Source organism: Luteibacter sp. 9135 (assembly GCF_000745005.1).
In the GTDB taxonomy this organism is placed as follows: Bacteria; Pseudomonadota; Gammaproteobacteria; order Xanthomonadales; family Rhodanobacteraceae; genus Luteibacter.
In genome coordinates this window covers 3,338,941-4,261,686 of the sequence record NZ_JQNB01000001.1, presented here as the reverse complement: position 1 = coordinate 4,261,686, position 922,746 = coordinate 3,338,941, and the positions used below count along the sequence as shown (strand labels likewise).

The following is a 922,746-nucleotide window of genomic DNA, read 5'->3' as shown; positions in this document are numbered from 1 at the left end:
GTCCAGGCGTTCGAAGGTATCGTCATCGCCAAGCGCAGCCGCGGCCTGCACTCCGCTTTCACCGTGCGCAAGATTTCGCACGGCACCGGCGTCGAGCGCGTGTTCCAGTCGCACAGCCGCGCCATCGACTCGGTCGAAGTCAAGCGTAAGGGCAAGGTCCGCGGCGCCAAGCTGTACTACCTGCGCGGTCTGGAAGGCAAGGCTGCCCGCATCAAGGAAGACATCGCCGCCGCCGCCGCTGCCAAGGTCGCCAAGAAGGCCGCCGCAGCATCCGCCGCCGCTGCTGCCGCCGAGTAATCGGCTGCCGCAAGGCGCAACAAAAAGCCCGCGAGCGATCGCGGGCTTTTTGCTTTGGCCGGTTGCGCCGTGCCCTACGTGTCTGGTGTAGGAGCGCACGCTGTGCGCGACATCTTTTCGCGGAAACCATCGTGCTGGCGCGCCAGCTTCATGTCACGGCCACAAAACATGTCGCGCACATCGTGCGCTCCTACGCATGCCGTGTGTGCATTTATGCCGCGTGCGTGCGACGTGCGTACGGCGTGCGTGCCGCGCGCATTACACCGGCATGTATTCCTCGGCCAGCACCTTGGCCGGTTCCTGCAGGAAGTTGCCCTGCACGAAGTCGACGCCGCAGGCGAACAACAGCGACGTGCTGACGGCGTCTTCCACCCATTCGGCAATCGTCTGCTTGCCCGAGGCGTGGCCTTCCTTGCATATCTCGGCGATTTTTTTCTGGTTTTCCGGATGCTGCGGAAGGTCGGTCATGAAGTTGCGGTCGATCTTCAGGTAATCGGCTTCGATGTGGCTGAGGATCTGGAACGAATTGAGGCCTGAGCCGAACTGCTCGATGCCGAACTTGCCGCCGGCCTTGCGCCATCCCGACACGAACTCCTGCGTGGGACGCAGGCTGGTCAGCACCTTCGATTCCGGCATCTCGATGACCAGGGTGCTCCGTCGCAGCTGGGCGGCTTCCAGGCGACGGCAAAGCCAGGGCAGCAGGTCACGGTCTTCCAGCGACTGCTGGGTCACCTTCACGAAATACGTGGTGGTCATGCCGTCGTTCTCGCGGTGCACCAGCGCGTCGATGGCGTGGCCGAGCACCCAGCGGTCGATCGCCGGTAGCAGGCCGTTGCGCTCGGCTACCGCGAAGAAATAGGAGGGCAGCACGTCGCCCTTGGGCCCGCGCATGCGGACCAGGATCTCGTAGAACTCGCCCGCGGCATCCTGCAGGCTGATGATCTGCTGGTGGTAGAGGCGAAGGCCATCCGTGGACAACGCGTCGCGCACGAGGTCGAGCCAGTATTGCTCGCGCTCCGCGTCCGCTTTTTCGCGAGCGCTCGGGTCGTGCAACTCGACGCGGTTGCCGCCCTGGTTCTGGGCGTTGCGCAGTGCCGCGCTGGCCTGGTGCAGCACCGTGTCGCTGTTGGCGTTCTTCTCGGCCAGCAGGGTGCCGCCGATGGTGATCGTAACGGTCAGCGAGCGCGAGCCGGCGTCGAAGATATGTTCGGAAATGGCGGTGCGCAGCCGCTCGGTCAGCGCGGCGTGTTCCAGGTCGCCGCGCGGGGACAGCACGAGGCCCAGCGTGTGGTCGCCGAGCACGCCGGCCACGTCGTCCTCGTCGATGGACTCGGCGATACGCGCGGCGATGGCTGCCAGCAGCGGGTCGGCGTTGCCGATGCCGGCGCTGGTGACGATGTCTTTCCAGTTGTCGGGCTCGATCAGCAGTACGGCCTGGCCCTCGCGACCGGCCGCGGCGGCGGCCACGGCCTCGTCGACGTGCTCCAGCGTGCGCGCCCGGTTGAACAGGCCGGTGACCGGGTCGCGCTGCAACTGCGCGACCAGCGCGGCATCGACGACCTGCTGGCGGAAGACGATCTGCAGGCAGGTCTCGCCTTCGAACGTGGCGTGGGCGAACTCGACCAGGGAGGTGAATGTGCTGCCGTCGTCGCGGCGGGCCAGCAGTTCGACCGGGGGTGGCGACTTGTCCCCCTTGGACAGGCTGCGCAGCGTGGCCTTGAAGGCGTCGGCGTGGGTGCCGGCGATCAGGTCGAGGATGGGCAGGCCGAGGATGTCGTCCAGCTCGGCAAAGCCGAAGGCTTCCAGGTAGGCCTGGTTGACACGGACATGCATGCCCTCGTGCACATAGGCGATGGCGTCGCGCGAGGAATCCAGCAGCGAGTCGCAGCGGCGCTCCGTCTCGCGCAGGGAGGTTTCCAGGCGGCGCACCTGGCGGCGCGTGGAGAGGGATTCGAACTCGCGCTCGGTGATGGCCAGGATCTGGTCCGGGCGCCCGCGGGGGCCACGCCCCGGCAGCCGGCGGCGATAAGCTCGGCCACGGCGTCGTCGCGCAGGGTGTCCACGATGGCGATCAGGGCGAGGTCGCGGCCGCTGGCATTCAACTGGCGCATGACCGCCGTGGGCTCGACGCCGGCGACGTCGGGATTCATCAGCACCAGATCGGGGACCAGCTCGTCGAGGGACGCCTGGATGCCCTCGGCGTCCGTCGCCCGGGCCGGCCTGACCGCCACGCCGCCATTGCGCAGCACGTTGATCAAAAGCTCGGCGTCTTCCACCGAGTCTTCGATGAAGAGGATCCTGATGACGTTGTCTTGTTTCATGCCGTTCCGGTTGCCGCTGGCCTACCCGACGAGCCCGTGCCCCGGCCCGCTCCCCCCCGTGTCGCGGCCCGGCTTTTCAGGGCCGGGCAAGGGACATACTAGCGCGCGAAATCGGCAATAGGGCGCTTGGCGGGATCGCCCGGCAGTTCACGCACCAGTTTCGGAACGAGGTAGCCCGGCAGTCGCCTGCGCAGGCTGTCGATGAGGCGCAGGGCGTGCGCGTCGTCCACCTCGAAGTGGGTGGCGCCCGCCACCTTGTCGAGCTGGTGCAGGTAATAGGGCAGCACCCCGGCCGCGAACGAGCGCTCGCTCAGGCTGGCCAGCGCGTCGGCGTTGTCGTTCACGCCGCGCAGCAGCACGGACTGGTTGAGCAGGGTGGCCCCGGCGTCGCGCAGGCGCCCGCACGCGGCATCCACCGTGTCGTCGAACTCGTTGGCGTGGTTGGCGTGCAGCACCACCACCTTCTGCAGGGGCAGGGCCCCCAGCCAGTCGGTGAACTCGGCGTCCACCCGCTCGGGCAGCACGACGGGCAGGCGGGTGTGGATGCGCAGCCGTATGACGTGGGGCAGGGCGGCCAGGCCCCGGGTCAGCTCCGCGAGCTTGTGCGTGGCCAGCGCCAGCGGATCGCCTCCGGACAGGATGATTTCACGGATGGAACTATCCGCCCGGACATGGGCCAGGGCGTCGCGCCACTGCGCGGCGGCGGCGATTTCCTCGCCATAGGGAAAGTGGCGGCGGAAGCAGTAGCGGCAGTTGACCGCGCAGCTGCCACTGGCGATGAGCAGCGCCCGGCCATCGTACTTGTGCAGGAGGCCCTGCCCAGCCTTCGCCGCCATGTCGCCCACGGCGTCGACGGTGAAACCCTCGGCGGTGTCGTGCTCGGCGCGGCGGGGCAGCACCTGCAGCAGCAGGGGGTCGTTAGGATCGCCGGGACGCATGCGGGCCACGAAGCCGCGGGGCACGCGCAGGGGAAAGCCCGCATCGTCGGGCGGCAGGAGGTCCGGCCGGCCGGCGAGCCCCACCGCGCCGAGGAGTTCGCCCGCGTCGGTGATGGCTTCGCGCCATAGCTCGCGCCAAGCCCTGGCGGGCGGCGATAGGCGTGACATGGGGCTTGCGGTTATCATTGCGGACCTTGGGTCGGGCCTTGCAGCCCATCACAGACCCCATTTTAACCGCCCAGCGGGGCGGATATCACTCCGGAGCAGATACAGATGGGCATGCTTGGCCTCAACGACGTCAAAACGGGCAAGAAGATCATCCACAACGGCGATCCCTGGATCATCACCGAAGCGGACTTCGTCAAGCCTGGCAAGGGCCAGGCCTTCACCCGTATCCGCATCCGCAACCTCAAGGACGGCCGCACCACCGAGCAGACGCTGAAGTCCAGCGATTCCTACGAAGAGGCCGATGCCGTCGATACCGATGCCAGCTTCTCGTACGTCGAGGGCACCGGCAACGACCGCGAGTGGATCTTCATGCAGAGCGAAACCTACGACCAGCACCGTGCCAGCCTGGCTGCCATGGGCGACGCCTGGAAGTGGCTCAAGGGTGACGAGGAATGCGTCATCACCCTCTTCAACGGCAACATCATCGCCGTGCAGGCGCCGAAGTTCGTCGAACTGAAGATCGTCGAGACCGACCCCGGCGTCCGTGGCGACACCTCGGGCGGCGGCGGCAAGCCGGCCACGCTGGAAACCGGCGCCGTGGTCCGCGTGCCCCTGTTCGTCAACCAGGACGAAGTCATCAAGGTCGATACCCGCACCGGCGAGTACGACAGCCGCGTCAAGTAAGGCCGTCCATCCCCGTTCGGCCGATCGGCACGGTGGCCTCCAGGGCACCGTGCCGCTTTTGTTTCGAGGCTCCCGTTTCCCCATCGAGGCCCCCGCATGAGCAACAGCCCCATTGAGATCGACCTGCTGATCGAGGCGCGCTGGGTCGTGCCCGTCGAGCCCCACGCGGTGGTCCTGGACGACCACGCGGTGGCCGTGCACGGCGGCGAGATCCTCGCCATCCTGCCGGCGGACCAGGCACGCGCTGCCTACGCGCCGAAGGAGCGCGTGATCCTCGACGAGCACGCGCTGATCCCCGGGCTGATCAATGCCCACACGCACAACCCCATGACGTTGCTGCGGGGTCTGGCGGACGACCTGCCGCTGATGACCTGGCTGCAGGAGCACATCTGGCCGGCCGAAGCCCGCGTGATGGGCCACGACTTCATCCGCGACGGCGTGGAACTGGCGGTGGCGGAGATGATCCGTGGCGGTACCACCTGCGCCAACGAGAACTACTTCTTCCCCGATGTCATCGCGGCCACCTATCGCAAGATGGGCTTTCGCGCCGTGATCGGCCTGCCGGTGATCGACTTCCCCACGCCCTGGGCGAAGACCTCCGACGAATACTTCAGCCGCGCGCTGGAAGTGCACGAATCGCTCCAGGGCGAGCCGCTGCTGACCACGGCGTTCGTGCCGCACGCCCCGTATACCGTGTCCGACGAGAACTTCGAGCGCATCCGCGTACTCTCCGATCAGCTCGACATTCCCGTGCACCTGCATACCCACGAGACTGCGCAGGAAGTGGAAGAGGCCGTGGCGAAGGACGGCATGCGTCCGTTCGCGCGCCTGCAGAAGCTCGGCATCGTCAACGAGCGCCTGCTCGCCGTGCACATGACCCAGCTGACCGATGGCGAAATCGCCGCCTGTGCCGCCGCCGGCGTGTCGGTGGCGCATTGCCCGGAGTCCAACCTCAAGCTGGCTTCCGGTTTCTGTCCCGCCGAGAAGCTGCGCGCCGCGGGCGTCAATGTCTGCATCGGCACCGACGGTTGCGCCTCCAACAACGACCTGGACATGTTCAGCGAGATGCGCACGGCCGCCCTGCTGGCGAAGGCCGTGGCGCAGGATGCCGCCGCGTTCGACGCGGCTTATGCGCTGCGTGCCGCCACGCTCAACGGTGCGAAGGCCATCGGCCTGGGTGATCGCGTCGGTTCCATCGAGCCGGGCAAGCGCGCCGACTTCGCCGCCGTACGCCTGGACGCGCTCGAAACCCAGCCGCTGTACCACGTCGCGTCGCAGCTGGTGTATGCCGCCGGTCGGCACCAGGTCAGCGACGTGTGGATCGACGGCCAGCGCAAGCTGTCCGGCGGCGAGCTGGTCGACGTCGATGTCGCCGGCATCCGCGAGAAGGCACGCGGCTGGCGCCAGCGCATCGCCGCCGGCGACGATGCCACCGATGCGTGACCCGAATCCTCGTCATTTTCCTGCCGCCCAAGCGTGGCGCGCCCGCAGCGCCCCGGAGGCCTGAACCATGCAAACCCAGAACCCATCGAACGTCAGCCCGGACGAGATCGCCCGCTTCGAAAAGCTCGCCGCACGCTGGTGGGACCCGGACGGTGAATCGCGTCCGCTGCACGACCTGAACCCCGTGCGCGCCGCCTACGTGGGCGCGCGCGCCAACCTGCGTGGCGCCAGGGTGGTCGATGTCGGTTGCGGCGGCGGCCTGCTCAGCGAGGCACTGGCCCGTGCCGGCGCGCAGGTGACGGCGATCGACCTCGGCGCCAAGCTGATCGAGATCGCGAAACTGCACCTGTTCGAGTCCAACCTGCAGGTGGATTACCGCGTGCAGTCGTCGGACGCATTGGCCGCTGCCGAGCCCGCGTCGTTCGATGCGGTGTGCTGCATGGAAATGATCGAGCACGTACCCGATCCGCTGGTGCTGATCCGCGACCTGTCGGCCATGCTCAAGCCGGGTGGCCAGCTGTTCCTTTCCACGCTCAACCGCACGCCACTCGCGTTCGGTGCGGCCATCGTGGGTGCGGAATACCTCATGCGCCTGCTGCCGCGCGGCACGCACCACTACGCGCAGTTCCTCAAGCCCTCGGAAGTGGCCGCCATGCTGCGCCGTTTCGATCTCGAGATCGAAGACCTCCGCGGGCTCGCCTACAACCCGCTGACGCGCAATGCCGCGCTGTCGTCCAACACGTCGGTGAACTACGTGCTGGCGGCCCGGAAGGTCGCGTGAGCGTGCTGTCGTTCAAGCCGGAAGGCGTGTTCTTCGACCTCGACGGCACGCTGCTGGACAGCGCCCTCGACCTGCATGCGGCCGTGGTCGATCTCTGCGCCGAACAGGGCGTCATGCCCCCGTCGTACGACGCGGTACGTCCGGTGGTGTCGCGCGGATCGCGCGCGATCATCGCGACGGCCATGCCGGGACTCGATGCGGAGGCGATCCTGGCGCTCGTCCCTCGTTACCTGGAGATCTACGAAAGCGGCCTGGCCCGCCACACGGTGCCCTTCGAGGGCATCGAGTCGCTGCTGGCCGGCATCGAGGCCGCCGGCATGCGTTGGGGCGTGGTGACCAACAAGCCCGGTTTCCTCACCGACGCGCTGCTGCCGCAGGCCGTGCCGCATTGGAAGCCCGCCGTCGTGGTCTCCGGCGACACGTTGCCGGTGAAGAAGCCCGATCCGGCGCCCGTGGTGCACGCCTGCGCCCTGGCCGGCTGCGCGCCGTCCCGCGCCGTGTTCGTCGGCGACGATCGCCGCGATATCGCCGCCGGCGCCGCTGCGGGGTGCTACACCGTCGCCGTGCGCTGGGGCTACCTCGACGGCGGCGACCCGGACACCTGGGAGGCCGACACGGTCGTCGATCGCGTAAGCGACCTCGCTACCTTGCTGGGCGTAGGGGAGGCGGTGGCGTGAGCGACGGCGCAACCCAGAGCTACATCGACAAGTGGCTGGCGGTGCAGCCGCAGCAGCGGATCGCGCTGGGTTTCGTCGATCCGGCCGTTCGCGACGAGCATGTGGCGCTTGCCGCCTTCGAGCAGGAACTGATCGCCTCGGCCTACGGTATCCGTGAGCCGCAGGTGGCCGCCGCCAAGCTGCAATGGTGGGCGGAAGAACTATCCGGCGCAGCGGCCGGTGGCGGCCGCCATCCGCTGACCAAACAGCTGTTCGCCAGCGAGCGGGCGCGCCGGGTCCCGGCGGCGCTGTGGCTGGCGCCGGTGCTGGCCGCCATGGCGCAGCTGGAGCAGGGCACCTCGTCCGACTTCGCGGCCCAGTTCGCGGCGGCACGCGGGCTGCACGGCGCCCTGGCCGCGCTCGAAACCGCATGGTGGTTCGGCCCCGAGGCGTCCGCCGAGGCCGCGACCCGCGTGGCAACCCTGTCGCACCTGGTCTTCGCGCTGTCGCGGCTGGAACTGGACGCCGAGCGCGAACGGCTGCCCTTGCCCATGTCGCGACTGGCGCGTCACGGGTTGTCGCGCGGCCAGCTGAAAACGGATGCGCCGGCGCGCCGCGACGCCATTCGTGCCCAGTTGCAGGAACTGGCCACCGGCCTGCGCGCCGCGCTGGCGCTCGACGCCCCGCTGAGCACGTTCCGTGGCCTGGAGGGCCGCACCGCGCTGGCCACCGCGCGTGGCGCCGCGCGGGCCCCCGAGCCGTTCACCGAGCTGCATCGGCGGCAGTCGCGCACGGGCCCGGCCACGGCGATCCGCGCCTGGCTGGCCGCACGTCGCGCCGGTCGATTGGGCTGAACACACCGTTTCCCGGCACTCACCATTGAGCCCAAGCGCAGGGCCCCCATTTCGGCACGGTCAGGCCGGACACCCCGGCCCCCAGGATATCCACGATGTACATCCACGAGTCTCCCACCCGCCTGCTGCCCGACGTCGCGTCGCAGGACCATGCCCTCGCCCTCGGCACGCTCGAATGGGTGGGCATGGATGGCATGGAAATGCCGGTGGCGTTCGATGCGGGCGACGGTGATGTCCGCTCCACGGGGGCCCGCGTGGGCGCCTTCGTCAACCTGGTCAAGGCCGAGGCTCGTGGCATCCACATGTCGCGGCTGTACCTGCTGGTCTCCGAGGCGCTGGGCGCCCGCCCGCTGACGATCGCCGGTGTCCGGACGCTGCTGGAGGCCTTCCTCGCTTCGCACGAGGGCTTGTCGGACCATGCGCGCATCACCATCGGCTTCGAGCACCTGGTGCGGCGGCCGGCCCTGCGCAGCGAGAACAGCGGCTGGCGCGCGTATCCGATTACCGTCGAGGCTACGCTGAGCCAGGGTGCGTTCCGTCTGGAGATCACCACGGACGTGGTGTATTCCTCGACATGCCCAGCCTCCGCGGCCCTGTCCCGCCAGCTGATCCAGGACAACTTCGCCAGCGCGTTCTCGTCCGGCCAGCCGCTGGACCGCGACACCGTGCTCGCCTGGCTGGGCACGGAGAAAGGCGTGCTGGCCACGCCGCACGCGCAGCGCAGCACCGCCACCCTCCGCCTGTGCCCCGTCGGTGAGGGCGTGTTCCCCCTGATCGGCCTTATCGACCAGGTCGAGAACGCCCTGGGCACGCCCGTGCAGACGGCGGTCAAGCGCGCCGACGAACAGGCCTTCGCCCTGGCCAACGGACAGAACCTGATGTTCTGCGAAGACGCCGCCCGCCGCATCCAGAAGACCCTGGAAGCCGCCCCCGACGTGGCCGACTACCACATCCGCGTTGCCCACCACGAAAGCCTGCACCCCCACGACGCCGTCGCGTTCGCCCGCAAGGCGCGGTAAGGCGCCGCCCCGCGACGGCGGCCGACCGGCCGTAGGAGCGCACGCACGTGCGCGATCCCCGTGATTTACGATGTTTCGGCCGGTCCAACCTCTCCTCAATGAATCCCCGGCAGCAACAGCGGATCTAGCCGCGTGCCGAACCAGTTGAAGCCCCAGTGCACGTGCGGCCCGGTGGCGCGTCCCGTCTTGCCGGCCGCGCCGATCACCTGGCCCTGCTTCACGTGCTCGCCCACGGTCACGTCGATGCGCGACAGGTGCAGGAAGTTGGACGACAGTCCGAAGCCATGGTCGAGCAACACTGTGCCGCCCGTGAGGTACAGGTCGGGCTTGGCGAAGGTGATGACGCCATCAGCCGGTGCCTTCACCGGCGTGCCCTCGGGGACGGCGATATCCATACCCGAATGCGGGGCCTTGGGATCGCCGTTGTAGATACGCTGGTTGCCGAAGCGGCCACTGATCCTTCCCTTCACGGGCCAGATGAAGCCGTGGGTGAAGTCCTCGCGGGCATCGTCGCGGTTGCGTGCGGCGACCACCTCGGCCTGCTCGCGCTCGATCCGTGCGGCGATCTCCGGCGGCGGATTCACGGTGGCCGGCGGCACGCCCTCCACGCGCTCGATCGGCCAGTCGCGCGGGGTGACATCGACCTGGCGCTTCGTCCCGTCCACGACCACGACCAACGGGCCTTTCTCGTCGCGCCCGGCACCGAACACGAATACGCCGTCGTCGCCCACGTGCACCGGTTTGCCGGCGACGGTGACCCGCGCGCCCGGGGGGGCGTGGGCGATCACCAGGCCGCCCTGCGACACGCTGGCGGGCAGGTCGGTCACGGCGGCCGATGCCACCGTGACCGCGAGCAGGGCGAGGGCGGTGCTTACGATCCTTCTCATCGGTCGAAGGTCAGGCGCTGGCCACGGACCGTGCCATCGACGGTTTTGCCGTTCCACACGCGCTGGCCGTTGACGAAGGTCGAGACGATGCTGCTGGAGAAGGTTTCGCCTTCGAACGGCGACCAGCCGCACTTGGAGAGGACTTCCTCGCGGGTGACCGTGTGCGGTTTGTTCGGGTCGACAAGGACCAGGTCGGCCGCGTAGCCCTCGCGCAGGAAGCCGCGGTTCTCCACGTCGAACAGTTTGGCGGGGGCGTGGCATACGGCCTCGACTACTCGCTCAAGGGTCAGTTTGCCTTCGGTCACGCGCTGGAGCGCCGCCTGCAGGGCGAACTGGACCAGCGGCAGACCGGACGGCGCCTTGTCGTACTTCTGTTCCTTTTCTTCCAGCAGGTGCGGGGCGTGGTCGGTGGCGAGCACGTCCAGGCGGCCTTCGGCCAACGCCCTGATGATGGCCTCGCGATCGGACTCGTCCTTGATCGCCGGGTTGCACTTGATGAACGAGCCCTTTGCCTCATAGTCGGCCCTGCCGCCGAAATGCAGGAAGTGCACGCAGGTTTCCGCGGTGATCCGCTTGCCTTCGATCGGACCGGGCTCGAACAGGGCCAGTTCGTCGGCGGTGGAGATGTGCAGCACGTGCAGGCGGGTGTTGTGCTTCTTCGCGAGCGAGATGGCCAGCCGGGTGGACTTGATGCACGCCTCGCGCGAACGGATGTGCGGGTGTTCCCACATCGGGATGTCGTCGCCGTACTTCTCATGGGCCTTGGCGAGGTTCACGTCGATCATCGGCGTGTCCTCGCAGTGGGTGATGATCGGCGTGGGTGCGTCGCGGAAGATGTGATCGAGGGTTTCCGGGTTGTCGACCAGCATGTTGCCGGTGGACGCGCCCATGAACACCTTGATGCCCGGCGCGGCCTTGGGGTCCAGTGCGCGGATGGCCTCGAGGTTGTCGTTGCTCGCCCCCATGTAGAAGGCGTAATTGACGACCGACGATTTGGCGGCCAGGTCGTATTTGTGTTCCAGGGAGTCGCGACCCAGCGCGGGCGGCTTGGTGTTGGGCATTTCCATGAAACTGGTGATGCCGCCGGCGGCACAGGCGCGCGATTCACTGGCCAGGTCGGCTTTCTGGGTGAGCCCCGGCTCGCGGAAGTGCACCTGGTCGTCGATCATGCCGGGCAGCAGCCAAAGGCCGGTGGCGTCGATGACCTGTTCGTCACGCTCCGTTGCCAAGTCCTGCGCAATGGTCGCGATTTTTCCGCCACGTACGCGCACGTCGGCCTTGAACCGGCGGCCTTCGTTGATCAGTTCGGCGTTCTTGATGAGCCAGGCATCAGTCATGGGTATGCACTCCTTGGGCGCCGCAGCGGCGCAGGACGAATTGTTCGGGGACGGGGTCGTGGCCGCCTTCACACAGCGGCTGGCAGCGCAGGATGCGCCATAGTCCCAGGATCGAGCCGCGCAGTGGCCCGAACCGGGCGATGGCGACGCGGGTGTAATCGGAACAGGATGGATGGAAGCGGCATCGGGCCCCGAGGAGGGGACTGAGCCACCGTTTGTAGAAGGAAAGCAGTATCAGGAGAAGGCGGGTCACAATCAGTCCGGTGCCTACCGGCGTAAGCCAGGGCACAGTATCCCAGAAGAGAGGTTGCTGGGGTAACGCATCTGGGCTATAACACCCCGCCGCCACGGCCACCGAGGTGAAGGATATGGCGAAAAACGCTAGCAGTTCCGCAGCCGCCAAGGGCGCCGCCAAGAAGGGCGGGTCAGGCGATGTGACGTCGGCCAGGACGCCGGCCAGCAAGACGGTGGCCAAGGCCGCAACGAAGACGACCGCGCCCGCGGCGAAGAAGGCTGCGCCCGCGCCGGCCACGAAGCCCGTGGGCAAGCCGGCGGCGCCCACCGCCAAGGCCGCCGCGAGCAAGGGCGCTCCTGCCAAGGCCGCCACCGCGAAGGCCCCGGCCAAGGCGGCAGCCACCAAGGCGGCATCCACCCACGCTGCCGTCGGCAAGCCCGCCGCCGGCAAGTCGGCTCCGGCCGCTGCCAAGGCGCCGTCGAAGCCGGCCGCTGCCGCCGCCAAACCGGCCGTCACGGCGGCCGCGACGAAATCCAGGGCGCCGGCCAAGGCCGGGCCCGCACCCGCTTCCCCGCCGGTGGCGAAACCCTCCGCCCCGGTCCATGACGCACCGACGCCCGTGAAGGGCAGGACCGCCTCCGCGGTCGGCAGCGCCACCTCATCCAGTAACGAGAAGTCCACGCACCCCAGCATGAACAGCACCGCTCCCCAATCCCCCGACAATGGCATCACGCGCGAGGACGGCCGTTACGCACTGCCGGCTTCGACTCTCATCGACCTGCCCAAGGGCTACAAGCCCGGCCCGGACGAGGAGTACATGAATCCTCGTCACCTGGCTTATTTCCGTAACAAGCTGAAGGACTGGCGCGACCAGCTGGTCGAAGAATCCCGCCAGACCATGGACAACCTCCGTGAGGAAGTGCGCGACGTGGGCGACGAGGCCGAGCGCGCTACGCGTGAAACCGAGAACTCGCTCGAACTGCGCACCCGCGACCGCTATCGCAAGCTCATCTCCAAGATCGACAAGGCCCTGCGCCGGATCGAGGAAGGCCGTTACGGCTTCTGCGAAGAGACCGACGAGGAAATCGGCGTGGAGCGTCTCGACGCCCGCCCGATCGCCACGCTCACCCTCGATGCGCAGGAGCGCCGCGAGCACCTGCAGAAGCAGATGGGCGACTGACCGTCATCCGTTCCGCTTCGGCATGAAAGACCCGCGAGTGATCGCGGGTTTTTTATGTCACTCAGCCATGGGCTGCACCTGCTGGCGCACCGCTTCCAGCAACAGCGTCGCCAGGCGGCTCGCCGGGGCCTCGGCGTGGGCCTGCGCGCGATACAGCACGAGTGAGATCTTCGGCAGCGCCGGCAACGACAGCACGGCGCGGTCAAGCGCGCGCACATGCGAGGGCAGCCCGAATGGCGTGCGCACCGTGAGGCCGAGCCCTGCCGACGTGGCAGCCCACAGCGCGGCCAGGCTGGCACTGCCGAAGGCCCGGCGCCAGGGCAGGCCGGCACGGTCGAGCGCGGTGATGACGATCTCCCGCAACGGGCACGGCGCGTCAAGCATGATCAGGGGTAACGGCTCTTTGCTCTTGGGCCGGCGTGGGCCGGGGCCGCCGTGTTCGCGTTCCGTCCACCAGGGGGCATCGACCCGCTCAGCCGCCGTCGGGCCGATCCATAACAAGGGGAGCCGCGCCACGCGCTCGGCGTACGGAGACAGGGGCTGGTCGCCCGCGTCCCACGCCAGCGCCAGGTCGAGCTGCCCCAGTTCGAGGCGCTCGCGTAACTCGCCGCTGCGCGCCACGCAGGCTTCGATGCGCACCTTGGGGTGCGCGCGCGCGAAGCGCCCCAGCACGGCTGGCAGCAACGTCTCGCCGAAGTCTTCCTGCAGGCCCAGCCGCACCCAGCCCTGCAAGCCGGCGCCGCGCATGGCGGCGCCGGCTTCGTCGTTGAGTTCAAGCATGCGGTGCGCGTAGGCCAGGAGTGTCTCGCCAGCGTCTGTCAGTGCCAGGCCACGCCCCTTCTTGCGGAACAGCACCGTGCCGGCCTGTGACTCCAGCTTCTTCAGCTGCGCGCTCACGGCAGAGGTCGAACGCCCAAGCTTGTCGGCCGCGCGCGCGTAGCTGCCAAGAGCGATGCCGGTAGAGAACGTGCGCAGCACATCGAGATCGAGCATCACCTGGCCCGTAGGCAGCGTCATGTTTATCGTCCTGTTTTTCAGGACGAATATCGCATTATTTTCTGATTTTCAAAACCTTTGAAGCGGTGGAGACTGCGTCGCATCATGACCTTATCGACGTGTTCTTCGACGTATCCACTGCGCCATCGCTGGAAGGTGCTGGCCGCTGGGGTGGCCGCCAACGCGGCGTTTTCCGTGGCCTTCAGCGGCATTCCCATGACGGCGGTGCTCATGCGTACCGGCTACCGGCTTGACAACGCCACCCTCGGTCTGGTGCTCGGCCTCATGGGCCTGGGGATTGCGGTGAGCGAACTGCCGTGGGGCCTGTTGACCGACCGCTGGGGAGACAGGCCCGTGCTGCTGACCGGGCTGGGCAGTACCGCACTCGCACTCGTGGCGATGGCGCTGTGGGCCGCGCCGACTGCGCAGCACATCCCCGGCCTCGGCGTGCTGGGGGCGGGACTGTTGCTGGTCGGCCTGCTGGGCGGCAGCGTGAACGGTGCGAGCGGGCGTGCGGTGATGACCTGGTTCGACGCCAGCGAGCGCGGGCTCGCGATGAGCATCCGCCAGACCGCCGTGCCGTTGGGCGGCGGCATCGGCGCGCTGGTGCTGCCGTATGTGGCGCTGCATTTCTGCTTTGCCGCGCTCTACGGCCTGTTGGCCGTGCTGTGTGGGCTGGGCGCGGTGACGAGCTGGGCCTGGGTGCATGAGCCGCCCATCGTGCCGGGCACCAGGGCGAGCGCGGCCGACGCGGCCTTCGCGTCGAGCGCATCGAAAAAAGGCCCGCTGCGAGATCCGCGCGTGTGGCGCATCGTGCTGGGCATCGGCAGCCTCTGTGCGCCACAGTTCGCCGTGCTGTCCTTCGGCACCGTCTTTCTGCACGACTTCGGCCATGCAGGTCTTGCGACGGTTACCGCCACCATGGTGTTCACGCAGGTAGGCGCGATGGTGATGCGCGTGTGGAGCGGCCGTTGGACCGACCGTCGTCGCAACCGACCCGCCTACCTGCGCGCGTGCAGCGTACTCAGCGTGCTGCTGTTCGCGGGACTTGCGGTGCTGGTGATGGCCGGGGGCACGCATGCTGCCGACTCAGGGGCGCTGCGCGTCGCACTGGTTGTATTGCTGGGTTTGAGCGGCGTTTGCGTCTCGGCATGGCACGGCGTCGCCTACACGGAGCTCGCCACGCTGGCCGGTGCGGCGCGTGCGGGCACCGCCTTTGGCATGGCGAACACCAGCGTGTTCCTCGTGTGCTTTGTCACGCCTTTCTCGATCCCGTACCTGCTCGCATGTCAGGGCTGGCCGGTGGTGTGGCTCGCCGCAAGCGCCTGTGCGCTGGTAGCGATGCCATTGCTGGTGCCGCGTGCCGAACGCCTTCCGGGGCACGCGTGAGAGGAAACGTTTTTACGTCCCCAGTGCCTGGGCGGCCTGGGCCTTGAGCTTCACCAGCATGGCGGCCAGACCGTTGGAGCGGGTGGGCGAAAGGTGCTTGGCCAGGCCGATGTCCTGGATGAAGGTGGGCTCGGTCTCCACGATCTCCCGTGCGGAGCGGTCGGAATACACGCGCAGCACCAGTGCGATCAGCCCTGACACGATGGCGGAATCGCTGGCGGCGTCGAAGTGCATGCGCGAGGCGTCGCCCGACGGAATCAGCCAGACCATCGACTGGCAGCCATGCACGCGGTGCGCTTCCGTCTTCCACTCGTCGGGAAACGCCGCCAGCTGACGGCCGAGGTCGATGAGGTACTGGTAACGTTCCGTCCAGTCGCTGAAGAAAGCGAATTCTTCCGCAATGGCGGTCTGGGCCTCCGCGGCCGTGGCTTCGATCGGTGTGCTCATGCCTTCACCACGCTCCAGCGCGTGCCCTGGGCGCTGTCCTCGATAGCGATGCCCAGCGCCTTGAGCTGGTCGCGAATGGCGTCCGAGCGCGCGAAATCCTTCGCCGCTCGTGCGGCCCGGCGCTCTTCCAGCAGGGCCTCGACGGCCGCTTCGTCCACGGCATCGCCCGGGTTGCCCTGACGGAACCAGGCTTCCGGATCGTCCTGGAGCAGGCCGAGCAGGGCTGCGCCGCCGAGCAGGGCCGCCTTGGCCGGGCCGCGCTCCGCACCGCTGGCGCGCCGCGCCGTGTCCACCAGCTGGGATATCTCGGCCAGCGCCTGCGGGGTGTTGAGATCGTCGCACAGCGCCGCCTCGACGGCGGTCGGCACCGTTGGCGCCCCGGCATCCACGTCGGCCATATCGCGCAGCGCGCCATACCAGCCGTCCAGCGTGCGCACCGACTGCGTCAGCGCGCTGTCGGACCAGTCGAGCGGCTGGCGGTAGTGGCCGCGCAGCAGCATCAGGCGGAGGGCCTCGCCCGGGTGCCGCGCCAGCAGCTCGTGCAGCTGCAGGACATTGCCGATCGACTTGGACATCTTCCGGCCGTCGAACGTCAGCATGCCGTTGTGCAGCCAGTAGCGGGCGTAGGTCTTGCCGCCATGGGCGCAGACGCTCTGGGCGATCTCGTTCTCATGGTGCGGGAAGGTGAGATCCACGCCACCGGCATGGATATCGATGGTCTCGCCCAGGTGCGTCTCGATCATGGCCGAGCACTCGATATGCCAGCCGGGACGGCCACGACCCCAGGGGCTGTCCCAGCCAGGGAGGGAGGCATCGGACGGCTTCCACAGCACGAAGTCGCCGGGGCTCTTCTTGTACGGAGCCACCTCGACCCGGGCGCCCGCGATCAGGTCGTCCGGATCGCGACCGGAGAGCGCGCCGTACTCGGCATACGACTCCACATGAAAGAGCACGTGGCCTGCGGCGGCGTAGGCGTGCCCGGACGCGACCAGTCGCTCGATCATCCCGATGATCTGCGGGATGTGGTCCGTGGCATGGGGCTCGACATCCGGCGGCGCCACGCCCAGGCGGGCCATGTCCTGACGGAAGGCCTCGGTGTAACGCGCGGTGATCTGGCCGATGGGCACGCCCGCCGCGCCCGCGGCGGCATTGATCTTGTCGTCCACGTCGGTGATGTTCCGCGCGTACACCAGCGTCGGGTAATGGCGGCGGATCAAACGTGCAAGAACGTCGAACACCACCGGCGGCCGGGCATTGCCGATATGGATGTAGCTGTACACGGTCGGCCCGCATACATACATGGTCACCCGGTCCGGATCGAGCGGGATGAACGCTTCCGTGCGGCGCGTCAGGGTGTTGTAGAGCGTGATCGGCATGCGGGAATCCATGAACGTGCGCGGTGGGCGACCGACCGTGAATACTAGCAAGGCGAGCGCCTCGGCGGGCACACGCACGGTGGCGCGTTCGGTTGACAGCGAATGTGACGACGCGGACGCAAGGTTCTAAGCGTGGATTCAGCGTTAACTTGTTGAAATACACACCAGTAGGCGCGCCTGTGCGCCTGGCTGGAGGTTTTCCTACATGTCTCGCCTGCTTATCCCTGCCCTTATCCTCGCCGTTTTCGCCTCTGGCGTCAGCGCCCAGGACGGGCGCTATGCGCCTCCGCCCCCTCCGGGTCCGGCCGGCCCGGACGACAACACCCATTTCGGTTGGGCCGATGTCCTGCGCGTGGACCCGGTCTACGGCGTCGCGCGGGTCGAAACGCCGCGTCAGGAATGCTACGACCAGCCGGTCGTGCGTCGCGAATCCAGCGGTAACAGCACCGCCGGCACCATCCTGGGCGCCGTGGTCGGTGGCGTGCTGGGCAATACCGTGGGCCATGGTGATGGCCGCAAGGCCGCCACGGTCGTCGGCGCGGTCGCCGGCGGCGCGGTCGGCAACGGCATCGCCCGCAACGGCGACCGCACCTACGAAGGCACGGAAACCCGTTGCCGCGACGCCAGCTCGGTCTCGGAGCAGCGTCGCATCGCGGGCTACGATGTCGAGTACCGCTACCGGGGCGAGGTGTATGTGTCGCGCCTCAACTACGACCCGGGCGAGCGCCTGCGTGTACGGGTGAGCGTGGCGCCGGCAGACTGACCGGCCTAAGTGCACGGCAGCGACGAAAAGGCCACGAGCGATCGTGGCCTTTTTTGTTGCCACCATGCGCCCGTTTCCGCCATCCGCGCCATCCGCGCCACCCGCGCCACCCGCGCCATTCGTAACCGCGTAGGAGCGCACGATGTGCGCGAAAAGCCAACGAAGCGGTAAAGCGGTAAAGCCGAACTCCTCGAGCAAGAGCCGGCGGGTAGCCCCCTCGGTGCCACGCCTACGGCGACCCGCTAAGGAAGGGCCGCTGGCGCGGCCGTATCCTTATGGCCCTTCGGGCCCGGGTCGGGCTTCGCACAGGGGTTCTCGACTCGACATCCTGTCTCGCGAGAACGGCCGGCCGTCCAGGCCGGCCCCCTTCGGGCCTGATCTGTGCGAATCCCTCGCCTGCGGCTACCGGCCCCGAGGGGGCTACCCGCCGGCTCTTTCCCAGACTGAGGTGGGGTGTTGGGCGAGCAGCGCGCGGTGGTAGTGAGTGGATGCGAGGGTACGGCATCACCGCGTTATTGGCTTTTCGCCCACATCGTGGGCTCCTAAATGTGGGTTGTGCGTTGATTCCACGCACGGCGCATCTGTCGCGGATGATCGGCGGGTGGGGGGGTAGGAGCGCACGCACGTGCGCGAGCCCTCAACGTATCTAAGGCGCCCGATGCCATGCACACCAGGCAGGCGAGCGTTCCCAGCAACGAAGCGAAACCTGGCTCTGCGCTCTCCCCACACGCAACCTCAGTCTTGGAAAGAGCCGGCGGGTGCCACCCTCGTGGCCGGTAGCCGCAGGCAAGGGATTCGAACGGACAAGGCCCGAAGGGGGCCGGCCAGGACGGCCGGCCGTTTTCGCGAGACAGGAAGTCGAGTCGAAAACCCCCGTTCGAAGCCCGACCCGGCCCGAAGGGCAATCAATAAACGGCCGCGGACGCGGCCCTTCCTTAGCGGGTCGCCGCAGGCGTGGCCACGAGGGTGGCACCCGCCGGCTCTTGCTCCACGGCCCAAGGCCCAACGCGACGCCAAAGGCGAGCCCACCCCCGAAACAACCACCAACATCCCCAACAGGATCCGCGAACCCACCCAAGTTGCGCGACGCAACAAATCCCGGCATGATCGGACTTCCATGTTTCGTGACCCTGCCGTGTCCCATACCGTCTACACCGCCGTCGTCTTTACCAGCGCCCGCATGGCCGCAGGAATGACCTCGCGTGCTCGTCGACCGTACATCGGACATTCGGCCGGGTAGGCTGTCGCGCGCATTTCATCTGCATCGACTAAAAAACCCGGCCCCGTGCCGGGTTTTTTCGTTTCCAATTCCTGCCATTCCACCCACGGCCCCCGGGCCACCGACCGATCTGGATTGCCATGACCGTTCGCCATTTCCTCAACACCCAGGATTACAGCCGCGCCGAGATCGACGCCCTGCTCACGCAGGCCGCCGAGTTCAAGCGGTCGCCGCAGGGCCAGCAGCTGGCTGGCAAGTCGATCGCGCTGCTGTTCTTCAACCCGTCCATGCGCACGCGCACCAGCTTCGAACTGGGTGCCTTCCAGCTGGGCGGGCACGCGGTGGTGCTGGCGCCGGGCAAGGACGCGTGGCCGATCGAGTTCGAGGTCGGTACGGTGATGGACGGCGATACGGAGGAGCACATCGCCGAGGTGGCCCAGGTGCTGTCGCGCTATGCCGACATCATCGCCGTGCGCGCCTTCCCGAAGTTCGTCGACTGGCAGGTGGATCGCCAGGACATCGTGCTGAAAGCGTTCGCCCGCTACGCCACCGTGCCGGTGATCAACATGGAGACGATCACCCATCCCTGCCAGGAGCTGGCCCATGCCATGGCCCTGAAAGAGCACCTGGGCGATCTGCAGAACAAGAAATACGTACTGACCTGGACCTACCATCCGAAGCCGCTCAACACGGCGGTGGCGAATTCTGCGCTGATGATCGCGACGAAGATGGGCATGGACGTGACCCTGCTGTGTCCCACGCCCGAGTACATCCTCGACCAGCGCTACATGGACTTCGCCAAGCAGAATGCCGCCGAAAACGGTGGGTCGCTGCAGGTGTCGCACGATATCGAATCGGCATACAGCGGGGCGCACGTGATCTACGCCAAGAGCTGGGGTGCCATTCCGTACTTCGGCCGCTGGGATGAAGAGAAGGCCATCCGCGAGGCGAACAAGCATTTCATCGTCGACGAGGCCAAGATGGCGCTCACCGACCGTGGGCTGTTCAGTCACTGCCTCCCGTTGCGCCGGAACATCAAGGCGACCGACGCGGTGATGGATTCGCCCGCCTGCATCGCCATCGACGAGGCGGAAAACCGTCTGCACGTCCAGAAGGCCGTCATGGCCTCGCTCATTTCGCACGCGTCGGGCGCCAGGTCCGGCCTCGGTTTCTGATTCGTCCTTCCTCTTTTCCCTATTCCTTTTCCCGGAGCCAGCATGTCCAGTAAAGATATCGTCCTCGCCTTCTCGGGCGGCCTCGACACCAGCTTCTGCGTCCCTTACCTGATGCAGCGCGGCTACGCCGTGCACACCGTGTTCGTCGACACCGGCGGCGTGTCGGCGGAAGAGCGCGAATACATCGAGCAGCGCGCGACCGAACTGGGTGCGGCCTCGCATCGCACCGTCGACGCGTCGCAGGCGATCTGGGACAGCTTCGTCACGCCGCTGATCTGGGCGGGCGAGTTCTACCAGGGCCAGTATCCGCTGCTGGTGTCGGATCGCTACCTCATCGTGAAGGCATCGCTGGAGCGTTGCGACGAACTGGGCACCAAGCTGTTCGCGCACGGCTGCACCGGTATGGGCAACGACCAGGTGCGCTTCGACCTGACCGTGCGTGCGCTGGGCGATTACACCATCGTGGCGCCGATCCGCGAGATCCAGCGCGAGCACACGCAGGTGCGTGCCTACGAGCAGGCCTACCTCGAAGAAAAGGGCTTCGAAGTCCGCGCCAAGACCAAGCACTACACGATCAACGAGAACGTGCTGGGCGTGACCATCTCCGGTGGCGAAATCGACGCGTGGGAAATCCCGGGCGAGGGCGCAGTCGGCTGGTGCGCGCCGCGCGCCGAATGGCCGTCCGAACCGCTGCGTGTCGAGCTGGGCTTCGAGCAGGGCGTGGCCGTCTCGCTCAATGGCAAGGCGGCGACGGGTCCGGAGATCCTCGCTTTCCTCAACCGCGAACTGGCGAGGTACGGCGTGGGTCGCAGCCTGTACACAGGCGACACCAACATCGGCCTGAAGGGCCGTATCGTGTTCGAGGCGCCGGCACTGACCGCGCTGCTGACCGCGCACCGCGCGCTGGAAGAAACCGTGCTCTCCAAGCAGCAGAACCGCTTCAAACCGGAAATCGGCCGCAAGTGGACGGAAGTGGCCTATGAGGGCTTCTTCAACGATCCGATCAAGGCCGACCTGGAAGCCTACCTGGTGTCCACGCAGCGCAAGGTCGACGGTAAGGTCATCGTCGAGACCCGCGGCGGTTCCATCTACGCGGTGAAGGTCGAATCGAAGAACCTGCTGCACTCGTCCAAGGCGACCTATGCACAGGCGGCCGACTGGGGCGTGGCCGAGGCCGAGGGCTTCATCAAGCTCTACGGCATGAGCTCGACGATCTGGGCGGAAGTCGACCGCGCCAACGGGAACTGATCCACGACCATGGACAAGCTACTCGACGACACCCTGACCCATCTGCGTGCGCTGGTCGGTTTCGACACGCGCAACCCGCCGCGTGAGATCGGCACCGAAGGCATCTTCGACTACCTGCGCGCCAACCTTCCGGGGTTCGATGTGCAGGTCACCGACTTCGGTGCCGGCGCCGTCAACCTTTACGCCGTGCGCGGTACGCCGAAGTACCTGTTCAACGTGCACCTGGACACCGTGCCGGATTCGCCGCACTGGACGGCGAGTCCGCACGAGCTCCGGGTGACCGGGGACCGCGCGATCGGCCTGGGCGCGTGCGACATCAAGGGCGCCGCCGCGGCGCTGGTCGCCGTGGCCAACGCCACGCAGGGCGACATGGCCCTGCTGCTGTCCACGGACGAGGAAGCCAACGATGCGCGCTGCATCGACGGCTTCCTGAAGACGCCGCGCGACTACGAGGCGATCATCGTCGCCGAGCCGACCCAGGGTGAAGCGGTGCTGGCGCACCGGGGCATCCTGTCGGTGCAGATGCGTTTCCAGGGGCGGGCAGGGCATGCCTCGGGCGACCAGAAGCCGTCCGACAGCGCATTGCACCAGGCTACCCGCTGGGGCGCCGCGGCGCTGGACCACGTACAGGCGCTGTCGCACGAACGCTTCGGTGGCCTGACCGGTCTGCGCTTCAACATCGGCAAGGTCGAGGGCGGCATCAAGGCGAACGTCATCGCCCCCACGGCGGATGTGCGTTTCGGCTTCCGGCCGTTGCCCTCGATGGATGCCGACGCCCTGCTGGAGACCTTCCGCACGCTGGTCGATCCGGTACCCGTGGAATACGGCGAAACCTTCCGCGGCGATTCGTTGCCGGCGGGCGACATCGCCACGGCCGAGACTCGCCGTCTGGCGGCGCGCGATGTCGCCGATGAGCTGGGCATCCCGGTGGGCAACGCCGTGGACTTCTGGACGGAAGCGGCGCTGTTCTCCAAGGCCGGCTACACCACCTTCGTCTACGGCCCTGGCGATATCGCCCAGGCGCATACGGCCGACGAGTGGGTCCTCCTCGAACAACTGGCTGCCTATGCCAGGACCATCCATCGGATCGTCGACAGTGGAATCTAACCAACATACCCGCAAGACCATCGTGCGCCTGCTGTCCTCCATGGGCAGCGCGCGTGAGATCCAGCAATACCTCAAGCGTTTCTCCCAGCTGGACGCCGCGCGTTTCGCCGTGGTCAAGGTGGGCGGCGCGGTGCTGCGCGACGACCTGCCGGCACTGACGTCCTCGCTGTCCTTCCTGCAGCAGGTGGGCCTGACGCCCATCGTGCTGCATGGCGCGGGTCCTCAGCTGGACGAGGAACTGGCCGCTGCCGGGATCGAGAAGAAAACGGTGAATGGCCTGCGGGTGACGTCGCCCGAGGCACTGGCCATCGTGCGCCGCGTGTTCCAGGCGCAGAACCTGCGCCTGGTCGAGTCGCTGCAGGAAGCGGATACGCGCGCCACCTCGGTGCCGTCGGGCGTGTTCGCCGCCGAGTTCCTCGACCAGGCCACCTTCGGCCTGGTGGGGCGCGTGCGCGAGATCAACCTCGCGCCGATCGAGGCCAGCCTGCGTGCCGGGTCAATCCCGGTGATCGCCAGCCTGGGTGAAACCGACGCGGGACAGATACTCAACATCAACGCCGACTTCGCCGCCAACGAACTGGTGCGCGTGTTGCAGCCCTACAAGATCGTGTTCCTGACGGGCACCGGTGGCCTGCTGGACGGCGAGGGCACGGTGATCGATTCGATCAACCTGTCGACCGAATACGACCAGTTGCTCAAGCAGCCCTGGCTGCACTCGGGCATGCGCCTGAAGATCGAGCAGATCAAGGACCTGCTGGACGACCTGCCGCTCACCTCGTCGGTGTCCATCACGCGCCCGGCCGAGCTGGCCAAGGAACTGTTCACGCACAAGGGTTCGGGCACCCTGGTGCGCCGTGGCGAGCGTGTGCTGCGTTTCGAGTCGTGGGACGGCGTGGACAAGGCCCGGTTGCGCGAGCTGATCGAATCCAGCTTCGGTCGCAAGGTGGTGCCGGATTACTTCGAACGCACCGACCTGTATCGACTCTATGTATCCGAGAACTATCGCGCGGCGATGGTGCTCACCCAGGACGAAGGCTTCGCGTACCTCGACAAGTTCGCGGTGCTGGACGACGCACAGGGCGAAGGCCTGGGGCGTGCCGTGTGGCAGGTGATGCGCGACGAGAACCCGAAGCTGTTCTGGCGCTCGCGCCACGGCAACGTCATCAATCATTTCTATTACGCGGAGTCCGACGGCTGCTTCAAGCAGTCGCGCTGGAAGGTGTTCTGGTACGGCCTGGACAACTTCGCGGATATCGAACGTTGCGTCGCGCATTGCGCCACGCGCGTCCCCACCCTTCAGGACTGAGCGGTCATGGCAAGCAAGACCATCGGTATCGTCGGCGCGCGCGGCCACACGGGCGCCGAACTGATCACACTCGTCGCGAACCATCCCGGCCTCGAGCTGGCCTTCGTCTCGTCGCGCGAACTGGCAGGGCAGCCGCTCGCCGACCACAACGCGGCCTACAAGGGAAGCCTGGCATTCGGGAATCTCGATCCCGCCGCGGTGGCAGAGCAGGGCGTGGATGTGGTCATCCTGGCCTTGCCCAACGGCAAGGCGGCACCGTATGTCGAGGCGATCGACAAGGCCGGTGGTTCGACGGTGATCGTCGACCTGTCGGCGGATTATCGCTTCGACGAGCGCTGGTACTACGGCCTGCCCGAACTCTACCGTGACCGCTGGCGCGGCGAGAAGCGGATCAGCAACCCCGGTTGCTATGCCACCGCGATCCAGGCATCCATCGCCCCGATCAAGGACCTGCTGGCGGCGCCCCCGGTGTCGTTCGGTGTATCCGGCTATTCCGGTGCGGGCACCACGCCCTCGGACCGTAACGATCCGGAAAAGCTGCGCGACAACCTCATGCCGTACGCGCTCACCGGGCACATGCATGAGAAGGAAGCCAGCCGCCACCTCGGCATGCCGGTGGAATTCATGCCGCACGTCGCGCCGCATTTCCGTGGCCTGACAGTAACGACCAACCTCTACCTGGCCAAGCAGGCCAAACGCGAGGATATCGTCCGTCGCTTCGAGGCGCGCTACGAGAAGGAAAAGCTCATCCACGTCGTCGACGAGGCGCCGTGGGTCAGCCAGGTCGCCAACCGGCACCATCTCGACGTGGGTGGTTTCGCGCTGTCCGTCGACGGCCGTCGCGTGGTCGTCGTCGCCACGCTGGACAACCTCCTGAAGGGTGCGGCCACGCAGGCCCTGCAGAACGTCAACCGTGCGCTCGGCTTCGACGAGCTCACCGCTATCCCGCTTTAAGGACCTTAAGATGACCCAGCCGCTCTGGCAGAAATCCGGCATCCAGGTGGACGCGAAGATCATGCGTTTCCTCGCCGGCAACGACGTGGTGCTCGATCGCGAGTTCTTCCTGCACGACATTACCGCGAGCAAGGCGCACGTCGAGGGCTTGGCCAATATCCGCGTGGTGTCGCACGACGAGCGCGATGCCCTGCTGCGTGAACTGGACACGCTGGCGGCCGACTTCTCGGCCGGCACGTTCGTGCTCGACGACCGTTTCGAGGATGGTCATTCTGCCATCGAGGCACGCCTGACCGAACGCCTGGGCGATGCCGGCCGCCGCGTGCATACGGGGCGCAGTCGCAACGACCAGGTGCTGGTGGCGACGCGCCTGTGGTTGAAAGAGAAACTCTCGACGCTGGAAGCGCTGTGCCGCCGTATCGCCGAGGTCTGCCTGGAGCGCGCAGCGGGCGATGCGCTGCCAATGCCCGGGTACACGCATATCCAACGGGCGGTGGTGTCTTCCACCGGTATGTGGTTCGCGGCGTTCGCCGAGGCGTTCATCGACAACACCCTGCGCGCGAAGCAGGCGCTGGCGCTGATCGACGCCAACCCACTGGGCACCGCTGCGGGGTATGGCGTCAACGTGCCGCTGGATCGCGCCCATACCACGGCAGCCCTCGGCTTCGCCCGCATGCAGGTCTCGCCGATCTACGCGCAACTCTCGCGCGGCAAGTTCGAGATGGCCGCGCTGGACGCGGTGGGCACGGCGTTGCTCGACACGCGCCGCTTGGCCTGGGACCTGTCGCTGTTCACCACGGCGGAGTTCGACTTCGTGGCGCTGCCGCCCGAGTACACCACGGGTTCGTCGATCATGCCGAACAAGCGCAACCCGGATGTCGTCGAACTGCTGCGCGCCAGCTATGCCAGCGTGGCCGCCGCGCGCACCGAGATCGAGCAGCTGCTGTCGCTGCCCTCGGGCTATCAGCGTGACCTGCAGTTCTCGAAGGGCTCGCTGTTCCACGGTTTCTCGATGGGCCTGGGCGCCCTCGACCTGCTGCCGGACATGCTGGCGCGTTTCGAGTGGAAAGCGGACAAGATGCGCGCCGCGATCGAGCCGGCGATGTACGCCACCGACGTCGCGATCGAGCAGGCCGTGGCGGGTGTGCCGTTCCGCGACGCGTACCGCGCCGCCGCCGAAACCGCCGCCTCGGCCGGCGACGGCCGCACGCCCGAATCCAGCCTCGCCGCCCGCACCTCCCCCGGCGCCGGCCACTACCTGATGCTGACCACCCTCCACCAAAGGCTCGCCACCCTGGGCTCGCGACCTCGCGACTCGTCACCCTGATGTAGGAGCGCACGATGTGCGCGAACCCTCATGCTGCATCTCGCGAATGAGGCCGTAAATCTAAACATCAAAGGCGGTTAAGCACGTCCCCTATCCCGAACGACAACGCAACCTCAAGCAATAACGCTATCTCATCGCGCACATCGTGCGCTCCTACACAGCCCATATCACCCTGGAGGCCTCATGGCTGGCGGCTTCAACGAGCAACCGTTGCCGACGTGGCAACGCGCCGTGCTCAAGGTGGGCAGCAGCCTGCTGACGACGCCAGCCGGTGCGCTCAGCGACGAGCATGCGGAAGGCTTGGCGGCCTTCGTGCGCGCCAGCCGTAGCGCCGGTCGCGAGGTGGTCATCGTGTCGTCGGGTGCGGTCGCGGCCGGGCGGGGTTTTGCCGCGCCGGAGCGCGCCGCGGGGCTGACCGGTCGCCAGGCGCTGGCCGCGCTGGGCCAGACACGGCTGATCGCATTGTGGCAAGGGTTTTTCGATGCGCCGGTGGCGCAGGTGCTGCTCACCCACGACGACCTGCGCAACCGCCGCCGCTACGTCAACGCGCGTTCCACCCTGCGTGAACTACTCGCGCTGGGCGCCATCCCCGTCATCAACGAAAACGACACGGTGGCGGTGGACGAGCTGAAACTGGGCGACAACGACAATCTCGCCGCCATCGTGGCGGCGCTGGTCGATGCCGACGTGCTGTTCATCGCGTCGGACATCGGCGGCCTGTACACGGCCGACCCGCGCACCGATGCTGGCGCGCAACCCATCGACAGCGTTGCGGCGGTCACGCCGGCGCATCTCGCCAGCGCGGGGGGAGCGGGCACGGCGGCCGGCACGGGTGGCATGCGGACCAAGCTGGAAGCCGCCGGCAAGGCCGCGGCGGCAGGCATCGAGACCGTGCTGTTCAACGGCCGCGACGCCGTCTGCGTCGCGCGGCTGTCCGATGGCCTGCTCACCGGCACGCGGCTGCACGCCCCCGGTATGCCGCTCGCAGCGCGCAAGTACTGGCTGCGTCACGCGCCTACGGCAGGCCGCATCGTGGTCGACGAAGGCGCCGCGCGAGCGGTGCGCGAGCGTGGCGCCTCGCTGCTGCCCGGTGGCGTATGCGCCGCGACCGGCGATTTCGCGCGCGGCGACGTGGTCGAGATCGCCGAGGGCGAAACCGTGTTCGCGTGCGGCATTGCGCAGTATGCCGCCGTCGATATCCGGCGTATCGCGCGCCGCCACACGCGAGATATCGAGGTATCGCTCGGCTACAGTTACGGCGAGAACGTCGTCCACCGCGACGACCTGGTCGTCCTTCCCGCATGAACGAGGCCACCATGACGCTTACCCTGCGAGATCGTGCGCTTGCCTGTCGCGATGCGGCGTCCTCCATCGCGTCCCTCGACACGGCGGCCAAGCGCCATGTGCTGACCGCCATGGCGAAGGCGCTCGAAGCGGCCGCTCCCGCCATCCTCGTGGCCAATGCGATCGACATGGCCGCGGCGCGCGCGAGCGGCACTGCGACGGCCATGCTCGACCGCCTGCGTCTGGACGACGAACGGGTGCTCGCCATCGCGCGGGCCATGCGCGACGTGGCCACGCTACCGGACCCGGTCGGCCTGGTCACCCGTCGCGAAACACGGCCCAACGGCATCGAGGTGCAGCGCGTGCGTATCCCGCTCGGCGTCATCGCGATGATCTACGAGGCTCGGCCCAACGTCACCGCCGATGCGGCAGCGCTGTGCCTGATGGCTGGCAACGCGGTGATCCTGCGCGGCGGCTCCGACGCCATGCAGTCCAATATCGCCATCGCCGACGTGCTGCGCGGCGCCCTGCGCGATGCGGGCCTGCCGGAGGCCGCGCTCACGCTGATCGACGATCCGCGCCGCGAAACGATGATCGAACTGCTGCAGCTGGTGGACATCGTCGACCTGGCGATTCCGCGAGGCGGTGAAGGCCTGATCCGCTTCGTGGCGGAACACGCGCGCGTGCCGGTCATCAAGCACTACAAGGGCGTCTGTCACCTCTACGTCGATCGCGACGTGGATCACGACCTGGCCCTGCGCCTGCTGGTCGACGGCAAGACGAGCCGTCCCGGCGTGTGCAATGCACTGGAGACGTTGCTGGTCCACGAGGAGGCGGCCGCCGCATTCCTGCCACGCACCATCGCGCGCTTGCGCGAACTGGGCGTGCAGGTGCGCGGCGACGATGCGACGCGCGCTCTGGCAGAGGGCGTGGTGTCAGCTTCGGAGGACGACTACGCCGCCGAGTTCCTGGACCTCGTCATCGCCGTGCGGGTCGTTCCGACGCTCGACGATGCCATCGCACACATCCGTCGCTATGGCTCCGACCACACCGAAGTGATCGCCACGCGCGACGACGCGGCGGCCGCGCAATTCATTCGTGCCATCCGCTCGGCGGTGGTCATGGTCAACGCGTCGTCGCGCTTCAGCGATGGCGGTGAGCTGGGGCTGGGCACGGAAATCGGCATCTCGACCACGCGCCTGCACGCCTATGGCCCGATGGGCGCGGAGTCGTTAACGGTGGAGCGGTTCGTGGTGCGCGGGGCGGGGCAGGTCCGCCATGAGGAAAGCACGGCGGGCTGAGTCGGGAGCTAGACGCTCAGACCAGTCGACCCAGTTCCGCGCGAATGCGTTCCGATACATCGCACATGGCCGACCAGGCGCGTTCCAGTGCATCGGCAAGCGCCTCGCGATCCAGGGCGACCGTCTCGGCGCGGCTGCCCTCGTCGGGCATGTATTCGATCAGCACGCGCCGACCGTCGATCCACGCCTGGTCGCCGGCCAGGAAAATCGGATCCTCGAAGCTGCCGGTGCCGGGTTCGGGCGGCATCGCGAAAGCGGTTCGACCGTCGTGGGGGGCGCGACGCAGCAGGTCGATCGCGCGCGCGTAGGAGCCGTCGTCGTCGTCCAGCTCGATATCGATGCTGTCCATGGCTGAACCGGCATACAGTTCCACGCTGCCGACGAAGATCGCCTGCGTGGCATACCCATCGAGGCGGGTACGCTTGTCCATCAGCACACGGCGCAAGGCATCCACATAGCGTGTCGTCGCCTCTGGATGTTCACGCAGCCACACACTGCTGACGTCTTCGATCGCCGTGATATGGCCGTTCACGCGTGCCTCGACGCCACGATGCGAGACGGTGGCCGGACGGTCGGGTAGGGCCACCGGAAGACCGCCCGCGCGAAGCCCGAACATCACCCGCCCAGGCGCCGTCCGCAACCAATGGGTCACCGCCTGCACGGCAAACCCTTCGCCGCGTTCGCTGTACGGTGCCGGGAACAGCTCCTGCTCGCTCATGCCTGCGTGCCGCGCCAGGCTTCGATGGCTTCCACCGCACCGAGGCAGTCGGCGAAGCGGTTGTACAACGGCGTGGGCGAGAGGCGGATGACATCGGGCTCGCGCCAGTCGCCGATGATGCCGTGCTGTTCGAGGTAACCGAACAGGTCGCGCCCGGCATCGCGCCCGGCACGGACACGCACGGACAACTGCGCGCCCCGCTGCAGCGGATCGGCTGGCGTCACCACGTCGAGCGTGTCGTCCACGCGTGTGCGGATCAGCCACTCGAGGTAACCGGTCAGGCGACGGCTCTTCTCCACCAGCCTCGGCATGCCGCCGGCCTGGGTGAAGATATCGAGCGACGCGCGTAGCGGCGCCAGCGCCAGGATCGGCGGGTTGGACAGCTGCCAGCCATCGGCACCCGGTGTGGGCACGAACTGCGGGCCCATCTGGAAACGCGTGCCCTTGTCGTGTCCCCACCAGCCGGCGAAGCGCGGCACGTCGGCGTGGGCGTGGCGCTCGTGCACGAAGCAACCGGCAACCGCGCCCGGGCCGGCGTTGAGGTATTTGTACGTGCACCAGACGGCGAAGTCCGCGCCGCTGTCGTGCAGGGCCAGCGGCAGGTTGCCCACCGCGTGTGCCAGGTCGAAGCCTACCTTGCAACCCTGGGCATGGCCCAGGCGGACGATGGCGGCCAGGTCGAACACCTGGCCGGTGCGATACTGCACGCCCGGCAGCATGATGAGGGCGACGCGGTGGCCGTGCTCGGCGATGGCGCGTTCGATCGCCTCGGCCGACAAGGTCCCGCCCGGGCCGTCGGGCGTGAGCTCGATCAGGTCGGTGGCGGGATCGAACCCGTGGAAGCGGACCTGTGATTCCAGCGCATAGCGATCCGTCGGAAAGGCGCCGGCCTCCATCAGGATGGCGGGGCGCTCGGCGGTCGGTCGGTAGAAGCTCACCATCATCAGGTGCAGGTTCACGCCGAGCGTGTTCATCGCCACCACTTCGTGCGGCTGCGCACCGACCACCAGCGCCATCGCGTCGCGTACGTACTCGTGGTAATGCATCCACGGCGAGCGGCCACGGAAATGGGCTTCCACGGCGAGGTCGGCCCAGTCGGCCAGCTCGGCCTCGATGGCCGTGCGCACGCTCTTGGGTTGCAGGCCGAGCGAGTTGCCGCAGAAATACAGGCTGTCCCCGCCGGCATGCGGCGGGATGTGGAACGCGTTGCGGTAAGCACGCAGCGGGTCGTTCGCATCCTGGGCATCGGCCCACGCGCGGGTCGCTTCGAAACCGGTCATACGAAAAGCCTCGGGTACATCAGGAGGGCATGCGGGCGGCGAGTTCGGCACAGCCCTTGTCGAAGGCGGTGCTCCATTTCGCGTCGCCGCCGGGGCGTGCGCAGCGCAGCTGGATGGCATAGCCGCCGCTGTAGAAATAACGCTCGTAGTACTCGAGTGTCACCGTGCCTTCCCGGGCCTTGTAGACGTTTTCGGTGGGGCCGGCGGGTTTGCCCGCCGCGTAGTCCTTCAGGCCGGAGGCACGGCTGCGCATGTTGCCCGAGAACTGCTGGAACCCGTTGAGGTTGGGCACCTTCTGCAGCGTTACCGAGACACGGGCGACCGTAGCGTCGGCCGCATTGGCACCGGGTACCTGGAAGATCTGCGTCTCGGTCTCGCCCTGCGACTGCATGATCGGGATCCAGCTGTCGGGCACGCTGAAACGGATGGCGCCCTCGGCCATCGACACCTCGGCGGCGCCGATGGCGGGACTGGCCAGCAACAGGCCGAGCAGGAGGGCAGGCACGGAGCGGTTCACGGTACGGATTCCCCAGGTCCAGCGGCGGTGCCGCGCGATGCATGCATTCTTGCACAGCACCACGTCACCTCACGCGGGTAAGGGGTCCGTCTGGAAGCGGGACAGCGGCACCCCCAGCCATGCCAGCGCGGTGCCGTGGAACAGGCTGGCCCGGTCGGTGTCGTCCAGGCCCAGCGCGTCGATGCCGCTCCCAGGCTCCTGCTCGCCGAGCGGGAACGGGTAATCCGTGCCGAGCATGACGCGGTCAGTGCCGGCGGTGGCCAGCAGGTAGCGTAATGCGGCCGCGTCGTGCACGCAGGAATCGAAGAACAGCCGCGTGAGGTACTCGCGCGGGTTGCGCGGGTTGTCGGTGGCGACCAGGTCGGGGCGCATGCGGAAGCCGTGTTCGATGCGGCCGATGGAATACGGAAAACTGCCGCCGCCGTGGGCCAGCATGACGCGCAGCGAGGGCAGGCGCTCCAGCACGCCACCGAAGATCAGCGCACACGCGGCACGCGCCTGTTCGGCCGGCATGCCCACCAGCCAGGGCAGCCAGTACTTGGGCATGCTCTCGCTGCCCATCATGTCCCACGGGTGGACCAGCACGGCGGCGCCGAGGTCGGCGGCGGCCTCGAAGAAGGGAAACAGCTCCGGCGCGTCCAGGTTCCAGGCGTTGCAGTGCGAACCGATCTGCACGCCCTGCAGGCCCAGTTCGCCGATGCAGCGCTCCAGTTCGCGAATGGCCAGCTCGGGTGCCTGCAACGGCACCGTGCCGATACCGGCGTAATGCCGGGGATGGGCCTGGCAGACCTCGGCCATGGCATCGTTGAGGTGGCGGTGCAGCTCCAGCGCGTGATGGCCGCGGGCCCAGTAGGAAAACATCACCGGCACGGTCGAGACGACCTGGACGTCGACACCGAAGCGCGCGTAGTCGGCGATGCGCACCTCGGCATCGAACGCCGTCTCCCACACCTCGCGGAAGAACTTCCCGTCCTTGTAGATGCGATGGTGGCCGCTCGCATGGGTCATCACGGGAAAGCGGTCGTCGCCGTAGCGGGCCGCCAGATCGGGCCAGTCACGAGGCAGGATATGCGCATGCGTGTCGATCTTGAGCATGGCCGGAGTGTAGCGCCGGCCCGCGGACAAGGCCTCTGGCGCTGCAGCAATCCCGCGGCGGCTCAGGCCGGGGTGACCGACCGCCGGGTGACCACGTGCGCGATGGTGTCGACGTTGTCGGTGAGGCGGTCGGTCAGGCGCTCCAGCGCGCCCGCCAGCTCGCGATCGGTGGCGCGCCCCAGCGAGGCCATCAGGTGGCGCTGGTGCTCGCGCAGCAGGGGCGGCACAGCGACGCCCTCCGTGCGGGTCAGCGCCTCGGCCTGCGCGCGCAGCGCGACGGCGGCCTCGTGTACGAACGGTCCCACGTGCGTCCAGGCTTCCGGCAGATCGTCCCCGTCGATCAGGGATTCCAGCGCCATCGCGGTACGCGCCAGGCGGTTGCCGTTGGCGAACAGCGTTTCCGCCAGCTCCAGCAGCACGGCCGGCGTGCCGGGCTCCGCGCGCATGCGGTCGACCGACGCCTGGGCATTGGTGCGGGCCGTACGCGTGGCGGTGCGCACCTCGTGGCGTACACCCCGATCGGCCGGGGCCACGAGGGCATCGAGGTAATCGGCGTAGGCGCGGAGCATGGTCGACAGCGACGTGCGTGCCTGGTGGCGCTCCCACGACGGCCACAGCAGGTAGGCCAGCAGCGCCAGCCCGCTACCCAGCACGGTATTGAGCACGCGGTCGGCCATGGCCGCGTTGGGGTCCACACCCTCGAACGACAGCAACACCACCACGGTGCCGGTGAGGGCGGCCACCGCGATGCCGTAGTGCGCGACGGCGAGGTAACGGAAGCCGACGCACAGCACGCCCATCACGGCCAGGTGTGCCCACGGCACGTCCGGGGTCAGGCGCAGCACGAACGTGGTCAGCAGCAGGCCCAGGATCGTGCCGACCACGCGCAGCAGCCCGAAGCTGAAGGTGGCGGCAAAATCCGGGCGCAGCACGATGGCGGCGGTCATCGGCAGCCAGTAGCCGTGGGGCAGGGCGAAGTGGCGCGACACGGCGAAGGCCAGGGTGAGCACCACCGCGCAGCGCACCGAGTGGCGGAAGGCGACGGAGCCGGGCGTGAGGTTGGCGCGCAGGGTGGCCAGCGCCGAACCGCTGCGCAGGGTTTCCGGCAGCGCGGTCTCCGCGCGTTGCGCGCGTTCCTCACCGCGCGAACCGGCCCAGTTGGTGTTACGCACCGCGGCCGCCAGCTGGCCGGACAAGGCCCGGATATGCCCGCCCAGCCCCGTGCCGGTCGAGCCGGCGAGCAGGGCGCGCTCGCTGGCCTGCAGCGTGGCCAGGGCGCGCTCGGCACGCTGCGGCGGCTCGGCCGCATCCAGGGCGTCCGCCGTGGCGTCCAGCACCCGTGCGGCATCGGCACGGAACATGTCGCCCATGCCGTCGCGACGGGCGTCCAGCTCGGCCATGGCGATCAGTTCGAGACGGATGCGTTCGGCCAGTTCCAGCAACACGCGGAAGGCCTCCATGGCACGGCCGTGCGCATGGTGGCGGCCCAGCAGCGTGGTCTGCAGCGTGTTCATGGCATCGGCCAGGGCCGGCGCCTCGCCATCCTTCTGCGGTTTGCGGGCCAGGTCGGCCAGTCCGCGATACACCACGGCCAGGGCCAGTCGCTCGGGACGATAGCGTTGTAGCGGCCAGGCGGCGACGGAGAATGCGGCCAGCAGCATGCCGCCGGCGAAGATCAGGCCGCCGCCGCTGAGCGCGCCGATCAGGTCCTTCGGCGTCGCCGCGGTTATGACCAGCAGCAGCATGCTGGTCATGCCCACGCGGGCGATGTCCGGGCCAAACACCACCAGCATGCCGCCGAGGAAGCCGCAGACCAGGCAGGCCAGGCACATCGGCCCCACCCAGTCGCCGATGAGGAAACCGACCAGCGAGGCCGCACCCGCGGCCAGCGCCGCGAGGAACAACCGGCTGAGCCGTTGCTGATAGGGGCCCGGCTGGTCGGAGAACATCGTGTCCAGCGCGCCGGCGGCCACGCCCAGGCCGATCTCCGGATACCCCAGCAGGATACCCAGGGCCATGGGCAACACCACGGCCGCGGTATTGCGCAAGGCCACGCGCACGGGCACGTCGGGCCGCTTCGTCCGGATCAGCGTATCGATGACACTGGCACGAAACGAATAGCGGCCGTTCATGGCATGGGCGCGTCGACGACCCTTAGGCGCGGCCGGCGAATTCGCCGGTCAGCGTGTTGACCGTGACCTTCTCGCCGGTGGTGATGTACTCGGGCACCTGGATCTCGACGCCGGTCTGCAGCGTGGCGGGCTTGGAGCGCTTGGTGGCGCTGGCGCCCTTCATCTCGGGCGCGGTGCCGGTAACCGTGAGCACCACGGAGGTCGGCACCTGCAGGCCCACCGGCGCATCGTCGATCACCTGGATGTAGTAGCCCTCCAGGTCTTCCACGACATAGCCGGCGTTGTCGCCGACCACGGCGGCGTCCAGCGTGTACTGGGTGTAGTCCTCGTCGTCCATGAAGACGAACGCGTCGCCATCCATGTAGGAGAACTTCGCCTGGCGGCGCTCCAGCGCGACTTCCTTCAGTTCGTCGTCGGCGCGAACGCTCAGGTCGAACTTGCGGTTGCCCGGAATGGAATACAGCGTGAAGCGATACGTGACGTTGCCGCCGCGCGCCGACGGCGCACTGCGCTCGATGTCGCGGACCTGGTAGACGGTGCCGTCGTTCTCGACGACGTTACCCTTTTTGACTTCGGATGCTTTCATGGCGTTCGACTTCGATGTCGTGGAATGGAGTGGGGTGAAGGGAGGGGATTACTTCGGAGCGAGGCGGACGCCGCCGTCGAGCCGGATCGTTTCGCCATTGAGGTAACGGCTGGCGAGGATGAAGGCCACCGTGTCGGCGAATTCCTCCGGCTTGCCCAGGCGCGACGGGAACGGGATCGACGCGGACAGCGACTCCTGCACCTGCGGCGGCATGCCGTCGACCATCGGCGTCCAGAAGATGCCGGGCGCGATGGTGTTCACGCGGATACCGAAACGGGCCAGCTCGCGCGCCATCGGCAGCGTCATGCCGACCACGCCACCCTTGGAGGCGGAATACGCGGCCTGGCCGATCTGGCCTTCGTACGCGGCCACCGAAGCGGTGTGGATGATGACACCGCGCTCGCCGTCGTCGCCGGGCGGATTGGCCTGCATCAACTGCGCGGCCGCCTTGGCCACGTTGAAGCTGCCGACCAGGTTGACCATGACGGTGGTGCTGAAGGTGGACAACGGCATCGCGCCTTCCTTGCCCAGCACGCGGCCCGCGCCCAGGATGCCGGCGCAGTTGATCACCGCGTTGAGGCCGCCCATGGTCTCGCTGGCGGCAGCGATGTTGGCGACCACGCCGTCTTCCGATGTGACGTCGGTGCGGCGGAACGATGCCTGAGGTCCCAGCGCTGCGGCGGCGGCCTGGCCTTTTTCCTCGTTGACGTCGAAAAGCGCGACCTTCGCGCCGGCCTCGACGAGACGCTTGGCAACGGCGTGGCCGAGACCGGATGCGCCGCCGGTAATGACGGCCCTGACCTGTTCGAGCTGCATGGAAACTCCGCGGAAGCGACTGGCAAAGAGGCCCATCTTAGCCGAGGCACCGCGGCTTGGCGTTGTGCGGGAGCACACGGCCCGGTGCATGCGATCAGCGTTCGGCGAGAAACGCCTGCATGCGACCCGACGCCACCAGGGCGGCGAACGGGATGACGGGTGACGGCGGGTTTTCCGTCGCGCTGAGGAATAGGCTCCACACGCCGACGTCCCACCACCGGCCGAGCTTGTAACCGGCGCTGGGCCAGACGCCGGCCGGTGTGAAGCCCATCGACGCATGCATGGCTACGCTGGTATCGCCCGGCAGCGTGATCACGCCCACCGCCTGATTGATGCCTTGCAGGCGCATCGCGTCCAGCAGTGCACCGTACAGGCGCCGGGCGATGCCGCGGCGACGCGCGTCCTCGTGCACGTAGATCGAGGTTTCGGCGACCCAGTCGTAAGCAGCGCGTTCGCGGAAGCGTCCCGCATACGCATAGGCCCGCACCGTGCCATTTTCCTCCCACACCAGCCAAGGGTGGCTGGCCATGCGTGCGGCGATGCGGCCGCGCATGGCCTCGACACCGGGCAGTTCGGTCTCGAAGGTGATCGCGCTGCCTTCGATCACGGGCGCGTAGATGGCATGGCAGGCAGCGGCGTCGGCCTCGTGGGCGATACGTATCACAGGGGCTTTTCCATGAAGATGCTGGACGGGTTGGCGTGATGATCGCCGAAGGGCGGGCAGCGACGGTAGCCCGAACGCTCGTAGAGTTCGATCGATTCGGTCTGTGCCACGCCGGTTTCCAGCTTCACCCGTGTACCGCCGCCGGCGCGCACCTGCCTCTCCAGCGCTTCCAGCATCTGCTTGCCCAGGCCCATGCCGCGGCAGGCCGGTACCACGTACATGTATTTCAGTTCGACATAGCTGCCCTGGTCTACGCAGGCACCGCAGGCCAGCGGCTGGCCGTCCACGCGCGCCGTCATGAAGGTGGTGTCGGGCCGACGGAGATTTTCCACGCCGACCGCCTGGGGCAGGGGATGGCGATAGAGATCGGACAGGTAGCCGTGCAATTGTTCAATCAGCGGCAGCACGTCGTCCTTGCCCGGATCGTCGATGCCGAACACCAGCGACGGCGGCTTCGGCGCCACGATCAGGTCGCCGTCGTTGAGGCTGCGCAGGAAGAAGCGGTCGCAGCTGAAATGGCCCGTGCCGCCCATGGGGGCGTCGATGCGCGTGAAGCCGTGCCGGAAATACACCGCCTGCGCGGCATCCATGCCGGTCAGTGTTTCCAGGTAGCAGCGCGAGAAGCCGGCGCGCCGCGCGGCATCCAGGCAGGCGCGCATGACGTTGGACGCGGCACCGATGCCGCGCGCCTCGGGCAGGAAATACATCTTGCGCAGTTCGCAGGTTTCGTCGTCACCGCCCTCCAGTGGCGCGATGCCGGCGCCGCCGATGGCGCGACCGCCCTTGTCCACCACGAAGTACGCCGCGCGTGGCCGCGCGTACGCGGCGGTCATCGCGTCCACCTCGGCGTCGTGGATGGCGAAGCCCGGCCCGTCGGCACCGAACTCCGGCATGACATGACGGATGACCGCGGCGATGTCGGCATCGTCGCGGGGCTCGATGGGGCGGATGAGGTAGTCGGCAGGCATCCCCCGATGCTGCCCGAACGGCGGCGGAAGCGCCAACCGTGTGGTGGGCAAGTGCCGGGCCATCAGACCGCGGTGCGGGCCCGGGTCACGCGGCTGGCGGTTGCCTTGCCCAGCTGGCCGGCCAGCCAGGCGCCGGTCTCGACCAGGCGGTCCAGGTCCACGCCCGTGGTCATGCCCATGCCGTGCAGCATGTAGATCACGTCCTCGCTGGCCACGTTGCCGGTGGCGCCGCGCGCATAGGGGCAGCCGCCAGTGCCCGAGACTGCGCTGTCCACCACGCGCACGCCTTCCTCGAGACAGGCGAGGATATTGGCCAGCGCCTGCCCGTACGTATCGTGAAAATGCACGGCGAGCGACGCCATGGGCACCTCCGCCGCCACGGCGCGAAGCATCGCGCGCGCCTTCGCGGGCGTGCCGACACCGATGGTGTCGCCCAGCGATACTTCGTGGCAGCCCAGCTCGTGCAGGCGACGCGCGACACGGACCACGTCGGCCACCGGCACCTCGCCCTGGTAGGGGCAGCCGAGCACGGTGGATACGTAGCCGCGCACGGCCACGCCGTCCGCGCGGGCCCGCTCCATCACCGGCACGAAGCGATCGATCGACGCATCGATGGAGGCGTTGATGTTCTTCTGGTTGAACGCTTCCGACGCGGCGGTGAACACAGCGACTTCCGTGGCGCCGACCGCGCGCGCGCGCTCGTATCCCTGCAGGTTGGGCACCAGCACGGGGTAGACCACGCCGGGCACCTTGTGGATGCCCTGGAACACTTCTGCGGCATCGGCCAGCTGGGGTACCCAGCGCGGGCTGACGAAGCTGGTGGCTTCGATGGTGACCAGTCCGGTCGCGGAGAGGCGATCGATCAGCGCGATCTTCACTTCGGCGGCCAGCATGGCTTTTTCGTTCTGCAGTCCGTCGCGTGGCCCGACCTCGACGATGCGGACGTGGTTGGATGCGGTCATGGAAGGGTTCCGGTCAGGCGGGTTCGGCGAAGCGGACGAGCACGGCATCGGCGTCGACGAAATCGCCTTGCACCGCCGAGACGCTTTCGATGGTGCCGGCACGCGGCGCCTTCAAGGCGAGCTCCATCTTCATCGCCTCCATCACCATCAGTTCCTGGCCTTCCTCCACCACGTCGCCCGCGGCCACACGCACCAGCACCACGCGGCCCGGCATCGGTGCCGCGAGGTGGCGCGCACCGGCCGATGCGGCGCCGGCCCAGGCATAGGCCGGTGCGCGGCTGAACGTCCAGCGGCGGCCCTGTCCGTCGTGCAGGCGGACGCGATCGCCGTCGACCGCCAGGGGCACGCGACGGCTCTCGCCGTCGAAACGGGCCGACAAGACGCCATGGTTCCGCCGTGCGCCGGCGACCGTGCATGACGCCTCTCCTTCGCGCAGCACATAGGCGCCGTCGTGGCCGTGCGCCTCGATCTCGTGGCGTACGTCGCCCTGCATGAGCGCGACGACGCGCTTGCCGTGATGCCCGAGGCGCCAGGCGTCGGCCTGTGCCCAGGGCGAGTGGGGATCGCCGGCGGCCCCGGTGGCGCCGGCTTCGTCGGCCAGCAGCACCGCGGTGGCGGCGGCGAACCGTTCGATGTCGGCCGGCTGGTCGTCACCGACGAGGAACTGGTCGAGGTGGCGGTCGAGGTAACCGGTGTCGATCCGCCCTTCCACCACCACGGGATGGCGCACGAGGCGTTCGAGGAAGGCGACGTTCGACTTCGGGCCGACGATGTCCGTGGCCGCCAGTGCCTCGCGCAGTCGCTCCAGCGCCTGCGCGCGGGTACGGTCGTGGACGATCAGCTTGGCGATCATCGGGTCGTAGAAGATGGTCACGGTGTCGCCTGCGATCACGCCGCCGTCGAGGCGAACGTGTCGCGACGCCTGCGGCAGGGTCAGCGAAAGCAGCTTGCCCGAGCCGGGCAGGAAGCCGGCCTCGGGGTCTTCCGCGTACAGCCGCACCTCGATGGCGTGGCCTTCGGCACGGATGTCCTGCTGGGCCAGCGGCAGGGGCTCGCCCGCGGCCACTCGCAACTGCCATTCCACCAGGTCCAGCCCGAGGGTTTCTTCGGTGACCGGATGTTCCACCTGCAGGCGGGTGTTCATCTCCATGAAGAAGAACTCGCCGTCCTGGCCCACGATGAATTCAACGGTGCCCGCGCCTACGTAATCCACGGCACGCGCGGCGGCCACGGCGGCGGCACCCATGCGTGCACGGCGAGCCTCGTCGAGGAAGGGCGACGGTGTTTCTTCCAGCACCTTCTGGTAGCGCCGCTGCGCGGAACACTCACGCTCGTTGAGGTGGACGATGTTGCCGTGGGTGTCGCCGAACACCTGGAACTCGATGTGACGCGGATGTTCGACGTAACGCTCCAGGATCACCCGCGTATCGCCGAACGCGTTGGCCGCCTCGCGCTGCGCGGACGCCAGCGCCTCGGCGAACCCGGCGGCATCGTGCACGATGCGCATGCCCTTGCCACCGCCGCCCGAGGCGGCCTTGATCATCAGCGGGAAGCCCGTGCGTGCGGCCTCGTCGGCGAGATGGTCGGGAGCCTGGTCCGCACCGTGGTAGCCGGGCACCAGCGGCACCGCGTGACGTTCCATCAGTGCCTTGGCGGCCGCCTTGGAGCCCATGGCGTCGATGCTCTCCGGGCGCGGCCCGATGAACACGATGCCGGCGGCGGCGCACGCACGCGCAAAATCGGTGTTTTCAGAGAGGAAACCGTAGCCGGGATGGATGGCCTGGGCGCCGCTGCGCCGGGCTACCTCGATGATCGCGTCGCCACGCAGGTAGGACTCGGCCGGCCGCGGTCCCCCGATCGGCCAGGCCTCATCGGCCAGCCGTACGTGCTGGGCATCCGCGTCGGCGCTGGAATACACCGCGACCGTACGGATGCCGAGGCGGCGACAGGTCCGGATCACGCGGCAGGCGATCTCTCCGCGGTTGGCGATCAGAATGCACTCGAACATGCGGCTCCCGGCGAGCTGGACAGGGTGGGGAAAAGCGGAAAAATTAGCAGATCGCGGTGCGGGGAAGGGTTGCGGCGCAGCATGCTCCGATTCCGTGGATTTGCACGCGGGCGGCGGGTCGCCTAGCCTTGAGGGTTCGGGAAGGCGCCTTCATGTCTTCCCTTTCCCCCTCCCAGCGAGAGAATTTCATGCAGATCGCCAACCGCCACGCCGTTTCCTTCCATTACACGCTGACCGACGACCAGGGCAACGTCGTCGACAGCTCGGACGGTCGCGAGCCGCTGGCCTACATCCATGGCGAAGGCCATATCGTGCCTGGCCTCGAGAAAGCGCTGGAAGGCCGTTCGGTCGGCGACCAGTTCAAGGTCGACGTCGCTCCGGAGGAAGGCTACGGCGTCCGCCACGAGGAACTGATCCAGGTGGTACCGCGCGCGGCGTTCCAGGGCGTGGAAGACCTCCAGCCGGGCATGCAGTTCCAGGGTCGCAACGACCAGGGCAGCATCAACGTCACGGTCAGCAAGATCGAGGGCGACAACGTCACCGTCGACGGCAACCACCCGCTCGCCGGCCAGACGCTGCACTTCGCCGTCGAGATCACCGATGTGCGCGATGCCACCGAGGACGAACTGGCCCACGGCCATGTCCACGGCGCGGGCGGCCACCAGCACTGAGGGTGATGGGGCGGGGCGTGCGCGTATCGCGCGCCTCGGCCTGGTTTGGTCGCGTGCGTCGGGATCGCGCACGTCGTGCGCTCCTACACCGAATGTGGCGCGGATTTGATCGCGCACATCGTGCGCTCCTACACGCGACGCTTGGTAGGAGCGCACGATGTGCGCGAATCAGCCACCCGCAGACTCAATACCAGTCGAGCAACGACACACCCACGCCCAGATACGTCGCGCGGTGGTTGTAGTCGATCATGCTTTCGCCGTACCCGTTGAACACTTCCACGTAGCCACGCAGGTTGTTCACCACCGGGAAGCTCCAGGTGCCGCGCAGCGAGCCGTGTGAGCGGTCGCCCGTGCGGAACGAATGGCGGCCGGTCAGCGAGAACTCCTGGCGACCCACCTCGTGCACGACGGTGATTTCGCCGCGGCCCATGTAATCCTTGATATCCGGGTTGTCATCGTCCTTGCGCGCTTCCGGGATGCGCCACCAGGGGCGCAGCATGATGACCCAGCCCTCGCGCTCGAGGCCGATGTCGGCCACCACGCGGTTCCAGCTGCGCGACAGCGGGTCGGCGCGTCCGTTGGACTGGTGGTTGATGCCGATGCTGGCCAGGCGGCCGTTCCAGCCGAAGAGGTTGTAGTTGGTGTTGAACACCAGCAACGCTTCCGGCTCGTAGTTGGTTTCGCGGAACGGACGCGAGTTGTCCTTGTTGTATACCTGCCAGCGGGACGACTGCGTGTAACCCACCCACACGTCGCCGTTGTCGCCGAACAGGTTCTCGGCCACCTTGGTCTTCATGCTGATCTGGAACTTCGCCTCGACGTTGTCGAGGTTCTGCGGCGTCGTGACGGTGTGGTCTGGCGCGGGCGTGTGTGGCGTGGTGTTCTGCTTGTTCGTACCGAAGAACGGCAGGACATAGGTCGGCTTGTAACCACGCAGGTTGAACGTGCCCAGCTTGCTCTCGGGCGACAGCTCCCAGCGGCTGTCCAGCAGCGACAGAGGACGCGGTACGTCGCCCGAATTGCGCGTGGCCAGATCGACGCTCAGGGATTCACCCTTGGGATCTTCCTTCTTCGCCGCCGTGGTCATGTTCGGTCGGCCCACCGCCTTGTCGTAGCAGAGCAGCCGCTGCGAGTCGGTTTCAATACCCGAGCAGGCGCGAATATCCATCGGGCTCGGATTCTGCGCAAAGGCGAGGCTCGCCTGCAGACAGGCGTAAGCGCCGAAGGCGCCGGCGGCGGCGTGGATTCGTTTCATCGTACGGAGACTCCCTGAGCCGGTGACTGCCCGGCAAGCGGAAGTGTATCCGTGACAAATGTGAAAAACGTGCATGTGCGCGAATACTCAAGGAAACGGCCCGACATGCGGGCCGTTTCCTGCGCGCGGTATAGAACGTGCTTACTGGCCGCTCGCGCCCGACTTGGTCACCCACTTCTGGTACTCGGCCTTAGAGACGCGGCCGTCGCGGTTGGCATCGGCGTACTGGAAGTCGTTAGCCAGCAGCGGGAAAGCCGAAGCCTGCGTCGGGCTGATCGAGCTCTTGCCGCCCGAGAGCGTCGCGAAATCCGGTGCCGGACCCGACGGCTTGGCCGGTGCGGGACTGCTGTTCACCACAACCTGGCCAGCGCCCTGCGGTGCGTGCATGGAGCGTTCCATCGCACCGGCTTCGCCACCCGGCGGGGGCGGGGGCGGGGGCGGGGCATCGCCCGGACGGGGCGGCGGCGGAGCATCACCGGGGCGCGGCGGCGGCATGTCGCCCGGGGGCGGCGGAGGCGGCGCATTGGCGGCGGGCGGCGGCATGGCCGGATCCTGCTGCTGCATCGTGCCCGGTGCGGTATCGGACGGCGGCGGCGGTGGAGGCGTGGCTTCACCGGCCGGCGGAGGCGGCACGCGGCCCGGCGGCGGAACGTCCTGTGCAAAAGCGGCACCGGCCAGCAACAACGAAGCGCCCAGTGCGGCAGCGCGAATATGCGTCTTCATATAAGCCTCCTTGGTAACGGTGGTCAGATCGCCACGGATCGTCGATCCGCAGCATCGTTGCCGACGCTACCAAGGAGAGATTTAACGGCGGCACAACTACGAAAGGCCCTGCACCGCGCCGTCACGCCTATCCGACAGGACGTGCACGGCGATGGTGGGTGACTCCCGAGAACTCAGCGCGTGGAGGCGGGAGCCGGCGTGTCGGCGCACGACTTACCGTGCAGTGCATCCTTCAACTGGCTGGCCAGCGACGCGCAGCGCGCACCCAGCTGACCGCGCATGTCCGGGTCCTGCGACTGGCGCAGCAGGCTGGTACGCATCATGTCGTAGCGGCTGTCGATCTGGTCGCGCGCGAAGATGCCGGCGGCGAGGTGGCAGCTCTTGTAGCTGGCCAGGTATTCGTCACAGGCGGCGATACCCGTGCTGTCGGGCAACGGGGCGTCCTTGGTGGCGGTCGCGGTGCGGCTGGTCGTCCGGGAGGTCGATCCGCTGGTCGTGGGGGAGGTAACACGCGGCTTGCTGGACGAGCTGCTCGCAGGTGTCGAGGACACGGTCGTGCGGGTGTTGCCCGACGTCGTCCTGGCGTTGTGATCCGCGCATGCCGCCAACGCCAGGGCGCCGATGAGAAGCGGAACGAGTCGGATGCTGGAGTGGTTCATGGAGCGGTCCCCCTTGGTTAGAACGTGAGCGGATGGTAGGTGAGATCGCTGTGCTTTTGCGACCGCCCGCAAGCATGTGCGCCGATGCCGTGAAAGTTACGTCAGTGAGCCGACCACGGATGCGGCCTGAGCGGCATCGCTATTTGTGACATGGCGCTGTATAGTCGCCGGACTGTGTTTGCCGGGGTCATAGAGTTAGTTTGACCCGATGCAGCTGATCACGTATCCGCAACATCGCTTCGCTCCTCGCGTTTCCTTGCACACCAGTTAGGCGGCAGCTATTTCAAGTTGCCGGTTTTATTCGTAAAAATTGTTTGGAGTGTTTCTATGTCGGATCGTGAAATCGGCACCGTCAAGTGGTTCAACGACGCCAAGGGCTTCGGCTTTATCTCCCGTGAGAACGGCCCGGACGTGTTCGTGCACTTCCGCGCCATCCAGGGTAACGGCTTCAAGTCCCTCGCCGAAGGCGAGAAGGTCTCCTTCAAGGTCGTCAACGGCCAGAAGGGTCTGCAGGCTGAGGAAGTCCAGAAGGCCTAAGCCTTCGGATATCCGAGCTGCATAAGAAAGGCCGGGCGGCGACGCCCGGCCTTTTTTTGTGGGCGAATGGCTCGCCTTCGGCATCGCGTTTAGCCTTGGAGCCTTGGGCACTGGAGCAAGAGCCGGCGGGTAGCCCCCTCGGGGCCACGCCTGCGGAGACCCGTCAATGAAGGGCCGCGTGCGCGGCCGTTTATTGATTGCCCTACGGGCCCGGGTCGGGCTTCGAACGGGGATTTTCGATTCGCCATCCATGGCTCAGCGAAAATGGCCGGCCGTCCTGGCCGGCCCCGCTACGCGGCCTTGTCCGTTCGAAGCCCTCGCCTGCGGCTACCGGCCCCGAGGGGGCTACCCGCCGGCTCTTCCCGAGACTGAGGCAGGTTGTGACGCGAGCGGTCGCAGACGTGCAGGGTAGGGCGTCGCCGCTTTGTTGGCTTTTCGCCCACATCGTGGGCTCCTACCCCACGGGTAGGGCCGGATGTTGCATATCCAACGCGTGATCTGCTGTCTGGGGGGTAGGAGCGCACGCACGTGCGCGAACCCTCGACACACCTAAGGCGATCGATGCTGTGCACACCAGGCAAGCGAGCGTTCCTACCCACGAATCGGAAACCCCCGTTCGAAGCCCGACCCAGGCCCGTAGGGCAATCCATAAACGGCCGCGCGTAGGAGCGCACGATGTGCGCGAACCAGATACACGGCCGCGCTAGCGGCCTTTCCTCCGGGTCGCCGCAGGCGTGGCCCCGAGGGTGGCACCCGCCGGCTCTTGCTCCGCGGCCCAAGGCCCAACGCGATGCCAAAGGCGAGCCCACCCCCTCCAGAGCCCTTCACAAAGTCATTTTTTCCCAAGATTTCGACCCAAATCACGTGATAGACGTCAAAAATTCGTCCCATGTAGGGGTTCCCCTACAGAACTTCGCGAAAATACGGTTATGATCGACCCCACTGAGTCTGCGCGGTTACGCGAGTGACCCGATGTAAGCGCGTAATCCACGCTCATCGCCTCACCCGGTCCAGCATGCCCAGTAAGTCGCCGGCTCGCCGAGTCGGGTTTTTAGTGTGTTGGATAGAGGTGTGTGTGATGGCAACTGGTACTGTGAAGTGGTTCAACGACGCCAAGGGCTTTGGCTTCATCACTCAGGATGAGGGTGGTCCGGACGTGTTCGTGCATTTCCGTTCCATCCAGGGCAACGGCTTCAAGTCGCTTGCCGAGGGTCAGAAGGTGGAATACACCGTGACCCAGGGCCAGAAGGGCCCGCAGGCTGACAACGTCGTTCCGAAGTAATGCCCTCGGGCTGCCTCGCGCCGCCCGTTCCTGCATGACTTTGACCCTCCCGGTGCTTCGCGCCGGGAGGGTTTTTTGTATGACCGACGACAGCACACCCGACATCGTCACCTCGTCCCAGCCCCTCCGCATGACGGACGGCGCATCGGCGGACCTCCTGATCTACCGGCCGGCCTCGGCCCCGCCTCGTGCGGCGCTACTCTGGCTGCCCGCCATGGGTGTCGGCGCGCGTCACTACGACGGCCTGGCCCGTGCGCTGGCGGCACGTGGGGTAGCCGTCGCCTTGCATGAGTGGCGCGGTCTGGGCTCGAGCGACCGACGCGCATCGCGCCGCGCGAACTGGGGTTACCGCGAATTGCTGGGCGACGACCTGCCGGCCAGCCTTGCGGCCCTGCGCCGCTCGGTACCGGACGTGCCCGTCCACGTCGGCGGGCACAGCCTCGGCGGTCAGCTGGCTTGCCTCCTGGCGGCCATGGCGATCCAGCCACCGGCGGGCGTGGTCCTGGTCGGCAGCGGGGCGCCGTACTGGCGACGCTTCAAATCCTGGGTCGTGCTTGCCTACATCGCGGCTCCCGCCCTCGCGAACCTGGTCGGGCGACTGCCGGGTCGGCGGATCGGCTTCGGCGGCAACGAGGCGCGCGGGGTCATCGCCGACTGGTCGCGCAGCGGGCGTAAAGGCACGTATTCGGCAAAGGGTCTTCGCGTCGATCTGGAAGCCGCACTGCGACGACAGTCGGCGCCCGTGCTGGCCCTGCGGCTCCGCGACGACTGGTTGGCCCCCGCGGCGTCGCTGGAATTCCTGCTGGGCAAGATGCCGGATGCGCCAAGCCAGGTCCACCTGGTGTCCCCGGTGGACCTGGACGGGCAGGCGGCGGATCACTTCACCTGGATGAAGGCGCCCTCAGCGATCGCGTGCCGGATCGCTGAGGGGTTATGAACCTGTCGTCAGGCCACTTCGGAGGTGGACACCTCCCGCTCGCCGTCCCGTCGTGCACGGCGTGACGCGCTCCATGCCGGCACGTCCATGGCATCCCGGGCGACGCGACATACCTCGATGAGCCGCGAGACGTCGTCGTCGCTCATGCCCGCGTTGAGGGTAAGGCGCAGCAGCGAGCGGTTGACGGTGGTGGCCGGTGCGCTGAAGACCGAACCGAACACCCCGTGGCGCTCCATGACATCGCGGACCTTGCCGGTCAGCAATTCCTGTCCGGCTTCGAAGGCCACGATCTGCTCGGTGCCGTCGGCGATCGGGTAACCCAGTTCGGTCAGTTCCGCGCGGACGCGACGGGTGATCTGGCGCAAGCGCTGGCGCCGCCAGCCCTCGGTCTGGATGACCCGATGGGCCGCGGACAGGCCGGTCAGTTCATGAGTAAGCAACGACGAGCTGAAGATCGCTGGTAACGCCTCGCACCCGAAGTAGTCCTTGAAGCGCGAGGTGCAGGCGACGAAGCCTGCACGTGAGCAATACGCCTTGGCCAGGCTGGCGGTGATGAAATGCACGCGGTCGTTGAGCCCCAGGCTGGCGACCAGTCCTTCGCCGCGGCTGCCGTGGGTGCCCAGCGAGTGTGATTCGTCGACCACCAGCACGCAGCCGTGCGCCTGCGACAGGTTGGCGATCGCCTCCAGCGGCGCGATGCTGCCGTTGGTGCTGTACACCGCATCCACCACGACGACGCCGGGCCCATGGCGCAGCACCTGGCGCTCCAGGTGGCCCACATCGTTGTGCAGTACCGGCACCGCCTTCGCTCCCGCGCTGCGGATACCCTCCCACAAGGACGCGTGCGCCAGCATGTCCACGTACACCGGCACCCGTTCGCCCGCGATGGATTGCAGCAAGCCGACATTGGCGGCGAAGCCCGACTGGGCGAGGATGCCGTCCTCGCTGCCGACCGCCCGGGCCAGTTCCGCCTCCACACGGTGCAACGGCTGGTCGGCATCCTGCTGGAACAGGGCGGACATCATCATGCCCAGACCGCCGGCGGCCAGGGCATCGCGCTGGGCCTCGACGATCGTGGGATGGCCGGCGATGGCGAGGTAATCGTTGCTCTGGAGCATCAGGTCGCCGGATTCGGGGCGGCGACCTCGCAAAATGTGACGGCCGCCCCAGTCGATGGCGACACGTTCGTTGTGAAATCGAGCGACCCGCGTCGCTACGAAAGCGGGAAGCGCGGGCGCCCGGGTAACGCGGTGCAGAACGGAAACGTTTTCCATGGTCATCTCTCTGTGATGTCATGGGCGATGAACGCGTCGTCGTTCACCACGAACGACGCGCGCGCCAGCCTCGCCCAGGCGGGCGCGAATACGAGAGAGACCAAAGGAGGGGAAGTCCTCCGGCCCCTGGCAATGCCAGAGAGACCGGGGACGGTAACGCGATTAGATGAATCGGGGCCGGCTGTCGGCGGCGAGGCTCAGGTCCTGCTCGCGGAGCCAGGTGCGGTACGACTTGACGTGCTGCAGGCGGAAGCGTTCGACTTCGTCGATCAGGGCGTAGTAGTACCACTGCTCGCCGGACACCGCGGTGGCTGCGTACATGTGGTTTTCCGGGTGCTCCACGCCCTTGTGGTAGAACCCGTCGCGCGAATTGAACCAGGGCAGGGCGTCGCCGCTGCGCAGGGCATCCAGCACGGCGCCGGGCGCCCCCAGATCTGCCGCAATTTCATAGTGTGTGCGCAGGTCCTCGTCGGTTTGCACCAGCAGAAAACGCCCGATGCCCCAGGCGTCCACCAGCAGCAGCCCGGTCGGGTTGCAGTGCACGTAGCACTCCACCGGCTGGAACGTGGCCGTGACGCTCTGCAATACCTCGCGGAACGCCGGGTCGCGCAGGAAGCGGAAATTGCCCAGGGCGAGGGTCTCGGCCACGAAGGCGCTGGCGCGGTCGAAGTAGCGGCGCTGCAGTTCGACGATGGCGGTCTGCAGTTTTTCGATAGCCAGGGGATCGTTCTTGCGGATGAACCGGTCGATCACGCCCGAGTTGAAGGCGTCGATCGCCGTGGCGTCGTCGGCACGACCGGTGAGCAGGATCTTGCCGATGTGCGGGTTGGGCAGGCGCTTGCAGAAGGTGATGCCGTCCATCTCGGGCATGGCCTGGTCCACCACCACCACCGAGATCTCGGCGAAGCGTTCCGGGTCGTAGACCACGCGGTGGATCGAGTCGATGTCCAGGGCTACCAGCTCCTGGGTTTCCGAGGGGCGGTCCTTCCAGCGGTAAAGCCAGCCGCCCCCGGGCACCGGCCGGCTGCCGTTGTTGCCCAGCGTGGCCAGCGCGCTGCGCGGCGAACTGAAGGTGCGCACCCGGACCATGGGGTCGAGCAGGAGCGGGACCACGTCGAGGTATTCCTCGTGGTCGTCGACGAGCACGGTGGTCGTCGGGAAATGGAAAGGCTGGATGTCGCCCTGTGCGTTCAACGTCGTCACTGCCGGTCCCCGGGTTCCGAATGCGGGAAGGTCAGGGTGAATTCGGTGAACTCACCCAGTTCGGTACGGCATGCGATGCCACCGCCCATATGCTCCATCGCCGCGCGGCAAAAAGCGAGTCCTATTCCAAGGCCCGTGATGGCGCCGGTGCCGGCGCTGTCGCTGGAATAGGAATAAAACCGGTTGAAAACACGGGGAAGCACGTCCGCAGGGATGCCCGGTCCGGTGTCGTGCACGCGGATGCGGTTGACGCCTTCGGCGGGTTCGATGAACACGCGGATCTCGCCCTTGCCCGCGCGATCGGTATGAAAAAGTGCATTGCGCAGCAGGTTGAACAACACGTGGACCACCAGGCTTTCTTCGCCGTAAAGGGGGAAGTCGCCCAGGGGCGACAGGGTGATGCGATCTCGCTCGGAGCGCGACCCGTAAGGAAAACGCCGGAGGGCCTGTTCCACGCAATCGCGGGCCTGGAGGCGTGACAAGGGCACCTCGCCGATCGGCCTTGCCGACAGCAGCAGCATGTCGATGATGGTATTGGCGTAGGTGACCTCGCGCTCCATCACCCCGATGCTTCGCTCCAGTGCGTGCAGGTTCTGCGCCCGCATTTCCGGCACGGCCAGGCCTTCGCCCTCGGCAAGCCGGTGGCTGCGGATCAGGTCGGGCATGTAGCGAGCCACCGCGCGCGCCGCGATGCGCAACGAGCCCAACGGCGTACGTAGCTCGTGCGCGATGTTGTTGGACGCGGCGGTGAGGGCATCGATGCGCGATTGCTCCGCCATGGTCGAGGACACGGTGCAGGTAGCCCCGCCGACCATGCCGAACAGCAACAGGGGGATGTATTCGAGCATGGTGCGGGTGTGCAAGTGGGCTTCCGGCGACAGCACGAAGACCAGGCCGGCCAGCACGCTGCCCACGGAAAACACCAGCAGGAAACTGACCAGGTCGAACAGCATCATCAGCAGCATGACGCAGGCCAGGTGGGTCATCAGCCACGCCGGGGTCGCGTTACGCAAGGTCATGTAGCCGACGAAGAACGGCATGGCGACCGTCATCGCGAAATACCAGTAGGTCGGCAGCTGGGTACGCAGGCGCCGTGGCCACCAGGGCAGCAGCGCGAGCGGGATGAACGTGGCGCAGCAGGCCAGCCGCATGGGCAGGTTTTCGTACGGCTGCGGAAACAGGTAGGCCCAGACCGGGTAATAGACCGCAAGGCAGAAACTGCCGACGACGCCGATCGCCACCATCTTCGGCTGCGAGTAGCGCGTGCGCAGGAACATGGTGGTTTCGAAACGTGCCATGGCCCGTACCAGCAGCCACCAGCGCATGCGCAGGAAGCCCTGCGGCCCGGCTGGTTTGTCGGTGGGCGTGTCCATGGTGGGTCCGGCGTCGGTCATGGGTCAGCGGTACTGCCGGTGGCAGGCCTGGCAGGCATCGCCGATGGGCTTGAGGACGGTGGCCAGGACGTCGCAGCTGACCGGTGCGGTGGCACGCGCCGCATCCACGGCCTGGCCCAAGGCGTCGCCGGCGGCGAAGAAGGGGGCATCCATGTCGGGAAAGGCGTCGCGGATATCGCTGGCGGAGACGCGCAGGGCGGCCAGTTGCCCGGCCGACACCTTGGCATCGCACTGCCTCGCCCGCACGTTGGCTCGCAGTACTCCCATGCGATGTTGCATCACGGCCATGACGCCGCTGTGGAACGGCGTGCCCTGGCGCAGGGCGGACAGCGCGAAGGTCGCGCCCATCGCGCCGACCACGAGGCCGAGGATGACGAGGAGCAACGCACGCATGGGGGATCCCTGGCCTGGCACGGTCGTCAGCATAGCTGACGGCTCCGTTCTTTCAATATGAGACCATGAGCACAGTCCTTTCTGCTGGAAATCATGTGGGTACCGCACAGGCGGAACGCTTCGCCGGCATCGAGCGCCTGTACGGGCGCGGCAGCCTCGACCGCCTCGCCCGGGCGCACGTATGCGTCATCGGGGTGGGCGGTGTGGGCTCGTGGGCGGCTGAAGCCCTGGCGCGCAGCGGAGTCGGCCGGTTGACGCTGATCGATGGCGACGATGTCTGCCTGTCCAACACCAACCGCCAGTTGCACGCGCTGGATGGCCAGTACGGCCGGCCCAAGGTGGGCGTCATCGCCGAACGCGCGCATGCGATCAGCCCGACGATCCGGCTCGAGGCCATGGAGCGTTTCCTCACGCCGTCAAGCCTGGACGAGTTGCTGGACCGCAACTACGACGTGGTGATCGATGCCTGCGACGCCCTGAAGGTGAAGCTGGAGACCATCGTCTGGTGCCGCCGCCGCAAGCTGCCCCTGGTGACGGTGGGCGCGGCGGGCGGCCGCACCGACCCCACGCAGGTGCGCGTGCGCGACCTTTCGCGTACCGAGCACGACGCCATGCTCAGCATGATCCGGAAGAAGCTCCGCCAGGAGCACGGCTTCCCACGCAACCCCGATCGCTTCTTCGGCGTATCCGCCGTGTATTCCTTGCAAAATGTGCGCTACCCGCAGCCCGATGGCAGCGTCTGCGGTGTGCGACCCGCCGGCAGCGACGCGGTGAAGCTCGATTGCGGCGGCGGCCTGGGCGCCGCCACGCACGTCACCGGCGCCTTCGCCTTCGCCGCCGTAGGCAAGGCCCTCGAAAAGCTGACCGCCATCCCATCCCCAAACGGCCCGCCCTCACCCGCGCAGGGGTAGGAGCGCACGATGTGCGAAACCGGCCTAACGACACCCTCCAACGATTCCCAACGCCACCTCCAGCCGGCCGATATCCTCCTCGGCCCCCAGGCACATGCGCACCCCCGTGGCACGGGTGGATGGATCGCCATACCCGGCCGGGTTACCGACCCTGACCCCCCGTGCCAGGAGGCGCTCGCTGAAGGCCTCCGCATCCGCGCAGGGCAGCCACGCATGCAGGCTGGCGCCGGAGGTCACCAGGTCGGGCCCCACGACCTGGCGTGCGAGGGCCGCACGCTCCCGCATCGCCGATTGCAGGGCCTGGTTCAGCGCCAGCGCCGTGCCATCCCGCATCCAGCCGGCGACCACGGCCGGCAGCCATCCCGGCAAGCCGTCGGTGGCGCGGCGGAGCGGCTCCACGCACGCCGCAAGGAGCGCCGGATTCGGTAGTCGCAGCCAGCCGACGCGCAGGCCCGGGCCAAGCAGCTTGCCGACGCCGCCCGCATGCAGGGTGCGCTGGGGCAACAGGGTGGCGAACGGCGGCAGTGCCTCGCCCGTGTCGTGCACCAGGTGGCTGTACACGTCGCCCTCGACGATCCACAGCCCCCGTCGCTCCACCACCGCGGCGAGGTCCAGGCGCCGCTGCAGGGGCAGCGTGAGGGTAGTCGGGTTGTGCAGGGTCGGCTGCACGTACACGACGCGGCTGTGCGAACGTGCCGCCACGGCGTCGAGTGAATCCGGCAGCATGCCGTGCTCGTCCATGGCGACATCGACACATCGGGTTCCCATGCCCGACGCGAGGTCGCGGAAGCCGTGGTAGGTAAGGGTATCCACCATCACCGTCGACGCCTCCCCCTCGGCGACGAGGCACGCCAGCGCCAGCCAGAGCGCGTGGCGCGCGCCCAGGGTCAGCACGAGGTGGCCGGGATCGACGGTGGCGTGCCCACCGATACGGGTCATCCACTGCGCGATCGCCTGGCGGGTCGGTGCCGAGCCCTGCGGATCGGGATAGGCCAGCGTGTCGAGGTCCAAGGTCGCGTGGGCCAGTGCCTCGGCCAGCCGGGCGGCCACCGGGGTTCGCAGGGGATAGTTCACGGCCAGGTCGTAGGACGGATGCATGGCCCGATTGTAGGCATGCCGGTTACGCTACGCGGCATGTGGTGTGTCTATCTGATCGAATGCCGCAACGGCGCCTGGTACGCGGGGATCACCAACGACCTGGACGCCCGCTATGCGGCGCATGTGGCCGGCAAGGGCGCGCGCTATACCCGGGCCAATCCGCCCGTGCGCCTGCTCGGCTCGCGGCCGTTCGCCGACCGGGCCGAGGCCTCACGGGCCGAGTGGGTGGTGAAACGGTTGCCGCGAGCGAAGAAGCTGGCATGGCTGGTCGCATCGCCGCCCGATCCGGCTGGCTGAGCGCAGGCGTCTTCACGCTGCGTACGATGCACTTTCGGCGCCGGAAAGGCACACTGTTCACGATCATTCGCCAGGGAGCTCCACGCACATGGAGACGCGCAAGCACACCAGGGTTACGCCCGATTGGTACCGCTGGATCGCCGAGTCGCTCGCCGCGGGCAATGCGCCGGCCGATATCCTGGCCACGATGCGCGACCACCAGTTCGATACCGGTATCGCCCGCAGTGCCATCACCGATGCCTTGTTCGGCGGGGCCGGGCCGGTCGCCGAGCCGTCGACGTCGGCCACGCCCCACGTCTCGCGCCTTGCCCAGGGCCACATCCTGCACACCCCCGACCGCGATATCCGGGTGCTGTTGCGCATCGCGCGGCCCGTGGTCGCCTTGCTCGACGGGGTGCTCGACGAGGCGGAGTGCGAGCAGCTGACGCACATGGCGCAGGTTCGCCTGGAACGCTCCGCCGTGGTCTCGCCGGAATCCGGGGCCAACACCGTCATGGATATCCGCACGAGCGAAGGCGCGTTCTTCCAGCGGTCGGAGAATCCGCTGATCCAGCGTATCGATGCACGGGCCGCAGCCATCATGGGCCTGAGCGAGGAGCACGGTGAAGGCCTGCAGGTGATGCGTTACGGCGTCGGTGGCGAATACGTTCCCCACTTCGATTATTTCCCGCCGGAGGAGAAGGGCAGCGAGGTTCCGCTGCGGCAAGGCGGCCAGCGGGTATCCACGCTGATCATGTACCTGGCGGATGTCGAAGCAGGCGGGGAAACCATCTTCCCGCGCATCGACTTCAGCTACGTGCCGCGCAAGGGGCAGGCGTTGTATTTCGAGTACACCGACGCCGACGGGGCACTCGATGTGCTGTCGCTGCACGGCGGCGCGCCGGTGATCCGTGGCGAGAAATGGATCGTCACCAAGTGGATGCGCGAGCGCCCGTTCCCCGGCTGATCGCATGGGCGTGCACCGTGACCTCTGGCCTATATCGGCATGAAGGCCCCAGCCCGCAATCTTTCCGGATTGCAGGGGAGGGTGGTCGATGCGCCGCAAGGCAGCCAGGGTGGTTCGTTGTGTCGCAGCGGTGGCGCTGCTCGGTCTCGCCGGGGCATGGGCGCAGGATGCCGTTCCCGTCGCGCCCGTCGCTCCGCCCGTGCCAGCCTCCGCCAGCACCGTTGCCGCGGCGCCGCAGCTTCCCGTCGAGATTCCCTTCGCATCGCCACATGCCGGCTTCATCCGCACGCCCAGCGCACCCGAGGCGTGGGGCGGTCCACGCAAGGGGGACGAGGCCACGCTGTCCGACCGCGTCGTGTCCTACCGCATCCAGGCGCGGCTCGATCCGGGAAAGCACACAGTGGACGGCCGGCAGCAGCTGACCTGGCGCAACCGCAGCGATCGTCCGGTGTCGTCGGTGTTCCTGCACCTGTACCTGAATGCCTTCGAAGGGGAAGGCAGCCTGTTCTTCACCGAGCGCAACGTGCTCGCCGGTGCCGGCGGTTCGCGCGGTGCGGCCGAGGTGAAGAAGGGTGAATGGGGGTACATCGACCTGGGCAGGGTGGAGCAGGACGGCGCCGCGTTGTCGTGGCGCTACGTGCACCCGGATGGTGGCCCCACGACGGACCACACCGTGGTGCGGGTCGACCTGGCCCGGCCGGTGGCGCCCGGTGCCAGCGTCACGCTCGACATGTCGTTCCACAGCCAGCTGCCGCGGGTGATCGAGCGCACCGGCTACGTCGGCTCGTTCCATCTCGTGGGGCAGTGGTTCCCGAAGATCGGCGTGCTCGAACTGGCCGGGGAGCGCGGCGCGACGGCGCCGCGCTGGAATGTGCACGCGTTCCATTTCAACAGCGAGTTCTACGCCGACTTCGGCGAGTACGACGTCCACATGACCGTGCCCAAGGGCTACGTGGTGGGTGCCACCGGCGAACAGCAGGGGGAGCCGGTGCCGGAAGGCGACGCGCTCATCTGGCATTTCATCCAGGCCGACGTGCACGATTTCGCCTGGATGGCCGCTCCCGGCTACCGGACGATGGACGGCGAATGGCGCGGCCCGGGCAGCCCGACGGTGAAGGTGCGCGTGATCTACCCACCTGAATACGCGGCCACGGCGAAGCCGGTGCTCAAGGCCACCATCGATGCGCTCGGCTGGTTTTCGTCCACGCTGGGCCCGTATCCGTACAAGACCGTAACCGCCGTGGTGCCGCCGTTCAACGCCGACGAGGCGGGCGGCATGGAATACCCCACCTTCTTCACCGCGGACAGTTACACCCGCGTGCCGGCGAAGACGATCGACGAATACATGCTGGATTTCGTCACCGTGCACGAGTTCGGCCATGGCTACTTCTACGGGCTGATCGCCTCGAACGAGTTCGAGGAGCCGATGCTCGACGAAGGCCTCAACGAATACTGGGACGAGCGCATGCTGCGCGCGCGCAACCAGCCGGTGTACCTGACCACGCCGCTGTGGCGGTTCTTCGGCGTCGAGCCGGCACTGCCGGTATTCATGCTCGAACGGATGACGGCGATGCTGTCGCGACCGGCCGATGCGCTGGGCGCGAACTCATGGGATCGCCTGTCCAGCGGCACGTATGTCACGGTGTATTCGCGTACCGCCACCGCCCTGCACGACCTCGAGGAACGGCTGGGCAAGGCGGCGACCGAAAAGGCCTTCAAGGATTACTACGCCACTTGGCGCTTCCGTCATCCGTCGATCGGCGACCTGCAGGCGTCCCTGTCGGCCTCGACGGGGCAGCCGGCCGTGGTGGCGCAGGTGTTCGACCAGTACGTCTACGGCACCGACCGCATCGACGACCGCGTCAGCGACATTGCCAGCGAGGAGGTGCTGCCGCTGGCCGGTACGGCGTTGGTCGACGGCAAGCGTGTGGAAACCAGTACCGACGACAACGACGCGGCCATCGAGCGCCAACGAGACGCCTGGAAAAAGGCCCATCCCGGTGCGGCGAAGGGCCTGGGCCCATTCCCGTGGAAGACCACGGTGACCCTCTGGCGCGACGGTGCCCCGGTACCGCAGACACTCAAGGTCACCTTTGCCGATGGCGGCGTGGAAACCGCGCGCTGGGACGACACGCGGCGTTGGGCCCGCTTCGTCTTCACCCGGCCGGCCAAGGGCGTTTCCGCCGAGCTGGACCCGGAGCGCACCCTCTACCTCGATGCGAACAAGCTCAACGACAGCCGCACCGTCGAGGCCGACCACGCCGCTTCCCATCGCTGGAGCGCCGACGTCGCGGCGTTGCTGCAGGGGTTCTACGCTTTCCTGGTGACCCTATGAATGCCCGTACCAAACGCTCGACCGCAGCGGCCCTGGGCCTGGGTGCGATCGGCGGCCTGCAATGGCGGCTGATGCTGCTGTGGATGGCGATCACGCTGCTGCCGACGCTGGTCGTGGCGTTGCCGCTGTGGAGCGTCCTCGACGACATGACCGGACATTCGGTGCATGCGGGCGCCTGGGCGCGCCACTTTGACGGCCTGTTCTTCGCCGATGCCGTCGCCACGGTACAGCGCAGTACCTGGACGGGCTCGGCCTTCGCCGCGGGCGCCATCCTCACACTGGCCTTTTCCCCGTTCCTGACGGGCATGGTAGTGGCCGGCGGTCGTGCTGGCCGCGCGCTGGGCTTCGGGGCCCTGTTGCAAGGCGGCGCTGCGGAGTACGGGCGGATGCTGCGCCTGCTGCCGCTCTCGCTGATTCCCTATGGCCTGGTCGTGCTGCTTTCGCAGGGTGTGACATCGCTTGCGGACGAGCGCGTCGAGGCGGCGTTGCTGCCGTCGACGGCGGACCTCTACCAGGACGGTGCCCTCGCGCTGACCGTGCTCGGTTTCGTGATCGCGCAGGCCCTGGTCGAGTCGGCGCGCGCCCAGTTCATCGCCGATGCCGGGCTGCGTTCGTCGCTGCTCGCCTTTGTGCGCGGTGTCGCGCAGTTTGCGCGGCGGCCGTTCGCCAGCCTGTCGGTGTACCTGGCTATCACCGTGCCGGGCGCGGGTGTGGCCGCCCTGATCGCCGCGTGGCGCGGGCATGCGGTGGCCGTGGGCGGGGAGTGGTTCATCGCCTTTCTGGTCGTGCAGCTGGGCGTGGCGGTGATCGCCTGGATGCGTACCGCACGCCTGCTGGCGCTGGCCGGCCTGGCCGGCACGAACCTGCAGCGCCGCCGGCGTACCGACTTTCCCGCGCGGACCTAGCTGGCGCGACGCAGTTCGCGATGGGGTGGGTAGTAGGCGAAAAGGTGGGTGGCGCCACCGAGGAAATCGATGTTGTCGATGTGCTCGCCGCCCAGCCGCTCGGCCACATGGTCGGAGGCCTCGTTGCCGATGCGCACAAGGCTGATGACGCGCTGGGCGTGCATCTGGTTCCACGCGAAGGCGAGGATGGCTTCACCCGCTTCCGTCGCGTAGCCATGGTGGCGGTGCTCGGGCTTCAGCATCCAGCCCAGTTCCAGGTCGGGCCAGCCTTCGGGCTTCATCAGGCCGGCGCGGCCGATGAATTCGCCGGTGTCCTTCAGCTCCATGGCCCACATGCCGCAGCCGCGCAGGGCCCAGTGACCCAGCAGCATGGCCATGGAACGCCAGGCGTTCATGCGGTCAAGAGGCTGGCCGTCACCGATCCACCGGGTGCTTTCGGCATCCGCGAGCATGCGCGCGTAGTCGTCGAAATGCTGTTCGGTAAGGGCGGTGAGCCGCAGGCGCGGCGTTTCCAGGACGGGGATATCGGATAGGGGCATGGAGGTGACCAAGGGAGTCAGCCGAGCAGGGCGGCCAGGGCACGCGTCGAGCGTGTGAGGCTTTCGTGCCAGGACAAGCCGGTTATTTTCTCACCACTTGCCGCGTCGTTAAAGCTTTCTTCCTGGCCGGGGGCAAGCAGGTGGCGGTAATCCACTGTGATTTCATCGCCTTGGACCAGATCCCTCGCGGCGAAGATGAAGCCCAGGTGCCATAGCCCGGTCGGTTCGAAGCTGTGGTTGACGTAGCACTCGTCGGGCCACTCGGGGGAGACGGTGTAGCGGTCCTCGAACCAGCGAGCGGCGGCATGGAGGTCGGCGGACAGGGAGGCGGACGCCATGATCTCGTCCCAGCGGTGGGTGCGATCGATGGCGTCGGGCGCGGTGACGATGCGACCGGCGGCAACGGCTTCGTCGAGAAAAAGACCCTTGCCGGCGCCGGGAATGGCGGAGGCGGCAATGCGGTAACGCGGCACGATCATCGGATCATCTGGCCCCAGGTCCGTCGGCAGGGCTGAAGCGCCGCCGGCATGGGGCGCGAGTGTAGCGCGTTCCGCCGGCGGCGTAAGGTCGGGCTCAGTCGTCGGCGTCGACGCCCTTGGCGCGCGCGGCCCGGGCCGGCCGGGGCTTCTTGCCCGGTTTGCCGCCGTCGACCTGGATGGCCTCGCGGTTCCGGTCGACCAGCGCCTGGCCGATGCCCTTGACCTCGGTGAGCTGGTCGGCGGATTCGAAGGGGCCATGGGTGTCCCGCCAGGCCACGATGGCCTGCGCCTTGGCCAGCCCCACGCCATCCAGCGACTGGGCGAGGGCGGGCGCGTCGGCCGTATTCACGTTCACCGGCGTGGAGGCGAAGGCGGACGAAGAGATCATGAGGCCCGCGAGGGCGAGGATGAGACGGTTCACGGTGTGTTTCCTTCGATGGCGCGTCGCATGACGCACGGGCACTGTGCGGCGAGCCCGCCCGCGCGCGAACCGGCGTGGTGGGTGCCGTGGCGTACGCGTTCGCTGCGCCTGCCCGACGCCCTCGCCGACGGCGCGAAGGGCCGTTCCGTCGGCGCTGTTACAATCGCCGCTTGCCCACCTGAAGCCGCCCGCCATGGATACCTCGCGCATCACCTCCTTCGTCAGTGCCCTCTGGGATGCGGAAATCGTCCCGCAGCTGGTCGAGTACATCCGCATTCCCAACAAGTCGCCGATGTTCGACGCGCAGTGGCGGGAACATGGTTACATGGACCAGGCGGTGGACCTGATGGCGCGCTGGGCGCGTGCGAAGCTGCCGGCCTTCGAAGGCGCCACGCTCGAGGTGGTGCGCCTGGAAGGCCGCACGCCGCTGATCTACATCGACGTGCCCGCGCAGGGCGTGACCGGCAAGGGCACCGACGAAACCGTCGTGCTCTATGGCCACCTCGACAAACAGCCGGAGATGACGGGCTGGGCCGAGGACCTCGGTCCGTGGGTGCCGGTGATCAAAGGCGACAAGCTCTACGGCCGTGGCGGCGCGGACGACGGCTACGCCATCTTCGGCTCGCTGGCCGCCCTGCTGGCGCTGCGCGAACAGGGCGTGCCGCATGCCCGCTGCGTCATCCTGATCGAGGCCTGCGAGGAATCGGGCAGCTACGACCTGCCGCATTACGTCGATCACCTGGCCGACCGCATCGGCAACCCGGCCCTGGTGGTCTGCCTCGACTCCGGCTGCGGCAACTACGACCAGCTGTGGCTGACCACGTCGCTGCGTGGCATGACGGGCGGCAACCTGACCGTGCAGGTCCTGGAGGAAGGCGTCCATTCCGGTGACGCATCGGGTGTGGTGCCGTCGAGCTTCCGCATCCTGCGCGACCTGCTCAGCCGCCTGGAAAACCCGCAGACCGGCGAGATCGTGCCGCGCGAGCTGTATGTCGAGATCCCGGCCCAGCGTATCGAGCAGGCCCGCCGTTCCGCCGAGGTCCTGGGCACTGCCATCTACGACAAGTTTCCCTTCGTCGAAGGCATGCAACCGGCGGCCACCGACCTGAGCGAGCTCGTGCTCAATCGCACCTGGCGGCCGCAGCTGGCGGTGACCGGCGTGGGTGGCATGCCTCCGCTGGACAGCGCTGGTAACGTGCTGCGCCCGAAGACGTCGGTGAAGCTGAGCCTCCGTGTGCCGCCGACCCTTTCGGGGGCGGAGGCCGGCGCGTTCCTCAAGCAGCTGCTGGAGAAGGATCCACCCTACGGCGCCCGGGTCAGCTTCGACCTCGAGAAGGATGGCAGCGGCTGGAACGCGCCCGCCCTCTCGCCCTGGCTGGAGGATGCCGTGGCGCAGGCGTCGCAGCATTACTTCGGCGCGCCCGCCGCGTATATGGGCGAAGGCGGCAGCATCCCGTTCATGGGCATGCTCGGGGACAAGTTCCCGCAGGCGCAGTTCCTCATCACCGGTGTGCTGGGGCCGCATTCCAACGCCCACGGCCCGAACGAATTCCTGCATATCCCCACGGGCAAACGGGTGAGCATGGTGGTGGCCGATGTGGTCGCGCGCCACTTCCAGGAAGCCTCGAGGGCATGACCGACGCTGCGGGCACCTTCGCGGATCGCCTCGCGGGCGTGCGTGGTGCCGTGGCCGCCGCGTGCACGGCAGCAGGGCGCGATCCGGCGGAGGTCACCCTGCTGCCGGTCAGCAAGACGTTCGGTGCCGACGTGGTGCGCGAGGCCATCGCCCAGGGTCTGCGCCGGTTCGGGGAGAACAAGGTCCAGGAGATCCAGGCCAAGGCCGCCGAACTGGCTGCCGAGGCCCTCGACTGGGTCGTCATCGGCCACTTGCAGACCAACAAGGCCAAGCCGGTGGCACGCCTGGTGACCGAGGTGCAGTCGCTGGATCGCCTCGACCTGGCCGTAGCGCTCGACAAGGCGTTGCAGGCGCAGGGCAGGGCGATCGACGTTCTGGTGCAGGTGAAGACCTCCCGGGAAGAGAGCAAGTTCGGGCTGGCCCCGCAAGCGCTGCCCGTTTTCCTGGACCAGTTGCGTGCCTTCGACACGTTGCGCGTCCGTGGCCTGATGACCCTGGCGGAAGCGTCCGACGACGAGGCCGTGGTCAGGCAGTGTTTCCGTACGTTGCACACGTGCCGCGAGACGGGCCGTCAGGCGGGCCACACGCTGGACCGGCTTTCCATGGGCATGAGTGGCGATTTCGCCCTGGCGATCGCGGAAGGCAGTACGGAAATACGTGTTGGCAGCGCCTTGTTCGGGGCTCGCACCTACACGCCCTGATGGCGTCCAGCCCCCGTCAGAGGGCCGATTACGTGATTTCATGCTCACATACGTGAAGCCAAGTGCTTCTATGTGTTCAGGTTTCCGTCTCGCAGCCCGCATTTTTGTGCGAATTGTATGAATGTTTCCTAGGACTGACCGCTTTTAACTTTATGCCAACAACAAGGCCGTCGTCGTTTGGTAACTTCACCACTCGTTCACGGTCGTCTCACCTTCACGGCGGCTTAACTTCACGATGAATAGGCCTTATCGCTCATGCATTTAAAGCGACTGACCGCTCTCGCGTTAGCCTCCTCCTGCATCGCTTCCGTCACACCCGTCATGGCCGACACCGTCGCCGCTCCACAGGGTCTTGACCAGTCCGCAACGCTGCTCCTCACCGATCTTCCCGTGTTCGCACCGGCGAACGCCCTGGCCCAGTCGGCCATTCCGGACATCGCTTCGCTCACCGCCCCCAAGGCGTCGCTCACCGCCCCGAAATCTACCGCCGCGGTCGCCGACACCACGTCCTCCGATGAAGATTCCCTGGCCGACGACGAAGACGACGACAGCGTCGTTGCCGCCGCCTCCGCCAAGCTCGCCGGCCACGTCGACGGCCATGCCCGCGAGGCCCTGCTCTCTTTCGCGATGAAGCTGCGCGATATCCGCTACCACCGTGGTGGCCGCGCTCCGTCCACCGGCTTCGATTGCAGCGGCTTCGTCCGCTACGTCTTCGCCCACAGCATCGGCCTCGACCTGCCGACCAACTCGGCCAGCCAGTTCCTCGCCGGCCTCAAGGTCAAGCGCAACGAAATGAAGACGGGCGACCTGGTGTTCTTCCGCACCCACGGCAAGGCTATCTCGCACGTCGGCATGTATATCGCCAACGGGCAGTTCATCCACTCTCCGTCTGCGGGCAAGACGGTTCGCGTGGACAGCCTCAACGAGGCCTACTGGTCCAAGCACTTCGCCGGCGCCAAGCGCCCCGAAGGTATCGCCAAGATCTGACGGGTACCCTTCAACGTATTTTCCGAAACGGTATGCTCCGGCATGCCGTTTTTTTTGCCGGAGCCTAGACGCCGATCAGGGTCAGGTTGTCGAGGACGAGGAGGTGTAGGTCCTCGGAAAACAACCCCACGGCCTCGATGCGAAGGCCCTGCGGGTGCGACTCCTGGATAAGGTTTCGTCCCTTGGTCAGTGAGATCGTTTTGTCCAAGAACGTCGACTCATCCGGATTATCGGTATAACGATCGTAGAGCTGGACAATTGCAACACCCGCGGCAGGCGAGAAAAGATCGATGATGACGGCTGAGGCGGGCCGCGAGGAAAATGCCAGGCCGAGAAACAAGGGCACTCCACCGCCCTCTCCCTGGACTGCGGACAGTTGGTTCCCGCCTTGCTCGGTAATCGGTGCGACGACCGCATGGCCGTACACCGGCTCGATGGTCAACCAGCCAGCGGTGAAAGGACTCTCGGGGACGATCCAGGTGCCAGCGGCGATACCGTCGAAGTCCTCGACCAGGGTGGACTGTGTGTTATTGACCGATTTGCCACCGCGTGCGCGGCCCGGTTTAACGAAGCTCATATCCTTCTCCTTCATGGCAGCCATTCCATGCAGCCGGCTACGGGACTGTGCAACATCATGCTGCCGTTCGCATTGTCCGCACCTGTCGCCGATCCGGCCATAGAGCAGGCGTTGTAGGTGCGTCCGAGGCAAATCCGGCCCGATCGGCGCTATCCTTTTGGTCATGCCACGCTATCCCGGTCACACCGCACCCCGATCCCGCGGGCCATCGTCATCGCCGCGGTACGGCCTTGCCCGCGTGCTGTCCAAACGTGGCGTCTGCTCGCGTAGTCAGGCCGAGAAGGCCGTGCGGGAAGGCCGGGTGCGGGTCGACGGGAAGATCGTGCGCGATCCGGAGTGGCCGATGGTGGGGCAAGAGCACATCGTCCTGGACGGCGTCGGGGCCGAGGCGGCGGCACCGGTCTACCTGGTGCTGAACAAGCCGCGTGGCATCGTCGTCTCCGCCGCCGACGAGCGCGAACGCGACACGGTGTATGCGCTATTAGAAGGGTCCGCCCTGCCGTGGCTGGGTCCGGTAGGTCGCCTGGACAAGGCCAGCGAAGGCCTGCTTCTGCTCAGTAACGACACGGTGTGGGCGGCCGGGATCACCGAGCCTTCGACGCACGTGGCAAAAACCTATCACGTGCAGGTGCGGGGCCGCCCGGACGCGGCAACCATGACGGCCATGCTGGACGGTTTCATGGACGCGGGCGAACGTTTACGCGCAACAGGCGTGTCACTGCTGCGCCAGGGCGATCGCAACGCCTGGCTGGAAGTGACGTTGGACGAGGGTCGCAACCGTCACATTCGCCGGTTACTCAGCGCGCTTGGCTTCGACGTGCAGCGCCTGGTTCGTGTCGCGGTCGGCGATCTGGCACTCGGCGAGCTGGCCAAGGGCGCCTGGCGCCACCTGACCGCGACGGAAGTCGCCGCGCTGCGGCAACGTCCTTAGACTCCACTCAGGAAAGCAGCCCCAGCTTCCTGCCCACCCGGGTGAACGCCGCGATCGCATGATCGAGTTGCTCGCGCGTATGGGCGGCGCTCATCTGCGTACGGATACGCGCCTTGCCCTGTGGCACCACCGGGAAGAAGAACCCTGTGACGTAGACGCCTTCGTCGAGCAGGTCGGCCGCCATGGCCTGAGCCTGCTTCGCGTCGTAGATCATCACCGGCACGATGGGGTGCTGGCCGGGACGGATGTCGAAACCCGCCTCGGTCATCTTCTCGCGGAAATAACGCGTGTTCTCCTTCACTTTCTCGCGCAGGTCGCCCGCGGCGTCCAGCATATCGAAGACCTTCGTGCCCGCGGCCACCACATGCGGCGGCAGCGAGTTGGAGAAGAGGTAGGGCCGCGAGCGCTGGCGCAGCAGTTCGATCACCTCGCGGCGGCCGGTGGTGAAACCGCCCAGCGCGCCACCCAGGGCCTTGCCCAGCGTGCCGGTGATGATGTCGATCTTGTCGAGCACGCCGTGTACCTCGGCCGAGCCGCGGCCGGTGTCACCGAGGAATCCGGTGCAATGGCATTCGTCGATGTGCACAAGGGCGCCGTACTTCTCCGCCAGCGCGGTGATCTCGGCCAGCGGGGCCACGAAGCCGTCCATCGAGAACGCGCCGTCGGTGGTGATCAGCTTGGTTCGCGCGCCGGCGGCGTCGGCCGCCTGCAACTGGGCTTCCAGGTCGGCCATGTCGCAGTTGGCGTAGCGGAACCGCTTGGCCTTGCACAGCCGGATGCCGTCGATGATCGACGCATGGTTGAGTGCATCGGAGATGACCGCGTCTTCCTCGCCCAGCAGCGGTTCGAACAGGCCGCCGTTGGCGTCGAAACAGGCGGCATAGAGGATGGTGTCCTCCTTGCCGAAGAACGTGGCGATCTTCGCCTCCAGTTCCTTGTGCAGGTCCTGCGTGCCACAGATGAAGCGCACGCTGGCCATGCCGAAGCCGTGCGTGTCCAGCGCATCCTTCGCGGCCTGGATCACCTGGGGGTGGTCGGCCAGGCCCAGGTAGTTGTTGGCGCAGAAGTTGAGGACGGAACGGCCGTCCTCGAGGGTGATCTGCGCCGACTGCGGCGAAACGATGATGCGCTCGCGCTTGAACAGGCCCTGTTCGCGGATGGCGTCGAGTTCGCTGGCGAAACGTGTCTGGCCCGGGTAGGTCATGTCCATGAGCACACCACCTTGCCGCAGTGACCCGCGTCCATCAGGTCGAAGCCCTTCTGGAAATCGTCGATGGCGATCTGGTGCGTGAGCACCTTCTGCAGCGGGAAGCCGGTGAGGACCATCTGGGTCATCTTGTACCAGGTCTCGTACATCTTCCGGCCATAGATGCCCTGAAGGGTGAGGCCCTTGAAGATGACCTTGTCCCAGTCGATGCCGGCGCCACGCGGCATGATGCCCAGCATGGCGATCTTGCCGCCGTGGTACATGCAGTCGAGCATGTCGCCGAAGGCGCGCGGGTTGCCGCTCATCTCCAGGCCCACGTCGAAGCCTTCGATGTGCAGGTCCTTCACGGTGTCCTTCAGCGACTGCTTCGACACGTTGACCACGCGCGTGGCCCCCATGTCGGCGGCCAGCTTGAGGCGGTAGTCGTTCACGTCGGTGACCACCACGTTGCGCGCGCCCACGTGCTTGGCGATACCCGCGGCGATGATGCCGATGGGGCCGGCGCCGGTAATCAGCACGTCTTCGCCGATCAGGTCGAATTCCAGCGCGCAGTGCGCGGCATTGCCGTACGGGTCGAAGAAGGCGGCCAGCTCGGACGGCACCTGGTCCGGGATCGGCCAGAGGTTCGAGGCGGGCATGGTCATGTATTCGGCGAAGGCGCCGTTGCGGTTCACGCCGATGCCGGTGGTGTTCGGGCACAGGTGCTGGCGGCCGGCGCGGCAGTTGCGGCAATGGCCGCAGACGATGTGCCCCTCGGCGGAGACGCGGTCGCCGATGGCGTAGCCGGTGACGCCGGGGCCGATCTCGGCCACGCGGCCGACGAACTCGTGGCCGATGGTGAGGCCCGGGGTGATCGTGCGCTGGGACCATTCGTCCCATTTGTAGATGTGCAGGTCGGTACCGCAGATGGCGGTTTTCTCGATCTTGATCAGGACTTCGTTCGGGCCGGGCTGCGGCACCGGCACTTCTTCCATCCAGATGCCTTGTTCGGGCTTGCGCTTGACCAGCGCCTTCATCGTCTGCTGCATGGGCTTCAAAGGGTTCCGTGCGGGGAAGGTCCGGGGGCGGACCCAAACCGCGATTATAAGGCCGCCACCGATCCGGCCGTGGTGCGCCGCGCCATTGCCACGACCGCCCCGGGGCCTCTATGGTCGGGTCCGCTTTGGGCAAGACCGACAGGGGCACCGATGATGGGAATCCGAACGATGATGCTGGGCGCGGCCATGGCGCTGGGGCTGGATGCGAAGGCCGACGAAGGCATGTGGCTGCCGTCGCAACTCCCCTCGCTTGCGAAGAACCTCAAGGAGGCCGGCTTCCGCGGCAACCCGGACGATCTCGCCGATCTCACCCGCGCGCCGTTGAACGCGGTGGTCCGGATCGGTGGCGGCACCGGGGCGTTCGTCTCGTCCGACGGCCTGGTGCTGACCAACCACCACGTGGCCTTCGGGGTGATCCAGTACAACACGCGGGCAGACCGCGACCTGATCACCGACGGCTTCGTGACGCCCGACCGCGCCGGCGAACTGCCGGCGAACCCCGATTACCGTCTTCGTGTGACCGTCGGCTTCGACAAGGTCACCGACCGCATCCTGGCCGCCGCGCGCGGTACCACGGGCAGGGCGTACTACGACGCCGTGGATGCCGCCAGCAAGGCGCTCGTCGCCGAGTGCGAAGCGGAGGCCGGCATCCGCTGCAGCGTCTCGACGATGTTCTACGGCCGCGACTTCTACCTCGTGCGCCAGCTGGAACTGCGCGACATCCGGCTGGTGTACGCCCCGCCGCGCGCCATCGGCAACTACGGCGACGAGATCGACAATTTCGTCTGGCCGCGCCATGCGGGCGACTTCACGGTACTGCGCGCCTACGTGGGCAAGGATGGCAAGCCGGCCGATTTCTCGCCGGACAACGTGCCCTACCACCCGCCCTCGCATCTGCAGATAGCGACCGAGGGTGTGGCCGAGGGCGACTTCGTCATGCTGGCGGGGTATCCGGGCACCACGTACCGCCATCGCACCGCGGCCGAGTTCGCCGATCAGGTGCAGTGGCGGCTACCCACCGCCGTGACGGTGCTCAAGGCCTTGCAGGACGTGATCGAGGCGCAGGGCAAGACCGACAAGGACGCAGGCATCCGCTATGCGTCGCAACTACAATCGCTGAAGAACAGCATCAAGCGTTTCAGCGGCGAGCGCGAAGGCCTGGAGCGCAGCGACGCGGTGGCCGTGCGGGGCGAGGACGAAGCGGCGATGCTGGCGTGGCTGGCCACCCAGCCGGACGCGAAGGCGCTGCGGTCCTCGATCGATCAGGTCATGGCGTTGATCGCGCAGGGCAAGGACGTGCGCGAGCGCGACCTGCTGGTCGGCTTGTTGTCCGCGCAGACCCAGCTGATGCGTGGCGCGCTGTCGATCGATCGACTGTCCGTTGAGCGGCGCAAGGACGACGCGGCGCGTGAATCCGGCTACCAGGCACGCGACGAGGAGATGATCCACAGCCAGCTGCGCCAGATCCAGCGCCGCTACGATCCCGCCGTTGAAAAGGCGCTGGTCGGCACATTGATGACGCGCTACCAGCAACTGCCCGACGCACAGCGCCTGCACGAGCTGGACACCGTGTTCGGCCGCACGCCCGCCGAACTGGCCCGGGCGCTGGACCGCCTGTACGCGGCCACCCGCCTGGGCGACGAGGCCCAGCGCGAACGTCTGTTCGCCGCCGATCCCGGCACGGTTGAGCGTGACGACGACGCCCTGCTGGTCGCCGCCCGTGCACTCCGCCCCGCGTTATTGCGCATCGAGGATGAGAAAAAGGCACGAGAGGGGGACCTCATGCGCCTGCGACCCGCGTACATGCAGGCGCTGGTGGCCTATCGCCAGAGCCAGGGCAAGGCGGTCTACCCGGACGCCAACTCGACCCTGCGGGTCAGCTACGGCAAGGTGACGCCGCTGGCGGCGCGCGACGCCGTGAGCTATGCGCCGGTCACCACCGTGCAGGGCATCGTGGAGAAGAACACCGGACGGTTCCCGTTCGACGCGCCGAAGCCGTTGATCGACGCGATCCACAAGGCCGACTTCGCGAGCTATGCCGATCCACGAACCGGCGCCATGCCGGTCGACTTCCTCAGCAATCTCGATACCACCGGCGGCAACTCGGGCTCGCCCGTGGTGAACGCAAAGGGTGAACTGGTCGGGCTGAACTTCGACAGCAACTGGGAGGCCGTGAGCGCCAGCTGGATGTACGACCCGCGCTACAAGCGCGCCATCCATGTCGACATGCGCTACATGCGCTGGCTGATGGACAAGGTGTATCCGTCGCCAGCATTGCTGGAGGAACTGGGGGTTCCCGCGGCCCATGCGCCCGCGCACCCATGACCTCCGGCACATAGCCCCTCGCGGGCCCGTGCCGCATTGTTAACTTATAACACTCAGGGAGTATCACCCCATGCGCCGACTTGCCCTTGCCGCCGCCCTCGCGGCCGCGTTCGTTCCCGTTGCCCATGCCGTGGAAGGCATGTGGCAGCCGGCCCAGCTGCCGAAGATCGCCGCCACGCTGAAGCAGCATGGCCTCAAGCTCGATCCCGCTTCGCTCACCGATCTCACGGCGTACCCGATGGGCGCGATCGTGAGCCTGGGCGGGTGCACGGCGTCGTTCGTGTCGCCGGACGGCCTGGTGGTCACCAACCACCATTGCGGCTACGGGGCGCTGCAGTACAACTCGACCAAGGAAAAGAACCTGATCGAGCAGGGCTTCCTGGCGAAGACGCCGGCCGAGGAACTGCCGGGCTCGCCCGACATGCGGGTCTTCGTCACGGAGGAGATTCGTGACGTCACGGCCGACGTCGCCGGCAAGCTCACCGCGTCGATGACCGGCCAGCAGCGCTACGACGCGATCGACCGGGCGAAGAAGTCGCTGGTCAAGGCCTGCGAAACCGACGGTTATCGCTGCGATGTCTACACGTTCCACGGCGGCTACAGCTACCAGCTGATCAAGCAGCTGGAGATCAAGGACGTGCGTCTGGTGTACGCCCCGCCCGAGTCCATCGGCAAGTTCGGTGGCGACATCGACAACTGGATGTGGCCGCGTCACACCGGCGACTTCAGCTACCTGCGCGCGTATGTCGCGAAGGACGGCAAGTCCGCCGCTTACTCCAAGGACAACGTGCCGTACCACCCCAAGCATGTCATCAAGGTCAATGCGCAGGGCGTGGACGAAGGCGACTACGTGATGGTGGTGGGTTACCCCGGCCGCACCAACCGGTACCGCCTGGCCCAGGAGGTCAGCAGCGCCATCGACTGGACCTACCCGACGCAGATCAAGCTTTACCAGCAGCAGCTCGACACCATCGCCGCAAACGGCAAGCGCGATCCCAACGTCACCGTGAAGTACGCCAGCCTCGTCGCCGGCCTCAACAACTACCTGAAGAATTTCGGCGGCCAGCTCGAGGGCCTGCGTCGCGCGGACGCCGTCGCGGTCAAGCAGAAGCAGGAAGCCGACCTCAACGCCTGGCTGGCCAAACAGGGCGGCGCCGAGAACCAGGCGCTGGCCGCCGACATCGCCCAGCTGAAGGCGAAGCTGGCCGAGTACCAGGCCACCCGCGAGCGCGACCTGGACCTGATGCTCATCCAGCGAACGCAGCTGTTCTCCGCGGGCGTGCGCCTGGCGAAGCTGGCCGACGAGCGTGCCAAGCCGGACATGGACCGCGAGTCGGGCTACCAGGAGCGCGACGAATCGCGCATCGAGGGCGCTCTTAAGCAGATGGAGCGTCGCTACGACTCGCAGACCGACCAGGAACTGCTGACCAACGCCCTGGTGCGCTACGTGTCGTTGCCGAAGGACCAACGCCTGACCGGGTTGGACACCTGGCTGGGTGGCGCGTCCACGCGTCCCGCGATCCAGGCGAAGGTGGCCGCCCTGTACAAGGGCAGCCAGCTGGGCGACACCGCCGAGCGCATGAAGTGGTTCAAGGCCGACGCGAAGACACTGGACGCCAGCAACGACAGCATGCTCAAGCTGGCCCGTGCACTGCTGCCGGAACTGAAGACGATCGACCAGCAGGACGATGCCCGCGAGGGCGAACTGGCCAAGCTGCGCCCGCGCTACATGCAGGCGATCATCGCGTGGAAGGAGTCGCAGGGCTTGCCCGTCTACCCGGATGCGAACAGCTCGCTGCGGGTGACCTTCGGCAACGTGAAGGGCGTGGCGCCGCGCGATGGCGTGAGCTACTCGGCGTTCACCACGGCTGAAGGCATCGTCGAGAAGAACACCGGTGAAGATCCGTTCGACGCACCCAAGGCCGAGATCGATGCGATCAGGGCGAAGGCCTTCGACGGCTACGCCTCGAAGAAGCTGGGCACGCTACCGGTGGACTTCCTGGCCGACCTGGACATCACCGGCGGCAACTCCGGCTCGCCGGCGCTCGATGCCGAGGGGCGTCTCGTGGGCCTGGCTTTCGACGGCAACTGGGAGTCGGTGAGCGGCGACTGGCTGTTCAACCCGAAGCTCAACCGGTCGATCCAGGTGGATGTGCGCTACATGCTCTGGGTGATGCACCACCTCGATCATGCGGACAACCTGCTGAAGGAAATGGGCGTGCCGGCGAAGTAATCGTTGCGGGGCAGGGAGTTAGATAATTGCCATATCGCAACCCTTACATCTAAGGGATGCTCCCTGTCTCACAAGTCCTGCTTTCCAGCGTTCAGGTGCCGCGATGCCGTCAAGAGGGCCGCCGCGTCCACCATCCGGTGCGATTGGACGTGTGCGTAGGTCCGTGCGGTGGTCATGATCGAGGTGTGCCCCAGCCACTCCTGGACCAGCTTGATGTCGCCCATGGTCTCCAAGAGGCCGGTCGCGCATGTGTGGCGAAGCGAGTGAACCACGCACTCCGGCTCGGTTACTCCAGCGTGCTTCATCGCCTTCCGCCATACATGGCCGGCTCGGTATTTGGTGATCGTGGAGAAGGGGCCATCCGGCACCGCCTTGCAGCGCTTGAGCGCCGCGTAGCAGGCTTCCGTCATGGGCAAGGGTGATCTTCATGTGGTTTCCTTCGAGTTGGGCACACGCTGCCGAGGAGCCGCGCGTGGAAGACGACAACTGCTGGGTGTACCGAGGGTTCGTATTGATGAGCGAGCCAAAGCCGAGAGGGGCGGGCTACATAGTCACGGCAGCAGTGATGCCAGCCGGGCATCCCGAGGACGCGGTGGTGGCCGACTCGCCGGATGACGTGGTGCTCATCTCGGCTAAGGCAGCGGTCGCTTACGGTCGCGAGTGGGGGACTGAATACGTGGACTTGCTGCTCGGGCCGATTAAGCGCCCGGATTGAGCGGCAGGGTCGATACGATGCGGAGGCCACGCGTGTACGCCTGGTTCTCGGCGTGCAGTTCGGCGGCCTTCAGGGAATCGGCCTGGACGCTCTCGCCCCATTTGCGGCCCTCGTGTTCGAAGGTGGTGACGTAGGAGCTGAGCGGGGTTCTTGCGGTGGATTTGCGGGTCATGAGGGGTTCCTTGGGTGACGTGCGGGCATGAAAAAGCCGCCTAGGGGCAGCTGGTTAAGTGATAAAGTGACGCAAATTGGAGGTGCTATGGCGTTCTCGGAAGCGTTGAAGCTGGCCGTTCGAAGGTGCGCGCATTTCTCTTGCGCTGTGTGTCATGACCACGGCGTTGAGATTCATCATCTCCTCCCCCAGGCCGAGGGTGGGCCTGATACTGACGAAAATGCGTGCCCCCTCTGTCCTTCTTGCCATGAGAAGTACGGGGCGAATCCCACGAAGCGGAAGTTTCTCCGAGAGGCCCGTGACAACTGGTACGACCTATGCGCTAAGCGCTTCGTTTCCGATGCCGCGCAGATCGAACAATTCATTCATCTGTTCGAGAATTTGGCAACGAAAGAAGACGTCGTCGGCGCCATAAGGCAGGCTAAAGAGTCTCCACCCGCTGTCACGAATTCGGACGAAATTTCCGAACTTCCCATCGAGTTGAAAGAGGCACCGCTTACCGAGGTCGCGGTGAAAGGCTATCTTCGCTGGATGTACTCGGGGCTCCGACATTCGGGTTCTGACGCGGTACGATCGCTAACGAAGGACCTTCTTACCATCGGCTACCGCGACATTTCAGAGCTTCATCGTGTTCTTGCTCTCACGAAGGAAGCGGTCGCAGACGTAGTGCAAGCGAAGCGCGATGAGGGAGTAAACATGGATTCTCATAGCGATATCTTCGCACCTCGCCTCATGCTCGCTGTGCTCGATGAGAGGTGGTGTCAGAAGTTTCATCCGTCCGTAGCGAACAAATTCGAAAGGTCAGGTCACTGGGTCGTGCGTACTAAATCCGAATGCATCGTAGCTTTAGCTCAAGACCAAAAGGCGTAGACAGTCCCGTCGAACTCGACAAGCGACACGTCGCCACCGAGCTTCATATCCCGCAGATACGCTTCGGCGTCGAAGTAGCTCCGGAGGTTCTCTTTGTTCCACCTGGCGAGCTGTCGAGGGACCGAGGCGTAGTCGCCCTGGTTCAACAGGCGCAACAGGGTGGACGACATGAAGCGAGCGGCGCCCAGGTTGAACACTAAGGAGGCCAGCACGATGCGCTGGTTGGCGGTCAGCAGGACTCGCACAAGGCGCCACCGTTTGCATCGCATGGCCCGCATCGGCCCTCAGGAGCGCCCTGGAGGCCGTGAGGGAGATGGTCAGTCCGGGACGAACCTCGGGGCCGGTGTGGCCGACGCCGATGGTCCAGGTGCCGGTGCCGTCCTTTCGGTCGTTGTAGGCAGTTAGCCGTTCACCCTCGACCTTCACTAGGAAGTCTTCGAGGGCAGGTTATATATTCGCAGTAGTTATGTGCCTAGTTCTTCGAGTTGAGGGGGGAAAGGGATGTTTGAGTGGTTTAAGAAGCGGCACACGAAACAGCAACTTCAAGCAGGCTCGTTAGAAGCGATGGCGAGTCAATACTTGAATACGGTCATGGGGTTTCGACCTGCTTATTACGCAAAGTATTTGCATAGCAATCGGGTCGCCGCTGGATACGTACTAGGAGTTATCGACGCGTACGCGCAGATGAGGGGACATGGCTTCATCGACGACCCATCACAGGTCGCCCCTTACGTCGCCAGCTACATATTCTTATTTGGCGAGGACGAGGGCGCTAAGCTTTTTCTAGACGCTGTGACCTTTTCGAAGAATGCAGACCCCCGCTTTGACGCTGGAATGAGCGTCGGTGGCGAGGATGTCCACAAGTTGCTTGAGGAAGGGGCTCGGCACGCTAGCCGATTTATGCGGACCTTGGATGCATAGAGCGAGGCGCAAGGACGCGGCTGAACGCCTAGGTGCCACGTTCGTATCACGTTGGCGTAGCCGCGTCCGCGTCGTCTAAAAGTTGTCGTAGAAGTTCGGAGGGGCCGTGGAGTAGCCGAAGACGGACTCCTCGAAGCGGCGGTACTCCTCATCCATGAGTTCCTGCATGCGCCGGTCTTCCTCGTTGGAAACGTCGCGGTCCAGGTAAGAGGTCCAGTACGCTACGGCCATGGCAAGCGCGTCGAGCCTGTCGTCGTGACGCAGAGCGCCACGCTCCCTCGTAATGCGGGTGAGCTGGTGAAAGAGCTGGAACTTGGGTTCGCTCTTCTGGTCCGCTCGGAGCAGGGCGGCATCGACCACCAGGCGGTGCTGGTTCATGACCGGCTCCAGCGTGTCGATGATCCGCTTCTCCTTCTGTCCGGTACTGCGGACCTCCTCCACGGCGCACGGGTAGATGCGGCGGAGCACAGGCTCCAGCAGCTTCACGAACATGCCGTCGCCGAAGTTCGACTCGACCAGGATCAGCTTGACCTTCTCGGCCCTTGCGACGTGCGCGATGTTCTCCAGGGCAGCGTCGTCCTAGCCGCCAGGGAGACCTCCAGCGCGCCTCAGGAACACCATGCCGCGCAGCATCTTAGTCACGGCGTAGCCCGTCTCGTCACCGCCACGGCCCGAAGGGTCGATAGCCATGACGGAGCCCGTGAACTCCTCCATCTCCTTCGCCACGTACATCGGTCGGTACAGGCGGTCGCCCGTGAACCCGACAGCCGGGATGTCGTTGATCGTGTGTTCCGGGGACGACGCCCACACGATCCGTATGGGGGCCACCTCACGATCGACATCCATCGTGATGAGGTCGCTCAGCTTGAGCGGGTAGCGCTCGCTGTCGGACAGGGTCGTGTCCAGCATGAACTGGAGCATGAAGCCCGAGCGCCCATAGGACGCCTCTCGCTTCATCAGGTCCTCTTCGTGGAACCGCGAGGGCTCTACAGGCTTCCAGGCCAGTGAACTGTCGTTTTCGAAGCGCTCTACGAGGTACGGGGCGATGCGCCCGCCGTACTGTTCGAGGTGCTTACGGCTCTTAGGGAACCTGGCGGGCCACACGCGAATCTCGTAGCCACGGTCCGGTAGCTGGTTGTAGATCGACTCCTCAGTCTGCGGCGTGCCCAGGTAGATGATCTCGGCGTTCGCAAGGGGCTTCAGGATCGCGTCGAACTCCTTGATGAGTTCGGACAGCTTCTCCCGCTGTGCGACGGTGGCCGAGTTCTTCACCACCTCGACGTCGTCGGCGATGATGGTATCGGCGCGGGAGCCCGTGAGCTGGCCCGTAATGCCGACCGACTTCACCGAAGGCGACTGGTCGGGCTGTGCCGGGCCGACGTCGAAGGCGAGGTTGTAGTCGCGCTGGCCGGCACGCGGCTTCAGGTGAGCTAGCTCGGGGACGGTTTCGACCAGGCGCTTGACGAAAGATCGAGAAGGCGTCTGCGCGATCTTTAGATGCAGAAACAACGAGAATTTTGTGCTGTGGGTTCTTCCACAGCAGCCAGCACACGTATGCGGCCGTGAGCCACGACTTGCCGATTTCTCGAAACGCCTCTATCACACGACGGCGTGGGCCGTGCTGTAGATACGACGCGATGTCGTACTGAACAGTTGTCGGGGACGGTAGGTTGAGGTGCTTCCAGATATGGAAGACGAAGTTTCGGAAGTCGTCGATGGGGTGCTTGTCAGCTATTAAAGAACTCCGGAGCTAGGCCGATAACCGACGACACAACAAGGGAGAAGGATGTGGCGGCACAAGATAAAGGTGCAGGAAACAGCAGTGGGTCAAGCAAACGAATGTCCTTGGCTAGCTTTCTAGGGATTGGAGGGCTCTTGGTGGCCCTGGCTACCTCGATTGGTGCCGCAGCGTGGGAGCACGCGCGCTACACCGCTTTGGTCAGCGAGCGTGATGCTGCCAACAGCCGAGCGGTGACGGCGGATGCGAGGTTCACGGATGTACAGGGGAGGTTAGAGACCACCCGGTCTTCGTTGGACGCGTGCTATGTAGAGAAAGAGCGCGCGCTATCTAACGTCTTCAAACAATCCGAAAGCGCGGGCCAGCTCGCCGCCTGTCAGACCTCCTTGATGGAGGTACAGCGCCGCGACTCGTTCGGACAGCAAATTCGGGAGCTACGTGCCGAGGCTCGCGAGCTGGATAAGGAACTGGAGGGTAGTCCTCTAGCAGCTTTGATCGGTGGAAATACTGCACCCTCGGCGGCTGAAGAACAGCGTGTGGATTTGCTGGTTGGCCGCCGAGAAGCAGTGCACGAACTTCTTAAGGCGTCGTTCGAACACTGTCCGCACTAGGCACGTCGTTTAGTGGGTTGTTGGGTCGAAAGGGAACGAGGCCAGCGACTTAGCTAAGTTCCCAGTTGGCGACCCAGGCGCAGGAAGTGCCTCGATGCCGTTGTCCTTGACGAACTGTCGGGCTACGTTGAGGAACGCAGCGAGGCCCTTCTCACCGGCATCCATCTGCCCGATGCTCTCGGTGAGCTTCGTGGCGATGGCGGTGTGCAGGGCTTCAAGAGATTCCTTGGAGGCCGCCACTTACTTGACTAGCCACTTCTGGAAGAGACGCTCTACGGCGGACGAGCCGAGGCTCGATAGGACGCATGCGACGCCGATGGTGGCGTTGGTGGAGATGCTGGGGAACATGAGGTATGCGGCAGCGGCACAGAGGCCGAGAGCGCCGGAGATGATCGCGCGCGCCATGACGACGCGGGCAGTGATCTTCTCAGTGGAGGCAAGGAGCTTGCCGATGCCCACGACGGCGCCGAGGGTCCCCATGCCGTCGCGGTCGACGACATAGCGGCTCAGCGGGTAGAACTTAGCGTTCCCTCGTCGGGGATATAGAGGAAACCGTTGCCGGTTGCGACCAGGTGCTTCAGCGCCAGGGAGATTTTCCCGCGCATGCCCGAGGTCTCGATGTCATTGATGACGGTCCGCTCGATCTCAGCGAGGCCCATCTCCAATTCGCCCTGTTGAATGCCCGCCTGTTCGGCGAGCGCCTGGGCGTCCATGCCGTCCGGGGACAGCTTGAAGAAGTTGGCATTGACCGGGAAGAGCGCGAGGAGGAACCGCGCGGGCGCCGAGTTAACGCAGCGGGCGCCGGTGCCCTGGTAGGGGGTGGTACGGGAGGAACTCGATTTACCCTTCGAGACTTCCTTGTAAAGCGTCGGCAGCGTCAGAGTGGCGCACTGTTTGGCGGGGGACTCTGCGGCGTTACGGTCGGACTTGAGTCGCTGGTAACTGGCTTCTGCGGTGACGGTCTGCGGGGCGGACTGGCTCAAGTGGGAATGACGAGGCTGCTTCCGTAGGATGAGGTTGCGGAGTTGTTCAGGTCGATCCGGAGGGACTTGCGTCCGGAGGTCCCGCTCTCTTGGTTACCGCCCATGCCGTCCCGTGCGGTCATGAGGACCGCTGGAGTGGTGTCTTCGGCCTTGGGGGCTTTGGGTTTCTTAGCCGTGCACATGCTGCGTCTCGTCGTCGAGCTGCCGCCTGCGAATCAGGGACAGGACAAGGCGTCGCTCGCCCTGTCGGAGCAGGAACTCTTCACGGTCCATCCGGGGGTCGTAGATCACCTCGGGGTACCGCTCGGCCAGCTCGTCGATCAGGTCGTAGGCGTGCAGAGGGATGGATTCGGACATAGGGGCTCCATAGGGGAGAGGAGGGGTCTATAGGAGACCCTAAGGAACCCTTATGGGGGAAACTTCGTTTCCTCGTAAGCTGGCGGTTATACCCTGACAGAAGACGCGCCCTCCGCTATATTCTCCAGACACCGACAGGGGACCGGATAGTGGATAAGGGAAATAAGGCGCATGTAACTTGGACGATATGCGTCCTCGTTGTACTTCTCGTTGTGTCGTTGTGCATTCGGATGCCGTCTTCCCAAAGACTTACGGACCTCATCAGTTTCTCTGCGACGGTTTCGTCTCTGATTTTGGCCGTCTACGCTATTTTCCAAACCGCCTTAGCGTCGAATGAAGGGGCCAGATCCGCGAGCGAGGCCCGCGAATTGAATGCGAGAACCACGACCCTGCTCGAAGGGATCAATCAGTCCCTTCCAGAAATTCGAACGGGTGTCGCTGACATCAAGGCTCAAGTATCGAGCGGGGCGTATTCGCAGTCAGCGGCGGCGCAGGCCGAGCCCGATGGCTCGGCCAAGACAGGCGATGAAGCGGACGCCTTGATTCGAGCCTCCTCGCCGATGGGATTAGTTGCCGTCCAAGCAGCCATCTTGAGCTTTCAGAACAATAAGTACATTCCTTTTTCGAGCTTCGATACTGACACAATGTGGCATACCCTAGGTGTTATCTCAGGTTTATCATCTGCCAAATGGATGGAGTTCGCTGTTTCGGAAGTCAACACGATTTACAGTGTGATCGTTAAAGAAGTTAACCCAGCGCTATTGGCACGTTATAGCGAAGTCCTTGATCGTATTCAGCAGCAACCTGCACAATCGCTCTCTGTCGTTCAATCAAATGCGCTTGCCAAATTCTTTTCGACATCGATATGGGATGACCCAGCGCCATCCTCTCTTTGACACATTGCCGAGACACCTTCTCTTGGTCAAGTGATCCAATGCGATAAATAATCCTGCATCGCACCTAGTGCGCCCGAGTTGTCGAACCGTAAGTCATCGCTCTGTTGCGCCACACCCTGCTCGGAAGCATGGGCGCTGACTGCTTCAGCCCCGGATCGCTCGATGTGAACGATGGTTCCACCCGTCGACCGGATCATTTGGGCTTCGTTTTCAAAGCGAACATCGGAAAATACGACCACGTCGGGGCGGGTTCTCGTGTCCTAGGGCGGCCGCACCGTCCAAAGAACGCCGAGCCACCTTGATCCAAAGGTCGCTGTCGATGAGTTCTCGTCCCCACTCAGTTCCCAAGGTCTGCATCATCTGACGGGGTGACTTACCGCCCAGCTCGTGGATCGGCTCTTCCTTACGCCGACTGTCCACCAAATCTGCATATGATATGCCGGTTAGCTGGGAGACGAAGTATCGGATGGGGTCGGCGAACGACATTCGAATGCCGACTTCGACAGCGAGACGATCATGTCCGCCATCGTGTCCTTGCCGGACCTTGCTCGGCCTGTGATGCCAATGATTTTCATGGTGCCCAAAGGTTCACCTTTCCTGTCTTGAAGTCATAATCGCCGTCGCGCAGGATTCGCGCGCAACGGGCCTGGACGAGCGCGTCGTCCGATGTGAGCCCCTTGGACTCGTAGGTCGTCACCACGGCCGCCCATAGGGCCGCGAGGTGTTCCTCGGGCGGGGCGTCGAGCAGGGCTTCGTGGATCGGCTGGAGGATCGGGTCGGCACGCTTGGGGCCAATGCCAGGACAACCGCTGTAGTTATCGGTGGTGTCGCCCGTGAGGGTCTGCATCATCCAGTAGAGGTCCGCCTGGTGCTGCGAGATCGTGCGGGTGCCGATGTCGGGCTTGCCGGGGTTGTACAGGCGGCCGGGCAGGGTCTGCGTGTCCTTGTCGATGGACACGATGATCCGCTTACCGGGAGCCAGCCGGGGGACGGCATGGTCTGGAGGATGCCCAGGATGTCGTCACCTTCGAGGTACTCGCGGGTGATGATCTTCTCGGGCCAGAGTTCCTTCAGGAATCCATCGACCGCGTACCAGAGCGCCGGGCGTAACGCCGAGGTCGACCGCGTCGTCAGCGTTGCCGCCACACCAGCTATACGCCTCGAAGTCTTCGTTGTCCGTGGCAACGCGGTCCGAGGCAAGAGCCTTCAGGCGGTCAATGATCTTGGGGGTGAGGGCGATTGCGCTCATGCGGACCACCCATCGCAGGCGATCTCGATGGCATTGAAGGCCTCGGCGACCGTCTGTACACGCGTCTCGCCGTTGGAGATCGCGTTGAGGCAGTGACTGATGGTGATGTAGGCCAGCTCGGACGAGGGAAACTTCTCGCACCAGCGGACGGCCGTGTGTTGCTTGCCGTTGCGCGCCTCGGCCACGAAGGCGTCGATGGCGGCGGAGAGAGGGGTGATGCAGTCGCGGATAAGGCGGCGACCAGGGCCAGAGTCGGACTCATCCTGGCGGTCGCGCTCCTTGTGGTAGCGGTCAACGCCGAGGGTCAGGGATTCTTCTTCGAGGGCGAGTTGTCTGTCGCGGAGAGAAAGGGTGGGCTGCACGATAGTCATGCGTGGTCTCCAGAAACGAGAAAGGCCCCGCTTGGGGGCCTTGGGTGGGTCGATGGGTTGTTGCCGAGGTGTCTCTCTCGGCCTTGTGTGTACCGAAACGAAAAACGCCCCGGCTCCGTGAGGAACCGAGGCGTCTCGTTAGGGGTTCGAAGGGGGGTGTCGTGGTCAAGTATTTCTGGACACCCGATAGGCGTTATTTCCGGGCCGCCATCATCTCGTAAATGGCTGGCGGCACCTGCCCGTTGGCCGCATGTAGGCGCCGGTAGTTGTAGTACGACGTCAAGAAAACAGTGATGTCGCTTTGGGCTTCATCGCGGTTGCTGTAAGTCGATGTCGTCCATTCGGTTTTCAACGTGGCGAAGACGCGCTCGGCAACCGCGTTATCCCAACAGTTGCCGCGCCTGCTCATACTTTGGGTAATCCCCAGGGCCTTGAGGCGTCCGAGAAAGTCAAAACTGTTGTACTGCGCACCTTGATCGGAGTGGAACATGAGATTCCCCGACGGTTTCCTCTCTCTGATTGCCATGTCCAGGGCGGCAACGGCCAGCTGTGCATTCGGCCGGGTTGAAAAGGCCCAGCCCACGATCCGGCGTGCATAAAGATCCACGACAACGGCCAGATAGAGCCAACCCTGTCGGGTAGGCACAAAGGTAATGTCACCGACCCAAACCTGGTCGGGCCGGGCGACGTTGAATTGCCGTTCGAGGCGGTTGGGGGCCGGCACAGCCGCCTTGCTCGCCGTCCGGTACACGTGCCGACGCACCCGCTCGGCCCATAGACCGGCCTGCCTCATCAACGTGCGCGCCCGATATCGCCCTGTCGGCATGCCTTGGCGACCCAACTCAGCCGCCATGCGACGGGTGCCGTAACTGCCTCGGCTCTGGCGATGAATCTGCTTGACCCTCGCTACTAGCGCCGGATCGGCAACCGCCGGCTGTACCTCTTCTGCCCGCTTGGCGTAATAGCTGCTACGGGGGTATTCCATCGCCTCGCACAGCCGCGATACCGGGTAGGCCTCCTTCAGCTCGTCGATCACCGCCGTGGGCGATCGCTCTCCCGAACGAAGAAGGCGATGGATTTTTTTAAAAGTTCGCGCTCCTCCTTTAGCTGAAGTACCTGCGACTCAAGCTCGACGATACGCCGCCGATCATCCGCCGCCGTGGGGGCATGAACCCCGGTCGACTTAGCCTCTTCATGTATCGCCAGCCAGCGCCTCAACGCTGTCGGGCCTACATCCATCAGCTGGCATACCTGTCGTACCGTATGCCCCTCGGCCACCACCAGATGCACGGCGTCGTCTCGCTGCGATTGCGATATCTCTTTACGTCCCATAGCTCACCTCCTTCTGCCCGTGAATCCTATCTGAGCTTGCCCCGGTTTAATGGACACTCAAGTTATGGGATAGCAGCTTCGGTCGCCGCAGGCGATCGATAGCCGTTGGTCGAGTGTAAGCGCTGCCGGTTATAAAACACTTCGATGTATTCAAAAACCACGTGGCGTGCCTCCTCGATCGAGGCGTAGCGGCGTGGGGCTGCGATCTCGCACTTCAACGTACTGAAGAAGCTCTCAGCCACCGCGTTGTCCCAACACTCGCCGCGCCGGCTCATGCTTACCCGCATACCCAGTCGAGCGAGTTCGGCCTGATAGGCCGCGCTCGTGTACTGACTGCCCTGGTCGGAGTGATGGAGCACTCCCTGCGCCGAACCGCGCTGGCCTACGGCCATGCGCAAAGCCTGCAAGGGCAAGTCGGTATGCATAGTCGCAGCCGTTGCGTGGCCAATCACTCGCCGGGCGTACAGATCGATCACGACGGCCAGATACATTGGACCCTGTTGCGTGGCGAACTGTGTCATGTCCGTTACCCAGACCTGATCAGGCGCGGCCGTGGTGAAGCATCGATCAACATGGTTATCGGCCACCGCGGACACCGTGGCGGCCCGTCGTGATGCCTTGCTTGTACGCCAGCTGCGCCCGACGAGACCGCCCTGGCGCATCAAGCGGGCGGTCGCATGGCGCCCCAGGCTCAGCCCCTGCTCACGAGCCAGATGCCATAGCCGGGGACTGCCGTAAAGCCCTCGGCTGCGCTCATGCAACTGCTTCAGCTGCGCCAGGTGCTGGCGGTCACGAAGCACGCGGGGGCTCGGATGCTTTTGGCGATGCCGCCAGGCATAGAAGCTGTTGCGACCCACCTCGAGCAGCCGGCAGAGGACCACGATGGAGTACGACGCGCTCTCCGCTTCGATAAACCGGCATCTCAGCTCGATTCCTTGGCGAAGAACGCCGTCGCTTTTTTTAGGATGTCACGCTCCATCCGCAGGATCTCGTTCTCGCGTCGAAGCTGCTGTATCTCGGCCTGCTCGGCCGTCAGCGGAACGGCGGGGGGCGATCGCGAAGGCGCTCCAGAACCGGCTTGAACCTTCTCGATCCAGCGCCTGAAGACACTCTCGACCAGATCCAGGTCACGGCATACCCGAGACACCGGCTGACCTCGCTCAAGGACCAGGGCAACCGCGCCGGCCTTGAAATCAGGTGTGAACTGACGACGAATTCTTTTTGACATGGGACACCTCTGAACGAACCTTACGGCTCACGATGGGTGTCCATCAAATCCGGGCAAGCTCAATCGGACTGTCCAGAAAGATTAGACCACCTCAGGTACCTTCAGAGCCCTTTAGGAATCTTTAGGGGGAGGAACTATCGTTCCCCTGAGGCTGGCGGTTTTACCCCCACCGGCACCTGGCAGCGGCACCTGGATGGCACCAGCGGTACCTCAATCCGGCACCTACGGCGGTTGTTCTCCCGTAAGTGATTGATATGAAGGTGTGTGTACTGTCTGCTCTGGGTGATGCACCACCTCGATCATGCCGACAACCTGCTGAGGGAAATGGGCGTGCCGGCGAAGTAATTGTGGCGGGGCAAACGTTCTTTGCGCATGACTGAGAAAGGCTCGCCGTTACTGGCGAGCCTTTCTTATGGCTCTTCGCGCAGTGCCGGGAGAGGAGCGCGAGGCTCGTGCGATAACGGGAGGAGGCGTCGGGTGATCACCCTCTGCGCTCGGGCAGCGGCCGCAAGCGGCCGAACTCGCTCAGAGGATGATCACCCGACACCTCGTTGGCGACTGAGGTGCCCGAGAGGAAAGCGACGCTGGCGGCGTTGTTCGATGCGGCATCTCCGCGGGGGCGCCTGAAAAAAACCGCGAGTACGGCGTGTCCGTCAGTAGAGTTCTGAGGTCGTGAGGATCGCTAGAGAAGCTTGGCGATCAGCACCGCGCCAGCACTCAGGGCGCTGACGACGATCGCTCCAAGGGCGATCATCGGGTAGTACCGCTGCTCCGCGATGACCTTCGCGGTTTCGGCACCGATTTTCATGGTCTCCGCCATGGTTTTGTTGATGTTTGCGCGGAGTTGTTCGAGTTCTGCGTCTTGCACGGTTCCGGCCTCGTCCATGTATTCCCCCCAAGAATATCACTGGTATTGCGGTATCAGCTGCTGCCTTGCTCGTGAAGATGTGTACGAGCTTTCGCTGGCGAGGTAAGCCATTACAATCCGGAAGACCCTTGAAGCCCCAACGGAGTTTGCATGCTCAGTCACGTCATGGTCGGTTCCAGCGATATCGAACGCTCCAAGCGGTTCTACGACGCCGTACTCGGCGTCGTGGGTGCCGGTGAGCCCGTAAGGAACGTGTCGGGCAGCGGCCATGTCCGGCTGTTCTATCGGCACGACGGCAGTTCGTTCTGCGTGACGCAGCCGATCAACGACCTGCCGCCCCAGGCCGGCAATGGCACGACGGTCGGTTTTCGCTGCGACTCGCCCGAGCAGGTCGCGCAATTCCACGACGCGGCGGTCGCGGCCGGTGGGGTCTCGATCGAAGAGCCGCCGGGTCCGCGCCAGACCGGCGCGGGCGAGGTCTACCTCGCGTACGTTCGCGATCCGGACGGCAACAAGCTCTGCGCGATCTTCCGTCCGGCGGCGTAGTAACCGGGGTGTCTTGAAGCGAGGGACGGTGCGGGCCACTATGCCGCGTCGTCTCCTTTTTTATGGGTCTTCGCACATGACCATGGCCAGTCCCGAAGTCGAGCCATCGTCGCTCGTAGGGCGCGGCGACGGCGCCGGGTGGTCACACTCTGCGCTCGAGCAGCGGCCGCAAGCGGCCGAACTCGCTCAGAGCTTAACCACCCAACTCCTCTGTGACGACGGAGGCACTCGGTGTGGAGAGCAAAGCGTTGGCGACATCGGGCGGGGCCGCCTTGGAGATGACGCTCGGTGCGATGCCGCAGGCGTTGCTTTCCCAGCCCGCAACCTCAGTCTTCAGGGAGGTGTCGGGTGGTCATCCTCTGAGCGAGTTCGGCCGCTTGCGGCCGCTGCTCGAGCGCAGAGGGTGACTGCCCGACACCTCCTCCGCGGCAACGCGTGAAGAACTTTTTAGGAGCGTCGCCAGCACGGTTATCCACACCCAATGTGGATACGTGCTGCATAAGCCTGTGGACAAGTGGAAATTTGCACCGCATGGCGCGTACTTGCGTCACGCTGGTCATTCGCTGACCAGTGAGTCAGAACATGGCCAGGGGCTTGTCAGGGCGACATCTGCACCGTTGCGTCCGCTGCTTGCATGGTGTCTTCCGTGGTCCGTGTGGTTATCCACAGCCGGTGTGGATACGGGTTGCATAACCGTGTGGATAAGTCGCATACGGGCAGGCTGCTCAACGGCTTACATTGCACTGCTTACTTCTTGATCACATCAGTGAGCGATGAGGTTACCCGACGCCAGCCATAAGGTCATGCAGGTTGTTCCCGCTTCTCATGGCGGAATGTCTGCTTGGGTAAGGGTGGACGCCATCGGTATGTCCGCCTGCGTTACCCTTGCGGTCGTTTGACCGACCGACGCGCGCATGACCCTGGATACCCGTCCCCTCGCCATCTTCCTGATGGGCCCCACGGCCTCGGGTAAGACGGCGCTTGCCTGCGCGCTGGCCGACCGTTATCCGCTGGGCCTGATCAGCGTGGATTCCGCGCTGGTCTATCGCGGGCTGGACATCGGTTCGGCCAAGCCCGATGCCGCCACGCTGGCGCGCTACCCGCACGAACTGGTGGACATACGCGATCCCGCACACCCTTACTCGGCCGCGGATTTCCGCACGGATGCGCTGGCGGCGATGGCCCGCCAGCACGACGCGGGCAGGGTGCCCTTGCTGGTCGGAGGCACGGGGCTGTATTTCCGGGCCTTGCAGCAGGGCCTGTCCGACCTGCCCGAGGCCGATCCGGCGCTGCGCGAGCGCATCGGCGCCGAGGCGGCACGCATCGGTTGGGCCGCGCTGCACGCGCGCATGGCGGCGCGCGATCCCGTGGCCGGTGCACGAATCCGGCCCGGCGATGCCCAGCGGATCCAGCGGGCGCTGGAAGTGATGGCGCTGAGCGGCCGCACCCTGACCGAGCTGCAACAGCAAGGTCAGCGCCAGCGGTTCCCTTGGCGGGTGCTCAAGCTTGCCCTGCTGCCGGCGGATCGCACGCTGCTGCACGCGCGCATCGCGCAGCGCTTCGAGGCCATGATCGCGGAGGGATTCCTCGACGAGGTACAGCGCCTGCGGGCGCTGGGGAACCTGCACGCCGACCTTCCGGCGATCCGGGCCGTCGGCTACCGGCAGGCCTGGGAATACCTCGACGGACAGGGAACCGCCACGAACTTCCGCGACCGTGGTATCTATGCCACGCGGCAACTCGCCAAGCGGCAGATCACCTGGCTGCGCAGTGAGCTGGACGCACGCACGTTCGACCCCGATAGGCAGGATCCGCTGCCGGCGTCGGACGTGGCGCTGGCAGGCTTCCTGGAAAAGCCGATACGGTGACGTACGGCGCTTCCAGCCAGCGTTTAAAAGCGGTTAAGATTCAAGACACTTGGACCGGGGCGTCGAAAGGCGTTCTTTTTGCCCGGTCCCGTACGAAGGCGTAGGGGAGAAGAAGAAATGTCCAAAGGGCAATCGTTGCAGGATCCGTTTCTCAATGCGCTGCGGCGCGAGCGCGTGCCGGTCGCCATTTACCTGGTGAACGGCATCAAGCTGCAGGGCACGATCGAGTCGTTCGACCAGTTCGTGGTGCTGTTGCGCAACCAGGTGAGCCAGATGGTCTACAAGCATGCCATCTCCACCGTGGTGCCCAGCCGCAACGTGCGCGTCGGCGGCCACGACCATGCGGACGGAGGCACGGGCGACGTCGAGGGTTGAGGGAACCCCGGCGGCAACCCATATGTGTAAGGACGGGTGCGCGTATCCTTGGGTTACGCGTACCCCTTCTTTTCGATGAGGTCATCCCCCTAAGTGTTCGACAGGCAAAAGAAAGGCGACCGGGCCGTGCTCGTGCTGCCGCATTCGCGCGGCGAAGGCGACGCCATCCGGCGCGGCGAAGAGTTCGCCGAGCTCGTATCCTCCGCAGGCGCCGAGGTTCTCGCGACCATCTCGGCACGCGTCGAGAAACCGAACCCCCGTTTCTATATCGGTACCGGCAAGGCCGACGAAGTGGCCGAGGCCGTGCGTGCGCTCGAGGCCGACGTGGTGCTGGTCGACCACGAGCTGACCCCGGTGCAGGAGCGCAACCTCGAGAAGCAGCTGAAGACGCGCGTGGTCGATCGCGCCGGCCTCATCCTCGATATCTTCGCCCAGCGGGCCCGCTCCCACGAAGGCAAGCTGGAAGTCGAACTGGCCCAGCTCAAGCACCTTTCGACGCGCCTGGTGCGCGGCTGGACCCATCTGGATGCCCAGCGCGGCGGTGCCATCGGCAACCGTGGCCCGGGTGAAACCCAGCTCGAGACCGACCGCCGGCTGTTGGCCGAGCGGGTGAAGATGCTGAGCAAGCGGTTGGAGAAGGTCGGGGTGCAGCGCGACCAGCAGCGGCGCTCTCGCCTGCGCAACACCGTACCGCGGGTGGCACTGGTCGGCTATACCAATGCAGGCAAGTCCACGCTGTTCAATGCGCTCACCACCGGCGGTGTCTACGCCGCCGACCAGTTGTTCGCCACGCTGGACCCCACGGTACGCAAGATCGACGGGCTGTCCTGCGGGCCCGCCGTGGTCGCGGACACCGTCGGTTTCATCCGCGAGCTCCCGCATGACCTGGTGGCCGCGTTCCGCGCCACGCTGGCCGAGGCGCGCGACGCGGACCTGCTGATCCACCTTAGCGATGCCGCCGACGAGGAGCGCGACCTGCTGCGGCGTGTCGTCGACGAGGTGCTCGACGAGATCGGGGCGGGCGACGTGCCGCAGCTGTCGGTCATGAACAAGGTCGACCTGATCGACGTCGAGCCGCGGATCGACCGCGGCGATGACGGCAAGCCGCGCCAGGTATGGCTGTCGGCGGCGACGGGGCAGGGCGTCGAGGGCTTGCGCGAGGCGTTGGGCGAGTTGCTTGGTGGCGACCGCATCCGCTCGGGCCTTGAGCTTCCGCTCACGGCAGGCCGCCTGCATGCGCGCCTGAAAGCGGCCGGCGCCATTGCCGGGGAGTCCATCGACGAGCATGGCTGGCACCTGGACATCGACGCGCCACGATCCGTGCTGGCGCCGCTGCTGGGCGACGACGAGCATGCGCGTGCCCTGCGCGACCTGATCGATCCGCCCCATCCGGCGTTCTGAGCCGCACCCGCCCGAACGCATCTGCTAGAATTCACGGCGTTTGCGTGCCTCTACCAGGGCGCGCTGAAGGCTTTGCAGCCCCCACCACGGTCCCCCAAGGAGACTGCCGCCCATGGCTTGGAACGAACCCGGCAACGGCCAGAAGGACCCCTGGAACCGCAACCGGTCGGGTGGGCGCAAACCTGACCTCGACGGTGCGCTGAAAAGCCTGAGGGCGCGCTTCGGCAAGTTCGGCGCCGGCAGCGGCGGCGTCACCGCCATCGTGCTGGTCTTCATCGTGGCCTGGTTGCTGGTCAGCAGCTACACGGTGATCGACGCCCGCCAGGTGGGCGTAGTGCTGCGTTTCGGGCAGTTCTCGCGCATCCTGCCGCCGGGCTTTCACCTCAAGGCGCCCAGCCCGATCGAGACGGTGACCAAGGTCGAGACCACCCAGGTCCGTTCCGTCTCCGACAACGTGTCGATGCTCACCCGCGACGAGAACATCATCGCCATCGATTTCAACGTGCAGTACCAGGTGTCGGACGCACGCAAGTTCCTCTATTCCAATGCCGACCGTGAGGAAAACACCATCCATAACGCGGCCGAGGCGGCCGTGCGATCGGTGGTGGGCGCCAACATCATGGACAACATCCTGACCACGCCGGGCGTGGACACGCCCGCGCCGGACCAGGCACCGGTGGCCGGCGTCGCGCCCGCCGCCAAGGAAACCCTGCAGCAGCAGACCCGCGACATCCTCCAGGCTACGCTCGACAAGTACGACGCGGGCATCATGGTCACCGGCGTCAGCTTCCAGAACGTTTCGCCGCCCAAGGAAGTGAAGGACGCCTTCGACGACGTCAACGCCGCGCGCGAAGACAAGCAGAGCGAAGAAAACAACGCCCGCGCCTACGAGAGCCGCGTGGTGCCCCTGGCCCGCGGTGACGCCGGCCGGATCGCCGCGGTGGCCGAGGGCGATCGCGTCGAGCGCATCGCGCGCGCCAACGGCGAGGCCGAGCGCTTCGACCTGCTCCTGAAGGAATACCGCGCCGCGCCCGAGGTCACCCGGCGCCGGCTGTGGCTGGAAACGGTCGAGGAAGTGATGGCGGACAACCCGAAGATCGTCGACGGCACCAACGGCAAGAACATCATCCAGCTGCCGGTCGGCTCGCCCGACAGCGCCGTCCGTAACGTGCCCGGCGTCGGCACCGTGGTCCAGTCGGCCACCACCGATGCCACCCCGACCACGAACCCGCCGCAGGGGAGCGCCCAGTGAAGATCGTTTCCGGCCTCATCGTCCTTCTCGTCGTCCTGCTCGGCCTCAACAGCGTCTTCGTGGTCAAGGAAGGCGAGAACGCCTTGCTGCTGCAATTTGGCCGCATCGTCCGTGCCGACTACCAGCCCGGCCTGCACTTCAAGATCCCGGTCGTGCAGCAGGTGATGCGCTTCGACAACCGTATCCTCGGCCTCGACGCCCAGCCCGAGCGCTATTTCACGCTCGAGAAGAAAAGCGTCAACGTCGATTTCTACGTGAAGTGGCGCATCGCCGACAACGCGGCGTTTTATCGCGCCACGTCGGGCGAGGACACCCAGGCGATCCAGCGCCTGACCCCCATCGTGAAGGACGCCCTGCGCCACGAGTTCAACTCGCGCAAGCTGGAAGACCTGATCGCCGGCGGCCGCGAGGACATCACCGGCCAGGTTCGCAAGGACACCGACGCCGCCGCCCGCAAGAACCTCGGCATCGCCGTGGTCGATGTACGCATCAAGCGCATCGACCTGCCGGACGAGGTCAGCGGGTCGGTCTACAAGCGCATGCGTGCCGAGCGCCTGCAGCTGGCCAACGAACTGCGCTATACCGGCCAGGAAAGCGCGGCCAAGATCCGCGCCGATGCCGATCGGCAGAAATCGGTGTTGCTGGCGGACGCCGAGCGCGACGCCACCAAGGTCAAGGGAGACGGCGATGCCCAGGCGGCCGCCATCTACGCCCAGGCCTACAGCCAGGATCCGGAGTTCTTCGCCTTCTATCGCAGCATGGCGGCGTATCGCAAGTCGTTCGCCGACGGCAAGGGCGTGCTGGTCCTAAAGCCCGATTCCGAATTCCTGCGCTATCTCAACGACGGCCCCGGTCGTCAGCGCTGATCCCTATCCACATCGCCCGTTCGGGCAACGCCACCAAAGAGAACCGTCAACATGGGTAAGTCAGTCGTAATTCTGGGCGCGCAATGGGGCGACGAGGGCAAGGGCAAGATCGTCGATCTTCTTACCGAGCGCGTCGGTGCCGTCGCACGTTTCCAGGGTGGCCATAACGCCGGTCATACGCTGGTTATCAAGGGCAAGAAAACCGTCCTGCACCTCATCCCCTCGGGCATCCTGCGCGACGACGCGCTCTGCCTGATCGGCAACGGCGTGGTGCTGTCGCCGGCCGCGCTGATGAGCGAAGTCGCCGAGCTGGAAGCCCAGGGCGTCGACGTGCGTCCGCGCCTGAAGATCTCGCCGGCCACGCCGCTGATCATGCCGTACCACATCGCAGTCGATAAGGCGCGCGAAGTGGCTTCCGGCGCCAAGGCCATCGGTACCACCGGCCGCGGCATCGGCCCGGCGTACGAGGACAAGGTCGCTCGTCGTTCCATCCGCGTCGCCGACCTCATGTACCCGCATGAGCTGCCTGAAAAGGTGAAGGCCGCGGTGGATTACCACAACTTCGTGCTGACGCAGTGGCTGAAGGCCGAGCCGGTCGATTACCAGACCGTCCTCGACGAAGCGCTGACCTGGGGCGAATACCTGCGCCCGATGGTCGACGATGTCGCCACCATCCTGCACGACGTGCGCCGCGACGGTGGCAACATCCTGTTCGAAGGCGCGCAGGGCGCGCTGCTCGATATCGACCACGGCACCTACCCGTACGTCACCTCATCCAACACCACCGTCGGCGGCGCACTGGCCGGCACCGGTGTCGGCGCGCGTGACATCGACTACGTGCTGGGCATCTGCAAGGCTTACGCCACGCGCGTCGGCGGCGGTCCGTTCCCGACCGAGCTCAACGACGACATGGGCGAACTGCTGCGCAAGAAGGGCAACGAGTTCGGTGCCAGCACGGGCCGTCCGCGCCGCTGTGGCTGGATCGACCTGGTCGCGCTGAAGCGTGCCGTGCAGATCAACGGCATCGATGGCCTGGCCATCACCAAGCTCGACGTACTCGACGGCCTGGAAAGCATCAAGGTCTGCATCGCGTACGAATACCGCGGCAAGCGTCGCGAGCTGGCTCCGCTGGACGCCGATGGCTGGGACGAGTGCAAGCCGGTGTACCTGGAGTTTCCGGGCTGGGAAGAATCCACCGCGGGCATCCGCGACTGGAACAAGCTGCCGCCCGCGGCGCGCGCTTACCTGCGTGCGGTCGAGGAACTCTCCGGCTGTAAGCTGGCGCTGGTGGCGACCGGTGCGGATCGTGACGACACGATCATCCTGGACGACCCGTTCGGGGGTGAGGCGGGTTGCTGATCTTGCTTCGGTGAGATGAGGTGAAAAACGCCAGCCTTGCAGCTGGCGTTTTTTTCGCGCACATCGTGCGCTCTTACCGGGCAGGGGTGTCGTGGCGGGTTTCCAGGGCGTGGAGGTCGAGGTCCTTGACGGATATGGGGCGGTAGTCTTCGCCGAAGGCCACGTCGCCCAGGCGCCAGCCGGCGCGGCATCGGACGGCGCCCCAGAAGCGGCGGAAGGCGTTCCAGTGCAGGCCGACCAGGCCCTTGTCGTTGTCGGCGTCCACCATGGGATCGCCCACGCCTGTGGGACGGATGGGCTCGCCGTACAGGGCGGTGCCGAACACCACGTCCCAGATCGAGAACACCTGGCCGAAGTTGCAGTTGTGCAGGGTGGGACGGTCCGGGTCCACGCGCATGTGGTGCAGTCGGTGGAACACGGGCGAGACCAGTAGGCGGTCGAGGACGGGGCCGAAGCGCACGCGGACGTTGGCGTGGGAGAAGTTCTGCACCAGTTCGCCGAGCAGCATCAGCCACGCGAAGTCGGTGGGCTCGACGCCGATGACCAGCCCCACGCCGGCCAGCACCATCGACTGCAGGAAACCGTCCACCAGGCTGCCCCGATCGTTCGTCCAGCAACTCATCTGCCGGGTGCTGTGGTGCATGCTGTGCAACGCCCACCACCAGGGCAGGGCGTGCTGCAGGCGGTGCATCCAGTAGTACACCAGGTCGTAGATGAGGTAATAGACGACGAACAGCGCCAGCGGATGCCCGGCCAGCGCGGGAATCCAGTGCGTGATGCCCAGCAGCGAATCGTCGCTGCCCGCCTCGTTGCCCGTGCCGCCGAAGTAGTTGCCGATCGGGGTGAGCACGAGGTAGCTGAACATCGGAAAGATGCCCAGCAGCATCATCAGCGTGTATTGGCGGTCCACGCGCGTGAGGCGGCGGTCCGGCCAGCGTTCCGCGGGAATCATCGACTCCAGCGGGCGGAACAGGAAACCGATGATCGCCACCTGCAGCAGCGAGATGAGGATCGCCTCGGCGATCTCCCGCGGGTCGCCGGCCAGTCCGTCCAGGTGGAGGAAGGCCAGGAGGGGAACGATCGCATGGGCGCGTGTGCCCTCGACCAGTGCAGACCAGAGCGCGAACATGCTGCGTACCTTCGCGTGTGCCAGGGCCGCAAGGGTGCACGCGACCGTCCGGAGCATTAAGCTGCACGCCTCTTTCATCGGGCTTTCCGCTCCATGTCACCGTGGTTTTCCCCATGACGCGCTCGTTGTCCGACTGGCTGGCCTACCAGGAGCGCACGCATCCCCGTGACATCGCACTGGGGCTGGATCGCGTCCGTGCCGTATGGACGGCCATGGGCGCGCCACGTCCCGCGCCGCTCGTGGTCACCGTGGGCGGCACCAACGGCAAGGGTTCCACCGTCGCCCTGGTCGAGGGGATGCTGCGTGCCGCCGGCTACCGTGTCGGTTGCTACACCTCGCCGCACCTGGTGCGCTACAACGAGCGCATCCGCCTCGACGGCCGCGATGCCGACGACGCCGCCCTGGTGGCGTCGTTCGAACGGATCGAGCGGGCGCGTGGCGATATCGCGCAGACCTATTTCGAGTTCGGCACGCTGGCGGCCATCGACCTCATGTCCCGCGCGTCGCTGGACGTGGCCATCCTCGAGGTGGGCCTGGGCGGCCGGCTGGATGCCGTGAACCTGGTGGACGCCGATGTGGCCGTCATCACTACGATCGACCTCGATCACCAGGACTGGCTGGGTGGCGACCGCGACAGTATCGGTCGCGAGAAGGCCGGCATCGCACGGCCCGGCCGACCGGCGATCGTCGGCGAGCGGCAGCCGCCGGACGGCCTGCTCACGGCGCTGGCGGCACACGGCGCACGCCTCGTCCGCGCGGGCATCGACTACCGCGTCGAGCCGGCAGGTGGCGATGGCGACGCCGCGTGGACCTGGGTGCACGCCGACGGCACGCGGCATGCGTTGCCGTTGCCGGCCCTGGATGCACCGGTGCAGCTCGACAATGCAGCCACCGCCATCGCCGCCGTTCATGCTTTGGTCCCGCGGGTGGTCGTGCCGACCGCCGCGCTCCGCCATGCGCTGGCCGCGGTACGGGTGCCGGGCCGCCTGCAACGCATCGGCGAGCATCCAACGACCGTCGTGGACGTGGGGCACAACCCCCAGGCGGCGCGCGCCCTGGCCGCCTGGATCGATGCGGAGCACCGCGACGGACGCCTGCTGGCCGTGTACGGCGCCTTGTCCGACAAGGACACGAAGGGCGTGATGGCCGCCCTGGGCGACCGCGTCGATCACTGGTACCTCGCCGGCCTGGACGGCGACACGCCCCGGGGCCTTGCCGGGCCGGCTCTGGCGGACAGCCTCGCGGTGGTCCTGCCGCATGCCGCGCACGCGGTGTTCGACGATGTCGCCAGTGCCTGGGCCGGGGCGCGTTCCGCGGCCGGGGAGGGCGACACCGTCCTGCTGTTCGGCTCGTTCTTCGTCGCCAGCGCGGCACTGGCCGCTACGACGTGAACGCCCCGGCGCCCGGGGCGTCGGGGCCACCCCTTTGCCGGCTATAATCGGCTCGATTCGCTTTGCGCTGGTCGTATGGAGCCTTCCTTGAAAACACGCTTGCTGGGTGCCGCGGTACTGATCGCGTTGCTGGTCCTGTTCGTGCCCATGATGTTCTCCAGCGCGCCGCCGAAATCGGACGCCGACCAGACGGTCAGCCTGGAGATTCCGCCCGCGCCCGATCGCGAACTGCAAACCCGTACGCTCGATGTGGCCCCCGGCGGTTCGCCCGCCGCGGCCAACGGTGCGGCGCAGGTAGCCGGTACGACGCCTGCCAACGGCGGTGCGCAGCCGGTCCAGGCGCCTGCTTCGCCGCCGGCCACGGTCACGCCCGGTGGTGGCAGCAAGCTCGCCTCGGTGGACATCGCCTCGCGCAAGCCGGCCGACGCCCTGCCGGAAGATTTCGCCAATGCGCCGGCGTCGCCCAAGGCCGCCGCGCCGGCCACGCCGGCGGCTGCTGTCGCCACGGCCAAGCCGCCCAAGGCGGTTGCCGTGCCCGCCGCCGAGCCCAAGGCCGCCGCCGCGGAGGCCCTGCCCACAGGTACGGCCGGTCGCGGCAGCTACAGCATCAACCTGAGCGCCTACGCCGACCGCAGCAAGGCCGATGCCCTCGTGCAGAAGGTGAAGGCCCTCGGCTATCCCGTCAGCACCGCCGCGACCAACCAGGCGGGCAAGTCGCTCACCCGCGTTACCGCCGGGCCGTTCGAGACGCGCGCCGCCGCGGAAGCCGCCCGGTTGAAGATCACTGCCGCGGCGCCGGGCGCGCCGGCCTCGCTGTCGTCCCGACCGGAGACCCAGACCGCCGATGCGCCTGCGCCGGCGCGGGCTGCGCCCACGCCCACGCCCACGCAGGCTGCGGCGGCCGCGCCGACGGCCGCCGCGGTTCCCGCCGCCTCGCCGCGCGCCGGTGGCTTCGCCGTCCAGGTGGCCGCGGTCAGCAGCGAGGCGGAAGCCACGCGTCTGCGCGATAAATTGCGTGGCGCGGGCATCGCCGGCTATGTCGATACGGTCGTCGCCTCCTCGGGGGCCAAGCTGTGGCGCGTGCGTGCCGGCCCGCAGACCCAGCGCGACGACGCGACGCGCCTGAAAGACCAGATCAAGGCCAAGGTCGGCCTCGACGGCGTCGTGGTGTCGGCCCCGTAACGCTCCCATGACCACGACACCAGGGGGCGCGTCATGAGCTGGGTGGACTACGTCATCATGGGCGTGCTGTTCATCTCGGCCTTGATCGGCCTGGTGCGCGGCCTCATTTCCGAAGTGTTGTCGGTGGTGGTGTGGGTCTGCGCCTTCTGGGCCGCCTGGACGTTCGGTCCGCTGATCGCGCAGCGCCTGGAGGGCAGCATCTCGCTGCCCATGGCGCGCATCGGCATCGGCTATGGCGTCTGCTTCATGGGTGTGCTGCTGATCGGTGGCCTGTTCCGCTTCATGATCTCCCGTCTGGTGGCCAGCACGGGCGTTGGCGGGCCGGATCGCCTCTTCGGCATGGCCTTCGGCGCGCTGCGTGGCATCCTCATCGTCAGTCTGGTGGTGTTCGCCATGGGCTTCACGCCGTTGCCCAACGAGCCGATCTGGCGTGAATCCGCCCTGCTGCCGCAGTTCGCCGCGCCAGCCGCCTGGCTGGGCCAGCAGGTGCCCGGCAACGTGCGTCAGTACCTGCATCCGCCCGCGGCGCTGCAGGAGATGAAAATGCCCAACATGTCGATGCCCAGCGGGGCCGACCTGATGAAACTTCGCGACCTCACCATGCCAGGGCAGGCGCCGAAGAGCGATAATGCTCATCCTGCCGCCGCGACCACGTCGGCCCATCAGTAGAAGGCAACACCATGTGCGGAATCATCGGCATCGTCGGTACCACGGAAGTGGCATCGGCCCTGTATGACGGCCTGACCGTCCTGCAACATCGCGGTCAGGATGCCGCCGGCATCGCTACCGTGGATGGTGCGCGGCTGCGCCTGCACAAGGGTAACGGCCTGGTTCGCGACGTCTTCAACTCGGCTGGCGTCAGCCGCTTGCGCGGCCGCATCGGCATTGGCCATTGCCGCTACCCCACGGCAGGCTCGGAGGGCACGGAAGAAGCCCAGCCCTTCTACGTCAACTCGCCCTACGGCATCGCCTTTGCGCACAACGGCAACCTGGTCAACACCGAGGCGCTGCGCAAGGAAATGTTCGAGGACGATCGTCGCCATATCGACACCGACTCCGACTCCGAGGTGCTGCTGAACGTCCTCGCGCACGAGTTGCAGGTGGACGATCGCGGGGCACTGACGCCGGAGCACGTGTTCAAGGCGATCGGCAACGTGCATGCGCGTGCGCGCGGCGGTTATGCCTGCATCGCGTTGGTGCTGGGCTATGGGCTGATCGCCTTCCGCGATCCGAACGGCATCCGTCCGCTGGTGCTCGGCGAGCGTGTTTCGCCCGAAGGCCGCGAATACGCCGTGGCCTCCGAATCGGTGGCGCTGGACGTGCTCGGCTTCAAGCGCGTGCGCGACATCGAACCGGGCGAGGCGGTCATCATCACCGAGGGCGGCGAGTTGCATGCCCGTCGCTGCGCCGAGAACGCGGTGCACGCGCCGTGCATCTTCGAATACGTGTACCTGGCGCGTCCGGATTCGATGATCGAGGACGTGTCGGTGTACAAGGCCCGCCTGCGCATGGGCGAGAAGCTTGCCGAGAAGATCCTCCGCGAGCGCGGCCCCGATCACGGCATCGACGCGGTCATCCCCATTCCCGACACCTCGCGCACCGCCGCCAGTTCGCTGGCGCAGGCGCTGGGCGTGCCCATGCGCGAAGGCCTGGTCAAGAATCACTACATCGGTCGCACGTTCATCATGCCGGGGCAGGGCGAGCGCGTGAAATCGGTCCGCCGCAAGCTCAACACCGTCGAGCTGGAATTCCGCAAGAAGAACGTGTTGCTGGTGGACGACTCCATCGTTCGTGGCACCACCTCGCGCCAGATCATCCAGATGGCCCGCGACGCTGGCGCAAGGAACGTCTATTTCGCCTCCGCCGCGCCGCCGGTGCGCTACCCGAACATCTACGGCATCGACATGCCGGCCGCCTCCGAGCTGATCGCCGCCGGTCGCACAGTGGAGGAAGTGGAGAAGGCGCTGGGTGCCGACTGGCTGATCTACCAGGATCTGGAAGACCTGATCTGGGCGGTCAACGACGGCAACGAGGACCTCAAGCAGTTCGATACCTCGTGCTTCTCCGGTGAGTACGTCACGGGCGTGGACGCCGGTTTCCTGGAACAGCAGGAAGCGATGCGCTCGGATTCCGCGAAGCACGAACGCCGCAGCGCCTGATCGCCGGCGGCGCCTCGATGCCCTCCGGCTGACGTCATGTCCGACGTGCACGATCTCCACGCTGCGGCGGGGCGCTGCCTCGCCGCCACCGATCCCGCGGAGAAGGTACGCCTGAGCTTTGCGACCTTCGCCGCGCTGGAAAGTGGCGACCTTCGACCCGACTCGGCCTCACCGCCGCCGCGGCCGATCGGGCTACCCGGGCGACCCGATCGTCCACGGCTGGTGTCGCCGCGTGCGTTGTCGCAACGCGGGCTCGGTTCGCCGGAGGGCCGCGCCGCGCTGATCCACGCCATCGCGCATATCGAATTCAACGCGATCGACCTGGCCTGGGATGCGGTCTATCGTTTCCGTGGCAAGCCCGATGCGTATTACCGGGACTGGGCCGCCTGTGCCAACGACGAGGCGCGGCATTTCATGATGCTGTCAGGCCGGCTGGCCGAACTGGGGCATGCCTACGGCGATTTCGACGCGCACAACGGCCTGTGGGAGATGGCCGAGAAGACGGCGCACAGCGACACGGCACGGATGGCGCTGGTGCCGCGCGTGCTCGAGGCGCGCGGGCTGGATGTCACGCCCGGCATGATGGAGCGCCTGCGCCGCCAGCAGGACGATCGTACGGTGGCCATCCTGAACGTGATCCTGCGTGAGGAGGTGGCCCATGTGGCCGCCGGCACGCGCTGGTTCCACTGGTGCTGCGCGCGCGACGGCATCGACCCTGAAGCCACCTTCGCCCGTCTGCTCGACGACTACATGAATGGCTCGCTGCGTGGCCCGTTCAACCTCGACGCCCGCCGCGCCGCCGGTTTCTCCGAAAGCGAACTCAGCTGGCTCGCCACCCTGGACAACCGCCCCGCCGTTTGATCCCGGTAGGAGCGCACGCACGTGCGCGACATCTTCTCGCGATGACCTGGGGCTGGCGCGTGAATCCGGGCGCTTGGCCTCAACAGATGTCGCGCACATCGTGCGCTCCTACATAGGCGCGGTCGCATGCGCGTATGTATGTGCGCGCGATAGGCGCGGTCGCATGCGCGTGTGTATGTTCGCGCGATGTGCGCGATCTCATCAGTGCGTTCACACGTGTGCGTTGTGGAATCCGCGGAGCTGCGCGTCGGTGGCGTCGATGGTCAGCACCGAGCCCTGGTCGTACCAGTCGCCCAGCACGATGCGCCGGGCCGGACGGCCGTCGAGGTCGAAGGTGTGGATGGCGGGGCGGTGGGTATGCCCATGCACCAGGCGCTGCACGCCAGCGCTGCGCATCGCGGTTTCGACGGCGGCCTGGTTCACGTCCATGATGGTCTCGTCGGTGCGCCCTGTGTGCGACTTGCTGTCGCTGCGCGCCTTGGCGGCGAACGCGCGGCGCGCCTCCAGCGGCATCGACAGGATCTGCGCCTTCCAGGCGGGCGTGCGTACCTGCGCACGCACGGTCTGGTACGCCACGTCGTCGGTGCACAGCACGTCGCCATGCATCAGTAGCGTCGGCACGCCTTCGATGTCGTGTACCGTGCCGTCGTCCAGCAGGGTCAGGCCGGCACGCTCGGCAAAGGCGTCGCCCAGCAGGAAGTCGCGGTTGCCGGCCATGAAGTACACCGGCACGCCGGCGTCGCTCAGGCGACGCGTGGCGATGGCGATGCGGGTCGGCAGTTCGGCATCGTCGTCGTCGCCGATCCACGCTTCGACCAGGTCGCCCAGGATGTAGAACGCCGAAGCGGTGCGTGCTTCATCGGAGGCGAGGAACTGCTCGAAAAGCGTGGTGATGGCGGGCCGTTCATCGTCCAGATGCAGGTCCGCGATGAACAGCGTGCTCATGCGGCCTTCGGCGTCGCGGCCTTCTTGTCGGCCTTCTTCGTGGCTGGTTTGGCCGGAGCCGCGTTGCTCTTGGCGGCTGCCGGCGTTGCGGCGGCCGCAGAGGACGCGTGGGCCGGAGCGGCCTTTTCCTCGCCGACCACGCTGGCCGAATCGATGATCACCAGCGGGTTGGGGACATCGCCGACGAACGGCCCCTGGGCACGCGTGGGCAGGGCGGCGATCTTGTCCACCACGTCCATGCCCGAGACGATCTTGCCGAACACGGCAAAACCCCAGGTGAGGCCGCTCTGGTTGCTGACGTAGTCCAGCCGGCGGTTGTCGACCAGGTTGACGAAGAACTGCGACGTGCCGGAGTTGGCGTCGGCACCACGGGCCACGGCCACCGTGCCGCGGAGGTTGGACAGACCGTTGTCCGCCTCGCTGGGAATGGCGGCGCGCGTGCGGCGCTGGGTGAGGTCGCGGCCGTACAGGCCGCCCTGCACCAGGTAGCCGTCGACCACGCGATGGAACACCGTGCCGTCGTAGAAACCGTCACGCACGTACTGGAGGAAGTTGGCAACGCTCTTGGGTGCCTTTTCCGGGTACAGCTCCAAGGTGAAATCGCCCTGCGTGGTGTGCATCACCACCCGGGGATGCTCCGCGGCACCGGTGGCCGGGGCCGTGGGTTTCGCGGGTTGCTGGGCCAGGGCGCCAAGGGGCAGGGCGAGCAGGACGCTGGCAAGGACGGCTTTGAACATGGGTGACCGATCGCGGCGGCGGAACAGGTCACCGATGATACGCCCCTTCGCGAAAGCGTTCGCGCGCACGGGGGCGATTGCGCTCATTCGGTCACGATTTCCAGCTCCAGGCCCAGCTCGGCCAGCGGTTCGCGCTCCTGGTCGAGGTCGGCCTCGGTCAGCGGGTGCTGGTCCAGCCAGTCGGCGGGCAGGGTGAGGCGCAGGCGCTGGCGCGTGGCGACGGCACGGATGCGTGGCAGCGCCTCGGCACGGCGCGCACGACGGAACAGCACGCCCAGGCGCAGGATGGCGGTGATATGCCGGGCCAGCATGCGGTAACGCACGGGAAGCGCAGCGATGACGGATTTTTCCGGCTTGCGTCGATGCGATTCGACGATCGCCGCCAGCAGCTGTTGCTCCTGGCGCGAGAAACCCGCCAAGTCAGCATGGCGCAGGATATAGGCGCCGTGTCGCTGGTGCTGGCTGTGCGCGATGGCAAGACCCAGTTCGTGCACGCGCGCGGCCCACGACAGCCACTCGCGGCCGTCGTCGTCCAGTTTCCACACCTTGGCCAGCTGGTCGAACAGGCCCAGCGCCGTAGTCTCGACGCGCCGTGACTGCGCGCGGTCCACGCCGTAGCGTGCGGCCAGCGCGTCGATGCTGGCCATGCGCGGGTCGGTGCCGGCCGAGCGGCCGATCAGGTCCCACAGCAGGCCTTCGCGCATCGAGCTTTCCGACACGCGCAGGCGTTCGATGCCCAGCGCCTCGAAGGCGGCCTCGTAGATGGCGACGCCACCGGCGAAGACTTCGGCGCGATCCTCGGGCAGCCCCGGCAGCTTGAGCGCGCCGCCGGACGCACCCTGCTCGATCAGGGCCTCGCGCACCGCGGCCAACGCTTCCGGGGTGATGCCGTCGTCGGAGAGCTTCATCGCGCGGACCACGGCGCCGATGGCCTTGGAGGTGCCCGAGGAGCCGTAGGCATCCGCCCAGCCGGCTTCCCGGTAATCCTCGGAGAACTGCTGCAGCAGCACGCCGATCTCGCGGCGCGCGCGGAGCCAGCGCTTGCGGGTGATCTTGCCGCCCGGGAAGAACCGCAGGGTGCTGGCGATGCAGCCCACCTGCACGCTTTCCGTTAGCAGCGGCGACGTGCCGCGGCCGATGATGAACTCCGTGCTGCCGCCGCCGATGTCGATCACCAGGCGATGGTCACGCGAGGCCGGCAGGTCGTGGGCGGCACCGAGGAAGATCAGGCGGCCTTCCTCGCGGCCCGACACGATCTCGACCGGATGCCCCAGCGCCGCTTCCGCCGCGGACAGGAAGGCATGCGGGGAGGCCAGCCGGCGTACGGTGTTGGTCGCCACCGCGCGGACGTGCAGGGCGGGAATGCCGGCGATGCGCTGGCCGAACCGCGCCAGGCTGGCCAGCGCCGCGGCGCGATGGCCGGCGTCCAGCGTGCCGTCCGGTCGCAGGCCGATCGCCATGCGCACCGAGTCGCGCAGGCGGTCGATCACGCGGGGCTCGCCGTGCTCGTAGCGGGCCACCACCATATGGAAGCTGTTGGAGCCCAGATCGACCGCGGCGAGGAATTCACCGTCGTTGATCTGCGATTTGCCTGTAGATGCCAAAAGGGATGTCCGCAGCAACGTATCGACGGATTCTGGCACGGTCCGTCAGCGTGGGGTAGGCGCACGCTGCGGTTTGGGCAGCGCGGACAGCACGAAAAGCACGACGCACAGGAAGCCGAACACCCAGTAATCGGCGGGCGCCGGGCCCCACCAGTGGCGATGCCAGGGCACGTCGACGGGGTCGAAACGCGCCAGCCCGAAGGCGGGGTTCAGCACGAACCACAGGCCGTCTTCCACGACCCAGAACAGCATGATGCAGGCGATCGTCCGTACCTGCGCGCGCCAGCTCCAGTAGCCCTGGAACACCATCGGGAAATGGAAAAACAGCGCGATGAACGGAAACACGTAGGCGTGGTAGCCGGTCATGGCGCGACCGCCCCAGAACAGGTCGAGCAGCCAGTGGTGTTCGATCCGCCAGGTGGGCAGGCTGGTCGCCCAGCCATGCGCGCCCTCGATCTCGATCTCCACATGCGCGAACAGGAAGGCCAGCAGCAGGGTGAAGGCTGCGGTGGCGAGCACCGCCAGCGCGCGTCGTCCCGGGGCATGGATCATGCGGTGCCCCGCAGGTCGAGCACTCGGGCGATCACGTCGCGTGCCGCATGGGGCCGCCCGATGGCACGGGCGCGGGAGGCCATGGTGGCAAGCAGATCGGGTGCGTCGCGCAGCACGTCGACGCGCCAGGCCAGGGCCACGGCGTCGATCGCCTTCCACGCGGCGCCCTGTTCCAGCAGGTAGTCGGCATTGCGTTCTTCCTGGCCCGGTATGGGGGCGTTGACGATCATGGGCAGGCCCATCGCCAGGCACTCCGAGGCGGTCAGGCCGCCCGGCTTGGTGATGGCCAGGTCGCAGCAGGCCATGACCTCGTCGACACGACGCGTGAAGCCCAGGGGGAACAGGCGGCCTGCATGTCGCGTCGCGGCCAGGGCGCGTAGTCGCTCCAGCATGGCGGCATTGCGTCCCGCGAGCACCACCAGCTGGAAGTCGCCGCCGGCGGCCAGCAGCGTGTCGGCCAACTGATCCAGTTCGCCCACCCCGGCGCCGCCGCCCATCACGAGGAAGCTGGGGCGCGACGGATCCAGGCCGAAGCCGGCGGCCAGTGCCTGGCGATCGTGTGGACCGGCAAAGGCCGGCATCAGCGGGATGCCGGTGGCATGGACGCGGTCGGCCGGCAGGCCCACGGCTCGCATGCGGTGGGCGATCTCCGGACTGGCCGCGAAGTAACCGGCCATGCCGTGCACCACCCACAGGCGGTGCAGGTCGAAGTCGGTGACCTGCAGCCACACCGGGGTAGCGATGCGGCCCTTGCGGATCTGCCGGGCCAGCATCTCGGCCGGCAGGAAATGCGTGCAGACGATGGCATCCGGCGCGAACGCGGTGATCGCCGTGCGCAGGCGCCGCGTGTTCAGGCGCTCGATGGTGCGCCGCATGCGCGCGGTCACGGCATCCGGATGGGTGTCGTCGGTGATGCGATAGAGCATGCCCCACAGCCGCGGATAGCGCGTGATCAGGCTGAGGTAGAAGTCGGCATAGATGCGCCGGAACGTGGCGGGCACGTAGTGCATCACGTCCAGGTGCTTCGCCTCCACGTCGTGGCCTTCAGCGGCCAGCGCCGCCACCGTGGCCTCCAGTGCCTCCGCGGCACGCACATGCCCGGCGCCGGCGGAGACCGACAGGAACAGGACGCGACGGGTCACCCGCAATACGCCGAGAGCAGCGCCTGCTGTGCGCTGTGCGGTGCCTCGCCCATGGCGGGCTGGTTGCGCGTGTAGCGGCCATCCGCGCCCAGCAGCCATGCCTGCGTGTTGTCGCGCAGGTAGTTTTCCAGGGTTTCGCCGTAGACCCGGGCGGCCAGTTCCGTATCGAGGATCGGCACGGCCACCTCGATGCGGCGCATCAGGTTGCGCTCCATCCAGTCGGCGCTGGCGCAGTACAGTTCCGGCGCGCCGTCGTTGCCGAACCAGTAGACGCGGCTGTGCTCGAGGAAGCGGCCGATGATCGAGCGCACGCGGATGTTGTCCGACACGCCCGGGATGCCCGGGCGAAGGGTGCAGGCGCCACGAATGATCAGGTCGATGCTGACGCCGGCCATGGAGGCGCGGTAGAGGGCTTCCACCACGTGCGCCTCGTTGAGCGCATTGAGCTTGGCGACGATGCGCGCGGGTCGGCCGTTTCGCGCGTGCTCGATCTCGCGTTCGATCTTGCCCATCACGCTGCTGTAGAGGGTGAACGGCGAATGCAGCAGGCGCTTCAGCTGGATCATCGGGCCCAGGCCGGACAGCTGCTGGAACACCTTGTGGATGTCCTCGCCGATATCCGCGTTGGAGGTCATCAGGCCGATGTCGGTGTAGCCTCGGCTGTTGCCCTGGTGGTAGTTGCCCGTGGACAGGTGCACGTAGCGGCGCAGCCCGCCGGCTTCGCGACGCACGATCAGCAGCATCTTGGCGTGGGTCTTGTAGCCGACCACGCCGTAGACCACCTGCACGCCGGCCTCCTGCAGGCGCGTGGCCAGGCCGATGTTGGCTTCCTCGTCGAACCGGGCGCGCAACTCGATCACCACCGTGACGTCCTTGCCGTTACGCGCCGCTTCCACCAACAGATCGACCAGCGGGGAATCCTTGCCCGCGCGGTAGAGGGTCTGCTTGATCGCCAGCACGCCCGGGTCCGTCGACGCGCGGCGCAGCAGCTCGATCACGGAGACGAAGGATTCGTACGGGTGGTGCAGCAGCACGTCGCGCGCGCCCAGCACGTCGAATTCGTTGACGCCCTTGCCGAACGCCGGGGAAAGGCGGGGTGTGAACCGCGGGAATTTCAGGTCCGGGCGGTCCACCTGGTCGTAGATCAGGCCCGAGCGGATGATGTTGACCGGGCCGTCGCAGCGGTAGACGTCGGCGTCTTCCAGCTGGAAGTTGGCCACCAGCATCTCGGTGATCGCACGCGGGCAGTCCGCACCCACTTCCAGGCGCACCGGGCGCGCGTAGCCACGGCCGACCAGCTCCTCGCTCAGCGCGCGGGCGAGGTTCTCCACCTCGGCTTCCTCCACCACCAGTTCGCTGTTGCGGGTGACGCGGAACTGGTAGGCCGCGCAGACGCGGAAGCCGGGGAAGATCTCGTCCGCGAACGCCTGCAGCACTTCGGCCAGGAACACGAAGTCGCCGTCGTTGCCGTCCACTTCGCCGGGTACGTGGATGATGCGCGGCAGCGAGCGCGGCGCGCGGACCAGCGCCATGTGGCCCTCGCGACCGAACGCGTCGCGGCCTTCGAGCACCACGGCGAGGTTGAGCGTCTTGTTGAGGATACGCGGGAACGGGTGGGCCGGATCGAGGCCCAGCGGCGACAGCACCGGCATGATCTCGTTCTGGAAATAGCCCTGCAGCCAGCGGCGCTGGCGATCGCTCCACGCTTCGCGGGTCAGGAAACGGATGCCCTCCCGTTCCAGCGTGGGCAGCAGTTCCTCGTGCCAGATGATGTAGAGCTCGCCCACCAGTTCCAGCGTGCGCTGGCGGATACGACTGAGGACCTCCGCCGAAGACAGCCCGTCGGCTCCCGGTAACGCCGCGCCCAGGGCATGCTTGTGCTTGAGCACGGCCACGCGCACCTCGAAGTATTCGTCGAGGTTGTTGCTGACGATGGTCAGGTAGCGCAGGCGCTCCAGCGCCGGGACATCGGGATCGCGGGCCTGCGCCAGTACACGGAAGTTGAATTCCAGCGCCGCCAGTTCACGGTTGATGTAGAGGTCGGGGTGACCGAGGTCGACGGGTTCGCTCATTCGTTCCGCTGGTCCTTTCATGACGTCCGATGGTGGCGCATGGACGATCATGCCGGAAAGCGGCGTCGCAGCAACCCGCCGTCGCGTGCCGGCCACGAATCAGCCGTGCAGGCCGGCGGCTTCGTGTAGCCGGGCCGCATCGGCCAGGCGTTCGCTGCCGAAGACACAGGCGAAGGTGGAGCCCTTGCCGGGTTCGCTCTCGATCACCAGCCGTGCCTGGTGCAGGTTCAGCACGTGCTTGACGATGGACAGGCCCAGGCCGGTGCCGCCGGAGTCGCGCGAGCGGCTGGACGATACGCGATAGAACCGCTCGGTCAGCCGGGCGATATGCGAGGCGGGAATGCCGAAGCCGGAATCCTGCACCGAGAATCGCGCCCCTTCCTCAACCGCGGCCCAGCGGATGACGATCTTGCCGCCCGTGGGGGTGTAACGCACCGCGTTGCTGACCAGGTTGGAAAACGCGCTGTGCAGGTCCTTCGGCGAGCCCATCAGGTCGTGCCCCGTGGCCACGTCCAGCGACACGGTATGGCGACCCTGGCTCAGCGCCTCGGCCTCCTTGCGCAGGCTGGCCAGCAGGGGTGCCATCGCCACGGGCTCGTCGGCGACGTGTTCCTGGGTTTCCAGCCGCGACAGCGTGAGCAGGTCTTCCACGATCTGGCCCATCCGCTTGGACTGCGCGCGCATCTCGTCCAGGACCGGGGCAAGCTCAGGCACGTCTTCGGGGTCGAGCAGTTCCAGGTAGCCGTGGATCACCGTCAGCGGGGTGCGCAACTCATGCGACACGTTGGCCACGAAATCCCGCCGGATCTGTTCCAGCCGGGTGAGGTGGCTGGTGTCGCGTGCCAGCAACAGGCGCTGGCGGCTCCCGAAGGGCAGCAGCGTGGCGGTCACGTGACGGTTCGGATGCCCGGGGGCGGTTACGTCGTTGAGCGGTTCGCGCGCGCCGTCGGCCAGCCATTCGGACAGGTCGGTGTTGCGCATCAGGTCGGCCAGCACCCGGCCACGGTCACGCGCCTGTTTCAGCCCGAGCAGTTCCTCCGCCGCATGGTTGAACCAGCGCACGTGGTGCGAGTGGTCCAACAGGACCACCGCATCGGGCAGGGTTCCCGCGGCGCTGCGCAGGTCACGCAGGCGGGAGGCGATTCGGCGGGTGCGGGTCATGAGACGGTCATACTCGGGGGCGTGCGTGGCGGTCGAAGGCAACATTGGCCGTGTGTTGTGACGGAACAGAGACAACAGCACGACGATTTGCCCCAGCGCGACCACGGTCACACCGACCAGGGGCGCGTGCACCAGCCAGCCGGCCACGCCGCCCAGAACGAGTAGGGCCGCGCAACCGGCGGGAAGGCGCCAGGAATAAAGGAAACGGTGTGACATGACGGGTACGGCCGGTGGTCGTTCAGATGCTCGGACCATAGCGTGCCCGCCCGCGCAAACCTAGGTGCTGGCGGAGAAGCGATAGCCGGCGCCGCGCACCGTTTGCACCATGTCGTCGAGTTTCCACGGCTCCAGCGTCTTGCGCAGGCGCCGGATATGCACATCCACGGTGCGTTCCTCGACGTAGACGCTGCCACCCCAGACATGGTCCAGCAACTGGGCGCGGGAGTAGACCCGCTCCGGATGCGTCATGAAGAAGAACAGCAGCCGGTACTCGGTCGGGCCGATGGGCACGGCCTCCTCGCCGGCGAACACGCGGTGGGCGGGTCCGTCGATGCGCAGGCCGCCCAGCTCGACCACGCCTGAGCCGTCGTCGCCCTGGCTGCGGCGCAGGACCGCCTTGATGCGGGCGATGAGTTCACGGGTGGAGAAGGGCTTGATGACGTAGTCGTCCACCCCGGCTTCCAGGCCGTTGACCCGATCCATCTCCTCGCCGCGGGCGGTGAGCATGATGATCGGGATTTCCCGTGACAGTTCTTCCCGTCGCAGGCGCCGGGCCAGTTCCAGTCCGCTGGTGCCGGGCAGCATCCAGTCGAGCAGGATCAGGTCCGGAACCCGCTCGGAAATGGCCATCTGTGCGGCGCGGGCGTCCGCGGCGTGAGCCGCGTCCATACCCGCCTTGCGAAGTGCGAACGCGACCATGTCGCGGATCGAAGCTTCGTCTTCTACGATGAGAATGCGCTTATGCACGCGTGGGCCGCTCGGTGGCTGTGACCGTCATATTGCAGCCTTGCAGTGTTACACGGGAATGACAACGGTCACATTCCGTTTCTCAGCAAGGTACGAGACCCGGCCCACTGGCTACGGCCGTCGGGGTTGTCGTCTGTTGTAATGCGCCGTTTGCGCAGCTCCAGCAGCAGCGGGGTGAGGTCCGCGATGCGCGCCTGGACGCGCGATCGCTGGTAATAATCCAGGTCGTTGCGACCCAGCAGCCGTTTCAGCTGCTCCATGGCGTCGAACGGCCGGCCGGAGAGGTAGGCGCTGTCGGCATACGCTTCCGCGGCCCGGACGCCGTCGCCTGACAGCTCGCTGGCCCGTGCGAAGGTGCGGTAGATGTCCGGGTCCTCGCTGTCGTCCAGCATCGGCCGGAGCATGGCGGTGGCGATGCGGGCGTCCTCGACCCGTCCGGTGCCGGTGAGGGCACGGGCGTAACCCAGGGCCACCGCGCGGTTACGCGGCGAGTTGTCGTGCAGGGCCTTGTAGATCGCCATGGCGTCGCCGTGGCGGCCCGCGTTCTCGTAGGCGTCGGCCAGGCCCAGGCGCAGCACGACGCTGGATGGCGCTTTGGCCAGCAAGGGCTGCAACTCGGCGGCGGCCTGCGCGCCCTGGCCGATACGCAGCAGGCAGAGGGCGTAGCCGTAGCGGTTGGCCGCGGTGTCGAAATCCTTCCGCTTCAGGTTGGTCGCGTAATACGGCGCCAGCTGGCGTGCATCGCCCGAGAGCACGCGCACGCGCTCGCGCATCAGCGCGTAGGTGTCGTCGACGCCGTCCCGGGCCACCTTGCCCGAGGGCGAGATCAGCGTGGTCGGGTCTTTCACGAAGAGTACGGGCGCCGTGCTCTTTTCCCAGGTGGCCTTGTCCAGCGTCGGCTGGCGCGGCCGGTTGGCCTGGGCCTCCTCCAGGGTGCGGGCGCGCGCCTTGGCCTCGCTGATGCGCGCCAGGGTGACCGGATGGGTCTGCAAGAGTGCGGGCAGGGCTTCTTCGCCCTGGCCCACGCGCAGCGTGTCCTGCATGCGGCCGAAGAAGTCGCCCATGGCCTCGGGATCGTAGCCGGCACGGGATAGGGTCTGGATGCCCACCCGGTCGGCTTCCACCTCGTCCTTGCGGGTGAAGTTGATCTGCCGCTGCATCAGCAGGCCCTGGCCGCCCATCAGTACGGCCGGTGCCGCATCGCCCATGCCGCCGCCGGCACCCGCTGCGATGGCGCCCAGCAGCACCAGGGCCATCAGCGGCGCGTTCTTCTTGGAGTCCTCGAAGGCGCGGTAGAGGTGGTTCTGGGTGATGTGGCCGATCTCGTGGGCCATGACGCCGGCCAGTTCGCTCTCGTTCTGCGTGATGTTGATCAGGCCGGCATTGACGCCGATGTAGCCACCGGGCGCGGCGAAGGCGTTGATCTGGGGGTCGCGGACGATGAAGAACTGGAAGTGGTCCTTGGGCCGGTCGCTCGCCGCCACCAGGCGATAGCCCAGGTCGTTGATGTACTGGTCCAGCAGGGCATCGTCCAGCGTCAGGTCGAGTGCATGCATCTGGCGCAGCATCATCGCCCCGTATTCGTCGGCCTCCCGCGGGCTGATCAGCGCATTGGCCGAGCTGCCCAGGTCGGGCAGGCGGACGTTGTCCTGGGCACCGGCGGCGAACGTGGCGAGCGCGGCGGCGACGATCAGGGGCAGGCGAAGACGTGGGATACGCATAGGTGGGAGGACGATACCATCACCCGGTGGCGAACGATTGCCTTGTAAAATAGCCGCCGGATCGCCATTTTTCACCCTCATCCCGGCTTGGAGTTCCCCTCCCGTGTCCACCCCCGACATCACCATCTATTCCACCGCGGTGTGCCCCTACTGCGTGGCCGCCAAGAATCTCCTCAAGGCCAAGGGCCTGGTCTGGAACGAGGTGCGCATCGACACGGACCCGGCCCAGCGCGACCTCATGCTGGAGAAGAGCGGCGGCCGCCGCACGGTGCCGCAGATCTTCATCAACGGCACCCATGTGGGCGGGTTCGACGACCTGGCCGCGGCCGACCGCAGCGGCCGGCTGGCCGAGATCCTCGGGGCGGCGCACTGATGGCCGATAAGCGCGTCGAGGAATTCACCGCGTTCCGCCAGCGGATGAACGAGCGCATCCTTGGCGAGGACAACCAGGTGGTGCGCCGCTTTTTCGCCCTGGACACCCAGACCTACCGGGCAGGCGCGCTGGACGTCAAGACCAAGGAAATGCTTGGCCTGGTCGCCTCCATGGTGCTGCGCTGCGACGATTGCATCAGCTACCACGTGGCCCAGTGCAAGGAGGCGGGGGTGAACCGCGACGAGTTCTTCGAGGTGTTCAGCGTGGGCCTTGTGGTGGGCGGCTCGATCGTCATTCCCCACCTGCGTCGCGCCGTGGATTTCCTCGACTCGCTCGAGGGCGAACCGGCCACGGATGCGGCCGCCTGCGCGGACCATCCCGCCGCCTGATCGACCATGGCGCCCTGCCGGGGCGCCATCCTTGAAGGAAGAGGGCAGGATCGCCGATAATTGGACGATTTTTCTCCCCACGCGTGCGCTTCGGCACGCGTCATGCGACACACCTTCAGGAGTACTCCCATGAGCAAGACGATTGCCGTGATTCCCGGCGACGGCATCGGCCCCGAGATCATGGACGCGACCATCCGTGTCCTCGACGCCCTCGACTGTGGCCTGTCCTACGAGTATGTGGACGCCGGCGTGGTCGCGCTCGAAAAGCACGGCGACCTGCTGCCGCAGGCCACGATCGACACCATCGCCAAGCACAAGGTCGCCCTGAAGGGTCCGCTGACCACCCCGATCGGCGGCGGCTTCACCTCGATCAACGTGACCCTGCGTCGCAAGTTCGACCTGTACTCCAACGTGCGTCCGGCGATCAGCTTCCCGGGCACCAAGGCGCGCTTCGAAAACATCGACATCATCACCGTGCGCGAGAACACCGAAGGCGCGTACCTCGCCGAAGGCCAGACGCAGACGGGCGAAGGCGACAACGAAGTGGCCGTGTCGATGATCCGCAACACCCGTCCGGGCATGCAGCGCATCTGCCGCTATGCGTTCGAGATGGCTCGCCAGAAGGGCCGCAAGAAGGTCACGGCGGTGCACAAGGCCAACATCATGAAGACCTCGTCGGGCCTGTTCCTGACGGTGGCGCGTGAAGTGGCCAAGGATTACACGGACATCGAGTTCAACGAGATGATCGTGGACAACGCCTGCATGCAGCTGGTGATGAACCCGTACCAGTTCGACGTGATCGTCACCACCAACCTCTTCGGCGACATCCTGTCGGATCTGTGCGCCGGTCTGGTCGGTGGCCTGGGCCTCGCGCCGGGCGCGAACATCGGCAAGGACGCGGCCATCTTCGAGGCGGTTCACGGTTCGGCACCGGACATCGCGGGCCAGAAGAAGGCCAACCCGTGTGCGTTGCTGCTTGCCGCGGCGGACATGCTGGATCACCTGGACATGGTCGCGAAGGCCACGCGTCTGCGCAGTGCCATCCGCGATGTGATGGATGCCCGTGATCGCACGACGCCGGATGTCGGTGGTACGGGTACGACGGATACCTTTGGCGATGCGATCGTCGAGCGTATTCGCGCTACGGCGTAAGGTTCGTTCGTTGTTGAAAAACCTCGCGAGAATTCGCGAGGTTTTTTTTGGCTTTTTTTTCGGATGGGTAGGGCTCGCCTTCGGCGTCCCGTCGCGTTGAGCCTTGGGCTGTGGAGCAAGAGCCGGCGGGTGCCACCCTCGCGGCCACGCCTGCGGCGACCCGCTAGGGAAAGGCCGCTACCGCGGCCGTATATCTATTGCCCTTCGGGCCCGGGTCGGGCTTCGCACAGGGGTTCTCGACTCGACGTCCCTGTCTCGCGAGAACGGCCGGCCGTCCTGGCCGGCCCCCTTCGGGCCTTATCTGTGCGAATCCCTCGCCTGCGGCTACCGGCCACGAGGGTGGCACCCGCCGGCTCTTCCACCGACTGAGGTTGTGTGTGGGCGAGTGCAGGTCGCTGGGCGCTGGGCGGGTTGGTGCTTGCGGCTGCTCCAGCACCTTGCACGTACCTCGTGCTACATGTCCGTTTTACCGTGGCACGCATCTGCCTGCGCCGGATAGCGTTCGACGCACCATGCTTGCCACTTCCTTGTATTCCGTGCGCGCTGGCTAGGTAGCAGGTGGCCGTTCTGTGGGCCGAAGGCGCGGCCGGTGATGACCTTGAGGGCGAACTCCAGGCCGTCGTGGACGTACCACGGCTGGGCCTGGCGATCGCGCGAGCCGACACGGCGGACCCAGATGGATTGTTCGGGGAGGCGGCGGCCGTCGCCGATGTGGTGCGATGTCAAAGAGGGTCCGCCGTCAGCGACGGATCAGCCGCGATAGAACGGGTAGGGCGCCAGGAAGATCAGCCAGATTGCCAACACGATGCCGACGTACTTGACCAGCCGGAACAGCTTCGGGTTGGCTTTCTTGAAGCGGCGGGTGCGCTCGCGGCCGCGCTTGTTGAGGGCGAACATACGGTTGACGAAGCCGACCTGTTCGTTGCCGTCGTCGCTGTTGGGCGAGGCGGTGATGGAGCCCATGAATGCGCCGACGCGCTTGTTGATCGCCGTCATCACGCCGCTCTTCAGGGGGCGCTCGACATCGGCGAACAGGATGACGCGGGTCTGGTCGGTGCGGTTTTCCGCCCAGTGCACGTAGGTTTCGTCGAAGACGACATCCTTGCCGTCGCGCCAGGCGTGCATCTCGCCGTCGACGAAGATGCGGCACTCGTCGGAGTTGGGCGTGATCAGGCCGAGGTGATAGCGCAGCGAGCCGGCGAAGGGGTCGCGATGCGGGTTGAGCTTGCTGCCGGGTGGGAGCAGGGCGAACATCGCGGCCTTGACGCTGGGGATCGCGTTGAGCAGCTTCACCGTTTCGGGGCAAAGCGTTTCAGCGGAGGTCAGCGGCTCGCCGTACCACTTGAGGTAGAAGCGCTTCCAGCCTTGCTTGAAGAAGGAGTTGAACGAGGCGTCGTTGTGTTTCTCCGCGGAGCGGATGAAGCCCTCGTCGAACAGATGCATCGCTTCGGCGCGGATCGCCTGCCAGTTGGTCTGCAACAGATCGAGCTGCGGGAAGCCGCTGCGGTCCAGGATGGGGCGGGCCGGCACAGCGGAGAACGCGTACATCAGCAGGTTGTACGGGGCGAAGATGGCGGAGTGATCGACCAGCTGGCGATCGAAGCGCAGGCGCGAACGACCGCGCAGGTGCACCCGCAGCACGCACAGGGTGAACAGGATCAGGACATACAGGACGATGAAGCGGGGTCCGAGGAAATTCATGTGTGGCGACTCGACGTGGACGAGCGATACATGCGGCCGAGGCGGCCCGTATCAACGCGTCTAGGATACTCCCCCGTCAATGGCCGAGCACGTGGACCTCGCCGTTTGCGGGTTTCCAGGCGCGCCGGAACGCCCCGTTCGTCCATGCGATGGCCTCACGGACGGCGGTGCGCGGCGATTTGCCCCGGGCCAGTGCGGCCGTGACGGCGGCGGCCAGGGTACAGCCGCTGCCGTGGCCTTCGATCGGCAGGTGCGGGTGGCGCAGTTCGATGACGCCACGGGCGTCGTAGTAGCGATCGACCAGTTCCCGCCCTTTGCCGTGGCCACCCTTGAGCAGCACGCCACGGGCGCCCAGGGCGAGCAGGTCGGCACCGGCGGCGTCCAGGTCGCGCCCGAGCGGCCTGCCGAGCAGCACCTCGGCTTCGGGAAGGTTCGGCGTGAGCACGTCGGCCAGCGGGACAAGGCAGGTGACCAGTGCCTCCAGCGCGTCCTCGTCCAGCAGGTGCCGTCCGCTGGTAGCTCGCATCACCGGATCGACCACCAGCCACGCAGGTTGCCGGCGCTGCATTTGCGTCGCCACGAGTCGGGTGATCGCGGCGCTACCGAGCATGCCGGTCTTGACCGCGGCGATGGGGAAGTCGTCGAACAGTGCATCCAGCTGGCTGCGCACATGGGCCACGGGCACCGTGTGCACGGCGGTGACGCCGCGCGTGTTCTGCGAGGTGACGGCGGTGACCGCGGTGAGCCCGTGCGTGCCGCGCGCGTGGAAGGTTTTCAGGTCGGCCTGGAGGCCGGCGCCGCCGCCGGCATCGGAGCCGGCGATGGTGAGGGTGTTGGGGCGGACGGTGGGGCGGGGGGGCATGGGGCTGATGATAGCCGGGCTGGGGAACGTATCCGGAAGCGGTTTCCATAGGGAGGTGCCCGGCCCGGTCTTGGAGGGACCGGGGCCAGGTTGCTTCGCGAGCAGGCTCGCTCCTACATTTCCTTATGAGTTCCCTATAAAGCCTCGGAGGCGAAGTCGGCGAGTCTGGAGCGCTCGCCGCGTTTCAGGGTGATGTGCCCGGAATGGGCCCACATCTTGAAACGGTCCACGGCGTAGGTGAGGCCGGAGGTGGTTTCGGTGAGGTAGGGCGTGTCGATCTGCTCCACGTTGCCCAGGCAGACGATCTTGGTGCCGGGGCCGGCACGGGTGATCAGCGTCTTCATCTGCTTCGGCGTGAGGTTCTGCGCCTCGTCGATGATGAGGTAGCGGCTGAGGAAGGTACGGCCGCGCATGAAGTTGAGCGAGCGGATCTTCACGCGGGAGGCCAGCAGGTCGTTGGTGGCCTGGCGTCCCCACGAGCCGCCTTCCTCGGGATTGGCGAGCACTTCGAGGTTGTCGGTGAGCGCGCCCATCCACGGCGTCATCTTTTCTTCTTCCGTGCCGGGCAGGAAACCGATGTCCTCGCCGACCGATACCGTGGCGCGGGTCATGATGATCTCGCGGTAACGCTGCTGGTCCATCACCTGGGCCAGGCCGGCGGCAAGCGCAAGCAACGTCTTGCCCGTGCCGGCGGTGCCCAGCAGCGTGACGAAGTCGACGTCCGGGTCCATCAGCAGGTTGAGCGCGAAGTTCTGCTCGCGGTTGCGTGCCGCGATGCCCCACACGCCGTGCGCGGCGTGGGTGTGGTCGTCCAGTAGCACCAGCTTGGCCTTGCGATCCTCCTCGTCGCCGGTGATCTCGAGCACGCGCAGCTCGACATCGTTCTCGCCCGGCATGTAGAGGCATTCGTTGGCGTACCAGGGCTCGTCCTCGCGTACGCTCACCTCGTAGAACGTGCGGCCCCGCTCGTTCCACGAGCGCAGTTCCGGATGCCGGCTCCAGAAATCCTCGGGAAGTGCATCGGAGCCGGTGAACAGCAGGGCGAAATCGTCCAGCGCGCGGTCGTTCTCGTAGTCTTCCGCATCGATGCCGTAGATCGACGCCTTGATCCGGAGGTTGATGTCCTTGCTGACCAGGATGACCTGTCGGTCGGGGTACTGGTCGCGCAGGTCGATCACCGCCGCCAGGATCTGGTTGTCCGCCTTGCCGTTGCCGTGGCCGGCACGCTGCTGGAAGAACAGCCTGCCCACCGCGCCGCGTTTCAGCTTGACGCCCTGCGGGTTGGTCAACTCGATGCCGCCGCGGATGCCTTCGCCGCCACCGCGCTCGATCAGCTCGTTGATGAACCGGCTGACCTGCCGGCCGTTGCGCGAGACCTCGGAGCCGCCTTTCTTCTTTTCGTCCAGTTCCTCCAGCACCGTCATCGGTATGAAGACGTCGTGTTCCTCGAAGCGGAACAGCGAGGTCGGATCGTGCAACAGCACGTTGGTGTCGAGGGCGTAGATGCGCTTGCTTCCGGTCATACGGAAGTCACCTCATGTGGAGGTTGCGAAGACCGGCCGCACGGCGACGGCCGGGGGTGGGAGCCGCATGACGCGGAATCCGTCACGCGGTGGGAACACGCTCTAGCACGGCCTGCGCATGGCCGGGGACCTTCACCCCGCGCCACTCGGCGGCGACCTTGCCGTGGGGATCGATCAGGAAAGTGCTGCGCACCACGCCCAGGTAGCGCTTGCCGTAGAGCACTTTCTCGTGGATGACGTCGAACGCCTGGCACCAGGTTTCGTCGGGATCGGAGACGAGCGGGAAGGGCAGGGACTGCTTGGCGGCGAAGTTGGCGTGCGAGCGCACGGAATCGCGCGACACGCCGACGACCTCGGCGTTGCGCTCCTGGAACTGCGCGTAGAGGTCGCGGAAATCCTTCGCCTCGGTGGTGCAGCCCGGGGTGCTGTCCTTGGGATAGAAGAACACCACCACCCATTTTCCCTTCAGCGCGGCCAGTGACAGCGAGGAGCCGTCGCCGAGGGTACCTTCGAGTTTCGGAAGCTTCGTGGTCTTTCCGGTCATGCGCGGGGGGCGATCCTTGGGCTCAGAACTTCACGGGGTCCATGATGGCGTCGAGGTTGAGGCCATCGCACAACTCGAGGAAATCGTCGCGCAAGGCGGCGATGTGGGTTTCGGACGGAATGCCGATGGTGATCTGGGCCTGGAACATCTCCGCGCCCGTCTGCATGGCCTGGTAGCGCATGGACGACAGCTGCTCGACGCTGATGTCGCGCCGGGAGAAGAATTCGATGATCTTGACCAGGATGCCCGGACGATCGGCGGCGATCACCTCGACCAGGTAGGGAAGCAGGTGCGACGTGGGCTCGCGCGGCGTGGTGCGGTAGTGGACGATCTGCAGTTCTTCGTCGCGGGCCAGCTTGCCGAGCGAGGTTTCCAGCTTGGCCACGGCATCCCAGGCGCCCGATGCCAACAGCATGACCGAGGTGTCGTTGCCGATGGTGGAGACGCGGGCGTCGGCCAGGTTGCAGCCGGAATCCGCGATGCGCTTGGCCAGCGCGAGGATCGGCGCGCGGTGCGCCGGCGACAGCGTCGAGATGAGAAGCTGGTTGTCGGTAGTGGTGGTGCGTGCTGCGGAACGATTCAAAGGCTTGGGTACCCATGGCGCGTCCCGCGGGGGCGGGACCATCGCTTCGGCGCCAGCTTACTTGCCCCCGTCGCACGCTAGCAAGACACCCGCGCGGGATCGCCGCCCGATCGGCCGAATGGACTACCCGGAAACGCCCCGGTAACATGGGAACGGCTGATTACTCAACGGGTTCCACCTTGGATATCTCTGGAAGCATCACCGCGCTGGCCACCCCCTTCGCCGCGGACGGTTCCCTCGATCTGGATGCCTTCGGCCGCCTGCTGGACCAGCAGATCGCCGGTGGCACGCAGGGCGTGGTGGTGGCGGGCTCCACGGGTGAGGCGCATTTCCTCGAGCACGACGAGTTCGAGCGCCTGCTGGCGTTCGCCGTGAAGCACGTGGACCATCGCATCCCGGTCATCGCCGGCACGGGCGAGGCCGGCACCGCCCGCACCGTCGCCACCACGCGTCGGGCGAAAGCGCTGGGCGCGGACGCCGCGCTGGTCGTGGCGCCGTTCTACGTGCGTCCCACCCAGGAAGGCCTCCGTCGGCATTTCCTTGCGGTGGCCGACGAAGGCGGCCTTCCCGTCATCCTCTACAACGTGCCGTCCCGTACCGGCTGCGACATCGCGCCGGAGACCGTGGCGCAACTGCGCGACCACCCCGGCATCGTCGGCATCAAAGAAGCCGTGGGCGATACGCAGCGCATCAAGGCGCTGGCGGAACTTATCCGCGCGGATTTCGTCTACCTCAGCGGCGACGACGGTTCGGCCCACCAGGCCATGCTGGCGGGCGCCGCGGGAACGATCTCGGTCGTGGCCAACCTGGTGCCGGAGGCTTTCCGCGCGTTCTGCGACGCCGCCCGCTCGGGCGATGCCACCCGCACCGCACGCGAAGTCGCCCGCCTGGCGCCGCTCATCGACGCGCTGAACTGCGCGCCGAATCCCATCCCGGTCAAGGCGGGGCTGAGCGCGCTGGGGCTCGGTTCCGCGGCGCTCCGGTTGCCGCTGGTCGAGCTCGAATCCGGCCCGGATCGGGCAAAGCTGCGCGAAACACTCTCCGCTCTGGCACCATTGGCGTCTGCCGCCTGAAGCATCCCATTCAACGGAACCTTAGTTCATGAAGAAAACCTCGTACGCGCTGGTCGTCCCGGCACTGCTCCTGTCCGCCCTGCTCGTGTCCGGTTGCGGCGCGTTCCGCTCCACCAAGGAATGGCAGAAAGCCCAGCAGGAGGCCCCGCTCGAAATCCCGCCGGGCCTGGATACGCCGTCGACGAGCGCGGCGCTGGTCGTGCCGGACGTCGGCTCGGGTGCAGCCGATGCCAAGGCCGCGGCCATCAATGCCCCGGTATCGGACGGCTTCATCCTCACGGATGCACCGGACGCCGCCTACCGTCGCATCGGCGAGCTGCTGAGCGTGGGCGACCTGGGCAAGGTGGTCGGCCACGACGACGCCAACCACACCTACCAGATCGCCGCCACCACCAGCGCCCCGGAAAACCGCCCGGGCCTGTTCAAGCGGATGTTCGGCGGCGGCAAACAGGCCGACGGGCAGGATGCCCCGGCCTCGGCACAGGGCGGTGTCCACACCGTCGTGCTGGCGGTCACGCCAAGCGGTTCGGGCAGCGAAGTACGTGCACAGGGCGATGCCGGTGGCGTTCGCCGTGTGGTCGACTCGCTGAAGTCGCGGATGGGCAGCAAGTAACCGCACGTTGCGCGCCAACGAAAACGCCGCCCTCGAGGCGGCGTTTTTCATTCAGGAGTCGCGTCGTTCCACGAGCACAACGCATTGATCGTCCGCAACGGGGAGGCTCAGCGTTCGATCAGATCGATCTTGCCCGGCTTGCCTTCCCAGTCCTTGGCGTCGGGGAGGCCGTCCTTGCGCTCGGTGATCACCTTCCACTCTTTCGCGAGTTCGGCATTGAGCTTGACGAACGCCTCCTGGCCCGCGGGGACATCGTCCTCGGGATAGATGGCGTTGATCGGGCATTCCGGCTCGCAGAGGGTGCAGTCGATGCACTCGTCCGGATTGATGACCAGGAAGTTCGGGCCCTCGTGGAACGCATCCACCGGGCACACTTCGACGCAGTCCGTGTACTTGCACTTGATGCAGTTGTCGGTAACGACAAAGGTCATGCGGACGGGTTGAGCACCGAAAAAGGAAAAGTGGTGCTCCCTACGAGGTTCGAACTCGTGTTCCAGCCTTGAGAGGGCCGTGTCCTAGACCACTAGACGAAGGGAGCGGGTCGTACTCGGGGTACGAAGCGCGCTAGTATAGCCAAATTCCGGCTGTCGGCAACGATTTTCTAGCCCGCTCGTCGGACGGGGTCTAATTCGTTACATTTGACCCATTCATCCCGACACCGGTTGCCGGTGGGGGCAGCCACTTGCTCGGACGCGGACGCGTTCGCCAGGACCAAGACCGCTTGAATCCCGAAACCAGGAATGAGGTCGTGCCGAAGCTTCGCGTCATTCCGCGCGACCAGCACGCCATTTCCCGCAAGAACATCAGCAAGGCCGCCCTGCGCGTGCTTTACCGACTCCACGACGCGGGCTTCGCGGCGTTCCTGGTCGGCGGCGCCGTGCGCGACCTGCTGCTGGGCGGCCACCCCAAGGACTTCGACGTGGCCACCGACGCCACGCCCGACGAGGTCAAGGGGCTGTTTCGCAACTGCCGCCTGATCGGCCGACGCTTCCGCCTGGCCCATGTCGTGTTCGGCCCCGAGATCATCGAGGTAGCCACGTTCCGCGGTACGGGCGAGGAGGGCGGCGAGGGCGATCGTCATATCGTCGACGGCCGGATCGTTCGCGACAACATCTGGGGCACGATCGAGGAAGACGCCATCCGGCGCGATTTCCGGGTCAATGCGCTGTATTACGACATCGCCGATTTCAGCGTGCGCGATTTCGTCGGCGGCATGCAGGACCTGGACGATCGCAGCATGCGCCTGATCGGCGACCCCGAGTTGCGCTACCGGGAGGATCCGGTCCGCATGCTGCGGGCCGCCCGCCTGGCCGCCAAACTCGACTTCACCATCGACGCCGCCGCCGCCGCGCCATTCGCCACGCTGGGCAACCTGCTGACCGAAGCCGCGCCGGCGCGCCTGTTCGACGAATCGCTGAAGATGTTCCTGGGCGGCCACGGCCTGAAGAGCTTCAAGATGCTCGAGGGCTGCGGTCTGCTGAAGTTCCTGTTCCCGGCCACGGCGCGCGCGCTGGAGCGGGGCGACAACGCCTTGCGTTCGCTGGTCGAGCAGGGGCTGGCCAATACCGACGCCCGCATCGCCGAGGGAAAATCGGTTACCCCCGCCTTCCTTTATGCCGTGTTGTTGTGGGGCGAGGTGCGCGACCAGGCCCATGGCTGGATCGCGCAGGGCTACGACGCCAACGAAGCCTGGCAGCATGCCGCCGTGCGCGTGGTCGGCGAGCAATGCCAGCGCGTGGCCATCCCGCGTCGTTTTACGCTCACCATGGAAGAAATCTGGTCGTTGCAGCCGCGTTTCGAGCAGATCCATCGCAAGCGGGTGTTCCGCCTGATGTCGCATCCGCGCTTCCGTGCGGCCTTCGATTTCCTGCTCCTGCGTGCCTATGAATCCGAGGGCATGCGCGAACTCGGTGAGTGGTGGGCGCACGCCCAGCAACTTCCGCCGGAAATGCTCGCCGCGGCCCTGGGTGGCGGTGGCGTGCCGGCGCACGAACCCGCCGCGTCGTCGGGCGCACCGGCCCGCAAGCGTCGTCGGCGGCGCAAGCCCACCGGGCGCGGCAAGGGTGGCTCGGGCGACGCGTGAGCGCCACGGCCTTCATCGGCCTGGGCGGCAACCTCGGCGACGTCCGCACCCGGCTGCACGCCGCCATCGCTGCACTGGACGCGGCGCCTGGCCTGCGCGTCACCAGGCGTTCGCGGTTGTTCAGCACGCCGCCGTGGGGACAACTGGACCAGCCGCACTTCATCAACGCGGCGATCTCCGTCTCGACGACGCTCACGCCCCATGCCTTGCTGGACACGCTGCTTTCGGTCGAAGAGGCCTTCGGCCGCGTGCGCCAGGGCGAGCGATGGGGCCCGCGCACCCTGGATCTGGACCTGCTGGCGTTCGGTGATGCCACGATCGCCGACGATCGACTGACCGTGCCCCACCCACGCATGGCGGAGCGGGCCTTCGTCCTGCTGCCGCTGGCGGATATCGCATCCGAGTCCGTACTGCCCGGGCTGGGCCGCGTGTCCGATTTGCTCGAGGCCGTCGATGCCTCGGGGTGTCGCGCCCTTCCACGGGCGGTTCCTTGACTTCGCACCGCCTGGGCGGACAATCCCACCTTTCCCGCGGCAAGACGAGAACAGCGTGTACGTCGAAAAAACGAGTGCGCCGGCACGCAAGCCGGTGACCGTGCCGGGCCTGAAGGCGATGAAAGCCGAAGGTCGGAAGATCGTGATGCTCACGGCCTACGATGCCAGCTTCGCCGCGCAGCTTGAAAGCGCCGGGGTGGATGTGGCCCTCGTGGGCGATTCGCTGGGCATGGTGGTGCAGGGGCGCTCCAGCACGCTGCCGGTGACCGTCGACGAGATGGTTTACCACACGGCCGCCGCTGCCCGCGGACTGGCTGCGACGCTGCTGGTCGCCGACCTTCCCTTCATGAGCGATCGCGACATCGACACCGCGATGGATGCCGCCGCGCGGCTGGTCGGGCAGGGCGGTGCGGCCATGGTCAAGATCGAAGGGGCCGGTAGGGTCTGTGCCATCATCTCGGCACTGGCGGAACGCGATATCCCCGTGTGCAGCCATCTCGGCCTCACGCCCCAGTCGGTCAACCGCTTCGGTGGCTACAAGGTGCAGGGCAAGACCCGGGAAGCCGCCGACAAGCTGCTGGCCGACGCGCAGGCGGTGGAAGCCGCCGGTGCCGACCTGCTGGTGCTGGAATGCGTACCGTCGGCGCTGGCGAAGCGGATCACCGAGGCGCTGACTATTCCGGTTATCGGCATCGGTGCGGGGGTGGATTGCGACGGCCAGGTGCTGGTGGTGTACGACCTGCTCGGCCTCACGCCAGGCAAACGGCCCAAGTTTTCCAAGGATTTTCTTGCCGGACGCGATTCCATCCAGGGAGCCATCGCCGCCTACGTCGCCGACGTGCGCGAAGGGCGCTTTCCCGGCGCCGAACACAGCTTTACCTGAGGACACCCGATGCAGACCGTTACCGATGCCGCCGCGCTCCGCGCCACCGTACGCGGCTGGCGCTCCGCCGGCCAGAACGTCGGCTTCGTGCCCACCATGGGCAATCTCCACGCGGGCCATCACTCGCTGCTGAAGCTGGCGCGCGCCCGTGCCGACCGCGTCGTCGCCAGCGTGTTCGTCAACCCGACCCAGTTCGGACCGGGCGAGGATTTCGAGCGCTATCCGCGCACGCTCGCCCAGGACCAGGCCGGCCTGGCCGAGGCGGGCTGCGATGTGCTGTTCGCGCCGGATGTATCGACGCTCTATCCGTTCGGTGCGGGCGCCAGCGTGAGCATCCATGTGCCGGTCATCACCGATACGCTGGAAGGTGCGCATCGCCCAGGGCATTTCGACGGCGTGGCGACGGTGGTGGCCAAGCTGTTCAGCCTGGTCCAGCCCGACCTGGCGGTGTTCGGCCAGAAGGATTTCCAGCAGCTGAAGGTGATCGAGCGCATGGTCGCCGACCTCTCGTTGTCGGTGAAGGTCATGGCCGCACCCACGCTGCGCGACGACGATGGCCTGGCCTTGAGTTCGCGCAACCAGTACCTGTCGCCGCAGGAGCGGGCACGGGCGCCGCAGATCCACGCCACCCTGGTCCAGATGAAGGACCTGTTCGCCCAGGGGCACAGCTGGCAGGCGCTGGAGCAGGCCGCCAGTGCGCGTCTGGAACGGGCCGGCTTCGTGCCCGACTACGTGGCCATCCGGCGCGCCGACGACCTGGCCGAGCCGGCGCCGGAGCAACGCGAGGGCCTGGTCGCCCTGGTCGCCGCCCGCCTGGGCGGCACGCGCCTGATCGATAACCTCGCCCTCGACTGATTCCTTTCACAAACGGGGACTTGCGTTTCCGCGCGCGGTCCCCCATAAAGCGCTCCGACAGAGGAAGCCCACGCGACGGATGGGTCACCCTCCGTTAGAATGGGCGTTTTGCAGCCACCCATCCCCCCAGAGACCGCCATGCAGCTCAACATGCTCAAGTGCAAGATCCACCGCGCCACGGTGACTCACGCCGAGCTGAACTACGAAGGTTCGATCGCCATCGACGGCAACCTGCTCGACGCCGCGGGTATCCGCGAGTACGAGCAGATCCATGCCTGGAACATCAGCAACGGCGAGCGCTTCGTCACCTACGCGCTGCGCGCGGACGAGGGCTCGGGCATCCTGTCGGTCAACGGTAGCGCCGCGCGTCGCGTCTCCGTGGGCGACCTGGTGATCGTCGCCGCGTTCGCCAGCCTGTCCGAGGCCGAAATGGCCAAGTACAAGCCCGACCTGGTCTACGTCGATGCGCACAACCGCATCACGCACACCAACCACTCGATCCCCAAGCAGGCCGCGTGAAGCCTGGGCGTCGTCGCACGATCCTGCGGCGGCGCCTGTAGCACATCCACACAATCCGCCCACGCTGCACTGCGGTAAGATCGGGGTTCCCCCTTTCCGTTGCAGCCAAGTGGAAGCCATGGACTCAAAGCAATCCCGCCTGCCCTCGTTCGAGGAGCACGCCTCCCGCCTCGCCAAGACTACGCTACGCGAACTCGTCCAGGACGATGCCCGCGGTGAGCGCCTGCGTCGGCGCATGGGCCCCATTCTCCTCGACGCCTCCCGCCAGAAGCTCGACGTGGCGGCGCTCGACGCCGTCGGCGAGTACATCGAAAGCACCGGCTGGAAAGCCGCGCGCGACGCGATGTTCGAAGGCAAGCACATCAACACGTCCGAAGACCGCGCGGTGCTGCATACGGCCCTGCGTGGCGGTGCCTCGCGTCACCCCGCGGCACCGGCCGATGTCCGCAAGGAGGTCGCCGACGCACTGGACAAGATGGAGAAGCTGGTCAACGCCGTGCACAAGGGCGAAGGCGAGTCGGTCGGCCTGATCCACGGCGTCACCGACGTGGTCAACATCGGTATCGGTGGTTCGGATCTCGGTCCGCGCCTGGCCGTGCACGCCCTCGAGCAGTTCCATGTCGACGGTATCCGCAGCCACTTCCTCACCAACGTCGACGGGCAGGCCGCCTACGACCTGATGAAGAAGCTCGATCCTGCCCACACGCTGGTGATCCTGGTTTCCAAGAGCTTCAACACGCAGGAGACCCTGCTGAACGGCGGCGTGTTCCGCCAGTGGATACTCAAGGCCAACGGCGGCGACGAGGCGAAGACGTCGAAGCACTTCGTCGCCGTGAGTTCCAACGACGAGGCCGTGCACAAGTGGGGCGCCTCGCAGGTGCTGCCGATGTGGGATTACGTGGGCGGCCGCTACTCGTTGTGGTCGGCGGTGGGCGCGTCGATCGCGTTCGCCATCGGCATGAACGGTTTCCGTGACCTCCTGGCCGGTGCCGCGGAAGCGGACGATCACTTCCGCACGGCGGAATGGAAGGACAACCTTCCGGTCCTGCTGGCCATCGCCGAGGTATGGAATCGTAACGTCCTCGGTACCACCAGTCGCGCCGTGATCCCTTACGTGGACTCGCTCGCCGACCTTCCGTCCTACCTCCAGCAGCTGGAGATGGAAAGCCTCGGCAAGCACGTGCATCCGTCCGACGGCAGCGAAGTGGCGGGCAAGACCGTCCCGGTCGTTTGGGGCAGCATCGGCACGAATGCGCAGCATGCCTATTTCCAGGCATTGCACCAGGGCACGGATGTGGTCCCGCTGGAATTCATCGGACTGGTCAAGCCGGCGCATCCGCTGCGCGAAAACCAGGACGTGCTGACCGCCAACCTGCTGGCGCAGGCCGCCGCGTTGTCCCTGGGCAAGACGTTCGAAGAAGCCCTGGCCGAAGCGAACACCGGCACCGAGGACGAGCGTCGCGCCCTTGCGGCACAGCGCACCTTCAAGGGCGATCGCCCCAGCACCGTGTTCATGCTCGACTCGCTCACGCCGCACTCGCTGGGTGCTCTGATCGCGCTGTACGAGCACAAGGTTTTCCTGCTCGGTCACCTGTGGGGGATCAACGCATTCGACCAGTGGGGCGTCGAGCTGGGCAAGGTCATCGCCAAGCAGATCTATCCCTCGCTGAGCAACGATAAGGATGCCGGCGACCTGTCCCAGTTCGACGCTGCAACGCGCGCTCTGATCGAGGCGATTCGTAGTCGTCGCTAGGCGCAGGGCCGCCGCGGCGTCACGCGGCAAGGTGCGAATGAAAAGGCCTGGCATTGCCAGGCCTTTTTCGTTGCCGGAAAACGACAGGTCGCACCTACGTCCACTGGCTGATTGTTCGACGCCGAGGTAAACGAGATAGTCCCCCTCTACAGGGAGACATACGCTATGGAATGGCTGACGACTCGTCGAGCGATCCTTTTTTTACTGGGTACATGCCTTGCCGGCTGTGCCACGCACCCAGCCACCCCTGTGCCGGAGCGGGCATCGAACCAGGCGTTATCGAGTTATGGCGCGGTCGCGCCGTCCGCAACGGTTCGGGAAGCCGGCCCCGTCGTCCTGCAACACATTCAGCAGCGTTACGGCGAGACCGGTGTGGGTGATTGCCGCCCCTACGCTGAAGCGCAGTTCCTGTGCTCGGGCATCCTGATGCGGGCAACGGCGTTTTCCACCGCCTACCGTTCGTGGTTGCCCAACCCGGCCACGGCGAGCTGGGGCATATCGTTCTCCTGGCTTCGGCGCGACTCGGACTTTCCGGAGAACTACCCGTCAGGCAACGGCTTTATCGTCTACCCGCAAAACGTCGCCGATCAGTGGGGCGACTACCATCTGGACGTCGCCTGTATCTATCCGCGTGACGCCTGGACGGGCGCCCCGAGGCGCTGCACCACGCACCGGGCCACGTGCCAGACACTCGGGATAACGACGGCGGAGCAGTGGTTGGCTAAGGGCTACAACGATGACGAAAACCAGTGTGCGTTCAACGTCGACCGGACGCGGGATGACCAGAACCAGTCGTGGAATCAGGTAAAGATCATCCGCGACCGGCTCAATGGCATGGGCTACCTATTCGCCCGCAACGAAGTGGTCCTCAAGGAGTGGCCTCAGGACGTCGGCGCCAGAATGCCGGTCGAGGCGTTTTTCTATCGGGATAACTGCTTTGCGACGGACACGCGCAGGCACGTCAGGTTCGCAGTCGATACGGACGCGAGCGGGAAGGGCGTGTGCAATCCAGCGACCATCGCTGCGCAGCGTGCTGAGATCGCAAGGAAAGACCAGGCGGATTTCGTCGTGCATACCGGCCGGTGGGTGCCCATCATTCGCTGGACCCCGACCGTGAACTCGACCGTCAGGGCCACCTTCCGCTACATCGAGTCAGATCAGGGGCCCAAGTAAGGCATGCCGGGCGATCAGACTTCCAGCGTCGCCAGGTCGCCCTTTTCTTCCAGCCACTGCTTGCGGTCGCCCGAGCGCTTCTTGGCCAGCAGCATGTCCATGAGCTTGGCGGTGCCGTCGTCGGTATCGATGGTCAGCTGCACCAGGCGACGGGTATCCGGATGCACGGTCGATTCTCGCAGCTGCGCCGGGTTCATCTCGCCCAGTCCCTTGAAGCGCGTGACGCTGACGGCACCCTTCATCTTCTCCCGCTCGACCTTTTCCAGCATCAGGCGCTTCTCTTCCTCGTCCAGGCAGTAGAACACCTGCTTGCCCACATCGACGCGGAACAGCGGCGGCATGGCGACGAACACGTGGCCTTCGATGACCAGGCTGGGGAAGTGACGCAGGAACAGCGCCGAGAGCAGCGTGGCGATGTGCAGGCCGTCGGAGTCCGCATCGGCCAGGATCACCACCTTGCCGTAGCGCAGGCCGGAGAGGTCGTCCTTGCCGGGGTCGCAACCGATGGCCACGGCCAGGTCGTGCACTTCCTGCGAGGCGAGCACGGCGGTGGACTCGACTTCCCAGGTGTTGAGGATCTTGCCGCGCAGCGGGAGGATCGCCTGGAAATCCTTGTCACGCGCCTGCTTGGCCGAACCGCCGGCCGAATCGCCCTCGACCAGGAAGATCTCGGTGCGGGTGAGGTCGGTGGAGGCGCAGTCGGCCAGCTTGCCGGGCAGGGCGGGACCAGAGGTGATCTTCTTGCGGACCACCTGCTTGGCCGCCTTGAGGCGCGCGCTGGCACGCTCGATGGCGAGCTGGGCGATCTTCTCGCCGAGGTCCACGTGCTGGTTCAGCCAAAGGCTGAAAGCGTCGTGCACCACCCCCTCGACAATGCCGGCGGCGGCGCGCGACGACAGTCGCTCCTTGGTCTGGCCGGCGAACTGGGCGTCCTGCAGCTTCACGCTGAGCACGAAGGCCAGGCGCTCCCACACGTCTTCCGGCGCCAGCTTCACGCCGCGCGGCAGCAGGTTGCGCAGGTCGCAGAACTCGCGGATGGCGTTGGTCAGCCCCGAGCGCAGGCCGTTGACGTGGGTGCCCCCCTGCGCGGTGGGAATCAGGTTGACGTAGCTTTCCTGCACCAGGTCGCCTTCCGGCAGCCAGGCCAGGGCGACGTCCAGCGCATCGGTCTCGCGCGAGAAATGCTTGACGAACAGCTGCGGGGGCAGCGCCTCGGCGCCCTGCAACTCGCCGCGCAGGTAGTCGGGCAGGCCGTCCTCGAAGTACCACTCGGTGGTTTCGCCGGAGGCCTCGTCGTGCAGGCGCACGGTGAGGCCGGCGCAGAGCACGGCCTTGGCGCGCAGCAGGTGCTTGAGCTTGGAGACCAGGATCTTCGGCGTATCGAAGTACTTCGCGTCCGGCCAGAAGCGCAGCGTGGTGCCGGTCTTCTTCTTCGGCACGGTGCCGATGACTTCCAGGTCGCTCGCACGGTCGCCATCGGCGAAGCTCATCCGGTATTCCTGACCCTCGCGGCGGATGGTGACATCCACGCGATGGGACAGTGCATTGACCACGGAAACGCCCACGCCATGCAGGCCGCCGGAGAAGGCGTAGTTCTTGTTGGAGAACTTGCCGCCCGCATGCAGCCGCGTGAGGATCAGCTCGATGCCCGGCACCTTCTCTTCCGGGTGGATATCCACCGGCATGCCGCGGCCGTCGTCGGTGACTTCCACCGAGCCGTCGTTGAAGACGGTCACCTCGATGGACTTCGCATGGCCCGCCAGGGCCTCGTCCACCGAGTTGTCGATCACCTCCTGCGCCAGATGGTTCGGCCGGGAGGTGTCCGTATACATGCCCGGACGGCGCTTGACCGGGTCAAGCCCGCTGAGGACTTCGATGTCTGAGGCGTTATAACGAGTATTCATCAGGTATCACCCTTCGTAGCCACCCAGCATGGAATAGCCCCGCTACACGGTCAAGGTAGGAGCGCACGATGTGCGCGAAACGGTCAAGGTAGGAGCGCACGGTGTGCGCGAAAAGCCAACGGAGCGTTGAAGCCGTAACCTCACCGCACCACCCATCGCGCACATCGTGCGCTCCTACACCGGGATGTGACGTGCGGCGCCTCAAACCGGCGCGCAATGCCACTCCAGCCACGCCCTGTCCTCACCCTCCAGCAGCGGTGACAGCGCCGCCCGCACGGTGGCGTGGTAATCGTCCAGCCAGGCACGCTCGGACGGCTCCAGCAGGCGCGGTTCCAGGCCGCGACGATCGAACGGGCAGAGCGTCAACGTTTCAAAAGCGAAGAAATCACCGAACTCCGTGCTGTCGGCCTGGGTCACCACAGCCAGGTTCTCGTGGCGGATGCCGTGACGGCCGGGCTTGTAGAGGCCGGGCTCGATCGAGGTGATCATTCCGGTCTCCAGCGGCACCAGCGCGCCGCCGGCCACGGGTGGGCGGATGCCGTGCGGCCCCTCGTGCACGTTGAGGAAATAGCCCACGCCGTGGCCGGTGCCATGGCCGAAGTCCATGCCGGCCGCCCACAGCGGCGCCCGGGCCAGCGCGTCCAGCTGCGGGCCGCTGGCGCCCTTGGGGAAGCGGGCGCGAGACAGGCCGATCATGCCCTTGAGCACGAGAGTCGAGTCCCGGCGCTGCTCGTCGGTGACCGGGCCCAGGGCCAGCACGCGTGTGATATCCGTGGTGCCGCCCAGGTACTGGCCGCCGGAATCGATCAGCAGCAGGCCTTTTGCCGCCAGCGGACTGAACTGCGCTTCGGTGGCGCGGTAGTGGGGCAGGGCACCGTTCGCCTGGTAGCCGGCGATGGTGGAAAAGCTTTCGCCGACGAACCCGGCTTGCATCGCGCGCGCTTCGCGCACAATCGTGTCGACGTCCAGTTCCGTGAGCGGCTCGCCGGCCAGCAGGCCGGTTTCGATGCGGCGGAAGGCGCGGGCCAGGGCGGCCCCATCGCGGCGCATGACGTCGCGGATATGGTCGAGCTCCTCCGGCGTCTTGCGGGCCTTCTGCGCCGTGGAGGGCGCGGCGGCGCGCACCTGCCTGACGGACGAGGGCAGGCCTTCCAGCAGCGCGACGACCACTCTGGCCGGATCGATCAGCAGCACGGCGTCCTCGGGGAGGGCGGCCAGCGCGGACGCGGCGGTGGCGTAGTCGGCGAGCGCAATGCCGTCGGCAGCCAGCGCCGCCTTGACGTCCGCGGGCACCTTGGCCGCGTCGATGAACAGCGTGGCCCGCTCCTCCGCGATCAGCAGGTGCGCCAGGAACACCGGGTTGTAGTCGACGTCCCCACCGCGGAGGTTGGTCAGCCAGGCGATGTCGTCCAGGCTGGAGACAACGTGATGCGTGGCGCCTGCGCGACGCATCGCAGTGCGCACATGGCGAAACTTGTCGGCGCGGTCGACGGCGGCGAACGGGGGCCGGTGGGCGAAAACCGGCGCGTCCGGACGACCCGGGCGCTCCGGCCAGGCAACGGCTGGCAGGTCGAGGTCGGTGCGCAGCGTGGCGCCCACTGCCGCCAGCCGTTTGGCGAGCCCTTCGGCACCCGCCAGCGACAGGCTGTCGCCCGCCACGGCCACGGTATCGCCTGCGCCGACCTGCCCGGCCAGCCAGCCGACATGCTCCGGCGTGTGCGCCACGTTCAGTTTCATCAGGGGCAGGCCGCTGCCGGCCAGCTCGGCCTCTGCCTGAGAGAAGTACCGGGAATCGGTCCACACGCCGCCGCCGCTGGCGGTGACCACCAGGGTGCCGGACGACCCGGTGAAGCCGGAAAACCACTCCCGGGCCTGCCAGCGTGGGGGCAGGTACTCGGAGAGGTGCGGGTCGGCCGTGGGCACGACCACGGCGGCGATGCCTGCGTGGGCCATGGCGGCGCGCAGGGTCTGGAGACGGGCGGGGATGGGCGTATCGGTCATTTCGCCATGGTAAAGCCAAGGCGGCCGCACGGCACGTTCATCGTGCCCCTCGCGAGTGGGGGCACACTTGGGTAAAATACCGGTTTCCAGCACTGGCTGCTCGCATGACTCCCCTGATTTTCGTCACCGGCGGTGTGGTGTCTTCCCTCGGGAAGGGCATCGCAGCGGCGTCGCTCGCGTCCATTCTCGAGGCGCGGGGTCTCTCCGTCACCATGATGAAGCTCGACCCGTACATCAACGTGGACCCGGGCACCATGAGTCCCTTCCAGCATGGCGAGGTCTACGTCACCGACGACGGTGCCGAGACCGACCTGGACCTGGGCCACTACGAGCGCTTCGTCCGTACCCGTCTCACCGGCAAGAACTCCATCACCGCCGGCAAGATCTACGAATCGGTGATCCGCAAGGAGCGCCGCGGCGACTACCTCGGCGCCACCGTGCAGGTCATCCCGCACATCACCGACGAGATCAAGCACTCCATCCACGAGGCGACCCGCGGCTACGACGTGGCGCTGGTCGAGGTGGGCGGCACCGTGGGCGACATCGAATCGCTGCCCTTCCTCGAGGCCATCCGCCAGCTGCGCATCGAGCACGGCGCGGAGAAGTGCATGTTCGTGCACCTCACCCTCGTGCCTTATATCAAGGCTGCCGGCGAGATCAAGACCAAGCCCACCCAGCATTCGGTGAAGGAACTGCGCTCCATCGGCATCCAGGCCGACGTGCTGCTGTGCCGTTGCGAAGAACCCCTGCCGGACGCGGAGCGCCACAAGATCGCGCTGTTCACCAACGTGCCCAAGAACGCCGTCATCAGCACCATCGATGTCGACGTCATCTACAAGCTGCCCATGTGGCTGCACGAGCAGGGCCTGGACGACCTGGTCATCAAGCGGCTCGGGCTGGATGCCGGCCCGGCCGACCTCTCCAGCTGGGTGCGCACGGTGGAAGCGGTGGAACACCCGCGCGATGAGATCAACGTCGCCATCGTCGGCAAGTACGTGGAGCACAAGGACGCCTACAAGTCGCTCGCGGAAGCGCTGCGCCACGGTGGCATCAACCAGACCACCCGGGTCAACCTCAACTGGGTGGATTCCGAGGATGTCGAGGCCCGCGGCGCGCGCACGGTCCTGGGCGATGCGGATGCCATCCTGGTGCCCGGCGGCTTCGGCAAGCGCGGTTTCGAGGGCAAGATCCTCGCCGCGCAGTTCGCCCGCGAGACCGGCGTGCCGTACTTCGGCATCTGCTACGGCATGCACGCGGCGGTGGTCGAGTTCGCCCGCAACACGGCGGGGCTTACGCAGGCCGATTCCAGCGAGAACGACCGCAACACGCCCGATCCGGTGATCGCCCTCATCACCGAGTGGACCACCGCCACCGGCGAGACGGAAACCCGCACCGAGCGCTCCGACCTCGGCGGCACCATGCGCCTGGGTGCACAGGAATGCCGCCTCAAGGCCGGCACGCTGGCCCGCGAGCTGTACGGCGAGGACGTGGTGCGCGAGCGCCATCGCCATCGTTACGAGTTCAACAACCGCTACCGCCAGTCCTTCGAAGACCTGGGCCTGGTGATCTCTGGCAAGTCGATGGACGACCTGCTGGTCGAGATCGTGGAACTGCCACGCCATGTGCATCCGTGGTTCCTGGGTTGCCAGGCGCATCCGGAATTCACCTCCACCCCGCGCGAGGGCCATCCGCTGTTCATCGGTTTCGTCCGCGCCGCCCGCGAATACAAGGCCGTGCGCGAAGGCGAACGGCTCGCCACCCGTTCCGAGGAGTCCGCTGCATGAAGCTTTGTGGTTTCGATGCTGGCCTCGACCAGCCGCTGTTCCTGATCGCCGGCCCGTGCGTCATCGAGTCGATGCAACTCCAGCTGGATGTCGCCGGCAAGCTGAAGGAGATCACCGGTCGTCTCGGCATCAACTTCATCTTCAAGTCCAGCTTCGACAAGGCCAACCGCTCGTCCGGCGGCAGCTTCCGTGGCCCCGGTGTCGAGGAAGGCCTCAAGGTGCTGGAGGCCGTGAAGCGCCAGATCGGCGTGCCGGTCATCACCGATGTGCACGAGTACACCCCGATGAACGAGGTGGCCGCCGTGGTCGACGTGCTGCAAACCCCGGCCTTCCTCTGCCGCCAGACCGACTTCATCCAGAACGTCGCGAAGGCCGGCAAGCCGGTCAACATCAAGAAGGGCCAGTTCCTCGCCCCCTGGGACATGAAGAACGTCGTGCAGAAGGCGTTCGACGTGGGCAACCACGACATCCTGGTGTGCGAGCGCGGCGCCAGCTTCGGCTACAACAACCTCGTGTCGGACATGCGCTCGCTCGCGGTCATGCGCGAGACGAACTGCCCGGTGGTGTTCGACGCCACGCATTCGGTGCAGTTGCCGGGCGGGCAGGGCACTACCTCGGGTGGCCAGCGAGAGTTCGTGCCTGTGCTGGCGCGTGCCGCCGTCGCCGTTGGCGTGGCGGGCCTGTTCGCGGAAACCCACCCGGATCCGTCCAAGGCGCTGAGCGACGGTCCCAACGCGTGGCCGCTCGACCAGATGGAAGAACTGCTCGAGACGCTCATGGAACTGGACGGCGCCGTCAAGCGCCGCGGTTTCATCAACCACGCCTGATGCGTATGCGCCGGGGTATCTCCGGCGCCGACGCAATGCATTCGTCCTGATCGATACGGCTGGCCTTATGCTGTCCGTTATCGTCCTGAAGTCATTCACCTCGTAACGGGAACAGCATGAGCACTTCGATCACCACGATCCACGCCCGAGAAATCCTCGACTCCCGCGGCAATCCGACCCTCGAAGCCGAAGTCACCCTGGCCGACGGCTCGTTCGGCCGTGCGGCGGTGCCCAGCGGCGCCTCCACCGGCACGCGTGAGGCCGTGGAGCTGCGCGACGGCGACAAGGGCCGTTACGGCGGCAAAGGTGTGCGCAAGGCCGTGGACAACGTCAACGGCGAGATTGCCAAGGCGCTGGCCGGCTACGACGCGCTCGACCAGAAGGGGCTGGACGCCAAGCTGATCGCGCTGGACGGCACCGACAACAAGGGCAAGCTCGGCGCCAACGCGCTGCTGGGCGTTTCCATGGCCGCCGCGCACGCCGCGGCCACCTCGAAGAAGCAGGCGCTGTGGCAGTACTTGATGGTGGACGGTGGCGGCACGCTGCCGGTGCCGATGATGAACATCATCAACGGCGGTGCGCATGCGGACAACAACGTCGACGTGCAGGAATTCATGGTGCTGCCCGTGGGCGCGCCCAGCTTCGCCGAGGCCCTGCGTTACGGCGCCGAGATCTTCCACGCGCTGAAGTCGGTGCTGAAGGGTCGCGGCCTCAACACGTCGGTGGGTGACGAGGGCGGCTTCGCGCCCAACCTCAAGTCCAACGTCGAGGCGCTGGACACCATCCTCGAGGCGGTGAACAAAACGGGCTTCAAGGTAGGCAGCGAGATCCTTCTCGGCCTGGACGTGGCCAGCTCGGAGTTCTTCAAGGACGGCAAGTACGACCTGGAAGGCGAGGGCAAGGTGTTCACGCCCGAGCAGTGGGTCGACACGCTGGCCTCGTGGTCGAAGCAGTACCCGATCGTCACCATCGAGGACGGCATGGGCGAAGGCGACTGGACCGGCTGGGCGCACCTCACCCAGGCCATCGGCGAAGGCATCCAGCTGGTCGGCGACGACCTCTTCGTGACCAACCCGAAGATTTTCCAGGAAGGCATCGACAAGAAGATCGCCAACGCCATCCTGATCAAGGTCAACCAGATCGGCACGCTGTCCGAGACGCTCGAAGCCATCGACATGGCCCATCGCGCGAAGTACGCCGCCATCGTGTCGCACCGCTCGGGCGAGACCGAAGACACCACGATCTCCGACATCGCCGTGGCCACCACCGCGACGCAGATCAAGACCGGCTCGCTCTGCCGTACCGACCGCGTGGCCAAGTACAACCAGCTGCTGCGCATTGAGGAAGCCCTGGGTGCCAAGGCCAGCTACGCCGGCCGCAACGCGTTCCCCAGCCTCTCGAAGCTGCCGGGCTGACCCGGGCTTGAGCAACGCGGCAATCCTGCGCTGGATCGGCCTGATCCTCGTCATCATCCTCATCGCGCTGCAGCTGAAGCTTTGGGTCGGCGGTGGGGGTATGGCCGAGGTCGATTCATTGCGTGCCTCGGTCGCCCAGCAGACCGCGGATAACGCCGCCCTGCAAAAGCGCAACCAGGCCCTGGCCGCGGATGTGGAAGACCTGAAGCACGGCGAACAGGCCACCGAGGCGCGCGCGCGCCAGGAACTGGGCCTGGTCAAGCCGGGTGAAACCTTCTATCAGGTGGTGGAACCGGGGGCCGCGGTCAGCGCGCCACCCCCGCCGCCGCCCGTCGCCCCGCCCGGCGGGCAGTGATGGACGCGTTGTGGTGCGTGCTTCCCGCCGCCGGCAAGGGCGTCCGGGCCGGCGGCGATCGTCCCAAGCAATACCAGCCCATCGCGGGACGGCCGTTGCTGGATCACACACTGGCGCGGCTGGCCGCACATCCCCGCATCGCGGGGCTGGTGGTGGTCATCGCCGCGGACGATCGGCATTTCGCTTCCGTGGACGCCGTGGGCGGCAAGCCGCTGGTGGTGGCCACTGGCGGGGGCAAGCGCAGCGACTCCGTGCTGGCCGGGCTGATCGCCCTGCCGGCCTCGGTGGGTGGCGACGACTTCGTACTGGTGCACGACGCGGCCCGACCGTGCGTGCGCGCCGCCGACATCACGCGGCTGATCGATCTGGCCGGGGCGGGCGAGGGCGGCCTGCTCGGGGCGCCGCTGCGCGACACGCTGAAACGGGCGGATGACACCGGCCACAGCGCGGGCACCGAACCCCGCGAGGGCCGCTGGCGTGCCTTCACGCCGCAGATGTTCCGTCGCGGCGCGCTGGCCCATGCACTTGGCCTTGCCGCCGACGCGGGTATCGTGGTCAGTGACGAAGCGATGGCCATGGAGCGCGTGGGTGTATCGCCGCTCCTGGTCGAAGGCGCGGAAGACAATATCAAGGTGACGACGCCGGCCGACTTCGCGCTGGCGGAATTCCTGCTGCAGAGGACTCGATGATGCGGATCGGCCAGGGTTTCGACGTCCACGCCTTCGGCGACGGCGACCACGTGATGCTGGGTGGTGTGCGTGTGCCGCATGGGCAGGGCGTGCTGGCGCATTCGGACGGCGATGTGGTGCTGCACGCCCTGTGCGACGCACTGCTCGGTGCGCTGGCGCTGGGCGACATCGGCAAGCATTTTCCGCCGTCGGACGAGCGCTGGCGCGGGGCCGACAGCCGCAGCTTCGTCCGTGCGGTACGCGACATGCTGGCCGGGCGTGGCTACCGGCTCGGCAATGCCGACCTGACGGTGATCTGCGAGTCGCCCAAGGTGGGGCCCCATGCACAGGCCATGCGCGAGACGATCGCCGACGACCTGGGCGTGGATATCGACCGCATCAGCATCAAGGCCACCACCACCGAGACGCTGGGCTTCACCGGACGGCGTGAGGGCATCGCGGCACTGGCCACCGTGCTGGTGCTGCCCACGTGAGCGAGGCCGAGTCGCGCACCTCGACGCCCCGCCTGCACGACAGGCTGGAGGCGATCACGGGGTTGCTGCGGCGGCGCGAAGACCTGCTCGCGCACGCGGGCGCGGCACCGGACGATGACGGTGCCGCCATCGGCACCGCCGACGCGGAACTCCAGGCGCGCCTGGACGAGCTGCATCCGGCCGACCTGGCCGACGTGCTGGAATCGCTGCCGCTGGAAGATCGCCTGGCGGTCTGGCAGCGCGTCCGTTCGGACCGCGACGGCGAGATCCTGTTGGAAGTCTCCGATTCGGTGCGCGAAACACTGATCGCGGACATGGACGACAGCGAGATCCTCGCGGCGGTCGAGCCGCTGGACGCGGACGAACTGGCCGACCTGGTCGACGACCTGCCGACCGAAGTGCTGCCCGAGCTGATGGCCAGCCTGGACGCGCAGGAACGCGAGCGCGTGCAGGCCGCCATGTCCTACGAGGACGACCAGGTCGGCGCGCTGATGGATTTCGACATGGTCACCATCCGCGAGGACATCAGCCTCGAGGTGGTGCTGCGCTATCTGCGGCGTTTCGATGAACTGCCCGCGCAGACCGACAAGCTGTTCGTGGTCAACGCCGGCAACGTGCTGACCGGCGTGCTGCCGCTGCACTGGCTGCTGGTGAATTCGCCGGACCGCATGGTCCACGAGATCATGGCGCCCGACGTCAACACCTTCCGCCCGGAAGACGACGCCTACGATGTCGCCCAGGCTTTCGAACGCTACGATCTGGTCACCGCGCCAGTGATCGATCACCAGCAGCGGCTGATCGGTCGCATCGCGGTGGACGCCATGCTCGACTTCCTCCGCGAGGAAAGCGAAACCGAGGCACTGTCGCGCGGCGGCCTGCGCGAGGAAGAGGACATCTTCGCCTCGGTGTGGAAATCGGTACGCAACCGCTGGGCGTGGCTGGCCGTGAACCTCGTCACCGCGTTCATCGCGTCGCGGGTCATCGGCCTGTTCGAGCACTCCATCGAGAAGCTGGTCGCGCTGGCGGCGCTGATGCCCATCGTGGCGGGCATCGGCGGCAACTCCGGCAACCAGACCATCACCATGATCGTTCGCGCCATGGCCCTGGAGCAGGTAGGCCCCTCGCAGGCTAAGCGCCTGTGGCGCAAAGAGCTGGGCGTGTCCCTGATCAACGGCCTGGTCTGGGGCGGCTGCATCGGCGTGGTGGCCTGGCTGCTCTACGGCAGCGTGTCGCTGGGGCTGGTGATGACCTCCGCGATGACGCTGAACCTCCTTCTTGCCGCTTTCATGGGTGTGGGCATCCCGATGCTCATGACCCGCATGGGTCGCGATCCCGCGTTGGGCTCCAGCGTGCTGATCACGGCCGTGACCGACAGCGGCGGTTTTTTCATTTTCCTGGGGCTGGCGACGATTTTCCTGCTCTGAAGGCCCGATATGAACGACTCCAACGAACTTCCCTTCGCCTTTGGCGAACCGCCCCTGCGTGGACGCCTGCGTTCCCGTGCCGAGGACTTCTTCGTCGAGGAAATCCTCGGCTACGAAGCCGACGGCGCGGGCGAACACGCGTTCCTGCTGGTGGAAAAACGCGGCCAGAATACCGAATGGGTGGCGCGCGAGCTGGCCAAGTTCGCCGGCATCCAGGCGATGAACGTCGGCTACGCGGGCATGAAGGATCGCCACGCGGTAACGCGCCAGGTGTTCACGGCGCACCTGCCGGGCAAGGCCGATCCGGACTGGTCGGCGTTCCCGGTGGAGGACGTGACCATCGTTTCCGCCGCGCGCCATTCGCGCAAGATCAAGCGGGGCGCGCTGCGTGGCAACCGCTTCGTGATCGTGCTGCGTGAGGTGGAAGGCGAACGCGATACCGCGGAGGCGCGCCTGCGCGCCATCGCGGCACGCGGCGTGCCCAACTACTTCGGCGAGCAACGGTTTGGCCTGGGTGGCAACAACGTGGAGCAGGCCCGGACGATGTTCGCCGGCCGCCGCGTGGATCGCGACAAACGCTCCATCCTGCTTTCCGCCGCGCGCTCGCACATCTACAACGGCGTGCTGGCCGAGCGCGTGCGTATCGGGCAGTGGGACACCCCGCTGGACGGCGAGATCTGGTCGCTGGAAGGCTCGCGTTCCTGGTTCGGCCCCGAACCTTTCAACGACACGCTGGCCGAACGTCTGCGCCGCTTCGACATCCATCCGTCCGGCCCGCTCTGGGGCGATGGCGACACGCCGGCCGCCGACGCGGCGGGCGAACTGGAGCGATCGGTGGCCGCACGCGATGCAGACCTGGCCAAGGGCCTTTCTGGTGTGCGCATGGACCAGGAGCGGCGCGCGCTGCGCCTGTTGCCGCGCGACCTGTCCTGGCGCTGGCTGGACGACGACAGTGGCGCCGAGGGCCGTGCGCTGGAAGTCTCCTTCGGTCTGCCGGCGGGTGCTTACGCCACCACGGTGCTGCGCGAACTGGCCCGCTGAGCCTCAGCCCTTGAGCAGGACCACCACCGCGCCGGTGCCGCCCTGCATCGGCCGGGCGGAGGCGAACGCGACCACGTCGTCGCGGCGCCGCAGCAGCCGGTCGGTCAGCCCTTTCAGGACGGGGCCGGCGGCTTTCGAGCGCAGGCCCTTGCCATGGATGATCCGCACGCAACGCAGGCCGTCGTGCCGGCATTCGGCGAGGAAGTCGGCGATGCTCAGTTGCGCGGCCGCGGCGTTCATCTGGTGCAGGTCCACCTCGGCCTGGATGCTGAACTGGCCGCGCTTGAGCTGCTTCAGCAGCTTGGGTGGATAGCCGTCGCGCAGGTAGAACAGCTCTTCGCCCACTTCCAGGTCGGCCGGGTCGTAGTCGAACAGCAGGGAATCCGCCGGCACGGCGGCTTCGTCCGCGTCGCGCATGTGCGGATGGGGCGCCGGCCGCGGGCGCTCCGGCCGGGTTTCCACGGGCGCCATGGGCCGAACGTCGCCGATCGCCTGGCGAAACAGCAGGCTGTCGTCGTCATTGACCGTAGGCGCGCGTCGCTTCATGTCCGACATCCTAGCTGGCCTTTCGTGAATCCCGCTGCCCGGTCCGGTAGACTTGCCGGGTCGGGCGACTACCACCAGGGGTGGGGTCGCCGCACCCGTTTTTCGATCTGGATCAGCATGCAAGTTCTGGTGAGCAACGACGACGGCGTGGAGGCTCCGGGTATCCGGATTCTCGCCGGACGTCTGGGCGAGTTCGGCACGGTGACGGTGGTGGCGCCGGACCGCGACCGGTCGGGGGCGAGCAACTCGCTCACCCTCGATGCGCCCATCCGTGCGCAGCGCATGGACAACGGCTTCTATCGCGTGGCCGGTACGCCCACCGACTGCGTGCATCTCGCCTTGTCCGGCCTGCTCGAGCACACCACCGACATCGTCGTGTCGGGCATCAACAACGTCGCCAACCTGGGCGACGACGTCATCTATTCCGGTACGGTCTCGGCGGCGATGGAAGGCCGGTTCCTCGGTCTGCCGGCCATCGCGGTCTCGCTGGTCACGGGCGAGGGCACGGGCCGTCACTTCGATTCGGCCGCCAGCGCCGTGCTCATGCTGATGCAGCGCCTGGTCGTCGACCCCCTGCCGGCCGACACCATCCTCAACGTCAACGTGCCCGACCTCCCGTGGGAGGCGATCCGCGGTTTCGAGGTCACCCGCCTGGGACGCCGTCATCGCGCCGCGCCGGCCATCCGCACCGAAGACCCCCGTGGTCGCCCCCTGTGGTGGATCGGTCCGCCGGGCGAGATCGACGACGCCGGTCCCGGTACGGATTTCGACGCGGTGCGCCGTGGCTATGTGTCGGTCACGCCGATACACACCGACCTCACGCGTTTCCAGGCCCTGGAAAAGGTCAGCAGCTGGATGCTGGCGCTGTCCTCGGCGATGGACAGCGAGGAGGCCGCCTGACATGGTGAACCTGCACGCTCTTCCGCCCTCGGCCCTGCGCGGCGAAGGCATGACCTCCCAGCGCGCACGGGATCGCCTTGTCACCAAGCTGGTCGAGGAAGGCATTCGCGACGAGCGCGTGCTGGAGGTCATCCGCCAGCTGCCACGTCATCATTTCATCGACCAGGCGCTGCATTCGCGCGCCTACGAGAACACCGCGCTGCCGATCGGCCACGGCCAGACCATCTCGCAGCCGTGGATCGTCGCCCGCATGACCGAGGCGCTGATCGAGCGCGAGGTGCCCGGGCGCGTCCTCGAGATCGGCACCGGCTCCGGCTACCAGGCCGCCGTGCTCGCGGGCATCGTGCCCACGGTGTACACCGTGGAGCGCATCGAGGAACTGCTGCGCCAGGCGCGCCGCCGTTTCCGCCAGCTGGGCATCGAGAACCTCCGCTCCCGTCACGACGACGGCAAGCTGGGCTGGGAATCCGACGCACCGTTCGATGCCATCATCCTTACCGCCGCGGGCGACCGCGTGCCGACCAAATTGCTCGACCAGCTGCGGCCGGGCGGGGTGCTGGTGGCTCCCGTGGGCGGCCCGAGCCAGCAGTTGCTGGTGCGGCTGCGCAAGGGCGACGACGGCACGGTGGTCCGCGAGGAACTGGGGCCCGTGAGTTTCGTGCCGCTCCTCGGCGGCATCGGCTGATGCCGTCACACCATAAGGGAAACCGCTGAATGCGGATGTTTTCGTCGCTTTACGAACGCGCCATCGTCTGGGCGCGCCATCGTCACGCTGTTCGCTACCTGGCGGTCCTGTCCTTCGTCGAGGCCTTCATCTTCCCGGTGATGCCCGAGGTAATGCTGGCGCCGATGATGCTGGCGGAGCCGCGCAAGGCGTTTCGCTACGCGAACTGGAGCCTGCTGTTCTCGCTGCTCGGTTCGCTGGTCGGCTACATGCTGGGCCATTTCGCCTTCGAGGCGCTGAAGCCGCTGCTCGATTCGATGCACCTGCTGGCGCCGATCATGCGCGGCGTGGAAAACCTGCAGAAGGACATGGCCTCGCATTCGTTCGGGCTCTACATCGTGCTGGCGATGGCGGCGCTGCAGCCCGTGGTGCCGATGAAGTTCGTCACCTGGGCGTCGGGCATCGTCGGCGTGCCGCTGCTGCCGTTCCTGGTCTGCATGCTGGTCGGGCGCGGCAAGCGCGTGTGGCTGCTGGCCCTGCTCATCCGTATCTTCGGCGAGCGTGCCGAAAAGATGCTCCGTAAACACATCGAGTGGATAGGCTGGGCTGTTATCGTGGCCGTCGTCCTCCTGGCCTTGTGGTGGTTCCTGTTGCGATGAACGACCGAGAAAGGAAATCCGCGATGGCCATGCTCCGTCCGCTGGCCCCGGCCGTCGTGCTCGGCGTGGCCGTGGTCCTTTCCGCCTGCACGCCCACCAGTTCGGTCGTGGTAACGCGTGCGCCCGGCAGCTATACCTCGTCGTCGTCGAACGCTCCGTCGCCGCCGCCCCCGCCCGGCGGCAGCTACCGGGTGGTGAAGGGCGACACGCTCTACAGCATCGCTTTCCGTAACAAGGTCGATTTCCGCGACCTGGCCGGCTGGAACAACATCGCCTCGCCGTTCACCATCTGGCCGGGGCAGGACCTGCGCCTGTCGCCGCCGGGCCATGAAGGCGCCAGGCCGGCAGCGGCCCATACCACGGCACCGGTGATCGCCGCGGTGCCGCCGCCCGCCGGTCACCCGGCTCATGTGGCGCCATCCGTCGGTATGCCGGTGGCTTCGACGCCGCCTGCCGCGGTGCCTCCCGGTACGGTGTCGCCCGCTACCGCGCCGCCTCTGCCCCCGGTGGGTGCCGCCGCCGCCACGGCGGCGTCTTCCGTGCCGGCCCCCGCGACCACCACCAACACCCCGGTCGTCGTCGCCGGCAAGCCGGCCGAGTCGGTCGTGCCGCCCCCGACGGCCCCGGCCACCGCGCCCGCACCGGTGGAAAATCCGCCGGCCGCCACCCCCATCGTCGCCAGCGGCGCCACCCGCAGCGCCGGCGGCATCAACTGGCGCTGGCCGGCGGATGGCACGCTGATCAAGAAGTTCGCCTCCGGCGACGCCATTCCCGGCATCGAGGTCGCCGGCAAGGCCGGCGACCCCGTGCGCGCCGCCGCAGATGGCGTGGTCGTCTACAGCGGCAACGGGCTGGTCGGCTACGGCGAGCTGGTTATCATCAAGCACAGTGACAGCTTCCTCTCCGCCTACGGCCACAACCGCAAGCGACTGGTCAAGGAAGGCGAAAAGGTGAAGGCCGGCCAGTCGGTGGCCGAGATGGGTTCATCCGGCGCCACGCGCGACGAACTGCAATTCCAGATCCGCCGCGACGGCAACCCCGTCGACCCCCTGCAATACCTGCCGCAGAAATAATCCCCGCGCCACGCGCACCCGGATCCAACGCCGGTTGTAGGGGCGCACGATGTGCGCGATCAGGGCGTACCGGGGTGTTGGAGCAACGCGGGCGGCCGCGCGGCATCAGGAGGCGTGGTGTTTTAGGGTGCGGGTTTCGAAGGCCTGGAGATGGGCGTACGCCACCTCGAGCATCGGTGCGGTGATGCCCGCCTCGCGTGCCCGCCGCAGCATGTCGCCGACCAGATGATCCGCTTCGACGCGTTGGCCCGACTCGAGATCGCGCAGCATGGAGGCGGTGACCGGCGAGCCTTCCTGCGTGAAGGTTTTCCACGCCACCGAGCGTGCTGCATCGGGTACCGGATGGCCGGCGTCGCGCGCTACCGCCAGGCATTCCTCGTAGAGGCGACCCATTAGCTCGCCGCCGTCGTTCGTGGCAAGGATGTCGCCGACGGTGGCGCGAAACAGGCATGTCGCGCCGGCGAGGGTGGTGATGAAGGTGAACTTGGCCCAGAGGGCGCGCTGGATATCGCTTGCGTGGACATGATCCACACCCGCCGCGGCAAAGGCCTGCGCGATGGCCGCGCAACGGCCGTCGTGCAGCTGGCCGTCGCGTTCGCCAAAGGTCACCGAAGCGCCGCTGCCCAGGTGGAGGATGTCGCCCTCGGGGCCTTTGGTCGCGCTGATGAAGCACAGGCCGCCCAGGACCTGGTCCTGCCCGAAGCGGCTGTCCAGCGCGGGGTAATGGGCCAGCCCGTTGAGGATCGGCAGGATGACCGTCCGTTCGCCGACCGCGGGATCGATGGCTTCGATCGCCGAGTGCAGGTCGTAGGCCTTGCAGGACAGCAGCACTACGTCGAAGGCGCCGGCGTCGCCGACGGTTGCGGCCGTAGTGGTTTGGACGGCCAGCGTGGCGTCGCCGAAGGGACTCCGGATGGTCAGGCCGCGAGCGGCCAGCGCTGCTTCCCGCTCGGGGCGGACCAGGAAGGTGACATCCGCGCCGGACTGGGCCAGGCGGCCCCCGAAGTAGCCGCCGGTCCCGCCCGCGCCGAGGACGAGCCAGCGCATGGGATCAGCCTGCGGGCAGGATGAAGGCGGCCAGGACCTTGCGACCCTCGCCGGCCAACAGGCTGTAGGTGCGCGCGGCGGAGCCGTTGGTCATGGCCTCCACGCCGATGCCCTTCTTCAGTAGGCCGGCCATGAAGGCGGCTGGCGGGAACACCTGGCGCTCGCCGGTACCCAGTAGCACCAGTTCCGGCGCCAGGGCAACAAACGTGGCCACATCGTCGGCCGAAAGCTGGCTGGCATCGGTGACGGCCCAATCCTCGACCACCTGTTCCGGTGTGAGCAGCAGGCTGCGATGGAAATCGCGATCGACGATGGTGACCGTATCGGCGCCCACGCGGCGGACGAAAAGATACTCACCCGGGTGTTCGAACGACAGGTCCATGCTGGTTTACCGGGGCAGGGCGAGCTTCGGGTCCTGCTCGTTCCGGCGGAACAGGACGACGATGTGGCCGATTTCCTGGACGTTCTCGGCACCGGTCTGGCCGGACAGGAAGGCGATCTGGGCCTGGCGCTCGTCCTTGTCGCCGCCGGAAAGCTTGACCTTGACCAGCTCGTGAATATCCAGGGCCTGGGCCAGTTCCTTCGCCACAGCCTCGGTCGCGCCCTTGTTACCGAGCAGGATGACCGGTCGGAGATCGTGGGCGAGGCTGCGGAGGTAGCGGCGCTGTGTAGGGGAAAGCGACATTGCGTTCAGGTTCGATGTGCGGCGGACAGGTGGCAAAGGGTATCATGCAAGGCCTGCTCCTTATTAAGTATCCGGTCAAAAGCCCATGGCACGCAGCAAGACCAGCTCCCGTTGGCTGAAAGAGCACTTCGACGATCCTTACGTCAAGAAGGCTCAGGCCGAGGGTGCCCGTTCGCGCGCCATCTACAAGCTCGAGGAACTGATCGAGCGCGACCGCCTGATCAAGCCCGGCATGACCGTGGTCGACCTCGGGGCCGCTCCCGGCGGCTGGTCGCAGCTGGCCCGCCAGCGCATGGGCGACACCGGCAAGGTGATCGCCCTGGACATCCTGCCCATGGCCAGCCTGGCCGGCGTGGACTTCATGCAGGGCGATTTCCGCGAGGAAACGGTGCTTCGCGAGCTGGAAGCCCTGCTCGAAGGCCGCAAGGTCGATCTTGTCCTCTCGGACATGGCCCCCAATATGTCCGGTGTGGCACTGGCCGACCAGATCCGCGCGATGGACCTTTGCGACCTGGCCCGGCAGTTCAGTCTCGACTGGCTCAAGCCGGGAGGGTCGTTCCTGGTGAAGCTGTTCCAGGGCGTGGGATTCGACGAGTACCTCAAGACCTTGCGCGCTGACTTCAGTCGCGTGACGATGCGTAAACCCAAAGCCTCCCGCGCTCGTTCGCCGGAGGTGTATGCACTGGCGACCGGGCTCAAATCCGCGTCCCGGCAACCAGGCGAGAACCGCGCATGAATGAGATGGCAAAAAATCTGTTGCTCTGGCTGATCATTGCGGTGGTCCTCCTGACCGTGTTCCAGACCTTCAACCCGCACAGTGGCTCGTCGCAGGACATGTCCTACACGACGTTCGCCCAGCAGGTGGATAACGGGAACGTCGCCAGCGGCACCATCACCTCCACGGCACCGCCCACCATCACGGGCAAGCTGAAAGACGGTGGGGCGTACCGCACGGTGGTCCCCGTGGTCGGCCTTTCCTCCAGCGATCTGGTCAAGCAGATGCGCGACAAGGGTGTCGAGCTTCGCCAGGAGCCCGCCGACAACGGCTTCTCGCTGCTCGGCCTGGTCTTCAACTGGCTGCCCATCATCATCTTCGTGGCCGTGCTGATCTGGTTCATGCGCCAGATGCAGGCCGGCTCCGGCGGTCGCGGCGCCATGAGCTTCGGGCGTTCGCGCGCCAAGCTGCAGGGCGAAGACCAGGTCAAGGTCAACTTCAGCGACGTCGCGGGCTGCGACGAGGCGAAGGAGGAAGTCGGCGAATTGGTCGAGTTCCTGCGCGACCCCGGCAAGTTCCAGAAACTCGGCGGCAAGATTCCACGCGGCGTGTTGATGGTCGGTCCTCCGGGTACCGGCAAGACGCTGCTGGCCAAGGCCATCGCCGGCGAAGCCAAGGTGCCGTTCTTCTCGATCTCCGGTTCGGATTTCGTCGAGATGTTCGTGGGCGTCGGCGCCAGCCGCGTCCGTGACATGTTCGAGCAGGCCAAGAAGCACGCGCCCTGCATCATCTTCATCGACGAGATCGACGCCGTCGGCCGCCATCGTGGCGCCGGCATGGGTGGCGGTCACGACGAGCGCGAGCAGACACTCAACCAGCTGCTGGTCGAGATGGACGGCTTCGAGGGTACCGAGGGCATCATCGTCATCGCCGCCACCAACCGCCCGGATGTGCTCGATCCCGCGCTGCTGCGTCCGGGTCGCTTCGACCGCCAGGTGGTCGTCGGCTTGCCCGACGTGAAGGGCCGCGAGCAGATCCTCAAGGTGCACATGCGTAAGGTGCCCACGGCCACCGACGTGGAGGCCATGGTCATCGCGCGCGGCACGCCCGGCTTTTCCGGCGCGGACCTTGCCAACCTCGTCAACGAGGCCGCGTTGTTCGCTGCCCGCGAGAACGCCCGCGAAGTGCGCATGAGCCACCTGGATCGTGCCCGCGACAAGATCCTCATGGGTGCCGAGCGCCGCTCCATGGCCATGAACGACGAAGAAAAGAAGCTCACCGCTTATCACGAGGCCGGCCACGCCATCATTGGTCGCCTGGTGCCGGAGCACGATCCCGTCTACAAGGTCACCATCATCCCGCGCGGCCGTGCGCTCGGCGTCACCATGTACCTGCCCGAGGGCGACCGGTACAGCCTGAACAAGGTGGCGATCGAATCGCAGCTGTGCTCGCTGTACGGCGGTCGCGTGGCGGAGGAGGTGATCTTCGGCCATGACAAGATCACCACCGGCGCATCCAACGACATCGAGCGCGCCACGAAGATGGCACGCAACATGGCGACCAAGTGGGGCTTGTCCGACGAGCTGGGTCCGGTCATGTACGGCGAGGAAGAAGACGAGGTATTCATCGGTCGCTCGGTGACGCAGCACAAGAGCGTCTCCAACGAGACCGCGCGCAAGATCGACGAGGTGGTGCGCACCATCCTCGATCGCGCCTATGCGCGCAGCAAGGAGCTGCTCACGACCAACATCGACAAGCTGCACATCATGGCCGAGGCCCTGCTGCTGTACGAAACCATCGATGCGCGACAGATCGACGACATCATGAACGGTCGCGAGCCGGGCCCGCCGGCCGACTGGCAGAAGCCGGGCTCCACGCCCCCGCCGCCTCCGCCGCGCGGTGACGCCGGTGCGGCGCCGGACAAGGTCGGTAATCCGGCCACGCAGATCTGATCGAAGAAGGCGGCCTCCGGGCCGCCTTCGCGTATCGGAGGTCCGGCCGGTGGCTTGATTTCGCATGCGTGCGAAGGCGCATTCGGACGGCTAATTGAACGTGGCGTTATCCGGTTACGAAAAAAGTTTCAGAAAAGTGTTGACGCACAGCCTCGATATCTGAATAATTCCGCTTCTCGGCACGGCGCTAACGACTCCCAACGTTATCGCCGGGGTCAACGTTTCAAAGTGTGCGCCCGTAGCTCAGTTGGATAGAGTACCAGGCTACGAACTTGGTGGTCGGGAGTTCGAATCTCTCCGGGCGCACCATCTTTAAGCAGAAAGCCGCCGCGTCAGCGCGACGGTAGCGATAGTTGAAAGTGTGGTGTGTTCATACGGATTGACGGGCTTGAGTTAGACCCGTAACATTTGAAGGCTTCAACCCGGTAGATGGGGCTGTCGCTTAGAAGTTCGGGGTATAGCTCAGTCTGGTAGAGCGCCAGCTTTGGGAGCTGGATGTCGGGGGTTCGAATCCCTCTGCCCCGACCAATGGCGTTCTACGTACAGTGCCTGCGCCTGTAGCTCAACCGGATAGAGCATCGGCCTTCTAAGCCGACGGTTGCAGGTTCGATTCCTGTCGGGCGCGCCAGAACGTGTTTTATGGTGGGCGTAGCTCAGCTGGTTAGAGTACCGGATTGTGATTCCGGATGTCGTGGGTTCGAGTCCCATCGTCCACCCCACTTACAACGTGGTTTGCGAGTTTAAAACGGGCCGTTAGCTCAGTTGGTAGAGCAGTTGACTCTTAATCAATTGGTCGTAAGTTCGAATCTTACACGGCCCACCAATTTGAATCAGGCACTTAGAGAAATCTAAGTGCCTTTTTCTTTACTCGCGAATGCCAGTGACAAAGGGCAGCTCATCGGCTAGCACCGCCTTGCCGAGCAACGCCTTGGCGATGCCGGACTGCAGCTTTATGCAAAGGAAGGAATGGACGTCATGCCCGTTGCCAATGTCGTTGGAAATCGACATCGCACCGCGGAAAATTTTCACGTCGCGCTCGTAAGGTTGAAGGCCTTTCCCTGGAGGCACAACCATGAAAGCCGTCGTATTCCATGCCCTCGGCGACATCCGTCTCGATGAGGTGTCCGAGCCCACGCTTCAACAAGATACCGATGCGATCGTGCGCCTGACCAGCTCCGCGATCTGTGGTACCGACTTGCATTTCATCCGCGGCACCATGGCCGGCGTCGAACCGGGAACGATCCTCGGCCACGAGGGCGTCGGCATAGTCGAGAGCATCGGCAGCGGCGTACGCAACCTCAAGGTCGGTGACCGCGTCGTGGTCCCTTCGACGGTAGCCTGTGGCTATTGCGCGTACTGCCGCGCGGGTTATTACGCGCAATGCGACAACGCCAATCCGAACGGTCCAGGCACGGCCTTCTATGGTGGACCGAAGGAAGCCGGCGGGCTAGACGGCATGCAGGCGGAGAAAGTGCGCGTGCCGTTCGCCCACGTCAACCTGGTCGGCTTGCCCGATGAGGTCAGTGACGACGAAGCCATCCTGATCTCCGACATTTTCCCCACCGGCTATTTCGGCGCGGACATCGCTGGCATCAAGCCGGGGCATATCGTTGCCGTGTTCGGTTGCGGCCCGGTGGGCCAGTTCGCCATCGCTTCGGCGAAGCTGCTCGGCGCCGGACGGGTCATCGCGGTCGACCAGCACGCGGATCGCCTCGAGATGGCCCGCAACCAGGGCGCGGAGGTCGTGGATTTTTCGAAAGAAGATCCCGTGGCCACCATCAAGGCGTTGACAGGCGGGATAGGAGTGGACTCGGTGATCGACGCGGTCGGCGTCGATGCGGAACACGCGCACGAAGGCGCCGCGAAGGCATCCCGTTCCCCCGAGGACGCCAGCAAAGCCTCGCCCGAGGCTCGCACCGAAGGCGAGCACTACAAGGCCGGTGACGGCCCGATGCAGTCGCTGGCCTGGGCCGTCGAGGCGGTGGCCAAGGCCGGGACGATCTCGATCGTCGGGGTCTATCCACCCACGGACAACCTGTTCCCAATCGGCTTGGCGATGAACAAGAACCTGACCATCCGCATGGGCAACTGCAACCATTTGAAGTACGTGCCCATGCTGGTCGAACTGGTCCGGACCGGGCGGGTGCGGCCGACGGCGATCCTGACCCAAGACGAGCCCCTTTCGGACGTGATCGGCGCCTATGAACAGTTCGATAAGCGGCAGCCAGGCTGGATCAAGGTCGCACTCCAGCCGGCCGGCTGAATGCGTGGCAGAGGGGGCGGGCCGGCATGTAATTACTTCCGGCGCAACGGCAACTGTTTCTGCCGCCAGCCTGGGCCCCGGCCTGTAAGCGCGCTACATGGCCTGCGGCGAGGCACGTCCGACGGTTGGCACGCGTCTTGATACATGCACTGCATGAGCCTTCTGACTTATGCCTGCGAAACCCTCTATCTTCCCCTGGCCCCGCCTCACGGCGCTTTCCCATGGGAGGTGTTTCATGGGAAGCATCGCATGGGCGCGTTCGCGACGCAGGACGAGTGCTTTCGCCACGCGCTGCGGCTGGCTCGTAGCATGGGACAGCGCGTCGGCAGTCGCGTGAGACTCAAGATCGAGGAGGACGACGGTTGTTGGGCCGTTGTCGACGGATTCGTTCCCGAAGGCTGCATGGAGTTGCAGTCCCATTCGGCTTACGCTTGAACGCCGGCGACCAAGGACATCCGATGACCATCCCGACGAATCCCGTGAGCCATGACGATGCCCGGTTCCGTCGCGATGCCGCTCACGCGCTCAGCACGCCGCTCGGCAGCCTGCTGCTGCAGTCCGAATTGATCGAGCATCTGCTGCGCAACAACGACACGGGAAAGGCGCGGAGCGTTGCAGCCACGATGATGAACGACTGCGAGTCTCTGGGACGGATGCTGCGCGAGATCTTCGCCGCCATGGCCGATATCGCCGAAGGCGGCGAGGCGATCGCCAATCCGCGCAGGTGCCTGGAGGCGGCCCTGACTGATCTGGGCGACGAGAGCCTCGCTATCGAGTACGACGGCGATGCGGGCGATGTCGCGGTACCGGCAAGGGCCCTGGAGGCCCTGATGCGGCGGGTGGCGGTAGAGGTAACGCTTCTGGCCGCCTCCGCACCCCGCCTGTGCGCGTGGCGTAGCGGCGCATCGATGTGTCTTTCGCTCGATGCGGCGACCGGCAGGCGTCCGGTGCTCGCTCGTGCCCCGTTCGAGGGAAACCAGGGTCTCAACCTGTGGACCGCTCGCGAGATCGCCGTCCGTTTCGGCGGCAATCTTCAACTGGGCGACGACGCAGCCACGCTGTTGCGCATCACACTGCCGCTTGCCGCGACAGCGGCGCCTCACGAGCCTGCGGCGGCCTGATCCTTCGCCCGGTACAGGCGCGTCAGCGTCTGCATCAGGGCCGTCATCGAGACCGGCTTGCTCAGGTGCGCGTCGAAGCCCGCCTGCAGGGCCGTACGGTGATCGACCTGCCTGCCGAAGCCGGTCAGCGCCACCGCGACCATGTCGCGCGCGGTTGGCATGGCACGCACCCGACGCACCAGCTCGTGTCCATCCATGTCGGGCATGCCGATATCGGAAAGAAGGATGTCGAACTGCCCCTCGACAAGGATGGCCAGTGCCTCGGCACCCGAATTCGCCGCGACCACACGCGCACCCTCCATCACGAGCAACTCGGTAAAAGGCAGCAGCAGTTCACTGGAATCGTCCACGATCAGGATATCGCGCCCGTGCAGGATGCTGGACGCCTCACGTGGCGCGTCTTCGCTTGCGGGTTCGGTCTTGAGGGCCGCGTGCCGCGGGATGGTCACCGTGAAGACCGAGCCACGATTCACCCCGTCGGACGCGGCGCTCACCGTACCCCCGTGCAGCTCGACCAGGTGTCGCACGAGTGCGAGCCCGATGCCGAGGCCGCCGCTGCGGTTGCGCCCGTCGTTGCCCTGTTCGAACATGTCGAAGACCCTCGACACAAGCGCGGCTGGCATGCCGATGCCGTCGTCCTCGATGCGCAGCGTCGCCTGCTCCGTGCGGACGTCCATGGCGACGCGGATGTGACCGCCATCGCGGGAAAACTTCAGCGCATTGCTGAGCAGGTTCCAGACCACTTGCTCGACACGCGTCGCATCCGCCGTGATGACCAGATCCTCGGCAGGCAACGTCATCTCCAGAGCGACATGGCGCCGAGCGAGGTTCTCCTCCATGCCGTCTACTATGCGGCGGATGCACTCGCTGACGTTCACGGGGCCCAGGTTCAATGCGAACTTGCCGGTGTTGAGTCGCGAAAGGTCGAGCAGGTCGTCGATGATCTGCGCCTGGCCCTCGACCGTGCGGCGGATCGCCTCCGAGGCGCGGCGCAGGGTCGGATCTTCCAGCTTCGCAGCCGAACGGCCAACCAGTTCCGCATTCATGAGGATGAGGTTGAGCGGATGTTTTAGTTCATGCGACATGACCGCGAGGAACTCGTCCTTCAGCTCGATGGCGCTCTGTGCCTGCTCGCGGGAAGCTTTCTCCGCAGACAGGAGTTCTTCGCGCTCACGTTCACGTTGCTTGTCGGCGGTGACGTCGCGTGCGATTTTCGCGTAACCGTGGAATCCGCCCTGGCGCAGCGGGGTGGTGATGCCGCTGCAGTAAATCCGTTGACCATCCGAGCGCAGGTGCCAGCGGTCGTCGTTGGCCCGGCCTTCGTTGCTGGCGATTTCCATTTCGCGTCGGAACGCGCCGCGGGCACGGTCCTCCGGGGTGAAGATCAGGTCGCCATGCATGCCGATGGCATCGGTGGCGGAATAGCGGAAGATACGCTCGGCGCCGCGACTCCAGGACGTGATGATGCCTTCGGGGTCGGTAGTGATGATGGCGTAATCCACGGCGCTGTCGGCGACCAGACGCATGCGTTCCTCGCTGCTGCGCGCGGTCTCTTCGGCGTTGCGCCGCCGGGTGATGTCGATGAAGGTGAGCACCGCGCCCTCGATCCGGTCCTCCGCCGTACGGTAGGGGAGGATCCGCGCGATGTACCAGCGGCCGTTCTGGCTGCCCACTTCCCGGTCGATATTGCGCAGCGAGTGGAAGGCCTGCTCCGCATCGGCTGCCAGATCGGGATAGTCCAGGCTGTGGTTGAGGTCCAGCAGCGATCGGCCGACGTCGGCTGCGATCAGCCGGAACACATCGGCCGCGCGCGGCGTGAAACGCTTGATACACATCTCCCGATCGACGAAGACCGTCGCGATATCGGTGGAGACAACCAGGTTGTGCAGGTCGTCGTTGACCTTGGCGGTTTCATCGACCTTGAGCTTCAGCTCGTGGTTGACCGTGATCAATTCTTCATTGATCGACTGAAGTTCTTCCTTGCTGGTTTCCAGTTCCTCGGTGGCGGAGCGGAGCTCTTCGTTGATCGACTGGAGCTCTTCGTTGGAGGCTTTCAGCTCCTCGGCCGAGGTTTCGGACTCTTCGATGGTGATCTGAAGCTGCTCCTTCGCGCGCTTGAGTTCTTCCTCCAACTGCAGCAGGATCGGCGTCTGCTCGGTGCCGTCCTCCTCACCCGGCGGCTTCTCCGCCGCGGCTTGCTCGTGGAATACCACCAACTGGTAACCGGCGCCGGTTTCCTGGTCGCGAACCGGTCGCACCTCGATCGTGATCGAGGACAGCCTGCCGTCGCGCTCCATGCGCACGGCTGGCGAGCGCACATTGCGGCCATCCTTGGAGGCCTGGAACAGTGAGGCGCGCAACTCCAGCCTCAGCTCCGGGATGACGAGCGACGTGAGCTGGTAGGACGGCGCGCCACCGGTCATCCGCAGGTACGCGCCCGCGTTTTCGGACATGTGTGCCACGTGTCCGTCGCGGTCGACCAGGACGGTCGGCGGCTGGTGATCCTCGACCGCCTTGCGGTGGATGTCGGCCAGCGAGCGGCTCCGGCGCTCCTGCGCCGCTTGCTGAGCGGCGACGCCTACGGCCGATTGCGTGGGCAACTGCCGCGTCGGAACAGGCACGTAGAGCCCGCCACGTGGAATCAGGTTGGCCCGGTAGATACGTTGTTTCTTGTCGATCGGCGTGAAGAACTTCGAAACCACGTCGGCCGACTCGGAGCTACCCAGGAACAGGTAGCCGCCCGGTCGCAAAGCGAAATGGAACATCTCCAGCACGTGAGCCTGGATATCGCGGTTCAGGTAGATCAGCAGATTCCGGCAGGTAATCAGGTCGAGCTTGGAGAACGGCGGATCCTGCAGAACATTGTGCCGGGCGAACAGCACTCGCTCGCGCAGCGGCTTGGCCACCCGGTAGAAGTTGTCGTCGCGGGTGAGGAAGCGGGTGACCCGGCTGGGGGGAATATCGGTGACGACGGCGGAGGGGTAGCACCCATGCCGCGCATACGTGATGGCCTCGTCGTCGATGTCCGTGGCAAACACCTGCACCGCCACCCCGGTGGGCGCCGCGGCCTCGGCAAGCAGCATGGCGACGGAGTAGGCCTCCTCACCCGTGGCACAGCCGGCACACCAGGCGCGCACCCGCTGCGTTTCGCCGGCCGCCTCGAACAGCTGCGGGATCACCACCCTTTCCAGCGCCTCGAACGCATCACGATCGCGAAAGAAGTTGGTCACGCTGATGAGCATGTCCTTGAGCAAGGCTGGTCGCTCGTTCGGATGGTCGTGCAGGTAGTCACGATAGGCTTCCAACGTCTGGATGCCATTGACCTGCATGCGTCGCTCGATCCGTCGCAGCACGGTGGCGCGCTTGTACGAGCTGAAGTCGTGGCTGGTCTTCGCCCGCAGGATCAGCATGATGTCGCGCAAGGCGTCCTCGTCGACGGCGGAGCCCTCGGGGGGCGGCGGATCGTCGGGGGCGACATCCGGCGGCTCGCCCAGCTCAGGCAGCGAGATCCGGGCCGCTTCGCGCGCCAGATGCAGGATGCGCTCGGGCAACTCGCCAAGAGGCAGGACGATGTCGACAGCCCCGGTGGCGATGGCTGCCCTGGGCATCTGATCATATTCGGCGTCGTCGGGGTGCTGGGCGAAGGTGATGCCGCCGCGCTCGCGGATCCTGGCAATGCCGACTGAACCGTCGGACCCGGTTCCGGTCAGCACCACCGCCATCGCGCGCTCACGGTGCACTTCGGCCAGCGTACGGAAGAAGAAGTCGATGGCCACGTGCTTGCCGCGCGGACGATGCAGGTCGACCAGGCGCAGGTAGCCGTCCGTCATCGACAAGCCCCTGCGCGGCGAGATCACGTAGATCTCGTTATTGCGCAGGGGTATCGGCTCGGTGACCTGAGTGACGGGCATGGCGGTGGATCGCTGCAGGATCTTGTCAACGATGCTGTTGTGCTTGGGCGACAGGTGCATCACGATGACGATGGCCATACCCGGCTTGGCCGGCAGGGCCTCGAGAAAGTGCGCCAGCGCCGTAAGGCCGCCTGCCGAGGTACCGATACCCACGATCGGAAAGTCGAGGTGGCTTACCCGAATGTTCGGATCGATTTCAGGATCGCGGGGCGGGGACGGCTCGGACATCATGGCTGCCATGGACGACTGGGGGCCGATTGTCGCCCATGCGCCGTAAAAAGGGGATGTTGCCGCCGTGTAGCCAGGGTATCACCGGGAGGCGCCTTCGGCATGCGATTGATCGCGGTAGCGGGCAAGCTTGTTGTAGATCGTTTTCGTACTGATGCCGAGCCGCCGCGCGGCCATCGCGCGGTCGTTGCCGCTTTCGGCCAATGCTTCGAGAATAGCCTCGCGTTCGATCTCCTCGAGGGTAAGGGGCAAGGCGGCAGTAGCGGTTGTCGCCGGCCGCTGCAACACCAACCGTTCGGTTCCGCGCAGCCAGGCGCGCTGGACCACTTGCCTCAGTTCGCGCACATTGCCCGCCCACCTGTACCCGCGTAGTGCGTCGAACGCGTTGTGTGCGAACCCGCGAGCGGTGCCGTATTCCGCATTGAGTACATCCAGCATCGCCTGGGCGATGATCTCGATATCCTCCGGTCGCTCCCTGAGTTCCGGCATTCGAACCTCGTAGCCGGCAATCCGAAAATACAGGTCAGCACGCAGCTTTCCATCGGCGACCGCCGCACGTGGTTCGATATTCGTCGCGGCGATCACGCGCACGTTGGCACGTCGCGGTCCCCTCGAACCGAGCGGTGTGATTTCACCCGACTCCAGGAAGCGCAGCAGTGCGGCTTGCATGCCTGGAGGCGCTTCGGCGATTTCGTCGAGGAACAAGGTTCCCCCCTCGGCCTGTTCCACAAGCCCGGTATGCGTATCGACCGCACCCGTGAAGCTGCCTCGCCGATGGCCGAACATCTGGCTGGCGAGCAGGTCAGGTGCCAGCGCGGCGCAGTTGACGGTGATCAGGCGCCCCTCGCGCCGGCTGTGTTCGTGCACCATGCGCGCAGCAAGCTCCTTGCCTGTTCCACTTCCGCCATGGATCAGCACGGGGAAGCGGGTCGGAGCGACGGCACGCAGTTCGTGGACGACTGCCTGGATGATGGGCGAGTCGCCGAGAAGACGAGGGGCGACGATAGCGCCCGGGAGGGTCCCATGGGCTTCCTGTCTGGCGAGGAGTTCGCGGAACGCGGCGAAGCGGAAGGGTTTGGTGAGCACCCCCAGGGTCCCCGGTATCTGCCGGCTCGCCCAGGCAGCCAGTGCGGAATCGCCGCTCATCACGATCTTGGACGTACCGGCCAGCCGGGTGTCGGAGAGCAGATCCAGCCCGCAGCCGTCGGGCAGGCCGATGTCGATCAGCGCGCAATCGAAACGCTGGCTGCCGGCTGCCGCAAGCGCGTCTTCCAGCGTCAGGGCGGGATGGACATCGAAGCCGACTTCCCTGGCGAAGGCACTGGCGCGCTCCGCGAACGGACGATCGTCGTCGAGAATGAGGAGGTTCCCTTTCAACGGGTGATCCCTGTTGCTCTTGAACCTGCGAAAGCTCGCATCACGGTCCGGGTAACGGCGTGATGGATTCGTAAAGGAGTCGTAAGCGTGGCGTCTGCACGCCGTTCATTGTTATCAGCCCGTATTCACATCCAGCGCGCCGGTGCCGGTGTGCGGCACAGCCATCATGCAACGTCTCCGCAGCGACGGGATAGGCAGGTGAGCCCGAAGACAGGCGGCGGAAAAGCGAAACGGCCCGTGCCGATCTGGTTGGGAACGGGATTGATCGCCGGTGCCGCCGACGACGACCCCTCGGCGATCGGCACTTACGCGAGCGTCGGCGCGCGTTATGGATTGTCGGCGTTGTGGATCGCCCCGCTGCTCCTGCCCATGATGTACGTGGTCATGTACGTTTCCGGCAAGCTAGGCCGCGTGTATGGGAAGGGCTTGTTTGGCGCACTGGTGGACCGGTTTCCGCGCGAGACGGTTTATCCGCTCGCGTTTTTGGCGGTGGCCGGGAACCTTATCGAGGCGGCAGCCAATCTCGGCGGCATCGGCGCGGCCGTGGCCCTGTTGGTACCGATGCCACCCTGGTCCATCGTGCTCGTGGTGGCCACGGCGATCACGGCGGTCCAGATCGTCGGCTCATATGCTTTGCTGCGGCGGCTGTTCCGTTGGCTGACGCTGGCTTTGTTCGCCTATATCGGCGCAGCCGTGCTGGCTCGTCCCGATCCCATCGAGGTTTTGCGCGGCACCTTCATACCCACCGGCGTGGCAGACCTCGGCTTTGTCGCCATGTTGGTGGCGTGCGTCGGGACGTCGCTCTCGGCCTATATCTACACATGGCAGTCCAACCAGCAGGTGGAAGAGCGTGTCGAGAACGGCGCGAGGACGCCTGAGGGGGGCCGCCACGTGCAGCCAGCGGACCTGCAGCGGGTCAGGCGCGACGCCCTGGCGGGCGTAGCCTATTCGAACATCATCCTGTACTTCATCATCATGGCGACCGGTGCCACGCTGCATGCCGCCGGTCGACACGACATCGACAGCGCCGCTCAAGCCGCGTCGGCGCTCGAACCGGTCGCCGGGCCAGCCGCGCGCTGGCTGTTCGCGCTGGGCATCGTCGGTGTCGGCTTCCTCGCCTTTCCGGTGATGACCACCGGCGCGGCGTACGACATCGTGCAGGTGCTGCGCGCACCGGGCAGCCTGCACCGGTCGCCAATCCAGGCGCCGCTGTTCTACAGCTGTATCGTGCTGGCTACGCTGGCAGCGGTACTGCTCAACCTGCTTGGGTTCAACCCCATGCGCGCGCTGGTCTGGTCGGGCATCGTGCAGGGCCTTTCCGTGCCGCCGCTGCTGGTCATGATGATGATCATGACCGGCGACCGCCAGATGATGGGTGCGCACGCGAACAGCCTGACCACCCGAATCCTCGGCTGGGGCACCGCGGCCGTCACCGGTTTGCTCGCCCTGGGTCTCGCCGTGTTCTGGATCATGAGCCGCCGATGAGCGCGGCGCCGTAACCATTCTTCACGCCACGCTCCGAAGGAGAAACGATGCCCGCCACACCGACCGTCATGCGCGCCGCCGTCCTCGCCGCCCCAGGCGACATGCGCATCGAGCATACCGAGGTTCCGTCGCCAGGCCCGACCCAGGTCCTTATCCGCTTGCAGGGCAGCGGCATCTGCGCCTCCAACATGCCCGCCTTCGAAGGACGGGCGTGGTTCGATTACCCGATGCCACCGGGTGATCTGGGTCACGAAGGTTGGGGCGTCGTCGAGGCCGTGGGTGAGCAGGTGAGCGGACTGGTGCCGGGCCAGAGAGTCGCCGCGCTGTCGTTTCGCGCCTACGCCGACTACGACGTCGCCGAGGCCGCTCATGTCGTCGCCCTGCCTGCCGAGCTCGAAGGCGAGGCGTTTCCCGGCGAAGCCCTGGGCTGTGCCATGAACATTTTCCGCCGGGCCGGTGTCGAGGCCACACACACGGTGGCGGTCGTTGGCGTCGGGTTCCTCGGCGCGGCGCTGATCCAGCTGTGCGCACGGGCCGGTGCGCGCGTGGTTGCGGTGGCTCGGTCAGCGGCGGCGCTCGATCTGGCCAGACGCTGCGGCGCATCGCATACGCTGCCCATGGACGACCATGCGACGGTGATCGAGGCCATGAGCAGGATCACGCGAGGGACCTTCTGCGATCGCGTCTTCGAGTGTACGGGGAAGCCGTGGCCGCTCGACCTGGCCGGCGAGTTCACGGCCGTGCGCGGACGTCTGGTCATCGCAGGCTTCCACCAGGACGGGCTGCGCCAGGTCAACGTACAGTTGTGGAACTGGCGCGGCATCGACGTGGTGAACGCGCACGAGCGCGATCCTGCTATCGCCACGGAGGGCATGCGGCTGGCCGTCGAGGCCGTGGTGGACGGCCGCCTGGACCTCTCGCTGTTGCTATCGCACCGGTATGCGCTGGAGGACGCGGGGCATGCACTGGCCGCGGTACGCGATCGCGAAGAGGGGCTGGTCAAGGCGGTCCTGCTGACCGGGAGCATGGCATGAGCGGCTTGCTGAGGCTGGGCTTCGCGGGCGTCGGCTGGATCGGTCGTCATCGTATGCAGGCCCTGATCGACGCCGGCGTCGCGGAGGCCGTGGCGATCGTGGACACCGATAGCGCCTGCATCGAAGAAGCGACGCGGATCGCGTCTTGCGCCAGGGTCTGCGACAGCTATGAAGGGCTGCTCGAGCAGCCGCTTGATGGTGTGGTCATCGCTACGCCAAGTGCGGCGCACGCCGAGCAGTCCATTGCCGCGCTCCGTCGGGGGCTTCCGGTCTTCTGCCAGAAGCCGTTGGGGCGCGATGCAAGGGAAGTCGCCTGCGTGGTCGAGGCGGCTCGCGCGGCGGATCGCCGACTGGGCGTCGACCTGAGCTACCGGCACCTCGCGGGTATGGAACAGGTGCGCCAACTGCTGCGCTCAGGCGAGCTCGGCACGATCTATGCCGCGCAAGCCACGTTCCACAATGCGTATGGACCGGGCAAGGACTGGTTCTACGACCGTGCGCAATCCGGCGGCGGTTGTGTCATCGACCTTGGCATCCACCTGGTCGATCTCGCGCTGTGGTTGCTGGACGGGCCAGGTGTCGAGGAGGTACGTGGGAACTGCTTCGTCAAGGGGCGGCCGCTGCGTGAGTCTCCCGACGCGGTCGAGGATTACGCGAGCGCTACCTTGCGCCTGAGCGGCGGCGCCGTCATCGACATTGCCTGCTCATGGAATCTGCCGGTTGGCGTCGATGCGGAAATATCGCTTCGCCTGTACGGCACGAAGGGCGGCGTCGGCCTGCGCAACGTCGAGGGTTCGTTCTACGACTTCATGCTCGAGCGCTTCGATGGGAGGCAGCGCACTATCCTGGCCAGTCCGCCGGACGCCTGGGCCGGGCGGGCCGCTGTGGCGTGGGCGCAGGGCCTGCAGGCATCGCATGCGTACGATCCCGAAGCGGACACGCTGGTCCGCCTGGGCGAGGTACTGGATCGGGTCTACGCGGGCTGACCCCGGGGTGGGACGCGCGCCTCAGGCGCTCGCCGTCGCCCCGAGTTCTCCAGCGCTGCTGGCGCGACGCCGCCGGGCTGGCGTCAACTCGCGCCGGAACGCCTCGATGGTCAAAGCCAGGCCTTCTTCGGCAGTCACGACCGGCGTCCACCCCAGCGCTTCCTGCGCCCGACTGATGTCGGGCCGCCGGCGCCTCGGGTCGTTCTCCGGAAGATCCCGGTAGACCAGCGTGGAGGAACTGCCGGCCAGGCGGATGATCAGCTCTGCGATCTCCGTCACGGTCCGTTCGACGGGATTGCCGAGGTTCATCGGACCGCAATGGTCGCAGTCCATGTAACGGAGGATACCTTCGACAAGGTCAGAGACGAACTGCAGGCTACGGGTCTGCATGCCGTCGCCGAAGATCGTGAGCGGCTCGCCGGCCAGCGCCTGGCAGATGAAGTTGGTAACGATGCGACCGTCGTGGGCATCCATGCGCGGTCCGTACGTATTGAAAATACGGATGATCCTGACCGGCAGTCCGTGATGGCGGTGGAAGGCCATGGTCGCCGCCTCGGCATAACGCTTGCCTTCGTCGTACATGCTACGCGGTCCGTTGCAGTTGACGTTGCCCCAGTCGTCTTCCTGTTGCGGGTGGTGTAACGGATCGCCATATACCTCGCTGGTGCTGGCGAGCAGGAACTTGGCGCCGTGTTCGTGGGCCATGCGCAGCAGGTGATGTGTGCCGAAGCTGTTCGCCTCGAGGGTCTCGATGGGCCACTGCTGGTATTTCGGCGGAGATGCCGGGCTTGCCAGATGCATCACCCAGTCGATGGGTTCTTCGATGTCGAAAGGCCGGGAGATATCGTGTTCCATCAACCGGAAACGTGGATGCCTGGCAAGGTGACCGAGGTTGGAACGACGGCCGGTGATCAGGTCGTCGACGCCGGTAACCCGGTGACCCTCGGCGAGCAGCCGATCGACCAGATGGCTGCCGACGAAGCCTGCCGCACCGGCGACAACGACATGCAGTGGAACTGAAGGCGACGAAGCGACGCCTTCCAGAACAGGAGCCTTTGCCATGACTGAATCCTCAACTGGCGGGAAGCGTGGACGTGTGCCGATGCCGGGCCATCGACGCGATCGAGAATGGAAGGCCAAACGTCCGGGAGGAGTGAAAAACCACGGCGTTCAGCCACACGTTGCTGACCACGCCGTGCCGTTAAGCAATGTCGATGACACGGCTTCCCGGTTTCACTCCCCCTGTAGCTGTGCGCGTCGAAGCTGCATGTATCGATGCACGGGAGCAACTGCATGAGCAAGACCGTCCTCATCACCGGCGGTGCCGGCTTTATCGGGTCCTGGCTGGCCGATCGCCTGCTGGCCGACGGTTACCGGGTACGCGCCCTCGACATCCTGAGCCCGCAGGTACACGGCGGCGAGCGCCAGCGGCCCGCCTACCTCGACGGCGGCGTCGAACTGATGGAAGGCGATGTGCGCGACCCCGATGCCGTGCGTCGTGCGCTGGATGGCGTCGACGGTGTGTATCATCTCGCCGCCGCGGTCGGCGTCGGCCAGAGCATGTACGAGATCGCAGGTTATACCTCGATCAACAACCTCGGCACCGCCGTGTTGCTCGAAGCACTCGCGGAGCGTCCCGTGGAGCGGCTGGTAGTCGCCTCGAGCATGAGCATCTACGGCGAAGGCATGTACGCCGACATCGGCGGAAACCCCGTGGCCGGGCAACGGCGCAGCCGCGAACAATTGCAACGCGGTGACTGGGAACTGCGCGACAAGCAAGGTGACGTGCTGCGCCCTCTGCCGACCAACGAAAGCAAGCAGCCAGACCTTTCGTCGGTGTATGCCCTGTCCAAGTACGACCAGGAACGCTTGTGCCTGATGGTTGGCGAGGCGTATGGCGTGCCGACAACCGCGCTGCGCTTCTTCAACGTTTACGGTCCCAGACAGGCACTGTCGAACCCGTATACCGGCGTGTTGGCGATCTTTGCCGCCCGCCTGCTCAACGACAACCCGCCGGCGATTTTCGAAGACGGCATGCAGCAGCGCGATTTCGTGAGCGTGCGCGACGTGGCGCGCGCCTGCAGCCTCGCTTACGACTCGCCAGCGGCGGTGGGGCAGGTGATCAACGTGGGCAGCGGCAACGCCTACACCATCGCCGACATCGCACGGCGTCTCGGTGAAGCGGCAGGGCATCCGCTCCAGCCCGACATTGTCGGCAAATACCGCGTCGGTGATATCCGCCACTGCGTCGCGGACATCTCGCTTGCCGAGCGACTCATCGGGTTTCGTCCCGAGGTCGACATGGATCGGGGCATGGAAGAACTGGTCGGCTGGCTGGCCACCACCAGCGCGGTGGACCGTGTGGTGGAAGCCAGCGCGGAGCTGCATCGGCGAGGGCTGACGCTATGACGCCGGCTGAAGGGCTTCGTCGTCGCGCCGATGCCGGTAAGGGTCCCGTGATGGGCCTGCTCGAGTGGTTCTGGATGGGCGATCGCGAACTGGCTGAATCGTCGGTCGATGAATTACGTGAACTGGGCGTCGTTCACTTGCGCTTTGGCGTGTCGTGGGCCGATTACCTCAGTGATGGCGGCCCGGAGTGGTACGACTGGCTGATACCGATGCTGGCGCGCCATTTCGAACTGCTGCCGTGCTTCCTGTACACGCCGCCGTCGCTGGGCGAGAGCCCCAGCACCGCGGCTCCGCCACGCGAGTTGAAGGACTACGCCGATTTCCTCGACGTGTGCATTGACCGCTATGGCGAGCATTTCGAGTACGTCGAACTGTGGAATGAGCCCAACAACCTGATCGAATGGAACTACGGGCTCGACCGCGGTTGGTTGAAATTCTGCGAGATGGTCGGCAATGCCGCCGCCTGGGCGAAACGGCGCGGCAAGAAGACCGTGCTGGGCGGCATGTCGCCGATTGACCCGAACTGGCTGCAGACGATGTTCGACAACGGCCTGATGGCGTACATCGACGTGGTCGGCGTGCATGGCTTCCCGGGCAGCTATGACATGCCCGGGGAATCGTGGGAGCAGCGCGTGCAGCGGGTGGTCGACGTTCTCCGGACGAACGGGCACGCCGCCGAGGTCTGGCTGACCGAGACCGGTTACTCGACGTGGCGGCATGACGAGTTCGCCCAGGTCCGCGTCATGACCGAGGCGAGCCGGCTTCCGGTCTCGCGTGTCTACTTGCTCTCACTGCGCGACCTGTCCGCCAGCCGGCCTTCGCAGGCGGGTTTCCACAACGATGAGCGTGATTATCACTTCGGCATCAAGTTCGCCGACGGCCGGCCGAAGTTACTATATCGCCTGTGGGCAACGCATGGCCTGGAGGGCGCACGCGCGGCAGCTTCATGGCCGTCGCCGCTGAAGCGCGATATGCCTGTGTCCGTCGTCACCGGCGGCGCGGGTTTCATCGGCTCCAATATCGCCGACCGTCTGGCGGCTGCGGGACGACGGGTGCGGGTGATCGACAGCCTGGCCCGCGCCGGTGTCGAGGACAACCTGGCCTGGCTGCGCGGACGTCACGGCGACCTGATCGAGTTCTCGCCTTGCGATATCCGCGACCGGCACCAACTCGCCGACGTCTTCGGTGGCGCCGAGGAAGTCTTCCACCTGGCGGGACAGGTAGCGGTGACCTCGAGCCTGGACGATCCGATCACCGATTTCGACGTCAATCTCGGCGGGGCAGTCAACGTGCTGGAAGCGGCCCGGCGGCAGAAACATGTGCCGCCGGTGATCTTCGCCTCGACCAACAAGGTCTACGGTGGCCTGGGAGATATCGAACTGGAGGTGGTTGACCGGCGCTACCAGCCCGTGAACCGCGACTGGCTCGAACACGGTGTCGGCGAGTCGCGGCCCCTGGATTTCCACAGCCCCTACGGCTGCTCCAAAGGCGGCGCCGACCAGTACATACGCGATTACGCACGCTGCATGGGCGTGCCTTCGGTGGTCTTCCGCATGAGTTGTATCTATGGCCCGCGCCAGTTCGGTACGGAAGACCAGGGCTGGGTTGCCCATTTCCTGATCCGGGCACTGGAGGGCAAGCCGATAACGCTCTACGGCGATGGCATGCAGGTGCGCGACATTCTTTATGTGGACGATGTGGTCGAGGCCTACCTGCTGGCGGCGCGGCGTATGTGCGAGTTGGCCGGTCGCGCGTTCAACCTGGGCGGCGGCCCGGCCAATACGATCAGCCTGCTGCAACTGCTGGACTGGATTCAATCCCTGACCGGGCGCAAGCCGGCACTGCAGCACGCCTCGTGGCGTCCGGGCGACCAGCGCTATTACGTCTCGGACACGCGCGCCTTCCAGACGGCGAGCGCCTGGCGCTCGCGGGTCGACGCCCGGGACGGCGTGGCGCGCCTTTACCGTTGGTTGCGCGCCTATCGCGCATCGCGCGAAGGCGATGCGGTCACGGAAGAGGGCGAGTGGTCATGGCTATCCGCCGCGTCATGATGAGCACCGATGCCGTCGGCGGGGTCTGGACCTTCTCGCTGGAGTTGGCGAAGGGGCTTCAATGCCACGGTATCGAGGTACTCCTGGCGGTGTTGGGGCCCGCCCCGGACGGCGGGCGCTTGCGGGCGGCCGCCCAGGTGGAGGGGCTGCGTATAGCGCATCGGCCCTATCCGCTGGAGTGGATGCGCGATGCCTCCGACGAAAACCAGGTGGCCGCGGGCGCGTGGCTGCTGGACCTGGCGGCGGGCTTCAGTCCGGATGTGATCCATCTCAACCATTTCTGCCACGGCGACCTCGCCTGGCCGGCGCCGTGCGTCGTGGTGGCGCATTCGTGCGTGGCCACCTGGTACGAGTATGTACGCGGCCAGTTCCCCGGGGCCGAATGGGACGATTACCGACGGCGGGTCAGCAAGGGGCTGAGAGGTGCCGGCCTGGTCGCCGCCCCTACGCGGAGCATGCTCGACGACCTGCAGCGTATCTACGGCAGGCTCGGCCGTACCACCGTGATGTACAACGGGCGGCGCGCGGACGCGTTTCCTGCTGCGCGCAAGCAGTCCTATGCGCTTTGCGCCGCCCGTGCCTGGGACGAGGCGAAGAATGTCGCCGCACTCGATGCGGCGGCGCCGCTGAGTCGCTGGCCGATCCGGGTCGCAGGCGATGTACGTCACCCGGAAGGCGGCAACGCGCGATTCGAGCACGTTGAATTGCTGGGCGCGCTAGGCGAGGGCAGCATGGCCAGCCAGTTCGCCCATGCAGCCATCTATGTGTTGCCGGCGCGCTATGAGCCGTTCGGTCTGTCCGTACTGGAAGGCGCGCTCGCCGGTTGCGCGCTGGTGCTGGGGGACATTCCGTCGCTGCGCGAGTTATGGGAAGACACGGCGTGTTACGTCCCGCCCAATGACCCGCATGCCATCGCCGAGGCGATCAACCGGCTGTCCCGTGATCGCCGGGGCCTGCACGCCTATGGCACCCGCGCCCGCCGGCACGCCAGCCGTTACACCGCGGAGCGCATGGTCGCGCGCTGGCGAGATACCTACCGAGGGCTGCAAGGAGAAATGGCGCCATGACGCACATCGTGATGTTCTACCACTCGCTTATCTCCGACTGGAACCACGGCAATGCCCATTTCCTGCGGGGTATCGCCAGTGAAATGCTGGACCGCGGCATGCGGGTGACGGTGTACGAGCCGCGCGGCGCCTGGAGCCTGGAGCAGCTCATGCAGGAGCAGGGCGCCGGACCGGTCGAAGCATTCCATCGCGCCTATCCCGCCCTGGGCAGCCATCGCTACGATCCCGCCACACTGGATCTGGATGAGGTACTGGACGAGGCGACCCTGGTGCTCGTGCACGAGTGGAATAGCCACGACCTGGTCGCGCGCATCGGCCGGCACCGTCGTGATAACCCCCACTACCGCCTTTTCTTCCACGATACCCATCACCGGGCGGTGACCGAGCCCGAGGCCATGGGCGCCTACGATCTTTCTTTCTATGACGGCGTGCTGGCCTTCGGCGGCGTGATTCGCGACATGTATCTGGCGCAGGGCTGGGCGGCGCGGGCATGGACGTGGCACGAAGCGGCCGATACGGGTGTGTTTCACCCCATGCCCGAACTGGAGCGCCGGCACGATCTGGTCTGGATCGGTAACTGGGGCGATGGGGAGCGTACCCGCGAACTGCACGAATTCTTGCTGGACCCGGCGCGCGACCTGGGCCTGGACGGAACAGTCCACGGCGTGCGCTACCCGGAAGACGCGCTGCGCGCTATCGCGGACACACGGCTCCGTTTCGGCGGGTGGCTGCCGAACTTCGCCGTCCCGGCCACCTTCGCCCGTCACCGCTTCACCGTCCATGTGCCACGTGGGCCCTATGTCAGGGCCCTGCCGGGCATCCCGACCATCCGTCCCTTCGAAGCGATGGCCTGCGGCATCCCCCTGATCAGCGCCCCGTGGGACGACGATGAACACCTTTTCCGCCCGGGACAGGACTTTTTGCCTGTACGCAACGGTGACGAGATGCGGTCAGCCATGCGTGCCCTGCGTGACGACGCCGCCATGGCCGACACGGTAGCCGCCAGCGGCCTCGCGACCGTGCTGGCAAGGCATACCTGCGCCCATCGCGTCGACGAGCTCCTGGCCATCCACGCGTCGCTGGCCGATGCACCCACGTCGAGGATATACGCATGAAATTCGCTTTCTTCGGTTCGAGCCTCGTCTCCGCCTACTGGAATGGCGCCGCCACGTATTACCGGGGATTGATCCGGCATCTGCACGAGCGTGGCCATCAGGTCACCTTCTACGAACCGGACGCTTATGGCCGTCAGCAACACCGCGACATGGAGGATCCGGACTGGGCGCGGGTGGTGGTCTATGCGGCCACGACCGATGCCACCCATGCCGCGCTCGACGATGCCGCAGGAGCGGACGTGATCGTCAAGACCAGCGGGGTCGGCGTACTCGACCGCACACTCGAAGAAGGCGTGCTTAGCCTGAAGCGGCCCGACAACGTGGTCATTTTCTGGGACGTGGACGCGCCGGCAACGCTCGACAGCGTGCATGCCGAGCAACTGAACCCGTTCCGTCGGCTGATCCCACGCTTCGACCTCATCTGCACCTATGGTGGCGGGGCGCCTGTGGTGGATGCCTATCGCGCGCTGGGCGCGCGGCATTGCGAGCCGGTCTACAACGCACTCGATCCCCATACGCACTATCCCGTGCCGCGTCAGGACGCCTTCGCTGCGGACCTCGGATTCCTCGGCAACCGGCTTCCGGATCGCGAGTCGCGGGTGGAGCGGTTCTTCCTTGCCGCCGCCGAGGCGCTGCCGGAGAAACGGTTCCTGCTCGGGGGTAGTGGCTGGGAAGACAAGCGCATGCCTCCCAATGTCCGCTACGCCGGCCATGTTTACACGCGCGACCATAACGCCTTCAATGCCACCCCGCGTGCCGTGCTGAACATCAGCCGCGACTCGATGGCGCGCTATGGATTCTCTCCCGCGACCCGCGTTTTCGAGGCGGCCGGGGCGGCGGCTTGCCTGATCACCGATGCATGGGAAGGGATCGAGTTGTTTCTCGAGCCGGGCAATGAGGTGCTGGTGGCCGGCGGCGGCGACGAGGTGGCTTCCCACCTGGCGACGCTGGACGAGCAACGCGCCCGGTCGATCGGCGCCGCCGCTCTGCGCCGGGTGCTCTCCGAGCATACGTATGCCCATCGTGCCCGCCAGCTGGAGGCGTTACTGGTCGGGCGCGAAGTGGCGACGCTGGCACTGGCCGCGATGGTCTGAGGAAGGCACATGGATATCGTCTTCATCGGCCTGTCGATCACTTCGTCCTGGGGCAACGGGCATGCGACCACCTATCGCGGGCTGCTGCGCGAACTCGACCGTCAGGGACATCGGGTGGCGTTTCTCGAGCGTGACGTGCCGTGGTATGCCCCGCACCGGGACCTCCCCGATCCAGCGTACGCGGCTACCGAACTGTACGGCTCGCTGGACGAGTTGCGGCGCCGTTTTTCGGGCATGGTACGCGACGCGGATGCCGTGGTCGTAGGGTCCTACGTGCCGGACGGTGCCGCCGTCGGCGACTGGGTGCTCGACACGGCACGTGGGGTAACCGCCTTCTACGACATCGACACCCCGGTGACCCTGGCCAAGCTGGCCACAGGTGAGGTGGAGTACCTGTCGGCAGCACAGATCGGCGCCTATGACCTGTATCTTTCGTTCACCGGTGGCCCGACGCTGCATCACCTCGAGGATCGACACGGCGCCCGGTGCGCGCGCGCTTTCTACTGCGCCTTCGACCCCGACGCGTATTACCCCGAGCCGGGCGATTCGGGATGGGATCTGGGCTATCTGGGAACCTACAGCGTCGACCGCCAGCCGCGCGTGGACAGCATGCTGGTGCAGCCGGCGCGCCGCTGGGAGGAGGGGCGCTTCGTCGTGGCCGGGCCGATGTATCCGCCCTCATTGTCATGGCCCGCGAACGTCACCCGTACCGATCATATTCCCCCTGCGGAGCATCGCGATTTCTACAATGCGCAACGCTTCACCCTCAACGTCACCCGCGACGACATGCGGCGCGCCGGCTGGTCGCCCAGCGTCCGGTTGTTCGAGGCGGCAGCCTGCGCCACGCCGATCATCTCTGACGCATGGGAGGGGCTGGATGCCTTCTTCGAGCCAGGCCGGGAGATCATCGTGGCCGAAGACAGCGCGCAGGTGCTCGAGGTGCTGCGCGGGATGGGCGAGGGCGAGCGTGTCGCCATGGGTCGCCGGGCACGCGAACGGGTAATGGCCGCGCATACCGCTGCACATCGCGCGCGCGAGCTGCCACTCCTTTTTGCCGAGGCCGCCGGCGCGGCGCCCGCAACACTGTCCGCTTCCGCATGAGGCACATGCCATGAATTCACCGCTGCGTACGTTGCAGTCCCACTCCGCGGCCGACGTATCCGGCGACGTGGTCCACTCGCTCGGCCCCTGGTTCCACAATCTGCATCTTCCTGACGGCAGGCAAACGGCGCCGGATCATCCCCTGGGCGATTATCCGGCTTACAAATGGGCAGCGTTGGGCCCTCAGCTACCGCTGGATCTGCAGGGCAAGACCGTGCTCGACATCGGCTGTAACGCCGGTTACTTCGCTATCGAGCTGGCGCGGCGCGGCGCCCACGTGACCGCGATGGACCATGACCCGCACTACCTGCGCCAGGCCTCCTGGGCCACGGCGCAGTTCGGGCTGGGCGATCGCCTCAGCCTGCGCCAGGGCGATATCTACGATCTGACCGCCGAAGGGTCGCGCTACGACATCGTGCTGTTCCTGGGCGTCCTCTATCACTTGCGCTACCCGCTGCTCGGTCTGGACCTAGCCGCATCGGTGTGCCGCGACACGCTGGTGTTCCAGAGCCTTGCCACCGGTGGGCCGGTCGGCCCCGCGGACGGTGAGGGTGACCCCGGCTACCTCGGCCGTGAGCGCCTGCGCGAGGACGGCTGGCCGCGCATGGCCTTCATCGAGCACGAGCTTGCCGGCGACCCGACCAACTGGTGGGTACCCAACCCCGCCGCCTTGCATGCCATGGTGCGATCGACCGGTTACAGCGTCACGGCCATGGCCGATGACATCCTGATCTGCCGGCGCGGAGCCGGCGCGGAGGCGGCCGCGCGCCGCTGTCATGACATGGTGGCGAAGCTCGGCTCCGCTGCCGCGAACGAAGAGGTGCGACATGTCGGATAACGGTTATCGGTGCGGGCACCCCGCCTGCGAATGCACGGTGATGGACGGAAGTGTCTGGTGTAGCGAGCACTGTGAGAAATCGGCGGGCGAGCTCGGACCATGCCGATGCGGGCACGAAGTGTGCGAGCACCGGCAGGCACGCGCTGAGCAGGCGAGCGATGCGGGGTACGCCGGCCCGACCTGAGCCGCCCGGGCCAGCGCGCGCGCACGTCCTTCAGTGGCTCGTGACCGCCCGGCCCATCAAGGCTGGATATCCCTGTTTCCCGACCGCACCGCCGCAGCTGCGCGTGGCTCCAGCTTGCGGCGCGGCCCATCGTGCTCGGGAAACAAGCGGCGTGTCAGTGAGTCCAACTGGTCATGCGTGAGGTCTTTGTCCAATTCGTTGGTGATCGTGGCGACCACGGCCGGGTCGGCCCTGGCGCGCAGCAAGCCAAGGAAGCGGGGCGCCGCGACGATACGCAGCGCGCTGAAACGATGGGCGCGGAAACACTCCAGCAGCCGTTCCGTTACCTGGCGTGCGAAGGTATCGGCTTCCTTGTGCATCTCCGACTCGCCGGCGGGTGCGGTGACCGTGCCGGTGCCCAGGGTCGGCGCGCCGCCGATCCCGCCGGAGACGCTGGGGGAACGTCGCCCCTGCGCATCGTTGCGCAGTTCGGCGCTTGTGCTTCGCGCATCGTCGTCGGTGAGACGTTCCACCTCGACCAGGTTGCCCTGTTCTGGCAGTTCGAGAAAGCGCGCGACGTGCTCGTCGGCGACGATGACCCAGGTGACTTTCCTGGCGGCGGGTTGCTTGCTCATGCGTGCTCCGATGGCGTCGGTTCCCCGCCGCGACGGAGCTCAGCCCGGAGCATCCATGGCGGCAGGACGGCTCCCGGTGAGCCGTCTGAGGACTTTGCATCGCCACGTGACCAACGTGCGCAAACGACACCGGCAAGGGCGCTCACGATGCTGAATGTGCCTCGACGGTCAGCGCGCGACGACAAGGCGCTGGTCACGCCCCAGCGAGGCTTTGTTCGCACGGCGAGCGGCGCGTACCAGATGAAGGGAGAATTGGCGATGCTCGCGGCGGTGCACCACAGCCGGACCATGCGCTCAAGGTGGAATTGGTTGCGCTGGCTGCGAAATTCACCTGGCTGGGTCGAGGCGCGCCTGGTGACGTCCGGCCCTCCGGCTGAGCATCCCTCAATCCGCGAGGCTGTGTTCGACTGAAGAAAGGACCCCGTCGATCGCGAGCAGTAACTCTCCACGCGTAAACGGCTTCAGCAGCTTCGCTGCTCCCTGGGGCACATCGTTGGTGCCAGCGACGGCATCTGAAAGCATGAGTACCGTGGGCAACATGCTCGCGGATCGCCGGCAGGCCGCCAGATAGGCATCCTTGGCGTCGTCCGCGAAGGCCGGCACGCACGCGATGAGCAGTTCCGGACAGCGGCCGCTGACGGCGGTCGCGGCGCCGAAGTGAGTCACCGCAAGGATCACCTCGAAGCCGATATCCTCCACGATGTCATGGACGATGTCGGCCAGGTCCGCCTGTGGCTCGATGATGACGGCGACAGGTTTGGTTCGATGGTCCAGCTTCCACGAGCCGGCAAATTCGCTAGACATCGCATGGTTCCCCTCGCGCTTCGATTCGTTCCTGGCGAGCGCGTGAGCCAGGCGGTCGTCGCGCGACCCGAAGTGCACTCAGCTTCGGTTTCGAATAGCGAAATTTCCGCATGCGTATTTCATGTCTTTCTTTATGTTTATGAACAGTGGCAGGAAAAACGGACGTCAGCTTGCTACGACCAGATCGTCAAGCCGGATCGTCAGGCAGACAAGCACTGACTATTCGATGTCGCCGTAGCTCTTCATGACTTCCTGAGGACCACCATACTGACGATCGTCAAGTTGTTCGATGATGTCCATCACCTCGCCCGGCGCACCGTTTTCCTTCGCGCGTGAAATCAACGCTGCCTTGTCGGCAGGATAGCTGACGCCTTCGAGATACGTCTGCACATTGGCGGGCGACTTGCCGCCGACACCTCTGGTCATGATCTTTATCCTTCTTCTGAGTGCAGGTCAGCGCCCGCGGGCGCTGGTGGATGCTGCTGGCGGCGTCGCCGCGGTGCCGGTGCCCGCGGTGTTGGCGCCGGGTACGGCGGTGTCGCTGTCGTTGTGGCGCGTGCAGGCCGTCGTCGCGAGCATGGAGAGGGCTAGTGCCAGCATGGCGCGCGTGTAGCTGATCTTCATGAGTTCTTCTCCCGGTCCTCCGAGGCTCCTGCCGTTAGGCCATCCCATCGATGGCATCCGCTCCGACGGCAGGGCGACCGGCCGGAGAGACGATCGCAGCGACAGGGTGTCCGTTCCGGCGCCGATGCCTTGCGTGCCTGCCGTGACGAGCGCTCGACAATGCTGACCGATACCGGCACGTTCACAGATGTGCGCAGTCATGGGCCCACCGTCGCCCGCACGCTCACTGACACAGATGCAACGTGACACGACCCGGCTGTCGGGTAACTCAGCAGGAGAACAGCATGAAAAAGATCCTTCTTACCGGCTTCGCCCTCTGCGCGGTCGCGGCGGCTGCGGTGGCGACCGCACAGAGCACCAGCGGGTCTTCCACGTCCAGCGGTTCCGCATCTTCGAATACGGACCCGCAGGACAAGCTTGGCGCCCAGGACAGGCGACCGTCACAGCAATCGAGCCAGGGCCAAGCGGGAACGTCCAACAGCGGATCCACGTCTGGCCGCCACGACGGGTCTTCCTCGTCGAACTCGTCCATGGGTGGCACCAGCGGCGGGCACAGTCACCGTAAAGCGGGCAGTAACAGCTCCACAGACGACACCATGGGTACCCGTGACGGTACGTCTGGCAGCGACACTGTCGGTGGCAGCACTGGGCGAAACGGCTCCGGCTCGACCTCGGGAAGCAGTTCGTCGGCCGGCAGCTCCAGCCGCAGTTCGAACAGCGGTTCGCAACAGCCGCAGCCTGCATCTGGCGGACACTGAGGGGCCGGGCGGCGCGGTTCAGTTCGGGAAGCAGGTCGTGAGGAGCACGGCCGCTGCCTCGCAGCCGTACTCGCGGGCGTGGACCAGGGCGATCTCCCTCGTGTCGAAACCGAACCGCGCCCGCCACGCAAACAGTACCGTTCCTGCGGGATCAGCGATGGAAAAGGTTGGGTAGAACGAGTCCTCGGACAGGGCGGCGCCGGTGGCCAAGATATAATCGCTCATGGGGAGTTCGGTGGTCGGCATATCCATGGATACGGATGAGCGGCATCGAAGGATGCATTCTCCAGAGCATTCGAATCCGGTGATGGCCTCTGGACGCTGGACCACCCGGTCTGGGGGCGACGTGAGGGACACCGCTGCGGTGGACCACCTGGACTCGGTCACCATGGGCGCAAGGCCTGGGAGTTCCGGCCGGGAACTCGAAGGGGTGATGCACGGCCGTTCAGCAAGGTCACGGTTGCGCCGGGATGCCCTCATGCCGCACGTGCGTTTCGCACGGGAAGATGGAGCATCTTTCGTCGTGAGGGTCCGTCCGGTGGCTCAACTTCAAGAAAAACGGCTCGACGGGTTGCGGAATGCGCACGCGACGGAACAGCAGGCGGAGCAGATGTTGCGCGGGCAGCTTGCGCTTCGAACCCTAACCCGATGTCAAGGCGCGGGTCCGTTCTCACCTCGAAGACACGCGAGTTCAACAGGAACTGGTTCGAGGATGCATCGAATGGCACGGCGGGTCGCCGTCGTTGTGCAAGGAAGCCATGGCCAGACGCGCCGCCTTCGCCCAGGCGGTCGCAGGTGCGCCGCGGCATCAGCCGCAGGAAACATGGAAACCGCGTGCGTTTGCGAACGGATTCTTGCTCAGGAACAAGGGGTGGCCGACCGGGTGTTGAGCCGCTTGCCGTCCCTGACCAGGACATTCCTTGCCCTCGACGCCACCGAGGGCGCCGAGGCGAAACGTTGATATGGGCGGCTTCTGATGCGCGTCCATCATCTCAACTGCATTTCCACCTGCCCGCTGGGTGGGCGGCTGATGGATGGCCGCACCCGCGGCCTGCTGACCCGTGGTGAACTCGTATGCCATTGCCTTTTGTTGGAGACGTCAGCAGGGTTGCTTCTGGTCGACACCGGTTTTGGCCTCAACGATGTTCGCCACCCCCGTTCGCGGCTGAGCGCATTCTTTTTGGCCTTGGTGAAGCCCGAGTTTCGCGAAGAAATGACGGCGATCCGGCAGATCGAGCGATTGGGCTTTAATCCGCGAGACGTGCGGCACATCGTCATGAGTCACCTGGACTTTGACCATGCCGGTGGGCTCGACGACTTTCCGTGGGCGACTGTGCACCTGCTGGCGCGGGAGCGCGACGATGCGATCGCCCAGCGGACCTGGATGGATCGGCAGCGCTTTCGGCCTGCCCAGTGGACGCGTCGTGGGTTGTGGCAGACCTATGCAGCGTCCGATGGGGAAGACTGGTTCGGCTTTGAACGGACGCAGCGGCTCAACGGCATTGCGGAGGACGTGCTGCTGGTGCCCTTGGCGGGACACACGCATGGCCACTGCGGCATCGCCGTCCGGCAAGCCGAAGGCTGGAAACTCCTGGCCGCAGATGCGTATTTTCACGAGCAAGAAATGCACCCGGTGCATCCCCGATGCACGCTTGGTCTGCGTTTTTACCAATGGATGCTGGAGAAAGACCGCGGCGCGCGCTTTGCCAACCAGGCTCAACTGCGGGCATTGGCAGGAAGCAATCAAGGAGTCGACGTGTTCTGCAGCCACGATGCTGCGGAGTTTGAGCGGCTGGCTGGGCGGCAGGCGGGCGTGCCCGCGTCGATGCTTCGCGCGTTGCCGTGCTCGTCACCGCACGGGGGCTGAAGCTTCTTTGACGCGCAGCGTGGGAGCTGTGCCTCCGTCTCCATGGGCAACACCGACTGGCGCCGGCCCACTTTCGCGTAACAGAATCTCGGACGGTCCAGTCTTTGACGCAGGCCGGCGTGGGCTCCGTAACGAGCCGCGGTCCATCCCATGGGAGCGGGGAGGTAGGCCATTGGCGGAAGTCGAGGCTTTTGATCAATGCCGCGGTCAGAGGCACGTTGATCGTTTTTCGCTTCGGCAGTGCTTCGATATTAGCTATATGTCCGGCGCCGCGACCTTCGGTGGGCATGGCGAAGCTCTCGGGGGTGACATCCGCCGATTACCATCCGGCCGCAGCCCACGGCTGCCCCTGGCGGAATATCTTGCTGCCTTAATCCACCTTGTGCATCTTTGTATAACGGCTTGGTAGAGCCAATTTGGGCTGATTGCGAAGCATTAGCCTCCCTGCCATAATTCTTTGCAAGAGTCTCTTATTCAATTGGTCGTAAGCTCGAACTTACACGGCCCATCAATTTGAACCAGGCACTTAGAGCAATCTAGGTGCCTTTTTTATGGTCTTGCTTCATCAGTCGCTCGCGAACTTCCGGGCCCGACAGGATGCCCGATGCCCGTGTTCCAACGATCCTCGTCACACCGTTCCCGCTTTGCGTTGCCTGCCTGGCTGCTGGCCGTCGCCGTCGCCCTCTACATCCTGCTGGTGCTCAACCGCAGTCTCTGGGCGGAAGTGCATGAAGCGCTGTCCGCATCGCGAGGCGCGGTCGGGTTCGGCGCACTGGGGTTGGCCGTGTACTGCCGCCTGATCGGCAATCTTGCCCTGACCATCGCGCTGCTGACCTGGCCGCGCATCGGCAAGCCGCTGCTGGCACTGCTGATCCTCGTTTCAGCGGCCAGCGCCTACTACGCGCAGACCTTTGGCGTGCGCCTCAACGAAGAAATCATCCAGAGCATTTTCGAGACGCAGCGTGCCGAAGCGATGGCGATGATCACGCGCGGCTCGGTGGGCTGGATCGCCCTGTTCGGCGTGCTGCCGGCAGTGCTCGTCCTCGTCGTGCCGTTGCGCTTCGCCCGCTGGCAGCGAGACCTCGGCTGGCGTGCGGCAGTTGTGTGCGTCGCTACCGCGCTGATGCTCGTGCCGCCCCTGCTGGTCGGCCGCACGTACGTCTACTTCGAGCGCAACCACCGCACCCTGTACGAGGTATTCAACCCGTACGCCGCGCTCAGCGGCACGTTTCACTACCTGCAGCGTGACGTGTTCCGCCGGAAGACCACCATGACGCCGATCGGGACCGATGCCACGTTGGCGCCGACTGCCGTGATGGCGGCGCGCAAGCGGATCGTCGTGCTGGTGGTGGGCGAGACCGCGCGCGCCGAGAACCAGTCGTTGCAGGGTTACTCACGCGACACCAATCCGGAGATGGCGCGCGCAGGCGTGACGTACTTCACCGATGCATGGTCGTGTGGCACGGCCACCACCGTGTCGGTGCCCTGCATGTTCTCGAACATGACGCGGGAGAAGTTCGACAAGCCCGTGGCCAAGGCGCACTGGAACGTGTTGGACGTGCTGCAGCATGCCGGCGTGGATGTGTTCTGGCGTGACAACGACGAGGGCTGCAAGGACGTGTGCCTGCGGGTACCCAACGACGATGTCACCAACGACAAGGTAGCCGGGCTATGCAATGCCGACGGCTGCCTCGACGAGGTGCTGCTGGCCGACCTGCCGGTACGCCTGGCACGCATGCGATCGCCCGCGCTGCTGGTGCTGCACATCAAGGGCAGCCATGGCCCGGCGTACTTCCAGCGCTATCCCGCCCAGTTCAACGTGTTCAAGCCCGGATGCGATACCGCGGAGGTGCAGACATGCACCTATGCGCAGACGGTGGCCAGCTACGACAACACCATCCTCTATACCGACCACATCCTGGGTCGCGTGGTGGAAGCATTGAAGGCAGCGCCCGAGGTCGACAGCATCATGATGTACCTGTCCGATCATGGCGAGTCGCTGGGCGAGAACGACGTCTACCTGCACGGGGCCGACTGGGATACCGCGCCCAGTCAGCAGAAGCATGTCCCGATGCTGATGTGGTTCTCGCCCGGGTGGGTGCGCGATGCCGGCGTCCGCATGGCATGCCTGGAGCAGCGCCGCGTGCAGCCGTCGAGCCAGGACAACCTGTTTCATACCCTGCTGGGATTCTTCGATACCCGCACAAGCGTGTACGTGCCCGCGCTTGATCTGCTGGCCGGCTGCCGCGGCTGACCCGTGCCGATGGGCCCGATTCACGCCATCTTCGTGACACCGCCAGGCCCTGTCGCCCGTCCATGATTCGGGCCACGTTGACCGACAGGTCGCACGGCGTGCGGACGGATGCGGTCGGGCTTCACCATCAGGGGGTATGAATGAAACGTCGGATCGTGTTTTTTCTTCTGTCGCTCGTGCCGGCGGTGACGCCAGCGGCTGAGCCGGTCTGGCAACCCGCGCGTGGTCTCACGCAGATGCCGCTGTGGCCCGACGCACCACCGTCATCGCCTGCGCCCCCGGGTCCGGAATACGTGTCTACGGGCAGCGACCTCATCGGTGGCAAGACGGTTACGGCGATCCATAACGTCTCGATACCGACGATCACGGTCTATCCGCCCTCGGCACCAGGCAACGGCACGGCCGTACTGGTCATTCCAGGCGGCGGGTTCTCGATCCTGGCCATGGACCTGGAAGGTACCGAAGTATGCGACTGGCTGGTGCAGCGCGGGGTGACCTGCGTACTCCTGAAATACCGCATTCCCAGCGCGCCCTACGACTGGACCTGCGACTGCCGCCCGCATAACTTCGCGCTGTCGGTGCCGTCCTACCAGGACACGCAGCGGGCCATGCGACTGATCCGCTCCCACGCCGCGGCCTGGCATGTCGATGCAGGCAAGGTCGGCGTACTGGGGTTTTCGGCGGGTGGTTTTCTGGTCGCCGAGGCAAGTACGAATTTCAGGCGCCGCGTCTATCGTCCTGTCGATGATGTGGATACGGTGAGCGCGCGACCGGATTTTGCTGTGGGCATCTATCCGGGGCACCTGACCGCCGACCGGGCGACGCTTAATCCCACCGTGCGCGTACCCAAGGATGCCCCGCCGACGTTCCTGCTGCAGGCGGAGGACGACCACGTGGACGGCGTGGATCAAGTGCTGGTGTATTACCGGGCGCTCAAGGAGGCAGGCGTGACCGCGGAGCTTCATGTCTACCCGCGCGGTGGGCATGCGTTCGGGCTGCGACCGACGGCCGAGCCGATTACACGGTGGCCCGCCCTGGTCGACACGTGGATGGAAAGCATCGGGATGCTTCCTTCTTCAGGAAAATGACCCTAGGGGAGTGACCTTGCGTAGGTCATGGGGTCCAGGCGCCCGGACGATGTCGCGTTGCCAATCCACTGGTGGACCTCGGCCCGGCGGCACCCTAGAATGGCGCCGCGGGCGAGAGTGGCGGAATTGGTAGACGCACCAGATTTAGGTTCTGACGGGGTAACCCGTGGGGGTTCGAGTCCCCCCTCTCGCACCATCCTTCTTCGATGGATCAGAACGCAGTAATGCTGTTTCTGTCTGACGAGCACCGGGCGCCTGTGCATGCACGTGAACCCTCATGCTTGCTTGAACGTCACGCATGATCCATACGACCAATCTGGAAAACAGCCGCCATCATGTCCCGTCGACAGACGGTTTTGGCGCTGACCTTCGAGGTTTCAGCACTGAGCTTCATGGTCTCGGCCATCATCTTGGAGACGTTCGCGTGGATCAACTCGATGTCGGCGGCGTTCACGGTTCTCGTCTCTTCCATGGGTTCTCTCCTAACGTATCACTGCGATTTGGAACCGCCGAAGCGTCCCACGAGCTGGAGAACCAGCCCATCTCGCCCGCTGATCGCCAGGGCCGCCCCTAGCTGAAGGTGCGCAGGGATCGGATGGGCGCTAAAGAGCCCCCAGCAGCTTGGCCAGCGCGAAGGCGGCACCAAAGACGCCACCAGCGGCAACGAAGGGATACCAGCGTGCCTCGGCGTTGATCTTCGATGTCTCCGCCATGAGTTTGCCGATCTCCGCGCGGATTTTTTCCAGGTCGTCGGGGGTCATGCGCAACAACTCGGGTGTCTGGTGTTCGAATGAACAAGGACCCTCATGCTCGCGTAAATGCCGCGCGTGATCCATACGATCAATCTGAAAAACAGCCGTCATCGACGATGGGTATTACCCGTCCGCCCGCGTCCTGCGCGCCACGATCGTCGCCAGCACCACCAGCACCAGCGTGATGGCGAAGTTCGCCATGAACGCGGCCGTGTGAGATATGTCGAGCAGTGCGGCGAACAACGTGCCGCCGATGGCGAGTGTCGTGGCCACCATCAACGATTCGCACAGTTGCAGCGCCGAACTGTTCCGGCCTTGCTCGTGCGTGGCGGACATCGAAAGCGCTAGGACGGACAGCGTACCGTAGAGCATGCCCATGCCCAGTCCCGTGAGCAGCCAACCCGCGACCGCCGCCGGCACGGGCATCCAGGCGAACACGGCGCAGGAAGCGATGCCGATGCCGAGCACCATCAGGGCTGTGCCGCGCGTGAGCAATTGCAGGCGGGAGATCGTCGCGTAATGGCCCTGGTACCACGAGCCGGAGAACCAGCCGATCGCGCCCACGCTGATCGCCAGGCCCGACCATGTCGGCGACAGCCCATGCTGCTGGGTGAAGACCAGCGGAAGGAAGGCCTCGGTGCCGAAGAAGGCGGAGGCCGCGATACCGCGCAGGGCGATGACCGCGGGCAGGCCTCGGGCGGCGCGGAGCGTGCCGGCGGGTAGCAGGCGGCGGCCGCAGAAGATCAACAGGGCGAGTGACGGCAGCAGAAGCGAGGCGGCGATGACCCCGCGTTCCTGGCCTGCGGCGAACAATAGGCAGACGCCGAGCGAGGCGCCGATGGCGTCGGGGAGTCGGGTGCCGGCGTCGGACGCGTTGTCCGAAGGTGCGGGCAGGGAGCGCAGCGCGCCGCGCAGCCCGAGCGCGGCGGGCAGGGCCAGCACGGGCACGGCGAGAAAAACCCAGCGCCAGCCGATGTGCTCCACGATGGCGCCGCTGACGGCCGGGCCGATCAGGGCCGGCACGACCCACCCGGCGGAGAACGAGGCGAAGACCTTCGGTCGCAGGGAAGGCGGATAGAGCCGCCCGACTATCACGTAAAGCGCCGGCGAGAGACAGCCGGCGCCGAGCCCCTGGACCAGGCGGCCCGCCAGCAGCATCGGCATGTTCTGTGCGAAGCCGGCCACCAGCAGGCCGACGACGAAACCGGCCAGGCCGGTCCACATGGCCGGGGCGGGCCCGCGGCGATCGCTCCAGCGGCCGGACACTGTCATGCCGATGATGCTGGTGGCCAGCACGCCGCCGAAGGCCAGGGCGTACGCGCGCAGGCCGTCCAGCTCCCGCGCGACCGTCGGCATGGCAGTGGTGACCGCCAGCGCCTCGAAGGCGATGAGTGATATGAGGCTGACCATCCCGAGGGTGGCCGCCCGGTAGCGGGGGCCGAGGATGCCTTCGTCGACGGGAAGGGCGGTCTCGGAAAGGTGATCGGGTTCGGGGGTTCCCACGTGCATGCTGGTGTCCTTGGGGCAGGGAGTGTCGCACGCTTGCCTACGGCGACCGGAAAGGCGCAGCATGAGACCTCAACTAATATTCAGGTCAACAGATGCGGGAACTGAGCGTGGGTGAGGTGGCCCGGCGTGCGGGCGTGGCCGTGTCGGCACTGCACTTCTACGAGCGGAAGGGGCTGATCCACAGCCTGCGAACGTCGGGCAACCAGCGTCGCTTTTCCGCCGACGTGCTGCGCCGGATCGCGGTCATCCGGGTAGCGCAGCGGGTCGGCATGCCGCTGGAGGCGATCCGGCAGGCGCTGGCGACCTTGCCGGACTCGCGCACGCCGACCCGGGAGGATTGGGCGAGGATGTCGGCGGCCTGGCGCGAAGAGATGGATCATAGGATTACGCAACTGCTTAATCTGAAAGATAAACTGGCGGATTGCATCGGCTGCGGCTGTCTCTCGTTGACGGCCTGCGCCTTGGCGAATCCGGGGGATTCGCTGGCGGCGGATGGCGGCGGTCCTCGGCGCTGGAGTGCCGGATGAGGCAGGTTGCGGCGGTGGGAGGGCAAAACGTAGAATGGGCAGTCATTTGCGGGGTTTTTTCGCCGCCGGAGACGAAAGTCGCGGCGACGCCTCCGACATTCGCGGTGGGTCCCATTGTTCTGGTTACGGCGACGGAAGCTCGCCATCGCGCCACGTCACGTGGCGGTTTCAGGAGAGGTCATGCAGGTTTCGGTTGAGAATGTCGGCAAGCTCGGGCGCAAGCTCACGGTGAAGTTCCCGGCGGAGCGCCTTGAGTCGCAGGTGAACGCGCGCATCGCGGAAATGGGTCGCACGGTCCGCCTGAAGGGCTTCCGTCCGGGCAAGGTGCCCACCACCGTGATCAAGCAGCGCTTCGGCGCGCAGGTCCGTGGCGAGGCCTTGTCCGAGCTGATCGGCAGCACCCTGCGCGAGGCCGTCGAGCAGGAGAAACTGCAGCCGATCGCCAACCCGTCGGTGGACACCACGGGCAATGCGGAAGCGGGCGAAATCGCCTACACCGCCACGTTCGAGATCATGCCGGAGTTCCCGGTGATCGACGTCGCCGCGCTCGAGATCGCCCGTCCCAAGGCCGAGGTCAAGGACGCCGACATCGACAAGATGATCGAGACGCTGCGCACCCAGCGCCGCAGCTTCGACGAAGTGACGCGCGCCTCCAAGGACGGCGACTTCGTCATGTTCGAATACGCCGCCGAAGCCGGCGACTATCGCTTCCCGGCCGAAGGCCTGGAGCGCGCGGGTAGCGTGCTCGGCTCCGGCACCCTGTTCAAGGCGCTGGATGAGGCCCTGACCGGTCGCACCGCGGGTGAGGACCTGGTCCAGGACGTCGCTTTCCCGGACGATTTCCGTAACCCCGAGCTCGCCGGCAAGACCGCCAAGGTCACTTTCAAGATCGTGAAGGTGCAGGAGCCCAACCTGCCGGCCGTGGATGCCGATTTCGTCAAGCTGTTCGGCGTGGTCGACGGCGACCTGGAAACCTTCCGCAAGGAAGTCCGCGCCAACCTCGAGCGCGAGCTGAAGGCCACCGTGATGGCCCGCCTGAAGTCGGAAGTGGCCGAGAAGCTGGCCGCCGCCTACCCGGAACTGGAAGTGCCCGAGCTGATGGTCGACGCCGAGGCCCGCAGCCTGGCGTCCGGCAATCTGCCGCGTGGCCAGGAACCCAGCCCGCAGATGGTCGCCGAGGCCGCCCCATTCGCGCGCAAGCGTGTCGCCGCCGCGCTGCTCATGGGCGAGATCGCCCGCAAGAACGAGCTGCGCCTGGACCGCAAGCGCATGGCCGAGATGCTGACCGCGATCGCCTCGACCTATGAAGAGCCGGAAAAGGTCATTGAACTGTATAACAGCGATCCCCAACTGATGTCGGGACTGCAGAACCGCGTGATGGAAGATCAGGTGGCGGAATGGGTGGCGGATAACGCCAAATCCACCGACCAGGAGCTGAGCTTCGACGAGGTAATGCGACCGATCGGCGCGTAAGCACCGATCCTCTTGCAACAGCCGGGCCCCACACCTAGGAGAGACCGCATGTCCATGGCTCCGATCCAGAACCTCAACCTGGTGCCCATCGTCGTCGAGCAAACCTCGCGCGGCGAGCGTTCGTACGACATCTACTCGCGTCTCCTCAAGGAGCGCATCATCTTCGCGGTCGGCCCGGTCGACGATTACATGGCCAATGTAATCGTCGCCCAGTTGCTGTTCCTGGAGTCCGAAAATCCGGACAAGGACATCAACCTGTACATCAACAGCCCGGGTGGCTCGGTCACCGCGGGCATGGCGATCTACGACACGATGCAGTTCGTGAAGCCGGACGTCAGCACCATGTGCATCGGCCAGGCCGCCTCCATGGGCGCTCTGCTGCTGGCCGCCGGTGCCGCGGGCAAGCGGTATTCGCTGCCGCATTCGCGCATCATGATCCACCAGCCCTGGGCCGGTGGCATCTCGGGTCAGGCCACGGACATCGAGATTCACGCCCGTGAAATCCTGACCATGCGCGAGCGCCTGAACGCCATCCTTGCCCATCACAGTGGCAAGACGGTCGAGGAAATCGCCCGCGATACCGAGCGCGACCGCTTCATGAGCGGTGCCGAGGCCCAGGCGTATGGCCTGATCGACTCGGTGCCCGACAAGCGCGCGGTCGATACCGTCCGCTCGGCTTGATTTGAACGTACACGCTTGTGAAAACCAGCACTTCGCCCCTGATTCCAGGGGCGAAGTGCTGTGCTATTCTCAAAGCGCACCTGGATTATCAGTAGGGCCCAAAGCATGAGCGACGAGCGGCAAAGCCGTTCCAACGACGGCGGAAAGATTCTTTATTGCTCCTTCTGTGGCAAGAGCCAGCATGAAGTGCGCAAGTTGATCGCCGGCCCCAGCGTGTTCATCTGCGACGAATGCGTTGAGCTGTGCAACGACATCATTCGCGAGGAACTCGAAGAGAAGGCGGCCTCCGGCCGTACCCAACTCCCCAAGCCGCGCGAGATCATGGAAGCCCTCGACCAGTACGTGGTCGGGCAGACGCGCGCCAAGAAAGCCTTGTCGGTGGCCGTGTACAACCACTACAAGCGCATCGAATCGCGCCAGAAGAACGACGATGTCGAACTCGGCAAGTCCAACATCCTGCTGATTGGTCCGACCGGCTCGGGCAAGACGCTGCTGGCGGAAACGCTGGCGCGCCTGCTCAACGTGCCGTTCACCATCGCGGATGCCACCACGCTGACCGAAGCCGGTTACGTGGGTGAGGATGTCGAGAACATCATCCAGAAGCTGCTGCAGAAGTGCGATTACGACGTCGAGAAGGCGCAGAGCGGCATCGTCTACATCGACGAAATCGACAAGATCTCGCGCAAGAGCGAGAACCCGTCGATCACCCGCGACGTGTCCGGCGAAGGCGTGCAGCAGGCCCTGCTCAAGCTGATCGAGGGCACGCTTGCCTCGGTGCCGCCGCAGGGTGGCCGCAAGCACCCGCAGCAGGAGTTCCTGCAGGTCGATACGCGCAACATCCTGTTCATCTGCGGCGGTGCGTTCGCCGGGCTGGACAAGGTGATCCAGCAGCGCTCCGAGACCACGGGCATCGGCTTCAAGGCCGAGGTCCGCTCCAAGGAGCGCACGGAAAACGTCGGCAAGACGCTGTCGGAAGTCGAGCCGGCCGATCTGGTCCGTTTCGGCCTGATTCCCGAGTTCGTCGGGCGCCTGCCGGTCGTGGCCACGCTGGACGAACTCGACGAGGCTGCGCTGGTGCAGATCCTCACCGAGCCGAAGAACGCGGTCACCAAGCAGTTCCGCAAGCTGTTCGACATGGAAGGCGCCGAGCTGGAATTCCGTCCGGAGGCCCTGGCCGCTATCGCCCGTCGCGCGCTCAAGCGCAAGACAGGCGCCCGTGGCCTGAGAACCATTCTCGAACAGGTGCTGCTCGACACGATGTTCGAGATCCCCTCGCTGGAGCATGTCAGCAAGGTGGTGGTCGACGACGCCGTGATCGACGGTCAGGCGGAGCCCTACCTGATCTACCGCGGCAACCTGCAACAGCAGCGTATCGCGGGCGAGGGTGGCGACGCGGCCTGATCCCACCGGCATCGCGAGCGCTACCGCGGCCCCGGCGTCCATGACGCCGGGGCCGTTTTCTTTCGTGGTTCCGCTCTTGATCGTTCCTTCGCGAACCACCACTTGACGTGTATGGCGGCTCCGGCGCAGTGTCGGGGCGAGCCCAAAAAACCTGAGGGAAAACCCAAGCACATGGCGAAGAATCGCAACCAGACCACGAGCGGATCCGAGCTGGACCTACTGCCGGTCCTGCCCTTGCGTGACGTCGTCGTCTATCCGCACATGGTCATCCCGCTGTTCGTCGGGCGCGACAAGTCCATGCGTGCGCTGGAGCGGGCGATGGAAGGCGAGCGGCAGATCCTGCTGGTCGCCCAGAAGAGTCCGGACATCGACGATCCGGCGATCGAGGATCTGCACCAGGTCGGCACGCTGGCCGGCGTCCTGCAGCTGCTGAAACTGCCCGATGGCACCGTCAAGGTGCTGGTCGAGGGCCAGTCGCGCGTGCAGATCGACGCGTTCGAGGACGAGGCCGGCATGATGAGCGGCCGCTCCCGCGTCATCGAGCCGGTGTACAGCAAGAACGAGCGCGAACTCGACGTCGTCTCGCGTTCGCTGGTGTCGCTGTTCGAACAGCTGGTGAAGCAGAGCCGCAAGCTGCCGCCGGAAATCCTGGCGACGCTCTCGGGCATCGACGACCCGTCGCGCCTGGCCGATTCCATCGCCGCGCACCTCTCGGTGCGCATGGGCGACAAGCAGCGTGTGCTCGAGACATCCGACGTGGGCGAGCGGCTTGAGCTACTCATCGGTCTCGTCGACGGCGAGATGGACCTGCAGCAGGTGGAAAAACGCATCCGCGGCCGCGTCAAGTCGCAGATGGAGAAGAGCCAGCGCGAGTACTACCTCAACGAACAGATGAAGGCTATCCAGAAGGAGCTGGGTGAGGGCGAAGAGGGCACCAACGAGATCGAGGAACTGCAGAAGAAGATCGATGCCGCCGGCATGCCCAAGGCGGTGCTCGCCAAGGCGCGCCAGGAGTTCAACAAGCTCAAGCAGATGTCGCCGATGTCCGCCGAGGCCACCGTGGTACGGAACTACCTCGACTGGGTGGTGGGCGTGCCGTGGAAGAAGCGCAGCAAGGTTCTCAAGGACCTGGCGCTGGCGCAGGAAACCCTCGATGCCGACCACTTCGGCCTGGAGAAGGTGAAGGAGCGCATCCTCGAATATCTGGCGGTGCAGCAGCGCGTGAATACCATGAAGGGCCCGATCCTGTGCCTGGTCGGTCCGCCCGGCGTGGGCAAGACCTCGCTCGGCCAGTCGATCGCCAAGGCCACCAACCGCAAGTTCGTGCGCATGAGCCTGGGTGGCGTGCGTGACGAGGCGGAGATCCGCGGGCATCGCCGTACCTACATCGGTTCAATGCCGGGCCGCATCGTGCAGAACCTCAACAAGGTCGGTACGAAGAACCCGCTGTTCGTCCTGGACGAGATCGACAAGATGTCGATGGATTTCCGTGGCGATCCGTCGTCCGCCTTGCTGGAAGTGCTGGACCCGGAACAGAACAACGCCTTCAACGATCATTACCTGGAAGTCGATCTCGACCTCTCCGAGGTGATGTGGATTGCCACGGCCAATTCGCTGAATATCCCCGGCCCGCTGCTCGACCGCATGGAAGTGATCCGTATCCCGGGTTACACCGAGGACGAGAAGCTCAACATCGCGCAGAAGTACCTGTTGCCCAAGCAGCTGAAGGCCAACGGCCTGAAGGTGGAAGAACTGGGTATCGACGAAAGCGCCCTGCGCGACATCGTGCGCTACTACACGCGCGAATCGGGCGTGCGCAACCTCGAGCGCGAGATCTCCAAGATCTGCCGCAAGGTGGTCAAGGAAATTGCCCTCGGCACCGTGCCGGCCAAAGCCAAGGCCAAGGTCAAGGCAGCGGTCAAGGCAGCGGGCAAGGCGGCGAAGGGCAAGGTGCTCGCACCCGATCTGGTCCGCGTGGACGGTGACAACCTCGACCATTACCTCGGCGTGCGCCGGTTCGACTTCGGTCGCGCGGAGCAGCAGAACGAGGTGGGTCTGGTCACGGGCCTGGCGTGGACGCAGGTCGGCGGCGACCTGCTCAGCATCGAGGCTTCGGTGGTGCCCGGCAAGGGCCGTCTGGTCCACACGGGACAGCTCGGCGATGTCATGAAGGAATCGATCCAGGCGGCACTGAGCGTGGTGCGCGCGCGCGTGGCCGGGCTGGGCATCGAGCCGGATTTCCACGAAAAACTGGACATTCATATCCACGTGCCCGAGGGTGCGACGCCGAAGGACGGCCCCAGCGCGGGTATTGCGATGGGTACGGCGCTAGTGTCGGCGCTGACCAAGGTACCGGTGCGCTCGGATGTGGCGATGACCGGCGAGATCACCCTGCGGGGGCGCGTGCTGCCCATCGGTGGCCTGAAAGAGAAGCTGCTCGCGGCACATCGCGGCGGCATCAAGACGGTCATCATTCCGGAAGAGAACAAGAAAGACCTGGTCGACCTGCCGGAGAACATCACCAGTTCGCTCGACATCCATGCGGTCAAATGGATCGACGAAGTGCTCGACCTCGCGCTGGAACGGCCGATCGGCCCGAGCAAGAAGGGCGACGGTGATGCCGGGGTGGACCTGCCTCCGACCACCGGCCGCAAGGGCAAAGGCAAGGGTTCGCCCGCGCTGACGCACTGAGTGCATCCACGTCGTCGAACGTCAAGGGGCGCGGGTCACCGCGCTCCTTTGGTTTTCGTCGTCCTGTCACGATCAACTCGTGATAATCGTTTTCATTGCGACGCGCAAGTCTCCGGATAGCATGCATATGCGCTGAAAGCGTTGGTATTGCTCGTATTGCGGTAGGGGGAGGGCACTGGTATAAAGTCCGCTCCGCCATCGCCTGCGCCGCAAGGGCGCCATGTATCGCGGGGTTGCTGAGTCATGCCACACGGTGAGATTCGTAACCTGACGTCTTCTCACCAAGGATCGCCGTCCGGCGGTTCGAATTACCTTTGAAAGGAGTTACCTGATGAATAAAACCGACCTGATCGCCGCTATTGCCGAAAAGGCTGAACTGTCGAAGGCCGACGCCGGCAAGGCGCTCGAGGGCCTGATCGAAGCGGTCAAGGACACCCTCAAGAAGGGTGAAGACGTCGCCCTCGTTGGCTTCGGCACCTTCAAGCTGCGCAGCCGCGCCGCTCGCACGGGCCGCAATCCGCGCACCAACGAAGAAATCAAGATTCCGGCGTCGAAGGTTCCTGCCTTCACGGCTGGCAAGGCGCTCAAGGATCACGTAAACTAAGTGGTCTTACCGGAGGGGGTGCTTAGCTCAGCGGTAGAGCGTCGCCTTTACACGGCGCTGGTCGGGGGTTCGATCCCCTCAGCACCCACCATCGGGAAGTGGAGTGGTAGTTCAGTCGGTTAGAATGCTGGCCTGTCACGCCGGAGGTCGCGGGTTCGAGTCCCGTCCACTCCGCCATTGTCTGCAGAGGCGCCCGTGTGGCGCCTTTGTTTTATCTACACGCCGGTCAGGATTGGCCCGGCGCATACCGTGCGAGTCGCATCATGCTGCAAGCCCTGCGTAACAAGATCCACGGCTGGCCCGCCGCCATCGTCCTCGGTGTCTGCGTGTTCGCCGTCGCCTTCTTCGGTATCGAGTCGTACTTCGTGTCGCGCGTGGACACGTACGTCGCGAAGGTCGGTGACCACGAGATCTCGCAGCAGGAGTGGCAGGATCGCCTGAACGCACTGCGCCAGCAGGCCGCACAAGACCCGAATTCCCCGTTCACCGCCGCCGACCTCGAAAAACCCGAGCTCAAGCAGAAGGTGCTGGACGGCATGATCAGCCAGGCGCTGCTGCAGCAGGCCAACACCGAGCTGGGCCTCACCGTCTCGGACGCCGCCGTGCGCAGCGCCATCGGTACCGACCCCGGTTTCCAGGTCAACGGGCAGTTCAGCCCCGAGGCCTACCGCGCCATCCTCTCCATGCAGGGTATGAGCCCGGCGATGTACGAGGCCAAGATCCGCACCTCGCTCGCCACCCAGATGATCCCCGAAGCGATCTCTGCGACCACGCTGGTCACCGACGCCGACGTCGACAATTTCTTCCGCCTGCACGGGCAGCAGCGCGACCTGCGCTACACCGTGCTGCCGCGTCCGTCGCTGACCGACACCAACGTGTCCGACGCCGATATCGACGCCTTCTACAAGTCGCACATCGCCGACTACACCACGCCGGAACAGGTCTCGGTGCAGTACCTCGAAGTGAAGCAGGCCGACCTCAAGCCCGGCGCGCCCACCGACGCGCAGCTGCACGAGTACTACGACAAGAACAAGCAGCGCTACGCGCAGCCCGAGCAGCGCGAGGCGTCGCACATCCTCATCAACGTGCCCAAGAACGCCACGCCCGATCAGCAGAAGGCCGCGCTCGACAAGGCGAAGAAGATCGCCGCCGAAGCAACGCCGGACAACTTCGCCAAGCTGGCCGCCGAGAACTCGGATGACATGGGCTCCAAGCGCACCGGCGGCGATCTGGGCTGGCTGGAGAAGGGCGTGGCCAACGCCGCGTTCGATGCGGCCATGTTCGGCCTGAAGAAGGGCGAGATCACCAAGGAGCCCGTGCTGTCGCCGGAAGAGGGCTATCACATCATCTGGGTGCGCGATGCGCGCGAGGGCGATGCCAAGCCGTTTGCCGACGTGCGCGCGCAGCTGGCCGCCGACTGGGCCAAGGGCGAGGACGAGCGCCTCTACAACGAGCGTGCCGGTCAACTCGCCGACCTGGCCGAGCGCAATCCCGGCTCGCTCGAGCCCGCCGCGAAGGAACTGGGCATCGAGATCAAGACCACGCCAATGTTCGGTCGCAACGGCGGTGAAGGCGTTGCCGCCGATCCGAAATTCGTCGCCGCTGCGTTCAGCGACGACGTGGTCAACCAGGGCAACAACTCCTCGCTGGTGCAGGTGCAGAAGGGCGACGCCGTCGTCATGCACCTGGACAAGCATGCCGCCGCGGCGCCCAAGGCCCTGGCCGACGTCACGCCGGCGATTCGCCAGCGCATCCTCGACGAGCGTGTGGACGCTGCCGCGAAGAAGCAGTCCGACGACCTCGCCGCGCAGCTGAGCAAGGGCGGCGACCTGGCCGCGCTGGTCAAGGCGCCCATGCAGACGCTGACGGGCGTGGAGCGCAGCAAGCTCGCCGGCGTCAAGGATGCGCCGCCCGCCGTGTTGCAGCGTGCGTTCTCGCTGCCGCATCCGGTGGATGGCAAAGGCAGCTGGAGCGCCTTGCCCGTCGGCAACGGCACGTATGCGCTGGTCACGGTGGACAAGGTGACCGACGGTGACCCGGCCAAGGTCGAGAAAGCCCAGCGCGTTGCACTTCGCGGCCAGATGATCGACGCGATGGCGCAGGCCGCCACCCTCGAGTACATCCAGGCGCTCAAGGCTCGTGGCGAGATCAAGGTCGCCAACGACCGGCTCTGATCGCGATCGCGCGTATTACAATGGTGGCCTTGTCGCGTCGAAGGAACCACCCGTGATCATCCAACCCAAGGTTCGTGGCTTCATCTGCACCACCGCTCATCCGGTCGGCTGCGCGAAGAACGTGGAAGAACAAATCGCCATCACCCGTGCCAGCGGTGCCTTCGCGGAAGGTCCGAAGCGGGTACTGGTGATCGGCGCCTCCACCGGCTACGGCCTGGCATCGCGCATCACCGCCGCGTTCGGGCAGGGTGCGGCCACGCTGGGTGTGTTCTTCGAGAAACCGTCCAGTGAGAGCAAGACCGGCACCGCCGGCTGGTACAACTCCGCCGCGTTCGACACGCTGGCGCGGCAGGCCGGGTTGTACAGCCGCTCGGTCAACGGTGATGCCTTCGCCGACGAAACCCGCACCAAGGTCATCGAACTGATCAAGGCCGAGATGGGCGGCACGATCGACCTGGTCGTCTATTCGCTGGCCTCGCCGGTGCGCAAGCTGCCGAAAACCGGCGACGTGGTGCGCTCCGCATTGAAGACCATCGGCGAGACGTTCACCGCATCGTCCGTGGATACCAACAAGGATGCCGTGATCCAGGCATCCGTCGAGCCGGCCACGGAGCAGGAAATCCAGGATACCGTGACCGTCATGGGCGGTGAAGATTGGTCACTGTGGATCGAAGCGCTGAGCGAGGCCGGCGTGCTCGCCGAGCATGCCACCACCATCGCGTACAGCTACGTCGGCACGGAAATCACCTGGCCGATCTACTGGCACGGCACGCTCGGCCAGGCGAAGCAGCACCTTGACCGCACCGCGAAGGAACTGGCCAGCCGTTACGCTTCCCGTGGCCTGCGTGCCTACGTCGGCGTGATGAAATCGGTGGTCACCCAGGCCAGCTCGGCCATTCCCGTGATTCCGCTCTACGTGTCCATGGTCTTCAAGATCATGAAGGCGAAGGGCATCCACGAAGGCACCATCGAGCAGATCAATCGCCTGTTCCACGAGCGGCTGTATCGTGCGGATGGCCAGGCGCCGGCCACGGACGCCGAGGGCCGCGTGCGCCTGGACGACTGGGAGCTGCGCGAGGACGTGCAGAACGAGTGCAAGGCGCTGTGGCCCAACGTCACGACGGACAACCTGCGCGAGGTCACCGACTACGCCGGCTACAAGCACGATTTCATCAAGCTGTTCGGTTTCGAGGCTGAGGGCGTGGATTACAGCGCGGATGTCGGGCCGGACGTGCAGTGGGATGTCGTGCAGGTCTGATGGCGCGGGGCGCCACCTCGACGGGTGGCGCCCGGTGACACGTCGCGGTAGCGCGGCGCAATGCGACCGATGGCGCTCAGCGCGCCGTGAGGCGCAGCACCTGACCGGGCTTGACGGCCTGCGTCTGCAGGTCGTTCCACTTCATGAGCTGCTCCACGCTGACCTGGTGGCGACGGGCGATCGTCCATAGCGACTCGCCGTTGTCCACCTTGTGGATCACCACGTCGTTCTTCGGGGTTTTCTTCTTCTTGGACTCTGCCGCGGAGGCGACGGATGTCCTGTTGCCCTTTGCCTTGGCGTCACCCTTTGCCTTGCCGTGGCTGCCGGTTTTTCCCTTGGCCACCGATGCCGACGACGTGTCGCTGTCGTCGGTGTCATCCGACGCCGGGCTGTCCGCCACATCGGCCAGCGTGGCGACCGGCCCCAGTCGGTACTGGTCGGCTGCCGACTTCGGCAGCAGCAGCGTCGCGGACACCGTGCCCTTCGTGGTGCGGTAGGCCGGATTCAGGTCGCGCAGGTCGGTCATCGACAGGCCTGACTGCTTCGCCGCCTGCGACAGCGACTGCGGATTGGAGACCTGCACCACCTGCAAGGCGTCCTGGTGGTCCTGCTTCGGCAACTGCACGTTGAAGCGCGCCGGGTCGCGCACGATGCACGCGATCGCCATCAGCTTGACCAGGTGTTCCTTCGTGTTGGCCTTCATCGGCACGTCCGGCAGGCCCTGGTCGTCGGACGGACCGCCGTGCCTGTCGATGGTTTTCTTCAGGCCGAACTCGCCCGCGTTGTAGGCCACGTCGACCAGGCGCCAGTCGCCCAGGTCATCGTAGTAGCGGCGCATCATCGTCATCACCGAATCCGTGGACTTGGTGATGTCCAGGCGTTCGTCGTAATTCTTGTCCACGCGCAGGCCGAGCGTGTGTGCCGTCTGCGGCATGATCTGCCACATGCCGGCAGGGCGGTTCTTCGCGCCGGGCACATGGCGGTATTGGCTTTCTACCCAGGGCAGCAGGGCGAACTCGCCGGCCACGCTGTGCTGCATGGCGGACTTGTGCGCATAGACGATCAGCGGCAACACCTCGTTGACCTGCTGCTCGAAGCGGTTCGGCATCTTCGTGTAGGTGCGCGCCCAGGCCATCACCTGAGGGTCCGCTTCGCAGCCGGGCATGGCGAAGCTGTCGCGCATGCTCGCCCAGAAATCGGCGGGTGGCGCCGGACGCAGCAGCTTCGGCGCCATCGTCACGTCCTCCACGGGAGCCGTCTGCGGCGGGGGCGCCACGGGCGCCGTGGGCACGCGCGGCGTCATGCCGGTGGCGCAGGCGGTCAGTAGAAACGGTAGGAGGGAAGGTAACAACCGCCGGTGGAGTGTGGTCATGCGCTGAAGCTGTCCTTGGCTCGGCGCAGCGCGGCGAACCGCTCCGTCCGCGTGGCGTGGGCCTCGCCTTGCGCCTGGGCCCAGCGGGCCACGGCCTCGCTGTCCACGCGCAGGAAGGGATTGGCGGCGTACTCGTCGGCGAGGCGGCTCGGCACGCTGGGGCGGCCCTCCTCGCGCAAGCGCGCCACCTCGTCACGACGGAGGCGCAGGGCGTGGTTGTCCGGATCCACCGTGAGGGCGAAGCGGATGTTCGACGCGGTATATTCGTGCGCGCAACAGACCAGGGTCTCGGGCGGCAGGTCGGCGAAGGTATCCAGCGAGGCCAGCATCTGCTCTGGCGTACCTTCGAACAGGCGGCCGCAGCCGATGCTGAAAAGCGTGTCGCCGCAGAACAGGAAGCCTTCGCCGAAGTAGGCCACATGCGTGCGCGTGTGGCCCGGCACGGCCATCACCTTGAACGTGGCGCGCGGCGCCTCCAGCGTGATGACGTCGCCGTCTTCGACGAAATGGTTCTTTGGCTGGATGCGCGGATCGGCCGTAGCGTAGACCTCGACGTCGTGATCACGCACGAGGTCGGACACACCGCCGATGTGGTCGTTATGGTGGTGCGTCAGCAGGATGGCCCGCAGCTGCCAGCCACGCTCGCGAAGCGCGGCTTCGACGGGGGCGGCTTCACCGGGATCCACGACGAAAGCCTGGCCTTCGTCGTCGGCGACCAGCCAGATGTAGTTGTCGCTCAAAGCCGCGACGGCAACCCAATGCATCGGGCGAACTCCGTGACGTGGATCGGGCGCGAACACCCAGGAATGGCCGCCTTGCACCTGGGGCGCGGGGCGGGGACGCCGGAATATATCAGCCGTGTCGTACCTGCTCGTTAGCCGTTCGTTAACCCCTGCGCCGCGCCAGCAGCCGTTACACTTCACCTCCATGGCCGCTTTCGCCCCCGATATCTACGTGACGCCCCAGGTCCGCAAGCTGCTGGCGGACGAGGCGGCGGTGCTCGCGCCGCTGCTCGCGCGCTGCACGGGCGACCACGGCCTGCACCTGACCACGTCCGCCCAGGCCGAGCCCCCGGCGATGCCCCTGCTGGGCCACTGGGCCACCGTTCGCGTCGCCGGAGCCGCCCTGGGAGGCGACATTCGCGCCAGCGGCCTGGAGGCCCTTCCGTTCGCCGACGAGGCGTTTGGGGTAGTGCTGCTGCGTCACGCCCTGGAGACCACCGCGCGGCAGGACAACCTGCTGGACGAGGCCATCCGCGTCCTGGCGCCTGGCGGCATGCTGGCGATCACCGGGATCCATCCCTTCGGCCTGTGGTCGCCGTGGGTGGCCCGCCAGAGCCGGGCCCCGCGGCCACGGCTTACCTGGCCGTGGTGGTGGAGCCAGCGCCTGGTCCGCGACGAATTCGAGCTGTCGATGCCGCGCCGCGTCGGCAGTGCGTGGCCCCGGGTGGGCGGCGCGTCCGGCCCGGGATCCCTGGTGGGTGGCGGTTATTTCCTCGTGGCGCGCAAAAAGCGTCCGTCGGCGGTACCCTTGCGCCCCCGCATGGTGGCCGTGCCGGCGCCGATCCCCGGCACGCTGGCCTCCGGCGCCCGCCGTAATGCCCGTGAACCCCTAAGCTGAGCCGCATGACCGATACCTCTACAGATACCGATACCGTCGAAGTCTTCACCGATGGCGCCTGCCTGGGCAATCCCGGCCCGGGTGGCTGGGCGGCACTGCTGCGAGCGAAGGGCATCGAGAAGATGCTCGCCGGCGGCGAACGCGACACCACGAACAACCGCATGGAGATGATGGGTGCCATCTCCGCGCTGGAGGCGCTGACCCGCCGCTGCAAGGTGCACCTCATGACCGATTCGAAATACGTCATGCAGGGCGTGCAGGAGTGGGTGCCCAAGTGGCGCCGCAACGGCTGGAAAACCGCCGACAAGAAGCCGGTGAAGAACCAGGACCTGTGGATTCGCCTCGATGCCGCCGCCGCCGCGCACACCGTCACCTGGGAATGGGTGAAGGGCCACAACGGCCACATGGAAAACGAGCGCGTGGACGTCGCCGCGCGCGACCAGGCCATTCTCTACAAGGAGGGCAAGGTGGCATGAGGCAGATCGTTCTCGATACCGAAACCACGGGCCTGGAAGCCCACCTCGGCCATCGCCTGGTGGAAATCGGCGCCGTCGAGATGATCGGCCGCCGTCCCACGGGGCGGAACTTCCACACCTACCTCAATCCCGAGCGCGCCATCGATGAGGAGGCCAGCAAGGTCACCGGCATCAAGGACGAGGACCTGGTCGACCAGCCGCTGTTCCGCGACAAGGTGGACGAGTTCCTGGCCTTCATCCGTGGCGCCGAACTGATCATCCACAACGCGGCGTTCGACGTCGGCTTCATCGATGCGGAACTGAAGCGCCTGGGACCGGAGTACGGCAAGACCACCGACCACGCCAGCGTGCTGGATACGCTGGCGATGGCACGCACGATGTACCCCGGCCAGCGCAACAGCCTGGATGCGCTGTGCAAACGCCTGGGCGTGGACAACACCAAGCGTGACCTCCACGGCGGCCTGCTGGATGCCCAGCTGCTGGCCGAGGTGTATATCGGCATGACGTCGGGCCAGGTCGTGCTCGACCTCGCGTTCGACGCGTCGAAAGACCACGGGCAAACTGACGTGCTGGGTGAGATCGTCATCACCCGTCGCCCCGTGGTGCGTCGCGCCACGGATGAAGAGCTGGCCCTGCACACGGCGCGGCTGGATGCGCTGGACAAGGCCGCGGGCGGGAAGAGCGTCTGGCGCGCCGTCGAAGCCGAGCCCACGATCCACTGAAGCCGACCTACTGAGCCCGTTGGGTCAGTTCGCGGCGCGCAGCAGGATGGCGGTGATGTTGTCGCGGCCGGTGCCGGTAACGGCCTCTAGCAGCAGATGGTCCACCGCCTCCTGGGCGGCGATGTCCGTGCGCGCCACGATCTCGCCGATGCGCGCGTCAGCCACTTCGTCGGTGAGCCCGTCGGTGCACAGCAACAGCCGGGCGCCCGAAGTGAGCTGGCCCTTGGCCAGGCCGATGTGCAGATGATCGGGCGCGGTGATACCCAGCGCCTGCGTAAGCACGTTGCGCTGGGGATGCGTCCGCGCCTGCGCTTCGGTGAGCTCGCCGGCCTCGACCAGTGCCTCCACGATGGAGTGGTCGTGCGACAGGCGCTCCAGCGCCCCGTCCCAGCGGTAGATGCGACTGTCGCCCACCCAGGCCGCCTCGTAGGTGCGCCCGACGATCCGCACGGCGGCGATGGTGGTGCCCATGGGCCGCGACTCCGGCAGGCCGACGGAACGGGCGATAAGCGCCTCGTTGACCCGCTGCACGGCATCCACCAGCGACTGCCCGGCCGACACCTGGGCCACCACGCCGTCGCGGGCCGTGGCCGAAGCCACCTCGCCATGCCGATGGCCACCCATGCCGTCCACGACCAGGAACAAGCCCAGCCCGGCGTCGGCGTAATAGGTGTCCTCGTTGCGCGTACGGCGCAACCCGGTATGCGTGCCGTGTCCGAACTCGATCATGGGTGCCTTGGTGAGCGAAAGGAGAGGGCGCCAGGCCCCGGTTTCCCGAGCAGGATGCCGCATGAAAAGGCGGTTGTCACGGCAAGGAAGAGCCACTATCATTGCGGGCCCGGCAGAGCGAAAGCCCTGCCGTCGACCGTTCACGGAGAGGTGGCAGAGTGGTCGAATGTACCTGACTCGAAATCAGGCGTTGGTGAAAGCCAACCGTGGGTTCGAATCCCACCCTCTCCGCCAGTTCGCAGAAGAGCCCGCCAAAAGCGGGTTTTTTTGTGGGCGGAGAAAAAAGCCTCGGGTCACAAATCGGGATGTCGACAGCGACAATTGCTACTGGGAAATCGCTTCGAGCGGGATGCCAAGGGTGCGTCGTCCCATCAGGCCGATAACCAGGATCACGACCGCCATCGCGCCCGCGATAAGCACGAACACGCCGACCGTGCCGAATTGCCCAAGGACCGCGGCGATCAGGAAAGCCGTGAAAATCCCCGAGAAGCGGCTCCACGAATACACGAACCCGACGGCACGCGCGCGGATGCTCGTCGGGAAAAGCTCGGACTGATACGCGTGATAGCTGTACGACATGATGTTGTTGGCGAGCGTCAGGCAGATACCGAGGCTCACGAGCAGCACCGCCCCGGCCGCCTGGCTGAACCACAGGCCGCAGACGATGCTTGCCCCGGCCATCAGCACGATGACCGTTTTTCGTTCGAAACGGTCGGCGACGAACAGACCGATCAACGGTCCGACCGGCGCGGCGAGCGCGATCAGCGTGGAGTACATCAGGCTCGTCGTGACGGTGATGCCCTGTTTGACCATCAGCGTCGGCACCCAGTTGGCGAAGCCATAGAACCCGATGGTCTGGAACACGTTGAAGGTCGCCAGCATCAGCGTGCGACGCCGGTACGGCGTGACCCACAGATCGGCGAAACGCCCCTGCGCACGTACCGGCAAGGCGGGCGCGGGCGGGGGCAAGGGATACCCTGCCTCCGCTTCGACCTTTGCTTCGAGCGTGCGCATGACCCGGTCTGCTTCGTCGAATCGCCCTTGCTGCGCGAGCCATCGGGGGCTCTCCGGTAAGGCCCGGCGAATCCACCAGACGAACAGCGCACCATGCGCGCCGATCAGCACGACCCAACGCCAGCCGTCGATTCCGAACGGGGCACGCGGCACCAGCAGGTACGACAGGAAGGCGACCACAGGTACCGCAGTGAAGCCGATGGCTTGCTCGCAGGCGAACGCGCGGCCGCGAACGTGCTTCGGCACCAGTTCGCAGATATAGGTGCCGATCGTGACCAGCTCGACGCCGATTCCCACGCCCGCGATGAACCGCCAGAGATTGAGGCCGTAGGCGGTGTGCTGGAACGCCATCACGACATTCGCCAGCGTGTACCACAGCAACGAATAGGTGAAGATCGCGCGCCGCCCGAAACGGTCGGCGAGGAAACCGCACGCAAGGGTACCGACGAATAGCCCGGCAAACAGTGCGGCAATGAAACTCGCTACACCCGTGGTGCCGAACAGGCCTTGCGTCGTCGATGTCAGCAGGCCGCCTTTGACCAGTCCCGGCGCGACATACCCGGTGTAGAGAAGGTCGTACAGCTCGAAAAAGAAACCCAGGCTCAACAGCACCACCAGCTTCCAGATCGACCGCGTGGCCGGCAGGCGATCGAGCCGCGCGGAAATCGTGCCGGGATCGATGGCGGGCGGCGTCATGATGTTTTCCCAGGCAGACCCATGAGCACGACCCGACCGATGATCAAATAAACGCCAAGCATGCCACGGCTCGGTTACAACCGAAGACGCCCCAACCGGCAAAGGCATCGGATACGCCCGGTTTCGGCACGAAACGCCGGTAAATCGATAGGCCCACCCTCTTGTAACTGTAAGTTCAATCAATTTCTCCTATATTCACCTGCGTCGTAAGATCTCTTCTTCGGTGGTTACTCGGTGCTGCGTGCATTTTCACTCGCACTGCGTCCTAACGACCGCTCAAACGCGGTCACGCCAGTGGCGCCCCAAGCTGCTTGAAGGAACCAGAATGGAAGTAACAGGAGATATGACGGCCGGTGAATCCATTAGCGCCATGGCATATATCAAGGGTCGAAGAGGCGTATCACCACGCCAGATGAAACTCATCCTGTTGATCTGCATGTTGGCGATCGGCATCCCTATCGGGGGATGGGTGTCGGGATCATGGATCGCCGCCACGATGTCGGTCGAGTTCGCTTTCATTGGCGCTTGGGTGGGCTTGCTGATAATCCAAAGACTGTCCAGCTCTTCCATGCGGAAGGCTCTTGCTACGCGAGGTCAGGCATACGAGCAGCCGCTCACGCTTCGCTTAACCCCTGAGGCGCTAGTCTATGATTTGGGCGACCTGAAGATGACCGCCCATTGGCGTTGCGTCACGGATCTCTTTCAAACCCGCAAATACTGGGTGTTTCTGGTCCAGAGCAGCGCCATGGTCCTTCCTCGCCGCCTTTTCCCAACCTCCGAAGCCGAACAGAGATTTATTGCCGAGGCCATGTCGCGGATGACGGATGCGGCGCGTGCGAGAAGCCCGGATGCGGCCGTGCTGATCGGCAGTTAGCCCTTCAAGACCGGCCGTCTGGCAGCCGTCATGCGGTAGCGTGATCGAGGCGGTGAAGCCCTCGGCGCGCAACAGATCGCACACGCGCATCGGCTTACCCGCAATGGGAGTGCTAGTTTTACCAAGACATCGCCAAGCCGTTATGGCTATTCTTGCGGGCTCGATCTGATGACGTTGCGACGACGTGTGTCGCGCGATAGATGTCATGGGTAGTACGTCTGGGACGTCCATGGCAAGTCGTTCGGGCTGAAAAATTTAATGGTCTGGTACAAGAGGGAATGGAAAAAGATGTTGAAGCATGTAGCTATGTTTTGCCTTTGTGCGGCAGGCGGTGCTTCGCTGTCGGCCGCTCACGCCGCCGATGCGCATCGGTCAGTCGATGCGCGCACGCTGGACGTGGCGGGCGTTAAAACCGGCATGGATTTCAACGAAGCACGCACGGCACTGGCTGCGCATTTTCATGCTGCATCTTCCGATATCAAGCAAGATCCCTATCCCGGTGAAAATCCGGTCACTCATACAAAACTGCCCAGTTACATGTCCTACGAGAAAGACGGGGCCAAGGTGACGGTTCATTTTGAGGGCCGGGTACCGGTCGATAAGGCACGCCCTCTTGTCGTCTCGCAGATCGATTACGAGCTGCCCTGGTCCACGCAGAACTCTCAGGCCATGGCTAACGCGGCCTTGGAGAAATATGGTGAGCAGTCCAACGCACCCAATAAGTTGCCGATGCAATGGTGTGTTAATCCCAGTCGCAATGCGGGCATGGGATGCAGCGTGACCCCTCAGGCCGTGCTCACGCTCAGCCAGGTCCACATGACGCTAACCGACCCGGCCTGGTCCGATGCACGCATACAATTTATCGAAGCGTCGCATGCCAGCAAGCCGAGTTTCTGACGCGATAAGCCGAGAGTCGGGCGACACGTCCCTGAACGTGACGCGAGGTGCCTTCACCCGTCGGAAGGCACGTCCCAGGCGACAAGTCCGTTCTCGCAGCGTCCCCACAGACGCTGCCCGGACGGGCTCCACTGGAGTTGCGTAAGTCCCCGGCATCCCGCAGCGTCCGCTTGCAGCGTGAGCGAGCGGCCGCTATCCAGGTTCCATAGCACCGCAACGGTCTTGCCGGCACCGGGGCCAAGGGCCAGCCGGTGACCGTCGGGCGATCCGACCGCTGTTCCCAGTGAATCCTGCCCGGGCAAGGTCAGCGAGTAGCGCAGCTTGCCACTGGCGACGTCGACGACATGCACGCCGGGATGGCGCGTCTTCCCTTCCATCAGCACGAAGCCGACCGCGATCCAGCCGCCCTTGACGGAGCCGAAGGGCTCCGGTGTCCACTGCGCCATGCCGGTATCGTCGGTAGGGTCCACCTCGCCGAAGCGACGCGGCAAGGTCACGACGCGCCGCACGCGGCCCGTCTTGCCATCGAGTTCGGTCAGCCCGTAGACGTCTTCGACCCATGTATTGGCCATGGCGCCGTCCCAGCGTACCGGCTTGATCTGCCCGTTACCGCGCATGGAACCTTTCATCATGTCCTGGCGGGGGGAAGCAAAGCGCCTCGTGTACTGCCAGCGCGTGCCATCGGCGACCGGTGGCGCGACAGCTTGCCACACATCGAGCGTATCGCGGCCTGCGCGATAGTCGTGGCGGTACGTCAACGGCACGCCCTGGCCGTCAGGGAAGTAGCTCATGTAGCCGTCATCCGGCTCGGTCGCTGTGTCGAACGCCATGGGATGCTTCGCCAGCGACCCCGTCGTCGCGTCAAAGCGCATGACGAGCCCATCGGCCGTCATATAGGCGGCTTGCCCGTTCGCCTCGCGCGACAACAGCCACTTGGTGAAAAATGTCGACGGCGTCCACAGCTCCCGCGGCTCGCCGCTGGCATGAGGCGACCAGTGAAGCAGTGCTTGCGGATAACGGCGAACGAGCAAGATGCTGCCGTCGGCGAGCACCGCGAAGTCATTCATGGCCTTGAACGACACAATCGCTTGCGCTTCGAGCACCTCCGCGTGGGCGTCCGGCGCCGTGAGCTTCGGCTCGGTCGGCGCGGGGCCGGGCGGGGAGGGGGCGCGCCAATGCTCCGCACTCAAGCCGAGCTCCACGTCGGCGTGGGGCAGCGTGCTCAACGCGTCGAAGACCGGGCCGAACAGGTCCTCCGGCACGCTGCTGCGGTGCAGGCGCTTCGGCGGGCCCGGACTGAAAATGTTCAGACCGGCCGCATTGCGCATCTGGCCGATGACCCCGCCCCTGGGATTTGGGTAGTCGTCATTCCGCGTCAGATGAACCGCCGTGGCGGGGTGGCCGAGCACAGCGTCGAGCTGCGTCACGTGGGCGATGGCGATACTGGTGCTGCGGCCCAAGGCACCGTGGGTACGTTCTGCGCTGCCGCTCCAGTAGGCGAACGGTTCGGTCAACGGCGCCATGCGCTCACTGTCTGATCGAAAGCGCATGGATCGCTCCATCCGGGCCATGCGATCGGGAATCTCCGACGCCACCAGTGCCCCATCGCGAACGTCCTGTTCCAGCCTGGGCAGGTCGAATCGGCGCACGAGGTCTTTTACGAGATCGGGGCGCCGCGTCAACAGCACATCGCCCCATGCGTCATCCATGCTGGATAACGGGTTCCGTCCGGCTTCCTCGTGCAAGGGGCCCAGGGGTTTCAGTGCGGCGACCACCACCGGCAAGACCTGGTCAAACGGCAGGGCGACGACGATGTCCACGTCGTCGAGCCGTTGCCCGTCCTTCGCCAGTTGCGGCGAACGCAGCGCTTTGGGCAGCCCGCCGTCGATGTCCTCGGTAGCGCTTGGCACGATGGCCCAGCCCTGCGGCAGCGTGGCGGCGTTGCTGACGCCGCTATAGCTGACCGCGGCGAGCCATATCGCGTACTTCCGCAGAACTGAGGATTTCATGTGTTCCGCGTATTTCCCATGCGTGAATTATCCTGCGCTTTCTGTCGTGAGGTCTACAACAACATCCATGATCCCCATGAATATGCAGGCCATGCTGATCGGCTCCCTGATCTTCATGGTGTCCCTGGTTTCGCTTGGGCTGTTGATCCTCTGCCTGCTGGCTTTCCTGATTCCGCGTTTCAGGCGCTACATGCTGGCACGGCGTCGGCGGTTCGGCGTGCTGGCCGTCGGCCTGGCGGTCGTCAGCGCGCCCGTCGTCACCATCGTGGGCGAGGCGTGGCTCGACGAGCGCGCACACCATCCGCGTCTGGACCACGAGGAAGTGCTGGGCGAGCTGGTGCTGCCGGCGGGCACGCAGGTCTATCTCCCATACCTGAAACCCTTCAACGACCTGAGCGGCGATCCCATGCCGTATGGCATGCAAAGCCTCAAGCACGCCGAGTTCGATCGCGCGCCGGGACATATCATGGGGACGCGCGTGCGCCGTCTGGCGTTGTGGCAAGGCCACGGCAATGCGACGGTGGAGACGATGGCCCCGGCGGACGTGCAAGGCTGGCGGTGCGAGCCAGGCAAGGTCGAGTTCCGTTTTCCCTTCGGTGCCCACTTCACCTTGTCAAAGTGGCGCCTGGAAAGCTGCATGCTGGCACCGGGCAGCGCCGTCGGCGGCATCGTCTGGCCGGGACCTGTCAAGGTGTTTTCCACTAAGGACGATGAATGGGACGCAGCATCTGACGATACACCTGTCCGGCTTTTGGGCCTTGAACTGCGGCAGTTGAGTATGCGGTTGAAAAGTCCTCACGGCGAAGCGGTGAGCTGGTCGGGTTTACTCGACCATGCCTCCGACTTCGGGCCTATCCACTATGCCGCGGGCATCGAGGTACGCAGTTATCAGGGGAATCTGCTCTTTATCCCGCGGCCGGACATGCCGGCTATCGACAGCCGTACCAAGACGCCGATACAGCATGACCATTCGGTGGTGCAGAGCGTGGCGGGGGAGGTGCTGGGCGTGCGTCCAAACCACGAGGTGGGCATACGTGACGCCGACGAGCTCTTGGTGCCAGACGAGCTTGTGGTGCCTGATTGACGTGGGGGCGCAGTTGCCGCAAGCACCTCAAACCTAACGAAGCCTCTCCCGAAACACCTCGATCGCCTGAGCTATCGCCGCATCGTGCGCCTGGTCCTGATGCGTCGCCTTTGCACACTGCGGCACGACCTTCGTGGCGGCAGGCTGGCAGTTGCCCAGGAAGTCGTAGTGGGTTACACCCTCCAGGCGTCGCTCTTTCGCACCGGGAACCAACGTGGCCACCACATCGGCATTGGTTGCCGCAGGCGCAACCGTGTCCGCCGTACCCACGAGGATCGACACGGGCACCTGCATGCGACGAAGTGAATCCGTGCCCAGGGCCTGCACGATCGCAGGGGCCATGACGAACACGGCGCGCACTCCCTGCACGGCATGATCACCGGCGGCATCCTTGAAGCGCGCCTGCATGTCGGGGTCCTTCAACCAGCTGCCGATGTCGCGAGCCGTCAGGTCGGGTGCCTCGAGTTGGGGTGCGCAGACGCCATCGTCGGGATGCTTCTTGCAGAAGTCGGCGAAGTGTCGAACATCCACGCGCGCGCCACCCGCGACGAGCGCAGCGAATCCGCCGGCCGAGAAGCCCGCGACGCCGAGGCGCGTGCCGTCGATGTGCGGTGACAGTTCGGGGTCGGCCTTGACCGTGTTCCAGGCGGCCTTCAGGTCCTCTGCGCGCTCCCACCACCATGCGGCGCCATTCGCCGTGATCGGCTCGCGTCCGTTGCTTCCGGGATGGTCCACGGCGATGACGACGAAGCCTGCGCGGGCGAGGGCCGTGCCGAACCAGGCCATCATGCGGGCCGTGCCGCCGAAGCCGTGCGAAAGCAGCACCACGGGATAGCGCCCCTTCGCCAGCGGCGCCTCCGCGGTGGCGCGTCCCGTCACGAACAGCGGGGCGTCGGCCGGCCCGATGACCAGAGGCGTTTCGTGGGCACCCTCATCGGCCGGATACCACACGGTGATGGCCACGTCCGACGATCCGTCGGCATGGCGCAGTGCGGCAGTGGGCGTGGTCGTAGATCGGTGGGTTTCGCCCACGGCGGCTATGGCTTGTCCCCCGAGGATCGAAAGCCCCAGTGCGGCGACGCTGCGTATCAAGCTCGCTTTCAGCATGTGCGACTCACTCCTTCCACGGGGATACAGATATCGACGCCGCCGTAACCGGTCGCCGGATTGAACGCGTCGTCGTAGCGTTCGAAGTCGGGGGCATCGATCGGGACGAAGCCCGCGGCGGGGAGCCAGTCGCTCAGCAAGGCCCGCCAGGTACGGGGGATGGAGCCGATGTGGCCTGCATGCCGGGCAACGACGTACCGCTGGCGGGGCAGGCGCAGTCGCCGATATCCGCGGGGTGCCTGGCCGACGTTATCGACCTCGTAGCCGGCGAGATAATCCAGCCGGCCTTCGTCATCCGTCGTGCGGCACACGCCATAGGTGTACTGGCATGTACCGAGCGATTGTTCGGTGTGCAGGCGCTGCCACTGCGATGGGATGCCCGCCGTGTCGCTGGACAGGTAAGACGCGTCGATGCCGGTCAGCAGCAGCGGGCCGATCTCTTCCGTGCGCAGCATCGGCGCCGGGCCCATCGGCTCTTCCATCACACGCATGGGGGCGAGTGTCGCGAGCCCCTCGACGTGACCGCGCTTGCGCACGTCCTCCGGCGGCAACCCGAATGCATCGCGGAACGCGCGGGTGAACGCTTCATGCGAGCCGTAGCCGGATGACAAGGCGACAGTAAGGATGTTCGGTGCACCCGCGGCAAGATCGGCGGCGGCCTGGCTCAGTCGACGCACGCGGATATAGCGGGCGACGGACCAGCCCGTGGCGGCACGGAAGAGGCGTGCAAGGTGAAAGGCCGATACGCCTGCAGCATCCGCGACATCACCCAGCGAGAGTTCGTCGCCGGAATGACTTTCGATGTACCAGACGGCGCGTTGGACGGCGGCCATGTCCCTTTCCCCGTGGTGTCGTCGAATCATACGGGGGATGCCGGCGCGCCACTTGATGGTTCTTGCCAGGGCCAGGCGTCCTTGCGTGGCCCCAGCACCCACGGTTGACGCCGCCGCAGGCGCGACTTACGCTCCCCACAACGGAGATGGCATGCCTCCGCGAACCGCCCCCTCGGGGGCTGATGATGCCTACATGTCCTGGGTTTCCCGGGGATGTAGGCACGCGTGCCGCAGCCCCGCCCAGGTGGTTTCCTCCGACCTGGACGCCCGATGCGCGCCTTCCGCTCTCTCGAACAATGGGAACTCTTCCCTTACATCGGCAAATGGCTGCTGCTCGCCTGTGCCGCTGCCGTGCTGGCCGGCACCGCGTCGGCCGGGTTCCTGCTCAGTCTGGACTGGGCCACGCGGACGCGTGACGCCTCGCCCTGGATCATGGCGCTGCTGCCTGTTGCCGGCTTCGTCGTCGGCTGGGTCTACTACCGGCTGGGTAAGCCCGTGGAGGCCGGCAACAACCTGATCATCGACGAGATCCACGATCCGCGGAAGGTTATCCCGCGCCGTATGGTGCCGCTGGTTTTCATCGGCACGGTGGTGTCGCACCTGTTCGGGGCGTCGGTGGGGCGCGAGGGCACCGCCGTGCAGATGGGGGGCGCACTGGCGGACCAGGTCACGGTGCTGTGCCGATTGCGGCCGGACGATCGCCGGGTGCTGCTGATGGCTGGGATGAGCGCCGGTTTTGCCGCCGTGTTCGGTACGCCGCTGGCCGGGGCACTGTTCGGGTTGGAAGTCCTGGCGATCGGCCGCCTGCGCTACGACGCGCTGTTTCCGTGCGTTATCGCGGCGATCGTGGCGGACCATGTGTGCCTGGCCTGGGGCGTTCATCACACCGTGTATGTCGTGGGCAGCGTCGCCCCACTGACCGCCTGGACCGTGGCTGCGGTGATCGTCGCCGGCATCGTCTTCGGCCTGGTCGGCCTGCTGTTCGCCAAGGCGACTCATGGGATGGGGGCGCTGATGAAACGGCTGGTCGGTTACCCACCGTTGCGACCCTTCGTGGGTGGCGCGGTGATCGCCGGATCGGTCTACCTGCTTCATACGCAGGCTTACATCGGCCTGGGCATTCCGACGATCGTCGCGGCGTTCGATCACCCCCTGCCGTGGTGGGACAGCGTGGGGAAGTTCGGCTATACGGTGGCCTCGCTGGGGTCGGGATTCAAAGGCGGTGAAGTCACGCCGTTGTTCTTCATCGGCGCCACGCTAGGTAACAGCCTGGCACCGCTGCTGCATCTTCCGTTCGCCATGCTGGCGGGCCTGGGCTTCGTCGCCGTGTTCGCAGGCGCGGCCAACACCCCGTTGGCCACCACGGTGATGGCCATGGAACTGTTCGGTCCGCAGATCGCACCGTTTGCGGCCATCGCCTGCGTGGCGAGCTACCTGTTCTCGGGGCATGCGGGTATCTATCACGCACAGCGCCTGGGCCGCGCCAAGCATGTGCGTCACGTGCCCGAAGACCTTCGCCTGGGTGAATGGCCGGCCTATCGGCGCCGCCAACGGGAGGAGTCATCCCATGACGTGCCCGAATCATGAGAAGCGCGTGCTGATCCCATGCCAAGCGCGAAGCGCGAGCGCATCCCGCGCAAACGCCTGGCCGGCAAACTATGCCATCATCTGGACATAGGTCCAGGGTTCGGGAGTTTCGAGGTGTTTTCACGGGCATCGCAGCGCAGAGGGTTCGCATGGCTGGCATTCGCCGCGCTGTGCCTGAACCTCGTGGCGCCCTCCGTGTCCCGGGCCCTCACCGCCGAGGCGTCCTGGCTCGACCTGGGTGCCTGGTGCACCGGTCAGGGGCCGAGCAACCCGCACCCGGATAAACCCGACCCGCTGCATCACGGTGAGGCCTGCGGTTATTGCGCACTCGTCGCGCAGCAGCCGCTGGTCCCGACAGCTTCGGTAGTGCTGTCTGTCCCCGTGGTGACCACCACAGCGACCCGCAGCCTCCCGACGATGGCGTGGGCGCACGCGCTGCCTCCCGGCGCCACGCTACCCCGAGGTCCTCCAAGCGTCCGCGGTTGACGATTCGGCCCGCCGTCGCTACACGGCGTCTTCCTCGTTTTCGCTCCAGGCGCGCCTGCGCCTTGCTGGGGTATCCGGTTATGTACAGATCTCGCCTGACGCGCGCGCTTTCGGCTGCGCTCGTGGTTTCCGTTTCGCTGGGTTCGCTCTCCGCACATGCCTGTGCATGCGGCTGCGGTATTTTCGATGTCGGCACCGGGGGCCTGCTGCCCAACGGCGCCAGGAACACCGTCTCCCTTCAATACAGTTACCTGGACCAGCCGCGGAACTGGGCCGGCAGCTCGTCAGCACCCGCGGCGCAGAACGACGACAAGCACATCCGCAGCGAGTTCTACCTGGCCGGATGGCAGCACATGTTCAGTCGGGCATGGGGTTTGCAGGTCGAAGTGCCTTATACGGCGCGGCACTTCACGACCACGGACGATGACACGGGTGTGGTGGGCAGCCACGACCACGGCGCGCTGGGCGATATCCGCATCATGGGGATGTACACGGGCTTTTCGGGCGACATGTCCTCGGGGCTGGTCTTCGGTTTCAAGCTCGCCACCGGCGACTGGCGTTACAAGGGCTTCGACCGGGATACGGCCATCGGTACGGGCACGACGGATATCCTTCTGGGCGGCTATCACCAGACCTACTTCGGTACCGGCTCCTGGGGCGGTTTTGCACAGACGCAGCTGGACCAGGCAATGAACACGCGGGCAGGCTATCGTCCCGGCACGGAGCTGGACAGTGCGTTCGGCATCTACCCCGCAGGGTGGACGCTTGCTGGCGGCGCGCAGGTCACGCCGATCATCCAGGCGCTGGTGTCCTTGCGTGCCAAGGACCATGGCGTCAACGCCGCGCCGGGCGACAGCGGCTACGAGCGCGTGCTCGTTTCTCCCGCAGTGGAGTTGAAAGTCCATGCGTTCCGCCTCTACGCGGATGTCGAACGGCCCGTCTTCCAGCACGTCAACGGCAACCAGCTGGTGCCGCATTGGCAGGGCAAGCTGCTGGCCAGCATCAACTTCTGATCCGTCATCCGAACTCTCCCATGACCCACGCAGCGACATCATCGTCCCGCGCCACGTACCGCCTCATCTGGCGTTGGCACTTCTATGCCGGGCTGTTCTGCCTGCCCTTCATCGTCTGGCTGGCGACCACCGGCATGATCTACCTGTTCAAGCCACAGATCGAACCGTTTCTGGAAAGGCAGTACGCGCATGTCACCCAGGGACCGGCCCGACCGGCCTCGGTGCAAGTGGCTGCCGCACTCGCCGCGGTGCCCGGCACGGTGCTCAACGCCTATGAACTGCCGTCCAGCCCCACGGCCGCGACCCGGGTGCTGGTAGGGAAGGGCGCCCATGTCACCCGAGTATTCGTCGACCCGTCCAGCGCGAAAGTGCTGGGCGTGGTCGGTGAGGACGATCGGTTCATGCGGGTGATCTTCTACCTGCACGGCGAACTGCTGCTGGGGACGAAAGGCTCGATGCTGGTGGAACTGGCGGCCTCGTGGACGATATTGATGTTGCTGTCCGGCCTGTATCTGTGGTGGCCGCGCGGCGGTCGCCTCATGGGCACGCTGGTGCCGAGGTTGAATGCCGGCGGCCGCGTGTTCTGGCGTGACCTCCACGCGGTCACGGGATTCTGGATCTCGCTGATGGCGTTGTTCCTGCTCGTGTCCGGACTTCCCTGGAGCAAATCCTGGGGTGGCCTGTTGCAAACCGTGCGACAGACTTACGCCGCTTCGGCCGCGGCGCCCGACTGGACGATCGGCAGCGCCGCCGAACGGGCGACCAATCGCGCCGCCAACACACCGATCGCCGACGAACATGCGATGCATCACGGCATGGCGATGGACCACGGGATGGCGATGAACACGCTGATGGGTGAGGGTCCCGACTATGCGGCGATCGATCGACTCGTGCCGACCGTGGCTGCCCTGGCCCTGCCGCCGCCGGTGCTGATCGCGCCACCCTCGAAGCTCAAGCCGACCTGGACCGCCCGATCCGACACGCAGAATCGTCCGCAGCGTGTGGATGTCGGCCTGGATGCCGCGACTGGCGCGGTCACCAGTCGCACCGCTTTCGCCGACCGTCCGTTGCTTGATCGGCTGATCGGCTACGGCGTGGCGATCCACGAGGGGCAACTGTTCGCGCCGCTCAACCAGATACTCGGCGTGGTGACGGCGCTGGGCCTGCTGATGCTGTCCACCAGTGCCGTCGTGCTGTGGTGGCGGCGTCGACCCGCGGGCACGCTGGGTGCGCCGCCGGCACACGCAGGCGTGCGGTATCCCGCGTTGATCGTCGCGGTGCTCGTCGTTCTGGGACTGCTGCTGCCCCTGCTGGGCGTCACGATGGTGCTCGTGCTGCTGATCGAACGTTGGCTGCTTCGGCGCTTTCCGTCTACGCGGCACCTGCTGGGGCTGTCCGGGCCACCCGTGGGACGACGCTGATCCGACGCACCGTTATTCCGGCGTTTAGAGCCTGCCAGGCACATCAGCGTCTGCGATATGCCACGGTAACTGGATCTGCCTGGCTGCGCGCAAATGTCCTTTTACCTTCACGACTTCGTACTCCGTGCGGGTGCCGGTGGCTGTTTGCCACTGACGGACGTGAACCTCGCATATGAGTGAGTCGCCTTTTGAAAAAGACTCGAGGTCATTGTTGACCGCGTGCAGGAACTCCTTGTCCTCGCGCGGATCCATCTCGTGGCGCTCGAGCGCGGCGCCGTCGTAGGTGAGTCGGAACTCAGTCATGCTGTCCATCGTACCTCCCTGTAAATCATTTCGTGAGGCTGTCGTTTCCCGGCTACACAACCACCCCGTGTGGCCTGTGATTCCGTGGCCAAATTGTCGCCTAAGGTGGCGTTTCCGAGGCCACCGCGTGCCGCGCATCGACGATGTCTGACAGACATTCGCGCCCCTTGGGCAACCTCCAACTTTTTTATTCGCCGCGAACCGAGGGCTTCGTGACCATGTGCGGAGCATGTTCGAGGCGTCTTTCGATGCAGGCGAAGGCCGAAAAGGCTGCGTGATACCAACGAAACCAGCTCCCTTCGGGGTGGGCGCTGGTGAGGGGATGCAAAGTCGCGGTAGTTGCTGTACATTTGTACGATGTACAGCAACTATCGCTGCATACTCCACACCGAGCCGGCGCCCCAGGGCCCCGGCTACATCGGCTCGTTCGAAGTCGTCGACAATCGCGGTGATACCGTCCAGGTGGGCAGGGGCGATACCGTGTATCCACGCATGCAGCAAGCGCTGGAGCAGGTGTGGGCGATTGGCCGTAGTGCCGTAGCGGTTCTTGAAGCGAAGCGTTAAGTGGCATCTCTCACGGTGTGCCGCACCGTCGGCATGGCCGCCGTGGCTTGCCTCGTCGCATCGTTCGTCGCTCGCGTAGCAAGCTTTATATCAGCGTGAACGGCGTCGTCGGTGTGCCTTGATGGAAGCGCATACGCCAATGGCCGTCCATCATCTGCCACAGCGAACTTCTGAGCGTGTGTGCCGTGGCGTTGCCATCGGCGTCGACACGAACGGAGCGATAGGTGAGCAACGCCAATACCTCTGACAGCATGACGATGCGGAATCCATCAGCCTGCAGCGTCGTGTCACCGGTTTCCGCGGGCAGCGATGCCAACACGTCGTCACGTCGGTAATAAACGCCTGACCGGCCCACTTCTTCGAAGTCTTCGTGAAGCAACACTCGCAGCCGCGCTACGTCGCCACGGGTAGACGAGCCGTGCAATTCGGTTTCCAGAGCCGTCAGGCGATCGAGCAATACAACGGAATCCATCTGAATTGTTCTCAATGCGTGTAATGCAACGACATGAGGTTACCGCGGTCTCTCATCGGCCGTCGCACCCAGGCAGTTGTCGATCGCATGCATGAAATGCCTCGCCGTGAAGGGCTTGACCAGAACGGCGGTGTCGCCGGGCAGTCGCGTGTCCAGGTCATCGCCGGCGTAGCCGGTAATGAGCAGCACCGGCATGCCGGGCAGGCGATCATGGCACTGGCGTGCCAGGTCGCAGCCGTCGGTTGGGCCTTCCAGGCCGATGTCGCTCACCACCAGATCCCAGTCCATGCGCGTGGCCAACGTGGTCATCGCCGTTTGCGCGTCCGCCACGGACGTCACGTCGTGGCCTGCTTCGCGCAGTAGCTCTGCCAGAGGCTCGCGCACGTGCGCCTCGTCGTCCACCAGGAGCACCACGGCCCGACGTGAAGGCCGCGGCGCGGTGTCGGTATGGCACGGCGTGCCAGCGGCTGCGTTTTCGTCGGATGCCAACGGCAGCCACACGCGCACGCGCGTGCCGACGCCGATCACGCTGGCGACGTCGATGGCGCCACCGGACTGGTGCACGTAGCCGTGCACCTGCGACAGCCCCAGCCCGGTACCGGCGCCCTGCGGCTTGGTCGTGAAGAACGGCTCGAATATGCGTTCCAGGCTGTCCTGCGGAATGCCGACGCCCGAGTCGGTGACTTCGATCAGCGCGAACCCGTGCTGACCGGACAAGGGAAGGCTTTCATGCAGGTCGCCCGGAGCGACGGTGCGTCGCGCGCGCAATTGGATACGACCATCGACGTGCGAGGCGTCGCGCGCGTTGAACAGCAGGTTCAACAGGGCGACTTCGAGTTGGGCGTCGTCCACGTGCACGTCGGGTAAGGCCGGCTCGACCGATACCTCCACACGGCTCTCCTGGCCTGGGGCGGGACGCAACAGCGCGGCGATGGCGGGCAGGCGTCGTCCGAGGTCGACCGGTCGCGGATTGAGCGGCGCGCGTCGCGAGAAGGCGAGCAGCCGGTGCGTCATGCGGGCGGCGCGGTCGACGAGTTCGCCGCCACGGACGGCCAGGCGCCCACATTCCTCCAGCCTTCCCTTGGCGATGAAGACGTTGAGCAGGTCGAACGAACCGGCCAGCCCTTGCAGGACGTTGTTGAAATCGTGCGCGATGCCGGCGGTCAGCTCGCCGATAGCGGCCATCTTGTTCTTTTGCAGCGCCTGGGCTTCCAGTTGCCGGCGTGTGGTGACATCGGCCACCACGCCGCATATCCGCAGTGGCTCGCCTTCGGCACTGAACTCGGTGCGGCCCAGCGGCGCGATCCAGTGGATGGACCCGTCGGGCCACTTCACGCGAACCTCGCAACGCAGGGCGCCCTCGACAAGGGCGCTGCGGAAGGCGGCGGCGAACAGATCCCGATCATCCTCGAGCACGTGCTCCAGCGCGATCGCCAGGCCCCAGCGCGGCTGGAGTACCTCGTAGCCGAACATCTGGTCGTGTCGGAGCGAGCGCAGCGTTTCCTCATCCGAGCGCAGATCGAGCTGCCAGATGCCGAGGTCGGCGCTCTGCAGGGCGAGGTGCAGTAGCTCCGGGGGGAAGCTTTCCATGGATGACCTCGACTCTGAGGACGCGAGGGTTGCCAGCCGCGCGTGAAGCGGTGGTGATACAGCCGGACGAAACTGAATCCAGCCGGCTCACCCCTCGAGGGGATCGTCGTCGTGCAACTCGTCCATCCAGCCGCGGCGTCGGTGCAGTGCCCATTCCACGTGCTCGGAAAACAGCGTCTCGATCGGGTCGCCGTTCACCATGGCGGCCAGGTGTCCGGAGGTGACGCTACCGAGGTACTCGGCCTGGTCGGGAAAGCCGGCGATGCCTTCCCGGTCCAGTTGGGCGAGGACGGCGCGCAGGTTGGTGTGGCGGGCGTGCTGGACAGGCATGGAAGGCAGGTGGCCTCGGGGCGTTCCTCATGACATCGGCGGCCCGGACCATGTCTTGAGTGCGCGGAGGCATGACGCGCTTCCCGGGCTAGGGAGCCGTTCATCTGGGACCGAAGAAATCGTTGCCCTTTTACGGACGGCAAGCGTCAAGGCCATGTTAGCCAAGCCAATGTGGCGAGGTGTACGTTTTGCCCGAGAACGTCCGCCGTCCCTGTGTGGCGTTAAGGTGGATCACCAGCCGCAAGGCGCATAGGGAGTGTGCAATGAGCAGCACGAAGACGATGACGGTTTCGCTGGCGATGGCCATCGCCATGACCGCCTGGGCCACCCACGCCGCCGCCGCGGATATATCCTGCCCGGCTGCCAGGTCGATCAGGCAGAACGGCGAGACGAAGGATGGCGATATTGCCTATGAGGCCGTGTCCGGCGCTCACACCTGGAAGGGTGAGGTCTCGCAATACGACGACGCGAAACTTCACTTGGAGGGGTTGTCCTTTGCCGGTGCCTCGCTGATCAACAGCAAGGATAAACACTGGGCGTCGTGTGACTACAAGGCCACGGACGGCAACAGCCTCCGCATGAGTCTCGACATGGAAGGCAACGCGGTGTCGCCGGCGAACGCCAAGGCGTGGAAAAGCGTCGCCGCGGGGAAGGAAACCTGCACGCAGTCGACGAGCGAAGCCTGCACTTTCAAGTGACCGGCGACTACGTCACCCGGCCAGGTCAGTCCGGGTGACGTAGTTCGACGCTTCCGGCGACAGCGCCGCATCCAGCGCCTCCCGGTCCAGTGCTCCCTCCCAGCGCGCGACGATGACCGTGGCCACCGCATTGCCGATGAAGTTGGTCAGCGAGCGGCATTCGCTCATGAAACGGTCCACGCCCAGGATCAGCGCCATGCCCGCCACGGGCAGCGAGGGCACCACGGAGAGCGTGGCCGCCAGCGTGACGAAGCCGGCGCCGGTCACGCCCGCCGCTCCCTTGGAGCTGACCATGGCCACCAGCAGCAGGGCCACCTGTTCGCCGAGGGTGAGCGGTGTGTTGGTCGCTTGCGCGATGAAAAGCGCGGCCAGCGTCATGTAGATGTTGGTGCCGTCCAGGTTGAACGAGTACCCGGTGGGCACCACCAGGCCGACCACCGACTTGTCGCAGCCCGCGCGCTCCATCTTCTCCATCAGCGAGGGCAGGGCCGCTTCCGAGGACGAGGTGCCCAGCACCAGCAGCAGTTCGGCCTTCAGGTAGCGCATCAGGCGGAAGATGGAGAACCCCGCGCACTTTGCCACGGTGCCCAGCACCACCACCACGAACAGGATGGCCGTGCCGTAGAAGGTGGCGACGAGGAACAGCAGGTTGGACAGCGACTCGATGCCGTAGCGGCCGATGGTGAAGGCGATGGCGCCGAAGGCACCGATGGGGGCGGCTTTCATGAGCAGGTGCACCAGCGTGAACACGGGCGCGGTCAGGGCTTCGAAAAACGACACCACGGGCCTGCCGCGCTCGCCGGCCAGTGTCAGCGAGATGCCGAACAGCACGGCGAACAGCAGCACCTGCAGGATGTTGCCCGAGGTGAACGCGCCCACCACGGTGTCCGGAATGATGTCCAGCAGGAAGGCGGTCAGCGAGATGTCGTGGGCCTTGGTGGTGTAGGTGGCGATCTCCTTCGTCGACAGGGTGGCGGGATCGATGTTCAGGCCCGCTCCCGGTTGCACCACGTTGGCCACGACCATGCCGACGATGAGCGCCAGGGTCGAGAAGACGAGGAAGTAGAGCATCGCCTTCAGCACCACGCGGCCGACCGCGTTGAGATGAGGCATGCCGGCGATGCCGGTGACCACGGTGAGGAAGATCACCGGCGCGATGATCATCTTCACCAGCTTGATGAAGGCGTCGCCCAGCGGCTTGAGCGATTCGGCGAAGGCCGGCCAGTAGTGACCCAGCAGGGCACCGAGGGCGATGGCGACCAGCACCTGCGCGTAGGTCTGGCGATACCAGGGCCGGGGAGCGGCGACGGGAACGGACTGCTGCAGGGACATGACGCGATACCGTAGGCTGCCCCGGAGGGGCGGATGCACCCTTGTAGCCCGCGCCTCCCGATCGGCCCATAGCACATTCCGGCTAGGCTCCCCGCGGCTGTGCGACCATCGCGGTCATGTCCCGAGTGCGCCTCGTCCGCCTGTTACCCGTGTGTGCGCTGGCGCTGGCCATCGCCGGCACCGCGGCCATGGGCGGGTGGTGGGCGTGGCGTCGCGCGCTGGCGGTCACCGCCACGCAGTCGGCGGATCGTCTCGAACTGCACGCGCTGGCGGTGCAACGCCTGATCGACCGGTTCACCGTGCTGCCGGAGGTGCTGGCGCTGGATCCGGCCTTGCGCGCGGCGCTGTCGGACACCGGCGAGCCCCTGCCGACCCTGGCGCTCAATCGCAAGCTTGCCCAGGCCAACGGCGCGGCGCATGCCTCGACACTCACGTTGCTGGACCGGCGTGGCCGGGCCGTGGCCGCCAACAACTGGGATACCCCCACAAGCAACGTCGGCCTGGACTATCGGTTCCGGCCGTATTTCCAGGAGGCGATGCGGGAGGGGCACGCCACCTTTTATGCGATGGGCGTATCCACGGGCGTGGCCGGCTATTTCATCGCGCGTGCCGTCGACGACGAGCAGGGCCGGCATGTCGGCGTGATCGTGGTGAAAATCACCCTGGACGAAGTGCGTCACGACTGGGCCCGCGACGACGATACCGTGCTGCTGGCCGACCGCTACGGCGTGGTTTTCCTGACCAACCGCGATGCCTCGTGGTTGTATCGGCCACTGCAGGCATTGTCTCCGCGAGATGCGGATGCGATCCGCGCCACGCGCCAGTACGGCGATCGCGCGCTCGTGCCGATGCGCACCGTTACCCTGGGCGAGGCAGGCGCGGACGCGCGACGCGTCAGGGTGATCTCGCCGTCGCTCGACGGCGAGGTGGTCTGGGCCAGCCTGGCCCTGCCTCACCAGGGCTGGACCCTGCACCTGCTGGCTGACGCCCGCCCGGCCATGACGGCTGCGCGCGACGCCGCGCTGGTGGTGCTGGCGGTGTGGCTTCCGATCGTCCTGTTCGGGCTGTTCCTGCAGCAGCGGCTGCGCCTGGCCCGGCTGCGCCAGCGCAGCCGCGAGGAGCTCGAGCGCATGGTGGCGCACCACGCCGCCGCGCTGCGCTCCGCGCAAGACAGCGTAGTGGCCGCGGCGCACGAGGCCACCCAGGGCGCCGATGGCAACCTGGAACACCTGCCGCAGGGCGTGAGCGTGATCGACGCGTCGCTGCGGCTGGTCGCGTGGAACACGCGCTACCGGGAGATATTCGGGTTTCCCGAGGAATACATGCGCGTGGGGCGGCCTATCGAGGACCTGTTCCGTTTCAACGCGCGGCGCGGCTTGCTGGGCCCGGGTGATCCGGAGGAGGCGATCCGCCGCCGGCTGGATTACCTGCGTGCCGGCAGCCCGCACATGTACGAGCGCGAGCGGCCCGACGGCACCACCCTGGAAATACGCGGCAATCCGCTGCCGGACGGTGGCTTCGTCACCAGTTATGCCGACATCACGGCGTACAAGGCCGCCGCGCGCGAACTGCGGTCGCTGGCGACCAGCCTGGAACGCCGGGTGGACGAGCGCACGCGCGACCTGCACGACGCCAAGGCGGAAGCGGAGCGGGCCAATCGCTCCAAGACCCGTTTCGTCGCCGCCGCCGTCCACGACCTGCTGCAGCCACTCAATGCGGCACGGCTGTTTGTCGGTGCGCTGGCGGCGGGGCACCTCGACGCCGCGGAGCGCGAGCTGGTGGAGCGCGTCCGCAGTGCGCTGGACACGCAGGACGAATTGCTGGCCAGCCTGCTGGATGTGTCGCGGCTGGAAGGGGGCGCAGTCGAGCCGCGCTTTGCCGCCGTGTCGCTGGAATCGCTATTGGCCGACCTGGCGAAGCAGTTCGGGGTGCTGGCGGCATCGCACGGCCTGCAACTGCGCTGCGTCACCGGTCGGGCCGTCGTGCGCAGCGATGCCTTGCTGCTCCGCCGCGTGTTGCAGAATTTCCTCTCCAATGCGATCCATTACACACCGCGTGGCGACGTGCTGATCGGAGCGCGCCGGCAAGGCGATGCGGTGCGCATCGAGGTTTGGGACACGGGGCTTGGCATCCCGGAGGCGAAAACCCGGGCGATCTTCGACGAGTTCCTGCGCCTGGACAACGGCGTGGACCGCGAGCGGCGCAGCTCGGGCCTGGGGCTGTCGATCGTCGACCGGATCGGGCGGCTGCTGGGCGCGCCGGTGGCGGTACGCTCGCGTCCGGGCAAGGGCAGCGTGTTCTCCATCACCGTGCCGTTATGGCAGGGCCCGTCCGCGACGACAGCGAAGGCCGCCGGCGCCGAGGATGAATCGCCGTTCGCCGGTGCCCGGGTCATGCTGCTGGATGCCGACGGCGTGACACGACAGGCCACGACGCGGCTGCTGGCGTCGTGGGGCTGCGAGGTGGCGGCCGCGGCCAGCGCGAGCGAGGCGATGCGCCACGCGGAAACCGACGCGGTGCCCGCGATCCTCCTGCTGGAGGACCCGATCGACGGCATGACGGGTGAGGCACTGCGCCTGGCCCTCGGCGCACGCTGGGGCGGCATGCCACCCACGCTGCTCATCGCAGAGGCGCCCTCGACAGCGGATGTGGAGCGTGCGGCTGCGGTCGGTGTGCGTTACCTCACGCGACCCCTTGCCCCGGCGCGCCTGCGCGCGGTCATGAGCCGCATGCTGATGGTGTCCGGCTAACCCGGGTGGGAGCCGTCGACGCCTTCGTCGACATCCAGCGACCGCACCAGCACCGCGGCCTGCGTGCGCGAGCGGCATTCCAGCTTCGACAGTACGGCGGTCACGTGGATCTTCACGGTGTTTTCCGCCAGGCCCAGTTCGGCGGCGATCTGCTTGTTGAGCAGGCCCTCGGCCATCAGCATCAGCACGCGGAACTGCGCCGGCGTGAGCCGGGCCAGTCGCGCGGCCAGGCGGGCATCGTCGTCGCTGCGGTCGGCACGCGCGCCGACGAAGGCGGTGCCGCCCTGCATCACCTCGGCCACCGCCGCGCGCAATACCTCGGCCGGTGCGGATTTGGAGACGAAACCCGCCGCGCCGAACTGTTGCGCGCGGCGCACGTTGCGCGGATGGTCGTTGGACGACACCACCAGCACCGGCACGTCCGGATGCTCACCGCGCAGCCATAGCAGCGACGAGAAGCCCATGGCCCCCGGCATGGTCAGGTCCAGCAGCACCAGATCGACCGGCTCGCCAGCGGCAAGCACCGCCTCCATCGCGCTGTGGCTGGCCGCCTCCAGCGCGCGACCGCCCCGCAGGGCCTCGGCCAGCGCGTGCAGCAGGGCGCCACGGAACATCGGGTGATCGTCGGCAATGAGCAGGTTGAGCGGCATGCGGCGATTCTAGGGGCAGCGGGCCGGGTTCACATCACGTGCGCTCCATGTTCCACGCTGTATCAAGGCCATTGGATCGATCAGGAGACAGGGCATGACCGGCGGAGCTATAAAGCGCACCATCGTTTCCGCGGTGGACGGCTTCAGCGACGATGAGTTGATGACACGTGCGGCGGCGCTGGCGTTCTACGCCGCTTTGTCGTTCGCACCCCTCCTGCTCCTGCTGATGTGGGTGATTTCGGTGCTGCATCCGGAATGGCGCGACCAGCTGACCCAGACGCTGTCGTCCGTGGTCGGCAGCCGTGCCGCGGGCGCCATCGACAGCGTGATCACCAGTGCGAAAGCGCATCCGCGCCTGAGCGACATCGCCGGCATCGTCGGCCTGGGCGTGACGCTGTTCGCCGCCTCGGCGGTGTTCGCCCAGTTGCAGGGCACGTTGGACCGGGTCTGGCGGGTGAAGCCCCGGCCGGGCGAAGCCGTCGGCGCCTGGTTGCGTGCGCGCGGCCGGGCGTTCGCGCTGCTGGGTGGCATGGCGTTCATGATGATCGTCTCGTTCATCGTCAGCGCCATCATCCAGACGGTGATCCGCGGCGACTCGACGGCGTGGAGCGCCGTGGAATACGGGATCTCCGTGATCGTGTTCGTGGCGGCCTTCGGCGCGATGTACAAGGTGCTGCCCGATGCGCTGATCGACTGGAGCGAGGCGCTTATCGGTGCGGTACTGACCACGGCGCTGTTCCTGGCAGGCAAGTACGTCATCGGCCTGTACATCCAGTATTCCGACGTGGGCGGCGCATATGGCCCCGCTGGCGCCTTCGTGGTTCTGCTGACCTGGACCTATTACTCGTCGATCATCGTGCTGCTCGGTGCCGAGCTGACCCGCGGCGTGGCCGACGCACGTGGCAAGCCGATCCGCCCCAGTCCCCACGCGGTGGAAATCGAGGCCGCGCCTGCCGAGGTCAAGCCGAAGGACTCGCGGGACGCGGCGCTGGCCCGCGCCTCGCGCACCCCGCGTACCCGCATCCCTCCGGCGGCGGTGGCCGGTTCCCTGTTCGCCGCGGGCGTCGTGCTGGGGGCCGTGATGCGGTCCGGCGCGCGTGGTCGCCGTCCGGGCCGCGGGGTATAACGGCATGGAATGTCCGGCCCGAACGATCGCGATCGCATGCTCGACCAAGTGAAAACACCGCCACGCGACCCGGCCATGGTCGACGTGCTGTCGGGGCGCCGCCGCGGGCTCTCCGCGCTGCTGCCGTTTGCCGGGCCCGCGATGGTGGTCTCGGTGGCCTATATCGACCCGGGCAATTTCGCGACCAATATCCAGGCGGGCGCGCGCTATGGGTATGCACTGCTTTGGGTGGTGCTGCTGGCGAACCTGGTCGCCATGTTGTTCCAGAGCCTGTCCGCCAAGCTGGGTATCGTGACCGGTCGCAACCTCGCCGAGCTGTGCCGCGATCGCCTGCCCAAGCCGCTGGTCTACGTCATGTGGGTGGTGAGCGAGTTGGCCGCCATGGCCACCGACCTGGCCGAGTTCCTGGGCGGCGCGATCGGCCTCAGCCTGCTGTTCCACATGCCGTTGCTTGTCGGCATGGGGATTACCGCCGTGGTCACATACGCGTTGCTGCTGCTGGAAGGCAAGGGCTACCGTCGCCTTGAGCTGACCATCGGCGCGCTGGTGGGCGTGGTGGGGTTGTCCTACCTCGTGGAACTGTTCATCGCGCCCGTCGGTTGGAAAGCGCTGGGGCAGCAGATCTTCGTGCCGAACCTGCCCGACAGCGCGGCCATCGCCATCGCCGTGGGCCTTATTGGCGCGACCGTGATGCCGCATGCCCTGTTCCTGCACTCGGGGCTGACCGAGCGCCGCGTGCAGGCCAGGAATGATGCGGAGCGGACGCGGATCATCCGGTTGTCCAACCTCGAGGTGATCCTGGCGCTCACGCTGGCAGGCCTGATCAACCTGGCCATGGTGGTGATGGCGGCCGGCGCGTTCCACGGCAGCCACCCCGACGTGGCAAAGATCGAAACCGCCTACCAGACCCTGATCCCGCTGCTTGGCGGTGCCGCTGCCACCATCTTCCTCGTTTCCCTCATCGCCTCGGGGTTTTCCAGCTCCGTGGTGGGCACCATGGCCGGGCAGATGATCATGCAGGGCTTCGTCGATTTCCGCATTCCGATCTGGTTGCGGCGCGCGATCACCATGCTGCCCAGTTTCGCCGTGGTACTGGCCGGCGTGGACGCGACCCGTGCCCTGGTGCTCAGCCAGGTGGCGTTGAGCATCGCGCTGCCGTTCCCCATGATCGCCCTGGTCTGGTTCACCAGTCGGGGCGACGTCATGGGCGCGTTCCGCAACGGCCGTCTGGTGGTGGTGCTGTCGGCGCTGGCTGCGCTGGTCGTGCTGGGGCTGAATGTGCTGTTGCTGCTGGACGCGTTCGGGCTGGTTACGCTGTGACCGACGGGCCGATCAGGCCCATGCCCTGCAACGTCGTGCGCAAGGCCGTTTCCGGTGCCGTGCACGGCACGTCCGCGAGGAAGGCACGCAGCCGTGCGTCGTCCAGCAGGATTTCCTCGTCCCACAGGTAGCGCATCTTGCGCACCTCGCGCATGGTTTCCATGAAGGGTGCGACCAGGGTCGCCATCCACCACGGGAAACGGCGCAGCGGCAACTCGCCCCGACCTGACGCCCGCCTGAGCGCATCGGCCAGCGCGTACCCGGTGAGCACATGCCCCCCGAAGTGGAAGCGCGCGAAGGTATCCAGTTCGTCATCGCGTTCCAGCAGCGCCACCAGCGTGGCGGCGACGTCCGGCAGGTAGGCCCAGGTGTGGCGCAGCGACGGTAAGCCGGGGTAGCGGATGTCGCGCAACGGCTTGCCGGGCGTGAGGATGCCCTGGGCCAGCCAGTTGTTCCCGCTGCGCGGACCGTAGAAATCGCCGCAGCGCAGGACCAGGCTGCGTACCCCTTCGCGCGCCGCGGCCTCCAGGCGTTCCTCCACGGCCACCCGGATCTCGCCCTTGCGTGAGGGTGGATGCTGGGGTGCGTCCTCGGCGATCAGTGGGTACGTGCCGGGACCGTAGTTGTAGACCGAGCCCGGCAGCACGATCCGCGCGCCCACGGTGCGCGCGGCGGCGATGGTGTGATCGATCATCGGCAGCACCACGCGCTCCCAGTCCTTGTAGCCCGGCGGATTGACGGCATGCACGATCGCCTGCGTGCCCTGCGCGGCGCGGCGCACGTCGTCCGCGTTCATGGCGTCGCCGTGGATCCAGTGGAGCGCGCCGTCGTCGACCTTGCCGGCGTGGCGGGTCAGCGCCTTGACGGTCCAGCCGGCGGCGACCAGCGCGCGGGCGGTTTCCCCGCCGATGCCGCCGGTGGCGCCGAGGACGAGGGCAGTGCGATGGGATCGGGTCATGGCGGTATCTCCAGGGGGTGGACCGAGTCTCGGCGCTGTTGTGGTATTCGTAAATTGCATAAGGACGCATGGGTGCCATACATTTACGTATGGCTAGCCGCGAACCCGCCTGGGATCTTTTCCGTTCTTTCCTCGCCGTGATGCGCGAGGGAAGCCTTTCCGCGGCCGCGCGTTCGCTGGGTATGACCCAGCCCAGCCTGGGCCGGCACATCCGGGAGCTGGAAAGCGCCCTGGGCGTGGACCTGTTCTCGCGCGTGCCGCACGGTCTGCTTCCCGCCGATGCCGCGCTGGAACTGCTGCCGCACGCGGAAGCCATGGCCTCCGCGGCGGCCTCCGTGCAGCGTGCGGCATCCGGCACGCGCGACACCTTGCAGGGCGTGGTGCGGATCACCGCCAGCGAGGTGATCGGGGTGGAAGTGCTGCCGACGATGCTGGCCGGTTTCCGGCGCGCGTATCCGCGCATCGTCATCGAGCTGTCGACCACCAACCGCACGGAAAACCTGCTGCGTCGCGATGCCGACATCGCCGTGCGCAGCGCCGTGCCCCAACAGGACGCCCTGGTGGCACGGCACGTCGCCGACATCCCCATCGGGCTCTACGGTCATGCGGACTATCTGGCCCTGGCGGGTCGCCCGCGTCGCGTCGCGGACATCGCCAGCCACGCGCTGATCGGCTACGACGAGGAAAAACCGTATATCCGGGCGCTGCGTCCCGCCGATGTGCCTTATGCACGCGAGCACTTCGCGCTGCGCACGGACAACGACCTGGCGGCACTGGCGGCCATTCGCGCCGGTTTCGGCCTCGGGTTCTGCCAAGTGCCGCTGGCGCGACGCAGCGGGCTGGTTCGCCTGTTCCCGAAGACGCTGGAGGTGCCGCTGCGGCTGTGGGTGGTGATGCACGAAGACCAGCGCCGCAGCCGCCGCGTGCGCGCCGTCTACGACCACCTGGTGGAAGGCCTGACCGCCTATGGAGCGTCCGGCAACGCGTAAAACTGATAACCTCCGGCGCCTGACCGACCGGAGATTTGCCCATGAGCCTGATCCATACCCCCGTCTCTTATGGCGAGCTGATCGACAAGATCACGATCCTGCAGATCAAGCTCATGGAAATCCAGGACGATGCCAAGCTGACCAACGTGCGCAACGAACTCGAACTGCTCGACGCGACGTGGAAAAACGACAAGGCCTCCGAGACCGACATCACCGACGAGCAGGCGCGCCTTCTCGCCGTCAACCAGCGCCTGTGGAAGATCGAGGACGACATTCGCCTGAAGGAGCGCGCGCAGGCGTTCGACGATGCGTTCATCCAGTTGGCGCGTTCCGTGTACATCGAGAACGACGAGCGCGCCGCGATCAAGCGCGAGATCAACATGAAGCTGGGCTCCACGCTGGTCGAAGAGAAGTCGTACCAGGATTACCGCGCGCCGCAGACCGGCGCTTAACGCAACGGCAGTTGCAGGAACGCCGCGCAGGCTTCGAAGCGCTCGCGCATGTCGTCCACCTCGATGAGGTCCATGACGCCGGGCTTCTCGATCTTGGTGCCCCAGGCCAGCTCGGCGGCCGGCTTGCCCAGGAAACGGCGCGCGGCCGCATCGTAGCGGTCGACGCACCAGCGGCGGTCGGAATAGGGGCCGGAGCGGTGGGGATTGCTGGCGGCATGCAGCCCCAGCACCTTCACCCCGGCCGCGTTGGCCATGTGCATCGGGCCGGAGTCCGGCGTGAGGATCATGGCCGAGCGCTCCAGCAAGGCCATGAAGCGCTTCAGGGTGTCCTTGCCGGTCAGGTCCAGTGGCGCCGATACGGTGGCCGCGAGGATCCGATCCGCCAGCGCCCGTTCGCCCTCGGATGGGCCGCCGACCAGTGCTACGCGCAGGCCTCGCGCCATGGCGTGGTCGATCAATGCCGCGTAGCGGTCCACGCGCCAGTTGCGCAGCGCATGGCTGGACATGGGGCTGACCAGCAGTGTCGGTGTGTCGCCCGGAAGCTGTTCCGCGGCCCAGGCCCTGGCGTCGTCCGGCACCGGGATGTCCCAGCGAACCCCGGTCTGCGTCAGGCCCAGCGGCTCGACGAAGCTGCCGAGCGCATCCAGCACGTGCTGCCCCGAGCGCGCCGGAATGCGTTCGCGGATGAACAGGCCGTGCAGGTCCTTCGAACGCGCGCGGTCGTAGCCGATCCGCCGATCCGCGCTGACCGCCAGGCTGAGCAGGTTGGAACGCAGCGCCACCTGCATGTGCAGCAGCGCGTCGAAGCGACGTCCGGCCAGCGCCTGTCTCACCTCCCGCAGGCCGTCGCGGCCCTTGCCCTTGTCGAAGGTGATGAATTCCACGCCCGGCAGGTCGCCCACCAGGCGTCGTTCCAGCTTGCCCACCAGCCAGGTCAGGCGCGTGGACGGCGACTTTTCCTGCAAGGTGCGGACCAGCGGCACCACATGCGTGACATCGCCGATGGCGGAGGTGCGCAGGATGCAGAGGCTGGAATCCCCCGACGGGAGCGGGCGGCTTGTTAGACTGGGCACGATCGGAGCACCGGATGAGTGGCTGCGCAAGGGCGGCCGATGAAATGAAAGAGCAACGAGTGGAGGAGGGCGCGGACGGTACGATTCTGTTCGACGCGACCCGTGCACCTCAAGTCGACGCGCGGTGGTTCTCGCCCGAATACTGGCGCGAGCGCGGCGCCCTGCGCACGCAATCCGGCGGCCGCGGCGGCGTGGCGGTGGTCGATACGCCCGCCGGTGAAGCCGTGCTGCGGCATTACCGGCGCGGCGGTATGGTGGCCCGTCTGCTCGGCGACCGCTACCTTTTTACCGGACGCCGACGCACGCGCAGCGATCGCGAGTTCCGCCTGCTGGTGGAACTGCAGCGTCGCGGGCTGCCCGTGTCGCCGCCGCTGGCGGCTCGTTTCGTGCGCCAGGGCCTGCGTTATTCGGCCGACCTGATGACCCTGCGCATCCCACGGGCGTCCACGCTGGCCGAGCAGCTGCAGCAAGGGGCCTTCACCCCGGCGCTGGCTGGCCAGGTCGGTGCGTTGATCGCCCGGTTCCATCGCGAGGGCGCCTGGCACGCCGATCTCAACGCACACAACATCCTCGTCGGAGCCGACGGCCTCTACCTCATCGATTTCGACCGGGGCCGGCTGCGCGGCGTGTCCCGCCGCTGGCGCCATGCCAACCTGGACCGCCTGAAACGCTCGCTGCTCAAGCTGGGCGCGCGCGACGTCGCGGGAGACACCTTCGACACCGCGCTATGGCCGGCGTTGATGGATCACTACGAACGGAGCCTGGGCGCATGACGTGGAACCTGCATTTCCTCGGCACCGGTGCCGCCCACGCGGTCGAGCTGGGCTCCTCCGCCGTGGTCGTGGAGCGTGACGGCGCGCCGCTGCTGCTGGTCGATTGCGGTCCCGACACGCTCGACCGCTACGTGGCGGCGTACGGTGCGCCACCGGCGGCCCTCTACATCACCCACGTGCACATGGACCACGTGGCCGGCATGGAGCGACTGTTCTTCCGCCTGTGGTTTGACGAGGCCCTGCGCGGGCGCACGAAGGTCTACCTGCACGCCGCCCTGTTGCCCTGGCTGCAGGGCAGGGTGGCCGACTACCCCGGCGCCCTGGCCGAAGGCGGCGTCAACTACTGGGAAGCATTCCACCTCATCCCGTGCACCCGCGGCTTCTGGCACGAAGGCCACTGGTTCGACGTGTTTCCCACGCGCCACCACGTGCAGGGTACCTCGTACGGCCTGGCCCTGCGCGGCAGCCTGGTCTACACCGGCGATACCCGGCCGGTGCCGGAGGCGATCGCGCTGCACGGCATGCGCGGCGAGCTGATCGCCCACGACTGCGGCGTCGTCGGCAACCCCTCGCACACCGGCGTGGACGATCTTGAGCGCGAATACCCCGACGAAGCCCGCTCGCGCATGGCGCTCTACCACTACGGCAGTGCCGCCGACGGGGATGTACTGGTCGCACGGGGCTACCGTATCGCCCATCCCGGCGAACGCCTGCCCCTCCCGCAGCCCGAGCCAACCCACCCCACCGCTGGCTGAGACTTGCCCCGCCGCGGCGGGAACGTTATCCTTCCGCTTCTTTGCCGGACAGGACGCCGGGGAAGAGGATGTACCGGTGTGGAGAGGTGTCCGAGTGGTTGAAGGAGCACGCCTGGAAAGTGTGTATACCCTAATAAGGTATCGCGGGTTCGAATCCCGCTCTCTCCGCCAGATGTAAGTCTTATGGTGACCCTGTCGGTCCCCCCGCGACGATAGTCCGTAAACTCCGCCAGGTCCGGAAGGAAGCAACGGTAGCGGATGACTCGGGCGCCGGGGTGTGGCTGGCAGGGTCATCGCCTTTTCGGGGCTGGGGTGCGCCCGACGCGTGTCCTTGGCACAATCCACTGTCGCCCCAAGGTACTACGCATGTCCTATCAGGTCCTCGCACGCAAGTGGCGCCCCCGCAAGTTCGCTGAACTCGTGGGCCAGGAGCATGTGGTCCGGGCGCTGACCAACGCGCTCGACTCCGGCCGCATGCACCATGCCTACCTCTTCACCGGCACCCGCGGCGTCGGCAAGACCACCATCGCCCGCATCTTCGCCAAGTCGCTCAACTGCGAGCGTGGCGAATCGGCCGATCCCTGCGGCGTCTGCTCGGTCTGCACCGCGGTGGACGCCGGCCGCTTCGTCGACCTGCTGGAGATCGATGCGGCCAGCAACACCGGCGTGGACGACGTGCGCGAAGTGATCGAGAACGCGCAGTACGCCCCCTCGCGTGGCCGCTTCAAGGTGTACTTGGTGGATGAGGTGCACATGCTCTCCAAGCCGGCGTTCAACGCGCTGCTGAAGACGCTGGAAGAACCGCCGCCGCACGTGAAGTTCCTGCTTGCCACCACCGACCCGCAGAAGCTGCCGGTCACCGTGCTGTCGCGCTGCCTGAAGTTCAACCTCAAGCGGCTGCTGCCGGACCAGATCTCCGGGCAGATGCGTCACATCCTCGGCGCCGAAGGCATCGAATACGAAGAAGACGCGATCGTCGAACTCGCGCACGGCGCGGACGGTTCGCTGCGCGACGGGCTCTCGTTGCTCGACCAGGCCATCGCCTATGGCGGGGGCGCCGTGCGCGCCGATGACGTGCGCGCCATGCTCGGCAGCGTCGAGCGTGGTCAGGTGCTGGGCGTGCTCGAGGCGCTGGCCGCCGGTGACGGTGCCGCCCTGATGGGCGAGGCCGAGCGTATCGCCTCGTTCTCGCCGGACTTCGCCGGCGTACTAGACGACTTCGCCACGGTGCTGCACCGTATCCAGCTGATCCAGCTGGTGCCCGGGTATCGCGAGGAAGAAAGCGACGCCGGTCTGGCCGACCTCGCCGCGCGCATCGCTCCCGAGGACGTCCAGCTCTACTACCAGATCGCCACCACCAGCCGTCGTGAGCTCCCGATGGCGCCGGATGCTCGCATCGGTTTCGAGATGGCGCTGCTGCGCATGTTCGCGTTCCGACCGGCTGAGGGTGGGCAGCCTGTCTCGGGTTCGCCAGCGCGCACTGCCGCAGGCGCCAGCGCGCCGCGGGCGTCTGCGCCGGTGGCCGCTGCAGGTCACGCACCGCAGGTCGCCGCGGCGCCGCCGCTGGCGTCTGCTCCGTCGCGCACTGCCACGGCGACCTCGCATTCAGCCCCGCCGCCGCGTCCAGCACCGGCGGCTCCGGCTCCGGCAGCCTCGCGGCCAGCCGCACCAGCCGCACCAGCCGCACCTCCGCCCGCCCGCGCTGCCGAGCATTCCGCACCCGTGCCCGAGCCCGCCGCGCCGCCGCGTCCCATCACCCTCGGTGCGGATGGCCTGCCGGACTGGCACGAGGTGGTGGAGCGCGCCCACCTGCGCGGGCCCATCGGGCAGCTGGCGCAGAACTGTTCGCTGCGCGAGGTGGACGGCGAGAGCATGGTCCTCGCCTTGCAGCCGCAGCACATGCACCTGGCGGTCGAGCCGTTGACCAGCCAGATGGAAGAAAAAGTCTCGCAGGCCCTGGGCCGGCGCATTCGCTTCCGCTTTGTGGCCGATCGCGGCAACCTCGGCACCCCGGCGGAGCGCCGGGCGCAGGCCGCCACCGATGCCCAGGCCCGCGCCGAGGCCTCGATGGAATCCGATCCCTTCGTACAGGCGCTCAAGCGCGATTTCGACGCGCGCGTCATTCCCCAATCGATCAAACCCGTGGAGCCAGGAACGTGAAAGGTCAAATCGGTCAGCTGATGCAGCAAGCCCAGCGCATGCAGGATGAAATGAAGCGTGCGCAGGACGAACTCGCCAAGACGGAAGTCACCGGTTCCGCCGGCGGTGGGTTGGTCACGGTCACCATGAGCGGCGGCCACGAGGTGCGCGCGGTGCACATCGATCGGCAGTCGTTCGCCGACGATCCGGAAATGGCCGAGGACCTGGTGGCTGCGGCCATCAACGACGCGGTCAACAAGATCGCCGAACTCAGCCGCAACCGGCTGGGCGGCGTTACCGCGGGGCTGAACCTGCCCCCCGGCTTCAAGATGCCGTTCTGACCGGCCTTCGGCGATGAGTAACGGGTCCCGCCTGCTGGGCGAACTGATCGACGCCCTGCGTTGCCTGCCGGGCGTCGGCGCCAAGAGCGCCCAGCGCATGGCCTTCCATCTGCTCGAACGCGAGCGGCAGGGTGGCCTTCGACTGGCCTCGGCGCTGGAATCGGCCATGCGCGACGTGGGCAACTGCACGCGCTGCCGCAACTTCAGCGAGACGCCGGTGTGCTCCGTGTGCGCCAGCCCCACGCGCGACAAGCACGTGCTGTGCATCGTGGAGTCGCCGTCCGATCTGGCCGCCATCGAACAGGCGACGGGCTTCCGGGGCCATTACTTCGTGCTGCTGGGGCGCCTGTCCCCCCTCGACGGCCTGGGTCCGGACGAACTCGGCCTGCCGTTGTTGGTGGAGCGGCTGGGCGAGGGCGAGATCGAGGAAATGATCATCGCCACCAACCCCACCGTGGAAGGCGAGGCGACCGCGCATTACATCGGCCAGCTGGCGCGTGCCGCCGGCATCCGTGCCACGCGTCTCGCCCACGGCGTGCCGTTGGGTGGCGAACTGGAGTTCGTCGATCGCGGCACGCTGGCGCACGCATTCGGCAGCCGTCAGTCCGTCGGCTGATTCAGCCCGGGGGCCACTGCATCTGGCGCCCGGCCAGCAGGTGCACATGGATGTGGAACACCGTCTGCCCGCCGTGCCCGTTCGTGTTGATCACGGTGCGATAACCGTCCTTCGAAAAACCCTGTTCGCGTGCGTAGGCTGCGGCGGCGAGCAATAGCTTGCCGAGGACGGTCGCGTCGTCGTGTGTCGCATCGTCCAGCGTGGCGATGGCGCGCTTCGGGATGAAGAGCACATGCACCGGTGCCTGCGGATTGAGGTCGCGAAAGGCCAGCACGTCGTCGTCTTCGTAGACGATGTCGGCGGGGATCTCGCGCCGGATGATTTTTGAAAAGATCGTTTCGGTCATGACGGTCCTTCTGGCGATGTGATCGTTCACTTTAGGGTGCCGCGGGCGGTGACTCAACCGACATGCACGGGGATCGCGGACATCGTCCGCTCCTACACGGGCTTACGCGTGGTGGCGCGTGCGTGTTAAGGGGAGGGGACGTAGCGGAGGTGGGCGATGGGCTCGTTGGTTTTCCGGCCCTGGTCGGCGGGGTGGTTGATGCCGTCCAGCACGGGGACATCCTCGAAGTCGAAGGGACTGATGCCTTCCAGGCAGGCGACGTTGATGCCGTACTGCGTGGTGTTCGACCGGCGCTGGTGGAAGGTGTAGATGCCGCACTTCGAACAGAAGTAATGCTTGGCCGTGCCGGTGTTGAACTGGTAGACGCCCAACGCGTCCTCGCCCTGGTGGATGGTGATGCCATCGAGGTTGGCGGAGACGACCACGGCGCCGCGCATGCGGCAGTAGGAACAGTTGCAGCGGCGCGCGGTGCGCAGGCCGTCGCTGAGTTTCACCGTGAAGCGGACGGTGCCGCAATGGCAGGCGGCGCGGGATTCGGTGATGTCGGGGAGCATGGGTATACCTTTTGAGGTGTTGATCGCGGGCCAGGAGGTTGCATAAAAAACCCGGCACCTTGCGGCGCCGGGTTTTTTGCCGCCAGCCGGGGATCAGCGGGCGCGGGGCTGGGGCGGCGGGCGCACGATGATGGTGCGCGGGCGGTAGTAGAACGGATCGCCCCAGGGGCCGTAGCCGTAGGGACCGAAACCGGGGCCGAAGCCCGGACCCCAGAACGGGTCGTAGAAGCCCGGGCCGTACGCGCGGTTGATCGGGACGCGTTTGGGCCAGAGGTAGACGACGTCGGCTTCCACGCGCGGGTAGGCGTAGTCGAAATCGCCGACCTTCTGCGAGACGGCACCGTGCAGGGTGCCGGTGACGGTGATCTCGCGACCGCGGGTAAAGACTTCCGGATCGTAGAAACCGTCGCGGCAGGCGACGAAGCGACCCTGGCTGTCCGACTTGGTGGCCGTGGGACGCGCCTCGGCATCGAGCGGCTCCGACAGCACGAAGAAGCAGGTCTGCTGCGGGCCCGGCTCGGTCTTGATGATCTCGCCGCCCCAACGCACCTTGGCGCCGGGTGCGCCGCCCTGCTGGGCGCCGGAGGTGGACACGTTATTGAACTGGCCCTGCAGCGGCTGGGGCACCGTGGCGCAGGCGCTCAGGGCCAGGGTCGCGGCCGCGACGGCCAGCGGTTTGAACATGGACATGAAACATCTCCCAGGGGGGCCGGACACAGCCGACACCATGACCTATTTGACCACGCGGCGCGTCTTTAATTCGTCCACCCCGCGCCTGAATTCGGTGACCAGTTCAGGCGGCGGTTTGTCATGGGCGTAACGCGAGCGCAAGTAGACCTCGCTCAACCTTTCCAAGGCATTTCGGTGTTCAGGCAGCGCACGGGCCGCCCGGGCCAGGAAATGCCTGGGTCCTTCGCCCGCGCGTCGGGAGACACCGGCCCTGGCGAGTTTGCGCCGCAGCCGCTGCATCGATGCATCCAGCGCATCGCCTTCACGCCGCTGGAACAGCGCCCAGCCCAGGGCACCCACCACCAGCACCGCGAAACCGACCGCGAGGACCAGGGCAAGGTCTCCCACGTCCGCACGGCGGATGCCGAACGGCTGCAGCAAACCTTGCTGGCGAAGCGAATCGAAGCCGTTAACGGCCTGGTTCCACCATTGGTTGACCACATCCCAGCGATCGCGTGTGCTGCGCCACCAGGCGGCGTCGAACAGGCCCTCACCACCGCCGTCCCCTGCGGCCGCCGCCGCGGCGCCCAGGGTGACGCGTTCGGGGCGCACGGCGCCGGTCGGGTCGAAGCGAACCCAGCCGCGGCCCTCGATCCACAATTCGGTCCAGGCATGCGCGTCGGCGCGGCGGACCAGGAGATAACGGCCGAGCGAGTTCCAGTAACCGCCCTGGTAACCGGTGACGACCCGTGCCGGGATGCCTGCGGCGCGCATGAGGAAGGTGAAGGTGGAAGCGTAATGCTCGCAGTAGCCCTCGCGGGTACCGAACAGGAAATCGTCGATGCGATCGCGGCCCAGCGGCGCGGCGGCCAGCGTGTAGCGGAAGCCGCCATCGTGGAACATCGCCAGCGCCGCGCGGGCGATCGCCAGGGCATCGCCGCCGTACTGGCTCACCCACGCGGCGGCCTGGGCGCGTGCGCGGGGGCCGACGCGGTCGGGCAACTGCAACGTGGCACGGCGGGCCAGGGGGTCCAAGGCAGCGTCGAGGCGGTAGTCGGCAACGGCACTCGCCTCGTAGTTGTAGGTCTTCTCCAGGCGCTGGTTGGCCACGGCCGTGCGATCGCCGCGCAACATGGCGTCCGTGGGTGCGTCCGGGGGCATGTCGAGCAGGGGCAGGGCACGCTCCCGCGTCGGCTCCAGGGTGACCCGGTAATGAATACGCGGTTGGCCCTCCAGCGTGCCGGTGTCGCGGCCGCCGAACCCGGGGCTCCATGCCTGGCCGTCGAACCGTGTCATGGTGAAGGCACGGAAGTAACGTGACGACGCGATCGGCGTGGGGCCGTCGAAGGTCACCCGCATGGCGGGTGTGTCGTCGGTGAGCACCTCGGCCATGTCGCCCGGCGCCATGCGGTCGGACAGTCCCGTGGTGGCGCGGTCCATCGTCGGTGCGCCCCACAGGGGCGAGCTGAGGCGGGGAATGAACAGGAATGCGAACAGCGCCAGCGGCACCGACACCAGCAGCGCGAGCAGTACCGGGGGGAGTTCGACGCGCCAGGACGGAACGCGCGGTCCGGCCGTTTCCAGCGCACGCAGCGTCATCATCGCGGGTACGACGCCGGCGGCCACGATGGCCGTGGCGACGATGCCCTGGTCGAACAGCAGCGCACTCATGAGGGCGAACGCCGCGAACGCCACGCCGACACGCGCATCCCGTAGGCGATCGCTTTCCAGCAGCTTGAGCACCAGCAGGCCCACCGCGAACGCGCTGCCCGGCTCGCGGCCGAACAGGCTGCCGTAGGTGAGGATCACCAGCGCCAGCAGCAGGCCGATCAGGGGTAGCTTGATCCAGATCGGCGTGTGGCGACCGCCGCGACGGCGTTGTTGCCAGCGCGCGACCAGGACCACGGCCAGGCCGGCCGTCAGCCACCACGGCAGGTGCGGCGCATGCACGCCGAGGACGAAGGCCATGGTGAGGCACAGCAGGTCGAACGACCACGGGGTCAGCGGTGGCTCGCTGGCGGGGCGCTCGCGCAGCGACAGGCGGAAGCGGCTCATGGGCGCAGCGCCAGCGCCGTCATGCAGCGATGGTAGTGCTCGTCACCCTGGGCGATATCGAAATAGCCGTCCGGAAGCCTGAGGCTCCAGCGCCGGCCCGAGTCATGTGCTTCGTCCACCCAGCGGGCCAGTCGGGAGATGCGCGTCTCGTCGTCCAGCCCGTGCATGCTGTCCCAGTCCAGGCGCCAGTCTTCCTGCGGCGCGGGTTGCTCCATGTCCTTCACCAGCAGCGAGTGGTGGCGCGCACTCGGCTTCCAGGCGATCAGGCGGCGTGGATCGCCGGCACGGTAATCGCGTAGCGACGCCAGCTCATCGCCGGGCCGCGGTCGTCCGCGATCGGCATCGCCCTGCGGCTCGAACGGTGCCGGACCCATGCCCTCGGCGCGCGGATACACCAGCAGGGCGCGATCCGGGTGGAGCCAGCTCCAGACGCGGAACATGCCCAGCGGCCAGCGGCTGTGCAGTCGCATGCGCGGCACGGCCTGCCATCCGCGGAAGGCGGTCGGCAGGTCGAACTCGACGGTGACGCTGCCGCCGGCCGGCACGACGACGACATGCTCGCGGCCTTCGACATCCAGGCGCACCGCCACGCGTTCGCGCTGCGAAGCGCCGATGTCCAGGAACACGCGCAAGGTTTCGCCGGCGCGCGCGGAGCCGGCGCGCAGCCCGCCGATGGTCAGCCCGTTGAGTACGCGGAAAGCCACCAGCATGCTTCCTGCGCTCACCGACCCCACCAGGCAGGTGAGCAGGAGCGCGGCATTGTTGGCGTAGTTCAGCGCACCGACGAGCATCACGCCCAGCAGCACGGCGAACGCGAGGCCGAAGCCCGTGGGCAGGATGTAGATACGACGACGGTGCAACTGGATCGGCAGCGGCTCGCGGGGGCGTAGCCGCGTGAGCGAAGGCAGGCGGCGCTCCGCCCAGGCGGTGATTCGCTGCACCCCATCCGGCATCAGGGCACCGCGGTGTCGGCCAGGATGCTGCGGGCGATCGCCTCGCGCTGGCCGCCGCGGCCCGGCACCAGGCGATGCGCCGCGATGGGCACGAACACCGCCTGCACGTCTTCGGGAATGACGTAGTCGCGGCCGCTCAGCATCGCCCAGGCACGGGCGGCGGCGAGCAGCGCCAGCCCCGCGCGTGGCGACAGGCCGACACGCACGTCGCCATGCTTGCGGCTGGCGGCGAGCAGGGCCTGCAGGTAGTCGAGCAGGGTGCCGGTGACCTTGATCGCCTGCGCCGCGGCATGCAGCTGGTCGATGGCGGCGATGTCCAGGCGCGGACGCAGCGTGGCCATCATGTCGCGGCGATCTTCGCCGGTGAGCAGCGCGCGTTCCGCGGCCGGGTCGGGGTAATCGAGGCTGAGCCGCAGCATGAAGCGGTCCAGCTGCGAATCGGGCAGGGGGAAAGTTCCCGCCAGGTCGATCGGGTTCTGCGTGGCGACGACGAAGAACGGCCTGGGCAGTGCGTGGGTCACGCCATCGACGGTGACCTGTCCTTCGGCCATGGCTTCGAGCAGCGCGCTCTGCGACTTGGGCGTGGCCCGGTTGATCTCGTCGGCCAGCAGCAGGCTGGTGAAGATCGGGCCGGGATGGAAGCGGAATTCGCCGGTCTCGCGCTCGTACACGCTGACCCCGATAATGTCCGAAGGCAGGAGGTCGCTGGTGAACTGGATGCGCTGGAATTCGAGATCGAACGTGGCGGCCAGGGCATGCGCCAGCGTGGTCTTGCCCACGCCCGGCACGTCTTCCAACAGCAGGTGCCCGCCGGCTACAAGGCAGGTGAAGGCCAGCTTGACCTGGCGCGGCTTGCCCAGCAGCACGCCATTGACCTGGGCCAGCGCGGCGTCGAGCCGGTGGCGAAGCATTTCATCGTTGAGCGGATGCGTGGCGGACATGATCGATGCGTAAGCTCCCCGGGCGGGCCCTGTCGAAGCAGGATGGATTCAGTGTAGCGGCCCCCGCGCGATCGTGGCGAGGCGCCTTCCTGGTCCTCTTCGCCGTCGTTTGCCTGGGCAAGCTCGTCATCGCATGCACCCTGTCGCCCTTTGGTGACGAAGCCTTCTATTGGCAGGAAAGCCTGGCGCCCGCCTGGGGCTACAGCGATCTTCCGCCGCTGACCGCGTGGCTGATCGCCGTGTCGGAGGCCTGCTTCGGCCATGGCCTTCTGCCGCTGCGCCTGCCGTTCCTGCTCATCGGCGCGCTGCTGCCGTGGCAGGCTGGCGCAATCGCGCGACGCTACGGTGGCGAGCACGCGCGCTGGCAGGCGGCAACGTTCGCCCTGTGCCTGCCGTTGATCGGCTCGCTGGGTGTGCTGGCGCTGCCGGATGTGCCGCTGACCTTCGCTATCGTGCTCGCCACGCAGGGCCTGGTCGCGGCGCTTGAGGAAAATCGTATTCGCGACTGGGTCGTGCTCGGCGTCGGCCTGGGCATCGCCTGGGCGACCCACTACCGCGCGGCGATGCCGATGCTCGGTGGGCTGCTGTTCCTGCTGGTGACACCGCGCGGCCGGCAGCAGTGGCGGCGGCCGGGGCTGTGGCTGGCCATGACGATCGCGGCGATCGGCCTGCTGCCGCTGTTGCTCTACAACGCGGCATCACACGGCGCGGGGCTGGCTTTCCAACTGGTCGAGCGCAATCCCTGGCAGTTCCATGCCGACGCGCTGGTACAGCCGCTGGAGCAGGCGGTGGCCTGCACGCCATTGGCCTGGGTAGTCGCGATGTGGGCACTGTGGCAGACGTGGCGTCGTCGCGACGAAGCGCCGTTCGACCTGATCTCGGTGCTGGCGGGAACCTTCGTGCTCGGCTACTTCGTGCTCGGCCTGTTTGCCGATGACGTGCGGTTCCGTGCGCACTGGCCGCTGCCTGCCTACGCGCTGCTGTGTGCCGGCCTGCCACGAGTGCTGCACGATGCGTCGCGGCGTGCCCGCCGATTGACCTTCGTGGCCTTCGGCCTGGCCGCCGTGGGCCTGGCGATCGGCCTCGGTTACCTGGCGCTGGCCGCGTCGCCCTCCGGCGTCCGTGCGCTTTCCGGGGTGAAGGCGTTTCCGTCCAATTTCACCGGCTGGCGCGAATCGTCCGCGGCCGTGGCGCCGTTCCTGCGCGAGCATCCCGACGCCATCCTGGTGGCGGACAATTTCATGCTGGCGGCGGAGCTGCGTTTCGCGCTCGGTCGCGACCGCATCGTCTACAGCCTGGACAGTCCGCTCAACACCAAGCATGGTCGTGCGCCGCAACTGGCCGACTGGGGCCTGGACGAAAAGGGGTTGGCCGCGCATGCGGGCACGTCGCTGCTGCTGGTCGTGGACGAAACCGCGCTGCGCGAGCGGGAGCGGCGCGCGTGGCTGGGTTCGCTGTGCACGCGCGTTGCAATGGGCGACGCGGTCGCGCGGCGCGATCTGTTCGACGGGCGCCGCCGCTTCGCGCTGTATCGGGCGACCGTGCCCGCGCACGGGCCGGTCGACACCGACGCCTGCACGGTGTGGCAGGCCGCGGCCCGCGCCGGCGGTTGATGGCACGCGTCGGGACGGGCGCGCAGCGTCGGCGACGGCGCCGTCAGGGCAGGGCGATACCCGCCGCGCGCAGCAGTCGCGCCGTGGCGATCAGGGGCAGGCCCACGAGCGCGGTCGGATCGTCATTGGCGATGCGTTCGAACAGCGCGATGCCCAGCCCTTCGCACTTGAAGCTGCCCGCGCAGTCGAACGGTTGCTCGCTGGCCACGTAGCGTTCGATGGTGTCGGCGGTGAGCGTGCGGAACGTGACCCGTGTCTCGTCGATATGGGTGAGCGCGTTGCCGGTCGCGTCGATCACGCAGACGGCGGTATGGAACACCACGTCCCGTCCGGAACTGGCTGCCAGCTGCTGCTGCGCCTTGTCGGCACTGCCGGGTTTGTCCAGCACCGCGCCGTCCAGGTCGGCCACCTGGTCCGAACCGATCACGACGGCACCGGGGCACTGCTCGGCCACGGCGCGTGCCTTGGCCTCGGCCAGCCGTGCCGCGCGTGTCGCAGGCGCTTCGCCGGGATGCGCCGCTTCGTCGGTGCCGGGCGCGGCCTGGTCGAAATGATCGAGCAGTCGGCGCAGCATCGCCGCGCGATAGCGCGAGGTGGAGGCAAGCACGACGGGGGAAGGCATGTCAGAAGTCCTTGTGGATGTGTTCGCGAACCGCGGTGTCCAGCGCCGCGTGGGCATCGTCCAGCGCGCGCAGCCGCGGTTCCAGCTGGTGCCTGGCCCGGACCAGGGCCGCGACGGCATCGTCCAGCTCCCGCTGACTGGCCTCGGCGCCGCGGTCGCGAATCCACAGGCGCTGCCGGAGCAGGGCGCGCAGGCCCGAGTCCACTGCCTGCTGGGCTTCGACCTCGCCCGCGGCAGGCACATCGGGGCTGACCGACATGACGGCGTGCGCTCGCTGGAGGCGGTCGCGGCAATCCTTCAGGTCGGCTTCCAGCCGGTCGGCGTTGTCCATCAGGCTTTGCAGGGCGCCGTGCCGGCGGTGGACGCGCTGGTGCCGCAGTGCCCAGACGCAGCCACCGATGGCTAGCGCTACGACGACGGCAAGTGCATAATAAGCAAAGGAAAACACGCGACCTCTTTCGCCCCGGCGGGCATCCGCGCCGCCTGGGGCAGCCAGTGGGAAGTCTGCACGAAAGCCGTACATCGGCGCAAAACCGTGGTTCTCGCGCCCCGCATCGTCTAACCGGTTGACTTCAAGGGTGTTGATGCCTACCATTTCCCGATTATGTCCGTGACTTTGCCATCGTCCGTGGACGCCTGGCGCGAAGTTCGTGCGCGGCGTTCGTTCCAGGGTCAGCTTCCCGTGTCGGCGTTTACCCGCCTCGGTGAGGTCATTGCGTCCACCGAAGGTGACGTAACCTACGAACTGGACTTCGGCACCGACGACTTCGGCAGCAAATACGTAGCCGTGCGTGCAACAGCGCCGTTGACCCTGATCTGTCAGCGCTCGCTCGAGCCCTTCGTGCTGACGGTCGAAGTCGATACACGTCTCGGGCTGATCGTGCATGAGAACGAGGAAGCCGGGCTTCCTCCGGGGTACGAGGCCTTGCTGGTCGAAGAAGACGGCAAGCTCGATCCCCGTGCCACGATCGAAGATGAACTGCTGTTGGTGCTGCCCCTGGTTCCGGTCAATCCGGACTACGAGTTGCCCGACGACATGCTTGGAGCCGGCGAGGAAGAAGAACCCTCGCAGGATAAAACCGATAACCCGTTCGCGGCACTCCGCGGACTCATCAAGTAATTTCGCTGGAGATTAGCCATGGCCGTTGCCAAGAGCCGCAAGACCCCTTCCACCCGCGGCATGCGTCGTTCGCACGATGCGCTCACGACCGTGCAGCTGTCGACCGATCCGACCAGCGGGGAAGTCCACCTGCGTCACCACGTGACCAAGGACGGCTTCTACCGTGGCAAGAAGGTCATCGACACCCGCGGCGCGGTTGAAGTCGAAGACTGATCCGCTCCCCCTGGGGCGATCGGAACGCAGGCGGCGCGGCAACGCGCCGTTTTGCGTTGCAGGACATACATAACGATGGGGATACGGATCTGAAATACGCCCGCATCATCGGTACCGGCAGTGCGCTTCCCGAGAAAGTGCTGACCAATGCCGATCTCGAAAAAATCGTCGATACAAGCGACGAATGGATTCGCACCCGTACGGGTATCACCGAGCGCCACATCGCTGCCGATGGTGAAACCACCGGCGACCTGGCCTTCCTCGCCGCGCAACGCGCGCTCGAGGCCGCCGGCGTCAAGGCGGCGGACATCGACCTGATCGTGCTCGGCACCACCACGCCCGACCTCATCTTTCCGTCCACGGCCTGCCTGGTCCAGCATCGGCTGGGCGCAAACGGCTGCGCCGCGTTCGACGTCAACGCGGCGTGCTCGGGCTTCGTCTACGCGCTGGGCGTGGCCAACGCGTTCATCCGCAGCGGCCAGGCGAAAAGGGCCCTGGTGATCGGTGCCGAAACGCTCACGCGCATGGTCGACTGGACGGAGCGCGAAAGCTGCGTCCTCTTCGGCGACGGCGCGGGTGCCGTGGTGCTCGACGCGTCCGACGAACCGGGCATCTACACCACGCGCATGCGCGCCGACGGCGGGTTCAAGCACCTGCTGTTCAATCCCGTGGGCGTGTCCGCCGGCTTCACCGATGGCCCCAACCACGGGGTGCGTATCACCATGCTGGGCCGCGAGGTCTTCAAGGTGGCCGTCAAGACGCTGGACGCCCTGGTTGGCGAGACGCTGGCCGATGCCGGCATGACCGAAGACGAAGTGGACTGGCTGATTCCCCACCAGGCCAACCTGCGCATCATCGAGGCGACGGCCAAGCGCCTGAACATGTCGATGGACCGCGTGATCGTGACCGTCGACAAGCATGCCAACACCTCGTCCGGTTCGGTGCCGCTCGCACTCGACTACGCCATCCGCTCCGGCAAGGTGAAGCGGGGGCAGAACCTGCTGCTGGAAGCGTTCGGCGGCGGCTTCACCTGGGCTTCGGCGCTGCTGCGCTACTGAGGGGCGGGGCGTCACCACACGCCCGCGAATGGTGCATTCCTCCCCGGATTGCTGGCACCATTCGCGGTTTGACGCTCCGGAAACCCCATCGATGACCGCCACCCGCGCCTCGCTCGCCTTCGTCTTCCCCGGTCAGGGATCGCAGTCGATCGGCATGCTCGCCGACCTCGCCGCCGCGCATCCCGACGTTCGCGCCACGTTCGACGAGGCGTCGGCCGGCGCGGGGGTGGACTTGTGGCAGATCAGCCAGGAAGGTCCGGAAGAAAGTCTCAACCGCACCGAGAACACCCAGCCGGCGCTGCTGGCTGCCAGCGTCGCCCTCTGGCGTGTCTGGGTGAAGCAGAGTGGCGTCATGCCGGCCTTGCTGTCGGGTCACAGCCTGGGCGAGTACAGCGCGCTGGTCGCGGCGGGTGCCGTGTCGCTCACCGATGCCGCCGCACTGGTCGCGGAGCGGGGCAAGTTGATGCAGGCGGCCGTGCCCGCCGGGGTCGGTGCCATGGCGGCCATCCTGGGCGGCGACGATGCCCAGATAGCCCAGGTCTGCGAAGAAGTGGCCCAGGGCCAGGTGGTGGCCCCGGCCAATTTCAACTCGCCCGGGCAGTTGGTCATCGCGGGCCACGCCGAGGCGGTGGATCGTGCGCTGGCGCGGCTGGCCGAGCTGGGCGTGAAGAAGGCCGTCAAGCTGGCCGTCTCAGTCCCCTCGCATTGCATGCTGATGCGTGACGCGGCGGATCGTTTGGGTGAGCGGATGGCCGATATGGCCTGGCGCATGCCCGCGATCCCGGTAGTGCAGAATGCCGACGCCACCGTGCACACCTCCGTCGAGGCCATCCGTGGCGCCCTGATGCGCCAGCTTTACCTTCCCGTCCGCTGGACCGAATGCGTCCAGGCGCTGGCCGCCGCAGGCGTCACCCAGGCGCTCGAATGCGGGCCGGGCAAGGTGCTGGCGGGGTTGATCAAGCGTATCGACAAGTCGGTGGACGCCCGGCCGCTCGGTACGCCGGCCGATCTGGATGCCGCGCTGGCCGCCGCGCAGGCCTGACCCCGTTGCCCCTCCCTCTCCCTCCCAGGTACGACAGGACATTCCCATGACCCAGACCCTCAAGGGCGAAGTCGCCCTCGTCACCGGTGCCAGCCGGGGCATCGGTGCCGCCATTGCCGATCTTCTCGCTGCGCAGGGCGCCACCGTGTTCGGTACCGCGACCAGTGAAGCGGGTGCGCAGGCCATCGGCCAGCGCCTGCAGCCCCAGGGCGGCCATGGCCGCGTGCTGGACGTCACCGATCCGGCGGCCATCGAGGCGCTCGTCGAGGCCATCGGCAAGGAGGCCAGTCCCGTGTCCGTCCTGGTGAATAATGCCGGTATCACCCGCGACCAGCTGCTCATGCGCATGAAGGAAGAGGACTGGAGCGCGATCATCGATACCAACCTCACCTCGGTGTTCCGCACCTCCAAGGCGGTGATGCGCGGCATGATGAAGGCGCGCAAGGGCCGTATCATCAGCATTGCGTCCGTGGTGGGCCTGACGGGCAACCCCGGGCAGACCAACTACGCCGCTGCCAAGGCCGGCATCATCGCGTTTTCCAAATCGCTGGCCCGCGAGATCGGTTCGCGCGGCATCACCGTCAATGTCGTGGCCCCGGGCTTCATCGATACGGACATGACGCGTGCCCTGCCGGACGAGCAGCGTGCTGGCCTCCTGGCCGGGATCGCCCTGGGGCACCTGGGCGACGCCGACGATATCGCCCAGGCCGTGGCCTTCCTGGCCTCGCCGGCGGCCCGCTACATCACCGGCGAGACGCTCCATGTCAACGGCGGCATGTACATGCCTTGACGATCGTCGTCGGCGGCAGTCGCCACCGGCACGTTTTTGAGAGACAATCGCTGTTTCGCGCCTGGCCCAGAAAAGTCGGGCGTTATCTACGTGGCGGCGTTGTGTTGGCGGGCTCCGGCCTTAGCGACTACAATGCCGCCGAATTTTTCCCTCGGGAGGTAAAGGCAACATGAGCACCATCGAAGAGCGTGTCAAGAAGATCGTCGTAGAGCAGCTTGGCGTTAAGGAAGACGAAGTCACCAACAACGCTTCGTTCGTGGACGATCTCGGCGCCGACTCGCTCGACACCGTCGAGCTCGTGATGGCTCTCGAAGAAGAGTTCGAGTGCGAGATCCCGGACGAAGAAGCTGAAAAGATCACGACCGTCCAGCAGGCTATCGACTACGTCAATAGTCACCAGAAGAGCTGATTAGCTGCTGGTTGTCGATCGGAGGCGCGCCTCCCGTCGATCTCCGAGCGACATGGAAGCTGCGCCTAACGGCGCAGTTTTCGTTTGCGGCAAACGCAACCTGCGCCCGCGTATGGTCTGTGTGCGGAAACAGTTGAGGATGAGAACGCATGAGTAAGCGACGTGTGGTAGTGACCGGCATGGGCATCATCTCGCCGGTCGGCAACGATGTAGCCACCGCCTGGAAGAACGTGGTCGAAGGCAACAGCGGCATCGGTCCGGTGTCCGAATTCGATGCCACCGCCTACTCCACCCGTATCGCGGGTGAGGTGAAGGACTTCGACCCGGTGGATGCCTTCTTCGTCGGCGCCGACATGCCCGACGACGAGCGGCGCGCCGTGGCGAAGGACTTCAAGCGGATGGATCCTTTCATTCATTACGGCATCGTCGCCGGCACCCATGCCTTCCGTCAGTCGCGCCTGGTCGTCACGGCCGAGAACGCGGGCCGCATCGGCGTCGCAGCCGGTGCCGGTATCGGCGGCCTGCACACCATCGAGGGCACGGCGCTGGAGCTGGCCGAGAAGGGGCCGCGCAAGGTCTCGCCGTTTTACGTGCCCAGCTCGATCATCAACATGGTGGCCGGCAACCTGTCGATCTACCACGGCCTGAAGGGCCCGAACATCGCACTGGTGTCGGCATGCACCACGGCCGCGCACAACATCGGCATGGCCATGCGCCTGATCCAGTACGGCGACGCCGATGCCATGATCGCCGGCGGCGCCGAGTTTGCCACCACGCCCACGGCCATGGCGGGTTTCTGCTCGGCCAAGGCCATGTCCACGCGCAACGACGACCCGGTGCACGCCAGCCGTCCATGGGACACGGGGCGCGACGGCTTCCTGCTGTCCAACGGCGCGGGCATGCTGATGCTCGAGGAATACGAGTTCGCCAAGGCGCGGGGTGCCACCATCCTCGCGGAACTGGTGGGCTTCGGCATGAGCGGCGACGCCTTCCACATCACCTCGCCCAGCGGCGACGGTGCGGAACTGGCCATGCGCAACGCGCTGCACGACGCCGGTCTGAAGGCCGAGGATGTCCGCTACGTCAACGCGCACGGCACCTCCACGCCGGTGGGCGATCTGGGCGAAGCCAAGGCCATCCGCAACGTATTCGGCGAGCACGCCACGAAGAAGGGTGCCTTCTCGGTCAGCTCGACCAAGTCGGTCACCGGTCACCTGCTGGGTGCCGCGGGCGGCGTGGAAGCCATCTTCTCGATCATGGCCATCCGCGACGGCATCATGCCGCCGACGATGAACCTTGAAACGGTGGACCCGGAGGTCGCTGCCCTCGGCATGGACCTCGTGCCCAACCAGGCGGAGAAGGCGGATATCGACGTCGTCGTATCCAACTCGTTCGGCTTCGGCGGCACGAACGGCACGCTCGTATTCCGTCGCCTCTGATGCGCGGCTTCGCCCGGTGGCGGGTCGTCCTCCTGCTCGTATTGCTGGGAGGTATCTTTGCGGGCGGCTGGCTATGGTTCGACTGGGCGCGCTTCGCCCGTAAGCCGTTGGCCGTCGCCTCCACCGGGCAGAGCATCGACGTAGCGCGTGGCGCGTCGTTCCGGGACATCGTGCGCGACCTGCGTTCGCGCGGCGCCACCCGCGCTTCGCCGTTCTACTGGCGGCTGCTGGCCATGGAGATGCGCGTGGCCGGCAGGCTCCATGCCGGCGAGTTCGCCCTGCGTCCGGGCATGACGCCGCGTGACCTGCTGGGCGACATGGCCAACGGCCGGGTCATGCAGCGCAACCTGACCATCGTGGACGGCTGGACCTTCGCCGACCTGCGTCGCACGCTGGCCGCGGCACCCGTGCTCACGCACGACACCGCCGGGCTCGACGATGCCGCCATCATGCGGCTGGTCGGCGGCCCGGAGGACGACAACCCGGAAGGGCGTTTCCTTCCGGAGACCTATGCCTACGTCAAGGGCGACAAGGATTCGAGCATCCTCAAGCGGGCTTACGTGGCGATGGGCAAGACGCTGGACACGGCGTGGGCCTCGCGCGCGCCCGACCTGCCGCTGGCCTCGCCATACGAGGCGCTGATCCTGGCGTCCATCGTAGAAAAGGAAACGGGCAGGGCGGACGAGCGTCCGCGGATCGCCGGCGTGTTCATGCGGCGGCTGGAGGGTCGCATGCTGTTGCAGACCGACCCGACCGTGATCTATGGCATGGGCGCGGCGTACGCGGGCAAGATCCACAAGAGCGACCTCACCACCGATACCCCTTACAATACGTATACCCGCGTGGGCCTGCCGCCGACACCGATCGCGCTGCCTGGCCGCGCGGCGATCGAGGCGACGTTGCATCCCGCCGGCGGCAAGGCGCTGTATTTCGTCGCCCGTGGCGACGGCAGCCACGTTTTCTCGGATACCCTCGACGAACACAACCGGGCCGTGGCCTGTTACCAGTTGAAGCGATGCCAGTAACGATACCCCCGCACCACGCCGGCCTGCGCCCCTGGCACGCGGAGGCCTGGGACCGCCTGCAGGCCCGCCGCGACCGCGACGCCTTGCCCCATGCGCTGCTGCTGGCCGGCCCCGCCGGGCTGGGCAAGCGGGATTTCCTCTCGGTGTTCGTCCGCGGGCTACTCTGCCAACAGCCGGTCAACGGCGCGCCGTGTGGCCAGTGCCGTAGCTGCCAGTTCCTGGCGGCGGGCACCCATCCGGACCGGGTGACCCTGTCGTTCGGCCTGCGCAAGGACGGCGTCACCCGCAGCGAGATCGTCGTCGACCAGATCCGCGACCTGTCCCAGCGGCTGGCCATGTCCAGCCAGTTCGGCGGCTGGCAGGTCGCTACCGTGGACCCGGCCGATGCCATGAACGCGGCCGCCGCCAACGCCTTGCTGAAGACGCTGGAAGAACCCACGCCGGCCACGCTGCTGGTGCTGGTGGCCGACGAGCCTGCCCGGCTTCCCGCCACGATCCGCAGCCGCTGCCAGCGCGTCGATTTCCTGGTGCCCTCGCGGGACGTTTCGCTTGCATGGCTGGCGGCCGAGGGCGTGGCCGATGCGCCCGCCGCGCTCGAGGCCGCGGGCGGCAACCCGGGCATGGCGCGCGAGTGGGCCGCCGACGGCGCCCTGCGCCAACGCGACGAGGTGCGCAAGGACCTGCGCGCCCTGGCCGCCGGACGCGGCGACGCCATGGAAGTGATCAAGCGCTGGCAGGCCGCCCAGCCGGCGCGTTACCTCTGGTTTGCCGCGCAGGCCGTGGCCGACGAACTGCGCGCCCGTACCGCGGGCACCCCGGCGCCACTGGAAAGCCAGATGGACGACGAAACGCTGGACCAGTGGTACAGCCGGGCCAACCGGGCGCGGGATGCCCTGCGTGGTCCCCTGCGGGTCGACCTGATCCTTCTCGAACTGCTCGCGGCCTGGCGTTGACGCGGCCTTATCGGCCGGTCGGTCTTAATGCGACTGTCATAATGATGTGCAAGGAATCCGCTTTGTATCGTGACCCCGTCATCGACGGCGGCACCCGCCTGCTCGTCGTCGCCCCCCATCCGGACGACGAGTCGCTGGCCGCCGGCATGCTTATCCAGCGCACCCTGGCCCAGGGTGGCCGGGCTGACGTCCTGCTGTTGACCGACGGGGACAACAACCCCTGGCCGCAGCGCTGGCTGGAGCGCCGTGTGCTCATCGACGCGGCGGCCCGCCGCCGCTGGGGTGCACGCCGTCGGCGCGAAGTGGCCGGCGCGTTGGGCCGGCTGGGCGTCCCGCCCGACCAACTGCATGCGCTGGGCTGGCACGACATGCAGGTCACCGACGAACTGCGCCTGCGGCACACCGCGGCCCTGACGTCCGTGAAGCGAGTGATCGAGCGCGTGCGCCCCACGCTGGTGGTCATTCCCGACCTGGGCGACGCGCATCCGGACCATGGCTCCGCCCACGTGCTGGCACGCCTGGCCCTGGCCGCCGCGGGCTCGACGGCCGACATCCTCACTTATATGGTGCACGGCACCGAGCGCAGCGCGCCGGACGACCTGATCGTTCCCGACCTGGATGCCGAGCGCCAGGCGACCAAGCTGGCCGCCGTGCTGGAGCACGAAACCCAGGTGGCGCTCAGTCGCAAGCGCATGCTCGGCGTGGCGTCGCGCCCCGAGCGCTTCGACCGCCCGGCCGCCGCGCCGGGCACCGGGCTGCTGCCCTTGCCGTGGCATCCGGGCGTCCTGGCCCGCCGCCGGTTGCGCATCGTGGTGGCGGACGGGCAGGGCGTGGTGGCCTGGCCGTGGCGCAAGGCGCCGCTGGAGGCGGTGGACGGTGGCTGGCAGTTGCGCCTGCGTGGCGCGCCCGGCCCGGCTTTCGTCAAGCTCACCGCCGACCTGGCCACGCCGTGGATCTACGACCACTACGGGTGGGCGTGCGAGGCCCCGGAGCCGGCCGGGCTTGTGGCCCGGACGGTCGGCTAGCTAGGATGGCCCTCAATACGGGGAAATCGCTTGCATGAACGCCACCGCCTCATCGCCGCGTCAGGGTATCCTTTCGCTGAAGATCAAGGACGTCAACGCGCTATACATCGCGTACATGCCTTTCCTGAAGACCGGCGGGCTGTTCGCGCCCACTGCCCAGCGCTACGGCCTGGGCGATGAAGTGGCCCTGCTGGTCACCCTGATCGACGAGAACGAGCGCCTCTCCGTTGCCGGCAAGGTGGTCTGGATCACGCCGGTGGGCGCCCAGGGTAACCGTACCGCGGGGGTCGGCATTCAGTTCAGCGAATCGCCCGAAAGCGAGGCTGCCCGCCAGCGGATCGAGGCCCTGCTCGCCGGCAGCCTGGCTTCGGAGCGTCCGACCCAGACGATGTAATCGCGCGCGCCGCCCGGCATTGCGTGCAGGCCATGTGACGGCAAAAGTGTGCGAATGCGTCGCGGCTACCGCTTTTCCGCCTTGCGGCGATGTTTTTCCCGCATTAAGGCTTGTAGGTATACCTGCACGCACTGGTACAATAGTCCGGTTCCCCAACGTGAGATTGTGGATATCCGGAGTCGTTGGCGCGCCCATCGCGTCGACACGGATCGGCCCGTTTGGATCGATTCGAAAAAAGCTTCGGCGACCCTAGCCGGACCGCTCGTCCCCGTCGACGGTCACTGATGCGCCCAGTGAGGCGCGGAGGTACGCAGCATCGTGCTTGCCCAATATTGGCCCGTCCTGTTGTTCATCGGCGTCGCTGTCGGCCTGGGCGTCGTGCTCATGACGCTCGGCATGCTCGCCGGCCCGCGTCGTCCCGACGCCGAGAAGCTCTCGCCCTACGAGTGCGGCTTCGAGGCCTTCGAGGACGCGCGCATGAAGTTCGACGTGCGCTACTACCTCATCGCCATCCTCTTCATCATCTTCGATCTCGAAATTGCCTTCCTGTTCCCATGGGCGGTGGTGTTCGACAAGATCGGCCTGATCGCCCTGGTCGAGATGGCGCTGTTCCTCGCGCTACTCGTCGTCGGCTTCGCTTACGTCTGGAAGAAGGGAGCGCTCGAATGGGAGTGATGACCACCATCGACCGGGTGATGCACAACCCGGCGCCGCTCAACCTCGTCGACGACATCCTGCGTCCCAACGGCGACGCGCCGGTGGCCAACCGCGGTTTCGGCGTGACCAGCATCGACGCGCTGATGAACTGGGCGCGCACCGGCTCCATGTGGCCGATGACCTTCGGCCTGGCCTGCTGCGCGGTCGAGATGATGCACGCGGGTGCCGCGCGCCTCGACCTCGACCGCTTCGGCGTCGTGTTCCGTCCCAGCCCGCGCCAGTCCGACGTCATGATCGTGGCCGGCACGCTGGTCAACAAGATGGCCCCGGCGCTGCGCAAGGTCTACGACCAGATGCCCGAGCCGAAGTGGGTCATCTCGATGGGTTCCTGCGCCAACGGCGGCGGGTACTACCACTATTCGTATTCGGTCGTGCGCGGCTGCGATCGCATCGTGCCGGTGGACATCTACGTGCCGGGTTGCCCGCCGACGGCCGAAGCGCTGATCCACGGCATCCTGCAGCTGCAGAAAAAGATCCGCCGCACCCACACGATCGCGCGCTGAACAGGGCTTTCGAACATGAGCGTTACTAACGAGACCTCGCTGGTCGAACGCCTCGCCGCGCGTTTCGGCGACATGCTGACGGTGAAGGTCGAGCGCAACGAGGTCACCGCCGAGGTGTCCCCGCGCGACCTGACCGCCGTCGCCACGGCGCTGCGCGACGAGACCGGCTTCCGCTTCACCATCGTCATCGACGTCTGCGGTATCGATTACCTCAGCTACGGCCAGACCGAGTGGGATACCGACACCGCGCACGGCGAAAGCTTCTCGCGTGGTGTCGAAGGGCAGAGCGCCGGCCGCTTCACCTGGGCGGAGCGTCCGCGCCAGGTCGAGCAGCCGCGTCGCTATGCCGCCATCATCCACCTGCTGTCGATCGAGCTGAACCAGCGCATCCGCCTGCGCGCGTTCTGCGAGGACGACGCGTTCCCGGTAGTGCCGTCGATCACGCCGATCTTCCCGGGCGCCGACTGGTTCGAGCGCGAAACCTTCGACCTGTTCGGCATCATCTTCGACGGCCACCCCGACCTCCGCCGCATCCTCACGGACTATGGCTTCGTCGGCCACCCGTTCCGCAAGGATTTCCCGCTCATCGGCAATGTCGAGGTCCGCTACGACCCCGAGCAGAAGCGTGTCGTCTACGAACCGGTCTCGATCGAGCCGCGCGTGCTGGTGCCGCGCACGATCCGCAACGATGCCGACCTCGATCAGGCCAGGGCGGAATCCGCCGATCACTGGCGGGAGAATTAAGCCGTGGAAGAAATCCGCAATTACACGATGAACTTCGGCCCGCAGCATCCCGCTGCGCACGGCGTGCTGCGCCTGGTGCTGGAGATGGACGGCGAGACCATCGTGCGTGCCGATCCGCACATCGGCCTGCTGCACCGTGGCACCGAGAAGCTGGCCGAGTCCAAGCCGTTCAACCAGTCCATCGGTTACATGGACCGCCTCGACTACGTGTCGATGATGTGCAACGAACACGCCTACGTGCGCGCCATCGAGAACCTGATGGGGATCGAGGCGCCGGTGCGTGCGCAGTACATCCGCACGATGTTCGACGAGATCACCCGCATCCTCAACCACCTCATGTGGGTGGGTTCGAATGCGCTCGATCTGGGCGCCATGGCCGTGTTCCTCTATGCGTTCCGTGAGCGCGAGGAACTGATGGACGTCTACGAGGCGGTGTCGGGCGCGCGCATGCACGCCACGTACTACCGTCCGGGCGGCGTCTACCGTGACCTGCCCGAGCAGATGTCGAGGTACCGCGAGTCGCCCTGGCACAAGGGTGGCGACCTCAAGCGCCTGAACGCCTGGCGCGAAGGTTCGATGCTGGACTACCTCACGGAGTTCACCAACGACTTCCCGGCGCGCGTCGACGAATACGAATCGCTGCTGACCAACAACCGTATCTGGAAGCAGCGTACGGTGGGCATCGGTGTCATTCCGCCCGAGAAGGCCCAGGCCTGGGGCATGACCGGCGCGATGCTGCGCGGCTCGGGCATCGCCTGGGACCTGCGCAAGAAGCAGCCGTACGCCGCCTACGCGGACATGGATTTCGATATCCCGGTGGGCGTCAACGGCGACTGCTACGACCGCTACCTGGTCCGCGTCGAGGAAATGCGCCAGTCCAACGCGATCATCAAGCAGTGCGTGGCCTGGCTCAAGGCCAACCCCGGTCCGGTCATGGTGCAGAACTACAAGGTCGCACCGCCCAGCCGTGAAGAAATGAAGAACGACATGGAAGCCCTTATCCATCACTTCAAACTCTTCACCGAAGGCTACGGCGTACCCGCCGGCGAAACCTACGCCGCGGTCGAGGCGCCCAAGGGCGAATTCGGCTGCTACCTCGTGTCCGACGGCGCCAACAAGCCCTTCCGCGTGCACCTGCGCGCGCCCGGCTTCGCGCACCTGTCTTCCATGGACGCGATCGTGAGGGGCCACATGCTCGCCGACGTCGTCGCGATGATTGGCACCTACGATCTCGTCTTCGGCGAAGTCGACCGCTAAGTCGACGGAGTGAACTGAATCATGAAAGCCACCGGTCATTTCGAGCAGGTCAAGGACGTCGATCCCCTTGCCGTGCTCAACGATCACACCCGTCAGCACATCGACCACTGGGTGTCCAAGTTTCCGCCCGACCGCAAGCGTTCGGCCCTCATCCAGTCGCTGATGGCGGCGCAGGAACAGAACGTCGGCTACCTGACCGACGAGCTGATCACCGCGGTCGCCAAATACCTCGACCTGCCGCCCATCTGGGCCTACGAGGTCGCCAGCTTCTACTCGATGTTCGAGACCTCGCCGGTCGGCCGCAACAACGTCGCCATCTGCACCAACATCTCGTGCTGGCTGAACGGGGCCGAGGGCCTCGTGCGCCATTGCGAGAAGAAGCTGGGCATCAGGACGGGCGAAAGCACCGCCGACGGTCGCGTCTACCTCAAGCAGGAAGAGGAATGCCTGGCCGCGTGTGCCGGTGCGCCGATGATGGTGGTCAATGGTCATTACCACGAGAAGCTGACGACCGAATCGGTCGACGCGATCCTCGACGGTCTGAAGTGAGGTAAGGGCAATGGCTAGCACCACTGGTCCGGTCGGACCCGCACCGCAGGAACACCAGGTCGTCTACACCACGTTGCATTTCGAGAAGCCCTGGGCGCTCGACAGCTACGAGAAGATGGACGGCTACAAGGCATGGCGCAAGATCCTGGCCGAAAAGCCGGACCCCGCCGCGCTGATCGAAGAGATCAAGAAGAGCGCGCTGCGCGGTCGCGGCGGCGCAGGCTTCCCGACGGGCCTGAAGTGGTCCTTCATGCCGCGCACGGCACCGGGTCAGAAGTACATCCTGTGCAACTCGGACGAATCCGAGCCGGGCACCTGCAAGGACCGTGACATCCTGCGCTTCAACCCGCATGCGGTCATCGAAGGCCTGGCGATCGCGTGCTACTGCACTGGTTCGACCGTCGCCTATAACTACCTGCGCGGCGAGTTCCACCACGAGCCGTTCGAGCACATCGAGGAAGCGCTGGCGGAAGCCTACGCAGCCGGCCTGCTCGGCAAGGATATCGGCGGCACGGGCATCGACGTCGACATCTACAACGCGCTCGGCGCCGGCGCGTACATCTGCGGCGAAGAAACCGCGCTGATGGAATCGCTGGAAGGCAAGAAGGGCCAGCCGCGCTTCAAGCCGCCGTTCCCGGCCGGCTTCGGCCTGTACGGTCGTCCGACCACGATCAACAACACCGAGACCTACGCCTCGGTGCCGGCCATCCTGCGCAACGGTGCGGAGTGGTTCCTCAACATCGGCAAGCCGAATAACGGCGGCCCGAAGATCTTCTCGGTGTCCGGCCACGTGGCCAAGCCGGGCAACTTCGAGATCAAGCTGGGCACGCCGTTCGCCGACCTGCTGCAGATGGCCGGCGGCATGCGCGAAGGCCGTAAGCTCAAGGCCTGCATCCCGGGCGGCTCGTCGATGAAGGTGCTGCCCGCCGAGAAGATCATGGAATGCACCATGGACTACGACTCGCTGCAGAAGGCGGGTTCGGGCCTGGGTTCCGGCGCGGTCATCGTGATGGACGACACCACCTGCATGGTGCGTGCGTGCCATCGCATCTCGCGCTTCTACATGGCCGAGTCGTGTGGTCAGTGCACCCCGTGCCGCGAAGGCACCGGCTGGATGCACCGCGTCCTGTCGCGCATCGTGGACGGCAAGGGCACGGAAGACGACCTGCACCGCCTCAAGGCCATCGCGGGCCAGATCGAGGGCCACACCATCTGCGCGTTCGGCGAAGCCGCGGCGTGGCCGGTGCAGGGTTTCCTGTTCCACTTCTGGCACGAATTCGAATACTACGTGACGCATGGCCGGTCGATCGTCGACGGCCCTGCCGGCACGGTCACCACTGGAGTCGCTGCATGAGTGCGCAGCCCGTAGCCAATGCCGCGCCGGATCTCGTCAATGTCGAGATCGACGGCGTACCGGTGCAGGTAGCCAAGGGGTCGATGATCATCCAGGCGGCCGATGCCGTCGGTATCGCCATCCCGCGCTTCTGCTACCACCGCAAGCTTCCGATCGCCGCCAACTGCCGCATGTGCCTGGTGGAAATCGAGAAGATGCCCAAGCCGGCACCGGCCTGCGCCACGCCGGTGGGCGAGGGCATGAAGGTGTTCACGCGCTCCGACAAGGCGCTGAAGTCGCAGCGCAACGTGATGGAATTCCTGCTGATCAACCATCCGCTGGACTGCCCGATCTGCGACCAGGGCGGCGAATGCGAACTGCAGGACGTCTCGCTGGGCTATGGCCGCTCGGTGTCCCGCTACACCGAGCGCAAGCGCACGGTGGCCGACGAGAACATCGGGCCGCTGATCGCCACCGAGATGACCCGCTGCATCCAGTGCACGCGCTGCGTCCGCTTCACCAGCGAGATCGCCGGCACGTACGAACTGGGTGGCATGAGCCGCGGTGAAAACCTCGAGATCGGCACGTACATCGGCAAGACCATCGAGAGCGAACTGTCGGGCAACATCATCGACGTCTGCCCGGTGGGTGCGCTGACCAACAAGCCGTTCCAGTTCCAGGCGCGCGCCTGGGAGCTGATCGCCCGCCCGTCGGTGGCCTATCACGACGCGTTCGGCTCCAACCTGTGGCTGCACGCGCGTCGCGGCGAAGTGCTGCGCACGGTGCCGCGCGACAACGAAACCATCAACGAGTGCTGGCTGTCCGATCGCGACCGCTACAGCCACCAGGGCCTGTACGCCGCCGACCGCGTGAAGACCCCGATGGTCAAGCGCAACGGGCAGTGGGCCGCCACCACGTGGGACGACGCGCTGGCCGTGGCCGCCGAGTCGCTGAAGAGCGTGTCCGGTGCCGATCTGGGCGTGCTGGTGCATGGCGCCACGTCGAACGAGGAAGGCGAGCTGATCGTCCGCCTCGCGCGCGGCCTGGGCAGTGCCCATGTGGACCACCGCCTGCGCCAGCTCGACTTCGCCGACAACGCGTTCGCGCGGCCGTTCGCCTCGCCGATCGCCTCGATCGACAAGGTCAAGGCGGCGCTGCTGGTCGGCTCCGACCTGCGCCACGAAGTGCCGCTGCTGAACCATCGCCTGCGCCAGGCGGTGAAGAAGGGCGCCAAGGTGTATGCGGTCAACCCCGCGCACTTCAACTTCAATTACCCGCTGGCCGGTGAGTCGGTAGCCGCGCCCCATGCGCTGGTCAACGAGCTGCTGGTCCTGGCCAAGGCCGCCAGTGAGCACGGTGCCACGGTGCCCGATGCCCTGGTGTCGGCGCTGAACGGGGTGGAGACCACGGACGCGCACCGCGATGCGTTCAAGGCGCTGGGCGACCAGGCCATCGTGATCTTCGGCCATGCCGCGGTGACCCATCCGGAAGCCTCCTGGCTGCGCGCCATCGCGCGCTTCATCGCGCAGGCGGCCGGCGCGGCGTTCAACGAGATCCCGGTGGGTGCCAATGCGCTGGGCTTGTCGTCGGTGGGCGTGCTACCCGGCGCCGGCGGCCTCGACGCGCGCGGCATGCTGGCCCAGGCCCGCAAGGGTTACATCCTGTACAACGTCGAGCCGCCGCACGACTTCGCCGACGGTGCGCTCGCGCAGCAGGCGATGCACTCGGCGCAGACGGTGGTGGCTTTCGCGGCCTACGCCAGCGATGCCTTGAAGGACTCGGCGGACGTGATCCTGCCGATCGGCCTCACGCCCGAGATCGATGCGACCCTGGTCAACGTCGAAGGCACGGCCCAGGTCGTGGTCGCGGGTGCCAAGGCCCCGGGTGAGGCCCGTCCGGGCTGGAAGGTGCTCCGCGCGCTGGGCGGCCTGCTGAACGTGCCGGGCTTCGAGTTCGAGGACCTTGCCGGTCTTCGCGACGGACTGACCGAGCGCACGACCGACGCGCGCCAGGTGCTCGCACCGCGTGCCTCGGGTGTCACGCTGTCGCGCCTGGTCACCACGCCGATCTACCGCGGCGACGCGGTCCTGCGTCGCGCCGGTGCACTGAACGCGCATCCGCTCAACCGCCCGGCGGCTATCCGCATCGGCGCGGACGAGGCGGGTAGGCTGGGTCTTGCCGATGGCGCCAACGCGCGTATCGGCGACAGCGTGCTGCCCGTGGTGTTCGACGAGGCGGTGCCGGCCGGTGCCGTCTGGATCGAAGCCGCGCATTCCGAAACCGCCATGCTGCCCCCGTACGGCGCGGCCATCACCGTGAGCAAGGCATAACCCATGGCCGATCAACTCTTCGACCACCTGTTGCTGCCGATCCTCTACATCCTGGCGATCGTGCTGCCGCTGGTCGTCGGCGTCGCACTCTTCGTCTGGTGGGAGCGCAAGGTGCTGGGCTGGATGCACGTCCGCATGGGGCCCAACAAGGTTGGCCCGGCGGGCCTGCTGCAGGCCTTCGCCGACGTCGTCAAGCTGCTGCTGAAGGAAGTCATCCTTCCGACCAACGCCAACCGGGCGCTGTATTACCTGGCCCCGCTGCTGGCCCTGGTGCCGGCACTGGCCGCCTGGGCCGTGGTGCCGTTCGGTCCTGAAGTGGTGCTGGCCAACGTCAACGCCGGCGTGCTGTACCTTCTGGCGATGACCTCGATGGGCGTCTACGGCATCATCCTCGCCGGCTGGTCGTCCAACTCGCGCTACGCGATGCTCGGCGCCATGCGCGCGGCGGCTCAGGTCATCTCCTACGAGCTGGCCATGGGCATGTCGATCGTCTGCGTGCTGGTGCTGACGGGCAGCCTCAACCTGTCCGCCATCGTCAACGCGCAGTCGGGCAACTTCTTCACGTGGTACTGGCTGCCGTTGCTGCCGGTGTTCGTCATCTACTTCGTCTCGGGTGTCGCGGAAACCAACCGCGCGCCGTTCGACGTGGCCGAAGGCGAATCCGAGATCGTCGCAGGCTTCCACGTCGAATACTCCGGCTCGCCGTTCGCGCTGTTCTTCCTGGCCGAGTACGCCAACATGATCCTGGTCAGCTTCCTGACCTCGATCTTCTTCATGGGTGGCTGGCTGTCGCCGTTCCCGGAATCCTGGGGCCTGCTGGGCCACGGTGGTTTCCACTGGCTGTTCATCAAGGCCTTCTTCTTCGCCTTCCTGTTCCTGTGGTTCCGCGCCAGCTTCCCGCGCTACCGCTACGACCAGATCATGCGTCTCGGCTGGAAGGTCTTCATCCCCATCACCATCGTCTGGGTCCTCGTCGCCGGCTGCATGAAGTATTTCGGCTGGGTCCACCTCGGCACGGGAGCCTGATCGCCATGACCCGCGTTATCCATTACCTCAAGAGCCTGCTGCTCATCGAGCTGTTCCAGGGCATGGGCCTGACCATGCGCTACATGTTCAGCCCGAAGTACACCATGCGCTACCCGTTCGAGCACATTCCCAAGTCCAACCGCTTCCGTGGCCTGCACGCGCTGCGCCGTTACGCCAACGGCGAAGAGCGCTGCATCGCCTGCAAGCTGTGCGAGGCGGTGTGCCCGGCGCTGGCGATCACCATCGACTCGGCCCCGCGCCCGGAAGACGGCCAGCGTCGCACCACGCGCTACGACATCGACCTGTTCAAGTGCATCTTCTGCGGTTTCTGCGAAGAGAGCTGCCCGGTCGATTCCATCGTCGAGACGCACGTGCACGAGTACCACTTCGAACATCGCGGCGAGAACGTGGTCACCAAGGGCCAGCTGCTGGCCATCGGCGACCGCTTCGAGCAGGACATCGCTGCCGCCCGCGCGCAAGACGCGGCTTACCGCTGAGGCGCCCGGAGAAATCACGCGATGAATACCGATCTGCTCCAACTCATCTGTTTCTACCTGTTCGCGGGTATCGCCGTCATCGGCGCGCTGATGGTCATCACCGTGAAGAACTCGGTGCATGCCGTGCTCTCGCTGGTGCTGACCTTCTTCAGCATGGCCTGCGTGTGGCTGCTGGCCGAGGCCGAGTTCCTGGCCATCGCCCTGGTGGTGGTCTACGTCGGCGCGGTCATGGTGCTGTTCCTGTTCGTGGTCATGATGCTGGACATCAAGCAGGAGGTGGTCCGCGAGGGCTTCATCCGTTATCTGCCGGTGGGCATCATCGTGGCGCTGGTCATGCTGGTGGAGATGCTGGCGATGATCGGCGTGAAGGCCATGCACGCGCACACACTCGGTCCCAACCCGGCCGGTGAGTCCAACGTGGCCTGGCTGGGCCAGGCGCTCTACACCGACTTCCTGCTTCCGTTCGAGATCGCCGCCCTGATCCTCACCGTGGGTGTGGTGGCTGCCGTAGCACTCACGCTGCGCCAGCGTCTGGGTGTCCGTCACCAGACCGCGTCGCAGCAGGTCGCCGTGCACGCGACCGACCGCGTCCGCGTGGTGAAGGTGGCCACCGAAACGATGGCTTCCGTCAGCCCGGCCCCCGTACCGGCCCCGGTGGTCGACCCGACGCAGGAGAACGCCAAGTGATCACGCTTTCCCATTACATCGTCCTCGGCGCGATCCTCTTCTGTATCGCGGTCGCCGGACTCTTCATCAACCGCAAGAACGTGATCGTGCTGCTCATGGCGATCGAGCTGATGCTCCTGGCGGTGAACACCAACTTCGTGGCTTTCTCGCGCTTCTTCGGCGATGTCGGCGGCCAGGTCTTCGTGTTCTTCATCCTCACCGTGGCCGCGGCGGAATCCGCCATCGGCCTGGCGATCCTGGTCCTGCTGTTCCGTAACCGCAGCACGATCAATGTCGCCGAAATCGACAGCATGAAGGGTTGATCCGATGAGTCTCTCGCTTTCAATCCTGCTGACGATCGCACTGGCACCGCTGGTGGGGTCGATCCTGGCCGGCCTGTTCGGACGGATGATCGGCCGGGCAGGGGCGCACACCGCGACCATCCTCGGTGTGGGCATTTCCTGCGCCCTCTCGTTCTACGTCCTGTACCAGCTGGTCTTCGCCGGTGCGCAGAACTTCAACCAGGACATCTACACCTGGTTCGAGATCGGCAAGTACCACGCCTCGGTCGGCTTCATGGTCGACCGCCTCACCGCCATGATGATGGTGGTGGTGACCTTCGTGTCGCTGCTGGTGCACCTGTACACCATCGGCTACATGGAAGAAGACCCGGGCTATACGCGCTTCTTCAGCTACATCTCCCTGTTCACCTTCTCGATGCTGATGCTCGTCATGAGCAACAACTTCATGCAGCTGTTCTTCGGCTGGGAAGCAGTGGGCCTGGTGTCGTACCTGCTGATCGGCTTCTGGTACAAGCGCCCCACGGCGATCTTCGCCAACCTCAAGGCGTTCCTGGTCAACCGCGTGGGCGACTTCGGTTTCCTCCTGGGTATCTCGGCCATCCTGTACTTCATGGGCACGCTGGACTACCAGACTGCCTTCGACCACGCCCCGGAGCTGGTCGGCAAGACGCTGCAGATCACGCAGAACCACGCGTGGGATGCCGCCACGGTGATCGGCATCCTGCTGTTCATCGGTGCCATGGGCAAGTCGGCCCAGGTACCGCTGCACGTGTGGCTGCCGGACTCGATGGAAGGTCCCACGCCCATCTCCGCGCTGATCCATGCGGCGACCATGGTCACGGCGGGTATCTTCATGGTCGCGCGCATGTCGCCGATCTTCGAGCTGACCGAGGGCGCGCTGTCTTTCATCCTGGTGATCGGTTCGACCACGGCGTTCTTCACCGGCCTGATCGGCATCGTGCAGAACGACATCAAGCGCGTCATCGCGTATTCCACGCTGTCGCAGCTGGGCTACATGACCGTGGCGCTGGGTGTGTCCGCCTATAGCGGCGCGGTGTTCCACCTGATGACCCATGCCTTCTTCAAGGCGCTGCTGTTCCTGGGTGCGGGCTCGGTCATCATGGGCATGCACCACGAGCAGGACATGCGCTACATGGGCGGCCTGCGCAAGTACATGCCGGTGACCTGGATCACGATGTGGATCGGCTCGCTGGCCTTGGCCGGCACACCGTTCTTCTCGGGCTTCTACTCGAAGGACGCGATCATCGAGGCCGTCGGCGAGTCGCATCGCTGGGGTGCGTCGTACGCCTACTTCTGCGTGATGGGTGGCGTGTTCGTCACCTCGCTCTACAGCTTCCGCCTGCTCTATATGACTTTCCACGGCAAGGAGCGCTTCACGGTGGCCCATGGCCATGCGCACGCCGCACACGTGGCGCATGCCAAGCACGACCAGCCGCTGGGCCACGATGCGCATGCCGTGCCGCACGAGGAAGACCACGCCGATACGCACAAGGAAGACCCGCACCACACGCCCGGCGTGCTGGAGCACGCGCCGCACGAGTCGCCGTGGGTCGTCACCGTCCCGCTGGTGCTGCTGGCCATCCCGTCCATCCTGATCGGCTTCTTCACCGTCGGCCCGATGCTGTTCGGCGACTGGTTCGGCAAGGCGATCCACGTGAACGAGGCCAACAACGTGCTGGGCGAGCTTGCGCACGAGTTCCACGGCGCTTTGGCAGCCGGCCTGCACGGCTTCATGCAGCCGCCGTTCTGGATCGCGGCCGCCGGCTTCATCGTCGCCACCTACGTCTACCTGTTCAACCCGTCGATCGCCGACAAGGCGAAGAACGCGCTGAAGCCGGTGTTCAACCTGCTCGACCACAAGTACTGGATCGATGAACTCTACTTCGCGGTGTTCGCGAAGGGCGGCGTGAAGCTGGGCGAAGGCCTGTCGAAGGTGGGCGATACCGCCATCATCGACGGCGCCATCGTCAACGGCTCGGCCGGCCTCGTGCAGCGCATCGCGAGCGGCGCCCGTCGTCTGCAATCCGGATTCCTCTTCCACTACGCGTTCGCCATGATCCTCGGTCTTATCCTGCTTCTCGGCGGGTACTGGCTGATCGGGCAATAAGGGAAACGAGCTCTATGTCGAATCACTTGCTCAGCCTGCTGATCTGGCTTCCGGTCGTCGGCGCCATCCCGGTGCTGTTGGCCGGTTCCGGTCGCCCAGGCCTCGCCCGCTGGATCTCCCTGCTGGTGGCGGTTGCCACGTTCGCCGCCAGCCTGGCCCTCCTGCCTGCCTACGACGCCGCCACGGGTACGATGCAGCTCAACGAAACGCTGAGCTGGATTCCCTCGCTCGGCATCAACTACTCGCTGGCCGTCGACGGTATCTCCGTTGCGCTCATCGTCCTGACCACCTTCACCCAGATCCTGGTGATCGTGGGCGCCTGGGAAGTCATCCAGAACAAGCCGCACCAGTACATGGCGGCGATGCTGATCCTCGAAGGCCTGATGATCGGCGTGTTCTGCGCGACGGACGCGTTGCTGTTCTACGTGTTCTTCGAAGCCATGCTGATCCCGATGTTCATCCTCATCGGTATCTGGGGTGGCCCGCGTCGCGTCTATGCCACGCTGAAGTTCTTCATCTACACGTTCTTCGGCTCGATCTTCATGCTGGTCGGCCTGATTTACCTGTATCACAAGACCGGCGGCAGCTTCGCGCTGTCGGACATGGCCAACGTGCACCTGACGCTGACCGAGCAGAGCTGGCTGTTCTTCGCCTTCCTGCTGGGCTTCGCCATCAAGGTCCCGATGGTGCCGGTGCATACGTGGCTGCCGGATGCCCACGTCGAGGCGCCCACGGGCGGCTCGGTGGTGCTGGCGGCGGTGATGCTGAAGATCGGTGGCTACGGCTTCCTCCGTTTCAGCCTGCCGATCGTGCCGGATGCCTCGCACCACTTCGCCTGGCTGGTCATCGTGCTCAGCCTGATCGCGGTCTGCTACATCGGCTACATCGCGCTCGTGCAGCAGGACATGAAGAAGCTGGTGGCGTACTCGTCCATCGCGCACATGGGTTTCGTCACCCTGGGTATCTTCATCGCCTTCCTGCTGGTGCGTGACTCGGACAATGTCGAGGCGGCACGCCTGGGCATGCAGGGCGCCATGGTCCAGATGATTTCGCACGGCTTCATTTCCGGCGCGATGTTCAGCTGCATCGGCGTGCTGTACGACCGCATGCATACCCGACAGATCAAGGATTACGGCGGCGTCATCAACGTGATGCCGATCTTCGCCCCGTTCTACGTGCTGTTCGCCATGGCCAACAGCGGCCTGCCGGGTACCAGCGGGTTCGTCGGCGAGTTCATGGTCATCCTGGCCTCGTTCAGTGCCAACCCGTGGATCGCGTTGTTCGCCGCGTTCACCCTGATCATTGGCGCGGCTTACACGCTGTGGATGGTCAAGCGCGTCCTCTGGGGCGACATCAAGAACAAGCACGTCGCGGAACTGACGGACGTCAACGGTCGCGAGATCTTCATGCTGAGCGCGTTCGCCGCCGGTGTGCTGGTCTTCGGTATCTGGCCGGAGCCGCTGGTCCACCTGATGGATGCCTCGGTTGCTCGGATCGTCGAGCAGCTGGCCATCACCAAAGTCTGAGCGGGAACTATCCATGCCTGGTATCAACGACATCCTGATCCTGCTCCCCGAGGTTTACCTCGTGCTGGCTGCCTGCGTGCTCCTGCTCCTGGACGCCTGGCTCGCGCCGGCGCAGAAGGGCGCGGTGCACTGGCTCTCCATCCTGGTCCTCGTGATCGGCGCGTACCTCGTCGTCAGCGGTCAGCCGGATGGCACGGTCACCGCTTTCGGCGGCATGTTCATCCGCGACGGCGTGGCCGAAGTGCTGAAGCTGTTCTCGCTGCTGATCACGGCCGTGATCTTCGTTTATGCGCGTCCGTACCTGCGCGAGCGGGCCATCCCGTTCGGTGAGTTCTACACGTTGACCCTGTTCGCTACCGTCGGCACGATGTTCCTCGTGTCGGCGGGCAGCTTGGTCACCGTGTACCTGGGCCTCGAGCTGCTGACGCTTTCGTCGTACGCCCTGGTCGCCCTCAATCGCGACTCGCAGCTGTCTTCCGAAGCCGCCATCAAGTACTTCGTGCTGGGCGCGCTGGCCTCGGGCATGCTGCTGTACGGCATGTCGATGATCTACGGCGCCACCCACAGCCTCGACCTGCACACGATCCACGCGGCCATCGTCACCACCGAGTGGAAGACGCTGCTGCTGTTCGGCCTGGTCTTCATGATCGTCGGCATCGGCTTCAAGCTCGGCGCCGCGCCGTTCCACATGTGGATTCCGGACGTCTACCAGGGCTCGCCCACCGCCGTGACCATCTTCATCGGTTCGGCGCAGAAGCTGGCGGCGTTCGGCATGGCCTATCGCCTGCTGTCCACTGGCATGGGTGATGCCGCGGGCGGCGCGACCGGCCTGGCACCGCAGTGGCAGATGATGCTGGCCACGCTGGCCGTGCTGTCGCTGGCCATCGGTAACCTGGTCGCCATCGTGCAGACCAACCTCAAGCGCCTGCTGGCCTATTCGACCATCTCGCACATGGGCTACCTGCTCTTGGGCCTGGTCAATGCCAGCCCGGAAGGCTACTCGGCCTCCATGTTCTATGCCGTCAGCTACGCGCTGACCAGCGCCGCAGCGTTCGGCATGATCCTGGTGCTGTCGCGGTCGGGCTTCGAGTGCGAGGAGATCGACGACCTGCGCGGCCTCAACCAGCGCTCGCCGTGGTTCGCTTTCCTGATGCTGCTGGTGATGTTCTCGCTGGCCGGCGTGCCGCCGCTGTTCGGCTTCTTCGGCAAGCTGCTGGTGCTTAAGGCGGCCGTGGATGCGGGCTTCCTCTGGCTGGCCCTGGTCGGCGCCGTGTTCGCCATCGTCGGCCTTTACTACTACCTGCGCGTCGTGAAGGTGATGTACTTCGACGCCCCGCTGGAAGGCACCGACGTGCGCGCCCGTGCCGACGCGCCGGCACGCTGGGTGCTGTCGATCAACGCCCTCGCGCTGCTGGTCCTGGGCTTCACCTGGGCACCGCTGCTGGCCTGGTGCCAGAAGGCCTTCGCCGGCTGATAGGGCAGGGCGGTTTGCAGTGAAAAAAGCGCCGGTCTCCGGCGCTTTTTTTTTGGAACGACGCCGGGGCGTGTGGTGATGTGGAGCATTAGGGGTAGGAGCGCACGATGTGCGCGATCCCTCGACATGGCAACGGCGACGGAAGCCGTGCATGGCATCCGTGCAGGCGTTTCCGGACGCCGGGAAAAACACATAACGGACGCACGGAACCGCCTTGGATCCATGGGGCGCATGGCTTCATTCGCGACATATGGGTTTGGGGTTCGCGCACATCGTGCGCTCCTACCGACCTTGTGTGGTGTGGCCCGAATATCCCGCGTTGCGCGCGCCACGAGGTCGCGTTTTGCGTCGTGTCATGGTCCGGCACGTATCTTTTTCACACGAATGTAAAAAAGGGGCTTGCAAGAAACCGGCCACATCCATATACTTGCTGACTCTGATGCGGGGTGGAGCAGTCTGGCAGCTCGTCGGGCTCATAACCCGAAGGTCGTAGGTTCGAATCCTACCCCCGCTACCAGTTTTAAATGAAACGGCGCGATCTCTACCGGGATCGCGCCGTTTTCTTTTGTGGCGTTGGCTATGCAACGCCCGCCGCAGCGCCATAATGGCCGCATGTCCCTGCATGCCATCGTTGCCGCCAACCTTACGACCGTCGCCGTCGGCGTGTTGATCGTGGTGGTCTCGTTCAACCGGCTGCTGCACCTGATCTGGCCGTTCGCGCTGGTGATGCCTTTGATACCGACGTTCGCAGTGGCGTATTCCGGGTATCCCGATGGCGTGTACCTGTGGAGCTACCTTCCGATCGGTCTGGCCATCTATGCAAGACGCCGTATCGGTACGTTTCCGCGAGGGTAGGAACCCGGCGTCTAGCGTAAAACAGCAGATCGTATGCGAGAAGTTGTAGGGAGGTGCGCTCAACGGCAGCACCAGCGCGCTCCAGAAGATGTCGAGCGCCGCGAACATCGATAGCGCCAGCACCCCGTGCACTTGCAGCACTTTTTCTTGGCGTAGCAGTGTCAGCATGGAGGCGATCAGTCGCGAATAGCGCATCGGATTCGACACGGCGGGCAAGCGGGGCAGTCGCCGCCATAACGGTACCGCGATCAGCAGCATGAGTAAGGCAGCGCAGATATACACACCGCGCGAGCCTGCCAGGTCACTGACGCCACCGGAGAACACCCGTGCCAACAGCAGGCCGATGAACACACCGCTGCCTCAGGCCAACGATGGCTCCGTGCTGCTGCCCGCGGCCACTAAAGTGCGCAAAGTGACGTAACAGGCGCGCGCGCGTAGGAGCCCACGATGTGGGCGAATGGCGATGGCGATGGCGAATGGCGATGGCGTTGGTGTGCGGCGGGTTTATCGCCCACATCGTGGGCCCCCACGTGACGGGTGGCGTGGGCATAAAAAAAGCGGCGCACGCGGTGCCTCATCGAGAGGCTCCCGTGCGGGAGCCTCTTCGTTTTGATCAGCGAGCGGGGCACGGCATCACGATGCTCGTTTCGTAGTGATGGCGGCCGCCAGCCCGGCGGCCGCGAACGCCGTCACCGCCATCCCGCCGAGCCAGGGCAGCGATGCCGACAACGCGAACAGCGCTATGCCGGTCGTCGGCCCTAGCGTGTCCTTGATGTCGTTCGTCACCGAAACGGCCGCCATGTAGGTCGCCCGGTTCGCATCGGTCGCCATCGCGTTGACCGCGGAGGGAATCAGCGGCGCGAACAACATCTCGCCCAGCGAAAAGCCGGTCATCGCCATGACCGTGGCGGGCAGCCCGTGTGATACCAGCAAGGCGACGAATGCCACGACCAGTACCGCGCCACTGCCGAGAACCAACTTGGCTTCAGACACGTTCCGGGTGAGGCGTGTGAGGGGGACCTGCAGCGCGACGATCAGCAAGGCGCCGTAGGTGAACAGATGACCGACGCCCGAGGGCGTGAGGGTGTGCCCGGCACTCGCGTAAAGGGGGAGCACGGCCTCGATCCAGCTGCCCGACATCTCCAGCAGGATGACCCACAGCAGAAGGCTGGCTAGCCTGCGATCGCGCAGGGCAGGCAGCAACGAGGAAAGGCCCTCTTCCTCGTCGTCGTCATCGTTGGCAGTGCTGCTCAGGCGACGTGTTTCAGGCATCAGGCAGGCGACCAGCGCGGCGCACGCAAGCAGCGCGACTGCGGAAGCGAGGAATACGGAACCGAGCGAATGCAACACCAGGATCGCTCCGACGGCCGGGCCAGCCGCGCGGCCAAGGTTCGACAAGGTGCGTGCCAGGGCGAAATGCAACCGCGTCCGCTCGCCAGGGATCGTATCGGCGATCACCGTCGCGATCGTGGGATGCAGCACGCTTTCGCAGACGCCGATCAGCAACAGCACACACGCTGCCTGAAGCACGCCATGCGACAGGTACAGCAAGGCAAAGCCGATGCCGACGCCCAGCGTCGAACACAACAGAACGGGGCGCCGGCCTTTGCGATCGGCGATACCGCCGATCAACGGCGTTGCGAGGATTTCGCCGCCGGCATAACAGCCGAACAAGGCACCGATCCAGCCGACCGGAATGCCGGCGTCCTTCTGTGCCCACAGCGCGAAGAACGGCAGCATGGCGCCGTCGGCGAAACCCACCAGCAGGAAGAGGAGCAGGGCGATGGACGCCGGCTGCCTGAGAAACGAAAGGAACGAGGCGTTCCCTGTAAAGCTACGAGTAAACATGTCCACGACGCACTCTCCGCGCAGCGAACAGCCGTCCCAAAGGGGATCCGGACTGTCCAGGATGCGCGTTGGCTGACGTAAACGCTTACGGCCCCCTGATGGCGGCTCGGTGAGGTTAGCACCGTTCCGAGGCATAAAAAAAGCGGCGCACGAGGCGCCGCTTGAAGATCACTGCCCAGGGGGAGCGGACAGTGATGTGGCACGGGGCGCGCTGTGCGGGTAGCACGGCGCTTGCTGGACAAGATAGCGGTCACGCGGGCGTTCGTCTGTCAGTGTTCGCCTACACGAATCCGGTAACCGGCCTGGATCCAAGGGCGGCTTGCGCCCGGCGTTCTTCCATGAATACTCTCCGTCATCAGGGACTCAGGATGGGGACGACATGGCTCGGATGATGCGTTGGATGAGCGCAGCGCTACTGGCGCTATGCATGGTGGGATGCAATCAGGATGCGCTGGTCGCAAAGTTCGCGCCTCACCCGCAGTCTGAAATCGCCAAGAAGGCGCTGGACGACTGGCACGCAGGACGCAACGACGCACTGCGCGCCGAGATGGACCCGGCCTTGCGCGATCAGGCGAGCGACGGTGCCCTTACCCGGATGACAGATCAGCTGCCTAAAGGCGAGCCCGATCAGAGCAAGCTGGTCGGGTCGAAATTCTTCTCGCAGGATGGGCAGACTCGCTACGACATCACGTACGAGTACCGATTCGCCGATCGGCGCATGCTCGGCACGGCGACGCTGATGACCCGCGACGGCAAGACGTCGGTGATCGGGCTGCATGCGTGGATGATATCGGCTGAGCAGGAGCAGGCCGGCACCTTCACGTTGACGGGGAAGGGTCCCGCGCAACTCGCGATGCTGTTTCTTGCCATTGCGGTTCCGGTGTTCTGCCTGGCCGTTTTCGTCATCTGTGTGCGCACGCCGAAATTTCGCTGGAAGCGGACCTGGGCCTTCTTCACCCTGCTCGGCGTGGTGACGCTTCGGATGAATTGGGCCACCGGTCATATCCGTCTCGACCCGCTGTCTTTCCAGCTATTCGGTGCATCTGTCCTCAAAGACGGCTACAACCCCTGGGTCATCGGAGTCTCGTTTCCCCTGGGCGCCGTGTTGTTCCTGTGGCGGCGCAGGCGATTGCCGCCCCCGGTACCCACCGAAGCCGTGTGATAAACGAGCCATGACATGAATAGGCGCGACCGCTATGCGCCAGGAACGCACGGATGAGCGGTCGAGTCGGCTTCGCCAAGAAACGCGCTCACGGTGCCGGTTTGGTCGAAAAAACCGGATTCGCCACGCCGGCGAGGCTATGCGAGCCGCTGCCCTGCATCTCGAGCACGACCACGTCGTTCTTGCCTTTGCGCAGCCACGCGGCTGGCACGTACAGCGACTGCTGAGGCCCGATGTCCCAGAACCGACCCAGGTGGTGGCCGTTGATCCACACGTTGCCCTTGTGCCATCCGCGCAGGTCGAGGAAGGTGCCGGCTACGGTCGGCACGTCCAGCGTGCCGTGCCAGAACGCGGGGCCCGCGGGTGTGGCACCCGTCTTGAAGGCAAGGCCCGAGAGGTTGTCCAGCGGCAGCGGGTAGGTGGTCCACTTGGTAAGGTCCTCGCCGCCGGCCTGCACGGACTGGGTGATGCCCTTGGATTCCTCTTCCATGCCCGTGCCGATGTTGATCCGGCCCATGTTTTCCACCACGACGTCGAGCGTGTCGCCGGCAAGCAGGTCGACGGGCAGGGCGTGTTCGTCCTTGCGACGGTCGAGCGTGCCGATGGGGCGCCCGTCGACGAGCAGCGTGGCGTAATCGCGCACGTCGTCCACGTCGAGCTTGCCTTGCGCAGCGCTGTCGAGCTCCTTTCGGTAGAGGATCAGGCCGTAATTCTGGCCGAAGGTTTCCATGCCCTGCGGCGTGACGGTGGTACGGGGATGCGGAGACAGGGTCGGCAAGGCGTCGAGCAACCCGATCGACTCGCGTAACTCGACGCGCGCCACCGCCGTGGTCGGCGACGATGCCGGCGGTGCGGGAAGTCGCTCGCCCTTGGGCAGGTGGGCCGCGATCACCTCGCGCAGGGCCGCGTATTTCGGCGTCAGCCGGCCGGCTTCGTCGATGGGCGAGTCGTAGTCGTAGCTAGTGGTGACGGGCAGATAGTGGCCGTCGTCGTTGTTGGCACCGTTCATCCAGCCGAAGTTGGTGCCGCCGTCCACCATGTAGAGGTTGAACGAGATGTCGTGGTCCAGCATCCAGCCGACCGCGCCGGTCACCTCGTCGTTGCTGCGTGTGTTGTGTTTCTCGCCCCAGCGGTCGTACCAGCCGCTCCAGTATTCGCCGGCCATCTTCGGCATGCCTTGCATCGACGTGGCCGATCGCGCGAACGCGCGTTGCGTCTTGCCTGCATCGCCGGTGAAGTTGATGACGGAAAGCATGCCAGGCAGGGTGCCGCGGCTCATCCACGTGGGGCCGGGGCCGTTGGACATGAAGAACGGTACGTCGAAACCCGCATCGAGCATCTGCTGGCGGATCGCTTTCATATAGTCGACGTCGTTGCCGACGTAGCCGTACTCGTTTTCGACCTGCATCATCAGGATGGGACCGCCGTGGGTGGCTTGCAGCGGCGCCAGTTCCTTGCCGAGGCGCTTGAACCAGGCGGCGCTGGCCGCTAGGAAGCGCGGGTCGTACGAGCGCACGCGCAGGCCGGGCGTGCGCAGCAGCCACGCGGGAAAACCGCCGAACTCCCACTCCGCGCAAACGAACGGACCGGGACGAACGATGACGTTGAGCCCTTCTTCCTGCGCCGTGCGCACGAAGGTGGCGATGTCGTTGTCGCCGGTGAAATCGAAGTGGCCCGGCTCCGGTTCGCTCACGTTCCAGAACGCGTACGTGGTGATCGTATTGAGGCCCATGGCCCGCGCCTTGCGCAGGCGGTCGCGCCAGTCGGCGTGTGGAATGCGTGGGTAATGCATTTCGCCGGAACGGATGACGTAGGGCTTGCCGTCGAGCAGGAACTGCCCGTCTTGCACGGTGAAATGGGCCGGCGTGGCCGAAGCGGCGACGGGCAAGAGGCCGACGGCGGCCAGGCACGTGGAAAGCAGCAAGGGAAGGGGCTTCACGCGGTGCTCCGGCAGGGCTGTCGTTCGACGTTACACACGGCGGTCTCGTCATCGCAAGGGCCAACCGGTCGTCGATCTCAAGGCTGCGCCCGGCCGTCATGGCACGGTGGCAGACCCTTGGCCATCCGGACCACGTCATGGCATCTCCCAGGCGCCGCAAGCGCGTATCGCCGGTGTATGCCGAACTGGCATGCGCCACGCCGCTCGAGCGTATCGAGATGATCCGTCGCGGCTTGCCACCGTCCTTGATCCTGGAACTGGCCTGCGACCTGCGCCTCAGCGAAGACAACCTGATGGTGTATCTGGGCCTGGTACGGGCCGGTGTCCGCCAGAAGCTGGTCGACGAGGAACGACTGACGCCGCAGGAGTCCGATCGGGTGATGGCACTGGCCTTGTTCCTCGGCGACACGCTGCGCGGGCGCGACGCGGCCATCGAGATATCGGCCGATGCGCAAATGGCAGCCGCAGCGTGGCTGGGGAAGTGGCTGCGCTCGCCGCATACCGAACTGGAACACCGGGCGCCCCTGCAGTTCATGGATATCGCCCACGGCAGGGTGCTTGTGGCGAGCCTGCTGGTGCGGGCTCGTGGTGCTCGTCGTCCGGCCTGATATGCCGAAATACGCTTTTTCGGCAAGAACGCAAGATCGTACGAGGGCGTCGCCCGCCCCGCCCACCTTCGTCGCCAAACCCTGCCGTTCGCCCATGCCTGCCCAAGGCGCATTTTTGTGATGTTCGTCTCGCGACATCTCGCCGCCATCGTAGAAACGCGTCCCTTGAAAGCCTGATGAAAGCTTCCGGTTCCATGGCTGTAACAGACAGGGGGAAGAACTGGCGGAAGGGTGGGGGCTTCGCGATTTCCTGCGGTTTTCAAGGCTTCAAGGCAGGGAGTCCGACGTGCCAGGGGGCGACAGGTTCGCTTCGACTCAGGACGCCGATGTGTCGGGCCACCGTTTTCCGGTGGGCCACTTACGGGCAGACGAAGGATCATCCATGAAGATCGATGCTTTTGGTTTTGGGGCAACGCGCAAGACAGCTTTGACGGTGGCTATCGCCTTGGCGATGTCCTCCCTTTCCGCGCACGCGGATGACGCCTGGGTCAGCACGCATACGCAGGCGGCCATGTCGCAGTCCGCCGGCACGCAGGCCCTCGTGGCCACCAGCAGCACGTCGGCCGCGCCGACCGGCGGCTACGTGCTGAACATGACCGGCTCACCGCGGATCGAAGGTGCCGCCGTGACCGCGATGGCCGCGGACCATCCGCTGCACGTCGAGGTCGCGCTCAAGTTGCGCAACCCCGACCAGCTGCAGACGTTCCTTGCCGGCGTGACCACGCCGGGCAATGCCCTGTTCGGCCAGTTCCTCACGCCGGCGCAGTTCACCGAGCGCTTCGGACCCACGCAGGCCCAGGTCGATGCCGTGGTGGCCCATCTGCGGCAGGCCGGATTCTCCAATATCGAGGTGTCGCCCAACCGCTTGCTGGTATCCGCCGACGGTAACGCCGGCGCGGCGACCAATGGCTTCCGCACCTCGATCAAGCGTTTTACCGCGAACGGTCGCGAGTTCTTCGCCAACGACGCCCCGGCCCTGGTGCCCGCCGCGCTCGGCGACAGCGTCAACGCCGTGCTTGGCCTGCAGAACGTGTCCGTGAAGCACACGCTGCACCATGTCTACCATCCTGAGAACGTCGTCGTTCCCGGGCCGAACATGCGCACCCAGGCCGCCGCCGCGGTCGCCGCGCACAAGCCCCAGGATTTCGCCGCGATCTACGGTGCCGGCAGCATGCCCGCAGCGACGAACACGGCGGTCGGCATCATCACCTGGGGTTCGATCACCCAGACCGTCACCGACTTGAACACCTTCACTACGGGCGCGGGCCTGTCCAAGGCCAACGCGACGATCACCAAGGTCGGCAGCGGCACTTTCGCCAACGACGCGGACTCCAACGGCGAGTGGGCGCTGGACAGCCAGGACATCGTCGGCATGGCCGGTGGCGTGAAGCAGCTGATCTTCTACACCTCGGCCAACGGCGACTCGAGCTCGTCCGGCATCACGGATGCGGGTATCACCGCCAGCTACAACCGTGCCGTGACCGACAACATCGCCAAGCTGATCAACGTGTCGCTCGGCGAAGACGAAACCGCCGCCCAGCAGTCCGGTACGCAGTCCGCGGACGATGCGATCTTCCAGCAGGCCGTGGCCCAAGGACAGACCTTCTCGATCGCCGCGGGCGATGCGGGCGTGTACCAGTGGTCGACCGATCCCAGCTCGGGTGCGCCGGGCTACGTGGCCAATTCCGCCGGCACGGTGAAGATCGACCTGACCCACTACTCGGTCAGCGAGCCGGCCAGTTCCCCGTACGTCATCCAGGTGGGCGGGACGCAGCTGTCCACCAGCGGCACGACGTGGTCGGGCGAAACGGTATGGAACGAGGGGTTGTCGGATACCGGCAGCGGCAACCTGCGCCTGTGGGCCACGGGCGGCGGCACCAGCCTCTACGAGACGGCCCCGTCGTGGCAGTCGTCGGTGTCCAGCTCCAGCAAGCGCGTGGGCCCGGACGTGTCCTTCGACGCGGCGTCCGCGTCCGGTGCGCTGATCGTCGTCAACGGCTCGACCGAGCAGGTGGGCGGCACCAGCCTGGCCTCACCGCTGTTCGTCGGTGCGTTTGCGCGTATCGAATCGGCAGCGAACAACGGCATCGGCTTCCCGGCGTCCAAGTTCTACCAGGCGTTCCCGACCCAGACCTCGCTGCTGCATGACGTCACCTCCGGCAACAACGGCTACCAGGGCCATGGCTTCGTGGCAGGCACCGGCTTCGACGAGGCCACCGGCTTCGGTAGCTTCGACGTGGGCAAGCTCAACACGTATGCCCAGGCCAACTGGGTCAGCGGCAGCACCGGTGGTGGTGGCACGGGCGGTGGCGGTACGGGGGGCGGCACCTCCAACGGCAATACGCTGCAGAACGGCGTGGCCGCGACGGGCCTGTCCGCGGCGAAGGGTGCCAAGCTGAACTACACCGTGGCCATTCCGGCGGGCGCGAAGAACCTTAAGGTGTCGATCTCGGGTGGCACGGGTGATGCGGACCTGTACCTCAAGGCCGGCTCGGCGCCGACCACCTCCAGCTACGACTGCCGCCCGTATGTCACAGGCAACACCGAAAGCTGCTCCGTGGCGTCGCCGCAGGCCGGCACCTACTACGTCATGCTGAACGCCTATGCCGCGTTCTCGGGCGTGTCGCTGACGGCTTCGTGGACGAACTGATCCGCGGTTGAGGATCGACCGGGCGCCCCTCCGCGAGGAGGGGCGCCTTTTTTTGTCCGGTGCAGGATTCCCGGGCTCAGCGGAACAGGCGCCGATGATCGCCATGGGCGTACCAGTCCGCTACGCGATCGGGCACGAGCGGCTCGATCGACAGCCCAGCAGCCACGAACATGTCCAGCGTGTCGATGAGGGCCGTGCGCAACCGGTCGGCCCCGGGCTCGCCGGGTGCGTTGTGTGCGGCCCAGTCCAGCGTGTCGACCAGCCGCAGCGACCAGTCGTGCAGGAGATCGGCGCGCGCCGAAAGGTAGTCGGACAGCCATCCGGTCAGGCCGAGGTCGAGCGGGAAGCCCTCGGTCTGCGCGATCTCACTCAGTAACGAGACGACGACCGCGTAGACGCCCCGGTACCATTCCGTATGTCCCGCCGCGGACATCGGCACCACCAGCGGGGCCATGGCCCGTTCCGCGGCGAAGGTTTCGATCAGCCGCCGCTCGATCCGCCGGGCGTCCTTTACTTTCTCGGTATCCAGCAGCAGGGCCCGGTCCAGGTCGAAGAAGTCGAAGAAACGGCGGTGCAGGGTACGGAAGCGCGTGAACGGGTCCCGCGAGAAGCCGACCTTCAGCAGGTCCTGGTCGCGGCACGGCAGCACGTAGACGTGCGCCCGGCCCTGGGAGGCGAAGCGGGGGTAGGGGACATCGTTCTCCATGCCGTCCAGTATCCCGGAGCCGTGTCGTCGGGGCGTCGCCGACCTTGCGCGGGCACCGGTAAATACGATAGACTCAGTGAATCTTAAGCACCATCGGCAAGGGCTTCGGCCTCTCACCGCAGGTGGCTTCAAGGAACTTTCTTTTTACAAGAAAGCCTCCTCGTGAGGCTTTTTTGTTGGGCGCACGGAGGCGTCCTGCGTCATTTTCGTGAGCGCCGTCAGGGCATCGCGGCGTACGCGGGAGGAAAGTGTCGGATACATCGGCGAACGAAAGGAAGGGGCCGTTCGCGCCCTTTTCTTGTTTCTGGCGACCGGAAAATACCGCAGGTAACGTGGATACAAACGCACTTTCACAACGCTTTTCAGACATCGTGGCCGAACTGGGCCTCGAAGTGCTGGGCATGGATTTCGGGCCCTCGGATGGGCAGATCACGCTGCGCGTCTATCTCGAGGTGCTGGCTGCCGAACGCGAGCGTCGCGAAGCGGCCGAGCAGTCCGTCGAGGTCACCGTCGAGGACTGCGAAGCCGCCAGTCGCGAGTTCTCCGCGTACCTGGATGTTGAAGACCCGATTCCTGGCAACTATGTACTGGAGGTCTCTTCCCCCGGTATCGACCGTCCCCTGTTCACGGCGGAGCAGTTCGCCCGCGTGAGCGGCCAGGAGGTCAAGGTGCTGCTGAGGGCCCCGATCGAGGGGCGCCGGCGCCTGAAAGGCAAGGTCATGGACGTCGCCGGCGAGCACATTGTGGTCGAGGGCGATGCGGGCCGATTCGAATTCGAGCATGCGGACGTCGAAAGCGCCCGCGTGGTTCCCGACTGGGTGGCACTCGGCTATGCGCCGCAGCCGAAGCCCACGCCGGGCGGCAAGAAACCTAAATAACGATTGATGGGGTGCCTCGGGGCATCCTTACGGGAGTAGCGGCAATGAGCAAAGAACTTTTGCTGGTAGTCGACGCGGTCGCCAATGAAAAAGGCGTACCGCGCGAAGTCATTTTCGACGCCATGGAAGCGGCGCTGGCCTCGGCCGCGAAGAAGCGCTACCCCGATGAGGATCCGGACATCCGGGTCGAAATCGACCGCAACACGGGCGATTACGAGACCTTCCGTCGCTGGGAGATCATCGAGGACGACGGCGAGATGGAAGATCCGTCCTTCCAGATCCGCCTGATGGACGCCCAGGACGAAGCCGGCGAAGGCGAAGTGGCCGAGGTCGGTGGCTGGATCGAGCACCAGATCGAGAACGCCGAGTTCGGCCGCATCGCCGCGCAGGCCGCCAAGCAGGTCATCGTGCAGCGCGTGCGCGAAGCCGAGCGCCAGCAGGTGGTCGACGCCTTCGTCGATCGCGTCGGCGAACTGGTCACCGGCATCGTCAAGCGCGTGGAGCGCGGCAACGTCTACCTCGACCTGGGCAGCAACGCCGAGGCGTTCATCCCACGCGACAAGACGATTCCGCGCGAATCGGCCCGCGTCGGCGATCGCGTTCGCGGTTACCTGTACGAAGTGAAGTCGGAAGTCCGCGGTCCGCAGCTGTTCGTGTCGCGCAGCGCGCCGGAATTCATGATCGAACTGTTCAAGCTCGAAGTGCCGGAAGTCGGCCAGGGCCTGGTCGAGATCAAGGGCTGCGCCCGCGATCCGGGCGATCGCGCCAAGATCGCCGTGGTGGCCCACGACAGCCGCACCGATCCCATCGGCGCGTGCATCGGCATGCGCGGTTCGCGTGTGCAGGCCGTGTCCAACGAGCTCAACGGCGAGCGCGTCGACATCATCCTGTGGCACGAGAACCAGGCGCAGTACGTCATCAATGCCATGGCGCCGGCCGAAGTCCAGTCGATCATCATGGACGAGGAAAAGCACTCCATGGATATCGCGGTGGCCGAGGACAAGCTGTCCCAGGCCATCGGCCGCGGTGGCCAGAACGTGCGCCTGGCCAGCAAGCTCACCGGCTGGCAGCTCAACGTGATGACGCAGGACCAGGTCACGGCCAAGACCGAGGCCGAGCAGGCCGCGGCCCTGGCCCTGTTCCAGGACAAGCTCGAAGTGGACGAGGAAATCGCCAGCATCCTGGTGCAGGAAGGCTTCTCGTCCATCGAAGAAATCGCCTATGTGCCCAGCGGTGAACTGCTGGCAGTGGAAGGCTTCGACGAGGATATCGTCGAGGAACTCCGCGCCCGCGCCCGCGACGCTCTGCTCACGCAGGAACTCGCGGCCGAGGAAGGCGTCGAGGAAATCACGGTCGACGAGGAACTGCTCGGCCTGGATGGTATGGACGAAACGATCGCCATCGCGCTGGCGGATCGTGGTGTTAAGACGCTCGACGACCTGGGCGACCTCGCCGTCGACGAGCTCATCGATATCGAAGGCATGACGGAGGAGCGCGCATCGCAGCTGATCATGGCTGCGCGCGCCCCGATGATCGCCCGCCTGGAGAAAGGTGGTTAAGCGCGAGACCGGAAGCGTCCTGGACGGACGCCTCGAGGGAGGCCACGAGGTCTCCCGCCATGGATGGAGGCAGCCGTACGGGTCATCGTCGGCACGTAAGGTTACGCGCGGGAACGGCGGAGAATAAAGAACGATGTCGGACGTCACTATCAAACAACTCGCCCATCAATTGGGCCTTCCGGTCGACAAGCTGCTCGGGCAGCTCGGCGAAGCCGGCATGAAATTTTCCGATGCGGAACAGGTCATCAGCAGCACCGAAAAGGTGAAACTGCTGGGCTTCCTGCGTCGCACGCATGGCAAGAACGATGCCGCTCCCGAAGGGGAAGGCACGTCGCCGCGCCAGATCACCCTGAAGCGCCGCACCGTCGGCGAGCTGAAGGTGAACTCGGGCTCGGGTCGTGGCGCCGGTCCGGCCAAGACGGTCAACGTCGAAGTCCGCGCCAAGCGCACGTACGTCAAGCGCAGCGCCATCGCCGAAGATGCGTCGCACGAGCCGGAGCGCGAGGACGCCGTGCGCAAGCTGGCCGAATCGCAGGCCCAGCGCGAGCAGGAAGAATCGCAGCGTCGCGAGGAAACCGAGCGCCGCGAGCAGGCCGAAGCGGCCCGTCGCGAAGCCGAGGCGGAAGCGCACCGCCAGGAAGCCGCTGCCGCCGAGTCGCGTCGCCAGGCCGAAGAAGCCGAGCAGCATGCGCGTGCGGAAGCCGCCCGCGCACAGACCGAGGCCGCTCCGGCACCGGCGGATGCCGCGCCCGATGCCACCGTGTCCGATGTCACGCAGCCCGCACCCGCGGCGTTGGGTGAGGACGGCTTGCCGACCCACCAGACGGCCAAGCTCGACAACCGCAAGCTCGGCATGATCCTGCCGCGCATCCACGAGCCGCGTAAGCGCGAGCGTGTGGTGTCCAAGCCGGTTCCGCCGCCGCCGCCCGCTCCCGCACCGGCACCGGTGGCTGCTGCCCCGGCACCGGCCGCGGCGCGTGCCGCCGCGCCGGCGCCTCGTCCGGCGCCCGGCGCCGTGGCGGCCGCCAACGACACCCGTGGCAATGCCCGTCCCAAGCACGGCGGTGGCGGTGGCTCGCCCGGCGGCGGTGGTGGTCGTAACGATCGCGACGCCGGCGGCAAGCGCTTCGCCGGTGGCGAAATGCACCTGTCCGATGCCGATCGCGCCCGTCGTTCGTCCAGCAACAACCGGCGTGGCGGCGGCAAGGACCGCGGCCGCATGACGGCATCGCGCGGCAACGCCTCCTCGGGTGGTCCGCACGGCTTCACGCGTCCCACCGCCGCGGTGGTGCGTGACGTCGTGATCGGCGACAACAATCTCGTGACCGAGCTGGCCCAGAAGATGGCCGTCAAGGGTGCCGAGGTGGTCAAGGCGCTGTTCAAGATGGGCGTCATGGCCACGATCAACCAGACGATCGACCATGACACCGCCGCGCTGGTCGTCGAGGAACTGGGCCACAATCCGGTCCGTGCCACCGACAACGACGCCGAAGCCGCGCTTGCCACGCATACGCAGAACGCGGAGCTGGAAGGTGACAAGGTCACGCGTCCGCCCGTCGTCACGATCATGGGCCATGTCGACCACGGCAAGACCTCGCTGCTGGATTACATCCGTCGCACCAAGGTCGCCTCGGGCGAAGCCGGTGGTATCACGCAGCACATCGGCGCGTACCACGTCGAGACCAGCCGTGGCGTCATCACCTTCCTCGACACCCCGGGCCATGCGGCGTTCACGTCGATGCGTGCTCGCGGTGCGCAGTCCACGGATATCGTGGTGCTGGTGGTGGCCGCCGACGACGGCGTCATGCCGCAGACTCAGGAAGCCGTGAAGCACGCGCGCGCCGCCAAGGTGCCGCTGATCGTCGCGGTCAACAAGATGGACAAGTCCGGCGCCAACCCGGACAACGTCAAGCAGGGCCTCGGCCTTCTTGAAGTCATCCCTGAAGAGTGGGGCGGCGACACCCCGTTCGTGCCGCTTTCGGCGAAGACGGGCGACGGCGTCGATGCGCTGCTCGACGCCATCTCGATCCAGGCCGAAGTCATGGAGCTCAAGGCCGTGGCCGATGGCCGCGCCTCGGGTGTCGTGATCGAATCCAGCCTCGACCGCGGTCGCGGTCCGGTGGCCACGGTGCTGGTGCAGCAAGGCACGCTGAAAAAGGGCGACTTCGTCGTCTGCGGTGTCGAATACGGCCGCATGCGCGCGCTGGTGGACGAAACCGGCAAGCAGGTCAACGAAGCCGGTCCGTCGATCCCCGTGCAGGTGCTGGGTCTGTCCGGCGTGCCGGAATCGGGTGACGACTTCGTCGCCGTGAAGGACGAGCGCCTGGCCCGCGAAGTGGCGGCCGAGCGTCTGCTCAAGCGTCGCGAAACCCGCCTGGTCTCGAAGTCCAACCGCCTGGAAGACATCATGGCGCAGATGGGCCAGGGCCAGGGCCAGCAGACCCTCAACATCCTGGTCAAGGCCGATGTGCAGGGTTCGGTCGAGGCGCTGCGCGATTCGCTCACCCAGATCGGCAACGAACTGGTCAAGGTGAACGTGATCTCGTCCGGCGTGGGCGGCATCACCGAGTCCGAAGCCACGCTGGCGGCGGCCTCCAAGGCGCTGGTCATCGGCTTCAACGTCCGTGCCGATGCCTCGGCACGCAAGGTGATCGATACCAACGGCCTGGATGTCCGTTACTTCTCGATCATCTACGACGTCATCGACCAGGTGAAGCAGGCGGCCTCCGGCCTCCTGGGCGTGGAGATCCGCGAAGAGATCATCGGTATCGCGCAGGTCCGCGACGTGTTCCGTTCGTCGAAGTTCGGCGCGGTCGCAGGCTGCATGATCACCGAGGGCCTCGTGAAGCGCTCCAAGCCGATCCGCGTGCTGCGCGACAACGTGGTGGTGTTCCAGGGTGAACTGGAATCGCTGCGCCGCTTCAAGGAACTCGTCGACGAAGTCCGCAACGGCATGGAATGCGGTATCGCGGTGAAGCAGTACAACGACGTGAAGGTCGGCGACCAGATCGAGTGCTTCGAGCGTATCGAAGTGCCGCGCACGCTGTAAAAGCGGGCAATGCGCCTCCCCGGCTCACGCCGGGGAGGCTTTATGCGTTTATGCACCCTATTAAAACTGGAGGCGGATATGCCGTCCCGTGATTTCAAGCGCACCGACCGTGTGTCCGCCCAGCTCCGCCGCGAAATCGGCGAACTGGTCCACGCCGCCGTGCGCGACCACGCGCTGCCCTCGGTCAGCGTGTCCGACGTGGAAGTAACCCGCGACCTCGACTGGGCCACCGTGTGGGTCACCGCGCTCATGCCGGATCAGTCCGCCGAAGTGGTCAAGGCGTTGAAGGAATTCGCTCCCGAGTTTCGTCATTCGCTGTCCAAATCGATGATCCTGCGCAAGGTGCCCCAGCTGAAGTTCAAATACGACGAGTCGGTCGACAACGGCGAACGCATCGAGCGCCTCCTGCGCGAAAACCCCGTCCCGCCCGCCGACCCGGCCGACGAAACCTGATCCACTCGCCCCAACCAAACCCACCCCGCCCGTAGGAGCGCACGATGTGCGCGATCCAGGTCTCGTGATGGGGTGGGGTGCTGCGTCTGGTTCGGGATAGGGTTGGGTGCCGCGTCGGGCTCGCGATAGGGTGGGGCGCCGCGTCGCCGCTTTGTTGGCTTCGCGCAAGGGTTAGGGGTGCTGCGTCGCCGCTTTGTTGGCTTTTCGCGCACATCGTGCGCTCCTACATGTTCTTTTATGACACGCCGAACCTTCCTCGACATCCACGGCATCCTCCTCCTGGACAAGCCGCTGGGCCTCAGTTCCAACCAGGCGTTGCAGACGGCGCGCCGGCTGGTTGGCGCGGCCAAGGGCGGCCACACCGGCAGCCTCGATCCGCTTGCTACGGGGCTGTTGCCGCTTTGCTTCGGCGAAGCGACCAAGATCGCCGGCTGGCTGCTGGGCTCGCGCAAGGCCTATGAGGCCGAGGTGCGCCTGGGCGCGACCACGACTACGGCGGACCTGGAAGGCGACATCGTCGAGACGCGGCCGGTGCCGCCGCTGGACGACGCGACGATCGAAGCGGCGCTGGCCCCCCTGCGCGGGCACATCGTGCAGGTTCCTCCCGCGTATTCGGCGATCAAGCAGGATGGCGTGCCGCTCTACGTGCGTGCGCGTCGCGGCGAGGCCGTGGACGTGCCGGCCCGCGAGGTGGACGTCTACCGGCTCGAGGTGATCGAACGCCAGGGCGACACCGTTCGGCTCCATGTGGAGTGCGGCTCGGGCACCTACGTACGCAGCCTGGCGGTGGATTTCGGCGCCCACCTGGGCTGCGGGGCGCACCTGACCGCCCTGCGCCGGCTCTGGGTCGAACCGTTCATGGCGCCCACCATGGTCACCCTCGACCAGTTGCGCGACGCCGTCGAGACCGGTCCCGACCCGCTCGAGGCCCTGATCCTGCCGGTGGCCGCCGGCCTCAGCCATATTCCCCGGGTGGAACTCGATCCGGAGCAGACCCGTGTCCTCGGTTTCGGCCAGCCGGTGCCGCTGGGGCAGGGCGTGGCGCCCGGCCGCTGCGGTGTCTGGGGCGCCGATGGGCGTCTGATGGCGCTGGGCGAAACCGGCGAAGATGGCGTGCTGAGGGTGCTTCGGGGCTTCAATCTGCCACCCGTGTGAACGGGCTTGTTGCCGCTACGCGCAGGACGTTACAATTACGTGCTCGTTTAACAGCTTTCATTCAAAAGCGAGGCTTGCGCAACTTCATCGGTAGCCGTTGAGGTTGCGCAAGTCTCGCATCCGCTTTTAAGGAATCGATACACATGCTTACTCCTGAACAGACCGGTCAGATCATCAAGGATTTCGGCCGCAAAGAGAACGACACCGGCTCGTCGGAAGTCCAGGTCGCCCTGCTGTCCGCCAATATCACCGCGCTGCAGGAGCACTTCGCAGCACACAAGCAGGACCACCACTCGCGTCGCGGTCTGCTCAAGATGGTCAATCAGCGCAAGAAGCTGCTGGCCTATCTGAAGAAGAGCGATCTCGCTCGCTACCAGACCCTGATCGAACGCCTCGGCCTGCGCCGCTAAACCACCGGAACAGGACGAGGAGAGATCGAAGTGGCGAAAGTAACCAAGTCATTCCAGTACGGTTCTCACGAAGTCACACTGGAGACGGGCGAAATCGCCCGGCAGGCCTCCGGTGCGGTCATGGTCAGCATGGGCGGCACGGTCGTCCTGGTGACGGTCGTCGCAGCGCCCAAGGCGCGCGAAGGCCAGGACTTCTTCCCCCTCACGGTCGACTACATGGAGAAGTTCTACTCCGCGGGTCGCATTCCGGGTGGCTTCTTCAAGCGCGAAGGCCGTCCGACCGAGAAGGAGACGCTGACTTCGCGCCTCATCGATCGTCCGCTTCGTCCGCTGTTCCCGGAAGAGTTCCGCAACGAGATCCAGGTCATCGCCCAGGTCGTCTCGCTGAACCCGGAAGTGGATGGTGACATCCCGGCGCTGCTCGGCGCCTCGGCGGCCATGTCGCTCGCCGGCGTGCCCTTCAAGGGCCCGATCGGCGCGGCACGCGTCGGTTACGCCAACGGCCAGTACATCCTCAACCCGACCGCCACCCAGCTGAAGACCTCCGACCTCGACCTCGTCGTGGCCGGCACCTCCAGCGCCGTGATGATGGTCGAGTCGGAAGCGAAGCTGCTCAGCGAAGACGTCATGCTCGGCTCGGTGGTCTTCGGCCACCAGCAGATGCAGGCCGCGATCGACACGATCAACGCCTTCGTCGCCGAAGCCGGCGTCAAGACGTTCAAGTGGGACGCCCCGGTCGCCAAGACGGCGCTGTACGACGCGGTCAAGGCCGCCGTCGGCAACCGTTTCGCCGAAGCCTTCCAGATCCGCGACAAGCTGGCCCGTCGTGACGTCATCAGCGCGCTCAAGAGCGACGTGAAGACGGCCATCGCTGCCGACGCCGAAGCCAATGGCTGGACCGATGGCGACATCGGCAACGCCTTCGGCGAAGTCGAGTACCGCACCCTGCGCGATGGCGTGCTCAGCACGAAGGTCCGTATCGACGGTCGCCAGCTCGACGACGTCCGCCCGATCTCGGTGCGCGTCGGCGTCCTGCCGCGCACGCACGGTTCGGCGCTCTTCACCCGCGGTGAAACGCAGGCCCTGGTGGTCGCCACGCTCGGCACCACGCGCGACTCGCAGATCATCGACGCGCCGGAAGGCGAGTGGAAGGACACGTTCCTGTTCCATTACAACTTCCCTCCGTTCTCGGTCGGTGAAACCGGTCGCGTCGGTAGCCCGAAGCGTCGCGAGATCGGCCACGGCCGTCTTGCCAAGCGCGGCGTGCAGGCCGTCAAGCCGACGATCGAAGAGTTCCCGTACGTCGTCCGCGTCGTCTCGGAAATCACCGAGTCGAACGGTTCCTCGTCGATGGCGTCGGTCTGCGGTTCGTCGCTGGCCATGATGGACGCGGGCGTTCCGCTGAAGTCGCCGGTCGCCGGTATCGCCATGGGCCTGGTGAAGGAAGGCAACGACTTCGTCGTGCTCTCCGACATCCTCGGTGACGAAGATCACCTCGGCGACATGGACTTCAAGGTGGCCGGTACCGCCGATGGCGTGTCCGCGCTGCAGATGGACATCAAGGTCGACGGCATCACCGAGGAAATCATGCGCACGGCGCTGGCCCAGGCCAAGCGTGGTCGCCTGCACATCCTCGGCGAGATGGCCAAGTGCATCACCGAAGCCCGCTCGGAAATGAGCGAGTTCGCACCGCGCCTGCTGACCATCAAGATCCACCCGGACAAGATCCGCGAAGTGATCGGCAAGGGTGGCGCCACCATCCGTTCGATCACGGAAGAGACCGGCACCACCATCGACATCACCGACGACGGCAACGTCGTGATCGCCTCGGTCAACCGCGAAGCGGCCGAAGCCGCCCGCAAGCGCATCGAGCAGATCGTGTCGGACGTCGAGCCGGGTCGCATCTACGAGGGCAAGGTCGCCAAGCTGATGGACTTCGGCGCATTCGTCACGATCATGCCGGGCAAGGATGGTCTGGTGCACGTGTCGCAGATTTCCAGCGAGCGCGTCGAGAAGGTCTCCGACAAGCTCAAGGAAGGCGACATCGTCAAGGTCAAGGTGCTGGAAGTCGACAAGCAGGGCCGCATCCGCCTGTCGATGAAGGCCGTTACCGAAGACGAAAACGTCACCGGCTGATCTGTCGCCATCGACGCATGAAGAACCCGGCGCTGCGAGGCGCCGGGTTTTTTTCGTTCAGGGCGTTTGGGGGGAGGGCTCGCCTTCGGCATCGCGTTGGGCCTTGGCGCCTTGGGGCAAGAGCCGGCGGGTAGCCCCCTCGGTGCCACGCCTACGGCGACCCGCTAAGGAAGGGCCGCTGGCGCGGCCGTATCCTTATGGCCCTTCGGGCCCGGGTCGGGCTTCGCACAGGGGTTCTCGACTCGACATCCTGTCTCGCGAGAACGGCCGGCCGTCCTGGCCGGCCCCCTTCGGGCCTGATCTGTGCGAATCCCTCGCCTGCGGCTACCGGCACCGAGGGGGCTACCCGCCGGCTCTTTCCAAGACTGAGGTGGGTTGTGACGCGAGCGGTCGCAGAGGTGCGGGGTATGGCGTCGTCGCTTTGTTGGCTTTTCGCCCACATCGTGGGTTCCTACCCCAGGGATAGGACAGGTTGTGGCATATCCAACGCCTGATCCGCCGCATGGGTAGCAACTGTGTCCACCCTCATGGGGTAGGCGCCGCGGCTATCGCCTCTCGCATCCGCGCGTTGAGGATGACGATCAGCTTCCGCATGACGGCGACCAGTGCCAGTTTCTTGGGTTTCCCGCGGCCGATGAGCGCTGCATAAAAGGCCTTCAGCTGAGGGTCGTGGTGGGCGGCCGTCAACGCCGACATGTATAGCGCCGATCGTGGACCCGCGCGACCTCCCCAGGTGCTTCGTTGGCCGACGAAGAAGCCGCTGTCGCGGTTGAGTGGGGCCACGCCCACGAGCTTGGCGATCGCCTTGCGGCTGAGGTGGCCCAGCTCGGGCAGGTCGCAGATCATCGTCGCGACCATCGCCGGGCCCACGCCCTTGATGGTGCGGTCGATCCGGGCCTGCGGGGTGTCCTTGATGAGGTCGGCGATCACCTGCTCGATACGGTGCAGGGCCTGCTCCATGTAAGCGATGTGCGCGTCGAGATCGGCGCGAAGGATGGGGTCGTCCAACTGCCGCCGACGCTGCTTTTCCGTGGCAATGTTCTGCACCAGGTGATCGCGCCGCGCCTTGTATTGCCGCAGTTTGGCGGCGTCTGCATCGAGCGGCTGGAACGGCACCAGATCGATCACACTGGCCACGTGGGCGAGGATTCTGGCATCGATCCGGTCTGTTTTGGCCAGCTGCCCCGTCGCCCGGGCGAACGAGCGGACTTGCCGCGGATTGATCCGACGCATGGGCAAGCCGGCTTCGTGCAGGGCACCCAACGCGCGCTGTTCGTAGCCCCCGGTGGCCTCCAGAACGACCTGGCCAGGCCCGTACGGCTTCAGCCAGGTCACCAGGGCCCGCCAGCCGGCGGCACCGTTATCGAATCGCCTGACTTCGTTCTGCTGGAACACGGCCACGTCCAGGTAGGCCTTGCTCACGTCCACGCCCGCGCCGATGCCGTTCATCTCGATCTCCGCTAGCCTAGGGATGTCGAGAGCCCTTCCCGCCAGGCCCAGCCTTATTTCCGAGCGCCTACTCGGGCAACTGTTCGGGCGTATGGCAGGAAGATCCGGCGTGGCGACCTAGCTACAACGCGATCGATCGATCCAGGAGCGCAACGGTCAGCCACGCCGGCTCTCGGCACCTACTTTCGCGCAATCGGGACAAATAAGGAGCGCACGCACGTGCGCGAACCCTCGACGTACCTAAGGCGACCGATGCCGTGCGCATCAGCCAAGCGAGCGTTCCCAGCAACGAAGCGAAACCCAGCTCTTAGCCTTTCCCACACGCAACCTCAGTCGTCGAAAGAGCCGGCGGGTGCCACCTCGTGGCCGGTAGCCGCAGGCGAGGGATTCGAACGGACAAGGCCTGAAGGGGGCCGGCCAGGACGGCCGGCCGTTTTCGCGAGACAGGATGTCGAGTCGAAAACCCCCTTTCGAAGCCCGACCCGGCCCGAAGGGCAATCAATAAACGGACGCGCACGCGGCCCTTCATTGACGGGTCGTCGCAGGCGTGGCCCCGAGGGTGGCACCCGCCGGCTCTTGCTCCCAGACGCCAAGGCTCGAGGCCCAACGCGATGCCGCAGGCGAGCCCTCCACGGCAATCCGCGATGGCCCTTCTTACACAGCCAGCAGACCGCCATCCACGAAGAGTTCGGTACCGGCGATGTAGCTGCTCTCGTCCGACGCCAGGAACAGCACGGCGCGGGCCATTTCATCCGGCTGCCCCAGGCGGCCGAGGGGCACCACCTGGTTGAACATGTCTTCCACGCCCGGCCGCGTGTCCAGGTAGCCGCGCATCAGCTTCGTTTCGGTGCCGCTGGGCGATACCACGTTGACGCGGATGCCGCGGTCCTTCAGATCGGACGTCCAACTGCGGGCGAACGAGCGCACGGCCGCCTTGCTTGCGTTATACAGCGACTGACCCGGGAAGCCCTTACTGCCGGCCACCGAACCGTTGAGCACCACGGCGCCGCCCTTGGCCATCAGCGGAAGCGCTTTTTGCACGGTGAAGATCAGGCCGCGCACGTTGAGGCCGAAGATGTGTTCGAAGGCGGCTTCATCGATCTCACCCAGGGGACGTGCGTCGGATTCAGCGATACCGGCATTGCCGAAGACCACGTCCACCTTGCCGTGGTCGCGCTTGACGATGTCGTACAGGCGGTCCAGATCGTCCAGACGCGAGGCGTCGCCCTGGACGCCGATGGCGCCAGCGCCGATCTCGCGCACCGCTGCATCGAGCCGGTCCTGCCGGCGGCCGGTGATGTAGACCGTGGCTCCCTCGGCGACGAAGGCCTTGGCCGTCGCCAGCCCGATACCTTCGCTGCCGCCCGTGATGACGACTACCTTGTTCTCGAATCGCTGTGCCATACCAGATTCCTTATGAAGTGGAGGATTGCTTCACTTAGTATATGGAGGCATCATCCACTTCGCAATCGAGGGAGTTCATGAACCGAAAGCTGACCACTGACGATGCGCCGCTTCGCGCGGATGCTGCGCGTAACCGTAAGCGGATTCTCGAGGCGGCGGAGGCGGTGTTCGTCGAGCGCGGAGCCGACGCCTCGCTCGAGGAGGTCGCCAAGCGCGCCGGGGTCGGCATCGGCACGCTTTATCGTCGTTTCGCTACAAGGGACGAGCTGCTTGCGGCGCTGAGCGACACGCGCCTGCTCGAGCTCGCCGAGGCCAGCCGGACGCGCGATGCCCTCGGCGCGGATGCATCGGTGCGCAGCTTCGTCCGTGAGTTGGTCGGCCACACCACCCATTACCGCGGGCTGGCTGCGTCGCTGGGCGCCGTGCTCAAGAGCGGCGCTGCGGGGTGTCAGGCCAGCAGCCAAGAAGCGCAGCGTCTGCTCGAACGCGCACAGGCGGCGGGCGTGATCCGTGGCGACGTGACTGTGGGTGACCTGGTCTGCGTCGTGATGGCCATCTGCCTGTCGGTCGAACAGGATGTCACGACGACATCGCGCGTGGATCATCTGGTGGGCGTTTTCCTGGACGGCATCGGCACGCGCTGAGCGCTTCCATCCGTGACCGATACCCATGGCGATGTAAACGTTTCGCTGGCAGTCTCGGCGGGTTATCGCGCCCTCGGAGCCGACCATGCCGCACCCCATCCGCCTTGGCTTTTGCATCGCGCTCGGCCTCGCCGCGGTGCCCGTCGCGGTCTGCCCCGCGCACGCCACCGACACGGCCGCCGCGCCTTCGAACGCGCAGATCGCGTCTCCCGACATCGAAAGGAAGGTCGATGCGCTGCTGGCGCGCATGACGTTGCAGGAGAAGGTCGGCCAGCTTTCGCAGTACGCCGCCCAGGGCGGATCGACGGCGACGGACACCGATGCGTTCGCGCCGAACCCGGAAACACGCACGAAGGTCGACACGATGGCGCTCGCCCGCAAGGGTGAATTGGGCTCCGTGCTCAACCTGGTCGGCGCGGCGAAGACGCGGCCCTTCCAGGAGGCCGCGCTGAAGAGTCGCCTCGGCATCCCCTTGCTGTTTGGCGCGGACATCATCCACGGCTATCGCACCATCTATCCGATTCCGCTGGCGCTTTCGGCGACGTGGGATCCGCAGCTCGTGCAGGACCTGTCACGCATGGCCGCGCTCGAAGCGACCCGCGGCGGCGTGAAATGGGTGTTCTCGCCGATGGTCGATGTCTCGCGCGACGCGCGCTGGGGTCGGTCGGCGGAGGGCGCCGGCGAGGATGCGTACCTGGGCGCGGCCATCGCCCGCGCGTATATCCGTGGCTACCAGGGCAACGACCTGGCCGACCCTGAAAGCGTGGCGGCGTCGGTCAAGCATTTTGCTGCGTACGGTGCCGCCGAAGCGGGCAGGGAATACAACACCACCGACATGTCCGACGTGCGTCTGCGTCAGGTCTACCTGCCGCCGTATCGCGCGGCGGTCGACGAGGGCGCGGCGACGATGATGAGCGCGTTCAACGCGCTCAACGGTGTACCGGCCACGGCCGATCCCTACCTCATGACCGACGTGCTGCGGAAGGAGTGGGGCTTCAACGGCTTCGTCGTCAGCGACTACACGGCGATCATGGAACTGACCCATCACGGCATCGCGCCGGATGCGGCCACCGCCACGCGCAAGGCGCTGCAGGCGGGCGTGGAAATGGACATGATGAGCCATTACTACGACACGCAGATTCCCGCGCTGCTGGCCCAGGGCAAGCTGTCGATGGCCACGGTGGACGAAGCCGTGCGCCGTGTCCTGCGGGTGAAATTCGCCCTCGGCCTCTTCGAGCACCCGTACGCGCGTGGCGTCGAGCCCACCGGGCCGTCGGCCGCGAACCGTACGCTGGCCCGCCGCGCGGCGGAGGAGTCGTTCGTGCTGCTGAAGAACGGCATGGTCGGAGCCACGCCATTGCTGCCGCTCGACGCCCATGTACGACACGTTGCCTTGATCGGTCCGCTGGCGGATGCGGCGAAGGAGATGCAGGGCCCGTGGGGTGGCGCGCGCACGTTCGACGATTTCACCACCTTGCGCAGGGGACTTGGCGACCGGCTGAAAGCGAACGGCGGTGAGTTGATCTACGCGCAGGGCACGGCGATCGATGGCGATTCGGAGGCCGGCTTCGCCGACGCGCTGAAGGCAGCGGCACGCGCGGACGTGGTCGTCATGGCGCTGGGCGAGGCCGCGCACATGAGTGGCGAAGCGGGCGCACGCGCGCACCTGGGGTTGCCGGGCAACCAGCAGACGCTGCTCGAACAGGTCGTGGCAAGCGGCAAGCCGGTCGTACTGCTCGTGTTCTCGGGTCGTCCGCTCGTGCTCGACTGGGCCGACCGGCACGTGCCGGCGATCATGGCCGTATGGTTCCCGGGTGTCGAGGCGGGCAACGCGGTGGCCGACGTGGTGTTCGGCGACGTGGCGCCCAGCGGCAAGCTGACCATGAGCTTCCCGTACACGGAAGGGCAGGAGCCGCTGTACTACAACGCGTTCCCGACGGGACGCCCCGCGCATGACGCCGATACGCGGCAGCCTCCCTCGCACGACACGACCTTCGTGTCGCGTTACATCGACACGCCCAACGAAGCCCTTTACCCGTTCGGCCACGGCTTGTCGTACACCACGTTCGGCTACGCCGACGTAACCGTGTCGCGCTCGAGCGTGCCGCTCACGGAAGCGAACCGACCCGGTGCGAACGATCTGGTCACGGTCACCGCCACCGTGAAGAACACCGGCAAACGTGCGGGCACGGAAGTGGTCCAGCTCTACGTGCGCAACCTCGGTGCCAGCCTCGAGCAGCCGGTGCGTAGCCTCCAGGGCTTCCAGCGGGTGAGCCTGCAACCCGGCGAGTCGAAGCAGGTCACCTTCCCGCTCGGTTTTGCCGAACTCTCGTTCTGGAACCGCCGAAGCGTCCAGGTGGTCGAGCCGGCGCGCTACACCGTGTGGGTCGGCGGCCGTTCCGCGGCCGACCGGGAAGCCGTATTCGAGGTGACGCCGTGAGTGCCGTACCATAGCGGCATGGCTGACAAACCCCACGATTTCATCGATCAGTACCAGGCCCTGGTCCGCGACGGCCTCGAGGCCTGGTCGCGCCAGTTCGACCCCAAGGCCGAGGCGGTGGGCGAGGTCGGTCCCGCCGACATCATGTCCCGCATGTTCACCGGCCTCGGTGGCTACGGCGACTGGATGCGCTCGTTCACCTCTGGTGAGCCGCTCGCGGCGCCCTTTGCCATGGGCGGCACGCCGCCGTTCGGCGGGGCGGGTATCGGTCCGATGCCGTTCGGGCCCGGGGGGCCGGGCATGCCGCCGTTCATGGCGGGCTCGCCTGGCACGGGGCCGTTCGGTTACGGGGCGCCGCCTGGCGCGGCAGCCTCCCCGGGCACGCAGCCCTTCGACGACTGGGCCCGCGTGGCGCGCGAAGCGTTGTCGATGCCGGCGTTCGGCCTGACCCGCGAGCAGCAGGAAGAACAGCAGGCACTGCTGCGTGCCTGGATCGACTACGCAGAGCACTACCAGCGCTACCAGGCGCTGCTGCAAGGCGTGCAGGATCGCGCAACGGCGGCGTTGCGCCAGCAGGCGCCGCCCACCGATGCCGATTCCATGCGCTCGGTATACGACCGTTGGGTCAATCTCGCCGAAGAGAGCTATGGCGAGGCCGCGCTGTCGGAAGAATTCAAGGATGTCTACGCCGCCCTGGTCAACGCGCAGATGCGGCTGAAGCTGCTGCAGCAGAAACAGATCGAACGTTTCGCCGTCCAGGTCGGCATGCCCACCCGGACCGAGATCGACAGTCTGGGCGAGCGCCTGCAATCGGTGCGTCGCGAGTTGCGCAAGCTGCAGTGCGTGGCCTCCGAGGTCGATGCGCTGAAGGCCGAAATCGCCGCGCTGCGCGGTTCGAGGGTGGCCTCACGGCCTGCGGTAACGCCTGCTTCGGCGAAGAAGGTCGGTGCGACGAAGACCGCTGCGAAGACGGCCCCGGTAAAGAAGGCTGCCGTGAAGAAGGCTCCACCGACGCGTCCGACCGCCAGGGGCAAGAAGCGATGAGCGACCAACCGTTCTCGTTCGACCCGGTCCGTGCACAGGCCGAAGTGGAAGCCTTCCGGCGCAAGCTCGAGGCCGGTATGGAAACGCTGAAACACGTCGGCCCGATCGAACTCGGCACGACGCCGCGCGAAGCCGTCTATACGGAAGACAAGCTCACCCTCTGGCACTTCAAGGGCAGCAAGGGGCCGACGGCGAAGACACCGCTGCTGATCTGCTACGCGCTGGTCAACACGCCGTGGATGGTCGACTTGCAGGAAGATCGCTCGATGGTACGCAACCTGCTCGAGCAGGGTGAAGACGTCTACCTGATCGACTGGGGCTACCCCGACGGCGCCGACCGCTGGCTCACGCTCGAGGATTACATCGACGGTTATCTCGATCGTTGTGTCGATGTCGTACGTGCGCGTCATGGCGACGAAGCGTTGAACCTGCTCGGCATCTGCCAGGGCGGGGTGTTCTCGCTGTGCTATGCCGCGCTGCATCCGAAAAAGGTGCGCAACCTCGTCACCATGGTCACGCCGGTGGACTTCCATACGCCGGACAACATGCTGTCGCACTGGGCGCGCAACATCGACATCGACCTGTTCGTCGACACGATGGGCAACATCCCCGCCGACCTGATGAACTTCACCTACCTCACGTTGAAGCCGGTGCGGCTCAACCAGCAGAAGTACGTCAGCCTGGTCGACATCCTGGACAACCCGCAGGAAGTGGAAAACTTCCTGCGCATGGAAAAGTGGATATTCGATTCGCCGGACCAGGCGGGCGAGGCGTTCCGCGAGTTCGCGCGCGATTTCTTCCAGAAAAACCTGTTGATCAAGGGCGAGGCGATGATCGGCACCCGCCGGGTCGACCTGAAGCACATCACGCAGCCCGTGCTCAACGTTTATGCCGAGCAGGATCACCTGGTGCCGCCCGCCGCCTCGACACCCATGGGCGAGGCCATCGGCAGCGACGACTACACGGCCCTGGCCTTCCAGGGTGGCCACATCGGCATCTACGTCTCCGGCCGCGCGCAAAAGCAGGTTCCCCCCGCCATCCACGCGTGGCTGGCCGCCCGGTAGGAGCGCGCGATGGGCGCGAAACCCCTCGCGATGCGCCACCCGACTGCGATGCGCCACCCCCGCCGCCAATGCGATAATGCGCCGATGAACACCCACGCCTCCCACGATTCCATTCGTGCCGTGCAATGGCACGGCGATCGCCTGCGCCTGCTCGACCAGCGGCGGCTTCCCGCCGAGGAAGTCTGGTTCGACAGCACCTCGGCCGAGCACGTCACCACCGCTATCCGTGACCTGGCCGTGCGCGGCGCACCCGCGATCGGCATCGCCGCCGCCTGGGGCGTGGTGCTGGCGGCGCGGGCAGGGCAGGACCTGCCGGCCGCGTTGGCCACGCTGCGCGCGGCGCGGCCCACGGCGGTCAACCTGATGTGGGCGCTGGATCGCATGAACCGCCGCATCGCCGAGGGTGCCGACACCGACGCACTGACGCGCGAGGCCCAGGCCATCCAGGACGAGGACCTCGCCGCCAACCGCCACATGGGCGAACTGGGTGCCGCCCTGATCGAGCCGGGCTCGCACGTGCTCACCCACTGCAACACCGGCTCGCTGGCCACGGCCGGTTACGGCACCGCGCTCGGTGTCATCCGCGCGGGCGTCGCTTCCGGGCACATCGAACAGGTCTACGCCGGCGAAACACGGCCCTGGCAGCAGGGCGCCCGCCTGACCATGTGGGAGCTGGTGCGCGACGGCATCCCCGCGCGCCTGATCGCCGACTCCGCCGCATCGCACCTGCTCAAGGACGGCAAGGTGAAGTGGGTGATCGTAGGTGCGGACCGCATCGCCGCCAACGGCGACACCGCCAACAAGATCGGTACCTACCAGCTCGCCATCGCGGCGCGGCACCATGGGGTCAAATTCATGGTGGTGGCCCCGTCGACCACGGTGGACATGGCCACCGCCCACGGCGACGACATCGAGATCGAACTGCGCGACGCGGCGGAACTGTTGTCGATGTCCGGCACCCGCACCGTGATCGAAGGCGCGGACGCATGGAATCCGGTGTTCGACGTGACCCCCGCGGCGTTGATCGACGCCATCGTCACCGAGCGCGGCGTGATCCTCAAGCCCGACGAAACGCAGATGCGGACACTGTTCCCGTGAGCCATGTCCGCCGCGAACTGCTGTTGTTCGCGGTGGGGGGCGTGCTGGGCCTGCTGGTCGACGCCGGCATCGCCCAGTCGCTGGTCAGCTTCGCCGGCTGGAACATCTACACCGCGCGTATCGTGTCGTTCCTGTCGGCGGCCACGGTCACCTGGTGGTGGAACCGTCGGCACACCTTCGCGCACCGCCAGTCCGGGCGCAGCGCGCGCGCGGAATGGCTCCACTGGATGGGTCTGATGGCCGCCGGCGCGGTGGTCAACAACGGCGTCTACCTCGTCGTGCTCGAGGTGTTTCCCGCGATGCGTCCCTGGCCCGCGGTGGCCGTGGCGGCGGGCTCCGCGGTCGGCGCCACGGCCAATTTCCTGTTCGCCAGGACCCTGCTTTTCCGCAGTCGGAAAACAGCTGCGTAAGTAATTGTTTTTACGCTCTTTTTAGCTGTCTTTTCCACACCCGTTGTGATACCATCGACAGGTTGGGTCGGCCGCGTCGCGATACCGCGACACATGCGGGTGACGGGGGCATTTTGATGGACATCCAGGAAGCCGTTTGATGGCAGAACTCGCCAAAGAAATCATTCGCGTCAATATCGAAGACGAGATGCGCCAGAGCTATCTCGACTACGCGATGAGCGTCATCGTCGGGCGTGCACTGCCCGATGTGCGCGACGGCCTCAAGCCGGTACATCGACGCGTTCTGTTCGCCATGAACGAGCTGGGCAACGGCTGGAACCGTGCCTACAAGAAATCGGCCCGCGTGGTCGGTGACGTCATCGGTAAATACCACCCGCATGGCGATTCGTCGGTCTACGACGCGATCGTCCGCATGGCCCAGCCGTTCTCGCTGCGCTACATGCTGGTCGACGGCCAGGGTAACTTCGGTTCGGTCGACGGCGACAACGCCGCCGCCATGCGATACACCGAGGTGCGCATGTCGCGCCTCACGCACGAACTGCTCGCCGATATCGACAAGGAAACCGTCGACTTCGGGCCGAACTACGACGAAAGCGAAAGCGAGCCGCTGGTTCTGCCGGCGCGCGTTCCCAACCTGCTGGTCAACGGTTCCGCGGGTATCGCCGTGGGTATGGCGACCAACATCCCGCCGCACAACATGACCGAGGTGATCAACGCCACGCTGGCGCTGATCGAGGAACCCTCGCTCGGCGTCGACGAGCTGATGACGCATATCCCCGGTCCGGATTTCCCGACCGCCGGCATCATCAACGGCTCCTCCGGCATCGTCGAGGCCTATCGCACGGGCCGTGGCCGCATCCTGGTGCGCGCGCGCACCGAGATCGAAACCGAGGCCAACGGTCGCGAAACCATCCTCATCCACGAGCTTCCCTACCAGGTCAACAAGGCGCGGCTGATCGAGAAGATCGCCGAGCTGGTCAAGGAAAAGAAGCTCGAAGGCATCAGCGAGCTGCGCGACGAGTCCGACAAGGACGGCATGCGCGTGGTCATCGAGATCCGCCGCGACGCCATGGGCGACGTGGTGCTGAACAACCTGTTCCAGCAGACGCAGTTGCAGGTCACCTTCGGCATCAACATGGTCGCGCTGCTCGACGGCCAGCCGAAGCTGATGAACCTCAAGGACATCCTCGAGGCGTTCATCCGCCATCGCCGCGAAGTCGTCACCCGTCGCACCATCTTCGACCTGCGCAAGGCACGCCAGCGCGCGCACATCCTCGAAGGCCTGACGGTGGCCCTGGCCAACATCGACGAAATGATCGAACTGATCCGCACGTCGGCCTCCTCGCAGGAAGCCCGCGAGCGCATGGTCGCGCGTCGCTGGGAGCCGGGCCTGGTCAAGGCGCTGCTCGCCGCCACCGGCGCATCGTCCTCGCGTCCGGAAGACATGGACCCGCGCGACGGCCTGCGTGACGACGGCTACCAGCTGTCCGAAGCCCAGGCCACCGAGATCCTGCAGATGCGCCTGCATCGCCTCACCGGCCTGGAGCAGGAAAAACTCTCCGACGAGTACAAGGAAATCCTCGAGGCCATCCGTGGGCTCATCGACATCCTGGAAAACCCGGCGCGCTTGCTCGAAGTCATCCGCGAGGAACTGGAACAGATCCGCACGGACTACGGCGACGCCCGTCGCACCGAGATCCAGCATTCGCAGGAAGACCTCAACGTCCTCGACCTCATCGCGCCCGAGGATGTCGTGGTCACGCTCTCGCACACCGGCTACATCAAGCGGCAGCCGGCCAGCCTCTACCGTGCGCAGAAGCGCGGCGGCAAGGGCCGTTCGGCGTCGGCGCTGAAGAACGAAGACGTGGTGCAGCAGCTGTGGGTGGTGAATACGCACGACACGCTGCTCACCTTCACCAGCACCGGCCGCGTCTACTGGCTCAAGGTGTACCAGATGCCGGAAGCCGGCCCGGGTGCGCGCGGCAAGCCCATCGTCAACCTCCTGCCGCTGGGCGAGGGCGAGAAGGTGCAGGCACTGCTGCCGGTGCGCGACTACGACCCGACCTGCTTCGTCTTCTTCGCCACCCGCCACGGCACGGTGAAGAAAACGCCGCTGACGGAGTTCGCGTTCCAGCTGCAGAAGGGCAAGGCCGCCATCAACCTCGACGAGGGCGATGCGCTGGTCGACGTCGCCATGACCAACGGCGAAAGCGACGTCCTGCTGTTCGCCTCCAACGGCAAGTCGGTGCGCTTCGACGAAGGCACCGTCCGCTCCATGGGTCGTACGGCCACCGGTGTGCGCGGCATGCGCCTCGCCGACGGTTCCGAGGTGGTCTCGCTGATCGTGGCCAAGGGCGAGGGCGACATCCTCACCGCCACGGCGCGTGGCTACGGCAAGCGCACCGAACTGCAGGAATTCCCGAAGAAGGGCCGCGGCACCCAAGGCGTCATCGCCATCCAGTGCTCGGATCGTAACGGCCAGCTCGTGGCCGCCACCCAGGTCACCGAGACGCAGCAACTGATGCTGATCTCCGACCAGGGCACGCTGGTGCGCACGCGTGTGTCGGAAGTCTCGCAGCTCAGCCGCAACACGCAGGGCGTCACCCTGATCAAGCTGCCCAAGGACGAGACGCTGATCGGCATCGTGCGCCTGGAAGCGGAAGAGGAGCTGGAGATCGACGGCGAGCTTGCCGGCGATCTTGCTGCCATCGATGGCGATGCCGCGGCGGACATGCCGCCGGTCGAAAGCGGTCCGGTGGACGACGAAGGCACCGAACCGAGCGACGCGTAAACCGATCGACGCGTCACGAGAAACCCCCGCGGTATACGCGGGGGTTTTTTTTCAGCCGTCGATCGCCTGCAACATCGTCTCCGCCGTCGACACGCGGAACTCGCCGGGCGCCTCGACGTTCAGCACCTTGACCACGCCATCTTCCGCGTAGAGGGCGAAACGCTTCGCGCGAATACCCATGCCGTTCTTGGTGCCGTCCAGTTCCAGGCCCATGGCCTTGGCAAACGTGGCATTGCCATCGCCGAGCATCAGCAGCCCGTCGGGCACCCCTTGCGATTCGCCCCAGGCGTGCATCACGAAGGCATCGTTCACGGACAGGCAGGCCACCGTGACCCCGCGTGCCTTGAAATCCTCCAGGTGCTGGATGTAGCCGGGCAGGTGCTTGTTGGAGCAGGTCGGGGTGAAGGCACCGGGTACCGCGAACAGCACCACCTTGCCTTTACCGAGGACGTCGGTGCTGGAGACGGTCTGGATGCCGTCCTGGAAGACGGCTAGCGTGGCTTCGGGAATGCGATCGCCGACGGCAATGGTCATGGCAAGGTCCTTGGGGTGATGGAAGTGCCGAGTGTACGGGAAGGCGCTTTTGCTGAAGCGACGGCAACCGTCGCCCGCGTGCTCTTGAATCGCGCCGCGGCGGTCATATCTTTCATCCCATACGGCCAGTCGGCCGAAAAACTTCTTGGGAGTCAGAGAGATGAGCCAGCTTTGTCACGTATCGTTGCATTATGGTTAACGCCGCGGGCTGATTCGCTCTAAGCTTGGAAGCCTGGCCCGCGGTGGACACGTTCCGCCGCGGGCATTTTGTTTTTTTGGTTGTCGACACAAGCCCGGGAGAGCCTGTGGAGTTCAAGGATTACTACGAAGCCTTAGGGGTCAAGCCCGATGCGACCGACGCCGAGATCAAGGCGGCGTACCGCAAGCTTGCCCGTAAATACCATCCCGACAAAAACAAGGAGCCGGGAGCCGAGGAAAAGTTCAAGGCGATCAATGAGGCCAACGAGGCCCTGAAAGATCCCGAAAAGCGCCGCCAGTACGACCAGATCCGCGCCGGCGGTTATCGCCAGGGCGAGCAGTTCCGTCCGCCCCCGGGCTTCGGCCAGGGCGGTGGTGGCTTCGACTTCGGTGACATGGGTGGCCGCGGTGGCGGCGACTTCAGCGACTTCTTCGAAAGCCTGTTCGGCGGTGCCGGGCGGGGCAGGGGGCCGCAGCAGCAGGCCCAGGCGCGTCGCGGCCGGGATATCCAGGCCAGGATCGAGACCGACCTGCAGACCGCCTTCACCGGCGGCAAGACGCGCGTGGTGCTGAACGACTCGAACGGCGGCGAGCGCACGCTGGAAGTGAAGATCCCTGCGGGCATCGCGTCGGGGCAGACGATCCGTCTGGCCGGACAGGGGCACCCGGGCGCCGGTGGTGGCCCCTCGGGCGATCTGCTGCTGGAGATCGGCATCCGCGACGATGCGCGCTTCCGCCTCGACGGCCGTACCGTCACGCACACGCTGCCCATCACCCCGTGGGAAGCCGCGCTGGGTGCCACGGTGCCCGTGCCGACCCTGGGCGGCCACGTGGACCTGCGCATCCCCGCGGGCTCGCAGTCAGGTCGCAAGCTGCGCCTCAAGGGGCGTGGCCTGCCGGGCTCGGAGCCCGGCGACCAGATCGTGGTGCTGGAGATTCGCGTCCCCGTGCCGGAAACGCACGAAGAGCAAGCGGCCTACGCGGAGTTCAAGGACGCCTTCAGCGGCTTCGACCCCCGCCGCTGACTCGTCGCGGGGTGTGTGTAGGAGCGCACGATGTGCGCGATGGGGCTTGCCGAACCTTTGTGGCTTGCCTCATCACCGCTTTTTCGGCTTTTCGCGCACATCGTGCGCTCCTACAGGCATCGTCCGTGCGACCGGACGTTGTCCGATCCGGCGGTCAGGCCGGCAGGTGTTCCTTCAGGGCGGCGATCAGCTCGTCTTCCTTGATGGGCTTGACCACGTACGCCCTGGCGCCCTGGCGCAGACCCCATACCTTGTCGGTGTCCTGGTCCTTGGTGGTGACCAGGATGATCGGGATGTGCTTGGTCGCCTCTTCTTTGCTGATGGTGCGCGTGGCCTGGAACCCGTTGAGGTTGGGCATGACGACGTCCATCAGGATGAGGTCGGGGATCTCGCGCTTGGCGACTTCGACACCCTGGGCACCGTCCTCGGCGGTGATGGCCTCGTGGCCCAGCTTCTCGACGATGCGCTTGATTCCCAGCAGCTGCGACGGCGAATCGTCGACGATCAGGATGCGAGCCATTCACTTTCCCCCGGGCAACGCCCGATGTGTTTCCTTGGTGACCCCCGCCATCCGGGCGGGCGTCTTCGATAACCACGCGTGACGGTAATCCGTCACGCGTTGCGCCTCTGGCGATAGGCCATTCTACCGACCGATGCGCCCGTATCAATGGCCGGGCGGGTTAAACCTGCCTCGACAGTGACTTAACAGGGCCGGTGCCGCCCTCAATCGCCCGTATCGACCGATGTGGTAGTGATCCATTTGGGCGTATAGCTGGATTCGTAATGCTTCATCCAGTCGAACAGGGCGTCGATGTCGTCGCCGAACCACACCTGGTCGCGCTGGGTCGGCTTGACGAAGCCCTCGGCCACCATGTGATCCATGCTCGCCGCCAGTCCCTGGTAGAAACCCCGAACGTCCAGGAAGGCGCAGGGGTAGCTGTGCAGGCCCAGCTGGGCCCAGGTCAGCATCTCGAACATCTCGTCCATGGTGCCAAAGCCGCCCGGCAGCGCGACGAAGGCGTCGGACAGCTCGTACATGCGCGTCTTGCGCTGGTGCATCGTCTCGACCACCTGCAATTCGGACAGCCCGGTGTGGGCGACTTCCTTTTCCACCAGCTGGCGCGGAATGACCCCGATGACGCGGCCACCCGCAGCGAGCACGGCGTCGGCCACGGTGCCCATGAGGCCGACCTTGCCCCCGCCGTAGACCAGGGCGATGCCCTCGCGGGCCATCCGCTGCCCGAAGGCCGTGGCCGCTTCGACATACGCCGGATGCGAGCCGCTGTTGGATCCGCAGTAGACGCAGAGGGATCTGATCTCACGCATGGTTGAAGTCTCCGATGTATTTGTAGGAGCGCACGTTGTGCGCGAACCGGTCTGGCGCGTAGGAGCGCACGATGTGCGCGAACCGGCCAGGCGAGAGAGCGGCAAGCCTTGCGACATCTCGCGAAAAGATGTCGCGCACAGCGTGCGCTCCTTATTTGTCCCGATTGCGCGAAAGTAGGTGCCGAGAGCCGGCGTGGCTGACCGTTGCGCTCCTGGATCGATCGATCGCGTTGTAGCTAGGTCGCCACGCCGGATCTTCCTGCCATACGCCCGAACAGTTGCCCGAGTAGGCGCTCGGAAATAAGGCTGGGCCTGGCGGGAAGGGCTCTCGACATCCCTAGGCTAGCGGAGATCGAGATGAACGGCATCGGCGCGGGCGTGGACGTGAGCAAGGCCTACCTGGACGTGGCCGTGTTCCAGCAGAACGAAGTCAGGCGATTCGATAACGGTGCCGCCGGCTGGCGGGCCCTGGTGACCTGGCTGAAGCCGTACGGGCCTGGCCAGGTCGTTCTGGAGGCCACCGGGGGCTACGAACAGCGCGCGTTGGGTGCCCTGCACGAAGCCGGCTTGCCCATGCGTCGGATCAATCCGCGGCAAGTCCGCTCGTTCGCCCGGGCGACGGGGCAGCTGGCCAAAACAGACCGGATCGATGCCAGAATCCTCGCCCACGTGGCCAGTGTGATCGATCTGGTGCCGTTCCAGCCGCTCGATGCAGACGCCGCCAAACTGCGGCAATACAAGGCGCGGCGCGATCACCTGGTGCAGAACATTGCCACGGAAAAGCAGCGTCGGCGGCAGTTGGACGACCCCATCCTTCGCGCCGATCTCGACGCGCACATCGCTTACATGGAGCAGGCCCTGCACCGTATCGAGCAGGTGATCGCCGACCTCATCAAGGACACCCCGCAGGCCCGGATCGCCCGCACCATCAAGGGCGTGGGCCCGGCGATGGTCGCGACGATGATCTGCGACCTGCCCGAGCTGGGCCACCTCAGCCGCAAGGCGATCGCCAAGCTCGTGGGCGTGGCCCCACTCAACCGCGACAGCGGCTTCTTCGTCGGCCAACGAAGCACCTGGGGAGGTCGCGCGGGTCCACGATCGGCGCTATACATGTCGGCGTTGACGGCCGCCCACCACGACCCTCAGCTGAAGGCCTTTTATGCAGCGCTCATCGGCCGCGGGAAACCCAAGAAACTGGCACTGGTCGCCGTCATGCGGAAGCTGATCGTCATCCTCAACGCGCGGATGCGAGAGGCGATAGCCGCGGCGCCTACCCCATGAGGGTGGACACAGTTGCTACAAAAACACCTGCCTGCGAGGACAAGGCCTGCCTGAAACGACGAAGCCCGCCCTTGCTTGGGGCAGGGGCGGGCTTCGGTGGCGCGGGCTAGGTCAGTTGCCCTTGTGGATGGCGCGCTTGTCGACCGAGAGGGCGGCTTCGTGCACGACTTCCGACAGGGCGGGGTGGGCGTGGACGATGCGGGCCAGGTCTTCCGACGAGCCCTTGAACTCCATCGCCACGACGCACTCGTGGATCAGTTCGGAGACCACCGGGCCGACCATGTGCACGCCGAGGATGCGATCGGTTTCGGCGTGGGCGATCATCTTGACCTGGCCGATGCCCTCGTTCATCGCCACGGCGCGACCGTTGGCGGCGAAGGGGAAGGCGCCCGTCTTATAGGGGATGCCTTCTTCCTTGAGCTGCTCTTCGGTCTTGCCGACCCAGGCGATTTCCGGCTCGGTGTAAATGACCCAGGGCACGGTGTCGAGGTTGATGTGGCCCGGCTTGCCGGCGATCAGCTCGGCCACCATGACGCCTTCCTCGGAACCCTTGTGCGCGAGCATCGGGCCGCGCACGGCATCGCCGATGGCCCAGACGCCATCGACGCCGGTGTGGTTGTGCTCGTCGACCACGATGCGACCGCGCTCGTCCAGCTTGACGCCGGTATCGTCGGCCAGCAGGCCGGCGGTGTAGGCGCGACGGCCGACGGCGACCAGCAGCTTGTCGACGACCAGCGTCTGCGCGGCGCCGTCCTTGTCGGTGTAGCCCAGGTGCACTTCGTCACCCTTGACCTCGGCAGAGGTGACCTTCGCATTGACCTTGATGTCCAGGCCCTGCTTGGCGAACTCGCGGGCGGCCATCTTGGCGATGTCCTGGTCGGCCACGGCGAGGAACTTCGGCAGGGCTTCCAGCACCGTGACCTCGGCGCCCAGGCGCTTCCACACGCTGCCCAGCTCCAGGCCGATCACGCCGGCACCGATCACACCCATGCGCTTGGGCACCTCGGTGAGGTCGAGCGCGCCGGCGTTGTCGATGATGTGCTTGCCGTCGAACTTGGCGAACGGCAACTCGATGGGCACCGAGCCCGAGGCGAGGATGACGTTGGTGGCCGAGATGGTCGACACCGTGCCGTCGTTGCCGGTGACTTCCACTTCGTTACCCTTCAGCAGCTTGCCCTTGCCGAAGAACGAGGTGACCTTGTTCGCCTTGAACAGCATGGTCACGCCGCCGGTGAACTGCTTGACGATCTTGTCCTTGCGGCCGATGAACGTGCCGATGTCGATCTTCGGATTCTCGGCGGTGATGCCGTGATCCTTGAAGTTGTGCGTCAGGTTGTGGAACTGCCTGGACGAATCCAGCAGCGCCTTGGACGGGATGCAGCCCACGTTGAGGCAGGTGCCGCCCAGGGCCGCCTTGCCGTCCTTGCCGACGAACGCGTCGACCACGGCGGTCTTCAGGCCCAGCTGCGCGGCGCGGATCGCGGCCACGTAACCCGCGGGGCCCGCACCGATGACGATGACGTCGAACTTGTCGCTCATTGCTTTGCTCCGGATGAAACGGCGGAAGGGACTGCCGCCATATATGGGGTCGGAACGTGAAAACGGGAGTCTTTCGACTCCCGTTTTCACGTGACTGAATCAACCGACCATCAGAGGCCGAGCAGCATCCGCTGCGGGTTTTCCAGCTGGTTCTTGATGTCCACGAGGAACAGCACGGCATCGCGGCCGTCGATGATGCGGTGGTCGTACGACAGGGCGATGTACATCATCGGGGCGGCGACTACCTGGCCGTTCTCGACGATCGGGCGCTCCTTGATGGTGTGCATGCCCAGGATGGCGCTCTGCGGCGGGTTGACGATCGGGGTGGACAGCAGCGAGCCGAAGGTGCCGCCGTTGGTGATCGTGAACGTGCCGCCCTGGAGGTCGTCCAGGCCGAGCTTGCCGTCACGCGCCTTCTTGGCGTAACCGATGATGCCCTTCTCGACATCCGCGAAGGACATGTCCTGCACGTCGCGCAGCACCGGCGTGACCAGGCCCTTCTCGGTGGACACGGCGATCGAGATGTCCTGGTAGCCGTGGTAGATGATGTCCGAACCGTCCACCGAGGCGTTGATCACCGGGTAGCGCTTGAGGGCTTCCGTGGCGGCCTTGACGAAGAAGCTCATGAAGCCCAGCTTCACGCCGTTGGCCTTCTCGAACTGCTCGCCCAGGGCCTTGCGCAGCTTGACCACCTCGGCCAGGTTCACTTCGTTGAACGAGGTGAGCATGGCGATGGAGTTCTTCGACTGCATCAGGCGCTCGGCGATGCGCGTGCGGATGCGGGTCATGGCCACGCGCTCTTCCGGACGCGATCCCGGGGTGGGCTTGGCGGCGGGCGCGGCGGCAGCGGCCGGTGCGGTGGCGCCACCCTTGCCGGCGTTGACCAGGTCTTCCTTGGTCACGCGGCCGTCGCGGCCGGTGCCGGCGACCTTGGACGGGTCGATGTTGTCTTCCACGGCGACACGACGGCCGGCGGGGGAGAGCTCGTCGACACCCTTCGGGGCGTCCTTGGACTCGGCCTTCTCGGCCTTGGGCGCTTCAGCGGCGGCAGCGGCCTGAGCCGGGGCGGGCGCGGCAGCGGCGGCGCCTTCCTCGATCACGGCGATGACCTGGCTGCTGGTGACCGTCGAGCCTTCCTCGAACTTGATCTCCTTCAGCACGCCGTCGACGGGCGAGGGCACTTCGAGCACGACCTTGTCGGTTTCGAGATCCAGCAGGTTCTCGTCGCGCTTGACCGCGTCACCGGCCTTCTTGTGCCAGGTGGCGATGAGCGCGTCGGAGACCGATTCCGGCAGGACCGGGACTTTGACTTCGATGGACATGCTTGCCTTACTCCGCTGCGTGATCGGTGCCGACAGGCGCCACGAGCGCCTGCTCGACAAGCGCCGTCTGTTCGGCGATATGGGTATTGAGGTGGCCGGCGGCCGGCGAGGGCGAGCGCGAGCGTCCGGCGTAGGACAGGCTCTGCTTCGGCCCGATGCAGGCTTGCAGGTGGTGGCGAATCTGGAACCAGGCGCCCTGGTTCATCGGTTCTTCCTGGCACCACACCACCTCCTTCACTGAGGGGTATTTTTCCAGTTCGGCCGTGACTTCCGGGCGCGGGAACGGATAGAGCTGCTCGACGCGGACGATGGCCACGTCGGTCAGTTCACGCTTCTGGGCGTCCTCGAGCAGGTCGTAGTAGACCTTGCCCGAGCACAGCACCATGCGCTGGACCTTCTTGGCCGGCAGTTCGCGGTGCTCGCCGATCACCAGCTGGAACTGGCCGCGGGCCAGTTCGTCCAGCGAGGACACGGCCAGCTTGTGGCGCAGCAGCGACTTGGGCGTCATCACGATCAGCGGCTTGCGCACCGGGCGCACCTGCTGGCGACGGATCATGTGGAACGCCTGCGCCGGCGTGGTGGGCACGCAGACCTGCATGTTGTCCAGGGCGCACAGCTGGAGGAAGCGCTCCAGGCGCGCGGAGGAATGCTCCGGACCCTGGCCCTCGTAGCCGTGCGGCAGGAACAGCGACAGGCCGCAGAAGCGATCCCACTTGGCTTCGCCGGAGCTGATGAACTGGTCGATGACGACCTGGGCGCCGTTGGCGAAGTCGCCGAACTGGCCTTCCCAGATGGTGAGCTGGTCGGGCGAGGTGGTGGCTTCGCCGTATTCGAAGGCCATGACGGCTTCTTCGGAGAGCAGCGAATCGATGACGTCGACGCGGGCGTCGGCGCGGATCTTGGACAGCGGCAGGTAGACGTCGTCGCTCTTCTGGTCGTGCAGCACTGCGTGGCGGTGGAAGAACGTGCCGCGACCGGCGTCCTGGCCGACCACGCGCAGGTCGTTGCCTTCGGCGATCAGCGTGCCGTAGGCCAGGTTCTCGGCAAAGCCCCAGTCGCCCGGGATCTCGCCGGCGGCCATCTTGCGGCGGTCGTCGTAGATCTTGGCGACACGCGGGTGCAGCGTGACATCGGAGGGGATGTCCAGCAGCACGTCGAGCACCTTGCCCAGCTGCTCGCGCGGCACGCCGGTGTCCACGGACATCGACAGCTTGTTGTTCTGGAAACGGCTCCAGTCCACCGGGATGTCCCGGGTGGGGTTCGGATTGATCGCGATCAGCGGCTCGCCCTTTTCCAGGCGCGCGCGGTAATCGTCGAGCATCTTCTGGCCGTCGTCCGCGCCGATGGTGGAGGCGGCGACCAGCGACTGCGCGTAGAGATCGCGCGTGGTCGGCCGCTTGCGGATGACCTGGTACATCAGCGGCTGGGTGGCAGCCGGCTCGTCGGCTTCGTTGTGGCCGTGACGGCGGTAGCAGACGAGGTCGATCACCACGTCCTTCTTGAACTGCTTGCGGAACTGGTAGGCCAGGCGGGTGACCTGGATCACGGCTTCCGGGTCGTCGCCGTTCACGTGGAACACCGGCGCGTTGACCATCTTGGCCAGGTCGGTGCAGTACAGCGTGGAGCGGGCGTCTTCGCGCTTGGACGTGGTGAAGCCCACCTGGTTGTTGACCACCATGTGCAGCGTGCCGCCGATGGCGAAGCCACGGGCCTGCGACATCTGCAGGAGCTCCATGTTGACGCCCTGGCCGGCAAAGGCGGCGTCGCCGTGGATCAGCACGGCCAGCGACTTGTCGCGCGCAGTGTCGCGACGGCGCGACTGGCGCGCGTGCACGGAGCCGGCGACCACCGGGTTGACGATTTCCAGGTGCGACGGGTTGAACGCCAGGGCGACATGCACGCCGCCGTTGGGCGTCTTGACGTCGGTGGAGAAGCCCATGTGGTACTTCACGTCACCCGTGTGGATGGCGCTGTCGTCGTGCTCGAACTTGCCTTCGAACTCGTTGAAGAGCTGCGAGGGCGCCTTGCCGAGGATGTTGACCAGGACGTTCAGGCGGCCGCGGTGGGCCATGCCGATGATGACTTCCTTGACCCCGTTGTCGCCGGCGGCGCGGACCACGTCGTCGACCATCGGGATCAGGCTGTCGCCACCTTCCAGCGAGAAGCGCTTCTGGCCGACGTACTTGGTGTGCAGGTAGCGCTCAAGGCCCTCGGCGGCGGTGAGCGCCTCCAGGACACGGACCTTCTCGGCCTTTTCCAGGCCCGGCGAACCGGCGGCTTTCTCCAGCCGCGAGTAGATCCACGAGCGCTGCTCGTAATCGGAGATGTACATGAACTCGGCGCCGACGGTGCCGGTATAGATGTGCTTGAGCTTCGCCAGCAGGTCGCGCAGCTTCATGCGCTGGCCGCCACCGGCGAAGGTGCCCGCGTCGAACTCGGTGTCCAGGTCGGCGTCGGACAGGCCGTGGAAGGCCAGGCCGAGGTCCGGGGTGTCGATATCCGGGACGGTGAGGCCCAGCGGATCGAGCTGGGCGGCGATATGGCCGCGCGAGCGGTAGGCCGTCAGCAGGCGCAGGACGCCGGCCTGTTTCTGGGCATACGCGTTGTCGGCCGAGCCGGCAGCGGGCGCCGCGACCGCGCCACGGCGCTGTTTCTGCGCGGCCTCGATGCGGGCGATGACAGCGGAGTGGGCGACATCGCCGGCCTCGCGGCCCTTCAACGCCTTGAAATAGCCATCCCACTCGGCCGGCACGGAACCGGCATCGGCCAGCCAGGCCTCGTAGATCTGCTCTACGTAGTCGGCGTTACCGCCGGCGAGCTGGGAGGATTCGGAAAACTCGCGGATCAGGTTTGCGCTCACGTCACCACCGGCACACACGAAAAAGACGGGTTGCCGCTGGGCGCAAGGGGGCGCGCCGCGGCATAAGAATCCGTTAAGTATAGCCCCGTGGCGCTACACGGCGCCAACCCGAATTCACGTAGGGGATGCCTTTCAGATTCCGAGTGGTCTTATCTGCCAGGCGGGCTCGGCCCGCTCCCAGACCTCATCGAAATAGTCCATGAGACGAGAGGTCTCACCGGGTGCGTCGAGGTCGCCACGGGCTTCGAAGCGCCCGGCCACCGGCCGGAACAGGTAGCCACTTTTCGTATCGCAGATGAACGCCGATGCGTAGGCGAGGTGCACCTCGTCGAGCGGGACGCGGATCGACACCGCCGTAGGCAGGCGCTGGGCGAGGGCGACCAGCCGGTGACCGTCGCGGTGGGCCTGCTCCGCATCGTGGGTAAGGATACGGACCTGGGCCTGTCGGCCGCTGGTGGCGAGTCGGCGCAGTTCGGTGAGAATCGCCTCACTGTCCAGCTCGCCCACGGCCATCCTCGGCAGGTACAGCGCGGCACGGTAGCGCGCCTGGCTCAGCAGGCGCATCTTGGCGAGCTCGAGGCTGGCGCGATCGTCTGCGGCCAGCACCGTGTCCGCCGGTCCGTTCACCGGCGGCGACCCTTGCGGACCGCGAGGGCGCCCTCGTTGACCAGGGCCAGCAGCAGCTCGCGTTCGGCCGGCGAGGGCGCGCGGTCGAGCCGGACGTCCCGCTCGGCGGCCAGCCGCTCGGCCAGTTCGGCCGGGCAGGCATAGGCGTTACCACTGACGAACAGCGTGGCGGCCTTTTTGCCGCCGACCCAGGCCAGCCGGGCGTACGGATGGCGAACCAGACCGGCGCCTGCGGCCAGCGCCTTGTCCAACGCCGCGGCGGTGGTCGCCTTGGGCGGGGCGGCAGGCGACTGGGCGTTGCGGTAGCGGGTGATGAAGCGCCCGAACCAGTCGGCCAGCAGGTCGCGGTCCAGCGCCCCGGCGAAGGGCAGCGTCTGACGCAGCCGGTTGAGCGCGGCCGTGTCGATCTCGCCGATGCGCTTGACCGGGGCGAGGTCGGCATCGGTGTAACGCAGTTCGTCGGGCATGCGCTCGGCGAGGAAGTCGGCCAGATCGCCGGTGAGCTCCGCCTGCGAGGGCGCGCGCATGCCGACCGAGAGGGTCATGCAGTCGCCGAGGGCCACGCCGTCGTGCGGGACGCCGGGCGGCAGGTAGAGCATGTCGCCGGGCTCGAGCAGCCACTCGTGGGTGGGCAGGAAGTCCTTCAGTTGCTTCAACTCCACGTCGGTGCGGAAGTCGAGCGGGGCCGCCGGGTCGTCGCTGATGGCCCAGTGGCGCTGGCCGATACCCTGGATCAGGAACACGTCGTACTGGTCCACGTGTGCACCGACGCCGCCACCGTCCTCGGCGTAGGAGACCATCACGTCGTCCACGCGCCAGCTGGGCAGGAAGGCGAAGTGGTCGAGCAGCGCGGCGACATCGGCGTCCCACTTGTCGACGTCCTGGACGAGGAGCGTCCAGTCGCGCTTGGGCGTCTTGCTGAATTCGGCTTCGTCGAAGGGGCCGGTTTTCACCGTCCAGCGGTCGCGCTTCTCGTCGTGGACGATGAGGCGGGCCAGCACGCCTTCTTCGCAGGCCAGGCCGGCGAGGTCGTTGGGCTCGATGGGCGGCTGGAAGTTCTCGAAGGCGTTGCGGATGAGCAACGGGCGCTTCTGCCAGTAGTCGCGGAGGAAGTGCGCGGGAGTCATGCCCAGGGGATGGGTGGACGTGCCGCGGACTTCGATGGGGAGGGCTTTGCGGGAGGGGGTTTGGATGGCCATGGGGCGGGATTGTAGCGTGGCGTGTGGCGGGGGCGTGCGGCGAGGACGCGGCCGGCGCGCGGCCGAGGGCGCGGCCGGGTCGGACCTTGGGGCCTTCGGCGCTGCCCTTCGGGGCGGGCCGTAGCTGTGTTGTCGCTCGAAGCAGGGTGCGCGGCCCTCAGCTCAGGCGGCCCCAAGATCCGCCCCGGCCGCGCCTGCGTACGGTGTGGAGGCCTGGGGGAAGAGCTTTGGGGCGTCGCTGCGTTTATGAGGTCTTGGGCTGGGTGCTTTTGGGCGTGCCGAGCGTGGACTGAATCTGGTCGAGTTCGCGCATGTATGAGGCGCTTTCGCCGGCGCTCAGGAAGCCTTGGTTGGCGTGGTCGGCGCGGGCTTTCTTGACGACCTGGGTGACTTTGGTCGACAGGACGGTGCTTTCGGCATGGAAGAGGTGGCCGGATTTTTCCGCGGTGGTGATTTGCGCGGAGAGGGATTCGGCTCTTGCGGTGAGGCGTTGGAGAAGGGCGTCTTTGGTTGGTGCTGGTGCGGCGGCTTGATTCGTAGCGCCTGACGAGGCTAGCGAGGTTTGCGCCAGGAGGGCGGCGGGAATGGCTACGGCCAGCAGGGAAGCAAGCACGAGGGAGGTTCGACGTTTGGTGGTCATCGGCGGGCTCGCGGTGGCTTGGGTGCGAGCATTGTTCGGCGTGATCGATGAACGGTCGATGTGGGCCATATCGACGCAAGGATTAGACATGTTGCGATAAGTGGGTGTCAGGTTGTGAACTCTTCTTCCCGCTGCTTGGTCGCTTCTTCATCCGTTCCTGGCGGCGGGAAGTGGTACCAGGCTTCATGCGGCGATGCGCGCTTGCATGACAGGCAAGTGGTCATGGACCAGAAGTGACCGCAGCCCGGACAGCAGCCGGCCGTCCAGAAGGTATTCCACCATGTACGGCAACCCGAGCCGGGTTCACCGGGTCCGCAAACCCATCGGCTATCTGGCTTGGGTTCCCAACTGCAAAGTGGGCAGTAAATGTGAGGCTCGTTACTCATCGAGAAATTACTCACGAGGGCGACCGGTCGTGAGAATAGGCGCGTTGTTATAGCTTGTCTGTAAGGGAACCCCTACAGGCATAGACGCGTCGAGGCCCGGTCACGGGCAGGCCGATGAGACTCATCGTGCGAGCGACGGTGGCACGTGCTTATCCATGGCGTGCCACGACTCGTCAACATGGCGGCATCACGGAGAACACCATGGACGAGAACGGACAAACGGGTGAGGGCAGCATGGCGATCGCTGTCGATGCCAGCGTCAATACGCTGCTCAATGACGCGCATGCGTGGCTGCGCTATGCGGGCGGCGTCACTGGCTTGCTGGTCGAATCACTCGAAGACGATGGAGTGGGACAAGCTATAACATGCTTCTCCACCCCGTTTGCCTCTGTATTCGTAGAGGTGATGGGTGGTTACGCTCTGAGCGAGTTCGGCCACTTGTTGCCGCTGCTCGAGCGCACAGTGTGACCACCCAGCGCCTCGTCGCCGCACCATGCAAGCAACCGCGGCTCCGGCATGGCGGCTTCGAGACAAGCCGGGGCCATGCAATAAGACCCCACAAAAAAACCCGACTCACCCGAGCCGGGTTTTCATGACCACGTAACCCACAGAAACTCAGATCTCGCGAGCCAGCTTGTCCGCCAGACCGATATAAGAAGTAGGCGTCAGTTCCGCCAGCGCACGCTTCGCATCGGCCGGCAGGTTCAGCCCGTCGATAAAGGCGCGCATCGAGTCCTTCGTGATGCCCTGGCCGCGGGTCAGCGCCTTGAGCTGTTCGTACGGTTCCGGCAGGCCGAAGCGACGCATCACCGTCTGCACGGCTTCGGCCAGCACTTCCCAGCTGGCGTCGAGGTCGGCGGCGACGCGCTCGGCGTTGACGTTGAGCTTGCCCAGGCCCTTGAGCAGCGACTCGATCGCGACCAGCGAGTGGCCGTACGCGGTGCCGAGGGCGCGCAGCACAGTGGAGTCGGTGAGGTCGCGCTGCCAGCGGCTGATCGGCAGCTTCTCGGCGAAGTGGCCGAGCAGGGCGTTGGCGAGGCCGAAGTTGCCTTCCGCGTTTTCGAAGTCGATCGGGTTGACCTTGTGCGGCATGGTCGAGGAACCCACTTCGCCGGCCTTCAGCGCCTGGCGGAAGTAGCCCAACGAGATGTAGCCCCACACGTCCCGCGCCAGGTCGATCAGGATGATGTTGATCCGGCGCAGCACATCCGCGAACTCGGCGATGCCGTCGTGCGGTTCGATCTGCGTGGTGTACGGGTTGAAGGTGAGGCCCAGGCCGTCGACGAAGTGCGCGGCGAGCGACGGCCAGTCCACGTCGGGATAGGCGATGACGTGGGCGTTGTAGTTGCCCACGGCGCCGTTGATCTTGCCGGGGATCTCGATGGCGACCAGCTGCTTGCGCTGGCGCTCCAGGCGCGCCACGACGTTGGCGATCTCCTTGCCCATGGTGCTGGGCGAGGCGGTCTGGCCGTGCGTGCGCGACAGCAGCGACAGGCCGGCGTGTTCGTGGGCGAGAGCGCGCAGGCGGGCGATCACCTGGTCAAGCGCGGGCAGCAGCACGGACTCGCGGGCGTCGCGCAGCATCAGCGAGTAGGCGAGGTTGTTGATGTCTTCGCTGGTGCAGGCGAAATGCACGAATTCCTTGGCCTGGGCCAGGGCGGGATCGTTGCCGATCTTTTCCTTGATGAGGTATTCCACCGCCTTGACGTCGTGGTTGGTGGTGGCCTCGATCGCCTTGATCCGCTCGCCGTCTTCGATGGAGAAGCCGTCGGTGATGGCCAGCAGGCGGGTGACCGCCTCGGCGGGGAAGGCCGGCAGCTCGACGATGCCCGGGTGGGCGGCCAGGGCCAGCAGCCAGTGGATCTCCACGTGCACGCGACGATGCATCAGGCCGAATTCGCTGAAAATGGGGCGCAGCGGCTCCACCTTGGCGGCGTAGCGGCCGTCCAGCGGCGAAAGGGCGGTGAGCGTGGCGTGGGACATGGAGGTGTTCCTGGGGCGTTTCGGTTAGTTCTTTAGTATACCGTTCGGGTAAAGCATTCGCGCACGGCGTGCGCTCCTACATGGCTTGATTGGAGGTTTTCTTATGACCCGGTTTCGTATTGAACGCGACAGCATGGGTGAGCTGAAGGTGCCCGCCAAGGCCCTTTATGGCGCCCAGACCCAGCGCGCCGTGGACAATTTCCCCATCTCGGGCCTGACCCTGCCGCGCGAGTTCATCCGTGCGCTGGGGCTGATCAAGTCGGCCGCCGCGGAGGCCAACGTCAAGCTGGGCCACCTGGACAAGGCATCGGCCAAGGCCATCCGCGCGGCGGCGGAGCGCGTGGCCGCGGGCGAGGTGGACGAGCATTTCCCCATCGATGTCTTCCAGACCGGCTCGGGCACCAGTTCCAACATGAATGCCAACGAGGTGATCGCGCACCTGGCCGATGCGGCGGGCAGCACGGTGCATCCCAATGATCACGTCAACGCGGGCCAGAGCTCCAACGACGTCATTCCCACCGCGATCCTGGTCAGCGCCACACTGGCCACCAGCGAAACGCTGCTGCCCGCCCTGAAGCACCTGCGCAAGACCATCGACGGCCGGGCAAAGGAGCTGAAGAAGGTGGTGAAGACGGGGCGCACCCACCTGATGGACGCCATGCCGATCACCTTCGGCCAGGAACTGTCCGGCTGGTCGGCGCAGATCGACGACGCGATCGAGCGGATCGGCGACACGCTGAAACGCACCCGGCGCCTGCCGCAGGGCGGCAGTGCGGTGGGCACGGGCATCAATGCCGACCCGAAGTTCGGCCCGGCGGTGGCGGCGGAGCTGTCGAAGATGACGGGCGTGAAGTTCGAGTCCGCGGCCAACTACTTCGCCGGCATGGCGGCGCAGGATGCGCCAGTGGAATTGTCCGGCCAGTTGCGCACGCTGGCCGTGGCGGTGATGAAGATCGCCAACGACCTGCGCTGGATGAACTCCGGGCCGCTGGCCGGCCTGGGCGAGATCGAACTGCCCGCGTTGCAGCCGGGGTCGTCGATCATGCCGGGCAAGGTCAATCCGGTGATTCCCGAGGCCGCGGCCATGGTGGCGGCCCAGGTGATCGGCAACGACGCCACCATCGCCATCGCGGGTCAGTCGGGCAATTTCCAGCTCAACGTCATGCTGCCGGTGATCGCATACAACCTGCTGCAGTCGATCGAGATCCTGGCCAATGTCACCGTGCTGCTGGCGGACAAGGCCATCGCGGGCTTCAAGGTGAACGAGGAACACATCCGCGAAGCGCTGGACAAGAACCCGATCCTGGTTACCGCGCTCAATCCCGTCATCGGTTACGAGAAGGGCGCCGCGACCGCCAAGCAGGCGTACAAGGAAAAGCGACCGATCATGGACGTGGCCCTGGAAACCACCGGCTTGTCGAAGACGGAGCTGGCTAAATTGCTCGATCCCGCGGCGCTCACCAAGGGCGGTATCCACGGCGGCGGATCGGGCGGCGGCGGCTGATTCGCAATTTTTTGTAAGCGGAGTGTGATCGGTTAGGCTTGTTATTGAGAACTATTCGCATTATCGTCCGCGTCGATCCCTTCCCCGGCTCGACAGGACGTTATGCAACGCCAGATCGGCATTCTCAATTCGCTCCACTCGCCGTTGCTCTGCGAGATGATCGGCAGGGCCGGTTACGACTTCGTCGTGCTGGACCTCGAGCATCAGCTGGTCTCACCCGATCAGCTGATGCACGCCATCCGCGCGTGCGAGGTGGTGGGTTGTGAGCCGTGGGTCCGCGTACCCGAAGTCGATGCGAAGCTGATTGGACGCGTGCTGGATGCCGGTGCGCGGGCCGTGGTGATACCTCGCCTGGAAACCGCCGCACAGGCACGCGATGCCGTAGCGGCGGCACGTTTTCCGCCGCTGGGGCGTCGCGGCATCACCGGCGGCCGCGTCACTGGCTTCGGCCGGGAACCGCTCGATGCCTATATCGAGCGTGCCAACCGCGATATCCGCATCGTGCCCATGATCGAGAGCAGGGCGGGCGTGGAGGCCATCGACGAGATCCTTGCCGTGCCCGGCGTATCGCTGGTCATGGAAGGCGCGCTCGATCTGTCGCTGGATATGGGCCTGGGCCCCCAGCCGTTGCACGCTGACGTATGGGACGCCCTGTTGCACCTGGCGGCGCGTTGCGCCGCGCACGACATCCCTTTCTGCGCCAACCCCCGCACGGCCGAGCAGCGTGCCTACTGGCTCGCGCACGGCGGGGCGTGGCTGCTTGCCGGTGAAGACCGTGGCCTGTTGCAGGGCGCGTTGCGCGCACGGGCCGGCGAACTGCGTGAACCGTAATCCCTCTTAATTCATGTCAAGGAAACGTTCCATGAAGCACCGCCTCCGCCAGCGGCACATCGTTATCGCGCTGGGCCTTGCCGTGCTCGCGCAAGCCGTGTCGGCACAGGACGCCACGATCGCCTCCACCACGGCCACGCCGCAGGACAAGGCGCGCAAGCTCGATGCCGTGACGGTCACCGGCAGCGTGCTGGGCGCATCGCGGGCGGAGGACGTGAAGACGTATGCGGGCAGCCGTCAGGTGATCGATCGCGAGGCGCTGGCCACGGGTGCCAACCGCTCGCTGGACGATGCCTTGCAGCGCGTGCCCGGCGTGAAGATCTTCGACGAGACGGGTACCGGCGTGCTGCCGCAGATTGCGTTGCGCGGGCTGTATGAAAGCCGCAGCGGACGCGTGCAGGCGCTGCTGGATGGCATTCCGCTGTCGCTGGCGCCGTATGGGCAGACCAGCCTGTCGCTGTTCCCGGTGACGCTGAACCAGATCGACCGCATCGACATCGTGCGCGGCGGTGCCGCCGTGCAGTACGGCCCGAACAACGTGGGCGGCGTCATCAATTTCGTCAGCAAGCCCATTCCCGACACGTGGCGCACCACGGTCGGCGAGCGCATCACCGCGTATGGCCGCGGCCAGATGCTGCGCGACACCTCCGTGTCCACCGGCGGCTACCTCACGCCGAACTTCGGCATGCAGCTGGATGCCGATTACCTCAAGGGCGAATACTTCCGCGGACACAGCGGCACGAACGTCAAGAACGTCCGCCTGCGCACCGAGTGGTGGATCAGCGACGACAAACTGCTCAAGGCGGACGTGCAGCGCTACGTCGCGCGCATGGACATGGCGGGAGCCTTATCGGTCGCCGACTACGAGGACGACCCCCGCCAGGCCACGCGGCCGCTGGATCGTTTCCACGGCAGCACCACGCGCGCATCGCTGACTTACGAGCAGGACCTGGGCGCATGGTGGCTGTTCGACACCTCCAAGTTCAGCTGGAGCAACTTCAGTTCCGACAGCGAGCGCAACTTCATCGTGGGCATGCGCCGTTCCTCCGCGCAGACCTGGCGTTCCGACCTGCCGCCGCAGCTGCTGCAGAGCGCGCCGCGCGGCTTCAAGGTGTACGGCACGCAACCGCAGTTCAGCCTGCATATCGATGGACCGGTGACCCAGCAATGGACGGTGGGCGCGCGTGCGGTGCACGAGGACATCGATTTCCTGGTCGGCAACACCGGCCTCGACAACGGCGTGTACACGCTGGTGCGTGACTGGCAGTTCCGCGACCGTGCCTGGGCGGCGTACGTCAGCGATGCGATCGGCTTTGCCGACGACCGACTGACCGTGACCCCCGGCGTGCGCTACGAGCACCTGGACGCTACCTATCGCAACCTCGCCAACGGCGTGAGCTTCGAAAACAACGTGCGCAATGCATTGCCGGGCCTGACCGTCGGCTTCAAGGCCTCGGACACGTGGTACGTGTACGCGGATGCGCAGCGCTCGCTGCGCGCGCCGCAGGTCACGCAGATCGTGTTCGGCGACAACCTGGATTCGGAGCTGGCCTGGAACTACGAGCTGGGCGCGCGTTTCCAGCCCACCGCGCGGACGGCCATCCACGCCGATCTGTATCGCATCGACTTCGACAAGCAGATCCAGCTCGACAACACCACGCGCACCTACGGCAACATCGGCAAGACCATCCACCAGGGCCTGGAGGCCGACGTCGCGTGGTCGCCTGAAGCGCTGGATGGGCTGAAGCTGACCGCCGGCTACGCCTACCTGGACGCCGAGCAGCGCTCGGGCGCCTTCGAGGGCCTGCGCGTGCCGTACACCTCGCGCAACCAGGTGAATGTGGGCGCGTCGTACACGCGCGGTCATACCACCGTCGCGTTGTCGGGTTACTACTTCAGCAGCGCTTTCACGGATACCGCCAACACGCGGGCCGAGAACGCCATCGCCTCGGTGGGCCGCTTGCCCGCGTACGCCGTGTGGAACGCGCAGTGGACGCAGACCCTTCTCACGCAGGGCACGTCGGTGCTCACCGGGTCGCTGGCGCTGAACAATCTTTTCGACAGGCAGTACTGGTACAGGGGAATCGATACCAGTCCGTGGGGTCGCCAGCCGGCCCCGGGTCGCAGTGTGACCCTCGGACTGGAGCTGGCTTTCTAACGCTCCACGTTGCAAGGAACTCCCCCATGGTGTCCTCCCCCCTCGTCATCCTCGCGCACATCGCGCATCCCGCCGTCCTCGACGGCTTCCTCCCCGCCGCGCATCGCCTCGGCCTGCGCGTGGTCATCGCCACGGACCGGCGGCTGGACCATCTCGAGCGCCTGAGCGCCACCGACATGCCCGTGGACGTCGTCGCCTGCGACGTCTTCAATCCGCTGGCCGTGATCGACGCGTTGCGCAATGAAGGTATCCGGCCGGCGGCGGTGTTCTCCAACAGCGATCACCTGCAGACCGCCACCGCGCTGGTGGCGGCGGAGTTCGGCGTGCCGTGCAAGGACTGGCGCGTGTGCTACGCGGCGAAGAACAAGGCCGCCATGCGCGAACGGTTGCGCGAGCGCGGCCTACCGTGTCCCTGGTTCCACATGCTGGCGCCGGGCGAACAACCACCGGCGGACACGCCGTATCCGGTGATCGCGAAGCCACGCGAAGGGGTGGCCAGCCTGGACGTCCGCCTGTGTGCCTCTGCCGAGGATTTGCTGGCATACCTGGACGCGTTCCGCCGCCAGGGGCCGGAGCGTGCGGTGTTGCTGGAAGCCTTCATCGAGGGCCCGCTGTTCACGCTGGAGACCCTGGGCGACGGGCATCGCGTGCAGGCCATCGGTGGCTTCGACGTCACGTTGTCGCCGCCGCCGGATTTCATCGAGCGCGAAGCGCACTGGAACGGGCCGCATGGCGTGGCCTGCCGCGAGCAGGCGCTGGCGCAGGTGATCGCCTTCGGCGTCGGCTTCGGGGTGTGCCACAGCGAGTTCGTCGCCACGCCGAAGGGTCCCGTGCTGATCGAGATCAACTACCGCAGCATCGGCGACGGCCGGGAGTTCATGCTCGATGCGTTGCAGCCGGACGGCTGGTTCGAGCGGATACTGCGCCTGCACCTGGGTCATCCGCTGGAAGATGCCGTGCCCAGCGAGCGCCGCGCGATGGTGCGCTATTACGTGGCCACGGAGGAAGGCACGCTGTCCGCCTCGCCGACCGATCGCGAGGAAGCCGGCGACGGTGCGCACGGGGTATTCCGCGCCCTGCGCAAGACCGGCGACGAGATCCGCCTCACCCGTTCCAACAAGGATTACCTGGGCGCGCTGAGCCTGGTGGCCGACAACGACGACGACCTGGCCCGCGCCTTGTCGCGTATCGAGTCCGGCTTGCGCTGGCACATCGCTCCGGTGGAGTCGCACGGATGAGCGGCCTTGCGGACATGACGGACGAGGCGTACATCGTGCGCCGGATCATCGATACCTGCCTGCGCGAGGACGTGCGCGGCATCGCCGGTCGCGGCGCGTTTGCGCAACCATCCGCAGCCGTCCGCTCGCACTGGAGCGGCACGCCGCCCCAGGGGTGGTGGCGGATCGAGCATCTGCCGGCCGGCGTGATCTGGTTGCCGGCGGCACCGTGCGACGCGATGCAGGATGTGCGCGCCGAGGCGTCGCGCTGGTTGCGCGAGGACGGCACGGGCGTGGTGGAAGAGGGTGGGGCGGCCTGCTGGCTAGCCCATCTGTCAGACGGGCTGGACGAGCAAACCGTGGCGCTGCACCGTGCGTATGCCGACGAGGCGGCCTGTGCCATCGCCCATCGCGGCCTGGCGCGCGAGGCGTTCGATCGCGATGCCGCGATGCTGGCCCACGCACTGGACCACCCGACGTGGGACCAGCGCCTGCTGGCCTGCGATCGCCTGGCTAGCTTCCGCGATCATCCGTTCTATCCCACCGCCCGGGCCAAGTCCGGCTTCGGCGGTGACGACCTGCGCCGTTACGCGCCGGAATACGATCCGTCGTTCGCCCTGCGCTGGCTGGCCGTGCCGGCCCCCTGCGTGACGGTGACCACGCCCCCGCCGGCTTTCTGGCCGTCCATGGCGGACGTGGGCCTGCCCTCCTCGCTGGACGCCACACACGCACTGCTGCCGGTCCATCCGCTCACCTGGTCGCGTATGGGCGAGGGCGGCGAGGCCGAGGGACTGGCCTTGCCGCAAGGGTCTCATCGCGCACCGCACGCGTGGTTGACCGTGCGGCCGACACTGTCCGTACGCACCGTGGTGCCAGTCGATCATCCGCGCGAGCACCTCAAACTGCCCTTGCTGATGCGGACGCTGGGGGCGCTCAACCTGCGTCTCATCAAGCCGTCCACGTTGTACGACGGGCACTGGTTCGCGCGGGTGCTGCGCCGCGTGGCCGAGCTGGATGGCGCGCTGCGCGACCGCTACGTGCACGTGGACGAATCGCACGGCGGCCATGTGGACGAAGCGCGTCATCTGTCCTGGCTGGTGCGCCGTTACCCCAGCCTGGACGACGCCACCCTCGTCCCCGTCGCGGCGCTGTGCGCCACGCTGCCCGATGGTCGCGCCATGGCGATGCACGTGGCGGACCGCTGGTACGGCGGTGATGTCCTGGCCTGGTGGACGGCGTACGCCGGCTTGCTCTGCGACGTGCACCTGCGCCTGTGGCTGGTGCACGGCATCGCGCTGGAGTCCAACCAGCAAAACGCCGTGCTGATCCACGAAGCGGGCCATCCGCTGCGCCTGCTGATGAAGGACAACGATGCCGCGCGCGTCCTGCTGCCCCGCCTGCGCGGCACGCTGGGTGATCTGGAGCCGTATGGACATCTGCGCGATGCCCGCATTGCCGTGGACGACGATGCGGCGCTCGCACGGATGTTCTGCACGATTACGTTGCAACTGTGTCTGGTCGCGGTGATCGAAGGGCTGGCGGAACAGCGCGCCGATCTTCGCGATGCGATGTATGCGGTGCTGCGCGACGCACTGGAGCACACGCTGGGCGTGCTCTCGGCCGAGGGCGTCGACACCGCGCCGGCCCGCCGCCTGCTCGATGCGCCGCGCCTGCCGGTGAAGTACCTGCTCAGCGCGGGCAGCCTGCTCAGCAAGGCGGCCAGCGGTGCGGCGGACATCAACAAGTTCTACGGCGAGAGCGGGCCCAACTTCATGCGGGATACGCGTGACGACAGGCCTGCCGGTGCGTTCGTCGCGCAGGGAGCGGGTTGATGCGCATCCTCGGGCCGGTGCTGTTCGCGCACTATCTCGCGGCGTTCACGGCGCTGGGCATGCCGTTGTTCATGCCGCGGGTGCTGGGTGTGCTGGCTCCCGGAGCACCTACGTGGCTGGTGGGCACGCTGTACGTCCTGCCCACGGTCTGCACCGCGCTGACTGCCACGGCGTGGGGGCGTTGGGCGGACCGGCATGGCCGCCGGCTGTCCCTGCTGCGCGCGCAGGCGGGCCTGGCCGTCGGTTTCCTCATCGCCGGCTTCGCGCCCAACCTTCCGGTGTTCGTCGCGGCGCTGATTATCCAGGGCACCTTCGGTGGCTCGCTGGCCGCGGCCAACGCCTATCTGGCCACGCAGTCGAAAGCCGGCGCGCTATCGCGCGCGCTGGACTGGACGCAGTATTCCGCGCGGCTGGCGATGGTAACCGCGCCGATCCTGCTCGGCCTGGCCACGCGCACGGGGCTGACCCACGAGCTGTACGGTTACCTGGCCGTGCTGCCGTGCCTCGCGCTGCTGGTCACTTCGCGCCTGCCGCGCGATGTGCCACGCGTGGTGGCATCCACGAAGGCCGCTTCGTCTACGTCGCCCGTGCCAGCCACCACTCCGATGCATCACGCCGGGGACGTGTCGCCCACATCGGTCCTCGCGGGCCTGCTCGCCATCCAGTTCCTGTTCTGCTTCGCGATGGTGGTCACGTTCCCGTATTTCCTGCCGTACAGCGAGCACCTCGGCGTACGCGACGATGGCGTGGCGGGCTGGTTCTACAGCCTGCCGCACCTGGTCTACCTGGTCGCCATGCCCTGGCTGCGGCGGATGGGCACCTCGCCGTTGACCCTGCTGGCGGGGCTGGCCGTGCTCGCGCTGGCGTGCGTCGGGCATGCCGTGCTCACCGTGGACACCTGGCTGCCGGTCATGCGCCTGGCCTACGGCGCCGGCATGCTGCTTTCCTTCGTCGGGTTGAACCGTGCCATGGCGGCGCAGTCGCACGAGCGGGGCGCGGGCACGTTGTTCGGCCGCTTCGACGCCACCGGCAAGTGGGCCGGTGCGTTGGGTGGCGTGGTCGCCGGCTCGCTGGTGGCGCGCTACGGCCTGGCGATGCCCTTCGTGGCCGCCGCGATCACCGCCGGCATGGCCTGTTTGCTCGCCGTCGCCGTCTATCTTCCCGCCACACGGAGAAACGTCCATGTCCCCCCACGTCATGCGTGATCAGTGGTACGACGCGCTGGCCCAGTCCCAGGCCATCGCGTGCTGGCTCAATTGCTACCTGCGTGAGTTCGCCTTGCCCGCCGGCGAGGTGGATATCGATACGTCCCATGCAGACGATCCCGTGGCGCTCGGCCACGCCGGTGGCACAGGCCTGCGCATCCGCTTTCCCGAAGCCGGTTACGCCATCGCCGTGCGTACGGGTCGCATGAGCCGGCTCGGTCGTTGCGACTACATCTCCGCCCCGTACCTCAAGCGTCCCGGTGAGCCCTGGCGCTGCGCGGATGCCACCGGCCTGGTGCACTTCCTGCTCGAGCGCGTGGCACCCGCGGTCGGCTTCAACGCCGAACTGCTGGCGCAGAGCGTCAACAGCGTAGACATCACGCGGCGCCTGCTGGCCCGCGGGCTGGACAAGGTGGCCAGCGGCGACAGCCTGCTGGATGCCGAGCAGGCCATGATCTGGGGCCATGCCATGCACCCGACCCCGAAAAGCCGCGAAGGCGTACCCGTCGAGGACGTGCTGGCCTGTTCGCCCGAGGCAGGCACGCGGTTTCCGTTGTACTGGTTCCGTGTCGATGCGGGCCTGCGCAAGCGCTACGGAATCGACGTGGATGCGACGCTGCTTCGCGCCGCGGGCGGCGAGGCGCTGTATCCCTGCCATCCCTGGGAGGTGGAGCGGGTGCTCGCCAACCCGGCGTTCCAGGCCGCACGCGCGCAGGGGCTGATCGAGCCGGTGGGCGAGCGTGGTCTGGCGTTGGGCCCGACTTCGTCGGTGCGCACGATGTACCACGCGGACCTCGACTACTTCCTCAAGCTGTCCATCCATGTCCGCCTGACCAACTGCGTGCGCAAGAACGCGTGGTACGAGCTGGAGAGCGCGGTGGCGCTGACGCGGCTGCTGGCGCCGGTATGGGCGGATGTGCGCCGACGCGTGCGCGGTTTCGATGTCCTCACCGAACCCGCCGCCACGACGCTGGATTTCGGTACGGCCAGCGAGGATGCCGACGCCGTGCGTGAACTCACCGAGAGCTTCGGCATGCTCTACCGCGACACGCTGGACGGCGCCACGCGCACGCGGTATCGCCCGGCCGTGGCGGGTGCGCTGTTCGCCACCGACCGTCACGGAGAACGGCCGTGCGAAGCCATGGTGCGCGAGCATGCCGAACGCGCTGGCCTGCACTACACCGCGGCCGCCGAGCGCTGGTTCGACAGCTATGCCGCGCTGCTGCTGGATGGTGTGTGGCTGGCGTTCTTCGAACACGGCGTGGTGCTCGAACCCCACCTGCAGAACACGGTGCTCGGTTTCGAGAATGGCCTGCCCACGCGCGTCTGGGTGCGTGACCTGGAAGGCACCAAGCTCAGCAACGATGCCTGGGCCGGGCCGCGCCTGGCGGACATGTCGCCGCGTGCCCGCGATTCGCTGCTCTATCCGCGTGACCTGGGTTGGAAGCGCGTGGCCTATTGCGCGCTCATCAACAACCTCGGCGAGGCTATCTTCCATATTGCGTCCGGCGCGGGTGCCGGTGCCGCGTTCGATCAACTGGAGCAACGCCTGTGGCAGGTGGTCGGCGGTATCGCCCGACGCTGGGGGCAGCGTTTCGGCGCGGAGTCGTTGCTGGACGCGCTGGTCGACGGTGCCGATCTGCCGAGCAAGAACAACCTGCGTACCCGCCTGTTCCGCCGCGCGGATCGCGAGTCGGATTACACCGCGCTGCCCAGCCCGCTCGTCGACCGGGCGATCCCGCGGGCTGCGGCATGAGCCTGGGGCCCGATGCCACCCGTGCCATTGAGGCCCTGCATCGCTGGCGTGCGGGCACGGACCAGCCGGTGTGTGCCTACGTGTACGACCTGGATGCGTTGCGTCGGCATGCCGAATGGATGGTGTCGCTGTTGCCGGCGCGTTGCGAAGTGTTCTACGCCGCGAAGGCCAATGCCGAGCCGCCGGTGTTGCGGACGTTGCGCCCCATCGTCCATGGCTTCGAGGCAGCCTCCGGCGGCGAACTGCGCTGGCTGCACGAGCACGAGCCCGGCAGTCGTTTGCTGTTCGGCGGACCGGGCAAGCTGGACGACGAACTGGCGCTGGCCGTCTCGCTGCCCGACTGCGCCATCCACGTGGAGAGTGTGGGCGAGCTGACCCGGCTCGCGGCGATCGCCGAGCGGGCGGGGCGCCGCGTGCCGGTCTTCCTGCGCATGAATATCGCACTGCCCGCGCTGGGCAGCACGCGTTTGATGATGGGCGGCCGGCCGTCGCCGTTCGGGCTGGACGAGGACGCATTGCCCGATGCGTTGGCGTGCCTGCGGGCATCGCCGTGGCTGGCGTTGCAGGGCTTCCACTTCCACCTGATGTCCCACCAGCCCGATGTCGATACGCATCTGGCGCTGGTGGATGCCTGCCTCGCCGCGGTGGCGCGATGGAGGCAGGCCTACGGCGTGGAAACGACGGTGGTCAACGTCGGCGGTGGCTTCGGCGTGGACTATGCGGAACCGTCGCGTTCGTTCGACTGGGCGCGCTTCTGCGCCGGCCTGGACGAGCGTCTTGCGCGGTATCCGGTGATGACACTGCGGTTCGAGCCGGGGCGCTATGTCAGCGTGGCATGTGGGTTCTACGCGATGGAAGTGCTGGATATCAAGCGCAACCACGGCCGCTGGTTCGCCATCGCACGCGGCGGCACGCATCACTTCCGCACGCCCGCGGCGCAGGGACACGACCATCCGTTCGTGACGGTGCGACGCGGCGGTGCGCCCGTGGTTGCCGACGAGGAAGTCACCCTTGTCGGCCAGCTGTGCACGCCCAAGGACGTGCTGGCCCGCGACCAGCGCCTGGAGTCGCTGGCCCCCGGTGACTGGCTGGTATTCACGCTGGCCGGCGCATACGCCTGGAACATCTCGCACCAGCATTTCCTGATGCACCCCCCACCGACGATGCTCTTCGTGTAACCGCCTCGCCCCTCGTGCGACCAACATGCCCTTCGTGTAGGAGCCCACGATGTGGGCGAACCCTCAGCCTACGTGCAGCGAATGAAGCCATGCGCCGCATCCGTGCCAGCGTTTTCGTGTTGAACGAAGCGGCTTTTAAAGCGCCTTAAAGCCGCCTTAGGCGAGTCTAAAAACGCTTGCCTGTACAGGCGGGCGGCGTCTTTCGCTGTAGCTACGTTGAGGGTTCGCCCACATCGTGGGCTCCTACACCATACAAAAAAACGGCCCTTGCGGGCCGTTGTCGTTGTGCAATGAACGGCCCCCGTGGGGGCCGTTGTCGTTCGTGCTCAGCTGTCGTCGCGCCAGCGGCGGAACCAGATAGCGCCGGCGATCATCACTACACCGGCGATCGCACCGATCCAGGCGGACGGGTTGGCCAGGGCGCTGTAGTGGTAGGTCAGGTCCATGCTGTTGAGCAGGGCCGCCGGGTTGTCGTGGCCGGTGACCACCAGCGTAGAGGACTTGGTGACCCAGCCACCCGGGGCCAGGCTGCCCAGCAGGCGTCCCACGATGTTCTTCCAGAACCAGCCGCTTTCCATGCCGGCGGCACCCATCAGGTTGAACCACGACACGATGACGCCGGCGCCGAGGGGCAGGGCGATCGCCCAGAGGAACGGTTTGCTGCGGGCCCAGGCGGAGCAGAGCAGCAGCCAGCCGATGGTGGGCAGGGCCCAGATGGCGTAAAGCGGGATCAGCAGCACCATCTTCAGCACCACGCCCACCGGATGCGCTTCCATCAGCAGCCGCCAGACGCTCAGGCCGTGCACCTGGCCGACGATGGCCACCACCAGGGCGAGGCACAAGCCGACGATGACACCGACCACGATCGCTATCACCGGGGCGAGCACCGCGGCACTGGCTACCTTGGACAGCACGGTGGAGGTGTCCGACACCGGCAGCGACTTCCAGAACAGGATGCTGCGATCGCGACGATCGTCGTACAGCGCGCCCAGGCAGTAGAAGAAGATGACGATGGCGGCCACCGCCAGGATGATGCCGGCAACGGCGTAGAGCATGATGTCGATGGCGGCGCCGGCGTTGCGCAGATCCTCGAGGCTCATGCCGCCCTGCAAGTGCATGTCGTCGAAGTGGAAGCCGCCCATGCGGCCGTTGTTGCCGAACATCTCGCCGACCGCGATGCCCATGAGGTTGATCGCGAGGAAGACGATGCCGGAGATCACCGGGGCCCAGAAGAACCCGCCCTTGTGTTCCCAGAACTCGCGCTTGACCAGCCAATAGAAGGTTTTCATACGTAGGTGCCCTTCATGGTGGCGACGAAAAGGTCGCCGATCGACGGACGTCGTACCTCACCGAGCTGTTCCAGCCGCGCTCGATCCACGTTGTCGAAGAGGAAGATGCTCTTGCCGAACACCTGGCGTTCGTCCAGCGGCCCCAGTTCCCGGGCGGCCTGCGCGTGCTCCGCGCCGACCAGCACCTCGGCGAAGCGCTCGCCCAGGCTGTCCATGTCGGTGTCCAGCACGATCTTGCCGTCGCGGATGAACATCAGGTCGGTGAGGATGTGTTCGATCTCCTCCACCTGGTGGGTGGTCACCACGATGGTTTTCTGCTCGTCGAAATAGTCTTCCAGCAGGGTCTGGTAGAACTGCTTGCGGTAGAGGATGTCCAGGCCCAGCGTGGGCTCGTCCAGGATCAGCAGCTTCGCGTCGATCGACATGACCAGGGCGAGGTGCAGCTGCACGATCATGCCCTTGGACATCTGCTTGACCTTCTGTCCCGGCTGCAGCTTGGTGCGGGCGAGGAAGGCGTCGCATTTGGCGCGATCGAAGCGGGGGTGCGTGTTGGCCACGAAGTCGATGGCGTCGCGCACCTTCAGCCAGCGTGGCAGCACCGCCACATCCGCGATAAAGCACACCTGTTCCATCAGCTTGCCGCGCTCGCGGCGGGGATCCATGCCCAGGACGTCCAGCTGCCCTTCGAAGGTGGTGAGACCGAGGATGGCTTTCAGCGCGGTGGTCTTGCCGGCGCCGTTAGGACCGATGAGGCCGACGATGCGCCCCGGACCGATCTGGAACGAGGCGCCGTCCAGGGCCAGCGACGACTTGAAGCGCTTGGTGAGGCCGGTGGCGGTAACGACCGCGGTCATGATGGATCCTCCGTGGAGCCGTGGGCTTCACGCATCAGGGTTTTAATGTCGAGGCCCATGCGCTGGAGGCGGGCGAACAAGGCCGGCCATTCCTCGCGCAGGAAGCGCTCCCTTTCACTTTTCAGCAGCGCGTCGCGCGCCCCATCGATCACGAACATGCCAAGACCCCTCCGTTTCTCAACCAGTTGTTCGTCGACCAGCTCCTGGTACGCCTTGGACACGGTCAGCGGGTTGATCTGAAAATCCCCCGCGACCTGGCGTACCGACGGCAGCGGATCGCCTTCGTTCAAGGCGCCATCCAGGATCATCGCCACCACGCGTTCGCGGAGCTGACGGTAGATCGGGATGCTGTCGTTCCAGGTGATGGACATGTAATTCATTCCTTCGCCGTGCGGCGCAATGCATTTCCAAACGAATAGTAGGGCATGGCCATCTGTGCGCCGATCAATGCGGCGGCACGATCCTCCGCGCTGCGACGAAGGGTGGCAGCTGCCGAGTCGAGGCTGGCTTCGCTGCCCAGCGCCGCCTCGCGCACATCGGCAGCGGTGGGGCGGACTTCCAGGGCAGGCAGGTCGACGACGCGGACGCCGTTGACGAAGGCGGGCACGCTGGCCAGGGCGGCAACACGGTCATCGAAGGAGCGCAGGGCGAACACGCTGGTTCCGGCGATGAGTACAGAGGCGGTCAGTGCGATGAGGTTCGGCGCTTTCATGGGACGACTCCGAGGACGTGCTGCCGGCGGGGCGCCGTGCAGGTGTTGATGTGGTTAGAGGGAAGCGACGACGGGGGCGGCGTCGGCGTAGACGACGATCGGGGCCAGGTTGGTGACCTTGCTGCCGTTGATGACGGCGATCGGGGCGGCCGAGGTGGAGGTGCTGCTGAAGACGGCCAGGCTGGCGACGGCGAGGGCGACGGAAGCGGCGACGGCGACGAGGTTCGGGGTTTTCATGGTGTTGCTCCTGCGGTGATGTGGGTGACCGGTGTTGTAGTGAACTATAACACCAGATTTTTAGTCGTCAAGCGGAATCGTCGGGATTCTTCTATGACTTGTGGCCTAGGCCGTGCCGCGCTGTGCTGGTGAGGTGGGCGGCGGGCACACGGTCTGATGCGGGTTAGGGGGAGAGGGTTTAAGGCAGGGTGGCGTTTGGGCGATCGGGAGGGTGTCGCGGGGATTTCGCGCACGTGCGTGCGCTCCTACGCGGCGACGGCGCACCGGCGCACCGGCGCACCGGCGCACCGGCGGAAGGGGCCGGAAAGGGAAGCGGCCGGCCCTGGTTGGGGCCGGCCGCGGTGGCGATCGGTGTGCGGGGCGCCCTGTGGGGCGCGGGGGTGGCTTAGAGTTCGGCGCGGAACTCGATGCCGACGACGCGCGGGTCGTTGACGAAGGCGGTGCGGTTGTTGAAGTCGATGCCGCCGGTGATCACCTTCTTGTTGGTGATGTTGCGGCCGTAGAGCGCGACCTCGCGCTTGCCGAAGTCCCAGTTGTAGCCGACGCGGATGCCGCCTTCGAGGAAGGGCTTGCTCTTGAACTCCGCCGAGTCGTACAGGAAGAAATTCACCTCGCTGCGGTAGTTCCAGTCGGTGTAGACGAAGAACTCGCCGCTTTCGCCATAGGGGATGCCGTAACGCGCGGTCCAGGTGCCGATCCACTTCGGCGCGTTGGGCAGCGTGTTGCCGTCGATCAGCGCGTTGCCGGCGAGGTTGAGCGGATCGAGCACGGTGCAGCCGCCGCCGCACGGGGCGATGGCCAGGTTGCGGTCCTTCAGCTCGGTGTGGTTATAGCTGCCGCCGGCGGTCATGTAGAACTGCGGGGTGAGGTAGGCCTCCAGGTCGAACTCGGCGCCGTAGCCTTCGGTCTTCTTCGCGTTGATCAGCTGCGTGACGTTGGTGGCACCCCCCACGGCGGTCAGCTGCTGGTTGTGCATGTTGTACTTGTAGATGTCCGCGTTGAAGCGCAGTTTCTGGTCGTCCGTGGTCGACTTGAAGCCCACTTCGTACGAGGTGATCGTCTCCGGCTTCGCGGTGGAGATGCTGTTGGCGAAGTTGATCCGGCCCTGCACGCTGGGCGCGCGGAAACCGTTGGCCACGCGCGCATAGATGTTGGCGTTCTTGGTCAGCTGCCAGGTGCCGGTCAGGTCGCCGCTCCAGCGCGAGTCGGTGGGGTCGGAGGTGAGCGGACCGACCGGGCCGGTGAAGCCCAGGAAACGCTCGGCACTGAACTCGCGCTTGTCGTGCGACCAGCGCGCGCCGGCACGCACGTCGAAGCTGTCGGTCACGTTGTAATCGGCCGAGCCGAACACCGCCCATGCCTTCGTGCGCTGGCTCTGGTCCACCCAGCCGTTGAGCACGTGGTTGTTCAGCGTGTCGTAGGAGAAATTGCTGATCGCGATGTCTTCGTCGAAGTAATAGGTGCCCACCTGCCACTTCAGCCGATCCGACGTGTCGTTGGACAGGCGGAATTCCTGAGTGATCTGGCGATCCTTCGGCAGCGCGTCGGCAGTTTCGGAGGGGAACGGCGTGACGCGGTTGGTGGCGCTGGCGCGTGCCGGGGTGCCGGACGCGTCGTAGCCGCCGTCGACATCGCCCAGGCTGTAGGTCGTGGCGCGCTCAAGGCCCGTGATCGAGGCGAAGTTGAGGTCGCCGAAGTGCCAGTTCAGGTGCAGGTTGCTGCCCCAGGTGAACAGGTGCTGCTTGTTGTCGCCATCCTGCGACACCGAATCGCGATCGAAGCCCGGCACGAACTGGTTGCTGCCCAGGGTGATGGCGTTGGCGCGGTTGACCATCGCGCTGCCGTCCAGCCAGCGGCCGTGCACGTTGATGAGGGCGTCGAAGTCCTCCGTGGCCTTGTACAGGGCCTGCAGGCGGATGGCGCGGTCGTTGTAGCCGCCCAGGTCGTCATTCTTGCCGGTGTAGTCGTTGTCGATCCAGCCGTCGCGGTGCTGGGCCACGGCGGACACGCGCCCGGACCAGCTGGAGCTCAGCTTGCCGCCCAGCGCGGCCTCGGCGTTGGCGGTGCCGTAGGAGCCGTACGAGACGCGCGCATAGCCCTCGGTTTCCTGCGTCGGCTTGCGCGATTCGAACTTGATCACGCCGGCCGGCGAGTTACGGCCGAACAACGTGCCCTGCGGACCGCGCAGCACTTCCACCTGCTCCAGGTCGAACAGCGGGAAGCCCTTCAGGATGGGGTTCTCCTGCACGATGTCGTCGTAGACCATCGACACGGGCTGCGAGGCGTTGAGGTCGAAATCGCTGTTGCCCAGGCCACGGACGTAGAAGCGCGGAAACTCGCGGCCGTACGACGTCTCGGCGTACACGCTGGGCGCGCGCGAGGCGAGTTGCAGCACGCCGTCGCCGGCCTGGCCGAAGGCCTCCAGCTTCTCGGCGGTCACCACCGTCATCGAGATGGGCACCTTCTGCAGGTCTTCCGTGCGCTTCTCCGCGGTGACGCTGATCGTCTGCAGCGTGGCGGTTTTGCCCGGCGTACCGGCAGGCGGTGCCGCGGGCGTGGCGTCCTGGGCGAAGGCCGGGCCGGCGCCGAGGGCGGCGGCGATGGACAGGGCAATGACGAGACGTCGCGACGGGCGCGTGCTTGCGAAGGACATGGTTTGGGTTCCGCCTGGGTGGAGCTGGGATGGAAGTGCCTCGCCGAATCCGTCGAGCCGATCCCCTGGCGAGGGCGCGTCGCCGCGAATTATCCCTTGTTACGTCCGCATGACGGAAGTGTTGCAGTGCGGAAATGCGTCATGTCGCAAGAAATCGCGCCGTGTCACGGAAGTGAAACCTGCCAACGATACCTTGCCGCCCGTCGAGCGTGAAAACGACGTTGGCAGCATGAAGCGTCTATATCGGCGACGTTTGAGCATTTTCTCAAGACTTTCGGAGCGGTGGCATGAAGAGACTTCCCCTGGCAGCGGCCTTCTGGACCCTGTGCGGTACCGCGGCTGCCGAAGGTGTGCCCGAGGCCGCCATCGAGTTGTACGTGGACATCGCGACGCGGCAGATTTTTGCCGAACCGGGTCCCGGGCGGACGCGACTGGGCAAGTTCGCCCAGGTGCAGGAGGGGGCGTCAACGGCCACGACCACGAGCGGGATGACGGCCGGTGCCGTCGCGGCTAACGGCACCGGCGGGTCGTCGGCGTCTGCATCGACGCAGGTGGCATCGGCAGGCAGCTCCGCCGGTGTGGCACCGGCTACAGGACATGCCAAGGCCCCCTCGTCCGCAAAGGCCTGGTACGACCGCATCGGCATCCGTGGCTACGTGCAGATGCGCTACAACCAGGAGCTCGGCGACGACGCGAAGGACCTGAAGTCACCCGGCGACCGCTACATCGGGCGTGAGCAGGGCTTCGGCATCCGTCGTGCTCGCGTGGTCATCAGCGGCGATGTCACCGACCGGATGTCGATCTACATCCAGCCCGACCTTGCCAGCACGCCGTCGGGTTCGAGCACCGGCAATTTCGCCCAGCTGCGTGATGCCTACGCGGACCTGTGGCTCGACAAGGACAAGACCTTCCGCATCCGTGCGGGCCAGTCGAAGATCCCCTACGGCTGGGAAGACCTCCAGTCGAGCCAGAACCGCCTCGCCCTGGATCGCGCCGATGCGCTCAACTCCGGCGTGCGCGACGAGCGCGACCTGGGCGTGTTCTTCTACTGGACACCGAAAGAGATCAAGGAACGCTACGCCTACCTCGTGAAATCCGGCCTCAAGGGCTCGGGTGACTACGGCGTGTTCGGCGTCGGCGTGTACAACGGGCAGGGCGCCAACCGACCCGACCGCAACGACCAGCTGCACTCGGTCATCCACGTGTCCTACCCGTTCAAGTTCGCCAACGGCCAGTTCCTCGAAGTGGGCGCGGATGCCTACACCGGCCGCTACAAGGTCAGCACCGCCGCGGCGACGATCGACGGCCGTACCTTCACGCCGTCGGTGGATGCACCGGTGGCGGGCTCAGTCGATCGTCGTGTCGCCGCGCACGTCGTGTACTACCCGCAGCCGTTCGGCTTCCAGGCGGAATGGACGGTGGGCAAGGGGCCGGAACTGGATGTCGCGCGGCGCACCGTGCGCACGAAGTCGCTGCGTGGCGGCTACGCGCAGGTGATGTACAAGTTCGACGGCGACGCGTATGGCTCGCTGATCCCGTACGTGAAGTGGCAGACCTACCGTGGCGCGGCCAAGTTCGACACCAACGCACCCAGGATGTCGGTGGACGAGACGGAAGCCGGCATCGAGTGGCAGCCGTCCAGCGCCGTGGAACTGGCCGTGGCCTGGGCCAACATGCGCCGCACCGATGTCACGGCAGCCCCGTATCCACGCATCGACGGGCAGTTGTTGCGGGTGCAGTTGCAGGTGAATTATTAGGCGGTAGGGGCGTGGAATCGCCCACATCGTGGGCTCCTACATGATCGCCGGACCTGGGGGGAATCGCCCACATCGTGGGCTCCTACAAACGATGCGACGTGGCATGCGGTTGTAGGAGCCCACGATGTGGGCGATTTCTAACGCGGGCAATTCCTCACTTCTTTGCCTGCGAACGCTCCCGCGCCGCCTTGAATTCGCTCCCGTCCTTCCATTCCGGCCACAGGTCGCTGTCCGCCAGCTTCTCACCCAGCGCGTAGAACGCCTTGACGTTCTGGATCACGCCGTCGAAGTTCCAGCGCATGTCGTAGACATCGGTGGGCTGGTGGTAGCGGTGAGCGTTGTAGTCCTCCGCGGCCGCCTTGCCGGCGGCCTTGCCGCCCTCAACCAGGTCGATGCCTCCGCCGGCGGCCAGTGCCGGCACGCCGGCCTTGGCGAAGTTGAAGTGGTCGGACCGGAAGTAGTGACCCTTCTCCGGCGTGTCGTCGCCGCTGATCACGCGACCGTCGGCTTTGAGTACGTCGGCGAACAGGTCTTCCAGCGTGCCCTGGCCCAGGCCCGTCACTTCCATGTCCTTCGTGGGCCCGGTGATCGGCAGCGCATCCATGTTGATGTCGGCCACCGTCTTCGCCAGCGGGAACGGTGGGTGCGCGACGTAGTACTGCGAGCCGAGCAGGCCGGATTCCTCCATGGTCACCGCGGCGAACACCACGCTGCGTTTCGGTTTGTCCTGGGCGAACTTACCCGCGATCTCCAGCAGCGCGGCCACCCCCGTGCCGTTGTCGATCGCGCCGTTGTAGATGGCGTGTCCGGGCAGTGCCGGGTCGTGGCCCAGGTGGTCCCAGTGCGCGGTGTAGACGATCGCCTCATCGGGGGAGTCGGTGCCCTTGACCATGCCGATCACGTTGTTGCTCAGCGAGTGCGCGATGGTGCTGTCCAGTTGGATCGACGCCTTGGCCTCCAGCGGCACGGCCTTGAAGCCGCGTACATCGGCCTGTCGGGCGAGGTCGTCGAAGTTCTTTCCGGCCTTGGCGAACAGGCGCTGCGCCGCCTCGTGGGTCAGCCAGCCAGCGACCGGCAGGCGCGGGGCCGGGGATTCGTCCTCGGGCAGATCCAGGCGCGGCATGGTCCAGCTGCTCTGCACCACGTTCCAGCCGTAGGCGGCCGGCTCGGTCTGGTGGACGATGAACGCCGCGGCCGCACCCTGGCGGGCGGCTTCCTCGAACTTGTAAGTCCAGCGGCCGTAGTAGGTCATCTCGCGACCCTTGAACAGCTTCGGGTTGTTCGCGTTCCAGCCCGGGTCGTTGACCAGGATGATGACGGTCTTGCCCTTGACGTCCATGCCGTCGAAATCGTTCCACTGGGCCTCGGGAGCGTCCACGCCGTAGCCGACGAAGACGATGTCGGAGTCCTTGAGGTCCACGTCGGATTTGGCTTGCAGGGTGCCGGCGACCATGTCTTTGCCGAAGGCGAAGGCTTCCTTGCCGCCACCCTCGGCGACGTCGAGGGTCAGGGTATCCTGGCGGTTCAGGGTGGTGGAGACGGCCGGCACGGTTTGCAGCCAGTCGCCCTTGTTACCCGGTTCCAGGCCCATCCGCTTGAACTGGCTGACAATGTAGTTGGTGGTCAGCCGCTCACCCAGCGTGCCCGGCTTGCGCCCGTCGTACTCGTCCGAGGACAGCGTCCGCAGGTGGGAGGCGAAATCGCCCCCCGTGATTTCGGGGCTGAACTCATGGTGTTCATTGGCCACCGCCGGCAGTGGGGGCGGCGGCGACGTGGTGGCGCGGGCCGGGGCCGCCGGGGGCGTCGCGGCGGCCTTGTCCTCGTCGTGGGAGTGGCAGGCGGCCAGGGTGAGGGCGGTCAGGCAGGCGAGAGCGAGTCGACGCATCGTCGGGCAGTCCCGGTAGCGGAAGTGGCCCCTGAGTGTAGCCGCATCCCCGGGCCTGTCGTCCCGGCGCCTACGTGGTCATAATGGAACGTTTGCCGTCACGGAAACCTCCTCATGCGCATCGGCATCGATTTCGGTACCAGTTATTCCGCCGCCGCCGCGGTGGTCGACGGCCAGCTCGAGCTGGTCCGCTTCGGCGACGCCCAGCAGTTCCGCACGGCGGTGTTCTTTCCCGAGGTGGTGCCGAACGTCGACGACTTCGTGCTGACCCCGCTGCTGGAAGCGCAGGTGGACGCTTTCGTGCGCGCCACCCGTGCGGACGAGCGTCAGGCCGGCCGCACGCCGCGTTCGGATCGCGACCTGCGCCGCGATGCGATCCGCGTCGTGCGCCGGCAGTGGATGGAAGAGCGTACGCGCGAGGCGTCCGCGTCCGTGGCCAGCTTCCAGGACGCGCTGTTCGGCGAGGAAGCGGTGGAGGCCTACCTGGAAGAAGGCTCCGGCAACCTGATCGAGTCGCCCAAGTCGATGTTCGGCTACAAGCTGGACCCGCGCGTGCGCAAGACGATCGTCAGCATCGCGGCGCACATCCTGGAGCACGTGCGGCTGGTGGCCACCCGTCAGTTCGGCACGCCGGTGCGCGAGGCGGTGATCGGTCGGCCCGTGGAGTTTCGCAGCTCGATGGGCCCGGCCGGCGGCGAGCAGGCCCTGTCGATCCTGCGCGAGGCGGCCGGCATCGCCGGTTTCGACGCGGTCGATTTCCTGGAGGAACCGGCCGCGGCGGCCATGCATTACCACCTCTCCCTGGGCGAGCGGCAGCGCGCGATCATCGTCGATATCGGCGGTGGCACCACGGACGTCGCCTACGCGGAGCTCGGGGCAGGGCGGACACCGATCATGCACCGCAGCTGGGGGCTGCCCCGGGGCGGCACGGATCTGGACGTGGGCGTTAGCCTGCACAGCTTCATGCCCCTGTTCGGCAAGGACATCACGGGCGTACCCGTGCACCATTTCGTGGAGGCCGCCAGCGTCCACAACCTGCCGAAGCAGCGCGAGTTCCGCAAGCAGGACTACCGCTTTGTGGACGAGCCGTTCCGGTCGCGCCTCCAGGCGTTGCAGGGAACCGGTTCGACCACGCGACTCAACCAGTCCGCCGAGCGGGTCAAGATCGGTCTGTCGATGCAGGACGCGACCACCGCCGCGCTGGATTTTATCGAGGCAGGTCTGCAGATCCATGCCGTTTCGGCGGATTTCGACGCTGCGTCTGAAGATTTCCTCGACCGCATGGGGCGACTGCTACGCGACGCCGGCGCCGATCTGGACGAGGCCCCCGCGAGCGTCTTTCTCACCGGTGGCACGTCGCGCTCGCCGCAGGTGCGCGCGCGGGTTGGCGCGAGCTTCCCGGGGGTGCCCGTCGTGCATGGCGATCCATCGCTCGGCGTAGTCGCGGGCCTGGCTCAAGCGGCACTTTTGCCAATTTCATCAAAAGCTTGAGCGGTCGTTATGCCGATTCGGCAAATTCACACTTCGCTGGCCTTTTTTGCCCTACATGAGTAGTTATATGTCCTGACATCGTCATCCCCGATATGGGTGAGCACGGGTCGAGGGGGATTCGGCGGGTGGGCAAAGTGCCTGCCCCTGGAACGTGGGGGTTGAACAGATGACTAAGAAAAATCACCCGGGAGAGCCGACATGAGTCGTCTCACGGATGCACAGGGGCTTGAAGATTACGACCTCGTCACGCTCGGCGCCGCGCTGGGAGTGTGCGATGTCGACCTGCTGACGTTGAGCCCGGCGCGCCCTCGCGCCGCGCTGTCGACAAAGACCCACGACGGGGTCACCTATGTCACCGCGCACATCGATTTCGACGTGCGCGGGGCACTGACCGTGCCCGAAGACGCCTGCATGCTGGTGTACCTGCACGAGGCTGGCGAGCGCAGCTGGTGCCAGGGCATCAGCGTGGAGTCGGAGATGGCGGTGACGCTGCTGCGCGGCACACCCACCGATTTCATGTTCGAGCGCGGTACCCGGTTCACCCTGGTGGTGGCGCCGTATGCCCGCTTCCGCTCGCGGTTCCTGGCGTCCGACCATGCCGACGTGGACATGGCCGCCCAGCGCTTGAGGCTTTTCTCAGTTACCTCGGATCACCTGAAGCGGGCCTACCGGCAGATCGCGGAACGCGTGCGCGAGCCGGTCGATACGGCTTTCGGCCCCGTGGAAGACCTGCTCGACGAGCACATCCGTGTGGCCCTGGGCTCGTCCTCGGAAGACCGACCGGTGGCCTCGCGCGGTCGCCGTGCGCATTACCAGGTGATGCGCCGCGCGGAACGCTTCATGCGAGCGAACCTGCGCCGCGATATCTACTCGCAGGAGCTGTGCCAGGCCGCCGGCGCGAGCGAGCGTGGCCTGCGCTACGCCTTCGACGACCTGCTGGGCATTCCGCCCAACCGTTACCTGGCCATGCTGCGCCTGTGCACCGCGCATCGCAGCCTGGTCACGGCCGAAGCCGGACGTCGTTCGGTCAAGTCGGTGGCGCTCAGCTGCGGCATGTGGGATCTCTCACGGTTTGCGGAAAAGTACCGCAGCGTCTTCGGCGAGCAACCGCGGGAAACGCTGACCCGCAGCGCGCCCGCCGAAGAGCTCACCGCGGCCGAGGAATACGACGGCTGGTAGGGGTCGCCGCGGGTGTCGGGAAGGCTTCCCGCCCATTTCGGGTTGCCTTCCTGACGGCGTAGAGGTATTGGTAGGGGCGTCCTTACCTTGCCTCCCATGCCGAAACGACTCGATATACGACTCATCGCTCCCTCGGGATATGCGGAAGACCGCGCTGCCGGCCAGCGCGGAATCGAACGTCTCCAGGCCGCCGGCCACACCATTGTGGGCATCGACGTGCTCGACCGGGTCTGCCTGCGCTTCGCCGGCAGCGACACTGCGCGCGCCGATGAAATCAACCGCCTTGCCGAGCCCGGCCGTCCGCTGCCGGACATCGTCATGGCCACCTGCGGGGGCTACGGGGCCATCGCGCTACTGGACCGGCTCGACTACGCGGGACTGGCCGCGCGCTTTGCCGATGCCTCCTGCGCGCTGGTGGGCCACGGCGATTTCACCGTCATGCAATGCGCCCTGCTGGCGCGCAGCGGGATCGGCTCGTTCCACGGGCCAATGCTGCTGCAAGATTTCGGTGCGCCTTACCTGCGCGAAAGCACCTGGCGCGAGTTCTGGCAGACCGTGCTGGCGCCGCGGGCAGATTTCACCTGGAGCTGCCCGGACAGCCAGACCGACCTGCGGGCCAGCGGCGTGCTCTGGGGCGGCAACCTGTCGTCGCTGTGCAGCCTCACCGGCACCGGCTACCTGCCCGATATCGACGGCGGCATCCTCTACATCGAGGAAAGCGGCGAGCAGGCCTATCGCATCGAGAGGATGCTCTACGAGCTGAAGCTGGCCGGCGTCATCGATCGCCAGTCGGCCATTCTGATCGGCAGCCTCGGCGGCCACCGGGTAAGCGAATATGACAACGGCTACGACATGGAACATGCGCTGGATCGCTTCGCCGCCGTGTCCGAGGCACCGCTGGTGCGCGGGCTCCGGTTCGGCCATGGGCCGGACAAGGTCACCTTGCCCTTCGGCGCGAACGCCGAACTGCGTGTCGTCGACGGTGAAGCCACGCTCTCCGCCCGCGATTACCGCTACGCGGGCGAAGATACGCGGGAAGGCGAGGCCTAGGACAACGCGGTGACCTGGGTGGCGCCGATCACGCCGATGAAGACGACGGACAGCATCCAGAACCGCGTGGGGTCTCGCCACACGCACACGCCCAGGCAGACCAGTCCCAGCACGCAGGACACGATGCCGGCAGCCGTGAGGCCCACCGCGACCAGTGATGGATCGCCGCCGCCGGAAGCGATCAGCATCGGGCGGAAGATGGCATACCAGGCAAGCACCAGGCAGGCACCGCCGACGATGCCGAGCAGCCAGTTGGCGGGATGGTGTTTCGGCAGCATGTTGATGCCGAGGAAGATCGCGAGAACGGCGACAGCGAAAACGACGAGCAACAAGGCCATGCAGTAACCCCTTTGTCTTTGTCGTGGCCGGCGATCCCCATCGCCAGGCCGTTTCCCGAGCATGGCCCATTCCCACGCGCAGGTCATGCTGCGGCGCAGGAGGGGCGTTTCGTCGGCCCAGCGGCCGTTTCGTCGGATTCGCCTTCGGCACGTGGCGTGCGCGTCGTATGCTCGCCCCACTTTCAGGACGGGGTACGCACGATGGGAAAGCGCATGAGCATCCGGTTTCTCGGTCGCATCGTGATGGCGTGGATCGCTGCGCTTTGCGTGCTGGAGGTGGTGTGGAGCAATGTGGGCTGGCACGACGATCTGCCGTTGCTGTTCTCCCTCGCGTGGTTCGTCGGCTTGTTGATCGCCCTGGGGCGCGGCGTCACGCATCTGTACCGTGTGCGCACCATCGCCGGACGGCTGGATACCGAGACCCTGTCCAATCGCCAGCGACGCCGTGTCGAAGTGCCTTACGCAGCCGATGAAGCTTACGAGATCGTCGAAAGCGTGGTGCGCGATCTGCTGCATGTCCACGATGTGTCGGCCACACGTGCCGGGCTGAGGGTACGGGCGATCATTCGCGAGCCCGATCACGAGCGGCCGCGCTTCCGTGGCCGCCGGCTTCCGCGGCTTCCGTTCGACCTGAACACCCGAATCACCGCCACCGTGACACCGGTCGATGGCTCGTGCAGCGTCATGTTCGTGTGCGAGCCGGATGCGGGTGCCTGGACGGACTGGTTCAATCCCGACGGCGGCGCGTCGCTGGAATATGCGGAAACCCTGGTACGTTCCACCACCCAGCGGCTGGCGGAACGACGCAACCGCGAGCGGGCCGACGTGCGCCAGACGACCATGGAGAAGGAGCTGACCGCGGCGCAGCTCGGGCTGCTGCAGGCACAGGTGGAGCCACATTTCCTCTACAACACGCTGGCCAGCGCACAGGAGCTGGTGCGCACCGATCCGGCCCGTGCCGACCGCATGCTTGGTCACCTCATCGATTACCTGCGCCGCTCGCTGCCACGCACCGACGGCTCGCTGTCGACGGTAGGCCAGGAACTGGAACGGTCCACCGCGTGGCTGGAGATCATGAAACTGCGCATGGGCGAGCGCCTCCTCGTGCACGTGGACGTGCCGGACGACCTGCGCGATACGCCGATGCCGTCGATGATGTTGCAGACCCTGGTCGAGAACGCGATCAAGCATGGCCTGGAACCGAAACCCGGCGGCGGCGGCGTCTGGATTCGTGCCGGCATCGATGGTGCGTCGCTGGCGCTCACGGTGGCCGACGACGGCCTGGGTTTCCGCAGCGAAGGGGCGGGCACCGGCATCGGTCTGCGTAACCTGCGCGAACGCCTGCGCCTGACCTATGGCGCCGCCGCCAGCTTCGCCATCGGCAACAATTTTCCCAACGGTGTGGCAGCGACCCTCACGCTGCCGGTGAAAGGAGCGTTCGATCATGCCTAAGTGCATCGTTGCCGAGGACGAGAAACTGCTTGCCACCGCGTTGCAGCGTGAGCTGGCCGCGGCCTGGCCGGAGCTGGAGGTGGTAGCGGTGTGCGAGGACGGCGGCGAGGCCCTGGAGGCCATCGCGACGCATCGCCCGGACGTGGCCTTCCTCGATATCCGCATGCCCGGCCTGACCGGCATGGAGGTAGCCGCGGCGGCCGCCGATGCCAGCCCCGCGACACTGGTGGTGTTCGTCACGGCCTACGACCAATACGCCGTGGATGCGTTCGAACGCGGCGCCGTGGACTACCTGCTCAAGCCGGTGGTCGGCCAGCGACTGGGGCAGACCGTGGCCCGGCTGCGCAGCCGGCTGGCGGACGATGCGGAAAAACATGCCCGCCGCACCGGCGACGTGGCTCGCGACCTGATCGCGCGCTTCGACGAACCCGCGGCCGAACCGTTGACCTGGATCACCGCCGGTGCGGGCAAGGCCACGCGCCTGATCCTGGTGGACGACGTGATCTATTTCCGCGCCGATAACAAGTACACGCTGCTGGCCACGGCCGAGGGCGACGCGCTGGTGTCGCGTCCCATCCGCGACCTGCTGCGCCAGCTGGACTCGCGCACGTTCCGGCAGATCCACCGGTCCACCATCGTCAACCTGCGCCAGGTGGCTTCCGTGGAACGCGACGACAGCGGCAAGGGCTGCCTTCGCCTGCGCGGGCGACCGGAAACCCTCAGTGTCAGCCAGCCGTTCATGGCCATCTTCCGGGCCATGTGACCCAAGGAGTATCGCCATGCGACTGTTACTCGCCATCGTCTATTGCTTCATGAACCTGGCCGGCTGCACAGACGCGCAGAACCGCAGCCTGGTGATGACGGCCAGCGACAACGGCCACGTGACGCTCGACAGCCGCACGGACGTGCGCATGGGGCGGGCGCGTTTCGCCTGCGCGGCCAGCGACACGGGGCAGTGCCACTACACCGTCTTCGACGGTGCGAACGCGGTGCGTACGTTTGCCCTCGCCGTGCGCGAGGAACGGCTGGTGGATCGTTTGCCCGGCGGATTTTCCGTGTGCGTCACGCGGCAGCCGGGCGCCGTGACGCCCGGCTGCAAGCCGGCCTGATCGGCCGACTATCGACTAGGGCGTGCTACGCGGCACCACGGTGAAGGTGATCTTCGACGGATGCGTGGCATCGTGGTGCACGGCGTTGTGCGCGATGACCCCGCTGGCCTCGTCGTAGTTGTTGCCGCCGGTGTTGAGGTTGCGGTCGAAACGCGGGAAGTTGCTGCTGGAAATCGCCACGCGCAGTTTGTGTCCCGGATAGAACAGGTTACTGGTGTCGATCGGCTGGAAGGTCACCTTGTACACCTCGCCGTCCTTCATCCACACCGGCGGCTTGTCGTAGCCCTCGCGGTAACGCATGCGCTGGATGTTCTCGGTGAGGTTGAAGGCCTTGCCGTCGGTGCCCACGTCCATCACCTTGAAGGTGAAGTCGGTGTCCTTCGCGTCGGAGGAGACATACAGCGTGACCGTGATCGGGCCGCTGACTTCCGTGGCCTCCTTGAACGGCTCGGAGTCGTACACCAGGATGTCGTTGCGGGCCAGCTGCGGGTTCTGGTCGAACGAGCCGAACTTCACCGCGGTGCCCTGGCAGCAACCGCCCCCGCCGAGCGTGGTCACCGGGTTCATCGGGTCGTAGACGAAGCGGTCCGGCTGGTCCGTGCCGCCGGCCGCGGCCACCAGCTTGCCATCGCCGTAGAGCGTGTTGGCCTTGCCGCCGCTGGTGAGGAAGAGGTCGCGCGGGGTCGCGTTGGCCGGTGGCCACGTGGCCGAGTCGTGCCACTTGTTCTCGCCCATGACGTAGTACATCACCTTGGGCTGCTTATCGACGACGGGGCTGTCCACGCCCTTGAGGAACTTGTCGAACCAGCCGAACACCAGCGACTCGTAGTCGAAGCGCGCATCGCCCACGTCGAGGTCGCCGATCATCGTATGCTCGGTGGCGCGGGTGAACCCGCAGTGCAGCGAAGGCGCGATGATCGCGTACTGCTGATCGGCGACCTCCTTCGAGGCCGTGGCACGCACGCGGTTGTACGCGGCCAGGTTGGGCGACACGGACACGTCGAACCAGCTCATGAACCACAGGCCGGGCCGGTCGATCTTCATGTTCTCGTGCCACAGGCCGCCCTTGTACCAGGCGGGGCTGTTGGGCGTGCGCGCGATCATGTTGCCGCCGGTCGGCACGTCCATGGCGTCGGCGAAGATGCCCTTGGGCCCGTCGACCGCCTTGAGGATGTCTTTCTCGGGCAGGTGCCAGAACGCCTTGTCCCAGTCCACCGGCGGCATCTGCGGGTCCAGGTCGAACGCCTTGGACGCGCGGATCAGGTCCGCCTGCGAAGTGTTGGTGGGAAACATCGGCCGCACCTGGTTCTGTTCGCCGTAGATCCATGCCTGGAACAGCATCTGCACCGCGCCGCCGCGGAACCAGTTGCCCTGCTCGTAGAACGGGCCGACCCGGCCGACGCCGGCACCGAAGCCCTGCACGTTGAAGGCGGCCAGGCCGGGCTCGTTTTGCGCGACGACGGCCATCTGCCATTCCGCCGTGGACGAGCACCCGGTGGTGCCCACCTTGCCGTTGGACCACGGCTGTGAGGTCATCCAGCGCACGGCGTCCACACCGTCGCTCACGGGTGCGCCGAGGATTTCGTAGTTGCCCTCGGAGAAGTAGTGGCCGCGCTCGTTCATGTCGACGTACGCGTAACCGTGCTTCACCGCCGTCAGCTGCCGGCTCATGTCGCTGGGCGCACCGAGCTTCACGTCCCAGAAATTGAAGTTGTAGGGCGTGCGCACGAAGATCGTCGGCACCTTGCCCGTGGCGTTCTTCGGTCGATAGACGTCTGCCGCCATGCGCTTGCCGTCACGCATCTTCACCATCACCTTGCGATCCACCACGGCCACGGCCTCGAGCTGTCGCTCGATATCCTCGCGCTTGGCGATCGTCGCCTTCTGTTCCGGCGTCAGTACCTGCTGCGCGGCGACGGGACCGGCCACGAGGGCAAGGCAACAAGCCGCCAGCACGACCGACGAGCCGGTCATAAGGGGACGAAGGGCAGGGCGCGTGGTCAGCATCAGGCGACATCTTTTTTCAGGGACGGTTCATCGAGTCTGACAAAACACGCCCCCCGCGACAATGCCACCGATAACCGCACGCAACACGTTCGCGCACGTGCGTGGGCTCCTACATCCGAGGGACCCATACCGTGAGGGGTAGATACCCGAGGGATAGATACGGCGAGCGTTGGATACCGAGAGGGTCAGATAAACCTCGCCAGCACCTCGGTGACCAGACGGTGATCCTCCAGCGAAGGCAGGCCGGAGGCGGTGATCGCGCCGATGACGCCGAGACCGCGCAGGCGCAGCGGGAAACCGCCGCCGTCGTGGGCGTGGTCGGCGGCGGACAGGCCGTAGCGTGCTTCCAGGGACTGGTTGGCCTTTGCCAGCTTCATGCCCACGGCCAGCGTGCTGGTGCCCAAGGCGAGCACGGTGTTTCGCTTGCGACGCACCCATTGCCCGTTGGCGACGTCGGTGCCGGGCAGGGCGGCGTGGAACAGCGTGCGATCGCGCAGGGCGATCTCGATGGCCACCTTGCCGGAGCGTCGCAGCGCCTCTTCGCGCAGCGCGCAACCGATATCCCAGGCCTGCGCGAGGGTCAGTGTGTCGAACTGCAGCCGCGCTTCTTCGGCGGCCAGTTCCTGGAGCGTCGGTTCGGTCACGTATCCCACCTCATGCATCAGCGTATGAGGTGGGATTCTAGCGTGGGGAAACTAGGCCTGGCCGGCCGTCTTGCCCTTGCGCGGCTTGGCCGGCTCGCGTGGAACCTCGGGCAGTGGCGCGCGGCGGGAGTGCGAATACACGTAGGAGACGAAGGCGGCGGACGAGCGGTCGGCCGGTGCTCCCTTGGGGAAGCGGTTGTCGGGTTTCACAGGAGGCATGACGGTCCAGAAGCGGCGGTGGGTCGCCCAGGCGAAATCACGCGCGAGGGGTGCCGCCCGGCGCGCCGGACGGTAACTGCACCATGCGCCTTCGATTGTTAGTTCGGTGTAAGGCGGCGCGGGAAACGATCTGCCGTATTCGCGCAATCGGGATTTTTCGCTGGGCTAGGCTAATCCCACCTCCACCGCCCAGAGACTGCCATGCGCTCAGCTTTTCGTTTGCTTCCGCTGTGTTTTGCCGCCGCATTGTCGGTCGTTGCCGCACCGGTATTCGCCCAGGGGCCCGCTTCCACCGGCCTGGGCCAGGCATGGCCCAATGCGTCGGATGTCAGTGCCAGTTCCGCCTACCATGTCTTTGTCTTCGAGCGGCTCGGCACGCGCTATGTCCAGGTCAACGATCTGCAAGGCAACGTGCGCGGCGCCTTCGCCTATGGCGGGAAGGAGATCATGGGCTTGCCGATCGGCCTGGACGCCACCCGCGTGGCAACACCCAGCGAGCGGTCGGCGATGCGTCCCACCGGTACGCGCACCGTCGTGTATCGCGACGACACGATCACGATAACCGTCGTGACCACCCCGGGCGGCATCATGTACCTGCAGGCCGTGCCTTCCGACTGCAAGAATCCGGCGGAGTGCTCAAGCACCTTCCAGTAAACCGGAACCGGAACCGGAAGCGGGGCGGCGGGCATCAGTCCGAGACCGCCGTCCCACGACCCGGGTTGCCGAAAGCCCTCGCCTGTCCGAGCCGGGCCATCCCGAGCCGGGCCATCTTGACCCGGGCAATGGGGATACCGATCAGCAAGGCGCCGGAGAGCACGAAGGCGAGCACGATCTGCGCATTGATCATCGGCGGGTCGAGCAGGGTCGTCGAGGTGGTGGCCAGGACCACGCTGGCCACCAGCCCCGCCAGCGCACCGCCTTGCCAGCCGAAGCGCAGCGTGAGGGCCAGCACGGGCAGTGCCACGCCCAGGCGCAGCGCCATCAACATGCCGCCCTGTGCATGGCCGGCCAGGAGGCCGACCGCCAGCATCAGCGACGCCGCCGCGGCGACCAGGGCGACCGTCGGCGCTCGCAGGCTACCTTGCAGCCATTTCTGGGATGCCGGCGCATCGACGGCCATCTTCAGTGCCAGGAACGACGGCGTGAGCGTCAGGGCGCCCAGGTACGAGCCCAAGAGGTAAGCGAAGAAGTAGGTGCTTGCGTCCAGCTCCGGCCAGGCGCCGGGGGCGGCCGCCAGCGCGGCGCGCAGGGCGAGGTCGTTCAGGCTGGCATTGAGCACCGCACACACCAATGTGGTGGCCAGGATCAGGCCGATGTTGAGCGAGCCGTCCGGGCGATGCAGGGCCAGCTTCCGGCGCACCAGTGCGACCACCGGCATGCATAGCGCGATGACGGGGATGCCCGTGATCATGGCCCAGTTCATGCCGAAGCGCGGGGCGAACAGCACGGCATGCTCGATGACCGGCAGCGTCTCGCCGAGCAGCAGCGCGGGCCAGTAGCGGCGCGGCACCAGCAGCAACGCGGACAGCTGAAGGCCGGACGAGAGGTTCCAGTGGGAAAACGAGACATGCTGCGTCAGCTCGTAACAGGCGGCATACGCCGCTGCGATGGCGATCAGTGCGCCCGTCGAGATCCGTTTCGGTTCCGCATCCTGCATGTTCGTCTCCTTACATGGTTCGCCCATGGCGTCGGCCTGCGAGCCTCGCCCCCGTTGGGTCGCCGTTGCCGCGACCTGTGCGGGCGATTGTGCGTGTGAAATGCTGTACGAACACATCGTGCGCCGTCAGTTTTTCAACGCTTGCCGTTTCCGCGCAGCGAACGGCCGCAAATGCCTGAGGTTCCAGGCGTGTGCCACCACGAGGGCGCTTGCGCCGCAGGCCACGCCCACGGGATGCATCCAACCGGCACCTAGGCCCGCGAAGTACCACGAGCCGAACAAGGCCAGGATGCCGACGGCCGCCAGTACGGCCGGGCCGACGCGTCGATGGTGCCAGGCGCCACGCGCCATCGCGAGCGCGCTAATGAGCGCACCCGTGCCCACGAACCACGGCTCGAGGCTGATCAGCCTCAGCAGCGCCATGGCCAGTGCCCGGTGCGGCGCATGGAATGAATACAGCGCCAGATAGAGCGATGGCACCGCGAACAGGATCAGGGGCAGGGCCAGGCAGTGGATGGCGCAGCCGATGGCCCAGAAGGATGCGAAGCGATCGAATGCGCGGGAGGGCTGGCGCGGTACAAGGCAGGTCATGTAACTTATGTTATAACATAACAGGTTGAGATGGCGTCATGAGTGAGCGGCAGTGGGATGGTGTATTGCGTTGCCGCGGGCTCCGTTTCGCGTGGCCGTCGTCGGATACGGTGCTGATGCTGGAGGATTTCGAGGTGGCGCGCGGGGAGCGGTTGTTCCTGTGCGGGCCCAGCGGAAGCGGCAAGAGCACGCTGCTCGGCCTGATCGCCGGTGTCCTCACGCCCAACGCGGGGGAGGTCGAGGTGCTGGGCACGCCGCTGTCGTCACTCGGCTCGTCGGCACGCGACCGCTTCCGGGCCGACCACCTCGGTTACATCTTCCAGCAGTTCAACCTGCTGCCGTTCCTGGACCCGATCGAGAACGTGCTGCTCGGCTGCGCGTGGTCGCGCACCCGCACGGCAAAGGCCGGCGCGGTGCGTTTCGAGGCGGCACGCCTGCTGGGCGCGCTGGGCCTGGACCAGCGCGCGCTCTCGCGACGCAAAACCGGCGAACTGAGCGTCGGGCAGCAGCAGCGTGTGGCGGCGGCGCGTGCGTTGATCGGCGGCCCTGAACTGGTGGTGGCGGACGAGCCGACCTCGGCACTGGATACCCAGGCCCGCGACACGTTCCTGGAGCTGCTGCTGAGCGAGTGCACGCGGCACGGCACAGGCGTGGTGTTCGTCAGCCACGACATGGCGCTGGCCACGCATTTCGATCGCGCGCTTGCCCTCGGCAACGCCCCTTCCCACCAGATGGTCGCCTGATGAACATCCTTCGCCTTACGTTGAAAAGCCTGCGCCAGCGTCGCGCAGGCGTGGCGCTCACGGTGCTCACCATCGCGCTGAGTGTGTTCCTGCTACTGGGTGTGGAGCGGGTACGTACCGATGCACGGCAGGGATTCGCCAGCACCGTGTCCGGTACCGACCTGCTGGTGGGCGCGCGGTCGGGTCCGGTCAACCTGTTGCTGTACGCCGTGTTCCATGTCGGCGAGGCCACCAACAACATCACCTGGAAAACGTACCAGGACATCCGCGCCATGCCCGAGGTGGCCTGGACGGTGCCGCTGTCGCTGGGCGATTCGCACCGTGGCTACCGGGTGACCGGCACCACTACCGATTTCTTCGTGCACTACCGCTATGGCGCGCGCAAACCGCTGGTGTTCGCATCCGGCCATCCGTTCAATGACCTGTACGACGCGGTGATCGGTGCGGAAGTGGCCCGCCGTCTGCATTACGCGGTCGGCGACTCGATCGTGCTGGCGCACGGCTTGGGCGGCCCCGCCACCGCGATGCACTCCGATAAGCCGTTCCGTATCGCCGGCGTGCTCGCACCCACCGGCACGCCCGTGGACGCGACCATCGCGGTCAGCCTGGAAGCCATCGAGGCGATCCACGTGGACTGGCGCTCTGGCGTGCGCCTGCCTGGCATGGCCTCCAGCGCCGAGCAGGCCCGCCACATGGATCTGACCCCGCGTGCGATCACCGCCTGCCTGGTGGGGCTGCACTCTCGGCTGTCCGCCTTCGCCGTGCAGCGTGCCCTGAACGAGTACCCCGACGAAGCCCTGCTGGCGGTGTTGCCCGGCGTGGCGCTGGGTGAACTGTGGCACCTGTTGGGCACGGCGGAAAACGCGCTGCGCCTGGTCAGCGCCATGGTGGTGCTGGTCGGCATGTGCGGCATGCTCACGGCGTTACTCGGCATGCTCAACGAACGTCGCCGCGAGATGGCCGTGCTGCGCGCGGTCGGTGCCTCCACTCGCACCGTCTTCGCGCTGCTGGTGGCCGAAAGCACGCTGCTGACCCTGGCCGGCATGCTGGCCGGTTGCCTGCTGCTGTTCGTCGCCACGGGCCTGGCGCACGACTACGTGCTGGCCAACGCCGGCCTGGTGCTGGACGCCACGCCCGCGCCGCAGGAGGGATGGTTGCTGCTGGGCGTGCTGGTGCTCGGCTCGCTGTCCGGCTGTATACCCGGGTGGATCGCTTACCGCCGTTCGCTGGCCGATGGCCTGCAGGTGCGCCTGTGATCGCGCGCGCGTGCGGCCTGGCGATCGCCGTGCTGTTGCTGACCGCGGCGTGCTCGCGCGGTGCCGATGACGCCGCATCGACGCCGGCCGGTGCAGCCACCTCGGCCCTGGCCCAGGCACAGGCCGCCGCGGACCAGGGCCGTCGGGAACGCGCGAAAGCGGGCGCCGAAGGTGTCGCCGCCGCCAATGCCTACGCCACCGCCCATGGTGTGGCGAAGGCGAGCGCACCGCCCGGCGCGGGCCTGCTCGGTCCTGTCGACGAAAACGGCTTCGCCGACCTCGACTGGAGCAAGATGGTGCCTCCGGAGGATTTCAAGGCGCTGGAAGACGCGCCACCCGTGCTGCACGTCGGCAACCAGCGGATGAAGCAGGTGGGCACGCTGCATACCGTGGCGGCGCTGGAAGGCAAGAAGATCCGCCTGCCCGGCTACGTGGTGCCGCTGGAGTCGGACGACGACGGCAAGATGGTCGAGTTCTTCTTCGTGCCGTTCTATGGCGCGTGCATCCACGTGCCGCCCCCGCCGCCGAACATGCTGGTGCACGTGCGCCTGAGCAAGGGCATCGACACGCCCAGCCTGTACGACCCGGTCACCCTAAAGGGGGTCATGCGCACGCAGGTGACGCAGAACGCCATGGCCTCGTCCGCGTACACGATGGAGGACGCCACCCTCGAGCCGTACCGCAACGATGACGACGAGCGCCTGCGACGCGCGTTCGAATGACGTCGCTTCGCCGCGGTCGCGTGTGGATGCTGGTGGCGGGCATCATGGCCACGGCGCTGGCCATGCTGCTGTCCTGGCAGGCGGACGAGCGGGGGACGGGCGAGCGGACACCACCGGCCACGACGGTCGAACAGTCGTCCGCGATCCCGGCACCGCCCGATCCGCCGATGCCTCCGCCCGCGATCATCGCCCGCGGCACGGGGACGGAACAGCTGGGGCCACTGCTGCAGGCGAACGCGGCGTTCGCCAACGACACGATCTTCCTCGTCGTCGCCTCGTTGCGCTCACGGTGCCAGCCTGCGCATGCGCACGAGCTGGCCGCCATGGCGGCCCAGGCGCGGTTGCCGATGCTCGCGGGCGTCACGGAAGCGATCGGCACGCAGCCGACAGGGCGCACCCACCTGCTGGCGGCGGTGCGTGACGTGTCCGGTCGTGCGCCGTGCAGCGGGCCGTTCGACCTGACCATCGGCGACTTTACCCAGCGGCTGGATATGGAGCGCTATGCCGCCGCCTTTCCTGACAGCTATTTCGATCCGTCGATGGACGTGACACCGCAGGAATTCACGAACCGTCCCCTGGCCGACCGCGCGCGCGACGAATGTGGCAAGGTGGCCTACGCCGTCCTGCCGCTGGATGCGCCGCGCGCATGGCAATGCACGGGCCTGCGTGCCCAGGGCCGCGAGCGCGTGCGTTCGCTGTGCGCGAAGGCCGGCGAGGCGGAGGTCGCCGCCGTACAGATCCGCGATGCGGTGGGCCGCATGCCCGCCACGTGCCAGTAGTTCCCCACCAACCAGGACCCACCTTCTTGAAAGCTCTCCCGACGCTCCGCTACTCCCTGCTGGCCGTGGCCTTGTCGATCGCGCTTGCCGCTCCCGCCATCGCCGGCGATACACCGCCGGCCAAGGGCACGTACGCGGCGCTGCCGAGCGAAACACCGGCCTCGTTCAAGCCGGTGCATGACGCCTTCGATTACGACTCGCGCGACGTGATGATACCCATGCGCGACGGCGTGAAGCTGCACACCGTGATCCTGGTGCCGCGGGGCGCCACGCATGCGGGCATCCTGTTCACGCGCACGCCCTACGACGCGACCGAGATGACCAGTGCGGTGGAGAGCGGACACCTGGGCGTGGCGGTCAGCCACGATGACGACGCCAGCGATGTGCTGGTGCAGGACGGCTATATCCGCGTCGTGCAGGATATCCGCGGCAAGTACGGCTCCGAAGGCGATTACGTGATGAACCGCCCCCTGCGCGGTCCGCTCAATCCCACGCCGGTGGACGACTCCACCGATGCCTACGACACCATCGACTGGCTGGTGAAGCATGTGCCGGAAAGCAACGGGCGCGTCGCCATCCTGGGTATCTCCTACGACGGGTTCGAGCCGTTGATGGCCCTCGTGCATCCGCATCCCGCGCTCAAGGCCGCGGTGCCGATGAACCCGATGGTGGACGGCTGGATGGGCGACGACTGGTTCCACCACGGCGCCTTCCGCCAGCAGAATCTCGAATACATCTACGAGCAGACCGCATCGCGCAAGAACGCACACAAGTGGTGGTCCAACTACGCCGACGATTACCAGTTCTTCCTGGAGGGCGTCTCCGCCGGCGCGATCGCGAAGCAATACGGCATGGAGCAGCTCGGTTTCTGGAACAAGCTGGCCGCCCATCCTGCGTACGATACGTTCTGGTCCGGGCAGGCGGTAGACAAGGCGCTGGCCCGCGAGCCCGTGGCCGTGCCGACCATGCTGGTCGCCAGCCTGTGGGACCAGGAAGACATCTACGGCGCGTTCGCCGTGTACAAGGCGATGAAGCCGCACGACGACGCGCACAAGCTGTTCCTCGTCGCCGGGCCGTGGTTCCACGGGCAGGAAGTGGGTGACGGCTCGAGCCTGGGTGCCGTGCGCTTCGGCTCCGACACGGGTCTGTATTTCCGCCAGAAGATCCTGCGGCCGTTCCTGGCGCAGTACCTGAAGGACGGCCCGGCCAGCACCGCGCCGGTCAACGCCTATGTCACCGGCGACAACCGCTGGGAAACCGGGCCGTCGTGGCCGATGGACGGCAAGGGCGCCGCGACGCCCACCCGCCTGCGTCCCGGCGTGAACGGGTCGCTGGTGCTCGGCGGCAGTGCGGGCGAACCCGCGGGCACGGCGCAGTACGTCTCCGATCCTGCGCATCCGGTGCCGTACCGCCCGCGGCCCGTCGGCACGATGTCCGGCACGGGCTGGCAGCACTGGCTGACCAGCGACCAGCGCAATGCGTCGTCGCGCCCCGATGTGCTGACCTTCACCACACCCGTGCTCACGGCGCCCGTGCGCATCAGCGGCGAGCCTAAGGTGCACCTGGTGGCCAGCACCACCGGCACCGACAGCGACTGGGTGGTGAAGCTGATCGACGTCTATCCGGACCAGGTGGCGGCGCAGCCGGAGATGGGTGGTTACCAGCTGGGCATCGCCATGGACATCTTCCGTGGCCGCTACCGCGAAGGCTTCACCGTCGGCAAGGCGATCACGCCGAACGTGCCGCTGGCCTACGATTTCAGCCTGCCCAATGCCAACCACGCGTTCCTGCCTGGCCACCGCATCATGGTGCAGGTGCAGTCCAGCTGGTTCCCGCTGTACGACCGCAATCCGCAGACCTTCGTGCCCAACATCCTGTTCGCGCAGCCAGCGGATTACCGCACGGCCACGCAGACCGTGTCGCTGGGCGGTGCGGACGGCACGTATATCGAGCTGCCGGTGGTGGGTCACTGACACCGACTCAACGCCGGACGTTGCGGCCATCCGGTGCCGCTACCGCACGTGGTTTCAGTGACGTGCGGTCGCGGCAACTATGTGGGCTTTTTCAGGGGTGGTCAGCACGCCTCGCCGTTGGCGTTGCATGGAAGCAGGCGCAGAGAACGCCACTCGCGCACGAGTTGTCGGCGGTTGCGCGGATAACGCTCGGTGAGCACGCTGGCTTCGGCCATGTCATGCAGTGAGATCACGCGGTATACGCTGTCGAGTTCACACCAGGCGGCGATATAGCGCTTGCCGTCGATGAAGGCCAGCATGATCGGCCAGACCACTTGTGGTGTCTTCGGTGCATTGTCCACGGACAGTACGATGCGTAGCTTGCACTGGTCGCGCAACGCGCGGCGCAGGGCGCCCAGTTCGATGGCGGCGGTCGGCTTCTCGCGCACACCGACATAGAAGGCGTCGTCGTCGACACGGGGCCGCGCCTGGGCGGGTAGTACGGCGGTGATCTTGGCCAGGGCATTTCGCATGGCGGCGGTGAGCGCGTCGTCCGACTGACGGCTGACCCATTGTCCGCCGATCACCAGCGCCTGGATTTCCTCGTCCGTGAACGACAAGGGCGGGAGCAGGAAGCCCGGCTTCATGACGTAGCCAATGCCGGGCTCGCCCATGATATCGGCGCCCATGTCCTGGAGCGTGGCGATATCCCGGCGGATCGTTCGCAACGAGACGCCCATTTCATTCGCCAGCACTTCGCCGGCCACCGCCATGCGGTGGCGACGAAGTACCTGCATCAGGTCGAACAGGCGATGGCTTCTGGCCATGATCATTCCATCGCGACGACACCCTTGCCGCCGAGCCTGCGGCCTTTCTCCAGCTCGGTGATCAGGCGGATCGCGTTGTCGAGGGAAACGGTTTCCCCCACCCGGATGCGGAAGCGGCCTTGACTGGCGGCTTCGGCAATGGCGTCGAGGATATCAGCGCGAGGCGATGCGATGACCGGTTTCAGTCGACGATCCACCAGCGCGCGAAGGAACGTCGGCACTTTCGGGTTCAGGTCCATTAGCACGCCGCCGGGCCGAAGCATCGCCATGCCCGTGGACACGGAGAGCACCGCGGCGGCGTCCAGCACCGCGTCGAAGCCACCGGGAATATCGGCCGGTCGTGTCTTCCGGTAGTCGTAGACCTCGCGGAGGCCGAGCGCGGTCATGCGCGCGATGTCGCCGGCCCCGCAGCTACCCGATACGGCGACGCCGGCCACACGCGCCAGTTGTGCCACCGCTTCGCCGATCGCGCCCCCGCAGCCGGTGACGAACATATGCGCCCCGGGTCGCAACGCCGTTTTTCCCAGCAACACGTTCCAGGCGGTGATGCCGGGCGTGCCAAGGCAGGCCGCCTCATCGAACGACAGGTTGTGCGGTTTCCGGGCCAGGAAGTCGCTCCGGGTCACCACCGACTGCGCCAGGGCGCCGCTCTCCTTGAATCGGGCCAGCCCGAAGACCGCATCGCCCGGCGCGAAACGCGTGACGCCGTGTCCAACGGCGATCACGGTCCCCGACAGGTCCATGCCCAGTGCCCTCGGAAATCGCTTGCCGGTGACCATTTTCACTTCACCGTTGCGCTGTTTCCAGTCGATGGGGTTTATCGCCGCGAAGGCGACCTTGACCGCGACTTCGCCCGCGCCCGGTGTAGGCAGGTCGAAGTCGGCGAGGTACATGTTTTCCGGACCGCCGTAGCTGTCGTATTGGATTCTCTGCATGGGATCGCACGCACGCCATCGGGGAGGTGGCGGTCAACCTAGCGGCCCTTGGTGACAGTTATTGGCACCATCCTCGCAGCGCGCGCCTACCCCGAAAAATAAGCGTTTCGTCGATGGTCGACCACATCCGAGGTCTCGACCATGTCTTGCAGGCATCTGCCGGGACAAGCAGAGGGGACTTGCGGGTCGTTCACTCGACTCGGTGGTGGCGTTCATGGCTGCGATTTGCGCGACTTGCGTCACAAGAATCGTTTGCCGATTAGTCATACTTCGTAGCTAATTGCGTGTTTTTCGTCGGTCAATCGACGCTAGGGCCATTCGCATTCAAGCATCTATGATTGGACTAGCGACGCATTAAGTTTGTGGCGAGTATGTCGAAGATACTTGCGACTTGCTGACCCACACTCCAGAGGATTACGTTGCTTCTGGCAGGGGATGCAAACGCAAGGAATGGTTCGATGAAAATTCGCGTCCAAGTAGCGGTCGGTATGGCGCTCGCGTGCGTACTCACGTCACCCGTGTTTTCGATGCAGACACCGACGCATATCCAACCCAACCTGCTTCCGACGTGCGGGGACGGCGGAGATACAAACCCTTGGGGGGACCTTAAACACGCATCGCCCCGCGGCTTAAGCGCAAAAATATTGACCACTAAGTCATCAAAAGTAGCAGGAGTCGGGTCCGCTGCGCTGGTCATCGGAACTACTCCGGAGGCTATCCATAAGAACTTTGCGTCGGTTATCGAGGCAAACTTCGCTAACGGGCCCACCGAAACACTTCTCGGTCGACTATCGGACAAGGAGCTCGTCGCACTAGCCCGCCACTATCAGGACGTCGCCGGTACGCAATCCACTCCACTACTCAAAACGCTTGCAAGCCGTGTAAGCGACGAAGGCATGATTCGCGTAGCGCGAGCTTTCGATCAACAGGCAGTGCGTACGGCTGTGATTAACTACGCACCAGCCTCGGTGAGGGAATCATTTACCAACCGCATGGATGTTGTTCAGACGCCCCTTTTAGCTTCGGACATAAGAGCTGGGGGCATTTCCAAGATGGGCACAAGCCCTGCGCCGACGGTGGATATGACGCTCAATGAAATTTATCTCGACTATCGGACCGCGCCGGTGGGCAGTCTCAGTCCCGCAGGCGCACTGGCCGAGACGGCGATGTTTGCGGGAGGGCGACTGACAGCGGCTGCCGGAGCTGGTTACGAACTTGGTACGCAAATCAATGGACTGATCGACGAGTATGATCCGGACTTGGGCGATGCAATCGGAGGCACCATTGACGGCACTGTGACCGCATATCACGATGCAGTGAGTGAAATTGAGCAGGGTCACTATCAGTCCGCCTGGGACGACATGTTCGGCTTCGCGATTACCAATAGCGGCAACCCTAGCGGCGACTGGGATGTGTCTTCCCCTATGGAAGATTATTACGAAAGTGGCGGCGGTTGTGGCTGGTAGCGGAGGAGTGGCAAAAGATGGCAATGCCAAATAAGGTGCCACGTAAACAGCAAGTCTATGCTGCGTGCCTGGCGGTCATAGGCGTGATGGGAGTATGTCTTAAGCCGAACTATGCCAGTGCCCTTGGCATGTGCGGACTCTTCTTGCTCGCTTGGCGAGAGGCATTTGTGCCGTCTCCTTCCTCTCGACTGCGGATCAGCGAGATACATGGCGAATACGTAACCGGTAACTTCGGGACGTCGAGTACAGTAAAAGCCGTGACGATCGCAGGGATTTTGCTCATCTGCGTATCGATCGGTTTCGCCATTGCGGGTGCCGGCTGACATAGCGTTGTTCTAATGTCATTAGGTTGAAGACGTGAGGATTGCGACGCTGGATAATGCGTGATTATCCAGCGCTTCCTCGACTAAGCACCGTTTTGACTTGAACTGGTCGGCCTTAATCGCTGTTTAACCCAAGCCTGCATCCTCCCATCTTGCAGCTGCATGCTGGACTGATTGGTCGAAGTCCGATCTGCTTCTGCGTTGCGAAGCCGTGATGTAAGCGTTCGCCCAGAAGGGCGCCAGGGCATGATGTGCTCCTAGACTGAAAAAAATCAGCGTTTCGCCGATGGGCGACCACCGCGTGGTTGCCGACGATGGCTTGCCGGCATGTGCCGGGACAAGCGAGGCGAAAGACATGTCCGACAAGCTGATAGACGTCTACCTGGGTTTCATGGACGAAGAGGTCAATACGGTACTCAACGGGTTGCTCGACCGTGAGGTGAAGAAGGCCGACGCCACGACACGGCGGCCGGTGATCCTGGTCGAACGTGGTGAGGTCAGTCCCGACGGTCCGATCCTCGAATGGCCGCTGAGCCGTTACGCCGCGCGCGTGCGCCATATCGCGTACGCGCACGCGGAGGCGCTGCAGGGTGAAGGCCCGACGGGTGAGAACGCCCGTGTGGAAAGCATCCTGGCGCGCGCCATGTCCGTCTTCCTGGAGCGTGACGACGTGGGAGATGCGCAGCTGAGGGCGAGCAACATCGACGTGTTGCGCCGGATCGACGTGCATGCGCTGGCGACCATGACCAGCCCGGCGAAGCTGAAGGTTCCGCTCGCCGGGCGAGGGCCGTGCCTGTCCGTCGTGCGCTTCGACGTGGGTGAGGAGAAGAACAACCAGCCGCCCATCGTCGTCGTCCGCTCGCCGGAAATGGGCCTGCAGCCGAACCTGATGTCGCCGTACATCGAATTCATCTTCATGATGATCGGCACCCTTTCCAGCCAGCTGGCGCGTATCGCCGATCCGGGTGCGAAAAATGACTGGCCGGTGAGGATCAGCTGCTTCGGCGCCCAGGGCGGTGCCACCGCCGCGAACAACCCCGGCTCGCTGTCGCCGTTGTGTGCCAGTCTCTACGTCGGCTACGACTACGCCACCGGCGTGCGGGTTCCCTCTGTTGCCTTGTGCAGCCAGGGCGGGATCTATCGCTTCGGCTTGCCGGGACTGGTCGAAGGCGCGTCCCTCAACGACTACTTCATTGCGGAATGCGAAAACCTGAAGGTCAGCGCGGTCGAGGTGGATCGGGCGTACACCCGCAAGGAGGAAGCCGGTATCGCCGTGGGGCAGACCCTTAAATCGGTGATCGCGACCCTGGTGACCAACTACGCCGTCGGCAGCGCGGTCAAACCGGAAGTCAGTGGTACCTCGCCGTGGTTCATCTCGCTGGCGCAGAAACAGGCGTTCGCCAAAGTCGGTGTTACCGGCTGCAACATGGAGGACTACTGGGTGCTGAAGTCCATGCGGGAGTGCAAGCTCAAAGGTGCGATCAGGGACCCGCGGTCGTCGTCGCTGTATCCCACGCTGGCGCAGGGCTTCCTGACCCGGGTCAATGCCGACCCGCTGAAGATCGAGCCCGAGGTGGATCTCGCTTTCCAGGGCGACGTGAAACGCAAGCTGCTGACGCGCGACGGCTACGTCAGCCTGTTGCTGTGGGGGTTGCTCGGCCTGCCGCTGGACGGCGATGGCGACAACGGCATGCCGTCGGTCGCCCGCTGGTCGTTTTCCGGTGATGTGGTGTTCGCCGACGGCACCGCCGGGGCCAGCAGGTTCAGTCGCCACCTCTACGGCATGCGGCTCAACGGCGGCCGGGACGTGGTCGTGCCCGATCCGTTCTTCGTCGAGATCGCAACCGACCTGCTCAACGAATGCAGCACGGTGGTGGCACGACCGGGTAACGTCTTTCTGGCCGAGCCTCCCGCACGTATCCCGCCCGCGGATGTGCTCGTCGAGCTGGCTGGGGCGGCGGTAAAAGCGTTGGCTGCATGGAAAGACGCCAGGCAGACGCCGACGGCCGAGGTCAAGAAAGCCCTGGCCACCTTCGTCGACGTGCTCGCCATGCGCTGCGGTTTCGCCATCGGTGATACGGGCATGAAGGTATGGCTGCGGCCCAACAAGTGGGAGGGGGTGAAGGCGACCGCGATCCAGGACATGCCGGAAGGCACAGCGTTTGCCCATGCCGCCGTGGACCGCGCGTTCTACAAGGCATCCAACGTCATTGCCCTGCGCGACCGCACGGCACGTGTATTGCGCGACTGATCGCGCACACAAGGGGAGGGCGCCCGGCCGAGTCCGGGCGCTCGGCGACCGGCGTTAGCGCCCGGGAAAACGTTCGCCGCGGCGAAGGCGTATCGGCCCATGCGCAATATCGGCAGGATCGAGCGTGCTTTTTCCCTGGGTGACGATGATGACGCCGTGGCGGGCGAGCTCGGCGGCGACCTCGCGCACGGAGGGCATCAGGGCCCGCCAGGTCGTTTCGTCGTCGGCCAGTGCGCGGGCCACGTCCGAGGGGCAGATCGACGCCTCGGACGAACGGCGGGACAGCATATCCATGATCGAGGCAGCAATGTCCATCGCATCACAGTAGATGCATAGCGGTGACGAAGATGTCGTTGCGATCCGACCACCCGGTGTCCACACGAACCGGGGCATGTTTGGGAAGTCAACCAAGCAGAGGTCAGCCATGGTCAGCAAGAAGAATCCTTCGTCCACGTCGTCGCAAGACGCACGGGGTAACGGGGACGAGCTCCACCAACATGCCGGCGGTTCGCATCCGCCCCTGACCACTAACCAGGGTCTGACGGTCGGCGACGACCAGAACTCGTTGAAGGTCGGGCAGCGCGGCCCGGTGCTGCTGGAGGATTTCATCCTCCGCGAGAAGATCACCCATTTCGACCACGAGCGCATTCCCGAGCGCATCGTGCACGCCCGTGGATCGGGCGCCCACGGTTTCTTCGAACTCACCGCCTCGCTGGCGGAGTACACCACCGCACGCGTGCTCACCGAAGTGGGGGAGAAAACGCCCCTGTTTACCCGGTTCTCGACCGTGGCCGGTGGTGCCGGCTCGGTCGATACGCCGCGTGACGTCCGCGGTTTCGCCGTGAAGCTGTACACGAAGGAAGGCAACTGGGACCTGGTGGGTAACAACATCCCGGTGTTCTTCATCCAGGATGCGATCAAGTTTCCCGATCTCATCCATGCGGTGAAGATGGAGCCGGACCGTGGTTTCCCCCAGGCGGCCAGTGCCCACGATACGTTCTGGGACTTCATCTCGCTCACTCCGGAGTCGCTGCACATGATCATGTGGGCGATGTCGGATCGGACGATCCCGCGGTCGCTGCGCATGATCGAGGGCTTCGGCATCCATTCGTTCCGCCTGGTCAACGCTGAAGGCAAGAGCACCTTCGTGAAGTTCCATTGGCGGCCGAAGCTGGGCTTGCAGTCCACAGTGTGGGATGAAGCTGTGAAGCTGGCGGGCGCCGATCCCGATTTCCATCGGCGCGACCTGTTCGAGGCGATCCAGGCCGGCAACTTCCCGGAGTGGGAACTGGGCGTACAGCTGTTCACCGAGGAAGAGGCCGATGCCTTCCCATTCGACCACCTCGACGCGACCAAGCTGATCCCCGAGGAAACCGTGCCGCTGAAGATCATCGGCCGGATGGTGCTCGATCGCTGGCCCGACAATTTCTTCGCCGAGACCGAGCAGGTGGCCTTCTGCCCGTCGCACCTGGTGCCCGGCATCGATTTCAGCAACGATCCGCTGTTGCAGGGTCGCCTGTTCTCGTACCTGGATACGCAGCTGTCGCGTCTGGGCTCGCCCAATTTCCACCAGCTGCCGATCAACGCACCCAAGTGCCCGTTCGCCAACCACCAGCGCGACGGTCACATGCAGCACCAGGTGCCCAAGGGCCGCGTCGCCTATGGCCCCAGCTCGCTTCAGGGCGACACGCCGCAGGAGGACCCGGCGCGCGGCTTCCGTTCGGCGGTCATCGAGGAATCGGGCGTCCGCGGCCGGATCAGGGCCGAGACCTTTGCCGACCACTACAGCCAGGCCCGCCTGTTCTACATCAGCCAGACGGCATACGAGCAGGCGCATATCGCTTCGGCCCTCGTGTTCGAACTGTCCAAGGTCGAGACGCTGCACATCCGCGACGCGATGGTGGGCCATCTTCGCCACATCGACGAATCGCTGGCCAAGCGTGTGGCCGACGGGCTTGCGCTGGACAAGCTGCCGCCAGCACCGCCGGCTCGGGTCGGCGTCGTCGAGATGCCCGCTTCGCCGGCTCTGCAGATCATCGGCAAGATGAAGAAAACGCTGGAAGGCCGCGTGGTAGGCGTCCTGGTCAACGATGGTTCCGACACGAAGGTCGTGGCCGCCGTGACGAAGGCGGCCGAGAAGGCCGGCGCGACGGTCAAGGTGGTTGCACCGAAAGTCGGTGGCGCTAAGTTGTCCGACGGCAAGAAACTCGCCGCCGATGGTCAGCTGGCGGGTACGCCTTCGATCAACTTCGATGCGGTGGCTATCGTGCTCAGCGCGGAAGGCGCTGCCCAGCTGGTGAACGAGGCCGCCGCCGTGGACTTCGTGCGCGATGCGTTTGGACACCTCAAGGCCATCGCGCTGGACGAGGGCGGACGCATCCTGTTCAAGGCGGCTGGCTTGAAGCCGGATGAAGGTGTGATGGCTGCCAGTGATGCAGCGGGCTTCGTCGAGGGTGCCAAGGGTCGCTTCTTTGCCCGTGAAGCGAAGGTGCGCATGTTGGCTTGATGGCCAGGGCGGCGTGTAGGCTGCCCGATCAGGGATGACTGGAAAGGCTCGCCGTTATGGGCGAGCCTTTTTTGTTCGAAGCCGATGCAGGCGCCGTGGCGCTCGCACGGTGTGGCGACGATGCGTCTCCTACGTCGGAGTCCGCCGCAGCGTTTCCACCAGATCCAAAAGGGCCCGACGCGACACCGGCTTCTGCAGGAACGGCAGCGACGAAAAAGGCCGGGGTACATCGGCGTGGACGTGGCCCGAGACGAACGCCACGGCGACGTCCTTGGCGATCAACGTGGTGGCGACACCGAGCGAATCTCCGCCGTGGATATCGATGTCGAGCAGCGCGACATCCGGGCGGGCGGCGAGGATGGCGTCGAGCGCCTCCGGTTCCGATCCGACCGCCCGGCAGACCAGCATCCCGGCGTCTTCAAGCACCATCTTGTATGCCGCCGCCACCGAGTCGTCGTCTTCGACGAGCAGGCAGGTGGTGCGGTCCGATAGATCGTTTTGCATGATGTCAGGTCCGCCGTAGGAAGGCTCGACCTTGGGGGAGGCGGTGTGGAAGCGGTGTGTGACACATGTCGTTTCGAGTCATGCATACGGGGTCGCATGAACTTGCGGGCGCCGATCAAGAAGCTTGCCCGCGACCCTGGCCGTTCCTGAACAGCGGTAGGCCGATGGTGCCCCGGCTGCTTCAGTTCGGCCCGGATCGGCCGATACGGAGAGACCCCCTCCCTGGAGCACACCATGGCAGCGAGCCCCGTGAATCGGGCACTGTCATGGCGTTATGAGCCATGCTCGATGACGATGGAAAGAAGGAACTGAGCATGTCATCCCACTCGGACGTCTTCGCCAGCAGGCCCGCATACGGGACCTGCGGCTTGGCCCTGCCCGATGGCGATGCGCATGAAGTCGCCCGGCTGGAAGCCTTGCGCAGCCTCAATATCTGGGATGCCCCGAGCACCCCGGAACTCGATCGCATCACGGCCCTGGTGGCGGAAGCCTTCGCCATGCCGACGGTGCTGGTGTCGTTCGTGGGCCGCGAGGCGCAGCGCTTCGTCTCGTCGGTCGGCATCGATGTCGGCGGCACCGAGCGGGAGGCCTCCATCTGCTCGGTGGCGATCGAACAGCGCGAGGTGTTCGTCGTCGAAGACCTGAGCCAGGATGCGCGGTTCATGCACAACCGCCTGGTCTGCGACCATCCGGGGTTCCGTTTCTATGCGGGTGTGCCCCTGGTCACCTCCTCCGGCCATGCGGTGGGTACCCTGTGCGCCCTCGACGTGGTGCCGCGTCGTTTCGATGCGGCCGCACGCCAGCGCCTGGCCTCGTTCGCCGCCCTGGTGCTCGACCAGATCGCACTGCGCCAGATGGTGGGGCGGCGCGATCCCGTCACCGGGCTGCTGAATCGCCAGCAGTTCTATGTGGACATGGCCGCCATTACCGCGCGTGGCTTTGAAGGCCATCGCCAGCTGGCGATGGTGGACGTCATGGACCTGCCGCTGGCGCACCAACTGGCGCAAGCGGTCGGCCTGGGCCCGGTCGAGGCCGTCATCCGCCAGGTTGCGTTGCGTCTGGGCGACATCGTCCGGCCCCATGCGGAGTTCTATCACGTCGCCGTGTCACGTTTCGCCTTCCTGGTGCCCCCGCTCGACGCCGCGGGCGTGGCCGCGCTTCTGGACGCGGTGTCGTCCGACGTGGCCCGCCCCGTGAGTGCGGAAGGCGTGCCGTTGCAGCCGATCTGTCACGGTGGACTGGTGACGTTCGACCAAGCCGGCGCCCCGGATGCCCTGCGCCGTGCCCTGGCCGCCACGCAGGATGCCATCGACGGCCGTTCGACCTGGTGCACCTACGATCTGGCGAAGGACGCGCGCATGCGCCGACAGTATCGCCTGGCCGCGGATGCCTCCACCGGCCTGGAGCGAGGCGAGTTCCACCTCGTCTACCAGCCGCGGGTCCAGATGGACACCGGGCGATGCTACGGCGGCGAGGCGCTCGTACGCTGGCAGCACCCCGAGCTGGGTGACGTATCGCCCGGCGAGTTCATCCCGATCATGGCCCGTACCTCCACCATGCGCGCCCTGACCGACTGGGTGATCGAGCACGCCTGCCGGCAACTCGCCGCGTGGCTGGTGTCGGGGCTGGACCTGACGCTGTCGGTCAACGTCACGGCGGCCGACTTCGTGGATGGCGGCCTACCGGAGCGTATCCTCGCCTGCTGTATGCGGCATGGCGTGGCACCGTCCCGTCTCGAAGTCGAGATCACCGAGGGCGAATGGCTCGAGGGAAGCCAGGCCGTCTGCAATCAACTGGCCGTGCTGCGCACTTCCGGTGTCCGCATCGCCATCGACGACTTCGGCGTCGGGTACAGCAATTTCTCCTATCTCTTCACCCTTCCGTTCGACACGCTGAAGCTCGATCAGTCGCTGATTCGCGGGTTCCTGCACAACCCCCGGCAGCTGGCCATGTTGCGCGGCATCGTGCGGTTGTGCGGCCAGCTGGATCTGGATGTCGTGGCGGAAGGGGTGGAGACGAACGAAGAACACGCCGGACTGCTCGCCCTCGGCTGCACACGGGCCCAGGGTTACTTCTACGCCACGCCGCTCTCGCCGGGGGCCTTTGCCGATGCCGCATACGCACAGGTCGCGTTGACACGGTAAGGGGTGGAATTCGGTTACCGTGTGCGCTGCGCCAGGTGCCGGTCCTGCCCCCGGCGACCCGCCCGGTGCCTGGCACGCGGTTGCCGCAACCTTCGAGTGCCGGATTGAGGGCGCTTTCGGGCCCTTACTCTCATACGGCTCTTGTGCATGGCGCTGACACGCATTTCCACGGGTACGACCGGCCTGGACACCATCCTCAAGGGTGGCCTGCCCGCCAATCGCCTCTATCTGCTCGAAGGGCAGCCCGGCTCCGGCAAGACCACCCTGTCGCTGAAGTACCTGCTCGAGGGCGCGGCCGAGGGCGAGAGCTGCCTTTACGTCACGCTGTCCGAAACGGCGGACGAACTCCACGAGGTGGCCGAGTCGCACGGCTGGTCGCTGGACTCCCTTTACCTGTTCGAGCTTGCCTCCGCCGAGGCGGTGCTGGGTGACGGACGTCAGCAATCCATTTTGCACCCCTGGGAGATGGAGCTCGATGGCACGGTGCGGTTGATCCAGGCCGAGGTGGAACGCGTCAAGCCCACCCGCATCGTCTTCGATTCGCTTTCCGAACTGCGCCTTCTGGCCCAGGATCCGCTTCGTTACCGGCGGCAGGTGCTGGCCCTCAAGCAGTTCTTCGCGCCACGCAACATCACGGTGTTCCTGGTCGACGACCTTACGGGGGAGGGCGGTGAACGGGATGCGCACCTGCACAGCCTCTGCCACGGCGTGATATCGCTGGAACGGCTGACCCTCGACTTCGGCGCCGCGCGTCGGCGCATGCAGGTGCAGAAGCTGCGCGGAGTCAATTTCATCGCCGGCTACCACGATCTGGCCATCTGCACCGGCGGCATGGAGATCTATCCGCGCCTGGTCGCGTCCGAGCACAACGCGCCGTTCGTCGGTGAGCCCGTGCCCAGCGGTGTCGCCGGCCTGGACGAACTGCTCGGCGGCGGCCCGCTGCGTGGCACCAGCACGCTGCTGACCGGCCCCGCCGGCAGCGGCAAGACCAACGTGGCGCTGCAATACGTCTCCGCCGCGTGCCAGCGTGGCGAGCACTGTTGCGTCTTCGAATTCGACGAGCGCACGGGTACGTTGCTGACGCGCGCCGACGCGCTCGGCTTCGACCTGCGCCCACACATCGCCAGCGGCCTGCTGGACCTGCGCCAGATGGACCCGGCGGAGATCTCGCCCGGCGAGTTTGCGTGGACGGTGCGCCGGGCCGTGGAAGAAGACGACTGCCGCATGCTGGTGATCGACAGCCTCAACGGCTACCTGTCGTCCATGCCGCAGGAAAAACAGCTGATGTTACAGATGCATGAGCTGCTGTCGTTCCTCAACCAGAGCGGCGTCACCACCTTCCTGGTCAATCCGCAGCATGGCCTGGTCGGCACGATGTCCACCGGCAACCTCAACGTCAGCTACATGGCCGACACCGTGATCCTGTTCCGTTTCTTCGAGGCGCAGGGCCGGATACGCAAGGCGCTGTCGGTGATCAAGAATCGCAGCGGCGCGCACGAAGACACCATTCGCGAGCTGCGCATCGATCGCTCGGGCCTGCGGCTCAGCGCACCGCTGGATGAATTCAGGGGCGTGCTGACCGGCACCCCGGAGTTTGTCGGCAACAACGGGCCGTTGCTGGAAGAGTCCGGTGCAGGACAGTAAGAACGTCCTGCTGCTGGCCCCCTACGGCAGGGATGCGGACAGCCTCGCCGCCATCGTGCAGGAACTGGGTTACCGCGCCGAGATATTCAGGTCGATGGCGGCGCTGGCCGCCCGCCTGGACGACACCACGGGCGTCGTCGTCCTGACCGAGGAAGCCATCGGGGCGACGGGTGGCCTGCTGGCCGATGCACTGCGTCGGCAGGAACCCTGGTCGGATATCCCGTTCGTGCTGTTGCGCGCGCCCCGGTCGCCCGGCCTGGGCGGGCGCACCGCGTTGCCGGAGGAGGTGCTCAACGTCATCGAGCTGGAGCGGCCACTCAGCGCGTCCGTGCTGGCCAGTGCCGTCACCGCCGGCCAGCGCTCGCGACAGAAGCAGTTCGTCATCCGCGACCAGGTGCTCCGCCTGGAAGTGAGCCAGGCGGCCCTGGCCGCCAGCGAAGCCGAGTTGCGACTGATCGCCGACGCGCTGCCGGTGCTGATCGCCTTCATCGACACCGCGCTGGTGTATCGCTTCGCCAACCTGGCCTACGAAGACTGGTTCGGCATGCCCATCGCCCACATCATCGGGCGCAAGGTCGGTGAGGTGATGGGGCCGCAGGCCTGGCACGAACGCGTTGAAGCGATGGGCGTGGCCCTGTCCGGACGACCCGTGCGCATGGAGTTGAGCTGGCCCCACCGGGACGGCCGGCGGCGTGACGCGGAAATTCGTTACCTGCCGCGTTTCGCGGCGGACGGCACGGTCGACGGTTTCCACGTCTTCGCCACCGATGTGACCGTGCGCAAGGTAGCTCTGGAGGCGACCCAGCAGCAGGCCGCCGTGCTCGAGGCACGCGTGGCCGAACGCACCGCCGAACTGGAACAACAGATGGCCGCCCGCGAAAGCAGCGAGGCGGCACTGCGCCAGGCGCAGAAGATGGAGGCGGTGGGGCAGTTGACCGGGGGCATCGCCCACGACTTCAACAACATGCTCACCGGTATCCTTGCCGCGATGGACCTCATGCGCATGCGTATCGACGAGGGGCGCTTCGACAACCTCGACCGGTTCATGAGCGTGGCCACCACCTCGGCCCAGCGTGCCGCGGGGCTGACCCAACGGTTGCTCGCGTTCTCGCGGCGCCAGTCGCTCGACCCGCGGGCCGTGGAGGTCAACGCCATGGTCCGCTCGGTGGAAGACCTGCTGACGCGGACGCTGGGCGAGCGTGTTCGCCTGCGTACCGACCTCCACGAGGGGCTGCCATCGGCACTGGTCGATACCAACCAGCTGGAAAGCGCGCTGCTCAACCTCGCGATCAACGCCCGGGACGCCATGCCCGACGGCGGCGAGCTTCGCATCGCCACCGCGCTGGCGCACCTGGCGGGGGAACCGTCCGGCGCGGCCGCATCGAGCGGTCCGTATGTCCGCCTGTCGGTCGGCGATACGGGCGTCGGCATGGATGGCGACGTGTTGTCACGCGTGTTCGAACCGTTCTACACCACCAAGCCGCTGGGGCAGGGCACCGGGCTGGGCATGTCGATGATCTACGGCTTCATCCAGCAGTCCGAGGGTCACATCCGCATCGACTCGACGCCGGGGCAGGGCACCACGGTCGAGCTCTACCTGCCGCTGGCAGCCGAAGGCGAAGGCGCGCCCCTTGCCGAGGCCGATGGCGTGGTGGTGGGTGGTCACGGCCAGCGCATCGTGCTGGTCGAGGACGATGCCCAGGTCCGCGTACTCACCTCGGAACTGCTGACGGAGCTGGGCTACCACGTGGACGCGGCCGAGACGGCGGATGGCGCGCTCGGCATCCTCGCCTCGCTGCAGCCGGTGGACCTGCTGGTCACCGACGTCGGCCTGCCCGGGCTCAACGGCCGCCAGCTGGCGGAGATCGTGAGGCAGACGCGGCCCGCGTTGCCGATCCTGTTCATGACCGGCTACGCCGAAGGCGCGGCCGTGCGCTCGGAGTTCCTCGAGGCCGGCATGACGATGATCGCCAAGCCGTTCAACGTCGACGTCTTCAGCCAGACCGTGGGACGCATCCTGGCGGAAGGCGGAAACGCGCCGTCCGATGGCCTGTCATGAAACTTATATGTCATTGAAATATAAGTTTAATATGCGATAAATCGCTCAAGGGCAGGGGTTCGGTGCCGATAGGCAGGCACCCCCCCCCATTCGTCGAGCGCATCATGTCTTCCGCCGCTTTTCGCTTGCCTACGCTCACCCTGCGCGCGCGTCTGTTGCTGCGCCTGGCCGGCACCATCCTCCTTCTGCTTGCCCTCTGGATCGTCGGTGGCGTGCAGTTGCGCACGGCCGATGCGCGTCTGCAGTCCGTCGTCGGCGATACCCTGGCTCCCGTGGCGGACGTCGGCCATATCCAGAACGACTACAACGACCTGCTCGACGCCGTGGTGCATGCCACGCTGATGCGGCTGCCCTCGGCGGTCGACGATGCCATGACCGCCATCGGCAGCAACCGCCACGACATCGACCGGCAGTGGGCGTCGCTGACCGCCAGCGGGCTGGGCAAGAGCCAGGCGAAGCTGGTGGCCCTCGCAGCGGAACATCGCAAGGCGGCCGACAAGGCGATCGACGATGTGGTGGCGCTGCTGAAGGCCGAGCAATTCGACCTGGCCCAGTTGCAGTTGTCCAACGATGTGCAGTCGGCCGTCGGCCCCCTGAAAAGCGACTTCTCGAATCTCTTCGCGCTGGCCCTGGACAATGGCAAGACGGCGGCGGCCGCCCAGCACGCGGATATAGCGCGCGGCGGTGTGTTCTCGGCGATGTTGCTGGGCCTCTCGCTGCTGATCGCCAGCGCGATGGATATCGCGATCATCCGCGCGCTGGGTCGCCGACTCGGCCAGGCCGCCGAGGTCGCCGCATCGATCGCCGGCGGCACCCTCGGCACACCCATCGACGTGGGCCGGGACGACGAGATTGGTGCCTTGTTGACCTCGCTCGCGGCCATGGACGCCCAGCTCGGCAACGTGGTGACCCAGGTACGCGATCGCGCCGGCCATGTCGCGCAGGCCGCCTCCGGTATCGCCGACGGCAATGAGGCACTCAACGCGCAGACGCGTGCGCAGTCGGCCCATGTGGACCTGACCACGGCGTCCATGTCCGACATGGCGCAAGCGGTGACCCAGGGCATCGAGCACGCCACGGCGGCCAACCGCGCCGTGGTGGACGCGCGCAGCATGACCGACGAGGGCCATCGCGTGGCGCTGGCCGCGGTGGGCAACATGCGTGACATCCAGCGCGCCGGCGAACGCATGGGCGAGATGCTGGACCTGGTCGACCAGATCGCGTTCCAGACCAACATGCTGGCGCTCAACGCCGCCGTGGAGGCTGCGCGGGCCGGCGAGCACGGGCGCGGTTTCGGGGTGGTCGCCGCAGAGGTGCGTGCCCTGGCGCAGCGATGCGCATCGGCGGCCGGCGATATCCGTGGCCTGATCGCCGCGAGCGACGACGCCGTGCAGGCGGGCGTGGCCTCCGTGGATCGCGCGGGCGAGGTGCTACACGGCATCGCGGAGCGCGTGGCGTTGCTCAGTGGCCTGGTCGCCTCCGTCATGGACGTGACGCGTGGACAGAGCGAGGGCATCGCACGCATCGACGGCGCCATACGCGGTATCGAACAGACCACGCGCGATAATGCCGTCCTGGTCGAGCACGCCACGTCCGCCAGTCATGCCATGCGCGAGAGTGCGGACATCCTTCGCCGCGAGGTCGCGTATTTCGTGCTGGAAAACGAGGCGGCGTGATGCGTCATGTAACGCGCGTTACATGAGTTTTTGGCAACAGGCCCGGCATAAGAACTTGCGATCCGTGCTAGCGTGCCGCCTCGATCGATTGCCGTACCGAGGAAAGGACGCCAGATGACGCCACAAAACGAACAGGCCACGCAGACCCTCGGACCGCTGGTTAGCCATCATGGCCGATCGCGGACCGCCATCGTTCCGCTGATTGCCGCCATCGTCTTCCTGCTTTGCAGCGCGGTCATTCCCTTGGCGCTGATGAGCGGCGCGCGTGTCGATCCGACGAAGCTGCCGTTGCTGATCGGCGTGTCCGTCGGCATGGTGGTCGTCGGGTTGCTGATGGTGCTGGGCTGGAAGCTGACGGCGCTGAAGACGGAACTGGCCCTGCACGAGCACGGCGTGGCCGTCTACCGACGCGGCACGGCGCTGGTCGAGTCCGTGCCGTTCGTCGACATGGCCGACGTTTACCTGTTCCGCACGGGCGGCTATGCGGGCGGTATCATCAACGCCCTGGCTTTCCGGCGCTCGCCGCAGGACCCCTGGGTCGACGTGCTGGACAACCGTCGCAATTCGTTCGCCTTGCGCGCGGCGATCGTCGAAGGCCAGGTCGTCGCGCGTCTGCCGGTGGCGCTGGCCGCCATCGATGCGGGCGAGGCCGTGCGGTTCCACGCGATCGATCGGAGCACCCGGCTGACCAAACGCCTGATCGGCGGGATGCTGAAAGTCGATGCCCACGCGGTGGATATCGGCGCCACCCGTATCGACGTGCAAGGCACCAGCATTCCCCTCGCGCGTATCCATCGCATCGAGGGCGCCGGTTCCGACGGCACGATCAGGCTCCTCGACGAGCAGGGCAAGCTGGTCCACGCCTTCGATTACCTGTGCCTGTTCAGTGCCGACCTGTTCCTGGCCGTGCTGGCGGAGCTGATTGATCGACGCACCCCTGCTTACCAGGGCCTCATGGCGCACTGACGATGTCGCATCCGGTGCTGCGCGCGCCCTGGCATGCCGTGGTGGGCGTTCCCCTCCTGTTGTGCCTTGCCGGGCTTGCCCAATATGGGCTTCTGCTGCGTTTCCCGCCGGCGGGCGTGGCCTCGCTGGCGTGCATGGCGCTGGCGTTCCTCGGTGCGGTGCTGGGCACGGTGGGTATCGTCATGACCCACCGCCTGGCGACGAAGGGCATGCAGTCCCGCGACATCCTGGTGCATGCGTTCGCCCAGTGGCACGCTCGCCTTCCCCGGTTGCTGACCTGGCAGCTGCTGGCGGTGGGCTCGGGATTCGCCGCGGGAAGCTGTTCGATGCTGATCTGGGGATTCGTCAGCCACGACATCCGCTTCGGCGTCATCATTACGATGTTCTCCGTGTTCACCGCCCTCATGATCTGGGTCGCGGTGTCCAGTGCCCGCGCGGAAGCGCTGCCCTTCGCGCCGCAGCCCATGCACCTGCTCGCTCGCAGCCTCACGCGTGAGGATGCGCCCGCGCTCTGGGCCATGACCGACGACGTGGCCGCCACGCTGGCCGCTTCTCGCCTGGATCACATCGCCGTCGGATTGCTGGATGGCTTCTTCGTAACCTCGGGAACCATCCGCGCCACGCACGCGGGCGAGTTGCACGGACACACGCTCTATCTGTGCGCGGCTCATCTGCCTTGGCTGGCTGCCGACGAACTGCGCGGCATCGTCGCCCACGAGATGGCGCACTTCAGCGGCCAGGACCTGGCCTACAGCGAGCGCTTCGCACCGATCTACCACGGATTCGAGCGACGAATAATGTCGTTGGCCGAGTACGAGCACGATAACTGGATCGGCAAGGTGTTCCTCAGGCCCGGACGCATGGTGGCCATGTATGCGCTGTATCGGTTCCGCGCCGTCGAGCGTCACTGGAGCCGGGTGAGGGAGCACGAGGCGGACAAGGCCGGTGCGGCGCTGGTCGGCGCGCCGGCCTTTGCCGTCGGCCTCACGCGCGCGATCCTGCTGGAAACGCGCTTGCATGCGTTGCTGGCCGCGATCGAGCCCTCCGGCCAGGCGGGCGAGGACATCGTCGAGCAGCTTCGCCTCAGCATCCAGGACACGCCGCTGACCGACCTGGGCGATGAGCGCATGGCCCATCCGTTCGATGCGCACCCGGCGCTTCCCGAGCGACTCGATGCACTCGGCGTGTCCCTCGACGCTGCCGTGCGGCAGGCGTCGGCCGGGCGATCGCCGTCCTCGGTCGCCCCCCAGACGTGCCACGGCATCCTGCCCTGGCAGGCATTGACCCTGGCGCTGACCGACGAACTGCACGAAGCCTTGCGACACGCGAACCGTGCGATGCCTTCTTCCCATTCCCCTGTAACGAGCGAGTCCGCCTCATGAAAAAACGCTACCTGCCCCTGGCCCTCATCGCCCTGCTTGCCGGCTGCAGCGGCCGCAGCGCCGACTACGCCATCGACAACCCGACCGACAAGCCGTTGTCGCTCACCATCGACGGCAAGACCTACGAGGTGGCGCCGCATGAGGACAAGGAACTCTCGCTGGACGCCGGCGAGCACACGATGAAGGGCGATGTCGTGGGCGACATCAAGTTCATCTCGTACTACCGCGGACGTGGCGGCATCATCAATCCCACGCTCAGCGATTACGTGATCTATCGCCAGAGCTTCGAGAAGGTGGGTTCGACCTCGCCCGGTTACACGGGCAAGCTGGACCAGGTGGTCCTGGAAGGCGTGACGTTCGAAGGCACGATGAGGCAGTCCAGCGATCTGTTCATCGACAAGGACTGGACCTACGGCGTGGACGAGGAACTGCCGGACAGCGTCGTGGAACATGAGAACGGCTCGAACAACACGGTGCACAACAAGATTTTTCGCGCCAAGGATTTCATCGTCGCCTTCCTCGGGAAGAACCCCGATGCCAAAAAGGACTTTGAGGCGAACCGTCAGAAGGATGCCCCGCCGGTGGTGCGCAAGGTGACGATCCTGCCGGCCACGTTGCCGCCGATCGACAACGCGGAAGTGCAGCAGCTCAGCCTGCCGCTGCGCGAGAACTACGCGAAGTACCTGAAGGCCAAGGACGTCTCCGAGCAGGAAGCCCTGCAGAAGGAGAACTTCAAGCTGAGCATGGCGTACTCGCATGCATCCGTCGAAATCATGCAGAAGGGATCGCTTTCCAAGGAAGTGAACGAGCAGATGAACGCGTTCCAGGAGGCCATGAACCGGGCCTACGGATCGACCGCGTTGGTCGAGCCGTAAACCGCACATCCTTCACGTTCCCCTCCGGTGGGGTGACGCAGTCTGCCAGCCTCACCAGGAGACCGACCATGACGACGATGACGCTTCCCGAGCTTGCCAAGAAGATGGCCGACATCGACTTTGCGATGTTGCAGACCTTCACCTCATCCGGCGAGATCGCCGGCCGTCCCATGAGCAACAACGGTGACGTGGAGTACGACGGTGACAGCTGGTTCTTCGCCTATGAAGACACCCATGTGGTTCGCGAGATCGAAGCCAATGACCATGTCGCGCTGTCGTTCACCGGCTCCAAGTCGCTGCTCGGCAAGCCGCCGCTGTTCGTCGCGGTCGAGGGCAGGGCACAGGTGATCCGTGAGAAGTCGGTGCTCCAGCAGCACTGGCAGGACAAGCTGGAACGCTGGTTCGAGCAGGGCGTGGACACGCCGGGCATCGTGCTGTTGAAGGTGCACGCTATCCGCATCACGTGGTGGAACGGAGAAGACGAAGGCGAGATCCTTCCGTAAGAACACACGAACCCGGTTTGCGGCACAGCTGACGCTTCTGCGAACCGGGTCACACTTCGGACGTCCATACACTTTGCCGCCCGCACTCTGCGGACGGCAAGGCTAGTATGGAAACGGGACGGTGTTGCGGGGTCGGTCGAGTCCGCATGCCTTCGATGGCGCCACACGGGTCCCGAACGACCGGAGGTGATACCCATGAAAGCTCTTTTCGCGCTCAAGAACATGCTTACGCCGAACAAAAGCCTGAAGTCGTACGCCTGGTACATCTGGTACTGACCGTCCCCTCCACGTTCCGCTAGCGGAACGCAGCCGACGATCGGGACCGCACCAGGCGCCGGGGTTTCATGGGCAAACGGTGCGGTCCCTCCTTGCCAGACGTAGGGAGACGTATGCACGCTATCGGCAAGCATGCCAGGACGACCGTCTTCGCACCGAGGCTGCAAGCCTTGTTGCGGGAGCATGGCGGCAGCGATGTGTTCCGGCTGGACGCGACCACCGTCGGCGTCGCCGGGCCCGGGATCATGGACCGCGTGCTCGCCGCGCGCTATGCCACCGAGTTCGAGCGACCCACCTTCAAGCCGTTGCACGGCCGCTCCATCCCCCGCACCGACGCGGCCAGGCTGATGCAGGCCGTGGGTCGCGACGTCCGCCTGGCCCTGAAAGAGCCCGTACCGACCGGCGTGGACTTCACCGGCGAGTGGCCGGGCGTCGGCCATGTCTACCTGCGCGACATGCTGCTGGGTCACGATCCGCTTCGCTTGCGCTTCCTCATGGACCGCGTGCTGGAGCTCACGCCGAAGCTGACGTGGGCGGTCATCGTCACGGGTGCGCTGTCGTCGCTCAAGCTGGGCCCCGATGCCTCAGCGATCGCCGCGCTGACCGCGCAGGCGTCTACGTATCACGACCGGCGCTATGCCATGGGGCTTTACCGGCGCACCGTCGCGCCGGTCTGCTTCACCATCTCGACGCTGGTCGCCAATGCGATGTGGCTCGGCGCGCCGTTCGACGATGGCGATTCGAACGTGAATATTATCCACGAGTCCATGCGATTGCTCCCGCCGTCGTGGAACATCCTGCGCAACGCTTCACTGGAATACGCGGCTCTGGACCCCCGCATCGGCGAGAAGGACGACGTGCTGGTCTTGCCACTGCTGAGCCATCGCGATCCCGCCCTCTGGGACGATCCGGACGTTTTCCGTCCCGAGCGGTGGAACGACCTCGACCCCGACAACCATCCGGGCTACCTGCCGTTCGGGCATGCCTCGGAGCGCTGCTGGGGACGGCACATGGTGATGCCGCTGGCGGAGCGGTTGCTCGACATGCTGCGCAACAACGGGCTGGGCGTGAGCCCTCGGCAGACCGCGGCGAAGGTGCCGCTCGCCGGCTTGCTAGGCGTGGACGGGGTGAAGATCGTTCACATCGCGTCGCCGGGCCGTCGCGTATAGCTTCGCGCCCTTCGTTTTTAGGAACGTACCGCGATGCCACGTCCCGGTTCATGGCTTCTTCCGCTGTTGGTGATGTTCGCCGTTGCCGGCTGCCGTGCGCCGCCGGGTGCGGCAACGCATATCACCCGTGCGGACCGGCATGCCGCAGCGACGGTGATGACGGCGAGCGGGCCCGTGATTGGCGTGACCTCGGCAGAGGGGCAGGCCTATCTCGGCATCCCCTATGCGCGTGCGCCCGTCGGGGCCCTGCGTTGGCGTGAGCCGTTGCCTGCGGTGCCGTGGCACGCGCCGCGCGATGCCGCGGCGCTTGGCCACCAGTGCGTACAGAATCTCAGTCCCGGGGCACAGACCGGCAAACCGAGCCACTGGCTGGTGATCGGCGACGAGGATTGCCTCAACCTCAATGTCTATACGCCGCCGACCGCGAAGCCCGGCGATCGCAAGCCGGTGATGGTGTGGATCTATGGCGGTGCGCTGGTGCTGGGTGCCAACCGTCAATACGATCCCAGCGTGCTGGCACGCCGGCAGGATGTCGTCACCGTGGCGGTGAACTACCGCCTGGCGTCCCTGGGCTTCCTGGCCCATCCGGCGTTGCGTGCCGAAGCCGGCGGCGCGGCCAACCTCGGGTTGCTCGATCAGCAGGCCGCGTTGCGCTGGGTGCGCGACAACATCGCCCGGTTCGGCGGCGATCCCGGCAACGTCACCCTGTTCGGCTAATCCGCCGGGGCGTGGAGCGTCTGCGCGCAGCTGGTGGCACCGGGTGCACGGGGCCTGTTCCAGCGTGCGATCATGCAAAGCGGCCCCTGCACGCTGAACGAGTCGACCGTGCCGGTGGCCGACGCCGACGCGGGCGGCGTTCGCTACGCGGCCGCCCTCGGCTGCACGGGAGCAGATGTGGTGGCCTGCCTGCGGCGCCTGTCACCGCGCGGCGTAAATGCCGCGCTGGCCCCCTCGCGCGGCGTGCTGGGACCGCATGCATGGAACTTCATCGCCGGCGACAGCGTGCTTCCGGAGGCGCCGCGCGAGGCGTTCGCCCGCGGCCACTTCGCCCACGTGCCGGTGCTCATCGGCAACAACGCCGACGAGGGGCGGCTCTTCGGTTTCCTGCTCGGCAAGCTGGGCCAGCTCGACGACCGGCGCGATTACGACGCACGCATGGCCAGCACGTTCGGCGCTCACGCCGACGCGGTGGCGGGGGCCTATCCGGCCGCGCGGTATCCTTCGTTGCGTGACGCGTATGCGGCGGCGGTGACCGACGGTGTCTTCGCCTGCCCGACGCTGTCGCTGTCGACCATGCTGGCCCGCGCCACGCCGACCTGGCGTTACGCGTTCACGGACCCGCAGGCGCCGTTCGCGCTCTCGCGCAAGGCCGACCTGGGCGCGTACCATGCGTCCGAGATCGTGTACCTGTTCCAGACACGCTGGGCGCTGGCGGACCCCGCCCGCTTCAGCCCGGCGCAGCAGGCGTTGTCCGACCGCATGCAGAGGGACTGGGCCACCTTCGCGCGCACCGGCCGCCTGGCCGGCACGCCGGAGGGCGCCCCGGCCAACGTGCTCTACGGGCCGTCGCGAACCCCGGTGGACGAGGGCGTGCCGCGGGTGGGTTGCGCGTTCTGGGACACGATGGGCCTGTAGCGTCAGGCGCGGCCGATCGGCGTCACGAGGTGGGGGCGCAAGCGCCGTACCAGCGGCAGGATGACCAAGGCGGTGCCTGCCGCGGCGATCATGCCGACGACGCGGCTGCTGTGGTCGGCGATGAGGCCGTAGAGGATGGGCGCGATGCCGCCCGAGCCGATGACGCCGGTGTAGAAGAGGGCGAAGGCCCGACCGGTATCGCCGTCGGATAGCTCCGGCACCGTGCCGTAGAGTACGGAAGAGGTGCCGTTCAGCACGATGCCGAGCAACGGCAGCAGCACGAGGGTGGCCCACAGCGGCGTGACCAGCGTCGCCACGATGAAACCGGCGGTCGCCGCTTCCGTCAGCATGACCGTGCCGACCACGCCCACGCGGTCGCCCAGCCAGCCGCACGTGGCCTTGCCGAGCGCACCACCGATGAAAACCAGCGCGAGACACAGGCCGACCATCGGGGAATCGCCGCCTTTCCCGTGGACGAGGAACGGCAGGAAGAGCAGGTAGCCCATGCGGGTCGCGGTATCCAGGACGCCGATCGCTATCAGCACGCCAAAGCCGTTACGACGTTCGCCGTGCCGCGCGGCGGATGTGCTGTGCCCGCCCGCTCGCATGGAAGGGGCCAACGCAAACAACGCCATCGAGACGCCTGCGCCGAGGATCGCCATCAGGACGAGCACGGGGCGCCACGCCAGCAGGGGAATCAGCAGCGCGACGATGGCCGGCAGGATGGCCTTGCCCAGGTCGCCGGAGAAGTTGTAGATCCCCAGCGGCCTGCGCGATCCCGCGCCATAGGCGTCAGTGATCAGCGTGGACGCCCGTGGGTGCTGGATGCTGGAGCCGATGCCGGCGATGACCAGCCCGAGACAAAGCCCGGCGAAGCCCGTCGGCGACGCCATCACCGCCATCCCGATGGCGGCAAGTACCGTGGCCAGCACCAGCGCCGCCCGTGGGGAAACCGTCCGCAGAAGGCGGTCGGCCGGCATCTGCAGGCCACCCATGGTGGCGTAGTAAAGCGCACGGAGGAGGGCCAGGGCGGCATACGACAGTCCGAACTGGGCCTGCCAGACGGGGAGAAACGCATAGAGGCCATCGGTGTAGCCGTCGTGCAGCGCGTGCGCGAGACAGGCCGCCACGAGGCTGCGCGGGCGTGTGTCGGCCGGTGTGCCCGATGCATGCGTCGTCGGGGCAAGGTCGGTGGAGGCAGGCATCCCGCATGGTACCCAGGTCGCCAAATCGTCGACAAGGCGATGGGCGATCCCGGCCAGGCCGGGCGGCAACCGCAACCCACCCTTGGCAAGTGTCGCAGGCGCAATTTAATGCGCTTGGCTGAGCCGACTTACTCGGCAACCGCAAATGGCTTTTTTGCCGGTTATGCGTATTTAGCGTCAAGGTTCGGTGAATTTTGCCGATAAGGTTCATACGGCCGGTGGGCGTCTGAAAAGGCCGGGCACGATTCAGCTCACGCAAGTCCACGCTTGTCGGCATTTCGGCCAGTTCCATGGCCCGCGCTCAGTCTGCCCAGGGGGGCACCATGCAACTCATCAAACTCGCATCACGAAACAAGCTGATCTTTGGCGGCTTTGCATCGATCGCCCTCGTGGTGATCGTGCTTGTCGGTATCGTCTACGGCGCGCTCCAGGCCATGGCCCAGAGCACACGCATGGACCTGCACACCAACCAGGTGCTGCGTGTCGAGGGCTCGCTGCTCAACGCACTGGTCAACATCGAGACCGGCGAACGGGGTTTCCTCGTCACCGGCAAGGATGCTTCACTGGAGCCGCTGCGAAACGGCCAGGCGGCCTACGCGGACGCGTTCGGCCAGCTTCGCAGCCTTACCGTCGACAATGCGGAGCAGCAGCGCCGTCTCACCGACCTGGACACGGGCTATCGCGCGTGGATTTCGGGCGCCATCGACCCGGTGATCGCCCTGCAGAAGCAGCAGGCCGCGTCGGGCGGGTCCAGCCCGGAAGCGCTCGCCTTCGAGCGTCAGGGCAAGGGCAAGGCGCACATGGACGAGATGCGCGACTTGCTGGGCAAGTTCGTGGGTGCCGAGACGGCGCTCCTGGAACAGCGTTCGGCCGAAGCGACGGCGACGCGTGCGCGTACCAACGTGATCCTGCTGGGCGGCGGCCTGCTCGCCATCCTGGCCATCATCGGTGTCGCCACCGTACTGGTGCGTAGCATTCTTACCCCGCTGGAAAGCGCTTCCTCGGTCACGACGCGCATCGCGGAAGGCCACCTGGGCGAGTCCTTCGCAGTCACCCGCAGCGACGACCTGGGCCGCATGCTCAACGCCTTGCACACCATGGACGAGAACCTGGCGCGCATCGTGGGTTCCGTGCGTGAGAATGCCCTGCAGGTCGAACACGCGGCGCGTGACATCTCGGCCGGCAACGACGACCTGTCCAACCGCACCCAGGAGCAGGCGTCCTCGCTCGAGGAAACGGCCGCGTCGATGGAGGAGATGTCCTCCACGGTGAAGCAGAACGCGGAGGGCGCCGCGCTCGCCCGGCAGATTTCCCAGGGCCTGCGCAGCGAAGCCAAGAGCGGCGGCGCGGTGGCCGAGGAAGCCGTGGAAGCGATGAAGCAGATCACCGAGGCCAGCCGGAACATCGGCGAGATCGCGGTGCTGATCGACGAAATCGCCTTCCAGACCAACCTCCTGGCGCTGAACGCGGCCGTGGAAGCGGCGCGTGCCGGCGAACAGGGGCGCGGCTTCGCGGTCGTGGCCGCGGAAGTGCGCAACCTTGCCCAGCGCAGCGCGTCGGCCGCCAAGGACATCAAGACCTTGATCGGCACCACGGTGGAGCGTGTGAGCACGGGCTCCGACCTGGTGAACCGTACCGGCAAGGCGCTGGTGGAGATCGGCAGCAGCGCGACCAAGGTCGCCGACATCATCAATGAGATATCCTCCGCCTCGCAGGAGCAGTCGGCCGGCGTGGAACAGGTCAATGTCGCCGTGGCGTCCCTCGACGACGTGACCCAGCAGAATGCCGCCCTGGTCGAGGAAGCCAGTGCCGCCAGCCGGCAGGCGCTGGAACTGGCGCAGGAATTGACGCGCCAGGTATCCTTCTTCAAGCTGGCGGATGCCGCTACGGTTCAGAGCACCGCCCCCGCGGCGGTGACGACGGCCCGGCCGGTCAAGGCACCCGTGGCAAGCACCGCCCGGGAAGCCGCGCTGGTAGCGGTCGCCCAGCCCGCGCTTGCTTCCGGGCAGTGGCGCGAGTTCTGAGGCAACGGCCCGGTTACGTTCCCTCAAGGAGCTACAGGCGCGTCGCTCAGACGTGCCTGTGGCTCAGTCATGCCCGCCGTGTAAAAAACCACACGGCTGGGTAGCGAACTTCACGGCAAGCTCATTTCTTGAAGGAGAAACGGGTGATGTCGTGCTTGGCGTACTTGTTGTCGTAGTACGCGTTTCTAAGCTTCGCCATCTGTTTGGGTTTGAGCTCGGCGGCCTTTTCTCCCATGGGGACGTTTTCCCTCCACCATTTGCCGGCGGTCTTCCTGGTCAGCGTCTTTTCGCCAATGCTTTTGAGCTTGAAGTCGAAGCGCTTTCCGATGGCCTTGTCCAGCTTTTCGTGTGATGTGGTGACTCGTCCGGCCAGATCCTTCTGGACGGGTGATTTTTTCTTCTTGGCGATCTGGTCGTCGATGATCGAGGCATAGTGGGCAGCACCACCTGGCTCGGGCAACGATGTGCCCGTCAGCAGCTGGGGAAAGCTGTCCAGCATCGTGGACTTGAAACCGGTTACGGAGGCCTTGTTCCTGGTTCTCATTTTCAGTTTTGCGGCGAGCATCTCCGCGCGCATACCCGAGCCGACGTCATGGATGTTCAACGACGTTCGGCCGGTGATGTCTTCCACATACGACTGCATCGCAGGGCGGCCCATCAGCGACAACATGCTCTTTGCCGCAGCCTTCGTCGTCACATCGTCGTTGTGAAAGGTCTTCGGCGTATACAAGGGTCCCATCGCCAGGCTTTTCATCACGCGGCTTTCGATAGTGGCATGGGACAGGCTGAAATCGTCGGGCAATATCTTTTCGTACGAGGTGATGCCGCCCATATCCATCCAGCCTTGCGTCCAAGCCATGCCGGTGGGCGCGATGTGATCCTTGGCGGTGAAGTTCGCCGTCAGTTTCAACGCATACGACCCGGGCGAGGCAGGGTTTTTGGGGTTGCTGTAGGTCGTGGGCAGGCTTACCTGGGTAAACACGCCTGGCGAGGTCTGTGCATCGATATTGCCGATGCCGGTCACGAAGGCATCGCCGGTCAACGGCGTGGCCTCGCGCTTGACGCGCTTGACGACGACGCCTTCGTCGCTGAGTGAGCGTTTCCTGGGAAGCATGCAACGATCCTTTCAGTCACGGGGGTGGTGATCCGGGATTCACGTTTCGTGCCATGCTCGGCGCCGTAAGGTGGCCGAAAGGAATGGGCCGTACTCCTACGTTCGTTCCGCCGCCACGACATACGAGTTTTCCCAACATGATCGCTGCGTTGTTGCTCGCTGCCGCTGCCACGTCCACCCCCGCGAAGTGCCTTGCCGCGCCGATGCCGTCCGCGGCGTCACTTGCCCATGCGGCAGCTGCCGCACCCGCGGACGGGCCGCAGGCCATGCCGCTGATCCATACCGAGGGCACGCTGCCGCACACCGGCATCCACGACGCCTCCGCCGCCGCCATGCGCGACTTCGGCTACATGCTCGATCTTGCCCTGGCGTGGCGTAACACGCGGGATCGTGCCTCGCTGGATCGACTGGCGACGTATCTCGACGCATGGACACGCGTGTACAAGCCCTCGTTCGATCCGATCGACGAGACCGGCCTGGGCCATGTCATCGCTGCCTACCAGTTGACCTCGGCCGATCTTCCGGCCGACGTGTCGCGGCAAACCCGTGATTTCATTCGTCGCCTCGGCAGCGGTTACCTGGACCAGATGGATACGCACGTGGGCGATCCGCACGGCATCTGGAGCAACAACTGGCAGAGCCATCGCGTGAAGCTGGCCGTGCTGGCGGCCGCGGCGGTGAACGACGATGCGCTTTTCGCCCGCGCGCGGGCGGCCTTCGTCCGGCAACTTTCGATCAACATGAAACCGGGTGGGGAAGTGGTCGATTTTGCCGAGCGCGACGCGCTGCATTACGTCACCTACGACCTCGAGCCGTTGACCCTGGCAGCGGTGGCAGCGCGCACGCACGGTGAGGACTGGTTGCGATTGCCTGGCAACGACGGACAGACGCTCGCATCCGGACTGGATTGGCTGCTGCCGTATGCGGAAGGGAAGCGCAGCCACGAAGAGTTCGTGCATTCGTCGGTGAAGTTCGATGCCGCGCGCGCCAAGGCGGGGCTTCCGGGTTTCTCCGGGGCATGGGATGCGGGCAACGCGCGTGCGCTCTACTGGTCGGCAAGTTTGCTCGATGCGCGCTATGCGGACGTGGCACGAAAACTTGCGCCGGAACCACCGCGCTGGTTGTGGGCGTATGCGCTGCCGTGCCAACCGTAGTGGCGAGCATCCGCTCGATGCGCGTCATAGGCATTCGTCGTCTCGATGAACCTTTCGTCAGGCTTTCCTTGGATTGAATCTCGAATAACTCATTTTTAGCAAATAGGCCGAATTCGTCTTCAGGCATGCGTAGCTTTGCCGCTAAGGGGAAAACCCTTCCGGAGTCGGCCCCGTCCATGACCATTCGCCAGCGTATCGTGCTGCTAGTCAGTGTTTCTGTTCTTGTTGCCTTCGCGCTCGGTGCGGGCGGCCTCTACGAACTGCGCGAGACCAATCGGCAGCTCACGTCGGTATACCAGTCCTCGCTGCTGCCCATCGTCGAGGTGACGACAGTGCGTGACCTGTTCAACGACACTCGCACCGGGTTGAACCGGGCCTTGCTCAAAGGCACGGTGGAGGCGGCCTTGGAGGAGCGTTCCGCCAATGCGGATGCGGTGCGAAAGATGGATGCCATCTGGTCGCACTACTACCCGGCCATGGTGAGCTCGCCCGACGAGGACGCCAACGCCAGGGCATTCATCGCGGCGAGGACGCGTGCCCGTGTTCTCAAGGACAAACTCGAACCGCTCATGGCTGCCGGCCAGCACGGTGCCGCCGTCGACTTCATGCTGGGCACGGTGGGACCGGCGTTCGGCGAAGAGTCCAAAGCCATCGACGTCATCGTCAAAACCAATGTCGACGAGGCGGCGGCAGCCTATGCCATCGCCGTCCGTAGAGAGCATTCGGTCATGGTGGCCGTGACCGTCGTGGTCATCATCTCGCTCATCGTCCTGGTCGTTGCGGGCGTGATGCTTGCCCGGTCCATCATGGCCCCGCTGATGCGTGCACGTGCACTGGCGGGCCGCATCAGCGACGGCGAGCTCGGCCATAACCTGGACGTACAGGGCAGGGACGAGGTCAGTGACACGCTGCGGTCGCTGGCCACCATGGACACCACCCTTGCCGGCATCGTCCGGACGGTCAGGGACAATGCCCAGCAGGTCAGTCACGCCGCGAGGGACATCGCCGCAGGTAACGACGAGCTGTCGTCCCGGACCCAGGAGCAGGCGTCTTCGCTGGAGGAAACCGCCGCATCCATGGAAGAGATGACCGCATCGGTACGGCAGAATGCCAGCAGCGCCGCCGCCGCGCGCAGCCTTGCGCACGCGCTGACGGAGCAGGCGGTGTCCACGCGCGTGCTGGCCGGCGAGACGAGCGGTGCGATGGATCGTGCGAGCGTCGCGAGCGGAAAGATCGAGGGGATCGTTGCCGTTATCGACGAGATCGCGTTCCAGACCAACCTCCTTGCGCTCAACGCCGCCGTCGAGGCAGCTCGCGCCGGCGAGCAGGGCCGAGGCTTCGCAGTCGTGGCGGTCGAGGTACGTCGCCTTGCCCAGCAAAGCGCCGTGGCGGCCAAGGACATCAAGGCGCTGATCGCCACGAGCAGCGATCGGGTCAGTGAAGGCGTCGCCCTGGTGACGCGCACGGCGCAGGCACTGGCGGAGATGGAGTCGGGTACCGCCAAGGTTGCCACCTTCATCGGCGAAATCGCCGCCGCCAGCGCGGAGCAGGCCGCCGGCATCGATCAAGTCAACCAGGCCGTCACCGACCTCGATTCGGTCACGCAACAAAATGCGGCCCTGGTCGAAGAGGCGAGTGCGGCCAGCCAGCAGGCCAGTGAACTGGCCGACGAACTGATGAAGCAGGTGGCCGTCTTCCGTTTCGCCACCGAACGGACACCGTCCAGGCAGGCGGATGACGAGCACGCACCGACGCGCGTGGCTGCCGCTTTCGCTGTAGCCGAGGCATGAAGAAATTCAAGGCTAGCAACGGATGGCTAACGCCTATGGCTTGCATGGCCATCGCTTTCCTGTCCGGCGCCGCGCGGGCCGACGACAAGGTGGTGGACCTGCGGCTGTCCACCGGTCAGACACAGCGCGTGTTGACCGCCACAGCCGAACATTCCAAGGGAACGATCGTCATGTTGCCCGGTGGCGAGGGTGACCTGGGCCTGGAACGGGGCGGCGACATACGTCACGATCACAACTTCGTCGTCCGCACGCGTGCGTTGTGGACGAGTCGTGGCTACTCGGTGGTCATTCCGGATACCGTGGATCGCGCCAACTTGCGCGGCATGCGCAGTTCGCTCGAATACGCCGGTCTGGTCGCCGACCTTGTAGCCTTTGCGCAGAAGAACCTCGGTGGGCCGGTGTTTCTCCTGGGCACCAGCCAGGGTTCGATCGCCGCCATGAACGGTGCGGCCCACGCGAAGCACGGCAGCATATCGGGTGTCGTGCTGACCGAGTCGGTGTCCGTCATGGGCGGCAGCGGCGAAACGGTGTTCAGCGCCGATCCGAGGGATGTGAGGGTTCCCGCTCTGGTGGTCGCCAACCGTGACGACCGATGCGACGTGGCACCGCCCGGCGCCGCACCGAGGATTGCTGCGGCCCTGTCCGCCAGTCCCGATGTTTACGTGCTTCATGTGGCGGGTGGGACGTCCGAGTCCCGCAAGGCGTGCGGTTCGCTGACGCCGCATGGCTACTACGGCATCGAGCAGGACGTCGTGTCACGCATCGTCGAATGGCTTGACAGGCACAGGGGATAACGACGTAACGATGACCACGGTGCGCGATGGCACCGGGCATCGTCAGGCCACATGTTCTGCCAGTCGGTCGCCCAGACGGGTGCTCACGGCTAGCATGGCGGCGCCGCAGCCCCAGCCCGGTGCGGAACCCGGCGGCCCGAGCAACCTGACGACCAGGCCCGTGGCGGTCTGTAGTGTCTCGTCCCCACTGGCCATGGCCTGGAACTGGAGCAGCTTGGCCCGGAAGCGCGCCTCTTGGAGGTCGGCATCCAGCAGGGCACGGTTCATGGCGATGGCGCCTTCGGCCATTTCGGTCGTTTCAAGTATCCAGTCGCCCACCATCTGGTCCATGTCTCGTCTTCCCCGTTTCGACGACTCATAGTTGACATGGCGATTGCGAAGTAGTTGTCAAATTCCCGCGTAGTGACGGAATTTGCGTATCGTTTCCTGGGGACTGCGTGGCTTCCAGGGTTGACGAGTCAATCCATCCGTTCGTCTAGCGGGGTGTATCCGTGCCGCCGTGAACGGGCAGGGATGCCATATCCACGTACGATGCGGCTGCTTCGTCGAGCGTCTGCAACGGAACCATGCGGGCAATCATGGACAAGCTCGCGTCGATATCCTGAAAGACCGGGTCTTCCCACAGTCGGTCGACATCGGTACCGGATCGCATGGTCACGATGTAGACGATTTCGCCATGCGTGCCCTCACCCAACAGTGGGCGACTTTCGTCCAGCAGGCCCAGCTCCCGGCCTCTGCGATGCTGTGCCGCCAGAAATGCCAGAAGTTGTTCCCGATTGCCAGGGTTGGGTCGGTAGGCCACCACCAGTATGCGTTCCACGTCCGTCTCCTCGATGCCAACGTGCATGGTATCGCCGATCGTGCTGCGGCGTGTCAGTAACCCAGCTCCTGCACCAGGATATTGACGAGGTCGTCCTGCGGCATGCGTTCGAGAGGGATGCCTGCCTCGTCAAACCAGGTCTCGTCGGCTTCCGGGTGCGGACCGGCCAATACCACGCGTCCGTGGCCGAAGTCGTAGCGCGCAGCGGCGATGTCGCCGTTAGAGTATGTCGCGATCGCCCGGAACCCTGGCGATGCACTCGTTGCGGGAAAATAGGGGCCGTCTTGGAAGAAAACACTGTTACGACGACCGTGCCACCAGGTGTCGACGGCATAGTCGTCGATGGTGTCGGCTTCAAATCCCGGCCTGCCGACTTCGGAGTCCAGATCGTCGTCGATCAGACCAAGATTCGACGAATCGGCCAGGTAAGCGCCCATGCACAGGCCCAGGTAGCGTCCGCCACGACGCACGAAGTTCCGGATCGCGTCCACCCGACGCGTGCCCAGGCTGCGAAGCGCACCCGGAATATCCTGCCCGCCGCCGGGCTGGACGTAGATGTCGTGGTGGCTAAGCGTTTCGGGAGAGATGTCCTGGCGCTCGCGCGCTCCCACGAAATCGACACGATACCGGCCGCCCAGTCGCTCGATCGATTCCTTGACGGTTTGGGCGCATCCCGAACATGCTGCGGGGCCACGATAGACGGCGACACGAACCACTTCCGCCGCGTGCACCCCGGCGATACCCGGCGTGCCGAGGGCCAGCATCCACAGGACTGCTGCAAGCCAGGGTAGTCGCGTATGCCATGTCGTCTTGCCCCGAGACAGAGTGGTGCAGGGGGCGTGTGCTGCGTCACGGTTCATGTGCATTCCTCAACGGGACAACCGAAGGTCCGTCAAGGATCACCCCATGGCATCGAAGGTCCGTGGAGCGTCGATGGAGGATAGATGGAGGGCGCAGCGGTACCTGTCGGCAGCGTGAGGGTGAATGTGGCCGCGGCACCGTCGCCTCCGTGGTACGTCACGCTGCCATGGTGCGCGATGGCGATGCTCCGTACGACCGCCAGGCCTAGCCCACTGCCGCCGCTGCGGCCCGGGTGTGGCGTCTCGCCCCGGCTGAATGTCTGGAACATCCTGGCGAGGAGTTCGGGGGGCACTCCGGGACCTGCGTCGTGCACACCGATATCGACCGACGTCGCGCGCGATGTCAATGAGAGGGTGATTTTTCCGGGATTCGAATGACGCCTGGCATTGTCGACGAGCGCGATGAGGGCCTGCCGCACGCGCATGGCATCGCAGCGGACGATGACCGGTGTGTCGTCGGCATCGACGGAAAGGACGTGGTCGGGCATGGTGGGTGCGACGAACGCCACCACGTCCTGCAAGGCCTGGCGAAGATCCACGTCGTCGGCATCGAGGCGAAGGTGACCTCCCTCGGCCAGACTCACCACCCGCAAATCCTCGACCAGGCGGGACAAGGCCTCGACATGTCGCACCAGGTTGCGGAGCATGTCGGACGTAGGCTCGAAGACGCCGTCCGCCAGTCCTTGCAGGCGGCCGCGCAAGATGGTGACCGGCGTTCTTAATTCGTGGGCGATGACGGCGTTCCAGACGGTCATGTCCTTGTCGGCCTGCTCCCATCGCTCAGCCAGTGCGTTGTAGTCATCCAGAAGGCTCGCGATCTCGCCGAAGGGTCGTCCCTTCTTGATGGCGCGAGCGGATAGGTCGCCTTGGGCGGCGCAGCGGATGGCCGCGGCGAGTGAGTCGATGGGTTGCACGAATCGTCGCGAGAGCCGCAGCGCGGCCGGGCCTGCGAACGCAATGGCCAGGGTCGCGGTGAGTACCAGCCAGAGCAGTTCCGGTCGCGTGGGAATCCAGCTGTCGTTTTCGCAAATGGCCGCGGGATCGGGGAGCAAGGCGTAGAGCGCGTACGACGAAGCAAAGTCGAGCACCACCGCGGCGGCGACCAGGGCGCATGCCCACAGGATCAGTCCACGACCGATTTTGAGATGGTACGGCATGGATTTTGCCCTCGTTGAATCGCCGCCGGCGACCTGGTTCGCGTTTTTGGGTAAGTCTAGCGGATGCGCCCGCCGGCTTAGGGACGGTTTTTATGGCGTTTCGATGGAGATACGGCTTGGGGCGCTGCTTCGGAGCGTGTGCTAAAAAGGCCGCTCGTAGCCGAAGGAGTCGACAATGGTCGGGGGTGGTCGTAGGGATTACATGGTGCTCGTTGCGGAAGACGACGCTGACATTGCCGATATCCTGATGTCGTATCTAAATCGAAACGGATTTCGTACGACCGTTGCGCGGGATGGCCATGAAGCGCTCATGCTGCACGCCACGCTGAAGCCGGACTTGCTGCTGCTGGATGTTTCCATGCCGCAGGTCGACGGATGGGCCGTGCTCGCCGAGGTGCGTCGGCGTGGCGATACCCCGGTGATCATGGTGACCGCGCGTGACGAGGACACCGACAAGATATCGGCGTTGCGCATTGGCGCGGACGATTACGTCACCAAACCGTTCAACCCATCCGAGGTGGTCGCACGCGTGGGAGCGGTCCTGCGTCGCGCGCTTCCTGCCGTGGGGCAGGGCGCGATCATTCGGGTGGGCGATGTCGAAATCGATGAAGACCAGCATGTGGTTTATGCCTGTCCTGCCGGAGCAAGGCATGCCATCGTCACCACCGCGACCGAGTTCCGCCTCCTGGCGCGGATGGCCCGTTCACCGAGCCGCGTTTTCTCGCGTTCGGAGTTGCGCGTGGCTTGCCTTCCCGAAGGCGATGCCCTGGAACGAACCGTCGACAGTCACCTGAGCAAGCTGCGGAAGAAACTCGAGGACGCCGGCATCCAGGGCATGCTCTCGAGCGTGCGTGGCGTCGGGTATCGCCTGGCTGCCGTGGCGTAGGCGCTCAGGTCCGGGTCGCGGGTGGGAAGAGCGAGGCGATGGTCCCGGCCAGTGCCAGGAGGACGCAGTCGACAGCAAGGGTCTCCATGAGACTGGCATAGCGCAGCGCGATGATCGCAAGCGTGCCCAGGATGCCGGCTGCCGCTCCGGCCGTTGCCGCGCAGAGGCCGATGCGAAGACGGGCGGTTCTTGCCATGGCACGCGTTGCGACCATCAAACGCCGTGCGGCACCGACGACAGTCGCCCCTAAGGCCACGCCGGCCATGCCTGGGAGTACCAGCCAGGAGGCAGGTCGCTCGGACAGGTAGAGACCGAAACATGCACAGCCTGCAATCAGGTACCCCAGCGGCACCAGCTCGCGTCGCACCGTGGCAGGGGCGAGGCACCATGCGATGGGTCCTCCCAGCAGGGCTCCTGCCGCCAGGCTGGTCAGCCTGAGCAAGGGTGTGATGGAACCGGGGCCATCTAGGGCGGGGTTTACCATGACAGAAAGAACCGAGATGGCGAGCAACGAGGCGCAGCTGACCAGCAAGGTGGTGACGGGGCGTCGTAAGGCCCAGACGCCGACGATGACGCGCTGTATGGATCTGTAGGGTTTGCGGAATAGCCGCCATGGTCCCCCTGGCGAGGCCAGCAGCGACGCGGGGTTAAAGGACCATCGACGATCGCTGGAAGACACGGTACGGATAGCAACGCTCCAGGAGTCGATTGCGCCACGGACTATATGGCGCGAAAGGTCCATGCTAAGCCGGGATTGTCCGGATTCGTTGGACGTTTCATGGAGATTCGATGGAGAGCCGGGACGTGCTTCACCAGGCCATGGTCAGGTCAAGCCGAGTTTCCTGGCCACGGCGAAGGTGGCGAACAGCAGGCCCGCCAGCAACACCACGAAGACGACGGCCACTGCGCCGACCTTGAGCAGCACCGCGCGCCTCTCGGCGTGCCGTCCCTTCTTTCCTTGTTCGTAATGCCACTTGACGGCCAGGAACATGCCTGTGCCAAAAACTAGCACCTTGAACGTGATGAAGAGTATGGGAACCCAGTCCATGATTTTCTTGTGTTTCCAGGCTGTTGCTTTTCACTATCCAAGGTGAGGAATTCTTCCTTGGAAGAACGCCTCGGGCGCTACCATGCAAAAAAAGATACGGCACGCTACAAACCCATACTACTTAAAAAAACCTTCCATACATTGAGACAAATTGTCCCAGTGGCAGAGGTGACACAAAACGCCAGTGGGCTGGAAAGGCCGGTGAAAGCGACATGCCGATTAATGCGTGGCACCTCGCTGACACGGACGAACATGCTTTTATGAATCCGGCTACTTACCATGTGATCCACTTGGTATTGACCCTGGTCCTCGCTATATCGGGTCTTGCCAGTTGGCGGATCTACTATCGGCACGTCCGTGAGCAACTTCCCGACACGTCTGCGTGGGCCATGATGAAGCGGCTGCGTAGCGAGGGAGATCCCGATGGCACGTGGATCTTGGTGACCTCAGGCATTAGTACCGCGGCGGGCATCGGCTTGCTGGTGCTGCTCAACGTTCGATAATTCATCGTTTCGGTCCGGCTCGAGCGGCGGTCCAGTGTGATGCACGCCACACGTTGCTGCCGGCACGTCTCACCCGTACAGCGTGGCGAACCAGTCTGCACGAGTCAGGAAGCTGCGCGTGCGTGTTGCTACGCCGTCCTGGCCGAATACCGTCCATGCACTCGCCGCCGGGGACACCCTTGCGGCTTTCAGTCGCCACCCAGTTTACGAAGATGCTCGGCTGCATTGCGGTTTCCGGGATTCAACTGCAACGAACGGCTATAGTTTTTAATAGCCCCGGCTCGATCTCCGGTTTCCTCGAGAATCTCAGCCAGACTGTCGTAAGCGTTCCAGCTGTCGGCGAAAAGCACGGTATTCAGCCGAAGGATCGCGACGGACTGCACGGGCTGCTTTTGCTCCAGGAGCTTGTAACCCCAAATATTCAGCTCGTCTTCTTTCGGCACGAACGAAGGATCTTTTGCCTTAAGATCGGCCACGACTTGTGGCGCATGCTCGAAGCCCCGTTCCAGCAAGGCGGCGCGTAACGCCTTGAGTGTCGGCGACAGGCCGAAACCGTTGGACACATGCATGTCCGGAATGTAGTAGGCGGCCACTTCATCGACGAAGTTCTCGGGATCGGCGCCTTGTAGATTGGTCAGGATCACCACCGAGAGGTCGTCCCTGGGATAGACGAAGAAGGTCGAGCGCATGCCGCCAATGGGTCCTGCCGCGGGATGCTCAGCCCGCATCGTCATCGGCCAACCCAGGCCCGATCCGTTTAGCAATGCACTCATTCCGCCGGTGGTGCCATCGTTGAGAACCACGGAGGTCCATAGCGCATCGAGGCTCGATTTGTCCTTAAGTAGCTTGCCTGATTGAAGTGCGACCAACCACTTCGCAATATCGGTCGATGTGGACAAGATTCCCGATGCTGTCCTGAAGTAGGGAGCGAACGAGACGTAGATCGCCGAGAGACGGTCGCTCTTCTTCCATAAGCCGTTGACGTTTTGAAGGTAGGAATAACCGCCGGCCGAACGCGGTATGACGTCGGATGAATCTCCGAAGCGCGTATGAACCATGCCGGCGGGTTTGAACTGACCGTCCTCGATGAACCTGGTGAAGGGTTCGCCACTCAGCTTGTCGATGATCTTGCCAAGGATGACGTAGCCGGTCTGGTTATAGCGGAAGCGTTCGCCGGTTTTGAAATCCATGGGAAGCGTCTTCACGGTAGCCCATGCAGAAGCCTCGCTACCGTCGCCGATCAGATCTTCCTTGTCGTCGATGATGTTCGGCAATCCCGAAACGTGCGCGAGGACCTGCCTGACGGTGATTGCGCTCCAGGCAGGCGGCAAGTCGTCAAGGTATTTCGATATCGGATCGTCCAGCTTGAGTTTTCCGGCCTCCACCAGTTGCATGATCGCGACACCTGTAAACGCCTTGGTACACGAGTTGATCGAGAAGATGCTTTCATCCGAGGCGGCTACGCTGTTCTCGACATTCGCGATTCCGTAGGCGGCCGTCTTGACGATCGTGCCATGGCGGACAACAGCGACTTGAAGGGCCGGGATGTTTTCCTGGCGCATCTTGTCCTTGAGAAAGGTATCCAAGCCGTTGCCGGGTGCGACAGATTGCGCATGCGCTGGGAGTGAGAGGCACAGGCATAAAGACAGAATCAAGCGTTTCGCGCTGGAATAGCGCCCCGAGACAAATGTCCCTTTCTCGACTGGCGAACGTGCTGGGAAACGCATGATGGAAGGGGGTGTGGCGATGTGCTTAGCCACGGTGATATCCGCCATCTTGCTGTAGTCCATGTTCAACAGCGGTTTGTCTCTGAAAGGTTGCCGCGATGGCGTGCGTTGAGGCTGAAACGTCATTTCCATCTGCTGATTCCTGGGCGATACCCGGCGCGCTGCGCTCCGGGAGCCTCATCGGTTCAGCAAGCTCCATGCCATGTTGAGAGGCGTCGTTTCCTGATGCGAGAAGCCGGCCATCTGTCCGCGGTCCGTCCGTAGTCTGTACGCGGACAAAGATAGGCAGGCCATCTGACCCCGATGCGGTCTGGTCAATATCGAGCACCAGTCGCGAGAAGTGAGACGGACCAGCGGTTTACTGAGTTCCCCGCCTTCGTCGACGCAAACCCCTATGAAACCCATCATTCCCTTGGTGATCACTGCCCTCAGCCATCGGTGCAATCTCGCGACCGGTTTGTCGCCCAAGCATGGTGATCGGTGCCTCGACCAAGGGTTTGTATACAAAGCCTCCGCCGCGAGAGTCGCACATCACTCATGCGCTTGATCCAGCGCCACAGACAACGTTTCCAACGCGCTTTTGAGTTCCCGTATCGCCCGGATGCGTTTTCTTCTCCCCAACCGCACCGCAAAGGAGTTTGTATGCGCTTGTTCCATCGACATGCCCTGGTGACCTTCGTTTCTACCCTTATGGCGGGGGCTGCCGCCGCTACAACGCCGCCTCCTGTTACGGGGCTAGGCCAAGCTTGGCCGAATGCGCCCGACGTCAGCGTCAGCCCTGGTTTTCATGCGTATCGGTTCGATAAGCAAGGGGTACGCTACGTCCAGATCAATGACGGCAACGGCACGGTGCGAGGTGCGGTGGCCTACATCGCCGGTCAGACACTGGAGTTGCCGATCGGCACCGACGCCAGCCGGTGGAGCGTCTCAGCAGCGCCACCATCGGCTGCGTCGGGCGTAACCGTTTACCAGGACGATGGCATGACGATCCACGCGGCCCCGCAGCCGGACGGCACGATACAGCTGATGCTGACGCCGTCCGAGTGCCAGGCGCATCCTGAGAACTGCAGCAATAAGGGACAGTGAGACGCGTAGGGCGTTCGTTGCGGCGCCTTGCCTTCAGTGCTTGACGAGGTTCGCGGTCGGTAGTGGCCGCGACACCTTGGCACCGATGGTCAACAAGCCGGACAGCACCAGTGCCAGGATGACCTGGGCGCGCAGCATGACCGGATCCACGAAGGCCGTGCCTGTCATGGCCAGGGCCACGCTGGCTGCGAAGCCGCCAAAGGCCGTCCCGTGCCAGCCGTGGCGCCACGCCAGGGCGGTGGCCGGCCAGATGAGCCCGAGCCGAGCGACCTGCCGCACCGTGTCGTCGCCGGTGGTGATGGCCAGGACCACGAGGGCCGCCAGCACGGGAACCCACAGCAGCACATCCCGCAGCAGGGGGCTCTGCCAGATCGTCGCCCAGGTGACACGTGGGAGTTGCCGTGCGCGTTCCGTCAGCGCAAGGATGATCGGGGTCAGCGTGAGTCCGCCCAGAAAATGGCCGAGGGTGTAGGCCCAGAACATGTTCGAGAGCGACAGGTGCGGCCAGGCATCCGGGGTCCGGAGCATCGTGGTCGCCAACGTCGTGCAGGAGAGGGTGGCGCTGATGAGCGCACATGCCAGAGTCGCGCCCAACAGCAGCGGCATCCGCAACTGGCGTCGATCGTCGTAAAGGCGCCAGCGTAGGCGGAACGGCTTCATGACGGCCATGAACGGCACGATCATCGGCACCGAAGCCGACACAGCCCACGGAATGCCGAGGTCGTCGGCAGCGAGCCATGCGTTCTCAATGGTGGGCAGGGCCTCTCCCAGTGCGAGCGCCGGCCAGTAGCGAAGGGGGAGCAGGAACAGGCAGGCCAGACGCAGGCCCGTGGTGGGGGACCAGTGCGGAAACGTGACGTGCCGGACGACCTCATACACGGCGGCGTAGGCTGCGGCGATGGCGAGGTGTCGGCCGCCCTTCAACCAAAACGTCCGCGGGTCATCGGGTGGTTCGTCTGCGCTTCCCTTCACACCCATCCCCTAGGTCTGTCTGCCGTGGTCCATGTCCGCTTCACTGATTCGATCAAGGATGCCATGAGTTCAGGTAAACATTGGATCGTGGCAGTTCGCCGATGGAAGAGGTTTGCCGATTATGCGTGTGGATGATCGCATATTGCAGGTGTCAAGCCACATGGCTGCCTTGGGACGCCAAGCTGATTCCCGAGGCGGTGGCTGGACTGGTGGGAGGGGGCACATGGCCATCGGTATCGCAGGGACATTTGAAGCCGGACCGGGGGACAACAACGGGCGTGCGGAAATGAGGTATCGGCATCGTTTCCACGGTTTGGCCCGGTGGCGATCGTTGCCCTCGTGCGGCCAACCGGTAACTTACTGGACCAGGTGGCCGTTGCGGCCGAACAAGAACGTGGGAGTTCGCCAGTTCCTCACCTCCGGCCACGCACCACGTGAGCCGGCCAAGGCGAGGGCGCGATGGGAACGACTACGAAGGGCACTGCGATCTTGCGGCGGGCAGCGTAGTGGATTTCCGGAATCGGACGCTTTATCTCAAGAAGTGATTGCCCATCAGGGGTGCCGTGTGCGAAGACTGTTGCCGTCGATCGGGTGTCATCGACAACGAAGCAGGAATTCGTCAGGCCGCAGCGTCCCGATACGGTTCCAGGAACGCGGTCAGCAGCGCGACGAGCTTGTCTGGCACTTCCTCGGGTACGAAATGGCCGCAACCGTCGATGACCGTGCACGACACATCGCTGGCTACGCTGCGCAGTTGCTCTTCGACGATCTCGGCACACGCCAGTTCGCCGGCGAAGCCAAGCACAGGCATCGTCAGTGGCGTTTTCATGCGGGCTCGGTTGGCGGGAATATCCTCGTCGATGGCACGGTAGTAGTCGAAGCTGGCGCGCAGGGTGTTGCGGTCCCGCTTGATGAGGTCGATATAGAAGGCGCGGATATCCGTCGGAATGGGGTTCGGCACCGTGATCTTGGTGAACTGGTAATCGAAGAAGATGTCCTCGCGCCCCACCACGAGCTCTTCCGTCACGGCGCGCACGCGACAGAAGTTGTTGTGCCACAGAAAATCGTTGAGCGGGCGCTCGTCGGGGATGAGCGGCGGCGAGACGGCAACGCCAGGTATGATGGCCTCCCCCAACGCGATGCGCGCGATTCGTTCGGGCTGGTCCGCGGCCATGGCGTAGCCGACCCACATGCCGCAGTCGTGCCCGACCATGGCGAACCGTTCCCACCCCAGTGCTGTCATCAAGCCGAAGAGGTCGCGACCGATCGTTCCCTTGTCGTAGCCCCGATCGGGCTTGTCGGAGATGCCGAGGCCGCGGGATCGGGGACGACCAGCGTGAAACTCCTGGCCAGCGGCAGCATCACATCGCGCCATAGGTACCAGTTCTGCGGCCAGCCGCCCAGAAGCAACAGCGGCGGACCCTCGCCACCCACGACGGCGTGGAGTTCGACCTCGCCGGTGGGGATGCGGTAGCTCTCGAAGACATCGCCGAAACCATGGGGAAGCGTGGGAACGCCGTGCACGGAGCCGAAGCCGTCGATGCGCGGGAAGGGCAGGAGGGCCATCGAGCAAGCTCCCTATCTGTAGTGATCGATAAGGGCTATATAGCGAGCGCTTTGATCGCGTCGCGCGATCGCGCCATGTGTGGTTATCGGGATCGCATCGCTTCAGTCGTCACAGCCGCGGACGCCTCGTAACGTCGACAAGGTCATGGCTTGGCGGCTGCCGATCGCGCGCGGTATTGGCTGGGCGAAGCATCGTAAGTCCGTTTGAACGCAACCGCGAATGCACTTTCGGACGCGTAGCCCACAGACATGCCGATAGCCCCAACGGACAGGGTGGACGTCACCAGACGATGCGACGCCAGTGTCATGCGCCACCGGGTCAGATAGTCCATGGGCGTCTCGCCGGTCACTCGTTCGAAATGGGCGGCAAAGCTGGAGCGCGACATACGCGCTGAGGAAGCCAGCTCCCCGACCGTCCACCGGTGGCAGATATTCCCGTGCATCGCCGTGAGGGCGCGGGCGAGCGGCGGCACGCCGAGTGCTGCCAGCCACCCCTTCTGGGTGTGCCCTGCCTCGAGGTGCGCGCGCAAGGCTTCGATCAAGAGCGCCTGCGCCAGGTGCCCAGCCAGCAGATCGCTTCCTGGTCGAGGTTCGCGCAGTTCGATGACGAGACGCCGTACGCTGGCCTGAAGCGCCGCCTTGTGGTCATGAGAGCCGATATGGACCACCGCTGGCACCGCCGAAAGCACGGCCGCGGCGTGTGGGCCGCGTATAGAAAAGAAGCCGCCGATGCCTCGACAGAAGCCGCCTCCATTCAGTTCGGCGACGTGGCCAGGTGGCACCTTCGTCAGGACCGGGATGGCGTCTTGCCAGATCATGGGAGCGCCTGCGTAGAGCTGCATGGCGGACCCCCCTTTCACCAGAACCACATCGCCTGGGCCCAGGGTAAGAGGGGGGCTGGCGTCGTGCAGGGCCAGTTGGCAGGTGCCCTCATCAATGGCGAAGCATCGAATGCCCTCTGCCGGCGGGAAATCAAGCCCCCAGTCGCGCCCTGCGTCCAACCCGCGAAATCCGTACGAGTTGATTTGAACGAGCGTGAGGATGTCGGAAAGCGGGTCGGTCATGTTTGGACGATCGCGATAGATGTTTCGACCATCTAGCATGGGTTTGGCCGCGTAGCAAAGGTACTGTTCCGTCTGGAAGACGTGGCAGACACGCCACGGCTTGGCGCACGGCCGAGGGCCGCATGTTCATCCCGGGAGACAGCTTCATGATGTTGGCGGATAGATCGCAGGCAAGCGCGTTGGCGACATCCACGCGATCGAAGTACGCATGGGGGATCCTGGCCGTAGTGAGCGGCGCCGTCGCTCTGGCATCCTATCGCTATCTGTTCGATCGAGGCCCGGTACCACCCGGGGTCGCAGCCAACCGGCATGTGCATCCATGGCTGATCGTGCACGCGACCGGTGCCGCCACGGCGCTGCTCTGCGGGCCGTTCCAGTTCGTGCGCCGTCTTCGCCTGCGTCATCCGGGGTGGCACCGCGCGACGGGACGCGTTTACGTCGCCGGTTGCATGGTCGGCGGTGTGTCCGCCCTGTTCCTGGCTGCCGGGATATCCACCGGGCCTGTCGCCGGCGCGGGGTTCGGCGCGCTAGGCAGCGCCTGGATGGCTACAACCGCGATCGCTTTGCGCAAGGTGCTGACAGGACAGTTGGCCGGGCATCGGCAATGGATGATTCGTTCGTTCGCCTTGGCCCTGTCTGCGGTTACGCTACGCCTCTACCTGCCTCTCTCGGCTGTTCTGGGCCTGGACTTTGTCATGGCATATCGGACGATCGCGTGGCTGTGCTGGCTACCCAACCTTGCCGTGGCCGAGTGGCTGATCAAAAGTCATCCGCCGGCCGTCGGGCACGAAGGTGATCTCGAGTTCCATCGACCCACCTAGGCGCGCGCTTCGCGGGCACATTTGCCGTGCGTCACCCATGCCACTGCGACGATCGCTGTCTTCGATGACGTTAATGGCTCTGGCCATGGCGGCCATAGAAGGTATCAGCCAGGGGTTGGCAGCTCACCTTCGCGTCGGCAAATTTCCCGCACCAGGAGATCGGACAGCTCAGCCGGCTGGTCGCCATGGGCCTCGACAATCGGAACTGCCCAATCACAACCCGCAAGGCGGAAGTGCTGCCTCCAGTCGGACAACATCAGGAGCTCATCGGTTCTCATGCGCCTCGATCCACCCCTTTCACCGTGTCCGCCGCCAATCGACTCGCCGACATCGAATAGCGTGTCACTGAACGGAAAGAGGAAGACGCAGTAGACGTGATGCGTCGGATGGGTCGGCGTGGGTGCCTGGTTCTTGTAACTCAAACGAAGCACCTGGCGATCCAGGCCTTCCTGCGTAAGAGGCGTTGAGTTGCGGTGAAGGTAGCTGGCAGACAACTCACCGATCCCGGCCCAGCTGACGGCATGCGCCGTATAGGACAGGTTCTTGAGTCTGTTGGGATAGGCTAGTGCCGGCCAGTTCATGCTTTCGCGCGCCATACCGACGTCGAACAGTCTGTGTTCGGCGCCAGCAAACGCGATGACCAATTGCCAGGTTTCATTCGGAACGACGCGCTCGAGCCTGGGTGGTGTCATAAGGGGTGCCTTGTTAGGTATTCACCATCCGAGTGCAGAGGTGGCTGAGACCGAGTGCAGTCGACGACACACTGCGAGGCGCACGGATGTTGAGCCTCAACGCTTGGTCGCCGCGCGACGGTACACGCCGTTGAACCTGACGTTGGCGCCGCCGCACTCTTGGTTGTCAGATACCACCAGCAGTTCGCCGAGCAGGTGCAGGCTAACCTGGCAGGTGTCTTCCTTGACCTGTATCTTTTGGCCTTCGGGATAGCCGCGTGCGGTGACCGCGCCAAGGTGCGGGCCGCCGGGGCTCTGCTGCGGGTCCGGATCGGCGCTTGGCCAGTAGGCGTTGCCGTTGACGGTCACGCTGCCATCGCCGTTGGCGAGCAACTGCAGCTGGTTGTCGCCGTCATGCCACTGGCCATTCCAGGCCTGTGGTTTCGGGTCTGCAACGGTCGGCAGGGGTTGCACGCTGGATGCCGCCACCCAGCCAGCGCTGCCGCCTACCTTATTGGGGTAGAACGCACATACATAGGTGCCCTGGCGCTGTGCCAGCAGGACCACATCGTCCTTGAGCACATAGCCGCGCTGCCGGCATGCAGCCTCGCCCTTGGCCGGGCAGCCGTCGTCGTCGTTGAGGAAAAAGAGGCGCGGTACCGCGACTTTGGCAAGCGAGAACCCTGCCGTGCTCATAGGGAAGCCCCCGTTGCGGCACATGGCCGTGTCCTCGTCTGAAGTGGCATACGCCGCGGCAGGAAACGCCAACAACGCCAATAACGCCAACAGCAAGGTCTTGTGCATCACAGTGTTTCCAGAGGTGAGGGCGCCATTATAAGTCGTGGTCGGTGAATCGGCGACGAGCAACATCGCAACGCGGCTTTTTCATGCGCAGGCTGTCTTTGCATGGTCATGGATGGTTCGCCTGGCACAGGTGTCAGTAGTCTTGATGACATAGGCTGCGGCCTTCCGGGCTCTCGACTAGAATAATCGCGGCATTGTCACTGCCACCTGGGAGCACGAAGTCATGCCATCTGATGTTGCCGTCATCCTCACCGATTCCCCAAGCGCCGCAGCTATTCAGAGGATCTCGGACGCCTTGGATCAGTTCAATACGGTGGCAACGGGTATCGCGGACCGGGCACCGGTAGCAGTGCTCGCCGTTGATCTCGCTACGGACGAGGTGAAAGGCGGTGTGATCGGGAGGACCTCGCTTGGCATGCTCTTTATCGATCTCTTTTTTTTACCCGACGAGTTGCGGGGAAGCGGTCTCGGAAGCCAGATGCTCCACGCGATAGAGGAGGAGGGACGCCGACGCGGCTGTCGTTCTGCTGTGCTCTATACGATCACCTTCCAAGCGCCGGCGTTTTATGTGCGTCATGGCTGGACCGTCTTCGGAGAGGTGCCATGTGACCCTGAGGGCACAGCGCGTGTATTCCTGAGCAAAGACTTATTGGCCGGTCATCCCTAGGGGGCACTCGATACTGACCGAGCAGTGTGTGCATCGGCTACATCTAACCGCTTTTTGCATCGGATTTGCCAGATCAATCGCGCGGCTCCCGGCAGCATTGCTCGGCGCCATTTCGTCCGGTCACTCTGGGTTCGCCATCGCGAGCATTCCTATGGACCGTTAACCTGACGTCTGCGTCTCGATGCTCTCAACGTAAGCCAAAAGAGCGGATGGAATCGTCTTGAGGATGTATTGAGCGTTGAGATGCTTGCGATCCTTTGCAAAGAGAAGGGTGCCTGAGGCCAGTGCATAGAGGACTTCAGCAACCTTTTTCCCCCTCATGCTTCCGATCCTTGCTCCCATCACGTCTGTGAGAAGTAATTGGAATCGATCGGGCCCTTCCTGATCATGAAACCGAAGGGTGATCAGAGCGTCGGGATGGCGGGCGAAGTAGTGAAGCGGCTGACCGAAAAGCGCCTGGATCATTTCTTCCGCCGGCATCGATCGCCACCGCTCTTTGCTGATGCCATCGCACTGCTTGAATATGTCTTCAAGGGCATCCGCGTGACGCTGCGCCAATTCGTCGAGCAATTGCTCCCTATTCCGGAAAAAGTGGTACATCGAACCCACTGATGAACTGGCCCGTTGTGCGACCGCTTGCATGGTCACACTGTCCACGCCTCCCTCTGCGATCAGCGCGGCGGTCGCATCGATGATCGCCTCCTGTCGCTTGCGTCCCCGCTCTTGCTGCGGAGCCCGGCTTACCCGGTCGTCGTGGAATTTTCTCGTCATCAAGCTGGCCACTCGTAATTCAGTGCTTGCCCTCGAGCATGCAGTAATGCCGACGGCAGAAGGCGCAACTGTTGCAGACCGGCTTCGGTTTGTCTAGAATTCATAACTAGAGCAAACTATCTAGTTAAATGTCTCTAGTCGAGTTCATGACTTTCAGTTTGGTGCCCCTTACGGGGGCAGCAGGCTAGCCGATATGGCTTTTGGCCGATCGAAATGCAGAAGAGGGATGGTGAGTCATGGCGCGAGCCGGAAATCGATCGCACGTTTGCAATGCACTGGCTGCACCGTCGCCAGACGATGGGCGGGTAAGTCCCGCTCTGTCGTCACTTCGGAGTTCGCCGGTGTGACCGCCCAAACGCTGCCTGCGTTAGTGATCTGCGAGCATTGCGATAGCGTCTACCACCGCACGCGTCTCGTTTGGGGCCAACGCGCCCGTTGCGCTCTTTGCGGTGCTCCGCTTTACCGACATTCGCGCGTGCGCCCCGAAACGATCCTGGCGCTCTCGATTGCGTCCGGCATCGTCTTTGTGATCGCTAATGTCTATCCCCTGGTCGAGATCAGCCTCCAGGGCATGGTCAACGGGGCCACTTTGTGGCAGGCCGTGATAGCGATGGCGTCGGGTGAGGCCGCTCCTATCGCGGTCCCTGTAGCGCTTTGCGTGATCATTGTGCCCGGGCTGCAGATCGCGTTGCTTGCATGGATGTCCGCATATGCCACGGCAGGCAGGTCTGCGCCCGCGGGCGCAGGCATCATGCGTTTGCTAGCCCTGCTGCGCCCGTGGAGCATGATCGAAGTCTGCGTCGTGGGTATCCTGGTGTCCATCATCAAGCTCTGGAGCTTGGCGCACGTGAGTCCGGGCGAGGGCATGTGGGCGATCGGAGGGCTAATGGTGCTTCTACCGCTCATCGCCGGGCGTGACCTGCGCGCGTTGTGGGAAACGCTTGACCCGAGGCAGTGCGAAGAATCGGTGCCTTCGTGATGCTTCCTCCGCAAGCCAGTCATATGGGGCTGACGCGTTGCCATATCTGTGGCATGACATGCGTGAATGATCGCCCAGGCATCGGCGATCTACGGTGTGGGAGATGCAGAGCACCTCTGCATGGCGTGCGAGCGGACCGCATCGGAGCCTCTTGGGCGCTCCTGCTGGCCGCACTGATCTGCTACATACCGGCCAACGTCATGCCGGTGATGTACACGCAACTGCTCGGCAACGGTAGCGAAAGCACCATCCTTCAGGGCGTCGCTGAATTCTGGCGCAGCGGCTCATACGGTATTGCCTTGGTCATTTTCATCGCCAGCGTGGTCGTGCCGTGTACGAAGTTCGTGACCTTGGGTCTGCTTCTCGTCAGTGCGCAACGCAAGACGCCGTGGAAGCGTCGGGAGCGCGCTGTCCTGTACCGGTTGGTCGAAGTGGTTGGCTACTGGTCGATGCTCGACGTGCTCGTGGTGGCGGTGGTCGCCGCTTTGGTCAAGTTCCGGGCGTTGGGCGATGTCGAGCCTCGCGTGGGGATTCTCTTCTTTGGTGCTGTGGTGATTTTGACGATGCTGTCCGCGATGCAATTCGACCCGCGTCTCAACTGGAGCGGGGAAGATTCATGAACCCGTCCTTTCCTAGTGAGCCTGGAACGCCTGTCGTTTCCACTCGACGTCGCCGGCCGTCGCTGATTTGGCTGGTGCCGACCGTTGCCGCCGTCATCGGCCTGTCGATGTTGATGCACGCGTGGCTTTCGTCCGGTCCGGTGATCACGATAGATTTCATGACCGCGGCCGGCCTGGAGGCTGGAAAAACGCCCGTCAAGTATAAGGACGTGACGGTGGGCATGGTGTCTGCTATTGACTTGAGCCCGGATGGCTCTCGCGTCGTGGCGACCGTGCAATTGGATCAGAGCGCGGCTAGCCTTGACCGGGTGGATTCCCGATTCTGGGTGGTTCGGCCGCGCATTGGCCTCGGCGGGGTCTCTGGCATCGACACGCTGTTGTCGGGGGCGTACATCGCTGTGGACAAGGGCAATGCTAATGCCTCGGGTAAGCGCTTCCTCGGGCTGGAGACGCCGCCTACCGTGACGCACGGCTCGCAAGGACGCAGCTTCGTTCTTCGGGCCAGGGACCTTGGGTCGATCGACATCGGTTCTCCCGTCTACTTTCGCCGGATCCAAGTCGGTCAGGTTGCGTCGTACCGGCTCGCTGAGGACGGCCGGCAGGTTGACCTGCAGGTCTTCATCAATGCGCCATACGATCGATTCGTCACGTCGGCGACGAGGTTCTGGAACGCGAGCGGGGTGGACGTGTCATTGGGCGCGGACGGCCTCAAGCTCAATACGCAGTCGCTCGCCACCGTGATGGCCGGTGGCATCGCCTTCGCGACGTTGGTGCACGGTGGCGCCGAGGTTCGGGCGGTGTCGGGGGCGGTCTACGACCTGGCAAAGGATGAAAAGGAGGCCATGGCGTCGACCGATGGACCCGCCCAGTTCTTCCAGTTGGTCTTTGCGCATTCGTTGCGGGGGCTGGTGGTGGGGGCGCCGGTGGAGTTCTTCGGCCAGTCGATCGGTGAAGTGGCTTCGGTCCGGTTGGACTACGCGCCAGGCAAGCAGAAATTCGTCACCGCGGTCGGCATCAACGTCTACCCGAGTCGATTGGGAAGTGTGTTGGAGAAGCTTCCAAAGTCCGCCGGAGATACCGAGCGGCGCACGGCGCAGTTTCTGGCCGGCATGGTGGCCCATGGCCTTCGCGCCCAAGCCCGCTCGGGCAATCTGCTGACCGGCCAGTTGTACATCTCGCTCGACTTCCTGCCCCGGTCACCGCCGGCGAACTTTGATGTCGACGCCCGGCCGCTCGTACTGCCCACCGTGAACGGCGACTTGGACCAAATCCAGGAGCAGATCGCGTCCATCGTGGGTAAGCTGGACAAACTACCCTTGGAGTCCATCGGTCAACACGTTGATGCGAGCTTGAAGGATCTTGATGAGGTGCTTCGCCAGCTCCATGGTCAGGTGCTGCCTGAAGCGACTCAAAGCCTGAAGCAGGTTCGTTCGGCCCTGGGCGCCGCCCAGGGGCTGGTGGATCCGCAAGCGCCGTTGCAGCAGAACATCGGTCAGACCCTGGAGCAGGTCCAGCGGGCAGCACGCTCCATCCGTGAGTTCCTCGACATGCTCAAGCGCCATCCGGAATCCCTATTGAGGGGGCTGCCGAAGTCGTCCGCGCCGTCGGTCGCCGCTCCGACCGACGACACTCATCCATCGCAGATCTCGAGGACGGTGCCATGATTCGGATCGGACGACTGACCTGCGTCGGCGCACTGGGGCTGATGCTCGGCGCGTGCGCTTCCGCACCGGTCCGTTACTACACCTTGCTCGGAAGCGCTCCCCCGGCGCACTCGCCCATGGCAAGCAACCTCTGGGTGAACGTCGGCCCGGTGGGCGTGCCTTCGGATATGGACCAGCAAGCGATGGTCGTTCGCCAGAGTGCAACGCGGGTGGATGTGCTGGACAGCGAGCAGTGGGCGAGCCCCCTTGGCGAGGAAGTGCGAAGCGCGGTGTCGGCGCAGATATCCAACCGGCTCGGGGCGCCCGACCTGCACGGGTTGGCGGCCGCCGACGGCAAGCCCGGCGTCAGGGTGAGCATTCAGTTGCGGCGGTTTGAGGCCTGGCTGGGATCACGCGTTCTGCTGCAGGCGGACTGGGCGCTGACGTACGTTCGGGACGGCCACAGCGATTCGGTCATGTGCAGCGGGCAATTCGAGACCGCCGCAACCGATACCTATCCCGGCCTGGTTCACGCCGGGCAGCAGGTCGTTGCGCAGATGGCCAACCGTATAGCGGATCGCATCGCCGACCTTGAGCGTTACGGCAACGTGAGTGCCGTGCCGTGCAACGCTGGAGGAAGGACACATGAGTAATCGGCTCGGCGATCCTTCTAACCATCAGGAGGAGGCATGATGACCGCGGTCAGTCGCCGTATCCTTGCGCTGGCCAGCCTCATCGAGCCCGATCCGACTGCTGCGTGGCAATGGTTCATGAGCACGCCCCTGATCACCGCTGGAGGAATGACGGCATGCGAATTGCTTTTTGCCGGGCAGGGCGATCGGGTGATCGCGTTCTTGCGCCACGCGCTGATCGATCAGTTCGCCGAAACCAAGATCGTGTCATTTCGACCAGCGCGGAGTCCCACGAATCGAATGGATTCGAGTCCGCGCTGTTCTGCTTTTTGACGGCGCCGGTCCACGTCGCCCGAGCGGGCAGGACATCGCGAAGAGGTCCTTGCGTCGTCGTTGACGCAGCCCCCGGGCGGGGGTGCGATTAAATCGCACCCCAAAATGTCTGCTAAGTCACGCGGGGTTGCGTCCGACTTGCCCGGCAGACTGCTCCGACGTCCGAGCGATCACGGGGAAGTCCATCAAATCCGGGCAAGCTCATTCAACCTTTTTGGATGACGAGTTTGGTAACGGCTTCATCCAGGCTAACCGCGCCTTTTCGAGCGTATGTACCTTGATCTTTGAAGTCGATCCAGCCCTCGTTGAAGCCGTCAATCATTTGCATTCGGGGCAGGGGGTTATGCATCCCTTGCTCACGGAAGATGGATTCCCACTGATCGCGCGGCACGGCAACGGCAGTTACGCTTCGTCCGAGTGCGTGGCTCAATGCCTTAGCCATCTGAACGGGTGTCACGCGGGACGACGCTTCAAGTTCAACTACCCGCTGTCCATTCCAATCTTCCAAGAGAAGCTCGGCTGCGGTGCGGCCAACGTCTGCTGTGGAAATCATGGGGATGGCACGGTCCAAGGGCTGCAGATACGAATGCAGGACTCCCTCATCCCGGGCTGCCGCCACATCCCACTCGGCGTTTTCGATGAACCACGCTGCACGCAAGTACGTGATCGGCAGGGCAACCTCAGCGAGGGCGGTTTCTACCTTCCCCAGTGCGTTCAACAGGTTCGGCTGTTCCGCGTCGGCGCCAATTGTTGAGAGAACCACCACCTTCCGCGGCTGCGCTTGGGCAAGCGCCCGACGAACCGCATCGATGCGCGGTTGCAGCGCCGAGAAAGAAAGATCAGTGTCATAAAGCGGCGGAAATAGGATGAACGCGCCCTCGACGCCGGTCAGCGCCTTCGTAAGACCCTCTGCGTCTTCGAGGCTGGCTACGGCAATTTCGCACCCTTTTGTCGCCCACGGGGCACCCCGGTCCTCGCTTCGCACGATGGCGCGGACCTTGTGCCCTTCGCCAAGCAAGGTATTGGCCAATTCGCCGCCAACGCGACCGGTAATTGCTGTAATTGCAAACATGGGGAGCTTTCCTACGAGGTTGATGACATCGGGACACCGGTGCCAATGGGATGCCGCTTCAGGGCGAGCCGAGCGTTCAACTGTAGGCGCCACAGGCTATTTGTGATTAGATGCAATTCAGTCAATCTTGCTTTGCGTTTTTTCACAAAAGGACCCCCATGTCCATCGACGCACGCCTGCTTTCGGGGGTAACCGTTCTTGCTACCGTGGTCGAGCAGGGCAGCTTTACCCGGGCGGCCGCACTTCTGGGGCTTTCCCCTTCGGGCGTCAGTCGGGCCATTTCGCGGCTTGAAACCCGGATGGCGGTACGCCTCATTGCTCGGTCGACCCGTGCATTGCGCTTAACCGCAGAGGGTAGCCGCCTGTATGAATTGGCTGCGCCACACCTCGCCGCCATCGAAGAGGCGGCAACTGCGGCGTCTCGCGACGCTGCAGAGGTTGCTGGATTGCTGCGCGCGAGTGTGGCCGTCGCCTTCTCACGCCAAATTTTGACCGCAAAGCTTCCAGAGTTCGCTCAGCGCTTTCCCGCTCTCGAACTGCATATCAGCCAGCACTCGGATGCGGGAGACCTCAATGCGGATGGGCTTGATGTCGCTGTACGGTTTGGTGACCAACCTTCATCGAGCATGATCTCTCGGCGGCTGCTCGAGACGCGGGTGTTGACCGTAGCCTCACCGCGCTATCTCGCGGCTCATGGGCGGCCGAGTCACCCATCGGACTTGGCAGGTCACAATTGCCTCCAGTTTCTGGATCCGCAGAACGGCCGACCGTTCGAGTGGGAGTTTCAACGGGCCGGAGAGACGATTTCAGTGAGTACCGCCGGTAATCTCACCTTGTCTGACGCCGGCACCCTGGTAGGCGCGTGCGTCGCCGGCAGTGGCATCGCACAGGTCCTGGCATTGAGCGTTGGTGATGAGTTACGAAGCGGCCTTCTCGTTGACCTTTTCCCTGATTGGCCAGGCGAGACATTTCCGCTTTACATCATTCGCCCATCGCGACGATTCACTCCACTGAAGGTGGAGAAGTTTGTCGACTTTTGCCTCGAGATCGCTCAAACGGCACAGTGAGGTCCGCCCTCCGCCTCATGCTGCCAGCTTATGCTAAGCACAGCGATCAATGTCGAAAAAATAACGATAATTCAGTCGCTGTTTCTTCGGTCAGGCGGCTGCGCAGGAATCCATTAACCGACGTGCAGCCCAGGTTGAGAAGGTGAAGCCGCTGCCCATCCGTCGCCAGGCGTTCGGTTAACGTTTCGAGGCTCAGGTGATCGCCGAACATGGCGGACGCTTCGGTAATGGCCGCCGCTGCGAGCGACGTTAGCCAGGCGGCGAATCACGGCCGTCGGCAAGCCGAGAGCGCAACGCGCCAGAACGCCAGCGCGGCCGAGGCGAAGCGTCCGCCCAGCAGCGTCACGGCAAACCAACCGCCTCGGGCGAAACAGGCTGTGGCGCCAATCGCGCCAAGCCCGTTCCCGGGGGAGTAAAACACTATGTAGCCGCCGATCAGCCGACTGCCGATGTCCGGGTGGCGCGCCAGGAGCGTGGTTTGGCTCGAGACATGGACGGCCTGTACCACGAGGTCGAGCAACGCGACGCCTGCGACGAGCGAGGCAATGGAAGCGGTGACAGCCCCGAGGTGCGGGCCGCCGGGAGTCTGCTGCGGGTCAGGATTGGCGCTGGGCCAGTAGGCGTTGCCGTTGAAGGTCACGCTGCCGTCGCCATTGGCGATCAACTGCAGTTGGTTGTCGCCGTCGTGCCATTGGCCATTCCATGCCTGCAGTTTCGGATCCGCAATGGCGAAGCCGGGACCCGAACGGGTTCCGGCTCCTCGCTCGATGAGCCTCTGTGGTCAACTATCAATCTGCTGGTGATGAACGTCGATGCAAGGCAAAACGATGGTCGTCAATATGACGACGTTATCCGGGCTGTTTAGGCATCAGATCGAGCCATGCTCGCAAAGTCTCAAATGCGCCCCATCACTGACATGGTCCTCGCTTGATAGATGGAGAGTAAGGGATGAACCAGGAAGCCCACATCCATTGCCCGCTTTGTGAGTGGGAGCCAAAGGCCGAAAGTCGCTGGGCGTGCGCGCCGGGTGAGCCAGGTTCGGGATGCCTCACCGTCTGGAACACGTTCTGGACGGCCGGGTGCTGTCCGGGATGTGGCCATTTCTGGTCGAAGACGAAGTGTTTGTCCTGCAAGCGATCGTCCCCCCACGAGGCCTGGTATCACTTCTCTCCGCCCGAGCCCGGTAGGGAAGATGCCAAGACGAAGGACGAAACCAGCGTCGCCTGACGGCGACGCCCAGCGCTGTCGCAAGTGACGCGAGGACCGCCGGACGTGGTCAGTGTGGGAGCGTGCAGCGGCATCGCCATTGAAATCGCCGAGGGCTGCCAAGGAGGGCGGAGCCAGCAACACCGGCCCCGCCAGACCTGTCACCTGACCATCGTCGGTCCTGCCTGCTGCGCCTGGTCCTGCTGCTGGCTTTGCTGCTGTTGCTGGGCCTGCAGCTGTTGCTGCGCATTGTTTTGCACATGCATTGCCGCTTCCTGACTACTCTGCGAAAGCGGGGTCTGGATGGCCTGCATTACATTGACCTCGGCCAGCTGCTTGAACGGGGAGTTGAGTTGTCCCTGGACAGCCCATGCCCTGCTTGCATCGTCACTCAGGACGACGTGGTCGATGCGCTGCATGCCCGACGCCAGGGCTGAGGTTGTGAGGGTGCCGGCGAAGTTCTGCGTGTGCGGACCAGGCGCGCGACCCTGGCTCTCGTCAATGCCGGCGACGCAGGCATGCGCCTGCTCATACATCCCCTTGGCGGGATGACGGGCATCGAGAAGGCTCGGGACGGGAGGTGCTGCCTGGGCGTGCGCCTTGGCCTCCGCAATGGCCGCCATGGTCGTCGAACCGACCACGCCATCCGGGGTTAGATGGTGCGCCGTCTGGAAGGCCTCGACGGCTTCCTTGGTCTTTGCACCGAAGTGCTTGTCCGGGTGAATCGTGCTGCCGTCGTTTGCGTTAAAGCCAAGGGCTGCAAGGTCGGTCTGGAGCGCGCCAACGGCAGCGCCGTGCCCGCCCTGTCTGAGGGCATGGGATGCTGCGGCATGACCAGGCGCGTGTGTTGGTGATTCGTGGTGGGCCGATGGATGCGAGGCCTTGAGTGCGGCCACCTGTTCGTCTGTCATCACGGGCGTTGGTGTGACGGAGCCGGCTTTCCAGCCTTCGAAATGGGAGATGCCATCGACAAGTGCCCCGAGCTCCTTCTCGGTCATGTCCTTAATCTTCTTGCCATGCAGGTCCTGGCCTTCAGAGGCGGCGACCTTGTGGATGTCCTTTGCCTGTGCGTCGTAGTGGACCGGGCCGCTGTAATCCGGTGTCGAGTAGCCCCGAATCATTTCCTCAACGGTGTGTCCGGGGTGGGCTTTCAGGATATGCGCCATCTGCGCCGCACGACCGGCCTCGTAGTTCTCGAAGACGACGTTCCCGTGTTGGTCGAGGTCCACGACACCCTTGTAGGCATGTTTGGCTGTTTCGAGCGCTTCGTCCTTGGTCCGGTGGGCGTGGGAGTTTTCCTCACTGCCAGCAAATTCGAGCTTCAGGTTTCCGGGGTTGTTGTTGCGCCAGGACACCGTTCCTTGCTCGGCTGATAACCAGGTCTTGTCTTCGAGCTCGTAAATCCGGGTGGCGCCATGGCTGACGACCAGGCGGTTTACTTTCTTGTCCGAAATAACGTCCATATTCTCTCCGTTTCATAGGCCGGTCGGCCATCAAGGGTTGTTCAACGAATACCGGTCGAACAATCTGTCCGTACCTTCTCGCACGCCTTTCCGCCAGCGGCATTGCAAGCGCTCATCGCCTTGGCCGTTGCAGCGTCCTCGTCTTTCGGGTCGGGCGTAGCTGCACCGAACGGGCGCGAGGATGCATCCCGCACCAGGGCAATGCAGCCGTCCTGTGCTTGAACCAGGACGGTGCAGTCTTTGGGATTGCAGTCACCGGACTCGCTCTTCCACATGGCGTCAGTCGAGGCGTTTCCATGCTCGAAGGAGAACTTGTTTCCCTTGCTGTGGTTGATAAGGATGGCGTTGAGAAACACCGGCACACTCCACTTTGCGTCCAGGTCCTTGGCCAGGCCTGAAGGGGGCAGCACCAACTTCTCGTTCCGGCCCTCTCCCTCGCCGGCCACGAAGGTCTCCCGTGTTGCGCTCGCCACGTGCCAACCGTCGCTTTTGCGGACAAGGTCCAGCAGGGTCTGGGATGACTTCTCACCAGCATCGAACTGCTCGATGAGGACGTGCCCAGGGGACACCTTGACGTGCGCGGGGTAGAACGGGTCATCGTGGAACTGGCTGCATTTTGAGCAGGCGATAATTTTGTCACTGGAAAAGTCCGGGAAGAACTTGTCGCCTTTCTTGCCGAACATCACCAGTGTCCGGTGTCGGACATCGTCTTTGTCCGGTGCGGTCTCGAAGACGGCCACTGCGTCGGCGTTGGGCTGGTCACCACTCGCGGCGAAGGACAGCAAGGTGGTGCCTTTCGGTGCTGCGGCAGTGACCTCGGCCGGGGCCGACGGCGGGGCTTTCGACGGTGAAGTGGCGAACGCCGGTGCAGTCGTGACCATCAGTGCCACCGCTGCCAATCGGAAAATCCTTGCCATTGCCAACTCCAGGTGGGAAAGAGGGGAGGATAAACCCAGCAAAAGCGCGATGGAACTGCGGAAAGGGAGAGCCAGGGTGCGCTCATTGGGCCACTGCCAGAAAGCCGTTCGATTCGCAAAAAGTTGCGAGTTTGCTTGGCGCAACGAAGATGCCCTGATTAACACCGAGGCCGAATCAACGTCAGCCAAACTCTTGCGCATCGTCAATGGCAATAGACAGTCGCTCGATGGCTTGTCAGATGCCCACGGCCGCGAATCCTCTGGTCGGGTTCACCCCGGCCCGCAATCCCAGATACGCGTTTATCCGGCAGTGGCTGACCCACTGGCGGGAAAGTTTGACCGCCTTTGCTGTGGCCGAACTCGAAAAGGGAGGCTCACGGGTCGAGCGGGACGGGTGGCGCCTGACGGTCGACCAGACCTGGACCGTGTCGTTCATGGTCATCCATGGCTCGCGACCGGAGGGGAAAAGCCAGCAGTGGTTCAATCACCGGAAACCCGAAAACACCGACATCGTGGTGTTTGGCCGGATTGTTTACGGGGACACGGGCCCCCGCGACTACTTCGTCCTGCCCCATGTTTTGTTTCCAACGTGGCCGAGTTGTATCTATTCCCGCAACGGGCCGGTGATTGAAGGCTGCCGCTACCCGTCGCTTGCCATTCTCCGGGATCTCGCACGGCTTTCCCGCAAGACGTCCCAGCTGTGTGGGTGACCCGCTCCGAGCGCGAGTGGGTCCGAAAGCTCGAAGGCGACGCGCTGACGGACGCGGCCCGCGATGCCGAGGCCCGCTTTGCCGCCATGACCCATGCCTTTGGGGTCTTGCTGGCGGACAGCCGTGCCGTGCCCATGCTCGCCCGCCACGGCATTGACCGGGTGGCACTTGGCCGCTCGGCAAGGCTGCCTGCCAATGGCCGTGCCGAAGGTCTGGCGGTCCTGGAGGGAGTGGTGCTTGCCGGCATCGCGAGGAGCTTGCTGGACGATACAGCCCTCGTCCGCTGGCTGTCTGGCCATCATCCGTCCGTGCTGGCCGCGCTCCACCGCGCCAGTGGGTGAGGGTGGTCAGCCAAGCGGCCTGTGCACGGTTTAGATGAGGGGCGGTACTCGGTGCTCTTGTCCGACTTGGGCCAGCCTTGCGGGACAGCGCAGGGTTTGGTGCCGCCGCGTAGGGTTTCCCCTACAGACAGGCCAGCCACCCTCATTTACGCTCGCGCCCGTCGGGGCGGTACGGCCCCTCAGGGGAACACCATGGACCACTCCACCCGCCTGCGGGCACGTCTAGGCCGACTTTGCGTCGGCTTTCTCCTGCTGTGCCTTTGGGGCAGCGCGGAAGCTGGGCACGCGCCCATCATTTTCTACAACGTCCCGAACTGGTACAGCGGCGGGTTGAACGAGGTTCGGTACCAGACGCCCTATGATGCATTCGCGGTGGAGTGGGATGCAAAGACCATTACCTGTCAATCGGGTCGAAGACCTTGGGTACTGCAGTCCGTAGATGTTCAGCACGTCGATGGTTTGCAAAACGGTGACGTCTATCTGGCCAGGGAAGGTGTTTACGATTGCGATGGGGGATGGTTCGCCGGCTATAACAACTACATGTCAAATGCCCGCCGTTGGGCGATGTGTCCTGGTTCATCCTGGGGACCGTACAACGCTGACGCGTGGGGCGGTCGCTGCCCGGATGTAGCGCCGGACCCCGATAAAAGCCGGGGTACGCCCCAATGCCCGGTTTGCGCAGTTGGTGACCCGGTCAACCCCGCGACTGGGAACAAGTTCGAAACACTGACCCTGCTTTCCGGGCAGGGAACGTTTCCCGTCCGGTTGGAAATTACCTACAACAGTGGTCAGAGCGCGCCTATTCTCGGCCCTAACCAGCTGTCCATTGGCGCACGGCGGGTGCACAACTACCAGATGCGGGTGGTGGTCGAAAGCAATTCGACCCTAACTTCCGCCTATGTGCTTCGTCCTGACGGAAAGGTCTATGGGTTTGACCAGAATGGGTCGACGTGGACCGGCGACCCGGACGTTGCCGATACGCTCGATTCGAGCCGCGACGCTTCGGGAAACATCACGGGATGGACCTACACGCGGAGCGGCAAGACGCGCGAAACCTATGATTCGAGCGGTACGCTCACAGCCATCATTCGTCAGGATGGAATGACGCAAACTCTTGCCTATGATTCGCAAGGGCATCTGAGTTCCATCACGGACCCCCAGGGGAGGAGCGTCGCATTCACGTGGGACGCAAACAACCGCATGGCGGGGATGCAGGACACGGCAAGTAGAAACTACACGTTCGTTTATGACGCCAACAACAACCTGGTTACACTCACATACCCTGACAATACGACCCGTCAGTACATCTATGGCGAGAGCGACGGGCAAACGAATTACGCAAGAGCCAATGACCTGACCGGACAGCTTGATGAATCCGGTGCCCGCGTAGATACGACAACCTATAACTATTATTACTATCTGGTCACAAGCAATGTTGGGGCTCTAGGAACCAATCGTACGACGATTTCCACCGATTCCAGTAACGGTCAGGGTGCCACCCGTTACGTCGTCACCGATGGTCTTGGTGCGACCGAGACGACCACTGTTTCTTACATGTTCGGCGTCAGCAAGCCGATGACGGTCACGCGGACTTGCGATGGCTGCACGACCCAGACCACGACCTACACATACGACGCCAACGGTCGCATTGCCTCCAAAGTCGATGGCAACGGCAACACAACGTCCACCACCTACGATGCGAACGGCTTGTTGTTGTCGAAGGTTGATGCCAACGGTTCGTCGGACCAACGGACCACGGACACCACCTGGGACTCGACCCTCCGCCTTCCCCTGGTGCGCACAGTCAAGGACAACACCGGCAAGGTGGTCAGCAAGGAAGGCTGGGCGTACAACGCAGCCGGCCAGACGACCGCCCAGTGCCTGATTGACCCGGCCGCCGCGCCGTCTTACACCTGTGCCCCGACCGGGACGGCCCCTGCGGGCGTCCGCCGGACGGTGATGACCTACTGCACGGCCGTCAACACCACGACCTGTCCCTTGGTCGGCCTGCTGCTGAAAACCGACGGCCCGCGCACGGACGTCACCGACACCGTTTCCTACGCCTGGTACCTGACGACGGACGAGTCGGGCTGCGCCACTGTGGGTGGTGTCTGCCATCACCTCGGTGACCTCAAGTCGACCACGGTCGGGACAGGCCTTGTCACCACCTACGTGTCGTATGACAAGGCGGGGCGGGTGACGCGCATGAAGGACCCGAATGGGGTCCTGACGGACTTTACCTACACGGCCCGTGGCTGGCTTGCGACGAAGACCATTCGTGCCCCTGCCTCCGGTGCGGCTTCGACCCTTGATGCGACCACCACCATCGCCTACGACCCGACCGGCACGGTTCATTCGGTCACGGATGCGGATGGCGTGGTGACCACCTACACCTATGACGCGGCCCATCGCCTGACCGACATCACGGATGGCGTTGGCGCACGCGTTCACTACACCCTGGACAATGCCGGCAACCGCACGGCCGAGCAGGTCTTTGACCCGGCTGGCACCGTGGTTCGCTCCCTTGGCCGCACGTTCAACACCCTCGGCCAGCTGACCGCCTTGACCGATGGTCTGAACCGGACGGTGTTCAACGCAGGCTTTAGCGACAGCTATGACGCCAATGGCAACCTGGTCCACAGCCAGGATGGCCTGTCGGTCCAGCAAAAACAGGTCTACGACGGGCTGAACCGTCTCGTCAGTACCCTGCGGGACTATCAGGGCACCAACACTGCAACCGCCAACAGCCAGTCGGTGACCAGTTTTGATGCCGTCGACCGGTTGACCGGGTTCAGTGACCCGGATGGACTCAACACCACCTATGACATCGATGCCCTGGGCAACGCCAAGGCAATGCACAGCCCGGATACGGGGACGACTGCGCATACGTTCGACATCAGCGGCAACCTGGTCAGCTCGGTCGACGCGGCCAATGTGTCGACGGCCTCGAACTTCGACGCGCTTGGGCGGCTGACCGCCCGCACCTATGCCGACACCACGCTCAACGTCGCCTACAAGTTCGACGAGGCCGATTCGGTCACCGGATGCACAGGCGCCGTCGGCAAGGGCCGCCTGACCCGCATCATCGAAGGCAATGGTGGGTTGGTGTACTGCTACGACCGACGCGGCAATGTGGTGAAAAAGCAGCAGACCGTTGGAACGGATACACGGACCACCATCTACACCTGGACGCCCGGCAACCGGTTGAAGTCCGTGACGACCGCCAACGGCACTGTGGTTGCCTATGCCCGCGACGGGGCGGGTCGTATCACCTCGGTCACGGCCACCCCGTCTGGCGGCACCAAGACGACGGTTGCCAGCAACGTCGCCTACCAGCCATTCGGCCCGGTGGCGAGCTACAAGCTCGGCAACAGCCAGACGGTCACCCGCACCTTTGACGCCACGGGTCAGCTCACCGACATCGCAAGCACCGTGTTTTCCCTGCATCTGAAGCGCGACACCATGGGTAACATCATTGCCCTTGGCGACACGGCAGGTGTGGCGACTCCGGCGGAGACCTACAGCTACGACGCGCTTTATCGTCTGACCGGCGTCAATGCGGGGGACGGCACGGCGGTGGAGGCCTACACATATAATAAGACGGGCGACCGGTTATCGAAGGTCGCACCCGGCATGCTCACCGGCACCTACACGTACAAGGCGGGTACGCACCAGCTGACTGGCGTCGGTACGACCACCCGCCAAGTCGATGCACGAGGCAACACCACCGCGAATGTGCTGGCCTCCGGAACCTATGGCTTTGGCTACAACCAGCGCAACCGGTTGACCGTGGTTCAAAACGGCGGCGCGACGGTCGGCAGCTATGTACTGAATACCTTCGGGCAGCGGGTCCAAAAGGTAGCTGGCGGGCTGACCGCGCGATTTGACTACGACGAAGGCAGTCACCTGCTGGGTGAAAGCACCGGGACAACCACGCGTGACTACGTCTGGGTGGATGACTTACCGGTCGGCATTGTTGACCGCAATGGCACGACAGCGACCGTCAACTTCCTCTACGCCGATGGACTCGGGTCTCCCCGCGTCATCACCAACAACAGCGGTGTCCTGCTCTGGCAATGGGCGTATGCAGGCAACCCGTTTGGCGAAAAGGAGCCGGTATCAACGAGTGGATATGTAAACAACCTGCGCTATCCAGGCCAGTATTTCGACCAGGAGTCACGTTTGGCGTACAACGTAAAGCGGGATTATGAGGCCGCAACGGGAAGGTATATCCAAAGCGATCCGATTGGGCTTCTGTCCCGGCAGGCAAGCACCTATGCCTACGTCCAAAGCAATGCGCTACGCGGCATAGACCCGCTCGGGCTCGCTGAGTGTGGCGGGCACTGGGTTCAAGTTGGCTCGGACATGCTGAATCTCGACATTCTTGGCGACCTAGGCACGTTGATTAGTAACAATGTTTGTCATTGCTTGTGGCTATGGGTCAATACGTCGGGACCCTATATGTGGTCCGGCGACCTTAACGACCCGACTCTTACGAGGACACGCGGTTATCCTGTGGGGATGGGAGGCGACCCCTCTTTGGACTACGACCATGAAAAAGGTCATTCGTTGACGCCATCCCCGAGTAACTGTCTCTGCTCACCGCCACCTGCCAAGGACTAGAAATGTTAACTAGACAGAGAATAGTCCTACTGGTTGTTCTAGCTGCTATGGGCACTACAGCTTGTTCCAGACAGCACAACCAGTTGGAGGCCATGGTTCCAGCTGGAGCCAGCAGCGTCTCTTACATACATCAATCCGATCTGAGCGATGGCGTGAGCTTCCACCTCATCTCGGAGCCCGAATCCTATCGGTACGTTGAAAGCATTCGACATGCCCTGCGTGCGCAGGGGTTTTCACTCTGCAAGAAGTCAGCGATTAGCGGATGGGCGGCGAAGCCGCTTCAATCGGGAGAAACATCCCATGGCGAATTCTGGCTCAGTGAACTGTATAAGAAGGATGGCCTTGGCAAGTTTTTTATGATTCGTGCGGACGGCACTCCTGTCGATGGTGGCGCTCACTGGCGTCAAGGTTTCCTTTTGGCAGTCCAAACCGTTCCAGAAGGTCGTCAGGACATGGCATCTATCAAGAATTTCTGTGAGTGAATGTCGATTCCAACCCGCGCGGTGCCAGGCTTGATGCATTTGTTGCCGGGATGCAATCTCAGCTGTTCGGTAGTCAAGGACCCTCCGACATACGCGACGTGGCGATGATGAAAAGTATTTTCTTGATCTATCTTCGTATTGATAGCGATAGTTGTGAACTTGACGCTTTCGCCAAGCAATGTTCTTCGTTGCTTGGTGGGGAGGTTAAAACACGCGTGGGGCGTGGCGCGCCAATTAACAACCTGTCTAAGAAATACTGGCGATCAGAGTATTTCTTATCTTCTTTTGAAGAAATCTCAACCGACCTGATAGCTCTTCTGGCGCTCATTCCAAGTGACTTTTTGGAGCCGTTCGCGGGCGATATTTCAGTTTGTTTGATCGAGCGATATCACGCGGATGATTCTCGCCATGGATACTACCTTTCCAGGGATGCTCTTAGAGCGATGGCAACAATTCGTGCTGACTTTGACGTTGATCTAGCAGAACAGGGCGGATTTGATGCCGCCCAGTTCAGGTCTGTTCCGAAACATGGGTAAGAGCAACCGCGCAGGAGTGCGTCAAGGCGGTGGTACCCACCCGCTGGGCGGATTGCAATTATTCGGAATACCATGAATGAGCGGCAAGACGGGGTTATCGCAAAGGGCTGGATTGCCATGCATCTCGAGGCCGAGGGCTCGGAGGCGCAAGATGCAAGCTTCTGGGCGTACACCGCGCTCGATGACCTTCGCCATGATGATGTGGAGCGGTACTGGAATATCATCAACGAGATAAGGCGCCTGAACGACTCGGACGAGATTTTGTCGAATCTGGCGGCCGGACCGCTCGAAGACCTTCTTGCAAATTCAGGTAGGGACTTTATTGACAGGTGTGAGGCTCTGGCGAAGACCGACGACCGATTCAGACTCATGCTCGGCATGGTCTGGAAAAACACGATTCCGGACGATATCTGGACGCGTATCGAGGTTGCGGCTTTGCGAATGTGACCCGTGCCTTCTTGGTGGTGCTGGCAGCATCGATCCCGACGGAGACTTTGGTGATGAGATGTGCTCAAGCTGATGCGGGTGTCGGGCTCAATGCGAATCCTTTGGTACAAGCAATGCCATGAAAAATAACCTCCACGACGCTGTGCTTCATTCTCTTGAGATGGCGTCTGCCGAGAGCACCACGGTGACCATCATGCTTTCCTATCATCGCCGCGAAGACAGCCGGCTGCGCACGCCCGGTCGCGTGGTAATTAGAAACGTGACCTCCTTTTTCAGTACAGTCGATTTTGCGCGCCAGGCGGTCCATGCGTCGTTTGGCAACATTGCCGACTGGTCACCGTCGAAGAAGCGCGGTCAGACATTCTTTCACCTGGCCGGTGGCACCATTTCGATTTTCGGTGATGCACCGGTCATTGAAGACGTCGATGAGCTCTAACCGGGTCTATGTAATCTTTCGTCGCGAATCTGTTGCCAGATGCCCGCCGGGATTCAGGAGAAAATGGTAGATACGGCTTTGAAAAATGACGTTGCTGCGCTTTTGGCTGAGTACTCCGAATTGCCTGAGTATTCCGAGATGACGCTCAATGATGTCGGGACGACGAGTCTTTTTGGGAACAAGCCCATCAACATCGCTGCCACACGTGGAATCATGGCAGAAGTCGACACGCTCCTGTCTGTAGGCGTCGATGTCAACAACAGGGGCGAACATGGCTACATGCCGCTCCATGATGCGGTTGAGCAAGGCCACCTTGACGTGGTCAGGCGGCTTATCGAGGAAGGTGCGGATCCCTACGGCAAGACGGACGACGGTACTACGCCGGTTGAGCTTGCCGTGATGCTGAAAGAACATGACATCGAGGCATTCCTGAGGTCTCTTTAGGCAAACGCCTCTTTACGGGCGGCCGGTTAGGAAAGCCGATGCAAGAGCCACTCAGCGAGTAACGCCAGAACGACCTGCCTAAGCGGAGTGATCCCGATGAAATATTGCGATGGTCAAGTCAGCCAGCTCGGCGACATTGTTTCCTTGGGTGGAAAGCCGGGCCGGGTCGTCAGCGACATCGACGGGGGCAATTACGGGGATGCTCCAGAACATTCAGCCGAGCAGTGGGGGTATCTGGGAGCAGGCGTGATGATTGAATTCGAAAGTTACGGTCTCATCCATTACACGGAGCCCGAGCACGATTTGGTGCTGGTCCACCGTGAAGGAAATAAATGATGCGAGAACGCGCGGGCTGGGTGTGCGATGCGTCTCGACGCCAAAAATTCAGTGTGCGAAAAGCATCCTCCTTGCACGTCCAGCAGCAGGACAAATCCAATGGCTCGTCAGGTCAAAGACCTAGGCACGACTTTCAGTGAAGAACCGGACCTGCGCGTTTCGCACGAATACCGCTCATGCGACTCACGGCGGCGTGCTACCGACCTCGGGACCGGTCTGGTCGACCGCGTCCCGCTGGATGGGCGAGGGCTTCAGCACCGAGGCCCTCGGTTCCGGCAGGTTGCTCTTTCGTGCCGGCCTCTTGCGCCGTGCGGCAGCAAACCATCCCGAGAACTGTCCTTCCTGGTACGGTGCGAGGTTCAGGGTGGGCAATTCGATGGATATCAGGTCCGCCATCCGCTCCGGCAAGCTCTTGGCCTGGATGTAGTTTATTGAGAGCGCGTTTTGCCGCTCGAGCTTGTGGCCGGTGATCCGTGCAATGCGATCATCATCCAGATTCGCCCGGTTTGCCTGGGTGGCAAAGTTGTGCCGGAACGAGTGGAACGTCACCGCCGGGTCGGTGATGCCGCATGCGGGCAGGTAGGTTTCTGAAAAATACCGGCCCACCCGTCGGCCCGGGTCCTTGACCTTATCCCCACCCAGCCAGGGCAGCCCCGGGAAGAGCTTCGCCTCCCCGTTGGCGCGAAGTTCCTTGACGTAGTCGAGAAAGCCCAGTCGCTCGAGCTCGGGGTGGAGTGGCACGACCCGGCGCGATGAGTCCGTTTTGAGTTGCTGGTGCGCAAACCGGGCGTTGATATGGATGCATGGCACATCGTTGATGACGTCGATGTCGTCCAGATATAACTGTGCGACTTCCCGCAGCCGCGCGCCCGTGTAAAGCGCAAGGATGGGGGACCACCAGTCGTGCGGTGCGGTGAGGGACTTGCGGTTTTCGGCGTCGAAGATGATGGCAAGTTCCTGGGGCGTGGGTGGACGGCGCTTCAATTGCTGGACAGGGGAGGGCAATAGAACGCCCTTCCACGGGTCAAAGTGAATCTTGTTCGCGTCTTGCAGCCAGCGGGTGAAAAACTGCACGTAGTGGACGCGGTTGCCCACAGTCACCGGCGAGAGGCGTGGGGCGCTGAGCTCGTCGGCTTTCTTCAGCATCACCGCTGGGTCGACGATGTCTTTGAAGTCCGGCTTCTTGCTCGCGTGCACAGGCCAGAGCTGGAGGATCTTGACGAAGCGCTTGAAGTGATCACGCACCAGGGTCGACAGCGGCCGGTCACCGGTCACGAGCAAGAAGAGCTCGAGCGACGCGCGGCATTCCATTTTGCCTTTTTCTTTCATCCAGCTGGTGGTCGGCATGTAGTCGAGAAAAAATTCGCGCATGACTTCCGAGAGCATCACGCCGGGCGCGTCCCGGTGGTCGGGGGAGGACAGCGTTCCGGCCACCGGTGCGGTGGAAGCCGCCAAGCCGGCCAAAGGCATGGCGGCCTGGCGCTCCGGCATGGGCAAGTCGAGCATCTGGCGGGCGGCCTCAAGCGCGTCGGTAAATGCATGTTTGGAGCCGACCGAGATGTGCCAGCCTTCAAGGGTGCGGCTGATGGAAAAGTGTGATGCGGGTGGAGCAGGGGGAAAAACGTCCAATGGCAGTCCTTGTCCGGGGAGGGGGAGACGCATCCGGCGTCCTCTTTTTGTTCTACCCAGGAATCGGAGGCTGTCAAGGGGGTGTAGGAATTCCCTGACAGACGGCGGTCCTAAATGCGGATAACGTGGACGTATCGAACCGGGAAACTACAGATGGCCATCTCCTTTGAGGCACTGAACGAATGCATCTTGCTGCGCAGCCAGGTAAGACCTTTGCGCAGCGGCGTTGTGGGGCGGATACCGAGCATTGCGGTAATCCGGGCGCTGTTAGCCCAGGCGACGCCCGGGGATCGGGAGCAACTGTTGAAGCTCCGGAATGCAGCCGGTGTGGATGCTGAAGTCATTGCGTGCATTGATGAAATGCTAAACGCATTGGCCGAGAAGGCAAACCAGGTGAAGGCCGCCATGGGACAAAGCTGGCATTGGGAGTGGCGAGCGGTATCCCGTCCGGCTCATGCAATGGGGACATCGACAGCATACGTCCTGACGATCGTTTTCGACTGAGGTCAGATCCGCGCGGGGTGCAAGAGGCTGACGGTGTGCGGGCGCGTGATAGTACGCGATAGCGCATCGCGCTCGTGCTCGGCCACATAAACTTGCATCTGCTGGCAGAGGTCTGCTTCCTCCTCGTCCATCGAGAGCGAACAGAGTGAGTGGGGCCTCAGAGACGTAAGCGTGGCAACCCAGGTCTCCGCTGCATCCGATTCCATCGTCGCGCCGAGACTGAGCCATGGGCGCCGTAAAGAAAAAAGCGCAAACGGCTGTGACTCGCGGCCATGGATCCAGGCGTCGATGGCAGCGCGTTCAGGGCCATCCGAAGACCATGTGTCACGGAGCAACTTTAGTCGCGTGTGGCGGCAAAGAACGAAGTAGGCCCCGCCTATCCATTGGCGCCACCACTCGCAAAGGTCATCGATGTGGTACTCATCCTTGTTCCCGTCGGGTCGATATCCGAGGTCAACCACGTGCCATCCTGTCCGATCTCCGAACCATGGGTCACGTTGCTCATCCCATTTGCGAAGCGGAAATCCGAAAGCAGTCATAAGCGCGTAGATCTCCGACTCCGAGATGTCCTCCGGTACGTTGATGATATTGCCCGGGAACATCTCAATGCAGCCTCGTCGACGGCAATGCCATTGCAACGCCGAATGACGCCGTGTGGATAGAGGGCGAGCTGTCCGTTTCTTCATCGTCGTCATTCCCGGGTCCGTCCATCTCCTCCTCCCACTCCTCGTCGTCGTCCGGCCCGATGAGGGAACGGATATGGGCTTCATGTCGAAGCAGGGCGGCCGTCTGCGGGTCTGCCGGGTCGAGCCAAGACTCGTCTAGTTCATCATCTGCACCGCCTTCCAGGCTGCCGGCTTCTAGACTGCCAGACGCAAGCGCAGCGGCCCGTGCCTTGATGTCCTCAATCTCAAGCCCCCGGCCATGTTCATACAGCCAATCATCGTCAAGCAGGGAATGCTGTCGATGCGCGCGGCTATCTGCCGCTGTCTCGGGGGAAAAGGGACCAAAGCCGTCGTCGAGCCCGTCCGGTGACGACAGAAGCCGCATCGACGTGGACGCCGGCGAGCGGGCATCGTGGTTTTTTCCTGCAACCCGGGACGCGTCACGGGATGGTGTGGCCGGAGGCATGACTGTCATGCGCTGTGCGGCCTCCAGGGCGATGGGGAGGTCTTCGGCGTACGTGGCGTCAATATGGATGCCGTCGTCATCGATGGTGACGCACAGGGTGCGGGGTGGGGTGTGGTCCTTCATGGGGAGCTCCTTTTCGGGTTTGGAAAGGTTGGTTGCGCGCATTCTTCGTACGCCGGTCCGCCACTGGCTCGCGCTGACGCAGCGCCGCCCGGTCTGTGCGATGCTGGGAGCCGACTGCAGCGGCAAAGCGCACGGGCGGGCAACGTGTGAAGTCGCTTGAGAACAAGGTCCTTTTTCATCGCGGAGGTCGACGTGCCAAAGGGATTGCTGGGTGGGAGTGAGCCTGAACGGTGGGGACACGCGAAAGACCATGCAGCCATCACCCGGCTGCCGGTAGATATCCAAGGTGTCGTTCGGCAGTTGCTTGTGGGAAAGAGCCACTGGCGTAGGCGCGAAATCCTCTGGGTCGCCCGGGAAGGGCAGGACGTTCTGGTGAAGGTTCCAGCGAACATCCGTCCTGCGACCATTGGCCGCTTGGTTGAACGCAGTGGCTGGATGTGGTGGCTGACAACTCGGATGGCTCGCCGCGCCTTGGAACGGGATCTTGAAACGGTCAAAAAACACCTCTGTGCGCCCGTTAACCTTGGAACCTGCCAGGCACTGGTTTTCGATGCTGCCCTTGCCCTACCAGATCGGCGAGACAGGTTCTTCATCATGGGGGCGATCGGCGCACAGGTGGTTGGGGCAGCGGCGGTTCTTTGCCTTGGCCAGGTCCTGAAGCAGCATGTGGTCGACTGGGTCATCTTTTCGCAGGCAGTGGCGCTGCTTGTCTCCACGGCGCTCGTTGGTGAGTGCCGGCATGTGGACGGTCGGGGTTGGGGGCGCTTCATGAATGCCGCCACGCTAATCAACCTGGTGCTTACTGCCGTCGTGCTTTTCATCAGCTGAACCCGATCCGGTGAAGTTCGGCAATGCAGAAAAGCACCAAGACTGCATAGATCACCCACATCCACCGCCCCGGGAATCCTGACGGGCGTGGGGCAAACCAGAAGGCGTGCCAGCTGCGGCCGGGTTTTCGGCCGGACGATTTGTCCGCGTCGTTGCGGTGCGCATGGGTCATCGGAAAATCCTCGGGACGGCCGAAATGAGACAACCCGCGTTACGTGTAACGCGGGCCAGAGGGGCAGGAACAGGAAAACGGGGTGGCAAGTTGTCGCAGCACCGGTCGGGACAAGATGCGGGGGCGGGACTCGAACCCGCGACCTCCGGGTTATGAGCCCGGCGAGCTACCAGTCTGCTCCACCCCGCGTCAATCGACACCACACAACTCCTCTAAGTAAAGCTTGGAAGGAAAGATATGAGCTTCCACCGGGGTTCTGAAAAAACTGATACGGGTCAGTGGGTTATTTCAGTCCCAGACGATTTCCCCCTTCGCTCCGCCGAACGCTCGCAGCCGCGTGTCCATCCCGATTTTGGCTGAGTGATTCGAACCCGAAATCTGGTCCAATCGCGCGCCCACCAGGCGGCGTATGGACGTCCGGATCGCTCCTGTCTCAGTCGGTTTCCACCTCGGGGATCCCCATGCCCACCCCCTTGACGAAGTCTGGTTCCTTGGCAGGTTGAAAGGACCCCAACCCATCAAGGAACGAGAATGCCCATCACGCGCCACCTCATCCTCCCCCGGGGCACCTTCCGTCGCAGTGAGCTCCCACCCCATCCCGCGCCGCGCTGGTCGGACGTCAAAGACACGCTCGCCGTCCTCGGCCTGACCGTGACGCAGGCGCCGGGGCAGGTCACGCTGACAACCGCCGGGAGTGACGAGCTCTACATGGCGGGAATGTATCCGACAACGACGCATGTAACCCATCGCCTGATGGCCATCACCTCACGCCTCCTGGTCCGCGCCCTGCAGATGGATGCCGCACGCACCAGCTGGAACGATGGGGACGACCTGACCCGCAATCAAATCGAGGTGTGGGCCCAGCAAGACGTCAGGAATACCAGGGGCGGCCCGTTCGACAGGGTGGCCGCCCTCCGCATCCGCCGCGCCAAGCAGGTCTCGTTTCTTCCCGAAGAGTGGCTTGTCCGGTTGCCAGAGCTCGCCGCAGCGTTTCCGCTCAGTACGCCCATGCGCGCACAGCTCAGGGAACTGCTTCGTTTCATGGCCCGTGACGCCCTTGATAGCGCAGTACCGAAGGCCGGAGTTGCATCGCGGGGGATGAGGCGTCTGTAGGCGGACACCTTTTGCGCGAGGTCTGCTGATGGGTGGCCGAGGGCGGACATTGCAGTAGTAAGGCGACGAGCTCCCGCCTACCTGGAATCACACCGTCGGAGGCGACGCGTCGGGGTTGTCGAAGGTGCATTTTCTGTGAGTGCCGCGCGCTCAATCACAGTAGTTGAAGTGACACGGTGCTCCATTCCACGGTGTGTAGTAATGCTCGCCGTCCCAGTACCCAGTCCGACCGCTTTCCTTCGTGACCTTTGCGCGCACGACATGCGGCGCAGCGTGGAAGGCAAGCGCGGCTTCGGTAAGGTCGGGAATGACTAAGCCCATCTGCCCATAGCCGTCATGGGAAACAGTCAGCGACGGGAGGGGCATCAGGAGTGCGGCGTATTTTGTTTCCTTGATAACCATCGCAAAGGCATTGATCGTCATGTTATACCCATATGAGGCGTGCACTATGCGGGCATCCTGTCTGTGTCGAAGATCCAAAAGCAACCGCTCGACTGACGGGCGCGAGACAAGGGCTGCCTTGTCGCTCACAACCATCTCGCCGGCCGTCTTGCACCATTCGGCGACTTCGGTTGACGTTGCAAGGGTCAGTGCGCCTTCGGATGCCAGTGCAAACTTTCGTGCGCTCGGCATATAACTCGACGTGGTCACGAAGATCCCGTGCGTTGCACGCTCGTTGGCCATGACGCCACGCAGCGCGGCCACGGGCTCAAGGGATATCTTGTTGCCCCGCCGGTAACGCTTGGCCTGGACCAGGGTGTGGACGTCGCCAAGGGGACCCTTCCAGAGGCGCACGTCCGCACCCCCGTCGCCGGTGCCCGGGCCCAGTACTGCGCGGAATCCCTGATTCTGGAACACCCGGAAGAGGAGGATTTCCAGCTCGCGCCAGTGCAGGCGCCCGAGGTCGTCCGGACGTTTATGGAAGTGATCAAAGAGTTCAGCGTGGACGTCCGCACAGTCATCCTTGATGAGCGAGCAGACCCATTTCCAGTGGAAGTACTGACGGTACGCTTCCGCGCGTTCCTGGTCGTCAGTCTCGAGATAGGCGACACCGGTCACGTTGTCGCGGCTCTCGTAAAGGAAACCCATCTCATCGAAGATGTCATGAAACTCCGACTCCGGAGCATCCGGGTTCATGCCGTCGATCGTGCTCCCAAGCGGGCCGTCGTACCACAACACCAAGCACTCGGGTGGATCGCCGGGATCGGCCCCGACGTATTCTGCGAAACTCGCGAAGCCGCAGTCGTACCAGAGGGCCCGTTCCTCGGCCCACGTCCTCACGCGATGCTTGAGCTCTTCGATCTCGGCTTCGACCCGCCGGTCACTCCATGCTCTACCTGCGGGCTGAGTGCGGACATTCGGCTGTGGCGGGCGTGTCGACATGGGGTGGTCACCTGTTGGATACCTATCATAAGGCGGGCAGAATCTTCGCGCTCGCGAATGACCGACCTCATCGCTGACTAGCTCGTCCTGGAGTCTGGCGGCATCCGGAAAGGACTGATGGCGACATCGGGTGGTCCGAACTCGAACTCGACCGTGTCGTCGTCCGTCTCGCCGCCGGAAACGATGGTCACTTTCGAGATCATCTGGCCTCGCATCAGGTAGCGAAGGAAGTGCTCCTGCCAGTTGGGCGGAAGCATGGGCTCGACCGTGGCACCCTTGGGCACTTTGGGAGTCTCCGGTGGGATGCCGGCGAGGAGTTCCAGCAGTTGTTTTGATGAAATGCTCATTTTGTGTCCTGACCATATGTAACCGCCATGGAGACCGAACAACAACCGCTCGTCGTTACAGCGGTTGACCGCATTGGGGGCACTCATCCGTGGCACAGGAAGGTGGTCGACCATCCGTTGGAGATGCGACACGAGCGCAGCGCGGACCGTGCCGGACAACGCCGGACGGTTGCGATTCGTCCGCGTTGCAAAGTACGGTTGTATCTCGACCCTGGACGGTTGAAGGCTGTGATGAATCTCGACGACGGGCAGCAGGAGAACCACATCGATGGTGGCGTTGCGCCGGAGATAATCCTCGACAATGGCCTTCGTGCTGAAGTGGCCACCCATGGGGGATTTTTCCTTCAGCCCCTTGCAGTCACCGTCGCAGACAATGACGACACGGACGGAGTCGGTTGCCGATGAGCGAAGCTGGTCCGCCTTTTTCTTCAGCCCGACCCACAGGGGATTTCGGTCGATGGAGTACGACACGTCATAACTCGGATGCCCCATGGAGTAGTACTGCTTGCCCGGTTGGTACCCAACTGTCAGGGTGGCGGCCGCTGTGTCGATACGAATGAAATCCGAAACGGTCGGCGCCTTCTTTATGCGGGAGAGAAAAGGGACGATGTCGCGTTTGACGAATCTAGGCACCTGGCCCTTCGTCGGAAGTTCCAGCACCATCTTTGCGTCGCGGTAAGCGCCGTGTGTCCGACCCTCAACCTGCAAGTCCAGGGCCGCCGGGTCGACACCCAGCTTGTAGGCGTTCCGAATAAGCTCATCGGAGAGAGCCCGGATGGGGTTTTGCTCGTCGAAGCCGGTGTCGGATATGCAGGTGATATCGCCCACGACGCGCCGGGGCCCGTCCGGCGTCATCAAGGTGAACGCGAAATCCGGCTGTTGTCCGCTTGGCAGCGGCTGTTCGTGGTCGATGGGGCCCAGCTGGGCCAGGGCGTCGAGGACGACGACCTCCCACAGCTTGATTAAGCGGTCGCGGCCGGGCCGGTTGAGCGCGTCAACAAACTTCTTTGACTCATTTTCGGTGACGACGCCATGGAGTCTGTCGATACACGCTTGCGTGGTGCGACGTGAGAAAAGGAGCGTATTCATGTCGGCGAGTGCGCTGATTCTTTTAAGATTCCTTGGGCGCATCGTACCCGACCCGCGTTGTCCTGCCGCGCACGACTTGTCGCCTGCCGGATGAGATGGGGCCGGAAATGTGCATCAGACGCGCCCCCTTGCATCAATGGTCGGGGCGGTCACCCCTATCGGGCCTCACGCGGCGGAATCTGCAACACCAAATTCCACCGCGTATGCCGTGACGCGCATGTGGCCGGACAATTCATTCACCAGGTCGGTCGGCGTCACCGTCCGCTCATTGATGCGGGCAAAGACCCCGACTACCGCAAGGAAAGCGGCCGAGACGAGGGAGAGCAGGGCACCCCGGACGGAGACGAGTGCGCCAAGGATGTCCGTTGGCCGCACAGACAATTTCGGCGCGGTCGGGGAGGGCAGGAAAGACAATGGGTAGATGACCCCGGCAAGGAAGAGCACGACGACCAAGGCAAGCCAGAACCGCATGGCGCGCCGGTTGCCTGCCGCCTTTCCGCTGGAGGCGAGGCAGTTTCCAATCAGCCGGATGTGATGGTCGACCTTGCGGCGCACCTCATCGATGCGCTCGCGTTCGGTGCGCAACATCTTCAGCAACTCCGTGTTGGGGATGCGGGGCAGGGTTCGGACCGACCTCTCAACAAACGCATCAACGCCGGCCGGCATGCCGGTTCTCTTCAGCACGGCGGCAGCAGCTGGCGTCAGCGGACGGTTGCGTCGTTCGCGCGCCTTTTGTCGCGCGTCAAGATGCGCCTGCAGGAGTGCATCCATCGCCGCGCGGTTGGCGTCAGGCGCCACGAACGGTGACATGGGGAATTCCGCAAGGAGGCCGTCGGCCGTGAGCTGGTCGTCGTCCGACTCGTCGGTGTTTTTGAGGTGCGCGTCCGCCTCCTCGAGCGCATCTTCGTTGTACCGCCTGGAATACCATTCGAACCTGCGCGCTGCAGCCTCGGCACCAAGCCGTTTCGCCTCCGTCTCCAAGTGCACCATCTCCTGGATGCCCGCTTCGTGCGCAGCCTGGTTGGCAAGCACCTTGTTGATGATGAAACCGGCGAAGATGGCGACGATGGCGGCAGCGGATTGGGCAAGGGAGCTGAAAAACCAGTCCCAGTCGGTGTCGGCGAACGTGTGCGGGATCATGGGGATAGGGGTGTGAATGAGTGAGAGATGAGAGCGTGCGTCTGGACGACGCCGGGACTGTTGGAGGGGAATGTGTCAATCGTCACTAGGTGGGGCGGAGTCGGTCAGCGAGAAGGAGCGATGTCGGGCTCGAGGGCAAACGTTGCCGCTCCCGGCTAGTGTCCGAACTTCGGTGGGCGATACCCGGGTTTGGCGGGCTGCATGGTCGCGTCAAGGGCTGCGATGTCCGCCTTTGCGGGAACGGCGTTTTGTGCCGTCTGACCCATCCCGTCGGGGGCAGAGGCCGGTGTGGCATCGCAGGACGCGGAAAGGGTTGCATCCAGGACCACATCGGTGCTTCGGCCGCCCTTGTCGGTGGTCACAAAAACGGTGCCGAGTTGCTGCAGGCGGGGGAGCATGGCCTTGACCGTGTCGGTATGCATGGCAAGCCATCCGTCACGTCTGTCGCCGTCCAGGCCAGGGTTGTCAGGCCCGAATGCGTTGAGCAACACATCGATGAAACGGTAGGCCTTCGCTGTCGACAGGTCGATCACGTTTTTCTTGAAAGGGGTCTCCTCTCGTTCGCGGTCCATCTTGTCGGTGAGGCCGGACAACGGAACGCAGAGAACCATGTCATCAAACGGGTCAGTGACCCCGTCCGCGTCCGTTGCTGTGGCCGCCGCTCGCGTGTAGGCGAGATAGTGAATCCAGTGCATGTCCTTCTGGGCCGGCACCGGCGTGCGGCGGCGCAAGTGCGCCCGCCAGAAGTCTTCGACCTTGCCATGGTCATTTTTGTATTCGTGCTGGTCGAGCACGGCACGGAAGTTGAACGCAGCGAATTCGTCTTCCGATTCATCGCCCAGCCGTTCTTCCCTTTGTGCCTGGGGGACCACCCGGTCTGCTGCCGCAATGGCTTTCTTGAAATCGTCGAGCGAGCCGTTACCCGCACGCACATCCTCCGCCATCATCAGCCAGCGACCGGTCTGCTCGAGGGTCACCATCTGGGACGGGCGCCAGGGCTTTCCGGCGACCTTGTCGGTGCGCCGGTGCACATTCAAGAGCGCTGTGCCCGGCGCGATGGCCTCAAGCGGTCCCGCGCCGTTGACGGTCAGGGAGTCCCCGGGATTGGCCAGGGTGTGGCTGGGGTTGGCACTGCCCGAACTGGAGGGTGGCTCGAGACGCTTTGCTTGGAACAGGGCCACGCGAGCCCATTCTTCGCTGTCCCAGATGATGAGGGCGAAATCGGCGCCGCGCCTGGATTCAAGCTCCTTGGCCTCGCCGCCGGCCGCTTTTCCATATTGGCCCCATGCGCATCGAGGGCGGGGTTGCGTTGTGGGGTCCGCAGGTTCACCGGGGGGTGTCTCGGGTGCAAAGGCGGCAGTGCAGATGGGGAAGGACGTAATGAACCCACCCAGGATCGCCGCTGTGATGGTCTCCTCGTCCATCGTCGTCAGCATGCCGTTGCCTGAGAGCTGGTTGAGCGTGTGCCGGAACGAGGCCTCCACCGCTTCGGGAGCACGGTTTGAGAGCCGGTACCGGCCGAGCAGGGCGTGACGCAGGTTGTCCATAACGGTGTCCGGCAACAAGAGGTGGCTGACTTTAACAGCGACCTAGAGGCGGTGCGGCACCCTGGCGGCTCGAGCGGACTCGGGCACTGCGGCAGCGAGGGCCTGACGCGCGCGCCGACCATTCTCCCGACCGATGAAGCGATGCAGTCTTGAGCGGCTGCGCTCTGACGGATGCACACAGCGCGCTTCGATGCTGCGAACAATGTTCGGCCAGTCCTCCGGTAGATGATGGACACCGATGGCGGAGCGGCCGAGGAACTGGTCATAGCGGCGAAAGGGGCGGACGGTGCCTTCCAGGTCCGAATCGGGGTCTGCCCATGATTCGAGTGCGGCGCATTCATCGGGGGTCCCCGTGCGATACCAGGCCTTGAGGAGTCGGTACTCCGTGTCCGTGTTGAGGATCCACACAACCTCAGCAAGCCACCATTCCCACAGCTGCTCGAGTGTCAGGAAGGTTTCCTCCGCAATACCCGCGTGCGGGCGGGCAAGCACCCAAGGGCCATCATCCGCATGGGATTCGACATCGAAACGCAGCGTGTGCCCCATGCGTTCAAAGTGCGCTTGGAGGGCAGGAAGGTCGGGCAGGGTGGTCTGGGAAGACATCGGCGACAGCCCCAAAGACAACAAGCTAACGGCGGCTGGCGTGTTGTCAAGTAGCGCCGGGGCGCCCCGGCGCTTTTTATCATTTTGGTTATATTCGTCCAGCGAACGTATGGGCCGACGATATCTCGACTGCGTTGGCTGGACGCCCGCCATGTTGTTCCGTGTCCGCCGCCGGGCAGCCGCGTGGCGGCCGGAAGGCGTGCGATGGAGTCCGTGTGGGTGGGTGGTCACGGACACGGGTTGCAGGCTCGCCAGGGGCGTTGCTGGCTGCTCGAGCCCGGACTGGACGCTGACGTCACCAATGGCGATGGCCAACGGCCGGTTGGGGTCATACCGGAGGAACTCCGGGCGATCGTTGAGCGCTTCCTCCTGAACAGGACGCTCCGAACTCCGCGTGCGGCCGTGCGTGCTGAAACAGTGCAACCGCGCAACCGCGCCTCTTACACAGCACTACGGCTGACCGCGTCGGTACCCCCGGCCGGGATAGCCCCGTCCGGGCACTGGATTACCAGAGCCTTCGGCTCTTCTTGCTGAGTCGGTCTCTCAAGTCATCGGCTTCAACGTGGCAGGCCCTGGCAACAATCATCATCACAAGGCCAACCAACAGCCCCGCGCCACGGCGCCAGATGGCAATCGGATGGTCCGCGTCGAAGGACATGAAGATGGCGCAGGCAAATTCAACCGTGGCCAGGATAGCAAGCAGGTAAAAGACGACGGAGGCGCCGAAGTCGCTGAGTTTATTGCGGCCCTTCCCGGCCGTCCGGAATGTCAGGCTTTGAATGAAATATTGACCCGCACGCGCGAGATAGACTTTGAGCTTTTGCCATGGCACCTGCGACAGGATGAGTTTGGCGATGGAGAGAGTGAGAGCGGCGATGAGCTTTTCGGCAAGCTTGGGTGCGAAATCAGGGTCAGGAGTGGTCATGGAGATTTCCAGGTTGGGAGGGACGACAGTATCGCGCTTGCGCTTTCCAACGGTAGATCGAAACGGCTGCGTTAGGCACGTTCGTTTTGGGTCGCTCACGTTCCACCTGACACGGCGCCCTCGGGAAGGGGTGAGGAAGTTCATTGAGCATGCCCCGCCGGATGACAGCGAGTTTGTTTCCAAATTCAAGTCGTTCGTTAGATAGCCTTACGTGTCACACGTAACGTTTGTGCGATGTGGCCGTTCAGGCTCGGGATTCGCGCCGCTTTGCCTTGGATCCACGTCAACGTTTGGCGATGCCGTCGATGATGTCGCGGACAAGATCAAGGTAGGCGTCAACCGCTGCGCGTGCTTTCTTGTACTCGTCAGCCACAAGCGTGGCTGCCACATCGAGCGCCAGCGGCGGCGTCCCACCGAAGCCGTAGTAGACCGCGAGGCGTTTAGGGTCGAGAACAAGTTCGAAGGTGCCGCCCGATTGCGGCACGAGTGTTTCAAACGGCCCCACGATGCGCGTCACCATCTGGGTGAATCCCTGTTCGAGCCGTGGCGCGATGGAATGGCTTGCACGGTTCCTGAAGTTGAATGTCTCTCTCTTGAATGTCTTGCCGTCGAGTGCCAGGAGCCGGTCGAGAAAGGCGGGAAGCGCTTTTACGTTTTCACCGATACGACGCAACTGGCGCTCCCTTGCCGGACGGTTGAGGAACCGGTTCGTGTCGTCGCCTTCGAGCCGGTCGGGGTAGGTGGAGTCCGTCGACACACGGCCGTGATGGACAACGTTTGTGGCGAGGTTGCCGAGGCGATCGCGCGTCGCCGCTGGCTGGAGAAGGCACCACGTGGCCAACGGTTCGACCCAGTCGCGCCTGAGGGTCCATGCGTCGTCATCCTCGAATTGCCCGGAGCTGACGACCGCCACCCACGCCTGCAGTGAAATCAGCTGGCTTTGCCATTGATGGATGTCGTTGAGCGACTCCCGGATATCCCCCGCAATGAGAGCGTCCAGGATTGGCATGTGCCATCTAACGGTTGTGACGGTCTCCACGAGGTCGTACGGCAGCGGGCGGTCACCCGTCGGCCGCAAAGGCGCTAGGGCGTCGAGGTAGGCGGAAAACGCTGCCCGGTAGAGTTGCAGGTCTGGGTCAGTTGCGGTCATGGGGGCGGCCTCGTCTCTCTCCTCAGCGCCGTCCCTGAAGCGGCGCAATGAGCAGCCCCCAAAGGAGCTCAGCCGCCCCTTCATGGGAAAGCTTCTGTGCCTGCCCCTGACCTATGCTGGACATGCCGAAGCTGCGGAAGAACAGCATCTGGTCGTCAGCATCGACCGACAGCGACTCGTTGTACGAGTTGTTCCCCCGATTTTCCCCTTGGGCATAGTAAATGCCGCTGCCGAAGTCTCCACCCTCGTACACGGTGCAGCGGGCGACCGCGTCACCGTTATGGTAAATGCTCGCGGTGAACCGGCCGTTGTCGATGCTGCGGAAGATGCCCTCAAAGCCGAAGTTTCGCTTGCCGAGCTCCGCCAGCGAATTCTCGAAATACAGGGCGATGTAGCGGAAGGCTTCCTCGGTGAACTGGTCCTTCTCGCGCTGGGTGAACGTCCTGGCAAGACGGAGGTTGCTTGACCTGGGTCCTTCTCCGGCATGCATGGGACCAGCGCGGTCAATTGTCTGCGAGGACGCCAGGTCACGCATGACAGGTGGCGCGGACGATGCTGTCGTTTGCACCTGGTCGCCAGCGATGCGCTCGGCAACGCGGCGGATTCCCCGGACGATGTCGAGATACGCTTCATCCCTGTCCGGCCACCTTGTCACCGGGCGAGCATCAGTCGGAAGCGCGAGAAGTTTGCCGAACGGCGCATGGGTCCAGTCACAAGGCCGGAGAATGATGGGGATCACGACGGCTTCGCCCGCGTCGTGCCTCGCCATCGCACGCTTGAGTTCGACGTCGAAGCAGTATGCCGAGTCAAGAAATGAGGGGCTGACCAGAAGCAGGATTATGTTGTCTTCATTGATGCGTTCATCAATGGCACGGTCGATGTTCTCGCCTGCTTCGATTCGGCGGTCGTGCCACGTGTCGATGATGCCTTCCCGCTTGAGCATCGCAAGATGAACCTCGAGCTCGTTGCGGAGCTGCTCATCGGCATGGGAGTACGAGAAGAAAACAGAGGCCATCGGTGCGCTCCTGAACGTTGATGGACTGAGCGTAACCGGGGAGCCGCGCGAGGGAAAGACACGCGATGACGGCGTGCGTTCGGGGCGTGCACAAGCAGGCGATATTTTGGGACATATACCCTCACCTTGAGAGACGCATCCCTCGATGTGAGACCTGTTTACCATGGTTCCTGCCTCTCGGAAGGATTGTTGGCCCCGGTGTTTGGAGGACTTGTCACGGATCGTGACAATGCTGGCGTCACGGATTGTGATGCTCGTGTCCGCAGATTGGTGTACATGCCATGAAAAGACCGGGAACTTGTGCTCTTTGCTCATTGTTCGTCGCTGACGTGCCGTGTGGTGGCACCGATGGCATCAGCCTACGATGCCCACGGCGCTTCCTGCCGCTGAAACCAATGCATCAGCGGCCATGGTTTCGGGGAAGAACCTACAACGCCACGGTTATGGCACTCGGCATCGCGTACGGTGAAATGATTTCATCGATGGTCTGACCCGGGCGAGTACGGGGCGCGGACTTGCTTCGCAGAAGGACAGTGGGGCCTTGACAGCCCCCGTTCGGTCGTTACGGTGGGGATACATCCATGGAGCATTCCGTCATGACGACACCCTTTGAACATCCCGCAACTCCCGCTTTGCCAGCCTGCACCACCTCGCCTGCAACGTCCCCAAACCTCACCCGGACCCTGGCGTTCGCTGTTCTCAACCGGGACATCAACGGTGTCCTCAAGGCCCTTGCCCGGGGCGCGTCGATGGATGAGGAGAACGATGCCATTGAGGTCATCCACGATCGCATCTTCAGCGATCTGACGGCCGTTTCCCTTGCTGTTGTGATTGATGCTGCAACCGACAGCCTTTTGATGACCCCGCTCGTGCTCAACCACGGCGGCCGGATTGATCAGGTGGATTCAAAGGGCCGGGTGCTTCTCGATTTCGCCTGGAGCAGCGGTGTGCACGTACCTCCATCAGCACGGGGCGCCTGAACCTGTCGCGCGAGACGTTGACCCGCCAGTGGCCTCATGCGCTCGGCCCGACTACGGCGACGACCCGTTGCCGCCACTGATGGTGCCGGAAACCCTGTGGCGGACCGTGGTCAATCCCAAACTGATACGCGCGCTGGACAGAGCAGACTATTTCAGGTCCGCCGATCGGGAGCAGGGACCGAAGGACGCTACGTGTGCCGGCAGCGGCCCGCCGCCGCTCGTGGCCCGGTTCAGCGCGTGGCACTGCCTACACGATGCGCTCATCAAAAAGAATGCCGAGCGCGTATCAAAACTAATCGGGATGGGCGCCGCCGACACCGTTCCCCGGTACGACTACAGCCTTCTTGAGCTCGACGGCGAGTACGTCTATACGGGACTGACAGTGCTGGGACTTGCAGTGTTGATTGACAGCGGTGTCCCGCCGGTCGTCGCTGAAGACGTGGAATGGAAAGTGGGTGCCGGCAAGCCACGTCTGGCGTTGCTCTTTGAAGGCGCAGTCCCATTTATTGGGCCCCAGGACGTCTACGGCAACACCCTGTTGCACCTGGCACGGTCGCCACGGGTGCTCGACTGGTTGCTTCAGGTCGGCCTGGACCCGGACGTCACCAACGGCAATGACCAACGGCAATGACCAACGGCCCGTCGACGTCCTGCCGGAAGGGTTGCGTGTTGTCATTGAAAGGTTCTCGCTTATGAGGATGCTCCCAACTCCGCACGCGGCGGTGCATGCTGGAACGGTGCAACGGCGCCTCTGATGATTCCACTATGATGCAGGCGACTCAGGTAGACCGATATGGGAAACGGACGTGCATCGCAGTGGGGCGGGCCGAGCTCAAAACCTGGTTAGTTTGTATTGCATCCCAATGGAGTGTCCCGTCATGGAGACAAACACAAGGTCCTGTTTTGGCAACTCATCTTCCGGCTGCCCGGACGGCTGGAGGATGGGTTGCTATTGAGCATCGTCCGTCGCGACGCTCATGATGCGCGCATGGTCCTCGGCAAAGGAGCCAATCCACATCTGGAGTTCGAGCGGATTGATCTTCTGGCCGAGCGGTCGGTGCGGTGCGGGACAGCCATGACCCTGGCCACCCTCAGTGACTCACATCGCGGGATGTCCCCTGATGGTCAGGGTGCTCCTCGATACCGGGGCACGAGTAGATCAGGTGGATTCAAAAGGACGGGTTCTGCTCGACTTTGCGACAAACCCGGCGGTCATCGATTTTCTGGACAAAAAGGGCGCGCCGCCGGCGACCGGCCTTGATGCGTGAGGTGGATGCAGTGCCCAGGACGATTGCCGGGGTGATTGGTCCTGGGCAGGTGAGCTTCTTGGTATCGTGCCTGACCGAGGTGAGGTGTCCGTTCTCTCACTTCACCTTGGTACTCGCATAGAATCCACGTTGATGCGCGCTCCCCATTGGAGGACGTTGGATGGTTTCCTTGCTTGACCGTTACCACGGCTGTCTTGTCGGGCTTGCCTGTGGGGACGCCGTGGGAACCACGGTGGAGTTCTCGCCCCGAGGATCATTCTCCACGGTGACCGACATGGTCGGTGGCGGGGTTTTCGATTTGAAACCCGGCGAGTGGACGGACGACACATCAATGGCGTTGTGCCTCGCGCAGAGCTTTCTCTGCCAGCGGAGGCATGACCCTGCCGACCAGTTGCGACGCTACATCAACTGGCGCGATCACGGCTACATGAGTTCGAACGGCGAATGCTTCGATATCGGTTCAACGGTGTCGACGGCGCTGAATTTCCATGAGAAGTACGGCAATCTGGTTGCGGAGACATCGGATCCCATGATGGCTGGCAATGGCTCCATCATGCGGTTAGCTCCCGCTGTCCTGTGGAGTTTCCCTAATGTTGGGGACGCCGTGGATCTTGCCGCCGCCATCTCCCTGACGACGCATGCGGCACCGGAGGCTGTGGATGCTTGTCGCGTGCTCGCAGTGGTCCTCGCCAATGCGTTGCAAGGCAAGGCGCCGACCGGTTTGCTCGAAGGTGCCTCCGCAGTCGCCCGGGAGCCGAAGCTCCAGGCGTTGGCTGCACGGCGCATCACCGACCTCGAGGTTTCAGCCGTCCGAGGAAGCGGCTATTCGGTCGAGTCACTGGAAGCCGCGCTTTGGTGTGTGATGACCACCAACAACTTCCGGGATGCTGTGCTCGCGGCCGCAAACCTTGGCGATGACGCGGACACGACGGCGGCTATCGCCGGTCAGGTTGCGGGTGCGGTCTATGGCATCGATGGTATTCCTGGAGCATGGAAGGCCACCTTGGCCCATGCGGCGATGATTGGAGACATCGCTACGCGTCTACATGCAGAGCGGCCGCACGATGTGCGTGACCAGGAAGGTGAAGCCGGCTAATCGTTGGTAAGGAGGTCTGAAGCGCATCTGGTGCGCGCCATTCTTTCCCGAGGGAATTTGGCCTAAGTATCGGAAGATGCGAACGCTCAACATCGCGATCAAGCGGAATGTGCCGGGATGCTAACTCGTCATGTCCGGGCAACCGGCTTATCATAGCTTGCGACTGTCTTCGCAAAGATTATTCTTCAAATCATAAGCCTCCACGTGACAGGCTCTGGCAACCAACAGCATGACCAGTGCAACAATGAGATCGGCACGGCGCCGCCAGAGCGCTATCGGTTGCCTAGATATGGTGACCTTGTTGGTCTTGAAGAGCTCGTGGTCTCGTAATTCTTTTACGCAGCAGCGCTCTGTCGTTACCTTCCTTTGGAAAAGGGACATGTCGACGGAGGCGAGGAGTGCCTGCTCGAAGGCGAGGGTGCGATGAGAACGACTTCGCTCTTAGGCTGAACGTGGCAGTCAGACGTGGATTTTCCCGACTGGTCAAAGTCGGCTGATGCGACATTAGCCGCCGTGGTCGATGACGCAGTGCACTGCGAACTGCACGTTTTCGGCCAATTATACAGATTGCCGCGCAAAGTCCTTCTCCAACGGCTAAAGTTGACGGATCACAGGCCGTTATAGGGTCCAGACTGCTGTGCGGAAAGGGATCTTTCGTTAATGATTAGCACGCCCTACGGGCCTTTTGACGGAACGAGCTGGGAGTTGTTGTGCCAGCAGGTTTTCAAGCGCCGGTATCCCGGCTACCAGCCCATTCCGGCTTCCCCCGGGGACTTTGGCATCGAAGGCTTCACCAAGCCTGACGGTTGTGCCTTCCAGTGCTACTGTCCCGACAAGCACTACACGCAGGCGGAGCTCCACGAGCACCTGCGTGACAAGCTCACGCGTGACATCGCCAAGCTTAAGAAAAATGCGGCGCACCTGCCCACGTACCTTGGCACCACCAAAATCCGCCGGTGGATTTTTGTCATTCCCGAATTTGGCCATCACAACCTCGTGGCGCATGCGCAGGTCAAGGAAGCCGAGTTGCGCGGCTGGAAGCTCGGATTCGTCGACGAACTTGTGACGGTTGAAGTCCACGACGGACAATTTTACGGGCAGGAGATTTTCCAGATTCTCCAGGAAGGCGGTGGTCGTCCCGCTCTCGATGGCCTCCCCGTGGTCCTCGCACCGCTTGGCGATGACCTGAGCATTTACGAGGCCAACATCCTTCGCAAGACGCAAGTTCGGTTGCAAGACCGTCCCAATGCAGGTGCAGCGCAAGGCCGGCTCTACGCGTGGACTTTGAAGACTTTCCTCGAGTGCGATGACCACTTCCGGCGCATCGAAGAGGGCATGCCGTCGGTTCACCAGAGGCTGGTCCGGCACGTCAACGAGTTTGAAATCCGAATGGCGGAGACATGCATCTTGTTTACCGGCACAGCGGAGGAGATGACATCGATGCTGACGCAAGACCTGGAGAGCAGGCTGGTTCGTGACATGTCTGACGTTCTCGATGGCCCAGAGCTCTCCGCCATCACCCGGCGCATCGTCGCCCGCTGGCTTGCCATCTGCTCACTTGATTATGTCTGACGCTGCCCACCTCTCTTTCAACCGCCGCCCGGCACCGGTTCTTGCTGACCACCGCCCCCTGTACAAGATGGCCCAGGTCGTTCTCGTATTGTCGCTTGCCTCCCGGGGCGGCAAGTCGGGACTGCCCCGGCTGCATCTGTTCAACTGGTGTCTGAAAAACGCCGCCCGTGTCCGCGCCCTGTCGCAGGCGGTGACACTACGAAGGCTGACCATGGTGACCTGGGGATTCGACCCGGCCCTGGCTGTGGCACTGCGTTTTCTGTTTGCCGAGGGGTTGGTGATTGACGAGGGCACGAAGGTATCACTGTCGGCCGATGGCGTGGCGTTTGCTGCTGCGATCATGGAAGACAAGGCGTTGCTTGCCCCTGAAAAACGCGACCTTGCCCTCATCGGCAAGGGTGTTACGGAAGCCATGGTGGACGCCATCGCAAAGGAATGGAGAAGGGCATGAGGTTCAAGGCAATCCGCCTGGTCGTCGACACCGCCAGGGGGCCACACGGGTACGAGTTCGCGTTCGGACCCATGTTGACCATCGTCCGGGCGAACAACTCGACCGGCAAGAGCACGTTTTTCCACACCCTGCTCTATGCGCTTGGCATGGAGGAGCTGGCCGGTGCGCGGGGCACGCGCGCGTTGCAGTCGGCTGTTCGTGAGTATTTCCTCGACGGCGAAGACAAGGTCGCGGTCGAGAGCTCGACCGTGATGCTCGAAATCGAAAACAAGGCCGGACGCGTTGTGACCCTGCGCCGCACCATCGTGTCGGGCTCGAGGTCGGAAAAGCTCGTCGAAGTGTTTGAGGGCGCGTGCCTGACGGGCCCGGCTGCGCCCGGTGAGCCGATACCGTATTACCTGCACGACGCGGGCAGCGCCCAGTACGCTGCCGGGTTCTTCCGGTTCCTGGAGCTGTTTCTACAGCTAGAGCTGCCCCAGGTGGCCAAGGCGACGGGCGGGGAAACCAAGCTTTACCTGCAGGATGTCTTTGCAGCACACGCTGTCGAGCAAAAACGTGGCTGGACCGATTACATCGGTAACGCGCCGTTCTTTGGCATCCGCGATGTGCGAACCCGCGTGGCCGAATACGTGCTTGGGCTCGATGTGTTCGAAACGGCGGTCAAGCGTTCGCGGCTTGAGCAGGCGGCGCAGGTCATCGAGCGCGAATGGGATTCAGAAGTGCGAACCTTGCGCCAGGAGGCCGCCGAACTCGGAGCTGTCCCCCGTGACCTGTCGTCCCGCGCGGTGCACCCGTTTGATGCTTCGGCGGTCTCGGTCGTCAAGCAGGTCGACTTGGGCGTGGTGACGTCCGACGAGTACCTGTCGCAGCTCAAGGGCGAGTATCTGGCATTGATGGCCGAAGCCGAACAGCAGGTCGCGCCGGCGAGCGAGGCCCTTTTGAAGGAATTGGCCGACACGGAAGCCGAAGCGCAGCGCCTGGTGCTTTTGCAAGAACGTGGTGCGCTGTCGACCCGCAACCAGTTGGGCGCCATCGAGGACTACCGCCGGCTGGTGGCCGAGCTCGATACCGACATCGAAAAAAACGAATCGGCCCATAAGCTTCGCGTCCTCGGCGCCCAGTTCGAGCTGGATGTGGCCTCCGGCATCTGTCCGACCTGCCACCAGGACATCGCTGACACCTTGTTGCTGGAATCGGTGTCAGGCCAGCAGATGGGCATTGAAGCGAACATCAGCTATCTCAAGGCCCAGCGCGGGATGCTTGAGCGGCAAATCGAGGGCCTGACCCTTGAGCACGACAAGGGTCAAACCCTGCTTGCCGGTATCGAACGTGAACTGGTCATCGTCCGTGGGAGGCTAACGGCGCTCCGGTCGGATCTCGGTGCCGGCAGCCTGCAGGCCAAGTCACATCTTCGGCGACTCGTTGCTACCGAATTCGAACTGGGGAGGGTGCAGCGCTTCGAAGAGCGGTTCGAAGCGCACCTGGACGTGTTCAATACCTTGGCTGAGCGGTTTGCGGCGAACCGGCAGCTGCTCTCGAAGCTGCCCAAGGAACACCTCTCCGGGCGGGATCTGCAAACCATCGACATCTTCTCGAAGTTCTTCCGGGGGAATGCGGGGTCTTTTGACTACAAAAGCGTCCAGCCGTCAGAAATCAATGTCAGCACGCAGACCTTGATGCCTACCCTCGACGATCTCGAGCTCCGCCAAATCAACGCGCGGACCAATTCGAGTGCCAGCGACTTCGTTCGCCTCATCTGGGCGTATCTCATTGCGTTATACCAGACCTCGGAATTCAAGGGTGTTGACGGCCACCATCTCGGCTGCCTGCTTCTTGACGAACCTGCGCAGCACTCGATGAGCGAGCTGAGCCTGCGGGCGCTCTTCCAGGCCCTCTCTGGACAAAAGGGCCTGCAGAGCATCGTGGCGGCCTCTTTCGAGGACCAGGAAACGAACTTCCGCTTTGTCACCGAAAACGTGGTCCACACGCTGGTGACCTGGGAAGGCAAGCTCATCCGGCCGCTCACGACACGATCGTTACTTGATGGGTGACATTGAAGCCGTGTGTGTTGCCCGGCGGCCGCTACAACAGACAGCCCATGGCCCAACGGGCGATTCATCGTTCGAGCGGCTGAGCGTGGACAGGGCCTGGGCGGGTGCCAGACCGGTGTCAGGTGCTTCGGATGGCGGGGAGTGGGCTTTCCCCGAACGCGGTGAACAATGCAGGAAAGCGGCCGTTCGACACCGTTCCCAAGGACGTCCGGGCAGTCATTGAGCGGTTCGTGCTTGAGCGCGCTGTGCGGGGTGCGGATGAGAGGGGAAATGAAGATGGCACCCCTGCGCGGAAACGCCTTTGACCGAAAGCCACGGCGGCCGCGTCGTCCCAGCTCATACAGTTTAGGTGCCTCGCGCGCATTCGTGGAGGAGAGTGCACTCGCGGTTCGGCGCCTAAGGGCGAATCTGCCCTTGAGTGCTGACGGTCATCCACTTACCCTTGGACGCATTTGCGGGAGGATGGGATGGACGCACCGAAACTTTTCATCTCCTACAGCTGGTCCTCCCCGGACCATGAGGCCTGGGTCATCAAGCTTGCCTCCGACCTTGTCGCCGAAGGCATTGATGTCATCCTCGACAAATGGGCACTGAAGGAGGGCCAAGACGCCAATGCGTTCATGGAACGCATGGTCAATGACCCTTCAGTCCACAAGGTCGCCATTATCTCCGACGAGACCTACGCAAAAAAGCGGATGGCCGCAGTGGCGGCGTCGGGACCGAGACGCAGATCATCTCGGCCGAGGTCTATGGGGCCGTTGAGCAGACTAAGTTTGTCGTCGTCCTGCCTTCGCTCGATGAGGCGGGCATGAGCTTGCCCCGGTTTAATGGACACTCAAGTTATGGGATAGCAGCTTCGGTCGCCGCAGGCGATCGATAGCCGTTGGTCGAGTGTAAGCGCTGCCGGTTATAAAACACTTCGATGTATTCAAAAACCACGTGGCGTGCCTCCTCGATCGAGGCGTAGCGGCGTGGGGCTGCGATCTCGCACTTCAACGTACTGAAGAAGCTCTCAGCCACCGCGTTGTCCCAACACTCGCCGCGCCGGCTCATGCTTACCCGCATACCCAGTCGAGCGAGTTCGGCCTGATAGGCCGCGCTCGTGTACTGACTGCCCTGGTCGGAGTGATGGAGCACTCCCTGCGCCGAACCGCGCTGGCCTACGGCCATGCGCAAAGCCTGCAAGGGCAAGTCGGTATGCATAGTCGCAGCCGTTGCGTGGCCAATCACTCGCCGGGCGTACAGATCGATCACGACGGCCAGATACATTGGACCCTGTTGCGTGGCGAACTGTGTCATGTCCGTTACCCAGACCTGATCAGGCGCGGCCGTGGTGAAGCATCGATCAACATGGTTATCGGCCACCGCGGACACCGTGGCGGCCCGTCGTGATGCCTTGCTTGTACGCCAGCTGCGCCCGACGAGACCGCCCTGGCGCATCAAGCGGGCGGTCGCATGGCGCCCCAGGCTCAGCCCCTGCTCACGAGCCAGATGCCATAGCCGGGGACTGCCGTAAAGCCCTCGGCTGCGCTCATGCAACTGCTTCAGCTGCGCCAGGTGCTGGCGGTCACGAAGCACGCGGGGGCTCGGATGCTTTTGGCGATGCCGCCAGGCATAGAAGCTGTTGCGACCCACCTCGAGCAGCCGGCAGAGGACCACGATGGAGTACGACGCGCTCTCCGCTTCGATAAACCGGCATCTCAGCTCGATTCCTTGGCGAAGAACGCCGTCGCTTTTTTTAGGATGTCACGCTCCATCCGCAGGATCTCGTTCTCGCGTCGAAGCTGCTGTATCTCGGCCTGCTCGGCCGTCAGCGGAACGGCGGGGGGCGATCGCGAAGGCGCTCCAGAACCGGCTTGAACCTTCTCGATCCAGCGCCTGAAGACACTCTCGACCAGATCCAGGTCACGGCATACCCGAGACACCGGCTGACCTCGCTCAAGGACCAGGGCAACCGCGCCGGCCTTGAAATCAGGTGTGAACTGACGACGAATTCTTTTTGACATGGGACACCTCTGAACGAACCTTACGGCTCACGATGGGTGTCCATCAAATCCGGGCAAGCTCAGCAAGCCCTTTGTACCGACCTTCGCGCGTTCGCGCATCTACATCGACCTCAGTTCCAGCGAGCGCATGGCGGAGAACCTCGAGCAACTCGTGCGCTGGGTGTATGACAAACCCCTTCATGTCCGGCCGCCTCTGGGCAAGCGGCCAGCCTACCTCGATGGGGATACGGGCCCCCAGCTCGGTTCCCGCACCGTGTTTCGTCGTGCGACCGAGGCCATGCGCACGGGCCGCGAAGGGGGAGGCGGCGCCTTGGACGATGCACTCGGCCAGCTTGCCGAAGCACTCCCACAATTTGCGCTGACAAAGCCGGTGGAAGGGCCAGTGGATGACGCGATTGTCGCCACCATCGAGCGCATGGCAGGCGTGCGTGCCGAGTTCGAGGAGCTGGTCAAGGTTGCCTGCCGGTTTTCGCCGACAGAGGAGAGTGGCACCCGCCTCCACCGCTTTTTTGAGCGCATCTTGCCGCTTTATGAGGCCCAATCGGGGTCAGGCTCTTACGGCAACAATGACTTCGACGCGTACCGCTTCCTTGGCTGGGAGCTGTTCCTCGCTGCCGTTGCCATTGCCCTGAAGTCCGGTGCGTTTGCGATCGCCCGCGAGCTCTTTGTGCGCCCGTACTACAACGCCTCGGTGAGTTACCGGGGCGGCACACCGATGCAAGGGGCACCGGCCTTCAACCGCGAGGTCGATTCCCTCGAATCCCGCAACCGCCGCTTGGATCTCAAGAAGGTGTCCCTGCAGGCTGAGATTGCAAAGTTGCGGACCGATGCATTGGGCCATGCCTTCGTCGACCTCATCCAGGCTGATCTGTTGCTCTTCCTGCGAAGCCAGGTGGTCCCCACGGGATACCACGCCGTCTGGTATCCGATGACCCTGGTCTATGCAAACCAGCACGGTCCGCTGGAGACCTTTGCCCGCTGTATCTCGCGCCAGCATCTCTCCCGCATTCTCGAGCTCATCGGAGGGCCGGAGGATGCCGTGCGCAGTGTCATCACGGAAAGCCAGCAGGGCAGTGGGTACGGATTCGGACGGCCGAAAATCCCGGTCCTTGCCGCCGTTGCTGATTGGGGAAAGATGCCCTAGCGGTGGCTGGCTCGTAGCTGGTTTTTGCCAGCCTTGCTGGACGGCATAGCGTGCGGGCGCGGCAGCGGGATTACACCCGTCTTCCATTGACCGATCGCCAGTCGGGAGCAGGCCCTTGACAGACCGTGGTTCCTCGCCACGATGGTTGTCCCGCCTCGGTCAGGTCCGTGCAGCACAATCCCGACGTTTCCCAACCCCCCGGCAGCGATGCCGATGCATGCCTTGCGGGGGTGGTCGCGGCAATGCAGTCCAGCTTATTTCCTTCTCCGGGATTTCGGCTTGCGCCGCGTCTGGAACGCGCGCTCCTGCGCAACACGCCAGTCCGGCCAGTTCTCCTTTGGCCCGGGTGAAAATCGCGACCGGACGCCTTGGCGGGCTTGGGCCGTATCAGGGAACAGCTCCACCAGCCGGTCGACTTCTTCTTGGAGGATTGCGGTACAGTTTTCCATCGCCATAGTCATGTAACCCCGGTCGGTGTCGTTCTCGACCCCGGTGCCCCGGCCGTCCGGTTCCATCCGGTAAAAAGACATCGTCAGGATATGGGTATGCTGGGAGAGCACATCGAACCAGGCGTTGAAGGCCTTAGGGGCGCCCCCGGTCTCCTTGACGAGCGCATCGCGGTTGGAGATGTGCAGGTACTTGCCATTGAGGCACTGTTTGCGCACGGCTTCGGGCAGCGCAAGGAACCATGCATTGCCGGCAAGGCGGTTTTGGAGTTCGGTTTTCTGTCCTTCGAACCCTTTGACCGACGCCTCTTCGCCTAGGTTTGCAAACAGGCTGATGCGCCGCGCGCAGTCGCACAGGTGCATCACATTAAGCTTCGCCGACCACTCCTCCTGGCTCTCTGGCGTGGCCGAAAGGTAGGTAAACGTAAGATGACCCTCAAGAAGCGCCCGGGCGTGCCCGGCGACGGCCCCGAAATCCCAATGCGGGTCATTTGAGCGCACCCAGCGTGAATGGGGCAGGGCGCGAATCATCGATGTGGCATGCGCGCACACCCGTGTAAAAAAGATGGCGGCATAGCCGGCATGGGGCTCCGCCTGCCGCACGCCGATGGCCTGACTCACCGCACACGCTTCACACACAGCCGCGTCAAATGCGGCCAGCGCCGCGCGGTAATCCGGCCCGTGATTAGGGGCGGTGACGGGAGACGCGTTGTCAGTCATGGGAACCTCACAAGGAAGACGATGATGCGAGATATGACTTGGGCGAAGGGACAGGTTGCCGCGCACCGCTAGCATCGAGGGTGATTGTGGCGAGGATGACGAGACATCCCAGAGCTCGGCTTTTGCTCACCAGTTTTCTTTCACCGTTGGTCGCTGATGCCATACCGGATGCCTCCTGACTGGTCGGATGAGTTATCGACTTTAGTCCATCTTTGGCGCGCTTGGGCCGCAACACAGCACCGCCTCCTGCGGAAGGCCCGGTGTCTCGAACTCATCCGCGAACGCCTGACCGATGCACCGTTTGAGGAGCGACAGGAGGTCGCCCGCTGAATCCGGCTCGAGGGCATGCCTTTTGAGCTCTCGGGCACGGAGGTCTTGGAGGTCGACGAAACCCGCTGGCCATGGTCGTCAATCCGCCGGGTCGATGGGCAAATGGAGGGCATGGGGTGGCCGTGGTCGACCATTCCTGAGTCCCGGGCCGAGGGGCTTTCTGTGCAGCAGCCACACGGATGGGCGGACGAGGCGGTGGTGCTGCACTGGTTCGACATGCGGTACGACGCCTCGTACTTCCAGGCTGTGGCAGTGGTTCTGGAAGACACCCTGGCGAGAGCGAGGACAGGGGCGCCGATGATGGCGGTGATGAGGGCGGCAAGGGCACCCGCCACGGGACGCACGGAGCGGGAGGGGCGGCCATCGAGGCGGCAGGTGAGCACGCTGGGACCGGGCGGAGCACGGGCGGCACGGGTAATCCACCCGTCCTCCATTGACCGAGTGTCAGGCGGAAGCGGGGCCTTGACAGACCGGGGTTCCTCGCCAGGATGGTTTTCCCGCCCCGGTCATTTCCGTGCAACTCAATTCCGACGTTCGTCCACCCTCCGGCAGCGATGCCGATGCACGCCCTGCAGATTCGGTCGCGCCAATACAGTCGTCCGGGCCGCCTAACGCGTGTGTACGTCACCGTCCCCCGGCCAGGGTCATCGTGTGCCCGCTGCCCGGACCGGTGGGCCGTGAGAAAGCGAGGCGGCGCGGCCCTGGCCAGTGCGCGACCCAACCTGACGAGGCCGCCATGAAGGCATATTTCGCGGATTTCACATACATCGCGCTCAGACGGGGGGACGAGAAAGACGAATTTCACGGCCATGTTCCGTACTGGGTTATCGGGCTCGCCGACCGGTCGAAGTGGTCGACGTGGTATGGGGGCACACTTGAAGAGATTTGGTCGGCCTGGCAGCGCCACGCGGCACGACACTTGTCCCGGGACCGTGTACACCGGGCAGTTCGCGCCCTTGCCATCTTCGGAACGCCGTCGCAGCGCAACGAGGCACCCGTTTGGTCATCCCGGGCCTACGATGGAATTGTCGCGCATAGGCTGCCAGGCGATGCGACGTTGCCCGAGATAGGCGTCGAAGACTTGCCCGGGGACTGGGCGCGGCGCGTCCGGTGGCTGGAGAACGAAAAGCACGACGCCTGGGAGAGGCCGCAGGACCGCCTCGCCTGTTTCTTTGCAGCGCATCGGCTCAATGAGCAGCGTCGCGCCCTTGACCGTGCAGTACCTGACGTAGGTTCGGCCGCCATAGGCGAACGTCATCGCCTCTAGCATGCTACAAAGCACGACCGATGATTCAGGGATGGGCCATGCTCGAGGAACTGCGAAAAAAGCTCTTGGGCTGCTATGCAGTTGAGTGGGGCGCTGACCACAGACGCGCCGGCCCCCCCGCACCGGTTGAGGCCACCTTCCGCCACGTGCTCAATCAGCTCACCGGCATTGGCATGCTCGCCTCCTGCGACGAGGAGACCATCACCGCAGCGCTCCTCGGTGGCTTCTCGGCAGCATTCCCGCTTTGCACCGCAATTTTTTCGGGAGGGCAATCGTCCGAGAGCAAGATCGACGCTTCAACAACGTGCGCGTGGGGGCAATACAGCAAGAGCAGAACCGGCGAGGCCCGGGACAATGAGGCGGACAGGGGAGCGGATTTTACGCTTGTCATGGCGACAGGCCCGGACTGTGCACGCGTTGCCTTGTTCCAGGCCAAGCGCGTCGTCGCTGGCAAGCCGAATTCTGCGCAGCGACGCGGCACGGTGCGGCCTGAACCGTTTGCGCGTCAGCTCGACGAGGCATCGGTGACTGCCTCGGTCGTGGTGCCCGATAACACTTACACCATCGACCTTGACCAGCAGCGTGCTGGGCGACTTTCGCAGTTGGAGGTCCTCAGGCGAACCGGTCAGCGTCTGCGGCGGGCGGAGTCGCTGGAGGAGGCCAGGGACCCGAAGAAACTGGCCCACTTTCTTCAGCAACTGGCCGTTGCCGACCGTGGTCCGCTTTTCCCGCCGCGACGACGCGCTGGCGAAACGGACGAGGCCTTTGAGAACCGTCGTACAAGCACGCAAAAGTCGTACGACAATGCTACCCAGGCCGCGCAACGGACTCTCGCGCTTGACGAGAAGAATTGGGCAACAATGGATTCGACGCCACCCATCGCAGGACTGTCTTTCGTCCACTATCTCGCCTATTTGCGCAGCATGCCCGCCGCCCCGACTGAGGCGGAGGAGAATGCGCTCCCCATTGACGGGGCCTCTGATGCCAGGATGCCGGGTGCACGGTTCACAGGGACCATTTGCGTGGCGCTGTCGCAACTCGACAACTTCTTCGTCCGTGCAGAGGCCGGTGGCGATAAGCGTCTGGACCTCGCCGAGATTGAGTGCATTCCGTTTGAAGACGTCATCCTCGAAGCATTCGGTCCACAAGCGCATCCTGAGGGCTGGATAACGCTGTCGACGTCAACCATCCGAGGACTTCTCCCGACGCTCCTCAACTTCGGAAGAGTTTTTGTCGGCACCGACAAGGGGGGCGATGGCTTGCTCCTGGTTCGGGAAGCGGATGCCCACATTGGGGTTGGCAGCGATGCGGCAGGAACGGTCGCAAATGCCGTCTTGTCAGGTATGCACCAGCCAACAGGCGGCAACGTCCCTACTATCTGACGTCAGGCCAATTGCCCGTCTGCGCCCGCTTTGCAACATAGGGACATTCCATGCTCTTTCGCCGGTTTGATCGCACCGACGCCACCACGAAGCGTTACAGGGAAACCCAGTTAGAATTCCTGGACCGGTCCGCCGATCTTGCCGTGGGCGCGGTGCGTGCATTGCTCGAAAATGCCTTCGATGCCTATATCGAATCGGAAAAATTCGAGATATCGCAGCGGCTCAAATCCCGACGTGCCCACGCGTTCAAGTCTGCCTGTTTCGAGCTCCTTCTCTACGGCATGCTGGTGCGGCAGGGCTACACGCTCGTTGCACATCCCGACCCTGCCAACGGCACCGATAAACGTCCGGATTTCCTGGTCACTCCGCCTGACGGTGAGCCGTTCTTTCTCGAGGCCATCGTCGTCAACGAAGGACGGGACATCGACGGCGGTGCCGAGGCCATGAAGGAGGACGTCCTCGATGCGCTCGACCGTGCACCGCACCCGGCTTTTTATCTCGACATTGAGCAAGGTGGCCAGCCGGCCACGCAGCCATCAGCGCGGGCACTCATCCGTGACGTGCATGCATGGATCAACGGACTCGATGCTGGTGCAGTCGTCCGCGAGATTGCCATCCATGGGCATGGTGCCTATCCACGGCATGCATGGCACCATCAGGGTTGGACGCTGGCCTTCGGCGCCATTCCAAAAAACAACAACCGGGGAGAACTGGACCGCCTCATCGGCTTGCTCTCCATCGGTGGGGGTGCGGTCGACCTGAAAACGCCCATCCGCGAAGCCATCCGTAACAAAGGGCGCAGGTATGGAACCTTGCCCCATCCGTTGGTGGTGGCCATCAGCGTGACCGCCTTCCATCTGCGGGACCTCGACGAGACTGATGCCCTGTTCGGGTCGGAGGGGATGGCCATTGATGCTGACCGAAACGCACGGCTGGTGAGGGCACCGGATGGTGCCTGGCATGACGGGCGAGAGCCTCGCTCGGCCCGGGTCAGCGCCGCATGGCTGTTCAACGACCTCGATTTCTACAGTCTACCGGTGCGTCGCCAGACGCTCTACCTCAACCCCTGGGCGTCGGCCCCACTGCAAAACCCGCCCGAATGGTTGCCGTTGGTCTGTGTCGAAGAAGAACGGTTCGTGCGCACGGAGGGAATGACGCCGGGGCAAGCCTTTGGCCTCCCGGGGTCGATCAACCGCTGACAGTCAGGGCGACCGGCCCTCCCGCACGTTGGAGCGGGGGACGTTCTGACCAGATCCGAGCGCGGCCATGCGCTACCCTAGACAGGAAAGGGGTAGCCGTCGCCAGGACGCGGCGCCGGTGTGGCCACATCACCAAGGAGCGAGCATGGCGGGCAACGGCAGCAAGGACAAAACGGCCGCCCACCGGCCGGCGGGTGGCCGGGCAACAGAGGCGGGAATGGCGTTTCAGGCGGCGGTCGGGACATGGCTCGCTGCCCATCTCCTTGCAAAGGTCCCGGTCGGAGGGCGCTTTGGCACCGACAACGAGGTGGTCTCCGTGTCCATCCGCCTGGAAACCGGGGAGGGGCTCGATGATATCGAGGTGGTCCAGTCCAACGGTGGCATCCTGTCTATCCAGAGTAAGACGAACGCGAACCTGGGGAGCGGCCCGAAGGCTCCGCTGACCAAGACGGTCGGCCAGCTGGCGCGCTGGATTGCGGAAGCCAAGAAAGCAGGGCCACTGCCCGACCCGACGCACAACGCGGCGATTTTCGCGGTCTCCGATAAGGCCGCTTCTACGCTCAATGATCTCGAATCGGGCTGTCGCGCCATGGACATGGGCGGGTCGTTCCGCCTGGTTTCCCTGCAGCGAAACCAAGCGGAACGAGCCGCACTTTCCGTGTTCGAGACGCTGGCAACACCTGCCTGGACGGCGCACACCGGAGCGGCGCCCTCGGACGCCGACCTGACAAGTCTCGCCCGTCTTTTCCGCGTGCGGCGCTTTGCCATGAACGAAGGCGAGGTTGATTGGCGGGAAGCATCCCAGCTCATTGGCAGGCGCCTTTACGGGGACGAGACCAAGGGCGACTCACCGCTTCGCGACTTGCTCGACATCGTGCGCAAACTCATTGGGAGCGGTGCCCCGGCTGACCGAACGGGCTTGATCCGAGAGCTTCGTCGGCGGGGCCACACGGACATTGGCTCACCCCGCTTCGATGCTGACGTCTCAAAACTTCTTAAAGCGACTCGCACCGAGCTCACACGGCTTGCTGCTCACGCGTGCCTGCCCCTCAATGGCGGCCTCCCGGTCAGGCGGGCCGCCGACAACGTCCTCATCGGCGCCATCCGGGCCGGGTCACTGCTGGTCATCGGTGAGCCAGGGTGCGGAAAAACCGGCGCACTTTGGCATGCGGCGAGCGAGTTGGCGCAATCGGGCGCCTCGGTGGTGTTCCTCTCGGTCGACCGGTATCCCGGTGTCGCCCTGTCGGGTGACCTCGCCTCGGAACTTGAGCTCGAACACCCGCTCTTCGACGTGCTTGCCGCATGGCCGGGCGTTGGTCCGAAAATCCTCTTCATCGACGCCCTCGATGCGGCCCGTGGCGGGCCACCGGAAGCCGTGTTTGGCACGCTCATAGACAGGGTCATTGGTCAGACGTGCAACGAGTGGGCCGTGGTTGCCTCGATTCGCACGTTCGACCTGAAAAACGGCCACCGTTTTCGCGAGGCTTTCCCCGGCGCACCGGTGGAGCCGGCCCATGCGGAGCTTGGCCTTGAACGTGTGCGCCACTTCCGCGTGCCAACGTTCTCCGACAGTGACCTCGACGCTGTCGGTGCGCTCGCGCCGACGCTTGGCGCGCTGCTGGGTGCGACGTCGCCCAAGGTCAAGGCTCTGTTGCGCAATGCCTTTAACCTCTCCTTGGCAGCAGGCCTCGTTGGGGAAGGCATGACGCCGGACGCCTTTGCCGGCGTCCGGTCGCAGTCGGGACTCATCGACCTATATGAGAACGCCCGCCTAAAGACGATGGCACTGAAGCGTGCGGTCGGTGCTGCCGCTGCAACAATGGTCAAGCGTCATCGCCTCACCGTCAGGAAGGTTGACGTGGACCACGACAGCCTCGATGACGTCATCGCGTCAGGCGTCCTGGTGGGCGACGGCGACCTCGTCTCTTTCGCGCACCACGTGCTGTTTGACCATGCGGTGGGCCGCTATTACCTTGACTGGACGGACGGAGGAGCGCTGCTTGTCCAACTCCAGGGCGAAACGTCTGTGGCGCTGAGGCTCGCTCCCGCCGTGACCTTTGCGGTCGACCGGATGTGGCGCATGGACGAAAATGGCCCGGCAGCCGTCTGGAACATGCTGCTTGCAGCCTTCTCCTCAACGACGGTCGACGCCGTTGCATCCAATGTCGCCATCCGGGTTGCGGTGGAGTCGGTGTCATCGGAGTCCGACATTCTGGCACTCCGTGGCATTCTTGACCGGCAGCCCCATTCAAGCCATCTACCGCTCTTTTTCCAGAGGCTCGCAGGGTGTGTGGGCGTCGACGTCTCCGGCAAGATTGCCGGGGACAAGGCCTGCGTGTGGGCCTCTCTGGCCCACACGCTCATGGTCAACGGGGCGCCGATGGTCGAGCCCGCACGGCATCTGCTCTTCAGCCTCTTCGAGCGCGCTCCCGTCGACGAGCCGGTCTTGCGCGCCGTGTTCGCAACAGCGGCGCGAACACTCCTTGCGCTTGCATGGTCGGAAGAGCCTGTGCGCCGCAATCTGGTGTCCGTGGCCATTCGCTTCGTCGGACGGAGCGCCGAGGCTGACCCTGAAGCCGCTGTTGCACTCCTCGACCGGGTTCTCCGTGAACCGCATTTTTCCAGATTCGCCGACGCGGAGGCGGGGTGGCTTGCGGAACAGATTGTTCCCGTCACGAGAGCGTCCCCCGCCTTCACCCTTGAGGTCTACACCGTGCTCTTCGGGCACCGGATCCTAGATGACTCGTCGTCGTGGATTGGCGGACAGCAAAGCCGCATCCTGCCCCTGTCGTCCAACCGAAAGCAGGACTACGGGCTCGTGCTGTGGCAGCTGGGAAGCGCGCTTGCAAAGGTTCTCACCATATCGCCGACGTCCGGAACCCGGGCGGTCATCGCAGCCCAACTCGGGAAGGCCATAACGAGCGGATTGTCCATCACCCCGACGACCATCCGGATGGATGACAACGGAACGGTACTTGAGCTGCGGGGGCGTTCATATCCTGCCTTCCAGCTCCGGAACGGCGGAGCGCGGCATGCCCACGACGACGACCCTCTCCACCAGTACAGCCTTTTCCTCAAGGGGTGCACCGTCGAGGCATTTGCCGCAAGCGTTGCAGCGGCCTCGGTGGACTATGCGACCCCAGGAGTGTGGGAGCGGATTTTCACGGTTGCAGTGACACGCGTGGACGTCGCGGACCTCGTCTGGCCCTTTGCACTGCGCTGCGACTTCTTCAGCCTCGACGAGACAGCGTTTGCAGCAGCCCGCTTTGTCGCAGCGACGTGGTTGACGCGCGGTGTCGGCGACCGGCGTGCGTTCGAGGAGAACGTTCTTCTGGCGACGCCGGGGTCGGGCGTCCATGAAGCGGCACGATGGGCGAGTGTGCAGGCCGCGATTCTCTCTTGCATCGGCGTTGAGACACTGCAGACGGCGTCGCGGGCCGTGCGAGATGACCTCGCTGTGCGCGGACTCCTTGCGAATGGGGCACCGGGTGGTCGGCACGAGGATCCGGCGGATGAAGGGTCGGACCCCAGGCGCATGATGCTTGTCCGCTTGAGCATCGACAGGGATGAGGGTGACAATGCCGCCGTTCACGCCGCATCCGAGGCCCTCTCTGCACGATTGACGGAATCCGCTGGCGATGACGGACAGATCGACCTCGCGTCCCTCTGGCTTTCGGCCCATGCGCTTGCTGACCAGGCGTCGACATTGGACGTCCACGACGAAGTGCGCAACATCGCATTCTCGGCTGTGTTTGATGTGGTCGAGCGCATGACCGGCAGCGATGGCTACAATCCCGGTGTTGATGGGCTGCCGAGCCTGACCGACTTGCTGGGGCTGATGGACCGCATCGCGCCGCCCCCCTCCCAAACGCCCGGGCCTTCCGGAGAGAGGCCGTGACGTTCATGTGGACCAATCACGACTTTCGCGTCCGCGCCGCAGGGGCCACAGGCGACCTTGCGGCGCGTTTTACCGGTGCAGAGCCGGGCCTCATCGACCGCATGGAGGATTTTCTTGCTGACCCGTCGCCGGTGGTACGGGCGGTCGTCGCCAGCAGGCTGCCCGTGGCTTACGCGACGGGACCGGCAAGGATGTGGGCGATGGCGGATCGGCTCATTAGGCAGGAGGGCGACCCGCATGTGATCGCCTTGGTCGCTTCTTCGGCGCTTCGCGTCGCTGGCATCGACACGGATGCCTGCGTCGCGCTTCTCGCCCCTCTTGCCACGGGTCCGAGGACCCCTGACGGGGTGTCCGCTGAGTCACCGCTCGCCGACGTCCTCGGCAGCGGGGCAGCATCGCTATACATCGGGCAGGACAATGTCGTGGCCAAGGCCTGGGTCGCGACCTGGACTGCGGACCTGGCCTCCTATGGGAGCGAGTTGACTGCATTTGCCAACGCCCTCCGCGAACCGCTCTTTTGGCGTTACGGACCAGGTGCGGGTAAGGAGAGCGCCGATGGGTGCGACAGGGCGCAGGATGCCGCACGGCTCGTCCTGACCGCTGCTGTTGAGGCGTCGACGTCCGCGCACGAGAAGGTGGCGCGCTTGGCAGGTGCACCCGCCGCTCCGGAAACGGTCGCAATCTACCGGACGGCAGAGCGGCTCATCGGGTGCGTCGTCAATCAGCTTTACTTCGGCTCAGGCGCGTACGAAAAAACCGTGCATGAGCACCAGCAGCTTGCCGACCCGAAAGAGCGCGGCCGGTTCCTCCTTGACTACAAGACCGAACTTCACCTTGCGGCGCAGTCGCACGAGCCTAATACCCTGCATTACCTGCTGGAGCTCTACGCGTTCCTTATTCCCGGTGACCCCGTCGGCGTGTTCGAAGCCATCCATGGTTTGCTGACGGGCCGGGGCCGGGAGGAGGGGTATCACTTTGAGAGCTTGGGAGCAGCCGTTGTTGTACGCATCATCCGTCGTTACATCGCCGATTACCGCAGTATCTTCGACGACGGCCCAAGACAAGCGAGACTCGTGGAAGTTTTGCGCATCTTTGGCGAGACTGGATGGCCGGACGCGCTGGCGCTGCTCTACGAACTGCCTGACCTTCTACGCTGACCGGAAGTGTTACCCCCTTGCCACACAACGGGCTGCAGTATTGGCGCGAGGTTTCTTCAAAGGCTGTCGCCGACATGCAAGTTCGTGCAATAGGTTACGTTGCCGCGCTTAACAACTTCCGGGCACATGAAGGCTTGGGAAGAGGCCAGGTGCGGCATAGAAATTCGCTGGAAAGACGCTTAGTACGAGCACACGGTCGCCAACGGGTTCAAGCCAAACGGCGACGGAATCGACGAAATCATCAGCTTCGTCCGAGGCTGACATTGGACTGCGAGGTCCGGTTGGCCGCGTCGTTTGCTGGCTTCCAAGCGTCGAATGCCCCCCCCCTTGACGGCGGCCGGATTCCTGCTTGACTGGGGCAGTCTAGGACGGACGGATCAAGGAGAAGGCATGTGGTATGGATTCGACAGGCGGTTGTGTGATGCCGCATGGGACGGGGACGCGGAGACAATCCGCGCGCTTCTGGCAGACCCCGGAGTACGGCGTGCCGGTGACCCAGATACCGCACTTATGCATGCCGCCCATCGGGGCCATTTGGCGGTTGTGTGTCTGCTCCTCGGTCTGGGCAACCCGCTGGCGCGAAACTCCGAGGCACTCTGGCGCGCGGCCCGCCATCGCCGTGGAACGTGCATCGACGTCCTCGTACCCGTCTGCCGGCCTGAGGTGTGGGAGCGGTGGCAGTGGGACGATCTGCCGGCCGCATCCATATGCCGCATCGGTCGCTTGCTGGCGCGCCTTGGCCGGCCGGCCACGCCCGTGAGCAGGATGCCAGAAGGCGGGGCAGCGTGACCCCGATCAAATGGCTGCGTTGAATTCAAGTCTTGCTCTAGTCGGCCGCTACACGAATGGACTGCCGGACTCACGGAAGGTGTAATGAAAAGCCGGTGCTTATGGATGCGTGGCATCAGCGCGAATGTCGAAATCGCACTCACGGATTGCTTTGCCGCGTTGAACGGTCGCTGGTGAGATGGGACGAACCATGAGCCAGCACCGCAACATTGCAAACCCTTTGGAAGCAGGTGACCTTGTGCAAGGGCACGACGCACCTCGCGCGCGTGATGCGGGAGATATGCGGACTAGAGTTCGGGACCGTTGCCGACGGGGCGGCGTCATTCTCTCAGTCTGGCTTTTCGGCGATGTTGTCCGCCACCACATTGGTGGGCAGGACATCCCGGCGTTCCTGACAATGCTGGCGACTGTCACGCTCGCCAGTTTTGCCTTTATCGTCTATTGAGTGGTTCAACCAAGACTGGCCGAGTGGCAACCCGTCAGCGTTCTGCAAGGCAAACTTCAGCGAAAACCCCGAGCCTCGGCCTTAGTCCTGTGGGTGATTTCGGCAGATACCTCCGAAAACTCAGCAGCAAGTGTTCGGGGGTACGTGGCGGACTCGAGTTTTTCAGTGTCAGCCTCTCGCGCGGCAAACGCGGATCTCTGGTCGGGGTGAAGGCGACTTGAGGATGGGGCCTGTCTTGGAGGCCGCAAACAGGTTGTCCCCTCAGCCCGTCGGAGCAACAACGTCATGGAAAGCAAGCCTCGCGACACGTCCATTGGACATCGGAACTTCAACTGAGCAGCAATGTCCTTCCGGACCCAGTAAACGGCCACGGCCGTAACTGCGGTCATTTCTGTTCCGCTTCCTCGGCCCTGCGCACCCGGTTGTCGAGTGCCCGCTGTCGGCGCAGGTACGGCTCAAAAAAGCCAGGCTTTCGCGGTTTGAGCTGCACCTCGGCGAAAACCACTTTGCTGATGTCTTCGAGTCTGCGGGGAAGTTCGGCGACCTTGATGTAGTGGTTGCGAAGAACGGTCCCACCGGTGCTATGACCCGTCAGCTGCGCAATGCGCCCGTCCGGCACACCGGCGCGCTCTGCAACTGTGGCAAAGGTGTGGCGGAAGGAGTGAAACACTTTCGTCGTGTCATCAATGCCGCAGGTCTTCCGAAGGTAGGTGCGATTGAACCAGTCACCGATGGCATCGCCTGGCCCATTGACTCCCCACGTCAGGCCGGGAAAAAGATGCTCAAAACGGGCCGCGCGCACGTCTCCGACGTACGAGAGAAAACCCAGCCGGATGAGTTCGGGGTGCAGAGGGATAAACCGCCTCGACGCCTTGTTCTTCGTCTTTCGTCGGATATGGATGCCCCAGATTCCATCGATCTCCTCGACGTCTTCAACATGGAGCTGGGCGAGTTCGTTGAGCCTCGCGCCGGTGTAGAGCCCAAGGATGGGCGTCCAGTACTTGTGGGGCTGCGTGTTAAGGACGCGGTCTGGAGCAAAGATTTTCTGCAGGTCGGCGCTCGAGAATGGCTCGCGGCTGCGCGCCTCATCCTGCGATTTGTTCGTGACATTAAACCCGTTGCAGGGATTTGATGTGCCAATCCCGCGCTCAAGCCAGGTCCCGAAAAACAGCCGCAAGCGGTCGAGGTGCTTTTCCCGTGTGCGAGGCGCAAGGCCCAAAGAGCTCTCTCTCTTCGCTTTCGCGACAATATCGGCGGGACTCAAGCCCTTGTAGGCGGGCTTTTTCGACGCGTTCGCCGGCCAGACCCGCATTGCACTCATGAACCGGCCGATGTCGTCAGCCCCAACACTCTGGACCGGCTTGTCACCCCCGAGTGCGAGGAACAGGCGCAGGATGTGGCCCGTGTCCATCAGGTTTTTTTCCGAGCGGTTCTTGCCGGCCATCTCCTCAAGGAACAGCTCGATACGGGAAGACAGCAAGTTGTCGGGGTTTGGCTCGGGGGCAGGAGAGGGGGCGGTGACCTGCGGCGTGGCTGACGCGAGGCGGAGCGCTTCGAGCTCCAGGGCCAGCGCCCGGGCTTCGCTGTTTTCCCTCTCGGACCCGTCGGTGACGATGCGAACCCCTCCTGGGAGCTCAATCGTCAGGTCCACATGAGGACCCCGCGCGGCGGCGAGTGCCGTTTCCAGGAGATTTTTGTGCTCTGCCACAGCCGCGCCCCGCATCCGTTCATAGGCCTGGCCCAGAACATACCCGATTTGCGCCGCCCGTAGCCGCGCAGCATCCGCGCGCTGGCCCCTCAGACTGAGCACAATATAGCGGCGTCCAAGGGAAGGCTGCAGAAACGCAGGCACGAAAAAGCGGACATGAAGTCCGCTCGGTCGGTGCAGCATCAAAGGCTTTGGCACGTGATACCTCGCGTGATACCTGACGGGATCAGCCGAGGCGGGCCATTTTCCCCGATGGACTGGGGAGATGGACCAATTTGGTGGAGGTGGCGGGAGTCGAACCCGCGTCCGAAGGCGTTTAATCTCCAGATCTACATGCTTAGCTCACCGTTAAATCTCGTCCACCGACAGCACGGCGTGCTAAGCGCACCGGCGGACATATCTGATTGATCTAGCGTCAGACCCACAGATGGAGGGTCTTTCAGCGGTCTCATGATAGTGACCCTACACCGACGAGCATGAGCACAAGATCGGGTCGGGGGTTTGGCCTTTTTTAGGGGCCGGACAGCTTAGGCGGCGAGAGCCACCGAGTTGTCACCGTAGTAGTTGTCATTGGCAACTATATGTTTTGCGGCTGGTTTAACGAGGAAAGCTGCCCCCTCGGCATGCACCAGTAGATCGCACTACCCCCGTCGAAACCAGAACACCCCCGGGGAAAAACGTTGTGTGACTACATCCCACAGTATATGGGCGGGGAGGGGCACCCACAATGGGCGCCGCCCGACCGTTCAGGTCAGCCCATGCGATTGTGCGAGCGCATGACGCGCTGCTTGTCGATCGCCCATTCGCGTTCCTTGTCCGTGTTGCGCTTGTCGTGCTCCTGCTTGCCCTTGGCCAGGCCGATCTCGCACTTCACCTTGTTGTGCTTCCAGTACATCGCGGTGGGCACCAGGGTGTAGCCCTTGCGCTCGACGGCGCCAATAAGGCGGTCGATCTCCTCGCGGTGCAGCAGCAGCTTGCGCGTACGCCGGTCGTTGGCGATCACGTGGGTGGAGGCGCTGATCAGCGGCGGGATCTGGGCGCCGACGAGGAACACCTCGCCGTGCTGGATGATCGCGTAGCAGCCTTCACCGAAGTTGATCCGGCCGGCGCGCAGCGATTTCAGCTCCCAGCCTTCCAGGGCCATGCCGCACTCGAAGCGCTGGTCGATGTGATATTCGTGGCGCGCGCGCTTGTTCAGCGCGATCGTGCCGCCGCCTTCTTTTTCCGTGTCCTTCGGTTTCGCTTTTGCCATGTCCGCTAAAATCGGTCTATCGGGTCCCTGATACAAGGCCGGCGGGTCCGTTTGCCGGCACATAAGACGAGGTCAGCTAATGATTGAAATCCGCCGCAGTGCGATCGTTCCTTTCACACCGGGGCAGATGTTCGACCTGGTCAACGATGTGGAAGCATACCCAAAGCGCTTCGGGTGGTGTGACGCCGCCACCGTGATCGAGCGCGAGCCCGATGTGCTGGTGGCCCGCCTGGATCTCAAGCTGGCCGGCCTCAGGCAGAGCTTCACCACCCGTAACACCATGGTGCGTCCGGAAAGCCTCACCATGACATTCGTGGAAGGCCCGTTCCGCTCGCTCGATGGCCTGTTCACCTTCCAGGCACTGGGCGAGGTGGGTTGCAAGATCGCGCTGGCGCTGGACTTCGACTACGCGGGCCTGGGCGGCTCGGTGCTGAAGATGGGCTTCCAGCAGCTGGCCAACCGCATGGTGGACGATTTCTGCGACGAGGCCCGTCGCCAATATGGCTGAGCTTGCCGTGGAAGTGGCCTACGCCGGGCCGGAGGGGCAGGGCGTCGTGGCCCTTATCGTGCCGGCTGGCACATCGGCCTGGAAAGCGGTGACGATGGCCCTGCCACGGCTACCCGTGGGGCTGGTGCCGGATCCGGCGCGCCTGGGCATCTTTGCGAAGAAGGTAGCGCCCGAACGGCCGCTGGAAGCGGGCGACCGCGTGGAAATCTACCGGCCGTTGATCCTGGACCCGATGGAGGCCCGACGGCGCCGCGCGAAACGCGGCGCCTGATCCGGCCGGCAGGGTGCAGCCAGGGCTTACTTCTTGCCGTCGCCCGACGAGCCGCCGCCGAACACGCCACCGTCGTCCTTCTTGCTGTCGTCGGCGCTGGTGTTCTTGTCGCCCTGGGCGCCGCCCACGGGGTTGGCCTTGTACTTCTCCGAGTCCTTCAGCAGCTGCTGGGCATCCTGGGCGAAGAAATCGCCTTCGGTGCGGACCAGCGTGTCGTTGTTGAAGGTCAGGGTGAGGGTGCGGGTGGTCATCTTCTTGCCGCGATGCGAGAAGGTGGACACGTAATCCCAGCGATCTTGGTCGAACGGCGAGGTGACCGAGGGGGTGCCCAGCAGCACCAGGACCTGACGCTTGGTCATGCCGGGCTGCAGCTGATCGACGTTTTTCTTGTCGAGCAGGTTGCCCTGCTGCACGTCGGGGGTATAGACGAGGCCACAGCCCGCGATGGCGACTGCCATCATGGCCAAACCCAGCGTGCGAATGAGCTTATGCATGCGTAGTAACGTCCGGATCGTGAAGCCTGCGATGATACACTAAGCGCCTGACGGCACCGCGAGGGGGTCTTTATGGACCAGGAAACCAGGGAGCTCCGCAAGGCGGGTCTCAAAGTCACACATCCGCGCATGCGGATACTGCAGATCTTCGAAGAGGCGGACGAGCGCCACCTCACGGCCGAAGACATCTACAAGCGTCTGCTTGCGCACCAGGAGGACATCGGGCTTGCCACGGTGTATCGGGTGCTCACCCAGTTCGAAGCGGCCGGCATCGTCATGAAGCACAACTTCGAGGGTGGGCAGGCCGTCTACGAGCTGGACCGCGGCAAGCATCATGACCACATGATCGACGTTGACAGCGGAAAAGTGATCGAGTTCATCAGCGAGGAGATCGAGCGCCTCCAGCACGAGATCGCCGAGCGGCACGGCTACGTCATCGAGGACCACAGCCTGGTGCTGTACGTCAGGCCCAAGAAGAAGCGCTGAGCCCGCTTGCGTTAACCCCTCCCGGTCACCCCCGTCGCGCAAGCCACGGGGGTGATTGCGTTTGTGGGGCCTTGGGTGGTTCGGTATGGCCTGGGCTGGTTTCGCGGACATCGTCCGCTCCTACCGAGCGAGTCGCGCAGTGTCGGGCAGGGTGTGCCACGAAGGGCGAGGGCATGGCGAAAAACAAGCGCCCATAAAAACGCCGCCGGAGGACTCCTGTCCACCGGCGGCTTGATCCGCTTCGTCGTAGCACGCTAACCGCGAGTTGCTCGCTGGGTTGGCGCTTATCCACTTCGAACCGGCGAGGCTGACATCCTGTCGCCTCTTCAGGTCGATCGTCCCCACGACCGACCTGGGCTTACCGTCTCTCGACGGCAGCTCCCCCACATCGATGAGGAGATCGTAACGAAGTGTTCACTGACGTGATATCGGAAAATTTCCTATGTCCATTCCGATACTTGTGCTGCGGAGCAGCACGCGCAGATGCAATCCGAGCGGTTCGGGACGGATACGAAACAGGCCACCGAGCGCAGTGATGCGGTCGCTCATACCTTGCAGGCCGCGCCCGCCGCCGTCCGTGCGTGCCGGCTGGGGCGTGGCGGGCAATCCGGTGCCGTCGTCGCGGATATCCAGGATGGCGACGGGGCCGTGGTCGCGCAGCCCGATGCGCAGCCGAAGGGCCAGGCGGCTGGCGCCGGAGTGGCGTACGACATTGGTGGCGCTTTCCTGCACCACGCGGTAGATCGCGGTGAGGGTGTCTTCGTCGAGCAGCCGCGGCTCGCCACGCAGGTCGGTCACGTAGTGGATGCCGGCGGCGGTGAGCATGTCGCGGATGGGGCCTTCGTCCAGCGCGCGCAGCAGGCCAAATTCGTCCAGCACCGAGGGCCGTAGGCTGTCCAGCATCTTGTGCAGCGCCTTGCGCATGTGGCCGAGGATGCCGTTGATCGAGCGCCCGATGTCTTCCATGCCCGCGTTGCCCAGCCGGGCCTGGGCCAGCTTGAGGTGGGTCTGGATGGCGGTGAGGTTCTGCCCGAGTTCGTCGTGAAGCTCCGCGGCCATGTGACGGCGCAGGTTTTCTTCCGCTTGCAGGTTGCCGCGCGCCGCGTCGCGCAACTGGCGGGCCAGCTGGTCCAGGCGCTGATTGGCCGCGGCCAGGTGGGTGTTCTGCTGGGCCACGCGCTCGCTGCTGCGGCGCAGGGCATCGGTGGCGGCGCCGAGCATGAGCGTTCCCGTGCCGGCCACGGCCAGGAACAGGTGGGCTGCCGCCGTGGGTGCGCCGCGGCCGATCATGTCTTCGGTGACGTTGAGGCCCACGCTGGTGATCAGCATGGCCAGGCCGGCGCCGCGCCAGCCGTGCCGGAACGCGAAGAACAGCACGGGCGCCAGTGACAGGACCCGGGCGAACTGCGGCTGCGGCGAGTACTCGGCCAGCGTGATGAGGATGGCCAGCGACGGCAGCATGACCAGCAGGCCATCCAGCATCAGCTCCGCCATGGAGGCCTGCGTGGGGCGCTCCCGGAAGATGAGGATCATGACCGGGACGACCAGCAGCACGCCCAGGTAGTTGCCGAGCAGGTCGCTGCCGAAGGTGGTGCCGAGCATCTCGACCGGCGCGGCCGGATGCAGGGAGGCCATCATGGCGGCGTTGCCGGCGGTGGCCACCGTGGCGGTGACCATGGCGGAGAGCAGCAGGCGGGCGACATCTTCCGGGGTGCCCAGGCTGGCATGCAGGTGGGCGCGACGCAGCAGCCACAGGCAGGCGGCGACCATCAGCGGCTCGGGCGCGTCGCCGATGATGAAGCCGGCGCCACCGATCGGCAGGCCGCTGCGCCACTCGCAAAAGCTGCTGCCGGCGATCTCCGCGGGGAGTATCCAGAACCAGTTGCGGGTGCGGGTGAGCAGCAGCGCGCCGAAGCGGAGGCCGAAGGGCAGCACCCAGTAGGGCTGTTCGGTCGGCCAGAGCATGATCCACGCGGCCGCGTAGGCGAGCGCGATCAGGGGACCGATGAATCGGGAGGGTGCGTGTAATCGCATGGCCGAATGTTACACGGCGGATGCGGCTGCCCGACGCCCGGCGTCGCCCATACGCACGCGTCGGGTTTGCCTGTTACATTCTGCCCATGCCAAGAATCGCTCTTGTAGATGACCACGCCATCGTTCGTGAAGGTTTCAAGCGGCTCATCGAGCTCGAACCCGATCTGGATGTCGTCGCCGAAGCCCGCAACGCCGACGAGGCCGTGGATGCCGTGACCCAGCATCGCCCCGACCTGGTGGCGGTGGACCTGTCCCTGCCCGACGGCAGTGGCCTGCCCCTGATCGAGCACCTGGCCAGCATCGCGCCCACGATGAAGATCGTGGTGCTGAGCATGCACGACGGCGAGCCCTACGTGTCCGAGGCGCTGCGCCGTGGCGCGCGCGGCTACGTGACCAAGGGCGTGGCCCCGGAGGAACTGGTCGCCGCGGTGCGTTCGGTTTTGAGCGGCGAGCAATACCTCAGCTCGGACCTGCGTCAGCGCCGGTCGGGCCGGCCCTCGGCCGATCTGGACCCGTTCAGTCGGCTGACCGCCCGTGAGCGCGAAGTCTTCCTCTTGCTGGCAGCCGGACGCGCGCCGAAGCAGGTGGCGGCGGAGCTGGGTATCGGGCAGAAGACGATCTATATCCACCGCGCCGCGGTGATGAACAAGCTCAACGCCGGCTCGGAGCTCGATCTCTACCGCATGGCGCAGGAGCGCGGCCTGATCCGCGCGTGAGCCCGCCGCGCCTGAGCGCCTGAGCCCTGACCGGCGGGCGGCGTACCGGGTTACCCCTGGGCGCGGTCCAGCATCTTCTTCGCGGCGGCGCGGGTTTCCTTGGTGATTTCCACCCCGCCCAGCATGCGCGAGAGCTCGTCGCGGCGGCCGCCGGCATCCAGGGCGTGGATGCGTGTGCGGGTGGAATCGCCGTCGCTTTCCTTCGCCACGCGCAGGTGGGCATGGCCCTGCGCGGCCACCTGGGGCAGGTGGGTCACGCACAGCACCTGGACGTTCTCGCCCAGGGCGCGCAGCTTCTGCCCGACCACCTCGGCCACCGCGCCACCGATGCCGGTGTCCACTTCATCGAAGATCATGCAGCCGATGTTGTCGTTGCCCAGCGTGGCGACCTCGATGGCCAGGCTGATGCGCGCCAGCTCGCCGCCGGAGGCCACCTTGCGTAGCGGGCGGGGCGGCTGGCCGGGGTTGGCGCTGACCAGCAGTTCGCAGCGCTCGCGGCCCTGCGGATCGGGCTCGTCGCCCTCGGCCGGCTCCAGTGACACCACCAGGCGGCCGCCGCCCATGCCCAGTTCACCCATCAGCGTGGCGACCGTGGCGCCCAGCCGGCCGGCGGCTTCGCCGCGGGCGTCGGACAAGGCCCTGGCGGCGCTATCCCAGGCGGTGCGCAGGCGGTCGCGCTCGTGGGCCAGGCGGTCCAGCGCGTCGCCGGCGCCTTCCAGTTCGGCCAGGCGCTCCCGGATCTCCTCGGCCTTGGCCGTCAGTTCCTCGATCGGCAGCCGGTAGCGGCGGGCCAGGTCGTGTAGGTGGGTGAGGTGGGTATCCACCTCGGCCAGGCGCTCCGGGTCGAGCTCCACATCCTGGGCGTAGCGGCCGAGGCCGTCGACGGCTTCGCCGACCTGGATCTGCGCGCTGTCGAGCAATTCGAGCGTGGGCACCAGCGAGGCATCCAGTTCCGCAAGCCGGGAAACCTCGGCATGGGCGCGGAGCAGGGCGCGCCCGACCGCGAACTCGCTTTCGCCATCGAGGATCTCGACCACGCCGTTGGCGCCCTCGGCCAGCCGGCCGGCGTTGGCGAGGCGGCGGTGCTGGGCTTCCAGGTCGTCCAGGGCGGCCGGCGCCAGGGCCCAGCGGTCCAGTTCTTCCAGCTCGTGGGCCAGCAGTTCGATCTGGCGTTCGCGGTCGTCGCCGCCGGACAGGGTGCGGATGCGGGCCACGGCGTCGCGCCAGGCTTTCGCGGTGTCGCGCACGCTCGCCAGGCGGGCCTCGTTGCCCGCGTAGGCATCCAGCAGGGCCATCTGGTGCTGGCGCGAGAGCAGCGCCTGGTGCTCGTGTTGGCCGTGGATCTCCACGATCCGCGAGGCCAGTGCGGACATCTGCGCCAGGCTGGCCGGGCGACCGTTGATCCAGCCGCGCGAGCTGCCCTCGGTGCGGATCACGCGGCGCAGCCGGCAGGTCTCGCCGTCGTCCAGTTCCTCCTGGCGCAGCCACTCGGTGGCTTCGGGCAGGCCGGCCAGGTCGAATTCGGCGGCTAGTTCGGCGCGGTCGCTGCCGGCCCGGACCATGCCGCTGTCGGCGCGGGCGCCGGCCAGTAGCATCAGTGCGTCGACCAGCAGGGACTTGCCCGCGCCGGTTTCGCCGCTGACCACGGTGAGGCCGGGACCGAAGGCGATCTCGGCTTCTTCGACGACGGCGAACTGGCGGACGTAGAGCGAGGTGAGCATGGCGACCGTGCGGCGAAGGGAATCGCGCCGATTGTAGCGGCAGGCGCGTCGCAGAAGCCGAGACTTGCAAGCAGAGCGGCGAGACCTTATTGATAGCGCCACGTTCCACCCCTTTTCCACACCAGTCAGGCGCATGAATCCGTTCTCCGGTCACGACATCGATGCTCGCGCGCGCCGGCTGCTGCGGACCCTCATCTCGCAATACCTGTCCGATGGGGAGCCGGTCGGCTCACGCACGCTGGCGCGATCGTCCGGCCTGGAAGTCAGCCCGGCCACCATCCGCAACATCATGGCCGACCTGGAAGACGCCGGGCTGGTGGCCTCGCCCCACACCTCGGCGGGGCGCATTCCCACCCCGCGCGGCCTGCGCCTGTTCGTCGACAGCCTGCTGGAGCTGAAACCGCTGCCGCGCGACGAGATGGCCCGCCTGCAGGGCAGCCTGCCGCCGCACCAGACCACCACGCGCGACCTGCTGGGCAACGTGTCCCACCTGCTTTCCGCGATGACCCGGTTCGCCGGCGTGGTCACGGTGCCGCGGCAGGGCGACTTCCCGCTGCGCCACATCGATTTCGTCAGCCTGCCCGACGCGCGCGTCCTCGTGATCCTGGTCTTCTCGGACAACCAGGTGCAAAACCGGGTGGTCCAGCTGGCCAAGCCGCTGGATGCCACCGAGCTGGAACAGGCGGCCAACTACCTCAATGCGCAGTTCGCCGGCTTCCGCCTGGCGGACATACGTGCCCACCTCGCCACCGAGTTGCGCGAGGCCGGGGGTGAACTGAATCGCCTGCTATCCGGTGTGGTGGAATTGGCCACCGCCTCGTTTACGCCCGTGGACGACGCCGACGACGTGCTGGTCAGCGGTCAGACCAACCTCATGGGCTACTCGGAACTGGCCGACATCGAACGGCTCCGCGACCTCTTCGACGCCTTTCAGCAGAAGCGCGACCTGCTCCAGCTGATGGAAATGTGCGTCCAGGCCCCCGGCGTGCGCCTTTTCATCGGCGAGGAATCGGGCTTCGCGGCCCTGGACGGCTGCAGCATCGTCACCGCCACCTACGGCACCCCCGGCCGCATGCTGGGCGCGATCGGCGTCATCGGACCGACCCGCATGGCCTACGAGCGGGTGATCCCCGTGGTACAGGCCACGGCCGCGCTGCTCAGTGACGCCTTGAATCGCGCCGCGGCGACCTCATAAACCGGCACGGGAGGCGGGTTTGGTAATTCCCGCGAATGTTCGGCCCCGCGTCACCGCGGGGCCGGTGAGCTGACATTTGGAGTAATCATGCAAAACAACGATCCCCACGCGCCCGATCCGGCGCAGGACGGCGGTGTCGCCGAGAACGGCGCACAGGCCGAGCTCGATGCGCTGAACGCCCAGCTTTCCGCGATGGAAGTCGAGCTGGCACAAGCCCGCGAGACGGTCCTGCGCGAAAAGGCGGAGATCGAGAACCAGCGCCGGCGCATGCAGCGCGACCTCGACCAGGCGCGTCGCTTCGCCAACGAGAAGCTGCTGGGCGACCTGCTGCCGGTCTACGACGGCATCGCGCTCGGCCTGGCCAACCAGTCGGCCGATGCGAAGACACTGCGCGAGGGACTGGAAATGTCACTCAAGCAGCTGGAAAAGGTGACCCAGGCCAACGGCCTGTCGGTGGTCGATCCACTGCACCAGCCGTTCAACCCGGAGCACCATCAGGCGATCAGCTCGGTCGAGTCGAACGAGCACGCGCCCAACACGGTGGTGGCGGTGGTGCAGAAGGGGTTCGTGCTGAACGATCGCCTGCTGCGCCCGGCGTTGGTCGCCGTGGTTCGCGATAACTGATACCGAAGATATTGAATCGATGGGGGTTACCCCCATTTTCCACACCAGTCGCGGCCGCGGGGGCCGCTTAGATATAAACGGAGCAACTTCAATGGCCAAGATCATCGGCATCGACCTCGGTACGACCAACTCCTGCGTGGCAGTGATGGAAGGGTCGACCGCGCGTGTCATCGAGAACGCCGAGGGCGATCGCACCACGCCGTCCATCGTCGCCTTCACCAAGGACAACGAAGTCCTGGTGGGTGCGCCGGCCAAGCGTCAGAGCGTCACCAATCCCAAGAACACCTTCTACGCGGTGAAGCGCCTCATCGGCCGCAAGTTCACCGACGCGGAAGTGCAGAAGGACCTCAAGCTGGTCCCCTACGGCATCGTCGCGCATGACAACGGCGACGCCTGGGTGCAGACCGCCGACGGCAAGAAGATGGCCCCGCAGGAAGTGTCCGCGAAGGTCCTCATGAAGATGAAGAAGACCGCCGAGGACTTCCTGGGCGAGGCCGTCACCGAGGCCGTCATCACCGTGCCGGCCTACTTCAACGACAGCCAGCGCCAGGCCACCAAGGACGCGGGCAAGATCGCGGGCCTCGAGGTCAAGCGCATCATCAACGAGCCGACCGCGGCCGCGCTGGCCTATGGCCTGGACAAGACGTCCGCGAAGGATCGCAAGATCGCCGTGTACGACCTGGGCGGCGGCACGTTCGACGTCTCGATCATCGAGATCGCCAACGTCGACGGCGAGAAGCAGTTCGAAGTGCTCTCGACCAACGGCAACACGTTCCTGGGTGGCGAAGACTTCGACAATCGCGTCATCGACTACCTGGTGGAAGAGTTCAAGAAGGAGCAGGGCATCGACCTGCGCCAGGACCAGCTGGCCCTGCAGCGCCTGAAGGACGCCGCCGAGCGTGCCAAGATCGAACTGTCCTCGGCTCACCAGACCGACGTGAACCTGCCGTACGTCACCGCCGACGCTACCGGCCCGAAGCACCTGAACATCAAGCTGACCCGTGCCAAGCTCGAGTCGCTGGTGGAAGACCTGGTCAAGGGCACCATCGACCCGTGCCGCACCGCGCTGAACGATGCCGGCCTGAAAATCTCCGACATCGACGAAGTGATCCTCGTCGGCGGCCAGACCCGCATGCCCAAGGTCCAGGAAGCCGTGAAGGACTTCTTCGGCAAGGAAGCGCGCAAGGACGTCAACCCGGATGAGGCCGTCGCCGTCGGCGCCGCCATCCAGGGCGGCGTGCTGGGCGGTACCGTCAAGGACGTGCTGCTGCTCGACGTCACCCCGCTGTCGCTCGGTATCGAGACGATGGGTGGCGTGATGACCAAGCTGATCGAGAAGAACACCACGGTGCCGACCAAGGCCTCGCAGACCTTCTCCACCGCCGAGGACAACCAGAACGCCGTGACCGTGCACGTGCTGCAGGGCGAGCGCGAGCGGGCCAACGCGAACAAGTCGCTGGGCAAGTTCGATCTTTCCGGCATCCGCTCGGCGCCGCGCGGCACCCCGCAGATCGAAGTGACCTTCGACATCGACGCCAACGGCATCCTGCATGTGTCCGCCAAGGACAAGGACACCGGCAAGGAACAGAAGATCGAGATCAAGGCCGGTTCGGGCCTGTCCGACGAGGAAGTGGCACGCATGGTCGCCGACGCGGAAGCCAACCGCGAAGAGGACCGCAAGTTCCACGACCTGGTGCAGGTGCGCAACAAGGGCGACCAGCTCGTCCACGCCACGCGCAGCCAGCTGAAGGAGCACGGCGGCAAGATCCCGGCCGAGCAGTTGGCCAGCATCGACGGTGCGGTCTCCGAGCTGGAGAAGGCGCTGTCTGGTGAGGACAAGGACGCCATCGAGTCGAAGATCGCCAACCTCGAGCAGGTCGCGCAGGCCCTGGCCGCCGCGGCGCAGTCGTCGGGTGGCACGCAGGACACCGCGCAGCAGTCGGCACCGGGCGGCGGTTCGGCCCAGCCGGACGACGTGGTGGACGCCGAGTTCACCGAGGTCAAGGACGAGAAGAAGTAATTCGTCCCCACAAGGCAACGGCGTGCCGCGGGTTCCATACCTGCGGCACGCTATCGGTTAACCGGCACGATCGCGTCGAAGGGCAACCTCTCGGCGCGTTCGTCCGTCCAGGGAAAGCAAGCGTGCCATGAGCAGCAAGCGCGACTACTACGAAATCCTCGGTGTCGAACGCACCGTCACTGACGGCGAACTCAAGACGACCTTTCGTCGCGTCGCGATGAAGTACCATCCCGACCGCAATCCGGACGACCCGGCGGCGATCGACAAATTCAAGGAAGCCAAGGAAGCCTACGACGTGCTGTCGGATGCGCAGAAGCGCGCCGCGTACGATCAGTACGGCCATGCCGCCTTCGAGGGCGGCGGCTTCGGTCGTGGCGGCGGCGGTGGAGGCTTCGGCGACGTCGGCGACATCTTCGGTGACATCTTCGGCGACATCTTCGGTGGTGGCGGTGGCCGCCAGCGCGCGCGCCGCGGTGCCGACCTGCGCTACATGATGGACCTGGATCTCGAAGAGGCCGTGTTCGGCGTCGAGAAGAAGATCGAGATCCCGACCCAGGTCAATTGCCACCACTGCAACGGCAGCGGCTCGGAAGACGGCAAGGTGTCCAAGTGCGGTACCTGCGCCGGCCACGGCCGCGTGCGCATGCAGAACGGCATCTTCTCCATCCAGCAGGCCTGCCCGACCTGCCACGGTACCGGACAGAAGATCGACAAGCCCTGCAAGAAGTGCCACGGCGAAGGGCGGCTGGAGGAACAGCGCGCGCTGTCCGTGCAGATTCCGGCGGGCGTCGACAACGGCGACCGCATCCGACTGACGGGCCAGGGCGAAGCCGGTCCCGCCGGTTCGCCGGCCGGCGACCTGTACGTGGAAGTGCGGGTGCGCGAGCACGCCATCTTCCAGCGCGACGGCAGCGACCTTTACTGCGAGGTGCCGATCCGTTTCGCGCAGGCCGCGCTGGGCACGGAGCTGATGGTGCCGACGCTGGAGGGCGAGATCGCGGTCAGCGTGCCACCCGAGACCCAGACCGGGCACCAGTTCCGCATGCGCGGCCGCGGCGTGAAGTCGGTTCGCGGCGGGCGCACGGGTGACCTGGTCTGCACCGTCGTGGTGGAGACGCCGGTACGCCTGACCAAGGAACAGCGCGAACTGCTCACGCAGCTCGAGGCCACGTTCGTCGGCGAGGAAGCCGCCAAGCACACGCCGCGTTCCACCACGTTCATCGACGGCGTCAAGGACTTCTGGTCGAAGGTCACCTCGTAAGCCGGACGGCCATCCACTAGCATGGCCGTCCGTTCATCGCCGAGGTTCCGCCCCATGACCCGTCCCGTCCGTCTCGCCATCAGCGGCGCCTCCGGCCGTATGGGCTCCGCCTTGCTCGGCCTGGTGCGCGAGGATGCGCGTTTCGACGCCGTGCGGGCGGTGGTGTCGTCGGCCTCGCCGCGCCTGGGCAAGGCCGCCTACGGCGACGTCTCCGCCCTGCGTTTCAGCGCCTGGGCCGGCGCCGCCGACATCGACGTGGTGGTGGATTTCAGCGGCCCGGAAGGCTTGGCCGCTGCGCTGGACTACTGCGAGGCGAGCGGCGCCTCGCTGGTCACCGGCAGCACCGGCCTCGGGCCCGCCCTCAGCGAGCGCCTGATCCGTGCCACCGAGCGCATCGCCGTGCTGCATGCGGCCAACTTCAGCCTGGGCGTCGCGGTGCTGACTCGCCTGCTGCGCGAAGCCGCCGCCGCCTTGCCCGGCTGGGACCTGGACATCGTCGAGGCGCACCACAACCGCAAGGAAGACGCACCGTCCGGTACGGCGCTGGCGCTCGGCCACGCCGCGGCCGCCGGTCGCGGCGCCACGCTGGATGAATTGGCCGTCTATACGCGCGAGGGGCGTCCGGGTGCGCGTCAGGCCGGCACGATCGGGTTCGCGGTGGTGCGTGGCGGTGACATCGTCGGCGAACACCAGGCGTTGCTGATGGGGCAGGGCGAGCGGATCGAGCTTGCGCATCGGGCGACGGATCGATCGATCTTCGCACGCGGGGCGCTGGAAGCCGCTGCGTGGATGGCGGGGCGTGCGCCGGGTGGGTGGACGATCGAGGATGTGATCGGGACGCGGGTTTGATGGGGGAGGGGTGAGGCGATCTGGTTTTTTCGCCCACATCGTGGGCTCCTACGGCGGTGGGGTTGGGGGTGGCTGCGGGGCGTGGTAGGATTCCGCCCGAAGTCATTGGGGAGTAGCCATCTCCGTACCCAGGAGAGTTCGCGTCAACACACTTGGTGGCCTCGGCCCCATGGCGCGAACGGCAGCAGCGTAGGAGAGTACGCTGCCCGTCCGGCGAGACCTTTGGCCAGCGACATGCTTACCCGGGCCGGGCGAGCGGTGTCGTTGAGCCATCGGTATGTTCTCGCTCGCTCGGCCTTAGATTATCCATGCTGCTGACATGCTTCCTGTTCCTGGTTTCCGCCGGGGCCATCTATTTCGCGTGCGAATACTTCGTCAACGGCGTCGAGTGGTTCGGGCGCAAGCTCAACCTCGGCGCCACCGCCACCGGCACGGTGCTTGCCGCCTTCGGCACGGCACTTCCCGAAAGCGCGGTCACCTTCGTCGCCGTGATGTTCGGCAAGACACCCGAAGCGAAGGATATCGGCGTGGGCGCCGCGCTCGGCGGCCCCCTGGTCCTGGCCACGATCGCCTATGCGGTCGTCGGCTTCGCGCTGTATGCGGGTCGCAAGCGGTTGAACCGACCGGACCTGCGGGTACGCGTCGACAACCAGCGCCTGGCGCGCGACCAGTCCTGGTTCCTGGCCATCTTCATCGTCAAGGTGGGCCTGGGCCTCGTGGCCTTCGCCTGGAAGCCCTGGCTGGGTGTGCTGTTCCTGCTGGCCTACGTGGCCTACGTGTGGCGTGAGATGCGCGACGACACTACGGCACCGGAAGAGGAGGCGCTGGAACCGCTGACCTTCCGTCCGCGCGACGCCAATCCGTCGATGGGCTGGGTGGCGTTGCAGACGGGCCTGGCCCTGCTCGTCATCGCCATCGCCTCGCGCACCTTCGTCTGGCAGCTTGAGGCCTTCGGTGACTTCTTCCAGCTATCGCCGCATATCGTGGCGCTGGTGCTCAGTCCGGTGGCCACCGAGCTGCCCGAGACCGTCAACGCGCTGATCTGGGTACGCCAGGGCAAGGAGCGGCTGGCCCTGGCCAACATCTCCGGCGCCATGATGATCCAGGCGACCATTCCCAGTTCACTCGCGCTGTTCGCCACGCCGTGGCTGTTCGATACGCCGCTGATCGTGGCCGGTGCGATCACCATGGTCGCGGTGGTGGCGCTGTGGGCGATGTTCCGGCGCGGCTCCGTGGAGGCGCGCTGGCTGATGCCGATCGGCGCGCTCTACGGCGTGTTCGCCATCTTCGTCGGCTGGTGGTTCGGGGTGCGCTAGTCCGGGTGCGAGGCGTTGCGATCCCGGTCCGCGCCCATCTTGCGGTCCAGCTTGCCGAAGATCTTCTTGAACACCCGCGAGAACTTGCCACGCTTGGTCTTGCGGGCCTTCTCTTCTTCCGAGGTGAGCCAGGCCACCTGGATCACCCGGCGCTCGCCCTCGTAGGGCAGGTGGCCGTGGAAGGAATTCTCAGCCCGGCGGAACACCGCGAACTCGCCGTAGAGCGGCTTCAGCTCGGGCGCCACGATATCGTCGATGTCGTTGATCGATCGCAGGAAGCGCAGGCAGCCGTCGCTGGTGTCGGGCCACATCGGATTCAGGTAGATCAGCGCGGTGGCGATCTTGGACTTGCTGTCGGTGTGGATGGTGCCGTGCCGGCGGTTGAGCAGGCGGCATAGCGTGACCAGCGTGGGGTAGGTCTCCAGCCCGGGAATGCCCAAGTGGCGGCCGATGGCGGCCGAGAAGGCGCGCGACGTCATCTGTTCGACCAGTTCGTTCACCGACGGGCCGCAATCGCTGGCGTCGTACGGGAAGAACCCCGCGCTGGTGTATTGCGGGAAATCACGCTCCAGTTCCGACCGGCACTCGTCCGGCAGCTGGCCGTGGGCGATCATGAACGAAAAGGGCTCGTGCCGGATGTCGGTGTCCGGACGTTCCAGGCGGGCGGGATCGAGCAGCATGCGACGGTTCTCGGGTGGTCTGGCTCGTCGCCATTGTATCGCGTCGGACCGGCGTCCCAGCGATATTCCGCCGCGCCGCCGTTCATGCATCCCGGGTGGACAAAAGCGGCCTTCACACCTATCATTCTTACCCGCCCAGCGATCCCTTATCCCCAAGGCCCACGAGCCGCTCAATGCAGGCTTGCGGGCTTTGCTGCACCCGAAGGCGGCCATCCCATGCGTACACCTGCTCTGCTTGCTCTCGAAGACGGCAGCATTTTTCACGGCCATGCGGTCGGTGCTCGCGGTGAGACGATTGGTGAGGTGGTGTTCAACACCGCCATGACCGGTTATCAGGAAATCCTGACCGACCCCTCGTACTCCCGCCAGATCGTCACGCTCACCTATCCGCACATCGGTAACACCGGCACCAACGAGGTGGACGTCGAGTCCGACCGCGTCCACGCCGCCGGCCTGATCGTGCGCGACGTGCCGCGCCTGGCCAGCAACTGGCGCAGCGTCGAGCCCCTGCCGCAGTATCTTGCGCGCCACGGCATCGTCGCCATCGCCGGTATCGACACACGTCGCCTCACCCGCATCCTCCGCGAGAAGGGCGCGCTGGGCGGCTGCATCGTCGCCGGCGACGCGATCGACGCCGATGCGGCGGTGGCCAAGGCACGTGGCTTCGAAGGCCTGAACGGCATGGACCTGGCCAAGGTGGTCAGTACCACCGCGACCTACCAGTGGTCCGAGGGCGTCTACGACCTCGACAAGCAGGCGTTCCACAACGTGCCCAAGACGTTCAAGGTCGTGGCCTACGACTTCGGCGTGAAGCAGAACATCCTGCGCCTGCTCGCCGGTCGCGGCGTCGAGATCACAGTGGTGCCGGCGCAGACGCCCGCGTCGGACGTGCTGGCGATGAATCCGGACGGCGTGTTCCTGGCCAACGGCCCGGGCGATCCGGCCGCCTGCGACTACGCGATCGAAGCGACACGGCAGATCCTCGACACGAAGATCCCGCTGTTCGGCATCTGCCTGGGCCACCAGATCCTGGCCCTGGCGGTGGGCGCGAAGACGCTGAAGATGAAGTTCGGCCACCACGGCGCCAACCACCCGGTAAAGGACCACGACACCGGCCGCGTGCTGATCAGCTCGCAGAACCACGGCTTCGCGGTGGACCCCGCCACGCTGCCGGCCAACGTGCGGATCACGCACACCTCGCTGTTCGACGGGTCGCTGCAGGGCTTCGCGCTCACCGACCGGCCGGCCTTCTGCTTCCAGGGTCATCCGGAAGCCAGCCCGGGCCCCGAAGACGTCGGCTACCTGTTCGACACGTTCATCGCCTCGATGGAAGAGCACCGGGCCAAGCGCGCGTAACCACGCGCCGCGCTGTCCCCGATCCCCTCATCCATCCGCTTCGTTTGCGAGAGATACCATGCCCAAGCGCACAGACATCAAGACCATCCTCGTCATCGGCGCCGGCCCGATCGTCATCGGCCAGGCCTGCGAGTTCGACTACTCCGGTGCCCAGGCCTGCAAGGCGCTGAAGGAAGAGGGCTACCGCGTCGTCCTGGTCAACTCCAACCCCGCCACGATCATGACCGACCCCGATACGGCCCATGCGGTCTACATCGAGCCGATCAACTGGCAGACGGTGGAGCGCATCATCGCCAAGGAGCGTCCCGACGCCATCCTGCCGACGATGGGTGGCCAGACCGGCCTCAACTGCGCGCTCGACCTCGCCGACCACGGCGTGCTCGAGAAATACAACGTCGAGCTGATCGGCGCGTCGCGCGAAGCCATCCGCATGGCGGAAGACCGCAACCTGTTCCGCATCGCCATGGCCGAGATCGGCCTGGAATGCCCGAAGGCCGAAGTGGCCCGTTCGATGGAGCAGGCGCTGGAAATCCAGGCCACCGTCGGCTTCCCGACCATCATCCGGCCCAGCTTCACGCTCGGCGGCTCGGGTGGCGGCATCGCGTACAACAAGGAAGAGTTCGTCGAGATCATCGGTCGCGGTCTCGAACTCTCGCCCGTGCACGAGGTGCTGGTCGAGGAATCGGTGCTGGGCTGGAAGGAATTCGAGATGGAAGTGGTCCGCGACAAGGCGGACAACTGCATCATCGTGTGCTCGATCGAGAACTTCGACCCGATGGGCGTGCACACCGGCGATTCGATCACCGTCGCGCCGGCGCAGACCCTCACGGACAAGGAATACCAGCGCCTGCGCAACGCCTCCATCGCGGTGCTGCGCAAGATCGGCGTGGACACCGGCGGCTCCAACGTGCAGTTCGGCATCAACGCCGAGGACGGCCGCGTGGTCGTCATCGAGATGAATCCGCGCGTGTCGCGTTCCTCGGCGTTGGCCTCCAAGGCCACCGGCTTCCCGATCGCCAAGGTGGCCGCCAAGCTGGCTGTCGGCTACACGCTGGACGAACTCAAGAACGACATCACCGGCGGTCTCACGCCGGCCTCGTTCGAGCCGTCCATCGACTACGTGGTCACCAAGATCCCGCGCTTCGCCTTCGAGAAGTTCCCGGCCGCGGATGCGCGCCTGACCACCCAGATGAAGTCGGTGGGCGAGGTGATGGCGATGGGTCGCACCTTTACCGAATCGATGCAAAAGGCCTTGCGTGGCCTGGAGATCGGCAAGACCGGCCTCAACCCGACCGGCCTGGACATCGGCAGCGAGGAAGGCTTCCTGACGCTCAAGCGCGAGCTGCGCGAGCCGCGCCCGGACCGCGTGTTCCACGTCGCCGATGCCTTCCGCGCCGGCCTGTCGCTGGAAGAAGTGCACGCGCTGACCCGCATCGACCCGTGGTTCCTTGCCGCGTTCGAAGACATCGTGATGACCGAGGGCGAGGTACAGCGCCAGGGCCTGACCGCGCTGGACGAGCCGCGCATGCGCGAGCTCAAGCGCATGGGCTTCTCCGATGCGCGCCTGGCCGAACTGGTCGACACCAACGAAGCCGCCGTGCGCCACGTGCGCCGCACGCTGGGCGTGCGCCCGGTGTACAAGCGCGTGGACTCCTGCGCCGCCGAGTTCGCCACCACCACCGCGTACATGTACTCCACGTACGAGGAAGAGTGCGAGGCCAACCCGACCGACCGCGAGAAGATCATCGTGCTCGGCGGCGGTCCCAACCGCATCGGCCAGGGCATCGAGTTCGATTACTGCTGCGTGCACGCGGCGCTGGCGCTGCGCGAGGACGGGTTCGAGACCATCATGGTCAACTGCAACCCGGAAACCGTCTCCACCGACTACGACACCTCCGACCGCCTGTACTTCGAGCCGCTGACGCTGGAAGACGTGCTGGAGATCGTCGACCTCGAGAAGCCGAAGGGCGTGATCGTGCAGTACGGCGGGCAGACCCCGCTGAAGCTGGCGCGTGCGCTCGAAGCCGCCGGCGTGCCGGTGATCGGTACCAATGCCGAATCGATCGACATCGCCGAGGATCGCGAGCGTTTCCAGAAGCTGATCGAGAAGCTCAAGCTCAAGCAGCCGCCGAACCGCACCGCGCGCAACGCCGACGAGGCGCTGGCCCTGGCCCGCGAGATCGGCTACCCGTTGGTCGTGCGCCCGAGCTACGTGCTCGGTGGCCGCGCCATGGAAATCGTCTACGCCGACGCCGACCTCTCGCGCTACATCCGTGAGGCCGTGCAGGTGTCGAACGAGTCGCCGGTGCTGCTCGACCGCTTCCTCGACCACGCCGTGGAAGTGGACGTGGACATCGTGGCCGACGCCGAGGGCAACGTGCTGATCGGCGGCATCATGGAGCACATCGAGGAAGCGGGCGTGCACTCGGGCGATTCCTCGTGCTCGCTGCCGCCGTATTCGCTGTCGCAGGAAGTGCAGGACGAGATGCGCCGGCAGGTCACCGAACTGGCGCGCGAGCTCAAGGTCATCGGCCTGATGAACACGCAGTTCGCGATCCAGGGCGACGAGGTGTTCATCCTCGAGGTGAACCCGCGTGCCTCGCGTACGGTGCCCTTCGTCTGCAAGGCTACCGGTATGTCGCTGGCGAAGATCGCTGCGCGGGCCATGGCCGGCCGCTCGCTGGCCGACCAGGGCGCCACGAAGGAGATCATCCCCTCGTACTACTCGGTCAAGGAAGCGATCTTCCCGTTCCTGAAGTTCCAGAACGTCGACCCGATCCTCGGGCCGGAAATGCGCTCCACTGGTGAAGTGATGGGCGTGGGCCGCACGTTCGGCGCCGCCTTCGCGCGTGGTCACGAGGCTGCGGGCATCCACGCGCCACCCAAGGGCAAGGTGTTCATGTCGGTGCGCGATGCCGACAAGGATCGCCTGCTGCCGATCGCGCAGGATGTCACGGCCCGCGGCTACGTCGTGGTCGCCACCACCGGCACGGCTGCGTTCCTGGAAAGCCACGGTGTGAAGTGCGAGCGCATCAACAAAGTGCTCGAAGGTCGCCCGCACATCGTCGACCTCATCAAGAACGGCGAAGTGGTCTACATCGTCAACACGACGGAAGGCAAGCAGGCTATTTCGGATTCGTTCTCCATCCGTCGCGAGGCGCTGCAGCAGCGCGTCACGTACTCCACCACCGTGGCCGGCGCGCGTGCCCTCGTGCATTCGCTGGATTTCCACGCCAATGGTGAAGTGAACAGCCTGCAGGACCTGCACAAGGAGCTGAACGCATGAGCGCCACCCGTCCTCCCATGACCGCCATCGGTGCCGACCGTCTTCGTGACGAGCTGGATTACCTCAAGCGCGTGAAGCGCCCCGAGATCGTCGCGGCCGTGGCGGAAGCCCGTGCGCATGGCGACCTGAAGGAAAACGCCGAATACCACGCGGCGCGCGAGATGCACGGTTTCAACGAAGGCCGCATCAACGAGCTGGAAGCGGCGCTGTCGAACTCGGAAGTGATCGACACCGAGCGCCTGACCGTCGGCAAGCGCATCGTGTTCGGCGCCATCGTCGAGTTGATCGACCTGGACAACGACGCGGAAGTGACCTACCAGATCGTTGGCGATATCGAGGCCGACATCAAGAAGGGTCTCATCGCGGTGTCCTCGCCGATCGCTCGCGCCCTTATCGGCAAGAACGAGGGCGACGAGTTCGATTTCGTCGCACCCAACGGCACCAAGACCTACGAGATCAAGGGCGTCCGCTACCGGTAGGAGCCCACGATGTGGGCGATGGGGTGTGTGGGCGCACGTCCATCGCGCCTATCGCATTGCCTGTATCGCGCACATCGTGCGCTCCTACCGGGGTGTGGGGCGGGCTTGATCGCGCAGCGGCTCAATAGACATCCCGCCGATACCGCCCCCCGGCCACCAGGTCATCCACGGCATCCTCACCCAGGATGCCGCGCAGCGCCGCATCGACGCCGGATGCCATGCCGACGACGGAGCCGCACACGTAGAGGGTTGCGCCGCGCGCCATCCATACGATGAGTTCGTCGCTGGCGGCCAGAAGCTTGTGCTGGACATACACGCGTTCGGCTTGGTCGCGCGAGAACGCGAGGTCGATCCGGGCCAGGTACCCCTCCGCTTTCCATGCGTCCAGCTCGTCCGCGAATAGGTGGTCGTGCCGGCGCGTACGTTCGCCGTAGATCAGCCAGTGACCGTGCGAGCCTTCTGCCTTCGCTTCGCGCAGCAGGCTGCGCAGGCCGGCGATGCCCGTGCCGTTGCCTATCAGGATCATCGGCGCCGTGGGTGCGTGGCGGTGGAAGTTGTCGTTGTTGCGCACGCGGGCCTTGATGGGCAGGCCGGGTGGGGCGTGTACGCACAGCCACCCGGAGCCGAGGCCGTAGCCGCCTTCCGGCGCGGTGGTCAGGCGGACGACAAGCTCGACGGCGCCATCGGCGGCGATCGACGCGATGGAATAGTCGCGGATCGGTGGCGGCTCATGGGCGGGGGGATGTGCCGGGTCATCGAGCAGCATGGGTTGCGCGTGAGCCACGGGTAGCGACGGTGCCTGGAGCGGTGCAGGCCCGTGCCCGGGATGAACCTCGAGGATATCGCCGGCCCGCCAGTGTGCGCCGGCGGGCGGCAGGAGGCTCACCTTCCACACCTCGCCGGCGGCCGATCCGGGATTGAGCCGTGTCCGACCGCCGAGTACCCAGTCCTGCATGGCGGGCGTTTCCACCCGTGGCGCGCCGATGGGGTTGCCGGTGACGCTGGCGAGATGGTGTTGCCAGGTAGCCAGGGCCTGCGGATCGGCACGGTCCACGTCCACCGTGGGAAAAAGCGCGGTCGCGCCGATGCCCTCGAGCCAGCTTTCCACGCGACGCGCAAAGCCGCAGAACTGCGCGTACTGCCGATCGCCGAGCGCGAGCACCGCATAGGCCAGGTCGGGTAGGTGGTTGGCGCGGGTGAGCGTCTTACGCTCGAAGGCACGCGCCGCGTCCGGTGCCTCGCCCTCGCCGAAAGTGCTGAGGACGAACAAGGCCTGGCGCGCCTCCGCGAGCATGCCGCTGTCCACGCGCGCCACCGGGTGCACCTGCACCGGCAGGCCCGCGGCCTGCAGTTGCCCGGCGGTGCGCCAGGCCAGCTGTTCGGCGAAGCCGCTCTGGCTGGCGAAGGCGATCAACCATGGACGTCCATCGTGCAGGTCGGGATGGGCGACAGGTTCGAGTTGCAGGCGCGACGCACGCGCCTCCCGTTTCTTCCGCCGGCGGTCGAGGTAAAGCATCCAGCCGGTCACGAAGAACAGCGACATGCCGCCCGCCGAGATCATGACGATCACGCGGCCGGGCAGCCCGAAGAAGCTGCCCGAGTGCAGCGCGAAGAGGCTGGCCAGCACCTTGCGGCCAGCGGGCATGTCCGCGTACGTCTCGTGCGAGAGCACGGCGCCCGTGGCCGGGTCCAGTTCGAGGCTGTCGTAGGCGCGGTCGTGTTGGCCGTCGCCCACCTGTACGCGTGCACTCGCCGACTGGCCCGGCTTCCCCGGCAAGCGCAGGTCGAGGTAGCCGCCGTCGAGCCCGGGTACGGTCTGCGCCAGGCCGGCCTGCAGGCGTGCGAGATCGAGGGTGCCGAAGCGCTGCTTCGGTGCGCCTGCCACTCGCTCGGCGGTGCCGCCCAGCAGGGCGGTCACGGCGGTGCGGTACCAGCTGTACGACCACCAGAGGCCGGTCAGGGCGATCACGAGATAGACCACCATCACCCAGGTGCCGACGACCGAATGCAGGCTCCACAGGAAGCTGCGTCCGTCGCGACGCCAAGCTATGGCGAACCAGGTGTGCAGGCTGCGCCAGCGCCGTGGCCAGCGCAGGTAAAGTCCCGAGAGACAGAAGAACACCAGCGTGATCGCGCATGCGCCGGTGACCGCGCGGCCGGTGTCGCCCGCGGCCAGTCGCCGGTGCAGGTTCTCCACGAACTCGAAGAACGGCTCGCCCTTCAGTTCCGCCAGCCGCTGTCCGGTGTACGGATCGAAGTAGCGCCAGTGCGTCCGGCCGCCTTCGTAACGGGCGACGGAGGGGCGTATGCCCGTGGCGTCCATGCGCACGCGTTGCAACGCTCGTGTCTCGCCTTCACCGACGCGCGCCACGATCTCGGTGAGGGGCAGCGCGTGCTCGCCGGCTTCGTGCCGATGGACGACGTGCTCGAGCGACGGATTCATGCTCCGCAGGATCTCGTCCTGGAAGGCCAGCGTCGCACCGGTGATGCCCATGATCGCGAGCACGCTGCCGGCGGTGATGCCCAGGAACCAGTGGAGCTGGAAGAGCACGTTTTTCAGCATCGGTCAGAAATCCAGGCTGTAACCGACGGTGAGGGTGCGGCCCCGTCCCGCGAAGTAGCGGGCCGGTTCGACCAGGGCACTCTGGGAGTAATAAGTGATGTATTGGCGGTCGAACAGGTTCGCCACGCCGAGGTTCAGGCGGCCGCGGGGCAGGACATAGTCCACGCCCAGGTCGAACAGCGCGTAGCCGCTGAAATCCTTGGCGGCTTCGTCGAAGTGCCGGTCGAACGCGTACTGGCCCTGGACGAAGGTCGACAGCTGGGGCGTCCACTGTGCCGACCAGGTGGCGATGACCCGGTTGGGTGCGATGTTGAGGCCATCCAGGCGTGCGTCCAGGCGTCCGTCGCCATCGCTGTCGTACCGGCCACGCGTCCAGGCATACGACACGCCCAGACGATGCGTGTCGTCGACGCGATAGCGCAGCGCGGCATCGAGGCCCTCGATAGCGGTCTTCTCGCGCGCCATCTGGAAGGCGCCGTCCACGGCGATCACGCGTGTGCCGTAGGCCGAACGTGACTGGAACACGCTGACATCGGCTTCCCAGTCGGGCGTGCGCAGGCGCGCACCGAGCTCGGTGTTGCGGGTGAGCACCGGTTGCAGCGCGCGCAGGTCGGCCACCGAGGTGCCGACGGTGTTGATCGAGCGCAGCACGCGGCCCACATCGGGCATGCCGAAGCCTTCGGCGTAGCTGGTGTACACGTTGAACGTGTCGCTCGGTGCGTAGACCAGGCCCGCGTTGAACAGGTTCTGCTTGAACGACAGCGAGCCGCCCTGCACGTTCACGCGGTTGTAGCGGTAGAGGGTCCGGTAGCTGTCGATGCGCAGCCGCGAGTCCTCATGGCGCCACCCGCCCTGCAGGGTCAGTGCCGGAAGCAGCTTGACGTCGGCCTGGGCGAATCCCGCCAGGCTGCGGAACGAGGACTCCGGCACATAGGTGCGGCCGGTGCCGTACAGGTCCTGCTTGCCGCTGTCCCACAGCGTGTCGATGCCGGCGGTCAGCTTCAGGTGGTCGTCGAACAGGTCGCCCCGACCCAGGCTGGTCTTCGATCCCCATTTCGACGCCACGGAGCGCGACTGGTCGTAAAGCGTGCCGACCGGCGCGATGCGTGGGTCCTGAAACGTGGATGAGTTGTCGGCGCCGAACAGGCCTTCGAATCGCTGGTTGAAGACCATGGCCTTCAGTTCCATGCCGGCCAGGTCGTGATGGGTGTAGCTGAGTCCGGTCGTCCAGACGTCGTTCCACGGTGGCGTGCCCGGCGGTGTGCCGCGCGCGGACGTCGTGGGAACGCCGGCGTCGCGATCGCCCGGCACCGTGACGTACTCGGCCTTGGACGTGATGCGGTAGCGGTTGGTGCTGAATTGCAGTTCCTGGTTGTCGTCGATCCAGTAACCGAGCTTCGCGTGCAGGTCGTACGCGCGCGTGGCCATGAGGTCGCCCTGCGTCACGTCGGTACCGATGGCTTTGCCGTTGCCGTCGCGCCACAAGCCCTGGTCTTCGTACCCGGCACCCAGCAGGTAATCCCAGCGGCCGCGGTTGCCGCTGATGCGGTAATCCGCGCGGTAACCGGCCGTTTCGCTGTTGGCGCTGCTTGTCGGGATGGTCGTCTGCACGCCCAGGTGCTGGTTCACGGCGCCGGGTTCCGGACGACGTGTGATCAGGTTGATCGTGCCGCCCGTGGCACCCAGGCCGTTCATGGCGTTCGCACCCTGGATCACCTCGATGCGCTCCACCATCGCGTAATCGATGGTGTGCGCTTCGCGACCGGTGGGGCGCAGCGGGTTGGACTGCGGAATGCCGTCGACGAGGATCAACGGCGTGCGCCCTCGCAGGGTCTCGCCACTGCCGTTCATCTTGCCGCGGCTCGGGGTGTACGAAGGAATCAGGTTCGACAGCACATCGGAGGTGTTGCTGCTGAGCCGTAGCTGTTGCTCGATGGTTTCGCGGCCGATCACCACGACCGTCTGCGGTGCCGTATGCGCGTCCTGGTCGGTGCGCGAGGCGGTGACCACCACCTTGTCGAGCGTCTGCGGCGGGCGGGAATCGTCGGCCCAGGCGAGCGACGGGAAAAGAAGCGGGGCGGCAGCGAGCAGCCGGGAAGGAAGGGGCACCAGAGGTCCTCACGAGAGGGGAGGGCGTGGCGATCTGGCTGGCCCGGATGAATCGCAGATTATTGCGACCGCACATCGATACGTCAACGCGCGCCGTCATACCAACGTAGGGTGGCATTGCCCGTCGATCTGCCTAAGATGCGATCCGGGGCACGACCCTTTCTCAGGCAGGGGACATCACATGGCGGCAGGCTTGCTGGCACGGGAACGCACGATCGCGGGTCCGGGATTCAATCGCTGGCTGGTGCCCCCCGCGGCACTGGCCATTCACCTGTGCATCGGCATGGCCTACGGGTTTTCCGTGTTCTGGCTGCCGATGACGAAGCTGGTACCCGGCGCCGATGCCGCCCTGTGCGCGAGCCAGGGTTTCCTCGACCAGCTGACCACGACCACCTGCAATTGGACGGTGCCCTCGGTCAACCACATCTTCGAGACCTTCATCGCCATGCTCGGCCTGGCGGCGGCGATCTGGGGCGGCTGGCTGGAACATGCCGGACCGCGCAAGGCGGGCTTCATCGCCGCATGCTGCTGGGGCGGTGGCCTGGTGCTGGGCGGCATCGGCGTCGCCATCCACCAGCTGTGGCTGGTCTACCTCGGCTGTGGCCTGCTCGGCGGTATCGGGCAGGGGCTCGGCTACATCACGCCGGTATCGACGTTGATCAAGTGGTTTCCGGACCGCCGCGGACTGGCCACCGGCTTCGCCATCATGGGCTACGGCGGCGGCGCGATGATCGGCGCGCCGATCGCGGTGAAGCTGATGGATGTGTTGAAGGTCGGCGACGTGGCCGGCGTGGCGAACACGCTTATCGCCATGGGGGTGCTGTATTTCGTGGTGATGAGCCTGGGAGCCTTCGGTTTCCGTGTCGCGCCCAGTGGCTGGAAACCCGCCGGTTATGCACCGGTGGTGGCTAAGGCACCGATGATCAGCCACGGGCATGTCCATCTCGACCGCGCTTGGAAGACGCCACAGTTCTGGCTGATCTGGGGTGTGCTGTGCATGAACGTCACCGCCGGCATCGGCGTCATCTCCATGGCCAGCCCCATGCTGCAGGACGTGTTCGGCGGACGTCTGCTCGGTGTCGATCCGGGTACGGCGCTCAGTGCGGCGCAGAAGGCCTCGCTGGCCGCCGCCGCGGCGGGGCTGGTCGGCCTCATCAGCCTGTTCAATTCGCTGGGTCGCCTGGGGTGGGCATCGGCCTCCGATGTGCTTGGCCGCAAGACCACCTACTGCGTGTTCTTCATCCTCGGCATCGTTCTTTACTGCCTGCTGCCGATGCTCGGGCACAGGGGGCTGGCCGCGCTGTTCGTGCTGACCGTGTGCGTGATCCTGTCGATGTACGGCGGCGGGTTCGCCACGGTGCCCGCGTACCTGGCGGACATCTTCGGCACGCAGATGGTCGGCGCCATCCATGGGCGACTGCTGACGGCATGGTCGGTGGCGGGCGTCGCCGGTCCGGTGCTGATCGCCGGCATCCGCGAAGCCCAGCTGGGCGCGGGCGTCGCGAAGAACCTGGTGTACGACCGCACCCTTTACCTGCTGGCGGGCCTGCTGCTGGTGGGGCTGGTTTGCAACCTGCTGGTACGCCCGGTCGATCCCCGCCTGCACATGAGCGAGGCCGAGCTGCAACGCGAGCGGGCCTTGCAGCACGAGCTCCGGACCACCGACGCGAGCGCGACGGCCGCCGCGCGTGGCGCCTTTGGTATCACCGGCGTGCTCGCCTGGCTGGCGGTCGGCATCCCGTTCCTGATCGGCGTGTGGATCGCCTTGCAGAAAGCCGCTGCCTTGCTCTGAGGCAGGGCCGGGTGGCGATCACCCGGCCAGTTGGCCTACTTCAACCTGAAAGCCCTTACGGATATGATCCGCCCACGGCGCCTCGAGGGGAGGCGCGACATCGGCCAGGGGTACGGCCTCTGCGCCCAAGGGACGAAGATGGGCACTGTAGTGGACTGGCTGGCGCGCGTCGGGGGCGACGCGTCGCTGAGGTATGCGTCGGCGGAGTCGCTGGCGAAGGCCATGGGGGACATCGATGTCGAGAACGCCGTTCGCGAGCCCCTGGCGGCACGTGACGCGGACGCCCTGCGCGCGGCCATGGGCGGGCAGGGCATCTGGTTTTCCAGCCAGATGCCGGTGCACCCCGATCACGAGAACGACCAGCCGCTCGATGACGAGGACGACGAGGATGGCGACGAGGGCGAAGGCAAGCCTCGCCGTTCCCCGCTGATCCGTCCCGACCCGTTGTCCTGATCTGATGGGCGCATTCGGCCAGCGCTGGATCGCGGCCCTGTTCGTGCTCGGCATGACGATGGCCGGGGTGTGTACAGCGGCTTCCGCGGCGGGTGCCGGCATTGATGCCAACGCCGCCGTGTCCGGTTCGGGCGAGGCCCTGTCGCCGGGCGCCATCGACGATACGCTGCGCGAAGCCGACGCGCTGAAGATCACCGACTTCGCCCGCTATTCGCGGCTGGTCGATGCCATGACGCCGATGGAGCCGCGGCTGGATAACGACCAGCGCGGGATGCTGCATTTCCTGCGCGGTTGGCGCGCGACCTGGCTGGGCGATTACGAAGCCGGCCGCGGCGAGCTGGAAAAAGTCATCGATCCGTCGGTGAATTCGGTGCTGCGCGTGCGGGCCCTCGCCACCCTGATCAATCTTCTCGGCGTCGGGCACCGCTACCAGGAAGCCTTTCAACGGCTGGCCGAACTGCAGGAGCTGCTGCCTTCCGTGCGCGATCGCAAGGCGCGTTTCCAGGCACTGGGCGAGGCGTCTCAGCTGCTCAGCACGGCGGGCCAGTTCGACCAGGCCGAGGCGTATGCCCGCGAGATGATGGCGCAGCCGCCACCGGGCGAGACGATCTGCAAGGGCGCCCAGCACCTGTTGCGGGCGCGGCGCGAAGCCAATCGGCTGTCGTCGATCGAGCCGGTGTTCGAGCAGGCCATCGGCACCTGCACCGCCCGGCACGAGGACGTCTTCGCCGAGAGCATGCGCGCGGATATCGCGGCGTTCTATCTCGACCATGGCCGCGCCGCCGATGCCGTGGCGCTGCTGGTCGCGCATCGCGACAACTTGCGGGCGCTGGATTACCCGCAGTTGCTGAGCGAGTTCGATGCGTACCTGGCCCGCGCCTATCTTGCCCTGGGCGATCTGGCCAATGCGCGACGTTTCGGTCTGCTGGCGGTTGCCGGCGCCATCCGCGACGAGTTCACCGATCCGCGGCGCACGGGTTACCTGGTGCTGTACCAGGTCGAGGAACGACTGGGGCACGCGCCGCAGGCGCTGGCGTACCACGAGCAGTACATGGCGGCGGACAAGGCGTATCTGGACGACATCGGCGCACGCAGCCTGGCCTTCCAGATCGTCGACCAGCAGTTGCTGGCACGCAAGGCGGACGTCGACGCACTGAACAAGCAGAACGAGATCCTTCGCCTGAGCGGCGCACTGGACCGCCAGCAGGTCGAGACCGGCCGCCTGTACATCTTCATCCTCGGGCTGGCCCTGGTGGCCATCGTCTGGCTGGTGCTGTGGCTGCGGCGTTCGCAGCTGCGCTTCATGAAGCTGGCGCGTCGCGACGGGCTCACCGGCATCTGCAACCGCGAGCACTTCGTCGAGCAGGCCGAGCGCGTGCTGGCTTATGGGGCGCGATCCGATCGTGGGCTGTGCCTGATCCTGTTCGATCTGGACCACTTCAAGAACGTCAACGACACCTTCGGCCACGCGGTGGGCGACGAGGTGCTCAAGCGCGCGGTGAACGTGTGCCGTCGATCGTTGCACGCGTGCGACGTGTTCGGTCGGCTGGGCGGCGAGGAGTTCGCCGTGCTGCTGCCGGACTGCAGTCCCGCGCAGGCCCGCGCCCGCGCCGAGCAGTTGCGCCTGTCCATCGCCGCCACCTCGGCCACGCCCTCGCATCCGGAACTGCAGGTCACCGCCAGCTTCGGTGTGGGCTCCACGCTGCAGTGCGGCTACGAACTGCACCGCCTTCTGGTGGTGGCCGACGCCGCGCTCTATCGTGCCAAGCGCGCCGGCCGCAACGGCGTCTTCATGGGTGACACCGGTGACATTCCGGATTCGCCGTACCTTACCGAGTCTGGGGCGTAGGTCGGAATCTGGGGCGTAGGTCGGAATAGGGGGCGTAGGTCGGAATAGGGGGCGTAAATCGCCCACATCGTGGGCTCCTACAGGGGTACCGCGATTCAGGCAGGTGCGTAGGAGCGCACGCACGTGCGCGAATCCAGAATGCCCACCCAAACAAAAAAAAGACCGCTTTCGCGGTCTTTTTTCTGAACCCGTCGCAGCCGATTAGCGCTGACGAGCCTTGAAACGGGGGTTGCTCTTGCAGATCACGAACACTTTGCCGCGACGGCGTACGACTTTGCAGTCACGGTGACGCGACTTCGCGGACTTCAAAGAGGAAAGCACCTTCACGGCCAGCTCCTGAAACTTTAAGGACAAGGAAAAACGGAATTGTAGCCATCCGCCTCCCGTTACGCAAGCGCTGGGAAAGATTCGCTTTTCAGGCGAGGCCGAGCTTGACGCGTGCCTGGCGGACCGTACGCAGGAAACTGTCCAGCACGGGCGAGGTATTGTCCACGCGCGAGGCCACCGCAAGCAACAGGTAGGCTTCTGGATCGTCCACGCGCACGAAGGCGACACCATCCAGGTGCACCGCCCGCAGCGACGCGGGCACCAGCGCGAGGCCCAGGCCCGCGGCCACCAACGGCAGCAGGGACGGGATCTGCTGGGCCTCCTGGCGGATATTGGGACGGAAGCGTGCCTTGTCGGCCAGCAGGCTGAGCCGGTCGATCAGGGTTGCGGCGTGCGCCCTCGGCGGGGCCACCCACCGCTCCATCGCCAGTTCTTCCATGCGTACCGCGTCCCGCCGGGCGAGACGATGATCGACGGGCAGGGCAATGACCAAGGGCTCGTGGTCGATCGTCTCGACGTTCAGCTGGCGCGCGTTCGCCACGCCTTCGGGATGGGCGCGAAGCAGGCCGACGTCGATCTGTCCGCTGAGCAGCGCATCGTATTGCGCGCCGGTCAGCATCTCGCCCAGGTGCAGGCTGACGTTGGGCGCTTCGTGGGAGAAGCGCAGCAGGGTCTCGGGCAGGGCGGGGTGGAAGGACACGGAAACGGCGTAGGCGAGTTTCAGCTGGCCCGTGAACCCCGCGGCCGCCTCGCTGACCACGGTACGCGCGCTTTCGGCACGGGCCAGGATCGCCTTGGCCTCGATGAGGAACAGGCGCCCCGGCTCGGTCAGCGCCACGCGACGACGGTTCCGGTCGAGCAGTCGGACGCCCAGGTCCGACTCCAGGGACTGGATCTGCTGCGACAGCGGCGGCTGCGAAATATGCAGTCGTTGCGCGGCCTGGGTGAAGCTCAGGGTTTCCGCCACTTCGACGAAGTAGCGCAATTGCCGAAGATCAAACATAGTCGCATTTCGTATAAGTGATCGCTGAAAGATATATTGGCGAGAATTTCCTAGGAAATCTATGCTTCGCCTCGACCTGCCACCAACCCTCCCCCTGGGTCGGCAGGTCCCTCGCCCCGCAGCGACGCTAACTACCGGTATCTGGCCTACCTCCCCCCCCGAGGCCCATACCGAGGCGTTTGCTCCGGGGCGACTTTATTTCCGGTGTCCGGTCATTGTGCGCACGGTGGAATCGCGCACGGCAGAATCGCGCACCGCAGAATCGCGCACATCGTGCGCTCCTACGGGATCGCGATGATGTGACAACCTGGTGTGTAGGAGTGCACGCACGTGCGCGATCCCCCTCACCGCCCATCACGCCTCACGGCCCGTCAGCCGGCCCGTGCAAAATCGCAGGCGGTGCTGGCGCGCAGGTGTGCTTCGTCCACGTCCGGGGCCATCTCGATCAGCACCAGGCCCTGGGGCGTGACGTCGAACACGGCCAGGTCGGTGATGATGCGGTCGACCACGCCCTTGCCGGTGAGGGGCAGGCTGCATTCGGTCAGGATCTTCGGGGTGCCGTCCTTCGCGGTGTGCTCCATGACCACCACCACGCGCTTGACGCCGGCCACCAGGTCCATCGCGCCGCCCATGCCCTTGACCATCTTGCCGGGCACCATCCAGTTGGCGATGTCTCCGCTGGCGGTGACCTGCATGGCGCCGAGGATGGAAATGTCCACGTGGCCGCCGCGGATCATGGCGAAGGAGTCGGCGCTGGAGAAGAACGACGCGCCCTGGCGGGCGGTAACGGTCTGCTTGCCGGCGTTGATGAGGTCGGCGTCCACTTCGTCCTCGGTGGGGAAGGGGCCGATGCCGAGCAGGCCGTTTTCGGACTGCAGCCACACGTCCACGCCGTCGGGCAGGTGGTTGGCCACGAGCGTGGGCAAGCCGATGCCTAGGTTGACGTAGTCGCCGTCGGAGAGCTCCAGGGCGGCGCGTTGCGCCATCTGTTCACGGGTCCAGGCCATGGTGTTCTCCTCAGGCGCGCACGGTGCGCTGTTCGATGCGCTTGGACGGCGCGGGATTGTGCACGATGCGATCGACGTAGATGCCGGGCGTGTGGATCTGGTCCGGGTCCAGCTCGCCCACCTCGACCATGATCTCGACCTCGGCGACGCACACCTTGCCCGCCGTGGCGGCCATCGGGTTGAAGTTGCGCGCGGTCTTGCGATAGACAAGGTTGCCCGAGGGGTCGGCCTTCCACGCCTTGACCAGGGCCACGTCGGCCACGATGGAGCGTTCCATCACGTACATGTGGCCGTCGAACTCGCGGGTTTCCTTGCCCTCGGCCACCTGCGTGCCGTAACCGGTGCGGGTGAAGAAGGCGGGGATGCCCGCGCCACCGGCGCGCAGCTTCTCGGCCAGCGTGCCCTGCGGCGTGAAATCGACTTCCAGCTCGCCGGCGAGGTACTGGCGCTCGAATTCCTTGTTCTCGCCCACGTAGGACGAGACCATCTTGCGGATCTGGCGGGTTTCCAGCAGAAGGCCCAGGCCGACGCCGTCGATGCCCGCGTTGTTGGATACGGCGGTGAGGCCCTTGACGCCGGAATCGCGCAGCGCCTGGATCAGCAGCTCGGGGATGCCACAGAGGCCGAAGCCCCCCACGGCGATGATCTGTCCATCGGCCACGAGGCCGGCCAGCGCCTCGTCGGCGGTGGCGACGCGTTTGTCGCGGGAAGGCGACTTCACCTGGTTCATGCGTGTCCAGTCCATCCGGTCGGACCCGCCGCCGGTTCGCCGGCCATCATAGCCGAGGGGCGCCCGGGGGTGCCGCAACGGCGCGTAAGGCTGGCGCTTTGTGTGAGGCTCCCTTTAGAGTTAGCGAAATAGGCGAACACCAGGGGTCGGTGTATCGTGCCGCGTCCAACGAGGGAGTACGTTGTTCCATGCTCAAAAGTCCCCTGATCGGCGCCACGGCGCTCGCGGTCGCACTTGCCGGATGCCAGTCGCTGCCGCAACCGCGTGATGATGGATCGTTGCAGCGCGAAGCCATGGCCGGTACGGAACTGCCTGCCCCGCGGCCGCGCATCGCGCCGTCGAACAATCCTTCCTCGCCGGCCAGCACCCAGCCGCAGATCACCACCGGCACGGGCCAGTTCGTCCGCCCGGTGGGCCTGGCCAAACCCCGGCCGGTCGCCGCGGGCACGGGTACGGTCACTTTCAATTTCGAGAACCAGCCGGTGGAGGCGGTGGTCAAGGCCATCCTGGGCGACCTGCTGCACGAGAACTACTCGATCACCCCGGGCGTGCAGGGCAACGTGTCCTTCTCCACCTCGCAGCCGGTGACGGCCGAGCAGGCGCTGCCGATCCTGGAAACGCTGCTGTCCTGGACCAACAACGCGCTGGTGCACAGCAACGGCCGTTACGTGGTGGTGCCCGCGAAGGACGCCGTGGCCGGCAACCTCGTGCCCAGCCTGGGCGCCAACGCGCCGGCCGGCGGCCTGCAGGCGCGGCTGTTCCCGCTGCACTACATCTCGGCTACCGAGATGCAGAAGCTGATCAAGCCGTTCGCGCGGCCGGACGCCACGTTGCTGGCCGATCCGACGCGCAATGTCATCGTCATGGCCGGCACGCCTTCCGAGTTGGACAACTACCAGCGCACCGTGGCCACGTTCGACGTGGACTGGCTGCGCGGCATGTCGGTGGGCGTGTTCAGCCTGCAACGCGCGGAGGTCAAGGACCTCACGCCCATGCTCGACAAGCTGTTCGGCGACAAGGGCAACACGCCCATGGCCGGCCTGCTGCGCTTCATCCCGATCGAGCGGACCAACTCGCTGGTGGTGATCAGCCCGCAGCCGGCGTACCTCGAGGAAGTCCGCAGCTGGATCGACCGCATCGACCACGGCGGCGGCAACGAGCCGCAGCTGTATGTCTACGACGTGCGCAACGTGCAGGCCTCCGATCTGGCCGATTACCTTTCCGACATCTACGGCGGCGGCTCCGGTGGGGGCGGTTCGAGCGACCGCGGCGGCAAGGTGGGCCCCGGCCTGACCTCCGGCTCGCTGGGCGGGGGAGATAACGACCTGGGCAACCGCGGCGGCTCGGGCCTGGGCAGCAACACCGGCTCGTTCGGCAACAGCTCGGGTTCGTCGTCGGGCTCGTCGGGCCTGATCAACACCACCGGCGGACTGGGCGGCGGCTCGTATGGATCGAATGGCGGCTCCAGCTTCGGCGGCGGCAGTTCGATGGGTTCGGGCGGCGGCAGCGGCCTCGGCGACGACGACAACACGTCGTCGCGCCGCCAGCGCAACGGGCCGATCACCACGGATGACGGCGTGCGGATCACCTCGGTGGATTCGAACAACCAGCTGATGGTCCGTTGCCGTCCGGCCCAGTGGGCCGAGATCGAGCAGGCGATCAAGCGCCTGGACGCCGTGCCGCTGCAGGTGCAGATCGAGACGCGCATCCTCGAGGTGGCGCTGACCGGCGAGTTCCAGTTCGGCGTGCAGTGGTACCTGGAAGGCCTGGTCGGGTCGACCAACGGCCAGCCCACGCAGCCGGGCAACAAGCAGCAGTGGGCGCTGGGCAACGGTGGCGCCAGCTACGGCGGCGAGAGTTTCTTCTACTCCTTCGTCAACAACAATATCTCCGTGGCACTTCGTGCGATGGAAACCAGCGGCAACACCAAGACGCTGTCCGCGCCGTCGCTGGTGGTGCTGAACAACCAGAAGGCGCATATCCAGGTCGGCGACCAGATTCCCATCACGCAGACCTATATCAACACCAACGCCAACTCCGATAACACCATCGGCCAGCTGGAGTACAAGGACACCGGCGTGATCCTCAACGTGCGTCCGCGCGTGAATCCCGGTGGCCTGGTGTACCTCAACATCAACCAGGTGGTGAGCGCGCCCGGCCAGAAGGACACCGCCACGGGCAACTTCCCGATCCAGCAGCGCGAGGTGGCCACCCAGGTGGCCGTACAGAGCGGGCAGACGGTGTTGCTGGGTGGCCTGATCAAGCAGGACGAGGGCGTGACCGACACCGGCATTCCCGGCCTGAATCGCATTCCCGTCTTCGGCCGTCTGTTTGGCTCCACCACGCGCAGCCGCAACCGCACCGAGCTGATCGTGCTGATCACGCCGCGCGTCATCACCAATGGCGACGAAGCCAAGCAGGTGACGGACGAATACCAGCGCAAGTTCGAATCGCTGCGCCCGTATCGGGGTGATACGCCCACGTCGGGAACGACCCGGACCGGTAACGGCGAGCCGACGGTGACCGTGCCTCTGCATCCGTAGAGGCACCATGGATAGTCCCGCGCTGCGCTAGTGCGCGGGCACCAGCGGGGTAGGGTAGGCAAGCCGCGGCCGGTAGGGTTGCACCGAGGTTCCGAGGTTCGGTCCCATGCGGTGTCCCAGGGCGGCGGCGTTGTAGAGGCCTAGCTGGTTGGTGGCGCGATGGCCGACGTCGGTACCTTGCTGCACCGGTAGGGCGGGCGTGTTCGTGGGGGCGACGGCGCGGTTCAGGCACTCGAACGAAAGCGCCGCGATGCCCGCGCCGTTGGCCTCGGCGCAACCCGGAGCATCGGCTGACGCATTGACGCCGGGCAACGTGACGACCGCCCCGTGGTCGGCCACGGTCTGTGCGCTGCACCAGCCGCCGTCCAGCGCAGCGATGCACAACGCGATGGCAACAACACATCGCTTCGGGGCGTTCGCTTCGACGCCTTTCAGTCCGCCATGCCGAATATGCATCGTTCTCTTCCCCGCGATATCCGGTGATGGATAACACGCAAGTTCTCGCGGGTAAACGTCATTCCCTCGCTGTCATGGTCGTGTCATCGCGCCTGTCATCGAAACGGAGCCTGACTGTCATTTCGCGCGCCTAGCCTTCGGCCCGAAGACGAGCTTCCGTCCCGTCCGCCAGAGCGCGAGGAATGACCTTGGCACGCAGCGTTTTCGCGCTCGTCGCGTGCATGGTCCTGCTCGCGTCGTCCGGTGCGGTCGCGCAGGTGGGCAGGCCGTCCGAATCACCCCAGGGGACGGCAGAAACGCATGCGTCAGCGCGCTTCGACATCGACGAACAGTCCCTCGCCAGTGCCCTGCGCGCCTTCGGCGAACAGAGCGGCATTGCCGTGCTGTTCGACGACGCGCTGGTCGCGGGCCGCCTCAGTCGGGGTGTGCACGGGACGGCGAGCCCGCACGATGCGTTACGTATCCTCCTGCTGGGCACCGGCCTGGGTGCACGTTTCTCATCGACGAATGCCTTCACCGTGACCGCCGACGCGACAGCCCCGACGCCTGGGGTGCCCGATGCGCCCGCGATGGCACGGGACGGCTCGCCCTCGCTCGGCCAGGGCGATGCCTTCCTGATCCAGGCGAGCATCGCCCAGGCCTTGTGCGCAAGGCACGACACCCGCCCGGGTGGCTTCCGCCTCGCCTTGCAGCTGTGGATCGACGGCTCCGGGACCGTGGAACGGGCATCCGCGCTCGCGCCTTCCGACGATCCCGCGCGAGATCGCCGGGTACTGGCCGCGGTGCGCTCGGTGCGTCTACCGCCCCGGTTGTCCGGCATGAGCCCGGTGACCGTGCTGCTCGTGCCTTCCCCCGCGTCGAACGAACCCTGCCGCGGCGTCCGCGCGGGGGAGGATTGACCGTGGATACGTCGATGCTCGGCCTGTTCCTCGACAATTACGAGGACTTCCGCCGTCGCCTGCGTCGCCGACTGCGCTCGGACGACCTGGTCGACGACGTGCTGCAGGAGACCTACCTGCGCGTGCGCCGGCTCGACCCGAACGAGGAACGTGCCCGGCATCCCACCGGCTACCTGTTCCGCATGGCCCTCAACATGGCGGCCGATCATCATCGTGCGTCGGGGCGCCTGCTCACGGGTGACGAGGTGGACGACCTGATCAACGGCGTCCACGATGGCCTGGACCCCTCCGCGGTGCTGTCGTCGCGGCAGGAGGTGCTGGCGCTGTCCGAGGCCCTGGACACGTTGACCCGTCGCCAGCGCGACATCCTCATCGCGGCCCGTGTCGACGAACAACCCCAGGCGGACATCGCCGCGCGGCATGGCATATCCGTGCGCATGGTAGGCAAGGAACTGAAGAAGGCGCTTGAGACCTGCGCCACAAAAGTGGGACGAAAATCGTTCCAGCGGTTCGGTCCCGGTGCGGGCGAATCGTCTTGACCGATATGGACACCCTTCTCCTGCAACGCAGCGACCGCGAGGCACACGCCTGGCTGCTCCACCTCACCTCGGGAACGGCGACCCGCGAGGACGGTGAGGCGTTCCGGCGCTGGTGCATGGCCGACGAACGGCATGCTGAGGCCTTCGCACGCACGCGGCGCCTGTGGGAGCACCTGGGGCCGGCGATCGCCGAACACCGCGCGGGCGCGTCACGCGGGGATCGGGTCGCCCCGCGCCACGGCCTGCGCATGGACCGAAGGCGTTTCCTCACTGCGGCCGTCGCCGCGTCGGTGGCCGCCGTCCTCATCGGACGTCCGGGACTCGACCTGATCGCCGCCGCCGATGCCTCCACCTTGCACACCGCCGTGGGCGAGCAGCGCCGGGTCGACGTGGCGCCAGGCGTCCTGGTGGAAATGAACACGGCCAGCGATATCCACCTGCTTACCGAGGGCCGCCGGGTCACCGGCATGCGGCTGCGTGCGGGCGAGGCGGTGGTGCACATCGACCCGAGCCGCCGCGCGCCGTTCGTGGTGCAGGTGGCCGATGCCACGCTGGCCTCGGCACCGGGCAGCGCATTCGCCTTACGCTGCCACGAGGCGGCGACCAGCGTCACCTGCCTGGACGGGCAGACCGAACTGACCTGGGCATCGACGACGACGCGGGTCAAGCCGTCGCAGCAGGTGGACGTGGATGCGAACGGCCTGTCCGCCCCGGTCGCGGTGAACGCCGATACCGCGCTGGCGTGGCGCCGTCGTGTGCTCATCTACGACAACCAGCGGCTGGCCGACGTCGTGGCCGACATCAACCGCTACCGCCCCGGTCGCATCGTGATTACCGATCGTGCCCTCGCCGAGCGCCGCGTGCATGCGCGTTTCACCCTCGCCCAGATGGCCGACGTGACGACCCTGATCCAGGACGCGTATGGCGCCCACGCCACGCATCTTCCGGGGGGATGGGTGCTGCTCAGCTGAGCACGCCCGCCCGCGGCGATCGCCCGCACCATGAATCTTTCGTGACAGCGGTTCAGTGCCACCCGTGTTTCCGCGTCTAGGGGACAAACGGAACGACAGGGGACAGTCCGCGTGGCTACACGAGTAATACGGGTGAACGCATGAGTCGTGCCACGACGTCACGCCACGCGCTTGCGTTGGCGCTTGCGCTCGGCCTCGCCGTGAACGCGTCGGCCCAGGATGCGCCGACCGCGTTCGACGTCAACGAGTATGTGGTCGACGGCAACACGACCTTGCCTGCGCTGGATATCGAGACGGCGGTCTATCCGTTTCTCGGTCCCGGCAAATCGATGAACGACGTGAGCGCGGCCCGCGATGCCTTGCAGAAGGCCTACCAGGCGCACGGCTACCAGTCGGTCGTGGTGGACCTGCCGCCGCAGCAGGTCAAGGGCGGGATCATCCGCTTCCAGGTCACCGAGAACACGATAGGCCGCGTGCGCGTGGAAGGCGCGACGTATCGCTCGCCGAAGGACATCCGCGACGCGGTGCCGGCGCTGCATGAAGGGGACGTACCCGACTTTACCCGGGCCCAGCAGCAGCTCACGGACGTGAACCGGCGCAGTGGCGCGCAGGTGGTGCCCGTACTGACGCCCGGCAAGCTGCCGCAGACGATGGACGTGACGCTGAAGGTCACCGATGCCTCGCCGCTGCACGCCAGCCTCGAGGTCAACAACGACCACAGCGTCAACACGCCGGAACTGCGCACCGTTGCCAGCGTCCGCGACGACAACCTGTTCCAGGCAGGCCATGCGGCCTCGCTCACCTATATCGTCGCCCCGCAGCATCGCAATGCGGCGGAAGTCTGGGCCGGTTCCTACCTGATCCCGCTGGACAGCGACTGGAGCGTGCTGGCCTCCGGTTACAAGTCCAACAGCAACGCCAATGCCGTCGGTGGCACCACCGTGCTCGGCAAGGGCAACGCTTTCGGCTTCACGCTCCTGCGTAGCTTGCCGGCCCACGGGTCGTACAGCCAGTCGCTGTCGCTGGCGGTCAATCGCAAGCACTTCGACCAGAACATCACCCTGGGCGGTGCCACCTCGAAGGCGCCGATCACCTATATCCCGTTGACCGCCGGTTACCAGGGCCAGTCGGTGGACGAGAAGACGGTGCAGACGATCTCGCTGAGCGCCACGGCGGGCTTTCGCGCCGGCAGCAGCAGTTCGGCCGAGTTCGACTACCAGCGCTACCGCGCGCGGCAGAACTTTTTCTACGTGAAGGCCGACACCAGCCGTACGTACGTCCTCGACAACGGGTTCAGCCTGTTTGGCCGCCTCGGCGCGCAGGTGTCGACTTCGTCGCTGATTTCCAGCGAGCAATACGCCGCCGGTGGCGAGAGCACCGTGCGCGGTTACCTGGAAGCCGAACAAACCGCGGACCGCGGCGCCATCGGCGCCATCGAGTTCCGCTCACCGTCGATCGCCGCACACCTGGGCGCATGGGTGAACGACTGGCGCTTCCATGCCTTCCTCGACGGCGCGCACCTGGCCCTGATGAACGCCTTGCCGTCGCTGGTCGATCCGTCCCGCCCCGAGGCCGGCAGCAAGACGGTCAAGAGTTACGACCTCTCCAGCGTGGGCCTCGGCACGCGTTTCCAGATCTTCAACATCGCCACCGGTGCGTTCGAGGTGGCCTATCCGTTCAACGACGGGCAGGCCACGCGCGCCCACGACACCCGCATCCATTTTTCGCTCAAGGCGGACCTCTGACCTTCGGGTCGGGTCCACGCATCCAGGGGACATCACCGTGAAACGACTTCTCATCCTGACCGGCCTGCTGTTCCTGGCGCTGGTGCCGGCCGCGCATGCCGACACCTCCTGGTGGAACCAGGATTTCGCCTTCCGCAAGGCCATCACCATCGACAGCACGCCCAAGGGCGGCAACCTCACCACCGCCGTCGGCCGCGTGCCGCTGCTGGTCCGGCTGCATTCCGGCAACTTCACCTTCGACGGTGTCTCCGAAAGCGGTGCCGACGTGCGTTTCGTCGCCGCGGACGACAAGACCCCGCTGAACTACCAGGTCGAAAGCTTCGATCCGGTGCTCGGCGTGGCCCTGGTCTGGGTGGACGTGCCGCAGCTGGCGGCCGACGCCCAGCAGCCGATCTGGATGTACTACGGCAACCCGAAGGCGCAGGGCGGCGAGAAGGCCGGTGCCGTGTTCGACGCCGATTACGCGGCCGTGTATCACTTCGAGGAACCCGCCGGCACGCCGCCGCGCGATGCCACCGCATACGCCAACAACGCCACCGGTAACGACATCCCCACCGTCGACGGCGTGATCGGCAAGGCCGCGCGCTTCGACGGCAGCAAGGTCGTGACGTTGCCGGGCAGCGTGTCGATGAACGTCGCCGACGGCGGCACCTTCACCGTCAGCGCCTGGGTCAAGGTCGATGCCGTGGCCGCGGGTCGTTCGCTGCTCTACGCCCGCCGCCAGGGCGCGCAGACGTTCTTCGTGGGCCTCGATAAGGGCGTGCCCTTCGTGCAGGTGGGCGACGCGGTGAGCCCCGCCGGCGAGCCGCTCAAGGCCGGTGCCTGGACCCATGTCGCGGTGACCGCCGCGGGCAACGACATCGCCCTGTATGTCGATGGCAAGCCGTACGCGAAGCTGGATGCCCGGCTGCCCGCGATGAGCGGCCCGGCCACGCTCGGCGGCGACGTCGCCGGCCAGGCCGATACACTGGTGCCGTTCGTCGGCATGATGGACGAGGTGCGTATCTCGCGCATCGCCCGTCCGGCCGCGCTGATCGCCGTGGACGCGCAGACCCAGGGCGCGGAGTCGAAGCTGCTGGCCTATGGCCCGGACGAGAAGCAGGCGGGCGTCGGCTTCGGCTACTTCGGCATCATCGTCAAGTCGGTGACGGCGGATGCCTGGTCCATCATCGGCATCCTGATGATCATGGCCGTCCTGTCCTGGGTGGTGATGTGGCAGCGCGCCACCTACGTGAACCGGGTCAGCCGCGCCAACGAGGATTTCCTCGACGCGTTCCGCCAGCAGGGTCGCAACATCCTCGCGCTGTCGCGCGATCCGGCCGCGGACCGGCTGGAAGCATCGTCGCTGTATCGCCTGTACAAGGTGGGCGCCGGCGAAGTATGGGGACGCCGTGATGCGGACGGCCGCGACCACATCGCGCCGGAATCCATCGAGGCCATCCGCGCCACGATGGATTCGGTGCTGGTGCGCGAGAACCAGCGCCTGGCCAAGTCGATGGTGCTGCTGACCATCGCCATTTCCGGCGGCCCCTTCCTCGGGCTGCTCGGCACGGTGGTCGGCGTGATGATCACCTTCGCCGCCATCGCCGCGGCAGGCGACGTCAACGTCAACGCCATCGCCCCCGGCATCGCGGCGGCCCTGCTGGCCACGGTGGCCGGCCTGTTCGTCGCCATCCCGGCGCTGTTCGGCTACAACTACCTGCTGATCCGCAACAAGAACGTCACCGCGAACATGCAGGTGTTCGTCGACGAGTTCGTGACGCGCCTGGCGGAACAGCAGCGCAGCACCCACCCGACCGCCGTCGCGGCCTGAGGAGCGGACATGCGCGCCCAAGACGACGACAAACCGTACGACGACATCAACATCACGCCGATGCTCGACCTGGCGTACGTGCTGCTGGTGATCTTCATCATCATGACCACCGCGTCGGTGCAGGGCATCAAGGTCAACCTGCCCAAGGCGAGCTCCGCGGTGAGCATGGCCAAGCCGCAGACCAAGGCGATCACCATCTCCGACACCGGGCAGATCTTCCTCGACGCCTATCCGGTGACGATCGCCGAACTGGAGCAGCGCCTGCGCTCGCTCAAGGCGCTCAATCCGGATTTCCCGGTGGTGGTCAAGGGTGACTCGACGGTCCAGTACCAGAAGGTGATGGACATCCTGGACCTGCTGCGCCGCGTGGACCTGCCGCAGGTCGGCCTGGTCACCGGCAAGGCACCGAAGGGTTGATCGCGTGAGCCCACACGACATCCCCCGTCGCAGGCAACGACGCTGGCTCGGTCCGGCGATCGGTGCCATCGCGGTCGCACTGCTGGGCGTGCTGATCTGGCATTTCGCCGGCAGCACCGTGGGTGTGCGCCGGGAAGCGCCGCGCATCGCCACCATCACGCCGCTGCCGCCACCGCCCCCGCCGCCGAAGGAAAAACCGCCGGAGCCGAAGAAGGTGGAAGAAGACATCAAGCCGGTCGACAAGCCGCAGGATGTGCCGCAGAAGCCGGTGGACGCGCCCAAGCCGAGCAACGACGTGGCCCGCAACGTCACCATGAATGCCGACGCACAGGCCGGGTCCGACGCGTTCAACATCGGCGCGGGCGACGGTGGCGGCATGGTCGGTTCCGGTGGCGGCACCGGCAGCGGCACGGGCAGTTACGACCAGTACCTGGGTTACGCCATCCAGCAGGCCGTGCAGCGCGACGGCCGGGTCAACCGCCTGGCCTTCGACGTGCGCGCGGATATCTGGCTGGATGCCGACGGCAAGCTCACCCGCGCCGAACTGGTCGGCTCCAGCGGCAACCCGGACACCGACCAGGCGTTGCTCGACGCCCTGCGCACGATGCCCCACATCGACGTCGCGCCGCCGTCGTCGCTGCATTTTCCCCTGCGCGTGGCCATTCGCGGGAAGCGCCCCGCATGAGCCACGCCACCTGTTTCCCTTCGAAAGACACGACCCTGGATAGCCGGAGAGTTCGCATGACCATCGGAAAGGCCCGCCATCGCCCCGCGCGCGCCATGCTGGCCGCCGCCATCGGCCTGGCGATCTTCGCAGGCTCGGTGCACGCGCAAAACGCACCCTCGGACAACGCCACGATCAACCTGGTTCGCCTGCTGGTGAAGCGTGGTGTGCTGACCCAGTCCGATGCCGACGGACTCGTCGCCCAGGCCGCCGCCGAGGCGGCCCAGGCGCAGAAACTGGCCGGTACCGCGAATGCCGCGCCGGCCTCGCCGGGCCAGGTTCGGGTCACCTATGTGCCGGAGGTGGTGCGCAACCAGATCAAGGATGAACTGCGCCAGGAAGTGGTCGCCCAGGCCAAACAGGAACACTGGGCCGAGCCCGGCAAGCTGCCGGAGTGGCTGGACCGCATCCAGTGGACCGGCGACATGCGCGTGCGCGACGAGTTCCATTACTACGACAAGGGCAACGTGCCCACGATGGTCGACTTCGCGCAGCTCAACCGCACCGGGCCGTACGACCTCAACAGCGGCAACCTGCCGCCCTTGCTCAACACCCTGCAGAACCGCACCAACTCGCTGCGCATCCGCGCGCGCCTGGGCGTGAACGTGGACCTGGGGCAGGGCGTCACCGCGGGTATCCGCATCGGCACGGGTAACGACAACAACCCGGTATCCACGACGCAGACGCTGGGTGGCGGCCTGGCCAAGAAGGACCTGTGGCTCGACCAGGCCTGGCTGGCCTGGAGGCCGACCGCGTGGGCGCAGTTCATCGGCGGGCGCATGCCCAACCCCTTCATGAGCACCGACCTGCTGTATTCGAACGACCTGAACTTCGACGGTGTGGCCGGCCGGTTCGACGTACCCGTGAGCGATGACGTCACCACGTTCGCCACGGTCGGCATGTTCCCCATCGAATACCAGGCCGACGACTTTCCCTCCAACGGACCGGCCAAGGACGCCAGCCGCGACAAGTGGATGACCGGCGCGCAGATCGGCGGCACCTGGTCGTTCAGCGAGGATACGCGCTGGAAACTCGGCCTGGCCTATTACCGCTTCGATCACATGCGCGGCGAGTTGTCGTCGCCGTGCTCGATCTACCTGGGCGTGAACTACTGCGATACGGACGACACCCGTTCGGCCTTCATGCAGAAGGGCAACTCGCTGTTCCTGATCCGCAACATCGTCCCGGACCCGGCCTCGCCGTCGCGCTATGCGCAGCCGCAGTTCGCCGGCCTGGTCTACGACTACCACGTCGCCAACGCCACCACCCAGTTCGACACCAAGGTGGCGGATACGCCGCTGCGGCTGGAAGCGGATTACCTGCGCAACCTGGCCTACCACCGTCGCGACGCGTTCCGGCCGGACGTGGGCGTCAACCGGCTGGTGAACAACTTCGGTGCCGGTGACGTCAGCGAAGCGACGTACAAGAGCGGCCCGGTGGGCTGGATGCTGCGCGCCACCCTGGGCGACGTGAATCCGCATGCCGCCGGCGACTGGAACGTCAGCCTGGCCTACAAGTACCTGCAACCGGACGCCGTGCTCGATGGCCTGACCGACACCGACTTCCACCTGGGCGGCACCAACGCCAAGGGCTTCATCCTCGGCGGCAGCTACGGCGTGTCCACCTACGCATGGCTGACCCTGCATTACTTCAATGCCCGGGAAGTGTTCGGGCCGCCGCTGTCGATCGATGTCTTCCAGCTCGAAATGAATGCCCGGTTCTGAGGAGACGACATGAAACGAACCCTCATCGTCCTCGCGCTGCTCGCCGTGTGCCCCACGGCGTTCGCGCAGACCGCCAGCCTGGAAAGCCGGTTGCGCGACCAGCTGCGCGACACCCGGACGCAACTGCAAGACCTGCAGGCCCAGCAATCGCAGTGGGCCGTGCAGAAGGCGGCGCTGGAGAAAGAGCGCGACGAGGCCAGGCATAGCGCCGACGTGGCGCACGCGGCATCGCAGCGGCCGGCCGGTCCGTCACCGGATGCCGTCCGCGCCCTCGCCGACGAGCGCCGGCGCCGCGAAGCGGCCGAGGCGGACGTGCAACGTGGCAAGGCCGACAGGGAGTCGTCGGGGGTGGCGCTGCGCACGGCGGAAGCCGAGCGCGCGCGCCTGGCCAGGGAACTGGATGTCGTTCGTGGCCAGGTCGATGCCTGCACCGCGCGTAATGTCCGCATGTACCAGGTGGGCAGGGACGTGATCGCGGCTTACGAGAACATCGACCTGGGCGACATCGTGTCGTCGAGGCAGCCGTTTGCCGCGAAGTCACGGGTGAAGCTGGAAGCCGCTGCGCAGTCGTTCGGCGACCGGCTCTACGAACAGCGGTTCGACCCCCGGGCCGGCCAGGCATCGGCGACACCGTGAGGCGGGGGGTAGCCCATGTATCCGGATCATGACGTCGCCTCGCCGACGGAGCGCGCCCCGCGGATGTGGTCGCGTGCCCGGACCGATGCGGGGAGCCGCGACATGAGCTGTCCTTACGCCCTGGCCGAGATGCTGCGTCAGCTTTACTCGGCCGGACAGGCCAAGGCCGCCGATGTCTTGCTGGCGCGCTGTTCGCTCGACGGGTTGCAGCGATTGCTGGACGAGTCGTCCGCCTTCCTGGGCGCACGCGTGCGATATGCCGTGGTCGAGCACCTGCGCCACCGCAAGCCATCGCTGGAGGAAACCGCGCTGTCGACCATGCGCGCGATCGCCAGCGTGCTCAACGCCTGGCTGCATGACGGTCGCCGCCTGGCAATCCGCGCCGTACTGCGCGAATTCAGCGGGGAGGAGCTCAGGGAGCTCGCCGCGCTGCCCGAACTCAACGATGAAGTGGCAACGATGACTGGTGATTTCTCATGAGCGCGCATATCCGGACGCCTGCCGCCACCCTCCGCCCGCTTCCGTCCGCGTCGCGACCGCCGTTCCGTCGCAAGGCGATGTGCCGGCTGATCGCCCTGGCGCTGTTCGGCGGTGGTGTCGCCCATGCGGCGACCACGCCCCCGCCGTTCAGCGCGGCGTGGCTGGCGGCCAGGCAGCCGGGTGCGACGCCCTCATCGTCCGATGCCGTGCCACGCGCCGATGGCAGGCCTGCCAGCCTCACCCCGGGTAACGCGCTGCAGCAGCAACGTGTGCAGCAGTCGATCCAGAACCTCGACCATGCCGCAGCGGCCCTTGCCACGCAGATGCAGCAGCAGGCCACCGCCGCGGCCACCGCACCGCGTGTGTCCGGCGTGCCCGACGGCCTGACCGAGGGTGGCCTGAAGCCGGCGGCCGGCCTCGCCGCCGATCCCACGCTGTGGCAGAACGCGCGCCAGCCCACCGACACGGTGGCAGCCAACGCCAGGCATACGGTGGAAGTGAAGCAGACGGCGAAGAAGGCGATCCTGACCTGGGACAGCTTCAATGTCGGCCACGACACCACGCTGTATTTCAACCAGAGCGCAGGCAACCTCACCTCGGGCGGGAACGACTGGGTGGCGCTCAACCGCATCACCGATCCCACCGCGAAACCCAGCACGATCCTCGGCCAGATCAAGGCCGAAGGCACGGTGTACCTGCTCAACCGCAACGGCATGATCTTCGGTAGCGGCTCGCAGGTGAACGTGCATTCGCTGATCGCCAGCTCGCTGGATATCTACAGTCCCGACCGGGCTACCAGCAACGCACGGTTCCTCGCGGAAGGCTTCGCCTCGACCGCCTCGGGCGGCCCGCAAATGAGTGTGTTGCAGTCCGCCTTCGCCCCGGGCGCGGGGCACGACGTCACGATCGGGAAGGGCGCCGGCATCACCACCGGCGCGCAGGGTTTCGCGATCGTCGCCGCGCCGAACGTCGTCAACGAAGGCGCGGTGGTCGCGGACGATGGGCAGGCGATCCTCGCCGCGGGCACGGTGTTCGATGCGTCGCTGGCGGGTACCTCGGGTCGCGTCCTGTTGTCCGAGACATCCAGCGGCGCCTATACGGAAGGGCGCGGCACGGTCATCAATCGCGGCCTGGTGCAGGCGCGTCGCGGTGAAATCGACCTCACCGGTTACGGGGTGGCGCAGGACGGGGTCGTCATGGCCTCGACCAGTATCGCCGCACCCGGAACGATCAACATCACCGGTCAGTCGGGACGGGGCAGCCGCTCGGGTCCGGTGACCTTCGGTGCCCAGTCGGTCACGACCATCCTGCCGGAGAAGGACGGCGCCACGACCTCCTCGACCGCCGCCGCCGACAAGGTGTTCACGCCCGGCAAGGTCACGGTGGTGGGCGGCAACGTGAGCCTCGCTTCCGGGGCGCTCATCGAGGCGCCGGGCTCGACGGTGGCGCTCACCGCGATCCGTGACAGCTCACTCACCGGCGAAGGGGTGGTGGCGAACGCGGGCCGCGTCTACGTGGATGCGAACGCGACGATCGACGTGTCGGGCCTGGCCGATGTCGATCTGCCGATGTCCGCACTGCTGGTGAACGTGCCGCGCATCGGCCAGAACGAACTGGCCGACTCCCCGCTGCTGCGCAACGGTTTCCTGTACACGCAGAAGAACGTGCTGATCGACAGCAGCCAGTCCGGCACGCGTGCGGACGGCCTCGACTGGATCGGCAGCCCCATTTTGAACGTGAAGGGCTACGTGGAGAACGTGCCCCGCGATATTTCGCAGATGCTCACCCGGGGCGGGTCGATCACGCTGGATGGCAACGAGGTGATCACCCGCTCGGGTTCCAGCCTCCGTCTCGACGGGGGCTATCTCGCCTACCAGGCGGGCTGGATCACCACGCCGAACCTGCTGGGCGCCGACGGCCGCATCTACGACATTTCCTCCGCCGACCCGGACGTGGCGTACATCGGCTTCGCCGGGCAGTACACCGCGACGCACGCCCGCTGGGGCGTGTCGCAAACCTACAACTCGCCGCTGCTGGGCGGCTCGCGTCGCTGGGCCGAGGGTTTCGTCTCCGGCAGCGACGCGGGCGATCTGGTGGTGCATGCGCGCAGCGGGCTGGCCCTGGACGGCGAGATGACGGCGCAGGCCACGGTCGGCGCGCGGCAGGCCGCCAACGGGACGCCGCCGGACGGCGGCACCTTCGTTTTCGATACCACGCCGGTGTCCATCGCGCCGCGCCAGGTCATTCCCGGCGTACGCCTGCAGCAGTCCTCGCAGACGCTGGAATCGCTGATGCCGGGCTTCAACGGCGGCGACGACCTTGCCGATGTGCAGGCGCCGTCGGACGACGGCCAGACATGGTTGCTCCTTTCCGCGGACACGCTGGGCAAGGGCGGTTTTTCCGCGCTCACCATCAACAACCGCGACGGTGCGATCGAAGAGACGGCAGGCACCCAGGTCACCGTGTCACCCGGCGGCAGCGTATCGATGGCCGCTGGCCGCATCGACATCCATGGCAGCGTCGTCGCGCCGTCCGGCGCCATAACGCTAACGACGCAGACGCTGGCGCAGTTCGCCGACCATGCGAATCCCGCGCCGGACATCACCCTGACCGACGGCGCGCTGCTCAGCACGCGCGGCCTGTGGGTGAACGATACGAATCGCGCAGGCACGGACGTGGCAGGAAGCCACTTCGTCGATGGCGGAAACATCACCCTCGCCACCCGCCAGAGCTACCAGGGCGATGTCGAGGCGCAGGTCGACCAGACCGGCTCCATCCGCTTGGCCCGCGGCAGCACGATCGATGTCTCCAGCGGGGGTTACGTGGGCGTCGATGGTCGCGTGGCGACCGCGAACGGGGTTCCCCTGGGTCGTGGCGGCAACGTGTCGCTGCTGCTTTACGACGTGCCGTCCACCCTGGCGTTCGGCGACCAGAAGCCGCCCACGGCGCTGGACAGCGGCTACCTCGTCATGGATGGCGCGATCGACGCGTACGGATTCGCCGGTGGCGGCACGCTTTCCCTGCACGCGGCGCAGGTCCAGGTGGGCGGCGATCCCGCCACCATGACCCAGCCGAACGGGCTTTACCTCGCGCCGTCGTTCTTCGAGGGGCAGGGCTTCGACAACTACGTGCTGCACGCGGTCACCGATGCGACGGTGGCGCCCGGCACGCAGGTCCAGGTGCGGCGGGCCAATCGCGTCGCCGACCTGGATGCCTTGCGCTTCCTTGGCAGCGGCACGGATATCGATGCGTCCAACGGTGCGTCGGTCATCGGTTACCTCGATCCGTACCAGCGCTGGGCCACCCGTGGCACCGGAACCGGCCAGGGGCCGGGCTTCAGCCTTGTCGCCGGCGATTACCTCGGATGGCCCTCGCGCGGTTCCGCGGGCGGGCAGTCGGCCGCGCCGGTCTATGCCGGCGTCAGCGGATCGGCGGACATCGGCGCGGGTGCGCAGGTGGTGGTGGACGCCGGCGGCACGATCGCGCTCGCTTCCCCGGGTGCGGTGGTCGTCGACGGCACGTTGCGCGCGCCAGGCGGCAACATCTCGCTGACGAACAGCAAGGCCGGCAACACGGTGCAGGTGCAGCCTTCGCGGGTCTGGCTGGGTGCCACGGGTGTACTGGACGCCAGCGGCGTCTCGCTGATCGACACCCAGGCCACGCCGGCGACGCTGACGGGCGCGGGCGCAGGTGCGTCGGTGCGCGCCACGCCACGTACCGGCACGGTGCTCGACGGTGGCCGTGTCACGCTCGACTCGCCCTATACGGGCTACGTGGTCGCGGTGAACGGGTCGGTCATCGATGTCTCCGGCGCCAGCGACACCTACGACCTGCCGACGGGCACGCGTCGACTCAACGGCACGACGGTGGACGACGTCCCCACCGCGGTATGGAGCGACGCCGGCACTATCACGATCGGCGCCGTCTCGGGCCTGTACCTGGGCGCTGCACTGAGCGCGCATGCCGGCGACACGCGTGGCGAGGGCGGTTCACTGGCCATCGTGCCGCGCGATGAGGTGGGCGGCGACGCGTGGGCGCCCGTCACGATGCTCGTTCGCGCCCGGGTGGAAGACGCGCCGGGCTACGCCTCCTCCGTCACCGATACCGGTGCCTCCGCCCAGGGCGTGCTCGCCTTCGGGGTGGACCGTCTGCAGGGATCGGGCATCGCGAGCCTGTCGCTGGGTGCCGACCCTGCGGGCGGCGTCGCGAACACGATCGTACCGGTGACCTTCGCCGGCGACGTCGATCTCGATCTCGCGCGGTCGTTCTCGGCGTATGCGCTGGCCTATCGGGCCGTCGGCAACGACGCGACCGGCACGGAGCCGGTGAACGGATTCCGCAGCGGTAACGGCCAGGTCCATCTCCGCGCGCCCTACGTTCACCTGGCGGGCGGCGCACCCAGCGTGACGGCAGCGGAGGCCGGCGACGGCACCCTGCTCGTGCAGGCGAACGCGATCGACCTTGGCGGCGCCCTCAACCTGCAGGGCTGGAGCGGTGCGTCGTTCAACGCCACGGGCGATCTCCGCTTCGCCCAGGACGCGCAGCTTGCCTACGACACGGCGGGTGCGCGTGTGCCGGGCATGCTCTTCAGCACCGGTGATCTCACCTTCCGCGCCGCGCAGGTCTATCCCGCCACCGACTACCGGTTCGTCATCGACACGAACGCCTCGGGGATCGCCGATGCGCAGGGCAACGCCCGCGAAACCACGGTCACCTTCCTTCCCGGCGGACCGTCGTCCGCACCCTTGTCCGCGGGCGGCGCGCTGCTGGTCAGCGCGGATCACATCGAGCAGCAGGGCACGCTGCGCGCGCCGGCGGGCTCGTTGATTCTCGGCGTGAGCGATCCGCAGGCCGCCGCGTCCGCCTTCGGCCTGGGCGCCGCCTACGCGCCGCTCGTGGCCACGACCTCGGTGCACCTCGCTCCGGGAAGCCTCACCTCGGTGTCGCTGGGTGGCGCGACCGTGCCCTACGGCAGCACCGTCGACGGCGTGGACTGGCGCTATAACGGTGCGGCCAACGTGTCCTCGGCCGCGCTGACGGCACCGCCGTCGAAGCAGGTGGAACTGCACGGAACCGCGCTGGCGCTGGACAGCGGTGCATCGATCGATCTTGCCGGCGGTGGCCAGCTGCAGGCGGCCGAGTTCGTCGCCGGCGTGGGTGGCACGCGCGATGTGCTCGCGTCGTCAGCAACGGGCACAGGCGCGGCCGTGTACGCGATCCTCCCCGGGTTCACCGGCCCGGTCGCGGCGCAGGACAGCGCTTTCTCCAGTGCGGGCGGTACGCAGCCCCGCGTGGGACAGTCCGTCTACCTTTCCGGCATGCCTGGCTTGCCCGCAGGAATGTATACCTTGTTGCCTGCGCAGTACGCGCAGCTCAGCGGCGCCTACCGCATCGTGCAGGACACCACGGCGCAGGACAGCGTGCTGGGCCGTTCCTCGCGCATGGCCGACGGCACCTATGCCGTGTCCGGTTACTTCGGCGATGCCCTCAGTGGTGCGCGCGATGCGCGCAACACCCGCTTCCTCGTGCAGTCGGCACCGGTGTGGCAGCAGTATTCGCAGTACCGCTTCACCGAGGCGGATACCTTCTTCACCAGCCTGGCGAGCAAGAAGGGCCAGGTCGCCGCGCAGCGTCCGATGGACGCCGGCCGCCTGATGATCGACGCGGGCCAGCGGCTGGACCTGGGTGCCACGCTGGCCACCACGCCGGGCAAGGGCGGGCGTACCTCGCAGGTGGACATCGCGGGGCAGGCCATCCAGATCCTCGGCGCCGGCGATGTGGCACGCGACGGCTACCTCGGCATCGCCGCCGACGGCCTGACCACCCTGGGTGCGGGAAGCCTGCTCATCGGCGGCACCCGCAGCGCGGCGGCCGACGGCGACCATGTGGACGTGAAGGCGAGCAGCGTCCTGCTGTCGAACGATGCGGCGCATCCGCTGTCGGGCCAGGAAATCCTCCTGGTGGCCGCGGGTTCGGCGGATGGCGAAGGCGTGGTGCTCGACGATGGCAGCGTCATCCAGGGGCGTGGCGACGCGAACACGGGTGGCAACAACGCCCTGGTGTTCGGTCGGAACGCAGCGATCGACGCCAGCGGTGCGCCGGTCGCTGCGATCAGCGGCGAGGGCTCACTGCTGCGTGTGTCGCAGAACGGCGCGTCGTCGGTGACCCGCCTGGGCCTGCCCGTCGACGGGACGGCGCAGGGGCGCCTCACCATCGGCGCCGGCGCCAGTGTGGACGGCGGCAACGCATTGACCTTGGACGCCACCGGCCACATGCGCGTGGACGACAGCGCCTCGCTGTCGGGCAAGGCGATCGATGCCACCGCCAACCGCGTGAGCTTCGTGGCGGACGGTGCGGTCGGCGCGGATGACGGCCTTTCCATCGGCTCGCGAACCGTCGCGCAGCTGCGTGGCGCGGACAGCGTAGTGCTGCGAAGCCGTGGCGAGATCGACTTCGTCGGTCCGCTCGATATCGCGTTCGATCGGGCGCTGACACTCAGTGCGGGTGCGCTGGTCGGCGACGGCAGCGACGTGCGCCTGCGCGCGGGCACGCTGACATTCGCCAACGTTCTCGGCGCCGCCGCGGGTGCGGCGCTGGCAGGGTCCGGCACGTTCGACGCCCAGGCCAGCGAGGTGGATTTCGGTGCCGGCACGCTCGCCCTGCATGGATTCGATGCCTTCAACGCCACCGCCGCGCAAGGCTTTGTCGCCCAGGGGCAGGGCGGGGTCGACTTCGGCGCCGCCGCCGTGGTGCTCGGCGCGCCGGTATTCGTCGCCGACGGCGGTGGCGCGACGACGCTCGGCACGACCGGAACGATGTCGCTGCGTGGCGCAGCCGGTAGCGCCCTGACCCGCGACGGGCTCGGCGGTTCACTGACCCTGCAGGCGGCGTCCCTCGACGATGCCATGAACCTCACTGCTACCTCGGGAACGCTGCGGCTGCGTGCGACGGACGGCGACCTGACGGTTGCCCCCGGCACGGTGCTCGACGCCTCCGGCGCGGTCCGCACCTTCTTCGACACCGCCGCGTATTCCGCCGGCGGCAATGTCACGCTCGACGCCGGCAAGGGGAACATCGTCATCGGCGACGGCGCGGCGATGCGTTTCGCGGGCACGACCCAGGGCGGCGATGCCGGTACGTTCCATGCGGTGGCCGGTGGCAATCTCCTGCTCGGTGGCAGCTACGACGGCCATGCGCTCGCCGGTAACCGTGGCGGTTACTTCACGGTCGGCTCGGGTGGCACGCTGGACCTGGATGCCCTCTCGGCACTCGCCGCCTCGGCAGGTGCGACAGGCCTCGTCGACATCAGCAGCGGGCAGGGCGACCTCACGCTGTCTGCCGGCCATGCGTTGACGGCGCAGAAGGTGTACCTGTACGCCAACGGCGGCACGGCGCGCGTGGACGGTCGCATCGACGCGAGTGCCCCGGCAGGCAGCCGTATCGAGGTGTGCGGCCGCCAGGGCGTGGATATCGAAGGCCAGCTGGATGCGCACACGTCCATTCCCGCCCAGCGCGGTGGCGACGTGGTGCTGGGCACCACGGGCACGCCCAACGGCCAGCTGGACCCGACCCGCGGCTACGAGCAGGTGGACCGCCAGGATGCCGGTTACATCCATATCGGCGCGAATGCGGGCATCGACGTCTCCGGCGGTTCCGGCGATGCGTTCTCCGGCGGTCGCGTCAGCATGCGCGCGCCGCTGCTTGCCGACGGCGACGTGCCGATCACCGTCGACGCCGCTTCGGCGATCAAGGGCGCGCGCGACGTCACCCTCGAGCCCTATGCCGTGTGGAGCACGAAGGACACCTCCACGGGCGCGCAGCATTTCGACGGCATCGTCGATCCCGCCGGCTGGTACGCGAATGGCGGCGCCACGATGGTGGCGGGCAAGTGGACCGATGCATCCGGCAAGGTCCTGGCCGCGCCGGTCGGCGACGACCAGATCGCGACCTACCTGTCGAAGTACTTCTTCTTCCCGGATGCCGTGAACGCCGACCATGCCGGTTTCTACGGTTACCTGGGTGGCGACATCGCGAACGGCCCGGGCACGCTGATGGGCTTCGTGCAGCAGCCGGGCTTCAGCTTCGGCTCGCGCTTCGCGGACATCCGGAACGTGAACGTGCGACCGGGCATCGAGCTGCGCAATCCTTCCGACGGCCCGTCGCAGGGCGACATCGCCGTGCTCACCAACTGGAACCTGGGCGCGGGCGTCACCGGTAGCGACGGCAGGATCCAGCTCGCCTATCGTTACGGCAGCGAGGCGCCGATCCTGACGGTGCGCGCGGCCGGCCATCTCGACCTCAAGGCCAGCATCACGGATGGTTTCTACCAGCAGAACGACGGTGCTGCCTTCAACAACCCGGGCAAGGCCACGTCGCCGACCAACCCGACGGACCCCACCAACCCCACGGACCCGACGAACCCTACCGATCCGACCGATCCGGGTACGCCTCCGGACAATGGCTATACCGATTCCGTGGCCGCGTACCAGGCCGCCGACCAGTACCTCGTCGACAACGGCAACCTGTGGAACGGCAGCATCAACCTGCGCGACGGCGACCCCGATAACGCGATGACGCCCGGCGGTGGCACCGCCGATATCAGCAAGGACCCGTACTACCAGCCGTTGCAGGCGCCGCTCCAGGGCCAGAGCACGGCTTACTACACGAATTACCGGCAGTACCTTGTCGAGTACGGCGACGGCGACAACCCGGCCTGGGCGGCGGCGTTCTCACGCGCGAACAACGTGGTCGGCTTCCTGGTCTACAACCCGACCACGCTGGCGGCGCCGCAGCCGGGTTCGTATACGAACTATGCCGACTACGCGACCGACTACGAGAGCTGGCTGGAAGGCCATTTCGACGTCGACAACCGTGGCGTCACCCCGTCGCCGATCCTGTTGCCGGTGGATGGCGAGTACGCGGCCTGGTCGCAAAACTACACCGCCTATATCGGCGGGCACGATACGTATTTCCGCTACGTGAACGGGCGCGTCGGCAACCGGCTCAGCGGTAGCCAGCTGTTCTATGCGCCCTTCGCGCCGAAGTCCGACGGCGCCGGCGGTGGCTCGGGTTCGGGCTCGGGGTCGGGGGCGAATCCGGGCTCGGGGACGAGCCCGGCGTATGACCAGTCCGTCGCGTCCTACCAGACGATCCAGAGCTACTTCGACCAGAACGGCATCTGGAACGGCAGCATCAACCTGCGCGACGGGGACCCCGATAACGCGATGACGCCCGGCGGCGGTACCGCCGATATCAGCAAGGACCCGTACTACCAGCCCTTGCAGGCACCGTTGAAGACGCAGACCGACGCCTACTATGCGAACTACCAGCAGTACCTGACCGAGATGGGCGACGGGGACAACCCGGCCTGGGCGGCAGCATTTACCCGCGCGAACAACGTGGTCGGTTTCCTGGTCTACAACCCGACCACCCTGGCGGCGCCGCAGCCGGGTTCGTATGCGAACTATGCCGACTATGCGACCGACTACGAGACCTGGCTGGAAGGCCATTTCGACGTCGACAACCGCGGCGTCACCCCATCGCCGATCCTGCTGCCGGTGGATGGCGACTATGCGACCTGGTCGACGAACTACACCACCTATATCGGCGGTCACGACACCTACTTCCGCTACGTGAACGGGCGCGTCGGCAACCGGCTCTCCGGCAGCCAGCTGTTCTATGCCCCCTTTGCGCCGAAGTCCGACGCGGTCGCCACCGGGCCGGGCGATGGTGGTGGTGGCGGCAGTGGTGGTGGTGGCAGTACGACGCCCGTCGTCGTGCCGCCGCCGGCTCCGAACAATTCGCCTTCGAACATGCCGTCGCTGGGTAACCCCGCGTCGTTCGCGTCGGCGACCCTGCTGGGTGGTTCCAGCGCGTCGTACCGTCTCATCGCCGGGGCGGACACCGGTGCCACCGATCCGCTGGCGACGTTGGCCACGGGTACTGGCGACGTGCGCCTGGCCGGTCACTTCGCCGTGCAGGACACGGTCACGGATGCCACCGTCGTGACGCCTCGCAGTCCGTACGCCGGCAAGACCTGGCTGATGCCCACCACGATACGCACCGGCACCGGTTCGATCGACGTCGCTTCGGCCGGCGATATCGCGTGGCTGGACACCGCGGCACCGGCGACGATCTACACGGCGGGTGAACCGGCGGAAGGAACCACCGCCGGTACCGACGTCAGCGTGCTGCGGCCATCCGAGCGTGCGCCGGGAGCGGCGGACACGCAGCCGAACATGGTCGTCAACGGACTGGTGAATCCCGATCGCGCCGGCGACCTCTCGTTGCATGCCGCCGGCAATATCCAGGGCATCCAGTCGGTGAGCGACACCGATGGCAGCCTCACCAAGGGTACGGCGGGGGCGTCCATCTCGCAGTACTGGTGGCAATGGATGCAGGTGGGCAACGCCGCCGATGGCAGTCGCTCGTCGATCGACTTCTCCAACTTTCGCCAGGGCGTCATGAGCCTGGGCGGCAACGTGGATGTACAGGCGGGCGGAACCATCGGCGAGTTGTCCGTATCGCTTCCCACCACGTGGTACGCCAACGATGCCCGCGATGCGATCACGACGGTGGGCGGGGGCGACCTCGCCGTGCATGCGGGCGGCGATATCCTCAGCGGCGCCTATTTCGTGGCGCGCGGCAAGGCGGACATCCGCGCGGACGGTCGCATCGGCGCCTCGGAAGCGTTGTCGGCCGTCAACGTCGGCAACGTCACCGGGCTGGGCGACACCATCACACCCGTGTCGACGCTGATCGGCATGCAGGACACGGTGGCTACCGTAAGCGGCCGGCAAGGCGTCGACCTGGGTGGCGTGTACAACCCGTCGTACTACAACTCGACCGGCGTGTTCACGGCCCTGTTGCCTGCGACGCACCCCGATGCCCAGTCGTACTCGGCGCGGTCGGCGCTCACGGTGAGTGCCCTGGCCGGCGACCTGGTCTTCGGCAGCCTGTCGGCACCGGGGCTGGTCTTCGGTGCCGGCGGCGTGGCTGGCCCCATCCTGCCGGCCTCCCTGGCCATGAACGCCTTCGGTGGCGATATCGACATCCGGGTCAACGGGGAACTGTTCCCATCGGCGTCCGGCAACCTGTCGCTGCTGGCCAGCGACGGGATCGCGTTCTCGCGGCAGACGATCCTGGATTCGCTGGGCACGGGCTTCGGCCTGATCGACAGCGATCCGGCAGGCATGCCCAACCCGCTCGCGCCGGTGCCCAACCAGTCGATCTACCTGGGTTTCGACGATCGCACCGCGCAGAATGCGATTTACCACGATGCGGACGGCCTGCATCGCGACGACGTGCAACCCGTCCGGATCTATGCGCTGGGTGGTGACATCACCGACGGCCTGGACGCGCCCAACGGCTTCAACTACCTGTCGCTGGTCATCTACCCGGCCAAGCAGGCCTTCATCCAGGCGGGCAGGGATATCGTGAACCTGTCGCTGGTGGGGCAACACACCCGCCGCCCCGACATCACGCGTGTGCGGGCCGGACGTGACATCTACGACACGCCCTATCTCGCCAACGTGAGCTTCTACGGGCCCATTCCGAATGCCTATCATCTCGCGCCCTCGCTGCTGCTGGGAGGACCGGGCGCGTTCCTCGTCGATGCCGGTCGCGACATCGGGCCATTCACCAGCCAGACCGACGTGGCGGCGGAGACGCAGGTCGGTCAGGTGAGCAAGCCGACGGGCATCCAGGCCGTGGGCAATCTGTACAACCCCTACCTGCCGCACGAAAGCGCCGAGATCCTGGTGAACTTCGGCGTCGGTCCGGGCATGGACACGGCGGGCTTCCTGGCCCATTACCTCGATGGCGCCGACGGCCTGCCGAGCCTCGTGCCCGACCTCGTCGATTTCATGCAGCGGCGGCTCGCGGGTACGGTAACGGACACGGGCCACGTGGGCGACGAGGTCGCGGTGACGTTGACGGCGGCGCAGGCGCGGTCACTGTTCGCCCGGCAGCCGGACGATGTGCAGCGGCTGTTCGCGCAGAAAGCGCTGTTCAAGCTGTTGGCACAGGTCGGCGCCGACTACAACAGCCCGGAAAGCAAGTACTTCAGTCAGTACGCCCGTGGCTATGCCGCCGTGGAGGCCATGTTCCCCGCCAGTGACGGCTATACCGCCAACGGTACCGGCCAGGGTGGCCTCAACGGGGCGACGAAGCCGGTGGACACCGGCAACCTGGACGTGCGCAGCTCCACGATCCAGACGCAGCAGGGCGGTGACGTGACCATCCTCGGTCCCGGCGGCCAGGCACTCATCGGCAGCACGGGAGCGCCATCGCAAATCGTCGACATCAACGGTCGGGTGCTCGCGGGACCGAACACCATGGGTGTGCTCACCCTCGAGACGGGCAGCGTCAACCTGTTCACCGACAAGAGCGTGCTGCTGGCCCAGAGCCGCATATTCACCGAGCGCGGCGGCAACGTCACGATCTGGAGCTCGAACGGGGACATCAACGCCGGCCTGGGCGCCAAGACCACGGCGGAGGTGCCGCCGCCGGTCTACGTGTGCGACGTCGATGCGTGGTGTCGTATCGATGCGCGCGGGCAGGTCGCCGGCGCGGGCATCGCCACCTTGCAGACCGTGGAAGGTGCGCCGGCCGGCAACGCTTATCTCATCGCGCCGCGCGGTACGGTGGATGCGGGTGATGCGGGTATTCGTGTGGCAGGCAACCTCGTCATCGCCGCGGCGCGTGTCGCCAACGCCGACAACATCCAGGTCACCGGTGAGTCGGTGGGTGTTCCGGTCACGGCATCGGTGAACATCGGTGCACTCAATGCGGCGAGTGCGGCGGCGACCGCGGCGACGCAGGCCGCGGAAGATGTCGTCAGGAAGCAGCAGGCCGACACGCGCGACAAGCTGCCTTCCGAGATATCGGTGCAGGTGCTGCGCGACGGCGATACGACCTCGAGCATCGCGCCTGCCCGCGGATACGACGTGGGCAGTCCGGTCCAGGTACTGGGCCATCAGGCGGCAGGCGATGCGCGACTGACGGAGGATGAGCGACGCGCGCTGCGACAGCTGTGAGACGGTTGCAGATGCGGCAATATCGGGAGAATCATGCGCTATTTAGGCACAACGTCAGCGGGCGATGACAACGCATATGTACGTTCAATACGAGGTGTGATCGCCACGTTATGTGGAGTGAACGAAGTCATCGTTACATCACAATACGCGACACCGAAACACCATCAACGCGTCACCGCAAGATGCCACCTTTGTCGTCGCCCCCGATCGGGGGGCTTCTATGCAAGGGGATACACCATGCGTTTCACGAATTCGATGGGAAACACCCGCATGAAGTTGATCGCGGGCGCTGTTCTGATGAGCGTTGCGTCGCTTGCCGTCGCGCAGAGCGCCACCATCCGTGGCGGTGGCGCCACGCTGCCGGCCGTCGGTTATGGCCTCGACGTGTCGACCCGTCAGGTCGTCCCGGCCAACGGTTCCATGCTCTGGGCTTACTCGCAGATCTCCGGTAACAAGCCGACCACCTACTGCCAGACCGGCAGCGGCACCGGCAAGAAGATCCTGGCCGGCAACGACCCGTCGGTCGCCAACGTCAACGCCGCCTGCTCGGCCACCGCCGTGCCGACCGGTTTCGGCGCGACGGGCCTTGCCCAGCCGCACTTCATCGGCTCGGACTCGCCGCTGTCTTCGTCTGACTACACCGCCTACACCTCGGGCCACAGCAGCGGCCAGCCGGTGCAGATCCCGGCCGTCGCCGGCGCCATCGCGGTGGCGTTCAAGAAGACGGGCGTGACCTCGCTGAAGCTCACGGAAACGCAGGTCTGCAAGATCTTCTCCGGCCAGATCAAGACCTGGAACGACGCCGGCCTCGCCGGTGCCGGTATCCCGTCGGGTACCACGGGCAACATCACGATCGTTTCGCGTGCGGACGGTAGCGGCACGTCGTTCGCGTTCTCGAACCACCTGTCGGCCAAGTGCGGTGCCACCTCGATCGGCGGCAACAACACGGCGACGGCGTTCAAGACCGACCAGTCCTATGCGACCGCCGCCGCGGCCTACATCCCGTCTTATGCCGCGTCGGTCACGGCCTCGGGTAACCCGGCCGTCGTCTCGGCGGTGGCCGCCACGGAAGGTTCGATCGGTTATGCGGAAGCGGCCAACGCCGTGTCCAGCAACGTTCGCTTCGCCAGCGTGTCGAACGACGCCGCGCCATCCACCTTCATCAATCCGTCGAACTTCGGTGGCCCGCTCGCCGTCGCCGTGACCTACGACAAGGCGATCGGTGCGGTCGACAGCAACGGTCGTCCGACGATCGCCGCGCTGCCGCTCACCACGCAGTGCGTCGCCTTGGTCGATCCGGCCAACTACGCCAAGCCGGCCAGCGGCTATCCGATCCTCGCCGTGTCTTACCTGCTCGGCAACTCGAGCGGCAACGGCGCCGACCTGTCGGCGGTGCAAGGCGTGCTCTTCTCGCCGTACAACACCACGGTGCGCAACAACACCGTCACCATCGGTGCGGGCGCCGGCACGGGCCTGGCGTTCCTGACCAACGCCGACATGACCCAGGCCAAGATCAACGGCTGCGTGGTCAACTAAGGTTCTGCGTGCGGACAGGGATGTCCGGTGACGAACGAGGGGCCTTCGGGCCCCTTTTTCTTGTTCTTCGCGCATGGGCGGGTAATGCCGCGAGTTCGAAGCCGAAGCCGGAGCCGGAGCCCGTCGCTCGTAGGGCACGGCGAGGAGGTACTGGGTGGTCACACTCTGCGCTCGGGCAGCGGCCGCAAGCGGCCGAACTCGCTCAGAGCGTAACCACCCAGCACCTCTGCGACGACAGAGGCAAGTTGGGATGGAGAGCAAAGCGTTGGCGACATCGCGCGGCGGGGCCATGCTGGAGATGCCGCTCCGTGTGACGCCTCATCGCCGCGCCCTGCGAGCGACGACAGCTTCGGCTTCGGGACAGACCTCGGTCATGCATGCAGCCACGCTTCGCGGTTTCTTGCGACAGGCGCTCTACACCGTGCTTCCCGGCCGTCATGGAGTACATCGCGTGTGGGATCGGTAGCCTCGTGTCACGTCATCGTGCTATCTCTCGGTCTCCAACCGTTCGGGTGCCTGTGTTCATGAAGTTGTTTCCCGCCCTTTCCACCGCCATCGTGGTTGCCCTTGCCGGATGCCAATCGCTGCCGCAACCGCGTGACGATGGATCGTTGCAGCGCGAAGCCATGGCCGGTACGGAACTGCCCGCCCCGCGGCCGCGCATCGCGCCGTCGACCAATCCCTCCACGCCGACCACCACCCAGCCGCAGATCACCACCGGCACGGGCCAGTTCGTCCGGCCGGTGGGCCTGGCCAAGCCACGGCCGGTCGCCGCGGGCACGGGTACGGTCACCTTCAACTTCGAGAACCAGCCGGTGGAGGCGGTGGTCAAGGCCATCCTGGGCGACTTGCTGCACGAGAACTACTCGATCACCCCGGGCGTGCAGGGCAACATTTCCTTCTCCACCTCGCAGCCGGTGACGGCCGAGCAGGCGTTGCCGATCCTGGAGACGCTGTTGTCGTGGACGGATAACTCGCTGGTGCACAGCAACGGCCGTTACGTGGTGGTGCCCGCGAAGGATGCCGTGGCGGGAAACCTCGTGCCCAGCCTGGGCGCCAACGCGCCGGCCGGTGGCCTGCAGGCGCGGCTGTTCCCGTTGCACTACATCTCGGCCACCGAGATGCAGAAGCTGATCAAGCCGTTCGCGCGGCCGGACGCCACGCTGCTGGCCGATTCCACGCGCAACGTCATCGTCATGGCCGGTACGCCTTCAGAGCTGGATAACTACCAGCGCACCGTGGCCACGTTCGACGTGGACTGGCTGCGTGGCATGTCGGTGGGCGTGTTCAGCCTGCAGCGTGCGCAGGTGAAGGACCTGCAGCCGCAGCTGGATGCGATCTTCGGCGAGAAGGGCAACACGCCGATGGCCGGCGTGCTGCGTTTCATCCCGATCGAGCGGACCAACTCGCTGGTGGTGATCAGCCCGCAGCCGGCGTACCTCGACGAGGTACGCGGCTGGATCGACCGCATCGATCACGGCGGCGGCAACGAGCCCCAGCTGTACGTCTACGACGTGCGCAACGTGCAGGCCTCGGACATGGCCGATTATCTTTCCGACATCTACGGCAGCGGATCGAAAGGCGGCGCCACCGACCGCGGCGGCAAGGTGGGCCCCGGCCTTACCTCGGGTACGCTGGGTGGCGACAGCGACCTGGGCAATCGCGGCGGTTCGGGTCTCGGCAGCACCACGGGTGCCTTTGGCAGCACCGGCGGCGGTTCGACCACGGGCGGGCTGGCGTCGGGCACGGCGGGCAGCACCGGTGCGACCGGCTCGACCGCAAGCGGTGGCCTGGGCAGCGCGGGTGCAGGCGACGCGTCGTCGGGCGACAGCGGCGGCACCGGCAAGAGCCATTCCGCCACCACCACGGACGACGGCGTGCGGATCACCTCGGTGGACAGCAACAACCAGGTCATGGTGCGCTGCCGTCCCGCGCAATGGGCCGAGATCGAACAGGCGATCAAGCGCCTGGACGCCGTGCCGCTGCAGGTGCAGATCGAGACACGCATCCTCGAGGTCAGCCTCACCGGCGAATTCCAGTTCGGCGTGCAGTGGTACCTCGAAGGATTGACCGGCACCACCAACGGCCAGCCGACGCAGCCGGGCAACAAGCACCAGTACGCGCTGGGCAATGGGGGCGCCACGTACAACTCGGCGAACGACAGCTTCTTCTATTCGTTCGTCAACAACCATATCTCGGTCGCGCTGCACGCGATGGAGCAGAACGGCAATACCAAGGTGCTGTCGGCGCCATCGCTGGTGGTGCTGAACAACCAGAAGGCGCATATCCAGGTCGGCGACCAGATTCCCATCACGCAGACCTACATCAACACCAACGCCAATTCGGACAACACCATCGGCCAGCTGGAATACAAGGACACCGGCGTGATCCTCAACGTGCGTCCGCGCGTGAATCCCGGCGGCCTGGTGTATCTCAACGTGAACCAGGTGGTGAGCGCGGCGGGCCAGAAGGATACCGCCACGGGCAACTTCCCGATCCAGCAGCGCGAGGTGGCCACCCAGGTGGCCGTGCAGAGCGGGCAGACGGTGTTGCTGGGCGGCCTGATCAAGCAGAACGACACCACCACCGACACCGGTATTCCCGGGCTCAACCGTATACCCGTTTTCGGCCGTTTGTTCGGAACGACCAATCGCAGCCGCGCCCGCACGGAGCTGATCGTGCTGATCACGCCGCGGGTGATCACCAACGGCGACGAGGCCAAGCAGGTTACCGACGAATACCAGCGCAAATTCGAATCGCTGCGGCCCCTGACCCGCAACCCGTCGGTCGCACCGTCCACCGGCGCGGCCTACCCGTAGCTTTTCGCACACACGCGCGTCACACGGGGCGTTCCAACGTCGTCGGACGTGTTCTGGGAAGGGGGAACGGGTGGAATACGATCTGCAGGGCTGGTCGACCGTGCTGGAACTGATGCCCACGGCGATGTTCGTGCGCGACGCCCGGCACCGCTGGGTGCTGGTCAATCGGATGGGCTATGCGTATTTCGGCCTCGGCCCGGACGATGTCCTCGGGCGTACCGACGACGAACTGTTCCCGCCGGAGCAGGCCGCGCGCATGGCCGCCGGGGACGAAGCCGTGTTGCGCAGCCACGAGGTCGTGGAATCGGAGGAGTCGGTGTCCGATCCGCAGGGCCGCGTGCGCACCCTGATCACCCGAAAGACCTGCATCGAGCTGGACGGCCAGCCGCATGTGCTGGCCTCGATCACCGACATCACCGAGCTGCGTGAATCGGAGGCCTATGTCCGCTGGCTGGCCTGCCACGACGCGCTGACGGGGTTGTCCAACCGCACGGCGCTGTTCAGCCGCATCGAGGCCGCCATCGCCAAGGCAGCCGCCGGCGGGGAGCGTTCCGCTCTGTTCTATCTGGACCTGGACGGCTTCAAGAAGGTCAACGACACCTGGGGACACCTGGCCGGCGACGAATTGCTGATGCAGTTCGCGGTTCGCCTGCGCGACGCGGTGGACGCGAGCGATACGGTGGCGCGGATCGGCGGCGACGAATTCGCGGTGCTGGTGGAGGAACGCGACGGCTTCGACGCCGCGGCCCTGGCCGCTACGTTCCTCGCCCTTGCCGGCAAGCCCTTCGGGGTGCTCTCCACCACCACGTTCGTCGGCACGTCGGTGGGTGTGATCACCATCGACCGGGACGCGGTGGCCGCCGGCGAGCTGGCACGCAAGGCGGACAGTGCGCTCTACGAGGCGAAGAAGCGACGCAACCGCTACGTGCTCTACAACGACGAACTGGACGCCGCGCTGGAACACCGTCGCGATGTGGAACGGCTGCTGGACGATGCCCTGGTCAGCGGCGAGGGCCTGAGTTGCCATTACCAGCCGATGGTTCGTGCCAGCGACGGCAAGCTGATCGGCCTGGAAGCGCTGGCGCGGTGGCAGCATCCACGGCTGGGCGAGATCCCGCCGGTGCAGTTCATCCCCGTGGCGGAAGAAACCGGACTGATCGATCGCCTGGGCGAGTGGATGCTGCGCACTGCCTGCGCGCGCGTGGCCCGTCTGCCGGATCTGTTCGTGGCCGTGAACGTCAGCGCGGTGCAATTGCGCGACGACAACTTCGCCGCGATGGTGCTGCGCGTGTTGCGCGAATCAGGGTTGCCGGCGCAGCGCCTGGAGCTGGAAATCACCGAGAGTGCGATCGTCCACGCCGACGGCCTCGCGGTCGGTCTGCTCCGGCAGTTGCGTGGCGTGGGCGTGCGCGTGTCGCTGGACGACTTCGGAACCGGCTATTCCAGCCTCACCCTGCTGAAAGACCTCGATGTGGACAAGGTCAAGATCGACCGTTCGTTCGTGCAGATGGCACCGACGGCGGAGGATTCCGCGGCGATCGTGCGTGCCGTGTCCAACCTGGGCGCTGCGTTGGGCCTGTGTGTGGTGGCCGAGGGCGTCGAGACCGAGCAGCAGCGCGCGTTCCTTTGCGAAGCCGGCTGTGACGAACTGCAGGGTTACCTGTTCTCGCCGGCGGTGCCCGAGGACGGCATCGAGCACATGGCGCAGTCGTTTCCGGCACCCGCCGCGGTGCTTTCGCGGGAATAGGCATCCGCGGGCATCGGCCACGTGCGGCGCAGGTCGGGCATGCCGGGCACGCTGGTGGGCTGGGGCAACGGCAGCGGCATGCGCGCGCCGGATACGCCCCCGGTGGCATCGCCGACGATGGCGATGACGCAGCCGCCGCTTTCCTGCGAACTGCCGAACGACAGACGCCCCCAGGGCATCTGCAGCACCGTGTAACGGTTGGGCAGCATGGACGGCGCCGTCGGCAGGGTGGTTTCCGAGGCGGTGGCGTGGAAGGCCTCCGCCAGGTCCGTGCGCGGAAAGCACGGCCGCTGTTCGAGCTGGATGGAGGTGAAGCGGGCCATCGCCACGTCGCCGCCCTCGTTGAATCCGCGGGCCTCGAACGCACTCACCCGGTAACCGTCGCGCGTGACGAACGGCTGGCTGCGGACGATCTGGGGCGGCGCGTCCGCCGTCGCGTGCAGGCCGCCGGGCAGCTTGCGCGACAGGGCATCCACGGCGTTCGGCAGCGTGCCCATGGTTGCATTCACGATTTCCACCAGCGTCTTGTCGCTGCGCGGCACAGCCAACGGCCCGGCCCACGCGGCGGAGGCCAGGGAGGCGGCGAGCAGGCTGGCCAGAGCGCGGGTCGGACGCATGGAATCCAGGACGGGGAGGGCGGGGCGCTAGTGTGCACGAGTCGGTCGGCTCGTGCGGCATCGGGACCTTGTGCGGACCCTACGCCTTGTAACGCGCCCTGCCGACCGGATATTGAAGTGACCCTTCAACGCGTCAGCCCCCCTCGCCGATGACAGCCCTCCGTTTCGACAACGCCTTCGTCCGCGACCTGCCGGCCGACCCGGACACCCACAACGTGCCGCGCCAGGTGGAAGGTGCGGCGTATTCCTGGGTGGACCCCACCCCGGTGGCGGCGCCCCGGGTGGTCGCGGTCGCCGACGACGTTGCTGCCATGCTCGGCATCGATCCCGCCGCGCCGGACTTCGCCCAGGTGTTCTCCGGCAACGCGACCTGGCCGGGCATGCGTGGCTACGCCATGGCCTACGGCGGTCACCAGTTCGGCCACTGGGCCGGCCAGCTGGGCGACGGGCGGGCGATCGGGCTGGGTGAGGTACTGACGGCGCATCACGGCCGGCAGGAGCTGCAGCTCAAGGGGGCCGGCCGCACGCCGTATTCACGTGGCGCCGACGGGCGAGCCGTGCTGCGCTCGTCCATCCGCGAGTTCCTGTGCAGCGAGGCCATGCACCACCTGGGCGTGCCGACGACGCGGGCCCTGTGCCTGCTGGGCACCGGTGACCAGGTGCTGCGCGATGTCATGTACGACGGCCACCCGGCCCTGGAGCCGGGCGCCATCGTCTGCCGCGTGGCACCGTCCTTCCTGCGCTTCGGCTCGTACGAGCTGCCGTCGTCGCGCAACGACACGGGCCTGTTGCGCCAGCTGGTGGACTTCACCGTGCGCACGCATTTCCCGGCGATCGCGGCGTTGCCGGAGGCCGATCGCCATGGCGCGTTCTTCGCCGAGGTGTGCGAGCGCACCGCACGGCTGGTCGCGCACTGGATGCGCGTGGGCTTCGTCCATGGCGTGATGAATACCGACAACCTGTCCATCCTCGGCCTGACCATCGACTACGGCCCGTACGGGTGGGTGGACAACTTCGATCCGGACTGGACGCCCAACACCACCGACCGCGCGCATCGGCGCTACCGGTTCGGCCAGCAGCCGCAGGTGGCGTACTGGAACCTGCAACGCCTGGCCCAGGCATTGGCGCCGCTGTTCGCGGACACCGACGCCTTGCAGGCCGGGCTGGCGCGCTATGTGGAGGTGTTCGAGGCCACCGATGCGGCCTTCTCGCGCGCCAAGCTCGGTCTGGCGCAGGCGCGGGAGGATGACGACAGCCTGGTCGCGGACCTGCGTGGCCTGCTGGCCGCAGGTGAGATGGACATGACCATCTTCTACCGCGCGCTGGCGGCGCTGGACCTCGAAGCACCGTCCGTCGACACGGTGGCGGAGGCGTTCTACGACGACGCCCGTTGCGCCGCCGTCGAGCCGGCCCTGCTGCTTTGGTTGCGTCGCTATGCCGCCCGCCTGCGCGACGACGGCGCGTCGCCGGTCGAGCGCATGGCGCTGATGCACGCAAGCAATCCGCGCTACGTGCTGCGCAACTACCTCGCCCAGGAGGCGATCGATCGTGCGGAGCAAGGCGACGACAGCGGCGTGCACGCGTTGCTCGACACGCTGCGTCGTCCCTACGACGAGCAGCCGGGGCGCGAGCACTTTGCGGCCCGTCGTCCCGACTGGGCCCGCGACCGGGTAGGTTGCTCGATGCTCTCCTGCAGCAGCTGAGGGCGGCCGCTCGCGCTAGAATCGGCGGTCGTCCACCCTGCCGAGGTCCATGGCGTTGTCCGCCGGAACCGCATCCGAAGCCGCCCTGGAGGCGCTTTTCGTCCCGTTCGCCACGGGCGCGTTGCGCTGGCCGGACGACGGTCGCCTGTTGATGCTGCGCGCCCGCGACGGCTTTGCCCTGCGTGAGCACCGCCGTCCCGGGTGGGTCGTGCAGCAGTCGTTCAAGCCGGCCGCCGACGCGCTGGCGCGCTCCGGCTTCGAGGTCGTGGCCGAACCGCCCGCAGGGCGTTTCCGCGTCGTCATGGTGCTGCCCACCCGGCAACGCGAGGAAACCCGCGCGTTGTTCGCCCAGGCGCTGGCGTGCGCCGGCAGCGACGGCATCGTGGTGGCCGCCGTGCCCAACAGCGAAGGCGCGAAGACGGCCGAAGGCGATCTGACGGCGCTGGCCGGCCTCGATGGCCAGCTGTCGAAGCACAAGTGCCGGGTGTTCTGGACCCGACCCGGCAGCACGCCCGACCCGTTGCTGCACGAAGCGTGGCTGGCGCTGGACGCACCCACCGCCATCGAGGGCCGGCGTTTCCTCAGCCGGCGCGGGCTGTTCGCGTGGGACCGCGTCGACGCCGCCTCGTCGCTGCTGGCCGCGGCCTTGCCGGTGGACCTGCGGGGGCGGCTGGCCGATCTGGGTGCGGGCTTCGGCTATCTCGCGTGCGCCGCCATCGAGCGCTGCCCGGGCATCGTCGCCGCGGATCTCTACGAAGCCGAAGGCCGGGCCCTTGCGCCGGCCAGCGCCAACCTTGCCGCGGCCGTGAGCCATGCGGGCCGTGACGTCGCCACGTCCGTGCAGTGGGCCGACGTGACCCACGGCATCGCCCCCGGTTACGACGTGATCGTGTCCAACCCGCCGTTCCACCAGGGACGCGCGGACCAGCCGGAACTCGGCCGCGCGTTCATCGCGGCCGCGGCGCGGGGCCTCGCGCCCACCGGCCGGTTCTGGATGGTCGCCAATCGCCACCTCGCTTACGAGGCGGCACTCGACGCGGCGTTTGCCCGCGTCCACAGGGTCGTCGACAGCGACGGCTTCAAAGTCATCGAAGCACAGGAGCCCCGTCGATGAAACTCGTCCGCCTGTTGGCGAATCTTGGTTATGGCAGTCGCAAGCAGGTCGCCGCCCTGTTCCGTGAGGGCGCGGTCACCGACGCCGACGGCGAGGTGCTGTACGCCGACGACAAGATGGAACACGGCCAGATCCGTTTCGAGGGCCAGCCACTGGATCCGCCGCAGGGCCTTCTGCTGATGCTCAACAAGCCCACCGGCTATACCTGCTCGCGCAAGGACGTCGGACGCCTGGTCTACGACCTGCTGCCGCCGCGCTTCGCACTGCGCAACCCGGTGTTGTCGACGGTGGGGCGACTGGATCGCGACACCTCGGGGCTGCTGCTGTTCACCGACGACGGCCCGTTGCTGCACCGGATCATCTCGCCCAAGGCTTCGCTGGCGAAGGTCTACGAGGCCACGCTGGCCGAGGACCTGCGTGGCGATGAAGCCGCGATCTTCGCGGCCGGTACCCTGATGCTGGAGGGTGAGACCGACCCCCTGCTGCCGGCGACGCTGGACGTGCTCGGCCCGCGGCGGGCCCGCCTGACGCTCACGGAAGGCCGTTACCACCAGGTGCGCCGCATGTTCGCGGCGGTGGGCAACCATGTCGCGGCCCTGGAACGGACCACGCTCGGTGGCTTGTCGCTCGACGACCTGCCGGTGGGCGAGTGGCGCGCGCTCGACGACCAGGACCGGGTGCGGATGTTCGGCGGATGAGTGGCGGCCTAGGGGTCACGCGGTGCCGGCGTGGACGCCCTCTCCACGCCGGGTGCACTATCCCTTGGAGGGTCCCGAACCCAAGGAGTGCGCCATGAAGAAGATCGCCATCGTTGTTGCCGGCCTGGTCGCGTGCGCCGCCGCGCATGCCGCGGACAAAAGCCTCGTCGTGCCGCTGACCGCCGTCACGGCGCAGGGTGCCGGTGCGTCGGTCGGTACGGTGACCGTGACCGAAAGCGCGAAGGGCCTGGTATTCACGCCGAACCTGAAGGGCCTGCCGCCGGGTCAGCACGGATTCCACCTGCACGAGAAGCCGAGCTGCGATCCGGGCGAGAAGGATGGCAAGAAGGGCGCCGCGCTGGCCGCCGGCGGCCATTACGATCCGGCGAAGACCGGCAAGCACGCGGGCCCGGAGGCCATGGGCCATGAGGGCGACCTGCCGCGCATCGACGTGGGCGCCGATGGCACCGACACCACGCCGGTCACCGCGCCGCACCTCAGCTCGCTGGCCACGCTCAAGGGCCATGCCCTGATGATCCACGCCGGCGGCGACAACTACGCCGACCAGCCGGAAGCGCTGGGCGGTGGCGGTGCGCGTATCGCCTGCGGTGTGGTGCCCTAGTCAGAACAGGTCGATACTGCCCAGCGCCGCCGGCGGTGCCAGCTGGCCCCGTTCGGCCAGGCTTTCGTAGCCGTGCACGCCGTTGCGGCCGTTTTCCTTGGCGAAGTAGAGCGCCTTGTCTGCCCGGTCGAGCACGATCTCGGGGTAGTCGTTCTCGGTGATCCGCGCGTAGCCGATGCTGACGGTGACATGGCCGACCTGCGGGAACGCGTGGTCGGCGATGAACTGGCGGAAACGATCCAGCGCATAGTGCGCCACGTTTTCGTTTTCCGCGGCGATCAGCATCACGAATTCCTCGCCGCCGAAGCGGAACAGAACGTCGCTCTGGCGGAAGCTGGCGCGCATCAACTGGGCCAGCATCAGGATGACTTCGTCACCGTAGACATGGCCGTAGGTGTCGTTGATCCGCTTGAAATGGTCGATGTCCAGGATCGCGAGGTAGATCTTGCTGTCGTCGTCGCGGCCGCGACGCTCGTCCTCGCCACCCACCGCGGCCCTGGCTCGCTGGCGGCTGAGCTTGAGCAGGCGGCGCAGGCGCTGTTCGAAGCTGCGGCGGTTGTATAACCCGGTGAGCTTGTCGCGCTCGCTCTCGTTGAGCAGGGCGATGTAGTTGCCGTAGATACGGGCGAAGCCTTCGATCATGACGCGCACGGCGTCGAGTGAATCGTTCGCCTCCAGCATCAGCGCACCGATGGCCGAGGAGTCACGCTGGATGGGAATCACCAGGCGGCAGTCGCCGGTGTCGGTTATGTCGCTGACGACTTCCAGCGTTTCCATGGCGCACACGATGCTGTCGACAGGGTCGCCCTCGCGCGGGGGCTCCAGGGCGTCGACGACGAAACCGCCTTCGGTTTTCCGCGAGCACACCACCATCGATTCGATCGGCTGTTGCAGGCTTTCGCCGCGCTTGCACAGCGTCACGCTGTTGACGGGCACCAGTTCGGCCAGGGAGAGCACCAGGCTGTGGTCCAGTGCGTCGATGTCGCGATGGTGGGTGAACTCCGCCACCGAAGCCAGCAGGCGCGTCTCGGGAAAGCCGCCCGCGAGGGCGTGCCAGGGTGTCCTCATGGGGTATCCCGCGGCGCGACGTGGTGTCCGCGATGGTGGTTACTGACTGGCACCGAGCACATCCTCCCCCGAGTCGGGCAGCCTGACGGCGCCCCATGTCGTCCGACCGGCTGATACCGGGCTTATCCTCAGGGAGGGATAACGGCACCCAAGCCGCAAACTTTAGGGTAAAAACAGGCCCGATGCGTGAAAGTGTGACGAGGGTCCGTCTTGACGTCTTCACATGGAGGGCGGCCTGGGTTAAGGGCGGGGTGTGTCGGGCTCAGTCGCCCTCGAGCCACCCGCGCCATTTGAAGAACAGTACGGGCAGCAGCATGCTGAGCAGGATGATCCCGATGGCCATGGGATAGCCGAACGTCCAGTCCAGTTCCGGCATGTGCTTGAAATTCATGCCCCACACGCCGGCCAGGATCACCGGCGGAATGGTCGCCACCGAGGTCACGGTCAGCACCTTCATCACGTGGTTCTGGTCGGTGCTGATGAAACCCAGGCTGGCGTCCAGCAGGAACTGCAGCTTGTTGGTCAGCTGGTCGTCGAATTCGTCCAGCGTGCGCAGGTCGTGGTCGACCACGCGCAGCCGCACTTCCACCTGGTCGGACATCCATTCCGGCTGCTTGGCCCGCACGAACGACACGATGCGCTGCACGCCCAGCATCGAGGAACGATTGCGCGCCTGCTCGCCTTCCAGCCGTCCCACCTCCAGCATGCAGTCGCGCAGGGCCGGGGTGCCCAGCCGCTCGGTGGTGAAGACGCGGTCGGAGAGTTTCTTCAGGTCGGCCGAAACGTCTTCCATCCGCTTGGCCGCCAGGTTCACGATGGCTTCGATCAACGTGGCCAGCACGTCGCCGCTGGATTCCCAGCGCTGCTCGTCGCAACTGCGGCTGGCCAGGTCGAAGGCGGGGGAATCGTGGAAACGCAGGGTCATCAGCAGGCGACCGGTTACCACGATGCCGAGCGGCGACGGCTGATGTCCCCCACCGTCGCGCGCGGCGTGATCCACGTCGGCGAAGTAGGGGATGGACAGGTACATGGCGTCGTCGTCGGTACGGATGCGGCTGGACAGGGCCAGGTTATCCACATCGCCGCGGTCGGGCACGCGCAGTCCGGAGATCGCCCCGGCGCATCGGCGTTCGTCGTCGCTGGGGTCGAGCAGGTCGATCCACAGCGGCGCCCGGGGCACGTCCATGCCGGTCGTCCAGTGGATGGCCGCCTTGCGGCCGTGTTCATGAATGATGAGCACGCGCGTGTCGATCCTGTGGCCTGGCCAGTGGGGCGCGACCTTAACGCCACGCCCATCCACGGAGTGCGAAAGTGTCGGCACCTTTTTCCGTCCGGAGTATGCAATGAGCGACACCGCCCAGCCACTGGCCATTACCCACGATGCCGCCAACCAGGTGTTCACCGCCGTGGTCGACGGGCACACCTGCGAGGTGGAATACCGCCTGGAAGGCGACGCCATGACTATCACCCATACGGGCGTTCCCTCGCCGGTGGGCGGGCGCGGCATCGCGGCGGCGTTGACGCTGTTCGCCGTGCGCTTTGCCGAGGGCAGGCATTGGAAGATCGTTCCCGCCTGTTCTTACGCCGACACCTGGTTCAAACGTCATCCCGAGTACGCCCATCTGCTGCGAGGTTGAGCGCGTCACGTAGGGGCATGCCTACCCCCGTGGATGGGTGTCGTGATAGTTTTCACGTTTAACTCACAGACCGGGTAATCGCATGCGCACGAAGTGGATCGCCGCCGCTCTGGCCCTTGCCATCGTCCATGCCGGTTCCGCCGACGCCGCCGATACCGCCTCTGCGCCGGGCAAGAAGGCGGCGTCGCCCACCGATGCGCGGATCGCCAGCATCCTGGACGCGCTGGGCAAGGTCCGCACCATCGAATCCGTCGCGCTGTCGCCCGATGGCAAGCAACTGGCCTGGGCGGTCAAGACCGACGGCAAGCCGGTGATCGAGATCGCCGATGCCCAGGGCCACCACGCGCACCGGATCACCGCGTCCAAGGGTTGCAGCGAGGTCGGCGTGGCCTGGGCCGCCGACTCGCGTCGGCTGGCTTTCCTCTCCGACTGCGCGGGCAAGGGCCCGGGCGTGGGGGAGGGCAAGCAGAACGACATCTATGTCGTCGATACCTCGCGCAAGGCCGCGCCACAGCGGCTCACCCACCTCACCGGCTATGTGGACAGCCTCACCTGGCGTCCGGACGGCAAGCAGCTCGGCTTCCTCTACGTGCCCAACGCCACCCGCCAGGCCAGCGCCACGGCCGCGGCCAAGCCGCAGCTGGGCGAAGTCGGCGTCGAGGGCATCGAGATCCAGCAGATGGCCACCGTGGACGCCACGGGAGGCGAGGTCCACGTGCTGACGCCCGCCGGTCTGCACGTCTACGAGTTCGCGTTCTCCGAAGCGGGTGACCGGGTGGCCTATGTCGCCGCCGAGCCGCCGGGCGACAATAACTGGTGGGTGGCGAAGCTGTATGTCCAGCCCAGCCGGGCGGGCGCCAAGGCCGACGTGGTGGTGGACACCACGAAGCTCACCGGTGCGCTCAAGGGCTTGCAGATCGCCGTGCCGCGCTTCTCGCCGGACGGCTTGCGCCTTGCCTTCATCGGCGGCCTCATGAGCGACCAGGGCTCCACCGGCGGCGACATCTGGACCGTACCGTCCGCCGGCGGCGCCGCCCCGCTGGACGTCACCCCGGAGATCCATACCACCCCGGCCTGGTATGCCTGGACGGCGAACGACCAGCTGCTGGTCGACGAGGTGGCCGCCGGGTCGGCCCGACTGTCGCGCTATGCCCTGCCGGCCACCGGCGCGGCATCGGCCACCCGCCTGTTCGATCTGCCGATGTCGATCGGCGACGGCCGTCTGTCGATGTCCGTGTCGCTGGATGCGGTGGCCACGCATGCGGCCTTCATTGCCAGCTCGTTCGAGCAACCCTACGAAGTGCACGTGGCCGACCTGGCCGGCGGCCAGGCACCGGTGGCGGTGACGGCGTTCAACGCCGGGCTGAAGCCGTCCTGGGGCAAGGCCGAGTCGATCTCCTGGACCTTCGAGGGCCACGACGTGCAGGGCTGGCTGCTGTATCCGGCGCATTACGATCCGGCCAAGCGCTACGGCATGATCGTCGCGGTGCACGGTGGCCCGGCCGCATCGGTCATGCCGCGCTGGCCCGGCGTAGGCTACGGCGGCGCGCCGCTGTCGGCCCTGGGCTATTTCGTCTTCATGCCCAACCCGCGCGGCAGCTACGGCCAGGGCGAGGCCTTCGTCCAGGCCAACCGCAAGGATTTCGGCTACGGCGACCTGCGCGACATCCTTGCCGGGGTCGATGCGATCGAGAAGGACCACCCGGTGGACGACAAGCGCCTGGGCCTCACCGGCTGGAGCTACGGCGGCTTCATGACGATGTTCGGCGTGACCCAGACCAACCGCTTCCGTGCGGCGGTGGCCGGCGCCGGTATCTCCAACTGGCAGAGCTACTACGGGCAGAACCTGATCGACCAGTGGATGACGCCTTACTTCGGCGCCTCGGTGTACGACGACCCCGGCGTCTATGCAAAGAGTTCCGCGATCAACTTCATCAAGCAGGTCAAGACGCCCACGCTGATCGTCGTGGGCGAACGCGACGCCGAAACGCCGGCACCGCAGTCGTTCGAGTTCTGGCACGCGCTGCGCGCGCAGGGCGTGCCCACCTCGCTGGTGGTCTACCCGGGTGAAGGGCATGGCTTCGCGCGCGAAGAAAACCGTCGTGACGTGGTCGCCCGGGCGCTGTCGTGGTTCGACCGCTACCTGTCGGCCAAGGGGCAATAAATCGCGATCGTGCGCGTTTTCGGAAGCGCACGCCTAAGGGTGCATTGCGTTTTTTCGCCGGTCCATCATCATTCGGCAGATCGGGGCTAAAGGCGGGGGCGTTGGTGGCCGTTACACCTAGGGAGAAGTCGTTTTGCGCCTTGCGTCTCTCCGGGTACCCGGGCGTACTTGTTTCGTATTCGAAGAACATCCCCGGCCCGGCGCGTCTTGCGTCGGCCACCGGGACATCCCGGCGACGTCCGGGCCGGAGCAAAGTGTGCTGAGCCATCGTAGTGTCGAGGGCGGCCTTCACGGGGTCGCTTCGCGGTGTGCCCGCTGGACCCTCACGGGTTCGGGCGAGGGTGGTCACTGCACCGGTTTTGGCACCGCCGGCGCGGGACTGGGCTGGCTCGTCTCGCTGGTCGTCGTGGTTGTCCTGGCCTCCGTCGTCATCGCGTGGCTGGCCAGCCAGCGCGTGCGGTTGCGCAGCCGGCTGGGCGATCCCCGCGAGCAGGCGCGCCGCGCACTGGCGTTCCGCGCCTACCACGACACCCTGACCGGGCTGCCCAATCGCGCCTACCTGCTGCAGACGCTCGAGCGGGCCCTGGCGACGTCCTCCGACGAGGCGCTCGCCGTGATGTTCATCGACCTGGACGGCTTCAAGTCCATCAACGACACGCTCGGCCACGAGGCCGGCGACGCCTTCCTGCAGGCCGTCGCCAGCAGTCTGCGCAGCAGCGTGCGCGAACGCGACACGGTGTCGCGCTTCGGCGGCGACGAGTTCGTGGTGGTGGTGCAGGCCTATGGCGGCATGGAAAACCTCGTGCGGGTCTGTCGCAAGGTGCTCGACCTGGTGTCGCAGCCGGTCAGCGTCGCCGGCCAGTTCGTGGCGGTCAGCCCCAGCATCGGCGTCGCCGTGGCGCCCAAGGACGGCACCGTCGCCCAGATGCTGATCCGCAACGCGGATGCCGCGATGTATGCGGTGAAGGAAACCGGCAAGGCCGACTTCCGTTTCTACGAGGAAGGCATGCTCGAGCAGGCCCGCGAACGCGTCGCGCTGACGGTGGAACTGCGTGAGGCCCTGCAACAGGGCAACCTCAGCCTGGAGTACCAGCCCAAGCGCCACCTGCGCGACGGCACGCTGGCCGGCGTGGAAGCGCTGGCACGCTGGAAGCACCCCGTGCGGGGGCAGGTGCCACCGGCCGTGTTCGTGGCGGTGGCGGAGCGCTCCGGCCTGATCCACGCCCTGGGCGAATACGTGCTGCGCGCAGTGCTGACCCAGGTGAAGGCCTGGGACGCGGCCGGCATCGCGGTGGATTACGTGGCGATCAACCTCTCCATGCACGAGCTGACCCGACCGGCTTTCGTCGAGACGCTGCACCGTGTCGTACGTTCCTACGGCGTGGATCCGGGCCGGATCCGCTTCGAACTCACCGAATCCACAGCCATGCGCCAGCCGGAAGAAACCCTGCGCCAGCTGGTCAAGCTGCGCTCCCACGGTTTCGACCTGCTGATCGACGACTTCGGCGCGGGCTACTGGAACCTGGGCCACCTGCGCGAACTGCCCGTGGGCACCATCAAGATCGACCAGTCGTTCGTGCGTGGCAGCACCCTCAACCTGGCCGACCGCGAGATCACCGAGGCGATCGTCGGGCTGGCCCGTAAGCTCAACATGCGCACCATCGCCGAAGGCGTGGAAACCGAGGCACAGGCCGACTGGCTGCGCGAACTCGGGTGCGACATCGGCCAGGGCTACTTCTTCGCCCGTCCGATGACCGCCGACGCCTTCAGTCATTACCTCGATCCGACGATGGCCCATGCCGGCTGAGCGCGCTTCCCGGCCCGTGCGCCCCTCGCGCCTTCGAGCCCGCCTTGCGGTCCTCGCGGTCGGGCTGGCGTGGTTCGTCACCGCGGTCATGGCCGCGGAGGTGGCGCCGGCCGTGCCCACCGCCGGGGTCGATCCCTGGGCGGTGTACGAGACCGCATGGTTCGACACCGTCGGCGTGGCGGACGGTCTGCCGCACTCCACCACCACGGCCATCGTGCAGGACAAGCGCGGCCTGATCTGGATCGGTACGTTCGGTGGCCTGGTGCGCTACGACGGTTACCGCATGCAGGTGTTCGGCCAGGAGCCCGATGCGTATGCGGGCGCCGTGCTGCCGGATGCCTACGTCCGCGCCCTGGTGCCGCTGGACGACGGCGGCCTGCTGATCGGCACCAACACCGGCGGCCTGGTGCGGTTCGATCCGCAGACCATGCGCTTCCATGTGTATCCCGTGGGCCCCGGCGGCACGTCGCACGCGAAGATCTTCTCGATCGCCCCGGCGCGCGAGCACGGTGTGTACTGGGTGGCCACCGAAGGCGGCATCGACCGCATCGACGTTGCCCGGGGCCGCATCGAACACGTCTCGGGACAGCCCGGCGACGAGAAGGACATGCGGCCGCGTACCTTCGTGGTGGCCGAGGACGCCGTGGGCAACCTCTGGGCGGGTGCGGACAATGGCCTGTTCGTGCGTCGTCCCGGCGGCCACTTCGAGCGCGTCGTGTCGACCGACCCGGCCATCGACGAGATCCTGCACGACCAGGTCTGGGCGTTGCTGCCCGATGCCAAGCGCAACCTCTGGATAGGCACGGGGCAGTCCGGCGCCATCTACATCGATGCGGACGGCAAGGCGCACCGCGTGCCCGGCCTGTCCGGCAAGGACAGCGTGGCCCGCCGGCGCACCGTGCGCGCCTTTCACGAGACACCGCAGGGCGTGCTCTGGGCGGCGACGGACGGCGCGGGTGTCGTCACCTACGACACCGTGACGGGACGCGTGCGTCCGCTGGCCCACGATGCCGCCATGCCCTCGTCGTTGCCCGGCGACATTACGCGCGACATCCTGCAGGACGCCTCGGGAAACATCTGGGTCGCGACCGAACTCGGCGCGGCGCGCTACGACCCCCACGGGCGCGCGGTGTTCTCCGTGCTGCCCTCGCCGCTGGAAACCCACACGCTCTCCAACGCCAACGTGCATTCGGTGTTCGTCGACCCGCGCGGCCGGGTCTGGCTGGGGCTGGGCATGGGGCGTATCGACGTGCTCGATTTGGGCAAGGGCGGCATGCGCCACCTGCAACTGGCTGGCGAGCAGGCGGAGCGCGACGTGCAGGCCTTCGTCGTGGCGCCCGACGGTGCCATCTGGGCGGGCGCGCAAGGCATTTCGCGGATCGATCCGGAGACCTTCGCCATGACCAGCTCGGTGATCCCGAGCCTGGACGGCAAGCTGATCCTGTCGATGCAGCGCGACGGCAACGACATCCTGATCGGCGGTTACGACGGCCTGTTCCGTTACGACACGGTCAAGGGCACCCTGGTGCAGATGCGCCACGACGACGGCGATCCGAGCAGCCTCGTCGGCGACCAGGTGCGCTACATCACGCGCATGCCCGGCGCGTGGTGGTTCTCGACCATCAGCGGCATCAGCATCGCCTACGACGGCAAGCCGGGCTTCGTGAACCTGCACCACGATCCGGCGGACCCCACCAGCCTGCCGCACGACTACACCGGCTCGGTGGCGTTCGATTCGCATCACCGATTGTGGCTGGGCACCTTCGGCGGCATTGCCTATATCGACGATTTCAAGCCGGGCGGCCCGTTCCGCTTCGGCGTGATCGGCGCGCGCGAGGGCCTGGTCAACACCAAGATCAACGCCTTGCTGATCGACCACGACGACCGGGTCTGGGCATCGATGGCCAATGGCGTGGCCATGGTGGATGCCCATACCCACCGGGTGGCCGACCTGGGTATCCGCGACGGCCTGCGCATTCCCAGCTACATCCACCGTGCGGCCGCGGAGGCGCCGGGCGGCGAGCTGATGTTCGGCGGCCTGGGCGGCCTCACGGTGATCCGTCCCTACTGGGTGGCGCCGCGGGTGGCACCGCCGCGCCTGGCGATCACCCAGGTGACGGTCAACGACAAGTCGCTGCCCCTGGCCGACCTGCCGGGTGACGGCGGCAGCGTCAGCCTCGACGGCGACGGCCGCAACCTGCGCGTGGACTTCGCCCTGCTGGATTTCCGCGCACCCGCGGAGACCCACTACGCCTACCGCATGGACGACGCGGACAGCGGCTGGAACGAGGTGGCCCGCGGGCTGCCGCCCAGCGCGATCTACACCAACCTCGCCAGCGGCAACTACACGCTGCGCCTGCGCGCGACGATGCGCGGGCTGGATGCCCGCACGGTGGAATCCTCCATTCACGTGACCGTGGTGCCGCGCTGGTACGAAAGCCTGTGGACGCTGGCGTTCGGGGTGGTGCTGGGCGTGGTGGCATTCTTCGGCCTGGTCCACCTGCGCACGCTCTACCTGCGTCGTCGTGCCGAGCTGTTGCAGGTGCAGGTCGATGCGCGCACGCGCGACCTCAAGGCCGCGAACGAACGGCTCGACCACCTCGCCGGTACCGACGAGCTGACCGGCTCGCTCAACCGCCGCCGCTTCCTCGAACAGGCCGAGCGGGTGCGCCAGGGCGCCGCGAGCGACGGCATCCCGTTCAGCATGGTGTTGCTGGACATCGACGACTTCAAGACGGTGAACGACACGTTCGGCCACCTGGCCGGCGACACGGTGATCCGCGAGACGATGCGGGTGATCTCGTCGATGTGCCGTGCCGACGACCTGGCCGGCCGCTTCGGCGGCGAGGAGTTCATCCTCTGCCTGCCGGGCGCCCTGGCCGAGCACGCACTGGACATCACCGAGCGCGTGCGCCACGCGCTGGGCGCGATGACCATCGTGCACGGCGACTACCGCATCCGCATCACGGTGAGCGCGGGCGTCGCCATGTGGCGTGCACCCGAGTCGCTCAATTCCCTGCTAGGCCGCGCTGACGAGGCGCTCTACGAGGCAAAGAACGACGGCCGGAACCGCAGTCGCATCGCCAGCCTCTAAGCCCGGTAGGACCGCAGAATGTGCCGGTAGAAACGCACGACGTGCCGGTAGGAGCGCACGATGTGCGCGAAAAACCAACAAGGCGGTAAAGCGGTAAAGCGGTAAAACCGAATTCCTCGAGCAAGAGCCGGCGGGTAGCCCCCTCGGGGCCACGCCTGCGGCGACCCGCTAGGGAAGGGCCGCGTGCGCGGCCGTATGTCTATTGCCCTTCGGGCCCGGGTCGGGCTTCGAACGGGGATTTTCGATTCGCCATCCATGGCTCAGCGAAAATGGCCGGCCGTCCTGGCCGGCCCCGCTACGCGGCCTTGTCCGTTCGAATCCCTCGCCTGTGGCTACCGGCCCCGAGGGGTCTACCCGCCGGCTCTTTCCATCACTGAGGTGGGTTGTGACGCGAGCGACCGCAGACGTGCGGGGTAGGGCGTCACCGCTTTGTTGGCTTTTCGCCCACATCGTGGGCTCCTACGCCAGGGGTAGGTAGGTCGCAGGTGTAGGGCAGTTTGTGGCATATCCAACGCGTGATCCGCCATCTGGGTAGGAGCGCACGCACGTGCGCGAACCCTCGACGTATCCAAGGCGACCGATGCCATGCAAAGCAGGCAAGCGAGCGTTCCCAGCCACGAAGCGAAACCCAGCTCTTCGCTCTCCCCACACCCAACCTCAGTGCTGGAAAGAGCCGGCGGGTGCCACCCTCGGGGCCGGTAGCCGCAGGCGAGGGATTCGAACGGACAAGGCCGCGTAGCGGGGCCGGCCAGGACGGCCGGCCGTTTCCGCTGAGCCACGGAGGGCGAATCGGAAACCCCCGTTCGAAGCCCGACCCGCCCCGAAGGGGAATAAATACACGGCCGCGGAGCGGCCTTTCATTGACGGGTCGCCGCAGGCGTGGCCCCGAGGGTGGCACCCGCCGGCTCTTGCTCCAAGACACTAAGACCTAGAGCGAAACGCGAGGCCGAAGGCGAGCTCACACAACCCCCGCCATCAATCCCGAAAATTGTCGAACTGCAACGGCACTTCCACATCGGCCTTGCGCAGCAGCGCCATGGCCGCCTGCAAATCGTCGCGCTTCTTGCCGGTGACACGGATCTTCTCCGCGTTGATCTGCGCCTCGACCTTCAGCTTGGCTTCCTTGATCTTCGCGATGATCGTCTTGGCGACCTTCTGCTCGAGGCCCTGCTTGATGGTCACCTTCTGGCGCGCCTCGGCGAGGTTGGTCTCGACCTTGCCGACGTCCATGGCGCGTACGTCGATCTGGCGGGCGGAGAGACGGGCGCGGAGGATGTCCATCACCTGGCTGATCTGGAATTCGTTGTCGGCGCGCAGGGTCAGGACGTTTTCTTCCTGCTCGATCTTCGCGGAGGTGCCTTTCAGGTCGAAGCGGGTGGTGACCTCGCGGTTGGCCTGGTCCAGGGCGTTGACGAGTTCGTGCTTATCGACTTCCGAGATGATGTCGAAGGAGGGCATGGCGGGGTCCTTGTCGAAGGGGGCGATGCCCCAGTTTACGCGAGGGCGCTACCATGTGCGTTTGCACGACGGGAAGCACCATGGAATACGACGTCCTCGTCATCGGGGCGGGCGCGGCGGGACTGATGACGGCCATCGTCGCCGGTGGCCGTGGCCGGCGCGTGCTGGTGGTGGATCACGCCAATCGGGCGGGCAAGAAGATCCTGATGTCCGGCGGTGGGCGCTGCAATTTCACCAACACGGCTACCACGCCCGCCAACTTCCTCTCGGCCAACCCGCATTTCTGCAAGTCCGCACTGGCGCGCTATACGCCGTGGGATTTCATCGCGATGGTCGACCGGCATCGCATCGCCTGGCACGAGAAATCACCGGGACAGCTGTTCTGCGACGAGTCGTCCAAGCTGATCGTGCGCATGCTGCTGGACGAATGCGCGGCGGCGGGTGTACGCGTGGAGACCGGCTGCGGGGTGTCGCGCCTGCGCGCGGTGGAGGGCGGCTTCGCCTGTGACACGCCGCTGGGGGCGGTGCGCGCGGCATCGCTGGTGGTCGCCACCGGCGGCTTGTCCATCCCCAGCCTGGGCGCCACGGGTTTCGGCTACCAGGTGGCGAAGCAGTTCGGCCACCGGGTGCTGCCGGTGCGTGCGGGGCTGGTGCCGCTCACCCTCAGCGGCAAGCACCAGGAGCGTTTCGATGGCCTGGCCGGCGTGGCGCTGCCGGTGGAAGCGCGGGTGGGCGATGCCGCGTTCCGCGATGCGCTGCTGTTCACCCATCGGGGTCTGAGCGGTCCGGCGATCCTGCAGGTGTCCTCGTACTGGGAGCCGGGGGCAGACCTGCGCGTCGACCTGTTGCCCGGCATCGATGCGGCTGAGGCGCTGCGCCAGGGACAGGCCGAGCGCCCGGCGGCCGAACTGAAAACCGTGCTGGCGTCGTTGCTGCCGCGGCGCCTGGCGGAGCGGCTGTGCGAGATTGGGCTGCCCAACCGGCCCATGCGGCAATACCGCGCCGCCGAACTGAACGACATCGGCGCGCAACTGGCCGACTGGCCCGTCGTGGCCAGCGGCACGGAGGGCTATCGCACCGCCGAGGTCACGCTGGGCGGCGTGGATACCGACGAGGTCTCTTCGTCCACCATGATGTCGAAAAGACATCCAGGGCTGTATTTCGTAGGAGAGGTTCTCGACGTGACCGGCCATCTGGGCGGTTACAACTTCCAATGGGCCTGGGCCTGCGGCCATGCCGCCGGCCTGGCCGTCTGACAGGAGCGCGACATGCGTATCGGATTTATCGGCCTGGGTGCCATGGGCGCCGCCATGGCCGCCAACCTCGTCAAGGGTGGCCATGAGGTCACCGTATGGAACCGCTCGCCCGAGGCGGCCCGGACGCTGGCGGAGCAGGGCGCCCGCGTGGCATCCAAACCGGCGGAAGTGGCCGAGGGTGCCGACGTCATCCACGGCATGCTCGCCAACGATGCCGCCGTGCGCCAGGTGCTGTTCGACGGCGGTGTGCTGGATGCGTTGCCGCGCGGGGCCGTCCATGTGAACCATGCGACGATCTCGGTGGCGCTGGCGCGCGAGCTGGTGGATGCGCACGAGACGCGTGGCCTGGGCTTCGTGGCCGCCCCGGTGTTTGGCCGGCCGGAGGTTGCCGCCGCAGGCGGGCTGAACATCGTCGTGTCGGGCAAGCCCGAGGCCGTGGCCACCGTGCAGCCGCTGCTGGCGCTGCTGGCGGCGAAGGTCTGGCCGATGGGCGACGATCCGATCCGCGCGACCATCGTCAAGATCGGCGGCAACTTCATGATCGGCGCCGCCATCGAGAGCATGGCCGAGGCCACCGCGCTCACCCGCGCGCACGGCGTGAGCGCGGCCGACTTCCTGGATGTCATGTCCAACTCGCTGTTCGCCGCCCCGGTGTTCAAAAACTACGGTGGCCAGATCGCCCGCGACACCTACACCCCGGCCGGTTTCAAGCTCAGCCTGGGCTTCAAGGACGTGGGCCTGGCACGCTCGGCCGCGGAAGCGGAGCGGGTGCCGATGCCGCTGGCCAGCGTGCTGCACGACACCTTGCTCGAATCCCTGGCGCAGGGCGACGGCGACATCGACTGGGCCGGCATGGCCCGCGTGGCGGCGGCCCGCGCCCACCTCAAGGACTGAGCGGCGACCCGGCAAGTGGCGGCTGGCTGGTCAGACATGGAACGGCAGGCGCCGGGGAAGGGCGCCTTCACACTCTCCAGTCCGGTCGGTTCGCCACAATGTCTACCGCACGCTGTTGTGCAGTCCTGGGAACGAACTCATGTCGGCAACCTGGAAAACGGTTTACGAAGGCGATCACGAAGGCCGCTCGGTCTCGGTCAAGGAATCCAACGACCATACGTACAAGGTCCTGACGACGCAGAACTTCAAAGATGAAGGCACGGCGTACCAGGATGGCGAACGCTACGTGCACGTGTCGCCCGCCAGCCCCGGCGAGCAGGTGGAGAGTGAGGCCAACTCCCGCGACTCGCTGGAAGAAGCCCTGAAGGAACTCCATTTCTCCAGCGAGACGGTCAGCGCGATTCTCCAAAAGCTCCCGTAGAAGCGAATCAGGCATCCCGTAGGAGCGCACGATGTGCGCGAAACCAGACGTCCCGTAGGAGCGCACGCTTGTGCGCGATCCAGGCCTCTAGCCCTTCCCCCGCCGGGCAAGCCATGTATCCAGCTCATTGGCGAAGTTCTGCCGGTCGCGCGGATGCATGGCTGCCGGCCCGCCGGTGTTCACCCCCGCGCCGCGCAGTTCCTCCATGAAGTTCCGCATGGAGAGCCGTGCCGCGATGGTGTCGCGGGTGAACATCTCGCCACGCGGGTGCAGCGCAAGGGCATCCTTCTCGATGGCGAAGGCCGCCAGCGGAATGTCCTGCGTCACGACCAGATCGCCCGGCTGGACGCGGCGGACGATCTCGTCGTCGGCGACATCGAAGCCGCCGGGCACCTGGATAGACTGGACGAACTTCGACGGTGGCGTGTGGATCCACTGGTTGGCAACCAGGGTCACCATCACTTTTTCGCGTTCGGCCGCCCGGAACAGGATGTCCTTGATGACATTGGGGCAGGCGTCGGCATCGACCCAGATCTGCACGATCAGGCGTCCGTCCAGTCCACGTGACCGTCGATGATGGTGTTCGTGCGCCCGCCGACCCAGATGGCCTCCCCGTCGATGCGGATGATGAGGCGGGCGTCGTGGCCGATCTCCCGACCCTGGCTCACGATATAGCCCCGGGCGAGCTGGCCGGTCCGGTCGCGTTCCGCCACGTAGGCCGCAATCAACCCGTTGGCGGCGCCGGAGGCGGGGTCTTCCACGATGCCCACGCCGGCGGGAAAGGCACGCACCGCCAGTCCTTCGGTCGATCGGGCGAAGACGCACAACCCGAGCGTGTCCGTGGCCAGGGCCAGCGCCCGGATGGCCGCGTGGTCGGGGCGCCAGGCGCGCAGCGCCGTCTCGTCGGCGAACTCGGCGACCCACCAGCGGCGGCCGCCTTCGACACACGCTGGCGGCAGTGCGCCCGGCTGTATGCCGTAGAGCACGCTGGAGAGGGCTTCGCCGCCGTGCGAGGCATCGCCCACGATGCGTGCCTTGGGCGACTGCACGAACAGTTCGCGACCCGCGCCCTGGCCCTCGACGCGGATGGGCAGGACGCCCGCTCCGCATTCCTGCCAGATCACTCCGGCGGCATCCGGCGTCACCAGCCCGGCATCGAGGGCGGCGTGGGCGCTGCCGATCGTCGGATGTCCGGCGAAGGGGATTTCCTTCGTGGGCGTGAAGATACGCGCCCGGTAGTCGGCCCCGGCCGCGCGAGCGGGTAGCAGGAAGGTGGTCTCGACGAGGTTGGTCCAGTGGGCGAAGCGCTGCATCGCCGCGTCGGACCAGTCCTGTGCGTCGACGACGACACCGAGGGGATTACCACCGCCACGGCGGGCGGCGAAGACATCCAGCTGCTTGTAGCGAATCGAGGGCATGGGTGGAACCGGAGCGGCGGGGAAGGCCTGCATGATACCGGCCAGAGCGACGACGGGGCGGGGTACGATTCGACATCGGCGTCGGCACGCGCCAAGATGCGCGCTGGTTCGACCTGACGAAGGACGCGGTACCCCGCATGATCACGCTGCTCATCATCCTCGTGACCTGTGTGGTCTCGATCGTCGCCTTCCGTAACCAGCGCCTGCTGGACGATCTCATCCTCTGGCCGCCGGCCCTGTCGCGCAGCCGCGAGTACTACCGGCTGGTGACCTACGGCCTGGTCCATGGGGACATGGGCCACCTGTTCTTCAACATGTTCTCGCTGTACTTCGTCGGGCGTGGCATGGAACAGCTGTTCACCCAGGAGATGGGCCCGCTGGGCTTTGTCACCTTCTACATCGGCGCGCTGATCTTCTCGATCCTGCCGTCGTATATCGCCAACCGGCGCAACGCCGGTTACCGCAGCCTCGGTGCCTCGGGCGCGGTGTCGGCGATCCTGTTCGCCTTCATCCTGGTCCAGCCCTGGGCACGGATCATCGTATTCGTGGTGCCCATGCCGGCGATCCTGTACGCCGTGCTTTTCGTGGCCTATTCGGTCTACATGGACAAGCGTGGCGGCGACAACGTCAACCACAGCGCCCACCTGTGGGGAGCGGCCTACGGCGTCATCTTCACCGTGGCGCTGGAGCCGCGCATCCTGCCGTACTTTCTCCAGGCCCTGATGAATCCGCGCTTCTTCTGAGTGCGAACCTGAATTCTTCCCGCGCCGCGATGTGACTTCGGCCGACAGCTGTTACATCATGCAGTTGTCCGCGACGAACAGTTTTCTCCTTCCAGTCGTCCGGCACGTACGCGGGTCTCCCCGGTGGGGTAGTTCGCGTCGGCTTCTACCGCACGAGGAATGAACGCATGGCTACGATTCGAAAGTCCGCTGCGAAGACATCCGCGGCCAAGAAAAAGACGGCAGCGAAGAAAACCGCGGTCAGGAAGGCCGGTGCTGGCGCCGCTACCGGAAAGAACCCACGCACCGCCGCCACGCGGCCGGCTTCCAGGAAGGCCGCCCCCGCCCGATCGACCGGCAAGTCCACGGCCCGTAAGGCTTCGGCGAAGAAGGCCGCCGTGAAGAAGGCCGCGGGGACAAAAAGCGCCACGAGGAAGACGGCGGCGACGAAGCCCGCGGTGACGAAGACGGCTTCCAGGAAAGCCGTTGTCAAGAAGACAGCCGTCAAGAAAGCCGCCGTCAAGAAAGCGCCCGTGAAAAAGGCGGCTGTGAAGAAGACAGCCGCGAAGAAGACGGCTGTCAAGAAGACAGCGGTGAAAAAGGCGGCCGTGAAGAAAACAGCCGCGAAGAAGGCTGCTTCACGGAAGGTACCCGCGACGAAGGTTGCCGCCAGGAAGGGTGCTGCCGGAAAGGTCGCCACGAAGAAAACGGCAACGAAGAAAACCGCTACAAAGAAAACCGCCGTGACGAAAACCGTCGCCACGCGGGGCGTCGCCAGGAAAACGGCCGCCAGTAAGGCGCCGGAGCGCAAGCCGGCCGGTCGGAAGACGACGGTGGCAAGACCCGTTGCCAGCACGACGACAGGCAGGGGCACGACCACCCATACGGCATCGAAGCAGGCCTCGCCCGCGAAGACTGCGCCGACGAAGTCCACGACGACGTCCACGGTCAGCCGCAAGACGACGGCAACGCCCCCGCCGAGCCGGAACGTCCCCGCTGCGAAGACCCCGGCACGCACCGACGTCACAGACCGTTCCGCCGCGGCGCACGTGGTCGAGCACAAGCCCGTGCAGCGTGCGTCCGAAACGAAGGTGGCACGTCAGCCGGCACCGGTGGCTGCGAAGCCTCGCGCCGTCGTTGCCAAGCCGGGTCCGGCCGTGTCGAAACCGGGCCCGGTGGCCAATAAGCCGGAGCCGACGGTGTCGAAGCCTGCCTCTGCCGCGACCGACCACGAGCCGGTGCAGCACATCAGCCAGGAGGAAGCCGTTGCGCACATCCAGGCCCTGCTGGACGCCAAGCGCGAACGCGACCGGCAAGCGCCGACGTGGCCGACGGGTGATGCGGGACATGGCACGACGTCGTCCCCTTCGTCGGGCGACAATGGCCAGGCATCAACGGCGCCCTCGCCCGAGGCGACCCATGCCAGCACCGCTCACGAGCGTGGCGATCAGCAGAAAAGCAAGGACTGACACCCCGTCTGAATGAAGCCGAAGGGTCGCCATGTGCGGCCCTTCGTGTTTTCTCGCCGTTCAATCGCAAGGGTGCAGTGTCGGTATCGTCGATGACCGAGGGGAAGTGCCATGCGAACCGTGCGAGCCACCGTACTTGCCCTGGTCATCTGTGCGCCGCTTGCCGGCTGCTACTACGACCCTGGCTACGGTTACGTGCGTAGTGGAACGGGTGGCGATGCCTACTACGGACAGGAAACAACGACCACGATCGTCGATCCGGGCTACGGCTACTACGACAATGGCTACGGCTACGGTCCCGGCTGCTGTTACTCCGGTGTAACCGTCGGCGCCGTCTGGTACGACTACGGCGGTCGCCGTTACTACCGCGGACGCGATGGCAATTACTGGGATCGGTCGGGCCACCGAGGCCCGCCCCCGGGTCACGGCGGACCGCCCGGCGACCGTCCGGGCGGCTGGCAGGGGCATCGACCGGATCATGATCGTCCGGGTGGCGATCGTCCCGGTGGCTGGCAGGGTGGCCGCCCCGGCGGCGACCGCCCTGGTGGCTGGCAAGGGGGCGTCCCGGCGGCGATCACCCCGGTGGCTCGCAGGGCGGTCGCCCTGGCGGTGACCGTCCCGGTGGTTGGCAAGGCGGTCGTCCGTCCCGCGACCCCAACGGCCAGGGGCCAGGTAACCGCCCGAGCAACGGCAACCCCGACGCGCGACCGTCGCAGAACCGACGGGACACGAACGGGCCACGCCGCATCGATCGCGACCACGACTCGCGTTAGGCCGTCCGCAACGTCGGGCTGCCGCAAGGCACGCATCACTCAGGTCGGCACTCACATGATGAAGGCCAGCCTCCCGCGATACATGCGCGATCACGCGCAGCGCTGATGTTTTTGCAGCGAAAGCCCACAGAAGATCGTGGGCCATGTCTTTCGAATGGACGCCTAGGCTGCAGGCTGACTCGTATCGACTGGCCGCCTTGTCTCGGTATCCCCGTTTTTCCCTGGTTACCCTGGCCATAGCCGCGCTGCTCGGCTGCACGCTGGTACAAGCCGCACCGTGGCTGCCGTCATCGTCGCTGTGTCTCGCCGTCGTCATGGTGCTGCTCGTGGTGCTCATGCGCGTGCGAAACGATGTCGCTCGGCATGCCGTCACCGTGGCGATATTTGCCGCATGGGCCGCGCTGCACGGAGCGCGTGGTGTCATCGAGCGGTTGCCGCGCGAGAGCGAAGGGGAGGACGTCACCCTGGTGGGCCGCGTCGTCGATCTGCCCCGGCGCGTCGATGCCGACACGAGTTTTATCTTCGTGCCGGACGATGTCGATGACGACGCTGTCCTGCTGCGGGGCCGGGTGCGGCTGACGTGGTACCGGTCGGCATCCCCGCCGCGATCGTGCGAGCGCTGGCGGTTGCGGGTTCGCCTGCGCCGTCCTCGCGGGTCCATCAACCCTGGCGGCAGCGACGCCGAGCGTGTGGCCTTACAACGGGGCATCGTGGCGACCGGCTACGTCCGTCCATCGCGGGACAACCTCAAGATATCCGGCGGCGCATGCGTCGATGGATGGCGTTCCGCCATGGCCGACGCGCTGGACCGTCAACTGGGGGCGCGCCGCGCCCGCGTGATCAAGGCCTTGTCCGTGGGCGACACGCGTGGGCTCGATGCCGCCGACTGTGACATCGCACGCGCCACGGGCGTGTCCCACCTCATCGCGATCTCGGGGTTCCATGTGGGCGTTGCGGCCAGTGGTGGCGTGCTGCTCGTGCGCCTGATCTACGCCGGGTTCCCCTGGCTGGCGCTACGGCTTCCCCGGCCGGTGGTCCAGTCCATCGCCGGCCTGCTTGTCGCCACGGGCTATGGCCTGCTGGCGGGCATGGGCCTGCCGACGGTGCGCACCCTGCTGATGATTGCCGTCATGGCCGCTGCCCATTGCCTGCGTCGTGGCGTCCACGGCGTGACCATGCTCGCCCTTGCCCTGGTCGCCGTGCTGGTCGCGTCGCCGCTTTCGGTGCTCTCCGCAGGCTTCTGGCTGTCCTTCGCCGGCGTCGGTTTCCTGATGGCATGCGTCGCGCCGCGCGCCGAGGGCTGGCGCGGCTGGCTCGGCGAGCTGCTGCGCGCACAGGCGGCCATGAGTCTCCTTCTCCTGCCGATGTCCCTGTGGTGGTTCGGCAGTGCCTCGCTTGCCGGTTTCGTCGCGAACCTGGTGGCGGCGCCGCTGGTGAGCTTCCTTGTGGTGCCGCTGTGCCTGGCCGGCAGTGCGCTGCTGCCATGGCCGGTACTTGCCACGCCCTTGCTGGCGGCTGCAAGCGGACTGCTCGACGTCTTGTGGCGGGGACTTGCCCTGGTCGCGGCGTGGCCGGCCGCGCGACTGGGCGTGGCGGAAGCGGGTCTGGTTCCCGTCGTGCTCGCCACCTTCGGTGCGGCCTGGCTTTTCCTGCCGCGCGGCGTGCCACTGCGTGGCTATGGAAGTCTGCTCTGCCTGCCGCTGCTGATGCCGCCGAAGGCAGTCCCGACGCACGGTGCCTTTCACGCCTGGGTACTGGACGTGGGGCAGGGCCTGGCGGTGCTGGTGCGCACGCGCTCGCACACGCTGGTGTACGACACCGGACCGGCGTATGCGGGCGGCCGCGACGCTGGCGCGGGCGTCGTGTTGCCGTCCATCACGGCACTGGGGCTGGGCCCCGTGGATATGCTGGTCGTCAGCCACGGCGACCGTGACCATGCCGGCGGTGCCTCGTCGATCGCGGCACGTTATCCGCAGGCCCTGCGCCTGTCGGGTGAGCCAAGCCGCCTTGCCTTCCCGGCACAGCGCTGCACGGCGCAAACCTCGTGGTCGTGGGACGGCGTGGTGTTCCGCTTCATCGACGTGCCGCGCGAGCGTTCGGGAAAGACCCCTGGCAACGACCGCTCGTGCGTCCTCTCGATCGAAGGCGCAGGCGGCCGCTTCCTGCTGACCGGCGACATCAGCGAACGCGCCGAGCGCCGCGTGGACGAGGATGCATGGTTATCCGAGCTGCCCACGGTGAGCACCGTGGCCCACCACGGCAGCCGTCACTCGTCGGGTGCAGGTTGGCTGGCTGCCGTCGAGCCCGTTCTCGCCGTGGCCTCCGCGGGTTACCGCAACCGGTTCGGGCATCCGCACCCGACGGTGGTGCGTCGTTTCGAAGCGGCGGGTGCGCGGATGCTGGTGACGGCGGGTAGCGGGGCGGTGCGTATCGATTTTCCGCTGCGCGGCGGGCCGAGGGTGGCCCGCGAATGGCGACTGGGCGAACGCCGCTACTGGCGGGAATAGCGGCGTTAGAATCACGGGTTCAGATGACGAGATTCTTTGGTCGGTAAGCGCCAAGCTTGACCTGGGGTGGGATCACTATTCGGCTCATATCCACAGACCCTGGTGCTGAAACGAACCCCGTTCGGTTTGCAGCTCAATGGTGCCGTCGGGACGTTTCACATAGCGCGACAGTTCACCATCCAGGTATTTCTGCACCAGATGCCCACCCATGGCGTCACGGTCCGATTCGTTCAGATACCAAGGCAGCTTGTAGTCGCGTACATCGTTGCACAGGGAAATCAGCTTGACGGATGCATTGACCGTGCGATCCAGCCCCAGGTAGCTGATGCTCTCGTTGACGGCATCGCCATTGAGCGGTACGTGCCCGTGGAAAATACCGTTCTCGTCCCAGGCGCCGGTGTCTTCATCGTAGGTCCGGACAACCTGTCGATTGAAAGCATCCGCCAGCCGGGGTAACACGCCGTCGATATTGAGCTGATCCTCTACCCATGCTTTTTCTTCATGCGTCATGTCAGTGTCCACGACCTTGAGCCGTCCGTTGTCGTAGATCGCGTCGAAAGGCGTTTCCATCAGACCGGGCCTGAGCATCTGCATGCTTTGCAGCCTGGGTCGCAGCGTGTTGACGAAGTCGACGAAGCGGTCCTGCACGGCCTTTATGTTGGCCATTGCGGTCTCCATCGTGCGCGTCGAGTCGATCGGCGTGCTGAGTGAGTCCAAGCATTCCTTTGAGCAATCATGTGTACGCGATGGGCTGATTGGCGGAGAGGGGGTGATGGGTGCGATGTACCGAAGCGAATCGAGCGAAGCAGGCATGGTCATGGACGTACTCCGAGATACTGCTCACGACACACATGTTGAAAGTTGGCCTCACGCACCCTTGTGTCGGGCGAGGTGCTCGCCCTTACGACGGCTCCTGGAACATAGGTGATCGACCACCATTCCGGTCGGTTCGACGGGCGACGGGCCGTCACGGGGCCTACGATTCCTGGACCCCGGCAGACTCCGATATCGAGGCGAGCTCTCGCCATACCCTGGGAATCGGCAACGGCTACGGTCGTGGCCAGTGCGGTCCTGCGTTCGGAGCGCCCATCGCCATCGAAGGCCTCGAAAGTGACGGACACGCCGGGCGCGGGTGTCGTGCCATCGGCCTGGAAGACCATCGCCGTGACATCGAGCCATCGGGCCGCGTTCGCACCTCCCGGCATGCTGCCACTGCGCAGGCCCGGGGCGAGATGCGTGATGTTTTCGCGGCTGCCCGCGCTGGTGATGACGGCATGGGTGCTCGCCGATGCCATGGCGGTTGTGCATGCCATGGCCAGTGCGCATGCCATCGTCGACGTATTTCGCATGTCGTTTGCCCCGCTGATGAGTGAGGTCTCAAAGTAGGCGGAAACCTTGCGGCCATCTGTCGGCCACGCCCCCCGTGTGACTGAGTTCCGTCACTCGTTGCACGGGGTGTCCATGCGCTTTCGTCGTGGTCTCGCCCGCATCCGGCTCGGCCGAAACACAGCCCGGGTTGTTGCACCGCAGTTTGACTTTCGAAATTTAGAACGATTTAAATGGTGATTCCGCACTTCCAGGGGCAACGCGCGTGACGCGAACGAAACAGGGTTGGAGCAGGACGGCGTGGGTCGTCGGCATGATGGCGGCCGTGGCCGTTCCGGCGGGTGCCACGACGGCGGCACAGCGCTTCGACACCTCGTTCGAGCCCGGCGATCCCGCCCTGGTGACCCGGACTGCGGGTGGCCTGGACATCAGCCTGGTCGGCGGGCCGCCGGCCGAGGCGGTACTCACCGCCAAGGCCGATGTCGGCTTTACGGGCACGCATTCCCTGCGTTACGCCGGCAATTCCACGGGCGCGCCCAACGCCGCCCGCTTGTTCGATACCGATATCCGCGCGGGCGACGGCACAACGCTGTCCTGGCTGGTCTTTCCGCGGTCGAACAAGGACGACCTCGCCAATCCGGCGAACTATGTCGCGGTGGACCTGGTGTTCGACGACGGCTCGCGGCTGTCCACCACGGCGGCACGCGACCAGCATCGGGTGCGCGCGACCGCGAAGGGGCAGGGCGAAGGACGCGTGCTCTATCCCGACCAGTGGAACTACGTCAGCGTAGACCTGGGTGCGGTGGCGCGGGGACGTCGCGTCAAGGCGATCGAGTTGGTCGCCGATGCGCCGCCGGGCAAGGCCTTCGAGGGCTATGTGGACGACATCCGCATCGGCACCGTCACGCCGGTAAACAGCACGCACCCCACCGACTACGTGGACACGCGCCGCGGCTCGAACGCGAACGCCAATTTCTCGCGTGGCAACAACTTCCCGGCAGTGGCCCTGCCGCACGGGTTCAATTTCTGGACGCCCGTCACCAACGCCGGGTCCAACTGGCTCTACCAGTACCAGGAGCGCAACGGCCCCGACAACCGGCCGCGGATCGAGGCCTTCGCCCTGTCCCACGAGCCCAGCCCGTGGATGGGCGAGCGCCAGACCTTCCAGGTGATGCCGGCCCAGGCGACCACGGGTGCGCCGACGCTGAAGCGCGAGACGCGCGCCTTGTCCTTCGGTCACGACGCCGAGGTGGCCCACCCCGACTATTACCGGGTGCGTTTTGACAACGGCCTGACCACCGAGATCACGCCGACCGACCATGCCGCGATGTTCCGCTTCACCTTTACCGGCAAGCGATCGCAACTGGTGTTCGACAACCTCGACGAGAAGGCCGCGGTGACGCTCGACCCGGGCCATCGTGCCATCCAGGGCTGGTCGGACGTCCGCAGTGGCTTGTCCACGGGCGCCACGCGCCTGTTCTTCTACGCCGAGTTCGACCGGGACGTAGCCGAGAGCGGTCGGCTCACGGGCGAGAAGCGTGATGCCGCCTCCGCCTGGTTCGGCTTCGACACCGCGAAGAAGGGCGAGCGTACGGTCACGATGCGTATCGCCACCTCGCTGATCTCGGTCGACCAAGCCAAGGCCAACCTCGTGCAGGAAATCGCCACGACGGATACGTTCGACGGCGTGCGCGAGCGGGCCCGCAACGCGTGGGACGAGCGCCTGGGCATGATCCAGGTGGAAGGGGCGACGCCGGACGAGCGGACCATCCTCTACTCGAACCTCTATCGGCTGTTCCTCTACCCGAACCACGCCTACGAAAATACGGGTACAAAGGACCAGCCCGTCTGGCGCTACGCCAGTCCGTTCTCCGCCGCGGCGGGCGAGAACACCGCCACGCAGACCGGCGCGCGCGTGGTGGACGGCCAGCCCTACGTCAACAACGGCTTCTGGGACACCTACCGCACCGCCTGGCCGGCGTACGTGCTGCTGACGCCGACCGAGGCGGGCAGGATGATCGACGGCTTCGTGCAGCAGTACCGCGACGGTGGCTGGATCGCCCGCTGGTCGTCGCCCGGTTATGCCGACCTGATGGTGGGCACCAGCTCCGACGTGGCGTTCGCGGATGCGTGGCTGAAGGGCGTGCGCAACTTCGACGTCGCGTCGTTCTACCAGTCCGCCATACGCAACGCGTCCACCGTCAGCGACGTGAAGGGCGCGGGCCGCAAGGGCATCCAGCGTTCGTTGTTCAACGGTTACACCGACGACACGGTTAACGAGGGCCTGTCCTGGTCGATGGACGGCTACATCAACGATTTCGCCATCGGCAACCTCGCCGCGGCGCTGGCGAAGGACACCCGCTCGTCCGGCGGTTATGCCGCCTATGCGGACGATGCCGCCTGGTATCGCTCGCGGGCGCTGGGTTACGCGAACCTGTTCGATCCGGCGGTGGGCTTCTTCGTCGCACGCGATCCCGCCGGCAAGTGGCGCTGGAACGACAAGGACTTCAACCCGACGCGCTGGGGTGGCGACTACACCGAGACCAACGCCTGGAACATGGCTTTCCATGCGCCGCAGGATGGCGCCGGACTGGCCGCACTCTATGGCGGCCGCGCTGCGCTGGCCGCCAAGCTGGACCAGTTCTTCAGCACGCCCGGCACGTTCGATGTGGGCGATTACGGCGACGTGATCCACGAGATGCTGGAAGCGCGCGACGTGCGGATGGGCCAGTACGGCCACTCCAACCAGCCCTCGCACCACATCATCTGGATGTACGACGAGGCCGGCCAGCCGTGGAAGACCGAGGACAAGCTGCGCGATGCCGTGTCGCGGCTGTACGTGGGCAGCGAGATCGGCCAGGGCTATCCCGGCGACGAAGACAATGGCGAGATGTCGGCGTGGTGGCTGTTCGGTGCCGCGGGTTTCTATCCGCTGCGCATGGGCACGCCGGAGTACGTGGTCGGCGCGCCGCACTTCCCGCACATGACCATCCGCCTGGAAAATGGCGCGGCCATCGACATCCGCGCGCCGGGCGTCAGTGACACCAACCGCTACGTGCAGTCGCTCACGGTCAACGGCCAGCCATGGAACAGCGTGACGCTGCCGCACGAGCTGCTGGCCCGCGGCGCCACCCTGGACTTCACCATGGGCCCCAGCCCCTCCACGTGGGGTACGAGCGCCGACGCACTGCCGGCATCGATCAGCGCCGAAGGCAGCAAACCGGCGCCGCTGGTCGACCTGACCGCGTCGGGTGGCAAGGCCTTCGGGTCGGCGCCGGCGGGTGATCTGGCCAGGTTGTTCGACAACACCTCGGACACCACGGCCCATCTCGACGGCAAGGGGGCCAGCGTCGGCTGGCACTTCGATGCGCCGGTAACGGTGCGGATGCTGACGCTGACCTCCGCGGCCACGGCGGCGGACGCGTCGGGCTGGGTGCTGGAAGGTTCCAGCGACGGCAAGCATTACACCACCGTGGACCAGCGCCAGGGCCAGGCCTGGCCGTGGCGCCGGCAGACGCGGGCCTTCGCTGTATCGGCTCCCGGCGCCTATGCCTGGTACCGCCTGCGGCTGGTGGCCGCGAACCCGGGCGCGGGTATCGACCTGGGCGAGGTGGAGTTCCTCGGCCATCGGTGAGCGGACGGGCGGGGGCGTCCAGCCCCCGCCACGTGCCCTGCTATGATGTCGCCCTGACTCAAACGTACCTCCGGGGTTCACGTGCTCGAGATCCTTCTCGCTGGCGGCTGGGCATTGCTGCCGATCCTGATCTGCTCGCTGGTCGCCATGGCGATCGTGTTCGAACGCTTCTGGGCACTGCGCCGCGCGGCGGTACTGCCGCCAGGACTGGGCGACGAAGTGCGCCAGTGGGCGCGTTCCGCCCAGCTGGATGCCGGCCACCTCGCGGCGCTGGAGAAGGGCTCGCCCTTGGGTGAACTGTTCGCCGGCGCGCTGGCCGTGCGCGATCGCCCCCGCGAGATCATCAAGGAGCGGATCGAGGACAGCGGTCGCCATGTGGTCCATCGCATGGAGCGTTACCTCAACACGCTGGGCACCATCGCCCTCATCGGGCCGCTGCTGGGCCTGCTGGGCACGGTCATCGGCCTGATCCGCATGTTCATGGGCGTGATGGCCGGCGGCATCGGCGATCCCACGCGCATGGCCGGCGGCATCGGCGAGGCCCTGATCTGCACGGCGTTCGGCCTGATCGTCTCGATTCCGGCCTACGTGCTGCACCGTTATTTCCGCTCGAAGGTGGGTGGTTACGTGGTGCAGATGGAAAAGGAAGCCACCGCGTTGCTCGATGACCTCTCGGCGGCACGTCCCGCCGCGCGCCGTCGCCCTGCCGCGGCGGACACCGCCGCGCCGCAGGCCGGTTGATCCATGCGCATCGGCTCCCGTCGCGAGGACGACTTCGAGATCAACGTGATCTCGCTGATCGACGTCCTGCTCACCCTGCTGATGTTCTTCGTGCTCAGCACCACCTTCGTCCAGCACTCGCGGCTCAAGGTCGACCTGCCCAAGGCCGACGGCGAGGCGCGCGAGGGCACCGACAACGCACTCAACGTGGTCATCGACCGCGACGGGCACTACGCCGTGGGCAGCGATGAAGTGATGGGCGAGGGTATCGAGCCCCTGAAGACGGCCATCCAGCGCGCCGCCGGCGACGACCGCAACCGCCTGGTGGTGATCCGTGCCGACGCGATGACGCCCCACCAGAACGTGGTGCGCGCCATGGATGCGCTGGGCCAGGTCGGCTTCACGCGGTTGTCCATCGCCACCACGCCTTCCGAAGGAACGGCCAAGCCGTGAACGCTACCCGCACGTCGGTCTGGGATGCCCGGACCTGGCAGACCTACAAGCGCCTGCTCGGCTACACCCGGCGCTATCGCGCGGCGGGTATCGTCGCCATCGTCGGCATGGTCATCGATCCGGCCTGCCTGTCGTTGTTCACCAACCTGTTGCAGCCGCTGATCGACAACCTGTTCATCGCCCGCGACGCGCACACCATCTTCTGGATGCCCATCTGGATCATCGGCATCTTCGCGGTACGCGGTGTTGCCTCCTACTGCACCGACTACGGCATCGCCTATGTCGGTCGCAACGTGGTGCAGGCCATCCGCATCGACGTGTTCGCGGCGTACCTGCGCCTGCCGTCCACGTTCTTCGCCAAGGAGCCCTCGGGCCAGCAGATCTCGCGCATCACCTACACCAGCGAGCAGGTGGCGGCGGCATCTTCGGATTCGCTCAAGGTGGCCGTCACCGAGGGCCTGACCGTGGTCGGCCTGCTGTCGGTCATGCTCTACCAGAGCGCGTACCTGGCCATGGCCCTGCTGGTGCTGGTGCCGTGCGTCGTGGTGATCGTCACCGTGATCAGCCGCCGCTACCGCAAGATCAGCAAGCGCATCCAGGGCAACATGGGCACGGTGACCAGTGCCGTGGAAGAAGCCGTCGCGGCCAATCGCGAAGTGCGCATCTACGGCGGGCAGGCGCGCGAAGGCGACCGCTTCGCGTCCATCGCCGATCGCCAGCGCCGGCTCAACCTCAAGGTGTCGGCCACCAGTGCGGCGTCCAGCGCCACGATCCAGACCGTCGGCGCCATGGCGCTGGCCACGCTGGTGTTCCTGGGCACGCGGCCAGGTGTCATCGAGACCATCACACCCGGCGTGTTCACGGCGGTGCTCACGGCCATGGGCGGCATGCTGCCGTCGCTCAAGCGCCTGGCCGGCATCCAGTCCAACCTGCAGAAGGGCGTCAGCGCCGCGGAAGACCTGTTCGCCATCATCGACGAGCCGGCCGAAGTCGATAACGGCACCGAGCCCCTCGTGCGCACCCGCGGTGACCTTCGCTTCGAGAACGTCCGGCTGGTCTACGAGCGCAACAACCATATGGCGTTGCGTGGCGTCGACCTGGTCTGCGCCCCGGGTACCGTCACGGCGCTGGTGGGTCGCTCGGGCAGCGGCAAGTCCAGCCTGGTCAGCCTGTTGCCGCGCTTCTATGAGCCGACCGAGGGCCAAATCCTGCTCGACGGCCGCGACTACGCGCAGTACACGCTGGCTTCGCTGCGCCAGCAGATCGCCTGGGTCGGCCAGCACGTCGTGTTGTTCGACGACACGGTGGCCGCCAACATCGCCTATGGCGAAATGGCCGGCGCCTCCGAGGAAGACATCGTGGCCGCGGCGAAGGCGGCAAATGCCATGGAGTTCATCGAGCGCCTGCCCGAGGGCCTGCACACGCAGATCGGGCAGGGCGGCAATTCGCTGTCCGGCGGCCAGCGCCAGCGCATCGCCATCGCGCGCGCGATCCTGAAGAACGCGCCGATCCTCGTGCTGGACGAAGCCACCAGCGCGCTGGATACGGAATCCGAACGATTGATCCAGGACGCCTTGACCCGTCTCATGCGCGATCGCACCACACTGGTGATCGCGCATCGCCTGTCCACCATCGAGCACGCCGACCAGATCGCCGTGATGGAACAGGGCCGCATCATCGAACTGGGCACGCACCGGCAGCTGCTGGACAAGCAGGGCCAGTACGCCGCGCTGCACCGGATGCAGTTCCACGAGCAGCCGTCCGAGGGCTGACCGTGGCCCTTGGCGATTCCCTGCAGCGACGGTGGTACGGCGGTGGGTCACCTCCGTTGTGGACACGTCCGCTGGAAGCGCTGTACCGCGCCGTGGTGCGCCAGCGCGCGCGGCGCTTTCGCCGGGATCCCTCGGCCGTGGTCAGGCTGTCGGTGCCCGTGGTGGTGGTGGGCAACATCACCCTCGGTGGCACCGGCAAGACACCCCTGATCGTTGCGTTGGCCCACGCCATGCGCGAGCGCGGTTTCCGCCCGGGCATCGTCAGCCGAGGGTACGGTGGCAGTGAACGCGGCCCATGGCTGCTCGGCCGGGAGGATGCGCCGGCGAAGGTCGGCGACGAACCTGCGCTCATACGCCAGAGCGGCTTTCCCGTCGCCATCGGCCGCGAGCGCCCCGAAGCCGCGCAGTTGCTCATCGACGCGGGATGCGACCTGATCCTCGCCGACGACGGCTTGCAGCACCATCGGCTGGGCCGTGACGTGGAGATCTGCGTGATCGACGGTGAACGCCGTCTGGGCAACGGCCACCTGCTGCCCGCCGGCCCGCTGCGCGAGCCCGCCAGCCGGTTGGCGCGGGTGGATTTCATCGTGGTCAACGGTGATGCCGCGCAGCCTGGCGAAATCGCGATGAGCCTGCAAGGGGGCATCGCCGTCAACATGGCCGACCCGTCGCGTAGCGTGCCGCTGGCGGAATTCGCGGGGCGTCCCGCGCACGCGGTCGCCGGCATCGGTCACCCGGCGCGCTTCTTCGCCAGCTTGGCTGCGCAGGGGATCACGGTGGATGGGCATCCGTTCGCCGACCACCACGCGTTCACCCGTGACGACTTCACCTTCGCCGATGGTTGCCCGGTGTTGATGACGGATAAGGACGCGGTGAAGTGCCGGGATTTCGCTCGGGAGAACTGGTGGCGCGTGCCGGTGAGGGCGGTGTTGCCGGAGTCGTTTTACGATGCGGTGGCGGCGAGGGTGGCGGGTCGGTCTTGATATGAAAAAACCCCAGAGCGGATGGGATCCGGCTCTGGGGCTCTCGGTGTTGGCTTGGTGCATGGCGCCATGATGCTGGCATGGCGCAGGCCGGGATCGCGCACATCGTGCGCTCCTACGCCGGCGACGCAAGGTGGCGGGGATTATTGAACGCGGGAGACGTTGCCGTTTTCGTCGACGACCACGATGTCGCCTTCGCGGACGGCGCTGGCGTCCTTGACCTGGACATTGCTGTAGCCGCCGGCGCCCATCTTCAGGCGGAGGGTGTAGCTCTCGCTGCCGCCGCCCTTGCCGATGGCGTTGCCGGCGAAGCCGCCGCCGACGGCGCCGCCGACCGTGGCCAGCTTGCGGCCGTTGCCGCGACCGACCTGATTGCCGAGCACGCCGCCGGCGATGGCGCCGATGACGGCGCCGGCGGTGCCGTGGTCACGGCCCTGGACGACGTTGTGTTCGATGCTCTGCACCACGCCGCACTGGTCGCAGCGGACATAGATGCCGTCGCTGCGGGTTAGGGTGGCGGCCGACGCGGGAGCGACGACCGCCGTGGCGAGAAGGGCGGCCAAGGGGAGGCCGAGGACGGTCTTGATATGCATGGAGTCACTCCTTGATCGACGGCGGAAACAGGGGCCGTAGTGGCACCAGTCTAAGCATTGCTGCTGAACGGATGGCGAGCGCGATCCACGCGTCACGCAAACCTTGGATACTAGGGCGATGACTACCGCCCTCATGTGGTTCCGACGCGACCTCCGCCTTGCCGATAACCCGGCCCTGCTGGCGGCCCTGGAGGCGCACGACCAGGTCGTGCCGCTCTACATCCACGCGCCCGACGAGGAGGGCGAATGGGCGCCGGGTGCGGCCGGACGCTGGTGGCTGCACCATTCGCTGGTGGCGCTGGACGCCTCGCTGGGCAAGCATCGGGGCGCCCTGCAGATCGGTCACGGGCCGAGCCTCGATGCCCTGCGCACGGCGATCGAGGCGACCGGCGCGACGGCCGTCTACTTCAACCGGCTGTACGAACCGCGGGTGATCCGGCGGGACAAAGCCGTGCGCAAGGCCCTCGAAGCCGACGGCATCGACGTCGCCTCGTTCAACGCCTCGCTGTGGTGCGAGCCCTGGGAGGTCGCGACGAAGCAGGACGAACCCTACCGGGTGTTCACCCCCTTCTGGCGCAACCTGCGCACGCGCATCGACGCCGTGGCTGCCGTGGAGGCGCCGGCGTCGATGCATCTGGGCAAGCTGCCGCGGTCCGTCGCGCTGGACGACCTGGGCCTGCTGCCCACGCGCGACTGGGCCAGGGGCTTCGACGAGTGGACGCCCGGCGAGCAGGGCGCGCAGGACATGCTCCACCTCTTCGCGGACGATGCCGTCGGGCATTACGTCGAAGGGCGCGACCTGCCGGCACGCCACGGTACCTCGCGCCTGTCGCCGCACCTGCACTGGGGCGAGATATCGCCGCTGCAGATCGCGGCCGGCCTTCGTGCCCATGCGGCACGACACAAGAAAGCGCCGGACATCGAGCCCTACCTGCGCCAGCTGGGCTGGCGGGAATTCGCCCACCACCTGCTGTTCCATTTTCCGAAAACGCCCAGGGAAAACTTCAACCCGAAGTTCGACACCTTCCGCTGGGCCCCGCGCGACCCCCATGCATTGCGCCGCTGGAAGCGAGGCATGACCGGCATCCCCATCGTGGATGCGGGCATGCGCGAGCTGTGGGCCACGGGCTGGATGCACAACCGCGTGCGCATGCTGGTGGCCAGCCTGCTGACCAAGAACATGCGCCAGCACTGGGTGCTGGGGTCGAAGTGGTTCTGGGACACGCTGGTCGACGCCGACCTGGCCAACAACTCGCTGGGCTGGCAGTGGGTGGCCGGCAGCGGTGCGGACGCGGCGCCGTACTTCCGTATCTTCAACCCCGTGACCCAGTCGGAACGGTTCGACAAGGACGGCGCATACATCCGGCGCTGGGTGCCCGAACTTCGCGACGCGCCGGGCCGGCTGGTGCACGCGCCGTGGGAAGACGAGGCGTTCCTGAAGGCCTCCGGTTACCCGGGCCCCATGGTCGATCTCAAGGCCACGCGCGAGGGCGCGCTTACGGCGTACCAGGCGTCGCGGAGCGGTCGTGCGCCGTCCGCGGATCGTGCAGGCGACTGAAGATCCAGCTGGCCGCCAGCGTGATCAGGCCCAGCACGATCACGGCCCAGCGGAACGCCCAGACATAGCCCTGCGCGTTGTGCGAGCCGAGAAACGCCGCCATCAGCAACGACGCCAGGGCGATACCGAAGCTCATCGACAGGTATTGCGCGGTCGAGGCCATGGACGAGGCCTGCGACGCATAGCGGACGTCCAGGTCCACATAGGCCAGGGTGTTCATCGAGGTGTACTGCAGCGACATCACCGCACCGTAGACATACACGAAGACGATGATGATCCAGGGCGGCGTATCCGCCGAGAGCAGGGCGAACGAACACAGCACCGCGGACACGGCGAACGTGTTGCCCAGCAGCAGCCGCCGATAGCCGAAGCGGGTCAGCAGCCGGTTGATGAAGGGCTTGACCGTGATCGAACCGATGGCCTGCGGCACCATCATCATGCCGGCCACCAGCGGCGACCAGCCGCAGCCGATCTGCAGGAACAGCACCAGCAGCAGGTACATGCCCGACACGCCCAGCCGGGTGAACAGGTTGCCGGCCAGCGCGACCCACACGCTGCGCACTTTAAGCAACGAGAGATCGCTGACGGGAAACTCGGTGCGCCGGCTGTGCCGCACGTAAAGCACGGCGCTGGCCACCGCCGCCAACGCGTAGCCGGCCACCTCGAGCCCGTGCCCGCGGACGCCGGCCGTCTCCGCCGCCATCAGCAGCAGCGCGGACGCACCCGCGAACAGGATGAAACCGGTGGTGTCGAAACGATGGGGCTGCTCGAGCCGGTACTCGGGCATCTCGCGCCGGTTCAGCACCAGCCCGACGATACCCACCGGCACGTTGATCAGGAAGATCAGGCGCCAGTTGGTGAACTCCACCAGCGCGCCACCGATCAGCGGGCCGACGACGGAACCGAGCAGGCCGAACGTGGCCACGGTGGTCATGGCGCTGACGAACTGGCGGCGGTCGATGCTGCGTACCAGCACATAGCGTCCCACCGGCATCAGCGCCGCGCCGCCCAGGCCCTGGACGATGCGCGCGGCCACCAGTTGCGGCAGGCTCTGCGCCACGCCGCACAGTAGCGAGCCGATGGCGAACACGAGGATGGCACCGCCGAAGACCCGGCGCGTGCCGAAGCGATCGCACAGCCAGGGGCTCATCGGGATGAAGATGGCCAGCGTGAGTACGTAACTGGTGAGCGCCGTGCGCATGCTCAGCGGGGTCACCTGCAGTGCCTGCGAGATCGCCGGCACGGCGGTGTTGACGATGGTCGCGTCCAGCGCCTGCATGAAGAACGCGGCCGAGACTAGCCAGATCAGGCCGCGGTAGCGCGCCTTGCTGGAAGGCTCCGCCGGGGCGAGGGCCGGGCGGTCGGTGGGCAGAGCGTGGACGTCGGTGGACGCGGTACTGTCTATGACATCGTAAGGGGGCATGGTTTGGACGATTATAACCGATGCCTTGCTTGCTTTTGCGGCAGCTTCAGCCGACAGTTCAGGGTTGTGTCTGCCTCGCACCCGCCCTCACGGACCCTGCACATGCCGCAACCCACCGCCCCCGACACCGAAGCCGCGCGTGCCGCCGAACTGCGCCGCCGCATCGAGGACGCGAACTACCGCTACCACGTACTCGACGAGCCCGATCTGTCGGATGCCGAATACGACCGCATGATGCGCGAGCTGGAAGCCCTGGAAGCCGAGTACACGGACCTGGCCGCGCTCGACTCGCCCACGCGTCGCGTCGGTGCGCGTGCGCACGGTGGTTTCGCCGAGGTGACGCATGCGTTGCCCATGCTGTCGCTGGGTAACGCGTTCGAGCAGGACGGGGACGACGATCGCACGCGCTACCGCGAGGTGGCCGATTTCGAGCGCCGCATCGAGCAGACCCTGGGGCGTCGCCAGCCCGTGTTCTCGGTGGAGCCCAAGCTGGATGGCCTGGCCATCAGCCTGCGTTACGAAGAAGGCGTGTTCGTGCAGGGCGCCACGCGCGGCGACGGCGCGGTGGGTGAGGACGTCACGGCCAACCTGCGCACGGTCAAGGCCATTCCGCTGCGCCTGCGTGGCGAAGGCTGGCCGCGCCTGCTGGAAGTGCGTGGCGAGGTGATCATGCCGCGTGCCGGTTTCGAGGCCTTCAATGCGCGGGCGCGCGAAGCGGGCGAGAAGCCGCTGGCCAACCCGCGCAACGGCGCGGCGGGCTCGCTGCGCCAGCTCGATCCGGCGGTGACCGCCCGGCGCCCGCTCGCGTTCTTCGCCTATGCCATCGGCCGTGTCGATGGCGGCGAGCTGCCCGATACGCATTCGGCCACGCTGGCGAAACTGCGCGAATGGGGTTTTCCCGTGTCGCCGGAAGTGTCCACGGCAAAAGGCTTCGACGGGCTGATCGCCTATTTCCGAAAAATTGGCAACAAGCGCGATCACCTGCCGTACGACATCGACGGCGTGGTCTACAAGCTGGACGACTACGAAGGCCAGCGCGAGATGGGCTTCGTCTCGCGTGCGCCGCGCTGGGCCATCGCGCACAAGTACCCCGCGCAAGAGCAGATGACCACGGTGGAGGCGATCGAGATCCAGATCGGCCGTACCGGTGCGGCCACCCCCGTGGCACGCCTCACGCCCGTGCAGGTCGGCGGCGTCACCGTGACCAACGCCACGTTGCACAACGCCGACCAGGTGGCACGCCTGGACGTGCGCATCGGCGACACCGTGATCGTTCGCCGCGCGGGCGACGTGATTCCCGAGGTGGCCCGCGTGGTCGACGAGCGCCGGCCGGCGAACACGGTGGCGTGGAAGATGCCGGCCACCTGTCCGGTGTGCGGCTCCGAGTTGCTGCGGGAAGAGGGCGCGGCGGCGTTCCGCTGTTCGGGCGGGCTGGTCTGTGCCGCGCAGCGCAAGGAGGCGTTGATCCACTTTGCCTCGCGCCGCGCGATGGATATCGACGGCCTGGGCGATCGCTTCGTCGACGCCCTGGTCGAGTTCGACATGGTGAAGACGCCGGCCGACCTGTACGCGCTGACCATCGACGATTTCCTCCGGATGAAGACGCTCGCCGACGAGCGTGACGGATCGACGCCCGAGACGGTGAAGCAGGGCAAGGTGGCGACGAAGTGGGCCGACAACCTCGTTGCCGCCATCGAGAAGAGCAAGACCACGACGCTGCCGAGGTTCCTGTTCGGCCTGGGCATCATGCATATCGGCGAAAGCACGGCCAAGACGCTGGCGACCTGGCTCGGTTCGATCGAACACGTCCGCAAGGCTCCCGCACCGGTATTGCGCGTGTTGCCCGATATCGGCGACGAGGTGGCGACGTCGATCGAGGCCTTCTTCGGGCAGGATGGGAATAACGACGTGGTCGATGCGCTGCTCGGCTACATCACCTTCACCGACGAGGGCGAGCCGTCGCCGAAGCTGCGCGAGCGGCTGGGCCTCGACGTACTGCTGGATGCCGCCAAGGTGTCCAAGCTGGGCCCGAAAAGCACGGCCACGCTGGCCAGGCACTATGCCAACCTCGACGACATGATCAAGGCCGGCGAGCACCAGTGGATCGTGGCCGGCGTGCCGCAGGCCGCCGCGTCCAACCTCATGGCGTATCTCGGCGACAAGGCCAACGCCACCGCCATCCGTGCGCATGCCGCGGCCATGCAGGCGCTGGCCGCCGCGCTGCCGGCCAAGGCCGCCGCGGCGTTGCCGCTCGAAGGCATGACCTACGTGATCACCGGCACCATGGAAACGCTCAAGCGCGACGACGCCACCGAGCGTCTGGAACGTCTCGGCGCCAAGGTGGCCGGCTCGGTCTCGAAGAAGACCACCACCGTCTTCGCCGGTGAAGCCGCGGGTTCCAAACTGGACAAGGCAAAGGAGCTGGGCGTGCCGGTGGCGACGGAGGCCGACCTGATCGCGTTGCTCGCCAAGCATGGGGTGGCTCCGTGAGCGAACTGGCGGCACTGCGCCTGCGTGCGGACACCTATGCGCACATCCGTGCCTTCTTTGCCGAGCGCGGCGTGCTGGAGGTGGAAACACCCATCCTCTCGGCCGCGGGCAACACTGATCCGAACATCCGAAGCTTCACCACCCGGTTCAGCGGCCACGTGGATGCCGGCGCGCGCGAACGCTGGCTGCGCACCTCGCCCGAGTTCCCGCTGAAGCGGCTGCTGGCCGCCGGCGCGCCGGACATCTACGAACTGGGCCGCGTGTTCCGCGACGGCGAGGCAGGTGGGCGGCACAATCCCGAGTTCACCATGCTGGAGTGGTACCGCGTGGGCTGGGACGACACGCGGCTGGCGCGCGAGGTGATCGACCTGCTCCAGCGCGTGCTGGTGCACGCCGGCAAGACCGTCGATATCGTGGAGACGACCTACCGCAGCCTGTTCCACGATGCGTTGGGTATCGACCCGCTCGTGGACACGGTCGACGTGCTGCGGGGCGCGTTGCAAGGCACCACCGTGATCGACGGCGAAGGCCTGGAGCGCGACGACTGGCTCGACCTGCTACTGACCCACCGCCTGCAACCGGCGTTCCCGCGCGACCGGGTCACCGTGGTGCGCGATTTCCCGGCAAGCCAGTGCGCCCTGGCACGGATACGGCCGGGCGAACCGCCGGTGGCGGAACGCTTCGAGGTGTATATCGGGCCGTACGAGGTCGCCAACGGGTACCACGAACTCAACGACGCCGCCGAGCAACGTTCGCGCTTCGTGCGCGACAACGACAAGCGTCGCGCACGCGGCGATCGGGACGTGCCGCTCGACGAACCGCTGCTGGCGGTGCTGGATGCGATGCCCGCCTGCGCGGGCGTGGCGCTGGGCATCGAACGCCTGTTGATGGTGCTGGCCGGCACCGATGCGATCGCCGATGTGCTGGCGTTTCCGTTTGCGCATGCGTGAAATGCTAACTGTAGGAGCGCACGCACGTGCGCGATACGGCTACGCGTCGATCACGGGATTTACGGGATTCACCGGGTTCACGCGCCAGGATGGGGGCATGGCCTCAACACATGTCGCGCACGTGCGTGCGCTCCTACATTTCAGGCCGGGGCCATTTCAAGCCGCGGCACCCTGGTAGGAGAGCACGATGTGCGCGACATGTGTTGGGGCCGGGCAGCCGGATTCACGTGCAAGGCTCGATGTTGCCGCGAGACGATGTCGCGCACATGCATGCGCTCCTACACTCAGAATTCCAGTTCCTGCGCCGCGCACAGGTAATCGACCATCGGCGCCAGTCGTTTGAAGTTGTCGACGATGAAGGGCAGCAGCTCCGGCGAACAGGCCATGGCCTCGTCGAAATTTTGCCCCGCGGCGAAGTTCTTCCGCTTCAGGTCGGCAATCAACTGGTGGTTGGGATCGAACCCGCGGGGCGGCCGGGTCAGGCTTTCGCCCCAGAAGCTGAAGCGTTCCTGGAAGGCCTTGCCGTGCGTGGCGCGCTTCCACGCATCCGGGTTGTCGGCCAGGAAGTCGCGTAGTTTTTTCAGCACCGGCGGCTCCGGGTGCCACATGCCGCCGCCGACGAAGCACTCGCCCGGCTGGATGTGCACGTAGAAGCCCGGCGCCTGGATCTCGTGGCGGCGCTCGTGGAAGAAGCGCGAGCCCTGCCAGCCCTTGTACGGCTGCTTGTCGTTGGCGAAACGCGTGTCGCGGTGGATGCGATACAGCGAGCCGCCCACCTTGCGGGTGTCGGCACGGTAGTGCGGGCTGATCTTCTTCAGCGGTGCGTCCAGGTCGCCGATCAGTCGCAGGAACGGTTCGCGCACGTGGCGCTCGTAGTCCGCCTTGTGGTCCTGGAACCACTCGCGGTTGTTGTTGCGCATCAGCGACTTGAAGAAACGGAACGTGGCGGGCGTGAAATAGGTGGGCGGCATGGGTCTTCAGAGCAGTTCGTGGCCCCACGCTTCCAACTGGTCGAGCAGCGGCAGCGGGGCGTCGGGCAGGGCACGGAGCGTGGCGAGTTCGAGGCGGTAGTCGTCGAGCGTAAGCGCGGTCAGCGGACCGTGGCGCGTGAGCCGGTCGGCGCGGAAGGCCTCCCAGCGTGCGTGTTCCTGGACGGTCAGGCTTTCCGGCCAGTTGCGCGCGCGGTAGCGGAACAGCAGCTCCGGGTAGCGCGGATCGCGGAACGGGAACGTGCGGGTGCCCAGCTGCTCCGGCGGTGTAGCGCGCACGTCGGCCAGCAGGCGGCGGTCCGCATCCGGCAGGAACGCGCCGTAGAGGGCCAGTTCGGGGTCTTCCGCAGGGGCGTGCGCGGCGGCATGGCCGTAGACACGCCGCAGCTTCTCGGCCAGGCCGTCGGCGTGGCGCAGCGCCTCCAGGTGGCGCGTCACCGCCTCCATGTCCAGGCCCAGCCGCGCGTGGTCGGCACCCTTGAGCACCGACAGCGGCGCCAGGGCGGGGGCGTGATTGGCCTTGATCGTGCGCAGCGCGATGCGCTCCACGCCCTCGGGCAGGTCGGCGCGCGAGGTGAACACGCGATCGGCGATGTCGCCGTCGTCCAGTGCCAGCAGGTCGGCCGGGTCGGCGCCGAGGTCGTAGACGATGATCTCGCCCGCGCGTGCCGGATGCATGGCCAGGGGCGCGATGACGGTCAGGCACTGGCGGCTGGCCGGATAGCGCGAGGACACGTGCACCACAGGCGTCATCGCCGCGACGTCGAGCAGTTCGAACACGCGCTGCTTGCGGCGCAGGGCGAAATACCAGTCCCACAGCTTCGGCTGCCGCTGGCGGATCAGGCGGGCCAGGGCGATCAGCGCCTCCACGTCCGACAGGGCGTCGTGCGCGCGGTCCTGCTTCAGGCCGTTGGCGGCGGCCAGGTGCTCCAGCTTGAAGCTGGGCGTGCCGTCATCGCGGGTGGGCCAGACGATGCCCTCCGGGCGCAGCGCCTGGCACAGGCGCACCAGGTCGATCAGGTCCCAGCGTGAATTGCCGTTTTCCCACTCGCGGCCATACGGATCGTAGAAGTTGCGGTAAAGAAGGTGGCGCGTGAATTCGTCGTCGAAACGCAGCGAGTTGTAGCCCACCGTGCAGGTGCCCGGCATGGCCAGCTGCTCGTGGATGGCAGCGGCGAATTCGGCCTCGCGCAGGCCTTCGCGTTCGGCCAGCTGCGGCGCGATGCCGGTGACCAGGCAGGCGCCGGGTTGCGGCGGGGTATCCCGCGGCGGCCGGCAGTAGATCATCAGTGGCTCGCCGACGACCTGCAGGTTGGCGTCGGTGCGGATGCCGGCGAACTGGCTGGGACGGTCCCGGCGCGGATCGGTGCCGAAGGTTTCGTAGTCGTGCCAGAAGAAGGTCGGTTCGGCCATCGCGATATCATCGCATGGGTCGACCTCCTTTCCACGCGCGCTGCCGCTAGACTGCGCGATACCCGAAGGAGCTCCCATGACGCCAGCGCACGAAGACAACCTCATCTGGATCGACCTGGAAATGACCGGTCTGGACACGGACAACGATTCGATCCTGGAGATCGCCACGATCGTGACGGACAAGGACCTGAACGTTCTCGCCGAGGGCCCCGTCTTCGCCATCTCGCATGCGGACGCGCGCCTCCAGCAGATGGACGCGTGGAATCGCAACCAGCACATGCGCTCGGGCCTGTGGGGCCGCGCGGTGGAGTCGGACACGGTGCCCGGCGAGGCCGAGACCGCCACCATCGAGTTCCTTCGCCAGTGGGTGCCGGCGGGCAAGTCGCCCATGTGCGGCAACTCCATCTGCCAGGACCGTCGTTTCCTGCATCGCGAGATGCCGCGGCTGGAGCGTTTCTTCCACTACCGCAACCTCGACGTATCCACCCTGAAAGAGTTATCGCGCCGTTGGTCGCCGGAGATCGCGCGCGGCTTCAACAAGGATTCCGCACACACCGCGCTGTCCGATATCCGCGATTCCATCGAGGAACTGCGTCATTACCGCCGCTTCATGGGCCCGCTCGGTGGCCCGCAGCAGGCCGGCTGATGAACCCCTTCGCCACCTCGCTGGACTGCAACGGGCGCACGCTGCTCCTGGACCGTGCACGCGTCGTCGGCATCGTCAACGCCACGCCCGATTCCTTCTCCGACGGCGGCAGCCACGCCAGCCTCGACGCCGCCTATGCGCATGCGCTGCGGCTTGTGGAGGAGGGCGCCGACATGCTGGACATCGGCGGTGAATCCACGCGGCCGGGCGCGGCGGAGGTCGACGCGGCCGAGGAAATCCGGCGCATCGTGCCGTTGATCGAGCGGCTAGCCGCGGCGACCACGGTGCCGCTGTCCGTCGACACGTCCAAGCCGGAGGTGATGCGCGCCGCCGTGGGCGCCGGCGCGGGCATGATCAACGACGTCTTCGCGCTGCGTCTCGAGGGCGCGCTGGACGCTGCCGCCGAACTCGGCGTCCCGGTGTGCCTGGTGCACATGCAAGGCGAGCCGCGGGGCATGCAGGACGCCCCGGACTACGACGACGTGGTGGGCGAGGTGCATCGCTTCCTCACCGACCGGCTGTTCTCCTGCGAGCTGGCCGGCGTCGACCGCCGCCGCGTACTGGTCGACCCGGGCTTCGGCTTCGGCAAGACCCTCGAGCACAACCTCGCCCTGTTGCGGGCCACCGCCCGTTTCGCCGAACTGGGCGCGGGGGCCTATGTCGGGGTGTCGCGTAAATCCATGATCGGCCACCTGACCGGCCGCGACGACCCGCGCGAGCGCGTCTCCGGCTCGGTGGCGGCGGCCCTGGTCGCGGTTCAGCGCGGCGCGCTGCTGGTCCGCGTCCACGACGTGGCCGCCACGGTGGACGCCCTGACCGTCTGGCAGGCGGTGAGCGCGGGCGACAGCGCGCCCCGGCCCGCGGCGCCGTCCATGCCGCGCTGGCCGGATGACGAATAAGGCCTAGTCCGGCCGGCCGGGCCGACCGTGGCCGGCCTAAGGAGTATCCTTTCGGTCCAAGAAAGGAAGTGCCACCCATGAGCGAACGTAAATACTTCGGCACCGACGGCATCCGTGGCCGTGTGGGCACCTACCCGATCAGCGCGGATTTCATCCTGCGCCTGGGTCGCGCCGCCGGCGCCGTGCTGGCGCGCCGCCGTGGCACCGAGCGCCGCGTGCCCGGCGCCGCCGCGGACCGGCGCGACCCCAACCGCAAGGTGATGGTGGTGATCGGCAAGGACACCCGCGTGTCCGGCTACATGTTCGAAGCCGCGCTGGAAGCCGGCCTGGTCGCCTCCGGGGCCGACGTGCGCCTGCTCGGCCCCATGCCCACGCCCGGCGTGGCCTACCTGACGCGCTCGCTGCGTGCCGACGCCGGCATCGTCATCAGCGCCTCGCACAACCCGCACCAGGACAACGGCATCAAGTTCTTTTCCGCCCAGGGCGAGAAACTGGACGACGAGCTGGAAGCCGAGATCGAGGCCGAGCTGGAAGCCGACTTCGCCACCGTGCCCTCCGAGGCCCTGGGCAAGGCCAGCCGCGTGGACGACGCGCTGACCAAGTACGCGGAATTCTGCAAGGCCACCGTGGCCGACGAGTTCTCGCTGCGCGGGTTGCGCATCGTGCTGGACTGCGCCCACGGCGCCACCTACCACGCCGCGCCCAAGGTGTTTCGCGAGCTGGGCGCCGAAGTATCCACCATCGGCGCGGAGCCGGACGGCCTTAACATCAATCGCGGCGTGGGCTCCACCGCGCCGGCGGCGCTGGCCCAGGCGGTGGTCGAGCGCGGCGCGGACCTCGGCATCGCCTTCGACGGCGATGGCGATCGCGTGCGCGTGGTGGATGCCGACGGCACCGTGACCGACGGCGACGACATGCTCTACGTCATCGCACGCCACTGGCAGCGCAAGGGCGCGCTGCCGGGCCCCGTGGTCGGCACGTCCATGAGCAACTACGGCCTGCAGCGCGCGTTCCGCGCCATGGACATCCCGTTCCTGCGCGCTAACGTGGGCGATCGTTACGTGCTGCGCCAGCTCAAGGAGCACGGCGGCATCCTGGGCGGGGAGACCTCCGGCCACGTGCTGTGCCTGGACCGCTTCACCACCGGCGACGGCATCGTGGCCGCGCTGGCCTTGCTGGAGTGCCTGGTCGAGGCCGGCGAGACCTTCGCCGAGGCCCGTGCCGGCCTGGTCAAGTTGCCGCAGACGATGGTCAACGTACGCATGCCGGGCGCCAAGGAGGCCCTGGTTAGCGAGACGGTGCGGCAGGCGCTGGCCGAGGTGGAAGGCGTGCTGGAAGGCCGCGGGCGCGTGGTGCTGCGTGCCTCGGGCACCGAGCCGCTGGTCCGCGTCACCATCGAGGCGGCGGACGCGGCGGAAGTGAAACGGCTGGCGGCGCGACTGGCCGAGGCCGTAAAATCGGCGGCCCAGGCAGCCGCCTGAACCACCCGGAAGCCGTATGAAGAAGGTCCCCACCCTCGATATCCGTCGTTACGACACCGACCGCGAGGCGTTCGTCGCCGAACTGGGCGCGGCGTACCGTGAATACGGCTTCTGCGGCATCAGCGGCCACGGCATCCCCAAGGAAGCGATCGACGGGGCGTACGACGCGTTCGTGCGCTTCTTCGCGCTGCCCGACGACGTCAAGCGCCAGTACCACATCCCCGGCGGCGGCGGTGCGCGCGGCTACACCCCGTTCAAGGTGGAAACCGCCAAGGACAGCCATTTCGCCGATCTCAAGGAGTTCTGGCACATCGGGCGCGAGATTCCCCGCGATTCCGTCTTCGCCGACGTCATGCCGCCCAATATCTGGCCGGCGGAAGTGCCCGATTTCAAGGAAAAGGGCTACGGCCTGTACGACGCACTGGATGAGCTCGGCGCGCGCGTGCTGCGCGCCCTGGCCCTGCACATCGACCTGCCGGAGCATTTCTTCGACGACAAGATCGATTCGGGCAACGCCATCCTGCGCCCGATCCACTACCCGCCGATCGTCGCCGACGACGTGCCCAACGAGCGCGCCGGCGCGCACGAGGACATCAACTTCATCACGCTGCTGGTGGGCGCGAGCGCCGAAGGCCTGGAAGTGCTCACGCGTGAAGGCGAGTGGCTGCCGATCACCACCGAGGGCGACGCCATCGTGGTCAACATCGGCGACATGCTGCAGCGCCTGACCAACCATGTGTACCCCTCCACCACCCACCGCGTGGTCAACCCGAAGAACGCCAACGCGCGCAAGCCGCGCTATTCGGTGCCGTTCTTCCTGCACCCCAACCCGGACGTGGTGCTCGACGTGTTGCCGTCCTGCGTGACGCCTGACAACCCGAAGCGCTATCCCGAGCCGATCACGGCCCACGAGTATCTTCAGGAACGTCTGCGCCAGATCAAGCTGATCTGATCACTTCTTAGCGGGTTTTTCACCGGGAGGTCCCCAGCATGGGAACCTCCCGGTCCCGTTCCGGAGTACCCATGAAGATGTCCCGCGCCCCGAAGATGTCCCGCGCCCCGAAGATGTCCATCGCTCCGAAGATGTCCAGCGCCCTGAAAACGAACCGACCCAAGACTCGCGGCAACGCAGCGGCCTCACCGTCCCGCAAGCGCGAAACCATCCGCACCTCCGGCAAACGCGTCCGCCGCCAACGCACCATGCGCGCCCGCGGCCGCGCCTGACCGCCACCCAATTCCCGCTCCGCTGCCTATGTGTATGTAGGAGCCGACGATGTCGGCGATCGAGGTCGGCGACCCCGATCCCCTCAGGGCAAGGGCTCAAAGCCCCCTCAAGGCACCACCAGATCCGAAGCCCCCGCCACCTCCCCCCGGTGCAGGAACGGATGCGCAAACACCGCGCCTAAAATGATCGCCACCCCCACATAGAACGTCCAGCCCAGCTCCCGCTGCTCCCCCAGCAGCGGAATGGCCAGCAGGATCGCGTACACCGGCTCCAGGTTCGTCACCATCTGCGTCGCGAACGCCGTGAGATACCGCAACGCCGTCAGCGCCAGCACGAACGGCAGCAGCGTGCACCCGTAGGCCAGCAGCACGATCAAGACACCATCATGCAGATCCGGCACGGGAAGCAGCGGCCCCGCCATGAACGGCGCCAGCAGGGTGAGGAACAGCGTGCCGCTACCCAACTCGATGCAGGTCACGGTGAGCGCATCCGCCTTGTCCACCAGCCGCTTGTTCAGTGCGCTGAAGAAAGCCACGAAGATCGCCGACAGCACGCCCACGGCCAGACCGATCCGCATCTCGCCCGGCACGCCACCGGCCACCAGCGCCACGCCGGGCACCACGGCCGCGCCGATCAACAGTTCACGCGCGTCGAAGCGCTTACCGGCAACCCAGGGCTCGACGATGGCCAGGAACGCCGGGCACAAGGCGATGCAGGTGGCGGCAACGGAGGCGTTGGCCAACTTGATGGCGCCGTAAAAGGTCAGCCAGTGCAGCGAGACGATCACGCCGATGCCGGCGTAGGACAGCAACAGTCGAGGGGGCAGGGCACGCAGCGACCGCCACACGCGCGGAAGACACAGCAGCGTGACCGAGACCAGCAGCATGCGCCACCAGACCAGCGGCAGCGCCGCCAGGGTGATCAGCTTGCCGAGGATGGCGGTGACGCCCCAGAGCAGGACACAGAAGTGGATCTGTAGATGGGCTTTGCGGGCAGGGGTCATGGGGGAAGCTTGCCCGAAGCCTGGGGGACATCGCTAGCAGGACCCTGCGGTCGGCAGGGTCTTGGCTTATCTTATTTGCGGACGGCGGGTGCCTTCGGCGGGGTGCTGCGGATGTCGTCCAGCAGCGGCTTGCACTGGGTGGCATCGGCCTTGCCGCTTTCCGGAACGGCCAGCGCGGCCAGGGCGGCGACCGGCGCCGCGAACACGGCCAGCGCGGCGGCGCCGCCGGCGCGCAGGATCAGCGGGCCGGCATGCACGCCCACCGAGGGGTTCTTCATCGTGCCGTGCACGTACAGCGGCGAGCGCAGCGAGAACAGGCGGAAGCCCTTGGTGTGCGGCACGATGTCGAGGTTGAGCTTCTCGGTCTTGAAGTCGATGTCGCCGGTAACGTTGATCAGCGCCTTTTCCGTATCGAACGCGAACAGCTTCGACTCCATGTCACCGTGCGTGGTCACCAGGTCCGCGGCCATGCAGTTGATCTTGACCACCTCGTCGCCGAACAGCTTGTTGACGGCATAGCTGCCCACATTGAGGCCCGCCAGCTCCAGCAGCGAACTGCTGATGGCGCCATCGTTGATCAGCAGCTTGACCTCGCCGTTGGAGCTGCCCAGCAGGGCGGCCGGGGAATTGCCGGTGGCCGTGAGCGAGGCATCGCCGTTGAGTTCACCGAAGCTGGTCTTCATCGGCTCGAAGCTCGGGAACAGTTCCTTCAGCTTCATGTGGCGGGCACCGAGGTTGAAGCCGCCGGTCATGGGCGTCTTCGATCCGTCCAGCTTGATGTTGCTGCCCACGGTACCGCCGGCCACGCCGAACTTCAGCGGGTCGAGGGTCAGCACGGCATCCTTCATGACCAGGTGCGTATACAGGTTGTCGATCGGCAGGCGCTCGCCGTGGACGATCTTCACCCCGGTGAATTCCACATCGGCGTCCATCGCGTTCCAGCGGTCCGTCTTGAACGGTTCCACCGGCAACACCTTGTCGTCGGGCTGCCTGACCGCATCGCCACGCTCGGTCTTTTCCTTGTTGGAGCCGCCGCCGATCAGCGGTGCCAGGTCGCTGAAGAGCAGCTGGTTGGACTTCAGCGCGCCGGTGAGGCTGGGGCGGGCGCCGCCGGTGTTGAAGGTGAGGCTGCCGCCGAGGTCGCTGCCGCCGACACGGCCGGTGAAATGGTCGTAGGTGAAAACACTGTCACCCTTTTTCAGGTTCGCGGTGAGGTGGCCTTCGGTGGCGTAAGGCGGGGTGTCCGGCAGGGTGACGCCGGTCAGGTCGTACAGGTGCGACATGCTCGTGCCCGACAACCACAGGCGGATATCCAGCGCGCCCATGTTGACCGGGTCGGTCAGCGTGCCGACGAAGGCGATATGCGTGTCGCCGAAGCGGGCATCGGCGGCCACGGGGAAGGGCCGGGTCGCGTCGCGCAGGGCCAGCACGCCACCGGTCTTCGCCGTGGCGGTCACCGTGGCTTTCTTGTAGGTGCCCTTGGCATCCCAGGCGAACAGGTAGACCTGCTTCTTCTTGGTCTCGTCGTTGCGGTCCTTTTCGTCCGCATCGCTTTTGGCCATCGTCTTCGCGCTGGCACCGGTGGTCTTCTTCGCCTGCGTCCGCGAGTCGGTCTCCTGCTGCGCCATGATCTGGTCGAACGGGATGCCTTTGGCCAGCGGGGTCACGTCGATGCCCATGACGATCTGGGTCTGCGCATCGTTGAAGTCGATGTGGCCCTTGTCGAACACGATGGCGTTGAGTTCCAGCTGCCATTCCGATGGGCCGGAGCTCTCGGGCAGCTTGAACGTCCAGGTGTCGTCGCCGTTCTTCATGCGCTGCAGGTCGATCTTCGGCTGGCCCAGGCGGATCTCGGGCACCACGATGCGGTGGGAGATGAGCGGGAACGGCGACAGGCGGAATTGCAGGGAGTCCAGCGTGGCGAACTGCTTCGTCTTCGCCCAGTCCGGGTTGGCGACGGTGATGTCGCGTGCTTCGAAGTGCGGCCACGGGATGAGGCTGGTGAGCCCACTCTCGCCGGGCTCACGCGACCAGTGCGCGGACAGGTCGCCGTTGATGGCGAAGGGGCGGCCGATGGCCTCGGACACCTTGGCGTTGATGGTGGGTTTCAACCGGTTCCAGTCGAAGAACGCGATGAACAGGATGATCGCCACGATGAGCAGGATGACGATCCCGAGCACCCACGCCAGTATTTTCCTTCCACGCCGCATCGTCCTGCCTCCGCTCCCATAACAGCGACAGAGTTAACGTGAAGGCTGACAAGGTTATGTGTTCATGAAAGGGTGCGATTAAGGTTCGGGGGCCCGGCGTGACCCCGAGCACGATGGGGTCGCGCCGGTGCGGCCTTACTCGGCCTGCCAGTAGCCGGTCGCCTTGACCCAGTCCTTGTCGATGCCGCGCGTCTCCACCAGCAGGGTGCGGAGCTTGCGCGCCCGAGCGGATTCGACTGCTACCCACCAGTAGGTATCGCCGGCGGGGATGGGCAACACGGCCAGCATCTCGTCGAGCGACGGCGTGGATGCGCCACGGATGAACCAGTGCACGTCGCGGGCCAGTACCTGGCGTTCCGCCCCGGCCGCCACTTCCACCAGCACCGTGACCGGTGTGGCGGCCGGCATATCTTCCAGCCAGCGACCGATGGCCGGCAGGGCCGTTTCGTCGCCGACGAGTACGTAGTGGTCGAAGTCGTCCGGCACGATCATGGAACCGCGTGGCCCGCCCAGGCCGATCGTATCGCCGACCTTTACCTGCTCGGCCCAGGTGGACGCCGGGCCCTCGCCGTGCAGGACGAAATCGATGTCCAGTTCGTTGCGGGTCGCGTCGTAGCGCCGTGGCGTGTAATCGCGGGCGGGCGAGGGGGTAACGCCCGTCGGGTAGACCGGACCTTCCGGCGTCATCGTCGGCGCGTTGATCGCACCGCCTTCCACGGGAAAGAACAGCTTCACGTGGTCGTCGGGCGAGGCGGTGACGAAGCCCTCCAGTTCGTCGCCGGTGAGGGTGACCCGGACCATGCGCGGGGAAAGGTTCTGCACGCGCGAGACCGTCAAGCGGCGTGCCTTGAGCGTGTGGCGGACACGGGTGATGGCGTGGCGTTGGACGGCGTCGTTCATGCGTTGCGCTCCGCGATGGCCCGCGCCGTGGCCTCGATCAGCTGCGCAACCCGCTTGAGCTCGGCATCGTCCCAGCCCTTGTGATGGTTGACGAGCTGGTGCTTCAGCGTGTGCATGGCCTCGCGCACCTCGTTGGGCACGCTCATCCGGCGCATGTGCCGGGACATCACCTGCAAGCGCTCGGTCAGGGCTTCCAGCGTGTCGCGGTTGTCGCGAAGGAAGGCGCTACCGGTCTCGGTGATGGCATAGAGCTTCTTGCCGCCGGTTTCCGCCTCGACCCGCGCATAGCCCAGTTCCTCGAGCATGGTCAGGGTCGGGTAGATGGCGCCCGGGCTGGGGCTGTACTGGCCTTCGAACATCTCCTCGATGGTGCGGATCAGTTCGTAGCCGTGGCGAGGCTGTTCCTCGATCAGGGCCAGCAGCAGGAGGCGCAGGTCGCCGTGGCCGAACATGCGCCCGCCGAAGCGACCGCCACCGCGGCCACCGCGCATGCCGTCACCGCGATCGTCGAAGCCGAACGGGCCGCCGCCGAAGCGGCCGCCTGGACCCCCGCGGCCCATGGCCATGGCGGCCATCGTGTCGTGGAAGTGGTGTTTGGCGTGGTGGAAAAAGTGCATGGGGTTGCTCCGGATATATCGTACGTAGTGGTCGTACGATATATCTTAAGAAACACTCGTGCAACAGCGGCTCGGCCCAGACGGCGTGGTGGGCGGGATCTGGACCTGCCGTCGTAGGAGCGCACGATGTGCGCGATCAGGGGCGCCGCGTCGTCGCCCCGTTGGCTTTTCGCGCACAGCGTGCGCTCCTACCCCTCGGCGTCTGGATCAGCCGAAGGTGAAGGTGAAGGCGTGGAAATTGGCCTTGTCGATCTTGATCGTCAGCACGTGGTCCTTGTAGCCGTCACCGTCGAACAACGTGTAGAGCTGGCTCTTCTGCACGGTCACCGGGGCCATCGGCTTGCCGTCGACGGCGATCTGGAGGGTGACCGGGTCGTTGGCGCTGGCGACCATGTGGACCTTCTTCGCCTTGAAATGCAGGCGGATCTCGCCGGTCGGGCCGACCAGGGACGCATTCTGGCGGCCGATTTCCCACTTGCCGACCAGGGCGAACTGGTTGAGCTCCAGGCGGGACGGCGCGGTGAAGTCGCGCGTGCCCGTGCTGTCGCCGCCGGCGCTGGCGTTGTTCTTGCTGCGCTCGCTGCCGAAGTACATCTCCGGGGAGCCCAGCTGGCTGAAATCCGGGGCGTCCTTGTCGTTCTCGGTGGCGGCGGCGAGGCGGGGCAGGCCGAGCAGCGTGCGGATAGCGTTCTCCATCTCGGCGTAGTTGCCCTCACCGAAATGATGGGCGACCACGTTGCCGCGCTGGTCCACCAGGTACTCGGCCGGCCAGTACTGGTTGTCCCAGGCGTCCCAGGTTTCCAGGTCGTTGTCCTGGGCAACGGGATACTTGATGTTGTATTTGGCGATGGCGTCGCGGACGTTGGCATCCTGCTTCTCGAAGGCGAATTCCGGCGAATGCACGCCGACGATCACCAGGCCCTTGTCCTTGTACTGGTCGTACCAGCGGGTGACGTGGGGCAGGGTGCGCAGGCAGTTGATGCACGAATACGCCCAGAAATCGATCAACACCACCTTGCCGCGCAGGCCCTTCATCGTCAGCGGCCTGGAATTCTGCCAGTTGGCGATACCGGCGAACTCCGGCGCGGTCTGCGCCGCCAGGGCGGGCGCCGCGGCGGCCAGGGTGGACACGGCCACCACCAGGGCGAGGAAAACGGTACGTAGCTGACGCATGAAAACTCCGATGTGCATGGGTACCGGGAACAGACCGGCCCGAGGTCCGGCACCTTACACCGCCGGGTGCGCTAAAATCGCTGCTTTGCCAGCCGCCGCGAGCCAGCCCAAGCGCCATGACCTCGATCAAGCAGGACGACCTCATCACCAGCGTCGCTGACGCCCTCCAGTACATCTCGTACTACCACCCGGTCGACTACATCAAAAACCTCTCCGCCGCATACGAGCGTGAAGAGTCGCCGGCGGCCCGGGATGCCATCGCCCAGATCCTCATCAACTCGCGCATGTGCGCCGAGGGCCACCGGCCGATCTGCCAGGACACCGGCATCGTCACGGTTTTCCTCAAGGTGGGCATGAACGTGCGCTGGGACGACGCCACGATGGGCGTCGAGGACATGGTCAACGAAGGCGTGCGCCGCGCCTACAACCACCCGGACAACAAGCTGCGTGCCTCGGTGCTGGCCGATCCGGCAGGCAAGCGCATGAACACCCGTGACAACACGCCGGCCGTGGTCAACGTGTCGATCGTGCCGGGCGACACCCTCGACGTGATCGTCGCCGCCAAGGGCGGCGGCTCGGAAGCCAAGTCGAAGTTCGCCATGCTCAACCCGTCCGATTCCATCGTCGACTGGGTGCTGAAGACCGTGCCGACCATGGGCGCCGGCTGGTGCCCGCCGGGCATGCTCGGCATCGGCATCGGCGGCACCGCCGAGAAGGCCATGCTGCTGGCGAAGGAGGCGCTGATGGAGCCGATCGACATCGTCGACCTGATCGCCCGTGGCCCGTCCAACCGGGCAGAAGAACTGCGCCTGGAGCTGTACGAGAAGGTCAACGCGCTGGGCATCGGCGCGCAGGGCCTCGGTGGCCTGACCACCGTGCTCGACATCAAGGTGAAGGATTATCCCACCCACGCGGCCAACCTGCCCGTGGCGATGATCCCCAACTGCGCCGCCACTCGCCATGCGCACTTCGTGATGGACGGCTCCGGTCCGGTGTCGCTCGATCCGCCGTCGCTGGACGACTGGCCGAAGCTTACCTACGACGCGTCCAAGGGTCGCCGGGTGAACCTCGACACCATCACCCGCGAGGACGTGCTCGACTGGAAGCCGGGCGAGACCATCCTGCTCAACGGCAAGCTGCTCACGGGCCGCGACGCCGCGCACAAGCGGATGATCGACATGTTGAATCGCGGCGAGACGCTGCCCGTGGACTTCACCAACCGCTTCATCTACTACGTGGGCCCCGTGGACCCCGTGCGCGACGAAGTGGTCGGCCCCGCCGGCCCGACCACGGCCACGCGCATGGACAAGTTCACCCGGCAGATGCTCGAGAGCACCGGCCTGCTGGGCATGGTCGGCAAGAGCGAGCGCGGTCCCGCCGCGATCGAAGCCATCCGCGACAACAAGGCCGTGTACCTGATGGCCGTCGGCGGCTCGGCGTACCTGGTCTCCAAGGCGATCAAGGCCTCGCGGGTGCTGGCCTTCGAAGACCTGGGCATGGAAGCGATCTACGAGTTCGAGGTGAAGGACATGCCCGTGACCGTCGCCGTCGACAGCGCCGGCACGTCGGTGCACGAGACCGGCCCGAAGGAATGGCGCTCGAAGATCGGCAAGATCCCCGTTGTCGTGGTGTAACAAACGGGCGCCCTGACCGACCGCGGCGGCTGCACGCCAACGCCGCGGTTGGTAGCAACTGTGTCCACCCTCATGGGGTAGGCGCCGCGGCTATCGCCTCTCGCATCCGCGCGTTGAGGATGACGATCAGCTTCCGCATGACGGCGACCAGTGCCAGTTTCTTGGGTTTCCCGCGGCCGATGAGCGCTGCATAAAAGGCCTTCAGCTGAGGGTCGTGGTGGGCGGCCGTCAACGCCGACATGTATAGCGCCGATCGTGGACCCGCGCGACCTCCCCAGGTGCTTCGTTGGCCGACGAAGAAGCCGCTGTCGCGGTTGAGTGGGGCCACGCCCACGAGCTTGGCGATCGCCTTGCGGCTGAGGTGGCCCAGCTCGGGCAGGTCGCAGATCATCGTCGCGACCATCGCCGGGCCCACGCCCTTGATGGTGCGGGCGATCCGGGCCTGCGGGGTGTCCTTGATGAGGTCGGCGATCACCTGCTCGATACGGTGCAGGGCCTGCTCCATGTAAGCGATGTGCGCGTCGAGATCGGCGCGAAGGATGGGGTCGTCCAACTGCCGCCGACGCTGCTTTTCCGTGGCAATGTTCTGCACCAGGTGATCGCGCCGCGCCTTGTATTGCCGCAGTTTGGCGGCGTCTGCATCGAGCGGCTGGAACGGCACCAGATCGATCACACTGGCCACGTGGGCGAGGATTCTGGCATCGATCCGGTCTGTTTTGGCCAGCTGCCCCGTCGCCCGGGCGAACGAGCGGACTTGCCGCGGATTGATCCGACGCATGGGCAAGCCGGCTTCGTGCAGGGCACCCAACGCGCGCTGTTCGTAGCCCCCGGTGGCCTCCAGAACGACCTGGCCAGGCCCGTACGGCTTCAGCCAGGTCACCAGGGCCCGCCAGCCGGCGGCACCGTTATCGAATCGCCTGACTTCGTTCTGCTGGAACACGGCCACGTCCAGGTAGGCCTTGCTCACGTCCACGCCCGCGCCGATGCCGTTCATCTCGATCTCCGCTAGCCTAGGGATGTCGAGAGCCCTTCCCGCCAGGCCCAGCCTTATTTCCGAGCGCCTACTCGGGCAACTGTTCGGGCGTATGGCAGGAAGATCCGGCGTGGCGACCTAGCTACAACGCGATCGATCGATCCAGGAGCGCAACGGTCAGCCACGCCGGCTCTCGGCACCTACTTTCGCGCAATCGGGACAAATAAGGAGCGCACGATGTGCGCGAAAAGCCAACAAGGCGACGACGCGGCAATGCGTCGACTGCAACGCGTCTACGATGACGCGTTTAACGCAACGACGAGGCGAGCACCCTTTTCGCGCACATCGTGCGCTCCTACGTGGCGGGGGTGGGGGTGCGGGTCAGGTGGTGGGTGTGGCGGGCGATTTGTTCGTCTTCCTGTGTGGGGACGGTGCGTGAGGCGAAATCGCCGATCCAGCGCAGGCCGGCGAGGATCGCGTCGCGGGTCACTTCGTCGTGCTCGCCGATGCCGCCGGTGAAGACGAGCAGGTCGATGCCGCCGAGGGAGGCGACCATGGCGGCGACATGCTTGCGGGCGACATGGACGAACACGTCCTGGGCCAGCCTCGAGACCTCGCTGTCCGTGGCATGCAGTTCGCGCATGTCGCTGGTGCCGCCGGAGAGTCCTTTCAGGCCGGCCTCGCGGTCGACCAGGGTTTCCAGCGCATCGGCGTCGTAACCGCGCTCGCGCATCAGGTACAGCAGCACGCCCGGGTCCAGGTCGCCCGGGCGCGTACCCATCACCAGGCCGCCGGTGGGGGTAAGGCCCATGGTGGTGTCGATCGACTGGCCGTCGCGCACGGCGCACAGGCTGGCACCGTTGCCCAGGTGCGCGATGACCACGCGCGAGGGCAGGTCGTCGCCCAGTTGCCGCACGATGGATTCGTACGACAGCCCGTGGAAACCGTAGCGTTCGATACCGCCCTCGCGCAGGTCCGCCGGCAAGGGCAGGGTCTTCGCTACCGCCGGCATCGACGCATGGAAGGCCGTATCGAAGCAGGCTACCTGCGGCAGTCCCGGGAAACGTGCCGCGCATTGCTTCACCAGCGCCACCGCCGGCGGCACGTGCAGCGGTGCGAAGGCACACGCCTGTCCCAGGTGTTCCATCATCGCCGCGTCTATCCGGGCGTGCGCACGTACGTTCGGACCGCCGTGCACGATGCGGTGGCCGATGGCGTCGGGCGCGGGCAGGTCCTGCTCGCTTAACGAAGCGAGCAGGGCCGAGAGGGGATCGTTATCCGCCGCGCCCTCGGTCTGCCCCGAGAACAACGCCTCGCACCGCTCGCCGTCGACGCGATACAACCCGTATTTCAGTGACGACGATCCCGTGTTGAGCGCCAGCACGTGCCCGGGCCGGCTCACGCGTCGGTCTCCTCGGCCTTCCATTGCCAGTCGCGGACCTCCGGAAGATCCTCGCCGTGCTCGCTGACATAGAGCTTGTGCCGCTGGATGTCCGACCAGTAGCGCTGCTCGGCCTTCTCGCGCTCGCCGGCCAGGCGGGGAATGCGGTTGATCGCATCCAGCGCCAGCTGGAAACGATCCATGTTGTTCAGCACCATCATGTCCAGCGCGGTCGTGGTGGTGCCTTCTTCCTTGTAGCCGCGCACGTGGATGTTGTCGTGGTTGTGCCGGCGATAGGTCAGCTTGTGGATGATGCCCGGATAGCCGTGGAAGGCGAAGATCACCGGCGTGTCCTTGGTGAACAGGTCGTCGAACACGTCGTCGTCCATGCCGTGCGGATGCTCGTCGGGTTGTTCCAGCGACATCAGGTCCACCACGTTGACCACGCGGATGCGGATATCGGGCACGTATTCGCGCAGCAGCATCACGGCGGCCAGCACCTCGACGGTGGGCGCGTCGCCCGCGCAGGCCATCACCACGTCGGGGCTTTCCACGCCACGGCTGGCCCAATGCCAGATACCGGCGCCCGCCGCGCAATGACGGATCGCGCTTTCGATGTCCAGCCACTGCCAGTCGGGCTGCTTGCCGGCGATGATGACGTTGACGTAATGGCGGCTGCGCAGGCAATGGTCGGCCACGGACAGCAGGCAGTTGGCATCCGGCGGCAGGTAGATGCGCACGATCTCGGATTTCTTGTTGGCCACGTGGTCGATGAAACCCGGGTCCTGGTGCGAGAAGCCGTTGTGGTCCTGGTGCCACACGTGCGAACTGAGCAGGTAGTTGAGTGACGCGATCGGCGGCCGCCACGACATGGTGCGGGTGACCTTCAGCCACTTCGCGTGCTGGTTCATCATCGAATCGATGATGTGGATGAAGGCCTCGTAGCACGAGAACAGTCCGTGTCGCCCCGTCAGCAGGTAGCCCTCCAGCCAGCCCTGGCACTGGTGCTCGCTCAGCACCTCCATCACGCGGCCGGCGGGCGACAGGTCTTCGTCCACGGCCTCGCGCCCGGCCATCCAGGTCTTGCCGCTGGCCTCGTACACGGCCTGCAGGCGGTTGGACGCGGTTTCGTCGGGGCCGAACAGGCGGAAGGTCTGCATGTTCTGGCGCATCACTTCACGCAGGAAGGTGCCCAGCACCGCGGTGGCGCCGGCCTTGTGGTCGCCGGGTGTGCGGACGTCCTCGGCGAACGTGTGGAAGTGCGGCATGTGCAGCTGCTTCAGCAGCAGGCCGCCGTTGGCATGCGGGTTCATGCCCATGCGGCGCCGGCCGGTCGGCGCCAGCGAGGCGAACTGCTCGCGGAAACGGCCACGCTCGTCGAACAGCTCGTGCGCGTCGTAGCTCTTCATCCAGTCTTCGAGAATCTTCAGGTGCTCATCCGAGGTGAAGTCGGCGATAGGCACCTGATGGGCACGCCAGGTGCCTTCCAGCGGCTTGCCGTCTACGTTCTTCGGCCCGGTCCAGCCCTTGGGGCTGCGCAGCACGATCATCGGCCAGCGCGGCCGCACGGCGTCCGCCGCATCGTCCTTGCGCGCGTCGTCCTGGATGCGCTTGATCTCGTCCAGGCAGGTGTCCAACGCGGCCGCGAATGCCTGGTGCATCGGTTCGGGCTCATGGCCCTCGACGAAGTGCGGCTCGTAGCCGTAGCCGCGCATGAGGTCGCGCAGTTCGTCCGGATGGATGCGCGCCAGCACCGTGGGGTTGGCGATCTTGTAGCCGTTGAGGTGCAGGATGGGCAGCACGGCGCCGTCGCGGGCCGGATTGAGGAACTTGTTCGCGTGCCAGCCGGTGGCCAGCGCGCCGGTTTCCGCTTCGCCGTCGCCCACCACGCAGGCCACCACCAGATCGGGATTGTCGAATGCCGCGCCGAACGCATGCGACAGCGAATAGCCCAGTTCGCCGCCTTCGTGAATGGAACCCGGCGTTTCCGGTGCGACGTGGCTGGGAATGCCGTACGGCCAGGAAAACTGGCGGAACAGTTCGCGCATGCCCGCTTCGCTGCGGTCGATATGCGGGTAGACCTCGGTGTACGAGCCTTCCAGGTAGGTGTGCGCCACCACGCCGGGGCCGCCGTGACCGGGACCCATCACGTAGATCATGTCCAGGTCGCGTTCGACGATCACGCGGTTCAAGTGGGTGTAGATGAAGTTGAGGCCGCTGGTGGTGCCCCAGTGGCCGAGCAGGCGATGCTTGATGTGCTCGCGCCGGAGAGGCTGCTCCAGCATCGGATTGTCGCGGAGGTAGATCTGGCCCACGGTGAGGTAGTTGGCAGCGCGCCAGTAGGCGTGCATGCGGCGTAGAAGATCGGGCGCAAGCGTCTCGGTCATGGAGGCTTCCAGGCGACGGGGTCTCCCGGAAGGCTAGGCGTGTGGGGATTGCCCCGGCGTGAAATGAACCGCCTTCAGGAGCTTGCGTGCCGCGACCAAACGCCGCTCACGGCCGACAGGCGATCAATCGTGCGAGCCCAGTTCGCGGGTGCTGCGTTCGAGCACCGTCATGCCGTCCTCGTGCAGGCGTGCATGGCGCGCGTTTTCGGATGGCTGACGCAGCCGCTCGCGCTCGGCGATCTCGCGCATGGCGGAGGGCGGATTGAGCGGTGCGGCCTTGTTGACGATGCCGGAGGCGCCGCTCAAAGGCGGCAGGGCCGGTGGGAGGGGCGACTGCACTGCGGCCGGCGATGTGGTGCCTCCGGCGCCCCCGGCGGATTCCGAAACGTCGACGGAGGTTGGCGCTACGGCGTGGGCCTGGCTGTCCGCCGTGCCGGCGGATGGCGGCGGCGCCGGTTCTTCGTGGCGCGTTACCGTGCGCCAGATGAACAGGGCGAGCAGGCCGGCAATAGCGAACGCCAACAGCGCCGGCCCGAGCCAGGAAGGCACGCCCGTGGCATGACGCCGCGGCAGGCCGGGCGTGCGCTCGCTTCGCGTCGTCCGCGCCGTATCGACGCGTTCGGGCAGCTTGAGCATCGCCCGGAGCATGTCGCCGTCGACCAGTTGCAGCCGCGGCTGGCGGCGCATGAGCGCGGCGGCCTCGCGGCTGTAGCGGCCACGGGTGACGAATATGCCGCGGCTGGCGGCTTCGTTGAGCATGTTGCCGAGCAGTTCGTTGACGTCGGCCAGCTGCACTTCCTCGGCGTCCCAGTGCTTGCACTGGACGACCACGGTCTCGCTGCCGCGGCGCAGGCGCAGGTCGATGCCGCCTTTCGGGACCTGCAGGAGGCGGGAGGCGTTATGGCGCTCGACGTGGTAACCCTGGCCACGGTAGTACTCGGCAAGCAGGTGCTCGAAATCCTGCCAGATGAGGCGCGCGAGGGCATCGCCTCCGGGGGACGGAGTCTGTCGTGCCGCAAACATCGTTCTGGAGCGTCCTGCCGGGGGAATCAGGCCGGTATTATACCCGGTCGGCGATGGCGGTATCCGCGTCCATCAAGCGGTCCACTGCGCGTGCGACCTCTGCGTCCCAGGCGTCCGGGTGCACCACGACGCACACGGCGTGGGTCATGTTCACGTGCACGGCGACGAGGGTCAGGCCTCGGCCGTATGCGCGGTGCGCACGAACGCCTGACAGGCAACGAGCCGGGCCTGCGTGAAGGTCGGATCCGGGCCGGCCAGGAGGACGGCGTCGGCCTCGGCAAGGCCGTTCTCCGCCAGTACGTCCAGCATCGCCACGCGGCTGGCGGCGAGCAGTGCACGGCCCAGGGGCGTGCGTGCGCCCGCGTCGGCCGGGTCGGCGCGTTCCGCCAGCGCCTGGACCACCCGCGAGGGGAAATCCCAGTGGCGTGCCGCGTGCAGCGACAGGCGCTCCATCTGCTGGGCCAGCGCCGCAACGAAACGGCGGCTGTAGGCAGGCGCGGCGGGGCCGTGTTTGTCCAGTTCGGCCAGGATGGCCTGCGCGCCGGTATGGCTGACCAGCCCCGCGAGGAACGATTCGAACGGATCGCAGGTGCCTTCACCCAGGTGCGCGCAGGCGCGGGCACAGCGTTCGGCGTGCTCCCACAGACGATCGCCCGCCTGCTGCGCGGCGCCTTCGCCGGTGCGCAGGATGGGGCGCATCACCAGTTGCATGACCACGCGGCGGAGCCCGTCGTGACCGAGCAGCGTGATCGCCTGGGGCAGCCCGGTCACCGCCTTGGCCGGCCGGAAGAACGCGCTGTTGGCTACGCGGATGACTTCGCCGACCAGCACGGTATCGCGCGCCACCTGCTCGGCCAGCATGCGGCTGTCGCTGGCGTCGTTGCGCAGCGCGCGCATCAGCTGCGGCACCACGGCAGGCAGGCGCGGCAGCAGGGCCACGTCGAAGCGCTCGCCGCCGAAGGCCTCGCGCAGTCGACGCAGGAGCGTCTGCTCATGGGCACTCATGCCCGGGTCCGGCGAGCATGCTGCGCCCAGCACCAGGCGGTAGAAGCGGTCTTCCACCTCGTCGGCGGCAAGCGCGCCCGCCGGTGCGTCGACAGGGACGAACGGCGTGCCGACGGCGACGGGCGCCACGGGCACGGACAAGGCACGCGCGTGCATCGCGGGAGCGGCGCCACGGTTGCCGAACAGCTTGCGGAAGAACCGGCCGATCACGGATGCCTCTGGGGAGGGGATGGTAAGACGTACAGTATATGGCGGCCGCGCCACGAAGGACTTGAGCGATACAATCTTGCGATGGAAGCGCTCCCACCCAGCCGTATCGTCCTGCCTCGCGGTGCCTGGCCGTCCGTGCTGGATTTCCTGTGCGAACGGTTTCCGGCGATCGGCCGCGAGGCATGGATCGAGCGCATGACGCGCGGGGCGGTCGCCGTGGACGATGTGCCCGTGGACCGGTTGACGCCGTACCGGCCCGGCGGCGTACTGACCTACCACCGCGAGGTAGCCGACGAGCCGGTCATCCCGTTCGTCGAAGGCATCGTCTACGCCGACGACGATATCGTGGTGGCTGATAAACCCCATTTCCTGCCCACCATGCCCGCCGGCCGCTTCGTCGAGCAGAGCCTGTCCGTGCGGCTGATGCGTCGCCTGGGCAACCCCGCGCTGGTGGCGTTGCACCGCCTGGATCGAGGCACGGCAGGGCTGGTGGTGTTTTCGGCGCGGCCGGACACGCGCGATGCCTACACCCGGCTTTTCCGCGAGCGGCGCATCGTGAAGACCTATGAAGCGCTGGCGCCACCGCTGCCTACCCTGGCGATGCCGCATGTGCGGGAAAGCCGGATCGAGCGGGGCGAGCCGTTCTTCCGCGTGGCCGAAGTGCCGGGCACGCCGAACGCATGCACACGGATCGAGGTGCTGGCGCGTGGCGCATCGGTCTGGCGCTACCGCCTGCAACCGGTTACCGGTCGCAAGCACCAGTTGCGCGTGCACATGGCGGCCTTGGGTGCGCCCATCCTGGGCGATCATGTATACCCGGAGCTGCGCGACGAGCCCGCCGGTTTCGACCAGCCGCTGCGCCTGCTGGCCCGGGAACTCCGCTTCGTCGATCCGCTGACGGGGCGGGAGCGCGCATTTCTAAGCAACCTTTCACTCGATCTTCCGTAACGGCGGGCGCAGACTTACGTCTTCTTCGTTACCTCCACCCGGATGACTCCCGCTCCCGGCTTTCGCACCGTTGCCCTCATCATCGCCAGCGCGATGTTCATGGAGCAACTGGACGGCACCATCCTCGCCACCGCCTTGCCGGCCATGGCCGACTCGTTCGGCGTGTCGCCGTTGCACATGAGCGTGGCGCTCACCTCGTACATGCTCAGCCTGGCGGTGTTCATTCCGGCCAGCGGCGCCATCGCCGACCGCTACGGCTCGCGCAACGTGTTCCGCGCCGCCATCGCCATCTTCACCATCGGCTCCATCCTGTGCGGCATCTCCGGCAACCTGCCGCTACTGGTGCTCTCGCGCCTGTTGCAGGGCATCGGCGGCGCCATGATGGTGCCGGTGGGACGCCTGGTGCTGCTTCGCTCGGTGGCGAAGTCGGAACTGGTCAGCGCCATGTCGTGGCTGCTGGTGCCGGCGCTGATCGGCCCGGTGATCGGGCCGCCGCTGGGTGGGTTCATCGTCACCTGGGTGTCGTGGCGCTGGATCTTCTACATCAACGTGCCGATCGGCCTGGTCGGCATGTGGCTGGCGTCGCGCTATATCCCCGATATCCGCATCCCGGACAAGATGCGATTCGACAAGCTGGGTTTCGTGCTGTCAGGTGTGTCGCTGTCGTGCCTGGTGTTCGGCCTGGAAATGGCCAGTCGCGGGGTGACCTCCGTGCTCGGTTCCACCGGGCTGATCGTGGGCGGCATCGTGGTCGGCGCGGTCTACGTGTGGCATGCGCAGCGCGTGACCCATCCCATCCTGGACCTGTCGCTGATGCGTTTCACGACGTTCCGCCTGTCGGTGATAGCGGGGTCGCTCACGCGCATCACCGCGGGCTCGGTGCCGTTCCTGCTGCCGCTGATGATGCAGCTGGGTTTCGGCATGTCGGCGGCGCACAGCGGCGTCATCACCTTTGTCTCCGCACTGGGCGCCATGCTGATGAAGGCGACCGCCGCACCGGTGCTGCGCCGCTGGGGGTTCCGCGCCACGCTGGTCTGGAACGGCGTGTTCTCGATGTGCTGCGTGGCGTTGTGCGCCGCGTTCCGGCCCGACTGGCCGCTGTGGATCATCTACGCCGTACTGCTGATGAGCGGGTTCTTCCAGTCGCTGCAGTTCACCGGGTACAACACGGTGGCCTACGCGGATATTCCCAGCGAACGGTTCTCCAGCGCCACCAGTTTCTACACCACGTTCCAGCAGCTGATGCTGTCGCTGGGCATCTGCGTCGCCGCCGCGGCGCTGCATGCGTCGGTCACCTGGCACGGGCGCGAACACGCGTTACTGCCGGACTTCAGCGTGGCGTTCCTGGTAGTCACCTTCGTCTCGGTGCTCGCCGCGCCGGTGTGCCTGCTGCTGCCGAAGAATGCCGGCGCGGAAATGAGCGGTCACCGCGCGCGGTGACGTTGTCCTGGATCGCGCACATCTTGCGCTCCTACATCCGGCGTGATGGGAGGCGACGCGTGTGTAGGAGCGCACGATGTGCGCGATCCGGGATCGCGGCTTCGTTGATGGGTTACGTCTTCTTCGCGTTGTTGGTTTTTCGCGCACATCGTGCGCTCCTACCTTTGGGGTTTACGCAGCCTTGTAGCAACTGTGTCCACCCTCATGGGGTAGGCGCCGCGGCTATCGCCTCTCGCATCCGCGCGTTGAGGATGACGATCAGCTTCCGCATGACGGCGACCAGTGCCAGTTTCTTGGGTTTCCCGCGGCCGATGAGCGCTGCATAAAAGGCCTTCAGCTGAGGGTCGTGGTGGGCGGCCGTCAACGCCGACATGTATAGCGCCGATCGTGGACCCGCGCGACCTCCCCAGGTGCTTCGTTGGCCGACGAAGAAGCCGCTGTCGCGGTTGAGTGGGGCCACGCCCACGAGCTTGGCGATCGCCTTGCGGCTGAGGTGGCCCAGCTCGGGCAGGTCGCAGATCATCGTCGCGACCATCGCCGGGCCCACGCCCTTGATGGTGCGGGCGATCCGGGCCTGCGGGGTGTCCTTGATGAGGTCGGCGATCACCTGCTCGATACGGTGCAGGGCCTGCTCCATGTAAGCGATGTGCGCGTCGAGATCGGCGCGAAGGATGGGGTCGTCCAACTGCCGCCGACGCTGCTTTTCCGTGGCAATGTTCTGCACCAGGTGATCGCGCCGCGCCTTGTATTGCCGCAGTTTGGCGGCGTCTGCATCGAGCGGCTGGAACGGCACCAGATCGATCACACTGGCCACGTGGGCGAGGATTCTGGCATCGATCCGGTCTGTTTTGGCCAGCTGCCCCGTCGCCCGGGCGAACGAGCGGACTTGCCGCGGATTGATCCGACGCATGGGCAAGCCGGCTTCGTGCAGGGCACCCAACGCGCGCTGTTCGTAGCCCCCGGTGGCCTCCAGAACGACCTGGCCAGGCCCGTACGGCTTCAGCCAGGTCACCAGGGCCCGCCAGCCGGCGGCACCGTTATCGAATCGCCTGACTTCGTTCTGCTGGAACACGGCCACGTCCAGGTAGGCCTTGCTCACGTCCACGCCCGCGCCGATGCCGTTCATCTCGATCTCCGCTAGCCTAGGGATGTCGAGAGCCCTTCCCGCCAGGCCCAGCCTTATTTCCGAGCGCCTACTCGGGCAACTGTTCGGGCGTATGGCAGGAAGATCCGGCGTGGCGACCTAGCTACAACGCGATCGATCGATCCAGGAGCGCAACGGTCAGCCACGCCGGCTCTCGGCACCTACTTTCGCGCAATCGGGACAAATAAGGAGCGCACGATGTGCGCGATCAACGTTACGGCAACGCCACCGGATGACTCACCCACGACCCCACCATCCCCGGCATCGCGGCCAGCTTTCGCGCCTGCGCCACAAACGGCCGGCGGGCGATTTCCACGGCGCCCATGCTCAGCAGGTGGTCGTTGGTCACCTGCGCGTCCAGAAACGGAAACCCCCAGCCGTGCAGCAGCCGGCACAATCCGGCCAGGGCGACCTTCGATCCGCCGCTGCGTGCGCTGAACATCGATTCGCCGCAGAACAGCCGGCCGACGGCCACGCCGTAGATGCCGCCGACCAGCGAGCCGCGGTCCCACACCTCCACGCTGTGCGCGTGGCCGCGGCGGTGCAGTTCCTCGTAGGCGGCGATCATCTCCGGTCCGATCCACGTGCCGGGCTGGCCATTGCGCGGGGCGGCGCAGGCGCGCATGACGCGCGAGAACGAGGTATCAGCGGTCAGCCGCCAATGGGACTTGTCCAGCTGCTTGCGCAGGCTGCGGCTGATGTGGATGGCGTCGGTGTGGAAGACGCAGCGCGGATCCGGCGACCACCACAGGATCGGCTCTTCCTCGTTGTACCAGGGGAACACGCCCTGCGCATACGCGGCCAGCAGGCGCTCGGCGGATAGATCGCCGCCCCAGGCCAGCAGGCCGTTCGGCTCCGTCAGCGCGGTTTCCGGGTCGGGAAACAGGCCGGGGCGCTGGGGATGCAGCTGGGGCAGGTGGATCATCGATCCGCGTACGGCGAATGGGCCATGAGTTCGTCCTTGTAGGCCTCGCGGTGCGTCGCCTCCTGGACCAGCGCCGCAGCCACCGCCTGGCGGAAGCCCTCGTGCGCGATGTAATGGCGCGAGTGGGTGAGCGTGGGTAGGAAACCGCGCGCCAGCTTGTGCTCGCCCTGCGCGCCGGGTTCGAAACGCGCGATGCCTTCACGGATCGCGTACTCGATGCCACGGTAGTAGCACAGCTCGAAATGCAGCCCGGAAAGCTCCACGCTGGCGCCCCAGTAGCGCCCGTACAGCACGTCGGCACTGCGCAGGAACAGCGCCATCGCCACGATGTCCGTGCCGTCACGTGCCAGGGCCACCTGCACGCTGGCGCCCATCGTATGCCCCAGGTACTGGAAGAAGCGGGCGGTGAGCGCGGCGTGGTTGCCCTTCATGTCGAAGGTCAGTTCGTAGAGCGCGTGGATCTGTCGCCACTCGGCGTCGCCCAGCGTGTCGCCGCCGCGCATCTCCAGCGTGAGCCCCGAGGCGGCCGCGTGCGCGCGTTCCTGGCGGATGTTCTTGCGTTTCTTCCGGGCCAGCGCGGCGAGGAAATCGTCGAAATCCGTGTAACCGCGGTTGTGCCAGTGGAACTGGTAATCGGCACGGGCCAGCCAGCGGTCGTCGAAGGCGGGCAGGTCGGCCTCGGCCAGGAAGTTGGCGTGGATCGAGGACAGGCCCAGGCGGTCGGCTTCGTCGACCAGCGCGGCGGTCAGCCGGTTGCGATTGATCTCGGCGTCGAGGCCGTCGCGCACCAGCAGGCGCGGCCCGGGCACGGGCGAGTAGGGTGCCGCGACCAGCAGCTTGGGGTAGTAATCGCCGCCAGCCCGCTCCCAGGCCGCCGCCCAGCTGAAATCGAACACGAACTCGCCATGCGAGTTGCCCTTGAGGTAGGTCGGAGCCGCCGCGACCAGCCGCCCGCCGTCGAGAATGACCAGGTGGTACGGCCGCCACCCGTAGTCTTCTCGCAGGCAGCCCTTGGACTCCATGCCGCTCAGGAACGCGTGCGACACGAACGGGTTGCCGTCGGGCACGAGCGCGTCCCAGTCGGCGGCCGGGATGCCGCCGAGCCCGTCGAGGAAACGGATCTCGCTCATGCGGGGCAACGCCCCGCGCCGGCCGCGCGGGGCGACTCCATCACGTCAGCAGGTGCTGCTGGTCCAGCCAGCGTTCGGCGTCCAGCGCGGCCATGCAGCCGAAGCCGGCCGAGGTGATCGCCTGGCGGTAGACGTGGTCGGCCACGTCGCCGGCGGCGAACACGCCGGGCACCGAGGTGGCCGTAGCCATGCCCTGGGTACCGGACTGGATCTGGATGTAACCGTCCTTCATGTCCAGCTGGCCTTCGAAGATGCCCGTGGCCGGGGTGTGGCCGATGGCGACGAAGAAGCCCTGGACGGCCAGGTCGCGCGTGGCGCCGGAGTTCACGTCCTTCACGCGCACGCCGTTCACGCCCGAATCGTCACCCAGCACTTCGTCCACCTGGTGGTTCCACAGCAGTTCGATCTTGCCGGCGGCCGCTTTCTCGAACACCTTGTCCTGCATGATCTTTTCGGCGCGGAACTTGTCCCGGCGGTGGACCAGGTAGACCTTGCGGGCGATGTTGGCCAGGTACAGGGCTTCTTCAACGGCCGTGTTGCCGCCGCCGACCACCACCACGTCCTGGTCGCGGAAGAAGAAGCCGTCGCAGGTGGCGCAGGCGGACACGCCGCGGCCCTTGAACTTCTCTTCCGAGGCGATGCCCAGGTACTTGGCCGTGGCGCCGGTGGTGATGATCAGGGCGTCGGCGGTGTACTCGCCGCTGTCGCCCTTGAGCCGGAACGGGCGGTTGCCCAGGTCCACGCTGTGGATGTGGTCGAAGACCATCTCGGTCTCGAAGCGCTCGGCGTGCTCGGCCATGCGCCGCATCAGCTCCGGACCCTGCACGCCCTTCTCGTCGCCGGGCCAGTTGTCCACCTCGGTGGTGGTCATCAGCTGGCCGCCCTGCTGCAGGCCGGTGACCATCGTCGGCTTGAGGTTGGCGCGCGCCGCGTAGACGGCGGCCGTGTAGCCGGCGGGGCCGGAGCCGAGGATCAGCAGGCGGCTGTGCTTGGGGGTGCTCATGTATAATCCTTGAGGTTTGCTGCGGCGTGTTTCAGTCGTACCGCTGGCCTCTTGCGGCAGGTTGCTCAGGCCGTGTCGAGGTTGCGCGAGATCGTTGTCGACCCCGAAGAATGGGGAAGACGGGGGTGCGATTCAAGACATTCGCTTCATTGATGCTGCCGGCGTGTCTCCGCACGGCGGCTTTTGTTCCGTCACGACTTCCTTCGGTTCATTCAGGATCATCCTCAGATGCGCATCGGTATCCCTTCCGAAACCAAGACCCTCGAAGGCCGCGTGGCCCTCATCCCGGCCGCCGCGGCCGACCTGGCCCGCCGTGGCCACGAGGTGTTCATCCAGTCCGGCGCCGGCACCAAGTCCGGCTACTCGGACGCCGACTACTCGGCCCTGGGCGTCACCGTCCTGCCGGACGCCGCCGCCGTCTACGAGAAGGGCGAGCTGATCGTCAAGGTCAAGGAGCCGATCGAGGGCGACCTCAAGCTGCTGAAGAAGCACCACCTGCTGTTCTGCTACCTGCACCTGGCCGCCGAACCGGCGCTGACCCGCAGCCTGCTGGACATCGGCCTGACCGGCATCGCCTTCGAGTCGGTGGACGAGAACGGCGTGCTGCCGCTGCTGCTGCCGATGTCCGTCATCGCCGGTCGCATCGCCACCCAGATCGGCACCACCCTCCTGCACCAGCCCAACGGCGGCAAGGGCAAGCTGCTGGGCGGCATGGCCTCCACCCCGCGCGGCAAGGTCGTGGTGCTGGGCGCCGGCGCGGCCGGTGGCAACGCCGCGGCCCTGGCGGCCCAGGCCGGTGCCAACGTGGTGGTGTTCGACAAGCGGCAGGATCGCCTGGCCGAGATGATGGCCATGGGCCCCAACGTCACCGCGCTGTATGCCTATGAGTCGTCGGTGGCCGAGGAAGTCCGCAACGCCGATATCGTCGTCGGTGCCGTGCTGATCCCCAGCGCCAAGGCCCCGCGCGTGGTCACCGAGGACATGGTCAAGACGATGGAGAAGGGCTCGGTGCTCGTCGACATCTCGATCGACCAGGGCGGCTGCTTCGAAACCTCGCGTCCGACCACCTGGAAGGAGCCCACCTACGACGTCCACGGCGTGACGCATTTCTGCGTGACCAACATGCCCGGCGCCGTGCCGCAGACCTCGTCCACCGCCATCTCCGCCGCCATCCTGCCGTACGTGCAGCGCCTGGCTGCCGGCGATGCCTGGCGCGACTATGCCCCGCTGGCCGCGGGCATCAACATCGAGGGCGGCAAGCTCGTCCATCCGGCCCTCCAGGGCATGGCATGATGCCCAAAACCCGATCCGAGGTCGTCTGCTAAGTGGCGCGCAGCGCGAAAGTCGTCAAGAAACAGGCCAGGACGCAGATCAAGGCCCAGCGCGAGGGCTTGAGCGATGAGCTCAAGCGCCGCCTGCGTGAAGCGGGAGCCCTGCTGGTGCTCCCGCTCGCGCTGTACCTGCTCGTGTGCCTGATCAGCTACAACGACCAGGACCCGAGCTGGGGCCACATGGGGGTTGCCGAGCATGCCACCAATTTCGGTGGCGCGGTCGGCGCCAACATCGCCAATCTGCTGCGTTATATCTTCGGCCTGGTCTCGTACTGCTTTCCGCTGCTGCTGCTGGCCCTGGGCGTGCAGGTGATCCGCCAGCGGGGCGAGCGTCACGTCGCCCCGTGGGAGCCCTCGCTACGCCTGATCGGGTTCGTGTTCTTCTTCATCACCGGCCCCGCGCTGGTCTACCTGAACGTCGATTCCCCCGTGCTGCCGGAAGGCGCGGGCGGCATCGTCGGAAAGTGGGTCGGTCGCGGGGTGCATGCCGCGTTCGGCGACAAGGGCGCGCCCTTGTTGCTGCTGGCCGTGTTCCTGATCGCCGTCACCCTGGCCACGGGCCTGTCCTGGTTCCGCCTGATGGACGTGACCGGGCAGGGCGTGGTGCGGCTGGGCGGCTGGTTCGGCGGCAAGATGCGTCGTGCGCCCGATGTGATGGCCGCCCGTACCGCCCGTGCGGAGCGCGAGGTGGTCAAGAAGGCCGAAGCGGTCAAGCAGGCCAAACGCGAGCCGGTACGCATCGAGACGCCCACGCCGATGGTCGTCAAGAGCGAGCGGGCCACCCGCGAAAACCAGATTCCCCTGTTCACCGGCGCGTCCATCGAGGGCGAGATCCCGCCGTTGTCGCTGCTGGACGAAGCCCCGCCGCAGGGCCCCGGGTACTCCGAGGAAACCCTGGAGGTGCTGTCGCGCCAGGTCGAACTGAAACTGAAGGACTTCAAGGTCGAGGCACGCGTGGTCGGGGTCTATCCCGGTCCCGTCATTACCCGCTTCGAGCTGGAGCCCGCCGCCGGCGTGCGCGGCAGCCAGGTGTCCAGCCTGGACAAGGACATCGCCCGTGGGCTGTCCGTGGTCAGCGTGCGCGTGGTGGACGTGATTCCCGGCAAGAACGTCATCGGCCTGGAAATCCCCAATACCAAGAAGCAGATCGTCTACCTGTCGGAGATCCTCCGTTCGGAGCGCTACGACCAGGTGAAGTCGCCCCTGGCGCTGGCGCTGGGCAAGGATATCGGCGGCAAGGCCGTGGTTACCGATCTGGCCAAGATGCCCCACCTGCTGGTTGCCGGCACCACCGGCTCCGGTAAATCCGTGGCGGTGAACGCCATGGTGCTCAGCCTGCTGTACAAGTCCAGCGCCAAGGACGTGCGCATGATCATGATCGACCCGAAGATGCTGGAGCTCTCGGTCTACGAGGGCATCCCGCACCTGCTGGCGCCCGTGGTCACCGACATGAAGGAAGCCGCCAACGCGCTGCGCTGGTGCGTGGCCGAGATGGAGCGCCGCTACAAGCTCATGGCGGCGGTGGGCGTGCGCAACCTGGGCGGCTTCAACAAGAAGGTGAAGGACGCCGAAAGCAGCGGGCAGCCGTTGCTCGATCCGCTGTTCCGCGCCAACCCGGACATGCCCTCGATGAAGGCCGATCCGCTGGAGCCGCTGCCGCACATCGTCATCATCATCGACGAGTTCGCCGACATGATGATGATCGTCGGCAAGAAGGTGGAAGAGTTGATCGCCCGCCTGGCGCAGAAGGCGCGTGCTGCGGGCGTGCACCTGATCCTCGCCACGCAGCGCCCCTCGGTGGACGTCATCACCGGCCTGATCAAGGCCAACATCCCCACGCGCATCGCCTTCCAGGTCTCGTCCAAGATCGATTCGCGCACCATCCTCGACCAGTCCGGCGCGGAGGCCCTGCTGGGCCACGGCGACATGCTCTACCTACCGCCGGGCACGGCCACGCCCGAGCGCGTGCACGGCGCCTTCGTCGACGACCACGAGGTGCACAATGTCGTGGAATGGCTGCGCGCGCAGGGTGCCCCGAACTACATCGAGGGTGTGCTGGAAGAAGTGCAGTCCACCGCCGACGGCAAGATCATCAACGACGCCGGCCTGCCGCAGGATGCCGACGGCGATGGCGACAGCGACAACGCCCTCTACGACCGCGCCGTGCGCGTGGTGACGGAAACGCGCCGCGCGTCCATCTCCGGCGTGCAGCGCCACCTGCGCATCGGCTACAACCGCGCCGCCCGCCTCGTCGAACAGATGGAGCAGGACGGCATCGTCAGCGCGCCGCAGCACAACGGCAACCGTGAAGTGCTGGCTCCGCCGCCGCCCAAGGATTGATCCCACCATGAACACCATGAAGCCGGGTGTGCTACGCCAGCGCCCCTGGAGCCTCCTCGTCACCGGCGATCTCGTGCCCACCGCCGAGGTGCTCGACGAGGTGACCAGTGTCTTCGAGCTCAACCCGTCCATTCCCGGGCTGGAACTGCGCGCCGACGACGGCCGCGCCTGCTTCGTCACCCGTGACTATCCGGCAGGGCACACCGGCGAGATCGACGACGCGCTGGAAGTGATCTTCGCCGAGCAGTCGGATATCGCCGAGATCGTGGTGCTGGGCCAGGAAACGCGCCCGGCACACACCGCCACCCGCGCGGCGCCGTTCTGGCATCGCGACGGCAAGGCCATCGCCGAGATCAGCGAGAAGATGGAGGCCGGCGAGATTTCCCCCGGTGAAGCCATCGATATGCTCAAGTCGCTGTTTGAAACGGACCGGTAGGGCGTTGGTCGTCCAGCGTCCCGTGTTAAGCGTTGACGATGTAGATTGACGTGCAACGGGTCGGGCGTTGTGTGTGCGTGCTCGACTGACGCTTTACCCTTTACGCCTAACCCTCGCCACCATGCCTGCTTCCCCAGGATATCCCCCCCCTATGAAACGTCTGCTGCTCGCCGCGACGCTGTCCCTCCTCAGCCTGCCGACCTTCGCCACCACCGGCGCGGCCCGAGAGCGCCTGAATGCGTTCTCCACGGGGCTGCATGCGCTCACCGGGCGTTTCAGCCAGACGCTGGCCAATGCCAATGGCGACCAGGGCAAGGTCAGCTCGGGCACGCTGGCGCTGCAGGCGCCGCGCCAGTTCCGCTGGGAAACCACGGCACCGTACAAGCAGACCATCGTCGCCGACGGCAGCCGCGTCTGGCTGTACGACCCCGACCTGGAACAGGTCACCGTTCGCCGGCAGAGCAGCGAGGAAGCGCAGAGCCCGCTCACCGTGCTGACCGACCTCTCGCAGATGGACAAGGATTTCAAGGTTACCGAGCAGGGCGAGCATGACGGCCTGGTCTGGTTGCGCCTGCAATCCACCAGCAAGGATCCGCAGTTCGACTTTGCCGACCTCGGTTTTGACGCGAGCGGGCTGGCGCGGATGGCGTTCAAGGACCAGCTGGGGAATACCACGCAGATCTCGTTCGCCGGGTGGCAGAAGAATGTCGCGATTCCCGCGGGCACGTTCGAGTTCGTGCCGCCGAAGGGCACCGATGTGATCGGCGATGCGCCGGTGTTGCAGACGCAGCCGGTTAAATAAACGCCGCGTGCTGACGGCCGCTGCGATCTGCGGCCCCTGCACGCAATGTGCCCGTAGGAGCGCACGATGTGCGCGATCCCTCACCGCGGCTATGCCGAATGATGCCAACCGTCGCAACGGTGGGAGCGGTTCCGGGCGTCTGACGAGCGCACGTTGGATGCACGGAAACGCCTGCCTGTGCGGGCGGGTGGCTTCTTTCGCCGCAGTGCGGGGCTGAGGGATCGCGCACATCGTGCGCTCCTACGGAGTCTGGCATTTCATGCCAGACTCCCTGCCTATACGGATATGTGAGCGAGGGGCGGAGCATGGTGGTGGTCTGGATTCTGGTGTGCGCGGTCATCGGTGGTCTGGTAGATCAAGGGTGGACCGGTGGGGTTGCGGGCGCTGCCATCGGCTGGCTGCTGGCGCGGACGTCGCAGCTGCGCAGTGACCTCAACGCCATGCAAGCCCGGGTGGAAGCGCTGACGGCGCCAGCACCGGCAGTGCCCTCGATGATGTCGCCTGCTGTATCGGAGGTGCCCGTGCCGGCACAGTGGCCGGACAGCACGGCGGCGTCGGCTGCGTCCAACGGGTCCAGCGCATCCAGCGCGTCGACGCCGCCCGTGCCCCCGATGCCCGACATGCCCGCCATGCCACCGCTACCGGGCACGACACGTGTCGCCGCCGATGGCATGTCCGCCCCTGTCGTCAGCGACGCGTGGACGGCAGCCGCAGCGCGCGTGCCCACCGGCCCCTCCTGGTTCGATAGCGCCATCACGGCAGCGAAGCGCTGGTTCACCGAAGGCAACGTGCCGGTGAAGGTGGGCATGCTGGTGCTGTTCGCGGGCGTGGCGGCGTTCCTCAAGTACGCGTCGGACACGGGGATGCTGCGTGTGCCGGTGTCGGTGCGGCTGAGCCTCGTGGCGCTGGCGGCGATCGCGGGCGTGGCGTTCGGCTGGGTGCAGCGCGACCGGCGCCGCGCGTTCGCGCTGGCCTTGCAGGGTGGTGGGCTGGGCGTGCTGGTGATGACGGTGTTCGCCGCGTACCGCCTCTACGGTCTGCTGGACGCGACGCCGACCTTCGCGCTGCTGGTGGTGTTCGTCGCCGGCATGGGCGTGCTGGCGGTGCTGCAGGATGCGCTGGCGCTCGCCGTGCTGGGCCTGATCGCCGGGTTCGCCGCGCCGATCATCGCGTCGTCGGGGCAGGGCAACCATGTCGCCCTGTTCGGTTACTACGCGCTGCTCAACCTGGGCATCCTCGGTATCGCCTGGAAGAAGGCATGGCGGGTGCTCAACGTGCTCGGCTTCGTGGCGACGTTCGGCGTGGGCACGGCGTGGGGCGTGCTGCGCTACAGCCCGTCGCTGTTCGCCAGCACCGAACCCTTCCTCATCCTGCATTTCCTGCTGTACCTCATCGTGCCGTGGCTGCACGTGCTGCGCTCGCCGCGGCGCGGCCGCGCCATCCTCGACGGCTGCCTGATGTTCGGCAACCCGATCGCCAGCCTGCTGTTGCAGGGGGCGTTGCTGGACTGGGAGCCGATGCCGCTGGCGATCTCGGCCCTGGTCGCCGCGGCCATCTATATCGCCATCGCCTTCGCGATCCGCAAGCGCGACGACATGGGCCTGCTGCGCGAGACCTGGGCCGTGCTGGCCGTCGCCTTCGCCACCATCGCCGTGCCGTTGGCGTTGAGCGCGAGCGTCACCGCCTGCGTCTTCGCGCTGGAAGGCGCGGGCCTGATCTGGCTCGGCTTCCGCCAGGGGCGGCGCCTGCCGCGCTGGTCGGGCGTGTTCCTGCAGCTGGTGGCGGGCGCGGCGTGGTTCCTCGCGCTGTCCTTCGGTGTGCACTCGCTCGACACGCCGCTGCTCAACGCGCCTTTCGTGGGCTGCCTGCTCCTGGTCGTCGGTGCGGGCGTGGGCGTGTGGCAGTTCGATCGCCATGGCGCGTCGCGCGGTATCTCCGGCCTGGCGCGTATCGGGCTGCTGTTCTGGGCGGTGCTCTGGTGGTACGTCGGCTTCGGGCGCGAGATCGATCGTTCGTCTTTCGGGGCGACCGACGAGAACGCCGCGTGGCTGGCGCTGGTGTCCTCCACCGGCTGGTTGCTGTCGCTGGCCTGCCCGCGCGTGCGCAAGCTGGACCTGGGCGTCGTGCTCGCGTTTGCCGTACCGGTGTCCTTCCTGGCCACGCTGTTGCTCGTGCTGCAGGCGAGCAGCGCCGGCATGCAGTGGCTGGTGGGCTGGCCGCTCGCGGCGGTGGCGATGATGGCCGTGACCGGCTGGCTGTCGATGCGTGGCGAAAGCCAGCACCGGGTGGCCGCCGTCGCCAGCGGCACGCTGTGGTGGCTGCGCTGGCTGGCGCTGTTCACCACCGCCATCGGCCTCGCGCTGGATGGTGCGGAGCGCGTGGGTCAGGGCTGGCAGATCCTCGCCTGCGCAGTGCCGACGCTGCTCGTCGCGGCGCTCGTCGTCTGGCGACCGCGCGTCATCGCCTCGCCGCTGGTGGCTTACGTACGCGATCTGCGCCTGAGTGTCGGCGCGTTCATGCTGATAGCGATGGCGGCGGTCGGCCTCGTCGCGCTGGGCGCGGCGGGCGGTGCTCACCCGCTGCCCTTCATCCCGCTGTTCAATCCGATCGATCTGCTGCTGGTGGCGGAGGGGTTGTTCCTCGCCCGCGTCATGGCGGACGCGGTGATGCCGCCCGGCGTGGTGCGCGCGCGTCCGGCGGTGCTCGCCATCGCGTTCTTCGTCGTCGCCACCAGCATGACGTTGCGCACCGTGCACCACCTCGGCGGCGTGCCCTGGAACGGCGACATGCCGTCGTCCAGCCTGGCCGAACTGTCGCTCACCGTGGTGTGGAGCATCATCGGCGTCGTTGCCTGGGTGCTCGGCTCGCGCCGTGGCCAGCGGCTGCTCTGGATGGCCGGCGCCGGCAGCATGGGCGTGGTGCTGCTCAAGCTGCTGCTGGTGGACCGCGGCCACCTGGGCAACCTGTTCGGCATCGCCTCCTTCATCGCCTATGGCCTGCTCTGCACGGTCATCGGTTACCTCGCCCCCGCGCCGCCCAAAGACGGTGCGGCCATCGTTCCGGAGCCGCCGCATGCGTCGTGACGTGGTTTGCCTGCTCATCGCCAGTCTGTTCACCCTGGGCGCCCGCGCTGAAATGCCCGAGGCGTTCGCCTATGCCTGGCCGATCGTCGCGCCGCCCGGCGGCAAGGCCTATCTGGTCGAGCTGCCGCAGGACGCCTATGCCTGGGCCGTGCGCGACGCGGGCCTGGGCGACGTGGTGGTGGTCGATGCGCAGGGTCGCCAGGTGGCGACCGGCCCGTACCGCGCCGCCGACCCGACGTCGCATCCGGTGACCCTGGACGCGCCGCTGCGCGCGGTGCCTTCCGCGGTGGACGGCGTGCCGGGCGCGCGCATCCAGCGCAGCACCAACGGCGACATCGTGATCGAGCCGGGCAGCGCGCCGGCCAGCGGTACGCCGCGCACGTGGCTGTTCGACGCGCACGACGAGGTCGCGCCGGAACGGCTGGAGTTTCCCCGGCCGGACCACGACGTGAACCTCACCGTGGACATCGACGTCAGCCGCGACCTGCAGGACTGGACTCCACGCGTGCGCGGTGCGTCCGTGGTCACGCTGGGCAAGGACGCCGACGCGGTGGACGCGCGCGTGGTCAAGCTGGCGGGCCCGGCGGCCCGGTATTTCCGGGTGCGGGTGACCGGCGGCGACGCGCCCTGGCCGACCGACGGCACCGCCGCGGTGACGCTGTCCGGCACCGTCGAGGACGCCTCGGCCAGGGACGAGCCCGTGCTGCACTGGCTGGACGTGCCCGTGACCGACACGCGCAGCAGTGGGCAGGGCGTCGATTACGACTACCGCCTGCCGGCCGCGCTGCCCGTGAGCGCCGTGCGTGTGACGCTGGGCAAGAGCGACAGCGTGGCCCGGCTGGATGCCTCCGCCGTCGAGGACAGCCTGAGCAGCGAGGCGCTGGGTACGCTCGTGGTCACGCCGGACGGCACCGAGGGCCATCGTCCCCTGGAGGTGACGCCGCGTCGCCGCGATCTGATCCGCCTGCATTCGGCCACGCCGCTGCGCGAGCCGCCGCATTTCTCGGTGGGCTGGCGCGCGGACCGCTTCGTCTTCCTGCCCGAGGGCAACGGCCCCTGGCGCCTGCTGGTGGGCAGCGCGCGTGCGCGGCGGCCGGCCTGGCCGGTGGACGACGCCATCGCCGCGCTGCGCAAGAGCGAAGGGGCCGCCTGGCGTCCCGACCGCACCACGCTGGGCCCGTCGCAGGAGCAGGGCGGTCGCCAGGCCCTCGCGGCCCCCGCGGTGCCGCTGGACTGGAGCCGTCCGCTGCTGTGGATCGTGCTGCTGTTGGGCGCGGCGGTGATCGTCGGCATGGCGGCCAGCCTGCTGCGCAAGCCGAAGCCGGGAACGCCGCCACCGGATGATTGAGGGACTGTGCACGGTGAACGCGCGATAATGCGTGTTCATCCCCGCCCGCGAGTGTCATGTCCTTCTCCTCCCCCGGCCTGTTCGCCGAACCCGAAGCGCTGAAGCCCCTGGCCGAGCGCATGCGCCCGCGCGCCCTCGACGAGATCGTGGGCCAGCAGCGCGTGGCCGGCGAGGGCAAGCCGCTGCGCCGCGCGCTGGAAGCGGGCAAGGTGCACTCGATGATCCTGTGGGGGCCGCCGGGCTGCGGCAAGACCACCCTGGCGCTGCTGGTGGCACGTTACGCCGATGCGGATTTCCGGGCGATCTCCGCAGTGATGAGCGGCCTGCCGGACGTGCGCAAGGCGCTGGCCGAAGCCGAGGGCAACTTCGCGCAGGGCCGCCGCACCGTGCTGTTCGTGGACGAGGTGCACCGCTTCAACAAGGCCCAGCAGGACGCGTTCCTGCCGCACATCGAACGCGGCGTGATCATCTTCGTCGGCGCCACCACGGAGAATCCGTCCTTCGAACTCAACTCCGCGTTGCTGTCGCGCTGCCGCGTGCACGTGCTGGACTCGGTGAGCCCCGACGATATCGTGGCCGCGCTGCATCGCGCGCTGGCCGACACCGAGCGTGGCCTCGGCGAACTGGCGCTGGATGTGGACGAGGCCTCGCTGAAACTGATCGCCAGTGCCGCGGACGGCGATGTACGCCGCGCGCTCACGCTGCTGGAAATCGCCGCCGAACTGGCCGAAGACGGCCGTATCGACGACACCACGCTGGAGCAGGTGCTGGCCGACCGCACCCGCCGCTTCGACAAGAGCGGCGAGCAGTTCTACGACCAGATATCTGCGCTGCACAAATCCGTGCGCTCGTCCGATCCGGATGCCGCCGTGTACTGGCTGACCCGCATGCTCGACGGCGGTTGCGATCCGTTGTACCTCGCCCGACGCATGACCCGCATGGCCGTGGAAGACGTGGGCCTGGCAGAACCGCGCGCCTGGCGCATGGCCCTGGACGCCTGGGACACCTACGAGCGCCTGGGCAGCCCGGAAGGCGAACTGGGCCTGGCGCAACTGGCCATCTGGCTGGCCATCTCGCCCAAGAGCAACGCCGCCTATATGGCCTATAACAAGGCCAAGGCGACCGTGAAGCAGATGGGCACGCTGGACGTGCCGATGCACCTGCGCAACGCGCCGACCAAGCTGATGAAGGGTCTGGGCTACGGCACCGGTTACCAGTACGACCACGACGTGGAGGGCGGCATCGCCCTCGACCAGCAGTGCCTGCCCGATGCCCTGGTCGGCACGACCTTCTACGAGCCGGTGGATCGCGGACTCGAGACCAAGCTGAGGGAAAAGCTCGAGGCACTGCGTGCCGCGCGGGCGGCGGCTCGCAAGAACCCGTAACCGGCAGGACGGCGCCGAAAAATCAGCATTTGGCCGATACGGCCGATGGACGCCACGACATACCTTGGCGGCAGCCGCGGAACGTTGCGCGGCTGTCACGTCCGGCCGGCCACGGGGGCCGGCACGACGTCCACCGAGGGGGTCGAGGATGGATTCGCATCACTGCAGCACCGTCAGTCATGGCGGTGTTTTCATGTGCGTTCGCGCCGGCGTGCGGGCGAGGTGGGGCGCATGATGCCCATCACCGTCCTGCTGGCGGACGAACAGGCGTTGCTGCGCGAGGGCGTGTCCGCTCTGCTGGCAGGCTCGCCGCGCTACCAGGTGACCGGCAGCACGGCCGATGGCCGCGAGTGTGTGCGCCATGCGCTGCGCCACCAGCCGGGCCTGATCGTCTTCGACTGCGCCATGCGTGGGCTCAGCGGATTGGAAGCGATCCGCCGCATCGCGCCGCGCTGTCCGCAGACCCGCTTGCTGTGCCTGTCCGCGTACGACGATTCGCGCTGGGTGCGCGCCGCGTTCGACGCCGGCGCCCACGGCTACGTGCTCAAGCGCGACGGCTTCGACGTGCTGCGCGAGGCGATCGACAGTGTGATGCGCCTGCGCTATTTCATCAGCCCCGATATCGCGCACCTGCTGGTGGACGGCCTTCGCCGCCACGACGGCCCTGCGTTCGCGCCGCGCGAGGCATTGAGCGCGCGCGAGCGCGAGATCACCCAGTTGTTCGCCGAAGGCCTCAGCGCGCGTGACATTGCCGAGCGCCTGCATGTCAGCGTCAAGACGGTGGGCACGCACCGCGAACACATCATGGCCAAGCTGGGCATCAACGGCATTGCGCTGCTCACGCGCTATGCCCTGCGCGAAGGCCTGACCACGCTGGAGCCGTAATGCGCGCCGATCAGCACGCGCAGGCACGGCAATCAGGCTTTTCCCGATCCCGCGCATCGGTCCGCGAACGGATAGTGAACCCACCGACGCCATCGCGTCGAACCGGGAGATCACAGCATGGCCGACTTCAATCTTTTCTTTCCCACACTGCTGCGGCACGAGGGCGGTTTCGTCAACGACCCGGCCGACCCGGGCGGCGCCACCAACAAGGGCATCACGCTGGCCACGTTCCAGCGCTATGCAAAAAGCCTGCTGGGCATCGAGCCCTCGCTGGACAACCTGCGCGCGCTGAGCGATGCGGACGCGGGGCGGATCTACAAGGCGCAGTACTGGGACAAGGTGCACGGCGACGAGATCGCGTTGCAACCGCTGGCCAACATCGTCTTCGACTTCCAGGTCAATGCGGGCGCCAACGCCTCCAAGCTGCTGCAGCGCTTGCTGAACGCGCAGGGCGCGACGCCGCAACTCACGGTGGACGGCGTGATCGGCGCCGGCACGATGGCCGCCCTGGGCCGCCTGAACGCGGTGGCGGTCTATACGGCCTATAAGCAGGGCCGCAAGGATTACTACAACACCCTGGTGGCGCAGCGCCCGTCGCTGGCCAAGTTCCTCAAGGGCTGGCTGGCGCGCGTGGATTCGTTCCCCGACCTGCCGCCCACCGCGGCCGGAGGTCGCTGAGCCATGGCCGCGCAGACCTCGCTCAACACGCTGATCGAAGCCATCGCCGGCGCGGTGGTCGATGCGCAGGACCGCATCGAGCAACACCAGATGTCGCACCTGAGCGACTTCTTCGACGAGGACAACCGGCCCAAGAGCGTCGTCATCCGCATGCCGTCGCTGCATCCCAAGGCCGGCGAAGACGACGAGGACCTGTACCGCGCACCGATCCTGCCGCTGGTCTCGACCAACGTGCTGCGGATCAAGGACGTGGAGATCACCTTCGACGCGGACATCGGTCCGATCGTGGAAGGCAATCCGCCGAGCGACGACGATCCGCACGAGCCCGGCTGGAAAGGCAAGAGCGCCGTGGCCCGCCCGCACCTGCGCGTGGACCCGGCGGCCGGCGGCAACGACCGTCGCGGTGGCTCGGTGCACGTGAAGCTCCGCGTCGAAGGCAGCGAGCCCACCGACGGTGCCGCGCGGCTGATGAACCACCTCTCACAGACCCAGGGGGTCTTCAAGACGTTCACGCCGGACGACTGACCTGTCGGCCGGGATGAACCGCGCCGCGCATCCCGTGCGTCGCGTCAACCATTGCAAGGAGTCACACCATGGCTGACGAACTCGTCAACATGTCCAGTCAGTTCAAGGGTCTGCCCATGGGCGACCTGATCGGTTCGCCGCTCAGCGCCGCCTGCGAAGCGCAGGTCAAGCTGGCCCAGGCCACCGCGGATTTCATCAAGGTCATCGGCTTCCTGCCGCCGCCCGCGAACGATCCGACCGGCGTGGGCGCCACGCGTACCGCCACGTTCCGTTTCAAGCGCCCCGTGGACGATCCCACCAACGCCGGCGGTATCGCCGAGGAAGACGTCGAGCTGGAAGTGCCGCTGCTGGCCATCGTCAAGGTGCCCAACCTCAGCGTCACCCGCGTCGACATCACGTTCGACATGGAAGTGAAATCGTCCTTCAGCCAGACCGAAAGTGAAGACAAGAAGGGCGAGTTCAGCGCCGAGATGTCGATCGGCTGGGGCGTGTTCAAGGCCACGGCGAAGGTGTCCGGTTCGGTCGCCACGCATAAGGAAAACACCCGCAAGTCCGACAACTCGGCGCGTTACCACGTGGAGGTGCACGCCGAGGACGGGGGCATGCCCGAAGGCCTGGCACGCGTCATGGACATCCTGCAGACCGCTTGCGCGCCGCGCAAGGTCGGTGCGCCGGTGGCCGTGCCGGGTACCGCGCCGGCCGCAGTGACCGGTCCCGCCACCACGCCTGCCGCCGGCACCGGCACCGGTCCGTAAGCCGTTCGATCCCACCATGGATCGCGGCGCCCGCGAGGTCGTCGCGATTCCTTCCGGAGACACAGGATGTTCGACCTGACCGACGTGAAGTTCGTCAAACGCGTGGTTGTCGGCAGCGACAACCCTAACCAGATGCAGACCGAGGCGCAGGTGGAAGACGCCCGCGCCTTGCTCAACCGATGCCTGACCGATTCACCCAAGGGGTCCATCATCGGCACGGAAAAGAGTTTCACCATCCTGCAGGTCGGCGAGCACCAGGTGGTGCTGCAATGGCTGTGCTACCACGTCGGCTTTCCACGCAAGCCCGCGTGGCTGGGCGAGGGGTAGGGCGCATGGCCACCTGCACGTTCGACCAGTTGCTGTTCGCGCTGCGCGTGTCCGTGGAAGCGGCCAATGAAGCCCTGCGGCGACGCCGGCTGGCGCACTACGCGGCCGGCGATGCCGGCGGCGATGCCCTGCACGTGGACGTGCCGCGGGATGCCGGCGCCGATGCGCCCCTGGAATCCGTGGTGCTGCCGTTGCGCTGGTTTCGCGATCCGCGTATGCCGCAGGTCACCGAGTTGTCCGTGGCGTTCGACTGCCGCCTGCGCTACGAGCGCGGCAGCGATGGCGTCACGGCCCTGGTGGTCGACCTGCACCCGGCGCCGCCGCGCCGGTGGCGACGCCGTCCCCTGCATCGCCTGCGCATCGGCTATCGCGCGGCGGATGCCTGGCAGCCGAGCGTGTCGCTGGATGGACGACCGGTGGCCGTACCGTCGCAGGAGGCGGGCTGATGGACAAGCTCACCGTGATGCGGCTGTCCGCCGACTGGGAGGCCGCGCTGGTCGCCGCCTTGCCCGGACCGCCACCACGCAAGCCGCGCCATCGCGTCCTGTGGCTGCTTGCCGGCTTCATCGTTCTTGCCGGAATCACCGGCGTTACCGTGTGGCTGGCCCGCTAGGTTGGGCCACCTACCATCACCTCCAGAGGAAAACCCGATGTATTCCACCTCCGTCAAAACCCTGGCCGGCATCGCGCTGTTCGGCCTGTTTCCCGCCATCGCCCTGGCCGCGCAGCCGCAGGGCACCTGGCGCGGCCTGATCCAACAGTCCAATGCCGATGTCGCGTTGCAGATGACCTTCGTGCCGAACCTGGTGAAGGTGCACTTCAACGAGCCGCTGTCGTGCGACGTCTCCGCCGCGTTCCTCAAGGAGGACGGCGCCACATCGGTCTACCGCTTCCGGCCGTCGATCAACGGTGGTCGGTTCTGCGACGGCGTGCTTAACCGCGATCTCCGTTTCACCAGCGTGTCCGCCAAGGAACTGGACCTGATCTTCGACGGCCCCCGTTCCACCTGGCGCGGCAAGCTGACGCCCGCTCCCTCACCCTGATCCCCAGGAGGTCGTCATCATGGATACCGTCGTTCTGTTCACCCGCTTCTGGCTGCTGTTGGCGGCCGTGGGCGGCGCCGTCCTCCCCGTTGCCCTGGGCAACGAGGCCTCGCGCAAGCGTGCCGTCGTGCAGGTGGTGTGCGGTGCCATGATGGCGATCTTTCTGGGGCCCGCCGTCGAGCGGCGTTTCCTCACCGATTCGCCGGCGGAGATCCACGCCGGCGTGTCTTTCCTGATCGGCTGCTTCGGCCTGCGCGTGACGATGATCGCCCAGCGGCTGATCGACTCGCGCGGCGAGACGCTCGCCAATCGCATGATCGACCGCATCGCGGGAGGCGACCCCCAATGAATCCGGTCGTGTTCCTCTACGGCGACCTGGCCTGCAGCAGCGTCATGCTGGTGGCCGGGTGCTGGTTACTCACCGATCGCACGCTGCGCCGTGTGAACCGCGTCAGCCACGCTTTCATCGCCGCGGGTGCACTGGCCAACATCCTCGGCATCATTGCCGACCGCGTCGGCTTCGAAGACATCAGCTACGGCAAGGTGTGGCCGGGCGAGGTGGTGGTCAACATCGGTCTGGCGGTGATGATGGCGACGTGGTTCTGGCGATCGCTGAGCGGTGCGCGGCACCGGCGTCGGTCCGAGGCATCCGCCGGTGCTTGAGCACGGCGGGCTCGCCGGGTAGCCTGCATCGACTTGCCGCCCGGACCGCCGCCGACGTGACGCTTTTCGAAAGCCTCCTGCTGCTCCTGCTCGCGGCCATCGTCCTGTTGCAGGTGGCGCGACGCCTCGCGCTGCCGTACCCGTCCATGCTGGCCCTGGCCGGCGTCGGCGTGGCACTGCTGCCGGGTGCGCCGGACTTCCCGATCGATCCACGGACGGCGTTGCCGCTGTTCATCGCCCCCGCGCTGATGGATGCCGCGTTCGATTTTCCGCTCACCACGGCGAAGCGCTTCTGGGTACCGCTGGTGATCTTCGCGCTGGGCGGGGTGCTGGTGACCGCGCTGTTGGTCGCCTGGGCCGGCTGGGCGTGTGCGGGCCTTCCGTTCGCCGCCGCACTGGTGCTCGGCGCCATCGTCGCGCCACCGGATGCGGCCGCGGCCACGGCGATCCTCTCGGGCATGGCCATCCCACGCGCCACCGACGCGATCCTGCGCGGCGAAAGCCTGTTCAACGACGCGGCGGCGCTGTTGCTGTTCGGCGCCGCGCTGACCGCGCAGACCTCGGGCGGCCTCACCGCCACCCAACTCGGCGGCTTCGCACTGGCCGCACCCGGCGGCGTGGCGTTCGGCATGTTGGCGGCGTGGGTGATGCCGAAGATGACCCGTTTCGTCACCGGCGCGCTGGACAGCAACCTGTTGCAGTTCGTCAATACCTTCCTGGTCTGGATCGTGGCCGAGCACCTGCACCTGTCGCCCGTGCTAGCCGTGGTCGCCTTGGCGATGACCATCGCCTCGCGGCCATCCCCGACCTCGCCGCGCCTGCGCGTGCAGTCGTACGCGGTGTGGAACGTGGTGGTATTCGTCCTCAACGTGCTCGCCTTCCTGCTGATGGGCCTGCAGGCCCGGCGGATCATCGGCGACATGAGCGGCGATCACCTGCGCCATGCGCTGGGTTTCGCCGGACTCGTCATCGCCATCGTGGTGTTGGCGCGCCTGGCGGTGGCGCTGAGCTTCAACCGCGGCGTGGCGTGGTACCGCCGGCGACAGGGCCGCGACGAGCCCGCCACCTGGCGCCAGGCCACGCTGGCCGGCTGGTGCGGCATGCGCGGCCTGGTGACGCTGGCCACCGCGTTCATCCTGCCCGCCGATTTCCCGCAGCGCGACACTGTGGTGCTGGCCGCCTTCGGCGTGGTGCTGGCCACGCTGGTGGTGCAGGGGCTGACCCTGGCGCCGATGATCCGGCTGCTCGGGCTGGACCATCGCGCGGTGACCGAGCGCGAGTTGCTGTCCGTGCGGCGGGGGCTGGCGCATGCTGCGCTGAGCCGGCTGGCAAACGAAGGCAGCGAGGAGGGCAGGCGCCTGGCCGCGCTGTTCCAGGTCGAGATCGACGCGCTGGACGAACCGCCGCGCGGCGATGCGATGGAGCGGCACTGCAAGCTGTCGCTGGCCGCCCTGGCGGCGCAGCGCGCCGAGCTGGAACGCTGTCGCCTCGCGTTCCAGCTGAGCGACGAGGACTACAATTTCCTGCTCGAACAGCTCGACTGGCGCGAGTTGACCGTCCTGCCGCCCGAGGCCACGCGCATCGGCAGCGGCTGAGCGTTCCGTCGGTCCGTTCGGCCGGCGGACATGCCGCCCGCCGAATTTGCGATAATCCCCGTTCGAACACCCACGGAACCCGACCCATGCTGGATCCTGCCCTCCTGCGCGGCAAACTCGCCGAAACGGCCGAGCGCCTGCGCGCCGCCCGGAACTTCGACCTCGACGTCGCCACGATCGAGCGCCTCGAATCCGAGCGCAAGGCGCTCGCCACCGAGACCCAGGAGCTGCAGAACCTGCGTAACACGCGTTCCAAGGCGATCGGCCAGGCCAAGGGCAAGGGCGAAGACGTCGCCCCGCTGATGGCCGAGGTGGCCGGCATCGGCGACAAGCTGAAGGCCAACGAGCAGGCCCTGGCCGAGGTGCAGGCGACCATCGCCGATATCGCCCTGGGCATCCCCAACCTGCCGGACGAGAGCGTGCCGTACGGCAAGGACGAGAGCGACAACCTCGAGATCCTGCGCTGGGGCCACGCCCGTGCGTTCGACTTCAAGGTGCAGGACCACGTGGACCTGGGCGCGCGCCACGGCTGGCTGGACGCCGAAGCGGGTTCGAAGCTGTCCGGCGCGCGCTTCACCGTGCTGCGCGGCCAGCTGGCCCACCTGCATCGTGCGCTGGCCCAGTTCATGCTCGACCTGCACACCACGAAGCACGGTTACCTCGAGCACAACGTGCCGCTGATCGTGAACCCGGCCGCGATGGAGGGCACCAGCCAGCTGCCGAAGTTCGAGGACGACCTGTTCGCGACGCAGGTGGGCGACGCCAAGCGGTACCTGATCCCCACGTCGGAAGTGACGCTGACCAACCTGGTGCGCGAGAGCATCGTCGAAGCCGACGAACTGCCGATGCGCATGACGGCGCACTCCATGTGCTTCCGTGCTGAAGCGGGCAGCTACGGCCGCGATACCCGCGGCATGATCCGGCAGCACCAGTTCGAGAAGGTCGAGATGGTGCAGATCGCCACGGCCGAGACGAGCATGCAGCAGCTGGAGGAGATGGTGGGCCACGCCGAGGCGGTGTTGCAGGCGCTGGAGCTGCCGTACCGGAAGGTGCAGCTGTGCACGGGGGATATGGGTTTCGCCGCGGCGAAGACGTATGACCTGGAGGTGTGGTTGCCTTCGCAGAATACGTACCGGGAGATCAGCAGCTGTTCCAACTGCATGGATTTCCAGGCTCGGCGGATGCAGGCGCGGTGGCGGAACCCGGCGACGGGGAAGCCGGAGCTGGTGCATACGCTCAACGGGTCGGGGTTGGCCGTGGGGCGGACGCTGGTGGCCGTGATGGAGAATTTCCAGCGGAAGGACGGGGCGATTGAGGTGCCGGCGGTGTTGCGGCCGTATATGGCAGGGGTTGAGGTGATTGCCTGATCGTCGGGTAGAATGACGCTCTGGCGGGGTGCAAGGCCTTGCCGGTGCGGTAGGAAAAATGTGGAGAGATGGCCGAGTGGTTTAAGGCAGCAGTCTTGAAAACTGCCGTAGGTGTGAGCCTACCGTGGGTTCGAATCCCACTCTCTCCGCCAGCCTAAGCTAAGTGATCGACGCATAAGGATTTTCCTGGCGTCAGTCAAATTCGGTGCGTGGACACTCGCTTGGACACTTCCATGCGTCTTCCGCATCACCTCGTGCGTTCCGCCACAGGCGTGTTTCATTTCCGGCAAAAGGTGCCGATACCTCTCCAGAGGGCTTTCGGGCTGCGCGTGGTAAAGCGTAGTCTGGGCACCAGAAGCGCACGGCTGGCGCAGGCACAGGCCTATGTCGTGTCGGCACGCGTCGCCGCGACGTTCGATGAGGCACGGAGGCTGATCAGCATGAACGAGTCTGTTCCAGACAATCCGTTCGACTTGCCACTGGATGACCCGCGTAATCCGCTGCACATTGCACCGTGGAAGCTTGAGCGGACACCGAATGGCTTCACCCTAGCGACTGAGGGTGAGTCTGATCAGGAGCATGCCAAGGCGGTTGAAGTGCTTCGCGTGCTGCTGGGCGCTCAGGCCGTGCCGGTGTCCCCATCGATGGTCGACGCACCCATCCGACCGAAAGGTCGCGTGCTACGGACGACGGGAGGCATCACGGTGGGCGAAGCCGCACGGAAGTATTTGCTCACACTCGACTCGGCGCTGTTGCCGGATAAGACCCGAAGCCAGAAATGTGCGGCCGTGAACGGCTTTGCGACATGGAAGGGGCTCAAGTCGCCGTTGACGGACTGCACGCGCACCGATGTATCGGAATGGGTGCAGAGCCTTCGGGCGGCACAGCTGGCAACACCGACGCTCGCGAACAAAACGTCGTATCTCAAGGCGTTCTTTGCGTGGGCGCAGACGGCTGGACATGTGCCTGTGGGCGACAATCCCGCGCAGGGCCAAGTCAAATATGGCGTTCGAGAGAAGCGCCTAAGGCGAAAGCTGGGCTTTGAAGCGTTCAATTCGGAGCAATTGGCCGTCATCTATGGGCCAGCGTTCGCAAAGCTGAGAAAGGACATTCAACTGGGTGCGCTATTAGGGCTTTACACCGGCGCCCGCGTATCCGAACTTGGCCAACTTCGCTTGGATGACTTTGTCACCGAAGATGGATTGCCGTGCATCCGAATCTCTGCCGAGGGCTTAGGCCAGAGCCTGAAGACGGATGCGAGCGAGCGCACGGTGCCGTTGCATCCCAGGCTTATCGAGTGGGGCGTGTTGCGGCATGTGGAGTCGCTTCGGAAGGCGGGACAAACAAGGTTGTTTCCCCGAACCAAAGTTGGCTCCGTCAACGGCCACGGCAATTTCCTATCTGCCGCATTTGGTCGTTACATCAAGACTGTCGGTGTCGAGCCACGAGTCGGTAAGGTTGGGTTTCATAGTTTGCGAAAGACGGTGGTCCAAACCATGCAGAGCGCGGGCGTGCCGTCCGAGTATCGCGCGCAGTTCGTGGGGCACGAGCTAGGCGATGAGCATCACGCTGCTTACTCCAGGCGCTACAGTATGTCCGAACTGGCAACACAGGTTCAAATTGCTTTGCGATACGACTTTCTGCTCCACGATTTAAAGTGACTAGGGAGGGTTGATGATTACGCATGTTCTTATCGATTATAGCCAGATCAGAAAGGGAGATCTAAAGGCCATTGAGTATCCGAGACCTCTGTGCATACACCTCTTTCTCGATAGCAATGCTCTGCTAGCTGTCGAAGATACGGTTTGGCTTGAGGGGGAGGATTTGTCGTTGGAAAGAGTTTTAGTAAATGCTGCCAATGCTGCATCTGTGCCCTTCATGATGGCTATTCGAGCAAGCACTGAGGCAGCATCTAACCCTGTGGCTACGGTATTTGTAGTATCGAGCAGCTCTTCACTAGCTATTGCAGTTGAAAGCTCCGAACTTCGTTCGCGAGTGAAAGTTTTTCGACAGATTGCTTCTCTACCGATTAGCGCAGATGGAAGTGTGCGGAGAACTGGAAAAGTCAGAGATCTAAGGTTGACTGTTATGGCGGGGGTTGTCTCCGCATTCTTCGTTACCCTAGTGTGCGCTTTCCTGCTTTTACTAGGCACCTTCACGAATTCAGTCGGTAAGACACTATTGTTTGATTTCGGAGCCTATTTATTGCCGGGCTTGGCGGCTGTAGCCGCAGGCATCGGTTTGTTTCTCAAGAGGTGGGAACCGGCCTTTTATTTTGGATCCGCTTTATGCGTATTCGGAGGGCTTATTTGTTATATGAACTCGAAGCCTGAATTTGCGAAAGTTGTGCCGCACGACCCGCATGCCCTATTCGTTTCTACGACTTGGTGTGTCGCTGCGGTTACAGGATTAATTTCCTGCGCAGGCCTGCTTGCCTTAAATCGTGTCACTTATGGGCCACGTCAGCGGATTGATAATGTCCAGAAAAGGCTACGGTGGTTTTACTGGATGCTTGGAGCTGTGAACTTGGTGGTGTGCCTGCCGTTGATTGCTCTGAGCGTGCAGATGCGGCTAGACCCGAATCATTGGCACGATCAAGGAAGACTGCACGTCCTATACAGCTTGCTAGCATCAATACTATGAGTAGAAGCGGAGATGCAGCTAACAGGACGAGTCGAGCTACGTAGATATCGGGCCTATGCTGAGACATGAGGATCACCTTATTGGTTGAAGGTTGTCCCACACACTGACGGTATTTGGATATCTGTCAACGTAGTCATCTGACTTCGGCTGTGAGATTTTTCCTCACAACCGGCACTTATCCGGTTGTTCACAACGAGCGCCATCAACCAAAGTGGGATGAGGGGCCTTCACCAAGAACCTAGCGACTATGAGCTAGGTCCTGGCGAGTCAGACCGCCGAGGGTAGGGCGTCGAGCGCGTGGAGGTCAGGCGCATCGTCAGTCGGCACGCTCGGAGACTGGAGAAAACAGGACGCTGTCCCTCGAGGGCGAATAGCGCGCTCCTTGCCGGGCGGCTTCTTCGAGCTGAGCGCGCGCCCATCCTGCGCCCTCGAGCTGTTGGACAATTTCCGGGGTCAGTGGCACAGAGTCCGCTTGGGCGAAAATGGTTTCAACCGTCTCTTCCGCCGGTCGAAGCTCATTCAAAAACTGACGCAGTTGTTCCGTCGGGTAGCCTGCAACCGTCCGGGACTTAATCTCATCGTGATGGGTTTCGACAAAAAAGAACGGCCCCCTTAGCTCAAACACGCCATCCCATATCAGTTCGATTCGTGTGGGCAGGTCGCGAACGGTGAACGCCTGGCGTTCGCCACGCCATACCAGACACAAGGCCTGACCTTTAAGGGGGTCAAGCATCCATGCGTCGCCGATGCCCGTCGCCATTAGTAAGAACGGCTGCGCCGTCGTCGCTTCGGGCCCGGTGACAACCATTCGAACTTCGCCCGCGAGTTCGGCACCAATAATGGCGTCAATTTCAGCCAGTATTCCGCGGGTTCGCCCTTGCGCCGCGGTGAGCTGTTCGCATTCAACAACGTGGTGCCAATGGTGATAGCCGGCACTTTGGGCAACGACATCAAGTAGCTCGACATGCTTGCGCTTGTCGATGAGGCCGAGCCTCTTGGCCTGCTTCTTGAGAATTTTGACCTTCGCGGCCGTGGTAGGAATATGCGACATGACTGACTCCGACTGTGTGCGAAAGCCAGATGCTCACTGCCCAGATCCGCCACAGGTGGGGAATCAGACGAAGTTGGGTGGATGTCGTCCCGTTAGGGTTTGCCGAGGTGAGCAGCAGGCGTTGACCACGCCTTGCCGAAATCTAGCAAAACGCAGAGCGGGAATCTAGAGACGGGCCAATGCGGACGCAGATGCCTAGAGCCAGAGCGCGTCTTAGCATTCTACGATTGCAACGCGTCCTGCGGAGCCAACGCTAAGCGTCCAAGCCGAGCATGAGCTGTGCCCAAAGCTCTTCCTCATCTGTGGTGAAAGGACATGTCAAGTTTGCTTGACATGTGGTCCGTTTCTGCTTTGATGTCATTAAGGGGGCGGGCTGTCCAGTGGGCTGGGGCACACGCTGCTGTTATTAGGTCGGGACGACCATTTGCCATGGCGCTTGCCGCAGTGGCCTCTTTAAGGAAGATTTGATGACACGACACGCTCGCCCTCATCTCGAAACCCACTCCCGCGCCGCCGGTCATTCGGCGGTGGCGGGTGTGGCCTATCGCTTAGGTCTGAAGCTTTACGACCAACGCACCGGGCTTTGGCATGACTACCGAAAGCGGCAGCTTGGCGAAGAAATCGTGCGTGCTTTGACGGTGGCGCCGCCGGGCGCTCCCGCTTGGGCAACCGACCCCGAACTCCTTTGGAACAAGGTCGAAGCGGCGGAGCGACGTAAGGATGCGCAAGTAGCCAGGGACTACCGTATCCCCATCCCGTTCGGCTTGCATGATGAGGCCGCCAGCGCACTTGCGGAACGCATGGCGCGGTTCATCGCCGACAGATTGCATACCGCCGTTTCGCTGGGCTTGCATCGCGACGCTGACCGCGATGCACTCGGGTCCGTCAAACCGATAGAGCTTCAGGGCTTCCACGCGCATCTGTATTTCCCCACGCGGAAGCTCGACTTCACGGTCGATGCGCGTGGCGAGGGCGCCACCGGCGCGGCGGGCATGGGCGAGAAGCTGTCGATGTTGTCGAACAAGCGGACGTCAGCGCAGTTCGTCGAACAGTTGAACGCACACTGGGCATCGCTCGCCAACGAGTTCGCCGCCGCGCAGAACCTTCCGCCCACCTATGAGTATTTAAGCTACGCGCGCCTTGGGCTCGACATCAAAGCGCAGCCGACGCTCGGGCGCGCGGCGACAGCCATGGAGCGCAAGGGCCTGCGCACATGGAAAGGCGACCGGCTGCGCGACCTGGTGCGGTCCTCCACGGTCGTGAGCGGGGCCGACCAAACGGCGCATGCCGCGCGACCGATCGTCCCGATTGAATCGGGAGCGGTGGCCCCTGCGACGATGAAGCCGATGGTTCAGCCGCTGCCCATTCCCGACGTTGCCATGATTACGTTTAGCCCCGACCGTGGCGAAACGCGAGTGCGTGCGTGGAACGCCGCAGAGTGGGGCGCCGACCCCTTGAATGCAGGCCGCGACCCCATCCGGTTCGTGCCGGTGCGGAACGGCAACCACGCGCTTCCGGCGCCGGCATCGGGCTCGTTGCTGGCACGGTTCATCGCCATGACGGCGGACGCGACGGCCGCAGCGCTTGAGGACGACGACGTGCGCAATGAAGCGCATGGGTGGCTTCGCATCATTGAACGCACACTGCGCGCGCTTTTTTCGGTCGCGCGAAGCCTTCGCGACCTCGTCGCGCGTATGGACCGAGAGCGTGCAGCGAAAACGGACAATGAAATGGAGCGCGATATCAGCCGTGCCCTGGTCACCCAAGCGAAGCAGGCCGCCGATGAGTGGGCGGCGGCTCACCCGTTGCGCATGGCAGCCACTCAGGCATGGGCGGGAAATGACACAGGTCCAGCACCCTGGCAAATGCTGCGGGCACAGGCCCGCGACCATGGCGGACATGCGCTCATTTTGGATGCCAACGTGTCCCGGCACGCCAAGGCCTTTATCGCCCTCGACGAGGAAGCCCGGCCGCTGCGCCATCGTCAGGGCCGCCTTGAGCAGCGACTGCGGGAAGCAACCACCGGCCTGGTAGACCTTGATGCCGTCTATGGCGCGCAGCTGTTGGGCGCGGCCGACGACGAGGAGAAGGTGTGGCTCGAACCGGCGTTGGCCTCGGCCGTGCCTCCAATCGAGTCGGACCGCGAAAGTGACGACGAGGATGCGGCTTCGACGGGGTATCGTGGTAAGCACGATGAGGTCGCCATCGCGAGTCTCCGGCCTCGGATGGGTTAGTCATGATGCCTCGTTTCAGGCACGTAGTGACGGGTTGGGAACGGCGCACCGCAGCTGGGTTACCGCCGCGCAACCGATGATGCCCGGTTGCCCGTCACCGACTTAAAGTTCTAGCACGAGAGGCGAGTAGAGTGGCCTCGGGTCACACCTAAGCAAGGGAGCGATGATGGAGAGCCAGGCAGCCCAGTCAATGGCGGCAAATTTCAAAGCGTATGCGGAGTTTTACGACAACCTAAGCTTTGGCGTCATGTCATTTATTCCCGTGGGCACACGCTCTATTTTGAGTTTGGATACCTACTTGATGTCGTCGATGGCATCCACCCTAAAAAGCATGGCGATGCTAGTGACCGCAGGGAGTCTCAATGATGCTTATGCATTGGCGCGAAAGCTCTACGACGCGGCGCTGGTGGGAACCTACATTGCACTTTACCTCAGTAAAAATGCCGAGCCCGGTAAGCCACCGCTGGAACACATCGATGGGTGGATAACCGGAACGAAGGCGCTCCCCAGGACGGGGGTCATCGCAAAGTATGTGGATGCGGCTGTCGAGTTGGCGCCGGTCCGACCATGCTTGGGCCAGCTCGACTACGCGGGCATTCGGGAGCGGTGCAATGACCACACGCACCACAATTTCTTGACCCACTTAATGCTAAACGATGGGCGCGTTCGCATCAAAAGCCGAGAACAATGGATGGCGCAGCTGGGCTCTGACACCCTGGACATTATCGTGCTGCACCTGGCGTATACCTTCTGCTTGGGCGGTCACAACATGATGTCGTCCGACTACACGGACGCATTGGACGTCGGCATGACACCGGAATACGGGTCGGAAGATTGGGTTGCGCCTTATGTGCAGTCGTTCCTCACCGACCGGGTTGAACCGCGCTGTCCAGGCCTCATTGCTGTGCTGCGAGAGGAGACGGGCATGGAACTGGAGGGGTAAGCATCAGGCCGATTTTTCTCGCATCAAATGACGCTGACCGCATCGCTCAAGCACGTTGACCAACTGCGTGGCGGGCGAATTATCAGCGTCGCCCGCGTTAGCGGTCGCGCTCCTTTTCAGCGATATAGCGATGGTAGGAACACAGTGACTCGCCGTAGTCATCCAGACCAAGAGGCTCTGAACAAACCAGGCACTCTCCGGCATCACCAAGTTCGAAACCGCATGATAGGCACATGCCTTCGTCCTGCACGAACGACTCCTCGGTGCATTCTGGACAGGTCTCTACCGGGTCCCGGTCTCCATCTTTTGCAGCTAAGTAGCTTGACGACGCAAAGTAGTCGGCAAGTATCTGTGCAGCCCAACCCGAATTGTCCTGCGAATAGCCACACGCCGTGCAAGACCAGTTTGCGATAAATGGGTTGGTATTCTTCGTATCCGTTTGCTTCACAAGATGAGAGCCGCACTCCGGACAGCCCACCTTTTCGATGGCTTCTCGAAGCACAGGGGGCCAATCCATATGCTGATAGGTCGCTCGACACTCTTTTCTGAGCGCGTCCTCAACGCCTTTTTGCTCTAGAAGTGATTCCCACGCGTCTGCATCGAGTTCGTCGCGTGGGTCTACCCCCAGGTGCTCGGGCATGAAGCTCGTCAGAAAGCGCAGGCCATCGACGAAGGCGCCCCGGATTGCATTAGCGTCCTCAACGTAATGGTGTTCAACCGCATTTCTGACCTTCGATATGCTCTTGAGGAGTGCAACGTCGCATTCGACCCCGCAGGACTTGAACCGACCCTCGATGTCCGATACATCGACAGTGGTATGTCCCACGCGCTCGAGGACCACGTCGCCATCCCCATCGAGGCTGGGCTTCAAGTTCTTCCAAATTAAGATTTCGTTGTAGGGGGACAGGCGCCGAAGCTTCTCCTTGCACAGTAGCAATATGCCGGCTGTGAGGTTTCGAACTGCGGAAGCCAATCGTTCTGGCGACCCCACGTTGAAGTCTTCAACTCCGGTTTGAATCGCGTTTAGCGCGTTCCGATACAGCGGACTTTCGGCCATACCCCCTCCCTCGTTTATATTTCGGCTCTTTCAGCCACAGAGACGATTAGCGCCACCACCTAAAGAGGTCGGGTGAAGTGAGCGAGCAACCTTAGGCACTGGCGCCTAAGACACCATCCACTCCACTAAAGCGGTAATGCTGTTGGCATCCCTGGCCGACGCGGCAAGCCCCTGCTGGTCGCAGTCCAATTGGAACTGGGCCCAGTCGGTCTCCGTTTTTCCAGCCAGGCCAAGGTGCGCTTCAATGGCACCGCTGGTCCAAAGCCAAACCTGCTGCGCGCGAAGCTTGGCGGCTAACCCCTGAATCGGTGCAACCGCTCCTGGTTGCGCCGCAAGCAATTCGAACACCTTTGCGGGCAGCATGCCGCCGTTCTTCATGGGAAGGCCAGCCGCATCGAGGGCAAACCCGTGTTGGGGCTGTAGTTGAGCAAGCAACTGTTTACACGCGAGGATGTCCGGGTCGTTTGCCTGAAGGTAGCCGTGGGTAACACCGCCATGAAATGCAAAGTCCAGGTCAACAATGGCCGATACCGGGATGTCCATCGCGGCCAGCACGCTCATCGACTTTTTGGTGTCGTTGACCCCGGTCTGCGCCACGAGTGCGATGCCAGCTTGACCTAGAGTGCGCCCCGAAGCGTGTTTGAAGATGTGCGGCAACAGACGGAGTTCGGTTTTACCTTCGGCGAGGACAACGCGGTCCGCGAAGAAGACCTGGCCGGCGTTGGTGAGTTCGAACAGTAAGCCGATTTGGTGTTCCGCGCGTGGCACCACAATGTTGAGTGCGTCCGACAGGCGTTTGCGCGCCACCGTGCCCGCCGCATGGGTTTTGGTCATGAGCACAGTAGCCGGCGCATCGGTCGGTGTAATCATCTGGGCCGAGTGCGTCGTGAACACCACTTGGTAGCCGCTCGTCGAAAGGGTCTTCAGTGCTTCGCGGATGTGTTCCACTGCGAAGGGGTGCAAATAAAGTTCCGGCTCATCAATGAGCAAGAGCGTTACACCGCCATGGATGGCTTGTCCGCGGCGAAGCTCGGCCAGGTGCCGAACCAGCGCCATCTGGATGGCTCGTTGGGAGCCGTGACCAAATGAGTTAAAGGCTCGGCCTTCGCCGTCGGCGTCGTCATCTTCAAATACACGCACCGTGCCAGCCTTAATCAACTCTTCGAGCACCGGCACGGGAAAGTCCAGGCGCACCGAGACGCCAGGGAAGAGATCTTTGACCTTGGTGTTGATGGAGGCATCGATGTCGTGCAGTTCGGCAAACCGGTCGGCCCCCTTGGCGGATAGTCGCGAGGTAATGGCGCCCAGGTGAACTTGCAGGTCGGCGTCGTGTCGGTCACGGATGGTTTCGAGCATTGCGGCCAGCAGCTTGCCAATCGTCGTGGAGGTCTTGGCTTTGCTCGCATCCTCGGCGGCGTCTTCCATCGCGCCGATGTGGATGGGCTCCGGGAAGAGTTCACTCAGGGCATTGTCGATGCCGGTGGGGTTTGGCACCCACTCCCCGTTGTCCGGATTGAGCACCGAAAGTTTCGCCGTATCGGCTGCCGTAGCCTGGCTACGCTTGATGGAGAGCTTGCCGTCGCGAATGTAGGGCTCAATAGACTTGCGGTGTTTGTCTGCGACCACACCTAGGTCCTCGGCCGTGATGTGGTCGAGTGTTCCAATGACCTCGACCGCCCCGTCGGCAGCATTAAAGTCTTCCTCGCCCAGTTTCGTCTTACGGACCAGCCACTGTAAGGCAGCAACCACGTTGCTCTTGCCGCAGTTGTTGCGTCCCACAATTGGCGTGTAAGGCGACAGCGTGAGCGCAGTGGATTTGCACGACCGGTAGTTCCGGACGTCGACCGAAGTGATGTAAACCGCCATTTGTTTTCCCCTGTCCTTGAACACCAACTCTAGGGCGCGCGTCGCATGGCTGTCTATAAGTTCGGAGGCGGTAACTGATGTGACGAAGTATGCGAAATCGGCAAGAAATCAGGCGTTCATCACGCGGCGCGCCATGGGTTTCCGTTCTGGTTTACATGTATTTCCAGAATTGATGAAAACCGATGCCGGATTATCCACCTGCATATTCCGGTTTAGTTGCTTTCCAATTCCGGAAATCGCTTCCAAGTCGTTGCGCGCCAAGGGTTCGCTCAAGAGGCGCCGGCGCCCCTAGATAAGGGTGTTCTGTAAATCTCTGTCGCCCATTCCGGAAATCGATGATTTTCAGAAGCACGAAAAAGCCCCGCAAGTTGCGAGGCTTCACGTTGTCACGATTTCCAGAATAGCTTCACGGTTAAACCGGAACTTACATAGTGATACTCGCTTTTCGGGTCTTTGCTACCGGGTTCAGCTCGATGACTGTGCTGCCGTCCAACACGCGACGAAGCAGCTGCCCTCTGGCAATGTCGCCGGCAAAGTAGGCATCCCATTCGTCTGGCGGCGTCGGTGCAACTACGAGCGTCGCCTTGCCGTTGCGGTTGCGCCCATCCAGCCACTCTACCAATCGCCGGGTGTCGTCTAAGGTCACTGGCTCCAATGCGAAGTTCTCCAACACCACCAAGTCAGGACGTTTCAAATCCTTGAGCCACTTTTCCCACGTGCCGGCGCGCTCGGCTTCCGCACATTTCCGTATTAGCTCAGACGTGCGGTGATGGACGACACGCGCGCCGTGAGCGACCACCGCATGCCGCGACAGCGCGGTGGCGAGGTAGGTTTTGCCCACCCCCGTCGCTCCGGTGACCACGACATTCTGGCCACGGCGCAGCCACTCGCACTCTTTGAGGTCTGCCAAGAGCTTCTTAGTCAGACCGCGCGCCTGGCCCGTCCACACCTGCTCAACGCTGATGCCAGGGGCTAGCTCGGACCGGCGCAAAAAGGTGGACGCCCGCTGGCCAGCGATGGCCTGCTCGTGGAATTCGGCCAAGGCCACCAGGCAAGCAATCGTGGAGCCGTGCCGGGTGCTCGGGTCGTCCAGCCATTGCTCTAATCGGTCCGCCATGGCGTGCATGCGGATGCGCCGCAAAGCGGCGGAGGCGTCGTTCAACATGAGGCACCCCCACGCAGTTGCTTCGCGCTGACGGTGAACCGGGAGCGCGGCGGCCCTTTAGCATTGGTGGCGGCCTCCGCCAACACCCGTTTGACCGTGGTCAGGGTCGGTGTGCGCAGGTCAAATGCGTTTTGACACGCACGCTCCAACGCCACGGTTCCGTGTTTGCCCGCTAACGCCTTCAATTCTTCGCACGCCGGCATGCCTAGGAAGGGCTGCCCCTGGTCGAGCTGGGCCACCACCAACCGGAGCACCGCGGGGCCCGCCCGCTTCGCCCATAGCCGCATACCCTCGGGACTTCGCTCGGCCTGGGCCCGATGTGCCTCTGGCTGGTGAGATGGCGTGGTCGTGTGGTTCCCCACCTCACTGCTACGGGTATGGGACGCCACCAGTCGTTGGTCATGGAACATTTCCACCCGGTCCCGCAGCACTCGGGCCTCGACTGACTGGCCAATTAGGCGATGAGGCACGGAATAGAAATGCCCTTGCACGCTGATGTGGTAATCCTTCGGCACGGTAGGCACGGGCACCCACTCTGCGTATTCATACGGTTCCATCGGAAGCGGACGCAATGCCAGCTTATCCAACAGCTCAAAGCGCTTGCGGCGGCTACGCCCGTCCTTTTTCATCGGCCGCGCGTTCAATACTTCAAGCTCCCTGGCGACGGCTTCATTGAGGTCGTCAATGGAGTAGAACCGCTGCGAGCGTAACGACACCAATATGTCTTGTTGCACCAGCTTGACGCTGACTTCCGCCACTGCTTTGTCTTGAGGCCGATAAGGACGCGCCGGCATCACTGCGCAGCCGTAATGCCGGGCTAACTCCGCATACGAGCGCTGGATGACCGGCCGTTTGCCCGCACGCACCACGGCGGACTTCAGATTATCCGGAACCAGCACCATCGGCGCGCCACCGAAGTAAGCGAGCATCCGGACATGGGCTTCGATGAAGTCCGGAACTTTCTGCGATGGCGTGCATGTGGCGAAGATGAGGCTGGAGCTGTTGAGCACGCCCACGAACAGCTCGACGAAGACCTTTTCCTGTGTGGTGACGTTGAAGTAGAACGGCCGCTCGCCCGAATAGTCGACGGATGCTCGTTCTCCTGGCGGATGGCTTTGGCGCATGCTCTCAGGCAAGGTGGCGCGGAATGCCTGGAGCTTGGCTGCCAGCTGCGTGTAGGAGAGCGCGTCGTCCGGGGTTTCCGCGACATATTCGGCCCACAGGCGATGCAGTGTTACCCCCTTCTCTTGCAAGCGGTCATGGAGCAACTGAAGGTCCGGAACGGCCTTGGCAGGCCGGCCCGCTTTGCGGTTGAAGAGGCCGCGGATAGCCGATGGCGTTTTTTGGCTGACGTCGCCCCAGACCATTTCTCGCTGGTCGGCCAAACGCCTATAGCGGCGGACTGTGGCGGGGGACAAACCAGTGGAGCGGGCCACTTCCGCATCGGTGAGTGGCGTGGTGAGCACGAGGCGTAATGTGTCGAACACTTGCATGTGATGTCCTTTCCGCCCGGTCGGGCGGCCTGCGCGGGCAAAAGGTGCCCGTGCCCAGAATTTGTGTTCGGGGCGGTTGACAGAACAGGGGTTCGGACTTAGAAAGGACTCGCAGGCGTGTTCACAACTGCGCTATGAAGGTCGGGGGTTCGTGCCCTCGGCCTTTTTCTTTTTCCGCGCCCCAACGAGGGTAAGCGCGACGGGCCTTACATACCGCCCCCCTTCCACATGCCGCCAATGGAAGCCTGGCGTCGGTCAGACACTAGCTCCTCTTTTGCTGCGCTCATGGTGTGGCCTTCATCAATGACAGACCGCACGTCTAACGCGCATTTCGCTCGTGTCAAGCAATGGACTCGAAATGGAAAATGTCGATTCCATCGCATATTTGGCCCCTATTTTTAAGGGTCCAGGCCAGAATTATTGATCACGGAATGGTTGTCAGTTCTGTCATGGAATTCGGCGAAGCACGGTCGTAAAAAATAACGTCCGGTTGGGCGGGCTGGGCTTGCGGAAACCGCGTGCCGAAGGCATGGTGCAATCTCACCTTCGCTGCGGCGTCGTCCGTTGTGCTAGCGCAGGAAATGCCCACCATCGACGAAGGAAGCGCAGCATATGGGCTGGTTCAATGCACTGTTCGGCAAGCGCCCACCGGGCCCACCGCCGCTGCCGTCGACCGCTATCCCCGTGCCGGCTGTCGTCGAGGACCGATTTTTCAGCTTGGAGAAGCCCCAGTGGTTCGGTCCGTCCACTTGCTCCCCCAATGGCCGGTGGCTGATTTCATGGCGGGACAGTGACCCGTCGGGAAGCACCGGGGGCGCACGCACGCGCGGGAAGGGCGCATATCTGCTCTACGATGTCGCGGGCAAACGGGTGGTTCTGCAAGGCCGCTTGGAGCGGCCCAATAGGGGGCACGTGGCGGACAACGGCACCTTCGTCCTAGAAGACTGGCACTTCGCCAATGAGTTGGCCGGGACGCTTTACGCTTTTGATGCCCAGGGCCACAAGCTTCTGGCGAGACGGTTGTCGGCGAACCTGCTGGGCAATGCCGTCTCTGCCAATGGCCGTTATGCCGCGTGTCAGACCGCCAGTAGCTCGACGGACGACAGCGTGCGTCTGTTTCTCTTTGACCTGGCGTCGGGCCAGCAGATGTTCGCCGTGCGGCCGAGCGCCGACGCCTGGACTATGGACCTCGCCGTTGATGAGTCACCCGTGGGGGTCATTGCCCACATCAAGGGCTTGGGGGCATTTCGGTATGACGCCGACGGCACCTTCTTGGACCAAGTGGAGCTGGAGCAAGCTGGTCTGGCGAGGGGAGACTACAGCAGGGTCATTCGGATGGCGGAGACGCTCGTCCAGCGGGAAGGGGTGTCGCCGGCCCAGCTCCGCGAGGTGTTGACCGCCGTCCAGCGCGCTCGTCGCGAAGGAGCCGACGACGACCGCGGCTGGGCAGCGGCCGCATTGAAGGTCCAGGGCTTAGCCTACGAGGCGCTGGGCGACGCAGCAAACGCGATGGCCATGTATGAGCAGGCCTTGAGCATCAATCCCAAGGCAGGTCTCAAACGAAAGCTCGCGGCGCTACAGAAAAGGCACAAGTGAGCACCCATGCCGTTCTTCCAAAATTTTGGGAAACGGCTGCTATGAAACCAGTTTCTTGAACTGCTGGTAGAGTAAGTTTTCACCCATGCCATCGGCCAAGATGTTGCCACGGTCCGCCACGAGACGCGGTAGGTCAGAGTCTTCAATCACTAGGATAAAGCCCCTGTGGTCGTTCGCGGTGTCCTTGCACCGTTTCAAAAACAATGCCCGATTTTCAAGCGAGCGGACCACTAGAATGCCCACCTGACCTCGCGACGGGGAGAACCGCCCTGAGAGTTGGTCCAGCTCCGGGTTGCCGACTTCCTTGCCGTAGTTTTTGCACTCGAAGAAGACGTGGGAAGAAGGGTGGTGCCGTGCAAGCCAGTCGAAAAACCCTTGCTTTGCTTCGTTGAGATAGGTTATGTCAATTCGCTTCCGTCCCTCGTGGATCTCATCCTGTTTCACGGGTGATGACAGCGATGGATAGAGCACGGCGGACAGCAACTTCTCGATGGCCACCTCGTAGTCATGGGCACCATCCCTGCCAGGCTTCACCGCTTTTACCGCATCGATAAGTGCGCCGAAGTCCGGTGGGGCGGTGCTTTCAAGCTTCGATAGGGCAATGTGGTCGAGCGGCTGCGTGGTATTGGATTTTTTGGTCTCACGGTAGTTGGCTAGAGCGCCTGGGTGCTCTGCTGTTAGCGTGGCAGCCGCTAATTTGTCGGCGCCATACGCCTCGTATAGGTCTTTTTTATAGACCTTTTTCTTGCCCTTATTCTTCTTTGAGCGCAGCACATGGACAAACTGCGAATTGATGTCCTTATGATGCTGCTGGAGCACAGGCATTAGAAAGTGGCGGTAATACTCGTCGGCACCATACGTTTGGGAAACACGGACAATCACTTTCGGCACCAAAATGACGGGGCCGGTTTTGGTGAGTGGCAGTTCGATGAGGTGGCTTTGCCACTTCTCCGCTTGGGGGTTCCATACGGGGCCAGAGTCTAATCCCGGCGTCAGTGGTATGCCGTAGTAGCTACACGCTTGCTGCGTGTATTTGATGAGCGGGCCGCGAATGATGTTGCACACAGCATCGGACAGCATATCCGGGCCAACACCGTCCACGAAGAGCACGGTGTCTTCGAGGTCTTCTAGAAGTCCCGAGGTCGCCGCTTTGCTCGAGACCAAGGACTTCCAAATGCGTTCGGCGGAAATCGGACCTAGCGCATGACCGCGTGATTGTTGCTTGGAAAACCCTAGGTGAAATTCGTTCCGCTCACTAAGGCAAGCCAACAGGGCTTTCGCCCGGACGTGATTTCCCTGCCTCATCGCAGCAAGCACTGTCTCGAAATAGGTCTGAAGAAGTGAAACGCAGTGGTGCCCCCATTCTGACCGCAACGTGCGTAAGGCCGAAGGGTCGACAAAGACGGGTAGGTCCTTGTCGATGTGGACATCGAGAAAGTCGAGCGTCGCCTGATGGCGGCCGAGCTTGAAGAACTTTGAAACAAGCATCCTGCCATCCCCCTGTTGGATGGCCTAAGTTAACCCGCGGGCCCAACGGACCGCCATAGGAGGTTCGCTAGGGCCTCAATGGAGGGTTATGACAACCGTGGCGGTCATTTCAGGCCTCTCGAACGTCACGGGGCCATTCGGCGGATGGCCGCACCCCTAGCTACGAAGAAACGCACTTAGTCGGGCAAACCACTCCTGCGCTTCCGCGGCATTCTTGGGCGCGCCCCATACCGTGTCCGGATGCCGGTTGAACTTGGCTGTGACGGTGGGCAGGTCAAGTGACGTCAACCGCAGCTCGATGGCGTTCCTGGCTTTATATTGTCCGTTCGCCACATAGCGATGAATCCATTCCTGCACCTCACTCTTGCGCACGATGACTTCTTTGCCGCTGATGTCGCGCACCCAAAGCTGCCCCGAGTGTTCGTTGAGGGCAAGATGGTCGTGAGCGTGGGTCGCGTCAAACGGCAACCTTTGCTTCAACCTGGGCGTTGCCAAATCGACGCCAGTGCTAATGACGGCCCCGACACCGGCAAGGTTCAGTAGCCCGGCAAGACCGACAAGCCCCGTGAGGACGGCAACGACACCAATGCCGGTGCCGAGCAGTGCGCCGCCGGCCCAGAGCGACGGGGAACGACGAGTGGCGACAATGGCGACGAGGGTCGCCATAAGCAAGAGAATTCCAATCATTGACGGCGGCTCCTTGGCCAACGAACTCGTTATGTGCGCCTCGCCGACGCATGTTTCGCGTTGCCGAACGGCGGTCGTCGTTCTTCAGCGCGACTGCATGGCGGTGTGTGACTCCAAGACGCCATGGCGGTCGAACACCAGGCTCAATGCTTGCATCGTGGGGTGGTTGGTCGCCCCAGCGAACGGGACGTAGTCGCGCACGGACGCCCTACTCTCGCTGCTCGAATACAGCCACATGACCGAGCCATCGCCACGGTCTTGGACGGTCTCGGGCTCGCCCAGGGCAGAGCGGACGTCGGCCTGAGTGGTCTTGCCGTCGGCGAAGTGGCTTGCGGCCTCCGCGTTGAAGGGGCGGCCAGTGGTCGTGGCGCAAGCCATCAAGGCAAGGCACAAAGTAAGGATGGCGGCGCGCAAAATGGTGGACATGGATGGGTAACTCCCTCTGTGATGGGCCTTTCGGCCCGATGCGGCCGTTTTCACGGCGACCGCTCCCGCTGGGCGTAAGATATCCCGATATGGGATGAAAATGTGAAAGGGGGATAAATAGGCGCGCTGGCTACGGTGTGCGCATGCCAAAGCGGACCCCCAAACCATCGTCGACCCATCGGCCTGAGCACGCGGTCCTGACCGGGCTGTTGCGGGAGCTTCGCTTGGCCGCCGGACTCACGCAGACCCAAGCCGCAGAAGCCCTTGGGTTGACACAGACCAGCCTTAGCGACCTCGAGACGGGCGACAGGGGTTTGGAGATGTTGGTCGTCCGCGACCTCGTGCGGATTTACGGTGCCGACTGGCTCGCATTCGTTGGCGAGCTGGAGCGTAGGCTGGCAGCCGGAGCCACCCCGGCATCGGCACTTATTACGCGATAGATTGCGAAACGCCTAACGTGGCAGCGAACAGGGAGCGATTGCATGACCGACGATTTTCCTAAATTCTCGCGAAGCGCAAAGCTAGGCGAGAAGGGTGTAAGCATTGTTTCGAAGGTCGTCAACGACGATTTTGGATGGATATTTCGACGAAACCCCCAAGAGCACGATTTTGGTATCGACGGGCAGATCGACATCGTTACTCCTGATGGTTCCGTTACAGGCCAGGTGCTGGCTGTGCAAATCAAATGCGGAAAGTCTTTCCTGGACGAGCGAAACCAGTGGGGATACGTCTACAGGGGTGAGCAGAAACACCTAAATTATTTGGCCAACTACCCTTTGCCGGTAATAGTCATCATTTGCGACCCCGAATCCGGAGAGGCTTTTTGGGAACTGTTCCAGGCGACGGCAGCGGAACCTACGGGCAAAGCTTGGAAAATTATGGTTCCCTTCTCCAATAAGCTTGGTGCCTCGAAAGAGGCCTTGTTGAACATCGTTGGCCCGGTTCGGGACGCTGCCAAAGAACTCGCTGATTATTGGGCACTCAACAAGATGTTGAAGCAGTCCGATATTATTTTCTATGCGCTGGATGCCGAGGATGTCCGAACATTAGAAGTTGACGCTCCTCGGGCTTTTTTTGATCGTTTGCGCAGCACTAGAGAAATCGCCGCCGATAGTCAAAGTAAAGTGGAGATCTTCTTTTCTGGCTACGACAACGACAGTAGGGAGCTTTTCGAAATTCCCGAGGTTCGTGCGTATGTCGCAAAGCTGGACCACGTTCTAGGTGACCTTTTCTTCTTTGTGCGCACCGCGCAGCCGACTCATACGCTCATAACATTCGCTCTGTGTCAGACCTCGGCGACCGTCATTGCAACAAATGCCGATAGGCGAAGCAAGAAGGTCAGCTTCGAGCCGCGACCTTTCGCTGATTTCATCCACCGCCATTGCGGGCCGTTGAATGAGCTTACGGAATGGATAAATATGCCAGAGGAGAAAGAAAAGGAACTTTTCTTTGACGTTGTTGATTGCCTCAAAGTGCCCGAAGCAAACGCAGCGGCAGGCCGAAGGCAACCGAAGAAGCGTAAGCGCAAATCCTAGGCGCGCCCTTGTCGAGCCTCTGGCCGCCTCATGCCGCGCGTGCAGCGGCGAAACGGCCCGCGGTGTTGGCAACGTATTTCTGTCCTGCTACGTTCCGCCCTGGACACTTCCCCTAGGCACTCAACCGCGGGCAGTCGCCACCGAAAAAGGCTTGTTTTGCAGGGTAGGGTGGAGCGTCGTACGGTCTCCCACTCTCTCCGCCAGCATAAGCCAAGCAACTGATACGCAAGGACTTTCCTTGCGATGACACGCTTTGGGGCATGGACTTCGTCAGCGATGCGCTATTCGATGGTCGTCGTTTTCGATTACTGACGGTGATTGACCATTTCACTGACGAATGCCTGGACATCGTGGTGGATCAATCGCTGCGTGGTGAACATGTGGCCGAAGCGATGACGCGCCTGATCGCTCAACGCGGCAAGCCGGCGGCCATCAAAGTGGATAACGGCAGTGAGTTCGCAGGGAAGGTCATGGATCGATGGGCGTACGAAAACGGGGTGGAACTGGATTTCTCACGCCGCGGCACGCCTACCTGTATCGATTACGACGATCCTGCATCATCCCCAAACGCGAAGCACGAAATAACCTTCGTCCCAATCCGATCGCTGAACACACGTGCACCGATGTCGGCGCCTGCGGCTCCAGCAGCAACCATCAGGGGGATCAGGTGTTCCTCGCGGGGATGGCAGAGCCTTGCCGATGGTGCTTGGGTCCATTCCGCCAGCCGCGCATTGCGCTCAGCCGGCTTGGCTTCGACGGTCTGGGTCAACCAGGTATCGAAGCGTGTGGAATGTTCTGTGTCGCTGCTGAAGAACCCACGTAAATCGTGGTAGCTGGACCCACTGCCGATGATCAGCACGCCTTCCTCGCGCAGTGGTTCCAGTGCTTGTCCGATGACGATATGTTCTCCCGCGGAGAGGTCGTTTCGCATCGACAACATGACCACCGGGATCTGTGCCTGTGGGTCGACAAATAGCATCGGAACGAATACACCATGATCGAAGGCGCGGTCGACGTTCTCGGTATGCGCAATCCCCGCTTCATCGAGCAATTGCCCTATGCGCCGAGCAATCTCGGGCGCCCCTGGCGCGCGATAGCTCAGTTGGTAGGTGTGTTCCGGAAAGCCGTAGTAATCGAACAGCATGCCCGGTGCCGGCGACGTACTGACCGTGGGCACGGATTCTTCCCAATGCCCGGAGATCACCAAGATCGCCTTCGGTCGCTCGTTCAAGGTATCGAGCAGGCCGAAGTAATAGTCGCGCAGCTTGTCAAAGCCGTGCGGCCCGATCGGCTTGGGCATCGTCATCCAGAAGCACGGACCGGCACCGTGCGAGATAAAGAGCGTTGGTTGCTTAGTCATGACGTGGAATGTTTTCTCGACCTAGAGCCCGCTTTCAACTGCGGGAAGCGATGGGCGCCTTGCGCGCACGGCCCCACAGGACGAATATCGACAACGCCAGCAGCACTGCGTTGAGCGGCAGTACGGCGAATTCACCCCGCGAGATATGGAAGATGCTGGCGAAGACCTGCAGGACCGTGCAGCCCAGCGCAGCCCATACCGTCAGGCGCGGAAGAATTCGGATCAATGCTGGCAGCAGGATGCCGATGCCGCCTGCCAGATCGATCACGCCGATGACGCGAACGAAGGCCTCGGGCACGGCACCCGTCCATGGCCACATGGCCGAGAGCGGCCCGATTGGGGTCGTGAGCTTGGTGAATCCGGCGAAGCAGAACAGAAGCGTTACGAGCACTTGTGCGATCCACAGGCCGATACGCAGTGCTTTGCCGGCATTCGGCGGCGCTGGCTGAGACTGTGCGATTGAAGACATCGAGATAATCCTTTGTTGGTTTCGTTAAAAGTTCTGATTCGCTATGCGCTACTAGATCGCAGCGACCTCTGCCAGGGCATCGTCGATAGCCCTGCTGCGTGACTTCCGGACCATAAGCGACACCTTCTACGCGGACAACGGTGACATTGGTCAGCCCGATGAAGCTCAGCAACTGCTTGAGGTAGGGTTCCTGGAAGTCCGCGGCCTGAGCAGGTCCCTCGGAGTACTTTCCGCCACGCGCTTCGACTACGAACACGCGCTTGCCCTTGAGCAGACCTTCCGCGCCGGTAGCGGCGTAGCTGAAGGTCAGGCCGGGACGAGCCACGTGGTCGTACCAGGCCTTGAGCGACGAGGAGATGCCGAAGTTGATCATCGGCGACGCGATCACCAAGGTCTCTGCGGCGACCAGTTCCTGGACCAGTTCGTCCGACAATGCCACGGCTGCCTGCTGCTCGGACGTGCGCTGCTCGGCGGGCAAGGTGCGGCCACTGACATACCCGGCACCGATGTGAGGTATGGCCTGGGCCCCAAGGTCACGCTCGATGACGCTCGCGTCCGGACGTTGAGTGTGCAGGTGTTCGGCCAGCTTCCTGGCGACACGGGTGGATACGGAGTCCTTCCTGTTCTGGCTGGACAGAAGCAAGAGGATGTTAGTCATGGTCTAGAGTCCAAAGATGTCGAACTTGCTCGGCGGGAACCGCGTAGCCACAGGACACAAAAGAAAGTAGGTTCTCTTTTGTTCCTTGAGCTAGACTCTAGGCTCGATCTGAAGGCGGCACAAGAAGGCACATTCATGTTACCGAGTCACATCGCATTGCTCGACGTCCCCGACCTGCTCGACCGGAGCACCTGTCCGTCTGTGCGGGAAATCCTCAACCGCGTGGGAGACAAGTGGAGTCTTTACATCGTGACGGCGTTGCATGGAGGGCCGCAGCGTTTCAACGAGATCAAACGCCAGGTCAGCGGCATTTCGCAACGCATGCTGACCTTGACGCTGCGGGGGCTCGAGCGCGACGGGCTGCTGACGCGGACGATGTATCCGACAATTCCGCCCCGCGTGGAATACGAACTGACAGAACTGGGCCGTACGCTCCTCATACCGATCGCCACGATTCTCGATTGGGCGCTGGAGAACAAAGGAAAGATTGAGCGCGAGCGAGCGGCATTCGACCGTACTAAGGGAAGCTTCGACTAGGTCACATCTTCGGTCGGGCTCACGATACGCATTGGTCGCGTCCCGATCTTCGCGCTGGTGACCTCATCAATAGCTACCGCCCTGATTTCGGTTCCGGTTTGCGCATCGAGGAATCGGGTCAGTTCACCGCCCTTGCGGTGTTTGTGAGCTTGCCCGGATTTGATGGACACCCATCGTGAGCCGTAAGGTTCGTTCAGAGGTGTCCCATGTCAAAAAGAATTCGTCGTCAGTTCACACCTGATTTCAAGGCCGGCGCGGTTGCCCTGGTCCTTGAGCGAGGTCAGCCGGTGTCTCGGGTATGCCGTGACCTGGATCTGGTCGAGAGTGTCTTCAGGCGCTGGATCGAGAAGGCTCAAGCCGGTTCTGGAGCGCCTTCGCGATCGACCCCCGCCGTTCCGCTGACGGCCGAGCAGGCCGAGATACAGCAGCTTCGACGCGAGAACGAGATCCTGCGGATGGAGCGTGACATCCTAAAAAAAACGACGGCGTTTTTCGCCAAGGAATCGAGCTGAGATGCCGGTTTATCGAAGCGGAGAGCGCGTCGTACTCCATCGTGGTCCTCTGCCGGCTGCTCGAGGTGGGTCGCAACAGCTTCTATGCCTGGCGGCATCGCCAAAAGCATCCGAGCCCCCGCGTGCTTCGTGACCGCCAGCACCTGGCGCAGCTGAAGCAGTTGCATGAGCGCAGCCGAGGGCTTTACGGCAGTCCCCGGCTATGGCATCTGGCTCGTGAGCAGGGGCTGAGCCTGGGGCGCCATGCGACCGCCCGCTTGATGCGTCAGGGCGGTCTCGTCGGGCGCAGCTGGCGTACAAGCCAGGCATCACGACGGGCCGCCACGGTGGCCGCGGTGGCCGATAACCATGTTGATCGATGCTTCACCACGGCCGCCCCTGATCAGGTCTGGGTAACGGACATGACCCAGTTCGCCACGCAACAGGGTCCAATGTATCTGGCCGTCGTGATCGATCTGTACGCCCGGCGAGTGATTGGCCACGCAACGGCTGCGACGATGCATACCGACTTGCCCTTGCAGGCTTTGCGCATGGCCGTAGGCCAGCGCGGTTCGGCGCAGGGAGTGCTCCATCACTCCGACCAGGGCAGTCAGTACACGAGCGCGGCCTATCAGGCCGAACTCGCTCGACTGGGTATGCGGGTGAGCATGAGCCGGCGTGGCGAGTGTTGGGACAACGCGGTGGCCGAGAGCTTCTTCAGCACATTGAAGTGCGAGATCGCAGCCCCACGCCGCTACGCCTCGATCGAGGAGGCACGCCACGTGATTTTTGCATACATCGAAGTGTTTTATAACCGGCAGCGCTTACACTCGACCAACGGCTATCGATCGCCTGCGGCGACCGAAGCTGCTATCCCATAACTTGAGTGTCCATTAAACCGGGGCAAGCTCATTTTGCCTGATTGAATCGGTAACGATCCGTGGCAGGTGGTCGTCGAAACAGCCGACCTCTCAGCGTAAGGTTGCGACCTTCCCGTGCTTTGATATCGCGCAGCCAGTTCCCGTTCGCTCAGTCTGATGTGCTCGATGGACCGCCTGGCCGCCACTTCGGTCCTGCCGAAGATCATTCGCAGCGATAACGGAAAGAATTTCTGTAGCAAGGGCATGGACGCATGGGCACACGAGCGCAGCGTATAGCTGTGCCTGATCGAGCTTGGCAAGCCGAACCACTCGACGGGTTGACTCCCGCTACTTACCCGAACAGTTACTTAATCTCGAATCAAGTCGGACGGCTACTGAAAGCGGGGTGCATCGGCCAGGGCGTCAACGTCCAGGAATTTGCCAAGGCGGCATTGATCCATCCTGGCTGTCAAAGGCCGCACGGGCTTCACGGACGGCATCAGCGTTTTCGACCACCCAGGTCCAGATGGGCGACATCCGGACCAGTAGCCCCATGCCCAGGGGTGTCAACTCGTATTCCACACGGGGCGGGACCTCACCATGCTCATGCCGGCGGACCAAGCCATCGCGCTCCATGGCGCGCAAGGTCTTGGTCAGCATGCGCTGGGTCACTCCGGTCATCTGTCTCCTGATCGCCGCGTGGCGCATCCTGCCGTTCACGCCCAGGGCGTGGAGGATGCCTAATGCCCAGCGGCTGCCTGCGTGGGTGAGCACCTCCCGTCTGATGCCGTCCTCGTCGTCCCCCAGGGTCCGGCACACCGCCTCGGCGTCGTAGAGAGTTTGTTCATCGGTCATCTTTCTCTCCTGGGATCACGCGTGTGCCTTCTTACGAGGCGTCGCAAATCGTGAAAGCATTTGTGCATCTTAACAAGCACAGGTCTCCATCATCCCGATGAGCGACATCAAATCCCTGCCTCCCCAATCCATCCTAGTCCTTGGCGCTGGTGAGCTTGGCTTCCCGGTGCTACGCAACCTCGCAGAGGTCGCCAAGCGGGCGCCCGGGTCCACTGTCAGCGTCCTTCTGCGAGCTTCGACCATCCACACCAGCGACACTGGGAAAAAGTCGGAGATTGACGAACTCCGAGGGCTAGGCATCCAGATGGTCGCCGCCGACCTCGTCAATGACACGGTTGATCAGCTCGCGGCGGTTTTCTCCCGCTTTGACACCGTCGTCGGTTGCGCCGGCATGGTCGCGGGCCCGGAGACGCCCATGAAGCTCGCCACGGCTGCCCTTAAATCTGGGATAAAGCGCTATTTTCCGTGGCAGTTTGGCGTGGACTTCGAAGTCATTGGTAGGGACAGCCCGCAGGACCTGTTTGATGCTCAGCTCGATGTGCGCGAGCTGCTCCGCTCCCAGGACAAGACCGAGTGGGTGATCATCTCGACAGGCATGTTCACCAGCTTTTTGTTCGAGCCCGTGTTTGGGGTGGTTGACTTCGCGCATGACACGGTCAACGCCCTCGGTAGTCCTGAGACCAGCGTGACCCTCACTACGCCCGACGATATCGGCGTGCTAACGGCAGAAATTGTTTTTTTTGAGCCCCGGTTCCGGAACGAGATTATTTACCTGTCGGGTGACACCCTGACTTACGGGGAGGTCGCGGGTATCTTGGAGCGTGTGCTGGGCCGTCCCTTCACGCAAAACGTCTGGACGTTGCCCCACCTGATGGATGAGCTGGCGAAGGATCCCACTCACCACATCAAGAAATATCGAGCCGTATTTGCTCAGGGAAGAGGGGTGGCCTGGCCGAAGGCGGGAACGTTCAACGCAACGCATTCCATCCCGGTGATCACAGCCGAAGCGTGGGCTCGTGAACACCTCGCGAGTAAGTGAGAAACGACACGCTGCCGGGTTCGGAAGAAATCGGTGGCCTCTGCGCGCGATACATCGCCGATGGCGATCCCGGCTTGCGTTGCTTACGGACGTGTTTGCCCGCCTCGGGTCAGCCGTGCGGTCGCACCAGATACAGGATCGCTTATAGGTGATCATGTACAAGTTCAGGTTTCAAGAATGCTCTGAATGTGTTGCATCTGGTATTTACGATCGTCATGGCGGGATGTGGTATCGCCAGTTGGCGCATCTACTTCCGTTACCAGAAATCCTTTGGACCGAATGTTTCGGCGTTCGCCATGATGCAGCAACTTCGCAAAGCGAAGAACCCTGATGGGACGTGGTTCTTGGTCGAATCGGTGGTCGGAATCGCCGCTGGATTGGGTTTATTCGTTCTCCTCTTTATACGTTAAGGAATGACGCTTGGGCACCTCCGTCAAGGTCATCCTGGTAACAATCGAGAATGCCTCAACGGTAAGGATCCTGCGCGGCACGATCACTTGCTCGGCGAGACGGACGAAAAGCTCCGCAAAACCATATCGACCACCCCCAGCAACTGCTCCCGGCTAGCGCCGGCCGCAGCCTGTACAGCTATGCCATTCGACGTGGTCGTGACAAGCTTCGCCACCTGCTCAGGCAAAAGATCCGGCGGCAGATCGCCTTCATCCCTGGCTCGCTCGAAGCGAGCGCGCAGACGGACCTCGGCAGCGGCGAGGCGATCGATCAGGGACTGGCGAATCGGTAGCGCATCATCGCTGCATGCGAGTGCACCATTGATCACCATGCAGCCACGTGGCGTGGCTTCTCCCGTCAAGGTATGCGCATTACCGCGCAACAGATGCTCCACCACGCCGCGCGCCGTGGGTTCCTCGAGCGCGGCGTCGAGCAGGGGATCGTGGATGACGCCGTACCGTTCGAGCGCGAGCCGGAAAAGGTTTTCCTTGTTGCCGAACACGGCGTACATGCTGGGCCGGTTCATGCCCATGGCTTCGGTCAACTCGGGTAGCGAGCTGCCTTCGTAGCCCTTCTGCCAGAACACCTTCATGGCGTTATCGAGGGCGGTATCCGCATCGAAGGTTCGCGGCCGTCCCGTTTTTCGAGTGGGATCTTTCATACCGATCGATAAAAAATGATTGACAGAAGAGGTTGAGGTCTAGATTATTACCGATCAGTAAGAAATTCAACTTCCTAAGAATCCCATGAAAAATCATACCGATATGCCTCGTCCGGTGGGCGAGGCGCAGCCGTCCTCCGCTGTCCATCACTCCCCCTGGCCAGGCGTGATTTCGATCGCGATCGGCGCGTTTGCGCTGGTGACGACGGAATTCCTCCCTGTCGGCCTGCTACCGGCCATTGCCGCCGAACTGGGTGTGACGGAAGGCGTGGCCGGCATGATGGTCACGGGGCCGGGCCTGGTCGCGGCATTGGCGGCTGTCCTGGTGACCGTGGGCATCGGCAAGACAGACCGCCGCTACGTGCTATGGGGTCTGACCGCCACGATGCTCGTGTCGAATCTGATCGTCGCGCTTTCGCATTCGTTCCCATGGGTGCTCGCCGGCCGCGCGCTGCTCGGCATCGGTGTGGGTGGATTCTGGGCACTTGGACCGGCGCTGAGCACGCGACTCGCGCCGGGATCGGAAGCGAGGGCACTCTCGATCGTCTTCGCGGGTGTCTCCCTCGGAACGGTGGCTGGCGTTCCCGCGGGCGCGCTGCTTGGCGATCTCTTCGGGTGGCGTAGCGCCTTCGAGGCTGGCGGTGTGGTTGCGGTGCTGGTGCTGCTGACGCAAATGCGGTTGCTGCCCTCGCTACCGGCGAAGCAGAGCGTGACCTTCAACCACCTGCCTCAGCTACTGCGCGTGCCGAAAGCACGGCTGGGCATCTACATCACGGTGCTCGTCTTCACGGGCCAGTTCGCCGCTTACACGTACATCACGCCGTTCCTTGCCCAGGTGACCCTGCTCAACCCGAAGACCATCAGCACGCTGCTTCTGGTCTATGGCGCGGCTGGCCTGGCGGGCAACGTCATCGGCGGCAAGATCCTTTCCCGCAGCGTACGGGCGGGCCTGATCACCACCGGCGTTCTGCTGGGCGTGTCGATGCTGGGCCTGCCGTTACTGGGTTACGGCTTGCCTGGTGCGTCGCTGTCGATCGCGGTGTGGGGCGTGGCCTTCGGCATGATGCCGATGTCGGTACAGACCTGGATCTTCCAGGCGGCGCCGGATGCCATGGAAAGCGGTGGCGCCGTGTTCGTCTCGACCGTGCAGATTGCACTGGCCAGCGGCGCGCTCATCGGCGGCGTGGCCGTCGATCACCTGGGCGTGTCGAGCGCCATGGTGGTTGGCGGCATACTGGCGCTGCTCATGGCGGCGACAGCGGCACGCTGGGCACATGACGGTACCCAGCCTGTGGGCAAGCTGCAGGCGGCGCATTGACCGAACCGCCTCTACGCTTGCGTGCGACCCGCTCAAATCACGCATCAGTGCATCGATTTCGTCCGGTGACGGGCGTGGAGTCAAATGCCAGGCGGACCGCCAGCACGGACTGCGTCACTAGGAAAACCATGCACTACATTTATCCAGAGGAGGGGGCGGCTGGTCGCCCCCTCCTTTTTTTCTGAAAGCACGCGTGGCGCGCGCACTGAGCCTCGCTTCAGAATTGGGCCGAGACCGTCAGCACGGCGGTGCGAGGGGCGCCGATGTAATAGTAGCCGGGCGTGGAGTCGTCGCCGAGCGTTGCCAGGTAACGCTTGTCGGTGAAGTTGGTAACGGCGAGGCTGAAGTCCATCGATTTCAGCCAGGAACCCAAGGCGTGCTTTCCGGCAAGATCCCAGTGGTAGCCGACGTTTGCATCGAAGACGGTGTAGGGATTCATCTTCTCGCTGTTATCCAGGGTGCCATACCGATCACCTACGTACTTGGCGGAAACTCCGGCGTGAAAGTTATCGTTGTGATAAGTCAGGCCCACGCCGAGCATGCGTCCCGGCTGGCCCGTGACCTTGTTGCCCTTTTCTGTGCCGTTGATACTTTGCAGGTAGGTGGAATGGTTGAGCGTCGCCGAGACGTAAAGATCGAGCGCCTTGGGGACGATGCTCCAGTTGAGCAGTCCTTCAATGCCCTTGGATTCGATGCCGCCGACGTTGATGTAGGTTCCCTCGGTGCCCACGGTGTAATTGATGCGGGTGTACTCGGACTCAGGCGTGATCTCGTTGATCTGATTGGCGAAGCGGACGTGGTAGAGGGCGATGCTGGCCTGCAACCTATCGGTCTGGTAGCGATAACCGAGGTCGATGTTTGACGACGTCTCCGGCTTCACTGAGCGGATGTCGGTGCCGTCGTCGGCCGCCTGTACGACGCTGTCCGAGGGAGGTGCGTAGTTCTTGGTATAGCTGGCATAGACCTGCGAATGCGGATCGATGTGCCAGACGGCGCCGGCCGACGGCAGGATGTCGGAATTGAAATCCTTCTCGGCAAAACGGTTGCCAGCGATGAGGTCGTCGCCGGAGATGTTCACGAGGTACTTGCTCACGCCGAGGGACACGTCGATCGGACCCAGTGTCAGGTTGTCTTGAAGAAAGAGCTTGCGCGTATCCGTCTTCAGTTTGTCGTCGAACTGCAGGAAATAGGGCTTTCCCGCGTAATGCCACGAGGCCGCCGTATCGAGCACGGCGTACCACTTGCGTCCGGCCTGGCGGTCCTGGTCTTCCAGCCAGGTGCCGGCATACAGATGGTTGCCGCCGATATCCCAATGGCCGTTCAGCAGGAACCCGTATCGGTTGTTCTTGTAGGTGCTCGCACGGAAGCTGTTGATCGGGTTTGAACCGGCGGGATAGCAACTGGCGTCGTAGGGATTGGCGCAACCTTTGGGTTGGGCCAAGGCGGTGCCCTCCGGGCAACGATAATACGCGTCCACGAAGTCGGCGCCCTCGGCGGGATACCGATTTACCAGCCCGCCGTCCGCATCGCTCGCATAGAGCTGATAGGGAGGCATCCAACCGCCGTAGCCTTCCTGGAAATGGTAGTACGGATAAAAGCTGACATCTGCATCGTCATTGACCTGGTAGTCGAACTTGATGCCAGCTAGCCCATTCTTGCGCTTGGTGTTCCATGCATTGACGTATTGCTGATCGGTGTTGGGGTCTCCCGTCCAGCGGGTCGTCAAGAAGTCGTAATTCGGATCGTCGTTAAACTGCGCCTTGGTGACGCTGTTGTAGTTGTTTTCGTAACTGTTGTCCCACGACACACGCGAAGTGATCGTCAGGCGATCGGTGGCGTATGTGACCAGCTTGGCGTCCACGTGGTCGCGGCTGGTATGCCCATTGTCCGCCTGGCCATGGCCGATCCAGCGGTCGTTATGCGTGCTGGAGTAGCTGATATAGCCATAGGTACTGCCGCCGAACAGAGCGCCCGTGTCATAGCGCGCGAACGTGCGCTTCGCGTTCCACTGACCGATCGACTCATCGACCCGTACGCCGGCTACCTTGGCGGGGTCGTTGGACACGTAACTCAGGGTGCCTCCCAGCGCCTGCAGGGACGGCGAGCCGATGTCGGCCGTGCCTTGCGACACGCTTGCCGCGCCCAAATTCTCGCTGTCCAGGAAGCGGTTCGGCTTCGAGCCACCGCCATAGCCGGCGGATCCGTTCGGCAGGCCGTCGATGGTGAAGCCCAACTGGTCCTGGGTAAAACCGCGCAACGTGATACCCGTGGAGTAGTCGTCGCTGTCGAACACGCCACCCTGGGTAATGTTTACGCCAGGTGCCATGTTGACCGCGTCGGTGACGCTGCTGAGCGGTGGCTCGAACTTCAGGACATCCTTCGGGATCTGGGTGTTGGTGAAACCTACGGCCTTGCCCGTGACCTGGACGGTGTCCAACTGGCTGGCCTTCGGTCCTTCGTGGTCGTTCGCCGGCTTCGGCGGGGCGGCATCGCCGTGATCTTCCTGCGACACCTGCGGTGTGACGTCGCTGCTCAACGGCTCGGTAGCCATGGCGAGCGTCGGCGTGGTCGTGGCGAGCAAAAGGAGACCGATGTGTCCTCGATGGATGAATTTCATGCGTGAGGCCTTTGGTATGTCTAAACGACCGGTGCGATCGGCCTGAAACAAGTGATGGACGGGCGGCGGCCGCTCGGACGAGGGGCCGCGGCGCGAACTATGACGGCCCGATGTGTCAATTCGTGGACATTGGGCAAGTTGGGTAGTCAAGCGGGGCCGCGGCATCATGGGCATGCGCATGGCGTGGCCTTAACCCGTGAAAAGTGCCTTGCGGATCTGTCGTGCTCCAGGCCAGCGGACACATCCGTCCGCCATGCGGCCGGCTCGGTCCACACCGGGCGGTCAAGAGGTTTTCGGAACGTCGGGTCTGCCGACAGATCGATGCGGCACGCGCCGCGTTCGACGAACGTGTCGCCGAAGAGGTCCTATCAAGGGAGCAGGCAGACGCGGCCTCCGCCATCGAACGTGAGGCGAGGGCGGAAGAGGGTGACTTCGCTTTTGACAGTTACGTGGAAGCGAATCCGCACGGCCAACGCACCGGACCGAGGAAATCCACGAGACCCCGACCGGCATCCGCACGCAACTCGCAGTGGATGTCGTGGGCATCGAGGGACCCGTGCACACCGATGAGATCATTTCTCGCATCCGCGACGCATGGGGTGCCAAGCGCGCTGGCAGCCGCATTCAGGAAGCGGTGGAATAAACCATTGATGTGGCGGTACGCCAGAACTACGTGTTGCAGGATGGTGTGTGGCTCACCCTGCCCGGTGTACCGATGGACGACGGCACCGCCTGTTATTTAGTGGCCTGGATTCCTTATATCCGCATGTAGCTGAGCCTCAATGGCGTCCTTGTCAATGACGGACCAGACCTCACGGATCCTTCCGTTCTCGAAGGCGTAGATGACGTTCTCCGCGAAGGCAACGCGCTTCCCATGGATGGGTAGGCCAAGAAAGTCGCCGATGGGCGTGCAGTCAAATGCCAGTCGGGCTGCCAGCATGGGAGGCTCGGCGACGCGCAATTCGGACACGAATTGCAGGTCGGGAATGTCCCTGAAATTCTCCTCCAGCATCCGTCTATAGCCAGCCAATCCCAAGGGGCGGCCGTTGTGAACGACGTCAGGGGCCACGAATTGAGCTAGGTTGTCCCAATCCTGCGTATTGAGGCAGGCGAGGTAGTCGGTATATAGCTCGGAAAGCGGGGCAGTCATGACCAAATCCTTCGATGGTTCGCATGCTGCAGACGGTATCATTGGCCGGATACCCTTGCTGTGAACCGGGCTGCTTCCGTCTTCGTGGCAACAAGCCGCGTTGGTTTTCTCCAGTTCCTCGGGACACTGACGTTTATCGATCGATCACTTGCTGACGAACGTCGCGTTGGCCGGTGTCGTAGCGTCGGCCGTCGAAGGGAGAGAGGCCTAAGCGTGGCCGGACCGCGCCGTGATGCCCACCGCCGGCGCCCAGCTGTAGTCATGGATATGCTCGACGACAATGTCCGTAAAGCCACACGATGTCAGCTCGTCTACCCAGGCGCCTGCTGTTTGCTCCCAGTTCGATGGTGTAGTGGCACTGAGCTGCCCCAAGAGCATCGGCCCGAGAAAACCGGCGGCTACAAGGGCGGCGTCGTCTCCGCATTCCTGGGCGGCCTGTTCGTAGCGGTGCGCCAGTGATCGGTAGAGTTCTTCACTCCGTGCCTCATGCACGGGAAGGTCGAACTCGACAACCACCAACACGTCGACGTGGGTCGCCAGACGCCGCAGCGCGTCTTTGCGGACGTCCGGTGAAACCGACTGCAGGGCAAACGTGGACTGCGCCATGTCCCACCGGTCATCGTCTGACAGGTCTTCCGCGAATGCTTCAAAGTTCACCGCATGCGTCCCGTGCAGCTCAACGCGTTTGGAAAGACTGCGAAGTAGCTCGGCATTGGGTTCTACGACATCAACGATTTTCGGCGTGTTGCGTGCCTGTGCGAGGGCAGGGGTGAGTGCCAACCCGTCGCCGACCCCGATATCCAGGAGCGAGACGGGGCCGTGGTGATCGTAGGCCCGGGCGAGGAAGCAACTCACAGTTTTGTACAGCGCAACATTGCCGCCGCTTCGAATAAATGCCTCAAATGCCTCGGCGTGGTCGTACGCGCCTTGCGGCGTATCGGAATCCAGGAGAGCCAGCAGGGCACGGGCCATGTGCAGCCCGTGCGCGTCTTTGAGCAATGTGGAAGCTTCGGTGCGGCGACCAAGGGCAAGTGCATGGAGCGCCGCCCCCAAGGTTTCTTCGCTTGACATGTCTGGGTGGCCTTTCGGCTTCTCAGTTCTGTACAAACGTCGTAACACTCTGCGGTTCGACATAAAACGAAGCCTGCCCGCCACTCAGAACGTACTTGCCACCATACCCCACGTTGACGCTCGACGACGTCGAATACTTGACGAAATCACCACTCCTGTCGTCTTTAACGTCGACCTTCAACTGGCGCTGATGCGTTCCCGTGTTTACCGCGATCAACACGATCTTCCCATCCGCCGACTTGTAAGCGCTGGTAACGATGTCGGCATAGGGTTGAGCGGTAGCACCAATGCGTACGGCACCGGGACGAACGAAGCGAGCGTACTGGGCCATCACATAGCCGCGCTTGCTGACCATGCCATTCTCACCGATCAAACCGTAGCTTCGCCGTATGTACCACCAGATATAACCGCTGTAATTGGACAGCATGCTTTCGTGTAACTCGGTGGCCACATCCAGCGCGTCCGGCCAGGCGTTACCGTCGATATTATCGACGTAATGCTCGGTCATCCAGAGCTGTTTTCCCTTGCTTCGCGCAAGCGGATACTCCTTCGGATGCGTGCCATACAAATGCCCGCCAATGATGGAAACATAGCGACCCGCCGTCGCGCTGTTGAGCAGCGGGTCGGTGATCGTGGTGTTGAAACCCAACGATTCACCAGCCACCAGCTTCAGTTTGCTGAAGTTGGAACCCTGATCATTGAGGAAGTTGACGAAGTCATCGCCGTTCCAGTCGGCTGATTCATAATCGGGATGCCAGTCCGGCTCGTTCTGCAGGGAGATGGCGTAAAGCGGTGCTCCCTGGGTGGACATGTAGTTCGAAAAATCCAACAAGTGCTTGGTATAAGCCGCGTAGTACTGCTTCAGCAGCTTGCCCCCGTTCCCGAGACTGTTGTTCGACTTCATATAAGCCGGTGGGGACCAGGGCGTCGCCAGAAGCTTCGCGCCAAGCGCGTGAGCGCGCACGGCGGACGGCACCTGCTGGTTCCAGTCAGCGTTGGATGGGGCGATACGCATGCGCATGATCGACAGCCCAATCTGGCCAGCACCGCTGCCGTAAGCCAGGTCGACCTGCGCCGGACTGAGATCCGATATCCATCCCGCCCCGTTCATGCCGCCGAACCCGTCGATGGTCTGGTAGGTCTGGCTCGGTTCGATGGTGACGTTCTGGGCCCGGACGGGTGCGATGGAAAGCATGGCAGCGGCTATGGCCGCTAGCGTACCCGCCAGTTTGGGTAGCGTCATATTCATCTCCGTTGGCGTGTTGCACGCTTAAAAATAGGGTTCGGCGTGAAGCTACACGGTCGCCATGACGTGTACAACCGCGTTTCACGCATTGTGCGACGCGTGACTCAGATGGATCGTGTTCTTGCAAACGTTGCTGGCCGTGCACAAGCGTCAACGCGTGATTTCGCAATATTTCGCTACCTCACGCCTTGCGTGAGGTAGCACGGCGGTAGTTTGGCTATGCTCCGGCCACGTAGAAGCAGCTGAAAGGATGCTTTGGACTGCGCATTCAAGAACAGTCCGTCGAGACGCTTCCACGTGGGCACCTTTCCATGAAGCGATCACGTATGTATCCGCTCGACTTCGAATCGTTACCTGGACAAGAAGCGCATGTGCTGGCTTCGCTGTGTGGGTTCGGCGAGTCGTCGGATATCGGCGTCGCTGATAAGGTCTTCGAAAGCTTATCGAGAAAGGGGCTGGTTGCCGGCTATGGCTATGGTGTATGGATACCTACGCAGCTCGGCAGAACGATCGTTCAACAAGCGAAGGCACATCACGGTACGGGCAATTGGCCTGATTTCTTGCGATTCATGTCGGGTGGGCTTCAAACCGGAGGCCTTCAACGGGGCCATGACGCAAAGGGTAGTGAGGCCCACACCCCGGCGCGTGATCTTGACGAGTGGCAAGATCGGATTCAAACCAACCGCCTTCGTAACTTCATGTCCATTCTCAATGAGCTGGGCGATAGAGATCTTCAGCTGCTTTTCCAAAAGCCAGGATTCTTGAGCCTGCCGCGAGAAGCCGTCATCAACGCATTGGCTGGGGGTAGTCTATCGGACGCCCAGGCTCGCGAAATTGAGTGGGCTGCCAATCGTCCTCGTGGATGGCTGGACGGTGACCATGTCCTGGCTCCATGGATGGCAAGGGACGAATAGTCAAATCGGTTCTATCGGCAAGGCCACGTCCCGGCCTCACCTTGAAAGTATGTATGGAAAGACTCGATAACCTGATCAGGTTCCGTCGAGCCCATCCCCTGCCCGTGGTGCGACCGACCCACGGCGCCCACGTTCCCTGGCGTCTGTACCGCCAAAAATTGAAAGATTGAATATCGCCGAGGGGCGAGTAAAGAATCGTTGCGAAACGGCCATGGAAGAAACGAGGGGGACGAGTGCATGGAGCCGTATCGAATTCTTGCCAGGCCAAACCCTACCGTGCTGGAAGTGAGCTGGAGTGACCGGAACCTTGGGGTCGCTGTCCTCCGGTATGCACACGCCTTCGCACTGGTAGAGACGCAGGAAGTCGAGCGTCTAGGTGTCGGGACCATGGTGAGCGCAACGCTCGCCGCTCGCGGGCGAATGGTCGCGACGGTTCTGCCTGCCTCACGGCCGATTCGGGTGACGGTCGAGGCCGTCGGCATGACCCGAGCGGAGGCTGACGAACTTATCCGTATCTTGCAATGCTGTGGCCAATCGCTGCAGTGCGCCAATCGTAAGAGCTGACAGGCGGAAGAACAGCCTGATGGGCGTGAAGCACCTACAAACAACGCTGCCCCGCGCCCGGAGGGCACAGAAATCGCTATACCGTCCGGAAAACAAGGCACTGAGTGCGAGTTTTCGGCAAATTCGCCTGGCAACCGGCCTGTCACAGCACGAATTCGGTAGCCTGCTCGGGCGCAATCAATCCTTCATATCGGCGGTCGAAACCGGTGCGATCCGATTGGATGCCTTGCAGATTCGTGACTGGTGCGATGCAGCCCATGTCGGCATGTCCGCATGGCTGCAATTGTTTGAGACCTTGCTTTTTCGACAGGCCGGAGACGAGTGATCAATGGAGTGAAGGCATCTGCCTCCCGATGAAAAGACAACGCCCGCATGTGCGGGCGTTGCTCCAAGCAGTCCCTATCGAGGGGGCGTCTTAGTTCGCAAACCCCGGATCAAAGATAGGCAAGCTATCCCGTTCCGTAAGCACTACCGGTTTCGGGAAGTTGTAACTCGCGTGCAACGTCAGGTCAGCCGACGAAGCCCCGACGGTGATGTCGTAACGCCCCGCATCCACCCTCCACCGCGCATTCCGGCTCACGTAATACGCAAAGGCACGCTGCGGAAGATGAACCACGTAATGCTGCGTGGCACCCGCCTTGATCACCTTCTTGTCGAAACCCTTCAGTTCGCGCACCGGCCGATCCACGGAAGGATTCGTGGCGCCTACGTACACTTGCGCAGCCTCGGCGCCGTCCACCTTGCCGGTGTTCGTTACATCGAAGGCCACATCGACGGAAGGCTGCCCGTCGACGTAACCGTCGGAAACGCTCAGGTTGCCGTACTTGAAGGTGGTATACGACAGGCCGAAGCCGAACGGATACGACGGTTCGACACCGATCCGGTCGTAGCCGCGGTAGCCGAAGTAGGGGCCTTCGTCATACCCGAGTTCATAGGTGCCCGCCACCTCGTGGTGGTTGATGGGCATGGGAAAGTTCTCGGCGGCGATGTTGTCGGCCACGCCCTTGTCGATCGTCAAGGGCAGCTTGCCGGACGGATTGATGGTGCCCAGCAGGATATCGGCGAGCGCCGTGCCGCCGTTCTGGCCCGGATACCACGCAAAGAGCAGGGAGGCCACCTTCGACTTGAACGGCCGGAGGTCCACGGCGGAGCTGGAATAGATGACCGCGGTGGTTTTCGCGTTCACGTCGGCGACGTTGGCGATGAGATCGCTCTGGAAGTCCGGCAGCGCGAATTCATGATCGATACCTTCGCCCTCATACTCGCTGCCTAGACCTGCCGACACGATGACGGCGTCGTAATCCTTCAGCGAAGCATCGGGGGTCAACGACGCAAACGAGAAGTGCGCGCCCTTGATGCCGCCCAGGAACGAGACCCAGGTCGGCTCATTGGTGTATGTGACGGTAATGTCGTAGCGATGGCCGGCTTCCAGTCGCACCTTGGCCGAGGCGGGCACCGGGAAGCCGATGGCGCCCGAGCCCGTGGCCAGCGTGCTGCTGGTGCGCACCACCAGCTTGCCGTCGATCACCACCTGCATCTGGCCATTGCCATGGACCTTGAACACGTAGTCGCTGGTGACCGTCGGTGTCAGGTGGTTTGTCCATACCGCCGAGCCGCAGCTGCCGGTGCCCGTGGCACACGCCGGTTCGTCGCTTGCCGCCCAGTCGAAGTCGATATGGCTATCCGTGCGCATGACTTCGGGGCTGCCCTGCCAGTTGGGCGTGGCGAAGTAATAACTCTGCCACGGCTCGTCCAGTGCGGCGGTCGCCGGATCGAGGGAGTTCGTCGTGATGTAATCGATCTTCGTGCCCGCGGGAAGCGCCGCCTTGAGACCGGCCAACTCGGAAACGTAATGCGCATACGGCGCCCAGCCGCTGCCGACGGGGCGGGCCGGAGGGCCATCGACAAAGCTGCCGAGCACGGCGACGGATCGAACGGTGGTGCCAAGGGGCAAGTTCCCCTGCCTGTTCTTCAGGAGCACCATGCCGTCTGCCGCCGCCTGCGTGGCAAGCGCTTCGCCCTCCGGGCGGGGTGCCACGGTGCGTGTGGCGGGAGAGCCGACGTTCGGGCCCATCTTGTAATAGAGCAGCTGGCGGATGACCTCGGTCACTCGCTGGTCGAGGTCCGCTTCGGTAAGGGTGCCGGCGTCGATCGCCGCACGGATGGCGCTCTCCGTGTAGGCGGCGCCGCCTGACGAGTCGATGGCGATGCCCGCCTTCATGGCCTTGCCCACGTCGTGGATGGCGCCCCAGTCGGACTGCAGGAAGCCGTCGAAACCCCATTTACCGACGATGAGGTCGTGATCGATGACGCCGTTTTCGCAGCTGTAGATGCCGTTGACCGACGTGAAGCCGCACATGATGGCGCTGGGTCGCGCAAGCTTGACCACGGCTTCGAACGGCAACAGGTACATCTCGTGCAACGTACGCTCGTCGATCGTCTCGTTGATATTGGTGCGGTTGGATTCCTGGTCGTTGGCGACGATGTGTTTCAGTTCCGCCATGACGCCCGCCGATTGCTGGCCTTGTACGTAGGACGTGCCCAGCACCGCGCCCAGGATCGGGTCTTCGCCGCTGAGGTATTCGGCCTCGCGCCCACCGTAGGGCGTGCGATACATATTGAGCCCCGGGCCGTTGACCAGCTGGACGCCGCCCATCTTCGCGTCGAGCGCGAGCTGCCGTCCGCGTTCGGCCGCCATGGCGGGATCCCAGGTCGCGGCGAGCGAGGCGGCCGACGGGTACACGATGGAGGGTGTCGCTGTCGCGGCGACGGCGTCGGTACCTTCCGCCGTCGTAAGGGCCGGGAGGTTGAATTGGGGTTGGGCGCCGAAATGGTCGCTGCCGAGGTAGGCCACTTTCTGGGCAAAGCTGAGGTTTGCCACCATGCTGCGGGCGAGCTGGTTGGCCTGCTGCTCTTCCGCGTCCGTCATGCGGTAGATGGACGTGCCTTCCGGTGCCTGCCAGGGGTCTTGCGGCACCTTCGCCTGCCTGGTGGCCTTGGCGAACGGATGCATTGACGATGCTTGGGTCTTGAACGCCATCCGGCCCTGGAGGAGGGCGGCATCCTGGGCGGAAGCGCTCGTGCAGGTCAGGAGCACGGCGAGGGCGAGCGCGCTGAGCGGCAGGCGGCACGAGTGGGCGCGTGCCACAGAGGAGGGGATTAAACGCATGGGGATTCTCGTTGGATGGGTCTGGCTTGGGCTGGCATGGCTTGCATCGCATCGAGGAGCCCCTGTTCTCCATCGATCCGCAAGGAATCGTCGCAGACATGCGCTAAATTGAGAAATTCGTTGTTTGGATATCAACTATCCACGGCGCGCCAGCGATAGCGGCGGCGCCGACTTTCAAGAGGTTGCCCCCATGCGTTACGACGGACTCGACCTGAACCTGCTGGTCGCGCTGGATGCGCTGTTGACGGAGCATAGTGTCTCGGGAGCGGCCGCACGCCTGCATCGAAGCCAACCCGCCACCAGCGCGGCCCTGAACAGGCTCAGGGACTATTTCAACGATGAGCTGCTGGTGGTTGAAGGCAGACGGATGCGCCCGACGCTGCGCGGGGAGCAACTGGTCGAGCCCGTCAGGCACATCCTTGCCCAGATCGAATCGACGGTGGTATCGCCACCCGTGTTCGATCCGGCCACGTGCATGCGCCGATTCACCATCGAGGCATCGGATTATGTGAGCGAGGTCTTGTTGGCCGATGTTTTCGACGACGTGATGTCCCGCGCCCCTGGCGTGACGCTTCATGTCACGGCACGCGCGGACGGCGTGTCCACCGAACCGTCGCTGGCCGATCTTGTCATCGCGCCGGACGTGTTTCCCGCGCCCGGACAGACGGCGGCACGGCTGTTCTCTGACGACTTCGTCGTGGTGGGATGGAAGGACAACCCCGCCATGCAAACGCGGATGACGCAGGAGTCGTTCCTGGAACTGGATCATATCGCGGTGGCTTTCGGGCGCTCCCGCTACGTGTCGTTCCCCGATGCCGCCCTCGCATCGCTCGCTGCAACACGCCGGATCGTCCTGTTCGTACCGCGGTTCACCGGCGTTTGCAGCTTTATTGCCGGATCGCAGCGGGTCGCGGTGATGCACCGCCATCTGGCACGCAAGATGGCCGAACTCTGGCCGTTGAGCATCGCGGAGGTGCCGTTCCGGATACCTGCTTTTCGGGAAGTGATCCTGCATCGCCCCGATCGTGAGGGTGACGAAGGACTGATGTGGCTACGTAGCGTGATCTTGCGCCACGCGTCGCGGCTTCCGCCGCCGAACAGGAAAGGGGCGGCTCGTCGCCGCCCCGGTGAACTGTCAGCAGATGTGTGATGCGGTGCCGTTACGGCATCAGCACCTTATCCACCACGTGGATCACGCCGTTGGACTGCAGCACATCGCCGATGGTGACATGGGCCACACCGCCCTTCGCATCGGTCACCGTAAGCGCGTTACCCGCCTGCATCACCGTCAGCGGCTCACCCTCCACGGACGTGAGCGAGGCCTTCCCGCCGCCCTTCGACACCAGCGCCATCAGGTCCTTGGCGGTGTAGCGCCCGGAGACGACATGGTAGGTAAGGATCTTGGTCAGGGTGGCCTTGTTTTCCGGCTTGACCAGGGTGTCTACCGTGCCCTTCGGCAGGGCGTCGAACGCTTCGTTGGTCGGCGCGAATACCGTGAACGGGCCCGGGCCGGACAGCGTATCGACCAGGCCGGCGGCCTTGACCGCAGCTACCAGCGTGGTGTGGTCCTTGGAGTTCACCGCGTTCTGCACGATATTCTTGCTCGGATACATCGCCGCGCCGCCGACCATCACGGTCTGATCCTTGCTCATGGCGTTCTGAGCGAAGCCCGGGGCCGAGATAGCCAGGCCGAGGGCCAGGGTCAGTGCAGCGATCGATGCGGTCTTCATGCGATTCGTCTTCATGGCAGATACTCCGTGGGCCCGTCATTGGGTCGTTAGTGATACGCAGGGAACGGAAGCGCGGATGCACGCCGAAGTGTGACGACGCCTTCACGTCGGTCGCCAATCTGGCCGGCCGCAGCGTCGGCGTGGCGGCCAGCCTCGACAAGGCGTTGCTGGCAAATCTACAGAAGCGCGCCGGCAAGTAAGCCGGTCGTCTGGACCAGGCCGCTCGCTTTATCCAGCGGCTCACTGTCCCGCGGTATGCACCTCAGCCACATACCCACCGGGAAACTGGATCATCGCCGCCCGGCGCTTGCCTTCCGCGTGCGCATCCACCACCACCTTGGCCCCTGAGACCCGCGCCCGCTGCAGCGTGGCATCCAGGTCGCCGACCTCATACCCCGTCATCTCCGTCCCATACGGCCAGGCGATCTGCCCGTGGGTGACCAGCACGGCCGCTTTGCCAAACCGCGACGACAACCGCACGCGACGGTACGTGCCGTCCTTCTGCCCGACCTCGGTCCCCGGTGCCGTCTCGTCGGCGTCGACCTTGCCGTGCGCGAACGCCACGAACGCCTTGATGAAGGCGTCCGCACTCTGCGGTGGCAGGTAGATACGATTCTCCGGAACATGCTCCAGCGCCGGGTAGTTCGGTTTGGTCGTGTGCCAGTACAGCTGCATGTTGACGCCACCGGGCCAGGTAACCACCGCGTCCCGTCCGATCGGATCGTCGAAGGGTGCGACAAGGGTGGCCGCGCCGTGTGCATTGGCCGCCACCACCGCCTTGTCGACATCGGTAACCAGATAGCCCGTGCGTTCCTGCCCGAACGGGTAGGGCACCGGCGTGCGGAAGCCGAACACGGAAATCGAGCCGACCGGTGTCTGCACCAGCTGGGTCGAGGTGCTCGACGGCGTCGGGGTCACGGTGGCGATGCCTTGCCGGGTCGACTTGCCGCCGAAGGTGGTCGCGAAGCTTTGCACGAACGCATCGACATCCGCCGGGGCCACATAGACATGGGTGGTGTCGTACTGCGGGCCGACGGAGACGTCCTCTGTTGCGAAGGCGGCCGGTGCGGCGAGGGCCAGGCCGAGGAGCAGGGTGAGCTTGCGCATGGAAGGTCCTTGGTCGTGATGGCGGAGCACGCTGACGTCGCCGCATTGGACCACGCGAACGCCACGAGGACCAAGGCGGCGGGTTGGCGTCGCGGCGTTCATCGCCCTCTTCCCAGGCTCAGCCGGTTGAACCCATGGCCGGGTAATCGGTCAGCCCGTGCGCGCCGCCGCCGAACAGGGTCGCCCGGTCATGGCTGGCCAGCGGCGCACCGATACGGAGGCGTGCCGGCAGGTCGGGATTGGCGACGAACGGCCGGCCGAACGCGATGAGGTCGGCCCAGCCTTCGGCGAGCGCAACACGGGCCCGTTCGGGCGTGTACATGCCCGCGTAGATCAATGTGCCGGAGAACGTCTCGCGCAGCTTCTGTTTGAAAGCCATCGGCATGACGGGGGCGTCGTCCCAGTCCGCCTCCGCAATGTGGATGTACGCCACGCCGAGCGCATCGAGCACGTGTGCCGCCGCCAGGTAGGTCGTTTGCGGATCCTCGTCGACGCAGCCGTTCAACGTGGTCAGCGGCGCCAGGCGCACGCCGACGCGGCCTGCGTGGCCCACGCCTTCGATCATTGCTTCGGTCACTTCGCGCAGGAAGCGCAGGCGATTATCCAGCGAGCCGCCGTAGCGGTCGGTCCGGTCGTTCGCGCCCGAGTCGATGAACTGGTTGACGAGGTAGCCGTTGGCCGCATGCAGTTCCACCCCGTCGAAACCGGCTTCCACGGCATGGCGGGCGGCAACGCGAAACGCGTCGACGACGCCGGCGATCTCGTCCGTCGCCAGCGCCCGCGGTACCGAGGCCTGCACGAAGCCCGGCGTGCCGTCGTCGGCGGCGACGAACACGTTCACGCCGTCGGCTGCGCGGCCGGTCGACGACACCGGGGCGTGCCCGTCGAGGAGCCGGGTGTGACTCAGCCGCCCGACATGCCACAGCTGCGCGAAGATGCGCCCGCCGGCGTCGTGCACCGCATCGGTCACGCGACGCCAGCCGTCCATCTGGGCGGGGGTGTGGATACCCGGCGTCCATGCGTAGCCCTTGCCCAGCGGCGAGACCCAGGTGCCCTCGCTGACGATCAGCCCCGCGCTGGCACGCTGGGCGTAGTACTCGGCCATGAGCGGGCCGGGTACGTCGCCGGGCTGGCTCGCACGCGAGCGGGTCATCGGCGGCATGACGATGCGGTTGGGCAGGGACAGATCGCCCAGCACATGGGGTGCAAAAAGCGGATCGGCAGGGGAAACGGTCGCCACGGCGTGCTCCTCGTCAGGCGGAAAGGAGGCGAGTGTGGGCCGTTTACCCTTGCGGAATAAGCGGGTTATAAGGGAATGACTTTTCCTGCAAGGTGAAAAATGAAGACGACCCTCGACGAACTCGCCGTCTTCGTGGCCGTGGTCGATGCCGGTTCGATGACGGCCGCCGCGGAACGGCTGGGGCAGGTCGTCTCGGCGACCAGCCGCACGCTGGCGCGCCTGGAGGCCAAGCTCGAGACCACCTTGCTCCGGCGCACCACCAGGCGCCTGGAGCTGACCGAGGAAGGGGCGGCGTTCCTGCAGAGCGCACGCGCGATCCTCGCCTCGGTGGACATGGCCGAGGAGCAGATGTCGGCACGTCGCCTGCGGCCGTCCGGACGTCTGCGCGTGGATGCCGCGACGCCGTTCATGCTCCACGTCATCGTGCCCCTGGTACCGGCCTTTCGCGAGCGCTACCCGGATGTCGAACTGGAGCTGCATTCCAACGAGGGCATCACCGACCTGCTGGAAAAGCGCACCGACGTCGCCTTCCGCATCGGCCCGCTCAAGGACTCGAGCCTGCACGCCCGACCCATCGGCCACAGTCGTCTTCGCGTGCTGGCCAGTCCGGCCTACCTGGCACGCCATGGCGTGCCGACCCGGCCGGCCCAGCTCGACGGGCACGTGCTGCTGGGCTTCAACCAACCCGAGTCGCTCAACGACTGGCCGCTTCGTGACACGGGCGGTGCCGTCGTGCACATCACGCCGACCGTCGCCTCGTCCAGCGGCGAGACCCTGCGCCAGCTCGCGCTCGCCGGTGTAGGCATCGTCTGCCTGTCGGACTTCATGACCCGCGACGATCGTGGGGCAGGCCGGCTCGTGCCCTTGTTCGGTCGCGCGTCGCTGGATGTGCGGCAACCGGTCAACGCCGTCTACTACCGGAACACCTCCCTTTCCGCGCGCATCACCTGCTTTGTCGATCACGTCGTCGAATCGCTCGGAAGACGGCCGTTCGACGAAGCCTGACATGGTCGCCGCGGCGACCCATGTGTGACGCAGTTCGCGGATGAAGAACGTCGGTCGAAATAAGCGCTGTGGGGACCCCTGTGCCGTATTGAGCACCCCGTTTCATTGGTGCCATCATATTTGTCAGACAACACGCGCAAGGTCACGGCCGTCGCCATGATCCGCCTGGGGTCGACCACAGGGGATCCCAGGCATGACGACTCACTCCGTAGCGGCGCGCACGCGTGCGCGGCATCGACGGCTGGCCGCGCTCGTCGCCGCGCTCTGCCTGGCAACGACGGCCAACGCGACCACGGTCGTGCCCTCCGACCGGCTCGACCTGGACCTCGGCGCGCAGCCTTGGAAATACATCAAGCAATACGCGAACCAGAGCGGCCATGCCGCGGTCCCGGGGGGCGATGCCGGTGCCGCACCCACCTTCGACGATACGGCGTGGGAGACGGTGGGCATTCCCCATGCCGCCAACGACTTCACCACGTTCATCAACCAGGAGTCCGGCGGCGGCCAGGGCAGCCTGGACGGTGAGACCAGCTGGTACCGCACCACGTTGAAGGACAGTGCGTCTTACCGCGGCCGCAAGGTCATGGTCGAGTTCGAGGGCGCCCACACGGGCGACCGTGTGTACGTCAACGGGCAGTTCGTCCCGGGCACCGGCGTGCTCAACCAGACGGGGCAGATCGACGCCAACGCGACGCACGTCGTCGGCTTCGTGCCGCACATCGTCGACCTGACGGGGTTGCTCCGGTACGACGGCACCGACGTTATCGCGGTGAAGGTGAGTCGCGGTGGCGGCGGGTTCTTCCAGGACCCCGGCTTTTCCGGGGCGTTCCGCTTCGGCCAGTCGGAAGCGGGCCTGTTCCGGCCGGTCCGGCTGCATGTCACCAACCTCGTGCATATCCCGGAGAACGTGTACGCAGGACAGAACACGTGGGGCACGTACGTCGGCACGCAGTCGCTCAGTGCCGACCACAAAACCGCCTTGATACGCGTGCAGACCAATGTGGTCAACGATCGCGACACGCCGGCCACGGTGACGCTCACGACGCAGATCGTGGACGCGAACGGCAATGTGATCGTCAGCGAGCAGCAGGACAAGACGCTGGCCGCGCACGTGGTGCCGGGCGATGCCACGCCGGTGTTCGACGAGACGTTGATGATCGCCAACCCGACGCTGTGGTTCCCGAACAACTCGCCCGATGGCCGGCCGTACCTCTACAAGGTGGTGCATACGGTGAGCATCGACGGCGCCGTGGTGGATTCGAAGCAAAGCTCATTGGGTATCCGCATCATCACCTGGGACAAGGATTTCCCGTACGTCAACGGCAAGAAGCAATACACCTGGGGCGCGTCGGGCCGCTACGACTATCCGGCCCTGGGATCGTCCGTGCCCGAGGAGCAGCAATGGCGTGACCTCCAGCAGCTGGCGGCGGCCGGCGGCAACCTGTGGCGTCCGGGCCATTCGCCGTCCAGCCCCGAGTTCGTCGAGGCGGCCGATGCGCTCGGCGTGTTCATCGTGCAGCCCAGTGGCGATGGCGAGAACGGTTTTTCCGACCCCTGCGCGGCCGGCAACACCCCGTGCACGAACATGTGGACGCTGAAACGCGAGCTCCACCGCGACATCGTCATTCGCGATCGCAGCCATCCGTCCATCCTGGCCTGGGAGTCGAACAACGGCAAGATGTACACGCCGTTCGCCCAGGAGCTGCGCACGCTGGCGCGCACGTGGGACGCCATCGCCCCGCGTGCTGCGGCCGACCGCTCGCCCGATGCCAACAACGGCGACATCCTGAGTTGCTCGAAGGCCGGTTGCGAAACCTACCTGCACGCGACCCAGTTCCCGAACAAGCCCGCGTGGGGAGCCGAGTACTGGGGCTATGGCTCGCGGCGCCATGCGTTCGACTACGAACTGGCCTTTGCGCTGAACTACCTCGTCCCGTATTCGCAGGCCCGCAAGGCCGGTACGTTCGGCATGGCGCAGTGGTACTTCGCCGATACGCCGGGGGAGACGATCGAGTTTTCCGAAGGCACGGAAGACGCCACGCACTTCACCCTCGACGCGAACGGCCGAAAGGCGTTCGTACACAACGTGCGCTCCATCGGCAGCTCGATGGTCGACCAGAACCGCTACCCGCGCCTGCTTTACTACATCTACCAGTCCGTATGGGTGCCGTACGCGATCAGGCCGGTGGTCAAGCTCGCCCATCACTGGAACCGCTCGGGCGATGTGCAGGTCAATGCGTTTTCGAACTGCCCCGCGGTGCGGCTGCTGGTCAACGGCGTGCCGCAGGGCGCGGACCAGAAGCCCAACACCTGGGACAGCATCGACGAGCAGAGCTACAACGTCGAGAACACCGGCACCGATCCGCAGACCGGCCACATCATCGGCACGGCGCAGGCACAGGGCACCACGAAACTGCCCGGCCAGGTGCACTGGAACCTCCCGTGGCAGTCCGGCACGGCCACCGCGCAGTGCATCGATGCGCTGGGCAACACGGTGGCCGACGCCCAGGGCGCGCCGGTGCAGGACAGTCTGACCACCGCCGGCAAGGCGGACCACATCGCGCTGCGCGTCGTACCGGCGGTGGTGCGCCCCGACGGCACCGCGTTCGCCATCACGGCCAATGGGTCGGATGCCGCTTTTATCGAGGCGCGCGTGGTCGACAAGGATGGGGTGGTGGTGCCGGAAGGTGCCGACGTCAATGTCACGTTCGACGTCACCAGCGGGGCGTCGCTGGTGTCCTACCAGGGCGGCACGCAGCAGCTGGTGGACTGGGCCGGCGGCCACACCACCAACGCCGACGGCAGCCAGGAGCCGGTGCACGGCTACCACGCGCCCGGCGATCACGAGCTGAAGTTCGAGGGTGGCTTGCAGAAAATCGCGTTGCGCACGCGGTTCGCTACCGGCACCGTCACGGTCACCGCGAGCGCGGCAGGCCTGGCGGCGGGTTCCGCCTCGTTCGACATCGTCGGTGTGCCGCAGCCGTCGTCGGGCGCCTCCGGACCGCCGTCGATCATCGCCAACCCCGTCGAGGACCAGGTGACCGCGGGCTTTGCCGGGCATTTCTCGGTAACCGCCACCGGCGCGCCGCCGCTGACCTTCACGTGGAAGAAGAACGGCCAGGTGATGCCGTCCGCGAACGCGGCGATCCTGGACACGCCGGCCACCACGCAGGCCGATGACGCCACGACGTACACCGTCGTCGTCCACAACGCGCAAGGGGATAGCGAGTCCACGCCGGCCGCCCTGCGCGTGTTCCCGGCACGGCAGGTAAGCATCACCCAGCAGCCGGCGGCCCAGTCGGTGGACGTGGGCCAGCAGGCGCACTTCAGTGTGGCGGCAGTGGGCTCGCCGAAGGTCACCTACCAGTGGATGAAGGGCAGCGCCGCCATCCCGGGGGCCACTGCGTCCACCTACGACACCCCGGTACTCACCGCGGCCGACGGCAACGTGGATTACGCCGTGGTGGTGACCAATCCGCTGGGCAGCGTGCCGAGCGCTCCGGCGACGTTGACCGTCAACGCGGCGCGTCCGCCGGTGATCACGGCGCAGCCGGGCAACGTGCGTGCCAACCCGGGTCAGCCTGCCCAATTCACCGTGGCCGTCGCGGGCACCGCGCCGTTCCATTACACCTGGCTGCACGACGGATCGCCGGTGGGTGACGATGCCGCCACGCTTACCCTCGCCGCCGTGGGCCAGGCCGACGTGGGTCGCTACACCGTCGTCGTCAGCAACATCACGGGCGACGCCGCGGCGGTGACCAGCCAGGCGGCGGTACTGATACTGGCGCCGCCGGGTGCCAACCTCGCCCGCGAGAAGGTCACCTATGCCAGCGGCGTGGAGAATGCCCAGGGCACGCCGAGCGCCGGCGCCGTCGACGGTAACGAGACCAGCCGCTGGGCGTCGGAGCAGGGCAACGACGCGGCCTGGCTCACGGTGGACCTCGGGGCCGTGCGCTCCTTCAACCGCGTGGTCCTCAAGTGGGAAGCGGCCCACGCATCGCAGTATCGCGTGCAGTACTCGAACGACAAGGACACCGGCTTCAAGGACGCCCTGGTCGTCGATACCAGCCTCGGCGGCACCGAAGACAACACCTTTGCCCGCGTGTCGGCGCGCTACGTACGCATGCAGGGCGTCAAGCGATCCAGCGCCTACGGCTACTCGCTCTACGAGTTCGAGGTGTACGACTCGCCGACGTGCTGCAGCGTCGATAACAACGACCGCTATACGCTGCAGGACACCAACCATGTGCTCGACCGCCTGAGCGGGCTGGTGTGGGCGCGTGCCCAGCGTGGCTTTGCCGACCAGGGCGCGCAGTACAAACAGTCCAACGCGATGGCCGACTGCAAGGCGGCCGGCGCGCGGTTGCCGACGCTCGACGAGGCCCTGGCCGTCGCCGGCCCGAATCTGTCCAGCGGTGCTTTCCCCACGGCGTGGACCATCTGGACCTCGACCAACGATCGCACCGACCCGACCTTTGCCTGGCAGGTGGCATCGGACGGCACGCCGAACCGTCTGGTGGCCGAGAACAATCCCTCCCACGCGCTTTGCGTGACAGGTGCGACCGTCTCGGCGCCGGTGGTGACGGCCGCTCCCGTCGCCCAGAAGGCCGGGGTAGGCCGTTCGGCGCACTTCGCCGTCACTGCCACGGGCGTGGGTCCGCTGTCCTACCAGTGGTACCGCCGCACGATGGCTGCCGACGGCACGCCCACCGACGACTTCGTGGCGTCCACCGCTGATGGCACGTATGCCACGCCCGCCCTGTCGCTGGCCGACAACGGCGTGGCGTACAAGGCGCGGGTGATCAGCGCGCAGGGGCTGGCCACCGAGACGACGCTGGCCTCCCTCACCGTCGCGGGTTCCACGGACGGGTTCGATCCGCCAGCATGGCAGAACGGCGGCCCCACGGGCGGCACCACGCCCCAGCCGCCCACGACGCCGGACAACCCGGACGGACCGGGCACGCCGGGCGACGGGCAGGGTGGCGTCAACCTGGCGGTGGGCGCGAAGGCTACCTCTAGCGGTAACGAGAACGATGGCTACCTGGCACCCGCGGGTGCGGTGGATGGCGACTTCACCACGCGTTGGGGCTCGAGTTTCACGGACCCGGCGTGGATTCGCCTCGACCTCGGCGCGGCCAAACGTTTCGATCACGTGATCCTGCGCTGGGAGCGTGCCCATTCGATATCGTACGAGGTGCAGGTGTCGAACGACGACCAGACCTGGACGTCGACCACCGCCACGCCGGTCACGGGCAAGGGTGGCGTGGAGCGGGTGAACTTCAGCGCGGTCACGGCGCGTTACGTGCGGGTCTACAGCACGGCGCGCAGCACGGACTACGGCATCTCGCTGTGGGAGTTCGAGGTCTATGCGGCGCCGCCGCCGGTCGTTGTCCAGCCGCAGCCGCAGGCACCGGTAACGACACCGACCGACGATCCGTCGCAGGGCTTCAACTACGACGTGTACCCCGGCGTCATCGGCACGCAGCTGCGGAACACGACCCACGGCCGCTGGCCCGACGACAAGGTGTTCGTGGCCATCATCGGCCGCGACCCGAAGACGCAGGTGTTCTCGTGGGTCACGCCCGATGGCACGGTGGTGCCGGTGCGCGTCGAAGACAACGATGGCGCGGGACACCTGAGCAAGAACGGCCAGAACTATCCCGATTACTTCTTCACGCTGGCGCAGACGAAGTTGCTCAAACTGCCGAAGCTGGACTCGGCACGGATCTTCGTCTCGGTCGGTGAGCCGATGTACATCAAAATCGTCAAGGCGGCGGACGGCTCCCTCGGATTTGCCGGTCCCAATCCGCTCAACGCGACCGATCCGAACATCGGGGTGCATTACGACTGGTACGAACTGACCTGGAACGACGACGCCATCTTCATCAACACGACGCAGGTGGACCAGTTCTCCCTTCCGCTGTCGCTCGATGTCTACGGTGGCAAGAAGACCCGCCACGTCGCTTCGGGTATCACCCAGACCCGCGCGCAGATCTTCGCCGCGTACAACCAGGAAGTGCCCGCCGAGTTCCAGCTGACCGAGGCCGATCCGATCCGCCTGCTGGCGCCCGGCAAGGCCGCGTTCGACGTGGGTAAGCCGCAGCAGCACTACTTCGACGGCTACATCGACGAGGCGTGGGCGTACTACGAAAACCACGTCCTCACGATGAGCATCGGCGCGAAGCAGTTCGAGGGATCGGTGGTCGACGGTGTGCTCAGCGTCCGTCACACCAACTGGGCGCAGACGCACGAGCCGGACGAGGCCGAGGGCAGGGTGTTCACCGTCGGCAAGCCGACCACGCAGGACGTACTGGAAGGCAAGGGTGCCCTGGCGCACTCGACCGATCCGTGGGGTGTCGAGGGCCAACTGGAAGCGCAGATCTGCGCGGCCTTCAATCGGCACGTGATGGAAGACACCTCGCGCTGGAAAGATGCTTCGTCGTTCTACCAGGCGTCGCCGGCCAACTATTACTCGCGGTTCTGGCACGTGCACGCGATCGATGGCAAGGCTTATGGTTTCGCTTACGACGATGTGTCGGACCAGAGCTCCACACTGATCGAGACGGATCCGGAGCACCTGGAGCTGGGGATCGGCTGGTAACGGCTCGCAACGGCCTGGTCATGGGCATGCATCGCGTGCCCATGACCTTCCGTGAGGTTCCGAGAGCTTCCGTGCGTGACATTCCTATGTCGGTTCTGTGAACGTTGGCCCTTCTTCAAGGGCGAACTTCGCGGGGGCGAGAAATGAAAGGTACTGGTAACGATACTGGCCGCAACGTGGCCGGTCGGGGCGATCACACCCGTGCATCGGGCAACACGCTGCGACTGAGCGTGATGGCGTTGTCCCTGGCACTGGCGATGGGGCAGCAAGCCGTCGCGAATGCACAGACGGCTTGCACGGCCAACACATCGGGATCGGGCAATGCCGATGCCACGATCTGCGGGCAGGGTTCCACGGCCACGGGGGAGCAAGCGACCGCTTACGGCAACAGCTCGCTCGCCAGTGGCGACCGCGCCACGGCCATCGGCGGCAGCGCAATCTCGAACGGACAGGATGCCACGGCGCTGGGCGGCAACGCGCTGGCCCGCGGGCAGGGCGCACTGGCGCTGGGGGCGTCGTCGGTCGCAGGCGTCATGAATGCCGTGGCCGTCGGCGTGGGAGCGCAGGTCACCGCGGTCAACGCCGTGGCGATCGGCGCATCGTCGGTCGCCTCGCGGGAAAACACCGTATCGGTGGGTGATGTCGGCGCGGAGCGCCAGCTCGTCAACGTCGCCGCCGGTACGGAAACGACCGATGCGGTGAACGTCGGCCAGCTCCAGCAGGCCACGCATGTCGCCGGCACGTATCTCAGTGTGGGTGCGGCTGCCGACGATACGTCGCAAGCCGTTACCGATGGCGACGGCGCGGTAGCGCTGGGTCGTTCGGCATTTGCTTCCGGTAGCGAATCGTCCGCGCTCGGCTCCTCGTCGCTGGCCCTGGGCAACGGGGCGGTTGCCGTGGGCGCGCAGGCATCCTCGATCGGACAGCTCGCCTTCGCCGGCGGTTATGGCGCCTCGGCGTCGAACGCGAATGCGGTGGCGGTGGGCGGTAACGCGAGCGCGTCAGGGATGGCCTCGGTGGCGTTGGGCGGCCGTAACGAGACGGCCGATGGCGCTCCCGTCTTCGGCACGGCCACCACCACGCAGGCCAACGGACTCGCATCGACCGCGCTGGGCGCAGGCGCGCAGGCCAACGGCATCTTCAACACGGCGGTCGGCTCCGGTTCGTATGCGAACGACCGCTCCGCGGTGGCCGTCGGCGGTGTGGTCGACGTGCTGGTGGACCAGCTGGGCGAAGACTTCGCGGGCGTCCAGCTGCAGAACACGCAGGCCACCGCGCGGCTCTCCAGCGCATTCGGCGGCGGCGCTCAGGCCACCGAATACGGCTCGACCGCCATCGGCGCCATGTCGGCGGCCTCGGGCGTCCGCTCGATCGCCATGGGCTACTACACCACTGCCACGGGCTACGACTCGTTCGCCGCCGGCGACCGGACCGAGGCCAACGCGGACTGGGCGACCGCGCTGGGTTCGGGTAACAGGGTCCATGGCCAGGGCTCGACCGCGGTGGGCTCCTTCAACACGGTGTATGGAACAAACGCGACGGCCGTCGGCAACGGTAGCTACGCGACCGGTAACTATGCTGCCGCGCTGGGCAACGCCGCCTGGGCGCAGGCGGACTACAGCGTGGCCATCGGCTCCAACGTGATGGTGTGGCGCCAGAACATTCCGGAAGGCGACGAGGCACCCGTGGTGTTCTCCCGCGATGTCGCCATCGGAACCGATAGCGAGATCAACGGTAGCCGTTCCGTCGCCATCGGGTCGGGCGCGAAGGTCGGCGACAGCAGCCAGCCGGTCGGCACGGCAGGCATCGTCGACGACGCCGTCGCACTGGGATCCAATGCGATCGCGAACCGCAACAATACGATCTCGGTCGGCAGCGCGGGCCACGAGCGCCAGATCGTGAACGTTGCGGCCGGTACGCAGGATACGGACGCGGTGAACGTGGCACAGCTGCGCACCGTGGTGGGAAACCAGCAGGCGACCAGCGGCGGGCAGCTCACCCAGTCGCTGAACTCGGTGGCGGGCGTCGTCGGTGGCGGTGCCTTCGTCGATTCCGCGGGGCAGCTGGGCGCATTCCACGTCTCGGTGCTGGGGCAGGACTTCACGACGATCGCCGGCGCCATCGGCGCGCTGGATACGGCCTTGGGCTCGATGGGCTCCGGCCCGGCAGGCGCGGCTTCGGGCGTGGCGATGGGCAACGGTGCCTCGGTGGCGACATCCACAAGCGTGGCGGTGGGCAATACGGCCAGCGCCGGTGGCGACAAGGCGACAGCGATCGGCGGCGGTTCGAAGGCCGTCGGTCCGTCGGATACGGCGATCGGCGGCGGTGCCATCGTCGGCGCGGACCAGAGCACGGCGGTGGGCGCCAACGCGACCATTGCGGCTGCGGCAACCCGCTCGGTCGCCGTCGGCGAAAGCAGTTCGGTGCAGAGCCCGTCGGGCACGGCGCTGGGGCAGGGGGCGCAAGTCACCGCGGCCAATGCCGTGGCACTTGGTGCGGGGTCCGTGGCCGACCAGGCCAACACGGTCTCGGTGGGCAGTGCCGGGGCGACGCGGCGGGTGACCAACGTGGCCGCAGGGCAGGGCAGCACCGATGCGGTGAACCGCGGTCAGCTCGACACGGCCACCAGCCAGGCGATCCAGGCGGCGCAGACCTATGCGGATCGCGGCGACGCGCAGACGCTGGGTTCGGCCAAGGCGTATACCGACACGCGTGCCGCGGACATGGTGAGCCGTAGCGACTTCAACGGTTTCGCCAACAGCGTGCAGCAACGCCTGGGCACGTTGGACACGCGTGTTTCCCGGGTCGGTGCGATGGGTGCGGCGATGAGCGGCATGGCCGGCGCCATTGCGTCGGCAGCGGGAACCGAAAACCGCGTGAGTGCGGCGGCGGGTGGCTATCACGGTCAGAGCGCGCTGGCCGTGGGTTACGCGCACCAGCTGCCCGGCAGCGGCGCGATCCTGGTGGGCGGTTCGCTCGCGGGCGGCGGTGAAAGCAGCGGCACGGTAGGTGTCAGCTTCGGCTGGTAACGGGCATCGGGGGAAAAAACATGACTCATCCAAAGAACGGAAAACGGGGAAATCACGTGAAAAGATCGGTATCCATGGGGTGGATCTGCGGCGTCGCGCTGTCCGTGCTCGCAGCGAACGTGTCCGCACAGGCGGTCGATACGACGCTGAAAGTGGCCAGCCTTCCGCTGGCCGCGAGCGACCGGATCGACGGCTTCATCGTCCGTTTCAAGCCGGGCACGGCCGTACAGGGGGCCATGGCCGTGCGCACGTTCAGCGCCGCGCGATCGGCGATGAATGCCAGGGCGACCTCGGTCATGACCAGCGCCATGCGCTCGGCCGATTTCCGTTATGCCCGCACCACCGCTACCGGCGGCATGGTCGTGCGCACCGGCAAGGCGCTCGACGGCAAGAGCGCGCTCGAACTCATGAAACAGGTGGCTGCCGATCCCACGGTCTTGTCCATCGAGCCGGACGTGCGCATGCATGCCTTCCGCGACCTGCGTCCCGCGGACGCGACCACCGGCACGCCCAACGATCCCAGCTTTTCCTACCAGTGGCACTTCCGCGCCGGCGACGGCACGATGGAGACGATCGGCAAGGACACGCAGGCGTTCGCCAATTACGGCGGTTCGAACGCGGTCAAGGCGTGGTCGCTCGCACAGGGTGACGGCGTCGTGGTGGCCGTGATCGACACGGGCGCGACGCAGCATCCGGATCTGGATACCAGCCTGACCGACGAGAGCTACGACTTCATCTCCAATGCGTTGATGTCCGGCCGGTCCGCCGACGGCCGCGCCAAGGGCGCGTGGGATACGGGTGACTGGACGACGGGCTCGACGTACCTGGCCAGTAACGGCGGTTGCGTGGACAACGTGAACGTGACACCGGAGAACAGCACCTGGCATGGCACGCACGTGATGGGCAACGTGGCGGAGCTGACCGATAACGGCGTGGGCATGGCCGGCGTGGCCTATAAGGCACGCGTCCTGCCGCTGCGCGCGCTCGGTCATTGCGGTGGCAGCACCTCGGACATTACCGATGCGATCGTCTGGGCGGCCGGTGGCCACGTCGACGGACTGGACGACAATACGCACCCTGCGCAGGTCATCAGCATGAGCCTGGGTGGCGACGGTGTGTGCAATGCATCGACCGATATGGGCAAGGCGATCGCCGATGCGATCAGTCGCGGCGTCACCGTCGTGGTGGCGGCAGGCAACAGTGCGCAGGATGCGTCGACCACCAGTCCGGCCAGCTGCCCCGGGGTCATCACCGTGGCCTCCAACGGCATTACCGGCAAACCCGCGTTCTACTCGAACTACGGATCGGTCGTGACCTTGTCGGCCCCCGGCGGCGGTGGCTACGCCAACGATGCATCGTCGGGCACGCTGGTGGCCGCCGGTTTCGCGTGGTCGGCGATCAATGCGGGTACCACCGTGCCGACGACGCCGACCTACGGCAGCATGGCGGGCACCTCCCAGGCCACGCCCGAAGTATCCGGAGCGATCGCCCTGATGATCAGCGCCCGCGCCAAGGCCGGGTTGACCCCACTGACCCCCGGGCAGGTGAAGACGTATCTGGCACGCACGGCGCGCTCCTTCCCGCAGCAGCCCACGCTTGCCTACGGCGCAGGCATCCTGGACACCTATGCGGCCGTCAGTCGCGCCATGGTGCAGAGCGACCCGGCGGCGGATGCGTTGCCGCTGTCCAACGGTGTGACGACGAAGTACCAGGCCGACGGCACCATCTCCGAAGTGCTGTTCAAGCTGGTCGTGCCGTCGAAGGCACGCGCCCTGACCCTGCGCACGCTGGGCGGCAGCGGCGACGTGACATTGCTGGTCAGCAAGGATACGGCGCCGGCGGTGGGCTCGGCCCAGTACACCTCGGCGCACGTGGGCAACAACGAATCGGTGACGTTGACCAACGCGGCCGCCGGCACGTACTACCTGCTGGTCTCGGGCATCTCGGCCGGTACGTCGTTCTCGGCCATGGGGCTGTACACGCTGTAATCGGCCCACGGACCCGTTGCCACGCCCCAGGCCACCGCCACCCGCTCGGGTGGCGGTGGCTTTCTACCCGTCGTGCGGGTAGCTTAAAGGCACATATTCGGTAGCCTGGGGTTCGATGGTGCTGGCAAGGGTTGCATTGATCGAAGACGACGAGGAACTGCGCGAGAAGTTGCTCGGTCCTGGCCTGGAGTGCTACGGGTTCGCCACGAGCACGTTCCCCGATGCCACCGAGTTCTACGAGCAATGGACGGCCGACGCCTTCGATCTGCTGGTGGTCGACGTCAACCTGCCCAGCGGCAGCGGATTACGGGTAATCCAGCACCTGCGGGCGAGCGGATCGCAGATCGGCATGGTGGCGCTCAGTGCGCTTCCCATCGAGTCCGCCGGTCTGTCGGCCTTCCAGTTGGGGGGTGACCTCTACCTCATGAAGCCGGTGACCGTGGGATTGCTCGCCTCGGCGCTGCACGCCGTGCTGAGGCGGACGTGGTCTGCGACGTCCGCCGGTGGCGGCACCGTGGTCAGCGATGCGTCCGATCGGGAGGGCTGGTACCTCCATGGCCCCGATGGCGAGTTGATCGCCCTGACCGAGGCCGAGCGCACCATCATCCAGCGGCTGCGCCGGGAGCAGGGGCGGCCGGTGGAACGCGAGGCGCTGATCGAATCGCTCACCGGCAATACCGCGGATTTCGATCCGCACCGCCTGGACGTCCTCATCCATCGCCTGCGTCGCAAAGTGGTGCGCACCACCGAGCCGAAGCTGGAAATCGTCACCATCCGCGGCAGCGGCTACGGGCTGCTTGAGTCGTAAGCCTCATCGGCACGACGCAGGCGCAGCTCGAAGCGTGCACCCGTGTCCGGTGAGGGGGCCAGGACCAACTGGCCGCCCAGCGATTCCGCCATCTGGCGTGCACTGAACAGGCCGAGCCCCGTGCCGCGCTCCGGGCCTTTCGTCGTCCAGAACGGTTCGAAAGCCGTATGCCGCTGGGATTCCGGGATGCCCTTGCCGTTGTCGGTGAAGATCAACACGGACTGGCCGTCGTCGGCACGGCAGGCCAGGTCGACCACCCCTCGACCGTCGATCGCGTCGCGCGCATTGGTGGCCAGGTTCAGCAGGATCAGGGCCAGGCACGGCTCGTCGAACGCCACCCGGTGATCGCCGGGCCCGATATCGACGCGCAGTTCGATGGCCTGGCCCAGGGTCATGGCGAGCAGGGGCACGATCCCGGGCAGCACCGTGACCAGGTCGATGGGCGTGGCCTGGCGCGGCGTGGCGCGTGCCAGCGAGGTGATGCGCCGGTTGAGGTGCACGGCGCGATCCGCGGCGGCCTCGATGCCGTTCAACGAGTCGGCCAGCACCCCCTCCGTATGGCGTACATGGCCCCATGCCTTTTCGACGTAGGCGACGATGACGTTGAGCAGGTTGCCCAGGTCGTGCGACACCGCCGTCGCTAGCGACGCCGCCGCCTCGGACTGGGCGGTCCGGCTCACCTGGCGCTGCAGGCTGATGGTGATTTCCGCCTGTTCGCCGAGGCGAACGAAAAGCTGTTCCGCCTTGCGCCGCTGCTGATCGGAAAAGTCTAGGGCGTTGCTCAGCACCACGACCGTGCGGTCGACCAGCACCGCGACGAGGGCGATCTGGAAGACCTGGCGAAGGAACGCGACGATGAACGCGGGATCGATGTCCAGCGGCGCCTCCGCGCCGGCCAGCTCGACGGCGGCGGAGAGCACCACCACCACCTCGGTGGCGGCCATGAAGATCCACAGTGCCCTGCGTCCCGCCACATAGGCGGCGATGATCATGATGACCAGGGGCAACAGCGCCGAGGGCAGGCTGACGACCGGTGTGAGCGCGTAATACCAGGCAAGGTACACGAGCAGCGACGCCGACAACGTCCAGCCGGCCGTACGGACGCTGCGAAAAGTGAGGCCAAAGGCCGCGAACGCCGCAAATCCGGTGAACAGGTCCTTGGCGAACCGCAGGAAGGTGAGGTCCGCGTCGGTCTGCAGGTTGACGACGAAGCCATACGAACCCACGCCGATCACGGCGACGCCGACCAGCAGTCCCAGCACGCGCACCAGGACGCGCCGATGCGCATCCAGCCCTTGCACCACCATATCGCCCCCTTGAGGATGAGAAAACTGTAACAACCGATCGCGACAATACCCGGCGCAAGGGGCCCTTCCCAGCGCACGGGTATACGCATGACTGATCGCCGGCATTTCCTCAAGCTCTCCCTCGGTGCCGCAAGCGCCGCCCTGGCGGCGACGGCACTGCCGATGTCGATCCAGAAAGCCCTGGCCGTGCCCGCCGCACGGCGTACCGGCACACTGAAGGACATCGAGCACGTGGTGATCCTCATGCAGGAAAACCGCTCGTTCGACCATTATTTCGGCAGCCTGCGCGGTGTGCGCGGCTTCGGCGACCCGCGGACGACCACGCTGGCTTCCGGCCGCACCGTCTGGCACCAGCCGCTCACCGCCGGCAGCGACGACTACGTGCTGCCGTTCCGCCCGCAGGCGGACAACCTGGGGCTGCAGTTCATCGAAGACCTGCCGCACGGCTGGAACGACACGCACGCCGCCTTCAACGCAGGCCGCTACGACCAGTGGGTGCCGTCGAAGGGCACCACCACCATGGCCTACCTCACCCGGGAAGACATCCCTTTCCACTACGCCCTGGCGGATGCCTTCACCCTCTGCGACGCCTATCATTGCTCGCTCCTGTCCTCCACCGACCCCAACCGTTACTACATGTGGACCGGGTACGTCGGCAACGACGGGCAGGGGGGCGGCCCCGTCCTGGCCAACGACGAGAAGGGCTACGGCTGGACCACCTACCCGGAACGCCTCGAGGCGGCGGGGGTTTCCTGGAAAATCTACCAGGACATCGGCACCGGACTGGACGCGGCGGGCAAGTGGGGTTGGGGCAAGAATCCGTACATCGGCAACTACGGCGACAACTCGCTGCTGTATTTCAACCGGTTCCGTGACGCGGAGCCGGGCAACCCGCTCTACGACAAGGCCCGCACCGGGACACAGACCACCACCGGCCAGTCGCTGTTCGACATCCTGCGCAAGGACGTCATGGCCGACACGCTGCCGCAGGTGTCCTGGATCGCCGCGCCGGAAGCCTATACCGAGCACCCAAGCTGGCCGGCCAACTACGGCGCCTGGTACATCGATGGCGTGCTGGACGCCTTGACGTCCAATCCCGAGGTGTGGAGCAAGACGGCGCTGTTCATCACCTACGACGAGAACGACGGCTTCTTCGACCACATGGTGCCCGCTTATCCGCCGACCTCGCGCGACCGTGGCCTGTCCACCGTGAATGCGGACAACGAGGTGTATCCCGGGGGCAAGGGTTTCGATCCCGGCGTGTATGGCCTCGGCGTACGCGTGCCGATGCTGGTCATTTCGCCGTGGAGCAAGGGCGGCTGGGTGTGCTCCGAGACCTACGACCACACGTCGATCCTGCGTTTCCTCGAGCAGCGGTTCGGCGTGGCCGAGCCCAATATCTCGGCATGGCGCCGTGTTGTGTGCGGCGACCTGACGCGTGCCTTCGACTTCGATGGCCACGATGGCCGCGTGCCGTCGCTGCCCCCGACCAAGGCCTACGAGCCCGATCAGGCCACCCATGCCGACTACCATCCGGTGCCGCCCGGCGAACAGCGGCTGCCGCGGCAGGAACGCGGCCAGCGCCCGGCGCGTGCGCTGGCCTACGATCTCGAGGTGACCGGGCGCGTCGATCGCGAACAGGGGCGCTACCTCCTCGACTTCGGCAACCGTGGCGCGATGGGCGCGTGCTTCCATGTCACCTCGTCGCTGCGCAAGGACGGGCCGTGGACCTACACCGTGGAAGCCGGCAAGAAACTGTCCGATCACTGGACCAGCGCGTACAGCGGCGATGCCTATGACCTCGTAGTGCATGGACCCAACGGCTTCCTCCGCCAGTTCAGCGGCAAGCAGCCCGACAAGGGCAACGACCACCCTGGCATCGCACTGCCCGAGGTCACGCTGGTCCGCGGCCGACGTGCCGGCGAGCTGCACTTGGTCGTCAGCAACGACGGCGGCCGCCCCTGTGCAGTCACCATCGCGCCCAACGACTATCTGGACGAAGTGCCCCGACGGTACTGGTTGCTGCCGGGCCAGCGCGTGGAGAGCCACTGGGACATCGGCGGCTGCGACCATTGGTACGACCTGACCGCCACCAGCGACGCCGACCCGCTGTTCCTTCGACGGTTCGCGGGCCATCGGGAGGACGGGCGCCCGTCCGTGTCGGACCCTGCGCTGGGGCGTTGACGTCCGGTCGGGCCACGGGACTGCCGTCGGCGGCGACTTCACGTTCCAGTGGCTTGTCCAGTGATGTCATTCGGGCGATGCCGGTCAGGCGACCGGACGCCCACGTCGCAGGCAGGCCGTGAAACGAAAGGATAACCACGACGACACAACCCGCGACACCGACGCGCCGGCATGGCGGGAGCATCATGACGATCGGGAAGCCGCCGTGCGCGTGGGATGCGCCGGCTGGTCCCTTTCCTCGAAAGTCGCATCGGCTTTTCCCGGGGACGGCAGCCACCTCGAGCGTTACGCGAAGGTGTTTCCCTGCGTCGAGATCAACTCGTCGTTCTATCGCCCGCACCAGGAAAAAACCTACCGCCGCTGGGCAGAGAGCGTGCCTGAGGCCTTCCGCTTCAGCGTAAAAATGCCCCGCACGATCACGCACGAGCGGCGATTGCAGGCGATCGAAGAGCCCCTCGAAGCGTTTCTCCAGCAGGCCGGCGGGCTGGGAAGCCACCTCGGCTGCCTCCTCGTCCAGCTTCCGCCCAGTCTTGCACTGGACGTGAAAACAGCCACGGGCTTCTTCGCGGCCCTGCGTCGAGCGACACGCGTGCCGGTGGCGTGCGAACCGCGCCATGCGTCATGGTTCACCGATCGGGGTGCCGCCGTTTTCGACGAGGCGGGCGCCTCATGCGTATGGGCGCACCCGTCGCCGGTGGTGGATGCCGAACCGCACGACGATGGGCGCCTGTCATACATACGACTGCACGGTACGCCGCAGGTTTATTACTCCGCCTACGACGAGCCCTTCATCCGGAGCATCGCTCAGCGGATGGAGCAGGCCCGTCACAGTGGTAAAGACGTCTGGTGCATTTTCGACAACACCGCGCGAGGCGAGGCGGTACCCAACGCGCTCTCGCTGTTGGGCATGCCTGACCTCACATAATGCCCTTCGCGCGTAACCGGGGCCCGTCCCGAAGCCGAATCCGGGGCGGCTGTCGCTTGCATGACGCGGGGGATGGCATGGCGCCGGAAGGAGGCGCCGGGTGATCACCCTCTGCGCTCGAGCAGCGGCCGCAAGCGGCCGAACTCGCTCAGAGGATGACCACCCGACACCTCTCTGACCACTGAGGTTGCGGGTCGGGAGAGCAAAGCCCGCGACTTGGCACCGAGTGGTTTTGCACCGGTCGGCAGGGCCAGCGTGACGCATCCAAGGTCGTCACCGCTGTGCTCGCCACCCATGATTGCCTCTGCGGTCGCGGAGGTGCTGGGTGGTTACGCTCTGAGCGAGTTCGGCCGCTTGCGGCCGCTGCTCGAGCGCAGAGTGTGACCACCCAGCGCCTCGTCGCCGCGCCATCCGAGCCACGATTGCTTCGACTTCGGCTTAAGGCGAGCAGGCCCCGGTCATGGCGAGCGCCCATTAAAAAGCCCGCGGAGGGGACCGCGGGCTCAGGGACATCCATCGATGCAAAGGCAGCAGGGGAACTGCCAGATATGCGTGGGACCGGTGCCTCTCGGCAACCTTGAGAGTAAATTTAAACCCCCGCAGATGAATCGGTCATGAGCCGATTAGATCGATTGATCCCGAAAGATTTCGCCCGCCAGGCCATGGACCCTGGCCGGATGGCCGGTCCAGACTGGCCCGGCAGCGCTTTTTTGCCGGGCGCCTCTGTATGATGTCAGCGCGGTGTGACGCATCACACGGGCTAGGGGAACGCATTGGAAGACGCACAGATCTGGCTTGGCCTGAATGGCCAGCGTTTCGGACCGTACGCGATGGACACCGTCCGGCGCTGGCACCGGCAGGGCACGCTCGACAGTGCCGCGCTGTGCTGGCGCGAGGGCATGAGCGAGTGGCTGCCGCTGGACACCTTCCTGCGCGAGCATCCCGCACTTGACGCCGCCTATGCCGAACCGCCCTCGCTGGAAGTGCCGCCGCCGGGCCTGACGCCCCGCGCCACTACCGTGGCGACGGCCCCATCCCGCAACGCCGACCCGATCGCACCGAACCTCCACTGGGGCTGGGTCGCGGTGCTGACCGTCGTCACGCTGGGCATCTTCGCGCTGGTGTGGATGTTCGTGCAGTCGGTGTGGGTGAAGAAGATCGATCCGCGCAGCAAGGTCACCGTCTACTTCATCATCGCGCTGGCGTGCGGGTTCGCCGCCGGTGTCATCGGCGACCGCTCGCCGATCGCATTGCTGTTGCAGGTGGTCGACGTGGTCTTCATCTACATGGGCTACTACTCCATGTCGGCATCGCTGAAGCGCTTCGGCGCCGAGCGCGACCTGCCCATGGACATCGGCGGGGTCACCCTGTTCTTCTTCACCACCTGGTACCTGCAGGGGCAGATGTCGCGCATCGCCCGCTGGCAGCAGACCGGCATGATCGAGGACGCGCCCAAGGGCATCTTCTGGGCGATCTACGGCGTGCTGATGGTCCTGCTGGTCCTGGGGATCATCGTGGCGGTGCGCCTGTTCAGCTGAGCCGGGTCGTCATCCAGGCCTGGAACATCAGGATCGGCCACAGGTGGGTGTGCCATTTGTTGCAGCCGGACTGGAAGTCGCGCCACAGCGCGGTGACCTTTCCCGCATCGAAGATGCCCTGGCTTTCCAGTGTCACCGGATCGAGATGATGTTCCGCCCAGTCGCGCAGGGGGCCGCGCAGCCACCGCGAGACAGGTGCACCGAAGCCCACCTTCGGGCGGTAGACCAGCTCGCGCGGCAGGTACTTTTCCAGCACCGCCTTGAGCACGGCCTTGTGTTCGCCGCCGGCGAAGAGGTGCTGGGCCGGGATGCGCCACGCCGCCTGCATCACGTCCGCATCCAGGAAGGGGTGGCGCGCGACGATGCCGTAGGCGGCCGCACAGCGGTCCACCTTGGTCATCAGCCCTTCGGCGAGGTCCATCTTCAGGTCGAGGTACATCACCCGCTGCATGTCGCTGCCGCCGACGAACTGCCGGACGGGATCGGTGAACACGGTGCCGGGCTCCGTGCTGTTGCGCACGACCTGCTCGGGATGGCGCCATTTCGACACGCGCTGCATGTAGCACTGCTCCAGCGTGGACAGCGACGCTTCGGCGATGACCGCCGGCACGCCACCCAGCCGCGAGCGTTCGCCGCGCGCCGAGGTATACCGCCCGGCGGCACGCCGTAGCGGACCCGGTATGCGTTGCGCCAGCCGCGCGTTGCGCATGGCGCGGCTGTAGGACGAGTGACCGAAGAACAACTCGTCGCCACCGTCGCCTGTCAGCACCGCACCGACCTCGGACGACGCGAGTTGGCAGGCCAGCAGGGACGGAATCTGCGAGGAATCGGCGAAGGGTTCGCAGAACGCCGCGGGCACCTTGCCCATCAGGTCCAGTACCTGGTGCCCCGCCAGCGTGGCATGCGTGTTGCGCACGCCCAGTGCGGTCACGACCTTGGCCGCCCACGCGCTCTCGTCGTGGCCGGGGTCGTCGAAGCCCACCGTGAAGGTGTCCACCGGCGTGGCGCTGTGCGATTGCAGGACAGCGGTGACGATGCTGGAATCCACGCCGCCAGACAGGAACGTGCCTGCCCCGAACGACCGCCGCGCGACGGACTGGTCGATGGCGCGGTGGGTGGCATCGACGCTTTCGTCGAAGGTGAGCTGCCGGCCTTCCTGCTCGGAGCGGGCGATGTGCTCTCGCGTATCCCAGTAGGGGATCTCGTCGACCTGCGCCAGATACGCATGCCCCGGCGCACCGGTCGGCTCGAACCGTTTCAGCGTACCCGGCTCGAGTTTGTAGACGTCACGGTAGATGGACAACGGCGCGGGAACGTAGCCGAAACGCAGATAAGCGCATACCGCATCCGGTGAAATCGTCGCCATGTCGCCGGGGCAGTCGGCGATGGAGCGCAGGCAGGACGACACCGTGAACTTCCCCAGGCCGGGCCGGTAGTAGAGGCTTCGCTCGCCGGCGCGATCGCGGAACAGCCACAGGCAGCGTTCGTCTTCATCCCACAGGCAACCGACACCGCCGGCGTCCATGCTCCGCACGGCATCGATGATGCCAAGGCGATCCAGTGCCTCGGCGAAGGTCTTCAGGCGGCAGCGATAGGGCACCACGCTACCATCGGCCGGGTGCCCGCGCCTGCCGTAGATATCGCCGGAAAGGGTGAACACGTACCGTCCACTGGGGGAGCGCAGCGTGCCCCCGTCGGCCCGGCGGGACGACGAGAACGACGACAGGGACAGCGACCCGCAACGTGACAGGGCCTGCGGTTCCCGCGTGGTCGACGCACCGGCATGCATCCTTGCGAGGATGCCGTCGGCGTCTTGTGCGGACGACCCGAGCGACTTCCAGCATCCCAGCAAGCCAGACATGTAATACCTTCCCGTTGAGGAGAAGTAACGCCTTCTCCGTGAGCGGGATCACGATATGGCGTCGTCGCTTTCGCGCTCCTTACGAAATTGCGGATGTCGGCATGGTTCTTGCGATCACTCCGCAAGCAGGCCCGCCGCCCCCAGCTGCGCATAGAGGGAGAGCCGCGGGTCCGGATCGCGCGCGAGGCTGGCGAGGCGCTGGGCACCGTCGGGCCACGCGCCCATGCCGCGAAGGAGGCCCAGGGTGTCGCCCCACCAAAGGTCGTCGTCCTGTTCGATGGCGCGGCTGACGATGGCCTTTCGCACGAGCCCGAAGGCGCGGTCGCGTAACGCACCCGCAGGCATCGATTCCAGTACCGGCGCCAGTTCGTGCAGCACGGTGCGCGGCATGCGTGCTTCGGCATCGTGGTCGTCGGCCTGGGCGAGCGCCGTCTCGCTGCGGTCCAGCAGCGCCACGACAGCCGCCTCCGTCGCCGCGGCGCTTACGGGCGGGGTGCCGTCCGTCGAAACGAGCGCCTGGCGCACGGCAAAACCCGCCTTGCGCAGTTCGCTGGCGTCATGATCGTGCGCATCCGGTGCGGGAACCGTGGTGTCCGCATCCGGCGTGCCTTCCACCCCGGCCATGAAACGTTGCTCGAGCAGCCAGTGCTCGCCCTTCGTGCTGGATTCGCAACGCGTCGCCGCGAGGTGATCGGTGACATAGCGGATATAAGCGTCGTTGAGACGCTTCTGCAGCTCGGCCGTGGCGTCCAGCCGTGCGACGACCAGGGGCAGGTCGCCGGCCATGCTCAGCGACGTCAGGGCGAACGCTGCATCGTCGCCGCGGGCACGATCCAGCAGCGCGACGAGGGCCGGTACCATGCGCGGCACGGTGGCTTCGGGCACCTTGGTCAGCGCGTGCAGGGCCGCCGCGGCTTCCGTTTCGCGCCGCGCGGTGGCCACGCGTGCGTCCCATGCCTGTTGCAGCGGCTCGCCCGGGGGCGCGCCTGCGGTGATGGCCTCGAACGCGGGTTGCGGGTCGTCGGCGTAGTGGGCCGTGCAGGTAGTGGCTTCGGGACGGGGCAGGGCGCGCCACGCATCGGCGAGTGCGGCGCCTTGCAATCCACGCTGGTGCGCGTTGCGCAGCATCAGGTGAGTGGTGTCCAGGCCGGCCGTGAACGGGCGGTGCAGCGGGTCGGCGGTTTCGTCGTTGACATAGGCAAGCGTGGCCAGCCCGGGCAGGCGGCGCTGCGCATGGGCCGCGGCGATTCCCGCGCGGTCGAGCAGGCGGTCGATACGCACGGTGTCGCCACCGGGCAAGGCGGCGGCGAGACGAAGCAGCACATCGGCTTCGAGGCCGGGGGGCAATTGGCGGGCCCGCGCGGCGAGTTCGTCGGTCCAGGCGCCCAGGCGATCGGCCGCGATGCCTGCCACGGGCCGGGCTGGCGAGGCATCCCGGGCGGTCGGGGTCTGTGTCGCTTGCGGGCTTTGCTTCGACGCGGCGCCGGCTTCGGCGGCAACGGCGGCCGACGGGTGATGGAAGACGATAAGACCGGTGATGATCAGCCCGGACAGCAGTCCGGCAGCCATGAACGAATAGCGCATGAGGGAGCATCCGGTGGGGGGTGGCCGGGAGCACGTGCTCCCGGCCACCGGTAACGCTTACTGGTAGCGCGACGTGTCGCGGTGAACCGCCGGGATGACGCTCAGCGGGTCGTCCGTGATGACGTTGGTGGCGCCGGTGAAGACCTGGGCGGCGAAGTTGGGACGGTCGTCCCGTGTCTCGTTGCCGAAGTAGCGCGTGCGGCTCAGGTAGTCGCTCAGTGCCGCGCAGCACGTACCGTTGCTGCGGACGAAGTGATACCCGTCATGCATGTTGACGCGGTATTCGATGACGGGCGAGAACGCGCCTATGGCTCGCTTCAGGCCGGCCTCGGCACGCAGTAGCCCGTACGTCGGGTCGCCCGCGACGGGCTGCTTGTTGCCGATCTCGACCCAGGAGGCGCCGATGCCCTTTGCCTCGTTGACCCACGCGTTCACGCGGCACTGCGCCGATTCCGGCGTGATCGCACCGCACAGCCCGTTGTAGTGGGTCGCGATGTTGTCTTCGTCACCCGCATAGACAGTCGGCGCGAAGGCGACGCCCTTGGTCGCGCCGAGCATGGCGTTGGGATTGCTGGCGAACAGCGACGAGCTGAACTTCAGCACGACCTGGTTCTGCATGCCCAACTGCTTGGCCAGGTTGGCCGCCTGATTCACTGCGGTCACGGTCTTGATGTCGAGCACGACCAGCATGTGGTTGGCCTCGGTCTTCACCGTCGCCAACGCGCGCGCCACCGTGACCGGGTGGTACCCGGTCTTGGAGAAGTTGCGGTCACGCAGGAAGGAGCCGAGCAGCTCCTGTGACGTCATGGTGCGGATGTCCGGATCCCAGCCCTTCGGGTTTTGCGCCGGCTGGAAGATATCGAAGTTGGGCAGGTGGAACAGCATGCGGCCGGCGTTCTGGTCGTGGAACAACCAGAGCGTGCCATCGGCGTCTTCCTTGACGTCCAGTTCGATGGCTTCGACGTTGTGGTTGTACGTGTTCAGTATGGAGCACGACGAGTTTTCGGGACAACCGTTGTCGACGATGCCGCGGTGGGAAATGACCCCGACATCCTTGGTGTTGCCGACGTAGGGATTCTCGAACGCCGCGAGGATGCGGCTGGGGTTCCAGTTGTTGGCGGCCATGGCCGTGATGGGGGCGACCAATGCGGCGACCGAGAGGGCGACGCAGAGGGGAAGGGTGGAACGGCGTAGCGATCTGCTGAAACGACTCATGTGTGTGTGTCCTAAGAGGCAGAACGAAGACCGTGGGGCATGCGCCGGCACGGGTGTATCCATGCGGAAGCACCGCAGGATGCGTGGCGGCGGATGTCGGTCGTGGATGCCGGATCGCGCCAAAAGCCCTTATGCAATCGTTTGCATAGTAAGCCAGTGCGATATGACATCCAAGCGACCGCAGAGTTACCGGGGTGGCGCGCCGAAGCGGAAGCTGGACACGGTGATCGCACCCATGAACTCGCGCTCGTGATAGATGCGTGTGCCGGAATCGTCGCCGGCGGCGCCGACGGCGACCATGAGCGGCAGCAGGTGGTCTTCGCGTGGATGGGCCGCGCGTGCCGCCGGTGCGTCCGCCCAGCGCAGCAGTTGCGCATGTCGCATGGCGGGCGGCGCATCCACCAGGACATCGTTCAACCATTGGTCGAACAAGGCCGACGCGGTACCGCCCCTGCCGTTCATGAAGCTGCGCAGGTCATGGAAGCTGAGGCCGCTGCCGACGATCAGCACGCCCTCGTCACGCAGCGGGGCAAGCAATTCACCCACGCGCAGATGCGTCGCCGGGTCGAAGTCCGCCCGTAGCGACAGTTGAACCACGGGCAGCGCCGCTTCCGGATACAGCGTGTGCATCAGGGAAAACGTGCCGTGGTCGAAGCCACGGTGGGGATCGAGACCCGAGGGCACGCCGCCGTCCGCCAGCAGTCGATACACGCGTTCGGCCAGTACCGGATCGCCTGGCGCGTCATAGCGGATGCGGTAGGTATGCTCGGGAAAACCGTGGTAGTCGAAGATCATCGGCGGCTGGGTGCCCGAAGACACCAGGAACCGGCTGGCTTCCCAGTGGCCGGAGACCATCAGGATGGCGCGGGGCGCGTCACCCAGTTCACTGCGAACGGCGTGCAGCGAGGCGTCCAGGGCATCGTAGGCACCGCGCTGGTCGTCCTTGAGCCAGGGCCAGGGGCCGCCGCCGTGGGAGAGGAAGTAAGTGGGAAGTCGCATGCCGGCCGTCTCGCATAGAAGCTGATCGGGCTATCGTAATCCCCGCGCTGCACCCCACGTAGCATTTCCCTTGACGCGGGTTGTGGCCCACTCCAGTCGGCAGCACAGCCAAGACGAGGTAGACCAGGATGGAAGCGCGCGATTTAGGGAACACCATTACCCTGTACCTGCCCCAGGGCGGCACGGGAGCGGAAGCGTACGCGGTGCTGCAGGAACGCGAGCGCATGGGCGGCTTCGCCAGCCGTGCCGAGTCGGTTCAATTCGCACTGGCGCTCGCCCTGACCCTGCACCGCAGCCGCAACGTGCCGGTGCGCATGCGGGTGGAGGACGATTCGGGCATCTGGCAGACCACGGATGCGCTGGCCGGCGCGATGCCCTGACGCTGGCTAGCTACCCCTTACGACCCATAGCATGCCGTAAGGCATCAATCCCGCCCCCCGCTGGCCGTGAAGCACCTCGTCGCGCGCCTGCAGCCGAACCGGCAGATCGTCCAGCGGGATACGCGATCCGCTGAAGTTGAACACCGCCCAGGCATCCGGGCCACGCTGCAAGGCGAGTACGGCGGGATGGCCGCTTTCGATCACCGTCACCGGTGCCTGGGGGTCCAGGCGTGTATCGGCGCGTGCATCGAGGAGGGCGCGCATGGCGGCGAAGCTCGCAGCCGGCAGACCTTCACCGATCTCCATGTCACGCAGACGCGTGTCGTCGAAGCGGGGACGTTCGGTCCATCGGCTGTCGGCCACCATGGCGGCGACGTCACGTGCATCGTCGTTGTTGCCCTGGACCAGTTCGTCGCCCATGAAGATCATCGGCACGGCGCCCGCCCAGCAGGCCAGGCCGTAAAGCAGCTGGAACCGGGCGAGGGCCAGGCGCTGCGCCGCGGGATCGTTGCCGGGCAGGCCCACGAGCGCGGCGGTCATGCCGTTGGTGCCGTGCAGGGTGCGCTCGCGTCCGCGCTGGAACGCGACGCCGCGTGCATAGCTGCCCGGCACGCAACCTTCAAGGAAGTCCGCGACGAAGCCGATGCGCTCGCGAAAGCGCCGGCCACCGGCCGCCACGTCCTGCTTCAGCACGCTCCACACGATGTCGTCGTGGCAGCGCACATAGGTCATCCAGCCGGTGCCAGGCGGCGGTGGGGGGGTGGCCTTCATGACCGTTTCCACCATGTCAGCGCGTTGTTCCACCAGCGCCGTCCACGCGGCGGCCATGAGGCCACTGTGGTACGCCAGGTGACACTCGGGATGCTGCGCGTCGCCCAGGTAGCGCGACACGTCCGCCGGCGGCATCACCGCCTCGGCCTTCAGCAGCACGCCCGGCGCGACCAGTTCGATCACCGCACGCAACGCCTGCAGGATGACGTGCACCTCCGGCTGGTTGGTGCACGAGGTCCCGGCGCGTTTCCACAGGAACGGCGCGGAGTCCAGGCGAAACACATCGATGCCGCGGTTGGCCAGGCCCAGCATGGTCTCCGCCATCGCGGCGAACACGGGGAAATGGGCGTAGTTGAGATCCCACTGGTAGGGATAGAACGTGGTCCAGACCCACCCGCCCATGGTCGGGATGTGGGTGAAGTTGCCCGGCGCGACTTCGGGGAACACCTGGTCCAGGCCGACCTCATAGGCGTCGCATGCCTGCCGGTCGGGCAGGATGTGGAAATAGGACCGGTACTGCGCATCGCCCGCAGCGGCGGCGCGTGCCCATGCATGATCGTCCGCGACATGGTTCAATACCAGGTCCGAGCACAGCATGATGCCGGCGGCGTGCAGGTCGGTGCACAGCGCTTCCAGGTCGGCCATCGTGCCCAGCCGGGGCTCGACCTCGTCGAACGCACGCACGGCAAAGCCACCGTCGTTCTCGCCATGGCGACCACGCAGGAACGGCAGCAGGTGCAGGTAGCTCACGCCCAGTTTTTGCAGGTGCGGTATGCGCGAGCGCACCCCCTTCAGATCCCCGGCGAAGCGGTCCACGTAAGCCATATAGGCGACGGGGCGATCTTCCAGGAACCAGCCGGGCCTAACGGCGCATCGTTCATCACGAGCCCGCAGGGCGGCGGGGCGTGCGTTGGCGAGGTGGCCCAGGCGATCGCAAAGATCGGCGAAGTGGTCCGCGAACCCTTCGCTACGGCCGTAGAGTGCGTTCAGCAGCCGATGAAGACGGCGAATTGCCTCCGCGCTCGCCTGCCGACCTTGCCGGGGCGTCCTGGCCAACGCTTCGTGGAACGCATCCGCACCGGCTTCCGCGGCGTCGCACAACATGCTCATCGCTACTCCGTCGGCCCCGGGCGCCTGTCGATTCAGGCGAGGCCCGTGCCGTAGCCCTTGATCGTGCCGTGAGGTGCAACCGATTGCAAGGCCGCGATCAGAGCCAGCGGGTGACGCCGCCATGATGGGAGCAGGTGCCGCGGCGATTCAGACTGAAGCTGAAGGAGCCGTCGCCGCATTGTGCGGATGCACCAGCGGGCGGCTGGTCGTTCGTCGTGTGGGCGGGTCGGTGCACCTGAATGCCGTCCCGGTTCGTGTAATAGCCGCCCTCCACCATAACGGCACCCGGTGCGGCGCGGTGAAAGGAGGAAGGTCGCGCCTGTTGGGGAACGGCCTGCTGGGCCAGCGCAGAGGTGGCGAAAAGCGCGGTGGCGGCGAGGGACAGCAGTAGACGGGCAAGCATGGGCGTTCCTTGGTCAGCCGGTGAGTCCGCCCGGAACGACGAGCAAGCACCATGCCGCGCGTGCCGCGGATGGCCGGTTCGTGTGACGATGTGCCGTATTTACCTGCAGGTCGTCGGCACATGGACTGCCGCGGCAAGCACTTGTTCGCTTCCACCGAAACTGGGTAGGCTTTGACCCGTTCCGAGGGGTGTCCTGCGATGGCAGGGCTGAGATGGCAGCGGCCGGACCCTTCGAACCTGATCCGGGTCATGCCGGCGAAGGGACGGGAATGCCAAGCACGCCATGGGGCGTGCACCCCTGTTTATCGTCGCCCCGGGTCTCCCATCCTCCAGGAGAAGAGATCCATGCTTTCGAACACGCCTGCCCACGCGGATGCGCCCGCAACCGTGACCACCGGCCCGATACGCGGCTCGCGCAAGGTCTACCTTTCCCCGCCCGGTCATCCCCACCTGCACGTTCCTTTTCGCCAGGTCACGCTGAGCGACCCCCGCGAACCGCCGCTCAACCTGTACGACGCCTCGGGCCCCTACACCGATACTGAAGCGGGCATCGATCTCGCCCGCGGCTTACCGCCCGTGCGCGAGGCCTGGCTGGCCAGGCGCGACCTGGTCCGTATCGAGGGTCGCGACGTGCGGCCCGAAGACAATGGCAACCTCAGCGCCGATGCCGTGGTGCCGGCCTGTCCCGCACCGGTTGCGTTACGTCGTGGCCTGCCCGGGCGCCTGGTGACGCAATACGAATTCGCCAGGGCCGGCATCGTCACCGAAGAGATGGTGTACGCGGCGTTTCGCGAAAACCTCGGCCGGGAACAGGCCTTGAGCGATGTCACGGAGCGACTGGCGGACGGCGAGAGCTTCGGTGCCGAGATTCCCGATGTGGTCACCCCCGAGTTCGTTCGCGACGAGATCGCGCGCGGGCGGGCGATCCTGCCCGCCAACGTCAACCATCCGGAACTCGAGCCCATGGTCATCGGGCGCAACTTCCTGGTGAAGGTCAACGCCAACATCGGCAATTCGGCAGTCAGCTCCGGCGTGGCCGAGGAGGTCGAGAAGCTGGTGTGGTCCACCCGATGGGGCGCCGATACCGTCATGGATCTTTCCACGGGCCGCAACATCCACAACATCCGCTCGTGGATCATGCGCAACGCGCCGGTGCCCATCGGCACCGTGCCGATCTACCAGGCCCTGGAGAAGGTCGGCGGCGATCCGCTGAAGCTCACCTGGGAGGTGTTCCGCGACACGCTGATCGAGCAGGCGGAGCAGGGCGTGGATTACTTCACCATCCACGCGGGCGTGCGCCTGGCGCACGTGCCGCTGGCGGCGCGACGCGTCACGGGTATCGTCAGCCGCGGCGGCTCGATCATGGCGCGCTGGTGCCTGGCGGGACATCGCGAGAGTTTCCTCTACGAGAAATTCGAGGAGATCTGCGCCATTTGCCGGCAGTACGACGTGTCGTTGTCGCTGGGCGACGGCCTGCGTCCGGGTTCCATCGCCGATGCGAACGACGCCGCGCAGTTCGCCGAGCTGGAAACGCTGGGCGAGCTGACCCGCATCGCGTGGGACCACGGCTGCCAGGTGATGATCGAAGGGCCGGGTCATGTGCCGATGCACAAGATCAAGGTGAACATGGACAAGCAGCTGGCGCTGTGCGGGGAAGCGCCGTTCTACACGCTGGGGCCGTTGACCACGGATGTGGCGCCCGGTTACGACCACATCACCTCGGGTATCGGCGCGGCGATGATCGGCTGGTTCGGCACGGCCATGCTTTGCTACGTTACGCCGAAGGAACACCTCGGGCTGCCCGATCGCGATGATGTCAAGGTGGGCGTCATCACCTATCGCATCGCGGCGCACGCCGCGGACCTGGCCAAGGGCCATCCGGCCGCGAAGCTACGCGACGATGCGCTGTCGCGCGCGCGCTTCGATTTCCGCTGGGAAGACCAGTTCAACCTGGCGCTGGACCCGGACACCGCGCGTGCCTACCACGATGCCACGCTGCCCAAGGACGCGCACAAGGTGGCGCATTTCTGCTCGATGTGCGGCCCGAAGTTCTGTTCGATGAAGATCTCGCAGGACCTGCGTCGCGAAGCGGAAGCCATGGAGGGCATGGCGCAGAAGTCCGAGGAATTCCTGGCCGGCGGGGGCGCCTTGTATGTCCCGGCCGCTTGAGGGCACGGAGGTCGCGGTGATCGGCGCGGGCGTGGCCGGACTGACGGCCTCCCTGGCGCTGGCCGAGCGTGGTGCGAGGGTGGTGCTGTACGAGCGCTCGGCGACGTTGGGCGCGCAAGCCTGTTCGTGGATGGCGGGTGGCATGCTGGCGCCGTATTGCGAGCGAGACGGCAGCGAGCCGCGCGTGAGCGAGCGCGGCATGGCGTCGCTGGACTGGTGGCCACGGCATGTGCCGGGGGTGACGCGCGGCGGTTCGCTGGTGGTGGCAGCTGCGCGGGATCGTCCGGACCTCGTGCATTTCGCCGCGCGCACCGAACATCACGAGGCGCTGGATGCCGACGGTCTTGCCGCGCTGGAACCCGATCTGGCCGGCCGCTTCGGACAGGCCTTGTGGTTTGCCGATGAAGCCCATCTCGATCCGCGACACGCCCTGGAGGCACTGGCCCTTGCCTTGCGCCACCTCGGTGGTCGCCTCGAACTGGACGCCGACGTGCGTTGCGACGACTTTGCCGACCGGCCGGTGATCGACTGCCGTGGGCTGGGTGCGCGCGACGCGCTGCCCAGCCTGCGTGCCGTGCGCGGCGAGATGATCCTGCTGCGCAGCAGAGACGTCCGCTTGCAGCGTCCGGTGCGTCTGCTGCATCCACGCACGCCGGTGTATGTGATTCCCCGTGCGGATGGCCTGCTGATGCTCGGTGCCACCTCGATCGAGAGCGAGCACGCGGGACCGGTGAGCGTGCGTTCCGCGGTGGAACTGCTCAACGCCGCTTACCTGTTGCATCCGGCCCTGGCCGATGCCGAGATCCTCGAGCTCGGCGTCGGCCTTCGCCCGGCCTTTCCCGACAACCTGCCGGCCGTGGTGCGCGATGGCCACGTGCTGCGTTTCAACGGTCTTTACCGGCACGGCTTCCTGCTGGCTCCGTGGTATGCGGAGCGCCTGGCGGATGGGCTGGCCGATCATTTTGCGGAGGCGGCATGAGCATCATGGTCAACGGCGAACCACAGGCAGACGCATGCGACCTTGCCGCGTTGCTCGCGCGGATGGGTCTGCACGAAGCGGTGGTCGCCACGGCGTTGAACGGCACGTTCATACCTTTGGCGCGCCGTGCCGCGACGACCTTGCGCGCAGGCGATCACGTCGAGATCCTCGCTCCGATGCAGGGAGGCTGAGCGTGGATATCCTTACCCTCTACGGCCAGGACTTCCATTCGCGGCTGCTGCTGGGCACGGCCCAGTACCCGTCGCCCGCGTGCCTGGCCGACGCCGTGCGTGCCGCCGGCAGCGAGATCGTCACGGTGTCGCTGCGCCGCGAATCGGCCAGCGCGCAGAGCGGGCAGCAGTTCTGGCAACTGGTGCGCGAACTCGGCTGCCGGGTGCTGCCGAACACGGCAGGCTGCCATTCGGTGAAGGAGGCGGTTACCACGGCACGCATGGCGCGTGAACTGTTCGACACGCCGTGGATCAAGCTGGAGGTGATCGGCGACAGCGACACGCTGCGCCCCGATGTCTTCGGCCTCGTGGACGCCGCGCGCATCCTCGCCGCCGAAGGCTTCGAGGTCTTCCCGTATACCACCGACGATCTGGGCGTGGCCGAGCGTCTTCTCGATGCCGGATGCCGCGTGCTGATGCCGTGGGCGGCGCCGATCGGCAGCGGGCGCGGGCTCAGCCATCCCTACGCCCTGCGCACCCTGCGCAGCTACTACCCCGGCGTGCCCCTGATCGTCGATGCCGGCATCGGGCTGCCGTCGCAGGCGGCCGCCGCCATGGAGATGGGTTACGACGCGGTGCTGCTCAACACGGCCGTGGCCAAAGCCGGCGATCCCGTGGGCATGGCCGGCGCCTTCGCGCACGCTATAACGGCCGGTCGTGCCGCCTGGCGGGCCGGCCCCATGGAAACGCGCGACATGGCGGCACCGTCCACGCCCGTGATAGGTATGGCGCAATGGGGATGAGGGTTTTGCTTCCCGTCAGGTGGCTCGCCGTGCAAGGCAATGCGCCACGACCCAGCTCGCCGGCTTGATCTGTCCGTGCGGCCCGAACACCAGCGGCCTTTGGGCCGCCGGGCCCGTGGACGGGGTGGCGCCGGTGCGGTGCGCGCTGTCCCACACGCCCCAGGTCAGCACGGCCGACACGGTGCCGGTGCCGAGCACCAGGTCGAGATAGCGCTTGTACGTATCGGCCACGATGGCATCGCGTTCGGTGAGGGTGCCGGTCAGGTGGCTGTCGTCCACGTCCAGTTCGGTGACGTAGACGCGAAGACCCAGGTCGCGTACCTGTCGCAGGAACGCGGCGAGGCCGGGGCCGAAGCTTTGCGCATCCACGGCGCGCAGGTGGGACTGGATACCCAATGCATGGACAGGCACGCCACGTCGCTTCATCTCCCGCAGCAGGGTGAGCACGGCGGCGCGCTTGCGCATGCCGGACGGGGCGTCGCTCTCCAGGCCGTAATCGTTGTAGCAGAGCACGGCGTCGGGATCGGCGCGATGCGCGGCCCTGAAGGCCACATCGAGGTAGCCCGGACCGAGCATCCGGTACCAGAACGCGTTGCGCAAACCGCCGGGCTGTCCGTCATCCACCTGGATCGCCTCGTTGACGACATCCCACGACACGATCCTGCCTCGGTAGCGCCCGACCACGGCGGCGATGTGTTGCGTCAACACGCTTTCCGCGTTGGCGGGCGTGACGCTGCGCTCGACCCAGTCGGGCAAGGCGCGATGCCAGCACAACGTGTGGCCGCGCATGCCTTGACGGTGGGCGGCGGCGAACGCGGCGATGCGGTCGGCCGGTGCGAAGTCGTAACGGTCCTGCGCGGGATGTACCTCGGCCCATTTCAACGCGTTTTCCGGGACCACGATGCCGGCTTGTTTCGCCACGATGTCCTGGTAGGCCGGGTCGTTCGCGAGCGGGGCAGGATCCACCGCGAAGCCGAACGACAGCCCGTGCTCCGCGGCCACGGTGCGCAACGGACGGAAATCGTCGTCCGCGACGGCGGGACCCACACGCAGCAGCGGCGCGATTGCCAGGGCCCGCAGCGCGGTGGTGATGAAGCGGCGGCGATCAAGCGGTGTCATGTGTGGGCTCCCGGGGTATGGCATTAACGCGCACGCGCGTCATCACGATCACGGCACAGGCCAGTGCGAGCACGCCGGCGATGAGGAACGACACGCCTGGAAACCGGTGATCGATCCCCCAGGCCAGCACCTGCGTCAACAGCAACGGGCCGACGATCTCCGTCACGCTGCCCATCGCGCCCAGCCCACCCTGGAGTTGCCCTTGCCTTGTCGCGTCCACCATGCCCGACAGCATGGCCTGCATCGCGGCCATCGCCAGTCCGGACAGCGCGCTGGTGCAAAACAGGACATAGACCTGCCAGCTGGCCGTGACCACGGAAAACGCCAGGAACGACAGGCCGCCGGCTATCACGCCGATCAGTACCGCCTTGCGCTCGCCGAAGCGTGCGATCGCCGCCCCGGTCAACCCGCCTTGCACGATGGTGGCCGTCAGGCCGACGAAGGCCAGGCTCCAGCCGATGGCCGTCGCATCCCAGCCGAAGCGTGCCGTCGCCCAGAAGCTCCACGTGGCCGGGTAAACCATCTGCGCCAGTTGCCAGAGGAAGACGGCCACCAGCAGGGGTGCCGCATGGCCCGCATGGAAGAGCGGCCTGAACGCCCCGATGACATGGGCGTCGCGAAGGCGGAAAGGACGGCGATGCTCGCGGGCCAGCGTTTCCGGCATCGCCACGAGCATGACCAGCGCGTTGACCAATGCCAGCGCGGCGGCGGCATAGAAGGGCGCGCGCGGTCCCCATACCGAGAGCAATCCCCCGATCGCCGGGCCGATGATGAAGCCCAGCCCGAACATGGCGCCGATGAGCGCGAAAGCACCGCCACGTTTTTCCGCCGGCATCACGTCCGCGACCACCGATCCTGCCGGACCGTACACCGCGCCCGCGGCGCCGGCGATCGCGCGCCCCAGGAAAAGCCACGCGATGCTCGGCGCCAGCGCCATCACCGCATAGTCGATACCGAAGCTCAGCATCGAGGCGATCAGCACCGGTCGTCGTCCGAACCGGTCCGACAGGTTTCCCAGTATGGGACCGGCGATGAACTGCGCTCCCGCGTAGGCGACCAGCATGTAGCCGGCGAGTCGCGTCGCGTGCTCGATATCCGTGTGACCGAGGCTCGTGAGCAGGGCAGGGAACACCGGGATGACGATGCCGAAGCCGATCGTGTCGATCAGCACCGCCGCCAGGACCATTCCTATCGCCTTGTTCTCGATGCGCATGCGGTCTTCCGGTAACGGTGCGGGTCGATCAGCGCTGCACGGAGCATGTGGCGCCGGCAGTCGCGGGAGCCGGACCGAAGGACGCGGCGGAGCAGTCGACGGCCTGCCCGACGCCCACCTCGCGGTAGTGCCACATTCCCCGGGCCCCATACGCTACCAGACCCGTTCCCTCGGCGACGTGGCAGACCGCGCCCTCCGAGGCGCAGGCGGCAAAGCCCTGCGGCACGTCGCCCGTACCCCTCGGCGCCATCTTGCGCGTGAGATCCTGGGAGAACATCAAGGTGCCGAATCCGTTGTTGTCGGCATTGGGCGTGCGCCCCTCCGGGCGAAGCTTGAGCGCGGCCTGCTGCGTGTACGGTGCGGCCACGTCGCTTCGGTGGAGGTAATGGTTGGCTACCATTTCGTACACGGGACGCAGGTCGCCCCGGTCGATGTTCGAGATACTGTCGTGGCGGTATTTGCCGGTGGTATCCACCATCGGGGTGAAGATCACCTCGTGGAAGAGGTTGTACGACGCGACGTATTCGAAGCCGGCGAGCAGGCGGTTCCCGTGCGCGGCATACAGGTCGAAGCCCTGGGCCCAGGCCACTTCGGCCACCTCGGCGAGATTGCCGATGCCCAGCTGGGTATGCGCCTGGTCACGCCCGCTCTCCTGGGTCTCGCCCTTGGCGTCGATGACGTAATGCGTCAGCGATCCGTTGGACGGTCCGTTGTAGTAATAGTCCAGCGCGCGGTTGAACATCGGCCAGTCGTTCGTATACACGCCGATGGCCATCATGGTCTTCATGCAACTCGAATCCCAGTTGCCGTTGGCATAGGGGGCGAAGTTGCCGATGACCGGATAGAAGACGCGGCGGAACATGTCTTCCGACGCCTTGACGTCGGCGTCCGCCCAGCGGGCGTCGCTGTGGCGAATCAGTTCCGCGGCGGCGACGAACTTGAAACCGTCCAGGCCGGCCGCCAGTGGCGCATCGGCTCCTTCGATCGAGACCAGGTTGCCGGACCACGCGTTCAGGATGTTCATGGCGTTGGCGGCGTAGCGCGGATCGTCGCTGAGCACCCACATCACCGCTTGCTGATAAGCCGCATTGGCATCGTCGTCGAACTCGATCATGCACATCGCTTTCGCCGGCACGTCGCGCACCACGTGTGGACAATGGCCGCCCCGTGCACGATAGGTCGGCGACGAAAGCTTGTCGGCGTGCAACGCCGCATAGCCGCTGGCCCATGGTTCCTGTGAAAGATGCGATTTGATCCGGGCGATGTCGCTCGCGGTGTGCATGACGCCCGGGTGGACAAAGGTAGCCGCGGCCTGGGCCTGCACGGTGCCGGCGGCGCACGCCAGCAACGCGGTGGTCAGGGAGGCCAGATACCGCGGGACGTCGCGACGGATACCGGTGAGACGGTGGCGAGTCATGGGGTGTCCGATGGGAGTTGTCGGGAAGTTGCGAAAAATCGTTTTTTATTGCGCTAGCGGCCGTCTAGATCGCAAGCGCGTGGCTGCGTGTGTTCACGGTCAGGCAGGCGAGGGCGCCGACAATGACAGCGCCGGTCATCGCCTGCAAGACGCCGTGACTATTCGCGGCGTGGTAGTCCGATCCATGCAGCACCCAGCCGCTGGCCAGCGCGGAAGCCGCCAGGCCGAGCTTGGCGGTGAAGGTCAGCCACGCCATCGTCGTGGCCGGAGCGAAGCGGGTCGATCGCTCGGTCGCCATGCCCGCTGCCAGCGACCATAACCCCAGCAGCACGCCGCCGCACGCCGAGCCGTAAACGAAGCCGGCCAGCAGCAGTACGTCGCCGCCTTGGTCGGCGACCCCACGGAAGACCACGACGGCCGCCAGCATGGCGCCGGCAGCGATGCGCAGCATGCCGGGCAGCGTGGTGCGGCGGGATACCCAGACCCACGCCGGTTGCGCGATGACCGTGCCGGCCGCGATGGCCAGCAGCAGGTAGGCCACGTGCGCGTGATCCGACGAGGCGACGAAATAGACCTCGAGGCGGCCGAACAGGGAGGTTCCCGCCGAGACGATGAACATCGCCGGCAGCATGCGCGAAGGTTGCATGCCATCGCGCGTAGGCGAGGTCGCCGGTCGCGCTGCGAAAGGCGTCGCGTCGCCGACATCGCGCGATCCCGCATCCAGGTGCCGACGCAGCACGACGGCGGTCAGCGTCGCGATCAGCGATACGGCGATGGTGAAACCGGCGAAGATCAGGCCCGCCGACGCTTTTTCGTGGACCAGCAGTGGCGCAAGCACCCCGGTGACCAGCATGGCCGCGACGCCACCAGCTACGTAGCGGGTCGAGGCCAGTGCGGTGCGTTCGCGATCGTCTTCGGCCAGCATGGCCAGCAGCGCGTTCTGCGGCACGTCGATGAAGACATAGGCGATACGAAAGCAGACGACGCCCGCGACGGCCAGCGCCCCGTGGGCGACCGGCGGCAGCAGGCCCGACAGGCCGAACGCCACGAAGGCGGCACCGCAGGCGAGCGTGGCCCATGCCTGGACCTGGCCGGCCTGCGGCACACCAAGGCCCCGTCGGGTCAGGAGCCATGCGGCGACGATGTCCAGGACGGCGGACAAGGCCATGCTCACCGCGAGGACACGCCCGGCATCCAGGGGCGGCATCTTCCATGCCTCGGTCAGTACATAACCGAAAAGCAGTTCGGCCGTGTGCCAGAAAAGGCTTTTCCCGCCATGCGCGCCGCCGTAACGGATCAGCCGCTGTCGTTCCAGGTTCACCCGAAGCCCCACTTGTCGTGCGGAAGGGTGTCCATGGTAGGGCCCTAGTGTTTCACCAGAAAAAACATTCCTTGAAGGGCAGGCTGGCCGCACCGAGCGCCACGGGGTCGTGGGGGGCATCGGCCAGCACCACGGCCGGCAATGGGCGCCCATGGCCGCGGCGCGACACGTTGTCGATGACGATGCGCGCGGCCAGCCGTGCCGCCAGGTCGGCCGGGGCACGTCCACCGAGCACGATGGCGGCGGGGTCCGCGATGGCGACCACGGCCGAACTCACGGCGGAAAGGCCCGGCGCCACGCGGTCCAGCCAGTGTTCGATGCCGGGCCACGCCGGGTCGTAGCCGTCGATCAGGGCCTGCACGGTGGGCAGGTCGTGGCCGTCCTCGACCAGCATGCTTCGCAGGGTTTCCAGGGCGGCGCGCTCGTGCCCCAGCGCGGGCAGCATGCCGGCAAATTCACCCGAGTTGCCGTGATGACCGCGGTAGCAGCGCCCATCGAGGATCATGCCGCCGCCGAAACCGTGGCCGAAGAAATAATAGGCGAAGTCCCGATAATCACGGCCGACGCCGTAAAGGCTTTCGCCGATGGCCGCCACGCTGCCGTCGTTGTCCAGCCAGACCGGATAGCCGGTAGCCTCCGACAACAACACGTCCAGTTCGATCAGCGCGATATCGTCGAGCGCCGAGGGCGGGTTCATCCGCGATCCCTCGCCGATGAAGAAGCCGGTGGTGCCCACGCCCACGCCCAATACCCGTTCGACCGGCACGCCCGTGCGCCGCACCAGCCGGCCCAGCAAGGTGTCGATGCGTTTGACCAGTGCTTTCCGGCCGGTCGTGGCTAGCGTCTCGTCGTGGCGGATCAGCACGTTCCCCGCGAAATCGATCAGGCACAACGACATCGAGTCGGTGGTGATCGATACGCCGGCCGAATAGGCGAACGCCGGGTCGAGGGTTATGGCCACCGCCGGCTTGCCACGTCCTACCGAGATGGTTTCGCCCATGCACAGCATGCCGCGCTCGACCAGTTCGTCGACCAGCCGCTTGATCGACTGGGCCGTGAGTCCCGTGGCCCGGCCGAGATCCGCCCGCGTGGTGGTGCCATGGTGGCGGACGAGGTCGAGCAGGTCGCGCTCGTTGTGGGAAACCGTATCGGCGGAGTCCGGCGCACGCAGGAACTGCGGCGCCACCTGGCTGGCAAGGGGAGTGGGAGCGGGCATGGGTGGGCAGGGTTCCTCGTTTCGGCGGCGCTGGCCGCATCGATTATGTCACTGCGGATCGAAGCGCAGGCCGAGGTGGTTGCCCACGGGTCGCTCGCGACCGGGAATGCCGGTGTGGATGGGACTGTTGACGATCGCGGCCGCGCCGTTCCGGCGCAGCACCATCGTCGACGAACCTCCCCCGTCCAGGTTCATGGCCGAGCTGGCCCCGAGGTCGCGCAGCAGCGCGGTCATTTCCTGCAACGGCATGCCTTCGCTGTAGCCGGTCTGGCGACCGTCGACGATCACCAGCCACAGGCGTCTGGCGGCCTTGTCGATACCGATCGCCGTGCGTGGCTCGTTGTCCTTGTAGTAGTCCACGCGTGGGCCTCCCAGCAGACGCTCCTTGCCGTCCAGCATCAGGATCGGGCCGGCACCGACCGCCTCGGTGGTTCCAGCGGGGCATGCCTTCGCGGCAATGACCAGGCGGGCACCGTGGATGCACAGCGAGCCGTCCGAGCGCGCGTCGGTGTTGTCGTAGCCGGAATCCAAATGACCCTGCGACATCGACACGCCATCCACCGTCACCGGCTGTCCGGCCTGCGCGACGTATGGCTTGTCGAGCAGGTGGCCGCCATCGAACGGCAGGAAATAGGTGGCATTGACTGCGGCGTCCAGGTGTTCGCTCTTCGCGAAGGCGGTCGTCTTCGTGGCGACGAACTCGGTCGGCTTGCCGTCGCCATCGTGTCCCGGTTGCCCGGGCGTCACAACGAAATGCAGACCGGGCCGGGTGAGGTCGACCTCGAGGATATGCACCATCATCGGCCGGGGCGACGACACCTGCCGGCACGAGTAAAGCAGCCCCGGTCGTACCTTCGTCGGCGCCACGTCGCCCACCGGCCGGTCGATCATCGGCTGGACGATGACACGGCCGACGGATGCATGGCCGGCGACGGCGTGCTGCACCGTATCGAGCAGGTCCGGCGATACCTGGAGCAAGAAACGCGGTGCGCCCGTAAGGTCCAGCACCTCGCCCAGCGGCACGCAGGCTGTGCCTTGCACGCAGGGCGCCGTGGCGTAGGTGCTGGCGGCCATGGCGTCACCGTTCGCATTCGCACGCACGGACAGCACCAGCCAGGGTACGTGTCGGCGGCTGCACTCGGCGATGGCGGCACGTACGTCGTCGGGCTGTGCGCCCCAGCACCCTTCAGTCGCCAGTGTGGGCAGTGGGACGAATGGCGCAGGCGTGGCGGTACCGGCAAAGGCTACGCCGGCGACGGTAAGGCACGCCACGGCGTTTGATACGGCAAGCGCCAGCGCGGTCATGCCACGGCCGGGCGAAACACGCTTAGAAGACATAGTTGACGCCCACGAAGTACGCACGGCCGTTGTCGAGTTCTTCCTTGACCAGGTCCTGCCCCGGCCCGAGCAGGCGCGTCGGTCGTGCATTGGTGAGGTTCTTTCCCTGCACGAGCGCGCTGAGGTGCGGAGTGAAGGCGTAGCGCACCTGGGCGTCGTAGGTCAGCGTGCGTGCGTAGTACACGTCGTTGACCGCATTGTCGGTAGCGAAGCTGATCGGCATCTTGCCGGTTCGGTTCGCGCTCAGCTGGGCATTGAACGCGCCGGCCGTGTACAGCAGCGAGGCATTGAACACCGCCTTGGCAGCGCCGGTCAGGGCAGGCAGTGTCCGCTGGCTGCCGTCGCTCATGGTGATCGACGGGCCGGTCATGTCCAGCAACGTGGCGTTGAAGGTGCCGCCCAGGGCCTGCAGCGGCCCGGGCAGGAAGTCGAAGCGCAGGTCGACCAGACTGAACTCGAGGCCCTTGACCCGTGCACTCGCTGCATTCTGCGCCTGGGTGGTGGTGACCAGGTAGGTGCCGGGCAGTCCGGCGGGATCGACCTGCGACTGCGTGCTGGAGAGGTTGATGATCTCGTTGCGGATGTGCTTGTCGAACGCGGCGAGCGACAGCATCGCGTCCGGCGTGGCGTACCACTCCAGCGACAGGTCGTAGTTGCTCGACTCACGCGGCGCCAGTGCCGGATTGGCAAGGGTCTGCGAGATCGTGCCGCCCGCCAGGCTCACCGTCGGTACGCCATTCTGCGCAAGCGCGGCATACGAGGGACGCGCCAGTGTCTTGCTGGCGCCGCCGCGCAGCACCAGCGTCGGATCGATGGTGTAGGTGAACACGGCCGATGGCAGCCATTTGCCGTAGCTGCTGTCGCTGGTCTGCCGCACGGTGCGGGTCAGGCTGTTCGCCGGCTGCGGCACGGCGTTGATAATGGTCTGGCCGGTATGTTCATAGCGCACACCGGCCGTGGCCGAGATCGCATCGCCGCGGTAGCCGACCATGCCATACGCGTTCTGCGTGGTCTCATCGAGGTTGAAATCGCCGATGGCGCTGTTACGGGCGTTGGTCGATGCCAGCGCATAGTTACCCGGATGGGCGAGGAAATAGGCGGTTGCCTTGGCTGGATCGATCAGCAGCAGGGTCTGGCCGGCGCCATCATAGGGACGGTACAGGGTGTCCTCGATGCCGATGGTGCCCAGTGAGACGAGGCGCGTCGGTACGTAGCCGACCTCGTCAAGGTCGTAGCGCTGCTGGCGGCGAATCGATTGGGCGCCTGCCTTGTAGCCCCAGCCGCTGGCGTCCTCCTGAAGGTTATGCGTGAAATCGGCCTTGAGCGTGCCGGTGCCCAGACGACTGCGCTCGTCGCGGGAGAGATAGCTGGTTTGCGCGTAGCTAGCGGGATTCATGAAGTACGCCGTGTTGAACGGCGTGAACAGGCCCGTGTCGCCGGGTGTCGCGCCGTAGCCGAAGCCCAGACTGGGTGATGACGCGCTGGTGAAGACATCCTCCTGCGTGGTCTGCCGGTAACTGCCCACCGCATAGTTGGCCGTTACGTCGAGCTGGCTGTGCTCGGCCGGCTCGTAGGTGCCGCCCAGTTCCGCGTACTTGATGCGGCGTACCTGGTCGTAGTGGTCGAAGTCGGCCTGCGCGGCGCCTCGCGCAAAGCTGCCGGTGGTTGGCGAGGTCAGCGTCGCCGGGCCGACGCGCGAGAGGAATTGCGAGCGCCGCTGTTCGTCGTTCTCGTGCTGGAAGAAACCGCCGGTGAGGTGCGCGCGGGCGTTTTCCAGGTTGTCCCACTCGAGCTTGCCGAACACCGACTCGCGCGTGCGGACGTTGTCGTAGCTGAGCCAGCGGTGTCGATCGGGTACTGCCACCAGGTCGTCCACGTTATCGGATGGACGCAGGACCGAGCCGGTGCCGGCCGCGTTCTGGCGCAGGGAGGCCAGCCGTTGCGTGCCACCGCTGTAGGGGTAGTAGCCGTTGCTGTCCATGGCCGTGTCCAGCGACGATGAATCGCGCCGGAAGTAGCTGGACGACAGCACGAAGCCGAGGTGCTTGTCCGGGCCGAAGCGGTTGCTCACCGTGACCTCGGCCTGGCCCGATGGCCTGGAGCTGCCTACCACGCGCTGGTTGGCCCAGCGCGACAGGTTGGCGCGCGCGGAAGCGAACAGGCCCGGCACATCGAACGCGCTGCGTGTGCGCAGGTTGGTCACACCACCGATGGCATCGGCGGGGAGGTCCGCTGTGACCGACTTGTAGATGCTGACCTGCTGCGCCAGCGAAGAGGGCAGGACATCCAGCGATACGTTGCGCGTCGTCGTCTCCGTGGAGGGCAGGGCGATATCATCGACCGTGACGGTGTTGTAGTCAGGGTTGAGGCCACGCAGGTTGAGGAACTGGGCCTCGCCACGCCCGTTATTGATGGTCATGGCCACACCGGGGATACGCTGCACCGCCTCACCCAGGCCGAAGTCCGGGATGGAGCCGATCTCGTCGGAAGAGATGCCGTCGGAGATGACCGGCAGAGCACGTTTTTCCGCCACCGCTTTCTGCAGCGACAACGCTTTGCCCGTGACCGTTACGGCGTCGAGCGACGTGCTGGCCGTGGACGGGGCGGTCGTCGGCGGCGTGGACTGCGCCATCGCCTGCCCGATGGCAAACGACAGGATGGTGCCGGCCCAGGGCCAGCGGGCGGAGCGGCGTCGCCCCGGATCGGAACACTGATGAGCCATGCGATTCCCCGTTGAGTTCGGCACAGGTATCTGTGCACGCCGGCATGTTACTCACGTAAAGTTACTTAATTCTTACGACCCAGGGATGTGAAGGGTTTACCTCCGCGGTTCGACCTGTGTACGCGCGTCGGAGCGGCATTTACCCGTCGCATGGAAACGTGGCGCACTGGCGACTACATCCGCTTTCACACCGAGGTGGAGGCCGCGCTGACAGAAGCCGTGCTGGCCTGGGTAGGGGGCACCGTGGACTCACAACGTCGGCAGCGGACACGTGAACTGTCGACCATGATCGATGGCGCCGGCAACGTGCTGGGCCATGCGATCGAAGGTCTGATCCGCCGCCGACGGACGGAGCAATGGCTGCGTGACGCGCCTCGCCGACGTGGTGAATGCGAGCGACATCGTGCTGCACTCGTTCATCGAGGAGGTACGGCGCTTCTATCCCTTTTTCCCCGCTGCGGGCGGACGCGTGGCGCGACCGTTCACATGGCGCGGGATGAGCTTCGACAGGGACGAATGGCTGCTGTTGGATCTGTATGGCACCAACCACGATCCCCGTATCCATGATGATCCCGGCCGCTTTCGGGCGGATCGTTTCCTGCGTCAGCCGAACACCTGCATGGTCGCGCAAGGTTTCGGGCCGCTGCGCCAGGGTCACCGGTGCGCGGGCGAGGGTGCCACCGTCGCGCTGCTGGCGACGCTGTTGCGTACATGGCGACACGCGTCTCGCGTGACGTTGCCCGATCCGGATGCGCCCATACCTACCTGGCGGATTCCGACGCTTCCGCGCCACGGCGTGCTGATGCGCGTCGAAGCGGACTGAGCCTCGATGCGACAGCCCCTGAATCTTTTTCCGACCATCGGCAATTTCTTCCTGGAACCCTGTTAAGGGGCGGGTGTAACTAATTGATTATCAGTGACTATGTGGCATGGCATGCATTTTGGTTAGGGACCGGTATGACTATCTCTCCCAATCATTGCGAAACCCTCTATCTCCCCCTGGCGCAGCCCAATCGCGCGTTCGCCTGGGAGGTGTTCCACGGCTCCCATCGCATGGGCGCGTTCTCCTCCCAGGACGAATGCTTCCGCCATGCGCTGTACCTGGCCGGGTGCATCGGTCGACAGAAGAACCGTCCGGTTCGCCTGAAGATCGAGGACGGGGTCGAGGGCTGGACCACGATCGAAGGCTATGTCCCGGGCGGCCCGGTGTGTCGGCCCATGCCTGTGAGCGCTTGACCGCTTCACCCCCACCCCGAAGAGAGGAACCCATGGCTATCAAGTCTATCGACGACCTGTTCATCCACGAGCTTTCGGACATCTACAGTGCCGAGAAGCAGCTGACCCGCGCGCTGCCCCGGCTTGCCCGCGCCGCCACCGCGCCTGAACTCAGGCAGGCGTTCGAGACCCATCTGGAAGAAACCCAGGGGCAGGTAGAGCGTATCGACCAGGTGGTGGAGACGCTTGGCATACGCCTCAAGCGAGTCAAGTGCGTAGCGATGGAAGGCCTGGTGGAGGAGGCAAAGGAAATTATCGACGGCATCGTCGAAGGCCCGCTGCGCGACGCGGCATTGATCGGTGCGGCGCAGAAGGTCGAGCATTATGAGATCGCGTCGTACGGCACGCTCTGCGCCATCGGCAAGCAACTCGGTTACAAGGATACGGTGGGTCTGCTGCAGGACACGCTCAAGGAGGAGAAGGCCACCGACGAGAAGCTGACCATGCTGGCCGAGCGGGCGGGCAACCAGAGGGCGGCCGAGCAAGGGTGAGTGTGGCCTTTGCACGGTCATGTGGTCTGATCGATTTCGCCCGGTCCGTGGACCGGGCGTCTTTTTTTACTGTCTCAGCGCGCCCGCACCGGGGCGGTCCACTCGGTTCGTCCGCAGTGTGGGCACATGTTGCTATCGGCGTGGGCGGGCGCGCCACAGCAGGCGCATATCGACATGCATTTGCCTAACGATGTCGGCGCGGGCCACGCGCCTCTGCGTTCAGCGTCGTCGAAAGCCTCCGCACGGACCGTTCACGCGTTTTAACGCCTCGGCTCCGATGCTGCACGCTGGATATGTCCGACCCTGTCGGCGCGGAGCGAACCGAAATGAACCTGAGCACCAACGAAAGAAACGGTGTCACTGATGCGGGTGAGGTGGGCCGGATCAAGGCCCTCGTGCGAACGCTGGCCTTCAACGCGAAGGTGCGCCTGCATCTTCGGGACGGCAGTACCGTGTTGGGCATCGTCGCCGTGCCGCCGACCGTGCAGACGTTTCGCGATGCCCAGGGCAACGAGGGCATCGACGGCACGGTGAAGCTGGAGGACCCGCAGCAGCCTGGTTGGGACGGACTGGTCTGGCTCAACGACATTGAGTCCGTGGAGCATCTGGACTCGGTGACGATGGACGCGAACAAGGCATAAAAAACCTGTCGCGCCAGGCACTCTGGGGGGGAGGGAGGGAGCCTGGTGCGGCAGGGCGACCATGACCAAGACGCAGGTGCAGTGTGTCGCCCGCGCGGCTTTGCTCGCGACCCTGCCAGGTGAAACTGCCCTCACTAACCTGACGGCGCGAGGACGGGCGCCCCTCGCAAATTCCGGTGTCCGTTTACAGGACACCGCCCCGTCCCCACAGGGGACACCGGTGCCTCTCGTTTCCCCCGGTGCCGCGCAGGCACGGGGCATCTGCCGCATGGCACGCTTGCTGCAACCGGTTTCGTAGCGGATCCCCACCGCGTCGAAACGGAGCAAGTTCATGCGAATGCTGACCTGGATCCATGTAGGTGACCTGCATGCATCCGACGAAGACGGCTACGAAAGCCTGTCCCACCTTTCCGCCGTCGTGGACGACATCAATGCGCGCATGCGGCATGGCGTCGATTTCGCCTTTCTCCCCGGTGACAACGCGAACCATGCCACGGCCGAGCAATACGCGCGTATCCGCGCCGTGCTCGAGGGCATGCCGCTTCCGCTCCACGCCATCCCTGGCGACCACGATTTCGAGGATGGCGACCTGGTCGCGTTCCATGAGGGCCTGGATGCCGACCCCTTGCCGCGCCGCGTCGCGATCAACGGGCGCGCCTGCCTGTTCCTGGATGTGGTGTCGGCGGGAGCGGGAGGCCCTGATTTCCGGCTTGGCGACGCCCAGCATGCGTGGCTGGCGAATGAGCTGACGCAGGCAAAGGCCAGCGGCGCTGCGCCGCTGGTCTTCATGCATGCCTATCCTGGCGATCTTGCCGAGGGTGGCGAAGCGGTCGCTCGCCTGTTCGCCGAGGCGGGCGTGGCGTTCGTCGACACCGGGCACACCCACTACAACGAGTTGCTCAACGACGGTGCGGTGCTGTACGGCGCCACGCGTTCCACCGGGCAGATCGAGGAGGACGACGGCGCCCCCGGCTACACGGTGGTCAATGTCGACGAGGGCGTGGTCAGCTGGCGCTTCTGTCGTCTGCGCGATCCGCGGCCCTTCGTCATGATCACGCAGCCGGCGGATGGCCGGCTGGTGACCGACCCGGCCTCGCGCCAGGTCGTGGCGGCCTCCGGCGCGATGCGCATCCGCGCCAAGGTGTTCGGGGAGGACATCCGCTCGGTGACGGCGAGCTTGCCGGGTGGCCCGACGGTCGCCATGTCGCCCGTGGCGGGCGAGCCGTGCGTCTGGGAGGCTCATGTGCAGGGGTCTGCCGTCGAAACAGAGGCGGATATCACCGTCGTGGCGACCGATCGCCACGGCGCCGTGGGCGACGACACCATTCAGGCGCTCACGGCCGCGGAAGCGACCCGGCGGGAGCGGCAGGACGCGGCCTTGGGCAGCGACGCGCATGCCGTGGAGGCGTGGCCCGCGCACGGCATCCTGGGCAGCCAGCTGGGCCCCAACAAGAACGGGCGGCACTGGTGAGCGCCGTGGATCGCGCGCCGGCCGCTCACATGCCCGGGCAGCGTCCTCTGGAGGCGCTCAACTTCTTCATCGCCGACGTACAAGCGGGCATCGGCCCCTTCCTCGGCGTCTTCCTGCAGTCGCTGGGCTGGACCACGGGTGCCATCGGCAGCGTGATGACCATGGGCGGCGTGGCTGGCCTGCTGGTGACGGCGCCCGCAGGCGCGGTCATCGACGCCACGCGCGCGAAGCGCATGGCCGTGGTCGTATCCGCCCTGTGCACGGTGCTTGCGTCGTGCATCGTGTGGTTCACCCATTCGTTCGCCACCGTGGCGATCTCGCAGGTCGCGACGGCGATCGCCGGTGCGCTGATCGGTCCCGCCATTGCCGGCATCACGCTGGGCATGGCGCGTGCACGTGGCTTCGACCGGCAGTTCGGGCGTAACCAGGTGGCCAACCACGCAGGTAACGTGATCGGTGCTTCCTTGTCGGGCTATGTCGGCTGGAAGTTCGGGTTCGGCGGTGTGTTCGTCGTGGCCGGTGTCTTCGCCGCGCTGTCGATCGCCGCGGTGCTGCTCATCCCCGCCAAGGCCATCGATCACCGCGCCGCGCGCGGCCTGGAAACCGACGCCGACGATGACGCTGCACCCTCGGGATTTTCCATCCTGCTGACCTGCCGGCCATTGCTGCTACTCTCCGCGTCGCTCGCCTTGTTCCACCTCGGCAACGCGGCGATGCTGCCGCTGTATGGCATGGCCGTGGTCGCCGGTCACCAGGCCGATCCCAGCGCCTTCACGGCATTGACCATCATCGTCGCCCAGCTGGTGATGGTGGTGGCGTCGCTCGTGGCCATGCGGATGATCCGTTCCACCGGCTACTGGTGGGTGATCCTCATCACCTTCCTGGCGCTGCCGGTACGTGGTCTCGTGGCTGCGCTGTTCATCGGCCACTGGGGCGTGTACCCGGTGCAGATACTGGATGGCATCGGCGCCGGCCTGCAAAGCGTCGCCGTGCCCGCGCTCATCGCGCGGCTGATGCAAGGCACCGGGCGTGTCAACGTGGCCCAGGGCGCCGTCATGACCATGCAAGGCGTTGGCGCGGCGCTCAGCCCGCTGCTCGGCGGCATGATGGCCCAGTCCATCGGCTACCGGGGCGCGTTCCTGGTCCTGGGCGGCATCTCCGTGGGCTCGCTCGCCCTGTGGTTCCTCAACCGTCATGCACTACATGAGGCATGCGGTCATCCCGGCAGCGTTACGCGCGATCCTCGCCTCGCTAACGCAGGGGGTGCGGCATGAGCGCGCCGTGGCTTGCCTGGGGGATCGTCGGCGCGGCTACTGCGGGCGTCGTCGGCCGTCCGTTCAAGTGGCCCGAAGCGATCTGGGCCGTCGGCGGCGCCGTGGCCGTGGTGGTGCTGGGTTGCCTGCCGGCCGGGGCTGCCGCCTCGGCCGTCATGAAGGGCATGGACGTCTATCTGTTCCTGACCGGGATGATGCTCCTGTCCGAACTGGGCCGGCGCGAGGGCCTGTTCGACTGGATGGCCGCCGTCGCGGTCAACCACGCACACGGGTCGTCCACCCGGCTGTTCGTGCTGGTGTACCTCACCGGCATCGTCACCACCACGTTCCTGTCCAACGATGCGACGGCGGTCGTACTCACGCCCGCGGTGTTCGCCATTGCGCGGCGGGCCAAGGCCGAGCCGCTACCGCTGCTCTTCATCTGCGCCTTCATCGCCAATGCGGCCAGCTTCGTGCTGCCGATCTCCAACCCCGCCAACCTGGTGCTGTACGCCGGCCATGTGCCGTCGCTCGGCGCGTGGCTGGCACGGTTCGGCCTCGCTTCGCTGGTATCCATCGGCGTGACCTTCGCCGCGCTGTACCTGACCCAGCGTGGCAAGCTGCGCGGATCGTGCGAGACCCAGGTAGACGTGCCGCGCCTGTCGGGCCACGGCAAGCTCACGCTGGCCGCCATCGCCGCCACGGCCGTGGTGCTGATGGCCGTGTCCGCGTGGGACGGCAGCCTCGGCCTGCCTACCGCGATCATGGGCGTGCTCGCCCTCGTGGTCGTGTCATGGCGGAAACGCGAAAGCCCGCGCGCCGCCATCGCTGGCGTGTCCTGGGGCGTGCTGCCGCTGGTGGCAGGCCTGTTCGTGCTGGTGGAGGTGCTGGTCACCACCGGCGTCGTGGGGATGCTGGCGCACGGCCTGCAGGACCTGGCCTCGCGCAGCGTCACCCTCGCCGCGTGGGCGGCTGGCGCGGCCACCGGGCTCGGCGGCAACCTGGCCAACAATCTCCCCGTCGGCCTCCTGGCCAGCGCCACACTGGCCCAGGCGGAGGCCACGCAGCACGTCGTGGATGCCACGCTGGTCGGCGTGGACCTGGGCCCCAACCTGTCCATCACCGGCTCACTCGCCACCATCCTCTGGCTGCAGGCCATCCGGCGGGAAGGGGAGGCCGTGGGCTTCTGGCAGTTCCTGAAGACCGGGACCGTGGTGATGGTGCCCGCGCTGCTGCTGACGCTCTGGTGCGTGATTCGGTGAAGCGGTAGGCAGGGGCGTGGCGTACGAGCGCACGCACGTGCGCGACATACGTCCCTAGCCCCCCAAGCCCAAGGAAATAATTCCGCAACATCCCCTGGTTAGCCTTGATGCAATCGGTTGCAATACATTCCATTCCAGGGGCTTCACCGTGAACGACACTCGTATCCTCCGCAAAACCATGCTGGCGTGCCTCGTTGCGGCGTGGTGCCAGGGCATCGCTGCGCAGTCCGCTTCCGTGCCGCCCGTTGAGGTGCCGCCTACGCCGGCACCGGCTGACGACAAGGCGCAGGCGGGGGATGCGCAGAAGCTCGACGGCATGGTGGTGACCGGTATCCGGCGCGCCAATGATGCGGCCATCGACAGCAAGCGTGCCAGCACCAATATCTCCGATGTGGTCAGCGCGACGGACGTGCGGGCCTTGCCCGATGCCACCATCGTCGAGGCGCTGCGTCGCGTGCCGGGTATCTCGGTTCTGCCGGCGACGGACAACGAGCACCCGCGTGACGAAGCGGCTACGCCGGTTATCCGGGGCCTGGGCCCTTCGTACAACAACGTGACCATCGACGGTCTGACCATCGCGTCACCGGGAACGCCCAACGGTAACCTCGGCTCGATCACGCGCGGCGTGCGGCTGGACATCCTGCCATCCTCGATGGTCAGCGAGCTGCAGGTGGTAAAGACCTTCACTCCCGAGTTGGATCCCAATGCCACCGGCGGGGCCATCAACCTCAAGACGCGCAGCGCGTTCGAGAACGGTGGCAAGCCCTTCTTCACGATGGAGACCTCGGCGGGGCACGCGAGTGAGAACGGCCGTCCCGGCAATCAGGACGATCCGGGCTATCGCTTCAACGCCACGGGCAGCACGACGTTCGGCGACGAGCACCAGTATGGCGTGACGCTGTCGGGTAACTACCAGACGCTGAGCAGCTACACCGAAACGCACATGACCACCGACACGATCCAGGAGAGCTTCTACGGCAACAACGGCCTCCTGCAGTCGGGCGCCGCGCTCGGCAACGGCTACGCGGTGCCGCAGCAGGACAAGTACTGGTACGTCGACGACAAGCGTGACCGTTACGGCCTCACCGGCAAGTTCGAGGCGAAATTCAGCGACGACGTGCAGGGCTACGCGACCGCCGGCTACTACTCGTTCAAGGACGATATGCAGCGCAACGAAGTCATCATCGACCCGCGCAACCGCAATGTCGTGGCGAACCAGACCCCGACCTCCGGCACCTATCCGGTGGGCGATGTCGAGGTGGGCTATTCCAACCAGGTAATCACCTCGCGCACGAAGCTCTTCCAGACCGGCCTGGACTGGCATGTGGACGATCGCCAGGTGCTAAGCGCCAAGGCGTCGTGGTCGGATGCCACCTATGACGAGCCGATCCAGATGTACAAGTACATCACCGGGGCGGTGCGCCCCGCCGCGGTACCGACCGGCACCACCGGCCCCGGCGTGACCGTCAACCCGACGTCGGCCTATGGCTTCACCTACGACACCTCGCAGTTCAACCAGCGGTTCCCGGTGTCGCCGCAGTCGTACTACAACTACGGCAACTACAGCCTGCTGTACTGGCGCCCCGACTACAAGCGCACCGCGGAGGACAAGATCCTGACCGGGCGGCTGGACTATGCGTTCAACCGCGACGAATCCGATCGCGGCTTCGGTTTCGGCGCCGGCGTGTCGTATACGACGGACAAGCCGGGTTACAGCGTGTACCGCGACGAGTTCCAGCCGAACGCCACGGCGCCCGCGCTGAACATCGCCGATGTATTGGCACCGTCGAACGCACCCATGCGTTACCTCGGTCTCAACCTGATCACGATCGATCCGAAGAAGGCCAACGCCGCGTTGCGTGCGGTGCCGCTCAGCGCCTTCAACGCGACCGACCAGTCGTCCTTCAGCAACCAGGACAACTTCTCCCACCAGGAGAAGATCTTCGGTGCCTACGGTGACGTGGGCTATCGCTCGGACAACCTGGATATCCTGGCCGGCCTGCACTACGACGGCACGCGCCAGTCCACGGTGGGTCGTGAGCGCCAGCTCGATCCGAGCACGGGCCTGTACGGCTACGTGGATGCACCGACCCACTCGCGGTACAGCTACCTGCTGCCGTCCGCGATCATGACCTACCACATCAACGACAACCTGGACCTGCGCGCGGCGGCCAGCCGCACGCTCGGTCGGCCGCCGTACGACGCGTACGCAGCGCGCACCTCGATCGGTTTCGTCAACACGGGCGATGTCGGCAACCCGAATGCCCAGGGCGTCACGGTCACCATCGGCAATCCGCAGATCAAGCCGCGCGTGTCGACCAACCTCGACCTGGCGCTGGACTGGCAGCTTCCCGGCGACTACGACGGCATGCTGTCGGCGGCGGTGTTCAACAAGCGCATCCAGAACGAGATCTTCACGCTGTCCAGCCTGGGCACGTTCGCGTACAACGGCACCACGTACAACAACGTGTTCATCAGCACGCCGTCCAATGCGTCGAAGGCGCACATCCGCGGGCTGGAACTGTCCGGTGTGCTCAACTCGCTCGAACCAATCGTGCCGTGGCTGTCGTCGTTCGGCGTCAGCGGCAACGTCGCCATGCTGGACGGTGGCCTTGAGGTGCCCTACAGCACCGGCACGACGACCATCGCGCAGCAGAGCCGGCATATCGACCGCCTCGTCGGGCAACCCAACTACACGGCCAACGCGTCGGTGTTCTACACCCATGACGGCCTGGAACTGCGCGCGGCCTTCAACCGGCAGGGCAAGGCGCTGCGCTCGGTGGTCAGCAACATCGCCTGGCAGGACCTGTACTGGGCACCGCGTTCGCAGCTGGACGTGTCGGCCACCTATGCGATCACCCCGTCGCTGAGCGTCCTGGCGCAGGTGAGCAACGTGACCCATACCCGCATCACCAGCTTCGTCGGCCCCCGCGAAAACCTGCTGAAAGACAGCTACTCGGTCCCCACGACATACTGGTTCGGCGTGCGTTACACGCCCAAGCTCTGATCCCGAGGAAAGATACCCATGCATCCCACGTTTCCGGCCCTGGGCATCGCCCTGTTGGCGATGGCCCTGCCGCTGCAGGCCGCCCCCACGTCCATGCAGGCGACCCAGGCGCGGCTGGCGCGCCCGGACGGTGGGCTCATTGTCGTGGCCCACCGGGGTTGCCATAACCCCGCGCCCGGTCATGGGCTTGCCGGCCATGCGCCCGAGAACTCGCTGGCCGGGTTGCAGCGCTGCATTGCCATCGGTGCGGACATGATGGAAACGGACGTGCGCAAGGCGGCCGACGGCACCCTGGTGATGTTCCACGACGATACAGTGGACCGGACGACGGACGGCCACGGCAAGGTGGCCGACCTCACCTGGGCCGACCTCTCGCAGCTGCGCCTGAAGGACGACGAAGGCCAGCCGGGCATGGCCCTGACCGACCTGCATCCGTTGTCGCTGGCGCAGATACTGGCCGCGGCGAAGGGGCGCATCATGCTCAACCTCGACGTGAAGGCGGCCGTCTACGTCGAGACGGTGGACGCGGTGCGCCGCGCGGGCATGGAGCGGCAGGTGGTGGTGAAGACGGAAGTGGGCGTGGACAGCAGCCCGTTGGCGGCGATGTCGCCGTTTGACCACGTCAACTTCATGCCCATCCTCATGAATGCCCACGGCGACGCCGACCTGGCCGCGATCGCGACGAAGCAGGGCGAGGGCGGCGCACGACCGGTGGCGTTCGAGCTGCCGCGCATGCAGGCCGCGCAGCTCGCACCCGTGGTGGTCGCCGCGCGCCGCCTGCACGTGCGGTTGTTCGTCAACACGCTGTGGCAGGGCTTCGTGGCCGGCTACGGTGGCGACGCCGATGCCCTGGCGAATCCGGATGCCGTGTGGGGGCGCCTGTTCCGCGAAGGCGTCAGCATCATCCAGACCGACGAGCCCGAGGCCGTGCTGCGCTACCGCGATGGCCTGGAGGGCGCGGCCCATGCAGGCTGATACCCCAACGACGGGAGACGACCTGCCGGATGCGGCGCGCCGGAACTGGATAGCCCTCGGCGGCTCGGCCCTGGCCGGGTTGTCGTTGCTGGCGCCGATGGCGCCCGTGGTGGCCACGCCGCGCACGGTGGGCCACAAGTTCCTGGCCAACCGCCAGGTGCATGCCTTCGCCGGCAATACCGTGATCTGCCATGTACCGCAGCAGGATGCCGGCTTTGCCGCGTTCGACGCGTTGCTGGATATCTACCGCGAGTTTCCCGCCCAGGCCTTCATGGAAAAGGTGGCGGTCCTGCCGCCGTCGAGCTACCACATGACCGTGCTGGGCTGCGCGGACGACGAACACCGCACGGCCGGGGTCTGGCCCCAGGACGTGCCGACCGACGCCACCATGGCGCAGTGCGACGCGGCGCTGGCCGGCAAGCTTGCGCTGTTCGACCTGGGCTGCGCCTTGCCGCTGCGGATGCGGGTGGACACGCAGCGGGCCGGGCCCACCGAGGGCCTGCGCATCGAGATGGTGCCCGTGGATGGGGCGGAGGAGGCGAAGCTGCGCCGGCTACGCGACCGGTTGTCGGAGGTCACCGGCATCCGCGCGCCCGACCACGACAGCTTTACCTTCCACATATCGCTCGGCTACCTGGTGGCGGACCTGACCGCCGACGAGCGCAAGGCGTTCGAGGCGGCCCGCCGGCGCTGGCATGCGGACCTGGCAAGCAAGGTGCCGGTATGGAACCTGGGCGCACCGGAGTTCTGCACCTTCAGGGACATGTACGCCTTCCGGCGGCGCTTCTACATCACCTGATGACGAAAACCATCCAGAAACGGGTACGGCGGCCGATACACGGGGTGTAGCCTTGGTAAGAAGGGCTCGCTCTATACTTCGCGCCGGGCGAACGCCCGTCACTCGTCAGGGTTGGTGATCTACGTGGAATGGCTCGCGGCGCAGGCGCATGCCGGCACCTTGCTCATCATCAATGCGTTGTTCTCGACGCTGTCCGCCATCATGTTCGCGGCCCTGCACGTCGCGCTGCGCAAGCGTCGCTACATCCAGGGCATGCTGTGGATGGCGGCCAGTCATGCCGGCATAGCCGCGGGCTTCATCGTGTTGATCGTGCCCGCATTCCGTGTCGTCGTGATCGGGTCGAGCGTGGTGGGCAACCTCCTGATCGACCTGGGCACGACGTTCTCGCTCGTTTCGTTCTGGCTGTATCTCGATCGCCCGTTCCGGATATGGCCGCTGATCGTCCTGGTCTCGGTGATGGGGCTGCTCGAAGTGATCTACGTGGGCGTGGTGGGCCAGCTTTACCAGTTCATGATCCCGGCCGGCACCACGCTGCGCGGCATGCTCACCGTGGCGGCCGGCGTCATGCTCTGGCAATGCCGTGACGAATCCCGTCGCGCCGCGGCACGGGTGGGCGCCGCGTTCCATTTCCTCTGGGCGCTGGCGCTGCTGGCGCGTTGCCTGTGGTGGCTGGCCCATGCCGACATGGTTATCGGTGTCGATCCCACCGCGAACTTCGGCCTGCTGACCCGGCTGCTCCTGACCTGGGTCATCACGCCGGGGTTCCTGTGGATGCTGACCCGGCAGTTCGATGCCGAACTGGTCCGGTATGCCAGCCAGGATGCGCTGACCGGGTTGTCCAATCGCCGGGTCATCTGGGAGCTGGGCCAGCGTGCCGCCGTGGATGCGTCACGACGGCGCCAGCGGATCGGGGTGGTGATGATCGACGTCGACCATTTCAAGGGGATCAACGATCGCTGGGGCCATGTCGGCGGCGATGAGGCCCTGGTCGCGATCGCCGACCGGCTGCGCTTGCATGTGCCGCCGCCGCACCGGTTGGGCCGCGTGGGCGGCGAGGAATTCATGGTGTTGCTGCTGGATGCCGACGATTGGGCGGCAGGACTGGTCGCCGAACGACTACGCCAGGCGGTGGAAGGCGAACCCATCCTGCTCAACGCGCGCGACAGCCTGGCCTGCACGGTCAGCGTGGGGCTGCACGTGGCGCAGCCGGGCGAGGCCTGGAACGACATGGTCATGACGGCCGATAGCGCCCTGTACGCGGCCAAGCGGGGCGGGCGCAACCGGGTGGTGGTGTCATCGGCCGGCGGGTCGCCCACGGTGGCGATCGAGTCGAGGACCGCGACGGGCCAGGGTTACTGAGGTCGCGGCGGCAGCTTCAACTGCTGGCGCGCGCGACCAGTTCCGTCGGCAGCATGGGCTCGTCCGCCACGGCTTCGCCGGCGATGAGCCGGGTCAATGCATCGACCAGCGCCACGCCGCCGGCATGGATGGGCTGTCGCACCGTGGTCAGCGGCGGATTGAAGTGCGCCGAGATGCCCACGTCGTCGTAGCCGATGACGGATACGTCGCCAGGTACAGAGATGCCGTGCTCGTGCAGGACGCCCACGGCCGTCATGGCCAGGAGGTCGCTGCTGGCGAAGATGGCATCGATGGCATGGCCTTCTTTCATCACCGCCTGCATGACCTCGCGCCCCGAGTCCGGCAGGAACGACGTCGCCTTGATCCGGCGCGCGCCGAGGGATGCGCCGCCGGCCTTGAGGGCCTCGGTGAAGCCCTTGAGGCGCAGGGCCACTTCCGGTAGCTCGCGGTCACCCAGGAAGATGGCCTGCGTGCGGCCCTTCGCCACCAGATGCTCGCCGGCAAGGCGGCCGCCCAGCCGGTTGTCGCCACCGATGCTGCAGTATTGCTGCCCGGGAAGGTGGGCACCCCAGACCACGAACGGTACGGACCGGGCGGCCAGTTCGTTCAGCGCCTCGTGCTGGCGCCACTGGCCGATGAGGATGACGCCTGCGGCGCGGCCGCCGTCGACGATGGCGGCGATTGAATCGATGTGGTCGGCGGGAACGCGCGTGAGCAGCATTTCCAGCCCGCGCTCGGTCAGCGCGTCGGCCAGGCTGCCGATCATGGCGTGGAAGAAGGGGTCGGCGAAGGTCTGGCGGCAGTGGTCCTCGTAGGGCACCACGACGGCGATGGTGCGGTTGGTGCCGGAGCGCAACTCCACCGCCATCCGGTTGATCGTGTACTTGAAACGGGAGGCGACCTCGCGGACGCGCTCCCGGGTTTCCTCGCTGATGAGCGCGCTGCCGGCCAGTGCGCGCGATACGGTGGACTTGGACACGCCGCTCAGGCGGGCGATGTCCGCCATCTGCATCTTCTGTCTTGCCTTCGCTGGAGCGGTCTTCTTCGGCGTGCTTTTCTTGGGCGGCATGGCGGGCGCGTAGGGAACCTGACGGGAATACCGGGGATAGTGACCGCCCGGCCCGTTAAACTCAATTCCGCTCCGGCACGTCATCGGCGCGATGCTGAACGCCTTGGCGAAGCTCTCCCAGGGACGTGGTAGCGCCCCGAAGCCCGAAGGCCGCCCACACTTTCGCAAGTTCCTGAGGAATGACGCCTGGGGCTTGATTGCGATAGACGTTATAACATAACGTCGCAGCCGGACGCCTCGTGGGGTCCGGCCCTTTTCGTTTGCAGGCGTCGCACATGCTCCCGTATTCGCACGCTGGTGACCGACGTCCGTCGCCATCGGTCCCCTGGATCATGCCGGTGGCCGGCACGCTTGCCTTCATCCTTTCTCTAGTCGCCCTGTCGGCCGACGCACTGGCGCTCCGCCTGGCCGGCCTGTCCCTGCTGGCCGCCGCCACGGGGTGGTTCGCCGAAGGTCTGGTAGCACGCGTGCGTGCACGGCCGGACGGTTGGGTCGGCCCGGCCCGGGCCATGGCCTACCCGAAGCTGCCGTCGTCGCCCTGGCTCGCACAGGCCACGCTTGCCTTACGCCGGCTTCGGGCACGGTTCGACGCCATCGACTGGACCGGCGACTGGTTGCCGGGGATCGTGGCCGTCGCGGGCAACCTCGTCGTGCTGCTGGGCGTCGTCGGGTTCCTCCGCGTGCCAGGCTGGATGGATACGCCGCCGCCCCTGTGGACCGCGGTGGTTCTGCTGCTGGCCACGCTACCCGCCGTATTCCTGCAAAGGCTGGCGGCGACCTGGTCGCCTGGAGACGGGCCGGGCGTGGGCGATCTGCTGCGGGCGCCGCTGCTGTCCCTGGCCGCGGGCGGCGTCGCCAGCCTGTTCGCCGCGCAGGGCTACCTGTGGGCCAACGGCGTGCTTTACGTCGTCGGTGGCGTCATCGGCGCCTGTGCGGTCGAGTCCATCCTGCGCGCGGCGCTGCAACTGTTCATGCCGCTGGGTCCCACGTCCACGCGGCGCAATCCGGCCCTCCCGTGGCTGACCTCCGTGCTGCGCATGGCATGGCCGCGTCCGGGCCATGCGGCGCGCTGGTTGCGCGATGCCTACGGGATCGACCTCGCGCGCAGCTGGGTACTGGCCTTCCTCGCCCGCGCCGCGTTGCCGACCGGACTCTTCGTGCTGCTGCTGGCGTGGCTGTCCAGCGCCGTGACCGTCCTGGGCGTGTCGCAGCGCGCGGTCGTCGAACGCTTCGGCGTGCCGGTCGCCGTCGTCGGACCGGGCCTGCACGTGCACCTGCCGTGGCCGCTGGGGCGCGCACGCACGGTGGAGTTCGGGGTGATCCATCCGCTGCCGATCGTGTTTTCCGGCAAGCCGGGCGGTCGCCTCATGGCCGAACTGGCCAGTGCGGGTGCCGACGATGCCGAGGGCGCGATGGGCGCGGAGGCGATTCCGGCCGCGACGGCGGACCGGCTGTGGGATGGCTCGCACCCGGGCGAGGCCAGCTACCTCATCGCCAGCCGCTCCGGTGACCGGCAGGGCTTCCAGGTGGTCAACGTCGATCTGCGCGTGGTGTTCCGCGTGGCCGACGACGACGACGGCGCGATGGCCTCGGTGTACGGCGCCACCGATCCGGCCGCGCTCATCCGCGCCGAGGCGGGGCGGATGTTGGTGACCCATTTCTCGTCGTCCACGCTGGACGAACTGCTGGGCGAAAACCGCGCCGGTTTCATCGAGCGCTTTCGCGACGACCTGCAACGGCGCGTGGCCGCGTTCCATGCGGGCATCGCGGTGGTCAACGTGGTGGTGGAGGCGATCCATCCGCCCAGCGGTGCCGCCTCGGCATACCACAACGTGCAGGCGGCAGGCATCCGCAGCGACGCGATGCGTTTCCAGAGCGAGGCACGCGCGTTCGCCCTGCGCGGCAGTGCCGCCCAGGACGCATCACGAACCGTCAACCAGGCCCGCGCCGAGGCCAGCGAGAAGATCGGCGGCGCCCAGGCTACCTTCGCCACCTTCCAGGCCAGCACAAGAAGCCTGCATGCGGGGCCGGACGTGTTCGTTTTCGAATCCTGGCTGACGCACGTGGGCGACGCGCTCAACCGTGCCCACCTCACCATCATCGATCACCGCCTCGACAGCGAGAAGGCCACGCTCGACCTTCGACCCGTCGCAGCCGGACCAGGGGACACCTTGTGAGCATTACCGAAGCATCGGCCACCTCGTCGCCACGCGCCCGTACCGTTCGCTGGTCCGTGGCGGCGGCCATCGTGCTGCTGGCCGCGGTCTGCGCGTGCATCGTCATCGTCAGCCCGGGCGAGGGCGTGGTGGTCACCCGGTTCGGCCGTCCGGACCGCGTCCTGCTGGCACCGGGCGCGGCCTTCAAATGGCCTTCGCCAGTGGAGGCGACCACGCTGGTGGATCTTCGGCTGCGCACCACATCCAGTGGCCTGCAGGACGTGGGTACGCGCGACGGCCTGCGTGTCCTGGTGCAGGCTTACGTGGTCTGGTCGGTGCCGCATCGCGCCGACGACGTGCAGCTGTTCCTGCGTGCCGTGCAGAACGATCCGGACGTGGCCGCGTCGCAGCTGCGCAGCCTGATGGCGTCGTCGCTGGAAATGACGGCCAGCAGTTTCGACCTGGCCCAGATGGTCAACACCGATCCGGGACACATCCGCATCGATGCGTTCGAGGCGCGGCTGCGTGAGCGCGTGGGCGAGCAGGCCCGGCGTGTCTACGGCGTGGATATTCGCCAGGTGGGTATCGAGCGCCTGACGCTCTCCAGCGAAGCCTTGCAGGCGACGATCGACCGGATGAAATCCGAGCGCGACACAGCGGCCGCGCAGCGCTCCGCCGAGGGCCAGCGGCAGGCGGCGCAGATCGTGTCGGAAGCCGAGCGCGATGCGCGCATCGCCGTGGCCGGGGCCAAGGCCGAGGCGGCGGGTATCGAGGCGGACGCGCAGACGCAGTCCACCGCCATCTACCAGAAGGCGTACACCACCGATCCGAAGCTCTACACGATGCTGCGATCGTTCGACACCATGGATGCCGCGGTCGGGCCGGGCACCCGGATCATCCTGCGCACGGATGCCGCGCCGTTCCGCATGCTGGTGGACGGTCCGGCGGCCGGGCAGGGCGCGAAGAAGCCATGATGCCCATGCGTGCACCCGTCCTTGCCGACACGCTGACCTGGTCGTTCCGGTTGCTCTTCGCGTTGGTTGCCCTGCTGGCCGGCGCCTGGTTGCTGCACGGCGTGCAGCGCGTGCCGGCCGACAGCCGCGCGGTGGTCATGCGCTTCGGCCAGGTGGTCCGCACGGCGGGCCCCGGCCTGCTGCTGACCTGGCCCGCGCCGATCGACGCCGTGATCCTGCTGCCTTCGCAGGGGCGCCAGGTGCAGTTCGCGCCCGACGTGCTCGAGGCGCGATCGCCCATGGACGAAGGCATGCAGGACGTGCCGGGGCAGGGTGCCGCCACCTCGCCGAACGCGCGCGACAACACGTGGTTCTTCATGACCGGCGATGGAGCCCTGGTCCACCTGCGCACCATGCTGTTCTACCAGATCGACGATCCGGTGGCCTTCGTGACCGCGGGCGACCATATCGAGCCGCTGCTGCGGCGTGCGCTCATCGCCGCCGCCGTGCACCTGTGCGCCAGCCGCTCCCTCGACGGCATCCTGGTGGCACGGCCGGAGGCAGCGGGCACGCCACGGCTGGCCACGCAGCGTGAGCGTTTCGCGCTCGACCTGGTGAGCGAGGTCAACCGGCGCCTTGCCGCCGCGGCCGATACCCACGGCGGCATGGGCATCCGCGTGGCGCGCATCGACGTGGTGCCGTCGATCCCCGCCGGGGCCAAGGAATCGTTCGACAGCGTGCTGACCGTCGCCCAGCAGGTGGAGCGCTCGCTGGCCGATGCGCGGACCACTGCCGAGAACCGCCGCCAGATGGCCGAGCAGAATCGTGAGCGTGCCCTCGACGAGGCGCGTGCCCGCGCGCAGGAGGCGGTGCACAAGGCCGAGGAACGTTCGGCCGTGGTGCTGTCGCTGGGCCGCGACCCCTCGCTGGACCGGCGCACCGTGGTCGACCAGATCTATCGCGAGCGGGTCAGGTCGATCTTCGACATCGTCGGCCGGGTCGATACGGTGCCTGCCGGCGATCACACGCATGTCCTGATCTCCGGAGCCAGCCCATGACCGTTACCGCCACCGTCGCCTCGCCGGGCGCGATGCTGCTGACCGGCAGCGAACGTCGCCGCTGGCGCCTGCGCATCGTCGCGGTGTTGCTGGCCGCGGGCCTCATCGCTTTTTCGTTCGTGCTGGCCGCGTTGTTTCCCGAGCGCACGGTCGAGGTGGGCCTGCTCCAGGCCGTCGCCGCCGTGCTCGTGGCGGGACCCGCGTTCGCCTCGGCCCTGCGCAGCCTGCATCAGCCCGACCTGCATGGCGTGGTCGACCAGCTGGTGGCGCTGGCGATCCTGGCCTGCCTGGTGTCGGCCAACTTCGTCACCGCCACGCTGCTGCCGGTCATCATGCTGGTCGGGCAGATGCTGGAAGACCGCTCGCTGCTGGGCACGCGCGAAGCGGTGGAGGCCCTGACCGCCCTCACGGCCAGCACGGCGCGCATGGTGCGCGACGGCCAGGTGGACACGGTGCCTGCCGAGCGGCTGGTGGCCGGCGACGTGATCGAGGTGCGGCCCGGCGATCGCATACCCGCCGATGGCGTGGTGGTCACGGGAACGGCCAGCGTGGACACCGCATCGCTCACCGGCGAATCGTTGCCCGTGGAAGTGGCGGTGGGCGACACCGTGCTGGGTAGTTCGCTCAGCCTCAACGGCCTGTTGCACGTGCGCGTGTCGCGCGTCGGCTCGCAATCCGCGCTCGGTCGCGTGGTGGCGCTGATGCAGGACGCCGAGCGGAGCAAGCCGCCGATCACCCGGCTGCTCGAACGCTATGCGGGACGCTACCTCGTGCTGGTGCTGCTCGTCGCCCTGATCCTCTGGTTCACCACGCAGAGCATGGGTGCCGTGCTCGCGCTGCTGGTGGCCGCGTGTCCCTCCGCCATGGTGCTGGCCGCGCCATCCACCGCGCTGGCCGCGGTGAGCGTGGCCGCGCGCCACGGCATCCTGGTCAAGAGCAGCATCGTGTTCGAACGCCTGGCCGAAGCCGACGCCCTGGTGGTCGACAAGACCGGCACGGTCACTACCGGGCGCCTGCGCGTGGTCCGGCTGGCGCCATCGCACGAGGACGATCGCGCGCGCCTGGCGTCCGTCGCCATGGCGCTGGGCGCGGCCAGCACCCATCCGGTCGGGCGTGCCATCGCGCAATGGCCGGGCACGCCGGCCGCGCTGGACGATATCCGCGAGGAGGCCGGCTTCGGCATGCGCGCGCAGGGCCCGGCGGGTCCCGTGTTCCTCGGTCGCGAAAGCCTGCTCGGGCAGCACGGCGTCGCGGTGTCCGCACCGCCGGATCATGACGGGCCGGTGGCGGCCGTGGCCGAGGCGGGTCGTCTGCTGGGCTGGGTGTGCCTGGCCGACGAAGTGCGCGAGGGCGTGGCCGATACCTTGCTCGCGCTGCGCGGGCTGGGCATCCGCCGGCAAGCCTTGCTCACCGGCGATCGTCCGTCGGAAGCCGCCCGGGTCGCCGACATCGCGGGCCTGGAGGATGTCGTCGCCGGGGCGCTGCCCCCAGACAAGCTGGCCTTCGTCCAATCGGTGGTCGCCGCAGGGGGCAAGCCGCTGGTCGTGGGTGACGGCATCAACGATGCCCTGGCGCTGCGCGCAGGCCTGGTCGGCATGGCGATGGGCGGGCAGGGTAGCGACATCGCCCTGGCCTCGGCGGATATCGTGCTGGCGGGCGACGACTTCTCGCGTATCGCCACGGCGGTGCGGCTGGCGCGTCGCACCCGGCGCACGCTACGGGTCAACCTGGGGCTCAGCGCGGCCTGGACACTGGCCCTGGTCGGCATGGCGCTCGGCGGCGGATGGGCCGGCAACGGCGCACTCGCCGCCGCGATGCTGCAAAACCTCGGCGCGTTCATCGTCATCGCGAATGCAGGAAGACTGCTCAAATTCAACGAAACATGACGCTATCGCTCGCTTCGAGTGTTATATTATAACAATACTCACCCGGAGACGAACCCATGAATATGTCGATGATGGTCTTTCCGTTCCTGCTTGCGCTGCTGCCCGCCGCCGCCGGTGCCGAGGAACGTCACCTGGGGCCCCATGTGCATGGCCAGGCCAGCGTCGGGGTGTCGATGGAAGCCGACGCGCTCGACGTGCAGTTGAGTCTGCCCGGCCATGACGCCGTCGGCTTCGAGCACCCGCCGGGTTCGGCGCAGGAGCACGCGGCGCTGGACAAGGCCCTTGCCACGCTGAAGGCGGGAACCTGGTTCGTGCCCGCCGCGGCGGCCAGCTGCACGCTCGTGTCCGCGACGGTGTCGCCGCACGGGTTCGGCGGTGCGACCGAGCCTGGCGGCCATGCCGATATCGACGCGGCGTATCACTACACCTGCCACACCGCTGCGCGGCTGGATCACGTCGACGTCCGTCTGGCGGCGGCGTTCCCGGGGCTGCAGAAGATCGTGGTCGACACCATCGGTGGCTCGGGCAGCAATCAGCAGACCCTGCAGGGCACTGCCAGCCACGTGGACCTGCAGCCATGAGCGCGCCCTTCGCCGCCACGCGCGCGAACCGGTTGCCCGTCACCGTGCTGTCGGGTTTCCTCGGCGCGGGCAAGACCACGCTGCTGAACCATGTGCTGCACAACCGCGACGGACGACGGGTGGCGGTGATCGTCAACGACATGAGCGAGGTGAACATCGATGCGTCGCTGATCCGCGACGGCGGTGCCGATCTCAGTCGCACCGAGGAAAAACTGGTCGAGTTTTCCAACGGCTGCATCTGCTGCACGTTGCGCGACGACCTGATGCAGGAGGTGCGCCGGCTGGCCGACGAAGGACGCTTCGACTACCTGCTGATCGAATCCACGGGCATCGGCGAGCCCATGCCCGTGGCAGCCACCTTCCACGTGCGCGACGAGGACGGCTTCTCGCTGTCGGACCTGGCGCGGCTGGATACGATGGTCACGGTGGTCGACGGCCCCAGTTTCCTCGCCGATTTCTGTTCCACCGATTCCATCGCCTCGCGTGGCCAGTCCAACGGCGACGACGATGATCGCTCGCTGGTCACCCTGCTCACCGAGCAGGTGGAATTCGCCGACGTCATCGTGGTGAACAAGTGCGACCGGCTGGACAGCGTGGCACGGCGGCAGGTGCGCGCCGTGCTGCGTGCGCTCAACCGTGACGCGCGGATCGTCGAGGCGGCGTTCGGCGAGGTGGACCTCGCGCTGGTGCTGGACACCGGCCTGTTCGATTACGACAAGGCGCAGACGGCGCCCGGCTGGGTCAAGGAGCTGATGGGGGCGCACACCCCCGAGACCGAGGCCTACGGCATCACCAGCTTCGTCTATCGCGCCACGCGGCCGTTCCATCCGGCACGTCTGCAACGGCTGTTCGACGAGGGCATCCGCGGCGTGCTGCGCGCCAAGGGCTACTTCTGGCTGGCCTCGCGCATGGACTGGGTAGGCAGCCTGGCCGTGGCCGGCGGTGCCACCGAGGTCGCCGCCGCCGGTCACTGGTGGGCCAGTCGTCATCGCGTGCGCGCCGGACTTCGCGTGCCCTTCGACGAAGGCGATCTCGGGGTTTCCCCGCCGGATGCCGACGAGCTGCCGGGCGACGACCAGCGCCGGGCGGTGCTGGCGCTGTGGGACGCCCGTTACGGCGATCGGCGGCAGGAACTGGTGATGATCGGTGTCGATCTGCCTGAGGCGGTGGTGCGCGAGACACTGGATGCCTGCCTGCTCACCGACGAGGAAATGGTCCTGGGTACCGTCGGCTGGCGATCGTTGCCCGATCCGTTCCCGGGCTGGTCACTGTCGCGCGAAAATAATTCGTAAAAAACGCCCTTCGGAAAGACGACCGAAAGACGGCTCGGCGTTAATCGCGCTGCTGCGGTGCAGCGACCATCCCTGGAGCGGCGCGATGTATCCAACGAGCTATAAACGCAGGGGCATGCAACCGCCACCATCGGCCTGACCGCACGGCCATGCCACGGGTGGCCCGCTATCGCGGGTGCCCTTCGTTTTCCATGACACGTATCGCGTCGCACGCCCGAGCCTCCGCATCGGGCGGTGCGCGTCTGCGTGTGCGCTCGAGATCGCGCCATGACATCCCTTGCCCTTCGCCTTGCCCTCGTCCCGTTCGCCCTGGTCACCCTCACCGGCGCACTCGCCGGTTGTTCGCACCCGCCGTCGGCTGCCCCGCCGGTGCCCGCTTTTACCGTGGAACACGGCGTGGTGAAGGTCGGGGCCGGATCGCCGTTGCGTCGGGCCCTCACCATCGCGCCGGTGCGGGTGGATACCGCTGCATCGCATGTCACCTGGCCGACCACGGTGGAAGCCGATCCGGTGCGTACCGTTGCCATCGTCTCGCCCGGCACCGGCCGGATCGCACGGATCTGGGTGGGTCTGGGCGATCGCGTGGAGAAAGGCCAGGTGCTGCTCACGCTGACGTCGGTCGATATCGCCGATGCCCGCGCGGACGAACGCAAGGCGGTCGATACGCTAGGCCTGGCCCGTGAGGCCCTGGATCGTGCGCAGAAAGTCAGCGACGCCGGTGGCGCATCCACCCGCGACCTGGAAGCCGCGCGCAGCGCCTCGGCCCAGGCGATCGCCGAGGAAGCCCGAGCACGGGCACGCCTGGCCGCCCTGGCCGGCGGGGCGGATGCGGTGGCGAAAGACGGCAGCGTCGCGGTCAGGGCGCCGCTGGCCGGCGTCGTCACCGCACTCGGCGTCGCGCCGGGTGCGCTGGTCGCCGATGCGACCACGGCGCTGCTGACGATCAGCGACACCGGCCATGCCTGGGTAACGGCCTACGTGCCCGAAGACCAGGCCGGCTGGGTCCATCGCGGCAGCACGGCGGCACTGACCTTCATCGGCTTGCCGGGCGTGGTGCTGCAGGGTCGCGTGGAGGCGATCGATCCGGCACTGGACGGCGACACGCGGCGGCTGAAGGCGCACTTCGTCGTGGCCGGACAGGAGGATCACCTGCGTCCCAACATGTTCGGGCAGGCCACCTTCGACGCGCCCGATAGCCCCCACGTCCTGGTGCCGCAAAGCGCGCTGGTCATGGACAACGACCGGCTGAGCGTCTTCCTCGAACGCGCGCCCTGGTGTTTCGAACGACGCACGGTGGAGGCCGGCCGCGAGGTGGGTGCCGACGTGGAAATCGTGCAGGGCCTGAAGGCCGGCGATGCCGTGGTCACGCGTGGCGGAGTGCTGCTGCAATGATCGCGCGCCTGATGACGTTCTGCTTCCATCGCCTGGGCGTGGTGGCCGCGGTGATGTTGCTCACGCTGGGCTACGGCTATTACGCCGCCACCCAGATCGCCATCGAGGCCTACCCGGAGCTGAGCGACGTGACCGCGCAGGTCACCACGCAGGCGCCCGGCCTGGCCGCCGAGGAGATCGAGCAGCAGATCACCACGCCGATCGAACGCGCGCTGGCCGGTGTGCCGGGCCTGGCCACGATGCGGTCGAGCAGTTCGTTCGGCCTGTCGCTGATCACGCTGACCTTCAAGGAAGGCAGCGAGGACTACTGGGTACGCTCGCGCATCCGCGAGAAGCTGGCCGACGTGTCGTTGCCGTCCGGCGTGTCCGCCGGGTTGGATGCCGTCTCCGGACCTGCCGGCGAGATCTACCGCTACACGCTGGAATCGCCGTCGAAGAACCTGATGCAGTTGTCCGAGCTGCAACGCTGGGTGGTGATCCCGGCCCTCAAGCAGGTACCCGGGGTGGCCGAGGTGGACAACTTCGGCGGCTTCACCAAGGAGTTCCAGCTCACCGTGGACCCGGCCGCCCTGCAACGACTGGGCGTCGGCATGAACGACGTGATCGCCGCGATGGCCGCCAACAATGCCAACGCGGGCGGCGGGCGTATCTCGCGCGGCGAGCAGTCGTACGTGGTGCGCGGCATCGGGCTGGTCCGGTCGCTGGACGACATGGGCGCCATCGTGGTCGCGCACAACCACGGCGTGCCCGTGATGCTGCGCGACGTCGGCCGGCTGTCGTACGGTCACCAGACCCGCGAGGGCATCCTCGGCAAGGACGGCAACCCCGATGCGGTCGAGGGCATCGTCGACATGCTGCTGCACGAGAACGCCTCGCGCGTGCTGCAGGGCATCCACGCGACGGTGTCGTCACTCAACCGGAAGCTGGCCGCGGAAGACGTGCGGATCGTGCCCTACATCGATCGCGACGACCTGGTCCAGGCCACCGTGCACAAGGTGCAGCACACGGTAGTGGAAGGCGTCGGCCTGGTCTGCCTGGTGCTCATCCTGTTTCTCGGCAGCCCGCGCAGCGCGCTGATCGCGGCCGTCACCATCCCGTTTTCGCTGGTGGTGGTGTTCATCCTGATGCACCTGACGAAAACGCCGGCGAACCTGTTCTCGCTCGGTGCGATCGATTTCGGCGTGATCGTCGACGGCGCCATCGTGGTCACCGAGACGATCCTGCGACGTCGCGAGGCGCATCCGACCACCACGCTGTCGCCGGAGGAAGTGCTCGAGGCGACGGCCAAGGTGGCCCGGCCGATCTTCTTCGCCACGCTCATCATCATCACCGCCTACCTGCCGCTGCTGGCGTTCGAGCACGCGGAAGGCAAGCTGTTCGCGCCGATGGCCTATACGGTGGGCTTCGCGCTGATCGGCGCGCTGCTGACCACGCTGGTGCTGATTCCCGGCCTGGCGTACCTCGCGTTTCGCAAGCCGCACAAGCTGTTCCACAACAAGCCGCTGGAGTGGCTGCAGAACCGTTATGCGGGCGCGCTCGGCCGGTTGCTGGTCAGGCCATGGATCGCGGCGGTGGCCGTGCTGGTCACCCTGGCGTGTGTCGCCGTCATGGGCAGCAACGTGGGGCGGGAATTCCTGCCGGATCTCGACGAGGGCGCCCTGTGGGTGCAGGTGCAGCTGCCCTCCGGCCTGTCGCTGGAGAAGGCCAGCGCCATGGCCTCCGATTATCGGGCGGCCGTGCGTGCCTTCCCCGAAGTGTCGTACGTGGTCACGCAGCTGGGCCGCAACGACGACGGCACCGATCCGTGGACGCCCTCGCACATCGAATCCGGCGTGGGCCTGACCCCTTACGACACCTGGCCCGCCGGCGAGACCAAGGCCAGCTTCGTCGCCCGGTTGAACCGACGGCTGAGCGCCATGCCGGGTATCAGCGTCGGTATCAGCCAGCCCATCGTGGACGGCGAGAACGACAAGATCGGCGGGGCGCACAGCCCGCTGGTGCTGCGCATCTACGGTGACGACTTCAAGGAACTGCGGCGGATCGGCAACGGTGTGGTCGATGTGCTCAAGGGTATCGACGGCACCGCGGACGCGTCCATCTTCCAGGAGTCGCCCGTGCCGCAGATCGCCATCGAGGTGGACCGCGAAGCGGCCGCGCGTTACGGCATCAACGTGGCGGACATCGATGCGCTCATCCAGACCGGGCTGGGCGGTGCCCCCGTGTCGCAGGTGTACGTGGACGATCGTGTCTACAACATGACCGCCAAGGTGCCGCGCGACGTGGCGGGCGACCGCGACCGGCTGGGCACGTTGACGCTGCGCAGCGCCGATGGCGTGCAGGTGCCGCTGTCGATGGTGGCGCATATCCGCGAGCAATCCGGCGAAGCCACGGTGGCGCACGAGATGGGCCGGCGCAACCTCATCGTGCGCGTGGACAACGAAGGGCGGGCCCTGTCCGATTACCTCGCCGAGGCCAACCGGAAGATCCAGTCCGATGTGCATTTCGACCGCAGTCGTTACCGACTGGAGTGGGGCGGCCAGTTCGAGAACCAGCAACGCGCGCAATCGCGCCTGGCGCTGGCGTTGTGCATGGTGGTGGCGGTGATGACGATCTTCCTGTTCGCCGAGTTCGGCAAGCTGCGCCAGGCCGCGCTGGTCCTCGGTGTGGTGCCTCTGGCCGCCTTGGGCGGCATGCTGGCCATCGTGCTGCGCGGGGAGACGCTGAACATCGCCACGGCGGTGGGCTTCATCGCGCTGTTCGGTGTCGCGGTACAGAACGGGGTCATCATGGTGTCCAACTTCAACCGGGTACGCGAGAAGGGTGTGGGGATCGTCGATGCCGTGATGGCCGGCGCGACGCAACGTTTCCGCCCGGTGCTGATGACCGCGACGGTCGCCACCGCCGGCATGCTGCCCGCCGCGCTGGCCACGGGCATCGGTACCGACGTGCAGCGTGGGCTGGCCACGGTGGTGGTGGGAGGGCTGGGCATCGCCACGCTGCTGACGCTGTTCGTGCTGCCTGCGCTGTATTGCCTGATCGAAGCGCGCGCGGAGCGCCGTGCCGCCCGCCGGAGGAACGACGCATGATGCCGTTGCATTCGTACGTACGCCGCATGGCGATCCTGGCCTGGCCGCTGTTGGCTGCGGGCTGCGCCGTCGGGCCCGACTTCCGGCACCCCGACCTGGCTCGGGACTACCCGTCGCCGGATGCCCTGGCCGCGCCGGTACGGGACCTGCGTGCCGACTGGTGGTCCGGTTTCGGCAACGCGCAGCTGGATGCGCGCGTGGCGCGCTCCCTGCGCAACAACCCCGACGTGCAGGCCGCGCAGGCGGCGTTGATGGCGGCGCGTGAAACGGCCGAGGCGCAGCGCGGCAGCTTCTTTCCTGCCGTGAGTGCGGAGGTGAACCCCACGCGGCAGAAGACCTCCGGCGCTCTCTCCAGCGTGCCTGCCGACGGCAGTTACGTGTACAGCCTGCACACCGCTAGCCTGACGATGGCCTATACGCCCGACCTTTTCGGCGGCAACCGCCGGAGCGTCGAGGCGCTGGTCTCGCAGGCCGATGCGCAGGAAGCCCAGTGGCAGGCCACGCGGCTGACCCTGATTGCCAACGTGGCCGTCGGCTTCATCCAAGAGGCCGGGCTGGCCGCGCAGTTGCAAGCGGTCGATGCCGCGGTGCAGACGCAGCAGCATTCCCTGGAGATCGTGCAGAAACGCCTCGCGCTGGGTGACGCATCGCGCGGCGACGTGCTGTTGCAGACCGCGGCCCTGGCCGCCGTGCAGGCGCAGCGTCCCGCGCTGGAGAAGCAGCTGGCCCAGCAGCGCGACCGCAATGCCGTTCTCGAGGGCCTTGGCGCGGCGGCTCCGGATGCCGATCCCGCCACGCTGGCATCGATCCGGATGCCCGCCGACCTGCCTGCGAGCGTGCCCTCGGCATGGCTGGAAGACCGGCCGGATATCCGCATGGCCGAAGCGCAGTGGCATGCCGCGCGGGCCCAGGTCGGCGTGGCGACGGCGATGCGGTTGCCGTCCTTGACGCTGACGGCCGGGGGCGGAAGCTCCGCGGCCAGCTTCGGCAGCTTGTTCGGGCCGGGCACGGCCTTCTGGAACCTCGCGGGCGACCTGGCTGCGCCGATCTTCGACGGTGGTGCATTGCGGCACCGGCAGCGTGCCGCGGAAGCGACCGACAGGCAGGCGGCAGCGACGTATCGCAGCACGGTGATCAATGCCTTTGCCAACGTTGCCGATGCCCTGCATGCGCGCGAGGCCGACGAACGCGGATACCAGTTGGCGCTGGCCGCGCGTGACGCGGCGGCGCAGAGTTACCAGGTGGCACAGGCCCAGTCCGCCGACGGCGACATCAGCACCCTTACGCTACTGGCCGCCGAGCAGACGCTGCGCAATGCCGACCTCACCCTGGCAAGCGCGCAAATGCAACGCCTGGAAGATGCGGTAGCCCTCCTGCAGGCCATCACCCCAAGGTAGGAGCGCACGCGCGTGCGCGATCCCCTCGACACCAAGATCCCTCCACCCCAACGACGATTCCTGCACAGCCCTTTCATGACACGCATGAGACACCACCCGGTACCTCATCTCCACAGGAGCCGCCATGAACCGTCTCGCCCCGCGTTACCTCGCCCTTGCCCTCGCCTTGGTCGTGGGCACCACCCCTATGGCGTTCGCACAGACCAATGAAGCCCAGGCCGACCGCGCGGCCCCCAATCCGGCCACGATGACCAACGCGCCGGACGCCAAGTTCGTCGAAACCGCCAGCGCCGCGGGCCTTGCGGAAGTGTCGCTGGGCAAGCTGGGCGCACAGCAGGGCCAGTCGCAGGACGTGAAGGACTTCGGCCAGAAGATGGTGGAAGATCACACCAAGGCCAACGATGAACTCAAGACCATCGCCGCCGGCAAGTCCATTCCCGTGTCCACGTTGCCGATGGCCCAGGACGCGAAAGCCGCGACCATGATCGCCAAGAAGCAAGGGGCGGCATTCGACGAGGCCTTCAAGAAAAAGATGGTAGCCGACCACGAAAAGGTGGTGATGCTGTTCACGAAGGAATCGACCAGCGGCAAGGATCCTGATCTGAAGGCCTTCGCGGCCAAGACGCTGCCCACGCTGCAGCATCACCTGGAGATGGCGAAACAGCTGCCCGCGGGCAAGTAAGCCGCGCTCCTGATCACGTATTCACGCCTGACCCCGGGCCCGCTACGATAGATACCGTAGCTGCGCCCGGGGTCTGCGCGTTTCACGGAATCCGATCGCCATTTATCCATGCACGCTGCCGGCAGGCCCGGCAGGTCAAAGTACGAGATCCGAATGAGCGACGAACCCCAGTGGCTTGCCGACGCGGCAGGCAGCGGTAAACGCGTGGCGTTGGGTTACACGGGAATGGACCATCCCGAGCACGACATCTTCTTCGCTGCGGTGCAGACCACCCGCATGCCGATGATCGTGACCAATCCCGGCCTGCCTGACAACCCCATCGTCTTCGCCAACGAAGCGTTCATCCGCATGACCGGGTATTCCTCGGCCGAGCTGCTGGGCCAGAATTGCCGATTCCTGCAGGGCAAGGACACGGACATGGACACCGTGGCCGAGATCCGCAAGGCGGTGGAGGAGCGGCGCGAGATCGCCACGGAGATATTGAACTATCGCAAGGACGGCGCGACGTTCTGGAATGCGCTGTTCATTTCACCCGTCTACGACCGTGCCGGCAAGCTGATCTATTTCTTCGCGTCCCAGCTGGACATCAGCCGGCGGCGCGATGCGGAAGATGCCCTGCGCCAGGCGCAGAAGATGGAAGCCCTGGGGCAGCTCACCGGCGGTATCGCTCACGATTTCAACAACCTGCTGCAGGTCATCACCGGCTACCTCGAGGGCATCGGCATGACCGCGTCGCGCCCGGAGCCCGATGTCGACCGCATCCAGCGCCAGGTGGATTCGGCACAAAAGGCGGTGAAGCGTGCCGCGACGCTCACTCAGCAATTGCTGTCTTTCGCACGAAAGCAACGGCTGGACGGCCGGACCGTGAACGCCAACTCGTTGATCTCGGGCATGCACGACATGATGCTGCGCGTGCTTGGCGAGGCCGCCGACATCCGGCTCGATTTCGACGACGACCTGCGTCTTTGCCGCATCGATCCCACCCAGGGCGAGGTGGCGCTGCTCAACATCGTCATCAATGCACGCGACGCCATGGCCGGCCGCACCGGCCAGGTCATTACCATCGGTACGCGCAACGTCAGCATCGGGCCGTCGGACGGGCGCTCCTTCAGCGACCTTCGCCCGGGCGACTATGTCGAGATATCCGTAACCGACACGGGCAACGGTATGCCGCCTGACGTGATCCAGCGCGTCATGGAGCCCTTCTTCACCACCAAGGAAGAGGGAAGGGGCACCGGCCTGGGGCTATCCATGGTGTACGGCTTCGCACGCCAGTCCGGCGGCGGCGTGCACATCTACTCGGAAGAGGGCGTGGGAACCACCGTGCGCCTGTTCTTCCCGGCGGCCAGCGCGGATATCCATCATCCGATCGAGAAGCGTCCCGACCCCACCGTGGAGCGCCGCGGTCACGAACGCATCCTGGTCGTCGAAGACCGCGAGGACGTGGCCGAACTGGCGCGCGATATCCTCGAGGAGAACGGCTATACCGTGCACGTGGCCACGCAGGCGCTGGAGGCACTCGCCTATCTTGACGAAGGCCGCAAGTTCGACCTGTTGTTCACGGACCTGATCATGCCCGGTGGCATGAACGGTGTGATGCTGGCCCGGAAGGTGAGGGAGCGGTTGCCGCGCGTGCGCGTGCTGCTGACGACGGGCTATGCCGATTCGTCGATCGAGCGCCAGGATGCCGGCGGCAAGGAGTTCGACATCATCCACAAGCCGTACGGGCGCGCGGAACTGGCAAGGAAGATTCGTATCGTCCTGGAGGGGCACACGGGCGTCAGCTGACCGTTATGGACGGCTAAATTTTTCCTGAATCCGGCCCCTTGAACTTTTTTCGGAAGTTCATAAATTACGACCGCTGGCCGCTTCGGGGCCAGCCTCGCCGCGGCCCATTCCGGGCGTGGCGCCGAGAACTCATTACCATGTTGCGAGGATATGGCTATGCGAACTCTTCTGAATGTGGCTCCGCTCCATCGTTCGAGTGTCGGCTTCGATCGCGTCTTCGACCTGCTGGAGGCAGCCACCGTGCGCGGCCAGTCGGCCGACAACTACCCGCCGTTCGATTCGGTGAAGCTCGCCGACGACCAGTACCGTATCACCATGGCCGTCGCCGGTTTCCGCGAGGATGAACTGGAGATTTCGACCCAGGGGAACTGGCTGCTGGTCAGTGGCGAACGTCAGGCCGAAAGTGAAGGTGAATACCTGCATCGCGGCATCGCGACACGCCCGTTCCAGCGTCGCTTCGAACTGGCGGAGCACGTGCATGTCACCGGCGCGACGCTCCGTGACGGGTTGCTTTCCATCGAGCTGAAGCGCGAGGTGCCCGAGGCGATGAAGCCGCGGCGTATCGACATCGCGTCGACGCCGCATCCGAAGGAAAGCGTGCGGCACCTGCTTGACCAGGCGGCATCGTGATGTGCGTTTCGTGACATGTGTATCGGGAGCCCCGCGTTTGCGGGGCTCTTTTGTTCGATCGGCGCACGTTCGCGCCGATCGACACCGCGCGCCGATCAGGGCGTGCCGTAGGGCAGGGTGTGCTCGGAAGACGTCACGGCGGTGCCGGGGAAGGCGCCGTAGGGCAGCATCGTACCCGCTGCGGGAGCGCGGGCAGGTGTCGTGGCTGCGGCATCCGCCGAATACGCCGAAGACCTTTGCTCCGAAGCGACGAGGCGATGCCACTGCGGCGCGGTGGCCATGACACCGAGGGCGAGCACGATCAACGCGAGTGGGAACGCGTGGCCGGCGGGGCGGGCGGAGACGGAGGTGTTCATGCAAGGTCCTGCGCCAGGGCGGTGCGCCCTGTTCTTCAGGTAAAAGCTTGCGCGCTTGCTCGCGTGCGATCCAATCGTTCGTTGCTATGGACGCGATAGGGGCCGCGAATGCGGTCAGTCGCGCGCGATGGCGAAGTCGCGGGGCACAGGTGCCTCCAGCGCGCGGACGATCGATGCGACGATCCGGGCGAAGGCTTCGGGATCTTCCAGCACCATCAGGTGACCGACGCCGGGCATCACGTAGGTCTCCACCGCCATGGCGGCCAGCCGCGTGGGCACGCCGAGGGCGCTGGACGAGAGTTCGCCCTGGATCAGGTAGGTGGGCGTCTGCGCCATGACTCGCGACACCGCCGTGGCGTAACCGGGGTGCACGGTTTCCACCAGCAACGCCCGGGCCATCGCGTGGACCGCGGTGGCGGACTGATGGTTTAGCCATTCGCGCACACGATCCAGCTGCACGGGATCGCCCCGCAGGTGTTCCGGGGCCAGGAAGACGCCCGGGTCGGCCTGTGCGCGGTCCAGCCATGCCTGGATCTGTGCGGGTCCCATGGGGGCGAGGCGCGACGACAGAAAGGCGTCGCTGGGGGCGAGATTGCCTTCGGCGCTGATCAGGCCGGCTACGCGATCGGGCCAGCGCTCCGCGAAACGGATGCACAGGGGTGCGCCGCCCGAATGGCCGGCGAGCACCACCGGCTGCTCGCCGAAGGCCTGGCGGATCAAGCCGTCCAGGTGGGTCACCTGCTCGGCGATCGAGGGCGGGCGTTGCCCCGCATAGGCTCCGTAACCGATCAGGTCCGGACTGAGCACCCGCGCCGGGTCCATGCCGGTGAGCAATTGCGGGAACCTGAGATGGCCGATGAAGCCGTGTACGTAGACGAGCGGTAGTGGCATCCGGACTTCCTCCAGGGAAGTTATCGGCCGGCGTCGTCGTCTGCTTGAGGGGCCGGCATCCCTTTAAGCTTTCCAACTCTCCCTCAGCCGCCCTGCGCGTTCCCGGATGGCCGCCAGCTGCGATTCGCTCAGGCGGTCCAGGGAGCGCCACTGCAGCGCGGCACGTGGGTGGTGCCGGAATCGGTCCCGATGGCGGTCGAGGAAATCCCAGTACAGCGTGGTGAAGGGGCAGGCCTCCTCGCCCGCGGCCTTGCCCGGCTGGTAGCGGCAGCCCTCACAGTAGTCGCTCATGCGCTCGATGTATCGCCCGGAGGCCGCGTAGGGCTTCGAGACCATGCGCCCGCCGTCGGCGAACTGGCTCATGCCGAGCGTGTTCGGCGCCTCCACCCACTCCACGGCATCCACGTAGATCGCCAGGTACCAGGCGTGGACCTGCGCCGGTTCGACCCCCAGCAGCAGGGCGAAGTTGCCGGTGACCATCAGCCGCTGGATGTGGTGGGCGTAGCCGATGCGCAGGGTCTGCGTGATCACCTCGCGCAAGCACCGCATATCGGTCTGGCCGGTCCAGTAGAACGCCGGCAGCGCCTGCCGCGCGCCGAGCGCATTGGAGGCGAGCAGCCGCTCGGGCGCCAGCCAGTACACCCCGCGCACGAATTCGCGCCAGCCGAGCACTTGTCGCACGAAACCTTCCACGGAAGCCAGGTCGGCCTGGCCCTGGCGGTAGCGTGACAGGGCGGCCTCGATCACCTCCGCCGGCGATATCAGGCGCAGGTTGAGGCTGGTGGAAAAGCGCGCGTGATAAAGCCACGGCTCACTCGTCCACATCGCATCCTGCCACGGCCCGAAGGCGGCCAGCCGATGGTCGAGGAAGTCGGTCAGCGCCTGCAGGGCATCATCCCGGGTCACCGGCCAGTCGAAAGCGCCGGTTTCGCCGGGATGATCGGGAAACATCGCCTCCACATCGTCCAGGGCGGATCGCGTGATGGCATCCGGTGCGAACGGCATCGGTGCCGGCAGCCAACCCGGCCCCTGCCGTCCGAAGCTCTTCCGGTTCTGCGTGTCGTAGTTCCACTGGCCGCCCAGCGGCTCGCCGTCGTCCAGCAGAATGTCGTGGCGTCGGCGCATCCAGCGGTAGAAATGCTCCATCCGAAGCTGGGTCTTGCCCTTAGCCCAACGGGAAAATTCGTCCGCGGATACGAGGAAGTGCCGGTCGGGTCGTTCCACATAGGGCAGGCCGTGGGCATCCGCCAATGCGCGCAGGCCGGCGCGGAGCCGGTGCTCGCCGGGACGGACGGCAAGCAGGCGCTGCGGGCGTGCCGAAGCGATCGCCTGGTCCAGCAGGTCGAGCAACGCGTCGGGACCGGGCGCGTCGATCGGGGTGTAGTCGAGCGGATAACCGCGTTCGCGCAGGCCGGCCGCGAAATGGCGCATCGCGGCCAGGAAGAGGGCCGTGCGTGCCTTGTGCGACCACACATGCTCGGATTCGCCCCGACGCTCGGCCATCCAGACCCGGTCCTGCCCCGGGTCGAAATCGTCGAAGACGGCCGAATCCATGTTCAGCTGGTCACCAAAGACGATAACGAGGTGACGCATCCCTTGCCCCTGGTGCACCGAAAGGAAGAGTCCAACAGCCCGCGCGTCAAGCGCAGGCGAATGTCGCAAGGGATCGCGGTGGTTCCCGTCACACCTCGCGTTCGTCAGGCGCTCGCGGCGTCGGGGTCTTGGTTGAAGACGCGGTGTCGTGTCGATCGCCGTCGCGGTGCCTCACCGAGCCAGCCCGCATCCGCCTGCGTATCGTCCAGCCACTCGCGTGGCAGCCCGAGGACGACCTCGATATGGCGGGCCACCAGGACGGGTATCTCGCCGCCCTGCGCCATGATCTCCAGGCGCTTCGCCGTCACGGGATTGCCGAGGTAGTCCACGCGGGCCTCCCACGTGACGATGTCGCCTTCGGTCATCCACTGAAGGATGCGGGCGAGCTGGGCATGGCGGGCGATTTGGATGGGCATGAAAAGATATACGTAGATCGGGACTATACGGATGTAACGGCCGACAGGCGGAACCCTGCAGTCGGATTGCCGATATCGCGCCTTGTTCGCCTGATTCGATTTACCCGCCACCACGGGCGGCAGCGCCACCACCCTGGATACCGTGAAGGTGAGGGGCCAGGCCGCATCGCCCTACACGGCCGACCATAGCGCCTCCACCACGCGTCTCCCGCTCACCCTGCAGGACACGCCACAGTCCATCAGCGTGATCACCGAGCAGCGGATCGCGGACCAGAACCTCACCAACCTGCGCGACGTGCTGGACAACACCACCGGCGTCTCGTCCACGGCATACGACTCCGAGCGCGTCGTGTTCTGGTCGCGCGGCTTCCAGATCGAAAACATGTCGTACGACGGCGTGCCGGTGGCGTCCAGCCTCAATATCGGCTCCGCCGATGCCTCGCTGGACACCTCGATCTACGAACGGATCGAGGTGATCCGCGGCGCCACGGGATTGCTCAGCGGCTCGGGCAGTCCGTCGACCAACATCAATTTCGTGCGCAAGCATGCCGACAGCCGCACGGCGCAGGCCAACGTGACGCTCAGCTATGGCAAGTGGAACACCCAGCGTGAAACGCTGGATGCCTCGGCGCCGCTCAATGCCAGCGGCAGCGTGCGCGGGCGTTTCGTGGCCGCGCACGAGGAGGGCGACAGCTACCTCGACCGCTATCACCAGCAGAAGAACGTGGCCTATGGGGTCATCGATGCCGACCTGGGCGAGGATACGACGCTCAGCGTGGGCTACGACTGGCAGAAAACACGGCCCACCGGCGTGACCTAGGGCTCGTACCCCGTGTTCGACGATGCCGGCGGCTTCATCACCTGGCCGCGCAGCTTCTCGCCCGCGGCCGACTGGAGCCACTGGAACAACACCACGCAGACGGCCTTCGTCGACCTTACCCATGCCTTCGCCAACGGCTGGCAGCTGCATGCCATGGCCAGTCACCGGCAGACGGATGCCGACTCCGCGCTGTTCTACGTCTACGGCTGGCCCAACCGCACCACGGGGGAGGGCATCACCCCGTATGCGTACAAGAGCTTCCAGCGCGGCAGCCAGAACAACCTGGATCTTTACCTGTCCGGCCCCTTCAGCGCGTTCGGCTGTGACCACGAACTGGTGGTCGGGCTGACCGGCTCGCAGTACCGCACCGATTATTTCGATGACCCGCATGGCGACCTGCCCGACATCGGCAACTACTTTTCGAGCAGGCCAGCAAGACCATTCCCTATGCCGGGCTCATCTACGACCTGACCCCCATCTACTCGGCGTTCGTCAGCTACACGCAGATCTTCGATCCGCAGAACAACCGGCGGCGGGACGGCAGCTACCTGGAGCCGGTGCTGGGCACCGGCCGCGAGGCCGGTATCAAGGGCCGGCACTTCGACGGCGCCCTGAACACCTCGCTGGTCGTCTTCGAAACGAAACAGGATCACGTGGCGGATGCGTTGCCGGCCTTGCGTCCCTCGTTGCCACGCAGCTTGGTCAGGCTGTTCAGCACGTACACGTTGCCCGATGCGTGGCATCGGGTCACCGTGGGCGGTGGCGTGAACTGGCAGGGGCCATCGAAGGCCCAGGTGGACGGGCCGTTCGGGCCCCAGCAGCTGGCGCAGTCGTCGATGACGCTGGTGAGCGCCATGGCGCGGGACTTCAGTAACCTCTATGACGCGCCCGGCGCCAGCTGGAACGTCACCTTCACCTACCGGTTCTTCTGAAGCCATGGGCCTGCGCGCGTCACGGGGCGTTCGCAGGCCTTTCGCTTACGCTTGCGCGCGGTGCCCCGGTCGACGACTCAAGGGGGCGCGGCTCCTGCCGATATCGGTAGGATGATTCGGGAGCGCGGATGACACGACAAAACACCTGTGGCGCCTGCCGCGATGGACACGGCTTCGCGCAGGCGATCACCATGGCCTTCCAGCCGATCGTCGACGTGCGCGACAAGACCGTGTTCGCTTACGAAGCGCTGGTGCGCGGCGAGGACGGATCGTCGGCGGCACAGGTGCTGGCCTCGGTGGATGCGGACAACCGCTACGCATTCGACCAGGCGTGCCGCATCCGGGCTCTGGAGTGTGCGGTCGAAGCGCGGCTTCCGGCCATGGTCTCGATCAATTTCCTGCCCAATGCCGTCTACAACCCCGAGCACTGCCTGCGCGCCACGCTCGGGGCGGCACAGCGGGTGGGCTGGCCGTTGAAGGATGTCATCTTCGAGGTGACCGAGCACGAGATCATCACCGACCACCAGCACCTGTTGTCCATCCTGCAGACCTACCGCCAGCGTGGTTTCAAAACGGCCATCGACGACTTCGGCGCCGGTTACGCCGGGCTGAACCTGCTCGCCGATTTCCAGCCCGATCTGCTGAAGCTGGACATCGGCCTGATCCGCCACGTGGACACCGACCGCGTGCGCCAGCGAACCATTCATCACATGCTGCGACTGTGTGACGACATCGGTGTGCAGGTCATCGCCGAAGGTGTCGAAAGGGCGGAGGAATCCGCCGCGCTGACCGATCTGGGTGTGCGCCTGCAGCAAGGTTTTCTGTTCGCCCGGCCCGAGGTCGGTCGGATTCCGCTCACGCATTTCCCGTCGTAAGACAGCGCGTTCACGAACGCTGCCCCGCAAGTTCACACGGTCATTTCCATAGTGTCGGTCTGTTACCCAGAGGCCCACCCATGGCTGAACGTCACGATATCGTCGCTGCATTTTCGGAGCACCTGGCGGGTGCCAACTTTCCCTGCCTGGCGGCCAAAACGGCCCATGCGCGCGATCAGGTCACTCATGTCGAGGCCGGCGATATCCGCTGCGGCCGGAGCGATGCGACCGTCGCCCAGGCCATCCAGGCCTTCGCCGCACGGCGCAAGCCGGAGCATGTGTTCCACAGCCTGGTCATCCATTTTCCGGACTCTCCCGCCCAGGACGAGGTCGCGTTCGAGACGGCCCTGTTCGCGCGCCTGCAAGGCATCCATGAGGTGGACCGCCAGTCGTTCGTCTGGGATCCGACCGTGAGCGCCGACCCGGGCTCGGACCAGTTCAGCATGAGCGTCGGCGGACAGAGCTTCTACGTGATCGGCCTGCATCCCGGCGCCAGCCGCGCCGCACGGCGACTGGCCCACCCGGCCATGGTGTTCAACCTGCACGCGCAGTTCGAATACCTGCGTGAGCAGGGTCGCTACGACCGGTTGCGCGAGGCCATCATCGAGCGCGACGTGGCTCTCAATGGTTCCGCCAATCCGATGCTGGCTGTCCATGGGCACAGTTCCGAGGCTCTGCAATACAGCGGTCGCCACATCAAGGGGCCGTGGGAGTGTCCCTTCAAGCCGAAGGGGACGCGCCAATGACAGCCGCGGCGATCCATACGATTCCACCACAGAGCGGCGTGGCCTTCGCGTTGAAGGCCGGCCAGCGCCTGACGGTGATCGACCCGATGGGGCAGCAGGTTGCTGACCTGCTGGCGTTCAATGCCGACGATGTCGAGGAAGCTATCTCGTCAGGACGGACGCTGGACTATGCCAGCAAGATCTACCTGTCGACCGGGGATATCCTTTATTCCAATCGCAGCAGCGAAATGCTCGAGATCGTGGCGGACGAGGTCGGTCGGCACGATTTCCTGCTGGCGCCATGTTCCGCTGAGATGTTTCGCAGGCTTTACGGACACACCGAACCGCATAAGGGCTGCTTCGGCAACCTGCGCGATGCCTTGGCTCCCTACGGCGTCAAGGCAGACCGCATTCCCACCGCCTTCAATGTCTTCATGAACGTGCCCGTCAACGGGCAAACGGGCGCTCTGACGGTAGAGCCACCGCTGAGCAAGGCCGGCGACACCACGGTGTTCCTCGCACGCATGGACCTCATCATCGGCCTGACCGCGTGCTCCGCCGGCATGTCGAACAACTTCGCCTTCAAGCCGATCCACTACCGCATCGACGATTGACGTCGATGCGGTATCGCGTCCTCGTGCTCAGGGGGTGAGCACGACCTTGCGGCAGTCTTCTTCCTTCTTGTCGAATATCTCGTACCCACGCGCCGCGTCCGCGAGCTTCATGCGGTGCGAGATGATGATGTCCGGCTCCAGCTTGCCGGCCTCGACGAATTCAAGCAGTTCGGGCAGGAATTTCTGCGCGTGCGTCTGGCCCATGGCCAGGGTCAGACCCTTGTCGAAGGCATCGCCGATCAGGAAGGCATGGATGAAGCCGGCATACACACCCGGAATGCTGACCACGCCACCGCGTCGCGTGGCGCCGATGCACTGGCGTAGTACTTCGCCCGAACTGGTTTCCAGCTTCAATGCGCTGAGCACGGTTTCGGTGGTGCTTCCCTTGGCTTCGAAGCCCACGGCATCGATGGAGGCGTCGACGCCGCGGCCCGCGGTTTGTTCGAGAATGAATTCGGATGCGTCCACTTCACTGAAGTCCACAGGGATCACGTCATACGCCGTCACGGCGAAATCCAGGCGATAGCGCTCGGAATCGACCATGTAGATACGTTCCGCGCCCAGCATCCTCGCGCAGGCGGCGGCCATGAGGCCGACGGGGCCGGCGCCGAAGATGGCCACGGTGGAGCCCCGCTCGATCTTCGCGTTCAGCACCGCCTGGTAACCGGTCGGCAGGATGTCGGAAAGAAACAGCACGCGCTCGTCGGACAGGCTGCCTGGCACCTTGAACGGGCCGACGTTGGCCTTGGGCACGCGCACGAACTCGGCCTGGCCGCCGGGTACGCCACCATATAGGTGGGAATAGCCGAACAGGGCAGCCGGCGGGGTCATCTTCGCGCGTTTGCGCAGGCTGGCACCCTGGTCGGGATTGGTCGTCTCGCAGGCGGCGAACTGATCGTTCTCGCAGAAGAAGCATTTGCCGCAGGCGATCACGAAGGGGATGACCACGCGGTCGCCTTTTGCGACGTTGGTCACTCCAGAGCCAGCCTCCTCCACGATGCCCATGAATTCGTGGCCGAAGATGTCGCCGTGCTGCGTTTCGGGAATCTTGCCGTGATAGAGGTGCAGGTCCGAACCGCAGATGGCCGTGGCCGTGACGCGCAGCACGATGTCGTCGGCGTCGACGATCGACGGATCGGGCATCGTCTCGACGCGAACGTCCTTGGAGCCGTGATAAGTGAGTGCTTTCATGAAGTCGTCCGCAGGGGAGGGTATTCCCGAGTCTCGACGTGGAGAGTTGAACGATCGGTGTTCAAACGTTGACGACGCGCTGATGATGCGCGACACGTGGCGGTCGCTGCGCAGAGCCGACGTGTCGTTCAACGTGAAAGCGCGGTGAAAAACGGGCGAGTTTCACGGTGCGAGCGGAGTGGAACACGGCCCTTATCGGTTCGACCCAGCGCCTCGGCATGATATCCTAGGCAGCTATCATCACGGTCTGGACAGGGGCGGTATGACTTCTCAGGTTTCCGGCGCAGCACGGTCCCGAAAGATGGATCGGCGGACGTCGCTGGCGCTAGGCGCGGTGGTCGTGTTTTTTGTGATCACCGGGTTCGTGGCCTACCAGAACATCGGCAGTATTCGAGAGAACAACCAGAAGGTCATTCATTCGCAGCAGACCGTCACGGGGCTGAGCGAAATCCTTTCTGCCGCGCAGGATGCCGAAACCGGGCAGCGTGGCTTCCTGCTCACCGGCAACGACCGTTACCTCGAACCCTACCGCGCGGCCCTGGCCAGTTCGGCGTCGCGGCTGGACGCCGTGCGCGAGGATGTGAAGGACAACGCCGCGCAGCAGGCCCGCCTCAGGGCGCTGACCGTCCGTTTCAACGACAAGCTGGCGGAGTTGAAGGAAACCATCGACCTGCGCCGCACGCAGGGCACGGACGCGGCGGTGGCCGTCGTCAACAGCGATCGCGGCAAGGCGGCTATGGATGCCATCCGTTCCCAACTGTCGGCCATGCAGGCCGCGGAACTGACCCGGCGCGATGCGCGGGTCGAGGAGATGGCCAGCGCCTACAGCAGCGCGCTCACCGGCGGTATCCTCAGTGCCTTGCTGGGCGTTGCATTGACTGTGTTCGTCGGCGTGCTGATCCGCAGCGCCTCGCGCTCGCGCCAGCGCAACGAGTGGATGCAGGAAGGGCAGCTCGGCCTGGCCGCGGCGATGCAGGGCGACCAGGGCACGCAGGAGCTGGGCGGCAATATCCTCGCCTTCCTCGCCCGTTTCCTGCATGCGCAGGCGGGTGCCATGTTCGTCGATACCGGCGCCTTCTACGAGCGCATCGGCGAGTACGGCCTGGCGCCGGGCAACGATACGGTGAAGCGCTTCGCGCCGCCGGAGGGCCTGCTGGGCCAGGCGGTGGCCGAGCGCCGTCTTCTCGCCGTGGACGACGTACCCGATGGCTACCTGTCGGTCGGCTCCGCGCTGGGCAGCGAGAAACCGCGCCAGCTGCTGATGCTGCCCAGCGTGGTGGATGGCGAGGTCAACGGCGTGCTGGAACTCGGTTTTTTCCGGCCCGTGGACGAGGATACCCTGGCCCTGCTCGGCGAGATGGCCGCGGACATCGGCGTCGCGCTGCGTTCGGCTACCTACCGTGCCGAGCTCAATCGCCTCCTCGAGGAGACGCGCCGCCAGTCGGATTCCCTTCAGCAGCAGAGCGAAGAGCTTCGCGCTTCCAACGAGGAACTGGAAGAACAGAGCCAGGCCCTGAAGCAGTCCCAGCACGAACTGGAACAGCAGCAGGCCGAACTGGAGCAGACCAACGCCCATCTCGAGGAACAGGCCAGCCAGCTGGAGGTGCAGCGCGACGACCTGGCGCGTGCCAACCTCCAGGTCGAGGCCAAGGCCGAGGAAGTGTTGCGCGCCAGCCGCTACAAGTCGGATTTCCTGGCCAACATGTCGCACGAGCTGCGCACGCCGCTCAATTCGGCGCTGATCCTCTCCAAGCTGCTCGCCGACAACCCGCGGGGCAACCTCACGGAGGAACAGGTCAAGTTCGCGCGCACCATCCATTCGTCCGGCAACGACCTGCTCACGTTGATCAACGACATCCTCGACCTCTCCAAGATCGAGGCCGGGCACATCGCCATCCGTCCGGAGCCGTTCACCATCGACGCGATGGTCAAGGGCCTGGTGCCCGGCTTCCAGCCGGTTGCCCAGCAGCGTGCATTGTCGTTCGAGGTCACCGTGTCGCCAGAGTGTCCCGCCGTGCTGAACAGCGACCGCCAGCGCGTGGAGCAGGTGCTGCGCAACCTCCTGTCCAACGCGTTCAAGTTCACCGAGCAGGGCGGCGTGAAGCTCGACGTTGCCGCGGGTGCGCAGGGCGAGGTGGTGTTCGCGGTGAGCGATACCGGCATCGGTATCCCGGCCGAGCAGCAGCGGCGCGTCTTCGAGGCGTTCCAGCAGGCGGACGGCACCATCAGCCGCAAATACGGCGGCACCGGTCTGGGGCTTTCGATCTCGCTCGAGCTGGCACGTCTGCTGGGCGGCAGCATCGCCGTGCACAGCGAGGCTGGCAAGGGCAGCACCTTCACGCTCACGCTGCCGGCCACGTCGCCGGTCGGCGACAGCGCCGGCGACGCGTCGCGGGTGGGTGGCGCCGTCGACGCCGGCCAGCCGGCCCGGGCGCCCTCGGCTACCGCGTCACCGGCCGCGTCGCTCCTTCCTGTCGCCCCGGCGCTCGCCCAGCGCATTCCCGACGATCGCGACGCCGACGACGACGACGCGCGGCGGGTCATCCTGGTGATCGAGGACGACGAGGCGTTCGCCCGCATCCTGCTCGACCTGACCCGCGAGATGCGTTTCCGCTGCCTGGTCGCCACCAGTGCACAGGAAGCCCTGGCGCTGGCCCGGCAGTTCCTGCCGCATGCCATCGTGCTGGACATCGGCCTGCCGGACCAGTCCGGCCTGTCGGTACTGGACATCCTCAAACGCGACGTGCGGACACGGCATATCCCCATCCACGTGGTGTCCGCCGAGGATCATTCCCACGCGGCGTTGTCGATGGGCGCGATCGGCTACCTGGTCAAGCCGGTGCAGCGAACGGAGCTGGTCGAGGTGCTGGACAAGCTCGACGCGCGGCTCTCCACGCATGTCCGGCGCGTGCTGGTGGTCGAGGACGATGCCGTGCAGCGCGACGCCATCCGCAGCCTGCTGGCCTCGGTGGACGTGGAGACCGTGGAAGCGGGCACCGCGGCGCAGTGCCTGAGCCTGCTGAAGGATGAGACCTTCGACTGCATGGTGCTGGACCTTTCGCTGCCCGATGCATCGGGTTTCACGCTGCTGGAAAACCTCAGTGCGGAAGGTATCCATGCGTTCCCGCCCGTGATCGTCTATACCGGGCGCGACCTCACGAGCGAGGAGGAATCGCGGCTGCGCGTTTACTCTCGCTCGATCATCATCAAGGGTGCCAAGTCGCCGGAACGCCTGCTGGACGAGGTGTCGTTGTTCCTGCACCAGGTGGTGACCGACCTGCCGGCGGAACAGCAGCGCATGATCGAGCAGGCCCAGCACCGCGACGCCTTGCTGGAAGGCCGCCGTATCCTGGTGGTGGAAGACGATGTGCGCAACGTTTATGCGCTCATCAACATCCTGGAACCGCGCGGGTGCACGCTCACCGTTGCCCGCAACGGCCAGGAAGCCCTGGATGCGCTGGCGCGTGCCGCCGGGCCCGACGGTCAGCCGATCGACCTGGTGCTGATGGACGTGATGATGCCGGTCATGGACGGGCTGACGGCGACGCGGCACATCCGCGAGGACCACCGCTGGCGGAAGCTGCCGATCATCGCGCTGACCGCGAAGGCCATGCCGGACGACCAGGACACCTGCCTGGCTGCCGGTGCCAGCGACTACATGGCCAAGCCGCTGGACGTCGATAAACTGTTGTCCCTGGTGCGCGTATGGCTGGCCCGATGACCTCACCCGCCACGCAGGCCGACCGCGTCGAGGCCATCGAGATCGAGCTGCTGCTCGAGGCGATGTACCAGCGGTTCCACTACGACTTCCGCGGGTATTCCCGGGCGTCGGTGAAGCGTCGCCTCAGGCAGCTGCGTGAGCGGCTGGGCTACCACACCTACTCCGCACTGCTCGAGGGCCTGTTGCACGATCCGGCCGTGGTGCCGCAGGTGATCGCCTATCTCACCGTGCAGGTCAGCGAGATGTTCCGCGACCCGTCGTATTTCCGCGCGCTGCGCGAGCACGTGGTGCCGCACCTGCGTACCTATCCCTCGCTGAAGGTATGGGTGGCCGGGTGCAGCAGCGGGGAGGAACTGTATTCGCTGGCCATCCTGTTCCGCGAGGAAGGGCTCGAACAGCGCACGCTGTTCTACGCCACCGACATCAACCCCGGCGCGCTGGAAGCGGCCGCCTCGGGCGTCTACAACCTCGACCGTATTCGCGGTTTCACCGAGAACCACCAGCAGTCGGGCGGACGCTCCTCGCTATCGGACTACTACACCACCGGTTACGGCAAGGCCACGTTCGACCGCCGCCTGCGCGAGCGGGTGGTGTTCTCCGACCACAGCCTGGTCACCGATGCCGTGTTCGGCGAGATGCACCTCATTTCCTGTCGCAACGTGCTCATCTATTTCGACAACACGCTGCAGGACCGTACCCTGAAACTGTTCAACGATTCGCTCATCCGCAAGGGCTTCCTCGGGCTGGGTTCCAAGGAGAGCATCCGCTTCTCCAGCCAGGCCACCGCCTTCCAGGATTTCGTGCCGGGTGAAAGGATCTACCAGAAGACGTCAGACGATGCTTAAAGAAGCCGATGCCACCCTGAGCCCGGTGTATGTCCTGCTGGTGGACGACCTCGACGACAACCTGCTGTCGCTCGAGGCGCTGCTGCGACGCGACGACCTGGTGCTGCTGAAGGCGCGATCGGGCGAGGAAGCCCTGGAGCTGTTGCTGGTGCACGACGTGGCCCTGGGGCTGCTGGACGTGCAGATGCCCGGCATGGACGGCTTCGAGCTGGCCGAACTGATGCGCGGCAACGAGCGAACGCGCCATGTGCCGATCATCTTCCTCACCGCCAGCACGACGGACAACCAGCGCAAATTCCGCGGCTACGAAGCCGGCGCGGTCGACTTCATCCAGAAGCCCATCGAATGGGACATCCTGCGAAGCAAGGCCAACGTCTTCTTCGACCTCTATCGCCAGAAGCAGCAGATCGCCGCCCAGCGTGATCGCCTGGAGGCCTACGCGGAAACACTGACCCGGTCGGATCGCTACAAGGACCAGTTCCTGGCCATCCTGGCGCATGAACTGCGCAACCCGCTGACCCCGTTGCGCATGGGCCTGGATGTCTTGCGCGGCCACCCGTCGCCCGAGCGTGTCGAGCAGATCCACGGTGTGATGGATCGTCAGCTGGTGCACCTGGTGCGACTGGTTGACGACCTGCTGGATGTGTCGCGGGTCAGCCAGGGCAAGATCACCTTACAGCGGCAGAAGGTCACGGTGGCCGAGATCGTGCAGGCGGCCCTGGAAGCGAGCCAGCCGTTCATCGACGGTGGCAGGCACGCGCTGCGCGTGGACGTATCGCCGCAGCCGATGTGGCTGGAGGGCGACAAGACGCGCCTGGTGCAGGTCGTCGGCAACCTGGTGAACAACGCCGCCAAGTACACGCCGACCGAGGGGCAGCTCGGCGTCGAGGCCTTCCGCGAAGGCGACGAGGTGGTCATCGTGGTGTCCGATAACGGCATGGGCATACCGGCGTCCATGCAGGCCAACATCTTCGAGTTGTTCACCCAGGTCGGTGAGCACCTCACCCGGTCGCAGGGTGGGCTGGGAATCGGCCTGGCCCTGGTCAGGCAGCTGGTAGGCATGCACCGGGGCACCATCGCGGTCAGCAGTGTTGGCGAGGGCCAGGGCAGTCGCTTCACGGTCCGCCTGCCGCTGTTGCCGCTGGAGCAGGTCGACGAGGCCTCGGCGCGCGCGCCCGATGAGGCGCATGGCCGGTCACTGAGCGTACTGGTGGTCGACGATAACGCCGATGTCGCGCAGACGCTCGGCTGGCTGTTGCACGACATGGGGCACCGTCACCAGGTAGTGCTCGACCCGCGCGAGGCCGTCGCGGCGGCGCGGACGTTCCAGCCGGATGTAGTGCTCCTGGACGTCGGCATGCCCGCGATGAGCGGCTACGACCTGTGCCGCGCGTTTCGCCAGGATGCCGATCTGGGCCACCTGCCGATCATCGCGCAGACCGGCTGGGGCCAGGCATCCGACAAGCTGGCCAGTACGGGCGCCGGTTTCGACCGGCACCTGGTCAAGCCGGTCGGTGCGGCCGAGCTGGCGGAAGCGCTCGATGGCGTGACCCGTGTGCCGGCACAGGCCGATCACCAGCGATAGGCCACCCGCGTGTACAGGTAGCGACCGCTGTAGCCGAACGGCGAGTAGTCGGGATACGGCCACGTGCCGCCGACCGCGCCGTCGCTGCCGGTCTTGTATTTCTGCGGATAGACGTTGGTGAGGTTGTCCACGCCGGCCGTGAACGTCCAGCCATGGGTCGCGTAGCTGGCGGACAGGTCGAGCAGCCAGCGTGCCGGAAACACCTGGTCGAAACCCGGGTTGCCGACCGGGTCCTGGTTCACGGTGAATTCGCCGTAACGGGTCAGGGCGCCGTGCAGGTTCCATCGGCCCCGCCCGTAATCGGTGCCCAGTGCGATCTTGTCACGCGGCGCGCCGCGCGTGATGTAACCCTGGGCGATGTGGCCGACGCGCACCAGTTCCAGCCCGTTCTGCGCCAGCGACGCCGGGTTCGGCGCGACCGAGAGGATCGATGTGTGGTTGCGGTTGTAGGCCGCGGTGAACTGTAGTCTGCCGGCGTCGCCCAGGTCGAGGCGGTAGCCACTGCTGAGGTCGACGCCGCGCGTACGCGTCTTCAGCGCGTTGGTGAAATAGCTGCCGCCCTGGATATGGGCGAAGCCCTGGCTGTCCAGGTAAGCCCGCACGGCATCGCCCACCAGGTTTTCGGATGGCACGACGCGGTTGCCGATGGTGATCTGGTACAGGTCGAGCGATAGTGTCCATGCGCCCGGCGCATAGACCGCGCCCAACGTGTAGTTGTGTGACTTCTCGGGCTTCAGCGGCTCGGCGCCGAGGGCACGCGCGACGGGGTCGCTCACCGCGAAGTTGCGGATCTGCGTCGGGACGCCGCCGATGACGTTGGTCGAGGTGGTGGTGTAGAACTGCTGCGGTAAGGACGGTGCGCGGAATCCCGTGGCGGCCGTGCCGCGCAGCGCAAAGGCATCGGTGAAGTCGTAGCGGGCCGAGAGCGTGCCCGACGTCGTGTTGCCGAAGTCGCTGTAGTGCTCGTGACGCACGGCCAGCGAGCCGCTGAGTTTATCGGTGATCTGGTTTTCCAGGCTCAGGTAGCCCGCGACATCGTGGCGGGCGTGGCTGCCGGCGTCGCCTGGCTGGAACCCCGGGAAGCCTTGCGCGCCGGTGCCGAGGTACGAGGACGGATCGCCCGCATCGATGGCGTACTGCTGGTGCAGGTATTCCAGCCCGAAGGCCAGCGTCAGCGGATTGCGCAGCCAGCCGACCTCCAGGTCGCGCGCCACGTCCACATCGAAGGCTTTCTGCGTCGCGGTCAGCCGCCCCGCGTTGAATCGCGTCGGGCTGGCGTCGCCAAGATCGACGTTGAGCGTGTGGATGGGGTCGATCCCGACCCTGTCGCGGCCGTAGTTGCCGCTGATGTCCCAGCGCCACCCGTGGGTGGTGGTGCCTCTCACGCCGGCCACGAGCGCGCTGTCGATCGAGCGTACGTCGTTCAGGGGCAGGTAGCCCTCAGGATAGATCGACCGCACGTTGCGCGCGCTGTCGTAGGTGCGGAACAGGGCGGGGGAGGTGCCCTCGCGGCTACTGGTGCTGGCGAACGCGTAGGCGTCCACGCCGGCCGACAGTGCGTACTGCACATTCAGAAGAGCCTGGTGGTTGCGGATATCGGGCTCGCCGATGCGCTGCGTGCGTTGGCCGTAGACCGGTGACGACGGGTCGCGATAGTCGCGGCCGCCGCGGTTGGTCGCATCCGCATGGCCCTGGACCAGGCTCAGGCGTGCCCAGCCCTTGTCGCCGCCCAGCGGCACGCCCAGGCTGGCCTCGCCCTGCCACTGCCGGCCGTCGCCCGCGCTGTAGCGCCCCGCGGTGATGCTGGCGGTGTTGGTACCCGTGCCCGCCGCGCCCTTGAGCACCACGTTGATGACCCCCGCGATGGCGTCGGAGCCATATTGCGCGGAGGCACCGTCACGCAGGATCTCGATATGGTCGATCGCCGAGACCGGAATCGCGTTGAGGTCGGCCGGGGCCGAACCCCGCCCGAGCGCACCCTGCAGGTTGAGCAGGGCACTGGTGTGCCAGCGCTTGCCGTTCACCAGCACCAGCGTCTGGTCCGGCGACAGGCCGCGCAGGGCGGCCGGACGAACGATGCCGGAACCGTCGTTGCCCGGCGCACGGGGAAAGTTGAGCGACGGTGCAAGCCGGGACAGGATCGCACCCAGCTGCGTATCGCCGAAGGATTGCAGGTCCTGGGCCGACACCACATCGATGGGCGAGAGCGAACTGCTCTGGCTGCGATCGACCGAGCGTGTGCCGGTGACCACCACGGTCTGCAGTTTCGTGGTGTCGTCCTGTGCATGCGCGGCGGAAACGAGGGTTTGCGCCGCGACCAGGACGGACAGCGACAGGCGCACGGGCAAGGCATGCTTCATGGGGCGGTTTCCTTGGTTTTTCAGGGGCGACCGCGCGCCGACGCGAAGGCGCCGGGCCGCCGGGTGAACGGGGAAGGGTGCCGCGCCGGCGACGCGCGCCGGCAGCGAAACATCAGCTACGACAACAGCGACACGCCACGATCGACAGGGCGATCGTGGAAGGCGTGTGGATGGGCTGCTGCGTGGTCACGATGGATTTTTTCCCCGGAAGCGTCGTGGCTTATGGACGTCTGGAAGGCCGAATGAAAATCCATGCTCGTGCACTATTCTGCGAATGTCAACGTGGCGCCGGGGTTTTCCGGTGTTTCGCTGCGTTCCGCTGGGCTGAGCCCGGGTTCTTTGGCGGGGCTCGGACGTCGGTGGCACCGACATATCGCCGCTCATGGCCGGTGCGACGTGCCTGCCGTGGATAAAAAGTGACAAAAGTGGCCATGAATTGACCCGGCATAGGGAACTGGGCGATCTAACCTGTTGAATTGAAGATAGGTTGGTGCGGCACGGCTCTTGCTTTACACCTCATGTCGGCCCCCTTGCCGGCCTTCGGATCGGGAGAGGCGACATGGTGGTGCTGCGCGAACTGGTGGAGCGTCTGGTCTGGCGGATGACGCTCCAGCGTCGTCTCGGTGAAGTCTTTGCCCTGCCGGGTGGCGCGTCGCTGGCCAGCCGTGCCGCGCCGTGGATCAGCGAAGGCGTCTGGTGGGGCAGGCACGATGCCGCGACCGAGGCCTCGGCACTGTTCGCTGCCCTGCATCGCGACGACATCCACGAGGCGGCCTTCCGCGCCCATCGCCTGCAGCGCGCCGGTCGTCGGCGCGGGTTGTCGGAGGTGGCCGTCGAGGCCGAAGCCCTGGAGATCGCCCTGGTCTCGCACGACACGTGCGGCGCGGTGGCTGTCTGTCATGCTTCGGTTCGCCTGGTGCGTTCGCTGACCGGCGAGGGCATACTTCTTACCTCGCAGCCCTGAAGGACTGTCGTCTTGACGCGATCTTGCCACCGTGGGCGCGATACCGGACCCGAGGTCCTGCCGGAGCGTGACGATGCAATGACCCCGGGCGTCACGGGCATCACGGAAAGCGAGCGCCTCGCCACCCTGCATGCCTTGCGGATACTGGATACGCCATCCGAGCCCGTCTTCGACGAACTGGTGCGGGCTGCGGCGCTGGTCGCCCGGCGCCCGATGTCCCTGCTCAGCCTGGTCGATGCATCGCGGACATGGTTCAAGGCCAACGTCGGCCTGGAGGGTGCGAACGCGGCACCGCGGGAATACGCCTTCTGCCAGCACGTGGTGCACAGCGGGCGGGTTTTCGAGGTGGCCGATACGCTGGACGATCCGCGTTTCACCGCGAACCCCCTGGTGATGGGCCAGCCCCATATCCGCGCCTACACGGGGGTGCCCATCGACCTGGCCGACGGCACGGTGCTGGGCGCGCTATGCGTCATGGACAGCGCGCCCGGTAGCCTGTCCGCGGAGCAGGTGGGTGTCCTCAAGCATCTGGGACATGCCGCCGGCCTGGCCATCGCCCAACGCGCCGAACTGGTCCGCCAGCGCGAGGCCGCCGAAAGCGAGTCGGCCCACGCACGCCACCTGGAAAGGGAACTGCGCGCCAGCGAGGCGTTCCTGCATCGCACGGGCAACGTGGCCGGTGTGGGCGGCTGGGAACTCGACCTGGCGAGCAGCACGGTGCGCTGGTCGGAACAGACCTGCCGCATTCACGAGGTGGCGGCGGGCTACCAGCCGTCACTCGACGAGGCGGTGGGTTACTACGCGCCCGAGGCGCGACCGCTGCTGGCCGAAGCGATCGCCGCCGCCATGGAAAAGAATCTGCCATGGGACATGGAACTGCCCATGGTGACGGCCCGCGGGCGGCCGATCTGGGTGCGTGCCGTGGGTGCGCTGGAACGGGAGGACGATATTCCCGTGAAGCTTTCCGGCGCGCTGCAGGACATCACCGACCGCCGCCGCGCCATGCAAGCGCTGGAAACGAGCGAGCGGCGTTTTCGCAAGCTGTTCCAGTATTCGCTGGGCCTGATCTGCACGCACGACCTGGAAGGCATCGTGCTCGCGGTCAATCCCGCCGCCGCCGCTTCGATCGGTTACGGCATGGGTGACATCCTCGGCCGCAGCCTGGGCGACTTCATGCGGCCGGAGCGTCGGGTCTACCTGGACCTTTATCTGGAGCGTATACGGGAGCACCGCATCGATGCCGGCATGTTCGAACTGGTGGCGCAGGACGGTTCCATCCGTTACTGGCGCTACCAGAACGTGCTGGATACCGACGCGGAAGATCCCTACGTGCTGGGCCACGCCCAGGACGTCACGGCCCAGAAGAGTTACGAGAAAACCCTGCTGGACTGGTCCACGCGCGACGCGCTCACCCATGCGATGAACCGGCGCTACCTCGCCGGGTTCGAGGCCGATCAGGGCGACGACATGCGCTGGGCGTGTATCGCCGTGGATATCGACCACTTCAAGCAGGTCAACGACACGCACGGCCACCAGCGTGGCGACGAATTGCTGCTTGCCGTCGCCGATATCCTGCGCGGCGCGTGTGTCCCGGGCGACGTGGTGGTGCGCATGGGTGGGGACGAGTTCATCGTGATCCTGCGCGATCCGCAGCGCGTCGACGAGGCACTTGCCCATGTCGCCCGCGCGCAGGCCGTGACAGGCGTGTCGCTCAGCATGGGCGTCGCGCTGCGCGAGGCGGGCGCGTCCGTCGATGAAGTGATCGCCGAGGCCGACCGCGCGCTGTATGCCGGACGGACGCATTCACGGCGCGAAGCGCGTCATTGATACACTGGGGTTTTGCGCAGGTCATACCGGATGCTCAGGGTCGATGGACTGGTCAAGACGGTGCCCGGAGGCCGCACGCTGTTCGATGGCCTCGATCTGGCGCTGGCCCCCGGTGAATTCGTCGCCGTCACCGGCGAATCCGGTGCGGGCAAGTCCACGCTGCTGAACCTCATCGCGGGTCTGGATACCCCCGATGCGGGGCAGGTGCGTATCGGCGGCACCGACATCGCCGGCCTGGACGACGATGGCCGCACGGCGCTGCGTCGCGACAGCATCGGCTTCGTGTTCCAGGCGTTCCATGTGCTGCCGCACCTGGATCTGGCGCACAACGTGGCGTTGCCGCTGGCCCTGCAGGGACGCGAAGCGGGCGAATCCCTGCTTGCCGCCGAAGCCATGCTCGTGGCGGTGGGCCTGGGTGGCCGCGGCGGCGCCTATCCGCGGGAACTGTCGGGCGGCGAGTTGCAGCGCGTGGCGGTCGCGCGGGCCCTGGTCCACCGACCCGGGTTGATCCTGGCCGACGAACCCACGGGCAACCTCGATCCCGAGACCGCGGCGCGCACGCTCGCGTTGTTCGTCGAGCGCGTGCGCGAGGCCGGCGCCGCGGTGCTGCTGGTGACCCATTCCGCCGTGGCGGCGGCCGCGGCGGATCGCACCCTCGTGTTGTCGCAGCAGGGTCTCGTGCCGCGTGGCTGAGCGCCGACTGCTGCCCCTTGCTGGCCGCTGGCTGCTCGGCAGCGAGTGGCGCGCCTATCCCGGCCGCGCGTTGTCGGCGGTGCTGGCCATTGCGCTGGGCGTCTCGCTCGGCTTCGCGGTGCACCTGATCAACGCGTCGGCGCTGGGCGAGTTCGACAAGGCCGTGCACGCGGTCAGCGGAGCGGCGGATCTCACCCTGCGCTCGGCCAGTCCGCTGGGTTTCGACGAGATGCTTTATCCGCGGGTGGCGCGCCTGGCCGACATCGACGTATCACCCGTGGTGGTGTTGCCGGCCACCCTCGACGGCACGACGCCGGTATCGCTGGAGGGCGTCGACCTGTTGCGCCCGGCGCCCACCGGACAGGCCACGGGGCCGATCGATGCCGGTGCCATGGGCGGCCTGCTTGCCGGTGACGCGATCTATCTTTCCCAGGGCATCCAGAAGATCGTCGGCCGTGCGCCGGGCGAGACAGTGACCCTCACCGCCAACGGGCGCAGCCGCCAAGTGCGCATCGCCGGCAGCCTTCCCGAGGGTGCCCAGCCGCGCGCCGTCATGGATATCGCGGCGGCGCAGTGGCGTTTCGGCGCCCTGGGCAGGTTGCAACGGTTGGACGTCCATCTGGCACCGTCGTCCGATGGTGCCGCGGTCCGGCGGGCCATTCGCGAAAGCCTTCCGGCCGACGTGGTGATCGCGGATGCCGCCAGCGATGTCGCCCGTAACGACGGCCTGTCCGCGGCGTATCGGGTCAACCTCGACATGCTGGCGCTGATCGCCCTGCTCACGGGCGGCTTCCTGGTCTATTCCGCGCAATCTCTCTCGGTGGCCCGACGACGGTCGCAACTGGCGCTGCTGCGGGTACTGGGCATGGCGAAGGGCAGCCTGCTCGCCCAGATACTTGGCGAGGCGCTGGCACTGGGCCTGCTCGGCGCGGCGGCAGGCATCGGCCTGGGTCTGGGCCTGGCCCAGCTGGCGCTGACGATGCTCGGCGGCGACCTGGGTGGCGGATACTTCCACGGCCAGGCGCCCCGGCTGGTGTTCGCGCCCTGGCCAGCGCTCGTCTTTGGCGCGCTCGGCGTCGGCGCGGCCGTGCTGGGCAGCATGGTGCCCGCACTGGCGGCCTCGCGCATCGCGCCGGGCATCGCGATCAAGAACGCCGGCGATGCCGTCGATCCGCGCACGCCCGCGCGGGTGCGGCCGGCGCTGGTGCTGCTGGCCGCGGCACTCGGCGCGTCGTTGCTGCCCGCCGTCGGCGGCATCGCCCTGTTCGGTTACATCGCCATGGCCCTGCTGCTGGCCGGTGGCGTGATGCTGATGCCGTGGTTGTCGCGGCTGCTGGTGGCACCGCTGCGCCTGCTCCCCGTGCGCTCGGTCGCGTTCCGGCTGGCGGCCGCACGGTTGTGGGGCGCGCCGTCGCAGGCCTCGGTCGCCCTGGCGGGCGTGCTCGCCTCCACCGCGCTCACGGTGGCGATGGCGGTCATGGTCACCAGCTTCCGGGGCTCCGTGGAACGCTGGCTGGGCGATGTGTTGCAGGCCGATCTCTACGTCGTGGCGGGGACGGGGGCGGGCGGCAGCTTCGACGCCGCGACCCAGGCGCGCATGCGCGCCGTGCCGGGCGTCGCCTGGCTGGGCACCCTTAAAGAGGTGCCGTTGCAGTTCGATGCGAGTCGACCCGCGGTCACCCTGGTGGTCAGGACGCTCGACGGACCGGGCGCGCGGCTGGCGCTGATCGGCCCCCAGCGGACGCCTCCGTCCGGTAGCCTTCCGGTCTGGGTGTCCGAGCCTGCCTCGCGCCTCTATCACTGGGCGCCCGGCGATACGCTGACCTTGCCGCTGCCGGGATCGCCGCGTGCAACCGTGGCCGGTGTGTGGCGCGACTACGCCCGCCAGCAGGGTGCCATCGTCATCGATGAGCGCGCGTATACGCGGCTGACCGGTGACCGCTCGCGCAGTGGCGTATCCGTCGGCGTGATGCCGGGTACGCCGGTCGGTGCCGTGGCGGACGCATTGCGCACGGTCGCGCAGGCAGGCGGTACGGCGGCGACCATCAGCCGACCAGCGGACATTCGTGGCACGGCGCTGCGAGCGTTCGACCGCAGTTTCCTCATCACCTACCTGCTCGAGGGCATCGCCGTGTGCGTCGGCCTCGCCGGCGTGGCGGCCACCATCGGCGCGCAGGTGCTGTCGCGCATCCGCGAGTTCGGCATGTTGCGCCACGTCGGTGCGCTGCGCGGCGATCTTGCGCGCATGCTGCTGATCGAAGGCACACTGCTGGGCCTGGTCGGTGGCGTGGCGGGTGTCGCCCTCGGCCTGGCCATGAGCCAGGTGCTGATCCGGGTGGTGAACCCGCAATCCTTCCACTGGACGATGGATACCCTGCTGCCGTGGCCGTTGCTCGGCGGTGTCGTCGTCGCACTGGCCGTGGCGACGGGAGGCACGGCGTTGCTGGTCGGACGCCGCGTGCTTTCCACCGATGCCGTGCGTGCCGTGCGGGAGGACTGGTAATGCGGATGACATGGCCGCGCCGGCTGGCGCTGTGGATGCTTCTCGGCGTGGGCCTGACCGCCGGCTCGTGCCCGGCGGGCGATCGTGTGGCGTACACGCCCGTCTCGCCGGTGTCGACCGTGGTGCTCCCGCGCGACCACGCGGCGCATCCGGGCTACAAGACCGAATGGTGGTACGTCACCGGATGGCTGCAGACGCGCGGCGGTCCGGTTGGCTTCCAGGTCACCTTCTTCCGCTCCCGCCTGCCGTTCGACGACGGCAACCCCAGCCGCTTCGCGCCCCGCCAGGCAATCATCGGGCACGTGGCGCTGTCCGATCCTGCCACCGGCCATCTCCTGGACGCACAGCGGCTGGCGCGCGAAGGATTCGGCCTGGCCGGCGCGTCGACGGAAGCCGCCGACCTGACGCTGGGCGACTGGCGCCTGCATCGCGAGGCGGACGGCCGCTTCACTACGCAGGTGCATGGCGAGGCTTTCGCGCTGGACCTGACGCTCACGCCGACCCAGCCGGCCCTGTTGCAGGGCGATGCGGGCTACAGCCGCAAGGGACCGGCGCCCGGTCAAGCCAGCGCGTATTTCAGCCAGCCGCACCTCGCGGTTTCGGGCAGTCTTTCGCGCGGCGGCCACAAGGAAACGGTACGCGGTGAGGCGTGGCTCGATCGCGAATGGTCGTCCAGCCTGCTGGACCCGAGGTCGGTCGGCTGGGACTGGGCGGGCCTGAACATGGATGATGGCAGTGCCCTCACCGTCTTCCGCGTGCGCGACGCGCAGGGCCATGCCGTGTGGGCCGGCGGCAGCCTGCGGGCCGCGGACGGCAAGGTGACGGTGTTCGGTCCCGCGGATGTCGTGTTTGCCCCGCGTCGTCGCTGGCGCTCGCCGCGCACCGCCGCGGAGTATCCGGTCGAGACCGACATCACGGTGACGCTGCCCTCGGGACCGTGCCGCTTCACCCTGCGTCCGCTGTTCGACGACCAGGAACTGGATACGCGGCGCACGGGCGGCCCGGTGTATTGGGAGGGAGCCGTGCAGACCGAGGGCGGGCGTGGCTATCTGGAACTGGTGGGCTACGGCGACAAGGTCAGCCTCTAGCTTCGCCTTTCTCGCCTTCGTGCCGGGCGAGTGCCCGGCTGCGCCAGTTCATCAGCGGCGTGGTGCTGGCGCCATGCGCGACGATGCTGAGCGCAACGACGGTCAGGACGGCGGACGCCGCGGTGCGTGCGTGCGGCCCCGCCAGTCCGTGGACGAGCGCGTACGCCAGGTAGTTCAGGCTGCCCAGCCCGCGGATGCCGAACCACCCGAACAACAACCGCCGCTGCCATGGCGCACCCGAACGCACGGTAGCGATCCACACGGCCAGCGGCCGGATCACGAAGAACAACGCCGCCGCCAGCAGCACCCCGTCGAGGGTGAACAGCGGCAGCACGCCGATGCCCACCATGAACACCATCGCCGCGCCGATCAGCCGCTCCATGGTCTCGCCGAAGGACAAGGCATCGGATACCACCCAGCCGACCGCCTGCGCCGGATGTTCCGCTTCCGCCGTTGTGCGCTCGTTGGGATTGACCAGGAATTCGGCCGGTGCGCGGACGCCATCGTCCTCGCGTGCCTCGGCGTTCTCGTCCACCGGCGGATGCCCATGGGTGACCCCCATCTCCACGCGGCGCAGGCCCACTCCCGCGGCGAACGCGGCGAGGAAACCGGAGCCATGCAATGCCTCCGCCGCGCCGTACGCCAGCGCCATGGTGCCCAGCGCGAGCAGGTCGCTCGGCGCCACCCCCTGCGCGGCATGACGAAAACGGGTGCCGATATGGCCCAGGCCCCAGCCGATCAGGAAACCGATACCGATACCGCCGAGCCAGTCCCAGCCCAGTTCCACGGTGAACCAGTGCGGCCAGAAGCCCGGATCGCCGGTTGCCTCACCGGTCATCCAGGCCAGCGCCAGGACGAGGAAGGGCAGGGCCGTGCCGTCGTTGAGACCCGCCTCGCCGGACAATCCGACCCGTAGCGCATCGTCGTCGCGTGCATCGTCCACCGACACCAGGCTGGCCAGCACCGGATCGGTGGGAGACAGGATGGCGGCGAGGGCAAGCGACAGCGGCCACGGCCAGCCGAACACCACATGCCCGACGACGCATACGCCGCCCACGGTAAGCACCATGCCCGGCAGCGCCAGGCGTATCGCCATGCGCCAGCCCGGATCGTTGAACGGCAGGCGCAGCTTCAGCCCCGTGATGAACAACGACACGATCATGCCCATCTCGGTCGCCGGACGCAGCCACCCCGTGCTTCGCCCGTCGAAGGCGAGGGCGGTCAGAGAGAGGACGGCCGGGCCCACGACGGCACCGGCGACGAGATAGATGGCGAACGTGGTGATCGGGCTTCGCCGGATAAATCCCGCACTGGCCGAGGTGGCGACCAGCAATCCACCGAAGAAGATGATCCAACCCAGATAGCCCATGGATGCAGCATGGAGCCTGGGGGATGAAACAGCCGCGAATATCTGCAGCTCCGCGCATGGTCGCGGCTTGTTGCGACGTCGATGCCGGAGCAACGGTCACTCGCATGGTAAGGCGACGAGGCGGCGGGTGGTCACACTCTGCGCTCGGGCAGCGGCCACAAGTGGCCGAACTCGCTCAGAGCGTAACCACCCGCCGCCTCTGCGACGCCATCGGCCATCTGGGTGGAGAGCAAAGTGTTGGCAACCTAGGGCGCTGAGCCCTGGAGAATCCGCCGCGCGCGATGTCGCGAGCGTTGCTTTCCCGACCCGTTACCTCAGTCGTGAGGGAGGTGTCGGGGGGTCATCCTCTGAGCGAGTTCGGCCGCTTGCGGCCGCTGCCCGAGCGCAGAGGGTGACCCCCCGACGCCTCCTTGCCGATGCCCGCCAGCCTTCCCAGCCATCGCAGAGCAACGCATGTCGTTTAGCCGTCTCGAACGCTTCACCGTCGCATGGTCAATCTGAGCGGCTGCATGCGCGTCACGATGGTGCGCAAGAACTTACGAGGCAAGCATGGCGAAGTCGATTCCACGCACACTGGAGGAGCGGGCTCCCCGGCTGGCCTCATTGCGCAATTTGAAGATGGCGAAGTCGGCGCACGCTTTTGTCCGTGGCAACACGGTGCAGTTCTACGAATGGCTGGAGAAGTCCGGGCGCGCGTTGCCCAAGGGCCCGGACCTCTGGATTTGCGGCGACTGCCATGTCAGTAACATCGGTCCCGTGGCCGACATGGAAGGCGGCATCGATATCCAGATCCGCGACCTCGACCAGTCCGTGATCGGCAATCCCGCCCACGACATCGTCCGGCTGGCGGTGTCGCTCGCCACCGCGGCGCGCGGCTCCGACCTGCCGGGCGTGGTCACGGCACACATGGTGGAGCAGTTGATCGACGGCTACGAACGCGCGATGGGCAGCGGCCGCAAGGTTTACCGCGTGGTGGAACGACCGGACGCGATCAAGCTGGTGATGAAGACGGCGCTGAAGCGACGCTGGAAAGACCTGGCGCGCGAGCGCATCGAGGGCAGCCATCCGGTCATTCCCGAGGGGCGTCGCTTCTGGCCGGTCACGGCCGAGGAGCGTGAGGAATTGCATGCGCTGGTTTCCACGGAGGGCATGCGCTCACTGGTGACGCAGATCGTGCATCGCGCCGACGACGCCGCCATCGAACTGGTCGATGCCAAGTACTGGGTCAAGGGATGCAGTTCGCTCGGGCGCCTGCGCTATGCGCTGCTGGTACGCGTCGGGCAGGGCAAGGGTGAGCTGTGCCTCGTCGACGTGAAGGAAGCCCTGCGCGCGGCCGCGCCCCGCAGCGCCGATGCCGTCATGCCACGCGACCACGCATCGCGGGTCAGGGAGGGTGCGCTGCACCTCGCGCCCAATCTCGGCCAGCGCATGCTGGGTGGGCGGGTACAGGGAAGGTCGGTGTTCGTGCGCGAACTGCGCCCGCAGGACCTGAAGGTCGATATCGAGCGCATGGACGGCGACCAGGCCATGGACGTGGCGCGTTACCTCGGCAACGTGGTCGGTCGTGCCCACGCGGCGCAGCTCACCCGCGAACAACGCCGCACATGGCTGGGCGAACTCGCGCGCAACCGGCCGGCAAACATCGATGCGCCGTCATGGCTGTGGCGCAGCGTGGTCGAACTTGTCCAGGCGCACGAGGGCGGCTATCTCGAACATTGCCGGCGCTACGCCACCGCGGCGCCTTGACGGCTTTCACACGGCGCCCTCACACGAGATGCTCCACTCCGCACCAAAATCAACCGAGTTCTCAGGGGAACCCATGAACAGCAGCACGCCGCCCACGAAACCGACGGTCGAACCGGAGGTTTCCACAGTGCTGGACTCCGCCGTCGACGACGCCGAAATGCCCTTGCCGAGCGACCCGAAGACGGTGTTCCTCGGTGGCCTGTTCATCCTTGCCGTGCTGGCGGGTGCCTTCGTCGCCAAGGAAGTCATCCTTCCCGTGGTGCTCGCCTTCATCCTCAAGCTGCTGCTCCAGCCGGTGATGCGGCTGCTGGCGCGGATCAAGGTGCCCCGGGTGCTGGCGTCGCTGCTGATGATCCTGGCGCTGTTCGGCATCCTGGCCGGTCTGGGCAGTGCGCTCAGCGGCCCGGCGAGCAACTGGGCCAAGCGCCTGCCCGAAGGCCTGCCGCGTCTGCAGCAGCGTGTGCAGGTGATCAGCGGTCCGCTCGACAGCCTCAAGGGCATGCTCGACCACGCCAAGGGCATGGTGGGTGGTGGCACTCCGGCCAGTGCCGGTGCCGTCACGGCGGACGAGAAACAGGCGGCTCCCGTCGCCGCGGGTTCGTCGGATATCCAGTCGACCATCCTTTCCGGCGTGCAGACGTTCGCCTCGGAGTTCCTGACCACGTTCCTGGTGCTGTTCTTCCTGCTCAATTCCGGCGACACCTTCCTGCGCCGGCTGGTGGAGGTGATGCCGCGCTTCAAGGACAAGCGCCAGGTGATCGACATCTCGCAACAGGTCGAGTCCGATGTGTCGTCCTACCTGGTGACGATCACCGTGATGAACGCGGCGGTGGGCGTCGCCACGGGCCTGGCCATGTGGGCGCTCGGATTGCCCGATGCCGCCCTGTGGGGCGCGGTCGCCTTTCTGCTCAACTACGTGCCGATCCTGGGGCCGCTGGTGGGCGTGGTGACCTTCCTCGGGGTGGGCATGCTCAGCCTCGATCCGCTCTGGAAAGCCTTCATGCCGATGGTCCTCTACGGCGCCATCCACATCATCGAAGGCGAGACGGTCACCCCGATGCTGCTGGCGCGTCGCTTCACTCTCAATCCGGTGCTGGTCATCGTGGCGCTGCTGTTCTGGGACTGGATGTGGGGTGTTCCCGGCGCGATCCTCGCCGTGCCCATGCTGGCCATCACCAAGATCGTCTGCGATCGCATCCGCCCGCTTGCCGCCTTCGGTCACTTCCTGGAAGGCGAAAAGCACGGCATCGACCCCTGACGAAAAGGTTCTTCGTACGGCGATCTAGAGTCGCAGCAGGGAAATCGCGATCTCGACCACGATGAGGATGACGATCGCGATTTCCAGCAGTTCGGAGCGTCGGCTCGACGCTTCTTCATACAGGGCCGCATAGGTGTCGCGCACGATGGCCAGCTTGCGATCCACCGAAGCACTGAGCGTCGGCACACGAAACAGCGACAGTGCGCTGCTGTATACGCGCGCCAGATAGACGTCCTCGGTGACCTGCAGCGCGTTGTCCACGCGCTCGGTCAGCTCGGTCACCTCGGCCACCAGCGTGTAGAGGCGCCGGGCAAGGTAGGCGAAGCGACGCGAGGCGAGCAGCGAGGCCGCGGTGCGTGCGTTTTCCACCTGGTCGTACATCAGCGGTAGCTCGTCGTCCAGCAATGTGTCGTAGTAACGCAGTTCCACCAGCTGCGCATTGGCCACCTCGATCACATCGGCCACGTCGGTGTCGCGGCGTGGTTCGTAGATGAAGGCGCGGTCCCAGTTGAGCACCACCAGATCGTCGGCGTAGTAGGAAAAGCTGCGCGACAGCAGCTCGCTGCGTGCTGCGCGCGAAAGCGGGCGGGTTTCGCCGGAAAGCACCTGGGTCAGGTCGATCTGGCTGCGCAGCGATTCCGCATCCACCGGCGTGTCGAAGGCATGCACGGTGGCGATGAGGTAATCCTCGTCGATGGCGCTGGTGGCAGGCCGGTCCAGCGAGGGCAGGATGACGTCGCGCACACGGGCCAGCAGGTCGGTCCAGAAGGCCGGGTCGGCCCCGGCGCCGACGCGTGCGTCGAGTGATTCCACGTCGCGCGCGAACACCTCCCACGGATGGTTCTTCACCGCGATGCGCAACGACAGGGCCGCCACCCCGAAATCGTACAGCCGCACCGAGAGCACCGCCGTGGCGTCGCGGTCCGCGAGCGGAAAGGCGATTTCGCCCAGTGCCAGCCACAGCGGCGCAACGCCGAACGACACGGCCTTGGGTGGCGTGGACAGGTGCGAGCGATTGAAGGCCTGGCCCGAGCGTTCGGCCCATAGCCGCTCGGCATGGGCAAGATCGATGCTGTAGGCGATGTCGATCAGGCGCAATGCCGTGAGTTCGCCATCGGCGACGGCCGGCTCGTTGGGATTCACGTGCTTGCCTTGACGGGAAAGACGCAGTGTAGCGCCCGGTTCTTGCCCCCGCGTGTCAGCGGGCGGGATAGCCTTCCGGACCGTTCCGTCTCGCGCGCCCCACCAGTACGAGCCCGACGCGCAGCACGCAGCCCATCGCTGCCAGGCCCAGCACGCTTGCGACCGCCAGCAGCCACAGGTCGAGGCTTTCGACGGGATCGCGTGCCTCGGATGTCGCGCCCAGCGGCGCAATGACATCGAACAGGCGCCACGCCATCCAGGCAAGTACCGGACCCAAGACCGCCGCCGCGCAGGTCGCCTTGCGCGAGGCCGGTGGCGCCAGCGTCGCGACGAAAGCCAGGACCACGGCGACCGAAGCGGTGGTGGCCAACAGTGGCAGGGGGGACATGGCACATCCTCAGGGCATTGACGAAAACTAAGCCGATGCTAAGCATGTGGGATGACATTCGTGTGGTCTTGCGGCAGCTTCTTGCGCCCAATCATGACTTTTGGCCTATTCAGGTCCCTGTGTGCGGTGCCGATAGCCTGCAAACGTGACGGGGGTCACAGTCTTGGGGGCAGGGCGATGGGGACGCGCGGGTCGTCGCTGAGGGAAATTCCGACGGGGAAGCTCCGGCTCGGCATGTTCGTCCATGACGTCGGCGTGTCCTGGGTGTCGCATCCGTTCTGGCGTACGAAGTTCCTGCTCGAGACCGCCGACGACCTGGCGACGCTTCGCGGGCTGGATGTCGCCACGGTCTGGATCGATACGTCCAAGGGGCTGGGCGAACTGGTGACGGCGCCGGCACCCGCCGCCCCGGCTTCGTTGGCGCCGGGGGACGATACGGCGGTGGCAGAACCGGGCGCGCCACTCGCGCCGTCCGTTCCCGATCCTGTCCTTACCGCCCAGGCCTTGTGTGAGCGCGCGCGCGGCGTGGTCGTGCGGATGTTCCAGCAGGCGCGTCTGGGTGGGGGTATCGATGCCACGGCGGCGCGCGAACTGGTCGACGACATGTCGCGGTCGATCGAGTCGCATCCCTCGGCCTTGCTCAGCCTGGTTCGCCTGAAGACGGCTGACGATTACACCTATATGCATTCCGTGGCCGTGGCCGCTCTGATGATCAGCTTCGCCCGGCACCTGCAACTCGACTCGCTTCGCGTGCGGGCGGCGGGCATGGCCGGCCTGTTACACGACGTCGGCAAGTCGCAGGTGCCGCTGGATGTCCTGAACAAGCCGGCCGAACTCAGCGCGACGGAAACCGCGCAGGTACGCCGGCATCCGCAACTGGGCCATCGCCTGCTGGTGAGCCGCGGCGGCGTGGACCCGGAAGCCCTGGACGCGTGCCTGCACCATCATGAGAAGTTCGACGGCACTGGCTACCCGGATGGCCTGGTCGGCGAGCAGATCACCCGCCTGGCGCGCATGACGGCCATCTGCGACGTGTACGACGCGATCACCTCGGACCGGCCGTACAAGCGGGCCTGGGACCCGGCGCATTCGGTACAGCGCATGGCGAGCTGGCACGGCCATTTCGATCCGCGCCTGTTCCGCGCCTTCGTGCGCACCGTGGGTGTTTACCCCATAGGTGCTCTTGTGCGGCTGGAGTCGGGGCGCCTGGCCGTGGTGCTGGACGGCTCGCGCGATGCACTCACCCAGCCGATCGTCCGTGTGTTCTATTCGATCGTCGAAGGCCGCCGGGTGGAGCCATTCGTGCTCGACCTCAGCGAAACCGGCTGCGACGATCGCGTATCGGCCAAGGAAGTGCGCGGCGAATGGTCGGATGCCGAACTGGCCGAGCTCGCCTTGCCCTAGATCGTCGTCGTGCCGAAGATATGCAGGGCGGCGTGCTGCAACAGCATGATCGTCTTCGCATCCACGATCTCGCCGCGGGCGACCATGGCCAGCGCTTCGTCGAATGGCGTTTCGACCACCTCGATGTCTTCACCCTCGGCGGCGATGCCACCGCCGCTGCCGACCTTGGCCGAAGCCTCGTAGGTGGCGACGAAGAAATGCAGTTTCTCGGTGACCGACCCGGGGCTCATGAACGCCTCGAACACCTTGCGCACGTCGTGGATGCGATAGCCGGTTTCTTCCTCCACCTCCAGACGGATGCGTTCCTCAGGCGTGGCGTGGTCGAGCAGCCCGGCAGGTGCCTCGATCAGCAGGTCGGCGTAGCCATTGACGAACGCGGGGAAGCGGAACTGCCGGGTGAGCACCACGGTGCGCGCCCGTTCGTTGTAGAGCAGCACCACCGCGCCGTTGCCGCGGTCGTAGGTTTCGCGTTGCTGGCGCTGCCAGCTGCCGTCGGAGCGACGGAAATCGAACACGGTCTTCTTCAACAGGTACCAGTCGTGCGAGAGCACGTGGCTTTCGACGATCCGTACACGCTCGGCAAGCGGGGGCATGGGCGCTCCTGGGACTCGACAACAAGGAGTGGGTACGGTAACGTGCAGTTTCGTGCAATGTCAATGAAGTTCGTGCAAACCATGCTGACGACCCATCGCAAACGGGCCATCCTCGCCGCCCTCCAGCGGGACGGACAGGTGATCGCCAAGACCCTGAGCGACACCTTCGGCGTGTCCGAGGACACGGTGCGTCGTGACCTGCGGGAACTGGCCGCGGAAGGCCTTCTGCAGCGCGTGCACGGCGGGGCCCTGCCGGCGTCCGCGGCCATGGGCGACTTCGTGCAGAGGCAGGACATCCAGATGGACGTGAAGCGAGCCATCGCCGTCCGCGCTGCCCGCATGATCCTGCCCGGGCACGTCGTGATCCTCGATGGCGGCACGACCTGCGTCGAGATGGCGCGCTCTCTTCCGCCCACGCTGGAGGCCACCGTAGTGACGCATAGTCCCAGCGTCGCCGTGGCCCTGGCCGCACACCCCCGCATCGAGGTGGTGCTGATCGGCGGTCGGCTGTTCAAGCATTCCGTGGTCACCGTCGGCGCCGCCGCCATCGAGGCGATGGCACACATCCGCGCGGACACGTATTTCATGGGCGTCACCGGCGTGCATCCCACCGAGGGCTTCAGCACGGGCGACCTCGAGGAGGCCTATGTGAAGCGTGCGCTCGCGGCACGGGCTGCCGAGGTGGTCGTGCTGGCATCCACCGAAAAACTCGGCGCGGCGTCGCCCTATGTCATCGGCGGCATCGACATGGCCCAGAGTGTGGTAATCGATGACGCCGCGCCGGATACGCTACGCCGCGCACTGGCCCAGGCAGGCGTGGCCGTCGTCGAAGCCTAGGGGCGACGGTCAGCCACGCCGTCCTGCATCCAGGCGCAGGCCGCTGCCCCGGCATACATCGATACCGGGGAACGTCAAGGCGGCCCCGTTGCGAAAGGTCACCCGGAAGTCGCGCAGGCAGTCGCCGGCGGGTAGCCGCACCGTGGCGTCGGTGCGTCCGCCCTGGAGGGGCGGGTCCAGCGGCAGCTCGGCGAAGGCGCCGCTACCCGCCGGCGCGACGTCCAGCGCGGTAGCGGTGTCGAAGGTGGCGTTGACCACGGTGAACAGGCGCGACGCGGAGACGCGAGCGGGCGATTCGACGGCGGCCGCGGGCAGGGCGACGAGGACGATGACGCAGACGAGCGCGATACGGAAGGACGACATGGGGCAGCTCCGGCGTGGTGTTGGCCTGAAGCAGAGCGCTTGCGCGGTCGTTTGCGTAGCGCTGCGGGACGAATCGTCGCCGCGCGCGGACGAATCGTAGCCGGTGCACACCGGCGTTGACGCACGTTGCGCGGCGTCCAAGACTGGGCCCTCTTTTCCGTGGATATCGCCATGAAGGTCCGCCTTGGAACCCTCGACATCGGCCTGGGCCGCTACCTGGGGGTATGGACCGTGGTGGCGGTGGTGTTCGCCGTGCAGCGCTCCATCCACGACGACCTGGACAGTCACGGGTTCGATGCCGTTACCTACCTGCGCTGGTCGCTGATTCAGTGGTACAGCTGGGCGGCGCTGGCGCCGCTGGTCTTCCGCCTCGCCGCGCGTTACCGCTTCGACCCCGCGTCCCGCCTGCGCGGGGTCGGCATCCATGCGCTGGCCAGCATCGTCGTCACCTTCCTGTCCATGCTGATCGGCGCGGTGGCGTCCACGTTCTTCGAGCCCAGCGGCCTGGGTGAGCAGCTGCACCAGTTCACCCGGCACATGGGCACGGGGCTGTTCACCTACTGGGCCTTGCTGGCGATCCAGCAGAGCGTGCAGCTGCATGAGGAAAAAACCCGGCGCGAGATCGAGGCCAGCCGCCTTGCCAGCGAGCTGGCCCAGTCGCGACTGCACGCACTGAAATCGCAGCTACAGCCGCATTTCCTGTTCAACACGCTGCACGCGATCGCCACGCTGTTGCGCGAGGACGCGCTGTCCGCCGAGGACATGCTGATCCGCCTGAGCGACCTGTTGCGGGCGTTCCTCGAAGACCAGGACGGCCAGGAAATCACGCTGCGGCGCGAACTGGTCCTGCTGGATCTCTACCTCGGCATCCAGCAGATGCGCTTCAAGGACCGGTTGTCCACGCGGATCTACGTGCAGCCCGATACGGTGGAGTGCGCGGTACCCAGCCTGATCCTGCAACCCATCGTCGAGAACGCGATCCGCTACGGGATCGGCGAGCAGGTGGGCGACGACCGGGTCGAGGTCGACATCCGGCATGAAGGCGACAGCCTGGTGATCGAGGTGCGCAACCACAACAGCACCCTGGAGCGGACCGGTCCGGATGCACCGGCGTCCGGTCACGGCATCGGCCTGCGCAACACCGCGCTGCGGCTGCGCGAGCTGTATGGCGACGCTGCTGGACTGCGCCTGGACATGATCTGGCCGCGCGGCGTGGCCTGCCGTATCCACTTGCCTTATCGCGACCTGGACGACGCCGACGACATGCCCGAGATCATGCCCGCATGAGCATCGCGACGCTGGTGGTGGACGACGAACCGCTGGCCCGGCATGCGATCGCGCGGTTGCTCCGCGATGATGCCGAGATCGAGATCGTCGGCGAGTGCGGCGACGGTTTGTCTGCCGCGCGTGCCATCCGGGAGCAGTCACCGGACCTGGTGTTCCTCGACATCCAGATGCCGGGCATGACGGGCATGGACGTGGTGGGAACCATCGGCGCATCGCGCATGCCGGCCACCGTCTTCGTCACCGCGTTCGAGCACTATGCCGTGCGCGCGTTCGAGGCGCATGCCGTCGATTATCTGGTGAAGCCGTTCAGTCGCGACCGCTTCGCCGAGACGCTGCGCCGCGCGAAGGCCCGCCTGCACGCGCGCCGGGGCGCGGCCGCGGTGCCGGACATGCAGGATGTGCTGGACGCGCTACGCGAGCGGAAGGATTACCTGCAGCGTCTTCCGGTCCGCGTGGACGAGCACATCACCCTGGTCGATGTCGACGATATCGTCTGGATCAAGGCCTCACGCAACACGGTGCGGCTGCACCTGGCCTCGTGCGAGTACGAAATGCGCGAGACGATGGCCACCCTGGCGGAACGCCTCGACCCGCGGCGGTTCGCCCGTATCCATCGGTCCGCCATCATCAACGTCGCCCGGGTCAGCACCATCCAGCCATGGTTCAACGGCTACCACGTGGTCACGATGGATACCGGCCAGAAGCTGCGCATGAGCCGCTACCAGCAGGCATCGTTCATGCGGCTGGTGTCCCCACGGGGCGACGCCGGCGCCTGACGCAAAAAAGCGCCACCGTTCGGCACGGCGGCGAGGGGGAGACTGCAATGGAAGCCATCCGTGGCCTGTGTCGTTTCTTGTTATGCGTGGTGTGGCGTCAGAAGTCGTACGTGGCCGTGAGGCGCGCGTAGCGGGGCGACTGGTAATAGATGCCGGCGCCATACGTGTTGGACACGGTGAACTTGTCGTCTTCGTAGGTGGAGTCCACGAGCAGCGGCTTGCGCTCGTTGGTCACGTTGAACACCGACAGGCCGAAGGCCAGCTTGTGGTCCGCGAACGACGGGCGGTATTCGACCGCCAGGTCCAGCTGCTTCACCCAGGGCAGGCGCGTGTCGCCCGGGGCGAACAACTTGCCGGCGCACGAGTGATACGCCGAGCCGTATCCGATCGGATCGCTGTCGTCCGGGCCGAAGTAGCCCAGGCACGAGCGCGGCGCGCCGGAGGTGAGCCGCATGGAACCGGAGAACATCCATTCCGGGGTCAGCTGGTAGGAACCGTAGGCCTTGAACTGGTGCGTACGGTCGTTGGCGAGCAAACCGTTGCTGTGGATCATCAGTTCCTTGGAATCCCAGTCCTGGGTCTTGGAGATGTCGTCCTGGCCGATATCCGACTTGACCTGTCCTTCCGTGTTGCCGTAGCTCCTGGAGAACGTGTAGTCGGCGCGGAACGCCCACTTGCCGTCGAACGGGTGCTCCATGTACATGTCCAGCGCGTAGTACTTGCGCTTGGCGCCGGAGGTGAAGCCCCAGTCGTCGGTGGACATGCGCACGCGCGTGCGGCCGTTACCGTCAGCATTGGCCAGGCTGAACGTGTTGGTCTCGCCCGGATTGAAGATGACGCAGCCGGGGATCGTCACGCTGGCCGGGTCGACACCCTCGGTCTGCAGCTTGTCGGCAATCCTGCCGGTGTCGCACACGTCGTCGATGGCGGTCTGCAGCTTGCGGTAGGTCAGCTTCACGCCGCCCACCCACTGGTCGCCCAGCGTCTTGTCGAAGCCGAGGATGGCTTCGTCCTGGTACTGCGACTTCAGGTCGGTGGCGGTGATCGACTTCGGATCGTTGGCCTGGCCGTATTCGCCACCCGACGAGACGGGGCCGGGGCCCAGGGCGGTGAGGCCCGTCGGGTTGCCGACCGGATCGATACCGGTATAGGTGAAGTACTCATCCGTATAGGTCGACGAGGACGCGCCGCGGATCGCCACGCTGTTGGGCAGCGCGAGGTAGTAGCGGCCGAGGTTGCCGTACACCTTCAGCGAAGAGTCGCCGAAGACGTCCCACGACGCGCCCAGGCGCGGCGCCCACTGGTTGCCGCTATCGACATACACCTTGTGGTTGTTGTTGTAGTTCTTGAACTTGTCGTTGCGCAGGCCGAACGTGAGCAGGAACCGGTCCGACACCTGCCACTTGTCTTCCAGGTAATACGCTTTCTGGTCGACCGCCATGCTGGTGATGGTGCTGAATATCTGCTTGTCGACGAAATAACCATCGCCACCCGGCGCGCCCACGCCCAGGCTTTCCGAAATGGCCTGATCCGGTGCACTGGTCTGGCGATAGCGATAGTAGTAACCGGGGCCGGTCGTCGTCTGGCCTTCGTTGTGGCCGTTGAACTTCATGTTGTCGATGCCGCCGGTAAGCCGGTGGTCGCCGACCTGCCATTCGAGGTCCGCGCGCAGGCCGTGCGTCTTGCTGTTCGCGTCGGGTGCGTTCTTGGTCGTGGTGGTGGCGCCGTTCGAGATCGGCGTGCCGCCGTTCGCCGCCGGATCCTGCAGGTCGGGGCGATTGATGAACGGCGTGATGCCGTCATCGCCGGGGTTGTTCACCAGGTCGTCGGTGCGGCTCTTGCCGTAGGTGGCCGAGAACGTGAGGTCGTCGGTGATGTAGCTGGTGTACTTGGCGATCGCGTACTTCGACGCGTCCTTGGTGCTGTTGGGGTACGTGCCGGTGAATGGCCCGGCCTTGCGTGTGGCGTAGTCGTAGTTGTAGTACGCGCCGCTGCGCTCGTCATTGGAACGGATGCCGGTCAACTCAAGGATGTTGGCGTCGTTGATGTTCCAGTCGAGCTTGGCGTAGTACTTCGGCAGGTTATAGGTGTAGTGGTTGTTGGCGATCGGGTTGGCGATCGCGGTGTTGCTGGACGTGCCCTCGGTCTTCTCCGTTTCCGCGGCCACGAAGAGATACAGCTTGTCCTTGATCAGCGGACCACCGACATAACCGCTGACGGTGCGGGTCCACTGCGTATTGCCCTGGCGGTTGCGGTAGATCGAACCGGCCAGCGACGGATCGGTGTAGCTGTAGCCTTCCGGCAATGCGCCATCGGGGAAATACTGACTGCCGAGGGTGGAGCGGGCGAACTTCGGCTCCCACAGCACCTGCGCGCCGAAGTGCCACTCGTTGGTGCCGCGCTTGCCGACCTGGCTGATGACGCCGCCATCGGAGCGGCCGTACATGGCGCTGTAGCCGCCGGTATAGACTTCCTGCTGGTCGATCGCGCCGTAGGGCAGCGACACGCCACCCAGGTTCTTCAGCGGGTCGGAGGTGCTGAAGCCGTTGATGTAATACGCGTTCTCCGACACGCCGGCACCGCCGAACGAAACCACGCGGCCGAAATCGCCCGAGCCCGTGACGACACCGGGCGCCAGCAGCGCGATGGCTTCGGCACTACGGCCCAGCGGCAGGCGGGCCAGCTGCTCGGAGGTGATGACGGTGCGCGAATCCACGGACGACACGTCGATCGCCGGCAGCGCATTGGCCGATACCGTGACCGAGTCCAGGGCCTGGGCGTTGCTGGCCGCGGCGGCACCGGCGAAGGACACCTCCGAGCCGGCACCGACGGTGAGGCCTACATCCTTGCGGGAATCGACGACCTTGCCATCCTGCATCACGTTGACCGTGTAGCTGCCCAGCGGCAGGCTGCCGATGCGGTAGCGGCCATCCTGGCCCACGGTGACTTCGCGGGTGATACCCGTGCTGCCTGATGCCTGCACGGTACTGCCCGGCGTGGCCTGACCGAAGATGGAGCCGGTGGTCGACTGCGCGAAGGCGGTGCCGGCGCTACCGAAGCCTACGGCCAGGGCGACCGCCAGTGCGGTATGGCGCAGCACGCGCGACGAGGTGATGTAGCGTGAAGTCATGGACGAAGCTTCCCCAGATGGGCCCTTGAAGGGCCGGAAATCGACCGAAGGCCGAAACCACCATGACTGCGATGTGGTGCCGCGCATTCCCCCGAACGTGCGGCATCGACAGCATGGCAATGTTGCACCGCGTCACTGAGCGGCTTGGCGCAACATTGGCGTAACAATTGAAAAGGGTCAAGCCAGGGAGCGGCGGAAAATCCGCATGGGTATGGGCACTTGCGCACGAATAACGCGTGAAATGGCCTGTTTGACCTTCATTTCACGCAAATCGGGCGTTTTTCCTACGAATCATTCCTAGAAATTACTCAAATAATTACGACCGCATGTTTATGCGCTGAAGGACGTCGATCCGACTCAACCTTCGCCGAAAGCACGGTCTATCTCCGTGGACACCGCGACCATCGCCGCACCGAACCCCGGCCGCGGTTCGGTGCCGGAGGGCCCAAGGAGGCAGAGCAATACGTTCGCCGCCTCGGCGATGCCGGTAAGGCCTTCGGGCGCCGCGAGGAAGGCGATGCGGCGTGCGCGACGGCGACTCTCGTCGAGGTCGCCGCACACCGCGGCTTCGTTCATGGTGACGGCATCGACGATGATGTCGCCCATGGTGTAGGTCGCCATGTCCTGGTCCTGCTCCATCTTCCCTCTCCCGGTGGCTCGGCCCGCAGCATAACGGCGCGGGCGTCGGCGGGATGTCGATCCTTCCAACGCGGCCCGGGCGGACAGCCGATCTGTGACGATGGTCGCATCGTACGTCAGCGTTCGGACGCCGTGTGCTCCGGAACGGAGAGATTCGGAAAGGTTTCGGCCGAAACGGTTACAGGTCGAAGGAAGCCGATACCAGGAACGTGCGCGGTGCGCCCTGGCTGAGGTATCCGCCGTTGGACGTGGCCCAGTAGCCCTTGTTGGCGAGGTTCTGCACGGTCAGCCGGAAGGTCACCGGCACACCTTCCAGGTGCGTGGTGGTCCGTGCGCCGACGTCGTAGGTGGTCCATGCCGGCAACGTGAGCGTGTTGGCGTTGTCCAGGTACTGCTTGCCGGTCCGCACGGCGCGCGCGCTCAGCGTCACGTCCGGTGTGTTGGGAATATCCCACTCCGCGCCCAGGTTGGCCTGGAAACGTGGCGTGCCGACGGAGTCCTTGCCTTCGTTGATGCCGTCCTGCGTACCGGTCTGCTGGGGCTGGATGTAGTTCGCGCCGCCCAGCAGGCGCAGGCCCGTTACGGGCTCGCCGAAGAAGCTCCACTCCACGCCGCGGTTGCGCTGCTCGCCGTTGACCACATAGGTGTTGCTGGACGGCTCCACATAGGCATTGGGCTGCTTGATCTGGAACAGGGCCAGCGTGCTGCCGAATTCACCGGCGTCCCACTTCACGCCCAGTTCGTTCTGCTTGGACTTGTATGGGGCGAACACCTGGCCCCTATTTGTAACTTCCTTTCCAGCGAACTCGTCCGGGGCCTGGCCACCCTGGGTCAGGGCCTCGATGTGGTTGGCATACACCGACCAATGATCGGCCAGGCGGAAGTTCACGCCGACGACCGGGCTGTTGGCGAACTGGCTGTACTGCGAGTTCTTCACCTCGGTGGCGTAGGCGTAGCCGATCACTTCCAGCTTCTGGCGGCGCGCGCCGAGGGTGACCTGGAGGCGGTCGTCCATGAAGCCGAACGTATCGGACACGGCCAGGCTGCGCAGGATGGTGCGCCCGGTGATGCCTGGATCGCTGATGGGGCCGATGTCGTAGACGAAGTTCGGCACGGGCACGTAGGTGGGGGCGTAGATGTTCGTATCGATCGGATGTGGATCGTTGTTACTGGACGAACTTGCATACGCTGCCTTCTTGCGGAAATTGAGGGCAGAAAAACTGACATTGACACGCTGGCTCACACCATCACCGTCGAACCTGGCGTTGAAGCCGGCTTCCCCGGTAGCGGTGTCCGCGATGTAGGGCACTGTAAAACGTGATTCCGTGGCGCGCCCGCTGCCGTCCAGCAGCGTGGGGCTCACGTAGTCGCCGTACTCGTTGCCGTGATGCGCGCCCGCGGCGACGTAACCCGTCAGCCACGGCGTGAAGTCGTATTCCGCACGCACCACGCCGAAGGTGTCTTCCAGGGACGAGTTGGACCACGGCTGGGCGTAGTTGGTCTTCGCCGAGGGCGCGCGCGGCACATAGGTAAGGCCGCTGGTGTAGACCACCGCGCGGCCGCCCGTGACGACCTGCTTCTGGTAACCCAGGTCGGTGGTGATGCGCAGGTTGTCACCCTGGAAATCGAACGCGACACCCAGCGCGGTGACGCGGCGCTGCTCGCCGTCGATCGCCGTGTTGCCGTCACGATGCACCGCGTTCACGCGCAGGCCGAAGGCATCGTTGCGGCCGAAGCGGCGGCCGATATCCACGCTGCCGCCGGTCTGGCTGTCGCTGCCCCAATCCAGGCCGATGCGGGTGATGGGGGTGGCCTCCGCCCGCTTCGGCGCGATGTTGATGTTGCCGCCGACGGCCGAACCGCCCGGGCTGATGCCGTTGAGGAAGGCGCTGGCGCCCTTGAACACCTCCACGCGGTTGACCAGCTCGGGGGCGAGCAGCTGGCGCGGCAGCATGCCGTACAGGCCGTCGAAGCCGATGTCGTCGCTGGCGACCTGGAAGCCGCGGATGACGAACGTCTGCGAGAAGTTGCCATAGCCGAAACCGGTGCGGACGGACGGATCGTTGGCGACCACGTCGCCCAGCGAACGCGCCTGCTGGTTGCGGATCAGCGTGTCGGTGTAACTGGTCATGTTGAACGGGACGTTCATCAGGTCCTGGTTGCCGAGCACGCCGAAACGGCCACCCTGGGCGACCTGGCCACCGGCATAGGCGGCGGTGGGCGGGGTGACGTTGGCCTTGACCTGCACGCCGGAAAGCGTGGTCGCGTTGTCGGCGTGACGCGCCTGGTCCTCCGTCGCTGCCTCGTCGGTTGCCTGCGCGGTGCCGGCGAGGAGGAGGGCGCCGATGAGGGCGGCGCGAATGGACACGGTGAGGCGGCAAGGCGCCTGAGAAGCGGTGGCGAGCATGAGGATCCCGGAGCGAGGGCGTACGACAAAGGCGAATGGAAATGCGAATCGATCGTATTATGATCGATCCGCGTACCACCCGCCAGTGGCGAGACGCCGCAAAGGGCCGTCCCTGGCCCTGGGCCACCGTTCCGGTCATGCGCCCGGCGCGGTGGCCCCGTTCCTCAGCGGCCTAAGTCACTCAGGAAACGCCGCGTGTATTGCAGCGCGCTGGTGCCCGACACCGAGTTGCATGTGGGCGAAGCATAGCCGCTGTTGTTGCCGTTGGCGCAGGGGGTATCGCGGTCCAGCGACCAGAAGTGCACGCCGGCCAGCTTGTTGGTCGCCGCGTAGGCCGTCACTTCATCGATGTCCTGCAGCGTGAAGGTCTCGCTGGACACGTCGTTGACCCCGATCATCGGCGTCAGCTCGATCTTCGTCAGCGGGATGCCGTAGGTGTGCTGAAGGTTCCTGGCCGCCTGGATGGCCGAAAGGCCCATGTCGCAGCTGCCGCCGCTCACCACGCAGATGGCCGGGCCGGCGGCGCCGTAATCCATGGTCATGAGGTTGATGGTGTAGTGCTGCAGGCCCGAGGCCAGCACGGCACGGACCACGGTATCGCCGGTGTTGTTCAGGCCGCCGTAGCTGCCGTCGGAGGCGGCCAGCGTAGCCAGCGTGAATGAGAAACGCAGGTTGGGGTACAGGCCCTCGGCGTATTTCGCGTTGGCGATCAGCGCACTGAGTTGTGCCGGGGTCTGCCCCGCCTCGATGTCGAAGTCGATGCCGACCAGGTGCGAGGACTGGTAGGTCTGGATGAACTTGGCCATGCCCGCGCTGCTGCCGCAGGTGAACGTGCCGGCCTGTCCGCCGGTGGAGACGACGTAGTTCACCCCGGCGCTGTTCAGGCGCGCGATGTTGGCGCTGGCAAACGCCGCGGCGGGCACACCGCCCCAGTTCTCGCTGCCGCATTCGCCGGTGGCGAAGGCGAGGGTGATCGCGCCCAGGTTGGGTACCTGCGTGGACACCAGGCTACCGCTGCCGACCACGGGGATGCGTGTGCCGGTGACCAGCGTGGACATGATGTTGGTGTTCCAGTCCAGGTTGATCGTGATGTCCTTGTACGGGCTGAACAGCAGGCTGCCCGCGGCCGGCGGCGGGTTGCTCGGCGGCGGATCGCCGGGAGGCGGATTGGTCGGTGGCGTACTGCCGCCACCGCTGCACGAGCCCTGCGATGTCCACGGCTGGCCGGAGCCCGCGGCACCGCTGTGTGTGGCCGGGTCGTCGCCCTGCGTCCACCAGTTCGCGACGTAGTTCGAGCCGTTTTCACTGGCCGTGTTGCCGCCGGTGTACACCGTGCCCGCCTGCCAGGCGGCGGCGCATGTGGTGGCGGCATGCGCGGACTGCAGGGGAACCACGGGAGAAAGGGCGAATGCGATGGCCAGGCCGAGGCTGCCGGTGCAGCCGCCCAGGGCCATGCGCGAACGAACGGGTGATGACGTAAGGAACATGGAGCGCCTCCAGATCGATGGTGTTGCCAAAGGAAGGGGCGCACCGGCCCTCGGCACCGTGCCGTAGCCTTCGTCCCCCGATCGCGTCCCTGCGCGACAGGCCCAACCGCGGTTGGGCAACTCCGGTCTAGTCCGGAATGACAACGTTGTCTATCCGCTTTGTTGCAAGTCGCAGCCGTGCGGACACAGGGTGGGTCCGGGCGGTTTGCCGCGATGCACGGCATTTTTACGGTGCAATCGTTGCGGGGAGGTATGGCGTTCGTGCTGCGCCGCGCCAGCGTCGGCACGGGCTGTCATGTCGGTCGTTGGCTCGTTATGACAACGACGGTCAATCGAACGTGGGGCGTGCGCCCGCGTGCCGTGCGGTCACTTGCCGAAAAACCGCTTTAGGCCGGTGGCGTGACCACGAGCGTCGGTGTATCGACCGGTATCCGGCGCAACTTCAGGGCCCGTGTGGTGGCGGCGACCAGGGCGGGCGCGGTATCCGCGTCCACGAGGGTGCGCAGGATGTCGCGAAGCAGGCGCAGGTCCTGGCGAGCGCCAATGGCATCGGACAGCAGGGACATGTCCTTCGCCAGTGCCTTTTCCCGATCGGCGTGATGGGGCGCCGGCAGGCCGGCAGCCTTGCGTGCCTTGCGCACCAGCTCGAGTTGCATGCGCAGGCGGCGGGCCCGGCGGCGCCAACGGTGGAGGTTGGCCACCGAGGCGGACTTACGCATGCGCTTGCGTGCCCTGGCCACGCGTCGTTCGGAGTGCGCCAGCGCGTGGTCGATCTCTTCCGTGGTCATCGCCTGCCACGGAAGCGCATGCACCTGGCGGGCCAACATCCGGACCTCGCTGCGGCGGCGTTCGAAGCCAGGGTCCTTGGTCAAAGCGGCGGTCAGGCGGCCTTCGCAGCGCAGCGTCAGCAGGTCGACGGCACGGCACCAGGATTCGGGACCGGCTACTGCACAGGCCTCCACATCGACGGCCAGGGAGCCGGCCAAGGAGGTCGCGGTTTCCACGGCCACATGGGCGTCGCGCAAGGGCGACAATCCGACGGCGAGACGGTCGATCGCCTTTTCCAGCGACGGCAGTGCATCGGCGAATGTCGTGGTACCCAGCCGCAGTAGGCTCTTTAGTCGTCGCAGGGATTTACGGGCCTCGTGGATGCCGCGATGGCGGTGTTGCGTGTCGCCCAGGGCACGCAGCGCGCGGCGGCATTCGCGGGACGCGGCGTCGGCGAGGGGCGTGGCAAGCGGGGAGGGCGTTCGCATGGGCGCATTCATACCACGGCCGGGGGCCTTCACATGCTGCCGCCCGCATTGACACGGTTGTGTCATGTGCCGTTGCTACCTCTGGGGGCCCACGACCGGAGGCGCGCCATGAACAGCACCGTCCTGACCGAACACGCCGAAGGGTCGCCCCAGACACGCCTGATCAGCCTTGGCGTCTTCGCCGTGGTACTGGTCGCCGCGGCGATCTATGTCGGCGTCCAGCTGGGCCATGACCTGCACGTGGCGCCCACCAGTCCCGTGTTCGAGTACGTACTGCTCGGCGTGGCGCTCACCATCGCCCTGGCCTTCGAGTTCGTCAACGGTTTCCACGACACCGCCAACGCGGTGGCCACCGTGATCTACACGCGGTCGCTGCCGGCCAGTTTCGCCGTGGTGTGGTCCGGCGGCTGGAACTTCGTCGGCGTGCTCGTTTCCAGTGGCGCCGTGGCGTATGCGGTGCTGCAACTGCTGCCCATCGGCCTGGTGTTGAACGTGGGTACGTCGACCGGCTTCGCGATGGTGTTCGCGCTGTTGCTGGCGGCGATCGTGTGGAACCTGGGCACGTGGTACCTCGGCCTGCCGTCGTCCAGTTCGCACACACTGATCGGTTCGATCATCGGCGTGGGTCTCATGAACCAGATGATGAACGCGGGTAACGCGAATGCCGCGGTCGACTGGAGCCAGGCGCTCAGCGTCGGCAAGGCGCTGCTGTTTTCACCGTTGATCGGCTTCGGTCTGGCCTTCGGCCTGCTGATGCTGCTTAAGACGTTCGTCAAGGCCCCGGAGCTTTACGCCGAACCCCACGGCGACAAACCACCGCCGTTCTGGGTGCGCTGCCTGCTCATCCTCACCTGCACTGGCGTGTCGTTCGCGCATGGCTCCAACGACGGTCAGAAGGGCATGGGCCTGATCATGCTCATCCTGATCGGTACGGTGCCGGGCGCGTATGCCCTGAACAAGGCGGTGACCCAGGGCGAGACGCAAAGCTTCGTCTCGGTGGCCCACCACGCGAGCGAAACCTTCGCCCGGTACGCGGTCGGTGCGGCACCGGTGGCATCGCCGCGTGGCGAGATCGAGCGCTACATCCAGTCGCGCCAGGCCACCCCGGCGACGATGGCGGCGCTGGTCAGCCTTTCCGACGCGATCGGTGCGCAGGTGGCGCACCGCCCGACGCTGGCCGACGTGCCGCAGCACGAGGTCAACAACGTGCGCAACGACATGTACCTCACGTCCGAAGCGCTGCGCCTGATGGAGAAAGACAAGAAGCCAGCGTTCACGGCGGAAGACAGCGCCGTGCTCGGCAACTACCACTCGCTGCTGGACAAAGCCACCAAGTTCATTCCCACGTGGGTGAAGGTGGCCGTGGCGATCGCCCTGGGCCTGGGTACCATGGTCGGCTGGCGACGCATCGTCCGCACGGTGGGCGAGCGCATCGGCAAGCAGCACCTGACCTATGCGCAGGGTGCGTCGGCGGAGGTGGTGGCGATGCTCACCATCGGTGCGGCGGATCGCTTCGGCCTGCCGGTGAGCACCACCCACGTGCTGTCGTCGGGAGTGGCGGGTTCGATGGTCGCCAACGGTTCGGGCCTGCAATGGTCGACCGTGCGCAGCATGCTGATGGCCTGGGTGCTGACCCTGCCGGTGTCGATCGCGCTGGCCGCGGGCCTGTTCTGGCTGCTGCGCCACCTGTTCTGAGCGCGGCCCGGGCGGCCGACCTTCAGGATTCCGGCGACGCCTTCTTGCGCGGCTTGCGCGGCTTGGGCTCCGCGCTGGCGATCAGCGTCTGCAGGTAGGCAATGCCTTCCTCGGGCGGAAACCAGGCCACCACGTCGGCCACGCTGAGCGTGTAACGCAGACGCAGGGCCTCGAACTCGGCCCGCGCGGGTGCCAGGGGATCGACCTTCGGCGGACGCCCACGGCGCTTGGGTGCTGCGGGCTCGGGAGCCGCTGGCGGCGCAACGACAGCAGGGGTGTCGGCGGACGGCTTTTTCGATTGCCGTTCCAGTGCCGCCAGTTCCTCCTGGAATTGCTTGAAATCGTACTTTCCGGACCAGTTCATGCTCATGCTTTGATCGTGGGTCGCACCATTATCGCACGCTGACCCGTCGCATCCCCGTCAGGCCGCGCGGAAAGTGACGACCAGCACATCGCGATGGGAGGCCTTCGAGGCGTCCAGCGGCGTGACGGGCGTGACGCCGTGGAAGACGCGGGGATCGTGGATCAGGGCGGCATCGAGCGGACGGGTGAGGGTGAATTCGCCCAGCGGACGCCCGTCCGGCGTATGGATGGTGGTGGTGCCGCTGGCGATGTTTTCACGATCGACCAGCAGTACCAGTACGTAGTCCACACCGTCCCGATGGCTGCCCTCGGGGGTGGGCTCGCCGGCCACGCCGGCGGTGGCCTCGATGCGGAACTGATGGACCTCGACGTGCCAGGTTTCCACGGTGGGCGAGAGGCCGCCGAAGATGTCGCGGCAGAAGTCGAGGATCGCACCCATCGTGGCACTGCCGACGATCTCGGGCAGCACCGGCGCGAACCACCGCGCGATGTCGCCTTGCAGCGCGTTGTAGGCCAGTGTCTGGAAGTGCGCCTGGTGCGGGCGCGGCTCGACGTGGCCGAACCGGGACGCGGTGAACACGGCGTGGCGACGACGGCGGAACCGTCCGGTGGCGGCCAGGTAGGTGTCGGGCTCGAGCGCGTTCCAGCTCGCGGCGAAGGTGTCCCAGTCGGCCAGCGGCGCGATAGGCGATACCAGGCCGCGCATCGCATCGCCTTGCACGAAGGCGAAACCCTCGTCGCGCACCTGGTCGTGGAGGGTCGATTCGGAAACGGCGAGGGGAGCGTTCATGACCTCAGTATACGGCCGTCACTCCGCGCTGCGCTGCGGCAAACGGCCTCGCTGGGCCGTTGTGCTCAGGGCACGCGTAACGGCTGCGGCTTGTCCAGCGCGGCCAACAAAGGACCATCGCGGTCGTAGACATCGGGCTTGTAGCTCAGCTTGCCATCGTCGGCGATGTCCACCGTCCAATAGGCCAGCAGCACCGGAACGGCGGTGGGCAGGGTCACGTTCTGCGTTTTCTTCGAGGCCAGGCGCTCATCGATGGCCTGCCGGCTGAACTTCTCCGGATCGTTGAACAGCCGTTCGACCAGTTCCAGCGGGTGCTCCACGCGGATGCAGCCGGAACTGGTATCGCGCTTGGCCTTGGCGAAAAGCTCCTGGTGCGGGGTGTCGTGCAGGTACACCGCGAAGGAATTGGGGAAGCGGATCACCACCTGGCCCAGCGAATTGCCCGGGCCGGCATCCTGGCGCAGCGTGATGCCGCGGGGGTTCTTCCAGTCGACGCTGGCGGGCGACACGATGTTGCCGGCGCTGTCGAGCACGCGGATGCGGTTGTTCGCCAGGTAGGCCGGGTTGCTGCGGACCTTGGGCAGCATGTCGTTCTTGAGGATGGTGGGGGGCACCGTCCAGGTCGGGTTGAAAGTGACGTAGGTGATCTGCGAGCGGAAGATAGGCGTGCTGCGGTAGGGCTTGCCGACCTGTACGCGCGATTTCCATACCGGGACACCGTCGCGATAGAAGGTGATCTTGTAGCCCGCCACATCGACCACCACGAACGTGCCCTGCAGGGAATGCAGGAGCCACCGCGCCCGTTCGAGGTTGGCCCGCACCTGGCCGATCCGATCCTGGACGGGGACATTCAGCGCCGCCAGTGTGCCGGCACCCACGCTGCCGTCGGCGTCGAGGTACTGATCGGCCTGGAAACGTTTGACCGCGTCGGCCAGCGGGTTGTCGAACGTGTGCCCGTGCGCGAGGGTCGGGTCGAGGTAGCCGCCGGCGACCATCCGGGCCCGCAGCGCCTGCACACGGGCGTCCTTCATGCCGGGCTTCAGCGTCGGACCGTCCGGGACGAGCGGCCAGCCGCCCTGAGCCGCCGTGGCCCGAAGCTGGGCCAGCGCGTCGCGAAGCTTCGTGTACAGCGGGTTCTGGGGCCGGGCCATGGCGAAGGCCTGGTCGACGCTGCGTTCGTCGATGGCGGTCTGCAGCATCGACATGCCCTGCTGGGGATCGATGGCCGCCGCGTCGAAGTTCCAGGTAGGGTCCAGCCGCACCGGGTCGACCTTGCCGCGGGCCAGCTGGACCAGGGCGGTGACATAGGCACCCGTGGCGGCGATCTCGAAATCCGCCTTCTGCTGCGGCGAGGCGTTGGCCCGGTCGGGTGCATCGGCCAGGGCCTTCAGCTCGTCGAGATGGTAATCCTCGGGCAGCAGGCCGTCGGCCTCGACGGAGGACAGCCCGGCCAGCAGCTGGCGGACGTTGGCGTCGTCGGACCACGCCGGCATGTAGCGTCGCTGCATGTAGAAGTCGTTGAGAGCCTTGCCCAGGGCCGCGTCCTGGCGCGGCAGAAGGCCGCCTTGCAGGGGCGTCATCTGCTGCAGGCGCGCATAGATGGCCTGGGCGAGCGGATCGTCCAGTACCGGCGGGGCAGGAACGGAAGCCGTGGTAGCAGGATCGGGCGCGACGATCGGTGGCGGTGAAGCAGCCGACGCGGCCGTGGTCGGGGCCGTCTGCGCACTGGCCCCGGCGACGATCGTGGCGGTAAGGAGCGCCCATGCGAGGGCATGGCGCCTTGCTTCCATAGTCATTATCTATCGCTTCCTGAATTCGCTAGCAGAACATCTAAGCCTTTCACATATATGAATGGCACAGATGTGACGGCTTTGTGGTCAATAAATGATCAGCGCGTTAGCATGCCCCGTCGCACTCCATCCGGCTGGCTGCATGATTCGATCGTTTCGCTCGTACCTCGCCTGTGTTCCCCTGCTTGGCGCCCTGTGTCTGCTCGTGACGCCTGCCAGGGCGACCGACTCGCTGGGTGAGGCGCTCTCCCGGCTGGCACCGTCGGCGGACCCCCGGGTGATCGACCTGGCCGTGAAGGCCTCCGAATGCGCGCAGACCCAGGGTGGGGTGCCCTCGGACCGGTTGGCGGTGATCGATTACTCCCGGCCGTCGTCGCAGCCGCGCCTGTGGGTGTTCGACACGGTGAAGCGCAAGCTGCTGTTCCAGGAACTGGTAGCACACGGCAAGAACAGTGGGGATGCCAACGCCACCCGATTCTCCAACGCGCCGGAAAGTCTCGCTTCCAGCATCGGCCTCTTCCGTACGTCGGATACCTACATGGGCAAGAACGGGTATTCCCTACGGATGACCGGCCTGGAGCAGGGCGTGAACGACCAGGCCCTGGCCCGCGCGATCGTGATCCACGGCGCCGCCTACGTGAACGAGGCCATGGCGAAGGTAGCCGGTCGCATCGGACGCAGTTGGGGGTGCCCCGCCGTGCGTACCGCGGTGGCGCACGAGCTCATCGACGCCCTGAAGGGTGGCCAGATGGTGTTCTCCTACTACCCGGATCGCCGCTGGCTCGCATCGTCGCAGTACCTCAAGTGCACGGGTGGGCAGCTGGCGAAGGCGGAAGCAAATACCGCCACCCGCGCCGGAATCTGATCCTCGGCCCCGGCTCGCGCTAGAATTCCCGGACCCTTACCGTGGAATTGAGCATGAAATACGTTCTTGCGATCGCTGCCTGTGTCGGCCTGGCCGGCTGCGCCACCAGCGGCATGACCGATACCCTGCCCAAGCTCAGCAGCAAGACGAGCAAGAGCGTCACGGCCTACGTGCAGTGCGTGGAGCCCAAGTGGCAGGCACTGGCCAAGGATGCCAAGGGCAACGCCAAGGACGACGAAGGCCGCGTGACCGCCAACGCCGACGGCAAGCACGAGCGCCTCGACGTCACTGCCAACGGCAGCGGCGCCCAGGTCGTCATGTACGAAATCCAGAAGGCCAAGAGCGGCGACTACGACAGCCGCTTCCGCGACGAAGCCATCGCCTGCCTCGGAGATGCGCCGTCCCCGGCATCGGTCTCGCCAGCACCGGCACCGGCGCCGGCCGCCTCACCGTCGATGTCCACGCCGTTGTCGCCGTCCACGCCGCCGTCGATGCCTTCGTCCACGCCTTCGTCAACCCCGTAGGAGCGGACGATGTCCGCGAACCGTCACGGCATCTACCGCGACTGAAGCCATGCACGGCATCCTGCCGGCGTTTCCGTGCCCCCCAGCGAATACGCGGGGGCGGCACCTCGGTCCGAAACGTGATTGACGTCGCACTTCACCCGACGCATCGGCGCGACCATGCCGCGACAGGGCGCACGGGTCGTCGAAGGGAGGTTGCATGGAGTCGGTTCGTTATCGGCGCACACGCGGGCTGCAGGCCGAATATCTGGTGGAATACGATCCCGACGGTTATCGCATCAGCCGCGATGGCCGGTTGCGTCGGGCCAAGCCGCTCGGTGCGGCCTGTCAGGCGATGGGGCGGCGCGAACGCAAGCGTGCCGCGCGCCAGTTCGCCATCGACGACATCGAAAAACTCATCGGCATGGAAGAGTAGCGATCAGGCGACGGGGCGGGCGCTGCGCGCTCGCTCGACGGCTTCCAGCAACTGGGCCCGATCGAACGGTTTCTCCAGGAACACGGCGGTGCGCGGGAACGGCGCCAGATCCTGCGGAAGCCGGCTGGAAATGACCACGATGGCCGTCGAGGGGCGCTCGCGCAACGTGGCCTGCAGGATCACGCTGCCGCGCCGTTCGCCGGGCGTGTCCGCATGGATGACCAGCAGGGCCAGGTCGTCCATGGCGTTGAACGCCGCCTTGGCCTCCCGGTAGGTCATGACCCCACGGGCGTCGAAACCCGCATCCGACAGGACCATCGCCACCGTCTCGGCGACCATGGCGGCGCGATCGTAGACGAGGGCGGGGGCGGGGGGACTGGCGAAGTCGTTCATGGCGCGATTCTATCGCTGCGCGCGCCGCTTTGGCAGAGCGATCTTACGTGGAGGCGGGTGGCCACGCCGCATTGATCGCCTTCATCCTGGCCATCAACTCGCGAATTTCCTCATTCCGGTCCGCGATGCGCTTTTCCTCAGCCGCCTTCTGTGCCGCGAAATCCTCGTTGGTGCCTTGAACGGCCTCGTTGACAAGCCGGCAGGTTTCCTCGGCGGACGCGGCCCGCGTGTGAAAACCCAGGCGATCGGCCAGGATTTCCATGCGCAGGCCCGGATGGGTCTGCTCCAGCGCACGGGCCCTGACCAGGAAGAACTGCTGCCAGTCACGGTCCGGTGCTCCGGAAAGCACGGCCTCGACCCGGGGGATGTCCGGCCGGTCGAACTGCTCCGTATCGTCCACCGCTTCGAAGGTGTCGATGTCGATCCAGTCTCTGCTGGCCATGGGGAGGTTCTCGTCGGGAGTGGGGCGCGATTGTTCGGTGTATCGTGTGCACGGTTCGTCAGCGGCGGGCGCCCTTTCACCGGTCGTCCACGGCGCCCGGCCAATGCTCTTCACATTACTTACCGAGGCTGATCCCATGCGCTATCTGGTTATTGCCGGCCTTGCCGGTACCGTTCTGCTTGCCGGTTGTGCCACCCAGAACGAACGCCATGTCGGTATCCACGACGTGCCGTCCAGCACGGTGCTGGGTAACCAGGCCCCTTCGGACGGTGACGCCACGCTGAGCATCGTGCGCAGCCAGGGCCTGTGGGGTGCGGGCTGTTCGAGCGCCATCTACCTCGACGACAAGATGGTCGCGGACATGGAGATCGGTGAGCAGCTGGTGCTGCGTGTACCCTCGGGCACGCGTAAGCTCGGCGTGATGCCCCACGGCGCGTGTTCTGCCGACCGTATGGACGTCGATGCCACGGTGGGTCAGGGCGAATCGCGCACCTTCGCCATCCCTGCCAGCGGCCTGGGCCTGACGACGCAGGCGCCGCCCAAGGGCTGAGGCCTTGCCAAGGCCATCGCGGTAGCGCAAGAATCAGGCGTTGCCGCGACATCGGCCCAGAGGGGATTGTTTCGTGCATCGACGGCTCGTGGGCAAGTATTCCGTGGAAGTCCGCACTCTTCGTGCGCCGTCGGGCGTATGGAAGTCGGCTTATATCGTCGAACTGGCCGTGCATGCCGGTCCGCGCGACTTCGTCATGATCACCCTTCTGGACGAGTTCGTGGACGAGCGCCACGCCGTGGACACTGCCATGGAGCGGGGCGCCCGCCATGCGCTATGGCTGGACGAGTCCCTCGCCGTCGCCGACGTGACTGCCGCGCCGACCCAGCCATAACGCGCTCGCGACGACCCACCGACTAGCTTCGCCGCCATGGGCCACCGGCCCCCTGAGGCGGAGCCAGCACCTTGCAGCAGACCACCCTGTACGTTCCTTTCAACGCGTCCACCCGCAGTCCCTGGATCTTGCGGCGCAACGCCGAACTCGTGGGCCAGTACGCCACGCGCGAAGAGGCGCTTCGCCACGCGGTCAGCCTGACGGCCACGCTGCGCGCGCAGTACGGTCACGTGGTCGATATCAAGGTGGAGGACGAAGCGGGCCACTGGTCGGCGGCGGGCGAGGCCAGGGAGGCCGGCGTCCCCGACTGAGTCGGTAACGCCCAGTCTCAGGATGTGAGATAGCCACGCGGGATAAAAGGGGCCCTCCTGTCCGGATGCGCCCATGGCCGCCTACCTCCAAGCCCGCCGCCACGACGAAGCGGATGCCGTACTGGCCAAGAGCCTCGACGGCCGGACCCTGGCCAGCCGCCTGACGGACAAATACGGCGACCGCGTGGCCACGGCGTTCACCGTGTTCGGACGCGAGGGTTCGCTGGTGCCGTTGCCGCCCGACCTTCCCGAGGGCGTGGCGCGGGCGCTGGCGTCGCGTGGCATCGAGCAGCTGTACAGCCATCAGCAGGAGGTCTGGGACGCCGCCCGGGCGGGGCGGCATGTGCTGGTGGCCACGCCCACGGCTTCCGGCAAGACGCTCTGTTACACGTTGCCTGTGGTCTCCTCCGTGCTGGAAGCCGGCGCGAAGGCGCTCTACCTGTTCCCGACCAAGGCGCTGGCCCAGGACCAGGTGGCGGAACTGCTCGAACTCAACCGTGCGGGCAACCTTGGCGTCAAGGCGTTCACCTTCGATGGCGACACGCCGGGCGATGCGCGCCAGGCCATCCGGCTGCACGGCGATGTGGTGGTCAGCAATCCCGACATGCTGCACCAGGCCATCCTGCCGCATCACACCAAGTGGGCGCAGTTCTTCGAAAACCTCCGCTATGTGGTGATCGACGAGATCCACACCTATCGCGGTGTGTTCGGCTCGCACCTGGCCAACGTGCTGCGTCGGCTGAAGCGGATCTGCGCGTTCTACGGCGTCACGCCCCATTTCGTGCTTTGCTCGGCGACCATCGGCAACGCCACCGAGCATGCCCAGGCGCTGATCGAGGACGACGTCGTCACGATCGCCGCCAGCGGTGCGCCCAGCGGCGACAAGCACGTGCTGCTGTGGAACCCGCCGGTGGTCAATCCCGACCTCGGCCTGCGCGCCTCCGCGCGCTCGCAGACCAACCTGATCGCCCGCGTGGCGATCAAGGCCGGCATGAAAACCCTGGTATTCGCGCAGTCGCGGCTTATGGTCGAGGTGCTCACCAAGTACCTCAAGGACGTGTTCGACCACGATACGCGGAAGCCGGCGCGCATCCGCGCCTATCGCGGTGGTTACCTGCCCACGGAACGGCGCGAGGTGGAACGGGCGATGCGGGCAGGCGACGTGGATGGCATCGTGTCCACCTCGGCGCTGGAACTGGGCGTCGACATCGGCAGCCTGGATGCGGTGGTGCTCAACGGCTATCCCGGTTCCATCGCGGCCACGTGGCAACGTTTCGGCCGTGCCGGACGACGCCAGCAGCCTTCGCTGGGCGTGCTGGTAGCCACCAGTGCGCCACTGGACCAGTACCTGATGCGCCACCCGTCCTTCCTCACCGAAGCCACGCCCGAGCACGCGCGCATCCAGCCCGACCAGCCGCTTATCCTGCTCGACCACATCCGTTGCGCCGCCTTCGAGCTGCCGTTCCTCACCGGAGACACCTTCGGCCCGGACGACGCGGAGCCGTTCCTGCAGGTGCTGGCCGAGTCGGAGGTGCTGCATCACGAGGGCGATCGCTGGGAGTGGATTGCCGACAGTTACCCGGCCAACGTCGTGAGCCTGCGCTCGGTCGCCGACGGCAACTTCGTCGTGGTCGACCGTACGGAAGGCCGGCAGACCATCCTCGCGGAGGTGGATTACTCCGCGGCGGCGCTGACCCTCTACGAAGGTGCCATCCACATGATCCAGTCGGTGCCCTACCAGGTCGAAAAACTCGACTGGGAAGGACGCAAGGCCTATTGCACGCGCACCCGGGTCGATTACTACACCGACGCCATCGACTACACCAAGCTGAAAGAACTGGAGTGCTTCGACGGCACGAACGCGGGGCAGGGCAGTGCGCGGCACGGCGAGGTGCACGTGGTGCGCCGGGTGTCCGGCTACAAGAAGATCCGCTACTACACGCACGAGAATATCGGCTATGGCCCGGTCAACCTGCCCGACCAGGAACTGCATTCCACCGCCGTGTGGTGGCAATTGCCGCAGACGGTGCTGGACGAGGCGTTCCGCTCGCGACAACACGCGCTGGATGGCTTCCTCGGGGCGGCCTATGCACTGCACACCTCCGCCATCGTCGCCGTGATGGCCGAGCCGCGCGACCTGCAGAAGGCGGTGGGCTCCGGCGACGGTGGCTGGTCCGCCCAGGTGGACGCCGGCGGGCGTGGGCAGATCCACGCCCCCGACGGCGGCATCGCCCTGCCGGATGCCCTGGAGCGTTTCCTGCCCACGGTGTATCTCTACGACAACTTTCCCGGTGGCGTGGGCCTGAGCGAGCCGCTGTTCCGCCGCGCGCCGGAGCTGCTTCGCCATGCACTGGCCACGATCGAGGGCTGCGAGTGCAAGGCGGGTTGTCCTGCCTGCGTCGGCCCGGTGCTGGCTGCGGACGAGGCGCGCGGGGAGCATACGCCGCGGGCACTGGCCGGGCGCGTGCTGCGCCTGCTCGGGGCGGATGCATGAGCGACCTGGCCGCGCGCCTGCGGGCGCTCCGCCAGCAGGCGGGTATTCGTGACGATGCAAAGGCCCCCCGAACTGCGGCGGCCATCGTCCCGCTGGCCGGCAAGCCGGCGGTGGACCTCGCCGCCCTGCGTCGCATGGCGGGTGTGCGCGAGCGTATCGCCCAGCCGCGGGCGCCGTTGCGCTCCTATACGCGAGATGTACCCGGCGACGAACTCTCGCCGGGGCTGCGTTACCTCGAGCAACGCTTCGGTGGCCACGAGCCGCCGGATACCTTCGACCTGGCCTTCGCCCGGCTGGACACCGCACGGAAGGAGTGCCTGCTGCATTTCGACACGGAAACCACCGGTCTTGCCGGCGGTACGGGCACGCGGGCCTTCATGATCGGCGCGGCCGATTGGCACAAGGGCGCCTTGCGCGTCCGCCAGCTGTACATCACAGCGATGTCCGCTGAAACCGCGATGCTGAAGACGTTTGCGACCTGGGTGACGGCGGATACGGTGCTGGTCAGCTACAACGGCAAGTCCTACGACGCTCCCTTGCTGGCAACGCGATATCGCCTGGCGCGCCTGTCCAACCCGCTGGCCGGATTGCGCCATGTCGACCTGCTGCATCCCGTACGCCGCCGTTATCGGCAGGACTGGGAGAACTGCAAGATGCAGACGGCGGAGCGTCGCCTGCTGAGCATCGTGCGGGAGGACGACCTGCCTGGCTCGGAGGCGCCGCGCGCCTGGTTGACCTACCTGCGCGGCGGTGCGTCGACCAACCTGATCCGTGTTGCGGAACACAACCTCCAGGACGTACGCAGCCTCAGCGGCCTGTTGGTCCATGCGCACGGCTGGGCGGCCCGCGATGCGCTCGCGGCTTTGCCCATCCATGACGAAAAATAGACGCCGGCCCGCGCAGGCTCGTTTGCGAGACTACCTACGCGGCGAGGCGTGTCCTTATGAGCGAAGCCATGAAGACCTGCGACCACGACGGCTGCAACTGTCATGTGCCGGTGTCCAGGGATTTTTGCAGCGAAAGCTGCCGGTTGGCGTCGGAGAGCCAGATGGGCGGAGCCGGATGCGAATGTACGCACGCCGCGTGCCAGCAGCGTCATCGATCAGGAGAACCATCCCGTGAGTAACGATTCTAAACAGCCCACGCCGGGCTACCGCGAAGACAATCCGAAGCCTTCGGGCGGCGAGCCCAAGGTGCCCGGTGAAGGGCATCCGGGCGAGTCGCAGAACATGCCGAAGGATAAGCCCGGCAAGCAGGGTTCCTGATCCGGGTTGAGCGGCGATGGGTGGTGCCCGTGAATCCGGCCATCCTTCTATGCGAGATATTGAAAAAAACGCGGCCTCGCAAGGGGCCACGCTCGTCTCGATCACAATGCCTTGCGCACCACACCCTCGATACCGGCCATGGCGCCATCGAGGGACTGGCGGCGGAACGCCTCGTCCTTGGCCATGCCTTCCGCGCGGATGACCTGAATGTCGGTCACGCCCAGAAAGCCCAAAAGGGCCCGCAGGTAGGGTTCCTGGAAATCCAGACCCGCCGCCGGTGCGCTGCCTGCGTAAACACCGCCGCGCGACGACGCGATGATCACCCGCTTGCCGCCCGCCAGACCTTCGGGGCCGGCGCTCGTATAACGGAACGTCTTGCCGGCCACGGTGATGCGGTCGATCCAGGCCTTGAGCGTGCTGGCGATGCCGAAGTTGTACATGGGCGCGCCGAGGACGACGACATCCGCCGCCAGGAATTCCTCCAGTACCGCGGCGTTGGCGACAGCCTGAGGGTCGTCTTCGCCTGCCGGCGGCGTCCAGTGGGGCAGGGCGTCGGCATGCAGATCCCGGTAGGTCACTTCCACCTGGGGGTGGCTGGCGACGAATTCCGCGACCACGGCGGCGGTGAGACCGCGTGAGACCGAATAGGCGCCCAGGGCGCTCGAATCGATATGCAGGAGTTTCATGGTGTTCCTCGAAGGGGCCGCCGTGGCGGCATGGCCACGACGATACGCCGGGGACGATGCGCCGATTAGGCGGCTTGTCGTAGACTCATTGTTCTAAACGAGAAACGACGGGCTACCGATGGAAGGCGCGCTGCAGGACCTGAACGATCTCTATTTCTTCGCCTCGGTGGTGGAGCACGGCGGGTTTTCCGCGGCCGGGCGGGCGCTGGGCATCCCCAAGTCGCGCCTGAGCAAGCGCATCGCGCAGCTGGAGGAGCGCCTGGGCGTGCGGCTCCTGCAGCGCACCACCCGTCGTTTCGTAGTCACGGAGATCGGCGAGCGATTCTTCCAGCACTGCCGGGCGGTGCTGGAAGAAGCCCGTGCGGCCCAGGATGCCGTGGAGGAATTGCGTACCGAGCCGCGCGGCGTGGTGCGGGTAAGCTGTCCCATCTCGCTGGCCCAGAACGTACTGGGGCCGATGCTGCCGGCATTCCTGCTCGAACATCCCAAGGTGCAGGTACGAATCACGGCCACCAACCGCCGCGTCGATCTCATCGGCGAGGGTTTTGACGTGGCCATACGCGTGCGCGAAAAACTCGACACCGACGCCACGTTGGTGCTGCGCAGCTTCGGTTACGCACGCAGCCTGCTCGTGGCCAGCCCGAAATTCCTCGATACCCACGGCAGGCCCACCACGCTGGAAGCGCTGTCCAGGTTGCCGGCGCTGTCGATGTTCGAGCACGAGGGCGCCCAGATCTGGGAGCTGCTGGACGCGCAGGGCAAGAAGGCCGCGGTGGAGGTCAGGCCGAGCCTGATCAGCGGCGACTTCTCGGTGCTGATCTCGGCGGCCTTGCAATGTTGCGGCGTGGCCCTGCTGCCTGAGGAATACTGCGGGCCGATGATCGCCGCGGGCCAGTTGGAGTGGGTGCTTCCGGAATACACCACGGCGCAGGGCACTCTGCACTTCGTCTATCCGAGCCGCCGCGGCCTGCTGCCGGCGATCCGCAGCTTCGTCGACTTCCTGGCCGAGCGGCTGCCCAAGGCCCGCTCGGATTTCCGCCGCGAGTGCGAGAAGGTGGCTGTCGATCCCAGCCTGGCGGGGGCATTGCAGGTCGCCCGCATGATAGGATCGGAGCAACCGGCGGCATTTGGCCGTCCAAACGAATAAGGGCGTTCGATGCAGCTCGAAACCAAGCTACCCAAGGTCGGCACCACGATCTTCAGTGTCATGAGCCAGCTGGCGCTGGAGCACAAGGCGGTGAATCTGGGGCAGGGTTTCCCGGACTTCGAGCCGCCGCAGGCTCTGCGCGACGCGGTCACCCGTGCCATGGCCGAGGGTCGCAACCAGTACGCGCCCGGTATCGGCATCCCGAAACTCCGCGAGCAGATCGCGGCAAAAACCGAGCGCCTCTACGGTCACCGGGTCAGCCCGGATACCGAGGTCACCGTGACCTCCGGCGCCACCGAAGCCCTGTTCTGTGCCATCGCCGCCGTGGTACGCACGGGCGACGAGGTGATCCTCTTCGACCCCTGCTACGACAGCTACGAGCCCGCCGTTGAACTGCAGGGCGCCGTCGCCGTGCATATCCCGCTGACGCTGCCCGCGTTCGGCATCGACTGGCAATGCGTGCGCGAGGCGATCACACCGCGTACCCGGATGATCCTCATCAATTCGCCGCACAACCCGTCCGGTGCGGTGCTCAGCCGCGCCGATCTCGACCACTTGGCCGAGATCGTGCGTGACACCGGCATCGTCGTGCTGTCCGACGAGGTCTACGAACACATTGTCTTCGACGGAGCGGAGCACCAGAGCGTATTGCGCCATCCGGAGCTGGCCTCGCGCAGCATCGTGGTGTCCTCGTTCGGCAAGACGTTCCACTGCACGGGCTGGAAGGTCGGCTACGCCATCGCACCCAAGGCGCTGACGGCCGAATTCCGCAAGGTGCACCAGTACATCACCTTCTGCACGTTCAATCCGGCACAGTGGGCGTTTGCCGACTTCCTGGAGTCCAGCCCGGAGCACTACCTCGAACTGCCGGCCTTCTACGAGGCGAAGCGCGATCGCTTCCGCGCACTGCTGGCGCCATCGCGGCTGACCCTGCTCGACGTGCCGGGCGGGTATTTCCAGCTGGTCGACTACAGCGCGATCCGCGACGTCGACGACATCGACTTCAGCGAATGGCTGGTGCGCGAGGGAGGCGTGGCCGCCATCCCGCTCAGTCCGTTCTACGAGACGCCGCCGGGTACCCGCCTGGTCCGCCTGTGCTTCGCCAAGAACGATGCCACGATGGAAGCCGCCGCGGAGTTGCTGTGCAAACTCTGACCGTCAGCCTTGTCCAGGGCGCCACACGCTGGCACGACGCCGCGGCCAACCGCGACTATTACGGTGCCCTGGTGCGCTCGGCCGCCGCCAGCGACCTGATCGTGCTGCCGGAAACCTTCCTGTCCGGCTTCACCAACGATGCGCTGGGCCAGGCGGAGACGATGGACGGCACCAGCGTCGCCTGGATGCGCGACCTGGCTGGCGAGGTAAATGCCACGCTCACCGGCAGCCTGGTGATTCGCGAAGGCGATACGGTGTACAACCGGCTCATCTGGGCGTCGCCGGACGGCTCGCTGGCGTATTACGACAAGCGCCACCTGTTCCGCATGGCCGGCGAACACACGCGCTACGGCGGCGGCAACCAGCGCCTTATCGTCACGTTGAAGGGCTGGCGCATCCTGCCGCAGGTCTGCTATGACCTGCGCTTTCCCGTCTGGCTGCGCAACGGCCGGCGTGCGGAGGCGGAGGGCGGCATGGACTACGACCTGGCGCTGTTCGTCGCCAACTGGCCCGCGCCGCGCCGGCAGCCATGGCGCACGCTGTTGCGCGCACGCGCCATCGAGAACCTTGCCTACGTGATCGGCGTGAACCGTGTCGGCATCGATGGCAACGACCACCCGTACGCGGGCGACAGCGCCATCATCGACCCGATCGGCGAAGCCCTGCTGGAACTGGGCCCGCAGGAGCAGGTGGTCACCACCGTGCTCGACCCGGCCCCCCTGCAGGCGCACCGCGAACGCTTCCCCGCCTGGATGGACGCCGACGCGTTTTCGCTGAGCCCCTGAGCCTCACGCTGGGGACACGTGACCGACCTGTAGGAGCGCGCGTTCGCGCGCGACATCTTCTCGCCATACCCATGGATTGTGCGCGCCAGCTCGCAGGCACGGCCCCAAAAGATGTCGCGCGCGAGCGCGCGCTCCTACCAAGGCGTAGCGTCGGCGTTCCCAGACCCGGCGTCGGCGTTTGCCGCGACGCGCCTTATTTAGCAGGCGCGAACGGAACTGCCGGGCCGGCCGGCGTCGTCTTGCGCCATGCGCCGAGTTTGTCCCGGATACCTTCGCCGATATCGATCTGCGGCTCCGAAGGCTCCAGCGAATCCCTGGTCTCCCAGCCGGCGATCTCCGCCCTGGCCTTGCCGAAGGCGTCGATGATATCGGGCGTGGCATTGAGGCCGTCGGCGAGCCAGGCGCGCCCAAAGTACGTGATGTCCGAATCGCTGCCGCAGCCGAACGACGTGCGGTCGGTGCGTGCGGAGGTCATCACCAGGGTGCCGGGGCCGCGCAGCTTCGGCACGAATCCGCCGGAGTAGCAGGCGTTGACGACCAGCACCTTCCAGCGGAACGGATGGCTGGCGAAGATATCGGCCAGGCCGTCGGCGTCCAGCTGGTCCAGCGGAATCGGATCCATGTCCACCAGCAGCGAATGGTCGCTGCCCCCGTGCGTGGCGATGTAGAGCAACAGCACGTCTTCCCTGGGGTCCATCACCCGGGCCACGCCGTCCAGCGCAGCCTCCAGGTTGGTCCAGCTGGCCAGCGGGTGGCTCGACAGCGTGGCGGGGTGATTCTCCAGCACCAGGGTGTGGCCGGGGCTGCCGAAACGCATGGTCATCAGGCGGTCGAGGTATTCCGCCTCGTTGCGGAACACGCTTTCCGAACCGTCGCCGGCAAACGCAATGGCATACACGTTGGTCTTGCCGGGCGTGCGGCGTGCCAGTCGCGACAGCGACGTCTTCATCTGCGCCGGTTGGGCGGCGAAGACCTGCTCCGGCGTGGGTGCGTCGTCCGGCCAGGCGCTGGCGTCCAGCAGCGTCGGGGCATCCGCATCCGGATCCGCCGCGGGGTCGGCCACGGCCGTCGTGGAGGACGCAGCCGCGGGGTGGGCGCCCGTCGCGCGGACGGCTTGGACTGTCGAGCCAGCGGCGGGCAGGGCGTGTCCCGCCACGGACACAGGCTGCGTGACGGGCCGTGCCGGCCCGAACTGCAGAATGCCTACGGTGCCCAGCGCACCGGCGGCAAAGGCCGCCAGGGCGTAGATCGCCGTGCGGCGACGCGGGTCAGGGAGCAATGGCATCGAAATCGGCGACAGCAGGATGTCCGGCATCCACCAGCGCCGTCGGCGGGCGCACGAGCTGGACGGTGCGCATGCCCGCCTCGCGGGCGGCGTCCAGTTCCTCGCGGATATCGGACAGGAACAGCACCTGGTCCGGCGGCAGGCCGATCGCCTCGGCGATCTTGCGGTATGAGGCCGTCTCGCGCTTGTGCCCGGTCTGGGTGTCGAAGTAATCGCTGAACAGCGGCGTGAGGTCGCCGTATTCCGTGAAGCCGAACAGCAGTTTCTGCGCCGGCACCGATCCTGACGAGTAGACGTAGAGCCGCAGCCCCTGTGCATGCCAGGCGCGGAGCCGCGCCGCCACTTCGGGATACATGTGCGAGGTGTACACGCCCGACTCGTAGCCTTCGCGCCAGATCATTCCCTGCAGGGCCTTCAACGCGGTGGACTTGCGGTCCTCGTCGATCCAGCGGATCAGCAGGTCGATGATCTCGCCGCGGGTGGCTTCGACGATGCCGGCTTCCTTGGCGGCCTCGTGCAGCCAGTGCTGCACCTCCGCCACGTCGGTGTGCGTCTCCACATAGGCGGGCAGGTGCTGCCGCGCATAGGGAAAGAGCACATCCTTGACGAAGTCGATCGAGCTGGTGGTGCCCTCGATGTCGGTGAGGACGGCGCGGATATCGGACATGCGGGGAAGCCTGTGGGCCGGGGAGACTCCGCAGGATAAACGACCGCGACCCTCCGCGGAACGGCTTACGCCGTGCCGGTTTCCTTGGCCGAGTCGTGGGGCGTCATGCGGGGAAAACGCTCGGCGATGTCGGTGCCGGTGAAATCGGCGACCCAGCCCTCGGTGTTGGTGAACAGGCGGATTGCCACGAAATAGGGCGATTCGCTCATGTCGAACCAGTGCGGCGTGCCATCGGGCACCCCGATCAGGTCGCCCTTCTCGCAAAGCACCTCGTAGACCCTGCCGTCGATATGCAGGGTGAACTGCCCGGCGCCGGCCACGAAGAAGCGGACTTCGTCCTCGCTATGGGTGTGCTCGTTCAGGAACTTCTGCCGGAAGGTGGCACGGTCCGGATGGTCGGGCTTGAGGCTGATCACATCGACCGAGCGATAGCCATTTTCCGCCATCAGGCGGTCGATGTCGGCATGATAGGCCGCGATGACCTCGTCCTGCGAGGCGCCGGGGGCGATCGGCTGGCTGGCCTCCCACTGCTCGAACCGCACGCCGACGGCCTGCAGGGCGGCGGCAATGGCGGCGTGGTCGTCGTGCACGGTGACCGGTGCGTCGTGGGTGTGGTCGTCGTAGATACGCAGACGGCTCATGGGGAAAGCCTCCTCAGGTCGAGTTCGCAGCCCAGCAGGAATTCCAGGGCCTCCAGGTGCCGGCGTGTCTCGGCCATGTCGCGGCCCCACGTATAGATGCCATGCCCGTCGATCAGGTAGGCATGCAGGGGCTTGCCGGCATCGATCCAGGCGTCCACGCGGGCTTCGAGCTCCGGCATGTGCTGGGTGTTGGGGAAAACGGGGATCTCGAGCACGCTCTCGTGGGTGGTGTAGCCGGTGATGGCTTTCTGCAGCTCCCAGCCTTCCAGGCGCACGCGGCCCTCGGTGGCGAACAGCCGCGAGCAGACGCTCTGCGTGCGCGAATGGGTGTGCAGCACCACGTTGGCCTCGGGAAACCGGCGGTACACCTGGGTGTGCAGGCCCGTCTCGGCCGAAGGCCGGTTGTCCGAGCCCACGGCCTGGCCCTGCATGTCCACCACCATGATGTCGTCGCGGCCCAGCCGGCCCTTGTCACGGCCCGAGATCGTGATGGCCGCCAGCGTATCGTCCAGGCGCATGGAGAAATTGCTGCTGGTCGCGGGCGTCCAGCCGAACGACGCCAGCTCGCGTGCGGCGTCCGCGATGGCGTCGGCGCGATCGGCGAGCAGGGCGGGATCGATGGGGGAAAGGCTGGTCGGCATGGGGATTTGGACGTCCAAACGGATGGGAAGTGTACCACGCGGGGATGACGGCCCCGCGGCAGCCCGCGCACGGTGCGGTGCGTAATGCGAACCACTGCCTTTCGGCAAAGCGCGTACGATCCCGGCCGTACGGCCCGCGGGCCGGATCATCATCGACGGAGGTTCACCTATGTCGCAAGACACCGAGAACGTGGAGGGGCGTCGCCGCTTCCTCAAGGCCGCCATGGGCGGCGTGGCCGCCGCGGCCGTGCTGGGCACCTTGCCGCGCGCCGCAGTGGCCCAGGACCTGCCCCATCTGGCCCCGACCGACCCGACAGCCGCCGCGCTGAAGTACACCGAGGACGCCAGCAAGGCCGCCGGCCGGGCGACCCCGAAGGACGCCTGCTTCAACTGCAACTTCTACCAGGGCAAGGCCGATGCCGCCTGGGGGCCGTGCCAGTTGTTCCCCGGCAAGGCCGTGGCCAGCAAGGGCTGGTGCGTGTCCCACGCCGTCATGATCTGAGGGGGAATCCGGGCAGGGTGCTCCCTGGAAAGCAAAATGCCGCCCGGCGCGTGGGTCGAGGAGCTGACCCTCCCGACGCGCCGGGCGGCAATCCGGGGCCCACTGCCAAGTGATTTACCCGCGGACTGAGGATCATACTCCCCTCCCGCGGCGGCCGGCCAATGGCAGTTAAATGACGGTCATGCTTGACTCATTTAATGCAATAAATCAATGAGTTGTAAAACCTACTTCGAGCCGGCTCGAAGTCGGCTGTGGCGATATCCGTAGGCGACGTACATCACCACGCCGAGCACGGTCCACACGCCCATCAGGACCCAGTTGCGCACCCCCATCGACCAGAGCAGGGCGACGCAGCTTAGGATGCCGAGCACGCAGGTGACGGGGGCGAACGGTACCCGGAACGTCCGTGGCAAGCCCGGGGCCGTCCTGCGCAGGATCATCACCCCCGCGCATACCGCGCAGAAGGCGACCAGCGTGCCCATCGAGGTGAGGTCGCCGAGCAGGTTGAGCGGAAACACCGCCGCCAGCAGGGCGATGCCCACGCCGGTAATCACCGTATTGATGTGCGGCGTGCGGTACTTCGGATGGATGGTGGTGAACACCTTCGGCATCAGGCCATCGCGACCCATGATCATGAAGATGCGCGGCTGGGCGATGATCATCACCAGTACCACCGACGACAGACCGATCAGCGCGCCGACTTCCACGATGCCGCGCAGCCAGCCCAGCTCCGGGTGCTGGCGGATGGCCGTGACCACCGGCTCGGAGGTGCCCAGTTCCGCGAAGGGCACCAGGCCGGTAAGCACGGCGGCCATGGCGATATACAGCACGGTGCAGATGGCCAGCGAGGCCAGCGTGCCGATGGGCATGTCGCGCTGCGGGTTCTTCGATTCCTGCGCCGCGGTGGAGGTGGCCTCGAAGCCGATGTAGGCGAAGAAGACCATCGAGGCACCGCGGAGAATGCCGGACCAGCCGTACTTGTCGCCGCCCTGGTTCTGCGGGATGAACGGGTGCCAGTTGGCCGTGTCGATGTGGCTGGCGCCCACCACGATCACGACGATGATCAGCGCCGTCTTCAGCAACACCATTGCCATGTTGATGCCCGTGGACTCCTTGATGCCCACATAGCAGAGCCAGGTAAGCGCCAGGGTGATGCCGACCGCCGGCAGGTTGAACAACGCGCCCGTGAAGACGAAATGGCCGTCGATGAAATCCAGCGGGGCGTTGGTCAGCGCGGTCGGGATATGGATGCCGACGTGATCGAGCAGGCTGACGAAATAGCCGGTCCAGCTGACCGCCACCGCCGAGGCGGACACGCCGTACTCCAGGATCAGGTTCCAGCCTATGAACCATGCCGCGCCTTCGCCCAGGGTGGCGTACGCATACGAATACGCGCTGCCCGAAACCGGGATCATCGAGGCGAACTCGGCGTAGCACAGCGCGGTGAACGTGCTGCAGATGGCGGCCAGGATGAACGAGATGATGATGGCCGGGCCGGCGTGTTCCGCGGCGGCGACGCCCGTGATGACGAAGATGCCGCCGCCGATGACCGCACCGATGCCCAGTGCCGTGAGCCCCCAGGGGCCGAGCGTGCGCCTGAGCGCGGGACCGTGAGCGTCGTCGGGTTCGGCCTGGGGAGCTTTCTTGGCGAGTAGCTGGGTGAGCATGGGCGGCCCGGAGGAAGTGACGTGGAGAGGATAGCCGTAAACGTAAAAGGCCGGCGGGAGCCCGCCGGCCTTTTACGTTCGCGCGAGGATCAGGCCAGCGACTTGCGCAGCTTGCTGTGCGCGTAGCCGTAGCCGAAGTAGATGACCTGGCCGATGACGATCCAGCCGCACATCAGGCGCCAGTGTTCCTCGAACGCCTGCCAGAACAGGTAGACGCAGGCCAGGGCGCCGATAATGCAGATCGGCCACACGAACGGCACGCGGAAGCTGCGCTTCAGTTCGGGGCGGGTGTAGCGCAGGATCAGCACGCCGATGCACACGGTGGCGAACGCCAGCAGCGTGCCCATGGAGACCAGCTCGCCCAGCACGCTGACCGGGAACAGGCCGGCCATGGCCGCCGCGGCGACACCGACGATCACGGTGCCGACATAGGGTGTGCGGAACTTCGGGTGCACCTTGGCCATGGTGGGCGGCAGCAGGCCGTCCTTCGCCATCGAGAAGAAGATGCGCGGCAGGCCCATCAGCATCACCAGGATGACCGACGACAGGCCGGTGATCGCGCCGAGGATCACCAGTGCCTTCAGCCACGACAGCTGCGGGTAGAGGCTGAGCGCGGTGGCCACCGGCTCCGGCGTGTTCAGCATGCGGAACGGGGCGATGCCGGTGAGGACCAGCGCCACGGCGATGTAGAGCACGGTGCACAGGGCCAGCGAACCCAGGATGCCGATGGGCATGTCGCGCTGCGGGTTCTTCGCTTCGCCGGCGGCGGTCGATACCGCGTCGAAGCCCACGTACGAGAAGAACACGATGGTGGCGGCGCGGAAGATGCCGCCCCAGCCGTACGTGCCCGGGCCCTCGGAGGCGGGAATGAACGGGTGCCAGTTGGCGGGGTTGATCACCTGCACGGCGAACGCCAGGAACAGCAGGATCACGGTGACCTTGATCGCCACGATGATCGAGTTGACGAAGGCCGACTGTGTGATGCCGACGTAGCACAGGCCCGACAGCGCGGCGATGATGCAGACCGCCGGCAGGTTGATCAGCGTGCCGGTGGCCTGGATGTGGCCGTCGACGAACTGGAACGGAGCCGAAGCCAGCGCGGCGGGCAGGGCGAGGTTGCTGTTGGTCATGTGCCCGATCATGCCGAGCAGCTCGTTGAAGTAGCCCGACCAGCCCGCGGCAACGGTGGCGGCGGCGAACAGGTACTCCAGAACCAGGTTCCAGCCGACGAACCAGGCGACGTATTCGCCCAGCGTGGCGTAGGAATACGAATAGGCGCTGCCGGACACGGGCAGCATGGCCGCGAACTCGGCGTAGCACAGGCCGGCCAGGGCGCAGGCGAAGCCGGCAATCAGGAAGCTGATGACCAGCGCGGGACCGGCATGCAGGGCGGCGGCCTGCCCGGTGATCACGAAGATACCTGCACCGATGACGGCGCCGACACCGAGAAGAATGAGGTGCTTGGCGGTGAGTACCCGACGGAGCTCGCCGTTACCGTGGGCGCTGGTGTCGATGTGCTCACCGGCGTCTACGTGCGGCGCGGCCTCGATCGGATGCGTCGCGAACAGGTGTTTCAACATGTGTCTCCCCTACTGCCGGAATGTAGCCTTTTATTATTTGGGACCGCCGCGTGAGTCACGGTGGACACGCCGCTGCCCGGAAGCGCTGGCACGGCACCATAGCCCAGCGGGCCTCGGGCGTACAAGCTGCGATGCGATGCGCGCCAAGGCGCTGCACGTACCGGTGCGGATGTCGACCATGACTTACGGCGGTTGTGCATGACGCGATGTGGCTCTTTCAGAAAACCATGTTGAGTGCGGCCTGCGGGGCCACGTAGTCGCCCGCGTTGCGCCCGGCCACCGTGAACTGCACGCCGGCGATCAGGCCCATGGTCGGGCTGAGGTGGTACTCCACGGCCGGTGCCAGGCTGATGTCGTGGCCTGCGGGCACGCGTTGGCGGACGTTGCGCCCGTGTTCGTCATGTCCCGCCACGGCGACGGCGCCGGCGCGGTTCCAGATGGCTTCGCCGACCAGCACCCAGCGCCGGTCGAGCACGTATTCCGCCGCGAGGGTGGCATTCCAGGCCTGGCCCGGTCGCGCAAACCCGCGGAAGCCGCTGTCGGTGGCATAGACGCTGCTGTCGCGCACGCGTACGTGACCTGGCGAAGGGCTCCACGCCAGCTGACCGCGCCAGCGCACCGCATGATCGTTGGCCAGCCAGCGGAGTTGCTGGGCGCCGAGGCTGACCGTGGTGCGGGCCGCGCCGTTGCCGGTGGCGTTCAGCGGGTTGTTGTCGAGTCGCTGGAAACTGCCGGTGGGCAGGCGCTGGGCGAGCGCCAGGGCCAGGATCAGTCCGGTACCATCCGCGGCCGGTCCCCGCAGGCGCTGCTGCACTCGCACCACGGTGTCGCCCATGCGCAGGCCGTCGGTATGACGACCCGCGCCCGAGGTGCGCGAGGCGTTGAGGGTGACTTGCACGGCGCTGCTGTCGGTCAGTCCGTAGGTGACCGGTACGGCGACCTGCCATTGACGGTACATCGCATGCTGTTCGCGGCGGTGCCCGTCGTTGTCGTAGCTGCCGCGGGTGTTGGTATGGATGAGGTAGGGCTCGACGTTTAGCATGCCGGCCGGCATCGTGTTGACAGCGGGCGTTACCAGCGGGCCGGTGAAGTCGGGCGATGCGTGCGGCGTGTCGGATGGCGCCGCGAGGGCGAGCGGTGCTGCAAGAGCTAACGAGAGGGCGGTGGCGGCGTGGAGGTGAGCGTTCATGCGATTCCTTGCGGGTGGATATCTGCCAGGCGCGTCATGCGCTTGAGATGCATCCTAGGCGGCTCCGCCCGCCCGATAACATCGGATTAGTCTGAAAATGACGTGCGACAATGAGCAGCCTGATCGCCGCCAAGCCTGCCCATGTCTACTGATCGCCTTGCCTTGATGTCCGCTCTGCGCCGATACGGTGAACGTCGGCCGGACGAGCCCGATGCCGACCGCTGCGTCGCCTGGCTGGAACGTGGTGAACGGCCGTTCGAGCGCGAAAGCCTTGAAGGTCATTTCACCGGTTCGGCCTGGCTGGTCAGCCGCGACGGCACGCGTGTGTTGCTGATGCTGCACGCCAAGCTCGGCCGGTGGCTGCAGCCGGGCGGCCACGCCGATGGCGATCCGGACCTGGCGGCGGTAGCGCTACGCGAGGCGGAAGAGGAAACCGGCCTGCGGGGGCTCGCGGTACGGCGGGAGATATTCGACGTGGATGCCCATCGGATTCCCGCGCGGGGCCACGAGCCGGAACACTGGCATTACGACGTGCGTTACGTCGTGGTGGCGGGAGCCGACGAGGCATTTGCCGCCAATGCGGAGTCGTTGTCGCTTGCGTGGGTGCCTATTGCGGATCTGGCGCACGACGAGAGCGTCGAACCGTCGCTGCGGCGCATGGCGGACAAGTGGTTGACCGCCGGGCATCTGCCTGCCACGGCCTGATCGGCCAGCGTCACCGGACTTGCCGCGGACACGGACGATCCGCACCGCGGGATCGATCAGTCCTTGTACCTGTCAGGCGCAGGATGCAGCGTGCCGCATCGCTTGCAGGTGCGCGCGTCGATCGAGCGGTAGAAGGTATCGAACACGGGCGGAAAATCCTTCTCGATGCTGTCGAGGGCGAAATAGGTCTCGAACAGTTTGTGGTTGCACCGCTCGCAGAACCACATCAGGCCGTCGCGTTCGCCCGCGAGGCGCCGCCGCTCCACCACCAGGCCGACCGAATCCGGCATGCGTTGCGGCGAATGCGGCGTACGCGGCGGAAGATAGAAGATCTCGCCGGCGCGGATGGGGATGTCGCGTGCCTGGCCATCGTCCTGCACCCTGAGCACCATCTCGCCTTCCAGCTGGTAGAAGAACTCCGGGCCTTCGTCGTAGTGATAGTCGGTGCGGGCGTTGGGGCCGCCGACGATCATGATGATAAAGTCGCCGTCGACGATGCACTTGTTGCCGACGGGCGGCTTGAGCAGGGCGCGGTTTTCCGTGATCCAGCGTTGCAGGTCGATCGGCGGCAGCAGGCTCATGGTCGTCGTCATCCGGTGCGTAGGAGCGCACGATGTGCGCGATGCTTTTTGCCCGGCCTTGCAGGCCTTTGAAGGTCCTTGAAGGTCCTTGAAGGTCGTCGCGGGATCGCGCACAGCGTGCGCTCCTACAATATGTGGGGCGCCGCACGATCATCGCGCACAGCGTGCGCTCCTACAATATGCGGGTTGCCGCATGATTATCGCGCACGGCGTGCGCTCCTGCGCAGACGTGGCGCCACGGGAGACGAGGATGGATGAGGAGACGAGGATGGACGACGAGATCAGCTGGGCCGATTTCGAGAAGGTGATGATCGTGGCGGGTACCGTCGTGCGCGCCGAGGTGTTTCCCGAGGCGAGACGGCCCGCCTACAAGATATGGGCGGACTTCGGCCCGCACGGCGAGCGCAAGACCAGCGCGCAGGTCGCGGCGATCTATCGGCCGGAAGACCTGGTCGGCAGGCAGATCGTGGCGGTCATCAATTTCCCGGAGAAGCAGATCGGCCCGTTCCGTTCACAGTTCCTTCTGACCGGCTTCCACACAGACGAGGGCGTGGTCATCACGACCACGGAGCGGCCAGTGCCGAACGGCACGCGGATGGCGTAACGGCACGAAGGGCGTAATGGCACGTGACAAGGTACACGGCCGTCGTAGGAGCGCACGGTGTGCGCGAATCCGGGTTCCGGTGCGCGTCCGGAAACGCCTGCACGGTTGTCGCGCGTGGCTTCTTTCGCCATGGGTGAGGGTGACGGATCGCGCACATCGTGCGCTCCTACCCCTGCCGCCTACCGCCCGCCGGTTGTCGGTGGCCGGGCGTTAACGGCCCGATGTCGCCGGCCCGGCTTGGTGGCCGGGCCGGCGATGTCACGAGGTATTACAGCGCCTCGAAGATGCCGGCGGCGCCCATGCCGGTACCGATGCACATGGTGACCATGCCGTACTTCTGCTTGCGGCGACGCAGGCCGTGGATCAGCGTGGCGGCGCGGATGGCGCCGGTGGCGCCGAGCGGGTGGCCGAGGGCGATGGCGCCGCCCAGCGGGTTCACCTTGGACGGGTCGAGGCCGAGGTCGCGAATGACGGCGAGGGCTTGTGCCGCGAACGCCTCGTTCAGCTCGATCCAGTCGAGCTGGTCCTGGGTGATGCCGGTCTGCTTCAGCGCCTTGGGAATGGCTTCCTTCGGACCGATACCCATGACATCCGGCGCCACGCCGGCCACCGAGAAGCCGACGAAGCGGGCCAGCGGGGTCAGGCCGTAGTCCTTGATCGCCTTCTCGCTGGCGATCAGCAGGGCGCCGGCACCGTCGGACATCTGCGAGGAGTTGCCGGCCGTGACCGACCCGCCGAACTGGCCATTGCGGAACACCGGACGAAGCTTGCCCAGCACCTCGAGCGTGGTGTCCTTGCGCGGGCCTTCGTCGGTATCGATGACGCGGCGGTCCTCGCGCACGCTGTGGTTGGCGAGGTCCGGGTAGCGGTCGTCGAGCTGGAACGGCGTGATCTCGTCCTTGAACTCACCGGCGGCGATGGCCGCGAACGCGCGCTCGTGCGACTGCAGGGCGAAGCGATCCTGGTCCTCGCGGCTGACCTTCCAGCGCTCGGCCACCTTTTCCGCGGTGATGCCCATGCCGAAGGCGATGGCGCGGTTCTCGTCGTTCTCGAAGATGGCCGGGTTCATGGCGATCTTGTTGCCCATCATCGGCACCATGCTCATCGACTCGGTGCCGCCGGCCAGCATGAGGTCGGCCTCACCCAGGCGAATGCGGTCGGCAGCCATCGCGATGGCCTGCACGCCCGACGAACAGAAACGGTTGATCGTGACGCCCGGCACCTGTTCCGGCAGGCCGGCCAGCAGCACACCGATGCGGGCCACGTTCATGCCTTGCTCGGCTTCCGGCATGGCGCAGCCGATGACGGCATCGGCGATCAGCATCGGATCGATGCCGGGCGCCTGTTCGATCACGGCGCGGATGACGTGCGCCAGCAGGTCGTCGGGACGGGTGTTGCGGAACACGCCGCGCGGCGCCTTGCCCACTGGGGTGCGGGTGGCGGCGACGATGTAGGCATCTTGCACTTGCTTGCTCATGGGGTGGTTCCTTTAAGGGGGAAAGTCGAATGCGTGAGAGCGCGTGGCGCGTCAGTTACGCAGCGGCTTTCCCGTCGTCATCGTGTGCGCGATACGGGCCTGGGTCTTCTCGGTCTGCGCCAGTTCCACGAAGTGGCGACGCTCCAGGGCCAGCAGCCAGGCTTCGTCGACCAGCGAGCCGCGCTCGATCTTGCCGCCGGCGAGGGCGTCGGCAATGCGGCTGGCGATGTCGATATCATGCGGCGAGGCGAAATAGCCTTCGGCCAGGTTGGCCAGCGACGCCTTGAAGGTGGCCGTGGCCACGTCGCCGCCCACCGGGATGGCGCGACCGGGCATCGGCGGGCGGTAGCCGGATTCCGCCATGGCCAGGGCCTGCGCCTTGGCCACGTGGAGCACTTCATACGTGTTGAAGACCACGATATCGTCCTTGCGCAGCAGGCCCATGGCCTTTGCCTCGATCGCGCTGGTCGACACCTTGGCCATCGCCACCGTCTCGAAGATCTTCTTGAGGAACTCGAACGGATCCTCCGGGTTGGCCTGTGCGGCACGCACGGCGAATTCCTTCAGGCCGCCACCGGCCGGCAGCAGGCCGACGCCGGCCTCGACCAGGCCGATGTAGCTCTCCAGCGCCGCCACGGTGCGCGCCGAGTGCATCTGGAACTCGCAGCCGCCACCCAGGGCCAGCCCGCGCACGGCGGCGACCACCGGCACCAGCGAATACTTGATGCGCATGCTGGTGGCCTGGAAGTTCGCCACCATGGCCTCGAACTGGGCCAGCTTGCCGGCCTGAAGCAGGCCCAGCGCGCCCTTGAGGTCCGCACCGGCCGAGAACGGCTCGGACGGCTGCCACAGCACCACGCCGCGGAATTGCTGCTCGGCCAGGCCGATGGCGTGCTGGATGCCGTCGAGCACCTGGTCGTTGACCGTGTGCATCTTCGTCTTGAACGAGATCACGCCGATGTCGTCGCCCGCATGCCACAGGCGCACGCCTTCGTTCTCCCAGACCGTGGTGCCCTTGTCGAAGGTTTCGCCCAGGATGGGGTCGGGGAACGCCTGGCGGGCATAGACCGGGTGCGTGGAGCGCGGCTGCTCGGCGTTGGCGCTGGCCGAATAGGACCCGGCCTTCCCATGCACACCGGTGCGACCGTCAGTGACCCAGGCGGGCAGGGGCGCGCTGCTCATGGTCTTGCCGGCGGCGATGTCCTCGGCGATCCAGCCCGCGACCTGTTGCCAGCCAGCGGCCTGCCAAAGCTCGAACGGCCCCAGCTTCCAGCCGTAGCCCCAGCGGATGGCGAAATCGACGTCACGGGCCGTCTCGGCGACGTCGGCCAGGTGAAAGGCTGTGTAGTGGAACAGGTCACGGAAGACGGCCCACAGGAACTGTGCCTGCGGGTCGGACGAGGCGCGCAGCTTCGCGAACTTCTCGGCCGGGTCACGGATGGCGAGGATGGCGGAGACTTCTTCCGAGGCCTTCGGCTCGGACGGTCGGTAGTCCTGCTTCTGCAGGTCGAGCACCACGATGTCCTTGCCGGCCTTGCGGTAGAAGCCCGCGCCGGTCTTCTGGCCGAGCGCGCCCTTGTCGATCAGGCCCTTCAGCCAGGCGGGCGGCTGGAAATAGCGGTGCCACGGGTCGTCCGGCAGGGTGTCGCCCATGGTCTTGACCACGTGGGCCAGGGTATCGAGGCCGACCACGTCCGCGGTGCGGAAGGTGGCGCTCTTCGGGCGGCCGATGGCCGGGCCGGTCAGCGCGTCGACGGTGTCGAAGCCCAGGCCGAACTGCTCGGTGTGGTGCATGGTGGAGAGCATCGAGAACACGCCGATGCGGTTGCCGATGAAGTTCGGTGTGTCCTTGGCGTAGACCACGCCCTTGCCGAGGGTGGTGGTGAGGAAGGCTTCGAGGCCTTCCAGCACGGCACCGTCGGTGAGACGGGTCGGGATCAGCTCCACCAGGTGCATATAACGAGGCGGATTGAAGAAATGCACGCCGGTGAAACGGTGACGCATGTCTTCCGGCAGCGCTTCGGCCAGGCCGTTGATCGACAGGCCCGAGGTATTGCTGGCCAGCACGGCGGTCTTCGACACGTGCGGCGCGATCTTCTGGTAGAGGTCGAGTTTCCAGTCCATGCGCTCGGCGATGGCCTCGATCACCAGGTCGACGTCGGCCAGCTGGGCCAGGTCGTCTTCGTAGTTGGCCGGGATGATCGCGGCGCCCAGCGATTTTTCGGCCAGGGGCGCGGGCGACAGCTTGGCCAGGTTGGCGATGGCCTTCAGCGCGATGCCGCTCTTGGGACCGTCCTTGGCGGGCAGGTCGAATAGAACGGTTTCCACGTTGGCGTTCGTCAGGTGCGCGGCAATCTGCGCGCCCATGACGCCGGCGCCGAGTACCGCGGCCTTGCGAATGCGTAACGGTGTTGCGGTCATGGTGATCTCCGGTGATGCGTGAGGATGCGTCCCGCGGTCAGCGAGCGGCGGGGGTAGGCGATGGGGCGGGCGAGACGGCCGGGCTGCGCAGGCCGGCCGCCGCAAAGCGGATCAGGTGCTCGGCGGCGCTTTCGCGGTGGTCGCGTTCGGCCACGTCGGTCTTGCGCTGGATGATCCCGAAATCGGCCATGGCGTAGGTGAGGGCGCCGGTGACGATATCGAGCCGCCAGTAGATGTCTTCCTTGGGCAGGCCCGGCAGCAGCCGGGCGAACTCGCCGGCGAACTGGCGAAGCACGTGGCCGTAGTTCTCGGACAGGAACCGCCGCAGGGTCTCGTTATGCTCGGCATACGCCCGGGCCAGCACGCGGACGAAGGCGGCGCCACCGCCATCGTTGCGGGACAGGTCCAGCGCGGGGCGGATGTAGGCGTCGAGGACATCCTCGAGGCGGGTACCTTCGCCACCGGCCACCTTGCCCAGGGCGGCCAGGCGCCGGCTGTTCAGCTCGTCGAGGCGGCGACGGAACACTTCCTCGATCAGCTTGTCCTTCGAGCCGAAGTGGTAATTCACCGCGGCGAGATTGACCCGGGCCGCGGCGGTCACCTGGCGCAGCGACGCACCGGCGAAGCCGTGGGTGGCGAACAGGGCCTCCGCAGCACCGAGGATACGTTCCTTGGTGCTGCGCTCGCGCGACGCGTAGGGGGCGTTCGTCATTCGGCGGACTCCGCAGGCGGCAGGGTTTGAATCAAACGATCGTTTGAGAATACGCCCGGGCACTCGAAAGGGTCAATGTGCGACCGCACATGGCTGCAAGCAGCTTGCGATTGAGCTAGAATCTGTCAAGATTTCGTGAGCTAAGTCAGTCATTCCTGACGGCTTTGGCCTCAAACTTTCACCGGGCGTCCCCGCGGGCCCCGGCATACTTGTCTTTCTTTTTTCCATTTCCCGGAGCATCCGTATGGCGCTGGAGCGCACCCTTTCGATCATCAAGCCCGACGCCGTCAAGAAGAACGTCATCGGTGAAATCCTCGCTCGCTTCGAGAAGGCCGGTCTCAAGATCGTTGCCGCGAAGATGAAGCAGCTGACCCGCGAAGAGGCCGAAGGCTTCTACGCCGTGCACAAGGAGCGTCCGTTCTTCGGCGCCCTGGTCGATTTCATGATCTCCGGCCCGGTGATGATCCAGGCGCTGGAAGGCGAGGGCGCGGTCCTGAAGAACCGCGACCTGATGGGTGCCACCAATCCGAAGGACGCCGCGCCGGGCACGATCCGCGCCGACTTCGCCGACTCGATCGACGCCAATGCCGTCCACGGCTCGGATTCGCTCGAGAATGCCGCCAACGAAATCAAGTACTTCTTCAACGACTCGGACGTCGTTTCGCACTGAGGCACGCCGTGAACACGCCCGCCGACAAGGTCAACCTGCTCGATTTCGATCGCGCCGGCCTGCGCGATTTCTTCGCCCAGCTCGGCGAGAAGCCCTATCGCGCCGAACAGGTCATGAAGTGGATCTACCACCGTCTCGAAAGCGATTTCGAGAACATGACCGATGTCGGCAAGGCGTTGCGCGAAAAGCTCAGTGCCAGCTGCTACGTGGGCCCGCCCAAGACCGCGTTCGAGAAGACCGCGGTCGACGGCACCCAGAAGTGGCTGCTGGGTATGGATGGCGGCAACGCCATCGAGACCGTCTACATCCCGGAGCCGACCCGCGGCACGCTGTGCGTGTCGTCGCAGGTCGGCTGCGCCCTGAACTGCCAGTTCTGCTCCACGGCCACCCAGGGCTTCTCCCGCAACCTGTCCACGGCCGAGATCATCGGTCAGGTATGGGTCGCGGCCAAGCATCTGGGCAACGTGCCGCACCAGCAGCGCCGCATCACCAACGTGGTGATGATGGGCATGGGTGAGCCGTTGCTCAATTTCGACAACGTGGTCAAGGCGATGAGCCTGATGCGCGACGACCTGGGCTTCGGCCTGGCGAGCAAGCGGGTCACGTTGTCCACGGCCGGCCTGGTGCCGATGATCGACAAGCTGTCGGCGGAGAGCGATGTATCGCTCGCCGTGTCGCTTCATGCGGCCAACGACGAGCTGCGCACGGAACTTGTGCCCCTGAACAAGCGCTACCCGCTGGCCGAGCTGATGGCCGCCTGCGAGCGCTACATCAACCGCGCCCCGCGAACCTCCATCACCTTCGAATACACCCTGATGAAGGGCGTGAACGACCGGCCGGAGCACGCGAAGCAGCTGATCAAGTTCATGCGCCGACTGCCGGGCGCCAACAAGGTCAACCTGATCCCGTTCAACCCGTTCCCGGGCACGCGGTTCGAGCGTTCCAGCCCGGACGACATCCGCAATTTCCAGACCCAGCTGCTCAATGCCGGCGTGCTGACCATGCTGCGGCGCACCCGTGGTGACGACATCGACGCCGCCTGCGGCCAGCTTAAGGGTCAGGTGGTGGACCGCACGCGCCGCCAGGCCGAGTTCCGCCGGAAGCTGGAAGAGGGAGCGGTGAATGCGGCTTGAGCGTTGGGGTTTGCTGGCGGCACTGGTGCTGGCCTGCGCCGGCTGCGTGGCCGGCGAATCCGGGCTCAAGCCCTCGTCGGCCGCCGACGAGCGCGCCAAGGGCGCCGAGGTCCACACGGAACTGGGCCAGCGCTACATGCAGGATGGCGACCTCCAGGGCGCCATGGAAAAGCTGCAGAAGGCGCTCCAGTTCGATCCCAAGTACGTGCCGGCGCACACCGTGATCGCGGTGCTGTACGAGCGGATCAACGATCCGGTCAATGCCGAGTTGCACTACCGCAAGGCGATCGAGTTCGACCCGAAGAAGGGCTCGGTCAACAACAACCTGGCCGTTTTCCTGTGCAAGCAGGGGCGCGGCGTGGAAGCCCGGCCATTCTTCGATCGCGCCTTGGCCGACCCCTTCTACGAAACGCCTGACCTCGCGTTGACCAACGCGGGTACGTGCCAGATGCAGGCGAAGGATTATCCGGCCGCGGAGGATTACTTCCGCAAGGCACTGCAGCGTAACCCCAATAACGCCGATGCCCTGTATCAGCTGGCCGACCTGTTGTACCTTAAGAACGATGCTTTCCGGTCGCGGGCCTTCCTTCAGCGCTATGAAGCGCTGGGCAGGCCCAGTCCGGATTCGTTGAAGCTCGGTCATGACATCGAGCTCCGTCTGGGCAACGGGGAGGTTGCCCAGGACTACGCCAAACGTCTGCGCTCGCAGTTCCCGGATTCGGAACAGGCGCACACCCTCGAAGCCAGCGCACGTCAATGACATCCGTACCTTCGAATAATTCCGGTCGGGACGACCGCGAACAGGACCTGTTCGCCGGCATCGCGCCGAATGCACCTACGGAGCACGCCATGGAACCCCAGTTCGACGTGAACGCCGATGAGAGCGGTCGTGTCCTCATCGATCACGCCGCCGGGAGCGCCGGGCTCGGCGCCCGCTTGCGGGCGGCCCGCGAGGCCCGCGGCTATACGATCGAAGCTTGCGGCCAGGCCCTGCGCCTGCCGTCGCGCCTCCTGCGCCAGCTGGAAGCCGGCGAGTACGGCGGCATCGACTACCAGGTCTACCTGGCCGGCTACCTGAGCAAATACGGCGACCACCTCGGTGTGGATCCGGAAGCCATCCAGGCCGAGCTGGCCACGTTGGCGCCCCGGCAGCCGGAGCTGGTGGTCACGGGCGGCATCTCGCACTCGCGCTACCTCCTCGACCGTTACGTCACCGCCGCCACCTATGTGGTGCTGACCGCCGTGATCGTCGTGCCGATGGTCTGGCTGGGCGTGCGCGGCACGCTCGACCGTGACATGCCGCGTCTGTCGCCCCTGGATGCGTCGCCGGTCGCCCAGCAGGACGCCCCGGCGCCGAGCACGTCCAGCGCCGTCGCTTCCGCTACGCCGGCCGGTGGTCCCGCCGCCGCTCCCGCCGCGGAATCGCGCGTCGAGGACCAGCAGCCCCTGCTCGCATCGATGGCGATGTTCCCGCCGCTGGATCGCAGCGCGGCGAAGGCACCGCTGGCGACGTCCGCCGCCGCGCCGGTGACCGAAGACGCGGCCAAGGGGCAAGGTGCACACAGCCTGTCGCTCTCGCTGCCGTCAGCCAGTTGGGTGGAAGTCACCGCCGCCGATGGTTCGCGCCTGGAATACGGCATCCTGCCCGCGGGTACCCAGAAGTCCTACCGCAGCGACAGCCCGCTCGAGGTCCGCATCGGCAACGCCACCGGGGCCCAGGCCACGGTCGACGGCCAGGCGGTCTCGCTGGATGCCTTCCGTCGGGCCAATGTGGCGCGTTTCCGCGTGGATATCCGCGACGGCAAGGCCACGCCGATCGCGAACTGATCGCCGCTAAGGCCACACCGTCTCAGCGCGGCGCCGCCGGCCGGCGCTTTTCGGTTATCCTTGCCTATTGATCCGTCCCGTCATCGTCCCGATGGCAGGTGCGGGCTTGTTCCCTCCAGGATGTGCTGCGCGGAGCGCAGTGGGTGATTGCATGTCATTCGACGTATACGACGATTACGAACAGGGTGAACGCGTCCAGCAATGGCTGCGCAGGAATGGCGTGTCGATCGCCGTCGGCATCGCGCTCGGCCTGGTGCTGATCTTCGGCTGGCAGCAGTGGAAATCGCATCGCGCCGGCCACGAACAGGCCGCCGCGGGCGAATACGCCGCGCTGCAGGCCGCCGTGGCGCAGAATCGCGCCAACGAGATCGATCTGCGCACCGAGACCCTGCTGAAGGATTACTCGGACACCGCCTGGTCGGTGTTCGCGGCTGGCGAGCGTGCGCAGCGCAACGTCATGGCCGGCCAACTGGACAAGGCGTCCGGCGACCTCGACTGGGCCGTGGCCCACGCCAAGGACGACGCGTTGAAAACACTCGCGCAGCTTCGTGTCGCGCAACTCAAGTTTGCCCAGGGCAAGCCGCAGGACGCCATCAGCTCGCTCGACGCGATGCAGGGCAAGTCCTTTGTGGCGATCGCGCAGGAACTCCGCGGCGATGCGCTGGTCAAGCTTGGACGCCACGACGACGCACGCAAGGCCTATGAGGCGGCGATCGCCGCGATGGGCGACAGTGCACCGCAACGCGGTGTCGTTCAAACCAAGCTCGATGATCTGGCAGTGGCCGGGAAGCAGGGTGCATGAAACGTTTCTGGGCAATCGCGTTGACTTCGTCGCTGGTCGTTCTGGCCGGCTGCCATTCGTTCAAGAAGGAAAACGTCGAACCGCCGACCCCGCTCGACAAGAAGTTCGAGCCGACCCTGAAGGTCCAGCGCCTCTGGAAGTCCGGCATCGGTGATGGCGCGGCGGAATCCGGCGTGCGTATGCGTCCGGCCGTCGTCGACAACGTGGTCTACGCCGCCAGCACCGATGGCAAGATCGCGGCATTCGATGCCGCGACGGGCAAGACCCTCTGGTCCAAGAGCACCCGCCAGCACGGCTGGTTCGGCTGGGGCGACGCCAAGCGCGAGGACGCCCGCTTCTCCGGCGGCCCCGGCGCTGCCGGCGACCTGCTCGCCATCGGCACGCTCGATGGCCACCTCTATGGCATGAGCACCAAGGACGGCGCGCGTCGCTGGTCGGCGGAGCTCTCCTCGGAAGTCATCGCCGCGCCGGTCGTCGCCGGTGACATCGTGGTGGTCCGCTGCAACGACGGCCGTGTCTACGGTATCGACGCCGCCAACGGCGAGCGCCGCTGGGTGTACGACCAGTCCCAGGTGCCGCTCCTCAGCCTGCGCGGCAACGGCCGCCTGCTCGTCGCCAACGGCGTGGTGTTCCTCGGCAGCGATGCCGGCAAGCTGGTCGCGATCCGCCTGGACAACGGCGAAAAGCTCTGGGAACAGACCCTGTCCAGCGGTGAAGGCCGTACCGAGATCGATCGCCTCAACGATGCCGACGGTGCGCTCGTGCTCGACGGCACCACGATCTACGGCGCCGCCTACCACGGCAACCTCACCGCCATCGACGGCCCCAGCGGTCGCCCGCTGTGGAACCACGGGTTTTCCACGTTCACCTCCCTGGACGTGAAGGACAATGCGGTCTACGGCGTGGACGACCAGTCGCAGGTGTTCGCCTTCGACAAGAGCAGCGGCGCCAACATCTGGAAGCAGGCCGACCTGAAATACCGTTGGCTGACCGGCCCCGCCGTGCAGGGCAACTACGTCGTGGTCGGCGACCTCGACGGCCACATCCACTGGATGGCCGCGGCCGACGGCAAGATCGTCGCCCGCGAGCGCCTGTCCAAGAAAGCCATTCGTGCCCAGCCCGTCGTGGTGGGTGACACCGTGTTCGTCGAAGATGTCGAGGGCCACATCGGCGCCTACCGCATCGCCACGAACTGATTCACAGGATAGATGTATCTCCCATGTTGCCCGTCGTCGCTCTGGTCGGCCGCCCCAATGTCGGTAAGTCGACCCTCTTCAATGCGCTGACGCGTAGCAGGGACGCCCTCGTCGCCGATATGCCCGGCGTCACCCGTGACAGACACTACGGTGTCTGCCGTCTCGGTCCCCGGCCCTTCGTCGTCGTCGATACCGGCGGTATGTCCGGCAGTGACGAGGGCATTGAAGGCCTCACCGCCACGCAGGTCCGTCTCGCCATCGGCGAAGCGCACCTGCTGGTGTTCGTGGTCGATGCGCGCGACGGCGTGCTCCCGCTCGATGCGGGCATCCTTTCCGAGCTTCGTCGCAGCGGCAAGACGGTCATCGTCGTGGTCAACAAGACCGACGGCGTGGACGAAGCCGTCGCCATGGGTGAGTTCGCCTCGTTCGGTATCGCGGAAACGCTGCCGATGTCGGCGGCGCACAACCGCGGCGTGGACGTACTGGTGGAAAAATCCATCGGCTACCTGCCGGACGAGCGCGACAACGATCCCGGCCTGGACGATCAAGGTATCCGCGTCGCCATCGTGGGCCGTCCCAATGCCGGCAAGTCCACGCTGATCAATCGCCTGCTCGGGGAAGATCGCCTGATCGTCTCCGATGTGGCCGGCACCACCCGCGATCCGATCCGGGTGCCGCTGGAGCGTGACGGCAAGAAGTACACCCTGATCGACACCGCCGGTGTGCGTCGCCGTGCACGGGTCGAAGAAGCGGTCGAGAAATTCAGCGTTATCAAGACATTGCAGTCTATTGCTGCCTCTCAGGTTACGGTCGTCCTGATCGATGCCCGCGAGAATCTGGCGGACCAGGACCTCACCCTCATCGGCCATGCCATCGAGGAGGGCCGGGCGCTGATCATCGCGGTGAACAAGTGGGACGGCATGGACAGCTACGCCCGGGAGCAGACGCAGAAGGCGCTCGAGCGCCGGTTGGTCTTCGCCGATTGGGCCAAGACGGTGTTCATTTCCGCGCTGCATGGTTCCGGCCTGCGCGAGTTGATGAAGGCCGTGGTTCGTGCCCATCACGCGGCGACCAAGGTGCTTACTTCGAGCGAGCTGACGCGAACGCTGGAGCAGGCCTACGAGGCCTATCAGCCGCCGCTGGTGCGCGGTCATGCGCCGAAGCTGCGTTATGCGCATCCGGGCGGGTTCAACCCACCGACAATTGTCATCCACGGCAGCCGTACCAAGCACATCGCGCCGGCATATCGTCGCTACCTGGAAGGCTTCTTCCGCAAGCGCTATCGCCTGGAAGGCACGCCCATTCGTATCGACTTCCGTGACGGCGAAAACCCTTACGCTGGCAAGAAGAACGTCCTGACGGAAGGCCAGCAGCGCCGCCGTCGGGAGATGATCCGCAACGCGAAGCGACGCGAGAAGTAAGCGTCGCCGTCGTCGAGGTGCCTCGCATGACCGACGATATGGGCAGGGACGAGTGGTTGGCCGCGCTGCGCCAGCGCGTGCCCGAGATTCCCGTGACCGATGCACGCGCGCGGCAGCTCGCCGGTGCGCTGTTGGTCGACGTACGTGAGGACAGCGAGCGCGCCTCCGGCCTGCCGGAAGGCGCACTGGGGCTGTCCCGCGGTTTCCTCGAGCTGCGTATCGAGCAGGTGGCGCCCGATCGCCAGCGAGAGATCCTGTTGCTTTGCGGTAGTGGCCAGCGCTCGTTGCTGGCTGCCGAGGCGCTGCAACGCATGGGTTATACGCGGGTGGCGTCCGTCGTGGGTGGCATGGCCGCCTGGAAAACCGCTGGCCTGCCGGTGAGTGCCACCACACTGGATGCGGATGCCGCGGAGCGCTATGCGCGGCAGGTGCTGTTGCCCCAGATCGGCGAGGCCGGCCAGGCGCGCCTCGGCGCCGCCAGGATAGCGGTGATCGGTGCCGGTGGCCTGGGTTCGCCGGTATTGCTTTACCTGGCCGCCGCGGGCGTCGGCCGCCTCACCCTGATCGACGACGACCGGGTCGAGCGATCCAACCTGCATCGCCAGGTGGTCCACGCGGACGCCCGTGTCGGCGTAAGCAAGGCCGACTCCGCCCGCATGGCCTTGCTGGCCCTGAATCCCCGGGTCGATGTGCGCGTCGTCGTCGACCGGCTGCGCGCGGACAATGTCGAGGCCCTGCTCGACGGCCACGACGTGGTGATCGATGGGGCCGACAACTTCCCGACGCGCTACCTGCTGGCCGCCGCCACGCGACGCCTCGGCGTGCCCCTGGTTTACGCCGCCATTGAACGGTTCACCGGCCAGGCCAGCGTGTTCGACCCGCGGCGAGAGGATTCACCATGCTATCGCTGCCTGTTTCCGGAACCGCCGTCGGCGGCGGACGCCCCCAACTGCAGTGAGGCCGGTGTGCTCGGCGTATTGCCCGGGCTGGTCGGACTGGTGCAAGCCACGGAGGTGATGAAGCTGGTGCTGGGTATCGGCCAGCCGCTGGTCGGGCGCCTGCTGACCTACGACGCACTGGGCATGCGCTTTCGCGAGCTTGCGCTACATCGCGATCCGCACTGTCCGGGCTGTGGGCCGGCAGCCCGGTTCGATGGCTATGTGGATATCGAGCGGATGTGTGCGTCGGCCGGCTGATCGGCGACGATCGAATACATTGCCGCGTCAACCGGCATTCCTTTCAATACCAGTCGGTTGCGAAGCATTCCTTCGAAAGAACCTCCTATGCGTTCAGCCGTACGCCGGCTGGCCAGGTTGTCGTGGGCGGCCACGATTTCCAGTCGTGACACCTGCACCGTCTCGAGCGCGAAGCGCGCGGCGAGTCGTCCGGCACGGGTGGCGATGCCCTTGCCCTGGGCGGATTCCCGCACCCAGTAACCGAGGTTGGCAAACCGGTGCTCGTGGTTGAGGTGGTTGACCCCCATACCGCCGAGCAGCGTATCGGTGGTGGCGTCGAAGACCAGGAACTCGTTGCCCTCGCCGGTGAGCCAGTGCCGACGGCAGGTATCGATCCATGTCGTCGCATCGGCCTCGCTGTACCCGGCATGGCACCAGTCCTGCCAGCGGCCGACGGTAGCCACCGATTCGCGAACGGCCTCGGCAAGTGCGGGGGCATCGCTCATGCGATGCGGGCGTAGGACGACGTGGCCATCGCTCACGTCGTGCGGGTAGGGGATCGGTGCGATGTGCATGGCGGAAAGTATGCAAGAGCCGACTCTTCTCCGCACACGGGGTTCAGGGGATAATGCGCGGTTTCCGCAGGGCGACACCCCATGACCGCACGTATTCTCGACGGCAAGCGCATCGCCCAGGAACTTCTCGAGCACATCGGTCGCCGCGTGGCCAAGCGGGTGGCCGAGGGTCGCCGTGCGCCCGGCCTTGCCGTGGTGCTGGTGGGTGAGGACCCGGCCTCGGCGGTGTATGTCCGCAACAAGCGCAAGGCCTGCCAGCAGGTCGGTTTCCAGTCGTTCGGCTACGACCTCGCGGCCAGCACGTCGCAGGACGAACTCTTTGCGCTGATCGACCGTCTCAACGCCGATCCGGCCGTGCACGGCATCCTGGTGCAGTCCCCGTTGCCGGCCCACATCGACGAGGATGCGCTGGTCGACCGGATCGATCCCGGCAAGGACGTGGACGGTTTCCAGGCGGTGAACGTCGGTCGGCTGGCCCTGCGTCGGTTCGGCCTGCGCCCGTGCACGCCCAAGGGCGTGATGACCTTGCTCGGACACACGGATCGGCCGGTGCGCGGCCAGCACGCGGTGATCGTTGGCGTCTCCAATCATGTCGGTCGGCCGCTTGCGCTGGAGCTTCTTATTGCAGGAAGTACAGTGACTTGCTGCCATAAATTCACGCAGAATCTAGCTTCGTTCGTCGGTCAGGCGGACATCCTCGTGGTCGCGGCCGGTAAGCCGGGGTTGGTGCGCGGGGAGTGGATCAAGCCGGGTGCGGTGGTGGTGGACGTGGGCATCAACCGGCTGGAAGACGGCCGTCTGGTCGGCGACGTCGAGTTCGCGCCGGCGGCGGAACGGGCCTCGTGGATCACCCCGGTGCCCGGTGGTGTCGGCCCGATGACGGTGGCCACGCTGATGGAAAACACGCTCGAGGCGGCCGACGCGCTGGATGCCTTGCTCGCTCGCGAGCACGGCGGCGTGCACGGCGCCGCGTAGTCGCGTCGCGCGCCTATCCGAGTGCTGCATTGCGGGGTATAATGCCGCGATTTACTCGCGGGAATAATGCTATGCGCATCCTTGCCGAGGCACTCACTTACGATGACGTGTTCCTGGTTCCTGGCCACTCCACGGTCATGCCGCGCGATGTGGACACCTCAACGCGGTTCACGCGCGGCCTGCGCCTGAACATCCCCATCGTGTCCGCCGCCATGGACACCGTGACCGAAGCCCGCCTCGCCATCACCATGGCCCAGAACGGCGGCATCGGCATCATCCACAAGAACATGTCCGCCGAACTCCAGGCCGCCGAAGTGCGACTGGTCAAGAAGTTCGAGGCCGGCGTCATCCGCAGCCCGATCACCGTGCGCCCCGACACCTCCATCGGCGAGGTCATGGCGCTCACGCGGGCGCACAACATTTCCGGCGTACCGGTGGTGGACGGCGAGAAGCTGGTCGGCATCGTCACCAGCCGCGACCTGCGTTTCGAGCGCAAGCACGACGACCCGGTGCGCAACATCATGACCCGCGAGGATCGCCTGGTCACGGTAAAGGAAGGCGCCTCGCACGACGAAGTGCTCGAACTGCTGCACCGCAACCGCATCGAGAAGGTCCTGGTGGTCAACGACGGCTTCCAGCTGCGTGGCCTGATCACCGTCAAGGACATCCAGAAAGCCCGCGACAACCCGAACGCCGCCAAGGATTCGCACGAGCGCCTGGTGGTAGGGGCCGCGGTGGGCGTCGGCGGCGACACCGAGCGCCGCATCGAGCTGCTGGTTGAAGCCGGCGTGGACGTGGTGGTGGTCGACACCGCGCACGGGCATTCGCAGGCCGTGATCGACCGTGCCGGCTGGGTCAAGAAGCGCTACCCGCAGGTGCAGGTCATCGCCGGCAACATCGTCACGGGCGAGGCGGCACGCGCACTGCTGGACGCCGGCGTGGACGCGGTCAAGGTGGGCGTGGGCCCGGGCTCGATCTGTACCACGCGTATCGTCACCGGCATCGGCGTGCCGCAGATCACCTCGATCGACATGGTCGCCACGGCGCTGAAGGGCGAGATCCCGCTCATTGCCGATGGCGGCATCCGCTATTCCGGTGACATTCCGAAGGCGCTGGCCGCCGGTGCGTCCTCTGTGATGCTCGGTTCCATGTTCGCCGGTACCGAGGAAGCCCCGGGCGAGGTCGAGCTGTTCCAGGGCCGCTCGTACAAGAGCTATCGTGGCATGGGCTCCATCGGCGCGATGCAGCTGGGCTCGAAAGATCGCTACTTCCAGGACGAGGCGGACGCCGACAAGCTGGTGCCGGAAGGCATCGAAGGCCGCGTGCCTTACCGTGGCCCGCTGCGCAACATCATCCACCAGATGATGGGCGGCCTGCGCGCCTCCATGGGCTACATGGGCGCGGCGTCGATCGAAGAGATCCATGAGAAGGCCCAGTTCGTGAAGGTCACCGGCGCGGGCGTGCTCGAAGCGCATCCGCACGATATCCAGATCACGAAGGAAGCACCGAACTACCGCCGGGACTGACGCGCCCGCGCGTGCAGCCCCGGTGACCCAGGACGCCCGCCGCAAGCGGGTGTTCTGCTTTTTCAGCCCAACGCGCACTGCGCGGGGCGTTCCCCATTCCCTACGGCAGGCAGTCACCGATGACCGATATCCACAGCGACAAGATCCTCATCCTCGATTTCGGTTCGCAGTACACGCAGCTGATCGCCCGCCGTATCCGCGAGATCGGCGTGTACTGCGAGGTCTGGGGCTGGGACCACGCGCCCGATGAGATCGCCGGGTTCAACCCGAAGGGCGTGATCCTCTCTGGCGGCCCGGAGTCGGTGACCGATGACCAGTCCCCGCGTGCGCCGCAGCAGGTGTTCGACCTCGGCGTGCCCGTGCTGGGCATCTGCTACGGCATGCAGACCATGGCCGAGCAGCTCGGCGGCAAGGTGGAGGCCGGTCATCACCGTGAGTTCGGTCCCGCCACGATCACCTTCGGCCAGTGCGGCCTGTTCGAGACGGTGGTGGAGGACGGCGAATCGCTGGGCGTATGGATGTCCCACGGCGACCGCGTCACAGCGATCCCGGACGGCTTCACCGTGGTCGCCTCCACCCCCAGCCTGCCGCTGGCCGCCATGGCCGACGACGCCCGCCGTTTCTATGGCGTGCAGTTCCACCCGGAAGTGACCCACACCAAGCGTGGCATGGAGCTGCTGCGCCGCTTCGTCGTCGACCTGTGCGGCTCGGCCACGCTGTGGGACGCCGCCCATATCATCGAGAACGCCGTGGCCCGCGTGCGCGAACAGGTCGGCACTGACCGCGTGCTGCTGGGGCTCAGCGGTGGCGTCGATTCCTCCGTGGTGGCTGCGCTGCTGGAAAAGGCGATCGGCGACCAGCTGACCTGCGTGTTCGTCGATACCGGCCTGTTGCGCTTCCAGGAAGGCGACCAGGTGATGTCGACCATGGCCGAGCACATGGGCGTCAACGTCATCCGCGTGGATGCGAAGCAGCGCTACTTCGACGCCCTGGCCGGCGTGGAAGACCCGGAAGCCAAGCGCAAGGTGATCGGTCGTCTGTTCATCGAGATCTTCGACGAGGAGTCGGCGAAGATCGACGGCGTGAAGTGGCTCGCCCAGGGCACGATCTACCCGGATGTCATCGAGTCGGCCGGCAGCAAGACGGGCAAGGCTCACGTCATCAAGAGCCACCACAACGTCGGCGGCCTGCCGGAACACATGAAGCTCAAGCTGGTCGAGCCGCTGCGTGAGCTGTTCAAGGACGAGGTGCGCCGCATCGGCGTCGAACTGGGCCTGCCGCGTGACATGGTCTACCGCCACCCGTTCCCGGGCCCGGGCCTGGGGGTGCGCGTGCTGGGCGAGGTGAAGGCGGAATACGTCGACCTGCTGCAGCGGGCGGATGCGATCTTCATCGAGGAGTTGCGCAGCCATGGGCTTTACGACCGGGTGAGCCAGGCGTTCGCGGTGTTCCTGCCGGTGCGCTCGGTGGGCGTGGTCGGCGATGGGCGGGCTTACGAGTGGGTGATTGCGCTGAGGGCCGTGGAGACGATCGACTTCATGACGGCGCATTGGGCGCACCTTCCTTATGATTTCCTCGACAAGTGCTCGACTAGGATTATCAATGAGTTGCGCGGTATTTCTCGTGTGGTTTATGACATTTCGGGGAAGCCGCCGGCGACGATTGAGTGGGAGTGATGGAGGTCAGTTGCTGGCTAATCGGTCTTGTGCAAAATTCGATCAATCTATCTAGTTTTATTCATCCCTAATCGCTATTTGACAGGAGAAGGGCCGTAGAACTGTTTTTGCGCATCTAATGCACCTCGCTCGATGGGAAGCCTCATGACTGATTTGCCTTCAGATCCCATCGGGGCCGCCTGGCTGGCTCGGGCCTATGATGTGCTGCCCCTGGCGCCGTTGCCTGTGCTGAGCCAGATGGGCGGCCGGCGCGCCACCTAGGTCAAAGGCGAATTCCATCTGGATGTTGCTGGTGGAGCGTTTCGGTGTGGCGTCCTTCGCCATGGCCATGGTCGTCGAGGCCGTCGGACTGCACTTCGTGCCGCGCCGATGGTCGCTGTTCGGCGTTCCCATGGCCGCAAGCTTCCTGCCGCGGGGACGCATGGTCGAATCCGAGGAAGCGGGGCTCTTTCGCTTCCCTATGGAGATCGTGCTGCCGTTTGTCGGCCTCGTTGTCGCCCGTCGCGGTTTGCTCGATCCGGAAGCCTGAGGCGAAACGTGTGGGACAGGTACGGGTTCAACCTGCTGCCGCCAACGCCACCGCATCGTCGCCCGCAGGCATATGTGCCGGACTGCCCGGATCGGTCGCGGCCAGCCACACCGCTTCGGCCACCTGCATCGGCCGCGTGATCGTCGACTCCTGCTTCCATTGCGCGAAAACATCCTTCGCGATCCCGGCATAGGCTTCGGGGAAGCCAGCCGCCATCCGCGGCTTTGCGTTCTCGCCGAAACGGGTATCCGGTGCGCGGCCGGGCAACACCACACGTACGCGGATGTCGAACGGCGCCAACTCCAGCGCGAGCGAATCGGAAAAGGCGTTCACGGCCGCCTTGCTTGCCGTGTAGACCGAGAGCAGGTGCAGCGGGCGGAGCGTCACGGTGGAGGTGACGTTGACGATCACGCCGTCGCGGCGCTCGCGCATCTGCGGTACCAGGGCGCGGGTCATGGCGATGGTGCCGAGCGTGTTGGTTTCGAATACCTCGCGCGCACTATCCATGGCGGTGCCTTCAAGCGCATTGAGCATGCCGATGCCGGCGTTGTTGACCGGCACGTCCACCGGACCGGCCGCGGCGACTACGCGATCGATGCTGGCGGCATCGGTGACATCCAGTTCAATGATCCGCAGGCGGTCGGAGGCGGGCAGCAGCTTTTCCTGCGGCTTACGCATGGTGGCGACGACCTTCCAGTCTCGCTCGAGGAAGTAGCGTGCGATCTCGCGGCCGAAGCCCGACGAACAGCCGGTGACGAGGATCGTTTTCATGGGATGTCCTGGGTGGGTGAGCAGGAGCACCACACTACGGAGCGTTCACCGGACTTACTATAATAATTAGTCCATTATTCGTTAGAGAAAGTCCGGTGAATGACCCGCTCGCCGACATGGTTACCCTTCTGCAGCCCAGGCCGATCTTCTCCAAGGCAATCAGCGGGGCGGGGCAGTGGCGTGTTCGCCGGCATGAAGCGGGGCAAGCGTTCTATTGCGTGATCCTCGGGGGCTCGAACCGTGTGCAGACGAACGGCAAGCCACCGATGACCTTGGTCGCGGGTGATTTCCTGCTGATTCCGCAGCTGTTCGATTTCACGATATCGAGCCTGATTCCACCGGCTGCGGGGGAGGCAGATACCTTGCCTGTCGTCGGGTCCGACGGCGTATATCGTCTCGGCACGGTCGACGCGCCGTCTGAGGTCGAGTACCTGATCGGCCAGTGTACGTTCCGGTCGTCGGATGCCCGTCTTCTGGTCTCGTTGCTTCCCGATGTGGTGCGCGTGAGCGGCGAGCATCGGCTGGCCGCGCTGGTGGGGCTTCTGCGCGACGAATCGCGAGCTGATCGGCCCGCGCGTGAGGTCGTCCTGGCGCATCTGCTCGAACTCCTGTTCATCGAGGCGCTACGTTCCGCCGGAACAGCGGCCTCGCCGGGATTGGTCCGGGGACTTGCCGATCCACGGCTCGCGCTCGCGTTGCGCCGGATGCATCAAAGTCCTGGCGAGTCATGGACGGTGCACCGTCTTGCCGCCATCGCGGCACTGTCACGTTCGATGTTTTTCGAACGCTTCAGCGAACGGATCGGCATGGCTCCCATGGCGTACCTCACATCGTGGCGCATGGCACTGGCGAAGGAGATGCTGCGCTCGGGCGACCTCGGCATGGTGACCATCGCCGAGCGTGTCGGTTACCGCTCGGCCAGCGCCTTCAGTGTGGCGTTTACGCGGTATGTCGGTCTGCCGCCGACCCATTACGCACAGCACGCGTTGAGCCCGGCATCGTCGGAGCGGGACCACCGATAACGCTCGAAGGCCCTGTTCATCGGGCCTATGCGCAGGCGCGAGGGCGACGCCTGCTTTTGTCGCGTTGCCTGCTTACCACACCTGCCGCCGCTTTCTCTTTGGCCTTCTGTTAACTCTTAAAACACCACCTGCGGACGTAGATGGATACTTGGTTGTCTATTGACAACCATTGGTTTTAAGACGAAGCTTGGAGTCAAGGATGTCCCGACGAAGCCATCCGAAGAAAGACATAGAAGACGCACTACGCCACGCGGAGCGTTCCGGCTGGCGGGTCAGCACCGGCGGCAGCCATGCCTGGGGAAAGTTGTATTGCCCCTACAACGATCGGGATTGCCGCTGTGGTGAGTTCTGCATCACCAGCATCTGGAGTACGCCCAAAAATCCGGCAAGTCACGCACGGGCGCTACGCCACGTGGTGGATCACTGCAATGCGATTCGCAAGCCGGGCGGTCGAAGCCGTTGAACCAAGGAGGTTCCATGGAATACGTATTCACCCTCAAGTACAGCCTGCCCACCGATGAAACCGACATGGACGCACTTGTCGAGCGGTTGGGCGAAGCGGGCTGCGACGATGCCATCCTCGGCATCGGCCTGCCGGGGCGCCTGGCCCTGGCGTTCAGCCGGGAAGCCGTCTCGGCGGTCGACGCCATGCGGTCGGCACTCGAGGACGTGCGACAGGTGGTGCCCGCAGCGGTATTGATCGAGGCCTCGCCCGATGTCGTCGGTCTTACGGATATCGCGGAAGTCGCCGGTGTCTCCCGGCAGAACATGCGCAAACTGATGCTTACGCATGCCGGTCGCTTTCCGGCCCCGCTACACGACGGGTCAAGTGCGTTATGGCATCTGTCCGACGTGCTCGCATGGCTGGCCGATCGCAAGGGTTATACCGTCGATCCGACGGTCATGGAGACGGCGCTGGCGGCGATGGAGGTCAACATCGCCAAGGAGCATGCGCGGCTGGCGTCCACCGATACTGCGCCGGGCTGATAAAGCTGCCGGATAAGTCCGGCTTGCGTGTAAGGGAATCCGTCACCATCTCGGAGTTCTTCTCGCCTTCCCCGGAGTATGTTCCATGGCCCAACCGGCGCTCTTCAAGCCTTTACGCGTGCGTGACCTCGAACTGGCCAACCGCATCGTCATCGCACCCATGTGCCAGTACTCGGCCGACAACGATGGCCGCATGAACGACTGGCACCGTATCCACCTCGGCCAACTGGCCCTGTCCGGCGCGGGGCTGCTCACGATCGAGGCGACCGCGGTGGAACCGGGAGGCCGCATCACCTGGGGCGACGTGGGCCTCTACGACGACGCTACGGAACACGCCATGGGCGGTGTGCTGGAAAGCATCCGACACTGGTCGGACATGCCGATCGGCATCCAGCTGGGCCACGCCGGACGCAAGGCCTCCACGGAGACGCCGTGGGCTGGCGGTCACCAGCTAGCCCCCGATCACGAACACGGCTGGCAGACGGTGGGCGCGTCGGCCGTGCCCTTCCATGCAGGCGATCATGCGCCCGTGGCGCTCGACAAGGCCGGCCTGGCCCGTGTCCGTGATGCCTTCGCCGCCGCGGCCGAGCGGGCTGCCAGGCTTGGCCTCGCCTTCGTACAACTCCATGGCGCGCACGGTTACCTGCTGCACCAGTTCCTGTCACCCTTGTCCAACCAGCGCACCGACGACTACGGCGGCTCGCTCGAAAATCGCATGCGCTTCCCGCTGGAGATTTTCGACGCCGTGCGTGCGGTGTTTCCCGCCGATCGTCCGGTGACGATGCGGGTATCCGCTACCGATTGGGTGGAGGGCGGCTGGGACCTGGAACAGACGATCGCCTTTGCCAAGGCGCTCGAGGCCCGGGGTTGCGATGCCATCCACGTGTCGACGGGTGGCCTCGACGAGCGCCAGACCATTCCGGCAGGACCGAACTACCAGGTGCCGTTCGCCCGCGGCATCAAGCAGGCGGTTGGCCTCCCGGTGGTGGCAGTGGGTCTGATCACCAGCCCTGAGCAGGCCGAAGCCATCGTCGCCACCGGCGATGCGGACATGATCGCGCTGGCCCGCACGATCCTCTACGACCCGCGCTGGCCCTGGCATGCCGCCGCGGACCTGGGCGCTACCGTCCGTCCGCCGAAGCAGTACCTGCGGTCGCAACCGTCGCGGCTCCGGAACCTGTTCGGTTCGTCCGGAGGCATCGGGCCGCAGGCGGCGTGGATCCGCGACGAGGACGGCAGCTACCGGTGAATGAGGAACCCACACGTTGCGCCTGGGCCGGCAGCGACCCGCTCTACGCCGCGTACCACGACACGGAGTGGGGGGTGCCGCTGCACGACTCGCGCATGCTCTGGGAGCAGTTGATGCTGGAGGGTTTCCAGGCGGGATTGTCCTGGATCACCATTCTGCGCAAGCGGGAAAACTTCCGTAAGGCGTTCAAAGGCTTCGATCCGGCCAAGGTGGCGCGATTCGGCGAGGCGGACATCGTCCGCCTGCTCGACGATGCCGGCATCATCCGCTCGCGGGCAAAGATCGAAGCCACCATCAACGGCGCGCGGATCTACGAGGACATGCGCGCCCGTGGCGAAACCTTCGATGCGTATTGCTGGTCGTTCACCGACGGCACGGTGATCCGGGGCGACGGGCGTAGCGTGCCGACGCAGACCCCGTTGTCGGTGACGATTTCCAAGGATCTCAAGAAGCGCGGCTTCAAGTTCGTCGGCCCCACCATCACCTACGCCTGGATGCAGGCGGTAGGCATCGTGGACGATCATGCCGCGACGTGCTTCCGGCGTAAGCCTCAGCCAGCCGGGTCGTAGCCGGCTGCGTAGGCGCATCGTCCGACCCGCCTAAACGACGTAGAATCCGCCCCTTGTCCCGGGAATGCCCCTGCCTTGTCCACGCCCTACGTCGCCAGCCATGACACGTTCTCGGAAGCCGACCGCCGCTGGATGGAGCGTGCGCTGGTGTTGGCCGCACACGCCCGCGACGCCGAGGGCGAGGTCCCGGTCGGCGCGGTGCTTGTGTCGGACGATGTCGTCATCGGCGAAGGTTGGAATCGCAATATCACCCTGAACGATCCCACCGCGCATGCGGAGATCCAGGCTTTGCGTGCGGCCGGGCAGGCGGTGAGCAATTACCGGTTTCCCGGCTCCACGCTCTACGTCACCCTCGAGCCCTGCACCATGTGCGCCATGGCCATGATCCATGCGCGCGTCGGACGTGTGGTGTACGCCGCGACCGATCCCAAGACAGGTGCGGCGGGAAGCGTTTTCGACACCCTGGTTTCCCCATTGCACAACCATCGCGTGACCGTGGTCGGCGGCCTGGAAGCGGAGACGGCAAGCGCGATGCTGCGCGCGTTCTTCCGCGCGCGCCGCTAGGTTTCGTGAGTGCCGTTAGGCATAGGGTGCCAGCACCTCGGTCACCGAACGCTCGATCTTCAGGTCGAACAGGGCATCGGCACGCGTGACGCCGATATTGAGCGAGGCGATGGGCAGGCCACGCCGCGAGGCTTCCAGCACGAACCGGTAGCCGGAGTAGACCATCAGCGACGAGCCGACCACCAGCATGGCGTCCGCCTGGCCGAGGCGTTCCCAGGCGGTGTCCACGCGGGCACGCGGCACGTTCTCGCCGAAGAAGACGACATCCGGCTTCAGGATGCCGCCGCAGAGCGTGCATGCCGGAATGACGAAGGAGGAGAAGTCTACCTCGTCCAGGTCCGCGTCGCCGTCGGGTGCGATCGTGGCCTGCAGCGCCAGCCATGCGGGGTTCGCGCTCATCAGCCGGTTCTGCATGGCGTCGCGTCCGGTGATGTCGCCGCACTGCATGCAGCGCACGCGGTCCAGGCGCCCGTGCAGGTCCACCACCTCGACGCTGCCTGCCGCCTCGTGCAGGCCGTCGACGTTCTGGGTCAGCAGCAGCGCGATGCGGCCATCCTGTTCCATCCGTGCAAGCGCACGATGGGCCGCATTCGGGCTGACGGCGGCGAAATGACGCCAGCCGATCATGCCGCGGGCCCAGTAGCGCGCCCGCGCCGGCGACCCGCTCATGAACATCTGCAGGGTCATCGGGGGACGGCGTTTCCACGCGCCTTGGCCGTCGCGGTAATCGGGGATGCCGGAGTCCGTGCTGATACCCGCGCCGGTCAACACGAACAGACGGGGGTGGGCATCGACGAAGGCGCGCAGCGGATCGTCGGCGGAGGCGATGGCGGGCAGGGTGCTCACGATGCGCGAACTATAGCGGATCGGTCAGGTGTGGTTGCGAAGCACCTCGAGCACGCAGGCGGCGTCCTCGCCGAAGCGCCGGATGGCCGCGTCGAGGGTGGGGCTGCGCTCCTCGGCCAGGCGGCGCTCCAGGTGCAGCCCCATGCGGGCGAGGTCCGTCGCCTCGGCCATGCCCAGCGCGCCGGACACGCGGTGCAGCCAGGCCTGCAGGTCGGCCGTGCCGGGTTGCGCGAGCAGGAGGTACAGCTGGATCAGGTCGCGGCTGAGCGAACGATCCAGCGCCGCGATCACCTCGCGCAGCGCTGACGTGCCGCCCAGGGTGGTGCGGAGTGTCTCGATATCGATGCGCGGGGGCACGCGGGGCAGGGTGAGGGTGATCTCCACGATGATGCGGGTGCCACGGTCGGCCGCACACTCGATATGCAGGACGCCGTCCAGTGCGGCCACCATGGCATCGGCCTTCGCCAGGCACGGGCAGTGTTCGTCGAGCGCGTTGCCGGTGTCCGCGACGGTGATATGGACCATCTGGCCGTCCGGATCATCGCCCACCACGTCCACCTGCAAAGCGACCCGCACGCTGCCGGGCACGGCGAACGCCCTGTCCAGCAGGAGGCACAGCACGCGGCCCAGCATGGCGTAGGGGCCGACCAGATCGTGCGCCAGCGCCGGGTCCACCTCGATCTCCAGCTCGCTGCCGTGGCGTCGCGCGATGCGGGCGTAGTGCTGGCCGATACGAGTCAGCAGCGCCGGCAGGTCACGGCATTCTCTGATGCTCGCGCACGCGAGCGCGATGCGGTCGTACCCCGCCAGCAACTGTGCGCGCAGGCGTCGTCGCAGTGGCAGCGATGGGCGCGATGTGCTCAACTCTGCGCCCCGCCGATGGCGTCCTGGAAGGGCGCATGGCGGCCTGGACTGGTTATCGAGAAAGGATTACTCATGGTTCACCGTGTCATCCTGGCGGACGATCATCCCGTCGTGCTCAAGGGCATCAGCCTGGCGTTGACGAAGGACGGCCTGGCCGACGTGGTCGGCGAGGCACAGTCGCCGGACGAACTGCTCGCCGTGCTGGCCAGGGAACCCTGTGACGCGCTTATCACCGACTTCAGCATGCCCGAACCGGGCCGCGACGGGCTGGCCCTGCTGGCGGAAATCCGCCGGCTCTATCCCGACCTGCCGGTCATGGTGATCACCACCCTGGCCAATCCCGCCCTTTATCGCGAGATCCTCGAGGCAGGCGTGCGCGGACTGATCGGCAAGTCGGGGGATACGCGGGAGATTCCCGAGGCACTGGCGCAGATCCTGTCGAACCATGTCTACCTGGGAGCCTCCGTTCGCGAAATGATTTTCACACCGCAGGGCGAGCCCATCGGCACGGGGACGCTGGCGGACCTTTCGCCGCGGGAGCTGGAAATCCTGCGCCTGTTCGCCGCGGGCAACAGCGTGACCGACATAGCCCGGGCCACGGGACGCGGCTTGTCCACCATAAGCCAACAGAAGACCAACGCCATGCGCAAATTGCGGCTGGAAACCGATGCGGAGATATTCGAATACATCGAAAGGCTGCGACTTCCGCCGGCCGGCGTACAGGCGGCCGGTCAACATAGTCGCAGCCGCACGGGCGGGACATAGAAAAAATCTCAAAAGTGCACGCCGGTTTGACATCGGCGTTCAGGCGCCGTGCCTACAATGTGACGGTCCGGTGCCCCGACGGCGCCACCCAAGGAGACGTATCGGTGAGTGCCAAGATCAGCCCGCTGGCGGGCAAACCCGCCACGGAAGCCACCCCGGTGGATGTCGCCGCCCTGCTGGCCGCCTATCACGACCTGCAGCCCGATCCGTCGGTGCCCGAGCAGCGCGTGGTGTTCGGGACGTCCGGCCACCGCGGTTCATCGCTGGTCCGCTCGTTCAATGCATGGCACGTACAGTCCGTGGTCCAGGCGATCTGCGAGTATCGCCGCAAGGAAGGCATCGACGGTCCGCTGTTCGTGGGCATCGACACCCACGCGCTGTCCGCTCCCGCGTTCGAAAGCACGGTAGAAGTGCTGGCCGCGAATGGGATAGCGACCTACGTGTCCCGTGGCGGCGAATTCACGCCCACGCCGGCGGTCTCGCATGCCATCCTCGTCTTCAATCGCGGGCGTGACAGCGGCCTGGCCGACGGTATCGTCATCACGCCGTCGCACAATCCGCCCGAGAGCGGCGGCATCAAGTACAACCCGCCGCACGGCGGCCCCGCCGATACCGACGCCACATCATGGATCGCCCAGCGCGCCAACGCGCTGATCGAGGACGGGCTGCGCGAGGTGAAGCGGCAGCCGTTCGCGCAGGCGATCAAGGCCTCCACCACGACCGAGTACGACTTCCTCGATCGTTACGTGAGCGATCTCGGCGACGTGCTGGATCTGGACATCATTCGTGCCAGGGGCGTCCGCATGGGCGTCGATCCCCTCGGCGGCGCCGGTGTCCACTATTGGCGTGCGATCGCTGAGCGCTACACGCTCGACCTCACCGTGGTCAGCGAAACCGTCGATACCACGTTCTCCTTCATGTCGCTGGACTGGGACGGTCGCGTGCGCATGGACCCGTCGTCGTCCTATGCCATGCAGCGCCTGATCGGGCTGAAGGACACGTTCCAGGTCGCCTTCGCCTGTGACACGGATCACGATCGCCACGGTGTCGTGGCGCCCAGCACCGGCTTGCTGCCCGCCAACCATTACCTCGCGGCGGCGGCGTGGTACCTGTTCCAGAACCGGCCCGGTTGGCGCCCCGATGCCGCGGTCGGCAAGACCGCTGTCAGCACCGGCCTGCTCGATCGCGTCGCCGCCAGCCTGGGGCGGCCGCTGCGCGAGGTTCCGGTGGGCTTCAAGTATTTCGTCTCCGGCCTTTACGACGGCAGCCTCGGCTTCGGCTGCGAGGAAAGTGCGGGCGCCTCCTTCTTGTCAAGGGACGGATCGGTCTGGTCGACCGACAAGGACGGCATCGTCGCGGCGCTGCTGGCCGGCGAGATGACCGCCCGACTCGGGCGCGACCCTGGCGAGATCTATCGCGGGATCACCGCCGAGCTGGGCGACCCGGCCAACGCGCGCATCGACGCTCCCGCCTCGCACGCGCAAAAGGCCACCCTGTCGAAGCTTTCCCCGGATCGGGTCGATTCGAAGACCCTGGCGGGCGATCCGATCGTCGCGGTGGTCAATCAGGCCGGTGGCCAGCCCATCGGAGGGATCAAGGTCAGCTCGGCCGAAGCCTGGTTCGCAGCGCGCCCGTCGGGCACCGAGGATATCTACAAGGTCTACGGCGAGAGCTTTCGCGGTGCCGACCATCTGGCCCAGGTGCTGGCCGAAGCGCAGGCCATGGTAGACAAGGCGCTCGGCTGATCAAAAAACGCCGCGGGCGCCTAAAGATTGTGCCGAATACGCCGTCAAGGAAGTGTCTCCTTCATTCCGGGCGCCCCGCGTGACTCTTTTCAAATCGACCCAGGCCCGCTACACGGTGGCGGTAGCTGCGTACTTCCTCGTATTGGTGGGGCTCACCCTGGTGGTGATCCGCCTCTTCGTCAGCCCGGACCTGCGCGCCGGTGAAGCCGAACTGGTCGGGCGCAACGTCGACGAGATCGGCACGGTCATCACCAACAAGCTGCACCAGGTGGAGGCGCAACAGCGCAGCATCACCCAGACCGTGGCGCTCATGGACAGCCCGTCCATCGACCGGCTGCAGCCCGGCCTGGTGGACCAGTACGGCGATGTCGACGTGTTCGGTGGCGGCATCTGGCCGCTGCCGTTCAAGCGCGAGGCCACGAAGGAGCGCGACAGCACCTTCTTTGCCCGCGATGCCAGCGGCAAGCTGATGGTCAACACGCACTGGAACCAGCCCGACGCCCTGAAGTACTGGGAACAGAGCTGGTACAAGAACGGCCTGAGCGCCCCGCGTGGCCATTGCCTCTGGGCCGACGCCTACAAGGACGACGCGAGCGCACAGCCGCGGACCAACTGCGCCATGGCCATCTACAAGGGGGACGAGATCTTCGGCGTCTCCACCGTGGACGTCACGCTGGGCTTCTTCAACCGCCTCGTGGCGGACATGGAAAAGAAGGTGCATGGCCAGATCCTGATCGTGGAGCCGAACGGCACCGTGGTCAGCAACAGCACCTACATCAAGGACGACATCGTCCTGAAGAAGATCGCCGACCTGGCCGGCAGTTCGGCCATGATCGCCCAGGTGAGGGACGCCCTCCCGGGCGTGGCCAAGGGGGGCCAGGTCGAGCGGGACTACGACGTCGACGGCGAATCGCATACGTTGTTCCTCAAGCCGATCGCCGGGACGCCCTGGGTGCTCGCCACCAGCCTGCCGACCCATCTGCTCACCGAGAACAGCACCCGTGTGCTGACCAAGCTGGCCGCGGTGCAGGTACCGCTCGCCGCGCTGCTGCTCATCGCGCTGGTGCTGGGCATCCGCGCGCTGATGAACCAGCTGGCCACCTTGAAGACCAACATCGACGAGCTCAATTCCGGCGAAGCGGATCTCACCCGCCGGCTCAGCTATGGCAAGGGCACCGAATACAACGGCGTGGTGGACAGCTTCAACGGCTTCATCGCTCGCCTGCAGGGCATGATGCGGCAGGTGCGCGACAGCTCCGCGGCCATTTCCTCGGCGGCCACGCAGATCGCCAGCGGCAACCTCGATCTTTCCCAGCGCACGGAGGAGCAGGCCAGCTCCCTGGAAGAAACCGCTGCGTCGATGGAAGAGCTGACCGCCACGGTCCGGCAGAACGCGGACAATGCCCGTCAGGCCAACACGCTGGCCCGTGATGCGGCGGCGGCGGCACGCAGCGGCGGTGACACGGTGGACGAAGTGGTCGTGACCATGGATGCCATCACCCGGTCGTCCGCCCGCATCGCCGATATCGTCGGGGTCATCGACGGCATCGCCTTCCAGACCAACCTGCTGGCGCTGAACGCGGCGGTGGAAGCGGCGCGTGCCGGTGAGCAGGGACGCGGTTTCGCGGTGGTGGCCGGTGAGGTGCGCAGCCTGGCCCAGAGTTCGGCAAAGGCGGCCCGGGACATCAAGACGCTGATCGCGGATTCCGTGGAAGATGTGGAACGGGGCTCGTCGCTGGTCCGCGTGGCGGGCCAGCGCATCGGCGACCTGACCGGCAACGTGGCGCATGTGGCCACCTTCATGGAAGAGATCATGGCCGCCAGCAACGAGCAGAGCCAGGGTATCGAGCAGGTCAGCGGCGTGGTCACGCAGCTGGACGACATGACCCAGCAGAACGCGGCCCTGGTCGAGGAAGCCGCGGCCGCGGCCAAGGCCCTGGAAGACCAGACCCGCACGCTGGAGTCGGTGGTGGGCGGCTTCAAGCTCTGACGGATAACGCTGGCGCCGGCGCCCTCGATAGGGGCGCCGGCGTCGTTCCGCCCATGGGCTTCCCGGACGTTTTTAGCGCATGCCGCCCGAGGCGATGATCAGCTCGCCCGTGAGCCACTTGGCCTCGTCCGACGCGAGGAACGCGACCACCGGCGCGATATCGTCCGGCTGGCCCACGCGACCCAGTGGGGTCAGGCCGACCGCCCACTGTTCGAAGTCGCCACCGGCGAAACCCGCCGTATGCACGCCCTCCGTGATGACCATGCCCGGGTTGACCGCGTTGACCCGGATGCCGCGGGCACCCAGTTCTCGCGACAGCACGCCGGTGATCGCGTCCACCGCGCCCTTGGTGCCCGAATACACGGCGCTGCCCGGCGGCGTGATCCGCGTCACCGTGGACCCGATATTGATGATGCTGGCGCCCTGGCCGAGATGGGGGGATGCCGCCTGGGTGACCAGGAGGGTACCCAGCACGTTGATGTCGAAGATGCGGCGATACAGGGCCTCGGTCGTCTCCTCGATCGGGGCCATCTGGTAGACGCCTGCGTTGTTGACCAGGATATCCAGGCGGCCGAACTGCGCGATGGCCGCGGCCACCATGCCTTCCGCATCCGCCTGCTTCGACACGTCGCCGCCCACGGCGAACGCCTTGCCGCCCGCGGCTTCGATCGCCGCGACCACCGTATCGGCACCGGCCTTGCTCGAGGCGTAATTGACCACCACGGAGGCACCTTCGGCGGCCAGCGTGCGTGCAATGGCCGCACCGATGCCCTTGGACGCGCCGGTGACCAGCGCGACCTTGTCTTTCAGCTTGCTCATGGTTGTTTTCCCGTGATCGACCGCCGGTATGGCCGCCGCTGTCCCCTTGCATGGGGGTGACGGGTGCGCGTGTGTCATAGGTTGCCGGTCAAAACATTTGTGCGTGGCGCGCAACAGTAACGGGGTGCGCTGGCCTTGAATCCATGATGCAATGCCGCATTGATGATCGGGACACTTCCGGGAATACGCACCATGACTACTTCGACCCCGCTCGAACCCGTCGATTCGTTCGACTACGTGATCTTCGGCGCCACGGGCGACCTGACGATGCGCAAGCTGCTGCCTGCGTTGTACCGGCGTTTCGCCGAGGGCCAGATCCCCGACGACGCGCGGATCGTGGGCACGGCGCGTTCGCCGCTGGACGATGCCTCGTACCGCGAACGCGCGCAGAAGGCCCTGAAGGAATTCATCCGCGAGGACGAATACGCCGACGATACGGTTAGTCGCTTCCTCGAGCGCGTGCATTACGTCAGCCTCAACGGCGCGGAAGCCGGCGGCAACTGGGACGGCCTGAAGTCGTTGCTGGAAAAGGATGCCGCCGAGGATCGCGTACGCGTGTTCTACCTGGCCACGGCGCCCGACCTTTACGGCGACATCGCACGCAACGTCGACGAAAAGGGCCTGCGCACCGCCAGTTCGCGCATCGTGCTGGAGAAACCCATCGGCACCGACCTGGAGACCGCGCGCAAGGTCAACGAGGGCGTCGGCCGCCACTTCCCCGAGAACACGATCTTCCGCATCGATCATTACCTGGGCAAGGAGGCGGTGCAGAACATCATCGCGCTGCGTTTTGCCAACCCGATGCTCGAGCGCATGTGGGATCGCGAGTCCATCGAGTATGTGCAGATTACCGCGGCGGAAACGGTGGGCCTGGAAGGGCGCGGCGGTTACTACGACGGCTCCGGCGCACTGCGCGACATGATCCAGAACCACCTGCTGCAGGTGTTGACCGTGGTCGCCATGGAACGCCCCGCCTCGCTGGAAGCCGATGCGCTGCGTGACGAGAAGGTGCGCGTGCTGACCTCGCTCAAGCCGCTGGACCGCGACCACCTCGCGACGAGCGTGGTGCGCGGGCAGTACGTGCAGGGCAAGCAGGACGGCAAGCCGGTGCCGGGCTACCGGGAAGAACTCGGCGACGACTCGACCAGCACGACGGAGACCTTCGTCGCGCTCAAGGCGGAGATCGACAACGCCCGCTGGCAGGGCGTGCCGTTCTACCTGCGCTCGGGCAAACGCATGCCCGAGAAACTCACCGAAATCGTCATCCAGTTCCGTGCCGCGGAGGCCGGGCTGTTCGGCGACGCCCGCCCGGGCAGCCGCGTGCGCATCCGTATCCAGCCCAACGAGAGCATCCGCCTGCCGCTGTTCGTCAAGCAGCCGGGCGACCGCTTCGCCCTGGAAGAGGTCGATGCCCTGTCGACGTTGAACGATCCCTCGCGCGTGGTCTATCGGGATTCCTACGAAGGCCTGCTGCTGGATGCGGTGAAGGGCAGCCCGGCGCTGTTCGTGCGCAAGGACGAGACCGAGGCCGCCTGGCGCTGGGTGACGCCCATCCTCGAAGCCTGGGAGACCGACACGCAGGGCCCCGACACCTACGAGGCGGGTACCTGGGGCCCGGATGCGGCACGTGAGCTGCTCCGTCGCGCCGGGCACCGCTGGATCGAGGACATCGCCGGCTGAACGGGCCGGGCAGGAGCGGGCAGCGCGTTGCCATTGCATCCACGCAAGCTGCCCGCATTATCGGTGGAACGCCGCCATCCCCCTCGAGGAGTGCCCCATGGCCGACTACCGAAAAACCCCCGAAGCCCTTGCCCGGCTGACGCCGGAGCAGTTCCGCGTCACCCAGGAGAGCGGCACGGAGCGCCCGTTTCAGAACGCGTTCCACGATAGCCATGCGCCCGGCATCTATGTCGATATCGTTTCCGGCGAGCCCTTGTTTTCGTCGCTGGACAAATTCGACAGCGGCTGTGGCTGGCCCAGCTTCACCCGCCCGCTCGAGGACGAGCACGTGGCGGAGAAGCGCGACATCACCCACGGCATGATCCGTACGGAAGTGCGTTCCACCCATGCCGACAGCCATCTCGGTCATGTATTCCCGGACGGCCCGCGCGACAAGGGCGGCCTGCGTTACTGCATCAACTCCGCCTCGCTTCGCTTCATTCCCGCGGCCGACCTGGAAAAGGAAGGATATGCGGACTATGCGGCACAGTTTGCCGCCCGTGACGGGGGTGAGGCATGAACTCGCGCGCCATCCTGGCAGGCGGCTGCTTCTGGGGCATGCAGGACCTGATCCGCAAGCAGCCGGGCGTGATCGCCACCCGCGTGGGTTATTCGGGCGGCGATGTCCCCAACGCCACCTATCGGAACCACGGTTCGCACGCGGAGGCCATCGAGATCGAGTTCGATCCCGCCGTGCTCAGTTACCGCAAGATCCTGGAATTTTTCTTCCAGATCCACGACCCGACCACGCCCAATCGCCAGGGTAACGACCGCGGCCTCAGCTACCGCTCCGCCATCTTCTACCTCGACGACGAGCAGAAGGCGATTGCGGAAGACACGATCGCCGATGTCGACGCGTCCGGCCTCTGGCCGGGCAACGCGGTGACGGAACTGGCGCCTGCCGGCGACTTCTGGGAAGCCGAGCCGGAGCACCAGGATTACCTGGAAAAGTTTCCCAATGGCTACACCTGTCATTTCATCCGCCCGGACTGGGTGCTACCGAGCCGCGGCGCGTAAGCTTCCGCCCCGTTGTGCCGCCCGTCTGGTCGTTGTCAGGCGGGCGGGATAACGGGGCCTGACGTGGTCAGTCGCGGAGTATGTCCAGCAGGTCGGGCATGCGATCGATGACCGCCAGCGCGCCGGTTGTCGCCAGGTCCAGCGATTTGCGGTAGCCGTAGCTCACCATCACCAGGGCCACGCCCGCGTCGTGCGCGGCCAGCGCGTCGCTTTCCGAATCCCCCACCATGAGCACCTCCGTCACGGCGACCCCCGTCTGCCGGGCAAGGTGGAGCAGGGGCGCGCCGCTGGGCTTGCGCTGCGGCAGCGTGTTGCCTCCGGCGATGCCGTCGACGAAGGGCAGCATGCCGCGCGCATCGAGCAGCGGCCGCACGAACTCCTCGTTCTTGTTGGTGCACACGGCGAGGGTCACGCCCTGGTCGTGCAGTGCCCGCAGCGTGTCGACCACGCCGTCATAGGCGTCGCCGTCGAGCGCGGTTTCGGCGTAATGCACGAGAAAGCCCGGCATCACGGCGTCGATGTCCGCCTCGCTGCCGGCGTCGCGGAACGCATAGGTGATCAGCTGGCGCGAGCCCTCGCCGATCCAGTCGACGATGCGTGCATCGTCCACGCGCGGCAGCTTCCAGTCCTCGAGCGTGCGATTGACCGCGGCGGCAATGGCTGCGGCGCTGTCGACCAGGGTGCCGTCGAGATCGAAGATGACCAGGGAGAACGGGAACGTCACGGCAGGCTCCGGCAAAAAACGCTCATTCTACGCCCGGGGTGCCTTGCGTCGATGCTGGAGGAAGACAATGACATCGTCCACGGACATCGGTACGGCGGCGTGATAGCCCTGGAGGTAATCGCAGCCGTGCGCGACCAGCCACTCCGCCTGCGACGCGCGCTCCACGCCTTCGGCGATCACCTGCAGCCCCAGCGTACGGCCCAGGGTGATGATGGCCTCGCATACGGATGCCGAGCGCACCTCCGAGTCGATCTCGGCGACGAAGGCGCGGTCGATCTTCAGCGCATCGATGGGTAGGTCGCGCAGGTAGGCGAGGCTGGAAAACCCGGTGCCGAAATCGTCCAGCGCCACGGGGACGCCGAGCGTCCTGAGCGCCTCCATCGCACGCAGTGCCTGGTCGCCGATGACCGCGCTTTCGGTCAGTTCCACCTGGATGGCACCGCGTGGCAGGTCTTGCTCGGCGATGGTCTGTCGTATCGCTGCCACGATGTCGTCGCGTTGCAACTGCACGGCCGATACGTTCACCGCGAGCGCGACGTTCGGGAAACCCGCGTGTGCCATGCGGACGTAGGCACGCCCCACCTCCCGCAGCACCCGGTGTCCCAGCGGCACGATCAGCCCGGTTTCCTCGCACAGCGGGATGAAGACGTCGGGAGCGACGAAGCCACCATCCGGCAACGGCCAACGGATGAGGGCCTCCATGCTGACGATGTCGCCATCGCTGCTGCGCACGATGGGCTGGAAATGGACGGTGAAGGTGTCCTCGTCCAGCGCGCTGCGGATCTGCGCCGCCATCTTCAGGCGGTTGATGGACGCGGCGGCCATGGCCGCCTCGAAGACGTGCCACGTGCCGGGCGCGCCGCTGCCCATCTGCGCCGCCAGGGCGGCGGCGCCGAGCACTTTCTCCGCGCGGTCGCCGTCGCGGGGATGCACCGCCAGGCCCACGCGCGGTTCCAGGATGTGCAGCATGCCGTGCACGCTGACGGGCGAGGTCACGGCACGCATCAGCGCGGCCAGCGTCTCGCCGCGCCTGGCTTCGTCCATGATCGCCATGACGAAGGTTTCCGCCGGACGGTGGGCGACGGCCGTGCCGGGGCCCTTGAGGGCCGCGAACCGGTCGGCCATGACCCGCAGCACATCCTGGCCCACAGCCTGTCCGAAGGTGTCACTGATGAGTTCCAGCCCGCGCAGCTGCACGAAGGCCAGCTCGTAGCCGCCGGCCCGGCGACGTTCCTCGTCGAGGAAGTCCAGCAGGGCGTCGGTATTGTGCAGACCGGTAATCGCGTCGTGCGTGGCCCGGTGCCGCAGCACCCGTTCGTTGCGCAGCCGCTCGGTGACGTCCTCGACCACCACCAGCCGGGCCACGTGGCCGGGAAAATCGATGTCGGACCCATGGACCAGCACCTGCAACAGGCTGCCGTCGACGCGGCGGTGCGTCCACGGCCGGCTATCGAGGGTGTCACCACCACCACGTCCCTCGACGGCCGCCCGTAGAGCGCGCGCATCGGTGGTGGGCCGGATGTCCAGCAGGGTCATGGCCTGGAACTGTTCCCGCGTATAGCCATAGGCATCGATGGCCGCCTGGTTGACCACCAGGAAGCGCATGGTATCGGTGTCGTACACCCAGGACGGCATGGGGTTCTTGTCGAAGATGATGCGGAAGCGCCGCTCGGCCGTTTCGATCTCGCCGACATAGCGCAGGTGATCACGTTCGGCACGGCCGATCCGGCGCAGGATGTACCACAGTGCGATCCAGTACAGCAGGTACAGCGCGGCGGTCAGCGCCACCACGGGGTACCAGTTGCCGAGGAGGGCGGCACTGGCCGCACCGAAGCCCACCCGTAGCGGATAGCGGCCGGGCGCTGCCAGCGAGATGACGCGATCCACGCCGTCGACCTGGCTGATACGGCGGCCCGCACGCGTATCCTGGGGATCGAACAGGATGTCGACCGGCTTGCCGATCAGCTCGGGATGGTTACCGGTGCGGGCGACGATCGTGCCGTGCAGGTCGACGACCGTCGCGACATCCTGCGACCCCGCGTGGAGGTTGTCGACGACATCCTGCAGGTCCTCCTGGTTCATGCGTGCCAGCAGCCAGCCGCCGTCCACGAACGGCACGGCCAGGGGAATGACCCAGCCCTTCCCGTGTCGCTCGATGGGCCCCATGCGCAGGTCGGTACCGGCTGCCGGCGAGCCGATCCACTGCATGATGGCGGGCTCGCCGTCACCGGGGCCCACGGCCTGGCCCGCCGGGTCGAGCAGCACGATGCTCTCCACCTGGTCGTGGCGCGCGATCGCGTCCTTGAGGCTGTCCGCCAGCAGGGGCTTCGCCTCGTTGGGCACCGTAAGCGTCAGGTCGTGCGCGCTGGCCGAAATACCCATCAGCGCGACTTCCAGCTGCCTCAGGCGCGCATCGATCAGGCGCTGCGCACCATCGGCCAGTGTCCGCGCCTGTGCATGGGCCGCCTGGACACGGTGCTGGTAGTCCTGGAACAGGACCACCGCGAGGCCGACGCCGATGATGACGCCCACGGCAAAGCCGATGGTCTGTACCAGCGCCGATGTTTTCCTGAACTCGTTGACCACGGCGATGGAACGCCTATCCCCCGGGAGACAGGACGCTAACAGCCTCGTGGGGTCGCCCGCAATCGTCACCTGTACCGCTGCGTGCCATGGGTGCATCCTTGGCGGGCGCCGTCACGTAGACAACGCTAACGTTTGCTTCCGGACAAGCCCTTGCTGCGTTCCCCGATCGTCACTTTCATCGTTTACGAAGCCTTGTGGTTCGCGGTGGTCATCGCCGCTGGTGGCGAACACGGCTGGATGGCCTCGGGGTTTACCGTGGCCTTCGTCGCCTGGCAGGTCGCGATGGCGCGCGAGCGTCGCCTCATGCTCCGGCTTGCCTGCCTGGCCGTCGTGTTCGGTGCTGTCGTGGATGGCGGAGCCACCGCGCTGGGCTTCGTGCGCTACGCGGCCGATGTGCCGGCACCGTGGCCGGGTGGACCGCCCTGCTGGATCCTCGGCCTGTGGGCCGCGTTCGCCGTGACCATGCCGGGTCCGATGCGGTGGCTGGCGGGTAGGCCCTGGCCGGCGGCCCTGCTGGGCGCCATCGGCGGGCCGTTGTCCTACGCCGGTGCGGCGCGCGGCTGGCATACCGTGCTGCTCACCGCGCCGTCGTGGCATGGCTATACGTGGCTGGCGGTCACCTGGGCCCTGGCCATGGCAGCGCTCGCCATCGCGCTGGAGCGTCTCGGCTCAGGCGGGGCAGCGTCCATCGAGGGGTAGGGCCAGGGCCTGGTCCCACGCGGTGTCGGGCACGCCTTCGGTGCGATCGGCTGGCAGGAACTCGATGCGGACGTCCGCGGGCTTGCCGCGTGCGTCGCGGATCGTACCCGGCCCTTCGTAGCGACGCAGGCGTCGTGTGGCTTCGGTGTAGGTCACGTCGATCGTCGGTGCGGCAAAGCCATACCAGGCGTCCAGCTTCAGGGCGATGCGTCGCTCCGTGCCCTCCCGCCCGGATGCGACGACCTTGACCGGAAAGAACTTGCCCTTGCCGGTCATCAGGAAGGGCGCGGAGGCGCCGCGATCCACCACCTGGTCCCAGCGGGCGCGCAGGAACACGTCGAATCCCGCATCGATGACGGCATCGGGCGGTACCGTCAGGGCCTGCTCGCTGCGCTGTCCACCGACGCGGCGCACGTAGACGACACGTTGCGCGCCGTCGCCGCGTACGCCGTCCTCGTACCCGTTGCGCGCATCGGTGAAATCGAAGTCCGGTTGCGTCGGTATCGTGCCGGCGCGCAGCCGCTTGCGTGCGAAGGGCTTGCCATCGGGGCACTGGAACACGATGAGATGCCGTGAGGCATCGCCCAGGTGCACCTCGCGATAGAGCACGGCAGTGCCACCGCGCGCGTAAGCGGTACCGACGTAACGTTCCATGGCGGCGGCGGGCAGCGCCAGGGCGCAGGCGGCAAGGACGAGCACGGGACGAGCGGACGTAACGGACATGGGGCCTCACGGGGACGGGGGCGTCGTGAGGATCATACGGGCCGCGACAGCGACGGGATGCGCGTTCCGCGTCAGCGGCGTGTCGCGTACACGCCATCGAGCGCGGGCTCGGCCCTGAAACCGGCCTTGTCCAGCCGTGCCGCCACCTCGCGCGGCACGTCGCGTCCGCTGGTGAGCTTGTTGGGGCTGCCGGTGTAATGGAACAGCCTGCCGCCACGCCGCAGGACACGGGCCAACTGTCCGTAGAACGTCTGCGAGTAGAGTTCGCCGGCGATGCCGAAACGCGGCGGGTCGTGCAACAGCGCGTCCACCGACGCATCGGCGATGCCCGCGATGGCCACCGACACGTCGGCATGCGATAGCCGCAGTCGCCCGCCATGGCCCGGGGCATCGGGATCGGGCGACCAGGGATTCAGCGTGCGCAGCCACAGCACGTCGTCGTTCTTCTCGAACGAATCCACCCGTGCCGCGCCGTCTTGCAGGCAGCAGGCGGCGAAATAACCCAGGCCCCCGCAGGTATCCAGCACCACCTTGCCGCGCGGCTGCACCAGGGCGACCTTGCGCCGTGCGTCGTCGAACGGGGATTCCCTGGCGGTCGGCAACATCTTGATGCCGTCGATCTCGAAGGTGGGCGCGCCCCAGGGCGTGGGAACGAGCTTGATCAGCGAGTCGGCAAAACGCGAGACCGGGGCGAACGCCTCGCCGTCCCACCAGTAGATGGTGCGGTCCTTCAGTTTGCCGGGGTGCGGGAATGAACCACCGCGCCAGCTCCACGTTGCGCCGTGCAGGCGCACCTCGTCGTCCGAGCGACCGAGGTCCAGCGAGCCGCGCCAGGCGTCCTCGCCACGGGCGTGTGCCGCATCCCAGGCCTCGACGACGGGACGTGTCAGCAACGGGCCGGAGTAGTGGGGCACGGACGGTATCCTTCGACGGGCAGTCGGTCATTTTAACCACGGCACGCCGCCCACGCATGGCGCTGCCGGGCTTCCTGTACGCTTTGCGGCTGACCCGAAGCGAAGCGCACTCCCCATGGCACTCAAATCCACCGTCTTCAAGGCCGACCTGCAGGTCAGCGACATGGACCGGCATTACTACCAGGCCCATGCCCTGACACTCGCCCAGCATCCGTCGGAAACCGACGAGCGCATGATGGTGAGGGTGCTGGCCTTTGCCCTGAACGCGGACGACGCGCTGGTGTTCGGCAAGGGGCTCAGCGCCGACGACGAACCGGACCTGTGGCGCAAGGAACTTACCGGCGAGGTCGACCTGTGGATCGAACTGGGCCAGCCCGACGAGCAGCGCATCCGTCGCGCGGCAGGTCGCGCCAACCGGGTCATCGTCTACACCTACAGCGGTCGTGGCGCGGAGGTGTGGTGGAAGAAGACGGCCGCAGCCGTGGCACGGACGAAGAACGTGTCGGTGGTCGACGTGGCGCCCGCCACCGTCGAAGCCCTGGCGGCACTCACCCAGCGCACGATGCAGATCCAGTTCATGATGCAGGACGGCCAGGCGCAGGTGATCAGCGGCGATGCGGTGATTCCCGTCGAGCTGAACGTCCTGGCCTGAGCGAGCGGGTTACGGCGTGCACGCGTCCGTGCTGGCCAGCTTGGTCGAGGCGATGCCGCCATAGGGGCTGACCCCGATGCGGGACCCCGGCACGGCCGTGGTGTTCGCGCCCGTGGTGGTGCCGGTGGCACCGGCGCACAGCACGAAGGCCATGGGCTGGCTGGGGTTGGTGCGTGAGGCCAGCGGCACCAGTTGGCCCTGCTGGCCGAAGGTCACCACGGCGGCGTCGCTGGCGACCGCGGAGATCCCGTTGAAGGCAGTCGCCGTGCGCAGCAGCTGCATGCCGGCCGACGAGTTAGCCGTGTAGACATCGGTCGCCGTGGTGGTTGCCACCGGGTGCACGTAAACCAGCCAGCCGGTGTCGTAGCGATTGCTGGCCGAGCACGTGGCCCCGTCCGCGCTGGCGCATACCGACACGTAATTGGCGCGCACGACGGCCTCGGTGCGTGCGTACTGCACCGCTGCCTGCAGGCTGTCCGTCGCGGCGCGCAGGCGATGCTTCTGCACCATGGTGCGGAACGACGGCACGGCCAGGGCGGCAAGGATCGCCGCGACGACGATCGCCACCACGAGCTCCAGCAGGCTGAAGCCATGCTGGCGGTGCCGAGCCTGTCGTCGCGTGCGCATGCGTTTCACCAGCATGTGCCGTTGCTGGTCGTGCCGGCGGGCGCCTTGACGCCCGTGCTGGTCAGGGACAGCGCGCCGCAGACATCGCGCGCCTGCGCGCCCTGGGGAACGGGCGTGGCGGTAGCGGTATAGGCCTGGGCATCCAGCGATGCCACTGCGGTCACGGTGACCGATGCCGTGTAATAGCCCGCTTCGGAATTTGCCGTAGTGGATGCCGCATAACCGATCGTCGCCAGGTCCGCGTACGCGTTGTGCAGGGCGTAATAGCGCTCCTGCGCGTTGGCGATGCTCATCAGCAGCTTCTGGCCGTCGCTGCGTCGTGCCCGGTACCCGTATTTGGTGTACGAAGGCACGGCGATGGCCGCGAGGATCGCCATCACGACCAGCACGATCATCAGTTCCAGCAGGGTGAAGCCGCGGCGATGTCGGAACGTGTGCATATCAGTTACCGCTGTTGGGTACGCGCCACGAGCGGCGACGCGCGGTGGGGATGCTGGTGCCGGCCGTCGCCCCGGACGCGGTGACCTGGCCGGGCAGATAGGAGGTGCCACCACTGAGGCTGGCCGCCGTGTACAAGGCACCGGAACTGGCGGCCCCGCTGACCTGCGCACCGGCCAGCGTGTAGCCCTGCCCGAAGGTCACCGCGGTGCCGATCGACACGCCGAACGCCGCGCCGCCGGTGGTGCCGTCCAGGGCGATGACCGAGCCCGAGCTCGATGTCGTGCAGGGGTCGCTGGCGGTGGGAATCAGCGTGCTGAAGGTCACCGTATTGTTGCTGGAATCCAGTGCCGGCGTGACCACGACACGTTCGCCGGCCACGCTGGACAGCGGCAGGTACCAGCCCGACTTGCCCGCGGGTACGGCGTTGCCGGTGACGCCGATCGCGCCGCTGGTCTTGTCCAGGGTCATCGACTGCATCACCAGGTTGCCGGCGGCCACGGTGATCGGTGTGCCGACCGTCGTGCCCGGCTCGCGCAGCCCGTAGAAGGCCTGCTGCGTCGTATCGGCGGTGTCGGCGGTGCTCAGGTAGCGCCCGGTACCGAACACCACCAGGAAATTGGACGAGGTGGGATCGGCCAGCAGACGCGGCGACGTGGTCACCGATTGCGCGTTGGCCACGGCGGGTTTGAACAGCAGGCTGACGCCTTGTGACCCGGCGGTCGCGCCCAGCGTCGCCGCCGAGAGATCGATGCGCCAGATATTGCCGTCGAGGTCACCGGCGAAAGCCACATCGGCTACCTGGTCACCGTCGTAATCGCCCACCGCGGGGGTGGTGAGTCCGTGGCTGGCGGTGCTGCCGCTGCCCGAGGGCGTGCGGATCTCCTTCAGCAGCGTGCCGGTCTGGGCGTCGAGGACGAACAGGGAGCTATAGGTGTTGCCGGCCGCCGTGGCCGTGCTGCCATCCGGAAAATAGCCGCCCGGCACCAGCACCACCCAACGACCCACCGACTTGTCGGTGTTGGTGAAGGCGACGCGCGTGATCACGGGCGTGCCGAACGTATACCCCAGGTTGGCCGGCGTGCCCACGGTGGAAATGCTGTCGCTATTGAATTCCCAGAGGATTTTCGACGCCACGGCGCTGGTGGTGCCCAGTGTCGACGCCGACGGATCGGTGATGTCCACGCCGAACACGCCGCGGCCGCCGAAACGTAGCGAACCGACCAGCAGCGTGTGCCAGCCGGCGGTCGATTTACTCTGGCTGTCGGCACCGTTGAAGAACACGTCGCCGGTGACCGGGCTGCCGTCCACTGTGGGCGTGAAGGTGAAGTTGCTCAGCCGGCTCTGTGCGGGAAGGTTCGGGTAGACGCTGGCCGGAATGTACGCCCACAGTTCCCGGCCGGGCTGGGCGCCGCTGGTGCCGGCGATACGCGCATCGAAGGCATGCAGCATGCCGTCGTTTGCGCCGACATAGACGGCGGCGGGACGCGTCGCCCATCGGCTGAGGAAGGCCGAATAGCTGGTCGTCCCGTCGGCGGCCAATGCCTTGGCCTCGGGCGAGCCGGCGGGGAAGGTATCGCTATAGCCACTGTCGGGCGCGCCGACGTAGGCCGGTTGCGAGCTGAAGATCGCGCCCAGCAGCGTTGTGCGCGTGCGAAAGGTGCTGCCTTCCAGGGTGCGTACGCCACCGAGCCAGTCCACGCGCCGCGAGCCCAGGCCGTCCGCCGTCGCTATCGATCCACTGCCGTCGTAGGAGTCGAGTATGGCCTTCTGCGCCGTCGTCATCGTCGTATAGGCCAGGGCCTGCGCGGTACCCGTGCCCGGACCCGTGGCGGTGACGATCAGCCGCGGATCGCTGCCGACGATTCGCGCGGTCAGCAGGTCGCCCGCCGACCACAGCGTACTGCCGACCGCACCATTGGAGCCGATGGCGCGCGCCAGCAGCGAACCGCTCCAGTCGGTGGTGTTGTAGCCGGCGTAATAGGCGATCGCGTTGGTGGTCAGCACGTTGGTGCTCAGCGCCAGCGTAAGCGAGCTCGAACTGCTGGCGATGACCGAGGACAGGATCGTCGTGAGGCTGTTGACCAGCGAGGTGGGATCGGCCGCGCTGAAGTAGCCTCCGCGGCTGTTGATCGCGGCATGCCAGGTATCGTCGATGTTGTTCGCGCCGCCGTTGGTATCCGGCGTCGGCCACTGTTTCGTGCCTTTGCGTAGCGACACATAGTCGCCGGGGTAGTTGAGGCTCCCGGAAATGCCCATGGTCACCATGTACTGGGACATGTGTTGCCAGTTGGCGGGATCGTTGGCGGGATTGAAGTACACCTCGGTGTTGCTGCCCGGCGTGGTGGAGTTCACGGTGGTGGACGGCCCGGCGATACCGGTGGTGAGGTCGGCATAGTACGGAGGCACGTTGTTGCCGAGGTCCGGTCGCAGGTCGTTCGCCCAGTAGGAGAACGCAATGTCGGCGAGCGAAGGGTCGGTGGTGCCCGTCTGGTTCCAGTACACCGTGGACGGCGTACCAGAGGTGGCATAGGTGGTGCCGTCCGGCAGGGTGAGCGATACGTTGTCGCTGGGCGTGGCCTTGGCCGGGCTGTCGCCGTTCCAGAAGCCGTCGGTCACCAGCATGTTGAAGTTCTTCCGGCAGGTCAGCTCGCCGGGGGTGCTGGTGCTGCCGTTCCAGTAGGGATCCTGCGCCGCTGGCGATGTGGTCAGGCGACGCTTGTAGAACTCGCCTGCCGTCTGCGTGGCGACGCGGGTGGGCGTGCCGCCGCTGGCCGGCGCGCCGTACAGCCAGTTCATGAACTGGCTGCGCCAGCAGGTATCCGCCGTACTGGTCGTGGTGCACCCGGTGGGTGCGTTGGTCAGCTCCAGGATCTTGCTGGTCGAGGCGAGCGGACCGTAGAACGCTCCGGCATAGACACCGGACGCGTTGTAGCTGCCGCTGGCCGACTGTGACTGCAGCGTCTGCCATGCCACGCGTACCGAGCCGTCGGCCAGGCTACCGAATACCCGACCTACGGCGGCGCGCGCGTTGAGATTGCGCGAGCGGTAGTAGCTGTACCAGATGGCGAAGTTCTGCTGGATGGCCGCCGACTCGTTGGCGACCAGGTGATAGGTGCAACTGGACTCGACGGCGGGCGAGGTGCAAACGTAGTAGAAGCCGCCGGTGTCGGTAGTCGTGGTCGTGACGGTGATGGTCACCGTGGTCACGGTGGTGCAACTGGTCAGGACGACCAGAGGCGAGGTGCAGGTCCACACGCTCACGCTGCCGTCGCTGTTGGTCACCGTGCGCGTGCCGCTGAAACCGATGAAGGCCGCGGGGCAGCCGAGGAACGTGCACGTGGTGGTGGTGGACGTGGTCGTCGTCGTGCTGCCGGTGGTCGTTCCGCGCACGGACGCGGGAATGTCCAGCTGCTGGCAGCCGGTACGCCCTCCGGTGGTGTACCAGGTGATAGTCTCGTTCGCGTTGCGCGAGCACGGCGAGTTGCCGGCCAGCGTATTGGCGAGAAAACCGGCGTAGAAGGCCTTGCTCAGGTCGACGACTACCGGCGCGAGGTACGTGCCGGTGTTGGGCGACCAGCAGGTCTTCGTCAGCGTGTTGGCGCAGTAGCCGTCGCGCCAGGCGGCGGTGTAGCTGGGTGTGCCCAGGGGCACGCCGCTGGCGTCCGGTGGAACGACATAGGTGACCTTCGGGTCGAAATAGATCGGGTTGCCGTTGGACGAGTAGTAGTACTTCTTGTCGTAGAAGCCATCCATCGCATCGGGGATGGAGGTGGCGTTCATCGAACCTGAGTCGTCGAAGGTGACCACGATGTTGGGTGCGACCTTCGAGGTGACGCCCGGCGGCGTGCGGCTGACGGTGACCGTGGTCGCGGCGGCCACGCCCGCCAGCAGGCTGCATGCCGCGATCAGGCAGAGCGCGACGAGGCGCAGGCGGCGGGCGAAGTGCGGGCTTGCCGTCATGGGCATCGTCAACTCAGTGTGCACGCGAGGAGGTTGGGGGTGACGAACGTGGTCTCGACCACGCGCAGGGTGTTGGGACTGCCACCGCTGGCACGCGCGGTGATCCGGTAGAGATAGAACTTGGCGGTGGCCGACGCGGACGATCCGGCTTCCTTCGCCGTGCTGGTGCCGGTGTTCGGTGCCAGGTCCTGGCCCAGCAGCTCGACGATGTACCAGGGGTTGCGCGCCAGCACGGCGGTGGACAGCGCGGGATCGGTGCTCTTGGTCGTGTAGTCCACGGCCACGCCGGCACCCTTGTATTCGGTTGCGCCATCCACCAGCCACACCGACGACTGCCGGAACGCCGATACCTTGCCGCTGATCGTCGACGGGTTGCTGGAGTTGTAGCAGGCCACGCCGACGCCGTTGAAGATGTTCCACTCCACGCCGCGCAGGGCGTTCTCGGCCGACCACTCGGCCTGCTGCGCGTTGCGCATCGCCCCGGCCATGCGCTCCTGCAGCAGCGATCGGCCCGACGTGCTGATGGCCACGATGGTGAGCACCAGCAGGAACACCATGGCCAGCACCAGTACCGCGCCACGCTGCCGCCTCATGGGTTGTAGTTCCGTACGGAAACCACGGTGGAGAATTCGCGGCGCAGCACATGATCGTCGAAGCCCTGCTGGCTGGGCATGACCGCACGGGCGGCGTTGCCCGGGGCGGCGGCGCCCGCCACGGCGGGGTCGCCGTAGTACTGATACTGCAGATCGGTCGGCTTCAGGGAATACAGCGGGATCTGCCCGGTCATGAGCAGGTGGATCTCGATGCTCTGCACCGATCGCCACATGCAGCCCGGGTCGCTACCGGCAATGCTCACCGTCGACGAGGCGCAGGTGGTGGCCCCGTCGATCTGCGCCGCGGTGCGGTAGCTGGTGTTGCCCGCGGCATCCATCACGCCGTAGAGGAAGTCGAGACGCTCCACGCCCCTGACCACTTCGGCGGCCACCCCGTTGACCCGCTTCATCAGCGCGCCGGTGGTGTTGCCGTTGTTGTCGCTCACCACCTGCAGGTAATAGGACACCGTACGCATGTCGCGGTTGAAGTCGAACAGTTTCGGCGAGACGCCGGAAGGCCGCATCACACTGGCAAGGTTGGTCGCCGGCGTGAACGTCTTGCCGGATAGCGTGGCCGAGAACACCTGGGCCGCGTTGCAGTCGGCCAGCATCATCAGGTCGCCGGCGACGTACGAGGTCAACGGCGGCTCGCCGGTCTGCGGCGTGACGGCGATGCTAGCCACTGCGTTGCCACTCAGGGTCACGGTGCTGTTGATACCGTCCAGCGACCAGCCGCGAGTGCCGTCGAGGTAGCGCAGGGTGATGGCCGCGCTGCCCGGCACGCGATTGCCGATCGTCTTGCCCTGCGCGGGAAGCCCGGCCACGCTCGGGTCGTCGGGAGTGCAGGAACTCACGGTGCAGTCGTAGCCCCGCAGCGCCAGGAAGGCGGGCAGGGTGAACGCGGCGATGGGCGCGACCGGATACGTATTGCTGCCGCTGGTGCTGCCCCACTTCGTGCCGTTGTCGGCAAGGGCGGCCTGCAGCGTAGCGCCGGACACCAGCACCTGCGGCGCGCGCAGGTAGCGATCCAGCGACATCACGCCGTTTGAGAGGGGCGACGACTGCCCGCCGACGTTGGAGCAGTACTGCGCGTTGGCCATGCGCAGGTCCGCGGTGAGCGAGGCGACCGCGAATCGTCCTTCTTCCTGCAGCTTGGCCAGCTGCGTCTGCACGACGCTGCTGGCGGAGGTGGCCAGCACCACGCTGACGATGCCGCCGGCCACGATGAGGCCCAACGCCATCGCGATCATCAGTTCGACCAGCGAGAATCCCCGCGACAGCCGCGTCATGGCTGGAAGTTCCAGACGAACGTACGGGTGTCGACCCCTTGGTGGTCGCTGTCGCCGGCGTTGCGCTCCGTCCAGCTGATAAGCATGACGCAATTGCCTGCGTACGGCGGCCTGACCGCCAGCTGGGCCGTATCCGGCGTCGCGCCGTTGGTGCACGCGATGGACGCCTTGCCGTTGGGCAGGAACGCCCGCAGCTGGCTGCTCCACAGGTATTGGTCACGTAGCGCGAGTTTGGCGGGCGTGCAGGCTGTCGTGGCCGTGCAGGCCTGGGTACCGTCGATCGGATACGACGACGAGTTGTAGCCGCCGGCCCAGACGCCCAGCGGATTGGCGCGCATGCGGTCGGCCATGCTCGTCGCGATGAACCCCGCCTGGGTGCGCTGGTACCCGACCTGGTTGGAGCGAAACGATACGATGAGCAGGCTGGACAAGCCGAGAAGGCCGACCGTGAAGACCAGTACCGCCATCAAGACCTCGATCAGAGACACCCCTCTGACATGTCTCGCCAGAACCATAAACAACCTTGAAAAGCGGAAATGCTATTCAGGTATAGGCCGTGGATGCGACGCGTTTTACGTGATTTCGGTAAGGCTTAAGCGTTTACGGCAATGGCATTTATCAGTGAGGCTTTACTCAAGCCCGATCCAGCGATGCCGTTCGGCCATGTTCAACGCGAGCGCGGGGCTGCGACGTGCGCTGCGCTCCCGCGCCTCGCGTTCGCGGCGAAGCGTGGGCCACGCTTCGAGGTAGGCCTGCAAGGCGGCGGGATCGCAGTCGTACTTTGCCAGGGCCTCCGGCGTGGCCGATCGCAGCGCCACCGCGCCGTTGTAGCCACCGAAACCCTGCGTGGCGCAGATGGCGCCCCCGTTGGCGTTGCCTTCCGACGGCTGCGCGTGCAGCTGGAAATGTCCGGCGACATCGGCCAGGTCCGGGTCCAGGCGGCGCAGGGTAGGCACGCCCGGCGCCTTGCGACCGAGCACGAATTGCAGCGCCTGCGAGAGTGCCTTCAGCCCCGTCTCCCCCATGGTGTGTCCGTCACCGACCGCCTTGGGCGTGCCGACCACCAGGCGCGGCAATTCGCCTTGCATATCCTGCCGCTGCGCGGCGCCACGCAGGCCCGCTAGCGCCGTCGCCAGGTCGGTCTTGGAATTGGTGCGCGTGCCCGTGGCATGCGCGGCGAGGTAGTGGAAATCGTGCACGCCATAGCCGTGGCCCACGAACGCCATGTCCAGGGCCTGCACCAGCGCGTTCTCGCCGCCGAAGCCCACGCCCGCGAAGTGCGCCTTGCCGCCGGCTTCGGCGCTCTGGCCCCAGCCGACGATGATCGAGGTGATATCCAGCTGCTGGTCCAGTGCGAAGGCCAGCGTGGTGACCAGCAAACCGGAGCCCCCATGGCCGACCACCGTGCCGTCGGCGTCCACATCGAACGGGGCGAGCGCGTCGTGGACGCTGCGCACGTTGCCGTCGTCGTGCGCGGCGTTCTTGGCGGCCAGCTTCTCGCCGGTCATCAGCGCGCCGCCACCGAACGCCTCGAGGATGCCGAAGCGCGGCTGCAGCGCCGCGTCCGCCGCGGTCAGCAGCACCATCTTCGGTTTCTGGAATCCGGGGTAGTCGAACAGCAACTGCGGCGCGATGTCGGCCAGCGCCACCAGGCTGGACGCGCACGCGCCCACCGCGGTGAGCGGTGCCTGCGGTACGCGCATGAAACCCACTTCGTCGGAGCGGAGCGACTCGCGCAGTTCCGGATTCTTCAATACGCGGCTGATGCTGTACGCGGGCGCAAGCATCGTGGAGACGAGCGCAGGTCCGTGCGAGCCGAGCGAATGCGCCAGGCGCACGGCGAAGGTGTCCTTCGGGAAGCCTTCCTCCGGCAGCGGCGCATCCGGGCGCAGCCATTGGCCCAGCGCCTCGTTGCCACCGAAGGCGGTGGCCGAGGCCACGCGGAAACCGAAGGGATCGGGGACCAGTTCAGACAACGGTCGCGGCAGGCCCGCCAGCGCACCCAACGCGCCATAGGCGAACAACTGCGCCTGGAGGGAAGGGCTGAGCAGCGGATCGTCCTGGAACAGGCCGTGCATGTCCTTCAGCTTCGACGCGCGGATGTCCTCGTAGCGCAGGCCGGCCAGGCGGCGCAGGCCCACGGTTTCCAGGTCGTGCGGCAAGGGGGCGGCGATGTCGGTGACGACACGCGGGGCCAGTTCACGCACATGCGGTACATGGCGGATGCCACTGTTGGCGCGCAGGGCATCCCCATGCAGCCGCCGCAGCTCGTCCATCGTCGCCGGTTGCCCGGCGTGGTCGCCATGCGTCCAGCGCATGCCATCCGCCGCATGGGCGGCTTCCGGGTCGAGCGTCACCAGGCCGGCATCGAAGGCCGCCAGCGGCAGGAATTCGTCGGAGTGGGCCACGAGGGCCTGATAGGTCTCGGTGGAGCCGACGGCCGACAGGGTGCAGGCGGTGCCGATGGTCACGAGGACCTGGTTGCTCTTCAGTTTGGACATGCTCGGGCGGGTACCGATACGGACTAAACCGCCATTATAGGTCCGCTGGCTGGCGGCGTGGCCGGCTCGCCGTGGAAGCGGGTCGGCCACGACGTTCGCATGGATCAGAACAGGCCCGGATCTTCCGTGCGCGACGTATCCGGCGAGCTGTCCGGATGGGTGAACCACAGCAGCGTGTTGCGGCCCCGTGCGCAGTCGCCGCCGTCGGTCGCCGCACTGAGCACGCCCGCCGCAGTCACGACGTCACGGCCGTAGCAACTGCCCAGGTTGTCCTTGAAGCGGAACACCTGGGTGCTGCGCTGGCCGCTATGGCCCGACACCGCGCCGTTGGTAAAGGCGAGGGTGTCCGCCGTGTCGATGCTGTTGTCCACGTCGCTGCGGTAGAGCACCAGGCCGCCCACCTTCTTCACGAACGATCGGGAGAAGCCTTGCGTCACTGCGCTGGGCGCGCCGGTGACGTTGCCGGCACCATCGAACGTCGTGCCGAAGCTTGCCTTCAACGGATAATCGACATGCGTCTCGGTGGTGACGGCGATGCCGAACGGCCCCTGGCGGGTCTTCGTGGTGCTGTCCACGGTGGTCAGCTGGTCGATGCCTTGCAGGTAACGCGACGGATCGATGGCGAACGACTGCGTATTGTCGAAGGCCACGGTCTGGTTCACATCCGTGACGATCCTGCCCCGTGAGGTATCCACGTAGCCGGCGGTGCGGAAGCTGCGCGAGGCATGGGTGGCGATGGCGCCGCCGATCACGCCCGCGTTGTCGGTGAGCCGATTGTCCACGGACGCCACCGCCGGCTGGCCGGCCAGCGTGTTGGCAGTCACCGCGCCGGTGAGTACCTTGCGATGCGGATCCTGGTACACGAACAGGTTGCCGGTCACGGCAAAGTTGCCGTTGGCGCCGGTCACCCCGATCGCGAGCGCATGGGGCTTGCCGTCGTTGAGCAGGGCGGCGAACGGGGTGAGGTCGACGCGGTACGGCAGGAAGTTCAACGTCTGCACACCCGGCGTCGGGCGCCACATGTAGGGATCGATGCCTCCGGTAAAGATCCACGGATACACCGGCGCGACGCCGGCGGGTTGTCCGTCGATCGACACCTGCACCTCACGATAGGCCCCGCCACCGCAGCTCTGGGCCTCGGTGCTCTGTGCATCGGGCACGCAGGAATACCAGAACTCGTCGCCACCCTGGCCCTGGGCGAATACATCGAGGTAGGCGCGCTCGATGTTGGTCGGCAACGTGAGTGTGCGCGACAGCTGGTCGGTGCCGGTGTTCAGTGCGACGGTGCCGCCGGCTGTTCCGTCGGACAGCGGGAAAACCGCATCGGGGGCATCCACTTTCGGCGCGAGGACGTTGGCCGGATAGAACACCAGCCGCGCCGATCCACTGATCACGCCGGTGTATGTCCCGTCGACCACGTTGCCGAGGATCGCCTGACCGGTCTGCGGGTTTCGCAGCAGGCTGGCGAAGTCGCTGACGTCGCGCTCGATATGCCAGCTGGGCGACACCGTGGCGGAGGGCTCCTGCGTGGTACCGAAATAGACATTGGCCCCGCCCAGCCACACCGAGGCGGTGCGATCGAACTGGCGGCCTGCGGTGACCGAGAAGTCTGCTTCCAGCACCACCTTCGACCACGACGTACCGCAGCCGGTCGGTGGCGCATAGCTGTAGGGATGGTCGGAGAAATCGCGGAAGGTGAAACCGCTGAAGAGCTGCACCGTGCACGCCTTGCCCGGTGGCCGGGGTACCGGCGGATCGGCGATCGCAACGTTCGCGGAGCCGACATTGAATCCCGGCGACGTGGCCGCGATGGCGCCCGACGCGCCGCAAGCGACCACACAACCGAACAACCCTGCCCACAGGCCGTGACGGCCCGCTCGATGGATGACAGACATCTCTCGCTACTCCCGGTGTTTCGCCCCCTGCCGGCTAAACCTAGCACAGGGGTCGGCCGGAAAAGCGCCATGGCGTATTGTGTTCTACAGGGGACTCATGGACGCACCATCACCACTGGTTGTCGTCACTCCCGCTGTCGTCAGAACCACCCTGGTCCCATGAACTGTCGTTGTTGCCCATGTCGATGGGCTCGTCGCGCAGGTCGTCATAGGCCTGCTGCGAGGGCTGGGGCGCCTCGTTGCCGCCACCCATGAAACCGGCATCGCGGACCTGCTCTTCGCCGCGATGCGAACGGAAAGCCTCGTCGAGCAAGGCGCCCGCGGCCAGTCCGCCCACGCCGGCGGCGACGGCGGCGCCGACACCCGACGAGGTCGGCGGCGGAGCATAGTTGTTGCCATAGCCCTGGTAACCGCCGTACGGCGGCGGTGGCGGCTGCTGCGGGGTGCCATAAGGGGCATTGGGGAACGGTGGCGCGACAGCACGGCGACGGCGGGACCACAGGAACGCGATCAACGCGATCACGCCACCGATCACCAACAGACCCGTCAGGGGAAACGAGCTCGCCCGCGGCGTTGCCTCCACCGGGGCCGGGGCGCCATAGGTCGCCTGGCGTGCCGATGTGCGCGGGGACGACTCGGGCGCGAGCGCCTGGTTCAACTTGCTCTGGAACTGCTCGAAGCGGGTGGGATCGGTGAAGCGGATGGCCGGATCGAGTGTGGCGGCCTTGCCCGCTTCCGCCTTGGCATCGCCGATGTTGCCTTCGTGTGCCAGCACCTCGGCCAGGACATAGTGCGCCTTGGCGCTTTGCGGATGCTCGCTGACCGCCTGGCGCAGCATCGCCTCGGCACCGGAGTAGTCGCCGCGGGCGATCAGCGCCTGGACATCCTTGGGGGAATCGGCGGCGGTTGCGGCCAGGGCGACGGAGAACAACGCGAAGGCGAGTAACGTCTTTTTCATGGTGTATCCGCAAGGGCAGGATGGCGGTTCGATTCGCCGCGCGAGCGAAAGTTCAGGCGGCTTCTGCGGCAGTGTATCGACGACGGTCGGTAACTTCTTGCGAGTGCGGCGGCACCGTTCAGCCACCGCTGCGCGCGCCCGGGTCACGGCGGGTCACGCCTGGCCGTCGGTGGAACGACGCACCAGCGTGATCTTGCCGTTCGGCTCGAGCCAGGACGTCTGGACATCCTCGTCCTTGACCAGCCCGGCGCCGTGGAGCGCGCGATCCAGCGCGGCATCGGGCAGGTTGTGCCGGCGCAGTACCTGCGCGTCGCGCTGGCCGTCGCGGATCAGCAGGGCAGGGAATCCTTCCACCATGCGATTGAAGATCCTCGATCGCGCGGACGCCCAGGCGATAGCCTTGTCGGTGGCGAGGATGGCGGCCACGCCCAGGAAGGGCCCGATCATGCCGTGGTCGTCGCCGATGATGGCGGTACGCAGCGTGCCGCCGGCCAGCGCGATCACGATGACGTCGAACGCGGACATCTCGCCGAAGCTGCGCTTGCCGGCGAGGCGCATCAGCACGAGCAGGCCGATGTAGGTAATGACACCCCGCACGATATAGCTCCACCAGGGCGCGGAAAGGTCGAAGGCGTGGTCCATGGGTGGTCTCCCGTCGATGGAATGCGTAGCAAAGCGCGGCGGCGGTAAGCGCCACGCGAAGACCGATGCGCTGGCCGGATCACGGCAGCACGACCACCGGCGTCCGGGTGAGCACTTCGGCCAGCGTCAGGCCGAACAGGATGGCGAGCCAGAGGATGCCGAAGCTGGCGGCGAAATAGATGGCCGGCTTGCTGCCGCGCAGTCGCATGAAGACCAGTAGCACCACCAGCGCCTTGAGCGCGGCGATGGCGGGGCCGGCGATCACGTTGATGAGCCCCAGGCGGAAGCGCGCCATCACGACGCTCAGGATCAGCAACCCGCCCAGTGCGACCAGCGCGCCCAGATGCGTGGCGAGGGACGGTGGCCGTTCGCTCATGCGCGGTTCACCAGGTAATACAGCGGAAAGACGAAGATCCAGACGATATCGACGAGGTGCCAGTAAAGCACCGCGATGTCGACCGGCCAGTACCCCTCGGGCGGGTAGACACCCCGGCGCACGCGGCGCGCCATGAGGCCCAGGAGAATGACGCCTACGGTGACATGCAGGCCATGGAAGGCGGTGGTCACGTAGTACAGCAGGAAGAACATCTGCTGGGGTCCGGCGATAGCGCCCACCTCGTCATAGCGGATTCCGGGTATGACACCGGCGCGGTAGTCCGCGTGGTACTCCGCTGCATGGACGGCCAGGAAACACGCGCCCAGCAGGGCCGTCGTGAACAGCAGGACGGCGGCGCGGCGCGCGGCGCCGACCTGCACGTCGCGGACGGCCAGGGCCGCCGTGAAGCTGCTCAGCAGCAGCATGCCGGTCTCCGCGGTGCCCAGCATGAGGTCGGTATGGCGACTGCCGGCCGCGAAGGCATCCGGATGAAGCAGGCGCATCACGGTATAGGCAGCGAACAGCACGCCAAAAAAGAGCACTTCCGTGGCGAGGAAAGCCCACATGCCCAGGGTCGCCGCCTCGCGCTGCTGCGAAGTGTCGTCGAACGGTTCGGCGGGCTGGACAACGCTGCCGGTCATGGGTGCTTGTAGGCGTACGGACCGTCCGTGACGACGGGCGGCCGATCGAAGTTGTGGGTGGGCGGAGGCGACGCGGTCTTCCATTCCAACCCTTCGGCGCCCCATGGATCCGCCGGGGCGACCGCCCCATAGCGGAACGACCACAGAAAATAGCCCACGGGCAGCAGGTAGGCCGCGGCCAACAGCACGGCCCCCGCCGACGACAGCACGTTGAGCAGGCCGAACTCCGCCGGGTACTCGTGGTAACGGCGGGGCATGCCTTCGGCACCGGCGATGAACTGCGGAAAGAAGGTCAGGTTGAAACCCAGGAACATCAGAATGGCGGCGAACCGCGCCCAGGCCTCGGAGTAAAGGCGACCGGTGACCTTGGGCCACCAGAAGTGGATGCCGCCCAGGTAAGCCATCACGGCCCCGCCGACCATGATGTAGTGGAAATGCGCGACCACGAAGTAGGTGTCGCTCAGGTTCACATCCAGCGCCGTAGCGGCGAGGAAGAGACCCGTGAGGCCGCCGAGCATGAACAGGCCGACGAAGCCCAGGGCATAGATCATCGGCGCGCCGAAGGCGATGTCGCCCTTGTAGAGCGTGGCCGTCCAGTTGAACACCTTGATGGCGGAGGGCACGGCGATGATGAAGCTCAGGATCGAGAAGACGATGCCGGCGTACATCGACTGGCCCGCCACGAACATGTGGTGGCCCCAGACCAGGAAACCGAGCACGGCGATGCCGATGATCGAGTAGACCATGAAGCGATAGCCGAAGATCTTGCGACGCACGCTGGCGGTGATCAGCTCGCTGACCACGCCCATGGAAGGCAGCACCATGATGTAGACGGCGGGGTGCGAGTAGAACCAGAAGAAATGCTGGAACAGCAGCGGATCGCCACCCAGCGCCGGATCGAAGATGCCGACGCCGAACAGGCGTTCCACGGCGATCAGCGACAGCGTCATGGCCAGCACCGGCGTGGCCAGCATCATCACCAGCGACACGCCGTACATCGCCCAGACGAACAGCGGCAGGCGGAACCAGGTCATGCCCTCCGTACGCAGGGTGTGGATGGTGACGATGAAGTTCAGGCCGGTCAGGATCGAGGAGAACCCCACGATGAAAACGCCGACTACCGTCAGCATCACATGGGAGTTGGAGAACATCGTCGAAAACGGCGTGTAGAAGGTCCATCCCGTGTCGACCCCTCCGAGCAGCAGGCAGGCAATGGTGAACAGGCCACCGGCCAGGTAGAGGTACCAGCTGAACAGGTTCAGCCGCGGAAAAGCCACATCGCGCGCGCCGATCATCAGCGGCAGCAGGAAATTGCCCAGCGTGTTGGGAATGGAGGGTATGAGGAAGAACCAGACCATCACCACGCCGTGGAAGGTGAAGGTCTTGTTGTACGTTTCCGCCGTCATGACATCACCCGCAGGCGTGGCCAGTTCCAGCCGTATCAGCGCGGCGGCCAGGCCGCCGAGGAAGAAGAAGAACGTGATGGATACCGCATACAGGATGGCGATGCGCTTGTGGTCGTGGGTGAACAGCCACGAGCGCAACGTGTTGCCATCCGTCAGGTAACTCGGCGGCTCGTGCTCAGCGCGCGTCATGGGTCGTCTCCCTGTCCTGTCCCCGGGTCTTCAGGTACGCGACGAGCGCGAGGATGTCCGCTTCGTCGATACGATCTTTGTAGCTGGGCATGACCGGCGCATAGCCGGCGGCGACTTCACTGGCCGGCAGCACGATCGCGTCGTGCAGATAGCGCTCGTCGGCCTGTACCTGGCGGCCATCGGCCAGTGGCACGGTGGAGCCGTACAGTCCTTCCAGGCGCGGTGCGTGCACGGCGGACCCGGTCTCGTGGCAACCGGCACAGCCGTAGCGCGTGAACAATGCCTTGCCGCGCATGGCGAGCGTGCCGCTGGCGTGTTCCGCCAGCCAGCGTGCATGTGCCGCCGGATCCTGCACGATCACCGTCCCGCCCATCCGTGAATGGTCGGTGCCGCAGAATTCCGCGCAGAACAATTCGTAGGTTCCAGCCCGCGTCGGCTCGAACCACAGGTCCGTATACCGGCCCGGCAAGACGTCCTGCTTCACGCGGAAGCCGGGAATGGACACATCATGGATTACGTCCTGGGACGTCATCACCAGCCGCACCGGCTGACCGGTGGCGAGGTGTAGCGTGTCGATCTCGCGTTGGCCGCCAGGATGCTCGAACTCCCACATCCACTGCTTGCCGACGACGTAGATGGTGAGGGCGTCCCGCGGTGGGGTGCGCATGTGTACCCACAGCACGATGCTCCAGGCGAAAAGGCCGATGAACAGCGCGAACGGCACCAGTGTCCAGGTGAGCTCGATGCCCAGTTCGCGGTGCGATTCGCCGCTGCGGTCCACCTGTCGGCCACGGCGGAAACGCACGGTGAACACGATCATCGTGATGAACACCCCCAGTACCACCAGCGTGCTGACGCCGAGCAGGGTGTAGAACAGCCCGTCGATGCCGGGAGCGAAGGTGGAACCGCTGGGTAGGCCGTTCATCGTGTCCTCCGTGCCAACCGGTAGACCCCGATGCCCAGGGCGAAGACGAACAGCGAGCCCAGCACGATCATGATCCGGGAAACCAGCAGGCTGTAGCGACCGGTGGCCGGGTCGTAGCCGCAGCACAGCAACACGAACTGGTCGATCACGTTGCCCAGCCGGCCACCGGAGGCGTCCACCAGGGCCAGGCGCAGTGCGTCCGGCGCATAATCCACGCCGAAGAAGTACTGCGCGATGTGCCCGTCCGGGGTGACGATCACCAGTCCGGCCGGATGCACGTACTGCTGGATGCCTGCGTCGAAGTAGTAACGGAAGCCCACCGCGGCGGTCAGCGATGCGATCGTGTCCGGCGCCGCCGTGGCGAACGTCCAGCGCGCAATGCGCGCGGCGGCGCCAGCGTCCATGGCGCGCAGCATGTCGCTCGCCTGGCGCGCATCGCCAGCGGTTTCGCCCGGGTCGACACTGAGGAACACAACCCGGTAATCGCTGGCCGGGTCCAGCGGGATGCGCGCCAGCGCCGCCGCCATGCCATGCAGGGTCAGGTCGCAGAGGTTGGGGCAACGGTAATAGCCGAAGGCCAGCACCAGCGGCTTGCCATCCGCCAGGGCGCGCAGGCCGACCTCGTGGCCCGCGTCGTCGCGCACCCGGGCGTGCAGATCGAGCGACGCGCCGACATGCTGATCGAAACCGGCACGCGCGGTGAGGTCGCGCGGCGGCGGTGTCGTCGCGCTGGCTGCGCCGACGAAAGCGAAGGCGACGGCAACCAGCCAGCGCAGGACGATGCGTGGGATGGCCGTCATCGGGCGGCGTCACTGGCCATGATCCGCATCGCACGCTCCACCGGCACGCGCGCGACGCGGTGTTCGGGGTCCTGCCATGCCCAGCCATCCCGTTGCGCGGCGGCGTCGCGCTGCCCGGCAAGGTCGCGGCCCGGCAGGGCCTGCAGCCTTGGCTGCGGGGGCAGTGACGCAAGCGCTTCCGGGGACGATGCCCACTGCGCTGCCATGACGTGGCAGATCGCCAGCACCACGAGGACGGCGAGTGCAAGCGAGGCGCCGGCGATGGCGATGCGCCGTGCGGACAGGTTCTGTGGCTCGTGGCTCATGGCACCACCATCCATGCGATGTGGCAGGCTTCGCCGGCAAGCACGGAGACCGCCGCCGCGCGAAGGCTGAGCCTGCCCTCGCGCCCGTGACGGGGCAGCAGCAGTGCCGCCGGTACGACGAGGTGGAGTGCCACCGCGCCCACCGCCAGCCAGGCCCACGGACCTCGTGTCCGCGGCAGGTACCAGCCGGTCTCGTAGGGCAGGTCGGCCATCCACGCGGTCAGGTAGTCGACGCCTGCCAGATACGCCCAACCCAGGCTGACGGCGATCAGCAGGGACCCCGCATCGCTTCGTGTCGCGGGCGTGACCGAGGTCGTCTCCATCGTCGCCACGGCGAGGGCCAGCGCCACCGACAGCTGGCCCACCGCGGCGATCAGGCCGATCGCCGACGATCGCCAGTCCGGTGCGAGCGACACGATCCAGTCGGTGGCGACGATGCCGGTGGCGAACAACCAGAGGATCAGCACCAGCGCGGGCGTCCGACGGACCAGCGCACCGCCGACCCCGAAGGCACCCAGGCACACGATCGTCCGTAGCACGAGCGCCGGCAGGTTGAGATACCACTGACGGGAGGGTTCCACCGGCCGCACCAGCCAGGGGAAGACATGCGAGGCGCCGATCAACAGGGCCGCCGCGAGCAGCATCGCGACGGGTAGCCATCGCCGCTGACGACGCCACGCCGGTGCCAGCGCGTATCCCCACGCCCCGCCCGCAAGTGCATGCGTAGCTTCCCAAGCGACGGCACCGACGCACGCCCACAGGAGCATCAGCCACAGTGCAACGCCGACGTGCGCGATCACCGCGCAGCTCCCGTGCCCGTAGGGCCCGGCAACCGGGCCAGGTCCTCCGGCGCCAGACGGTCGGCCGGCACCTGCCGGCTGAACTGGAGCGCCCGCACGAACGCGATCACGGCCTGCCGGTCGGCCGGGGACAAGCGGTCGCCGTAGGGGTACATCACGCCCCATCCGTGGGTGATCACCTGATAGAGATGGGCATCGTCGGCAGCGCGCAGGCGCGCCTCGTGATAGCTGGGCGGTGCAGGGAATCCGCGCCGGACCACCATGCCGTCGCCATCGCCGCTCGCGCCATGGCAGGGTGCGCAGTAGATGCCGTACCGCTCACGCCCCCGCTCCAGCAGCGCGAACGTGACGGGCGGCGCCGGCGGTACCGCCTCGGTATCTTCCTGCGGCACGCTTCCGCGCGGCGGCGGCCGGGAGGCCACGCCGTCGACAAAGAGGCGCGCCTCGCCGCCGCGCTTGTAGCGTGGCTGGTCGTACATCTCGTGCATGCCGCGCTCGCACGCGCTAAGCATGCACATCGTGGCGCTCAGCAGCAGAAGCCGTCGCATCATGCGGGCACCGCGGCGTGTCGCAGTGGCGCAAGGTCGCCGACCTGCGCGGGGGAGGCCACCGGGTCCCACCGCGGATCGTCCGCACGAAGCAGCAGCAGGAAACCGTCCGCGCTCGCGTCCTCGAACCATGCGATGTCGAACAGGGGATGGTGCAGCGTCGGCAACCGGCAACCCCGCAGAAAGGCGATCACCCCGGCCACCACGGCCAGCAGGATGGCCACTTCGATGGCGTTGGGCACGAAGGCCGGCCAGCTGGCCGGCGGCCGTCCTCCGGCGTCGATCGGGTAGTCGAGCACGGCCGCGATGTACTGGAGCACCAGCGTGCCAAAGCCCCCGGCCATGCCCGCGGCGAACATGGCCCATGGGAGGCGCGACGGCGCGACGCCCAGCACATCGTCGAGGGCCCCCACCGGGTACGGCGAGAACGCCTCCAGTCGGGTGTACCCGAGCGCGTGCAGCTGCTTCGTCGCCCGCACGAGTGCGGCGGCATCGGTGAACTGGGCCAGCTGTCCGTGCGTGCTCATGCGCCATCGCCGGGTCGAGCGTCCTGTCGCCGCCACTCGGATAGCGACAGGACCGGTACATAGCGGACGAAAAGCAGGAACAGCAGCAGGAACATCCCCATCGAGCCAAGCAGGAACGCGATATCCCAGACCGTCGGATGGAACATGCCCCAGCTGGAGGGCAGGTAATCGCGGTAGAGGCTGGTGACAATGAGCATGAAGCGCTCCAGCCACATGCCGGCCAGTACCAGCACGGAGATGGCCACCAGCGCGGTACGGTTCACGCGCACGCGCGGCCACCACAGGGCCTGGATAGCCACGCTGTTGCAGGCGATGGTCGCCCAGAACACCCATGCATACGCCCCGGAGAGCCGGTGGCGCACCATCGCGATGTCGTAGGGGTCGCCGCCGTAGTACGCCGTGAAGACCTCGGCGACATATCCGTAGGTGACGATCCATCCCGCGGCCAGTAGCAGCTTGGCCAGCCGGTCGAAATGGGCATCCGTCAGAACACCCTCCAGCGCGAAACCGCGGCGTAGCGGGACGCTCAGCACGATGACCATGGCCGTGCCGGAAAACAACGCGCCGGCGACGAAGAACGGCGGAAAGATCGTCGAATGCCAGCCGGGCAGCAGGCCCTCGGAGAAATCCAGCGCGACCATGCTGTGGACGGAGAACACCAGCGGCAGGGCCAGCGCCGCCAGCATGCGTGTCAGCCGGGTATGCCGTTGCCAGTGCTGCGCATCGCCGCGCCAGCCCAGTGCAAGCATTCCATAGACGACCTGGCGCCCCCGGGTGCGTGCACGGTCGCGTACGGCGGCGAGGTCGGGCAGCAGCCCGACGTAGAAGTAGAGCACCGAGACCACGACGTATGTGGCGATAGCGAAGAAATCCCAGACCAGCGCGCTACGCCACTGCGGCCACAGTCCCATGCGGTCGGGATAGGGGGCCAGCCAGTAGGCGAACCAGGGGCGGCCCAGGTGCAGCACGGGGAAGAGGCCCGACACCGCCAGCGCGATCACCGTCATGGCCTCGGCGTGGCGGTTCAATGCGGTGCGCCAGCCCTGGCGCGTGAGATACAGCGCCGAGGAGATGAAGGTGCCGGCCATGCCGATTCCGATCCACCACACGTAGTTGGTGATCGCGAAGCCCCAGGCCACCGGCATGGCGATACCCCAGATGCCGACACCGCGCGCCAGCAGCACGACGATGCCGGCCACCAGCCACATCGTCAGCAGGCAGGCCAGCGTGAACCCCGCGCGCCACGCCCGGCTGCTGCGGGGATGCAGCACCCCTTCGACGATCCGGTCAGCGGGCGACGTGCGGGTCACGGCGCCTCCCAGCCATCGTCGGGCTGCCGAAGCGCCGCCAGATAGCTGGTGCGCGGGCGCGTGTTCAGCTCCTCCAGCAGGTGATAGCGACGCGCCGATGCGTTGCGCAGGGACACCGCGCTGTGCGGATCGCCCAGGTCGCCGAACGCGATGGCCTGCGTGGGACAGGCGACCTGGCAGGCGGTGCGTGCCTCGCCGTCGACGATGCGGCGGCCTTCTCGGTCCGCGTCGATGTGGGCGCGTTCGATGCGCTGCACGCAGTAGGTGCATTTTTCCATCACGCCCTTGCTGCGCACCGTGACCTCGGGGTTGCGCATCGCCTTGAGGCTTTCGCTGGCGAAGTCCGCGTATTGCAGGAAGTTGAAACGACGCACCTTGTACGGGCAGTTGTTCGAGCAAAACCGCGTGCCGATGCAGCGGTTGTAGACCTGCAGGTTGAGTCCCTCGCTGTCGTGCACGGTGGCTTCGACGGGGCAGACCACTTCGCAGGGCGCGTGTTCGCAGTGCATGCACGGCACAGGCTGGTGGTACGTGAGCGGCGCGGCGGTCGCGCCCTGGTGGTAGCGATCCACGCGGATCCAGTGCATGCGCCGTCCGCGTATCACTTCGTCCTTGCCGACCACCGGGATGTTGTTCTCGGCCTGGCAGGCCGCCGTGCAGGCGTTGCAGCCGATGCAGGCGGCAAGGTCGATCGTCATGCCCCAGCGGTATTCGCCTGCGGGCGGTTCCGGGTACAGGCTGGGCGGCGGGGAGGGCGGATCGAAGCGTGCGGGATGCGCCGGCGTTCCGACCCGGATCACGTCGCGACGTTGCATGTCCTGCTGGGATTGGGTGGAAGCGAGCGCCTCATGTCGCCTGAGCCGGGTCAGCGTCACCCCTTGCAGTTGCCATGTCCGTGTATCCGGACGCAACGCGCCCACGTCGACACCGATACCCCGGCCGAGGCCCATGCGCCGCCCATGCCCCAGCACGAGGGTGACGGTGCGTACTGCCTGGCCCGGCACGATCAAGACGGGCAGCTCCACACGGCGGCCGGACGCTTCCAGCCGGATCACATCTCCGTCGGCAAGACCACGGTCGGCGGCCAGTGCGGGCGACAGCAGCGCCGCGTTGCCCCAGGTGAGCGAGGTAACCGGGCGCGGCAGTTCGTGTAGCCAGGCGTTGTCGGCGTGGCGCCCGTCCCATAACCATTCGTCCGGACGAAAAACGATTTCCAGCGCTTCCGAGCCAGCCCGGTCGGTAGCGCCTGCGCCGTCGTGCGTCGCCGTCGTTCGGGCCGATGATGCATCCGGCGGCGACGATGGCGGAACGGCCGGGGCGGGCTCGCCCGGCGCGCGAAACGCCCCCTCGCGTACGGCGGTCGTCCACGCGGCCTCATCGGCAAGGTGCGGCCAGGTCTGGCGTACGCGCTCGCGGGCGTCGGACAGCGAGGTGCCGAGCAACAGGTCCAGCACGTCGTGAACGGAACGGCCGTCGACCAGCGGTGCCAGCACCGGCTGCACGATCGAAACCGTCCCGTCGCGTGCGCGCAGGTCCGACCATGTCTCGAGCGGATGCAGAAGGGGCAGATGCCACTGAGAGGCTTCGGCGGTCTCGTCCCGGTAGCGTCCGAGATGGATGCTGCGGCGTACCCCGCGCAGCGCATCGGTGAAGCCGGGCAGGGCGTACGCGGGGTTGGCGTCGAGTACCACCAGCGTGTCCACACGGCCCTGCCGCATGGCATGGACGAGGCCCCCGATGTCGTCCTCTGGCCGTTCCGTCGACTCGGCCGGCACGGCGGACACGAGGGTGCTGCCCAGCATCCGGTTCATCGCGGCGGCGAGCGCATGAACCGCCTCCGGCAGGTAAGGTCCCGCCACCACCATGGCCGCCGAAGCGTGGGCGCGCAAATCGCGGGCGATCGCGGCGACGCGTCGTTCGCTGGCTTCGTCCAGGCCCGCGGGCATCGTCGGCAGCACGCCCAGGGCGGCGGCCAGGGCTTCGGCGATGCGTGGCATGTCCTTGGCGGCGACCGGCCAAGGGTGCTCGGCGTTGCGGCCGGTGAGCGACGGCGTCGGCTCGATCGCGTACAGGCGGCAGGTCGCGTCCGCCTCCATGCGGCGTGCCGCGAAACGCCGGGCATGCACGAGATGCCCGGGCAGGGTGCCCAGCAGGTCGGCATCGAGCGTAACGATCACCTCGGCACGGGATAGGTCGGGGATCGTATCGCCGCGCCGACCACCGGCGGGATCCAGCACGTACCAGCGTGCGTCCGGGTAGCGTGATTGCCAGGCATCGCGCTGACGGCGCAGGGTCGGCGAATCGAGGGGACCGGACACGATATGCATGCCGCCGCCGCGCGGACCGACGTCCTCACGCAACGTCGCCGCGGCGCCTTCGAACTCCGCCCAACTCGACGGCACGCCGCGCTGCCGAGGCGCACGCGAGCGTGCGGGGTCCCACAGGTCGAGAATGGCGGCCTGCATCGGCGCGTCGCTGCCGCCCAGGCTGGCGGGATGCCGCGGATTGCCGTCCACGCGTATCGGGCGGCCGTCGCGCAGTTGCACCACGATGCCCACCACATCGCCGCGCAGCGACAGCGCCGTCGCGTACCGGGCGGACGTCGCGGCGCGACCACCACCGCGGCCCACCTCCGGCACGATGCGCTCGGGCGGCGGCCCGGAGCAGGCCGTCATGCCGGCCATCGCCAGCGACGCGCCGAGCAGGCGAAGGAACTCGCGGCGGCCGAGCAGGGGCTCCATCTGCGCAAGCGCAGGCCATGCGTTCGCCTGTCGCATCAGCTCGTCCGGACCGTCGTGTTCCGACGGCGAGCGCCAGAACGCCAGCGGGTTATCGGTGGAGCGGCCTGTGGTCATGGTCATCGGTGGCATACCGAGCAGTCGGTGAGACGGCGACGGTCGATGCGGTACGCATCCACCAGGGTCATGCCCAGCCGATCGTCCTCGGGACGAGGCGGTTGCAGGGTGAACACGCGGTCGCGTGGCCGGACCGCCCGCTCCGGATGCCGATGGCAATCCAGGCACCAGTCCATCGACAGCGGCGCCACGCGTCGGGTGAGCGGCATGCGGTCCACTGGGCCGTGGCACGACACACAGCCGACGCCCTTGGCGACGTGGATCGAATGATCGAAATAAACGAAATCGGGCAGGTCGTGGACACGGTTCCAGCGCAACGGGATCCCCGTACGCCAGCTGTCGACGATGGATGCCAGCAGCGGCTGGTCGGTGAACAACTGGGAGTGACAGGTCATGCAGGTGGAGATCGGCGGCATGCCGGCGAAGGCATCCGTCTCCACGCTGGCATGGCAGTAGCGGCAGTCCAGGCCTACCTCGGCGACATGGTGCTTGTGACTGAACGGTACCGGTTGTTCCACGGCCTCCCCTTCATTGTTCGGCTCACCGGTCACCGTACGCCATACGGCGATGCCGATGACGAGGGCGACGCAAAGCGCGACCAACACCAGCTTCGCGTAAAGGCCGGAGCGCGCGTGGAATATCTGTGCCATCTCCCCTCGGCGATCCGGTGAAACGGCAAAAAAAACTAGTCGCCGGTTTGTGCGCGCGACGTGAATACAGGAAGGTGAAGACGCGGCGACACATCACCTGACAGAGGGTGCACGCCACCCTGCGCATCCTGTCGATGGAGGTACCACGATGAAGCACAGCTATCGGTTGGCGATGGTCCTGATCGCCGCGACCGCACAGGCCTGGGGCGTTTGGGCGCAAGAGAAACCCCATGATGACGCCGGCGAGACAAGCGTCAACGGTGGCAGACCGCAGAACGTCGCGCCGACGCCGCGCACGCGCGAGCGGCTGGGCCAGGAGAGCCTGATGGACGGAATGAACACGACACGCTCGCCGCAACCGGCCAAGCGTGACGAGCACGGCGCGCCGAAGGTGACGCCACCCGCGGGGCAGGGCACGGACAACGCGCGTGGCCTGCCTGCGTCGGAACGTCGACCTCCGGGCAGGCACGGGGGCGCTGATGACACCTCGCGCTAAAGGAAGCCTGGCCGTCCTGCTCGCAGTGACGTGCGCCGTCGGTGGTGAACAGGTACACGCCCAGCGGCGCGGTGAAACGATGAAGGTCACCGCCGCCGATGAGCGCAAGGCCACGGTCACACCCACGGACGAGGGCTTCGTGCGCAATGCCAGCGGGGCCTACCAGTTCGGTAGCCGCCTGGCCATGCTCGCGGCCACGCGCGGCGAAGGTGCTGCGGGCAAACGCTTCGGCGAGACGCTCGTGAAGGATTTCATCGAACTGGGCGAGCGCCTGAAGCCCGCGGCGAGCGGTGAAAAGGGTTATCAGTGGGCCCATGAGCCGCAACCGGCGGACGAGAAGACGCTCGCTGCCCTGGAGCGCCTGTCGGGTCGTGAACTGGACGATGCCCTCAAGCCTCAGTTTGTCGCTTTGCTTCAGCGCCTGGACGCCGTGTTCCAGGCAGAAGCGGAAAAAGGCCGCGATCCTGATCTCAAGCCGCTGAGCCGCGACGCGGCGACGTGGGTCAAAAAACGACTTGCCGAGGCCAAGGCCTTGCCCGGCGGTGCCTGATGGCACCGCCGTCTTTTCTCCACCGACCGGAGTAGCCGATGCTTGCCACCACCTATCGCCGCCCATATCGGGTCAGCGCGCGCCAGATACCCGATCCCGTGATCGAGCATCCGCAGGATGCGATCGTACGGGTCACCCGCACCTGCATCTGCGGGTCCGACCTGCACCTGTATCACGGTCTCGTTCCCGACACGCGCGTGGGTTCGGTCTTCGGACACGAGTTCACCGGGGAAGTGGTGGAGGTGGGCGGCGACGTGCAGCGCCTGAAGGTGGGGGACCGCGTGCTGGTGCCATTCAACATCTTCTGCGGCACCTGCTACTTCTGCCAGCGTGAGTTGTACAGCAACTGCCACAACGTCAACCCCTCTGCCACAGCGGTGGGCGGTATCTACGGTTACTCGCACACCACGGGCGGCTACGCCGGCGGACAGGCGGAGTATGTACGCGTGCCCTTCGCCGATATCGGTCCGACCGTGATCCCCGACGACATCGACATCGAGGATGCCGTGCTGCTCACCGATGTGGTGCCGACCGGCTACCAGGCGGCCGAGATGGGCGATATACGGGAAAACGATACGGTGGTGGTGTTCGGCGCCGGCCCGGTGGGCATCATGGCGGCGCGTTGCGCCTGGTTGATGGGCGCGGGCCGCGTCATCGTCGTCGACCACGTGGACTATCGACTGGATTTCGTGCGCCGCTACGGCCCGGCGGAAACGGTCGATTTCCGCGAAGTGGGTGACATGGCCATCCATATCAAGAAGATGACCGACGGGCTCGGTGCCGACGTCTGCATCGATGCGGTGGGCTGCGAAGCCGCAGGCAACGCACTGCAGCGCCTGACCGGCGTGACCATGATGCTTCAGGCAGGCGCGGCCACGGTACTGCACTGGGCAATCAACTCGGTGCGCAAGGGCGGCAACGTGTCCATCGTGGGTGTCTACGGTCCCACGTTCAATGCCGTGCCGATCGGCAACGCGCTCAACAAGGGCCTGACGCTGCGCATGAACCAGGCCAGCGTCAAGCGCCACCTGCCGCGGCTGATCGAGCACATTCGCGCGGGCCGGCTCGATCCCAAGGCACTGATCACGCATCGCGTCCCGCTGGAAGAAGTCAGCGATGCCTACGAGATGTTCTCCGGCAAGCGCGACGGCTGCATCAAGGCTGTCCTGCTCCCACCCGGAGCCGATACCGCATCCACCCGGGAGACGCCCCATGTCGCAGCCGTTTGATCGATCCACCATCCCCGGCTGGGGTGCCGACCTCGACCGGGCCGATCGTCCCGCGGTACCGATGGAGCGTAAGCCCCCGCGACTCGAGGGCGTTCACTGGTCCGAGCCGTCCCCTCAGCCACCCAGCGTGGAGATCCTGCAGTCCATCGAGTACTTCCGTCGGCCGCCGGTGTTCGGCACCAGCGTGCCGCCCCGCGGGGTTAGTGGCTGGATCCGCCGCAGGGCCTTTCGCCACAGCGAGAACAATCTTCGCCACTGGCTGATGTTGCTGGCGGCGGATCGGGTCGACGCGGTGGAGGGCTTTGTCGCCGACGCGCGTCGATCTCCGCGTGCACGCAACGCCGCGCTGGTCGGCGGGGTCGCCTTGGCCGGTCTTCTACTGGCTCGCGCGGCACGCCGCTGATCGATCGGCGTGCTGCGGCCCGCCCCGGGGATCAACGGCGCGGGTCGTGGCGCGTGCGCTTGTCGTCGACGCTGCGCTCCGTGCGCGTATCGTGCGGGGGTCCACCCGCACCGGTGGCGCCGCGCTCGCTGGCAGCAATGGCCCGGGTTACATCATCGTCAGCGGGATCGGTGGAGGCATGCGAGCCCGCTCCCGGCGATCCACGGCCGGTGATCGCGGTGGCGCCGAGGGCACTGAGCACGTCACGCACTTCGCTCTCGCTCGCCCCGTCGTCCAAGGTGATCTCGAGCCGGGACCGACCCACCTCCGCCGGGTTTTCATCGTGGCCATCGGCCTCGGCGGGCCGGTCCACCAGCGGCTGTACGCGCGCATGGCCCAGGCCTCGACCCATGAGCTTGTCCATGGCCGCCATGGCGGACTGTTGATCGGCGAAATGGGCGGTGAGTTGCGACATGACGTTTCCTCGGTGGGTGATGACGCCACGATGCGTGTCGACGCGTCATGGTCCCGCATCAGTTCAATGAAGCAGGAGTGACACTCGCATGGGTACGAACGATCCAACGCCTCCCTCCCGTCCCACGGTCAGTGCCATCGGACGCGACGTCTTGCTCAAGCTCGTGGCCGTCGTCGCGGGCGCCATCGTTACGCTCGGCGCGGTCGGCGTCGCCGTCTATGCGCTGGTGGCGAGGTGACGCCCAGACGGACGCCGCCTTCACACCGACGGCGGAATCCTCGGCCATCAACGTCGAACGAGATCTTCCATGGCCGCCGATCCTTCCGCGAACGCGGGCAAGCTCTATATCCTCCGCCACGGGCAAAGTGCGGGCAATGTCGCCCGCGACGAGGCGGAGGCCGCCGGCGACGAGATGATCACGCTGAAGCACCGTGACGCCGATGTGCCGCTGTCGGCACTGGGCACGCGCCAGGCGGAGGCCGCGGGTACGTGGTTCGCCTCGCGTGCCGCGCACGAACGCCCCGATGTCATTCTGTCCTCGCCATTCGTACGCGCCCACCAGACGGCGGCGATCGTCGCTTCCGCCCTCGGTATTCCCGAGCGCGCCATCGAGGTCGACGAGCGCCTGCGGGAGAAGGAGTTCGGCATCCTGGATCGTTTCACGCGCAAGGGCATCGAGGCGCAGCACCGGGCACTGGCCGAACAGCGCAGCCTGGTCGGCAAGTTCTACTTTCGTCCGCCCGGCGGCGAAAGCTGGTGCGACGTGATCCTGCGGCTGCGAAGCGTGGTGGACGGCATTCGCCTGCGTGGCCCCGATCATCGGATCCTCGTCGTCGGGCACCAGGTGATCGTCAACTGCTGCCGCTACCTGCTGGAAGGCCTGCGTGAGGACGAAATCCTGGCGATCGATCGGGAAGGCGATTTTCCCAACGGTGGCTACGCGGAATACGACATCACGCCCGGGCCGCCAGTCGGCTTCGTGCTTCGGCATGGACGCTTCGTGCCTCCCACGCTGGACAGCGACGAGGTGACGACCGCGAAGGACGCACCGGCGGGGGCACGCTGATGGCCGCGCAACGGATCACCGGGGCCGTCCTGCGTCGCTGGCCGCTGCCGTCACCGGAAGCCGCGGCCAGCAAGGAGGACCGGGGTCGCGTGCTGGTGGTCGGCGGCTCGCGCCAGGTCCCGGGTGCCATCGCGCTTACCGGGGAGGCGGCACTCCGCGCTGGCGCCGGCAAGCTGATGATGCTGACGCTGGCCGATCATGTCGCCGGACTCGGCGTCGCCATGCCCGAAGCGGCAGTGGTCGGCGTCGCTGCCACGGACGCGGGCGAGCTGGACGCGCTGAGCACCTCGTATGTCGGCCATGTGCGCGCGGCGAGCGCGGTGGTCGTAGGGCCGGGCATGGCCACGGCGGCATCGCCCGTGTCCGTTCAGGTCGCGCGCGCCGCGCGCGCGGTGGTCCTGGATGCCGGAAGCCTGCATACCGATGCCGTCCAGGCTGCGCGTGGACGTGCGGTACTCACACCGCATGTGGGCGAAATGGCGGATCTCATGGGCGTCACGCCGGCGGAAGTCGCGCGTCACGCCGAGGCGTTGGCCCAGGTCGCGGCGGATCGCTTCGATGCGGTCGTGGTGCTGAAGGGTCCGACCACGTGGATAGCGGCGCCGGGCCGTACGCGGTGGGTGCACCACGTGGATGCGCCGGGATTGGGCACCTCGGGCTCGGGCGATGTGATGGCCGGCGTGCTGGCGGGACTGCTGGCCCGAGGCGCGGATCCCGTGCAGGCGGCCGTATGGGCGGTCGCGTTGCATGCCCGGGCCGGGGTCATCGCGGGCCGGCGCATCGGCACGGTCGGTTATCTGGCCCGCGAACTGCTGCCGACCATCCCGCGACTGCTCGATCGGCTTCGCTGATGCCAAGCCCTCTTAAAATGGGCCGCAGCGGAAGCTGAGGATCTCCTCGACGGTGAGGCGAACGGGAAAGAGGAGCGGGCGCCACACCGGCGCGGTCGCCAGGATCACACCCAGCGCGATCGCCAGCACAGGCAGCCAGCGCCGCCCGCCGGCAGGACGACGACGCTCAGTGGTCATCACGCACCGGACGGCGCGCGAGCACCCACCCCAGCACGATCATGGCCGCGCCCCAGGCGAGAAAGGCCCCGTCCCAGATCGGGCGCATATCGGACGGAACCGTTTCGTTGACGTGGTGCATGCCCAGCCACTGATGGTCGATAAGACCTTCCACCACGTTGAACAACCCCCATCCCAACAGCAGATGGCCGATCCACAACCGGCGGTCGTTGCGTCCGCTCGGGTGGTAGCCCGCACGCCATAGCGCCACCATGCCGCCGAGCACGAGCAGGTAGGTGAGACTGTGGAACGCGCCGTCCCAGCGCGTATTGATCTGCAGGTTACGCAGGCTGTCGATCGGATACCAGCTGCTGACCATGTGATGCCACTGCAACAGCTGGTGCAGGACGATGCCGTCGAAGAATCCGCCCAGACCGAGTCCGAACAGGATGCCCGCAAGGCGGGGGAAAGGGCCCTGTGGTGGCATGGCAGGTGTCTCCGGGCGCGCTGCGAAGGGCAGTCAGGGTTTCGCAGGCGGCGTGGTCTGTATGCCCCGCGGGCGTGATCGCGTGACGACGTCGCTGTACGGGGCGTGCTGACGCGGCGGTTGACCTTGTCGGCGCGAGTCAAGACAATGCCCGCGCCTCGCTTCGACACGCGCGGCGCATGTTGTCCACTTACACCAAGGCCTATGGACGTTCATCCCAGTAGCGTCGTCGGTTTCCGCGTCTTGCGGGCATCGGCGGCTCACCACAATCAGACCGCTCCCGGCGATCGCGCCCGGTCGGCTGGCGTTTTCCGCTACTAGGAAACCCGGCCCACTCCTTGCGGCCGCCGCGGGCGCCGTTACCAGGAGATGGGCTGTGAAGCTCTTTACCCGTGTTTCCGGCCGGGGTACGCCATGAACGGCATGCTCGGCCTCCTCGATCTTTTCGGCTACGTGGCGCTGCTCCTGTGGGGCACGCACATGGTGACCAGCGGCGTCCTGCGTGGTTATGGCAGCGCCTTGCGGCGCTGGCTCGGCCGTTACCTGGCCCATCGCCCGGCGGCGTTCGCCTTCGGTGTCGTCGTCACCGCGTTGCTCCAGAGCAGCACGGCCACCGGCCTCATGGCCACCTCCTTCGCCGCCAGCGGTTTCCTCGGCCTGGCCCCTGGCCTGGCCGTGATGCTCGGCGCCAACGTCGGCACGACGCTGATCGTGCAAGTGATGTCGTTCGATATCTCGGTGGTCGCGCCCGTGCTGATCCTGCTCGGGTTCACCATCCACCGACGCACGGACGATGCGCGCTACGAAAACCTGGGCCGCGTGGCTATCGGGCTGGGCCTGATGCTGCTGTCGCTGCATCTGCTGGTAGGGACGCTCGCCCCGGTGGAGAATGCCGCGTTCCTGCGCGCCATTGCATCGAGCCTGGCCTCCGAGCCCGTACTGGCCGTGCTGGTCGCCGCTTTGCTCACCTGGCTGTTCCACTCCAGCGTGGCCATGGTGCTGCTGGTCGCCTCGCTCGCCACGACGGGCGTGGTGGATGCCACCGGGGCCATGGCGCTCGTGCTCGGCGCCAATCTCGGTGGCACGCTGCCGGCGCTGTTCGAAGCGGACACGCCGGTGGCGCGTCGCCTGCCGCTGGGTAATCTCATCGTTCGTGGCATCGGCTGCGTCGTCTGCCTGCCGTTGCTGCACCCGATCGCCGTGGCACTGGCCCCGTTGGACGCGTCGCCAGCGCGCATGGCGGTCAACTTCCACACGGCGTTCAACCTCGCGCTGGCCATCGTGTTCCTGCTGCCGGTCGAACGCATGGCGGGGCTGCTTGTGCGCCTCCTGCCGGACCCGCCGCGTCCGGACGACCCGGGGGTGCCACAGTACCTCGACACCGGCGCGCTGGACTCCGCCAACGTGGCGCTGGCCAATGCCACGCGCGAAGCGATGCGCATGGCCGACATGGTCGAGGGCATGCTGAAGTGGGTGGTCGAGGTGTTCGGCAAGGACGATCGCGTGCGTGCCCGTTCGATCGGGCAGATGGATCCCTGGCTGGATCGCCTGGGCGTGGCCATCCGCGATTACCTGACCGACCTGGGCAGCGAGGCGCTCAACGAGGAGGATGCGCGGCGCAGCCAGGACATCCTGGCCTTTGTCATCAACGTGGAGCACATCGGCGACATCACCGCCAACAACCTGATGGAGTTCGCCGCAAAAAAAGCGGAGCGCGGTCAGGACTTCAGCGCGGACGACATCCAGGACCTGGCCCTCATGCACGGCCAGCTGATGGAAAGCCTGCGCCTGGGTTTCGCCGTGTTCATGCATGGCGACCTGCGTGCGGCGCAGGGTCTGCTGGCACGCAAGGAAACGCTCTGGCGGCTGGAGAACGATGCCGCCGACCGTCACCTGCGTGCGCTGCGCGAGCGTCGCGATGCGACGGCCGGTGGGGATGTCTACCTGCGCATCCTGCGCGACCTCAAGCGGATCCACTCGCATGTGGTCGCCTTCGCCTACCTGCCGCTGGAACGGGCCGGCATGCTTCAGGATCGCCTGGTGCGCTGAAGGGCGGCGGCCTTGCGGAGCGTGTCAAGTACGACATCGGCATCGCAGGGCGTGGGTGCGGCCGGGCAGGCGGCGGGCAGCAGCGGCTGTCGGGCCGGTGGCCGCGCGAGGGACAGCGCTACGCTCTCGCGCAACTGCGTCGGCGTCTGCGCCTGGTAAGTCACGGTCACGTAGCGGTGGCGCGTCGTGGCCGAACGCCATACGGCCAGCTCCAGTGCGCCGCCCACCGGCGGGTCATCCTCGGCATAGCCCGGCATCTGCACATGCACGCCCAGCACGCCGGCAAGCGCGAGGATGTTGTTGTCGCTACCCACGAAGAGGCTGAGCCGGGGCGCGTCCGGCTGCTGCAGCAAGGTCACCACGTGGCCCGCCAGCACCGATGCCACCCGGTCGGCCACGTAGGAGGGACGCGCGTGGACCGCGAACAGCAGCGCGTGGAGTTGCGAGAGGGCAAGGAAGCCCGCAGCGTCCACGCGCCCCCAGCCGACGTCGGCCAACGGCATACCTTCGAGGTAGGCCATGATGATCGCCTCGGCCGTGCCCGAGGTTTTCGCGATGGGGCCATCCAGCGCGATACCACGTCCGTCCTTCGCCAACGACAGCGAGCCCTTCCAAGTCGCGGGGTGGCAGACGTCCTGGGTGTCGCCCTCCTTGCAACCCATGACGCGGGAGAACACCTCCATGGCGCCGCGATGCGTGGCCGTGAGCGCGTCCGGGCCATGGGTCTCGCGTTGTATGGCGTCGACCGCGAGCTTCCCATCCCAGTCCACGGCATCCGCCGCGACCGGGTTGAAGATCGGGTCGACCTGGCCTTCCGGCAGGTGATCGACTACCAGTGCACAGCCGGGTGCGAAGCCGTCGGCAAAGGCCTGCGCGCTGGCGATGGTTCGCTGGTCGGTGTTGGCCCAGAGGCGGATACGGGCCGCCGCCGGGCATCCCGTCGCGGGCACTAGTCCCGCAACGGCCAGCCGCTCCCGGTCGTAGCGCGCCATGGCCATGACCCCGTCCCGCCCGTGGCGGGTCAGGATAGAGGGCGCCACGGGCCACGACGGCCACGGCTTGCCGTGAACCTCGTCGACCTGGATCTCGCCCGGCAGCGGCGAACGGACGCCGTGCCGGTAGACCATCACCACCTGTTCCAGGCGAAGATCGTCGTGCGCCTGGCCCGGTCCGGCCAGCAGGAGCGCGGCGGCGGCCGCGATGACACGGACGGATCGACGGTACGTGAGTGGTCGCATGCGGTATCCCTGCTCAGAACGTGTAGCTGAGGTTGACCATGTAGATGCGCCCGGTCTGGACGTAGGCACCATCGGCACCCGGATCGTACGCCAGGTAGCGGCGCGACTTGCCGGAGGTTTCGTAGAACGTGGCATGGTCGAGCAGGTTCTTGACCGAGATACCCACGCCCAGCCCGTAGGGCAGATCGTAGTTGGCCGAGAGGTCCAGCGTCTTCACCGGCTGCAGGTAGTAATCCAGGCCATTGCCGTTGAGGCCGATCAATTGCACGCCGGTGTAGTTGTAGATCAGGTCGGCGTGGAATCGGTCATCGCGGTAGAACAGGTCGGCGTTGTACATGCGCTCGGGTGCGCGCGGCAGCCAGGTGGTGGACGGATGATCCTCGCGACCGCTGTGCGCCGAGCTGTGCTGCACCGTGAGGTTGCCGCCCACGCCGAAGTGGCTCCACAGGCCCGGCAGGGTGACGAACTGCTTGCGCAGCGCCATCTCGATGCCGTAGATCTTCGCCGCGCCGCCGTTCTCCGGCATGCTGACCGGCACGCCACCCGTCAGCACCGTACCGGTGGGCACGTTGCCGCCCAGCGTGCTGTCGTTGCCGGTGGACGATTGCGAGGTGAAGATGAAGTCGTTCAGGCGTTTGTAGTACGCCGAGGCGGTGACCATGCCGCCCGTGGTGTCGTAGAACTCCGCCGAGAGGTCGAGATTGTCGGCGGTGGTCGGCCGCAGATCGGGGTTAGGCTTGGAAATGCCGACCACCTGGCCGGTGACGTCGTCGATCGAATAGTTGGTCTGCCCGGAGATCAGGCCGAACGCCGGCCGGCTGAAGCTGCGCCGCAGCGACGCACGGTAGACGGTCAGCTCGTCAGGGCGGTAGTTCAGCGCGATACCGGGAAGGATCTCGCCGTAGCGCTTGCCCTGGTTGACGAAGACGCCCGTCGCGTCATCGCCGTTGGAGCGCCACGACGTCGCCGAATAGTCGGTCAGCTCGTAGCGAACGCCCGGCGTGATGGTCAGGTCCTGAACGCGGAACGTGGCCATGAGGTAGCCAGCGACGATGTTTTCCCGGCTCGACGTGGTGTTGGCGTTGTAGTCGTTGGCCGTGTATATACCGCTGCCGTTAGGATCGTCGAGGTACTTGTACGGTACTGCCTGGTCGAGCACCCAGCGGCGGTCGATGAGCTTGAACGGGCCGGCATAGCGACCATCGAACGGGTGGGTCACCAGGCGTCCCGGGAGGTTGGCGAGCGACGGCCCGCCCGCGGCGTCGAACGAATAGTCAGGGCCACCGAAGAACGGTCCGCCGTAGACGAAGTTGTTGTTGTCGTGCGAGAACGGATGATCGTAGGCGTTGCGTTTTGACGTATCGCCGGAAAGCCCGAAGGCGATGTTCTGGAGGGACTGGTCGGCGAACGCATAGATGCCGTCGATGTGCGCGTTGATGCGGTTATCCCGGCTACCCGCATCGCTGCCCTGGGTCTTCCAGAAGCTGTCGGTCGACAGGCTATAACCGTAGTTACGCACGGCGGCCGGGGTGCCGGCGAGGTTGGGGAACGTGGGGTTGCTCAGGTTGAAGGCGAACTGCCCCGTCGTGAGCGGACCGTACAGGCTGGCCTCGACGTAATCGGGCACGTTGCGTGAGCCGACGCCGTAGGACGTGCCATAGCCGAGTGTGAGCGCGTCGATCGTGCTGCTCCCGCCCAGTTGCAGGGTCGCGGTCTTCTGTTTGATGTCGCGCGTGTTGAAATAGCCGCCACGCAGCGCCATGGTTGCGGTTTCGTTACGGGCGGACATCTGGTTCTGTTCGCCCTGCACGTCGTAGACGCCATAGATGGCACGGGCGAACAACGAGGTCGTTTCGCCGTTCCAGTCCAGCGACACGTTGCCGCCATACCGCTTGATCTGGTTCGTGTAGACGCTGTACTTGTACTGCGAGCTCGCTAGCGGGCCGGCCTGCGACAGATCGGTGGCCGAGGCGTTGGCCGCGTTCAGCGGCTGGTACTGCGCATTGGGCGCCACGGCTTCCGCGGCGTTGTCGTACTTGCCGTAATAACCGGCCGCATACAGGCCCAGCTGTTTCGACGGCCCGAACCTGTGCGCGAACTCCTGCTGGAACACGCCGCCCTTGTCCGGCAGCCCGCGGTGGTCGGCCAGGTCGTTGAGCCGCCCCTGCACCGTCGTCTTCGCGTAGGTGTCGCGGGCGAAGTCGAACGCCGTCGGCGTGCGCATGTCGATCGTTCCGCCGATGGCATCGCCGGGCATGTCGCTGGTAGGGGTCTTGGACACCTTCACCGACTGGATGCCGAACGGGGCCAGCATGTCCAGCGAGATGGCACGCGTGGAGGCGTCGGTCTCCGGCAGCGCGAAGCCGTTGAGCGTATAGGCGTTGTAACTGGAATCCAGGCCGCGGATCGTCACGTACTCGCTTTCGCCGGTGGCCGCCTGGCCCAGGTGCATATCGCTGTAGGACGACAGGCCCGGCAGGTGCGCCAGCACATCGGCGATGTTTGCCGACGGCACGGCCTCGATCTGCTGCTTGCTCATCACCGTGGTCACACCGGTGCCCAGGCGCTGTTCGTCGACAGTGCCGGCAGCGACCACCTGGGCATCCACATTCATGCCCTTCAAGGCCGTGACCTTCTTGTCGCTGGTGTCCGTGGTGCCGTCCACGTCGTTCGCGTGTACCGGCGCCACATGGAGGAGGGCGGTGACGATGGCCAGCGTGAGCAGGCAGGGAGAAAGGGACACGCGCATGGAGACCTCGAGCAGGGAAGGTAAGGGGGCAAACGGAGGGGAAGGCAGGAAAGCGGCGGCAGAAAGCGCTAGCGGTGTGTCAGGTCCATACGCGCGCAGCTTTCGTGGAGACGCAGCGGATCGCAGCGGGCCACCGCGTTGCCAGGGAAGGCAACGACGTAGCCGGTGGACGCCGGCTCATGGGCCGGGAAATCCGTGCTCAAAAGCTGTGCGCCGCTGGCGAGCATCGCGTCGCGGCGACGCACGTCGTCGTGGGTCGCCTCGATCAGGTCGGCATCGGTGCGTGTACGCACGAGGTAGCCCTGGCGTACGCGCTTTGCGATCTCGTCCGCCGGTCCGTCGTTCAGTTCGAGGAAGGCGGCATCGTCTTCCCCGGGTGTGGCGTTGGTGAACATGGCGCGACCGCGCAGCGCGGGGTGGCCTTGCATGTACGCCTTGCCGACCGAATGCTGGTCGAGGAGGAAGATGACGTGGCCACGCGCCGCGGCCAGCGTGGGCCACCCATCGTGACGCACCGCTTCGTCCAGTGTGGCGTAACGGCCACGAACGTCGTCCGGGGCGATGTAGGAGGAACGCGGAAAGACGCGGCGAACTTCGGCGTCGAGCCGGTTCATCGCATCGGCGTCGAACGGTTCGGGCACCACGGGTACGAAGGGTACGGAAAGCGGCAGCGCCTCTTCTTCCGTTTCAAGCAGGATGAACAGCGGAAGATGGCCGGGGTGCGCGAGCGACCAGGCGCGCAGTTCATGAAGGCATGCCTGCAAGGGCTCGCAGGTGCTGCGTTGATCGAGGTCCTGCACATGCATGACCTTGAACCCGGGCGTCGCCATGACCTGCGGATCGGCGAACGGCGCATCGGCGGGAAGCCCCGCCGCGGCCACGCGGCCGACGATCGCCGGGTGGGCGTAGCGTCCGCCGAGGCGGTCGCCATAGACATCCAGTTCCACCTGGCGTACGCCGTCGTCCAGCTGCTTCGACAAGGCGGGGTGGGCGTAGTCGAGTTTCGCGAACAGCGAAGGATCGATTTGCTTCCAGACGGCAGCCTCGCCTGGTGCGAGGCCTGCGTGGTAGCTGTTATGGCTGCCGATGTACTGCACGTCGTTGATGCGGGTCGGCGCTTCCGCGCTCGCCCCGCAAGGGAACAGCGCCAGCAGTACGCCGACGAGCGAAAGCATCCGCACGGGCTGGTGGTACGAAAGGTTCATGACGATGCAGCCCCAGTGCCAAGGAGAATCGCCGGCGGAACCCGTCGATGGGGATCGAAGATTCGCAGCGATTAGCCCTGCACGTTATCGGCACATTGTTACTCCGCCACGAATGTGCTGTGACAATGGACATCCATACGGCCGTGTATGTCGGCCATGCGTGTCAGAAATCCCGGCTGATCGTCGCTACCCACGGTGCCACACGGTAGTCGTGGAGTGGTCGATGAAAGGTGCTGGCGATGCGTTGCACCGCTACATGCCAGGCCATCCGGTTCCAGTCGAGACCGAGATGGCCGTAGGCGAACCAATGCGGCCTCTGGTCGTTCGCATACCAGTGGCGAGGAGCAAGATATTGCGCCTCGCCCACTGCGGTATCGAGCGAAAGATAGGCCGTCAGCGGCCAGTGGAACGCCGCATCGACTTCCGCGTGCGGACGCGGCGAGCCATGTGCCAGCGACACGCTCCACAGACTCAGGCTGAACACGTCGCGATAGATCGCCGTCGCACCGACCTGTGTCTGGTCAAGCGTGCGTGCCATGCGATCGTGGCTCGGATACCGGTAATGCGCCACCGAGGCCTGCAGGTCCCAACGATCCGACAACGGCCACGCCTTGCCGACCTGGAGGATGGCTTCGAGCGCGTGGCGGGGTCGCCCGGCCTGGTAGCTGCCGGAAGCGCCCACCGACCAGCCAGAGGTGCCCACGCGCGTTTCGTTGGCCTGGATGACAGGGCCTCGTCCGGCCATGGCCACGCCGAGCCCGACCAGTTGGGAACTGACGCCGACCGTCCCGCGCCATGCATCGGCCAAGGCGGACGTCGAGTCGAAGGCAAGCGGCATGCAGGCGACGAGCAGGGCCGCGCGAACTCGTTTCTTCAAACCGTCAGGGCCGCCGGCGCACGGATGCGCCACGCCAGCGCGGCGGCGATGCACAGCGCCACACCCGCCAATAGCAGGATGTGCCGGGGATCGTTACCGAGAAGGCGATAGAAAACCCGCACGGTGAGCACCTGGATGAGCATCGGTACGACGATGAAGGTGTTGAATATCCCCATGTAGACGCCTGCGCGCTCGCGGGGAATTGACGAGGCCAGCATCGCATAGGGGTTGCCCATCATGCTGGCCCAGGCGATGCCCAGGCCGATCATGGGTACGATCAGCAGCCATGGCGTAGTGATGGCCGGCACCGCCACGATACCCAGCCCGCCCAGCAGGAGCGACGCGGCATGCAGCCGGGCCGGTCCCACCCTGCGCAGCAGCGGCAGCATGGCGAACGCCATGACGAAGGCGACGAAGTTATAGGCGCCGCCGATGCGTCCGCTCAGCAGCGCGGCATCGGTGAAATGCGGATCGTGTGCGTTCGTGGTGCCGTACAGGGCGCGTGCAAGGGAAAGAGCGACGTACTGCCAATAGCAGAACATCGCATACCACTGGAACAGCATCATCGCCGCGAGCTGGCGCATGGTGGCGGGCATATCTCGCACGGCGGTCCATACGTCGAGAACGGCCGTGCGCAGCGATAGCGGCGTTGCCTCGTCGGGCACCACGGGTGACTCGCGTGTGGTGTAGACCGACCAGGCGATGGAGGCCACCGACACCACACCACCGATGATGAAGGCGACTTCAACCGCGGCCGGCACGCCGTGCGCGTTGGTCCGGTCCGCATGCATCCCGAGCATCACCAGCATGGACGGCATGAGGTAGGCCAGTGTCTGCGACAGGCCGGTAAAGGCGCTCTGCACCATGAACCCGGCGGCGTGCTGCGCGGGCGGCAGCATATCGTTGACGAAGGCGCGGTAGGGCTCCATCGTCACGTTCGCGGCCGCATCCAGTACCCAGAGCAGGCCCGCGGCCATCCACAGGGTGCCGCTGCCGGGCAGGGCGAACAGGCAGGCGCTGCACAGGATCGCTCCGACGACGAAATAAGGCGTACGACGACCGAAACGCGACGTGGTGCGATCGCTGAGCGCACCGATGAGTGGCTGGATCAGCAGGCCCGTGACGGGGCCGGCCAGCCACAGGAGTGGCAGCGAGGCATCCTCGGCTCCCAGGTATTTGTAGATCGGGCTCATGAAGCCCTGTTGCAGGCCGAACCCGAACTGGATACCGAAGAAGCCGACATTCATATTGAATATCTGCCATAGCCGCATCGACCTGGGGCTGGCGAGTACGGATCGAAGCGGGATGGCGGAACGCGCAAGCATGGTGGAGACGCCGAGAGGACAGGGTTGCGCCAGTGACGGTCCAGCAAGCGCTCTCTGTCGATGACAGGGTGCGGCTGAGCGGGGCCGTCGTGCCGCGCGAAGGCTCCACTAACGAGCAATCGATTGCAATACGTGTCGCAGCAGCTATCCGACTATGCGGAAGTCCGCAGCAGGAACGCCTATTTCCGGCGAGCAATCGGTGCCGAATGCCGCTAGCTTAGCCACGCGAAGTCCCGTTTATGCAGCAGGCAAGACCGTTATGAACCTTTCCCGATCGCATACTCCCCTGGCAGAGGCATCTTCCGGTTCGGACGTTTTTCCGTCCGCACAGGTAACGGCTGATATCGATGCGATGCTCCGCCTCCAGCGCATCCGTCGGGCGAACCTCATGGGTTTGATGGAAGAACTGGGTCCCGAAGGCCTGGAGCCCCGTATACGGAAATCTAAGCTGCTCGGCCTGTCGCGCGAAGCGTTGCAGCGCGCGATCGGTGGCGGTGGCCTGGCCGAGGAGGAAGCGCGCGAGGTGGAGTGGGCGATGAACCGGCCCCGGGGCTGGCTTGACGCCGACCACCGGGGCGAGCCCGACTGAGTCTCTTCGCTCAGTGGCAACCCGGCCCACCGAAGTAGAAACCTTCACCGGTCGTCATTTCCGGTGACGGCGCGATCGTGCTGGCCCCGGGCACGACTCCGCCATAACGCTGTCCGGCAAACGCGATCGTGTAACACGCAGGATCGCTGACGACCACGCTCGACAATTGCGTGACGGCGTGCGAAGCAAGGGCACTGTCGATATAGAAGTGGTTGGCCTGGAAGGCTGCCTTGCGATAGCCATTGGCCGCGAAGACGCCGCTGCCCATGGGAGTGCTTGCGCCGCCACCATTGGCGTACGTCTCGCCGCCGGCGGTGAATGCAGTGTTGCTGCTTGTCGTGGCAAGGTCGCCCGAGTACAGCGCCGCCTTGTAATACCCCACCCAGGTGCCATCGACGTTGAGCCACCAGTTGCCGTCGGCATTGCGCTGGTAGGCCACCTTCACCACGCCCTGCGCACCGTTGGTGCTGCTGTAACGGCTGGCGGCGAAGGCCACGCCGAAGACATTCCCCGATGCCACCTGCACGAACTCGCCGCATTCCAGGTTGTGGCAGCCGGTGCTCACGTAGCCGTCCTGCGTCGAGTAGACGAACAGGATGGATTGGTTACCCCAGGTGCCGTAGCTGGGCCGACGTTGCCAGCCCACTTCCAGGGTCTGCGTCTGGTTGCTGCTGCTGGCCCCGTCAAGCCATATCTGGCTGATCGACATGTAGTCGTTCGAGGTGACGAAGGCCGGGTTCCAGATATTCAGGTCGGCACCGGCGCCGGCGATTTCCGCACCACCCATGCTGGCGAACATCGAGGCGTAGTGATGCGTCGACGATGCATCCGCGGTGGCGAACCCCGATGCCTGCCGGTGTGCTTCCGGAGCGGGGCTCCTGGCGAAGAACGCTTTCAGGCTGGGGAAGCGGGTGAGCTGGTCCAGGCCCACGCGTTCCAGCGGGATGCTACCCGCCGGGCAGGTCGAAGGAACCGTCGAAGACGCGCTCGATGCATGCGTGGCGATCGGCCCCGACGCCGGCGGTGAGGCGATAAGGCTGCCGTCGCGCAAGGCCGGCTGCTGCCCGGTGGGAATGCAGTCGTACGTGGTGCCCTGCTCGGCGAACGAACGGAACACGGTCACACCGTCGTAGCGGTTGCGCAGGTAGTGGCGCATGTCGGCAGGCCGGGTGGGAGTTCGTGGTGATCGTGGGTACCCTGGGTGATGCCCCGCACGTCGGCTTCGCCGTGTAAGGCGCGCCGAGCTTAGTGCCGCCATCCGGTGGGAAAGTGTGACCGGGATCTCGCGTGGCGCGAGGATACGCAGTGATCCGTATGCGTTTTCGTGCCGTGGAAAGCCGTGGGAAAGCCATCGTTTGCGGTCATGCACGGATCGTCGTCGGATGTGACGAACGCTCCGGGCGACGACGGCTTTTCCAGGCGCGCCTTGTCTGGCCGTAAAAGCACGTTTTCGGCAATGGATGCCGGTTTTCAGCAACCCGTAGGCAGGGGGCGGTTCGTCGGCGATACGCCGTGCTAGCTTCGTCGAGCCGCGCTACCGCGGCCTCACCCAGTGGAGCATTTTCATGGACCAGCGTGATCTCGCCATGCAAGACACAGGAATGATGAATCCGTTCGGGATACCGATGGACGGCCCGCTGCAACGTACGATGGCGGCGTTCAAGCACGAGCCGAAGATCGACGACACCGGCGATATCGGTCGCATCGGCTCGCGCGGTGGTGGCGACTGGGGCTGATCGCCAGTCGATGATCCGCGCGACAGCGCGGTATCGTGACCATCGGGCCGCTCCCTCATGGGGAGCGGCTTTCTCATGAAGGGGGCCATGGTTTGATCAAGGCGGACATCGCACTGCACGACCTCTCGCTGTCGCCATCCTGGCACGACGGATCGGTGGTCGTCGGACCCGGCCGGATCACGCCTTACGCGCATCGCATGCTGGAATCCTGCCTGATCGTCACGACGGATCGCTGGTTCCTCGTCGTGCGAGAACGACAGGCGGGCACCGATGGCCTTGCTGCGTTCGCCGGCGAGCCCTGCGCGACGAGGCACGTGGACGAGGACGCGTTTCATCACCTTTACCAGGCGTGCGTGCTCTGGCCGCTCGATTACGTGATGGTGGAGGTGGCACGCGTCGGCTGCCGCCTGCGGATACGGGCGGGCATGCTCGGATCGGCTCCCGTGTATGCACGGGCGACGAACGATCGGATCACTTTGTCGTGGGATTCCGCCGATTTCGCCGCGTTCCCCATGGCCCTGGATACGGAAGTCGTCAGTCATCGTCTGGCGATGCACACGATGTATGCCGCGCGGCAGCCGTACAGCGGCGTCACGATGCTCACCGAGCGCGCGTCGCTTTACGTCGAACCGGGTAAGGCCCACCTGCGATATCCCGACCCGGTGGCGCCCAGCGCCCCGCGCGAGGATCGGGAGGGAGAGGACGACCTGCCCGCCTTCGAGGCCGCCTTGCGGCGAAGCGCCGCCGCTCGACCCGTCGGGGAGCATGCGACGGTGGAGCTCAGCGGCGGCATGGATTCCGCGACCGTGGCGACGGTGCTGCGTTCGCTGGGCACGACTCTCGCCAGCCGGGGCATTCTCCTGGACGGCGAGGTGCGCGACACGCAGGTGCCGCGTCGCTCGCTCATTATCGATCGCCTGGGCCTGGCGGATGCGACCGTCGACATTGCCGACTGGCCGCCCGATCTGGACATGGCGCCCGTGGGCGCGCAAGGGTTCTATCGCGAGTTCTATCTCGAAGCCTGCATGGCGTTGTGGTCATCGGCGCGAACCCAAGGTCGCGACACGCTCTTCACCGGCGTCGGCGGCGACGAGCTGTTTCCCGCCTACGCTGGCGAAGCGATGCCCGGCGCGGCGGTGGACCCCGGCTGGGTCGGCGAATCGGCGACCTGCGCGGAAGGTCTGCTGACACCCCGGGCGCGCGAGGCGGCGCGCAGCCTGCGCACGTTCGACGCGCCAGCGGGTCCCGTGCCGATGACATCGCTGATCGCCAACGGCTGTCGTGCGCCGGACATGTTGCGCCATGGCCAATGGCCCGTCGCGCCGCTTGGGGATCCGCAGCTGGTGGCGTTCTGCCACCGGTTGCCACGGGCCAGCCGACGGGGCAGGGAGGTGATGCGACGCTACCTCGCATCGCAACTGGGCGCCGACGTGTTTCCACAGGGGTACAGCAAGGAAACCTTCGCCCACGTGCTGCCCCCTTTGATCGCGCGGCATGCGCTTTCGCTGACCGCGCAGCTGACGCAGTGCGCGCTGGCCGACATCGGGCTGGTCGAACCGCGTGCGGTGCTCGCTTTGCTGGACACCGTGGTGCGCACGCAGTCCCATGGGGCGACCTCCGCCCTGGCGAATTTCCTCTGGCTGGAACGTTTCGCACGGCAGACCGCGTGAAACGGGTCGGTCGATTCACGCGTCGGAACGACACGCGTCCGCGGCGGCCGTTTCGACGCGCGTCATGAAGGCCCTCACGATGGATGGCACGTGGCGGCGCGTCGGCAGCACCAGGTGCATGTCCAGCGGCGGGTAGGTGAACGCTTCGAGCACGCGCACCAGCGTGCCGCACGCCAGTTCGTCACGCACGAGCGGCAACTGCACGCCACCGATACCGCGGCCGGCGACCAGCGCGGCAATCAGCACGAAACTGTTGTTGGCCACGAAGCCCGGCGACACGGTGAGAGTGACCGGTCCGTCCGGTCCGGTCAGCCTGAGCGGGTGGTCGACGCTGCCGCTGAAGCGGACGTGCGGGTGAAGGCTGAGCTGGTCCGGCGTACACGGGGTGCCGTGCCGCGCAAGGTAGTCGGGCGCGGCCACGAGCGCGCGTTCGACCCGGCCGATGTGTCGTGCGACCAGCCCGTTCGGTGGCAAGGGGCCCAGCCTGATCGCCAGGTCCACCCCCTCCGCCACGACATCGGCGATGCGGTCGTCCAGGGCCAGTTCCACCCGCACATCGGGATGCTCCGCCTGGAAGGCCACCAGTAACGGCGCCACCACCTGCTGCCCGATACCGCTGGGCGCCTGGACGCGCAGGCGACCGTGCAGTTGACTCGGGTTGTCCTTCACGGCGGCGTCCGCGGCGGCCAGGGCATCGAGCACCACGGTCGCCTGTTCGAGGTAGCGCGCTCCCGCATCGGTAAGGGTCAGGCGCCGGGTGGTGCGATGAATCAGGCGCACCCCCAGTTCGGCCTCCAGGGCGGCGACCTGCTGGCTTGCCGACGGCTGGCTGATACCCATGGCCCGCGCGGCAGCGGAGAAGCTGCCGCGCTCGGCGACGCGCACGAAGACCTGCATGGCGAGGAGACGATCCATCCGAGTTCCATTGCGATTTCTTATAAGTGTAAGCCTGATGGTCGGACTAATCCTTGCGTAAGGCAGTGAATACGCTGGCGGCTCCTTCTTTCCCATGGAACCCGAGCGCATGCCTTCCCACACCGCCCTCATCGTCGGCGCCCATGGCGTCATCGGCAGCCAGTTGACACGCCATCTCGCCGGGCAATCCGACTGGGCGATCGTCACCGCGTCACGGCGCGGCGGCGAGGCCAACCGCCTCCACCATGCCCTGGCCGTCGACCTGCTGGACCGTTCGTCCAGCCGCCTTGCACTGCGCGAGGCGCGCGAGGTGACCCACGTCTTCTACGCGGCCTACCAGGACAGTCCGACCTGGCCGGGCCTGCTCGGGCCGAACATGACGATGCTGGAAAACCTGCTCGACGGGTTGCTGCCGGTGGCGCACGGTCTGCGGCATGTGTCGATCATGCAGGGCTACAAGGTCTACGGTGCCCACCTGGGGCCGTTCCGCACCCCTGCGCGCGAGGACGATCCGCCCATCCTGCCGACGGAGTTCATGACCGCGCAGCAACGCCTGCTGGAACGCGTCGGCGAGTCCGCCGCCTGGACCTGGTCGGCATTGCGTCCGGCGGTGGTCGGCGGCGATGCGGTGGGTAACCCGCTCAACCTCGCGCTGGCCATCGCCGTCTACGCGTCCGTGTCGAAGGCATTGGACGTGCCGTTGCGTTTCCCCGGCAATGCCCAGGCCTACACCCGCCTGATCGAATTCACCGACGCCGGCCTGCTGGCGAATGCGGCATGCTGGGCCGCCACCGACGCGCCGGGTAACCAGGCATGGAACATCGGGAACGGCGATGTGGTGCGCTGGTGCGATCTGTGGCCCCGCCTGGCCGCATGGTTCGGCATGGAGGCCGCGCCGCCGATGGCGATGTCGCTGGCCGAGGTGATGCCGGACAGGGCCGGCGCCTGGGATGCGCTGCGGGAGCGGCACGGCCTGCCGCCGCTACCCATGGATCACGTCGCGGCGTGGCCTTTCGCGGACTTCGTGTTCTCGTGGACATGGGACATGTTCGGCGACGGTTCGAAGGCGCGGCGTGCGGGCTTCCACGCCTACGAGGACACCGCCGCGATGTTCTTCCGCCTGTTCTCGCGGTTCCGGGAGCGCGGGATCATCCCCTGATGACGGCACGGGAGGCGCGCTACCATCAGCGCATGACAGCGATCCGCCTGACCTTCGACGACGGCCCCGGCCCGTCGACCACCGCCTTGCTGGATGTGCTTCGCGACGCCGGTCGGCAGGCGACCTTCTTCGTCCTCGGCCAGCACGCGGCCGCACGGTGCGATGTACTCGTGCGCATGCTCGACGAGGGCCATGCGATAGGCAATCACACCTGGTCGCATGCACGCGATGGCGAACTTGCCGACGCGTCACTGGCCGAGGAGATCGCAGCCACCGATGCATTGATTCGCGGTGTCTACGTCGCGACAGGCCGGCAGCCGCCGGCCGTCGTTCCCCTGCGGTTGCCGTATGGCGCGCAGGACGGCGATACACGGTTGCGTGTGCTGGCACGACTGGGTCGAGAGCACGTCGGGTGGACGGCCCTGTTCGAAGACTGGCTACAGCCCGCGCCTTGCCCTGCGCAGCTTGCCGGCCGGCTACGTGCGCATGTGGCGGATCAGTCGGCGGCCGGCGAGGATGCGGTCGTTTGCCTGCACGATGGGTCGCCCTGCGCCGAGACGAGGGATGCCACGGTCGAAGCGGTGCGACGCTGGCTGGCGTCGCCGGCGGCGCTGGCCGGCGAGGCCTGAGCCAGCTGCAGCAGCGTTTGCCAGCCGCCGAGGAAGCCCATGCCGGGGCCGGGTATCCACAGGCCGCGTTGTGCGGCCTCCAGGTGGATCAGTACCTGGTCGACACAGAACAGCGTGGCCAGGACGTCACGGCGGGCGATCCACGTCGCCACATCGCCCACACTTCCGGAGCACGCGTAGTTGCACATCGACTGTCCCCACGCGATCGTGTCGAAGCAGAAGGCGTCCTCGCGGGTCACGTCGCGGCTGAGCGCGAACGCCGCGAACGCCGCTTCGAGCCAGGCGGAGCCTTGCCCCACCTCGTCGAAATCCACCACCCCGCGCAGCCGCGCGCCGTGGAAGAGCAGGTTTCCCGCATGGAAGTCGCCATGCAGCCACTGGATCCGCCGCGATGCCCATGACGATGTCGACGCCCGGGCCAGGCAGTCGCCTGCGTGCGTCAGCACAGCGTCGTACTCGCGTTCCCGCACCAGACCGTGCATGAAGGTCGGCATGCCGCGTGAGTACACGCGTCGGTAGCGGGTCAGCAGCCATGCCACCGGATCGCCGGTGTCCGTGGCGGCACGTGCCAGCGCGGCATGCAGCGTCGCCAGGCCGCGCATGGCATCCGCGGAGGCGCCCGGCACGCCGACGGGCACGCCGGTGGTGCCTTCGATGCGTTCGAAGACGTGCAGCCACTGACCGGCCGCCGTCGTGACATGGCCGGCGCCATGCAGCGTGGGGATGATCGTGGGAACGGCGATCGTGTGCAGGCCCTCGGTGGCCAGCGCGAGCATCCGCGCCTCCCGATCCACCTGGGTCGCCGTTTTCCCCGCCCACGACAGGCGCGCGACACAGGGCGGGGCATCGCCGTGCACGAGGAACGACCTGTTAGTATGACCGCCCGTCAAGGGGACCAGGCGCACCTCGCCCCATCCCCAGGCGCGTTGCAGCATCTGGCGCAATGCGCCCTCCGTCACGCCGTCCATGGAAGTCCCTTGCCATGTCCGAACGCATCGCCGCGCGCATGCGCGATCTCACCCTCGCCTGGCTGAGCCGCGCGGGCGAAACCGATCACCTGTTCCAGACCCGCTGGCTGGGCGAGCGGTTCTTCCACCTTCCCGGCGACATGCTGGCCATCCAGGAACTGGTCTGGCGCATCAGGCCACGCTGCATCGTGCAGACCGGCGTCGCGGCCGGTGGCGGTGCGGTGTTCACCGCGTCGATGCTGGAGCTGGTGGGCGAGGACGGGATCGTCGTGGCGATCGAGCCGCGGCTTCGCCCCGACGTACGCGAGCGTCTCGCGGCGCATCGCCTGGCCGAGCGGATACACCTGGTGGAAGGCCACCCGCTGGAGGATGCCACGGTGGCCGCAGTGAAGACGTTGGTCGGTGAGCGGTCGCCGGTCATGCTCGTGCTGGACCTCACGCACACCCACGAGCACGTGCTGGGCGAATTGCGCACCTATGCGCCCTGGGTCACGCCGGGCAGTTATGTCGTGGTGATGGATACGATCATGGAACACCTGCCGCCGGAGACCTTCGCCGGCAAGCCGTACGGCCGGGGCAACAACCCGGCGACGGCCACGCGGGCGTTCCTGGCGGAAGACCCGCGCTTCGTCGTGGATCACGAGATCGAGGACCGGGTGATCATGACCCTGTCGCCCGACGGGTTTCTTCGGCGAGCCGACTGACCAGGCGCGCCGCTTCGTCGGCGCCGGACCGGCGATAGCCGTGTGCGACCCGTGCGACGTTCGCCTGTAGGCCGGGCGAGCCGAGCATCGCCTCGATGGTCGTTGCCGTCTGCGCAACCGATGCATGACGCAGGTCGAGATGCCGTCCCACCCCCGCCTGTTCGATGAAGTGCACCTGGTGGAACTGATCGTTGCACAGCGGCGAGACGATCATCGGCACGCCGAAGGACAACGCTTCCATGACCGAATTGGCGCCCCCGTGGGTGATGAAAAGGGAGGCACGTTCCAGCATTGCCAGCTGGGGCGCGTAGCGCACGGCCCGCACGTTGCGGGGCAACGGTGGCAAGGCATCCGTGTCGATCAGGTCGCCCACGGAAAGCAGCAGTTGCAGCGGCCGGTCGCGCACGGCGTCGATCACCGTCGCGAACATCGCGGGCTGGTAGTAGATCTGGCTACCCAGCGACATGTAGATCAGCGGCAGTGCGGCGTCGAGGCTATCGCCGTCGAACGCGGGCTCGTCGCCGCGTGCGCCCGGCGGAAGCGACGGGCCCACCAGCGTGACACCCGCCGGCGCATCGCCGACGAAGTGCTCCGTCGCGAACGCCAGCGTCAGCCACGGCGAGAGCACGTCGCAGCCGCGGAACCGGGGCGCCATGCCGTGCGCGGCGAACAACGCCGCGCGCCGTGGAGCCAGCGACGCCACGGTACGCAGCAGTTCGGAATCCAGTGACGCCGGAAGCACGGGGTTGAGCGAGTTGGACATCGCGACCCATGGCAGGCCTGCCGCTCCGGCGGCGATCGCGGCGGCGTAGAGCAACGGATCGATGACGACGACATCCGGGCGCCATGCCTGGATGCTGTCGCGGATGCGCGCCACCTCGGGCTCCACGTCGTCGAGCAACAACGAGGTGACCCACGTCCTCAGCCAGGCCGGATCGCGTACCTGCCGGGCGAAGCCGGCGCCACGTCGCCAATCGGCCGGGCGGGGCGATTCGGTGGGTCCGAAACAGGTGAAGCCGCCCGCGCGCGCCAGCTGTGGACGGATGTCGCCCGGTGCGTGGAACGCCACGGCGTGGCCGCCGTGTTTCAGCGCCAGCGCGGGCCCGATGCAGGGATTGACGTGGCCGCGCTCGGGCACCACGCAGAAGAGGATGCGACTCATGCGATGTCCACATCGTGCAGGGTCGCCCAGTGCGACAGCGAGGCGGCGCGGAACATCACGGCGCGCTCGTGTTCGTCGAGCGGCCGGGCATCCTCGCAGCGGCGCAACAGGCGCGGCACGTCCATGACGGCGGCGACCGGCTCGCCGTGGGTGGCCAGCGTGTCGCGCGCGTGCCGCCGGATCGCTTCGCCCGTGCCCTGGTCTTTCGGCAGCGCGGACTTGCGCCGACAACGGATGGCTTCGGGCACCAGGCCGCGCGCCGCCTCGCGCAGCAGCGCCTTTTCCACGCCGTGGCGCAGCGCGTCGTCGGGCGAGACCGATGCGGCGACCTCCAGCAGGTCCGTATCGCCGAACGGCACGCGGGCTTCCAGGCCATGGGCCATGCCGTGGATATCGCCGTTGTGCAGCAGCCGCTGCAGCCAGCGGTGCCGGACCAGCCACTGCGTGGCGCGCAGGCCATCCCCCGGTGTCGACCACGCATGGCCGGCGTCCACGGCCAGCTGGCGATACAGCCCGGCGAAATGGACCAGCGGTGCGTCCAGCAGGCCCGGGCGCAGGTACGGATCGCCGGTGAGCCGCTGCAACACGTGCAGCGGATCGGCAACCGCGTGCGGATCGAGCAGGAAGTGGTAGCCGAAGTGCGTTTCGTCGGCCGCATCCCCGACCATCACCGCCTTCACCCGGCGGCTGGCGGCGCGGGCCAGGTGGTGCTGTGCCACCTCCTGCTCCCAGGCGGGCAGGGCGTCGTTCTGGGTGGCTACATCACGCACGCTGTCGGCGAAGGTGGCGCGCAGGGGTACGACGTCCATGCGTGGCAGGCCCAGCTGCGTCGATGCCAGTTCCGCGTAGGGCTGGTCGTCCGAACCGACGATCAACGAGGCCGCGTAGTCGTACGTGGCATGCCCCTCGAAGGCGAGGGTAAAGCTTTGCGGTGTCGCGCCTGCCTGCTTCGCCAACGCACCGATGAGCGTGGAATCCAGCCCACCGCTGAGGAACAGGCCCACCGGCGCATCGGCGATGAGGGTGTGCCGCACGGCCTGGTCGAGGTGGTGGCGCAGCGTGTGCGCGGTGTCGGTCCACGAGGCCGCCGTGCGCGGCGGATCGCGTTCGACGCACCAGGGCCGGGTGCGTATGCCGTCCTCCGCCACGTGCAGCACATGGCCCGGTGCGAGGTAGGCCATGCCGTCGAACATCGGTCGCGCCACGCCGCTGAAGAACGGCGCCACCAGGTATTCGGTCACCGCTTCCCGATGGGCTCGCGGACGGGTGCGCATGGCGGAAAGGAGGGCCTTGGCTTCCGAGGCGAAGACGAACTCGTCGTGGTCCTGCATGAAGACGAACGGCTTGATGCCCAGGCGATCGCGCGCGGCGAATGCCCGCCGTTGCCACGTGTCCCAGACCAGGAAGGCGAACATGCCGTTGAAGCGCAGCACGCACGCTTCGCCCCAGGTGGCGTAGGCAGCCAGCACCACTTCGCTGTCGCTGGACGAGCGGAACGACCAGTGCGCCGCCAGCTCGCGGCGCAGGGCGTCATGGTTGTAGACCTCGCCGTTGTAGACGAGCACGTAGCGACCGTCCGGGCTCGCCATGGGCTGGGCGCCATGTGGCGCATCCAGCAGGGCGAGCCGGGTGTGGCCAAGCACGGCATGCTCGTCGTGCCAGAGGCCTTCGCCATCCGGTCCGCGGTGACGCTGGCGGTCGCGCACGGCCAGCACGCGCGCGATCTGCCCCCGCGCGCCGCCATCGAAACGGATCAACCCCGCCAGGCCGCACATCAGGCGGTAACGCCGAGGTCGCGCAGCAGCAGGAGCAACGTGGCCCACTGCACCCGTTCCGCATCCGTCGCCAGTGTCGGCACCGGCAGGCCGAGCACGGCGGCCAGCGCGAGGATGGGCGCCGCTGGCAGCAGGTGCCCGAGGTCCATCGGCGGTGCCAGCCGTGCACGCTTGGGGCCTTCGGTCAGGGCGCGCGACACACCGTGATGCCGGGCGAGACGCCGGATGCAGCGCTTGTCCGGATCGGCGGGCGACGAGCACAGGTGCGCCACCACGGGCGTAGCGAGGAACGGCGCGGACAGTTGCACGCCGGCCGCCTCGAACAGGGTCCGGCACAAAGGCAGGTAGTCGGCGGAGCGATCGCGCCTCAGCACCTGGTCCACGCCGTCGCCGGTGATGGCCCGCACGATGCCGTCGCGCGCCATGGCCCGGGCCAGTAGCAGCTTCGCCACCGGATGCAGGTTGTACAGCGGTTCCTCCAGATGACGCATGGCCTCGGGCAGGGCGTCGACGAACGCCTGGGCACCGGCCTCGACCACGATCACCTCGACGCCCCGGCGGCGTGCCGTCTCGCAGGCCGCCGCGCGCTCGTCGTAGCCGGGAAGGCCGGTGGCGAGGACGTAGACCGGGAGGTGACGGATGCCGTGGGTATGCAGCAGGCCCAGGATCAGGGCGGAGTCCAGGCCGCCACTGAGTGCGACGGCGGTAGTCCGCCCATCGGCCAGGACGTCGCGCAGGGCGTCGAGCAGCAGCGTTTCCAGGTCGCCCGCGGTGCGGCGCAGCGGGCGCTCGATCACTGCCAGCCCCTCGCTCGCCTCAACGAGGGCGTAGCCGGGAGGCACGGCCCGGACGTCGGCCAGGATCGTGCGATCGGCATACCGTGCGCCGGTGAGATAACCGCCGATCGCCTGGCTGTCCAGCGGCCCCGTTGGCAGCTGCGCTTGGCGCAACAGCTCGCGGATGCCGCCGCCGAACGTCGCGCTGCGGGGATGGTAGACGACCTGCCTGATCCCGAAAGGATCGCGCTCGCGAAGAATCATGCGAAGCGGGCCTTTGCGGCGTCGAGTTCGGCCCGCCCCATCATGCGGTGCGGCTCCATGACGGCGCTGCCGCCGTGACAGTGGAAGCAGGCCCGCAGGGGCGCCTCGCGCGACAGGTAGGCGTGGATCTCGTCGGCCAGCGAGGGGCCGTCGTGCAGCGGCAGGCCATCCTGCGTGAAGTCGTCGCGCCCGCGGTGGAGGGTGTGGAAATGCGCGGGACGGGTGCAGGTGTAGAAGATGCCGTCGCGCAGCAGGTGGCACCGCTCCCGCAGCCAGCAGTCGTGGTAGATCGCCTGCGTTTCCGCGACATCCGTGGAGGCGGGGTCGCGCGTCATCCGGACGAACTGCGCCTGCGGCTTCCAATTGAGGCGCACGTCGAAGCGCGCGGCCATGGCTTCCACGTGCCGTATGCGTTCGTCGGACAGGCGGGGTCGCGGATACAGCGAGATGGTCAGGGCGTCCACGCCGGCCCAGAACGCGTCCGGCATCCTGTCCAGCAGCAACCCGTTGGTGGTGACCGAGATCGTCGGCGCGATACCGGTGCCGCGCACCGCTTGCAGGATATCGACGAGCGCGGGATGCAGGGTCGGCTCGCCGCCCACCAGCTTGAACACACGGGGTTGCAGCACGCGCGCGGCGCGGCGCAGGTCGGCGCAGAGCGTCTCCGGATCGGCTGTCCACGCAGGCAGCAAGGGCGACAGCGAACAACACTCCACGCAGGTCAGGTTGCAGTGGTCGACGATGTGAGCCTCGAGCGACCGTGTGCGGATACGTCCGTCCACGATGGGGTAATGCCGCTCCATGGGAGGCGGAAACACGTGTTGCCGTTCGCTGGACATCAGTGCGATCCCTCGATGGTGTCGACGAAGAACGCGCCGAGGCGCTCGCGCCCGCGCGCCAGCATCGTCACCATCTCCATCGCACCCAGTAGCCGCTGGTCGAAGCCCGGCAGGCCGTCCAGCCAGCCCTGCAACACCCAGTGCTTGGTGGCGTGCATCAGGCAGGCCACGTCCACCGCCCAGCGCATGTGCCCGGCGCGCAGCGGGCGGCGTTCCCGATAGGCATGAACGAAGGTGCGCGCCAGCGCAGGAGCCTGCAGCGGAAGATGGTTGAGACAGCGCACCACCTCGAATTCGCGCGGTGCGCCGATGGAAGCTTCCCAGTCGATGACGAGCGGCGGCAGCGTGTCGCCGAACAGGTAATTGAACTGGTTGTAGTCGTTGTGGATAGGCCGCTGGGTATCGTCGGTGGGGAAGCCTTCGACGGCCCCGGGGTAACACGCAGCCAGCATCTCGCGGCACAGGGCCAGATAGCGCGCCACCCAGGCGGCGTCGATCCGGGGATGGGAAGGAAACGGACGATCCGCCAGCTCCAGCTCCAGCTTCGCGCGCTCCACCGCGGGATCGATATGGGCCAATCGCGCGGAGAGCGTCTGCGGAGCCTGCCCCGGCATCGCGTCCAGGCGCGCGTGCAGGGTGCCCAGGCCACGGCCCAGCGCGGCCCACTCGTTCGCGGCGTAGGTGTCGTAAGCACGGTAACGGCCCGTCTCCCACCGCGTGACCAGAACGCAGCCACCGTCCGGCTGCCCGGCCCATGCCGCACCGTCACGGGTGGGTACAAGGGTCTGGACACGGATGTCCGGGCTCGCCGGGCCCTCGCCGAGAAAGGCCAGGATGCAGGCTTCCCATTCGCCGCGTGCCCGATCGGCGGCCGCGAACGTCTTCACCGCGACCTCGCCGACGTCGCTCCGCCAGCGCGCCACGCGTGTGGTGACCGGCTGGCCGTCGCCGCGCAGGCGTAGGTCGTAGGCGGCGGGAAGGGTGGGCAACGACGTCACTCAGATCGCCTCGCCCGGGCCGTAACGGTAGGGATGGCCGGTGAGGAAGCGGTTGTGGCCCACGTAGCGCAGGTTGTACATCGCGGGGCGGAACAGCATGCGCGGCTCGTTGTTCGCGATGCCCAGCAGGGGGTAGAGCGCGCGATCGACGAAGAACGCGTTGTTGCCCATGTCGTCGCAACACACCAGCTCGTAACCCCGCGTGGCGCCCAGGGCCACCAGCGATGCCAGGCTGGCTCCGTAGTGAGTCGATCCATCCCAGTTGTGTTCGGGGTCGTAGGCCATCACCCAGCGCTCCGGCGGCGGGTAATACGGGTTGTACTCGATGACCACCAGGCGTGCGCGATGGCGCTGCATGCCTTGCCATACCCAGTAATCGTTGCCGTCGATATCCAGCGAGAGCAGGTCGAACACCGCCGGCACGCCGGCGGCGTCGAGCAGGTCGTCCACCGTATCGGGCTGGACGCGCTCGCCGACCAGGCGCACGTTGCCCGCGTCGCCGTAGGTCTCCTTCAGGCGCCCGAAGCGGTATGCCGAGCCTTCCACGAGGGTGCCCAGCCAGCCCAGCTCGCGCAGCAACAGCGCCGTGTTGCTGTTGCGCAGGCCGTCGCTCGCGCCGATATCGACGCAGTAACGACTGGCTGGCGCGACACGGTCCAGGATGCGTGTGAGGATGGCTTCCTCGGTGCCCTGCGCGTAGAGGCTGGGAGCCAGACGCGACAGGTCGAGTGGTGGAATCCCTGCGGACATGGCCTGCCGACGGCTGCGTGACGTGGCCGGCATGATATCGAAGATCACGCGGTGGCGTGTACGATCGTGTCATCGACGAACAGGTGACGACATGTCCAAACCCATGAAGATCGACTTCGTTTCGGATATCGCGTGCCCCTGGTGCGCCATCGGCCTGGGTGGGCTGGAGCGCGCGCTGGAGCGGCTGAACGGCGAGGTCGACGCGCAGATCACCTTCCATCCCTTCGAGCTCAACCCGCAGATGCCGCCTGGCGGGGAAAACACGCTGGAACACATCGTCGCCAAGTACGGCATGTCGGTTGACGAGGTTCGGATGAACCGCGAACGCATCACGGCGCGCGCCGCCGACGTTGGGTTCGCCATGAACACCTCCGACGACAGCCGCATCTACAACACCTTCGATGCGCATCGCCTGCTCGCCTGGGCCGCGGAACAGGGCAGGCAGCACGCGTTGAAGCGGCGACTGCTCGCGGTGAACTTCACCGACCAGGCCGATCCGGGAAACCGCGACGTGCTGGTCGCGGCAGCGGCCGAGGTGGGCCTGGATGCCGCGGCGGCGCGGGAAGTGCTCGACACGGGGCGCTACGCCGAGGACGTGCGTCGCGACGAAGCGTTGTGGCAAAGCCGTGGCATCACCGGTGTGCCGGCCGTGGTGGTGAACGACCGTTACCTCATCTCCGGCGGGCAGCCGCCGGAGGAGTTCGAGCGACAGCTGCGCAAGATCGCGCAGGAGTCGCCCTGACTAACCGGCCGCGTGGGCCGGCAACAGCTGCCATCGGCGCAGCTGGTCGATGGTTCGCGCTACGCTGTCTTCCGCCCGGATGGCCTGCCCGAGCGCCGTGGCCGCCGTTTGCATGGTGGGCTGTTGCGTCGCGCGGAGGGCATGCGCAAGGTCGTCGCTGGTGAACCGGCGCCGGTCGAGCGGCGGCGGCGCCACGCCCAGGCCGTGCAATCGCCTGGCCCAGAACGGCTGGTCGCCGAAGAAGGGAATCACCACCGACGGAATGCCCGCGCGCGCGGCCGCCGCCGACGTGCCCGCCCCGCCATGGTGAACCGCCGCGGACATCAGCGGTAGCAATCGGTCGTGTGGCGCATGGTCCAGTACGAAGACCCGTTCGCGGTCGATGTCCTCCGGTGGCGACAGGCCTCCCCAGCCGGTCACGAGGACGGCGCGTTGCCCACTCTTGCACAGGCCGTCCAGCAGCGTGTCGGTGAATTCGCGGGATCGCGCACCGACCATGCTGCCGAAACCGATGTAGACCGGACGCGGCCCCGCATCGAGGAACGCCTGCAACGCGGACGGCGGTGCCCAGGACGGATCGTCATGAAACCAGTAGCCGACCACCTGGCTGCGATCTTCCCAGTCGTCCGGACGGGGCAGCACCTGCTCGCTGAAGCCGTAGAGCACCTTGTCGTGCCCATACACGCCGTCCTGCGGCGGCCCACGCCAGGGAAAGCGGGGCAGACCGAGCGCCGGGCGCACCACGCCGTTCACCGCGGGGCACATGACCCGCCACACCAGCAGGCGCAGTAGGCGGTAAAGGGCCAGGTTGACGCCGCCAGGCAGGGATAACCCGTTCCCCCCCAACGTCAGCGGCGGCAGCCGCCGCGAGGGTGCAAGCGGTTGCAACTGCACTGCCACGAACGGCAGGTCGTGCGCCTCGGCCAGGGATCGGGCGAGCAGGGTGGCACTGCCCGAGCCGATCAGCAGCGTGGCCGAGCGACACGCCTCCCGGCCCTGCGCGATCCAGTCACGGGCCCACTGGGCGTAGCGGGAGCGAAAGATCCTGGCCACCGTGACAAGCCGATCGGGACGCGCGGACAGGGTGGGGTCGCTCGCCAGTGTCGCCTTGAAGTCGCCGGTGAGCGGCGCGAACGCCAGCCCGGCCGCGAGGATCATCGGCGCAAACGATTCGCTGGTCACGATGCGCACGGCGTGGCCCGCGCGCTGCAGGCCGACACCGAGCCCCACGTACGGCTGGATGTCGCCCCGCGTTCCCAGGGTGAACAGAACGATCACCGGACCGCCTCCTCAGGTGGTGGCGGCGACGCGCGCCGGGGAAAAGCGCGCTTCGCCCAGCCGGTGGCGCAGTTGCCGTGCGATCTCCATGGCGGGGGCGGGCTCCAGCATAGCCTGGTGATGGCAGTCGACGTCATGGACATGGAAGCTGCCGCCGACCCACGGCTGCCAGGCGTCCGGATGCTGATGGAACACCTCGGACGACGCGACCGCGGTCTTGCGTGTCGCATGGAAGAAGATGACGTCGGTATCCACGCGGGCCGGTCGATAGCGGCGGGCCATGGCCAGGTGCTGGCGGGTGAGGGCGATGACACGGGCGATGAGGTCCGGATCGCGCTGGCTCAGGGCTCGCACCACCGGCAGGTTGAAGACGTCGTAGGAGTCGCATAGCAGCGTGGCCAGCGCATCCATCGACACCGGTGCGTCCTCGCCCGCGAACTCGTGCAGACCGAGGAAATGCAGCACGGCGCGTACCTCGTCGGCGTCGTCCACGGGCAGTTCGGATGCGGTGAAGGGATAGGCATCCAGCATCGCCAGGAACTCGACGGACTCGCCTTCCGCTTGCAGGCGCGCCGTCATGGCATGCCCGATCAGTCCGCCCATGGACCAGCCCAGCAGCCGATACGGACCCTCCGGCTCCACCTGCCGGATCTGCGCGACGTAATCGTCGGCCACGTCCTCGATCGTGTCGTGCGTGGCGGCAGCGACCAGTGCGCGGGACTGCAGGCCGAACACCGGCTGGTGGGCATCCAGGTGGCGTAGCAGCCCACCGTAGCTCCAGCTGATTCCCACGGCGGGATGGATGCAGAACAGGGGCCGGACGTCACCGCCGGCCCGCAACCGGAGCAGGGGCGCCAGCGGGCTGGCGTCGTGATGTTCGGCGCGCTCCAGGACACGGGCGAGCCCGGCGATCGTGGATGCGTCGAAGAGACTGGCCAGCGACAGTTCGGATCCCAACTGGGACGAGCATCGCGCGACCATCTCCGCCGCGGCGAGCGAGTCGCCGCCCAGGGCGAAGAAGTTGTCGTGGATACCGATCCGCTCCACGCCGAGGATGTCGCGCCACAGGCCGGCCAACTGCTCTTCCGTGGGGGTGCGCGGCGCCTCGTAGGTGGCCTGGCGCAGCAGCGTCGGCGCCGGCAGTGCCGCGCGGTCGAGCTTGCCGCTGGCCGTCAACGGCATGCTGTCCAGGCGGAGGATATAGGCGGGCAGGACCGGTTCGGGCAGGTGGCGCGCCAGTCCCATGCGCAACCGGGCCTCGTCGAAGGGGCGATCCGCGGACGGCACGACATAAGCCACCAGCACGGTCTTGCCGGACTCGTCCGGACGCGCGACCACCGCGGCCATGTGCACGCCAGGCAGGGCCAGCAGGCGGTGCTCGATCTCGCCCGGCTCGATCCGGTAGCCGTTGATCTTGACCTGCTGGTCGACACGACCGACGAATTCGAGCTGGCCGTCGTCACGCCAGCGCACCAGGTCGCCGGTGCGGTACATCCGTCTTTCCGTTGCCGCGAAGGGATCGGCGACGAACCGCTCGGCGGTGAGCGGGGCGCGGCGCAGGTAACCCGCCGCCACGCCGGCACCGGCGATGTACAGCTCGCCGGTGGCACCGGGTACCACCGGCTGGCGCTGGCGGTCGAGGACATACACCTGGGTGTTGCTGATGGGACGCCCGATCGGCGGCGGCGAGATGTCGCCGGCATCCAGGTCGGCCACCGTGGACCAGATCGTGGTTTCCGTGGGGCCGTAGAGCTGGGTGACCCTGCGCGCGCGCTGCAAGAGTCGGGCGGCAAGGTCCTCGGTCAGGGCCTCGCCGCCGACCAGTGCGTGCACGGTGTCGAGCCGCAACGCCGCGTGGGCCAGCAGGATCCGCCACAACGACGGGGTGGCCTGCACCACGGTGACGCCTTCCTCGTCGATCAGCCGTGCCACGGCGGCCGGCTGCCGGAGCGTGGCCGTGTCGGCCACCACCACCTGCGCACCCACCACCAGCGGCAGGTAGAACTCCAATCCGGCGATATCGAAGGTCACCCCCGTGAGTGCGACGAAGCACTCGCGCTGTTCCGGCGCCAGCGCATGGACCATCGCCTGCAGGAAATGCGACAGGTTCGCGTGGGTCACCTGCACGCCCTTCGGCTTGCCGGTCGAGCCGGAGGTGTAAAGCACGTAGGCGATGCCGCTGGCCTGGCACCGGTCGGGATGCCGCGACACCGGCAGGGGTTCGTCCTCGATGTGGACGAGCAGCATGCCGCCATGCGGCAGCCGCTCGCCGATGTCCCGCGTGGTCACCAGGGCCAGCGGCTTCGCATCGTTGAGCATGTCGTTCACGCGCTCGACCGGTCCCTCCGGATCGAGCAACAGGTAAGTCGCTCCCGCACGCATGACGGCCAGCAGCAGCACCAGCAGGCGTTCGTCCCTTGGTAGCGCCAGTGCCACGATGTCGCCCGGCTCGATGCCGTCGTCGATGAGCTGCTGGGCATACGCGGCGCTGCGGTCGTGCCACTGGCGATAGGTCAGTTGTCTTCGTTCCGAGCGTATGGCCACGGCATCCGGCGTGCGCGCCGACCACGCCGCCAGCAGCTGCGGCAGGGGGCGCGCATCGACAGGGCATGTCGTCGCATTCCAGTCGTGCATCAGTCGCCGACGCTCGGTGGGCTCGAGCAGGTCGATCGCGGCGAGCGGCTGCGAAGGTGTCTCCAGCACCGCATCGATCATCCGGACCAGTCGATGCCGGTGCTCGTCCAGCTCGGCCATGTCGTACAGCGCGGGACTGGCGTCGAAATCGAAACGAAGGTCGGCGCCGTTGCCCCGGTCATAAACGAACACGGTCAGATCCTCGGCGGACCCGTTCGATGCATTGTGTGCCTTGGCCGATCCACCGGCGAAATCCAGTGCGTAATCGAAGGGCTCGATATTGATGCCCAGCCGGGCCAGGTGTTGGCCCTGGCCGACCAGCCCCAGGTCGCGCCGCACGTCCTCGTAGCGGTACTGCTGGTGACGCAGCGCGCTGCGCACCGTGGTGGCCACCTGGGCGAAGAGCTGGCCCGCCGTCATCTCGGGCGACAGCGCCAGGCGGATGGTGACCGCGTTGGCCACCATGCCGGGCGTGCGCCGCCACACATCGCCCATCCGGCTGGACACCGGCATGCCGAACACCAGGTCTTCGGCACCGGTCAGTCGGTAGTAGTAGGCGGCGACCAGGGCGATCAGCACCTGGGGCAGGCTGGTCGCATGCTGCTGACCCAGCAGGCGCAGGCGATCCACCGTGGCGCTGGACAGATGGCCCACACTCCGGAGCAAGCCGCCCGCACTGCCTTGCGGTCGCCTGCGGGCGAGGGTCACGGCATCGGGCAGTCCTGCCAGTTGCGCCGTCCAGTAGTCGCGGTCGCGTCCGAAGCGGGACGACGACCGGTATGCGGCCTCCGCATCGACCAGTTCCGCCAGCGCACCGAAGTCGCAGGGGCCCGGGGCCTCCTGCCGCACGAACGCCGTGTAGAGTTCCGCCACGCGCTGCGCCACCTTGCCGCCGCTGTAGCCGTCGTATACGGCATGGTGGGCACGCTGGTACCAGTAGAAGCGGTTGCCGTCGAGCAGGAAAATCGCGCTGACCCACAACGGATCGCGTGCAAGGTCGACGGGCTGGCTCAGCTCGTCGAGCATCCACGCCTCGGCCGCCGTGCGCGGGTCGGTCACGCCGCGAAGATCGATGCATGGAAACGTACCGTTATAGACATCGCGAACGAACTGGAACGGACGTCCGTTGTCTTCGTCGATACCCACGCGCAGCGTCTGTGCTTCGTCGGTCACCTGGAGCAGAGCTCGCCTGAAATGCTCCAGGTGCAGCGCGCCCTCGATCTCCACGAACTCCGCGATATTCATGGTGGTGCCGGGTGCGCCGACCTTGTGTCCCACCCACAGTCCCCTTTGCGCCGTGGTCAGCGGCAGCTTGCCTTGTCGTTCGGTATGCATGGTGTTCCCCGCGTTAACGACAGGCAGGACGATATCCGCCGATCTTGTTTGGCCGTCTGAAAAAAAAAGATTTCTTAAGTAGTGTTGAGAGTGAATATGACACTGCGTGGTCGGACGCTGTGTCGCGCATCACAGTCACGGCATGCCGCAATGCAGGCGGCGAATTCGGGCGTTCGTGGCGCATAAGCATTTTCCGGCGGGCTGCCGAAACGGCGTGATCGCGCGGTTACCACCCTGGGTGGCATTACAGGCAAAATAGCGGGTTGGACGCGCTCCACGGCTGTGTGGCGTATCGCTCCGGTTTTCCTCTTTCTCTTTACGGATCATGCTTTTGGACACTACCGCCCCCCTGGCCGACGTCACCGCCGAGACCGCGCTGCTGGAGCGCCTGCGTGCGGCGACGCAGTTGCTCGAGTCCGTCGCGGCCGACAGGCTGCTGCTTGACCGTTTGCCGGCCGATGATCGTCAACGCCTGTACCAGGCGGTGGCGCAGGTCTATCACCCCGACCCGGGTGAGCGCCGCATCAAGCTGAAAGTTGCCCAAAAAGCGCGTCATGCCGAAAAGATCAAGGCCGAGGACGACGTGCTCAACCAGACCGGCATCCGCGCGCTGCGGCGCAAGCCGGTGTTCACTACACCCAACGTCTTCGCGCCCGAAGGGTTCGAGGCCAACGATATCGGGCCCGACGCCGATGCCGCGCAACCGCGCGAATCGATCGAGCCGAAGCATTGCTATGTGTGCAAGCAGAAATACTCGGCCATCCATTTCTTCTACGACCAGTTGTGCCCCACGTGCGCTGCATTCAACTACGCCAAGCGCACCGAGCTGGTGGACCTTCGCGGTCGCGTGGCGCTGCTGACCGGCGGTCGCGTGAAGATCGGCTACCAGGCCGGCCTGAAGTTGCTGCGTGCCGGCGCCGAACTGATCGTCACCACGCGCTTCCCGAGGGATTCCGCGGCGCGTTACGCCGAGGAGCCCGACTTCGGCGAGTGGGGCCACCGCCTCCAGGTCTACGGGCTGGACCTGCGGCACACGCCCAGTGTGGAAGCGTTCTGCCAGGAACTGGTCGCCACGCGGCCACGCCTGGATTTCATCATCAACAATGCGTGCCAGACCGTGCGTCGTCCACCGGACTTCTATGCGCACATGATGGAGGGTGAGACGGCCGCCCTGCACGACATGCCCGAGCACGTGCGCAAGCTTGTCGGCCATTACGAGGGCCTGCGCGGCTCACACATCCTGCCCGATGCCGCCGCCTCGTCCGGCGGGCTCGCCGGCCAGCGGGCACCGTTGCCGGGACTGACCCGGGCCGCCGAGCTCTCGCAGCTACCGCTGCTGCCCGAGGAACTGCTGGCGCAGAGCCACCTGTTCCCGGAGGGCCGGCTGGACCAGGACCTGCAGCAGGTGGACCTGCGCGAGCGCAACTCATGGCGCTTGCTGATGGCCGAGGTGCCGTCGGTGGAACTGCTGGAGGTGCAGCTGGTCAACGCCATCGCACCGTTCATCATCAACGCGCGGCTGAAGCCGCTGATGCTGCGCACGCCCGAGCGCGACAAGCACATCGTCAACGTCTCGGCGATGGAGGGGCAGTTCTACCGCAACTTCAAGACCACCCGCCATCCGCACACCAACATGGCCAAGGCGGCGCTCAACATGATGACGCGCACCTCGGCCACGGATTACCGGAACGACGGGATCCATATGAACAGCGTCGACACGGGCTGGGTGACCGATGAAGATCCGGCCGACCTGGCGGCGAAGAAGGTGCGGGAAGAACGGTTCCACCCGCCGCTGGATATCGTCGACGGTGCGGCGCGGATCGTCGATCCGATCATCAGCGGGATCAACACGGGCGAGCATGTGTGGGGGCAATTCCTCAAGGACTATCGGCCGACGGACTGGTAAGCACAGGGGCCGTCGCCTGGGACCACCATGCGTTTTCGGCAGGCTTTCACGCATGGCTTCCGGGGATCGCTTAGGGTGAATGGCGGCCCTTCCGCCGCTCCCAGGAGACGTTTTGCCATGACATGCCATGCCTCGTCGTCCCACGATCTTTCCGCTCCCCGCGCCTTCGCCCGCCTTCGTGCCACGGAAGTCACCCCCACGCTGAAGGAAGAGAACCGCGGCAACGTATTCCTCACCGTCTATACCGATCCGGATCGACCCGAGCCGGAAGTCGGCATCATCGGCGGCTGATTCACCTGTCCGCACCTTGCGCCCCGCCTTTCGCGGGGCGCATTCGTTTAGGGAGAGACAGCATGACCGGGACACGTCCGCTCATCCTCGCGCCGCACAGCGATCCGCACGCCAGCGCGCTGGCGTGGGCGATCGAGCAGCAGGGTGTGGAGCCGCTGTGGTTCGCGGCCCTGCCCACGGCGCCTGGTTCGCATTACCGCTTCCACATCGACGCGGACGGCGAGTCGATGGATGCGCCGTTCGACCTGGCCGGCGGCATCACGGCCGTGTGGAACCGACGGTTCCAGGAGCCGAAGCCGCATTGCGCGGAGGCGGACCGCACTTTCGCCGCCTGGGAATGGAAAATGTTCCAGCGCAGCGTGTTCAGCCTGGACAGCACGTTTGCGCGCCCACTCTGGGTCAACCCGATGGACGCGGCGCGCCACGCGGAGAACAAGCTGGTGCAGCTAAGCGTGTGCCGGCGCCTGGGCATTCCCTTCCCCGACACCGTGGTGACCACCGTCGCGGCCGAGGTACACGCCATGCGCGCGCGTTGGGGCCGGATCGTCTTCAAGAGTTTCCTGGTCCACCAGTGGGAAGAGCGCGACAGCGGGAAGATGCACGCGGTCGGCGTCACCTTGCTGGACGGCGACAGCGACCTGCCGGCGGAGGCGATCGCCGTGTGCCCGGGTATCTACCAGCGCTATATCGAGAAGACCTGCGACGTGCGCGTCACCGTGATCGGCGACCGTATGTTCGCGCTGGCTATCCGCAAGGACCAGGGCGGCGGCTTCGTGGACTGGCGCACGCATGCGGGCGATCCCGAGCTGCGCGCGGAGGGTATCGTGTTGCCCGAGGCGCTGGAGGCGCGACTGCGGGCGTTCATGCGGGAGCTGGGGCTCGTTTTCGGTTGCATCGACCTGGTGATGGATGCCGAGGGTGGCTTCCATTTCCTGGAAGTGAACCAGGCGGGGCAGTTCCTCTTCGTCGAGGACATGCTGCCCGGCTGCCCGATCCTGCGGGCCATGACGGCGATGCTGGTCACCGGGCGGGTGGACTATGCGCTGGATGACGTCGGCGATGTTTCGATGAAGGGCTTCTGGGCGTCGGACCGGTTCGACCGGTTGCGCGAGGCGGTCGATGAGGCGCCGCCGGAGCGGGTGTTGTTTACGGTGGAGTAGGTTGGCAGCGCTGACCCGTATAATGGCGGGCTCGACCTTTTTTGTAAGCGAGCCGCCTCGTGCCGAACTCCAATATCCCCGCATGCCCGGTCTGCGGCATGGAAAACACCTACCCCGATGGCGAGATGTACATCTGCCCGGACTGCGCCCATGAGTGGCCGCAGCAGTCGGCTGCTGCCGACGAAGGCGTAGCTGTCGTGCGCGACGTCCACGGCAACGTGCTCAACGAAGGCGACTCCGTCGTCGTCATCAAGGACCTGAAAGTCAAGGGATCCTCCATCCCGTTGAAGCAGGGTACCGTGATACGCAACATCCATCTGGTGGACGGCGATGCGGAGCACATCGAAGGGAGCTCGGACAAGATCAAGGGGCTGGTGCTCAAGGTGTGCTTCTTGAAGAAAGCCTGATCGCTCAATACTGGTACTGCATCGTCACGCCGATGGTGCGCGGCTGGTTCAACGCCACGCGGCGCGTCGTCGGCAGGTCGGCCGAGATGGCCACCGGCAGGTCGGTCTCGCCGCGCTTGTCGAACAGGTTGGTGGCGTACAGCGAGATATCGAAACCGTTGCGGCCTTCCATACCCACGCGGATGTTGGTGGTGGCAAAGCCCTTGCGACGGTAGAACGGGCTTTCGCGGTCGTACAGGAAGTTGGAGTCGCCCACGTAGCTGATGTCAGCACGCATGAAGCCGTCGTACTGCGCGTTGACCCGGTGGCGATACTCGCCGGCCAGCGAGCCGGTGAAGCGGGGCACATTGACCAGGCGGTCGCCGTCCTTCGCCGAGGTGCCGGGCACGTCGTTCTTCAGGTAGGCATCGTTGTAGCTGAAGCCGGCGCTCAGGGTCACGGCATTGACGGGCAGGAATTTCAGTTCCAGTTCCGCGCCCTGGCTGACCGCGCTACCAAAGTTGGCGGTGATGTTGTAGCCACAGCCGAGCACGATCTGCTGCTGCACGTGTTTCCAGTCGATGTGATACACGGACGCGTCGACCAGCAACTTGCGGTCGAGCAAGGCGCTCTTGAAGCCCAGTTCGTAGTTCCAGAGGGTGTCCGGGTTGTACTTGTTCAGCTGCGACTGGCTGAGGCCCAGCCCCGAGACCTCCGAACCGCACAGCGTGGCCGGGGCAGGGTTGTTCGGGCCGCCGGGCCGATACCCTTCGGAGGCCGTGGCGTAGACCATGTCGTCGGGCGTGACCTGGTACTGCAGCGTGAACTTGGGCGTGCTGCCGTAATCCTTCGATTTGCTCTGTACCGCGCTCGGGCCACCGTTAAGCAGGCCATCGCCGGTCTGCGAGAAGCCCTGCTTGACCTCGAAAGCACGGATGCCCGCGCTGGCCTTCAGCTTGTCGGTAATGTTCCAGGACAACTCGCCGAACACAGCATACTCGTCGAGGGTGGCGTTGCGCCCGCCCTGGTAGATGGTGGAGTAGGCCGGGAACGGGGTGCCGAAGGTCTGGTTGAAGCCACCCGGGTAGGGAATGGACGAGTTCAGCGGCGCGCGCACGTCGTGGTAGAACGCACCCAGGATGGCCTGCACCGGGCCATCGAACTTACTGGTGGCGCGGAGTTCCTGGGTAAATTCCTTGTTCTTGTAGCTGCCGTACATTGTCGTGGGGTAGACGCTGGGCAGCCCGAAGAAGTAGTTGATCACCTTGGAACTGTCGTCACGGATGCTGATGTCGCGGGTGAAGTACGAGCTGGACGACATCAGTTCGAAAGCGTCGAACTGCTTGTGGATGGCGATGTTGGAGATCGTCGACTTCTGGATGTTGGTCTCGTTGACGTCACGCACCTGGTACGGGTTGTCGAGCGACGCGGGAATCTTGTCGTAGGTGAACGGAGAACCCAGTCGGGAATACTGGTAGATGACGCTGGGCGTGATCGTCAGCGAATCGTCCGGCTTGATCAGCATGGCCACGCGGGCCCCATACGTCTTGTACGTATTGACGTTGTCCTTCTTCCCGCCATCCGGGTCCGCCGCCAGGTAGTTGGCGGGCGAGATCGGGTAGCGATCGATATAACCGTCGTCGTCGCGGTAGTAGGCGGACAGGCGCAGCGCGACGGTGTCCTTGATCAGCGGCACGTTGAGCACGCCATTGACGTTGGCATTGGGGCCGCCATGGTACGTGCCCGAAACGTCCGTCCGGATGCGCGCCTCGACGAAGTCCAGGTCGGGTTGGTTGGTCACGTACTTGACCGTGCCACCCATCGAACTGGAGCCGTAGATCGTGCCCTGGGGCCCGCGCAGCACCTCCACACGCTCGATATCGAACACCGAGGGATCGATGACGCCACGCGTGGACAGCAGCGCGGCATTGCTCGACGCGGCGATGGGCACGTCGTCGAGGTAATAGCCTACCGTGGCGGCGGAGCCCGCGCTCGACGAGATACCGCGGATGATCAGATTGTTGGAACCCGGGCCCGAGGAGGCGACCGTGAGCGACGGCGCGATACGCGCCAGGTCGACGAGGCTGGTCACGCCCTGGCGTTCGAGCTGCTCGCCGGTCAGCGCGGTCATGCTGATAGGCACCTTCTGGATGTCCTGCTCGCGCTTGGCGGCGGTGACCGTGATGCCCTCGAGGCTCTGCGGGGTGTCGGACGCCTGGGTCTTCTTCTTGCCGTTGGCCGGATCGGTGGCGTCCTGCGCGGCGGCCGCGCCCGTGGCCAGCGCCACGGAGAGCAGGGCGGTGTAGAGCAGCGTGCGCTTGAGATCTTGGTTCATGGAAGCCCCTGCCGATCGGCTGGATGGAAGACGGTCTTGAGAAACAGGCATACCCTTCGCGCACGCGCGCCGCCATGGCGAGCGTGTTCTCGAGCAAGTGTGCGTTGCGCCCCCTGGCGCCGGACGTATAGCCGTCTGAACCGCTTTTTTGCGGCAGTGCAGCGAGCCCTGTTTCGATCAGATCAAAAAGTTTTGATGGAGTCAAGCTTTTACGTTAGTCTGCCAACGGACCGACCGCTGCCATCCGGCCATGCTTGCCGGTGTCGGCGGAAGGGCAACTTCCCACATGTTCCAGGGGTGCCATGAAAACCTTGTCCGTTCTTTTCTGCGCCCTGGGCGCCGTGGTGACGACTGCCTCCATGGCGGCTGAAGCCCCAGCCGAACCGGTCGCCCAGGCCATCAAGCAGACACTCGATGCCAGTGCCGCCTCATGGTCCGCCGGCGACCTGAAGACCTTCATGGAGTGCTACGAGCGCGCGCCAGGCACGCGCTACGTGGGTTCGAGCGGTATCGTCGAAGGGTACGAGGCGATCGAGGCGATGTACGCGTCACGCTTCCGGACACCCGGTGCCGGCCTGGGCAAGCTGACCGTGGACATCGTCGACGTCAAGCCCCTGGGCACCCAATACGCCTTCGTCATCGGCCGCTACCACCTCAAGCCGGACAACGGTGCCGAGGTCTCGGGCTTCACTTCGCTGCTGTTCCACAAGGTCGGCACGCGCTGGCTGATCAGCAGCGACCACAGCTCCTAATCATGGCGGGCGCGCAGGGGACGCCGGACAAAGCCGATGGTCTGAGCATAGGCTCCGCGATCCGGGATCGACGACGTGGCCTGGGCCTGACCCTGCAAGCCCTGGCCAACCGCTCCGGGCTATCCGTTCCTTTCCTGTCGCAGGTGGAGCGGAACCTCGCCCATCCCTCGCTACTCTCGCTTGAAGCCATCGCGCACGCCCTGGAGGTGGACGTCGATTACTTCGTCGGCGTACCCACACCAGGGCAGATCGTCTGTCGCGCCGATGAGCACGACCGGATCGACCTCGAGTCGCCCGTGGTCTACGAACGCCTGAGCGGGCGACATGCCGAGCGCAAGATGGAAGCGTTACGCCTCACCGTGCCGGCAGGGCTCGTGGCGCCGACGATCCACAGGGAAGGAGAGGGGTTCTGGTACCTCCTCAGTGGTTCGCTCGAAATGACGGTGGGCAGGAAGACGTTCGTGCTGCACGCGGGGGACAGCGCCCACTTCGACCAGCGGCATCCTTACAGCATGCGCAATGCAGGCAAGGACGAGGTTCGGATGATCTGGGTAGGAACGCCGGCCATCTTCAGGGACTGACCGGCGCCCTCACGAATACCCGAAGCTTATTTCGGGGCAAGCCGGTACAGGCCGCCGGGCTGCGCGTCTTCCAGCAGCCAGAGCGAGCCGTCTGGCGCTTCCTCGACATCGCGGATGCGCTTGCCGACGCTCCAGCGCTGTACCGCGGTGGCGCCGCCCTTGTCGTCGACGGTGACGCGAATGAGTCCGCTGCTGACCAGGCCGCTGATCAGCGCGCTGCCCTTCCAGTCCGGAAACAGGTCGCCCTTGTAGAACATGATGTTGCCCGGCGCGATCACCGGCTTCCAGTAGATGACCGGCTTGACGAGATCCGGGCGCGTATCCGGGCTGGGAATAGGCACGCCGTTGTAGTTGGCGCCGTAGGACACCAGCGGCCAGCCGTAATTCTTGCCACGCTGGATCAGGTTCAGCTCGTCACCGCCGAAGGGGCCGTGCTCGAGTTCCCAGAGCCGGCCATCGGGAGCGAAGGCGAGGCCGTAGGGTGTGCGATGGCCGGTGCTCCAGGTCTCGGCCGGCGTGAGGTTGGCACCCGGGAACGTATAGGTACTGACGACCGGCGCCGTCTTGGCGGCTTCGGTGTCGGCCGGCGGATCGATCAGGGGAATGGTCCGGGCGCCGACCTTGCCTGCCCACGGATTGCCCGGGGCGGGTTTGCCGTCCAGCGTAAGGCGGAGGATCTTGCCTTCGGGCTGGTCGGGATCCTGTGCCGGGGTGAAACGCTGCCGGTCGCCCACGGTGAGGAACAGGTACTTGCCGTCCGGTGAAAACGCGATCTGGGCGCCGGGCTGCCCACCCTTGCCGGTGGGCATCTGCTGCCACAGCACCTGGAAGCCTTCCAGTCGCGGCTGGTCGTTATCCAGGACCAGGCGGCCTCGCCCCATCGCCAGGCCGCCGCCGTAATCACCGGGGGCGACGTAGGTGAGGTAGACGTAGTGGTCGCTGGCGTAATGCGGCGACAGGAACACGCCCAGCATGCCGTTCTGGCCTTCGACGTAGCTGGTCGGAACGCCCTTGAGTTCGGTCTTGGCACCCTGCGGAGTCACCAGATCGACCCGGCCGACTTTTTCGGTGACCAGCATCCGGCCATCGGGCAGGAAGGCGATGCGCCAGGGCAGGTCGAAGCTGGCTACCTTCGTAACGGTGAAAGGGAGGTCGGAATCGGGCTTCTGTTCGCCTGCGTTGGTCTGTGCATGGGCAGCGGCGGCGGTGAGCAAGGCGCCGAGCAGGAGCGCGTTCTTCAGGTTCTTCATGGGCATGTTTCCTCGCGGCCGGCGTTCGCGCCCTGCCTGGGTGATTGCAAGGTTCAGTCTGCCATCCACCGATCTACAATGCATCTATTCCAGATGACGACGCACAGGACGATCACCGATGACGATCCCGGATGCTTCGCGCACCCAGGCAGGGCCTTCCACCAAACAGCATTTCCCGGCACTCGACGGCCTGCGTGGCGTTGCGGCCATCGCGGTGGTGGTCTTTCACTTCATGGAAATGGTGAACGGCGATTACAGCCAAATCTTCATCGGCCACGGGTGGCTGGCCGTCGATTTCTTTTTCTGCCTTTCCGGATTCGTCATTGGCTACGCCTACGACGACCGCATCGGATCGATGGGGGTCTGGGGCTTCTTCAAGGTCCGGTTGATACGCCTGCATCCGATGGTCGTGTTCGGCTCGCTGCTGGGCCTCGTCACGCTGTGCGCCAACCCTCTTCGCGTCGATCAGCTGCCCTACGATCCCGGTTCGCTCGCGCTTCTGCTACTGACGTCGATCTTCCTGATTCCTTATCCGACGATGCCGGAGGCCGGGTTCAGTCTCTTCGGACTGAATTCGCCCGCCTGGTCGCTGTTCTCGGAATACATGGCGAACATCGCTTATGCGCTCGTGCTGTGCCGATTGGGTCGCCGTTCGCTGAGCATGGCCACGGCAGCCGCAGCGATTGTTCTGTGCGTTGTGGGCTATCGCGAAGGTAACCTGTGGGGCGGCTTCAATGGCGACACGTTCTGGGTCGGCGCTGCTAGGGTGACGTTCTCCTTTCTCGCCGGCCTGCTGGTATACCGCCGGAAATGGCTGCTGCGGACGCGTCTTGGCTTTCCGGCACTGGCGTTGCTTCTGATCCTGCCGCTCGTCATGCCGTATGCCGACCGCGGGTGGATTCGCGAGGTCGTTGTGATCGTCCTCTATTTTCCGCTCATCGTGATGTTGGGCGCGGGGTCGGTGCTCGGCAGGCCGGCGGTGAGGTTCTGCAAAATTGCCGGGGAGATCTCGTATCCGCTGTACATGACGCACTATTCGGTCATGTATATCTTCGGCGATTACTATCGGTCGACCAAGCCGGACACCTGGGCATTGACGCTGGTGATCGGTGGAAGCGTGGTTGGCCTGATCGCTTTCGCGTACATGGTCATGAGGTACGTCGATCTTCCGTTGCGGCGATACCTGATGAACAGGGGCCAGTGATCGGCTGAGAGCAACAAGTTCGAAGCTTTTTCGGCAGGCGCACGTTTCCAAAAAACAGACGCGGAACGCCAGGTTGCGACGGCTAGGCATTATTCCGCAGCTTGGATCGCCAACTCGGCCGGCAGCACTTTCAAAAGTGCTGAATATGTTCGCGACATCATCTTTTTACGCGTAAAACGAAACTTTTTTCGTTTCCTGACGCATGGCGCGACGTCGATATTTCGTGGTTACATCCCGGCACACAGGGAGGTGGCACTTCAGGGCCGCATGTTATTTCGGAAACAACGGGGGGCCCGGATCATCCGGCTTTCACCGCTATACGAACTCGTTTCCACGGGAGAACAACGTGCCAGTGAACAACCTTTCCGTTGCTGTTCGACGCATCAAGCTCGCCATTGCCGCCAGCCTTGCCTGTGCAGCCTGCGTACCCGCCGCCTTCGCGGCACCTCTCGGCGATGACACGGCGCAAGCGCCGTCGATGGTGCTTCCGCAAGCCGTTCAGAGCTGGCACGAAGACATCACACGCATGTCGACGCCCTCCAACGGTTGCTTCCAGGCCACTTTCCCCAGCATGACCTGGGAAAAGACGTCCTGTTCGCAGGTGAGTCCATCCGTTCACCCGATGCCGCGCCGTGCCCAGGCTGTAGGGGCGTTTGCGCCGGCCTCGGGTGCGGCAACCACCGGTAACGGCAACGACTACGCCATCGCCACATCCAACCTGATCAGGAGCGCCACCGGAACCTTTCCGTCGGTCACCGGGGTGACCTCCGAGAGCAGCGTCGGAGTGGCGGCGTTCGGCAATGGCGGCATCCTCGGGCCCAACGAGTACACGCTCCAGGTCAACACGAATGCCGATCAGGCAACCTCCGCCTGCCAGAATCATTCTGGCTGCAGGAACTGGCAGCAATTCGTCTATGGCACCGACTACAGCACGCCGGGCCAGGCCCAGGCCTTCATCCAGTACTGGTTGATCGGCTACGGCAACACCTGTCCGAGCGGGTGGTTCGGCGGCGGCAGTGGCTCCTGCTACAAGAACAGCGCCGGCGTGACCGCGCCGAACGTTCCAGCGACCCAGCTGGCCAAGCTCAAGCTGACCGGAACCGCCACCGTCGGTGGCAACGACACCCTGGTCTTCACCAACGGTACCAAGGCGTACTCGCTCAGTGCCAGCGACAGCGTGCTGGGTATCGCCAGCGTGTGGGATCGGGCCGACTTCAACGTGAGCGGCGATGCGGGTGGAGCGGAAGCGGACTTCAACGCCGGATCGTCGATCACGGTAAAGATCGCCGCCGTCGATGGCACCACCGCACGACCGACCTGTGTGTCGAACGCCGGCACGACCGGTGAGACCAACAATCTGAATCTCGGTAGCTGCACGGCGAGCGGTGGCGCGTCACCGTCGGTCCAGTTCACCCAGTCGAACTAGGCGGCAGGTTTCCAGAGCCGGAAAAGCGCCGAAGGATCATCCTTCGGCGCTTCTTTTTCTACGACCAATCGATCAATTCGATTCGGTGAACTGAATGAACGGCGTGGCGCCTCCCGACGTGGTGCAACGACCCAGGGTGAGGTTGTTGTACTCACCCGTCGTGCCGCCGCCGTTCGGACCCAGGCAGCTCGGCGCCCGGGTCGAGCCGTCGTTCACGGCCAGTTTTACGGTGATGGACGAGCCGCGGTTGAAGTTCGCCGCGGGCGAATTCGACCCGTCGCCGACGACGTTGAACTCCGACGTGTTCCACGTCGAGGCGATCTGCAGCGTGCTGTCGCGCTGGCTGATGGCGTAGACCTTGGTCCCGTTCGTGAAGGTCACGGTATCGTTGCCGTTGGCGGTTGCCGAACCGGCGAGCTTGACGTTGGCCAGGCTGCTTGCCGGAACGTTGGGCACCGCGACGGCCTGGCTATTGGTGAAGCAGCCCTGGTACTCGCTGGTGTTGAAGGATTGCCAACCCCGCGGGCACGAGTCCCCCGGGCCAACGAACAGCCAGTTCTGGATGAAGACCTGCGGATTGTTGCTGCCGTTATCGGTCGAGTAGATGAATTGCTGCCAGGTGGAACAGGCGGCATAACCGTTGGCGGCGCAGTAGGGCGACGTATTGCCGAGGTTGACGACGTCATCGCTGGTGTTGGTGTTGAGCTGCAGCGTGTACTTGTTGGCACCCAGGGCACCCGACTCGGAAGTCACGCCCGTCACCGTGGGAAAGCTGCCCGTGGCCGAACGCGTGAGGCTCGCCGTTACCGCCGAATAGTCGACACCGGCGCCTGCCTTGGCGGATACCGGCGAACCGGAAAGGCTGGTTGAGCGGGTGACCCGCGACTGGCCGGCGGAAGTCGGCGACGGCGGGATCGAGCGGTAGTTGGGCGCTGCATTGCATCGCTCCGCGGTCCAGATGCGGCTCGGATAGGACACGCTCCAGCAACCTTCGGCCGGCGGGCCGTCCTCCTTGACCTGTTCATGCCAGGCCTGGACCGCCTGGGTCTTTGCGAGGGCCGCGATGTCCGTCTGCGCGGCGGTCGCCGCCGCGAACGGGACGCTGCCCAGGATCACGGTGGCGATGGCCGACGGAATGGCGCGCTGGATGTTCTTGATCGTCATTGTTGTCTACCCCTTGGAGTGGAAGGAAATTCAGAGGGGCGACGAGCATCGTCTGCGGAAGGATCAGCGGGACGCACCGATGGCCACTCCTTGACTACAACGCAGCCACGACCACATCCCCCCACCGTCGGCGACGGGAAGGCGGGGAAAACAGGACGCGCGTCACATGGGCGGCGCCGTACCGACGTCCGCAAGACGCTCGACGATCTTTCCGCCCTCGAGCTTGACGACACGGTCGGCCACGTGGAAATAGCGGTCATCGTGGCTGATCGCGATGACCGTCTTGCCACGTGCCTTCAGCTCGGGCAGCAATGTGCGATAGAAGTAGTCACGGAAGTGGGCGTCCTGGTCCGCCGCCCATTCGTCGAAGAAGAAGATTTCGCGATCCTCCGCATAGCATTGCAGCAAGGCCAGGCGCTTGCGCTGCCCTGTGGACAACGTAAGCTTCGACAACTCGCCCTGGTCAACCTGCACATGGGCACCGAGCCCGAGTGCCGTCAGCAATTGTCCGATACGTTGGTCGGAGAGGCGTCGCCCCGTCGCATCGATGACATGGGGAAAGAGGAAGAAGTCGCCGAAGACGCCCGTGAAACGCTCACGATAACGATGAACGTCGCCATCCAGGGGTATGCCATCCACCGTGACCCGCCCCGAGTGGGGTGCCAGCAATGAGCTCAGAACGAGCAGCAGTGTCGACTTGCCACTTCCGTTGCCACCGACGATGAACACCATCTCGCCACGCTTTACCTCCAGGTTCACCGGCCCCAGCGCGATGCGCGACTCGGCGTCGCCTGCATAGCGGTAAGAGACATCTTCCAGCCGGATGCACTCCCAGGTGTCGAGTGGCGCAGCCGCGGTGTCCGGCGTCCGCGCCGTGGTTTCGCGGGCGAGATCCAGCCCCACGCGCTGCAGGTGACGAAGGCTGGCCGTGCCCACGCCCACCTGCCGTGCCGCGCTCACGATGAACGCAACAGGGCCGCTGAGGAACAGTGCACCGATGACGAACGAGACAACCGTCGCCTGCGGCAGCGCCAACGCCGCGTAACCCAGGTAGACGATCACGAAGACCGAACCGTAGACCACCGCCGACGACCACGCCTCGTTGAAGCCCAGCCCGGTGTTTACCTGCACCGACAGGACACGGGCTCGCTGGATCGCTGGCCCCAGCAGCTCGTCGGCGACATAGGTCGCCCGGGACACGTTCAGCGTCATTTCCTTCTTGCCGTCGCTGAGGTAGCGAAAGTACTCGAACACCGTGTCGCTGGCGTCACGCAGGCGATCGAAGCGCTTGCGAAGGAAACGCTCCAGCGTGAGCGAGACCAGCAGCGTCGAGCAGAGGAAAGCGAGCAGGGTGCCTAGCAGCGGTAACGACACGCTCGCGAGATAGCCGGCGTACAGGGAAGCCAGCAAGACGTTGTAGGCGAGCAGGGGCGCAACCAGTACCAGCGGGGCGATGCTCGCCACGTCCTCGATCAGGGAGCCCACGATGGAATGCTTCGTGGTTGCTAGTGCCTCGTATTCGAGGTCGATGAACCGGTTCGAAAGGTCCACGCGCAACTGCGCCACAAGCGATGCGCCCAGGCGCGCCAGGATGAACTGCGACGCACCACTGGACGCCAGTAGCGCGAGGAGCCAGCCGATACCCGTGGCCAGTGGCCTCGCACCCAGTGCGAGAAGCCCTCCCGAGGCCATCCGATTGATGTGTGAAAGCAAGGCCATGGTCGATATCGCGCTCATCGCGGAGAGGACGACCGCGGCGACTAATGCAGGGCGATGCCGGCGGAGGAAACGCTTGAGAATCATCGACTCGTCCGGTGGAGGGAGACCGGGAAACCCGGCTCACCCGCGCACTGTCACACCTGGGATGCCCGCGTGTCCGTCGCGTTGGGCGCAAATTCGGCATGGTCAATCAGGCATGGTGTGGTTTTCATACAAGATGCCGCTTGACGACGCGCCTCATGGGCCTGTCGAAACGACCTTGCGTCGGCTTGTCCTGGCAACGCGGGAGACGTCACCGCTGAAGCGCCCGTGGCGGTGGGGTCGCTCCACATTCGGGCGCCTGCCTGTAACACATCGTGGAGTATCTCAATATGCAGACCGACAAGATCCTGGCTGGCTGGTTGAGTGGTGCCGATAGCGTCGATGGGTATGACAATCCGGCGGGCTCGCTTTATACCGAAGGACATGCAACCACCATCGCTGCGTTCACCAGTACCGATATCGCACTGGCTTCGAACTGCAGCTCCTGTACGGCCTCCCGGCCGGGTTTCTGCTGCTGACAGAGGGCGGTAACGATAGCCGTGGCCAACCCCCACGGCTATTTTTTTGCCAACGCGCGGAATCCTTCCATGGCCGACCCGCAGCCGAACGACACGTTCGCCCCGATCATCGCGTTCCTGACGGCCGACGTCAGGCGACAACTCGCCGACGAACTCGCCGCGCAGCCGGGCCTGAGCGCGGACGAGAAAGACATCTTCATCGGCAGCGCCGATCGCGCGCTGCTGGATAACGCGGCACGAAAACTCAATCGCGTCCTCCTGCTCGAACTGCACGCGGCGAAATTGTCCGGCGAACTGACCGCCAGCGATGAAGCGGCGAAGTTCGCGCAGTTCGTCGCCAAGGCCACGGGGGCCGACTTTCCCCTCGCGCTGCGACAACGCTATCCCGTCCTGGCGCCCCGCCTGGAACGCGCGCTGCGGCAGCAGGGCCGGGGCATCGTCACCCTCGCTTCCCGCCTCGCGGCCGACCGCGGCCGGCTGGCGTCGTTCCTCGGTCAGCCCATGGGCGAACTGCGCTCGCTCGACCTTGGCCAGGGCGATGTCCATGACGGCGGCCAAACGGTGGCACGCGTGGTCTTCACCGCCGGCACCGTGATGTACAAGCCGCGCTCGCTGCGCGTGGATGCCGCGCTGGAAGCCTTCCTCGAAAGCCTGCTCCCTGACGTTTCGCCACGGATCCGCGTACCAGCCGTCCTGGATCGCGGCGCCTACGGCTGGACAGGCTACGTCGAACACATCTTCTGCGCGGACGATGCGGAACTCGTCGCGTTCTACCGGAACATCGGTCACTGGCTGGCGGTCATGCGCCTGCTCGGCGGCACCGATATCCATCACGAGAACCTGATCGCCTGCGGTCCGGTGCCTTACGTGGTCGATGTCGAGAGCCTGTTCGTCACGGAGGAGACGGTGGCGCCGTCCGGGAAGGGCGAAGCTGTCGATCTGGCACAGGCCCTCATTCGCTCATCGGTCCTTCGCACGGGACTGGTGCCCTTCCGCGCCCCCGCGCTCGGCCTGGATGGCGTGGACATTTCCGCCATCGGCGCCTTGCAGGGCGAGCAACCCACCATACGTGGCCCGGAGATCGTCAACGCGGGCACCAGTGATGCGCGCGTCGGGCTCGTCGACGTGCAGATCGACGAGGCCAAGAATCATCCGTGCATCCATCCGGACATCTCGCGGTTCTGGGAGGATATCGTCGCCGGATTCCAGGACCTCACGACGCGCCTGGTCGACCTGCATCACGCGGGCACGCTCGCCGGGCGAGTCGCCGCGTTCAAAGGCAGCCGTATCCGCCGCATTCGTCGTCCAACCCAGTCGTATGTCGAAGTGATGCGCATGCTCTGGCACCCGGCGTCGCTGCACGACGAGCCCGCAGCCATCGCGCGTGCGACCGACCTGCTCGAACGTAACGCGGCCGTTTCTCCCGTCGCGCCCGCCGACGCCGCGGCCATCGCGGCCGAGATCGAAGACATGCGCCATGGCGATATTCCCGTGTTCGCCAACGTGCTGGAACAACCGCAGATCGACGACGTCTTCCGGGCGTGGCTCGACATGCGCCCGGAGATGGAAGAACTGACCATTCGCGGTGCGCTGGTGACCGCGCACCTCAACGTGCGCCTCAACGACGACAAGCGCTCACCCTACGACCTCTCCGCTCGCCATCCCCATGCCGACGACATCGACCGCCGGCGACGCGCGATGGCGAAGGAAACCGTCGAGCAGATGCTCCGACTGTCCGTACGCGGTCGGGACGGCACGATGACCTGGATCAGCCCGATCCTCGGGCGCAGCGGTTGGACAATGCGCACCCTGCAACCGAACCTCTACGTGGGCCTGTCGGGTATTGCGCTGGCCCTGGCCGGGTATGCGAGAGAGATGATGCTAGGGCGAGCCGACGCTGTCGAAGGCGTGACGGCGGCGCTCGACGGTGTGCTGCGTGTGCTGCGCAAGGCCGAGGACATCGACGAACCGGAAGCCATTGGCGGCTTCATGGGCCTCGGCTCCCAGGTGCTTACCTGGCTTACCCTCGACGGCCTTTGTCCGGATGCCGGCTTGCTAGCCAACGCCATCAAGCAGGCGTCCGTGATGGAACGCTGGGACATCGCGAACGAGCGGGTGCTCGACATGCTCGAAGGCGTGAGCGGCGCCATCGTCCCCCTGTTGCACCTGGCCGACACCACGGGTGATGCGCGCTGGCTGGCCCTGGCGGCACGCGCAGGCCATCGACTGGAAGCCACGGCCATCGTCGACGTGCGCGGCGCACGCTGGCCCGCCTCGATCTTCAGCGAACCCATCGGCGGGTTCGCCCACGGTGCGACCGGCACCGGCTGGGCCCTGGTTCGCCTGGGCCTCAGCCCGTCGGGCACGGCGGGCGATCGACAGCGTTGGCTCGCCCTCGCAGAGCGGGCTTTCGATTTCGAGGAATCGCTGTACGACGCCGAAGGCCGCAACTGGATCGACATCCGCAAACCCGACAGCCGCGACTTCGCCAACACCTGGTGCCATGGCAGCGTCGGGATCGGCTTGGCCGCGTGTGACCTTTACGCGCGTACCGGGCAGGCCCGTCACCTGAGCACGCTGGAGCGTGCGGTGCGCGCCGCCGTCCAGGGCGGATGGGGCTACAGCCACACGCTGTGCCATGGCGACCTGAGTACATGGGAACTGTTGATGCGAGCCCGCCGGATCGATCCCGGCCTGGTACCGCCGGAGGAACTGCCGGGTATCGCGATCATCCTGTCGAGCATCGAGGAACACGGCATCGTCGGCGGCTTGGCGCGTGACGCATTCACGCCGGGCCTGATGAGCGGCATATCCGGGTCGATCCACCAGTTGAATCGCATGCATCCGGCGTGCGATATCCCCTCGCCGCTACTTATGGAGTGCAGGGTAGGAGGATCTTGCTGAAAAATGGTAGAAGTGCCGAATATGGTCATTTCAATGCACGCTTTATTCGCTAGGACTTAATAGAAACAATGACTTAAACTTGGCATGGCATGTGCTTATCGAGTGAAAACTCGATGGATGGAACGTCATGTCGCTGTGGTCATTCAAGGGGGTATCGGGCGTCCGGCCCGACAAGGCGCGGCTTTCCGCCGTTACCTTGAACAACGTGATTCACCGAACCTGCCAGCAGGCGATCGCCGAGGATGCGCTTGCCCTGCTGGATGCGTACGCCGATCGTGATGTCGATGAAGTCCTGTTCCGTGCGGGACTCCTTTCGAACCTCGCCGAACAAATCCGCTGCATGTCACTTTGCGAGGCGTCCCAGGCACTGCAGGATGCCCCCGTCAGTGCCCGACGCATGGGAGGGGACAGGACCCTCTCGCGAGCCCTTGTCGAACGTGTCATCGCTACCGCCGCCGATGCCGTGACGACGATCGATGGGCGGTGACGCGGTCATGCGTGCGCTGCGCATCGTCCTGGCGTTAGGGCTCTGCCTGGGCGAAATCCAGGTAGCGACAGCGATGACCGCCGAGACGACCTGCCTGGCGTTTGTCACATCAGGCGCGTCGCTGGTTGTCGATCGCAGGGATACCCATGCCGTCGACCATTGGGACATCGTCTCCGTGCGGGGCGGAGCGCCGGGCTGTACAGCCTCCATTCGATCCGCGACCCAGGTCGGCACGCTTTCGATGGCGCCCTCGGGCATCCGACTTACCCTCGCCCATGCGACGAAGGGGCAGGGGTGGGTATGCGCGTCTCCGCACGAGGGTACGTCGGCCCCGGCGCGCATCGCGTGTTGGCCGACCGACGGGGTCGAGTAATCCGTCTTCGCTTTTTTTTGCTTCATCACCGGGCTTAAGCCCGACGTTCAGGGGACCCATCATGCGTTTTTCCGTTCGCGCAAAAATCTTTTCAGCCATGGGTATCGCCTTGGGGCTAATGCTCGTTCTCGGCGGGACAGGGCTGGAAGGTGTCAAGAAGGTTCATGTTCTCGCCGATGAGATGTACACGTCCAACGTCACCTCCATGATGCAGATCGCCGAAGTAAAGCAAGCGATCCTCAATGAACGCGTCGCGTTCCTGCGAGCCATCGTCGACCCGACCCTTGGCGGCATCGGTCAGCGTATTCATGCGGAGTCCGACAAGGAAGCCAAGGCATGGGCCCGGTACTATCCGGCCCATGTCAGCTCGACGGAGGAACGACAGGCCGCGGATGCGTATCTTGCCGAGCGCACCAAATCGTTACCCGTGGTCGAAAAGGAAATTTCGCTTCTCGAAGCGGGCAAGCTCGACGAAGTGCGGCAGCTGCAGATTCAGGTCGCCGGGCCGGCGCTGGGACGTCTGGCGGAAAAGATGGATGTCCTGGCAGGCATCAACGCCCGCCAGGCCGGAGAAGCCGCCACCTTCGCAAACGACAGCTACGTAAAAACGCGCAATTTGTCCGTTGTCGCGCTTGCCGTAAGCGTGATGACGCTTCTGGCCATAGCCATGATGCTGGCCCGCAGCGTGTTGATTCCGCTGGGCAAGGCCCGTGCGTTGGCTCAAGCCATTGAAGGTGGGCGCCTCAACAACGTTACGGTGGTATCGGGTAACGACGAGTTCACCGACACCTTGTTGGCCCTGGACAACATGGACAAACGGCTGGCCAGTATCGTCACCGACGTACGGCATATCTCTCAGGAAGTATCGTCGTCGGCAGGAGACATCGCCCAGGGCAACGACGATCTGTCGCAGCGAACCCAGGAGCAAGCCAGTTCGCTGGAAGAAACCGCCGCCTCGATGGAGGAACTGGCGTCTGCCGTGAAACAGAATGCCGACGGTGCCGAACAGGCAAAGCAGCTGACCCTTCGCGTGCGAGGTGATTCCGAGTTGGGCAGTCAGGTATCGGCAGAGGCCACCGAAGCGATGGCCTCCATCACGCAGGCGAGCAAACAGATCGGCGAGATCGTTACGCTGATCGACGAGATTGCCTTCCAGACCAATCTGCTGGCCTTGAACGCTGCGGTGGAAGCGGCACGCGCGGGAGACCAGGGCAGGGGATTCGCCGTGGTAGCCGCCGAGGTCCGGAATCTGGCCCAGCGAAGTGCGGCGGCCGCCAAGGACATCAAATCACTTGTCGTCTCCACCGTGGCCAGCGTGGATGTGGGCGCTACCCTGGTGGGCCGTACGGGGGCCGTGTTGAGCGAGATATCCGCCGGCGTGCGCTCGGTCAACGCCATTGTCGAGGAGATCGCAGCGGCGTGTCAGGAGCAGGCCGCCGGTATCAGCCAGGTCAACAATGCGGTGGTCACCCTGGATGATGTCACCCAGCAGAACGCAGCCCTGGTCGAAGAGGCCAGCGCAGCAAGCAAGAATGCCTCGGACCTCTCGCAGGAATTGCTTCGTAAGGTCTCGTTCTTCTCCGTGACTGGCGCTGCTCCATCAGTGCAGGCCAGGACGGAACCGCAAGCACCTGAAGCGCCCGTACGCCGATCCATGTCGGTCGTCATGTCTGCCATGGCGCCGCGCAGCCTTGCCGTCGCCGGCGGCGATCAGGGTATGTGGCGCGAGTTCTGATGAGGGGGGATGGGGCGCCCATGCATCGGCCTGGACCAGCGTTCGTCTTGGTCCCGGCCGATCCGCGGAAGCGCCTTTATGCCTTCCTGACCCTGTTGCGGAAAACCGTCGATCAGCAAGAGGTACTGCTAACGTGCAACGTTAAATAAAGTCACTGTCCCGTCGGACGAGAAGCCACATCGTCGTGGAGACCACGCTTCCTGGCGTAGTCGAGCTCAAGGGCAGGTTCGTCGGTCTGAATGATGTCGACGCCATGATCGAACAGCCAGCCCCACGCGGCATCCGGATTCTTCTGTGCTGCTACATCGTCATGGCCGGCGGACATGTTCATGGGGCGATGACTGGCGACATCGGTGGCCAGGGTGTTCACCCAGACGTGGATCGAAAGGGAGCGCGCGGCGCTGGCCACGCCGTCGAGTCCGGTACCCGGTCCAAGCAACAATTCCACGGCGACCACGGGCAGGTCGTTGCAGCGTCGTATCAGCTCACTGGCACCCGGGCCATGCGCGGTGACCGGGAGGACGACCGAGAAGGGCAGCTGCCTGCCCCAGCGCTGCACGCCGTCCCGATCGGTGTCGAGTGATCGCTTGACCAGTACCTGGGGGCCCATCTTTCTGGCCAGCACCCGGGCAATAACCGCGTCGTAGATGTCGTCGTCCTTGATGTCCAGATTGACCAGGATGCGACCCTTGACCCGGTCGAGTGCTTCATCGAGGGTCGGCACGTGCTGGTCGGTAAGCGGCTCGTTGCCGCCGCCATGGGCGCGCTGGCGAAGGGAACGGACCTCCCTGGCGGTGAGATCGCGCACCTTGCCGTGGCCGTTGGTCGTGCGGTCGACGGTGTCATCGTGCATCAGCACCATGTCACCGTCGCGCGTACGACGGACGTCGATCTCCACCATGTCGACCCCCAATGCCACGCACTTATCGATGCCCGACAGGGAGTTCTCGGCCGTGTATTTCCAGCAACCGCGATGCGAGACCACCATCACCTTTCCGTCGGGATGAGCCAGTCGGGCTTCGTTGGCTGCGAACGATGCGCTGGATGCGTTGGCATCCAGCGCAAACCCTGTCAGCAGGAATAGGCCTGCTGTACAGGCATACCGGGTGGTGCGCCGGAAGGTCATCGAATCACCAGTTGTACGTGACGGAGGCTTGCCACAAGCGTCCGAAGATAGCCCGCGCATAGATCGGCTCTACCGTGCCCTGACCGGCAAGCGTGTCGGTGCGGGGATTGCCTTCGGTGAGGCCGTGGGAGTTGGTCAGGTTGCTGCCCGAGAGCTGCAAGGTGAGATTCGGCTGTAGCTTTGCCAGGAGACTGGAGTCGTAGGTGGTATAGCCGGGGAGTGACGTCTGGTTGGCGAAGTCCACATATCGCGATGCGGTGTGGAAAACGGTGACCGACCACTCCATCGGTACGCCGCCGAGCGAGAAGTAGGCGGTGGGGGTGAGACTGCCCATCCACTTCGGAATGCGCGGCAGCTGCTTGCCCTGGTAAGCGGCGGCATCAAGTCCGCCTGGCGCGGAAAGGCTCAGTGTTTCCGGGTCCTGCGCGGTCAGGCTGGCAGCCAGGCCGAACACGTGGGAAGGCCGCCAGTTGACCGAGTTCTCCAGGCCGTACGTGCGGGTCTTGCCGACCAGGGGCAGCGAGACGATCGTCTGCGTGCTCGGGTCGAGCACGAGGCCGCTGAAGGACACCCGGTTGTAGGAACTCCAGTAGGCGATGGACGAGAACGAGAGCGTGTCCTCACCGAAGCGGATGCCGGCTTCGCCCTGCTTGATGTTCGTCACGGGCAGGTTCTGCAGCAGGTAGATGTTCTGCAGTCGCGGCAAGCGTTGCGAGCGCGTGAAGCGGGCAAACAGCTCGGTATCGTCCAGAACCTTGTAGGACGCGCCCAGGGTCCAGGTCAATGCATCGCGTGTTTCGGCCTTGGTCGTACTGGCACCGGTGAAGCCCATCACGGCGTCATCGGCTAGCGTGGTGGAGTCGCCCAGGTTGCGCGTGGCCGTGGTGTCGTTGCTGCCGCTGTCGAGCAAACGCGTCTTGCGCACGCCCACGTCCAGCGAGAAAGCCGGCGTGATGTGCCACGTATCGGCGGCGTAGGCGGTGAGGTAGCGACCGGTGACATCGCCGGCGACAGCACTGCTGCCGTAGCGGGAAAATCCGTGAGAGGTCACCGAACCGATCGGAGCGCCGTTCGCATTGTAGGCCAGCACGTCCAGTGCGCTGGCCTGGTTCTGTACCGTTGTGAGCAGGGTGCTGGAAAGGCGGCTCTGGCGGAAGCTGAAGTCATCCCCGTACAGGCCGACGGCCACATCGTGATCGCCCCAGCCCGTGGTGAGGGTGCGGCTAAGGCGCAGGTCGTCGATCACGGTGCGCACGCGTGTCCGCACGGCCCACCAGGGGCTTTCCATGACCAGTCCGTTGACCGGTGCCACGTCCGTGCCGCTGGCGTCGTCCACATAGCCGAGGCGGGTCGTGCCCGGGAACGCCCGGGACGCTGCTGCGAGCCGCGAGTCGAGGTAGCCCTGGCTGTCCGAGGGGTTGGCACCGGAGAAGATCGTGTCGTAATCGACTTCCGCGTTGGTGTAGCGCAGCTTGTTACTGAGGGTCCATCCGCTGTCGCCCAGATCCAGGTCCAGATAGGTGCCGGTCTGGAACATCTTGGTGTGGATGCCGTTGGCCAGATCGCTGCCACGTCCCATACGGCCGTTGCCGTCGAAACTCTCGAGCGTGCGTTGCCTATAGCTGTTCGACAGGATGGTTCCATCGCCCGGGTCGAGAGCCGGGGATAGGGACTGCGATACATGCCGCGGATCGCGCAGCGGTGTCGCGGTATAAAACGCCGTACGGTCATTCAGGTATCTGGCATCCCAGTCCAGTCGACCACTGTCGAACAGGAAAGAAAGCGCTGTACGCAACTGGCTGCCGCTGTCGCCCTTGTAGCCGGCGTTGCGAAAACCGCTGTCGTCGCGGGCAAAGCCACCCACGCTATACAGGATCTTGTCGGTGATGGGGCCGGAGGCATAACCCTCGAGACGGCGAAGGTCGTCCGAACCTCCAGTCACACGTAGCGCCCCGGTGGGTTGGGTGGTGCCCCAGCGCGAGATCAGGTTTACCGTGCCGCCCGCGGCGTTGTTCGCGTAGATGGGCGAGGTGCCACCGGTGACGACCTCCAGCCCCGCAGTGGTCAGGTCCGTGCGGTTGAGGGTATCGATGTTGAGGAACGACTCTTGGGGCTCGTCGAAGATAGGCAGGCCATCTTGCTGTAGCTGGACGTTGTACCAGCCACCATCAGGCAGGCCGCGCACGTAGATGTTCTGGCCACCGCCCTGACCGCCAGACGACTCCGTCCAGTACCCCGGTACCGCCCGGATGGCCTGGACCAGACTGGTCGGCGCGGCGCGATCGTACTGCTGGCGATCGATGGTGGTGATAGCGAACGGCGCGTCCAGCTGGCTGACCTTGGTAGCCGCACCAGTGACGACGACGTTGGACAAGCCGACTGCCTTGTCCTGGGCGGTGGTGTCTTTCGTCGCGGCATCCTTCGGTTGGGGTATCGGTTGGGCATCCTGAGCCACGGCAGGCGCGGAAAGTGCGATGAGCAGGGCCACGGTCAGTGTCTTGAGCGGAGTGGCAACAGTACGAGCGGTGCGGATGGTCACGGATTCCCCCTGAGGATGATGACAACTCGATAGGTCATGCAATCGATTGCATATAACGATAGTGAAGATATGTGACAGAAACGCGTAAGAACGGCTTTAGCGAAGACCCGACGCGCCGCGCCATCAGGCAGGCACGGACGGAACGCGTACCCGGAGGGCGAGCAGCCCGGCGACACAAAGGGCGACACCGGCCAGCACGAGGATATGCCGCGGGTCGTTACCCAACACGCGGTAAAGCGCGCGCACGCTGAACACTTCGACCAGCATGGGTATCACGATGAACGTATTGAATATGCCCATGTAGACGCCCGTACGCGCTTGGGGTATCGCCGCGGACAGCATGGCGTAGGGGTTGCCCATCATGCTCGCCCACGCGAGGCCGAGGCCGACCATCGGCACCAGCAGCAGCCAGGGGTTGGAGATCATGGGAACCACCGCGATACCCAGTCCGCCCAGCAGAAGCGCCCCCGTGTGCAGCCGTGCGGGGCCAAACTTCGGCAACAGGGGAAGCAGGGCGAACCCCGCCACAAACGCGATGAAGTTGTAGAAACCGCCGATGCGTCCGCTCAGCAACACGGCATCGAGGAAGTGCGGATCGTGCGCGTCGGTCGTCCCATAAAGCGTTCGCGAGAGTGACAGGGCGACGTACTGCCAGTAGCAAAACATGGCGTACCACTGGAACAGCATCATCGCACCGAGTTGCCGCATGGCAGCGGGCATGTCCCGCACGGCATCGTAGACGTCCACCAACGCGGCACGTATGGAGATGGGGGCGTTCGTAACGGTTTCTGCGGGCGCCTCGCGTGTCGTGTAAACCGACCACGCGACAGATGCGACAGACACCACGCCGCCCACGGTGAAGGCGATTTCCACGATAAACGGCAGGCCGTGCGCATTCATCCGGTCGGCGCGCATGCCCATCAGGATCAGGAACGACGGTATCAGGTAAGCCGCGGTCTGGGACAAGCCCGTAAAGGCACTTTGCACCATATATCCCACTGCGCGCTGGGCGGGATTGAGCATGTCGTTGACAAAGGCCCGGTAGGGCTCCATGGCGACGTTTGCCGCGGCGTCCAGCATCCACAGCAGACCCGCAGCCATCCACAGCGTGCCGCTGTTCGGCATGACGAAAAGGCATACGCTGCAGAGCAGGGCTCCGACGACGAAGTACGGTGTACGTCGGCCGAAACGCGAGGTGGTGCGATCGCTCAGCGCACCGATCAACGGCTGGATAAGCAGGCCTGTCACAGGGCCGGCCAACCACAGTACGGGGAGCGACGCGTCGTCGGCTCCCAGGTATTTGTAGATCGGACTCATGTTGCCCTGCTGCAATCCAAATCCGAACTGGATGCCGAAGAAACCGACATTCATGTTGAGGATCTGCCCCAGGCGCATCGTGCGCCCGGGCGCCTCTCGCGTTATGCGATGGTCGGTCGTCATCGTGTCTCCATCGATCGGTCTGCATCCGGTCATTCGTGCAACGTCCCCACTTCCGGGGTCGCAGCGTGCCTATCTATGCAATCGATTGCAAACCGCAGTGCAACAAAAGCAGGCGGGTGCGGACTTATGCGACAGGCCAGCGCCCCGGCTCGGGAACACGCAGGGTGCAAAGGCCGGCAATGAGAAGGCTGACGCCGCCCAGGCCAAGCGCCCAGATGGGTTGGTTGTGGAAGCACAGGCGCAGCAGCAATCCCAGGATGCTCGCCGCAAGCACCTGGGGAATCACGATGAAGAAGTTGAAGATGCCCATGTAGACGCCCATCTTCGCGGTCGGCAGATGGTCCGAAAGCAACGCATAGGGCAGCGACAGAATGGAAGCCCACGCAAAGCCGACTCCCACCATCGAGGCGAGCAGCCAGCGTGGATCGTGGATGTAGAGGAACGACAGCAAGCCCGCGCCACCCAGGCACAGGTTCACTACGTGGCTGATGCGCAGGCCCCAACGGCGCACCATCAACGGGATGACCACCGCGGCCAGGGCGCCGAATCCGTTATAGGCCGCGAACAGTACGCCGACCCAGTTGGCCCCCTCGTTGTACGCGGCCGAGGTGGTATCGCTGGTGGTGTAGAGCGTCTGGGTCACGCCCGCCGTGGTGTAGATCCACATCGCAAACAACGCGAACCACGAGAACAACTGCACCCCGGCCAGTCGCCGCATCGTCACGGGCATGCCATAGAGGTCGCCCATCACCTCACGCAGCATGCCGTGACTGCGCGTACGGCTCAGCCAGGTGAATAGCGCGCCGAAGGCGATCAGGCCGCCGGCCAGCAGGTAAACCTCCTTTTCAAGCGCGAAGGACCTGATCGCGATCAGGACCACGGCACCGGCCGTTAGCAGAGCCAGGCCGGGGCGGCGAGCCGGCGATACGTCCACCGCGGGGCCTTCGGGTACGTTGTCGGCGAACGATCGCAGCTGCGCGGGTGAATATTCGCGCGTGGTCAGCATGGTCCAGAGCACGGCGCCCAGCAGTACCGCTCCGCCGGCATAGAACGCGTACTTGACCGTGTCGGGGATGGCGCCGTCCGTCGCAACGTTGGCGATGCCGAACCGGGCCAGGACCCAGGGCAACAGGGAGGCGACCACGGCACCGGCGCCGATGAAGAAGCTCTGCATCGCAAACCCCGTGGGTGCTTGGCGCGCTGGCAACTGGTCACCGACCAACGCGCGGAACGGCTCCATCGACACGTTGATCGACGCATCCAGGATCCACAGCAGACCGGCCGCCATCCATAACGCCGGCGCATTCGGCATCCACAGGAGGGCCAGCGATGCGAACACGGCCCCGACCAGGAAGTAGGGCCGGCGTCGACCCAGGCGGTTCCAGGTGCGGTCGGAGTAGTGACCGACGATGGGTTGCACGATCAGCCCCGTCAGTGGCGCGGCGATCCATAGGGCAGGGATGTCGTTCACGTTCGCGCCCAGCGTCTGGAATATCCGGCTGACATTCGCGTTCTGCAGGGCGAGCCCGAACTGGAGGCCGAGGAAACCGAAGCACATGTTCCATATCTGCCAGAACGACAGGGCGGCTCGCTCCGTCCTCGGCGCCGCGCCCTCGCGCAACCGGCCACGTCCCGCGCGGCCGCGCCCGTCGGCGGCCGGCTTGGCGTGCCCGCCACCGGTCCGCGCTGTGGTTGAAACGGTCATGGGTATCTCCTCCAGCCACCGTTATGTCATGGCACCGGGCTTACCGCATGTTGCGGACGCAGCATCATGGCCGCTTGTCGCCCTTGTAAAGGCGAAGGGCTGGCGGCATAGTCAGCCGCCAGTGCGGTGACAGCGGAGATTCCATGCGGGTACGCCTCGAAGACGTGGCGCGCGCGGCGGGCGTATCGCCCAAGACCGTGTCGCGTGTTCTCAACGACGAGGCCAACGTGACCGATGCCACGCGCGAGCGCGTGCGCGCGGCCATGGAAGCAATGGATTATCGCCCGCACCCGTCGGCGCGCAGCCTGGCGGGCAACCGCTCGTTCCTGGTGGCGATGCTGTACGACAACAACGACAACCCGTCATCGACCTATCTGGCCGAAATCCAGGACGGCGTGCTCGAGGCCTGTGACGCGCATCGCTACAGCATGATGGTGCGGCCACTGCGCATGCGCGATGGCGATTTCATCCGTCGCTTCGACGCGCTGATTTCGGACCACCATCCCGACGGCGTCGTGCTGACGCCTCCGATCACCGACCATGCGCCCCTGCTGAAACGCCTGCGCGAACGCGACGTGCCCTATGCGAGCGTGTCGCCGCAGAAGCGCGGCAAGGCCCTGGGCGTCACGATGGACGAGCAGCAGGCCGCGCGCGCGATCGTCGAGCATCTGCTGGAGCTGGGACACCGACGGATCGCTCATGTGGTGGGCATCGCCGACCATGGCGCCAGCCGTTGGCGACTGGCCGGCTATCGCGACGCGATGGCCGCCGCGGGCTTGCCGGAGGATCCGGCGCTGGTGGTGCAGGGCGCCTTTACGTTCGGCTCCGGCGTTGAGGCGGCGCGGCAACTGTTCTCGCTGTCCGACCGGCCGACGGCGGTATTCGCGGCCAATGACGACATGGCCACCGGCGTCATGTGGGCGGCGGGCGAGTACGGTCTGAAGGTGCCGCACGACCTGTCGGTCTGCGGCTTCGACGACACGCCGCTGTCGCGGCAGTTGTGGCCCGCGCTCACCACCGTCCAGCAACCCAGTCGCGAGATGGGGAAGATCGCGGCCGAGCAACTGCTGAACTCCTTGCGCAGTCAAGGCACGGGCAAGCTGGTGCAGATTCCCTTCTCGCTGCAGATCCGCGGCTCCACCGCCGCCGCGCCCTGAAGCAGTCACCCGGCCGCCCGGCCAGGAAAGTCATGCTGCATAGCAAATTGACAGCGCTGTCATTTATGCCAGGATGCGCTTCGACAAGCGTGCCGCCGGTACGCCAGCCTGGAGCCTTGACGTGCCATTGCTGCAGCGATCGAGCCTGTTTTTGCGACGTCTTTCCTCCGTGCTGCCGTTTGCAGGCGCCTTGCTGACCACCGTTCCGGCCGTCGCTGGCGATGCCGCGTCCGTACACCCGGAACAATGGCCAAAAGCGCAGTCGCCGCTCCCGTCCGACCCCGCGATCGAAGCCCGGGTGAAGGCGTTACTGGCCAACATGTCGGTGGAAGACAAAGTCGGCCAGATGATCCAGGCCGACATCAAATACGTGACGCCGGACGACGTACGCACGTACCGCCTCGGCTCGGTGCTGGCCGGTGGCAACTCCAAGCCCGAAGGACAGCCGTATCCCGATGGCAAGCAGTGGCAGGCGCTGGCCGATGCGTTCTACCACGCGTCCATGGACACATCGAGCGGAAGGCCGGCGATCCCGGTGCTGTTCGGTATCGACGCGGTGCATGGCCACAACAATCTGGTCGGCAGCACGCTGTTTCCGCAAAACTCGGCGCTGGGTGCGACGCGCGACCCGCAGCTGATCCATGACATCGGCGCCGTTACCGCGCAGGAACTGCGTGCCAGCGGCATCAGCTGGACATTCGCCCCGACGCTGACCGTGCCGCAGGATGTGCGCTGGGGCCGCTCGTACGAGGGTTATTCCCAGAATCCTGCACTGGTGGCGCAATACGCCTCGGCGATGGTCGGCGGCCTGGAAGGCAAGGCGGGTACGCCTGAATTCCTCGACTCGGGGCACGTGATCGCCACGGCCAAGCATTTCCTCGGCGATGGGGGCACCCAGGATGGCAAGGACCAGGGCGACGCACGGATCAGCGAGTCGACGCTGCGCGACATCCACGCGGCAGGCTATGCACCCGCGATAGACGCCGGTGTGCAGGTGGTCATGGTCTCGTTCTCCAGCTGGAACGGCGTAAAGATGGCCGGCAACAAGCCGCTGATCACCGACGTGCTGAAGGGGCGCATGGGTTTCGACGGGATCGTGCTGGGCGACTGGAACGCGCACGGCCAGGTGCCCGGTTGCACCAACGAAGATTGCCCCGTGGCGTACAACGCCGGGCTGGACATGCTGGAGGCGCCCGACTCGTGGAAGGGGCTCTACAAAAACACGCTGGCCGAGGTGAAATCCGGGGTGATCCCGATGCGCCGCGTCGACGAAGCGGTGACGCGTATTCTTCGGGTCAAGGTGCGCCTGGGCATGTTCGAGGCCGGCGCGCCATCGACCAACCTATGGGCCGTCAGGTCCGCGAAGGTGATCGGGAACCCTGCGCATCGAGCATTGGCGCGGCGGGCCGTTCGCGAATCACTGGTGCTGCTGAAGAACGACCGTGCGGTGCTGCCGATCGACCCGCGCAAGCACGTCCTGGTCGCCGGCGACGGCGCCGACAATATCCCCAAACAGAATGGCGGCTGGACGTTGACCTGGCAGGGAACGGGCCAGACCAACGCGAATTTCCCGGGAGCTACATCCATCTGGGCAGGCATCAAGGCCCAGGTAAACGCTGCGGGTGGCAGCGCCGAGCTGTCGGTGGATGGCGACTTCACGCAAAAGCCCGACGTCGCCATCGTAGTGTTCGGTGAAGACCCCTACGCCGAGTTCCAGGGGGACCGGCCGAACCTGGCCTACCGCCCCGGTAACGACCGCGACCTCGATCTGCTGCGAAAGCTGCGCGGGCAAGGCGTGCCGGTGGTCGCCGTGTTCCTGACCGGACGACCCCTGTGGATGAATCGCGAGATCAACGCCGCCGACGCTTTCGTGGTGGCATGGCTGCCGGGCAGCGAAGGGGAGGGCATCGCCGATGTGTTGCTGCGTAGCCGTGATGGCCGTATCGCGCACGACTTCCATGGCACGTTGTCCTATACGTGGCCGCGCCGGGCGATACAGGGCCCGGCGGCAGCCGGGGCGCAGGGCGAGCAGCCGCAGTTTCCCTACGGCTTCGGCCTGACCTATGTGGCCCACCGGAAGACGGCCACGTTGTCCGAGGATCCGGGGATCACCCTGAGCAGCCAACAAGCCGGCGTTTACTTCACCCGCGGCAAGCCGTCACAGGATGTCGTCGTGCGCCTGACCGGGGCGAACGGCGTGGCCATGGATGTCGCCGCGACACCGGCCGCCACGGCAGACGGCAGCCTGCGTATCGGTGCGCTCGACTACAAGGCACAGGAAGACGCGCGCAGCCTCAGCTGGTCCGGCAGCGGCACCGGTGCCGCAAGCATCGCACTGGTGGCACCCGCACCCATGGACGTGGAGCGCGAGACCAACGGCGATGTCCTGCTGGTGACCACGTTGCGCGTCGACGCCCTCTCACCCGGGGACAACTCGACCATCGGCATCGGCTGTGGCGCCGGCTGTGGTGGCGGGGTAGCCGTCGGTAGCCAGCTTGCCGCGTTGCCCAAGGGGCAGTGGCTACGCGTCGGCATCCCGTTGAAATGCTTCCGCGATGCCGGCGCCAACATGGGGAGGATCGATCGTCCGTTCGAGTGGTCCAGCCACTCGGGCGGAAAGGTCGCCATCACCGACGTGTCGCTCGGCACGGTGGCGGATCGGACCTTGTCATGCCCCGCCCACGAGAGCGGCACACCCTGATGTTCTATCCGCTTTGCACCAATATTCGCCGATGGAAAGGCTCCGCGAGCATCGCGCGAGTCTGCGTAGCCTGAGTTTGTCGTTGCCTGGATGACGTGCTGCCTTGCGGCAAGCATTCATCGCCACGGCACTCTATTATCTCTCGATGACAGCGCTGTCATTCTGGATCGATGGCGTGCCGGAGGGAGTAGGGGACCTTCGTGACTTATCCGAACGATTGATGGGGAGAGCCAGATGAATCTGCACCGCACTTTGTTGTACGTCGCCATATCGCTCGTCATTGCGCCGGGCACGGCGTTCGCCGCGGGCCAGGATACGACCGCGCAAACGCCGCCGCCGTCCAACGCGCCGGGCGCCGCAGAAAAGAAAGTACAGAACCTCGACGCCGTGTCGGTCACGGCGACCAAGCGCGAGACGCCACTGCAGAAAACGCCGGTGGCTGTCACCGCGATCACCGTCGACACGCTCGATCGGGAGCGCGTCATGACGGTGCAGGACCTCACCAAGCTGGTACCGGGCCTGCAGGGCACATCCCAGGGTGACCACGGCGTTGTGACGCTGACCCTGCGTGGTATCGGCAACGACAGCGCCAAGACCGAGTACGCCGATCCGGAGGTCGCCACCTTCGTCGACGGCATTTACGCGCCACGCGCCGAAGCGGCATCGGGCCTGCTGCTGGATATGGAAGGCGTCGAAACGCTGCGCGGTCCCCAGGGCACCCTCTGGGGTCGCAACTCCACCGCCGGCGCCATCAGTTTCCAGACGGCCAAGCCGGACATCGGCGCGGGCTTCTACGGCAATGCACAGGTCGGCGCAGGCAATTACAACCAGGCCGGCGCGCGCGCCGCGTTCAACCTGCCCATCAGCGACACCTTCGCCATGCGCGTGGCCGTGGTGCACGAGCAGCACGACGGTTACGTCGATTACCAGAAACCGTCGGGCCAGCTGCCCAGCGTGGCGCAGCAGCAACAGGCGTACCTGGCGTCGCCGATCTCCGGCGGCACGCTGGCCAACTTCCGGCCGATCGACCCGGGCCAGTACGTGCAGGGCGGCGACAAGTACAGCTCGCAGGACCAGTCCGCCGCCCGCGTCAGTGCCTTGTGGCAGCCCAGCGACGCGTTCAAGTGGAACCTGTCGTACGAGTACTTCGCCGATCACGGCACGCCCAGTATGAGCCTCATGCAGACGCCGCGTCAGGGTCAGGACTTCTGGTCGGCGCTGATCGACACGGCGCCCTACCTGGACCGTACATCCAAGACACTGCGCAGCCGCATGGACTGGAACATCAGCGACGACATGCAGCTGAGCTACATCGCCGGCTATAACCGCTACTCCGGCAAGAGCGATTTCGACCAGGACGTCGGCGTGAGCGTGCCCACCAGCTTCACCACCAACGGCGTGTACCAGGACGACCGGACCAACGACTCGAAGTACAAGAGCTGGAGCCAGGAGATCAACCTGAAGTCCGTCGGGCCGCAGACGGTGGACTGGATCCTCGGTGCTTACTACGGCTACGAAGACAACGACATACGCTTCGACATCCCCATCATGAACGGTACGCGCTACGGTACGGTCAGCTGGCAGGGCTCCTTCATCCAGCCGAAGGAAACGGTGGAGTCGTATGCGCTGTTCGGTCAGGCCACCTGGCACTTGAGTGACCACTGGCGCCTCACCGGTGGTGCGCGCTGGTCGCACGATGAGAAGGAGAACAAGGGCGGTATCAACTGGGGTTGGGCCGCTGACCCGACCGTACCGCAGGTGCCGATCTCGCCGGACGTGTATCCGGACCCGTCGAACGGCTTCAGCGTCTCGCAGCGGAACACGGCCAAGTACAGCAAGAGCAAGCCGACCTGGCTGGTGCGCCTGGATACCGACGTCAGCGAGAACGGCCTGCTCTACGCCAGCGTCTCCACCGGCTATAAATCGGGCGGCACGCAGGACGCGGGCACGCTGTACAAGCCCGAATCGCTGACCAACTACGAAGTCGGCACCAAGTTCACCTTCCTCGAGGGCCACATGACGTGGAACTCGGCGATCTACTACGAAGACTTCAAGAACTTCCAGTTGTCCGCGCCCATCATCTACCCCGATGGAAACCACGGCCTGGGCTTCTCCAACGTGGGCGGCAGCACCAAGGTGTTCGGCATCGAATCGGAGCTGGCGTATCAGCAAAAGGACGACCGGTTCAACCTGATCTTCTCGGCCATCCCGAAGAAGGAGCTGGGCAAACTGGTCTACGCCGGTTCCAACGACTACCAGGGCCTGCCGGCATGCCCGCCGGCATCCAACCTGGCCAGCTGCCTGGACGTCACCGGCAACGACCTGCCGCACGCGCCGAACGTGTCGCTCACCGGCATCTATGAGCACACCTTCCACCTTGCCAACGGTGGCAAGCTCACGCCCCGGATCAGCGCGCAGTACCAGAGCGCGCAGTGGCTGAGCTATTTCAACCTGGGTTCCGGTGACCAGCAGAAGGCCTACGTGCGTGGCGACCTGTCGCTGCGTTACAGCGAGCCGGGCGACAAGTGGTGGGTCAACGGCTACGTGCAGAACGTATCCGACAAGAGGACCCGCACCAGCGCCGGCCGCTTCCAGATGGCCGACGGCTCGCTGCAGTACGTGTCGCAGTACCTCGCGCCACGGACCTACGGCGTACAGTTGGGCGTCTGGTTCTGAGTTAGCTGGCTTTGCCGTTCTCAGTCTCCCCTGAGTGGCTTTTTTGCCGGGCCCGCCTGTGGTGGCCCGGCCTTTCTTTATCTCCATCCGGCCGTATCGGCAGGGAAACCCCATGGCGCGCCTGAAGAAAGTGCTGATCGTCGGCGGAGGCACCGCCGGCTGGCTGACGGCCTGCTACCTGGCCAAGGCGGTCAACGCGGTCGATCCGCGGAGCGTGCGGGTGCATCTGGTGGAGTCGCCCGACATCGGCTTGCTCGGGGTAGGCGAGGCCACCTTTCCCTCGATTCGTGGGACGTTGTCGGCGATCGGTCTGGACGAGCGCCGCTTCCTGGTCGGTGCCACGGCGACGTACAAGCAGGGCATCCATTATCGCCACTGGGTACGGCCGCCGGGTGAGCCCGGACCGGACCATTTCTTTCATCCGTTCAACGCACCCAGCCAGCGTCCGGGCGGGCCTGAGTTGTTGCCGTACTGGTTGCTCGGTGCTGCGCCGGAGGGCATGTCGTTTGCCGAAGCCGTCTCCATGCAAACGTCACTGGTCGACCACTCGCGTGCGCCCAGGCGGGCAAGGGACCCGGACTACCAGGGGCCGATGAACCACGCCTTCCACTTCGATGCCGCCTGCTTTGCGCGTGTGCTTGCCGAGCATGGCCAGCAGACCCTCGGCGTGGTTCGGCACATGGCCACGGTGGAGCGCGCGGAGCTGGACGAGCAGGGCGCCATCGCCCGGGTGGTCACGAAGGAGGAGGGCGATCTCACCGCCGATCTCTACGTGGATTGCACCGGACTGCGTGGCATGCTGATCGGCGACACGATGAAGTCACCGTTTCGCAGCCGCGCGGATGTCCTGTTCGCCGATCGCGCTGTCGCCATGCAGGTGCCGTACGAGACGCCGGATGCGCCTATCCCTTCGTACACCATCTCCACGGCGCAGGAGGCCGGCTGGATCTGGGATATCGGGTTGCAGAAGCGGCGTGGCACCGGCTATGTCTATTCGTCGCGGCACACCACCGACGACCGTGCCGAAGATGTCTTCCGGCGCTACGTGGGCACGGCGGGGGAGGGACTGAAGGCGCTGCACATCAGATTCGAGACGGGATACCGTCCCGAGCACTGGCGCAAGAACTGCGTGGGCGTGGGTCTGGCCGGCGGGTTCGTCGAGCCGCTGGAATCCACCGGCATCGCACTGGTCGAACTGGCGACCTACCTGCTCACGCACCTGTTGCCGGTCGACACGGACGACATGGAAGGCGCCGCAAGGCATTTCAACGAAATGATGGTGGCCCGCTACGATCGCATCATCGACTTCATCAAGATGCACTACTGCCTGAGCCAGCGGCGTGACTCTTCGTTCTGGATCGACAATGGCGACGCCGCCAGCATCCCGCGGACCCTGCAGGAAAAGCTCGCGATGTGGAAGCACCGACCGCCACACCGGCTGGATTTTGTCAGCGACCTGGAAATGTTCATGCCGTCCAGCTGGCAGTACATCCTGTACGGCATGGAGTTCCAGACCGACCTGGAGCCCATGCTCAGCGCCTATCCGCACATGGACGCAGCGCGACGGGAATTCGCGATGATCCAGCAGGCGGCCACGCGCGCACTGGACGATCTACCGGACCATCGTGCGCTGGTTGAACAGCTGTGTCGTGAGCATCTTCAAGGGCACCCCATGTGACGGTATTAGGCAGCCCCGTTGATACTCCTGGCCACCGCTTCCGCCACGCGAATTCCGTCGACCCCTGCCGAAAGAATGCCGCCCGCATAACCCGCGCCTTCGCCGGCGGGAAACAGCCCGCGCGTATTGAGGCTCTGGTAGTCGTCGCCGCGACGGATACGTACCGGCGACGAGGTCCGGGTCTCTACCCCCGTGAGCAGCGCATCGTTCATGGCGAAGCCCCTGATCTGGCGATCGAACGCCGGGAGCGCTTCGCGGATGGCCTCTATGGCGTAGTCGGGGAGGGCCGATGCGAGATCGGTCAGACGCACCCCGGGCTTGTACGAAGGCTGCACCGTGCCGAACTCGATCGAAGGCGTCCCCTTGATGAAGTCGCCGACCAACTGCGCCGGCGCGCTGTAATTGCGACCACCCAGCTCGTACGCGCGCGATTCGAGCGCACGCTGCAAGGCGATACCGGCCAACGGACTGCCACTGTCGTCGAAGGCGGCGAAGTCCTTCGGATCGATACCCACGACGATCGCAGCGTTCGCGTTACGTTCGTTGCGCGAATACTGGCTCATGCCGTTGGTCACCACGCGTTCCGGCTCGGACGCGGCAGCCACCACCGTGCCGCCCGGGCACATACAGAAGCTGTAGACCGAGCGACCGTTCTTGCAGTGGTGCACCAGCTTATAGTCTGCAGCGCCGAGAAGGTCGTGACCCGCCTGCGGCCCGAAGCGCGCCTTGTCGATGATCGATTGCGGATGCTCCACGCGAAAGCCGACAGAGAACGGCTTGGCTTCCATGTACACGCCGCGGTCGTGCAGCATGAAGAACGTATCCCGCGCACTGTGCCCCACCGCGAGTACGACATGATCGCTCAGCAACTGTTCGCCGTCGGCCAGGACCACACCCCGGATCTGCCGGGATCCATCGGCGGCGCTGTCGACCAGCAGGTCGTCGACACGCTGGTTGAAGCGAATCTCGCCGCCCAGCGCCTCGATGGTCCCGCGCATGGCTTCCACCATCGTCACCAGCCGGAACGTGCCGATATGTGGCTTGCTGACGTACATGATTTCTTCCGGCGCGCCGGCCTTCACGAACTCCGTGAGCACCTTGCGGCCGTGGTGGAGCGGGTCGGAAATCTGGCTGTACAGCTTGCCGTCGGAGAAAGTGCCCGCGCCACCTTCGCCGAACTGCACGTTCGATTCCGGTTCCAGCTTGTGCTTGCGCCACAGGGCCCAGGTGTCGACCGTGCGTTCGCGCACCGCCTTGCCCCGGTCGAGAATGATCGGCCGGTAGCCCATCTGGGCCAGCAGCAGCCCCGCGAACAGGCCGCACGGCCCAAGCCCGATCACGACAGGGCGCTGCTCGAGACCGGCCGGCGCCTGCGCCACAAACTTATAGCTGGTGTCGGGGGAGGGCTGCACGTGCTTGTCGTCCGCAAACCGCGCGAGCAGGGCAGCCTCGTCAGCCACCTCGACGTCCAGCGTATAGATCAGCTGGATGTTGCCGCGCTTGCGCGCGTCATGGCCCCGGCGGAAGACCGTGAAGCCGAGTAGCCCCGCCTGGCCGAGCGCCAGCCTGGCGCGGACGGCCGCCTCGAGGGCGCCTTCGGCGTGGTCGAGCGGGAGCTTTATGTCGGTGAGTCGAATCATGGGGGCGAGGGGGGGGCAGGGGGGCGGTCGGCTATTTTCGCATTAAGGGGCGCCGAGCGATGCATTTAAGTGGGGTGGAAACGAGCCTGGGGTAACGACGGGCCGCCATCCTCCCCTCCATGCCGGGCTCCACACCAGGTCCAGGGCGCCATGCGACAGTGTATCCAGTGAGTGATGTCCCTCGGATAGCTGCCAGCGCGACGCGGCCGGCCGGCCGTCGATGACGACAGCTACCTCAGACGCGCCGTCGGTCACGGTGTAGGTACCCGCCAACGTCACATCGAAATCCCGGCCGACCAGCTGTTTCCCGGCCATGAAGACATTCGCCGTGCCGGACAGGTAGTTTTGCGCAATGAAGGCGCGGGTCGCTGGCGGCAGCCGGTCGACGATCACCGTCATGGTGCGGTGCGCGACCAGCGCGGGTACGATGTCCTCCGCCTTGAGCCCGCGTTCGAAGCGCTGCAGGGCGATGCTTTCCAACACCGTGTGGTACGGCCGCGGGCGGAAGATGGCACCGCTTTTGGCATCCATGACGGTGTCGTCGGGCGATGTGCAGGCAAGCACGGTGCGCAGTTGCCCTTCCTTGTAAGCGAGGGTGTCGCGCCAGGGCGGCGCCTGCTCGATCAGCAAGACGAGCTCCACCGCGCCCAGCATGGCCACGAGGGCTGCCGCGCGCGATCGAGGCCATGCGGCCGATCGTCCAAACAGGCCGACCAGACCGATCAGGGATACGAAAATCGTCGGGATGACCGGCAGAAAGTCCTGTGCCGTGGGCAGCGGCCATACCAACCAGATAAAGGAAGCGAACAAAAGCCCATGGATGCCGAGGAAGAGGCGCCAGTGTGTCGGCGCATCACCCGGATCGACTCGCCGCAACCACGTCGTGGTCGCCATGGCGACCGCGACGGCCAGCATCGCGTAGACCAGACGGTGATCGGCGTGTGCCGCGCGCCCGGTAGCAGACAGGTTGTACGCCACGAGGTCGTACCACGCCGGCCCGAGGTCATGCTGTGTAGCGAGATAGAGAGCGAACGCACCAGGCACGACGAGGCAACCCGCCAGCAGGGCGCTGCCGCCCTTCAGCAGAGCTCGCCTGTCCTTACGCCATGGGATGGCCCAGACGCAGGCCGCGGCGAGCAGGGCGACACACGAAAGAGGCAGCGTCTTCTGCGATACCGACAATGCCGCACCCAGCAGCAAGCCGACTAGCGCCCATCGGGAGGCCCGCCCCCGCGCGTGTACCGCAGTCGCCAGTGCGCAAAGCCAGAGCGCCGTCCAAAGATCGTCCGTGCGGAACTCGCCCATCTTGATGAAAAAGGCGTGTGTCAGGCCAACTAGCACCACGGAGGCATCGGCGATGCCACGGGAATAAAGCCGACGGGCCAGACACCAGGTAGCTACCAGCGCCAGGAGGTACCAGGGCACCACCGCGAGTCGCAACCACTCGAGGATGTCCGACCGCGGACCCATGGCATGCATCAGCGGGGCGTAGATCGCGCTGAAGAGCGGCCCGTGGTTATCGAAGACGTCGCGATAGGGCAGGTCGCCCTGGCCAATGCTCCAGGCCACGTGCGCGTGCTGTGGCTCGTCGGAATTGAGCGGGTATGCCCTGAGCCAAAGCAAGCGCAGGACGAGCAGGGCCAGCAGGCCCAGACAACGTCCGACAGTTCCATACCAGGGGCGAATGCGCGAAAACATGCGTGCATCCTAGGTACCCAGGTTTTCTGCATGCTTTCTTCGGGGCCGCCGCTGGACCTCGCCTCATCGCAGGCAGCGGCCTGCACGGGCCGCTGCCATACATCCGTCTACTTCTTCGCCGCCATGATCTCGCTGAGGTAATCCGGCGTGCCCGGCACCCGCACGAGGTGCGGATACTGCAGACCGCCGTGATAATCCACCGACACCCTGCGGAAACGCCCCTGGTATTTCAGTGTCAGCGCGATCTCGCTCTTGCTGTCTTTCGCGGATGTGATCGCGTCTTTGAGGGCATCTTTCGAATATGCCATGCCGTTCACCGCGACGATGGTCGCGCCCGTACTGACCCTTGCCTTGAAAGCCGGGCCGTCCCAGCGCACGTCGTTGATGGTGCCGCTGCCTGTTATCGTCAGGCCGATCGACCACGTGAAGTTCAACAGGTGACGCGAAATTTCCGGGCGGCCGTCATAGGCCTTCTCGAACGCGCTTTCCTTGTCGTCGTACACCAGCTTCCAGCCGGTACCTGCAAGGCCATCCTGTAGCGGCGGATTGAGGCTGTATGCACGAGCCTTGAGGAAGCTCGCCCAATCGTACTTTGCCGTATCGTTCAGCGCAGCGACCACGTCGTCGAAGTTATAGGTCTTCGGTACGTGGCTACCATTGTCGACCCCGAAGAACGCGCGTGCGAAATCATCCAGCGAGCGCTTGTCGCCCGTCAGGCTGCGCAACTTCGCATCGACGGCAAGCCACATCATTTGCCCGCCGCTGTAGTAGTCCTCGCTCATCTGCCAGCTACGGTAGGGCAGGGGAGCCCGGTGCGCGACGATGGGATCGTTGGTGGTGTCCTCCAGCGAACGCCACTGGAAACCCTCGCGGTTGCGATCGTAGTTGGCGGCGACCATCGCCAGGCCGTCCCGGAACTCCTGCGGCGTCCACATGCCTGCGCGCGCGGTAAGGACGAAGCCCCAGTATTGCGTTTGACCCTCATAGACCCAGAGCAGCGAGTTGCCCATGGGAACGTTGAAGTTTGGCGTCCACAAATCGGCAGGGCGGCGGAACTTGCCGTTCCACGAATGAACATATTCGTGGGCGAGCAGGTCGCGCTCGGACGCGTTGTCGTTCCAGGCGGTGAAATAATCCGCGCCCAGACCGTCTTCGCTGGACTGATGGTGCTCGGTGCCGTTGCCGGCCAGCTGGTCGGACAGCGAGAACAGGAAGTCGTAGTGGTCGTAGTGGTGCGAACCGAACAGCTTCGTGGCCTGTGTCACCAGGTTGCGATGCACTGCCACTTGTTCGGCTGACATCTCCAGATATTTGGGATCATCGGCGAAGACGTCCATATACACCGGCGCTTTATCGCCGGGGTTCAGGGCCACGCGCTTCACGTACTGGCCGGCGTATACCGGCGAGTCGACGAGGTTGTCGAAGGTCACCGACTTGAAGGTGGTGGTGTCTCCCGATGTCGCGGCTGTCTCCAGCGCCGTGCCCGCCTGCCAGCCATGCGGTAGGGTCACGCTGGGCGCGAAAGTGATGCCGCGCGTGTAATAACCCGCCGGATAGAGCGCCACCTTGCTCCACTCCATGTACATCATGCGGTCGGTGATCTCAAAGTCCGCGTCGTCCGCGCGTTCTGACAGGTACTGGAAATCGGCATCGAGCGTCGACACACCGGCGGGAATGTCGACATGGAAGGCGTAGACGTTGTACTTGTCGCGCACCCAAGGAAGCGGCTTGCCGTCGGCACTGAGCCTGAGACCGGCGAGCATCGCGACAGGGCCCGTCGGCGAGTGATCGCCGGGAATCCACTGCGGGTACAGCAGGGTGAGCGCGCCTGCCTGTACCGGTAGGGACTCGTGGACCCGGTAGATGCCCTGCGCCGTGTCGCTGACATCGACGTTGAGCGTTACCGTGCCGACATACGGCACGTCTTGCAGTGCGGGCACCTGGTCCGTAGCGG

Annotated in this window: 810 protein-coding genes, 14 tRNA genes, 2 other RNA genes, 12 pseudogenes and 3 riboswitches (2 of these 841 cut by a window edge); of the genes and pseudogenes, 487 read left to right on the top strand and 351 right to left on the bottom strand. The window is 66.0% G+C overall.

The window, feature by feature from the left end; all coding sequences use genetic code 11:
• Window positions 1-297, top strand: the 3' portion of a protein-coding gene (gene rplS, locus FA89_RS18105; protein ID WP_036142965.1) for a 50S ribosomal protein L19. 117 nt of this gene lie to the left of the window's left edge; 297 of the gene's 414 nt are visible here — the last part of the coding sequence; its start codon lies off the left edge, out of view; the stop codon is at window positions 295-297.
• Between the two features lie 258 nt (window positions 298-555).
• On the opposite strand, the gene FA89_RS18100 is transcribed toward rplS, so the two are convergent.
• A complete protein-coding gene (locus FA89_RS18100; RefSeq protein ID WP_240003932.1) occupies window positions 556-2,226 on the bottom strand; it encodes an EAL domain-containing protein in 1,671 nt (556 codons plus the stop codon).
• Between the two features lie 490 nt (window positions 2,227-2,716).
• Window positions 2,717-3,742 carry an EF-P beta-lysylation protein EpmB gene (gene epmB / locus FA89_RS18095; RefSeq protein WP_036142962.1) on the bottom strand — a complete coding sequence of 342 codons (1,026 nt, stop codon included), beginning with the start codon at window positions 3,740-3,742 and terminating at the stop codon, window positions 2,717-2,719.
• Window positions 3,743-3,829: 87 nt separating this feature from the next.
• Between epmB and efp the strand changes: the two genes are divergently transcribed.
• The 6 genes from efp (at window position 3,830) to folE2 (ending at window position 9,161) form a co-directional block, all read left to right on the top strand.
• The gene (gene efp / locus FA89_RS18090; protein ID WP_036142959.1) at window positions 3,830-4,408 is read left to right on the top strand and encodes an elongation factor P; all 579 of its coding nucleotides are present in this window, start codon (window positions 3,830-3,832) and stop codon (window positions 4,406-4,408) included.
• Between the two features lie 96 nt (window positions 4,409-4,504).
• Entirely contained in the window at window positions 4,505-5,851 is a 1,347-nt protein-coding gene (locus FA89_RS18085) for a TRZ/ATZ family hydrolase (protein WP_036142956.1), read from the top strand.
• Between the two features lie 67 nt (window positions 5,852-5,918).
• Entirely contained in the window at window positions 5,919-6,632 is a 714-nt protein-coding gene (ubiG, locus tag FA89_RS18080) for a bifunctional 2-polyprenyl-6-hydroxyphenol methylase/3-demethylubiquinol 3-O-methyltransferase UbiG (RefSeq protein WP_036142953.1), read from the top strand.
• Window positions 6,629-7,309, top strand: coding sequence for an HAD family hydrolase (locus FA89_RS18075; protein ID WP_036142950.1), 681 nt, complete (start codon window positions 6,629-6,631; stop codon window positions 7,307-7,309). The genes ubiG and FA89_RS18075 overlap by 4 nt, the downstream gene beginning before the upstream one ends.
• Window positions 7,306-8,142 (top strand): squalene/phytoene synthase family protein, encoded by an 837-nt coding sequence (locus tag FA89_RS18070; protein ID WP_036142947.1) that lies wholly within the window; start codon window positions 7,306-7,308, stop codon window positions 8,140-8,142. The genes FA89_RS18075 and FA89_RS18070 overlap by 4 nt, the downstream gene beginning before the upstream one ends.
• A 95-nt stretch (window positions 8,143-8,237) precedes the next feature.
• A complete protein-coding gene (gene folE2 / locus FA89_RS18065; protein ID WP_036142944.1) occupies window positions 8,238-9,161 on the top strand; it encodes a GTP cyclohydrolase FolE2 in 924 nt (307 codons plus the stop codon).
• 95 nt (window positions 9,162-9,256) lie between these two features.
• On the opposite strand, the gene FA89_RS18060 is transcribed toward folE2, so the two are convergent.
• From FA89_RS18060 to yidD, 3 genes are read right to left on the bottom strand one after another with little or no spacing between them, the layout of a single operon-like run.
• The gene (locus FA89_RS18060) at window positions 9,257-10,048 is read right to left on the bottom strand and encodes a M23 family metallopeptidase (protein WP_036142941.1); all 792 of its coding nucleotides are present in this window, start codon (window positions 10,046-10,048) and stop codon (window positions 9,257-9,259) included.
• Complete coding sequence (locus tag FA89_RS18055) at window positions 10,045-11,385, bottom strand: dihydroorotase (RefSeq protein ID WP_036142939.1); 1,341 nt, start codon at window positions 11,383-11,385, stop codon at window positions 10,045-10,047. Before FA89_RS18055 ends, FA89_RS18060 begins: the two co-directional genes overlap by 4 nt.
• On the bottom strand, window positions 11,378-11,638 hold the full coding sequence (gene yidD, locus FA89_RS20745) for a membrane protein insertion efficiency factor YidD (protein WP_240003931.1): 261 nt from the start codon (window positions 11,636-11,638) through the stop codon (window positions 11,378-11,380). The genes FA89_RS18055 and yidD overlap by 8 nt, the downstream gene beginning before the upstream one ends.
• Window positions 11,639-11,753: 115 nt before the next feature.
• Here yidD and dksA point away from each other — a divergent pair, with 115 nt between their 5' ends.
• Window positions 11,754-12,800 carry an RNA polymerase-binding protein DksA gene (gene dksA, locus FA89_RS20740; RefSeq protein WP_240003930.1) on the top strand — a complete coding sequence of 349 codons (1,047 nt, stop codon included), beginning with the start codon at window positions 11,754-11,756 and terminating at the stop codon, window positions 12,798-12,800.
• A gap of 57 nt (window positions 12,801-12,857) precedes the next feature.
• Here dksA and FA89_RS18040 read toward each other — a convergent pair whose 3' ends face one another.
• Together FA89_RS18040 and FA89_RS20735 are read right to left on the bottom strand one after the other, a co-directional pair.
• Entirely contained in the window at window positions 12,858-13,817 is a 960-nt protein-coding gene (locus FA89_RS18040) for a LysR substrate-binding domain-containing protein (protein WP_036142935.1), read from the bottom strand.
• A 17-nt stretch (window positions 13,818-13,834) separates the two neighbouring features.
• Window positions 13,835-14,029 (bottom strand): hypothetical protein, encoded by a 195-nt coding sequence (locus tag FA89_RS20735; RefSeq protein WP_240003929.1) that lies wholly within the window; start codon window positions 14,027-14,029, stop codon window positions 13,835-13,837.
• Between FA89_RS20735 and FA89_RS18035 the strand changes: the two genes are divergently transcribed.
• Entirely contained in the window at window positions 14,028-15,185 is a 1,158-nt protein-coding gene (locus FA89_RS18035; RefSeq protein WP_240003928.1) for an MFS transporter, read from the top strand. The genes FA89_RS20735 and FA89_RS18035 overlap by 2 nt on opposite strands.
• Window positions 15,186-15,197: 12 nt before the next feature.
• On the opposite strand, the gene FA89_RS18030 is transcribed toward FA89_RS18035, so the two are convergent.
• Together FA89_RS18030 and cysS are read right to left on the bottom strand one after the other, a co-directional pair.
• Window positions 15,198-15,632: a SufE family protein gene (locus FA89_RS18030; protein ID WP_036142930.1), complete on the bottom strand. Its 435-nt coding sequence runs from the start codon at window positions 15,630-15,632 to the stop codon at window positions 15,198-15,200.
• On the bottom strand, window positions 15,629-17,008 hold the full coding sequence (gene cysS / locus FA89_RS18025; protein WP_036142928.1) for a cysteine--tRNA ligase: 1,380 nt from the start codon (window positions 17,006-17,008) through the stop codon (window positions 15,629-15,631). The genes FA89_RS18030 and cysS overlap by 4 nt, the downstream gene beginning before the upstream one ends.
• A gap of 205 nt (window positions 17,009-17,213) precedes the next feature.
• Here cysS and FA89_RS18020 point away from each other — a divergent pair, with 205 nt between their 5' ends.
• From FA89_RS18020 to FA89_RS17980, 9 genes are all read left to right on the top strand, one after another.
• Window positions 17,214-17,771 carry a glycine zipper 2TM domain-containing protein gene (locus FA89_RS18020; RefSeq protein WP_036142926.1) on the top strand — a complete coding sequence of 186 codons (558 nt, stop codon included), beginning with the start codon at window positions 17,214-17,216 and terminating at the stop codon, window positions 17,769-17,771.
• A gap of 1,359 nt (window positions 17,772-19,130) precedes the next feature.
• Window positions 19,131-20,165, top strand: a complete 1,035-nt coding sequence (locus FA89_RS18015) for an N-acetylornithine carbamoyltransferase (protein ID WP_036142925.1) — start codon at window positions 19,131-19,133, stop codon at window positions 20,163-20,165.
• A gap of 42 nt (window positions 20,166-20,207) precedes the next feature.
• On the top strand, window positions 20,208-21,413 hold the full coding sequence (locus FA89_RS18010) for an argininosuccinate synthase (RefSeq protein ID WP_036142922.1): 1,206 nt from the start codon (window positions 20,208-20,210) through the stop codon (window positions 21,411-21,413).
• A gap of 9 nt (window positions 21,414-21,422) precedes the next feature.
• Window positions 21,423-22,520 carry an acetylornithine deacetylase gene (locus tag FA89_RS18005; protein WP_036142919.1) on the top strand — a complete coding sequence of 366 codons (1,098 nt, stop codon included), beginning with the start codon at window positions 21,423-21,425 and terminating at the stop codon, window positions 22,518-22,520.
• Entirely contained in the window at window positions 22,510-23,826 is a 1,317-nt protein-coding gene (locus FA89_RS18000; RefSeq protein WP_036142916.1) for an acetylglutamate kinase, read from the top strand. Before FA89_RS18005 ends, FA89_RS18000 begins: the two co-directional genes overlap by 11 nt.
• A gap of 6 nt (window positions 23,827-23,832) precedes the next feature.
• Window positions 23,833-24,780, top strand: a complete 948-nt coding sequence (argC, locus tag FA89_RS17995; RefSeq protein ID WP_036142913.1) for an N-acetyl-gamma-glutamyl-phosphate reductase — start codon at window positions 23,833-23,835, stop codon at window positions 24,778-24,780.
• A gap of 10 nt (window positions 24,781-24,790) precedes the next feature.
• On the top strand, window positions 24,791-26,107 hold the full coding sequence (locus FA89_RS17990) for an argininosuccinate lyase (protein WP_036142910.1): 1,317 nt from the start codon (window positions 24,791-24,793) through the stop codon (window positions 26,105-26,107).
• Between the two features lie 183 nt (window positions 26,108-26,290).
• Window positions 26,291-27,412, top strand: coding sequence for a glutamate 5-kinase (proB, locus tag FA89_RS17985; protein WP_036142907.1), 1,122 nt, complete (start codon window positions 26,291-26,293; stop codon window positions 27,410-27,412).
• 11 nt (window positions 27,413-27,423) lie between these two features.
• Window positions 27,424-28,692: a glutamate-5-semialdehyde dehydrogenase gene (locus tag FA89_RS17980; RefSeq protein WP_036142905.1), complete on the top strand. Its 1,269-nt coding sequence runs from the start codon at window positions 27,424-27,426 to the stop codon at window positions 28,690-28,692.
• A gap of 16 nt (window positions 28,693-28,708) precedes the next feature.
• On the opposite strand, the gene FA89_RS17975 is transcribed toward FA89_RS17980, so the two are convergent.
• From FA89_RS17975 to FA89_RS17925, 12 genes and pseudogenes are all read right to left on the bottom strand, one after another.
• Window positions 28,709-29,410 (bottom strand): hypothetical protein, encoded by a 702-nt coding sequence (locus FA89_RS17975; protein WP_036142901.1) that lies wholly within the window; start codon window positions 29,408-29,410, stop codon window positions 28,709-28,711.
• The gene (gene kynU, locus FA89_RS17970) at window positions 29,407-30,690 is read right to left on the bottom strand and encodes a kynureninase (protein ID WP_036142898.1); all 1,284 of its coding nucleotides are present in this window, start codon (window positions 30,688-30,690) and stop codon (window positions 29,407-29,409) included. The genes FA89_RS17975 and kynU overlap by 4 nt, the downstream gene beginning before the upstream one ends.
• Before the next feature lie 19 nt (window positions 30,691-30,709).
• A complete protein-coding gene (locus FA89_RS17965; protein ID WP_036144777.1) occupies window positions 30,710-31,207 on the bottom strand; it encodes a hypothetical protein in 498 nt (165 codons plus the stop codon).
• 69 nt (window positions 31,208-31,276) lie between these two features.
• The gene (locus FA89_RS17960; protein WP_036142895.1) at window positions 31,277-32,302 is read right to left on the bottom strand and encodes an amidohydrolase family protein; all 1,026 of its coding nucleotides are present in this window, start codon (window positions 32,300-32,302) and stop codon (window positions 31,277-31,279) included.
• 62 nt (window positions 32,303-32,364) lie between these two features.
• The gene (locus FA89_RS17955) at window positions 32,365-34,434 is read right to left on the bottom strand and encodes an FUSC family protein (protein WP_036142892.1); all 2,070 of its coding nucleotides are present in this window, start codon (window positions 34,432-34,434) and stop codon (window positions 32,365-32,367) included.
• Window positions 34,435-34,456: 22 nt separating this feature from the next.
• Window positions 34,457-35,020, bottom strand: a complete 564-nt coding sequence (gene efpL / locus FA89_RS17950; protein ID WP_036142890.1) for an elongation factor P-like protein EfpL — start codon at window positions 35,018-35,020, stop codon at window positions 34,457-34,459.
• 48 nt (window positions 35,021-35,068) lie between these two features.
• Window positions 35,069-35,836, bottom strand: a complete 768-nt coding sequence (locus FA89_RS17945) for an SDR family oxidoreductase (RefSeq protein ID WP_036142887.1) — start codon at window positions 35,834-35,836, stop codon at window positions 35,069-35,071.
• Window positions 35,837-35,930: 94 nt separating this feature from the next.
• Window positions 35,931-36,500 (bottom strand): GNAT family N-acetyltransferase, encoded by a 570-nt coding sequence (locus FA89_RS17940; protein WP_036142884.1) that lies wholly within the window; start codon window positions 36,498-36,500, stop codon window positions 35,931-35,933.
• A complete protein-coding gene (locus tag FA89_RS20730) occupies window positions 36,497-36,832 on the bottom strand; it encodes a GNAT family N-acetyltransferase (RefSeq protein ID WP_255349648.1) in 336 nt (111 codons plus the stop codon). The genes FA89_RS17940 and FA89_RS20730 overlap by 4 nt, the downstream gene beginning before the upstream one ends.
• Before the next feature lie 150 nt (window positions 36,833-36,982).
• Window positions 36,983-37,468, bottom strand: a pseudogene (locus tag FA89_RS20725) (GNAT family N-acetyltransferase); the annotation flags it as partial.
• A 62-nt stretch (window positions 37,469-37,530) separates the two neighbouring features.
• A complete protein-coding gene (locus tag FA89_RS17930) occupies window positions 37,531-38,430 on the bottom strand; it encodes a hydroxymethylglutaryl-CoA lyase (protein WP_036142881.1) in 900 nt (299 codons plus the stop codon).
• Between the two features lie 13 nt (window positions 38,431-38,443).
• A complete protein-coding gene (locus FA89_RS17925) occupies window positions 38,444-40,438 on the bottom strand; it encodes an acetyl/propionyl/methylcrotonyl-CoA carboxylase subunit alpha (RefSeq protein WP_036142878.1) in 1,995 nt (664 codons plus the stop codon).
• A 188-nt stretch (window positions 40,439-40,626) separates the two neighbouring features.
• Here FA89_RS17925 and FA89_RS17920 point away from each other — a divergent pair, with 188 nt between their 5' ends.
• The gene (locus FA89_RS17920) at window positions 40,627-41,109 is read left to right on the top strand and encodes an FKBP-type peptidyl-prolyl cis-trans isomerase (protein ID WP_036142876.1); all 483 of its coding nucleotides are present in this window, start codon (window positions 40,627-40,629) and stop codon (window positions 41,107-41,109) included.
• A gap of 184 nt (window positions 41,110-41,293) precedes the next feature.
• On the opposite strand, the gene FA89_RS17915 is transcribed toward FA89_RS17920, so the two are convergent.
• The 3 genes from FA89_RS17915 to FA89_RS17900 form a co-directional block, all read right to left on the bottom strand.
• Window positions 41,294-42,364: a phospholipase A gene (locus FA89_RS17915; RefSeq protein WP_036142874.1), complete on the bottom strand. Its 1,071-nt coding sequence runs from the start codon at window positions 42,362-42,364 to the stop codon at window positions 41,294-41,296.
• Window positions 42,365-42,505: 141 nt separating this feature from the next.
• Window positions 42,506-43,087, bottom strand: coding sequence for an EF-hand domain-containing protein (locus tag FA89_RS19460; RefSeq protein WP_051938943.1), 582 nt, complete (start codon window positions 43,085-43,087; stop codon window positions 42,506-42,508).
• A gap of 173 nt (window positions 43,088-43,260) precedes the next feature.
• Complete coding sequence (locus tag FA89_RS17900) at window positions 43,261-43,746, bottom strand: hypothetical protein (protein ID WP_036142872.1); 486 nt, start codon at window positions 43,744-43,746, stop codon at window positions 43,261-43,263.
• Window positions 43,747-44,073: 327 nt separating this feature from the next.
• On the opposite strand from FA89_RS17900, the gene FA89_RS17895 reads away from it, so the two are divergent.
• The 3 genes from FA89_RS17895 to FA89_RS17885 all read left to right on the top strand — a co-directional run bounded on the left by FA89_RS17895 (window position 44,074) and on the right by FA89_RS17885 (window position 46,502).
• A complete protein-coding gene (locus FA89_RS17895; RefSeq protein WP_036111834.1) occupies window positions 44,074-44,283 on the top strand; it encodes a cold-shock protein in 210 nt (69 codons plus the stop codon).
• A gap of 1,078 nt (window positions 44,284-45,361) precedes the next feature.
• On the top strand, window positions 45,362-45,565 hold the full coding sequence (gene cspE, locus FA89_RS17890) for a transcription antiterminator/RNA stability regulator CspE (RefSeq protein WP_036111837.1): 204 nt from the start codon (window positions 45,362-45,364) through the stop codon (window positions 45,563-45,565).
• Window positions 45,566-45,644: 79 nt separating this feature from the next.
• The gene (locus tag FA89_RS17885; protein WP_036142870.1) at window positions 45,645-46,502 is read left to right on the top strand and encodes an alpha/beta hydrolase family protein; all 858 of its coding nucleotides are present in this window, start codon (window positions 45,645-45,647) and stop codon (window positions 46,500-46,502) included.
• Between the two features lie 8 nt (window positions 46,503-46,510).
• On the opposite strand, the gene cqsA is transcribed toward FA89_RS17885, so the two are convergent.
• The 4 genes from cqsA to FA89_RS17865 form a co-directional block, all read right to left on the bottom strand.
• Complete coding sequence (cqsA, locus tag FA89_RS17880) at window positions 46,511-47,776, bottom strand: alpha-hydroxyketone-type quorum-sensing autoinducer synthase (protein ID WP_036144767.1); 1,266 nt, start codon at window positions 47,774-47,776, stop codon at window positions 46,511-46,513.
• A gap of 162 nt (window positions 47,777-47,938) precedes the next feature.
• Entirely contained in the window at window positions 47,939-48,979 is a 1,041-nt protein-coding gene (locus FA89_RS17875) for a response regulator (RefSeq protein WP_051938940.1), read from the bottom strand.
• On the bottom strand, window positions 48,976-50,373 hold the full coding sequence (locus FA89_RS17870; protein ID WP_036142869.1) for a sensor histidine kinase: 1,398 nt from the start codon (window positions 50,371-50,373) through the stop codon (window positions 48,976-48,978). Before FA89_RS17870 ends, FA89_RS17875 begins: the two co-directional genes overlap by 4 nt.
• A gap of 3 nt (window positions 50,374-50,376) precedes the next feature.
• Entirely contained in the window at window positions 50,377-50,766 is a 390-nt protein-coding gene (locus FA89_RS17865) for a hypothetical protein (RefSeq protein ID WP_036144764.1), read from the bottom strand.
• A 65-nt stretch (window positions 50,767-50,831) separates the two neighbouring features.
• On the opposite strand from FA89_RS17865, the gene FA89_RS17860 reads away from it, so the two are divergent.
• Entirely contained in the window at window positions 50,832-51,677 is an 846-nt protein-coding gene (locus FA89_RS17860) for a tRNA threonylcarbamoyladenosine dehydratase (RefSeq protein WP_051938936.1), read from the top strand.
• 24 nt (window positions 51,678-51,701) lie between these two features.
• Here the strand turns inward: FA89_RS17860 and FA89_RS19455 are convergent, their stop codons facing one another.
• Entirely contained in the window at window positions 51,702-52,775 is a 1,074-nt protein-coding gene (locus FA89_RS19455; RefSeq protein ID WP_051938934.1) for an aminotransferase-like domain-containing protein, read from the bottom strand.
• A gap of 15 nt (window positions 52,776-52,790) precedes the next feature.
• On the opposite strand from FA89_RS19455, the gene FA89_RS17850 reads away from it, so the two are divergent.
• The 4 genes from FA89_RS17850 to FA89_RS17835 all read left to right on the top strand — a co-directional run bounded on the left by FA89_RS17850 (window position 52,791) and on the right by FA89_RS17835 (window position 57,258).
• Window positions 52,791-53,072, top strand: coding sequence for a GIY-YIG nuclease family protein (locus tag FA89_RS17850; RefSeq protein WP_036142866.1), 282 nt, complete (start codon window positions 52,791-52,793; stop codon window positions 53,070-53,072).
• An 88-nt stretch (window positions 53,073-53,160) separates the two neighbouring features.
• Window positions 53,161-54,018, top strand: coding sequence for a 2OG-Fe(II) oxygenase (locus FA89_RS17845; RefSeq protein WP_051938931.1), 858 nt, complete (start codon window positions 53,161-53,163; stop codon window positions 54,016-54,018).
• Between the two features lie 88 nt (window positions 54,019-54,106).
• Window positions 54,107-56,353, top strand: a complete 2,247-nt coding sequence (locus FA89_RS17840) for a M1 family metallopeptidase (protein ID WP_036142864.1) — start codon at window positions 54,107-54,109, stop codon at window positions 56,351-56,353.
• Window positions 56,350-57,258 carry a hypothetical protein gene (locus FA89_RS17835; protein WP_036142861.1) on the top strand — a complete coding sequence of 303 codons (909 nt, stop codon included), beginning with the start codon at window positions 56,350-56,352 and terminating at the stop codon, window positions 57,256-57,258. The genes FA89_RS17840 and FA89_RS17835 overlap by 4 nt, the downstream gene beginning before the upstream one ends.
• Here FA89_RS17835 and FA89_RS17830 read toward each other — a convergent pair.
• From FA89_RS17830 to FA89_RS17820, 3 genes are all read right to left on the bottom strand, one after another.
• The gene (locus FA89_RS17830) at window positions 57,255-57,797 is read right to left on the bottom strand and encodes a GNAT family N-acetyltransferase (protein WP_036144757.1); all 543 of its coding nucleotides are present in this window, start codon (window positions 57,795-57,797) and stop codon (window positions 57,255-57,257) included. The two genes, FA89_RS17835 and FA89_RS17830, sit on opposite strands and share 4 nt — an antisense overlap.
• Window positions 57,798-57,814: 17 nt before the next feature.
• Complete coding sequence (locus FA89_RS17825) at window positions 57,815-58,276, bottom strand: SET domain-containing protein-lysine N-methyltransferase (protein ID WP_036142858.1); 462 nt, start codon at window positions 58,274-58,276, stop codon at window positions 57,815-57,817.
• 94 nt (window positions 58,277-58,370) lie between these two features.
• Complete coding sequence (locus tag FA89_RS17820) at window positions 58,371-58,697, bottom strand: helix-hairpin-helix domain-containing protein (RefSeq protein WP_036142855.1); 327 nt, start codon at window positions 58,695-58,697, stop codon at window positions 58,371-58,373.
• 193 nt (window positions 58,698-58,890) lie between these two features.
• Between FA89_RS17820 and FA89_RS17815 the strand changes: the two genes are divergently transcribed.
• The 3 genes from FA89_RS17815 to FA89_RS17805 all read left to right on the top strand — a co-directional run bounded on the left by FA89_RS17815 (window position 58,891) and on the right by FA89_RS17805 (window position 62,021).
• Window positions 58,891-60,333, top strand: a complete 1,443-nt coding sequence (locus FA89_RS17815; RefSeq protein WP_036142852.1) for a M20 family metallopeptidase — start codon at window positions 58,891-58,893, stop codon at window positions 60,331-60,333.
• The gene (locus FA89_RS17810) at window positions 60,330-61,034 is read left to right on the top strand and encodes a YggS family pyridoxal phosphate-dependent enzyme (RefSeq protein ID WP_036142849.1); all 705 of its coding nucleotides are present in this window, start codon (window positions 60,330-60,332) and stop codon (window positions 61,032-61,034) included. The genes FA89_RS17815 and FA89_RS17810 overlap by 4 nt, the downstream gene beginning before the upstream one ends.
• Before the next feature lie 321 nt (window positions 61,035-61,355).
• Entirely contained in the window at window positions 61,356-62,021 is a 666-nt protein-coding gene (locus FA89_RS17805; RefSeq protein ID WP_240003927.1) for a C40 family peptidase, read from the top strand.
• Between the two features lie 64 nt (window positions 62,022-62,085).
• Here the strand turns inward: FA89_RS17805 and FA89_RS17800 are convergent, their stop codons facing one another.
• Entirely contained in the window at window positions 62,086-62,613 is a 528-nt protein-coding gene (locus tag FA89_RS17800) for a hypothetical protein (protein WP_036142843.1), read from the bottom strand.
• A gap of 148 nt (window positions 62,614-62,761) precedes the next feature.
• Here FA89_RS17800 and FA89_RS17795 point away from each other — a divergent pair, with 148 nt between their 5' ends.
• On the top strand, window positions 62,762-63,529 hold the full coding sequence (locus FA89_RS17795) for a pseudouridine synthase (protein WP_036142841.1): 768 nt from the start codon (window positions 62,762-62,764) through the stop codon (window positions 63,527-63,529).
• Between the two features lie 7 nt (window positions 63,530-63,536).
• Here FA89_RS17795 and kbl read toward each other — a convergent pair whose 3' ends face one another.
• Window positions 63,537-64,733 carry a glycine C-acetyltransferase gene (gene kbl / locus FA89_RS17790; protein ID WP_036144755.1) on the bottom strand — a complete coding sequence of 399 codons (1,197 nt, stop codon included), beginning with the start codon at window positions 64,731-64,733 and terminating at the stop codon, window positions 63,537-63,539.
• Complete coding sequence (tdh, locus tag FA89_RS17785) at window positions 64,730-65,752, bottom strand: L-threonine 3-dehydrogenase (protein ID WP_036144754.1); 1,023 nt, start codon at window positions 65,750-65,752, stop codon at window positions 64,730-64,732. Before tdh ends, kbl begins: the two co-directional genes overlap by 4 nt.
• Before the next feature lie 174 nt (window positions 65,753-65,926).
• Here tdh and FA89_RS17780 point away from each other — a divergent pair, with 174 nt between their 5' ends.
• Window positions 65,927-68,098 (top strand): S46 family peptidase, encoded by a 2,172-nt coding sequence (locus tag FA89_RS17780; protein WP_036144753.1) that lies wholly within the window; start codon window positions 65,927-65,929, stop codon window positions 68,096-68,098.
• 70 nt (window positions 68,099-68,168) lie between these two features.
• The gene (locus FA89_RS17775) at window positions 68,169-70,331 is read left to right on the top strand and encodes a S46 family peptidase (RefSeq protein ID WP_036142840.1); all 2,163 of its coding nucleotides are present in this window, start codon (window positions 68,169-68,171) and stop codon (window positions 70,329-70,331) included.
• A gap of 68 nt (window positions 70,332-70,399) precedes the next feature.
• Here the strand turns inward: FA89_RS17775 and FA89_RS17770 are convergent, their stop codons facing one another.
• Window positions 70,400-70,741, bottom strand: a complete 342-nt coding sequence (locus FA89_RS17770; RefSeq protein ID WP_036142838.1) for a tyrosine-type recombinase/integrase — start codon at window positions 70,739-70,741, stop codon at window positions 70,400-70,402.
• A gap of 62 nt (window positions 70,742-70,803) precedes the next feature.
• Here FA89_RS17770 and FA89_RS17765 point away from each other — a divergent pair, with 62 nt between their 5' ends.
• Window positions 70,804-71,046 carry a hypothetical protein gene (locus tag FA89_RS17765; RefSeq protein ID WP_185754464.1) on the top strand — a complete coding sequence of 81 codons (243 nt, stop codon included), beginning with the start codon at window positions 70,804-70,806 and terminating at the stop codon, window positions 71,044-71,046.
• Here the strand turns inward: FA89_RS17765 and FA89_RS17760 are convergent.
• Window positions 71,030-71,218, bottom strand: coding sequence for a hypothetical protein (locus FA89_RS17760; protein WP_036142834.1), 189 nt, complete (start codon window positions 71,216-71,218; stop codon window positions 71,030-71,032). The genes FA89_RS17765 and FA89_RS17760 overlap by 17 nt on opposite strands.
• A gap of 27 nt (window positions 71,219-71,245) precedes the next feature.
• Between FA89_RS17760 and FA89_RS19930 the strand changes: the two genes are divergently transcribed.
• Complete coding sequence (locus tag FA89_RS19930; RefSeq protein ID WP_081916747.1) at window positions 71,246-72,088, top strand: HNH endonuclease; 843 nt, start codon at window positions 71,246-71,248, stop codon at window positions 72,086-72,088.
• Here the strand turns inward: FA89_RS19930 and FA89_RS21005 are convergent.
• Together FA89_RS21005 and terL are read right to left on the bottom strand one after the other, a co-directional pair.
• A pseudogene (locus tag FA89_RS21005) lies at window positions 72,070-72,514 on the bottom strand (glycoside hydrolase family protein). The gene FA89_RS19930 and the pseudogene FA89_RS21005 overlap by 19 nt on opposite strands.
• A gap of 570 nt (window positions 72,515-73,084) precedes the next feature.
• A pseudogene (gene terL, locus FA89_RS17740) lies at window positions 73,085-74,518 on the bottom strand (phage terminase large subunit).
• A gap of 369 nt (window positions 74,519-74,887) precedes the next feature.
• On the opposite strand from terL, the gene FA89_RS17735 reads away from it, so the two are divergent.
• Window positions 74,888-75,358, top strand: a complete 471-nt coding sequence (locus tag FA89_RS17735; RefSeq protein WP_185754462.1) for a hypothetical protein — start codon at window positions 74,888-74,890, stop codon at window positions 75,356-75,358.
• A gap of 9 nt (window positions 75,359-75,367) precedes the next feature.
• Here the strand turns inward: FA89_RS17735 and FA89_RS21000 are convergent, their stop codons facing one another.
• From FA89_RS21000 to FA89_RS17715, 4 genes are all read right to left on the bottom strand, one after another.
• The gene (locus FA89_RS21000) at window positions 75,368-75,598 is read right to left on the bottom strand and encodes a hypothetical protein (protein WP_036142828.1); all 231 of its coding nucleotides are present in this window, start codon (window positions 75,596-75,598) and stop codon (window positions 75,368-75,370) included.
• On the bottom strand, window positions 75,599-75,817 hold the full coding sequence (locus FA89_RS17725) for a hypothetical protein (RefSeq protein WP_185754461.1): 219 nt from the start codon (window positions 75,815-75,817) through the stop codon (window positions 75,599-75,601).
• A gap of 47 nt (window positions 75,818-75,864) precedes the next feature.
• Window positions 75,865-76,341 carry a portal protein gene (locus FA89_RS17720; protein ID WP_036142824.1) on the bottom strand — a complete coding sequence of 159 codons (477 nt, stop codon included), beginning with the start codon at window positions 76,339-76,341 and terminating at the stop codon, window positions 75,865-75,867.
• A 168-nt stretch (window positions 76,342-76,509) separates the two neighbouring features.
• Window positions 76,510-76,698, bottom strand: coding sequence for a hypothetical protein (locus tag FA89_RS17715; protein WP_036142822.1), 189 nt, complete (start codon window positions 76,696-76,698; stop codon window positions 76,510-76,512).
• 293 nt (window positions 76,699-76,991) lie between these two features.
• On the opposite strand from FA89_RS17715, the gene FA89_RS20395 reads away from it, so the two are divergent.
• A complete protein-coding gene (locus FA89_RS20395) occupies window positions 76,992-77,594 on the top strand; it encodes a hypothetical protein (RefSeq protein WP_221174342.1) in 603 nt (200 codons plus the stop codon).
• A gap of 26 nt (window positions 77,595-77,620) precedes the next feature.
• Here the strand turns inward: FA89_RS20395 and FA89_RS20995 are convergent, their stop codons facing one another.
• From FA89_RS20995 to FA89_RS17680, 8 genes are all read right to left on the bottom strand, one after another.
• A complete protein-coding gene (locus tag FA89_RS20995; RefSeq protein WP_441295042.1) occupies window positions 77,621-77,833 on the bottom strand; it encodes a hypothetical protein in 213 nt (70 codons plus the stop codon).
• A 332-nt stretch (window positions 77,834-78,165) separates the two neighbouring features.
• Window positions 78,166-78,552, bottom strand: a complete 387-nt coding sequence (locus FA89_RS17710; protein WP_051938922.1) for a hypothetical protein — start codon at window positions 78,550-78,552, stop codon at window positions 78,166-78,168.
• Between the two features lie 63 nt (window positions 78,553-78,615).
• The gene (locus FA89_RS20390) at window positions 78,616-78,843 is read right to left on the bottom strand and encodes a hypothetical protein (protein ID WP_185754459.1); all 228 of its coding nucleotides are present in this window, start codon (window positions 78,841-78,843) and stop codon (window positions 78,616-78,618) included.
• Window positions 78,840-79,214, bottom strand: a complete 375-nt coding sequence (locus FA89_RS17705) for a hypothetical protein (protein ID WP_036142820.1) — start codon at window positions 79,212-79,214, stop codon at window positions 78,840-78,842. The genes FA89_RS20390 and FA89_RS17705 overlap by 4 nt, the downstream gene beginning before the upstream one ends.
• Before the next feature lie 193 nt (window positions 79,215-79,407).
• Window positions 79,408-80,546 (bottom strand): IS3 family transposase gene (locus FA89_RS17700; protein WP_185754458.1). Its coding sequence is split into 2 segments (ribosomal slippage): window positions 79,408-80,300 and window positions 80,300-80,546, totalling 1,140 coding nucleotides; the frame shifts between segments, so codons are not numbered across the junction.
• Window positions 80,547-80,608: 62 nt separating this feature from the next.
• Entirely contained in the window at window positions 80,609-81,457 is an 849-nt protein-coding gene (locus FA89_RS17690) for an IS3 family transposase (protein WP_240003941.1), read from the bottom strand.
• 11 nt (window positions 81,458-81,468) lie between these two features.
• Window positions 81,469-81,774, bottom strand: coding sequence for a transposase (locus tag FA89_RS17685; RefSeq protein WP_036137204.1), 306 nt, complete (start codon window positions 81,772-81,774; stop codon window positions 81,469-81,471).
• A gap of 682 nt (window positions 81,775-82,456) precedes the next feature.
• A complete protein-coding gene (locus tag FA89_RS17680; protein ID WP_036142813.1) occupies window positions 82,457-82,660 on the bottom strand; it encodes a hypothetical protein in 204 nt (67 codons plus the stop codon).
• Between the two features lie 132 nt (window positions 82,661-82,792).
• Here FA89_RS17680 and FA89_RS17675 point away from each other — a divergent pair, with 132 nt between their 5' ends.
• The 7 genes from FA89_RS17675 to FA89_RS17645 all read left to right on the top strand — a co-directional run bounded on the left by FA89_RS17675 (window position 82,793) and on the right by FA89_RS17645 (window position 90,309).
• Complete coding sequence (locus tag FA89_RS17675; protein WP_036142812.1) at window positions 82,793-83,188, top strand: VOC family protein; 396 nt, start codon at window positions 82,793-82,795, stop codon at window positions 83,186-83,188.
• A 914-nt stretch (window positions 83,189-84,102) separates the two neighbouring features.
• Window positions 84,103-85,056: a tRNA (adenosine(37)-N6)-dimethylallyltransferase MiaA gene (gene miaA / locus FA89_RS17670; protein ID WP_036142809.1), complete on the top strand. Its 954-nt coding sequence runs from the start codon at window positions 84,103-84,105 to the stop codon at window positions 85,054-85,056.
• A 117-nt stretch (window positions 85,057-85,173) separates the two neighbouring features.
• Complete coding sequence (gene hfq, locus FA89_RS17665; protein WP_036142805.1) at window positions 85,174-85,431, top strand: RNA chaperone Hfq; 258 nt, start codon at window positions 85,174-85,176, stop codon at window positions 85,429-85,431.
• A gap of 93 nt (window positions 85,432-85,524) precedes the next feature.
• The gene (gene hflX / locus FA89_RS17660) at window positions 85,525-86,832 is read left to right on the top strand and encodes a ribosome rescue GTPase HflX (RefSeq protein ID WP_036142801.1); all 1,308 of its coding nucleotides are present in this window, start codon (window positions 85,525-85,527) and stop codon (window positions 86,830-86,832) included.
• Window positions 86,833-86,944: 112 nt separating this feature from the next.
• Complete coding sequence (hflK, locus tag FA89_RS17655; RefSeq protein WP_051938920.1) at window positions 86,945-88,084, top strand: protease modulator HflK; 1,140 nt, start codon at window positions 86,945-86,947, stop codon at window positions 88,082-88,084.
• Window positions 88,081-88,950, top strand: a complete 870-nt coding sequence (gene hflC, locus FA89_RS17650; RefSeq protein WP_036142798.1) for a protease modulator HflC — start codon at window positions 88,081-88,083, stop codon at window positions 88,948-88,950. The genes hflK (FA89_RS17655) and hflC overlap by 4 nt, the downstream gene beginning before the upstream one ends.
• A 51-nt stretch (window positions 88,951-89,001) precedes the next feature.
• Entirely contained in the window at window positions 89,002-90,309 is a 1,308-nt protein-coding gene (locus FA89_RS17645; RefSeq protein WP_036142797.1) for an adenylosuccinate synthase, read from the top strand.
• Window positions 90,310-90,382: 73 nt separating this feature from the next.
• Here the strand turns inward: FA89_RS17645 and FA89_RS17640 are convergent, their stop codons facing one another.
• On the bottom strand, window positions 90,383-91,438 hold the full coding sequence (locus tag FA89_RS17640) for a sterol desaturase family protein (RefSeq protein WP_036144750.1): 1,056 nt from the start codon (window positions 91,436-91,438) through the stop codon (window positions 90,383-90,385).
• A gap of 113 nt (window positions 91,439-91,551) precedes the next feature.
• On the opposite strand from FA89_RS17640, the gene folC reads away from it, so the two are divergent.
• The 5 genes from folC to FA89_RS17615 all read left to right on the top strand — a co-directional run bounded on the left by folC (window position 91,552) and on the right by FA89_RS17615 (window position 97,031).
• Window positions 91,552-92,829 carry a bifunctional tetrahydrofolate synthase/dihydrofolate synthase gene (gene folC / locus FA89_RS17635; protein WP_036142794.1) on the top strand — a complete coding sequence of 426 codons (1,278 nt, stop codon included), beginning with the start codon at window positions 91,552-91,554 and terminating at the stop codon, window positions 92,827-92,829.
• Between the two features lie 87 nt (window positions 92,830-92,916).
• A complete protein-coding gene (locus FA89_RS17630) occupies window positions 92,917-94,011 on the top strand; it encodes an SPOR domain-containing protein (protein WP_036142790.1) in 1,095 nt (364 codons plus the stop codon).
• Between the two features lie 33 nt (window positions 94,012-94,044).
• The gene (locus FA89_RS17625; protein WP_036142787.1) at window positions 94,045-94,680 is read left to right on the top strand and encodes a CvpA family protein; all 636 of its coding nucleotides are present in this window, start codon (window positions 94,045-94,047) and stop codon (window positions 94,678-94,680) included.
• Between the two features lie 11 nt (window positions 94,681-94,691).
• Window positions 94,692-96,170 carry an amidophosphoribosyltransferase gene (gene purF, locus FA89_RS17620; protein ID WP_036142784.1) on the top strand — a complete coding sequence of 493 codons (1,479 nt, stop codon included), beginning with the start codon at window positions 94,692-94,694 and terminating at the stop codon, window positions 96,168-96,170.
• A gap of 45 nt (window positions 96,171-96,215) precedes the next feature.
• On the top strand, window positions 96,216-97,031 hold the full coding sequence (locus FA89_RS17615; protein WP_036144749.1) for a ferritin-like domain-containing protein: 816 nt from the start codon (window positions 96,216-96,218) through the stop codon (window positions 97,029-97,031).
• A gap of 210 nt (window positions 97,032-97,241) precedes the next feature.
• Here the strand turns inward: FA89_RS17615 and FA89_RS17610 are convergent, their stop codons facing one another.
• From FA89_RS17610 to FA89_RS17570, 9 genes are all read right to left on the bottom strand, one after another.
• Window positions 97,242-97,976, bottom strand: a complete 735-nt coding sequence (locus tag FA89_RS17610; RefSeq protein WP_036142781.1) for a UDP-2,3-diacylglucosamine diphosphatase — start codon at window positions 97,974-97,976, stop codon at window positions 97,242-97,244.
• Window positions 97,973-98,713 carry a peptidylprolyl isomerase gene (locus tag FA89_RS17605; protein ID WP_036144747.1) on the bottom strand — a complete coding sequence of 247 codons (741 nt, stop codon included), beginning with the start codon at window positions 98,711-98,713 and terminating at the stop codon, window positions 97,973-97,975. The genes FA89_RS17610 and FA89_RS17605 overlap by 4 nt, the downstream gene beginning before the upstream one ends.
• 83 nt (window positions 98,714-98,796) lie before the next feature.
• A complete protein-coding gene (locus FA89_RS17600) occupies window positions 98,797-100,317 on the bottom strand; it encodes a Ppx/GppA phosphatase family protein (RefSeq protein WP_036142777.1) in 1,521 nt (506 codons plus the stop codon).
• A gap of 45 nt (window positions 100,318-100,362) precedes the next feature.
• Complete coding sequence (locus tag FA89_RS17595) at window positions 100,363-100,869, bottom strand: hypothetical protein (RefSeq protein ID WP_036142774.1); 507 nt, start codon at window positions 100,867-100,869, stop codon at window positions 100,363-100,365.
• Entirely contained in the window at window positions 100,866-102,011 is a 1,146-nt protein-coding gene (locus FA89_RS17590; RefSeq protein ID WP_240003925.1) for an MGDG synthase family glycosyltransferase, read from the bottom strand. The genes FA89_RS17595 and FA89_RS17590 overlap by 4 nt, the downstream gene beginning before the upstream one ends.
• Window positions 102,008-104,104: a polyphosphate kinase 1 gene (gene ppk1 / locus FA89_RS17585; RefSeq protein ID WP_081916930.1), complete on the bottom strand. Its 2,097-nt coding sequence runs from the start codon at window positions 104,102-104,104 to the stop codon at window positions 102,008-102,010. Before ppk1 ends, FA89_RS17590 begins: the two co-directional genes overlap by 4 nt.
• Before the next feature lie 78 nt (window positions 104,105-104,182).
• The gene (gene phoR, locus FA89_RS17580; RefSeq protein ID WP_036142768.1) at window positions 104,183-105,460 is read right to left on the bottom strand and encodes a phosphate regulon sensor histidine kinase PhoR; all 1,278 of its coding nucleotides are present in this window, start codon (window positions 105,458-105,460) and stop codon (window positions 104,183-104,185) included.
• 60 nt (window positions 105,461-105,520) lie between these two features.
• Window positions 105,521-106,210, bottom strand: coding sequence for a phosphate regulon transcriptional regulator PhoB (phoB, locus tag FA89_RS17575; RefSeq protein ID WP_036142766.1), 690 nt, complete (start codon window positions 106,208-106,210; stop codon window positions 105,521-105,523).
• Window positions 106,211-106,278: 68 nt separating this feature from the next.
• The gene (locus tag FA89_RS17570) at window positions 106,279-107,931 is read right to left on the bottom strand and encodes a M48 family metalloprotease (protein ID WP_051938918.1); all 1,653 of its coding nucleotides are present in this window, start codon (window positions 107,929-107,931) and stop codon (window positions 106,279-106,281) included.
• Between the two features lie 103 nt (window positions 107,932-108,034).
• Here FA89_RS17570 and grxC point away from each other — a divergent pair, with 103 nt between their 5' ends.
• From grxC to FA89_RS17555, 3 genes are all read left to right on the top strand, one after another.
• Complete coding sequence (gene grxC, locus FA89_RS17565; protein WP_036142762.1) at window positions 108,035-108,304, top strand: glutaredoxin 3; 270 nt, start codon at window positions 108,035-108,037, stop codon at window positions 108,302-108,304.
• Complete coding sequence (locus FA89_RS17560; protein ID WP_036142760.1) at window positions 108,304-108,693, top strand: carboxymuconolactone decarboxylase family protein; 390 nt, start codon at window positions 108,304-108,306, stop codon at window positions 108,691-108,693. Before grxC ends, FA89_RS17560 begins: the two co-directional genes overlap by 1 nt.
• A 129-nt stretch (window positions 108,694-108,822) precedes the next feature.
• A complete protein-coding gene (locus tag FA89_RS17555) occupies window positions 108,823-109,845 on the top strand; it encodes an isocitrate dehydrogenase (protein ID WP_036142756.1) in 1,023 nt (340 codons plus the stop codon).
• 453 nt (window positions 109,846-110,298) lie between these two features.
• Here the strand turns inward: FA89_RS17555 and FA89_RS17550 are convergent, their stop codons facing one another.
• From FA89_RS17550 to FA89_RS17525, 6 genes are all read right to left on the bottom strand, one after another.
• Window positions 110,299-110,571 (bottom strand): hypothetical protein, encoded by a 273-nt coding sequence (locus tag FA89_RS17550; RefSeq protein ID WP_036142754.1) that lies wholly within the window; start codon window positions 110,569-110,571, stop codon window positions 110,299-110,301.
• A 24-nt stretch (window positions 110,572-110,595) separates the two neighbouring features.
• Window positions 110,596-111,546 (bottom strand): aspartyl/asparaginyl beta-hydroxylase domain-containing protein, encoded by a 951-nt coding sequence (locus FA89_RS17545; protein ID WP_036142751.1) that lies wholly within the window; start codon window positions 111,544-111,546, stop codon window positions 110,596-110,598.
• Window positions 111,547-111,622: 76 nt separating this feature from the next.
• A complete protein-coding gene (gene thiD, locus FA89_RS17540) occupies window positions 111,623-112,408 on the bottom strand; it encodes a bifunctional hydroxymethylpyrimidine kinase/phosphomethylpyrimidine kinase (protein WP_036142749.1) in 786 nt (261 codons plus the stop codon).
• A 134-nt stretch (window positions 112,409-112,542) separates the two neighbouring features.
• The gene (locus tag FA89_RS17535) at window positions 112,543-113,931 is read right to left on the bottom strand and encodes a PhoH family protein (RefSeq protein WP_036142747.1); all 1,389 of its coding nucleotides are present in this window, start codon (window positions 113,929-113,931) and stop codon (window positions 112,543-112,545) included.
• An 82-nt stretch (window positions 113,932-114,013) separates the two neighbouring features.
• Window positions 114,014-114,475 (bottom strand): peroxiredoxin, encoded by a 462-nt coding sequence (locus FA89_RS17530; RefSeq protein ID WP_036142744.1) that lies wholly within the window; start codon window positions 114,473-114,475, stop codon window positions 114,014-114,016.
• Window positions 114,476-114,497: 22 nt separating this feature from the next.
• Window positions 114,498-115,100: a glycine cleavage system protein R gene (locus tag FA89_RS17525; RefSeq protein WP_036142741.1), complete on the bottom strand. Its 603-nt coding sequence runs from the start codon at window positions 115,098-115,100 to the stop codon at window positions 114,498-114,500.
• Between the two features lie 137 nt (window positions 115,101-115,237).
• On the opposite strand from FA89_RS17525, the gene dapA reads away from it, so the two are divergent.
• Window positions 115,238-116,131 (top strand): 4-hydroxy-tetrahydrodipicolinate synthase, encoded by an 894-nt coding sequence (gene dapA / locus FA89_RS17520; protein ID WP_036142738.1) that lies wholly within the window; start codon window positions 115,238-115,240, stop codon window positions 116,129-116,131.
• 28 nt (window positions 116,132-116,159) lie between these two features.
• Entirely contained in the window at window positions 116,160-116,744 is a 585-nt protein-coding gene (locus FA89_RS17515; RefSeq protein WP_036142735.1) for a hypothetical protein, read from the top strand.
• Window positions 116,745-116,851: 107 nt separating this feature from the next.
• On the opposite strand, the gene fdxA is transcribed toward FA89_RS17515, so the two are convergent.
• Window positions 116,852-117,175: a ferredoxin FdxA gene (gene fdxA / locus FA89_RS17510; protein ID WP_036144742.1), complete on the bottom strand. Its 324-nt coding sequence runs from the start codon at window positions 117,173-117,175 to the stop codon at window positions 116,852-116,854.
• Between the two features lie 31 nt (window positions 117,176-117,206).
• Window positions 117,207-117,282, bottom strand: a tRNA-Glu gene (locus FA89_RS17505).
• Window positions 117,283-117,492: 210 nt separating this feature from the next.
• On the opposite strand from FA89_RS17505, the gene pcnB reads away from it, so the two are divergent.
• The 7 genes from pcnB to FA89_RS17470 all read left to right on the top strand — a co-directional run bounded on the left by pcnB (window position 117,493) and on the right by FA89_RS17470 (window position 124,504).
• Window positions 117,493-118,827 (top strand): polynucleotide adenylyltransferase PcnB, encoded by a 1,335-nt coding sequence (gene pcnB, locus FA89_RS17500; RefSeq protein WP_369927973.1) that lies wholly within the window; start codon window positions 117,493-117,495, stop codon window positions 118,825-118,827.
• Window positions 118,824-119,321, top strand: a complete 498-nt coding sequence (gene folK, locus FA89_RS17495) for a 2-amino-4-hydroxy-6-hydroxymethyldihydropteridine diphosphokinase (protein ID WP_036142730.1) — start codon at window positions 118,824-118,826, stop codon at window positions 119,319-119,321. Before pcnB ends, folK begins: the two co-directional genes overlap by 4 nt.
• 55 nt (window positions 119,322-119,376) lie before the next feature.
• Window positions 119,377-120,204, top strand: a complete 828-nt coding sequence (gene panB, locus FA89_RS17490) for a 3-methyl-2-oxobutanoate hydroxymethyltransferase (protein ID WP_036142728.1) — start codon at window positions 119,377-119,379, stop codon at window positions 120,202-120,204.
• A 9-nt stretch (window positions 120,205-120,213) separates the two neighbouring features.
• Complete coding sequence (panC, locus tag FA89_RS17485) at window positions 120,214-121,059, top strand: pantoate--beta-alanine ligase (RefSeq protein ID WP_036142725.1); 846 nt, start codon at window positions 120,214-120,216, stop codon at window positions 121,057-121,059.
• A 138-nt stretch (window positions 121,060-121,197) separates the two neighbouring features.
• Window positions 121,198-121,578 carry an aspartate 1-decarboxylase gene (panD, locus tag FA89_RS17480; RefSeq protein WP_036142722.1) on the top strand — a complete coding sequence of 127 codons (381 nt, stop codon included), beginning with the start codon at window positions 121,198-121,200 and terminating at the stop codon, window positions 121,576-121,578.
• 118 nt (window positions 121,579-121,696) lie between these two features.
• The gene (gene pgi, locus FA89_RS17475; protein WP_036142719.1) at window positions 121,697-123,331 is read left to right on the top strand and encodes a glucose-6-phosphate isomerase; all 1,635 of its coding nucleotides are present in this window, start codon (window positions 121,697-121,699) and stop codon (window positions 123,329-123,331) included.
• Between the two features lie 165 nt (window positions 123,332-123,496).
• On the top strand, window positions 123,497-124,504 hold the full coding sequence (locus tag FA89_RS17470; RefSeq protein ID WP_185754456.1) for a hypothetical protein: 1,008 nt from the start codon (window positions 123,497-123,499) through the stop codon (window positions 124,502-124,504).
• 14 nt (window positions 124,505-124,518) lie between these two features.
• Here the strand turns inward: FA89_RS17470 and parE are convergent, their stop codons facing one another.
• Entirely contained in the window at window positions 124,519-126,408 is a 1,890-nt protein-coding gene (gene parE / locus FA89_RS17465) for a DNA topoisomerase IV subunit B (protein WP_036142713.1), read from the bottom strand.
• A gap of 201 nt (window positions 126,409-126,609) precedes the next feature.
• Entirely contained in the window at window positions 126,610-128,409 is a 1,800-nt protein-coding gene (locus FA89_RS17460) for an aminopeptidase P family protein (protein ID WP_036142710.1), read from the bottom strand.
• Window positions 128,410-128,513: 104 nt separating this feature from the next.
• On the opposite strand from FA89_RS17460, the gene FA89_RS17455 reads away from it, so the two are divergent.
• The 8 genes from FA89_RS17455 (at window position 128,514) to truD (ending at window position 136,417) form a co-directional block, all read left to right on the top strand.
• Window positions 128,514-130,193 (top strand): CTP synthase, encoded by a 1,680-nt coding sequence (locus FA89_RS17455; protein WP_036142707.1) that lies wholly within the window; start codon window positions 128,514-128,516, stop codon window positions 130,191-130,193.
• A complete protein-coding gene (gene kdsA / locus FA89_RS17450; RefSeq protein ID WP_036142704.1) occupies window positions 130,190-131,020 on the top strand; it encodes a 3-deoxy-8-phosphooctulonate synthase in 831 nt (276 codons plus the stop codon). Before FA89_RS17455 ends, kdsA begins: the two co-directional genes overlap by 4 nt.
• 116 nt (window positions 131,021-131,136) lie before the next feature.
• Complete coding sequence (eno, locus tag FA89_RS17445; protein ID WP_036142701.1) at window positions 131,137-132,435, top strand: phosphopyruvate hydratase; 1,299 nt, start codon at window positions 131,137-131,139, stop codon at window positions 132,433-132,435.
• Between the two features lie 22 nt (window positions 132,436-132,457).
• The gene (ftsB, locus tag FA89_RS17440; RefSeq protein WP_036144740.1) at window positions 132,458-132,790 is read left to right on the top strand and encodes a cell division protein FtsB; all 333 of its coding nucleotides are present in this window, start codon (window positions 132,458-132,460) and stop codon (window positions 132,788-132,790) included.
• The gene (ispD, locus tag FA89_RS17435; RefSeq protein ID WP_036142698.1) at window positions 132,790-133,479 is read left to right on the top strand and encodes a 2-C-methyl-D-erythritol 4-phosphate cytidylyltransferase; all 690 of its coding nucleotides are present in this window, start codon (window positions 132,790-132,792) and stop codon (window positions 133,477-133,479) included. Before ftsB ends, ispD begins: the two co-directional genes overlap by 1 nt.
• Complete coding sequence (ispF, locus tag FA89_RS17430) at window positions 133,479-133,952, top strand: 2-C-methyl-D-erythritol 2,4-cyclodiphosphate synthase (RefSeq protein ID WP_036142695.1); 474 nt, start codon at window positions 133,479-133,481, stop codon at window positions 133,950-133,952. Before ispD ends, ispF begins: the two co-directional genes overlap by 1 nt.
• Window positions 133,949-135,376: a magnesium transporter gene (gene mgtE / locus FA89_RS17425; RefSeq protein WP_036142692.1), complete on the top strand. Its 1,428-nt coding sequence runs from the start codon at window positions 133,949-133,951 to the stop codon at window positions 135,374-135,376. Before ispF ends, mgtE begins: the two co-directional genes overlap by 4 nt.
• Window positions 135,377-135,385: 9 nt before the next feature.
• Window positions 135,386-136,417: a tRNA pseudouridine(13) synthase TruD gene (gene truD, locus FA89_RS17420; protein ID WP_036142689.1), complete on the top strand. Its 1,032-nt coding sequence runs from the start codon at window positions 135,386-135,388 to the stop codon at window positions 136,415-136,417.
• Between the two features lie 3 nt (window positions 136,418-136,420).
• Here truD and FA89_RS17415 read toward each other — a convergent pair whose 3' ends face one another.
• Window positions 136,421-136,963 carry a Smr/MutS family protein gene (locus tag FA89_RS17415; protein WP_036144737.1) on the bottom strand — a complete coding sequence of 181 codons (543 nt, stop codon included), beginning with the start codon at window positions 136,961-136,963 and terminating at the stop codon, window positions 136,421-136,423.
• A 117-nt stretch (window positions 136,964-137,080) separates the two neighbouring features.
• Here FA89_RS17415 and surE point away from each other — a divergent pair, with 117 nt between their 5' ends.
• Genes surE through FA89_RS17395 form a run of 4 tightly spaced genes read left to right on the top strand, consistent with a single transcriptional unit; the run spans window position 137,081 to window position 140,259 of the window.
• A complete protein-coding gene (gene surE, locus FA89_RS17410) occupies window positions 137,081-137,863 on the top strand; it encodes a 5'/3'-nucleotidase SurE (protein ID WP_036142685.1) in 783 nt (260 codons plus the stop codon).
• A gap of 1 nt (window position 137,864) precedes the next feature.
• Window positions 137,865-138,548, top strand: coding sequence for a protein-L-isoaspartate(D-aspartate) O-methyltransferase (locus tag FA89_RS17405; protein WP_036142683.1), 684 nt, complete (start codon window positions 137,865-137,867; stop codon window positions 138,546-138,548).
• A 29-nt stretch (window positions 138,549-138,577) separates the two neighbouring features.
• Window positions 138,578-139,186, top strand: coding sequence for a YqaA family protein (locus FA89_RS17400; protein ID WP_036142679.1), 609 nt, complete (start codon window positions 138,578-138,580; stop codon window positions 139,184-139,186).
• A gap of 23 nt (window positions 139,187-139,209) precedes the next feature.
• On the top strand, window positions 139,210-140,259 hold the full coding sequence (locus FA89_RS17395; RefSeq protein ID WP_036142677.1) for a peptidoglycan DD-metalloendopeptidase family protein: 1,050 nt from the start codon (window positions 139,210-139,212) through the stop codon (window positions 140,257-140,259).
• Window positions 140,260-140,364: 105 nt separating this feature from the next.
• On the opposite strand, the gene panE is transcribed toward FA89_RS17395, so the two are convergent.
• Genes panE through FA89_RS17380 form a run of 3 tightly spaced genes read right to left on the bottom strand, consistent with a single transcriptional unit; the run spans window position 140,365 to window position 141,991 of the window.
• Window positions 140,365-141,306, bottom strand: coding sequence for a 2-dehydropantoate 2-reductase (gene panE / locus FA89_RS17390; protein WP_036142674.1), 942 nt, complete (start codon window positions 141,304-141,306; stop codon window positions 140,365-140,367).
• Between the two features lie 4 nt (window positions 141,307-141,310).
• A complete protein-coding gene (locus FA89_RS17385; protein WP_036142671.1) occupies window positions 141,311-141,688 on the bottom strand; it encodes an Mth938-like domain-containing protein in 378 nt (125 codons plus the stop codon).
• A 6-nt stretch (window positions 141,689-141,694) separates the two neighbouring features.
• Window positions 141,695-141,991: a YhbY family RNA-binding protein gene (locus tag FA89_RS17380; protein WP_036112039.1), complete on the bottom strand. Its 297-nt coding sequence runs from the start codon at window positions 141,989-141,991 to the stop codon at window positions 141,695-141,697.
• Between the two features lie 85 nt (window positions 141,992-142,076).
• Between FA89_RS17380 and rlmE the strand changes: the two genes are divergently transcribed.
• The 7 genes from rlmE to FA89_RS17345 all read left to right on the top strand — a co-directional run bounded on the left by rlmE (window position 142,077) and on the right by FA89_RS17345 (window position 145,481).
• Window positions 142,077-142,727 carry a 23S rRNA (uridine(2552)-2'-O)-methyltransferase RlmE gene (gene rlmE / locus FA89_RS17375; protein WP_036142669.1) on the top strand — a complete coding sequence of 217 codons (651 nt, stop codon included), beginning with the start codon at window positions 142,077-142,079 and terminating at the stop codon, window positions 142,725-142,727.
• Window positions 142,724-144,658, top strand: a complete 1,935-nt coding sequence (gene ftsH / locus FA89_RS17370) for an ATP-dependent zinc metalloprotease FtsH (protein ID WP_185754454.1) — start codon at window positions 142,724-142,726, stop codon at window positions 144,656-144,658. Before rlmE ends, ftsH begins: the two co-directional genes overlap by 4 nt.
• Window positions 144,659-144,890: 232 nt before the next feature.
• Window positions 144,891-144,967: transfer RNA gene (locus FA89_RS17365), tRNA-Arg, on the top strand.
• A 142-nt stretch (window positions 144,968-145,109) separates the two neighbouring features.
• A tRNA-Pro gene (locus FA89_RS17360) sits at window positions 145,110-145,186 on the top strand.
• Window positions 145,187-145,209: 23 nt separating this feature from the next.
• A tRNA-Arg gene (locus FA89_RS17355) sits at window positions 145,210-145,286 on the top strand.
• A 14-nt stretch (window positions 145,287-145,300) separates the two neighbouring features.
• A tRNA-His gene (locus tag FA89_RS17350) sits at window positions 145,301-145,377 on the top strand.
• 28 nt (window positions 145,378-145,405) lie between these two features.
• Window positions 145,406-145,481, top strand: a tRNA-Lys gene (locus FA89_RS17345).
• A gap of 41 nt (window positions 145,482-145,522) precedes the next feature.
• On the opposite strand, the gene FA89_RS17340 is transcribed toward FA89_RS17345, so the two are convergent.
• Window positions 145,523-145,687: a hypothetical protein gene (locus FA89_RS17340; protein WP_185754453.1), complete on the bottom strand. Its 165-nt coding sequence runs from the start codon at window positions 145,685-145,687 to the stop codon at window positions 145,523-145,525.
• 43 nt (window positions 145,688-145,730) lie between these two features.
• Between FA89_RS17340 and FA89_RS17335 the strand changes: the two genes are divergently transcribed.
• Together FA89_RS17335 and FA89_RS17325 are read left to right on the top strand one after the other, a co-directional pair.
• Window positions 145,731-146,921 (top strand): zinc-dependent alcohol dehydrogenase, encoded by a 1,191-nt coding sequence (locus tag FA89_RS17335; protein ID WP_036142664.1) that lies wholly within the window; start codon window positions 145,731-145,733, stop codon window positions 146,919-146,921.
• 458 nt (window positions 146,922-147,379) lie between these two features.
• The gene (locus tag FA89_RS17325) at window positions 147,380-148,042 is read left to right on the top strand and encodes a hypothetical protein (protein WP_036142659.1); all 663 of its coding nucleotides are present in this window, start codon (window positions 147,380-147,382) and stop codon (window positions 148,040-148,042) included.
• On the opposite strand, the gene FA89_RS17320 is transcribed toward FA89_RS17325, so the two are convergent.
• On the bottom strand, window positions 148,021-152,181 hold the full coding sequence (locus FA89_RS17320) for a CheR family methyltransferase (RefSeq protein ID WP_081916738.1): 4,161 nt from the start codon (window positions 152,179-152,181) through the stop codon (window positions 148,021-148,023). The two genes, FA89_RS17325 and FA89_RS17320, sit on opposite strands and share 22 nt — an antisense overlap.
• Before the next feature lie 81 nt (window positions 152,182-152,262).
• Entirely contained in the window at window positions 152,263-153,558 is a 1,296-nt protein-coding gene (locus FA89_RS17315; protein ID WP_051938917.1) for a sigma-54-dependent transcriptional regulator, read from the bottom strand.
• An 87-nt stretch (window positions 153,559-153,645) separates the two neighbouring features.
• Between FA89_RS17315 and FA89_RS17310 the strand changes: the two genes are divergently transcribed.
• The 3 genes from FA89_RS17310 to FA89_RS17300 are packed head-to-tail and all read left to right on the top strand — an operon-like array spanning window position 153,646 to window position 157,063.
• Window positions 153,646-155,043 carry an NRAMP family divalent metal transporter gene (locus FA89_RS17310; protein ID WP_240003924.1) on the top strand — a complete coding sequence of 466 codons (1,398 nt, stop codon included), beginning with the start codon at window positions 153,646-153,648 and terminating at the stop codon, window positions 155,041-155,043.
• A gap of 47 nt (window positions 155,044-155,090) precedes the next feature.
• Window positions 155,091-156,077: an MDR/zinc-dependent alcohol dehydrogenase-like family protein gene (locus FA89_RS17305; protein ID WP_036142655.1), complete on the top strand. Its 987-nt coding sequence runs from the start codon at window positions 155,091-155,093 to the stop codon at window positions 156,075-156,077.
• On the top strand, window positions 156,074-157,063 hold the full coding sequence (locus tag FA89_RS17300; protein ID WP_036142654.1) for a Gfo/Idh/MocA family protein: 990 nt from the start codon (window positions 156,074-156,076) through the stop codon (window positions 157,061-157,063). The genes FA89_RS17305 and FA89_RS17300 overlap by 4 nt, the downstream gene beginning before the upstream one ends.
• Before the next feature lie 21 nt (window positions 157,064-157,084).
• On the opposite strand, the gene FA89_RS17295 is transcribed toward FA89_RS17300, so the two are convergent.
• Window positions 157,085-158,125 (bottom strand): UDP-glucuronic acid decarboxylase family protein, encoded by a 1,041-nt coding sequence (locus FA89_RS17295; RefSeq protein WP_081916736.1) that lies wholly within the window; start codon window positions 158,123-158,125, stop codon window positions 157,085-157,087.
• 231 nt (window positions 158,126-158,356) lie between these two features.
• Here FA89_RS17295 and FA89_RS17290 point away from each other — a divergent pair, with 231 nt between their 5' ends.
• From FA89_RS17290 to FA89_RS17260, 7 genes are read left to right on the top strand one after another with little or no spacing between them, the layout of a single operon-like run.
• Complete coding sequence (locus FA89_RS17290) at window positions 158,357-159,472, top strand: NAD-dependent epimerase/dehydratase family protein (protein ID WP_036142652.1); 1,116 nt, start codon at window positions 158,357-158,359, stop codon at window positions 159,470-159,472.
• Window positions 159,469-161,523, top strand: coding sequence for an NAD-dependent epimerase/dehydratase family protein (locus tag FA89_RS17285; RefSeq protein ID WP_221174339.1), 2,055 nt, complete (start codon window positions 159,469-159,471; stop codon window positions 161,521-161,523). The genes FA89_RS17290 and FA89_RS17285 overlap by 4 nt, the downstream gene beginning before the upstream one ends.
• Complete coding sequence (locus FA89_RS17280) at window positions 161,502-162,590, top strand: glycosyltransferase family 4 protein (RefSeq protein ID WP_081916734.1); 1,089 nt, start codon at window positions 161,502-161,504, stop codon at window positions 162,588-162,590. The genes FA89_RS17285 and FA89_RS17280 overlap by 22 nt, the downstream gene beginning before the upstream one ends.
• Entirely contained in the window at window positions 162,587-163,705 is a 1,119-nt protein-coding gene (locus FA89_RS17275) for a CgeB family protein (RefSeq protein ID WP_036142641.1), read from the top strand. The genes FA89_RS17280 and FA89_RS17275 overlap by 4 nt, the downstream gene beginning before the upstream one ends.
• Window positions 163,702-164,799 carry a CgeB family protein gene (locus FA89_RS17270; RefSeq protein WP_036142638.1) on the top strand — a complete coding sequence of 366 codons (1,098 nt, stop codon included), beginning with the start codon at window positions 163,702-163,704 and terminating at the stop codon, window positions 164,797-164,799. Before FA89_RS17275 ends, FA89_RS17270 begins: the two co-directional genes overlap by 4 nt.
• Window positions 164,800-164,808: 9 nt before the next feature.
• On the top strand, window positions 164,809-165,900 hold the full coding sequence (locus tag FA89_RS17265) for a CgeB family protein (protein WP_051938914.1): 1,092 nt from the start codon (window positions 164,809-164,811) through the stop codon (window positions 165,898-165,900).
• 10 nt (window positions 165,901-165,910) lie between these two features.
• Window positions 165,911-166,738 (top strand): methyltransferase domain-containing protein, encoded by an 828-nt coding sequence (locus tag FA89_RS17260; protein WP_051938913.1) that lies wholly within the window; start codon window positions 165,911-165,913, stop codon window positions 166,736-166,738.
• A 240-nt stretch (window positions 166,739-166,978) separates the two neighbouring features.
• Here FA89_RS17260 and FA89_RS17255 read toward each other — a convergent pair whose 3' ends face one another.
• From FA89_RS17255 to FA89_RS17235, 6 genes are all read right to left on the bottom strand, one after another.
• Entirely contained in the window at window positions 166,979-167,536 is a 558-nt protein-coding gene (locus FA89_RS17255; protein ID WP_036142636.1) for a host attachment protein, read from the bottom strand.
• Between the two features lie 384 nt (window positions 167,537-167,920).
• Entirely contained in the window at window positions 167,921-168,340 is a 420-nt protein-coding gene (locus FA89_RS17250; RefSeq protein ID WP_185754452.1) for a hypothetical protein, read from the bottom strand.
• Window positions 168,341-168,559: 219 nt separating this feature from the next.
• Window positions 168,560-168,766 carry a DUF2795 domain-containing protein gene (locus FA89_RS17245; RefSeq protein WP_036142630.1) on the bottom strand — a complete coding sequence of 69 codons (207 nt, stop codon included), beginning with the start codon at window positions 168,764-168,766 and terminating at the stop codon, window positions 168,560-168,562.
• Between the two features lie 27 nt (window positions 168,767-168,793).
• A complete protein-coding gene (locus FA89_RS20385; RefSeq protein WP_185754451.1) occupies window positions 168,794-168,964 on the bottom strand; it encodes a hypothetical protein in 171 nt (56 codons plus the stop codon).
• A gap of 268 nt (window positions 168,965-169,232) precedes the next feature.
• Complete coding sequence (locus FA89_RS17240) at window positions 169,233-169,496, bottom strand: hypothetical protein (RefSeq protein WP_036142628.1); 264 nt, start codon at window positions 169,494-169,496, stop codon at window positions 169,233-169,235.
• A 244-nt stretch (window positions 169,497-169,740) separates the two neighbouring features.
• Complete coding sequence (locus FA89_RS17235) at window positions 169,741-169,947, bottom strand: hypothetical protein (RefSeq protein ID WP_185754450.1); 207 nt, start codon at window positions 169,945-169,947, stop codon at window positions 169,741-169,743.
• Window positions 169,948-170,260: 313 nt separating this feature from the next.
• Here FA89_RS17235 and FA89_RS20880 point away from each other — a divergent pair.
• The 5 genes and pseudogenes from FA89_RS20880 (at window position 170,261) to FA89_RS17215 (ending at window position 175,127) form a co-directional block, all read left to right on the top strand.
• Window positions 170,261-170,683 (top strand): annotated as a pseudogene (locus tag FA89_RS20880) (DUF892 family protein).
• Window positions 170,684-170,698: 15 nt separating this feature from the next.
• The gene (locus FA89_RS17230) at window positions 170,699-171,589 is read left to right on the top strand and encodes an MBL fold metallo-hydrolase (RefSeq protein WP_036142621.1); all 891 of its coding nucleotides are present in this window, start codon (window positions 170,699-170,701) and stop codon (window positions 171,587-171,589) included.
• A 610-nt stretch (window positions 171,590-172,199) separates the two neighbouring features.
• Window positions 172,200-173,843, top strand: a complete 1,644-nt coding sequence (locus FA89_RS17225; RefSeq protein WP_185754449.1) for a phosphoethanolamine transferase — start codon at window positions 172,200-172,202, stop codon at window positions 173,841-173,843.
• A gap of 236 nt (window positions 173,844-174,079) precedes the next feature.
• Window positions 174,080-174,931 carry an alpha/beta hydrolase gene (locus FA89_RS17220; RefSeq protein WP_441295052.1) on the top strand — a complete coding sequence of 284 codons (852 nt, stop codon included), beginning with the start codon at window positions 174,080-174,082 and terminating at the stop codon, window positions 174,929-174,931.
• A gap of 111 nt (window positions 174,932-175,042) precedes the next feature.
• A tRNA-Leu gene (locus FA89_RS17215) sits at window positions 175,043-175,127 on the top strand.
• A 96-nt stretch (window positions 175,128-175,223) separates the two neighbouring features.
• Here FA89_RS17215 and FA89_RS17210 read toward each other — a convergent pair.
• From FA89_RS17210 to FA89_RS17205, 3 genes are all read right to left on the bottom strand, one after another.
• Window positions 175,224-175,403, bottom strand: coding sequence for a hypothetical protein (locus FA89_RS17210; RefSeq protein WP_036142615.1), 180 nt, complete (start codon window positions 175,401-175,403; stop codon window positions 175,224-175,226).
• Window positions 175,404-175,533: 130 nt separating this feature from the next.
• The gene (locus tag FA89_RS20380; RefSeq protein ID WP_185754448.1) at window positions 175,534-175,692 is read right to left on the bottom strand and encodes a hypothetical protein; all 159 of its coding nucleotides are present in this window, start codon (window positions 175,690-175,692) and stop codon (window positions 175,534-175,536) included.
• 114 nt (window positions 175,693-175,806) lie between these two features.
• Complete coding sequence (locus FA89_RS17205) at window positions 175,807-177,192, bottom strand: MFS transporter (protein ID WP_051938911.1); 1,386 nt, start codon at window positions 177,190-177,192, stop codon at window positions 175,807-175,809.
• 92 nt (window positions 177,193-177,284) lie between these two features.
• On the opposite strand from FA89_RS17205, the gene soxR reads away from it, so the two are divergent.
• The 10 genes from soxR to fabV all read left to right on the top strand — a co-directional run bounded on the left by soxR (window position 177,285) and on the right by fabV (window position 188,001).
• Window positions 177,285-177,719, top strand: a complete 435-nt coding sequence (soxR, locus tag FA89_RS17200) for a redox-sensitive transcriptional activator SoxR (protein ID WP_036142612.1) — start codon at window positions 177,285-177,287, stop codon at window positions 177,717-177,719.
• Between the two features lie 180 nt (window positions 177,720-177,899).
• The gene (gene tig / locus FA89_RS17195) at window positions 177,900-179,192 is read left to right on the top strand and encodes a trigger factor (protein WP_036142610.1); all 1,293 of its coding nucleotides are present in this window, start codon (window positions 177,900-177,902) and stop codon (window positions 179,190-179,192) included.
• Window positions 179,193-179,246: 54 nt separating this feature from the next.
• A complete protein-coding gene (gene clpP / locus FA89_RS17190; protein WP_369931343.1) occupies window positions 179,247-179,873 on the top strand; it encodes an ATP-dependent Clp endopeptidase proteolytic subunit ClpP in 627 nt (208 codons plus the stop codon).
• A gap of 105 nt (window positions 179,874-179,978) precedes the next feature.
• Complete coding sequence (gene clpX / locus FA89_RS17185) at window positions 179,979-181,274, top strand: ATP-dependent Clp protease ATP-binding subunit ClpX (RefSeq protein ID WP_036142605.1); 1,296 nt, start codon at window positions 179,979-179,981, stop codon at window positions 181,272-181,274.
• A 171-nt stretch (window positions 181,275-181,445) separates the two neighbouring features.
• Window positions 181,446-183,965, top strand: a complete 2,520-nt coding sequence (gene lon / locus FA89_RS17180; RefSeq protein ID WP_036142603.1) for an endopeptidase La — start codon at window positions 181,446-181,448, stop codon at window positions 183,963-183,965.
• A gap of 331 nt (window positions 183,966-184,296) precedes the next feature.
• Complete coding sequence (locus FA89_RS17175) at window positions 184,297-184,569, top strand: HU family DNA-binding protein (protein WP_036112061.1); 273 nt, start codon at window positions 184,297-184,299, stop codon at window positions 184,567-184,569.
• A 16-nt stretch (window positions 184,570-184,585) separates the two neighbouring features.
• Window positions 184,586-184,660: transfer RNA gene (locus FA89_RS17170), tRNA-Val, on the top strand.
• Between the two features lie 9 nt (window positions 184,661-184,669).
• Window positions 184,670-184,746: transfer RNA gene (locus FA89_RS17165), tRNA-Asp, on the top strand.
• Between the two features lie 86 nt (window positions 184,747-184,832).
• A complete protein-coding gene (locus FA89_RS17160) occupies window positions 184,833-186,743 on the top strand; it encodes a SurA N-terminal domain-containing protein (protein ID WP_036142601.1) in 1,911 nt (636 codons plus the stop codon).
• Window positions 186,744-186,795: 52 nt separating this feature from the next.
• Window positions 186,796-188,001, top strand: a complete 1,206-nt coding sequence (fabV, locus tag FA89_RS17155) for an enoyl-ACP reductase FabV (RefSeq protein ID WP_036142598.1) — start codon at window positions 186,796-186,798, stop codon at window positions 187,999-188,001.
• 76 nt (window positions 188,002-188,077) lie between these two features.
• Here the strand turns inward: fabV and FA89_RS17150 are convergent, their stop codons facing one another.
• Window positions 188,078-189,373 carry a transglycosylase SLT domain-containing protein gene (locus tag FA89_RS17150; protein ID WP_081916732.1) on the bottom strand — a complete coding sequence of 432 codons (1,296 nt, stop codon included), beginning with the start codon at window positions 189,371-189,373 and terminating at the stop codon, window positions 188,078-188,080.
• Window positions 189,370-190,137, bottom strand: a complete 768-nt coding sequence (gene gloB, locus FA89_RS17145) for a hydroxyacylglutathione hydrolase (protein WP_036142594.1) — start codon at window positions 190,135-190,137, stop codon at window positions 189,370-189,372. The genes FA89_RS17150 and gloB overlap by 4 nt, the downstream gene beginning before the upstream one ends.
• 94 nt (window positions 190,138-190,231) lie before the next feature.
• Between gloB and FA89_RS17140 the strand changes: the two genes are divergently transcribed.
• Genes FA89_RS17140 through dnaQ form a run of 3 tightly spaced genes read left to right on the top strand, consistent with a single transcriptional unit; the run spans window position 190,232 to window position 192,191 of the window.
• The gene (locus tag FA89_RS17140; protein WP_185754447.1) at window positions 190,232-190,993 is read left to right on the top strand and encodes a methyltransferase domain-containing protein; all 762 of its coding nucleotides are present in this window, start codon (window positions 190,232-190,234) and stop codon (window positions 190,991-190,993) included.
• A gap of 5 nt (window positions 190,994-190,998) precedes the next feature.
• The gene (gene rnhA, locus FA89_RS17135; protein WP_036142587.1) at window positions 190,999-191,469 is read left to right on the top strand and encodes a ribonuclease HI; all 471 of its coding nucleotides are present in this window, start codon (window positions 190,999-191,001) and stop codon (window positions 191,467-191,469) included.
• A complete protein-coding gene (dnaQ, locus tag FA89_RS17130; protein WP_036142584.1) occupies window positions 191,466-192,191 on the top strand; it encodes a DNA polymerase III subunit epsilon in 726 nt (241 codons plus the stop codon). Before rnhA ends, dnaQ begins: the two co-directional genes overlap by 4 nt.
• Before the next feature lie 24 nt (window positions 192,192-192,215).
• Here the strand turns inward: dnaQ and FA89_RS17125 are convergent, their stop codons facing one another.
• Complete coding sequence (locus FA89_RS17125) at window positions 192,216-192,920, bottom strand: PP2C family protein-serine/threonine phosphatase (protein ID WP_036142581.1); 705 nt, start codon at window positions 192,918-192,920, stop codon at window positions 192,216-192,218.
• A gap of 144 nt (window positions 192,921-193,064) precedes the next feature.
• Between FA89_RS17125 and FA89_RS17120 the strand changes: the two genes are divergently transcribed.
• Window positions 193,065-193,154 (top strand) — tRNA-Ser (locus tag FA89_RS17120).
• 90 nt (window positions 193,155-193,244) lie between these two features.
• Here the strand turns inward: FA89_RS17120 and FA89_RS17115 are convergent.
• The 3 genes from FA89_RS17115 to FA89_RS20370 form a co-directional block, all read right to left on the bottom strand.
• Window positions 193,245-194,630, bottom strand: coding sequence for an MFS transporter (locus FA89_RS17115; RefSeq protein WP_036142578.1), 1,386 nt, complete (start codon window positions 194,628-194,630; stop codon window positions 193,245-193,247).
• Between the two features lie 276 nt (window positions 194,631-194,906).
• Window positions 194,907-195,200, bottom strand: a complete 294-nt coding sequence (locus FA89_RS20375; RefSeq protein ID WP_185754446.1) for a hypothetical protein — start codon at window positions 195,198-195,200, stop codon at window positions 194,907-194,909.
• A gap of 70 nt (window positions 195,201-195,270) precedes the next feature.
• Window positions 195,271-195,594: a hypothetical protein gene (locus FA89_RS20370; RefSeq protein WP_185754445.1), complete on the bottom strand. Its 324-nt coding sequence runs from the start codon at window positions 195,592-195,594 to the stop codon at window positions 195,271-195,273.
• Between the two features lie 168 nt (window positions 195,595-195,762).
• Between FA89_RS20370 and FA89_RS17105 the strand changes: the two genes are divergently transcribed.
• Entirely contained in the window at window positions 195,763-196,401 is a 639-nt protein-coding gene (locus tag FA89_RS17105) for a hypothetical protein (RefSeq protein ID WP_221174338.1), read from the top strand.
• A gap of 53 nt (window positions 196,402-196,454) precedes the next feature.
• Here FA89_RS17105 and FA89_RS17100 read toward each other — a convergent pair whose 3' ends face one another.
• The gene (locus tag FA89_RS17100) at window positions 196,455-198,410 is read right to left on the bottom strand and encodes a hypothetical protein (RefSeq protein ID WP_036142568.1); all 1,956 of its coding nucleotides are present in this window, start codon (window positions 198,408-198,410) and stop codon (window positions 196,455-196,457) included.
• 76 nt (window positions 198,411-198,486) lie between these two features.
• On the opposite strand from FA89_RS17100, the gene FA89_RS17095 reads away from it, so the two are divergent.
• On the top strand, window positions 198,487-199,494 hold the full coding sequence (locus tag FA89_RS17095) for a hypothetical protein (protein WP_221174337.1): 1,008 nt from the start codon (window positions 198,487-198,489) through the stop codon (window positions 199,492-199,494).
• Window positions 199,495-199,527: 33 nt separating this feature from the next.
• Here FA89_RS17095 and FA89_RS17090 read toward each other — a convergent pair whose 3' ends face one another.
• On the bottom strand, window positions 199,528-200,601 hold the full coding sequence (locus tag FA89_RS17090) for an alpha/beta hydrolase family protein (RefSeq protein WP_036142562.1): 1,074 nt from the start codon (window positions 200,599-200,601) through the stop codon (window positions 199,528-199,530).
• Entirely contained in the window at window positions 200,595-201,434 is an 840-nt protein-coding gene (locus tag FA89_RS17085) for an AraC family transcriptional regulator (RefSeq protein WP_036142559.1), read from the bottom strand. The genes FA89_RS17090 and FA89_RS17085 overlap by 7 nt, the downstream gene beginning before the upstream one ends.
• Window positions 201,435-201,567: 133 nt before the next feature.
• Window positions 201,568-201,633: riboswitch (Fluoride riboswitch) on the top strand.
• A 71-nt stretch (window positions 201,634-201,704) separates the two neighbouring features.
• On the opposite strand from FA89_RS17085, the gene FA89_RS17080 reads away from it, so the two are divergent.
• From FA89_RS17080 to FA89_RS17070, 4 genes are all read left to right on the top strand, one after another.
• Complete coding sequence (locus FA89_RS17080) at window positions 201,705-203,021, top strand: voltage-gated chloride channel family protein (RefSeq protein ID WP_036142556.1); 1,317 nt, start codon at window positions 201,705-201,707, stop codon at window positions 203,019-203,021.
• A gap of 18 nt (window positions 203,022-203,039) precedes the next feature.
• Window positions 203,040-203,507 carry a DUF2946 domain-containing protein gene (locus FA89_RS20990; protein WP_081916730.1) on the top strand — a complete coding sequence of 156 codons (468 nt, stop codon included), beginning with the start codon at window positions 203,040-203,042 and terminating at the stop codon, window positions 203,505-203,507.
• 122 nt (window positions 203,508-203,629) lie between these two features.
• Complete coding sequence (locus FA89_RS19440) at window positions 203,630-204,520, top strand: hypothetical protein (protein WP_185754443.1); 891 nt, start codon at window positions 203,630-203,632, stop codon at window positions 204,518-204,520.
• A gap of 20 nt (window positions 204,521-204,540) precedes the next feature.
• The gene (locus tag FA89_RS17070) at window positions 204,541-205,941 is read left to right on the top strand and encodes a PepSY-associated TM helix domain-containing protein (RefSeq protein WP_036142553.1); all 1,401 of its coding nucleotides are present in this window, start codon (window positions 204,541-204,543) and stop codon (window positions 205,939-205,941) included.
• Between the two features lie 24 nt (window positions 205,942-205,965).
• Here FA89_RS17070 and FA89_RS17065 read toward each other — a convergent pair whose 3' ends face one another.
• The 4 genes from FA89_RS17065 to FA89_RS17045 all read right to left on the bottom strand — a co-directional run bounded on the left by FA89_RS17065 (window position 205,966) and on the right by FA89_RS17045 (window position 209,200).
• Window positions 205,966-206,253, bottom strand: a complete 288-nt coding sequence (locus FA89_RS17065) for a hypothetical protein (RefSeq protein WP_036142549.1) — start codon at window positions 206,251-206,253, stop codon at window positions 205,966-205,968.
• 640 nt (window positions 206,254-206,893) lie between these two features.
• Entirely contained in the window at window positions 206,894-207,280 is a 387-nt protein-coding gene (locus FA89_RS17055) for a nuclear transport factor 2 family protein (protein WP_051938909.1), read from the bottom strand.
• A gap of 39 nt (window positions 207,281-207,319) precedes the next feature.
• A complete protein-coding gene (locus FA89_RS17050) occupies window positions 207,320-208,870 on the bottom strand; it encodes a PAS domain-containing hybrid sensor histidine kinase/response regulator (RefSeq protein WP_081916728.1) in 1,551 nt (516 codons plus the stop codon).
• Between the two features lie 87 nt (window positions 208,871-208,957).
• On the bottom strand, window positions 208,958-209,200 hold the full coding sequence (locus FA89_RS17045; RefSeq protein WP_036142541.1) for a hypothetical protein: 243 nt from the start codon (window positions 209,198-209,200) through the stop codon (window positions 208,958-208,960).
• 263 nt (window positions 209,201-209,463) lie between these two features.
• Here FA89_RS17045 and FA89_RS17040 point away from each other — a divergent pair, with 263 nt between their 5' ends.
• Entirely contained in the window at window positions 209,464-209,898 is a 435-nt protein-coding gene (locus tag FA89_RS17040; RefSeq protein WP_036142538.1) for a DUF3757 domain-containing protein, read from the top strand.
• 12 nt (window positions 209,899-209,910) lie between these two features.
• Here FA89_RS17040 and FA89_RS17035 read toward each other — a convergent pair whose 3' ends face one another.
• Entirely contained in the window at window positions 209,911-211,230 is a 1,320-nt protein-coding gene (locus FA89_RS17035) for a dicarboxylate/amino acid:cation symporter (RefSeq protein ID WP_051938908.1), read from the bottom strand.
• Between the two features lie 107 nt (window positions 211,231-211,337).
• Here FA89_RS17035 and FA89_RS17030 point away from each other — a divergent pair, with 107 nt between their 5' ends.
• Window positions 211,338-213,980: a PAS-domain containing protein gene (locus FA89_RS17030; protein ID WP_221174374.1), complete on the top strand. Its 2,643-nt coding sequence runs from the start codon at window positions 211,338-211,340 to the stop codon at window positions 213,978-213,980.
• On the opposite strand, the gene FA89_RS17025 is transcribed toward FA89_RS17030, so the two are convergent.
• A complete protein-coding gene (locus FA89_RS17025) occupies window positions 213,977-214,630 on the bottom strand; it encodes a response regulator (protein ID WP_036142532.1) in 654 nt (217 codons plus the stop codon). The two genes, FA89_RS17030 and FA89_RS17025, sit on opposite strands and share 4 nt — an antisense overlap.
• A 94-nt stretch (window positions 214,631-214,724) precedes the next feature.
• On the opposite strand from FA89_RS17025, the gene FA89_RS17020 reads away from it, so the two are divergent.
• Together FA89_RS17020 and FA89_RS17015 are read left to right on the top strand one after the other, a co-directional pair.
• Window positions 214,725-215,756, top strand: coding sequence for a YihY/virulence factor BrkB family protein (locus FA89_RS17020; RefSeq protein WP_081916726.1), 1,032 nt, complete (start codon window positions 214,725-214,727; stop codon window positions 215,754-215,756).
• A gap of 36 nt (window positions 215,757-215,792) precedes the next feature.
• Window positions 215,793-217,076, top strand: a complete 1,284-nt coding sequence (locus tag FA89_RS17015) for an Nramp family divalent metal transporter (protein ID WP_036144706.1) — start codon at window positions 215,793-215,795, stop codon at window positions 217,074-217,076.
• Here the strand turns inward: FA89_RS17015 and FA89_RS17010 are convergent.
• Window positions 217,066-218,034, bottom strand: coding sequence for an NAD-dependent epimerase/dehydratase family protein (locus FA89_RS17010; RefSeq protein WP_036142529.1), 969 nt, complete (start codon window positions 218,032-218,034; stop codon window positions 217,066-217,068). The genes FA89_RS17015 and FA89_RS17010 overlap by 11 nt on opposite strands.
• Window positions 218,035-218,123: 89 nt before the next feature.
• On the opposite strand from FA89_RS17010, the gene FA89_RS17005 reads away from it, so the two are divergent.
• Together FA89_RS17005 and FA89_RS17000 are read left to right on the top strand one after the other, a co-directional pair.
• The gene (locus FA89_RS17005) at window positions 218,124-219,023 is read left to right on the top strand and encodes a LysR family transcriptional regulator (RefSeq protein ID WP_036142524.1); all 900 of its coding nucleotides are present in this window, start codon (window positions 218,124-218,126) and stop codon (window positions 219,021-219,023) included.
• A gap of 41 nt (window positions 219,024-219,064) precedes the next feature.
• Window positions 219,065-219,475, top strand: coding sequence for a DUF6165 family protein (locus tag FA89_RS17000; protein WP_036142521.1), 411 nt, complete (start codon window positions 219,065-219,067; stop codon window positions 219,473-219,475).
• Here FA89_RS17000 and FA89_RS16995 read toward each other — a convergent pair.
• Window positions 219,472-220,548 carry a glycosyltransferase family 9 protein gene (locus FA89_RS16995; protein ID WP_240003923.1) on the bottom strand — a complete coding sequence of 359 codons (1,077 nt, stop codon included), beginning with the start codon at window positions 220,546-220,548 and terminating at the stop codon, window positions 219,472-219,474. The two genes, FA89_RS17000 and FA89_RS16995, sit on opposite strands and share 4 nt — an antisense overlap.
• Window positions 220,549-220,592: 44 nt before the next feature.
• Here FA89_RS16995 and FA89_RS16990 point away from each other — a divergent pair, with 44 nt between their 5' ends.
• The 7 genes from FA89_RS16990 (at window position 220,593) to recR (ending at window position 225,172) form a co-directional block, all read left to right on the top strand.
• Entirely contained in the window at window positions 220,593-221,321 is a 729-nt protein-coding gene (locus FA89_RS16990; RefSeq protein ID WP_036142518.1) for a 3-deoxy-D-manno-octulosonic acid kinase, read from the top strand.
• A complete protein-coding gene (locus FA89_RS16985) occupies window positions 221,318-222,076 on the top strand; it encodes an MBL fold metallo-hydrolase (RefSeq protein ID WP_036142515.1) in 759 nt (252 codons plus the stop codon). The genes FA89_RS16990 and FA89_RS16985 overlap by 4 nt, the downstream gene beginning before the upstream one ends.
• A gap of 80 nt (window positions 222,077-222,156) precedes the next feature.
• Window positions 222,157-222,247, top strand: a tRNA-Ser gene (locus FA89_RS16980).
• 22 nt (window positions 222,248-222,269) lie between these two features.
• An RNA gene (gene ffs / locus FA89_RS19910) (signal recognition particle sRNA small type) lies at window positions 222,270-222,366 on the top strand.
• A 76-nt stretch (window positions 222,367-222,442) separates the two neighbouring features.
• Window positions 222,443-224,236 carry a DNA polymerase III subunit gamma/tau gene (dnaX, locus tag FA89_RS16975; protein ID WP_036142512.1) on the top strand — a complete coding sequence of 598 codons (1,794 nt, stop codon included), beginning with the start codon at window positions 222,443-222,445 and terminating at the stop codon, window positions 224,234-224,236.
• A complete protein-coding gene (locus FA89_RS16970) occupies window positions 224,233-224,556 on the top strand; it encodes a YbaB/EbfC family nucleoid-associated protein (RefSeq protein ID WP_036142510.1) in 324 nt (107 codons plus the stop codon). The genes dnaX and FA89_RS16970 overlap by 4 nt, the downstream gene beginning before the upstream one ends.
• A 13-nt stretch (window positions 224,557-224,569) precedes the next feature.
• On the top strand, window positions 224,570-225,172 hold the full coding sequence (gene recR / locus FA89_RS16965) for a recombination mediator RecR (protein ID WP_036142506.1): 603 nt from the start codon (window positions 224,570-224,572) through the stop codon (window positions 225,170-225,172).
• A 1-nt stretch (window position 225,173) separates the two neighbouring features.
• On the opposite strand, the gene FA89_RS16960 is transcribed toward recR, so the two are convergent.
• From FA89_RS16960 to FA89_RS16935, 6 genes are all read right to left on the bottom strand, one after another.
• Window positions 225,174-225,518, bottom strand: a complete 345-nt coding sequence (locus FA89_RS16960) for a histidine triad nucleotide-binding protein (RefSeq protein ID WP_036142502.1) — start codon at window positions 225,516-225,518, stop codon at window positions 225,174-225,176.
• A 125-nt stretch (window positions 225,519-225,643) separates the two neighbouring features.
• Entirely contained in the window at window positions 225,644-226,072 is a 429-nt protein-coding gene (locus FA89_RS16955) for a GFA family protein (RefSeq protein ID WP_036142497.1), read from the bottom strand.
• A 93-nt stretch (window positions 226,073-226,165) separates the two neighbouring features.
• A complete protein-coding gene (locus tag FA89_RS16950) occupies window positions 226,166-226,762 on the bottom strand; it encodes a Slp family lipoprotein (RefSeq protein ID WP_036142492.1) in 597 nt (198 codons plus the stop codon).
• A 42-nt stretch (window positions 226,763-226,804) separates the two neighbouring features.
• Window positions 226,805-228,796, bottom strand: a complete 1,992-nt coding sequence (locus tag FA89_RS16945; RefSeq protein WP_240003922.1) for a transglutaminase TgpA family protein — start codon at window positions 228,794-228,796, stop codon at window positions 226,805-226,807.
• On the bottom strand, window positions 228,793-229,737 hold the full coding sequence (locus tag FA89_RS16940) for a DUF58 domain-containing protein (protein ID WP_240003921.1): 945 nt from the start codon (window positions 229,735-229,737) through the stop codon (window positions 228,793-228,795). Before FA89_RS16940 ends, FA89_RS16945 begins: the two co-directional genes overlap by 4 nt.
• A gap of 11 nt (window positions 229,738-229,748) precedes the next feature.
• Window positions 229,749-230,690, bottom strand: coding sequence for an AAA family ATPase (locus FA89_RS16935; RefSeq protein WP_036142486.1), 942 nt, complete (start codon window positions 230,688-230,690; stop codon window positions 229,749-229,751).
• A gap of 5 nt (window positions 230,691-230,695) precedes the next feature.
• On the opposite strand from FA89_RS16935, the gene FA89_RS16930 reads away from it, so the two are divergent.
• Entirely contained in the window at window positions 230,696-232,303 is a 1,608-nt protein-coding gene (locus tag FA89_RS16930) for an ArnT family glycosyltransferase (protein ID WP_051938907.1), read from the top strand.
• Window positions 232,304-232,346: 43 nt separating this feature from the next.
• Here FA89_RS16930 and FA89_RS16925 read toward each other — a convergent pair whose 3' ends face one another.
• Window positions 232,347-232,925: a Maf family protein gene (locus tag FA89_RS16925; RefSeq protein ID WP_036142484.1), complete on the bottom strand. Its 579-nt coding sequence runs from the start codon at window positions 232,923-232,925 to the stop codon at window positions 232,347-232,349.
• 1 nt (window position 232,926) lies between these two features.
• Window positions 232,927-233,373, bottom strand: coding sequence for a hypothetical protein (locus FA89_RS16920; RefSeq protein ID WP_036144699.1), 447 nt, complete (start codon window positions 233,371-233,373; stop codon window positions 232,927-232,929).
• A 156-nt stretch (window positions 233,374-233,529) separates the two neighbouring features.
• Here FA89_RS16920 and FA89_RS16915 point away from each other — a divergent pair, with 156 nt between their 5' ends.
• From FA89_RS16915 to FA89_RS16785, 27 genes are all read left to right on the top strand, one after another.
• Window positions 233,530-234,045 (top strand): YceD family protein, encoded by a 516-nt coding sequence (locus FA89_RS16915; protein WP_036142481.1) that lies wholly within the window; start codon window positions 233,530-233,532, stop codon window positions 234,043-234,045.
• Window positions 234,046-234,063: 18 nt separating this feature from the next.
• Window positions 234,064-234,258, top strand: a complete 195-nt coding sequence (gene rpmF, locus FA89_RS16910; protein ID WP_036112167.1) for a 50S ribosomal protein L32 — start codon at window positions 234,064-234,066, stop codon at window positions 234,256-234,258.
• An 89-nt stretch (window positions 234,259-234,347) separates the two neighbouring features.
• A complete protein-coding gene (locus FA89_RS16905; protein WP_036144697.1) occupies window positions 234,348-235,316 on the top strand; it encodes a beta-ketoacyl-ACP synthase III in 969 nt (322 codons plus the stop codon).
• Between the two features lie 91 nt (window positions 235,317-235,407).
• On the top strand, window positions 235,408-236,358 hold the full coding sequence (gene fabD / locus FA89_RS16900) for an ACP S-malonyltransferase (protein WP_036142478.1): 951 nt from the start codon (window positions 235,408-235,410) through the stop codon (window positions 236,356-236,358).
• A 46-nt stretch (window positions 236,359-236,404) separates the two neighbouring features.
• Window positions 236,405-237,148 carry a 3-oxoacyl-ACP reductase FabG gene (gene fabG, locus FA89_RS16895; RefSeq protein ID WP_036142475.1) on the top strand — a complete coding sequence of 248 codons (744 nt, stop codon included), beginning with the start codon at window positions 236,405-236,407 and terminating at the stop codon, window positions 237,146-237,148.
• Between the two features lie 169 nt (window positions 237,149-237,317).
• Entirely contained in the window at window positions 237,318-237,557 is a 240-nt protein-coding gene (gene acpP / locus FA89_RS16890) for an acyl carrier protein (RefSeq protein ID WP_036142471.1), read from the top strand.
• Between the two features lie 149 nt (window positions 237,558-237,706).
• Window positions 237,707-238,996, top strand: a complete 1,290-nt coding sequence (gene fabF, locus FA89_RS16885) for a beta-ketoacyl-ACP synthase II (RefSeq protein ID WP_036142468.1) — start codon at window positions 237,707-237,709, stop codon at window positions 238,994-238,996.
• Window positions 238,996-240,021: an endolytic transglycosylase MltG gene (gene mltG / locus FA89_RS16880; protein WP_036142466.1), complete on the top strand. Its 1,026-nt coding sequence runs from the start codon at window positions 238,996-238,998 to the stop codon at window positions 240,019-240,021. Before fabF ends, mltG begins: the two co-directional genes overlap by 1 nt.
• The gene (holB, locus tag FA89_RS16875) at window positions 240,012-240,974 is read left to right on the top strand and encodes a DNA polymerase III subunit delta' (protein ID WP_036142463.1); all 963 of its coding nucleotides are present in this window, start codon (window positions 240,012-240,014) and stop codon (window positions 240,972-240,974) included. Before mltG ends, holB begins: the two co-directional genes overlap by 10 nt.
• 62 nt (window positions 240,975-241,036) lie before the next feature.
• Window positions 241,037-241,999: a PIG-L deacetylase family protein gene (locus FA89_RS16870; protein WP_051938906.1), complete on the top strand. Its 963-nt coding sequence runs from the start codon at window positions 241,037-241,039 to the stop codon at window positions 241,997-241,999.
• A gap of 34 nt (window positions 242,000-242,033) precedes the next feature.
• Entirely contained in the window at window positions 242,034-242,393 is a 360-nt protein-coding gene (locus FA89_RS16865; protein ID WP_036142459.1) for a PilZ domain-containing protein, read from the top strand.
• Between the two features lie 318 nt (window positions 242,394-242,711).
• Window positions 242,712-243,068 (top strand): NADH-quinone oxidoreductase subunit A, encoded by a 357-nt coding sequence (locus tag FA89_RS16860; RefSeq protein ID WP_036142456.1) that lies wholly within the window; start codon window positions 242,712-242,714, stop codon window positions 243,066-243,068.
• Window positions 243,059-243,613 carry a NuoB/complex I 20 kDa subunit family protein gene (locus FA89_RS16855; protein WP_036142453.1) on the top strand — a complete coding sequence of 185 codons (555 nt, stop codon included), beginning with the start codon at window positions 243,059-243,061 and terminating at the stop codon, window positions 243,611-243,613. Before FA89_RS16860 ends, FA89_RS16855 begins: the two co-directional genes overlap by 10 nt.
• Before the next feature lie 15 nt (window positions 243,614-243,628).
• Window positions 243,629-244,357: an NADH-quinone oxidoreductase subunit C gene (locus FA89_RS16850; RefSeq protein ID WP_036142449.1), complete on the top strand. Its 729-nt coding sequence runs from the start codon at window positions 243,629-243,631 to the stop codon at window positions 244,355-244,357.
• A 27-nt stretch (window positions 244,358-244,384) separates the two neighbouring features.
• Window positions 244,385-245,614, top strand: a complete 1,230-nt coding sequence (locus FA89_RS16845) for an NADH-quinone oxidoreductase subunit D (protein WP_240003984.1) — start codon at window positions 244,385-244,387, stop codon at window positions 245,612-245,614.
• A gap of 21 nt (window positions 245,615-245,635) precedes the next feature.
• Window positions 245,636-246,163 carry an NADH-quinone oxidoreductase subunit NuoE gene (gene nuoE, locus FA89_RS16840; protein WP_036142443.1) on the top strand — a complete coding sequence of 176 codons (528 nt, stop codon included), beginning with the start codon at window positions 245,636-245,638 and terminating at the stop codon, window positions 246,161-246,163.
• Window positions 246,164-246,173: 10 nt separating this feature from the next.
• Entirely contained in the window at window positions 246,174-247,517 is a 1,344-nt protein-coding gene (gene nuoF / locus FA89_RS16835; protein ID WP_036142441.1) for an NADH-quinone oxidoreductase subunit NuoF, read from the top strand.
• Complete coding sequence (nuoG, locus tag FA89_RS16830; protein WP_036142437.1) at window positions 247,514-249,826, top strand: NADH-quinone oxidoreductase subunit NuoG; 2,313 nt, start codon at window positions 247,514-247,516, stop codon at window positions 249,824-249,826. The genes nuoF and nuoG overlap by 4 nt, the downstream gene beginning before the upstream one ends.
• Window positions 249,827-249,829: 3 nt before the next feature.
• Window positions 249,830-250,852, top strand: coding sequence for an NADH-quinone oxidoreductase subunit NuoH (gene nuoH / locus FA89_RS16825; RefSeq protein ID WP_036142434.1), 1,023 nt, complete (start codon window positions 249,830-249,832; stop codon window positions 250,850-250,852).
• A gap of 5 nt (window positions 250,853-250,857) precedes the next feature.
• Window positions 250,858-251,349: an NADH-quinone oxidoreductase subunit NuoI gene (gene nuoI / locus FA89_RS16820; RefSeq protein WP_036142432.1), complete on the top strand. Its 492-nt coding sequence runs from the start codon at window positions 250,858-250,860 to the stop codon at window positions 251,347-251,349.
• A gap of 21 nt (window positions 251,350-251,370) precedes the next feature.
• Complete coding sequence (locus FA89_RS16815) at window positions 251,371-252,036, top strand: NADH-quinone oxidoreductase subunit J (protein ID WP_051938905.1); 666 nt, start codon at window positions 251,371-251,373, stop codon at window positions 252,034-252,036.
• The gene (gene nuoK / locus FA89_RS16810; protein WP_036112219.1) at window positions 252,033-252,338 is read left to right on the top strand and encodes an NADH-quinone oxidoreductase subunit NuoK; all 306 of its coding nucleotides are present in this window, start codon (window positions 252,033-252,035) and stop codon (window positions 252,336-252,338) included. The genes FA89_RS16815 and nuoK overlap by 4 nt, the downstream gene beginning before the upstream one ends.
• A gap of 4 nt (window positions 252,339-252,342) precedes the next feature.
• Complete coding sequence (gene nuoL / locus FA89_RS16805) at window positions 252,343-254,445, top strand: NADH-quinone oxidoreductase subunit L (protein ID WP_036142429.1); 2,103 nt, start codon at window positions 252,343-252,345, stop codon at window positions 254,443-254,445.
• A gap of 14 nt (window positions 254,446-254,459) precedes the next feature.
• A complete protein-coding gene (locus FA89_RS16800; protein WP_036142427.1) occupies window positions 254,460-255,971 on the top strand; it encodes an NADH-quinone oxidoreductase subunit M in 1,512 nt (503 codons plus the stop codon).
• A 13-nt stretch (window positions 255,972-255,984) separates the two neighbouring features.
• A complete protein-coding gene (gene nuoN / locus FA89_RS16795; protein WP_036142424.1) occupies window positions 255,985-257,445 on the top strand; it encodes an NADH-quinone oxidoreductase subunit NuoN in 1,461 nt (486 codons plus the stop codon).
• A gap of 440 nt (window positions 257,446-257,885) precedes the next feature.
• A tRNA-Met gene (locus tag FA89_RS16790) sits at window positions 257,886-257,962 on the top strand.
• A gap of 95 nt (window positions 257,963-258,057) precedes the next feature.
• Complete coding sequence (locus FA89_RS16785) at window positions 258,058-258,300, top strand: hypothetical protein (RefSeq protein ID WP_185754441.1); 243 nt, start codon at window positions 258,058-258,060, stop codon at window positions 258,298-258,300.
• 633 nt (window positions 258,301-258,933) lie between these two features.
• Here the strand turns inward: FA89_RS16785 and FA89_RS16780 are convergent.
• Window positions 258,934-260,148 (bottom strand): MFS transporter, encoded by a 1,215-nt coding sequence (locus FA89_RS16780; RefSeq protein WP_036144691.1) that lies wholly within the window; start codon window positions 260,146-260,148, stop codon window positions 258,934-258,936.
• 379 nt (window positions 260,149-260,527) lie between these two features.
• Between FA89_RS16780 and FA89_RS19435 the strand changes: the two genes are divergently transcribed.
• Window positions 260,528-261,310 carry a hypothetical protein gene (locus tag FA89_RS19435; protein ID WP_051938903.1) on the top strand — a complete coding sequence of 261 codons (783 nt, stop codon included), beginning with the start codon at window positions 260,528-260,530 and terminating at the stop codon, window positions 261,308-261,310.
• A gap of 88 nt (window positions 261,311-261,398) precedes the next feature.
• Here the strand turns inward: FA89_RS19435 and FA89_RS16770 are convergent, their stop codons facing one another.
• Window positions 261,399-263,249, bottom strand: coding sequence for a glycoside hydrolase family 35 protein (locus FA89_RS16770; protein ID WP_051938902.1), 1,851 nt, complete (start codon window positions 263,247-263,249; stop codon window positions 261,399-261,401).
• 137 nt (window positions 263,250-263,386) lie between these two features.
• Here FA89_RS16770 and FA89_RS16765 point away from each other — a divergent pair, with 137 nt between their 5' ends.
• Both FA89_RS16765 and FA89_RS16760 read left to right on the top strand, forming a co-directional pair.
• Entirely contained in the window at window positions 263,387-263,857 is a 471-nt protein-coding gene (locus tag FA89_RS16765) for an antitoxin Xre/MbcA/ParS toxin-binding domain-containing protein (RefSeq protein ID WP_185754439.1), read from the top strand.
• A 382-nt stretch (window positions 263,858-264,239) separates the two neighbouring features.
• Window positions 264,240-266,507, top strand: coding sequence for a protease pro-enzyme activation domain-containing protein (locus FA89_RS16760; RefSeq protein ID WP_051938901.1), 2,268 nt, complete (start codon window positions 264,240-264,242; stop codon window positions 266,505-266,507).
• Window positions 266,508-266,583: 76 nt separating this feature from the next.
• Here FA89_RS16760 and FA89_RS16755 read toward each other — a convergent pair whose 3' ends face one another.
• Window positions 266,584-267,213 (bottom strand): GIY-YIG nuclease family protein, encoded by a 630-nt coding sequence (locus FA89_RS16755; RefSeq protein WP_051938900.1) that lies wholly within the window; start codon window positions 267,211-267,213, stop codon window positions 266,584-266,586.
• 332 nt (window positions 267,214-267,545) lie between these two features.
• Here FA89_RS16755 and rimP point away from each other — a divergent pair, with 332 nt between their 5' ends.
• The 7 genes from rimP to pnp all read left to right on the top strand — a co-directional run bounded on the left by rimP (window position 267,546) and on the right by pnp (window position 276,853).
• The gene (gene rimP, locus FA89_RS16750) at window positions 267,546-268,091 is read left to right on the top strand and encodes a ribosome maturation factor RimP (protein ID WP_036142414.1); all 546 of its coding nucleotides are present in this window, start codon (window positions 267,546-267,548) and stop codon (window positions 268,089-268,091) included.
• 44 nt (window positions 268,092-268,135) lie between these two features.
• A complete protein-coding gene (gene nusA, locus FA89_RS16745) occupies window positions 268,136-269,650 on the top strand; it encodes a transcription termination factor NusA (protein WP_036142412.1) in 1,515 nt (504 codons plus the stop codon).
• A 133-nt stretch (window positions 269,651-269,783) separates the two neighbouring features.
• The gene (infB, locus tag FA89_RS16740) at window positions 269,784-272,699 is read left to right on the top strand and encodes a translation initiation factor IF-2 (RefSeq protein ID WP_036142409.1); all 2,916 of its coding nucleotides are present in this window, start codon (window positions 269,784-269,786) and stop codon (window positions 272,697-272,699) included.
• Window positions 272,700-272,777: 78 nt separating this feature from the next.
• Entirely contained in the window at window positions 272,778-273,152 is a 375-nt protein-coding gene (rbfA, locus tag FA89_RS16735; RefSeq protein ID WP_036142408.1) for a 30S ribosome-binding factor RbfA, read from the top strand.
• Between the two features lie 237 nt (window positions 273,153-273,389).
• Window positions 273,390-274,307 (top strand): tRNA pseudouridine(55) synthase TruB, encoded by a 918-nt coding sequence (gene truB / locus FA89_RS16730; RefSeq protein WP_036142404.1) that lies wholly within the window; start codon window positions 273,390-273,392, stop codon window positions 274,305-274,307.
• 143 nt (window positions 274,308-274,450) lie between these two features.
• Entirely contained in the window at window positions 274,451-274,717 is a 267-nt protein-coding gene (rpsO, locus tag FA89_RS16725) for a 30S ribosomal protein S15 (protein ID WP_036142401.1), read from the top strand.
• Between the two features lie 30 nt (window positions 274,718-274,747).
• On the top strand, window positions 274,748-276,853 hold the full coding sequence (gene pnp, locus FA89_RS16720; RefSeq protein ID WP_036142398.1) for a polyribonucleotide nucleotidyltransferase: 2,106 nt from the start codon (window positions 274,748-274,750) through the stop codon (window positions 276,851-276,853).
• Between the two features lie 525 nt (window positions 276,854-277,378).
• Here pnp and FA89_RS16715 read toward each other — a convergent pair.
• Together FA89_RS16715 and FA89_RS16710 are read right to left on the bottom strand one after the other, a co-directional pair.
• Window positions 277,379-278,302 carry an IS110 family transposase gene (locus FA89_RS16715; protein ID WP_036142395.1) on the bottom strand — a complete coding sequence of 308 codons (924 nt, stop codon included), beginning with the start codon at window positions 278,300-278,302 and terminating at the stop codon, window positions 277,379-277,381.
• A gap of 654 nt (window positions 278,303-278,956) precedes the next feature.
• Window positions 278,957-279,706 carry an SDR family NAD(P)-dependent oxidoreductase gene (locus tag FA89_RS16710; RefSeq protein ID WP_036142392.1) on the bottom strand — a complete coding sequence of 250 codons (750 nt, stop codon included), beginning with the start codon at window positions 279,704-279,706 and terminating at the stop codon, window positions 278,957-278,959.
• A 77-nt stretch (window positions 279,707-279,783) separates the two neighbouring features.
• Between FA89_RS16710 and FA89_RS16705 the strand changes: the two genes are divergently transcribed.
• From FA89_RS16705 to gyrA, 7 genes are all read left to right on the top strand, one after another.
• Window positions 279,784-280,350 carry a TetR/AcrR family transcriptional regulator gene (locus FA89_RS16705; protein WP_036142389.1) on the top strand — a complete coding sequence of 189 codons (567 nt, stop codon included), beginning with the start codon at window positions 279,784-279,786 and terminating at the stop codon, window positions 280,348-280,350.
• 85 nt (window positions 280,351-280,435) lie between these two features.
• Window positions 280,436-282,790, top strand: coding sequence for a glycoside hydrolase family 3 N-terminal domain-containing protein (locus tag FA89_RS16700; RefSeq protein WP_081916721.1), 2,355 nt, complete (start codon window positions 280,436-280,438; stop codon window positions 282,788-282,790).
• A gap of 18 nt (window positions 282,791-282,808) precedes the next feature.
• Window positions 282,809-283,834 (top strand): poly(R)-hydroxyalkanoic acid synthase subunit PhaE, encoded by a 1,026-nt coding sequence (locus FA89_RS19430; RefSeq protein WP_051938899.1) that lies wholly within the window; start codon window positions 282,809-282,811, stop codon window positions 283,832-283,834.
• Entirely contained in the window at window positions 283,831-284,898 is a 1,068-nt protein-coding gene (locus FA89_RS16690; protein WP_036142386.1) for a class III poly(R)-hydroxyalkanoic acid synthase subunit PhaC, read from the top strand. The genes FA89_RS19430 and FA89_RS16690 overlap by 4 nt, the downstream gene beginning before the upstream one ends.
• A gap of 84 nt (window positions 284,899-284,982) precedes the next feature.
• On the top strand, window positions 284,983-285,996 hold the full coding sequence (gene mtnA, locus FA89_RS16685) for an S-methyl-5-thioribose-1-phosphate isomerase (protein WP_036144676.1): 1,014 nt from the start codon (window positions 284,983-284,985) through the stop codon (window positions 285,994-285,996).
• The gene (locus FA89_RS16680) at window positions 285,993-286,406 is read left to right on the top strand and encodes a GtrA family protein (RefSeq protein WP_036142383.1); all 414 of its coding nucleotides are present in this window, start codon (window positions 285,993-285,995) and stop codon (window positions 286,404-286,406) included. The genes mtnA and FA89_RS16680 overlap by 4 nt, the downstream gene beginning before the upstream one ends.
• Before the next feature lie 139 nt (window positions 286,407-286,545).
• Window positions 286,546-289,197 (top strand): DNA gyrase subunit A, encoded by a 2,652-nt coding sequence (gene gyrA, locus FA89_RS16675; protein ID WP_051938898.1) that lies wholly within the window; start codon window positions 286,546-286,548, stop codon window positions 289,195-289,197.
• Window positions 289,198-289,248: 51 nt separating this feature from the next.
• Here gyrA and FA89_RS16670 read toward each other — a convergent pair whose 3' ends face one another.
• The gene (locus FA89_RS16670; protein WP_036142381.1) at window positions 289,249-289,731 is read right to left on the bottom strand and encodes a peroxiredoxin; all 483 of its coding nucleotides are present in this window, start codon (window positions 289,729-289,731) and stop codon (window positions 289,249-289,251) included.
• 305 nt (window positions 289,732-290,036) lie between these two features.
• On the opposite strand from FA89_RS16670, the gene FA89_RS16665 reads away from it, so the two are divergent.
• Window positions 290,037-290,954 carry a DnaJ C-terminal domain-containing protein gene (locus FA89_RS16665; protein WP_036142378.1) on the top strand — a complete coding sequence of 306 codons (918 nt, stop codon included), beginning with the start codon at window positions 290,037-290,039 and terminating at the stop codon, window positions 290,952-290,954.
• Between the two features lie 154 nt (window positions 290,955-291,108).
• On the opposite strand, the gene pilH is transcribed toward FA89_RS16665, so the two are convergent.
• Together pilH and FA89_RS16655 are read right to left on the bottom strand one after the other, a co-directional pair.
• A complete protein-coding gene (gene pilH / locus FA89_RS16660) occupies window positions 291,109-291,474 on the bottom strand; it encodes a twitching motility response regulator PilH (protein ID WP_036142375.1) in 366 nt (121 codons plus the stop codon).
• A gap of 203 nt (window positions 291,475-291,677) precedes the next feature.
• Entirely contained in the window at window positions 291,678-292,280 is a 603-nt protein-coding gene (locus tag FA89_RS16655; RefSeq protein WP_036142372.1) for a TIGR00730 family Rossman fold protein, read from the bottom strand.
• A 357-nt stretch (window positions 292,281-292,637) separates the two neighbouring features.
• Between FA89_RS16655 and FA89_RS16650 the strand changes: the two genes are divergently transcribed.
• A complete protein-coding gene (locus tag FA89_RS16650; RefSeq protein ID WP_036137119.1) occupies window positions 292,638-293,561 on the top strand; it encodes an IS110 family transposase in 924 nt (307 codons plus the stop codon).
• A 111-nt stretch (window positions 293,562-293,672) separates the two neighbouring features.
• Here the strand turns inward: FA89_RS16650 and lpdA are convergent, their stop codons facing one another.
• The 6 genes from lpdA to FA89_RS19425 form a co-directional block, all read right to left on the bottom strand.
• Window positions 293,673-295,100, bottom strand: a complete 1,428-nt coding sequence (gene lpdA, locus FA89_RS16645) for a dihydrolipoyl dehydrogenase (RefSeq protein WP_036142369.1) — start codon at window positions 295,098-295,100, stop codon at window positions 293,673-293,675.
• Window positions 295,101-295,210: 110 nt separating this feature from the next.
• A complete protein-coding gene (gene odhB, locus FA89_RS16640; protein WP_036142367.1) occupies window positions 295,211-296,422 on the bottom strand; it encodes a 2-oxoglutarate dehydrogenase complex dihydrolipoyllysine-residue succinyltransferase in 1,212 nt (403 codons plus the stop codon).
• Between the two features lie 7 nt (window positions 296,423-296,429).
• Window positions 296,430-299,282 carry a 2-oxoglutarate dehydrogenase E1 component gene (locus FA89_RS16635; protein ID WP_036142363.1) on the bottom strand — a complete coding sequence of 951 codons (2,853 nt, stop codon included), beginning with the start codon at window positions 299,280-299,282 and terminating at the stop codon, window positions 296,430-296,432.
• A gap of 132 nt (window positions 299,283-299,414) precedes the next feature.
• Entirely contained in the window at window positions 299,415-299,909 is a 495-nt protein-coding gene (locus FA89_RS16630; RefSeq protein ID WP_051938897.1) for a DUF7931 domain-containing protein, read from the bottom strand.
• Window positions 299,906-301,108, bottom strand: a complete 1,203-nt coding sequence (locus FA89_RS16625; RefSeq protein ID WP_036142361.1) for a cupin domain-containing protein — start codon at window positions 301,106-301,108, stop codon at window positions 299,906-299,908. The genes FA89_RS16630 and FA89_RS16625 overlap by 4 nt, the downstream gene beginning before the upstream one ends.
• Before the next feature lie 244 nt (window positions 301,109-301,352).
• Window positions 301,353-301,817, bottom strand: coding sequence for a hypothetical protein (locus tag FA89_RS19425; RefSeq protein ID WP_051938896.1), 465 nt, complete (start codon window positions 301,815-301,817; stop codon window positions 301,353-301,355).
• Window positions 301,818-302,335: 518 nt separating this feature from the next.
• On the opposite strand from FA89_RS19425, the gene FA89_RS16615 reads away from it, so the two are divergent.
• On the top strand, window positions 302,336-302,602 hold the full coding sequence (locus FA89_RS16615) for a hypothetical protein (RefSeq protein ID WP_036142360.1): 267 nt from the start codon (window positions 302,336-302,338) through the stop codon (window positions 302,600-302,602).
• 147 nt (window positions 302,603-302,749) lie between these two features.
• On the opposite strand, the gene purB is transcribed toward FA89_RS16615, so the two are convergent.
• Window positions 302,750-304,117: an adenylosuccinate lyase gene (gene purB, locus FA89_RS16610; RefSeq protein WP_036142359.1), complete on the bottom strand. Its 1,368-nt coding sequence runs from the start codon at window positions 304,115-304,117 to the stop codon at window positions 302,750-302,752.
• 103 nt (window positions 304,118-304,220) lie between these two features.
• Between purB and FA89_RS16605 the strand changes: the two genes are divergently transcribed.
• The 8 genes from FA89_RS16605 (at window position 304,221) to FA89_RS16570 (ending at window position 315,798) form a co-directional block, all read left to right on the top strand.
• Window positions 304,221-305,621: a class II fumarate hydratase gene (locus FA89_RS16605; protein ID WP_036142358.1), complete on the top strand. Its 1,401-nt coding sequence runs from the start codon at window positions 304,221-304,223 to the stop codon at window positions 305,619-305,621.
• Between the two features lie 102 nt (window positions 305,622-305,723).
• Window positions 305,724-306,452: an HpcH/HpaI aldolase family protein gene (locus FA89_RS16600; RefSeq protein WP_036142357.1), complete on the top strand. Its 729-nt coding sequence runs from the start codon at window positions 305,724-305,726 to the stop codon at window positions 306,450-306,452.
• 31 nt (window positions 306,453-306,483) lie between these two features.
• On the top strand, window positions 306,484-308,610 hold the full coding sequence (locus FA89_RS16595; protein ID WP_036142356.1) for a TonB-dependent receptor family protein: 2,127 nt from the start codon (window positions 306,484-306,486) through the stop codon (window positions 308,608-308,610).
• Window positions 308,611-308,636: 26 nt separating this feature from the next.
• Complete coding sequence (locus FA89_RS16590) at window positions 308,637-309,848, top strand: ATP-grasp domain-containing protein (RefSeq protein ID WP_036142355.1); 1,212 nt, start codon at window positions 308,637-308,639, stop codon at window positions 309,846-309,848.
• Window positions 309,845-311,659, top strand: coding sequence for an IucA/IucC family protein (locus FA89_RS16585; RefSeq protein ID WP_081916714.1), 1,815 nt, complete (start codon window positions 309,845-309,847; stop codon window positions 311,657-311,659). The genes FA89_RS16590 and FA89_RS16585 overlap by 4 nt, the downstream gene beginning before the upstream one ends.
• Window positions 311,656-312,864, top strand: coding sequence for an MFS transporter (locus tag FA89_RS16580; RefSeq protein WP_036142354.1), 1,209 nt, complete (start codon window positions 311,656-311,658; stop codon window positions 312,862-312,864). Before FA89_RS16585 ends, FA89_RS16580 begins: the two co-directional genes overlap by 4 nt.
• On the top strand, window positions 312,842-314,620 hold the full coding sequence (locus FA89_RS16575; RefSeq protein WP_036142353.1) for an IucA/IucC family protein: 1,779 nt from the start codon (window positions 312,842-312,844) through the stop codon (window positions 314,618-314,620). The genes FA89_RS16580 and FA89_RS16575 overlap by 23 nt, the downstream gene beginning before the upstream one ends.
• Window positions 314,617-315,798, top strand: a complete 1,182-nt coding sequence (locus FA89_RS16570; protein WP_036142352.1) for a type III PLP-dependent enzyme — start codon at window positions 314,617-314,619, stop codon at window positions 315,796-315,798. The genes FA89_RS16575 and FA89_RS16570 overlap by 4 nt, the downstream gene beginning before the upstream one ends.
• Before the next feature lie 326 nt (window positions 315,799-316,124).
• Here FA89_RS16570 and FA89_RS16565 read toward each other — a convergent pair whose 3' ends face one another.
• The 6 genes from FA89_RS16565 to FA89_RS16540 all read right to left on the bottom strand — a co-directional run bounded on the left by FA89_RS16565 (window position 316,125) and on the right by FA89_RS16540 (window position 321,543).
• A complete protein-coding gene (locus FA89_RS16565) occupies window positions 316,125-317,087 on the bottom strand; it encodes an ABC-2 transporter permease (RefSeq protein WP_036142351.1) in 963 nt (320 codons plus the stop codon).
• On the bottom strand, window positions 317,084-317,941 hold the full coding sequence (locus tag FA89_RS16560; RefSeq protein WP_036142350.1) for an ABC transporter ATP-binding protein: 858 nt from the start codon (window positions 317,939-317,941) through the stop codon (window positions 317,084-317,086). Before FA89_RS16560 ends, FA89_RS16565 begins: the two co-directional genes overlap by 4 nt.
• Window positions 317,938-318,312, bottom strand: coding sequence for a GntR family transcriptional regulator (locus tag FA89_RS16555; protein ID WP_036142347.1), 375 nt, complete (start codon window positions 318,310-318,312; stop codon window positions 317,938-317,940). Before FA89_RS16555 ends, FA89_RS16560 begins: the two co-directional genes overlap by 4 nt.
• A gap of 5 nt (window positions 318,313-318,317) precedes the next feature.
• Window positions 318,318-318,653, bottom strand: a complete 336-nt coding sequence (locus tag FA89_RS16550) for a hypothetical protein (RefSeq protein WP_036142346.1) — start codon at window positions 318,651-318,653, stop codon at window positions 318,318-318,320.
• 54 nt (window positions 318,654-318,707) lie between these two features.
• Window positions 318,708-318,890, bottom strand: coding sequence for a hypothetical protein (locus FA89_RS16545; protein ID WP_036142345.1), 183 nt, complete (start codon window positions 318,888-318,890; stop codon window positions 318,708-318,710).
• A 385-nt stretch (window positions 318,891-319,275) separates the two neighbouring features.
• A complete protein-coding gene (locus tag FA89_RS16540; RefSeq protein WP_036142343.1) occupies window positions 319,276-321,543 on the bottom strand; it encodes a TonB-dependent receptor in 2,268 nt (755 codons plus the stop codon).
• Window positions 321,544-321,830: 287 nt separating this feature from the next.
• Between FA89_RS16540 and FA89_RS16535 the strand changes: the two genes are divergently transcribed.
• A complete protein-coding gene (locus tag FA89_RS16535; RefSeq protein ID WP_036142340.1) occupies window positions 321,831-323,300 on the top strand; it encodes a porin in 1,470 nt (489 codons plus the stop codon).
• A gap of 154 nt (window positions 323,301-323,454) precedes the next feature.
• Here the strand turns inward: FA89_RS16535 and FA89_RS16530 are convergent, their stop codons facing one another.
• Window positions 323,455-325,185: a M28 family metallopeptidase gene (locus tag FA89_RS16530; protein ID WP_036144666.1), complete on the bottom strand. Its 1,731-nt coding sequence runs from the start codon at window positions 325,183-325,185 to the stop codon at window positions 323,455-323,457.
• A gap of 114 nt (window positions 325,186-325,299) precedes the next feature.
• On the opposite strand from FA89_RS16530, the gene FA89_RS16525 reads away from it, so the two are divergent.
• The 3 genes from FA89_RS16525 (at window position 325,300) to FA89_RS16515 (ending at window position 328,905) form a co-directional block, all read left to right on the top strand.
• Window positions 325,300-326,676 (top strand): Hsp70 family protein, encoded by a 1,377-nt coding sequence (locus FA89_RS16525; protein WP_036142337.1) that lies wholly within the window; start codon window positions 325,300-325,302, stop codon window positions 326,674-326,676.
• Window positions 326,677-326,874: 198 nt separating this feature from the next.
• Window positions 326,875-327,855 carry a helix-turn-helix domain-containing protein gene (locus FA89_RS16520; RefSeq protein ID WP_036142334.1) on the top strand — a complete coding sequence of 327 codons (981 nt, stop codon included), beginning with the start codon at window positions 326,875-326,877 and terminating at the stop codon, window positions 327,853-327,855.
• Window positions 327,856-327,951: 96 nt separating this feature from the next.
• Complete coding sequence (locus tag FA89_RS16515) at window positions 327,952-328,905, top strand: LD-carboxypeptidase (protein WP_051938895.1); 954 nt, start codon at window positions 327,952-327,954, stop codon at window positions 328,903-328,905.
• Here the strand turns inward: FA89_RS16515 and FA89_RS16510 are convergent.
• Window positions 328,902-329,243: a hypothetical protein gene (locus FA89_RS16510; RefSeq protein ID WP_036142332.1), complete on the bottom strand. Its 342-nt coding sequence runs from the start codon at window positions 329,241-329,243 to the stop codon at window positions 328,902-328,904. The two genes, FA89_RS16515 and FA89_RS16510, sit on opposite strands and share 4 nt — an antisense overlap.
• 213 nt (window positions 329,244-329,456) lie before the next feature.
• Between FA89_RS16510 and FA89_RS16505 the strand changes: the two genes are divergently transcribed.
• The 3 genes from FA89_RS16505 to FA89_RS16495 are packed head-to-tail and all read left to right on the top strand — an operon-like array spanning window position 329,457 to window position 331,804.
• Entirely contained in the window at window positions 329,457-330,695 is a 1,239-nt protein-coding gene (locus FA89_RS16505; RefSeq protein WP_185754438.1) for a sensor histidine kinase, read from the top strand.
• A complete protein-coding gene (locus tag FA89_RS16500) occupies window positions 330,688-331,458 on the top strand; it encodes a LytR/AlgR family response regulator transcription factor (RefSeq protein WP_036142326.1) in 771 nt (256 codons plus the stop codon). Before FA89_RS16505 ends, FA89_RS16500 begins: the two co-directional genes overlap by 8 nt.
• Window positions 331,459-331,474: 16 nt before the next feature.
• A complete protein-coding gene (locus FA89_RS16495) occupies window positions 331,475-331,804 on the top strand; it encodes a hypothetical protein (RefSeq protein WP_036142325.1) in 330 nt (109 codons plus the stop codon).
• A gap of 15 nt (window positions 331,805-331,819) precedes the next feature.
• On the opposite strand, the gene FA89_RS16490 is transcribed toward FA89_RS16495, so the two are convergent.
• The 3 genes from FA89_RS16490 to FA89_RS20365 all read right to left on the bottom strand — a co-directional run bounded on the left by FA89_RS16490 (window position 331,820) and on the right by FA89_RS20365 (window position 334,674).
• Entirely contained in the window at window positions 331,820-333,811 is a 1,992-nt protein-coding gene (locus FA89_RS16490; protein ID WP_221174336.1) for a CocE/NonD family hydrolase, read from the bottom strand.
• 185 nt (window positions 333,812-333,996) lie between these two features.
• On the bottom strand, window positions 333,997-334,455 hold the full coding sequence (locus FA89_RS16485; protein WP_221174335.1) for a heme-degrading domain-containing protein: 459 nt from the start codon (window positions 334,453-334,455) through the stop codon (window positions 333,997-333,999).
• 51 nt (window positions 334,456-334,506) lie between these two features.
• Complete coding sequence (locus FA89_RS20365; RefSeq protein WP_185754437.1) at window positions 334,507-334,674, bottom strand: hypothetical protein; 168 nt, start codon at window positions 334,672-334,674, stop codon at window positions 334,507-334,509.
• Window positions 334,675-334,875: 201 nt separating this feature from the next.
• Here FA89_RS20365 and FA89_RS16480 point away from each other — a divergent pair, with 201 nt between their 5' ends.
• Window positions 334,876-335,328 carry a hypothetical protein gene (locus FA89_RS16480; protein ID WP_051938894.1) on the top strand — a complete coding sequence of 151 codons (453 nt, stop codon included), beginning with the start codon at window positions 334,876-334,878 and terminating at the stop codon, window positions 335,326-335,328.
• 34 nt (window positions 335,329-335,362) lie between these two features.
• Here the strand turns inward: FA89_RS16480 and FA89_RS16475 are convergent, their stop codons facing one another.
• Both FA89_RS16475 and FA89_RS19420 read right to left on the bottom strand, forming a co-directional pair.
• On the bottom strand, window positions 335,363-336,331 hold the full coding sequence (locus FA89_RS16475) for an MASE1 domain-containing protein (RefSeq protein ID WP_036142320.1): 969 nt from the start codon (window positions 336,329-336,331) through the stop codon (window positions 335,363-335,365).
• A gap of 126 nt (window positions 336,332-336,457) precedes the next feature.
• Window positions 336,458-336,922 carry a MerC domain-containing protein gene (locus FA89_RS19420; RefSeq protein ID WP_051938893.1) on the bottom strand — a complete coding sequence of 155 codons (465 nt, stop codon included), beginning with the start codon at window positions 336,920-336,922 and terminating at the stop codon, window positions 336,458-336,460.
• Between the two features lie 116 nt (window positions 336,923-337,038).
• Between FA89_RS19420 and FA89_RS16465 the strand changes: the two genes are divergently transcribed.
• Genes FA89_RS16465 through FA89_RS16445 form a run of 5 tightly spaced genes read left to right on the top strand, consistent with a single transcriptional unit; the run spans window position 337,039 to window position 342,395 of the window.
• Complete coding sequence (locus FA89_RS16465; protein ID WP_441295051.1) at window positions 337,039-337,665, top strand: ABC transporter ATP-binding protein; 627 nt, start codon at window positions 337,039-337,041, stop codon at window positions 337,663-337,665.
• A gap of 5 nt (window positions 337,666-337,670) precedes the next feature.
• Window positions 337,671-338,921 carry an ABC transporter permease gene (locus FA89_RS16460; protein ID WP_369931348.1) on the top strand — a complete coding sequence of 417 codons (1,251 nt, stop codon included), beginning with the start codon at window positions 337,671-337,673 and terminating at the stop codon, window positions 338,919-338,921.
• Complete coding sequence (locus FA89_RS19415) at window positions 338,918-339,643, top strand: DUF3299 domain-containing protein (protein WP_051938892.1); 726 nt, start codon at window positions 338,918-338,920, stop codon at window positions 339,641-339,643. The genes FA89_RS16460 and FA89_RS19415 overlap by 4 nt, the downstream gene beginning before the upstream one ends.
• Window positions 339,640-340,422 carry a hypothetical protein gene (locus tag FA89_RS20715; RefSeq protein WP_051938891.1) on the top strand — a complete coding sequence of 261 codons (783 nt, stop codon included), beginning with the start codon at window positions 339,640-339,642 and terminating at the stop codon, window positions 340,420-340,422. The genes FA89_RS19415 and FA89_RS20715 overlap by 4 nt, the downstream gene beginning before the upstream one ends.
• 26 nt (window positions 340,423-340,448) lie before the next feature.
• Entirely contained in the window at window positions 340,449-342,395 is a 1,947-nt protein-coding gene (locus FA89_RS16445) for a CocE/NonD family hydrolase (protein ID WP_240003920.1), read from the top strand.
• Between the two features lie 101 nt (window positions 342,396-342,496).
• Here the strand turns inward: FA89_RS16445 and FA89_RS16440 are convergent, their stop codons facing one another.
• Together FA89_RS16440 and FA89_RS16435 are read right to left on the bottom strand one after the other, a co-directional pair.
• A complete protein-coding gene (locus FA89_RS16440) occupies window positions 342,497-343,201 on the bottom strand; it encodes a helix-turn-helix transcriptional regulator (RefSeq protein WP_036142313.1) in 705 nt (234 codons plus the stop codon).
• Window positions 343,202-343,203: 2 nt separating this feature from the next.
• Window positions 343,204-344,136, bottom strand: coding sequence for an NAD(P)-dependent alcohol dehydrogenase (locus tag FA89_RS16435; RefSeq protein WP_036142311.1), 933 nt, complete (start codon window positions 344,134-344,136; stop codon window positions 343,204-343,206).
• A gap of 458 nt (window positions 344,137-344,594) precedes the next feature.
• Here FA89_RS16435 and FA89_RS20360 point away from each other — a divergent pair, with 458 nt between their 5' ends.
• Both FA89_RS20360 and FA89_RS16425 read left to right on the top strand, forming a co-directional pair.
• Window positions 344,595-345,602 (top strand): hypothetical protein, encoded by a 1,008-nt coding sequence (locus tag FA89_RS20360; RefSeq protein WP_185754436.1) that lies wholly within the window; start codon window positions 344,595-344,597, stop codon window positions 345,600-345,602.
• A gap of 678 nt (window positions 345,603-346,280) precedes the next feature.
• Window positions 346,281-348,176, top strand: coding sequence for a hypothetical protein (locus tag FA89_RS16425; protein WP_036142304.1), 1,896 nt, complete (start codon window positions 346,281-346,283; stop codon window positions 348,174-348,176).
• Window positions 348,177-348,230: 54 nt separating this feature from the next.
• On the opposite strand, the gene FA89_RS16420 is transcribed toward FA89_RS16425, so the two are convergent.
• A complete protein-coding gene (locus tag FA89_RS16420; RefSeq protein ID WP_441295050.1) occupies window positions 348,231-348,602 on the bottom strand; it encodes a DUF3253 domain-containing protein in 372 nt (123 codons plus the stop codon).
• Here FA89_RS16420 and FA89_RS16415 point away from each other — a divergent pair.
• Window positions 348,601-350,682, top strand: a complete 2,082-nt coding sequence (locus FA89_RS16415) for a catalase (protein WP_036142293.1) — start codon at window positions 348,601-348,603, stop codon at window positions 350,680-350,682. The two genes, FA89_RS16420 and FA89_RS16415, sit on opposite strands and share 2 nt — an antisense overlap.
• A 129-nt stretch (window positions 350,683-350,811) precedes the next feature.
• Here FA89_RS16415 and FA89_RS16410 read toward each other — a convergent pair whose 3' ends face one another.
• Complete coding sequence (locus tag FA89_RS16410; protein WP_036142292.1) at window positions 350,812-351,186, bottom strand: response regulator; 375 nt, start codon at window positions 351,184-351,186, stop codon at window positions 350,812-350,814.
• Between the two features lie 314 nt (window positions 351,187-351,500).
• On the opposite strand from FA89_RS16410, the gene FA89_RS16405 reads away from it, so the two are divergent.
• The 11 genes and pseudogenes from FA89_RS16405 to FA89_RS20710 all read left to right on the top strand — a co-directional run bounded on the left by FA89_RS16405 (window position 351,501) and on the right by FA89_RS20710 (window position 365,515).
• Entirely contained in the window at window positions 351,501-353,330 is a 1,830-nt protein-coding gene (locus FA89_RS16405) for a putative bifunctional diguanylate cyclase/phosphodiesterase (protein ID WP_185754435.1), read from the top strand.
• Window positions 353,331-353,477: 147 nt separating this feature from the next.
• The gene (locus FA89_RS16400; RefSeq protein ID WP_036142290.1) at window positions 353,478-354,974 is read left to right on the top strand and encodes an ATPase domain-containing protein; all 1,497 of its coding nucleotides are present in this window, start codon (window positions 353,478-353,480) and stop codon (window positions 354,972-354,974) included.
• Window positions 354,961-357,033 (top strand): hybrid sensor histidine kinase/response regulator, encoded by a 2,073-nt coding sequence (locus FA89_RS16395; RefSeq protein ID WP_051938889.1) that lies wholly within the window; start codon window positions 354,961-354,963, stop codon window positions 357,031-357,033. Before FA89_RS16400 ends, FA89_RS16395 begins: the two co-directional genes overlap by 14 nt.
• Before the next feature lie 104 nt (window positions 357,034-357,137).
• Window positions 357,138-358,709 carry a methyl-accepting chemotaxis protein gene (locus FA89_RS16390; protein WP_051938888.1) on the top strand — a complete coding sequence of 524 codons (1,572 nt, stop codon included), beginning with the start codon at window positions 357,138-357,140 and terminating at the stop codon, window positions 358,707-358,709.
• Window positions 358,710-358,823: 114 nt separating this feature from the next.
• Window positions 358,824-359,675, top strand: a complete 852-nt coding sequence (locus tag FA89_RS16385; RefSeq protein WP_036142287.1) for a hypothetical protein — start codon at window positions 358,824-358,826, stop codon at window positions 359,673-359,675.
• 2 nt (window positions 359,676-359,677) lie between these two features.
• Window positions 359,678-361,057 carry a M48 family metallopeptidase gene (locus FA89_RS16380; protein ID WP_036142285.1) on the top strand — a complete coding sequence of 460 codons (1,380 nt, stop codon included), beginning with the start codon at window positions 359,678-359,680 and terminating at the stop codon, window positions 361,055-361,057.
• Window positions 361,054-361,932, top strand: coding sequence for a hypothetical protein (locus tag FA89_RS16375; protein WP_036142284.1), 879 nt, complete (start codon window positions 361,054-361,056; stop codon window positions 361,930-361,932). The genes FA89_RS16380 and FA89_RS16375 overlap by 4 nt, the downstream gene beginning before the upstream one ends.
• 68 nt (window positions 361,933-362,000) lie before the next feature.
• The gene (locus FA89_RS16370) at window positions 362,001-362,435 is read left to right on the top strand and encodes a pyridoxamine 5'-phosphate oxidase family protein (protein WP_036142283.1); all 435 of its coding nucleotides are present in this window, start codon (window positions 362,001-362,003) and stop codon (window positions 362,433-362,435) included.
• 195 nt (window positions 362,436-362,630) lie between these two features.
• Window positions 362,631-362,711: a tryptorubin family RiPP precursor gene (locus FA89_RS20985; RefSeq protein WP_369931351.1), complete on the top strand. Its 81-nt coding sequence runs from the start codon at window positions 362,631-362,633 to the stop codon at window positions 362,709-362,711.
• A 113-nt stretch (window positions 362,712-362,824) separates the two neighbouring features.
• Window positions 362,825-363,880, top strand: a complete 1,056-nt coding sequence (locus FA89_RS16365) for a cytochrome P450 (protein WP_036142281.1) — start codon at window positions 362,825-362,827, stop codon at window positions 363,878-363,880.
• A gap of 33 nt (window positions 363,881-363,913) precedes the next feature.
• Window positions 363,914-365,515, top strand: a pseudogene (locus FA89_RS20710) (carboxylesterase/lipase family protein).
• A 2-nt stretch (window positions 365,516-365,517) separates the two neighbouring features.
• Here FA89_RS20710 and FA89_RS16355 read toward each other — a convergent pair.
• The gene (locus tag FA89_RS16355) at window positions 365,518-366,720 is read right to left on the bottom strand and encodes an MFS transporter (protein WP_036142279.1); all 1,203 of its coding nucleotides are present in this window, start codon (window positions 366,718-366,720) and stop codon (window positions 365,518-365,520) included.
• A 323-nt stretch (window positions 366,721-367,043) separates the two neighbouring features.
• Between FA89_RS16355 and FA89_RS16350 the strand changes: the two genes are divergently transcribed.
• Window positions 367,044-368,744, top strand: a complete 1,701-nt coding sequence (locus tag FA89_RS16350) for a methyl-accepting chemotaxis protein (RefSeq protein ID WP_051938885.1) — start codon at window positions 367,044-367,046, stop codon at window positions 368,742-368,744.
• Between the two features lie 121 nt (window positions 368,745-368,865).
• On the opposite strand, the gene FA89_RS16345 is transcribed toward FA89_RS16350, so the two are convergent.
• On the bottom strand, window positions 368,866-369,858 hold the full coding sequence (locus tag FA89_RS16345; protein ID WP_036142277.1) for a hypothetical protein: 993 nt from the start codon (window positions 369,856-369,858) through the stop codon (window positions 368,866-368,868).
• Window positions 369,859-369,995: 137 nt separating this feature from the next.
• Between FA89_RS16345 and FA89_RS16340 the strand changes: the two genes are divergently transcribed.
• The 3 genes from FA89_RS16340 to FA89_RS16330 all read left to right on the top strand — a co-directional run bounded on the left by FA89_RS16340 (window position 369,996) and on the right by FA89_RS16330 (window position 373,596).
• Window positions 369,996-371,012, top strand: a complete 1,017-nt coding sequence (locus FA89_RS16340; RefSeq protein WP_185754434.1) for an alginate lyase family protein — start codon at window positions 369,996-369,998, stop codon at window positions 371,010-371,012.
• 176 nt (window positions 371,013-371,188) lie between these two features.
• On the top strand, window positions 371,189-372,802 hold the full coding sequence (locus FA89_RS16335) for a methyl-accepting chemotaxis protein (RefSeq protein WP_051938884.1): 1,614 nt from the start codon (window positions 371,189-371,191) through the stop codon (window positions 372,800-372,802).
• A 44-nt stretch (window positions 372,803-372,846) separates the two neighbouring features.
• Complete coding sequence (locus tag FA89_RS16330) at window positions 372,847-373,596, top strand: alpha/beta hydrolase (protein WP_221174333.1); 750 nt, start codon at window positions 372,847-372,849, stop codon at window positions 373,594-373,596.
• A 42-nt stretch (window positions 373,597-373,638) separates the two neighbouring features.
• Here FA89_RS16330 and FA89_RS16325 read toward each other — a convergent pair whose 3' ends face one another.
• From FA89_RS16325 to FA89_RS16310, 4 genes are all read right to left on the bottom strand, one after another.
• On the bottom strand, window positions 373,639-373,926 hold the full coding sequence (locus FA89_RS16325; RefSeq protein ID WP_036142273.1) for a hypothetical protein: 288 nt from the start codon (window positions 373,924-373,926) through the stop codon (window positions 373,639-373,641).
• Window positions 373,927-374,071: 145 nt separating this feature from the next.
• A complete protein-coding gene (locus tag FA89_RS16320) occupies window positions 374,072-374,416 on the bottom strand; it encodes a hypothetical protein (protein WP_185754433.1) in 345 nt (114 codons plus the stop codon).
• Window positions 374,417-374,469: 53 nt separating this feature from the next.
• Entirely contained in the window at window positions 374,470-375,276 is an 807-nt protein-coding gene (locus FA89_RS16315; protein ID WP_081916697.1) for a BPL-N domain-containing protein, read from the bottom strand.
• 32 nt (window positions 375,277-375,308) lie between these two features.
• The gene (locus FA89_RS16310) at window positions 375,309-376,433 is read right to left on the bottom strand and encodes an ATP-binding protein (protein ID WP_051938883.1); all 1,125 of its coding nucleotides are present in this window, start codon (window positions 376,431-376,433) and stop codon (window positions 375,309-375,311) included.
• A 175-nt stretch (window positions 376,434-376,608) separates the two neighbouring features.
• Here FA89_RS16310 and FA89_RS16305 point away from each other — a divergent pair, with 175 nt between their 5' ends.
• Window positions 376,609-377,319 carry a response regulator gene (locus tag FA89_RS16305; RefSeq protein WP_036142265.1) on the top strand — a complete coding sequence of 237 codons (711 nt, stop codon included), beginning with the start codon at window positions 376,609-376,611 and terminating at the stop codon, window positions 377,317-377,319.
• A gap of 4 nt (window positions 377,320-377,323) precedes the next feature.
• On the opposite strand, the gene FA89_RS16300 is transcribed toward FA89_RS16305, so the two are convergent.
• Window positions 377,324-377,515: a hypothetical protein gene (locus tag FA89_RS16300; RefSeq protein ID WP_185754432.1), complete on the bottom strand. Its 192-nt coding sequence runs from the start codon at window positions 377,513-377,515 to the stop codon at window positions 377,324-377,326.
• 627 nt (window positions 377,516-378,142) lie between these two features.
• The gene (locus FA89_RS16295; protein ID WP_221174332.1) at window positions 378,143-378,367 is read right to left on the bottom strand and encodes a hypothetical protein; all 225 of its coding nucleotides are present in this window, start codon (window positions 378,365-378,367) and stop codon (window positions 378,143-378,145) included.
• A 57-nt stretch (window positions 378,368-378,424) separates the two neighbouring features.
• Between FA89_RS16295 and FA89_RS20355 the strand changes: the two genes are divergently transcribed.
• Window positions 378,425-378,631, top strand: a complete 207-nt coding sequence (locus FA89_RS20355; RefSeq protein WP_185754431.1) for a hypothetical protein — start codon at window positions 378,425-378,427, stop codon at window positions 378,629-378,631.
• Between the two features lie 427 nt (window positions 378,632-379,058).
• Here FA89_RS20355 and FA89_RS16285 read toward each other — a convergent pair whose 3' ends face one another.
• Window positions 379,059-380,729, bottom strand: a complete 1,671-nt coding sequence (locus tag FA89_RS16285) for a serine hydrolase domain-containing protein (RefSeq protein WP_051938882.1) — start codon at window positions 380,727-380,729, stop codon at window positions 379,059-379,061.
• 510 nt (window positions 380,730-381,239) lie between these two features.
• On the opposite strand from FA89_RS16285, the gene FA89_RS16280 reads away from it, so the two are divergent.
• The gene (locus FA89_RS16280; protein WP_051938881.1) at window positions 381,240-381,683 is read left to right on the top strand and encodes a hypothetical protein; all 444 of its coding nucleotides are present in this window, start codon (window positions 381,240-381,242) and stop codon (window positions 381,681-381,683) included.
• 33 nt (window positions 381,684-381,716) lie between these two features.
• Here FA89_RS16280 and FA89_RS16275 read toward each other — a convergent pair whose 3' ends face one another.
• The 5 genes and pseudogenes from FA89_RS16275 to FA89_RS16265 all read right to left on the bottom strand — a co-directional run bounded on the left by FA89_RS16275 (window position 381,717) and on the right by FA89_RS16265 (window position 385,285).
• Window positions 381,717-382,661, bottom strand: coding sequence for an MASE1 domain-containing protein (locus FA89_RS16275; RefSeq protein ID WP_036142253.1), 945 nt, complete (start codon window positions 382,659-382,661; stop codon window positions 381,717-381,719).
• Window positions 382,662-383,274: 613 nt separating this feature from the next.
• Window positions 383,275-383,829, bottom strand: a complete 555-nt coding sequence (locus tag FA89_RS20510) for an alpha/beta fold hydrolase (RefSeq protein WP_221174331.1) — start codon at window positions 383,827-383,829, stop codon at window positions 383,275-383,277.
• Window positions 383,830-383,922: pseudogene (locus tag FA89_RS20980) on the bottom strand (hypothetical protein); the annotation flags it as partial.
• Window positions 383,898-384,221 carry an alpha/beta fold hydrolase gene (locus FA89_RS20505; RefSeq protein WP_221174330.1) on the bottom strand — a complete coding sequence of 108 codons (324 nt, stop codon included), beginning with the start codon at window positions 384,219-384,221 and terminating at the stop codon, window positions 383,898-383,900. The pseudogene FA89_RS20980 and the gene FA89_RS20505, both read right to left, overlap by 25 nt.
• 143 nt (window positions 384,222-384,364) lie before the next feature.
• Window positions 384,365-385,285 (bottom strand): AraC family transcriptional regulator, encoded by a 921-nt coding sequence (locus FA89_RS16265; RefSeq protein WP_036144633.1) that lies wholly within the window; start codon window positions 385,283-385,285, stop codon window positions 384,365-384,367.
• 122 nt (window positions 385,286-385,407) lie between these two features.
• Here FA89_RS16265 and FA89_RS16260 point away from each other — a divergent pair, with 122 nt between their 5' ends.
• Window positions 385,408-386,106, top strand: a complete 699-nt coding sequence (locus tag FA89_RS16260) for a DUF2306 domain-containing protein (RefSeq protein WP_221174329.1) — start codon at window positions 385,408-385,410, stop codon at window positions 386,104-386,106.
• A 104-nt stretch (window positions 386,107-386,210) separates the two neighbouring features.
• Here FA89_RS16260 and FA89_RS19395 read toward each other — a convergent pair whose 3' ends face one another.
• Both FA89_RS19395 and FA89_RS16250 read right to left on the bottom strand, forming a co-directional pair.
• Window positions 386,211-386,798, bottom strand: a complete 588-nt coding sequence (locus FA89_RS19395) for a PanM family protein (protein ID WP_051938879.1) — start codon at window positions 386,796-386,798, stop codon at window positions 386,211-386,213.
• Window positions 386,799-386,894: 96 nt separating this feature from the next.
• Window positions 386,895-387,581 carry a hypothetical protein gene (locus tag FA89_RS16250; protein ID WP_036142250.1) on the bottom strand — a complete coding sequence of 229 codons (687 nt, stop codon included), beginning with the start codon at window positions 387,579-387,581 and terminating at the stop codon, window positions 386,895-386,897.
• A 223-nt stretch (window positions 387,582-387,804) separates the two neighbouring features.
• Here FA89_RS16250 and FA89_RS16245 point away from each other — a divergent pair, with 223 nt between their 5' ends.
• Window positions 387,805-388,248: a GNAT family N-acetyltransferase gene (locus tag FA89_RS16245; protein WP_036142247.1), complete on the top strand. Its 444-nt coding sequence runs from the start codon at window positions 387,805-387,807 to the stop codon at window positions 388,246-388,248.
• A 159-nt stretch (window positions 388,249-388,407) separates the two neighbouring features.
• On the opposite strand, the gene FA89_RS16240 is transcribed toward FA89_RS16245, so the two are convergent.
• Window positions 388,408-389,019 (bottom strand): TetR/AcrR family transcriptional regulator, encoded by a 612-nt coding sequence (locus FA89_RS16240; protein WP_036144627.1) that lies wholly within the window; start codon window positions 389,017-389,019, stop codon window positions 388,408-388,410.
• 475 nt (window positions 389,020-389,494) lie between these two features.
• On the opposite strand from FA89_RS16240, the gene FA89_RS16235 reads away from it, so the two are divergent.
• From FA89_RS16235 to FA89_RS16215, 5 genes are read left to right on the top strand one after another with little or no spacing between them, the layout of a single operon-like run.
• Window positions 389,495-389,998, top strand: coding sequence for a paraquat-inducible protein A (locus FA89_RS16235; protein WP_221174328.1), 504 nt, complete (start codon window positions 389,495-389,497; stop codon window positions 389,996-389,998).
• Entirely contained in the window at window positions 389,998-390,618 is a 621-nt protein-coding gene (locus FA89_RS16230) for a paraquat-inducible protein A (protein WP_036142225.1), read from the top strand. Before FA89_RS16235 ends, FA89_RS16230 begins: the two co-directional genes overlap by 1 nt.
• The gene (locus FA89_RS16225) at window positions 390,615-392,282 is read left to right on the top strand and encodes a PqiB family protein (protein WP_036142222.1); all 1,668 of its coding nucleotides are present in this window, start codon (window positions 390,615-390,617) and stop codon (window positions 392,280-392,282) included. Before FA89_RS16230 ends, FA89_RS16225 begins: the two co-directional genes overlap by 4 nt.
• A complete protein-coding gene (locus tag FA89_RS16220) occupies window positions 392,279-392,914 on the top strand; it encodes a PqiC family protein (RefSeq protein WP_051938877.1) in 636 nt (211 codons plus the stop codon). The genes FA89_RS16225 and FA89_RS16220 overlap by 4 nt, the downstream gene beginning before the upstream one ends.
• A gap of 36 nt (window positions 392,915-392,950) precedes the next feature.
• Window positions 392,951-393,226: a hypothetical protein gene (locus FA89_RS16215; protein ID WP_036142219.1), complete on the top strand. Its 276-nt coding sequence runs from the start codon at window positions 392,951-392,953 to the stop codon at window positions 393,224-393,226.
• A 205-nt stretch (window positions 393,227-393,431) separates the two neighbouring features.
• Here the strand turns inward: FA89_RS16215 and FA89_RS16210 are convergent, their stop codons facing one another.
• Entirely contained in the window at window positions 393,432-394,298 is an 867-nt protein-coding gene (locus FA89_RS16210; protein ID WP_036142216.1) for an NmrA family NAD(P)-binding protein, read from the bottom strand.
• 158 nt (window positions 394,299-394,456) lie between these two features.
• Here FA89_RS16210 and FA89_RS16205 point away from each other — a divergent pair, with 158 nt between their 5' ends.
• Window positions 394,457-395,365: a LysR family transcriptional regulator gene (locus tag FA89_RS16205; RefSeq protein ID WP_036142212.1), complete on the top strand. Its 909-nt coding sequence runs from the start codon at window positions 394,457-394,459 to the stop codon at window positions 395,363-395,365.
• Window positions 395,366-395,411: 46 nt separating this feature from the next.
• Here FA89_RS16205 and FA89_RS20350 read toward each other — a convergent pair whose 3' ends face one another.
• From FA89_RS20350 to FA89_RS16190, 4 genes are all read right to left on the bottom strand, one after another.
• Window positions 395,412-395,576, bottom strand: a complete 165-nt coding sequence (locus FA89_RS20350; protein WP_185754428.1) for a hypothetical protein — start codon at window positions 395,574-395,576, stop codon at window positions 395,412-395,414.
• Window positions 395,577-395,630: 54 nt separating this feature from the next.
• A complete protein-coding gene (locus tag FA89_RS16200; RefSeq protein ID WP_036142209.1) occupies window positions 395,631-396,029 on the bottom strand; it encodes a hypothetical protein in 399 nt (132 codons plus the stop codon).
• A gap of 703 nt (window positions 396,030-396,732) precedes the next feature.
• Window positions 396,733-398,034 carry a peptidoglycan-binding domain-containing protein gene (locus FA89_RS19390; protein ID WP_051938876.1) on the bottom strand — a complete coding sequence of 434 codons (1,302 nt, stop codon included), beginning with the start codon at window positions 398,032-398,034 and terminating at the stop codon, window positions 396,733-396,735.
• Between the two features lie 41 nt (window positions 398,035-398,075).
• Window positions 398,076-399,152 (bottom strand): DUF4189 domain-containing protein, encoded by a 1,077-nt coding sequence (locus FA89_RS16190; protein ID WP_081916691.1) that lies wholly within the window; start codon window positions 399,150-399,152, stop codon window positions 398,076-398,078.
• A 38-nt stretch (window positions 399,153-399,190) separates the two neighbouring features.
• Here FA89_RS16190 and FA89_RS16185 point away from each other — a divergent pair, with 38 nt between their 5' ends.
• The 9 genes from FA89_RS16185 (at window position 399,191) to FA89_RS16155 (ending at window position 407,306) form a co-directional block, all read left to right on the top strand.
• On the top strand, window positions 399,191-399,661 hold the full coding sequence (locus FA89_RS16185; RefSeq protein ID WP_036142203.1) for a hypothetical protein: 471 nt from the start codon (window positions 399,191-399,193) through the stop codon (window positions 399,659-399,661).
• Window positions 399,658-400,002 (top strand): hypothetical protein, encoded by a 345-nt coding sequence (locus tag FA89_RS16180; RefSeq protein ID WP_185754427.1) that lies wholly within the window; start codon window positions 399,658-399,660, stop codon window positions 400,000-400,002. The genes FA89_RS16185 and FA89_RS16180 overlap by 4 nt, the downstream gene beginning before the upstream one ends.
• A 192-nt stretch (window positions 400,003-400,194) precedes the next feature.
• The gene (locus FA89_RS16175; protein WP_081916689.1) at window positions 400,195-404,625 is read left to right on the top strand and encodes an RHS repeat-associated core domain-containing protein; all 4,431 of its coding nucleotides are present in this window, start codon (window positions 400,195-400,197) and stop codon (window positions 404,623-404,625) included.
• A gap of 152 nt (window positions 404,626-404,777) precedes the next feature.
• Window positions 404,778-405,107 carry a hypothetical protein gene (locus FA89_RS20345; protein ID WP_185754426.1) on the top strand — a complete coding sequence of 110 codons (330 nt, stop codon included), beginning with the start codon at window positions 404,778-404,780 and terminating at the stop codon, window positions 405,105-405,107.
• Window positions 405,104-405,643 carry a hypothetical protein gene (locus tag FA89_RS20340; protein ID WP_185754425.1) on the top strand — a complete coding sequence of 180 codons (540 nt, stop codon included), beginning with the start codon at window positions 405,104-405,106 and terminating at the stop codon, window positions 405,641-405,643. The genes FA89_RS20345 and FA89_RS20340 overlap by 4 nt, the downstream gene beginning before the upstream one ends.
• Window positions 405,644-405,715: 72 nt before the next feature.
• Window positions 405,716-406,090, top strand: a complete 375-nt coding sequence (locus tag FA89_RS19385; protein ID WP_051938874.1) for a DUF6869 domain-containing protein — start codon at window positions 405,716-405,718, stop codon at window positions 406,088-406,090.
• A 118-nt stretch (window positions 406,091-406,208) separates the two neighbouring features.
• Entirely contained in the window at window positions 406,209-406,526 is a 318-nt protein-coding gene (locus FA89_RS16165) for a hypothetical protein (protein ID WP_185754424.1), read from the top strand.
• A gap of 39 nt (window positions 406,527-406,565) precedes the next feature.
• Window positions 406,566-406,970, top strand: a complete 405-nt coding sequence (locus FA89_RS16160; RefSeq protein WP_240003918.1) for an ankyrin repeat domain-containing protein — start codon at window positions 406,566-406,568, stop codon at window positions 406,968-406,970.
• 96 nt (window positions 406,971-407,066) lie between these two features.
• Window positions 407,067-407,306 carry a hypothetical protein gene (locus tag FA89_RS16155; protein WP_036142197.1) on the top strand — a complete coding sequence of 80 codons (240 nt, stop codon included), beginning with the start codon at window positions 407,067-407,069 and terminating at the stop codon, window positions 407,304-407,306.
• A 183-nt stretch (window positions 407,307-407,489) separates the two neighbouring features.
• On the opposite strand, the gene FA89_RS16150 is transcribed toward FA89_RS16155, so the two are convergent.
• Window positions 407,490-408,968 (bottom strand): site-specific integrase, encoded by a 1,479-nt coding sequence (locus FA89_RS16150; RefSeq protein WP_081916687.1) that lies wholly within the window; start codon window positions 408,966-408,968, stop codon window positions 407,490-407,492.
• A gap of 120 nt (window positions 408,969-409,088) precedes the next feature.
• Between FA89_RS16150 and FA89_RS16145 the strand changes: the two genes are divergently transcribed.
• Window positions 409,089-409,439, top strand: coding sequence for a hypothetical protein (locus FA89_RS16145; RefSeq protein WP_036142190.1), 351 nt, complete (start codon window positions 409,089-409,091; stop codon window positions 409,437-409,439).
• A gap of 603 nt (window positions 409,440-410,042) precedes the next feature.
• Here FA89_RS16145 and FA89_RS16135 read toward each other — a convergent pair.
• A complete protein-coding gene (locus FA89_RS16135; RefSeq protein WP_036142179.1) occupies window positions 410,043-410,693 on the bottom strand; it encodes a hypothetical protein in 651 nt (216 codons plus the stop codon).
• Between the two features lie 192 nt (window positions 410,694-410,885).
• On the opposite strand from FA89_RS16135, the gene FA89_RS16130 reads away from it, so the two are divergent.
• The gene (locus tag FA89_RS16130) at window positions 410,886-411,521 is read left to right on the top strand and encodes a hypothetical protein (RefSeq protein ID WP_185754423.1); all 636 of its coding nucleotides are present in this window, start codon (window positions 410,886-410,888) and stop codon (window positions 411,519-411,521) included.
• 287 nt (window positions 411,522-411,808) lie between these two features.
• Here the strand turns inward: FA89_RS16130 and FA89_RS16125 are convergent.
• Window positions 411,809-411,882, bottom strand: a tRNA-Met gene (locus FA89_RS16125).
• 342 nt (window positions 411,883-412,224) lie between these two features.
• Between FA89_RS16125 and FA89_RS16120 the strand changes: the two genes are divergently transcribed.
• Window positions 412,225-412,806, top strand: a complete 582-nt coding sequence (locus tag FA89_RS16120; protein WP_036142173.1) for a hypothetical protein — start codon at window positions 412,225-412,227, stop codon at window positions 412,804-412,806.
• Window positions 412,807-412,956: 150 nt separating this feature from the next.
• On the opposite strand, the gene FA89_RS16115 is transcribed toward FA89_RS16120, so the two are convergent.
• The 8 genes from FA89_RS16115 to FA89_RS16080 form a co-directional block, all read right to left on the bottom strand.
• Window positions 412,957-414,189 carry a restriction endonuclease gene (locus tag FA89_RS16115; protein WP_051938873.1) on the bottom strand — a complete coding sequence of 411 codons (1,233 nt, stop codon included), beginning with the start codon at window positions 414,187-414,189 and terminating at the stop codon, window positions 412,957-412,959.
• Window positions 414,190-414,266: 77 nt separating this feature from the next.
• On the bottom strand, window positions 414,267-415,625 hold the full coding sequence (locus FA89_RS20335) for a hypothetical protein (protein WP_036142166.1): 1,359 nt from the start codon (window positions 415,623-415,625) through the stop codon (window positions 414,267-414,269).
• A gap of 165 nt (window positions 415,626-415,790) precedes the next feature.
• Window positions 415,791-416,765 carry a hypothetical protein gene (locus FA89_RS16105; RefSeq protein WP_036142163.1) on the bottom strand — a complete coding sequence of 325 codons (975 nt, stop codon included), beginning with the start codon at window positions 416,763-416,765 and terminating at the stop codon, window positions 415,791-415,793.
• A gap of 155 nt (window positions 416,766-416,920) precedes the next feature.
• Window positions 416,921-418,312 (bottom strand): hypothetical protein, encoded by a 1,392-nt coding sequence (locus tag FA89_RS16100; protein WP_036142155.1) that lies wholly within the window; start codon window positions 418,310-418,312, stop codon window positions 416,921-416,923.
• Window positions 418,313-418,354: 42 nt separating this feature from the next.
• Window positions 418,355-418,915: a hypothetical protein gene (locus FA89_RS16095; protein ID WP_185754422.1), complete on the bottom strand. Its 561-nt coding sequence runs from the start codon at window positions 418,913-418,915 to the stop codon at window positions 418,355-418,357.
• A gap of 505 nt (window positions 418,916-419,420) precedes the next feature.
• Window positions 419,421-419,840, bottom strand: coding sequence for a hypothetical protein (locus FA89_RS16090; protein WP_036142151.1), 420 nt, complete (start codon window positions 419,838-419,840; stop codon window positions 419,421-419,423).
• Window positions 419,841-420,123: 283 nt separating this feature from the next.
• On the bottom strand, window positions 420,124-420,990 hold the full coding sequence (locus FA89_RS16085) for a hypothetical protein (RefSeq protein ID WP_185754421.1): 867 nt from the start codon (window positions 420,988-420,990) through the stop codon (window positions 420,124-420,126).
• A 22-nt stretch (window positions 420,991-421,012) separates the two neighbouring features.
• Entirely contained in the window at window positions 421,013-422,005 is a 993-nt protein-coding gene (locus FA89_RS16080; protein WP_036142147.1) for a toll/interleukin-1 receptor domain-containing protein, read from the bottom strand.
• Window positions 422,006-422,586: 581 nt separating this feature from the next.
• Between FA89_RS16080 and FA89_RS16075 the strand changes: the two genes are divergently transcribed.
• From FA89_RS16075 to FA89_RS16045, 8 genes are all read left to right on the top strand, one after another.
• Window positions 422,587-422,985: a hypothetical protein gene (locus FA89_RS16075; RefSeq protein ID WP_185754420.1), complete on the top strand. Its 399-nt coding sequence runs from the start codon at window positions 422,587-422,589 to the stop codon at window positions 422,983-422,985.
• A 67-nt stretch (window positions 422,986-423,052) separates the two neighbouring features.
• Window positions 423,053-423,616: a hypothetical protein gene (locus tag FA89_RS16070; RefSeq protein WP_221174327.1), complete on the top strand. Its 564-nt coding sequence runs from the start codon at window positions 423,053-423,055 to the stop codon at window positions 423,614-423,616.
• Window positions 423,617-424,106: 490 nt separating this feature from the next.
• A complete protein-coding gene (locus FA89_RS20330; protein WP_185754419.1) occupies window positions 424,107-424,253 on the top strand; it encodes a hypothetical protein in 147 nt (48 codons plus the stop codon).
• Window positions 424,254-424,413: 160 nt separating this feature from the next.
• On the top strand, window positions 424,414-425,349 hold the full coding sequence (locus tag FA89_RS16065) for an ADP-ribosylglycohydrolase family protein (protein ID WP_051938872.1): 936 nt from the start codon (window positions 424,414-424,416) through the stop codon (window positions 425,347-425,349).
• A 660-nt stretch (window positions 425,350-426,009) separates the two neighbouring features.
• Complete coding sequence (locus tag FA89_RS16060; protein WP_036142142.1) at window positions 426,010-426,921, top strand: hypothetical protein; 912 nt, start codon at window positions 426,010-426,012, stop codon at window positions 426,919-426,921.
• Between the two features lie 67 nt (window positions 426,922-426,988).
• Entirely contained in the window at window positions 426,989-427,372 is a 384-nt protein-coding gene (locus FA89_RS16055; protein ID WP_221174326.1) for a hypothetical protein, read from the top strand.
• Window positions 427,369-429,423 carry a hypothetical protein gene (locus FA89_RS16050; protein WP_185754418.1) on the top strand — a complete coding sequence of 685 codons (2,055 nt, stop codon included), beginning with the start codon at window positions 427,369-427,371 and terminating at the stop codon, window positions 429,421-429,423. Before FA89_RS16055 ends, FA89_RS16050 begins: the two co-directional genes overlap by 4 nt.
• A 467-nt stretch (window positions 429,424-429,890) precedes the next feature.
• Window positions 429,891-430,235 carry an SEFIR domain-containing protein gene (locus tag FA89_RS16045; protein ID WP_036142135.1) on the top strand — a complete coding sequence of 115 codons (345 nt, stop codon included), beginning with the start codon at window positions 429,891-429,893 and terminating at the stop codon, window positions 430,233-430,235.
• Window positions 430,236-430,263: 28 nt separating this feature from the next.
• On the opposite strand, the gene FA89_RS16040 is transcribed toward FA89_RS16045, so the two are convergent.
• Window positions 430,264-431,112: an IS3 family transposase gene (locus tag FA89_RS16040; protein ID WP_240003941.1), complete on the bottom strand. Its 849-nt coding sequence runs from the start codon at window positions 431,110-431,112 to the stop codon at window positions 430,264-430,266.
• Between the two features lie 11 nt (window positions 431,113-431,123).
• Window positions 431,124-431,429: a transposase gene (locus FA89_RS16035; protein ID WP_036137204.1), complete on the bottom strand. Its 306-nt coding sequence runs from the start codon at window positions 431,427-431,429 to the stop codon at window positions 431,124-431,126.
• 127 nt (window positions 431,430-431,556) lie between these two features.
• Here FA89_RS16035 and FA89_RS16030 point away from each other — a divergent pair, with 127 nt between their 5' ends.
• Window positions 431,557-432,573 carry a hypothetical protein gene (locus FA89_RS16030; RefSeq protein ID WP_036142133.1) on the top strand — a complete coding sequence of 339 codons (1,017 nt, stop codon included), beginning with the start codon at window positions 431,557-431,559 and terminating at the stop codon, window positions 432,571-432,573.
• Between the two features lie 254 nt (window positions 432,574-432,827).
• Here the strand turns inward: FA89_RS16030 and FA89_RS16025 are convergent, their stop codons facing one another.
• Window positions 432,828-433,739 carry a hypothetical protein gene (locus tag FA89_RS16025; protein WP_051938870.1) on the bottom strand — a complete coding sequence of 304 codons (912 nt, stop codon included), beginning with the start codon at window positions 433,737-433,739 and terminating at the stop codon, window positions 432,828-432,830.
• A 1,635-nt stretch (window positions 433,740-435,374) separates the two neighbouring features.
• Here FA89_RS16025 and FA89_RS16015 point away from each other — a divergent pair.
• The 6 genes from FA89_RS16015 (at window position 435,375) to FA89_RS20325 (ending at window position 444,206) form a co-directional block, all read left to right on the top strand.
• On the top strand, window positions 435,375-436,718 hold the full coding sequence (locus FA89_RS16015; RefSeq protein ID WP_036142126.1) for a hypothetical protein: 1,344 nt from the start codon (window positions 435,375-435,377) through the stop codon (window positions 436,716-436,718).
• A gap of 50 nt (window positions 436,719-436,768) precedes the next feature.
• Window positions 436,769-437,917, top strand: a complete 1,149-nt coding sequence (locus tag FA89_RS16010) for a hypothetical protein (protein ID WP_036142122.1) — start codon at window positions 436,769-436,771, stop codon at window positions 437,915-437,917.
• 145 nt (window positions 437,918-438,062) lie between these two features.
• Window positions 438,063-441,815, top strand: coding sequence for an ATP-binding protein (locus FA89_RS16005; protein WP_036142120.1), 3,753 nt, complete (start codon window positions 438,063-438,065; stop codon window positions 441,813-441,815).
• On the top strand, window positions 441,812-442,972 hold the full coding sequence (locus FA89_RS16000) for a hypothetical protein (RefSeq protein ID WP_036142118.1): 1,161 nt from the start codon (window positions 441,812-441,814) through the stop codon (window positions 442,970-442,972). Before FA89_RS16005 ends, FA89_RS16000 begins: the two co-directional genes overlap by 4 nt.
• Before the next feature lie 315 nt (window positions 442,973-443,287).
• Complete coding sequence (locus FA89_RS20975) at window positions 443,288-443,761, top strand: ankyrin repeat domain-containing protein (RefSeq protein ID WP_081916681.1); 474 nt, start codon at window positions 443,288-443,290, stop codon at window positions 443,759-443,761.
• Between the two features lie 190 nt (window positions 443,762-443,951).
• The gene (locus FA89_RS20325; protein ID WP_185754417.1) at window positions 443,952-444,206 is read left to right on the top strand and encodes a hypothetical protein; all 255 of its coding nucleotides are present in this window, start codon (window positions 443,952-443,954) and stop codon (window positions 444,204-444,206) included.
• Window positions 444,207-444,591: 385 nt separating this feature from the next.
• Here the strand turns inward: FA89_RS20325 and FA89_RS15990 are convergent, their stop codons facing one another.
• The 3 genes from FA89_RS15990 to smpB form a co-directional block, all read right to left on the bottom strand.
• Entirely contained in the window at window positions 444,592-446,112 is a 1,521-nt protein-coding gene (locus FA89_RS15990) for a site-specific integrase (protein ID WP_221174325.1), read from the bottom strand.
• A gap of 78 nt (window positions 446,113-446,190) precedes the next feature.
• Window positions 446,191-446,583: a transfer-messenger RNA gene (gene ssrA, locus FA89_RS19890) on the bottom strand.
• An 82-nt stretch (window positions 446,584-446,665) separates the two neighbouring features.
• Window positions 446,666-447,166: an SsrA-binding protein SmpB gene (smpB, locus tag FA89_RS15985; protein ID WP_036112483.1), complete on the bottom strand. Its 501-nt coding sequence runs from the start codon at window positions 447,164-447,166 to the stop codon at window positions 446,666-446,668.
• Between the two features lie 79 nt (window positions 447,167-447,245).
• Between smpB and FA89_RS15980 the strand changes: the two genes are divergently transcribed.
• Window positions 447,246-447,674: a type II toxin-antitoxin system RatA family toxin gene (locus tag FA89_RS15980; protein ID WP_036142110.1), complete on the top strand. Its 429-nt coding sequence runs from the start codon at window positions 447,246-447,248 to the stop codon at window positions 447,672-447,674.
• Entirely contained in the window at window positions 447,667-447,945 is a 279-nt protein-coding gene (locus FA89_RS15975) for an RnfH family protein (protein ID WP_036142106.1), read from the top strand. Before FA89_RS15980 ends, FA89_RS15975 begins: the two co-directional genes overlap by 8 nt.
• Window positions 447,946-447,971: 26 nt before the next feature.
• Here the strand turns inward: FA89_RS15975 and FA89_RS15970 are convergent, their stop codons facing one another.
• Window positions 447,972-448,439, bottom strand: coding sequence for an outer membrane protein assembly factor BamE (locus FA89_RS15970; RefSeq protein ID WP_036142103.1), 468 nt, complete (start codon window positions 448,437-448,439; stop codon window positions 447,972-447,974).
• A gap of 72 nt (window positions 448,440-448,511) precedes the next feature.
• On the opposite strand from FA89_RS15970, the gene fur reads away from it, so the two are divergent.
• Window positions 448,512-448,925, top strand: coding sequence for a ferric iron uptake transcriptional regulator (gene fur / locus FA89_RS15965; RefSeq protein ID WP_036142099.1), 414 nt, complete (start codon window positions 448,512-448,514; stop codon window positions 448,923-448,925).
• 414 nt (window positions 448,926-449,339) lie between these two features.
• Here fur and FA89_RS15960 read toward each other — a convergent pair whose 3' ends face one another.
• Entirely contained in the window at window positions 449,340-450,959 is a 1,620-nt protein-coding gene (locus tag FA89_RS15960) for an MASE1 domain-containing sensor histidine kinase (RefSeq protein ID WP_036142096.1), read from the bottom strand.
• A gap of 86 nt (window positions 450,960-451,045) precedes the next feature.
• On the opposite strand from FA89_RS15960, the gene FA89_RS15955 reads away from it, so the two are divergent.
• Window positions 451,046-451,675 carry a response regulator transcription factor gene (locus tag FA89_RS15955; RefSeq protein ID WP_036142093.1) on the top strand — a complete coding sequence of 210 codons (630 nt, stop codon included), beginning with the start codon at window positions 451,046-451,048 and terminating at the stop codon, window positions 451,673-451,675.
• Between the two features lie 50 nt (window positions 451,676-451,725).
• On the opposite strand, the gene recN is transcribed toward FA89_RS15955, so the two are convergent.
• Entirely contained in the window at window positions 451,726-453,396 is a 1,671-nt protein-coding gene (gene recN, locus FA89_RS15950; RefSeq protein ID WP_036142090.1) for a DNA repair protein RecN, read from the bottom strand.
• A gap of 133 nt (window positions 453,397-453,529) precedes the next feature.
• Between recN and hrcA the strand changes: the two genes are divergently transcribed.
• From hrcA to FA89_RS15920, 6 genes are all read left to right on the top strand, one after another.
• On the top strand, window positions 453,530-454,591 hold the full coding sequence (gene hrcA / locus FA89_RS15945) for a heat-inducible transcriptional repressor HrcA (protein ID WP_036142088.1): 1,062 nt from the start codon (window positions 453,530-453,532) through the stop codon (window positions 454,589-454,591).
• An 87-nt stretch (window positions 454,592-454,678) separates the two neighbouring features.
• Window positions 454,679-455,215 (top strand): nucleotide exchange factor GrpE, encoded by a 537-nt coding sequence (gene grpE, locus FA89_RS15940; RefSeq protein WP_036142085.1) that lies wholly within the window; start codon window positions 454,679-454,681, stop codon window positions 455,213-455,215.
• A gap of 91 nt (window positions 455,216-455,306) precedes the next feature.
• Entirely contained in the window at window positions 455,307-457,235 is a 1,929-nt protein-coding gene (dnaK, locus tag FA89_RS15935) for a molecular chaperone DnaK (protein ID WP_036142082.1), read from the top strand.
• Window positions 457,236-457,362: 127 nt separating this feature from the next.
• The gene (gene dnaJ / locus FA89_RS15930) at window positions 457,363-458,496 is read left to right on the top strand and encodes a molecular chaperone DnaJ (protein ID WP_036142079.1); all 1,134 of its coding nucleotides are present in this window, start codon (window positions 457,363-457,365) and stop codon (window positions 458,494-458,496) included.
• Between the two features lie 54 nt (window positions 458,497-458,550).
• Entirely contained in the window at window positions 458,551-459,345 is a 795-nt protein-coding gene (gene dapB / locus FA89_RS15925) for a 4-hydroxy-tetrahydrodipicolinate reductase (protein WP_036142076.1), read from the top strand.
• 95 nt (window positions 459,346-459,440) lie between these two features.
• Window positions 459,441-459,634: riboswitch (yybP-ykoY riboswitch) on the top strand.
• A 19-nt stretch (window positions 459,635-459,653) separates the two neighbouring features.
• The gene (locus FA89_RS15920; RefSeq protein WP_036142073.1) at window positions 459,654-460,661 is read left to right on the top strand and encodes a sodium:calcium antiporter; all 1,008 of its coding nucleotides are present in this window, start codon (window positions 459,654-459,656) and stop codon (window positions 460,659-460,661) included.
• Here FA89_RS15920 and FA89_RS15915 read toward each other — a convergent pair.
• Window positions 460,658-461,341: a 2OG-Fe(II) oxygenase family protein gene (locus tag FA89_RS15915; protein ID WP_036142070.1), complete on the bottom strand. Its 684-nt coding sequence runs from the start codon at window positions 461,339-461,341 to the stop codon at window positions 460,658-460,660. The two genes, FA89_RS15920 and FA89_RS15915, sit on opposite strands and share 4 nt — an antisense overlap.
• Before the next feature lie 216 nt (window positions 461,342-461,557).
• On the opposite strand from FA89_RS15915, the gene carA reads away from it, so the two are divergent.
• Genes carA through greA form a run of 3 tightly spaced genes read left to right on the top strand, consistent with a single transcriptional unit; the run spans window position 461,558 to window position 466,462 of the window.
• Entirely contained in the window at window positions 461,558-462,697 is a 1,140-nt protein-coding gene (gene carA / locus FA89_RS15910; RefSeq protein WP_036142067.1) for a glutamine-hydrolyzing carbamoyl-phosphate synthase small subunit, read from the top strand.
• Window positions 462,698-462,755: 58 nt separating this feature from the next.
• Complete coding sequence (carB, locus tag FA89_RS15905; RefSeq protein WP_036142063.1) at window positions 462,756-465,983, top strand: carbamoyl-phosphate synthase large subunit; 3,228 nt, start codon at window positions 462,756-462,758, stop codon at window positions 465,981-465,983.
• Window positions 465,980-466,462, top strand: coding sequence for a transcription elongation factor GreA (greA, locus tag FA89_RS15900; protein ID WP_036142061.1), 483 nt, complete (start codon window positions 465,980-465,982; stop codon window positions 466,460-466,462). The genes carB and greA overlap by 4 nt, the downstream gene beginning before the upstream one ends.
• 121 nt (window positions 466,463-466,583) lie before the next feature.
• On the opposite strand, the gene FA89_RS15895 is transcribed toward greA, so the two are convergent.
• A complete protein-coding gene (locus tag FA89_RS15895) occupies window positions 466,584-469,025 on the bottom strand; it encodes a PepSY domain-containing protein (RefSeq protein ID WP_036142058.1) in 2,442 nt (813 codons plus the stop codon).
• A gap of 3 nt (window positions 469,026-469,028) precedes the next feature.
• Window positions 469,029-471,134, bottom strand: a complete 2,106-nt coding sequence (locus tag FA89_RS15890) for a TonB-dependent receptor (protein WP_036142054.1) — start codon at window positions 471,132-471,134, stop codon at window positions 469,029-469,031.
• 181 nt (window positions 471,135-471,315) lie between these two features.
• On the opposite strand from FA89_RS15890, the gene FA89_RS15885 reads away from it, so the two are divergent.
• The 3 genes from FA89_RS15885 (at window position 471,316) to FA89_RS15875 (ending at window position 475,228) form a co-directional block, all read left to right on the top strand.
• Entirely contained in the window at window positions 471,316-472,926 is a 1,611-nt protein-coding gene (locus tag FA89_RS15885; protein ID WP_036142051.1) for an OFA family MFS transporter, read from the top strand.
• A 138-nt stretch (window positions 472,927-473,064) separates the two neighbouring features.
• Window positions 473,065-473,379, top strand: a complete 315-nt coding sequence (locus tag FA89_RS15880; RefSeq protein WP_036142048.1) for a hypothetical protein — start codon at window positions 473,065-473,067, stop codon at window positions 473,377-473,379.
• A 4-nt stretch (window positions 473,380-473,383) separates the two neighbouring features.
• On the top strand, window positions 473,384-475,228 hold the full coding sequence (locus tag FA89_RS15875) for a GGDEF domain-containing protein (protein ID WP_051938868.1): 1,845 nt from the start codon (window positions 473,384-473,386) through the stop codon (window positions 475,226-475,228).
• 201 nt (window positions 475,229-475,429) lie between these two features.
• Here FA89_RS15875 and ykgO read toward each other — a convergent pair whose 3' ends face one another.
• The 4 genes from ykgO to FA89_RS15860 form a co-directional block, all read right to left on the bottom strand.
• Window positions 475,430-475,555 carry a type B 50S ribosomal protein L36 gene (ykgO, locus tag FA89_RS19885; RefSeq protein WP_029213509.1) on the bottom strand — a complete coding sequence of 42 codons (126 nt, stop codon included), beginning with the start codon at window positions 475,553-475,555 and terminating at the stop codon, window positions 475,430-475,432.
• 88 nt (window positions 475,556-475,643) lie between these two features.
• Window positions 475,644-476,558 carry a LysR family transcriptional regulator gene (locus tag FA89_RS15870; protein ID WP_036142046.1) on the bottom strand — a complete coding sequence of 305 codons (915 nt, stop codon included), beginning with the start codon at window positions 476,556-476,558 and terminating at the stop codon, window positions 475,644-475,646.
• Window positions 476,559-476,929: 371 nt separating this feature from the next.
• Window positions 476,930-477,565 carry a 3-oxoacid CoA-transferase subunit B gene (locus tag FA89_RS15865; protein WP_036142043.1) on the bottom strand — a complete coding sequence of 212 codons (636 nt, stop codon included), beginning with the start codon at window positions 477,563-477,565 and terminating at the stop codon, window positions 476,930-476,932.
• Window positions 477,566-477,575: 10 nt separating this feature from the next.
• Entirely contained in the window at window positions 477,576-478,295 is a 720-nt protein-coding gene (locus tag FA89_RS15860; protein ID WP_036142040.1) for a CoA transferase subunit A, read from the bottom strand.
• A 188-nt stretch (window positions 478,296-478,483) separates the two neighbouring features.
• On the opposite strand from FA89_RS15860, the gene gspD (FA89_RS15855) reads away from it, so the two are divergent.
• Window positions 478,484-480,838, top strand: coding sequence for a type II secretion system secretin GspD (gene gspD, locus FA89_RS15855; protein ID WP_081916679.1), 2,355 nt, complete (start codon window positions 478,484-478,486; stop codon window positions 480,836-480,838).
• Between the two features lie 27 nt (window positions 480,839-480,865).
• On the opposite strand, the gene FA89_RS15850 is transcribed toward gspD (FA89_RS15855), so the two are convergent.
• On the bottom strand, window positions 480,866-481,294 hold the full coding sequence (locus FA89_RS15850; protein ID WP_036142037.1) for a hypothetical protein: 429 nt from the start codon (window positions 481,292-481,294) through the stop codon (window positions 480,866-480,868).
• 188 nt (window positions 481,295-481,482) lie between these two features.
• On the opposite strand from FA89_RS15850, the gene FA89_RS15845 reads away from it, so the two are divergent.
• The 14 genes from FA89_RS15845 (at window position 481,483) to FA89_RS15780 (ending at window position 510,381) form a co-directional block, all read left to right on the top strand.
• Window positions 481,483-482,193, top strand: coding sequence for a secretin and TonB N-terminal domain-containing protein (locus FA89_RS15845; RefSeq protein WP_185754416.1), 711 nt, complete (start codon window positions 481,483-481,485; stop codon window positions 482,191-482,193).
• Window positions 482,194-482,195: 2 nt separating this feature from the next.
• The gene (locus FA89_RS15840; protein WP_240003917.1) at window positions 482,196-482,732 is read left to right on the top strand and encodes an RNA polymerase sigma factor; all 537 of its coding nucleotides are present in this window, start codon (window positions 482,196-482,198) and stop codon (window positions 482,730-482,732) included.
• A 5-nt stretch (window positions 482,733-482,737) separates the two neighbouring features.
• A complete protein-coding gene (locus tag FA89_RS15835) occupies window positions 482,738-483,703 on the top strand; it encodes a FecR family protein (protein ID WP_036142034.1) in 966 nt (321 codons plus the stop codon).
• A gap of 140 nt (window positions 483,704-483,843) precedes the next feature.
• Complete coding sequence (locus tag FA89_RS15830; protein WP_036142031.1) at window positions 483,844-485,448, top strand: ShlB/FhaC/HecB family hemolysin secretion/activation protein; 1,605 nt, start codon at window positions 483,844-483,846, stop codon at window positions 485,446-485,448.
• A 37-nt stretch (window positions 485,449-485,485) separates the two neighbouring features.
• Window positions 485,486-487,261 carry a DUF2341 domain-containing protein gene (locus FA89_RS15825; protein ID WP_036142028.1) on the top strand — a complete coding sequence of 592 codons (1,776 nt, stop codon included), beginning with the start codon at window positions 485,486-485,488 and terminating at the stop codon, window positions 487,259-487,261.
• 9 nt (window positions 487,262-487,270) lie between these two features.
• Window positions 487,271-487,678: an ExbD/TolR family protein gene (locus FA89_RS15820; RefSeq protein WP_036142026.1), complete on the top strand. Its 408-nt coding sequence runs from the start codon at window positions 487,271-487,273 to the stop codon at window positions 487,676-487,678.
• Between the two features lie 4 nt (window positions 487,679-487,682).
• Complete coding sequence (locus FA89_RS15815; RefSeq protein ID WP_051938866.1) at window positions 487,683-488,363, top strand: energy transducer TonB family protein; 681 nt, start codon at window positions 487,683-487,685, stop codon at window positions 488,361-488,363.
• A gap of 56 nt (window positions 488,364-488,419) precedes the next feature.
• On the top strand, window positions 488,420-490,126 hold the full coding sequence (locus FA89_RS15810; RefSeq protein ID WP_185754414.1) for a putative porin: 1,707 nt from the start codon (window positions 488,420-488,422) through the stop codon (window positions 490,124-490,126).
• A 9-nt stretch (window positions 490,127-490,135) separates the two neighbouring features.
• Window positions 490,136-490,762, top strand: coding sequence for a hypothetical protein (locus FA89_RS15805; RefSeq protein ID WP_036142024.1), 627 nt, complete (start codon window positions 490,136-490,138; stop codon window positions 490,760-490,762).
• A gap of 102 nt (window positions 490,763-490,864) precedes the next feature.
• Complete coding sequence (locus tag FA89_RS15800) at window positions 490,865-491,242, top strand: hypothetical protein (RefSeq protein ID WP_185754413.1); 378 nt, start codon at window positions 490,865-490,867, stop codon at window positions 491,240-491,242.
• A complete protein-coding gene (locus tag FA89_RS15795; protein WP_036142019.1) occupies window positions 491,239-504,279 on the top strand; it encodes a filamentous haemagglutinin family protein in 13,041 nt (4,346 codons plus the stop codon). Before FA89_RS15800 ends, FA89_RS15795 begins: the two co-directional genes overlap by 4 nt.
• A 270-nt stretch (window positions 504,280-504,549) precedes the next feature.
• Window positions 504,550-505,815 (top strand): substrate-binding domain-containing protein, encoded by a 1,266-nt coding sequence (locus FA89_RS15790; protein WP_185754412.1) that lies wholly within the window; start codon window positions 504,550-504,552, stop codon window positions 505,813-505,815.
• A gap of 524 nt (window positions 505,816-506,339) precedes the next feature.
• Window positions 506,340-508,634, top strand: a complete 2,295-nt coding sequence (gspD, locus tag FA89_RS15785) for a type II secretion system secretin GspD (protein WP_036142013.1) — start codon at window positions 506,340-506,342, stop codon at window positions 508,632-508,634.
• A 70-nt stretch (window positions 508,635-508,704) separates the two neighbouring features.
• The gene (locus FA89_RS15780) at window positions 508,705-510,381 is read left to right on the top strand and encodes a putative bifunctional diguanylate cyclase/phosphodiesterase (protein ID WP_051938865.1); all 1,677 of its coding nucleotides are present in this window, start codon (window positions 508,705-508,707) and stop codon (window positions 510,379-510,381) included.
• Here the strand turns inward: FA89_RS15780 and FA89_RS15775 are convergent.
• Window positions 510,291-510,998 (bottom strand): hypothetical protein, encoded by a 708-nt coding sequence (locus FA89_RS15775; RefSeq protein WP_036142011.1) that lies wholly within the window; start codon window positions 510,996-510,998, stop codon window positions 510,291-510,293. The two genes, FA89_RS15780 and FA89_RS15775, sit on opposite strands and share 91 nt — an antisense overlap.
• A gap of 149 nt (window positions 510,999-511,147) precedes the next feature.
• Between FA89_RS15775 and FA89_RS15770 the strand changes: the two genes are divergently transcribed.
• The 4 genes from FA89_RS15770 to sodC all read left to right on the top strand — a co-directional run bounded on the left by FA89_RS15770 (window position 511,148) and on the right by sodC (window position 515,135).
• The gene (locus FA89_RS15770; protein ID WP_036142009.1) at window positions 511,148-512,701 is read left to right on the top strand and encodes a protein adenylyltransferase SelO; all 1,554 of its coding nucleotides are present in this window, start codon (window positions 511,148-511,150) and stop codon (window positions 512,699-512,701) included.
• Window positions 512,702-512,750: 49 nt separating this feature from the next.
• Entirely contained in the window at window positions 512,751-513,815 is a 1,065-nt protein-coding gene (locus FA89_RS15765; RefSeq protein ID WP_185754411.1) for a class I SAM-dependent methyltransferase, read from the top strand.
• On the top strand, window positions 513,812-514,513 hold the full coding sequence (locus FA89_RS15760; protein WP_036142007.1) for a pseudouridine synthase: 702 nt from the start codon (window positions 513,812-513,814) through the stop codon (window positions 514,511-514,513). Before FA89_RS15765 ends, FA89_RS15760 begins: the two co-directional genes overlap by 4 nt.
• A 94-nt stretch (window positions 514,514-514,607) precedes the next feature.
• Window positions 514,608-515,135 carry a superoxide dismutase family protein gene (sodC, locus tag FA89_RS15755; protein WP_036142003.1) on the top strand — a complete coding sequence of 176 codons (528 nt, stop codon included), beginning with the start codon at window positions 514,608-514,610 and terminating at the stop codon, window positions 515,133-515,135.
• Here sodC and FA89_RS15750 read toward each other — a convergent pair whose 3' ends face one another.
• Both FA89_RS15750 and FA89_RS15745 read right to left on the bottom strand, forming a co-directional pair.
• Window positions 515,136-516,203 (bottom strand): GGDEF domain-containing protein, encoded by a 1,068-nt coding sequence (locus FA89_RS15750; protein ID WP_051938864.1) that lies wholly within the window; start codon window positions 516,201-516,203, stop codon window positions 515,136-515,138.
• A gap of 262 nt (window positions 516,204-516,465) precedes the next feature.
• Window positions 516,466-517,443 carry a CorA family divalent cation transporter gene (locus FA89_RS15745; protein ID WP_051938863.1) on the bottom strand — a complete coding sequence of 326 codons (978 nt, stop codon included), beginning with the start codon at window positions 517,441-517,443 and terminating at the stop codon, window positions 516,466-516,468.
• A gap of 103 nt (window positions 517,444-517,546) precedes the next feature.
• On the opposite strand from FA89_RS15745, the gene FA89_RS15740 reads away from it, so the two are divergent.
• From FA89_RS15740 to FA89_RS15725, 4 genes are all read left to right on the top strand, one after another.
• Window positions 517,547-517,840, top strand: coding sequence for a GNAT family N-acetyltransferase (locus FA89_RS15740; protein ID WP_036142000.1), 294 nt, complete (start codon window positions 517,547-517,549; stop codon window positions 517,838-517,840).
• 82 nt (window positions 517,841-517,922) lie between these two features.
• Window positions 517,923-520,004 (top strand): S9 family peptidase, encoded by a 2,082-nt coding sequence (locus FA89_RS15735; RefSeq protein WP_036141997.1) that lies wholly within the window; start codon window positions 517,923-517,925, stop codon window positions 520,002-520,004.
• Between the two features lie 256 nt (window positions 520,005-520,260).
• Entirely contained in the window at window positions 520,261-521,811 is a 1,551-nt protein-coding gene (locus FA89_RS20845; protein WP_051938862.1) for a putative bifunctional diguanylate cyclase/phosphodiesterase, read from the top strand.
• The gene (locus FA89_RS15725) at window positions 521,801-524,905 is read left to right on the top strand and encodes a ligand-binding sensor domain-containing diguanylate cyclase (protein WP_240003916.1); all 3,105 of its coding nucleotides are present in this window, start codon (window positions 521,801-521,803) and stop codon (window positions 524,903-524,905) included. The genes FA89_RS20845 and FA89_RS15725 overlap by 11 nt, the downstream gene beginning before the upstream one ends.
• A gap of 975 nt (window positions 524,906-525,880) precedes the next feature.
• Here FA89_RS15725 and FA89_RS15720 read toward each other — a convergent pair.
• On the bottom strand, window positions 525,881-526,363 hold the full coding sequence (locus tag FA89_RS15720) for a YajQ family cyclic di-GMP-binding protein (protein ID WP_036141993.1): 483 nt from the start codon (window positions 526,361-526,363) through the stop codon (window positions 525,881-525,883).
• 80 nt (window positions 526,364-526,443) lie between these two features.
• Between FA89_RS15720 and FA89_RS15715 the strand changes: the two genes are divergently transcribed.
• The 3 genes from FA89_RS15715 to FA89_RS15705 all read left to right on the top strand — a co-directional run bounded on the left by FA89_RS15715 (window position 526,444) and on the right by FA89_RS15705 (window position 528,934).
• Window positions 526,444-527,619 carry an NAD(P)/FAD-dependent oxidoreductase gene (locus tag FA89_RS15715; RefSeq protein ID WP_036141990.1) on the top strand — a complete coding sequence of 392 codons (1,176 nt, stop codon included), beginning with the start codon at window positions 526,444-526,446 and terminating at the stop codon, window positions 527,617-527,619.
• A gap of 12 nt (window positions 527,620-527,631) precedes the next feature.
• Window positions 527,632-528,513: an NAD(P)-dependent oxidoreductase gene (locus tag FA89_RS15710; protein WP_036141987.1), complete on the top strand. Its 882-nt coding sequence runs from the start codon at window positions 527,632-527,634 to the stop codon at window positions 528,511-528,513.
• Window positions 528,514-528,652: 139 nt separating this feature from the next.
• Complete coding sequence (locus FA89_RS15705) at window positions 528,653-528,934, top strand: hypothetical protein (protein WP_036141984.1); 282 nt, start codon at window positions 528,653-528,655, stop codon at window positions 528,932-528,934.
• Between the two features lie 87 nt (window positions 528,935-529,021).
• On the opposite strand, the gene FA89_RS20320 is transcribed toward FA89_RS15705, so the two are convergent.
• Window positions 529,022-529,474 (bottom strand): YaiI/YqxD family protein, encoded by a 453-nt coding sequence (locus tag FA89_RS20320; protein ID WP_036141983.1) that lies wholly within the window; start codon window positions 529,472-529,474, stop codon window positions 529,022-529,024.
• Window positions 529,475-529,476: 2 nt separating this feature from the next.
• The gene (locus FA89_RS20315; RefSeq protein WP_036141980.1) at window positions 529,477-530,352 is read right to left on the bottom strand and encodes a PhzF family phenazine biosynthesis protein; all 876 of its coding nucleotides are present in this window, start codon (window positions 530,350-530,352) and stop codon (window positions 529,477-529,479) included.
• 137 nt (window positions 530,353-530,489) lie between these two features.
• Between FA89_RS20315 and FA89_RS15690 the strand changes: the two genes are divergently transcribed.
• The 5 genes and pseudogenes from FA89_RS15690 to FA89_RS15670 all read left to right on the top strand — a co-directional run bounded on the left by FA89_RS15690 (window position 530,490) and on the right by FA89_RS15670 (window position 535,823).
• Window positions 530,490-531,095 carry a rhomboid family intramembrane serine protease gene (locus FA89_RS15690; RefSeq protein WP_036141978.1) on the top strand — a complete coding sequence of 202 codons (606 nt, stop codon included), beginning with the start codon at window positions 530,490-530,492 and terminating at the stop codon, window positions 531,093-531,095.
• A 167-nt stretch (window positions 531,096-531,262) separates the two neighbouring features.
• A pseudogene (locus tag FA89_RS20695) lies at window positions 531,263-531,949 on the top strand (histone H1-like repetitive region-containing protein); the annotation flags it as partial.
• 174 nt (window positions 531,950-532,123) lie between these two features.
• Window positions 532,124-532,543: a hypothetical protein gene (locus FA89_RS20690; RefSeq protein WP_036141976.1), complete on the top strand. Its 420-nt coding sequence runs from the start codon at window positions 532,124-532,126 to the stop codon at window positions 532,541-532,543.
• 111 nt (window positions 532,544-532,654) lie between these two features.
• Window positions 532,655-533,422, top strand: a complete 768-nt coding sequence (locus FA89_RS19870) for a hypothetical protein (protein ID WP_185754410.1) — start codon at window positions 532,655-532,657, stop codon at window positions 533,420-533,422.
• Between the two features lie 37 nt (window positions 533,423-533,459).
• Window positions 533,460-535,823 carry a DNA internalization-related competence protein ComEC/Rec2 gene (locus FA89_RS15670; RefSeq protein WP_081916669.1) on the top strand — a complete coding sequence of 788 codons (2,364 nt, stop codon included), beginning with the start codon at window positions 533,460-533,462 and terminating at the stop codon, window positions 535,821-535,823.
• 84 nt (window positions 535,824-535,907) lie between these two features.
• Here FA89_RS15670 and FA89_RS15665 read toward each other — a convergent pair whose 3' ends face one another.
• Window positions 535,908-536,540 (bottom strand): hypothetical protein, encoded by a 633-nt coding sequence (locus FA89_RS15665; protein ID WP_221174324.1) that lies wholly within the window; start codon window positions 536,538-536,540, stop codon window positions 535,908-535,910.
• 339 nt (window positions 536,541-536,879) lie between these two features.
• On the opposite strand from FA89_RS15665, the gene FA89_RS15660 reads away from it, so the two are divergent.
• From FA89_RS15660 to lpxK, 6 genes are all read left to right on the top strand, one after another.
• Window positions 536,880-537,209 carry a hypothetical protein gene (locus FA89_RS15660; protein WP_036141969.1) on the top strand — a complete coding sequence of 110 codons (330 nt, stop codon included), beginning with the start codon at window positions 536,880-536,882 and terminating at the stop codon, window positions 537,207-537,209.
• Window positions 537,210-537,462: 253 nt separating this feature from the next.
• The gene (locus tag FA89_RS15655; RefSeq protein WP_051938861.1) at window positions 537,463-540,783 is read left to right on the top strand and encodes a GH92 family glycosyl hydrolase; all 3,321 of its coding nucleotides are present in this window, start codon (window positions 537,463-537,465) and stop codon (window positions 540,781-540,783) included.
• A gap of 81 nt (window positions 540,784-540,864) precedes the next feature.
• Window positions 540,865-541,524 (top strand): MotA/TolQ/ExbB proton channel family protein, encoded by a 660-nt coding sequence (locus tag FA89_RS15650; RefSeq protein ID WP_036141965.1) that lies wholly within the window; start codon window positions 540,865-540,867, stop codon window positions 541,522-541,524.
• Between the two features lie 3 nt (window positions 541,525-541,527).
• The gene (locus FA89_RS15645) at window positions 541,528-541,956 is read left to right on the top strand and encodes an ExbD/TolR family protein (protein WP_036141963.1); all 429 of its coding nucleotides are present in this window, start codon (window positions 541,528-541,530) and stop codon (window positions 541,954-541,956) included.
• Window positions 541,953-543,728, top strand: a complete 1,776-nt coding sequence (gene msbA / locus FA89_RS15640) for a lipid A export permease/ATP-binding protein MsbA (RefSeq protein WP_036141961.1) — start codon at window positions 541,953-541,955, stop codon at window positions 543,726-543,728. Before FA89_RS15645 ends, msbA begins: the two co-directional genes overlap by 4 nt.
• Window positions 543,729-543,784: 56 nt before the next feature.
• Window positions 543,785-544,711 (top strand): tetraacyldisaccharide 4'-kinase, encoded by a 927-nt coding sequence (gene lpxK, locus FA89_RS15635; RefSeq protein ID WP_343123038.1) that lies wholly within the window; start codon window positions 543,785-543,787, stop codon window positions 544,709-544,711.
• A gap of 143 nt (window positions 544,712-544,854) precedes the next feature.
• Here the strand turns inward: lpxK and FA89_RS15630 are convergent, their stop codons facing one another.
• Window positions 544,855-545,304, bottom strand: coding sequence for a glycine zipper 2TM domain-containing protein (locus FA89_RS15630; protein WP_051938860.1), 450 nt, complete (start codon window positions 545,302-545,304; stop codon window positions 544,855-544,857).
• 118 nt (window positions 545,305-545,422) lie between these two features.
• Between FA89_RS15630 and FA89_RS15625 the strand changes: the two genes are divergently transcribed.
• On the top strand, window positions 545,423-546,862 hold the full coding sequence (locus tag FA89_RS15625; RefSeq protein ID WP_036141956.1) for a cryptochrome/photolyase family protein: 1,440 nt from the start codon (window positions 545,423-545,425) through the stop codon (window positions 546,860-546,862).
• Here the strand turns inward: FA89_RS15625 and FA89_RS15620 are convergent.
• The gene (locus FA89_RS15620; RefSeq protein WP_081916665.1) at window positions 546,801-548,285 is read right to left on the bottom strand and encodes an MFS transporter; all 1,485 of its coding nucleotides are present in this window, start codon (window positions 548,283-548,285) and stop codon (window positions 546,801-546,803) included. The genes FA89_RS15625 and FA89_RS15620 overlap by 62 nt on opposite strands.
• Window positions 548,286-548,387: 102 nt before the next feature.
• Between FA89_RS15620 and ligA the strand changes: the two genes are divergently transcribed.
• Both ligA and epmA read left to right on the top strand, forming a co-directional pair.
• Window positions 548,388-550,775: an NAD-dependent DNA ligase LigA gene (gene ligA, locus FA89_RS15615; RefSeq protein WP_036141955.1), complete on the top strand. Its 2,388-nt coding sequence runs from the start codon at window positions 548,388-548,390 to the stop codon at window positions 550,773-550,775.
• Window positions 550,772-551,725 (top strand): EF-P lysine aminoacylase EpmA, encoded by a 954-nt coding sequence (gene epmA, locus FA89_RS15610; RefSeq protein ID WP_036141952.1) that lies wholly within the window; start codon window positions 550,772-550,774, stop codon window positions 551,723-551,725. The genes ligA and epmA overlap by 4 nt, the downstream gene beginning before the upstream one ends.
• A gap of 284 nt (window positions 551,726-552,009) precedes the next feature.
• Here epmA and FA89_RS15605 read toward each other — a convergent pair whose 3' ends face one another.
• On the bottom strand, window positions 552,010-552,696 hold the full coding sequence (locus FA89_RS15605; protein WP_036141950.1) for a DUF2461 domain-containing protein: 687 nt from the start codon (window positions 552,694-552,696) through the stop codon (window positions 552,010-552,012).
• Between the two features lie 6 nt (window positions 552,697-552,702).
• Window positions 552,703-554,127, bottom strand: a complete 1,425-nt coding sequence (gene sbcB / locus FA89_RS15600; RefSeq protein WP_036141948.1) for an exodeoxyribonuclease I — start codon at window positions 554,125-554,127, stop codon at window positions 552,703-552,705.
• 76 nt (window positions 554,128-554,203) lie between these two features.
• Here sbcB and orn point away from each other — a divergent pair, with 76 nt between their 5' ends.
• The 5 genes from orn to FA89_RS20310 all read left to right on the top strand — a co-directional run bounded on the left by orn (window position 554,204) and on the right by FA89_RS20310 (window position 558,377).
• Window positions 554,204-554,773, top strand: coding sequence for an oligoribonuclease (gene orn, locus FA89_RS15595; protein WP_036141945.1), 570 nt, complete (start codon window positions 554,204-554,206; stop codon window positions 554,771-554,773).
• Complete coding sequence (gene folP / locus FA89_RS15590; RefSeq protein ID WP_036141943.1) at window positions 554,773-555,672, top strand: dihydropteroate synthase; 900 nt, start codon at window positions 554,773-554,775, stop codon at window positions 555,670-555,672. Before orn ends, folP begins: the two co-directional genes overlap by 1 nt.
• A gap of 77 nt (window positions 555,673-555,749) precedes the next feature.
• Window positions 555,750-557,153, top strand: coding sequence for a phosphoglucosamine mutase (glmM, locus tag FA89_RS15585; protein ID WP_036141941.1), 1,404 nt, complete (start codon window positions 555,750-555,752; stop codon window positions 557,151-557,153).
• Window positions 557,154-557,169: 16 nt separating this feature from the next.
• Window positions 557,170-558,105, top strand: coding sequence for an isopenicillin N synthase family dioxygenase (locus tag FA89_RS15580; RefSeq protein ID WP_036141937.1), 936 nt, complete (start codon window positions 557,170-557,172; stop codon window positions 558,103-558,105).
• A gap of 71 nt (window positions 558,106-558,176) precedes the next feature.
• Window positions 558,177-558,377: a hypothetical protein gene (locus FA89_RS20310; RefSeq protein WP_185754408.1), complete on the top strand. Its 201-nt coding sequence runs from the start codon at window positions 558,177-558,179 to the stop codon at window positions 558,375-558,377.
• A 107-nt stretch (window positions 558,378-558,484) separates the two neighbouring features.
• On the opposite strand, the gene FA89_RS15570 is transcribed toward FA89_RS20310, so the two are convergent.
• The 5 genes from FA89_RS15570 to FA89_RS15550 form a co-directional block, all read right to left on the bottom strand.
• Window positions 558,485-559,381, bottom strand: a complete 897-nt coding sequence (locus FA89_RS15570; protein WP_051938859.1) for a DMT family transporter — start codon at window positions 559,379-559,381, stop codon at window positions 558,485-558,487.
• Between the two features lie 71 nt (window positions 559,382-559,452).
• On the bottom strand, window positions 559,453-561,591 hold the full coding sequence (locus FA89_RS15565) for an AsmA family protein (protein ID WP_036141930.1): 2,139 nt from the start codon (window positions 561,589-561,591) through the stop codon (window positions 559,453-559,455).
• Between the two features lie 135 nt (window positions 561,592-561,726).
• The gene (locus FA89_RS15560; protein WP_036141927.1) at window positions 561,727-562,491 is read right to left on the bottom strand and encodes a siderophore-interacting protein; all 765 of its coding nucleotides are present in this window, start codon (window positions 562,489-562,491) and stop codon (window positions 561,727-561,729) included.
• On the bottom strand, window positions 562,488-563,108 hold the full coding sequence (locus FA89_RS15555; protein WP_081916663.1) for a PadR family transcriptional regulator: 621 nt from the start codon (window positions 563,106-563,108) through the stop codon (window positions 562,488-562,490). Before FA89_RS15555 ends, FA89_RS15560 begins: the two co-directional genes overlap by 4 nt.
• A 207-nt stretch (window positions 563,109-563,315) precedes the next feature.
• A complete protein-coding gene (locus FA89_RS15550) occupies window positions 563,316-564,281 on the bottom strand; it encodes a thioredoxin family protein (protein ID WP_081916912.1) in 966 nt (321 codons plus the stop codon).
• Window positions 564,282-564,397: 116 nt separating this feature from the next.
• Here FA89_RS15550 and FA89_RS15545 point away from each other — a divergent pair, with 116 nt between their 5' ends.
• Window positions 564,398-565,915 (top strand): fumarate hydratase, encoded by a 1,518-nt coding sequence (locus FA89_RS15545; RefSeq protein WP_036141922.1) that lies wholly within the window; start codon window positions 564,398-564,400, stop codon window positions 565,913-565,915.
• Between the two features lie 70 nt (window positions 565,916-565,985).
• Here the strand turns inward: FA89_RS15545 and FA89_RS15540 are convergent, their stop codons facing one another.
• The 5 genes from FA89_RS15540 to FA89_RS15520 all read right to left on the bottom strand — a co-directional run bounded on the left by FA89_RS15540 (window position 565,986) and on the right by FA89_RS15520 (window position 572,894).
• Window positions 565,986-566,909 (bottom strand): IS110 family transposase, encoded by a 924-nt coding sequence (locus FA89_RS15540; RefSeq protein ID WP_036137119.1) that lies wholly within the window; start codon window positions 566,907-566,909, stop codon window positions 565,986-565,988.
• A gap of 334 nt (window positions 566,910-567,243) precedes the next feature.
• Window positions 567,244-568,290: an acetate/propionate family kinase gene (locus FA89_RS15535; RefSeq protein ID WP_036141920.1), complete on the bottom strand. Its 1,047-nt coding sequence runs from the start codon at window positions 568,288-568,290 to the stop codon at window positions 567,244-567,246.
• Window positions 568,287-570,656 (bottom strand): phosphoketolase family protein, encoded by a 2,370-nt coding sequence (locus tag FA89_RS15530; protein ID WP_036141918.1) that lies wholly within the window; start codon window positions 570,654-570,656, stop codon window positions 568,287-568,289. Before FA89_RS15530 ends, FA89_RS15535 begins: the two co-directional genes overlap by 4 nt.
• 123 nt (window positions 570,657-570,779) lie before the next feature.
• Window positions 570,780-571,679: a restriction endonuclease gene (locus tag FA89_RS19380; RefSeq protein WP_051938856.1), complete on the bottom strand. Its 900-nt coding sequence runs from the start codon at window positions 571,677-571,679 to the stop codon at window positions 570,780-570,782.
• A 171-nt stretch (window positions 571,680-571,850) separates the two neighbouring features.
• On the bottom strand, window positions 571,851-572,894 hold the full coding sequence (locus tag FA89_RS15520; RefSeq protein ID WP_051938855.1) for an HDOD domain-containing protein: 1,044 nt from the start codon (window positions 572,892-572,894) through the stop codon (window positions 571,851-571,853).
• 81 nt (window positions 572,895-572,975) lie between these two features.
• On the opposite strand from FA89_RS15520, the gene FA89_RS15515 reads away from it, so the two are divergent.
• Window positions 572,976-573,842, top strand: coding sequence for a pseudouridine synthase (locus FA89_RS15515; RefSeq protein WP_036141916.1), 867 nt, complete (start codon window positions 572,976-572,978; stop codon window positions 573,840-573,842).
• Window positions 573,843-573,884: 42 nt separating this feature from the next.
• Window positions 573,885-575,282: an MFS transporter gene (locus FA89_RS15510; protein ID WP_036141913.1), complete on the top strand. Its 1,398-nt coding sequence runs from the start codon at window positions 573,885-573,887 to the stop codon at window positions 575,280-575,282.
• A 202-nt stretch (window positions 575,283-575,484) separates the two neighbouring features.
• On the opposite strand, the gene FA89_RS15505 is transcribed toward FA89_RS15510, so the two are convergent.
• From FA89_RS15505 to trxB, 4 genes are all read right to left on the bottom strand, one after another.
• Complete coding sequence (locus FA89_RS15505) at window positions 575,485-576,408, bottom strand: IS110 family transposase (protein ID WP_036137119.1); 924 nt, start codon at window positions 576,406-576,408, stop codon at window positions 575,485-575,487.
• Between the two features lie 232 nt (window positions 576,409-576,640).
• Window positions 576,641-577,351 (bottom strand): leucyl/phenylalanyl-tRNA--protein transferase, encoded by a 711-nt coding sequence (gene aat / locus FA89_RS15500; protein WP_036141910.1) that lies wholly within the window; start codon window positions 577,349-577,351, stop codon window positions 576,641-576,643.
• Window positions 577,348-578,481, bottom strand: a complete 1,134-nt coding sequence (locus tag FA89_RS15495; RefSeq protein WP_036141906.1) for a GNAT family N-acetyltransferase — start codon at window positions 578,479-578,481, stop codon at window positions 577,348-577,350. The genes aat and FA89_RS15495 overlap by 4 nt, the downstream gene beginning before the upstream one ends.
• A 40-nt stretch (window positions 578,482-578,521) precedes the next feature.
• A complete protein-coding gene (gene trxB, locus FA89_RS15490) occupies window positions 578,522-579,484 on the bottom strand; it encodes a thioredoxin-disulfide reductase (protein ID WP_036141903.1) in 963 nt (320 codons plus the stop codon).
• A 228-nt stretch (window positions 579,485-579,712) separates the two neighbouring features.
• Between trxB and FA89_RS15485 the strand changes: the two genes are divergently transcribed.
• The 22 genes and pseudogenes from FA89_RS15485 to FA89_RS20300 all read left to right on the top strand — a co-directional run bounded on the left by FA89_RS15485 (window position 579,713) and on the right by FA89_RS20300 (window position 600,690).
• Complete coding sequence (locus FA89_RS15485; protein ID WP_036141900.1) at window positions 579,713-580,777, top strand: alanine dehydrogenase; 1,065 nt, start codon at window positions 579,713-579,715, stop codon at window positions 580,775-580,777.
• Window positions 580,778-580,809: 32 nt separating this feature from the next.
• Window positions 580,810-583,155, top strand: a complete 2,346-nt coding sequence (locus FA89_RS15480; protein WP_081916661.1) for a DNA translocase FtsK — start codon at window positions 580,810-580,812, stop codon at window positions 583,153-583,155.
• A gap of 7 nt (window positions 583,156-583,162) precedes the next feature.
• On the top strand, window positions 583,163-583,591 hold the full coding sequence (locus tag FA89_RS15475; RefSeq protein ID WP_036141897.1) for a hypothetical protein: 429 nt from the start codon (window positions 583,163-583,165) through the stop codon (window positions 583,589-583,591).
• Window positions 583,592-583,742: 151 nt separating this feature from the next.
• Entirely contained in the window at window positions 583,743-584,393 is a 651-nt protein-coding gene (gene lolA, locus FA89_RS15470) for an outer membrane lipoprotein chaperone LolA (protein ID WP_036141895.1), read from the top strand.
• 305 nt (window positions 584,394-584,698) lie between these two features.
• Window positions 584,699-587,476, top strand: coding sequence for a DUF2339 domain-containing protein (locus tag FA89_RS15465; protein ID WP_036141892.1), 2,778 nt, complete (start codon window positions 584,699-584,701; stop codon window positions 587,474-587,476).
• Complete coding sequence (locus FA89_RS15460) at window positions 587,466-588,824, top strand: DUF3999 family protein (RefSeq protein ID WP_036141889.1); 1,359 nt, start codon at window positions 587,466-587,468, stop codon at window positions 588,822-588,824. Before FA89_RS15465 ends, FA89_RS15460 begins: the two co-directional genes overlap by 11 nt.
• 56 nt (window positions 588,825-588,880) lie before the next feature.
• Entirely contained in the window at window positions 588,881-590,209 is a 1,329-nt protein-coding gene (locus FA89_RS15455; protein ID WP_036141886.1) for a replication-associated recombination protein A, read from the top strand.
• Window positions 590,210-590,440: 231 nt separating this feature from the next.
• Complete coding sequence (locus tag FA89_RS15450; protein ID WP_221174323.1) at window positions 590,441-591,094, top strand: response regulator; 654 nt, start codon at window positions 590,441-590,443, stop codon at window positions 591,092-591,094.
• Window positions 591,095-591,211: 117 nt separating this feature from the next.
• A complete protein-coding gene (locus FA89_RS15445; RefSeq protein ID WP_036141884.1) occupies window positions 591,212-591,772 on the top strand; it encodes a glycoside hydrolase family 108 protein in 561 nt (186 codons plus the stop codon).
• Window positions 591,773-591,775: 3 nt separating this feature from the next.
• Window positions 591,776-592,297, top strand: a complete 522-nt coding sequence (locus tag FA89_RS15440) for a DUF2589 domain-containing protein (protein WP_036141881.1) — start codon at window positions 591,776-591,778, stop codon at window positions 592,295-592,297.
• Window positions 592,298-592,365: 68 nt separating this feature from the next.
• A pseudogene (locus FA89_RS15435) lies at window positions 592,366-592,983 on the top strand (DUF2589 domain-containing protein); the annotation flags it as partial.
• Window positions 592,984-593,118: 135 nt separating this feature from the next.
• A complete protein-coding gene (locus FA89_RS15430) occupies window positions 593,119-593,379 on the top strand; it encodes a hypothetical protein (protein WP_036141880.1) in 261 nt (86 codons plus the stop codon).
• Window positions 593,380-593,384: 5 nt separating this feature from the next.
• Complete coding sequence (locus FA89_RS15425; protein WP_036141877.1) at window positions 593,385-593,825, top strand: hypothetical protein; 441 nt, start codon at window positions 593,385-593,387, stop codon at window positions 593,823-593,825.
• Window positions 593,825-593,992 carry a hypothetical protein gene (locus FA89_RS20305; RefSeq protein WP_185754407.1) on the top strand — a complete coding sequence of 56 codons (168 nt, stop codon included), beginning with the start codon at window positions 593,825-593,827 and terminating at the stop codon, window positions 593,990-593,992. The genes FA89_RS15425 and FA89_RS20305 overlap by 1 nt, the downstream gene beginning before the upstream one ends.
• A gap of 37 nt (window positions 593,993-594,029) precedes the next feature.
• A complete protein-coding gene (locus FA89_RS15420) occupies window positions 594,030-594,422 on the top strand; it encodes a hypothetical protein (protein WP_036141875.1) in 393 nt (130 codons plus the stop codon).
• A gap of 19 nt (window positions 594,423-594,441) precedes the next feature.
• A complete protein-coding gene (locus FA89_RS15415; protein ID WP_036141873.1) occupies window positions 594,442-594,771 on the top strand; it encodes a hypothetical protein in 330 nt (109 codons plus the stop codon).
• Entirely contained in the window at window positions 594,768-595,085 is a 318-nt protein-coding gene (locus tag FA89_RS15410) for a hypothetical protein (protein ID WP_036141870.1), read from the top strand. Before FA89_RS15415 ends, FA89_RS15410 begins: the two co-directional genes overlap by 4 nt.
• Before the next feature lie 56 nt (window positions 595,086-595,141).
• Window positions 595,142-596,680, top strand: coding sequence for a cation:proton antiporter (locus FA89_RS15405; protein ID WP_036144552.1), 1,539 nt, complete (start codon window positions 595,142-595,144; stop codon window positions 596,678-596,680).
• 86 nt (window positions 596,681-596,766) lie between these two features.
• The gene (gene serS, locus FA89_RS15400; protein WP_036141867.1) at window positions 596,767-598,047 is read left to right on the top strand and encodes a serine--tRNA ligase; all 1,281 of its coding nucleotides are present in this window, start codon (window positions 596,767-596,769) and stop codon (window positions 598,045-598,047) included.
• A gap of 62 nt (window positions 598,048-598,109) precedes the next feature.
• Window positions 598,110-598,199 (top strand) — tRNA-Ser (locus tag FA89_RS15395).
• 81 nt (window positions 598,200-598,280) lie between these two features.
• Window positions 598,281-599,708 carry a DUF6538 domain-containing protein gene (locus FA89_RS15390; RefSeq protein WP_185754406.1) on the top strand — a complete coding sequence of 476 codons (1,428 nt, stop codon included), beginning with the start codon at window positions 598,281-598,283 and terminating at the stop codon, window positions 599,706-599,708.
• 13 nt (window positions 599,709-599,721) lie between these two features.
• Window positions 599,722-600,690, top strand: a complete 969-nt coding sequence (locus FA89_RS20300) for a hypothetical protein (protein WP_185754405.1) — start codon at window positions 599,722-599,724, stop codon at window positions 600,688-600,690.
• Between the two features lie 316 nt (window positions 600,691-601,006).
• Here the strand turns inward: FA89_RS20300 and FA89_RS15385 are convergent, their stop codons facing one another.
• Window positions 601,007-601,741, bottom strand: a complete 735-nt coding sequence (locus FA89_RS15385; RefSeq protein ID WP_036141865.1) for a hypothetical protein — start codon at window positions 601,739-601,741, stop codon at window positions 601,007-601,009.
• Between the two features lie 467 nt (window positions 601,742-602,208).
• On the opposite strand from FA89_RS15385, the gene FA89_RS15380 reads away from it, so the two are divergent.
• Both FA89_RS15380 and FA89_RS15375 read left to right on the top strand, forming a co-directional pair.
• Window positions 602,209-603,975 (top strand): MobA/MobL family protein, encoded by a 1,767-nt coding sequence (locus FA89_RS15380; protein ID WP_036141862.1) that lies wholly within the window; start codon window positions 602,209-602,211, stop codon window positions 603,973-603,975.
• Window positions 603,976-604,138: 163 nt separating this feature from the next.
• Window positions 604,139-604,918: a hypothetical protein gene (locus FA89_RS15375; RefSeq protein ID WP_221174322.1), complete on the top strand. Its 780-nt coding sequence runs from the start codon at window positions 604,139-604,141 to the stop codon at window positions 604,916-604,918.
• Window positions 604,919-605,015: 97 nt separating this feature from the next.
• Here FA89_RS15375 and FA89_RS15370 read toward each other — a convergent pair whose 3' ends face one another.
• The 4 genes from FA89_RS15370 to istA form a co-directional block, all read right to left on the bottom strand.
• On the bottom strand, window positions 605,016-605,975 hold the full coding sequence (locus tag FA89_RS15370; RefSeq protein WP_036141860.1) for a hypothetical protein: 960 nt from the start codon (window positions 605,973-605,975) through the stop codon (window positions 605,016-605,018).
• A gap of 105 nt (window positions 605,976-606,080) precedes the next feature.
• Window positions 606,081-607,841, bottom strand: coding sequence for an ATP-dependent nuclease (locus FA89_RS15365; RefSeq protein WP_036141857.1), 1,761 nt, complete (start codon window positions 607,839-607,841; stop codon window positions 606,081-606,083).
• A 424-nt stretch (window positions 607,842-608,265) separates the two neighbouring features.
• Window positions 608,266-609,006 carry an ATP-binding protein gene (locus FA89_RS15360; protein WP_036141854.1) on the bottom strand — a complete coding sequence of 247 codons (741 nt, stop codon included), beginning with the start codon at window positions 609,004-609,006 and terminating at the stop codon, window positions 608,266-608,268.
• Window positions 609,000-610,499: an IS21 family transposase gene (istA, locus tag FA89_RS15355; RefSeq protein ID WP_051938851.1), complete on the bottom strand. Its 1,500-nt coding sequence runs from the start codon at window positions 610,497-610,499 to the stop codon at window positions 609,000-609,002. The genes FA89_RS15360 and istA overlap by 7 nt, the downstream gene beginning before the upstream one ends.
• 612 nt (window positions 610,500-611,111) lie before the next feature.
• On the opposite strand from istA, the gene FA89_RS19375 reads away from it, so the two are divergent.
• On the top strand, window positions 611,112-612,095 hold the full coding sequence (locus FA89_RS19375; protein WP_051938850.1) for a tetratricopeptide repeat protein: 984 nt from the start codon (window positions 611,112-611,114) through the stop codon (window positions 612,093-612,095).
• 39 nt (window positions 612,096-612,134) lie between these two features.
• Here FA89_RS19375 and FA89_RS15340 read toward each other — a convergent pair whose 3' ends face one another.
• The 3 genes from FA89_RS15340 to FA89_RS15330 all read right to left on the bottom strand — a co-directional run bounded on the left by FA89_RS15340 (window position 612,135) and on the right by FA89_RS15330 (window position 614,696).
• Window positions 612,135-613,583, bottom strand: coding sequence for a hypothetical protein (locus tag FA89_RS15340; RefSeq protein ID WP_036141852.1), 1,449 nt, complete (start codon window positions 613,581-613,583; stop codon window positions 612,135-612,137).
• A 156-nt stretch (window positions 613,584-613,739) separates the two neighbouring features.
• Window positions 613,740-614,270 carry a hypothetical protein gene (locus FA89_RS15335; protein ID WP_036141849.1) on the bottom strand — a complete coding sequence of 177 codons (531 nt, stop codon included), beginning with the start codon at window positions 614,268-614,270 and terminating at the stop codon, window positions 613,740-613,742.
• Between the two features lie 84 nt (window positions 614,271-614,354).
• The gene (locus FA89_RS15330; RefSeq protein ID WP_036141847.1) at window positions 614,355-614,696 is read right to left on the bottom strand and encodes a hypothetical protein; all 342 of its coding nucleotides are present in this window, start codon (window positions 614,694-614,696) and stop codon (window positions 614,355-614,357) included.
• A 143-nt stretch (window positions 614,697-614,839) separates the two neighbouring features.
• Between FA89_RS15330 and FA89_RS20970 the strand changes: the two genes are divergently transcribed.
• From FA89_RS20970 to FA89_RS20680, 3 genes and pseudogenes are all read left to right on the top strand, one after another.
• Window positions 614,840-615,136, top strand: coding sequence for a helix-turn-helix domain-containing protein (locus tag FA89_RS20970; protein ID WP_051938849.1), 297 nt, complete (start codon window positions 614,840-614,842; stop codon window positions 615,134-615,136).
• A 42-nt stretch (window positions 615,137-615,178) separates the two neighbouring features.
• Window positions 615,179-616,231, top strand: coding sequence for a DUF4365 and DUF1817 domain-containing protein (locus FA89_RS19865; RefSeq protein WP_081916657.1), 1,053 nt, complete (start codon window positions 615,179-615,181; stop codon window positions 616,229-616,231).
• A 251-nt stretch (window positions 616,232-616,482) separates the two neighbouring features.
• Window positions 616,483-616,764 (top strand): annotated as a pseudogene (locus tag FA89_RS20680) (DDE-type integrase/transposase/recombinase); the annotation flags it as partial.
• Window positions 616,765-616,772: 8 nt separating this feature from the next.
• Here the strand turns inward: FA89_RS20680 and FA89_RS15315 are convergent.
• The 3 genes and pseudogenes from FA89_RS15315 to FA89_RS20965 all read right to left on the bottom strand — a co-directional run.
• Complete coding sequence (locus FA89_RS15315; protein ID WP_036141842.1) at window positions 616,773-617,591, bottom strand: DODA-type extradiol aromatic ring-opening family dioxygenase; 819 nt, start codon at window positions 617,589-617,591, stop codon at window positions 616,773-616,775.
• Between the two features lie 34 nt (window positions 617,592-617,625).
• Window positions 617,626-618,060, bottom strand: coding sequence for a DoxX family protein (locus tag FA89_RS20675; protein ID WP_036141839.1), 435 nt, complete (start codon window positions 618,058-618,060; stop codon window positions 617,626-617,628).
• A gap of 151 nt (window positions 618,061-618,211) precedes the next feature.
• Window positions 618,212-618,718, bottom strand: a pseudogene (locus FA89_RS20965) (FMN-dependent NADH-azoreductase); the annotation flags it as partial.
• 135 nt (window positions 618,719-618,853) lie between these two features.
• On the opposite strand from FA89_RS20965, the gene FA89_RS20960 reads away from it, so the two are divergent.
• Complete coding sequence (locus FA89_RS20960) at window positions 618,854-619,255, top strand: winged helix-turn-helix transcriptional regulator (protein WP_036144541.1); 402 nt, start codon at window positions 618,854-618,856, stop codon at window positions 619,253-619,255.
• On the opposite strand, the gene FA89_RS20495 is transcribed toward FA89_RS20960, so the two are convergent.
• Window positions 619,252-619,425, bottom strand: coding sequence for a hypothetical protein (locus FA89_RS20495; RefSeq protein ID WP_221174320.1), 174 nt, complete (start codon window positions 619,423-619,425; stop codon window positions 619,252-619,254). The genes FA89_RS20960 and FA89_RS20495 overlap by 4 nt on opposite strands.
• Before the next feature lie 36 nt (window positions 619,426-619,461).
• On the opposite strand from FA89_RS20495, the gene FA89_RS15300 reads away from it, so the two are divergent.
• The 3 genes and pseudogenes from FA89_RS15300 to FA89_RS20955 form a co-directional block, all read left to right on the top strand.
• The gene (locus FA89_RS15300) at window positions 619,462-619,767 is read left to right on the top strand and encodes a transposase (RefSeq protein WP_036141838.1); all 306 of its coding nucleotides are present in this window, start codon (window positions 619,462-619,464) and stop codon (window positions 619,765-619,767) included.
• Window positions 619,758-620,627, top strand: coding sequence for an IS3 family transposase (locus FA89_RS15295; RefSeq protein WP_185754524.1), 870 nt, complete (start codon window positions 619,758-619,760; stop codon window positions 620,625-620,627). The genes FA89_RS15300 and FA89_RS15295 overlap by 10 nt, the downstream gene beginning before the upstream one ends.
• A 165-nt stretch (window positions 620,628-620,792) precedes the next feature.
• Window positions 620,793-620,900: pseudogene (locus FA89_RS20955) on the top strand (IS3 family transposase); the annotation flags it as partial.
• A gap of 129 nt (window positions 620,901-621,029) precedes the next feature.
• Here the strand turns inward: FA89_RS20955 and FA89_RS15290 are convergent.
• Entirely contained in the window at window positions 621,030-621,461 is a 432-nt protein-coding gene (locus tag FA89_RS15290; protein ID WP_036141832.1) for a winged helix-turn-helix transcriptional regulator, read from the bottom strand.
• A gap of 97 nt (window positions 621,462-621,558) precedes the next feature.
• On the opposite strand from FA89_RS15290, the gene FA89_RS15285 reads away from it, so the two are divergent.
• Together FA89_RS15285 and FA89_RS20490 are read left to right on the top strand one after the other, a co-directional pair.
• Window positions 621,559-622,500 carry an aromatic alcohol reductase gene (locus FA89_RS15285; protein ID WP_036141829.1) on the top strand — a complete coding sequence of 314 codons (942 nt, stop codon included), beginning with the start codon at window positions 621,559-621,561 and terminating at the stop codon, window positions 622,498-622,500.
• A gap of 188 nt (window positions 622,501-622,688) precedes the next feature.
• On the top strand, window positions 622,689-622,910 hold the full coding sequence (locus tag FA89_RS20490; protein WP_221174319.1) for a hypothetical protein: 222 nt from the start codon (window positions 622,689-622,691) through the stop codon (window positions 622,908-622,910).
• 83 nt (window positions 622,911-622,993) lie between these two features.
• Here FA89_RS20490 and FA89_RS15280 read toward each other — a convergent pair whose 3' ends face one another.
• Entirely contained in the window at window positions 622,994-623,611 is a 618-nt protein-coding gene (locus FA89_RS15280; protein ID WP_036141826.1) for a TetR/AcrR family transcriptional regulator, read from the bottom strand.
• Between the two features lie 85 nt (window positions 623,612-623,696).
• Here FA89_RS15280 and FA89_RS15275 point away from each other — a divergent pair, with 85 nt between their 5' ends.
• Window positions 623,697-624,929 (top strand): MFS transporter, encoded by a 1,233-nt coding sequence (locus FA89_RS15275; protein ID WP_036141823.1) that lies wholly within the window; start codon window positions 623,697-623,699, stop codon window positions 624,927-624,929.
• 217 nt (window positions 624,930-625,146) lie between these two features.
• Here FA89_RS15275 and FA89_RS15270 read toward each other — a convergent pair whose 3' ends face one another.
• A complete protein-coding gene (locus tag FA89_RS15270; protein ID WP_081916655.1) occupies window positions 625,147-627,726 on the bottom strand; it encodes a TonB-dependent receptor in 2,580 nt (859 codons plus the stop codon).
• A 310-nt stretch (window positions 627,727-628,036) separates the two neighbouring features.
• Between FA89_RS15270 and FA89_RS20950 the strand changes: the two genes are divergently transcribed.
• Window positions 628,037-628,189 (top strand): DUF3320 domain-containing protein, encoded by a 153-nt coding sequence (locus FA89_RS20950; protein WP_081916653.1) that lies wholly within the window; start codon window positions 628,037-628,039, stop codon window positions 628,187-628,189.
• Between the two features lie 96 nt (window positions 628,190-628,285).
• Here the strand turns inward: FA89_RS20950 and FA89_RS15265 are convergent, their stop codons facing one another.
• The 3 genes from FA89_RS15265 to FA89_RS15255 form a co-directional block, all read right to left on the bottom strand.
• Window positions 628,286-628,696 (bottom strand): ester cyclase, encoded by a 411-nt coding sequence (locus FA89_RS15265; protein ID WP_036141817.1) that lies wholly within the window; start codon window positions 628,694-628,696, stop codon window positions 628,286-628,288.
• 207 nt (window positions 628,697-628,903) lie between these two features.
• Entirely contained in the window at window positions 628,904-629,767 is an 864-nt protein-coding gene (locus tag FA89_RS15260) for a hypothetical protein (protein WP_036141814.1), read from the bottom strand.
• Between the two features lie 22 nt (window positions 629,768-629,789).
• A complete protein-coding gene (locus FA89_RS15255) occupies window positions 629,790-631,016 on the bottom strand; it encodes a glycoside hydrolase family 30 beta sandwich domain-containing protein (RefSeq protein WP_036141812.1) in 1,227 nt (408 codons plus the stop codon).
• A 323-nt stretch (window positions 631,017-631,339) separates the two neighbouring features.
• On the opposite strand from FA89_RS15255, the gene FA89_RS20295 reads away from it, so the two are divergent.
• Window positions 631,340-631,927: a hypothetical protein gene (locus FA89_RS20295; RefSeq protein ID WP_221174318.1), complete on the top strand. Its 588-nt coding sequence runs from the start codon at window positions 631,340-631,342 to the stop codon at window positions 631,925-631,927.
• A gap of 583 nt (window positions 631,928-632,510) precedes the next feature.
• Entirely contained in the window at window positions 632,511-632,816 is a 306-nt protein-coding gene (locus tag FA89_RS15245; RefSeq protein ID WP_051938847.1) for a helix-turn-helix domain-containing protein, read from the top strand.
• A gap of 90 nt (window positions 632,817-632,906) precedes the next feature.
• Here FA89_RS15245 and FA89_RS15240 read toward each other — a convergent pair whose 3' ends face one another.
• A complete protein-coding gene (locus tag FA89_RS15240; protein ID WP_081916651.1) occupies window positions 632,907-635,660 on the bottom strand; it encodes a glycoside hydrolase family 3 C-terminal domain-containing protein in 2,754 nt (917 codons plus the stop codon).
• Between the two features lie 124 nt (window positions 635,661-635,784).
• On the opposite strand from FA89_RS15240, the gene FA89_RS15235 reads away from it, so the two are divergent.
• Window positions 635,785-636,810, top strand: coding sequence for a LysR family transcriptional regulator (locus FA89_RS15235; RefSeq protein WP_185754400.1), 1,026 nt, complete (start codon window positions 635,785-635,787; stop codon window positions 636,808-636,810).
• A 10-nt stretch (window positions 636,811-636,820) separates the two neighbouring features.
• Here FA89_RS15235 and FA89_RS15230 read toward each other — a convergent pair whose 3' ends face one another.
• The 3 genes from FA89_RS15230 to FA89_RS15220 all read right to left on the bottom strand — a co-directional run bounded on the left by FA89_RS15230 (window position 636,821) and on the right by FA89_RS15220 (window position 639,737).
• Window positions 636,821-637,405 carry a fasciclin domain-containing protein gene (locus FA89_RS15230; RefSeq protein WP_441295041.1) on the bottom strand — a complete coding sequence of 195 codons (585 nt, stop codon included), beginning with the start codon at window positions 637,403-637,405 and terminating at the stop codon, window positions 636,821-636,823.
• A gap of 225 nt (window positions 637,406-637,630) precedes the next feature.
• Window positions 637,631-638,497: a hypothetical protein gene (locus FA89_RS15225; protein WP_036141805.1), complete on the bottom strand. Its 867-nt coding sequence runs from the start codon at window positions 638,495-638,497 to the stop codon at window positions 637,631-637,633.
• Between the two features lie 118 nt (window positions 638,498-638,615).
• The gene (locus tag FA89_RS15220; protein ID WP_036141803.1) at window positions 638,616-639,737 is read right to left on the bottom strand and encodes an alkene reductase; all 1,122 of its coding nucleotides are present in this window, start codon (window positions 639,735-639,737) and stop codon (window positions 638,616-638,618) included.
• A gap of 99 nt (window positions 639,738-639,836) precedes the next feature.
• Here FA89_RS15220 and FA89_RS15215 point away from each other — a divergent pair, with 99 nt between their 5' ends.
• From FA89_RS15215 to FA89_RS15195, 5 genes are all read left to right on the top strand, one after another.
• The gene (locus FA89_RS15215) at window positions 639,837-640,742 is read left to right on the top strand and encodes a LysR family transcriptional regulator (RefSeq protein WP_036141801.1); all 906 of its coding nucleotides are present in this window, start codon (window positions 639,837-639,839) and stop codon (window positions 640,740-640,742) included.
• 193 nt (window positions 640,743-640,935) lie between these two features.
• Entirely contained in the window at window positions 640,936-647,343 is a 6,408-nt protein-coding gene (locus FA89_RS15210; protein ID WP_051938845.1) for a beta-1,3-glucanase family protein, read from the top strand.
• Window positions 647,344-647,486: 143 nt separating this feature from the next.
• Window positions 647,487-650,372 (top strand): YadA-like family protein, encoded by a 2,886-nt coding sequence (locus FA89_RS15205; RefSeq protein WP_081916649.1) that lies wholly within the window; start codon window positions 647,487-647,489, stop codon window positions 650,370-650,372.
• 74 nt (window positions 650,373-650,446) lie between these two features.
• A complete protein-coding gene (locus tag FA89_RS15200) occupies window positions 650,447-652,360 on the top strand; it encodes a S8 family serine peptidase (RefSeq protein WP_036141798.1) in 1,914 nt (637 codons plus the stop codon).
• A gap of 136 nt (window positions 652,361-652,496) precedes the next feature.
• Window positions 652,497-653,168, top strand: a complete 672-nt coding sequence (locus tag FA89_RS15195; protein WP_221174317.1) for a response regulator transcription factor — start codon at window positions 652,497-652,499, stop codon at window positions 653,166-653,168.
• On the opposite strand, the gene FA89_RS15190 is transcribed toward FA89_RS15195, so the two are convergent.
• Window positions 653,147-654,475: a sensor histidine kinase gene (locus FA89_RS15190; RefSeq protein WP_036141792.1), complete on the bottom strand. Its 1,329-nt coding sequence runs from the start codon at window positions 654,473-654,475 to the stop codon at window positions 653,147-653,149. The genes FA89_RS15195 and FA89_RS15190 overlap by 22 nt on opposite strands.
• Window positions 654,476-654,562: 87 nt before the next feature.
• Here FA89_RS15190 and FA89_RS15185 point away from each other — a divergent pair, with 87 nt between their 5' ends.
• From FA89_RS15185 to FA89_RS15175, 3 genes are all read left to right on the top strand, one after another.
• Entirely contained in the window at window positions 654,563-656,659 is a 2,097-nt protein-coding gene (locus FA89_RS15185; protein ID WP_036141789.1) for a phosphocholine-specific phospholipase C, read from the top strand.
• Between the two features lie 118 nt (window positions 656,660-656,777).
• A complete protein-coding gene (locus FA89_RS15180; protein WP_343123037.1) occupies window positions 656,778-657,584 on the top strand; it encodes a DUF72 domain-containing protein in 807 nt (268 codons plus the stop codon).
• 773 nt (window positions 657,585-658,357) lie between these two features.
• Window positions 658,358-659,122, top strand: coding sequence for a DUF4339 domain-containing protein (locus FA89_RS15175; protein WP_036141787.1), 765 nt, complete (start codon window positions 658,358-658,360; stop codon window positions 659,120-659,122).
• On the opposite strand, the gene FA89_RS15170 is transcribed toward FA89_RS15175, so the two are convergent.
• The 4 genes from FA89_RS15170 to FA89_RS15155 all read right to left on the bottom strand — a co-directional run bounded on the left by FA89_RS15170 (window position 659,115) and on the right by FA89_RS15155 (window position 664,781).
• A complete protein-coding gene (locus tag FA89_RS15170; protein ID WP_081916645.1) occupies window positions 659,115-660,983 on the bottom strand; it encodes an asparagine synthetase B family protein in 1,869 nt (622 codons plus the stop codon). The two genes, FA89_RS15175 and FA89_RS15170, sit on opposite strands and share 8 nt — an antisense overlap.
• A 114-nt stretch (window positions 660,984-661,097) precedes the next feature.
• Window positions 661,098-662,567, bottom strand: a complete 1,470-nt coding sequence (locus tag FA89_RS15165) for a hypothetical protein (RefSeq protein ID WP_051938842.1) — start codon at window positions 662,565-662,567, stop codon at window positions 661,098-661,100.
• Window positions 662,568-662,624: 57 nt separating this feature from the next.
• The gene (locus FA89_RS15160; protein ID WP_036141785.1) at window positions 662,625-663,782 is read right to left on the bottom strand and encodes a glycerophosphodiester phosphodiesterase family protein; all 1,158 of its coding nucleotides are present in this window, start codon (window positions 663,780-663,782) and stop codon (window positions 662,625-662,627) included.
• Between the two features lie 186 nt (window positions 663,783-663,968).
• Window positions 663,969-664,781 (bottom strand): DODA-type extradiol aromatic ring-opening family dioxygenase, encoded by an 813-nt coding sequence (locus FA89_RS15155; protein WP_036141782.1) that lies wholly within the window; start codon window positions 664,779-664,781, stop codon window positions 663,969-663,971.
• A 128-nt stretch (window positions 664,782-664,909) separates the two neighbouring features.
• Between FA89_RS15155 and FA89_RS15150 the strand changes: the two genes are divergently transcribed.
• Window positions 664,910-665,161 (top strand): hypothetical protein, encoded by a 252-nt coding sequence (locus FA89_RS15150; RefSeq protein WP_036141779.1) that lies wholly within the window; start codon window positions 664,910-664,912, stop codon window positions 665,159-665,161.
• Between the two features lie 6 nt (window positions 665,162-665,167).
• Here FA89_RS15150 and FA89_RS15145 read toward each other — a convergent pair whose 3' ends face one another.
• Complete coding sequence (locus tag FA89_RS15145) at window positions 665,168-667,042, bottom strand: alpha-amylase family glycosyl hydrolase (protein WP_051938841.1); 1,875 nt, start codon at window positions 667,040-667,042, stop codon at window positions 665,168-665,170.
• A 97-nt stretch (window positions 667,043-667,139) separates the two neighbouring features.
• Entirely contained in the window at window positions 667,140-667,445 is a 306-nt protein-coding gene (locus FA89_RS15140; protein WP_036141777.1) for a DUF3761 domain-containing protein, read from the bottom strand.
• A gap of 174 nt (window positions 667,446-667,619) precedes the next feature.
• Window positions 667,620-667,726: riboswitch (TPP riboswitch) on the top strand.
• A 64-nt stretch (window positions 667,727-667,790) separates the two neighbouring features.
• Between FA89_RS15140 and thiC the strand changes: the two genes are divergently transcribed.
• Genes thiC through FA89_RS15120 form a run of 4 tightly spaced genes read left to right on the top strand, consistent with a single transcriptional unit; the run spans window position 667,791 to window position 671,566 of the window.
• On the top strand, window positions 667,791-669,614 hold the full coding sequence (thiC, locus tag FA89_RS15135; protein ID WP_036141775.1) for a phosphomethylpyrimidine synthase ThiC: 1,824 nt from the start codon (window positions 667,791-667,793) through the stop codon (window positions 669,612-669,614).
• Window positions 669,598-670,593: an FAD-dependent oxidoreductase gene (locus FA89_RS15130; RefSeq protein ID WP_036141772.1), complete on the top strand. Its 996-nt coding sequence runs from the start codon at window positions 669,598-669,600 to the stop codon at window positions 670,591-670,593. Before thiC ends, FA89_RS15130 begins: the two co-directional genes overlap by 17 nt.
• Window positions 670,590-670,784: a sulfur carrier protein ThiS gene (gene thiS / locus FA89_RS15125; protein ID WP_036141769.1), complete on the top strand. Its 195-nt coding sequence runs from the start codon at window positions 670,590-670,592 to the stop codon at window positions 670,782-670,784. Before FA89_RS15130 ends, thiS begins: the two co-directional genes overlap by 4 nt.
• Before the next feature lie 2 nt (window positions 670,785-670,786).
• Window positions 670,787-671,566 (top strand): thiazole synthase, encoded by a 780-nt coding sequence (locus tag FA89_RS15120; RefSeq protein WP_221174316.1) that lies wholly within the window; start codon window positions 670,787-670,789, stop codon window positions 671,564-671,566.
• A gap of 15 nt (window positions 671,567-671,581) precedes the next feature.
• On the opposite strand, the gene FA89_RS15115 is transcribed toward FA89_RS15120, so the two are convergent.
• The 7 genes from FA89_RS15115 to FA89_RS15085 all read right to left on the bottom strand — a co-directional run bounded on the left by FA89_RS15115 (window position 671,582) and on the right by FA89_RS15085 (window position 681,912).
• Window positions 671,582-672,685 carry an endo-1,4-beta-xylanase gene (locus tag FA89_RS15115; RefSeq protein ID WP_036141767.1) on the bottom strand — a complete coding sequence of 368 codons (1,104 nt, stop codon included), beginning with the start codon at window positions 672,683-672,685 and terminating at the stop codon, window positions 671,582-671,584.
• Window positions 672,672-673,898: a tetracycline resistance MFS efflux pump gene (locus tag FA89_RS15110; RefSeq protein ID WP_036141764.1), complete on the bottom strand. Its 1,227-nt coding sequence runs from the start codon at window positions 673,896-673,898 to the stop codon at window positions 672,672-672,674. The genes FA89_RS15115 and FA89_RS15110 overlap by 14 nt, the downstream gene beginning before the upstream one ends.
• Window positions 673,899-673,926: 28 nt before the next feature.
• A complete protein-coding gene (locus tag FA89_RS15105) occupies window positions 673,927-675,315 on the bottom strand; it encodes an alginate lyase family protein (RefSeq protein WP_051938840.1) in 1,389 nt (462 codons plus the stop codon).
• 64 nt (window positions 675,316-675,379) lie between these two features.
• Window positions 675,380-676,636, bottom strand: a complete 1,257-nt coding sequence (locus tag FA89_RS15100; protein ID WP_036141762.1) for an MFS transporter — start codon at window positions 676,634-676,636, stop codon at window positions 675,380-675,382.
• A 52-nt stretch (window positions 676,637-676,688) separates the two neighbouring features.
• Entirely contained in the window at window positions 676,689-677,852 is a 1,164-nt protein-coding gene (locus FA89_RS15095) for an ROK family transcriptional regulator (RefSeq protein ID WP_240003913.1), read from the bottom strand.
• Window positions 677,853-677,900: 48 nt separating this feature from the next.
• The gene (locus FA89_RS15090) at window positions 677,901-679,190 is read right to left on the bottom strand and encodes a phosphodiester glycosidase family protein (RefSeq protein WP_185754397.1); all 1,290 of its coding nucleotides are present in this window, start codon (window positions 679,188-679,190) and stop codon (window positions 677,901-677,903) included.
• The gene (locus tag FA89_RS15085) at window positions 679,180-681,912 is read right to left on the bottom strand and encodes a TonB-dependent receptor (protein ID WP_051938838.1); all 2,733 of its coding nucleotides are present in this window, start codon (window positions 681,910-681,912) and stop codon (window positions 679,180-679,182) included. Before FA89_RS15085 ends, FA89_RS15090 begins: the two co-directional genes overlap by 11 nt.
• Before the next feature lie 364 nt (window positions 681,913-682,276).
• On the opposite strand from FA89_RS15085, the gene FA89_RS15080 reads away from it, so the two are divergent.
• The 11 genes from FA89_RS15080 (at window position 682,277) to FA89_RS15030 (ending at window position 694,445) form a co-directional block, all read left to right on the top strand.
• A complete protein-coding gene (locus tag FA89_RS15080) occupies window positions 682,277-682,735 on the top strand; it encodes a cytochrome P450 (RefSeq protein ID WP_036141759.1) in 459 nt (152 codons plus the stop codon).
• A 134-nt stretch (window positions 682,736-682,869) separates the two neighbouring features.
• The gene (locus tag FA89_RS15075; RefSeq protein ID WP_036141756.1) at window positions 682,870-683,148 is read left to right on the top strand and encodes a hypothetical protein; all 279 of its coding nucleotides are present in this window, start codon (window positions 682,870-682,872) and stop codon (window positions 683,146-683,148) included.
• Between the two features lie 32 nt (window positions 683,149-683,180).
• Window positions 683,181-683,678, top strand: coding sequence for a YciE/YciF ferroxidase family protein (locus FA89_RS15070; protein WP_036141754.1), 498 nt, complete (start codon window positions 683,181-683,183; stop codon window positions 683,676-683,678).
• 326 nt (window positions 683,679-684,004) lie between these two features.
• Window positions 684,005-684,319: a DUF3247 family protein gene (locus tag FA89_RS15065; protein WP_036141751.1), complete on the top strand. Its 315-nt coding sequence runs from the start codon at window positions 684,005-684,007 to the stop codon at window positions 684,317-684,319.
• Window positions 684,320-684,650: 331 nt separating this feature from the next.
• Window positions 684,651-685,790, top strand: coding sequence for a metallophosphoesterase family protein (locus tag FA89_RS15060; protein WP_036141748.1), 1,140 nt, complete (start codon window positions 684,651-684,653; stop codon window positions 685,788-685,790).
• 29 nt (window positions 685,791-685,819) lie between these two features.
• Window positions 685,820-687,064 carry an MFS transporter gene (locus tag FA89_RS15055; RefSeq protein ID WP_036144509.1) on the top strand — a complete coding sequence of 415 codons (1,245 nt, stop codon included), beginning with the start codon at window positions 685,820-685,822 and terminating at the stop codon, window positions 687,062-687,064.
• Entirely contained in the window at window positions 687,061-688,305 is a 1,245-nt protein-coding gene (locus FA89_RS15050) for an arsenic transporter (RefSeq protein WP_036141745.1), read from the top strand. The genes FA89_RS15055 and FA89_RS15050 overlap by 4 nt, the downstream gene beginning before the upstream one ends.
• 178 nt (window positions 688,306-688,483) lie before the next feature.
• Window positions 688,484-691,312, top strand: coding sequence for a TonB-dependent receptor (locus FA89_RS15045; RefSeq protein ID WP_036141742.1), 2,829 nt, complete (start codon window positions 688,484-688,486; stop codon window positions 691,310-691,312).
• Window positions 691,313-691,330: 18 nt separating this feature from the next.
• A complete protein-coding gene (locus tag FA89_RS15040) occupies window positions 691,331-692,287 on the top strand; it encodes a glycerophosphodiester phosphodiesterase family protein (protein ID WP_036141739.1) in 957 nt (318 codons plus the stop codon).
• A complete protein-coding gene (locus FA89_RS15035; RefSeq protein ID WP_051938836.1) occupies window positions 692,277-693,086 on the top strand; it encodes a DUF1868 domain-containing protein in 810 nt (269 codons plus the stop codon). Before FA89_RS15040 ends, FA89_RS15035 begins: the two co-directional genes overlap by 11 nt.
• A 123-nt stretch (window positions 693,087-693,209) precedes the next feature.
• Entirely contained in the window at window positions 693,210-694,445 is a 1,236-nt protein-coding gene (locus FA89_RS15030) for a GGDEF domain-containing protein (protein ID WP_240003912.1), read from the top strand.
• Window positions 694,446-694,461: 16 nt separating this feature from the next.
• Here FA89_RS15030 and FA89_RS15025 read toward each other — a convergent pair whose 3' ends face one another.
• Window positions 694,462-695,514 carry a LacI family DNA-binding transcriptional regulator gene (locus FA89_RS15025; RefSeq protein WP_036141736.1) on the bottom strand — a complete coding sequence of 351 codons (1,053 nt, stop codon included), beginning with the start codon at window positions 695,512-695,514 and terminating at the stop codon, window positions 694,462-694,464.
• 275 nt (window positions 695,515-695,789) lie between these two features.
• Here FA89_RS15025 and hflK (FA89_RS15020) point away from each other — a divergent pair, with 275 nt between their 5' ends.
• The 12 genes from hflK (FA89_RS15020) to FA89_RS14965 all read left to right on the top strand — a co-directional run bounded on the left by hflK (FA89_RS15020) (window position 695,790) and on the right by FA89_RS14965 (window position 712,415).
• On the top strand, window positions 695,790-697,691 hold the full coding sequence (hflK, locus tag FA89_RS15020) for a protease modulator HflK (RefSeq protein WP_185754396.1): 1,902 nt from the start codon (window positions 695,790-695,792) through the stop codon (window positions 697,689-697,691).
• Window positions 697,688-698,644: an SPFH domain-containing protein gene (locus FA89_RS15015; protein ID WP_221174315.1), complete on the top strand. Its 957-nt coding sequence runs from the start codon at window positions 697,688-697,690 to the stop codon at window positions 698,642-698,644. The genes hflK (FA89_RS15020) and FA89_RS15015 overlap by 4 nt, the downstream gene beginning before the upstream one ends.
• A 5-nt stretch (window positions 698,645-698,649) precedes the next feature.
• Window positions 698,650-699,681 (top strand): SPFH domain-containing protein, encoded by a 1,032-nt coding sequence (locus FA89_RS15010; RefSeq protein WP_185754395.1) that lies wholly within the window; start codon window positions 698,650-698,652, stop codon window positions 699,679-699,681.
• The gene (locus FA89_RS15005; protein ID WP_036141727.1) at window positions 699,678-701,567 is read left to right on the top strand and encodes a heavy metal translocating P-type ATPase; all 1,890 of its coding nucleotides are present in this window, start codon (window positions 699,678-699,680) and stop codon (window positions 701,565-701,567) included. Before FA89_RS15010 ends, FA89_RS15005 begins: the two co-directional genes overlap by 4 nt.
• Before the next feature lie 56 nt (window positions 701,568-701,623).
• Entirely contained in the window at window positions 701,624-702,148 is a 525-nt protein-coding gene (locus FA89_RS15000) for a ZrgA family zinc uptake protein (protein ID WP_051938834.1), read from the top strand.
• Complete coding sequence (locus tag FA89_RS14995) at window positions 702,145-703,440, top strand: GTP-binding protein (protein ID WP_036141725.1); 1,296 nt, start codon at window positions 702,145-702,147, stop codon at window positions 703,438-703,440. Before FA89_RS15000 ends, FA89_RS14995 begins: the two co-directional genes overlap by 4 nt.
• Before the next feature lie 267 nt (window positions 703,441-703,707).
• Window positions 703,708-704,832 carry an efflux RND transporter periplasmic adaptor subunit gene (locus FA89_RS14990; protein WP_036141722.1) on the top strand — a complete coding sequence of 375 codons (1,125 nt, stop codon included), beginning with the start codon at window positions 703,708-703,710 and terminating at the stop codon, window positions 704,830-704,832.
• Window positions 704,829-707,918 (top strand): efflux RND transporter permease subunit, encoded by a 3,090-nt coding sequence (locus tag FA89_RS14985; protein WP_036141719.1) that lies wholly within the window; start codon window positions 704,829-704,831, stop codon window positions 707,916-707,918. Before FA89_RS14990 ends, FA89_RS14985 begins: the two co-directional genes overlap by 4 nt.
• Complete coding sequence (locus tag FA89_RS14980) at window positions 707,915-709,315, top strand: efflux transporter outer membrane subunit (protein WP_051938833.1); 1,401 nt, start codon at window positions 707,915-707,917, stop codon at window positions 709,313-709,315. Before FA89_RS14985 ends, FA89_RS14980 begins: the two co-directional genes overlap by 4 nt.
• Window positions 709,316-709,439: 124 nt before the next feature.
• Window positions 709,440-709,997, top strand: coding sequence for a DUF4142 domain-containing protein (locus tag FA89_RS14975; protein WP_036141716.1), 558 nt, complete (start codon window positions 709,440-709,442; stop codon window positions 709,995-709,997).
• A gap of 225 nt (window positions 709,998-710,222) precedes the next feature.
• Window positions 710,223-711,785, top strand: coding sequence for a histidine kinase famiy protein (locus FA89_RS14970; protein ID WP_221174369.1), 1,563 nt, complete (start codon window positions 710,223-710,225; stop codon window positions 711,783-711,785).
• A gap of 156 nt (window positions 711,786-711,941) precedes the next feature.
• A complete protein-coding gene (locus tag FA89_RS14965; protein ID WP_036141712.1) occupies window positions 711,942-712,415 on the top strand; it encodes an Hsp20 family protein in 474 nt (157 codons plus the stop codon).
• Between the two features lie 95 nt (window positions 712,416-712,510).
• On the opposite strand, the gene FA89_RS14960 is transcribed toward FA89_RS14965, so the two are convergent.
• The 4 genes from FA89_RS14960 to FA89_RS14945 all read right to left on the bottom strand — a co-directional run bounded on the left by FA89_RS14960 (window position 712,511) and on the right by FA89_RS14945 (window position 715,671).
• On the bottom strand, window positions 712,511-712,771 hold the full coding sequence (locus tag FA89_RS14960) for a hypothetical protein (protein WP_036141710.1): 261 nt from the start codon (window positions 712,769-712,771) through the stop codon (window positions 712,511-712,513).
• A 114-nt stretch (window positions 712,772-712,885) separates the two neighbouring features.
• The gene (locus FA89_RS19365; protein WP_051938832.1) at window positions 712,886-713,662 is read right to left on the bottom strand and encodes an alpha/beta fold hydrolase; all 777 of its coding nucleotides are present in this window, start codon (window positions 713,660-713,662) and stop codon (window positions 712,886-712,888) included.
• Between the two features lie 63 nt (window positions 713,663-713,725).
• Complete coding sequence (locus tag FA89_RS14950; protein WP_036141707.1) at window positions 713,726-715,255, bottom strand: cryptochrome/photolyase family protein; 1,530 nt, start codon at window positions 715,253-715,255, stop codon at window positions 713,726-713,728.
• A 104-nt stretch (window positions 715,256-715,359) separates the two neighbouring features.
• The gene (locus FA89_RS14945; RefSeq protein WP_185754394.1) at window positions 715,360-715,671 is read right to left on the bottom strand and encodes a hypothetical protein; all 312 of its coding nucleotides are present in this window, start codon (window positions 715,669-715,671) and stop codon (window positions 715,360-715,362) included.
• Between the two features lie 142 nt (window positions 715,672-715,813).
• On the opposite strand from FA89_RS14945, the gene FA89_RS19360 reads away from it, so the two are divergent.
• From FA89_RS19360 to FA89_RS14925, 6 genes are all read left to right on the top strand, one after another.
• Complete coding sequence (locus tag FA89_RS19360) at window positions 715,814-716,491, top strand: TonB-dependent receptor plug domain-containing protein (RefSeq protein ID WP_051938831.1); 678 nt, start codon at window positions 715,814-715,816, stop codon at window positions 716,489-716,491.
• A 12-nt stretch (window positions 716,492-716,503) separates the two neighbouring features.
• Window positions 716,504-716,962 (top strand): hypothetical protein, encoded by a 459-nt coding sequence (locus FA89_RS19355; protein WP_051938830.1) that lies wholly within the window; start codon window positions 716,504-716,506, stop codon window positions 716,960-716,962.
• Window positions 716,932-717,423, top strand: coding sequence for a TonB-dependent receptor domain-containing protein (locus tag FA89_RS19350; protein ID WP_185754523.1), 492 nt, complete (start codon window positions 716,932-716,934; stop codon window positions 717,421-717,423). Before FA89_RS19355 ends, FA89_RS19350 begins: the two co-directional genes overlap by 31 nt.
• A gap of 128 nt (window positions 717,424-717,551) precedes the next feature.
• On the top strand, window positions 717,552-718,298 hold the full coding sequence (locus FA89_RS14935; RefSeq protein ID WP_036141703.1) for an EAL domain-containing protein: 747 nt from the start codon (window positions 717,552-717,554) through the stop codon (window positions 718,296-718,298).
• 80 nt (window positions 718,299-718,378) lie between these two features.
• Complete coding sequence (gene gntA / locus FA89_RS14930) at window positions 718,379-719,044, top strand: guanitoxin biosynthesis heme-dependent pre-guanitoxin N-hydroxylase GntA (protein ID WP_036141701.1); 666 nt, start codon at window positions 718,379-718,381, stop codon at window positions 719,042-719,044.
• Entirely contained in the window at window positions 719,041-719,637 is a 597-nt protein-coding gene (locus FA89_RS14925) for a DUF1989 domain-containing protein (RefSeq protein WP_036141699.1), read from the top strand. The genes gntA and FA89_RS14925 overlap by 4 nt, the downstream gene beginning before the upstream one ends.
• Window positions 719,638-719,664: 27 nt before the next feature.
• On the opposite strand, the gene FA89_RS14920 is transcribed toward FA89_RS14925, so the two are convergent.
• Entirely contained in the window at window positions 719,665-720,828 is a 1,164-nt protein-coding gene (locus FA89_RS14920) for a zinc-dependent alcohol dehydrogenase (RefSeq protein WP_036141697.1), read from the bottom strand.
• 301 nt (window positions 720,829-721,129) lie between these two features.
• Here FA89_RS14920 and FA89_RS14915 point away from each other — a divergent pair, with 301 nt between their 5' ends.
• Genes FA89_RS14915 through FA89_RS14905 form a run of 3 tightly spaced genes read left to right on the top strand, consistent with a single transcriptional unit; the run spans window position 721,130 to window position 726,979 of the window.
• Window positions 721,130-724,549, top strand: a complete 3,420-nt coding sequence (locus FA89_RS14915) for a response regulator (RefSeq protein ID WP_036141696.1) — start codon at window positions 721,130-721,132, stop codon at window positions 724,547-724,549.
• Window positions 724,546-725,394, top strand: a complete 849-nt coding sequence (locus FA89_RS14910) for a CheR family methyltransferase (RefSeq protein WP_036141694.1) — start codon at window positions 724,546-724,548, stop codon at window positions 725,392-725,394. The genes FA89_RS14915 and FA89_RS14910 overlap by 4 nt, the downstream gene beginning before the upstream one ends.
• A complete protein-coding gene (locus tag FA89_RS14905) occupies window positions 725,387-726,979 on the top strand; it encodes a response regulator (RefSeq protein ID WP_036141692.1) in 1,593 nt (530 codons plus the stop codon). The genes FA89_RS14910 and FA89_RS14905 overlap by 8 nt, the downstream gene beginning before the upstream one ends.
• Here the strand turns inward: FA89_RS14905 and FA89_RS14900 are convergent.
• Window positions 726,967-729,339 (bottom strand): TonB-dependent receptor, encoded by a 2,373-nt coding sequence (locus tag FA89_RS14900; protein ID WP_036141690.1) that lies wholly within the window; start codon window positions 729,337-729,339, stop codon window positions 726,967-726,969. The two genes, FA89_RS14905 and FA89_RS14900, sit on opposite strands and share 13 nt — an antisense overlap.
• A gap of 559 nt (window positions 729,340-729,898) precedes the next feature.
• On the opposite strand from FA89_RS14900, the gene FA89_RS14895 reads away from it, so the two are divergent.
• From FA89_RS14895 to FA89_RS14875, 5 genes are read left to right on the top strand one after another with little or no spacing between them, the layout of a single operon-like run.
• Window positions 729,899-730,303 (top strand): hypothetical protein, encoded by a 405-nt coding sequence (locus FA89_RS14895; protein WP_036141688.1) that lies wholly within the window; start codon window positions 729,899-729,901, stop codon window positions 730,301-730,303.
• A gap of 12 nt (window positions 730,304-730,315) precedes the next feature.
• Complete coding sequence (locus FA89_RS14890; RefSeq protein ID WP_240003911.1) at window positions 730,316-732,130, top strand: sensor domain-containing diguanylate cyclase; 1,815 nt, start codon at window positions 730,316-730,318, stop codon at window positions 732,128-732,130.
• 30 nt (window positions 732,131-732,160) lie between these two features.
• Window positions 732,161-732,823 carry an ABC transporter ATP-binding protein gene (locus FA89_RS14885; RefSeq protein WP_036141683.1) on the top strand — a complete coding sequence of 221 codons (663 nt, stop codon included), beginning with the start codon at window positions 732,161-732,163 and terminating at the stop codon, window positions 732,821-732,823.
• On the top strand, window positions 732,816-735,326 hold the full coding sequence (locus tag FA89_RS14880; RefSeq protein ID WP_036141681.1) for an FtsX-like permease family protein: 2,511 nt from the start codon (window positions 732,816-732,818) through the stop codon (window positions 735,324-735,326). The genes FA89_RS14885 and FA89_RS14880 overlap by 8 nt, the downstream gene beginning before the upstream one ends.
• Before the next feature lie 5 nt (window positions 735,327-735,331).
• Window positions 735,332-736,414, top strand: a complete 1,083-nt coding sequence (locus FA89_RS14875) for a carotenoid 1,2-hydratase (RefSeq protein ID WP_036144496.1) — start codon at window positions 735,332-735,334, stop codon at window positions 736,412-736,414.
• Here FA89_RS14875 and FA89_RS14870 read toward each other — a convergent pair.
• A complete protein-coding gene (locus FA89_RS14870) occupies window positions 736,404-737,783 on the bottom strand; it encodes a cation:proton antiporter (RefSeq protein ID WP_036141678.1) in 1,380 nt (459 codons plus the stop codon). The genes FA89_RS14875 and FA89_RS14870 overlap by 11 nt on opposite strands.
• A 549-nt stretch (window positions 737,784-738,332) precedes the next feature.
• On the opposite strand from FA89_RS14870, the gene FA89_RS14865 reads away from it, so the two are divergent.
• Window positions 738,333-739,529: a DUF2252 family protein gene (locus FA89_RS14865; RefSeq protein ID WP_036141676.1), complete on the top strand. Its 1,197-nt coding sequence runs from the start codon at window positions 738,333-738,335 to the stop codon at window positions 739,527-739,529.
• Between the two features lie 73 nt (window positions 739,530-739,602).
• Window positions 739,603-740,787 (top strand): AI-2E family transporter, encoded by a 1,185-nt coding sequence (locus FA89_RS14860; protein ID WP_036141674.1) that lies wholly within the window; start codon window positions 739,603-739,605, stop codon window positions 740,785-740,787.
• Window positions 740,788-740,811: 24 nt separating this feature from the next.
• Here FA89_RS14860 and FA89_RS14855 read toward each other — a convergent pair whose 3' ends face one another.
• Window positions 740,812-741,930, bottom strand: a complete 1,119-nt coding sequence (locus FA89_RS14855) for a hypothetical protein (RefSeq protein ID WP_240003910.1) — start codon at window positions 741,928-741,930, stop codon at window positions 740,812-740,814.
• Window positions 741,931-741,985: 55 nt separating this feature from the next.
• The gene (locus FA89_RS14850; protein ID WP_036141672.1) at window positions 741,986-742,318 is read right to left on the bottom strand and encodes a hypothetical protein; all 333 of its coding nucleotides are present in this window, start codon (window positions 742,316-742,318) and stop codon (window positions 741,986-741,988) included.
• A gap of 177 nt (window positions 742,319-742,495) precedes the next feature.
• On the opposite strand from FA89_RS14850, the gene FA89_RS14845 reads away from it, so the two are divergent.
• Window positions 742,496-743,722, top strand: a complete 1,227-nt coding sequence (locus tag FA89_RS14845; RefSeq protein ID WP_036141670.1) for an HD-GYP domain-containing protein — start codon at window positions 742,496-742,498, stop codon at window positions 743,720-743,722.
• Here FA89_RS14845 and FA89_RS14840 read toward each other — a convergent pair.
• Window positions 743,719-744,315, bottom strand: a complete 597-nt coding sequence (locus FA89_RS14840; protein ID WP_036141669.1) for an NUDIX domain-containing protein — start codon at window positions 744,313-744,315, stop codon at window positions 743,719-743,721. The genes FA89_RS14845 and FA89_RS14840 overlap by 4 nt on opposite strands.
• 81 nt (window positions 744,316-744,396) lie before the next feature.
• On the opposite strand from FA89_RS14840, the gene FA89_RS14835 reads away from it, so the two are divergent.
• On the top strand, window positions 744,397-745,152 hold the full coding sequence (locus tag FA89_RS14835) for a DeoR/GlpR family DNA-binding transcription regulator (protein WP_036144491.1): 756 nt from the start codon (window positions 744,397-744,399) through the stop codon (window positions 745,150-745,152).
• Window positions 745,153-745,161: 9 nt separating this feature from the next.
• Here FA89_RS14835 and FA89_RS14830 read toward each other — a convergent pair whose 3' ends face one another.
• Entirely contained in the window at window positions 745,162-745,515 is a 354-nt protein-coding gene (locus FA89_RS14830; protein ID WP_036141668.1) for a hypothetical protein, read from the bottom strand.
• Window positions 745,516-745,686: 171 nt separating this feature from the next.
• On the opposite strand from FA89_RS14830, the gene FA89_RS14825 reads away from it, so the two are divergent.
• Together FA89_RS14825 and FA89_RS14820 are read left to right on the top strand one after the other, a co-directional pair.
• Complete coding sequence (locus FA89_RS14825) at window positions 745,687-746,802, top strand: sensor histidine kinase (RefSeq protein WP_036141666.1); 1,116 nt, start codon at window positions 745,687-745,689, stop codon at window positions 746,800-746,802.
• On the top strand, window positions 746,799-747,578 hold the full coding sequence (locus FA89_RS14820) for a LytR/AlgR family response regulator transcription factor (protein WP_036141663.1): 780 nt from the start codon (window positions 746,799-746,801) through the stop codon (window positions 747,576-747,578). The genes FA89_RS14825 and FA89_RS14820 overlap by 4 nt, the downstream gene beginning before the upstream one ends.
• Window positions 747,579-747,675: 97 nt before the next feature.
• Here the strand turns inward: FA89_RS14820 and FA89_RS14815 are convergent, their stop codons facing one another.
• From FA89_RS14815 to FA89_RS14795, 5 genes are all read right to left on the bottom strand, one after another.
• The gene (locus FA89_RS14815) at window positions 747,676-750,708 is read right to left on the bottom strand and encodes a TonB-dependent receptor (RefSeq protein WP_036141660.1); all 3,033 of its coding nucleotides are present in this window, start codon (window positions 750,706-750,708) and stop codon (window positions 747,676-747,678) included.
• A gap of 357 nt (window positions 750,709-751,065) precedes the next feature.
• Complete coding sequence (locus FA89_RS14810; RefSeq protein WP_185754392.1) at window positions 751,066-751,329, bottom strand: hypothetical protein; 264 nt, start codon at window positions 751,327-751,329, stop codon at window positions 751,066-751,068.
• A 196-nt stretch (window positions 751,330-751,525) separates the two neighbouring features.
• The gene (locus tag FA89_RS14805; RefSeq protein ID WP_036141655.1) at window positions 751,526-753,754 is read right to left on the bottom strand and encodes a TonB-dependent receptor; all 2,229 of its coding nucleotides are present in this window, start codon (window positions 753,752-753,754) and stop codon (window positions 751,526-751,528) included.
• 164 nt (window positions 753,755-753,918) lie between these two features.
• Complete coding sequence (locus tag FA89_RS14800) at window positions 753,919-755,241, bottom strand: carbohydrate-binding protein (RefSeq protein WP_036141652.1); 1,323 nt, start codon at window positions 755,239-755,241, stop codon at window positions 753,919-753,921.
• Between the two features lie 386 nt (window positions 755,242-755,627).
• On the bottom strand, window positions 755,628-756,497 hold the full coding sequence (locus FA89_RS14795) for a CHAD domain-containing protein (RefSeq protein WP_185754391.1): 870 nt from the start codon (window positions 756,495-756,497) through the stop codon (window positions 755,628-755,630).
• Between the two features lie 108 nt (window positions 756,498-756,605).
• Here FA89_RS14795 and FA89_RS14790 point away from each other — a divergent pair, with 108 nt between their 5' ends.
• Window positions 756,606-758,192 (top strand): inorganic phosphate transporter, encoded by a 1,587-nt coding sequence (locus tag FA89_RS14790; RefSeq protein WP_051938826.1) that lies wholly within the window; start codon window positions 756,606-756,608, stop codon window positions 758,190-758,192.
• Between the two features lie 22 nt (window positions 758,193-758,214).
• Here the strand turns inward: FA89_RS14790 and FA89_RS14785 are convergent, their stop codons facing one another.
• The 3 genes from FA89_RS14785 to FA89_RS14775 all read right to left on the bottom strand — a co-directional run bounded on the left by FA89_RS14785 (window position 758,215) and on the right by FA89_RS14775 (window position 761,141).
• Window positions 758,215-758,562, bottom strand: a complete 348-nt coding sequence (locus FA89_RS14785; RefSeq protein ID WP_036141645.1) for a hypothetical protein — start codon at window positions 758,560-758,562, stop codon at window positions 758,215-758,217.
• A 51-nt stretch (window positions 758,563-758,613) separates the two neighbouring features.
• On the bottom strand, window positions 758,614-759,345 hold the full coding sequence (locus FA89_RS14780) for a 2OG-Fe dioxygenase family protein (RefSeq protein WP_036141643.1): 732 nt from the start codon (window positions 759,343-759,345) through the stop codon (window positions 758,614-758,616).
• Between the two features lie 65 nt (window positions 759,346-759,410).
• The gene (locus tag FA89_RS14775) at window positions 759,411-761,141 is read right to left on the bottom strand and encodes a L,D-transpeptidase family protein (RefSeq protein WP_051938825.1); all 1,731 of its coding nucleotides are present in this window, start codon (window positions 761,139-761,141) and stop codon (window positions 759,411-759,413) included.
• 136 nt (window positions 761,142-761,277) lie between these two features.
• Here FA89_RS14775 and FA89_RS14770 point away from each other — a divergent pair, with 136 nt between their 5' ends.
• From FA89_RS14770 to FA89_RS14760, 3 genes are all read left to right on the top strand, one after another.
• The gene (locus FA89_RS14770; RefSeq protein WP_051938824.1) at window positions 761,278-762,000 is read left to right on the top strand and encodes a murein L,D-transpeptidase catalytic domain family protein; all 723 of its coding nucleotides are present in this window, start codon (window positions 761,278-761,280) and stop codon (window positions 761,998-762,000) included.
• Window positions 762,001-762,053: 53 nt separating this feature from the next.
• Complete coding sequence (locus FA89_RS14765) at window positions 762,054-762,524, top strand: hypothetical protein (RefSeq protein ID WP_036141640.1); 471 nt, start codon at window positions 762,054-762,056, stop codon at window positions 762,522-762,524.
• A gap of 199 nt (window positions 762,525-762,723) precedes the next feature.
• Entirely contained in the window at window positions 762,724-762,939 is a 216-nt protein-coding gene (locus FA89_RS14760; protein WP_036141637.1) for a hypothetical protein, read from the top strand.
• A 3-nt stretch (window positions 762,940-762,942) separates the two neighbouring features.
• Here the strand turns inward: FA89_RS14760 and FA89_RS14755 are convergent, their stop codons facing one another.
• Both FA89_RS14755 and FA89_RS14750 read right to left on the bottom strand, forming a co-directional pair.
• The gene (locus FA89_RS14755) at window positions 762,943-763,332 is read right to left on the bottom strand and encodes a hypothetical protein (protein ID WP_036141634.1); all 390 of its coding nucleotides are present in this window, start codon (window positions 763,330-763,332) and stop codon (window positions 762,943-762,945) included.
• A gap of 43 nt (window positions 763,333-763,375) precedes the next feature.
• The gene (locus tag FA89_RS14750; protein ID WP_036141633.1) at window positions 763,376-763,774 is read right to left on the bottom strand and encodes a hypothetical protein; all 399 of its coding nucleotides are present in this window, start codon (window positions 763,772-763,774) and stop codon (window positions 763,376-763,378) included.
• Between the two features lie 136 nt (window positions 763,775-763,910).
• Between FA89_RS14750 and FA89_RS14745 the strand changes: the two genes are divergently transcribed.
• The 6 genes from FA89_RS14745 (at window position 763,911) to FA89_RS20290 (ending at window position 768,728) form a co-directional block, all read left to right on the top strand.
• Entirely contained in the window at window positions 763,911-764,324 is a 414-nt protein-coding gene (locus tag FA89_RS14745; RefSeq protein ID WP_036141630.1) for a hypothetical protein, read from the top strand.
• A 73-nt stretch (window positions 764,325-764,397) separates the two neighbouring features.
• Window positions 764,398-764,658 (top strand): hypothetical protein, encoded by a 261-nt coding sequence (locus FA89_RS14740; protein ID WP_185754390.1) that lies wholly within the window; start codon window positions 764,398-764,400, stop codon window positions 764,656-764,658.
• Window positions 764,659-764,729: 71 nt separating this feature from the next.
• On the top strand, window positions 764,730-764,969 hold the full coding sequence (locus tag FA89_RS14735) for a hypothetical protein (protein ID WP_036141625.1): 240 nt from the start codon (window positions 764,730-764,732) through the stop codon (window positions 764,967-764,969).
• Between the two features lie 73 nt (window positions 764,970-765,042).
• Window positions 765,043-767,463 (top strand): DEAD/DEAH box helicase, encoded by a 2,421-nt coding sequence (locus FA89_RS14730; protein WP_036141621.1) that lies wholly within the window; start codon window positions 765,043-765,045, stop codon window positions 767,461-767,463.
• A complete protein-coding gene (locus tag FA89_RS14725) occupies window positions 767,460-768,350 on the top strand; it encodes a ribonuclease H-like domain-containing protein (RefSeq protein ID WP_051938823.1) in 891 nt (296 codons plus the stop codon). Before FA89_RS14730 ends, FA89_RS14725 begins: the two co-directional genes overlap by 4 nt.
• A 231-nt stretch (window positions 768,351-768,581) precedes the next feature.
• Window positions 768,582-768,728 (top strand): hypothetical protein, encoded by a 147-nt coding sequence (locus FA89_RS20290; protein ID WP_185754389.1) that lies wholly within the window; start codon window positions 768,582-768,584, stop codon window positions 768,726-768,728.
• A 101-nt stretch (window positions 768,729-768,829) separates the two neighbouring features.
• Here the strand turns inward: FA89_RS20290 and FA89_RS14720 are convergent, their stop codons facing one another.
• A complete protein-coding gene (locus FA89_RS14720; protein WP_036141618.1) occupies window positions 768,830-769,414 on the bottom strand; it encodes an FMN-dependent NADH-azoreductase in 585 nt (194 codons plus the stop codon).
• A gap of 118 nt (window positions 769,415-769,532) precedes the next feature.
• Here FA89_RS14720 and FA89_RS14715 point away from each other — a divergent pair, with 118 nt between their 5' ends.
• Genes FA89_RS14715 through FA89_RS14705 form a run of 3 tightly spaced genes read left to right on the top strand, consistent with a single transcriptional unit; the run spans window position 769,533 to window position 772,501 of the window.
• On the top strand, window positions 769,533-770,561 hold the full coding sequence (locus FA89_RS14715) for a LysR substrate-binding domain-containing protein (protein WP_081916636.1): 1,029 nt from the start codon (window positions 769,533-769,535) through the stop codon (window positions 770,559-770,561).
• A gap of 9 nt (window positions 770,562-770,570) precedes the next feature.
• Window positions 770,571-771,716 carry a pyridoxal phosphate-dependent aminotransferase gene (locus tag FA89_RS14710; protein ID WP_036141615.1) on the top strand — a complete coding sequence of 382 codons (1,146 nt, stop codon included), beginning with the start codon at window positions 770,571-770,573 and terminating at the stop codon, window positions 771,714-771,716.
• The gene (locus tag FA89_RS14705; protein ID WP_036141612.1) at window positions 771,704-772,501 is read left to right on the top strand and encodes an amidohydrolase; all 798 of its coding nucleotides are present in this window, start codon (window positions 771,704-771,706) and stop codon (window positions 772,499-772,501) included. Before FA89_RS14710 ends, FA89_RS14705 begins: the two co-directional genes overlap by 13 nt.
• A gap of 193 nt (window positions 772,502-772,694) precedes the next feature.
• On the opposite strand, the gene FA89_RS14700 is transcribed toward FA89_RS14705, so the two are convergent.
• The 4 genes from FA89_RS14700 to FA89_RS14685 form a co-directional block, all read right to left on the bottom strand.
• Window positions 772,695-773,786, bottom strand: a complete 1,092-nt coding sequence (locus tag FA89_RS14700) for a C13 family peptidase (RefSeq protein WP_081916904.1) — start codon at window positions 773,784-773,786, stop codon at window positions 772,695-772,697.
• Window positions 773,770-774,453, bottom strand: coding sequence for an acireductone synthase (gene mtnC / locus FA89_RS14695; RefSeq protein WP_036141609.1), 684 nt, complete (start codon window positions 774,451-774,453; stop codon window positions 773,770-773,772). Before mtnC ends, FA89_RS14700 begins: the two co-directional genes overlap by 17 nt.
• Before the next feature lie 65 nt (window positions 774,454-774,518).
• Window positions 774,519-775,094 (bottom strand): 1,2-dihydroxy-3-keto-5-methylthiopentene dioxygenase, encoded by a 576-nt coding sequence (locus FA89_RS14690; protein ID WP_036141606.1) that lies wholly within the window; start codon window positions 775,092-775,094, stop codon window positions 774,519-774,521.
• Window positions 775,091-775,735, bottom strand: coding sequence for a methylthioribulose 1-phosphate dehydratase (locus tag FA89_RS14685; protein WP_036141603.1), 645 nt, complete (start codon window positions 775,733-775,735; stop codon window positions 775,091-775,093). Before FA89_RS14685 ends, FA89_RS14690 begins: the two co-directional genes overlap by 4 nt.
• 169 nt (window positions 775,736-775,904) lie before the next feature.
• On the opposite strand from FA89_RS14685, the gene FA89_RS14680 reads away from it, so the two are divergent.
• The gene (locus tag FA89_RS14680; protein ID WP_036141600.1) at window positions 775,905-776,237 is read left to right on the top strand and encodes a high-potential iron-sulfur protein; all 333 of its coding nucleotides are present in this window, start codon (window positions 775,905-775,907) and stop codon (window positions 776,235-776,237) included.
• 224 nt (window positions 776,238-776,461) lie between these two features.
• On the opposite strand, the gene FA89_RS14675 is transcribed toward FA89_RS14680, so the two are convergent.
• From FA89_RS14675 to FA89_RS14665, 3 genes are all read right to left on the bottom strand, one after another.
• Window positions 776,462-777,904 (bottom strand): amino acid permease, encoded by a 1,443-nt coding sequence (locus FA89_RS14675; protein ID WP_036141597.1) that lies wholly within the window; start codon window positions 777,902-777,904, stop codon window positions 776,462-776,464.
• An 89-nt stretch (window positions 777,905-777,993) separates the two neighbouring features.
• A complete protein-coding gene (locus FA89_RS14670) occupies window positions 777,994-779,484 on the bottom strand; it encodes an amino acid permease (protein WP_036141595.1) in 1,491 nt (496 codons plus the stop codon).
• Window positions 779,485-779,701: 217 nt separating this feature from the next.
• Window positions 779,702-780,673 (bottom strand): hypothetical protein, encoded by a 972-nt coding sequence (locus tag FA89_RS14665; protein ID WP_051938822.1) that lies wholly within the window; start codon window positions 780,671-780,673, stop codon window positions 779,702-779,704.
• Between the two features lie 141 nt (window positions 780,674-780,814).
• Between FA89_RS14665 and FA89_RS14660 the strand changes: the two genes are divergently transcribed.
• Window positions 780,815-781,378 (top strand): NUDIX hydrolase, encoded by a 564-nt coding sequence (locus FA89_RS14660; RefSeq protein WP_051938821.1) that lies wholly within the window; start codon window positions 780,815-780,817, stop codon window positions 781,376-781,378.
• Window positions 781,379-781,434: 56 nt separating this feature from the next.
• On the opposite strand, the gene FA89_RS14655 is transcribed toward FA89_RS14660, so the two are convergent.
• Window positions 781,435-781,959: a 3-hydroxyanthranilate 3,4-dioxygenase gene (locus tag FA89_RS14655; RefSeq protein WP_036141590.1), complete on the bottom strand. Its 525-nt coding sequence runs from the start codon at window positions 781,957-781,959 to the stop codon at window positions 781,435-781,437.
• Between the two features lie 268 nt (window positions 781,960-782,227).
• Between FA89_RS14655 and FA89_RS14650 the strand changes: the two genes are divergently transcribed.
• Window positions 782,228-782,563: a tRNA-binding protein gene (locus tag FA89_RS14650; RefSeq protein WP_036141586.1), complete on the top strand. Its 336-nt coding sequence runs from the start codon at window positions 782,228-782,230 to the stop codon at window positions 782,561-782,563.
• A 268-nt stretch (window positions 782,564-782,831) separates the two neighbouring features.
• Here FA89_RS14650 and FA89_RS14645 read toward each other — a convergent pair whose 3' ends face one another.
• Genes FA89_RS14645 through FA89_RS14635 form a run of 3 tightly spaced genes read right to left on the bottom strand, consistent with a single transcriptional unit; the run spans window position 782,832 to window position 787,173 of the window.
• Complete coding sequence (locus FA89_RS14645) at window positions 782,832-784,040, bottom strand: acetyl-CoA C-acyltransferase (protein ID WP_036141583.1); 1,209 nt, start codon at window positions 784,038-784,040, stop codon at window positions 782,832-782,834.
• Window positions 784,041-784,091: 51 nt separating this feature from the next.
• Window positions 784,092-786,461: a 3-hydroxyacyl-CoA dehydrogenase/enoyl-CoA hydratase family protein gene (locus tag FA89_RS14640; protein WP_036141581.1), complete on the bottom strand. Its 2,370-nt coding sequence runs from the start codon at window positions 786,459-786,461 to the stop codon at window positions 784,092-784,094.
• A gap of 37 nt (window positions 786,462-786,498) precedes the next feature.
• The gene (locus FA89_RS14635; RefSeq protein WP_051938820.1) at window positions 786,499-787,173 is read right to left on the bottom strand and encodes a TetR/AcrR family transcriptional regulator; all 675 of its coding nucleotides are present in this window, start codon (window positions 787,171-787,173) and stop codon (window positions 786,499-786,501) included.
• A 244-nt stretch (window positions 787,174-787,417) separates the two neighbouring features.
• On the opposite strand from FA89_RS14635, the gene ndk reads away from it, so the two are divergent.
• From ndk to moeB, 8 genes are all read left to right on the top strand, one after another.
• Window positions 787,418-787,843, top strand: coding sequence for a nucleoside-diphosphate kinase (gene ndk, locus FA89_RS14630; protein WP_036141578.1), 426 nt, complete (start codon window positions 787,418-787,420; stop codon window positions 787,841-787,843).
• A gap of 8 nt (window positions 787,844-787,851) precedes the next feature.
• Window positions 787,852-788,976, top strand: a complete 1,125-nt coding sequence (rlmN, locus tag FA89_RS14625; RefSeq protein ID WP_240003909.1) for a 23S rRNA (adenine(2503)-C(2))-methyltransferase RlmN — start codon at window positions 787,852-787,854, stop codon at window positions 788,974-788,976.
• The gene (pilW, locus tag FA89_RS14620) at window positions 788,966-789,736 is read left to right on the top strand and encodes a type IV pilus biogenesis/stability protein PilW (RefSeq protein WP_036141572.1); all 771 of its coding nucleotides are present in this window, start codon (window positions 788,966-788,968) and stop codon (window positions 789,734-789,736) included. The genes rlmN and pilW overlap by 11 nt, the downstream gene beginning before the upstream one ends.
• 89 nt (window positions 789,737-789,825) lie before the next feature.
• Complete coding sequence (locus FA89_RS14615) at window positions 789,826-790,803, top strand: helix-turn-helix domain-containing protein (protein ID WP_081916901.1); 978 nt, start codon at window positions 789,826-789,828, stop codon at window positions 790,801-790,803.
• A 151-nt stretch (window positions 790,804-790,954) separates the two neighbouring features.
• The gene (locus FA89_RS14610; protein WP_036141569.1) at window positions 790,955-791,605 is read left to right on the top strand and encodes a YfgM family protein; all 651 of its coding nucleotides are present in this window, start codon (window positions 790,955-790,957) and stop codon (window positions 791,603-791,605) included.
• On the top strand, window positions 791,602-792,801 hold the full coding sequence (gene bamB / locus FA89_RS14605) for an outer membrane protein assembly factor BamB (RefSeq protein WP_036141565.1): 1,200 nt from the start codon (window positions 791,602-791,604) through the stop codon (window positions 792,799-792,801). The genes FA89_RS14610 and bamB overlap by 4 nt, the downstream gene beginning before the upstream one ends.
• A gap of 23 nt (window positions 792,802-792,824) precedes the next feature.
• Complete coding sequence (gene der / locus FA89_RS14600; protein ID WP_036141562.1) at window positions 792,825-794,222, top strand: ribosome biogenesis GTPase Der; 1,398 nt, start codon at window positions 792,825-792,827, stop codon at window positions 794,220-794,222.
• 26 nt (window positions 794,223-794,248) lie between these two features.
• Window positions 794,249-795,418, top strand: a complete 1,170-nt coding sequence (moeB, locus tag FA89_RS14595) for a molybdopterin-synthase adenylyltransferase MoeB (protein WP_036141557.1) — start codon at window positions 794,249-794,251, stop codon at window positions 795,416-795,418.
• Here moeB and FA89_RS14590 read toward each other — a convergent pair.
• Entirely contained in the window at window positions 795,379-795,972 is a 594-nt protein-coding gene (locus FA89_RS14590; protein WP_051938819.1) for a GNAT family N-acetyltransferase, read from the bottom strand. The genes moeB and FA89_RS14590 overlap by 40 nt on opposite strands.
• Window positions 795,973-796,053: 81 nt before the next feature.
• Between FA89_RS14590 and folD the strand changes: the two genes are divergently transcribed.
• The 4 genes from folD (at window position 796,054) to FA89_RS14570 (ending at window position 800,678) form a co-directional block, all read left to right on the top strand.
• Window positions 796,054-796,947: a bifunctional methylenetetrahydrofolate dehydrogenase/methenyltetrahydrofolate cyclohydrolase FolD gene (gene folD / locus FA89_RS14585; protein ID WP_036141554.1), complete on the top strand. Its 894-nt coding sequence runs from the start codon at window positions 796,054-796,056 to the stop codon at window positions 796,945-796,947.
• Between the two features lie 71 nt (window positions 796,948-797,018).
• Complete coding sequence (guaB, locus tag FA89_RS14580) at window positions 797,019-798,473, top strand: IMP dehydrogenase (RefSeq protein ID WP_036141552.1); 1,455 nt, start codon at window positions 797,019-797,021, stop codon at window positions 798,471-798,473.
• Window positions 798,474-798,592: 119 nt separating this feature from the next.
• Complete coding sequence (gene guaA, locus FA89_RS14575; protein WP_036141549.1) at window positions 798,593-800,149, top strand: glutamine-hydrolyzing GMP synthase; 1,557 nt, start codon at window positions 798,593-798,595, stop codon at window positions 800,147-800,149.
• Between the two features lie 283 nt (window positions 800,150-800,432).
• Window positions 800,433-800,678, top strand: coding sequence for a DUF4166 domain-containing protein (locus tag FA89_RS14570; protein WP_036141547.1), 246 nt, complete (start codon window positions 800,433-800,435; stop codon window positions 800,676-800,678).
• A gap of 27 nt (window positions 800,679-800,705) precedes the next feature.
• On the opposite strand, the gene FA89_RS14565 is transcribed toward FA89_RS14570, so the two are convergent.
• Window positions 800,706-801,449, bottom strand: a complete 744-nt coding sequence (locus FA89_RS14565) for an SDR family oxidoreductase (protein WP_036141545.1) — start codon at window positions 801,447-801,449, stop codon at window positions 800,706-800,708.
• Between the two features lie 95 nt (window positions 801,450-801,544).
• Here FA89_RS14565 and FA89_RS14560 point away from each other — a divergent pair, with 95 nt between their 5' ends.
• The 5 genes from FA89_RS14560 to tadA all read left to right on the top strand — a co-directional run bounded on the left by FA89_RS14560 (window position 801,545) and on the right by tadA (window position 805,840).
• On the top strand, window positions 801,545-802,471 hold the full coding sequence (locus tag FA89_RS14560; RefSeq protein ID WP_036141543.1) for an AraC family transcriptional regulator: 927 nt from the start codon (window positions 801,545-801,547) through the stop codon (window positions 802,469-802,471).
• A 477-nt stretch (window positions 802,472-802,948) separates the two neighbouring features.
• Window positions 802,949-803,458, top strand: coding sequence for a helix-turn-helix transcriptional regulator (locus FA89_RS14555; protein WP_036141541.1), 510 nt, complete (start codon window positions 802,949-802,951; stop codon window positions 803,456-803,458).
• An 85-nt stretch (window positions 803,459-803,543) separates the two neighbouring features.
• A complete protein-coding gene (locus FA89_RS14550; RefSeq protein ID WP_051938818.1) occupies window positions 803,544-804,707 on the top strand; it encodes an NADH:flavin oxidoreductase/NADH oxidase in 1,164 nt (387 codons plus the stop codon).
• Entirely contained in the window at window positions 804,704-805,276 is a 573-nt protein-coding gene (locus FA89_RS14545; RefSeq protein WP_036141539.1) for a DNA-3-methyladenine glycosylase I, read from the top strand. The genes FA89_RS14550 and FA89_RS14545 overlap by 4 nt, the downstream gene beginning before the upstream one ends.
• A 75-nt stretch (window positions 805,277-805,351) precedes the next feature.
• Complete coding sequence (gene tadA, locus FA89_RS14540) at window positions 805,352-805,840, top strand: tRNA adenosine(34) deaminase TadA (RefSeq protein WP_036141538.1); 489 nt, start codon at window positions 805,352-805,354, stop codon at window positions 805,838-805,840.
• Window positions 805,841-805,855: 15 nt separating this feature from the next.
• Here tadA and FA89_RS14535 read toward each other — a convergent pair whose 3' ends face one another.
• Together FA89_RS14535 and FA89_RS14530 are read right to left on the bottom strand one after the other, a co-directional pair.
• Window positions 805,856-806,677 carry an NAD-dependent protein deacetylase gene (locus tag FA89_RS14535; protein ID WP_036144467.1) on the bottom strand — a complete coding sequence of 274 codons (822 nt, stop codon included), beginning with the start codon at window positions 806,675-806,677 and terminating at the stop codon, window positions 805,856-805,858.
• 33 nt (window positions 806,678-806,710) lie between these two features.
• Window positions 806,711-807,550 (bottom strand): hypothetical protein, encoded by an 840-nt coding sequence (locus tag FA89_RS14530; protein ID WP_036141536.1) that lies wholly within the window; start codon window positions 807,548-807,550, stop codon window positions 806,711-806,713.
• Window positions 807,551-807,622: 72 nt separating this feature from the next.
• On the opposite strand from FA89_RS14530, the gene FA89_RS14525 reads away from it, so the two are divergent.
• From FA89_RS14525 to FA89_RS20840, 3 genes are all read left to right on the top strand, one after another.
• Window positions 807,623-808,315 carry a response regulator transcription factor gene (locus FA89_RS14525; protein WP_051938817.1) on the top strand — a complete coding sequence of 231 codons (693 nt, stop codon included), beginning with the start codon at window positions 807,623-807,625 and terminating at the stop codon, window positions 808,313-808,315.
• A gap of 104 nt (window positions 808,316-808,419) precedes the next feature.
• Window positions 808,420-810,060 (top strand): phosphoglucomutase (alpha-D-glucose-1,6-bisphosphate-dependent), encoded by a 1,641-nt coding sequence (gene pgm / locus FA89_RS14520; RefSeq protein WP_036141535.1) that lies wholly within the window; start codon window positions 808,420-808,422, stop codon window positions 810,058-810,060.
• Window positions 810,061-810,139: 79 nt separating this feature from the next.
• Window positions 810,140-812,050 (top strand): methyl-accepting chemotaxis protein, encoded by a 1,911-nt coding sequence (locus FA89_RS20840; RefSeq protein ID WP_036141533.1) that lies wholly within the window; start codon window positions 810,140-810,142, stop codon window positions 812,048-812,050.
• Between the two features lie 72 nt (window positions 812,051-812,122).
• Here the strand turns inward: FA89_RS20840 and FA89_RS14510 are convergent, their stop codons facing one another.
• Window positions 812,123-812,869, bottom strand: a complete 747-nt coding sequence (locus tag FA89_RS14510; RefSeq protein ID WP_036141529.1) for a glucose 1-dehydrogenase — start codon at window positions 812,867-812,869, stop codon at window positions 812,123-812,125.
• 192 nt (window positions 812,870-813,061) lie between these two features.
• Between FA89_RS14510 and zwf the strand changes: the two genes are divergently transcribed.
• The 3 genes from zwf to msrA all read left to right on the top strand — a co-directional run bounded on the left by zwf (window position 813,062) and on the right by msrA (window position 815,605).
• Window positions 813,062-814,549 carry a glucose-6-phosphate dehydrogenase gene (gene zwf, locus FA89_RS14505; protein ID WP_036141527.1) on the top strand — a complete coding sequence of 496 codons (1,488 nt, stop codon included), beginning with the start codon at window positions 813,062-813,064 and terminating at the stop codon, window positions 814,547-814,549.
• A gap of 97 nt (window positions 814,550-814,646) precedes the next feature.
• On the top strand, window positions 814,647-815,108 hold the full coding sequence (gene msrB / locus FA89_RS14500; protein WP_036141524.1) for a peptide-methionine (R)-S-oxide reductase MsrB: 462 nt from the start codon (window positions 814,647-814,649) through the stop codon (window positions 815,106-815,108).
• On the top strand, window positions 815,105-815,605 hold the full coding sequence (gene msrA / locus FA89_RS14495; RefSeq protein WP_036141521.1) for a peptide-methionine (S)-S-oxide reductase MsrA: 501 nt from the start codon (window positions 815,105-815,107) through the stop codon (window positions 815,603-815,605). The genes msrB and msrA overlap by 4 nt, the downstream gene beginning before the upstream one ends.
• A gap of 67 nt (window positions 815,606-815,672) precedes the next feature.
• On the opposite strand, the gene FA89_RS14490 is transcribed toward msrA, so the two are convergent.
• On the bottom strand, window positions 815,673-816,329 hold the full coding sequence (locus FA89_RS14490) for an HAD-IA family hydrolase (RefSeq protein WP_036141518.1): 657 nt from the start codon (window positions 816,327-816,329) through the stop codon (window positions 815,673-815,675).
• A 27-nt stretch (window positions 816,330-816,356) separates the two neighbouring features.
• The gene (locus FA89_RS14485) at window positions 816,357-818,915 is read right to left on the bottom strand and encodes a bifunctional diguanylate cyclase/phosphodiesterase (RefSeq protein WP_036141515.1); all 2,559 of its coding nucleotides are present in this window, start codon (window positions 818,913-818,915) and stop codon (window positions 816,357-816,359) included.
• Window positions 818,916-819,065: 150 nt separating this feature from the next.
• Here FA89_RS14485 and FA89_RS14480 point away from each other — a divergent pair, with 150 nt between their 5' ends.
• Window positions 819,066-819,614 (top strand): DUF2878 domain-containing protein, encoded by a 549-nt coding sequence (locus tag FA89_RS14480; protein WP_185754387.1) that lies wholly within the window; start codon window positions 819,066-819,068, stop codon window positions 819,612-819,614.
• Here FA89_RS14480 and FA89_RS14475 read toward each other — a convergent pair.
• Complete coding sequence (locus FA89_RS14475; RefSeq protein ID WP_036141512.1) at window positions 819,585-820,337, bottom strand: hypothetical protein; 753 nt, start codon at window positions 820,335-820,337, stop codon at window positions 819,585-819,587. The genes FA89_RS14480 and FA89_RS14475 overlap by 30 nt on opposite strands.
• Window positions 820,338-820,408: 71 nt before the next feature.
• Window positions 820,409-821,251 carry a class I SAM-dependent methyltransferase gene (locus FA89_RS14470; protein ID WP_036141509.1) on the bottom strand — a complete coding sequence of 281 codons (843 nt, stop codon included), beginning with the start codon at window positions 821,249-821,251 and terminating at the stop codon, window positions 820,409-820,411.
• A 115-nt stretch (window positions 821,252-821,366) separates the two neighbouring features.
• Here FA89_RS14470 and FA89_RS14465 point away from each other — a divergent pair, with 115 nt between their 5' ends.
• Window positions 821,367-821,903, top strand: a complete 537-nt coding sequence (locus FA89_RS14465; protein WP_036141506.1) for a YaeQ family protein — start codon at window positions 821,367-821,369, stop codon at window positions 821,901-821,903.
• A gap of 9 nt (window positions 821,904-821,912) precedes the next feature.
• On the opposite strand, the gene FA89_RS19345 is transcribed toward FA89_RS14465, so the two are convergent.
• The 22 genes from FA89_RS19345 to FA89_RS14355 form a co-directional block, all read right to left on the bottom strand.
• A complete protein-coding gene (locus FA89_RS19345; protein WP_051938815.1) occupies window positions 821,913-822,545 on the bottom strand; it encodes a GspH/FimT family pseudopilin in 633 nt (210 codons plus the stop codon).
• Window positions 822,536-822,970, bottom strand: a complete 435-nt coding sequence (locus FA89_RS14455) for a type IV pilin protein (RefSeq protein WP_036141504.1) — start codon at window positions 822,968-822,970, stop codon at window positions 822,536-822,538. The genes FA89_RS19345 and FA89_RS14455 overlap by 10 nt, the downstream gene beginning before the upstream one ends.
• A gap of 1 nt (window position 822,971) precedes the next feature.
• Complete coding sequence (locus FA89_RS14450) at window positions 822,972-826,931, bottom strand: pilus assembly protein (RefSeq protein WP_185754386.1); 3,960 nt, start codon at window positions 826,929-826,931, stop codon at window positions 822,972-822,974.
• Between the two features lie 8 nt (window positions 826,932-826,939).
• Window positions 826,940-827,524, bottom strand: a complete 585-nt coding sequence (locus tag FA89_RS14445; RefSeq protein ID WP_036141499.1) for a pilus assembly PilX family protein — start codon at window positions 827,522-827,524, stop codon at window positions 826,940-826,942.
• Window positions 827,521-828,813, bottom strand: a complete 1,293-nt coding sequence (locus tag FA89_RS14440; RefSeq protein WP_036141495.1) for a PilW family protein — start codon at window positions 828,811-828,813, stop codon at window positions 827,521-827,523. Before FA89_RS14440 ends, FA89_RS14445 begins: the two co-directional genes overlap by 4 nt.
• Window positions 828,810-829,328, bottom strand: coding sequence for a type IV pilus modification protein PilV (gene pilV / locus FA89_RS14435; protein ID WP_036141492.1), 519 nt, complete (start codon window positions 829,326-829,328; stop codon window positions 828,810-828,812). The genes FA89_RS14440 and pilV overlap by 4 nt, the downstream gene beginning before the upstream one ends.
• Before the next feature lie 114 nt (window positions 829,329-829,442).
• Entirely contained in the window at window positions 829,443-831,314 is a 1,872-nt protein-coding gene (locus tag FA89_RS14430; protein WP_036141490.1) for a hypothetical protein, read from the bottom strand.
• A gap of 104 nt (window positions 831,315-831,418) precedes the next feature.
• Window positions 831,419-833,209, bottom strand: a complete 1,791-nt coding sequence (locus FA89_RS14425) for a peptide-N4-asparagine amidase (protein ID WP_081916628.1) — start codon at window positions 833,207-833,209, stop codon at window positions 831,419-831,421.
• 109 nt (window positions 833,210-833,318) lie between these two features.
• The gene (locus FA89_RS14420) at window positions 833,319-834,167 is read right to left on the bottom strand and encodes a tetratricopeptide repeat protein (protein WP_036141487.1); all 849 of its coding nucleotides are present in this window, start codon (window positions 834,165-834,167) and stop codon (window positions 833,319-833,321) included.
• A gap of 153 nt (window positions 834,168-834,320) precedes the next feature.
• Window positions 834,321-834,809: a DUF421 domain-containing protein gene (locus FA89_RS14415; protein WP_036141484.1), complete on the bottom strand. Its 489-nt coding sequence runs from the start codon at window positions 834,807-834,809 to the stop codon at window positions 834,321-834,323.
• Window positions 834,810-834,888: 79 nt separating this feature from the next.
• Window positions 834,889-835,185, bottom strand: a complete 297-nt coding sequence (locus FA89_RS14410; protein WP_036141481.1) for a cytochrome C oxidase subunit IV family protein — start codon at window positions 835,183-835,185, stop codon at window positions 834,889-834,891.
• Window positions 835,182-835,826: a cytochrome c oxidase subunit 3 family protein gene (locus tag FA89_RS14405; protein ID WP_036141477.1), complete on the bottom strand. Its 645-nt coding sequence runs from the start codon at window positions 835,824-835,826 to the stop codon at window positions 835,182-835,184. The genes FA89_RS14410 and FA89_RS14405 overlap by 4 nt, the downstream gene beginning before the upstream one ends.
• Complete coding sequence (ctaD, locus tag FA89_RS14400; RefSeq protein ID WP_036141474.1) at window positions 835,823-837,421, bottom strand: cytochrome c oxidase subunit I; 1,599 nt, start codon at window positions 837,419-837,421, stop codon at window positions 835,823-835,825. Before ctaD ends, FA89_RS14405 begins: the two co-directional genes overlap by 4 nt.
• Entirely contained in the window at window positions 837,408-838,346 is a 939-nt protein-coding gene (gene coxB, locus FA89_RS14395) for a cytochrome c oxidase subunit II (protein WP_036141471.1), read from the bottom strand. The genes ctaD and coxB overlap by 14 nt, the downstream gene beginning before the upstream one ends.
• Window positions 838,343-839,146: an SCO family protein gene (locus FA89_RS14390; RefSeq protein WP_036141468.1), complete on the bottom strand. Its 804-nt coding sequence runs from the start codon at window positions 839,144-839,146 to the stop codon at window positions 838,343-838,345. Before FA89_RS14390 ends, coxB begins: the two co-directional genes overlap by 4 nt.
• Window positions 839,143-839,451, bottom strand: a complete 309-nt coding sequence (locus FA89_RS14385) for a hypothetical protein (RefSeq protein WP_036141465.1) — start codon at window positions 839,449-839,451, stop codon at window positions 839,143-839,145. Before FA89_RS14385 ends, FA89_RS14390 begins: the two co-directional genes overlap by 4 nt.
• A complete protein-coding gene (locus tag FA89_RS14380; RefSeq protein WP_036141461.1) occupies window positions 839,448-840,251 on the bottom strand; it encodes a hypothetical protein in 804 nt (267 codons plus the stop codon). The genes FA89_RS14385 and FA89_RS14380 overlap by 4 nt, the downstream gene beginning before the upstream one ends.
• Window positions 840,248-840,802, bottom strand: coding sequence for a c-type cytochrome (locus FA89_RS14375; protein ID WP_221174313.1), 555 nt, complete (start codon window positions 840,800-840,802; stop codon window positions 840,248-840,250). The genes FA89_RS14380 and FA89_RS14375 overlap by 4 nt, the downstream gene beginning before the upstream one ends.
• Window positions 840,799-841,326: a DUF3341 domain-containing protein gene (locus tag FA89_RS14370; protein WP_036141458.1), complete on the bottom strand. Its 528-nt coding sequence runs from the start codon at window positions 841,324-841,326 to the stop codon at window positions 840,799-840,801. Before FA89_RS14370 ends, FA89_RS14375 begins: the two co-directional genes overlap by 4 nt.
• Window positions 841,323-842,636 carry an NrfD/PsrC family molybdoenzyme membrane anchor subunit gene (nrfD, locus tag FA89_RS14365; RefSeq protein ID WP_051938812.1) on the bottom strand — a complete coding sequence of 438 codons (1,314 nt, stop codon included), beginning with the start codon at window positions 842,634-842,636 and terminating at the stop codon, window positions 841,323-841,325. The genes FA89_RS14370 and nrfD overlap by 4 nt, the downstream gene beginning before the upstream one ends.
• Entirely contained in the window at window positions 842,633-845,491 is a 2,859-nt protein-coding gene (locus tag FA89_RS14360; RefSeq protein ID WP_036141454.1) for a 4Fe-4S dicluster domain-containing protein, read from the bottom strand. Before FA89_RS14360 ends, nrfD begins: the two co-directional genes overlap by 4 nt.
• Before the next feature lie 2 nt (window positions 845,492-845,493).
• Window positions 845,494-846,141 carry a cytochrome c3 family protein gene (locus FA89_RS14355; protein ID WP_036141451.1) on the bottom strand — a complete coding sequence of 216 codons (648 nt, stop codon included), beginning with the start codon at window positions 846,139-846,141 and terminating at the stop codon, window positions 845,494-845,496.
• A gap of 148 nt (window positions 846,142-846,289) precedes the next feature.
• Between FA89_RS14355 and FA89_RS14350 the strand changes: the two genes are divergently transcribed.
• From FA89_RS14350 to FA89_RS14335, 4 genes are all read left to right on the top strand, one after another.
• Window positions 846,290-846,637 carry a hypothetical protein gene (locus FA89_RS14350; protein WP_036141449.1) on the top strand — a complete coding sequence of 116 codons (348 nt, stop codon included), beginning with the start codon at window positions 846,290-846,292 and terminating at the stop codon, window positions 846,635-846,637.
• Between the two features lie 79 nt (window positions 846,638-846,716).
• Window positions 846,717-847,187 (top strand): DUF4142 domain-containing protein, encoded by a 471-nt coding sequence (locus FA89_RS14345; protein WP_185754384.1) that lies wholly within the window; start codon window positions 846,717-846,719, stop codon window positions 847,185-847,187.
• 38 nt (window positions 847,188-847,225) lie between these two features.
• Complete coding sequence (locus FA89_RS14340) at window positions 847,226-848,416, top strand: zinc-dependent alcohol dehydrogenase (protein WP_036141442.1); 1,191 nt, start codon at window positions 847,226-847,228, stop codon at window positions 848,414-848,416.
• On the top strand, window positions 848,400-848,819 hold the full coding sequence (locus FA89_RS14335) for a hypothetical protein (protein WP_051938811.1): 420 nt from the start codon (window positions 848,400-848,402) through the stop codon (window positions 848,817-848,819). Before FA89_RS14340 ends, FA89_RS14335 begins: the two co-directional genes overlap by 17 nt.
• A 31-nt stretch (window positions 848,820-848,850) precedes the next feature.
• On the opposite strand, the gene FA89_RS14330 is transcribed toward FA89_RS14335, so the two are convergent.
• Window positions 848,851-849,273 (bottom strand): hypothetical protein, encoded by a 423-nt coding sequence (locus FA89_RS14330; RefSeq protein WP_036141439.1) that lies wholly within the window; start codon window positions 849,271-849,273, stop codon window positions 848,851-848,853.
• A gap of 88 nt (window positions 849,274-849,361) precedes the next feature.
• Between FA89_RS14330 and FA89_RS20285 the strand changes: the two genes are divergently transcribed.
• From FA89_RS20285 to FA89_RS14320, 3 genes are all read left to right on the top strand, one after another.
• Window positions 849,362-849,511, top strand: coding sequence for a hypothetical protein (locus FA89_RS20285; protein WP_185754383.1), 150 nt, complete (start codon window positions 849,362-849,364; stop codon window positions 849,509-849,511).
• 69 nt (window positions 849,512-849,580) lie between these two features.
• A complete protein-coding gene (locus FA89_RS14325) occupies window positions 849,581-850,339 on the top strand; it encodes a histidine phosphatase family protein (protein ID WP_036141434.1) in 759 nt (252 codons plus the stop codon).
• Window positions 850,339-851,190, top strand: coding sequence for an NAD(P)H-hydrate dehydratase (locus FA89_RS14320; RefSeq protein ID WP_036141431.1), 852 nt, complete (start codon window positions 850,339-850,341; stop codon window positions 851,188-851,190). Before FA89_RS14325 ends, FA89_RS14320 begins: the two co-directional genes overlap by 1 nt.
• 12 nt (window positions 851,191-851,202) lie before the next feature.
• On the opposite strand, the gene FA89_RS20280 is transcribed toward FA89_RS14320, so the two are convergent.
• Both FA89_RS20280 and FA89_RS14315 read right to left on the bottom strand, forming a co-directional pair.
• Window positions 851,203-851,367 carry a hypothetical protein gene (locus tag FA89_RS20280; RefSeq protein WP_185754382.1) on the bottom strand — a complete coding sequence of 55 codons (165 nt, stop codon included), beginning with the start codon at window positions 851,365-851,367 and terminating at the stop codon, window positions 851,203-851,205.
• Window positions 851,357-851,833 carry a DUF2243 domain-containing protein gene (locus FA89_RS14315; RefSeq protein ID WP_036141428.1) on the bottom strand — a complete coding sequence of 159 codons (477 nt, stop codon included), beginning with the start codon at window positions 851,831-851,833 and terminating at the stop codon, window positions 851,357-851,359. Before FA89_RS14315 ends, FA89_RS20280 begins: the two co-directional genes overlap by 11 nt.
• A 414-nt stretch (window positions 851,834-852,247) precedes the next feature.
• On the opposite strand from FA89_RS14315, the gene FA89_RS14310 reads away from it, so the two are divergent.
• Window positions 852,248-853,882 carry a Na/Pi cotransporter family protein gene (locus tag FA89_RS14310; protein ID WP_036141425.1) on the top strand — a complete coding sequence of 545 codons (1,635 nt, stop codon included), beginning with the start codon at window positions 852,248-852,250 and terminating at the stop codon, window positions 853,880-853,882.
• Here FA89_RS14310 and FA89_RS14305 read toward each other — a convergent pair.
• The 5 genes from FA89_RS14305 to FA89_RS14285 form a co-directional block, all read right to left on the bottom strand.
• Window positions 853,861-855,120 (bottom strand): histidine-type phosphatase, encoded by a 1,260-nt coding sequence (locus tag FA89_RS14305; protein WP_051938810.1) that lies wholly within the window; start codon window positions 855,118-855,120, stop codon window positions 853,861-853,863. The two genes, FA89_RS14310 and FA89_RS14305, sit on opposite strands and share 22 nt — an antisense overlap.
• Before the next feature lie 13 nt (window positions 855,121-855,133).
• On the bottom strand, window positions 855,134-857,869 hold the full coding sequence (locus tag FA89_RS14300; protein WP_036141423.1) for a TonB-dependent receptor: 2,736 nt from the start codon (window positions 857,867-857,869) through the stop codon (window positions 855,134-855,136).
• 68 nt (window positions 857,870-857,937) lie between these two features.
• Window positions 857,938-859,074, bottom strand: coding sequence for a phosphatidylinositol-specific phospholipase C1-like protein (locus tag FA89_RS14295; protein ID WP_081916623.1), 1,137 nt, complete (start codon window positions 859,072-859,074; stop codon window positions 857,938-857,940).
• A gap of 163 nt (window positions 859,075-859,237) precedes the next feature.
• Window positions 859,238-859,951, bottom strand: coding sequence for a hypothetical protein (locus FA89_RS14290; protein ID WP_185754381.1), 714 nt, complete (start codon window positions 859,949-859,951; stop codon window positions 859,238-859,240).
• Window positions 859,948-861,222: an MFS transporter gene (locus FA89_RS14285; RefSeq protein WP_036141417.1), complete on the bottom strand. Its 1,275-nt coding sequence runs from the start codon at window positions 861,220-861,222 to the stop codon at window positions 859,948-859,950. The genes FA89_RS14290 and FA89_RS14285 overlap by 4 nt, the downstream gene beginning before the upstream one ends.
• Before the next feature lie 442 nt (window positions 861,223-861,664).
• On the opposite strand from FA89_RS14285, the gene FA89_RS14280 reads away from it, so the two are divergent.
• Entirely contained in the window at window positions 861,665-861,865 is a 201-nt protein-coding gene (locus tag FA89_RS14280) for a hypothetical protein (RefSeq protein ID WP_185754380.1), read from the top strand.
• Window positions 861,866-861,875: 10 nt separating this feature from the next.
• On the opposite strand, the gene FA89_RS14275 is transcribed toward FA89_RS14280, so the two are convergent.
• Window positions 861,876-863,021 (bottom strand): neprosin family prolyl endopeptidase, encoded by a 1,146-nt coding sequence (locus FA89_RS14275; protein ID WP_051938809.1) that lies wholly within the window; start codon window positions 863,019-863,021, stop codon window positions 861,876-861,878.
• Between the two features lie 409 nt (window positions 863,022-863,430).
• Between FA89_RS14275 and FA89_RS20275 the strand changes: the two genes are divergently transcribed.
• The gene (locus FA89_RS20275; RefSeq protein ID WP_185754379.1) at window positions 863,431-863,601 is read left to right on the top strand and encodes a hypothetical protein; all 171 of its coding nucleotides are present in this window, start codon (window positions 863,431-863,433) and stop codon (window positions 863,599-863,601) included.
• 92 nt (window positions 863,602-863,693) lie between these two features.
• A complete protein-coding gene (locus FA89_RS14270; RefSeq protein WP_036141412.1) occupies window positions 863,694-865,271 on the top strand; it encodes a hypothetical protein in 1,578 nt (525 codons plus the stop codon).
• Between the two features lie 15 nt (window positions 865,272-865,286).
• On the opposite strand, the gene FA89_RS14265 is transcribed toward FA89_RS14270, so the two are convergent.
• A complete protein-coding gene (locus FA89_RS14265) occupies window positions 865,287-866,186 on the bottom strand; it encodes a LysR family transcriptional regulator (protein ID WP_036141410.1) in 900 nt (299 codons plus the stop codon).
• A gap of 109 nt (window positions 866,187-866,295) precedes the next feature.
• Between FA89_RS14265 and FA89_RS14260 the strand changes: the two genes are divergently transcribed.
• Together FA89_RS14260 and FA89_RS20875 are read left to right on the top strand one after the other, a co-directional pair.
• Window positions 866,296-867,345, top strand: a complete 1,050-nt coding sequence (locus FA89_RS14260; RefSeq protein WP_221174312.1) for an SDR family oxidoreductase — start codon at window positions 866,296-866,298, stop codon at window positions 867,343-867,345.
• A pseudogene (locus FA89_RS20875) lies at window positions 867,345-867,731 on the top strand (polysaccharide deacetylase family protein); the annotation flags it as partial. The gene FA89_RS14260 and the pseudogene FA89_RS20875, both read left to right, overlap by 1 nt.
• Before the next feature lie 110 nt (window positions 867,732-867,841).
• Here the strand turns inward: FA89_RS20875 and FA89_RS20870 are convergent.
• Window positions 867,842-868,942 (bottom strand): phosphotransferase, encoded by a 1,101-nt coding sequence (locus FA89_RS20870; RefSeq protein ID WP_051938808.1) that lies wholly within the window; start codon window positions 868,940-868,942, stop codon window positions 867,842-867,844.
• Window positions 868,943-868,956: 14 nt separating this feature from the next.
• Here FA89_RS20870 and FA89_RS14250 point away from each other — a divergent pair, with 14 nt between their 5' ends.
• On the top strand, window positions 868,957-869,646 hold the full coding sequence (locus FA89_RS14250) for a cephalosporin hydroxylase family protein (RefSeq protein WP_036141403.1): 690 nt from the start codon (window positions 868,957-868,959) through the stop codon (window positions 869,644-869,646).
• Here the strand turns inward: FA89_RS14250 and FA89_RS14245 are convergent.
• Genes FA89_RS14245 through FA89_RS14220 form a run of 6 tightly spaced genes read right to left on the bottom strand, consistent with a single transcriptional unit; the run spans window position 869,603 to window position 876,258 of the window.
• Window positions 869,603-870,808 carry a glycosyltransferase gene (locus FA89_RS14245; protein ID WP_036141400.1) on the bottom strand — a complete coding sequence of 402 codons (1,206 nt, stop codon included), beginning with the start codon at window positions 870,806-870,808 and terminating at the stop codon, window positions 869,603-869,605. The two genes, FA89_RS14250 and FA89_RS14245, sit on opposite strands and share 44 nt — an antisense overlap.
• Window positions 870,805-872,631, bottom strand: a complete 1,827-nt coding sequence (gene asnB, locus FA89_RS14240) for an asparagine synthase (glutamine-hydrolyzing) (RefSeq protein WP_221174311.1) — start codon at window positions 872,629-872,631, stop codon at window positions 870,805-870,807. Before asnB ends, FA89_RS14245 begins: the two co-directional genes overlap by 4 nt.
• Window positions 872,583-873,623: an asparagine synthase-related protein gene (locus FA89_RS14235; RefSeq protein ID WP_036141396.1), complete on the bottom strand. Its 1,041-nt coding sequence runs from the start codon at window positions 873,621-873,623 to the stop codon at window positions 872,583-872,585. The genes asnB and FA89_RS14235 overlap by 49 nt, the downstream gene beginning before the upstream one ends.
• Window positions 873,620-874,462: a radical SAM protein gene (locus FA89_RS14230; RefSeq protein ID WP_051938807.1), complete on the bottom strand. Its 843-nt coding sequence runs from the start codon at window positions 874,460-874,462 to the stop codon at window positions 873,620-873,622. Before FA89_RS14230 ends, FA89_RS14235 begins: the two co-directional genes overlap by 4 nt.
• Window positions 874,462-875,460 (bottom strand): phosphotransferase enzyme family protein, encoded by a 999-nt coding sequence (locus tag FA89_RS14225; RefSeq protein WP_051938806.1) that lies wholly within the window; start codon window positions 875,458-875,460, stop codon window positions 874,462-874,464. Before FA89_RS14225 ends, FA89_RS14230 begins: the two co-directional genes overlap by 1 nt.
• A complete protein-coding gene (locus FA89_RS14220; RefSeq protein WP_221174310.1) occupies window positions 875,461-876,258 on the bottom strand; it encodes an FkbM family methyltransferase in 798 nt (265 codons plus the stop codon).
• 43 nt (window positions 876,259-876,301) lie between these two features.
• Here FA89_RS14220 and FA89_RS14215 point away from each other — a divergent pair, with 43 nt between their 5' ends.
• On the top strand, window positions 876,302-876,952 hold the full coding sequence (locus FA89_RS14215; protein WP_036141394.1) for a DsbA family oxidoreductase: 651 nt from the start codon (window positions 876,302-876,304) through the stop codon (window positions 876,950-876,952).
• On the opposite strand, the gene FA89_RS14210 is transcribed toward FA89_RS14215, so the two are convergent.
• Together FA89_RS14210 and FA89_RS14205 are read right to left on the bottom strand one after the other, a co-directional pair.
• Window positions 876,953-878,230: a glycosyltransferase gene (locus tag FA89_RS14210; RefSeq protein ID WP_051938805.1), complete on the bottom strand. Its 1,278-nt coding sequence runs from the start codon at window positions 878,228-878,230 to the stop codon at window positions 876,953-876,955. It abuts the gene before it with no gap.
• Between the two features lie 12 nt (window positions 878,231-878,242).
• The gene (locus tag FA89_RS14205; RefSeq protein WP_051938804.1) at window positions 878,243-882,199 is read right to left on the bottom strand and encodes a non-ribosomal peptide synthetase; all 3,957 of its coding nucleotides are present in this window, start codon (window positions 882,197-882,199) and stop codon (window positions 878,243-878,245) included.
• Between the two features lie 331 nt (window positions 882,200-882,530).
• Here FA89_RS14205 and FA89_RS14200 point away from each other — a divergent pair, with 331 nt between their 5' ends.
• The 4 genes from FA89_RS14200 (at window position 882,531) to FA89_RS14190 (ending at window position 885,963) form a co-directional block, all read left to right on the top strand.
• Complete coding sequence (locus FA89_RS14200) at window positions 882,531-884,105, top strand: SDR family NAD(P)-dependent oxidoreductase (RefSeq protein WP_036144431.1); 1,575 nt, start codon at window positions 882,531-882,533, stop codon at window positions 884,103-884,105.
• A gap of 117 nt (window positions 884,106-884,222) precedes the next feature.
• Window positions 884,223-884,396: a hypothetical protein gene (locus tag FA89_RS20270; RefSeq protein WP_185754377.1), complete on the top strand. Its 174-nt coding sequence runs from the start codon at window positions 884,223-884,225 to the stop codon at window positions 884,394-884,396.
• 62 nt (window positions 884,397-884,458) lie between these two features.
• Window positions 884,459-885,556, top strand: a complete 1,098-nt coding sequence (locus FA89_RS19340; RefSeq protein ID WP_051938803.1) for a hypothetical protein — start codon at window positions 884,459-884,461, stop codon at window positions 885,554-885,556.
• Between the two features lie 59 nt (window positions 885,557-885,615).
• Window positions 885,616-885,963: a zinc ribbon domain-containing protein YjdM gene (locus tag FA89_RS14190; protein ID WP_036141391.1), complete on the top strand. Its 348-nt coding sequence runs from the start codon at window positions 885,616-885,618 to the stop codon at window positions 885,961-885,963.
• 4 nt (window positions 885,964-885,967) lie between these two features.
• On the opposite strand, the gene FA89_RS14185 is transcribed toward FA89_RS14190, so the two are convergent.
• A complete protein-coding gene (locus FA89_RS14185; protein WP_036141389.1) occupies window positions 885,968-888,277 on the bottom strand; it encodes a TonB-dependent receptor in 2,310 nt (769 codons plus the stop codon).
• Between the two features lie 302 nt (window positions 888,278-888,579).
• Between FA89_RS14185 and FA89_RS14180 the strand changes: the two genes are divergently transcribed.
• The gene (locus tag FA89_RS14180; RefSeq protein WP_051938801.1) at window positions 888,580-889,029 is read left to right on the top strand and encodes a YybH family protein; all 450 of its coding nucleotides are present in this window, start codon (window positions 888,580-888,582) and stop codon (window positions 889,027-889,029) included.
• 2 nt (window positions 889,030-889,031) lie between these two features.
• On the top strand, window positions 889,032-889,610 hold the full coding sequence (locus FA89_RS14175; protein ID WP_036141387.1) for a helix-turn-helix domain-containing protein: 579 nt from the start codon (window positions 889,032-889,034) through the stop codon (window positions 889,608-889,610).
• A gap of 26 nt (window positions 889,611-889,636) precedes the next feature.
• Here the strand turns inward: FA89_RS14175 and FA89_RS14170 are convergent, their stop codons facing one another.
• A complete protein-coding gene (locus FA89_RS14170; protein WP_036141384.1) occupies window positions 889,637-890,860 on the bottom strand; it encodes a PQQ-dependent sugar dehydrogenase in 1,224 nt (407 codons plus the stop codon).
• Window positions 890,861-890,978: 118 nt separating this feature from the next.
• Between FA89_RS14170 and FA89_RS14165 the strand changes: the two genes are divergently transcribed.
• On the top strand, window positions 890,979-892,064 hold the full coding sequence (locus tag FA89_RS14165; RefSeq protein ID WP_036141381.1) for an acyltransferase family protein: 1,086 nt from the start codon (window positions 890,979-890,981) through the stop codon (window positions 892,062-892,064).
• 346 nt (window positions 892,065-892,410) lie between these two features.
• A complete protein-coding gene (locus tag FA89_RS14160; RefSeq protein WP_240003906.1) occupies window positions 892,411-893,490 on the top strand; it encodes a hypothetical protein in 1,080 nt (359 codons plus the stop codon).
• A 72-nt stretch (window positions 893,491-893,562) separates the two neighbouring features.
• On the opposite strand, the gene FA89_RS14155 is transcribed toward FA89_RS14160, so the two are convergent.
• Window positions 893,563-894,654: a hypothetical protein gene (locus FA89_RS14155; RefSeq protein ID WP_051938800.1), complete on the bottom strand. Its 1,092-nt coding sequence runs from the start codon at window positions 894,652-894,654 to the stop codon at window positions 893,563-893,565.
• Between the two features lie 162 nt (window positions 894,655-894,816).
• Window positions 894,817-896,457, bottom strand: a complete 1,641-nt coding sequence (locus FA89_RS14150; RefSeq protein ID WP_081916617.1) for a cyclic peptide export ABC transporter — start codon at window positions 896,455-896,457, stop codon at window positions 894,817-894,819.
• A gap of 287 nt (window positions 896,458-896,744) precedes the next feature.
• Here FA89_RS14150 and FA89_RS14145 point away from each other — a divergent pair, with 287 nt between their 5' ends.
• The 5 genes from FA89_RS14145 to FA89_RS14125 all read left to right on the top strand — a co-directional run bounded on the left by FA89_RS14145 (window position 896,745) and on the right by FA89_RS14125 (window position 902,432).
• Window positions 896,745-896,933, top strand: a complete 189-nt coding sequence (locus FA89_RS14145; RefSeq protein ID WP_036141379.1) for a DUF6229 family protein — start codon at window positions 896,745-896,747, stop codon at window positions 896,931-896,933.
• Between the two features lie 69 nt (window positions 896,934-897,002).
• Window positions 897,003-899,837 (top strand): type 2 lanthipeptide synthetase LanM family protein, encoded by a 2,835-nt coding sequence (locus FA89_RS14140; protein ID WP_036141377.1) that lies wholly within the window; start codon window positions 897,003-897,005, stop codon window positions 899,835-899,837.
• 127 nt (window positions 899,838-899,964) lie between these two features.
• Window positions 899,965-900,324, top strand: a complete 360-nt coding sequence (locus FA89_RS14135) for a hypothetical protein (protein ID WP_036141374.1) — start codon at window positions 899,965-899,967, stop codon at window positions 900,322-900,324.
• A 7-nt stretch (window positions 900,325-900,331) separates the two neighbouring features.
• The gene (locus tag FA89_RS20265; protein WP_185754376.1) at window positions 900,332-900,697 is read left to right on the top strand and encodes a hypothetical protein; all 366 of its coding nucleotides are present in this window, start codon (window positions 900,332-900,334) and stop codon (window positions 900,695-900,697) included.
• Between the two features lie 61 nt (window positions 900,698-900,758).
• A complete protein-coding gene (locus tag FA89_RS14125) occupies window positions 900,759-902,432 on the top strand; it encodes a methyl-accepting chemotaxis protein (RefSeq protein ID WP_185754375.1) in 1,674 nt (557 codons plus the stop codon).
• 151 nt (window positions 902,433-902,583) lie between these two features.
• Here the strand turns inward: FA89_RS14125 and FA89_RS14120 are convergent, their stop codons facing one another.
• The 4 genes from FA89_RS14120 to FA89_RS14105 form a co-directional block, all read right to left on the bottom strand.
• Entirely contained in the window at window positions 902,584-903,558 is a 975-nt protein-coding gene (locus FA89_RS14120) for a glycerophosphodiester phosphodiesterase family protein (RefSeq protein WP_185754374.1), read from the bottom strand.
• Between the two features lie 4 nt (window positions 903,559-903,562).
• Window positions 903,563-906,097 carry a TonB-dependent receptor domain-containing protein gene (locus FA89_RS14115; protein WP_240003905.1) on the bottom strand — a complete coding sequence of 845 codons (2,535 nt, stop codon included), beginning with the start codon at window positions 906,095-906,097 and terminating at the stop codon, window positions 903,563-903,565.
• Window positions 906,098-906,220: 123 nt separating this feature from the next.
• On the bottom strand, window positions 906,221-907,537 hold the full coding sequence (locus FA89_RS14110) for an MFS transporter (protein WP_240003904.1): 1,317 nt from the start codon (window positions 907,535-907,537) through the stop codon (window positions 906,221-906,223).
• Window positions 907,538-907,661: 124 nt separating this feature from the next.
• Window positions 907,662-909,095: an MFS transporter gene (locus FA89_RS14105; protein WP_441295049.1), complete on the bottom strand. Its 1,434-nt coding sequence runs from the start codon at window positions 909,093-909,095 to the stop codon at window positions 907,662-907,664.
• Window positions 909,096-909,385: 290 nt separating this feature from the next.
• On the opposite strand from FA89_RS14105, the gene FA89_RS14100 reads away from it, so the two are divergent.
• The 4 genes from FA89_RS14100 to FA89_RS14085 all read left to right on the top strand — a co-directional run bounded on the left by FA89_RS14100 (window position 909,386) and on the right by FA89_RS14085 (window position 917,454).
• Complete coding sequence (locus FA89_RS14100) at window positions 909,386-910,399, top strand: LacI family DNA-binding transcriptional regulator (RefSeq protein ID WP_036141370.1); 1,014 nt, start codon at window positions 909,386-909,388, stop codon at window positions 910,397-910,399.
• A 73-nt stretch (window positions 910,400-910,472) separates the two neighbouring features.
• On the top strand, window positions 910,473-913,100 hold the full coding sequence (locus FA89_RS14095; protein WP_081916611.1) for a glycoside hydrolase family 3 protein: 2,628 nt from the start codon (window positions 910,473-910,475) through the stop codon (window positions 913,098-913,100).
• 234 nt (window positions 913,101-913,334) lie between these two features.
• Window positions 913,335-915,776 (top strand): TonB-dependent receptor, encoded by a 2,442-nt coding sequence (locus FA89_RS14090; protein WP_036141368.1) that lies wholly within the window; start codon window positions 913,335-913,337, stop codon window positions 915,774-915,776.
• A gap of 112 nt (window positions 915,777-915,888) precedes the next feature.
• The gene (locus FA89_RS14085; RefSeq protein WP_036141365.1) at window positions 915,889-917,454 is read left to right on the top strand and encodes a tryptophan halogenase family protein; all 1,566 of its coding nucleotides are present in this window, start codon (window positions 915,889-915,891) and stop codon (window positions 917,452-917,454) included.
• A 5-nt stretch (window positions 917,455-917,459) separates the two neighbouring features.
• On the opposite strand, the gene FA89_RS14080 is transcribed toward FA89_RS14085, so the two are convergent.
• The 3 genes from FA89_RS14080 to FA89_RS14070 all read right to left on the bottom strand — a co-directional run.
• On the bottom strand, window positions 917,460-919,094 hold the full coding sequence (locus tag FA89_RS14080) for an NAD(P)/FAD-dependent oxidoreductase (RefSeq protein ID WP_036141362.1): 1,635 nt from the start codon (window positions 919,092-919,094) through the stop codon (window positions 917,460-917,462).
• A 42-nt stretch (window positions 919,095-919,136) separates the two neighbouring features.
• On the bottom strand, window positions 919,137-920,792 hold the full coding sequence (locus FA89_RS14075) for a glycosyltransferase family 39 protein (protein WP_036141361.1): 1,656 nt from the start codon (window positions 920,790-920,792) through the stop codon (window positions 919,137-919,139).
• Between the two features lie 107 nt (window positions 920,793-920,899).
• A protein-coding gene (locus tag FA89_RS14070; protein WP_036141358.1) for a M61 family metallopeptidase crosses the window boundary here: on the bottom strand, window positions 920,900-922,746 show its 3' portion. It continues 82 nt past the right edge of the window; the window shows 1,847 of its 1,929 coding nt (coding positions 83-1,929); its start codon lies beyond the right edge, outside the window — the gene reads right to left on this strand; it ends in the stop codon at window positions 920,900-920,902.

Bases quoted from the DNA above. Each gene is read 5' to 3' on its own strand.
- epmB (WP_036142962.1), bottom strand. From the start codon at position 3,742: ATGATAACCGCAAGCCCCATGTCACGCCTATCGCCGCCCGCCAGGGCT.
- efp (WP_036142959.1), top strand. From the start codon at position 3,830: ATGGGCATGCTTGGCCTCAACGACGTCAAAACGGGCAAGAAGATCATC.
- FA89_RS18085 (WP_036142956.1), top strand. From the start codon at position 4,505: ATGAGCAACAGCCCCATTGAGATCGACCTGCTGATCGAGGCGCGCTGG.
- ubiG (WP_036142953.1), top strand. From the start codon at position 5,919: ATGCAAACCCAGAACCCATCGAACGTCAGCCCGGACGAGATCGCCCGC.
- folE2 (WP_036142944.1), top strand. From the start codon at position 8,238: ATGTACATCCACGAGTCTCCCACCCGCCTGCTGCCCGACGTCGCGTCG.
- FA89_RS18060 (WP_036142941.1), bottom strand. From the start codon at position 10,048: ATGAGAAGGATCGTAAGCACCGCCCTCGCCCTGCTCGCGGTCACGGTG.
- FA89_RS18055 (WP_036142939.1), bottom strand. From the start codon at position 11,385: ATGACTGATGCCTGGCTCATCAAGAACGCCGAACTGATCAACGAAGGC.
- dksA (WP_240003930.1), top strand. From the start codon at position 11,754: ATGGCGAAAAACGCTAGCAGTTCCGCAGCCGCCAAGGGCGCCGCCAAG.
- FA89_RS18040 (WP_036142935.1), bottom strand. From the start codon at position 13,817: ATGACGCTGCCTACGGGCCAGGTGATGCTCGATCTCGATGTGCTGCGC.
- FA89_RS18035 (WP_240003928.1), top strand. From the start codon at position 14,028: ATGCGTACCGGCTACCGGCTTGACAACGCCACCCTCGGTCTGGTGCTC.
- FA89_RS20735 (WP_240003929.1), bottom strand. From the start codon at position 14,029: ATGAGCACCGCCGTCATGGGAATGCCGCTGAAGGCCACGGAAAACGCC.
- FA89_RS18030 (WP_036142930.1), bottom strand. From the start codon at position 15,632: ATGAGCACACCGATCGAAGCCACGGCCGCGGAGGCCCAGACCGCCATT.
- cysS (WP_036142928.1), bottom strand. From the start codon at position 17,008: ATGCCGATCACGCTCTACAACACCCTGACGCGCCGCACGGAAGCGTTC.
- FA89_RS18020 (WP_036142926.1), top strand. From the start codon at position 17,214: ATGTCTCGCCTGCTTATCCCTGCCCTTATCCTCGCCGTTTTCGCCTCT.
- FA89_RS18015 (WP_036142925.1), top strand. From the start codon at position 19,131: ATGACCGTTCGCCATTTCCTCAACACCCAGGATTACAGCCGCGCCGAG.
- FA89_RS18010 (WP_036142922.1), top strand. From the start codon at position 20,208: ATGTCCAGTAAAGATATCGTCCTCGCCTTCTCGGGCGGCCTCGACACC.
- FA89_RS18005 (WP_036142919.1), top strand. From the start codon at position 21,423: ATGGACAAGCTACTCGACGACACCCTGACCCATCTGCGTGCGCTGGTC.
- argC (WP_036142913.1), top strand. From the start codon at position 23,833: ATGGCAAGCAAGACCATCGGTATCGTCGGCGCGCGCGGCCACACGGGC.
- FA89_RS17990 (WP_036142910.1), top strand. From the start codon at position 24,791: ATGACCCAGCCGCTCTGGCAGAAATCCGGCATCCAGGTGGACGCGAAG.
- proB (WP_036142907.1), top strand. From the start codon at position 26,291: ATGGCTGGCGGCTTCAACGAGCAACCGTTGCCGACGTGGCAACGCGCC.
- FA89_RS17980 (WP_036142905.1), top strand. From the start codon at position 27,424: ATGACGCTTACCCTGCGAGATCGTGCGCTTGCCTGTCGCGATGCGGCG.
- FA89_RS17975 (WP_036142901.1), bottom strand. From the start codon at position 29,410: ATGAGCGAGCAGGAGCTGTTCCCGGCACCGTACAGCGAACGCGGCGAA.
- kynU (WP_036142898.1), bottom strand. From the start codon at position 30,690: ATGACCGGTTTCGAAGCGACCCGCGCGTGGGCCGATGCCCAGGATGCG.
- FA89_RS17960 (WP_036142895.1), bottom strand. From the start codon at position 32,302: ATGCTCAAGATCGACACGCATGCGCATATCCTGCCTCGTGACTGGCCC.
- FA89_RS17955 (WP_036142892.1), bottom strand. From the start codon at position 34,434: ATGAACGGCCGCTATTCGTTTCGTGCCAGTGTCATCGATACGCTGATC.
- efpL (WP_036142890.1), bottom strand. From the start codon at position 35,020: ATGAAAGCATCCGAAGTCAAAAAGGGTAACGTCGTCGAGAACGACGGC.
- FA89_RS17945 (WP_036142887.1), bottom strand. From the start codon at position 35,836: ATGCAGCTCGAACAGGTCAGGGCCGTCATTACCGGCGGCGCATCCGGT.
- FA89_RS17930 (WP_036142881.1), bottom strand. From the start codon at position 38,430: ATGACCGCATCCAACCACGTCCGCATCGTCGAGGTCGGGCCACGCGAC.
- FA89_RS17925 (WP_036142878.1), bottom strand. From the start codon at position 40,438: ATGTTCGAGTGCATTCTGATCGCCAACCGCGGAGAGATCGCCTGCCGC.
- FA89_RS17920 (WP_036142876.1), top strand. From the start codon at position 40,627: ATGCAGATCGCCAACCGCCACGCCGTTTCCTTCCATTACACGCTGACC.
- FA89_RS17915 (WP_036142874.1), bottom strand. From the start codon at position 42,364: ATGAAACGAATCCACGCCGCCGCCGGCGCCTTCGGCGCTTACGCCTGT.
- FA89_RS19460 (WP_051938943.1), bottom strand. From the start codon at position 43,087: ATGAAGACGCATATTCGCGCTGCCGCACTGGGCGCTTCGTTGTTGCTG.
- FA89_RS17900 (WP_036142872.1), bottom strand. From the start codon at position 43,746: ATGAACCACTCCAGCATCCGACTCGTTCCGCTTCTCATCGGCGCCCTG.
- FA89_RS17895 (WP_036111834.1), top strand. From the start codon at position 44,074: ATGTCGGATCGTGAAATCGGCACCGTCAAGTGGTTCAACGACGCCAAG.
- cspE (WP_036111837.1), top strand. From the start codon at position 45,362: ATGGCAACTGGTACTGTGAAGTGGTTCAACGACGCCAAGGGCTTTGGC.
- FA89_RS17885 (WP_036142870.1), top strand. From the start codon at position 45,645: ATGACCGACGACAGCACACCCGACATCGTCACCTCGTCCCAGCCCCTC.
- cqsA (WP_036144767.1), bottom strand. From the start codon at position 47,776: ATGGAAAACGTTTCCGTTCTGCACCGCGTTACCCGGGCGCCCGCGCTT.
- FA89_RS17870 (WP_036142869.1), bottom strand. From the start codon at position 50,373: ATGACCGACGCCGGACCCACCATGGACACGCCCACCGACAAACCAGCC.
- FA89_RS17865 (WP_036144764.1), bottom strand. From the start codon at position 50,766: ATGCGTGCGTTGCTCCTCGTCATCCTCGGCCTCGTGGTCGGCGCGATG.
- FA89_RS17860 (WP_051938936.1), top strand. From the start codon at position 50,832: ATGAGCACAGTCCTTTCTGCTGGAAATCATGTGGGTACCGCACAGGCG.
- FA89_RS19455 (WP_051938934.1), bottom strand. From the start codon at position 52,775: ATGCATCCGTCCTACGACCTGGCCGTGAACTATCCCCTGCGAACCCCG.
- FA89_RS17850 (WP_036142866.1), top strand. From the start codon at position 52,791: ATGCCGGTTACGCTACGCGGCATGTGGTGTGTCTATCTGATCGAATGC.
- FA89_RS17845 (WP_051938931.1), top strand. From the start codon at position 53,161: ATGGAGACGCGCAAGCACACCAGGGTTACGCCCGATTGGTACCGCTGG.
- FA89_RS17840 (WP_036142864.1), top strand. From the start codon at position 54,107: ATGCGCCGCAAGGCAGCCAGGGTGGTTCGTTGTGTCGCAGCGGTGGCG.
- FA89_RS17835 (WP_036142861.1), top strand. From the start codon at position 56,350: ATGAATGCCCGTACCAAACGCTCGACCGCAGCGGCCCTGGGCCTGGGT.
- FA89_RS17830 (WP_036144757.1), bottom strand. From the start codon at position 57,797: ATGCCCCTATCCGATATCCCCGTCCTGGAAACGCCGCGCCTGCGGCTC.
- FA89_RS17825 (WP_036142858.1), bottom strand. From the start codon at position 58,276: ATGATCGTGCCGCGTTACCGCATTGCCGCCTCCGCCATTCCCGGCGCC.
- FA89_RS17815 (WP_036142852.1), top strand. From the start codon at position 58,891: ATGGATACCTCGCGCATCACCTCCTTCGTCAGTGCCCTCTGGGATGCG.
- FA89_RS17810 (WP_036142849.1), top strand. From the start codon at position 60,330: ATGACCGACGCTGCGGGCACCTTCGCGGATCGCCTCGCGGGCGTGCGT.
- FA89_RS17805 (WP_240003927.1), top strand. From the start codon at position 61,356: ATGGCCGACACCGTCGCCGCTCCACAGGGTCTTGACCAGTCCGCAACG.
- FA89_RS17800 (WP_036142843.1), bottom strand. From the start codon at position 62,613: ATGAAGGAGAAGGATATGAGCTTCGTTAAACCGGGCCGCGCACGCGGT.
- FA89_RS17795 (WP_036142841.1), top strand. From the start codon at position 62,762: ATGCCACGCTATCCCGGTCACACCGCACCCCGATCCCGCGGGCCATCG.
- kbl (WP_036144755.1), bottom strand. From the start codon at position 64,733: ATGACCTACCCGGGCCAGACACGTTTCGCCAGCGAACTCGACGCCATC.
- tdh (WP_036144754.1), bottom strand. From the start codon at position 65,752: ATGAAGGCGCTGGTCAAGCGCAAGCCCGAACAAGGCATCTGGATGGAA.
- FA89_RS17780 (WP_036144753.1), top strand. From the start codon at position 65,927: ATGGGAATCCGAACGATGATGCTGGGCGCGGCCATGGCGCTGGGGCTG.
- FA89_RS17775 (WP_036142840.1), top strand. From the start codon at position 68,169: ATGCGCCGACTTGCCCTTGCCGCCGCCCTCGCGGCCGCGTTCGTTCCC.
- FA89_RS17770 (WP_036142838.1), bottom strand. From the start codon at position 70,741: ATGACGGAAGCCTGCTACGCGGCGCTCAAGCGCTGCAAGGCGGTGCCG.
- FA89_RS17760 (WP_036142834.1), bottom strand. From the start codon at position 71,218: ATGACCCGCAAATCCACCGCAAGAACCCCGCTCAGCTCCTACGTCACC.
- FA89_RS19930 (WP_081916747.1), top strand. From the start codon at position 71,246: ATGAAAAAGCCGCCTAGGGGCAGCTGGTTAAGTGATAAAGTGACGCAA.
- FA89_RS17715 (WP_036142822.1), bottom strand. From the start codon at position 76,698: ATGTCCGAATCCATCCCTCTGCACGCCTACGACCTGATCGACGAGCTG.
- FA89_RS20390 (WP_185754459.1), bottom strand. From the start codon at position 78,843: ATGAGCGCAATCGCCCTCACCCCCAAGATCATTGACCGCCTGAAGGCT.
- FA89_RS17705 (WP_036142820.1), bottom strand. From the start codon at position 79,214: ATGACTATCGTGCAGCCCACCCTTTCTCTCCGCGACAGACAACTCGCC.
- FA89_RS17685 (WP_036137204.1), bottom strand. From the start codon at position 81,774: ATGTCAAAAAGAATTCGTCGTCAGTTCACACCTGATTTCAAGGCCGGC.
- FA89_RS17680 (WP_036142813.1), bottom strand. From the start codon at position 82,660: ATGGACGAGGCCGGAACCGTGCAAGACGCAGAACTCGAACAACTCCGC.
- FA89_RS17675 (WP_036142812.1), top strand. From the start codon at position 82,793: ATGCTCAGTCACGTCATGGTCGGTTCCAGCGATATCGAACGCTCCAAG.
- miaA (WP_036142809.1), top strand. From the start codon at position 84,103: ATGACCCTGGATACCCGTCCCCTCGCCATCTTCCTGATGGGCCCCACG.
- hfq (WP_036142805.1), top strand. From the start codon at position 85,174: ATGTCCAAAGGGCAATCGTTGCAGGATCCGTTTCTCAATGCGCTGCGG.
- hflK (WP_051938920.1), top strand. From the start codon at position 86,945: ATGGCTTGGAACGAACCCGGCAACGGCCAGAAGGACCCCTGGAACCGC.
- FA89_RS17645 (WP_036142797.1), top strand. From the start codon at position 89,002: ATGGGTAAGTCAGTCGTAATTCTGGGCGCGCAATGGGGCGACGAGGGC.
- FA89_RS17640 (WP_036144750.1), bottom strand. From the start codon at position 91,438: ATGTTCGCGCTCTGGTCTGCACTGGTCGAGGGCACACGCGCCCATGCG.
- folC (WP_036142794.1), top strand. From the start codon at position 91,552: ATGACGCGCTCGTTGTCCGACTGGCTGGCCTACCAGGAGCGCACGCAT.
- FA89_RS17625 (WP_036142787.1), top strand. From the start codon at position 94,045: ATGAGCTGGGTGGACTACGTCATCATGGGCGTGCTGTTCATCTCGGCC.
- purF (WP_036142784.1), top strand. From the start codon at position 94,692: ATGTGCGGAATCATCGGCATCGTCGGTACCACGGAAGTGGCATCGGCC.
- FA89_RS17610 (WP_036142781.1), bottom strand. From the start codon at position 97,976: ATGAGCACGCTGTTCATCGCGGACCTGCATCTGGACGATGAACGGCCC.
- FA89_RS17605 (WP_036144747.1), bottom strand. From the start codon at position 98,713: ATGTTCAAAGCCGTCCTTGCCAGCGTCCTGCTCGCCCTGCCCCTTGGC.
- FA89_RS17595 (WP_036142774.1), bottom strand. From the start codon at position 100,869: ATGATCCATGCCCCGGGACGACGCGCGCTGGCGGTGCTCGCCACCGCA.
- ppk1 (WP_081916930.1), bottom strand. From the start codon at position 104,104: ATGAAAGGACCAGCGGAACGAATGAGCGAACCCGTCGACCTCGGTCAC.
- phoR (WP_036142768.1), bottom strand. From the start codon at position 105,460: ATGTCACACCGTTTCCTTTATTCCTGGCGCCTTCCCGCCGGTTGCGCG.
- FA89_RS17570 (WP_051938918.1), bottom strand. From the start codon at position 107,931: ATGCGTATCCCACGTCTTCGCCTGCCCCTGATCGTCGCCGCCGCGCTC.
- FA89_RS17560 (WP_036142760.1), top strand. From the start codon at position 108,304: ATGGCCGATAAGCGCGTCGAGGAATTCACCGCGTTCCGCCAGCGGATG.
- FA89_RS17555 (WP_036142756.1), top strand. From the start codon at position 108,823: ATGAGCAAGACGATTGCCGTGATTCCCGGCGACGGCATCGGCCCCGAG.
- FA89_RS17545 (WP_036142751.1), bottom strand. From the start codon at position 111,546: ATGAATTTCCTCGGACCCCGCTTCATCGTCCTGTATGTCCTGATCCTG.
- thiD (WP_036142749.1), bottom strand. From the start codon at position 112,408: ATGCCCCCCCGCCCCACCGTCCGCCCCAACACCCTCACCATCGCCGGC.
- FA89_RS17535 (WP_036142747.1), bottom strand. From the start codon at position 113,931: ATGACCGGAAGCAAGCGCATCTACGCCCTCGACACCAACGTGCTGTTG.
- FA89_RS17530 (WP_036142744.1), bottom strand. From the start codon at position 114,475: ATGACCGGAAAGACCACGAAGCTTCCGAAACTCGAAGGTACCCTCGGC.
- FA89_RS17525 (WP_036142741.1), bottom strand. From the start codon at position 115,100: ATGGTCCCGCCCCCGCGGGACGCGCCATGGGTACCCAAGCCTTTGAAT.
- FA89_RS17515 (WP_036142735.1), top strand. From the start codon at position 116,160: ATGAAGAAAACCTCGTACGCGCTGGTCGTCCCGGCACTGCTCCTGTCC.
- fdxA (WP_036144742.1), bottom strand. From the start codon at position 117,175: ATGACCTTTGTCGTTACCGACAACTGCATCAAGTGCAAGTACACGGAC.
- panC (WP_036142725.1), top strand. From the start codon at position 120,214: ATGCAGACCGTTACCGATGCCGCCGCGCTCCGCGCCACCGTACGCGGC.
- panD (WP_036142722.1), top strand. From the start codon at position 121,198: ATGCAGCTCAACATGCTCAAGTGCAAGATCCACCGCGCCACGGTGACT.
- pgi (WP_036142719.1), top strand. From the start codon at position 121,697: ATGGACTCAAAGCAATCCCGCCTGCCCTCGTTCGAGGAGCACGCCTCC.
- FA89_RS17470 (WP_185754456.1), top strand. From the start codon at position 123,497: ATGGAATGGCTGACGACTCGTCGAGCGATCCTTTTTTTACTGGGTACA.
- parE (WP_036142713.1), bottom strand. From the start codon at position 126,408: ATGAATACTCGTTATAACGCCTCAGACATCGAAGTCCTCAGCGGGCTT.
- FA89_RS17460 (WP_036142710.1), bottom strand. From the start codon at position 128,409: ATGACCGATACGCCCATCCCCGCCCGTCTCCAGACCCTGCGCGCCGCC.
- FA89_RS17455 (WP_036142707.1), top strand. From the start codon at position 128,514: ATGACTCCCCTGATTTTCGTCACCGGCGGTGTGGTGTCTTCCCTCGGG.
- kdsA (WP_036142704.1), top strand. From the start codon at position 130,190: ATGAAGCTTTGTGGTTTCGATGCTGGCCTCGACCAGCCGCTGTTCCTG.
- eno (WP_036142701.1), top strand. From the start codon at position 131,137: ATGAGCACTTCGATCACCACGATCCACGCCCGAGAAATCCTCGACTCC.
- ispD (WP_036142698.1), top strand. From the start codon at position 132,790: ATGGACGCGTTGTGGTGCGTGCTTCCCGCCGCCGGCAAGGGCGTCCGG.
- ispF (WP_036142695.1), top strand. From the start codon at position 133,479: ATGCGGATCGGCCAGGGTTTCGACGTCCACGCCTTCGGCGACGGCGAC.
- truD (WP_036142689.1), top strand. From the start codon at position 135,386: ATGAACGACTCCAACGAACTTCCCTTCGCCTTTGGCGAACCGCCCCTG.
- FA89_RS17415 (WP_036144737.1), bottom strand. From the start codon at position 136,963: ATGAAGCGACGCGCGCCTACGGTCAATGACGACGACAGCCTGCTGTTT.
- surE (WP_036142685.1), top strand. From the start codon at position 137,081: ATGCAAGTTCTGGTGAGCAACGACGACGGCGTGGAGGCTCCGGGTATC.
- FA89_RS17405 (WP_036142683.1), top strand. From the start codon at position 137,865: ATGGTGAACCTGCACGCTCTTCCGCCCTCGGCCCTGCGCGGCGAAGGC.
- FA89_RS17400 (WP_036142679.1), top strand. From the start codon at position 138,578: ATGCGGATGTTTTCGTCGCTTTACGAACGCGCCATCGTCTGGGCGCGC.
- FA89_RS17395 (WP_036142677.1), top strand. From the start codon at position 139,210: ATGGCCATGCTCCGTCCGCTGGCCCCGGCCGTCGTGCTCGGCGTGGCC.
- panE (WP_036142674.1), bottom strand. From the start codon at position 141,306: ATGCGCTGGCTCGTCCTCGGCGCGGGCGGGACCGGCGGCTACTTCGGG.
- FA89_RS17385 (WP_036142671.1), bottom strand. From the start codon at position 141,688: ATGGACCTGTCGTTCGAACACCCGGGTGAGTATCTTTTCGTCCGCCGC.
- FA89_RS17380 (WP_036112039.1), bottom strand. From the start codon at position 141,991: ATGTCGCTTTCCCCTACACAGCGCCGCTACCTCCGCAGCCTCGCCCAC.
- rlmE (WP_036142669.1), top strand. From the start codon at position 142,077: ATGGCACGCAGCAAGACCAGCTCCCGTTGGCTGAAAGAGCACTTCGAC.
- ftsH (WP_185754454.1), top strand. From the start codon at position 142,724: ATGAATGAGATGGCAAAAAATCTGTTGCTCTGGCTGATCATTGCGGTG.
- FA89_RS17335 (WP_036142664.1), top strand. From the start codon at position 145,731: ATGAAAGCCGTCGTATTCCATGCCCTCGGCGACATCCGTCTCGATGAG.
- FA89_RS17325 (WP_036142659.1), top strand. From the start codon at position 147,380: ATGACCATCCCGACGAATCCCGTGAGCCATGACGATGCCCGGTTCCGT.
- FA89_RS17320 (WP_081916738.1), bottom strand. From the start codon at position 152,181: ATGTCCGAGCCGTCCCCGCCCCGCGATCCTGAAATCGATCCGAACATT.
- FA89_RS17305 (WP_036142655.1), top strand. From the start codon at position 155,091: ATGCCCGCCACACCGACCGTCATGCGCGCCGCCGTCCTCGCCGCCCCA.
- FA89_RS17300 (WP_036142654.1), top strand. From the start codon at position 156,074: ATGAGCGGCTTGCTGAGGCTGGGCTTCGCGGGCGTCGGCTGGATCGGT.
- FA89_RS17295 (WP_081916736.1), bottom strand. From the start codon at position 158,125: ATGGCAAAGGCTCCTGTTCTGGAAGGCGTCGCTTCGTCGCCTTCAGTT.
- FA89_RS17290 (WP_036142652.1), top strand. From the start codon at position 158,357: ATGAGCAAGACCGTCCTCATCACCGGCGGTGCCGGCTTTATCGGGTCC.
- FA89_RS17285 (WP_221174339.1), top strand. From the start codon at position 159,469: ATGACGCCGGCTGAAGGGCTTCGTCGTCGCGCCGATGCCGGTAAGGGT.
- FA89_RS17280 (WP_081916734.1), top strand. From the start codon at position 161,502: ATGGCTATCCGCCGCGTCATGATGAGCACCGATGCCGTCGGCGGGGTC.
- FA89_RS17275 (WP_036142641.1), top strand. From the start codon at position 162,587: ATGACGCACATCGTGATGTTCTACCACTCGCTTATCTCCGACTGGAAC.
- FA89_RS17270 (WP_036142638.1), top strand. From the start codon at position 163,702: ATGAAATTCGCTTTCTTCGGTTCGAGCCTCGTCTCCGCCTACTGGAAT.
- FA89_RS17265 (WP_051938914.1), top strand. From the start codon at position 164,809: ATGGATATCGTCTTCATCGGCCTGTCGATCACTTCGTCCTGGGGCAAC.
- FA89_RS17260 (WP_051938913.1), top strand. From the start codon at position 165,911: ATGAATTCACCGCTGCGTACGTTGCAGTCCCACTCCGCGGCCGACGTA.
- FA89_RS17255 (WP_036142636.1), bottom strand. From the start codon at position 167,536: ATGAGCAAGCAACCCGCCGCCAGGAAAGTCACCTGGGTCATCGTCGCC.
- FA89_RS17250 (WP_185754452.1), bottom strand. From the start codon at position 168,340: ATGTCTAGCGAATTTGCCGGCTCGTGGAAGCTGGACCATCGAACCAAA.
- FA89_RS17245 (WP_036142630.1), bottom strand. From the start codon at position 168,766: ATGACCAGAGGTGTCGGCGGCAAGTCGCCCGCCAATGTGCAGACGTAT.
- FA89_RS20385 (WP_185754451.1), bottom strand. From the start codon at position 168,964: ATGAAGATCAGCTACACGCGCGCCATGCTGGCACTAGCCCTCTCCATG.
- FA89_RS17240 (WP_036142628.1), bottom strand. From the start codon at position 169,496: ATGGACGAGTTCGACGAGGAAGACCCGTCGTGGCGGCCAGACGTGGAT.
- FA89_RS17235 (WP_185754450.1), bottom strand. From the start codon at position 169,947: ATGAGCGATTATATCTTGGCCACCGGCGCCGCCCTGTCCGAGGACTCG.
- FA89_RS17230 (WP_036142621.1), top strand. From the start codon at position 170,699: ATGCGCGTCCATCATCTCAACTGCATTTCCACCTGCCCGCTGGGTGGG.
- FA89_RS17220 (WP_441295052.1), top strand. From the start codon at position 174,080: ATGCCGCTGTGGCCCGACGCACCACCGTCATCGCCTGCGCCCCCGGGT.
- FA89_RS17210 (WP_036142615.1), bottom strand. From the start codon at position 175,403: ATGGAAGAGACGAGAACCGTGAACGCCGCCGACATCGAGTTGATCCAC.
- FA89_RS20380 (WP_185754448.1), bottom strand. From the start codon at position 175,692: ATGACCCCCGACGACCTGGAAAAAATCCGCGCGGAGATCGGCAAACTC.
- FA89_RS17205 (WP_051938911.1), bottom strand. From the start codon at position 177,192: ATGCACGTGGGAACCCCCGAACCCGATCACCTTTCCGAGACCGCCCTT.
- soxR (WP_036142612.1), top strand. From the start codon at position 177,285: ATGCGGGAACTGAGCGTGGGTGAGGTGGCCCGGCGTGCGGGCGTGGCC.
- tig (WP_036142610.1), top strand. From the start codon at position 177,900: ATGCAGGTTTCGGTTGAGAATGTCGGCAAGCTCGGGCGCAAGCTCACG.
- clpP (WP_369931343.1), top strand. From the start codon at position 179,247: ATGGCTCCGATCCAGAACCTCAACCTGGTGCCCATCGTCGTCGAGCAA.
- clpX (WP_036142605.1), top strand. From the start codon at position 179,979: ATGAGCGACGAGCGGCAAAGCCGTTCCAACGACGGCGGAAAGATTCTT.
- lon (WP_036142603.1), top strand. From the start codon at position 181,446: ATGGCGAAGAATCGCAACCAGACCACGAGCGGATCCGAGCTGGACCTA.
- FA89_RS17175 (WP_036112061.1), top strand. From the start codon at position 184,297: ATGAATAAAACCGACCTGATCGCCGCTATTGCCGAAAAGGCTGAACTG.
- FA89_RS17160 (WP_036142601.1), top strand. From the start codon at position 184,833: ATGCTGCAAGCCCTGCGTAACAAGATCCACGGCTGGCCCGCCGCCATC.
- FA89_RS17150 (WP_081916732.1), bottom strand. From the start codon at position 189,373: ATGACCACACTCCACCGGCGGTTGTTACCTTCCCTCCTACCGTTTCTA.
- gloB (WP_036142594.1), bottom strand. From the start codon at position 190,137: ATGCATTGGGTTGCCGTCGCGGCTTTGAGCGACAACTACATCTGGCTG.
- rnhA (WP_036142587.1), top strand. From the start codon at position 190,999: ATGACCGATACCTCTACAGATACCGATACCGTCGAAGTCTTCACCGAT.
- dnaQ (WP_036142584.1), top strand. From the start codon at position 191,466: ATGAGGCAGATCGTTCTCGATACCGAAACCACGGGCCTGGAAGCCCAC.
- FA89_RS17125 (WP_036142581.1), bottom strand. From the start codon at position 192,920: ATGATCGAGTTCGGACACGGCACGCATACCGGGTTGCGCCGTACGCGC.
- FA89_RS17115 (WP_036142578.1), bottom strand. From the start codon at position 194,630: ATGACGCCGCCCGCCATCGATCCCGGCACGATTTCCGCGCGGCTCGAT.
- FA89_RS20375 (WP_185754446.1), bottom strand. From the start codon at position 195,200: ATGGAAGAGCTGGACAGTCTTTGGATTATCAGCAAGCCCACCCAAGCG.
- FA89_RS20370 (WP_185754445.1), bottom strand. From the start codon at position 195,594: ATGCGCGTGTGCGATCTGTTGCGCGCCGAGGGCTTCACCGCCTCGATC.
- FA89_RS17105 (WP_221174338.1), top strand. From the start codon at position 195,763: ATGGTCTGGTACAAGAGGGAATGGAAAAAGATGTTGAAGCATGTAGCT.
- FA89_RS17100 (WP_036142568.1), bottom strand. From the start codon at position 198,410: ATGAAATCCTCAGTTCTGCGGAAGTACGCGATATGGCTCGCCGCGGTC.
- FA89_RS17095 (WP_221174337.1), top strand. From the start codon at position 198,487: ATGAATATGCAGGCCATGCTGATCGGCTCCCTGATCTTCATGGTGTCC.
- FA89_RS17090 (WP_036142562.1), bottom strand. From the start codon at position 200,601: ATGCTGAAAGCGAGCTTGATACGCAGCGTCGCCGCACTGGGGCTTTCG.
- FA89_RS17085 (WP_036142559.1), bottom strand. From the start codon at position 201,434: ATGGCCGCCGTCCAACGCGCCGTCTGGTACATCGAAAGTCATTCCGGC.
- FA89_RS17080 (WP_036142556.1), top strand. From the start codon at position 201,705: ATGCGCGCCTTCCGCTCTCTCGAACAATGGGAACTCTTCCCTTACATC.
- FA89_RS20990 (WP_081916730.1), top strand. From the start codon at position 203,040: ATGCCAAGCGCGAAGCGCGAGCGCATCCCGCGCAAACGCCTGGCCGGC.
- FA89_RS17070 (WP_036142553.1), top strand. From the start codon at position 204,541: ATGACCCACGCAGCGACATCATCGTCCCGCGCCACGTACCGCCTCATC.
- FA89_RS17065 (WP_036142549.1), bottom strand. From the start codon at position 206,253: ATGGACAGCATGACTGAGTTCCGACTCACCTACGACGGCGCCGCGCTC.
- FA89_RS17055 (WP_051938909.1), bottom strand. From the start codon at position 207,280: ATGGATTCCGTTGTATTGCTCGATCGCCTGACGGCTCTGGAAACCGAA.
- FA89_RS17050 (WP_081916728.1), bottom strand. From the start codon at position 208,870: ATGGAAAGCTTCCCCCCGGAGCTACTGCACCTCGCCCTGCAGAGCGCC.
- FA89_RS17045 (WP_036142541.1), bottom strand. From the start codon at position 209,200: ATGCCTGTCCAGCACGCCCGCCACACCAACCTGCGCGCCGTCCTCGCC.
- FA89_RS17040 (WP_036142538.1), top strand. From the start codon at position 209,464: ATGAGCAGCACGAAGACGATGACGGTTTCGCTGGCGATGGCCATCGCC.
- FA89_RS17035 (WP_051938908.1), bottom strand. From the start codon at position 211,230: ATGTCCCTGCAGCAGTCCGTTCCCGTCGCCGCTCCCCGGCCCTGGTAT.
- FA89_RS17025 (WP_036142532.1), bottom strand. From the start codon at position 214,630: ATGCCGCTCAACCTGCTCATTGCCGACGATCACCCGATGTTCCGTGGC.
- FA89_RS17020 (WP_081916726.1), top strand. From the start codon at position 214,725: ATGACCGGCGGAGCTATAAAGCGCACCATCGTTTCCGCGGTGGACGGC.
- FA89_RS17015 (WP_036144706.1), top strand. From the start codon at position 215,793: ATGCTCGACCAAGTGAAAACACCGCCACGCGACCCGGCCATGGTCGAC.
- FA89_RS17010 (WP_036142529.1), bottom strand. From the start codon at position 218,034: ATGACCCGATCCCATCGCACTGCCCTCGTCCTCGGCGCCACCGGCGGC.
- FA89_RS17005 (WP_036142524.1), top strand. From the start codon at position 218,124: ATGGCTAGCCGCGAACCCGCCTGGGATCTTTTCCGTTCTTTCCTCGCC.
- FA89_RS17000 (WP_036142521.1), top strand. From the start codon at position 219,065: ATGAGCCTGATCCATACCCCCGTCTCTTATGGCGAGCTGATCGACAAG.
- FA89_RS16990 (WP_036142518.1), top strand. From the start codon at position 220,593: ATGAAAGAGCAACGAGTGGAGGAGGGCGCGGACGGTACGATTCTGTTC.
- FA89_RS16985 (WP_036142515.1), top strand. From the start codon at position 221,318: ATGACGTGGAACCTGCATTTCCTCGGCACCGGTGCCGCCCACGCGGTC.
- dnaX (WP_036142512.1), top strand. From the start codon at position 222,443: ATGTCCTATCAGGTCCTCGCACGCAAGTGGCGCCCCCGCAAGTTCGCT.
- recR (WP_036142506.1), top strand. From the start codon at position 224,570: ATGAGTAACGGGTCCCGCCTGCTGGGCGAACTGATCGACGCCCTGCGT.
- FA89_RS16960 (WP_036142502.1), bottom strand. From the start codon at position 225,518: ATGACCGAAACGATCTTTTCAAAAATCATCCGGCGCGAGATCCCCGCC.
- FA89_RS16955 (WP_036142497.1), bottom strand. From the start codon at position 226,072: ATGCTCCCCGACATCACCGAATCCCGCGCCGCCTGCCATTGCGGCACC.
- FA89_RS16950 (WP_036142492.1), bottom strand. From the start codon at position 226,762: ATGTCCATGTTCAAACCGCTGGCCGTCGCGGCCGCGACCCTGGCCCTG.
- FA89_RS16945 (WP_240003922.1), bottom strand. From the start codon at position 228,796: ATGAGCCGCTTCCGCCTGTCGCTGCGCGAGCGCCCCGCCAGCGAGCCA.
- FA89_RS16935 (WP_036142486.1), bottom strand. From the start codon at position 230,690: ATGTCCGCCACGCATCCGCTCAACGATGAAATGCTTCGCCACCGGCTC.
- FA89_RS16930 (WP_051938907.1), top strand. From the start codon at position 230,696: ATGCGTAAGCTCCCCGGGCGGGCCCTGTCGAAGCAGGATGGATTCAGT.
- FA89_RS16925 (WP_036142484.1), bottom strand. From the start codon at position 232,925: ATGCCTTCCCCCGTCGTGCTTGCCTCCACCTCGCGCTATCGCGCGGCG.
- FA89_RS16915 (WP_036142481.1), top strand. From the start codon at position 233,530: ATGTCCGTGACTTTGCCATCGTCCGTGGACGCCTGGCGCGAAGTTCGT.
- rpmF (WP_036112167.1), top strand. From the start codon at position 234,064: ATGGCCGTTGCCAAGAGCCGCAAGACCCCTTCCACCCGCGGCATGCGT.
- fabD (WP_036142478.1), top strand. From the start codon at position 235,408: ATGACCGCCACCCGCGCCTCGCTCGCCTTCGTCTTCCCCGGTCAGGGA.
- fabG (WP_036142475.1), top strand. From the start codon at position 236,405: ATGACCCAGACCCTCAAGGGCGAAGTCGCCCTCGTCACCGGTGCCAGC.
- acpP (WP_036142471.1), top strand. From the start codon at position 237,318: ATGAGCACCATCGAAGAGCGTGTCAAGAAGATCGTCGTAGAGCAGCTT.
- fabF (WP_036142468.1), top strand. From the start codon at position 237,707: ATGAGTAAGCGACGTGTGGTAGTGACCGGCATGGGCATCATCTCGCCG.
- mltG (WP_036142466.1), top strand. From the start codon at position 238,996: ATGCGCGGCTTCGCCCGGTGGCGGGTCGTCCTCCTGCTCGTATTGCTG.
- holB (WP_036142463.1), top strand. From the start codon at position 240,012: ATGCCAGTAACGATACCCCCGCACCACGCCGGCCTGCGCCCCTGGCAC.
- FA89_RS16865 (WP_036142459.1), top strand. From the start codon at position 242,034: ATGAACGCCACCGCCTCATCGCCGCGTCAGGGTATCCTTTCGCTGAAG.
- FA89_RS16855 (WP_036142453.1), top strand. From the start codon at position 243,059: ATGGGAGTGATGACCACCATCGACCGGGTGATGCACAACCCGGCGCCG.
- FA89_RS16850 (WP_036142449.1), top strand. From the start codon at position 243,629: ATGAGCGTTACTAACGAGACCTCGCTGGTCGAACGCCTCGCCGCGCGT.
- FA89_RS16845 (WP_240003984.1), top strand. From the start codon at position 244,385: ATGAACTTCGGCCCGCAGCATCCCGCTGCGCACGGCGTGCTGCGCCTG.
- nuoE (WP_036142443.1), top strand. From the start codon at position 245,636: ATGAAAGCCACCGGTCATTTCGAGCAGGTCAAGGACGTCGATCCCCTT.
- nuoF (WP_036142441.1), top strand. From the start codon at position 246,174: ATGGCTAGCACCACTGGTCCGGTCGGACCCGCACCGCAGGAACACCAG.
- nuoG (WP_036142437.1), top strand. From the start codon at position 247,514: ATGAGTGCGCAGCCCGTAGCCAATGCCGCGCCGGATCTCGTCAATGTC.
- nuoH (WP_036142434.1), top strand. From the start codon at position 249,830: ATGGCCGATCAACTCTTCGACCACCTGTTGCTGCCGATCCTCTACATC.
- nuoI (WP_036142432.1), top strand. From the start codon at position 250,858: ATGACCCGCGTTATCCATTACCTCAAGAGCCTGCTGCTCATCGAGCTG.
- FA89_RS16815 (WP_051938905.1), top strand. From the start codon at position 251,371: ATGAATACCGATCTGCTCCAACTCATCTGTTTCTACCTGTTCGCGGGT.
- nuoL (WP_036142429.1), top strand. From the start codon at position 252,343: ATGAGTCTCTCGCTTTCAATCCTGCTGACGATCGCACTGGCACCGCTG.
- FA89_RS16800 (WP_036142427.1), top strand. From the start codon at position 254,460: ATGTCGAATCACTTGCTCAGCCTGCTGATCTGGCTTCCGGTCGTCGGC.
- nuoN (WP_036142424.1), top strand. From the start codon at position 255,985: ATGCCTGGTATCAACGACATCCTGATCCTGCTCCCCGAGGTTTACCTC.
- FA89_RS16785 (WP_185754441.1), top strand. From the start codon at position 258,058: ATGTCCCTGCATGCCATCGTTGCCGCCAACCTTACGACCGTCGCCGTC.
- FA89_RS16780 (WP_036144691.1), bottom strand. From the start codon at position 260,148: ATGTTTACTCGTAGCTTTACAGGGAACGCCTCGTTCCTTTCGTTTCTC.
- FA89_RS19435 (WP_051938903.1), top strand. From the start codon at position 260,528: ATGGCTCGGATGATGCGTTGGATGAGCGCAGCGCTACTGGCGCTATGC.
- FA89_RS16765 (WP_185754439.1), top strand. From the start codon at position 263,387: ATGGCATCTCCCAGGCGCCGCAAGCGCGTATCGCCGGTGTATGCCGAA.
- FA89_RS16760 (WP_051938901.1), top strand. From the start codon at position 264,240: ATGAAGATCGATGCTTTTGGTTTTGGGGCAACGCGCAAGACAGCTTTG.
- FA89_RS16755 (WP_051938900.1), bottom strand. From the start codon at position 267,213: ATGGAGAACGATGTCCCCTACCCCCGCTTCGCCTCCCAGGGCCGGGCG.
- nusA (WP_036142412.1), top strand. From the start codon at position 268,136: ATGAGCAAAGAACTTTTGCTGGTAGTCGACGCGGTCGCCAATGAAAAA.
- infB (WP_036142409.1), top strand. From the start codon at position 269,784: ATGTCGGACGTCACTATCAAACAACTCGCCCATCAATTGGGCCTTCCG.
- rbfA (WP_036142408.1), top strand. From the start codon at position 272,778: ATGCCGTCCCGTGATTTCAAGCGCACCGACCGTGTGTCCGCCCAGCTC.
- truB (WP_036142404.1), top strand. From the start codon at position 273,390: ATGACACGCCGAACCTTCCTCGACATCCACGGCATCCTCCTCCTGGAC.
- rpsO (WP_036142401.1), top strand. From the start codon at position 274,451: ATGCTTACTCCTGAACAGACCGGTCAGATCATCAAGGATTTCGGCCGC.
- FA89_RS16715 (WP_036142395.1), bottom strand. From the start codon at position 278,302: ATGAACGGCATCGGCGCGGGCGTGGACGTGAGCAAGGCCTACCTGGAC.
- FA89_RS16710 (WP_036142392.1), bottom strand. From the start codon at position 279,706: ATGGCACAGCGATTCGAGAACAAGGTAGTCGTCATCACGGGCGGCAGC.
- FA89_RS16705 (WP_036142389.1), top strand. From the start codon at position 279,784: ATGAACCGAAAGCTGACCACTGACGATGCGCCGCTTCGCGCGGATGCT.
- FA89_RS16700 (WP_081916721.1), top strand. From the start codon at position 280,436: ATGCCGCACCCCATCCGCCTTGGCTTTTGCATCGCGCTCGGCCTCGCC.
- FA89_RS19430 (WP_051938899.1), top strand. From the start codon at position 282,809: ATGGCTGACAAACCCCACGATTTCATCGATCAGTACCAGGCCCTGGTC.
- FA89_RS16690 (WP_036142386.1), top strand. From the start codon at position 283,831: ATGAGCGACCAACCGTTCTCGTTCGACCCGGTCCGTGCACAGGCCGAA.
- mtnA (WP_036144676.1), top strand. From the start codon at position 284,983: ATGAACACCCACGCCTCCCACGATTCCATTCGTGCCGTGCAATGGCAC.
- gyrA (WP_051938898.1), top strand. From the start codon at position 286,546: ATGGCAGAACTCGCCAAAGAAATCATTCGCGTCAATATCGAAGACGAG.
- FA89_RS16670 (WP_036142381.1), bottom strand. From the start codon at position 289,731: ATGACCATTGCCGTCGGCGATCGCATTCCCGAAGCCACGCTAGCCGTC.
- pilH (WP_036142375.1), bottom strand. From the start codon at position 291,474: ATGGCTCGCATCCTGATCGTCGACGATTCGCCGTCGCAGCTGCTGGGA.
- FA89_RS16655 (WP_036142372.1), bottom strand. From the start codon at position 292,280: ATGCGTGAGATCAGATCCCTCTGCGTCTACTGCGGATCCAACAGCGGC.
- FA89_RS16650 (WP_036137119.1), top strand. From the start codon at position 292,638: ATGAACGGCATCGGCGCGGGCGTGGACGTGAGCAAGGCCTACCTGGAC.
- lpdA (WP_036142369.1), bottom strand. From the start codon at position 295,100: ATGAGCGACAAGTTCGACGTCATCGTCATCGGTGCGGGCCCCGCGGGT.
- odhB (WP_036142367.1), bottom strand. From the start codon at position 296,422: ATGTCCATCGAAGTCAAAGTCCCGGTCCTGCCGGAATCGGTCTCCGAC.
- FA89_RS16625 (WP_036142361.1), bottom strand. From the start codon at position 301,108: ATGGCCATCCAAACCCCCTCCCGCAAAGCCCTCCCCATCGAAGTCCGC.
- FA89_RS19425 (WP_051938896.1), bottom strand. From the start codon at position 301,817: ATGGCCCACATCGACCGTTCATCGATCACGCCGAACAATGCTCGCACC.
- FA89_RS16615 (WP_036142360.1), top strand. From the start codon at position 302,336: ATGGACGAGAACGGACAAACGGGTGAGGGCAGCATGGCGATCGCTGTC.
- purB (WP_036142359.1), bottom strand. From the start codon at position 304,117: ATGTCCCACGCCACGCTCACCGCCCTTTCGCCGCTGGACGGCCGCTAC.
- FA89_RS16605 (WP_036142358.1), top strand. From the start codon at position 304,221: ATGACCCGGTTTCGTATTGAACGCGACAGCATGGGTGAGCTGAAGGTG.
- FA89_RS16600 (WP_036142357.1), top strand. From the start codon at position 305,724: ATGCAACGCCAGATCGGCATTCTCAATTCGCTCCACTCGCCGTTGCTC.
- FA89_RS16595 (WP_036142356.1), top strand. From the start codon at position 306,484: ATGAAGCACCGCCTCCGCCAGCGGCACATCGTTATCGCGCTGGGCCTT.
- FA89_RS16590 (WP_036142355.1), top strand. From the start codon at position 308,637: ATGGTGTCCTCCCCCCTCGTCATCCTCGCGCACATCGCGCATCCCGCC.
- FA89_RS16585 (WP_081916714.1), top strand. From the start codon at position 309,845: ATGAGCGGCCTTGCGGACATGACGGACGAGGCGTACATCGTGCGCCGG.
- FA89_RS16575 (WP_036142353.1), top strand. From the start codon at position 312,842: ATGTCCCCCCACGTCATGCGTGATCAGTGGTACGACGCGCTGGCCCAG.
- FA89_RS16570 (WP_036142352.1), top strand. From the start codon at position 314,617: ATGAGCCTGGGGCCCGATGCCACCCGTGCCATTGAGGCCCTGCATCGC.
- FA89_RS16565 (WP_036142351.1), bottom strand. From the start codon at position 317,087: ATGAAAACCTTCTATTGGCTGGTCAAGCGCGAGTTCTGGGAACACAAG.
- FA89_RS16560 (WP_036142350.1), bottom strand. From the start codon at position 317,941: ATGACCGCGGTCGTTACCGCCACCGGCCTCACCAAGCGCTTCAAGTCG.
- FA89_RS16555 (WP_036142347.1), bottom strand. From the start codon at position 318,312: ATGTCCATCACCTGGAACGACAGCATCCCGATCTACCGTCAGCTCCGC.
- FA89_RS16550 (WP_036142346.1), bottom strand. From the start codon at position 318,653: ATGAAAGCGCCGAACCTCATCGCACTGACCGCCTCTGTACTCATCGCC.
- FA89_RS16545 (WP_036142345.1), bottom strand. From the start codon at position 318,890: ATGAAAACCCCGAACCTCGTCGCCGTCGCCGCTTCCGTCGCCCTCGCC.
- FA89_RS16540 (WP_036142343.1), bottom strand. From the start codon at position 321,543: ATGTCCTTCGCAAGCACGCGCCCGTCGCGACGTCTCGTCATTGCCCTG.
- FA89_RS16535 (WP_036142340.1), top strand. From the start codon at position 321,831: ATGAAGAGACTTCCCCTGGCAGCGGCCTTCTGGACCCTGTGCGGTACC.
- FA89_RS16530 (WP_036144666.1), bottom strand. From the start codon at position 325,185: ATGCGTCGACTCGCTCTCGCCTGCCTGACCGCCCTCACCCTGGCCGCC.
- FA89_RS16525 (WP_036142337.1), top strand. From the start codon at position 325,300: ATGCGCATCGGCATCGATTTCGGTACCAGTTATTCCGCCGCCGCCGCG.
- FA89_RS16520 (WP_036142334.1), top strand. From the start codon at position 326,875: ATGAGTCGTCTCACGGATGCACAGGGGCTTGAAGATTACGACCTCGTC.
- FA89_RS16515 (WP_051938895.1), top strand. From the start codon at position 327,952: ATGCCGAAACGACTCGATATACGACTCATCGCTCCCTCGGGATATGCG.
- FA89_RS16510 (WP_036142332.1), bottom strand. From the start codon at position 329,243: ATGGCCTTGTTGCTCGTCGTTTTCGCTGTCGCCGTTCTCGCGATCTTC.
- FA89_RS16505 (WP_185754438.1), top strand. From the start codon at position 329,457: ATGAGCATCCGGTTTCTCGGTCGCATCGTGATGGCGTGGATCGCTGCG.
- FA89_RS16500 (WP_036142326.1), top strand. From the start codon at position 330,688: ATGCCTAAGTGCATCGTTGCCGAGGACGAGAAACTGCTTGCCACCGCG.
- FA89_RS16495 (WP_036142325.1), top strand. From the start codon at position 331,475: ATGCGACTGTTACTCGCCATCGTCTATTGCTTCATGAACCTGGCCGGC.
- FA89_RS16490 (WP_221174336.1), bottom strand. From the start codon at position 333,811: ATGCTGACCACGCGCCCTGCCCTTCGTCCCCTTATGACCGGCTCGTCG.
- FA89_RS20365 (WP_185754437.1), bottom strand. From the start codon at position 334,674: ATGCCTCCTGTGAAACCCGACAACCGCTTCCCCAAGGGAGCACCGGCC.
- FA89_RS16480 (WP_051938894.1), top strand. From the start codon at position 334,876: ATGCGCTCAGCTTTTCGTTTGCTTCCGCTGTGTTTTGCCGCCGCATTG.
- FA89_RS16475 (WP_036142320.1), bottom strand. From the start codon at position 336,331: ATGCAGGATGCGGAACCGAAACGGATCTCGACGGGCGCACTGATCGCC.
- FA89_RS19420 (WP_051938893.1), bottom strand. From the start codon at position 336,922: ATGACCTGCCTTGTACCGCGCCAGCCCTCCCGCGCATTCGATCGCTTC.
- FA89_RS16465 (WP_441295051.1), top strand. From the start codon at position 337,039: ATGCTGGAGGATTTCGAGGTGGCGCGCGGGGAGCGGTTGTTCCTGTGC.
- FA89_RS20715 (WP_051938891.1), top strand. From the start codon at position 339,640: ATGACGTCGCTTCGCCGCGGTCGCGTGTGGATGCTGGTGGCGGGCATC.
- FA89_RS16440 (WP_036142313.1), bottom strand. From the start codon at position 343,201: ATGGCCAGAAGCCATCGCCTGTTCGACCTGATGCAGGTACTTCGTCGC.
- FA89_RS16435 (WP_036142311.1), bottom strand. From the start codon at position 344,136: ATGCAGAGAATCCAATACGACAGCTACGGCGGTCCGGAAAACATGTAC.
- FA89_RS20360 (WP_185754436.1), top strand. From the start codon at position 344,595: ATGAAAATTCGCGTCCAAGTAGCGGTCGGTATGGCGCTCGCGTGCGTA.
- FA89_RS16425 (WP_036142304.1), top strand. From the start codon at position 346,281: ATGTCCGACAAGCTGATAGACGTCTACCTGGGTTTCATGGACGAAGAG.
- FA89_RS16415 (WP_036142293.1), top strand. From the start codon at position 348,601: ATGGTCAGCAAGAAGAATCCTTCGTCCACGTCGTCGCAAGACGCACGG.
- FA89_RS16420 (WP_441295050.1), bottom strand. From the start codon at position 348,602: ATGGCTGACCTCTGCTTGGTTGACTTCCCAAACATGCCCCGGTTCGTG.
- FA89_RS16410 (WP_036142292.1), bottom strand. From the start codon at position 351,186: ATGCAAAACGATCTATCGGACCGCACCACCTGCCTGCTCGTCGAAGAC.
- FA89_RS16405 (WP_185754435.1), top strand. From the start codon at position 351,501: ATGTCATCCCACTCGGACGTCTTCGCCAGCAGGCCCGCATACGGGACC.
- FA89_RS16400 (WP_036142290.1), top strand. From the start codon at position 353,478: ATGGCGCTGACACGCATTTCCACGGGTACGACCGGCCTGGACACCATC.
- FA89_RS16390 (WP_051938888.1), top strand. From the start codon at position 357,138: ATGTCTTCCGCCGCTTTTCGCTTGCCTACGCTCACCCTGCGCGCGCGT.
- FA89_RS16385 (WP_036142287.1), top strand. From the start codon at position 358,824: ATGACGCCACAAAACGAACAGGCCACGCAGACCCTCGGACCGCTGGTT.
- FA89_RS16380 (WP_036142285.1), top strand. From the start codon at position 359,678: ATGTCGCATCCGGTGCTGCGCGCGCCCTGGCATGCCGTGGTGGGCGTT.
- FA89_RS16375 (WP_036142284.1), top strand. From the start codon at position 361,054: ATGAAAAAACGCTACCTGCCCCTGGCCCTCATCGCCCTGCTTGCCGGC.
- FA89_RS16370 (WP_036142283.1), top strand. From the start codon at position 362,001: ATGACGACGATGACGCTTCCCGAGCTTGCCAAGAAGATGGCCGACATC.
- FA89_RS20985 (WP_369931351.1), top strand. From the start codon at position 362,631: ATGAAAGCTCTTTTCGCGCTCAAGAACATGCTTACGCCGAACAAAAGC.
- FA89_RS16365 (WP_036142281.1), top strand. From the start codon at position 362,825: ATGCACGCTATCGGCAAGCATGCCAGGACGACCGTCTTCGCACCGAGG.
- FA89_RS16355 (WP_036142279.1), bottom strand. From the start codon at position 366,720: ATGCCTGCCTCCACCGACCTTGCCCCGACGACGCATGCATCGGGCACA.
- FA89_RS16350 (WP_051938885.1), top strand. From the start codon at position 367,044: ATGCAACTCATCAAACTCGCATCACGAAACAAGCTGATCTTTGGCGGC.
- FA89_RS16345 (WP_036142277.1), bottom strand. From the start codon at position 369,858: ATGCTTCCCAGGAAACGCTCACTCAGCGACGAAGGCGTCGTCGTCAAG.
- FA89_RS16340 (WP_185754434.1), top strand. From the start codon at position 369,996: ATGATCGCTGCGTTGTTGCTCGCTGCCGCTGCCACGTCCACCCCCGCG.
- FA89_RS16335 (WP_051938884.1), top strand. From the start codon at position 371,189: ATGACCATTCGCCAGCGTATCGTGCTGCTAGTCAGTGTTTCTGTTCTT.
- FA89_RS16330 (WP_221174333.1), top strand. From the start codon at position 372,847: ATGGCCATCGCTTTCCTGTCCGGCGCCGCGCGGGCCGACGACAAGGTG.
- FA89_RS16325 (WP_036142273.1), bottom strand. From the start codon at position 373,926: ATGGACCAGATGGTGGGCGACTGGATACTTGAAACGACCGAAATGGCC.
- FA89_RS16315 (WP_081916697.1), bottom strand. From the start codon at position 375,276: ATGAACCGTGACGCAGCACACGCCCCCTGCACCACTCTGTCTCGGGGC.
- FA89_RS16310 (WP_051938883.1), bottom strand. From the start codon at position 376,433: ATGCCGTACCATCTCAAAATCGGTCGTGGACTGATCCTGTGGGCATGC.
- FA89_RS16305 (WP_036142265.1), top strand. From the start codon at position 376,609: ATGGTCGGGGGTGGTCGTAGGGATTACATGGTGCTCGTTGCGGAAGAC.
- FA89_RS16300 (WP_185754432.1), bottom strand. From the start codon at position 377,515: ATGGCAAGAACCGCCCGTCTTCGCATCGGCCTCTGCGCGGCAACGGCC.
- FA89_RS16295 (WP_221174332.1), bottom strand. From the start codon at position 378,367: ATGGACTGGGTTCCCATACTCTTCATCACGTTCAAGGTGCTAGTTTTT.
- FA89_RS16285 (WP_051938882.1), bottom strand. From the start codon at position 380,729: ATGGAAATGACGTTTCAGCCTCAACGCACGCCATCGCGGCAACCTTTC.
- FA89_RS16280 (WP_051938881.1), top strand. From the start codon at position 381,240: ATGCGCTTGTTCCATCGACATGCCCTGGTGACCTTCGTTTCTACCCTT.
- FA89_RS16275 (WP_036142253.1), bottom strand. From the start codon at position 382,661: ATGGGTGTGAAGGGAAGCGCAGACGAACCACCCGATGACCCGCGGACG.
- FA89_RS20510 (WP_221174331.1), bottom strand. From the start codon at position 383,829: ATGGCCGCGGACCAGCCCGAACGAATCGCGCGCATCGCGTTGGGGGAG.
- FA89_RS20505 (WP_221174330.1), bottom strand. From the start codon at position 384,221: ATGGCCCTCCTGCCCTTCCCGCGCATCGACGGCTTCGGCTCCGTGCAC.
- FA89_RS16265 (WP_036144633.1), bottom strand. From the start codon at position 385,285: ATGACCGACCCGCTTTCCGACATCCTCACGCTCGTTCAAATCAACTCG.
- FA89_RS16260 (WP_221174329.1), top strand. From the start codon at position 385,408: ATGTTCATCCCGGGAGACAGCTTCATGATGTTGGCGGATAGATCGCAG.
- FA89_RS19395 (WP_051938879.1), bottom strand. From the start codon at position 386,798: ATGACACCACCCAGGCTCGAGCGCGTCGTTCCGAATGAAACCTGGCAA.
- FA89_RS16250 (WP_036142250.1), bottom strand. From the start codon at position 387,581: ATGCACAAGACCTTGCTGTTGGCGTTATTGGCGTTGTTGGCGTTTCCT.
- FA89_RS16245 (WP_036142247.1), top strand. From the start codon at position 387,805: ATGCCATCTGATGTTGCCGTCATCCTCACCGATTCCCCAAGCGCCGCA.
- FA89_RS16240 (WP_036144627.1), bottom strand. From the start codon at position 389,019: ATGACGAGAAAATTCCACGACGACCGGGTAAGCCGGGCTCCGCAGCAA.
- FA89_RS16230 (WP_036142225.1), top strand. From the start codon at position 389,998: ATGCTTCCTCCGCAAGCCAGTCATATGGGGCTGACGCGTTGCCATATC.
- FA89_RS16225 (WP_036142222.1), top strand. From the start codon at position 390,615: ATGAACCCGTCCTTTCCTAGTGAGCCTGGAACGCCTGTCGTTTCCACT.
- FA89_RS16220 (WP_051938877.1), top strand. From the start codon at position 392,279: ATGATTCGGATCGGACGACTGACCTGCGTCGGCGCACTGGGGCTGATG.
- FA89_RS16215 (WP_036142219.1), top strand. From the start codon at position 392,951: ATGATGACCGCGGTCAGTCGCCGTATCCTTGCGCTGGCCAGCCTCATC.
- FA89_RS16210 (WP_036142216.1), bottom strand. From the start codon at position 394,298: ATGTTTGCAATTACAGCAATTACCGGTCGCGTTGGCGGCGAATTGGCC.
- FA89_RS16205 (WP_036142212.1), top strand. From the start codon at position 394,457: ATGTCCATCGACGCACGCCTGCTTTCGGGGGTAACCGTTCTTGCTACC.
- FA89_RS20350 (WP_185754428.1), bottom strand. From the start codon at position 395,576: ATGTTCGGCGATCACCTGAGCCTCGAAACGTTAACCGAACGCCTGGCG.
- FA89_RS19390 (WP_051938876.1), bottom strand. From the start codon at position 398,034: ATGGACGTTATTTCGGACAAGAAAGTAAACCGCCTGGTCGTCAGCCAT.
- FA89_RS16190 (WP_081916691.1), bottom strand. From the start codon at position 399,152: ATGCGCAAGAGTTTGGCTGACGTTGATTCGGCCTCGGTGTTAATCAGG.
- FA89_RS16185 (WP_036142203.1), top strand. From the start codon at position 399,191: ATGCCCACGGCCGCGAATCCTCTGGTCGGGTTCACCCCGGCCCGCAAT.
- FA89_RS16175 (WP_081916689.1), top strand. From the start codon at position 400,195: ATGGACCACTCCACCCGCCTGCGGGCACGTCTAGGCCGACTTTGCGTC.
- FA89_RS19385 (WP_051938874.1), top strand. From the start codon at position 405,716: ATGAATGAGCGGCAAGACGGGGTTATCGCAAAGGGCTGGATTGCCATG.
- FA89_RS16165 (WP_185754424.1), top strand. From the start codon at position 406,209: ATGAAAAATAACCTCCACGACGCTGTGCTTCATTCTCTTGAGATGGCG.
- FA89_RS16160 (WP_240003918.1), top strand. From the start codon at position 406,566: ATGCCCGCCGGGATTCAGGAGAAAATGGTAGATACGGCTTTGAAAAAT.
- FA89_RS16155 (WP_036142197.1), top strand. From the start codon at position 407,067: ATGAAATATTGCGATGGTCAAGTCAGCCAGCTCGGCGACATTGTTTCC.
- FA89_RS16150 (WP_081916687.1), bottom strand. From the start codon at position 408,968: ATGCGTCTCCCCCTCCCCGGACAAGGACTGCCATTGGACGTTTTTCCC.
- FA89_RS16145 (WP_036142190.1), top strand. From the start codon at position 409,089: ATGGCCATCTCCTTTGAGGCACTGAACGAATGCATCTTGCTGCGCAGC.
- FA89_RS16135 (WP_036142179.1), bottom strand. From the start codon at position 410,693: ATGAAGGACCACACCCCACCCCGCACCCTGTGCGTCACCATCGATGAC.
- FA89_RS16120 (WP_036142173.1), top strand. From the start codon at position 412,225: ATGCCCATCACGCGCCACCTCATCCTCCCCCGGGGCACCTTCCGTCGC.
- FA89_RS16115 (WP_051938873.1), bottom strand. From the start codon at position 414,189: ATGTCGACACGCCCGCCACAGCCGAATGTCCGCACTCAGCCCGCAGGT.
- FA89_RS20335 (WP_036142166.1), bottom strand. From the start codon at position 415,625: ATGAATACGCTCCTTTTCTCACGTCGCACCACGCAAGCGTGTATCGAC.
- FA89_RS16105 (WP_036142163.1), bottom strand. From the start codon at position 416,765: ATGATCCCGCACACGTTCGCCGACACCGACTGGGACTGGTTTTTCAGC.
- FA89_RS16100 (WP_036142155.1), bottom strand. From the start codon at position 418,312: ATGGACAACCTGCGTCACGCCCTGCTCGGCCGGTACCGGCTCTCAAAC.
- FA89_RS16095 (WP_185754422.1), bottom strand. From the start codon at position 418,915: ATGTCTTCCCAGACCACCCTGCCCGACCTTCCTGCCCTCCAAGCGCAC.
- FA89_RS16090 (WP_036142151.1), bottom strand. From the start codon at position 419,840: ATGACCACTCCTGACCCTGATTTCGCACCCAAGCTTGCCGAAAAGCTC.
- FA89_RS16085 (WP_185754421.1), bottom strand. From the start codon at position 420,990: ATGACCGCAACTGACCCAGACCTGCAACTCTACCGGGCAGCGTTTTCC.
- FA89_RS16080 (WP_036142147.1), bottom strand. From the start codon at position 422,005: ATGGCCTCTGTTTTCTTCTCGTACTCCCATGCCGATGAGCAGCTCCGC.
- FA89_RS16075 (WP_185754420.1), top strand. From the start codon at position 422,587: ATGGAGCATTCCGTCATGACGACACCCTTTGAACATCCCGCAACTCCC.
- FA89_RS20330 (WP_185754419.1), top strand. From the start codon at position 424,107: ATGGTCAGGGTGCTCCTCGATACCGGGGCACGAGTAGATCAGGTGGAT.
- FA89_RS16065 (WP_051938872.1), top strand. From the start codon at position 424,414: ATGGTTTCCTTGCTTGACCGTTACCACGGCTGTCTTGTCGGGCTTGCC.
- FA89_RS16060 (WP_036142142.1), top strand. From the start codon at position 426,010: ATGATTAGCACGCCCTACGGGCCTTTTGACGGAACGAGCTGGGAGTTG.
- FA89_RS16055 (WP_221174326.1), top strand. From the start codon at position 426,989: ATGGCCCAGGTCGTTCTCGTATTGTCGCTTGCCTCCCGGGGCGGCAAG.
- FA89_RS16050 (WP_185754418.1), top strand. From the start codon at position 427,369: ATGAGGTTCAAGGCAATCCGCCTGGTCGTCGACACCGCCAGGGGGCCA.
- FA89_RS16045 (WP_036142135.1), top strand. From the start codon at position 429,891: ATGGACGCACCGAAACTTTTCATCTCCTACAGCTGGTCCTCCCCGGAC.
- FA89_RS16035 (WP_036137204.1), bottom strand. From the start codon at position 431,429: ATGTCAAAAAGAATTCGTCGTCAGTTCACACCTGATTTCAAGGCCGGC.
- FA89_RS16030 (WP_036142133.1), top strand. From the start codon at position 431,557: ATGGCGGAGAACCTCGAGCAACTCGTGCGCTGGGTGTATGACAAACCC.
- FA89_RS16025 (WP_051938870.1), bottom strand. From the start codon at position 433,739: ATGACTGACAACGCGTCTCCCGTCACCGCCCCTAATCACGGGCCGGAT.
- FA89_RS16015 (WP_036142126.1), top strand. From the start codon at position 435,375: ATGCTCGAGGAACTGCGAAAAAAGCTCTTGGGCTGCTATGCAGTTGAG.
- FA89_RS16010 (WP_036142122.1), top strand. From the start codon at position 436,769: ATGCTCTTTCGCCGGTTTGATCGCACCGACGCCACCACGAAGCGTTAC.
- FA89_RS16005 (WP_036142120.1), top strand. From the start codon at position 438,063: ATGGCGGGCAACGGCAGCAAGGACAAAACGGCCGCCCACCGGCCGGCG.
- FA89_RS20975 (WP_081916681.1), top strand. From the start codon at position 443,288: ATGCCCCCCCCCTTGACGGCGGCCGGATTCCTGCTTGACTGGGGCAGT.
- FA89_RS20325 (WP_185754417.1), top strand. From the start codon at position 443,952: ATGAGCCAGCACCGCAACATTGCAAACCCTTTGGAAGCAGGTGACCTT.
- smpB (WP_036112483.1), bottom strand. From the start codon at position 447,166: ATGGCAAAAGCGAAACCGAAGGACACGGAAAAAGAAGGCGGCGGCACG.
- FA89_RS15980 (WP_036142110.1), top strand. From the start codon at position 447,246: ATGATTGAAATCCGCCGCAGTGCGATCGTTCCTTTCACACCGGGGCAG.
- FA89_RS15975 (WP_036142106.1), top strand. From the start codon at position 447,667: ATGGCTGAGCTTGCCGTGGAAGTGGCCTACGCCGGGCCGGAGGGGCAG.
- FA89_RS15970 (WP_036142103.1), bottom strand. From the start codon at position 448,439: ATGCATAAGCTCATTCGCACGCTGGGTTTGGCCATGATGGCAGTCGCC.
- fur (WP_036142099.1), top strand. From the start codon at position 448,512: ATGGACCAGGAAACCAGGGAGCTCCGCAAGGCGGGTCTCAAAGTCACA.
- FA89_RS15960 (WP_036142096.1), bottom strand. From the start codon at position 450,959: ATGCGATTACACGCACCCTCCCGATTCATCGGTCCCCTGATCGCGCTC.
- FA89_RS15955 (WP_036142093.1), top strand. From the start codon at position 451,046: ATGCCAAGAATCGCTCTTGTAGATGACCACGCCATCGTTCGTGAAGGT.
- recN (WP_036142090.1), bottom strand. From the start codon at position 453,396: ATGCTCACCTCGCTCTACGTCCGCCAGTTCGCCGTCGTCGAAGAAGCC.
- hrcA (WP_036142088.1), top strand. From the start codon at position 453,530: ATGAATCCGTTCTCCGGTCACGACATCGATGCTCGCGCGCGCCGGCTG.
- grpE (WP_036142085.1), top strand. From the start codon at position 454,679: ATGCAAAACAACGATCCCCACGCGCCCGATCCGGCGCAGGACGGCGGT.
- dnaK (WP_036142082.1), top strand. From the start codon at position 455,307: ATGGCCAAGATCATCGGCATCGACCTCGGTACGACCAACTCCTGCGTG.
- dnaJ (WP_036142079.1), top strand. From the start codon at position 457,363: ATGAGCAGCAAGCGCGACTACTACGAAATCCTCGGTGTCGAACGCACC.
- dapB (WP_036142076.1), top strand. From the start codon at position 458,551: ATGACCCGTCCCGTCCGTCTCGCCATCAGCGGCGCCTCCGGCCGTATG.
- FA89_RS15920 (WP_036142073.1), top strand. From the start codon at position 459,654: ATGCTGCTGACATGCTTCCTGTTCCTGGTTTCCGCCGGGGCCATCTAT.
- FA89_RS15915 (WP_036142070.1), bottom strand. From the start codon at position 461,341: ATGCTGCTCGATCCCGCCCGCCTGGAACGTCCGGACACCGACATCCGG.
- carA (WP_036142067.1), top strand. From the start codon at position 461,558: ATGCGTACACCTGCTCTGCTTGCTCTCGAAGACGGCAGCATTTTTCAC.
- carB (WP_036142063.1), top strand. From the start codon at position 462,756: ATGCCCAAGCGCACAGACATCAAGACCATCCTCGTCATCGGCGCCGGC.
- greA (WP_036142061.1), top strand. From the start codon at position 465,980: ATGAGCGCCACCCGTCCTCCCATGACCGCCATCGGTGCCGACCGTCTT.
- FA89_RS15895 (WP_036142058.1), bottom strand. From the start codon at position 469,025: ATGCTGAAAAACGTGCTCTTCCAGCTCCACTGGTTCCTGGGCATCACC.
- FA89_RS15885 (WP_036142051.1), top strand. From the start codon at position 471,316: ATGGCGGCAGGCTTGCTGGCACGGGAACGCACGATCGCGGGTCCGGGA.
- FA89_RS15880 (WP_036142048.1), top strand. From the start codon at position 473,065: ATGGGCACTGTAGTGGACTGGCTGGCGCGCGTCGGGGGCGACGCGTCG.
- FA89_RS15875 (WP_051938868.1), top strand. From the start codon at position 473,384: ATGGGCGCATTCGGCCAGCGCTGGATCGCGGCCCTGTTCGTGCTCGGC.
- FA89_RS15870 (WP_036142046.1), bottom strand. From the start codon at position 476,558: ATGTTTGATCTTCGGCAATTGCGCTACTTCGTCGAAGTGGCGGAAACC.
- FA89_RS15865 (WP_036142043.1), bottom strand. From the start codon at position 477,565: ATGGCCTGGACCCGTGAACAGATGGCGCAACGCGCCGCCCTGGAGCTC.
- FA89_RS15860 (WP_036142040.1), bottom strand. From the start codon at position 478,295: ATGAACCAGGTGAAGTCGCCTTCCCGCGACAAACGCGTCGCCACCGCC.
- gspD (WP_081916679.1), top strand. From the start codon at position 478,484: ATGCTCAAAAGTCCCCTGATCGGCGCCACGGCGCTCGCGGTCGCACTT.
- FA89_RS15850 (WP_036142037.1), bottom strand. From the start codon at position 481,294: ATGCATATTCGGCATGGCGGACTGAAAGGCGTCGAAGCGAACGCCCCG.
- FA89_RS15835 (WP_036142034.1), top strand. From the start codon at position 482,738: ATGGACACCCTTCTCCTGCAACGCAGCGACCGCGAGGCACACGCCTGG.
- FA89_RS15830 (WP_036142031.1), top strand. From the start codon at position 483,844: ATGAGTCGTGCCACGACGTCACGCCACGCGCTTGCGTTGGCGCTTGCG.
- FA89_RS15820 (WP_036142026.1), top strand. From the start codon at position 487,271: ATGCGCGCCCAAGACGACGACAAACCGTACGACGACATCAACATCACG.
- FA89_RS15810 (WP_185754414.1), top strand. From the start codon at position 488,420: ATGACCATCGGAAAGGCCCGCCATCGCCCCGCGCGCGCCATGCTGGCC.
- FA89_RS15805 (WP_036142024.1), top strand. From the start codon at position 490,136: ATGAAACGAACCCTCATCGTCCTCGCGCTGCTCGCCGTGTGCCCCACG.
- FA89_RS15800 (WP_185754413.1), top strand. From the start codon at position 490,865: ATGAGCTGTCCTTACGCCCTGGCCGAGATGCTGCGTCAGCTTTACTCG.
- FA89_RS15795 (WP_036142019.1), top strand. From the start codon at position 491,239: ATGAGCGCGCATATCCGGACGCCTGCCGCCACCCTCCGCCCGCTTCCG.
- FA89_RS15790 (WP_185754412.1), top strand. From the start codon at position 504,550: ATGAAGTTGATCGCGGGCGCTGTTCTGATGAGCGTTGCGTCGCTTGCC.
- gspD (WP_036142013.1), top strand. From the start codon at position 506,340: ATGAAGTTGTTTCCCGCCCTTTCCACCGCCATCGTGGTTGCCCTTGCC.
- FA89_RS15775 (WP_036142011.1), bottom strand. From the start codon at position 510,998: ATGCGTCCGACCCGCGCTCTGGCCAGCCTGCTCGCCGCCTCCCTGGCC.
- FA89_RS15770 (WP_036142009.1), top strand. From the start codon at position 511,148: ATGACAGCCCTCCGTTTCGACAACGCCTTCGTCCGCGACCTGCCGGCC.
- FA89_RS15765 (WP_185754411.1), top strand. From the start codon at position 512,751: ATGGCGTTGTCCGCCGGAACCGCATCCGAAGCCGCCCTGGAGGCGCTT.
- FA89_RS15760 (WP_036142007.1), top strand. From the start codon at position 513,812: ATGAAACTCGTCCGCCTGTTGGCGAATCTTGGTTATGGCAGTCGCAAG.
- sodC (WP_036142003.1), top strand. From the start codon at position 514,608: ATGAAGAAGATCGCCATCGTTGTTGCCGGCCTGGTCGCGTGCGCCGCC.
- FA89_RS15750 (WP_051938864.1), bottom strand. From the start codon at position 516,203: ATGAGGACACCCTGGCACGCCCTCGCGGGCGGCTTTCCCGAGACGCGC.
- FA89_RS15740 (WP_036142000.1), top strand. From the start codon at position 517,547: ATGAGCGACACCGCCCAGCCACTGGCCATTACCCACGATGCCGCCAAC.
- FA89_RS15735 (WP_036141997.1), top strand. From the start codon at position 517,923: ATGCGCACGAAGTGGATCGCCGCCGCTCTGGCCCTTGCCATCGTCCAT.
- FA89_RS15725 (WP_240003916.1), top strand. From the start codon at position 521,801: ATGCCGGCTGAGCGCGCTTCCCGGCCCGTGCGCCCCTCGCGCCTTCGA.
- FA89_RS15720 (WP_036141993.1), bottom strand. From the start codon at position 526,363: ATGCCCTCCTTCGACATCATCTCGGAAGTCGATAAGCACGAACTCGTC.
- FA89_RS15715 (WP_036141990.1), top strand. From the start codon at position 526,444: ATGGAATACGACGTCCTCGTCATCGGGGCGGGCGCGGCGGGACTGATG.
- FA89_RS15710 (WP_036141987.1), top strand. From the start codon at position 527,632: ATGCGTATCGGATTTATCGGCCTGGGTGCCATGGGCGCCGCCATGGCC.
- FA89_RS15705 (WP_036141984.1), top strand. From the start codon at position 528,653: ATGTCGGCAACCTGGAAAACGGTTTACGAAGGCGATCACGAAGGCCGC.
- FA89_RS20315 (WP_036141980.1), bottom strand. From the start codon at position 530,352: ATGCCCTCGATTCGCTACAAGCAGCTGGATGTCTTCGCCGCCCGCCGT.
- FA89_RS15690 (WP_036141978.1), top strand. From the start codon at position 530,490: ATGATCACGCTGCTCATCATCCTCGTGACCTGTGTGGTCTCGATCGTC.
- FA89_RS19870 (WP_185754410.1), top strand. From the start codon at position 532,655: ATGCGAACCGTGCGAGCCACCGTACTTGCCCTGGTCATCTGTGCGCCG.
- FA89_RS15670 (WP_081916669.1), top strand. From the start codon at position 533,460: ATGTCTTTCGAATGGACGCCTAGGCTGCAGGCTGACTCGTATCGACTG.
- FA89_RS15655 (WP_051938861.1), top strand. From the start codon at position 537,463: ATGATGGCGGCCGTGGCCGTTCCGGCGGGTGCCACGACGGCGGCACAG.
- FA89_RS15645 (WP_036141963.1), top strand. From the start codon at position 541,528: ATGCGCATCGGCTCCCGTCGCGAGGACGACTTCGAGATCAACGTGATC.
- FA89_RS15630 (WP_051938860.1), bottom strand. From the start codon at position 545,304: ATGCATATCAAGACCGTCCTCGGCCTCCCCTTGGCCGCCCTTCTCGCC.
- FA89_RS15625 (WP_036141956.1), top strand. From the start codon at position 545,423: ATGACTACCGCCCTCATGTGGTTCCGACGCGACCTCCGCCTTGCCGAT.
- FA89_RS15620 (WP_081916665.1), bottom strand. From the start codon at position 548,285: ATGCCCCCTTACGATGTCATAGACAGTACCGCGTCCACCGACGTCCAC.
- ligA (WP_036141955.1), top strand. From the start codon at position 548,388: ATGCCGCAACCCACCGCCCCCGACACCGAAGCCGCGCGTGCCGCCGAA.
- FA89_RS15605 (WP_036141950.1), bottom strand. From the start codon at position 552,696: ATGCCGCCCACCTATTTCACGCCCGCCACGTTCCGTTTCTTCAAGTCG.
- sbcB (WP_036141948.1), bottom strand. From the start codon at position 554,127: ATGGCCGAACCGACCTTCTTCTGGCACGACTACGAAACCTTCGGCACC.
- orn (WP_036141945.1), top strand. From the start codon at position 554,204: ATGACGCCAGCGCACGAAGACAACCTCATCTGGATCGACCTGGAAATG.
- folP (WP_036141943.1), top strand. From the start codon at position 554,773: ATGAACCCCTTCGCCACCTCGCTGGACTGCAACGGGCGCACGCTGCTC.
- glmM (WP_036141941.1), top strand. From the start codon at position 555,750: ATGAGCGAACGTAAATACTTCGGCACCGACGGCATCCGTGGCCGTGTG.
- FA89_RS15580 (WP_036141937.1), top strand. From the start codon at position 557,170: ATGAAGAAGGTCCCCACCCTCGATATCCGTCGTTACGACACCGACCGC.
- FA89_RS20310 (WP_185754408.1), top strand. From the start codon at position 558,177: ATGAAGATGTCCCGCGCCCCGAAGATGTCCCGCGCCCCGAAGATGTCC.
- FA89_RS15570 (WP_051938859.1), bottom strand. From the start codon at position 559,381: ATGACCCCTGCCCGCAAAGCCCATCTACAGATCCACTTCTGTGTCCTG.
- FA89_RS15565 (WP_036141930.1), bottom strand. From the start codon at position 561,591: ATGCGGCGTGGAAGGAAAATACTGGCGTGGGTGCTCGGGATCGTCATC.
- FA89_RS15560 (WP_036141927.1), bottom strand. From the start codon at position 562,491: ATGAACGACGCCGTCCAACGCCACGCCATCACCCGTGTCCGCCACACG.
- FA89_RS15555 (WP_081916663.1), bottom strand. From the start codon at position 563,108: ATGCACTTTTTCCACCACGCCAAACACCACTTCCACGACACGATGGCC.
- FA89_RS15550 (WP_081916912.1), bottom strand. From the start codon at position 564,281: ATGCGTCAGCTACGTACCGTTTTCCTCGCCCTGGTGGTGGCCGTGTCC.
- FA89_RS15545 (WP_036141922.1), top strand. From the start codon at position 564,398: ATGACCTCGATCAAGCAGGACGACCTCATCACCAGCGTCGCTGACGCC.
- FA89_RS15540 (WP_036137119.1), bottom strand. From the start codon at position 566,909: ATGAACGGCATCGGCGCGGGCGTGGACGTGAGCAAGGCCTACCTGGAC.
- FA89_RS15530 (WP_036141918.1), bottom strand. From the start codon at position 570,656: ATGACCGAGACGCTTGCGCCCGATCTTCTACGCCGCATGCACGCCTAC.
- FA89_RS19380 (WP_051938856.1), bottom strand. From the start codon at position 571,679: ATGTTTGCGGCACGACAGACTCCGTCCCCCGGAGGCGATGCCCTCGCG.
- FA89_RS15515 (WP_036141916.1), top strand. From the start codon at position 572,976: ATGGAAGCGCTCCCACCCAGCCGTATCGTCCTGCCTCGCGGTGCCTGG.
- FA89_RS15510 (WP_036141913.1), top strand. From the start codon at position 573,885: ATGACTCCCGCTCCCGGCTTTCGCACCGTTGCCCTCATCATCGCCAGC.
- FA89_RS15505 (WP_036137119.1), bottom strand. From the start codon at position 576,408: ATGAACGGCATCGGCGCGGGCGTGGACGTGAGCAAGGCCTACCTGGAC.
- aat (WP_036141910.1), bottom strand. From the start codon at position 577,351: ATGATCCACCTGCCCCAGCTGCATCCCCAGCGCCCCGGCCTGTTTCCC.
- FA89_RS15495 (WP_036141906.1), bottom strand. From the start codon at position 578,481: ATGAGCGAGATCCGTTTCCTCGACGGGCTCGGCGGCATCCCGGCCGCC.
- trxB (WP_036141903.1), bottom strand. From the start codon at position 579,484: ATGAGCACCCCCAAGCACAGCCGCCTGCTGATCCTCGGCTCCGGCCCC.
- FA89_RS15485 (WP_036141900.1), top strand. From the start codon at position 579,713: ATGCGCATCGGTATCCCTTCCGAAACCAAGACCCTCGAAGGCCGCGTG.
- FA89_RS15475 (WP_036141897.1), top strand. From the start codon at position 583,163: ATGAACACCATGAAGCCGGGTGTGCTACGCCAGCGCCCCTGGAGCCTC.
- lolA (WP_036141895.1), top strand. From the start codon at position 583,743: ATGAAACGTCTGCTGCTCGCCGCGACGCTGTCCCTCCTCAGCCTGCCG.
- FA89_RS15465 (WP_036141892.1), top strand. From the start codon at position 584,699: ATGGTGGTGGTCTGGATTCTGGTGTGCGCGGTCATCGGTGGTCTGGTA.
- FA89_RS15460 (WP_036141889.1), top strand. From the start codon at position 587,466: ATGCGTCGTGACGTGGTTTGCCTGCTCATCGCCAGTCTGTTCACCCTG.
- FA89_RS15455 (WP_036141886.1), top strand. From the start codon at position 588,881: ATGTCCTTCTCCTCCCCCGGCCTGTTCGCCGAACCCGAAGCGCTGAAG.
- FA89_RS15450 (WP_221174323.1), top strand. From the start codon at position 590,441: ATGATGCCCATCACCGTCCTGCTGGCGGACGAACAGGCGTTGCTGCGC.
- FA89_RS15445 (WP_036141884.1), top strand. From the start codon at position 591,212: ATGGCCGACTTCAATCTTTTCTTTCCCACACTGCTGCGGCACGAGGGC.
- FA89_RS15440 (WP_036141881.1), top strand. From the start codon at position 591,776: ATGGCCGCGCAGACCTCGCTCAACACGCTGATCGAAGCCATCGCCGGC.
- FA89_RS15430 (WP_036141880.1), top strand. From the start codon at position 593,119: ATGTTCGACCTGACCGACGTGAAGTTCGTCAAACGCGTGGTTGTCGGC.
- FA89_RS15425 (WP_036141877.1), top strand. From the start codon at position 593,385: ATGGCCACCTGCACGTTCGACCAGTTGCTGTTCGCGCTGCGCGTGTCC.
- FA89_RS20305 (WP_185754407.1), top strand. From the start codon at position 593,825: ATGGACAAGCTCACCGTGATGCGGCTGTCCGCCGACTGGGAGGCCGCG.
- FA89_RS15420 (WP_036141875.1), top strand. From the start codon at position 594,030: ATGTATTCCACCTCCGTCAAAACCCTGGCCGGCATCGCGCTGTTCGGC.
- FA89_RS15415 (WP_036141873.1), top strand. From the start codon at position 594,442: ATGGATACCGTCGTTCTGTTCACCCGCTTCTGGCTGCTGTTGGCGGCC.
- FA89_RS15410 (WP_036141870.1), top strand. From the start codon at position 594,768: ATGAATCCGGTCGTGTTCCTCTACGGCGACCTGGCCTGCAGCAGCGTC.
- serS (WP_036141867.1), top strand. From the start codon at position 596,767: ATGCTGGATCCTGCCCTCCTGCGCGGCAAACTCGCCGAAACGGCCGAG.
- FA89_RS15390 (WP_185754406.1), top strand. From the start codon at position 598,281: ATGCGTCTTCCGCATCACCTCGTGCGTTCCGCCACAGGCGTGTTTCAT.
- FA89_RS20300 (WP_185754405.1), top strand. From the start codon at position 599,722: ATGATTACGCATGTTCTTATCGATTATAGCCAGATCAGAAAGGGAGAT.
- FA89_RS15385 (WP_036141865.1), bottom strand. From the start codon at position 601,741: ATGTCGCATATTCCTACCACGGCCGCGAAGGTCAAAATTCTCAAGAAG.
- FA89_RS15380 (WP_036141862.1), top strand. From the start codon at position 602,209: ATGACACGACACGCTCGCCCTCATCTCGAAACCCACTCCCGCGCCGCC.
- FA89_RS15375 (WP_221174322.1), top strand. From the start codon at position 604,139: ATGATGGAGAGCCAGGCAGCCCAGTCAATGGCGGCAAATTTCAAAGCG.
- FA89_RS15370 (WP_036141860.1), bottom strand. From the start codon at position 605,975: ATGGCCGAAAGTCCGCTGTATCGGAACGCGCTAAACGCGATTCAAACC.
- FA89_RS15365 (WP_036141857.1), bottom strand. From the start codon at position 607,841: ATGGCGGTTTACATCACTTCGGTCGACGTCCGGAACTACCGGTCGTGC.
- FA89_RS15360 (WP_036141854.1), bottom strand. From the start codon at position 609,006: ATGTTGAACGACGCCTCCGCCGCTTTGCGGCGCATCCGCATGCACGCC.
- istA (WP_051938851.1), bottom strand. From the start codon at position 610,499: ATGCAAGTGTTCGACACATTACGCCTCGTGCTCACCACGCCACTCACC.
- FA89_RS19375 (WP_051938850.1), top strand. From the start codon at position 611,112: ATGGGCTGGTTCAATGCACTGTTCGGCAAGCGCCCACCGGGCCCACCG.
- FA89_RS15340 (WP_036141852.1), bottom strand. From the start codon at position 613,583: ATGCTTGTTTCAAAGTTCTTCAAGCTCGGCCGCCATCAGGCGACGCTC.
- FA89_RS15335 (WP_036141849.1), bottom strand. From the start codon at position 614,270: ATGATTGGAATTCTCTTGCTTATGGCGACCCTCGTCGCCATTGTCGCC.
- FA89_RS15330 (WP_036141847.1), bottom strand. From the start codon at position 614,696: ATGTCCACCATTTTGCGCGCCGCCATCCTTACTTTGTGCCTTGCCTTG.
- FA89_RS20970 (WP_051938849.1), top strand. From the start codon at position 614,840: ATGCCAAAGCGGACCCCCAAACCATCGTCGACCCATCGGCCTGAGCAC.
- FA89_RS19865 (WP_081916657.1), top strand. From the start codon at position 615,179: ATGACCGACGATTTTCCTAAATTCTCGCGAAGCGCAAAGCTAGGCGAG.
- FA89_RS15315 (WP_036141842.1), bottom strand. From the start codon at position 617,591: ATGACTAAGCAACCAACGCTCTTTATCTCGCACGGTGCCGGTCCGTGC.
- FA89_RS20675 (WP_036141839.1), bottom strand. From the start codon at position 618,060: ATGTCTTCAATCGCACAGTCTCAGCCAGCGCCGCCGAATGCCGGCAAA.
- FA89_RS20960 (WP_036144541.1), top strand. From the start codon at position 618,854: ATGTTACCGAGTCACATCGCATTGCTCGACGTCCCCGACCTGCTCGAC.
- FA89_RS15300 (WP_036141838.1), top strand. From the start codon at position 619,462: ATGTCAAAAAGAATTCGTCGTCAGTTCACACCTGATTTCAAGGCCGGC.
- FA89_RS15290 (WP_036141832.1), bottom strand. From the start codon at position 621,461: ATGACCGATGAACAAACTCTCTACGACGCCGAGGCGGTGTGCCGGACC.
- FA89_RS15285 (WP_036141829.1), top strand. From the start codon at position 621,559: ATGAGCGACATCAAATCCCTGCCTCCCCAATCCATCCTAGTCCTTGGC.
- FA89_RS15280 (WP_036141826.1), bottom strand. From the start codon at position 623,611: ATGAAAGATCCCACTCGAAAAACGGGACGGCCGCGAACCTTCGATGCG.
- FA89_RS15275 (WP_036141823.1), top strand. From the start codon at position 623,697: ATGAAAAATCATACCGATATGCCTCGTCCGGTGGGCGAGGCGCAGCCG.
- FA89_RS15270 (WP_081916655.1), bottom strand. From the start codon at position 627,726: ATGCGCATGCCCATGATGCCGCGGCCCCGCTTGACTACCCAACTTGCC.
- FA89_RS15265 (WP_036141817.1), bottom strand. From the start codon at position 628,696: ATGACTGCCCCGCTTTCCGAGCTATATACCGACTACCTCGCCTGCCTC.
- FA89_RS15260 (WP_036141814.1), bottom strand. From the start codon at position 629,767: ATGTCAAGCGAAGAAACCTTGGGGGCGGCGCTCCATGCACTTGCCCTT.
- FA89_RS15255 (WP_036141812.1), bottom strand. From the start codon at position 631,016: ATGAATATGACGCTACCCAAACTGGCGGGTACGCTAGCGGCCATAGCC.
- FA89_RS20295 (WP_221174318.1), top strand. From the start codon at position 631,340: ATGTATCCGCTCGACTTCGAATCGTTACCTGGACAAGAAGCGCATGTG.
- FA89_RS15245 (WP_051938847.1), top strand. From the start codon at position 632,511: ATGGGCGTGAAGCACCTACAAACAACGCTGCCCCGCGCCCGGAGGGCA.
- FA89_RS15240 (WP_081916651.1), bottom strand. From the start codon at position 635,660: ATGCGTTTAATCCCCTCCTCTGTGGCACGCGCCCACTCGTGCCGCCTG.
- FA89_RS15230 (WP_441295041.1), bottom strand. From the start codon at position 637,405: ATGAAGACGAATCGCATGAAGACCGCATCGATCGCTGCACTGACCCTG.
- FA89_RS15225 (WP_036141805.1), bottom strand. From the start codon at position 638,497: ATGCGCAAGCTCACCCTGCTCCTCGGCCTGGCCCTCGCCGCACCGGCC.
- FA89_RS15215 (WP_036141801.1), top strand. From the start codon at position 639,837: ATGAAGACGACCCTCGACGAACTCGCCGTCTTCGTGGCCGTGGTCGAT.
- FA89_RS15210 (WP_051938845.1), top strand. From the start codon at position 640,936: ATGACGACTCACTCCGTAGCGGCGCGCACGCGTGCGCGGCATCGACGG.
- FA89_RS15205 (WP_081916649.1), top strand. From the start codon at position 647,487: ATGAAAGGTACTGGTAACGATACTGGCCGCAACGTGGCCGGTCGGGGC.
- FA89_RS15200 (WP_036141798.1), top strand. From the start codon at position 650,447: ATGGGGTGGATCTGCGGCGTCGCGCTGTCCGTGCTCGCAGCGAACGTG.
- FA89_RS15190 (WP_036141792.1), bottom strand. From the start codon at position 654,475: ATGGTGGTGCAAGGGCTGGATGCGCATCGGCGCGTCCTGGTGCGCGTG.
- FA89_RS15185 (WP_036141789.1), top strand. From the start codon at position 654,563: ATGACTGATCGCCGGCATTTCCTCAAGCTCTCCCTCGGTGCCGCAAGC.
- FA89_RS15170 (WP_081916645.1), bottom strand. From the start codon at position 660,983: ATGTCTGGCTTGCTGGGATGCTGGAAGTCGCTCGGGTCGTCCGCACAA.
- FA89_RS15165 (WP_051938842.1), bottom strand. From the start codon at position 662,567: ATGCGCTATTCGTTCATGGCTGCCGGACTGCTGTCCGGGCTGATCATC.
- FA89_RS15160 (WP_036141785.1), bottom strand. From the start codon at position 663,782: ATGAGTCGTTTCAGCAGATCGCTACGCCGTTCCACCCTTCCCCTCTGC.
- FA89_RS15155 (WP_036141782.1), bottom strand. From the start codon at position 664,781: ATGCGACTTCCCACTTACTTCCTCTCCCACGGCGGCGGCCCCTGGCCC.
- FA89_RS15150 (WP_036141779.1), top strand. From the start codon at position 664,910: ATGGAAGCGCGCGATTTAGGGAACACCATTACCCTGTACCTGCCCCAG.
- FA89_RS15145 (WP_051938841.1), bottom strand. From the start codon at position 667,042: ATGAGCATGTTGTGCGACGCCGCGGAAGCCGGTGCGGATGCGTTCCAC.
- FA89_RS15140 (WP_036141777.1), bottom strand. From the start codon at position 667,445: ATGCTTGCCCGTCTACTGCTGTCCCTCGCCGCCACCGCGCTTTTCGCC.
- thiC (WP_036141775.1), top strand. From the start codon at position 667,791: ATGCTTTCGAACACGCCTGCCCACGCGGATGCGCCCGCAACCGTGACC.
- FA89_RS15130 (WP_036141772.1), top strand. From the start codon at position 669,598: ATGTCCCGGCCGCTTGAGGGCACGGAGGTCGCGGTGATCGGCGCGGGC.
- thiS (WP_036141769.1), top strand. From the start codon at position 670,590: ATGAGCATCATGGTCAACGGCGAACCACAGGCAGACGCATGCGACCTT.
- FA89_RS15115 (WP_036141767.1), bottom strand. From the start codon at position 672,685: ATGACACCGCTTGATCGCCGCCGCTTCATCACCACCGCGCTGCGGGCC.
- FA89_RS15110 (WP_036141764.1), bottom strand. From the start codon at position 673,898: ATGCGCATCGAGAACAAGGCGATAGGAATGGTCCTGGCGGCGGTGCTG.
- FA89_RS15105 (WP_051938840.1), bottom strand. From the start codon at position 675,315: ATGACTCGCCACCGTCTCACCGGTATCCGTCGCGACGTCCCGCGGTAT.
- FA89_RS15095 (WP_240003913.1), bottom strand. From the start codon at position 677,852: ATGCCCGCTCCCACTCCCCTTGCCAGCCAGGTGGCGCCGCAGTTCCTG.
- FA89_RS15090 (WP_185754397.1), bottom strand. From the start codon at position 679,190: ATGTCTTCTAAGCGTGTTTCGCCCGGCCGTGGCATGACCGCGCTGGCG.
- FA89_RS15085 (WP_051938838.1), bottom strand. From the start codon at position 681,912: ATGGCTCATCAGTGTTCCGATCCGGGGCGACGCCGCTCCGCCCGCTGG.
- FA89_RS15075 (WP_036141756.1), top strand. From the start codon at position 682,870: ATGACTATCTCTCCCAATCATTGCGAAACCCTCTATCTCCCCCTGGCG.
- FA89_RS15070 (WP_036141754.1), top strand. From the start codon at position 683,181: ATGGCTATCAAGTCTATCGACGACCTGTTCATCCACGAGCTTTCGGAC.
- FA89_RS15065 (WP_036141751.1), top strand. From the start codon at position 684,005: ATGAACCTGAGCACCAACGAAAGAAACGGTGTCACTGATGCGGGTGAG.
- FA89_RS15060 (WP_036141748.1), top strand. From the start codon at position 684,651: ATGCGAATGCTGACCTGGATCCATGTAGGTGACCTGCATGCATCCGAC.
- FA89_RS15055 (WP_036144509.1), top strand. From the start codon at position 685,820: ATGCCCGGGCAGCGTCCTCTGGAGGCGCTCAACTTCTTCATCGCCGAC.
- FA89_RS15050 (WP_036141745.1), top strand. From the start codon at position 687,061: ATGAGCGCGCCGTGGCTTGCCTGGGGGATCGTCGGCGCGGCTACTGCG.
- FA89_RS15045 (WP_036141742.1), top strand. From the start codon at position 688,484: ATGCTGGCGTGCCTCGTTGCGGCGTGGTGCCAGGGCATCGCTGCGCAG.
- FA89_RS15040 (WP_036141739.1), top strand. From the start codon at position 691,331: ATGCATCCCACGTTTCCGGCCCTGGGCATCGCCCTGTTGGCGATGGCC.
- FA89_RS15035 (WP_051938836.1), top strand. From the start codon at position 692,277: ATGCAGGCTGATACCCCAACGACGGGAGACGACCTGCCGGATGCGGCG.
- FA89_RS15025 (WP_036141736.1), bottom strand. From the start codon at position 695,514: ATGCCGCCCAAGAAAAGCACGCCGAAGAAGACCGCTCCAGCGAAGGCA.
- hflK (WP_185754396.1), top strand. From the start codon at position 695,790: ATGCTCCCGTATTCGCACGCTGGTGACCGACGTCCGTCGCCATCGGTC.
- FA89_RS15010 (WP_185754395.1), top strand. From the start codon at position 698,650: ATGCGTGCACCCGTCCTTGCCGACACGCTGACCTGGTCGTTCCGGTTG.
- FA89_RS15005 (WP_036141727.1), top strand. From the start codon at position 699,678: ATGACCGTTACCGCCACCGTCGCCTCGCCGGGCGCGATGCTGCTGACC.
- FA89_RS15000 (WP_051938834.1), top strand. From the start codon at position 701,624: ATGAATATGTCGATGATGGTCTTTCCGTTCCTGCTTGCGCTGCTGCCC.
- FA89_RS14995 (WP_036141725.1), top strand. From the start codon at position 702,145: ATGAGCGCGCCCTTCGCCGCCACGCGCGCGAACCGGTTGCCCGTCACC.
- FA89_RS14990 (WP_036141722.1), top strand. From the start codon at position 703,708: ATGACATCCCTTGCCCTTCGCCTTGCCCTCGTCCCGTTCGCCCTGGTC.
- FA89_RS14985 (WP_036141719.1), top strand. From the start codon at position 704,829: ATGATCGCGCGCCTGATGACGTTCTGCTTCCATCGCCTGGGCGTGGTG.
- FA89_RS14980 (WP_051938833.1), top strand. From the start codon at position 707,915: ATGATGCCGTTGCATTCGTACGTACGCCGCATGGCGATCCTGGCCTGG.
- FA89_RS14975 (WP_036141716.1), top strand. From the start codon at position 709,440: ATGAACCGTCTCGCCCCGCGTTACCTCGCCCTTGCCCTCGCCTTGGTC.
- FA89_RS14970 (WP_221174369.1), top strand. From the start codon at position 710,223: ATGGACCATCCCGAGCACGACATCTTCTTCGCTGCGGTGCAGACCACC.
- FA89_RS14965 (WP_036141712.1), top strand. From the start codon at position 711,942: ATGCGAACTCTTCTGAATGTGGCTCCGCTCCATCGTTCGAGTGTCGGC.
- FA89_RS14960 (WP_036141710.1), bottom strand. From the start codon at position 712,771: ATGAACACCTCCGTCTCCGCCCGCCCCGCCGGCCACGCGTTCCCACTC.
- FA89_RS19365 (WP_051938832.1), bottom strand. From the start codon at position 713,662: ATGCCACTACCGCTCGTCTACGTACACGGCTTCATCGGCCATCTCAGG.
- FA89_RS14950 (WP_036141707.1), bottom strand. From the start codon at position 715,255: ATGCGTCACCTCGTTATCGTCTTTGGTGACCAGCTGAACATGGATTCG.
- FA89_RS14945 (WP_185754394.1), bottom strand. From the start codon at position 715,671: ATGCCCATCCAAATCGCCCGCCATGCCCAGCTCGCCCGCATCCTTCAG.
- FA89_RS14935 (WP_036141703.1), top strand. From the start codon at position 717,552: ATGACACGACAAAACACCTGTGGCGCCTGCCGCGATGGACACGGCTTC.
- gntA (WP_036141701.1), top strand. From the start codon at position 718,379: ATGGCTGAACGTCACGATATCGTCGCTGCATTTTCGGAGCACCTGGCG.
- FA89_RS14925 (WP_036141699.1), top strand. From the start codon at position 719,041: ATGACAGCCGCGGCGATCCATACGATTCCACCACAGAGCGGCGTGGCC.
- FA89_RS14920 (WP_036141697.1), bottom strand. From the start codon at position 720,828: ATGAAAGCACTCACTTATCACGGCTCCAAGGACGTTCGCGTCGAGACG.
- FA89_RS14915 (WP_036141696.1), top strand. From the start codon at position 721,130: ATGGATCGGCGGACGTCGCTGGCGCTAGGCGCGGTGGTCGTGTTTTTT.
- FA89_RS14910 (WP_036141694.1), top strand. From the start codon at position 724,546: ATGACCTCACCCGCCACGCAGGCCGACCGCGTCGAGGCCATCGAGATC.
- FA89_RS14905 (WP_036141692.1), top strand. From the start codon at position 725,387: ATGCTTAAAGAAGCCGATGCCACCCTGAGCCCGGTGTATGTCCTGCTG.
- FA89_RS14900 (WP_036141690.1), bottom strand. From the start codon at position 729,339: ATGAAGCATGCCTTGCCCGTGCGCCTGTCGCTGTCCGTCCTGGTCGCG.
- FA89_RS14895 (WP_036141688.1), top strand. From the start codon at position 729,899: ATGGTGGTGCTGCGCGAACTGGTGGAGCGTCTGGTCTGGCGGATGACG.
- FA89_RS14885 (WP_036141683.1), top strand. From the start codon at position 732,161: ATGCTCAGGGTCGATGGACTGGTCAAGACGGTGCCCGGAGGCCGCACG.
- FA89_RS14875 (WP_036144496.1), top strand. From the start codon at position 735,332: ATGACATGGCCGCGCCGGCTGGCGCTGTGGATGCTTCTCGGCGTGGGC.
- FA89_RS14870 (WP_036141678.1), bottom strand. From the start codon at position 737,783: ATGGGCTATCTGGGTTGGATCATCTTCTTCGGTGGATTGCTGGTCGCC.
- FA89_RS14865 (WP_036141676.1), top strand. From the start codon at position 738,333: ATGGCGAAGTCGATTCCACGCACACTGGAGGAGCGGGCTCCCCGGCTG.
- FA89_RS14860 (WP_036141674.1), top strand. From the start codon at position 739,603: ATGAACAGCAGCACGCCGCCCACGAAACCGACGGTCGAACCGGAGGTT.
- FA89_RS14850 (WP_036141672.1), bottom strand. From the start codon at position 742,318: ATGTCCCCCCTGCCACTGTTGGCCACCACCGCTTCGGTCGCCGTGGTC.
- FA89_RS14845 (WP_036141670.1), top strand. From the start codon at position 742,496: ATGGGGACGCGCGGGTCGTCGCTGAGGGAAATTCCGACGGGGAAGCTC.
- FA89_RS14840 (WP_036141669.1), bottom strand. From the start codon at position 744,315: ATGCCCCCGCTTGCCGAGCGTGTACGGATCGTCGAAAGCCACGTGCTC.
- FA89_RS14835 (WP_036144491.1), top strand. From the start codon at position 744,397: ATGCTGACGACCCATCGCAAACGGGCCATCCTCGCCGCCCTCCAGCGG.
- FA89_RS14830 (WP_036141668.1), bottom strand. From the start codon at position 745,515: ATGTCGTCCTTCCGTATCGCGCTCGTCTGCGTCATCGTCCTCGTCGCC.
- FA89_RS14825 (WP_036141666.1), top strand. From the start codon at position 745,687: ATGAAGGTCCGCCTTGGAACCCTCGACATCGGCCTGGGCCGCTACCTG.
- FA89_RS14820 (WP_036141663.1), top strand. From the start codon at position 746,799: ATGAGCATCGCGACGCTGGTGGTGGACGACGAACCGCTGGCCCGGCAT.
- FA89_RS14815 (WP_036141660.1), bottom strand. From the start codon at position 750,708: ATGACTTCACGCTACATCACCTCGTCGCGCGTGCTGCGCCATACCGCA.
- FA89_RS14810 (WP_185754392.1), bottom strand. From the start codon at position 751,329: ATGGCGACCTACACCATGGGCGACATCATCGTCGATGCCGTCACCATG.
- FA89_RS14805 (WP_036141655.1), bottom strand. From the start codon at position 753,754: ATGCTCGCCACCGCTTCTCAGGCGCCTTGCCGCCTCACCGTGTCCATT.
- FA89_RS14800 (WP_036141652.1), bottom strand. From the start codon at position 755,241: ATGTTCCTTACGTCATCACCCGTTCGTTCGCGCATGGCCCTGGGCGGC.
- FA89_RS14795 (WP_185754391.1), bottom strand. From the start codon at position 756,497: ATGCGAACGCCCTCCCCGCTTGCCACGCCCCTCGCCGACGCCGCGTCC.
- FA89_RS14790 (WP_051938826.1), top strand. From the start codon at position 756,606: ATGAACAGCACCGTCCTGACCGAACACGCCGAAGGGTCGCCCCAGACA.
- FA89_RS14785 (WP_036141645.1), bottom strand. From the start codon at position 758,562: ATGAGCATGAACTGGTCCGGAAAGTACGATTTCAAGCAATTCCAGGAG.
- FA89_RS14780 (WP_036141643.1), bottom strand. From the start codon at position 759,345: ATGAACGCTCCCCTCGCCGTTTCCGAATCGACCCTCCACGACCAGGTG.
- FA89_RS14775 (WP_051938825.1), bottom strand. From the start codon at position 761,141: ATGACTATGGAAGCAAGGCGCCATGCCCTCGCATGGGCGCTCCTTACC.
- FA89_RS14770 (WP_051938824.1), top strand. From the start codon at position 761,278: ATGATTCGATCGTTTCGCTCGTACCTCGCCTGTGTTCCCCTGCTTGGC.
- FA89_RS14765 (WP_036141640.1), top strand. From the start codon at position 762,054: ATGAAATACGTTCTTGCGATCGCTGCCTGTGTCGGCCTGGCCGGCTGC.
- FA89_RS14760 (WP_036141637.1), top strand. From the start codon at position 762,724: ATGGAGTCGGTTCGTTATCGGCGCACACGCGGGCTGCAGGCCGAATAT.
- FA89_RS14755 (WP_036141634.1), bottom strand. From the start codon at position 763,332: ATGAACGACTTCGCCAGTCCCCCCGCCCCCGCCCTCGTCTACGATCGC.
- FA89_RS14750 (WP_036141633.1), bottom strand. From the start codon at position 763,774: ATGGCCAGCAGAGACTGGATCGACATCGACACCTTCGAAGCGGTGGAC.
- FA89_RS14745 (WP_036141630.1), top strand. From the start codon at position 763,911: ATGCGCTATCTGGTTATTGCCGGCCTTGCCGGTACCGTTCTGCTTGCC.
- FA89_RS14730 (WP_036141621.1), top strand. From the start codon at position 765,043: ATGGCCGCCTACCTCCAAGCCCGCCGCCACGACGAAGCGGATGCCGTA.
- FA89_RS14725 (WP_051938823.1), top strand. From the start codon at position 767,460: ATGAGCGACCTGGCCGCGCGCCTGCGGGCGCTCCGCCAGCAGGCGGGT.
- FA89_RS14720 (WP_036141618.1), bottom strand. From the start codon at position 769,414: ATGAAACTCCTGCATATCGATTCGAGCGCCCTGGGCGCCTATTCGGTC.
- FA89_RS14715 (WP_081916636.1), top strand. From the start codon at position 769,533: ATGGAAGGCGCGCTGCAGGACCTGAACGATCTCTATTTCTTCGCCTCG.
- FA89_RS14710 (WP_036141615.1), top strand. From the start codon at position 770,571: ATGCAGCTCGAAACCAAGCTACCCAAGGTCGGCACCACGATCTTCAGT.
- FA89_RS14700 (WP_081916904.1), bottom strand. From the start codon at position 773,786: ATGCCATTGCTCCCTGACCCGCGTCGCCGCACGGCGATCTACGCCCTG.
- mtnC (WP_036141609.1), bottom strand. From the start codon at position 774,453: ATGTCCGATATCCGCGCCGTCCTCACCGACATCGAGGGCACCACCAGC.
- FA89_RS14690 (WP_036141606.1), bottom strand. From the start codon at position 775,094: ATGAGCCGTCTGCGTATCTACGACGACCACACCCACGACGCACCGGTC.
- FA89_RS14685 (WP_036141603.1), bottom strand. From the start codon at position 775,735: ATGCCGACCAGCCTTTCCCCCATCGATCCCGCCCTGCTCGCCGATCGC.
- FA89_RS14680 (WP_036141600.1), top strand. From the start codon at position 775,905: ATGTCGCAAGACACCGAGAACGTGGAGGGGCGTCGCCGCTTCCTCAAG.
- FA89_RS14675 (WP_036141597.1), bottom strand. From the start codon at position 777,904: ATGCTCACCCAGCTACTCGCCAAGAAAGCTCCCCAGGCCGAACCCGAC.
- FA89_RS14670 (WP_036141595.1), bottom strand. From the start codon at position 779,484: ATGTTGAAACACCTGTTCGCGACGCATCCGATCGAGGCCGCGCCGCAC.
- FA89_RS14665 (WP_051938822.1), bottom strand. From the start codon at position 780,673: ATGAACGCTCACCTCCACGCCGCCACCGCCCTCTCGTTAGCTCTTGCA.
- FA89_RS14660 (WP_051938821.1), top strand. From the start codon at position 780,815: ATGTCTACTGATCGCCTTGCCTTGATGTCCGCTCTGCGCCGATACGGT.
- FA89_RS14655 (WP_036141590.1), bottom strand. From the start codon at position 781,959: ATGAGCCTGCTGCCGCCGATCGACCTGCAACGCTGGATCACGGAAAAC.
- FA89_RS14650 (WP_036141586.1), top strand. From the start codon at position 782,228: ATGGACGACGAGATCAGCTGGGCCGATTTCGAGAAGGTGATGATCGTG.
- FA89_RS14645 (WP_036141583.1), bottom strand. From the start codon at position 784,040: ATGAGCAAGCAAGTGCAAGATGCCTACATCGTCGCCGCCACCCGCACC.
- FA89_RS14640 (WP_036141581.1), bottom strand. From the start codon at position 786,461: ATGACCGCAACACCGTTACGCATTCGCAAGGCCGCGGTACTCGGCGCC.
- FA89_RS14635 (WP_051938820.1), bottom strand. From the start codon at position 787,173: ATGACGAACGCCCCCTACGCGTCGCGCGAGCGCAGCACCAAGGAACGT.
- ndk (WP_036141578.1), top strand. From the start codon at position 787,418: ATGGCGCTGGAGCGCACCCTTTCGATCATCAAGCCCGACGCCGTCAAG.
- pilW (WP_036141572.1), top strand. From the start codon at position 788,966: ATGCGGCTTGAGCGTTGGGGTTTGCTGGCGGCACTGGTGCTGGCCTGC.
- FA89_RS14615 (WP_081916901.1), top strand. From the start codon at position 789,826: ATGGAACCCCAGTTCGACGTGAACGCCGATGAGAGCGGTCGTGTCCTC.
- FA89_RS14610 (WP_036141569.1), top strand. From the start codon at position 790,955: ATGTCATTCGACGTATACGACGATTACGAACAGGGTGAACGCGTCCAG.
- bamB (WP_036141565.1), top strand. From the start codon at position 791,602: ATGAAACGTTTCTGGGCAATCGCGTTGACTTCGTCGCTGGTCGTTCTG.
- der (WP_036141562.1), top strand. From the start codon at position 792,825: ATGTTGCCCGTCGTCGCTCTGGTCGGCCGCCCCAATGTCGGTAAGTCG.
- moeB (WP_036141557.1), top strand. From the start codon at position 794,249: ATGACCGACGATATGGGCAGGGACGAGTGGTTGGCCGCGCTGCGCCAG.
- FA89_RS14590 (WP_051938819.1), bottom strand. From the start codon at position 795,972: ATGCACATCGCACCGATCCCCTACCCGCACGACGTGAGCGATGGCCAC.
- folD (WP_036141554.1), top strand. From the start codon at position 796,054: ATGACCGCACGTATTCTCGACGGCAAGCGCATCGCCCAGGAACTTCTC.
- guaB (WP_036141552.1), top strand. From the start codon at position 797,019: ATGCGCATCCTTGCCGAGGCACTCACTTACGATGACGTGTTCCTGGTT.
- guaA (WP_036141549.1), top strand. From the start codon at position 798,593: ATGACCGATATCCACAGCGACAAGATCCTCATCCTCGATTTCGGTTCG.
- FA89_RS14570 (WP_036141547.1), top strand. From the start codon at position 800,433: ATGTTGCTGGTGGAGCGTTTCGGTGTGGCGTCCTTCGCCATGGCCATG.
- FA89_RS14565 (WP_036141545.1), bottom strand. From the start codon at position 801,449: ATGAAAACGATCCTCGTCACCGGCTGTTCGTCGGGCTTCGGCCGCGAG.
- FA89_RS14555 (WP_036141541.1), top strand. From the start codon at position 802,949: ATGGAATACGTATTCACCCTCAAGTACAGCCTGCCCACCGATGAAACC.
- FA89_RS14550 (WP_051938818.1), top strand. From the start codon at position 803,544: ATGGCCCAACCGGCGCTCTTCAAGCCTTTACGCGTGCGTGACCTCGAA.
- FA89_RS14525 (WP_051938817.1), top strand. From the start codon at position 807,623: ATGGTTCACCGTGTCATCCTGGCGGACGATCATCCCGTCGTGCTCAAG.
- FA89_RS14510 (WP_036141529.1), bottom strand. From the start codon at position 812,869: ATGAGCAAGCTGAAAGACAAGGTCGCGCTGGTCACCGGCGCGTCCAAG.
- zwf (WP_036141527.1), top strand. From the start codon at position 813,062: ATGACTACTTCGACCCCGCTCGAACCCGTCGATTCGTTCGACTACGTG.
- msrB (WP_036141524.1), top strand. From the start codon at position 814,647: ATGGCCGACTACCGAAAAACCCCCGAAGCCCTTGCCCGGCTGACGCCG.
- msrA (WP_036141521.1), top strand. From the start codon at position 815,105: ATGAACTCGCGCGCCATCCTGGCAGGCGGCTGCTTCTGGGGCATGCAG.
- FA89_RS14475 (WP_036141512.1), bottom strand. From the start codon at position 820,337: ATGTCCGTTACGTCCGCTCGTCCCGTGCTCGTCCTTGCCGCCTGCGCC.
- FA89_RS14465 (WP_036141506.1), top strand. From the start codon at position 821,367: ATGGCACTCAAATCCACCGTCTTCAAGGCCGACCTGCAGGTCAGCGAC.
- FA89_RS19345 (WP_051938815.1), bottom strand. From the start codon at position 822,545: ATGCTGGTGAAACGCATGCGCACGCGACGACAGGCTCGGCACCGCCAG.
- FA89_RS14455 (WP_036141504.1), bottom strand. From the start codon at position 822,970: ATGCACACGTTCCGACATCGCCGCGGCTTCACCCTGCTGGAACTGATG.
- FA89_RS14450 (WP_185754386.1), bottom strand. From the start codon at position 826,931: ATGACGGCAAGCCCGCACTTCGCCCGCCGCCTGCGCCTCGTCGCGCTC.
- FA89_RS14445 (WP_036141499.1), bottom strand. From the start codon at position 827,524: ATGAGGCGGCAGCGTGGCGCGGTACTGGTGCTGGCCATGGTGTTCCTG.
- FA89_RS14440 (WP_036141495.1), bottom strand. From the start codon at position 828,813: ATGACGCGGCTGTCGCGGGGATTCTCGCTGGTCGAACTGATGATCGCG.
- pilV (WP_036141492.1), bottom strand. From the start codon at position 829,328: ATGGTTCTGGCGAGACATGTCAGAGGGGTGTCTCTGATCGAGGTCTTG.
- FA89_RS14430 (WP_036141490.1), bottom strand. From the start codon at position 831,314: ATGTCCAAACTGAAGAGCAACCAGGTCCTCGTGACCATCGGCACCGCC.
- FA89_RS14425 (WP_081916628.1), bottom strand. From the start codon at position 833,209: ATGTCTGTCATCCATCGAGCGGGCCGTCACGGCCTGTGGGCAGGGTTG.
- FA89_RS14420 (WP_036141487.1), bottom strand. From the start codon at position 834,167: ATGAAAAAGACGTTACTCGCCTTCGCGTTGTTCTCCGTCGCCCTGGCC.
- FA89_RS14415 (WP_036141484.1), bottom strand. From the start codon at position 834,809: ATGGACCACGCCTTCGACCTTTCCGCGCCCTGGTGGAGCTATATCGTG.
- FA89_RS14410 (WP_036141481.1), bottom strand. From the start codon at position 835,185: ATGAGCGAACGGCCACCGTCCCTCGCCACGCATCTGGGCGCGCTGGTC.
- FA89_RS14405 (WP_036141477.1), bottom strand. From the start codon at position 835,826: ATGACCGGCAGCGTTGTCCAGCCCGCCGAACCGTTCGACGACACTTCG.
- ctaD (WP_036141474.1), bottom strand. From the start codon at position 837,421: ATGACGCGCGCTGAGCACGAGCCGCCGAGTTACCTGACGGATGGCAAC.
- coxB (WP_036141471.1), bottom strand. From the start codon at position 838,346: ATGAACGGCCTACCCAGCGGTTCCACCTTCGCTCCCGGCATCGACGGG.
- FA89_RS14390 (WP_036141468.1), bottom strand. From the start codon at position 839,146: ATGACGGCCATCCCACGCATCGTCCTGCGCTGGCTGGTTGCCGTCGCC.
- FA89_RS14385 (WP_036141465.1), bottom strand. From the start codon at position 839,451: ATGAGCCACGAGCCACAGAACCTGTCCGCACGGCGCATCGCCATCGCC.
- FA89_RS14375 (WP_221174313.1), bottom strand. From the start codon at position 840,802: ATGATGCGACGGCTTCTGCTGCTGAGCGCCACGATGTGCATGCTTAGC.
- FA89_RS14370 (WP_036141458.1), bottom strand. From the start codon at position 841,326: ATGAGCACGCACGGACAGCTGGCCCAGTTCACCGATGCCGCCGCACTC.
- FA89_RS14360 (WP_036141454.1), bottom strand. From the start codon at position 845,491: ATGACCACAGGCCGCTCCACCGATAACCCGCTGGCGTTCTGGCGCTCG.
- FA89_RS14355 (WP_036141451.1), bottom strand. From the start codon at position 846,141: ATGGCACAGATATTCCACGCGCGCTCCGGCCTTTACGCGAAGCTGGTG.
- FA89_RS14350 (WP_036141449.1), top strand. From the start codon at position 846,290: ATGAAGCACAGCTATCGGTTGGCGATGGTCCTGATCGCCGCGACCGCA.
- FA89_RS14345 (WP_185754384.1), top strand. From the start codon at position 846,717: ATGAAGGTCACCGCCGCCGATGAGCGCAAGGCCACGGTCACACCCACG.
- FA89_RS14340 (WP_036141442.1), top strand. From the start codon at position 847,226: ATGCTTGCCACCACCTATCGCCGCCCATATCGGGTCAGCGCGCGCCAG.
- FA89_RS14335 (WP_051938811.1), top strand. From the start codon at position 848,400: ATGTCGCAGCCGTTTGATCGATCCACCATCCCCGGCTGGGGTGCCGAC.
- FA89_RS14330 (WP_036141439.1), bottom strand. From the start codon at position 849,273: ATGTCGCAACTCACCGCCCATTTCGCCGATCAACAGTCCGCCATGGCG.
- FA89_RS20285 (WP_185754383.1), top strand. From the start codon at position 849,362: ATGGGTACGAACGATCCAACGCCTCCCTCCCGTCCCACGGTCAGTGCC.
- FA89_RS14325 (WP_036141434.1), top strand. From the start codon at position 849,581: ATGGCCGCCGATCCTTCCGCGAACGCGGGCAAGCTCTATATCCTCCGC.
- FA89_RS14320 (WP_036141431.1), top strand. From the start codon at position 850,339: ATGGCCGCGCAACGGATCACCGGGGCCGTCCTGCGTCGCTGGCCGCTG.
- FA89_RS20280 (WP_185754382.1), bottom strand. From the start codon at position 851,367: ATGACCACTGAGCGTCGTCGTCCTGCCGGCGGGCGGCGCTGGCTGCCT.
- FA89_RS14315 (WP_036141428.1), bottom strand. From the start codon at position 851,833: ATGCCACCACAGGGCCCTTTCCCCCGCCTTGCGGGCATCCTGTTCGGA.
- FA89_RS14310 (WP_036141425.1), top strand. From the start codon at position 852,248: ATGAACGGCATGCTCGGCCTCCTCGATCTTTTCGGCTACGTGGCGCTG.
- FA89_RS14305 (WP_051938810.1), bottom strand. From the start codon at position 855,120: ATGCGACCACTCACGTACCGTCGATCCGTCCGTGTCATCGCGGCCGCC.
- FA89_RS14300 (WP_036141423.1), bottom strand. From the start codon at position 857,869: ATGCGCGTGTCCCTTTCTCCCTGCCTGCTCACGCTGGCCATCGTCACC.
- FA89_RS14295 (WP_081916623.1), bottom strand. From the start codon at position 859,074: ATGAACCTTTCGTACCACCAGCCCGTGCGGATGCTTTCGCTCGTCGGC.
- FA89_RS14285 (WP_036141417.1), bottom strand. From the start codon at position 861,222: ATGCGGCTATGGCAGATATTCAATATGAATGTCGGCTTCTTCGGTATC.
- FA89_RS14280 (WP_185754380.1), top strand. From the start codon at position 861,665: ATGGGTTTGATGGAAGAACTGGGTCCCGAAGGCCTGGAGCCCCGTATA.
- FA89_RS14275 (WP_051938809.1), bottom strand. From the start codon at position 863,021: ATGCGCCACTACCTGCGCAACCGCTACGACGGTGTGACCGTGTTCCGT.
- FA89_RS20275 (WP_185754379.1), top strand. From the start codon at position 863,431: ATGGACCAGCGTGATCTCGCCATGCAAGACACAGGAATGATGAATCCG.
- FA89_RS14265 (WP_036141410.1), bottom strand. From the start codon at position 866,186: ATGGATCGTCTCCTCGCCATGCAGGTCTTCGTGCGCGTCGCCGAGCGC.
- FA89_RS14260 (WP_221174312.1), top strand. From the start codon at position 866,296: ATGCCTTCCCACACCGCCCTCATCGTCGGCGCCCATGGCGTCATCGGC.
- FA89_RS20870 (WP_051938808.1), bottom strand. From the start codon at position 868,942: ATGGACGGCGTGACGGAGGGCGCATTGCGCCAGATGCTGCAACGCGCC.
- FA89_RS14250 (WP_036141403.1), top strand. From the start codon at position 868,957: ATGTCCGAACGCATCGCCGCGCGCATGCGCGATCTCACCCTCGCCTGG.
- FA89_RS14245 (WP_036141400.1), bottom strand. From the start codon at position 870,808: ATGAGTCGCATCCTCTTCTGCGTGGTGCCCGAGCGCGGCCACGTCAAT.
- FA89_RS14235 (WP_036141396.1), bottom strand. From the start codon at position 873,623: ATGATTCTTCGCGAGCGCGATCCTTTCGGGATCAGGCAGGTCGTCTAC.
- FA89_RS14230 (WP_051938807.1), bottom strand. From the start codon at position 874,462: ATGTCCAGCGAACGGCAACACGTGTTTCCGCCTCCCATGGAGCGGCAT.
- FA89_RS14215 (WP_036141394.1), top strand. From the start codon at position 876,302: ATGTCCAAACCCATGAAGATCGACTTCGTTTCGGATATCGCGTGCCCC.
- FA89_RS14205 (WP_051938804.1), bottom strand. From the start codon at position 882,199: ATGCATACCGAACGACAAGGCAAGCTGCCGCTGACCACGGCGCAAAGG.
- FA89_RS20270 (WP_185754377.1), top strand. From the start codon at position 884,223: ATGACATGCCATGCCTCGTCGTCCCACGATCTTTCCGCTCCCCGCGCC.
- FA89_RS19340 (WP_051938803.1), top strand. From the start codon at position 884,459: ATGACCGGGACACGTCCGCTCATCCTCGCGCCGCACAGCGATCCGCAC.
- FA89_RS14185 (WP_036141389.1), bottom strand. From the start codon at position 888,277: ATGAACCAAGATCTCAAGCGCACGCTGCTCTACACCGCCCTGCTCTCC.
- FA89_RS14180 (WP_051938801.1), top strand. From the start codon at position 888,580: ATGAAAACCTTGTCCGTTCTTTTCTGCGCCCTGGGCGCCGTGGTGACG.
- FA89_RS14175 (WP_036141387.1), top strand. From the start codon at position 889,032: ATGGCGGGCGCGCAGGGGACGCCGGACAAAGCCGATGGTCTGAGCATA.
- FA89_RS14170 (WP_036141384.1), bottom strand. From the start codon at position 890,860: ATGAAGAACCTGAAGAACGCGCTCCTGCTCGGCGCCTTGCTCACCGCC.
- FA89_RS14165 (WP_036141381.1), top strand. From the start codon at position 890,979: ATGACGATCCCGGATGCTTCGCGCACCCAGGCAGGGCCTTCCACCAAA.
- FA89_RS14155 (WP_051938800.1), bottom strand. From the start codon at position 894,654: ATGACGATCAAGAACATCCAGCGCGCCATTCCGTCGGCCATCGCCACC.
- FA89_RS14150 (WP_081916617.1), bottom strand. From the start codon at position 896,457: ATGATTCTCAAGCGTTTCCTCCGCCGGCATCGCCCTGCATTAGTCGCC.
- FA89_RS14145 (WP_036141379.1), top strand. From the start codon at position 896,745: ATGCAGACCGACAAGATCCTGGCTGGCTGGTTGAGTGGTGCCGATAGC.
- FA89_RS14140 (WP_036141377.1), top strand. From the start codon at position 897,003: ATGGCCGACCCGCAGCCGAACGACACGTTCGCCCCGATCATCGCGTTC.
- FA89_RS14135 (WP_036141374.1), top strand. From the start codon at position 899,965: ATGTCGCTGTGGTCATTCAAGGGGGTATCGGGCGTCCGGCCCGACAAG.
- FA89_RS20265 (WP_185754376.1), top strand. From the start codon at position 900,332: ATGCGTGCGCTGCGCATCGTCCTGGCGTTAGGGCTCTGCCTGGGCGAA.
- FA89_RS14125 (WP_185754375.1), top strand. From the start codon at position 900,759: ATGCGTTTTTCCGTTCGCGCAAAAATCTTTTCAGCCATGGGTATCGCC.
- FA89_RS14120 (WP_185754374.1), bottom strand. From the start codon at position 903,558: ATGACCTTCCGGCGCACCACCCGGTATGCCTGTACAGCAGGCCTATTC.
- FA89_RS14110 (WP_240003904.1), bottom strand. From the start codon at position 907,537: ATGACGACCGACCATCGCATAACGCGAGAGGCGCCCGGGCGCACGATG.
- FA89_RS14105 (WP_441295049.1), bottom strand. From the start codon at position 909,095: ATGTGCTTCGGTTTCCTCGGCCTCCAGTTCGGGCTCGCCCTGCAGAAC.
- FA89_RS14100 (WP_036141370.1), top strand. From the start codon at position 909,386: ATGCGGGTACGCCTCGAAGACGTGGCGCGCGCGGCGGGCGTATCGCCC.
- FA89_RS14095 (WP_081916611.1), top strand. From the start codon at position 910,473: ATGCGCTTCGACAAGCGTGCCGCCGGTACGCCAGCCTGGAGCCTTGAC.
- FA89_RS14090 (WP_036141368.1), top strand. From the start codon at position 913,335: ATGAATCTGCACCGCACTTTGTTGTACGTCGCCATATCGCTCGTCATT.
- FA89_RS14085 (WP_036141365.1), top strand. From the start codon at position 915,889: ATGGCGCGCCTGAAGAAAGTGCTGATCGTCGGCGGAGGCACCGCCGGC.
- FA89_RS14080 (WP_036141362.1), bottom strand. From the start codon at position 919,094: ATGATTCGACTCACCGACATAAAGCTCCCGCTCGACCACGCCGAAGGC.
- FA89_RS14075 (WP_036141361.1), bottom strand. From the start codon at position 920,792: ATGTTTTCGCGCATTCGCCCCTGGTATGGAACTGTCGGACGTTGTCTG.